This is a genomic window from Siccibacter colletis (assembly GCF_025914095.1).
GTDB classification, from domain to species: domain Bacteria; phylum Pseudomonadota; class Gammaproteobacteria; order Enterobacterales; family Enterobacteriaceae; genus Siccibacter; species Siccibacter colletis.
In genome coordinates this window covers 342,332-1,265,077 of the sequence record NZ_CP074352.1, presented here as the reverse complement: position 1 = coordinate 1,265,077, position 922,746 = coordinate 342,332, and the positions used below count along the sequence as shown (strand labels likewise).

The 922,746-nt window shown below is 57.7% G+C and carries 863 protein-coding genes, 23 tRNA genes, 7 rRNA genes, 2 other RNA genes, 5 pseudogenes, 3 riboswitches and 1 other annotated feature (2 of these 904 only partly in view); of the genes and pseudogenes, 369 read left to right on the top strand and 531 right to left on the bottom strand.

Annotated elements, in window-relative coordinates:
• Positions 1–2,205: the 3' portion of a mechanosensitive channel protein gene (gene ybiO / locus KFZ77_RS06100; protein ID WP_264385732.1), read on the top strand. 57 nt of this gene lie to the left of the window's left edge; 2,205 of the gene's 2,262 nt are visible here — the last part of the coding sequence; its start codon lies off the left edge, out of view; it ends in the stop codon at positions 2,203–2,205.
• On the opposite strand, the gene rlmF is transcribed toward ybiO, so the two are convergent.
• Positions 2,206–3,135 carry a 23S rRNA (adenine(1618)-N(6))-methyltransferase RlmF gene (gene rlmF, locus KFZ77_RS06095; protein WP_264385731.1) on the bottom strand — a complete coding sequence of 310 codons (930 nt, stop codon included), beginning with the start codon at positions 3,133–3,135 and terminating at the stop codon, positions 2,206–2,208. It lies immediately after the preceding gene.
• A gap of 115 nt (positions 3,136–3,250) precedes the next feature.
• Here rlmF and KFZ77_RS06090 point away from each other — a divergent pair, with 115 nt between their 5' ends.
• The 3 genes from KFZ77_RS06090 to ybiJ all read left to right on the top strand — a co-directional run bounded on the left by KFZ77_RS06090 (position 3,251) and on the right by ybiJ (position 4,769).
• A complete protein-coding gene (locus KFZ77_RS06090; RefSeq protein ID WP_264385730.1) occupies positions 3,251–3,877 on the top strand; it encodes a flavin reductase family protein in 627 nt (208 codons plus the stop codon).
• A 92-nt stretch (positions 3,878–3,969) separates the two neighbouring features.
• A complete protein-coding gene (locus tag KFZ77_RS06085) occupies positions 3,970–4,236 on the top strand; it encodes a DksA/TraR family C4-type zinc finger protein (RefSeq protein WP_264385729.1) in 267 nt (88 codons plus the stop codon).
• 272 nt (positions 4,237–4,508) lie between these two features.
• On the top strand, positions 4,509–4,769 hold the full coding sequence (ybiJ, locus tag KFZ77_RS06080) for a DUF1471 family protein YbiJ (protein WP_031525072.1): 261 nt from the start codon (positions 4,509–4,511) through the stop codon (positions 4,767–4,769).
• A gap of 86 nt (positions 4,770–4,855) precedes the next feature.
• On the opposite strand, the gene ybiB is transcribed toward ybiJ, so the two are convergent.
• Both ybiB and dinG read right to left on the bottom strand, forming a co-directional pair.
• Positions 4,856–5,821, bottom strand: a complete 966-nt coding sequence (ybiB, locus tag KFZ77_RS06075; protein ID WP_031525070.1) for a DNA-binding protein YbiB — start codon at positions 5,819–5,821, stop codon at positions 4,856–4,858.
• A 32-nt stretch (positions 5,822–5,853) separates the two neighbouring features.
• A complete protein-coding gene (gene dinG, locus KFZ77_RS06070) occupies positions 5,854–8,004 on the bottom strand; it encodes an ATP-dependent DNA helicase DinG (protein ID WP_264385728.1) in 2,151 nt (716 codons plus the stop codon).
• 303 nt (positions 8,005–8,307) lie between these two features.
• On the opposite strand from dinG, the gene licT reads away from it, so the two are divergent.
• The 4 genes from licT (at position 8,308) to KFZ77_RS06050 (ending at position 14,051) form a co-directional block, all read left to right on the top strand.
• Positions 8,308–9,162 (top strand): BglG family transcription antiterminator LicT, encoded by an 855-nt coding sequence (licT, locus tag KFZ77_RS06065; RefSeq protein WP_264385727.1) that lies wholly within the window; start codon positions 8,308–8,310, stop codon positions 9,160–9,162.
• Between the two features lie 138 nt (positions 9,163–9,300).
• Entirely contained in the window at positions 9,301–11,166 is a 1,866-nt protein-coding gene (locus tag KFZ77_RS06060) for a beta-glucoside-specific PTS transporter subunit IIABC (protein WP_264385726.1), read from the top strand.
• Between the two features lie 10 nt (positions 11,167–11,176).
• Positions 11,177–12,649 carry a glycoside hydrolase family 1 protein gene (locus KFZ77_RS06055; protein WP_319640964.1) on the top strand — a complete coding sequence of 491 codons (1,473 nt, stop codon included), beginning with the start codon at positions 11,177–11,179 and terminating at the stop codon, positions 12,647–12,649.
• Between the two features lie 10 nt (positions 12,650–12,659).
• On the top strand, positions 12,660–14,051 hold the full coding sequence (locus KFZ77_RS06050; RefSeq protein WP_264385725.1) for a glycoside hydrolase family 1 protein: 1,392 nt from the start codon (positions 12,660–12,662) through the stop codon (positions 14,049–14,051).
• A gap of 39 nt (positions 14,052–14,090) precedes the next feature.
• Here KFZ77_RS06050 and KFZ77_RS06045 read toward each other — a convergent pair whose 3' ends face one another.
• From KFZ77_RS06045 to rhlE, 4 genes are all read right to left on the bottom strand, one after another.
• On the bottom strand, positions 14,091–15,416 hold the full coding sequence (locus KFZ77_RS06045; RefSeq protein ID WP_031525060.1) for a 6-phospho-alpha-glucosidase: 1,326 nt from the start codon (positions 15,414–15,416) through the stop codon (positions 14,091–14,093).
• Positions 15,417–15,428: 12 nt separating this feature from the next.
• Positions 15,429–17,036, bottom strand: a complete 1,608-nt coding sequence (locus KFZ77_RS06040; RefSeq protein WP_264385724.1) for a PTS transporter subunit EIIC — start codon at positions 17,034–17,036, stop codon at positions 15,429–15,431.
• Positions 17,037–17,170: 134 nt separating this feature from the next.
• Entirely contained in the window at positions 17,171–17,905 is a 735-nt protein-coding gene (locus KFZ77_RS06035) for a GntR family transcriptional regulator (protein ID WP_264385723.1), read from the bottom strand.
• Positions 17,906–17,976: 71 nt separating this feature from the next.
• Positions 17,977–19,422 carry an ATP-dependent RNA helicase RhlE gene (gene rhlE, locus KFZ77_RS06030; RefSeq protein ID WP_031525054.1) on the bottom strand — a complete coding sequence of 482 codons (1,446 nt, stop codon included), beginning with the start codon at positions 19,420–19,422 and terminating at the stop codon, positions 17,977–17,979.
• A 291-nt stretch (positions 19,423–19,713) separates the two neighbouring features.
• Between rhlE and cecR the strand changes: the two genes are divergently transcribed.
• From cecR to KFZ77_RS06005, 5 genes are read left to right on the top strand one after another with little or no spacing between them, the layout of a single operon-like run.
• The gene (gene cecR / locus KFZ77_RS06025) at positions 19,714–20,397 is read left to right on the top strand and encodes a transcriptional regulator CecR (protein ID WP_264385722.1); all 684 of its coding nucleotides are present in this window, start codon (positions 19,714–19,716) and stop codon (positions 20,395–20,397) included.
• Positions 20,394–21,383, top strand: coding sequence for a secretion protein HlyD (gene hlyD / locus KFZ77_RS06020; RefSeq protein ID WP_264385721.1), 990 nt, complete (start codon positions 20,394–20,396; stop codon positions 21,381–21,383). Before cecR ends, hlyD begins: the two co-directional genes overlap by 4 nt.
• Entirely contained in the window at positions 21,376–23,112 is a 1,737-nt protein-coding gene (locus KFZ77_RS06015; protein WP_264385720.1) for an ATP-binding cassette domain-containing protein, read from the top strand. The genes hlyD and KFZ77_RS06015 overlap by 8 nt, the downstream gene beginning before the upstream one ends.
• Positions 23,109–24,236 (top strand): ABC transporter permease, encoded by a 1,128-nt coding sequence (locus tag KFZ77_RS06010; RefSeq protein WP_264385719.1) that lies wholly within the window; start codon positions 23,109–23,111, stop codon positions 24,234–24,236. Before KFZ77_RS06015 ends, KFZ77_RS06010 begins: the two co-directional genes overlap by 4 nt.
• A 9-nt stretch (positions 24,237–24,245) precedes the next feature.
• Positions 24,246–25,352 (top strand): ABC transporter permease, encoded by a 1,107-nt coding sequence (locus KFZ77_RS06005; RefSeq protein ID WP_264385718.1) that lies wholly within the window; start codon positions 24,246–24,248, stop codon positions 25,350–25,352.
• On the opposite strand, the gene KFZ77_RS06000 is transcribed toward KFZ77_RS06005, so the two are convergent.
• Positions 25,314–25,730 carry a YbhQ family protein gene (locus tag KFZ77_RS06000; protein ID WP_031525046.1) on the bottom strand — a complete coding sequence of 139 codons (417 nt, stop codon included), beginning with the start codon at positions 25,728–25,730 and terminating at the stop codon, positions 25,314–25,316. The genes KFZ77_RS06005 and KFZ77_RS06000 overlap by 39 nt on opposite strands.
• Positions 25,731–25,975: 245 nt before the next feature.
• Between KFZ77_RS06000 and KFZ77_RS05995 the strand changes: the two genes are divergently transcribed.
• Genes KFZ77_RS05995 through KFZ77_RS05985 form a run of 3 tightly spaced genes read left to right on the top strand, consistent with a single transcriptional unit; the run spans position 25,976 to position 28,940 of the window.
• Positions 25,976–26,737 carry an endonuclease/exonuclease/phosphatase family protein gene (locus KFZ77_RS05995; protein WP_031525045.1) on the top strand — a complete coding sequence of 254 codons (762 nt, stop codon included), beginning with the start codon at positions 25,976–25,978 and terminating at the stop codon, positions 26,735–26,737.
• Positions 26,734–27,978: a cardiolipin synthase ClsB gene (gene clsB / locus KFZ77_RS05990; RefSeq protein ID WP_264385717.1), complete on the top strand. Its 1,245-nt coding sequence runs from the start codon at positions 26,734–26,736 to the stop codon at positions 27,976–27,978. Before KFZ77_RS05995 ends, clsB begins: the two co-directional genes overlap by 4 nt.
• Entirely contained in the window at positions 27,978–28,940 is a 963-nt protein-coding gene (locus KFZ77_RS05985; protein WP_264385716.1) for a lysylphosphatidylglycerol synthase domain-containing protein, read from the top strand. Before clsB ends, KFZ77_RS05985 begins: the two co-directional genes overlap by 1 nt.
• Positions 28,941–28,981: 41 nt before the next feature.
• Here KFZ77_RS05985 and KFZ77_RS05980 read toward each other — a convergent pair whose 3' ends face one another.
• The 8 genes from KFZ77_RS05980 to moaA form a co-directional block, all read right to left on the bottom strand.
• Positions 28,982–29,317, bottom strand: a complete 336-nt coding sequence (locus KFZ77_RS05980; protein WP_264385715.1) for a type II toxin-antitoxin system RelE/ParE family toxin — start codon at positions 29,315–29,317, stop codon at positions 28,982–28,984.
• Between the two features lie 17 nt (positions 29,318–29,334).
• Positions 29,335–29,577 carry a type II toxin-antitoxin system Phd/YefM family antitoxin gene (locus KFZ77_RS05975; RefSeq protein WP_264385714.1) on the bottom strand — a complete coding sequence of 81 codons (243 nt, stop codon included), beginning with the start codon at positions 29,575–29,577 and terminating at the stop codon, positions 29,335–29,337.
• A 112-nt stretch (positions 29,578–29,689) separates the two neighbouring features.
• Positions 29,690–30,397 (bottom strand): Bax inhibitor-1/YccA family protein, encoded by a 708-nt coding sequence (locus KFZ77_RS05970; protein ID WP_264385713.1) that lies wholly within the window; start codon positions 30,395–30,397, stop codon positions 29,690–29,692.
• An 80-nt stretch (positions 30,398–30,477) separates the two neighbouring features.
• Complete coding sequence (gene moaE, locus KFZ77_RS05965) at positions 30,478–30,930, bottom strand: molybdopterin synthase catalytic subunit MoaE (RefSeq protein WP_031525034.1); 453 nt, start codon at positions 30,928–30,930, stop codon at positions 30,478–30,480.
• Positions 30,931–31,176 carry a molybdopterin synthase sulfur carrier subunit gene (gene moaD, locus KFZ77_RS05960; protein ID WP_264385712.1) on the bottom strand — a complete coding sequence of 82 codons (246 nt, stop codon included), beginning with the start codon at positions 31,174–31,176 and terminating at the stop codon, positions 30,931–30,933. It abuts the gene before it with no gap.
• The gene (gene moaC / locus KFZ77_RS05955) at positions 31,169–31,654 is read right to left on the bottom strand and encodes a cyclic pyranopterin monophosphate synthase MoaC (protein ID WP_264385711.1); all 486 of its coding nucleotides are present in this window, start codon (positions 31,652–31,654) and stop codon (positions 31,169–31,171) included. Before moaC ends, moaD begins: the two co-directional genes overlap by 8 nt.
• A 3-nt stretch (positions 31,655–31,657) precedes the next feature.
• On the bottom strand, positions 31,658–32,170 hold the full coding sequence (gene moaB, locus KFZ77_RS05950; protein ID WP_264385710.1) for a molybdenum cofactor biosynthesis protein B: 513 nt from the start codon (positions 32,168–32,170) through the stop codon (positions 31,658–31,660).
• A gap of 20 nt (positions 32,171–32,190) precedes the next feature.
• The gene (gene moaA / locus KFZ77_RS05945) at positions 32,191–33,180 is read right to left on the bottom strand and encodes a GTP 3',8-cyclase MoaA (RefSeq protein ID WP_031525027.1); all 990 of its coding nucleotides are present in this window, start codon (positions 33,178–33,180) and stop codon (positions 32,191–32,193) included.
• Positions 33,168–33,299, bottom strand: a riboswitch (molybdenum cofactor riboswitch). (Overlaps the previous gene by 13 nt.)
• A gap of 224 nt (positions 33,300–33,523) precedes the next feature.
• Here moaA and yvcK point away from each other — a divergent pair.
• Positions 33,524–34,432, top strand: a complete 909-nt coding sequence (gene yvcK, locus KFZ77_RS05940) for a uridine diphosphate-N-acetylglucosamine-binding protein YvcK (RefSeq protein WP_031525026.1) — start codon at positions 33,524–33,526, stop codon at positions 34,430–34,432.
• A gap of 42 nt (positions 34,433–34,474) precedes the next feature.
• Here yvcK and uvrB read toward each other — a convergent pair whose 3' ends face one another.
• Positions 34,475–36,493: an excinuclease ABC subunit UvrB gene (uvrB, locus tag KFZ77_RS05935; RefSeq protein WP_031525024.1), complete on the bottom strand. Its 2,019-nt coding sequence runs from the start codon at positions 36,491–36,493 to the stop codon at positions 34,475–34,477.
• A gap of 856 nt (positions 36,494–37,349) precedes the next feature.
• On the opposite strand from uvrB, the gene KFZ77_RS05930 reads away from it, so the two are divergent.
• Positions 37,350–38,060 carry an ABC transporter ATP-binding protein gene (locus tag KFZ77_RS05930; protein WP_264385709.1) on the top strand — a complete coding sequence of 237 codons (711 nt, stop codon included), beginning with the start codon at positions 37,350–37,352 and terminating at the stop codon, positions 38,058–38,060.
• Here the strand turns inward: KFZ77_RS05930 and bioD are convergent.
• Genes bioD through bioB form a run of 4 tightly spaced genes read right to left on the bottom strand, consistent with a single transcriptional unit; the run spans position 38,057 to position 41,660 of the window.
• Positions 38,057–38,737, bottom strand: coding sequence for a dethiobiotin synthase (gene bioD / locus KFZ77_RS05925; protein WP_264385708.1), 681 nt, complete (start codon positions 38,735–38,737; stop codon positions 38,057–38,059). The two genes, KFZ77_RS05930 and bioD, sit on opposite strands and share 4 nt — an antisense overlap.
• Positions 38,730–39,488, bottom strand: a complete 759-nt coding sequence (gene bioC / locus KFZ77_RS05920) for a malonyl-ACP O-methyltransferase BioC (RefSeq protein ID WP_264385707.1) — start codon at positions 39,486–39,488, stop codon at positions 38,730–38,732. Before bioC ends, bioD begins: the two co-directional genes overlap by 8 nt.
• Entirely contained in the window at positions 39,469–40,623 is a 1,155-nt protein-coding gene (gene bioF, locus KFZ77_RS05915; RefSeq protein WP_264385706.1) for an 8-amino-7-oxononanoate synthase, read from the bottom strand. The genes bioC and bioF overlap by 20 nt, the downstream gene beginning before the upstream one ends.
• A complete protein-coding gene (gene bioB, locus KFZ77_RS05910; RefSeq protein ID WP_264385705.1) occupies positions 40,620–41,660 on the bottom strand; it encodes a biotin synthase BioB in 1,041 nt (346 codons plus the stop codon). The genes bioF and bioB overlap by 4 nt, the downstream gene beginning before the upstream one ends.
• Before the next feature lie 68 nt (positions 41,661–41,728).
• Between bioB and bioA the strand changes: the two genes are divergently transcribed.
• From bioA to KFZ77_RS05890, 4 genes are all read left to right on the top strand, one after another.
• Positions 41,729–43,036, top strand: a complete 1,308-nt coding sequence (gene bioA / locus KFZ77_RS05905; RefSeq protein ID WP_406678800.1) for an adenosylmethionine--8-amino-7-oxononanoate transaminase — start codon at positions 41,729–41,731, stop codon at positions 43,034–43,036.
• Positions 43,037–43,093: 57 nt separating this feature from the next.
• Positions 43,094–43,774, top strand: a complete 681-nt coding sequence (locus KFZ77_RS05900; protein WP_264385703.1) for a type 1 glutamine amidotransferase domain-containing protein — start codon at positions 43,094–43,096, stop codon at positions 43,772–43,774.
• Between the two features lie 15 nt (positions 43,775–43,789).
• Complete coding sequence (locus tag KFZ77_RS05895) at positions 43,790–44,266, top strand: kinase inhibitor (protein WP_031525008.1); 477 nt, start codon at positions 43,790–43,792, stop codon at positions 44,264–44,266.
• 119 nt (positions 44,267–44,385) lie between these two features.
• A complete protein-coding gene (locus KFZ77_RS05890) occupies positions 44,386–45,696 on the top strand; it encodes a putative acyl-CoA thioester hydrolase (protein ID WP_264385702.1) in 1,311 nt (436 codons plus the stop codon).
• Positions 45,697–45,776: 80 nt separating this feature from the next.
• Here KFZ77_RS05890 and pgl read toward each other — a convergent pair whose 3' ends face one another.
• Positions 45,777–46,772, bottom strand: a complete 996-nt coding sequence (gene pgl / locus KFZ77_RS05885; protein WP_264385701.1) for a 6-phosphogluconolactonase — start codon at positions 46,770–46,772, stop codon at positions 45,777–45,779.
• Positions 46,773–46,912: 140 nt separating this feature from the next.
• On the opposite strand from pgl, the gene KFZ77_RS05880 reads away from it, so the two are divergent.
• Positions 46,913–47,731, top strand: coding sequence for a pyridoxal phosphatase (locus KFZ77_RS05880; RefSeq protein ID WP_031525002.1), 819 nt, complete (start codon positions 46,913–46,915; stop codon positions 47,729–47,731).
• Here KFZ77_RS05880 and modC read toward each other — a convergent pair whose 3' ends face one another.
• The 4 genes from modC to KFZ77_RS05860 form a co-directional block, all read right to left on the bottom strand.
• Positions 47,732–48,790, bottom strand: coding sequence for a molybdenum ABC transporter ATP-binding protein ModC (gene modC / locus KFZ77_RS05875; RefSeq protein ID WP_031525000.1), 1,059 nt, complete (start codon positions 48,788–48,790; stop codon positions 47,732–47,734).
• A complete protein-coding gene (gene modB / locus KFZ77_RS05870; RefSeq protein ID WP_264385700.1) occupies positions 48,790–49,482 on the bottom strand; it encodes a molybdate ABC transporter permease subunit in 693 nt (230 codons plus the stop codon). Before modB ends, modC begins: the two co-directional genes overlap by 1 nt.
• On the bottom strand, positions 49,479–50,252 hold the full coding sequence (modA, locus tag KFZ77_RS05865) for a molybdate ABC transporter substrate-binding protein (RefSeq protein ID WP_264385699.1): 774 nt from the start codon (positions 50,250–50,252) through the stop codon (positions 49,479–49,481). The genes modB and modA overlap by 4 nt, the downstream gene beginning before the upstream one ends.
• Positions 50,253–50,389: 137 nt before the next feature.
• Entirely contained in the window at positions 50,390–50,539 is a 150-nt protein-coding gene (locus tag KFZ77_RS05860) for an AcrZ family multidrug efflux pump-associated protein (protein WP_031524995.1), read from the bottom strand.
• A 132-nt stretch (positions 50,540–50,671) separates the two neighbouring features.
• On the opposite strand from KFZ77_RS05860, the gene modE reads away from it, so the two are divergent.
• The 7 genes from modE (at position 50,672) to gpmA (ending at position 58,589) form a co-directional block, all read left to right on the top strand.
• On the top strand, positions 50,672–51,463 hold the full coding sequence (modE, locus tag KFZ77_RS05855; RefSeq protein ID WP_264385698.1) for a molybdenum-dependent transcriptional regulator: 792 nt from the start codon (positions 50,672–50,674) through the stop codon (positions 51,461–51,463).
• Positions 51,464–51,539: 76 nt separating this feature from the next.
• A complete protein-coding gene (modF, locus tag KFZ77_RS05850) occupies positions 51,540–53,063 on the top strand; it encodes a molybdate ABC transporter ATP-binding protein ModF (RefSeq protein ID WP_264385697.1) in 1,524 nt (507 codons plus the stop codon).
• 232 nt (positions 53,064–53,295) lie between these two features.
• Positions 53,296–54,312 carry a UDP-glucose 4-epimerase GalE gene (galE, locus tag KFZ77_RS05845; RefSeq protein ID WP_031524989.1) on the top strand — a complete coding sequence of 339 codons (1,017 nt, stop codon included), beginning with the start codon at positions 53,296–53,298 and terminating at the stop codon, positions 54,310–54,312.
• Between the two features lie 9 nt (positions 54,313–54,321).
• A complete protein-coding gene (gene galT, locus KFZ77_RS05840; protein ID WP_264385696.1) occupies positions 54,322–55,380 on the top strand; it encodes a galactose-1-phosphate uridylyltransferase in 1,059 nt (352 codons plus the stop codon).
• Between the two features lie 2 nt (positions 55,381–55,382).
• Positions 55,383–56,531 carry a galactokinase gene (gene galK, locus KFZ77_RS05835; RefSeq protein WP_264385695.1) on the top strand — a complete coding sequence of 383 codons (1,149 nt, stop codon included), beginning with the start codon at positions 55,383–55,385 and terminating at the stop codon, positions 56,529–56,531.
• Positions 56,525–57,565, top strand: a complete 1,041-nt coding sequence (galM, locus tag KFZ77_RS05830; protein WP_264385694.1) for a galactose-1-epimerase — start codon at positions 56,525–56,527, stop codon at positions 57,563–57,565. Before galK ends, galM begins: the two co-directional genes overlap by 7 nt.
• Positions 57,566–57,836: 271 nt before the next feature.
• Positions 57,837–58,589: a 2,3-diphosphoglycerate-dependent phosphoglycerate mutase gene (gene gpmA / locus KFZ77_RS05825; protein WP_031524982.1), complete on the top strand. Its 753-nt coding sequence runs from the start codon at positions 57,837–57,839 to the stop codon at positions 58,587–58,589.
• 60 nt (positions 58,590–58,649) lie between these two features.
• Here the strand turns inward: gpmA and aroG are convergent, their stop codons facing one another.
• A complete protein-coding gene (gene aroG / locus KFZ77_RS05820) occupies positions 58,650–59,702 on the bottom strand; it encodes a 3-deoxy-7-phosphoheptulonate synthase AroG (RefSeq protein WP_264385693.1) in 1,053 nt (350 codons plus the stop codon).
• Between the two features lie 320 nt (positions 59,703–60,022).
• Here aroG and KFZ77_RS05815 point away from each other — a divergent pair, with 320 nt between their 5' ends.
• Both KFZ77_RS05815 and zitB read left to right on the top strand, forming a co-directional pair.
• The gene (locus tag KFZ77_RS05815) at positions 60,023–60,436 is read left to right on the top strand and encodes a YbgS-like family protein (protein ID WP_264385692.1); all 414 of its coding nucleotides are present in this window, start codon (positions 60,023–60,025) and stop codon (positions 60,434–60,436) included.
• 118 nt (positions 60,437–60,554) lie between these two features.
• Entirely contained in the window at positions 60,555–61,508 is a 954-nt protein-coding gene (zitB, locus tag KFZ77_RS05810) for a CDF family zinc transporter ZitB (RefSeq protein WP_264385691.1), read from the top strand.
• Here zitB and pnuC read toward each other — a convergent pair.
• From pnuC to sdhC, 26 genes are all read right to left on the bottom strand, one after another.
• Positions 61,502–62,224 (bottom strand): nicotinamide riboside transporter PnuC, encoded by a 723-nt coding sequence (pnuC, locus tag KFZ77_RS05805; RefSeq protein WP_264385690.1) that lies wholly within the window; start codon positions 62,222–62,224, stop codon positions 61,502–61,504. The genes zitB and pnuC overlap by 7 nt on opposite strands.
• A 24-nt stretch (positions 62,225–62,248) precedes the next feature.
• The gene (gene nadA / locus KFZ77_RS05800) at positions 62,249–63,310 is read right to left on the bottom strand and encodes a quinolinate synthase NadA (protein WP_264385689.1); all 1,062 of its coding nucleotides are present in this window, start codon (positions 63,308–63,310) and stop codon (positions 62,249–62,251) included.
• A gap of 518 nt (positions 63,311–63,828) precedes the next feature.
• Positions 63,829–63,904: transfer RNA gene (locus tag KFZ77_RS05795), tRNA-Lys, on the bottom strand.
• A 35-nt stretch (positions 63,905–63,939) separates the two neighbouring features.
• Positions 63,940–64,015: transfer RNA gene (locus tag KFZ77_RS05790), tRNA-Lys, on the bottom strand.
• Positions 64,016–64,066: 51 nt separating this feature from the next.
• Positions 64,067–64,142 (bottom strand) — tRNA-Lys (locus tag KFZ77_RS05785).
• 3 nt (positions 64,143–64,145) lie between these two features.
• Positions 64,146–64,221: transfer RNA gene (locus KFZ77_RS05780), tRNA-Val, on the bottom strand.
• A gap of 26 nt (positions 64,222–64,247) precedes the next feature.
• Positions 64,248–64,323, bottom strand: a tRNA-Lys gene (locus KFZ77_RS05775).
• Between the two features lie 163 nt (positions 64,324–64,486).
• A complete protein-coding gene (gene cpoB / locus KFZ77_RS05770; RefSeq protein ID WP_264385688.1) occupies positions 64,487–65,287 on the bottom strand; it encodes a cell division protein CpoB in 801 nt (266 codons plus the stop codon).
• 9 nt (positions 65,288–65,296) lie between these two features.
• Positions 65,297–65,818 carry a peptidoglycan-associated lipoprotein Pal gene (gene pal, locus KFZ77_RS05765; RefSeq protein WP_031524970.1) on the bottom strand — a complete coding sequence of 174 codons (522 nt, stop codon included), beginning with the start codon at positions 65,816–65,818 and terminating at the stop codon, positions 65,297–65,299.
• Positions 65,819–65,853: 35 nt separating this feature from the next.
• Positions 65,854–67,146: a Tol-Pal system beta propeller repeat protein TolB gene (gene tolB, locus KFZ77_RS05760; RefSeq protein WP_031524969.1), complete on the bottom strand. Its 1,293-nt coding sequence runs from the start codon at positions 67,144–67,146 to the stop codon at positions 65,854–65,856.
• A 131-nt stretch (positions 67,147–67,277) separates the two neighbouring features.
• Positions 67,278–68,492 carry a cell envelope integrity protein TolA gene (gene tolA, locus KFZ77_RS05755; RefSeq protein ID WP_031524967.1) on the bottom strand — a complete coding sequence of 405 codons (1,215 nt, stop codon included), beginning with the start codon at positions 68,490–68,492 and terminating at the stop codon, positions 67,278–67,280.
• 36 nt (positions 68,493–68,528) lie between these two features.
• On the bottom strand, positions 68,529–68,957 hold the full coding sequence (gene tolR / locus KFZ77_RS05750) for a colicin uptake protein TolR (RefSeq protein ID WP_031524966.1): 429 nt from the start codon (positions 68,955–68,957) through the stop codon (positions 68,529–68,531).
• Between the two features lie 3 nt (positions 68,958–68,960).
• The gene (tolQ, locus tag KFZ77_RS05745) at positions 68,961–69,653 is read right to left on the bottom strand and encodes a Tol-Pal system protein TolQ (RefSeq protein ID WP_264385687.1); all 693 of its coding nucleotides are present in this window, start codon (positions 69,651–69,653) and stop codon (positions 68,961–68,963) included.
• Positions 69,650–70,054 (bottom strand): tol-pal system-associated acyl-CoA thioesterase, encoded by a 405-nt coding sequence (gene ybgC, locus KFZ77_RS05740; RefSeq protein ID WP_264385686.1) that lies wholly within the window; start codon positions 70,052–70,054, stop codon positions 69,650–69,652. Before ybgC ends, tolQ begins: the two co-directional genes overlap by 4 nt.
• Before the next feature lie 194 nt (positions 70,055–70,248).
• Positions 70,249–70,542: a cyd operon protein YbgE gene (gene ybgE, locus KFZ77_RS05735; protein WP_031524963.1), complete on the bottom strand. Its 294-nt coding sequence runs from the start codon at positions 70,540–70,542 to the stop codon at positions 70,249–70,251.
• Positions 70,542–70,655, bottom strand: a complete 114-nt coding sequence (cydX, locus tag KFZ77_RS05730) for a cytochrome bd-I oxidase subunit CydX (protein WP_064544874.1) — start codon at positions 70,653–70,655, stop codon at positions 70,542–70,544. The genes ybgE and cydX overlap by 1 nt, the downstream gene beginning before the upstream one ends.
• A gap of 14 nt (positions 70,656–70,669) precedes the next feature.
• Positions 70,670–71,809, bottom strand: coding sequence for a cytochrome d ubiquinol oxidase subunit II (cydB, locus tag KFZ77_RS05725; RefSeq protein ID WP_264385685.1), 1,140 nt, complete (start codon positions 71,807–71,809; stop codon positions 70,670–70,672).
• Between the two features lie 15 nt (positions 71,810–71,824).
• Positions 71,825–73,393 (bottom strand): cytochrome ubiquinol oxidase subunit I, encoded by a 1,569-nt coding sequence (cydA, locus tag KFZ77_RS05720; RefSeq protein ID WP_264385684.1) that lies wholly within the window; start codon positions 73,391–73,393, stop codon positions 71,825–71,827.
• Between the two features lie 823 nt (positions 73,394–74,216).
• Positions 74,217–75,086, bottom strand: a complete 870-nt coding sequence (gene sucD / locus KFZ77_RS05715) for a succinate--CoA ligase subunit alpha (RefSeq protein WP_024548050.1) — start codon at positions 75,084–75,086, stop codon at positions 74,217–74,219.
• Positions 75,086–76,252 carry an ADP-forming succinate--CoA ligase subunit beta gene (gene sucC / locus KFZ77_RS05710; protein WP_029592673.1) on the bottom strand — a complete coding sequence of 389 codons (1,167 nt, stop codon included), beginning with the start codon at positions 76,250–76,252 and terminating at the stop codon, positions 75,086–75,088. Before sucC ends, sucD begins: the two co-directional genes overlap by 1 nt.
• Positions 76,253–76,363: 111 nt before the next feature.
• A complete protein-coding gene (odhB, locus tag KFZ77_RS05705) occupies positions 76,364–77,593 on the bottom strand; it encodes a 2-oxoglutarate dehydrogenase complex dihydrolipoyllysine-residue succinyltransferase (protein ID WP_031524956.1) in 1,230 nt (409 codons plus the stop codon).
• A gap of 14 nt (positions 77,594–77,607) precedes the next feature.
• Positions 77,608–80,415 carry a 2-oxoglutarate dehydrogenase E1 component gene (gene sucA, locus KFZ77_RS05700; RefSeq protein WP_031524954.1) on the bottom strand — a complete coding sequence of 936 codons (2,808 nt, stop codon included), beginning with the start codon at positions 80,413–80,415 and terminating at the stop codon, positions 77,608–77,610.
• A gap of 374 nt (positions 80,416–80,789) precedes the next feature.
• Positions 80,790–81,506, bottom strand: a complete 717-nt coding sequence (locus tag KFZ77_RS05695; RefSeq protein WP_264386151.1) for a succinate dehydrogenase iron-sulfur subunit — start codon at positions 81,504–81,506, stop codon at positions 80,790–80,792.
• Positions 81,507–81,522: 16 nt separating this feature from the next.
• Positions 81,523–83,289, bottom strand: coding sequence for a succinate dehydrogenase flavoprotein subunit (sdhA, locus tag KFZ77_RS05690; protein ID WP_264385683.1), 1,767 nt, complete (start codon positions 83,287–83,289; stop codon positions 81,523–81,525).
• Positions 83,289–83,636 (bottom strand): succinate dehydrogenase membrane anchor subunit, encoded by a 348-nt coding sequence (gene sdhD, locus KFZ77_RS05685; RefSeq protein WP_031524948.1) that lies wholly within the window; start codon positions 83,634–83,636, stop codon positions 83,289–83,291. The genes sdhA and sdhD overlap by 1 nt, the downstream gene beginning before the upstream one ends.
• Entirely contained in the window at positions 83,630–84,019 is a 390-nt protein-coding gene (gene sdhC / locus KFZ77_RS05680) for a succinate dehydrogenase cytochrome b556 subunit (protein WP_031524946.1), read from the bottom strand. The genes sdhD and sdhC overlap by 7 nt, the downstream gene beginning before the upstream one ends.
• Positions 84,020–84,300: 281 nt before the next feature.
• Between sdhC and KFZ77_RS19800 the strand changes: the two genes are divergently transcribed.
• Entirely contained in the window at positions 84,301–84,456 is a 156-nt protein-coding gene (locus KFZ77_RS19800) for a hypothetical protein (RefSeq protein WP_455431292.1), read from the top strand.
• 210 nt (positions 84,457–84,666) lie between these two features.
• Positions 84,667–85,950, top strand: coding sequence for a citrate synthase (locus KFZ77_RS05675; RefSeq protein WP_031524944.1), 1,284 nt, complete (start codon positions 84,667–84,669; stop codon positions 85,948–85,950).
• Between the two features lie 170 nt (positions 85,951–86,120).
• Here the strand turns inward: KFZ77_RS05675 and nei are convergent, their stop codons facing one another.
• From nei to KFZ77_RS05620, 11 genes are all read right to left on the bottom strand, one after another.
• Entirely contained in the window at positions 86,121–86,912 is a 792-nt protein-coding gene (gene nei, locus KFZ77_RS05670; RefSeq protein ID WP_031524929.1) for an endonuclease VIII, read from the bottom strand.
• Between the two features lie 14 nt (positions 86,913–86,926).
• A complete protein-coding gene (gene pcp / locus KFZ77_RS05665; RefSeq protein WP_035891841.1) occupies positions 86,927–87,571 on the bottom strand; it encodes a pyroglutamyl-peptidase I in 645 nt (214 codons plus the stop codon).
• Between the two features lie 18 nt (positions 87,572–87,589).
• Positions 87,590–88,597 carry a DUF979 domain-containing protein gene (locus KFZ77_RS05660; RefSeq protein WP_264385682.1) on the bottom strand — a complete coding sequence of 336 codons (1,008 nt, stop codon included), beginning with the start codon at positions 88,595–88,597 and terminating at the stop codon, positions 87,590–87,592.
• Entirely contained in the window at positions 88,594–89,319 is a 726-nt protein-coding gene (locus KFZ77_RS05655; RefSeq protein ID WP_031524923.1) for a DUF969 domain-containing protein, read from the bottom strand. Before KFZ77_RS05655 ends, KFZ77_RS05660 begins: the two co-directional genes overlap by 4 nt.
• Positions 89,320–89,497: 178 nt before the next feature.
• Entirely contained in the window at positions 89,498–90,235 is a 738-nt protein-coding gene (gene pxpA / locus KFZ77_RS05650; protein WP_264385681.1) for a 5-oxoprolinase subunit PxpA, read from the bottom strand.
• Complete coding sequence (pxpC, locus tag KFZ77_RS05645) at positions 90,225–91,157, bottom strand: 5-oxoprolinase subunit PxpC (protein WP_264385680.1); 933 nt, start codon at positions 91,155–91,157, stop codon at positions 90,225–90,227. The genes pxpA and pxpC overlap by 11 nt, the downstream gene beginning before the upstream one ends.
• Positions 91,151–91,807 (bottom strand): 5-oxoprolinase subunit PxpB, encoded by a 657-nt coding sequence (pxpB, locus tag KFZ77_RS05640; protein ID WP_264385679.1) that lies wholly within the window; start codon positions 91,805–91,807, stop codon positions 91,151–91,153. The genes pxpC and pxpB overlap by 7 nt, the downstream gene beginning before the upstream one ends.
• A gap of 18 nt (positions 91,808–91,825) precedes the next feature.
• On the bottom strand, positions 91,826–92,569 hold the full coding sequence (locus KFZ77_RS05635; protein ID WP_031524916.1) for a type 2 GTP cyclohydrolase I: 744 nt from the start codon (positions 92,567–92,569) through the stop codon (positions 91,826–91,828).
• 13 nt (positions 92,570–92,582) lie between these two features.
• A complete protein-coding gene (phrB, locus tag KFZ77_RS05630; protein WP_264385678.1) occupies positions 92,583–94,001 on the bottom strand; it encodes a deoxyribodipyrimidine photo-lyase in 1,419 nt (472 codons plus the stop codon).
• A 109-nt stretch (positions 94,002–94,110) separates the two neighbouring features.
• Positions 94,111–95,067 carry a YbgA family protein gene (locus tag KFZ77_RS05625; protein WP_264385677.1) on the bottom strand — a complete coding sequence of 319 codons (957 nt, stop codon included), beginning with the start codon at positions 95,065–95,067 and terminating at the stop codon, positions 94,111–94,113.
• 142 nt (positions 95,068–95,209) lie between these two features.
• Positions 95,210–95,416, bottom strand: a complete 207-nt coding sequence (locus tag KFZ77_RS05620) for a YbfA family protein (RefSeq protein ID WP_264385676.1) — start codon at positions 95,414–95,416, stop codon at positions 95,210–95,212.
• 314 nt (positions 95,417–95,730) lie between these two features.
• On the opposite strand from KFZ77_RS05620, the gene kdpF reads away from it, so the two are divergent.
• From kdpF to kdpE, 6 genes are read left to right on the top strand one after another with little or no spacing between them, the layout of a single operon-like run.
• On the top strand, positions 95,731–95,820 hold the full coding sequence (gene kdpF, locus KFZ77_RS05615) for a K(+)-transporting ATPase subunit F (RefSeq protein WP_072002071.1): 90 nt from the start codon (positions 95,731–95,733) through the stop codon (positions 95,818–95,820).
• Positions 95,820–97,502: a potassium-transporting ATPase subunit KdpA gene (kdpA, locus tag KFZ77_RS05610; RefSeq protein WP_264385675.1), complete on the top strand. Its 1,683-nt coding sequence runs from the start codon at positions 95,820–95,822 to the stop codon at positions 97,500–97,502. The genes kdpF and kdpA overlap by 1 nt, the downstream gene beginning before the upstream one ends.
• 19 nt (positions 97,503–97,521) lie before the next feature.
• Positions 97,522–99,570: a potassium-transporting ATPase subunit KdpB gene (kdpB, locus tag KFZ77_RS05605; protein ID WP_264385674.1), complete on the top strand. Its 2,049-nt coding sequence runs from the start codon at positions 97,522–97,524 to the stop codon at positions 99,568–99,570.
• Between the two features lie 12 nt (positions 99,571–99,582).
• Positions 99,583–100,158, top strand: coding sequence for a potassium-transporting ATPase subunit KdpC (gene kdpC / locus KFZ77_RS05600; protein WP_264385673.1), 576 nt, complete (start codon positions 99,583–99,585; stop codon positions 100,156–100,158).
• 9 nt (positions 100,159–100,167) lie between these two features.
• Entirely contained in the window at positions 100,168–102,855 is a 2,688-nt protein-coding gene (gene kdpD / locus KFZ77_RS05595; RefSeq protein WP_264385672.1) for a two-component system sensor histidine kinase KdpD, read from the top strand.
• A complete protein-coding gene (gene kdpE, locus KFZ77_RS05590) occupies positions 102,852–103,529 on the top strand; it encodes a two-component system response regulator KdpE (RefSeq protein WP_031524904.1) in 678 nt (225 codons plus the stop codon). The genes kdpD and kdpE overlap by 4 nt, the downstream gene beginning before the upstream one ends.
• A gap of 111 nt (positions 103,530–103,640) precedes the next feature.
• Here the strand turns inward: kdpE and pgm are convergent, their stop codons facing one another.
• Positions 103,641–105,281: a phosphoglucomutase (alpha-D-glucose-1,6-bisphosphate-dependent) gene (gene pgm, locus KFZ77_RS05585; protein ID WP_264385671.1), complete on the bottom strand. Its 1,641-nt coding sequence runs from the start codon at positions 105,279–105,281 to the stop codon at positions 103,641–103,643.
• A 25-nt stretch (positions 105,282–105,306) separates the two neighbouring features.
• Positions 105,307–105,849, bottom strand: coding sequence for a replication initiation negative regulator SeqA (seqA, locus tag KFZ77_RS05580; RefSeq protein ID WP_031524901.1), 543 nt, complete (start codon positions 105,847–105,849; stop codon positions 105,307–105,309).
• Positions 105,850–106,041: 192 nt separating this feature from the next.
• On the opposite strand from seqA, the gene ybfF reads away from it, so the two are divergent.
• The 4 genes from ybfF to fur all read left to right on the top strand — a co-directional run bounded on the left by ybfF (position 106,042) and on the right by fur (position 108,662).
• Positions 106,042–106,818: an esterase gene (ybfF, locus tag KFZ77_RS05575; RefSeq protein ID WP_264385670.1), complete on the top strand. Its 777-nt coding sequence runs from the start codon at positions 106,042–106,044 to the stop codon at positions 106,816–106,818.
• 129 nt (positions 106,819–106,947) lie between these two features.
• Entirely contained in the window at positions 106,948–107,229 is a 282-nt protein-coding gene (gene ybfE / locus KFZ77_RS05570) for a LexA regulated protein (protein WP_031524897.1), read from the top strand.
• 154 nt (positions 107,230–107,383) lie between these two features.
• Entirely contained in the window at positions 107,384–107,914 is a 531-nt protein-coding gene (fldA, locus tag KFZ77_RS05565) for a flavodoxin FldA (protein WP_031524894.1), read from the top strand.
• Positions 107,915–108,209: 295 nt separating this feature from the next.
• Positions 108,210–108,662, top strand: a complete 453-nt coding sequence (gene fur, locus KFZ77_RS05560) for a ferric iron uptake transcriptional regulator (protein WP_031524893.1) — start codon at positions 108,210–108,212, stop codon at positions 108,660–108,662.
• Positions 108,663–108,750: 88 nt separating this feature from the next.
• Here fur and KFZ77_RS05555 read toward each other — a convergent pair whose 3' ends face one another.
• From KFZ77_RS05555 to nagE, 4 genes are all read right to left on the bottom strand, one after another.
• The gene (locus KFZ77_RS05555; protein WP_264385669.1) at positions 108,751–111,405 is read right to left on the bottom strand and encodes a beta-N-acetylhexosaminidase; all 2,655 of its coding nucleotides are present in this window, start codon (positions 111,403–111,405) and stop codon (positions 108,751–108,753) included.
• A gap of 56 nt (positions 111,406–111,461) precedes the next feature.
• Positions 111,462–112,871, bottom strand: coding sequence for a chitoporin ChiP (chiP, locus tag KFZ77_RS05550; protein ID WP_264385668.1), 1,410 nt, complete (start codon positions 112,869–112,871; stop codon positions 111,462–111,464).
• Positions 112,872–113,314: 443 nt separating this feature from the next.
• Positions 113,315–114,982, bottom strand: a complete 1,668-nt coding sequence (gene glnS, locus KFZ77_RS05545; RefSeq protein WP_264385667.1) for a glutamine--tRNA ligase — start codon at positions 114,980–114,982, stop codon at positions 113,315–113,317.
• Between the two features lie 175 nt (positions 114,983–115,157).
• On the bottom strand, positions 115,158–117,179 hold the full coding sequence (gene nagE, locus KFZ77_RS05540; RefSeq protein ID WP_264385666.1) for an N-acetylglucosamine-specific PTS transporter subunit IIBC: 2,022 nt from the start codon (positions 117,177–117,179) through the stop codon (positions 115,158–115,160).
• A 322-nt stretch (positions 117,180–117,501) separates the two neighbouring features.
• Here nagE and nagB point away from each other — a divergent pair, with 322 nt between their 5' ends.
• The 11 genes from nagB to KFZ77_RS05485 all read left to right on the top strand — a co-directional run bounded on the left by nagB (position 117,502) and on the right by KFZ77_RS05485 (position 124,329).
• Positions 117,502–118,302 (top strand): glucosamine-6-phosphate deaminase, encoded by an 801-nt coding sequence (nagB, locus tag KFZ77_RS05535; protein WP_031524884.1) that lies wholly within the window; start codon positions 117,502–117,504, stop codon positions 118,300–118,302.
• Between the two features lie 23 nt (positions 118,303–118,325).
• The gene (gene nagA, locus KFZ77_RS05530) at positions 118,326–119,474 is read left to right on the top strand and encodes an N-acetylglucosamine-6-phosphate deacetylase (protein ID WP_264385665.1); all 1,149 of its coding nucleotides are present in this window, start codon (positions 118,326–118,328) and stop codon (positions 119,472–119,474) included.
• Positions 119,475–119,482: 8 nt separating this feature from the next.
• On the top strand, positions 119,483–120,703 hold the full coding sequence (gene nagC / locus KFZ77_RS05525) for a DNA-binding transcriptional regulator NagC (RefSeq protein ID WP_264385664.1): 1,221 nt from the start codon (positions 119,483–119,485) through the stop codon (positions 120,701–120,703).
• Positions 120,704–120,764: 61 nt separating this feature from the next.
• The gene (locus tag KFZ77_RS05520) at positions 120,765–121,517 is read left to right on the top strand and encodes an HAD-IIA family hydrolase (RefSeq protein WP_031524879.1); all 753 of its coding nucleotides are present in this window, start codon (positions 120,765–120,767) and stop codon (positions 121,515–121,517) included.
• A 306-nt stretch (positions 121,518–121,823) separates the two neighbouring features.
• Positions 121,824–123,488 (top strand): asparagine synthase B, encoded by a 1,665-nt coding sequence (gene asnB, locus KFZ77_RS05515; protein ID WP_264385663.1) that lies wholly within the window; start codon positions 121,824–121,826, stop codon positions 123,486–123,488.
• A 235-nt stretch (positions 123,489–123,723) separates the two neighbouring features.
• Positions 123,724–123,800, top strand: a tRNA-Met gene (locus tag KFZ77_RS05510).
• 7 nt (positions 123,801–123,807) lie between these two features.
• Positions 123,808–123,892: transfer RNA gene (locus KFZ77_RS05505), tRNA-Leu, on the top strand.
• Positions 123,893–123,914: 22 nt separating this feature from the next.
• A tRNA-Gln gene (locus tag KFZ77_RS05500) sits at positions 123,915–123,989 on the top strand.
• A gap of 70 nt (positions 123,990–124,059) precedes the next feature.
• Positions 124,060–124,136 (top strand) — tRNA-Met (locus tag KFZ77_RS05495).
• A gap of 6 nt (positions 124,137–124,142) precedes the next feature.
• Positions 124,143–124,217 (top strand) — tRNA-Gln (locus KFZ77_RS05490).
• 37 nt (positions 124,218–124,254) lie between these two features.
• Positions 124,255–124,329 (top strand) — tRNA-Gln (locus tag KFZ77_RS05485).
• Between the two features lie 89 nt (positions 124,330–124,418).
• On the opposite strand, the gene ubiF is transcribed toward KFZ77_RS05485, so the two are convergent.
• Positions 124,419–125,594: a 3-demethoxyubiquinol 3-hydroxylase gene (gene ubiF / locus KFZ77_RS05480; protein ID WP_264385662.1), complete on the bottom strand. Its 1,176-nt coding sequence runs from the start codon at positions 125,592–125,594 to the stop codon at positions 124,419–124,421.
• A 178-nt stretch (positions 125,595–125,772) separates the two neighbouring features.
• On the opposite strand from ubiF, the gene miaB reads away from it, so the two are divergent.
• The 9 genes from miaB to KFZ77_RS05435 all read left to right on the top strand — a co-directional run bounded on the left by miaB (position 125,773) and on the right by KFZ77_RS05435 (position 135,106).
• Positions 125,773–127,197: a tRNA (N6-isopentenyl adenosine(37)-C2)-methylthiotransferase MiaB gene (gene miaB / locus KFZ77_RS05475; protein WP_264385661.1), complete on the top strand. Its 1,425-nt coding sequence runs from the start codon at positions 125,773–125,775 to the stop codon at positions 127,195–127,197.
• Positions 127,198–127,420: 223 nt separating this feature from the next.
• Entirely contained in the window at positions 127,421–128,482 is a 1,062-nt protein-coding gene (locus KFZ77_RS05470; protein WP_031524871.1) for a PhoH family protein, read from the top strand.
• Complete coding sequence (ybeY, locus tag KFZ77_RS05465) at positions 128,479–128,946, top strand: rRNA maturation RNase YbeY (RefSeq protein ID WP_031524869.1); 468 nt, start codon at positions 128,479–128,481, stop codon at positions 128,944–128,946. The genes KFZ77_RS05470 and ybeY overlap by 4 nt, the downstream gene beginning before the upstream one ends.
• A 78-nt stretch (positions 128,947–129,024) precedes the next feature.
• The gene (gene corC, locus KFZ77_RS05460) at positions 129,025–129,903 is read left to right on the top strand and encodes a CNNM family magnesium/cobalt transport protein CorC (protein WP_031524867.1); all 879 of its coding nucleotides are present in this window, start codon (positions 129,025–129,027) and stop codon (positions 129,901–129,903) included.
• A gap of 5 nt (positions 129,904–129,908) precedes the next feature.
• Positions 129,909–131,453 carry an apolipoprotein N-acyltransferase gene (gene lnt / locus KFZ77_RS05455; protein ID WP_031524865.1) on the top strand — a complete coding sequence of 515 codons (1,545 nt, stop codon included), beginning with the start codon at positions 129,909–129,911 and terminating at the stop codon, positions 131,451–131,453.
• Positions 131,454–131,818: 365 nt separating this feature from the next.
• Entirely contained in the window at positions 131,819–132,730 is a 912-nt protein-coding gene (locus KFZ77_RS05450) for an amino acid ABC transporter substrate-binding protein (protein WP_031524863.1), read from the top strand.
• A gap of 236 nt (positions 132,731–132,966) precedes the next feature.
• Positions 132,967–133,707 carry an amino acid ABC transporter permease gene (locus tag KFZ77_RS05445; protein ID WP_031524861.1) on the top strand — a complete coding sequence of 247 codons (741 nt, stop codon included), beginning with the start codon at positions 132,967–132,969 and terminating at the stop codon, positions 133,705–133,707.
• Positions 133,707–134,384 (top strand): glutamate/aspartate ABC transporter permease GltK, encoded by a 678-nt coding sequence (gltK, locus tag KFZ77_RS05440; RefSeq protein WP_031524860.1) that lies wholly within the window; start codon positions 133,707–133,709, stop codon positions 134,382–134,384. Before KFZ77_RS05445 ends, gltK begins: the two co-directional genes overlap by 1 nt.
• On the top strand, positions 134,381–135,106 hold the full coding sequence (locus tag KFZ77_RS05435) for an amino acid ABC transporter ATP-binding protein (protein ID WP_031524858.1): 726 nt from the start codon (positions 134,381–134,383) through the stop codon (positions 135,104–135,106). The genes gltK and KFZ77_RS05435 overlap by 4 nt, the downstream gene beginning before the upstream one ends.
• A 50-nt stretch (positions 135,107–135,156) precedes the next feature.
• Here the strand turns inward: KFZ77_RS05435 and KFZ77_RS05430 are convergent, their stop codons facing one another.
• Positions 135,157–135,639, bottom strand: a complete 483-nt coding sequence (locus KFZ77_RS05430) for a zinc ribbon-containing protein (RefSeq protein WP_031524856.1) — start codon at positions 135,637–135,639, stop codon at positions 135,157–135,159.
• Positions 135,640–135,896: 257 nt separating this feature from the next.
• On the opposite strand from KFZ77_RS05430, the gene leuS reads away from it, so the two are divergent.
• The 14 genes from leuS (at position 135,897) to lipA (ending at position 150,941) form a co-directional block, all read left to right on the top strand.
• Positions 135,897–138,479 (top strand): leucine--tRNA ligase, encoded by a 2,583-nt coding sequence (gene leuS, locus KFZ77_RS05425; RefSeq protein WP_264385660.1) that lies wholly within the window; start codon positions 135,897–135,899, stop codon positions 138,477–138,479.
• 14 nt (positions 138,480–138,493) lie between these two features.
• Positions 138,494–139,084, top strand: coding sequence for an LPS assembly lipoprotein LptE (gene lptE / locus KFZ77_RS05420; protein WP_264385659.1), 591 nt, complete (start codon positions 138,494–138,496; stop codon positions 139,082–139,084).
• Positions 139,081–140,112: a DNA polymerase III subunit delta gene (holA, locus tag KFZ77_RS05415; RefSeq protein ID WP_264385658.1), complete on the top strand. Its 1,032-nt coding sequence runs from the start codon at positions 139,081–139,083 to the stop codon at positions 140,110–140,112. The genes lptE and holA overlap by 4 nt, the downstream gene beginning before the upstream one ends.
• 7 nt (positions 140,113–140,119) lie before the next feature.
• Positions 140,120–140,776: a nicotinate-nucleotide adenylyltransferase gene (nadD, locus tag KFZ77_RS05410; RefSeq protein WP_264385657.1), complete on the top strand. Its 657-nt coding sequence runs from the start codon at positions 140,120–140,122 to the stop codon at positions 140,774–140,776.
• A 253-nt stretch (positions 140,777–141,029) separates the two neighbouring features.
• Positions 141,030–141,347, top strand: a complete 318-nt coding sequence (rsfS, locus tag KFZ77_RS05405; protein WP_031524851.1) for a ribosome silencing factor — start codon at positions 141,030–141,032, stop codon at positions 141,345–141,347.
• A 3-nt stretch (positions 141,348–141,350) separates the two neighbouring features.
• Positions 141,351–141,818: a 23S rRNA (pseudouridine(1915)-N(3))-methyltransferase RlmH gene (gene rlmH, locus KFZ77_RS05400; protein WP_024547826.1), complete on the top strand. Its 468-nt coding sequence runs from the start codon at positions 141,351–141,353 to the stop codon at positions 141,816–141,818.
• 26 nt (positions 141,819–141,844) lie between these two features.
• Positions 141,845–143,746, top strand: coding sequence for a peptidoglycan DD-transpeptidase MrdA (mrdA, locus tag KFZ77_RS05395; RefSeq protein WP_031524849.1), 1,902 nt, complete (start codon positions 141,845–141,847; stop codon positions 143,744–143,746).
• Positions 143,747–143,748: 2 nt separating this feature from the next.
• Positions 143,749–144,861, top strand: a complete 1,113-nt coding sequence (gene mrdB, locus KFZ77_RS05390) for a peptidoglycan glycosyltransferase MrdB (RefSeq protein ID WP_031524847.1) — start codon at positions 143,749–143,751, stop codon at positions 144,859–144,861.
• 10 nt (positions 144,862–144,871) lie between these two features.
• Positions 144,872–146,044 carry an endolytic peptidoglycan transglycosylase RlpA gene (gene rlpA, locus KFZ77_RS05385; protein ID WP_264385656.1) on the top strand — a complete coding sequence of 391 codons (1,173 nt, stop codon included), beginning with the start codon at positions 144,872–144,874 and terminating at the stop codon, positions 146,042–146,044.
• A gap of 135 nt (positions 146,045–146,179) precedes the next feature.
• On the top strand, positions 146,180–147,391 hold the full coding sequence (dacA, locus tag KFZ77_RS05380; protein WP_031524844.1) for a D-alanyl-D-alanine carboxypeptidase DacA: 1,212 nt from the start codon (positions 146,180–146,182) through the stop codon (positions 147,389–147,391).
• A gap of 105 nt (positions 147,392–147,496) precedes the next feature.
• Entirely contained in the window at positions 147,497–147,760 is a 264-nt protein-coding gene (gene ybeD / locus KFZ77_RS05375; RefSeq protein ID WP_024547821.1) for a DUF493 family protein YbeD, read from the top strand.
• A gap of 84 nt (positions 147,761–147,844) precedes the next feature.
• Positions 147,845–148,483: a lipoyl(octanoyl) transferase LipB gene (gene lipB, locus KFZ77_RS05370; RefSeq protein WP_264385655.1), complete on the top strand. Its 639-nt coding sequence runs from the start codon at positions 147,845–147,847 to the stop codon at positions 148,481–148,483.
• 316 nt (positions 148,484–148,799) lie between these two features.
• Entirely contained in the window at positions 148,800–149,756 is a 957-nt protein-coding gene (locus KFZ77_RS05365; protein ID WP_264385654.1) for a YbeF family transcriptional regulator, read from the top strand.
• 219 nt (positions 149,757–149,975) lie between these two features.
• The gene (gene lipA, locus KFZ77_RS05360; protein ID WP_264385653.1) at positions 149,976–150,941 is read left to right on the top strand and encodes a lipoyl synthase; all 966 of its coding nucleotides are present in this window, start codon (positions 149,976–149,978) and stop codon (positions 150,939–150,941) included.
• Between the two features lie 85 nt (positions 150,942–151,026).
• On the opposite strand, the gene tatE is transcribed toward lipA, so the two are convergent.
• Positions 151,027–151,233 carry a twin-arginine translocase subunit TatE gene (gene tatE / locus KFZ77_RS05355; protein WP_031524837.1) on the bottom strand — a complete coding sequence of 69 codons (207 nt, stop codon included), beginning with the start codon at positions 151,231–151,233 and terminating at the stop codon, positions 151,027–151,029.
• Positions 151,234–151,359: 126 nt separating this feature from the next.
• Positions 151,360–152,148: a deaminated glutathione amidase gene (locus KFZ77_RS05350; protein ID WP_264385652.1), complete on the bottom strand. Its 789-nt coding sequence runs from the start codon at positions 152,146–152,148 to the stop codon at positions 151,360–151,362.
• 107 nt (positions 152,149–152,255) lie between these two features.
• Here KFZ77_RS05350 and crcB point away from each other — a divergent pair, with 107 nt between their 5' ends.
• Positions 152,256–152,636: a fluoride efflux transporter CrcB gene (gene crcB / locus KFZ77_RS05345; protein ID WP_264385651.1), complete on the top strand. Its 381-nt coding sequence runs from the start codon at positions 152,256–152,258 to the stop codon at positions 152,634–152,636.
• A gap of 212 nt (positions 152,637–152,848) precedes the next feature.
• Here the strand turns inward: crcB and cspE are convergent, their stop codons facing one another.
• On the bottom strand, positions 152,849–153,058 hold the full coding sequence (gene cspE, locus KFZ77_RS05340; RefSeq protein WP_004100146.1) for a transcription antiterminator/RNA stability regulator CspE: 210 nt from the start codon (positions 153,056–153,058) through the stop codon (positions 152,849–152,851).
• 191 nt (positions 153,059–153,249) lie between these two features.
• Positions 153,250–153,810, bottom strand: a complete 561-nt coding sequence (gene pagP / locus KFZ77_RS05335; RefSeq protein WP_264385650.1) for a lipid IV(A) palmitoyltransferase PagP — start codon at positions 153,808–153,810, stop codon at positions 153,250–153,252.
• 460 nt (positions 153,811–154,270) lie between these two features.
• Between pagP and rna the strand changes: the two genes are divergently transcribed.
• Positions 154,271–155,077: a ribonuclease I gene (rna, locus tag KFZ77_RS05330; RefSeq protein ID WP_264385649.1), complete on the top strand. Its 807-nt coding sequence runs from the start codon at positions 154,271–154,273 to the stop codon at positions 155,075–155,077.
• Between the two features lie 28 nt (positions 155,078–155,105).
• On the opposite strand, the gene KFZ77_RS05325 is transcribed toward rna, so the two are convergent.
• The 6 genes from KFZ77_RS05325 to KFZ77_RS05300 all read right to left on the bottom strand — a co-directional run bounded on the left by KFZ77_RS05325 (position 155,106) and on the right by KFZ77_RS05300 (position 162,729).
• Entirely contained in the window at positions 155,106–156,779 is a 1,674-nt protein-coding gene (locus tag KFZ77_RS05325; RefSeq protein ID WP_264385648.1) for a glycoside hydrolase family 13 protein, read from the bottom strand.
• A 3-nt stretch (positions 156,780–156,782) separates the two neighbouring features.
• Complete coding sequence (locus tag KFZ77_RS05320) at positions 156,783–158,432, bottom strand: glycoside hydrolase family 13 protein (RefSeq protein WP_264385647.1); 1,650 nt, start codon at positions 158,430–158,432, stop codon at positions 156,783–156,785.
• Complete coding sequence (locus tag KFZ77_RS05315) at positions 158,432–159,556, bottom strand: ABC transporter ATP-binding protein (RefSeq protein WP_031524824.1); 1,125 nt, start codon at positions 159,554–159,556, stop codon at positions 158,432–158,434. The genes KFZ77_RS05320 and KFZ77_RS05315 overlap by 1 nt, the downstream gene beginning before the upstream one ends.
• Before the next feature lie 2 nt (positions 159,557–159,558).
• Positions 159,559–160,404, bottom strand: a complete 846-nt coding sequence (locus KFZ77_RS05310) for a carbohydrate ABC transporter permease (RefSeq protein ID WP_031524822.1) — start codon at positions 160,402–160,404, stop codon at positions 159,559–159,561.
• On the bottom strand, positions 160,401–161,357 hold the full coding sequence (locus tag KFZ77_RS05305; RefSeq protein WP_031524820.1) for a carbohydrate ABC transporter permease: 957 nt from the start codon (positions 161,355–161,357) through the stop codon (positions 160,401–160,403). The genes KFZ77_RS05310 and KFZ77_RS05305 overlap by 4 nt, the downstream gene beginning before the upstream one ends.
• A gap of 106 nt (positions 161,358–161,463) precedes the next feature.
• Positions 161,464–162,729 carry an ABC transporter substrate-binding protein gene (locus KFZ77_RS05300; RefSeq protein WP_264385646.1) on the bottom strand — a complete coding sequence of 422 codons (1,266 nt, stop codon included), beginning with the start codon at positions 162,727–162,729 and terminating at the stop codon, positions 161,464–161,466.
• A gap of 478 nt (positions 162,730–163,207) precedes the next feature.
• On the opposite strand from KFZ77_RS05300, the gene KFZ77_RS05295 reads away from it, so the two are divergent.
• Positions 163,208–164,584, top strand: a complete 1,377-nt coding sequence (locus tag KFZ77_RS05295) for a GntP family permease (RefSeq protein WP_264385645.1) — start codon at positions 163,208–163,210, stop codon at positions 164,582–164,584.
• 146 nt (positions 164,585–164,730) lie between these two features.
• Positions 164,731–165,141 (top strand): nucleoside diphosphate kinase regulator, encoded by a 411-nt coding sequence (rnk, locus tag KFZ77_RS05290; protein ID WP_031524813.1) that lies wholly within the window; start codon positions 164,731–164,733, stop codon positions 165,139–165,141.
• A gap of 74 nt (positions 165,142–165,215) precedes the next feature.
• Here rnk and KFZ77_RS05285 read toward each other — a convergent pair whose 3' ends face one another.
• The 4 genes from KFZ77_RS05285 to KFZ77_RS05270 all read right to left on the bottom strand — a co-directional run bounded on the left by KFZ77_RS05285 (position 165,216) and on the right by KFZ77_RS05270 (position 170,579).
• On the bottom strand, positions 165,216–166,448 hold the full coding sequence (locus tag KFZ77_RS05285) for a zinc-dependent alcohol dehydrogenase (protein ID WP_264385644.1): 1,233 nt from the start codon (positions 166,446–166,448) through the stop codon (positions 165,216–165,218).
• A gap of 236 nt (positions 166,449–166,684) precedes the next feature.
• Complete coding sequence (gene ahpF / locus KFZ77_RS05280) at positions 166,685–168,250, bottom strand: alkyl hydroperoxide reductase subunit F (RefSeq protein WP_264385643.1); 1,566 nt, start codon at positions 168,248–168,250, stop codon at positions 166,685–166,687.
• Between the two features lie 250 nt (positions 168,251–168,500).
• On the bottom strand, positions 168,501–169,064 hold the full coding sequence (gene ahpC / locus KFZ77_RS05275) for an alkyl hydroperoxide reductase subunit C (protein ID WP_031524808.1): 564 nt from the start codon (positions 169,062–169,064) through the stop codon (positions 168,501–168,503).
• A 354-nt stretch (positions 169,065–169,418) separates the two neighbouring features.
• Positions 169,419–170,579: a pyridoxal phosphate-dependent aminotransferase gene (locus KFZ77_RS05270; RefSeq protein ID WP_264385642.1), complete on the bottom strand. Its 1,161-nt coding sequence runs from the start codon at positions 170,577–170,579 to the stop codon at positions 169,419–169,421.
• Positions 170,580–170,714: 135 nt separating this feature from the next.
• Between KFZ77_RS05270 and KFZ77_RS05265 the strand changes: the two genes are divergently transcribed.
• Genes KFZ77_RS05265 through KFZ77_RS05255 form a run of 3 tightly spaced genes read left to right on the top strand, consistent with a single transcriptional unit; the run spans position 170,715 to position 172,554 of the window.
• On the top strand, positions 170,715–171,329 hold the full coding sequence (locus KFZ77_RS05265) for a methylthioribulose 1-phosphate dehydratase (RefSeq protein WP_031524804.1): 615 nt from the start codon (positions 170,715–170,717) through the stop codon (positions 171,327–171,329).
• Positions 171,326–172,015, top strand: coding sequence for an acireductone synthase (gene mtnC / locus KFZ77_RS05260; protein WP_264385641.1), 690 nt, complete (start codon positions 171,326–171,328; stop codon positions 172,013–172,015). The genes KFZ77_RS05265 and mtnC overlap by 4 nt, the downstream gene beginning before the upstream one ends.
• Complete coding sequence (locus KFZ77_RS05255) at positions 172,012–172,554, top strand: 1,2-dihydroxy-3-keto-5-methylthiopentene dioxygenase (RefSeq protein ID WP_264385640.1); 543 nt, start codon at positions 172,012–172,014, stop codon at positions 172,552–172,554. Before mtnC ends, KFZ77_RS05255 begins: the two co-directional genes overlap by 4 nt.
• A gap of 67 nt (positions 172,555–172,621) precedes the next feature.
• Here the strand turns inward: KFZ77_RS05255 and mtnA are convergent, their stop codons facing one another.
• Positions 172,622–173,644, bottom strand: a complete 1,023-nt coding sequence (mtnA, locus tag KFZ77_RS05250) for an S-methyl-5-thioribose-1-phosphate isomerase (protein ID WP_264385639.1) — start codon at positions 173,642–173,644, stop codon at positions 172,622–172,624.
• A 106-nt stretch (positions 173,645–173,750) separates the two neighbouring features.
• Here mtnA and mtnK point away from each other — a divergent pair, with 106 nt between their 5' ends.
• Complete coding sequence (mtnK, locus tag KFZ77_RS05245; RefSeq protein WP_264385638.1) at positions 173,751–174,950, top strand: S-methyl-5-thioribose kinase; 1,200 nt, start codon at positions 173,751–173,753, stop codon at positions 174,948–174,950.
• A gap of 7 nt (positions 174,951–174,957) precedes the next feature.
• Here mtnK and KFZ77_RS05240 read toward each other — a convergent pair whose 3' ends face one another.
• Genes KFZ77_RS05240 through KFZ77_RS05225 form a run of 4 tightly spaced genes read right to left on the bottom strand, consistent with a single transcriptional unit; the run spans position 174,958 to position 179,787 of the window.
• Positions 174,958–176,202, bottom strand: a complete 1,245-nt coding sequence (locus KFZ77_RS05240; RefSeq protein ID WP_264385637.1) for an LVIVD repeat-containing protein — start codon at positions 176,200–176,202, stop codon at positions 174,958–174,960.
• On the bottom strand, positions 176,202–177,266 hold the full coding sequence (locus KFZ77_RS05235) for a sugar ABC transporter substrate-binding protein (protein WP_264385636.1): 1,065 nt from the start codon (positions 177,264–177,266) through the stop codon (positions 176,202–176,204). The genes KFZ77_RS05240 and KFZ77_RS05235 overlap by 1 nt, the downstream gene beginning before the upstream one ends.
• Before the next feature lie 23 nt (positions 177,267–177,289).
• Positions 177,290–178,285, bottom strand: a complete 996-nt coding sequence (locus tag KFZ77_RS05230) for an ABC transporter permease (RefSeq protein WP_031524792.1) — start codon at positions 178,283–178,285, stop codon at positions 177,290–177,292.
• Entirely contained in the window at positions 178,282–179,787 is a 1,506-nt protein-coding gene (locus tag KFZ77_RS05225; RefSeq protein ID WP_031524790.1) for a sugar ABC transporter ATP-binding protein, read from the bottom strand. Before KFZ77_RS05225 ends, KFZ77_RS05230 begins: the two co-directional genes overlap by 4 nt.
• Before the next feature lie 258 nt (positions 179,788–180,045).
• Between KFZ77_RS05225 and KFZ77_RS05220 the strand changes: the two genes are divergently transcribed.
• Positions 180,046–181,131: an oxidoreductase gene (locus KFZ77_RS05220; protein ID WP_031524789.1), complete on the top strand. Its 1,086-nt coding sequence runs from the start codon at positions 180,046–180,048 to the stop codon at positions 181,129–181,131.
• A 208-nt stretch (positions 181,132–181,339) separates the two neighbouring features.
• Positions 181,340–182,407 (top strand): SDR family oxidoreductase, encoded by a 1,068-nt coding sequence (locus KFZ77_RS05215; RefSeq protein ID WP_264385635.1) that lies wholly within the window; start codon positions 181,340–181,342, stop codon positions 182,405–182,407.
• Positions 182,408–182,490: 83 nt separating this feature from the next.
• On the opposite strand, the gene KFZ77_RS05210 is transcribed toward KFZ77_RS05215, so the two are convergent.
• The 8 genes from KFZ77_RS05210 to entC all read right to left on the bottom strand — a co-directional run bounded on the left by KFZ77_RS05210 (position 182,491) and on the right by entC (position 190,998).
• Positions 182,491–183,510 carry a CobW family GTP-binding protein gene (locus tag KFZ77_RS05210; protein ID WP_264385634.1) on the bottom strand — a complete coding sequence of 340 codons (1,020 nt, stop codon included), beginning with the start codon at positions 183,508–183,510 and terminating at the stop codon, positions 182,491–182,493.
• A 16-nt stretch (positions 183,511–183,526) separates the two neighbouring features.
• Positions 183,527–183,724: a YbdD/YjiX family protein gene (locus tag KFZ77_RS05205; protein WP_031524777.1), complete on the bottom strand. Its 198-nt coding sequence runs from the start codon at positions 183,722–183,724 to the stop codon at positions 183,527–183,529.
• 59 nt (positions 183,725–183,783) lie between these two features.
• Positions 183,784–185,889, bottom strand: coding sequence for a pyruvate/proton symporter CstA (gene cstA / locus KFZ77_RS05200; protein ID WP_264385633.1), 2,106 nt, complete (start codon positions 185,887–185,889; stop codon positions 183,784–183,786).
• A 249-nt stretch (positions 185,890–186,138) separates the two neighbouring features.
• A complete protein-coding gene (gene entH / locus KFZ77_RS05195; RefSeq protein WP_264385632.1) occupies positions 186,139–186,552 on the bottom strand; it encodes a proofreading thioesterase EntH in 414 nt (137 codons plus the stop codon).
• A 1-nt stretch (position 186,553) separates the two neighbouring features.
• Positions 186,554–187,309: a 2,3-dihydro-2,3-dihydroxybenzoate dehydrogenase EntA gene (entA, locus tag KFZ77_RS05190; protein ID WP_264385631.1), complete on the bottom strand. Its 756-nt coding sequence runs from the start codon at positions 187,307–187,309 to the stop codon at positions 186,554–186,556.
• The gene (locus tag KFZ77_RS05185; protein ID WP_264385630.1) at positions 187,309–188,181 is read right to left on the bottom strand and encodes an isochorismatase; all 873 of its coding nucleotides are present in this window, start codon (positions 188,179–188,181) and stop codon (positions 187,309–187,311) included. Before KFZ77_RS05185 ends, entA begins: the two co-directional genes overlap by 1 nt.
• A 19-nt stretch (positions 188,182–188,200) precedes the next feature.
• On the bottom strand, positions 188,201–189,811 hold the full coding sequence (locus KFZ77_RS05180) for a (2,3-dihydroxybenzoyl)adenylate synthase (protein WP_031524767.1): 1,611 nt from the start codon (positions 189,809–189,811) through the stop codon (positions 188,201–188,203).
• 8 nt (positions 189,812–189,819) lie between these two features.
• Complete coding sequence (entC, locus tag KFZ77_RS05175) at positions 189,820–190,998, bottom strand: isochorismate synthase EntC (RefSeq protein ID WP_031524765.1); 1,179 nt, start codon at positions 190,996–190,998, stop codon at positions 189,820–189,822.
• 193 nt (positions 190,999–191,191) lie between these two features.
• Between entC and fepB the strand changes: the two genes are divergently transcribed.
• Positions 191,192–192,151, top strand: coding sequence for a Fe2+-enterobactin ABC transporter substrate-binding protein (fepB, locus tag KFZ77_RS05170; RefSeq protein WP_035891839.1), 960 nt, complete (start codon positions 191,192–191,194; stop codon positions 192,149–192,151).
• Positions 192,152–192,730: 579 nt separating this feature from the next.
• Here fepB and entS read toward each other — a convergent pair.
• Positions 192,731–193,972, bottom strand: coding sequence for an enterobactin transporter EntS (gene entS, locus KFZ77_RS05165; protein WP_264385629.1), 1,242 nt, complete (start codon positions 193,970–193,972; stop codon positions 192,731–192,733).
• A gap of 113 nt (positions 193,973–194,085) precedes the next feature.
• Between entS and fepD the strand changes: the two genes are divergently transcribed.
• Genes fepD through fepC form a run of 3 tightly spaced genes read left to right on the top strand, consistent with a single transcriptional unit; the run spans position 194,086 to position 196,861 of the window.
• Complete coding sequence (fepD, locus tag KFZ77_RS05160; protein WP_264385628.1) at positions 194,086–195,093, top strand: Fe(3+)-siderophore ABC transporter permease; 1,008 nt, start codon at positions 194,086–194,088, stop codon at positions 195,091–195,093.
• Positions 195,090–196,079 (top strand): iron-enterobactin ABC transporter permease, encoded by a 990-nt coding sequence (gene fepG / locus KFZ77_RS05155; protein ID WP_264385627.1) that lies wholly within the window; start codon positions 195,090–195,092, stop codon positions 196,077–196,079. The genes fepD and fepG overlap by 4 nt, the downstream gene beginning before the upstream one ends.
• Positions 196,076–196,861, top strand: coding sequence for an iron-enterobactin ABC transporter ATP-binding protein (gene fepC / locus KFZ77_RS05150; protein ID WP_031524757.1), 786 nt, complete (start codon positions 196,076–196,078; stop codon positions 196,859–196,861). Before fepG ends, fepC begins: the two co-directional genes overlap by 4 nt.
• A 116-nt stretch (positions 196,862–196,977) precedes the next feature.
• Here the strand turns inward: fepC and KFZ77_RS05145 are convergent, their stop codons facing one another.
• Genes KFZ77_RS05145 through fes form a run of 3 tightly spaced genes read right to left on the bottom strand, consistent with a single transcriptional unit; the run spans position 196,978 to position 202,347 of the window.
• A complete protein-coding gene (locus KFZ77_RS05145; RefSeq protein ID WP_264386150.1) occupies positions 196,978–200,841 on the bottom strand; it encodes an enterobactin synthase subunit F in 3,864 nt (1,287 codons plus the stop codon).
• A 25-nt stretch (positions 200,842–200,866) separates the two neighbouring features.
• Positions 200,867–201,100, bottom strand: coding sequence for an MbtH family protein (locus KFZ77_RS05140; RefSeq protein WP_031524753.1), 234 nt, complete (start codon positions 201,098–201,100; stop codon positions 200,867–200,869).
• Between the two features lie 17 nt (positions 201,101–201,117).
• Positions 201,118–202,347 carry an enterochelin esterase gene (gene fes, locus KFZ77_RS05135; protein WP_264385626.1) on the bottom strand — a complete coding sequence of 410 codons (1,230 nt, stop codon included), beginning with the start codon at positions 202,345–202,347 and terminating at the stop codon, positions 201,118–201,120.
• Between the two features lie 277 nt (positions 202,348–202,624).
• On the opposite strand from fes, the gene KFZ77_RS05130 reads away from it, so the two are divergent.
• The 4 genes from KFZ77_RS05130 to KFZ77_RS05115 all read left to right on the top strand — a co-directional run bounded on the left by KFZ77_RS05130 (position 202,625) and on the right by KFZ77_RS05115 (position 207,185).
• Positions 202,625–204,892, top strand: a complete 2,268-nt coding sequence (locus KFZ77_RS05130; protein WP_264385625.1) for a TonB-dependent siderophore receptor — start codon at positions 202,625–202,627, stop codon at positions 204,890–204,892.
• A gap of 36 nt (positions 204,893–204,928) precedes the next feature.
• Positions 204,929–205,594, top strand: a complete 666-nt coding sequence (entD, locus tag KFZ77_RS05125) for an enterobactin synthase subunit EntD (RefSeq protein ID WP_264385624.1) — start codon at positions 204,929–204,931, stop codon at positions 205,592–205,594.
• Positions 205,595–205,726: 132 nt separating this feature from the next.
• The gene (locus tag KFZ77_RS05120; protein ID WP_264385623.1) at positions 205,727–206,848 is read left to right on the top strand and encodes a YbdK family carboxylate-amine ligase; all 1,122 of its coding nucleotides are present in this window, start codon (positions 205,727–205,729) and stop codon (positions 206,846–206,848) included.
• 82 nt (positions 206,849–206,930) lie between these two features.
• Positions 206,931–207,185 (top strand): DUF1158 domain-containing protein, encoded by a 255-nt coding sequence (locus KFZ77_RS05115; RefSeq protein ID WP_031524744.1) that lies wholly within the window; start codon positions 206,931–206,933, stop codon positions 207,183–207,185.
• 1 nt (position 207,186) lies between these two features.
• Here the strand turns inward: KFZ77_RS05115 and KFZ77_RS05110 are convergent, their stop codons facing one another.
• The gene (locus tag KFZ77_RS05110) at positions 207,187–208,125 is read right to left on the bottom strand and encodes a LysR family transcriptional regulator (RefSeq protein ID WP_264385622.1); all 939 of its coding nucleotides are present in this window, start codon (positions 208,123–208,125) and stop codon (positions 207,187–207,189) included.
• A gap of 101 nt (positions 208,126–208,226) precedes the next feature.
• On the opposite strand from KFZ77_RS05110, the gene KFZ77_RS05105 reads away from it, so the two are divergent.
• A complete protein-coding gene (locus KFZ77_RS05105) occupies positions 208,227–208,661 on the top strand; it encodes a DMT family transporter (RefSeq protein ID WP_264385621.1) in 435 nt (144 codons plus the stop codon).
• Positions 208,662–208,670: 9 nt separating this feature from the next.
• Positions 208,671–209,129, top strand: a complete 459-nt coding sequence (locus KFZ77_RS05100) for a DMT family transporter (protein WP_264385620.1) — start codon at positions 208,671–208,673, stop codon at positions 209,127–209,129.
• Positions 209,130–209,200: 71 nt separating this feature from the next.
• Here KFZ77_RS05100 and KFZ77_RS05095 read toward each other — a convergent pair whose 3' ends face one another.
• Entirely contained in the window at positions 209,201–209,848 is a 648-nt protein-coding gene (locus KFZ77_RS05095) for a helix-turn-helix transcriptional regulator (protein WP_264385619.1), read from the bottom strand.
• Positions 209,849–209,918: 70 nt separating this feature from the next.
• Positions 209,919–210,449, bottom strand: coding sequence for a fimbrial protein (locus KFZ77_RS05090; RefSeq protein ID WP_264385618.1), 531 nt, complete (start codon positions 210,447–210,449; stop codon positions 209,919–209,921).
• A gap of 583 nt (positions 210,450–211,032) precedes the next feature.
• Between KFZ77_RS05090 and KFZ77_RS05085 the strand changes: the two genes are divergently transcribed.
• From KFZ77_RS05085 to KFZ77_RS05075, 3 genes are all read left to right on the top strand, one after another.
• Positions 211,033–211,212, top strand: a complete 180-nt coding sequence (locus KFZ77_RS05085; protein ID WP_031524735.1) for a con-10 family general stress protein — start codon at positions 211,033–211,035, stop codon at positions 211,210–211,212.
• A 291-nt stretch (positions 211,213–211,503) separates the two neighbouring features.
• The gene (locus tag KFZ77_RS05080) at positions 211,504–212,010 is read left to right on the top strand and encodes a ferritin-like domain-containing protein (protein WP_264385617.1); all 507 of its coding nucleotides are present in this window, start codon (positions 211,504–211,506) and stop codon (positions 212,008–212,010) included.
• A 33-nt stretch (positions 212,011–212,043) separates the two neighbouring features.
• Positions 212,044–212,925 (top strand): manganese catalase family protein, encoded by an 882-nt coding sequence (locus tag KFZ77_RS05075; protein WP_031524733.1) that lies wholly within the window; start codon positions 212,044–212,046, stop codon positions 212,923–212,925.
• A 75-nt stretch (positions 212,926–213,000) separates the two neighbouring features.
• Here KFZ77_RS05075 and KFZ77_RS05070 read toward each other — a convergent pair whose 3' ends face one another.
• The 4 genes from KFZ77_RS05070 to eitA all read right to left on the bottom strand — a co-directional run bounded on the left by KFZ77_RS05070 (position 213,001) and on the right by eitA (position 216,596).
• Positions 213,001–213,612 (bottom strand): hypothetical protein, encoded by a 612-nt coding sequence (locus KFZ77_RS05070; RefSeq protein ID WP_264385616.1) that lies wholly within the window; start codon positions 213,610–213,612, stop codon positions 213,001–213,003.
• A gap of 184 nt (positions 213,613–213,796) precedes the next feature.
• On the bottom strand, positions 213,797–214,555 hold the full coding sequence (eitC, locus tag KFZ77_RS05065) for a siderophore ABC transporter ATP-binding protein EitC (RefSeq protein WP_264385615.1): 759 nt from the start codon (positions 214,553–214,555) through the stop codon (positions 213,797–213,799).
• Positions 214,552–215,592, bottom strand: coding sequence for a FecCD family ABC transporter permease (locus KFZ77_RS05060; RefSeq protein ID WP_406678799.1), 1,041 nt, complete (start codon positions 215,590–215,592; stop codon positions 214,552–214,554). Before KFZ77_RS05060 ends, eitC begins: the two co-directional genes overlap by 4 nt.
• Entirely contained in the window at positions 215,592–216,596 is a 1,005-nt protein-coding gene (gene eitA / locus KFZ77_RS05055) for a siderophore ABC transporter substrate-binding protein EitA (protein ID WP_264385614.1), read from the bottom strand. Before eitA ends, KFZ77_RS05060 begins: the two co-directional genes overlap by 1 nt.
• A gap of 311 nt (positions 216,597–216,907) precedes the next feature.
• Between eitA and KFZ77_RS05050 the strand changes: the two genes are divergently transcribed.
• The 3 genes from KFZ77_RS05050 to KFZ77_RS05040 all read left to right on the top strand — a co-directional run bounded on the left by KFZ77_RS05050 (position 216,908) and on the right by KFZ77_RS05040 (position 221,605).
• The gene (locus tag KFZ77_RS05050) at positions 216,908–218,149 is read left to right on the top strand and encodes an MDR family MFS transporter (protein WP_264385613.1); all 1,242 of its coding nucleotides are present in this window, start codon (positions 216,908–216,910) and stop codon (positions 218,147–218,149) included.
• 118 nt (positions 218,150–218,267) lie between these two features.
• Positions 218,268–218,828, top strand: coding sequence for a diguanylate cyclase (locus KFZ77_RS05045; protein WP_081826956.1), 561 nt, complete (start codon positions 218,268–218,270; stop codon positions 218,826–218,828).
• A gap of 239 nt (positions 218,829–219,067) precedes the next feature.
• The gene (locus tag KFZ77_RS05040; protein ID WP_264385612.1) at positions 219,068–221,605 is read left to right on the top strand and encodes an autotransporter outer membrane beta-barrel domain-containing protein; all 2,538 of its coding nucleotides are present in this window, start codon (positions 219,068–219,070) and stop codon (positions 221,603–221,605) included.
• Positions 221,606–221,678: 73 nt separating this feature from the next.
• Here KFZ77_RS05040 and KFZ77_RS05035 read toward each other — a convergent pair whose 3' ends face one another.
• Positions 221,679–222,461 carry a hypothetical protein gene (locus KFZ77_RS05035; protein WP_264385611.1) on the bottom strand — a complete coding sequence of 261 codons (783 nt, stop codon included), beginning with the start codon at positions 222,459–222,461 and terminating at the stop codon, positions 221,679–221,681.
• Between the two features lie 691 nt (positions 222,462–223,152).
• Positions 223,153–223,229 (bottom strand) — tRNA-Arg (locus KFZ77_RS05030).
• A gap of 200 nt (positions 223,230–223,429) precedes the next feature.
• Here KFZ77_RS05030 and folD point away from each other — a divergent pair.
• Both folD and ybcJ read left to right on the top strand, forming a co-directional pair.
• The gene (gene folD / locus KFZ77_RS05025; RefSeq protein ID WP_031524438.1) at positions 223,430–224,296 is read left to right on the top strand and encodes a bifunctional methylenetetrahydrofolate dehydrogenase/methenyltetrahydrofolate cyclohydrolase FolD; all 867 of its coding nucleotides are present in this window, start codon (positions 223,430–223,432) and stop codon (positions 224,294–224,296) included.
• Position 224,297: 1 nt separating this feature from the next.
• Positions 224,298–224,510 (top strand): ribosome-associated protein YbcJ, encoded by a 213-nt coding sequence (gene ybcJ, locus KFZ77_RS05020; protein WP_031524436.1) that lies wholly within the window; start codon positions 224,298–224,300, stop codon positions 224,508–224,510.
• A 39-nt stretch (positions 224,511–224,549) separates the two neighbouring features.
• On the opposite strand, the gene KFZ77_RS05015 is transcribed toward ybcJ, so the two are convergent.
• Positions 224,550–225,314: an SDR family NAD(P)-dependent oxidoreductase gene (locus KFZ77_RS05015; protein ID WP_264385610.1), complete on the bottom strand. Its 765-nt coding sequence runs from the start codon at positions 225,312–225,314 to the stop codon at positions 224,550–224,552.
• A gap of 357 nt (positions 225,315–225,671) precedes the next feature.
• On the opposite strand from KFZ77_RS05015, the gene KFZ77_RS05010 reads away from it, so the two are divergent.
• Both KFZ77_RS05010 and malI read left to right on the top strand, forming a co-directional pair.
• Entirely contained in the window at positions 225,672–227,171 is a 1,500-nt protein-coding gene (locus KFZ77_RS05010; RefSeq protein WP_031524434.1) for a PTS transporter subunit EIIC, read from the top strand.
• 80 nt (positions 227,172–227,251) lie between these two features.
• On the top strand, positions 227,252–228,265 hold the full coding sequence (gene malI / locus KFZ77_RS05005; protein ID WP_264385609.1) for a Mal regulon transcriptional regulator MalI: 1,014 nt from the start codon (positions 227,252–227,254) through the stop codon (positions 228,263–228,265).
• A gap of 6 nt (positions 228,266–228,271) precedes the next feature.
• Here malI and KFZ77_RS05000 read toward each other — a convergent pair whose 3' ends face one another.
• From KFZ77_RS05000 to cysS, 3 genes are all read right to left on the bottom strand, one after another.
• Entirely contained in the window at positions 228,272–228,610 is a 339-nt protein-coding gene (locus KFZ77_RS05000; RefSeq protein WP_264385608.1) for a helix-turn-helix domain-containing protein, read from the bottom strand.
• Positions 228,607–228,969, bottom strand: a complete 363-nt coding sequence (locus tag KFZ77_RS04995; protein WP_264385607.1) for a type II toxin-antitoxin system RelE/ParE family toxin — start codon at positions 228,967–228,969, stop codon at positions 228,607–228,609. Before KFZ77_RS04995 ends, KFZ77_RS05000 begins: the two co-directional genes overlap by 4 nt.
• A gap of 153 nt (positions 228,970–229,122) precedes the next feature.
• Positions 229,123–230,508 (bottom strand): cysteine--tRNA ligase, encoded by a 1,386-nt coding sequence (gene cysS / locus KFZ77_RS04990; RefSeq protein ID WP_264385606.1) that lies wholly within the window; start codon positions 230,506–230,508, stop codon positions 229,123–229,125.
• A gap of 187 nt (positions 230,509–230,695) precedes the next feature.
• On the opposite strand from cysS, the gene ppiB reads away from it, so the two are divergent.
• The 5 genes from ppiB (at position 230,696) to purK (ending at position 234,137) form a co-directional block, all read left to right on the top strand.
• Positions 230,696–231,190: a peptidylprolyl isomerase B gene (ppiB, locus tag KFZ77_RS04985; RefSeq protein ID WP_264385605.1), complete on the top strand. Its 495-nt coding sequence runs from the start codon at positions 230,696–230,698 to the stop codon at positions 231,188–231,190.
• A 2-nt stretch (positions 231,191–231,192) separates the two neighbouring features.
• On the top strand, positions 231,193–231,915 hold the full coding sequence (gene lpxH, locus KFZ77_RS04980) for a UDP-2,3-diacylglucosamine diphosphatase (protein ID WP_264385604.1): 723 nt from the start codon (positions 231,193–231,195) through the stop codon (positions 231,913–231,915).
• Between the two features lie 78 nt (positions 231,916–231,993).
• Positions 231,994–232,410 carry a GNAT family N-acetyltransferase gene (locus KFZ77_RS04975; protein ID WP_264385603.1) on the top strand — a complete coding sequence of 139 codons (417 nt, stop codon included), beginning with the start codon at positions 231,994–231,996 and terminating at the stop codon, positions 232,408–232,410.
• A 150-nt stretch (positions 232,411–232,560) separates the two neighbouring features.
• Positions 232,561–233,070, top strand: coding sequence for a 5-(carboxyamino)imidazole ribonucleotide mutase (purE, locus tag KFZ77_RS04970; protein WP_031524420.1), 510 nt, complete (start codon positions 232,561–232,563; stop codon positions 233,068–233,070).
• Positions 233,067–234,137, top strand: coding sequence for a 5-(carboxyamino)imidazole ribonucleotide synthase (gene purK / locus KFZ77_RS04965; RefSeq protein WP_264385602.1), 1,071 nt, complete (start codon positions 233,067–233,069; stop codon positions 234,135–234,137). Before purE ends, purK begins: the two co-directional genes overlap by 4 nt.
• 192 nt (positions 234,138–234,329) lie before the next feature.
• Here purK and KFZ77_RS04960 read toward each other — a convergent pair whose 3' ends face one another.
• From KFZ77_RS04960 to ybbA, 6 genes are all read right to left on the bottom strand, one after another.
• Positions 234,330–234,989: a methionine ABC transporter permease gene (locus KFZ77_RS04960; protein WP_031524416.1), complete on the bottom strand. Its 660-nt coding sequence runs from the start codon at positions 234,987–234,989 to the stop codon at positions 234,330–234,332.
• Positions 234,982–235,998 (bottom strand): virulence-associated ABC transporter ATP-binding protein SfbB, encoded by a 1,017-nt coding sequence (sfbB, locus tag KFZ77_RS04955; RefSeq protein WP_264385601.1) that lies wholly within the window; start codon positions 235,996–235,998, stop codon positions 234,982–234,984. Before sfbB ends, KFZ77_RS04960 begins: the two co-directional genes overlap by 8 nt.
• Positions 235,999–236,043: 45 nt before the next feature.
• Positions 236,044–236,874: a MetQ/NlpA family ABC transporter substrate-binding protein gene (locus KFZ77_RS04950; protein ID WP_264385600.1), complete on the bottom strand. Its 831-nt coding sequence runs from the start codon at positions 236,872–236,874 to the stop codon at positions 236,044–236,046.
• A gap of 216 nt (positions 236,875–237,090) precedes the next feature.
• Positions 237,091–238,239, bottom strand: coding sequence for a porin (locus KFZ77_RS04945; protein WP_264385599.1), 1,149 nt, complete (start codon positions 238,237–238,239; stop codon positions 237,091–237,093).
• A gap of 183 nt (positions 238,240–238,422) precedes the next feature.
• Positions 238,423–240,837, bottom strand: coding sequence for a putative ABC transporter permease subunit YbbP (gene ybbP, locus KFZ77_RS04940; protein WP_264385598.1), 2,415 nt, complete (start codon positions 240,835–240,837; stop codon positions 238,423–238,425).
• Entirely contained in the window at positions 240,834–241,520 is a 687-nt protein-coding gene (gene ybbA, locus KFZ77_RS04935; protein ID WP_264385597.1) for a putative ABC transporter ATP-binding protein YbbA, read from the bottom strand. The genes ybbP and ybbA overlap by 4 nt, the downstream gene beginning before the upstream one ends.
• On the opposite strand from ybbA, the gene tesA reads away from it, so the two are divergent.
• The 7 genes from tesA (at position 241,488) to KFZ77_RS04900 (ending at position 248,201) form a co-directional block, all read left to right on the top strand.
• Entirely contained in the window at positions 241,488–242,117 is a 630-nt protein-coding gene (gene tesA / locus KFZ77_RS04930) for a multifunctional acyl-CoA thioesterase I/protease I/lysophospholipase L1 (protein WP_035891732.1), read from the top strand. The two genes, ybbA and tesA, sit on opposite strands and share 33 nt — an antisense overlap.
• Positions 242,118–242,145: 28 nt before the next feature.
• Positions 242,146–242,916, top strand: a complete 771-nt coding sequence (locus tag KFZ77_RS04925) for an SDR family oxidoreductase (RefSeq protein ID WP_264385596.1) — start codon at positions 242,146–242,148, stop codon at positions 242,914–242,916.
• A 57-nt stretch (positions 242,917–242,973) separates the two neighbouring features.
• Complete coding sequence (locus KFZ77_RS04920; RefSeq protein WP_264385595.1) at positions 242,974–243,828, top strand: co-chaperone YbbN; 855 nt, start codon at positions 242,974–242,976, stop codon at positions 243,826–243,828.
• A gap of 100 nt (positions 243,829–243,928) precedes the next feature.
• Entirely contained in the window at positions 243,929–244,843 is a 915-nt protein-coding gene (locus tag KFZ77_RS04915) for an SPFH domain-containing protein (RefSeq protein WP_024550725.1), read from the top strand.
• Positions 244,843–245,292 carry an NfeD family protein gene (locus tag KFZ77_RS04910; protein ID WP_264385594.1) on the top strand — a complete coding sequence of 150 codons (450 nt, stop codon included), beginning with the start codon at positions 244,843–244,845 and terminating at the stop codon, positions 245,290–245,292. Before KFZ77_RS04915 ends, KFZ77_RS04910 begins: the two co-directional genes overlap by 1 nt.
• Positions 245,293–245,352: 60 nt before the next feature.
• Positions 245,353–247,506, top strand: coding sequence for a hypothetical protein (locus KFZ77_RS04905; protein ID WP_264385593.1), 2,154 nt, complete (start codon positions 245,353–245,355; stop codon positions 247,504–247,506).
• On the top strand, positions 247,476–248,201 hold the full coding sequence (locus tag KFZ77_RS04900) for a DUF3142 domain-containing protein (RefSeq protein WP_264385592.1): 726 nt from the start codon (positions 247,476–247,478) through the stop codon (positions 248,199–248,201). The genes KFZ77_RS04905 and KFZ77_RS04900 overlap by 31 nt, the downstream gene beginning before the upstream one ends.
• Here KFZ77_RS04900 and cueR read toward each other — a convergent pair whose 3' ends face one another.
• From cueR to KFZ77_RS04885, 3 genes are all read right to left on the bottom strand, one after another.
• Entirely contained in the window at positions 248,202–248,612 is a 411-nt protein-coding gene (cueR, locus tag KFZ77_RS04895; protein WP_264385591.1) for a Cu(I)-responsive transcriptional regulator, read from the bottom strand. It abuts the gene before it with no gap.
• Positions 248,613–248,737: 125 nt separating this feature from the next.
• Complete coding sequence (locus tag KFZ77_RS04890) at positions 248,738–250,270, bottom strand: aryl-sulfate sulfotransferase (protein ID WP_264385590.1); 1,533 nt, start codon at positions 250,268–250,270, stop codon at positions 248,738–248,740.
• A 93-nt stretch (positions 250,271–250,363) separates the two neighbouring features.
• A complete protein-coding gene (locus KFZ77_RS04885; RefSeq protein ID WP_031524394.1) occupies positions 250,364–251,920 on the bottom strand; it encodes a bifunctional metallophosphatase/5'-nucleotidase in 1,557 nt (518 codons plus the stop codon).
• A gap of 421 nt (positions 251,921–252,341) precedes the next feature.
• Here KFZ77_RS04885 and copA point away from each other — a divergent pair, with 421 nt between their 5' ends.
• From copA to ybaK, 3 genes are all read left to right on the top strand, one after another.
• Complete coding sequence (gene copA, locus KFZ77_RS04880; protein WP_264385589.1) at positions 252,342–254,843, top strand: copper-exporting P-type ATPase CopA; 2,502 nt, start codon at positions 252,342–252,344, stop codon at positions 254,841–254,843.
• A gap of 88 nt (positions 254,844–254,931) precedes the next feature.
• Positions 254,932–255,732 carry a TraB/GumN family protein gene (locus KFZ77_RS04875; RefSeq protein ID WP_264385588.1) on the top strand — a complete coding sequence of 267 codons (801 nt, stop codon included), beginning with the start codon at positions 254,932–254,934 and terminating at the stop codon, positions 255,730–255,732.
• Between the two features lie 204 nt (positions 255,733–255,936).
• A complete protein-coding gene (gene ybaK / locus KFZ77_RS04870; RefSeq protein ID WP_264385587.1) occupies positions 255,937–256,416 on the top strand; it encodes a Cys-tRNA(Pro)/Cys-tRNA(Cys) deacylase YbaK in 480 nt (159 codons plus the stop codon).
• Between the two features lie 156 nt (positions 256,417–256,572).
• Here ybaK and ushA read toward each other — a convergent pair whose 3' ends face one another.
• On the bottom strand, positions 256,573–258,225 hold the full coding sequence (ushA, locus tag KFZ77_RS04865; protein WP_264385586.1) for a bifunctional UDP-sugar hydrolase/5'-nucleotidase UshA: 1,653 nt from the start codon (positions 258,223–258,225) through the stop codon (positions 256,573–256,575).
• 176 nt (positions 258,226–258,401) lie between these two features.
• Here ushA and KFZ77_RS04860 point away from each other — a divergent pair, with 176 nt between their 5' ends.
• A complete protein-coding gene (locus KFZ77_RS04860) occupies positions 258,402–259,622 on the top strand; it encodes an MFS transporter (RefSeq protein ID WP_031524385.1) in 1,221 nt (406 codons plus the stop codon).
• A gap of 250 nt (positions 259,623–259,872) precedes the next feature.
• Entirely contained in the window at positions 259,873–261,576 is a 1,704-nt protein-coding gene (gene ybaL / locus KFZ77_RS04855; protein ID WP_264385585.1) for a YbaL family putative K(+) efflux transporter, read from the top strand.
• A gap of 209 nt (positions 261,577–261,785) precedes the next feature.
• Here ybaL and KFZ77_RS04850 read toward each other — a convergent pair whose 3' ends face one another.
• Both KFZ77_RS04850 and hemH read right to left on the bottom strand, forming a co-directional pair.
• Positions 261,786–263,090, bottom strand: a complete 1,305-nt coding sequence (locus KFZ77_RS04850) for an inosine/guanosine kinase (RefSeq protein WP_031524381.1) — start codon at positions 263,088–263,090, stop codon at positions 261,786–261,788.
• Between the two features lie 63 nt (positions 263,091–263,153).
• Entirely contained in the window at positions 263,154–264,119 is a 966-nt protein-coding gene (gene hemH / locus KFZ77_RS04845; protein ID WP_031524380.1) for a ferrochelatase, read from the bottom strand.
• A 181-nt stretch (positions 264,120–264,300) separates the two neighbouring features.
• Between hemH and KFZ77_RS04840 the strand changes: the two genes are divergently transcribed.
• Positions 264,301–266,280: a PhoX family protein gene (locus KFZ77_RS04840; RefSeq protein WP_264385584.1), complete on the top strand. Its 1,980-nt coding sequence runs from the start codon at positions 264,301–264,303 to the stop codon at positions 266,278–266,280.
• Positions 266,281–266,340: 60 nt separating this feature from the next.
• On the opposite strand, the gene adk is transcribed toward KFZ77_RS04840, so the two are convergent.
• From adk to KFZ77_RS04805, 7 genes are all read right to left on the bottom strand, one after another.
• Complete coding sequence (gene adk, locus KFZ77_RS04835; RefSeq protein ID WP_031524377.1) at positions 266,341–266,985, bottom strand: adenylate kinase; 645 nt, start codon at positions 266,983–266,985, stop codon at positions 266,341–266,343.
• Between the two features lie 342 nt (positions 266,986–267,327).
• The gene (gene htpG, locus KFZ77_RS04830; RefSeq protein WP_031524375.1) at positions 267,328–269,202 is read right to left on the bottom strand and encodes a molecular chaperone HtpG; all 1,875 of its coding nucleotides are present in this window, start codon (positions 269,200–269,202) and stop codon (positions 267,328–267,330) included.
• A 111-nt stretch (positions 269,203–269,313) separates the two neighbouring features.
• On the bottom strand, positions 269,314–269,919 hold the full coding sequence (gene recR / locus KFZ77_RS04825; protein ID WP_031524373.1) for a recombination mediator RecR: 606 nt from the start codon (positions 269,917–269,919) through the stop codon (positions 269,314–269,316).
• Entirely contained in the window at positions 269,919–270,248 is a 330-nt protein-coding gene (locus KFZ77_RS04820; protein WP_024550997.1) for a YbaB/EbfC family nucleoid-associated protein, read from the bottom strand. The genes recR and KFZ77_RS04820 overlap by 1 nt, the downstream gene beginning before the upstream one ends.
• 83 nt (positions 270,249–270,331) lie before the next feature.
• On the bottom strand, positions 270,332–272,272 hold the full coding sequence (gene dnaX, locus KFZ77_RS04815; protein ID WP_264385583.1) for a DNA polymerase III subunit gamma/tau: 1,941 nt from the start codon (positions 272,270–272,272) through the stop codon (positions 270,332–270,334).
• Positions 270,935–270,999: a sequence feature (DnaX frameshifting element), on the bottom strand. (Overlaps the previous gene by 65 nt.)
• Before the next feature lie 135 nt (positions 272,273–272,407).
• The gene (gene apt / locus KFZ77_RS04810) at positions 272,408–272,959 is read right to left on the bottom strand and encodes an adenine phosphoribosyltransferase (protein ID WP_031524370.1); all 552 of its coding nucleotides are present in this window, start codon (positions 272,957–272,959) and stop codon (positions 272,408–272,410) included.
• Positions 272,960–273,114: 155 nt separating this feature from the next.
• Entirely contained in the window at positions 273,115–273,492 is a 378-nt protein-coding gene (locus tag KFZ77_RS04805; RefSeq protein ID WP_031524368.1) for a DUF454 family protein, read from the bottom strand.
• A gap of 66 nt (positions 273,493–273,558) precedes the next feature.
• Between KFZ77_RS04805 and priC the strand changes: the two genes are divergently transcribed.
• Positions 273,559–274,086: a primosomal replication protein PriC gene (priC, locus tag KFZ77_RS04800; protein ID WP_031524366.1), complete on the top strand. Its 528-nt coding sequence runs from the start codon at positions 273,559–273,561 to the stop codon at positions 274,084–274,086.
• 20 nt (positions 274,087–274,106) lie between these two features.
• Positions 274,107–274,265, top strand: a complete 159-nt coding sequence (gene rsmS / locus KFZ77_RS04795; RefSeq protein WP_264385582.1) for a pleiotropic regulatory protein RsmS — start codon at positions 274,107–274,109, stop codon at positions 274,263–274,265.
• A gap of 21 nt (positions 274,266–274,286) precedes the next feature.
• Here rsmS and mscK read toward each other — a convergent pair whose 3' ends face one another.
• Positions 274,287–277,640: a mechanosensitive channel MscK gene (gene mscK / locus KFZ77_RS04790; protein ID WP_264385581.1), complete on the bottom strand. Its 3,354-nt coding sequence runs from the start codon at positions 277,638–277,640 to the stop codon at positions 274,287–274,289.
• 111 nt (positions 277,641–277,751) lie between these two features.
• Positions 277,752–278,417, bottom strand: coding sequence for a multidrug efflux transporter transcriptional repressor AcrR (acrR, locus tag KFZ77_RS04785; RefSeq protein WP_031524363.1), 666 nt, complete (start codon positions 278,415–278,417; stop codon positions 277,752–277,754).
• 142 nt (positions 278,418–278,559) lie between these two features.
• Here acrR and acrA point away from each other — a divergent pair, with 142 nt between their 5' ends.
• From acrA to KFZ77_RS04755, 6 genes are all read left to right on the top strand, one after another.
• Positions 278,560–279,753, top strand: coding sequence for a multidrug efflux RND transporter periplasmic adaptor subunit AcrA (acrA, locus tag KFZ77_RS04780; RefSeq protein ID WP_264385580.1), 1,194 nt, complete (start codon positions 278,560–278,562; stop codon positions 279,751–279,753).
• A gap of 22 nt (positions 279,754–279,775) precedes the next feature.
• On the top strand, positions 279,776–282,925 hold the full coding sequence (acrB, locus tag KFZ77_RS04775) for a multidrug efflux RND transporter permease subunit AcrB (protein WP_031524359.1): 3,150 nt from the start codon (positions 279,776–279,778) through the stop codon (positions 282,923–282,925).
• Positions 282,926–283,426: 501 nt separating this feature from the next.
• Positions 283,427–283,801 (top strand): Hha toxicity modulator TomB, encoded by a 375-nt coding sequence (tomB, locus tag KFZ77_RS04770; protein ID WP_264385579.1) that lies wholly within the window; start codon positions 283,427–283,429, stop codon positions 283,799–283,801.
• A 28-nt stretch (positions 283,802–283,829) separates the two neighbouring features.
• Positions 283,830–284,048, top strand: a complete 219-nt coding sequence (locus KFZ77_RS04765; protein ID WP_031524357.1) for an HHA domain-containing protein — start codon at positions 283,830–283,832, stop codon at positions 284,046–284,048.
• Positions 284,049–284,281: 233 nt separating this feature from the next.
• Positions 284,282–284,833, top strand: coding sequence for a maltose O-acetyltransferase (gene maa / locus KFZ77_RS04760; RefSeq protein ID WP_264385578.1), 552 nt, complete (start codon positions 284,282–284,284; stop codon positions 284,831–284,833).
• Between the two features lie 132 nt (positions 284,834–284,965).
• Positions 284,966–285,451, top strand: a complete 486-nt coding sequence (locus KFZ77_RS04755) for a YlaC family protein (protein WP_031524354.1) — start codon at positions 284,966–284,968, stop codon at positions 285,449–285,451.
• Positions 285,452–285,487: 36 nt separating this feature from the next.
• Here KFZ77_RS04755 and ykgO read toward each other — a convergent pair whose 3' ends face one another.
• From ykgO to KFZ77_RS04735, 4 genes are all read right to left on the bottom strand, one after another.
• Positions 285,488–285,628, bottom strand: coding sequence for a type B 50S ribosomal protein L36 (gene ykgO / locus KFZ77_RS04750; protein ID WP_031524353.1), 141 nt, complete (start codon positions 285,626–285,628; stop codon positions 285,488–285,490).
• Entirely contained in the window at positions 285,628–285,894 is a 267-nt protein-coding gene (locus tag KFZ77_RS04745; protein ID WP_264385577.1) for a type B 50S ribosomal protein L31, read from the bottom strand. Before KFZ77_RS04745 ends, ykgO begins: the two co-directional genes overlap by 1 nt.
• Before the next feature lie 113 nt (positions 285,895–286,007).
• A complete protein-coding gene (locus KFZ77_RS04740) occupies positions 286,008–287,906 on the bottom strand; it encodes a methyl-accepting chemotaxis protein (RefSeq protein ID WP_264385576.1) in 1,899 nt (632 codons plus the stop codon).
• Between the two features lie 232 nt (positions 287,907–288,138).
• On the bottom strand, positions 288,139–289,515 hold the full coding sequence (locus KFZ77_RS04735) for a PTS transporter subunit EIIC (protein WP_264385575.1): 1,377 nt from the start codon (positions 289,513–289,515) through the stop codon (positions 288,139–288,141).
• Positions 289,516–289,814: 299 nt separating this feature from the next.
• On the opposite strand from KFZ77_RS04735, the gene KFZ77_RS04730 reads away from it, so the two are divergent.
• Positions 289,815–291,014, top strand: coding sequence for an enolase C-terminal domain-like protein (locus KFZ77_RS04730; protein WP_264385574.1), 1,200 nt, complete (start codon positions 289,815–289,817; stop codon positions 291,012–291,014).
• On the opposite strand, the gene KFZ77_RS04725 is transcribed toward KFZ77_RS04730, so the two are convergent.
• On the bottom strand, positions 291,002–291,724 hold the full coding sequence (locus KFZ77_RS04725) for a GntR family transcriptional regulator (protein ID WP_031524344.1): 723 nt from the start codon (positions 291,722–291,724) through the stop codon (positions 291,002–291,004). The two genes, KFZ77_RS04730 and KFZ77_RS04725, sit on opposite strands and share 13 nt — an antisense overlap.
• 131 nt (positions 291,725–291,855) lie before the next feature.
• Here KFZ77_RS04725 and KFZ77_RS04720 point away from each other — a divergent pair, with 131 nt between their 5' ends.
• Positions 291,856–293,448 (top strand): EAL domain-containing protein, encoded by a 1,593-nt coding sequence (locus KFZ77_RS04720; RefSeq protein ID WP_264385573.1) that lies wholly within the window; start codon positions 291,856–291,858, stop codon positions 293,446–293,448.
• Positions 293,449–293,473: 25 nt separating this feature from the next.
• On the opposite strand, the gene KFZ77_RS04715 is transcribed toward KFZ77_RS04720, so the two are convergent.
• The 3 genes from KFZ77_RS04715 to yczE form a co-directional block, all read right to left on the bottom strand.
• Positions 293,474–296,566 carry a beta-galactosidase gene (locus KFZ77_RS04715; RefSeq protein ID WP_264385572.1) on the bottom strand — a complete coding sequence of 1,031 codons (3,093 nt, stop codon included), beginning with the start codon at positions 296,564–296,566 and terminating at the stop codon, positions 293,474–293,476.
• A 105-nt stretch (positions 296,567–296,671) separates the two neighbouring features.
• Entirely contained in the window at positions 296,672–297,754 is a 1,083-nt protein-coding gene (locus KFZ77_RS04710) for a LacI family DNA-binding transcriptional regulator (RefSeq protein WP_264385571.1), read from the bottom strand.
• Positions 297,755–297,824: 70 nt separating this feature from the next.
• Positions 297,825–298,433 carry a membrane protein YczE gene (gene yczE / locus KFZ77_RS04705; RefSeq protein WP_264385570.1) on the bottom strand — a complete coding sequence of 203 codons (609 nt, stop codon included), beginning with the start codon at positions 298,431–298,433 and terminating at the stop codon, positions 297,825–297,827.
• Positions 298,434–298,518: 85 nt separating this feature from the next.
• On the opposite strand from yczE, the gene yczR reads away from it, so the two are divergent.
• Positions 298,519–299,934 carry a MocR-like transcription factor YczR gene (gene yczR / locus KFZ77_RS04700; RefSeq protein ID WP_264385569.1) on the top strand — a complete coding sequence of 472 codons (1,416 nt, stop codon included), beginning with the start codon at positions 298,519–298,521 and terminating at the stop codon, positions 299,932–299,934.
• A gap of 1 nt (position 299,935) precedes the next feature.
• On the opposite strand, the gene KFZ77_RS04695 is transcribed toward yczR, so the two are convergent.
• From KFZ77_RS04695 to ffs, 4 genes are all read right to left on the bottom strand, one after another.
• Positions 299,936–300,517, bottom strand: coding sequence for a hypothetical protein (locus tag KFZ77_RS04695; protein ID WP_264385568.1), 582 nt, complete (start codon positions 300,515–300,517; stop codon positions 299,936–299,938).
• Between the two features lie 198 nt (positions 300,518–300,715).
• Positions 300,716–300,937, bottom strand: a complete 222-nt coding sequence (locus KFZ77_RS04690; protein WP_031524332.1) for a hypothetical protein — start codon at positions 300,935–300,937, stop codon at positions 300,716–300,718.
• Positions 300,934–301,176: a hypothetical protein gene (locus KFZ77_RS04685; RefSeq protein WP_264385567.1), complete on the bottom strand. Its 243-nt coding sequence runs from the start codon at positions 301,174–301,176 to the stop codon at positions 300,934–300,936. The genes KFZ77_RS04690 and KFZ77_RS04685 overlap by 4 nt, the downstream gene beginning before the upstream one ends.
• A 207-nt stretch (positions 301,177–301,383) precedes the next feature.
• Positions 301,384–301,480: signal recognition particle sRNA small type (ffs, locus tag KFZ77_RS04680), an RNA gene on the bottom strand.
• Positions 301,481–301,669: 189 nt separating this feature from the next.
• On the opposite strand from ffs, the gene KFZ77_RS04675 reads away from it, so the two are divergent.
• On the top strand, positions 301,670–301,981 hold the full coding sequence (locus KFZ77_RS04675) for an MGMT family protein (protein WP_264385566.1): 312 nt from the start codon (positions 301,670–301,672) through the stop codon (positions 301,979–301,981).
• A 31-nt stretch (positions 301,982–302,012) separates the two neighbouring features.
• On the opposite strand, the gene KFZ77_RS04670 is transcribed toward KFZ77_RS04675, so the two are convergent.
• On the bottom strand, positions 302,013–302,585 hold the full coding sequence (locus tag KFZ77_RS04670; RefSeq protein ID WP_031524327.1) for a YbaY family lipoprotein: 573 nt from the start codon (positions 302,583–302,585) through the stop codon (positions 302,013–302,015).
• Positions 302,586–302,802: 217 nt separating this feature from the next.
• Here KFZ77_RS04670 and tesB point away from each other — a divergent pair, with 217 nt between their 5' ends.
• Complete coding sequence (gene tesB / locus KFZ77_RS04665; protein ID WP_264385565.1) at positions 302,803–303,663, top strand: acyl-CoA thioesterase II; 861 nt, start codon at positions 302,803–302,805, stop codon at positions 303,661–303,663.
• 146 nt (positions 303,664–303,809) lie between these two features.
• Here the strand turns inward: tesB and amtB are convergent, their stop codons facing one another.
• From amtB to KFZ77_RS04640, 5 genes are all read right to left on the bottom strand, one after another.
• Positions 303,810–305,096 (bottom strand): ammonium transporter AmtB, encoded by a 1,287-nt coding sequence (gene amtB, locus KFZ77_RS04660; RefSeq protein ID WP_031524324.1) that lies wholly within the window; start codon positions 305,094–305,096, stop codon positions 303,810–303,812.
• Positions 305,097–305,128: 32 nt separating this feature from the next.
• A complete protein-coding gene (gene glnK / locus KFZ77_RS04655) occupies positions 305,129–305,467 on the bottom strand; it encodes a P-II family nitrogen regulator (RefSeq protein ID WP_031524322.1) in 339 nt (112 codons plus the stop codon).
• Between the two features lie 254 nt (positions 305,468–305,721).
• On the bottom strand, positions 305,722–307,509 hold the full coding sequence (locus KFZ77_RS04650; protein WP_264385564.1) for a SmdB family multidrug efflux ABC transporter permease/ATP-binding protein: 1,788 nt from the start codon (positions 307,507–307,509) through the stop codon (positions 305,722–305,724).
• Positions 307,502–309,286 carry a SmdA family multidrug ABC transporter permease/ATP-binding protein gene (locus KFZ77_RS04645; protein WP_264385563.1) on the bottom strand — a complete coding sequence of 595 codons (1,785 nt, stop codon included), beginning with the start codon at positions 309,284–309,286 and terminating at the stop codon, positions 307,502–307,504. The genes KFZ77_RS04650 and KFZ77_RS04645 overlap by 8 nt, the downstream gene beginning before the upstream one ends.
• A 122-nt stretch (positions 309,287–309,408) precedes the next feature.
• The gene (locus tag KFZ77_RS04640; protein WP_264385562.1) at positions 309,409–309,873 is read right to left on the bottom strand and encodes an Lrp/AsnC family transcriptional regulator; all 465 of its coding nucleotides are present in this window, start codon (positions 309,871–309,873) and stop codon (positions 309,409–309,411) included.
• 115 nt (positions 309,874–309,988) lie between these two features.
• Here KFZ77_RS04640 and KFZ77_RS04635 point away from each other — a divergent pair, with 115 nt between their 5' ends.
• Positions 309,989–311,035: a PLP-dependent cysteine synthase family protein gene (locus KFZ77_RS04635; RefSeq protein WP_031524314.1), complete on the top strand. Its 1,047-nt coding sequence runs from the start codon at positions 309,989–309,991 to the stop codon at positions 311,033–311,035.
• 40 nt (positions 311,036–311,075) lie between these two features.
• Here KFZ77_RS04635 and cof read toward each other — a convergent pair whose 3' ends face one another.
• Positions 311,076–311,894 (bottom strand): HMP-PP phosphatase, encoded by an 819-nt coding sequence (cof, locus tag KFZ77_RS04630; RefSeq protein ID WP_264385561.1) that lies wholly within the window; start codon positions 311,892–311,894, stop codon positions 311,076–311,078.
• A gap of 101 nt (positions 311,895–311,995) precedes the next feature.
• On the opposite strand from cof, the gene KFZ77_RS04625 reads away from it, so the two are divergent.
• Positions 311,996–313,732, top strand: a complete 1,737-nt coding sequence (locus KFZ77_RS04625; protein WP_264385560.1) for an SgrR family transcriptional regulator — start codon at positions 311,996–311,998, stop codon at positions 313,730–313,732.
• Between the two features lie 30 nt (positions 313,733–313,762).
• Positions 313,763–314,458 carry a 7-cyano-7-deazaguanine synthase QueC gene (queC, locus tag KFZ77_RS04620; protein ID WP_264385559.1) on the top strand — a complete coding sequence of 232 codons (696 nt, stop codon included), beginning with the start codon at positions 313,763–313,765 and terminating at the stop codon, positions 314,456–314,458.
• Between the two features lie 2 nt (positions 314,459–314,460).
• Here the strand turns inward: queC and KFZ77_RS04615 are convergent, their stop codons facing one another.
• The 10 genes from KFZ77_RS04615 to bolA form a co-directional block, all read right to left on the bottom strand.
• A complete protein-coding gene (locus KFZ77_RS04615) occupies positions 314,461–315,285 on the bottom strand; it encodes an MBL fold metallo-hydrolase (protein WP_264385558.1) in 825 nt (274 codons plus the stop codon).
• Between the two features lie 82 nt (positions 315,286–315,367).
• Positions 315,368–315,766, bottom strand: a complete 399-nt coding sequence (locus tag KFZ77_RS04610) for a YbgC/FadM family acyl-CoA thioesterase (protein ID WP_264385557.1) — start codon at positions 315,764–315,766, stop codon at positions 315,368–315,370.
• Between the two features lie 100 nt (positions 315,767–315,866).
• Entirely contained in the window at positions 315,867–316,247 is a 381-nt protein-coding gene (locus tag KFZ77_RS04605) for a ComEA family DNA-binding protein (RefSeq protein ID WP_264385556.1), read from the bottom strand.
• 145 nt (positions 316,248–316,392) lie between these two features.
• Entirely contained in the window at positions 316,393–318,267 is a 1,875-nt protein-coding gene (gene ppiD / locus KFZ77_RS04600; RefSeq protein WP_264385555.1) for a peptidylprolyl isomerase, read from the bottom strand.
• A 217-nt stretch (positions 318,268–318,484) separates the two neighbouring features.
• Entirely contained in the window at positions 318,485–318,772 is a 288-nt protein-coding gene (gene hupB, locus KFZ77_RS04595) for a nucleoid-associated protein HU-beta (RefSeq protein ID WP_264385554.1), read from the bottom strand.
• A 197-nt stretch (positions 318,773–318,969) separates the two neighbouring features.
• The gene (gene lon, locus KFZ77_RS04590) at positions 318,970–321,324 is read right to left on the bottom strand and encodes an endopeptidase La (protein WP_031524301.1); all 2,355 of its coding nucleotides are present in this window, start codon (positions 321,322–321,324) and stop codon (positions 318,970–318,972) included.
• A 183-nt stretch (positions 321,325–321,507) separates the two neighbouring features.
• Positions 321,508–322,782 carry an ATP-dependent protease ATP-binding subunit ClpX gene (gene clpX / locus KFZ77_RS04585; RefSeq protein WP_031524299.1) on the bottom strand — a complete coding sequence of 425 codons (1,275 nt, stop codon included), beginning with the start codon at positions 322,780–322,782 and terminating at the stop codon, positions 321,508–321,510.
• A gap of 131 nt (positions 322,783–322,913) precedes the next feature.
• Positions 322,914–323,537 carry an ATP-dependent Clp endopeptidase proteolytic subunit ClpP gene (gene clpP, locus KFZ77_RS04580; protein WP_031524297.1) on the bottom strand — a complete coding sequence of 208 codons (624 nt, stop codon included), beginning with the start codon at positions 323,535–323,537 and terminating at the stop codon, positions 322,914–322,916.
• Positions 323,538–323,837: 300 nt separating this feature from the next.
• Positions 323,838–325,136, bottom strand: a complete 1,299-nt coding sequence (tig, locus tag KFZ77_RS04575; RefSeq protein WP_264385553.1) for a trigger factor — start codon at positions 325,134–325,136, stop codon at positions 323,838–323,840.
• Between the two features lie 341 nt (positions 325,137–325,477).
• Positions 325,478–325,795, bottom strand: coding sequence for a transcriptional regulator BolA (bolA, locus tag KFZ77_RS04570; RefSeq protein WP_031524294.1), 318 nt, complete (start codon positions 325,793–325,795; stop codon positions 325,478–325,480).
• 295 nt (positions 325,796–326,090) lie between these two features.
• Here bolA and KFZ77_RS04565 point away from each other — a divergent pair, with 295 nt between their 5' ends.
• The 8 genes from KFZ77_RS04565 to KFZ77_RS04530 all read left to right on the top strand — a co-directional run bounded on the left by KFZ77_RS04565 (position 326,091) and on the right by KFZ77_RS04530 (position 334,971).
• Positions 326,091–326,669, top strand: coding sequence for a lipoprotein (locus tag KFZ77_RS04565; protein WP_031524293.1), 579 nt, complete (start codon positions 326,091–326,093; stop codon positions 326,667–326,669).
• A gap of 49 nt (positions 326,670–326,718) precedes the next feature.
• Positions 326,719–328,206: a muropeptide MFS transporter AmpG gene (gene ampG / locus KFZ77_RS04560; RefSeq protein ID WP_264385552.1), complete on the top strand. Its 1,488-nt coding sequence runs from the start codon at positions 326,719–326,721 to the stop codon at positions 328,204–328,206.
• A gap of 465 nt (positions 328,207–328,671) precedes the next feature.
• Positions 328,672–329,619: a cytochrome o ubiquinol oxidase subunit II gene (gene cyoA / locus KFZ77_RS04555; RefSeq protein WP_031524289.1), complete on the top strand. Its 948-nt coding sequence runs from the start codon at positions 328,672–328,674 to the stop codon at positions 329,617–329,619.
• Between the two features lie 19 nt (positions 329,620–329,638).
• A complete protein-coding gene (gene cyoB, locus KFZ77_RS04550) occupies positions 329,639–331,630 on the top strand; it encodes a cytochrome o ubiquinol oxidase subunit I (protein ID WP_031524287.1) in 1,992 nt (663 codons plus the stop codon).
• A complete protein-coding gene (locus KFZ77_RS04545) occupies positions 331,620–332,237 on the top strand; it encodes a cytochrome o ubiquinol oxidase subunit III (RefSeq protein ID WP_031524285.1) in 618 nt (205 codons plus the stop codon). Before cyoB ends, KFZ77_RS04545 begins: the two co-directional genes overlap by 11 nt.
• Positions 332,237–332,566 (top strand): cytochrome o ubiquinol oxidase subunit IV, encoded by a 330-nt coding sequence (locus KFZ77_RS04540; RefSeq protein WP_031524283.1) that lies wholly within the window; start codon positions 332,237–332,239, stop codon positions 332,564–332,566. The genes KFZ77_RS04545 and KFZ77_RS04540 overlap by 1 nt, the downstream gene beginning before the upstream one ends.
• A gap of 11 nt (positions 332,567–332,577) precedes the next feature.
• The gene (cyoE, locus tag KFZ77_RS04535) at positions 332,578–333,465 is read left to right on the top strand and encodes a heme o synthase (RefSeq protein WP_031524281.1); all 888 of its coding nucleotides are present in this window, start codon (positions 332,578–332,580) and stop codon (positions 333,463–333,465) included.
• 144 nt (positions 333,466–333,609) lie between these two features.
• Positions 333,610–334,971, top strand: a complete 1,362-nt coding sequence (locus tag KFZ77_RS04530) for an MFS transporter (RefSeq protein ID WP_264385551.1) — start codon at positions 333,610–333,612, stop codon at positions 334,969–334,971.
• A gap of 31 nt (positions 334,972–335,002) precedes the next feature.
• Here the strand turns inward: KFZ77_RS04530 and KFZ77_RS04525 are convergent, their stop codons facing one another.
• Entirely contained in the window at positions 335,003–335,494 is a 492-nt protein-coding gene (locus tag KFZ77_RS04525; protein WP_031524277.1) for a YajQ family cyclic di-GMP-binding protein, read from the bottom strand.
• 139 nt (positions 335,495–335,633) lie between these two features.
• Here KFZ77_RS04525 and panE point away from each other — a divergent pair, with 139 nt between their 5' ends.
• Together panE and yajL are read left to right on the top strand one after the other, a co-directional pair.
• Positions 335,634–336,548 (top strand): 2-dehydropantoate 2-reductase, encoded by a 915-nt coding sequence (gene panE, locus KFZ77_RS04520; RefSeq protein ID WP_264385550.1) that lies wholly within the window; start codon positions 335,634–335,636, stop codon positions 336,546–336,548.
• Entirely contained in the window at positions 336,508–337,101 is a 594-nt protein-coding gene (gene yajL / locus KFZ77_RS04515; protein WP_031524273.1) for a protein deglycase YajL, read from the top strand. Before panE ends, yajL begins: the two co-directional genes overlap by 41 nt.
• A 39-nt stretch (positions 337,102–337,140) precedes the next feature.
• On the opposite strand, the gene thiI is transcribed toward yajL, so the two are convergent.
• Positions 337,141–338,589 carry a tRNA uracil 4-sulfurtransferase ThiI gene (thiI, locus tag KFZ77_RS04510; protein ID WP_264385549.1) on the bottom strand — a complete coding sequence of 483 codons (1,449 nt, stop codon included), beginning with the start codon at positions 338,587–338,589 and terminating at the stop codon, positions 337,141–337,143.
• 269 nt (positions 338,590–338,858) lie between these two features.
• Between thiI and xseB the strand changes: the two genes are divergently transcribed.
• From xseB to dxs, 3 genes are all read left to right on the top strand, one after another.
• Positions 338,859–339,101, top strand: coding sequence for an exodeoxyribonuclease VII small subunit (gene xseB / locus KFZ77_RS04505; protein ID WP_031524269.1), 243 nt, complete (start codon positions 338,859–338,861; stop codon positions 339,099–339,101).
• Positions 339,102–340,001, top strand: a complete 900-nt coding sequence (gene ispA, locus KFZ77_RS04500) for a (2E,6E)-farnesyl diphosphate synthase (RefSeq protein ID WP_264385548.1) — start codon at positions 339,102–339,104, stop codon at positions 339,999–340,001.
• Between the two features lie 74 nt (positions 340,002–340,075).
• Complete coding sequence (dxs, locus tag KFZ77_RS04495) at positions 340,076–341,938, top strand: 1-deoxy-D-xylulose-5-phosphate synthase (protein WP_264385547.1); 1,863 nt, start codon at positions 340,076–340,078, stop codon at positions 341,936–341,938.
• A gap of 108 nt (positions 341,939–342,046) precedes the next feature.
• On the opposite strand, the gene pgpA is transcribed toward dxs, so the two are convergent.
• From pgpA to nrdR, 6 genes are all read right to left on the bottom strand, one after another.
• Entirely contained in the window at positions 342,047–342,568 is a 522-nt protein-coding gene (gene pgpA, locus KFZ77_RS04490; RefSeq protein WP_264385546.1) for a phosphatidylglycerophosphatase A, read from the bottom strand.
• Positions 342,543–343,523, bottom strand: a complete 981-nt coding sequence (gene thiL, locus KFZ77_RS04485) for a thiamine-phosphate kinase (RefSeq protein WP_031524261.1) — start codon at positions 343,521–343,523, stop codon at positions 342,543–342,545. The genes pgpA and thiL overlap by 26 nt, the downstream gene beginning before the upstream one ends.
• Before the next feature lie 55 nt (positions 343,524–343,578).
• The gene (gene nusB / locus KFZ77_RS04480) at positions 343,579–343,998 is read right to left on the bottom strand and encodes a transcription antitermination factor NusB (RefSeq protein WP_264385545.1); all 420 of its coding nucleotides are present in this window, start codon (positions 343,996–343,998) and stop codon (positions 343,579–343,581) included.
• 19 nt (positions 343,999–344,017) lie between these two features.
• The gene (gene ribH, locus KFZ77_RS04475; RefSeq protein ID WP_031524257.1) at positions 344,018–344,488 is read right to left on the bottom strand and encodes a 6,7-dimethyl-8-ribityllumazine synthase; all 471 of its coding nucleotides are present in this window, start codon (positions 344,486–344,488) and stop codon (positions 344,018–344,020) included.
• A gap of 91 nt (positions 344,489–344,579) precedes the next feature.
• Complete coding sequence (gene ribD / locus KFZ77_RS04470; protein ID WP_264386148.1) at positions 344,580–345,683, bottom strand: bifunctional diaminohydroxyphosphoribosylaminopyrimidine deaminase/5-amino-6-(5-phosphoribosylamino)uracil reductase RibD; 1,104 nt, start codon at positions 345,681–345,683, stop codon at positions 344,580–344,582.
• A gap of 5 nt (positions 345,684–345,688) precedes the next feature.
• Positions 345,689–346,138: a transcriptional regulator NrdR gene (nrdR, locus tag KFZ77_RS04465; RefSeq protein WP_031524253.1), complete on the bottom strand. Its 450-nt coding sequence runs from the start codon at positions 346,136–346,138 to the stop codon at positions 345,689–345,691.
• Positions 346,139–346,288: 150 nt separating this feature from the next.
• On the opposite strand from nrdR, the gene KFZ77_RS04460 reads away from it, so the two are divergent.
• Together KFZ77_RS04460 and KFZ77_RS04455 are read left to right on the top strand one after the other, a co-directional pair.
• Positions 346,289–346,828, top strand: a complete 540-nt coding sequence (locus KFZ77_RS04460) for a SadB/YajI family lipoprotein (RefSeq protein WP_031524251.1) — start codon at positions 346,289–346,291, stop codon at positions 346,826–346,828.
• A 323-nt stretch (positions 346,829–347,151) separates the two neighbouring features.
• Complete coding sequence (locus KFZ77_RS04455; protein ID WP_264385544.1) at positions 347,152–348,006, top strand: nucleoside-specific channel-forming protein Tsx; 855 nt, start codon at positions 347,152–347,154, stop codon at positions 348,004–348,006.
• Positions 348,007–348,183: 177 nt separating this feature from the next.
• Here KFZ77_RS04455 and secF read toward each other — a convergent pair whose 3' ends face one another.
• The 5 genes from secF to queA form a co-directional block, all read right to left on the bottom strand.
• On the bottom strand, positions 348,184–349,155 hold the full coding sequence (secF, locus tag KFZ77_RS04450; RefSeq protein WP_264385543.1) for a protein translocase subunit SecF: 972 nt from the start codon (positions 349,153–349,155) through the stop codon (positions 348,184–348,186).
• A 10-nt stretch (positions 349,156–349,165) separates the two neighbouring features.
• Positions 349,166–351,013, bottom strand: coding sequence for a protein translocase subunit SecD (gene secD / locus KFZ77_RS04445; RefSeq protein ID WP_072002061.1), 1,848 nt, complete (start codon positions 351,011–351,013; stop codon positions 349,166–349,168).
• A gap of 24 nt (positions 351,014–351,037) precedes the next feature.
• Positions 351,038–351,370 carry a preprotein translocase subunit YajC gene (gene yajC, locus KFZ77_RS04440; RefSeq protein WP_024550835.1) on the bottom strand — a complete coding sequence of 111 codons (333 nt, stop codon included), beginning with the start codon at positions 351,368–351,370 and terminating at the stop codon, positions 351,038–351,040.
• Positions 351,371–351,391: 21 nt separating this feature from the next.
• A complete protein-coding gene (gene tgt / locus KFZ77_RS04435) occupies positions 351,392–352,519 on the bottom strand; it encodes a tRNA guanosine(34) transglycosylase Tgt (RefSeq protein WP_031524243.1) in 1,128 nt (375 codons plus the stop codon).
• Between the two features lie 79 nt (positions 352,520–352,598).
• The gene (gene queA / locus KFZ77_RS04430) at positions 352,599–353,669 is read right to left on the bottom strand and encodes a tRNA preQ1(34) S-adenosylmethionine ribosyltransferase-isomerase QueA (RefSeq protein ID WP_031524241.1); all 1,071 of its coding nucleotides are present in this window, start codon (positions 353,667–353,669) and stop codon (positions 352,599–352,601) included.
• A 93-nt stretch (positions 353,670–353,762) separates the two neighbouring features.
• Between queA and acpH the strand changes: the two genes are divergently transcribed.
• Positions 353,763–354,344 (top strand): ACP phosphodiesterase, encoded by a 582-nt coding sequence (gene acpH, locus KFZ77_RS04425; RefSeq protein ID WP_031524239.1) that lies wholly within the window; start codon positions 353,763–353,765, stop codon positions 354,342–354,344.
• Here acpH and malZ read toward each other — a convergent pair.
• The 5 genes from malZ to phoB all read right to left on the bottom strand — a co-directional run bounded on the left by malZ (position 354,341) and on the right by phoB (position 361,509).
• Positions 354,341–356,158, bottom strand: a complete 1,818-nt coding sequence (gene malZ / locus KFZ77_RS04420) for a maltodextrin glucosidase (protein WP_264385542.1) — start codon at positions 356,156–356,158, stop codon at positions 354,341–354,343. The two genes, acpH and malZ, sit on opposite strands and share 4 nt — an antisense overlap.
• Before the next feature lie 159 nt (positions 356,159–356,317).
• A complete protein-coding gene (gene proY / locus KFZ77_RS04415; protein ID WP_031524235.1) occupies positions 356,318–357,691 on the bottom strand; it encodes a proline-specific permease ProY in 1,374 nt (457 codons plus the stop codon).
• Positions 357,692–357,766: 75 nt separating this feature from the next.
• Positions 357,767–359,086 (bottom strand): branched-chain amino acid transporter carrier protein BrnQ, encoded by a 1,320-nt coding sequence (brnQ, locus tag KFZ77_RS04410; RefSeq protein WP_031524233.1) that lies wholly within the window; start codon positions 359,084–359,086, stop codon positions 357,767–357,769.
• Between the two features lie 400 nt (positions 359,087–359,486).
• Complete coding sequence (phoR, locus tag KFZ77_RS04405) at positions 359,487–360,797, bottom strand: phosphate regulon sensor histidine kinase PhoR (RefSeq protein ID WP_031524231.1); 1,311 nt, start codon at positions 360,795–360,797, stop codon at positions 359,487–359,489.
• A gap of 22 nt (positions 360,798–360,819) precedes the next feature.
• Positions 360,820–361,509, bottom strand: a complete 690-nt coding sequence (gene phoB / locus KFZ77_RS04400; RefSeq protein ID WP_031524229.1) for a phosphate response regulator transcription factor PhoB — start codon at positions 361,507–361,509, stop codon at positions 360,820–360,822.
• Between the two features lie 187 nt (positions 361,510–361,696).
• Between phoB and sbcD the strand changes: the two genes are divergently transcribed.
• Entirely contained in the window at positions 361,697–362,911 is a 1,215-nt protein-coding gene (gene sbcD, locus KFZ77_RS04395) for an exonuclease subunit SbcD (protein WP_264385541.1), read from the top strand.
• The gene (sbcC, locus tag KFZ77_RS04390) at positions 362,908–366,063 is read left to right on the top strand and encodes an exonuclease subunit SbcC (protein WP_264385540.1); all 3,156 of its coding nucleotides are present in this window, start codon (positions 362,908–362,910) and stop codon (positions 366,061–366,063) included. The genes sbcD and sbcC overlap by 4 nt, the downstream gene beginning before the upstream one ends.
• A gap of 21 nt (positions 366,064–366,084) precedes the next feature.
• On the opposite strand, the gene KFZ77_RS04385 is transcribed toward sbcC, so the two are convergent.
• The gene (locus KFZ77_RS04385; RefSeq protein ID WP_031524223.1) at positions 366,085–366,840 is read right to left on the bottom strand and encodes a DeoR/GlpR family DNA-binding transcription regulator; all 756 of its coding nucleotides are present in this window, start codon (positions 366,838–366,840) and stop codon (positions 366,085–366,087) included.
• 80 nt (positions 366,841–366,920) lie between these two features.
• On the opposite strand from KFZ77_RS04385, the gene KFZ77_RS04380 reads away from it, so the two are divergent.
• A complete protein-coding gene (locus tag KFZ77_RS04380; protein WP_264385539.1) occupies positions 366,921–367,511 on the top strand; it encodes an NUDIX domain-containing protein in 591 nt (196 codons plus the stop codon).
• A 36-nt stretch (positions 367,512–367,547) separates the two neighbouring features.
• On the opposite strand, the gene mak is transcribed toward KFZ77_RS04380, so the two are convergent.
• Positions 367,548–368,459 (bottom strand): fructokinase, encoded by a 912-nt coding sequence (mak, locus tag KFZ77_RS04375; RefSeq protein ID WP_264385538.1) that lies wholly within the window; start codon positions 368,457–368,459, stop codon positions 367,548–367,550.
• Positions 368,460–368,584: 125 nt separating this feature from the next.
• Here mak and rdgC point away from each other — a divergent pair, with 125 nt between their 5' ends.
• The gene (gene rdgC, locus KFZ77_RS04370; RefSeq protein ID WP_264385537.1) at positions 368,585–369,496 is read left to right on the top strand and encodes a recombination-associated protein RdgC; all 912 of its coding nucleotides are present in this window, start codon (positions 368,585–368,587) and stop codon (positions 369,494–369,496) included.
• Positions 369,497–369,548: 52 nt separating this feature from the next.
• On the opposite strand, the gene ppnP is transcribed toward rdgC, so the two are convergent.
• The 4 genes from ppnP to aroL form a co-directional block, all read right to left on the bottom strand.
• The gene (gene ppnP, locus KFZ77_RS04365; protein WP_031524219.1) at positions 369,549–369,839 is read right to left on the bottom strand and encodes a pyrimidine/purine nucleoside phosphorylase; all 291 of its coding nucleotides are present in this window, start codon (positions 369,837–369,839) and stop codon (positions 369,549–369,551) included.
• A gap of 80 nt (positions 369,840–369,919) precedes the next feature.
• Positions 369,920–370,597, bottom strand: a complete 678-nt coding sequence (locus KFZ77_RS04360) for an AroM family protein (RefSeq protein WP_264385536.1) — start codon at positions 370,595–370,597, stop codon at positions 369,920–369,922.
• Positions 370,598–370,813: 216 nt separating this feature from the next.
• Positions 370,814–371,005, bottom strand: coding sequence for a protein YaiA (gene yaiA, locus KFZ77_RS04355; protein WP_031524215.1), 192 nt, complete (start codon positions 371,003–371,005; stop codon positions 370,814–370,816).
• A gap of 56 nt (positions 371,006–371,061) precedes the next feature.
• Positions 371,062–371,586, bottom strand: a complete 525-nt coding sequence (gene aroL / locus KFZ77_RS04350) for a shikimate kinase AroL (RefSeq protein WP_264385535.1) — start codon at positions 371,584–371,586, stop codon at positions 371,062–371,064.
• A 335-nt stretch (positions 371,587–371,921) separates the two neighbouring features.
• Here aroL and KFZ77_RS04345 point away from each other — a divergent pair, with 335 nt between their 5' ends.
• On the top strand, positions 371,922–372,638 hold the full coding sequence (locus KFZ77_RS04345; RefSeq protein WP_264385534.1) for a DUF2076 domain-containing protein: 717 nt from the start codon (positions 371,922–371,924) through the stop codon (positions 372,636–372,638).
• Here KFZ77_RS04345 and KFZ77_RS04340 read toward each other — a convergent pair.
• Genes KFZ77_RS04340 through KFZ77_RS04330 form a run of 3 tightly spaced genes read right to left on the bottom strand, consistent with a single transcriptional unit; the run spans position 372,635 to position 374,073 of the window.
• Positions 372,635–373,093, bottom strand: coding sequence for a YaiI/YqxD family protein (locus KFZ77_RS04340; protein WP_264385533.1), 459 nt, complete (start codon positions 373,091–373,093; stop codon positions 372,635–372,637). The two genes, KFZ77_RS04345 and KFZ77_RS04340, sit on opposite strands and share 4 nt — an antisense overlap.
• Complete coding sequence (locus KFZ77_RS04335; protein WP_031524207.1) at positions 373,093–373,548, bottom strand: DUF421 domain-containing protein; 456 nt, start codon at positions 373,546–373,548, stop codon at positions 373,093–373,095. Before KFZ77_RS04335 ends, KFZ77_RS04340 begins: the two co-directional genes overlap by 1 nt.
• Before the next feature lie 9 nt (positions 373,549–373,557).
• Positions 373,558–374,073: a hypothetical protein gene (locus KFZ77_RS04330; RefSeq protein WP_031524205.1), complete on the bottom strand. Its 516-nt coding sequence runs from the start codon at positions 374,071–374,073 to the stop codon at positions 373,558–373,560.
• A gap of 109 nt (positions 374,074–374,182) precedes the next feature.
• Between KFZ77_RS04330 and proC the strand changes: the two genes are divergently transcribed.
• The gene (gene proC / locus KFZ77_RS04325) at positions 374,183–374,992 is read left to right on the top strand and encodes a pyrroline-5-carboxylate reductase (RefSeq protein WP_264385532.1); all 810 of its coding nucleotides are present in this window, start codon (positions 374,183–374,185) and stop codon (positions 374,990–374,992) included.
• A gap of 54 nt (positions 374,993–375,046) precedes the next feature.
• Here the strand turns inward: proC and KFZ77_RS04320 are convergent, their stop codons facing one another.
• The 4 genes from KFZ77_RS04320 to KFZ77_RS04305 form a co-directional block, all read right to left on the bottom strand.
• On the bottom strand, positions 375,047–375,361 hold the full coding sequence (locus KFZ77_RS04320; protein ID WP_264385531.1) for a PsiF family protein: 315 nt from the start codon (positions 375,359–375,361) through the stop codon (positions 375,047–375,049).
• A 261-nt stretch (positions 375,362–375,622) separates the two neighbouring features.
• Positions 375,623–375,883, bottom strand: a complete 261-nt coding sequence (gene iraP, locus KFZ77_RS04315) for an anti-adapter protein IraP (protein ID WP_031524199.1) — start codon at positions 375,881–375,883, stop codon at positions 375,623–375,625.
• Positions 375,884–376,123: 240 nt separating this feature from the next.
• The gene (locus KFZ77_RS04310) at positions 376,124–377,329 is read right to left on the bottom strand and encodes a multidrug efflux MFS transporter (protein ID WP_264385530.1); all 1,206 of its coding nucleotides are present in this window, start codon (positions 377,327–377,329) and stop codon (positions 376,124–376,126) included.
• An 85-nt stretch (positions 377,330–377,414) separates the two neighbouring features.
• Positions 377,415–378,113: an extensin-like domain-containing protein gene (locus KFZ77_RS04305; protein WP_031524195.1), complete on the bottom strand. Its 699-nt coding sequence runs from the start codon at positions 378,111–378,113 to the stop codon at positions 377,415–377,417.
• Between the two features lie 142 nt (positions 378,114–378,255).
• Here KFZ77_RS04305 and ddlA point away from each other — a divergent pair, with 142 nt between their 5' ends.
• Positions 378,256–379,356 carry a D-alanine--D-alanine ligase gene (ddlA, locus tag KFZ77_RS04300; RefSeq protein WP_264385529.1) on the top strand — a complete coding sequence of 367 codons (1,101 nt, stop codon included), beginning with the start codon at positions 378,256–378,258 and terminating at the stop codon, positions 379,354–379,356.
• Between the two features lie 3 nt (positions 379,357–379,359).
• Here the strand turns inward: ddlA and KFZ77_RS04295 are convergent, their stop codons facing one another.
• The gene (locus KFZ77_RS04295; protein WP_031524192.1) at positions 379,360–379,578 is read right to left on the bottom strand and encodes a DUF2754 family protein; all 219 of its coding nucleotides are present in this window, start codon (positions 379,576–379,578) and stop codon (positions 379,360–379,362) included.
• Positions 379,579–379,852: 274 nt separating this feature from the next.
• On the opposite strand from KFZ77_RS04295, the gene KFZ77_RS04290 reads away from it, so the two are divergent.
• On the top strand, positions 379,853–380,161 hold the full coding sequence (locus KFZ77_RS04290) for a DUF2755 family protein (protein WP_031524190.1): 309 nt from the start codon (positions 379,853–379,855) through the stop codon (positions 380,159–380,161).
• On the opposite strand, the gene KFZ77_RS04285 is transcribed toward KFZ77_RS04290, so the two are convergent.
• The gene (locus KFZ77_RS04285; RefSeq protein WP_264386147.1) at positions 380,158–381,231 is read right to left on the bottom strand and encodes a DUF1615 domain-containing protein; all 1,074 of its coding nucleotides are present in this window, start codon (positions 381,229–381,231) and stop codon (positions 380,158–380,160) included. The two genes, KFZ77_RS04290 and KFZ77_RS04285, sit on opposite strands and share 4 nt — an antisense overlap.
• Positions 381,232–381,292: 61 nt before the next feature.
• Positions 381,293–382,513, bottom strand: coding sequence for a peptide antibiotic transporter SbmA (gene sbmA / locus KFZ77_RS04280; protein ID WP_264385528.1), 1,221 nt, complete (start codon positions 382,511–382,513; stop codon positions 381,293–381,295).
• 368 nt (positions 382,514–382,881) lie between these two features.
• Here sbmA and ampH point away from each other — a divergent pair, with 368 nt between their 5' ends.
• The 4 genes from ampH to KFZ77_RS04260 all read left to right on the top strand — a co-directional run bounded on the left by ampH (position 382,882) and on the right by KFZ77_RS04260 (position 387,591).
• Entirely contained in the window at positions 382,882–384,039 is a 1,158-nt protein-coding gene (gene ampH / locus KFZ77_RS04275) for a D-alanyl-D-alanine-carboxypeptidase/endopeptidase AmpH (protein WP_031524185.1), read from the top strand.
• A gap of 99 nt (positions 384,040–384,138) precedes the next feature.
• Complete coding sequence (locus tag KFZ77_RS04270) at positions 384,139–384,633, top strand: CinA family protein (protein WP_264385527.1); 495 nt, start codon at positions 384,139–384,141, stop codon at positions 384,631–384,633.
• A gap of 95 nt (positions 384,634–384,728) precedes the next feature.
• Complete coding sequence (hemB, locus tag KFZ77_RS04265) at positions 384,729–385,703, top strand: porphobilinogen synthase (RefSeq protein ID WP_031524183.1); 975 nt, start codon at positions 384,729–384,731, stop codon at positions 385,701–385,703.
• Positions 385,704–385,875: 172 nt separating this feature from the next.
• On the top strand, positions 385,876–387,591 hold the full coding sequence (locus KFZ77_RS04260) for a lysophospholipid acyltransferase family protein (protein ID WP_264386146.1): 1,716 nt from the start codon (positions 385,876–385,878) through the stop codon (positions 387,589–387,591).
• A gap of 83 nt (positions 387,592–387,674) precedes the next feature.
• Here KFZ77_RS04260 and tauD read toward each other — a convergent pair whose 3' ends face one another.
• The 5 genes from tauD to KFZ77_RS04235 form a co-directional block, all read right to left on the bottom strand.
• Positions 387,675–388,523 (bottom strand): taurine dioxygenase, encoded by an 849-nt coding sequence (gene tauD / locus KFZ77_RS04255; RefSeq protein ID WP_264385526.1) that lies wholly within the window; start codon positions 388,521–388,523, stop codon positions 387,675–387,677.
• A complete protein-coding gene (gene tauC / locus KFZ77_RS04250) occupies positions 388,520–389,344 on the bottom strand; it encodes a taurine ABC transporter permease TauC (protein WP_264385525.1) in 825 nt (274 codons plus the stop codon). Before tauC ends, tauD begins: the two co-directional genes overlap by 4 nt.
• Positions 389,341–390,108 carry a taurine ABC transporter ATP-binding subunit gene (gene tauB / locus KFZ77_RS04245; protein WP_264385524.1) on the bottom strand — a complete coding sequence of 256 codons (768 nt, stop codon included), beginning with the start codon at positions 390,106–390,108 and terminating at the stop codon, positions 389,341–389,343. The genes tauC and tauB overlap by 4 nt, the downstream gene beginning before the upstream one ends.
• Positions 390,109–390,119: 11 nt before the next feature.
• The gene (gene tauA / locus KFZ77_RS04240) at positions 390,120–391,091 is read right to left on the bottom strand and encodes a taurine ABC transporter substrate-binding protein (protein WP_264385523.1); all 972 of its coding nucleotides are present in this window, start codon (positions 391,089–391,091) and stop codon (positions 390,120–390,122) included.
• 186 nt (positions 391,092–391,277) lie between these two features.
• A complete protein-coding gene (locus KFZ77_RS04235) occupies positions 391,278–392,126 on the bottom strand; it encodes a LysR family transcriptional regulator (RefSeq protein WP_264385522.1) in 849 nt (282 codons plus the stop codon).
• Between the two features lie 184 nt (positions 392,127–392,310).
• Here KFZ77_RS04235 and KFZ77_RS04230 point away from each other — a divergent pair, with 184 nt between their 5' ends.
• Entirely contained in the window at positions 392,311–392,709 is a 399-nt protein-coding gene (locus tag KFZ77_RS04230; protein ID WP_264385521.1) for a rhodanese-like domain-containing protein, read from the top strand.
• 41 nt (positions 392,710–392,750) lie between these two features.
• On the opposite strand, the gene norW is transcribed toward KFZ77_RS04230, so the two are convergent.
• Together norW and norV are read right to left on the bottom strand one after the other, a co-directional pair.
• On the bottom strand, positions 392,751–393,884 hold the full coding sequence (gene norW, locus KFZ77_RS04225) for an NADH:flavorubredoxin reductase NorW (RefSeq protein ID WP_264385520.1): 1,134 nt from the start codon (positions 393,882–393,884) through the stop codon (positions 392,751–392,753).
• On the bottom strand, positions 393,881–395,329 hold the full coding sequence (gene norV, locus KFZ77_RS04220; RefSeq protein ID WP_264385519.1) for an anaerobic nitric oxide reductase flavorubredoxin: 1,449 nt from the start codon (positions 395,327–395,329) through the stop codon (positions 393,881–393,883). Before norV ends, norW begins: the two co-directional genes overlap by 4 nt.
• A gap of 184 nt (positions 395,330–395,513) precedes the next feature.
• Between norV and norR the strand changes: the two genes are divergently transcribed.
• Entirely contained in the window at positions 395,514–397,037 is a 1,524-nt protein-coding gene (gene norR, locus KFZ77_RS04215; protein WP_264385518.1) for a nitric oxide reductase transcriptional regulator NorR, read from the top strand.
• 158 nt (positions 397,038–397,195) lie between these two features.
• Positions 397,196–397,774 (top strand): DJ-1/PfpI family protein, encoded by a 579-nt coding sequence (locus tag KFZ77_RS04210; protein ID WP_264386145.1) that lies wholly within the window; start codon positions 397,196–397,198, stop codon positions 397,772–397,774.
• A gap of 48 nt (positions 397,775–397,822) precedes the next feature.
• Here KFZ77_RS04210 and KFZ77_RS04205 read toward each other — a convergent pair whose 3' ends face one another.
• The 6 genes and pseudogenes from KFZ77_RS04205 to KFZ77_RS04180 all read right to left on the bottom strand — a co-directional run.
• Positions 397,823–398,404, bottom strand: coding sequence for a hypothetical protein (locus KFZ77_RS04205; protein ID WP_264385517.1), 582 nt, complete (start codon positions 398,402–398,404; stop codon positions 397,823–397,825).
• A 422-nt stretch (positions 398,405–398,826) separates the two neighbouring features.
• Positions 398,827–400,128, bottom strand: coding sequence for a PQQ-dependent sugar dehydrogenase (locus KFZ77_RS04200; RefSeq protein ID WP_264385516.1), 1,302 nt, complete (start codon positions 400,126–400,128; stop codon positions 398,827–398,829).
• Between the two features lie 11 nt (positions 400,129–400,139).
• Complete coding sequence (locus tag KFZ77_RS04195) at positions 400,140–400,565, bottom strand: DUF2231 domain-containing protein (protein WP_031524154.1); 426 nt, start codon at positions 400,563–400,565, stop codon at positions 400,140–400,142.
• Positions 400,566–400,760: 195 nt separating this feature from the next.
• Complete coding sequence (locus KFZ77_RS04190; protein WP_264385515.1) at positions 400,761–401,882, bottom strand: ribosomal protein uL16 3-hydroxylase; 1,122 nt, start codon at positions 401,880–401,882, stop codon at positions 400,761–400,763.
• 100 nt (positions 401,883–401,982) lie between these two features.
• Entirely contained in the window at positions 401,983–403,125 is a 1,143-nt protein-coding gene (locus tag KFZ77_RS04185; protein ID WP_264385514.1) for a PglL family O-oligosaccharyltransferase, read from the bottom strand.
• A 46-nt stretch (positions 403,126–403,171) separates the two neighbouring features.
• Positions 403,172–403,443, bottom strand: a pseudogene (locus tag KFZ77_RS04180) (hypothetical protein); the annotation flags it as partial.
• A 1,187-nt stretch (positions 403,444–404,630) separates the two neighbouring features.
• On the opposite strand from KFZ77_RS04180, the gene KFZ77_RS04175 reads away from it, so the two are divergent.
• From KFZ77_RS04175 to KFZ77_RS04165, 3 genes are all read left to right on the top strand, one after another.
• Positions 404,631–405,602 (top strand): fimbrial protein, encoded by a 972-nt coding sequence (locus KFZ77_RS04175; RefSeq protein ID WP_264385513.1) that lies wholly within the window; start codon positions 404,631–404,633, stop codon positions 405,600–405,602.
• 110 nt (positions 405,603–405,712) lie between these two features.
• A complete protein-coding gene (locus KFZ77_RS04170; RefSeq protein ID WP_264385512.1) occupies positions 405,713–406,108 on the top strand; it encodes a hypothetical protein in 396 nt (131 codons plus the stop codon).
• Between the two features lie 389 nt (positions 406,109–406,497).
• A complete protein-coding gene (locus KFZ77_RS04165) occupies positions 406,498–407,469 on the top strand; it encodes a fimbrial protein (protein ID WP_264385511.1) in 972 nt (323 codons plus the stop codon).
• A gap of 40 nt (positions 407,470–407,509) precedes the next feature.
• On the opposite strand, the pseudogene KFZ77_RS04160 reads toward KFZ77_RS04165, so the two are convergent.
• The 4 genes and pseudogenes from KFZ77_RS04160 to proB all read right to left on the bottom strand — a co-directional run.
• Positions 407,510–408,339 (bottom strand): annotated as a pseudogene (locus tag KFZ77_RS04160) (tyrosine-type recombinase/integrase); the annotation flags it as partial.
• Positions 408,340–408,479: 140 nt separating this feature from the next.
• A tRNA-Thr gene (locus KFZ77_RS04155) sits at positions 408,480–408,555 on the bottom strand.
• A 113-nt stretch (positions 408,556–408,668) separates the two neighbouring features.
• Complete coding sequence (proA, locus tag KFZ77_RS04150; RefSeq protein WP_264385510.1) at positions 408,669–409,922, bottom strand: glutamate-5-semialdehyde dehydrogenase; 1,254 nt, start codon at positions 409,920–409,922, stop codon at positions 408,669–408,671.
• A 10-nt stretch (positions 409,923–409,932) separates the two neighbouring features.
• The gene (proB, locus tag KFZ77_RS04145) at positions 409,933–411,036 is read right to left on the bottom strand and encodes a glutamate 5-kinase (protein ID WP_031524133.1); all 1,104 of its coding nucleotides are present in this window, start codon (positions 411,034–411,036) and stop codon (positions 409,933–409,935) included.
• Positions 411,037–411,326: 290 nt separating this feature from the next.
• On the opposite strand from proB, the gene phoE reads away from it, so the two are divergent.
• Positions 411,327–412,388 (top strand): phosphoporin PhoE, encoded by a 1,062-nt coding sequence (gene phoE, locus KFZ77_RS04140; protein WP_031524132.1) that lies wholly within the window; start codon positions 411,327–411,329, stop codon positions 412,386–412,388.
• Between the two features lie 88 nt (positions 412,389–412,476).
• Here the strand turns inward: phoE and crl are convergent, their stop codons facing one another.
• From crl to gpt, 3 genes are all read right to left on the bottom strand, one after another.
• The gene (gene crl / locus KFZ77_RS04135; RefSeq protein ID WP_031524131.1) at positions 412,477–412,878 is read right to left on the bottom strand and encodes a sigma factor-binding protein Crl; all 402 of its coding nucleotides are present in this window, start codon (positions 412,876–412,878) and stop codon (positions 412,477–412,479) included.
• Positions 412,879–412,935: 57 nt separating this feature from the next.
• Positions 412,936–414,183, bottom strand: coding sequence for an esterase FrsA (gene frsA / locus KFZ77_RS04130; protein ID WP_031524130.1), 1,248 nt, complete (start codon positions 414,181–414,183; stop codon positions 412,936–412,938).
• A gap of 107 nt (positions 414,184–414,290) precedes the next feature.
• The gene (gene gpt, locus KFZ77_RS04125) at positions 414,291–414,749 is read right to left on the bottom strand and encodes a xanthine phosphoribosyltransferase (RefSeq protein WP_031524129.1); all 459 of its coding nucleotides are present in this window, start codon (positions 414,747–414,749) and stop codon (positions 414,291–414,293) included.
• 258 nt (positions 414,750–415,007) lie between these two features.
• Between gpt and pepD the strand changes: the two genes are divergently transcribed.
• The gene (pepD, locus tag KFZ77_RS04120) at positions 415,008–416,465 is read left to right on the top strand and encodes a cytosol nonspecific dipeptidase (protein ID WP_264385509.1); all 1,458 of its coding nucleotides are present in this window, start codon (positions 415,008–415,010) and stop codon (positions 416,463–416,465) included.
• A 93-nt stretch (positions 416,466–416,558) separates the two neighbouring features.
• Here pepD and dinB read toward each other — a convergent pair whose 3' ends face one another.
• Entirely contained in the window at positions 416,559–417,617 is a 1,059-nt protein-coding gene (gene dinB / locus KFZ77_RS04115; protein WP_264385508.1) for a DNA polymerase IV, read from the bottom strand.
• Between the two features lie 381 nt (positions 417,618–417,998).
• On the opposite strand from dinB, the gene dpaA reads away from it, so the two are divergent.
• Positions 417,999–418,742 (top strand): peptidoglycan meso-diaminopimelic acid protein amidase, encoded by a 744-nt coding sequence (gene dpaA, locus KFZ77_RS04110; RefSeq protein ID WP_031524124.1) that lies wholly within the window; start codon positions 417,999–418,001, stop codon positions 418,740–418,742.
• Here dpaA and KFZ77_RS04105 read toward each other — a convergent pair.
• Positions 418,713–419,480, bottom strand: a complete 768-nt coding sequence (locus tag KFZ77_RS04105) for a class II glutamine amidotransferase (protein ID WP_031524122.1) — start codon at positions 419,478–419,480, stop codon at positions 418,713–418,715. The two genes, dpaA and KFZ77_RS04105, sit on opposite strands and share 30 nt — an antisense overlap.
• Positions 419,481–419,558: 78 nt before the next feature.
• Positions 419,559–420,140, bottom strand: coding sequence for a D-sedoheptulose 7-phosphate isomerase (lpcA, locus tag KFZ77_RS04100; RefSeq protein ID WP_031524120.1), 582 nt, complete (start codon positions 420,138–420,140; stop codon positions 419,559–419,561).
• 228 nt (positions 420,141–420,368) lie between these two features.
• On the opposite strand from lpcA, the gene fadE reads away from it, so the two are divergent.
• Both fadE and KFZ77_RS04090 read left to right on the top strand, forming a co-directional pair.
• Positions 420,369–422,813, top strand: a complete 2,445-nt coding sequence (gene fadE, locus KFZ77_RS04095) for an acyl-CoA dehydrogenase FadE (RefSeq protein WP_035891687.1) — start codon at positions 420,369–420,371, stop codon at positions 422,811–422,813.
• Between the two features lie 110 nt (positions 422,814–422,923).
• On the top strand, positions 422,924–423,694 hold the full coding sequence (locus tag KFZ77_RS04090) for an amidohydrolase (protein ID WP_031524117.1): 771 nt from the start codon (positions 422,924–422,926) through the stop codon (positions 423,692–423,694).
• A gap of 88 nt (positions 423,695–423,782) precedes the next feature.
• Here KFZ77_RS04090 and KFZ77_RS04085 read toward each other — a convergent pair.
• Positions 423,783–423,859 (bottom strand) — tRNA-Asp (locus tag KFZ77_RS04085).
• Positions 423,860–423,992: 133 nt separating this feature from the next.
• Positions 423,993–424,724, bottom strand: coding sequence for a DNA polymerase III subunit epsilon (gene dnaQ / locus KFZ77_RS04080; RefSeq protein WP_264385507.1), 732 nt, complete (start codon positions 424,722–424,724; stop codon positions 423,993–423,995).
• A 52-nt stretch (positions 424,725–424,776) separates the two neighbouring features.
• On the opposite strand from dnaQ, the gene rnhA reads away from it, so the two are divergent.
• Entirely contained in the window at positions 424,777–425,247 is a 471-nt protein-coding gene (rnhA, locus tag KFZ77_RS04075) for a ribonuclease HI (RefSeq protein ID WP_319640962.1), read from the top strand.
• Here rnhA and KFZ77_RS04070 read toward each other — a convergent pair.
• Positions 425,244–425,960, bottom strand: coding sequence for a class I SAM-dependent methyltransferase (locus KFZ77_RS04070; protein ID WP_031524112.1), 717 nt, complete (start codon positions 425,958–425,960; stop codon positions 425,244–425,246). The two genes, rnhA and KFZ77_RS04070, sit on opposite strands and share 4 nt — an antisense overlap.
• A gap of 32 nt (positions 425,961–425,992) precedes the next feature.
• Between KFZ77_RS04070 and gloB the strand changes: the two genes are divergently transcribed.
• Together gloB and mltD are read left to right on the top strand one after the other, a co-directional pair.
• The gene (gene gloB, locus KFZ77_RS04065; protein ID WP_264385505.1) at positions 425,993–426,748 is read left to right on the top strand and encodes a hydroxyacylglutathione hydrolase; all 756 of its coding nucleotides are present in this window, start codon (positions 425,993–425,995) and stop codon (positions 426,746–426,748) included.
• A 69-nt stretch (positions 426,749–426,817) separates the two neighbouring features.
• Positions 426,818–428,191, top strand: coding sequence for a murein transglycosylase D (mltD, locus tag KFZ77_RS04060; RefSeq protein ID WP_264385504.1), 1,374 nt, complete (start codon positions 426,818–426,820; stop codon positions 428,189–428,191).
• 43 nt (positions 428,192–428,234) lie between these two features.
• On the opposite strand, the gene KFZ77_RS04055 is transcribed toward mltD, so the two are convergent.
• The 3 genes from KFZ77_RS04055 to KFZ77_RS04045 all read right to left on the bottom strand — a co-directional run bounded on the left by KFZ77_RS04055 (position 428,235) and on the right by KFZ77_RS04045 (position 431,184).
• Positions 428,235–429,005: a class I SAM-dependent methyltransferase gene (locus KFZ77_RS04055; protein ID WP_264385503.1), complete on the bottom strand. Its 771-nt coding sequence runs from the start codon at positions 429,003–429,005 to the stop codon at positions 428,235–428,237.
• A gap of 70 nt (positions 429,006–429,075) precedes the next feature.
• Positions 429,076–429,876: an endonuclease/exonuclease/phosphatase family protein gene (locus tag KFZ77_RS04050; protein ID WP_264385502.1), complete on the bottom strand. Its 801-nt coding sequence runs from the start codon at positions 429,874–429,876 to the stop codon at positions 429,076–429,078.
• 120 nt (positions 429,877–429,996) lie between these two features.
• The gene (locus tag KFZ77_RS04045) at positions 429,997–431,184 is read right to left on the bottom strand and encodes an MFS transporter (RefSeq protein WP_264385501.1); all 1,188 of its coding nucleotides are present in this window, start codon (positions 431,182–431,184) and stop codon (positions 429,997–429,999) included.
• A gap of 104 nt (positions 431,185–431,288) precedes the next feature.
• Between KFZ77_RS04045 and yafC the strand changes: the two genes are divergently transcribed.
• Entirely contained in the window at positions 431,289–432,191 is a 903-nt protein-coding gene (gene yafC, locus KFZ77_RS04040; RefSeq protein WP_264385500.1) for a DNA-binding transcriptional regulator YafC, read from the top strand.
• Positions 432,192–432,216: 25 nt separating this feature from the next.
• Here the strand turns inward: yafC and dkgB are convergent, their stop codons facing one another.
• The 7 genes from dkgB to gmhB form a co-directional block, all read right to left on the bottom strand.
• Positions 432,217–433,020, bottom strand: a complete 804-nt coding sequence (gene dkgB / locus KFZ77_RS04035; RefSeq protein ID WP_264385499.1) for a 2,5-didehydrogluconate reductase DkgB — start codon at positions 433,018–433,020, stop codon at positions 432,217–432,219.
• A 197-nt stretch (positions 433,021–433,217) separates the two neighbouring features.
• A tRNA-Asp gene (locus KFZ77_RS04030) sits at positions 433,218–433,294 on the bottom strand.
• A 188-nt stretch (positions 433,295–433,482) separates the two neighbouring features.
• Positions 433,483–433,598, bottom strand: a 5S ribosomal RNA gene (gene rrf / locus KFZ77_RS04025).
• A gap of 95 nt (positions 433,599–433,693) precedes the next feature.
• Positions 433,694–436,599: ribosomal RNA gene (locus tag KFZ77_RS04020) — 23S ribosomal RNA — on the bottom strand.
• Between the two features lie 222 nt (positions 436,600–436,821).
• Positions 436,822–436,897, bottom strand: a tRNA-Glu gene (locus KFZ77_RS04015).
• Positions 436,898–436,975: 78 nt separating this feature from the next.
• Positions 436,976–438,517: ribosomal RNA gene (locus KFZ77_RS04010) — 16S ribosomal RNA — on the bottom strand.
• The 16S, 23S and 5S rRNA genes sit together here with 2 tRNA genes alongside, the layout of an rRNA operon.
• Before the next feature lie 354 nt (positions 438,518–438,871).
• Positions 438,872–439,510, bottom strand: a complete 639-nt coding sequence (gene gmhB, locus KFZ77_RS04005; protein ID WP_330217910.1) for a D-glycero-beta-D-manno-heptose 1,7-bisphosphate 7-phosphatase — start codon at positions 439,508–439,510, stop codon at positions 438,872–438,874.
• A gap of 121 nt (positions 439,511–439,631) precedes the next feature.
• Here gmhB and metN point away from each other — a divergent pair, with 121 nt between their 5' ends.
• From metN to proS, 6 genes are all read left to right on the top strand, one after another.
• Positions 439,632–440,666: a methionine ABC transporter ATP-binding protein MetN gene (gene metN, locus KFZ77_RS04000; RefSeq protein WP_031518398.1), complete on the top strand. Its 1,035-nt coding sequence runs from the start codon at positions 439,632–439,634 to the stop codon at positions 440,664–440,666.
• Positions 440,659–441,312, top strand: coding sequence for a methionine ABC transporter permease MetI (locus KFZ77_RS03995; protein ID WP_031518400.1), 654 nt, complete (start codon positions 440,659–440,661; stop codon positions 441,310–441,312). The genes metN and KFZ77_RS03995 overlap by 8 nt, the downstream gene beginning before the upstream one ends.
• A gap of 42 nt (positions 441,313–441,354) precedes the next feature.
• On the top strand, positions 441,355–442,170 hold the full coding sequence (locus KFZ77_RS03990) for a MetQ/NlpA family lipoprotein (protein WP_031518402.1): 816 nt from the start codon (positions 441,355–441,357) through the stop codon (positions 442,168–442,170).
• A gap of 267 nt (positions 442,171–442,437) precedes the next feature.
• Positions 442,438–442,842 (top strand): Rcs stress response system protein RcsF, encoded by a 405-nt coding sequence (gene rcsF / locus KFZ77_RS03985; protein ID WP_031518404.1) that lies wholly within the window; start codon positions 442,438–442,440, stop codon positions 442,840–442,842.
• Entirely contained in the window at positions 442,839–443,546 is a 708-nt protein-coding gene (gene tsaA, locus KFZ77_RS03980; protein ID WP_264385498.1) for a tRNA (N6-threonylcarbamoyladenosine(37)-N6)-methyltransferase TrmO, read from the top strand. The genes rcsF and tsaA overlap by 4 nt, the downstream gene beginning before the upstream one ends.
• Before the next feature lie 105 nt (positions 443,547–443,651).
• A complete protein-coding gene (gene proS, locus KFZ77_RS03975; protein WP_031518407.1) occupies positions 443,652–445,370 on the top strand; it encodes a proline--tRNA ligase in 1,719 nt (572 codons plus the stop codon).
• 61 nt (positions 445,371–445,431) lie between these two features.
• Here proS and nlpE read toward each other — a convergent pair whose 3' ends face one another.
• The 3 genes from nlpE to KFZ77_RS03960 are packed head-to-tail and all read right to left on the bottom strand — an operon-like array spanning position 445,432 to position 447,112.
• A complete protein-coding gene (gene nlpE, locus KFZ77_RS03970; protein WP_031518409.1) occupies positions 445,432–446,127 on the bottom strand; it encodes an envelope stress response activation lipoprotein NlpE in 696 nt (231 codons plus the stop codon).
• A gap of 26 nt (positions 446,128–446,153) precedes the next feature.
• On the bottom strand, positions 446,154–446,570 hold the full coding sequence (gene arfB / locus KFZ77_RS03965) for an alternative ribosome rescue aminoacyl-tRNA hydrolase ArfB (protein ID WP_031518411.1): 417 nt from the start codon (positions 446,568–446,570) through the stop codon (positions 446,154–446,156).
• Positions 446,567–447,112, bottom strand: coding sequence for a YaeQ family protein (locus KFZ77_RS03960; protein ID WP_031518413.1), 546 nt, complete (start codon positions 447,110–447,112; stop codon positions 446,567–446,569). The genes arfB and KFZ77_RS03960 overlap by 4 nt, the downstream gene beginning before the upstream one ends.
• 203 nt (positions 447,113–447,315) lie before the next feature.
• Between KFZ77_RS03960 and KFZ77_RS03955 the strand changes: the two genes are divergently transcribed.
• Both KFZ77_RS03955 and rof read left to right on the top strand, forming a co-directional pair.
• Positions 447,316–447,516 (top strand): YaeP family protein, encoded by a 201-nt coding sequence (locus KFZ77_RS03955; protein ID WP_031518415.1) that lies wholly within the window; start codon positions 447,316–447,318, stop codon positions 447,514–447,516.
• Positions 447,503–447,763, top strand: a complete 261-nt coding sequence (gene rof, locus KFZ77_RS03950; RefSeq protein WP_031518416.1) for a Rho-binding antiterminator — start codon at positions 447,503–447,505, stop codon at positions 447,761–447,763. The genes KFZ77_RS03955 and rof overlap by 14 nt, the downstream gene beginning before the upstream one ends.
• Before the next feature lie 43 nt (positions 447,764–447,806).
• Here the strand turns inward: rof and tilS are convergent, their stop codons facing one another.
• From tilS to rpsB, 21 genes are all read right to left on the bottom strand, one after another.
• The gene (gene tilS / locus KFZ77_RS03945) at positions 447,807–449,105 is read right to left on the bottom strand and encodes a tRNA lysidine(34) synthetase TilS (RefSeq protein WP_264385497.1); all 1,299 of its coding nucleotides are present in this window, start codon (positions 449,103–449,105) and stop codon (positions 447,807–447,809) included.
• A gap of 67 nt (positions 449,106–449,172) precedes the next feature.
• Entirely contained in the window at positions 449,173–449,562 is a 390-nt protein-coding gene (locus tag KFZ77_RS03940; protein WP_264385496.1) for a VOC family protein, read from the bottom strand.
• 52 nt (positions 449,563–449,614) lie between these two features.
• Positions 449,615–451,753 carry a lysine decarboxylase LdcC gene (locus tag KFZ77_RS03935; protein WP_264385495.1) on the bottom strand — a complete coding sequence of 713 codons (2,139 nt, stop codon included), beginning with the start codon at positions 451,751–451,753 and terminating at the stop codon, positions 449,615–449,617.
• 132 nt (positions 451,754–451,885) lie between these two features.
• Positions 451,886–453,652 (bottom strand): glycoside hydrolase family 19 protein, encoded by a 1,767-nt coding sequence (locus KFZ77_RS03930; protein WP_264385494.1) that lies wholly within the window; start codon positions 453,650–453,652, stop codon positions 451,886–451,888.
• Between the two features lie 170 nt (positions 453,653–453,822).
• On the bottom strand, positions 453,823–454,782 hold the full coding sequence (gene accA, locus KFZ77_RS03925; protein ID WP_031518425.1) for an acetyl-CoA carboxylase carboxyl transferase subunit alpha: 960 nt from the start codon (positions 454,780–454,782) through the stop codon (positions 453,823–453,825).
• A 105-nt stretch (positions 454,783–454,887) separates the two neighbouring features.
• Positions 454,888–458,370: a DNA polymerase III subunit alpha gene (dnaE, locus tag KFZ77_RS03920; RefSeq protein WP_264385493.1), complete on the bottom strand. Its 3,483-nt coding sequence runs from the start codon at positions 458,368–458,370 to the stop codon at positions 454,888–454,890.
• Positions 458,371–458,405: 35 nt separating this feature from the next.
• A complete protein-coding gene (gene rnhB / locus KFZ77_RS03915) occupies positions 458,406–459,002 on the bottom strand; it encodes a ribonuclease HII (RefSeq protein ID WP_031518428.1) in 597 nt (198 codons plus the stop codon).
• Positions 459,002–460,150 carry a lipid-A-disaccharide synthase gene (lpxB, locus tag KFZ77_RS03910; protein ID WP_264385492.1) on the bottom strand — a complete coding sequence of 383 codons (1,149 nt, stop codon included), beginning with the start codon at positions 460,148–460,150 and terminating at the stop codon, positions 459,002–459,004. The genes rnhB and lpxB overlap by 1 nt, the downstream gene beginning before the upstream one ends.
• Positions 460,151–460,939 (bottom strand): acyl-ACP--UDP-N-acetylglucosamine O-acyltransferase, encoded by a 789-nt coding sequence (lpxA, locus tag KFZ77_RS03905; RefSeq protein WP_264385491.1) that lies wholly within the window; start codon positions 460,937–460,939, stop codon positions 460,151–460,153.
• Positions 460,940–460,942: 3 nt separating this feature from the next.
• Positions 460,943–461,398 carry a 3-hydroxyacyl-ACP dehydratase FabZ gene (gene fabZ, locus KFZ77_RS03900; protein ID WP_017458006.1) on the bottom strand — a complete coding sequence of 152 codons (456 nt, stop codon included), beginning with the start codon at positions 461,396–461,398 and terminating at the stop codon, positions 460,943–460,945.
• 127 nt (positions 461,399–461,525) lie between these two features.
• A complete protein-coding gene (gene lpxD, locus KFZ77_RS03895; RefSeq protein ID WP_031518435.1) occupies positions 461,526–462,551 on the bottom strand; it encodes a UDP-3-O-(3-hydroxymyristoyl)glucosamine N-acyltransferase in 1,026 nt (341 codons plus the stop codon).
• 3 nt (positions 462,552–462,554) lie between these two features.
• Positions 462,555–463,049 (bottom strand): molecular chaperone Skp, encoded by a 495-nt coding sequence (skp, locus tag KFZ77_RS03890; protein WP_264385490.1) that lies wholly within the window; start codon positions 463,047–463,049, stop codon positions 462,555–462,557.
• 121 nt (positions 463,050–463,170) lie between these two features.
• Entirely contained in the window at positions 463,171–465,576 is a 2,406-nt protein-coding gene (gene bamA, locus KFZ77_RS03885) for an outer membrane protein assembly factor BamA (RefSeq protein ID WP_264385489.1), read from the bottom strand.
• Between the two features lie 30 nt (positions 465,577–465,606).
• A complete protein-coding gene (gene rseP / locus KFZ77_RS03880) occupies positions 465,607–466,962 on the bottom strand; it encodes a sigma E protease regulator RseP (RefSeq protein ID WP_031518441.1) in 1,356 nt (451 codons plus the stop codon).
• An 11-nt stretch (positions 466,963–466,973) separates the two neighbouring features.
• Positions 466,974–467,831: a phosphatidate cytidylyltransferase gene (gene cdsA / locus KFZ77_RS03875; RefSeq protein ID WP_031518442.1), complete on the bottom strand. Its 858-nt coding sequence runs from the start codon at positions 467,829–467,831 to the stop codon at positions 466,974–466,976.
• A 12-nt stretch (positions 467,832–467,843) separates the two neighbouring features.
• The gene (gene ispU, locus KFZ77_RS03870) at positions 467,844–468,602 is read right to left on the bottom strand and encodes a (2E,6E)-farnesyl-diphosphate-specific ditrans,polycis-undecaprenyl-diphosphate synthase (RefSeq protein WP_031518444.1); all 759 of its coding nucleotides are present in this window, start codon (positions 468,600–468,602) and stop codon (positions 467,844–467,846) included.
• Between the two features lie 187 nt (positions 468,603–468,789).
• Entirely contained in the window at positions 468,790–469,989 is a 1,200-nt protein-coding gene (ispC, locus tag KFZ77_RS03865) for a 1-deoxy-D-xylulose-5-phosphate reductoisomerase (protein ID WP_031518446.1), read from the bottom strand.
• Positions 469,990–470,110: 121 nt separating this feature from the next.
• The gene (frr, locus tag KFZ77_RS03860; RefSeq protein WP_264385488.1) at positions 470,111–470,668 is read right to left on the bottom strand and encodes a ribosome recycling factor; all 558 of its coding nucleotides are present in this window, start codon (positions 470,666–470,668) and stop codon (positions 470,111–470,113) included.
• A gap of 163 nt (positions 470,669–470,831) precedes the next feature.
• On the bottom strand, positions 470,832–471,557 hold the full coding sequence (gene pyrH, locus KFZ77_RS03855; RefSeq protein ID WP_031518450.1) for a UMP kinase: 726 nt from the start codon (positions 471,555–471,557) through the stop codon (positions 470,832–470,834).
• Positions 471,558–471,740: 183 nt separating this feature from the next.
• Positions 471,741–472,592, bottom strand: coding sequence for a translation elongation factor Ts (gene tsf, locus KFZ77_RS03850; RefSeq protein ID WP_031518452.1), 852 nt, complete (start codon positions 472,590–472,592; stop codon positions 471,741–471,743).
• Positions 472,593–472,805: 213 nt separating this feature from the next.
• Positions 472,806–473,531: a 30S ribosomal protein S2 gene (gene rpsB / locus KFZ77_RS03845; RefSeq protein ID WP_024549340.1), complete on the bottom strand. Its 726-nt coding sequence runs from the start codon at positions 473,529–473,531 to the stop codon at positions 472,806–472,808.
• A 310-nt stretch (positions 473,532–473,841) separates the two neighbouring features.
• Here rpsB and map point away from each other — a divergent pair, with 310 nt between their 5' ends.
• From map to KFZ77_RS03825, 4 genes are all read left to right on the top strand, one after another.
• A complete protein-coding gene (gene map / locus KFZ77_RS03840; RefSeq protein ID WP_031518454.1) occupies positions 473,842–474,636 on the top strand; it encodes a type I methionyl aminopeptidase in 795 nt (264 codons plus the stop codon).
• A 44-nt stretch (positions 474,637–474,680) separates the two neighbouring features.
• Positions 474,681–477,359 (top strand): bifunctional uridylyltransferase/uridylyl-removing protein GlnD, encoded by a 2,679-nt coding sequence (gene glnD / locus KFZ77_RS03835; RefSeq protein WP_264385487.1) that lies wholly within the window; start codon positions 474,681–474,683, stop codon positions 477,357–477,359.
• Positions 477,360–477,398: 39 nt separating this feature from the next.
• Positions 477,399–478,223: a 2,3,4,5-tetrahydropyridine-2,6-dicarboxylate N-succinyltransferase gene (gene dapD, locus KFZ77_RS03830; protein WP_264385486.1), complete on the top strand. Its 825-nt coding sequence runs from the start codon at positions 477,399–477,401 to the stop codon at positions 478,221–478,223.
• A gap of 110 nt (positions 478,224–478,333) precedes the next feature.
• Positions 478,334–478,723: a DUF3461 family protein gene (locus KFZ77_RS03825; protein WP_031518460.1), complete on the top strand. Its 390-nt coding sequence runs from the start codon at positions 478,334–478,336 to the stop codon at positions 478,721–478,723.
• Between the two features lie 40 nt (positions 478,724–478,763).
• Here the strand turns inward: KFZ77_RS03825 and KFZ77_RS03820 are convergent, their stop codons facing one another.
• The 3 genes from KFZ77_RS03820 to dgt all read right to left on the bottom strand — a co-directional run bounded on the left by KFZ77_RS03820 (position 478,764) and on the right by dgt (position 483,230).
• The gene (locus KFZ77_RS03820; RefSeq protein WP_031518462.1) at positions 478,764–479,921 is read right to left on the bottom strand and encodes a CdaR family transcriptional regulator; all 1,158 of its coding nucleotides are present in this window, start codon (positions 479,919–479,921) and stop codon (positions 478,764–478,766) included.
• 151 nt (positions 479,922–480,072) lie between these two features.
• Entirely contained in the window at positions 480,073–481,503 is a 1,431-nt protein-coding gene (gene degP, locus KFZ77_RS03815; protein ID WP_264385485.1) for a serine endoprotease DegP, read from the bottom strand.
• Positions 481,504–481,715: 212 nt separating this feature from the next.
• On the bottom strand, positions 481,716–483,230 hold the full coding sequence (gene dgt / locus KFZ77_RS03810; RefSeq protein ID WP_264385484.1) for a dGTPase: 1,515 nt from the start codon (positions 483,228–483,230) through the stop codon (positions 481,716–481,718).
• 108 nt (positions 483,231–483,338) lie between these two features.
• Between dgt and mtnN the strand changes: the two genes are divergently transcribed.
• Genes mtnN through KFZ77_RS03795 form a run of 3 tightly spaced genes read left to right on the top strand, consistent with a single transcriptional unit; the run spans position 483,339 to position 485,469 of the window.
• Positions 483,339–484,037, top strand: a complete 699-nt coding sequence (mtnN, locus tag KFZ77_RS03805) for a 5'-methylthioadenosine/S-adenosylhomocysteine nucleosidase (protein ID WP_264385483.1) — start codon at positions 483,339–483,341, stop codon at positions 484,035–484,037.
• Positions 484,030–484,833 (top strand): vitamin B12 ABC transporter substrate-binding protein BtuF, encoded by an 804-nt coding sequence (gene btuF / locus KFZ77_RS03800; protein ID WP_264385482.1) that lies wholly within the window; start codon positions 484,030–484,032, stop codon positions 484,831–484,833. Before mtnN ends, btuF begins: the two co-directional genes overlap by 8 nt.
• Positions 484,834–484,848: 15 nt before the next feature.
• Positions 484,849–485,469, top strand: coding sequence for a TRIC cation channel family protein (locus KFZ77_RS03795; RefSeq protein WP_264385481.1), 621 nt, complete (start codon positions 484,849–484,851; stop codon positions 485,467–485,469).
• 46 nt (positions 485,470–485,515) lie between these two features.
• Here the strand turns inward: KFZ77_RS03795 and erpA are convergent, their stop codons facing one another.
• A complete protein-coding gene (gene erpA / locus KFZ77_RS03790; RefSeq protein WP_031518474.1) occupies positions 485,516–485,860 on the bottom strand; it encodes an iron-sulfur cluster insertion protein ErpA in 345 nt (114 codons plus the stop codon).
• A gap of 81 nt (positions 485,861–485,941) precedes the next feature.
• A complete protein-coding gene (clcA, locus tag KFZ77_RS03785; RefSeq protein WP_264386144.1) occupies positions 485,942–487,342 on the bottom strand; it encodes a H(+)/Cl(-) exchange transporter ClcA in 1,401 nt (466 codons plus the stop codon).
• A gap of 179 nt (positions 487,343–487,521) precedes the next feature.
• Between clcA and hemL the strand changes: the two genes are divergently transcribed.
• A complete protein-coding gene (gene hemL, locus KFZ77_RS03780; RefSeq protein ID WP_031518477.1) occupies positions 487,522–488,802 on the top strand; it encodes a glutamate-1-semialdehyde 2,1-aminomutase in 1,281 nt (426 codons plus the stop codon).
• 107 nt (positions 488,803–488,909) lie between these two features.
• Here the strand turns inward: hemL and fhuB are convergent, their stop codons facing one another.
• The 6 genes from fhuB to hrpB all read right to left on the bottom strand — a co-directional run bounded on the left by fhuB (position 488,910) and on the right by hrpB (position 500,151).
• On the bottom strand, positions 488,910–490,892 hold the full coding sequence (fhuB, locus tag KFZ77_RS03775; protein ID WP_264386143.1) for a Fe(3+)-hydroxamate ABC transporter permease FhuB: 1,983 nt from the start codon (positions 490,890–490,892) through the stop codon (positions 488,910–488,912).
• On the bottom strand, positions 490,892–491,788 hold the full coding sequence (fhuD, locus tag KFZ77_RS03770) for a Fe(3+)-hydroxamate ABC transporter substrate-binding protein FhuD (protein WP_264385480.1): 897 nt from the start codon (positions 491,786–491,788) through the stop codon (positions 490,892–490,894). The genes fhuB and fhuD overlap by 1 nt, the downstream gene beginning before the upstream one ends.
• Positions 491,788–492,585: a Fe3+-hydroxamate ABC transporter ATP-binding protein FhuC gene (gene fhuC / locus KFZ77_RS03765; RefSeq protein WP_264385479.1), complete on the bottom strand. Its 798-nt coding sequence runs from the start codon at positions 492,583–492,585 to the stop codon at positions 491,788–491,790. Before fhuC ends, fhuD begins: the two co-directional genes overlap by 1 nt.
• A gap of 47 nt (positions 492,586–492,632) precedes the next feature.
• The gene (fhuA, locus tag KFZ77_RS03760; RefSeq protein WP_264385478.1) at positions 492,633–494,810 is read right to left on the bottom strand and encodes a ferrichrome porin FhuA; all 2,178 of its coding nucleotides are present in this window, start codon (positions 494,808–494,810) and stop codon (positions 492,633–492,635) included.
• A 258-nt stretch (positions 494,811–495,068) separates the two neighbouring features.
• Entirely contained in the window at positions 495,069–497,606 is a 2,538-nt protein-coding gene (mrcB, locus tag KFZ77_RS03755) for a bifunctional glycosyl transferase/transpeptidase (protein ID WP_264385477.1), read from the bottom strand.
• A 106-nt stretch (positions 497,607–497,712) separates the two neighbouring features.
• Positions 497,713–500,151, bottom strand: a complete 2,439-nt coding sequence (gene hrpB / locus KFZ77_RS03750; protein ID WP_264385476.1) for an ATP-dependent helicase HrpB — start codon at positions 500,149–500,151, stop codon at positions 497,713–497,715.
• Positions 500,152–500,223: 72 nt separating this feature from the next.
• Here hrpB and thpR point away from each other — a divergent pair, with 72 nt between their 5' ends.
• The 9 genes from thpR to panD all read left to right on the top strand — a co-directional run bounded on the left by thpR (position 500,224) and on the right by panD (position 507,365).
• The gene (gene thpR, locus KFZ77_RS03745) at positions 500,224–500,760 is read left to right on the top strand and encodes an RNA 2',3'-cyclic phosphodiesterase (RefSeq protein ID WP_264385475.1); all 537 of its coding nucleotides are present in this window, start codon (positions 500,224–500,226) and stop codon (positions 500,758–500,760) included.
• Positions 500,760–501,464, top strand: coding sequence for a DNA/RNA nuclease SfsA (sfsA, locus tag KFZ77_RS03740; RefSeq protein WP_264385474.1), 705 nt, complete (start codon positions 500,760–500,762; stop codon positions 501,462–501,464). Before thpR ends, sfsA begins: the two co-directional genes overlap by 1 nt.
• 178 nt (positions 501,465–501,642) lie before the next feature.
• Positions 501,643–502,098, top strand: coding sequence for an RNA polymerase-binding protein DksA (gene dksA / locus KFZ77_RS03735; protein WP_012016093.1), 456 nt, complete (start codon positions 501,643–501,645; stop codon positions 502,096–502,098).
• Positions 502,099–502,161: 63 nt separating this feature from the next.
• Entirely contained in the window at positions 502,162–503,061 is a 900-nt protein-coding gene (gene gluQRS, locus KFZ77_RS03730; RefSeq protein ID WP_264385473.1) for a tRNA glutamyl-Q(34) synthetase GluQRS, read from the top strand.
• Between the two features lie 55 nt (positions 503,062–503,116).
• Entirely contained in the window at positions 503,117–504,511 is a 1,395-nt protein-coding gene (pcnB, locus tag KFZ77_RS03725; protein WP_236633804.1) for a polynucleotide adenylyltransferase PcnB, read from the top strand.
• Positions 504,508–504,987, top strand: a complete 480-nt coding sequence (gene folK / locus KFZ77_RS03720) for a 2-amino-4-hydroxy-6-hydroxymethyldihydropteridine diphosphokinase (protein WP_264385472.1) — start codon at positions 504,508–504,510, stop codon at positions 504,985–504,987. The genes pcnB and folK overlap by 4 nt, the downstream gene beginning before the upstream one ends.
• 134 nt (positions 504,988–505,121) lie before the next feature.
• On the top strand, positions 505,122–505,916 hold the full coding sequence (panB, locus tag KFZ77_RS03715) for a 3-methyl-2-oxobutanoate hydroxymethyltransferase (protein ID WP_031518500.1): 795 nt from the start codon (positions 505,122–505,124) through the stop codon (positions 505,914–505,916).
• A 23-nt stretch (positions 505,917–505,939) separates the two neighbouring features.
• A complete protein-coding gene (gene panC / locus KFZ77_RS03710; protein WP_031518502.1) occupies positions 505,940–506,794 on the top strand; it encodes a pantoate--beta-alanine ligase in 855 nt (284 codons plus the stop codon).
• Positions 506,795–506,984: 190 nt separating this feature from the next.
• A complete protein-coding gene (gene panD, locus KFZ77_RS03705; RefSeq protein ID WP_264385471.1) occupies positions 506,985–507,365 on the top strand; it encodes an aspartate 1-decarboxylase in 381 nt (126 codons plus the stop codon).
• 64 nt (positions 507,366–507,429) lie between these two features.
• Here the strand turns inward: panD and KFZ77_RS03700 are convergent, their stop codons facing one another.
• The 3 genes from KFZ77_RS03700 to KFZ77_RS03690 form a co-directional block, all read right to left on the bottom strand.
• Complete coding sequence (locus KFZ77_RS03700; RefSeq protein WP_031518504.1) at positions 507,430–508,677, bottom strand: polysaccharide deacetylase family protein; 1,248 nt, start codon at positions 508,675–508,677, stop codon at positions 507,430–507,432.
• A gap of 135 nt (positions 508,678–508,812) precedes the next feature.
• The gene (locus tag KFZ77_RS03695; RefSeq protein ID WP_031518505.1) at positions 508,813–509,583 is read right to left on the bottom strand and encodes an ABC transporter permease; all 771 of its coding nucleotides are present in this window, start codon (positions 509,581–509,583) and stop codon (positions 508,813–508,815) included.
• Positions 509,580–510,506: an ABC transporter ATP-binding protein gene (locus KFZ77_RS03690; protein ID WP_031518506.1), complete on the bottom strand. Its 927-nt coding sequence runs from the start codon at positions 510,504–510,506 to the stop codon at positions 509,580–509,582. Before KFZ77_RS03690 ends, KFZ77_RS03695 begins: the two co-directional genes overlap by 4 nt.
• 109 nt (positions 510,507–510,615) lie before the next feature.
• Between KFZ77_RS03690 and can the strand changes: the two genes are divergently transcribed.
• The gene (gene can / locus KFZ77_RS03685) at positions 510,616–511,278 is read left to right on the top strand and encodes a carbonate dehydratase (RefSeq protein ID WP_031518507.1); all 663 of its coding nucleotides are present in this window, start codon (positions 510,616–510,618) and stop codon (positions 511,276–511,278) included.
• 51 nt (positions 511,279–511,329) lie between these two features.
• Here the strand turns inward: can and hpt are convergent, their stop codons facing one another.
• Entirely contained in the window at positions 511,330–511,866 is a 537-nt protein-coding gene (gene hpt / locus KFZ77_RS03680) for a hypoxanthine phosphoribosyltransferase (protein ID WP_031518508.1), read from the bottom strand.
• A 205-nt stretch (positions 511,867–512,071) separates the two neighbouring features.
• On the opposite strand from hpt, the gene KFZ77_RS03675 reads away from it, so the two are divergent.
• Complete coding sequence (locus KFZ77_RS03675) at positions 512,072–514,468, top strand: glucose/quinate/shikimate family membrane-bound PQQ-dependent dehydrogenase (RefSeq protein WP_264385470.1); 2,397 nt, start codon at positions 512,072–512,074, stop codon at positions 514,466–514,468.
• Positions 514,469–514,649: 181 nt separating this feature from the next.
• On the opposite strand, the gene KFZ77_RS03670 is transcribed toward KFZ77_RS03675, so the two are convergent.
• Positions 514,650–517,010, bottom strand: a complete 2,361-nt coding sequence (locus tag KFZ77_RS03670) for a membrane-bound PQQ-dependent dehydrogenase, glucose/quinate/shikimate family (RefSeq protein ID WP_264385469.1) — start codon at positions 517,008–517,010, stop codon at positions 514,650–514,652.
• 255 nt (positions 517,011–517,265) lie between these two features.
• On the bottom strand, positions 517,266–518,816 hold the full coding sequence (cueO, locus tag KFZ77_RS03665; protein WP_264385468.1) for a multicopper oxidase CueO: 1,551 nt from the start codon (positions 518,814–518,816) through the stop codon (positions 517,266–517,268).
• A 143-nt stretch (positions 518,817–518,959) separates the two neighbouring features.
• On the opposite strand from cueO, the gene KFZ77_RS03660 reads away from it, so the two are divergent.
• From KFZ77_RS03660 to speD, 3 genes are all read left to right on the top strand, one after another.
• Positions 518,960–519,307, top strand: coding sequence for a YacC family pilotin-like protein (locus KFZ77_RS03660; RefSeq protein WP_264385467.1), 348 nt, complete (start codon positions 518,960–518,962; stop codon positions 519,305–519,307).
• Between the two features lie 111 nt (positions 519,308–519,418).
• Positions 519,419–520,285 carry a polyamine aminopropyltransferase gene (speE, locus tag KFZ77_RS03655; RefSeq protein ID WP_031518515.1) on the top strand — a complete coding sequence of 289 codons (867 nt, stop codon included), beginning with the start codon at positions 519,419–519,421 and terminating at the stop codon, positions 520,283–520,285.
• A 14-nt stretch (positions 520,286–520,299) separates the two neighbouring features.
• Positions 520,300–521,094 (top strand): adenosylmethionine decarboxylase, encoded by a 795-nt coding sequence (gene speD, locus KFZ77_RS03650; RefSeq protein WP_264385466.1) that lies wholly within the window; start codon positions 520,300–520,302, stop codon positions 521,092–521,094.
• 26 nt (positions 521,095–521,120) lie between these two features.
• On the opposite strand, the gene yacL is transcribed toward speD, so the two are convergent.
• The 7 genes from yacL to pdhR form a co-directional block, all read right to left on the bottom strand.
• Complete coding sequence (gene yacL, locus KFZ77_RS03645; RefSeq protein ID WP_264385465.1) at positions 521,121–521,483, bottom strand: protein YacL; 363 nt, start codon at positions 521,481–521,483, stop codon at positions 521,121–521,123.
• Between the two features lie 144 nt (positions 521,484–521,627).
• Complete coding sequence (gene acnB, locus KFZ77_RS03640) at positions 521,628–524,225, bottom strand: bifunctional aconitate hydratase 2/2-methylisocitrate dehydratase (protein WP_264385464.1); 2,598 nt, start codon at positions 524,223–524,225, stop codon at positions 521,628–521,630.
• Positions 524,226–524,698: 473 nt separating this feature from the next.
• A complete protein-coding gene (gene traT / locus KFZ77_RS03635; RefSeq protein WP_031518523.1) occupies positions 524,699–525,430 on the bottom strand; it encodes a conjugal transfer complement resistance protein TraT in 732 nt (243 codons plus the stop codon).
• Between the two features lie 332 nt (positions 525,431–525,762).
• On the bottom strand, positions 525,763–527,187 hold the full coding sequence (lpdA, locus tag KFZ77_RS03630) for a dihydrolipoyl dehydrogenase (protein WP_031518524.1): 1,425 nt from the start codon (positions 527,185–527,187) through the stop codon (positions 525,763–525,765).
• Positions 527,188–527,413: 226 nt separating this feature from the next.
• Positions 527,414–529,309, bottom strand: coding sequence for a pyruvate dehydrogenase complex dihydrolipoyllysine-residue acetyltransferase (gene aceF / locus KFZ77_RS03625; protein ID WP_031518526.1), 1,896 nt, complete (start codon positions 529,307–529,309; stop codon positions 527,414–527,416).
• Positions 529,310–529,323: 14 nt separating this feature from the next.
• A complete protein-coding gene (aceE, locus tag KFZ77_RS03620; protein ID WP_031518528.1) occupies positions 529,324–531,987 on the bottom strand; it encodes a pyruvate dehydrogenase (acetyl-transferring), homodimeric type in 2,664 nt (887 codons plus the stop codon).
• A 154-nt stretch (positions 531,988–532,141) separates the two neighbouring features.
• On the bottom strand, positions 532,142–532,906 hold the full coding sequence (gene pdhR, locus KFZ77_RS03615; protein ID WP_031518530.1) for a pyruvate dehydrogenase complex transcriptional repressor PdhR: 765 nt from the start codon (positions 532,904–532,906) through the stop codon (positions 532,142–532,144).
• A 541-nt stretch (positions 532,907–533,447) separates the two neighbouring features.
• On the opposite strand from pdhR, the gene aroP reads away from it, so the two are divergent.
• From aroP to KFZ77_RS03600, 3 genes are all read left to right on the top strand, one after another.
• Positions 533,448–534,812: an aromatic amino acid transporter AroP gene (gene aroP / locus KFZ77_RS03610; RefSeq protein ID WP_031518531.1), complete on the top strand. Its 1,365-nt coding sequence runs from the start codon at positions 533,448–533,450 to the stop codon at positions 534,810–534,812.
• Between the two features lie 194 nt (positions 534,813–535,006).
• Positions 535,007–536,416 carry a glycoside-pentoside-hexuronide (GPH):cation symporter gene (locus KFZ77_RS03605; protein ID WP_031518533.1) on the top strand — a complete coding sequence of 470 codons (1,410 nt, stop codon included), beginning with the start codon at positions 535,007–535,009 and terminating at the stop codon, positions 536,414–536,416.
• Positions 536,413–537,369, top strand: coding sequence for a glycoside hydrolase family 43 protein (locus KFZ77_RS03600; RefSeq protein WP_264385463.1), 957 nt, complete (start codon positions 536,413–536,415; stop codon positions 537,367–537,369). The genes KFZ77_RS03605 and KFZ77_RS03600 overlap by 4 nt, the downstream gene beginning before the upstream one ends.
• An 18-nt stretch (positions 537,370–537,387) precedes the next feature.
• Here KFZ77_RS03600 and ampE read toward each other — a convergent pair whose 3' ends face one another.
• Entirely contained in the window at positions 537,388–538,242 is an 855-nt protein-coding gene (gene ampE / locus KFZ77_RS03595) for a beta-lactamase regulator AmpE (RefSeq protein WP_031518537.1), read from the bottom strand.
• A gap of 9 nt (positions 538,243–538,251) precedes the next feature.
• The gene (gene ampD / locus KFZ77_RS03590; RefSeq protein ID WP_031518538.1) at positions 538,252–538,803 is read right to left on the bottom strand and encodes a 1,6-anhydro-N-acetylmuramyl-L-alanine amidase AmpD; all 552 of its coding nucleotides are present in this window, start codon (positions 538,801–538,803) and stop codon (positions 538,252–538,254) included.
• A gap of 87 nt (positions 538,804–538,890) precedes the next feature.
• On the opposite strand from ampD, the gene nadC reads away from it, so the two are divergent.
• The 4 genes from nadC to hofC all read left to right on the top strand — a co-directional run bounded on the left by nadC (position 538,891) and on the right by hofC (position 542,978).
• On the top strand, positions 538,891–539,781 hold the full coding sequence (gene nadC, locus KFZ77_RS03585; protein WP_264385462.1) for a carboxylating nicotinate-nucleotide diphosphorylase: 891 nt from the start codon (positions 538,891–538,893) through the stop codon (positions 539,779–539,781).
• Positions 539,782–539,963: 182 nt separating this feature from the next.
• Positions 539,964–540,401: a prepilin peptidase-dependent pilin gene (gene ppdD, locus KFZ77_RS03580; RefSeq protein ID WP_031518542.1), complete on the top strand. Its 438-nt coding sequence runs from the start codon at positions 539,964–539,966 to the stop codon at positions 540,399–540,401.
• Positions 540,402–540,412: 11 nt separating this feature from the next.
• The gene (gene gspE, locus KFZ77_RS03575) at positions 540,413–541,789 is read left to right on the top strand and encodes a type II secretion system protein GspE (protein ID WP_264385461.1); all 1,377 of its coding nucleotides are present in this window, start codon (positions 540,413–540,415) and stop codon (positions 541,787–541,789) included.
• Complete coding sequence (hofC, locus tag KFZ77_RS03570; RefSeq protein WP_031518545.1) at positions 541,779–542,978, top strand: protein transport protein HofC; 1,200 nt, start codon at positions 541,779–541,781, stop codon at positions 542,976–542,978. Before gspE ends, hofC begins: the two co-directional genes overlap by 11 nt.
• 45 nt (positions 542,979–543,023) lie before the next feature.
• On the opposite strand, the gene KFZ77_RS03565 is transcribed toward hofC, so the two are convergent.
• Positions 543,024–544,067, bottom strand: coding sequence for a GMP reductase (locus KFZ77_RS03565; protein WP_031518546.1), 1,044 nt, complete (start codon positions 544,065–544,067; stop codon positions 543,024–543,026).
• Positions 544,068–544,337: 270 nt separating this feature from the next.
• Between KFZ77_RS03565 and coaE the strand changes: the two genes are divergently transcribed.
• From coaE to yacG, 3 genes are read left to right on the top strand one after another with little or no spacing between them, the layout of a single operon-like run.
• A complete protein-coding gene (gene coaE, locus KFZ77_RS03560) occupies positions 544,338–544,958 on the top strand; it encodes a dephospho-CoA kinase (protein WP_264385460.1) in 621 nt (206 codons plus the stop codon).
• Complete coding sequence (zapD, locus tag KFZ77_RS03555) at positions 544,958–545,701, top strand: cell division protein ZapD (RefSeq protein ID WP_264385459.1); 744 nt, start codon at positions 544,958–544,960, stop codon at positions 545,699–545,701. The genes coaE and zapD overlap by 1 nt, the downstream gene beginning before the upstream one ends.
• A 9-nt stretch (positions 545,702–545,710) precedes the next feature.
• Complete coding sequence (yacG, locus tag KFZ77_RS03550; protein WP_031518552.1) at positions 545,711–545,905, top strand: DNA gyrase inhibitor YacG; 195 nt, start codon at positions 545,711–545,713, stop codon at positions 545,903–545,905.
• Between the two features lie 39 nt (positions 545,906–545,944).
• Here the strand turns inward: yacG and mutT are convergent, their stop codons facing one another.
• From mutT to leuO, 23 genes are all read right to left on the bottom strand, one after another.
• A complete protein-coding gene (gene mutT, locus KFZ77_RS03545) occupies positions 545,945–546,343 on the bottom strand; it encodes an 8-oxo-dGTP diphosphatase MutT (RefSeq protein ID WP_264385458.1) in 399 nt (132 codons plus the stop codon).
• Between the two features lie 57 nt (positions 546,344–546,400).
• Positions 546,401–549,106: a preprotein translocase subunit SecA gene (secA, locus tag KFZ77_RS03540; RefSeq protein ID WP_264385457.1), complete on the bottom strand. Its 2,706-nt coding sequence runs from the start codon at positions 549,104–549,106 to the stop codon at positions 546,401–546,403.
• 58 nt (positions 549,107–549,164) lie between these two features.
• Positions 549,165–549,671 carry a secA translation cis-regulator SecM gene (gene secM, locus KFZ77_RS03535; protein WP_031518557.1) on the bottom strand — a complete coding sequence of 169 codons (507 nt, stop codon included), beginning with the start codon at positions 549,669–549,671 and terminating at the stop codon, positions 549,165–549,167.
• Positions 549,672–549,966: 295 nt separating this feature from the next.
• The gene (lpxC, locus tag KFZ77_RS03530; protein WP_031518558.1) at positions 549,967–550,884 is read right to left on the bottom strand and encodes a UDP-3-O-acyl-N-acetylglucosamine deacetylase; all 918 of its coding nucleotides are present in this window, start codon (positions 550,882–550,884) and stop codon (positions 549,967–549,969) included.
• A 101-nt stretch (positions 550,885–550,985) separates the two neighbouring features.
• Positions 550,986–552,137, bottom strand: a complete 1,152-nt coding sequence (gene ftsZ / locus KFZ77_RS03525; protein ID WP_031518560.1) for a cell division protein FtsZ — start codon at positions 552,135–552,137, stop codon at positions 550,986–550,988.
• Positions 552,138–552,200: 63 nt separating this feature from the next.
• Positions 552,201–553,457 carry a cell division protein FtsA gene (gene ftsA / locus KFZ77_RS03520; protein WP_024548575.1) on the bottom strand — a complete coding sequence of 419 codons (1,257 nt, stop codon included), beginning with the start codon at positions 553,455–553,457 and terminating at the stop codon, positions 552,201–552,203.
• 14 nt (positions 553,458–553,471) lie between these two features.
• Entirely contained in the window at positions 553,472–554,308 is an 837-nt protein-coding gene (gene ftsQ / locus KFZ77_RS03515; protein WP_031518562.1) for a cell division protein FtsQ, read from the bottom strand.
• 1 nt (position 554,309) lies between these two features.
• Positions 554,310–555,230, bottom strand: coding sequence for a D-alanine--D-alanine ligase (locus KFZ77_RS03510; RefSeq protein ID WP_264385456.1), 921 nt, complete (start codon positions 555,228–555,230; stop codon positions 554,310–554,312).
• On the bottom strand, positions 555,223–556,698 hold the full coding sequence (gene murC, locus KFZ77_RS03505) for a UDP-N-acetylmuramate--L-alanine ligase (RefSeq protein ID WP_031518566.1): 1,476 nt from the start codon (positions 556,696–556,698) through the stop codon (positions 555,223–555,225). The genes KFZ77_RS03510 and murC overlap by 8 nt, the downstream gene beginning before the upstream one ends.
• 70 nt (positions 556,699–556,768) lie before the next feature.
• Positions 556,769–557,836 carry an undecaprenyldiphospho-muramoylpentapeptide beta-N-acetylglucosaminyltransferase gene (gene murG, locus KFZ77_RS03500; protein ID WP_031518568.1) on the bottom strand — a complete coding sequence of 356 codons (1,068 nt, stop codon included), beginning with the start codon at positions 557,834–557,836 and terminating at the stop codon, positions 556,769–556,771.
• A complete protein-coding gene (gene ftsW / locus KFZ77_RS03495) occupies positions 557,833–559,077 on the bottom strand; it encodes a cell division protein FtsW (RefSeq protein WP_031518570.1) in 1,245 nt (414 codons plus the stop codon). Before ftsW ends, murG begins: the two co-directional genes overlap by 4 nt.
• The gene (gene murD, locus KFZ77_RS03490) at positions 559,077–560,393 is read right to left on the bottom strand and encodes a UDP-N-acetylmuramoyl-L-alanine--D-glutamate ligase (RefSeq protein WP_264385455.1); all 1,317 of its coding nucleotides are present in this window, start codon (positions 560,391–560,393) and stop codon (positions 559,077–559,079) included. The genes ftsW and murD overlap by 1 nt, the downstream gene beginning before the upstream one ends.
• A gap of 2 nt (positions 560,394–560,395) precedes the next feature.
• Positions 560,396–561,478: a phospho-N-acetylmuramoyl-pentapeptide-transferase gene (gene mraY / locus KFZ77_RS03485; RefSeq protein WP_031518574.1), complete on the bottom strand. Its 1,083-nt coding sequence runs from the start codon at positions 561,476–561,478 to the stop codon at positions 560,396–560,398.
• Positions 561,472–562,830, bottom strand: a complete 1,359-nt coding sequence (gene murF, locus KFZ77_RS03480; protein WP_264385454.1) for a UDP-N-acetylmuramoyl-tripeptide--D-alanyl-D-alanine ligase — start codon at positions 562,828–562,830, stop codon at positions 561,472–561,474. The genes mraY and murF overlap by 7 nt, the downstream gene beginning before the upstream one ends.
• Complete coding sequence (murE, locus tag KFZ77_RS03475) at positions 562,827–564,314, bottom strand: UDP-N-acetylmuramoyl-L-alanyl-D-glutamate--2,6-diaminopimelate ligase (protein ID WP_264385453.1); 1,488 nt, start codon at positions 564,312–564,314, stop codon at positions 562,827–562,829. The genes murF and murE overlap by 4 nt, the downstream gene beginning before the upstream one ends.
• Positions 564,301–566,067 carry a peptidoglycan glycosyltransferase FtsI gene (locus KFZ77_RS03470; RefSeq protein WP_031518579.1) on the bottom strand — a complete coding sequence of 589 codons (1,767 nt, stop codon included), beginning with the start codon at positions 566,065–566,067 and terminating at the stop codon, positions 564,301–564,303. The genes murE and KFZ77_RS03470 overlap by 14 nt, the downstream gene beginning before the upstream one ends.
• 18 nt (positions 566,068–566,085) lie before the next feature.
• Positions 566,086–566,457 (bottom strand): cell division protein FtsL, encoded by a 372-nt coding sequence (gene ftsL, locus KFZ77_RS03465; protein ID WP_031518580.1) that lies wholly within the window; start codon positions 566,455–566,457, stop codon positions 566,086–566,088.
• The gene (gene rsmH, locus KFZ77_RS03460) at positions 566,454–567,395 is read right to left on the bottom strand and encodes a 16S rRNA (cytosine(1402)-N(4))-methyltransferase RsmH (RefSeq protein WP_264385452.1); all 942 of its coding nucleotides are present in this window, start codon (positions 567,393–567,395) and stop codon (positions 566,454–566,456) included. The genes ftsL and rsmH overlap by 4 nt, the downstream gene beginning before the upstream one ends.
• A gap of 2 nt (positions 567,396–567,397) precedes the next feature.
• Positions 567,398–567,856: a division/cell wall cluster transcriptional repressor MraZ gene (mraZ, locus tag KFZ77_RS03455; protein WP_264385451.1), complete on the bottom strand. Its 459-nt coding sequence runs from the start codon at positions 567,854–567,856 to the stop codon at positions 567,398–567,400.
• 566 nt (positions 567,857–568,422) lie between these two features.
• Positions 568,423–569,427: a catabolite repressor/activator gene (gene cra / locus KFZ77_RS03450; RefSeq protein ID WP_031518585.1), complete on the bottom strand. Its 1,005-nt coding sequence runs from the start codon at positions 569,425–569,427 to the stop codon at positions 568,423–568,425.
• Positions 569,428–569,609: 182 nt separating this feature from the next.
• Positions 569,610–570,101 (bottom strand): acetolactate synthase small subunit, encoded by a 492-nt coding sequence (gene ilvN, locus KFZ77_RS03445; protein ID WP_031518587.1) that lies wholly within the window; start codon positions 570,099–570,101, stop codon positions 569,610–569,612.
• Positions 570,102–570,103: 2 nt separating this feature from the next.
• Entirely contained in the window at positions 570,104–571,828 is a 1,725-nt protein-coding gene (ilvI, locus tag KFZ77_RS03440) for an acetolactate synthase 3 large subunit (protein ID WP_264385450.1), read from the bottom strand.
• Between the two features lie 403 nt (positions 571,829–572,231).
• On the bottom strand, positions 572,232–573,176 hold the full coding sequence (gene leuO / locus KFZ77_RS03435; RefSeq protein ID WP_264385449.1) for a transcriptional regulator LeuO: 945 nt from the start codon (positions 573,174–573,176) through the stop codon (positions 572,232–572,234).
• A 789-nt stretch (positions 573,177–573,965) separates the two neighbouring features.
• On the opposite strand from leuO, the gene leuA reads away from it, so the two are divergent.
• Genes leuA through leuD form a run of 4 tightly spaced genes read left to right on the top strand, consistent with a single transcriptional unit; the run spans position 573,966 to position 578,647 of the window.
• The gene (leuA, locus tag KFZ77_RS03430; RefSeq protein ID WP_264385448.1) at positions 573,966–575,537 is read left to right on the top strand and encodes a 2-isopropylmalate synthase; all 1,572 of its coding nucleotides are present in this window, start codon (positions 573,966–573,968) and stop codon (positions 575,535–575,537) included.
• Entirely contained in the window at positions 575,537–576,628 is a 1,092-nt protein-coding gene (gene leuB, locus KFZ77_RS03425; protein WP_264385447.1) for a 3-isopropylmalate dehydrogenase, read from the top strand. Before leuA ends, leuB begins: the two co-directional genes overlap by 1 nt.
• A 2-nt stretch (positions 576,629–576,630) precedes the next feature.
• The gene (leuC, locus tag KFZ77_RS03420) at positions 576,631–578,031 is read left to right on the top strand and encodes a 3-isopropylmalate dehydratase large subunit (protein WP_264385446.1); all 1,401 of its coding nucleotides are present in this window, start codon (positions 576,631–576,633) and stop codon (positions 578,029–578,031) included.
• 10 nt (positions 578,032–578,041) lie between these two features.
• The gene (leuD, locus tag KFZ77_RS03415; RefSeq protein WP_264385445.1) at positions 578,042–578,647 is read left to right on the top strand and encodes a 3-isopropylmalate dehydratase small subunit; all 606 of its coding nucleotides are present in this window, start codon (positions 578,042–578,044) and stop codon (positions 578,645–578,647) included.
• A 94-nt stretch (positions 578,648–578,741) separates the two neighbouring features.
• Here the strand turns inward: leuD and KFZ77_RS03410 are convergent, their stop codons facing one another.
• The 3 genes from KFZ77_RS03410 to sgrT all read right to left on the bottom strand — a co-directional run bounded on the left by KFZ77_RS03410 (position 578,742) and on the right by sgrT (position 580,572).
• Positions 578,742–578,894 carry a Hok/Gef family protein gene (locus KFZ77_RS03410; protein WP_264385444.1) on the bottom strand — a complete coding sequence of 51 codons (153 nt, stop codon included), beginning with the start codon at positions 578,892–578,894 and terminating at the stop codon, positions 578,742–578,744.
• 222 nt (positions 578,895–579,116) lie between these two features.
• Entirely contained in the window at positions 579,117–580,295 is a 1,179-nt protein-coding gene (locus tag KFZ77_RS03405; protein WP_264385443.1) for a sugar efflux transporter, read from the bottom strand.
• 100 nt (positions 580,296–580,395) lie between these two features.
• A complete protein-coding gene (gene sgrT / locus KFZ77_RS03400; protein ID WP_264385442.1) occupies positions 580,396–580,572 on the bottom strand; it encodes a glucose uptake inhibitor SgrT in 177 nt (58 codons plus the stop codon).
• A gap of 89 nt (positions 580,573–580,661) precedes the next feature.
• On the opposite strand from sgrT, the gene sgrR reads away from it, so the two are divergent.
• The 4 genes from sgrR to thiQ all read left to right on the top strand — a co-directional run bounded on the left by sgrR (position 580,662) and on the right by thiQ (position 585,771).
• Positions 580,662–582,320: an HTH-type transcriptional regulator SgrR gene (gene sgrR / locus KFZ77_RS03395; protein ID WP_264385441.1), complete on the top strand. Its 1,659-nt coding sequence runs from the start codon at positions 580,662–580,664 to the stop codon at positions 582,318–582,320.
• 63 nt (positions 582,321–582,383) lie between these two features.
• Positions 582,384–582,485, top strand: a riboswitch (TPP riboswitch).
• A 31-nt stretch (positions 582,486–582,516) separates the two neighbouring features.
• On the top strand, positions 582,517–583,500 hold the full coding sequence (thiB, locus tag KFZ77_RS03390) for a thiamine ABC transporter substrate binding subunit (RefSeq protein WP_264385440.1): 984 nt from the start codon (positions 582,517–582,519) through the stop codon (positions 583,498–583,500).
• Entirely contained in the window at positions 583,476–585,086 is a 1,611-nt protein-coding gene (thiP, locus tag KFZ77_RS03385) for a thiamine/thiamine pyrophosphate ABC transporter permease ThiP (RefSeq protein WP_264385439.1), read from the top strand. Before thiB ends, thiP begins: the two co-directional genes overlap by 25 nt.
• Positions 585,070–585,771 carry a thiamine ABC transporter ATP-binding protein ThiQ gene (gene thiQ / locus KFZ77_RS03380; RefSeq protein WP_264385438.1) on the top strand — a complete coding sequence of 234 codons (702 nt, stop codon included), beginning with the start codon at positions 585,070–585,072 and terminating at the stop codon, positions 585,769–585,771. The genes thiP and thiQ overlap by 17 nt, the downstream gene beginning before the upstream one ends.
• Here the strand turns inward: thiQ and KFZ77_RS03375 are convergent.
• Complete coding sequence (locus tag KFZ77_RS03375; RefSeq protein WP_264385437.1) at positions 585,765–586,538, bottom strand: DedA family protein; 774 nt, start codon at positions 586,536–586,538, stop codon at positions 585,765–585,767. The genes thiQ and KFZ77_RS03375 overlap by 7 nt on opposite strands.
• A gap of 121 nt (positions 586,539–586,659) precedes the next feature.
• A complete protein-coding gene (gene araC / locus KFZ77_RS03370) occupies positions 586,660–587,511 on the bottom strand; it encodes an arabinose operon transcriptional regulator AraC (protein WP_152548330.1) in 852 nt (283 codons plus the stop codon).
• A gap of 339 nt (positions 587,512–587,850) precedes the next feature.
• Between araC and araB the strand changes: the two genes are divergently transcribed.
• The 7 genes from araB to rluA all read left to right on the top strand — a co-directional run bounded on the left by araB (position 587,851) and on the right by rluA (position 598,731).
• Positions 587,851–589,557 (top strand): ribulokinase, encoded by a 1,707-nt coding sequence (araB, locus tag KFZ77_RS03365; RefSeq protein WP_031518612.1) that lies wholly within the window; start codon positions 587,851–587,853, stop codon positions 589,555–589,557.
• Positions 589,558–589,567: 10 nt separating this feature from the next.
• On the top strand, positions 589,568–591,070 hold the full coding sequence (gene araA / locus KFZ77_RS03360; protein ID WP_264385436.1) for an L-arabinose isomerase: 1,503 nt from the start codon (positions 589,568–589,570) through the stop codon (positions 591,068–591,070).
• A gap of 105 nt (positions 591,071–591,175) precedes the next feature.
• Positions 591,176–591,871, top strand: a complete 696-nt coding sequence (gene araD, locus KFZ77_RS03355) for an L-ribulose-5-phosphate 4-epimerase (protein ID WP_031518616.1) — start codon at positions 591,176–591,178, stop codon at positions 591,869–591,871.
• A 113-nt stretch (positions 591,872–591,984) separates the two neighbouring features.
• On the top strand, positions 591,985–592,611 hold the full coding sequence (locus KFZ77_RS03350) for a YdcF family protein (protein WP_051640433.1): 627 nt from the start codon (positions 591,985–591,987) through the stop codon (positions 592,609–592,611).
• 44 nt (positions 592,612–592,655) lie between these two features.
• A complete protein-coding gene (polB, locus tag KFZ77_RS03345) occupies positions 592,656–595,016 on the top strand; it encodes a DNA polymerase II (RefSeq protein ID WP_264385435.1) in 2,361 nt (786 codons plus the stop codon).
• 132 nt (positions 595,017–595,148) lie between these two features.
• Positions 595,149–598,055 carry an RNA polymerase-associated protein RapA gene (rapA, locus tag KFZ77_RS03340; RefSeq protein WP_031518621.1) on the top strand — a complete coding sequence of 969 codons (2,907 nt, stop codon included), beginning with the start codon at positions 595,149–595,151 and terminating at the stop codon, positions 598,053–598,055.
• Positions 598,056–598,071: 16 nt separating this feature from the next.
• Positions 598,072–598,731, top strand: coding sequence for a bifunctional tRNA pseudouridine(32) synthase/23S rRNA pseudouridine(746) synthase RluA (gene rluA, locus KFZ77_RS03335; RefSeq protein ID WP_031518623.1), 660 nt, complete (start codon positions 598,072–598,074; stop codon positions 598,729–598,731).
• Positions 598,732–598,812: 81 nt separating this feature from the next.
• Here rluA and djlA read toward each other — a convergent pair whose 3' ends face one another.
• Positions 598,813–599,628, bottom strand: coding sequence for a co-chaperone DjlA (djlA, locus tag KFZ77_RS03330; RefSeq protein WP_031518625.1), 816 nt, complete (start codon positions 599,626–599,628; stop codon positions 598,813–598,815).
• Between the two features lie 184 nt (positions 599,629–599,812).
• On the opposite strand from djlA, the gene lptD reads away from it, so the two are divergent.
• Genes lptD through apaH form a run of 6 tightly spaced genes read left to right on the top strand, consistent with a single transcriptional unit; the run spans position 599,813 to position 606,548 of the window.
• Positions 599,813–602,173 (top strand): LPS assembly protein LptD, encoded by a 2,361-nt coding sequence (gene lptD, locus KFZ77_RS03325; protein ID WP_264385434.1) that lies wholly within the window; start codon positions 599,813–599,815, stop codon positions 602,171–602,173.
• 50 nt (positions 602,174–602,223) lie between these two features.
• Positions 602,224–603,510 carry a peptidylprolyl isomerase SurA gene (gene surA, locus KFZ77_RS03320; protein ID WP_264385433.1) on the top strand — a complete coding sequence of 429 codons (1,287 nt, stop codon included), beginning with the start codon at positions 602,224–602,226 and terminating at the stop codon, positions 603,508–603,510.
• A complete protein-coding gene (gene pdxA / locus KFZ77_RS03315) occupies positions 603,510–604,499 on the top strand; it encodes a 4-hydroxythreonine-4-phosphate dehydrogenase PdxA (protein WP_031518630.1) in 990 nt (329 codons plus the stop codon). The genes surA and pdxA overlap by 1 nt, the downstream gene beginning before the upstream one ends.
• Positions 604,496–605,317 (top strand): 16S rRNA (adenine(1518)-N(6)/adenine(1519)-N(6))-dimethyltransferase RsmA, encoded by an 822-nt coding sequence (rsmA, locus tag KFZ77_RS03310; protein ID WP_031518632.1) that lies wholly within the window; start codon positions 604,496–604,498, stop codon positions 605,315–605,317. Before pdxA ends, rsmA begins: the two co-directional genes overlap by 4 nt.
• Positions 605,318–605,320: 3 nt before the next feature.
• Entirely contained in the window at positions 605,321–605,698 is a 378-nt protein-coding gene (gene apaG / locus KFZ77_RS03305) for a Co2+/Mg2+ efflux protein ApaG (RefSeq protein WP_264385432.1), read from the top strand.
• A 4-nt stretch (positions 605,699–605,702) separates the two neighbouring features.
• Positions 605,703–606,548, top strand: coding sequence for a bis(5'-nucleosyl)-tetraphosphatase (symmetrical) ApaH (gene apaH / locus KFZ77_RS03300; protein WP_264385431.1), 846 nt, complete (start codon positions 605,703–605,705; stop codon positions 606,546–606,548).
• 59 nt (positions 606,549–606,607) lie between these two features.
• Here the strand turns inward: apaH and folA are convergent, their stop codons facing one another.
• The 13 genes from folA to ribF all read right to left on the bottom strand — a co-directional run bounded on the left by folA (position 606,608) and on the right by ribF (position 622,736).
• Positions 606,608–607,087, bottom strand: coding sequence for a type 3 dihydrofolate reductase (gene folA, locus KFZ77_RS03295; RefSeq protein WP_031518638.1), 480 nt, complete (start codon positions 607,085–607,087; stop codon positions 606,608–606,610).
• A 166-nt stretch (positions 607,088–607,253) separates the two neighbouring features.
• Positions 607,254–609,119 carry a glutathione-regulated potassium-efflux system protein KefC gene (gene kefC / locus KFZ77_RS03290; RefSeq protein ID WP_264385430.1) on the bottom strand — a complete coding sequence of 622 codons (1,866 nt, stop codon included), beginning with the start codon at positions 609,117–609,119 and terminating at the stop codon, positions 607,254–607,256.
• Positions 609,112–609,642 carry a glutathione-regulated potassium-efflux system oxidoreductase KefF gene (kefF, locus tag KFZ77_RS03285; RefSeq protein WP_264385429.1) on the bottom strand — a complete coding sequence of 177 codons (531 nt, stop codon included), beginning with the start codon at positions 609,640–609,642 and terminating at the stop codon, positions 609,112–609,114. Before kefF ends, kefC begins: the two co-directional genes overlap by 8 nt.
• A gap of 132 nt (positions 609,643–609,774) precedes the next feature.
• Positions 609,775–610,008, bottom strand: coding sequence for a YgdI/YgdR family lipoprotein (locus KFZ77_RS03280; protein WP_024550449.1), 234 nt, complete (start codon positions 610,006–610,008; stop codon positions 609,775–609,777).
• A 146-nt stretch (positions 610,009–610,154) separates the two neighbouring features.
• Positions 610,155–613,379: a carbamoyl-phosphate synthase large subunit gene (gene carB, locus KFZ77_RS03275; protein WP_264385428.1), complete on the bottom strand. Its 3,225-nt coding sequence runs from the start codon at positions 613,377–613,379 to the stop codon at positions 610,155–610,157.
• An 18-nt stretch (positions 613,380–613,397) separates the two neighbouring features.
• A complete protein-coding gene (gene carA / locus KFZ77_RS03270) occupies positions 613,398–614,546 on the bottom strand; it encodes a glutamine-hydrolyzing carbamoyl-phosphate synthase small subunit (RefSeq protein ID WP_264385427.1) in 1,149 nt (382 codons plus the stop codon).
• Positions 614,547–615,009: 463 nt separating this feature from the next.
• A complete protein-coding gene (gene dapB / locus KFZ77_RS03265) occupies positions 615,010–615,831 on the bottom strand; it encodes a 4-hydroxy-tetrahydrodipicolinate reductase (RefSeq protein ID WP_264385426.1) in 822 nt (273 codons plus the stop codon).
• 166 nt (positions 615,832–615,997) lie between these two features.
• On the bottom strand, positions 615,998–616,912 hold the full coding sequence (rihC, locus tag KFZ77_RS03260) for a ribonucleoside hydrolase RihC (protein WP_264385425.1): 915 nt from the start codon (positions 616,910–616,912) through the stop codon (positions 615,998–616,000).
• 61 nt (positions 616,913–616,973) lie between these two features.
• Entirely contained in the window at positions 616,974–617,924 is a 951-nt protein-coding gene (ispH, locus tag KFZ77_RS03255; protein WP_031518651.1) for a 4-hydroxy-3-methylbut-2-enyl diphosphate reductase, read from the bottom strand.
• Positions 617,905–618,375, bottom strand: coding sequence for an FKBP-type peptidyl-prolyl cis-trans isomerase (fkpB, locus tag KFZ77_RS03250; protein ID WP_031518653.1), 471 nt, complete (start codon positions 618,373–618,375; stop codon positions 617,905–617,907). Before fkpB ends, ispH begins: the two co-directional genes overlap by 20 nt.
• A gap of 60 nt (positions 618,376–618,435) precedes the next feature.
• The gene (gene lspA, locus KFZ77_RS03245) at positions 618,436–618,942 is read right to left on the bottom strand and encodes a signal peptidase II (RefSeq protein WP_031518654.1); all 507 of its coding nucleotides are present in this window, start codon (positions 618,940–618,942) and stop codon (positions 618,436–618,438) included.
• Positions 618,942–621,758 (bottom strand): isoleucine--tRNA ligase, encoded by a 2,817-nt coding sequence (gene ileS / locus KFZ77_RS03240; protein ID WP_264385424.1) that lies wholly within the window; start codon positions 621,756–621,758, stop codon positions 618,942–618,944. The genes lspA and ileS overlap by 1 nt, the downstream gene beginning before the upstream one ends.
• Positions 621,759–621,809: 51 nt before the next feature.
• Positions 621,810–622,736 carry a bifunctional riboflavin kinase/FAD synthetase gene (ribF, locus tag KFZ77_RS03235; RefSeq protein WP_031518658.1) on the bottom strand — a complete coding sequence of 309 codons (927 nt, stop codon included), beginning with the start codon at positions 622,734–622,736 and terminating at the stop codon, positions 621,810–621,812.
• Positions 622,737–623,135: 399 nt separating this feature from the next.
• On the opposite strand from ribF, the gene rpsT reads away from it, so the two are divergent.
• Positions 623,136–623,399 carry a 30S ribosomal protein S20 gene (gene rpsT / locus KFZ77_RS03230; RefSeq protein WP_008461694.1) on the top strand — a complete coding sequence of 88 codons (264 nt, stop codon included), beginning with the start codon at positions 623,136–623,138 and terminating at the stop codon, positions 623,397–623,399.
• 59 nt (positions 623,400–623,458) lie between these two features.
• Here the strand turns inward: rpsT and nhaR are convergent, their stop codons facing one another.
• The 3 genes from nhaR to KFZ77_RS03215 all read right to left on the bottom strand — a co-directional run bounded on the left by nhaR (position 623,459) and on the right by KFZ77_RS03215 (position 627,871).
• Complete coding sequence (gene nhaR, locus KFZ77_RS03225) at positions 623,459–624,352, bottom strand: transcriptional activator NhaR (protein ID WP_031518661.1); 894 nt, start codon at positions 624,350–624,352, stop codon at positions 623,459–623,461.
• Between the two features lie 53 nt (positions 624,353–624,405).
• Positions 624,406–625,581: a Na+/H+ antiporter NhaA gene (nhaA, locus tag KFZ77_RS03220; RefSeq protein ID WP_264386142.1), complete on the bottom strand. Its 1,176-nt coding sequence runs from the start codon at positions 625,579–625,581 to the stop codon at positions 624,406–624,408.
• A gap of 202 nt (positions 625,582–625,783) precedes the next feature.
• The gene (locus KFZ77_RS03215) at positions 625,784–627,871 is read right to left on the bottom strand and encodes a glycosyl hydrolase family 18 protein (protein ID WP_264385423.1); all 2,088 of its coding nucleotides are present in this window, start codon (positions 627,869–627,871) and stop codon (positions 625,784–625,786) included.
• Positions 627,872–628,276: 405 nt separating this feature from the next.
• Here KFZ77_RS03215 and KFZ77_RS03210 point away from each other — a divergent pair, with 405 nt between their 5' ends.
• Together KFZ77_RS03210 and KFZ77_RS03205 are read left to right on the top strand one after the other, a co-directional pair.
• On the top strand, positions 628,277–628,732 hold the full coding sequence (locus KFZ77_RS03210) for a winged helix-turn-helix domain-containing protein (protein ID WP_031518666.1): 456 nt from the start codon (positions 628,277–628,279) through the stop codon (positions 628,730–628,732).
• Between the two features lie 10 nt (positions 628,733–628,742).
• The gene (locus KFZ77_RS03205) at positions 628,743–629,282 is read left to right on the top strand and encodes a glycoside hydrolase family 108 protein (protein ID WP_031518667.1); all 540 of its coding nucleotides are present in this window, start codon (positions 628,743–628,745) and stop codon (positions 629,280–629,282) included.
• Positions 629,283–629,331: 49 nt separating this feature from the next.
• On the opposite strand, the gene KFZ77_RS03200 is transcribed toward KFZ77_RS03205, so the two are convergent.
• From KFZ77_RS03200 to dnaK, 5 genes are all read right to left on the bottom strand, one after another.
• Positions 629,332–629,676: a phage holin family protein gene (locus KFZ77_RS03200; protein WP_031518669.1), complete on the bottom strand. Its 345-nt coding sequence runs from the start codon at positions 629,674–629,676 to the stop codon at positions 629,332–629,334.
• A 152-nt stretch (positions 629,677–629,828) separates the two neighbouring features.
• Entirely contained in the window at positions 629,829–630,530 is a 702-nt protein-coding gene (locus KFZ77_RS03195; RefSeq protein ID WP_264385422.1) for a LysR substrate-binding domain-containing protein, read from the bottom strand.
• 87 nt (positions 630,531–630,617) lie between these two features.
• Entirely contained in the window at positions 630,618–630,779 is a 162-nt protein-coding gene (locus KFZ77_RS03190; protein ID WP_264385421.1) for a helix-turn-helix domain-containing protein, read from the bottom strand.
• A 293-nt stretch (positions 630,780–631,072) separates the two neighbouring features.
• The gene (gene dnaJ, locus KFZ77_RS03185) at positions 631,073–632,215 is read right to left on the bottom strand and encodes a molecular chaperone DnaJ (protein WP_031518673.1); all 1,143 of its coding nucleotides are present in this window, start codon (positions 632,213–632,215) and stop codon (positions 631,073–631,075) included.
• A gap of 82 nt (positions 632,216–632,297) precedes the next feature.
• Positions 632,298–634,214, bottom strand: coding sequence for a molecular chaperone DnaK (gene dnaK, locus KFZ77_RS03180; RefSeq protein ID WP_031518674.1), 1,917 nt, complete (start codon positions 634,212–634,214; stop codon positions 632,298–632,300).
• A 293-nt stretch (positions 634,215–634,507) separates the two neighbouring features.
• On the opposite strand from dnaK, the gene satP reads away from it, so the two are divergent.
• Positions 634,508–635,074: an acetate uptake transporter gene (gene satP / locus KFZ77_RS03175; protein WP_264385420.1), complete on the top strand. Its 567-nt coding sequence runs from the start codon at positions 634,508–634,510 to the stop codon at positions 635,072–635,074.
• A 37-nt stretch (positions 635,075–635,111) separates the two neighbouring features.
• Here the strand turns inward: satP and KFZ77_RS03170 are convergent, their stop codons facing one another.
• From KFZ77_RS03170 to trmB, 3 genes are all read right to left on the bottom strand, one after another.
• Entirely contained in the window at positions 635,112–635,828 is a 717-nt protein-coding gene (locus KFZ77_RS03170; protein WP_264385419.1) for a YggN family protein, read from the bottom strand.
• A 74-nt stretch (positions 635,829–635,902) separates the two neighbouring features.
• Positions 635,903–636,229: a YggL family protein gene (locus KFZ77_RS03165; protein ID WP_031518679.1), complete on the bottom strand. Its 327-nt coding sequence runs from the start codon at positions 636,227–636,229 to the stop codon at positions 635,903–635,905.
• A complete protein-coding gene (gene trmB, locus KFZ77_RS03160; RefSeq protein WP_264385418.1) occupies positions 636,229–636,948 on the bottom strand; it encodes a tRNA (guanosine(46)-N7)-methyltransferase TrmB in 720 nt (239 codons plus the stop codon). The genes KFZ77_RS03165 and trmB overlap by 1 nt, the downstream gene beginning before the upstream one ends.
• A gap of 155 nt (positions 636,949–637,103) precedes the next feature.
• On the opposite strand from trmB, the gene mutY reads away from it, so the two are divergent.
• From mutY to mltC, 3 genes are all read left to right on the top strand, one after another.
• The gene (gene mutY / locus KFZ77_RS03155; protein WP_264386141.1) at positions 637,104–638,156 is read left to right on the top strand and encodes an A/G-specific adenine glycosylase; all 1,053 of its coding nucleotides are present in this window, start codon (positions 637,104–637,106) and stop codon (positions 638,154–638,156) included.
• A 29-nt stretch (positions 638,157–638,185) separates the two neighbouring features.
• Positions 638,186–638,458, top strand: a complete 273-nt coding sequence (locus KFZ77_RS03150) for an oxidative damage protection protein (RefSeq protein ID WP_031518685.1) — start codon at positions 638,186–638,188, stop codon at positions 638,456–638,458.
• Between the two features lie 107 nt (positions 638,459–638,565).
• Positions 638,566–639,645, top strand: coding sequence for a membrane-bound lytic murein transglycosylase MltC (gene mltC, locus KFZ77_RS03145; RefSeq protein ID WP_031518686.1), 1,080 nt, complete (start codon positions 638,566–638,568; stop codon positions 639,643–639,645).
• Positions 639,646–639,686: 41 nt separating this feature from the next.
• On the opposite strand, the gene KFZ77_RS03140 is transcribed toward mltC, so the two are convergent.
• Positions 639,687–641,825 (bottom strand): ornithine decarboxylase, encoded by a 2,139-nt coding sequence (locus KFZ77_RS03140; RefSeq protein ID WP_031518688.1) that lies wholly within the window; start codon positions 641,823–641,825, stop codon positions 639,687–639,689.
• Positions 641,826–642,319: 494 nt separating this feature from the next.
• Between KFZ77_RS03140 and KFZ77_RS03135 the strand changes: the two genes are divergently transcribed.
• From KFZ77_RS03135 to KFZ77_RS03110, 6 genes are all read left to right on the top strand, one after another.
• On the top strand, positions 642,320–643,039 hold the full coding sequence (locus tag KFZ77_RS03135) for a DUF554 domain-containing protein (RefSeq protein ID WP_031518690.1): 720 nt from the start codon (positions 642,320–642,322) through the stop codon (positions 643,037–643,039).
• Between the two features lie 105 nt (positions 643,040–643,144).
• A tRNA-Phe gene (locus KFZ77_RS03130) sits at positions 643,145–643,220 on the top strand.
• 822 nt (positions 643,221–644,042) lie between these two features.
• Complete coding sequence (locus KFZ77_RS03125; RefSeq protein WP_051640434.1) at positions 644,043–644,876, top strand: TonB family protein; 834 nt, start codon at positions 644,043–644,045, stop codon at positions 644,874–644,876.
• Positions 644,877–644,899: 23 nt separating this feature from the next.
• Complete coding sequence (locus KFZ77_RS03120; protein ID WP_031518693.1) at positions 644,900–647,443, top strand: TonB-dependent receptor plug domain-containing protein; 2,544 nt, start codon at positions 644,900–644,902, stop codon at positions 647,441–647,443.
• A gap of 51 nt (positions 647,444–647,494) precedes the next feature.
• A complete protein-coding gene (locus tag KFZ77_RS03115; protein ID WP_264385417.1) occupies positions 647,495–650,263 on the top strand; it encodes a M16 family metallopeptidase in 2,769 nt (922 codons plus the stop codon).
• On the top strand, positions 650,260–651,942 hold the full coding sequence (locus KFZ77_RS03110) for an ABC transporter ATP-binding protein/permease (protein ID WP_264385416.1): 1,683 nt from the start codon (positions 650,260–650,262) through the stop codon (positions 651,940–651,942). Before KFZ77_RS03115 ends, KFZ77_RS03110 begins: the two co-directional genes overlap by 4 nt.
• A 173-nt stretch (positions 651,943–652,115) precedes the next feature.
• Here the strand turns inward: KFZ77_RS03110 and KFZ77_RS03105 are convergent, their stop codons facing one another.
• On the bottom strand, positions 652,116–653,789 hold the full coding sequence (locus KFZ77_RS03105) for a methyl-accepting chemotaxis protein (protein ID WP_264385415.1): 1,674 nt from the start codon (positions 653,787–653,789) through the stop codon (positions 652,116–652,118).
• Positions 653,790–654,234: 445 nt separating this feature from the next.
• Between KFZ77_RS03105 and KFZ77_RS03100 the strand changes: the two genes are divergently transcribed.
• Positions 654,235–655,275 (top strand): aldo/keto reductase, encoded by a 1,041-nt coding sequence (locus tag KFZ77_RS03100; RefSeq protein ID WP_264385414.1) that lies wholly within the window; start codon positions 654,235–654,237, stop codon positions 655,273–655,275.
• 29 nt (positions 655,276–655,304) lie between these two features.
• On the opposite strand, the gene KFZ77_RS03095 is transcribed toward KFZ77_RS03100, so the two are convergent.
• Complete coding sequence (locus tag KFZ77_RS03095; protein ID WP_024550249.1) at positions 655,305–655,793, bottom strand: TIGR00645 family protein; 489 nt, start codon at positions 655,791–655,793, stop codon at positions 655,305–655,307.
• 80 nt (positions 655,794–655,873) lie between these two features.
• Positions 655,874–656,377: an ESA_00282 family adhesion-associated protein gene (locus KFZ77_RS03090; protein ID WP_264385413.1), complete on the bottom strand. Its 504-nt coding sequence runs from the start codon at positions 656,375–656,377 to the stop codon at positions 655,874–655,876.
• 108 nt (positions 656,378–656,485) lie between these two features.
• Between KFZ77_RS03090 and KFZ77_RS03085 the strand changes: the two genes are divergently transcribed.
• On the top strand, positions 656,486–656,890 hold the full coding sequence (locus KFZ77_RS03085; RefSeq protein ID WP_264386140.1) for a hypothetical protein: 405 nt from the start codon (positions 656,486–656,488) through the stop codon (positions 656,888–656,890).
• Positions 656,891–656,895: 5 nt separating this feature from the next.
• Positions 656,896–657,303: a cytoplasmic protein gene (locus KFZ77_RS03080; protein ID WP_264385412.1), complete on the top strand. Its 408-nt coding sequence runs from the start codon at positions 656,896–656,898 to the stop codon at positions 657,301–657,303.
• A 3-nt stretch (positions 657,304–657,306) separates the two neighbouring features.
• Here the strand turns inward: KFZ77_RS03080 and fucR are convergent, their stop codons facing one another.
• Together fucR and KFZ77_RS03070 are read right to left on the bottom strand one after the other, a co-directional pair.
• Positions 657,307–658,038: an L-fucose operon activator gene (fucR, locus tag KFZ77_RS03075; RefSeq protein WP_264385411.1), complete on the bottom strand. Its 732-nt coding sequence runs from the start codon at positions 658,036–658,038 to the stop codon at positions 657,307–657,309.
• Positions 658,039–658,130: 92 nt separating this feature from the next.
• Entirely contained in the window at positions 658,131–659,579 is a 1,449-nt protein-coding gene (locus tag KFZ77_RS03070; RefSeq protein WP_264385410.1) for a methyl-accepting chemotaxis protein, read from the bottom strand.
• Positions 659,580–659,881: 302 nt separating this feature from the next.
• On the opposite strand from KFZ77_RS03070, the gene KFZ77_RS03065 reads away from it, so the two are divergent.
• Positions 659,882–660,778: an SDR family oxidoreductase gene (locus tag KFZ77_RS03065; RefSeq protein ID WP_264385409.1), complete on the top strand. Its 897-nt coding sequence runs from the start codon at positions 659,882–659,884 to the stop codon at positions 660,776–660,778.
• A 60-nt stretch (positions 660,779–660,838) separates the two neighbouring features.
• Here the strand turns inward: KFZ77_RS03065 and exbD are convergent, their stop codons facing one another.
• A complete protein-coding gene (gene exbD, locus KFZ77_RS03060; protein ID WP_031518710.1) occupies positions 660,839–661,264 on the bottom strand; it encodes a TonB system transport protein ExbD in 426 nt (141 codons plus the stop codon).
• Between the two features lie 6 nt (positions 661,265–661,270).
• Positions 661,271–662,005, bottom strand: a complete 735-nt coding sequence (gene exbB, locus KFZ77_RS03055; RefSeq protein ID WP_264385408.1) for a tol-pal system-associated acyl-CoA thioesterase — start codon at positions 662,003–662,005, stop codon at positions 661,271–661,273.
• A gap of 246 nt (positions 662,006–662,251) precedes the next feature.
• On the opposite strand from exbB, the gene metC reads away from it, so the two are divergent.
• Together metC and KFZ77_RS03045 are read left to right on the top strand one after the other, a co-directional pair.
• Positions 662,252–663,439, top strand: coding sequence for a cystathionine beta-lyase (metC, locus tag KFZ77_RS03050; RefSeq protein ID WP_264385407.1), 1,188 nt, complete (start codon positions 662,252–662,254; stop codon positions 663,437–663,439).
• A gap of 126 nt (positions 663,440–663,565) precedes the next feature.
• Positions 663,566–664,225, top strand: a complete 660-nt coding sequence (locus KFZ77_RS03045) for a DedA family protein (RefSeq protein WP_264385406.1) — start codon at positions 663,566–663,568, stop codon at positions 664,223–664,225.
• A gap of 9 nt (positions 664,226–664,234) precedes the next feature.
• On the opposite strand, the gene KFZ77_RS03040 is transcribed toward KFZ77_RS03045, so the two are convergent.
• The gene (locus tag KFZ77_RS03040; RefSeq protein ID WP_264385405.1) at positions 664,235–665,164 is read right to left on the bottom strand and encodes an AraC family transcriptional regulator; all 930 of its coding nucleotides are present in this window, start codon (positions 665,162–665,164) and stop codon (positions 664,235–664,237) included.
• 193 nt (positions 665,165–665,357) lie between these two features.
• Here KFZ77_RS03040 and yqhD point away from each other — a divergent pair, with 193 nt between their 5' ends.
• Together yqhD and dkgA are read left to right on the top strand one after the other, a co-directional pair.
• Positions 665,358–666,521, top strand: coding sequence for an alcohol dehydrogenase (gene yqhD, locus KFZ77_RS03035; RefSeq protein ID WP_264385404.1), 1,164 nt, complete (start codon positions 665,358–665,360; stop codon positions 666,519–666,521).
• Between the two features lie 108 nt (positions 666,522–666,629).
• A complete protein-coding gene (dkgA, locus tag KFZ77_RS03030) occupies positions 666,630–667,457 on the top strand; it encodes a 2,5-didehydrogluconate reductase DkgA (protein WP_264385403.1) in 828 nt (275 codons plus the stop codon).
• A 36-nt stretch (positions 667,458–667,493) separates the two neighbouring features.
• Here dkgA and KFZ77_RS03025 read toward each other — a convergent pair whose 3' ends face one another.
• The 4 genes from KFZ77_RS03025 to parC form a co-directional block, all read right to left on the bottom strand.
• Positions 667,494–669,632 carry a YgiQ family radical SAM protein gene (locus KFZ77_RS03025; protein ID WP_264385402.1) on the bottom strand — a complete coding sequence of 713 codons (2,139 nt, stop codon included), beginning with the start codon at positions 669,630–669,632 and terminating at the stop codon, positions 667,494–667,496.
• A 160-nt stretch (positions 669,633–669,792) separates the two neighbouring features.
• Complete coding sequence (ftsP, locus tag KFZ77_RS03020; RefSeq protein ID WP_031518722.1) at positions 669,793–671,205, bottom strand: cell division protein FtsP; 1,413 nt, start codon at positions 671,203–671,205, stop codon at positions 669,793–669,795.
• An 81-nt stretch (positions 671,206–671,286) separates the two neighbouring features.
• Positions 671,287–672,024 carry a 1-acylglycerol-3-phosphate O-acyltransferase gene (gene plsC / locus KFZ77_RS03015; RefSeq protein ID WP_031518724.1) on the bottom strand — a complete coding sequence of 246 codons (738 nt, stop codon included), beginning with the start codon at positions 672,022–672,024 and terminating at the stop codon, positions 671,287–671,289.
• A gap of 165 nt (positions 672,025–672,189) precedes the next feature.
• The gene (gene parC / locus KFZ77_RS03010; protein WP_264385401.1) at positions 672,190–674,460 is read right to left on the bottom strand and encodes a DNA topoisomerase IV subunit A; all 2,271 of its coding nucleotides are present in this window, start codon (positions 674,458–674,460) and stop codon (positions 672,190–672,192) included.
• Positions 674,461–674,659: 199 nt separating this feature from the next.
• Between parC and KFZ77_RS03005 the strand changes: the two genes are divergently transcribed.
• Both KFZ77_RS03005 and KFZ77_RS03000 read left to right on the top strand, forming a co-directional pair.
• Positions 674,660–675,241, top strand: a complete 582-nt coding sequence (locus KFZ77_RS03005; protein ID WP_264385400.1) for an NAD(P)H-dependent oxidoreductase — start codon at positions 674,660–674,662, stop codon at positions 675,239–675,241.
• A gap of 30 nt (positions 675,242–675,271) precedes the next feature.
• Positions 675,272–675,586, top strand: coding sequence for a putative quinol monooxygenase (locus tag KFZ77_RS03000; RefSeq protein WP_264385399.1), 315 nt, complete (start codon positions 675,272–675,274; stop codon positions 675,584–675,586).
• Positions 675,587–675,666: 80 nt separating this feature from the next.
• On the opposite strand, the gene parE is transcribed toward KFZ77_RS03000, so the two are convergent.
• From parE to nudF, 5 genes are read right to left on the bottom strand one after another with little or no spacing between them, the layout of a single operon-like run.
• The gene (parE, locus tag KFZ77_RS02995) at positions 675,667–677,559 is read right to left on the bottom strand and encodes a DNA topoisomerase IV subunit B (protein ID WP_264385398.1); all 1,893 of its coding nucleotides are present in this window, start codon (positions 677,557–677,559) and stop codon (positions 675,667–675,669) included.
• A 40-nt stretch (positions 677,560–677,599) separates the two neighbouring features.
• Positions 677,600–678,175 carry an esterase YqiA gene (gene yqiA, locus KFZ77_RS02990; RefSeq protein WP_031518732.1) on the bottom strand — a complete coding sequence of 192 codons (576 nt, stop codon included), beginning with the start codon at positions 678,173–678,175 and terminating at the stop codon, positions 677,600–677,602.
• Positions 678,175–679,002 (bottom strand): 3',5'-cyclic-AMP phosphodiesterase, encoded by an 828-nt coding sequence (cpdA, locus tag KFZ77_RS02985; protein ID WP_264385397.1) that lies wholly within the window; start codon positions 679,000–679,002, stop codon positions 678,175–678,177. The genes yqiA and cpdA overlap by 1 nt, the downstream gene beginning before the upstream one ends.
• Positions 679,003–679,027: 25 nt before the next feature.
• Positions 679,028–679,450 carry a DUF1249 family protein gene (locus KFZ77_RS02980; RefSeq protein WP_031518736.1) on the bottom strand — a complete coding sequence of 141 codons (423 nt, stop codon included), beginning with the start codon at positions 679,448–679,450 and terminating at the stop codon, positions 679,028–679,030.
• Between the two features lie 5 nt (positions 679,451–679,455).
• The gene (nudF, locus tag KFZ77_RS02975; RefSeq protein ID WP_264385396.1) at positions 679,456–680,088 is read right to left on the bottom strand and encodes an ADP-ribose diphosphatase; all 633 of its coding nucleotides are present in this window, start codon (positions 680,086–680,088) and stop codon (positions 679,456–679,458) included.
• A 212-nt stretch (positions 680,089–680,300) separates the two neighbouring features.
• On the opposite strand from nudF, the gene tolC reads away from it, so the two are divergent.
• The 3 genes from tolC to KFZ77_RS02960 all read left to right on the top strand — a co-directional run bounded on the left by tolC (position 680,301) and on the right by KFZ77_RS02960 (position 683,780).
• Positions 680,301–681,782, top strand: coding sequence for an outer membrane channel protein TolC (gene tolC / locus KFZ77_RS02970; RefSeq protein ID WP_031518739.1), 1,482 nt, complete (start codon positions 680,301–680,303; stop codon positions 681,780–681,782).
• Between the two features lie 160 nt (positions 681,783–681,942).
• Complete coding sequence (locus KFZ77_RS02965) at positions 681,943–682,617, top strand: DUF1190 family protein (RefSeq protein ID WP_031518741.1); 675 nt, start codon at positions 681,943–681,945, stop codon at positions 682,615–682,617.
• Positions 682,618–682,619: 2 nt separating this feature from the next.
• Positions 682,620–683,780, top strand: a complete 1,161-nt coding sequence (locus KFZ77_RS02960; RefSeq protein WP_264385395.1) for a glutathionylspermidine synthase family protein — start codon at positions 682,620–682,622, stop codon at positions 683,778–683,780.
• A gap of 45 nt (positions 683,781–683,825) precedes the next feature.
• Here KFZ77_RS02960 and ygiD read toward each other — a convergent pair whose 3' ends face one another.
• Positions 683,826–684,614, bottom strand: a complete 789-nt coding sequence (gene ygiD, locus KFZ77_RS02955; RefSeq protein ID WP_031518745.1) for a 4,5-DOPA-extradiol-dioxygenase — start codon at positions 684,612–684,614, stop codon at positions 683,826–683,828.
• Positions 684,615–684,811: 197 nt separating this feature from the next.
• Between ygiD and zupT the strand changes: the two genes are divergently transcribed.
• Positions 684,812–685,579 (top strand): zinc transporter ZupT, encoded by a 768-nt coding sequence (gene zupT, locus KFZ77_RS02950; RefSeq protein WP_031518746.1) that lies wholly within the window; start codon positions 684,812–684,814, stop codon positions 685,577–685,579.
• Between the two features lie 52 nt (positions 685,580–685,631).
• Here zupT and ribB read toward each other — a convergent pair whose 3' ends face one another.
• Complete coding sequence (gene ribB, locus KFZ77_RS02945) at positions 685,632–686,285, bottom strand: 3,4-dihydroxy-2-butanone-4-phosphate synthase (protein ID WP_031518747.1); 654 nt, start codon at positions 686,283–686,285, stop codon at positions 685,632–685,634.
• 105 nt (positions 686,286–686,390) lie between these two features.
• A riboswitch (FMN riboswitch) is annotated at positions 686,391–686,539 on the bottom strand.
• Between the two features lie 179 nt (positions 686,540–686,718).
• On the opposite strand from ribB, the gene ubiK reads away from it, so the two are divergent.
• Positions 686,719–687,072, top strand: a complete 354-nt coding sequence (gene ubiK, locus KFZ77_RS02940) for a ubiquinone biosynthesis accessory factor UbiK (protein WP_264385394.1) — start codon at positions 686,719–686,721, stop codon at positions 687,070–687,072.
• A 48-nt stretch (positions 687,073–687,120) separates the two neighbouring features.
• Here ubiK and hldE read toward each other — a convergent pair whose 3' ends face one another.
• The 3 genes from hldE to KFZ77_RS02925 all read right to left on the bottom strand — a co-directional run bounded on the left by hldE (position 687,121) and on the right by KFZ77_RS02925 (position 692,833).
• Positions 687,121–688,554, bottom strand: a complete 1,434-nt coding sequence (gene hldE / locus KFZ77_RS02935; protein ID WP_264385393.1) for a bifunctional D-glycero-beta-D-manno-heptose-7-phosphate kinase/D-glycero-beta-D-manno-heptose 1-phosphate adenylyltransferase HldE — start codon at positions 688,552–688,554, stop codon at positions 687,121–687,123.
• 105 nt (positions 688,555–688,659) lie between these two features.
• Positions 688,660–691,512, bottom strand: coding sequence for a bifunctional [glutamate--ammonia ligase]-adenylyl-L-tyrosine phosphorylase/[glutamate--ammonia-ligase] adenylyltransferase (glnE, locus tag KFZ77_RS02930; RefSeq protein ID WP_264385392.1), 2,853 nt, complete (start codon positions 691,510–691,512; stop codon positions 688,660–688,662).
• Positions 691,513–691,531: 19 nt separating this feature from the next.
• The gene (locus tag KFZ77_RS02925; RefSeq protein ID WP_264385391.1) at positions 691,532–692,833 is read right to left on the bottom strand and encodes a CYTH domain-containing protein; all 1,302 of its coding nucleotides are present in this window, start codon (positions 692,831–692,833) and stop codon (positions 691,532–691,534) included.
• A 360-nt stretch (positions 692,834–693,193) separates the two neighbouring features.
• On the opposite strand from KFZ77_RS02925, the gene KFZ77_RS02920 reads away from it, so the two are divergent.
• A complete protein-coding gene (locus KFZ77_RS02920; RefSeq protein ID WP_264385390.1) occupies positions 693,194–693,814 on the top strand; it encodes a TIGR04211 family SH3 domain-containing protein in 621 nt (206 codons plus the stop codon).
• A 105-nt stretch (positions 693,815–693,919) separates the two neighbouring features.
• On the opposite strand, the gene KFZ77_RS02915 is transcribed toward KFZ77_RS02920, so the two are convergent.
• Positions 693,920–694,276 (bottom strand): four-helix bundle copper-binding protein, encoded by a 357-nt coding sequence (locus KFZ77_RS02915; RefSeq protein ID WP_264385389.1) that lies wholly within the window; start codon positions 694,274–694,276, stop codon positions 693,920–693,922.
• A 188-nt stretch (positions 694,277–694,464) separates the two neighbouring features.
• On the opposite strand from KFZ77_RS02915, the gene KFZ77_RS02910 reads away from it, so the two are divergent.
• On the top strand, positions 694,465–695,712 hold the full coding sequence (locus tag KFZ77_RS02910) for a multifunctional CCA addition/repair protein (RefSeq protein WP_264385388.1): 1,248 nt from the start codon (positions 694,465–694,467) through the stop codon (positions 695,710–695,712).
• Between the two features lie 48 nt (positions 695,713–695,760).
• On the opposite strand, the gene bacA is transcribed toward KFZ77_RS02910, so the two are convergent.
• Both bacA and folB read right to left on the bottom strand, forming a co-directional pair.
• Positions 695,761–696,579: an undecaprenyl-diphosphate phosphatase gene (gene bacA / locus KFZ77_RS02905; RefSeq protein WP_031518762.1), complete on the bottom strand. Its 819-nt coding sequence runs from the start codon at positions 696,577–696,579 to the stop codon at positions 695,761–695,763.
• 116 nt (positions 696,580–696,695) lie between these two features.
• Positions 696,696–697,064, bottom strand: coding sequence for a bifunctional dihydroneopterin aldolase/7,8-dihydroneopterin epimerase (folB, locus tag KFZ77_RS02900; RefSeq protein ID WP_035890731.1), 369 nt, complete (start codon positions 697,062–697,064; stop codon positions 696,696–696,698).
• A gap of 152 nt (positions 697,065–697,216) precedes the next feature.
• Here folB and plsY point away from each other — a divergent pair, with 152 nt between their 5' ends.
• The gene (gene plsY, locus KFZ77_RS02895) at positions 697,217–697,843 is read left to right on the top strand and encodes a glycerol-3-phosphate 1-O-acyltransferase PlsY (RefSeq protein WP_031518765.1); all 627 of its coding nucleotides are present in this window, start codon (positions 697,217–697,219) and stop codon (positions 697,841–697,843) included.
• A gap of 44 nt (positions 697,844–697,887) precedes the next feature.
• Here plsY and tsaD read toward each other — a convergent pair whose 3' ends face one another.
• Positions 697,888–698,901: a tRNA (adenosine(37)-N6)-threonylcarbamoyltransferase complex transferase subunit TsaD gene (gene tsaD / locus KFZ77_RS02890; protein ID WP_264385387.1), complete on the bottom strand. Its 1,014-nt coding sequence runs from the start codon at positions 698,899–698,901 to the stop codon at positions 697,888–697,890.
• 305 nt (positions 698,902–699,206) lie between these two features.
• Here tsaD and rpsU point away from each other — a divergent pair, with 305 nt between their 5' ends.
• From rpsU to rpoD, 3 genes are all read left to right on the top strand, one after another.
• Complete coding sequence (rpsU, locus tag KFZ77_RS02885; RefSeq protein WP_001144069.1) at positions 699,207–699,422, top strand: 30S ribosomal protein S21; 216 nt, start codon at positions 699,207–699,209, stop codon at positions 699,420–699,422.
• A gap of 183 nt (positions 699,423–699,605) precedes the next feature.
• Positions 699,606–701,351 (top strand): DNA primase, encoded by a 1,746-nt coding sequence (gene dnaG / locus KFZ77_RS02880; RefSeq protein ID WP_264385386.1) that lies wholly within the window; start codon positions 699,606–699,608, stop codon positions 701,349–701,351.
• Positions 701,352–701,655: 304 nt separating this feature from the next.
• Positions 701,656–703,500: an RNA polymerase sigma factor RpoD gene (gene rpoD / locus KFZ77_RS02875; RefSeq protein WP_031518771.1), complete on the top strand. Its 1,845-nt coding sequence runs from the start codon at positions 701,656–701,658 to the stop codon at positions 703,498–703,500.
• A gap of 66 nt (positions 703,501–703,566) precedes the next feature.
• On the opposite strand, the gene KFZ77_RS02870 is transcribed toward rpoD, so the two are convergent.
• The 4 genes from KFZ77_RS02870 to mug form a co-directional block, all read right to left on the bottom strand.
• Positions 703,567–704,025 carry a hypothetical protein gene (locus KFZ77_RS02870; protein ID WP_031518773.1) on the bottom strand — a complete coding sequence of 153 codons (459 nt, stop codon included), beginning with the start codon at positions 704,023–704,025 and terminating at the stop codon, positions 703,567–703,569.
• A 41-nt stretch (positions 704,026–704,066) separates the two neighbouring features.
• Positions 704,067–704,672: a protein rhiA gene (locus KFZ77_RS02865; RefSeq protein WP_264385385.1), complete on the bottom strand. Its 606-nt coding sequence runs from the start codon at positions 704,670–704,672 to the stop codon at positions 704,067–704,069.
• Positions 704,673–704,723: 51 nt separating this feature from the next.
• Positions 704,724–705,227: a hypothetical protein gene (locus tag KFZ77_RS02860; RefSeq protein WP_264385384.1), complete on the bottom strand. Its 504-nt coding sequence runs from the start codon at positions 705,225–705,227 to the stop codon at positions 704,724–704,726.
• A 197-nt stretch (positions 705,228–705,424) separates the two neighbouring features.
• Positions 705,425–705,931: a G/U mismatch-specific DNA glycosylase gene (mug, locus tag KFZ77_RS02855; protein ID WP_264385383.1), complete on the bottom strand. Its 507-nt coding sequence runs from the start codon at positions 705,929–705,931 to the stop codon at positions 705,425–705,427.
• Between the two features lie 126 nt (positions 705,932–706,057).
• Between mug and KFZ77_RS02850 the strand changes: the two genes are divergently transcribed.
• Positions 706,058–706,133 (top strand) — tRNA-Ile (locus KFZ77_RS02850).
• 225 nt (positions 706,134–706,358) lie between these two features.
• On the opposite strand, the pseudogene KFZ77_RS02845 reads toward KFZ77_RS02850, so the two are convergent.
• The 3 genes and pseudogenes from KFZ77_RS02845 to KFZ77_RS02835 form a co-directional block, all read right to left on the bottom strand.
• Positions 706,359–706,654, bottom strand: a pseudogene (locus KFZ77_RS02845) (hypothetical protein).
• Position 706,655: 1 nt separating this feature from the next.
• On the bottom strand, positions 706,656–706,922 hold the full coding sequence (locus KFZ77_RS02840; protein ID WP_264385382.1) for a hypothetical protein: 267 nt from the start codon (positions 706,920–706,922) through the stop codon (positions 706,656–706,658).
• A pseudogene (locus KFZ77_RS02835) lies at positions 706,897–707,169 on the bottom strand (tlde1 domain-containing protein); the annotation flags it as partial. The pseudogene KFZ77_RS02835 and the gene KFZ77_RS02840, both read right to left, overlap by 26 nt.
• A 360-nt stretch (positions 707,170–707,529) precedes the next feature.
• Between KFZ77_RS02835 and KFZ77_RS02830 the strand changes: the two are divergent.
• Together KFZ77_RS02830 and KFZ77_RS02825 are read left to right on the top strand one after the other, a co-directional pair.
• Positions 707,530–707,886 (top strand): CHAP domain-containing protein, encoded by a 357-nt coding sequence (locus KFZ77_RS02830; protein WP_072001933.1) that lies wholly within the window; start codon positions 707,530–707,532, stop codon positions 707,884–707,886.
• Position 707,887: 1 nt separating this feature from the next.
• Positions 707,888–708,319 carry a YbjP/YqhG family protein gene (locus KFZ77_RS02825; RefSeq protein ID WP_264385381.1) on the top strand — a complete coding sequence of 144 codons (432 nt, stop codon included), beginning with the start codon at positions 707,888–707,890 and terminating at the stop codon, positions 708,317–708,319.
• Between the two features lie 40 nt (positions 708,320–708,359).
• Here the strand turns inward: KFZ77_RS02825 and KFZ77_RS02820 are convergent, their stop codons facing one another.
• The 9 genes from KFZ77_RS02820 to KFZ77_RS02780 all read right to left on the bottom strand — a co-directional run bounded on the left by KFZ77_RS02820 (position 708,360) and on the right by KFZ77_RS02780 (position 715,069).
• Positions 708,360–708,557 carry an ogr/Delta-like zinc finger family protein gene (locus KFZ77_RS02820; protein ID WP_072001934.1) on the bottom strand — a complete coding sequence of 66 codons (198 nt, stop codon included), beginning with the start codon at positions 708,555–708,557 and terminating at the stop codon, positions 708,360–708,362.
• Between the two features lie 68 nt (positions 708,558–708,625).
• Complete coding sequence (locus tag KFZ77_RS02815; RefSeq protein ID WP_264385380.1) at positions 708,626–709,777, bottom strand: phage late control D family protein; 1,152 nt, start codon at positions 709,775–709,777, stop codon at positions 708,626–708,628.
• The gene (locus KFZ77_RS02810) at positions 709,774–710,247 is read right to left on the bottom strand and encodes a phage tail protein (protein WP_031518898.1); all 474 of its coding nucleotides are present in this window, start codon (positions 710,245–710,247) and stop codon (positions 709,774–709,776) included. The genes KFZ77_RS02815 and KFZ77_RS02810 overlap by 4 nt, the downstream gene beginning before the upstream one ends.
• Before the next feature lie 12 nt (positions 710,248–710,259).
• Entirely contained in the window at positions 710,260–712,215 is a 1,956-nt protein-coding gene (locus KFZ77_RS02805; RefSeq protein WP_264385379.1) for a phage tail tape measure protein, read from the bottom strand.
• The gene (locus KFZ77_RS02800; RefSeq protein ID WP_051640441.1) at positions 712,208–712,327 is read right to left on the bottom strand and encodes a GpE family phage tail protein; all 120 of its coding nucleotides are present in this window, start codon (positions 712,325–712,327) and stop codon (positions 712,208–712,210) included. The genes KFZ77_RS02805 and KFZ77_RS02800 overlap by 8 nt, the downstream gene beginning before the upstream one ends.
• A gap of 32 nt (positions 712,328–712,359) precedes the next feature.
• Entirely contained in the window at positions 712,360–712,635 is a 276-nt protein-coding gene (locus KFZ77_RS02795; protein ID WP_031518901.1) for a phage tail assembly protein, read from the bottom strand.
• 57 nt (positions 712,636–712,692) lie between these two features.
• The gene (locus KFZ77_RS02790) at positions 712,693–713,211 is read right to left on the bottom strand and encodes a phage major tail tube protein (protein ID WP_264385378.1); all 519 of its coding nucleotides are present in this window, start codon (positions 713,209–713,211) and stop codon (positions 712,693–712,695) included.
• 12 nt (positions 713,212–713,223) lie between these two features.
• Positions 713,224–714,414 (bottom strand): phage tail sheath protein, encoded by a 1,191-nt coding sequence (locus KFZ77_RS02785; RefSeq protein WP_264385377.1) that lies wholly within the window; start codon positions 714,412–714,414, stop codon positions 713,224–713,226.
• 64 nt (positions 714,415–714,478) lie between these two features.
• On the bottom strand, positions 714,479–715,069 hold the full coding sequence (locus tag KFZ77_RS02780) for a recombinase family protein (protein ID WP_264385376.1): 591 nt from the start codon (positions 715,067–715,069) through the stop codon (positions 714,479–714,481).
• A 30-nt stretch (positions 715,070–715,099) separates the two neighbouring features.
• Between KFZ77_RS02780 and KFZ77_RS19740 the strand changes: the two genes are divergently transcribed.
• Together KFZ77_RS19740 and KFZ77_RS02775 are read left to right on the top strand one after the other, a co-directional pair.
• Positions 715,100–715,513, top strand: a complete 414-nt coding sequence (locus KFZ77_RS19740; RefSeq protein WP_406678797.1) for a gp53-like domain-containing protein — start codon at positions 715,100–715,102, stop codon at positions 715,511–715,513.
• A gap of 2 nt (positions 715,514–715,515) precedes the next feature.
• Positions 715,516–715,944, top strand: coding sequence for a tail fiber assembly protein (locus tag KFZ77_RS02775; protein WP_264385375.1), 429 nt, complete (start codon positions 715,516–715,518; stop codon positions 715,942–715,944).
• On the opposite strand, the gene KFZ77_RS02770 is transcribed toward KFZ77_RS02775, so the two are convergent.
• The 18 genes from KFZ77_RS02770 to KFZ77_RS02685 all read right to left on the bottom strand — a co-directional run bounded on the left by KFZ77_RS02770 (position 715,916) and on the right by KFZ77_RS02685 (position 726,103).
• Entirely contained in the window at positions 715,916–716,521 is a 606-nt protein-coding gene (locus KFZ77_RS02770; protein WP_264385374.1) for a tail fiber assembly protein, read from the bottom strand. The genes KFZ77_RS02775 and KFZ77_RS02770 overlap by 29 nt on opposite strands.
• Complete coding sequence (locus KFZ77_RS02765) at positions 716,521–717,615, bottom strand: phage tail protein (protein WP_264385373.1); 1,095 nt, start codon at positions 717,613–717,615, stop codon at positions 716,521–716,523. Before KFZ77_RS02765 ends, KFZ77_RS02770 begins: the two co-directional genes overlap by 1 nt.
• Positions 717,612–718,223 (bottom strand): phage tail protein I, encoded by a 612-nt coding sequence (locus KFZ77_RS02760; RefSeq protein ID WP_264385372.1) that lies wholly within the window; start codon positions 718,221–718,223, stop codon positions 717,612–717,614. The genes KFZ77_RS02765 and KFZ77_RS02760 overlap by 4 nt, the downstream gene beginning before the upstream one ends.
• Positions 718,216–719,124 (bottom strand): baseplate assembly protein, encoded by a 909-nt coding sequence (locus KFZ77_RS02755; protein ID WP_264385371.1) that lies wholly within the window; start codon positions 719,122–719,124, stop codon positions 718,216–718,218. The genes KFZ77_RS02760 and KFZ77_RS02755 overlap by 8 nt, the downstream gene beginning before the upstream one ends.
• Before the next feature lie 4 nt (positions 719,125–719,128).
• Positions 719,129–719,476, bottom strand: a complete 348-nt coding sequence (locus KFZ77_RS02750; protein WP_264385370.1) for a GPW/gp25 family protein — start codon at positions 719,474–719,476, stop codon at positions 719,129–719,131.
• A complete protein-coding gene (locus tag KFZ77_RS02745) occupies positions 719,473–720,114 on the bottom strand; it encodes a phage baseplate assembly protein V (protein ID WP_264385369.1) in 642 nt (213 codons plus the stop codon). The genes KFZ77_RS02750 and KFZ77_RS02745 overlap by 4 nt, the downstream gene beginning before the upstream one ends.
• A gap of 106 nt (positions 720,115–720,220) precedes the next feature.
• Entirely contained in the window at positions 720,221–720,697 is a 477-nt protein-coding gene (locus KFZ77_RS02740; protein ID WP_264385368.1) for a phage tail protein, read from the bottom strand.
• Positions 720,681–720,923 carry an Rz1-like lysis system protein LysC gene (gene lysC, locus KFZ77_RS02735; protein WP_264385367.1) on the bottom strand — a complete coding sequence of 81 codons (243 nt, stop codon included), beginning with the start codon at positions 720,921–720,923 and terminating at the stop codon, positions 720,681–720,683. The genes KFZ77_RS02740 and lysC overlap by 17 nt, the downstream gene beginning before the upstream one ends.
• Positions 720,805–721,218, bottom strand: coding sequence for an Rz-like lysis system protein LysB (gene lysB / locus KFZ77_RS02730; protein WP_264385366.1), 414 nt, complete (start codon positions 721,216–721,218; stop codon positions 720,805–720,807). The genes lysC and lysB overlap by 119 nt, the downstream gene beginning before the upstream one ends.
• Complete coding sequence (locus KFZ77_RS02725; protein WP_264385365.1) at positions 721,215–721,724, bottom strand: lysozyme; 510 nt, start codon at positions 721,722–721,724, stop codon at positions 721,215–721,217. The genes lysB and KFZ77_RS02725 overlap by 4 nt, the downstream gene beginning before the upstream one ends.
• Positions 721,708–721,923 (bottom strand): phage holin family protein, encoded by a 216-nt coding sequence (locus KFZ77_RS02720; protein WP_264385364.1) that lies wholly within the window; start codon positions 721,921–721,923, stop codon positions 721,708–721,710. The genes KFZ77_RS02725 and KFZ77_RS02720 overlap by 17 nt, the downstream gene beginning before the upstream one ends.
• Positions 721,914–722,117, bottom strand: coding sequence for a tail protein X (locus KFZ77_RS02715; protein WP_264385363.1), 204 nt, complete (start codon positions 722,115–722,117; stop codon positions 721,914–721,916). The genes KFZ77_RS02720 and KFZ77_RS02715 overlap by 10 nt, the downstream gene beginning before the upstream one ends.
• 290 nt (positions 722,118–722,407) lie before the next feature.
• Positions 722,408–722,599 carry a hypothetical protein gene (locus KFZ77_RS02710; protein ID WP_031518923.1) on the bottom strand — a complete coding sequence of 64 codons (192 nt, stop codon included), beginning with the start codon at positions 722,597–722,599 and terminating at the stop codon, positions 722,408–722,410.
• Positions 722,600–722,746: 147 nt separating this feature from the next.
• Positions 722,747–724,972 carry a replication endonuclease gene (locus KFZ77_RS02705; protein ID WP_264385362.1) on the bottom strand — a complete coding sequence of 742 codons (2,226 nt, stop codon included), beginning with the start codon at positions 724,970–724,972 and terminating at the stop codon, positions 722,747–722,749.
• Entirely contained in the window at positions 724,969–725,193 is a 225-nt protein-coding gene (locus KFZ77_RS02700) for a TraR/DksA family transcriptional regulator (RefSeq protein WP_031518926.1), read from the bottom strand. Before KFZ77_RS02700 ends, KFZ77_RS02705 begins: the two co-directional genes overlap by 4 nt.
• The gene (locus KFZ77_RS02695; protein WP_264386139.1) at positions 725,193–725,411 is read right to left on the bottom strand and encodes a DUF2732 domain-containing protein; all 219 of its coding nucleotides are present in this window, start codon (positions 725,409–725,411) and stop codon (positions 725,193–725,195) included. The genes KFZ77_RS02700 and KFZ77_RS02695 overlap by 1 nt, the downstream gene beginning before the upstream one ends.
• A gap of 76 nt (positions 725,412–725,487) precedes the next feature.
• Positions 725,488–725,829 carry a DUF5347 domain-containing protein gene (locus KFZ77_RS02690; protein ID WP_031518930.1) on the bottom strand — a complete coding sequence of 114 codons (342 nt, stop codon included), beginning with the start codon at positions 725,827–725,829 and terminating at the stop codon, positions 725,488–725,490.
• A gap of 49 nt (positions 725,830–725,878) precedes the next feature.
• A complete protein-coding gene (locus tag KFZ77_RS02685; protein WP_031518931.1) occupies positions 725,879–726,103 on the bottom strand; it encodes a hypothetical protein in 225 nt (74 codons plus the stop codon).
• A 136-nt stretch (positions 726,104–726,239) separates the two neighbouring features.
• Here KFZ77_RS02685 and KFZ77_RS02680 point away from each other — a divergent pair, with 136 nt between their 5' ends.
• A complete protein-coding gene (locus KFZ77_RS02680; RefSeq protein ID WP_031518933.1) occupies positions 726,240–726,824 on the top strand; it encodes a phage repressor protein CI in 585 nt (194 codons plus the stop codon).
• Between the two features lie 50 nt (positions 726,825–726,874).
• On the opposite strand, the gene KFZ77_RS02675 is transcribed toward KFZ77_RS02680, so the two are convergent.
• The 4 genes from KFZ77_RS02675 to KFZ77_RS02660 all read right to left on the bottom strand — a co-directional run bounded on the left by KFZ77_RS02675 (position 726,875) and on the right by KFZ77_RS02660 (position 730,484).
• The gene (locus tag KFZ77_RS02675; protein WP_264385361.1) at positions 726,875–727,177 is read right to left on the bottom strand and encodes a YjeO family protein; all 303 of its coding nucleotides are present in this window, start codon (positions 727,175–727,177) and stop codon (positions 726,875–726,877) included.
• A complete protein-coding gene (locus tag KFZ77_RS02670) occupies positions 727,174–727,887 on the bottom strand; it encodes a hypothetical protein (RefSeq protein ID WP_264385360.1) in 714 nt (237 codons plus the stop codon). The genes KFZ77_RS02675 and KFZ77_RS02670 overlap by 4 nt, the downstream gene beginning before the upstream one ends.
• A gap of 345 nt (positions 727,888–728,232) precedes the next feature.
• The gene (locus tag KFZ77_RS02665) at positions 728,233–729,525 is read right to left on the bottom strand and encodes an MFS transporter (protein ID WP_264385359.1); all 1,293 of its coding nucleotides are present in this window, start codon (positions 729,523–729,525) and stop codon (positions 728,233–728,235) included.
• A gap of 188 nt (positions 729,526–729,713) precedes the next feature.
• Positions 729,714–730,484: a siderophore-interacting protein gene (locus tag KFZ77_RS02660; protein WP_264385358.1), complete on the bottom strand. Its 771-nt coding sequence runs from the start codon at positions 730,482–730,484 to the stop codon at positions 729,714–729,716.
• A gap of 242 nt (positions 730,485–730,726) precedes the next feature.
• On the opposite strand from KFZ77_RS02660, the gene KFZ77_RS02655 reads away from it, so the two are divergent.
• Complete coding sequence (locus tag KFZ77_RS02655) at positions 730,727–731,227, top strand: PadR family transcriptional regulator (RefSeq protein ID WP_031518938.1); 501 nt, start codon at positions 730,727–730,729, stop codon at positions 731,225–731,227.
• Between the two features lie 163 nt (positions 731,228–731,390).
• Here the strand turns inward: KFZ77_RS02655 and KFZ77_RS02650 are convergent, their stop codons facing one another.
• From KFZ77_RS02650 to KFZ77_RS02640, 3 genes are all read right to left on the bottom strand, one after another.
• Positions 731,391–732,947, bottom strand: a complete 1,557-nt coding sequence (locus KFZ77_RS02650; RefSeq protein ID WP_031518939.1) for a methyl-accepting chemotaxis protein — start codon at positions 732,945–732,947, stop codon at positions 731,391–731,393.
• A 438-nt stretch (positions 732,948–733,385) separates the two neighbouring features.
• On the bottom strand, positions 733,386–734,918 hold the full coding sequence (locus tag KFZ77_RS02645) for a methyl-accepting chemotaxis protein (RefSeq protein WP_264385357.1): 1,533 nt from the start codon (positions 734,916–734,918) through the stop codon (positions 733,386–733,388).
• A 191-nt stretch (positions 734,919–735,109) separates the two neighbouring features.
• Positions 735,110–735,991, bottom strand: a complete 882-nt coding sequence (locus tag KFZ77_RS02640) for a diguanylate cyclase (RefSeq protein WP_264385356.1) — start codon at positions 735,989–735,991, stop codon at positions 735,110–735,112.
• 402 nt (positions 735,992–736,393) lie between these two features.
• Here KFZ77_RS02640 and ygjG point away from each other — a divergent pair, with 402 nt between their 5' ends.
• Entirely contained in the window at positions 736,394–737,785 is a 1,392-nt protein-coding gene (gene ygjG, locus KFZ77_RS02635; RefSeq protein WP_264385355.1) for a putrescine aminotransferase, read from the top strand.
• A gap of 165 nt (positions 737,786–737,950) precedes the next feature.
• Positions 737,951–739,969 carry an NADPH-dependent 2,4-dienoyl-CoA reductase gene (locus KFZ77_RS02630; RefSeq protein WP_264385354.1) on the top strand — a complete coding sequence of 673 codons (2,019 nt, stop codon included), beginning with the start codon at positions 737,951–737,953 and terminating at the stop codon, positions 739,967–739,969.
• A 140-nt stretch (positions 739,970–740,109) separates the two neighbouring features.
• On the opposite strand, the gene rlmG is transcribed toward KFZ77_RS02630, so the two are convergent.
• Positions 740,110–741,240 carry a 23S rRNA (guanine(1835)-N(2))-methyltransferase RlmG gene (gene rlmG, locus KFZ77_RS02625; protein ID WP_264385353.1) on the bottom strand — a complete coding sequence of 377 codons (1,131 nt, stop codon included), beginning with the start codon at positions 741,238–741,240 and terminating at the stop codon, positions 740,110–740,112.
• Between the two features lie 82 nt (positions 741,241–741,322).
• Here rlmG and KFZ77_RS02620 point away from each other — a divergent pair, with 82 nt between their 5' ends.
• The 4 genes from KFZ77_RS02620 to sstT all read left to right on the top strand — a co-directional run bounded on the left by KFZ77_RS02620 (position 741,323) and on the right by sstT (position 745,848).
• Positions 741,323–741,835 (top strand): M48 metallopeptidase family protein, encoded by a 513-nt coding sequence (locus tag KFZ77_RS02620; protein WP_264385352.1) that lies wholly within the window; start codon positions 741,323–741,325, stop codon positions 741,833–741,835.
• Positions 741,836–741,937: 102 nt separating this feature from the next.
• On the top strand, positions 741,938–742,936 hold the full coding sequence (locus KFZ77_RS02615) for a Gfo/Idh/MocA family protein (protein ID WP_031518952.1): 999 nt from the start codon (positions 741,938–741,940) through the stop codon (positions 742,934–742,936).
• A gap of 414 nt (positions 742,937–743,350) precedes the next feature.
• Entirely contained in the window at positions 743,351–744,319 is a 969-nt protein-coding gene (locus tag KFZ77_RS02610; protein ID WP_031518954.1) for a TerC family protein, read from the top strand.
• A 281-nt stretch (positions 744,320–744,600) separates the two neighbouring features.
• Positions 744,601–745,848: a serine/threonine transporter SstT gene (sstT, locus tag KFZ77_RS02605; protein WP_264385351.1), complete on the top strand. Its 1,248-nt coding sequence runs from the start codon at positions 744,601–744,603 to the stop codon at positions 745,846–745,848.
• A gap of 26 nt (positions 745,849–745,874) precedes the next feature.
• On the opposite strand, the gene KFZ77_RS02600 is transcribed toward sstT, so the two are convergent.
• From KFZ77_RS02600 to uxaC, 3 genes are all read right to left on the bottom strand, one after another.
• On the bottom strand, positions 745,875–746,420 hold the full coding sequence (locus tag KFZ77_RS02600; RefSeq protein ID WP_264385350.1) for a YgjV family protein: 546 nt from the start codon (positions 746,418–746,420) through the stop codon (positions 745,875–745,877).
• A gap of 76 nt (positions 746,421–746,496) precedes the next feature.
• The gene (locus KFZ77_RS02595; protein ID WP_264385349.1) at positions 746,497–747,984 is read right to left on the bottom strand and encodes a UxaA family hydrolase; all 1,488 of its coding nucleotides are present in this window, start codon (positions 747,982–747,984) and stop codon (positions 746,497–746,499) included.
• 20 nt (positions 747,985–748,004) lie between these two features.
• Positions 748,005–749,417 carry a glucuronate isomerase gene (gene uxaC / locus KFZ77_RS02590; RefSeq protein ID WP_264385348.1) on the bottom strand — a complete coding sequence of 471 codons (1,413 nt, stop codon included), beginning with the start codon at positions 749,415–749,417 and terminating at the stop codon, positions 748,005–748,007.
• Positions 749,418–749,908: 491 nt separating this feature from the next.
• Between uxaC and KFZ77_RS02585 the strand changes: the two genes are divergently transcribed.
• From KFZ77_RS02585 to KFZ77_RS02535, 11 genes are all read left to right on the top strand, one after another.
• Positions 749,909–751,210: an MFS transporter gene (locus KFZ77_RS02585; protein ID WP_031518963.1), complete on the top strand. Its 1,302-nt coding sequence runs from the start codon at positions 749,909–749,911 to the stop codon at positions 751,208–751,210.
• Between the two features lie 116 nt (positions 751,211–751,326).
• Complete coding sequence (gene exuR / locus KFZ77_RS02580; protein ID WP_264385347.1) at positions 751,327–752,103, top strand: transcriptional regulator ExuR; 777 nt, start codon at positions 751,327–751,329, stop codon at positions 752,101–752,103.
• A 319-nt stretch (positions 752,104–752,422) separates the two neighbouring features.
• Positions 752,423–753,085 (top strand): DedA family general envelope maintenance protein YqjA, encoded by a 663-nt coding sequence (gene yqjA / locus KFZ77_RS02575; protein ID WP_031518966.1) that lies wholly within the window; start codon positions 752,423–752,425, stop codon positions 753,083–753,085.
• 5 nt (positions 753,086–753,090) lie between these two features.
• Positions 753,091–753,474: an EnvZ/OmpR regulon moderator MzrA gene (gene mzrA / locus KFZ77_RS02570; protein WP_390901330.1), complete on the top strand. Its 384-nt coding sequence runs from the start codon at positions 753,091–753,093 to the stop codon at positions 753,472–753,474.
• 158 nt (positions 753,475–753,632) lie between these two features.
• Positions 753,633–754,001 carry a DUF1090 domain-containing protein gene (locus KFZ77_RS02565; RefSeq protein ID WP_264385346.1) on the top strand — a complete coding sequence of 123 codons (369 nt, stop codon included), beginning with the start codon at positions 753,633–753,635 and terminating at the stop codon, positions 753,999–754,001.
• A 36-nt stretch (positions 754,002–754,037) separates the two neighbouring features.
• A complete protein-coding gene (locus tag KFZ77_RS02560; protein ID WP_031518970.1) occupies positions 754,038–754,340 on the top strand; it encodes a DUF883 family protein in 303 nt (100 codons plus the stop codon).
• A 1-nt stretch (position 754,341) separates the two neighbouring features.
• Positions 754,342–754,740 carry a phage holin family protein gene (locus tag KFZ77_RS02555; protein WP_031518972.1) on the top strand — a complete coding sequence of 133 codons (399 nt, stop codon included), beginning with the start codon at positions 754,342–754,344 and terminating at the stop codon, positions 754,738–754,740.
• Positions 754,737–755,033 carry a YqjK-like family protein gene (locus KFZ77_RS02550; RefSeq protein ID WP_031518973.1) on the top strand — a complete coding sequence of 99 codons (297 nt, stop codon included), beginning with the start codon at positions 754,737–754,739 and terminating at the stop codon, positions 755,031–755,033. Before KFZ77_RS02555 ends, KFZ77_RS02550 begins: the two co-directional genes overlap by 4 nt.
• 232 nt (positions 755,034–755,265) lie before the next feature.
• The gene (locus tag KFZ77_RS02545) at positions 755,266–755,658 is read left to right on the top strand and encodes a DoxX family protein (protein WP_031518975.1); all 393 of its coding nucleotides are present in this window, start codon (positions 755,266–755,268) and stop codon (positions 755,656–755,658) included.
• A gap of 70 nt (positions 755,659–755,728) precedes the next feature.
• The gene (locus tag KFZ77_RS02540) at positions 755,729–756,715 is read left to right on the top strand and encodes a glutathione S-transferase family protein (RefSeq protein WP_264385345.1); all 987 of its coding nucleotides are present in this window, start codon (positions 755,729–755,731) and stop codon (positions 756,713–756,715) included.
• A gap of 218 nt (positions 756,716–756,933) precedes the next feature.
• On the top strand, positions 756,934–757,323 hold the full coding sequence (locus KFZ77_RS02535) for a DUF805 domain-containing protein (protein ID WP_264385344.1): 390 nt from the start codon (positions 756,934–756,936) through the stop codon (positions 757,321–757,323).
• 10 nt (positions 757,324–757,333) lie between these two features.
• Here KFZ77_RS02535 and KFZ77_RS02530 read toward each other — a convergent pair whose 3' ends face one another.
• Positions 757,334–758,230, bottom strand: coding sequence for a LysR family transcriptional regulator (locus KFZ77_RS02530; RefSeq protein ID WP_031518983.1), 897 nt, complete (start codon positions 758,228–758,230; stop codon positions 757,334–757,336).
• A 104-nt stretch (positions 758,231–758,334) separates the two neighbouring features.
• Here KFZ77_RS02530 and KFZ77_RS02525 point away from each other — a divergent pair, with 104 nt between their 5' ends.
• The 3 genes from KFZ77_RS02525 (at position 758,335) to KFZ77_RS02515 (ending at position 760,091) form a co-directional block, all read left to right on the top strand.
• Complete coding sequence (locus tag KFZ77_RS02525) at positions 758,335–759,036, top strand: pirin family protein (RefSeq protein WP_264385343.1); 702 nt, start codon at positions 758,335–758,337, stop codon at positions 759,034–759,036.
• 36 nt (positions 759,037–759,072) lie between these two features.
• On the top strand, positions 759,073–759,249 hold the full coding sequence (locus tag KFZ77_RS02520; protein WP_264385342.1) for a hypothetical protein: 177 nt from the start codon (positions 759,073–759,075) through the stop codon (positions 759,247–759,249).
• A gap of 305 nt (positions 759,250–759,554) precedes the next feature.
• Positions 759,555–760,091, top strand: a complete 537-nt coding sequence (locus KFZ77_RS02515; RefSeq protein ID WP_264385341.1) for a fimbrial protein — start codon at positions 759,555–759,557, stop codon at positions 760,089–760,091.
• A gap of 173 nt (positions 760,092–760,264) precedes the next feature.
• Here KFZ77_RS02515 and rnpB read toward each other — a convergent pair.
• From rnpB to KFZ77_RS02490, 5 genes are all read right to left on the bottom strand, one after another.
• Positions 760,265–760,643, bottom strand: an RNA gene (gene rnpB, locus KFZ77_RS02510) — RNase P RNA component class A.
• Positions 760,644–760,720: 77 nt separating this feature from the next.
• Entirely contained in the window at positions 760,721–761,866 is a 1,146-nt protein-coding gene (gene garK, locus KFZ77_RS02505) for a glycerate 2-kinase (protein WP_264385340.1), read from the bottom strand.
• A gap of 64 nt (positions 761,867–761,930) precedes the next feature.
• Complete coding sequence (garR, locus tag KFZ77_RS02500; RefSeq protein WP_031518987.1) at positions 761,931–762,821, bottom strand: 2-hydroxy-3-oxopropionate reductase; 891 nt, start codon at positions 762,819–762,821, stop codon at positions 761,931–761,933.
• A 32-nt stretch (positions 762,822–762,853) separates the two neighbouring features.
• Positions 762,854–763,621: a 2-dehydro-3-deoxyglucarate aldolase gene (gene garL / locus KFZ77_RS02495; protein WP_264385339.1), complete on the bottom strand. Its 768-nt coding sequence runs from the start codon at positions 763,619–763,621 to the stop codon at positions 762,854–762,856.
• A gap of 26 nt (positions 763,622–763,647) precedes the next feature.
• Positions 763,648–764,979, bottom strand: a complete 1,332-nt coding sequence (locus tag KFZ77_RS02490; protein ID WP_264385338.1) for an MFS transporter — start codon at positions 764,977–764,979, stop codon at positions 763,648–763,650.
• Between the two features lie 393 nt (positions 764,980–765,372).
• On the opposite strand from KFZ77_RS02490, the gene garD reads away from it, so the two are divergent.
• A complete protein-coding gene (garD, locus tag KFZ77_RS02485; RefSeq protein WP_031518991.1) occupies positions 765,373–766,944 on the top strand; it encodes a galactarate dehydratase in 1,572 nt (523 codons plus the stop codon).
• A gap of 181 nt (positions 766,945–767,125) precedes the next feature.
• On the opposite strand, the gene rsmI is transcribed toward garD, so the two are convergent.
• Entirely contained in the window at positions 767,126–767,989 is an 864-nt protein-coding gene (rsmI, locus tag KFZ77_RS02480) for a 16S rRNA (cytidine(1402)-2'-O)-methyltransferase (protein ID WP_264385337.1), read from the bottom strand.
• A gap of 63 nt (positions 767,990–768,052) precedes the next feature.
• Between rsmI and KFZ77_RS02475 the strand changes: the two genes are divergently transcribed.
• From KFZ77_RS02475 to dolP, 4 genes are all read left to right on the top strand, one after another.
• Complete coding sequence (locus KFZ77_RS02475) at positions 768,053–770,110, top strand: penicillin-binding protein activator (RefSeq protein WP_264385336.1); 2,058 nt, start codon at positions 768,053–768,055, stop codon at positions 770,108–770,110.
• Entirely contained in the window at positions 770,068–770,463 is a 396-nt protein-coding gene (locus KFZ77_RS02470; RefSeq protein WP_072001938.1) for a YraN family protein, read from the top strand. The genes KFZ77_RS02475 and KFZ77_RS02470 overlap by 43 nt, the downstream gene beginning before the upstream one ends.
• 123 nt (positions 770,464–770,586) lie before the next feature.
• Positions 770,587–771,177, top strand: coding sequence for a DnaA initiator-associating protein DiaA (gene diaA, locus KFZ77_RS02465; protein ID WP_031519000.1), 591 nt, complete (start codon positions 770,587–770,589; stop codon positions 771,175–771,177).
• A 9-nt stretch (positions 771,178–771,186) separates the two neighbouring features.
• Positions 771,187–771,762 carry a division/outer membrane stress-associated lipid-binding lipoprotein gene (gene dolP / locus KFZ77_RS02460; protein WP_264385335.1) on the top strand — a complete coding sequence of 192 codons (576 nt, stop codon included), beginning with the start codon at positions 771,187–771,189 and terminating at the stop codon, positions 771,760–771,762.
• Positions 771,763–771,801: 39 nt separating this feature from the next.
• Here dolP and KFZ77_RS02455 read toward each other — a convergent pair whose 3' ends face one another.
• Together KFZ77_RS02455 and KFZ77_RS02450 are read right to left on the bottom strand one after the other, a co-directional pair.
• Complete coding sequence (locus tag KFZ77_RS02455) at positions 771,802–772,839, bottom strand: permease (protein WP_264385334.1); 1,038 nt, start codon at positions 772,837–772,839, stop codon at positions 771,802–771,804.
• Between the two features lie 85 nt (positions 772,840–772,924).
• Positions 772,925–773,575, bottom strand: a complete 651-nt coding sequence (locus KFZ77_RS02450) for an NAD-dependent epimerase/dehydratase family protein (RefSeq protein ID WP_264385333.1) — start codon at positions 773,573–773,575, stop codon at positions 772,925–772,927.
• 144 nt (positions 773,576–773,719) lie between these two features.
• Here KFZ77_RS02450 and KFZ77_RS02445 point away from each other — a divergent pair, with 144 nt between their 5' ends.
• On the top strand, positions 773,720–774,238 hold the full coding sequence (locus KFZ77_RS02445) for a type 1 glutamine amidotransferase domain-containing protein (RefSeq protein WP_031519004.1): 519 nt from the start codon (positions 773,720–773,722) through the stop codon (positions 774,236–774,238).
• On the opposite strand, the gene KFZ77_RS02440 is transcribed toward KFZ77_RS02445, so the two are convergent.
• Positions 774,218–774,664: a YhbP family protein gene (locus tag KFZ77_RS02440; RefSeq protein ID WP_264385332.1), complete on the bottom strand. Its 447-nt coding sequence runs from the start codon at positions 774,662–774,664 to the stop codon at positions 774,218–774,220. The genes KFZ77_RS02445 and KFZ77_RS02440 overlap by 21 nt on opposite strands.
• An 81-nt stretch (positions 774,665–774,745) precedes the next feature.
• On the opposite strand from KFZ77_RS02440, the gene KFZ77_RS02435 reads away from it, so the two are divergent.
• The gene (locus tag KFZ77_RS02435) at positions 774,746–775,066 is read left to right on the top strand and encodes a GIY-YIG nuclease family protein (RefSeq protein ID WP_051640443.1); all 321 of its coding nucleotides are present in this window, start codon (positions 774,746–774,748) and stop codon (positions 775,064–775,066) included.
• Here KFZ77_RS02435 and KFZ77_RS02430 read toward each other — a convergent pair.
• Positions 775,053–775,556, bottom strand: a complete 504-nt coding sequence (locus KFZ77_RS02430; RefSeq protein ID WP_264385331.1) for a GNAT family N-acetyltransferase — start codon at positions 775,554–775,556, stop codon at positions 775,053–775,055. The two genes, KFZ77_RS02435 and KFZ77_RS02430, sit on opposite strands and share 14 nt — an antisense overlap.
• Positions 775,550–776,074 (bottom strand): ubiquinone anaerobic biosynthesis accessory factor UbiT, encoded by a 525-nt coding sequence (gene ubiT / locus KFZ77_RS02425; protein ID WP_264385330.1) that lies wholly within the window; start codon positions 776,072–776,074, stop codon positions 775,550–775,552. The genes KFZ77_RS02430 and ubiT overlap by 7 nt, the downstream gene beginning before the upstream one ends.
• Before the next feature lie 250 nt (positions 776,075–776,324).
• Between ubiT and ubiU the strand changes: the two genes are divergently transcribed.
• The 3 genes from ubiU to KFZ77_RS02410 all read left to right on the top strand — a co-directional run bounded on the left by ubiU (position 776,325) and on the right by KFZ77_RS02410 (position 779,400).
• A complete protein-coding gene (ubiU, locus tag KFZ77_RS02420) occupies positions 776,325–777,320 on the top strand; it encodes a ubiquinone anaerobic biosynthesis protein UbiU (RefSeq protein WP_264385329.1) in 996 nt (331 codons plus the stop codon).
• Positions 777,321–777,330: 10 nt separating this feature from the next.
• Positions 777,331–778,209, top strand: coding sequence for a U32 family peptidase (locus tag KFZ77_RS02415; protein WP_264385328.1), 879 nt, complete (start codon positions 777,331–777,333; stop codon positions 778,207–778,209).
• A 180-nt stretch (positions 778,210–778,389) separates the two neighbouring features.
• Positions 778,390–779,400 carry a luciferase-like monooxygenase gene (locus tag KFZ77_RS02410; protein ID WP_031519011.1) on the top strand — a complete coding sequence of 337 codons (1,011 nt, stop codon included), beginning with the start codon at positions 778,390–778,392 and terminating at the stop codon, positions 779,398–779,400.
• A gap of 58 nt (positions 779,401–779,458) precedes the next feature.
• Here KFZ77_RS02410 and mtr read toward each other — a convergent pair whose 3' ends face one another.
• From mtr to rlmE, 18 genes are all read right to left on the bottom strand, one after another.
• Positions 779,459–780,703 (bottom strand): tryptophan permease, encoded by a 1,245-nt coding sequence (mtr, locus tag KFZ77_RS02405; protein ID WP_264385327.1) that lies wholly within the window; start codon positions 780,701–780,703, stop codon positions 779,459–779,461.
• Positions 780,704–780,836: 133 nt separating this feature from the next.
• Positions 780,837–782,747, bottom strand: coding sequence for a DEAD/DEAH family ATP-dependent RNA helicase (locus KFZ77_RS02400; protein WP_031519013.1), 1,911 nt, complete (start codon positions 782,745–782,747; stop codon positions 780,837–780,839).
• Positions 782,740–782,820 (bottom strand): protein YrbN, encoded by an 81-nt coding sequence (gene yrbN / locus KFZ77_RS02395; RefSeq protein WP_097563900.1) that lies wholly within the window; start codon positions 782,818–782,820, stop codon positions 782,740–782,742. The genes KFZ77_RS02400 and yrbN overlap by 8 nt, the downstream gene beginning before the upstream one ends.
• Positions 782,821–782,923: 103 nt before the next feature.
• Positions 782,924–783,808 (bottom strand): lipoprotein NlpI, encoded by an 885-nt coding sequence (gene nlpI / locus KFZ77_RS02390; RefSeq protein WP_031519014.1) that lies wholly within the window; start codon positions 783,806–783,808, stop codon positions 782,924–782,926.
• A gap of 116 nt (positions 783,809–783,924) precedes the next feature.
• Positions 783,925–786,060 (bottom strand): polyribonucleotide nucleotidyltransferase, encoded by a 2,136-nt coding sequence (gene pnp, locus KFZ77_RS02385; protein WP_031519015.1) that lies wholly within the window; start codon positions 786,058–786,060, stop codon positions 783,925–783,927.
• Between the two features lie 244 nt (positions 786,061–786,304).
• On the bottom strand, positions 786,305–786,574 hold the full coding sequence (rpsO, locus tag KFZ77_RS02380; protein ID WP_004385056.1) for a 30S ribosomal protein S15: 270 nt from the start codon (positions 786,572–786,574) through the stop codon (positions 786,305–786,307).
• A gap of 152 nt (positions 786,575–786,726) precedes the next feature.
• A complete protein-coding gene (gene truB / locus KFZ77_RS02375) occupies positions 786,727–787,671 on the bottom strand; it encodes a tRNA pseudouridine(55) synthase TruB (RefSeq protein ID WP_264385326.1) in 945 nt (314 codons plus the stop codon).
• Complete coding sequence (rbfA, locus tag KFZ77_RS02370) at positions 787,671–788,072, bottom strand: 30S ribosome-binding factor RbfA (RefSeq protein WP_031519018.1); 402 nt, start codon at positions 788,070–788,072, stop codon at positions 787,671–787,673. Before rbfA ends, truB begins: the two co-directional genes overlap by 1 nt.
• 137 nt (positions 788,073–788,209) lie before the next feature.
• Positions 788,210–790,918, bottom strand: coding sequence for a translation initiation factor IF-2 (gene infB / locus KFZ77_RS02365; protein ID WP_031519020.1), 2,709 nt, complete (start codon positions 790,916–790,918; stop codon positions 788,210–788,212).
• A 24-nt stretch (positions 790,919–790,942) separates the two neighbouring features.
• Positions 790,943–792,430: a transcription termination factor NusA gene (gene nusA, locus KFZ77_RS02360; RefSeq protein WP_031519022.1), complete on the bottom strand. Its 1,488-nt coding sequence runs from the start codon at positions 792,428–792,430 to the stop codon at positions 790,943–790,945.
• Between the two features lie 27 nt (positions 792,431–792,457).
• Positions 792,458–792,910 (bottom strand): ribosome maturation factor RimP, encoded by a 453-nt coding sequence (rimP, locus tag KFZ77_RS02355; RefSeq protein WP_264385325.1) that lies wholly within the window; start codon positions 792,908–792,910, stop codon positions 792,458–792,460.
• Between the two features lie 212 nt (positions 792,911–793,122).
• Positions 793,123–793,199: transfer RNA gene (locus KFZ77_RS02350), tRNA-Met, on the bottom strand.
• A gap of 59 nt (positions 793,200–793,258) precedes the next feature.
• Positions 793,259–793,345 (bottom strand) — tRNA-Leu (locus KFZ77_RS02345).
• Positions 793,346–793,389: 44 nt separating this feature from the next.
• Complete coding sequence (gene secG / locus KFZ77_RS02340; protein ID WP_031519025.1) at positions 793,390–793,719, bottom strand: preprotein translocase subunit SecG; 330 nt, start codon at positions 793,717–793,719, stop codon at positions 793,390–793,392.
• A gap of 226 nt (positions 793,720–793,945) precedes the next feature.
• The gene (gene glmM / locus KFZ77_RS02335) at positions 793,946–795,283 is read right to left on the bottom strand and encodes a phosphoglucosamine mutase (RefSeq protein ID WP_031519027.1); all 1,338 of its coding nucleotides are present in this window, start codon (positions 795,281–795,283) and stop codon (positions 793,946–793,948) included.
• The gene (gene folP / locus KFZ77_RS02330) at positions 795,276–796,124 is read right to left on the bottom strand and encodes a dihydropteroate synthase (protein WP_031519028.1); all 849 of its coding nucleotides are present in this window, start codon (positions 796,122–796,124) and stop codon (positions 795,276–795,278) included. The genes glmM and folP overlap by 8 nt, the downstream gene beginning before the upstream one ends.
• Before the next feature lie 94 nt (positions 796,125–796,218).
• Positions 796,219–798,150 (bottom strand): ATP-dependent zinc metalloprotease FtsH, encoded by a 1,932-nt coding sequence (gene ftsH / locus KFZ77_RS02325; RefSeq protein WP_031519030.1) that lies wholly within the window; start codon positions 798,148–798,150, stop codon positions 796,219–796,221.
• Positions 798,151–798,270: 120 nt separating this feature from the next.
• Positions 798,271–798,900 (bottom strand): 23S rRNA (uridine(2552)-2'-O)-methyltransferase RlmE, encoded by a 630-nt coding sequence (gene rlmE / locus KFZ77_RS02320; RefSeq protein WP_031519032.1) that lies wholly within the window; start codon positions 798,898–798,900, stop codon positions 798,271–798,273.
• A 122-nt stretch (positions 798,901–799,022) separates the two neighbouring features.
• Here rlmE and yhbY point away from each other — a divergent pair, with 122 nt between their 5' ends.
• Positions 799,023–799,316, top strand: a complete 294-nt coding sequence (gene yhbY, locus KFZ77_RS02315) for a ribosome assembly RNA-binding protein YhbY (RefSeq protein ID WP_031519034.1) — start codon at positions 799,023–799,025, stop codon at positions 799,314–799,316.
• A gap of 174 nt (positions 799,317–799,490) precedes the next feature.
• Here the strand turns inward: yhbY and greA are convergent, their stop codons facing one another.
• Positions 799,491–799,967 carry a transcription elongation factor GreA gene (gene greA, locus KFZ77_RS02310; protein ID WP_031519036.1) on the bottom strand — a complete coding sequence of 159 codons (477 nt, stop codon included), beginning with the start codon at positions 799,965–799,967 and terminating at the stop codon, positions 799,491–799,493.
• A gap of 254 nt (positions 799,968–800,221) precedes the next feature.
• On the opposite strand from greA, the gene dacB reads away from it, so the two are divergent.
• Positions 800,222–801,655: a serine-type D-Ala-D-Ala carboxypeptidase gene (gene dacB / locus KFZ77_RS02305; protein ID WP_031519037.1), complete on the top strand. Its 1,434-nt coding sequence runs from the start codon at positions 800,222–800,224 to the stop codon at positions 801,653–801,655.
• 74 nt (positions 801,656–801,729) lie between these two features.
• Here the strand turns inward: dacB and cgtA are convergent, their stop codons facing one another.
• The 4 genes from cgtA to rplU form a co-directional block, all read right to left on the bottom strand.
• On the bottom strand, positions 801,730–802,902 hold the full coding sequence (gene cgtA, locus KFZ77_RS02300; protein WP_031519039.1) for an Obg family GTPase CgtA: 1,173 nt from the start codon (positions 802,900–802,902) through the stop codon (positions 801,730–801,732).
• A gap of 16 nt (positions 802,903–802,918) precedes the next feature.
• Positions 802,919–803,884: a DMT family transporter gene (locus tag KFZ77_RS02295; RefSeq protein WP_264385324.1), complete on the bottom strand. Its 966-nt coding sequence runs from the start codon at positions 803,882–803,884 to the stop codon at positions 802,919–802,921.
• Between the two features lie 95 nt (positions 803,885–803,979).
• Complete coding sequence (rpmA, locus tag KFZ77_RS02290) at positions 803,980–804,237, bottom strand: 50S ribosomal protein L27 (protein ID WP_024549632.1); 258 nt, start codon at positions 804,235–804,237, stop codon at positions 803,980–803,982.
• Between the two features lie 18 nt (positions 804,238–804,255).
• Entirely contained in the window at positions 804,256–804,567 is a 312-nt protein-coding gene (gene rplU / locus KFZ77_RS02285; protein WP_031519042.1) for a 50S ribosomal protein L21, read from the bottom strand.
• A gap of 257 nt (positions 804,568–804,824) precedes the next feature.
• On the opposite strand from rplU, the gene ispB reads away from it, so the two are divergent.
• Positions 804,825–805,796 (top strand): octaprenyl diphosphate synthase, encoded by a 972-nt coding sequence (ispB, locus tag KFZ77_RS02280; RefSeq protein WP_264385323.1) that lies wholly within the window; start codon positions 804,825–804,827, stop codon positions 805,794–805,796.
• Positions 805,797–806,030: 234 nt separating this feature from the next.
• On the top strand, positions 806,031–806,294 hold the full coding sequence (sfsB, locus tag KFZ77_RS02275; protein WP_031519046.1) for a DNA-binding transcriptional regulator SfsB: 264 nt from the start codon (positions 806,031–806,033) through the stop codon (positions 806,292–806,294).
• A gap of 69 nt (positions 806,295–806,363) precedes the next feature.
• Here the strand turns inward: sfsB and murA are convergent, their stop codons facing one another.
• From murA to mlaF, 7 genes are all read right to left on the bottom strand, one after another.
• Positions 806,364–807,623: a UDP-N-acetylglucosamine 1-carboxyvinyltransferase gene (gene murA / locus KFZ77_RS02270; RefSeq protein WP_031519047.1), complete on the bottom strand. Its 1,260-nt coding sequence runs from the start codon at positions 807,621–807,623 to the stop codon at positions 806,364–806,366.
• A gap of 54 nt (positions 807,624–807,677) precedes the next feature.
• Complete coding sequence (gene ibaG / locus KFZ77_RS02265; RefSeq protein ID WP_024549637.1) at positions 807,678–807,932, bottom strand: BolA family iron metabolism protein IbaG; 255 nt, start codon at positions 807,930–807,932, stop codon at positions 807,678–807,680.
• Between the two features lie 126 nt (positions 807,933–808,058).
• On the bottom strand, positions 808,059–808,361 hold the full coding sequence (gene mlaB, locus KFZ77_RS02260; protein ID WP_031519049.1) for a lipid asymmetry maintenance protein MlaB: 303 nt from the start codon (positions 808,359–808,361) through the stop codon (positions 808,059–808,061).
• Positions 808,361–808,993 (bottom strand): phospholipid-binding protein MlaC, encoded by a 633-nt coding sequence (mlaC, locus tag KFZ77_RS02255; RefSeq protein WP_031519051.1) that lies wholly within the window; start codon positions 808,991–808,993, stop codon positions 808,361–808,363. The genes mlaB and mlaC overlap by 1 nt, the downstream gene beginning before the upstream one ends.
• Positions 808,994–809,010: 17 nt before the next feature.
• On the bottom strand, positions 809,011–809,562 hold the full coding sequence (gene mlaD / locus KFZ77_RS02250; RefSeq protein WP_035890781.1) for an outer membrane lipid asymmetry maintenance protein MlaD: 552 nt from the start codon (positions 809,560–809,562) through the stop codon (positions 809,011–809,013).
• Between the two features lie 4 nt (positions 809,563–809,566).
• Positions 809,567–810,349 carry a lipid asymmetry maintenance ABC transporter permease subunit MlaE gene (gene mlaE / locus KFZ77_RS02245; protein ID WP_031519054.1) on the bottom strand — a complete coding sequence of 261 codons (783 nt, stop codon included), beginning with the start codon at positions 810,347–810,349 and terminating at the stop codon, positions 809,567–809,569.
• Between the two features lie 7 nt (positions 810,350–810,356).
• Positions 810,357–811,172 carry a phospholipid ABC transporter ATP-binding protein MlaF gene (mlaF, locus tag KFZ77_RS02240; RefSeq protein ID WP_264385322.1) on the bottom strand — a complete coding sequence of 272 codons (816 nt, stop codon included), beginning with the start codon at positions 811,170–811,172 and terminating at the stop codon, positions 810,357–810,359.
• 222 nt (positions 811,173–811,394) lie between these two features.
• Between mlaF and KFZ77_RS02235 the strand changes: the two genes are divergently transcribed.
• The 12 genes from KFZ77_RS02235 to yrbL all read left to right on the top strand — a co-directional run bounded on the left by KFZ77_RS02235 (position 811,395) and on the right by yrbL (position 820,264).
• A complete protein-coding gene (locus KFZ77_RS02235; protein WP_264385321.1) occupies positions 811,395–812,372 on the top strand; it encodes a calcium/sodium antiporter in 978 nt (325 codons plus the stop codon).
• 14 nt (positions 812,373–812,386) lie between these two features.
• Positions 812,387–813,373 carry an arabinose-5-phosphate isomerase KdsD gene (gene kdsD, locus KFZ77_RS02230; protein WP_031519058.1) on the top strand — a complete coding sequence of 329 codons (987 nt, stop codon included), beginning with the start codon at positions 812,387–812,389 and terminating at the stop codon, positions 813,371–813,373.
• A gap of 16 nt (positions 813,374–813,389) precedes the next feature.
• Positions 813,390–813,956 carry a 3-deoxy-manno-octulosonate-8-phosphatase KdsC gene (gene kdsC / locus KFZ77_RS02225; RefSeq protein ID WP_264385320.1) on the top strand — a complete coding sequence of 189 codons (567 nt, stop codon included), beginning with the start codon at positions 813,390–813,392 and terminating at the stop codon, positions 813,954–813,956.
• Positions 813,953–814,528, top strand: coding sequence for an LPS export ABC transporter periplasmic protein LptC (lptC, locus tag KFZ77_RS02220; RefSeq protein ID WP_264385319.1), 576 nt, complete (start codon positions 813,953–813,955; stop codon positions 814,526–814,528). The genes kdsC and lptC overlap by 4 nt, the downstream gene beginning before the upstream one ends.
• A complete protein-coding gene (gene lptA, locus KFZ77_RS02215; RefSeq protein ID WP_031519063.1) occupies positions 814,497–815,054 on the top strand; it encodes a lipopolysaccharide ABC transporter substrate-binding protein LptA in 558 nt (185 codons plus the stop codon). Before lptC ends, lptA begins: the two co-directional genes overlap by 32 nt.
• 6 nt (positions 815,055–815,060) lie before the next feature.
• A complete protein-coding gene (gene lptB / locus KFZ77_RS02210) occupies positions 815,061–815,786 on the top strand; it encodes an LPS export ABC transporter ATP-binding protein (RefSeq protein ID WP_031519066.1) in 726 nt (241 codons plus the stop codon).
• A 102-nt stretch (positions 815,787–815,888) separates the two neighbouring features.
• Positions 815,889–817,322 carry an RNA polymerase factor sigma-54 gene (rpoN, locus tag KFZ77_RS02205; protein WP_031519068.1) on the top strand — a complete coding sequence of 478 codons (1,434 nt, stop codon included), beginning with the start codon at positions 815,889–815,891 and terminating at the stop codon, positions 817,320–817,322.
• A 22-nt stretch (positions 817,323–817,344) separates the two neighbouring features.
• A complete protein-coding gene (hpf, locus tag KFZ77_RS02200; protein WP_031519069.1) occupies positions 817,345–817,632 on the top strand; it encodes a ribosome hibernation promoting factor in 288 nt (95 codons plus the stop codon).
• Between the two features lie 123 nt (positions 817,633–817,755).
• Positions 817,756–818,241, top strand: a complete 486-nt coding sequence (gene ptsN / locus KFZ77_RS02195) for a PTS IIA-like nitrogen regulatory protein PtsN (RefSeq protein ID WP_031519071.1) — start codon at positions 817,756–817,758, stop codon at positions 818,239–818,241.
• A gap of 69 nt (positions 818,242–818,310) precedes the next feature.
• Entirely contained in the window at positions 818,311–819,165 is an 855-nt protein-coding gene (rapZ, locus tag KFZ77_RS02190) for an RNase adapter RapZ (RefSeq protein WP_031519072.1), read from the top strand.
• Positions 819,162–819,434, top strand: coding sequence for a PTS phosphocarrier protein NPr (gene npr / locus KFZ77_RS02185; RefSeq protein WP_031519074.1), 273 nt, complete (start codon positions 819,162–819,164; stop codon positions 819,432–819,434). Before rapZ ends, npr begins: the two co-directional genes overlap by 4 nt.
• A 194-nt stretch (positions 819,435–819,628) precedes the next feature.
• Complete coding sequence (yrbL, locus tag KFZ77_RS02180) at positions 819,629–820,264, top strand: PhoP regulatory network protein YrbL (protein WP_264385318.1); 636 nt, start codon at positions 819,629–819,631, stop codon at positions 820,262–820,264.
• 6 nt (positions 820,265–820,270) lie between these two features.
• Here yrbL and mtgA read toward each other — a convergent pair whose 3' ends face one another.
• From mtgA to KFZ77_RS02160, 4 genes are all read right to left on the bottom strand, one after another.
• Positions 820,271–820,984 (bottom strand): monofunctional biosynthetic peptidoglycan transglycosylase, encoded by a 714-nt coding sequence (gene mtgA, locus KFZ77_RS02175; protein WP_406678796.1) that lies wholly within the window; start codon positions 820,982–820,984, stop codon positions 820,271–820,273.
• A gap of 11 nt (positions 820,985–820,995) precedes the next feature.
• The gene (gene elbB / locus KFZ77_RS02170) at positions 820,996–821,649 is read right to left on the bottom strand and encodes an isoprenoid biosynthesis glyoxalase ElbB (protein WP_264385316.1); all 654 of its coding nucleotides are present in this window, start codon (positions 821,647–821,649) and stop codon (positions 820,996–820,998) included.
• A gap of 226 nt (positions 821,650–821,875) precedes the next feature.
• Positions 821,876–824,212, bottom strand: a complete 2,337-nt coding sequence (gene arcB, locus KFZ77_RS02165) for an aerobic respiration two-component sensor histidine kinase ArcB (protein WP_264385315.1) — start codon at positions 824,210–824,212, stop codon at positions 821,876–821,878.
• A 91-nt stretch (positions 824,213–824,303) separates the two neighbouring features.
• Complete coding sequence (locus tag KFZ77_RS02160; protein ID WP_264385314.1) at positions 824,304–825,266, bottom strand: TIGR01212 family radical SAM protein; 963 nt, start codon at positions 825,264–825,266, stop codon at positions 824,304–824,306.
• 681 nt (positions 825,267–825,947) lie between these two features.
• Here KFZ77_RS02160 and gltB point away from each other — a divergent pair.
• The 3 genes from gltB (at position 825,948) to KFZ77_RS02145 (ending at position 834,603) form a co-directional block, all read left to right on the top strand.
• A complete protein-coding gene (gltB, locus tag KFZ77_RS02155) occupies positions 825,948–830,408 on the top strand; it encodes a glutamate synthase large subunit (RefSeq protein WP_264385313.1) in 4,461 nt (1,486 codons plus the stop codon).
• A 9-nt stretch (positions 830,409–830,417) separates the two neighbouring features.
• Entirely contained in the window at positions 830,418–831,836 is a 1,419-nt protein-coding gene (locus KFZ77_RS02150) for a glutamate synthase small subunit (RefSeq protein WP_031519085.1), read from the top strand.
• Between the two features lie 325 nt (positions 831,837–832,161).
• Positions 832,162–834,603 (top strand): autotransporter family protein, encoded by a 2,442-nt coding sequence (locus KFZ77_RS02145; RefSeq protein WP_264385312.1) that lies wholly within the window; start codon positions 832,162–832,164, stop codon positions 834,601–834,603.
• 93 nt (positions 834,604–834,696) lie between these two features.
• On the opposite strand, the gene sspB is transcribed toward KFZ77_RS02145, so the two are convergent.
• From sspB to zapE, 5 genes are all read right to left on the bottom strand, one after another.
• On the bottom strand, positions 834,697–835,194 hold the full coding sequence (sspB, locus tag KFZ77_RS02140) for a ClpXP protease specificity-enhancing factor (protein WP_031519089.1): 498 nt from the start codon (positions 835,192–835,194) through the stop codon (positions 834,697–834,699).
• A gap of 3 nt (positions 835,195–835,197) precedes the next feature.
• On the bottom strand, positions 835,198–835,833 hold the full coding sequence (gene sspA, locus KFZ77_RS02135) for a stringent starvation protein SspA (protein ID WP_031519091.1): 636 nt from the start codon (positions 835,831–835,833) through the stop codon (positions 835,198–835,200).
• A 317-nt stretch (positions 835,834–836,150) separates the two neighbouring features.
• Positions 836,151–836,543 (bottom strand): 30S ribosomal protein S9, encoded by a 393-nt coding sequence (gene rpsI, locus KFZ77_RS02130; RefSeq protein ID WP_031519092.1) that lies wholly within the window; start codon positions 836,541–836,543, stop codon positions 836,151–836,153.
• A 14-nt stretch (positions 836,544–836,557) separates the two neighbouring features.
• Positions 836,558–836,986 (bottom strand): 50S ribosomal protein L13, encoded by a 429-nt coding sequence (gene rplM, locus KFZ77_RS02125; protein ID WP_024551131.1) that lies wholly within the window; start codon positions 836,984–836,986, stop codon positions 836,558–836,560.
• Between the two features lie 227 nt (positions 836,987–837,213).
• On the bottom strand, positions 837,214–838,341 hold the full coding sequence (zapE, locus tag KFZ77_RS02120; RefSeq protein WP_264385311.1) for a cell division protein ZapE: 1,128 nt from the start codon (positions 838,339–838,341) through the stop codon (positions 837,214–837,216).
• Between the two features lie 208 nt (positions 838,342–838,549).
• On the opposite strand from zapE, the gene zapG reads away from it, so the two are divergent.
• The 3 genes from zapG to degS all read left to right on the top strand — a co-directional run bounded on the left by zapG (position 838,550) and on the right by degS (position 841,669).
• On the top strand, positions 838,550–838,948 hold the full coding sequence (zapG, locus tag KFZ77_RS02115; protein WP_031519096.1) for a Z-ring associated protein ZapG: 399 nt from the start codon (positions 838,550–838,552) through the stop codon (positions 838,946–838,948).
• Positions 838,949–839,128: 180 nt separating this feature from the next.
• Positions 839,129–840,496 (top strand): serine endoprotease DegQ, encoded by a 1,368-nt coding sequence (gene degQ, locus KFZ77_RS02110; RefSeq protein ID WP_264385310.1) that lies wholly within the window; start codon positions 839,129–839,131, stop codon positions 840,494–840,496.
• Between the two features lie 90 nt (positions 840,497–840,586).
• On the top strand, positions 840,587–841,669 hold the full coding sequence (degS, locus tag KFZ77_RS02105; protein ID WP_264385309.1) for an outer membrane-stress sensor serine endopeptidase DegS: 1,083 nt from the start codon (positions 840,587–840,589) through the stop codon (positions 841,667–841,669).
• A gap of 60 nt (positions 841,670–841,729) precedes the next feature.
• On the opposite strand, the gene mdh is transcribed toward degS, so the two are convergent.
• On the bottom strand, positions 841,730–842,671 hold the full coding sequence (gene mdh, locus KFZ77_RS02100; protein WP_031519101.1) for a malate dehydrogenase: 942 nt from the start codon (positions 842,669–842,671) through the stop codon (positions 841,730–841,732).
• Positions 842,672–843,092: 421 nt separating this feature from the next.
• Between mdh and argR the strand changes: the two genes are divergently transcribed.
• The 3 genes from argR to yhcN (KFZ77_RS02085) all read left to right on the top strand — a co-directional run bounded on the left by argR (position 843,093) and on the right by yhcN (KFZ77_RS02085) (position 844,568).
• Entirely contained in the window at positions 843,093–843,563 is a 471-nt protein-coding gene (gene argR, locus KFZ77_RS02095; RefSeq protein ID WP_024550155.1) for a transcriptional regulator ArgR, read from the top strand.
• A gap of 368 nt (positions 843,564–843,931) precedes the next feature.
• Positions 843,932–844,195 carry a peroxide/acid stress response protein YhcN gene (gene yhcN, locus KFZ77_RS02090; protein ID WP_031519103.1) on the top strand — a complete coding sequence of 88 codons (264 nt, stop codon included), beginning with the start codon at positions 843,932–843,934 and terminating at the stop codon, positions 844,193–844,195.
• A gap of 106 nt (positions 844,196–844,301) precedes the next feature.
• A complete protein-coding gene (gene yhcN, locus KFZ77_RS02085) occupies positions 844,302–844,568 on the top strand; it encodes a peroxide/acid stress response protein YhcN (RefSeq protein WP_264385308.1) in 267 nt (88 codons plus the stop codon).
• Positions 844,569–844,630: 62 nt separating this feature from the next.
• Here yhcN (KFZ77_RS02085) and KFZ77_RS02080 read toward each other — a convergent pair whose 3' ends face one another.
• The 5 genes from KFZ77_RS02080 to aaeX all read right to left on the bottom strand — a co-directional run bounded on the left by KFZ77_RS02080 (position 844,631) and on the right by aaeX (position 849,629).
• Complete coding sequence (locus KFZ77_RS02080) at positions 844,631–844,906, bottom strand: barstar family protein (protein ID WP_264385307.1); 276 nt, start codon at positions 844,904–844,906, stop codon at positions 844,631–844,633.
• Positions 844,907–844,959: 53 nt separating this feature from the next.
• Positions 844,960–846,414: an NAD-dependent succinate-semialdehyde dehydrogenase gene (locus tag KFZ77_RS02075; protein ID WP_264385306.1), complete on the bottom strand. Its 1,455-nt coding sequence runs from the start codon at positions 846,412–846,414 to the stop codon at positions 844,960–844,962.
• Positions 846,415–846,512: 98 nt separating this feature from the next.
• Complete coding sequence (gene aaeB / locus KFZ77_RS02070; protein WP_264385305.1) at positions 846,513–848,480, bottom strand: p-hydroxybenzoic acid efflux pump subunit AaeB; 1,968 nt, start codon at positions 848,478–848,480, stop codon at positions 846,513–846,515.
• 5 nt (positions 848,481–848,485) lie between these two features.
• A complete protein-coding gene (aaeA, locus tag KFZ77_RS02065; protein ID WP_264385304.1) occupies positions 848,486–849,418 on the bottom strand; it encodes a p-hydroxybenzoic acid efflux pump subunit AaeA in 933 nt (310 codons plus the stop codon).
• 7 nt (positions 849,419–849,425) lie between these two features.
• On the bottom strand, positions 849,426–849,629 hold the full coding sequence (gene aaeX / locus KFZ77_RS02060) for a p-hydroxybenzoic acid efflux pump operon protein AaeX (RefSeq protein WP_031519113.1): 204 nt from the start codon (positions 849,627–849,629) through the stop codon (positions 849,426–849,428).
• Positions 849,630–849,813: 184 nt separating this feature from the next.
• Between aaeX and aaeR the strand changes: the two genes are divergently transcribed.
• On the top strand, positions 849,814–850,731 hold the full coding sequence (aaeR, locus tag KFZ77_RS02055) for an HTH-type transcriptional activator AaeR (protein WP_031519115.1): 918 nt from the start codon (positions 849,814–849,816) through the stop codon (positions 850,729–850,731).
• Positions 850,732–850,781: 50 nt separating this feature from the next.
• Here the strand turns inward: aaeR and tldD are convergent, their stop codons facing one another.
• From tldD to csrD, 8 genes are all read right to left on the bottom strand, one after another.
• Positions 850,782–852,227 (bottom strand): metalloprotease TldD, encoded by a 1,446-nt coding sequence (tldD, locus tag KFZ77_RS02050; protein WP_264386138.1) that lies wholly within the window; start codon positions 852,225–852,227, stop codon positions 850,782–850,784.
• An 86-nt stretch (positions 852,228–852,313) separates the two neighbouring features.
• The gene (gene yhdP / locus KFZ77_RS02045; RefSeq protein WP_264385303.1) at positions 852,314–856,117 is read right to left on the bottom strand and encodes an AsmA2 domain-containing protein YhdP; all 3,804 of its coding nucleotides are present in this window, start codon (positions 856,115–856,117) and stop codon (positions 852,314–852,316) included.
• 55 nt (positions 856,118–856,172) lie between these two features.
• Positions 856,173–857,642, bottom strand: a complete 1,470-nt coding sequence (gene rng / locus KFZ77_RS02040) for a ribonuclease G (protein WP_031519121.1) — start codon at positions 857,640–857,642, stop codon at positions 856,173–856,175.
• Positions 857,632–858,225 (bottom strand): Maf family protein, encoded by a 594-nt coding sequence (locus tag KFZ77_RS02035; RefSeq protein ID WP_031519122.1) that lies wholly within the window; start codon positions 858,223–858,225, stop codon positions 857,632–857,634. Before KFZ77_RS02035 ends, rng begins: the two co-directional genes overlap by 11 nt.
• Positions 858,226–858,234: 9 nt before the next feature.
• On the bottom strand, positions 858,235–858,723 hold the full coding sequence (gene mreD / locus KFZ77_RS02030) for a rod shape-determining protein MreD (protein WP_031519124.1): 489 nt from the start codon (positions 858,721–858,723) through the stop codon (positions 858,235–858,237).
• Positions 858,723–859,772 (bottom strand): rod shape-determining protein MreC, encoded by a 1,050-nt coding sequence (gene mreC, locus KFZ77_RS02025; protein ID WP_031519126.1) that lies wholly within the window; start codon positions 859,770–859,772, stop codon positions 858,723–858,725. The genes mreD and mreC overlap by 1 nt, the downstream gene beginning before the upstream one ends.
• 66 nt (positions 859,773–859,838) lie before the next feature.
• Positions 859,839–860,882 carry a rod shape-determining protein MreB gene (mreB, locus tag KFZ77_RS02020; RefSeq protein WP_012883014.1) on the bottom strand — a complete coding sequence of 348 codons (1,044 nt, stop codon included), beginning with the start codon at positions 860,880–860,882 and terminating at the stop codon, positions 859,839–859,841.
• A gap of 307 nt (positions 860,883–861,189) precedes the next feature.
• Positions 861,190–863,130 (bottom strand): RNase E specificity factor CsrD, encoded by a 1,941-nt coding sequence (csrD, locus tag KFZ77_RS02015; RefSeq protein ID WP_031519138.1) that lies wholly within the window; start codon positions 863,128–863,130, stop codon positions 861,190–861,192.
• A gap of 305 nt (positions 863,131–863,435) precedes the next feature.
• Here csrD and msrP point away from each other — a divergent pair, with 305 nt between their 5' ends.
• The 12 genes from msrP (at position 863,436) to KFZ77_RS01955 (ending at position 875,226) form a co-directional block, all read left to right on the top strand.
• The gene (gene msrP, locus KFZ77_RS02010) at positions 863,436–864,443 is read left to right on the top strand and encodes a protein-methionine-sulfoxide reductase catalytic subunit MsrP (protein ID WP_031519140.1); all 1,008 of its coding nucleotides are present in this window, start codon (positions 863,436–863,438) and stop codon (positions 864,441–864,443) included.
• Entirely contained in the window at positions 864,444–865,043 is a 600-nt protein-coding gene (gene msrQ / locus KFZ77_RS02005) for a protein-methionine-sulfoxide reductase heme-binding subunit MsrQ (RefSeq protein WP_264385302.1), read from the top strand.
• A 234-nt stretch (positions 865,044–865,277) separates the two neighbouring features.
• Positions 865,278–865,730, top strand: coding sequence for a type II 3-dehydroquinate dehydratase (aroQ, locus tag KFZ77_RS02000; RefSeq protein ID WP_031519144.1), 453 nt, complete (start codon positions 865,278–865,280; stop codon positions 865,728–865,730).
• A 22-nt stretch (positions 865,731–865,752) separates the two neighbouring features.
• Complete coding sequence (gene accB, locus KFZ77_RS01995; protein ID WP_264385301.1) at positions 865,753–866,229, top strand: acetyl-CoA carboxylase biotin carboxyl carrier protein; 477 nt, start codon at positions 865,753–865,755, stop codon at positions 866,227–866,229.
• Positions 866,230–866,239: 10 nt separating this feature from the next.
• Positions 866,240–867,589, top strand: a complete 1,350-nt coding sequence (accC, locus tag KFZ77_RS01990; RefSeq protein WP_264385300.1) for an acetyl-CoA carboxylase biotin carboxylase subunit — start codon at positions 866,240–866,242, stop codon at positions 867,587–867,589.
• Positions 867,590–867,777: 188 nt separating this feature from the next.
• Positions 867,778–868,020: a YhdT family protein gene (locus KFZ77_RS01985; RefSeq protein WP_031519149.1), complete on the top strand. Its 243-nt coding sequence runs from the start codon at positions 867,778–867,780 to the stop codon at positions 868,018–868,020.
• Complete coding sequence (gene panF / locus KFZ77_RS01980; RefSeq protein WP_264386137.1) at positions 868,010–869,464, top strand: sodium/pantothenate symporter; 1,455 nt, start codon at positions 868,010–868,012, stop codon at positions 869,462–869,464. The genes KFZ77_RS01985 and panF overlap by 11 nt, the downstream gene beginning before the upstream one ends.
• A gap of 11 nt (positions 869,465–869,475) precedes the next feature.
• Positions 869,476–870,357, top strand: a complete 882-nt coding sequence (gene prmA, locus KFZ77_RS01975; protein ID WP_264385299.1) for a 50S ribosomal protein L11 methyltransferase — start codon at positions 869,476–869,478, stop codon at positions 870,355–870,357.
• A 146-nt stretch (positions 870,358–870,503) separates the two neighbouring features.
• The gene (locus KFZ77_RS01970) at positions 870,504–871,244 is read left to right on the top strand and encodes a carbonic anhydrase (protein WP_264385298.1); all 741 of its coding nucleotides are present in this window, start codon (positions 870,504–870,506) and stop codon (positions 871,242–871,244) included.
• A 328-nt stretch (positions 871,245–871,572) separates the two neighbouring features.
• Entirely contained in the window at positions 871,573–872,538 is a 966-nt protein-coding gene (gene dusB, locus KFZ77_RS01965) for a tRNA dihydrouridine synthase DusB (RefSeq protein ID WP_031519156.1), read from the top strand.
• A 25-nt stretch (positions 872,539–872,563) separates the two neighbouring features.
• Positions 872,564–872,860, top strand: a complete 297-nt coding sequence (gene fis / locus KFZ77_RS01960) for a DNA-binding transcriptional regulator Fis (protein WP_000462905.1) — start codon at positions 872,564–872,566, stop codon at positions 872,858–872,860.
• Positions 872,861–873,099: 239 nt separating this feature from the next.
• The gene (locus KFZ77_RS01955; RefSeq protein WP_264385297.1) at positions 873,100–875,226 is read left to right on the top strand and encodes a putative bifunctional diguanylate cyclase/phosphodiesterase; all 2,127 of its coding nucleotides are present in this window, start codon (positions 873,100–873,102) and stop codon (positions 875,224–875,226) included.
• On the opposite strand, the gene KFZ77_RS01950 is transcribed toward KFZ77_RS01955, so the two are convergent.
• Together KFZ77_RS01950 and KFZ77_RS01945 are read right to left on the bottom strand one after the other, a co-directional pair.
• Positions 875,201–875,506: a hypothetical protein gene (locus tag KFZ77_RS01950; RefSeq protein ID WP_264385296.1), complete on the bottom strand. Its 306-nt coding sequence runs from the start codon at positions 875,504–875,506 to the stop codon at positions 875,201–875,203. The genes KFZ77_RS01955 and KFZ77_RS01950 overlap by 26 nt on opposite strands.
• Entirely contained in the window at positions 875,487–875,843 is a 357-nt protein-coding gene (locus KFZ77_RS01945) for a TetR family transcriptional regulator (protein ID WP_264385295.1), read from the bottom strand. Before KFZ77_RS01945 ends, KFZ77_RS01950 begins: the two co-directional genes overlap by 20 nt.
• Before the next feature lie 387 nt (positions 875,844–876,230).
• Between KFZ77_RS01945 and KFZ77_RS01940 the strand changes: the two genes are divergently transcribed.
• The 7 genes from KFZ77_RS01940 (at position 876,231) to KFZ77_RS01910 (ending at position 885,662) form a co-directional block, all read left to right on the top strand.
• Positions 876,231–877,382 (top strand): efflux RND transporter periplasmic adaptor subunit, encoded by a 1,152-nt coding sequence (locus KFZ77_RS01940; RefSeq protein ID WP_264385294.1) that lies wholly within the window; start codon positions 876,231–876,233, stop codon positions 877,380–877,382.
• A 12-nt stretch (positions 877,383–877,394) separates the two neighbouring features.
• Positions 877,395–880,496 carry an efflux RND transporter permease subunit gene (locus tag KFZ77_RS01935; protein WP_264385293.1) on the top strand — a complete coding sequence of 1,034 codons (3,102 nt, stop codon included), beginning with the start codon at positions 877,395–877,397 and terminating at the stop codon, positions 880,494–880,496.
• 326 nt (positions 880,497–880,822) lie between these two features.
• On the top strand, positions 880,823–881,044 hold the full coding sequence (locus KFZ77_RS01930; RefSeq protein ID WP_024548921.1) for a putative periplasmic lipoprotein: 222 nt from the start codon (positions 880,823–880,825) through the stop codon (positions 881,042–881,044).
• 466 nt (positions 881,045–881,510) lie between these two features.
• Positions 881,511–882,536 carry an amino acid ABC transporter substrate-binding protein gene (locus KFZ77_RS01925; RefSeq protein WP_031519164.1) on the top strand — a complete coding sequence of 342 codons (1,026 nt, stop codon included), beginning with the start codon at positions 881,511–881,513 and terminating at the stop codon, positions 882,534–882,536.
• A 64-nt stretch (positions 882,537–882,600) separates the two neighbouring features.
• Positions 882,601–883,782, top strand: a complete 1,182-nt coding sequence (locus tag KFZ77_RS01920; protein WP_264385292.1) for an amino acid ABC transporter permease — start codon at positions 882,601–882,603, stop codon at positions 883,780–883,782.
• Between the two features lie 9 nt (positions 883,783–883,791).
• Positions 883,792–884,895 carry an amino acid ABC transporter permease gene (locus KFZ77_RS01915; RefSeq protein WP_264385291.1) on the top strand — a complete coding sequence of 368 codons (1,104 nt, stop codon included), beginning with the start codon at positions 883,792–883,794 and terminating at the stop codon, positions 884,893–884,895.
• Between the two features lie 8 nt (positions 884,896–884,903).
• Positions 884,904–885,662 carry an amino acid ABC transporter ATP-binding protein gene (locus tag KFZ77_RS01910; protein ID WP_031519168.1) on the top strand — a complete coding sequence of 253 codons (759 nt, stop codon included), beginning with the start codon at positions 884,904–884,906 and terminating at the stop codon, positions 885,660–885,662.
• Between the two features lie 335 nt (positions 885,663–885,997).
• Here KFZ77_RS01910 and rrf (KFZ77_RS01905) read toward each other — a convergent pair.
• From rrf (KFZ77_RS01905) to KFZ77_RS01875, 7 genes are all read right to left on the bottom strand, one after another.
• A 5S ribosomal RNA gene (rrf, locus tag KFZ77_RS01905) occupies positions 885,998–886,113 on the bottom strand.
• 40 nt (positions 886,114–886,153) lie between these two features.
• Positions 886,154–886,229 (bottom strand) — tRNA-Thr (locus KFZ77_RS01900).
• 45 nt (positions 886,230–886,274) lie between these two features.
• Positions 886,275–886,390, bottom strand: a 5S ribosomal RNA gene (rrf, locus tag KFZ77_RS01895).
• Positions 886,391–886,485: 95 nt separating this feature from the next.
• A 23S ribosomal RNA gene (locus KFZ77_RS01890) occupies positions 886,486–889,391 on the bottom strand.
• A gap of 206 nt (positions 889,392–889,597) precedes the next feature.
• Positions 889,598–889,673, bottom strand: a tRNA-Ala gene (locus KFZ77_RS01885).
• 108 nt (positions 889,674–889,781) lie between these two features.
• Positions 889,782–889,858 (bottom strand) — tRNA-Ile (locus KFZ77_RS01880).
• 70 nt (positions 889,859–889,928) lie between these two features.
• A 16S ribosomal RNA gene (locus KFZ77_RS01875) occupies positions 889,929–891,470 on the bottom strand.
• A gap of 474 nt (positions 891,471–891,944) precedes the next feature.
• Between KFZ77_RS01875 and KFZ77_RS01870 the strand changes: the two genes are divergently transcribed.
• Positions 891,945–892,499 carry a gamma carbonic anhydrase family protein gene (locus KFZ77_RS01870; protein WP_264385290.1) on the top strand — a complete coding sequence of 185 codons (555 nt, stop codon included), beginning with the start codon at positions 891,945–891,947 and terminating at the stop codon, positions 892,497–892,499.
• Here the strand turns inward: KFZ77_RS01870 and KFZ77_RS01865 are convergent.
• Genes KFZ77_RS01865 through dprA form a run of 6 tightly spaced genes read right to left on the bottom strand, consistent with a single transcriptional unit; the run spans position 892,475 to position 896,263 of the window.
• Positions 892,475–892,732: a DUF1488 family protein gene (locus KFZ77_RS01865; RefSeq protein ID WP_264385289.1), complete on the bottom strand. Its 258-nt coding sequence runs from the start codon at positions 892,730–892,732 to the stop codon at positions 892,475–892,477. The genes KFZ77_RS01870 and KFZ77_RS01865 overlap by 25 nt on opposite strands.
• Positions 892,729–893,547 (bottom strand): shikimate dehydrogenase, encoded by an 819-nt coding sequence (aroE, locus tag KFZ77_RS01860; protein ID WP_264385288.1) that lies wholly within the window; start codon positions 893,545–893,547, stop codon positions 892,729–892,731. The genes KFZ77_RS01865 and aroE overlap by 4 nt, the downstream gene beginning before the upstream one ends.
• Before the next feature lie 3 nt (positions 893,548–893,550).
• The gene (gene tsaC / locus KFZ77_RS01855) at positions 893,551–894,123 is read right to left on the bottom strand and encodes an L-threonylcarbamoyladenylate synthase type 1 TsaC (protein WP_264385287.1); all 573 of its coding nucleotides are present in this window, start codon (positions 894,121–894,123) and stop codon (positions 893,551–893,553) included.
• Positions 894,124–894,127: 4 nt separating this feature from the next.
• Entirely contained in the window at positions 894,128–894,670 is a 543-nt protein-coding gene (locus KFZ77_RS01850; protein WP_072002053.1) for a DNA topoisomerase family protein, read from the bottom strand.
• Between the two features lie 23 nt (positions 894,671–894,693).
• Entirely contained in the window at positions 894,694–895,167 is a 474-nt protein-coding gene (gene smg / locus KFZ77_RS01845) for a DUF494 family protein Smg (RefSeq protein WP_031523934.1), read from the bottom strand.
• Complete coding sequence (gene dprA / locus KFZ77_RS01840; RefSeq protein WP_264385286.1) at positions 895,139–896,263, bottom strand: DNA-protecting protein DprA; 1,125 nt, start codon at positions 896,261–896,263, stop codon at positions 895,139–895,141. The genes smg and dprA overlap by 29 nt, the downstream gene beginning before the upstream one ends.
• A 119-nt stretch (positions 896,264–896,382) precedes the next feature.
• On the opposite strand from dprA, the gene def reads away from it, so the two are divergent.
• The 5 genes from def to mscL all read left to right on the top strand — a co-directional run bounded on the left by def (position 896,383) and on the right by mscL (position 901,203).
• The gene (gene def, locus KFZ77_RS01835; protein WP_264385285.1) at positions 896,383–896,904 is read left to right on the top strand and encodes a peptide deformylase; all 522 of its coding nucleotides are present in this window, start codon (positions 896,383–896,385) and stop codon (positions 896,902–896,904) included.
• Positions 896,905–896,923: 19 nt separating this feature from the next.
• Positions 896,924–897,871, top strand: a complete 948-nt coding sequence (gene fmt / locus KFZ77_RS01830) for a methionyl-tRNA formyltransferase (RefSeq protein ID WP_264385284.1) — start codon at positions 896,924–896,926, stop codon at positions 897,869–897,871.
• A gap of 71 nt (positions 897,872–897,942) precedes the next feature.
• Complete coding sequence (rsmB, locus tag KFZ77_RS01825) at positions 897,943–899,232, top strand: 16S rRNA (cytosine(967)-C(5))-methyltransferase RsmB (protein ID WP_264385283.1); 1,290 nt, start codon at positions 897,943–897,945, stop codon at positions 899,230–899,232.
• A gap of 38 nt (positions 899,233–899,270) precedes the next feature.
• The gene (gene trkA / locus KFZ77_RS01820; protein ID WP_031523921.1) at positions 899,271–900,647 is read left to right on the top strand and encodes a Trk system potassium transporter TrkA; all 1,377 of its coding nucleotides are present in this window, start codon (positions 899,271–899,273) and stop codon (positions 900,645–900,647) included.
• A gap of 145 nt (positions 900,648–900,792) precedes the next feature.
• Complete coding sequence (gene mscL, locus KFZ77_RS01815; protein ID WP_031523920.1) at positions 900,793–901,203, top strand: large-conductance mechanosensitive channel protein MscL; 411 nt, start codon at positions 900,793–900,795, stop codon at positions 901,201–901,203.
• 3 nt (positions 901,204–901,206) lie between these two features.
• On the opposite strand, the pseudogene KFZ77_RS01810 reads toward mscL, so the two are convergent.
• From KFZ77_RS01810 to rpsJ, 31 genes and pseudogenes are all read right to left on the bottom strand, one after another.
• Positions 901,207–901,418: pseudogene (locus KFZ77_RS01810) on the bottom strand (alternative ribosome-rescue factor A); the annotation flags it as partial.
• Positions 901,419–901,474: 56 nt separating this feature from the next.
• Positions 901,475–901,900 (bottom strand): Zn(2+)-responsive transcriptional regulator, encoded by a 426-nt coding sequence (gene zntR / locus KFZ77_RS01805; protein ID WP_031523918.1) that lies wholly within the window; start codon positions 901,898–901,900, stop codon positions 901,475–901,477.
• A complete protein-coding gene (locus KFZ77_RS01800) occupies positions 901,900–902,268 on the bottom strand; it encodes a DnaJ family domain-containing protein (RefSeq protein ID WP_264385282.1) in 369 nt (122 codons plus the stop codon). The genes zntR and KFZ77_RS01800 overlap by 1 nt, the downstream gene beginning before the upstream one ends.
• A 101-nt stretch (positions 902,269–902,369) precedes the next feature.
• On the bottom strand, positions 902,370–902,753 hold the full coding sequence (gene rplQ / locus KFZ77_RS01795; RefSeq protein ID WP_024549511.1) for a 50S ribosomal protein L17: 384 nt from the start codon (positions 902,751–902,753) through the stop codon (positions 902,370–902,372).
• A gap of 40 nt (positions 902,754–902,793) precedes the next feature.
• A complete protein-coding gene (locus KFZ77_RS01790; RefSeq protein ID WP_006817265.1) occupies positions 902,794–903,783 on the bottom strand; it encodes a DNA-directed RNA polymerase subunit alpha in 990 nt (329 codons plus the stop codon).
• Between the two features lie 25 nt (positions 903,784–903,808).
• Complete coding sequence (rpsD, locus tag KFZ77_RS01785) at positions 903,809–904,429, bottom strand: 30S ribosomal protein S4 (protein WP_031523916.1); 621 nt, start codon at positions 904,427–904,429, stop codon at positions 903,809–903,811.
• A 31-nt stretch (positions 904,430–904,460) separates the two neighbouring features.
• A complete protein-coding gene (gene rpsK / locus KFZ77_RS01780) occupies positions 904,461–904,850 on the bottom strand; it encodes a 30S ribosomal protein S11 (protein WP_002919257.1) in 390 nt (129 codons plus the stop codon).
• Positions 904,851–904,866: 16 nt separating this feature from the next.
• Complete coding sequence (gene rpsM, locus KFZ77_RS01775) at positions 904,867–905,223, bottom strand: 30S ribosomal protein S13 (RefSeq protein WP_008457189.1); 357 nt, start codon at positions 905,221–905,223, stop codon at positions 904,867–904,869.
• Between the two features lie 146 nt (positions 905,224–905,369).
• Entirely contained in the window at positions 905,370–905,486 is a 117-nt protein-coding gene (rpmJ, locus tag KFZ77_RS01770) for a 50S ribosomal protein L36 (RefSeq protein WP_000868187.1), read from the bottom strand.
• 30 nt (positions 905,487–905,516) lie between these two features.
• The gene (gene secY / locus KFZ77_RS01765) at positions 905,517–906,848 is read right to left on the bottom strand and encodes a preprotein translocase subunit SecY (RefSeq protein WP_031523913.1); all 1,332 of its coding nucleotides are present in this window, start codon (positions 906,846–906,848) and stop codon (positions 905,517–905,519) included.
• 7 nt (positions 906,849–906,855) lie between these two features.
• On the bottom strand, positions 906,856–907,290 hold the full coding sequence (gene rplO / locus KFZ77_RS01760) for a 50S ribosomal protein L15 (protein ID WP_031523912.1): 435 nt from the start codon (positions 907,288–907,290) through the stop codon (positions 906,856–906,858).
• Positions 907,291–907,293: 3 nt separating this feature from the next.
• Positions 907,294–907,473, bottom strand: a complete 180-nt coding sequence (rpmD, locus tag KFZ77_RS01755) for a 50S ribosomal protein L30 (protein ID WP_004846568.1) — start codon at positions 907,471–907,473, stop codon at positions 907,294–907,296.
• Positions 907,474–907,479: 6 nt separating this feature from the next.
• Positions 907,480–907,980, bottom strand: coding sequence for a 30S ribosomal protein S5 (gene rpsE, locus KFZ77_RS01750; RefSeq protein ID WP_024549507.1), 501 nt, complete (start codon positions 907,978–907,980; stop codon positions 907,480–907,482).
• A 14-nt stretch (positions 907,981–907,994) separates the two neighbouring features.
• Positions 907,995–908,348, bottom strand: a complete 354-nt coding sequence (rplR, locus tag KFZ77_RS01745; RefSeq protein WP_031523910.1) for a 50S ribosomal protein L18 — start codon at positions 908,346–908,348, stop codon at positions 907,995–907,997.
• Between the two features lie 9 nt (positions 908,349–908,357).
• Entirely contained in the window at positions 908,358–908,891 is a 534-nt protein-coding gene (rplF, locus tag KFZ77_RS01740) for a 50S ribosomal protein L6 (RefSeq protein ID WP_031523909.1), read from the bottom strand.
• A gap of 12 nt (positions 908,892–908,903) precedes the next feature.
• Positions 908,904–909,296, bottom strand: coding sequence for a 30S ribosomal protein S8 (gene rpsH, locus KFZ77_RS01735; protein ID WP_031523908.1), 393 nt, complete (start codon positions 909,294–909,296; stop codon positions 908,904–908,906).
• A gap of 33 nt (positions 909,297–909,329) precedes the next feature.
• Complete coding sequence (rpsN, locus tag KFZ77_RS01730) at positions 909,330–909,635, bottom strand: 30S ribosomal protein S14 (RefSeq protein ID WP_004388614.1); 306 nt, start codon at positions 909,633–909,635, stop codon at positions 909,330–909,332.
• Positions 909,636–909,644: 9 nt separating this feature from the next.
• Positions 909,645–910,184: a 50S ribosomal protein L5 gene (gene rplE, locus KFZ77_RS01725; protein WP_031523907.1), complete on the bottom strand. Its 540-nt coding sequence runs from the start codon at positions 910,182–910,184 to the stop codon at positions 909,645–909,647.
• Positions 910,185–910,198: 14 nt separating this feature from the next.
• Positions 910,199–910,513: a 50S ribosomal protein L24 gene (gene rplX, locus KFZ77_RS01720; RefSeq protein WP_002445369.1), complete on the bottom strand. Its 315-nt coding sequence runs from the start codon at positions 910,511–910,513 to the stop codon at positions 910,199–910,201.
• Positions 910,514–910,523: 10 nt separating this feature from the next.
• Positions 910,524–910,895, bottom strand: a complete 372-nt coding sequence (gene rplN, locus KFZ77_RS01715) for a 50S ribosomal protein L14 (RefSeq protein ID WP_002919748.1) — start codon at positions 910,893–910,895, stop codon at positions 910,524–910,526.
• A gap of 164 nt (positions 910,896–911,059) precedes the next feature.
• The gene (rpsQ, locus tag KFZ77_RS01710; protein ID WP_002438707.1) at positions 911,060–911,314 is read right to left on the bottom strand and encodes a 30S ribosomal protein S17; all 255 of its coding nucleotides are present in this window, start codon (positions 911,312–911,314) and stop codon (positions 911,060–911,062) included.
• Complete coding sequence (gene rpmC, locus KFZ77_RS01705; RefSeq protein ID WP_004388609.1) at positions 911,314–911,505, bottom strand: 50S ribosomal protein L29; 192 nt, start codon at positions 911,503–911,505, stop codon at positions 911,314–911,316. The genes rpsQ and rpmC overlap by 1 nt, the downstream gene beginning before the upstream one ends.
• On the bottom strand, positions 911,505–911,915 hold the full coding sequence (rplP, locus tag KFZ77_RS01700) for a 50S ribosomal protein L16 (protein ID WP_002438716.1): 411 nt from the start codon (positions 911,913–911,915) through the stop codon (positions 911,505–911,507). The genes rpmC and rplP overlap by 1 nt, the downstream gene beginning before the upstream one ends.
• Positions 911,916–911,927: 12 nt before the next feature.
• Positions 911,928–912,626 carry a 30S ribosomal protein S3 gene (gene rpsC / locus KFZ77_RS01695; protein ID WP_006817277.1) on the bottom strand — a complete coding sequence of 233 codons (699 nt, stop codon included), beginning with the start codon at positions 912,624–912,626 and terminating at the stop codon, positions 911,928–911,930.
• Between the two features lie 17 nt (positions 912,627–912,643).
• Positions 912,644–912,976 carry a 50S ribosomal protein L22 gene (rplV, locus tag KFZ77_RS01690; protein WP_000447529.1) on the bottom strand — a complete coding sequence of 111 codons (333 nt, stop codon included), beginning with the start codon at positions 912,974–912,976 and terminating at the stop codon, positions 912,644–912,646.
• A 14-nt stretch (positions 912,977–912,990) separates the two neighbouring features.
• Positions 912,991–913,269, bottom strand: coding sequence for a 30S ribosomal protein S19 (rpsS, locus tag KFZ77_RS01685; protein WP_001138115.1), 279 nt, complete (start codon positions 913,267–913,269; stop codon positions 912,991–912,993).
• Between the two features lie 16 nt (positions 913,270–913,285).
• Entirely contained in the window at positions 913,286–914,107 is an 822-nt protein-coding gene (gene rplB / locus KFZ77_RS01680) for a 50S ribosomal protein L2 (RefSeq protein WP_023479412.1), read from the bottom strand.
• 17 nt (positions 914,108–914,124) lie between these two features.
• Complete coding sequence (gene rplW / locus KFZ77_RS01675; protein ID WP_031523897.1) at positions 914,125–914,427, bottom strand: 50S ribosomal protein L23; 303 nt, start codon at positions 914,425–914,427, stop codon at positions 914,125–914,127.
• Positions 914,424–915,029 carry a 50S ribosomal protein L4 gene (gene rplD, locus KFZ77_RS01670; protein ID WP_024558311.1) on the bottom strand — a complete coding sequence of 202 codons (606 nt, stop codon included), beginning with the start codon at positions 915,027–915,029 and terminating at the stop codon, positions 914,424–914,426. The genes rplW and rplD overlap by 4 nt, the downstream gene beginning before the upstream one ends.
• Before the next feature lie 10 nt (positions 915,030–915,039).
• The gene (gene rplC / locus KFZ77_RS01665) at positions 915,040–915,669 is read right to left on the bottom strand and encodes a 50S ribosomal protein L3 (protein ID WP_024549497.1); all 630 of its coding nucleotides are present in this window, start codon (positions 915,667–915,669) and stop codon (positions 915,040–915,042) included.
• A 32-nt stretch (positions 915,670–915,701) separates the two neighbouring features.
• Positions 915,702–916,013, bottom strand: a complete 312-nt coding sequence (gene rpsJ / locus KFZ77_RS01660; protein ID WP_001181005.1) for a 30S ribosomal protein S10 — start codon at positions 916,011–916,013, stop codon at positions 915,702–915,704.
• A 381-nt stretch (positions 916,014–916,394) separates the two neighbouring features.
• Between rpsJ and KFZ77_RS01655 the strand changes: the two genes are divergently transcribed.
• Positions 916,395–916,886, top strand: a complete 492-nt coding sequence (locus tag KFZ77_RS01655) for a prepilin peptidase (protein WP_072002052.1) — start codon at positions 916,395–916,397, stop codon at positions 916,884–916,886.
• Here KFZ77_RS01655 and bfr read toward each other — a convergent pair.
• The 8 genes from bfr to tusC all read right to left on the bottom strand — a co-directional run.
• A complete protein-coding gene (bfr, locus tag KFZ77_RS01650; RefSeq protein ID WP_031523893.1) occupies positions 916,858–917,346 on the bottom strand; it encodes a bacterioferritin in 489 nt (162 codons plus the stop codon). The genes KFZ77_RS01655 and bfr overlap by 29 nt on opposite strands.
• A gap of 72 nt (positions 917,347–917,418) precedes the next feature.
• Positions 917,419–917,613: a bacterioferritin-associated ferredoxin gene (gene bfd, locus KFZ77_RS01645; protein ID WP_031523892.1), complete on the bottom strand. Its 195-nt coding sequence runs from the start codon at positions 917,611–917,613 to the stop codon at positions 917,419–917,421.
• 186 nt (positions 917,614–917,799) lie between these two features.
• Positions 917,800–918,984 carry an elongation factor Tu gene (gene tuf, locus KFZ77_RS01640; protein ID WP_264384974.1) on the bottom strand — a complete coding sequence of 395 codons (1,185 nt, stop codon included), beginning with the start codon at positions 918,982–918,984 and terminating at the stop codon, positions 917,800–917,802.
• Positions 918,985–919,054: 70 nt separating this feature from the next.
• Positions 919,055–921,169 carry an elongation factor G gene (gene fusA / locus KFZ77_RS01635; RefSeq protein ID WP_031521714.1) on the bottom strand — a complete coding sequence of 705 codons (2,115 nt, stop codon included), beginning with the start codon at positions 921,167–921,169 and terminating at the stop codon, positions 919,055–919,057.
• Positions 921,170–921,264: 95 nt separating this feature from the next.
• On the bottom strand, positions 921,265–921,735 hold the full coding sequence (gene rpsG, locus KFZ77_RS01630; protein WP_003861706.1) for a 30S ribosomal protein S7: 471 nt from the start codon (positions 921,733–921,735) through the stop codon (positions 921,265–921,267).
• Positions 921,736–921,831: 96 nt separating this feature from the next.
• Positions 921,832–922,206, bottom strand: coding sequence for a 30S ribosomal protein S12 (gene rpsL, locus KFZ77_RS01625; RefSeq protein WP_000246815.1), 375 nt, complete (start codon positions 922,204–922,206; stop codon positions 921,832–921,834).
• A gap of 125 nt (positions 922,207–922,331) precedes the next feature.
• Positions 922,332–922,619: a sulfurtransferase complex subunit TusB gene (tusB, locus tag KFZ77_RS01620; protein ID WP_264385281.1), complete on the bottom strand. Its 288-nt coding sequence runs from the start codon at positions 922,617–922,619 to the stop codon at positions 922,332–922,334.
• Between the two features lie 7 nt (positions 922,620–922,626).
• On the bottom strand, positions 922,627–922,746 hold the 3' end of the coding sequence (gene tusC, locus KFZ77_RS01615) for a sulfurtransferase complex subunit TusC (protein ID WP_264385280.1). Its footprint extends 240 nt past the window's final position; only the last 120 of its 360 coding nucleotides appear in the window; the start codon falls outside the window, past its right edge — the gene reads right to left on this strand; its stop codon occupies positions 922,627–922,629.

Sequence of the window (922,746 nt, the reverse complement as noted above, 5' to 3'; positions counted from 1 at the left end):
GTCTCACCTGCTGCCGCTGCCGCGGCAACCACTACCACCAGCACTGCCAGCGCAGACAGCGCCCCCGCTGCCGAACCCACGCTCGAGGAAAAAAAGGCCGCGTATGCGGCGCTGGCCAACGTGCTGGAAAACGAGCAGTCGCGTACCGAGCTGATTGACCAGCTGCGCAAAGTGGCCGCCACCCCGGACGCCGAGCCGGTTCCGGCCATCACTCCGGTGGAGGAGGCGCAGGAAGAGACTACGGTGCTGGAGAACGTCACCGCACTGGGGCGCGAGTACGGCGGCGAGCTGGCCTCACGTTTTGCCCAGCTGTATCGCAATATCTCCACCGCCTCGCACAAACCTTTCAACCAGCAGACCTTCTTCAATGCTTTCACCCACTTCGCCATGCTGGCCGGCGCGGTATTCGTGTTTTACTGGGTGTTGCGCGCCGGGGCGATCCCGCTGTATCGCAAAATGGGTGAGTGGGGGCGAAAAAAGAACAAGGCGCGCTCCAGCTGGCTGCATCTCCCGGCGATGATCGTCGCGGCGTTTGTTATTGACCTGCTGCTGCTCTCGCTGGCGCTCACCGTCGGCCAGGTACTGATTGACGTGATGAATGCGGGCAGCAGAACCATTGCCCGTCAGCAGGGGCTGTTCCTCAACGCCTTTGCGCTGATTGAGTTCTTCAAAGCCATCCTGCGCCTGATATTCTGCCCACGCGTGCCGTCCCTGCGCCCGTTCCCGGTGAGTGACGCCAGCGCCCGCTACTGGAACACCCGCTTAAGCGGCCTGAGCAGCCTGATTGGCTATGGCCTGCTGGTCGCGGTGCCGATTATTTCCAACCAGGTTAACGTGCAGATCGGTGCTCTGGCGAACGTCGTCATTATGCTCAGCATCACCGTCTGGGCGCTGTACCTGATTTTCCATAACAAAGCGCACATCCAGCACAACCTGATCGCGCTGGCCGACCGCTCAATGGCCTTTTTCAGCCTGTTTATCCGCGCCTTTGCGCTGATCTGGCACTGGCTGGCCTGCGCCTATTTCATCGTGCTGTTCTTCTTCTCGCTGTTCGATCCGGGCAACAGCCTGAAGTTTATGATGGCGGCCTCGCTCAGGAGCCTGGCGATTATCAGCGTCGCGGCGTTCTTCTCCGGCCTGCTGTCGCGCTGGATCGCCAAAACCATCACCCTGTCGCCTCAGCTGCAGCGTAACTATCCCGAGCTGCAAAAGCGGGTAAACGGCTGGCTGTCGATGTCGCTGAAGCTGGCGCGCATTCTCACGGTGTGCGTGGCGATCATGCTGCTGCTCAACGCCTGGGGACTGTTTGATTTCTGGCAGTGGCTGACCAACGGCGCGGGTGAAAAAACGGTAGATATTCTGATCCGCGTCTCGCTGATCCTGTTCTTCTCCGCCGTCGGCTGGACCCTGCTGGCGAGCCTGATTGAGAGCCGCCTCGCCTCTGACATCCACGGCCGACCGCTGCCGAGCGCTCGTACCCGCACGCTGCTGACGCTGTTCCGCAACGCGCTGGCGGTGATCATCAGCACCATTACGGTGATGATTGTGCTGTCGGAGATTGGCGTGAATATCGCCCCGCTGCTGGCGGGTGCCGGTGCGCTGGGGCTGGCGATCTCGTTCGGCTCCCAGACGCTGGTAAAGGACATTATCACCGGGGTGTTTATTCAGTTTGAAAACGGAATGAACACCGGCGATCTGGTCACCATCGGCCCGCTGACCGGCACGGTGGAGCGGATGTCGATTCGTTCGGTGGGGGTGCGGCAGGATACCGGGGCGTATCACATCATTCCCTGGTCATCCATCACCACCTTCGCTAACTTCATGCGCGGTATCGGATCGTTCGTGGCGAACTACGAAGTGGATCGGCGGGAAGATGAAACCAAAGCCAATCAGGCGCTGCGCGATGCGGTAGAGGAGCTGATGACCCGGGAGGATATTCGCATACTGGTGATCGGCGAACCAAACTTTGCGGGCATCGTCGGGCTGACCAACACCTCGTTCACCCTGCGCGTCACCTTTACCACCCAGCCGCTGAAGCAGTGGACGGTGCGCTTTGCCCTGGATGCGATGGTGAAGAAACACTTCGATCTGGCAGATATCCGCCCGCCGGTGCAGACCGTGCAGGTGATGCAGCCGGGGGCAGAGGCGACGCAGATGAACGCGGCGGCGGGCGGCGCACTGCCGCCTGCCAACCCGACGGTGTAATTACGCTTTGTTACGCTGCGCCCAACGCTGGCGCGCAGTCGCATCGAGGAAAGTCCAGGCGATGAAGCGGCTCTGCTTCTGACCCTGGCTCATCTCTTTCTTTACCACCTGCACGGCACCGGCCTGCTCCAGCGCCCGGTAGAGCGCCGGCAGATTATCCCCACGCGACACCAGCGAGGTAAACCACATCACCTGGCGGGCAAAAGATTTACTTTCTTCAATCATCCGGGTGATGAACGCCACTTCTCCGCCTTCGCACCACAGCTCATCCTGCTGTCCGCCAAAGTTAAGCTGCGGCTTATCTTCCAGTCCGAGGTTACGGCGCTTGCGCTCGTTGCCCGCCTGCGCCCCTGCGGCAGAGTCGTGGAACGGCGGGTTGCACATCGTGGCGTCGTACTGCTCGTTTTTATGAATGATGCCGGTGAAGATGGCGCCAGGGGTTTTCTGGCGGCGCAGGCGAATACGCGCCTGCAGCTTGTTCGCGTCGATAATCGCATTCGCACTTTTCAGCGCGTCGGCGTTCACTTCGCTGCCGGTGAAACGCCAGCCGTAGTCGTGATGACCGATGAGCGGATAGATGCAGTTGGCACCCACTCCGATATCCAGCACGCTGGCACCGCGCGGTACTGCGCCCTGATGGTTTTCTGCCAGCAGATCGGCCAGGTGGTGCACGTAGTCTGCGCGTCCCGGAACCGGCGGGCAGAGGAAGCCGTCGGGAATATCCCACTGCGCCACGCCGTAGAAGTGCGCCAGCAGCGCCTGATTGAGGGTTTTCACCGCCTGCGGGTTGGCGAAGTCGATGGTGTCCTCGCCGCGCGGCGACTGGATAATAAACCCGGCCAGCGCCGGACAGTCACGGGTTAACGCCGCAAGATCGTAGCGGCTGCGGTGGCGGTTGCGGGGATGCAGTTCCCCTTTCTGGCGCGTCATGATGATTCTCCTGTAAGTCGGCGCGTAAGATACCCGCTGCCTGCGGTGGGGTAAATAACTGACGGAAACTTTTGCCGTCGGGTAAGATGCCCTTTTGAGGTTAATCAGGTGGAATATGACAGCAAAACGCTACTACTACGAGCCGCAGCAGGGGCATGGCCTGCCGCACGATCCGTTGAACGCCATCGTCGGGCCGCGTCCGATCGGCTGGATCTCCTCGCTGGACGCTGAAGGCCGCCGCAATCTGGCACCCTACAGCTTCTTCAACTGCTTTAACTATCGCCCACCGATTATTGGTTTTGCCAGCAGCGGCTGGAAAGACAGCGTCAGTAATATCGTGGCCAGTAAAGAGTTTGTCTGGAACCTGACCACCCGCGATCTGGCGGTGCAGATGAACGAAACCTCCGCCTCGCTGCCGCACGGTGAAGACGAGTTCGCCCGCGCCGGGCTGACGCCGGTTGCCGGTCGTCAGGTCGCTGCGCCGCTGGTTGCTGAAAGCCCGGTGAACTTCGAGTGCCGCCTGTCACAGTGCATTCAGCTGACCAGCGCCGACGGCTCGCTTATCGACAGCTGGCTGGTGCTGGGCGAAGTGGTGGCCGTGCATATTGATGAAACCCTGCTGGAAAACGGTATTTATCAGACCGCCAAAGCCCAGCCGGTGCTGCGTGCTGGCGGCCCCAGCGCCTACTACGCCATCGACGAGGCGCAGCGTTTCGATCTGGTGCGCCCGGACGCCCGTTAACGCCCTCCAGGCCCGCTGCGGCGGGCCTTTCCCGGCAGAAATCACGCTTTTTTGCTATAATTACCCCTGTGTTTAACCATGCAGGAGGTCCTATGGCTTCAGGTTGGGCAAATGACGGTGCGGTACAGGATCAGATCGACAGCACCGTAGATGATGCCGTCGCGCGGGCGCGCCGCGAGCTACCGACGGGTGAAAGCCTTGAGTTCTGTGAGATGTGCGATGAGCCAATCCCCGAGGCGCGTCGCAAGGCGATACCCGGCGTACACCTGTGCGTTAACTGCCAGCAAAAAGAGGATGCGCACCGCGCCCGCTTCTCCCCCTACAACCGCCGCGGCTCGAAAGACAGCCAGCTCCGCTAACGCAGCACGTTGTGCTGCGTTTTCTCCCTTGCGCACGATTTTTTCGGTTCAGCGTGTCCGATTGTGCCCTTCCCACTGGCCGACGTAAGCTCCGGTAAAGAAGCGTAGCGGGTAACGCTTTTACCGTTGATTTTCAATTTCTTATATTTCATTCAAATTTTTAGAATAAGGCTGTCAATTCTTCTCGATTTTATATTCTGCTCAGGAGTGTGACAATAATCACATCGACGGAACAACGTCACCCAAACAGAATAACCTGCGAGATTACACCCATGAAAACCGTTAAATATGCTATTGCCGCTCTCACACTGTCTGCGTTCTCTTTTGCTGCCAGCGCAGCCGACCTCATCAGCAACGCTGATGCGCAGAACCTGAACAAAGTGGGTGTGGTATCGGCGCAGGGCGCAAGCACCCTGGAAGGTCTGGAAGCGGAACTGGCTGCCAAAGCCGACGCAGCAGGCGCCAAAGCCTACAGCATCACTTCAGCGATGAGCCACAACAAAGTGAGCGGCACCGCGGTGATCTACAACTGATTTATGCCTTACCCTCTCTGACTCTGCTTTATTTAGATTGACCCTCATTTTTGCCCGCTGCCACGCGGGCTTTTTTTCGTCTCTGCTCAGTACGTCTGCGCCACCTGCTCCAGCGCGTCTTCAAGCGTCGTCGCCCGCCCCGTTGCCACCAGGCAGCAGGCCAGCTCGATTTTCAGCGACACCGGCAGCGGTTCGCGCCCGGTAAGGCAGCGTTCGGTCCAGCGCGCCGTGACGTCAGCCTCTTTTGACGCCGGTAGCACGGTGGTGGGTGCCGCCTCGGCCTGACGCTCATACAGCACGCGTATGCCCTGCTCATCAATCAGATTGATTTGCGGGCAGCGCTGCGGGTTGGCGTATACCTCCCCCTCCGTGCCGTGCATCAGCAGCGCTCGCCCGCCGATGGTCTGGAAGAAGCCGCCCACTTTGGTCACGTACTCCGGGTGCGAAACGCTGGAGAGACGCAGCGCGGCGTCCTCGGCAAACGGCGTTGCCAGCTTGGCCAGGGTATGCGCACTGTTACGTACGCCCATCCGCCAGCGCAGATCGAGTTGCTGCTCCAGCGGCGGGCAGAGCGCGCTGACCGGCATATAGACCGGATGATGGCCCTCCAGCTGGGCCTGCGCCTGACCGGCGTGCAGCGTCGGGTGGATGCCCATCAGCGTGAATACGGTTTCGCTGATCACCCGGGTGCCGTCATGGCTGACCCCGTGCACCAGCACCGGAAAACCGAGGCGGTTGAGCAACAGCGCCAGCAGCGGCGTCAGGTTGGCCTGCTTACGCGCTCCGTTGTAGGTGGGAATGACGATCGGCATCGGTTTGCCCGGCGGCGGCGTCAGGCGCACGGTCTGCTGCTGCATCGCCTCGTAAAAGCCGCGCAGCTCTGCTTCCCCTTCCCCTTTGATGCGCAGCGCAATCAGCACGCCGCCCAGCTCCAGCTCCGGCACCTCGCCGTTCAGCATATGGGTATAGAGCGCGCGCGCTGTGTCGATATCCAGATCCCGGGCATGGTTCTTGCCGCGGCCGATTTCTTTAATGATTGAGCGGTAATCCATCCGTCACTCCTTACGTCGTGCTGTTTGCGTATTCAGCGCCGACGAGGGCGGCGCGCTGCTTTTTTTGGCTCAGCCTTCACTATAACGTCTGGTGCCTCAGGCTGGGAAACAGGAAATACCGGCAGCGCGTTCAGCAGGCGCTGCCCGTAGCCTTTGGTAAACAGGCGCTTGTCATAAATGATCACCTCGCCCCAGCATTCGTGGCTGCGGATAAGCCGCCCTACCTGCTGGATAAGATTGAAGGAGGCGCTCGGCAGGCTCTGTACTTCAAACGGATAGCGGTTAAGGCTTTTCAGCCACTCCCCTTCGGTGATCACCACCGGGCTGTCCACCGGCGGGAAGGCAATTTTATGGATATGCACCTGGGTGAGCAGCTCGCCTTTCAGATCCAGCCCTTCAGCAAAGGACTGTAGCCCCACCAGCACGCTGCGCTCACCGCCCTGCACGCGCTTGCGGTGCAGCTCTACCAGCCGGTAACGCGGCTGATCGCCCTGCACCAGCAGCATCAGGCGCAGGTCGGTCACGTGGGTGAGAAACTGCTGCATGGCGCGCCCGCTGGCAAACAGCACCAGCATCCCTTTGTGCTCGCCTTTTTCGACTTCCTGGCGGAAGAAGGCCGCCATTTCGGCAATATGGTGCGCTTCGTGCTCCAGCAGCGGTTCGTAGCGCATACGGGGAATGACAATCCGCCCCTGATCGACATGATTAAACGGCGAATCAAGGCTGATAAAGCGGTCGCCCGCCTTCTCGCGCAGGCCGCTCATCTCCTGCAGACGTGAAAAACTGTTGAGCGAGCGCAGGGTCGCGGAGGTGACCACCACATGCGGCACGCTGCGCCAGAGCAGCTTTTCCAGCTGGTCGGCAACGCGAATGCCGACGCAGTGGAACCACATATGCAGCTGGCCGTCGCGCAGCTCGCGGGTCACCCACTTCGACACCGGCGCACCGGACGCCTGGGCCAGCGAGGCCAGCCGCCAGAGCTTGCTCTGCGCCTCGAAGTGGCCGAGGGCGCGGTTCATCTGCAGCAGCACCCGGTGCAGACGCACAATATCGTGGCTGCCGGTCTTCTCGCTGAGATCGTTGAGGAACAGCTCCGCCAGGCCGCGCAGCGATTCGGTAAGCTTCGCCAGCCGCTGGCAAATCTCCATGATCTCAGCCGGCAGTTCGCCCATCGCAAACCGGTACTCCGCCTCGCTGCCCGCCGGCAGATAAAGGCCCAGAATACTGTTCAGGGAGCCGATAAGTTCGGCCAGCTCCTCGCAGTGCGCGTTCAGCCGCTCGGGATTCGCCAGCGGCGGCAGGGTTTTCGGGCGGAACTGCTCCACGCAGGTCGCCACCAGTTTCGCAAACAGATCGAGCTGCAGCCGCGCCCAGGGAGCGGTGATCTCGGCGCTCATCTCCAGCGCATCGCGCGCCACGTCCGGGACGTGATGCCCTTCATCCAGCACCAGCAGCAGGTTTTTCGGCTCCGGCAGCACCGCTTCGCTCTCCAGCGCCGCCATCACCAGCGCGTGGTTGGCCACCACCACTTCCGCCTCCTGGATTTCACGCCGCGCCACGAAAAACGGGCATTCGCGATAGTAGTGGCAGTTGCGGTTCAGGCAGCTCGCTTTATCGGTGCTGAGCCGCATCCACAGCTTGTCGTCGATCGCCTGATCGGTGTGATCGCGCAGGCCGTCCCACTTATAGCTGTCGAGATCGGCTTTCAGCTTTGCGCAGCGCTGCTGCTCTTCTTTGCTGTTCGGCGTCAGCTCGTCATCAAGAAATGCCAGCAGATCGCCCTGCGCCAGGCTGTCGGTGGAGAGCGCAGCGAGGTTGCGCGGGCAGACGTAGCGCCCGCGTCCGAAAGCGGCGGTGAACTTCAGGTCCGGGATAATCTTGCGCAGCAGGGGTAAATCCTTGCTGAAGATCTGGTCCTGCAACGCCACGTTAGCGGTGCTCACCACCAAGGTTTTCTGCTCGTCCCGGGCAATGGCGATGCCGGGGATCAGATAGGAGAGGGTTTTACCGACGCCGGTAGGCGCTTCGATCGCCAGATGCCGCCCTTCATCCCCGGCCAGCGTTTTCGCCACTTCAGCAATCATCTGCCGCTGCGGCGCGCGGGGGATAAAATCGGGGATCTGCTGTTGCAGCGCCTTGTACCAGGCGGCAATTTGCGCTTTATGCGCGCTCAAAAGGGCCATCGGGAAACCTGAGATACTGTATAAACAGCCACTATTGTGGCATTTTTTAGCCCGCAGGTTGACCTTTTTTTAGCACGGCGCGGCGAAAACATTGAGCGCATTAATTCGCAGAGCTGATCACATTTCAGAGGTAAATATATTCTTTCCGCGTCCCCTGCGTTGACCGATTATCAGACGAGTGTTAGGTTTTTTATCAGTGCATTAACTTGTTACCGTTCGGCGGGCAAAACCTGAATGCAGCTTGCGGGAGACTTTCCGTAATCTGTATTTATGTTTTGCCCGTTTTGTTTTCAGGAGCCGTCGATGTTCATTAAGCAAATCCTTAATAACAATGTCGTCAGCGTGGTGGATGAACAGGGTCAGGAGCTGATCCTCACCGGGCGCGGATTAGGTTTTTCAGCCTCGGCGGGAGAACAGGTTAATATGGCGAAAATAGAGAAAACGTTTCGCCTGCACGACGACAAAATATCGGCCCGGTTTAAAGCGCTGGCAGATGAAATACCGCTGGAAATATTGCAGCTCACCGATGATATCGTGGCGCTGGCGCGCTCTGCCCTGCCGCATAAATTAAGTGAAGGGCTGTATATCAGCCTGAGCGATCATTTGCATTACGCCCTGCAACGCAGTCATGACGCGTTGACGCTGCATAATCCGTTGCAGTGGGAAGTGCGCCATTTTTATCAGGCAGAATATGGCGTCGGCCAGCAGGCACTGGCGCTGATAGCCGCCCGCACCGGCACGCTATTACCGGATGCTGAGGCCTGCAGTATCGCGCTGCATATCGTTAACGCCGGGCTGAGCACCACCACGGCGAAAACCGGCCAGATCACCCAGCTTATTTATCAGGTGCAGAACATCGTCAAATACTGGTTTCGGGTTAAGCCGGATGAGGAGAGCCTGAATTACCAGCGTTTTATTACCCACCTGAAATTTTTTGCTCAACGGGTAGTAGAAGGCGAGATTGTCGATAATGACGATGCGGAACTGTTTGCGATGGTGCAGCAGCGCTATAAAAAAACCGTCGCCTGCGTTGAGGCCATTAATGATTTTGTGCAGAAGAATTATCACCACGCGATGAGCCAGTCGGAGAAATTATATCTGACGGTGCATATCGATAACGTGATTAAAAGAATGACGCCCGCAGATACCGGGGCGTAATACCCGGGAGTAATCCCACTAATTCCGTTCAGGCTTGTTACTGTTCAATCAGGCAAACCCCAGAGGAAGCAAGACGACCGGCAGACCCGGCGATTGTTTAACACGGCGTTATTTCGCCGTGGATCTGGAGGAATGACCATGCACTATTCCCATACCGCGCAGCAGATTATTACGCGCATTGGCGGGGCCGAAAATATCGTCTCGCTGTTCCACTGCATTACCCGGCTGCGCTTTGAGCTGCGCGACATGAGCCTGGCGGATCGGGCTGCGCTCGACAACACCGATGGCGTCATGGGGGTCAACATCTCCGGCGATCAGTATCAGCTGATCATCGGTAACGAGGTGGCCCCGCTGTGCGACGCGATCCTTGACCAGCTTCCCCACCTGCGCGAGGCAGCACCCGCCCCTGCGGACGACGCGCCGCGCAAACGCCGCAACCCGGTGTCGGTGGTGCTGGAGGGGCTGTCCGGCATCTTTTCCCCCATCATTCCCGCCATTGCCGGCGCAGGTATCCTCAAGGGGGTGCTCTCGCTGCTGGTGGCCCTCAACTGGCTCGATGTCAGCAACCAGAGCTACCAGATCCTGGCGGCCATCAGCGACGGCGTGTTTTTCTTTATGCCGCTGGTGCTGGCCTTCAGCGCCGGTCACAAATTTGGTGCTAACCCCTACGTGGCGGTGGCGATGGCCGCAGCGCTGTTTCACCCCAACCTGACCACACTGTTCGCCGCCGGCGACCCCATCGCCTTCTTCGGCCTGCCGGTTGCGCCCGTTTCCTACGCCTCGTCAGTGATCCCGATCCTGCTGGCGGTCTGGCTGCTGAGCTACGTAGAACGCGCGGTTGACCGCGTGATGCCCGGGGCGCTGAAAACCATGTTCGTGCCTCTGCTGTCGCTGGTGATCGTGACGCCCGTTACGCTGATAACTATCGGCCCGCTCGGCATCTGGCTTGGCAACGCGCTGTCGGGCGGCATCCTGTGGCTGGTGGCCAACATGGGAATACTGGCGGGCGTACTGGTGGGCGGTACCCTGTCGCTGATGATCATTACCGGTATGCACTACGTGCTGGTGCCGGTGATGATCAACAACATCAGCCGGCTCGGCTATGACCCGTTCAAGATCCTGTTTTACGTTGCCAACCTCGGCCAGGCCGGGGCGGCGTTCGGCGTCTTTCTGCGCTCGCGTAACAAAAAGACCAGAACTCTTGCGCTCTCCACCAGCTTCAGCGCCTCGCTGGGGATTACCGAGCCGGCGATGTACGGCATCAATATTCGCTTTAAGCGCCCATTCGCCTGCGCCCTGGCGGGCGGAGCCTGCGGCGGGGCGTTCGCGATGGCGATGGGGGTAAAGACCTATGCCTTTGCCCTGAGCGGTCTGTCCGGTATTCCGGCCCTGGTCGGCCCCACCTTCCTGTGGGCGCTGGCGAGCCTGGGGATCTCCTTCACCGTGGCCGCCCTGCTCACCGTGGTGGTTGGCTTTGAGGAGGAGGCGCAGCCGGATACCGCTGCGCAGCAGGCGGGCGCACCGCTACCGCTTGCTGCCCGGGATGAGCAGATCTTCGCGCCGGTGAGCGGCCAGCTGCTGCCGCTCGACCGCCTGAGCGACCCGGTGTTTGCCGATGAGATTTTTGGCAAGGGCATCGCCATCGTCCCGGACAGCGGGGAGCTGCGATCCCCGGTTAATGGCCGGGTGGAGTCGGTGTTTGATACCCGCCACGCCCTGACGCTGCGAAGCGACAGCGGTGCCGAGGTGCTGATCCACATCGGTATCGACACCGTGAAGCTCGGCGGCGCTGGCTTTACCAGTTATATCCGCGAGGGGGAATTCGTCGAGGTCGGCCAGCCGCTGATCGGTTTCGACCTTGAAGCCCTGCGCGCGCAGCACATCGACCCCAGCGTGATTGTGATTGTCACTAATAGCGACGAATACGGCGATATCACCCCGGTAAAACAGGGCGGTATCGGCATCAATGAAGCCTGTCTGACACTTACCGCACCGGCGGTATAAGGAAAACACCATGACAATGTCGAAAGCCTTTCCGGAAGGATTTTTATGGGGCGGTGCCACCGCCGCTAACCAGCTGGAAGGGGCGTGGAACGCAGACGGCAAAGGGCTGTCCGTGTCTGACGTCTACACCTTTGACGTCACGACGCCAAAAGCGCGCTGGCTGGATCAGTGGCTGGGCATGACCCACCAGCAGGTGGCCGAGGCGCAGGACCCGAACAGCACAAAATACTACCCCAAACGCAACGGCAATGACTTCTATCACCACTACAAAGAGGACATCGCGCTGTTCGCCGAGATGGGCTTCAAATGCTTCCGCATGTCCATCGCCTGGACGCGCATCTTCCCGCGCGGGGATGAAACCACGCCGAACGAAGCCGGGCTGGCGTTCTACGATGACGTGTTCAACACCCTGCGTCAGCACGGCATTGAGCCGATCGTCTCGCTGTCGCACTACGAGATGCCGCTGGCGCTGGTCACCGATTACGGCGGCTGGCCGAACCGTCAGGTGGTGGATTTCTATGTGCGCTTCGCCACCACGGTGTTTACCCGCTACCGCAAGCAGGTGAAGTACTGGATGACCTTCAACGAGATCAACTGCGTGAAGCATCACCCCTACGTCAGCGTCGGGGTCATCGAAGAAGATCACCCGAATATTGAGCAGGACAAGTATCAGGGGGCGCACCATCAGTTTGTCGCCAGCGCTTTAGCGACCAAAGCCTGCCACGCCATTATTCCCGGCTCGCAGGTGGGCTGCATGATCAGCTACCAGATCCTCTACCCCAACACCTGCCACCCGGACGACCAGCTGGCGTGTGAAGAGGCCCAGCGCGTGTCGCTGTTCTTCAGCGACGTGCAGGCGCGCGGCTACTATCCCTCGTGGGCGAAGCGCATGCTGGCGGAGAAAGGTGTGGTGCTGAAGATGGCGGTGGGCGACGAGGAGATCCTGCGCCAGTACCCGGTGGACTACGTCTCCTTCAGCTACTACATGTCGAGCACCATCAGCGCGCATCCGGAAAAACTTCAGGGCGCGACCGGGAACCTGATCACCGGCGGCATTCGCAACCCGTATCTGGAGACCAGCGACTGGGGCTGGCAGATCGACCCGAAAGGGCTGCGGCTGGCGCTCAATCAGCTCTACGACCGCTATCAGAAGCCGCTGTTTATTGCCGAAAACGGTCTCGGCGCGGTGGATGAGGTCAACCCCGACGGCAGCATCAATGACGACTACCGTATCGACTACCTGCGCCAGCACATCGAGCAGATTCAGGAGGCCATTGCTGACGGCGTCGACCTGTTCGGCTACACCTGGTGGGGGCCGATTGACGTGGTCAGCGCCGGCACCGCGCAGATGTCCAAGCGCTACGGCTTTATCTACGTGGACCAGGACGACATGGGGAACGGCACCCTCGCCCGCTCGCGCAAGAAAAGTTTCTGGTGGTACAAAAAAGTGATCGCCTCCAACGGGCAGGATCTCAGCGATTAAGGAGCAGCAGATGGCACAGTTTCCTCAGCACTTTTTATGGGGCGGCGCGATAGCCGCCAATCAGGCGGAAGGCGCCTGGAACCTTGACGGCAAAGGGCCGTCTATCGCCGACGTGGTGCGCGGCGGTATCGCTTCCGGCCAGCATGACGCCGTCATCGACCCGCATCTCTACTACGCCAGCCACGAGGCGGTGGATTTTTACCACCGCTATAAAGAGGACGTGGCGCTGTTCGCGGAGATGGGTTTTCAGTGCTTTCGTACCTCGATTGCCTGGTCGCGCATTTTCCCGCGCGGGGATGAACAGACCCCGAACGAAGCCGGGCTGGCGTTCTACGATAACCTGTTTGACGAGCTGCTGAAGTACGGCATCGAGCCGGTGATCACCCTCTCCCACTACGAAACGCCGCTGGCGCTCTATCAGGAGTACGGCGGCTGGAAGAACCGCGCGCTGATCGCGCACTTCACCCGCTACTGCGAAACGGTCTTCCGGCGCTATCGCGGCAAGGTGAAGTACTGGATGACCTTCAACGAGCTGAACAACATGAACCGCATGCCGTTCGCCACCGGCGCGGTGGATGCCGACGCCTCGTTGCAGATCATCTACCAGGCCAACCACCATCAGTTTGTTGCCAATGCGCTGGCGAACAAGCTGTGCCACGAAATCATTCCTGAGGCGAAGATCGGTTGCATGCTGTCGCTCAGCACCGTTTACCCGGCCACCTGCCACCCGGACGATATCTTTGAAACCCAGCAGCTGCGCCGCCGCTCGCTGTTCTATTCCGATGTGATGATGAACGGTGAGTATCCGGCTTACAGCCGCCGCCTGTTCCGCGATAACGGCATTACGCTGGCGATGGAGCCGGAGGATCTGGCGCTGATTGCCCGCTACCCTTCTGACTATCTGGGCTTCAGCTACTACCGCAGCGTGGTGCACAAGGCCGGGGCGCAGTTACAGATCGATACCGGCGGGGCGAAGGGCGAGGACAATCCGTACCTGAAAAAAACCGCCTGGGGCTGGCCGGTAGATCCGAAAGGGCTGCGCACGGTGTGTAACGAGCTGGCAGATCGCTACCGCAAGCCGCTGTTCATCGTGGAAAACGGCTACGGCGGAGTGGATGAGATTGCACCGGACGGCACAATTAACGATGAAGAGCGCATCGCGTATGGACGCCAGCACATCATCGAGATGGCAGAAGCCGTTGCCGATGGCTGCGACATCATGGGGTACACCTGGTGGGGGCCGATCGACATCGTCAGCGCCGGCACCGGAGAGATGAAAAAGCGCTACGGGTTTATCTATGTTGATAAGGATAACGACGGCAACGGCAGCCTGGCGCGCCGCAAAAAGCGCAGCTTTGACTGGTACAAACAGGTGATCGCCAGCAATGGCGAGGTAGTGTAACGGCGCCCTCTCCTCCGGGAGAGGGCATGCTACGGAAAGTTACTTCAGCTCTGGCCAGTAGTCGCGGTTAGCCTCGATCAGCGCATCCAGCACCCTGCGGGCTTTTTTGGCATCGACAATGGTGCGGTTGAGCGTCAGGGCCATCAGCGCTTTGGTGTAGGAGCCTTCCAGATAGGCTTCGACCGTCAGCCGCTCATAGGCGAACTGCTGTTCGATCATCCCTTTGTAGAAGGTCGGAATTTTGCCAACGCCGAACGGACGCGGGCCGTTGGCACCCATTTCGGCCGCCACTTCCACCATCACGTCGTTGTCGAGGTTCGCCACCAGGCCGTTATTCTCCACCATCACAATAAATTTTTTCTTCAGGTTGAAGGCGATAGACTCCGCCAGCTCAACGATCATGTCGCCGTGGGCATCGTTGTGCACCACGTGCACGTTCTTCGTGGTGCCCTCTGCCGCCGCGGTACGGCACTCGTCGAATACCCGCTTCTCACGGCCGTTGATCACCTCATTGGCGCGGGTGAAGTTCGGGTCGAGCTTGCTCAGCTTGTACTCCGGGTAGAGGTAGTACTGCAGATAGGTGTTCGGCAGGTAGTCCGGGAAGTCGTGGAGCATATCCGCCACCGCGGCGTAGGTATCAAGCCAGGACTGGTCGCGCTGCTCGGCGTCCACCGGCTTAAAGCCGTTGCTGGCGATAATCGCTTTCAGCTCCGGTGCCAGATCATGACCGTTTTCATCATAGAGATGGGTGAACCAGCCGAAGTGATTCAGCCCGAAGTAGACCGGGTCGAAGGTCTCGGGGTCGCGGCCCAGCAGGCGGCCATAGGAGCGCAGCAGGTTGACCGGCTGGTCGCAGATATTGATGATGCGCTCGTCATCCGGGAACGACTTTTTCAGCGCATCGGCAACGATCGCCGCCGGGTTGGTGTAGTTGAGGATCCACGCCTGCGGCGAACGCGCCCGCACGTCGTTAACCAGTTCAATCATGTCGCGAATGGAACGCATACCGTAGGCGAAACCGCCTGGCCCGCAGGTCTCCTGACCAATCACCCCGAGGCTTAACGGAATTTTTTCGTCCTTCTCGCGCATCGCGTAGCCGCCGGTACGCATCTGGCAGAAGATGAAGTCCATGTCGCGCAGGGCCACCTCTTTATCGGTGGTCCAGATTAACTCCACCTCCGGGTACTCTTCGCGGAACAGCACTTTCGCGTATTCGCCGATCACCGCCTGACGTTCAGCGTTAACGTCGAACATCACCAGCTTGTTGAGCGGCAGGCGGGTTTTCAGTTTGCAAAGCGCCTTGAGTAATCCCGGCGTCCAGGTGGATCCGCCCCCGACTAAAACGATATTAAAAGCTTTTTTCATGTTACGGCTCCCTTACGACTGTTGAGCAAGTAAATTTTGCTTCACCGCGGTGGCGATACCTTCCACCTGCGGCCCATAGATAACCTGAATATCATTCTGCGTGGCGCGGATGATGCCGCTGGCCCCGCTCTGCTTCAGCGCCGGGTCCTGCACCTTTGCCATATCGGCGACCCGGACGCGCAGGCGGGTAAAGCAGCAGTCCACCGCCTGAATGTTGTCGCGCCCGCCCAGCCCTTCGATAATCAGCGCGGTTTCACCGCTGCCCTTTCCGGCCAAAGCGGCACCGGGTGCAGGGACGCGATCCTCCTCCTCACGGCCCGGCGTGCGGGCGTTAGTGCGCAGGATGATGAATTTGAAGGTGAAGTAGTACGCCGGGAACCAGATAGCACCGAGCAGCAGGCTGAACCACCAGGCGGTTTTCGCCCCGCCCAGTACACCAAAGACGATGAAATCGATCAGTCCGCCCTGCACATTGCCGATCATCACGTTCAGCAGCTGCGACAGGGCAAACGACAGGCCGGTCATCACCGCGTGGAAGACAAACAGCAGCGGCGAGACGAAGATAAAACTGAACTCCAGCGGCTCGGTGATGCCGGTGGTGAAGGAGGCCAGCGCCCCGGCCATCATCAGCGCTTTCACGCGCTGCTTGTGCTCCGGCTTCGCGCAGCGGTAGATCGCCAGCGCCGCCCCCGGCAGACCAAACATCATCACCGGGATTTTGCCCTGGGCGAGGAAGCGGGTGGCTTCGCGCACCACGTCGTTCGCCAGTTCGCCCGGATGGGCCAGCGCATAGTTGAAGATGCTGAGCGCGCCGATGATGCTTTCGTTATCGACATGCACCATGCCGCCCACCGGGGTAAAGCGCACGGTTTCATTGAGGATGTGGTGCAGCCCGGTAGGAATGAGGATGCGTTCGGTGAGGGCATAAAAGAAGGTACCTGCCGCCCCGGCGTGGCCGATAAACTCGCCGAGGCGAATAATGCCCCCGGCGATCACCGGCCAGATGAAGGAGAGCCCTAACCCCACCAACGGCAGCACGATCACGGTAATAATCGGCACAAAGCGACGCCCGCCGAAGTAGGCGATGGCCGCCGGCAGCTGGATGGTGTAGAAGCGGTTGTGCAGCAGCACCGTGACGATCCCGGCAATCACCCCGCCGAGCACGCTCATCTGATAGGAGAAGATCCCCAGCGTGTTGGCGAACTCGGCGGCGTACATCACCGCCTCGGTCTGGCTGTAGCCTTTGGCCATAAAGGCGCTGGCTGAAGTGGTTTCTGGCGTCAGCCCCTGGGCGGTAAGGCTGAAGTTCACCCCGACGTGCAGGGTGATAAACCCTATCACCGCCGCGAGCGCCGCGGTGGGCTTCTCGTCCCGCGCCAGCCCGACGGCGGCGGCAATGGCAAACAGCAGCGGTAGATTGCCGAACAGCGCCCCCGCCACTTTGCGTATAAAGCCAATCGCCTGCTGCATCGCCTGCGCGTGGATCATCCCCTCGCCAACAATCGCCGGGTTTTGCAGCGCGGCGGCAAGGCCAAGAAAAATCCCCGCCGCGGCGATCACGGAAATCGGCATCATCAGTGCCTTTCCTAAATCCTGAACAAACTCGCCTGCACGACTCATAGTCTTATCCCTGTAAGGTGAAAAGAAGCGAACTGCATAACGAAAGTATAACGATATATCATGTCTAGTTGTCTAGACAAGTTAACGGAGAATATGAACCCGGTCACAAAGTAGCCGGTCAGGTGAGACGGGATTTACGGCCGTTCAGCGGTGATGGTGAACACGTAGTGCTGCTGGTTGTAGTAGATTTCCGAGACTTCAAACGGGCGGCCTTCGCTCAGCCAGGCGACCGACGTGGCGTGCAGCACCGGCTCTTCTCGCTGAATGCTGAGCATCTCCTGCACGTCGCGGGCCGGCAGTTCGGCGCGGATCTGCTTTTCACTGCGCGCCACGCTGTAGCCCTTCCGGCTGATGTAGGCGTACTTCGAGGCATTGAGATCGGCGGGGGTTAAATCCGGGAACAGATCGCACAGCATCCAGGACTGCTCAAACACGAACGGCACATCACCCACCAGCCGCAGGCGCTTCATAAACCACACGTCATCCCCCGGCGCGATGGCGAGCAGCGCGGCCATATCATGGCTGACGGGCTGGCGCTCCAGGCAGATCAGCCGGTTAACCATCGGTTCGTTGAGGGCGAGGGTGGCTTCGCTGGAGGTGAGATGGCGATCGAGCGGCAGCGCGATGCGCAGCGGCGGTTTTGCGTGCGTGACGTAGGTGCCCTGGCCGCGTCGACGTTCGACTTTGCCCTGGCGTACCAGATAATCCACCGCTTTACGGGCGGTCATACGGGCAATGCCAAACTGCTGGCAGAGTGCGGTTTCGGAAGGCAGCGCGTCGCCGGGTTTTAGCGCGCCGGACTGGATTTGCGCGGTGAGAAAGGCTTCAAGCTGAAGGTAAACCGGGACGGTGGAGTGTTTATCGATCATGAACGGGGCTCCCGAAACAGATTGCGGGGTATGTTAGCTACCCCGCAATCCGCTGACAACATCCGGAGGGATTATTCGCCGGAGGAGGCTTTACGCGGCGGACGACGACGACGCGCGCCGTCACCGGACGGACGTGATGCGCCCTCGCCTAACCAGCGGCCCTGCTTCGCGCTGTCGCCACCCTGACGGCGCGACTTCTCGCCCGCGGGTTTTGCTGCATCGCCGCCCTGACGACGCGGTTTATCACCGGTCGGCTTCGCGGCGCTGTCGCTGTTCTGACGACGCGGCTGGCCCTGACCACGACCACCGCCGCCCTGACCGCGACCGCCGCCACGCTGCTGCTGGCGACCGTTGACGATCGGCTCGGCTTTGATGCTCGGGTCCGGCTCGTAGCCCGGCAGCGCAATGCGCGGGATTTCACGCTTCAGCAGGCGCTCGATATCGCGCAGCAGCTTGTGCTCGTCTACGCAGACCAGCGACAGCGCTTCCCCGGTCGCAGCAGCGCGTCCGGTACGGCCAATGCGGTGCACGTAGTCTTCCGGCACGTTCGGCAGCTCGTAGTTCACTACGTGCGGCAGCTCTTCGATGTCGATGCCGCGCGCCGCGATGTCGGTGGCAACCAGCACGCGGATATCACCGGTTTTGAAGTCGGCCAGCGCACGGGTACGCGCCCCCTGACTCTTGTTACCGTGGATTGCCGCAGAGCGGATACCGTCTTTGTTCAGCTGCTCCGCGAGGTGGTTAGCGCCGTGCTTGGTGCGGGTAAACACCAGCACCTGCTGCCAGTTGCCTTCGCCGATCATCTGAGAGAGCAGCTCCCGCTTGCGCTTTTTGTCCACGAAGTGAACGTGCTGGGTGACCTGCTCAGAAGCGGTGTTGCGACGCGCCACTTCCACTTCCAGCGGGTTGTGCAGCAGTTTTTCCGCCAGCCCTTTGATGTCATCCGAGAAGGTCGCGGAGAACAGCAGGTTCTGACGACGCGCCGGCAGTTTTGACAGCACGCGACGAATGTCGTGGATGAAGCCCATGTCCAGCATGCGGTCGGCTTCGTCCAGCACCAGAATCTCTACGCTGTCGAGCTTGAGGGCGTTCTGGTGTTCAAGATCAAGCAGACGGCCCGGCGTTGCCACCAGCACGTCTACACCGCCGCGCAGCTTCATCATCTGCGGGTTGATGCTCACGCCGCCGAACACCACCAGCGAGCGGATATTCAGGTACTGGCTGTACGCGCTGACGTTCTCACCAATCTGCGCCGCCAGTTCGCGGGTCGGGGTGAGGATCAGGGCGCGCACCGGACGACGCCCTTTGGCGTGCGGGTTGTGCTGGGTCAACAGCTGCAGCAGCGGCAGGGTGAAGCCTGCGGTTTTACCGGTGCCGGTCTGGGCACTGGCCATCACATCACGGCCTGCCAGCACTGCCGGGATAGCCTGCTGTTGGATGGGGGTCGGTTGAGTGTAACCCTGCTCAGCGATCGCTTTCAGGATTTCGGGGGCAAGACCAAGTGAATCAAAGGACATAACAACTCCGGACCTGCCCCTGACCGCGTGCGGTGTAGTTTTCCGGGGAAGGCGTTAGGCCGAGGCCTGATAGCGAGACAAAAACCACAATGTCATGAAGGGGCGGAGTGTAGCAGTTTTTGTGATTCACCGCATAAATTCTCGCGCTGCCGCCGTGTTTCGCCCTGCGCCCTGCTGCGGACGTGCGTCGCAAAAGTGGAAGGCGGTATAAAAAACATACGCCAGCGACTGGACAAGGTCAAAAAACAGCCATATTTTTAATCAATCGATTGATTAACTTTTATCGCGCCTATGAATGCCACTACCTCACCCGTTACGCCGCGCGGCGAACAGGCCCGTAATCAGCTGATTGCCGCCGCGCTTGCCCAGTTCGGCGAGTATGGCCTCAATGCCACGACCCGCGACATCGCCGCCGATGCCGGGCAGAACATTGCGGCCATCACCTACTATTTCGGCTCCAAGGACGATCTCTACATGGCCTGCGCGCACTGGATCGCTGATTTTATCAGTACCCGGTTTCAGCCCCATGCCGAGGCCGCTGAGACGCTGTTGCGCCAGCAGCCGCCGGATATAGCCGCCATGCGCGCGCTGCTGTTTCAGGCCTGCGATAACATCGTGCACCTGCTGACCCAGGACGACACGCTTAACCTCAGCAAGTTTATCTCCCGCGAGCAGCTTTCGCCGACCGCCGCCTACCGGCATATTCATCAGCAGGTGATCGCCCCGCTGCACAGCCACCTCACGCGCCTGATCGCCGCCTGCACCGGGCGCGAGGCAGAAGATACCGACACCATACTGCACACCCACGCCTTGCTCGGCGAGGTACTCGCCTTCCGTCTCGGGCGTGAAACTATCCTGCTGCGCGCCGGGTGGAGCGGCTTTGACGCAACGAAAAGCGCCCGCATCAGCAGCGTGGTGAAGAGTCACATTACCTTTATTCTCGACGGGCTGGCCCGTAAGGAGTCTCAGGCATGAAAAAGCCGCTGTTGATCGTCGGCGCGCTGGTGGTTGTGGCCGCTATTGCTGGTGGATGGATGTGGTATCAGCACAGCAAGCCGCACACCCTCACCCTGTACGGTAACGTTGATATCCGCACCGTGAACCTCAGCTTCCGCGTCGGCGGGCGGCTGGCCTCGCTGGCGGTGGATGAGGGCGATGCGGTGCAGCAGGGGCAGACGCTCGGCACGCTTGATCGTGCGCCTTACGAAAATGCCCTGCTGCAGGCGAAAGCCAGTCTCGCCACCGCCGAAGCCAAACTCGATCTGGCGAAAGCCGGTTACCGCGACGAAGAGATCGCCCAGGCGCAAGCCGCAGTGCGTCAGGCCGAGGCGGCGTATCAGTATGCGCAGAACTTCTGGCAGCGCCAGCAGGGGCTGTGGAAAAGCCGCGTCATCTCCGCCAACGATCTGGAAAACGCCCGCTCCTCCCGCGACCAGGCGCAGGCCAGCCTGAAATCCGCGCAGGATAAGCTGAGTCAGTTCCAGGCCGGTAACCGCCCGCAGGAGATTGCGCAGGCCCAGGCAGCGGTGGAACAGGCCAGGGCGCAGGTGGCGCAGGCCGAGCTGGATCTGCACGACACCACGCTTATCGCCCCCTCCCCCGGCACGCTGCTGACCCGTGCAGTGGAGCCGGGCAGCATGCTCAACGCTGGCAGCACCGTGCTGACCCTGTCGCTCACCCGTCCGGTGTGGGTGCGTGCTTACGTCAATGAGCTGAATCTCAACCGCGCCACGCCGGGCCAGCAGGTACAGCTCTGGACCGATGGCCGCCCCGATAAGCCCTATCACGGCAAAATCGGCTTTGTCTCGCCGACCGCCGAATTCACGCCGAAAACCGTGGAAACCCCGGATCTGCGCACCGACCTGGTGTACCGCCTGCGCATTATCGTCACCGATGCTGACGACAGCCTGCGCCAGGGGATGCCGGTGACCGTCACCTTCGATGAGATGCATCATGAGTAGCGAGGGCGCAATCCGCCTGCACGGCGTGGAGAAGCGTTTCCCCGGGATGGATAAACCGGCGGTGGCACGGCTTGATGCCGAGATCCGCGCCGGGGGCGTCACCGGGCTGGTCGGCCCCGACGGCGCGGGGAAAACCACGCTGATGCGTATGCTGGCGGGGTTGCTGCGTCCCGATGAAGGGCAGGCTGAAGTGCTGGGCCTCGATCCGATTGCCGATGTTAACGCCCTGCACGCCCTGCTCGGTTACATGCCGCAGAAGTTTGGCCTGTATGAAGATCTGACGGTGATGGAAAACCTGACGCTGTATGCCGATCTGCGCAGCGTCACCGGCGAAGCGCGTATCACCACCTTTGAGCGCCTGCTGGAATTCACTGCACTTGGCCCCTTTACTGACCGGCTGGCGGGGAAGCTCTCCGGCGGGATGAAGCAGAAACTGGGGCTGGCCTGCACGCTGGTCGGCACGCCGAAGGTGCTGCTGCTCGACGAGCCGGGGGTCGGCGTGGACCCGATCTCGCGCCGTGAGCTGTGGCAGATGGTGCACGAGCTGGCCGGCGGCGGCATGCTGATCCTCTGGAGCACCTCTTACCTCGACGAGGCCGAGCAGTGCCGCTCGGTGCTGCTGATGAACGAGGGCGAACTGCTGTTCCAGGGCGCCCCCACTGAGCTGACGCGCCAGATGGCCGGGCGTAGCTTCCTTGCCACCAGCCCGACCATTCATAACCGCGCCCTGCTCCAGCAGGCGCTGAAGCTGCCCCAGGTGAGCGACGCCATGATCCAGGGGCGTTCGGTGCGCCTGATCCTGACCAGAAACAGCGACCCGGCACAGCTCCGCGCTGTCCCAGGCCTTACCGATCTGGTACTGCGCGACACGACACCGCGCTTTGAAGATGCCTTTATCGACCTGCTCGGCGGGGCCGGAACCTCTGAATCGCCGCTGGGTGCCATTCTGCATACCGTGGAGGGCAACCCCGAAGAGACGGTCATTGAAGCCCGGCAGCTGACCAAAAAATTTGGCGATTTTGCCGCCACCGATCGGGTGGACTTCACCGTTCAGCGCGGGGAGATTTTCGGTCTGCTCGGGCCGAACGGTGCCGGGAAATCCACCACCTTCAAGATGATGTGCGGTCTGCTGACCCCCACCGCCGGTAAAGCGCTGGTCCTGGATCTCGATCTGAAAACCAGCTCCGGGAAAGCGCGCCAGCATCTGGGCTACATGGCGCAAAAGTTTTCGCTTTACGGCAACCTGACGGTGGCGCAAAACCTGCGCTTCTTCTCCGGGGTATACGGCCTGCGTGGCCAGGCGCAGAACGACAAGATTGCACGCATGAGCAAAGCGTTTGGCCTCGATACTATCGCCGATCAGCCCACCGATGCCCTGCCGCTCGGCTTCAAGCAGCGGCTGGCGCTGGTCTGCGCCCTGATGCACGAGCCCGATATTCTGTTTCTTGATGAACCTACCTCCGGCGTTGACCCGCTGACCCGGCGCGAGTTCTGGCTGCACATCAACAGCATGGTGGAAAAAGGGGTGACGGTGATGGTCACTACCCACTTTATGGATGAGGCAGAGTACTGCGACCGTATCGGGCTGGTGTATCACGGCAAGCTGATTGCCAGCGGTACGCCGGACGATCTCAAAGCCCAGGCGGCAACCCGGGAGGATGACGATCCGACCATGGAGCAGGCGTTTATTACCCTGATCCACCGGTGGGATAAGGAGCATGCGGCATGAGCGCATTTTCCTGGCGGCGCGTGCGGGCGCTGTGTATCAAAGAGACGCGGCAGATCGTGCGCGACCCCAGCAGCTGGCTGATCGCGGTGGTGATCCCCCTGCTGCTGCTGTTTATCTTCGGGTACGGTATCAACCTCGACTCCAGCCGCCTGAAAGTGGGCGTGCTGCTGGAGCAGCAGAGCGAGGAGGCGCTGGACTTCACCCATGCCATCACCGCTTCGCCGTTTATTGATGCCACGGTGAGCGACAACCGCGGCGCGCTGGTGGAGATGATGCAGGCCGGAAAAATACGCGGGCTGGTGGTGATCCCGGTGGATTTCGCCAGCAACATGGCGCGCGACGGTGCCACCGCGCCGGTGCAGGTGATTACCGATGGCAGCGAACCCAACACGGCGAATTTCGTGCAGGGCTATATGGAGGGTATCTGGCAGATCTGGCAGCAGCAGCGCGCCGAGGATCGCGGCGAAACCTTTGAACCGCTGATTGACGTGCAGACCCGCTACTGGTTCAACCCGGCGGCCATCAGCCAGCACTTTATTATTCCCGGCGCGGTGACCATTATCATGACGGTCATCGGCGCGATACTCACCTCGCTGGTGGTGGCCCGCGAGTGGGAGCGCGGCACTATGGAGGCGCTGCTCTCCACCGAGGTAACGCGCGTTGAGCTGCTGCTGTGCAAGCTTATCCCCTACTACTTCCTCGGCATGCTGGCGATGCTGCTCTGTATGCTGGTGTCGGTGTTTATTCTCGGCGTGCCGTTTCGCGGCTCCCTGCTGTTGCTGTTTGTTATCGCCAGCCTGTTTTTACTCAGCACCCTGGGCATGGGGCTACTCATCTCTACCCTCACCCGCAACCAGTTTAACGCCGCGCAGGTGGCGCTCAACGCGGCGTTCCTGCCGTCAATTATGCTGTCCGGGTTTATTTTCCAGATCGACAGCATGCCGGCGGTGATCCGCGCCTTTACGTATGTGATCCCCGCCCGCTACTTCGTCAGCACCCTGCAAAGCCTGTTCCTCGCCGGCAATATCCCGGTGGTGCTGGCGGTGAACGTGCTGTTTCTGATCGCCTCGGCGGTGCTGTTTATCGGCCTGACGTGGTGGAAAACCAAACGGCGTCTGGATTAAGGAGCAGCTATGTTTTATCGCTTATGGACGCTAATTCGCAAAGAGCTGCAGTCGCTGCTGCGCGAGCCGCAGACCCGCGCCATCCTGATCCTGCCGGTGGTGATCCAGGTGCTGCTGTTCCCCTTCGCCGCCACGCTGGAGGTGACCAACGCCACCATTGCGGTCTACAGCGAGGACAGCGGTAAACACGCCACGGAGCTGACCCAGCGTTTCAGCCAGGCGAAGGCGTTTACCCACGTGCTGCGGATGGACAGCCCGCAGCAGATCCGCCCGACCATCGACCAGCAGAAGGCGCTGCTGCTGGTACGCTTCCCGCCGGACTTCTCGCGCCGCCTCGACAGTCTGGAGCCAGCCCAGATGCAGCTGATCCTTGACGGGCGCAACTCCAACAGTGCCCAGATTGCCGCCAACTATTTACAGCAGATGGTGAAGGACTATCAGCAGGAGCTGACTGCCTCACTGCCGAAACCGAACAACAGCGAACTGGTGGTGCGTAACTGGTACAACCCGAACCTCGATTACAAATGGTTCGTGGTGCCGTCGCTGATTGCGATGATCACCACCATCGGCGTGCTGATTGTCACGTCGCTGTCGGTGGCGCGGGAGCGCGAACAGGGTACGCTCGATCAGCTGCTGGTCTCGCCGCTGGCAACCTGGCAGATTTTCGTTGGTAAAGCGGTGCCGGCGCTGATTGTCTCGACTTTCCAGGCGTCGGTGGTGCTGGGCGTCGGCATCTGGGGGTACGACATCCCCTTCTCCGGCTCGCTGACGCTGTTCTGGTTCACGATGGTGATTTACGGGCTGTCGCTGGTGGGCTTCGGGCTGCTGATTTCCGCACTCTGCGCGACGCAACAGCAGGCGTTTATCGGGGTGTTTGTGTTTATGATGCCAGCGATATTGCTCTCGGGATACGTCTCGCCGGTGGAGAACATGCCGGTGTGGCTGCAAAATCTGACCTGGGCCAACCCTATCCGGCATTTTACCGATATTACCAAGCAGATCTACCTGAAGGATGCGAGTCTGGGGATTGTCTGGGGAAGTTTGTGGCCGCTGCTGGTGATAGCGGCCACCACGGGACTAGCGGCGTACCTGATGTTTAGACGCAAAGTGGGCTGAGTGGCGACGGCGCTCTTTGACCAGCAGCGACACCAGCGCCGGGCCGGCGAGAATGGCAAGGCCCGCCAGCGCCAGCAGCAGGTTATTGTGCAGCACGCGGGAGAGCAGCCACAGCGCAATCATCGCCGCGCCGAAATACCAGGTGGTGGTCAGCTCTTCCAGCACGTCAGCAAAGGCGCGCCAGCGGCTTTCCGGGTGGCGCTGAAACGCCAGCATCAGGATAACGGTCACGCCGTAGAGCACGCACATGGCGAGACCGACGCGCACCAGCGCCCCGCTCATCCAGCCGGCAATCAGCATCCCGACCACCAGCAAATGCAACATAATCTGCCAGCAACTCAGACCTGTTGCGACACGAACACGCTGTTGCCACTTCATGGCTTCTCTCCTGTGGGATCTTCTACTATCAAATCAGAGTACCGCACTTTACGGAAAATTCCGTAAGGCCGCACCTTTTTGTGACAGGGACTACACTTTATTTTCATGAGGATACCTCGTTGTTCCGCGTTCTGCGGCCAGCCAGACGGCACGCGGTTTCCGGCAGGTTTTCGGAAAGCCGACATCGCTTTTGCACTGCCGTAGCGAGAACAACGCAGAGAAAAACAAGATGCGCCGGGAGGCACATGGCTGACATGACAACGCATTTAACGGTCAAATTACTGACTATTAATACACACAAAGGATTCACCGCCTTTAACCGACGCTTCATCCTGCCCGAACTGCGTGATGCTGTGCGCAGCGTGTCGGCGGACATTGTCTGCCTGCAGGAAGTGATGGGCGCGCACGAAGTGCATCCGCTGCACATCGAAAACTGGCCGGACACCACCCACTACGAGTTTCTCGCCGATACCATGTGGAGCGATTTCGCATACGGACGCAACGCCGTCTATCCGGAAGGCCACCACGGGAACGCCGTGCTGTCGCGCTTCCCGATTGAACATTACGAAAACCGCGACGTCTCAGTGGAAGGCCATGAGAAACGCGGAATGCTGCACTGTCAGCTCTCCGTGCCGAACAGCGATAAGCGCTTGCATGTGATTTGTGTTCATCTGGGGCTGCGGGAGGGACACCGTCAGGCGCAGCTGGAGATGCTGTGCGAGCTGGTAAACGGCCTGCCGGACGGCGAAGCCGTGCTGGTTGCGGGCGACTTTAACGACTGGCGTCAGCAGGCAAACCGCCAGCTGAAAGCGAAAGCCGGGCTGGATGAGGTATTTACCCAGGCCGATGGCCGCCCGGCGCGTACCTTTCCAGTGGCGTTCCCGCTGCTGCGCCTCGACCGCATTTACGTGAAAAACGCCCATGCCAGCAGCCCGCAAAAGCTGCCGCTGCGTGAGTGGCGTCACCTGTCCGATCATGCCCCGTTGGCTGTGGAGATCCATTTATGAAACCCGCATGGCGTGATGGTAACCGTATCGAACTGCTGGAGAACGGCGAAGCGTTCTTCCCGGCGGTATTCGCCGCAATTGATGAGGCAAAAGACAAAGTGTTCCTCGAAACCTTTATCTGGTTTGAGGATAAGGTCGGCAAAGAGCTGCACCGGGCGATCCTGGGCGCTGCCCGGCGCGGCGTCAGCGTGGAGGTGCTGCTGGACGGCTACGGCTCACCGGATCTCAGCGACGACTTCGTAAACCAGCTGACCTCCGCCGGGGTCAAGTTCCGCTACTACGATCCGCGCCCGCCGCTGCTGGGCATGCGGACTAACGTGTTCCGCCGCATGCACCGCAAAATTGTGGTTATTGACGGCGAGCTGGCGTTCGTCGGCGGCATTAACTATTCCGCGGAGCATATGTCTGATTATGGCCCGGAAGCCAAGCAGGACTACGCCGTCAGGGTGCAGGGACCGGTGGTGCAGGACATCTACGCGTTCGTGCTGCAAAACCTGCCGGGCCACGAAGAGATGCGCCGCTGGTGGGGCCGTCGTCGTCACCAGGCGCAGGATAACAACGCGCCGGGTGAAGCCCAGGCACTGTTTGTCTGGCGTGACAACGACGATCACCGGGATGATATCGAGCGCTACTACCTGAAAATGCTGGCGAATGCCAAGCAGGAAGTGATCATCGCCAACGCCTACTTCTTCCCCGGCTACCGTCTGCTGCATGCCATGCGCAACGCGGCCCGCCGCGGGGTATGCGTGAAGCTTATCGTGCAGGGCGAGCCGGATATGCCGATTGTGAAGGTGGGCGCGCGCCTGCTCTATAACTATCTGGTTAAGGGCGGGGTTGAAGTTTACGAGTATCTGCGCCGTCCGCTGCATGGCAAGGTCGCAGTGATGGACGATCACTGGGCGACGGTCGGCTCCAGTAACCTCGACCCGCTCAGCCTGTCGCTTAACCTTGAAGCCAACCTGATCATTCACGATCGCACCTTCAACCAGACACTGCACGACAACCTGATGCAGCTGATTGAGAAGGACTGTCAGCAGGTGGATGAGACCCTGATGCCAAAACGCACCTGGTGGAACCTCACCAAAAGCGTGGTGGCGTTCCACTTTTTACGTCACTTCCCGGCTCTGGTGGGCTGGTTACCTGCACATACTCCGCGGCTGTCCCTGGTGGAGCCGCCTGTGCAGCCCGAAATGGAGACCCAGGATCGGGTCGAAACGGATAATCCGGGAGCAAAATTCTGATGGCAAAATCACACAAGTGGCGCATGACGAAGAAGATCCTGACGTGGGTCTTCTTCATTGCGGTGGTGGTCCTGCTGGTGCTGTATGCCCAGAAAGTGGACTGGGAGGAAGTGTGGAAGGTTATCCGCGACTATAACCGCACTGCGCTGCTCAGCGCTGTCGGGCTGGTGATTGTCAGCTACCTGCTTTATGGCTGCTATGACCTGCTCGGGCGCGCCTACTGCGGGCACAAGCTGGCAAAACGCCAGGTGATGCTGGTGTCGTTCGTTTGCTACGCCTTCAACCTGACGCTCAGTACCTGGGTTGGCGGTATTGGCATGCGCTATCGTCTCTATTCCCGCCTCGGCCTGCCCAGTTCCACCATCACGCGCATTTTTTCACTCAGTATCTCCACTAACTGGCTGGGCTACATTCTGCTCGGCGGGGTGATCTTTACCTTTGATGTGGTGAAGCTCCCGGCGCACTGGTATATCGATGGCGGCACTCTGCGCATTGTCGGCATCGTGCTGCTGGCGATTATCGCGGTTTATCTCTGGTTCTGCGCCTTCGCTAAACGCCGTCACGCCACTATTAAAGGCCAGAAACTGGTGCTGCCGTCGTTCAAATTTGCCGTGGTGCAGCTGGTTATCTCCAGCGCTAACTGGATGGCGATGGGTGCCATCATCTGGCTGCTGATGGGTCAGGATGTGAACTACTTCTTCGTACTGGGGGTCCTGCTGGTGAGCAGCATCGCCGGGGTGATTGTGCATATCCCGGCCGGGATTGGCGTGCTGGAGGCGGTATTTATCGCCCTGCTGGCCGGGGAGCATACCAGCCAGGGGACGCTCATCGCCTCGCTGCTGGCCTACCGCGTGCTCTACTACTTCCTGCCGCTGCTGCTGGCTATCTTCTGCTACCTGGCGCTGGAAAGCCGGGCGAAGAAACTGCGGGCGAAGAACGAAAAAGAACTGGCTAACACCTGATGGAACCGGGTGCGGCGCGTTAAGGCGTCGCACCCGGTAGTTCAGAGGTGAATGAGTCGCTTAAACAACAATTGCCTGATGTCCTGCCGCTGTGCCAGCACAGCATGCGCGGTGATACGGTGCCCTTCCACGCTGTAAAGCACCCGATACCCCTCTTCGAGGTTGCACTCGCGATAACGCGCACAACCCAACTGCAGCAGCTCCGGGCAAACTTGTGCGCTCAGCGGAAAAGACCCTACCCGCGCTTCGAACTGGTTAATCAGCCGCGTGATAAGGGGAAGTGGCTCAACCCCACGTTGGGTCAGGTGAAAGGCGATGTCCTCAAGGCAGACTTTTACCGTGAGCGTATATTCGAAACTCGTGTTCACTTGCGTCATCATCCATCCTGATGAAATCAATCCTGTGACTGACCGATCCCCGCCAGAAGTGCCTCTTTAGACATGACGTTGCCGTCGAGTTTGTCCTGCTCAGACAGGGTCATCATTTTGAGCAGGGCAATCGCATTTTCGCGTTGCTGCTGTGCTGCCCATGACTCAATAACATACGCCGGAACGCCGTTCTGCGTCACCAGAATGGGTTCATCAAGTTCGAGCGTCGCCGCATTTTTTTTAACATAGCTGATGGTTTCTACGCGCATAAGAGTCTCCCTAAAGTGATAGTCTGAATATAGTCCTCATTCAGACTACAAACAATCCTGTATAAACAAAAACGCCGTGCAAATAGCGCGGCGTTTATCTGATTAATGAGGCTTAACGGCGGTTGCCGAATATACGCAGCAGCATCAGGAACAGGTTGATGAAGTCGAGATACAGCGTCAGCGCGCCGACAATCGAGTAGCGGCGCAGATTCTCGCGGTCGTTGACGTCAATCTGCTGACCGATGTTTTTCAGCTTCTGGGTGTCATATGCCGTCAGGCCAACAAACACCACCACCCCGATATAGGTCACGGCCCACATCAGCGCTTCGCTCTGCAGCCAGAAGTTCACCAGCGACGCCAGCACAATGCCGATTAACGCCATAAACAGAATGTTACCGAAGCCGCTCAGATCGCGTTTGGTGGTGTAGCCATACAGGCTCATGGCACCGAACATCCCGCCGGCGACCACAAAGGTGCTGGCGATAGAGCTGTAGGTGTAGACGAGGAAAATACTCGCCATCGTCAGGCCGGTAAGCGCGGAATAAAGCATAAACAGCGAGGTAGCGACCGCACCACTCAGCTTATGCACCAGGCCTGAGATCACGAACACCAGCGCCAGCTGGGCGATGATGAGCCCAAAGAAAGTGATCTTACTGGCGAAGACGAACTGCATCACCGCAGGAGTATTGGCCGCATACCACGCGATGAACGCGGTCAGGAACAGCCCGGAGGCCATCCAGCCGTAGACCTGCGCCATATAGGTTTGCAGGCCGCTGCGGCCCTGAACAATCGTGTCGTTAGAGTGTGGATATCGATCCATGATGGCTCCTTTGATATCAATGAACACCGGGCGAAGCGCCCCTGTGCCTTAAGACTAACACATCTGATAAAAGTCGCCCGCTACCAGCGTCCGGCGGCATCCTTGTCACTCTGCCGCGCATCGACCCAGCGCTCGCCCTCAGGCGTGGCTTCGCGCTTCCAGAACGGGGCGCGGGTTTTCAGATAGTCCATCATAAACTCGGCAGCATCAAAGGCCGCACCGCGATGCGCGCCGGTGACGCCGACAAACACGATCTCTTCCCCGGTTTTCAGCTCGCCGATGCGGTGAATAAGCGTGACGCGGGTCAGCGGCCAGCGTGACCGGGCTTCAGCCACGATCTCCGCCAGCGCCTTTTCGGTCATGCCCGGATAGTGCTCCAGCGTCAGGGCGGTGACGTTATCGCCGAGGTTATGGTTGCGCACTTTGCCGGTAAAGGTGACCACCGCGCCATCTTCGCCACAGGCAGCCAGCCACTGGTACTCGTCGCCGACGCTGAAAGGCGCATGGCCGACGCGGATGCGGGTCTGTTCCATTCAGCCTCCGGTAACCGGTGGGAAAAACGCCACTTCATCGCCCGCCTGCACAGCGTGATCGAGCGGCACCAGCGTCTGATTTACCGCCGCCAGCAGCTTGCCGCTCTCCAGCGCCAGCGCCCAGCGATCACCGCGCGTTGCCAGTTCAGCACGCAGCGCCTCAACCGTCGCGTAGTCGCCCTCCACCTGCAGGCTATCGCAGCCGATAAGCTCACGCACCTGGGCAAAAAACAGCACGTTAATCATGGTCGCCCGCCTTAAAGTCGCCGGATTTGCCACCGGATTTCGCCAGCAGGCGCACCGGACCAATCACCATATCTTTCTGCACCGCTTTACACATGTCGTAGATGGTCAGCGCCGCCACCGATGCAGCGGTCAGGGCTTCCATCTCCACGCCGGTTTTCCCCGAGAGGCGGCACAGGGACTCCACGCGCACGCGATTGTGCGCCGGCTCGGCCTGCAGCTGCACTTCCACTTTACTGAGCAGCAGCGGATGGCACAGCGGGATCAAATCCCAGGTGCGCTTGGCGGCCTGAATGCCGCCAATGCGTGCGGTGGCGAACACGTCACCCTTGTGGTGACTGCCGTCGAGGATCATCGCCAGCGTCTGCGGCGCCATGCTGATAAAGGCTTCGGCCCGCGCTTCGCGCACGGTTTCCGCTTTGGCGGATACGTCCACCATATGCGCTTCACCCGCCTCGTTCAGGTGCGTAAGTTGTGACATGAGCTATCTCTTCAGGTGGGGATGGAAATTACAGGGGCGGGTTCGGGCATCGAGCTGCGGCGCGATGATGTTTTCCCAGGCGGTGGTACAGGCTTTGGTCGAACCGGGCATCACGAAAATCAGCGTGCGGTTAGCCACGCCCGCCAGCGCCCGCGACTGCAGCGTCGAGGTGCCGATCTCTTCATACGAGAGCATGCGGAACACCTCGCCGAACCCTTCAACTTCGCGGTCAAACAGCGGCAGCAGCGCTTCCGGTGCCTGGTCGCCTTCGGTAAAGCCGGTGCCGCCGTTTACCAGCACCACCTGCACCTCATCATGGGCAATCCAGGCGGAGACCTGGGCGCGGATGGCGTAGCGGTTCTCTTTCACGATGGCGTTGTCCACCACCAGATGCCCGGCGTCGATCGCGGCGTCGCGCAGATAGTGGCCGGAGGTATCGTCTTCGTCCGTGCGGCGGTTAGACACCGTCAGAATAGCGATATTAAGCGGAATAAATTCAGCGCTGGGCTGGCTCATGATCTCTCCTTGCGGCGCGGTTAGCCGCCGATATACGACAGGTTCTGGGTGATGCCGGTATTGCCCTGATGCAGGAAGTGCGTCTGCTTTTTGTGGCTGAGCGCCCCGGCAATGCGGGCTTCCAGCGCAGCCTGCTGGCTGTCGTCCTGCAGCAGCTCGCGCAGATCCACCCCGCCATCGCCGAACAGGCACAGGTGCAGCTTGCCAACAGACGACACGCGCAGACGGTTACAGCTGGCGCAGAAATCTTTTTCGTAGGGCATGATGAGGCCGATTTCACCGGCGTAGTCCGGGTGGCAGAACACCTGCGCCGGGCCATCGCTGCGGCTGCGCAGCTGGCGGATCCAGCCGCGACGCAGCAGCTCATCGCGCAGCACCGCGCCGGAGAGGTGGTGCTTGCGGAACAGCTCGCTGCCCTCGCCGGTCTCCATCAGTTCAATAAAGCGTAACTGAATCGGGCGCGGCTGGATCCAGTTAAGGAAGGTGTCGAGCTGGTGATGGTTCACGTCGCGCATCAATACGGTATTCACCTTCACCCGCTCAAAACCGGCGTCAAAGGCGGCATCGATGCCGGCCATCACCTGATGGAATTTGTCCTGCCCGGTGATGGCGTGAAACTGACGCGCGTCAAGGCTGTCAACGCTGACGTTAATGGCGGTCAGACCGGCATCGCGCCACTGCGCCACGTCACGCGCCAGACGGTAGCCGTTGGTGGTGACCGCAATCTGGCGGATGGCGGCGTTTTCACGCACCGCAGCAATCACATCGGTGAAATCGCGGCGCAGCGAGGGTTCGCCACCGGTGAGGCGCACTTTCTCAGTGCCGAGCGCGGCAAAGGTGCGGGTCACCCGACGAATTTCATCGAGGTTCAGAAAGCTTTTATTGGTGACGCCGCCGGGCTTGTAGCCATCCGGCAGACAGTAGGTGCAACGAAAGTTGCAGACGTCGGTGATCGACAGACGTAAGTAATAAAACTTACGCGCAAATGCGTCAGTGAGTTGTGAGACCATGTACACCTTTCCAGTTCGGGAGGCACAGCTATTTCTGGCTGTACCCTGGTGGCTTATGCCACGGCCAGCGCGCCATATCCGAAGACCCAGGCGAGAAGGCTAGAGTGTTGTTTCATCAGTAAATGAAACAGGTAACTGCAATAGTAGCGCGTAAGCGAAGGTTGAACCATCGGCTTTTTCGCTATGTAAATATTTATATAACGCGCTTATTGCAGCAATTCGCAGCAGAATACGTGAAAGCAAATGAATTGCCATGATATGCATCATTTTACGCCGGTGACGGTTAGTTTTTTAACGTAATTTGCGCTACCGTAGCAGCGTCAGTCAGTGATAAGGATTTTCTATGCGTAATCGCACGTTTGCGGATCTTGACCGCGTTGTCGCTCTGGGCGGCGGGCACGGTCTCGGGCGCGTCATGTCGTCTCTCTCTTCCCTCGGTTCGCGCCTGACCGGTATCGTCACCACCACCGATAACGGCGGTTCTACCGGACGCATTCGCCGCTCCGAAGGCGGTATCGCCTGGGGTGATATGCGCAACTGTCTGAACCAGTTAATTACCGAACCGAGCGTCGCCTCGGCGATGTTTGAGTATCGTTTTGGCGGTAACGGCGAACTTTCCGGGCATAACCTCGGAAATCTGATGTTAAAGGCGCTGGATCACCTGAGCGTGCGGCCTCTCGAAGCCATCAATATCATTCGTAACCTGCTGAAGGTGGATGCGTTTTTGATCCCGATGTCGGAGCACCCGGTGGATCTGATGGCGCTGGATGCGGAAGGCAATCATGTATACGGCGAGGTGAGCGTGGACGCGCTGGAGCTGCCGCCGACGGAGCTGATGCTCTACCCGCCTGCGCCTGCCACCCGGGAGGCGGTCGATGCGATTGCCGAAGCGGACTTAATTCTGATTGGCCCCGGCAGCTTTTACACCAGCCTGATCCCCCTGCTGCTGCTGCCCGATCTTGCTCAGGCGCTGCGGCGCACCCCTGCCCCGGTGGTTTACATCGGTAATCTTGGTCGCGAGCTGAGTCCGGCGGCGGCGAGCCTGGCGCTGCATGAGAAGCTGGCGCTGATGGAACAGTACGTCGGCAAGAAAATCATTGATGCGGTGGTGGTCGGTCCGAAAGTGGACGTTAGCGGTATTGAAGGGCGCCTGGTGATCCAGGAGCCGCTGGAGGCCTCGGACGTGCCCTACCGCCACGACCGGCACCTGCTGCGCGCTGCGCTGGAAAAAGCGATTCAGGAACTGGGATAAGTACCCCCTCCCGCGGCGGGAGAGGGTCTCCGGGAGCAGGACTCAGGAGGCGGCGATAAACAGCTCGCGTAACTGATGCAGTTTGTCGCGCAGCTCGGCGGCCTGCTCGAACTCAAGGTTCTGGGCCGCCTCCAGCATCTGGGTTTCCAGCTGCTGGATCTTCTGGCTCAGCGCCTTCGGCGTCAGCGCCAGTTCATCATCCTCAACGATCACCGGACGTGACTTACCGCGCCCTTTGGCTTTGGTTTTCGCCAGCCCTTCGCCCAGCTGCAGGATGTCCACCACCTTCTTGTTCAGCCCCTGCGGCACGATGCCGTGCTCTTCGTTGTACTTCTGCTGCTTCTCACGGCGACGCTCGGTTTCGCTAATCGCCTTCGCCATTGACGGTGTGATCTTATCGCCGTAAAGAATGGCTTTACCGTTGACGTTACGCGCCGCACGACCGATGGTCTGGATCAGCGAACGTTCCGAACGCAGGAAGCCCTCTTTGTCGGCATCCAGAATAGCGACCAGCGAGACTTCCGGCATATCCAGCCCCTCACGCAGCAGGTTGATACCCACCAGCACGTCAAACTCGCCGAGGCGCAGGTCGCGAATAATCTCCATGCGCTCCACGGTATCGATATCCGAGTGCAGATAGCGCACCTTCTCGCCGTGCTCCTCCAGGTATTCGGTTAAGTCCTCGGCCATACGCTTGGTCAGGGTAGTGACCAGCACGCGCTCGTTAATGGCGACGCGCTTGCGGATCTCTGAGAGCAGGTCATCGACCTGGGTCGCTACTGGACGCACTTCGATAATCGGGTCGAGCAGACCGGTCGGACGCACCACCTGGTCCACGATTTCAGTGCCGGATTTTTCCAGCTCGTAGTTGCCAGGCGTTGCCGAGACGTAAATGGTTTGCGGTGCCAGCGCCTCGAACTCTTCAAATTTCATCGGACGGTTATCCAGCGCCGACGGCAGGCGGAAGCCGTACTCCACCAGCGTCTCTTTACGCGCCCGGTCGCCGCGGTACATGCCGCCAATCTGCGGAATGGTAACGTGGGATTCGTCCACCACCAGCAGGCCATCGGCAGGCAGGTAGTCAAACAGCGTCGGCGGCGCTTCGCCCGGCCCACGCCCGGAGAGGTAGCGCGAGTAGTTTTCAATACCCGAGCAGTAGCCCAGCTCGTTCATCATTTCGAGATCGAACTGGGTGCGCTGGGTCAGGCGCTGCTCTTCCAGCAGCTTGTTGTTTTCCAGCAGCGTTTTACGGCGGTCCGCCAGATCGACTTTGATCTCTTCCATCGCCTGTACGATGCGCTCGCGCGGCGTCACGTAGTGGGTTTTTGGGTAGACGGTAAAGCGCTGGATCACGGATTCAACGTGGCCGGTGAGCGGGTCGAACAGCGACAGGCGCTCCACTTCCTCGTCGAACAGCTCAACGCGCAGCGCGAAATCGTCAGACTCCGCCGGGAAGATATCAATCACCTCGCCGCGCACCCGGAAGGTGCCGCGCTGAAACGCCTGATCGTTACGCCCGTACTGCAGCTCCGCCAGCCGACGCACAATGGCGCGCTGATCGATGATCATGCCTTTGGTCAGGTGCAGCATCATCTTCAGATAGAGGTCCGGGTCGCCCAGACCGTAGATGGCCGACACCGACGCCACCACGACGACGTCACGACGCTCCAGCAGCGCTTTGGTTGCAGAGAGACGCATCTGCTCGATGTGCTCGTTCACCGACGAATCCTTCTCGATAAAGGTGTCGGAGCTCGGCACGTAGGCCTCGGGCTGGTAGTAGTCGTAGTAGGAGACGAAATACTCCACCGCGTTATCCGGGAAGAACTCTTTCATCTCGCCGTACAGCTGCGCCGCCAGGGTTTTGTTGGGAGCCAGCACCATCGTGGGGCGCTGCAGGTCGGCAATAACGTTGGCCACGGTAAAAGTCTTACCCGAACCGGTCACGCCAAGCAGCGTCTGATGGGCCAGGCCATCCTCCAGCCCCTCTTTCAGGCGACGAATCGCCTCAGGCTGGTCACCTGACGGGCGGAAGGCGGAATTTAATTTGAACGGTTTACTCATGGATGGCTACCTGATGACGATGTGCGCGGGCCGAGGGGTAATTTTACTCGCCATGCTATATTTTGCCAGTAAATTATACTGGATGGAAATCCAGTATCGAATGACAGGATGTGCGTTATCGGGTTAAAACATGGCCCGGTTGGGCGGGCTATTTCTTCTCTGGCGATATAAAACACCAGGCCAACGGTTTATCCCCAGAAAAAGTTGCCTTTTAACATTTGTCAAGGATGCATATAAAAGTTTCATGACAGGCGATGACACTTTTCTTACAGCCATTGCTTTTAATTAACGTGCTGATATTAAATAGTTTTTAAAAAAAGGCGGCTTTCGAGCCAATTCAGGCGTAACCCGCGTCCGCTCTCGCTTGTCGCATGTTTTCTAACTCTAATACACAAGGTTATCCACAGGAATAGTGGATAACTCAACCCGAGCCAGAGTGCTACTGCCCGCAAAAGATCCCTCCGGTTTGCGCAACGCGCCGCAAAAAAAAATTTATAGCAAAATTTTGCCGGTCTCACGCCCCGTTTCCGGCAATAGCTGCTAGCCGGTTAAGGCGGATCAAAAGCGATCCTTTTTCCTGATTCTGGTGCGTCTGCACCACCATACCGCGCGCTCAGGCTCGCAACAGGTGCAGCGCCGCCAGCAGCCTGCACGAACATGCAGCACCCGGCTGCTTTTTTGTCGGTATTGTCCCAAATAACGCCAACCCGCTGGTGATTTATCCGTGCTGGCAAGGGAATTGCAGAACTCTGTTCCTGGAACTCAACCCCGCCCGTGGGGCAAGGCGCTGGATGCCGGGTATCCGGGTTAGCAGCGGCCACGCCGCCTGAAGTTCCTCACCGAATAAGGAGTCAGCATGTTGAGTTTACGCGCGGTTAATCACTACTACGGCACGCATCACAGCCTGTGGAATGTCGATCTTGAACTGCTTCCCGGGGAGTGCACCTGCGTGACCGGGCTGCCCGGCATGGGCAAAACCACCCTGCTGAACTGCATTGCCGGTCATCTGCCAGTGGAGAGCGGCAGCATTCTCTGGCACGACGCCGGCAAGCCAGCCCGGGATCTTCAGGGCGTGAGCGCGGAGGCGCGCATGGCGTTGGGTATCAGTTACGTTCCCGAGGACCGGCGCATCTTTTCACGGCTGACGGTGGAGGAAAATCTGCAGCTGGCGATGATGGCGGCCACCGGGCAGCCGCAGGCGATCCCGGCGGATATCTTCGATCTGTTTCCTGAGCTGTACGGTTTGCGACAGCGGCGCGGTGCCGAGCTGGAAGAGGAGAGCCTGCATCAGCTCAGCCTCGCCCGGGCGCTGGTGACCCGCCCGCGGCTGCTGATCCTTGACGAGCCAACCCGTGGGATTGGGCACAATATGATGCAGACGCTGTGTGCGGTGATCGTACGCCTGAATCGTGAACTGGGGCTGACGGTGCTGCTGGTCGAACAGCGCCTGTCATTTATCCGCCACGTCGCTGATCGCTTCTGTCTGCTGCATCGCGGGCGCAACGTGGCGCAGGGAAGCGTCGCCCAGCTGGATGACAAGCTGCTGGCGCACTGGATGGCGCCTTAGCGCAGCCCGTCCAGTTGCAGGTAGCGGCCCACGTCCTGCTGCTCCGCCTCGCCGCCCAGCCACGGGATCTCCCCGAAGAACGGGGCGTCGATCTTCTGGCGCAGCGTGGTGAGGTATTCCGCATGGCGTTTACCCGGTGCCACCACATCGTTGGCGATCCAGCCTGCCAGCGGCAGCCCGGCGCTGCGCACCGCCTGAGCGGTAAGCATGGCGTGGTTGATACACCCGAGCTTCACCCCCACCACCAGAATCACCGGCAGCTGCTCGCTGACCGCCCAGTCAGCGAAAGTCTGGCTGGCGGAGAGCGGTGTAAACCAGCCGCCCGCCCCTTCCACCAGCACCCAGTCGGCCTGACGCTCGAGTTCCCGCAGGCCATGTGACATTGCCGTAAAGTCGAGCGGCACACCCAGCTCGGCGCTGAGAATATGCGGCGAGGTCGGCTCTTCAAACACGTAAGGATTAACCTGCTCGTAGGCCAGCGCCACGCTGCTGTTGCGCTGCAGAGCCAGCGCATCACCGTTGCGGATACCGTCCGGGGTGCGTTCGCTGCCGGAGGCCACCGGCTTGAAACCGGCAGTACGATACCCGCGCTGCGTCGCAGCCTGCAGCAGCGCGCAGCTGGCGACGGTTTTACCGACCTCGGTGTCGGTCCCGGTGACGAAATAACGTTTAGTCACGATGTAGTACTCCAAAAATCAGATGATAACTGAGGGTCAGGCCGTGCGCGTCCCGGGGCCAGGCCGCCTCAAGCCGGGCCAGACGCTGGCGTGTCAGCAGGCCGCCGTCGCGTCCGTCGTGCAGATGCGTTGCCCCGATGCCTTTCAGCGAACGCATGGCGCTCAGCGCGTCCGGGAAATGCAGCGTTACCGTCTCCTGGTGCAGCTGATGGTGCGGCGTCGGACACGCGGCAGCTATTGCCTCAGCAGCAAGAAACTGGTTGGCGTGCGGGCGCGCATCAACGCTTTGCCAGGCGGTATGCAGCTCGTGCAATGAGCCCGCAGCGAGCGTCGAGAAACCAACCACCCCGCCGGGGCGCGTTACCCGATACAGCTCCGCCAGCCCGTCGGCGAGGCGGGTGCACCACTGCACCGCCAGATTGCTCCAGACCAGATCGAACCGCGACTCGCTCAGCGGGATATGCTCAATGTCGCCTTCAACAAAGTGATGCGCCGTGCGGTGGCGTTGGGCGTGGGCCAACATCAGCGGTGAGAGGTCAAGCGCGGTTACTTCACAGCCCTGCTGCATCCAGTGGCGGCTGAACCAGCCGGTGCCGCACCCGGCATCCAGCACGCGCCGCCCTTTCAGCGCCGGGAGATGGGCGATCAGGCGCTCGCCGCTGATGCGCTGCAGATCGGCAAAGCGATCGTAGCTCGCCGCTGCCCGGCCAAACGCCGCGGCAACGGCCTGCTTATATACCGGCTGCGTCATGAAGCGCCTCCAGCAGAGTGTCGATGTCCTCATCCTCATGGGCGGCGGTGAGGGTGATGCGCAGCCGCGCCGTGCCCGGTGGCACCGTCGGCGGGCGAATGGCGCTGCACCCGATCCCGCGCTCGCGCAGCGTCGCGGAGAGGGCGAGCGCCGCGTGATTATCCCCGACGATCAGCGGCTGGATGGCGGTGTGCGAAGCAGCCAACTGCCAGGGAAGCTGCTGCGCGCCGTCGCGAAAACGCTGAATGTGACGCGTCAGCCTGGCACGCAGGGCATCCCCCTGCTGCACGCAATTCAGCGCGGCATGCAGCGCCACTGCCTGGGCCGGCGGCATCGCCGTGCTGTAGATCAGATGGCGGGCAAACTGCTCGAAATAGCAGGCGAGGCTCTCGCTGCACAGCACCGCTGCGCCGCTGACGCCAAAGCCTTTACCGAAGGTGACCACCAGCAGTTCAGGGTGGATCCCTGCGGCATTACAGCTTCCCCGCCCCTGCTCGCCCAGCACGCCGATACCGTGCGCGTCATCCACCATCAGCCAGGCCTGCGCCTCACGGCTCACGGCGGCGATCTCTGCCAGCGGGGCGCTGTCGCCGTCCATACTGAACACCCCTTCAGTGACCACCAGCTGCTGCCCCTCACAGGGCTTCGCCAGCGCCGCGCGCAGGGCAACAGCATCGTTGTGACGAAAGCGCGTGAGGGTGGCCGGGCTGAGGTGCGCCGCCTCCAGCAGCGAGGCGTGGCTCAGCCGATCCGCGACAATGCGATCGGGCTTTTGCGCCAGGGCCGCAATCACCGCCTGATTAGCAGCGAAGCCGGAGATAAACAGCAGCGCGCGCGGATAGCCGAGCCAGTTGGCCAGCGCCTGCTCCAGCCCGGCGTGCGCCTCGCTGTAGCCGGTTACGTGCCCGGAGGCACCGCTGCCAACGCCGTAGCGCGCCGCCCCCTGCTGCCAGCCAGCGATCACCGCCGGATGCTGGCTCAGGCCGAGATAGTCGTTGCTGGCGAAGTTCAGCCAGCGCTGCCCGTCCTGGAGGCGCCAGCGTCCGGCCCCCTGTTGATTAGCGGTCCGGGTGCGCAGCAGGCCGTGCTGACGGCGCTGCTCCAGCGCCTCGTCAATACGCGCCTGCCAGCTCACAGTGCCGCCGCGTTATAGAACTGGTCGGTATCGGCGTTACGCAGCCTGTCCACCAGCTGCGCCTGCTGCTCGTTGTCCCCCGCCTCAACGTGGGTCTGGGCCGGGTTCAGGCCCAGCTTACGGAACAGCTGCAGATCCTTGTCCTCTTCCGGGTTCGGGGTGGTCAGCAGCTTGCAGCCGTAGAAGATCGAGTTGGCCCCGGCCATAAAGCACATCGCCTGGGTCTGCTCGTTCATCTGCTCGCGGCCGGCAGAGAGGCGCACGAAGGAGGTCGGCATCATGATGCGCGCCACCGCGATAGTGCGGATGAAATCGAACGGATCGACATCGTCATTATTGGCCAGCGGCGTTCCTTTCACCTTCACCAGCATGTTGATCGGCACGCTCTCCGGCGGCGTCGGCAGGTTTGCCAGCTGCATCAGCAGCCCGGCGCGATCGGTAACGGTTTCACCCAGGCCGACGATACCGCCGGAGCACACCTTGATCCCGGCGTCTCGCACTTTGTCCAGCGTGTCGAGACGCTCCTGATAAGAGCGGGTGGTGATGATATTGCCGTAGAACTCCGGCGAGGTGTCGAGGTTGTGGTTGTAGTAGTCCAGCCCGGCGGAGGCCAGGCGCTGCGCCTGCGTCTCTTCCAGCGTGCCGAGCGTCATGCAGGTTTCAAGCCCCAGCGCTTTCACCCCCTGCACCATCTGCTCCAGGTAAGGCATATCGCGCTCGTGCGGGTTTTTCCACGCTGCGCCCATGCAGAAGCGGGTTGAACCGGCGGCTTTGGCTTTCTGCGCCGATTCCAGCACCTGCTCCACTTCCATCAGACGTTCGGCCTCCAGACCCGTCTTGTAGCGCGAGCTTTGCGGGCAGTATTTGCAGTCTTCCGGGCAGGCACCGGTCTTGATTGACAGCAACGTGCTGACCTGGACGTGCTGCGGGTCGAAGTGCTGGCGATGAACCTGCTGCGCTTCAAACAGCAGTTCCAGCAGTGGTTTATCGAATAATTCAGTAACTTGCGACAAAGTCCAGCGTAAACGGTGAGCCATCGGGCGTCTCCAAAGGGTGTTGTTCATGTTGATTTCGGTGTAGGATCGTAAACCTAAATGTTTTCACTTTGGTTTACAAGTCACGTATGACACCCGACGATCTTGCCTTTGACCAGCGCCATATCTGGCACCCCTATACCTCAATGACCGCCCCGCTGCCGGTCTACCCGGTGGTTGCAGCACGCGGCTGCGAACTGGAACTTGCCGGCGGCGAGTTGCTGGTGGACGGCATGTCCTCCTGGTGGGCGGCGATCCACGGCTATAACCACCCGCGCCTCAACGCGGCGATGAAAAACCAGATTGATGCCATGTCGCACGTCATGTTCGGCGGCATCACGCATCCGCCTGCCGTGGCGCTGTGCCGTAAGCTGGTGGCGATGACCCCGGCCCCGCTGGAGTGCGTGTTCCTCGCCGATTCCGGCTCGGTGGCGGTAGAAGTGGCGATGAAAATGGCGCTGCAGTACTGGCACGCCCGGGGTGAACCGCGCCAGCGCTTTCTGACGCTGCGCCACGGCTACCACGGGGATACCTTCGGCGCGATGTCGGCCTGCGATCCGGATAACTCGATGCACAGCCTGTGGAAGGGTTACCTGCCGGAAAACCTGTTTGCCCCGGCCCCCACCTGCGGGGTTGATGATGACTGGAACGAACTGGACATCGTGCCGTTCGCCCGGCTGTTTGCCGCCCATCGCCATGAGCTGGCCGCGGTGATCCTGGAGCCCATCGTGCAGGGCGCAGGCGGCATGCGCTTCTATCACCCGGAGTGGCTGAAGCGCATCCGTGCCATGTGCGATCGGGAGGGCGTGCTGCTGATCGCCGACGAAATCGCCACCGGCTTCGGGCGCACCGGCAAGCTGTTTGCCTGTGAACATGCCGGCATCGCCCCGGATATTCTCTGCCTTGGCAAGGCGCTGACCGGCGGCACCATGACCCTCTCCGCCACCCTCACCACCCGAAGCGTGGCGGACACCATCAGCAACGGCGAGGCGGGCTGCTTTATGCACGGCCCGACCTTTATGGGTAACTCGCTGGCCTGCGCCGTGGCGAACGAGAGCCTGGCGATACTGGAGAGCGGCGAGTGGCGCACCCAGGTTGCCGCCATCGAAAGCCAGCTGCGGGCGGAGCTGGCACCCTGCCGCGAAAGCCCGCAGGTACGTGACGTGCGCGTGCTGGGCGCTATCGGCGTGGTGGAAACGCACCAGCCGGTCAACATGGCGGCGCTACAGCGCTTTTTCGTCAGTCAGGGCGTGTGGATCCGGCCTTTCGGGCGGCTGATTTACCTGATGCCGCCGTATGTTATCTCTCCGGACCAGCTGGCGCGTCTGACCGCTGCCGTGGTTAACGCAGTTAACGACCCGGCGCTGTTTCAGAGTTAACCTCAGTCGGGGATGCACTACACTTCGGTAAGGCTTTTTACGACACCGGAGGTAAGCATGAAGATTCTGATGGTCCTGACATCCCACGATAAACTTGGCGACACCGGCAAACCGACGGGCTTCTGGCTCGAAGAGTTTGCCGCGCCCTGGTACGTGTTCCGCGATGCGGGTATCGAGGTGACGCTCGCGTCGCCGGCTGGCGGCCAGCCGCCGCTGGATCCGAAAAGCGACGAGCCGGATGCACAAACCGAGGCCACCGACCGCTTCCGCGCCGACAGCGCCGCGCAACAGGCGCTGGCGTCTACCCATCGACTCAGCGAGATCAACATCGACGAATACGATGCGGTGTTCTATCCCGGCGGCCACGGCCCGCTGTGGGATCTGGCGGAGGATCGCCACTCCATTGCCCTGATTGAAAAATACTGGGCCAGCGGCAAGCCGGTGGCGACGGTGTGTCACGCCCCGGGCGTGCTGCGCCATGCGAAAAAGCCGGACGGCACCCCGCTGGTGCAGGGGAAACGCGTCACCGGCTTTACCAACAGCGAAGAGGACGGCGTCGGGCTGACGAATGTGGTGCCATTCCTGGTAGAGGACGCGCTGAAGCAGAACGGCGGTCAGTTTGAGCGCACCGATGACTGGGGTGAATTCGCCATCACCGATGGTCATCTGATTACCGGCCAGAACCCGGCTTCATCGGCGATCGCCGCGCAGGAGCTGGTGAAACTACTGAATCTGTAATGTGCAGGAGCTGCAATGAAGTTAATCAGTAACGATTTTAGCGACGGGGACAAGCTCCCCGCTCGCCACGTCTTTAACGGTATGGGGTACGAGGGCGACAATATCTCGCCCCATCTCGCCTGGGATGAAGTGCCGCCGGGGACTAAAAGCTTTGTCGTCACCTGCTACGATCCTGACGCGCCTACCGGCTCCGGCTGGTGGCACTGGGTGGTCGCCAATATTCCGGCGGATACCCGGGTGCTGCCGCAGGGGTCGGGGTCCGATCTGGTAGCGCTGCCCGAGGGCGCGATCCAGACCCGCACCGACTTTGGTTATGCGGGCTACGGCGGGGCTGCACCGCCGAAAGGGGAAACCCACCGCTACATTTTCACCCTGCACGCGCTGGACGTGGAGCGCCTGGACGTCGATGAAAATGCCAGCGGCGCGATGGTTGGGTTTAACGTTCATTTCCACGCCCTGGCGAGCGCCACGCTGACCGCGCTGTGGATCTGAGATATTTTGTTACTTATGGAAGCCGGTTTGTACAAATCGGCTTCCCGTTTGGCTCAACTTAGTATAAAAAGGCTGGTTTCTCAGGTACCTCTTTTTAACTTGCATAGCTGGAGCCACCCTTGAACATATTTCCGGTATCCCGTCTGGCGCTGATGCTTGCTGTCGGCGTGACACTGACCGCGTGCAGCTCAACGCCGGCGGACCAACGTCCGTCCGAACAGCACGCCCCTGGCACCGCGTCACGTCCGGTATTAACCGCTGACGAAGCGCAGAACTTCACCGCCGCCCGCTACTTTGCCTCTACCAATCCGAATGCGGCCCCGTGGTCCCCTTATGCCATTCGTCTGCCTGCGCAGCCTGACTTTGTGGTCGGCCCGGCGGGTCAGAGCGGCGTAACCCACACCACCATTCAGGCTGCGGTTGATGCCGCCATTGCCCAGCGCTCCAGCCAGCGCGTCTATATTGCCGTTCAGCCCGGTGAATATCAGGGCACGGTCTATGTTCCGGCAGCCCCGGGCAGTATCACGCTGTACGGCCTCGGCGACAAACCGCTGGATGTGAAGATCGGCCTCGCGCTGGACTCCGAAATGGACCGCAACACCTGGCGTCGTACCGTGAATCCGTCCGGTAAGTACATGCCTGGCAAACCGGCCTGGTATATGTTCGATAACTGCCAGAACAGCCGCAACGCCACCGTCGGCGTGATGTGCTCAGCGGTAGTCTGGTCGCAGAACAGCGGTCTGCAGCTGCAGAACCTGACCATCGAAAACAACCTCGGCGACAGCGTCGATGCAGGTAACCACCAGGCGGTGGCGCTGCGCAGCGACGGCGATAAAGTGCAGATCGACAAGGTCAACATTCTGGGTCGTCAGAACACCTTCCTGGTGACCAACAGCGACGTGCAGAACCGCTTCGTAACCAATCGCCAGACCCGTACCCTGGTCACCAACAGCTATATTGAAGGCGATGTGGACGTGGTAGCCGGTCGCGGCGCGGTGGTGTTTGATAACACCGAGTTCCACCTGGTGAACAGCCGTACCCAGCAGGAAGGCTACGTGTTTGCCCCGGCAACCCAGGCCAACATCTATTACGGTTTCCTCGCCACCAACAGCCGCTTCACCGCCGCGGGCGATAACGTTGCCCAGCTGGGCCGCGCCTGGGATCTGGAAGCGGGTGAAAACGGCTACGCGCCGGGCCAGACCGCTAACGGCCAGGTGGTGATCCGCGACAGCGTCATCAACGAAGGCTTTAACACTGCGAAACCCTGGGGCGATGCCGCCAGCTCGAAGCGTCCGTTTACCGGCAACGTCGGCACTCAGGATGACAAAGGCAACATCACCCGCGACCTGAACGACGCGAATGCTAACCGCATGTGGGAGTTCAACAACCGCGGCGTGGGCAGCGCCGTTGTCGCCGAGCCGAAGCAGTAACGGTTCCCGGCACAAAAAAAGGGCGTATCTGCGGATACGCCCTTTTTTATTGGCTTATGATGCTCAGAAAGTGGTGCGCATTACTGCGCGTTGATGACCACCCACATCGGCCCCTGGCCTACGGCATAACGCCCTTTTTCGCTCAGCAGCCCCTGCGCACCGTCGATAGCGTACACCGCGATATGGTGTGATTTCTGCCCGGCAGCGATCACGTATTTTCCGCTGTTATCAATATTGAAGCCGCGCGGCTGGGTTTCAGTGGGCTGGAAGCCCTCCAGCGCCAGCACGCTGCCGTCTTCGGAGATGCTGAACACCGTCAGAATGCTGGCGGTGCGGTCGCAGGTATACAGATGGCGACCATCCGGGGTGATGTGAATGTCTGCGGCCCAGCGGGTGTCGGTAAAGTCCGGCGGCATAATATCCAGCGTCTGAATGCATTCGACGTTGCCGTGGGCGTTGCTGAGTTGCCAGACGTCCACCGAGCCGTTCAGCTCGTTAACGCAGTAGGCGAATCTCTGATTCGGATGGAACGCCATATGACGCGGGCCTGCGCCCTCCACGGTGGTGACTTCCGGCGGCGTCTGCGGTGCCAGTTTGCCGTCCTCGCCGAGGGTGAACAGGCAGATGCGATCCTGCTTCAGCGCCGGCACCCACAGGGTGCGGTTGTCCGGCGAGATGTTCGCTGAGTGGCAGCCTTCGAGGCCTTCAACCACATCAACAATTTCCCCCGGCAGGCCGTCATTCAGGCGCGTGACGCTGACGCAGCCCGCGTTATAGGAGCCGCAGAACAGGAATTTCCCGCTGTGGTCGGTAGAGATATGCGTCGGGCTGCCCGGCAGCGCGCTGTGACCCGCTTCGGCGAGAATGCCGTCTTCCGGAGAGATGCGGTAAGCGATAACACGAAACTCCGGTCGTACGCCAACGTAGAGGAAGCGCTTATCCGGGCTGACCACCATCGGCTGCACCTGGCCGGGTACGTCAACGACCTGCAACAGCGTCAGGTCGCCCTGCTCGTCAAGACGCCAGACGTGGATCTGCTGGCTCTCGGGACTGGCGGTATAAACGGTTTGTTTCATGAATGCTCCTTTCCTGAAAACGGTGAACGTAGCCACAAGGGTAGCGTATTTATCTGTCGGTGCGCTCCGGGTTTTGCCGGGACAGCATCACGGTGTATCCTGCTGCGCAAACTTTATGATGCAACAATCTGGACTGACGAATGACCTTTCGCGTAATCGCACTCGATTTAGACGGCACGCTGCTGACGCCGCAGAAAACCATCCTGCCGGAATCACTGGAGGCGCTGCGTCGTGCGCGCGAGGCCGGTTTCAAACTGGTGATCGTTACCGGTCGCCATCACGTGGCCATCCATCCTTTTTATCAGGCACTGGAACTGGATACACCTGCAATTTGCTGCAATGGCACTTATTTGTATGATTATCATGCAAAAAAGGTCATTTCAGCCGACCCGCTGCGCCCGGAGCAGGCCATTGCCCTCACCGACATGCTGCACACCCATCACATTCACGGGCTGATGTACGTTGATGACGCGATGATGTACGAAACCGCCACCGGCCACGTGCTGCGCACCCAGAACTGGGCCCAGCGCCTGCCGGAAAATCAACGCCCGGTGTTTACCCAGGTGCCTTCCCTGAAAGAGGCGGCGCAAGAGGTGGAGGCGATCTGGAAATTTGCGCTGACGGATATTGATACCCTGAAGCTCAACGCCTTCGCCACGGAAGTGGAGCAGACGCTGGGGCTGGCCTGTGAATGGTCATGGCACGATCAGGTGGACGTGGCGCAGAAAGGCAACAGCAAGGGTAAACGCCTCGCTGAATGGGTAGCATCCCAGGGGCTGAGTATGGAAAACGTGGTGGCGTTCGGCGACAACTACAACGACCTCAGCATGCTGGAGCCGGCAGGCCTCGGCATCGCGATGGGCAATGCCGATGACGCCATCAAAGCGCGCGCCGACCGGGTGATCGGGGATAATACCGGCACCAGCATCGCCGACGCGCTCTATCAGTACGTGCTGTAATCAGGCGGTAATCGAGACGCTTTTCACCTGGGCATAGAGCCACAGCCCGGGTTTGATGGCCAGTTCGTCCCGCGCCCAGGGGCTGATGCGCGCCCACAGCGTGCGCCCCGCCACGTCCAGTTCGACTTCCACCTGGCCGTTATCGTCATAGCACTGCTTCACCTGGGCGCGCAGCAGATTACGAATGCTGCTGTACTGCGGAGGTTGCAGCACCAGCGAGACGTCCGAGGCCTGAATGCGGATGCGCAGCGACGCCTGCAGCGGCTGGTCGAGGCGGTTGACCCAGACGTGCTGATCGCCAATCGCCAGCGCTGTCATGGCGTAGTGCGGATGGTGCTCCAGCACCGACACTTTCAGTACGCTGCTCTGCTGCTCCGGCGGCAGCCACGGGTGCATCACCCGGCTGCCCCACACGCTTTCCAGCGGACCAAAGGCCTTTACCGCCCCGTTCTCCAGCACCAGCACGTTATCCGCCAGCTGCTGGATCTCATCCAGCGAGTGGCTGACATACAGCATCGGCACCGAAAATTCCCGCGCCAGACGTTGCAGCCAGGGGAGCAGCTCGCGCTTGCGCGGCAGGTCGAGCGAGGCCAGCGGCTCGTCGAGCAGCAGCAGTTCGGGTGCGGTGAGGATCGCGCGGCCAATCGCTACCCGCTGCTTCTCCCCGCCCGACAGCGAGCCGGGCAGACGGTCCAGCAGCTTTTCAATCCCGAGCAGCGCCACCAGCTTGTCGAATTGTCCGGCCATGCTTTTTGCCATGCCGTATTTCAGATTGCCCGCCACCCGGTAATGTGGGAACAGGCGCGAATCCTGGAAGATGTAGCCGACGCGGCGTTTCTCAGGTGGGAGAAACACCTGCTGCGCGGTGTCGCTGAGCACGCGCTGATTGAGCACGATGCGCCCCTGCTCAGGCCGGGTCAGGCCGCTGATGGCGTTGATCAGTGAGGTTTTCCCCGCCCCGGATACGCCGAAGATGGCGGTGATGCCGGTGGTGGGCAGCGTCTGCTGGACCTGCAAGCGGTGGCTGCCCAGCGTCTGGGTGAAATCAAGCTCCAGCATCAGGCACTCCCCAGCCGCTTACGGCTGATGCCGGCCAGCCATTCGGCGACCATCAGCGACACCAGCGCCAGCACAATGGCAATCACGCACAGGCGCGCGGCGGCGCTTTCGCCGCCAGGGGTTTGGATCAGGGTATACATCGCTGACGGCAGGGTGCGGGTTTCGCCGGGGATGTTCGAGACGAAGGTAATGGTCGCGCCAAACTCGCCCAGCGAGCGGGCAAACGCCAGCACGGTGCCGGCGATAATGCCGGGCAGCATCAGCGGCAGCGTAATGGTAGCGAACACTCGCCAGCGCCCGGCGCCGAGGGTGCGCGCCGCCTGCTCCAGCCGCAGATCAACGGCTTCAAGCGCGAGGCGAATAGCCCGCACCATCAGCGGGAAAGACATCACGCAGGCCGCCAGCACCGCGCCGCGCCAGCTGAAGGCAAAGGTCAGCCCAAACCAGTCGTGCAGGTATTTGCCGATAAATCCGTTGCGGCCCATCGCCACCAGCAACAGGTAGCCCACCACCACCGGCGGCAGCACCAGCGGCAGGTGGATCAGGCTGTCGAGCAATGCTTTGCCCGGAAAGGTGCAGCGCACCAGAATCCAGGCGAGAAGCACCCCAAAAGGCAGGCTCACCAGCACTGCCAGCGTAGAGACTTTCAGGCTGAGAAGCACCGCCTGCCATTCAGGTTCACTCAGGATCATTTTGCCGTGGTAAATCCGTAACGTGTAAATATCGCCGCGGCCTGCGGGCCTTTCAGATAATCATAGAAGGCTTTGACCGCCGCGCTGTTGTGGTCGGCGACAATCGCCATCGGGTATTCCACTTTTTTGTGCGAGCTTTCCGGGAAGGTCGCCACCACTTTCACCTCTTTACTGGCGATAACGTCTGAGCCGTACACGATACCGAACGGCGCTTCGTTGCGCTCCACCAGCGCCAGTGCGCCGCGAACGTCATCCGCCGGGGCTAACTGCGGGCTGACGCTCTCCCAGGCACCCAGCTTTTGCAGCGCTTCTTTGGCATAGATGCCTGCCGGTACGTGTGCCGGATCGCCCACCGCCAGACGGCCACCGTTGAGCAGCGCTTTCCAGTCGATTTTATCGCTGATGGTGAAAGGCTTCTGGCTTGAGGCTTTCGGTGCTACCACCACCAGGCTGTTGGTCAGCAGGGTAATGCGCGTCGGTTTATCCACCGCCTGCTTGTCGGCGGCGTAATCCATCCACTTCTGATCGGCGGAGATGAAAATATCGGCCGGAGCGCCCGCTTCAATCTGACGCGCCAGGGTTGAGGAGGAGGCGTAGGAGGCTACCACCTGCACATATTTCTCTTTGGTGTAACCGGCGCTGATCTCCTGCAGCGCGTTGGTCAGTGACGCCGCTGCGAAAACGGTGATCTTCTCTGCGGCCTGCGCAGAATGCACCACTGCCAGTGAAAGCGCTGCGCCAGCGGCCAGTCGAACCCATGATGTCGCCATGATTTACCTCATCTTATCGCTTCGTTATATACGCGATAATATAGCGGCTATTCTGCCTGTTTCACAGATTTATCGGCAAAAAACGCGGGAGCTTGAGAGCAAAACGCCCGGTCAGACCGGGCGTTTTGAGAGGGAATTCAGCGGGTTTCTCTGGGCTTGTCTTTGTGACCAACGCCTGAGAACAGGTTAAAGATTTCACCCAGACCGTAGATGGCGCCAAGAATGATGGCCATCACTACCGGCACCATGAGCACGGCAAATACGAGACTTTTCAATAATTCCAGCATGGTCGCCTCCAGTAAAAAAGAACGTCTATTCTAGCGTCGCCGCTAAAAAACGCACTCCCCTTTTGTGCGGTGCCCGTTTGCACACCCGCGCCGCTATGGGTCACAATGCGTTTTTTGATCAGAGACCTTGCGATGCAGGCTGACATTCTCCTCACCCTCAGACTCCAGGAGCGGCTGTTTGCCGATCCGCGTCGAATTACGCTCCTTAAACAGATAGCGCAAACCGGCTCAATCAGCCAGGGGGCGAAGCTTGCGGGCATCAGCTATAAGAGCGCGTGGGATGCCATCCATGAGATGAACCAGCTCAGTGCGCAGATCCTGGTGGAGCGCGCAACCGGTGGCAAAGGCGGCGGTGGTGCACGGCTGACGCGCTACGGGGAACGGCTGATCCAGCTCTACGATCTGATGACACAGATCCAACAGAAAGCCTTTGATGCCCTGAGCGACGATACCCTGCCGCTCGACAGCCTGCTGGCGGCCATTTCGCGCTTCTCCCTGCAGACCAGCGCCCGCAATCAGTGGTTTGGCACAGTGGTTGCCAGCGACCATGATGCGCTCCAGCCGCAGGTCAGCGTGCTGCTGGCGGACGAGGCCACGCGTATTCACGCGGCGGTCACCGGGCAGAGCGCCGGGCGGCTCGGGCTGGAGCCGGGTAAAGAGGTACTGGTGCTGATCAAAGCCCCGTGGGTGTCGCTGACCCGGCAGCCAGAACAGGCAGCGCAGGCGGATAACCAGCTGCGTGGCGTCGTAACGCAGATCGACAGCGCTGGCGCGGTACATGAAGTCCTGGTGCGGCTTCCTGATGGGCAAACCCTGTGTGCCACGCTTACCGATGCGCAGTTCGCTGCCGCAGCACCAGAAGAAGGTGCTGAGATCACCGCATTTTTTAACGCCGATCGCGTTATCCTCGCCACACTCTGCTAAAACCCGGCTGCGCATTGACAAGCGCGGCCCGGCACCGTATCCCTGTCATCTTCTGCTGCAAAAAACGGGATACATCATGACTACATTGCAGATTTCGCAAGGCACGTTCCGCCTGAGCGATACCAAAGCCCTGCACATTGAGGCGCTGACCCTCACCGCCGGGGAGAGCTGGGCGTTTGTTGGCGCGAACGGCAGCGGGAAATCCGCCCTCGCCCGGGCGCTTGCCGGTGAGTTACCGCTGCTTAAAGGTGAACGCCAGTGCGGCTTTACCCGTATCGCCCGCCTCTCCTTCGAGCAGCTTCAGCAGCTGGTGAGCGACGAGTGGCAGCGCAATAACACCGATCTGCTTGGCCCCGATGAAGACGATACCGGTCGCACCGCGCGGGAGATTATTCAGCAGAACGTGCAGGATGACGCGCGGTTACAGGATCTGGCCGCGCGCTTCGGCATTGCTCACCTGCTTGAGCGCCGCTTCAAGTATCTCTCCACCGGTGAGACGCGCAAAACGCTGCTCTGCCAGGCGCTGATGGATGCCCCGGATCTGCTGGTATTTGATGAACCCTTCGATGGCCTGGATGTGGCATCCCGCCGCCAGCTGGCGGATCTGCTGGCAACGCTTCACGCGCAGGGTTATACCCTGGTGCTGGTGCTTAACCGCTTCGACGATATCCCTGACTTTATCGACTTTGCCGGGGTGCTGGCCGATTGCACGCTGGTGGAGGCAGGTGAAAAGCCAGCGCTGCTGGAGAAGGCACTGGTTGCCCAACTGGCACACAGCGAAACTCTGGCAGGCATGGCGCTGCCGGAAGCGGATGAGCCACCGGCCCGTCTTGCTCTGCCCGAGGGTACCGCACCGGTAGTGCTGCGCAACGGCGTGGTTTCTTACAACGACCAGCCGGTGCTGCACAACCTTAGCTGGACGGTAAAGCCCGGTGAACACTGGCAGATTATCGGCCCGAACGGCGCGGGGAAGTCCACGCTGCTGAGCCTGATTACCGGCGATCATCCTCAGGGCTACAGCAACGATCTCACGCTGTTCGGCGTGCGGCGCGGCAGCGGTGAAACCATCTGGGACATCAAAAAGCATATCGGCTACGTCAGCAGCAGTCTGCACCTTGACTATCGCGTCAGCACCAGCGCGCGCAACGTGATTTTATCCGGCTACTTTGATTCCATTGGCATTTATCAGGCAGTCTCCGATCGTCAGCACCAGCTGGCGCAGGCGTGGCTGGATATTCTCGGCTTCAGCCAGGCGCTCGCCGATGCGCCGTTCCACAGCCTCTCCTGGGGGCAGCAACGGCTGGCGCTGATTGTGCGGGCGCTGGTCAAGCATCCGACGCTGCTGATCCTCGATGAACCGCTGCAGGGGCTGGACCCGCTCAACCGCCAGCTGGTGCGGCGCTTTATTGATGTCGTCATCGGCGAGGGGCATACCCAGCTGCTGTTTGTTTCGCATCATGCGGAAGATGCGCCGGAATGCATTACCCATCGGCTGACGTTTGTGACCGAGGGAGATCGCTATCGCTACGATATTGTTTCCCTGCATCCGGCGAGCGCTCAGCAGACAGAAAACGCAGGCCGGGAGCCATGCCAGGGGTAACAGATAACCCTGCTCAATGTAACGGAAGCTACGGCTTCCGTTTTTTCTGGCGCTGACTTTCAGATAACCTGCAACGCGCAGGGCCACACTCTTGTTTTACAATAGGATATTGACCCGCAACCCAACGGCGTGAAACCAGTGTAAACGATTCCACTATTTTATCCCATGTCACACTTTTTCCTTCTCTGTTATGCTATGTTTATCACATACCATAAGCGTAATGGAGCGAAAAATGAGAGTTCTCGTAACGGGTGGTAGCGGTTACATAGGAAGCCATACCTGCGTGCAGCTGCTGCAAAATGGTCACGAGGTGATCATCCTCGATAATCTCTGCAACAGTAAACGCAGCGTCCTGCCGGTTATTGAACGCCTGTCCGGCAAACATCCTCTCTTTATTGATGGCGATATCCGCGACGAAGCCCTGCTGACGGAAATTTTCCACGATCATGCCGTGGACGCGGTAATTCATTTCGCCGGTCTGAAAGCCGTGGGTGAGTCTGTGGCGAAGCCGCTGGAGTACTACGATAACAACGTCAACGGTACGCTGCGCCTCATTTCCGCCATGCGCGCTGCCAACGTCACCAACTTCATTTTCAGCTCCTCGGCTACCGTTTATGGCGATCAGCCAAAAATCCCTTACGTTGAAAGCTTCCCTACCGGTACGCCGCAGAGCCCCTACGGCAAGAGCAAACTGATGGTGGAACAGATCCTCACCGATCTGCAGAAAGCGAATCCGGAGTGGAGCATCGCCCTGCTGCGCTACTTCAACCCGGTCGGCGCGCATCCGTCAGGCGACATGGGTGAAGATCCCCAGGGCATTCCGAACAACCTGATGCCGTATATCGCCCAGGTGGCCGTTGGCCGCCGCGATTCGCTGGCCATTTTTGGCAACGACTACCCGACCGAAGACGGTACCGGCGTGCGCGACTATATCCACGTAATGGATCTCGCGGACGGCCACGTTGCCGCTATGCAGGTGCTGGCGGACAAACCGGGTGTGCATATCTACAACCTCGGTGCCGGCGTTGGCAGCAGCGTGCTTGACGTGGTTAACGCGTTCAGCAAAGCCAGCGGCAAACCGGTCAACTATCACTTTGCGCCGCGCCGCGACGGCGATCTGCCCGCCTACTGGGCCGATGCCAGCAAGGCGGACAAAGAGCTCAACTGGCGCGTCACGCGCTCACTCGATGAAATGGCTGAGGACACCTGGCGCTGGCAGTCCCGCCACCCACAAGGCTACGAAGATTAAGGATGTGTGATGGAGCAATTTAACCCGGTCGATCACCCGCATCGCCGCTATAACCCGCTGAAGGGAGAATGGATTCTGGTGTCCCCGCACCGCGCGAAACGCCCGTGGCAGGGCGCGCAGGAGACGCCAGCGAAACAGACGCTGCCGCAGCACGACCCGGACTGCTTCCTGTGTCCGGGTAACACCCGCGTCACCGGCGATCAAAACCCGCAATACACCGGCACCTACGTGTTCACCAACGACTTCGCGGCGCTGATGACCGACACGCCGGACGCGCCGGCGCAGGACGATCCGCTGGACGATCCGCTGATGGGTCTGGAAAGCGCGCGCGGGACCAGCCGGGTTATTTGCTTCTCGCCGGACCACAGCAAAACGCTGCCAGAACTTACCCTTCCGGCACTGGAAGAGGTGGTCAGAACCTGGCAGGAACAGACCGCCGAGCTGGGTAAAAGCTGGCCGTGGGTACAGGTGTTTGAGAACAAAGGCGCGGCGATGGGCTGCTCTAACCCGCATCCGCACGGGCAGATCTGGGCCAACAGCTTCCTGCCGAACGAAGCGGCGCGGGAAGATGCCCTGCAGCGCGACTATTTCGACCAGCACGGTAGCGCGATGCTGGTGGACTACGCGGCGCGCGAGCTGAAAGATGGCAGCCGCACCGTGGTGGAAACCGAGCACTGGCTGGCTGTCGTGCCGTGGTGGGCTGCGTGGCCGTTTGAAACGCTGCTGCTGCCGAAAGCGCACGTGCTGCGAATGACCGATCTGACCGATGCCCAGCGCAGCGATCTGGCACTGGCGCTGAAGAAACTGACCAGCCGGTACGACAACCTGTTCCAGACCTCTTTCCCCTACTCCATGGGCTGGCACGGCGCACCGTTTAACGGCGAAGAGAACCCGCACTGGCAGCTGCATGCCCATTTCTACCCGCCGCTGCTGCGCTCCGCGACGGTACGCAAGTTTATGGTTGGCTATGAAATGCTGGCGGAAACCCAGCGCGACCTGACCGCCGAGCAGGCCGCCGAGCGCCTGCGCGCTGTCAGCGATGTCCATTTTCGCGAATCAGGAGAATAACAATGAGTCTGAAAGAGAACACACAAGCACTGTTTGCTGAAAAATTCGGCTACCCTGCCACCCACACCATTCAGGCGCCTGGCCGCGTAAACCTCATCGGGGAACACACCGACTACAATGACGGTTTCGTACTGCCGTGCGCCATCGACTACCAGACGGTGATCAGCTGCGCGAAGCGCGATGACCGCACCGTGCGCGTGATCGCGGCCGACTATGATAACCAGCAGGACGAATTCTCACTGGATGCGCCCATTCTGGCCCATGACGCGCAGCAGTGGTCCAACTACGTGCGCGGCGTGGTCAAACACCTGCAGCAGCGCGACGGCAGCTTCGGTGGCGCGGATCTGGTGATCAGCGGCAACGTGCCGCAGGGCGCGGGCCTTAGCTCCTCGGCTTCACTGGAAGTGGCGGTGGGCACCGTGTTCCAGCAGCTTTACCATCTGCAACTCGACGGGGCGCAGATTGCGCTCAACGGCCAGGAAGCGGAAAACCAGTTCGTCGGCTGCAACTGCGGCATCATGGACCAGCTGATTTCCGCGCTGGGCAAAGAGGGGCACGCGTTGCTGCTGGACTGCCGCAGCCTTGGCACCAAAGCGGTACCGATGCCGCAGGGCGCAGCAGTCGTCATCATCAACAGCAACTTTAAACGCACGCTGGTGGGCAGCGAGTACAACACCCGCCGCGAACAGTGTGAAACCGGTGCGCGCTTCTTTACCCAGAAAGCGCTGCGCGACGTCAGCCTCGACCAGTTCAATGCGGTAGCGCACGAGCTGGATCCGGTAGTGGCAAAGCGCGTGCGTCACGTGCTGACTGAAAATGCCCGCACGCTGGAAGCCGCAGACGCGCTGGCGCAGGGCGATCTGAAACGCATGGGGCAGCTGATGGCAGAGTCCCACGCCTCAATGCGTGACGACTTTGAAATCACCGTGCCGCAGATCGACACCCTGGTGGAGATCGTCAAAGCGGTTATTGGTGATGAAGGCGGCGTGCGCATGACCGGCGGCGGTTTCGGCGGCTGTGTGGTGGCCCTGGTGCCGGAAAGCCGCGTCGCGGACGTGAAGCAGGCCGTGGAAGCACAGTACGAAGCGAAAACGGGTATCAAGGAGACGTTCTACGTCTGCAAACCTTCACAAGGAGCTGGTCAGTGCTAAAAGAGACGCCAACCCTGGCACCGGATGGATTGCCGTACCGCCTCTCGACGTTGCGTAACGCCAACGGGATGGTGGTCGCGCTGATGGACTGGGGCGCGACACTGCTCTCCATCCGCGTACCGATGAATGATGGAACCGTGCGCGAAACGCTGCTGGGCTGCCCCAGCCCGGAAGTGTATCAGCAGCAGACCGCGTTTTTAGGCGCGTCGATTGGCCGCTACGCCAACCGCATCGCCCGCAGCACGTTTACTCTCGACGGCAAACAGTTCTCGCTGCTGCCAAGCCAGGGTGAAAACCAACTGCACGGCGGCCCGGAGGGCTTCGACAAACGCCGCTGGCGCATTGTGCGTCAGAATGAGCGCGAAGTGCTCTATACCCTCGATTCGCCGGACGGCGATCAGGGGTATCCGGGCGAGCTGCGTGCTACCGCGCATTATCAGCTCAATGATGACAACGGTCTGGTGATCGAGTACCGCGCGCAGGTCGATAAGCCCTGCCCGGTGAACCTCACTAACCATGCCTATTTTAACCTCGACGGCACCCAGCATGACGTGCGCAACCACAAGCTGCAGCTGTTCGCCAGCCGCTGGCTGCCGGTGACGGCGCAAGGCATCCCGGAAGGCGATCTGGCTGATGTTGCAGGTACCAGCTTCGACTTCCGCACGCCAAAAACCATTGCCCGGGACTTCCTGAGCGATGAGGCACAGCAGAACGTGCGCGGCTACGATCACGCTTTCCTGCTGGATGCGCAGGGTGACGTTACGCAACCCGCAGCACAGGTCTGGTCGGCAGATGAGAAACTGCAGATGAGCGTGTTTACCACCTCCCCGGCCCTGCAGTTCTATACCGGGAACTTCCTTGAAGGCACTCCGGCGCGTGAACAGGGTGAGTATCAGGCGTGGCAAGGCCTGGCGCTGGAGAGCGAGTTTCTACCGGACAGCCCGAACCATCCCGAATGGCCCCAGCCGGACTGCATTCTGCGCCCCGGCGAAGACTATCGCAGCGTAACCGAATATCGCTTCACGCCGCGGTAAGTACAAAGCCCTCTTACGAGGGCTTTTTTTGCCCCGGTTGCTGAATATAGCGTCAGTCATCAGCAAAATAGCAACAGTGGATTCACAACCGGCTTACACTGCACGGTTATTTTCGCTATGGTTAAGGTTTAGCGTTGCTGCTGGCGTCACCGCGGCAATATAATGAGAATTGTTATCACTCTATCAATCTCAGGCACTTACTCATTCAAGTTGCGTTGCGGCGCTAACGCGAGGCAGCTTCGATGATGACGTGTATATAAGGAGTAATAAAATGGCTGTTACTAAGCTGGTTCTGGTTCGTCATGGCGAAAGCCAGTGGAACAACGAAAACCGCTTCACCGGTTGGTACGATGTTGACCTGTCCGAGAAAGGCGTAAGCGAAGCAAAAGCAGCAGGTAAACTGCTGAAGGCTGAAGGCTTTGCTTTCGATTATGCTTACACCTCCGTGCTGAAACGTGCCATTCACACCCTGTGGAACGTGCTGGACGAGCTTGACCAGGCCTGGCTGCCGGTTGAGAAATCCTGGAAACTGAACGAGCGTCACTACGGTGCGCTGCAGGGCCTCAACAAAGCTGAAACCGCTGAGAAATACGGTGACGATCAGGTTAAGCAGTGGCGTCGTGGCTTTGCCATCACCCCGCCGGCCCTGACCAAAGATGACGAGCGTTTCCCGGGCCACGATCCGCGTTACGCGAAACTGACCGAGCAGGAGCTGCCGCTGACTGAGAGCCTGGCCCTGACCATCGATCGCGTTATCCCGTTCTGGAACGAGTCCATTCTGCCGCGCCTGAAAAGCGGTGAGCGCGTGATCATCGCTGCGCACGGTAACTCCCTGCGCGCGCTGGTGAAATACCTGGATCAGATGAGCGAAGATGAAATTCTTGAGCTGAACATCCCGACCGGCGTACCGCTGGTGTATGAGTTCGACGAGAACTTCAAACCGATCAAACACTACTACCTGGGCAATGCGGACGAAATCGCGGCGAAAGCGGCGGCAGTAGCCAACCAGGGTAAAGCGAAGTAATTCGCCAGATGTGAAAAAGGCGTGGTGAAAACCACGCCTTTTTTGTTTCTGTAGCCGCGATTATCCGCGACGCGCTTTCACTGCTGCGGCAAGCTGATGCAGAATCGCGTCGGTATCTTCCCAGCCGATGCAGCCGTCGGTGACGCTCTTGCCATACACCAGCGGTTCGCCGCTCTCCAGGCTCTGGTTGCCTTCCACCAGGTGACTTTCGATCATCACGCCAACAATCGCTTTCTCGCCGTGCGCCAGCTGGTTGCAGACGTCCACGCCCACCTCCATCTGCTTTTTGAACTGCTTGCTGGAGTTGGCGTGGCTGAAGTCGATCATTACCTGCGGTGCCAGGCCCGCTTTCTCCAGGCCGGATTTTACCTCTGCCACGTGCGCTGCGCTGTAGTTCGGTTCTTTACCGCCGCGCAGAATAATGTGGCAGTCGCCGTTACCGCTGGTGTTGACGATAGCCGAGTGGCCCCACTTGGTGACCGACAGGAAGCAGTGCGGCGCGCTGGCAGCATTAATGGCGTCAATCGCCACCTTGATGGTGCCGTCGGTGCCGTTCTTGAAGCCCACCGGGCAGGAGAGTCCTGAAGCCAGCTCGCGGTGGACCTGAGATTCGGTGGTGCGTGCGCCGATGGCGCCCCAGCTCATCAGGTCCGCCATATACTGCGGAGTGATCATATCGAGGAATTCGCCCGCTGCCGGCAGGCCGCTGTCGTTGATGTCCAGCAGCAGTTCGCGCGCGATGCGCAGGCCGTCGTTAATCTGGAAGCTGTTATCCATATGCGGATCGTTAATCAGCCCTTTCCAGCCCACGGTAGTGCGTGGTTTTTCAAAATAGACGCGCATCACGATCTCCAGCTCGCCTTTCAGGGCTTCACGCAGTCCCAGCAGGCGACCAGCATACTCTTTCGCCGCTTTGGGATCGTGAATCGAGCACGGGCCAATCACCACCAGCAGGCGATCGTCGTGCCCGTTGAGGATCTGATGGATCGCCTGACGGGCCTGAGACACGGTGCGGGCAGCATTTTCGGTTGCGGGGAACTTTTCAAGCAGCGCGACAGGTGGGAGTAACTCGTTTATTTCGGTGATGCGAAGGTCGTCATTCTGATAATTCATCGGGCGTTTCCAGTGGATTCTACAAATTTTCCTTGATGCAATCCCCCCAATCTATATTGTCCGAAAAGAAGTGTAAACCGGCTTTTACACTACGGACAGAAAATTCCTGGAAAGTACTAAAAGTGGTCACTAACGTAGCGAAAAATGAGATCGACACTACACTTTTTAACTGTTAGCTCTCTTTTAATGCCTTTTAACAAGAGCGCCTGCTGTTATTAAACGCAGCAAACAAATTTTTCACCCGAAACTGGTTTTTAACCAGAATATTGCACTGCACTGTTGGAAGAAGTTATCCAGCACATAACGACCAGAACAGGAGCATGAGAATGAATAAATTAGCGACGTTAATCCTGACGACCACACTCACACTGGCAAGCGGTGCAGCTCTGGCTGCAGCGGGCGGCGCTGCAAGCGGCGGTAACCAGGGCCAGGCAAATGCGGCGGCTGATGCAGGCCAGGTTGCACCGGATGCGAAAGAAAACATCGCGCCAAACAATGTTAACAATAACGACATCAATACCAGCGGAACCAATACGGCTCCGGGCGTAACCGGCAACGGTAATATGAGCGCTGATGAAGTGCACAAAAACAGCATGTGTAAAGATGGTCGCTGCCCGGACGTGAACAAAAAAGTTCAGACCGGCGACGGTATGAATAACGATGCCGGCACCAAAGTTGATGGCACCACCAACAACAATGAAGTGAATACCAAGGTAGACGGTACCACTCAGTAATCGTCATTCCTGACACTTTCCAAAAAGGAGAGCTTACGCTCTCCTTTCTTTTTGCTATGTTTATCCCACGTTTTCTCGCGCATTGCGCACCACGCTAAGCCGCACACCGGGATGGATTATGCCGCACGACCACTCACACGCTCACCTGCCGCAGGACGCTAACGCCCGTCGCCTGCTTATCGCATTTTCTGTTACCGCCATTTTTATGCTGCTTGAGGTCATCGGCGGGATCATTTCCGGCTCGCTGGCGCTGCTCGCGGATGCCGGTCATATGCTTACCGATGCCGCCGCGCTACTGGTTGCGCTGCTCGCGGTGCAGTTCGCCCGTCGCCCGCCCGACGCGCACCGGACTTTTGGCTGGTTGCGCCTCACTACCCTCGCCGCCTTCGTGAACGCGCTGGCGCTGGTGGTGATTACGCTGTTTATCTTCTGGGAAGCGATAATGCGCTTCCGTCACCCTGAACCGGTAGCGGGTGGGTTAATGCTTACTATCGCATTTGCCGGGCTGGTGGCTAACCTGCTGTCATTCTGGGTGTTACATCGTGGCAGTGAAGAGAAGAACTTAAACGTGCGTGCTGCGGCACTGCACGTGATGGGAGATCTGCTGGGTTCGGTCGGCGCGATTATTGCCGCACTGGTGATCCTCTGGACCGGCTGGACGCCAGTTGACCCGATTCTTTCGGTACTGGTATCAGCGCTGGTATTGCGCAGCGCCTGGCGGCTGCTGAAAGAGAGTGTCAACGAACTGCTGGAAGGCGCGCCGCGTAGCGTGGATATCGCCGCGCTGAAGCGCAAGCTGTCCCGGGCGGTGCCGGAAGTGCGTGATATTCACCATGTGCATATCTGGCTGGTGGGGGAAAAACCGCTCATGACGCTTCATGTACGGGTGGTGCCGCCCCACGACCATGATGCGCTGCTGGGGCGTATCCATCATTTCCTCGCGCATGAATACCAGATTGCTCATGCGACGGTGCAGATGGAGTACCAGCCCTGCAGCGGGCTGGATTGCGATTTAAGCCAGACGCAGCCGGGTCACCACCACCATGACCACGGCCATAACCATTCTCACTGAGCCGTCAGCGGTCGCGAGCCGCGTTCCCGGGCGCTGTTGATCCACATTCTGCTGCCGTTCAGGGCGATAAAGGTCAGAATGAGATACTCCAGCGCCATTGCATACACGCCCTGCAGCGTAAAGATGGCGACGCTGATAAGGTTTATCACCACCCACAGCAGCCAGTTTTCCACGTACTTGCGCGTCATCAGGATCATCGCCACGATAGAGAGCACCATCATGCAGGAATCCCAGAACGGGAACGCATCCGGCTGAAGCTGTGGCATGGCCACGCTAATCCCTACGGCCTGCATCAGGCTTACAGCGGTGCGGGTGAGGAAGCCGAATACCGGATCGATAAACACCGTCATCAGGCCAATCGCCACCACGCAGGCGGCGATCCACGCCAGCGCTTTTTGCATCGGTAACCAGCGGATTTGCAGTACCGCCTCATCCTGGCCGGTGGTGCGCGTCCAGGCGTACCACCCGTAAACGTTAGCGGCAAAGAAGAAGATCTGCAGCAGCAGGCTGGCGTACAGCTGGATCTGGAAGAAGATGATAGCGAACAGCGTCACGTTCACCAGACCGAAGGCGTAGTTGATGGTTTTTTCGAGGCTGGCGAGCCAGATGCACAGCAGCCCGGCAACGGTCCCTACCGCTTCAATCCAAGATAAATCGTACCCGCCTGCGCCAAGCGGGATATGCACCAGAATGTTCTGCGTACTAAAAAAATCCATGAGTTCCCCGAAGCGTAATTATCTCTACGCGTTGCCTTTGGTCGAAAGTCGAAGTGTAGCCGCAAAATCCAGCATGCGGTTAAGCGGCTTCAGCGCCCCTTCACGCAGTGCGGCGTCAACCTGTATCTCATGCGCCGCGCCGCCCTGCTCCAGCGCCTCAGCAATCGCTTTAAGGCCGTTCATAGCCATCCAGGGACAATGGGCGCAGCTGCGACAGGTGGCACCTTCGCCCGCGGTGGGTGCCTCAAGCAGCGTCTTCTCCGGGCACGCCTGCTGCATCTTATAAAAAATGCCGCGATCGGTAGCCACGATAAGCTGCTGGTGCGGAAGTTTTTTTGCGGCGGCAATCAGCTGGCTGGTAGAGCCTACCGCATCTGCCATATCGACGATCGCCTGCGGAGACTCAGGGTGCACCAGCACGGCAGCCTCGGGATACAATCCCTTCATACGCGCCAGCGCCTGAGTTTTGAACTCGTCATGCACGATGCAGGCGCCCTGCCAGCACAGGATGTCAGCGCCGGTCTGCTTCTGCACGTAGCTCCCGAGATGGCGATCCGGTGCCCAGATAATTTTCTCCCCGAGGCTGTCGAGATGTTCAATCAGCTCAACGGCAATGCTGGAGGTGACAACCCAGTCTGCGCGCGCCTTCACGGCGGCAGACGTATTGGCATAGACCACCACGGTACGGTCGGGATGCGCATCGCAAAAGGCGGTGAATTCATCAATCGGACAGCCGAGATCGAGCGAGCATTCGGCATCAAGGGTTGGCATCAGGATGGTTTTTTCCGGGCTGAGGATCTTTGCCGTCTCACCCATAAAGCGCACGCCAGCGACCAGCAGCGTCGAGGCCGCGTGGTTGGCCCCGAAGCGCGCCATCTCCAGCGAGTCGGAGATACAGCCGCCGGTCTCCTCCGCCAGCGCCTGGATCTCAGGGTCGGTGTAATAGTGCGCCACCATGACGGCATTACGCGCTTTCAGCAGGCGTTTGATCTTCTCGCGATAAAACTGCTTTTCATCCGCGCTTAGCGGCACCGGCTTGGGTGGAAACGGGTAAATCGCCGTTTCCGGGTCAAACATGACGCTCATCTTGCTTTCTCGTTTTGTTGACTTAACCGAAAACCCGTAGTGTACGCGAATCAGCGCCTGTGAACGGGCGGTTTTGTTTTGTATGCTAAACAAGATAACTGATGGCGGGATGATTGTCGTGGGGAAAATAGACGGGTTGAGAAGGTTTGATGAATCGCAGATAGCAAAAAGGCGCCCTCAGGGCGCCTTTTTACACTGGTGGGTCGTGCAGGATGACAAGGCTTCGCCTCGCCCTTCGGGCCGTCGCCGTAAACGGCGCCGTTGTCTCGCCTGAATGGCTCGACCCGAACCTGCTGCAGGTTCGAATCGTTAAATATGCAGACAGCAAAAAGGCGCCTTTAGGGCGCCTTTTTACACTGGTGGGTCGTGCAGGATGACGTGGCTTCGCCTCGCCCTTCGGGCCGTCGCCGCAAACGGCTCCGTTGTCTCGCCAGAATGGCTCGACACGAACCTGCTGCAGGTTCGAATCGTTAAATACGCAGACAGCAAAAAGGCGCCTTTAGGGCGCCTTTTTACACTGGTGGGTCGTGCAGGATTCGAACCTGCGACCAATTGATTAAAAGTCAACTGCTCTACCAACTGAGCTAACGACCCATACTGGGGTACTACTGAGGTGATGCGCTTCGAAGTGGTGGGTCGTGCAGGGCTCGAACCTGCGACCAATTGATTAAAAGTCAACTGCTCTACCAACTGAGCTAACGACCCATTCGGGTAATGACTTCGAAGTTAATGCTTTTCCGGACACCACTCAGAAAGTGGTGGGTCGTGCAGGATTCGAACCTGCGACCAATTGATTAAAAGTCAACTGCTCTACCAACTGAGCTAACGACCCGGATGGTGGGTGATGACGGGATCGAACCGCCGACCCCCTCCTTGTAAGGGAGGTGCTCTCCCAGCTGAGCTAATCACCCAATACTGCGCTGGATACTTCTGTTAGTGGTGGGTCGTGCAGGATTCGAACCTGCGACCAATTGATTAAAAGTCAACTGCTCTACCAACTGAGCTAACGACCCACTTTTCGTCACCTCAGGCTTGCTTCGCATCCCGTGGCAACGGCGGCATATATTACTGATTTAAGATTATGACGCAACAACTATTTCCGTCGAAACGGGTTAACTGCTTACGTTTCAGGCGGCACGACCAGAAAACCAACGGCATCTGGTCATGCACCAGGCATTACATCGCATTTAAGCGTTTTTGAGCCTGTTTGGCGCCTTCGGTGCCAGGGTACTTGCTGATCACCTGCTGGTAAACCGCTTTGGCTTTTGCCGCGTCACCTTTGTCCTGCATGATAACGCCGACCTTCAGCATAGCGTCCGGCGCTTTAGGCGATTTCGGGTAATTCTTCACCACCGAGGCAAAATAATACGCCGCATCGTCCTTTTTCCCCTTGTTGTAATTCAACTGCCCCAGCCAGTAGTTGGCGTTTGGTTGATAGGTTGAATCCGGGTACTTTTTCACAAAATTCTGGAACGCGGCGATAGCGTCATCCTGGCGGGACTTGTCCTGCACCAGGGCAAACGCAGCGTTATAGTCGGTATTGGCGTCACCGCTCTGTACCGGCGCACCGGTCGCAGGCGCGGCAGCCTGCTGACCGTCGGTGGCTGCGCCACCGGCGTTACTCTGAGCGTCAGCACCGGCAGCAGGTGCGGCATCGGCTGCTGCTCCGCTGTTCAGGCTGTCCATCTGCAACAAAATTTGCTTCTGGCGCTCTACCACCTGATTGAGCTGGTACTGACTCTCCTGAATCTGACCGCGCAGCGAATCAATGTCGGCCTGATTATCGGAAAGCTGTTGTTGAAGCTGCGTAAGCAGCTGGCTGTGCGCATTGGAAATACGCTCAAGTTGCGTGACACGGTCTTCAACCGAGCCTGAGCCTACATTACTGATTGGCGCCTGGGCAGTAGCGGCCCAGGGGGCCGCTACGCCAACCAGTAACGACAGACCCATTACGAGATGTCTGAAGTTACTGCTCATGCAATTCTCTTAGTAAACCAGTACGGCGCGACGGTTTTTAGCGTAAGCCGCTTCGTCGTGACCCAGTACTGCAGGTTTTTCTTTACCGTAAGAAACGATGGAGATCTGGTCAGCAGAAACGCCTTTACCCTGCAGGTACATTTTAACGGCGTTAGCACGACGCTCACCCAGGGAGATGTTGTACTCCGGGGTACCACGTTCGTCAGCGTGACCTTCTACGGTGACTTTGTAAGACGGGTTGCTACGCAGGAAGTTAGCGTGCGCGTCCAGCATGGCAGCGAATTCAGAGCTTACATCGTACTTGTCGAGACCGAAGTAAACGATGTTGTTCTGCTGCAGCTGCTGCATCTGCAGACGTGCCTGCTCTTCAGAAGACATGTTGCCGTTAGCGTTAGCATCCATACCAGTGCCGGCACCCAGCATGCCTTCGCCGCTCTGATCGTTGCTGGCGTTCTTGTTAGAAGAACACGCCGCGATTGCCATTACAGGCAGAGCCAACATCAGCCCTTTCAGCACTTTGTTCAGTTGCATTTCTTTGATCCTTTAAAATTATCAGTATTTTATTATTACAGATACGGCGACCAGGCCGGGGATTTAACCTGACCATCAGTTGCCGGAAGACGCGCTTTGAAACGCCCATCTGTAGAGACCAAATTCAGCACGGATCCCATCCCCTGAGAAGAGCTGTAGATAACCATAGTGCCGTTCGGTGCCAGACTTGGCGTTTCATCCAGGAACGTTGACGATAAAGTTTGTACGCCACCGCTCACCAGATCTTGTTTAGCGATGTGTTGTGCACCGCCGTTGGAGCTGACCATCACCAGGAATTTCCCGTCAGAGCTGACATCCGCATCCTGGTTCTGAGAGCCTTCCCAGGTCAGACGCTGCGGAGTACCGCCGTTGATGCTCACTTTATAAACCTGAGGACGACCCGCCTGGTCAGAGGTATAGGCCAGGGTCTGGCTGTCCGGGAACCAGGTCGGTTCAGTATTGTTGCTGCGACCGTCAGTGACCTGACGAATCTGACCAGAGCCGATATCCATCACGTAGAGGTTCAGGCTGCCGGTTTTAGAGAGTGCGAACGCCAGTTTGGTACCGTCTGGTGAGAAGGACGGCGCACCGTTGTGACGCGGGAAAGAAGCAACCTGGCGCACCGCACCGTTGGCCAGCGTCTGGATAACCAGCGCAGAACGACCGCTTTCGAAGGTCACGTAGGCAACTTTGCTGCCGTCCGGAGACCAGGCCGGTGACATCAGCGGCTGCGGCGAACGGTGAACCACGAACTGGTTGTAACCGTCGTAGTCAGAGACGCGCAGCTCATACGGGAACTGGCCGCCGTTAGTCTGTACCACGTAGGCAATACGGGTACGGAACGCGCCCTTAATGCCGGTCAGCTTCTCGAACACTTCATCGCTGGCAGTATGACCGGCATAGCGCAGCCACTGCTTGTTCACTTTGAAGTTGTTTTGCGCCAGCACGGTACCCGGCGCACCGCCGGTATCCACCAGCTGATAAGCCACGTTGTAGCTGCCATCCGGGTTAGGCGTGACCTGCCCTACGACGACTGCATCAATGCCCAGCGCAGACCAGGCCGCAGGCTGCACTTCCTGAGCGGTACCCGGCTGCTGCGGCAGGCGAGAACGATCGAGCGGGTTAAATTTACCGCTGTTGCGTAAGTCAGCGCCAACGATGCCGCCGATATCTTCCGGCGCGGCACCAGGACCCGCCCACTGGAACGGCACAACACCGATAGGGCGTGCAGAATCCACACCCTGGGTGATCTCAATGCGCACCTCTGCGTGCAGCACCGCTGCCCACAGCATCAGAAAACCAAATGCTACTCGTAATGCCTGCTTCATCATATCTCCCTTATCAAGGCGCACAGCCACGATAATTTAGCAGAATGTTAACAAACTCAAATTGACTACACTGTTACCGCGTCGGGGTTAACCGGAGAACTTTTCCCCCGGTTCATGGGGAAAAGTGTAACTCATGGTTTGAAGTCCAGCGGTGCATTTTTGAACACTTCATAGACAGCCTGGCTTGGTGGCTTCGGTATCCTCGCCTGACGTGCCGCAGAAATTGCGGCCTGGCAGAGCGCAGGGTCACCGCCCTCAGACTGGATATCGAGCAGTAAACCGTCCGGTGCCAGCTTCACGCGCAGCGTACAGGTTTTACCCGAGTACGACGCCGCATCGTAAAACTTGCTTTCGATGGCAGACTTAATCTGCCCGGCATAGTTACTGATATCCGCGCCCGACGCACCGCTGTTTTTAGTGTTACCCGTTCCGGCAGGTGAAGCATTATTTCCTTTCGCTCCACCGCCTGTTTTAGGTGCATTCTTACCGGAGCTGAGGTCGCCGAACAGATCGTCCACGCCCTCAGCCGCTTTGGCCGCAGCGGCCTTTTCAGCTGCCGCTTTCTCAGCGGCGGCTTTTTTCTTCGCATCCGCAGCGGCTTTCTTCTCGGCGGCGGCCTTCTCGGCTGCTGCTGCTTTCGCAGCGGCGGCTTTTTCCGCTGCCGCAGCTTTCTCGGCAGCGGCTTTTTCAGCGGCCGCCTGCTTAGCCGCTTCGGCAGCGGCTTTCTTCTCGGCGTCCTGTTTGGCTTTCTTCGCGGCGGCGTCAGCTGCGGCCTTTTCGGCTTCGGCCGCTTTCTTCGCCGCCTCGGCGGCTGCTTTTTTCTGAGCGTCCGCTTCGGCTTTCTTCGCGGCGTCTGCTGCCGCTTTTGCCTGTGCGTCGGCCTTCGCTTTAGCATCGGCTGCGGCTTTCGCTGCCGCCTCTTCCGCCTGCTTCTGCTGCTCCTGCGCGCGTTTGGTTGCCGCTTCAGCCTGTTTCTGCTGCTCGGCCTGCTGGCGCGCCTGCTCCTGCGCCTCAAGCCGCTGCTTCTCTATCTCTTTGATGCGCTGCTGCTCGGCGGCCTGCTTCTCACGAAGCTCTTCTGCCTGCTGCTGAGCCTGTTTTTCACGCTGCTCCGCCGCACGCTGCGCGCTGGCCTGCTGCTGCTGTTCACGATTATGCTGCTGAACCACGGCGCCTGGATCGACCATCACCGCATCTATAGCAGACCCGCCGCCACCGCCCGCGGATGCTTCAATATGCTCATCGAACGAGCTCCAGATCAGCAGTGCAAAAAGGATCACATGCAGAACACCGGAAATAATTATCGCGCGTTTAAGCTTGCTGTTTTCTTCGGTAGCCTTTGACACTCTCGGTTTCCGTCACTGTTCGTCTGGTAAGCGTGCTTAGATCGGCTGCGTCATCAGGCCGACGGATTTCACGCCAGCCTGGTGCAACAGGTTCAGCGCCTTGATGATTTCATCGTAAGGCACCTCTTTCGCTCCGCCGATCAGGAATACCGTTTTCGGGTTTTCCTGCAGGCGGCGCTGCGCTTCGGCAATCACCTGCTCTGAAGGCAGCTGATCGAGACGATCTTTCTCCACCACCACGCTGTACTGGCCCACGCCGGATACTTCAATAATGACCGGCGGGTTATCGTTCGCGCTTACGGTTTGCGAATCGGTCGCGTCCGGAAGATCGACTTCCACGCTCTGGGTAATGATGGGCGCTGTTGCCATAAAAATGAGCAGCAGCACCAGCAACACGTCCAGCAGTGGCACGATGTTGATTTCGGACTTCAGTTCACGGCGACCACGTCCACGTGTTCTGGCCATCTCTTACCCCTTGCTGCTTTCGCTGCTGCTGAACGCCTGACGATGCAGAATCGCGGTGAACTCTTCCATGAAGTTGTCGTAGTTCAGTTCCAGCTTGTTCACACGCTGATTGAGGCGGTTGTAGGCCATTACTGCCGGAATAGCAGCAAACAGGCCGATTGCCGTCGCGATAAGCGCTTCGGCGATACCCGGCGCAACCATCTGCAGCGTTGCCTGTTTTACCGCGCCCAGCGCGATAAAGGCATGCATGATCCCCCATACCGTACCAAACAGGCCGATATACGGGCTGATGGAACCCACGGTACCGAGGAAAGGAATATGCGTTTCCAGCGTTTCCAGTTCGCGGTTCATGGAGATACGCATCGCGCGCGACGCCCCTTCCACTACCGCTTCCGGCGCGTGATTGTTGGCGCGATGCAGACGCGCGAACTCTTTAAAGCCCGAGTAGAAGATCTGCTCGGAGCCGGAGAGGTTGTCACGACGTCCCTGGCTCTCCTGATACAGGCGAGACAGCTCAATGCCGGACCAGAACTTATCTTCGAAGGCCTCGGCTTCACGGCTCGCCGCGTTAAGAATGCGGGTACGCTGGATAATGATGGCCCAGGATGCGATTGAGAAACCAATTAAAATCAACATGATAAGTTTAACCAGAAGGCTTGCCTTCAGGAACAAATCAAGGATATTCATGTCAGTCACTGCTTGAACTCCGCGACAATAGACTTGGGAAGCGCACGAGGCTTCATGATGAGTGGATCAACGCAGACAATCAGCACTTCAGCCTGATTGAGGAGCGTACCGTCGGCGTTGAGGATCCGCTGCGTGAATACCATAGAGGTGCCACGCATTGATGTAATTTCGGTCTGGATGTCGAGCATGTCGTCAAGCCGGGCTGGCGCAAAATAATCAACCGTCATTCTGCGGACCACAAAGGCGACTCGCTCCGCCATCAGAGCCTGCTGGCTGAAATGGTGATGGCGCAGCATCTCTGTGCGTGCTCGTTCATAAAAGGCAACGTAACTGGCGTGGTAAACCACACCACCGGCATCGGTATCTTCGTAATAGACACGAACCGGCCATCGAAACAGCGTTGTGCTCACTCTACATCCCGGTAATGCAATTCAAAACTTCGCTACTATACGCAAGCTGTCAGGGGTTTGGAATGGGTTCAGGTAAACGGAGAGTAAATATTTCCAGGCTTGTGAAAGCAGGAGTTGCAGGCGGATTACCGACAGTATTTTGCGACCGGAATCGCAGATTCATACTGCCGGTATCAGCCTGTTGAGAAAGGGGGTTACAGGAAGAAAAAAACCAGCCCGGCAAGCAGCACCAGATCGGCGATAAGCGGGCAGAAAATCCCCTGCCACACGACCGCACGCGGACGAAAACCGACGCCGTGGATCACCCCGGCGCACACCGCCCACATCAGCAGGAAACCCTGCCAGATCTCAAGCCCGCTGGTTTTGGCGGCAAAACGTGACGGGTCCCAGAACATGCAGCCCGCCAGCACCAGCGCCATCACTAAGGAAAGAGCCCTTAACGGGCTCTTATCCATTACCGCATATAACGTTGCGATAAGCTTATTCATCAGTGTTCTTCTTTACCGGCTTTGGCGGCTTCAACGTGCTCAAGCGCCAGCGCGGTGATGATGCCAAACGCACACGCCAGCAGCGTTCCCAGAATCCATGCGAAGTACCACATATTCAGCTCCTGACTTAGTAAAGAGAGTGGGTGTTGCTTTCGATATGTTCTTTGGTGATGCGACCAAACATCTTCCAGTAACACCAGGCGGAGTACAGAAGAATGATCGGAACAAACACCGCGGCAACCCAGGTCATGAGGTTCAGCGTGCGCTGGGTGGAAGTCGCATCCCACATGGTCAGGCTGGCGTTCATCATGGTGCTGGACGGCATCACGAACGGGAACATCGCGATACCGGCAGTCAGGATAACGCAGGCCAGCGTCAGCGAGGAGAACAGGAACGCCCAGGCGCCCTTCTCAATGCGTGAACACAGCACGGTCAGCAGCGGCAGTGCAACACCCAGCGCCGGGATCGCCCACAGTACAGGCATGTTGTTGAAGTTAGTGAACCAGGCACCCGCCTGACGCGCCACCTCTTTATTCAGCGGATTAGACGCCGCATAACGGTTCAGTTCCGAGGTCACCACGTAGCCATCGATGCCGTACATCACCCAGACACCCGCCAGCGCAAAGCAGACCATCATCACCAGCGCGGCAATCTGCGCCACGGCGCGTGAGCGCAGGTGAACTTCACCGACGGTACGCATCTGCAGGTAGGTCGCACCCTGCGCCAGAATCATGGATACGCTCACCACACCCGCCAGCAGACCAAATGGATTGAGCAGCTGGAAGAAATTACCGGTGTAGAACAGACGCAGATCGGAATCGATGTGGAACGGTACACCCTGCAGCAGGTTACCGAACGCCACGCCAATCACCAGCGGCGGCACGAAGCTGCCGATGAAGATGCCCCAGTCCCACATATTGCGCCAGCGCATATCTTCAATCTTCGAGCGGTAGTCAAAACCGACCGGACGGAAGAACAGCGAGGCCAGCACCAGGATCATCGCCACGTAGAAACCCGAGAAGGCAGCGGCGTACACCATCGGCCAGGCAGCGAACAGCGCGCCGCCTGCGGTGATGAGCCATACCTGGTTTCCGTCCCAGTGCGGGGCAATGGAGTTAACCATAATGCGGCGTTCAACGTCGTTGCGGCCGATGATGCGCGACAGCATCCCCACGCCCATGTCGAAGCCGTCAGTGACCGCAAAACCAATCAGCAGAATGCCGACCAGCAGCCACCAGATAAAACGCAATACTTCATAATCAATCATTTGACGACTCCTGTCTTAGCGTGCCGGCTGAGTAGCCACGGTGGACTGCTCGTAGTGATAACGACCTGTTTTCAGACTGCTCGGCCCGAGGCGTGCAAATTTGAACATCAGGAACAGCTCGGCAATCATAAACAGCGTGTAGAGGCCGCAGATCAGGATCATCGAGAACAGCAGGTCGCCGACGGTCAGGGAGGAGTTCGCCACCGCGGTCGGCAGCACCTCACCGATAGCCCAGGGCTGACGGCCATATTCGGCAACAAACCAGCCTGATTCGATAGCAATCCACGGCAGCGGGATACCGTACAGCGCCGCGCGCAGCAGCCATTTTTTCTCGCCGATGCGGTTACGAATCACGGTCCAGAACGCGACGCCGATAATCAGCAGCATCAGGATGCCGCAGGCCACCATCAGACGGAAGGCGAAATAGAGCGGCGCAACGCGTGGGATGGAGTCTTTCGTCGCCTGTTGGATCTGGGCTTCGGTAGCGTCAGAGACGTTCGGGGTATAGCGTTTCAGCAGCAGACCATAGCCGAGGTCTTTTTTGATGCTGTTGAAGTCATCGCGCACGCTCTGATCGGTAGAGCCGGCACGCAGCTGCTCAAGCAGCGCATAAGCCTTCATACCGTTACGGATACGCTCTTCATGCTGCACCATCAGATCCTTAATACCGATAACCGGGGTATCAACGGAACGGGTGGCGATAATGCCCAGCGCGTACGGGATCTGAATGGCGAATTTATTCTCCTGCGCCTCCTGATCCGGAATACCAAACAGGGTAAACGACGCCGGTGCCGGCTGGGTTTCCCACTCCGCTTCGATAGCGGCCAGTTTGGTTTTTTGCACGTCCCCCATTTCGTAACCGGACTCATCACCCAGCACGATAACAGAGAGGATCGCCGCCATACCGAAGCTGGCAGCAATGGCGAAGGAGCGCTTCGCGAAGGCAACGTCGCGGCCGCGCAGCAGGTAGTAAGCGCTGATGCCGAGGATAAACATCGCGCCGCAGGTATAGCCTGCCGCCACGGTGTGCACGAACTTCACCTGCGCAACCGGGTTCAGTACCAGCTCGGAGAAGCTCACCATCTCCATACGCATGGTTTCGAAGTTGAAGTCGGAGGCGATAGGGTTCTGCATCCAGCCGTTCGCCACCAGGATCCACAGTGCCGAGAGGTTAGAGCCAAGCGCGACCAGCCAGGTCACCGCCATGTGCTGTACTTTGCTCAGGCGATCCCAACCGAAGAAGAACAGACCGACAAAGGTCGATTCGAGGAAGAACGCCATCAGGCCTTCAATGGCCAGCGGCGCACCGAAGATGTCACCCACATAGTGCGAATAATAAGACCAGTTGGTTCCGAACTGGAATTCCATGGTCAGACCGGTCGCCACGCCCAGCGCAAAGTTGATACCAAACAACTTGCCCCAGAATTTGGTCATATCTTTATAGATTTGTTTGCCGGAAAGCACATAGACCGTTTCCATAATGGCCAGCAGGAACGCCATACCCAGCGTGAGCGGCACAAAAAGAAAGTGGTACATTGCGGTCAAGGCAAACTGTAAGCGCGACAGTTCGACAATATCTAACATCCTGACTCCTTGCTCTTCGCATGAAGACTTCGAGCGCAAAACTTAATTAAAAGCTTCGCAGCGCATGCCCCAATAGAAAAATTTGCTTCCAGAAATCCCGGCCATTCACAATAAATGTGAATAGTGAGATGGAAAGGTTACAAATTGGTTAATAAAAACTGGAATTGATTTCGCCAATATATTACGCCGCAATCCCCTCACAATAAACAGGTTTTTGCGCTGTCATTTCTGCGTTTTACGACGTCGATCAATTTCCCGCCAATTTAGCACGAAACGGCTGGTTTGATCTGCCGCAATTTTACTTTTGAAGCAGAAAAAAACGCGTCTGAAATATTGATTAAGATCAATTTTATACGTCTTTGTTAACGATGTTTTTCCCGGCAGCTCAAGCGGTAACAGTTATGTTGCCATTATGTTTAATATTTGACGTTAACCCGTTAGCGGCTGGCGTTAATTATAAAGCTGCATTATTTAATTTATGTGAGGTGATAATAAAATTGAGCATCAAATATTAATTAACTGTTAAATCCATCACGTTTCAACCCACATAAATAAAGGACCTGACTTATTACAAATTATTCACCACAGATAGCATATATTTAACACTTATTATCGGTTAATTAACGCCACATATTTCCGGCTCGCGTTTAATTATGTATACGGCTGAACAACAGCGTCTATTGGCGTTAATCAGGGCGTGCTACCGGTGCAGATGGCCCACAGTACCGCTTTACAGGCAAAAAAAAGCCACCCGAAGGTGGCAACCATGTCGAAAAGCTTCTTCGAATAGTAAACCCTCCGCAGTACGGAGGGATGAGAGTAATTATTTGAGAATCGTTTTCAGCGCATCGCCGATGTCGGCGAGGCTGCGTACGGTTTTCACGCCTGCAGCTTCCAGCGCGGCAAACTTCTCGTCAGCCGTACCTTTACCACCGGCAATGATTGCCCCGGCGTGGCCCATACGCTTGCCTTTCGGCGCGGTAACGCCCGCGATGTAGCCCACAACCGGCTTAGTGACGTGGTCTTTGATGTATGCCGCCGCTTCTTCTTCCGCGCTGCCGCCGATCTCACCGATCATCACGATCGCTTCGGTCTGCGGGTCTTCCTGGAACAGCTTCAGGATATCAATGAAGTTAGACCCCGGGATCGGGTCGCCGCCGATGCCCACACAGGTGGACTGGCCGAAACCGTAATCGGTGGTCTGCTTAACCGCTTCGTAGGTCAGGGTGCCGGAGCGCGACACGATACCTACTTTGCCTGGCTTGTGGATGTGGCCCGGCATGATGCCGATTTTGCATTCGCCTGGGGTGATAACACCCGGGCAGTTCGGGCCGATCATACGCACGCCAGCTTCATCCAGCTTCACCTTCACGGTCAGCATATCCAGCGTCGGGATACCTTCGGTGATGGTGATGATCAGTTTGATGCCTGCATCAATGGCTTCCAGAATGGAGTCTTTGCAGAACGGAGCCGGTACGTAGATAACGGACGCGGTCGCGCCGGTCGCTTCTACCGCTTCGCGCACGGTGTTGAACACCGGCAGGCCGAGGTGCGTGGTGCCGCCTTTGCCCGGCGTTACGCCGCCGACCATCTGGGTTCCGTAGGCAATCGCCTGTTCGGAGTGGAAAGAGCCCTGGCTGCCGGTGAAGCCCTGACAGATGACTTTGGTATTCTTATCGATCAAAACAGACATTATTTCCCCTCCACGGCAGCAACAACCTGCACTGCTGCATCCGTCAGACTTTGTGCTGCAATAATATTCAGACCGCTTTCTGCCAGCTTCTGTGCGCCCAGCTCGGCGTTGTTACCTTCCAGACGAACCACGACCGGTACGTTAACGCCCACTTCTTCCACCGCGCCGATGATACCGTCGGCGATCAGGTCGCAGCGCACGATACCGCCGAAGATGTTAACCAGTACGGCTTTCACTTTGTCGTCGGAGAGGATGATTTTGAACGCTTCGGTGACGCGCTCTTTGGTCGCGCCGCCGCCCACGTCAAGGAAGTTCGCCGGGTCGCCGCCGTGCAGCTTAACGATGTCCATGGTGCCCATTGCCAGGCCCGCACCGTTAACCATGCAGCCGATGTTGCCATCCAGCGCCACGTAGTTCAGTTCCCACTGCGCAGCGTGAGATTCACGCGGATCTTCCTGCGAGTGGTCGCGCATTTCGCGCAGATCCGGCTGGCGGAACAGGGCATTGCCGTCGGCGCCCAGTTTTCCGTCGAGGCAGATCAGATCGCCCTGCTTCGTGATAACCAGCGGGTTGATTTCGATCAGCGCCAGGTCACGCTCGAGGAAGATGGTCGCCAGACCCATAAAGATTTTGGTGAACTGCTGAACCTGCTTGCCTTCCAGGCCCAGTTTGAACGCCAGTTCGCGACCCTGGTACGGCATCGGGCCGGCCAGCGGATCGAGGGCGATTTTGTGGATCAGGTGCGGGGTTTCTTCCGCCACTTTTTCAATTTCCACGCCGCCTTCGGTAGAGGCCATGAACACCACGCGACGGGAGCTACGGTCAACCACCGCGCCCAGGTAAAGCTCTTTATCAATATCGGTTGCCGCTTCAACCAGGATCTGGTTAACCGGCTGACCGTTGGCGTCTGTTTGGTAGGTCACCAGACGCTTGCCCAGCCACTGCTCGGCGAACGCGCGAATATCTTCTTTGCTGTTTACCACTTTCACGCCGCCCGCTTTACCGCGGCCGCCAGCGTGAACCTGGCATTTTACTACCCACGGACCAGCGCCAATTTTGGACGCCGCTTCTTCAGCTTCACGCGGGGTATTACAGGCATAACCTACCGGAGCCGGCAGGCCATAACGGGCAAACAACTGCTTTGCCTGATATTCGTGTAAGTTCATGAGTTCTGTCCATCAAGAGTGTAGAGCTTCACGCTCGGAGTATGGAAAATGCCGCCCCGCAGCGGGGCGACGAGAAAATCAATACCGGCGGGAGTTGCCCCCCGCACCGGGCTACACGTCCAGCAGCAGACGCGTTGGATCTTCCAGCAGCTCTTTAATGGCTACCAGGAAGCCTACGGATTCACGACCATCAATCAGGCGGTGATCGTAAGAGAGCGCCAGATACATCATCGGCAGGATCTCAACTTTGCCGTCAACCGCCATCGGGCGATCTTTGATGGCGTGCATCCCGAGGATGGCGCTCTGCGGCGGGTTGATGATCGGCGTGGACATCAGGGAACCGAACACGCCGCCGTTGGTAATGGTGAAGTTACCGCCGGTCAGGTCTTCCACGGTCAGCTTGCCGTCGCGGCCTTTGATCGCCAGATCCTTGATGCGTTTTTCGATGTCGGCCATGCCCAGCACGTCAACGTCGCGCAGAACCGGGGTCACCAGGCCACGCGGCGTGGAAACCGCCATGCTGACGTCGAAGTAGTTGTGGTACACCACATCTTCACCATCGATGGAGGCGTTCACTTCCGGGAAGCGCTTCAGGGCTTCAACCACCGCTTTCACGTAGAAGGACATAAAGCCCAGGCGGATGCCGTGACGTTTTTCGAAGGCGTCGCCGTACTGCTTGCGCAGATCCATGATCGGCTTCATGTTCACTTCGTTGAAGGTGGTCAGCATCGCGGTAGAGTTTTTCGCTTCCAGCAGACGCTCGGCCACGCGCTTGCGCAGACGGGTCATCGGCACGCGCTTCTCAGAGCGGTTGCCGGCCACCGGCTGTACTGCCGCCGCCTGCTGCTCAGGCGCTTTGGCGCTTTCCGGCTGCGCGGATTTCGCTTTCGCCAGATGTTTTTCCACGTCTTCACGGGTCAGACGGCCACCGACGCCGGTGCCTTTGATCGCGTCCGCATCCAGGGTGTGCTCAGCCAGCAGGCGACGGATCGCCGGGCTGAGGGCATCGTTGCTCTCTTCGCTCAGCGAGGCCTGCTGGCGCTGCGCCGGCGTGGTCTCGTTGCTGTCAGATTTCGCGCTGCTCTCTTTGCCGCCGCTGTTGCCTTCACGCAGGCGGCCCAGGATCTGACGCGAAGTGACGGTTGAACCTTCCTCTTCCAGCACGGCATCAAGGATACCGTCCGCGGACGCCGGCACTTCCAGTACCACTTTGTCAGTTTCGATTTCTACCAGCACTTCGTCGCGTTGGACGCTGTCGCCCGGTTTTTTATGCCAGGTGGCTACGGTTGCATCGGCAACGGATTCAGGCAGGTCAGGAACAAGAATATCTACGCTACTCATTATTTATCCTTTAATTAATCGACGTTCAGCGCGTCATTGACCAGATCTTGCTGCTGTTTCTGGTGAACGGACATATACCCTACCGCCGGGGAGGCAGAGGCCGGGCGGCCTGCATAACGCAATGCAGATCCAAACGGAATCACTTCGCGGAAATGGTGCTGGCTGCAGTACCAGGCGCCCTGGTTGAGCGGCTCTTCCTGGCACCAGACGAAATCATGCACGTGAGCGAACGGCTTCAGCGCTTCCTGCACCGCGTGATGCGGGAACGGATAGAGCTGTTCGATACGCACGATGGCAACGTCTTTTTGATCGTTCTTACGGCGTTGCTCCAGCAGGTCGTAATAAACCTTACCAGAACAAAGGACTACGCGCTTCACGCCCTGCGGATCGAGCTCGTCGATCTCGCCGATGGCTGGCATGAAGGTGCCGTTCGCCAGTTCGTCGAGGCTTGAAACCGCAAGCGGATGACGCAGCAGCGATTTCGGTGACATCACCACCAGCGGACGGCGCATACCGCGCAGCGCCTGACGACGCAGCATGTGGTAAACCTGCGCCGGCGTGGACGGGACGCACACCTGCATGTTCTGTTCAGCGCACAGCTGCAGATAACGCTCCAGACGCGCGGAAGAGTGCTCCGGGCCCTGGCCTTCATAGCCGTGCGGCAGCAGCATCGCCAGACCGCACATACGGCCCCACTTCTGCTCGCCGGAGCTGATGAACTGGTCAATAACTACCTGCGCACCGTTGGCGAAGTCGCCGAACTGCGCTTCCCAGATGGTCAGCGTGCGCGGCTCAGCGGTGGCGTAACCGTACTCAAATGCCAGCACCGCTTCTTCAGACAGCACCGAGTCCCAGACCTTAAACTGGCCCTGGCCGTTGTGAATGTGCTGCAGCGGCGTATAGGTTGAGCCGTTGGTCTGGTTATGCACCACGGCGTGGCGGTGGAAGAAGGTGCCGCGCCCGGAGTCTTCACCGGACAGGCGAATCGGAATGCCCTCATCAACCAGCGTGGCGTAAGCGAGGTTTTCCGCCCCGCCCCAGTCGAACATTTTTTCGCCCGCTGCCATTGCCTGACGGTCGGCATAGATTTTTGCCACGCGGGACTGCATCTCGATGGCTTCCGGCACGGTGGCGATACGCTTCGCCAGCTCCTGCAGGCGCTTCATCTCAACCTTATTCGGGTAGCTTTCGTCCCACTCGTGGTTCAGGTATGGCGACCAGGTGAAGGAGTGCATGTTCATCGGACGCAGCTCTTTCACCACGCACTCGCCGGCATCCAGCGCGTCACGGTAGAGGTTCACCATCTCGGTGGCGTCTTCCAGCGAAGCGACTTTTTCCTGCTCCAGACGGTCAGCGTAAAGTTTACGCGGCGTCGGGTGCTTTTTGATTTTCTGGTACATCAGCGGCTGGGTTGCGCTCGGCTCATCGGCTTCGTTATGGCCGTGACGGCGGTAGCACACCAGGTCGATAAACACATCGCGTTTGAAGGTGTTACGGAAATCCAGCGCCAGGCGGGTGACAAAGGCTACCGCTTCCGGATCGTCCGCGTTAACGTGGAAGATCGGCGACTGCACCATTTTACCGATATCGGTGCAGTACGGGGTCGAGCGGGCATCAAGCGGGTTCGAGGTGGTGAAGCCCACCTGGTTGTTGATAACGATACGCACGGTACCGCCCACTTCGTAGCCGCGTGCTTTGGACATGTTCAGGGTTTCCTGCACCACGCCCTGCCCGGTCACCGCCGCGTCACCGTGAATGGTGATCGGCAGTACTTTATTGCTGCTCGGCTCGTCCAGGCGATCCAGACGGGCACGAACGGAACCCATTACCACCGGACTGACAATTTCAAGGTGCGACGGGTTGAACGCCAGCGCCAGGTGCACCAGGCCGCCGTCGGTTTCGATATCGGAGGAGAAGCCCATGTGGTACTTCACGTCCCCGGTGCCGAGGTGTTCTTTATGTTTGCCCGCGAACTCGTCAAACAGCTCCTGGGATTTTTTGCCCAGCACGTTAATCAGCACGTTGAGACGGCCGCGGTGCGCCATACCCAGCACCACTTCACGGGTGCCGCTGTTGCCGGCGTGGCGGATCATCTCTTTCAGCATCGGCACCAGCGCATCGCCGCCTTCCAGCGAGAAGCGCTTCGCACCCGGGAATTTCGCGCCTAAGTAGCGCTCCAGCCCTTCGGCGGCGGTCAGCTCGCTGAGGAAGCGTTTTTTCTCTTCGACGCTGAAATTAGCCTGACCGGCAACGGATTCGATACGCTGCTGGATCCAGCGTTTCTCTTCGGTGCTGGTAATGTGCATGTACTCAGCGCCGATAGAGCCGCAGTAGGTCTGCTTCAGGGCTTCCAGCAGCTCGCCAAGCTTCATGGTCTCTTTGCCGATGGCAAAGGAGCCGATGTTAAAGCTTTCCTGGAAGTCGGCGTCGGAGAGGTCGTGGAACGCCGGGTCGAGATCCGCAACGCGGTCCTGTTTCCACAGTCCGAGCGGGTCGAGGTTAGCGTGCTGATGGCCGCGGAAGCGGTACGCGTTAATGAGCTGCAGGACTTTAACCTGCTTCACATTGGTGTCCGGGTCGGACACTGAGGAGGAGTAACGTGTGGCATCTTTCGCCAGGCGGCGGAAATAATCACGCGTTTTGGAGTGGAACTGATCCGGTCTGGCCCCGGTGCCAGGTAACTGCTGGAACATGGAGCGCCAGTGGGCGTCCACTGAGTCAGGATCGGTTAAGAAGTCTTCATAGAGCTGTTCTATCCAGCTCTGGTTAGAACCAGAGAGATAAGAAGAGTCCAGCCAGGCTTTCATTGCGCCGTTCTGCATCGTGATCCCTTAAGCATCTGTATGCTTACTTCGCCGTGGATAACTACATCGCGCACTTATCAGCGCACGCACCAGGGTTCACCTGCGAGCTCTTCTCATGGGGCCCGCGAAGGAACCTTTAAAAACTGCCATTAATCTTCTTCGTTCAGGCTGCGACGTCGCTGGTTGCCTTCGCTTACCCCAGTCACATAGTTCACTATGCTGCTGGGGATGCGCTCAGTTGCCGCCTTGTCTCGCTCTGAACGCCTCGATTACTGGTACTACTGTGTAGCGGTTTTTAAAGGTTTCCTGCTTTTCCCTCTCCCCTCAGGGAGGGGGGCATTTTTTGTAGGGCGGGTAAGCGTAAGCGCACCCGCCACTACCACAACACTTACTTACGCGCTGCGCTGTAACAACATCGATTTGATGTGGCCGATGGCGCGCGTCGGGTTCAGCCCTTTCGGACACACACTGACGCAGTTCATGATGCTATGGCAGCGGAATACGCTGAAAGCGTCACTTATGCCGTCGAGGCGGCTGTCGGTTTCGGTATCGCGGCTGTCGATCAGGAAGCGATACGCGGCCAGCAGGCCCGCCGGGCCAACGAACTTGTCAGGGTTCCACCAGAATGACGGGCAGGAGGTCGAGCAGCAGGCGCACAGAATGCACTCGTACAGACCATCCAGCTTTTCACGCTGATCGGGAGATTGCAGATGCTCTCTCGCCGGTGGATTTTGCCCATTATTCAATAAGTAAGGCTTAATCTTCTCATATTGGGCATAGAATTGCCCCATGTCCACCACCAGATCGCGGATAACCGGCAATCCAGGCAGCGGGCGGATAACAATTTTCTGCTTGCCGGCCCCGAGCGCGGAAACCGGGGTAATGCAGGCGAGGCCATTCTTACCGTTCATGTTCAGACCGTCGGAACCACATACCCCTTCGCGGCAGGAGCGGCGGAAGGAGAGGCTCGGGTCTTTCTCTTTGAGCAGCATCAGGGCATCGAGCAGCATCATGTCGCGCCCCTCTTCCTGCTCAAGGGTGTATTCCTGCATCCGCGGCGCGTCATCGACGTCCGGGTTATAGCGATAGATTGAGAATTCGAGTTTCATCACCGTCTCTCCGCAATTAGTAAGTACGCACTTTCGGCGGGAATGCCGGACGCAGTTTCGGCTCCATGTTCACCTCACGGCGCGTCATGGATTCGCTTTGCGGCAGATACAGGGAGTGGCACAGCCAGTTTTCATCATCGCGATCCGGATAATCGAAACGACTGTGCGCCCCGCGGCTTTCAGTACGGAAGTTCGCAGAGACCGCCGTGGCAAACGCGGTTTCCATCAGGTTATCCAGCTCCAGGCACTCGACGCGCTGGGTATTGAACTCGCTGGAGGTGTCATCCAGACGGGCGTTTTTCAGGCGCTCACGGATGGACTTCAGCTGCTCAAGCCCTTTGGCCATCGCATCGCCTTCGCGGAATACCGAGAAGTTATGCTGCATGCACTCCTGTAGCGCTTTACGGATCTCCACCGGATCTTCGCCGTCGCGGTTGTTGTTCCAGCGGTTGAGGCGCGCCAGCGAGGCTTCAATGTCTGATTCGCTGGCATCGCGCAGCGGACCCTGCTCGGCGATGGACTCCTGCAGATGCAGACCGGCTGCGCGGCCAAACACCACCAGGTCGAGCAGCGAGTTGCCGCCGAGGCGGTTCGCGCCGTGTACCGATACGCAGGCGATTTCGCCGACGGCAAACAGACCCGGGATCACCACGTCTTCGCCCTGCTCGTTTACGGTCAGCGCCTGGCCGGTCACTTTGGTCGGAATGCCGCCCATCATGTAGTGGCAGGTCGGAATAACCGGAATCGGCTCTTTCACCGGGTCAACGTGGGCAAAGGTACGGGAGAGTTCAAGGATGCCCGGCAGACGGGATTCGAGCACGTCTTTGCCAAGATGATCGAGTTTCAGTTTCGCGTGCGGACCCCACGGGCCGTCGCAGCCGCGGCCTTCGCGGATTTCGATCATGATGGAGCGCGCCACCACGTCACGACCCGCCAGATCTTTAGCGTTCGGAGCATATCGCTCCATGAAGCGTTCACCGTGTTTGTTCAGCAGATAGCCGCCTTCACCGCGGCAGCCTTCGGTCACCAGGACGCCAGCCCCGGCGATGCCGGTCGGGTGGAACTGCCACATCTCCATATCCTGCACCGGCACGCCTGCGCGCAGCGCCATGCCAACGCCGTCGCCGGTGTTGATGTGGGCGTTAGTGGTAGACTGGTAGATACGGCCTGCCCCGCCGGTTGCCAGCACGGTCGCGCGAGCTTTGAAGTAAACCACTTCACCGGTTTCGATGCACAGCGCAGTACAACCCACCACCGCACCGTCCTGGTTTTTTACCAGATCGAGCGCGTACCATTCCGAGAAGATAGTGGTCTTGTTTTTCAGGTTCTGCTGATAAAGGGTGTGCAGGAGGGCGTGACCGGTACGGTCAGCAGCGGCTGCGGTGCGCGCTGCCTGCTCGCCGCCGAAGTTTTTCGACTGGCCGCCGAACGGACGCTGATAAATTTTACCGTCATCAAGACGAGAGAACGGCAGACCCATGTGCTCAAGCTCAAGGATCGCTTCCGGTCCGGTTTTACACATGTATTCGATAGCGTCCTGGTCACCGATGTAGTCGGAACCCTTAACGGTATCGTACATGTGCCATTCCCAGTTATCTTCATGGGTATTGCCGAGGGCAACGGTGATACCGCCCTGCGCGGACACGGTGTGAGAACGGGTAGGAAACACTTTGGAGAGCAGCGCACAGGTCTGGCCGCTCTGGGAAATCTGTAACGCCGCGCGCATACCTGCGCCGCCTGCGCCTATAACAACAGCATCAAACTCTCTGACTGGCAAATTCATCACACACCCCACACCACAACGAATCCATAAATAACGTAAACCAGCAACGCCAGAACCACCGCCAGTTGCAGGAACAGACGCAGCGCAACGTGTTTAACGTAGTCGGTAAACACCTGCCACATGCCAATCCAGGCATGAATCAACACCGAGAACAGCGTCAGCAGGGTGAATACTTTGGTGAAGGCGGAAGCGAAGAAGCCGCTCCAGATCTCGTAGGTCAGCTCGCCGTTCAGGGCGAAGAAACCGATCAGATAGACGATATACAGGGTGATAACAATGGCTGTGGCGCGTACCAGAATAAAATCATGAACGCCATTGCGACCCAGTGCGGAAGCGTTGCTTACCATACGAGGACTCCTGCGAGAAGCGAAAGCACGACGGTGATAACGAAGGAAAGGTTAGCGGAGCGTTTACCTGACGCGAAGGTCTCTTCCAGATAGCCAAAATCCATCAGCATGTGACGTACGCCGCCGACGACGTGATACGCCAGTGCGGTGAGAATGCCCCACATAATGAATTTGACGAAGAAGCTGTCCATGATGGAGGACGCGGCCAGAAAACCTTCGGGTGAAGAGAGCGACAGCCCCAGCAACCAGAGCAGAATACCGACCGCCACAAAGGTGATCACGCCGGACACGCGGTGGAGGATGGATGCTATAGCCGTTACAGGAAACCGGATCGTTGTCAGATCCAGATTAACAGGTCTTTGTTTTTTCACGGTTATGCCCACATTGCTGTTCTTATTGTTTCCTACCTCCGGGTCTGCTAACCGGGTCAGACAGCGTCACTTTTCTATAACTCTGCGTCATGCAAAAACAACTGCTTCCAGATGTTAAAACGACGGGTTACTACGCTGGGTGGCTCCTGATGCAGGGGTTTCCGGAGACCTGGCGGCAGTATAGGCCGTTCACAATATCATTACAATTCACCTACAAATTGTTTGGTGTCTTTTGCTCTGAACAGTGACCAGGATCACGATAACAACATAATTTTAAAATTTAATCATCTGATTTGACAAATGTTAAACATTATTGTTACAAACATCAGCCGAAAAGGCATATAATTCGTAAAAGTTATGGGGTCGTGCTTTCACCTGAGAATAAGTTATGTAACAGTGTGTCGGTATTGACCGCAGTGACCTGGCCCGGTATTAGTGATAGAGATTAACGAATAATACGGATTGCTAACGTCCTGATTTGCCGTGAATTCGCCGTAATACGCACGTTTCCTGCACGCGCCCATCGCTCTGTACCCTGATGTCCTCCTCTACCGCAGAGCAGCGAGCCAAATAACAAACTGGTAACGTAAGTCCACGGACTGAAATGCAAATCTGGTCGCCAGCAGTCTTAAGGTAATAAGGCGCTAAGGAGACCGTAAATGGCTGATGTTAAAGCAAAGATCACGTATAACGGTGATGATGCTATCGAACTGAATGTGCTAAAAGGCACGCTCGGTCAGGATGTTATTGATGTTCGCAGTCTTGGTTCAAAAGGTGTATTCACTTTCGACCCCGGCTTCACCTCAACCGCATCGTGCGAATCCAAAATCACCTTTATCGACGGTGACGAAGGTATCCTGCTCCACCGCGGTTTTCCCATCGATGAACTCGCGACCAACTCCACCTATCTGGAAGTGTGCTACATCCTGCTTTACGGCGAAAAACCGACCCAGGAAGAGTACGACGACTTTGTTACCACGGTAACCCGCCACACCATGATCCACGAGCAGATCACCCGTCTGTTCAACGGCTTCCGTCGCGATTCCCATCCGATGGCAGTGCTGTGCGGCGTGACCGGCGCGCTGGCGGCGTTCTACCACGACTCGCTGGATGTGAATAATCCGCGTCACCGTGAAATTGCCGCTTTCCGCCTGCTTTCCAAAATGCCGACAGTAGCGGCGATGTGTTACAAGTATTCAATCGGCCAGCCGTTTGTCTACCCGCGTAACGACCTCTCCTACTCCGGTAACTTCCTGAATATGATGTTCTCCACCCCGTGCGAAGAGTACGTGGTGAACCCGGTGCTGGAACGCGCAATGGATCGCATCCTGATCCTGCACGCTGACCACGAGCAGAACGCCTCCACCTCCACCGTACGTACCGCAGGCTCCTCCGGCGCTAACCCGTTCGCCTGTATCGCTGCGGGCATTGCCTCCCTGTGGGGACCGGCACACGGCGGCGCTAACGAAGCGGCACTGAAGATGCTGGAAGAGATCAGCACCGTTGAGCATATTCCGGAATTTGTGAAGCGTGCGAAGGACAAAAACGACTCCTTCCGCCTGATGGGCTTTGGTCACCGTGTTTACAAAAACTATGACCCGCGCGCCACTGTGATGCGTGAAACCTGTCATGAAGTGCTGAAAGAGCTGGGTACTAAAGATGAACTGCTGCAGGTGGCAATGGAGCTTGAGCATATTGCGCTCAACGACCCGTACTTCATCGAGCGTCAGCTTTACCCGAATGTCGATTTCTACTCTGGCATTATTCTGAAAGCGATGGGTATTCCGTCCTCCATGTTTACCGTGATCTTCGCGATGGCGCGTACCGTCGGCTGGATTGCGCACTGGAACGAGATGCACGATGACGGCATCAAGATCGCCCGTCCGCGTCAGCTCTACACCGGTTACGAAAAACGTGAGTTCACCAGCAATCTGAAAAAATGATTGTCTGAGTGAGCAATGAAAAACGCGCCTGCGGGCGCGTTTTTTTATGGCTGAAATTACAGCAGGTGCGCTGAATCACGATGGTCCATTACCCCGTAGGGTGGGTAAGCGTAGCGCACCCACCTTATATCACGATGGCGACATACCCCCAGCGCACCCACTAACCCCAACTACCGCTGACACCCCGGACACCAGTAAAACGGGCGCGATGAGAGCGTGGTTTTCTCAATAACGCCCCCGCAGCGCTCGCATTTTTCCCCAGCCCGATGAAAGACGTGAAACCGGAACAGCGCTCCGTGGTGCTTATTCTCATCCACCGTGCCGCGCGTGGCGTAAGAGAGCCGCGGGATCGCCAGCAGCGCCTGCGCCAGCGCGTCCAGCTGCGCCTCGCTCAGTTCCGCCGCCTTATGCTGCGGGGCCAGCCCTACCGCCCAGAGGATCTCCACCCGCAGGTAGTTCCCCAGCCCGGCAAGAAACGCCTGATCCAGCAGCAGGCCGGAGAACTGGCGGCGGCAGAAGCGCCGACTTTGCAATCGCGCTTTAACCGTCGCCACATCCAGCGTCGGGTCGAGCACGTCCGGCCCGACGCGCTGCAAAAACGGATGCGCCGCCAGCGTATCGGCATCCAGCATCTCAATTTCCGAGGCGCTGTAGAGCAAAATCGCTTTCTTTGCCGTCGCCAGCCGCACGCGCAGCACGCGGTTGCTCTGCGGCGTGGCGCTGGCGTCCACCACACGCCAGACGCCGTACAGCTGGTTATGGCTGTAGAGCGTCAGGCCATTGCTGAAGTGGGTGAGCAGCGCCTTACCACGGGTTTCAATCGCAGTGACGCACTCCCCCACCAGCGAGGCCTGATAGCGTTGCAGTTCAGGAAAGGCGAACCACGCTTCGGTCAGCGGCTCGCCGCCGATAGCCCGCTCCAGATTGTCCGCCGCGCGGCGGATCTCCGGTCCTTCTGGCATCTCTCTCTCCCTGATTAATGCGTCGCGCCGCCCACGATCTTCAGATCGGTCTCCACATCCAGACCGACCGCCAGCGCAATCTCCAGCGCCTGACGCACGGTCTGCGCCGCCATGCTTGGCGCACCAGGGTGGGCCGCCGCCTGCTCCGGCAGATACGGGATATGGATGAACCCGCCGCGCGCCCCGGAGGTGTGCGCCAGCTTGTGCAGCAGGCCATACATCACATGGTTACACACGAAGGTACCAGCGGTCTGGGAGACCGACGCCGGAATACCCGCTTCGCGCATTGCCGCCACCATTGCCTTGATCGGCAGCGTGCTGAACCATGCCGCCGGGCCGTCGGCAATAATCGGCCGGTCGATGGGCTGCTGTTTACGGTTATCGGGGATACGCGCGTCATCAACGTTGATCGCCACGCGCTCCACGGTAATGTCGCTGCGTCCGCCCGCCTGGCCAATCGCCAGCACCAGCGTCGGATTCAGCTCATCAATCGCCGCTTCCAGCACGCGCAGCGACTCACCAAACACGCACGGCAGCTGGCGGGCGACCACCAGCCCACCGCCAATAATCGCGCCATCGAGCTGTCTGACTACTTCCCATGACGGGTTGACGGTCTCGCCGCCGAAAGGCTCAAAACCGGTTACCAGAACTGTTCGTATCATCGTTACTCCAGCGCGTTATAAAAACATCAGGAAATAGAGTAGCACCACGTTCACCGCCAGCAGCAGCACCCCGGTGGGGACCTGCGCCTTGATGACCGCATTTTTATCCGGCAGCTCCAGCAGCGCCGCGGGGACGATGTTGAAGTTTGCCGCCATCGGCGTCATCAGCGTACCGCAGTAGCCGGAGAACATGCCGATAGCCGCCATTACCGCCGGGTTGCCCCCGTGCTGCAATACCAGAATCGGGATGCCGATACCCGCCGTGACAATCGGGAACGCCGCGAAAGCATTGCCCATCACCATCGTCAGCACCGCCATACCGATGGCGTACACCGCCACGGCGATAAAGCGGCTGTCTACGGCCAGGTACTCCTGGGTCAGCCATGAAATGCCGGTGCCGACCCCTGCAGTGGTAAACAGCAGGCCGAGGGTAGCCAGGATCTGCGGCAGAATAAACGCCCAGCCGATGGAATCCAGCAGGCGGCGCGCCTCCTGAATCGGCTGCAGGGCGTGTTCGTGCGTCATCTTCACTGCCAGCGCCAGGCCCAGCAGGCAGCCAACGGTCATCGAGAACAGCGTCACCAGCGTGGCGTGATTGCCCTCACCAAACAGCCCGACCTGCAAGCCTGGCACATTGTTGAATAACAGCACGCCAATCACGGTCACTACCGGGATCATCAGCGCCGGAATAAACAGGCGGTTGCCCAGGCGCTTCGCACTGGCTTCCCGCTCCGGCTGAGTACGCTGATGGTAGCTGCCCAGCCGCACCCCGCCGAAGCCGGCAATCAGCGCCAGCAGAACCACTGACGCACCCACGCCGATGTTAACCAGCCGCTTACCCTCGGCACCACCGCCGAACAGATCGTAGGTCCAGTCGCCGAGTAAAAAGATCAGGCCGTAAATGCCCCAGAACAGGCCGGTGGTAATGCGGCGCGGGTTGGCTTTATCACGGAACGACATGATGGCGACAATCACCAGCACGGCGCCTGCCAGCCAGTAGAGATAGTTTTGCTGGAACGTCATTGCGCACCTCCCTGAGTGTGAACGCCGTTAACCTTGCCCAGCTCGCGTTCAAGGTGTTTATCGAGGCGCCACAGGCGCGCGGCATGGATCAGGAAAGCACAAATCGCGGTCGGGATGCCCCACAGGGCGATGTGCAGCGGCTCGGTCTGAATGCCGCCGGACTCCAGCATGAAGTTATGCATAAAGATGATGGCCCCGAAGGCAACAAAAATGTCTTCACCGAAGAACAGGCCGACGTTATCGGTCGCGGCGGACATGGCGCGCAGACGGTAGCGTACCGCTCCTGGCAGGTCGCCGTAATTCTTTTCCGCCGCCCCTTCCGCCATCGGTGCCAGCAGCGGGCGCACCATCTGCGGATGACCGCCGAGGCTGGTCAGCCCCAGCGCGGCCGTGGCTTCACGCACGAACAGATAAACAATCAGCAAGCGACCGGCGGTGGCGCTGCGAATGTGGGCAATCCAGGCCTGGGCGCGCTCTTTGAGGCCATGACGCTCCAGCAGACCGATCACCGCCAGCGGGATCAGCAGGATAAACGGCAGGTTGCGGGTATTGAGGAACCCCTCCCCCAGCTTCTCCAGAATCAGCGCCATCGGCATGTGCGCCGCCAGTCCCGTCACCAGGCCGGCGACAATCACCACCAGCACAGGGTTAAAGCGCAACAAAAACCCGACCACAATGGTAGCGATCCCCATCAGCGGCCAGAGATTGATGGTCTCTTGCATTGTTCGTGTCCTTTTCGGTTATGTCGTCGTTGTGTCTCTTATAAGTATGCAGAGGCCCGTCGTTAAAGGCGGGCCTCTGAGGGGTGATTCAGGTAACAAAGCGGAAGGATATATCCTTCACCGTCCCATATAGCGGCAGGGGCGCAGGATGTCAACGTTTGCGGTAAGTCGCGCAGCCTTACTCCGCGCTGACAGCGATGTTTTCGTCAGCGAATCGCTCCCGTAACCGCCGGGCAAACGCCAGGGCGTGCGCGCCGTCACCGTGCAGGCAGACGCTCTGGGCATTGACCTGCGCCCAGCTGCCGTCCCGGGTGCGCACGCGTCCGCGCAGCACCATCTCCAGCGTCTGACTGACCGCCTCGTCGTCGTTGTCAATTAACGCCCCCGGCTCGCTGCGCGGCACCAGGCTGCCATCGGCCTGATAGCCGCGATCGGCGAACACCTCTTCCCGGGTGCGCAGGCCGTGCTGCTGTCCGGCGGCAATCAGTGTGCTGCCCGCCAGCCCGACCAGAATCAGGCCCGGATCGATAGCTTTCACCGCCCGGGCAATGGCGTCGGCCAGCGCTGCGTCCTTCGCCGCCTGGTTGTAGAGCATCCCGTGGGGTTTGACGTGCTTCAGCACGCCCCCTTCCGCACGGGTAATAGCCGCCAGCGCGCCGATCTGGTAGAGCGTCTGCGCATAAACTGTCTCCGGCGGCAGCTGCATCGCGGTGCGGCCAAAATTCTCCCGGTCGGGAAACGACGGATGCGCCCCAATCGCCACGCCGTTTTCCAGCGCGCGCTGCACGCTGAGACGCATCATAGCCGCATCCCCGGCGTGAAAGCCGCAGGCGATGTTGGCGGAGCTGACCAGCGTCATCAGCGTGGCATCATCCCCGCAGCCTTCGCCCATATCGGCATTGAGATCAATCGGCATCGTTCAGTCTCCAGGTCAGCTGATCAAAGAAGCGCTGGTGATCGACCCGTGCCTGCAGCGCCTGGTCGTGCGTGCACTGCACGAAGTGAATCGGCTCGCCGGGGCGGATCTGCGCCAGGTGCCAGAGATCGGCTTCGATCACGAAGGCGATACGCGGATAACCGCCGGTGGTCTGGGCATCGTTCATCAGCACAATCGGCTGGCCGCCGTGCGGCACCTGAATCACTCCCGGCAGCAGGCCGTGGGAGAGCATTTCACGCGCCGTAGTGCGCTCCAGCAGCTGGCCCTGCAAACGGTAACCCATGCGGTTACTCTCGGGGCTGAGGTGCCAGGGCGTGCGCCAGAGCATCGCCTGCGCCTGCGGGCTGAATTCGTGATACTCCGGCCCCGGCAGAGTACGCAGCCGGTTGCCAAACAGCATCTGCTTCACGCCGCGCGCTTCGCGGAATTGACGCGCCGACGGACGCACATTCAGCTCGTCCCCGGCACGCAGCAGGCGCCCTTCCAGCCCGCCGATACCGGCTTTGAGATCGGTGCTGTACGAGCCCATCACCATCGGCACATCCAGCCCGCCCGCTACCGCCAGATAGCTGCGCATGCCGCGACGCGGCAGCGAGAGCGTCAGGCGCTGTCCGGCTTTCACCGGCAGTCGCCAGCCGGTCCACACCGCGTGGTCGTCGAGCATGGCGTTGCAGCCTGCCCCGGTCAGGGCAAACCAGCCGGCGCGGGTGAATTCGACTTCGAACTGTCCGAGCGTGATCTCCAGCGCGGCATCATTGAGGTCGTTACCCACCAGCAGGTTAGCAATACGCAGCGCCGGGACATCCAGCGCGCCGCAGCGGCTGATGCCGGACTGGCGCAGGCCGTTGCGCCCGCCGTCCTGAACCGAGGTGTGAATGCCGGCACGAATAATCCTTAACATACCCCCTCCTTCTGCGGCACAAAGCGCACCGTATCGCCCGGTGCCAGCAGTACCGGCGTGTCACCGGCGGGATCGAACAGCCGCAGCGGCGTGCGGCCAATCAGCTGCCAGCCGCCCGGCGTCGCCAGCGGGTAGATCCCGGTCTGGCTGCCGCCGATACCCACCGAGCCCACCGGTACGCTCAGGCGCGGCTCAGCGCGACGCGGCGTCGCCAGCGTGTCCGGCAGGCCGCCCAGATACGGGAAGCCCGGCTGGAAACCGAGGAACCACACCACGTAATCAATAGAGGCGTGCAGCGCCACCACGTCACGCTCGCTCATGCCGCAGTGCTGCGCGACCACCGACAGATCCGGGCCGTCTTCGCCGCCGTAGATCACCGGAATGGTGATATGGCGCGATTCCGGCTCCAGCGCCTCGCTCTCTTCCCACCAGCGCTGCAACCGTTCGATGGCGTCGAGCGCCTTCGATTCCGGCTCCAGCAACACCACGGTGATATTGTTCATGCCGGGGATGACTTCCGCGATCCCTGGCATGTCAGACAGCCGCTGCGTCAGCCGCCAGATCCGTTTCTGGCTGGCCAGCGTCACCGGCGGCTCCAGCTCCAGCACCACTGCGCTTTCGCCCAGCAAATAACATCTCGCTCGTTGCACCTTGCCCCCTGTGGGTAATCAGGCCGGATTAGGAATATCGATAAAGGTCACGTCGAGGTCGGTCGTCTCGGTGAGCCATTCGCTCAGGGCGCGGATCCCGCCGCGCTCGGTGGCGTGATGCCCGGCGGCGTAAAAGTGCAGCCCCTGCTCGCGTGCCGAGTGAATAGTCTGCTCGGACACTTCGCCGGTGATAAACGCATCGACGCCGAAGCGCGCCGCGGCATCAATAAAGTTCTGACCGCCGCCAGTGCACCAGGCAACGCGCTGCACCACATCCGGACCTGTGTCGCCGCACCACAGCGGACGACGGCCGAGACGCGCTTCGATCCATGACGCCAGCTCCAGGCCCGGTACCGGCATCGACAGCTCGCCCCAGGGCACCAGCGGTTCGATCTCGCCCCTCACGGTAATGCCCAGCAGCTGCGCCAGCTGCACGTTATTCCCCAGTTCCGGGTGCGCGTCGAGCGGCAGGTGCCAGCCGTAGAGGTTGATGTCGTTAGCGAGCAGCGTTTTCAGACGGTTGCGCTTCATGCCGCGAATCGCCGGCGCTTCGCCCTTCCAGAAGTAGCCGTGATGCACGATCACCGCATCCGCCTGCTGGCGCACGGCTTCGTCGAGCAGCGCCTGGCTGGCGGTCACGCCGGTGATGATCTTCTGAATGGTTTCGCGCCCTTCAACCTGCAGGCCGTTCGGCGCGAAATCGCTGAATGCCGCACTGTTGAGCTTGTCGTTAATCAGACGTTCCAGTTCGGTATTTTTCATCGGTGTTCCCTTATCAAGATTTACGTGCGGCTTCATAGGCCGCAAGCGTCGCCACGCGCGCCTGCTTGTGGTCGACTATCGGACGCGGATAGTCCAGCGTCACGCCGTGTTTATCCGCCCAGCTCCAGGGGTCGTGCAGCGACTTATCCGGCACCTTGCCCAGCGCCGGCAGCCAGCGGCGAATAAACGCCCCCTGCGCATCAAACTTCTGCCCCTGGGTGGTGGGGTTGAAAATGCGGAAATAGGGTGCCGCATCGGTGCCGGTGGAGGCCGCCCACTGCCAGCCGCCGTTATTGGCGGCCAGATCGCCGTCGATCAGCTGCGCTATAAAATAACGCTCTCCCTGACGCCAGTCGATAAGCAGATCCTTTACCAGGAAGCTGGCAACGATCATGCGTAGCCGGTTATGCATCCAGCCGGTGCGGTTCATCTGCAGCATCGCGGCATCGACGATCGGATAACCGGTCCGCCCGGCGCACCAGGCGTCGAAGCGTTTGTCGTCGTTGTCCCAGGCGACGTTTTCAGTCCAGCTGATGAAGGGTTTCCCGCGGCACAGCGCCGGATGATAAGTCATCAGATGCTTATAAAACTCGCGCCAGATAAGCTCATTGAGCCACACCGCGCCCGGCCCGCCCTCCAGCGCCTTTGGCTGTTCCGCCAGCAGACGATGCAGGCACTGGCGCGGCGACAGCACGCCGATGGCGAGATAGGGCGACACCCGGCTGGTACCTTCAATGGCAGGGAAGTCGCGCCGGGTATCATATTCACCCGCACCCTGCTGGCAGAACTGGCGCAGCTTTGCCAGCGCGGCGGTTTCGCCCACCGGGAACAGCATTTCGTCTGCCGCTTCAACCGGATAGTCAAAGGCCGCCAGCGGCGGTGCTTCACAGGGTGCCGACGGGCGCGCTTTCGGCGCGTGAACGCACTCCGGCAATCCTTCCGCCAGCTTTTTCAGGTACGCCCGGCTGAAGGGGGTAAACACTTTGTACATCTCGCGGCCACCGGTCAGCACGCTACCGGGGGCAAGCAGTACGCTGTCGTCAAAGCCCTGGCAGGTGACGAAACCGTCGAGGTGCTTCTCCAGTGCCACGTCGCGCTTACGCTCGTTGAGTTCGTACTGATAGTTGTAGAACAGCGCATCGACGCGGTGCGTATCGCAGAATTCGCTAATCCAGGGAATGCAGGCGTCGAAATCATCCAGCTGCGCGGTATAGAGCGGGATGCCGCGCTGCGCCAGGGCGTCACGCAAGGCGTGGAGATGTTCGCGGATAAACCAGGCCTGGCGCGGAGCCAGGGTATGGGCGTGCCACTGTTCGGGGGTGGCGATAAAGAGGCCAATGACCCTGGCGTTGCTGTTGCGGCAGGCCGCCGCGAGGGCAAGATTATCGTGCAGGCGCAGGTCAGCCCTGAACCAGACCAGATGCGTGGTCATAAAACTCCCTTTGCTACGCGCCTTGTTCGTCAGGCGTTAAGGTTGCAGGCGAAAAGAGCGCGGGCAGTGCCGCGCTCAACGAACAAAGTAACATGGAAAAACGGGGAAATCAGTGGCCGTAGCGCAGACGTAACGCTTCCGGATAGGGCTCGAAATAGCGCTGCACCGACAGGTAGCTGTCCGGGAACTCCGCCATATAGTGTTTCAGCAGCGTCATGGGGGCCAGCAGCGGCTGCGTTCCCTGGCGATAGCTGTCGATCAGCGTGGCAAGCTCCTGCCGCTGGCGGGCATTCAGCTGGTTGCGGAAATAGCCCTGGACATGCATCAGCACGTTGGTGTGGTTGCGGCGGGTAGCCGGAATGGCGAGCAGATCCATTAATTTCTGACGATAGGCAACAAAGAACGCCTCCAGATCGTCCCACTCGTTAATGGCTGCCACAAAACGGCCCAGCTCGCGATACTGCGGCTGGGAATGGGCCAGCAACAGCAGCTTGTAGCGGCTGTGGAACGCAATCAGCCCGCCGCGATTCAGACCCTGGCTGTGCAGCTGGTTAAGCTCATGCAGGGTGTAGACCCGCTCGATAAAATTCTCGCGCAGTACCGGATCGTGCAGGCGTCCATCCTCTTCCACCGGCAGCCAGGGGAAGGTTTCCATCAGAATGCGGGTGTAAATTCCCCGCTCGGCCTTGCGATTGTTTTTGCCGTCGGCATCGTAGATGCGCACCCGCTCCATGCCGCAGCTCGGTGATTTGGCGCAGACGATATACCCGCACAGGTGTTCAAAACGCGACACCCGTTCATGAGAAAACTGCTCCATATCGGCGGTCAGATCGCCTTCGCGCTTGTCGCTGAAGCGCAGCGCCACCGCGCCGCTCTCCTCTTTAACCAGCCGCAGCGCCGGACGCGGCACCGGCAGGCCAATGGCCATCTCCGGGCAGACCGGTTCAAACTTCATCCACGGGGAGAGCGACTCCACCGCAAACGCCAGTCGCTTATGACCGCCGTCAAAACGCACATTTTCTCCCAACAGACAGGCGCTGATGCCAACAGGGATTTTTTCACTCATAGCGACTCCTCATTCACGTCACTGATAAGTGTAGCCAGGCCGCTGGCGTGCAGGAAGGACGATATTCACCGCGTAATGTAATAAATAAACGCAAAAAAAAACCGCCCCGGCGAAGCGGGACGGTTGTGCAGGATTTTTACACTCAGTAGAAGTCGCAGGCGGCTTTTTCTGACAGGTCCATCCATACCGGTTTATCGCTGGTTTTTGACCAGACGCGGTGCAGATAGCTGTAAAAACGGGCGCGATCTTTCCAGAACAGCATGACCGGCAGGGCGATAACGCCGAGCATGACGGCATAAGTGCGGCGCAGGAAAACCTGATGCGCTGGATAGTGTTTATAGATAGACATAAGGCTTCTCCCCTTAACTGGCCGGCACGCGACAGGCTGCCGATGAAAGTGAAAATGTGATCTGGTTAAAATAGTAGCGCTTTGTTTGTAATTTTACTACTCATCAGACCAGTAAAAATGCAAATAAATCGGTCCCTTTACAATTCATACCGTAAATAAGTTACAAAATGGTTAAATAAATACTAACCCGCGGTTAAATTGTGGCTTTTGTCATTTTTATACTTTTTTTACGCCCCGCCCCGCCATTTTTGCGACATCTTTTCGCCCCTGCCGTCACGATTAGCGCACATCATTAACACCACTGGAGGTGGACTGTGAGTGCAGGCGTATTAGCCGGCGTTGTGCTGGTTTTCCTGTTACTGGGCTATCTGGTTTACGCCCTGATCAATGCGGAGGCGTTCTGATGGCCGCATCGGCATTTTTACTGATCGCCAGCTTTTTACTGGTGCTTATGATCCTCGCTAAACCCCTGGGGAGCGGACTGGCGCGGCTGATTGAAGGCACGCCGCTGCCAGGTCTTGCGGGCGTAGAGCGCGTTATCTGGCGGCTTTCCGGCGTCCGGCAGCGCGAGATGAACTGGCGTGAATACCTGCTCGCTATTCTGCTGCTTAACATGGTGGGCCTGGCGGTGCTGTTCTCGATACTGATGCTGCAGGGCGCGCTGCCGTTTAACCCGCAGCAGCTGCCGGGTCTGTCATGGCATCTGGCGCTGAATACCGCGGTCAGTTTTGTGGCTAACACCAACTGGCAGTCCTACGCCGGGGAAACCACCCTGAGCTACTTCAGCCAGATGGTCGGCCTGACGGTGCAGAACTTCCTTTCCGCCGCCACCGGTATCGCCGTGGTGTTTGCCCTGATCCGCGCCTTCGCGCGCCATTCGGTGAATACCCTCGGCAACGCCTGGGTGGATCTCACGCGTATTACCCTGTGGGCGCTGCTGCCGCTGGCGCTGATTATCGCGCTGTTCTTCATTCAGCAGGGCGCGCTGCAGAACCTGATGCCTTACCAGCCGTTCACCTCCCTTGAAGGGGCGAAGCAGCTGCTGCCGATGGGGCCGGTGGCCTCGCAGGAAGCGATTAAAATGCTCGGCACCAACGGCGGCGGCTTCTTTAACGCCAACTCCGCGCACCCGTTTGAAAACCCCACCGCGCTGACCAATTTCGTACAGATGCTGGCGATCTTTATTATTCCCGCAGCGCTCTGCTTCGCTTTCGGCGAGGCGGTGGGCGATGCCCGCCAGGGACGGGCCATCCTCTGGACGATGGCGTCGATCTTTGTGGTGTGCGTCGCCGTTGTCATGTGGGCGGAAACCCGCGGCAACCCGCACTTCCTCGAATTCGGTGCTGACAGCGCGCTCAATATGGAAGGCAAAGAGAGCCGCTTCGGCATTCTTGCCAGTGCGCTGTTCAGCGTGGTCACCACGGCGGCGTCCTGCGGTGCAGTCAACGCCATGCATGACTCCTTCACCGCGCTGGGCGGCATGATCCCGATGTGGCTGATGCAGATTGGCGAAGTGGTGTTCGGCGGCGTCGGCTCTGGTCTCTACGGCATGCTGCTGTTCGTGCTGCTGGCGGTGTTTATCGCCGGGCTGATGATTGGCCGCACCCCGGAATACCTCGGCAAGAAGATCGACGTGCGCGAGATGAAACTCACCGCGCTGGCCATTCTGGTGACGCCCGCGCTGGTACTGCTCGGCACCGCACTGGCGATGATGACCGAGGCTGGTCGCGCCGGGATGCTCAATCCGGGTATTCACGGCTTCAGCGAGGTGCTTTACGCCGTGTCGTCCGCCGCCAACAACAACGGCAGCGCCTTCGCCGGGCTGAGCGCCAACACCCCGTTCTGGAACCTGCTACTGGCGTTCTGCATGTTCGTTGGTCGCTTCGCCGTGATTGTGCCGGTGCTGGCGATTGCCGGTTCGCTGGTGAGCAAGAAAATCCAGCCGGTCACCCCCGGTACGCTGCCGACCCACGGTGCGCTGTTTATCGGTCTGCTGATCGGGACCGTGCTGCTGGTCGGTGCCCTGACCTTCATTCCCGCCCTCGCCCTCGGCCCGGTGGCGGAACACCTCTCTCTTGTGCAATGACTATTGCGGAGCGCTATCAATGAGTCGTAAGCAACTGGCCCTGCTCGAACCTGGATTACTTCGTCAGGCGCTGATGGATTCTTTTCGCAAGCTGGACCCACGCGCCCAGTGGCGCAACCCGGTAATGTTCATCGTCTGGGTTGGCAGCGTGCTGACCACCCTGCTGGCGCTGGCCATGGCCGGTGGCGCACTGGCGGGTGATGCGCTGTTTACCGCCGCCATCAGCCTGTGGCTGTGGTTTACCGTGCTGTTCGCCAACGTCGCGGAAGCACTGGCCGAAGGCCGCAGCAAAGCCCAGGCCAACAGCCTGAAAGGGGTGAAAAACACCGCCCCGGCCCGCAAACTGCGCGCGCCGCAGCACGACGCCCAGGTGGATCAGGTTCCGGCCTCTTCCCTGCGCAAGGGTGACCTGGTGCTGGTGGAAGCCGGCGACATCATCCCCTGCGACGGGGAAGTGATCGAAGGCGGTGCCTCGGTGGACGAGAGCGCCATCACCGGGGAGTCCGCCCCGGTGATCCGCGAATCCGGCGGCGATTTCGCCTCGGTGACCGGCGGGACGCGCATTCTCTCCGACTGGCTGGTGATCCGCTGCAGCGTCAACCCCGGGGAAACCTTCCTCGACCGGATGATCGCGATGGTAGAGGGCGCGCAGCGCCGCAAAACCCCGAACGAAATCGCGCTCACCATTCTGCTGGTGGCCCTGACCATCGTCTTTCTGCTGGCGACCGCCACGCTTTATCCGTTCTCGCAGTACGGCGGCGCGGCAGTAAGCGTCACGGTGCTGGTGGCGCTGCTGGTGTGCCTGATCCCCACCACCATCGGCGGCCTGCTCTCTGCCATTGGCGTGGCCGGGATGAGCCGGATGCTGGGTGCCAACGTCATCGCCACCAGCGGGCGCGCCGTGGAAGCGGCGGGCGACGTCAACGTGTTGCTGCTGGATAAAACCGGCACCATCACCCTCGGCAACCGTCAGGCCTCTGAGTTCCTGCCGGCACCGGGTGTGGATGAGCACACGCTGGCCGATGCCGCGCAGCTGGCGTCGCTGGCGGATGAGACCCCGGAAGGCCGCAGCATTGTGGTGCTGGCCAAGCAGCGCTTTAACCTGCGCGAGCGCGATGTGCAGACCCTGCAGGCGACCTTTGTGCCCTTTACGGCCCAGACGCGCATGAGCGGCATTAACGTGCAGGAGCGCATGATCCGTAAAGGCTCGGTGGATGCCATTCGCCGCCACGTTGAGGCTAACGGCGGTCACTTCCCGCCGCAGGTGGATGCTCTCGTGGAGCGCGTCGCTAAAGTGGGCGGTACGCCGCTGGTAGTGGCCGATGGTGCCAACGTGCTCGGCGTTATTGCCCTGAAGGACATCGTCAAAGGCGGCATCAAGGAGCGTTTTGCCCAGCTGCGCAAAATGGGTATCAAAACGGTGATGATCACCGGGGATAACCGCCTCACCGCCGCGGCCATCGCGGCGGAAGCCGGGGTGGATGATTTCCTCGCCGAAGCCACGCCGGAAGCAAAACTGGCGCTGATCCGTCAGTACCAGTCCGAAGGACGGCTGGTGGCAATGACCGGGGACGGCACCAACGATGCGCCAGCACTGGCGCAGGCGGACGTGGCGGTGGCGATGAACTCCGGTACCCAGGCGGCAAAAGAGGCCGGGAACATGGTGGATCTCGACTCCAACCCCACCAAGCTAATTGAAGTGGTGCATATCGGGAAGCAGATGCTGATGACGCGCGGGTCGCTGACCACCTTCAGTATTGCCAACGATGTGGCGAAGTACTTCGCCATCATCCCGGCGGCGTTTGCAGCAACCTATCCGCAGCTCAACGCCCTGAACGTGATGCACCTGCACTCGCCCTCGTCGGCGATCCTCAGCGCGGTGATTTTTAACGCGCTGATCATCATCTTCCTGATCCCGCTGGCGCTGCGCGGGGTGAGCTATAAACCGCTCAGCGCCGCGGCCATGCTGCGCCGCAACCTGTGGATTTATGGCCTCGGCGGGCTGGTGGTGCCGTTTATCGGCATCAAAATTATCGACCTGATCCTGACCGCTCTGGGTCTGGTGTAAAAGGAGTTGTTCATGGCACAGTTACGCCCGGCTTTACTGATCTTTATTCTGCTTACGCTGGTCACCGGCGGGCTTTACCCGCTGCTCACCACCGCCCTCGGGCAGTGGTGGTTCCCGGAGCAGGCCAACGGCTCGCTGATCCGCATCAATAACGAGGTGCGCGGCTCGGCGCTAATCGGCCAGAACTTCAGCGGCGCGCACTATTTTCAGGGACGCCCTTCCGCTACTGCAGAAGCGCCTTATAATCCAATGGCTTCCGGCGGCAGCAACCTGCCGGCCAGCAACCCGGCACTGGATGAGGCGGTGCGCGAGCGTGTCGCTGCCCTGCGCGCCGCGAATCCGCAGGCTACGCCGACGGTGCCGGTGGAGCTGGTTACCGCGTCTGCCAGCGGGCTGGATAACGGCATCTCGCCGGAGGCCGCGCGCTGGCAGATCCCGCGTGTCGCAAAAGCACGTAATCTGACTCAGGACGAGGTGGCGCGTCTGGTTGCCGACGCCACGCAAACCCCGCTGGTGGGCTTTATCGGCCAGCCGGTGGTGAATCTGTTGCAGCTTAATCTGGCGCTGGACGCACTGTCGGCCCGATAAGGACACACGATGACTGAGGAACCCTCGCGCCCCGACCCGGATCGCCTGCTGGAGCAGACGACGCCCCGGACGCGCGGCCGGCTGAAGATCTTTTTCGGCGCCTGCGCTGGCGTCGGGAAAACCTACGCCATGCTGCAGGAGGCGCAGCGCCTGCGCAGCCAGGGGCTGGATATTCTGGTGGGCGTGGTGGAGACCCACGGGCGCGCGGAAACCGCGGCACTACTGCAGGGGCTGGCTATCCAGCCCCTTAAACGCATCCATCACCGGGGGCGTCAGGTTGCCGAGTTCGATCTCGACAGCGCCCTTGCCCGTCGCCCTGCCCTGATCCTGATGGACGAGCTGGCGCACAGCAACGCGCCCGGCTCGCGCCACCCGAAACGCTGGCAGGACGTGGAAGAGCTGCTGGATGCCGGGATCGACGTCTTTACCACGGTTAACGTTCAGCATCTTGAGAGCCTCAACGACGTGGTGGGCGGCGTAACCGGTGTCCAGGTGCGGGAAACCGTGCCCGATCCGGTCTTTGATGCCGCAGACGAAATCGTGCTGGTGGACCTGCCGCCGGACGACCTGCGCCAGCGCCTGCACGAAGGCAAAGTTTATATTGGCGGCCAGGCCGAACGCGCCATCGAGCACTTCTTCCGCAAAGGCAACCTGATTGCGCTGCGCGAGCTTGCCCTGCGGCGCACCGCTGACCGCGTGGACGAACAGATGCGCGCCTGGCGCGACAATCAGGGCCAGGAGCGGGTGTGGCACACCCGAGACGCCATCCTGCTGTGCATCGGCCACGGCAACGGCAATGAAAAACTGGTGCGTACCGCCGCGCGACTGGCAGCACGTCTCGGCAGCGTCTGGCACGCAGTGTACGTTGAAACTCCGACCCTGCACCGTCTGCCGGAGCAGCAGCGTCGCGCCATTCTGAGCGCCCTGCGTTTAGCCCAGGAGCTGGGGGCCGAGACCGCCACCCTCGCCGATCCGGCGGAAGATAAAGCGATTCTGCGCTACGCCCGGGAGCACAACCTCGGCAAAATCGTTATCGGGCGGCGCAACACCCGCCGCTGGTTCCAGCGCGACACCTTCGCCGACCGCCTCGCCCGCCGCGCCCCGGATCTCGACCTGCTGATCGTCGCACTGGACGACAAACCGCTGGTCACCGCCGCCCGCGCACCGGATACCCGCACCTTCACCGAGAAGTGGCGGGTGCAGCTGCGCGGCGCGCTGGTAGCGGTGCTGCTCTGCGCCATCATCACCCTTATCGCCAGCCAGTGGATGGTGGCCTTCGATGCCGCCAACCTGGTGATGATTTACCTGCTCGGCGTGGTGGTTGTGGCGCTGTTTTACGGACGCTGGCCGTCGGTGCTGGCGACCTTTATCAACGTGCTCAGCTTTGACCTGTTCTTTATTGCCCCCCACGGCACGCTGGCGGTCTCCGACGTGCAGTACCTGCTCACCTTTGCGGTGATGCTGGCGGTGGGCCTGATTATCGGCAATCTTACCGCCGGGGTGCGCTACCAGGCGAAAGTGGCACGCTACCGCGAGCAGCGCACCCGCCACCTGTATGAGATGTCGAAATCGCTGGCGGTCGGACGCAGCGCCGAAGATATTGCCGCCACCAGCGAGCAGTTTATCCAGTCGACGTTTTTTGCCCGCAGCCAGCTGCTGCTTCCGGACGAGCACGGCAGGCTTATTCCGCATGCGGCGGGCAAAGGCGTCACCGCCTGGGACGAGGCCATCGCCCACTGGAGCTATGACAAAGGGCTGCCCGCCGGGGCCGGAACCGATACGCTGCCGGGGGTGCCTTATCAGATCCTGCCGCTGCGCACCGCGCAGAAGACCCTCGGGCTGGTGATTGTCGAGCCGGATAACCTGCGCCAGCTGATGATCCCCGAGCAGCAGCGGCTACTGGAGACCTTTACTCTGCTGGTCGCGAGCGCGCTGGAGCGCCTGGCGTTAACCACCAGCGAAGAGCAGGCGCGGCTGGTGAGCGAGCGCGAACAGCTGCGTAACTCGCTGCTGGCGGCGCTGTCGCACGATCTGCGCACGCCGCTTACGGTGCTGTTCGGTCAGGCAGAGATCCTGACGCTGGACCTGGCCGCGGAAGGCTCGAAGCACGCTCCGCAGGCCAATGACATTCGCCGTCACGTGCTGAACACCACCCGGCTGGTGAATAACCTGCTGGACATGGCGCGCATTCAGTCCGGCGGTTTTAATCTGCGCAAGGAGTGGCTGACGCTGGAAGAGGTGGTGGGCAGCGCGCTCAATATGCTGGAGCCGGGCCACACCGGGAAACCGGTGCAGCTGGCCCTGCCCGACCCGCTGACGCTGATCCATGTGGATGGCCCGCTGTTTGAGCGCGTGCTGATCAACCTGCTGGAGAACGCCGCGAAGTATGCCGGCAGTAAGGCCGAGGTGGGCATCCGCGCGCGGGTTGATAACGAGGCGCTCGATCTGGAAGTGTGGGACAGCGGGCCGGGGATCCCTTCTGGTCAGGAACGCGCTATCTTTGATAAATTCGCGCGTGGAAACAAAGAGTCAGCCATTCCCGGCGTCGGGCTGGGGCTGGCGATCTGTCGGGCGATTGTGGAGGTGCATGGCGGCACCATCTACGCCGCCAACCGCCCGGAGGGCGGTGCCAGTTTCCACGTCACGCTACCGCTGGAGACGCCGCCCGGCGTCGATGAACTGCAAGAGGGTATGTGATTAACGTCCTGATCGTTGAAGATGAAAAAGAGATCCGCCGCTTTCTGCGTACCGCGCTGGAAGCGGAAGGCCTGCGCGTACACGAGGCCGATACGCTGCAGCGCGGGCTGATTGAAGCCGCCACCCGCAAGCCCGATATGGTGATCCTCGATTTAGGGTTGCCGGACGGCGACGGGCTTGATTTCATCCGCGATTTTCGCCAGTGGAGCCAGACGCCGGTGATCGTGCTGTCGGCGCGCAGCGAAGAGACCGATAAGATCGCCGCGCTGGATGCCGGCGCAGATGACTATCTCAGTAAACCCTTCGGCATCGGCGAACTGCAGGCCCGCTTACGGGTAGCGCTGCGCCGCCACGGTTCGCTGAATCATCCCGAGCCGGTATTTCGCTTTGCGGATATCGAAGTGGATCTCGCCAGCCGCCGCATTCTGCGCGGCGACGTGGAAGTGCATCTGACGCCGATTGAGTTTCGCCTGCTGGCAGCGCTGCTCAACAATCACGGTAAGGTGCTCACCCAGCGCCAGCTGCTGAGCCAGGTGTGGGGACCGAACGCGGTGGAGCACAGTCACTATCTGCGGATTTACATGGCGCACCTGCGCCAGAAGCTGGAAGCCGACCCGGCGCGACCGCGCCATCTGCTGACGGAAACCGGGATCGGGTATCGGTTCATGATGTGAGGTTTGCACGCTCCGGATAAGCGTGAAAATCAATCTCCCTCTCCCAGGGCGGTGATTTAACAATGACAATAAAAAAGCGCGCCGGAGCGCGCTTTTTTGTCCTCATCAGACTCAGGCGTTTTTCAGCACTTCACTGACGATTTCCACCGCTTCTTTCTCGATCTGCTGGCGATGTTCCGCCCCGAGGAAGCTTTCACAGTAGATTTTATAGGCATCTTCAGTGCCGGACGGACGCGCCGCGAACCAGCCGTTCTCGGTCATCACCTTCAGCCCGCCGATAGAAGCACCGTTGCCCGGCGCTTCCGTCAGACGCGCGGTGATAGCATCGCCCGCCAGGGTGCTGGCGCTGACCATATCCGGTGAGAGCTTAGACAGCGCGGCTTTCTGTGCCGACGACGCGGAAGCCTGCAGACGGTTATAGCTCGGTGCGCCAAAGCGCCCGGCCAGCTCGTCATAGTGCTGCTGCGGGTTCTTACCGGTTACCGCGGTGATTTCCGCTGCCAGCAGGCACATGATGATGCCGTCTTTGTCGGTTGACCACGGGGTACCGTCGAAGCGCAGGAACGATGCCCCGGCACTCTCTTCACCGCCGAAACCGAAGCTGCCGTCGTGCAAACCGTCAACGAACCACTTGAAGCCGACCGGCACTTCCACCAGCTTGCGGCCCAGCGCGTTAACCACGCGGTCGATCATCGCCGATGACACCAGGGTTTTGCCTACCGCGACGTCCTGGCCCCACTGCGGACGGTGCTGGAACAGGTAGTTGATCGCAACCGCCAGATAGTGGTTCGGGTTCATCAGCCCTGCCGGGGTGACGATGCCGTGGCGATCGTAATCCGGGTCGTTAGCGAACGCCAGGTCAAACCGATCGCGCAGCTTGAGCAGGCCCGCCATCGCGGATTCGCTGGAGCAGTCCATACGAATCACGCCGTCTTTATCGAGGTGCATAAAGCGGAAGGTCTGATCGACCTGATCGTTGACCAGAGTAAGATCGAGCTGGTAGTGCTCGGCGATGCGTTTCCAGTATTCGATACCGGAGCCGCCGAGCGGATCGACGCCGAGCTTCAGGCCCGCTTTCTGGATTGCCGCCATATCGACGATCTCTGCCAGCCCTTCAATAAACGGCTGCACCAGATCCTTCGCGGTAACGCGACCGCTGGACCAGGCTTCGTCCAGCGATACGCGTTTTACGCCGTTCAGGCCGTCGGCCAGCAGCGCGTTGGCGCGGTTTTCCACCACTTTCGTGACGTTAGTATCCGCCGGACCACCGTTCGGCGGATTGTATTTGATGCCGCCATCTTCCGGCGGGTTGTGGGACGGCGTGATCACGATACCGTCTGCCTGCGCGCCGCCGCTCTTGTTGTGTTCGAGGATCGCGTTAGAAATGGCTGGGGTCGGCGTGTAGCCGTTGTTTTCCTGCACGATGACGTCAACGCCGTTGGCGGCCAGCACTTCCAGTACCGAAATAAATGCCGGTTCGGAAAGCGCGTGGGTATCTTTACCCACGTAGCACGGGCCGGTAACGCCATTTTTGGCGCGCTCTTCGGCGATCGCCTGCGCGATTGCCAGAATGTGCGGCTCGTTAAAGCTGTGGCGTACGGCGCTGCCGCGGTGGCCGGAGGTGCCGAATTTCACGGCGTGTTCCGTATTTCCGACCTCAGGCTTAAGCACGTAGTACTGCGCGGTAAGCTGCGCGACGTTAATCAAGTCACTCTGTTGCGCAGGTTGCCCTGCGCGCTTGTCGTTTGCCATTGCCTGATCCTTATTGACGCAAGAGTTAAATGGTGCCGCAAACCTTTTCAGTCAATTCCGCCGGGAACTGCATGGCCTGCATGATGTGTTCGATCATGCTGCGCTTGCGCTCCGTGTTGGTATTGGTGATCACCCAGTACGGCGTACCGGGAACGTGTTTGGGCTTAGTCTGATTACCGCTGTGCAACAGCGTTTGCTCATCCCCGGCGAAATAGACACGGGTGCGGCCATGAAGCGAGTCGGTGGCGGCGGCAAACGCGGAGGCATCCAATGAGTAGAGTGTAGACAGAACCAGCATGAAACGATTGACGGCTTTGCGCTGCTCGGCGTAATCGTCCGACAGCAGCAGCTCACGCATCGCCCGCACGCGATCTTTGACCGGGCTGACCGGCTTCTGCTCGGTGGCAGCCACCGCAACGGCGGGTGCAACGGTAGCCGGGGCCGCGGCGTCACGGGAGGCGGCAACTTTCAGCATGCGCCGTAAAATGTCCGACGCGCTCTCACCAATATGCTGCGTGTGGCTGGCAATATAGCGGTAAAGGTCGTCATCAACTTCAATCGTTTTCATCTTCATCCAGTGCAATATCTTCTCTGAATACAAGTCGTTGGGACGTTGGGATTATAGAAGCAAAAACCCAACAGCGAATAGCGTCAAACCAGGAAGGCGGCAAAAGTCAGATTAAACTGGAATCTTGCGGCCGGGCGGCAGAATGGTCAACATGATACCCTATCCTTACGGACTCAAAAAAAGAACTTTGCCATGAAATTGAACAGCCGAGCGCAATCTGCGCAACAACCGAACAACAATTCTCCCATCGTGCTGGTTCACGGGCTGTTTGGCAGCCTGGACAACCTCGGCGTGCTGGCGCGCGACCTGGTGGCGGATCACGATGTGCTGTCGGTAGATATGCGAAATCATGGCCTTTCTCCGCGTGCAGACGAGATGACCTACCCGGCGATGGCGCAGGATCTGGTCGATACCCTGGACGAACAGGGGCTGGATAAGGTGACGCTGATTGGCCATTCGATGGGCGGCAAAGCGGTAATGGCCGTCAGCGCCCTCGCGCCGGAGCGCATTGCGAATCTGGTGGCGATCGACATCGCGCCGGTCAGCTACGACGTGCGCCGTCACGACGAGATTTTCGCGGCGATCAATGCGGTCACCGACGCCGGTGCGACCAGCCGAACGGCGGCAGCAGACGTGATGCGCACGCACATCGCCGAAGAGGGCGTGATCCAGTTTCTGCTGAAGTCGTTCGCCAACGGTGAATGGCGCTTCAACGTCCCTGCCCTGTGGGATCAGTATCATCACATCATCGGCTGGGAAGCTGTGCCGGCCTGGCCGCACCCGGCGCTGTTTATCCGCGGCGGAAATTCGCCTTACGTGACCGAGAGCCATCGCGAGGCGCTGCTGGCGCAGTTCCCCCAGGCGCGGGCGCACGTCATCGCCGGGGCGGGTCACTGGGTGCACGCCGAGAAGCCGCAGGCGGTGCTGCGCGCCATTCGCCGCTTCCTGAATGTTGAATTATCTGACTAAAAACAGACCGACCAGCCACTCCGGGGCGTTAACGCGTTGGCGCGCGCTACGCCCTCATGTATGATGGCGCGCTGTTAATACGCCCCGACGCACCCGGGCAGCCTGTTTCTCCTGTCTCAAATTTCTATCATGGCAAAAGAACAAACCGATCGTACGACACTTGATCTGTTCGCGCACGAGCGTCGCCCCGGTCGCCCGAAGACGAACCCCCTGACGCGTGATGAGCAGCTGCGCATCAATAAACGCAACCAGCTGAAGCGCGACAAAGTTCGCGGGCTTAAGCGCGTCGAGCTGAAACTCAACGAAGAGGCGGTAGACGCCCTCAATCAACTGGCCCAGGCGCGCGACATCAGCCGTAGCGAGCTTATCGAAGAGATGCTGCTCGCCCAGCTCAATACCCTCAAACCTTAACAACGCCCCGGCGAAAAAAGCATCGTCATGTTGCAGTCTGTGCACACCGGTATGATAGCGGTTTCCGCACTCTTCTCTGTTCTGCTATGATTGCCGTTATCTGTGGGCATTTTGCCGCTACCATACTATTTAGTTTCAAGAGGTTATTTAACTCATGGCAATCGTAGGCATTTTCTTCGGCAGCGACACCGGCAATACCGAAAATATCGCAAAAACCATTCAAAAACAGATTGGTAAAGATGTTGCTGAGGTGCATGACATTGCTAAAAGCAGCAAAGAAGATCTGGAAGCGTTCGACATCCTGCTGCTGGGCATTCCGACCTGGTACTACGGCGAAGCGCAGTGCGACTGGGATGATTTCTTCCCGACGCTTGAAGAAGTCGACTTCAACGGCAAGCTGGTAGCGCTGTTTGGCTGCGGCGACCAGGAAGATTATGCGGAATACTTCTGCGATGCGCTGGGCACCATCCGCGACATCATCGAACCGCGTGGCGCAACCATCGTCGGCCACTGGCCAACGGCGGGTTACCACTTTGAAGCGTCCAAAGGACTGGCAGATGACGATCACTTTGTTGGCCTCGCCATTGATGAAGATCGCCAGCCTGAACTGACCGCTGAGCGCGTCGAGAAATGGGTTAAACAGGTTTCTGAGGAACTGCATCTGCAGGACATCATCAACGCCTGATTTTTGAACGGCGTAAATCGCTGATTTGCGCCGTTTTGATAGATAAAACCAATAAAAATAATTGCTACAAGTTTGTAACTTTCCCATTCAACTCTGTACAATGTCCTCCTGGTTAACCGAGTGAAACCCCTATTAATTGTGGCGCCATTCCGGTTTTTAAGCACACTTTCGGATTGGTACTTGCGATTTTCATTTAACTCAGGCAGTTCTATAATGAGTCGCATTCAACACAAGATATCCGGTTATTCTGCTTCGTTTACCGGAGCGAATCGCAAAGCAACAGGACAGATTCCGCATGACTGACAACAATACCGCATTAAAGAAGGCTGGCCTGAAAGTCACGCTTCCTCGATTAAAAATCCTCGAAGTGTTACAGGGTCCAGATAACCATCATGTCAGCGCGGAAGAACTTTATAAGCGTCTGATCGACATGGGCGAAGAAATTGGTCTGGCGACCGTCTATCGCGTACTGAACCAGTTCGACGACGCCGGCATCGTAACGCGCCACAACTTCGAAGGCGGCAAGTCCGTATTCGAACTGACGCAGCAGCATCACCACGATCACCTGATCTGCCTCGACTGCGGCAAGGTTATCGAATTCAGCGATGACTCTATCGAGCAGCGCCAGCGTGAAATCGCCACCCGTCACGGCATTCGCCTGACCAACCACAGTCTCTACCTCTACGGCCACTGCGCCGAAGGCGACTGCCGCGAAGAAGATAACGCGCACGAAATCAGCGAAAAATAAGTCGCAACGAGAAAACCGGCAGATGCCGGTTTTTTTATGCCTGACGCTAAAAAAGCCAGCCCGCAGGCTGGCCTGTGGCAGATAACGCTTAGCCTTTAACGCTGTCGACGCGGCTGAAACGCTTGCCGTCCGCGCTGACGCTCCGCACCTGCACTTCCCCGCTCACCGCCGGACGCTGCTTATCATCATAGCGCTGCCAGGTTTTACCGGTGTCGAGCGAGTACTCCAGCGTCACGCCGGGCAGGCTGACGTTGGCGTCCAGCACGCCGTTAACGATACGCGCTCCCGGTACCGGCAGGCGGTACTGCACGCCCGCTTTATCGAGCTTCGCCAGCTCGCGGCTGCCCACCAGACTGGCAAATCGCACCCAGTCATTGTGCAGCGCTTTTACATCCACCTGATGCGTCTCGCCGCCCTTATACTCACGCCCCTGCTGATAGTCCTGCTCCCAGCTGGCGCGATGCCAGGCACGTTCTGCCACCGCGATCAGACGGGGATAGATCATGTACTCCATCTGCTGGTCGGTGCGCACCACTTCGCTCCACAGCTGCGCAGAGAGGCCATACGCGCCAGGCCAGGGTTTATCGGATTTCGCCGTGAACGCATTGCCGTCGCGATCCACAGAGGTTTCCGCGTTTTGCGGCAGGTTGTCCGGGGCGAAACTGAAGATTTTACGTTCATCGCTGAAACGCGTGCCCCAGTAATAGCCGCTCTCCTGCGGATGCACCTCATTCGGGAAATCAAGGTAGACGTAATCCGGATTAGAAATCACCACCCGGAAGCCTTTGTTCGCCCAGACGCTGGCGCTGTCGAAGCCGCCCCAGTAGAGCGTATCCCAGAAGTTAACGTTCACCGCTTTGGTGGCGAAAGCGCTGGCATCTCTGGCGTCTTTCAACCCATCCTGCCAGGCCTGCATCGCCTCAATACCGTGGGCATTAACCAGCTTGCTCACCTCGACGCCAAAATAGCTGGAGAGATGATCCACATCGGCCACGTTGCCGGCTTTCACCATCGCCTGACAGGCGGCAGATTTCGCCCAGGGTTTGTCCTGTTTGCTCTGGTCGATAATGCCCTTGCCGGCTTCCGGCTTCGCCTGGTCGGTGTAACCGGTACCGAGGTAGATATTTTTCGCTTCGTCGCCGCCGAAATGCCAGGTGGTTAGCGGCTGACCTGCCTCGCGGTGCATCTGCTGCATTTCGCCGATCACCTTATCGACGAAGCGGCGCGACGCATCGAGGCACGGATTGAGATACCCGGTGCGGTTGTAGTACTGCACGCCGGTGGTGTTGGAGGTGTCGGTGGGATCGAGCAGGCGGAATTCACTGGCCGCTTTTTCATCCCCTGCCTTCATCAACCGATCGTAGCGCGCTTCCATCGCGATAGTCGCCGCGCGTGCATGGGCTGGCATATCGATCTCCGGGATCACCTCAATGTGACGCGCGGCGGCGAATTTCACGATCTCTATGTAGTCCGCTCGGGTAAAGAACCCGCTGCCGTTGTTATTGCTGTCGGGGCCGGAGCCAAGCTGCGGCAGCAGACAGGTTTTCTCACTCGGATCGTGACAGCGCTTGCTGCCGATGTCGGTCAGTTCCGGCAGGCCGGGGATCTCAATGCGCCAGCCTTCATCATCGCTAAGGTGGAAGTGGAATTTATTCAGCTTGTACGCCGCCATCTGGTCGAGCAGGCGCAGTACCGCCGCTTTCGTGTGGAAATTGCGCCCGACATCAAGATGAATCCCCCGGTACGCAAAGCGTGGCGCATCGCTGGCTTCCAGCGCGGCGATTTTTTGTTCTCCGCTTGCAGGGATCAGGGACAGCAGCGACTGCACGCCGTAGAACGCCCCCGCCTCGTCAAGACCGGTAATCACGGCCTCATTTTTATCGATGGTCAACCGGTACGCCCCTGGCACTGCCGCCGCACCGCTAAACGCGGCTTTATCAATCTGCGCGCGCACCGGATATGCCCCGCCGGTATTGACGCCAAGCTGGCTGAAGCGCTGCATCAGTGCCTGCTGGCTGTTCGCTTTCAGCGCCGTAAGGTCAGGCTTCACGCCGCCGCTGAGATCGATATCCTGGCCCTGCACTTTGACCTGCTGCGGGGTCGGCACAATCTGGCCGCGCAGCGCTGGCGCGTTGAGCATCTTCACATCGCTGTTTTTCTCAAAGCGCGCCTCGGCGGTCATCAGGATATTGTTATCCTCCGCCGTGCGTTTCCACTGCTCGCCGAGCGGCGTGACAAACTGGGTCAGATCTTCGGTATCGGTACTGGCAATGGTTTTCGGCGAAGCGCCGTCGGCGGTCACGTACCAGCGTGGCAGCACGTCAGTGACAAACAGCTGCCAGTACTCATTAACAATCGGGATCTCAACCTTCTCCCCGGCCGGAAAGCCGGTGAAGGCGTCGGTCGGCTCAAGCTTGTGCAGATCGCCCATCACGTGGGTGACTTTAAACTGCGGATTATCGACGCGCAGGATCTGACGAATGCTGTGGAACCAGATGACCCAGTCTTTACTGGTCACCGCATCGCCGTGGTTGGTCAGCGCGATCACCGCTTTGTTGCACGACGCCCAGTCTGCACCAAGCTGCGCGCAGTCCACACCGTGCAGCGCCGCCTGATTATCCTTGACGGCATAATTCAGCCCGAAGTGGCTGATGCGGTCTACGGTGGCCTGGTCTGCCAGCGCCGTCCCGCTAAATACGCCCAGCAGCGCTGTGGCGATCACACTCAGATTGCATCGTTTCATACGGTTGTCCTTAAAATGAGAGCGTACTGGCGCAACCGGCGGCCGCGCCGGGTCAGTCAGAGAAGGGTAAAGGGCGCGATAACCATAAACTTCACGTCGCGCTCGTCCTGAAAGATATTGCCGTAGCCCCCGCCGTAGCTGGGAATGTCGGAGTGGTTGTCGTACTCGGTGAAGTGCAGCTTAAATAGCGTGCCCTTAGCGCGTCCGTCCTGCACGGTGTATGACGCATCGAGGCTGTAAGCGGATTCTTTGATGTTATTGCTGGCGATGGACTGGCGTTCACCGTTGCCGTCCAGCGCCCAGCTGGCGGGTTTAGCGTCCCAAGCGTAAGCATAAGACGCCCCTACCGCCCAGCCCGCCAGATCCCAGTTGCTGAGATCGTACATCGCGCCAAAGAACAGCGCTTTTTCACCGTTGGCGTTGAAGTCCGAGCGGTTGTCCCACCAGATGTCGAGTCGACCGTTGGAGGAGGCATAGGTCGGGGTCATACGCTGGAGAAAGTAGCCCTGCTGCCCCTCGGCTTTCACCATCGTGCCTTCGAGGCGTAAATCGACCTGGCCAAGCTTGTACCCGAAGGTGAGCGCCTGCAGCCAGGCGGTGCCGTCGTAGATATCATTGAGGGTGGCATTTTCAGCTTTATCGCGGGCGCCATAAAACTGGTAACTGGTGGAGAGCGGACTGCCGGCGACCGGCAGTTTATAGCTGCCTTTCGCGAAATATTGATCGACAAATCCTTCGGCCTGACCAAATGCGGCTTCGAGTACCAGATCGTTTTTAAAATCGTATTTCGCGCCGAGGGAGTGCAGATAATCGACTTTAGTTGCGCGGTCGTTTTGATAAAAGCCGTCCATTTCGGTATGCCACGGGGCTTTATATTTGTTGGTCCACATATAGGAGAAACTTAATGCGCCTGCCTCGCCATAATCATAATTCGCGCCAGCCTCTGCCCCCTGATACGTACCTGGCATAAAACTCCAGTGCGGTGCCAGCAGCGTCTGCCCGGTCGGTTGAATATATCCGGCACGCGCCCAGACGGGACCATATTTAAATTTCGCCGCGGCTTTATACAGGCTGATGCCGCTCTTATCGCCGGACCAGTCCTCGTCGTAGGCTTTATTGCTGGCGGAGAAAGCGATTTCATTGGGGTGCGCGCTGTCGCCGTTTTCCGCCATTTCTATTGCCGTAAAGGCTGCCACATCAAGGCCGAACATATCTGCAATATAGCCGGACTGAAAATCAAGGTTGGCATTCCAGGTGGCGTGAGAGAGGTTGGTTTTATATTTATCGTCGTCGGTAACGTCTTTGCGATCGCGCTCGCGCTGCCAGTAATAGATACCGCCAGTAAGCGTTGAATCATCAATAAATCCGGCGGCGTGTGCCGCAGATGCAGGAATAAAACTGGTGAGCGCAGTAGCGCCAGCAATAGCTAACGCGAGCGCACTACGTTTGTCAGCAAACGCGCGCATGATGAAGTTCCTCTTTGACAAATAATATTGCCCGGACGCAAACGCCCCGACGAAAAAATAAAAAAGCAAAAGGCAACGGCATATATCTCGGGCTCGCCATTGCCAGATCCAGCTTATTTTTCGCGGCGCGAATTATCAATGCTTTTCCCTGAGGATTGTCAGGACTATGACGAAGTGCACATATTTATTCTGATTTTGTAACAACTTTCAGGAAAAATGGAGGAGCGTCTGAAAAACCGATAAATCAGTGAGCTAGCGCGGATGGAAGCGATTTCACTCACAAAAATGAAGATATTCTAACTCATTCAGAGAGAGAAATGCGTGCAGCTAAATTTGACAGAAGGTTCATTAATTCGCGCGGCGAATAATATATTTACAGGTAACTGTGGATATAAAGATAAAAAAAACGCCGCATTGCGCGGCGTTTTAACGCGATTAACTACTTATTCGCCAGCTTTCGCCCAGGTATCACGCAGACCAACGGTGCGGTTGAATACCAGCTTATCAGCCGTTGCATAACGGCTGTCGAGGCAGAAATAACCTTCACGCTCGAACTGATACGCAACACCTTGCTCAGCGGCTTTCAGGCTCGGCTCAGCGAAGCCCTGCTTGATGACCAGCGATTCCGGATTAATGGTGGAGAGGAAGTCTTCTGCCGCACCCGGGTTTGGCACGCTAAACAGTCGATCGTACAGGCGAATTTCAACCGGCAGCGCGTGAGTGGCGCTGACCCAGTGGATTACGCCTTTCACCTTGCGGCCATCAGCCGGATCTTTACTCAGCGTCTCCGCATCGTAAGAGCAGAAGATAGTGGTGATGTTGCCTTCGGCATCTTTCTCAACGCGCTCGGCTTTGATCACGTAGGCGTTACGCAGACGCACTTCTTTGCCCAGCACCAGACGCTTGTACTGCTTGTTGGCTTCTTCACGGAAATCGGCACGATCGATCCAGATTTCAGCGCTGAACGGCACGTCGCGGGTGCCCATTTCAGGCTTGTTAGGATGGTTCGGCATGGAGACCACTTCCGTCTCGCCCTGCGGATAGTTTTCGATCACAAGCTTAACCGGATCGATAACCGCCATCGCGCGCGGAGCGTTCTCATTGAGATCTTCGCGGATGCAGGCTTCCAGCGCGGCCATCTCAACGGTGTTGTCCTGCTTGGTAACGCCAATGCGTTTGCAGAACTCACGCACGGAGGCTGCGGTGTAGCCGCGACGACGCAGACCGGAGATGGTCGGCATACGCGGATCATCCCAGCCCTCAACGTGCTTATCGGTTACCAGCAGGTTCAGCTTGCGCTTGGACATGACGGTATATTCAAGGTTCAGGCGCGAGAACTCGTACTGACGCGGATGCACCGGAATCGTGATGTTATCCAGCACCCAGTCATACAGGCGGCGGTTATCCTGGAACTCCAGGGTACACAGCGAGTGGGTGATGCCTTCCAGCGCATCGGAAATGCAGTGGGTGAAGTCGTACATCGGGTAGATGCACCACTTGTTGCCGGTCTGGTGATGCTCGGCAAACTTAATGCGGTACAGCACCGGATCGCGCATCACGATAAACGGCGATGCCATGTCGATTTTCGCACGCAGGCAGGCTTTGCCTTCGGCAAACTCGCCGGCACGCATTTTTTCGAACAGCGCCAGGTTCTCTTCCACGCTGCGGTCGCGGTACGGGCTGTTTTTACCCGGCGCAGTCAGCGTGCCGCGGTATTCGCGGATTTCGTCCGGCGACAGTTCGTCAACATATGCCAGACCTTTAGCGATCAGCTCAACCGCATACTGGTGCAGCTGGTCGAAATAGTTGGAGGAGTAACGCACGTCTCCTGACCAGTGGAAGCCCAGCCACTGCACGTCATTTTTAATGGACTCAACGAACTCGATATCTTCTTTTACCGGGTTGGTGTCGTCAAAGCGCAGGTTGCACTGGCCCTGGTAATCCTGGGCGATGCCGAAGTTAAGGCAAATCGATTTTGCATGACCTATATGCAGGTAGCCGTTCGGCTCCGGCGGAAAACGGGTGCAAATTGTGGTGTGTTTACCACTGGACAGGTCTTCATCAATAATCTGACGAATAAAGTTAGTCGGGCGGGCTTCTGCCTCACTCATCGCAGCTTCCTCAAGGCGTGAACATCGTTTAACGGTGCATGATCTTATAACCGGCTGCCTGAAACAACTGTTTGTTGCAGAAAAAGGCACGGTGAGCCTGGTAGCGCAGGTGACGCATAAAAAAAGCGGCGGGATAATCCCGCCGCTTCAGGCAAAGCACACTACTCAGGAAAGGTTATTTGCCTTTAATCTCGAACAGCGGCGTCTGACCTGCGACGACCGCGCCCTGTGCTTTTACCACCAGCGCACTGTAATCATCGCTGTTGCTGCACACTACCGGGCTAATCATCGAACGGGCATTGGCGTTGAGGAAATCGAGATCCATTTCCAGCACCGGCTGGCCGGCGACCACTTCCGCCCCCTCTTCCACCAGACGCGAGAAGCCCTGGCCGTTCAGCGCAACGGTGTCGATCCCCATATGCACCACGATCTCCGCGCCGTTTTCCGTCTCCAGACAAAACGCGTGATTGGTGTTGAAGATTTTCACAATGGTGCCGGCTGCCGGCGCCACCACCAGCTTCCCGGTCGGCTTAATGGCAACGCCATCCCCCACCGCTTTGCTGGCAAAGGCTTCGTCCGGCACCTGATCCAGCGCAACCACATCACCACTTACCGGGGCCAGCAGCGCAGCAACGGTTACGCCGTTTGATACGGCCTGCGGCTGTGCTGTGGAGGCAACCGGTGCAGCCGCCGGTGCGGCTTCTGCGGCCGGTACGTTGCCGGTGGTTTTCATGGCGTTAGCAATTTTCTCAGCCACGAAGCCAACGATAATCTGCACGCTGGTTTTGTTGAGGCGAATGACGCCGGTGGCGCCGAGGCGTTTGGCCAGCGCTTCGTTGACCAGCGACGAGTCTTTGACGTTCAGACGCAGACGCGTGATACAGGCATCGATGCCGGTGAGGTTATCAGAACCCCCTACCGCGGCGATGTACTGACGCGCCAGGCCAGACACGTCCTGCTCGCCCGTACCGCTCACGTTGATGTCCTGGCCATCGGCTTCGCTACCGGCAACCGCCAGTTCGCGACCCGGAGTCATCAGGTTGAACTTCGTAATGGTAAAGCGGAACACCACGTAATAGATGACGAAGAACACCAGACCCTGCGGGATCAGCATCCACCACTGGGTCGCCAGCGGGTTGCGGGATGACAGCACCATATCCACCAGCCCGGCGCTGAAGCCGAAGCCGGCAATCCACTGCATGCTTGCCGCGATAAAGACGGAGATACCGGTCAGCACGGCATGAATGACATACAGTACCGGCGCGACGAACATAAAGGAGAATTCAAGCGGCTCGGTGATCCCGGTGAAGAACGCGGCAAACGCGCCCGCCATCATGATCCCCAGCACTTTGGCTTTGTTCTCAGCGCGAGCGCAATGGTAAATCGCCAGCGCGGCACCCGGCAGGCCGAACATCATGATCGGGAAGAAGCCCGCCTGATAGCGACCGGTGATGCCGACAACCGCTTTACCGGCTTCGATGGACTGCGCGCCGCCAAGGAAGTTCGGGATGTCGTTAATGCCGGCTACGTCAAACCAGAACACCGAGTTCAGGGCGTGATGCAGGCCAACCGGGATCAGCAGACGGTTAAAGAAGGCGTATACGCCCGCGCCCGTCGAGCCCATTTTCTGAATATGTTCACCGAAGTTCACCAGGCCATCGAACACCATCGGCCAGATGTACATCATGATGAACGCCACAACGATCATTACGAAAGAGGTGAGGATTGGAACCAGACGGCGTCCGCTAAAGAAGGAGAGCGCCTTTGGCAGCTCAACGGTGCTGAAGCGGTTGTAGAGCTCGGCGGCAATAATACCCACCATGATGCCGACGAACTGGTTTTTGATTTTACCGAAAGCAGCAGGCACCTGATCGGCCGGGATTTTCTGGATCATTGCCACTGCGTCTGGCGCACACAGGGTGGTAAGCACCAGGAAGCCGACGAAGCCGGCCAGCGCCGCGGCGCCGTCTTTATCTTTCGACATACCGTATGCCACGCCCACAGCAAACAGCACGCCCATGTTGTCGATAATGGCAGAACCAGACTGAATGAAGAACGCCGACAGCGCGTTATCTCCGCCCCAGCCTACCGGATCGATCCAGTAACCGACGCCCATCAGAATGGCGGCGGCTGGCAGTGTGGCCACCGGCACCATCAGTGCGCGGCCAATACGTTGTAAATAACCTAGAATACTCACTTTATTCCCCCTCTGAGACCCCGTTTAAGGCTTGTGTGAAGCCGTGTTTCTTATTGTTTAACGGACCTGAAATCGCGGCGAATTATCACCCACCGACCGAGTGTGTGAAAAATTAATTCGTATCGCAAATTAAAAGCGTTTTTTTTGTGATCGCGATCGCCAGGAATCGCTTTATGCCCTCCCTTACTCTGGCTATCGACCAAAACTTATTTTATCATTCAAAAAATCAAAGCGGATGACGCCCCGAATTGTGAACCAGGTTACGCTTACACTGTGATTCGGTAACTCCGCCCATGCTTTCTTTTTAACCCTGAGGTGAATGATGAGACTGATTCCCCTGGCAACCGCCCAGCAAGTTGGTAAATGGGCCGCTCGCCATATCGTTAACCGCATCAACGCGTTCGCACCGACTGCCGATCGTCCTTTTGTACTCGGTCTGCCTACCGGCGGTACGCCGATGGAAGCTTACAAAGCGCTGGTGGAAATGCATAAAGCGGGCCAGGTCAGCTTTAAGCACGTTGTTACGTTCAATATGGATGAGTACGTCGGCCTGCCGAAGGAGCATCCGGAAAGTTACCACAGTTTCATGCACCGCAATTTCTTTGATCACGTGGATATTCTGCCAGAAAACATCAACCTGCTTGATGGCAATGCGCCGGACATCGACGCTGAATGTCGCCGCTATGAAGAAAAAATTCGCGCCTACGGTAAAATCCACCTGTTTATGGGCGGCGTGGGCAACGACGGGCATATCGCGTTCAACGAACCGGCGTCGTCGCTTTCCTCCCGCACCCGTATCAAAACCCTGACCCACGATACCCGCGTCGCTAACTCACGCTTCTTTGATGGCGATGTGAATCAGGTGCCGAAATATGCACTGACCGTCGGCGTCGGTACGCTGCTCGATGCGCAGGAAGTTATGATTCTGGTGCTGGGTCATCAGAAAGCGCAGGCGCTGCAGGCTGCGGTAGAAGGCAACGTCAACCATATGTGGACGATCAGCTGCCTGCAGCTGCACCCGAAAGCGGTTGTAGTGTGCGATGAGCCCTCTACAATGGAGCTGAAAGTAAAAACGTTGAAATACTTCAACGAGTTAGAAGCAGAAAATATCAAAGGCCTTTAAGTCGGTTTACCGGGGGTACCCTAATGTATGCATTAATCCACGGTCGGATTTACACCGGCCATGACGTACTGGATGACCACGCGATTGTTATCGCGCATGGCCTGATTGAGCGCATCTGTCCGCTGGGCGACCTGCCAGCAGGCATTGAGCAGCGCGATCTCGGTGGTGCCATCATCGCCCCCGGTTTTATTGATATGCAGCTTAACGGCTGCGGCGGCGTGCAGTTCAACGACACCGCCGACGCCGTCAGTGTGGAAACGCTGGAAATCATGCAGAAAGCCAATGAAAAATCGGGCTGCACCAGCTATCTGCCAACCCTCATCACCACCAGCGATGACCTGATGAAACAGGGCGTCGAGGTGATGCGAGACTACCTCAGCAACCATCCTCATCAGGCACTGGGGCTTCACCTTGAAGGCCCGTGGCTGAATATTGTTAAGAAAGGCACCCATAACCCGGTTTATGTGCGCCAGCCCGATGCCGCGCTGGTCGATTACCTGTGCCAGAATGCTGACGTGATTACTAAAATCACCCTCGCGCCAGAAATGGTAGCACCCGAGGTGATCAGTAAGCTGTCCGCCGCCGGCATTGTGGTTTCCGCCGGGCACTCTAATGCGACCCTTGCGGAAGCGAAAACAGGCTTCCGCGCCGGAATTCGTTTCGCAACCCACCTTTATAATGCGATGCCTTACATCAGCGGTCGTGAGCCGGGCCTGGTCGGAGCAATTTTTGACGAGCCGGATCTCTACTGCGGCATCATCGTTGACGGGTTACACGTCGATTTCGCCAACGTGCGCAATGCGAAGCGAATCAAAGGCGATAAGCTCTGTCTGGTCACTGACGCCACCGCACCGGCAGGTGCTGATATTGAAGAGTTCATTTTTGCTGGTAAAACAATATACTACCGCAATGGGCTGTGCGTGGACGAGAACGGTACCCTGAGCGGTTCTGCCCTGACGATGATCGAAGGGGTGCGCAATCTGGTGCAGCATGTCAATATTGCCCTTGATGAAGCGCTGCGTATGGCAAGCCTCTACCCCGCACGCGCAATGGGCGTGGACCATAAGCTCGGCACAATCGAGCCGGGTAAAGTGGCAAACCTGACCGCTTTCACTCACGATTTTAAAATCATCAAGACCATCGTTAATGGTAACGAGGTCGTCACTGAGTAAGTAAAGGCATGACAACTGGCGGACAAGCTCAAATTGGTAATGTTGACCTGGTAAAACAACTGAACAGCGCGGCGGTCTATCGCCTGATTGACCAGCACGGACCCATCTCACGCATTCAGATTGCCGAACAGAGCCAGCTTGCTCCCGCCAGCGTCACGAAAATTACCCGCCAGCTTATCGAGCGCGGCCTCATCAAAGAGGTGGATCAACAGGCCTCTACCGGTGGTCGCCGCGCTATTTCTATTGTTACCGAAACCCGTCAGTTCCAGGCCATCGGCGTACGTCTCGGGCGTCACGACGCGACGCTGACGCTCTACGATCTCAGCAGCAAAGTGCTGGCGGAAGAGCATTTCCCGCTACCGCAGCGCACCCAGGAAACCCTGGAGCATGAGCTGCTCAACACCATCGCCACTTTCCTGACCACCTGGCAGCGCAAAATTCGCGAGCTTATTGCGATCTCGGTGATCCTGCCGGGGCTGGTTGATCCGGAAAGCGGCGTGGTGCGCTATATGCCGCACATTGCAGTAGAGAACTGGCCGCTGGTGGAGGCGCTGGAAAATCGTTTCGGCCTGACTTGCTTTGTCGGACACGATATCCGCAGCCTGGCGCTGGCTGAGCACTACTTCGGTGCAACCCGCGACTGTGAAGACTCCATTCTGGTGCGCGTGCATCGCGGCACCGGGGCGGGGATCATCTCCAGCGGTCGCATTTTTATTGGCCGTAACGGCAACGTGGGCGAGATCGGTCATATTCAGGTCGATCCGCTGGGCGAACGCTGCCACTGCGGCAACTTCGGCTGTCTGGAAACCATCGCAGCCAACGCGGCGATTGAGCAGCGCGTGCGTCACCTGCTGGAACAGGGTTACCCGAGCCGCCTGACGCCGGATGAGTGCTCCATCAAAGCCATCTGCAAGGCCGCAAATAAGGGCGATCCGCTGGCTACCGAAGTGATTGAACACGCGGGCCGTCATCTCGGCAAAGCCATTTCCATTGCCATCAATTTGTTTAATCCGCAAAAAGTGATCATTGCCGGCGAGATCGTCGAAGCAGGAAAAGTGCTGCTGCCAGCGATTGAGAGCTGTATCAACGCGCAGGTGCTGAAGGCGTTTCGCAAGAATTTGCCGGTCGTGCCCTCTGCGCTCGATCATCGCTCCGCCATTGGTGCCTTTGCGCTGGTGAAACGGGCGATGCTGAACGGGATCCTGCTGCAGCATTTGCTCGAAGGCTGAGCGGATCACTCCTTTTCCAGGCTATAGTTACGCCTTTGTGCAATCAGAACACGAGTAGTCGATGACCATTCAGAACGTAATTTGTGATATTGATGGCGTGCTGATGCACGATAATGTCGCGGTGCCGGGCGCCAGCGAATTCCTCACCGGCATCCTTGAAAAAGGATTCCCGCTGGTGTTGCTGACCAACTATCCATCGCAAACCGGGCAGGATCTGGCGAACCGCTTTGCCTCGGCGGGCATCAACGTACCCGACAGCGTCTTTTATACCTCGGCGATGGCCACTGCCGATTTTCTGCGCCGTCAGGAAGGGAAAAAGGCCTACGTGGTGGGCGAAGGCGCACTGATCCACGAGCTGTACAAAGCCGGTTTTACCATCACCGATATCAATCCTGACTTCGTGATTGTTGGCGAGACGCGCTCCTATAACTGGGAAATGATGCATAAAGCGGCATTCTTTGTGGCGAACGGCGCGCGCTTTATCGCCACTAACCCGGACACCCACGGACGCGGTTTCTATCCGGCCTGCGGCGCGCTGTGTGCAGGCATTGAGAAGATCTCCGGTCGCAAACCGTTTTACGTCGGCAAGCCAAGCCCGTGGATCATCCGCGCAGCGCTGAATAAAATGCAGGCCCACTCCGAGCATACGGTGATCGTTGGCGACAACCTGCGTACCGATATTCTGGCCGGGTTCCAGGCCGGGCTTGAAACCATTCTGGTACTTTCCGGGGTCTCTACCCTCAACGACATCGACGCTATGCCGTTCCGCCCAAGCTGGATTTTCCCGTCGGTCGCAGAAATCGACGTTATTTAATCCCTCAGCCGCGCCGACGCGCGGCTAACGTTTTATTATTCCCTGCGTGCGTCCACGCTCCTGCCGTCAATGAAAAGCGCTAAAAATTGTTGAATCGCTAATTTATAGCGCCTTCTGCTTCGCATTTTTCACTATTCCGCAATGCCTTGCTGACTATTTTTCAGCAGAACGGCAAATCGCTTGCACAACCTTCACTAACCAGGGCATTTTCTTGCTTAAGCGATACGTCACTGCGAGAAAAACAGCCTTAACCGCAATGACAGATAATTCGACACAACATCACGGCAAGGCTTAACGGAGAAGGTTATGTGTTCCATTTTTGGTGTATTGGATATTAAAACTGATGCGGTTGAGCTGCGTAAAAAAGCGCTCGAACTCTCCCGCCTGATGCGCCACCGCGGCCCGGACTGGTCCGGTGTCTATGCCGGCGATAAAGCGATTCTCGCCCACGAACGTCTGTCGATCGTGGACGTGAACGCCGGGGCGCAGCCGCTGTACAACCAGAAAAAAACTCATGCCCTGGCCGTGAACGGCGAAATCTACAACCACCAGGCGCTGCGCGCAGAATACGGCGACCGCTATCCGTTCCAGACCGGCTCTGACTGTGAAGTTATCCTTGCGCTCTACCAGGAAATGGGACCGGAGTTTCTCGACGAGCTGCAGGGCATGTTCGCCTTCGTGCTCTACGACAGTGAAAAAGATGCGTATCTGATTGGCCGCGACCACATCGGCATCATTCCGCTGTACATGGGTCATGACGAACATGGCAACCTCTATGTCGCCTCCGAAATGAAGGCGCTGGTGCCGATCTGCCGCACCATCAAAGAGTTCCCGGCCGGCAGCTATCTGTGGAGCCAGGACGGCGAGATCCGCCCGTATTACCATCGCGATTGGTTCGACTATGACGCGGTAAAAGACAACGTGACGGATAAAGCCGAGCTGCGCCAGGCGCTGGAAGACGCGGTGAAAAGCCACCTGATGTCTGACGTGCCATACGGCGTGCTGCTCTCAGGCGGGCTGGATTCGTCGGTAATTTCCGCTATCACCAAAAAATTCGCCGCGCGCCGCGTGGAAGATCAGGAGCGCTCCGAAGCCTGGTGGCCGCAGCTGCACTCCTTTGCCGTCGGTCTCGAAGGCTCGCCGGATCTGAAAGCAGCGCAGGAAGTAGCTAACCATCTCGGCACCGTGCACCACGAAATTCACTTTACGGTGCAGGAAGGGCTGGATGCTATCCGCGATGTGATCTACCACATCGAAACCTATGACGTGACCACTATTCGCGCCTCAACCCCGATGTACCTGATGTCGCGCAAGATCAAAGCCATGGGCATCAAAATGGTGCTCTCCGGCGAAGGTTCTGACGAAGTGTTCGGCGGCTACCTTTACTTCCATAAAGCGCCGGATGCGAAAGAGCTGCATGAAGAGACGGTGCGCAAGCTGCAGGCGCTGCATATGTTTGACTGCGCCCGCGCCAACAAAGCGATGTCCGCCTGGGGCGTAGAAGCGCGCGTGCCCTTCCTCGACAAGAAGTTCCTTGATGTTGCAATGCGCATCAACCCGCAGGACAAAATGTGTGGCAACGGCAAAATGGAGAAGCATGTGCTGCGCGAATGCTTTGAATCTTATCTGCCGGCGAGCGTGGCGTGGCGTCAGAAGGAGCAGTTCTCCGACGGCGTGGGCTACAGCTGGATTGACACCCTGAAAGAAGTGGCCGCTGAGCAGGTTACCGATCAGCAGTTAGCCACAGCCAGCTTCCGTTTCCCGTACAACACGCCGTCTTCTAAAGAAGCGTACCTGTACCGCGAAATTTTCGAAGAGCTGTTCCCGCTGCCGAGCGCGGCGGAGTGTGTCCCGGGCGGCCCGTCTGTTGCCTGTTCTTCGGCAAAAGCCATCGAATGGGACGAAGCGTTCAAAACTATGAACGATCCGTCAGGCCGTGCGGTAGGCGTGCATCAGTCGGCGTATAAATAAGCGGCGGTTGTGATTCCAGGGCCCTGCGGGGCCCTTCTTTTTGGCTACGATGACGTACAAAAATGCGGCATAAAAGGGAGAGTTATCCAATAATTGCCGAATATTGCAGCAAGCTGTTCGTAAGCTGGTCAAACAGTCAGCTTACGGGTAATTTTCGGCAAAAAATGTGTTGACGCTTCCAGGCCCAATACGCATAATGCGCCCCGCAACGCCGATAAGGTAACGCGACAAAGATGGCTACGTAGCTCAGCTGGTTAGAGCACAGCACTCATAATGCTGGGGTCACAGGTTCGATTCCCGTCGTAGCCACCATCTTTTTGCGGGAGTGGCGAAATTGGTAGACGCACCAGATTTAGGTTCTGGCGCCGCAAGGTGTGCGAGTTCAAGTCTCGCCTCCCGCACCATTCCCAATAAGCGTTGCACGGATGGGGTATCGCCAAGCGGTAAGGCACCGGTTTTTGATACCGGCATTCCCTGGTTCGAATCCAGGTACCCCAGCCATATTTTCCCGACTTGCGCAGGTTAACGCGAAGGTCATACCGGTAGAAATACGGGTAAAGCAGTACAATTTGGCTACGTAGCTCAGCTGGTTAGAGCACAGCACTCATAATGCTGGGGTCACAGGTTCGATTCCCGTCGTAGCCACCACTTTCTTGGGGTATCGCCAAGCGGTAAGGCACCGGATTCTGATTCCGGCATTCCGAGGTTCGAATCCTCGTACCCCAGCCAAATTTGAAAAGTCGTTTATCTGATAAACGCGCCCTGTTGGGGTATCGCCAAGCGGTAAGGCACCGGATTCTGATTCCGGCATTCCGAGGTTCGAATCCTCGTACCCCAGCCACTCTTAAAAAAGCTCGCTTCGGCGAGCTTTTTGCTTTTCAGCCGTCCACAAAAAAGGCGGTTTCCCGCCCTTTCACTTATCAGCCTGACTCAAAGCCCTAGCGCGTACTTCAGCGCCTGCCGTTTCAACACGCCAGCGCGATTCGCTGCCATCAATCCGATGTTACGCAGCGCGCGCAGCGGTGCGAGGTTATTGCTGAACCCGGCGTAGAACAGATCCATCCCGCTCTGCATCAGGAAATTATCCGCCTGACGACGACGCTGATAGCGTTTAAGCACCTCAAGGCTCGCCCAGTTCTCGCCGACGCTGCGCGCGTTGGCCAGCACGTCAATCAGCGCATCCACATCGCGATAACCCAGGTTGACCCCCTGCCCCGCCAGCGGGTGAATGGTGTGCGCCGCATCGCCCACCAGCACCAGCCCCGGCTGAACGTAGTCCACCGCATGAAGCCGGGTTAGCGGAAACGCGCCCGCAGCAACCGGGGTTACCTCACTCAGCCGCGCCGGGAAATGTACATTAATTTCGCGCTTAAGCTGCGCCATGCTCATGCCCTGCAGCTGGCGAATACGTGCTGGCCGGTCGTACCACACCAGTGAAGCCCAGGAATCAAACAGCGGCAGGAACGCATGCGGGCCGTTGGGCGTAAAGTGCTGCCAGGTGCTGCGCCCCGGCGCATTCTCGCATTTAACCGAGATAAGCATGCAGGATTGCTGGTACTGCCAGGCATGGACGCCAATCCCGGCCCAGCGGCGGACCTGCGAGTTAGCGCCGTCGGCACCGACGACCAGCCGGGCCGTCAGCGTCTCACCATCCGCGCACTCTAGCGTGCTGCTGTCGGCATGACGATGCAGCGCGCTCAGCGTCGTCGGGCAGCGCAGCGTGATACGCGGGTGTGCCACCATCTGCTCCCAGAGCGCACGCTGCAACACGTTGTTCTCTACCATGTAGCCCAGCTCGGGAAGGTTGAGATCGGCGGCGTCAAACACCACCTGCGCGCTCTCCCACTCCCAGGTTTCCAGCCGGCTGTAGGGGTGGCAGCGCATCGCCTGAATCGCCTCCCACACCCCAAGGCTGCGCAACAGCCCCACCGAGGCGCTGCTGATGGCCGAAATACGCACGTCCACCGGTGCGGCGGGGTCAAAGGCCGGCGGCTCCGCATGATCGATAACCGCGACCGTGAATCCCTGCTGCGCCAGTCCCAGCGCCGCGGCGGCGCCGACCATGCCTCCGCCTACGACGGCGACGTCAATGGGTTGATTTGCCATAGTCATTTATCCTTTCGCTGATCCCTCAAGTGTACCGGATTTTTCGCCTGCGCGTTGCCTGTCACCGCATTGCGAACGCCCACGCCAGCAATCCGGGCTTCAGGCTGGTCACATCCTCAGCAAAGCATTACAATACGCGGCCTGCAATCCTGGCTTTAACTTAAGCATGAGCAAGTCGATGACAAAAAAACTCCATATTAAAACCTGGGGCTGTCAGATGAACGAGTACGATTCATCCAAGATGGCCGATCTGCTGGACGCAACCCACGGTTATCAGTTGACCGACGTGGCTGAAGAGGCCGACGTGCTGCTGCTCAATACCTGCTCAATCCGCGAGAAGGCTCAGGAAAAAGTGTTTCATCAGCTGGGTCGCTGGAAGCTGCTAAAGGCGAAAAATCCCGACATCATCATTGGCGTCGGCGGCTGCGTGGCCTCGCAGGAAGGTGATCATATTCGCCAGCGCGCCCACTACGTCGATATTATCTTTGGCCCACAGACCCTGCATCGTCTGCCGGAGATGATTAACCAGGTGCGCGGCACGAAAAGTCCGGTCGTCGATATCAGCTTCCCGGAAATCGAAAAATTTGACCGCCTGCCGGAACCGCGCGCCGATGGCCCGACCGCCTTCGTCTCCATCATGGAAGGCTGCAACAAATACTGTACCTACTGCGTGGTGCCGTACACCCGCGGGGAAGAAGTGAGTCGTCCGAGCGACGATATTCTGTTTGAGATCGCCCAGCTTGCCGCGCAGGGCGTGCGCGAAGTCAACCTGCTCGGCCAGAACGTCAACGCCTGGCGCGGAGAGAACTATGACGGCAGCACCGGCACCTTTGCCGATCTGCTGCGTCTGGTGGCGGCCATCGACGGCATCGACCGTATCCGCTTCACTACCAGCCACCCGATCGAGTTCACCGACGATATTATCGAGGTGTACCGCGATACCCCTGAGCTGGTGAGCTTCCTGCACCTGCCGGTGCAGAGCGGTTCGGATCGCGTCCTGAATCTGATGGGCCGCACCCATACCGCGCTGGAGTACAAAGCGATCATTCGCAAGCTGCGCGCGGCGCGTCCGGATATTCAGATCAGCTCCGACTTTATCGTCGGCTTCCCGGGCGAAACCACCCAGGACTTCGAACAGACCATGAAGCTTATCGCTGAAGTGAACTTTGATGTCAGCTTCAGCTTTATCTTCTCGGCGCGCCCAGGCACCCCGGCGGCGGACATGGTGGATGATGTTCCGGAAGAGGAGAAGAAACAGCGTCTCTATATTCTGCAGGATCGCATCAACCAGCAGGCGATGGCGTGGAGCCGCCGCATGCTCGGCACCACCCAGCGCATTCTGGTGGAAGGCACCTCGCGCAAAAGCATCATGGCGCTGTCGGGCCGCACCGAAAATAACCGCGTGGTGAACTTTGAAGGCACGCCGGATATGGTCGGTAAGTTTGTTGACGTTGAGATCACCGAAGTGCTGCCAAACTCCCTGCGCGCGAAGCTGGTGCGCACCGAAGCGGAGATGGGCCTGCGCGTTGCCGAAACGCCTGCATCGGTCATCGCCCGCACGCGTAAAGAGAACGACATCGGCGTCGGGATTTACCAGCCGTAACGTCATCCGGCCCCGCTCAGCGGGCCGTCCGGGCTGTGCGGTTCCGCCGTACAGCCCTGCTCCAGCAAATTCCTTTTTTGCACTTGCTTTCTGAAAGCAGCACCCAAATATCATCCCCAATGCTTGCGCCTTTTTCCGGTGCCGTGAATACTTCACGCAGGCCTGTGAAAATTCCGTAAGGCTTTGGTCCACCTTAGCCGTCCCGTGAGACAAGAGGATAAGTTTGAATATCGATACACGTGAAATAACGCTGGAACCTGCAGATAATGCCCGTCTGCTGAGTTTGTGCGGCCCGTTCGACGACAATATTAAGCAGCTCGAACGACGTCTGGGCATCGAAATCAACCGTCGCGATAACCACTTTAAGCTCACCGGCAGAACGCTGTGCGTGAACGCTGCCGTGAACATCCTGCGCGATCTCTATGTTGATACCGCCCCGGTGCGAGGTCAGATTAACGACATCGATCCGGAAAACATTCACCTGGCGATCAAAGAATCCCGCGTGCTGGAACAGACCGCCGAAAGCGTGCCCGAGTTTGGCAAAGCGGTAAACATCAAAACCAAACGTGGCGTGATCAAGCCGCGTACGCCAAACCAGGCGCAGTACATCGCCAACATTCTTGACCATGACATCACCTTCGGCGTTGGCCCGGCGGGTACCGGTAAAACCTACCTCGCGGTCGCAGCGGCGGTGGATGCGCTGGAGCGTCAGGAGATCCGTCGTATTCTGCTGACCCGTCCGGCGGTAGAAGCCGGTGAGAAACTCGGCTTCCTGCCGGGGGATCTCAGCCAGAAGGTCGATCCTTATCTGCGTCCGCTCTACGATGCGCTGTTCGAAATGCTGGGCTTCGAGCGCGTTGAAAAGCTGATGGAGCGCAACGTCATTGAAGTCGCGCCGCTGGCCTACATGCGTGGCCGTACGCTGAACGACGCGTTCATCATTCTGGATGAGAGCCAGAACACCACCATCGAACAGATGAAAATGTTCCTGACGCGTATCGGCTTTAACTCGAAAGCGGTGATTACCGGCGACATTACCCAGATCGACCTGCCGCGCAGCACCAAATCCGGCCTGCGTCACGCCATTGACGTGCTGTCCGGTGTGGAGGAGATCAGCTTTAACTTCTTCCACAGCGAAGACGTGGTGCGCCACCCGGTGGTCGCGCGCATCGTTATCGCCTATGAAGCCTGGGAAGAGGCGGAGCAGAAGCGTAAAGCCGAGCAGGCCGCCGAGCGTAAACGTGAAGCACAGGCGCATGACGCCGGCTCGCAGGAGCGTCAATGAGCCAGGTGATGTTAGATCTACAAGTGGCTTGCGAAGACACCACCGGGCTTCCGGATGAAGCCCAGTTTCAGGCCTGGCTGGATGCGGTGATCCCCCAGTTTCAGGAAGAAGCGGAAGTGACTATCCGCCTGGTAGACGAGCCGGAAAGCCACGAACTGAACCTGACGTACCGCGGCAAAGATAAGTCCACCAACGTGCTCTCTTTCCCATTTGAGGCCCCGCCGGGCATCGAGCTGCCGCTGCTGGGCGATCTGATTATCTGCCGCCAGGTCGTGGAGCGCGAAGCGGTCGAGCAGGATAAACCGCTCAACGCCCACTGGGCGCATATGGTGATCCACGGCAGTCTGCATCTGCTGGGCTATGACCATATTGAAGACGACGAAGCCGAAGAGATGGAAGGGATTGAGACAGAGATAATGCTTGCCCTGGGCTTCGCCGATCCGTACATTGCCGAGAAAGAGTAACCGGCCTGTGCCACTGTATCGCACCCCGCCACTGCGGGGTTGCAGACATCAACCAACACGAGAACCTGAACGAACGCCATGAGCGACGACAATTCACACAGTAGCGATTCACCTAATACTAAAAAAGGATTTTTCTCACTCATTCTGAGTCAGCTTTTCCACGGCGAGCCAAAAAACCGTGAAGAGCTGCTGGCTTTGATTCGTGATTCCGGGCAGAACGAGCTTATCGATGAAGATACGCGCGATATGCTTGAAGGGGTGATGGATATTGCTGACCAGCGCGTCCGCGACATCATGATCCCCCGCTCACAGATGGTCACCCTGAAACGCAACCAGACGCTGGATGAGTGTCTCGACGTCATTATTGAGTCAGCCCACTCGCGTTTCCCGGTCATCAGTGAAGATAAGGATCACATCGAAGGGATCCTGATGGCGAAAGATCTGCTGCCGTTTATGCGCAGCGATGCGGAAGCCTTCAGCATGGATAAAGTGCTACGTCAGGCTGTTGTGGTGCCGGAAAGCAAGCGTGTAGACCGCATGCTGAAAGAGTTTCGCTCCCTGCGCTACCACATGGCGATTGTGATTGACGAGTTCGGCGGCGTGTCGGGCCTTGTGACCATTGAAGATATTCTTGAGCTTATCGTCGGCGAGATTGAAGACGAATACGATGACGAAGAGGATATCGATTTCCGCCAGCTGAGCCGCCATACGTGGACGGTACGCGCTCTGGCGTCGATTGAAGATTTCAACGACACCTTTGGCACCAGCTTCAGCGATGATGAAGTAGACACCATCGGTGGCCTGGTGATGCAGGCATTTGGTCATCTCCCTGCGCGCGGTGAAACCATCGACATTAATGGTTACCAGTTCAAAGTGGCGATGGCGGACAGCCGCCGCGTGATTCAGGTCCATGTCAAATTCCCGGACGATGCCCCGCCGCCAAACCTGGATGAATAATTCAAATGGAAGTTGTTTCCTGGTATAACCGCCAGCCAGTTCGACTGCTGCTGGCCCTGCTATTCGGAGCCAGCGGTACGCTGGCTTTTTCTCCTTTTGATTTCTGGCCCGCCGCGCTGATTTCACTGGTTGCGCTGCAGGGACTCACGCTGCATCGCACCGTCAGGCAAAGCGCCGCCATTGGCTTCTTCTGGGGGCTGGGTCTGTTTGGCAGCGGCGTCAACTGGGTTTACGTCAGTATCGCCCAGTTCGGCGGTATGCCGGAGCCAGTAAATATCTTCCTGGTGGTTCTGCTTGCCGCATATCTCTCGCTCTACACCGGGCTGTTTGCCGGGGTGCTGACGCGCCTGTGGCCGACTGCGGGCTGGGTAAGGCTGGTTATCGCCGCACCGGTGGTGTGGCAGTGCAGTGAATTCCTGCGCGGCTGGGTGCTTACCGGTTTCCCGTGGCTGCAGTTTGGCTATAGCCAGATTGACGGGCCGTTAAAAGGCCTGGCGCCGATCCTCGGGGTGGAGAGCATCACCGTCCTGCTGATGGCGATAAGCGGTATGCTGGTGCTGGCGGCAGCACACCGTAACTGGCGTCCGCTGGCGCTGGCCGTGGCGCTGTTTGCCCTGGTCTGGCCGCTGCGCTATCTGAGCTGGTTTAGCGCCGTGCCGGAGCGTACCACTCAGGTTGCGCTGGTGCAGGGCAATATCCCTCAGGCGCTAAAGTGGAATGAGGACGAGCTGTATCGCACGCTGGATATCTACACCTCCGCGACGCAGGCGCAGATGGGTAAATCCCAGCTGATTATCTGGCCGGAATCCGCTATTCCGGACCTGGAGATTAACCAGCAGCGTCTGCTCTCCACCATGGACTCGCTGCTGCGCGCGCGTAACAGTACATTAATTACCGGTCTGGTGGATGCGCGTCTGAACGGCAAAAACCGTTACGACACCTACAACACCATCATTACCCTCGGCGAGGGCAGCCCTTACAGCTACACCTCCCCTAACCGCTACAACAAAAACCATCTGGTGCCGTTTGGCGAGTTTGTGCCGCTGGAAAGCATTCTGCGTCCGCTGGCCCCGTTCTTCGACCTGCCGATGTCCTCGTTCAGCCGCGGGCCTTACGTCCAGCCCCAGCTTAGCGCGCACGGTTTTAAAATGACGGCCGCGATCTGCTACGAGATCATTCTCGGCGAGCAGGTGCGGGACAACTTCCGTCCGGATACCGATTTCCTGCTCACTATCTCCAACGATGCCTGGTTTGGCCACTCCATCGGCCCGTGGCAGCACTTCCAGATGGCGCGTATGCGCGCGCTGGAGCTGGCGCGACCGCTGCTGCGCAGCACCAACAACGGCGTGACGGCGGTGATTGGCCCGCAGGGCGAAGTCCAGTCGATGATCCCGCAGTTCACGCGGCAGACGCTGGTCGCTGAGGTTACGCCAACCACCGGCCTGACGCCTTATGCGCGTTTTGGTAACTGGCCGCTGTGGGCGCTCACCGCGCTGGCCGGATTTGTCGCGCTGATTGCCAGCCTGCGCGCTCGACGTCGTAAGGCATAATCCCTCAAAGCCCGCCTCTGCGGGCTTTTTTTTGTTCCCCGCTCCGCGTTTACCATTTCTGGCACATCCCTTGCTTATTACTTATCAACAGATTAGCCATCCGCCGTGATGTCAGGCCTGACAGCCTCATCTGCACCAGTGCGGGACAACAGCAGCACCAGAATGGTGCATGGAAAGATTTTTGCCTTTAAATGGTGCGGCGCGCTTCGCAAAAATAAACAATTTAATAGCGAAATCTTTACATCAAGCCAGGCTGAATGTTAACAAATAGCAACAATACTGCGCGATATTACGGCAGACATAACAACATACGCACTCACATGGGTATCAACAGCGTCACTGGCGCTGCGATAAAGGAGTTGGATATGCAATTACGTAAACTGGCCGCTGCAATGCTGGTAATGGGTGTCAGCGCTGGCGTGGCTCACGCTGAAGACGCTGCTGGCTCCGCGCAGTCGAGCACGCTGGATAAGATCGCCAAAAACGGCGTGATCGTCGTCGGCCATCGTGAATCATCCGTACCATTCTCGTACTACGATAACCAACAGAAAGTGGTCGGCTACTCCCAGGCTTACTCAAATGCGATTGTTGAGGCAGTTAAAACCAAACTCAACAAACCGGATCTGCAGGTCAAACTGATCCCTATCACATCTCAGAACCGTATTCCGCTGCTGCAGAACGGCACCTTTGATTTTGAGTGTGGCTCCACCACTAACAACCTTGAGCGCCAGAAACAGGCAGCTTTCTCTAACACCATCTTCGTTGTCGGCACCCGTCTGCTGACCAAAAAAGGCGGCGCGATTAAGGACTTCCCGGACCTCAAAGGTAAAGCCGTGGTCGTGACCTCCGGCACCACCTCTGAAGTGCTGCTGCATAAGCTGAACGACGAGAAGAAAATGGATATGCGCATCATCAGCGCGAAAGATCACGGTGACTCTTTCCGTACGCTGGAGAGCGGTCGTGCGGTGGCGTTTATGATGGATGATGCCCTGCTTGCCGGCGAGCGCGCGAAAGCGAAGAAACCGGATCAGTGGGATATCGTCGGTACTGCCCAGTCTCAGGAAGCCTACGGCTGTATGCTGCGCAAGGGTGACACCGAGTTCAAAAAGCTGATCGACGACACCATCGCCAAAGTGGAAACCTCCGGCGAAGGCGCGAAATGGTTTGATACCTGGTTTAAAAACCCAATCCCACCGAAAAACCTGAACCTGAACTTTGAGCTTTCTGAAGAGATGAAAGCCCTGTTCAAAGCGCCAAACGACAAGGCACTTAACTAATTACAACCATTAGGGGCGGGACCTCCTGCCCTCACGATTGCTCTGAAGCACGGACAGACTATACGCCTGATGGCCGTTCCCCATCGGGCGCGAATTACCCGGCAGGTACAGGTAACACAGCCGGCCCCTCAAACGGCACGGCAAAAAAACAGCGTGACGCCTGAACGCTAAGGGTAAACAGCTTCTTAACAATCTTCGAGGGTAGCGCTGCTACCCTCATTTTTTCGGAGTGTATTATGTCTATAGACTGGAACTGGGGGATCTTTCTGCAGTCCGCCCCGTTCGGCAACACCACCTATCTCGGCTGGTTGTGGAGTGGTTTTCAGGTTACCGTCGCCCTGTCGATCAGCGCCTGGATTATCGCTTTCCTGGTCGGTTCCCTGTTTGGCATTCTGCGTACGGTTCCTAATCGTTTCTTATCCGCAATCGGCACCTGCTACGTTGAGCTGTTCCGCAACGTCCCGCTGATCGTGCAGTTCTTTACCTGGTATCTGGTGGTGCCGGAGCTGCTGCCTGAAGATATCGGCATGTGGTTTAAAGCGGAGCTGGACCCAAATATTCAGTTCTTCGTCTCGTCCATGATCTGTCTCGGGCTGTTTACGGCTGCGCGCGTCTGCGAGCAGGTCCGTGCGGCGATTGAGTCGCTGCCGCGCGGGCAAAAGAATGCGGGTCTGGCAATGGGCCTCACCCTGCCACAAACCTACCGTTACGTGCTGCTGCCTAACGCCTATCGCGTGATCGTGCCCCCGATGACCTCCGAGATGATGAACCTGGTGAAAAACTCCGCCATCGCCTCGACGATTGGTCTGGTGGATATGGCGGCGCAGGCGGGCAAGTTACTCGACTACTCGGCCCACGCCTGGGAGTCGTTCACCGCCATTACGCTTGCTTACGTGGTCATTAACGCCGTGATTATGCTGGTGATGAATCTGGTCGAGCGCAAAATTCGCCTGCCGGGCAACATGGGGGGCAAATAATGTACGAGTTTGACTGGAGTTCTATTGTCCCTGCCATGCCGTACCTGCTTGACGGGATGATCATCACCATGAAGATCACCCTCACGGCTGTGGTGGTGGGGATTGTCTGGGGTACGCTGCTGGCGGTAATGCGCCTGTCCACCTTTAAGCCGCTGGCCTGGTTTGCCAGCAGCTATGTCAACGTCTTCCGCTCCATCCCGCTGGTGATGGTGCTGCTGTGGTTCTACCTGATTGTACCCGGCCTGCTGCAACAGGTGCTGGGGCTGTCGCCGACGTCGGATATCCGCCTGATTTCCGCGATGGTGGCGTTTTCGATGTTTGAAGCCGCCTACTACTCGGAAATTATTCGCGCCGGTATCCAGAGCATCTCCCGCGGGCAGTCCCACGCCGCGCTGGCGCTGGGCATGACCCACTGGCAGTCGATGAAGCTCATCATTCTGCCGCAGGCGTTCCGCGCCATGGTACCGCTGCTGCTGACCCAGGGGATCGTCCTGTTCCAGGACACCTCGCTGGTGTACGTCCTGAGCCTTGCGGACTTCTTCCGCACCGCCTCCACTATCGGTGAGCGTGACGGTACGCAGGTTGAGATGATCCTCTTTGCCGGTTTTGTTTACTTTGTTATCAGCCTGAGCGCCTCGTTGCTGGTCAGCTATCTGAAGAAAAGGACAGTGTCATGATTTCCCTGAAAAATGTTTCAAAATGGTATGGTCACTTTCAGGTGCTGACCGACTGCTCAACCGAGGTGAAAAAAGGCGAAGTGGTCGTGGTCTGCGGCCCATCGGGTTCCGGAAAATCCACGCTGATTAAAACGGTGAACGGGCTGGAGCCGGTTCAGCAGGGCGACATCGCCGTAAACGGCATCAAGGTGAACGACAAGAAAACCAACCTTGCGCAGCTGCGCTCCCGGGTTGGCATGGTGTTCCAGCACTTTGAACTGTTCCCGCATCTCTCCATCATCGAAAACCTGACGCTGGCGCAGGTGAAGGTCCTCAAGCGCGACAAAGCCGCCGCGCGTGAGAAAGGCCTGAAGCTGCTGGAGCGCGTCGGGCTGTCGGCGCACGCCAATAAATTTCCGGCGCAGCTCTCTGGCGGTCAGCAGCAGCGTGTGGCGATTGCCCGTGCACTGTGTATGGACCCGGTAGCGATGCTGTTTGACGAGCCAACTTCTGCACTCGATCCCGAGATGATCAACGAAGTGCTGGACGTGATGGTCGAGCTGGCACAGGAAGGGATGACCATGATGGTGGTAACCCACGAAATGGGCTTCGCGCGCAAAGTAGCGCATCGCGTCATCTTTATGGATGAAGGGAAAATCGTTGAGGACGCCAATAAAGAGGAGTTCTTCGCCAACCCGAAATCCGAGCGCGCCAAGGACTTCCTGGCAAAAATACTGCACTAAGCGTTTCGCTGCTTGCATCAAAAAAGCCTTCCGGATGGAAGGCTTTTTTATTACGGCTCAAATGGCCGACGCTGGAACTGGTCATGCCCGCATTTCGGGCATAGCGACAGCACGTCGGGCGTATATACGGCAAGGTGATAGTGGCACTTTTCGCACACCAGGTTGCCGAGCCCCACCACTTCACCGCTGTGATAGACCCCGTGGTGATTGAGATCCTGGAACACTTCGCGCCACTCCAGCTGGGTTTTGTCAGTGATGTCGGCCAGCTCCTGCCACAGGCTCTCTTTGATGACGCGCATAAACACGCCATCGGTAAATTCATCCTGGCTTTCGTTATAGCTTCTGGCAAACTCCTCCAGATCGCGGCGTACCGCCCGGGTTACCTCATCGATTTCAGTGCGCGTCAGCTCCCCGGTTTGCGAGACGCGTTCACGCGCGCTGGCCACCAGAGCGTCGATATCGCGATCGCCATTGCGCAGACGCTCGGTGAGTTGGGTCACCAGCTCCCGGTAATATTGAGCAACCTTGTTCATGCGTATTTATCTCCTGTCAGGTAACCTCTTCTAATAATAGACGTTAATTGCCTGTCGCTTTGTTAGCAGAGCCACATCTGCTGTAAAGGAGTGCAAAGAGCGCATAGCAGAGCAGATGATTGCGAGCCGCGCCGCAAGGCAAACATCTCTGCCGGGAAAGACTGTTGCGAGGCGGGCTAATCGGCTATGCTATGCGGATCTGAAATACTACCTTTAGCTACCGCTGTAGCTGCTTTAACACAGGACCACTGGCTGCCATGCAAGAGCAATATCGCCCGGAAGAGATAGAATCCAACGTACAGCTTCACTGGGAAGAGAAGCGCACTTTTGAAGTGACTGAAGACCCGAGCAAAGAGAAGTACTACTGCCTCTCGATGCTGCCCTATCCTTCTGGTCGTCTACACATGGGCCACGTTCGTAACTACACCATCGGCGACGTGATTGCCCGCTATCAGCGCATGCTCGGCAAAAACGTTCTGCAGCCTATCGGCTGGGATGCGTTCGGCCTGCCGGCTGAAGGGGCCGCGGTAAAAAACAACACGGCGCCTGCTCCCTGGACCTACGACAACATCAACTACATGAAAAACCAGCTCAAAATGCTGGGCTTCGGTTATGACTGGAGCCGCGAGCTGGCGACCTGCCAACCGGAATATTACCGTTGGGAGCAGAAGTTCTTTACCGAGCTGTATAAAAAAGGCCTGGTGTACAAGAAAACGTCGGCGGTGAACTGGTGCCCGAACGATCAGACCGTGCTGGCTAACGAACAGGTAATCGACGGCTGCTGCTGGCGCTGCGACACCAAAGTTGAGCGTAAAGAGATCCCGCAGTGGTTTATTAAAATCACCGCCTACGCTGACGAACTGCTCAACGATCTGGACAAACTGGATCACTGGCCTGACACCGTTAAGACCATGCAGCGCAACTGGATTGGCCGCTCGGAAGGCGTGGAAATTACCTTCGACGTGCAGAACAGCGACGAGAAGCTGACGGTTTACACCACCCGCCCGGACACCTTCATGGGCGTGACCTACCTGGCGGTAGCCGCAGGTCACCCGCTGGCACAGGCTGCAGCCGCCGCTAACCCGGCGCTGGGCGATTTCATTGCCGAATGCCGTAACACCAAGGTTGCCGAAGCTGAAATGGCGACCATGGAGAAAAAAGGCGTTGATACCGGCATCAAAGCGATTCACCCGCTGACCGGCGACGCTATTCCGGTATGGGCCGCCAACTTCGTGCTGATGGAATATGGCACCGGTGCGGTGATGGCGGTTCCGGGCCACGATCAGCGCGATTACGAGTTCGCTACTAAATACGGTTTAACCATCAAACCGGTTATTCTTGCCGCCGACGGCAGCGCGCCGGATCTCTCCGAACAGGCGCTGACCGAGAAGGGCGTGCTGTTTAATTCCGGCGAGTTCGATGGCCTTGATTACACCGCGGGCTTCAACGCTATCGCCGATAAGCTGGCAGCCAAAGGCGTTGGCGAGCGTAAAGTTAACTACCGTCTGCGCGACTGGGGCGTTTCCCGTCAGCGCTACTGGGGCGCACCGATCCCAATGGTCACGCTGGAAGACGGCACCGTGATGCCAACCCCGGAAGACCAGCTGCCGGTGATCCTGCCGGAAGACGTGGTGATGGACGGCATTACCAGCCCGATTAAAGCCGACCCGGAGTGGGCGAAAACGACCGTAAACGGCCAGCCGGCCCTGCGTGAAACCGACACCTTCGACACCTTTATGGAGTCCTCCTGGTACTACGCGCGTTATACCTGCCCGCAGCACCAGGAAGGTATGCTGGATTCCGACGCCGCCAACTACTGGCTGCCGGTAGACATCTATATCGGCGGTATCGAACACGCCATCATGCACCTGCTCTACTTCCGCTTCTTCCACAAGCTGATGCGCGATGCGGGCCTGGTAAATTCCGACGAGCCGGCTAAGCAACTGCTGTGTCAGGGTATGGTGCTGGCGGATGCCTTCTATTACGTTGGCGCGAACGGCGAGCGTAACTGGGTCTCCCCGAAAGAGGCCATCTTCGAGCGTGACGAGAAAGGCCGCATTATTAAAGCGAGCGACGCCGCGGGCCACGAGCTGGTGTATACCGGCATGAGCAAAATGTCGAAGTCGAAAAACAACGGCATCGATCCGCAGGAGATGGTTGAACGTTACGGCGCAGACACCGTGCGTCTGTTCATGATGTTCGCCTCCCCGGCCGACATGACCCTCGAATGGCAGGAATCCGGCGTGGAAGGTGCTAACCGCTTCCTGAAACGCGTCTGGAAACTGGTTTACGAACACACCGCGGCTGGCGAAGCACCTGCAATAAACATCGCTGCGCTGAGCGACGATCAGAAAGCGCTGCGTCGCGAGGTTCATAAAACCATCGCCAAAGTCACCGATGATGTGGGTCGTCGTCAGACCTTCAACACCGCCATCGCCGCCATCATGGAGCTGATGAACCGCCTGCAGAAAGCACCGCAGGAGAACGAACAGGATCGCGCGCTGATGAACGAAGCGCTGCTGGCCGTGGTTCGCATGCTCTATCCGTTCACCCCGCACGTCAGCTTTACGCTGTGGCAGGAGCTGAAAGGCGAAGGTGATATCGACAACGCGCCGTGGCCGCAGGCGGATGAGAGCGCCATGGTGGAAGACACCACCCTGGTTGTGGTGCAGGTCAACGGCAAAGTGCGTGGCAAAATAACCGTTGCCGCAGATGCAACAGAAGAACAAGTGCGTGAACGCGCGGGCCAGGAACACCTGGTGGCAAAATATCTCGACGGCGTGACCGTGCGTAAAGTGATTTACGTTCCCGGCAAACTGCTTAACCTGGTTGTAGGCTAAGCGCAGGAGGAAGTGTGCGATATCTGGTGACTTTATTAGTAAGCCTGGCGGTGCTGGTCACCGCCGGATGTGGCTGGCATCTGCGCAGCACCACTGCGGTGCCGCCTGAAATGAAAACCATGATCTTTGACACCTCGGATCCAAACGGTCCGCTGGCGCGTGCCATTCGTGAACAGCTGCGTCTTAACGGCGTAACGCTGATCGAAAAAGGCTCTCTGCGTCAGGATATTCCGTCGCTGCGTATCGGCGGCGCGTCCATCTCGAAAGACACCGCGTCGGTGTTCCAGAATGGCCGCACGGCGGAGTACCAGATGGTGATGAACGTATCGGGTCAGGTATTGATTCCGGGGCATGACGTCTACCCTATCAGCACAAAGGTCTATCGTTCCTTCTTCGATAACCCGCAGACCGCTCTGGCAAAAGACTCTGAGCAGGCGCTGATTGTGCAGGAGATGTACGACAAAGCCGCTGAGCAGCTGATTCGTAAGCTGATGAGCGTTCATGCTCAGGATGCGGCGGCAACCAAAGCACAAGATGAGGCGGCGCCTGCGCCGACCAATCCGGAAAACAGTAACCGCGTTTCCACCACGCTTACACCGCAATGATTCGGCTTTACCCTGAACAACTCCAGGCGCAGCTCCATGAGGGGCTGCGCCTGGCGTATCTGCTGCTTGGTAACGATCCGTTGCTGCTGCAGGAGAGTCAGGACGCCGTGCGCCGTGCCGCTGCCGCGGCAGGCTTCGAAGAACACCATACCTTTGCTATCGACGCCAGCACCGACTGGCAACAGCTGTTTGCGCTGTGCCAGGAGATGAGCCTGTTCGCCAGCCGCCAGACGCTGTTGCTGCTGCTGCCCGACAACGGCCCCAACGCCGCCATCAATGAACAACTCGCGACGCTGGTCAGCCTGCTGCATGACGACTTACTGCTGATCGTGCGGGGCAACAAGCTGACCAAAGCCCAGGAAAACGCCGCCTGGATCGCAGGGCTGACACAGCGTGCGGTGCAGGTGAGCTGCCAGACGCCGGAACAGGCACAGCTACCGCGCTGGGTCGCTGCCAGGGCGAAGCAGATGAAGCTCTCGCTTGATGATGCCGCCAACCAGCTGCTGTGTTACTGCTATGAAGGTAATCTTCTGGCGTTGGCCCAGGCGCTGGAGCGACTGTCATTGCTGTGGCCTGACGGCAAGCTGACGCTGCCGCGGGTTGAAGAAGCGGTCAACGATGCGGCGCATTTTACCCCCTTCCATTGGGTGGACGCCCTGCTGGCCGGCAAGAGCAAACGCGCGCTGCATATTCTGCAGCAGCTTCGTCTGGAGGGTAGCGAGCCGGTGATCCTGCTGCGTACGCTACAGCGAGAACTGCTGCAGCTGGTTAACCTGCAACGCGCATCCGCCCACACGCCGCTGCGCGCGTTGTTTGACAAACAGCGGGTCTGGCAGAATCGTCGCCAGCTGGTAACCGATGCTCTGGCCCGGCTTTCCGCCGCACAGCTAAGCAGTGCGGTACATCAGCTGTGTCAGATCGAGCTGACGATAAAGCAGGATTTCGGCCAGTCGGTATGGTCAGAGCTGGAAGCACTGTCGCTCTTGCTGTGCCATAAGTCCCTCGCCCCCCTGCTTTCGGTGCGTTGAGATGAGCATGGCGCTACACGCCCTGTTCGGCGGCACTTTCGACCCTATCCACTGCGGCCATCTGCGCGTAGTCGAGGCGCTGGCGCAGCAGGTCAAGCTGGCGCGTATCACCATCATGCCGAACAACGTGCCGCCCCACCGCCCGCAGCCGATGGCCAGCAGTATTCAGCGCAAAGAGATGGTGGCTCTGGCAATTGCCGATAACCCGCTGTTCGCGCTCGATGAACGCGAACTGCAGCGCACCACGCCATCCTATACTGCTGACACCCTCGCGCAGTGGCGTGAAGAGCAAGGTTATACACGTCCGCTGGCATTCATTATCGGTCAGGACTCACTGCTGACGCTTCCCACCTGGTATCACGCCGGGCGCCTGCTGTCGCTGTGCCACATTCTGGTCTGTCGCCGCCCGGGCTATCCGGTGCAGATGAAAAGCGAAGAAGAACAGCGCTGGCTGGAAGCCCATCTGACCAACGACCCGGCCCTCCTGCATCAGGAACCGGCAGGCCGTATCTGGCTTGCCGACACGCCGCTGGTGGATATCTCGGCTACTGCCATTCGGCAGCGCCTTCAGCGCGGCCAGTCCTGCCGCGAGCTGCTGCCTGAAGCAGTGGAAAATTATATTCGCGCGCACCGCCTCTACCACACCGACAGCCAGACGGCATAAATTCCAGGGGCGGCGTATTCATGTGGATAATTCTGCTGAAACATTGACAGGGTTTGCCAGGCTGATATTCTCCGCAGCCAGATTTGAGGCTACGCGCCACGCTGAATTTGAAATTGTTTTACAAAAATGGCGATGCAAACTTGTGCTGGCAGTGGGATGATAGCCCACTTGCCTACAGGCCGGGCCTGCTCGTCAGGCTTGCGATGCGCCATCCGGTGTCATCATCAACGTTACTGTTCCCAGGGGGATACACTTGCAGGGTAAAGCACTCCAGGATTTCGTCATCGATAAGATCGACGATCTGAAAGGTCAGGATATTGTTGCGCTGGACGTCCAGGGCAAATCGAGCATCACCGACTGTATGATTATCTGTACCGGCACCTCTACGCGCCACGTTGTCTCTATTGCTGACCACGTCGTTCAGGAATCACGTGCCGCTGGCCTGATCCCGCTCGGGGTTGAAGGTGAAAGCGCCGCCGACTGGGTTGTGGTTGATCTCGGCGATGTGATGGTCCACGTCATGCAGGAAGAGAGCCGTCGCCTGTATGAGCTGGAAAAACTCTGGAGCTGATGCGTGAAGCTCCAACTGGTCGCCGTCGGCACCAAAATGCCCGACTGGGTACAGACCGGCTTTAGCGAATATTTACGCCGCTTCCCCAAGGATATGCCGTTTGAACTGGTAGAAATTCCTGCTGGAAAACGCGGCAAAAATGCCGATATAAAGCGTATCCTCGAAAAAGAGGGCGAACTGATGCTGGCGGCTGCCGGTAAAAACCGCATCGTCACGCTCGATATTCCTGGCAAGCCCTGGGATACCCCGCAACTGGCGACGGAGCTGGAGCGCTGGAAGCTCGATGGCCGTGATGTCAGTTTGCTTATCGGTGGCCCGGAGGGTCTGTCCCCCGCCTGTAAAGCCGCGGCGGAGCAGAGCTGGTCGCTTTCGGCGCTGACCCTGCCCCATCCGCTGGTCAGGGTACTGGTGGCCGAAAGTCTGTATCGTGCATGGAGCATCACCACCAATCACCCATATCATCGTGAATAGACGCGATCAGGTAGATTAAGCTGCGGATGAAATTACAGAATTCTTTTCGCGATTATTCGGCAGAGTCCGCACTGTTTGTGCGCAGGGCGCTGATCGCCTTTATCGGCATTCTGCTGTTAACCGGCGTTCTGGTTGCCAATCTCTACACCGTGCAGATCCTGCGCTTCAACGACTATCAGACCCGCTCCAACGAAAACCGCATCAAGCTGGTGCCCATTCCGCCGAGCCGCGGCATTATTTACGACCGCAACGGCATCCCGCTGGCGCTGAATCGCACTATCTATCAGGTAGAGATGATGCCGGAGAAGGTAGATAACGTGCAGCAGACGCTCGAAGCGCTGCGCGACGTGGTCGACCTCAATGATGATGATATTGCCGCTTTCAAGAAAGAGCGCGCCCGTTCCCACCGCTTCACCTCTATTCCGGTAAAAACCAACCTGACGGAAGTGCAGGTCGCGCGCTTTGCCGTGAACCAGTACCGTTTTCCGGGCGTGGAAGTTAAAGGCTATAAGCGCCGCTTCTACCCCTATGGCTCAGCCCTGACGCACGTCATCGGCTACGTCTCAAAGATCAACGATAAAGATATCGACCGTCTGGATAAGGACGGCAAGCTGGCGAACTACGCCGCCACGCATGATATCGGCAAACTCGGGATTGAGCGCTATTACGAAGACACGCTCCACGGCCAGACCGGCTATGAAGAGGTCGAGGTGAACAACCGCGGCCGCGTGATCCGCCAGCTGAAAGAGGTTTCGCCCCAGGCCGGGCATGATATCTATCTGACCATCGACCTGAAGCTGCAAACCTATATCGAAACCCTGTTGCAGGGTAGCCGTGCCGCAGTGGTAGTCAGCGATCCGCGTACCGGCGGCATTCTGGCGCTGGTTTCCACGCCAAGCTACAACCCGAACCTGTTCGTGGATGGCATCTCAAGCAAAGATTACTCCGGCCTGCTCAACGATCCGAACACGCCGCTGATTAACCGCGCTACTCAGGGCGTCTACCCGCCGGCGTCAACCGTGAAGCCGTATGTTGCGGTCTCTGCCCTGAGCGCCGGGGTCATCAATCGCAATACCTCGCTGTTCGATCCTGGCTGGTGGCAGCTGCCGGGCAGTGAAAAACGCTACCGCGACTGGAAGAAATGGGGCCACGGTCGTCTGAACGTCACCAAATCACTGGAGGAGTCCGCGGATACCTTCTTCTACCAGGTGGCGTACGACATGGGCATCGACCGCCTTTCCGAGTGGATGAGCAAGTTCGGCTACGGTCATTTTACCGGCATCGATCTTGCCGAAGAGCGCTCCGGCAACATGCCGACGCGTGAGTGGAAGCTCAAGCGCTTTAAAAAGCCGTGGTACCAGGGCGATACCATTCCGGTGGGCATCGGTCAGGGCTACTGGACCGCCACCCCGCTACAGATGAACAAAGCGATGATGATCCTGATTAACGACGGCATCGTTAAAGTTCCGCACCTGCTGATGAGCACCGTGATAGACGGCAAGCAGCAGCTATGGAAGCAGCCGGAACAGCCGCCGGTGGGCGATATCCACTCCGGCTACTGGGAAATCGCCAAAGACGGGATGTATGGCGTGGCGAACCGCGCTAACGGCACCGGTCATAAGTACTTCGCCAGCGCGCCGTATAAAGCCGCCGCGAAGTCGGGTACGGCCCAGGTATTCGGCCTGAAAGCTAACGAGACCTATAACGCGCATAAAATTTCTGAACGCCTGCGCGACCACAAGCTGATGACCGCCTACGCCCCTTACGATAAACCGCAGGTCGCCGTGGCCATGATCCTGGAAAACGGCGGTGCCGGTCCGGCAGTTGGCACCATCATGCGCCAGATCCTCGACCACATTATGCTGGGCGATAACAACACCGATTTGCCTGCTGAAGCGCCCGCTCAGGCAGGGGCTGAGGACCAGTAACCATGACCGATAACCCGAATAAAAAGTCGTTCTGGGATAAAATCCATATCGACCCCATCTTCCTGCTAATTATTCTGGCGCTGCTGGCCTACAGCGCGCTGGTGATCTGGAGCGCCAGCGGTCAGGACATTGGCATGACCGAGCGCAAAATCGGTCAGATCCTGATGGGAATGGTCGTCATGATCGTGATGGCCCAGGTTCCGCCCAGGGTGTACGAAGGCTGGGCGCCCTATCTGTATATCGTCTGCGTGATCCTGCTGGTGGCGGTGGATGCTTTTGGGGCTATCTCCAAGGGCGCACAGCGCTGGCTCGATCTGGGTATCGTCCGCTTCCAGCCGTCAGAGATCGCAAAAATCGCGGTGCCGCTGATGGTGGCGCGCTTCATCAACCGTGACGTCTGCCCGCCAAGCCTGAAAAATACCGGTATCGCGCTGGTGCTGATTTTCATGCCAACGCTGCTGGTAGCGGCGCAGCCCGACCTCGGCACCTCAATTCTGGTGGCGCTTTCCGGCCTGTTCGTGCTGTTCCTGGCCGGCTTAAGCTGGCGCCTGATTGGTATCGCAGCGCTGCTGCTGGCGGCGTTTATCCCCATCCTGTGGTTCTTCCTGATGCACGATTATCAACGCCAGCGCGTGATGATGCTGCTCGATCCGGAAAGCGATCCGCTGGGGGCGGGCTATCATATTATTCAGTCTAAAATTGCTATCGGCTCTGGCGGGCTGAGCGGCAAAGGCTGGCTGCACGGCACCCAGTCGCAGCTGGAGTTTCTGCCCGAGCGCCATACCGACTTCATCTTTGCGGTACTGGCGGAAGAGCTGGGGCTGATTGGCGTGCTGGTGCTGCTGGCGCTGTACCTGCTGCTGATTATGCGCGGCCTGTGGATTGCCGCCCATGCCCAGACCACCTTTGGTCGCGTGATGGCGGGCGGGCTGATGCTGATTCTGTTTGTCTATGTGTTTGTGAATATTGGGATGGTGAGCGGTATCTTACCGGTGGTTGGCGTGCCGCTGCCGCTGGTGAGCTATGGCGGCTCGGCCCTGATTGTGCTTATGGCGGGATTTGGCATCGTGATGTCGATGCATACCCACAGGAAAATGCTGTCTAAAAGTGTTTAAGAGGTGCGCAATGCGTAAGCAATGGCTTGGTATATGCATCGCGGCAGGATTACTGTCCGCCTGTACGGGTAATGATAGCGGGCAACCGCAGCAACAGGTGGCGCCGCAGCCTGCCGTCTGTAATGGTCCGATAGTGGAAATTAGCGGTGCAGAGCCGCGCTATGAGCCGCTCAACCCGTCGGTAAATCAGGACTATCAGCGGGACGGCAAAAACTACCGTATCGTGCAGGATGCGTCGCGCTTCTCCCAGGCGGGGCTTGCCGCTATCTATGACGCCGAGCCGGGCAGCAACCTGACCGCGTCCGGGGAGCCATTCGATGCTATGCAGCTGACCGCTGCGCATCCAACGCTGCCGATCCCGAGCTACGCGCGCGTCACTAACCTGGCGAATGGCCGCATGATCGTGGTGCGTATTAACGATCGTGGCCCTTACGGTAACGATCGGGTAATCTCCCTCTCCCGCGCCTCTGCCGATCGCCTGAACACCTCCAACAACACCAAAGTACGCATCGACCCTATTATCGTTGCTCAGGATGGTTCGCTCTCCGGGCCGGGCATGGCCTGCACCACCGTGGCGAAACAAACTTACGCTCTCCCGGCACGCCCGGATCTGAGCGGCGGGATGGGTAGCGTCTCGTCGGCCCCGCAGCCGGTAGCGACCCAGAGCGACGTGCGTGCTATTAACAACGACACGCTGCAAAGTGAAGATAACCTCGGCGCCCCGGTGAAAAGCGGCGGCTTCCTCGGTGCCCCGGCCCCGCTGACGGCCGGCGTACTGGAAAGCGACGCGCCAGCCCAGCCTCAGCCGGTCACCGCTACGCCGGTACAGAGTGCAGCCCCGGCAGTCGCAGCGGGCAATACCCCAAATACGCCGGTCACCGCGCCGGGCACCACCCAGGGCACGGTCACGCAGAGCGCACCGGCCGCCAGCGCAGCGCCTGCAGCGTCTTCCGCACAGGGGTACATGCTGCAGGTTGGCGCGGTCAGCGACGGCGCGCGCGCCCAGCAGTTCTTACAGAAACTGACGCAGCAGTACGGCGTGCCGGGCAAAGTGAACCAGAACGGTGCAGTTTACCGCATCCAGCTCGGGCCGTTCAGCAGTCGCAGCGAAGCAGCGGCCATCCAACAGCGCCTGCTGAATGAGTCGCAGCAGCAGTCGTTTATCGCCGCCTCCGCCCAGTAAATCCGGGCATCTGACTTTGTCAGTTTGTGTAAAGCACCGTAACAAACTCACGCGCAAAGTCAGATGCCAGCCCGTAAGGCATTTGCTATAGTGAAGCACTTTTTTAATTCCATCACGGATGTCGTTGTACAGACCATGAAGACCACTCCTACTGCTCGCTTTGTAACGCGCTTCGCGCTCGCCACGGCGCTCTCCGTCACGGCACTCTCTGCCGCCCACGCAGACGACCTGAACATCAAAACCATGATCCCGGGCGTGCCTCAGATTGATGCTGAAGCCTATATCCTGATCGATTACAACTCCGGCAAAGTACTGGCGGAGCAGAACGCCGACCAGCGTCGCGATCCGGCCAGTCTGACCAAAATGATGACCAGCTACGTCATCGGCCAGGCGATGAAAGCGGGTAAATTTAAAGAGTCCGATCTGGTGACAATCGGCCAGGACGCGTGGGCGACCGGCAACCCGGTATTCAAAGGCTCTTCGCTGATGTTCCTGAAGCCAGGCATGCAGGTGCCGGTATCCCAGCTGATCCGCGGCATCAACCTGCAGTCCGGTAATGACGCCTGTGTGGCGATGGCCGACTTCGTGGCCGGTAGCCAGGACGCGTTTGTGGGCCTGATGAACAGCTACGTATCGGCGCTGGGTCTGAAGAATACCCACTTCCAGACCGTGCACGGCCTGGACGCAGAAGGCCAGTACATCTCCGCGCGCGACATCGCGCTGATTGGTCAGGCGCTGATCCGTGACGTCCCGGCTGAGTACGTTATTTATCGCGAAAAAGAGTTCACCTTCAATGGCATTCGCCAGACCAACCGTAACGGTCTGCTGTGGGATAACAGCCTGAACGTGGACGGTATCAAAACCGGTCATACCGAAAAAGCGGGTTATAACATCGTGGCCTCCGCGACCGAAGGCCAGATGCGCCTGGTGTCCGCCGTACTGGGCGGTCGTACCTTCAAAGGCCGTGAAGCCGAAAGTAAAAAGCTGCTGACCTGGGGCTTCCGCTTCTTCGAAACCGTCAATCCGCTGAAAGCGGGTAAAGAGTTCGCCTCTGAGCCGGCCTGGTTCGGTGACAGCGATCGTGCTTCGCTGGGCGTGGACAAAGATCTTTATCTGACCATCCCGCGTGGTCGTCTGAAGGATCTGAAAGCCAGCTACGTGCTGAATACGCCTGAGCTGCACGCCCCGCTGCAGAAAAACCAGGTGGTCGGCACCATCAACTTCCAGCTGGATGGCAAAACTATTGAACAGCGCCCGCTGGTGGTGCTGGAGCAGATCGAGGAAGGTAACTTCTTTGGTCGCATTATTGATTATATCAAACTGATGTTCCACCACTGGTTTGGCTAAAAAATCACCGCTTGAAAGTGTAATTTCCATCCCCATATACTATGCATATCCACACTCCCGCTTCTGGCGGGAGTGTTTCTTTATATACGCACTACCGGAGCTGACATGAAAACCAAACTGAATGAACTGCTGGAATTCCCTACCCCGTTTACTTACAAAGTGATGGGTCTGGCGAAACCTGAGCTGGTTGATATGGTGGTTGAAGTGGTCCAGCGCCATGCGCCTGGCGATTACACCCCGCAGGTAAAACCGAGCAGCAAAGGGAATTACCATTCGGTTTCCATCACCATCACCGCCACGCATATCGAGCAGGTTGAAACCCTGTATGAAGAGCTTGGCAACATCGACATCGTTCGCATGGTGCTCTGATCCATTACCCGGCGCACGCCGGGTATTGCCTCCCCCGGCTGTGATATACTCCCCGCACCTTTTCTTCTCCCCGGAGATGCCGTTTTGCCTCAGGATAAGATTCTGATCCGCCACCTTGGCCTGCAGCCCTATGAACCCGTATCGCAGGCAATGCATGATTTTACCGATACCCGTGATGAGCACACTGCCGACGAGATCTGGCTGGTTGAGCACTACCCGGTATTTACCCAGGGACAGGCGGGCAAAGCCGAGCACGTGCTGGCGGCAGGCGATATTCCGGTAGTACAGAGCGATCGTGGCGGCCAGGTGACCTATCACGGGCCAGGCCAGCAGGTGATGTACGTCCTGTTAAACCTCAAGCGCCGCAAGCTTGGCGTGCGCGAGCTGGTCAGCGCGCTGGAAAATACCGTGGTCAATACGCTGGCGGAACTGGGCATTGAAGCTTACGCTCGTCCTGACGCCCCGGGTGTGTACGTTGCCGGGCAGAAGATCTGCTCGCTGGGGCTGCGCATTCGTAAAGGCTGCTCTTTTCACGGCCTGGCGCTGAACATCGCGATGGATCTGTCGCCTTTCCGTCGCATCAACCCCTGCGGCTATGCCGGAATGGAGATGGTTCAGGTCAGCGATCTGCTGCCTGACGCGACGGTTGATCGCGTTCAGCCGCTGCTGGTGCGTCATTTCCTCGCTTTGCTCAACAATCCGCCAGTAGAAAATATCAGTTAAGAAATTCACTTCCATTATGGTCTGTTGCATAACAGGCCATCTCCAGGATTTAACATTGCTGCTTTACTTTGGAAACTCTTTTATATATTTTCGTTGCGTCCCAAAGACAAATATTTAATTGACAATAATTTACCTGCGCAGCGTTCCACATTAGGCCCATTCTTACGGCGAAAAGTGATGAGAGCATTTAGCGGCGTTAATTATAGCTATTAAGGATGACTGTCGGCGCATTTTGATGAAATAACAGACAACAACAATAATCAAAATACCGAAAGTAAACTATTATTCACTATGTGAATATATCTGGAGAGTTGGCGTGGAATATAAGGGCACCTCTGAACATATGATTTCACCTCAGGACGATGAGCGAAAGCGCGAGATATTCAGGACTTTGCGTAACATTGATCTTAATCTGTTAACCATTTTCGAAGCGGTTTACGTCCACAAGGGAATTGTCAACGCTGCGAAAATTCTTAATCTGACGCCGTCTGCAATCAGCCAGTCCATCCAGAAATTACGCCATATATTTCCTGACCCGTTATTTATTCGTAAAGGCCAGGGCGTTACTCCCACGGCTTATGCCACGCACCTGCACGAATATATTAGCCAGGGACTGGAATCGATTCTCGGTGCACTGGATTTTCACGGGTCGCACAACAAGCAGCGCACTATTACCATTGCCACTTCGCCGTCGGTTGGTGCCCAGGTCATTCCCCTGCTTTATAGCGCCATTCAGAACGCCAATCCTAATTTACTGATCCGCAATGTGGCCATCAGCGATACCGAAACCCAGCTCAGCCAGTTTCAGACCGACCTGGTAGTGGACGGGGCAACCTATACGTCACGTACCATCGGTAGCCATCTGCTGTTCCGCGACCGGCTGGTGATGGTATGCCGTGAGGGTCATCCGTGCAGTCAACCCTCCGTTTCGCTTGAGCAACTGCAGGCCCATGAGCAGGCGCTGATAACTCTGCAGAACGACTCTGTGAATGAAATACGCAAACGTCTTAACAGCCTGTTCCCTAATTTGCAGGTGGCGTTCAGCAGTTACAACATGGTGACCGTCGCAGCGATGATCAGCAGCTGCGATCTGATTGGCATTATGCCGGCGCGTCTGTTTGAGATGTTCCGCGAGAGCTGGCGGTTGGTGGAGATTGATACCGCCCTGTTCAACGATGACCGGCTCGATACCACGCTGCATTACAACAAGCTCAGCCTGCGCGATCCGATGATGCAGAGCATCATTGATGCGATTCAGAAAGCCTTCCCATGAGCCGACGCAGATGTCGAGGTTGACTATCGATTAACCTCGACGCGGCCACAAAGTAACAACCGTTTTACAATTCTTTTTCCATTTCATGCCCACCGGGCTGCTTTCAGGCCAGTATCAATGTTATACTGCGTGGCGTTGTTTCAAAAATAGTTGATAAATACAAAATTCAATTTATCTGAAACGCTTTCCTTCGATATCCGCAACTGGAACACGCACGCTATGAGTAAACCCATTGTGATGGAACGCGGTGTTAAGTACCGCGACGCCGATAAAATGGCCCTTATCCCGGTTAAAAATGTGGTGACCGAGCGCGAGACGCTGCTCAGAAAACCGGAGTGGATGAAAATCAAACTTCCGGCAGACTCGTCCCGCATTCAGGGTATCAAAGCGGCGATGCGCAAGAACGGCCTGCACTCCGTGTGCGAAGAAGCCTCTTGCCCGAACCTTGCGGAGTGTTTCAACCACGGCACCGCGACCTTCATGATCCTCGGCGCTATCTGCACCCGTCGCTGTCCGTTCTGTGACGTGGCTCATGGTCGCCCTGTTGCGCCTGATGCCAACGAGCCACTGAAACTGGCGCAGACCATCGCTGATATGGCGCTGCGCTATGTGGTTGTCACCTCAGTGGACCGCGACGATCTACGCGACGGCGGTGCTCAGCACTTTGCCGACTGCATCAGCGCCATCCGTGACAAAAACCCGACCATCAAAATTGAAACGCTGGTGCCGGATTTCCGTGGTCGTATGGATAAGGCGCTGGAGATCCTCACCGCCACGCCGCCAGACGTGTTTAACCACAACCTGGAGAACGTGCCGCGTCTCTATCGCCAGGTACGTCCGGGTGCAGACTACGCGTGGTCGCTGAAACTGCTGGAGCGCTTCAAGGAAGCCCATCCGCATCTGCCGACCAAATCCGGCCTGATGGTGGGCCTCGGCGAAACCAATGCTGAAATCGTCGACGTGATGCGCGACCTGCGTCGTCACGGCGTTACCATGCTGACGCTGGGCCAGTATCTGCAGCCAAGCCGCCATCACCTGCCGGTGCAGCGTTATGTCAGCCCGGATGAATTTGAAGAGATGAAAGCCGAAGCGCTGGCGATGGGCTTTACCCATGCGGCCTGTGGCCCGTTCGTGCGTTCGTCCTACCACGCCGACCTGCAGGCGAAAGGGATGGAAGTGAAATAAGGCGGTTACGTCAGGTAACACTTTTCTCACTGCATAAAAAAACCGGCCTGTGTGCCGGTTTTTTTATTGCTGTTTGCTGACGCCGTTACTCTTTGTGAGAGAGTCGTTCGCCCGGCGCGGCAGCCGCGTCTGATGCATTTTTTGCGCTGGTATCGTCATCGTTCATGGCTTTTTTGAAGCCTTTGATGGCAGCACCGAGATCGCCACCCAGCGTGCGTAATTTTTTGGTACCAAACAACAGGACGACCAGTGCAGCAACCACCAGCAGCTTGGTAATACTTATCTCACCCATAAATACCTTCTTTAGAAAACAGGCTGCGAACTTCGCGGCTCAGAACCCTTATATTTAACGGGGAACCTGGCCGGATACACAATAGCAAGCTGTAACAAGATGAATCAAGCACTGATTAAAAAAACGTCACGACAGCTGCGGCGGCGCAAAGCGGCGATTTGCCAGCACAGGTAAGCGCTCACGAACTTCCGCGACCCGCAGCGCGCTCAGCTCGGCAAACAGCAGCGCAGGCTCCTCCGCGGCAGCCGCCACGGTGACGCCCAGCGGATCGACCACCCTGCTCTGACCAATATTGCGTGTACCGCACTCCCCGCTCGCCACTATCCAGCAGGTAGTATCGAGCGCCCGGGCGGCGAGCAGCGTCTGCCAGTGATGCTCTTTCAACGGGCCGCGCACCCAGGCCGCGGGCAGTACCAGCACCTCGGCGCCTCTGAGCGCATGCGCCAGCGCCAGTTCGGGGAAGCGCAGGTCGTAGCAGGTCATCAGCCCGACGCGCATCCCGGCGACGTTAATCAACGGCGGTATGCTGTGGCCGGCATCTACCCGCCGCGACTCCTGTATGGAAAAAGCATCATAAAGATGGAGCTTCTGGTAGCGGGCAATAATCTGGCCGCCGCGCAGCGCGAACAGCGTGTTGGTCGCGCGCCCGTCAGAGGTGGGCACATGCAGCGTCAGGATCGTCGTCAGGGTGTTCCCGGCGCTCTCCCTGAGCAGCCGCCGCAAAAAGTCGCCATCCTCATACTGGGCCGATTTGACGCTCAGATCCGGATCGCTGTCGTCACGCGCCAGTAGCGCCTCCGGTAGCACCAGCATGTCGGCCTGGCCCGCTGCGGCCTGAGCCATCAAGCGGATGCAGGTTTGCGCGTTGGTGCGCGTATCCGGCGTTACGGCAAACTGCCCGATTGCGGCTCTCATACTCAATCCTCACTGAACGGGGTGGCATTCCGAGTATATACCGGATAGTCAGCTCGCCGTCGCACGCGTTACACTGCGTTTCTGACAAACAAAAAGAGAGCGTCACGGTGAATCTTGTTCTGGCAGTATTTGTTGGCGGCGGCATGGGAAGTCTGGCGCGCTGGTTTCTCAGTCTGCGCCTCAATCCGGCGCATCAGGCCATTCCGCTGGGTACGCTGACGGCGAATCTGATTGGGGCGTTTATTATTGGTGCCGGGCTGGCATGGTTTAACCGTATGCCGCAGCTCGACCCGATGTGGAAGCTGCTCATCACTACCGGCCTGTGCGGCGGGCTAACCACGTTCTCGACCTTTTCCGCCGAAGTGGTGTTTTTGCTGCAGGACGGACGTTATGCGTGGGCTGCGCTTAATCTGGCGCTGAACCTCGTTGGCTCACTGGCGATGACCGCGCTGGCATTCTGGCTGGTGAATAGCGCGATGGCCCGCTAACGCGCTTCATCTGGTCTTAATGTTCTTCTGCCATCCTCTGGAAAAATTCCGGAGGCTGATATGCAAGAGAAGATGATAAACCTGAGCACGCTGGCAGTAAGCGCGATAATGATAGTGGCGTTTTTGCGGCTCTATCTTTTTTACTGAGGCTGAAAAAAGCACAAAAAAAACCCGCTCGGTGAGCGGGTTTTTGAAACTTGTGCTTCGTAAGCTTAGATAGGCATTACGTTAGCAGCTGAAGGGCCTTTGGCACCGTTAGTGATTTCGAACTCTACACGCTGACCTTCAGCCAGAGTTTTGAAACCATTGCTCTGGATCGCAGAGAAGTGTACGAACACGTCTTTGCTGCCATCTTCCGGAGTAATGAAACCGAATCCTTTGGACTCATTAAACCACTTAACGTTACCTTTAATCTTAGACATCAATATTACCTTTACATGAAAATGGACACAAATGCTGTGTCGGGCATCAGTACAACAATTGTGGCGCCTTTTGTCCAGCGGATCTTTGCGAAAAAGTGATAAAAGTCTCGTTTCCAAAACGGGGCTTCGCTTTTTCCCTTTAATTTATAAGGGATATATCCTAAGCGCCTGTTATGGCGTTTACATTTCTTTTAAAACTGGAAGCGGAACCAGGCAAAGTAAACGTTACCGTTATTGTACGTGCCGGGGATATAGGTCATCTGGAATGTCGCCGGGCCATAGCCAACAGACGCCAGCGGCAGCACGGCAGGTATCGGGATGTACTTCCAGTTATCGCGCGCCGTCACACCGGCGGTATACCCCAGCCCAAGCCGGAAATTGTCATCCGCCAGCGGACGCCATGTTTTCTCCCAGCCATAACCGATGAAGGGTTCCCATTTGTTGTACGAATCCTTAAACGCCATTGCGTACAGGCCGTGCCAGTTGCCCTTCTCATCCCAGCGCGACTGGCCGATACCGGCCCCCCACGGGCGCTCGTTGTATTCATCCGTTTTATCTTTGTCATAGGCGAAGCGCGCATGCCAGGTGATCGCCGGCACGTAAAGATCGTAGTGCTGAGGTTCGTTCCACGTCTGCACCACGTTATCGGTGAAGGTGGCGAACCAGCCTTTATCGCTATTGTCGGTGGCGGCCTGCGCCAGCGGGTGAAATGCCAGAAGAATATAAAAAAGAAAACAGCGTTTAACAGACATCACGTTTAATTAATACCAGTCAGAAAATTGAATACAGTCTAATCAAGACTATCTTAATGAATCCTTAACCAGTATTGAGTTAAGTCTTAAAGACACATTTAACGCAAACGTTAACACCTGTTTTTTCAGGGGATAATTGATGTCGTTTGGCTGCGGAAATAAACCTTTCACTGAGGCTCGATTTTACTCTGTTTGAGCTATGCCACAGCTGGCGTGGCTTGCAGCGATGCCAACTTATCCAGCGCGGTAGAAAAAACAATAGCCTGATAACGGTTTACGCGTCGTTTAGCTATTACGCGATACAGCCCTGGCTGCTGCCTGAAATAATACTGCCGGGAAGGTTCCCGGCAATAAAATTGCCGTAAGTCTTTTACAGCGCACGGGTTATTCAACCTGCGTTTACGCTTTTATGGTTTAATAGCGGTCCGGAATTTGTCGGCATAACCAATCAGGATGAAAAATGAATAAGCTTGGGTACAGTCTGGCCGTCGCCGCAGTTGCCGTTGCCGCCTCCTGCGCGCAGGCGCAGCCGCTGGTGGCGACACGCTATGCTGATTTTGACCGCTATGTGCTGGCGCTCTCCTGGCAGACCGGTTTTTGTCAAAGCCTGCATGCGGATAACCGGAGCGAACCCGACGAGTGTCGCCTGCTGAAAGAGCAGGAGGACAAAACCCACTTCCTGACCGTACACGGCCTGTGGCCCTCTCTGCCGAAGTCGATAGCGGCACGCGGCGTCGATGATCGTCGCTGGATGCGCTACGGCTGCGCCGCACGCCCGGTGCCGAACATGCCGGAAGCGCGCGCCTCGCGCAAATGCGATGCTGAAGAAACCGGGCTGTCGCTGGAGATGGCAGCAAAACTGAATGACGTGATGCCCGGTGCGGGCGGCAACTCGTGCCTGGAGCGCTATGAATACGCCAAACACGGCGTCTGCTTTGGCTTTGACCCCGATGCCTGGTTCGGCACCATGGTGCGCATGAATCATGAAGTGAAGGCCAGCGAACTCGGGCGCTTCATCGCCCGCCATTACGGTCAGCGCATCAGCCGCAGCGACTTCACCGCCGCGCTGGAAAAAGCCTGGGGCAAGAATGCGGTGAAATCCCTGGCGCTGCGCTGCGACGGTAACCCGGCATGGCTGACGGAAATTCAGCTTACCATCAAGGCCAGCGCCGTTAACGCCCCGCTGAATAAAACCAGCTTTGTGCCGCAACCGCACCCCGGCAACTGCGGCAGCGAATTCATTCTCGACGCCGTCGGCTACGAGTAAAAACGGGGCCTGGCGCCCCGTTGCTGTATCAGAAGCATTTACAGACCCGCGTCTCCCAGGGGCGCAGGCGATACGGATCTTCCCCTTCTTCCATGTTCGTCAGCAGGCATATCGCCCCCTGTAACGACAGCGCCGCCTCCGGCCACAGCGCGTGTTTACCGGAAAGGTTGCACAGCACGACAATGTGGTCATCGCCCAGGGTTCGGCTGTAGGCATAGATCTGCGGATGCTCCGCCAGCAGCAGATCATATTTCCCGTACACCAGCGCCCGCTCGCGCTTGCGCAGGCGAATCATCTCGCGATGAAAATTGAGCACCGACTGCGCATCCCAGAGCTGGCTTTCGACGTTGATCATCTCGTAGTTAGGGTTCACCGCCAGCCAGGGCTGATGGGTACTGAACCCGGCGAAGGGGGAAGCATCCCACTGCATCGGCGTGCGCGAGTTATCGCGCCCGGTGCGGTTGAGAAACGCCAGGATCTCCTCCTCCGGCATCCCCTGGCGCTGCAGTTCGCGCGCTTTGTTGTGGGCCGATACATCGTCAAAGGCATCAAGGGAGGTGAAGCGCGTGTTGGTCATGCCAATCTCCTGCCCCTGATAGATAAACGGCGTGCCCTGCATCAGGAACCACATCGCCGCGATACAGGTTGCGCTCTCCCGCCAGTGGCGCTCGGTATCACCCCAGCGCGAAGTAATACGCGTCACGTCATGGTTTTCGACGTAGAGCGCATTCCAGCCCCTGCCCTCCAGTGCGGTCTGCCAGTCGGTGAAGATGCGCTTGAGCGCTGCCGGCTCCGGGCGCAACCCTGCTTCAGGCTCCCACAGCCGCACGTGCTCAAACTGGAACACCATATTCAGCCGCTGGCGATGTTCCCCGACCCACTCCTCGGCGTGAGCCGCGTCGAGGCCATTCATCTCCCCGACGGTCACAATATCGTAGTGGTTAAACACCTTTGCGCAGATGTCGTCCACGTAATCGAGCAGCCCGTCATAATTGAGATGGCTGACCATCGACGGGGCATACGGCAGATTATCCGGGTTCGGCACATCGGCCAGCGTCGGCTCTTTTTTCATGTGGGCGATAGCATCGATGCGGAAGCCGTCGATGCCTTTGTCGAGCCACCAGCGCATCATGTCATACACCGCCTCACGCATCTGGTGATTCTCCCAGTTGAGATCTGGCTGACGACGGCTGAAGAGGTGCATAAAGTACTGCCCGATGGTCGGGTCATACTCCCAGGCGGAGCCATTAAAAATGGATTCCCAGTTATTGGGCTCCGCGCCGTTGCGCCCGTCGCGCCAGATATACCAGTCGCGCTTCGGGTTATCTTTTGAGGCGCGGGATTCCAGAAACCACGGATGCTCATCGGAGGTATGGTTGACCACCAGGTCGAGGATCAGCCGCATGCCGCGGGCGTGCACCGCCTCCAGCAGACGGTCGAAATCCGCCATAGTGCCGAACTCCGCCATGATGGCGTGATAGTCGCTAATGTCATAGCCGTTATCGTCATTCGGCGAGCGGTACATCGGGCAGATCCAGATGAGGTCGATGCCCAGCTCCTGCAGATAGTCGAGCTTTTCGCTAATGCCGTTGAGATCCCCTATCCCGTCGCCGTTGCTGTCCTTAAAACTGCGCGGATAGATTTGATAAGCCACTGCTTCCTTCCACCAGCGTTCGCTGTGCGGCGTGGTTATGTCACTCATGTACTACTCCCGTATCAGTAACGCGAAAGATTCATAAGGCTGAAGTTCAAGGCTCACCGCCAGCTGGTCACGCGGGGCATAGTTGCTGATGAGGCACTCGCCGTGCCAGGCCTGAAGCGGCTCGGGGATCTCCAGCGTCAGGCGCTCGCGGCTAAAGCTGTTGATCACCAGCAGGGTGTTGCCTTCATAGCGGCGCAGCCAGGCAAAAATCTGCGGATGTTCGGCGAACAGCATCTGGTAGTCGCCGTACACCAGCACCGGGTGGGCTTTGCGCAGCGCCACCAGTTTCTGGTAGTGCCAGAGAATCGAGTCCGGCTCGGCCAGGGCCTTCGCCACGTTGATGCTGCGATAGTTCGGGTTGACCGCCATCCACGGCGTACCGGTGGTGAAACCAGCGTGCGCACTGTCATCCCACTGCACCGGCGAGCGGGCGTTATCGCGGCCGTTGGCGTGGATGCCGGTCATCATCTCATCGTGGGTAATGCCCGCCGCGATGCGCTCGCGGTAGAAGTTCAGGCTTTCGATATCGCGGTACTCTTCAATGGTGCTCCAGCGCACGTTAGTCATGCCGATCTCTTCGCCCTGGTAGATATAGGGCGTGCCCTTCAGGCAGTGCAGCGCGGTGGCGAGCATTTTGGCCGAGGCTTCACGAAACTCGCCTTCATCGCCAAATTTCGACACCGCGCGCGGCAGGTCGTGATTGCTCCAGAACAGCGAGTTCCAGCCCCGGTCGGCCAGCGCGGTCTGCCACTTGTCGATCACCGCCTTAAAGCGCGACAGCTCAAAGGGCCGGCTGCGCCACTTGCCGTGCTTCTCATCCCAGGTCTGCTTGATGTGCTCGAACTGAAACACCATCGACAGCTCCTCGCGATCCGGGTCGCTGTAAAGCAGCGCATCCTCCGGCGTCGCACTCCAGGTCTCGCCCACCGTCAGCATGTCGCGCGCGCCGTAGGTGGCGCGATTCATCTGGTGGATCAGCAGGTGCAGGTTTTTCCCCTTCGCCATGATCTGCTTATCCACCTCTTTGCCGATAAGATCGATCACGTCCATGCGGAAACCGCCGATGCCGCGATCCAGCCAGCGGTTCATCATGGCGTGCACCTCCTCCTGCACCTGCGGATTCTCCCAGTTAAGATCCGGCTGGCGCACCGAAAACTGATGCAGATAGTACTCGCCGCTGGCCTCATCAAACGTCCAGCCGCTGCCGCCGAAATAGGAGCGAAAATCATTTGGTGGCCCGCCGTCCGGGGCCGGTTTACGCCAGATGTAGAAATCGCGGTACGGGTTGTCTTTGCCTTTCTGGGCTTCGAGAAACCAGGGGTGTTCGTCGGAGGTGTGGTTAACGACAAGATCCATCAGGATGTGAATATCCCGCGCCTTCGCCTCCTGAATGAGCTGCTCCATCTCCGCCATAGTGCCGAATTCGGCAGCGATATCTTCGTAGTCAGAGATGTCGTAGCCGTTGTCATCCATTGGCGAGCGGTAGACCGGCGAAAGCCAGATAAGATTAATGCCGAGCTGCTGGAGATAGTCGAGTTTGCTGATGATGCCTGCGAGATCGCCTATGCCGTCGCCGTTGGCATCCATAAAGCTGCGCGGGTAGATCTGATACACCACCGCGTTGTGCCACCACTTGTGCTCAATTGCTTTCATCACGCTTCCTTCTGTTGGTGGTCGGGCGTCAACAGACGACGCAACGCCCTCCCCTCACTGCCGAAAAGATAGCCGTGCTCGGGTGCCAGCCGCAGCCCTACGTGCTGCTCCGGGCGCACCTCAAGCCGTGAAGTATGGCGCATCACCAGCGGTTCCGCCCCGTAGCCGCCGTTAACGTAGAGCAGCGTTTCGTTGCCCATGTGCTCGACAAACAGCACTTCGCCTTCAACGTCCGCCCCGGCGAGCGGCATCACTTCAAGGTGTTCCGGGCGAATGCCGAACTGCACCGCCTCCCCCGGCTGATGCCCGGTGCCGTCCACCGCCAGCACCATCCGGTGACCGTTCTCCAGCTCGACCTCGCACTGTGTGGCATCGCCGCGCACCAGCTGGCCGGGGATCAGGTTCATCTTCGGCGAGCCGATAAACTGCGCCACAAACACGTTTTGCGGATGGTCGTACAGCTCAAGCGGCGTGCCGACCTGCTCAATCGCGCCTTTGTTCAGCACCACGATGCGGTCAGCAAGGGTCATCGCCTCGACCTGGTCGTGGGTGACGTAGAGAATGGTGGCGTTGATGCGCCGGTGCAGGGCGGCGATCTCCATGCGCATCTGCACCCGAAGCGAGGCATCCAGGTTGGAGAGCGGTTCGTCGAACAGAAACAGGCTCGGCTCACGCACGATGGCGCGGCCAATCGCCACGCGCTGGCGCTGACCGCCGGAGAGATCTTTAGGCCGCCTGTCGAGCAGATTTTCCAGCTGCAGGATGCGCGCGCTGGCCTGAACCCGCTCGTCGATCTCCTTCTCCGACAGCTTCGCCATCTCCAGCGCAAAGGCCATATTCTGGTACACGGTCATATGCGGATAGAGCGCATAGGACTGAAACACCATGCCGATGCCGCGCTCGGAGGGGGTGTCATCGTTCACGCACACGCCGTCGATAAACATCTCGCCGCTGCTGATCTCCTCCAGCCCGGCCACGAGGCGCAGCAGGGTTGATTTTCCGCAGCCGGACGGGCCGACCACCACCACAAATTCGCCGCTGTTGATGTCGAGGTCGAGCGGCTTGATCACTTCAGCATGGGTGCCGAAGCGCTTCTGAACTTTCGCAAGCTGTAGCTGAGCCATAGTTACCCCTTAATCGCGCCGCTGGTCAGGCCGCTGACGATCCGTTTCTGGAAAATCAGCACCAGGATAATGATCGGCAGCGTCACAATCACCGACGCCGCCATAATGCTGCCCCAGGGCAGCTCAAAGCTGGAGGCGCCGCTGAACAGGCTGATCGCCACCGGCACGGTGCGTTTCGCCCCTGAAATAATAAAGGTGAGCGCGAACATGAACTCGTTCCACGCGCCGATAAACGCCAGCAGCCCGGTGGTTGCCAGCGCCGGAGCAAGTACCGGGGCAAACACCCGGCGGATAATGGTGCCGGTTTTCGCGCCGTCCACGATGGCTGCCTCCTCCAGCTCCACCGGAATGGTTTTGATAAAGGTGGTCAGCACCCAGACGGTAAACGGGAGCGAAAAGGTGGTGTAGGAGATGATCAGCGCCCCGAGAGAGTCATACAGCCCGAGAAAACGCACCAGCTCGAACATGCCGGTCAGCACCGCCACCTGGGGAAACATTGAGACGCAGAGGATGGTGAACAGCAGCGCTTTGCGACCGCGGAAGTTCACCCGCGCCAGCGCGAACGCGGCGGTGATGGAGACCAGCAGGCACAGCCCGACCGTGATCCCGGCGACCAGCATTGAGTTCAGCAGGCTGCGGGCGATGCCGTTATCCACCAGCGCCACCACGTAGTTATCCCAGTGCCAGCCGGTGGGATACCACACCGGGGTAAACAGCTCCTGGCCGCTGCGCAACGAACTCAGCACCGCGTAGTAGAACGGGAACAGGCAGAACAGCGAGGCCAGCAGCGCACCGGTATAGATAACGATTTTGCCGCTGACCCTGCGTTGCTTACGCGAAAGCTTCATGAGGATTTCTCCTTCTCATTGAGCCGTGAGACGCGGATAAACACCGCGGCGATCCCGGCTACCATCATGAACACCAGCACCGCTGCAGCCGATCCCATGCCCATATCCTGATAGGTGACGATCTGCTCCCGGGCGTAGCCGGACACCGACATCGTCGCCTCGCTGTTGGAGGTCAGCACGTAGATCAGATCGAAGACGCGCATCGCATCCATCACGCGGAAGATCAGCGCCACCACCAGCGCCGGCATGATCAGCGGCAGGGTAATACGCTTGAAGCGCTGCCAGGCGCTGGCACCGTCCACCCGCGCCGCCTCGTAGAGATCGCCGGGGATCAGCTGCAGCGCGGCCAGCAGCATCAGCGCCATAAAGGGCGTGGTCTTCCAGACGTCGGCGATCACCACCGCCCACATCGACAGCGACGGCTCAGCAATCCACGCCAGATGCGACGGCAGCCCGAGACGCCCGAGCATGTCGTTGATCACCCCGTACTGGTCGTGGAACATCCAGCCCCACATCTTGGCGCTGACAATGGTCGGGATCGCCCAGGGCACCAGAATGGCGGTGCGCACCAGCGCCCGTCCGCGAAACTTCTCATTCATCAGCAGGGCCAGCAGCAGGCCAAACACCAGCTCCAGCGAGACGGAGACCACGCTGAACCACAGGGTATTGCCCACCGCCTGCCACCACAGCGGGTCGCTCAGTACCCCAATGGTGATGTCGTCCCGGTGAGCAAAGTAGTTTGCCAGGCCGACCATCTCATAGTCGCTGGGGTTATCGAGCAGAGCGTTGGTAAAGCTGAACCAGATGGTGCGGGCCAGCGGCCAGCCGGCAGCGAGCGCCAGCAGCAGCAGCGCCGGGGCGATCAGTAACCAGGCGCCGCGGCGGCGCCGCTGGTGCAGGCTGGCTTTGCGCCGGCGTGGAGGTGGGGAAGTCGGTGAAATATCGCTACTCATAGGCACTCCGGTGACGGTTCACAGTGTTGCCTCAGCGCGCTAACGCTGGGGTAATCCGGGCATTGAGCACGCTTTCGCCCCTCCCTGAGGAGGGGCGTTCCTCGCTTTAGCGCCAGCCGGAGGCTTTGGTGCGCGTCAGGCGTTTCTCCAGATCCGCCACCGCTTTTTTGCCGTCCTCTTTACCGTTCAGCACGCTGAAGGTGACGTTGAAGATGGCGTTCGAGACGCGGGGATACTGTGCTTTGGTGACCGTCGCCGGGCGCGGCACCGCCTGAGCAAAAATGTCGCGGAACATCGTCAGATGCGGGGCCAGCGTCTGCACCTCTTTGTCGTCATAGAGCGCCACGCGGGTTGGCGCATGACCGAGGATTTTCAGGCGGGTTTTCTGCGAATCGTTATCGGTAAGGATTTTCACCAGTTCAATCGCCGCCTGCGGATTTTTGGTGTTGCCGTTCACCGACCAGTGCCAGCCGCCCAGCGCGGTAGCCCCTTTACCCTCCGGGCCGACCGGCAGCGCGGTGACGCCCACTTTGCCTTTCAGCGGGCTGTCATCCGCCTGGGAAAGCTGGTACGCGTAAGGCCAGTTGCGCATGAACAGCGCATCGCCGTTCTGGAACACCGAGCGCGACTCCTCCTCCTTGTAACCGAGCACCCCTTTCGGTGCGATGGTGCCGATCCAGCCTTTCGCCATATCCAGCGCCTGAGCCGCTTTCGGGTTGTTGATGGTGATATTGCCCTTCTCATCAATAAACGTGCCGCCGCCCCAGGAGTTCACCCACTCCAGCGCATTACAGGTCAGCCCCTCGTAAGACTTGCCCTGGAACACCAGCCCCCAGAAGTTCTTCTTACCTTCGTTGCGCTCGGCGGCCTGGATTTTGGTGGCGATGCGCGTCAGCTCCGGCCAGGTTTTGGGCGGCTGCTCCTGGTATTTCTCCAGCAGATCTTTGCGGTAGAACAGCACCCCGGTATCGATATAGCCAGGCACTGCTTTCAGGCGACCGTTAACGCTGTTGTTCTGCCACGGGCCGGGGAAAAACTTCTCTTTGTCAGCGCCCATCGCGTCAGTGAGATCGAGGGTTTGCTTATCGAGCAGGCCAATCCAGATGGAATCGGTTTCGAAGACGTCCACCGCTTTTTCATCGTTGGCGGCAAACAGCTGTTGCAGCAGAGCCAGCTTCTCATCGGAGCCGGACGGAAACTCAATAAACTCCAGCTGGTGCTGGGTCTGTTTTTCAAAGCGGTCCTTGATGTATTTGCAGTACTCTTTTCCGCCCGGCGACACCGGGCACTCCATGCGCAGGGTATCTGCAACACTAGCCTGGCAAAATCCTGCCAGCGCCACCGTCAGGGCACTTAACGTCAGCGTTTTCATCTTCACCTCTTGATAATTGTTGTAGTAAGAGGTGGCCTCTGGCCGAAGGCTTCAAGGCCGCCGCAATCGGAATCGCGCAAAAATGCGCCATAACAACAAGCTAGCTAACGATCCCGTTATGCAGCAAAAAAGTTGCCCTGCGCTTAAGTGAAATAGCGATACAGAGCACGGAACGGGCGATAACCCAATAAATAACGCGCGGAAATGTTGCGAAACTGCAAATACCTGCAAAGCATTAACAGCGGGGTGGCATTGGCCTGCTCGCGGTCAGCACGCCTGTGTTGCGGTAGCACAATTGTAAAAACGGGCATCAGCAGGCTTTACACAGTTCTTTGAACTGCATCCCAAAATGTTAATAAATATGTCGATGGATATTTACAGTGACCTGGATGTTACCGATATCATGTTACCGGTATCAGAGAGCGCACCTGCACGTCGCACCGGTAAAGCGCCAATGTGAATCCTGAGGATAATAACAATGACCGAAACAACTTACGCCTATGGCGCCGGAACCCTGCTCGGCATTGCTGCCGCAGCGGTAGTTCTGCTGCTGGTGCTGATCATGCGCTTCCGGGTGCATGCTTTTCTGGCCCTCACCCTTGTCAGCGTGCTGGTGGCCATCGCCACGAAAGTCCCGTTTGATAAAATCGTCCCGACTATCCTGAGCGGCTTCGGATCGACGCTGGCGGGTGTCGCCCTGCTGGTGGGCCTGGGCGCGATGATTGGCCGCCTGCTGGAAGTCTCCGGCGGTGCCAAAGTGCTGGCCGATACCCTGATAAACAAATTCGGCTCGCATCGCGCCCCGTTTGCGCTTGGCGTGGCCTCGCTGCTGTTCGGCTTCCCAATCTTCTTTGATGCCGGTCTGGTGGTGATGCTGCCGATTATCTTCAGCGTGGCCAAGCAGTTTGGCGGCTCGACCCTGAAGTACGCCTTCCCGGCGGCGGGCGCGTTTGCAGTGATGCACGCGCTGGTGCCACCACATCCGGGTCCGGTTGCTGCCAGCGAACTGCTGGGTGCCAACATCGGCCTGCTGGTGTTCGTGGGCCTGATTATCGCCCTGCCCACCTGGTACATTGGCGGTTACCTGTACGGCCAGTATGCCGGTAAAAAATTCGATATTAAGCTGCCCTCTTCCTTCCTCGGCGAAGTGGAGCAGGACGCTAACCACAAGCCGCCGTCATTTGGCATGGTGCTGACTATCCTGCTGATGCCGCTGGTGCTGATTTTCCTCGATACCGGCCTGAATACCGCCACGGTGCTGGGCTGGGTCAGCGCGGACAGTACGGTGGTGAACTTCCTGCGCATGCTGGGGAAAACCCCGATTGCCCTGCTGATCACCGTCTTCTTCTCGCTCTGGGTCTTCAGCGGTCGTCACAGCCTCAGCCATCTGGAAAAAATCTGCGACGGCGCGCTGGGTCCGATCTGCGGCATCATTCTGGTGACCGGCGCGGGCGGGATGTTCGGCGGCGTGCTGCGCGCCAGCGGCATCGGCGATGCGCTGGCGGGCGTGCTCTCCGACACCGGGATGCCGATTATCGTGGCGGCCTTCGTCATCTCTACCGCCCTGCGCGTGGCACAAGGCTCGGCGACCGTGGCACTGACCACCACCGCGGCGCTGGTCGCCCCAATGGTGCAGGCCACTACCGGCCTGAGTGAATTCGACCTGTGCTTCATCGTTATCGCCATCGCCGGCGGCGCTACCGTGCTGTCCCACGTTAACGACTCCGGTTTCTGGCTGGTTGGTCGCTTCCTGGAGATGGACGAGAAAACCACTCTGAAAACCTGGACCGTGATGGAAACCCTGCTCGGCAGCCTGGCGTTTATCTTCGCCGCTATCGGCAGCCTGATCCTGTAAGGAAGATTGTGAAGTAACGCACTTCAAAAGCGTCTTCAGGGCCAGTATTATCCCCTTAGCTAACCCTCATCGCCTGGCGGTGAGGGTTTTCTTTTGGCGCAATCACCCGCACGCTGCGGGATGCACGACATAACATGGAGTAAGAGATGTCCAGACCAGCCATCATCATCAATGAACTTGATGCGGTGCGTATCGATTCGCTGCTTGAAAAGCCCGAGTACGCCACGCTTCCGGTTGCCCAGGCGCTGAATGCCGAACTCGATCGCGCAACGCTGCTCGCCCCGCAGGCGATGCCGCACAACGTGGTGAGCATGCAAAGTGAAGTGGAGTTTCGCGATTTAGCCAGCGGCGAGCGCTACGTGCGTAAACTGGTGTACCCGTCGCAGATGACGGACAGCAGCACCCAGCTCTCGGTGCTGGCCCCGGTGGGCGCAGCGCTGTTGGGACTTGAAGTGGGGAAAACCATCCAGTGGACGCTCCCGGGCGGCAGCGAGGCGCATCTGGAAGTGCTGGCGCTGCGCTATCAGCCTGAAGCCGCCGGTGATTTCCACCTCTGACCTCCCCGACTGACGCGCCTGCGCGTTGTTGCAGAGGATGCTCACGCATCCTCTTTCCGTTTTAACGCAGCCTGTTATGGCACCAGCGGCGTATTGACGATTCCGGTCACCCTGTCGCGCGCGGCTTCCGGTGAAGCAGCTCCCGGCACCAGAATCACCTTCCGGCACTCCTCTTCGCGCTTCTCAAAGATTTTGTAGCCTTCCGCAGCCGCATCGAGCGGCATGTAGTGAGTAACAATCTCTTCCGGGTGAATCAGCCCTTTTTCAATCAGCTCCAGCAGTTCCGGCAGCCATTTCTGCACGTGGGTCTGCCCCATTTTAAAGGTGATGCCTTTATCAAACGCATCACCGAACATGAAGCCATGGATAAACCCGGCATAGACGCCCGGCACGCTCACCACGCCACCGCGGCGCACCGCAGCGATACACTGGCGCAGCGCCTTACCGCTACTGCCCTCAATTTTCAGGTTAGTCAGCAGGGTTTCGGTTTTGCTGCCTTTCGCTTCGAAGCCGACAGCATCAATCACGCCGTCCACGCCGCGGTTGCCGAGGGTACGCTCAATGATCGCCGCCGCCGGATCGTCAATCTCATCAAAGTTAATCGGGATCGCGCCGTAGCGCTGTTCGGCAAACGCCAGACGGTAGGCGTTGTGATCGACCATAAAGATTTGCTCGGCACCCAGATAGCGGGCGCAGGCGGCGCTCAGCAAGCCAACCGGGCCGGCACCATAGATCGCCACGCGGGAGCCTTTCCCAATCTCGGCGTTTTTCACCGCCTGCCACGCGGTGGGCAGAATGTCCGACAGGAACAGCACTTTATCATCAGCCAGGGTTGACGGGACTTTGATCGGGCCGACGTTGGCTTTCGGCACGCGCACGTACTCTGCCTGCCCGCCCGGCACGCCGCCGTAGAGGTGGCTGAAGCCAAACAGTGCCGCCGGGGCCGGGATCTGTTTCTTGTTCAGCGCGGCGCCGTGACCAGGATTGGTGGTTTCACAGGCAGAATACTGTTGCAGGTGGCAGAAGAAACAGTCGCCGCAGGCAATCACAAACGGGACGACCACGCGATCGCCCTTGCGCAGGTTGGTGATACCGCGTCCGGTTTCCACCACTTCGCCCATAAACTCGTGGCCGAAAATGTCGCCGTGCTCGGTTTGCGGAATTTTACCGCGGTAAAGGTGCAGGTCTGAGCCGCAGATGGCGGTGGCGGTGACGCGCAGGATCACGTCATCATCGGCGAAAATGGAGGGGTCGGGAACATTATCGACGCGGACATCGTGGGCACCGTGATAGGTTAACGCTTTCATAATCTGGCCTCCTGGTTACGCCAGGCTCTGCGACGTTTTTTAGCTGCGCACAATGAGCCGGGCGGCTGGAATTTCAGTGAAAAAGCGAAGCGGTACGCTTCACTCTCCTCTGACCAAGGGTAGCCAGGCCAGATGCCCTGCCCGCCTTTTTGCGGCCAGACGGCGGCTGATTGGGATTTATCCTGGGCATAAAAAAAGGCCGCATCGGCGGCCTTTTTGTCACGTCACGCTGTGCGTTACGCGGTTTTAGTACGGATCAGATAGTCAAACGCGCTCAAAGACGCTTTCGCACCTTCGCCGGTAGCGATGATGATCTGCTTGTACGGCACGGTGGTGCAGTCGCCCGCCGCGAACACGCCTTTAACGCTGGTTTCGCATTTGGCGTCGATGATGATTTCGCCCATGCGGCTACGCTCAATGGCGCCTTCCAGCCAGTTAGTGTTCGGCAGCAGACCAATCTGGACGAAGATACCCGCCAGTTCCAGAGTGTGTTTCGCACCGCTGACGCGATCCTGATACTCCAGTGCGGTCATTTTGCTGCCGTCGCCGATCACTTCGGTGGTCATGGCGTTGAGGATGATCTCCACGTTCGGCAGGCTGCGCAGTTTGTCCTGCAGCACCTGGTCCGCTTTCATCTCCGGTGCAAACTCCAGCAGGGTAACGTGTTCAACGATACCGGCCAGGTCGATGGCCGCTTCAACGCCGGAGTTACCGCCGCCGATGACGCCAACGCGTTTGCCTTTAAACAGCGGGCCGTCACAGTGCGGGCAGTAGGTCACGCCTTTGGTGCGGTACTGATCTTCACCCGGCACGTTCATGTTACGCCATTTAGCACCGGTCGCGATGATAATGCTGCGCGCTTTCAGGGTGGCGCCAGACGCGGTTTCGATCTGGTGCAGGCCGCCTTCAACGCTTGCCGGAACCAGGCGAGTTGCGCTCTGGGAGTCGATAACGTCAACGTCATAGTCGTTAACGTGCGCTTTCAGGGCGCCCGCCAGCTTCTGACCTTCTGTTTTCGGCACCGAAATGTAGTTTTCGATATCCACGGTATCCAGCACCTGGCCGCCGAAACGCTCGCCCATCAGACCGGTACGAATGCCTTTACGCGCAGAGTACACCGCTGCTGCCGCGCCCGCCGGGCCGGAGCCGACGATCAGCACGTCGTAAGCATCACGCTGGTTCAGGGCTTCCGCCGCACGTTTTTCCGCGCCGGTATCCACTTTGGCAACGATTTCCGCCAGCGTCATACGGCCAGAGCCGAACTCGTTACCGTTCAGGAATACCGCCGGTACGCCCATCACGTTGCGTTCGGTGATTTCGTTCTGGAACGCGCCGCCGTCCACTGCGGTGTGCTTGATACGCGGGTTCAGCACCGCCATCAGGTTCAGCGCCTGCACCACGTCCGGGCAGTTATGGCAGGAGAGCGAGTAATAGGTTTCAAACTCGAAGTCGCCATCGAGGTTAGCGATCTGCTCCAGCAGCTCTTTCGCTTCTTTCGACGGGTGACCACCGGTCCACAGCAGCGCCAGCACCAGAGAAGTAAATTCGTGACCCAGCGGGGAACCGGCAAAGCGCGGGCCTTTGGTAAAGCCTGGGTTGGTGATCAGGAATGACGGTTTGCGAACCGGCAGCGTGTTGTCTTCTTTGAACGAGACTTTGTCAGACAGTTCAGCGATTTCAGCCAGCAGTTCCTTGATTTCAATCGATTTCGCGCTGTCATCCAGCGTGGCAATCAACTCAACAGGCTTCGTCAGACGCTCAAGGTATGCTTTGAGCTGGGTTTTCATATTGGTGTCGAGCATTGTTAATCTCCTGGGCTTAAAACATCATCATGCAAGCTGCCTTTTGCGGCTGCCTGAATGCAACTTGAATCATGGTGTGCGGGATAAAAATCGGGTGCAAAACTGCACCCGAGATATTACGTAAATTTCCGAGTATTTCGCGTTACGGGAAGGCGGCGAGCTTATGAATCCCCGGGAGCTTACACAAGTAAGTGACCGGGGTGAGTAAGCGAAGCCAACGCACCCGTGGCGTGAAAGACGACAGAAATTTTTAGATTTTGCCAACCAGGTCGAGGGAAGGAGCCAGAGTCGCTTCGCCTTCTTTCCACTTAGCCGGGCACACTTCGCCTGGGTGAGCAGCAACGTACTGAGCAGCTTTGATTTTACGCAGCAGGTCAGACGCGTCGCGGCCGATGCCTTCAGCGGTAACTTCAATCGCCTGGATGATGCCCTGCGGGTCAACGATGAAGGTACCACGGTCAGCCAGACCTTCGTCTTCACGCATGTTTTCGAAGTTACGGGTCAGGGCGCCAGTCGGGTCACCGATCATCGCGTATTTGATTTTTGCGATGGTGTCGGAGCTGCTGTGCCATGCTTTGTGGGTGAAGTGGGTGTCGGTAGACACAGAGTAAACGTCTACGCCCAGCTTCTGCAGTTCGTCGTGGTGATCTGCAACGTCGCCCAGTTCGGTCGGGCAAACGAAGGTGAAGTCAGCCGGATAGAAGAAGAATACGCTCCAGCGGCCTTCAGTGTCTTTCTCGGTGACTTCGATGAATTCACCGTTTTTGAACGCCATGTTTTTGAAAGGTTTGATTTTGGTGTTAATCAAGGACATCTATACTTCCTCCGTGGTTTCGATGGGATAAAGGTATCGAAATTCTCTCGCTGCTGCTAATGCGTTTGCATTATCAAATCAATAAGCGATAGCTAACAACCTTTACCCGTATGCTTTGCGACGGACAAAAATGGCTTATACACCTTTTTCCGCGCCAACGTTCGGTTTTGCTCTATAAACAAAAAAGCCACCTGAGACGGGTGGCTTTGAACCTGAAATACCCGCAGGTAACTTCAAGGGCGTGTTTTGCAAAAACACGCAAAACGCATTGATTAGAACACTCCCCCTGTAAAAGGGCAATGCGCCTTTTCCGCTATCTCGCCTATGGCTGTGATAGGTTCTGGCTGTCTGGTTTCAGAGCGAAACCAGACGTGCCGCGGCGGCGTCCAGCGTCGCTTCCTGCTTGGCAAAGCACAGCCGAATCAGTTTATGCGGGAAGGGATCGGCAAAGAATACCGACAGCGGGATCGCTGCCACACCGATCTCGGTGGTTAGCCAGCGGCAGAAGCTGACGTCATCCAGATCGGAGATCGCGCTGTAGTCCGCCAGCAGAAAATAGGTGCCTTCGCATGGCAGGATCTCAAAGCGGCTCGCCGCCAGCGCCTGCACAAAGCGATCGCGCCGAGCGCGGTAGAACGCCGGCAGTTCGCGGTAATGCTCAGGCTGCTCGCGCAGCATGTCGGCCAGCGCCAGCTGCGCCGGGGTATTCACCGAGAACGTCAGATACTGGTGCACTTTACGCACCTCGGCGCTCAGGGCCGCGGGTGCAATGCAGTACCCCACCTTCCAGCCGGTCATATGATAGGTTTTGCCGAACGACGACACGGCAATGGCACGCTCACGCAGTTGCGGGTGGCTCAGCACGCTGGCGTGGCCTTCCGGAGCAAAACAGATGTGCTCATACACTTCATCGCTCAGCACAAAAATGTTGCGCGCGGCGATGGCCTGCCACAGCGCGGCAAAGTCGGCCTGCTGCCATACCGTGGCGGAGGGGTTGTGTGGGGTGTTGAGGATCACTAAGCGGGTTTTGTCACTCAGCAGCGTAGCGAAATGGGCCCAGTCGACGCGGAAATGCGGCGGCTGCAGCGCCTGGCGCTTCAGCACGCCGCCCGCCAGCTGAATGGCCGGGGCATAGCTGTCATAGCTCGGGTCGAAGCAGACCACTTCATCCCCCGGCCGCACCAGCGCAGTGATGGCAGCGTAAAGCGCTTCCGTGGCACCGGCCGTCACGGTGACCTCAGTGTCAGCATCCGGGCGATAGCCATAGAGCGCCGCGGTCTTATCGGCAATGGCCTCGCGCAGCGGTGCTACGCCGGTCATTGGCGCATACTGGTTCGCCCCCTGCGCCACATGGTACGCCAGTCGCTCCTGTAAGAAGCGCGGCCCGTCGAAATCCGGGAACCCCTGCGAGAGGTTGATCGCCTGATGCGCCTGCGCCAGCGCGCTCATTTGCGTAAAGATGGTGGTGCCGAGTGCGGGAAGTTTGCTTTCAGGAATCAGGGGGTTAGCGCTCATTATTTTTGTGCCTGTCAGGATTCAGATTGTAATGCGTGTGTTGCCGCCACTATATCACGATGTTAGTATTTGGCAATCAAGACGCTTAGACGTCTAAATAACAACACTAATCCTCCCGACAGACGGAGCCTGCACATGACACAACCGCTGCACCTTGAAGCCCTGGTAGAAACCTGCCGCTGGATTGGCCATAAAGGCTGGGCACCCGCCACCGGCGGCAATATGTCGGTGCGCGAAGATGCGCGCTGGTGCTGGCTCAGCGAATCGGGCCGCGATAAAGGCAGCCTGACCCGCGACGATTTTCTCCAGGTGGAGATCGCGACCAACACCGCACCGTCCGGCCGCAGACCATCGGCGGAAACCGGGCTGCACACCCTGATTTATCGTCTGTTTCCGGAGGCTAACGCGGTGCTCCATGTTCACACCGTGAATGCCACGGTGCTGTCGCGCATCGAAACGTCCCCGCTGCTGCGCCTGCAGGGCTACGAAATGCAGAAATCGCTGGCCGGACAGCAGTCCCATCTCGATACGGTTGATATCCCACTGTTCGACAACGATCAGGACATCGCGGCGCTGGCTGAGCGCATCGCGCAGTATGCAGAGACCACCCCGCTGCGCTATGGTTTCCTGCTGCGCGGCCACGGCCTCACCTGTTGGGGCCGGGACGTGAGCGAAGCCCGCCGCCATCTGGAAGGACTGGAATTTTTATTTGAATGCGAACTGCGCTTACGCCAGCTGGAGAGAAAATGATTCGCGCGATTGTTACCGACATTGAAGGCACCACCAGCGACATCCGCTTCGTGCACAACGTGCTGTTCCCCTATGCCCGCGAGCGTCTGGCAGAAGTAGTGCGCACCCGGCAGGCGAGCGACCCGGTGCGCAGCGCCCTTGCCGCCCTGCGCGAAGAGATTGCCGCACCGGAAGCCGATACCGACACGCTGATCGCCACGCTGCTGCGCTTTATGGATGAGGACCGCAAATCCACGGCGCTGAAAGCGCTACAGGGCCACATCTGGCGCGACGGCTATCTCAACGGCGACTTTACCGGCCACCTTTATCCTGACGTGCTCCCGGCGCTGCAGACCTGGCGTGCCCGGGGAATCGACCTCTACGTGTATTCGTCAGGCTCGGTTGCGGCGCAACAACTCCTGTTTGGCTACAGCGATGCGGGCGACATTACGTCGCTGTTCAGCGGCTACTTCGATACCCACGTGGGTGCCAAACGTGACGAGCAGTCCTATCGCAACATCGCCGCGCAGATCGGCGCACCTGCCGATTCGCTGCTATTTTTATCGGACATCCATCAGGAACTGGACGCAGCCAGCGCGGCAGGCTGGCGGACGGTACAGCTGATTCGCGGCGCGGCGGACACCGCCAGCCAGCATCGCCAGGTCGCGACGTTTAGCGACATTGTAATGGAGCAGAGTGCCTTATGAGTGGACTGACGATTTTTTCCGACAACGATGCCACCACCGCGCTGTGGCAGAGCCGCGACGCCGAGGAGATCAAGGCGCAACTGAACGCTCAGGGCGTGCGCTTTGAGCGCTGGGCCGCAGATCGCGAGCTGGGTGCCGAGCCAGATGCGCAGACGGTGATTGACGCTTATCAGCACGCCATCGACCGGCTGGTGCAGGAGAAAGGCTATCAGAGCTGGGATGTGATCAGCATCCGCCCGGATAACCCGCATAAAGCGGCGATGCGCGGCAAATTCCTTAACGAACATACCCACGGCGAGGACGAAGTGCGCTTCTTTGTGGAAGGGGCCGGACTGTTCTGCCTGCACATTGGCGACAAGGTTTATCAGGTGCTGTGCGAGAAAAACGACCTGATCTCGGTGCCCGCCGGCACGCCGCACTGGTTCGATATGGGCTCCGAGCCGAGCTTTACCGCAATCCGCATCTTCGATAATCCGGAGGGCTGGATCGCGCAGTTCACCGGGAATGACATCGCGGCGGGCTATCCGACGCTGGCGTAATCCCCAGCGGGTAAAACCTTCTGTCACTTTCCAGGGTGGGTGAGCATTGCGCGCCCACCCTTATTCCTTACCGCGCCGCAAATACCCCGTCGCGCACCTGCTCCGGCGTTACCACGCCGCTGTCCAGCACCCAGGCGCTGATAAGCTCTGCGGGAGTGACATCGAACGCCGGGTTATACACGGCGGCCTGTTCGGGTGCCCACTGGACCGTCCCAAAGCTTCCCGCCACGCCGGTAATCTCCGTCGCGGCGCGCTGTTCAATCGGGATCGCCGCCCCGTTCGGGCAGGCCGGGTCCAGCGTGGTCTGCGGTGCCGCCACGTAAAACGGAATGCGGTGATAGTGGGCCAGCACGGCCAGCGAGTAGGTGCCGATTTTATTGGCCACGTCGCCGTTAGCCGCAATGCGATCCGCGCCGACCCATACGGCATCAACCTCGCCCTGGGCCATCAGGCTCGCCGCCATCGAGTCGGTAATCAGCCGGTACGGTACGCCCCACTCGCCCAGCTCCCAGGCCGTCAGACGCCCGCCCTGGAGCAATGGCCGGGTTTCATCCACCCAGACGTTCGCCACCTTGCCCGTCTCAAACGCATGGGCGATAACCCCCAGCGCGGTGCCGCGTCCGGCCGTCGCCAGCCCGCCGGTGTTGCAGTGGGTCAGCAGGCGGCTGCCGGGCGGCACCAGCGCGGCCCCGGCCTCGGCGATGCGGTCGCACAGCGCCCTGTCCTCTTCTACCAGCCGCAGCGCTTCCGTAACCAGCGCCGGCACGTAGTCCGGCTGCGCCAGCGCGGCGCGCATACGGTCAAGGTTATTCATCAGGTTAACTGCCGTCGGACGCGCCGCACGCAGCGTCTCCAGCGCCGCAGCCAGCGCCTCGCGGCTGGCACCGCGCTCGGCCAGCAGCGCCAGTAGCAGGCTGGCGGACAGACCAATCAGCGGCGCACCGCGCACCCGCAGGGCGTGGATATGCCCGACCAGCGCCTCGACGCTGTCGGCCGGAAGCCAGTTTTTTTGCTGCGGCAGCGCCTGCTGGTCGAGGATCCAGAACTGGTTGCCCTCTACCCGCAGGCTGGTGGTCTGAAGTGTCTGCATGTCGTTAAATCCCTGTTGCGTTGTTGTACGACATTGTGTCAGGATGAAGTCCAGATGTATAGACGTCTGAATGGCTTAATATCCAGAATAACAGAGGACAGTGGCAATGTCGCAATACCGCACCTTCACCGCCGCCGATGCCGTGGCTTACGCCCAACAATTCGGCGGGCTGGACAACCCTGATGAACTGGTGGACGCCCGGGAGATCGGCGACGGTAACCTCAATCTGGTATTTAAAATTTTCGATATTCATCATCAGAGCCGCATCATCGTGAAGCAGGCGCTGCCCTACGTGCGCTGCGTGGGCGAATCCTGGCCGCTGACGCTGGACCGCGCGCGGCTCGAAGCCCAGACGCTGGTAGAGCACTACCGCCACTGCCCGCAGCACACGGTTAAGGTGCTGCATTACGACGCGGCGCTGGCGGTGATGGTGATGGAAGACCTTTCCGACCACCGCATCTGGCGCGGCGAGCTGATTAAAGGCGTCCACTACCCTGCCGCCGCGCAGCAGCTCGGCGAGTACCTGGCGCGCACGCTGTTTTATACCAGCGACTTTTATCTGCATCCGCACAAGAAAAAGGCGCTGGTGGCGCAGTTCATCAACCCCGAGATGTGCGAGATCACCGAAGATCTGTTCTTCAACGATCCCTACCAGATCCACGAGCGCAACAGCTACCCGGCAGCCATTGACGCTGACGTTGCCGCGCTGCGCGACGATCCGGCCCTGAAACGCGCAGTTGCCAGCCTGAAACACAGCTTCTTCTCGCACGCCGAAGCCCTGCTGCACGGCGACATTCACAGCGGCTCGATTTTTGTCGCTGACGGCAGCCTGAAAGCGATTGATGCTGAGTTTGGCTACGTCGGCCCGATTGGGTTTGATGTCGGGACCGCGATCGGCAACCTGCTGCTGAACTACTGCGGTGCGCCGGGCCAGCTGGGCATTCGTGATGCCGCCGCAGCCCGCGAACAGCGTCTTACTGATATTCATGAGCTGTGGAGCACCTTCGCGACGCGCTTTACCCGCCTTGCCGTCACCGACACCCGCGACGCCGCGCTGGCTCAGCCGGGCTATGTGGAGGACTTCCTGAAGAAAGTGCTGAGCGATGCGGTCGGTTTCGCCGGCAGCGAACTCATCCGCCGCAGCGTTGGCCTGTCACACGTGGCGGACCTCGATACCATCAGCGATGAAGAGATGCAGCACGCCTGCCTGCGCCACGCGATTGAACTCGGCAAAGCGCTGATCCTTATCGCCGGCCAGGTCGATAACGTTGACGAGCTGGTTATCCGGGTGCGGCAGTACAGCTAATCTGACTTTACCCCAGATACTCAATCACCGACAGGCCACCGTTATAGTCGGTGCTGTAGATAATGCCCTGGGCATCGACAAACACGTCGCAGGACTGAATCACCTGCGGCCGGCCAGGACGGGTATCCATCATGCGCGCTGGCGCAGCCGGCACCAGCGCCCCGGTCTCTACCGGGCGGTACGGGTTGGAGATGTCATAGGCGCGCACCCCCGCATTCTGATACGTAGCAAAAATCAGCGTGGAACTAACAAAACTTCCTGGCCGGTTCTCGTGCAGGTTGTGCGGCCCGAAGTGCGCCCCTTTTGCCACGTAATCCGTTTCGTCCGGCTGCGGGAAGGTCGCGATGCTGACCGGGTTCGCCGGCTCGCGGATATCAAACAGCCAGATCAGCTTCTCACCATCCTCCTGATTGTCGAGCACCGCTTCATCCAGCACCACCAGCAGATCGCGGTCCGGCAAGGGCAGCGCCGTATGGGTGCCACCGCCAAACGGCGGACTCCAGTTACGGTGGCTGATAAGCGTCGGCTGGCTGCGGTCCTTCACATCCAGAATCGTCAGGCCCCCGTCGCGCCAGCTCCCGTAGGCGGTATCCCCGGCGATGATGGCGTGATGCAGTGCATAGCGCTTGCCTTCCGGCCACGTCGGCTGCTCCCCCGCCGCGGCGTGCATCCCCGGCAGCCACCAGCGCCCTGCCACTTCAGGTTTACGCGGGTCCGCCAGATCGATAGTGAGGAAGATGTAATCGCTGAAGCCGTCGATCAGCGCCGACACATAGGCCCAGCGCCCGCCCACGTACCAGATCCGGTGGATACCGATGCCCTCCAGCGACAGGAAGCTAATTTCGCGCGGCTTATCCGGCGTGGAGATGTCGAAGATCCGCAGCCCGGCGCTCCAGCCTTTGTCATGCACGTCGCGCACCGTGTCGCCCACCTGGCGGGTGTAGTACACCCTCTCATCGGCAAAACGGGCATCGGCAAACAGATCCCGGGCGTTGATCACCAGCAGCAGATCGTCATGGGCCTGCAGATGAATATTCCAGGTGCCGGGCGGTGCGGGAACAAACCCCACCGTCTTCGGGTGTTTCACATCGCGCACGTCAACAATGGAAAAGCCCTGCGACACCATGTGCCCGATATACGCATAGCCGCGATGCACCATCAGCTGTACGCCGTCCGGGCGTCCCCCCTGATCGGAGTGCGCTATCAGCCGCATATTGCGGCTGTAGTCCGGGCGCGGAAGTTCGGCTGCCATTATTTGTGCTGCGCTTCGAGGGTGGCAAACCACGGGGCGATAAAATCATCGGTCTGGCCCCAGCCAGGGATGATTTTGCCGAGGCTCGCCACGTTCGCCGCACCCGCCTGGCTGGTCAACAGCGCCTGCGGGATGGCAGCGGCTTTAAAATCATAGGTTGCCGGGGTCGGCTCACCGGCAATTTTGTTGGCAATCAGGCGCACGTTGGTGGCGCCAATCAGCTTCGGATCTACCGCCACGCTCACTTTCCACGGGCTGCCCGCTTCACGCATCAGCTGCAGATCCTGGTTGGAGATGTCGATGCTGTAGAGTTTGATCTCGGTGCGGCCGTTTTCCTTCAGCGCTTTGTACGCGCCCTGGCTGAAGGCGTCCCAGGTGCCCCAGATGGCATCAATCTGCCCTTTCGGGTATTTCGCCAGTACCGCGCCCACCTTGTTGGCGGTGTCGCCCTGCACATCGGAAGACACCGCACCGATGGACTCCAGCTCTTTGATCTCCGGGTACTGCTTTTGCAGTTCCTTATAGGCGGCCTGACGGCGCTCCATCGGCGGGAAGCCTGCCACCCACAGCTTGATGATGTTCGCTTTGCCGTTGAAGTCCTTCGCCAGCTGGCCGAAGGAGAGATCGGTCAGCGAGGCATCATCCTGCTGGGTGACGGTCACGCCTGGAATGTCGCCGTTAACCGCGGTATCAAACACCGACACCTTGATCCCCGCATCGACAATGCGTTTCACCAGCTGCGTGGAATAGGGATCGCGCCCCTGAGAGAGAACAATGCCGTCATATTTCTGGCTGATGGCCTGATTGACGAAGTCCTGAAACTTCGCATCGTCGCCGTTGCTCAGGAAGGTACTGACCTTAAAGCCGAGCTTTTTCCCCTGCTGGATCGCCCCGGCAACAAACTGGGTGGTGTTGTCATCGGAACCGAGATTGCGGATCACCGCAATGCGGATCGGGCCGCTGTGGCCGGCAATGGCCTCCGGCACCGGTGCTGGCGTGGCGGCGAAACCGGGCAGCGCGCTGAACAGGCCAAGCGCCAGCAGTGAAAGCGTTATTTTTTTCATCATAATTCCCTGTCGGTAAAAGGTTAACGTCGCTGAATGTAGGTAATGGCCAGCGCGGCGGCGAGCACCAGCCCTTTGATAATGTCCATCGCGTAATACGGAACCGAAAGCATCACCAGGCCGTTGGAGAGCACGCCGAGGATCACCGCCCCCACCAGCGTGCCGAGCGCGTTAGGCTTGCCGGAACCGGCCAGTGAAAAACCAATCCACGCTGCGGCCACGGCATCCATCAGGTAGCCGCCCCCGGCGTTGACCTGTGAGGAGCCGATGCGCGATGCCAGCAGAATGCCGCCAAGCCCGGCCAGCAGCGAGGCGATAACGTAGGCCGCCACCTTGTAGCGGGTGGTGCGGATGCCTGACAGCCGCGCCGCTTCCGGGTTGCCGCCGATGGCATACATGCGTCGCCCGTGGGTGGTGAGCGACAGGCCGAGCTGCGCCACCAGCGTCACCGCCAGCATAATGATAACGATGGTCGGCACCTGGCCGAGCAGGCCAAACGCCGCCGGGATCGCTCCTTCCGCCATGTCGCCGCTCGGCAGCACCATGTTTTCGGTGATCGAGCCGCCGTAGCTGTAAGTCATCGCCACGCCCTGAATCACAAACAGGCTGGCAAGCGTGGCGAGCATATCGGGGATCTTCAGCACCACGATAAGAAAAGCATTGAACAATCCCACCAGGGTGCAGAGCAGCAGCGTGACCACAATCGCCCCGGTGGTGCCGAAGCCGTGCCAGACGAACAGCGAAATCACCAGCGCGTTTGCCAGCGAGGCGGTGGAGCCAACCGACAGGTCGAAGCCGCCGATGGTGAGTGAGATCGATACCCCGACCGCAATCACCGTCACGATGGCGATAGAGCGCAGGATATTGATGATGTTGTTCGGATCGAGAAAGTTATCTGAGGCGATGCCGAAGATAGCGATCAGCGCCACCACCGTCACCAGCATCCCCCACTTATAGAGAAACTCGATAATCTGCTGACGGGCCGACAGCGTCGGTTTCAGCGCTACGGCTTTGTTCACGCGGGGGTTCCTCCGGTGGAGTAAAGTAATAAGGTTTCTTCCGAGGCCTGGTGGCCTTCCATTTCGGCGACGATGCGCCCGTCCCACAGCACGCAGATGCGATCGCACAGCCCGACCAGCTCACTGAACTCCCCCGAGGCGTAGATCACCCCTTTGCCGTCGCGGGCCAGCTGGTCGATGAGCACAAACAGGTCACTTTTGGCTTTCACGTCCACGCCTTTGGTCGGTTCGTCGAAGATCAACACCTCCGCCCCGCCGCGCAGCCATTTGCCAATCGCCACCTTCTGCTGGTTGCCGCCGGAGAGGCGACGCAGCGGCTGCCCCGGCCCGGTGGTGCGCACCCCAAGGCGGGCAATGACCTGCTCGGCCCAGCGCCACGCCGCGCGATGACCAAACAGGCTCCAGCGCGAAAAGTGTTTATCGGCGCTGACGGCGAGATTCATGCTCACCGGCTCGTCAATAAAGATGCCCTCTTTGCGGCGCTCCTCGGGGATCAGCGCCACGCCACGCGCCACGGAATCTGCCGGATCCCGGGGACGCCAGCGTTCGCCCTTCAGCTCCCCCGCTGCGACGCGGCTTTTGCTGGCCCCGAACAGCGCCTTGCACAGCTCGGTTTTCCCGGCCCCCGCCAGCCCGGCGATACCGAGAATTTCACCGCGTTTCAGGTGTAAAGAGATGTTGTCCAGCAGTTGGTCGTCGTGCAGCCCTTCGACGCGCAGCAGCGTTTCGCCGTTGTGCGCCGGTCGGCGCGGCGGGTAGAGATCGGTGAGCTGGTGGCCGAGCATCTTCTCGACGATCTCACCGGCATCCAGGGCCTGCATCGGCCCGGACTCGATCAGCTGGCCGTCGCGCAGCACCGTCAGGGTGTCGCACACCGCATTCAGCTCCTGCAAGCGATGGGAAATAAACACGACGCCAATCCCCTGCTGTTGCAGGCGTTTCACTACGGTAAATAAGCGCTCGCTTTCATGCTGATCCAGCGGCGCGGTGGGTTCATCGAGGATCAGGAACCGGCAGCGGTGCGACAGCGCCCGGGCCAGCAGCACCTGCTGCTTTTGCGCCAGCGTGCAGTCGTCAATCCGGCGGTTAACGTCGAGATCCACATCAAGCTGGGCCAGCGCCTCGCGCGCCCGCTGACGCACGGCCCCCCAGCGATAGCGATGGCCCGGCGCGGCGAGGTTATCCAGCAGGATGTTTTCCGCCACGCTCAGGCCCGGCACCAGCGCCACATCAACTTCCTGCTGCACCAGATGAATGCCCAGCGCTTTAGCATCGCGCGGGGCACGGATGGTCACCGGTTCGCCATCAATCAGAACGGTGCCGGTGTAGTGCGGGTACGTTCCGCACAGCACCGCCATCAGCGTGGATTTTCCGGCTCCGTTGGCCCCAGTCAGGGCGTGCACCGATCCGCCGTTCAGGGTGAAGTCCACGGCGGTCAGCGCCCGGAAACCGCCAAACGCGATGGAGATATCCCGCATTTCAAGGCGTTGCGTTACGGACATGGCGGCGATCTCCTGAGCGGTATAAGCGTGTTTTGCCACTTTTTCACGAGGATATATCCGCTGGCAATGAACGAATCGGCATAAGATAAAGCAAATAATTATTAGCCGTCCAGATGTCTGGATGTAACATCAAAATTATTCATGTTGCGGCTCTGACGGGGAGCAACATGAAAAAAATGCATCTGGCAACGCGCATTTAATCAGACGTCTGGAAGTCTGCATGTGGTAGGGTGTAAAAAAATAAAAAAGGACAACTTCATGACTGATACCGCCATTCGCGTCGTTCCCGGCCCGGCTAACTACTACTCCCATACGGGCGCGCTGGCGCAGCTCGACGCGCTTTACACCCCCGAACAGCTCTCCCGCGCGGTGTGGGTATACGGTGAACGCGCCATTGCCGCCGCCCGCCCGTTCCTGCCGCCCTCTTTTAATGCGCCGGGCGCGAAGCAGATCCTGTTTCGCGGTCATTGCAGCGAAAGCGATGTCGCGAGCCTGGCCCGGGAAGCGGGTGACGATCGCGCGGTGGTGATTGGCGTCGGCGGCGGTGCGTTGCTGGATACTGCTAAAGCACTGGCGCGCCGTCTTGGCCTGCCGGTAGTGTGCATCCCCTCCATCGCCGCCACCTGTGCGGCCTGGACCCCGCTCTCGGTGTGGTACAACGATGCCGGACAGGCGCTGCACTTCGAGATTTTTGACGATGCCAATCATCTGGTGTTGGTGGAGCCGGAGATTATTCTCCGTGCCCCGGTGGACTATCTGCTGGCGGGCATCGGCGATACGCTGGCGAAATGGTATGAAGCCGTGGTGCTGGCCCCGCAGCCGGAGCAGCTGCCGTTAACGGTCCGCCTCGGCATCAACAACGCGCTGGCGATCCGCGACGTGCTGCTTAACCAGAGCGAAGCGGCACTGGCCGACCAGCAGCGCGGCGTGCTGAGCCAGGATTTTCGCGACGTGGTGGATGCGATCGTTGCCGGAGGCGGCATGGTTGGCGGGCTTGGCGAGCGCTATACCCGTGTGGCGGCGGCCCATGCGGTGCATAACGGCCTAACCGTACTGCCGCAGACCGGGAAGTTTCTGCACGGCACCAAAGTGGCCTACGGCATTCTGGTGCAGAGCGCCCTGCTCGGCCTGGACGATGTGCTGGATACCCTGATTGCGGCTTACCAGCGCTTTAATCTGCCGACCCGGCTGGCACAGCTGGACGTCGATATTCACAGTCCGGAGCTGGATAAGGTGATTGCTCACACCCTGCGGCCGGTAGAGTCCATCCACGCCCTGCCAGAGGCCATCACTCCGCAGACGCTGCGTGCCGCTTTTGAAAAGGTGGAACGCTGGGGGAAATAACTCAGCGCCATCAGCGTTCATAGTCTGCATCATTCCCGGGGCGGGTAAGCGTAGCGCCCCCCCGGGTCACGGGTTATCTACGCTGACCCGCCTTATTGTTCACGCCCGTTTTGCTTCCCACAGCCCGCCAGTAAGAACAGTCTCTGTCTCCCGTAAGGCCAGCCCTCTTCGACTACCCTAAGGAATACCGAATAAGAGGAGGAGCGAAATGCAAAAGCAGGCACTGATTGTCGGGATCAGCGGCGTTATCGGACGCGCGCTGGCTGAAAAACTGCAGCATGAAGGCTGGCAGGTGACGGGCCTTTCCCGCGGACGTAGCGCCGCACCGGAAGGGTGTCGCAGTCTCACCGCCGACCTCACAGACAGCGACGCGGTACGTACCGCGCTGGCGAATGAAAAACCGGATGCGCTGTTCTTCAGCGTCTGGTCACGTCAGGAAAACGAGCGGGAGAATATTCGCGTCAACGGCGGGATGGTGCGTAACGTCATTGAGGCGCTGGGTGAGCGGCTGAAGGGTTCCCACGTCGCGCTGGTAACCGGGCTGAAGCACTATCTCGGCCCCTTTGAAGCCTATGGTAAAGGCGCGGTACCCGTTACCCCGTTTCGTGAAGAACAGGGACGCCAGCCGGTTGAAAACTTCTATTACGCCCAGGAGGACGAAGTGTTCGCCGGCGCGGAGAAATACGGCTATCGCTGGAGCGTGCACCGCCCGCATACCATTATTGGCTACGCCATCGGCAATGCGATGAACATGGGCCAGACCCTGGCGGTTTATGCCACCCTGTGCCGCGAAAAAGGCTGGCCATTTATCTTCCCCGGCTCCCCGGAGCAGTGGAATGGCCTGGCGGATGTGACCGATGCCGGGCTGCTGGCGGAACAGCTGCTATGGGCCGCCACCGCTGAAGAAGCGGCGAATCAGGACTTCAATGCGGTTAACGGCGATGTGTTCAGATGGAACTGGATGTGGCCGCGCCTGGCAGCCTCGTTCGGTATTGAGGCGGCAGAATACCCTGGCAACGCGATGCCGCTGGAAGCGCGGATGCAGGATGCAGCGGATGCCTGGCGGGAAATCGCCGAACGCTATCAGTTACGGGAAGCCGACATTACGAAGCTGGCCTCGTGGTGGCACACCGATGCCGACCTTGGACGGCCGATGGAAGCCTTCACCGATATGAGCAAGAGCCGCAAAGCCGGGTTCACCGGTTACCGCTCGACGCTTGATTCATTCATCGCGCTGTTTGAAAAGCTGAAGGCTGAGAAGATTATTCCGCAGTAAGCAACGCTGCCTGACGGAAACTGCCGTCACGCGGTCAAATCGAGCGTGGCCTTCCTGCGCCACGCTTTTTACGCTGTACGCACTTACATTGCCGTTGCGGCAAACTCGCGCCGCAGCTGCTCTAGCGGCAGGTAGCGGCCAATGATCACCAGCCGCGAGACGGGCGTTTCGTCAGCCTGCCATGCCGACCCGTAATCGAATCCCACCACTTTATATACGCCCTGCACCACCAGGCGCTGTGGCTGTCCGTCGATGGCCAGCACGCCTTTGTAGCGCAGCATATCGTTGCCGTGTTCGGCAATGCAGCGCTCCATAAAGGCTCCGATCTTTTTTAAATCCAGCGCGCCCGCTTCAAAGACGTGCGCCTGAATCACATCCTGCACCGGCTGGGCAGCAGGTTTGCGCAGCGGACGGAAGCGTCCCGGCTCATCGGCGCGGGCGGAGATAATGTGGTATCCCTCGGTAAGCGCGTTGCGGTCATCCATCTCAAACGCGGCGATGTTCAGCCAGCGTTCCGGCGGACAGGCACCGTGGTGGATCTCCAGCAGCGGCGCTTTATTGTTAATGCGGTGAATACGCGCCAGCGCTACCTCTTTCTGCGCCTCGTCGCACAGGTCGCTTTTGGTGAGCAACAGGCGGTCGGCAAAGGCGATCTGCGCCGCCGCCACCGGGTGCTCATCCAGCTGCTGGCTGATGTGCTGGCAGTCGATAAGCGTAATCACGGCGTCCAGCCGCAGCGACGCGCGCAGCCGCTCGTCGGTAAAGAAGGTCTGGATGATTGGGCCGGGGTCGGCCAGCCCGGTTGCTTCAACGATAAGCGTTGAAAAAGGCAGCGCGCCAGAAGCCCGACGGTCGAGCAGCTCTGCCATCGCGTCGGCGAACTCGCCGCGCACGTTGCAGCAGACACAGCCGTTGCTCACTTCCACCACGCTGATGTTATCGCCACGCTCCAGCAGCTGTCCGTCAATGCTGGCCGCGCCAAATTCGTTTTCCACTATCACCACCGAGCCGTCAGCGTACTGTCGCAGGTAGTGGTTCAGTAAGGTGGTTTTGCCCGCGCCGAGAAAACCGGTCAGCAGGGTTACCGGTACCGCATCATTCATGCCACGATCCTTTCAGTTAGCAGCAGCGCGCGCCGCCTTTGCCGCCGTAGCGCGCATCCTGACGCTCGCGGAAAAAATCTTCGTAACTCATCGGCGTCTGCTCCGGATGGTTAAGACGCATATGCTGCACGTAGTTGTCATAGTCGGGCACGCCGACCATCAGTTTTGCTGCCTGACCGAGGTACTTCCCGGCTTTTGCAAGAGTATCAAACATCGAACGACTCCCGTAGACAGCGCACCCGCCAGGGCAGATGCGCTGCGATAACGCGTAACTTAATGCACGCCTTTGGCCTGCGCGACGATGCGGTCAGCATCTTCCGGCATCGGCTCATACGGCGTTTCGTTGGCGGTAGGCCGATCGGTTTTCAGCGCGGCGAGCGCGGTTTTCACCGAGAACCACGCCAGCACCACCACCACCACCATAAAGAACATGGTCAGCCCGGCATCCAGACGGTTGTTAAACACCAGTTGGTTAAGCTGCGACACGGTGTACTGCGCCGGAATGTTGCCGCTGTCGAGCATCGCCTGGAACTTGTTGGCGATGGCGAGGAAACCGACTTTCGCATCCGGGCTGAAGGTTTTCTGCCAGCCGGCGGTCAGGGTACAGATCAGCAGCCAGGCGGTAGGCACCAGCGCAACCCAGGCATACTTCTGGCGTTTCATCTTGAACAGCACCACCGCGCAGAGCATCAGCGCCATACCGGCCAGCATCTGGTTAGCGATGCCGAACAACGGCCACAGGGTGTTGATGCCGCCCAGCGGGTCGAGCACGCCCTGACGCAGGAAGTAGCCCCAGGCCAGCACCACCAGCGCGGTAGCCAGCAGGTTGGCGGGCAGCGAGTCGGTGCGTTTCAGCGACGGTGCCGCGACGCCGAGCAAATCCTGCAGCATAAAGCGTGCCGCACGGGTGCCCGCGTCCACAGCCGTGAGGATAAACAGCGCTTCAAACAGAATGGCGAAGTGATACCAGAAGGAGACATCCATCAGGCCGCCCAGCGCGCCGTGAAGGATATAGGCCATGCCCACCGCCAGCGTCGGGGCGCCGCCCGCGCGGGAGATGATCGACTGCTCGCCCACTTCGGTGGCAATCTGGTTGAGAGTTTCCGGGGTGATCTGGAAGCCCCATCCGCTCACCACCTGGGCCGCCGAGGTCACTACGTCAGCGGCACCCGCAGGGGCCAGCACCGCCATCGGGCTGTTCATGGCGAAGTAGACGCCCGGATCGATAACGCAGGCGGAGACCAGCGCCATGATGGCAACGAACGACTCCATCAGCATGCCGCCGTAGCCGATAAAGCAGGCCTGGCCTTCGTTAGCGAGCATCTTCGGCGTGGTGCCTGACGAGATCAGGGCATGGAAGCCGGACACCGCGCCGCAGGCAATGGTGATAAACAGGAACGGGAACAGGTTACCGGACCACACCGGGCCGGTGCCGTCGATGAATTTGGTCACCGCCGGCATGGTCAGGGTCGGACGCATGATCAGGATGCCAATCGCCAGCCCGACAATGGTGCCGATTTTCAGGAAGGTCGAAAGGTAATCACGCGGCGCCAGCAGCAGCCACACCGGCAGTACCGCTGCCACGAACCCATAGCCCACCAGCATCCACACCAGCTGAATACCGTTAAAATCAAACCACGGCGCCCAGGTTTCGCTCTCGGCAACCCAGCCGCCGGAGATGATAGCGAAGATCAGCATCACCAGGCCGATGAGCGACACTTCGCCGATACGACCCGGACGAATATAGCGGATGTAGATCCCCATAAAGATCGCCAGCGGGATGGTGAAGGCGACGGTGTAGGTTCCCCACGGGCTGTGGGTCAGGGCTTTCACCACGATCATCGCCAGCACGGCCAGGATGATAATCATGATCATGAAGCAGGCCACCAGCGCGATGACGCCAGCGGTAGCCCCCATCTCCTCTTTCACCAGTTCGCCGAGCGAGCGCCCGTCGCGGCGGGTGGAGACGAACAGCACCATAAAGTCCTGTACGGCCCCCGCCAGCACCACCCCGGCGAGGATCCAGATCATCCCCGGCAGATAGCCCATCTGCGCCGCCAGCACCGGTCCTACCAGCGGACCGGCCCCGGCGATGGCGGCAAAGTGGTGCCCGAACAGCACTTTTTTGTCGGTCGGCACGTAGTCCAGCCCGTCATTATGGCGAACGGCGGGCGTCATGCGCGTCGGGTCGACGGCCAGCACCTTTTTAGCGATGAAGATGCCGTAGAAACGGTAAGCGATAAGGTAAACGCAGACGGCGGCGACGACGATCCACAGCGCGTTTATCTGTTCACCACGGTTGAGGGCGATGTAGCCGAGGGCAAACGCGCCCAGCAGCGACAGCGCCACCCAGATGAGGTATTTCCCTGATTTATTCATAGTTGTTGTCCGTTATTTTTATGCAGTAAAGGTACAACACCGAAGGTGTTACATTTTGTATCTATATCAGCAGTCGGAATTTAACAACGAGGAAAGGGAGAAAACAGTCCGCTCGGCCTGGATTTACCTGACATTGCAAGCGGGATCACTTTACGCAGCAACGGGATGCAAGCGGGGTTGCGCAAAGGTGGGATACAGACGGGAGGGAGATCCCCTCTCCCGCAGGAGAGGGTCAGCGTGCAGAAGGGTTTACCCCATTACCGCCGTGCTGAGACGCGAGGTGCAAACCCGGCGGCCCTGCTCGTCGAAAATGGTGATCTCCCAGGACTGGGTCTGACGCCCGAGATGCAGCGGCTGGCAGACGCCGCGCACTTTCCCCTGAGAAACCGGGCGGTGATGGGTGGCGTTCAGCTCGGTGCCGACCACACACTGCCCGTCGCGGGTGGTGAGATACCCGGCCATTGAGCCGAGTGTTTCCGCCAGCGCCGCCGACGCACCGCCGTGCAGCAGGCCAAACGGCTGATGGGTACGGGCATCCACCGGCATCTCTGCTTCCAGAAGGTCGTCGCCGATGCGCGTATAGATCACGCCGAGGTGCGCCACCAGGGTGTTCAGGCTGGTGGCGTTCAGCTCTTCAAGGGACAGATGGCGTTTCCAGATCATGCTATGCCCCCAGCGTCGAGCCGCCGTCCACCACGATATCCTGCAACGTGATGTGCCCTGCGGCATCGGAGGCGAGGAACAGCACGGTGGCGGCCACGTCCTGCGGACGGCCAATCTTGCCCAGCGGAATGCCCAGCTTAAACTGTTCGCCAAAGCCGCGGATACGCTGCTGCTCGGCGTCATCGCTGGTCCAGAGCACGCGCTGCATATCGGTATCGGTCGAGCCAGGCGAAACGATATTGCTGCGCACGTGGCTACCCGCCAGCTCAAGACCGACGGTGAGCGCCAGGCTTTTCAGCGCCGCTTTCGACGCGCCGTAAGCCGACATGCCGATGCGCGGCGTGTGGGCGGCGTCGGAAGCTACCGTGACAATCGCCCCACGCTGCTGGCGGCGGAACCAGGGCATGGTCTGCTGGAACAGATTAAACGCGCCGCCCACGTTGACGGCAAAGGTCTGCTGCCAGTCCTCCTGGGTCAGCTCGTCGGTCGGCCCCATGCGTAAAATGCCTGCCGCGTTCACCAGCACATCAAGCGCACGGGTGTCGGCCAGCACGCGCTGGCACACCTGCGCCACCGCCGCCGCATCGGCCACGTCGAGCACTTCGGTGCGATAAGGATAGCGCTCCTGTTCAAAAGCCAGGTCGAAGCCCACGACCTGAGCACCGGCCTCGACAAACGCCAGCGCGGTGGCCTGACCAATCCCCTTGCCCGCTCCGGTTACCCAGACGGTTTTGCCGCGGAAATCCAGCCCGGCCATCAGCGGCTGCCTTCCCGGGAGAGCAGCGCCCACCAGGCGTCAAGCGTCGGGTTTTTCGCCAGCATCACGAAGTCGATATCGCTGTGCACTTTGCGCCAGCGCGCGGCCAGCGCCATCATGCGCACCGAATCCAGACCGTAATCGATCAGGTTGTCATCGTCATACGGCTCGTCGGATTCGTCCAGCAGCGGCAGCACCAGCGCGCGCAGTGCGTCCTTACTGGCCGGCACGTCATCGCTCGCCTGATGCGGCAGCAGATCGGCCGTCATCACCACGCGACCGGCGCGGCCCGCCACGTAAGTCAGGGCCATCATGTGCTCGTCGCGGCTGAAGTCAGCCAGCGCATCGGCCACCATGAACGGCTTGATGTCGCGCATGAACGCATCGGTTGCCGTGGTCATGCAGCCGATATGGGCGTAAACCCCGGTAATGAGCAGCTGATCGCGCCCGCTCTCCTTCAGCGCCTGTTCCAGCGGCGAGCGGTGGAACGCGCTGTAGCGCCACTTCACCAGCACCGTGTCATCCGCATCCGGCGCGAGGGCATCCACCACCTTCTGCTGTTCCGGATGTTTGTTGAGGCCCGGTCCCCACATGTCGTTGAGCAGCGCGCGGTCGGCGTCGCTCTGATCCTTTGGCTGAGCGGTGTAGTACACCGGAATGCCCTGCTGTTTGCAGAACTGGCGCAGCGCTGCGATGTTAGCAATCACCTGATCCATCATGGCGCAGTTGTCGCCCCAGAAATTGACGAAGTAATCCTGCATATCGTGGATCAGCAACGCGGCGCGCTGAGGCTCGAAAGGCCAGCTCACTTTGCTGGTGGGGATCTCCTGCGCGGTTGGCAGGGCGTAAGCGTTCAGTTTTGGAATTGCCATGATATTTCCCTTAAATCCTTCAGGCCTGCGTGCGCGCAGCGAGCCACTGGCGCAGTTGTTTTTTGTCTACTTTACCGACCGGCGTAAGCGGCAGCGATTCCACGCACTCCACGCGGTCCGGCAGTTTGAAATCGGCGACGCCCAGCTCTCGCAGCCAGCGGCGGATCTCCACCGGGCGCACCGGGCGCTTCGTAACCAGCCAGGCACAGCTCTTCTCGCCCAGCAGATCGTCCTCCATGCTCACCAGCGCGGCGTGGATCACCGCCTCGTGGCGCAGCAGCAGGTTTTCGATCTCTTCGGCAGCGATCTTCTCTCCGCCGCGGTTGATCTGATCTTTTTCTCGCCCCTGGACGGTGATGTAGCCATCTTCATCAATGGCGATCAGATCCCCGGAGCTGTAAAAGCCGTTGGCGTCGAAGGCGCGGGCGTTGTGTTCCGGGCTGTTGTAGTAGCCGCGGAAGGTGTACGGACCTCGGGTCATCAGTCGCCCTACTTCGCCGCGCGGCAGCGGATTGCCGTGCTCATCCGCTACCCACACCTCATCGTCCGGGCTCATCGGCGTGCCCTGGGTATTCAGGATGCGTGCTTCACTGTCATCGAGGCGGGTGTAGTTCACCAGCCCTTCCGCCATGCCGAAGACCTGCTGCAGCTGGCAGCCAATCTCCGCCGGAATACGCGCCGCCAGCGAGGAGGAGAGCCGCGCCCCGCCTACCTGCAACAGGCGCAGCGAGGCCAGCTGGGCGTTGCTGCCCCACTCCTGGATCGCCTGCAGCCACAGGCTGACCGCCGGCGGTACCAGGGCGGTGACGTTGATCTGATGCTGTTCAATCAGCGGGAAGCAGAGCGTGGCGCTCGGATCGCGGGCCAGCACCACGCAGCCCGCCGCCAGAAACACGCCGAACGCGCCGGGCGAGCTGAGCGGATAGTTATGGGCTGCGGGCAGCGCGCACAGGTAGCGGGTTTCCGCCGTGAACTGGCAGATCTCGTTGCTGCGACGAATGCTGTAGTAGTAGTCGTTATGGGTACGCGGGATCAGCTTCGGGGTGCCGGTGCTGCCGCCGGAGAGCTGGAAAAACGCCACTTCATCCGCCGGGGTTGGCGTGGCAACGAACTCACCCTGCTCGCTGGCAATGAGCGTTGACAGGGCGTGCTCGCCGCTATCGTTATGCAGCGCGACCACACGCAGCGAAGCGTGGGCGGCGACAAACTGATTCAGCGTCTCGTCACTGCCAAAGAAGCTGTGTTCGCGGTCTGCCACCAGCAGCGCCGGGGCGATCTGACCGGCATAGGCTTCCAGCTCGGTACGCTGATGGCTGAACAGGGCATTCACCGGCGCGACGCCGATTTTCAGCAGCGCAAACAGAGTGATATAGAACTCCGCTACGTTACCGAGCTGCACCAGCGCGGTTTCGCCGCGCTTCAGGCCCTGACGCTGCAATGCCGCGCCCAGCCGGTCGGACGCGGCGTTAAGCGCGCGATAGCTGAAGGTGCGATCGCCGTCGATCAGCGCACAGGCGTCGCTGTCGGCGTGACGGGTCAGAATGTCGGTGAGCGGAAGATCGGTCCAGTAGCCCTTCTCACGGTAACGGGCAGCGAGATCGTCCGGCCAGCGGGTAAAAGAAACAGTCATAGCAACCTTCAGTTGAGTCCAAAAACGTTAAGCATGGTGGAGAGTTTGGTGCCGGTTTCGTGCCACTCCCCTTCCGGTGAAGAGGCCGGAACGATGCCCGCGCCGGCGAACAGCCGCACCTGATTATCTTTAATGCGCGCGCAGCGGATGGTTACCGCCCACTCACCGTTCCCCTCTTCGTCGCACCAGCCGACGATGCCACCGAACAGATCGCGCTCGAAGGGTTCGAGGTCAGCAATCAGGGTTTTGGCGACGTCATGCGGGAAACCGCTCAGCGCCGGGGTGGGATGCAGCAGGCAAGCCAGCGACAGCGCGTTATCGTGGGCGTCCTTGACGTCGCCTTCCACCGGCGTCGCCAGATGCCACAGGGTTGGGGTAGTGATGAGCTGCGGGGTCTCCGGCAGCGTCAGGGTGCGGCTGCGCGGGGCCAGTATCGCTTTCATCGCGCCGGTCACCAGGTCGTGTTCGTGCCGATCCTTTGCCGAGTTCATCAGGCGGCGGCCCGCCTCGCGGTCGAGGGTGTCATCCGGCTGGCGGCGGGCGGACCCGGCCAGCGGCAGCGAGCTGAAGTGCGCGCCCTCTTTACGCAGCAGCAGTTCCGGGCTGGCACCCAGCAGAACGCCGCCGTCGGGCAGCGGAACGTGGAAGTTGAAGCTGGCGGGATTCTGGGCGATGAGGCGCTCAAGCAGTGCGCCGCTGTCGGGCCGGGCGTCGGTGGTGATGTCGATCAGGCGCGACAGCACCACTTTATCGACCTGCGGCGTAGCGGTGAGCGCCGCAGCGCGGGCGACCATCGCTTCAAACACCGGCTGCTCCGGAATGGCTTCACGCCCGGTAACGCGCAGCGCGACGTCGTCAATGTGGTATAAGGCCGCTTTCTGGCGCGCCGGGCGGGAAAACGCCTCGCAGCGCGCCGGTACAAACAGGGCAGACGGGCGCGTGGTATCGAACGGGATGGCCCCGACGAGCACCGGATTCTTCACCCCCTGCGTGCGGGCCTGGGCGAACGCATCCTTTACTGCCCGCTGAAATTCACCGTCAGGCCGATCGCCATCCAGCGCTGGCTGCGTGACCCGGCTGACGCAGCCGGTGGCGATGAAGCTGCGAAACGGCGACATAAAGAAAAAATCGTCTGCGCCGACGCGGGCGGTGTGTTGCTGCATTTCCTCTGCCATTAACGTATCCATGCGGTCCTCCAAACAATGATATGCCTGTTGGTAATAATTATCATTTGTATTTTGGTGCGGTAACCTAAAAGCAATCGCGCCGGAAGTCAACTCTGCGGGAGCTAACCTGATGTCACCATCGCTTGCATCCTGCGTCGGCAACAATGAAAATGAGAAGCATTATTAAACCATAAAACAGGACCATTTCACCGTGATACGTCGTTTCGCTTGCCTTAACGTCGCCCTGGTTGCGGGGGCACTGATTTTCGGAATTGCCGCAAAGGCGCACGCTGACGGGTGGCCGCGCCAGATTACTGACAGCAAGGGCACCCATACGCTGGAGCGCGCCCCGACGCGCATTGTCTCTACCAGCGTGACCCTTACCGGCTCCCTGCTCGCCATCGACGCACCGGTGGTCGCCAGCGGTGCCACATCGCCGGGCAACCGGGTCGCGGACAGCCAGGGTTTTCTGCGCCAGTGGGGCGCGATTGCCCAGGAGCGTCACGTGCAGCGCCTGTGGATCGGCGAGCCGGTGGCCGAAGCGGTGGCTGCCCAGATGCCGGATCTGATCCTGATTAGCGCTACCGGCGGCGACTCGGCGCTGGCGCTCTACGATCAGCTTTCGGCTATTGCGCCCACCATCGTGGTCAACTACGACGATAAAAGCTGGCAACAACTCCTGACGCAGCTTGGCGAGATGACCGGCCACGAACAGCAGGCCGCGGCACGCATTGCCAGCTTCAACGCGCAGCTCGACCGCGCTCGCCAGAGCATGAAGGTGCCGTCTGCCCCGGTCAGCGCGCTGGTATATAACCCGGCGGCGCGCAATGCCAATCTCTGGACACCGGATTCGGCCCAGGGCCAGCTGCTGCGCGAAGCGGGTTTCACCCTCGCCACGCCGCCGGCGGCGCTGCACGCCAGCCAGAGCATGGGAAAACGTCACGATATTATTCAGCTGGGCGGCGAGAATCTGGCGGCGGGCCTGAACGGCGAGTATCTGCTGCTGTTCGCCGGGGATGAGAAAGATGCGCAGGCCATCTACAGTAACCCGCTGCTGGCGCATCTTCCGGCGGTGAAGAATAAGCGCGTGTATCCGCTCGGCACCGAGACATTCCGGCTGGATTACTACAGCGCGAGTCAGGCGCTGGCGCGTTTAACGGCGTTGTTTAAGTAAGTTGTAGCATGGCAGTGAAGGGTGGGTTTGTAGGGTGGGTAAACGGAGTGCACCCACCGTTTATGATGTGCATCCACCGTTCTGGTATGAGGGCTATGGCAGGGCGGTGAAGGTTCCGTTCACCGTGGCACCGCGCTCACATGCAAACACCGCCGCCCGTGAACGGGTGAAGGGGGCTCGCCGCCGCCCCCTTCACTATCCCGGCTCCCGGCCAGTAAAACCGGCCCTGCGGGCTGCCCTTGCCTCCGGCGTTTCGCTTCCGGTCGGGCGCGATACCCCATCCCTGGGCTCGCGCCCTCTGGCGGTTCCCGACCGCCAGCCCGGACTCAACGCCTCGGCGCGGCGGTTTTGATGCCGGATGGTCCATGCTTCGGCATTGGGTGATTTGCGTTTATGGTGGGTGCGCGAAGCTTACCCACCCTACGGGAAGTGACGCGGCGGTTTTGATGCCGGATGGGGCCACGCTTCGGCATTTGATGTTTTTTTTGTGGTAGGTGCGCAGGCTTACCCACCCAACAACAACTGCTATTCCGTAGGGTGGGTAAACGGAGTGCACCCACCGTTTATCCCGGCGTAAGCTTATTGCGCTGTCGGGGTTTCAGGCTGACGGAAACGCCGCAGCTCGACCAGAACAATCAGCAGCACAATGCCCACCAGCGTTAGTACCAGCCCGCCGGTGCTGGCGGCATACACCGGGGTCATCACCACCGTCATGCTGCCGAGCAGCGCCGCGCCGATGGCGTCGCCGGTAACGTTCTGCGCGGTCCAGAGTCCGTTGATGCGGCCCAGCATCGCTTCCGGGGTCTGGGTCTGGATCAGGGTGTACTGCAGCAGCGAACTGATGGCGCTCAGCCAGCCAACCATCACCAGACACAGCATTCCCAGCGCACCGTTCGGCATCAGGCTGAACAGCCCCACCGCGATAAACGATCCGAGCGTGGTCGCCAGCATTACCGCACCAGGGCGCGCGCAGCGGGCCAGATTGCCGCTGGTCAAAGCCCCCAGCGCCGCACCAAGCGGCAGCGCGGCATACAGCAGCCCGATGTGACTGGCGCTCATCTGCCAGTGGTTAGCCAGCGCCGGATAGAGCACGCGCACCGCACTTGCCATGGTCAGCAGCGCCCCCAGCAGCGCAATGCCGCCAATCAGCGGGCTGTGCAGCAGGAAGCGCAGCCCGGCCCACAAGGCGCGCAGCGGGTGCTCACGCGGCTGCGGCGGCGGTGCCAGCTGCGGCAACCGCAGCAGAGGGATCAGCGTAATAAAGGTGCCGAAGGCCGCCAGGCCGTAGTTCCACACCACCCCGCCCCACGCCAGCAGCAGGCCGCCCACCACCGGGGAGATCACCGATCCGAGGCGCACCGTCAGCATGGTAATGGCCCCGGCCTGCATCAGGTTGTCGCGCCCCACCAGCGCCGGGGTTGCCGCCAGCAAAGCCGTCACCCCCAGCGCGCCAAAGAAGCCGTCCCAGATACCGAGCAGATAGATGGCCGCCAGCGACGGCGTCGGCAGCGCGGCGTTAATGCACAGCCCGATAAACCCCAGCCCGCAGGTGGAGCGGGCCAGCAGGATCAGCCGCTTGCGCTCGTGGCGATCGGCCAGCACCCCGCCGGTCATCAGGCCGACAAACATGGCGCTACCGGTGAGCGTGACCGCCAGCCCAACCTGCAACGCCGAACCGGTGAGGGTCTGGATCTGTACCGGGATGGCCACGCCGAGCAGGCCGAGGGAGAGAATCGAGATAAAACGGGCGATAAAAACAGCGCGAAAGTCAGGATGGGTTCTGAGCAGACTCAGGTTGAGCAGCATTGAATGTCGGTTCATTACAGGGCCTTAACACCAATTTTCCTTACCGGATAGCAGGGCGCTCATGCTAACATAAACCGCAAAGAGCGATAACGATAATTAATATCATTATCATGTCAGGGAAGTGTGTTATGTCGTGGTCACGGTTTTCAGCCCGCCCTTACCTTGTGCTGAGCCTGCTTGTTTTGCTCCTCATTATGATGCTGCTCAGCCTGCTGCTGGGCGCCAAAGCGCTGGCACCCACAACCGTGCTGGACGCCCTTACCCAATCCTGTCGCAGCGCCGACTGCACCATTGTGCTTGATGCCCGCCTGCCGCGCACCCTTGCCGGGCTGCTGGCCGGGATCGCGCTCGGCGTTGCCGGGGCGCTGATGCAAACCCTGTCGCGTAACCCGCTGGCCGACCCCGGCCTGCTCGGGGTCAATTCAGGCGCCAGTTTCGCCATCGTCCTCGGGGCAGCGCTGTTTGGCTACGCCTCCCCCGTTGCCCTGCTGGCCTTCGCTTTCGGCGGCGCGTTCATCGCCGCGCTGATCGTCGCCCTCACCGGCAGCCAGGGTGGCGGCCAGCTTAATCCGGTCCGGCTGACGTTAGCCGGGGTGGCGCTGGCGGCGGTGCTGGAGGGGCTATCGAGCGGCATCGCGCTGCTTAATCCGGTAGCCTACGACCAGCTGCGCTTCTGGCAGGCCGGCTCGCTCGACATCCGCAGCCTGTTTCCGCTGAAAATTATCCTTATGCCGGTGCTGGCGGCCACGGCGGTGGCGCTGCTGCTGAGCCGCTCGCTCAACAGCCTGAGCATGGGCAACGATACCGCCACTGCGCTCGGTAGCCGGGTGGCGCGCACGCAGATCCTCGGCCTGCTGGCCATCACCGTGCTGTGCGGCAGCGCCACCGCCGCCGTCGGTCCGATTGCCTTTATCGGCCTGATGATGCCGCACCTGGCGCGCTGGCTGGTCGGACCGGATCATCGCTGGACGCTGCCGGTGACGATGCTGGCGACGCCAACCCTGCTGCTGGCTGCCGATATTCTCGGCCGTCAGCTGGTGCCGGGCGAACTGCGCGTCTCGGTGGTGAGCGCCTTTATCGGCGCGCCGGTGCTGATCTGGCTGGTGCGCCGCCGCCGTAACGGGGTGACGCTATGACCCGGCTGCCGCGTTTAACCCTGGTACTGGGGCTGTTTGTCCTTATCGCGCTGCTGTTTTCCGGCTGGAGCCTGGCCAGCGGCAGCGTAGCGCTGACGGTGTCGCAGGTGTTTGATGCCCTGACCGGCAGCGCACCGCGCGCCATGTCGATGATCGTCGTCGAGTGGCGCCTGCCCCGGGTGGCGATGGCGCTGCTGGTGGGGGCTGCCCTCGGGGTCAGCGGCGCAATATTCCAGTCGCTGATGCGCAACCCGCTCGGTAGCCCGGATGTGATGGGCTTTAACACCGGCGCATGGAGCGGTGTGCTGGTGGCGATGGTGCTGTTTGGTCAGCACCAGACCGCCATCGCCCTGGCAGCAATGGCGGGCGGCATTATCACCTCGCTGCTGGTGTGGCTGCTGGCCTGGCGCAACGGCATCGACACCTTCCGGCTGATCATTATCGGTATCGGCACCCGCGCGATGCTGGTGGCGTTCAACACCTGGCTGTTATTGCAGGCTTCGCTGGAGACGGCGCTCTCCGCCGGACTGTGGAACGCCGGATCGCTCAACGGCCTGACCTGGAGTAAAACTCTGCCCGCCGCGCCGATTATTGTGGCGATGTTTATCGCTGCCGGACTGCTGGTGCGCCGCATGCGGCTGCTGGAGATGGGGGATGACACCGCCTGCGCGCTGGGCGTGCCGGTGGAGCGCTCGCGTCTGCTGCTGATGCTGACGGCGGTGCTGCTCACTGCCGCTGCCACCGCTCTCGCCGGGCCGATCTCATTTATTGCCCTGGTGGCCCCGCATATCGTGCGCCGCCTGTCCGGCACCGCGCGGCTTGGGCTGACCCAGTCGGCACTGTGCGGTGCAACGCTGCTGCTGGTAGCTGACCTGTGCGCCCAGCGCCTGTTTATGCCTTATCAGCTTCCGGTGGGCGTAATCACCGTGAGCATCGGCGGTATCTATCTCATCGCCTTGTTGATTCAGGAGTCCCGCAAGAGATGACGCACTCTCGTTTATACGGTCGCGATTTAACCCTCGGCTACGGTAAGCACGTGGTGGCTGATGGCTTAAGCGTGGCGATCCCCGATGGCCATTTTACGGCCATCATCGGCCCGAACGGCTGCGGCAAATCGACGCTGCTGCGCACCCTGAGCCGCCTGATGCAGCCGATGCGTGGTGAGGTGATACTCGATGGTCAGGCGATCGATCGCTACGCCACCAAAGAAGTGGCGCGGCGCATCGGCCTGCTGGCGCAGAACGCCAGTACACCGGGGGATATCACGGTGCAGGAGCTGGTGGCGCGCGGGCGCTATCCGCACCAGCCGCTGTTTACCCGCTGGCGTAAAGAGGATGAAGAGGCGGTGAACCGGGCGATGCAGGCTACCGGCGTGGAGGCGCTGGCAACCCAGAGCGTGGATACCCTCTCCGGCGGGCAGCGGCAGCGGGCGTGGATCGCGATGGTGCTGGCCCAGGAGACCGCCATCATGCTGCTGGATGAGCCGACCACCTGGCTGGACATCAGCTATCAGATTGACCTGCTGGAGCTGCTGCGTTCCCTGAACCGCGAACAGGGCTACACCCTGGCGGCGGTGCTGCACGATCTCAATCAGGCCTGCCGCTATGCCACCCACCTGATCGCGCTGCGCGACGGGAAAGTGGTCGCCGAGGGGGCACCAAAAGAGATCGTCACCCCCGAACTGATAGAGGCGGTCTACGGAATGCGCTGCATGATCATCGACGATCCGGTCGCGCATACCCCGCTGATCGTGCCGCTGGGTCGTTGATCACCGTTGTCTTCGCTCTGACGGCGGGTGCGCAGGCTTACCCGCCCTACGCGCTGGGGCGTCAGTAACCGCGCGCCCCGCCAGGGTGGGTTAGCGTAGCGCCCCCACCCCACCGGTCACCCCAGAATCTGCCGTAGCACCGGCCCAATCGACTCAAACGCCTGCGGGGAAATAATCTCCACGTGGGCGCAGTCCTGCGGGTAAACCTCAAGCTCCGCGATCCACGGCGCCCAGGTGGTGTGCGGGTCCATGCCCGGCTTCAGGGTTTTCGTCGCGACAAACAGCGTTGCCTTGCCATCAAACCGGGCGCTGTGCGCGGTACTGAGCAGCCGCACGGCATCGGTGTAATTTCCCTCGATGGTATCGAACAGGCGATCCGACCCCTGCCCCTGCTGGGCGGCAAGAAACGCCTCGCGCTCGCGGTTGATCTCCGCCAGCACTTCCGGGTCGCGCTGGTCCGGATCTTTCCCGGCCCAGTTCTGCGACTCCGGCGGCCAGGTGTCGAGCAGCCCGAGAAATGCCACCGTCTCCCCGGCCGCCTGTAGCCGGGCGGCAATGCCCTGCGCCAGCGTTCCGCCCAGCGAGTAGCCAAACAAATAATACGGCCCCTGGGGCTGTAACGCCCGCAGCCGTGCCAGATGGGCGTCGCACACGTCATCGAGCGTGGCGCAGGTCATCATCGGCCCGCCCGGACGCGGCGACTGGATACCGGTAATCGACCACCGCGGGTCGAGGTAGCGCTGCAGAATGCTGAACTGCCAGGCGAACCCGGAGGCCGGGTGGAAGCAGAACAGCGTCGGGCCACTGCCCTGGCGCAGCGGCAGCACCGCGTCAAAGCCAGCGCTGCTGGCCTCCTCCTCGCTGTGCGTCTCACTCAGTAACGCCGCCAGTTTCTCCACCGTCGAGGCGACCATCACCTGCCCCACCGTCACCGGACGATCGAGGGTGCGCTTCAGGCTGGCGGCAAGCCGCATCGCCAGCAGCGAGTGACCGCCGAGGGCGAAGAAATCCGCCGCGGCGTCGGTGATGTCACCGCCGAGCAGCGCGGAGAAGGCCTGCGCAATGGTCTGCTCCAGCCCGGGTTGCGGCGCGCGGGCGTCAGCACGGGAAGCCACCTGCGGCAGCGGCAGCGCTTTACGATCCAGCTTGCCGTTGGCGCTGAGCGGGAAGGCATCCAGCGTCACCAGCGCCACCGGCACCATATGCGCCGGAAGCTGCGCAGCGAGCTGCTCACGCAGCGCCTTCGCGTCGAGCGCGACGCCAGCGGACGGCACCAGATAGCCCACCAGCTGACGCGCATCGCCGCCGCTGGCGGCTGCGGCATTCAGTACGCAGGCGTTGGTCACCGCCTGCGCCACCCCCGGCAGGTTAAGCATCGCCTGGTCGATTTCGCCCAGTTCAATACGCTGCCCGCGAATTTTCAGCTGATCGTCACTGCGTCCGAGATACTCCACCGCCCCGTTTTCCAGCCAGCGCGCCACGTCCCCGGTGCGGTACATACGCTCGCCCGGCGCGAACGGATCGGCGATAAAGCGGCTGGCGGTGAGATCCGGCCGCCCGAGATAGCCCTGGGCCAACTGGATGCCGGTCAGGTAGAGATCGCCCGCCACGCCCGGCGGCACCGGACGCATCGAACCATCAAGAATGCGCAGGCCGGTGTTCCACACCGGGAAACCGATCGGTACGCTGCTGCCGCGCACCGCCGCCAGCTCCGGGCCGTAAGCCGGATACCAGCTCACGTCCACCGCGGCCTCGGTCGGGCCATAAAGATTATGCAGCGGCGCGGCGGTGAGCTGTTCCCATTCCCGGCACAGCGCGGTGGGCAGGGCTTCACCGCTGCAGAATACCCGCCGCAGCGTGGCGCAGCTGGCGATAGCGTCCGGCGTCGAAAGCGCGCCGACAAAGGCCGCCAGCATGGAGGGAACAAAGTGCGTGGTAGTGACGCGATAGCGGGCAAACTGCTGCTGCAGCGCCTGCGGATCGCGGTGCGCCTCCGGGGGAGCCATCACCAGCTGTGCGCCGGTGATAAACGGCCAGAAAAACTCCCACACCGAGACGTCAAAGCTGCACGGCGTCTTCTGCAGCACAACATCATCATGGCGAAGCGGATAGTGGTTCTGCATCCACAGCAGGCGGTTAACGATGGCGGTCTGGCCGACCATCACCCCTTTCGGGCGGCCCGTTGAGCCAGAGGTGAAGATTACGTAGGCGGTATGTTCCGGACGGGACGCGCAGACCGGCGCATCGGCCACTGGCGGCAGCGGCGCGGTGTAGTGCAGCATCGGCTGCCCGGTGAAGCGCGCAGCCTGGCCCGGTTCGGTGATCAGCAGCCGCGGGGCGGCATCTTCCAGCATCATGCGCAGGCGCTCATCCGGGTAACCGGTATCGAGCGGCAGCCAGGCGGCACCCACTTCCACAATGGCCTGCAGTGCCAGCGACAGGAATACCGAGCGCGGCAGCGCCACGGCAACAACGTCGCCCGGCTGCACACCGCGCTGGACCAGCTCTGCGGCCAGGGCCTGCACCTGCTGGCGCAGCTCGGAATAGCTGAACTGATAGCGCTCATCCGCCAGGGCTGGCGCGTCGGGCGTCAACGCCGCCTGACGAGCAATCAGGCTGCTCAGCGTGGCTTCAGGCAGCATCATCGCGGTGTCATTCACCTGCGTCAGCAGCGCCTGTTCATCAGCGTGAAGCAGGTCGACATCAGCACAGCGCATCTCCGGCCGGGCAGCGCACTGGCGCAGCAGCAGCGGCAGGCGATCGAGGTGACGCTCCAGCTCGCGGGCGTCGTAGCGCCCGGCATTCGCCAGCAGCTCCAGCGCCAGACCGCCCTGCTCATCCGGCAGCAGCGCGATCTCCAGATCCTTCACCGGGCCGGTGGTCAGCGTGTGGGTGATGCCAGCGATGCCGTCAAGATCGAGCTGATAGTCGAACATTTTCAGGTTGATGACCGCCCCGTAGAGCGGCTGGTCGCCGGTGACGCGTCCGGCGTCGCGCAGGATCTGCTCGGCATCATAGCGCTGATGACGGCGCATCTTTTTCAGCTGTGCGCTGAGGCTGGCCGCCAGCTGCGCCAGCGTCGCGCCAGGGTCGAGGTGCACGCCCAGCGGCAGCACGTTCAATACCGGGCCGGTAGCGCACAGCGCGCTGGAGCCAAGACGGCGCATAAAGATAAACCCGGCACTGAAATCGTTGCGCCCGCTGAGACGGCCGATCCACAGCGCGGTTAGCGCCAGCGCCATATCCGCCAGGGTCTGGCCGCCGCTGTGGGCGACCAGCCGGGCGAGATCCTGGCTGTCAAAGCGGCGCTTAAAACGGTGCAGTGCGGTAGTGGAGAGATCCCCCGACAGGGGTTCGCCCGAGAGCGTGGCGGCCGGCGGCAGCTGGCTCAGCTGTTCGCGCCAGAAGGCGGCATCGCGGGTAAAGGTGTCGCTGTGCTGATAGCGCTGATACTCCTCCACCACCTCACTAAACGGGGTAAAGGGTGACGGCTCCGGCGTCTGCTCATGCCGCCATGCGGTGTAGATAGCCGCGATGCGGCGGGTGATGGCCGGGAAGCTAAAGCCGTCCACCGCCACGTGATGGTAGCGCTGATACCAGAACCAGCGCGCGTCACCGAGACGCAGCAGCGCGTGATGGTACAGCGGCTGGCCGCTTTCGAGCCGCAGATCCTGGCTGAGATCCGCCTGCATCACTGCATGGGCTGCGGCTTCCGGATCTGCCTGCGCCCGCAGGTCATGGATCACGGGCGCGGTAAGAATAAGGCTCTCATCCACCCACTGATACGCCTCGCCGTCCTGCTCCTCAATACGCAGCTTCAGGGTGTCGGCATCGTTCATGCCCGCCACAATGGCACGGGCCAACAGCGGCGCGTCGATCTCGCCGTGCAGCTCCACATAGTGCGCCACGCTCCAGGCACTGAGCTGGCGGGTCAGTTTGTCCGCCATCCAGATCCCCGGCTGCGCCGCGACCAGCGGCATCAGGCCGCTACGATTGTTTGATTGATCACTCACCGCCGATACCCTTTTGCTGTTGGTTTTTCACAAAGTTGCCCGGATGCAGGTTCGCCCGGTGCTGTTCCAGCCAGCGGTAGCATGCCTCCTGCGACTGTGGCTCGCACACCACCTGCCAGCCTGCGGGCAGCGCGCAGTGCTGCGGCCACAGGCTGTACTGCTGCTGCGCATTGACCAGCACCGCGAAGCGCCCGTGGGTATCGTCGAAAGGGTTACTCTGTTCCATGCCAAACTCCTGTCGAATTACGCGCCGTGCGGCGCGGTGAGCGGACTCCAGAGGGTTATCAGCCCCTCGGTGAGACCGCCACGCCAGCACAGCGCATCGTGCCCGCCGTCAACCTGACGCCAGAAAACCGGCTGCTGTGTCTGCTGTAAGAGAGAATAAAGCTGGGTATTGGCGGCGTGGATCAGCGGCTCGCGCACCCCAGCCTCCAGCCACAGGCGCGGCGCGGGCCAGGCCAGTTCGCCGCTGCGCAACTGCTGCACCAGTACGCCGCCCTGATCGCCGTGCTGGCGGTCCGGCCACCAAAAAGAGCCAGACTGGCTGAGCACGCAGCCGAAGCGTTCGGGATAGTGCAGCGCGGCATACAACGAGGCCAGGCCGCCAAAGCTCTGTCCAGCGACCACGGTAGTTGCCGGGTCGTCCCGCCAGCGGGCAAAACGCCGTACCTGGAGCAGCAGTTCTTCAGTAATCGCCTGCCAGAACGCAGCATTGCAGGGCAGCTCATGGCTGCGGTGCACGGTGTCGATGGCGTCCACCAGCACATAGACAGCGGGCGGCAGTTTTCCTTCCCGGGTGAGCTTCGCCAGCGCTGGCCACACCGGCATGCTTTCCGCCCAGAACTGTCCGTCGAGCAGCAGCGCCAGCGGGCGCGTGTCGGGCTGCGCGTCGCCGGTGGTATAGATCCAGACCCGGCGCTTGTTACCCAGCACCGCGCTGTGCCAGGTGATGCACTGCGGCGGAATAACCGGCTCATCGCGGGCGTCCCACCCCGGCTGCGGCGGCGCGTCGGGGAGGTGGAGTGCCGAGACGGCGTGACCGCGCCCGCCTCTCCAGCTGTGCGGGTTGAGCGGGTCGGCAATGGCCTGCGGCAGCAGCGTGCGCCAGCCGGTGCGCAGCCCGGCGCGATCCGGCCCGTCGGGGCTGAACACCGAGGGCGGGAAATCATCGATGCGAATGCTGGGAGCCAGGCAGTAACTGCCGCGCCAGGTGGAAGGCAGTACCGTCTGCCAGCACCAGACGTCGGTGCCCGGCAGGCGGTGGAGTGACTGTGGGGTCGAGCGGTTGTGGTGATCGGTGACGCCGGTGATGTAGATCCAGACGCGCTGAATGGGTGAATCCACGTCGCTGCCCTGCGGGTCGCGCCACCAGAAGGTGATGTGGCATGTGCCGTCGTCGCGCGGAATGACGGTCGGGCCGCCCTCTGCCTGTCGCGCCTGCCACCAGGCTTCACTTCCCGTTGTCAGCTCCATCGCAGCTCTTTAACCCCATGTTTTACGTGTAAAAATGCGTTTCCGTTCGGAAAACGTCGATAATATTATTGATAATTATTCGTATTTGCAATAGCGTATTGGCGCGCTGTGGGAAGCGCAACACGTATGTGTTCACTCACCCTCCTTTTGGTCGCTGCGGTCGCCGTCCTCTTTTCGCGCGCATACCGGCACTGAAATGGCGGACTGGCATGCCGCTTTTCCTCCCTCTGGGGCAGGATTGCAACGGGATAAGCGGCGGGAAAAGCAGGATATTACAATGAATAAAAAGCTCACTTACTCCCTGGCAATGATGGTGCATCTGGGGATTATCGGCGCAGCCGCGCCAGCGTTTGCGGCAGAAACCGCAGCGGTTAATGATGGCAAAGAGACGGCAGCGGACGACACCATTGTGGTGACCGCCGCCGAGCAGAACCTGCAGGCACCGGGGGTATCCACCATTACCGCCGATGAAATTCGTAAAAACATGCCGGCGCGCGACGTGTCGGAGATCATCCGCACCATGCCGGGCGTCAACCTGACCGGCAACTCCAGCAGCGGCCAGCGCGGCAACAATCGCCAGATTGATATTCGCGGTATGGGGCCGGAAAACACTCTGATTCTGGTGGACGGCAAACCGGTCACCAGCCGCAACTCGGTGCGTCTGGGCTGGCGCGGCGAGCGCGACACCCGCGGTGACACCAACTGGGTGCCGCCGGAGATGATCGAGCGTATTGAAGTCCTGCGCGGCCCGGCGGCAGCACGCTACGGTAACGGCGCGGCGGGCGGCGTGGTGAACATCATCACCAAAAAAAGCACTGGCGAGTGGCACGGCTCGTGGAACAGCTACTTCAACGCCCCGGAGCATAAAGCGGAAGGCGCCACCAAACGCACCAACTTCAGCCTCACCGGCCCGCTGGGCGGCGACTTCAGCTTCCGCCTGTTCGGTAACCTGGATAAAACCCAGGCCGACGCGCGCAACATCAACGAAGGTCACGAATCGCTGCGCACCGGCTCCTACGCCGATACCATGCCCGCCGGGCGCGAAGGCGTGATCAACAAAAACATCAACGGCCAGCTGCGCTGGGACTTCGCGCCGATGCAGTCGCTGGAGTTTGAAGCGGGCTACAGCCGTCAGGGTAACCTCTACGCGGGCGACACCCAGAATACCAACAACGATAACAGCACCAACGGTCTGGTGGACAAGTACTACGGCAAAGAGACCAACCGTCTCTATCGCCAGACCTGGGCCCTGACCTGGAACGGCGGCTGGGATAACGGCATCACCACCAGCAACTGGGCGCAGTACGAACACACCCGCAACTCACGTCTTGGTGAAGGCCTGGCGGGCGGCCTGGAAGGGTTGTTCAACAGCGATAAGTTCACCGACACCAACCTGTCGGATGTGATGCTGCACAGCGAAATCAACCTGCCGTTCGACATGCTGGTTAACCAGAACCTGACGCTGGGCGCCGAGTGGAACCAGCAGCGCCTGAAAGACATGTCCTCAAACGGACAGGCGCTGCAGGGCGGCGCGCTACCGGGCGTCAGCGATGAGCGCAGCCCCTATTCGCAAGCTGAAATCTTCTCGCTGTTCGCGGAAGACAACATGGAGCTGACCGACAGCACCATGCTGACCCCGGCGCTGCGTTTCGATCACCACAGCGTGGTCGGCGACAACTGGAGCCCGTCGCTGAACCTGTCTCAGGGATTAGGCGATGACTTCACCCTGAAAATGGGTATCGCCCGCGCCTATAAAGCGCCGAGCCTCTATCAGATCAACCCGAACTACATCCTCTACAGCCGCGGTCAGGGCTGCTACGCCAGCGCCAGTAACGTCGGCTGCTACATGCTCGGTAACGAGGATCTGGATGCGGAAACCAGCATCAACAAAGAGATTGGCCTTGAGTTCAAACGCGACGGCTGGCTGGCAGGCGTGACCTGGTTCCGCAACGACTATCGCAACAAGATTGAGTCCGGCTACTCTCCGCTCTACCAGACCGGCACCAGCAAGCTGAAAACCGATATCTACCAGTGGGAAAACGTTCCGAAAGCGGTGGTGGAAGGTCTGGAAGGCACTCTGAACGTGCCGGTGAGCGATACCGTCACCTGGACCAACAACCTGACATACATGCTGCAGAGCAAAAACAAGACCACCGGCGACCGCCTGTCGATCATCCCGGAGTACACGCTGAACTCGACCCTGAGCTGGCAGGTGCGTCAGGACGTGGCGCTGCAGTCCACCTTTACCTGGTACGGCAAACAGCAGCCGAAAAAGTACAACTACAAGGGTGAACGCACCACCGGGTCAGAAACCAACGAAGTCAGCCCGTACAGCATTGTCGGCCTGAGTGCGACCTGGGACGTCACCAAAAACGTCAGCCTGACCGGCGGGGTGGATAACCTGTTCGACAAGCGCCACTGGCGCGAAGGCAACGCCCAGACCACCGGGAATGCCACCACCGGCGCGTACATGTACGGCGCGGGTGCCGCGACCTACAACGAGTCGGGCCGCACCTGGTATATGGGCATCAACACCCAGTTCTGATAGTCTCACCCTCCCCCCGGGGAGGGTTTTTCATCTATGCACACCACACACACCACATTTCAGCTTGCCGGCCTGAGGGTACAGCGCCTCGATTTTCAACCGCACAGCGTTTCTCCCGCCGATCTGCTGGTGCTTCCCCATGCCGCACTGCTCAATCACGCCGTGCCGACACGCCAGGCTGAACACCTTGCCGGTCGCCTTGCTGCCGCCATCGCCCTGGGCGACGCGGGCGCACAGGCCGTGATACCCGGCATCGGTGCGCACCGGGAGCCGCTGTGGCCCGCCGGATTTATCGGCAGCATCAGCCATTTTCAGCGCACGGCGCTGGCGGTTGCGGCCCGACAGCGCGCCTCGCTCAGCCTCGTCGGTATTGACGGCGAAGCCCTGCTCGACGCGGCCAGCGCGCAGGGGATCGTTGACGAGGCGCTCAACCCGGACGAACACGCGACGCTGCGGGCCAGCGGCCTGCCCTTTGCGCTGGCGGTAACGCTGATTTTTTCCGCCAAGGAGAGCCTGTTTAAAGCACTGTTTCCGCAGGCGGGTGACTGGTTTGGCTTTGACGCGGCAAGCGTTGTGGCGCTCAATGCCGAACGTTTTTCACTGCGCCTGAACTATCCCGTTGGTCCTTTTCCTGCCGGGGCATGTTTTGAGGCTCATGCCTTATGCAGCGAGGCACACCTCGTTACGCTGGTGCGCGGGTAAAACCAGCGCCTGGGCAAATAACCATCAGGCAAACGTTTACAAAGTGCGGCGATCGCATTTCCGGCAATATCAAAACGCCCGCAGAGGCCGCCGCTATACTTACTGACACCTCTTTATCGCAGTGAGCTAATTATGTCGTTAACTCCATTCCATCTCTCCGATCCCTTCACCCTCGGCGTTGAACTTGAGCTGCAGGTGATCAATCCGCCGGTATTCGACCTGAGCCAGGACTCCTCTACGCTTATCGATGAAGTGCAGGGCGTGCTGAAAGCGGGTGAAGTGAAGCACGACATTACCGAGAGCATGCTGGAGATCGCCACCGGGGTGTGCAAAGACATCAATCAGGTAGCGCATGAGTTTGCCACGCTGCAGCAGGCGACCCTGATGGCCGCCAGTAAACACCATCTGCAAATCTGCGGCGGCGGCACCCACCCGTTCCAGAAATGGCAGCGCCAGGAAGTGTGCAGTAATGAGCGCTACGCCCATACGCTAGAGCTGTTTGGCTATCTGGTGAAGCAGGCCACGGTCTTCGGGCAGCATGTCCACGTGGGATGCAGCAGCGGGGATGACGCAATTTACCTGCTGCACGGCCTGTCGCGCTATGTGCCGCACTTTATCGCCCTCTCCGCCTCGTCGCCCTATATGCAGGGGTCCGATACCAGCTTCGCCTCGTCGCGACTCAATATTTTCTCGGCCTTTCCGGATAACGGCCACGCGCCCTGGACCCAGAACTGGCAGGAGTTTGAAGTGCTGTATCGCCGCCTCGCCAGCACCAGCATGATTACGTCCATCAAAGATCTGCACTGGGATATTCGCCCCAGCCCGGGCTTCGGTACGGTGGAGGTGCGGGTGATGGATACGCCGCTCACCCTCGGTCATGCGGTGAACATTGCTGGTTTTATTCAGGCCATCGCTCACTGGCTGCTGGCGGAACGTCCGTTCCAGCATCAGGAGCGCGACTACCTGCTCTATCGCTTTAACCGCTTCCAGGCCTGCCGCTTCGGGCTGGACGGCGTGCTGACCGATGTGCACAGCGGCAAGCAGACCACCATTGCGGCGGATATAGAAAAGCTGCTCGACCGCATTCAGCCCTACGCTGACAAGCTCAAGGGCGGTAGCGCGCTGGAGGAGATCCACCTCTGGCTCCAGCGCGGCGAAAACCAGGCCCAGCGTATGCGCCATTTTATCGCCGACGGCGGCTCGCTGACTGAACTGGTGCGTCGCCACTGCGAAATCTGGGCTGCGCCGATGTAAGCCCCTGCGCCCGCCCGGCGGCGGGCGGTTGCACTCCCCGGCCCAATCCCGGACAATGCCCCTTTTTTACGGCGAATCCGCGATGAAACACCCACTTGAATCCCTGATGAGCGCTGGCGGCATCCTGCTGCTGGCCTTTTTCTCCTGTCTGCTGCTGCCCGCGCCCTCCCTCGGCCTGGAGCTGGCCCAGCGGCTGGTGACGCGTTTCCACCTGATGGATCTCAATCAGCTTTACACCATACTGTTCTGCCTGTGGTTCCTGCTGCTGGGCGTGATTGAGTACGCCCTGATCCGCTTTGCATGGAAACGCTGGTTCTCCCTCGACCGTCACGACTGATCTACTGCGGATGCTGCCAGTAGAGCGGCGTCCCGAATGCTTCCCGATAGTAATCAATTACCGCCCTGACGTTGAGCGGCGGATGGCGGGCGTGCGGGTAAATGGCAGCAATATGCTGCGGCCCGGCGTTAATCGCTCCCTCGTACTGCGGCAGCAGGCGCACCAGCTCGCCGCTCGCCAGCCGTTCGGCAATCAGCCAGTCGGGGAACAGCACCACGCCCATGCCGTCGAGCGCGGCGGTGAGCAGCGTGTCCGCGTTATTGGAGGTCAGCAGCGCCGGCACCGGATAATGCACCCACTCCGCTTCGCCGCGCCGGAACAGCCAGCGGTTTGGCCCGGACGAGCCGCGATAGATCAGGCATTTATGCTGATGCAGCGCGTCCGGCGTGTCGGGAGCACCGTGGCGCGCCAGGTAGGCTGCCGAGGCGGCCAGATAATAGTGCTGGGTGCCGAATACCCGGGCATGCCACGAGGCATCGTTCAGGGTGCCGATACGAAACACCACGTCCGCCGGATCGCGATGCGGATCGATGTAGTCATCGGTCAGCGACAGCTCAATGGAAAGCTGCGGATAGCGCGACGTCAGGCCGGTTAACCCTGGTGCAATGTGGCGCTGGCCAAAAAATACCGGGGCGTTGATGCGCACCAGCCCGGCCGGCTCGGTGGCCCGATTCTGTAACTCCTCGCGCGCCTCACCCAGCCGCTCAGCGATAGCGCGGGCGTACTCCACAAACACCCTGCCCGCCTCGGTCGGAATCACCGCCCGGGTATTGCGGTAGAACAGCTGCTGTCCGAGGGCATCTTCCAGCTGGTGAATCACCCGGGAGATCATCGATGCAGAGACGCCTTCGCGCCGTGCCACGATGGAAAAGCTCTGGGTTTCAAAAACCGCGAGAAAGAAGCGCAGCGCGCGCATCGAAATTGTGTCAGTGGTTGGCATTGATGCAAATCCTGCAAAGGTGTTTCATGAATTATATCGTTTTTCCGCATCACGGCCTGCTCTATGCTGCGTCCCCTCTCTGATAAATGAGTGATAAAACGATGCAGGTGTTATTGATATTGCTGGTGATTGCCGGCGGGATGGGGTTGTCGATTGAAGCCGGGCTGCTGGGCCCGCTCGGGCAGCAGGTAGGGGATCTCTGGGCCACGATGAGCATTTTTGGCGTTGGCGCGGCATTGACGTTTCTGCTGATGCTGTTTTTCAGCCCGCGCAACGCGCCGTCCTTCTTCGCCCAGCCAGGCTGGCAGCTATGCGGCGGTGTGCTGGGGGCGGGCTACGTGATTATTCTTACCATCGCCACGCCGGTGATTGGTATCGCCATGACCATGATAGGCATTCTTGCCGGGCAGGTGTTTAAGAGCCTGATCATTGACCACTTCGGGCTGTTCGGCACGCCGCATCGCAGAATCGATGCCAGACGTATTTACGCCCTGATTTTCATCATTGCCGCACTGGCGCTGGTTGCACTGGGATAAGGAGACAACATGATCCTGTTAATGATTATTCTCGCCGTGGCGGGGGGTGCGCTGTTAAGTATTCAGGCGGCGATAAACGGCCAGTTGGGCAGCAAAGTGGGGGTGTTCCGCAGCGCGTTTCTCACCTTCTCGGTGGGTGCGCTGGTGACCGCCCTGCTCATCTTCTTCTTTGAGCCGAAACAGACGATAACCCTGATGGATGTGCCGAAGTGGCAGCTGATCGGTGCGCTTTTTGGCGTGCCGTATATCGTGATTATGGTGCTGGCCGTGCAGCGTATCGGCACCGCAGTGGCCACGGTAGCGGTCATTTTCGGCCAGCTGGCGATGAGCATGCTGATCGATAACTTTGGCTGGCTCGGCAATGACGCCATCCCCTTCTCGCTGACGCGGCTGGGCGCGGTGATCTGCCTCGGCATTGCACTGTACTTTATTTATTCGGGTAGCACGGCGGGAAACAAACGCGCTTAAGCTTCACGTCCCGCTTCCAGGCGGAGCGAGCCCCTCGCACCGCCTTTTTTCTGTTTTTGTATTACCGCCAGTTATTCCAGCGTTAACGCCGCCACACTATTTTTACGACGCAAAAAGTTTATAAACTGCTGGTTACTGCGCAAGCGCATCTTTTCCATCAAAAAGTATTTATGCACGCTGACTGTCTTGATATTAATTTTTAACAGACGGGCAATATCATGATTGCTGTAGTCACGAATCATATAATACGCGATTTTACGCTGCTGCTCGGTTAAGCGCAGACGACTACAGCGTGTACAGTCACGCATTTCCGTATCGCTACTGCCAGCCAGGACATCACGCCAGGCCAGGATTAGCTTCTGAACGACAAGCGTGAGGGGGCTGCACTTGTCCAACCATAGCGCCTTACTTAAGCAAAACAGGAGGTTGTCCGTACTTTCCGTCGGGGAATGTTCGCAAAAGCCAACCACCAGGCTGCGCAATTTTCGGTATGCCAGTGCTGGCCACATGCAGTCAATTTTATCTCCCGGATGTAACGTGAGAAAAATAATATCCATCTCTTTCACGTTACCGTCTTGCAAACGATGAAAATATAACGTCAGGTCCGGAAAACGAGCAGTGAATATATCAGTAAGCACGGCTTCGAGGCCCAGAATAAAAAAGCAATCCTGGTCATCAATGGCAATATTAAGCGTTGTGTTATTTATATCAGGATGCATAGTCTTTTCACGGAAGAGAAAGGTAATAAAAAGGGCCGCTAACGGCCCTGATATTCATAGCGATACGCTATCAGTTGTAATCAACAGTAAAGGTAGCAACCGCGTTCGCTTTACCAGCAACGACGGTATCTGATGTGGAGCGATAGGCAGCATAGAAGTCGAGGCTGTTTTCCTCCGTTGAACTCAGGGTATAGCTGTAGTCGTTCACCGCATCAAGGCCCAGCGCCGCTTTATCTGCAGTGCGCAGCGTCACGCCAATCCCTTTTGCCACGCCGGTTTCCTGAGTCAGTGCCAGCAGCCCGGAGTTAGTAGCGTCATTAGCGCCGTCAAACTTCACTTTGGCTGTCGTTACCGTTTCCGGGCAGCTTTTCAACTTCAGGGAAAACTTGGTTTCCGGCGCTTCGTCACCGGAGGCTTTGAATGAAGATTTGGAGATGTGCCCCAGATCAACCGTCATGGTGGCGTCTGTGCCAATATCTACGACGCAGGCTTCATCGATTATTTCACCGGTAAAGTTAACGGTGCCATCGGCGGCCCAGGCAGACGAGGCCGCAAGGGTTAAACTGGTCGCAAGGCCAGCAATAATAGAGTGTATTTTCATCGTACTTATCCTGAGTTAAAGAAATTGTGCCACTGACGCAACCGCGCGCCGAATCGTTACTCGTCGTTTATCTCGTCGTTAAAAAACAGCAGCGCAACGGTAAAACCATCCGGTAACGAAACGTCAATAAGCGTTATTTAGCGTCATGTTTATGGCTGCCAGAAATTTACGTTTCGCCGCGTAAAGGTTCAATCGTTATTTAGTCCAGAATTGGATCGCTTGATTCAGAGGGAGGTTGTTTCCCTACGCGCTGCAATAACCTGTACAAAGGAAAACTGCATGTTCATATTTGCACGCTAAATACTGTAAACTTACCGCCTGGCTGGGCGGAAATATTCCAGGACTATTCCCACAATTGTATTGCCCATTATTTGGGCGACCCGTTATTTAACTCATTGATTCATGCCTGATTACCGTATCGTTATCGCCGCTTAAGCGAAGCGCGAGCATCACTAATATGTCCTGTTCATGCTGCCGTTTGCATTTGACGTCTCTTCGGGATGAACTAGATTTATTACCGTAACAACGAAATATGAACATCATCATATTTCACGGCAATCTAACGAAACGTGAGGGCAATATAATGGCTGATCAACATCGTGGCGGTTCCGGTAATTTCGCAGAAGATAAGAAGAAAGCGTCCGAGGCAGGCCGTAAAGGCGGCCAGAACAGCGGCGGTAACTTTAAAAATGACCCTGAGCGCGCCTCTGAAGCGGGCAGCAAAGGGGGCAAAAACAGCAACAGCGGCGGTCGTAAATCCTGATAGCCCTGGCTGTTTATTCGGTTTCCTAAGGCAACTGTAATAGCTATTTCTGTATAAACATGCAGAGGTTAGTGCTCTGCGGACTATGATCCGGTCCGCAGAGTTATTGGCACCTTCATATTCATACAAGCAAGATTGAAATCGCTTAATTAGTATTATCGCGGCGCCTATTGCCACGCTTGAAATATTATTTTGAGTGAGCAACAGATTGCGAACGGCTTAATTTTATAAGCCAGGCTTCATGTTGTTATATTTACTCTATTTATCGATGTATTCCGGGAGGCAATAATCATGACATACGAAGAAAACTATCATGACTGGTTGCGAGATGCTCACGCCATGGAAAAACAGGCTGAGTCAATGCTCGAAGCGATGGCGGGTCGTATTGATAACTACCCAGATTTGAAAGCACGCATTCAGCAACATATCGATGAAACCAAAGGGCAAATTCAAGTCCTTGAGACGGTCATCGAGCGCAACAATATTTCTAACTCCATGATGAAAGATACCATGGGCAAAATGTCAGCCTTTGGTCAGTCTATTGGCGGCATGTTTACCTCTGACGAAATCGTCAAAGGGGCTATCAGCAGCTACGTCTTTGAACAATTCGAGATTGCTTGCTACACCTCGCTTATTGCGGCCGCTGAGAAAGTGGGCGATGTGGAAGGCGTTGCAGCATTCAAACAGATCCTTGAGCAGGAAAAAGCAATGGCGGAATGGGCAATTACCCACCTGCCTGACGTCACCCAGCAGTATCTGACGCGCTCTGAAGCGCCGGGTGTTGAAGCAAAAAAATAACCCGACTGCCATTCCCTGAATCGAGGAGAAACTATGTTTCGACACGTAAAACAACTGCAATATACGGTGCGCGTGGCAGAGCCTAATCCGGGCCTTGCTAACCTCCTGCTGGAGCAATTCGGTGGGCCGCAGGGCGAGCTGGCCGCAGCCTGCCGCTACTTTACCCAGGGCCTTGGCGATGACGATCCGGGCCGTAAAGCGATGCTGATGGATATCGCTACCGAAGAGCTGAGCCACCTTGAAATTATTGGTACCCTGGTCGGGATGCTGAACAAGGGCGCGAAAGGTGCACTGGCTGAAGGCACCGAGAGTGAGGCCGAACTGTATCGTTCTCTGAGTAGCAACGGTAACGACAGCCACATCACCTCTCTGCTGTACGGTGGTGGGCCGCCGCTGACTAACTCTGGCGGCGTGCCGTGGACCGCAGCGTATATCGATACCATTGGTGAAGTGACGGCCGATTTACGCTCCAACATTGCGGCTGAAGCGCGTGCCAAAATCATCTACGAGCGCCTGATCAACGTGACTGACGATCCGGGCGTAAAAGATGCGCTGAGCTTCCTGATGACGCGAGAAGTCGCGCACCAGATGTCGTTTGAGAAAGCGTTGTATTCGATTCGCAATAACTTCCCGGCGGGTAAACTGCCACCGGTGGAAGAGTATGCGAATACCTACTACAACATGTCGCAGGGTGATGACATTCGCGGCAGCTGGAACAGCGATGAACACTTTAATTACGTAGCCGATCCGCAGCCTGCAGTTGATGGCGGCGATGGCTCTGCCTCGGTTGGCCTGTCCTCTGAACAGATGGCAATGCTGAAAGCGATGGCGGACCGTACCAAATCCGATGAAACCATCGACCCGATTACCGGTGTCGATCTCGGGATTGGCGAGCCGCAGGAATATAAACGCTAAGCGTTGTTCCTGTAAAAAAACCCGCGCACGGCGCGGGTTTTTTGTTATTCAGGTATGACGCTGTGCGCTGCCTGTTTAAGAATGAACCGCACGTTTTTCTCGCGCCAGCATGGTACAGACGATAATAAACAGCCCCACCATAAACGGAATTTCATACAGCTCTTCAATCAAATCCTGATACTGCGGGTTATGCAGAAACAGCGGCGCCAGCAGGCGATGATGCTCCACTGCATCAGAAATCAGGAATGAACACACCACCAGCGCAGCCGTCCACAGCGGTAACGTCTCGCTGCGCAGACGCGCCATCACTTCCTGACGCAGCGCCTTAGAGAAGACCAGCCATAGCACCAGGGTTCCGATCAATACTACCGAAATGATGCGGAACAGCAGCTTCGGCCCTTCCGGGAAGTACTCCCTGCCCCAGCTGACGCTGCGTCCCAGCAAGACCAGCCACCAGACCACGGCCCACAGCCAGAACGTGCGCGGACGTTCTGCCAGCCCGGCGGAACGCGCATAGCACAGGGTGAAAACAGCCCCAAACAGCAGCCATGCTGCCTGTGCATTTTCGACCACGGTCACCACATGCTCGCTGAACAGCGACAGATGCAGATCCGGAATAAAGGGAAATAACACCGCCAGCACAATCAGGCAGGCGGTAACAGGGGTAAGTCGGGTGTCGAGCTTCATATCAGATTGGTGCCACTAAAAATGCGAAGCTGAATATGGTATGGCAACACCCCTTGCTGGGCTTAACCTTGCGTGTGTTTATTATTAAGAAATGATTAATTTATTGAGAATTTGTATGCGCCTGGCACGTTATGCCAATCAGGCGCAGCGGCGTGCGCGCATAAATCGCGTCCGCCGCTTTGCTTCAGATGAAGTGAATATGTTTTTTACCGTGATATGGCGAGATTTCGATTCTGGCGTTCACCTGGAACACGTCGCGTAGCAACGCTTCGGTCAGTACCGCATCGGGTGTACCGCTGGCGACGATCTTTCCCTTTTGCATCACGATCAGCGCATCACAGAACATCGCGGCATGGTTGAGGTCGTGCAGCGCCACGATGCTGGTGACCGGCAGCGCGCTGATAAGACGCATCAACTGGATCTGATGATGAATGTCGAGGTGGTTGGTCGGCTCATCGAGCAGGATCTCGGTCGGCTGCTGCGCCAGGGCGCGCGCAATATGCACCCGCTGGCGCTCCCCGCCAGAAAGGCTCAGCCAGCCCTGAGCGCTGCGATCCAGCATCTCCACCCGCTCCAGCGCGTGATTGACGATGCGTTCATCCTCCGGCGTCCATGAGGAGAGCGGCGAGTGGTGTGGGATACGCCCGAGCTTCACCACATCGCGCACGCGAATGTTGGCATCCGTCCCGCCATGCTGCTCAACAAAGGCCACGCGGCGTGCGACCTGCTTTTTTGCCATGCCGCTGATGTCATGCTCATCAAGCAATACCCGGCCCGCACTGGGGCGGCGCAGCCCCGCCAGCACGCGCAGCAACGAGGATTTGCCAGACCCGTTCGGCCCCAGCAATCCCAGCGTCTGCCCCTGGGCCACACTCAGGGAGACGTCATCGACAATCACTTTTTTGCCGACGCGCCAGCAGATGTTTTCCGCGCTGATACTCATAGTTGCCTCCGTGCACGCCAGAGAATGGCAGCAAAGAACGGTACGCCAACCAGGGCGGTCACCACGCCCACCGGCAGGCTTTGCGGTGCGATTACCGTACGCGCAGCAATGTCTGCCAGCACCATCAGAATGGCCCCCATCATGGCGCAGGCCACCAGCAGCGTGCGGTGCAGCGGGCCAAAGAAGTAGCGCATCACATGCGGCACCACCAGACCCACGAAGCCAATGGAACCGGCCATGCTGACAATCGCCGCCGTCATCAGCGCGGTCACGGTAAACAGCATCAGCCTGACATAGCCCACCGGAATACCCAGCGAGGCCGCCGCGTCATCCCCAAAGGTGAAGGCGTCCAGCGCTTTGGCATACCACAGGCAGACCGCAAGGCCGATCATCACGACCACCAGCACCAGCTGAAACTCGGGCCAGCGCACGCCGCTGAAGCTCCCGAGCAGCCAGAACATCACATCCCGCGCCTGCTGAGCGCTGGCGGAGGTGCTGATGCTGTAGGCGGTAATGGCGTTGAAGAGCTGCGAGGCCGCGACGCCGGCAAGAATGGTGCGCTCATTACCGCCGCGCGCACCGTTAGTCAGCAGCGCCACGAAAGCAAACGCAGCGAACGCGCCGGTGAAGGCACCCGCAGAGAGCGATACCGCGCCGGTGCCAATCCCCAGCACCACCACCGCCACCGCACCGGTGGAGGCGCCAGCGGAAACGCCGAGCACGTAGGGTTCCGCCAGCGCGTTTTTCAGCAGGCTCTGCAGCACTGCGCCGCAGATTGCCAGCCCCGCGCCGCTGCAGGCAGCGACCAGCGCGCGGCTGAGGCGGAAATCCCAGATCACGGTTTCATGGATACGGTTCAGCGGCTCTGCGGTCAGCCCCAGCTTATTGGTGACCGCAAAGAAAATGGTTCTGAGGGGAATGGCCAGCTCACCTGACCCCACGCCGATCGCAATAACCAACAGAAGAAGCACAACCGCAGCGGAGAACAGCGCCAGACGCTGCCACATCCCGCCCCGGTTGCGTACCGGGCTTGTCATCAGTTCAGCCCCAGTTTCTCAAGCTGCGCCGCCACCTGCTCTGCGCCATAAATGGTGCGGATCGTCGGGTTCATTGCCTGGCCGTCCATCACCACGATATGGCCCTTTTTCACCGCTTCAAGCTGGCTGACGGCCGGGTCGCTTTTGAGGAATTTGATCTTCTCTTCGGCGCTGTCGAGCGCCCAGCGGTTGCGATCGAGGCTCGACACCACGATCACATCCGGGTTGGTGGCGATAATGCTCTCCCAGCCCACCGTCGGCCATTCGCTGTCGGAGCTGATGGCGTTATGCCCGCCCAGCACGCTGGCAATAAAGCCCGAGGCACTGTTTTTGCCGCCCAGATAGGCATCGGATGAAGGGGAAGCACTGGAGAACCAGAAGACAAACGACAGATCGCGTTTGCTGTGGCCAAACGTCGTGCGCAGCGCGTTTTCACGCTGCCGGAAGTCGTTCACCAGCGCCGCGCCGCGGTCTTCGACATCAAAAATCGTCGCCAGATCCTCGATCTCTTTATACAGCAGCGTCATGTCCCACAGCTGGCTGCGGCTACCGTAGATGTCGCCGGTGTTCTTTTTCGTGGCGCAAACGCCCGGTGAGAGATAGCTGTTGATGCCCACCGCGGCAAAATCTTCGCGCTTCGCAACTTTGCTGTCCGGCCCCAGTAACAGGGGAAGCTGAGCGGCAACGAAATCCGGCTGGCGGGCAAGAATCGACTCAAGGGTCGGGATCTCAACGGTCAGCACCGGCACCTTTTCATTTTTGCCTGCCAGCTCCGGCAGCACTTTAGTCGGCCAGAATGCGCTGGCGACCATTTTATCCTGCAAGCCGAGCAGCAGCATGATTTCAGCGGTGTTCTGGCCCAGGGCGACCATACGCTGCGGGCTTTTTTCAAACACGACCTTCGTACCGCAGTTTTCCAGCGTCAGCGGGTACTGCGTCGCGCCCGCCATCCCGGAGAGGCTCAGCAACCCTAAACCCCATAACGCCTGTTTAACATTAACCATCAACATCAACCTTTCTTTATCGTTATTTTATGCGCGTGCACGCTGTGACCATCGCAGTGCCGCGTCGTTACCGCAGCCGCGGGCTCGCCCCGCCGCCGGGATGCTGCACTTCATCAGCCCCCGCCGATGTAAATGCAAATCATTCTTAAGTTGTCGGTTTATACCGGGCGCTCCGGGGGTTGTCAATACAGGTAATTGCCCATAACAACTATATGCGCCGTTAATGATTTGCCGGGCGCAACGATTTGCCAGCGGCGGTGGCTTCATCCATATTAGCCCTCTGTTTTTAACCTCACGCTGATGGATAACGCATGCTTTCCCTGTTCGCCCGCCGTACTACCCGGGTTTACCCGCCGTTGCTGCTCGGCAGCCAGCTGGTCTTTAATATCGGTTTTTATGCGGTGGTGCCGTTTCTGGCTATCTTCCTGCGCGATGACATGCTGCTCTCTGGCTGGGCGGTGGGGCTGATCATTGGTTTGCGCACCTTTTCGCAGCAGGGCATGTTTCTGGTGGGCGGCGCGCTGGCAGACCGCTTTGGCGCGCGAGTCATCATTCTGTGCGGGTGTATGGTGCGCATCAGCGGCTATCTGCTGCTGGCGCTGGGCGACAGCCTGGTGCCGATTATTCTCGGTGCCTGCCTCACCGGGGTCGGTGGCGCGCTGTTCTCCCCGGCTATCGAAGCGTTGCTGGCCCGTGCCAGCAATGAAAGCGAGCAGGCCGGAAAGCGCAGCCGCGCGGAATGGTTCGCGCTGTTCGCCGTGTGCGGTGAACTGGGCGCGGTACTTGGCCCGGTACTGGGGTCGCTGCTGACGGGCTTCGGTTTTCAGCGCGTGGCGCTGGCCGGTGCCGGTGTGTTTATCGTTGCGCTGGCGATCCTGTTCTTTTTCCTGCCCCAGACCCCGCGCCGCAGCGGCGAGTTGCGGATCAACCCGTGGTGGAAAACCTTCCACCAGCCGCGTTTTGTCGCCTTTATCATCGCCTACAGCGCGTATCTGTTCAGCTATAACCAGCTCTATCTGGCGCTGCCGGTAGAGCTGCACCGCTCTGGTAGCAGTGAGAAAGCGTTAGGCCCGGTCTTTATGCTGGCGTCGATGCTGGTGATCGTTCTGCAACTGCCGCTGGCGCGTATTGCCCGCCGCATCGGGGCGGCGCACATTCTGCCGCTCGGTTTTTTCCTGCTCGCGAGCGCCTTCTTCAGCGTGGCGCTATTTGCCGCGGCTCCACCACCGGAAGGGATAACCCGGCTGGTCCCGGCAATGCTGATGGTGTCGCTGTTGACGCTCGGGCAGATGCTGATTATGCCGGTGGGAATGGACCTCATCCCGCGTTTCGCCGATGAACACAACCTCGGGGCGCATTATGGGGCGCTCTCGTCGATGGGTGGCGTGGCGGTACTGCTGGGCAATTTCCTGCTGGGCGGCCAGCTCGACCATGCGCTGACGCCCTCCCCGCAGGCGGCCACCGCCTGGTTGATGCTGGGGATCGTCCCGCTGTGCAGCGCCTTTGCCATGATCGCCATCTGCCGTCCGTTCCGGCGTGGTAATCGCCTGTAGTTTCCCAATCCTTCTCGCTCTTCCTCAGGCTGCAATAGCCTGAGGATCTCCCGAACGCGATACCCCTGCTAAAATTCAGGTCTATGCTTAACGGATGAGACATTCCGGAGGGCTACCTGTGACACCCAACGATCCCACGCTGCTGTTACTGCTTTATTTTATTATGCCGCTCTGGCTGCTGGCCGGCGTCTGCGACTGGCTGTGCCACCGTAAAACCCACATTGAGGAAAACGCCGGGCTAAAAGAGGCCTTTATTCATATTCTGATGTTCAGCGAGATGGGAATTCCGCTGCTTGCCGCGCTGTTTCTTGAAATCAACGCCCTGATTATCCTGCTGATGGTCGTCGGTTTTTTGCTCCACGAAGCCACTGCGCTGTGGGATGTGAGCTACTCCTCGACCGTGCGTTATATCTCGCCGGTTGAGCAGCATATCCACAGCTTTCTGGAGATGGTGCCGCTGATGGCGCTGCTGCTGGTAGTGACGCGCCACTGGGATCAGGCGCTGGCGCTGGTCGGGCTGGGAGCCGCAGCGGCAGATTTTAGCCTGAACCTGAAAAGCGAGCCGCTGCCGGTGCCGTATATTGTTACCCTGCTGCTGGCTATCGTACTGCTGGAGATCCTTCCCTTCGCCGAAGAGTTTGTGCGCTGTTTTCGCAAGCGCGGCGCGACGGAGAAATAACCTCAGCTGCTCCCCGCCGCCGGGGAGCATCAACGGCTATCAACGTTACTCACCCTGCCTCATTGCCCACCACAATTCCTCACTGCCGTATCCCGCGCCCGCGATTTCCGTTGCGCGATGAATATGCTTACCCCAGCCATGTCATTGCGTTTAAAGCCGGGCTTACATTTGCACCCTTATGTTTTGGGTTCGGTTAGCCGCTTATTTTCCGCGCGTTGATTGCCTCTGGAGCCATACCTATGTTTAAGACGCTTAAGCTCGCCCCGTCCGCGAAAGGCATAGCATTAAGCCTGCCGGGTTTACTGATCGTGACCGCGACCTTATCCCCGGCGCGCGCCGCGCCGTGCCCGGCCACGCCTGCCGCTACCTGCGGTATGTCCCCGTATAATGGTCAGGATCTCTATCTCGATAGCCCCTCCGGCACCGCCTTTATCAATGCCCCCACCTCCGATGCCACCATTTATATGGACGGACGCCAGCCAGGCAACACGCAGCAGCTCACGGTTTCCGGCACGGATATGTCCGGGAAGTATATTCAGGCCAGCCACACCGGGGCGGCAACCATTACCCTGGCCGGGGGAGCGCGTGCCGATATGATTGAAGGGGGCAACGCGGGGTCTGCAACCGATATTACCGTGGTGATGGATAACGCGGTGCTGAACGGTGCCAACGCCAGCGTGCAGTACCACACCGCGCCGGGGGACAAAGCGTACATGATGGGGTCGGCGATATTTATCGATCAGGCCGATGCCGGGGTGCATAACCTGACGGTGCAGAATGACAGCCAGCTGTCCGGCAGCATCATCACCGGCGGCGCAGCGGCCCAGCGCATCACGGTCAGCGACAGCACCCTCGACAGCGGCAGTCTGTACTCCCTGAGCCGCAGCGCGGACAACCAGGTGACGCTGAACAACGCCCGGCTCGACGCCAGTCAGAGCGCCACCGCCGGTCAGTTCGCGGCATTACTGCCAGCCAGCGGGTTGCCAGTGTCGTCGATCCCCCCCGCGCTGGACCGGGTCGCCATCGGTCTGGCGGGTAACAACACGAATCAGCTCACGCTCAATAACGCCACCGTTACGGGTGATGTCGGCCTGCTGAACAGCCAGGGCGTTAACCGCGCCGACATCCAGAAGAGCACGCTGCGCGGCGATCTGGTGCTGGTGGGCAACGGCAGCGCGCGGGTCACGCTGACAAACAGCCAGCTCAATGGCAACCTTGACGCCGCGGCACAAACCGGGGCCACCACGCTGGTGATCGGCGATGCATCCACCGTAACCGGCAACGTCACCACCGGTGCCGGGAGCGATCGAGTCGCCGTCATCAACGGCTCGGAAGTAAAAGGTGCTATTGACGGCGGTGCCGGGCAAAACAGCCTGCTACTCGACGGCAGCAGCGCCATCGACGGTCAGCTCATCAATATCAACAGCGTTCACGCCACCGAGGAGAACACCATCGTCACGCCGCATATCGGCAGCGACACCGCCTGGAACCTGATGAACCGCTCCATGCTGGTGGGCAACACCATGTCGGATGCCAGCATCACCATGAGCACCGACAGCATGGTGATCGTCACCGGTGCGGTAACCGGCGTTAACACGCTGATCATCAGCCAGATGGCGACGCAGGGCAGTGAAGGCCAGGCGGTGATAGGCTCCTTTGCCGATTTGTCGCAGGGCTCCGTCAACTACCGCTTTGCCAACGGCGCCCGTCGCGTCGCCGCCCGGGCCGGGGCATGGAATTACGATCTCAGCGCCTTTACCGTGCCGATGAACAATGCCACCCAGGGCGCAGAGCTGATACTGAGCCAGCGGCAGATCGGGCTGGCGCATGACGTCAAGGGCGCGATTGCGGGTCTGGAGGGTGCAAAACAGTCGGGCCAGACGGTAGCGGCTAACCTGGCGAGCCGTCTCGACAGCCTGCGTAACCATTTTCTGCTGCACGGGCAGAGCGAGGGGGCGCATGTCTGGGGAGATTACCTCTACCACACCGGGGATTTTGCTGATGACGTGGACTATCACAGCAACCTGCTGGGTGCGCAGGTCGGTGTGGACTGGAGCCATCAGTTAACCAATGGCGATCTGCTGACCGGCGGGTTCGCGCTGGCCTGGGTACGCAACCGCGTCAGCGACAGCGACAACCAGGGCAACTTTAATAATGCGGTCTACGGTGATTTTTACAGCCTGTACGGCGGCTGGCAGCAGCCCCTGCACGATAACCGCTGGAGCCTGTTTGCGGACGGCAGCATCAGCCTCGGCGACATCCGCTATACCCTGAAAGTACATAACGTCCCGGCCACCACCACCGGCATTAAGGAGGCGCTGAACGGTTCCTATGACGGCAGTATGGTTGATGTGGAAACCCGCGCCGGGTTCACGCTGCGCACCGGCGGCGCTCTGCTCCAGCCCTACGCCGTGCTCGGCTGGAACAGCGCGCACAGCGATCGCTTTTCTGATGCACAGATCGAAATCGCCAAAAATGAAACCTCGGCCTGGCATAGCGGCGCGGGCATGCGCTTATCAACGGAGCTTGAGGCGGGCATGGTTCGCGTCCTGCCGTGGATCGATGCCCGCTACGTCACTGAATTTAACGACGACACCGCCATCACCGCGGCAGACTATACGCTCCACGCGGGCCACAACCAGAAAATGGGCCTACTGGGGATAGGCGCGAATCTGGGTATTACCCGGGATCTGTGGTTTTCCAGTGGAATATATACCGGCACCGGCGACGTGGATAACAGCGTCAGCGTGCAGGCGGGGCTGAATTTTAACTTCTGATAAGTGATGTTTTTCCTGGCACTGCGCCAGGGTGAATACAGGGCAGTCGGGTATGGCCCGACTGCCCTGTTAATTATTCAACCGTGACGTAAATCTGCCCGTCGTTATATTCCTGCACGGTCACATCGCGCGTGCTGCCATTGGATAATTCGACAAAGCCGACATGGTTTTTGCCGTTACTTTCAGTAATGGCAACGCTTTTGCAGGTGATACCCGGGCGATGCAGCTGTGTGCGGTAAATATCAGAAACCGTCTCGCAGGCAGCGCTTTCCAGCTCCGCACGCCCGCTTGAAAAGAGAAAATTGCACACCATAAAAATGGCAATAATACCTATCCATACCGCAAACAGACGTTTACTTTCACCTGTGGCATTAGCGCGCTTGAACAGGTAAACCGGTGAAAATAAAATCCACCATACCGAGAAAGTCGCTTTGCTATTTAGCTCAAGCAGCTTCCAGTCTTTATACAGTAAGGCGATGGTGGCTATCATCACCAGTAGGCTAATTACGTAATCAACCTGAAGACTAACTAACAGTGAAGAGATAAAATTAAAAATGAGTAGCAATACCGCCATATAAATATAATAGTCATGCAGGCTAGCGCTATCCAGCGCTTTGATTTTCGCAACAATATCGCTAACTTTTTTACCGGAAGATGATGTCGCTGACTCACTGCCGCCAATCAAAAAAGCAATTAATTTATTATCATATTCTTCTTTGAATCTGTCATTCTGCATAATCGATCTGATTTTTCTCACGCGTGCTTCATCTTCATTCCCGACCGCCGCCAGGGCAGTATCAATCTGCTCTTTTGTGGCGGACATGTCGAGTTTGAGATATTCGTAATGGTTTTCCATTTCTTTCCTTGCCTGAAATAATAAAAAAGTGTACGCAGGGGTTATCGGCAAAAAACGGGGAAACTTTACGTTGGAAAAGTAGCTGGTATCAATAAACGGAAAAGGCGAAACCAATTTCCAAAAAAGCATATAACAGTAGAACCATTTGCTCAACTGGATATCAGGCTGGGAAATGAACATCCGATAAAAATTAATTACCCTTCTTATTAATCACCTGGATAAATGCGCCATCTATTATTGCTCATTTTTCGTGGTTATTTTATCCTCAGCGCTGGTTAAATTTATTTATCTTAATCTGAGATTAAATCAGAATCATTTCACCTTTCTGTTATTACCCCTGATGGGCAATGCGACGGCTTTACCCGTCAGTAAATGCGCCGCATCGGGCCATTACGCTGAAAGCATGTTGCAGGCCAGTATAAACAACGACCTCGGTCTGGACCTGAGCGCGATAACTACATCAGCGCCAACGAAATAAAGAATATTTTTATCACCTCAGCGTAGTTAGAAATGAGGAGTATTCAGTTCGCTATAACGGCTGGGTGACAGTAGCAAGCGATTTTTAAAGGCATAATTCTGAATCTGTTCGTTAGTGAAAGACTGAGAGGGGATTTTTTCTTACAGCACCGACTACAGCACCGGTAGCATTTTTCGCGGGGGTTTCACTTTGGCGTAAGTATTTGATTTTACATGGCGCGCCCTGCAGGATTCGAACCTGCGACCCACGGCTTAGAAGGCCGTTGCTCTATCCGACTGAGCTAAGGGCGCGTAACTGAAAGGATTTCGCCCGGCTCAGGGAGGGCGAAACGCGTGGAATTATACGGTCAGGGTCGGGTGAGTCAATGGCTTTTCCGCTGCCTGCGCGCTTATTGAGCATAAAACCGTTTCTGTGACTGACAGCACGGCGCGCTTCTGACAAAATATATGCATCCCCCTTCCCTATGACGACAGATGGAATCCTCTCTCTGATGGTAGCAAAGATAATTGACGGTAAAACGATTGCGCAGCAGGTCCGCTCTGAGGTTGCCGCAAAAGTTCAGGCCCGCGTCGCCGCCGGAAAACGTGCCCCTGGTCTGGCAGTTGTGCTGGTCGGTGATAACCCGGCTTCACAAATTTATGTCGGCAGCAAACGCAAAGCCTGTGAAGAGGTCGGGTTCCTGTCCCGCTCTTACGATCTGCCCGACACCACCAGCGAAGCCGAGCTGCTGGCGCTGATCGATACCCTGAATCGCGATCGCGAGATCGACGGCATTCTGGTGCAGCTGCCGCTGCCGGCGGGTATCGACAACGTCAAAGTCCTGGAGCGCATCGCGCCAGATAAAGACGTCGACGGCTTTCATCCCTACAATATCGGTCGCCTGTGCCAGCGCGCACCGTGCCTGCGCCCCTGTACGCCGCGCGGTATCGTCACGCTGCTGGAGCGCTATAACATTGATACCTACGGCCTGAACGCGGTGGTGATTGGTGCATCCAACATTGTTGGCCGCCCGATGAGCATGGAGCTGCTGCTGGCGGGTTGCACCACTACCGTTACCCATCGTTTTACCAAAAACCTGCGTCAGCACGTCGAGAACGCCGACCTGCTGGTGGTCGCGGTGGGTAAACCGGGCTTTATTCCGGGAGAATGGATCAAAGAAGGTGCCATCGTGATTGATGTTGGCATCAACCGGCTGGAAAGCGGCAAGGTGGTAGGCGATGTGGTATTTGACGACGCGGCAGCGCGCGCGGGCTATATCACTCCGGTGCCGGGCGGCGTAGGCCCGATGACCGTAGCAACCCTGATTCAGAACACGCTACAGGCGTGCGAAGAGTATCACGATCTGGAAGAGAACTAAGATGGCAACATTTTCCCTGGGTAAACACCCGCACGTAGAGCTGTGCGACCTGCTGAAGCTGGAAGGCTGGAGCGAAAGCGGCGCGCAGGCCAAAATTTTCATCGCCGACGGGCTGGTTACCGTGGACGGCAACGTCGAGACGCGTAAGCGCTGCAAGATAGTGGCCGGTCAGACGGTCAGCTTCCACGGCCAGAGCATTACCGTCGTTGCCTGACGCAAAAAACCCGCCGGTCGGCGGGTTTTTTATTGCCGCTTATGCCTGCGGCGGCTGACCGTTCGAGGCGGTGATACCCCCGTCGACAGCCAGGTTTACACCGGTGATATAGCGCGCATCGTCGCTTGCCATAAAGGCAATGGCATCGGCAATATCCTCGGCTTCACCGGCGCGGCCCAGCGGAATGCGCTCATAGAATTTCTCCAGCAGCGGCTGGTTGTCTTTCATCTCTTCCGTCAGGTCGGTAAAGGTAAAGCCAGGACAAATAGCGTTCACGCGCACCCCATCGCGACCATAGTCCATCGCCAGCGCACGGGTAAAGTTAGTGATCGCGCCTTTCGCCGCGTTGTATACGCTCATCCCCCAGTCGCCGCCGAGGCCGGACACCGAGGAAATGTTAATCACGTTGCCTTTGGTTTTCAGCAGCGCCGGCATGAAGTAGTGCACGCCGTAAAACACGCCGTTAAGGTCGGTTTTCATCAGGCTGTCCCAGTCCTGCAGGTCAATCTCATGGATGCGGCCCTGCACGATCATCCCGGCGTTGTTCACCAGCACGTCCGCGCGACCATATTCATCCTCAACCCGGCGGGCGAGCGCAGCCACTTCTTCTGCAACGGATACGTCACAGGGGGCCACAAGATGCTTACCCTGCGGCAGCGTGGCGGCGACTTTTTCCAGTTTCTCCTGAGTGCGCCCTACCAGCACCACGCTCGCGCCCTCTTTCGCAAAACGCTGGGCAGCCGCAGCGCCAATACCTGAACCCGCACCGGTAATCACTACCACTTTGTTATGAAAGCGTTCCATTTAACCTCCTGTTTTCTCAGTGAGTCACTGTGTAATCGACCCTTTAAAGACTGGCACTCCTCACGCGTATCGCAAGCGCGTCACCGGAAAACTGCACATAAGTGACTGAGTTAGCGGCAAATAAAAAATCTTAAAAAATGTGATCGGACGCACATATAACCGCAATAGCCATACCCGCAATAAAGCCAGGCCTGTTGGCGTTGCACTTCAAATAATCAGAAATTCGTCTGGTTCGCGATGAAGTATTTGTTGCGCGAATATCACCGTTCAAAGACGATGAGTAGAACGTTCTACTAAAACGTTCTACTTACAATAACAAGCAAGACGCGCACAGCGTTCTCTTCGGGGGAAATCAGCATGAGTCTGGTATCAGGGTTAGTAAAATCGTTGTCTAAACTGTCGATGATTGGCCGCGCGTTAATGCTGCCAATCTCATTGCTGCCGGCGGCAGGTCTGCTGCTGGCGTTCGGCGATAAGTTTCATCTGCCGCTGATGATGAACGCGGGCGGGGTTATCTTCGATAACCTGCCGCTGCTGTTCGCCATTGGCTCTGCGGTGGGGCTGGCGTCCGAGTCGGGTATTGCAGCGCTCTCCGCTGCGGTCTCGGTGTTCGTGACAAACGTCACCATCGGCACGGTGTTAAGCATTACACCGGAAATGGCCGCACAGGGTGGCAAATACGCGATGGTGGTCGGCATTCCCACGTTGCAGATGGGCGTGTTTGGCGGGCTTATCTGCGGCATTCTGGCGGCGTGGTGTTACAACCGTTTCCATACCCTGCAGCTACCTGAGTTCCTCGGTTTCTTCTCGGGAAAACGCTTTGTCGCTATCGCTACCGCGTTCCTGTCCTTTATTCTCGGGCTGCTGTTGCCGTACGTCTGGCAGCACATCCAGGCGGGCATTGATGCGCTCTCGCTGGTGGTCAACGGCGATAACCAGGCAGCTTCAACCTTTATCTTCGGGCTGGTGGAGCGCGCGCTTATCCCGCTCGGCCTGCATCATATCTGGTATCCGTCGTTCTGGTACTCGTTTGGTGACTACACCACTCAGGCAGGCCAGGTGATCCACGGCGATCAGACGATCTGGTTCAAAATGCTGGAAGAAGGCGTGAAGTCGTTCAGCAGCGATACCTACCACAACGCGGGTAAATTCATGCAGGGCGAATTCCCGCTGATGCTTTTCGCGCTGCCGGCGGCCTGCCTCGCGATGTATCACGAAGCCAATACCAAAAATAAAAAGATTGCCTCGGGCATTCTGTTCTCCGCCGCGCTGACCTGTTTCCTGACGGGGATTACCGAGCCGGTTGAGTTCACCTTTATCTTCGTGGCACCGGTGCTGTACGTGTTCAACGCCATCATGGCCGGGCTGTCCTACATGTGCATGTACCTGCTGGATGCGCACATTGCCAAGTCCTTCTCCGCCGGGCTTATCGACTATATCTCCTTCGGTATTCTGCCGTCGTTCAACGGCTTCGAAACACACTACCTCAGCGCGATTATCGTTGGCGTGCCGATGGCCATCATCTACTACTTCACCTTCCGCTTCGTGATCCGCCGTTTCGACGTTAAAACGCCGGGGCGTACCGATGTGACTACCACCGCCACCAATAAAAGCGATGCCGAACTGGCAAGTGAAATTCTGGCGCTGCTGGGCGGGGCGCAGAACGTTGGGTCCGTGGGTTCGTGTATTACCCGTTTGCGCCTGGAGGTGGAAAACGGCAAAGCGGTAGATCGTGACGGGCTGAACAACGTGGGGGCACGCGGCGTGGTGTTCGTCGGTGATAACGGCATTCAGGTGATTTTCGGTGCCAGAGCGCAGTTTATCGCCCAGGAGATGTCCGGCATGTTGGGTAAATAAGCCGCACGACGCCGCCTGTATCATCCCGGGCGGCGTTGTGGTATCACGTTGTTTACTGGCGGGTTTTGTGAAGGCAGGGAATGAAAAAGGTCAGCATAATCGATGTGGCAAAAGCAGCGGGCGTCTCGGTCTCTACCGTGTCGCTGGTGCTGCGCCAGAAAGGGAAAATTTCGCAGGCCACCATTGAAAAAGTGCAGGCCGCTATCTCAACGCTGGGCTACGTGCATAACGTGGCTGCGGCTAACCTGCGCGCCAGCACCTCCAACCTGATTGGCCTGATCCTGCGCAACTTTGGCGATACCTTCAGCATGAAGGTAGCAGCCAGCCTGGTGCAGACGCTGGAGCAGCAGGGCTATATGGTGTTTCTCGCCCAACCGCAGGACGATGAGCACCTTAAGCGCACGCTGCTCTCCTTCACCCGCCAGGGGGTCGCCGGCGTCATCTGGCTGTGCGGCGATCATCAGCGCGACAGCCTTCCCGCCCCGCTACTGCATTCGCCGCTGCCGCTGGTGGCGGTATCCCAGACGCCGCTGCAGGGCAGCGTGGATATTGTGATGCACGACAATCGCCAGGCCGCGAGCCTCGCCACGCGCTATCTGATTGAACGCGGGCACCGCAACATCGCCTGGATTGGCGGCGAGGCTAACTGCCTGTTGCGTCAGCAGCGCCTGCTCGGCTATCGCGCCGCGCTGGAGCAGTACGGTCTGCCGTTTCGCGCAGAGTTAGCGCCGGTATGCGCCGAGGACACCCACGCCGCCAGCCTCATCACCCGTCAACTGCTTGAGAAGCACAACACCATCACCGCCCTGCTCTGTCACTCTCCCCATGCCATTATCGGCAGTTTGGGCGGCATTCATCACGTCGGGCGTACGGTAGGGAAAGACGTGTTTCTTACCCAGCAGGTGTCGCTGATTGGCTTTGAAGATATGCTGCAGATTAACCTCACCTCGCCGTCGTTTACCTACGTCTCCTCGGCGAGCGAAGAGAGCGGGCGTCAGGCAGCGATGCTGATGATACGTAAGCTGAAGGAGCCTGGGCTGCCTGCGCAGTACATCACGCTTTCCGGGCAGCTGGTGCAGCGCGACTCCGCCTGAAAGCGGCTATTTGATTACCAACTTGCAGGTCTTGCCGATGAGACTCGCCATCGAAATCAGCGCATCGAGGGTAAACTTTTCCGTTTTCTGATTAACCACATCAGACACCCGCGGGCGCGTCACCTGCAGGATTTGCGCGGCGTTAACCTGCTTAAGGTTTTCCGTCTTGATCCAGCTGGCAATCTCCGCCATCACCTGCTTTTTCATACCGATGAGCAGGGCAATTTCACGGTCTGACTCCTGCTGTAACGCCGCCGCCTGCGCGTCGTCAAAACCGAGGTCGGTGAAAATGTTGTCCTCAGGACGCGTGATATGGCGCACGCCGTTCTCGCTGTTATGGGTCATCTGCTACTCCTTCGCTGATTAACGATCTCGTGATACCGCTGACGGATGACCCAGGCATCACTCAGCCTCGTCTTCCGCTCTTTTTTACTGAAGCTGTGCAGCACATACACCGCTTCCTCGAACTTTGCCACGCAGGCGACCCGCCAGGTATTTGCGTCTTCATCCAGTCGGATTTCGATAACGCCCGCGCCCCATGTACTGACACGCTTTACATCTGTCGGATCAAGCCCGAACTGCACCTTGCGTAGCTCTTTTCCTGCTCTGGCTCTGACGCTCTCCGGAAAGGCGCGCAAATCATCAAGCGACGACCCGCACCAGTAGATGGGTTTTGCTGCCTCGCGTGCTCCTTGTAAGTCCATATCAGCTCCGTGCATTTTGTATTAAATTTTATACATCGCCGGATAACTATTCAACACTATTTCTGCGCCCGAGGGTGAATTTTGGTTTTGAAATGGAAAGCAGCACGCATAAAAAAAGCCGCCCGGAGGCGGCTTTTTTGCGTTAGTGAATAATCACTTGCGGCGCCAGGTGGTGCCCTGTGGGCCGTCTTCAAGGATGATGCCCATCTCGTTCAGGCGATCGCGTGCCGCATCGGCCGCAGCCCAGTCTTTGGCTTTACGCGCATCCAGACGTTGCTGGATCAGCGCTTCGATTTCCGCCACTTCGCTATCGTTGCTCTGGGCACCAGACTGCAGGAACTGCTCCGGCGCCTGCTCCAGCAGACCCAGCACCGCCGCCAGCTTGCGCAGGTGTGCCGCCAGTTGGTTTGCCGCGTTCGCATCTTCCGCTTTCAGGCGGTTAACTTCACGCGCCATATCAAACAGCGCCGAGTAGGCTTCCGGCGTGTTGAAGTCGTCGTTCATCGCCTCCACAAAGCGCGCTTCAAACGCCTCGCCGCCTGCAGCCTGCGCAGTGGGATCGGTGCCGCGCAGCGCGGTGTACAGACGCTCCAGCGAGGCACGCGCCTGCTTGAGGTTGTCTTCGCTGTAGTTCAGCTGGCTGCGGTAGTGACCGGACATCAGGAAGTAGCGGATGGTTTCGGCATCGTAGTGTTTCAGCACGTCGCGCACGGTGAAGAAGTTGCCCAGCGATTTGGACATCTTCTCGCGGTCTACCATCACCATCCCGGAGTGCATCCAGTAGTTCACGTACTCGCCGTCGTGGGCGCAGGTGGACTGGGCGATTTCGTTCTCGTGATGCGGGAACATCAGGTCGGAGCCACCGCCGTGGATGTCGAAATGGCTGCCCAGCTGCTTGCAGTTCATGGCGGAGCACTCAATGTGCCAGCCCGGACGCCCCTCGCCCCACGGCGAAGGCCAGCTCGGCTCGCCCGGCTTGGACATTTTCCACAGCACGAAGTCCATCGGGTTACGCTTCACGTCCGCCACTTCGACGCGCGCACCCGCCTGAAGCTGGTCGAGATCCTGACGCGACAGCAGGCCATATTGCGGATCGGTTTCTACTGAGAACATGACGTCGCCGTTCTGCGCCACATAGGCGTGATCGCGGGCGATGAGCTGCTGGACGATCTCAATGATCTCCGGAATATGCTGGGTGGCGCGCGGTTCGCTTTCGGGGCGCAGAATATTGAGCGCGTCAAAGTCCTTGTGCATCTCGGCGACCATGCGGTCCACCAGCTCGACAAAGCCTTCGCCATTTTCATTGGCGCGCTTGATGATCTTGTCGTCGATATCCGTGATGTTGCGTACGTACTTCAGCTTATAGCCAAGAAAACGCAGGTAGCGCGCCACCACGTCAAAGGCAACAAAGGTACGGCCATGACCGATATGACACAGGTCGTACACGGTAATACCACACACGTACATGCCCACTTCCCCGGCATGGATAGGTTTAAATTCCTCTTTTTGGCGCGTCAGTGTATTAAAGATTTTTAACATCGATGATTCCATGTAGACGTGTGTGAAAGTGAGCGGTTCGGGACCAGCCGCTTAGTTTACCCGTAATTCAAACCCGAAGCAGCACACTTTGCAAGGTGATCGAACCGGACGACCTGTGCTATAACAGGCGCCTGAAATGACCTGATAAGACAGGTCGCAGCGCCACTTAACGGAACAGGATGCAAACATGGTTACTTTTCATACCAATCATGGCGATATCGTCATCAAAACTTTTGATAACGACGCGCCGGTTACAGTGAAGAACTTCCTGGACTACTGTCGTGAAGGTTTCTACAACAACACTATTTTCCATCGCGTCATCAACGGGTTCATGATTCAGGGCGGCGGCTTTGAGCCGGGCATGAAGCAGAAAAACACCAAAGACGCGATCCAGAACGAAGCGAACAACGGCCTGAAAAACACCCGTGGCACCCTTGCTATGGCGCGTACTCAGGCTCCGCACTCCGCGACCGCGCAGTTCTTCATCAACGTGGCTGACAACGACTTCCTGAACTTCAGCGGCGAAAGCCTGCAGGGTTGGGGCTACTGCGTATTCGCAGAAGTGGTTGAAGGTATGGACGTGGTTGACAAGATCAAAGGCGTTTCTACCGGCCGCAGCGGTATGCATCAGGACGTACCGAAAGAAGATGTGATCATCGAAAGCGTTACCGTCAGCGAGTAATCGTGGCCACGCTTTTTATTGCAGATCTTCATCTCTGCCCAGAAGAACCGGCGATCACCGCCGGTTTTCTGCATTTTTTAGCCGGTCCGGCTCGCGATGCCGACGCGCTCTATATTATAGGCGATCTGTTCGAGGCCTGGATTGGTGACGACGATCCGGTTCCGCTGCATGCGGAGATCGCCCGGGCGATCCGCTCGCTGGTGGATCATGGCGTCCCCTGCTACTTCATTCACGGCAACCGTGACTTCCTGCTCGGCAAGCGTTTCGCCCGGCAAAGCGGCATGACGCTGCTGCCCGAAGCTCAGGTGCTCTCGCTCTACGGGCGCGACGTGCTGATTATGCATGGCGATACGCTCTGCACGGATGATGCCGGTTACCAGGCGTTCCGCGCGAAAGTGCACCAGCCCTGGTTGCAGGCGCTTTTTCTCGCCTTGCCGCTGTTTATGCGTAAACGTATCGCCGCTAAAATGCGCGCCAACAGTAAAGCGGCCAACAGCACCAAGACGCTGGAGATCATGGACGTCAATCCGCAGGCAGTCGTGGCGGCAATGGAACAGCATCAGGTGCAGTGGCTGATCCACGGTCACACCCATCGTCCGGCGGTACATGAGCTTACCGCCAACGGTCAGCCAGCATTTCGCGCAGTGCTCGGCGCATGGCACAGCGAAGGCTCAATGGTCAGCGTCACGCCCGACGACGTAAAACTGATCCACTTCCCATTCTGACCCTGCTTTTTCTGGCGTTTTTCCTGTCGTCTCAATGTGTTAAAACGGAAGTCCTTACGCAAACGAGACAAGTTTCCCATGGAACTGGATATTACCGACGCCATTTCACCCGACGATCGCGCTGCGCTGTTTCACGGCCTGCACGGCTATAACCAGCAGTTTATCGCCAGCGACGCCTCCGGCAGCCTCGGCGTCTGGCGGCGCAACCTGACAGGCGGGCTTGATGGCGGGCTTATTGCCAGCATCAAAGGCAACTGGCTGTGCATTGATTTTCTCTGGGTGAATGAGGCACTGCGCGGCACCGGTCTGGGTCGTTTGCTGCTGGCCACCGCCGAGCACACGGCACTCCAGCGCGGTTGTATCCTGGCGCTGGTCGATACCTTCAGCTTCCAGGCGCGCCCCTTTTACGAAAAAAATGGCTTCGTGCTGCAAATGACGCTGGAGGATTTTCCGCATCACGGGCAGCAACGTTTTTATCTGACCAAAGCGCTCTGACAGGCGGCTTTTGCCGGTGCCAACGGCCCCCTTTTTTCCACCTGCCGCGCCGACGCAACCGTTTTCCTTGCCATTTTTCCATGCTATTCTTTGTGCCCTTCTGAACGACAAGCACCTTGTCCACGCACACTCACAGGAGTTTTAAGACGCATGTCTTCAAGCCAACATCCGGCGCGTATCGCCATCGTTATGGGGTCTAAAAGCGACTGGGCGACCATGCAGTTTGCCGCTGACATTCTTGATGCCCTTGAAGTACCTCATCATGTCGAAGTGGTTTCCGCCCACCGCACGCCGGACAAGCTGTTCAGCTTTGCCGAAGGCGCGCAGCACAACGGCTATCAGGTGATTATCGCCGGTGCCGGTGGGGCCGCCCATCTGCCGGGCATGATTGCCGCCAAAACCCTGGTGCCGGTACTCGGCGTACCGGTGCAGAGCGCCGCCCTGAGCGGTGTGGACAGCCTCTACTCTATTGTGCAAATGCCGCGCGGTATTCCGGTGGGGACGCTGGCGATCGGTAAAGCGGGAGCGGCGAACGCAGCCCTGCTGGCCGCGCAGATCCTCGCCCAGCATGATGAGGCACTGCTGGCGCGTCTCGGTGCCTGGCGCCAGGCGCAGACTGACGAGGTGCTGGATAATCCGGACCCGAGGGATCAGGCATGAAACAGGTATGCGTACTCGGGAACGGCCAACTGGGGCGTATGCTGCGCCAGGCCGGTGAACCGCTGGGCATCGCGGTCTGGCCGGTAGGACTGGACGCGGAGCCGCAGGCGGTGCCGTTTCAGCAGAGCGTGATCACCGCTGAAATCGAGCGCTGGCCGGAAACCGCACTGACCCGCGAACTGGCGCGTCACCCGGCATTTGTTAACCGGGACGTGTTTCCCGTTATCGCCGACCGCCTGACGCAGAAGCAGCTGTTTGACCGTCTCGGCCTCGCCACCGCGCCCTGGCAGCTGCTGGCGTCTGCCGGGCAGTGGCCGGCGGTCTTTGATGCCCTGGGCGAGCTGGCGATCGTTAAGCGCCGCACCGGCGGCTACGACGGTCGCGGTCAGTGGCGGCTGCGGGCGGGCGATACCGCGCAGCTGCCTGACGACTGCTACGGTGAGTGCATTGTTGAACAGGGAATTAACTTCTCCGGCGAGGTGTCGCTGGTGGGCGCACGCGGCCACGACGGCGCGACGGTGTTCTATCCCCTGACCCACAACCTGCATCAGGACGGGATCCTGCGCACCAGCGTGGCGTTTCCGCACGCCAATGCCGGCCAGCAGGCGCAGGCTGAAGCGATGCTGTCCGCGATTATGCAGGAGCTGAACTACGTCGGCGTCATGGCGATGGAGTGCTTTATCACCCCGGGCGGGCTGCAGATCAACGAGCTGGCACCGCGCGTACATAACAGCGGTCACTGGACCCAGAACGGGGCATCCATCAGTCAGTTTGAGCTGCACCTGCGCGCCATTCTCTCCCTGCCGCTGCCGCAGCCGGTGGTAAACAGCCCGTCGGTGATGGTGAACCTGATTGGCACCGCGCTTAACGATGACTGGCTGAAGCTGCCGCTGGTGCATCTGCACTGGTACGACAAAGAGGTGCGTCCGGGGCGCAAGGTCGGACATCTTAACCTGACCGACAGCGACACCGACCGCCTGAGCGCCACGCTCGAATCGCTGGTGGCGCTGCTGCCGCCTGAGTATGCCAGCGGCATCGCCTGGGCGCGGGTCAAGCTGGATAAGTGAGGTTGTGGTGGGTGCGCTGCGCTTACCCCCCTGGATGGTCATGAGGCAGCGTAGGGTGGGTAAACGAAGTGCACCCACCGTTTACCCACCCTGCGACTTAAGAACGGGGCGCTGCGCTTACCCCCTGGATGGTCATGAGGCAGCGTAGGGTGGGTAAACGAAGTGCACCCACCGTTTCCCCCCTTTTCACTATTAATGCCGGTCGCGTTTATCCGCGCGCTTCGCCAGGTAATCGCCCAGCACCTGTACTACCTGCACCAGCACAATCAACGCGATTACCGTCACGACCATCACTTCGGTTTCGTAGCGGTAATAACCGTAGCGAATCGCCAGATCCCCTACCCCGCCACCGCCGACAATCCCGGCCATTGCCGAATAGCCAATCAGACTCACCAGGGTAATGGTCAGGCCGCGCAGCAGCCCGGCGCTGGCTTCCGGCAGCAGCACGGTGCAGATGATACGCAGCGGGCTGGCGCCAAACGCCTCGGCGGCTTCGATAATACCTCTGTCCACGTCGCGCAGCGCGCCGTCCACCAGACGGGCATAAAAAGCGATAGCCGCCACCGACAGCGGCACCGAGGCGGCAATCGGCCCGATGGTATTGCCGAGCAGAAACTGCGTCAAGGGCAGCAGCAGCACCAGCAAAATGACGAACGGCACCGAACGGATAATATTCACCAGCACCGAACTGATGAGGTACACCGCGCGGTTCTGCCAGAACAGATGGCGATCGGTGACGAAAATAAGAAAACCGAGCGGCACGCCGCCGAGGATTGCCAGCACCGTTGAGATGCTGAGCATCTGGAACGTTTCGCTGAACGCGAGCGTCAGATCCGGCAATAAATCATCCATGTAAAGCCTCCACCTGAGCGGTACGGGAACGGATATGCGCCACCGCGGCCTCTACCGCCGTCGGGCTGTCAGGCGCGGTAAGCTGCACCACCAGAACGCCCAGCGCGCGATCGCCGATGTACTCAATCTTGCCGTGCAGAATGTTCACCGCCACGCCGAATTTCACCGCCACCTCGGAGAGCACCGGTTGTTCCGCCGAGTCGCCGATAAACAGGATCTTCAGCAGCGTGCCCTGCAGGTGCGCCTTCAGCCGCTCGGGCAGCGTCAGGTTGAGGGTATGCGACACCAGCTGGCGGGTGAACGCATGCTGCGGGTGGGCGAAGATATCGAACACCTCACCCATTTCCACCACCTTGCCGCCGGACATCACCGCCACGCGATCGCAGATCGTTTTGATCACGTTCATCTCATGGGTGATCAGCACAATGGTGATCCCAAGCCGGGCATTAATCTCTTTAAGCAGCGCCAGAATGGTGGCGGAGGTTTCAAGATCCAGCGCCGAGGTCGGTTCGTCGCACAGCAGTACGTCCGGGTGGTTAGCGATGGCTCGCGCAATGCCGACCCGCTGCTTCTGGCCGCCGGAGAGCTGCACCGGATAGCGGTTCGCTTTATCGGTCAGCCCGACCAGATCGAGGATCTCCGCGACGCGCGGGGCGATTTTCGCCCGCTCCCACCCCGCCGCCTTCAGGCTGAACGCTACGTTCTGCGCCACGGTGCGGGTGTGCATCAGGCTGAAGTGCTGGAAAATCATGCCGATGCGCTGACGGGCGGTACGCAAGGCCACGCCCTGCAGATCGGAAATCCGCGTGCCGTTAATCGTCACGCTACCCGTGCTCGGGCGTTGCAGGGCATTCAGCGTGCGCAGCAGCGTACTTTTTCCGGCGCCGCTGGTGCCAACAATGCCAAAAATCTCGCCCGCCTTAATATGCAGGCTGACGTCGTCCACCGCCCGGGTGGCGCTGGACCCCGCGCCGGAAAAATCGACGCAGACGTGTTGTAGCTCAATCATGAAAACCTCAACGGGGAGCCTGCGCTCCCCACGTTAATCTGCGGCTTACTGCGCAGCCGCCATCCACTCCGGCTTCTGGAAGGAGATAAAAACATTCTGCGGATCGTTGATCGCTGCCGCGTAGGCCGGGGATTTCACCACGCTGACGATGTCTTTCGCAAAGGGCTTGTCGGCATCTTCACTGCGCACGGCGATGATGTTTTTCAGGTTCTCGTCCAGCTGCTCCTGCGCCAGCGCGGTGGAAAGATCCATCCCGGCGGCGATGGCAAAGTTACCGTTAACCAGCGAGGCGGTAACCCCGTCGAGGGTACGCGGCAGCTGTGCGGCTTCCAGCGGTTTAAACACCAGACCTTTCGGGTTGCTGGCGATGTCGCGCTCGGAGGCTTTGGTCGGATCGATGTTCGGCTTGATGGTAATCAGTTTTAACGCCTGCAGGAAACGCAGCCCGCGCGCCAGGTTAGTGGGGTCATTAGAGAGGGTAACGATGTCGCCCTTCTTCAGCGCGTCGAGACTTTTGATTTTATGCGAGTACAGGCCCATACCAGCCGTCGGCACCGCCAGCAGCTTCGTCAGTTTAAGACCTTTATCGGCGGTGAATTTATCGAAGTAGAGCGAGTGCTGGAACAGGTTGGCGTCGATGCTGCCGTTAGCCAGCGCCATATTTGGCTGCACGTAGTCGCTGAACTCGCGCACGATGACCTTATAGCCTTTCTCTTTAAGCGACGGCGCAATGGCCTGCTTGACCATATCGCCATACGGGCCGGGAGCGACGCCGAAGGTGACAGTCTGCGGATCGCTGTTTGCCTGGGCGAACTGCAGTCCGCACGCCAGAAGTAATACGCCGGACGCGACGCGCCAGCTGTGACGAATTCCCATGCGTTTTCTCCCCAAAGAAGGATGTGTGTTGTAGTGCGCCTCTGTATGCGGGCCGCTCAGTAAGTGCTTGTAACGCAAGTAGAGTTACAGCATGACAGCGTAAGATGGCACATTCTGCCGCAGCGGGTAATTGAAAATATTTCATATACCCAGACAGAAAAGAGATAAGCGGAGGGGGAATTCCCCCGGCGTAGCGGTGCCGGGGGAGACGACGTCTTAGAAGTCGTAACGCAGACGAACCAGGTTCATGTCACCCAGGTTGTCGGTGCTGGAGGTGAATACGTGTTCGTAATCCACACGGAAGCCGTAATCGAGCTGGAAGGCGATACCCACGCCGTTGTCGATACGCTGATAGTTACGGCCGCTGATGAACTCCAGGCGGTCGCCCATCACGTAAGGCTGCACGGATTTAAGCGCGTACTGGCCCACCGGGATTTTGTAGCCCGCGAAGTACTCAATGCCCCAAGCATCACCGGCGAAGTAATCATTAGCTGATTTCTTTTTGGTGACCATGAAGTTTTCGTACCAGCCGCCGCCGAAGGAGAAGGTCCAGTTGTCCGGGGTCCAGCTCAGCGCGGTACCGAGGATATTCTGATCCCAGGTCTTGCTGTTGCTGGTGTCGTTCTCGCGGATGTCGGCACGGGTGTAGTTCCACGCTGCACCCCAGGTCAGGTCGGAGGTCAGGTGGTAATCCAGTGCCAGCGAGCCGCCGCCTTTACGGTGATAACGGAAGCCGTCGTTGGCGTTGTAGTCATCGCTGAACAGGTACGCGGCATAGATATCCGCATCGCCAGCGGTCTTCTTATACTTCAGCATTTTACGGGAACGGTAGGAGCCGTCGTAATCACCATTGATGCCGTTGCCTGACGCCTGGGCTTTCATGTCGTAATCCCAGATATCGGTTTTTGAACCGATCACGTCGTAATAAGCGCTGTTCTGCTGACCAAATGTCAGAATACCCCAGGTGTCGCTTTTCAGACCGGTATACAGCATACGGCGGCTGGTGTCGTTCGCGCCCTCTTTATAGTGGTTGTCCCAGTCAAATACCGCCGGAATATTCACGCCCAGCTCGTAATAGTTTACCCAGCTGATATCGTCGAACAGATAATAATCGGCAGCGAAACGGAAACGGGTACCGCCGTCAAAACCGTTACGCTTATAAGAACCTTTATCGCTGTCACCGGTCATCATTTCAAACTGCGGACGGATACTGCCGCCAACGGTGAAATTAAGACGGCTTAATGGATCGCCTGGCTGTGTGTCGGCTTTGATCAGTGTAATTTCTGCACTGGCGTTAAAAGAGGTCATTCCCACGAGCAGACCTGCCCCTACCAGTACTGGCAAAGCGCGCAATGTAAACTTCATTAATTATCCTTAGTTACTACGTTTTTATTAGCGAAAAAAATGGTACCGCTTATTAACGGCCGATTCTTCAGCAGGTTTAATGATTTGTGCCGTTAAAATGTAATTATTTTATTAATATGTATTACAAAAAGAAAAAGGCGCCTGAAAATTAATCAGACGCCTTTGTTTACTTAATAACCGTAATTAACCGGTGAACTGGCGGAACAGCGCTTTTCCTTTCAGCAACCGAACGCCCAGCCAGCCGCCGCACAGCGACAGCAGCACCGCGCCGCACAGCGGCAACGTCACCCACAGCCGCCACTCCGGCTCCCACGGGAAATCAAATACCCGGGTCTGCAACACGCCGAGCGCCGTTTCCGCGCCGATAGCCGCCACCAGCCCGGAGACCACGCCGAGCAGGGCAAATTCCCACCATAGCGTGGCGCGCAGCGTGCGCTTGCTGGCACCCAGCGTGCGATAGACCACCAGCTCCTGATGACGCTGGCGCATGCCCACCTGTACCTGGGCTAACAACAGCAGTACGCCACAGGCGGTCACCAGTACCACCATCACCTCCAGCGCGCGGCTCACCTGCTCCAGCACCTGGCCGGCCTGGCGAAGGATGGCACCGATATCCAGCAGCCCTACCGTCGGGAACTCGCGGTTAAGCTGGGTAAGCATGGTGTTGCCCTGCTCCCAGCGGAAGCTGGTCAGCCAGCTCTGCGGCTGTCCGTCGAGCGCGCCCTGCGGGAAGATAAAGTAGAAGTTAGGCCGCAGACTCTCCCAGTCCACCTTACGCAGGCTGGTGACCTTCGCGGTGAAATCCTGGGTATCGCCGGTAAAGGTCACGCTGTCGCCCAGCCCGATATTCAGCCGTTTCGCCAGCCCCTCTTCCATCGATACTTCCCCGGCTTTTGGCGGCCAGCTGCCGTCGGTGATCGGGTTATGGCTCGGCTTATTCTCCTGCCAGGTCAGGTTCAGCTCGCGGTTGAGCGCCTCGTCGCTGTTACCCGCGGTGCTTTTGCCGTCGATGGCGGTCAGACGCGCACGCACGATGGGGTAGAAGGCCTCCGGGATCACCTGGTGCTCAGCGAGGAAGGCTTTCATCGACCCGACCTCTTCCGGCGCGATGTTGATCAGGAAATAGTTCGGGCTTTCTGGCGGAAGCTGCTGCTGCCAGCGCGAGAGCAGGTCGCCGCGCAGCACCAGCATCAGCGCCAGCAGCATAAAGGAGAGCGAAAACGCCGCCAGCTGGCTCATGGTCGCCCACGGCTGATGCAGCAGACGATTGACCGCCAGGCGCAGCGACAGCGAGCGGAAGGTCAGCCGCTTAAGCAGGCGCAGCAGCAGCCAGCCCACCAGGCCGCACAGCAGCGCCAGCACGACTGCACCGGCCAGCACCGCCCACAGCAGGGTTTGTCCGCCCATCAGCCATGCGAGCAGCGCGACCACCACCGCCACCATGATTGGCAGATACACTTTCAGCGGCCAGACGCTGGCGACCACATCGCGGCGCAGCACGCGCAGCGGCTGGGTCGCCAGCAGCAGACGATAGGGTCGCAGGCCCACCAGCAGGGAGATCACCACCACAGAGCCTACCGCCCACAGCCACGGCCAGCCGCTCGCTGCCGGCAGTTCTGCCGGCAGCACCGGTTTGAGCAGCAGCAACAGCACGCGTTCAAACAGCAACCCCACCGCGCCGCCGGTCAACGTGGCCAGCCCCAGCACCATCAGCCACTGGCCGATAATCAGCTTGCGCAGCGCCTGGCGTCCGGCACCGAGGGTTTTCAGGATCGCCACCAGATCGTAGCGGCTGCGGCAGTAGTGGCTCATCGCCACCGCCACCGCGCTCACCGCCAGCAGCAGCGTCAGCAGGGCCGACAGCAGCAGGAACTGCTGGGAACGCTGCAGCGATTTCCCCAGCGCGCCCTCTTCATCCTCCATGCCCAGCCAGCGGTGTTCCGGTTTGAGCTTCGGCAGCAGCCAGGACTCGTAATCGGCAATCTGCCCCGGTTCGCCGGCAAACTTATAGCGCCAGCTGATACGGCTGCCGGGCTGTACCGCAGCGGTCTGCGCGACATCCTCAACGTTCATCAGCAGACGCGGAGCCATCTGAAACGGGTTGAAGCCCGCGTCCGGCTCCTGAATCACCTCCCCCGCCACCTTCAGCGTGGCATCACCCACATCAATGGTATCGCCGGGCTTCAGGTTTAGCATCGACATCAGACGCGGGGCCAGCAACACGCTGCCCGGCGTCGGGCTCAGGCCCGGCGGCTCCGTCTGCAGCGTGCCGTAGAGCGGATAACCGCTGTCCACCGCCTTCACATACGCCAGCTGCGGCGTATCCCCGGCAAAGGTCATGGTCGGGAAGGAGAGCTGGCGGTTGACCTTCAGCCCGTCGGCAGCGGCTTTATCCAGCCAGGCCTGCGGAATTTCATGGCTGCTGCGCAGCACGCGGTCGCCCGCCATAAACTCCCGGCTCTGCTGACTCAGCCCTTTTTCCATGCGGTCGCTGATGCTGCCCAGCGCCAGCACACAGGCCACCGCCAGGCTCAGCGCCAGCCAGACAATTAACAGCGATGGCGAACGCCATTCGCGCCAGAACCAGCGTGCAATCATGCTTCCTCCACCAGTGTGCCATCCACCAGCCGCAGACGGCGATCGCAGCGCGCTGCAAGCTGCGGATCGTGGGTCACCAGAATCAGCGTGGTGGCATAGTCGCGGTTCATGGAGAACAGCAGATCGGCAATTTTGTCGCCGGTCTGACGGTCAAGGTTGCCGGTCGGCTCGTCGGCGAACAGCACCGCAGGCTGACCGTTAAACGCGCGTGCCAGCGCCACGCGCTGCTGCTCGCCGCCGGAGAGCTGGGCCGGAAGATGGTCGAGACGCTTACCAAGACCCAACTGCTCAAGCTGGGCCTTGGCCTTCGCCCGGCTGGCGCTGCTGCTTTCGCCGCGCAGCAGCGCCGGCAGCTCAACGTTTTCCAGCGCATTCAGCGTCGGGATCAGCATGAAGGACTGGAACACGAACCCGACCTGCTGGGCGCGCAGCAGTGCCCTCGCCTCTTCGTCCATCTGGTGCAGCGGCTTGCCAAGCAGGTTGACTTCGCCCTCGCTGCCGTCGTCCAGCCCGGCGAGGATCGCCAGCAGGGTTGACTTTCCGGACCCCGACTCACCGATAAGGGCGATGGTCTGCGCCGGTTTGACAACCAGCTCAACTCCGGTAAGGATGGAAAGCTCATGTTCCCCCTGACCGACGGATTTCTTAAGATGATGAACTTCAACAATGTTTTCCGCTGGCATTTGCCCTTCCTGTTACTGGCTCTGTTAACCTGTCGCGCCGCCGCAGCGGACACGTTGTTAGTTCTGGGTGATAGCCTGAGCGCCGGCTACCGGATGTCGGCAACCCGCGCCTGGCCTGCGCTGCTGAATGATAAGTGGCAGTCGCGCGACACTACGGTGGTCAATGCCAGCATCAGCGGCGATACCTCGCAGCAGGGGCTGGCGCGTCTGCCGGCGCTGCTGAAACAGCATCAGCCGCGCTGGGTCCTGATCGAGCTGGGCGGCAACGACGGCCTGCGCGGCTTTCAGCCGGACGCGGTAGCCGCCACGCTGCGTAACATCATCACGACGGTGAAAGCCGCCGACGCCGAGCCGCTGCTGATGCAGATACGTCTGCCGGCCAACTATGGACGCCGGTATACTGAGGCCTTTAGCGCGATTTATCCGCAGCTTGCGAAGGAGTTCGATATTCCTCTGGTTCCGTTTTTCATGGAAGAGGTGTATCTGAAACCGGGCTGGATGCAGGATGACGGTATTCACCCCAGCCCTGACGCACAGCCCTTCATTGCGGACTGGATGGCGACACGGCTGGCTCCTTTAGTTAACCACGACTCATAAATGTTCGGGGATCCCGTCTGGTAAAGTTATGCAAAAATCTGTCTTAATTACAGGGTGTTCGAGCGGTATTGGCCTTGAAAGCGCGCGCGAACTGCAGCGCCAGGGCTTTCACGTGCTGGCCGCCTGCCGCAAGGAAGCCGACGTCGCCGCCATGAACGATCGTGGCTTTACCGGCATTCTGCTCGACCTCGACTCACCGGCAAGTGTAGAACAGGCCGCAGCAAAGGTGATTGAACACACCGGCAATCGCCTGTGGGGCATTTTCAACAATGCGGGCTTTGGCCTCTACGGGCCGCTTCACACCATCAACCGTGCCCAACTTGAGCAGCAGTTTTCGGCCAATTTCTTCGGCGCGCACCAGCTCACCATGCTGCTGCTGCCCGCGATGCTGCCCCACGGCGAAGGGCGCATCGTGATGACCAGCTCGGTGATGGGGCTTATCTCGACGCCGGGCCGCGGTGCCTATGCAGCCAGCAAATACGCGCTGGAAGCCTGGTCGGACGCGCTGCGCATGGAGCTGCGCCACACCGGTATCAAGGTAAGCCTGATTGAACCCGGCCCGATCCGTACCCGCTTTACTGACAACGTTAACCAGACCCAGTCCGACAAGCCGGTAGAAAATCCCGGCATCGCAGCGCGCTTCACCCTCGGCCCGGAGGCGGTAGTGGCGAAAGTGCGCCATGCTTTTGAGAGCAACGCGCCAAAAATTCGCTATCCGGTCACGCTGGTTACCTGGGCGGTCTGCGTTCTCAAACGCCTGCTGCCAACGCGCGCAATGGATAAAATCTTACGTGGCTAAGTTGAAGCGCCTGCCGCTGCCCCCATGTAAAAAGAAACCGACAACAGAGAGTGACGTATGTCTGTAGAAAATATCGTTAATATCAGCGAAGCGAACCTGCAACAGGTGCTGGAACAGTCCGTGACCACGCCGGTACTGTTCTACTTCTGGTCCGAGCGCAGCCAGCACTGCCTGCAGCTGACACCGGTGCTGGAGTCCCTCGCGGCCCAGTACAAAGGCCAGTTCGTGCTGGCAAAAGTGGACTGCGACGCCGAGCAGATGGTGGCTTCACAGTTCGGCCTGCGCGCCATCCCGACCGTGTACCTGTTCCAGAACGGTCAGCCGGTGGACGGCTTCCAGGGGCCGCAGCCGGAAGAGGCGATCCGCGCCCTGCTCGACAAAGTGCTGCCGCGTGAAGAGGAGCTGAAAGCCCAGGAAGCGATGGCACTCATCGGCGAAGGCAAGCATCAGGAAGCGCTGCCGCTGCTGAAAGAGGCCTGGCAGCTGTCGAATCAGCAGAGCGAAATCGGCCTGCTGCTGGCGCAGACGCAGATCGCCCTCAACCGTTCTGAGGACGCGGAAGCGGTGCTGAAAACCATTCCTCTGCAGGACCAGGATACCCGCTATCAGGGCCTGGTGGCGCAGATCGAACTGCTGAAACAGGCCGCGGACACCCCGGAAATTCAGCAGCTTCAGCAGCAGGTGGATGCTAACCCGGCAGACGCCGCGCTGGCCACCCAACTGGCGCTCCAGCTGCACCAGGTCGGGCGTAACGAAGAGGCGCTTGAGCTGCTGTTTGGCCATCTGAAAGGCGATCTCAATGCCGCTGACGGCCAGGCGCGCAAAACGCTGCAGGAGATCCTCGCCGCACTCGGCACCGGCGATGCGCTGGCTTCCCGCTATCGCCGCCAGCTTTACGCCCTGCTGTACTGATCGCAAAACGCGTTAAAGATTTACCCCCCCAAAAGCCAGGCGCTGCGCCTGGCTTTATTACGCGGTACACTGGCATCAAACCAACAGAGGAGGTTGTTTGATGCTTATTCTTATTCCCGTACTGATTCTCGTGGCGCTGGTGGTGGTGTTTGCCGGTGTCAAAATCGTGCCGCAGGGCTACCAGTGGACGGTTGAGCGCTTTGGCCGCTATACCACGACCCTGCAACCGGGCCTGAACCTGGTGGTGCCCTTCATGGATCGCATTGGTCGCAAGATCAACATGATGGAGCAGGTACTCGATATCCCTTCCCAGGAAGTTATCTCCAAAGACAACGCCAACGTCGCCATCGACGCGGTCTGTTTTATTCAGGTGATTGACGCGCCGAAAGCCGCCTATGAGGTGAGCAATCTGGAGCTTGCCATCATCAACCTGACCATGACCAACATCCGTACCGTGCTCGGCTCGATGGAGCTGGACGAAATGCTCTCCCAGCGCGACAACATCAATACCCGCCTGCTGCATATCGTTGATGAAGCCACGAATCCGTGGGGCATTAAAATCACCCGTATCGAGATCCGCGACGTGCGTCCGCCGGCGGAACTAATTGATGCGATGAATGCGCAGATGAAGGCCGAACGTACCAAACGCGCCTATATTCTGGAAGCCGAGGGGATTCGCCAGGCGGAAATCGTCAAAGCCGAGGGCGAGAAGCAGTCGAAGATCCTGAAAGCCGAAGGGGAACGCCAGTCGGCCTTCCTTGAAGCAGAAGCGCGCGAGCGTAGCGCCGAGGCCGAAGCCCGGGCAACGAAGATGGTATCCGAAGCCATTGCCGCTGGTGACATTCAGGCGGTGAATTACTTCGTGGCGCAGAAATATACTGAAGCGCTGCAACAGATTGGCTCCGCCAACAACAGCAAAGTGGTGCTGATGCCGCTGGACGCCAGCAGCCTGATGGGTTCCATCGCCGGTATTAGCGAACTGATTAAAGAGAGCGGCACCGCCCGACACAAATGATGATTGAGCTGATTAGCGAACATGCACATGTTTTCTGGCTGGCGCTCGGCGGCCTGCTGCTGGCGGCCGAGATGCTCGGTGCCGGCGGGTATCTGCTGTGGAGCGGCATCGCGGCCATCCTGACCGGGCTGCTGACGTGGATCGTCCCGGTCGGCTGGGAGTGGCAGGGGCTATGTTTCGCCCTGCTGACGGTGGTCGCCGCCGTGCTCTGGTCGCGCTGGCTGAAACGCAAAGCGCGTCCGGAGGGTAATAACGGTCTGAACCAGCGCGGGCAGCAGTTTATCGGCCAGCGTTTTCGCCTTGAGCAGCCGCTGGTCAACGCGCGTGGACACGTGCGCATCGGCGACAGCAGCTGGCCGGTGCAGGCTGATGAGGATCTGCCCGCCACGACGCTGGTGGAAGTCATCGCCGTAGACGGCATCACCCTGCGTATCAAAGCGCGCGCGTAACGCGCTCTGTCGATGCCGCTTTCACAGCGGCATTCTTTTTTGATTAACGGAACAGTACTCATGTTAAGGAAACCTCAGGCGCTCGCGCTGCTCCTGCTGTCGCTCACCGCCACTCAGGCCATCGCCTCTTCTGACGGCGGCTCATGCCCGTGGGGCGCGCCCTACTGCTATCTGGAAGGTGAGCCCTGGCTCGACCCGGCCAGCGACACGCGCGACAATCTCATCCGGCTGGTTACCCGCGATAAACCGCTGGCGCTGCCGGTACTTCCCTTCCCGCAGGACATCACCCGCAGCCGCAGCTACTACTTTGGCACGCACCTGGATGAGTGGTACGACGCGCCGGAAACGCCTCAGGAAACCACCACCGCGCCGGACGCGCTGACCACCACCCTCACCGCTCAGCTTACCGCGCTGGGCCTTGAAGCAACGGCGCTGGATCGCGAAGCCGATGCAGATCGGGAAAACCGTTTCGTCTCTAATAACATCGCCACGGTCTCGGCCTTTTTCACCGCGTTACAGGCAGAAAAAACCCTGACGCCCGACGAGCGCCGCGCGCTGGCTCAGGCCCGGCTTGCGCTTCATGCGTCACCCACTTCAGCTAACGCAGCGCTGGATGCTCTCAGCGCGCTTGACGGCGACGCCGCAAAAGCGTTCCGGGATTACCTGATGGCCAGCGCCTGGTTTTATCAGGGCGACTATGCCCGGGCAGGCAGCGCGTTTAACGCGCTGGTAGCTGCGCCGCAACCCTGGGTGTCGGAAACCGCCAGCTACATGCTGATGCGCAACGCCCTCAACCAGAGCACCCACAACGCCACGGATGAGTATGGTTTCTTTAATAACCAGGCGATCGATAGCGCCGCGGTGCAGCAGGCGCGGGAGGATGCGAAAGCCTATCTTACCGCCTGGCCTGAAGGGCAATACGCTGACTCCGCAACCGGCATGCTGCGCCGCATCGCCTGGTATCAGCAGGACTGGACAACCCTGGCCGGCGATCTGGAGCAGCAGCTGACCGCCGCCGACACCACCGACGCGCTGATCGCCACCATCGGCGAAGCCGAAAGCAAGTTGCAGAACGGTATGGTGAGCTGGCAGAGTCAGGTATTTACCCACGCCGACCACGCGCCGCGCCTCGCCGCCAGCGAAATTCTGCGTGCGCTGCGTGAGGGCAGCAAGGCCACCATCAGCCAGCAGCAGCTCGACGCGCTCAAACCGGCCTATGAAAAAGCCTCGCTGCTGCCGCTGTGGAATTACCTGCATCACGCCCGGCAGTTTTGGCAACTGGCGGACTACGATGCCCTCCTCGCCACCCCTCCAGCGGCGCAGGCCACACCGCAGCCCGACGTGATCCTGTTCAGCGAGCAGGTTCTGTATGGCGATGCGCTGATGGCGAAAAAGCAGTGGGCCGAGGCGGATCGCTGGTGGCTGCGGCTCCTGAAAGATCGTCCGGCGGGCGAGCAGCAACAGCTGCTGGAAAAACGCCTGATGCAGACGCGTACTGAGAGCGGGAACCCGGAGGCAATTTTTGCTGCCGACAGCCCGATCACCAACCTGTACTGGCGCTCCCTGACGCTGAAGTCGGCCGCGCCGCTGCCGCTGCTGCGTCGTCAGGCCGAGCACGGCATGAACGATGAAGAGCGCACTATCGCCCTGCATACGCTGCTGACCCGCGATCTGATGGCCGGTGACTATCAGGGCTATCTGCAGGATAAAACGTTGCGCCAGCACATTACCGGCCCCATCGACACGCGCGCTTTTGATGATGTGGCGCTAACCACCTTTGACTGGACCGGAGCCGGGACCACGCCAGGCTACGCTTGCCCGGCGCTGGATAACACCGTGGCGGTACTGGCGAAAAACGGCGATGACAGCCATGCGCTGAACTGCCTCGGGGAGTTTATCTTCGCCAGCAATGTCACCATCAGCCCGGCCCCGGAACTGCTGGACTACATGATATGGGACGCACCCGAGACCCAATCAGCCTTTAGCAGCCCGGATCGTCAGGCGCTCTACCAGCGCGTTATCGCCAGTACCAAAGCGGAACCGGAAGATAAAAGCTATGCGCTCTATCGCGCCGTGATGTGCTACGCCCCGTCGGGTTACAACCACTGCGGCGGCAAAGAAGTGAGCAAGGCCACGCGCCAGGGCTGGTTCAATAAGCTGAAGAAAAACTATCCGGGCAGCGTATGGGCGCAAAAGCTCAAATACTACTGGTAACCGCCGCGCTGCTGCTGCCCGCGCAGGCGTATCCTACAGGCCGGGTTGATGCGGCAGATTATCAGGCGTTCTGGCTCTGGTCGGGGGTCAAGGCGACCCCGGCGATGCGCGAGGCGCGCGTGATGTATCTGCATCAGGGCGAAGTGGTAACGCACCAGCAGCGGGCGGTGTTTCAGCGTCTCGGCGCGTCGGTGAGCAGACTTAGCCTGCCGTCGGTGTGGATCACGGTGCGGATCGCCACGCTGGATATGCCGGACGAGATGCTGGAACACGTGCTGCGTCTGCCCGAGCGCTGGGAGAAGGCAGGCAATAAAGTGCAGGGTTTGCAGATCGATTTTGATGCAGCGACCTACAAGCTGGCGGACTATGCCACTTTCCTGCAGCGTCTGCGTCAGCGGCTACCGGCGCGGTTTGCCCTCGGAGTAACAGGGCTGCTCGACTGGGCGAAAACCGGCAACATCGCGGTGCTCAACACCCTGCCGGTGGACGAACTGGTGGTGCAGACCTATCAGGGTCGTCATACGGTACCGGGCTACGCGCGCTATCTTCCGGCGCTGCACGGGTTACGTATTCCGTTCAAAATTGGCGTGGTGGAATATGGCGCGTGGGACCGGCGCTATGAGCGCGACCTGGCCGCCTCGCCATACTACCGCGGTGCGGTGGTATTTGCCCTGAGCGCTGCCCCGCCGCGCTGATTAGGCTCCGGCGTTGCGATGACAGCAGCCGGAGAGATTGTCGATGATCGGGCAATCGGCGCTGTCGTCGCCCGGGCAGGCTTCCGCCAGCGTCAGCAACTGCTGGCGCATGGCATGCAGCTCCTCGATATGGCGCTCGATCTCCGCCACCTTTTGCAGCGTGCGGGCTTTTACGTCGGCGCTGTGCCGCCCCGGATCGTTAAACAGCTGTACCAGCTCTTTGCACTCTTCCAGATTAAACCCCACCTGCCGCGCCTGGCGCAGCAGCGTCAGCTCATTGAGGTGCTGCTGGCTGTAGCTGCGGTAGCCGTTATCCCCGCGCAGCGGCGGCGTCACCAGCCCCTTCTCTTCATAGAAGCGAATGGCTTTGCTGGTTAAGCCGGTCTTTTTTGCAACGTCGCTAATGTTCATATGGATGCCGTCATATCTGAAACGCTGAACGGATAGTGTAACGCGTTGCGCGTAAAGGTGCGTCAGGAAGGACAAAACGAACGCGGAGGCACCAGGCCTCCGCACGTTGATTATCGATACCGTTTTCAGGCAGCGGCTACGCTACGCGCCTTGTCAACCAGTGAGGCGAGCACCGCGTCGTCAAATAACCGGGCGCGATAGCACTCGCCGGGAAACAGCGGAAAGCCGTGCAGCGTGCAGATCACGTCATACACCGTCGCCACCACCGCACCGGACGCATCCATAATAAAAAACGACCGCGCGTGATTGGTATAAACGGTGTAGTAGTCGTGATGATCGAACACTGCCCCCATAAAATCGGTGATCTGCGGGACGCGATCGTTGGGCAGCGATAGCGGATTGCCAATCTGGGTAACGGTTTTTGCCACCAGATCCACCGCGTAAAACAGCACCTGCGCAGGCGCAGTGGTGAAGGTATCAGCAGGCGCATCTTCAGAAATGGGCCGGTACATTGCCTTGCCTGTGGCATCTTCGCAGGAGTGGTTGTTAAACAGCGACAGCACAAATTTGCCTGCAGCGGTATCGATATACTGAGCGAACGCACTGTTTTGCGTAACGAATACGGTATGCGCGCCGTTCTCAAACTGCGTGATGCCGGTGGTATCCAGTCGCGGCGCACCCGCGCCACTCGGGAATGATGGATTGTAGCCGCCGGTATCAATTGACCAGAGTATCGCGCCATCATTAATGCCGATGCCAAAGGTCAGACTGGCAGAGCGCGAATGCACCACAATGGCCTCAGGCGTGCCGGTGCCAGCCGGGAGCCACGACAGCGAATTGAGATGCACGTCATTGGTGCCGCTGTTATTCAGGATCTGCGTATTATCAAATTCGCGGCTGTAATTTTTGGCCCAGATGAGTTTCCCGGTCTGCTCACTGAATTTTAATATCCAGTCATCCTGACGCAGGGTATTGGTGGCACGGTCCGGATTATCGCTCCCCACCATATAAAGATTACCGGCAGAGTCCCACTCCAGATCGTGCGTGTTGGTGAAGCGATTGTTATCGCTGTCGGCTAAATCAAACTCCAGCACCACGTTGCCGAGAATATCAATTTTATAGAAGCAGCGACCATACCAGCGCAGATCCTCATCGCTGCCGGTATAAAAATAGCCGTTATGGGTACGCAGCATCTGATTACGGTACGGCGTGGAGAAGTAGCAGCGCAAATCACCGTTGCGGTCGTAGCCGTCGCAGTACGAGGTCATCAGCCAGCTGTTGCCCCAGATGCTGGTAAACACATCCGGATCGGTTTGCTCGATATTAAGATGAAAAATGGTGGCATCGCGATAACTCTGCTCGCGGGTGCTGATGGCCGTGATGGCGTTATAGACCTCTTCCCCGGCCTGATTATAAAAAATAAACTGCACGTTATTTTCATAATTTGCATACAGTCCGATGACCGGAATTTTTATTTCGCTGCGGGTATCGGTCATTAATTCTTCAGAAGTGTAAACAAAGTCAACGCTGGTGGGACTGGTAGCACGTCTTAAAACTTTATAATCATACCTTACCGCCGTATCAGACTGAAAGTATACATACGCAGCGAGCTGGTTATTTGCCGGAGCCAGTTCGGTTTTTACATAGTAAACGGTCATATTATCGTCCTGAAAATAAAAAAGGTTACAGCGTGGAAAAAGCAGGCGAGGTAATACTGCACGAATTATCGCGCCTGCCGGAGAGATCAGTAATCAATTAAGGGTGCTTGCGACATCCAGTACGCGTTTGGTGTTATCCGGTTGCACCGGATCGTGGCGTTTGAAGTAGTCCACCAGCGCCTGGGCGGAGGTGGTTCCCGACATCGTTTTGACATTTTTACCGCGCAGGAACGCCTCATAGCCGTCGCCGCCAGTGGCGCAGAAGGAGTTGGTCATAATGCGATAGGTTTTTGTCGGCTCTACTGCTTTGCCGTCGATGGTGAAAGAAACAATGCGCTGATTCAGCGGCTTGCGGCTGTCATACACCACCTTCACGTTTTTCGACACCTGCAGTATGCCATTGGTAAGGTTGGTGGCATGCACCATCAGCGAGGTGATATCGCTGCCCGTGAGATCCATGGTGGTAATGTCGTTGTTGAACGGATAAGCGCTGATCACCGAGCCATAGGTGATATCCCCTTTCTCAAGGTCGGCGCGAATACCGCCGCTGTTCTGAAACGCGGCAACCGCGTCAGGCGCCTGCGCCATACCGGCATCCATGATCAGATTACCCAGCGGCGAGGATTCCCCGTAAGAGCGGGTCAGCGTCACCGGCGTATGACCTACGACCTGAGCGGTGATGGTTTTCAGTTTATCTTCCCAGCGATTAATTTCCTGCTGCACTTTCGCATCGGCTTTATAGCTATCAGCGAACATGGTTATCAGCTCGCCTTTATAGCCGTCTATCTTTTTGGTTTCCGGGTTAAAGTCGAGCACCAGTTTACCGAGGTTAGTGGCATAGGCATCGGTGGAAACGATAAGCGTATTACCGACTTTGATCGGTTCCGGCGTGCCGGCATGGGCATGGCCGGTAATCAAAACGTCAATCCCGCTCACCGCCTTAGCGGTATCAATATCAGCCTGCAACAGGCGCGCCACGTCTTTATTACCAAAGCTGGACTGGCGGCCCGGAACGCCCTCGTGGATCAGCAGCACGGTCAGATCTACCTTGCCTTTTAACGCTGCCACCGCCTGTTTGATTTCCGGGATTTCATCCCGCGCTTCAACATCGGTAATCATGCTGGCGGCGATGGTGTCATAGAAAGCAAACTTTCCGTGAATACCAATAACGCCAATTTTCAGCCCGTCGCGCTCCACAATCGTCCAGGGCTTATCAATCACCCGCTCGCCGCTTTTCTTGTAATAGACGTTACCCAGCAGCACCGGATACTTTATTTTTTTCAGCTGCGCGACCATATTCGGCACGCCGTGATCGAACTCATGATTACCTACGGAAATCGCATCGTAGGGCATGGTGTTCATGATATCGGCAATCGCCTCACCTTTGGTTAACAGGCTCAGGTAAGGCCCGGTGAAATAATCACCGGCATCAAAGAAGTAAACATTCTTTTCGGTTTGCTTCGCCTGATTAACCACGCCTGCGATAGTCGCAAATCCACCCACCGGACGCGCTTTATCCACCACCGGATTTATCCAGGGATCAACATGGGCGTGCAGATCGTTGGTATAAAATATGGTGACGTCTTTGGCAAACAGGGGTTGCGCCAGTAAAACGGAGATAAGCAGCGCCAGCTTTATTTTTTTATGCATTGCGTTTTCCTTAGTAAAGGTTCCTGGTAAAAAACGCCAAAGGCGAATATGGCCCGATCGCCCTGGCGCAATAATGCGTTTACAGGTAACTTCTCTTTTTTCGAATAAATTGCGCAAACATCCTGGCACGCTATTTCTGGCGCTAAAACCGTTAGCGATCACACTTTTTTAGTTATTCATTAGCAGGCATAAAATTAAGAATTGCCCCCATTAAATTATTTAACGCTATTTTTTACCCGCTGTTACTTATTCCAATAATAATGGCCAGAAGAAGCTGAAATATATATTCACCGGGCCGCAATGCTAATTTCCCGACAAAGCACCCAGCAACCTCATCACCACCGGCACAGCAAACTTTTCTTGACCTTCCCCTTAATGGAAGGTTTACCCTTATCCTGACGAATCAGATAAGGAGCGAATCATGTCTCACACCATTGAACTGGCGCTGGATGGCCTGACCTGCGGTCATTGCGTCAAACGCGTTAAAGAGAGCCTGGAGAAACGTCCCGACGTCGAGCAGGCAGAAGTTACCCTGACGTCGGCCCAGGTGACCGGCAGCGCTTCCCCGGACGCGCTAATCGCAACCGTTAAAGACGCGGGATACGACGCGACCCTCAGCCACCCAAAGGCTAAACCGCTGGCGGACTCAGAAACCCCGTCGGAAGCACTGACAGCGGTTCCCGATGCGCTTCCGGCAGACGCGCCGACCGATGACAGCCAGCAGCTGCTCATCGGCGGTATGAGCTGCGCCAGCTGTGTTACCCGCGTCCAGAAAGCGCTTTCCGGCGTGGACGGCGTGACGCAGGCACGGGTCAATCTTGCGGAGCGTACGGCGCTGGTGATGGGCCATGCCTCCGCAACCGATCTTGTGCGCGCAGTAGAGGACGCTGGCTACAGCGCGGAAGCCATTGAAGACGACAATATACGCCGCGAGCGCCAGCAGCAGACCACGCTGGCGGCCATGAAGCGTTTTCGCTGGCAGGCTGCCGTAGCGCTGGCGCTGGGCATTCCGGTGATGATCTGGGGCATGCTCGGCGACAACATGATGGTCACCGACGCCAACCGCACCCTGTGGCTGGTTATCGGCCTGGTGACCCTCGCGGTGATGGTGTTCGCGGGCGGTCACTTCTATACCAGCGCCTGGAAAAGCCTGAAGAATCGCACTGCCACGATGGATACGCTGGTAGCTCTCGGCACCGGCGCGGCCTGGCTCTATTCGATGAGCGTTAACCTCTGGCCGCAGTGGTTCCCGATGGAAGCGCGCCATCTCTATTACGAAGCCAGCGCCATGATTATCGGCCTGATTAATCTCGGGCATATGCTGGAAGCCCGCGCCCGTCAGCGTTCGTCAAAAGCGCTGGAGCGCCTGCTCGACCTCGCCCCGCCCACCGCGCGGGTGGTAACCGACCGGGGCGAGAAAACCGTGCCGCTGGCCGAGGTGCAGGCGGGCATGATCCTGCGTCTGACCACCGGCGATCGCGTGCCGGTAGATGGCGATATTACCCAGGGCGAGGCCTGGTTCGATGAGGCGATGCTCACCGGTGAACCGGTGCCGCAGCAAAAAGGCGACGGCGAGGCCATCCACGCCGGGACCGTGGTGCAGGACGGCAGCGTGCTGTTCCGCGCCAGCCGCACCGGTAACCAGACCACGCTGGCGCGCATTATTCATCTGGTGCGCCAGGCCCAGAGCAGCAAGCCGGAGATCGGCAAGCTGGCTGACCGTATCTCGGCGGTGTTCGTTCCGGTGGTGGTTGCTATTGCGCTGTTCAGCGGCGCGATCTGGTATCTGTTCGGCCCGGCTCCGCAGATCGTCTACACCCTGGTCATTGTCACCACGGTGCTGATCATCGCCTGCCCGTGCGCCCTGGGTCTGGCAACGCCGATGTCGATTATTTCCGGAGTGGGACGTGCTGCTGAGTTTGGAGTGCTGGTGCGGGATGCCGATGCGCTGCAGCGCGCCAGCGAGCTGGACACCCTGGTGTTTGACAAAACCGGCACCCTGACCGAGGGCAAACCGCAGGTCACAGCCGTCGAGACGGTAAATGGCGTCAGCGCAACTGATGCCCTGCGTCTGGCGGCCGCGCTGGAGCAGGGTTCCAGCCATCCGCTGGCACGGGCTATTCTCGACAAAGCAGAGACGGCATCGCTGCCGGTGGTTAGCGCGTTCCGCACCCTGCGCGGTCTGGGCGTCGCCGGGGAAGCCGACGGCCACCGGTTGCTGCTCGGCAATGCCGCGCTGATGCAGGAGAACGGCATTGATACCGCGCCGCTGGCGCAGGCAATGGATGACCAGGCGCAGCGCGGCAGTACGCCAGTGCTGCTGGCAGTAGACGGGACGCTGGTGGCACTGCTCGCCATCCGCGATCCGCTGCGTGATGACAGCCGCGATGCCCTGGCCCGTCTGCACCGCGCCGGTTACCGGCTGGTGATGTTAACCGGCGATAACCCTACCACCGCCCAGGCTATCGCTCGCGAAGCCGGTATTGATGAAGTGATTGCCGGCGTGCTGCCGGACGGCAAAGCTGAAGCGATCAAAAAGCTGCAGGCCGCAGGCCGCAAAGTGGCGATGGTGGGCGACGGCATCAACGATGCCCCGGCGCTGGCCCAGGCCGATGTGGGTATCGCGATGGGTGGCGGTAGCGATGTGGCAATTGAAACCGCAGCCATCACCCTGATGCGCCACAGCCTGACCGGCGTCGCCGATGCGCTGGCGATCTCCCGCGCCACGCTGCGTAACATGAAGCAGAACCTGCTGGGAGCATTTATCTACAATGCGCTCGGCATCCCGATTGCCGCCGGGATCCTCTGGCCGCTTACCGGCACGCTGCTCAATCCGGTGGTCGCCGGGGCCGCGATGGCGCTCTCCTCCATCACGGTGGTAAGCAATGCCAACCGTCTGCTGCGCTTTACGCCGAAGCAGTAATCCTGCTGGCTCACCGGGCTACCGGTGAGCCGCAGTTTGCACCTTCCTGCCGGGCGCGCTAGCATGATCTTTTAGCCCCGGAGGAATGATGAGCCTGTTCAGACGCTTACACGCATGGTGGTCCGCCCTTACCGCAGGCACCTCTCCCTGGCCCGCTATCGATATCACCTTACCCGGCAATCGCCACCTGCATCTGGTGGGCAGCATCCATATGGGAACCCGCGATATGGCCCCGCTACCGGCAAAGCTGGTGGCGAAGATCGCCGCCGCCGATGCGCTGTTTGTTGAAGCCGATATCAGCGGCGGTAATGCCCCGTTTCACATCCCCGACTACGACCTGCCGCTGCGCGAACGTATTCCTTCCGCGCTCTGGAACCAGCTGGAGCAGCGCGCCGCAGAGCTGGGTCTCGACATCGCGACGTTTGAGCAGCAGCCGCCGTGGCAGGTGGCGCTGGTGATGCAGGCCCATCAAGCGCAGCGCCTGGGTTTGCGCCCCGATTTTGGCATTGATTATCAGATGATCAACGCGGCGAACGCGGCGGCAGTACCGATTCAGGAGCTGGAGGGTACGCAAAGCCAGATGACGCTGCTGGAGACGCTGCCTGACGAGGGGCTGGGGCTGCTTGAGGATACGCTTACCCACTGGCATACCAATGCGCGGTTGCTGCAGCTGATGGTGAGCTGGTGGCTGGACGCGCCGCCGCGCCAGAAAGTGGTTGAGCTGCCCGCCACTTTTGGGCATGAACTCTATGATGTGCTGATGCATCAGCGTAATCGCCGCTGGCGCGAGCTGCTGCTGGCGCTGCCGCCAGGGCGCTATGTGGTGGCCGTGGGGGCGCTCCATCTCTACGGGGAAGGTAACCTGCCGACGCTGCTGCGCGCAGGATAAAAAAATGGCCAATATCGCTATTGGCCTGTCAAAGAGGAACGTCATTATTATTGTGATTATCCCGCCAGCCGTAGCCGACAGTGGTTAAAAATTGTCTCGCAAACGCGGGGCAACTACCAGAACAATTCAGCAAGCTGATACTATTTTTTGCCGATGACCGCAGCGTATGCTGGGCCTGGTTACTAAAAAAGGCAGAGTATAACAATGACACCCGCAGTGAAATTACTCGAAAAACAGGGCATCTCCTTTCAGCTTCACGCTTACGATCACGATCCGGGCGAAACTAATTTTGGCGATGAAGTGGTGCGTAAACTCGGGCTGGACCCGGCGCAGGTATATAAAACCCTGCTGGTGACGCTGAATGGCGATGCAAAACAGCTGGCGGTGGCCGTCACGCCGGTGGCGACTCAGCTCGATCTCAAGAAGGTCGCGAAAGCGCTGGGCGCGAAAAAGGTAGATATGGCCGATCCGATGGTAGCCCAGCGCACCACCGGCTATCTGGTGGGCGGCATCAGTCCGCTGGGCCAGAAAAAGCGTCTGCCGACGCTGATTGACGCCCCGGCGCAGGATTTCCCGACGATCTACATCTCCGGCGGCAAGCGCGGGCTGGATATCGAACTGGCGGCAAAGGATCTCGCCGCGCTGCTCAACGCGCAGTTTGCGGATATCGCGCGGCGGGAGTAATTCCGCCGCAACGCCATCATTCTTGTAGGGTGGGTAAACACCGCGCCTTCACCTTTTGCGAATACGGCGCGTGCGTAAACTTACCCACCCTACAACACCCATTTGCATTCCGTAGGGTGGGTAAGCGCAGCGCACCCACCTTCCTTTAGGAATGCGCTACTGCCACACCACCTCGCCTTTCGGCTCCAGAGTGCCAACATCCAGCGGCGAGCTCTGCTGGATATACTGCTTGAGCACTTCGGCATCCACGAAACCGGTATTCACATAGCCCGGTTTGCTATCGATATGCGGATAGCCATCCCCGCCGGTGGCGTTAAAGCTCAGCGTCGCCATACGGTAGGTTTTCGCAGCGTCCACCGGCGCACCGTTGATTTTCAGGTCGCGCAGCGTACCGCCCTGTGCTGTAAAGCTGACGTTAGCGAACTGCGGATAGGCACCAGAGTCCGGCTTCATCTGCGCCACGGCGGTCAGATATTCCGTCACCTCTTTCCCGGTCATATCCACATACACCACGGTGTTGCCGAACGGCTGTACCTTGAGCACATCTTTATAGGTGATATCGCCCGGCTCGATGGAGTCGCGGATACCGCCGCCGCTCATCACCGCGAAGTCCGCCTGGGTGCGCGCCATCTGAGCATTGAGGATCAGGCGCCCCATATTGGTCTGCACGAAACGCACCTTGCTGCGATCGCCCCCCAGCTTGCCGTTGACGTTACCGATCTTCACGCCCAGCTGCGCCTGCCCTTTATTCTGGAACGGCGTCAGCAGTGACAGCATCGGCTGATTCTCCGGGATCTGCGGAGTGTAAAGTACGCGCTCACTCTCGCCGTTGTCCCAGGTGATCTTTTTCTTCAGGTTGATGGGGATGAGCTGATAGCGCACCAGCTTCATTTCGCCGTTGCGGAAGGTAAAGTCGGCGCGGCCCACGTATTTGCCCCACTCGTGAGCCTGCACGATCCAGGTGCCGTTCTGCTGGTCAGGCGCACACGGCGTGCCGGGCACGTAGTCGGCCTGCTTTTTATTCTCCGACGCCATGCACACCGGATCTTGTGAGTGACCACCCACAATCATTGCCAGCGCTCCCGCCGGCAGGCTGCGCGCCAGCTCCACGTCGCCCGGCGCGTTGGAGCCGTGGTTGCCGTTGTCATAGTGGCCCATATGGGTGACGGCAATAATGACGTCCGGCTTCTCGTTCTGCTGCAGCTCCTGAATCACCAGCTTCGCTTCGTCAGCGGGTTTGCGGAACTCGATGTCAGTGAAGAACTCCGGGTTACCGATTTTTGCCGTGTCATCGGTGGTGAGGCCCATCACCGCAATTTTGATGTCCTGCGGCTTGAAGATGGCCCAGGGTTTGAACAGGCGTTGATTGGTGCTTTTTTGATAAATATTGGCCGAGAGGAACGGGAATTTGGCCCACTTCTCCTGCTGGCGCAGCACGGTGAGCGGATTATCAAATTCGTGATTACCGACCGCCATCGCATCGTAGCCAATCATGTTCATACCGCGGAAGTCCGGCTCGGCGTCCTGCAGATCCGACTCCGGCACGCCGGTGTTGATGTCGCCGCCGGAGAGCAGCAGCACACTGCCGCCGCTGGCCGTCACTTCCTTGCGCACTTTATCCACCAGCGTTTTCTGCGCGGCAAGGCCATATTCGCCATGCTCATTGCGCCAGAAATGGCCGTGGTGATCGTTGGTATGCAGGATGGTGATGTTATAGGTTTTATCCTGCTCCCAGGCGAAGGCCGGCAGGCTGGTCGCCGACAGCGCGGTGAACAACGCCAGCGCCAGGCTTTTCTGTGAAAACGTCATCTCTCTCTCCCTGAATTCTCGGTAAAGGCAGAAATTACAGTGGGCTGACATGATCTACAAATAAGATTTCAGAATTGCGACTTTCCTCAAATCACGGGGAACGGTATGTTAGCGGAATAATAATCAGCAGGCTTACTCACCTGTACGCTTCCGCAATCATCGTAACGTTGGATCCTATGGCTATCAGTGAACAAACCGGGGCGTTGCCCGGTAAACCCGCGTCGTCGCCCCAGTCCCGGACCGCTTTCGGCATTCTGGGCGCTATCAGTCTTTCGCATTTATTAAACGATATGATCCAGTCGCTGATCCTGGCGCTGTACCCGCTGCTGCAGGCTGACTTTTCGCTGTCGTTTATGCAGATCGGGATGATCACCCTCACCTTCCAGCTCGCGTCCTCGCTGCTGCAGCCGTTCGTCGGCTACTACACCGATAAGTACCCGATGCCGTGGTCGCTGCCGATCGGCATGTGCTTCACCCTGTGCGGGCTGATCCTGCTGGCGGTGGCAGGCAGCTTCACCACCGTGCTGATCGCGGCGGCGCTGGTCGGCACCGGCTCGTCGGTGTTTCATCCGGAATCCTCCCGCGTGGCGCGCATGGCCTCCGGCGGGCGTCACGGCCTGGCGCAGTCGCTGTTTCAGGTCGGCGGTAACTTCGGCAGCTCGCTTGGCCCGCTGCTGGCCGCGCTGATTATCGCCCCCTACGGGAAAGGCAACGTCGGCTGGTTCGTACTGGCAGCACTGCTGGCGATCGTGGTGCTGGCGCAAATCAGCCGCTGGTACGCGGCGCAGCACCGCGTCAACAAGGGCAAGCCGGTGGAGAAAGCGGTTAACCCGCTGCCGCGTAACAAAGTGGTGCTGGCGATCGGCATTCTGCTGGCGCTGATTTTTTCCAAGTACTTCTATATGGCGAGCATCAGCAGCTACTTCACCTTCTACCTGATGGATAAGTTCGGCATGGGGGTGCAGACCGCGCAGTTTTACTTGTTCGCGTTTCTGTTTGCCGTTGCCGCCGGAACGGTGATTGGCGGGCCGATTGGCGACAAGATTGGGCGCAAGTATGTGATCTGGGGGTCCATCCTCGGCGTTACGCCGTTTACCCTGCTGCTGCCCTGGGCCTCGCTGTGGTGGACCGGAGTACTGATCGTCATCATCGGTTTTATTCTGGCATCGGCGTTTTCCGCGATTCTGGTGTACGCCCAGGAGCTGCTGCCGGGGCGGATTGGCATGGTGTCAGGGCTGTTTTTCGGCTTCGCTTTTGGTATGGGCGGGCTGGGCGCTGCGGTACTCGGTGTGGTAGCCGACCACACAAGTATTGATCTGGTCTACAAGATCTGCGCTTTTCTGCCTCTGTTGGGCATTTTGGCAATCTTCCTGCCTGAAAACCGCGATAAACCGTGACTCCCGGTGGCCTGTAATATGTTACAGGCCACTTTCTCACGCCTTATTTCTGTCATTCCCCGCAAATTAACCTGCTAATAACCCTCTGATTCACATTTTTTGCCTTCAAAAGCCTTTTTTCATTAGCATTCAACAATTATTCACAAACGCCGATAAGTAATTTGTCATAAACTAAATACTGGAGTTATGGCTTCGCGTCCCGGATCGGATGCTGGCCATCGTGGATCAACGACTTACGAAAGGAGACGGAATGCATCACGCCACCCCGCTAATCACCACCATTGTCGGCGGCCTTGTGCTCGCTTTTTTGCTCGGCATGCTGGCGAACAAGCTTCGCATATCACCTCTGGTCGGATATTTATTAGCTGGCGTGCTGGCCGGGCCGTTTACGCCAGGCTTCGTTGCAGATACCAAACTTGCGCCCGAGCTGGCCGAGCTTGGCGTTATCCTGCTGATGTTTGGTGTCGGTCTCCACTTCTCCATTAAGGATTTGATGGCGGTAAAGTCCATCGCCATCCCCGGCGCGATAGCCCAGATTGCTGTGGCGACGCTGCTGGGTGTGGCGCTCTCCACCTTCCTCGACTGGTCGCTGATGACCGGCATTGTGTTCGGTCTGTGTCTCTCAACCGCCAGTACCGTGGTGTTGCTGCGGGCGCTTGAGGAGCGGCAATTAGTAGACAGCCAGCGCGGCCAGATTGCGATCGGCTGGCTGATTGTTGAAGACCTGGTGATGGTATTGACGCTGGTGCTGCTGCCCGCCATCGCCGGGATGCTGGAAAAAGGCAACCTCGGTTTTGCCACCCTCGCGCTGGATATGGGCATTACCATCGGCAAAGTGGTGGCTTTTATTGCCCTGATGATGCTGGTAGGCCGCCGCCTGGTGCCATGGATCCTCGCGCGCAGTGCTGCCACCGGTTCACGCGAGCTCTTTACCCTTTCGGTGCTGGCGCTGGCGCTGGGCATCGCCTTTGGCGCGGTGGAGCTGTTTGATGTCTCCTTTGCGCTGGGTGCGTTCTTCGCCGGGATGGTGCTGAACGAATCCGAACTAAGCCATCGTGCAGCCCACGATACCCTGCCGCTGCGTGACGCGTTTGCGGTGCTGTTCTTTGTCTCGGTGGGGATGCTGTTCGACCCGCTGGTGTTAATTCAGCAGCCGCTGGCGGTGCTGGGCACCGTGGCGATCATTATCTTCGGTAAATCGCTGGCGGCGTTCGGGCTGGTGAAAATGTTCGGGCACTCGCAGCGCACCGCCCTCACCATTGCCACCAGCCTGGCGCAGATTGGTGAATTCGCCTTTATTCTGGCCGGTCTTGGCATGGCGCTGGACCTGCTGCCGCAGGAGGGCCAGAACCTGGTGCTGGCAGGGGCAATCCTGTCGATTATGCTCAACCCGATCCTGTTCGCGCTGCTGGAGAAGTATCTCGATAAGACCGAGACGCTGGAAGCCCAGACGCTGGAAGAAGCTATCGAAGAAGAGAAGCAGATCCCGGTGGATATCTGCAATCACGCGCTGCTGGTGGGCTTTGGCCGCGTCGGCAGCCTGCTTGGGGAGAAGCTGCTGGCCCAGGGCGTGCCGCTGGTGGTGATTGAAACCTCCCGCAGCCGGGTGGATGAGCTGCGCGAGCGCGGGATTCGTGCAGTGTTAGGCAATGCGGCGAATGAAGAGATCCTCAACCTCGCGCACCTCGACTGCGCGCGCTGGCTGCTGCTGACCATCCCCAACGGTTACGAAGCCGGGGAGATCGTGGCGTCGGCGCGTGAGAAGTGCCCGAACATCGAGATTATCGCGAGGGCGCATTATGACGATGAAGTGGATTACATCTCCGAGCGCGGTGCCAACGAAGTGGTGATGGGCGAGCGTGAAATCGCCAACACCATGCTGGCATTGCTGGATAAAAAGACCCCGGACGAGCTCGACATGGCACCGACGCCGCATCCGTCGCTGCAGCAGTAACGCCTTCCTGGAACCACGGCGGGTGCGCTACGCTTACCCGCCCTACAACATAGCATTCCGTTTCCAAGGTGGGTAAGCGTAAGCGCACCCACCATCAAGCACGGCTTCCATTTGTAGGGTGGGTAAGCGCAAGCGCACCCACCATCAGCACGGCTCCCGTTTGTAGGGTGGGTAAGCGTAAGCGCACCCACCATCAAGCCCCACTCAACTCACCGATCCCAGTACGCCTCTTCGAGGCTGTCTTCGCGCTCCGGCAGGCCGCGGGTCAGACGCGGAGAGTGCTGATTTAACACCTGATAGCTGACGCGGTTAGCGTATTTACACACCTGCGCCAGCGAGGAGTAGGTCAGCCAGGTGAACTGGTGCTTGCTGGAGTTCGGCACGTTATTGCGGTGGTAGTTATTCGCGGTGATGTCGTGCAGCAGCGCCGCCAGCGCGCCATCGCCGGCACCGTTGGTGTTCATGATCTTCTCCGGGCCGCCCATGTACGGGGCGATATGCGAGAAAATACGCAGTGGATTCTCGCAGTCCTGGAAACGCATTGCGCGGCTGAACTCATACTGGTTGAATTCGGCAATCGCCCCCGGCAGCAGCGGATGCTGGGTTTTACGCTTCGCCTCTTCCTCAGTAAAGCCCGCCATATAAAGCCCCACCGGCCCGGCGGTGCAGAGCACCAGATCCACCCAGTCGAGCGCTTTGTTGGCGGCCATCAGCGGGTCGTTTTCCCCGGTCAGCGCCTCGCCCTCTTCTTCGTTCATCGCCAGAATCGAGACGTGCTCCTTCAGGAAATCACGCCACCACTGCGGGTTATCGGCAATCACGTATTTGGTGCCCAGCGTCAGCACCACCGGCACGTTGTGCTTTTTGGCATAAGCGATGGCCTGCATGGTGGCATCCGGCATCGGTTCGCCCGGCTTGCAGCGCACCAGATAGGAGGTCAGCACCAGCGCCGATGCGCCAGCAATCACCGACTCGGGAATGCTCTCGGGGCGCAGCTGGTTCATCTGGCCCGGGCTGATGGCGAAGGTACGCTCGCCGTTTTCGCTGATGAGCGTAAAGCAGCGGCCAATCGCCCCGTCCACGCCCTGTAAATAGTTGAGATCGGTACGGCTGGAGGTGTTGCACAGATAGCGATAGGCGTAGCTGCCGATCTGCACGTTGTTGCACATCACGCCGAGCAGCACCGAGCGGTCATCGGCCAGCGCCGAGTAGTTGTGCATGGTATTGCCGATGGTGCCGCCGGCAAACTGATGGGTAATCAGATTTTCGCGAACCAGCTCCTGGTAAAGCGCTTCCGCCACGTCATCTTCAATCACCAGCGAGTGCCCGAGGCTCAGGCCGTAGCGCGTGACAAACTCGTCATCGACTTTGGCTTCAATATCCACCAGCGTCTGGTCGATACCGACCACCCAGGAGGTGCCAGCTTCGCTCTCCGGCTGAATTTGCTTCAGCAACGGGTCGCGGTCACTCACGGGAAAATAGTGTTTGGATTTACGTTTACCGGGAAATTTCATGGTCTTGCTTTACGATGGGGAAAGAGGCGGAGAATGGTAGCACACTCCCCGCCCGGCGTGCGATTAGCGGTAAGGCTGGGTCAGATTCACCATCATCTCGATGTGATCGTCATTGTCGTTAAGTGCCGGTATGTATTCATATTTCTCACCGCCCGCCTCCAGGAAAAATTCACGGTTCTGTACCGCAATCTCTTCCAGAGTTTCAAGGCAGTCAGCGGCAAAGCCCGGACTCATCACCTGAATATGCTTCACGCCCTTCTCACCAAGCATTTTCAGGGTTTCATCGGTATAAGGCGTCAGCCACGGCTCGCGGCCAAAGCGCGACTGGAAGGTCATCATCACCTTGTCCGGATCCAGCCCCAGAGCATTGACCAGCTCACGGGTGGTGTCGCGGCAGCGCTGCGGGTAGTCGTCGCCTTCGTCGGCGTAACGCTGCGGAATACCGTGATAGGAGAGCAGCAGCAGATCCGGCTCGCCGTGCTCGGCAAACGAGCGGCGCACGGTATTCGCCAGCGCGGCGATGTAGTCGCTGTTGGTCGCGTAGTCGCGGATAAAACTCAGCGACGGCATATAGCGGGTTTTGGCGAAGATACGCCCGAGTTCGTCCCACACCGCAGCCACGGTGGAGCAGGAGTACTGCGGATAGAGCGGCAGCACCACGATATGGGTGACGTCCTGCGCCATCAGCGCCTGCACCGCGCTCTCAAGCGACGGCGAGCCGTAGCTCATGCCGAGCGCTACCGGCACGTCAGCGCCCAGCCGTGCTGCCAGCGCTTTCTCCTGCCGACGGCTGTAAACCATCAGCGGCGAGCCCTCTTCCATCCAGACAGACTGATACAGTTTCGCGACCCTGGGTGAACGAATGGGCAGAATGACGCCACGCAGCAGCGGCCACCACAGCAGACGCGGCGTATCCACCACGCGTCTGTCGCTTAAGAACTGTCGCAGATAGCGTTTTACCGCCGCAGGGGTGGGCGCATCGGGTGTCCCGAGGTTCGCCAGCAGAATGCCTGTTTTAGCCTGACTCATTACCGTCCCTTCTTTCAAAATTAGGCGCTAATTGTAGCGTGAATGTGTACAAACGAAACCAATTAGTGCGAAAGGAAACGCTGTCTGCCGCTGCGGTTAATGTTATAAAACTGTAACAAAGCAGTCCTACACTGGCTGTCGTTTTCGTTCTCCTCTGGTAAGTAAACGACAGGAAGCCGCAATGAGCAGACCACTTAAGTCCGTATTCAAAAAAGAACATAGCGACGACATCAGTAACCGCAGCGATAACCCGGTATTTTCCAGCGTGGCCAACGCTTTTCTCTCCCGCCGCCGCTTTTTGCAGATGGGCGTGGTAGCCGGCACTGCCGTCTCCTTCCCGATGCTGCTGAAGCCGGAAGAGACTTTTGCTGCGCTGACGCAGACGACGCCGTCTACGCTTGCCAAAGCGGTGTCGCTGGGCTTCAAAAGCATTCCGGTTTCCTCAGAGGACAGCGTGATCGTGCCGGAAGGCTATATCGCTCGCCCGTTCTACCGCTGGGGCGATGCCACCGGTATTCAGGGCAACCTGCCGGAATTTAAAAAAGATGGCAGCAACACCACCGACGAGCAGGCTGCTCAGGCCGGGATGCACCACGACGGTATGGCCTGGTTCAGCCTGCCGCAGGGCGGTGCCAGCGCCGACCACGGTCTGCTGGCACTTAACCACGAATACATTGATAACGGTATGCTGTTCAAAGACGGCACCGCCAACTGGAACCTTGAGAAAGCGCGCAAGGGCCAGAACGCGATGGGGATCTCCGTTATCGAAGTGAAAAAGCAGGGTAAAGAGTGGGAAGTGGTGCGCCCGTCCACCTTCGCCCGCCGCATTACCGTGAATACCCCGATGCAGCTCACCGGCCCGGCGCGCCACAATGCGCTGGTAAAAACCGCTGCCGATCCGCAGGGTGAAACCATTCTCGGTACTATGCAGAACTGCGCTAACGGCCACACGCCGTGGGGCACCTACCTGACCTGCGAAGAGAACTGGTCAGATATTTTCGTTAAGAAAGCCGATCTGAATCCGCTGGAAAAACGCTACGGCATCGCCGATGAAGATGAGTCCTACCGCTGGAATGAGGTGGACGAGCGCTTCAGCGTCGATAAAACCCCGAACGAGCCGAACCGCTTTGGCTGGGTGGTAGAGATCGACCCTTATCACCCGGACTCCACGCCGCGCAAACACTCGGCGCTGGGCCGCTTCAAGCATGAAGGCGCCGCCGTTACCCTCGCTGCGGATAACCGCGCTGTGGTCTACATGGGCGACGACCAGAAATTCGAGTACATCTACAAGTTCGTCTCCGACAAGAAATACGATGCCGCTAACCGCGATGCCAATATGGCTCTGCTGGAGTCCGGCACCCTTTACGTGGCGAAATTCAATGAGGATGGCAGCGGCGAATGGCTGCCGCTGGTGCACGGTCAGAACGGCCTCGACAGCAGCAAGGGCTTCGAAAACCAGGGCGACCTGCTGGTGAAAACGCGTCTGGCGGCGGATGCGGTTGGCGCAACGAAAATGGACCGGCCGGAGTGGATCGCCGTCGATCCGCACGCAGCGGGCAGCGTCTACTGCACCCTGACCAACAACAGCGATCGCGGTAAAGAGGGCAAAGCGCCGGTCGATGCCGCCAACCCGCGCGCCAACAACGTGTTCGGGCACATCATTCACTGGCTGGAAGCCGATAGCGATCCGGCGGCCACCGCGTTCAAATGGGACATTCTGGTGATGGCCGGTCGTACCGACGGCGCGGATGAGAAAGCCAAAGGCTCAATGCAGGGCGCGGCGTTCGGCAGCCCGGACGGCCTGTCGTTTGACCACCGTGGCGTGCTGTGGATCCAGACCGACGTCTCCTCCAGCACCATCAATAAGAAAGCCTACCAGGATATGGGTAACAACCAGATGGTGGCGACCATTCCGGGCACCAACGAATATCGCCGCTTCCTGACCGGGCCGCGCGGCTGTGAAATAACCGGTATCGCCTTTACGCCGGATAATCGCACGCTGTTCATCAACATCCAGCATCCGGGCGAAGGCGGTGACGATATCACCGATCCGGCTAACCCGACGGCGGTATCGACCTGGCCTGACGCCGATCCGGCAGGACGCCCGCGTTCGTCAACGGTGGTGATTGTCAAAGCCGATGGCGGCATTATCGGCACCTGATCCCGTACCTTTCGGGCATAAAAAAACCGGGCATGGCCCGGTTTTTTTGTCTCGCTCTGCTTAGCCGAGGATGTTTTCCAGCTCGGCGCGCACGTCGCTCACGGCTTTGGTGCCGTCAACTTTGGCATATCTGGTATTGCCTGCCTGCGCTTCCTGCTGGTAGTAGCCGATCAGCGGCGCGGTCATCTGATGGTACTCCACCAGGCGCTTACGCACGGTCTCTTCCTGATCGTCTTTACGGGTAGAGAGATCTTCACCGGTCACATCGTCTTTACCTTCCACCTTAGGCGGATTGAATTTGATGTGGTAGACGCGGCCAGAGGCGGCGTGTACGCGACGACCGATGATGCGGTCTACGATCAGCTCGTCCGGCACATCGAATTCCAGCACGTAATCAACGTTGATACCGGCTTCTTTCATCGCATCCGCCTGCGGGATGGTGCGCGGGAAACCGTCGAGCAGGAAGCCGTTACGGCAGTCTTCCTGAGCAATACGTTCTTTCACCAGTGCGATAACCAGCTCGTCAGTCACCAGTTTACCGGCGTCCATGATGTCTTTTGCTTGTTTGCCCAGCTCAGAGCCGGATTTCACTGCGGCACGCAGCATGTCCCCGGTGGAGATCTGCGGAATACCGTATTTCTCCATGATGAACTGTGCCTGAGTGCCTTTACCAGCGCCCGGAGCGCCAAGCAGAATGATACGCATTGCGTAATTCCTCATACCTGTGAATTTTTTAGTGCTTCGATTAGGGCGAAAACCATACCACTAAAGGCAGTATCACGACAAGGAAACGGCGGGGAATGGGCCGGTTTGGCGTGTTTCATGACGTTTAAAACAGCATTTCGGATTGCGCCTGGCACCTGTACGGCAGGACGTTCGCTGTTTGGCGGGTGCGCAGGCTTACCCGCCCTACGTCACCCGAATCTCTGATACATCTGGTTTTCCAGGATGGGTAAGCGCCTGCGCACCCACCATTTCCTGCATTATAAGAAACAAAAAAGGCAGAAGCGCGTTACGCCTCTGCCTTTTACTACGCCGTCAGTGAACTTACGACACCAGCAGCTGGTTCATGCGGCGGATAAACTGGTTTGGATCTTCCAGCGTACCGCGCTCGGCAAACAGCGCCTGATCGAGCAGCAGCTCTACCCACTGGGTAAACTGCGCGTCGTCCTGGGTATCCGCGGTGCGTTTCACCAGGGGATGATCCGGGTTCAGCTCGAAGATGTATTTCACGTCCGGCACGGCCTGACCCGCCGCCGCGAACAGCTTCGCCATCTGGGTGCTCATCTCGTCGTTGTCGGTGGTGACAATCGCCGGGGTGTCGGTCAGACGGTGCGTCAGACGCACTTCCTTCACGCGCTCGCCCAGCAGGGTTTTCACGCGCTCAACGAACGGCTCCAGCGCTTTCTCGGCTTCTTTGGTGGTTTCATCCACTTCATCCGCCAGCTTATCCAGCGACTCATCGGCTTTAGCCACGGACTGGAAAGATTTGCCGTCAAACGCGGTGAGATAGCTCATCATCCACTCGTCGATGCGGTCGGAGAGCAGCAGCACTTCGATGCCCTTCTTACGCAGCAGCTCAAGGTGCGGGCTGCTCTTCGCGGCGGCATAGCTGTCGGCGGTGATGTAGTAGATCTTCTCCTGGCCGTCTTTCATGCGCGACACGTACTCTTCCAGCGACACGGTCTGCTCGGAGGAGTCGGTGTGGGTCGTGGCGAAGCGCAGCAGTTTAGCGATAGCTTCCTGATTGGCCTGATCTTCCGCCGGCCCCTCTTTCAGCACCAGGCCAAACTGTTTCCAGAAGGTCTGGTATTTTTCGGCATCGTCTTTCGCCAGTTTCTCCAGCATCTGCAGCACGCGTTTGGTCAGCGCGTTACGCAGGTTGCGGGTCACGGTGCTGTCCTGCAGGATTTCACGGGAAACGTTGAGCGGCAGGTCGTTGGAATCTATCAGGCCACGAACGAAGCGCAGGTAGTTCGGCATGAACTGTTCGGCGTCGTCCATGATAAACACGCGCTGCACGTAAAGTTTCAGGCCATGCTTGTGATCGCGGTTCCACATGTCCCACGGTGCCTGGGCCGGGATGTAAAGCAGGCTGGTGTACTCCTGCTTGCCCTCAACGCGGTTATGGCTCCAGGTCAGCGGGTCGGTGAAGTCGTGAGCGATATGCTTGTAGAACTCCTTGTACTCGTCCTCTTTCACTTCCGCTTTATTACGCGTCCACAGCGCCTGAGCCTTGTTGATTTTCTCCCAGGAAACCACGGTTTCGCCGTCTTTCTCTTCTTTCTGTTCGATCTCAACCGGCAGCGCGATGTGGTCAGAGTACTTGCTGATCACCGAGCGCACGCGCCAGTCGTCGAGGAATTCGTCTTCGCCTTCGCGCAGATGCAGAGTGATTTCGGTGCCGCGGTCAGCTTTGGTGATGTCGCCCACGGTGTATTCGCCTTCGCCGGCGGATTCCCAGAACACCCCTTCTTCCGCACTGACGCCGGCGGCACGGGTGCGCACAGTCACTTTATCCGCCACGATGAACGCCGAGTAGAAGCCGACGCCAAACTGGCCGATAAGCTGGCTGTCTTTCGCCTGGTCAGAGCCCATGGATTCCAGGAAGGATTTGGTACCGGATTTAGCGATGGTGCCCAGGTGATCGATCACGTCGTCACGGGTCATACCGATACCGTTATCGGCAATCGTCAGGGTGCGCTGGTCTTTATCAAACGAGACGCGCACGCGCAGCTCGCCGTCGCCTTCGTACAGGTCCGGGTTAGACAGCGCGCGGAAACGCAGTTTGTCTGCCGCATCGGAGGCGTTGGAGATAAGCTCGCGCAGGAAGATCTCTTTGTTGGAATAGAGAGAATGGATCATCAGGTGCAGAAGCTGTTTTACTTCTGACTGGAAGCCACGTGTTTCTTGTCCTTTCATGTGGATAAACCTCAACAATGCCATTTACGGGGTAAAAAACAGGTTGAGTGAGAGATGGGGATAGCGGGCGGAAATTTCAAGCGACGATACGCAGCGCGCACCGTCGTTTGATTAGAAACTAATCTTGTGGCGTCCGGCCAGAGAGTGCGACAGCGTGGTGCCATCGACCATTTCCAGCTCGCCGCCGACCGGCACGCCGTGGGCGATGCGGCTGGCTTCCACGCCGTACTGCGCGCAGAGTTCGGCGATATAGTTCGCGGTCGCCTCCCCTTCCACCGTCGGGTTGGTGGCGAGGATCACTTCTTTCAGCGGCTCAGCCGACAGACGCTGCTCCAGACGGTCCAGCCCGATGTCATCCGGCCCGATGCCGTCGAGCGGGGACAAATGCCCCATCAGCACAAAGTAGCGGCCGGAAAACTGCCCGGTCTGCTCAATGGCGTGGATATCCGCCGGGCTCTCCACCACGCAAATCTGGCCGTTCTCCTGGCGACGTGCGTTGGTGCAGATGTTGCACAGCTCCTGCTCGGTAAACGTGCGGCAGTCCGCACAGTGACCGATCTCGGACATGGCGCGGGTCAGCGCCTGAGCCAGGCGCATACCGCCGCTGCGATCGCGCTGCAGCAAGGTAAACGCCATGCGCTGCGCTGACTTCGGGCCAACGCCCGGCAGACAGCGCAGTGCTTCCATTAACTGCGTTAACAGTGGGCTGGTTTGCATCAGAACGGCATCTTGAAGCCTGGCGGCAGCTGCATGCCGGAGGAGACGGACGCCATCTTCTCTTTCTGGGTCTCTTCGATGCGGCGCGCAGCGTCGTTAAACGCAGCGGCGACCAGATCTTCGAGCATATCTTTATCGTCTTCCAGCAGGCTCGGATCGATCTCCACGCGACGGCAGTTGTGCGCACCGTTGATGGTGACTTTCACCAGACCCGCGCCGGATTCACCGGTAACTTCCAGCTGCGCGATCTCTTCCTGCACTTTTTGCATTTTGTCCTGCATCTGCTGGGCTTGCTTCATCAGGTTACCCAGACCGCCTTTACCAAACATACTCTTCTCTCTTCGCGTAAGGCCGTCTCACCGCAAGCGCGATAAGCGACACTGAGGTTAACAACAGACGACGCCGCCGTCTGTCAAAGGGGGCGGATACTCTCTTCATCCAGGTCTGCGTCAAAGAATCGGCGCAGCGTCTGGATATTGTTATCCGCAATAATTGATTCCCGCGCCTGGGCGAGCTTCTCTTCGTAAATAGCCTGCCGCCACTCCAGCGGCGTGCGCGTCGCCGGATTATCATCTTCAATGATAGTCAGTTCAACATCGATACCGTAAAGATTAGTCATCGCCTCGGTCAACACCTTCAGCGCGCCGGGCGAGTTGAGATGACGTTGTGTCGAGCGCAGATGCAGGCAGATGCGGTTGCCGTCCTGCTCTTTCCAGGCGTTAAGCGCCACCTGCTCCACCAGCTTCGGCACCTGCAGGCGACTGACGTCTGCCGCCCAGGCGTCGCGCTCGATGGCTTCCGCCGCAAGCTTCGCGGCCAGCTCCGGCGTCTTCTCATGTTCAAGGGCGGTGCGCAGCGCCTTCGGCGTCGCCACTTCCTCTTTTACTTCTTCGGTTTTCAGCTGCGAGGTCCAGCGATAGGCCTCTTTTTTAACCGGTGCCGCTTCCTGCGTTGACGCAGCCGGGCGGGACTGCACGCGTTCGGTTACCGAGGCGAGGCGTTCCAGCGCGCTGTTATTCACCGGCCGCGCTGTACCTCGCGCCGCCGGTTCACTCTTTTTTGCTTTGGCGGCTCCCTGTGCGCGCTGCAGCTGGCTGCGCGCCTGGAGCACCTGGCTGGTGGCGTCCGGCAGCGGGGTATCGCTGCACGGCGGGGCCACCGCCTGTGGGGTATGCACTGGCGGCGCATTAACCACCGGCATTGACGGCGCGGAGGCTGCGACCGGCGCGACAGCACGCGGCGCCGCTTCCGGCTCGGGCAGCGGCGCCTGCGGATGGAACGCCAGCGCGCGTAGCAGGGTCATCTCGACGCCCATGCGACGCTCGGGCGCCCAGGGCAGCTCTTTGCGGCCAATCAGCAGCGTCTGGTAATAGAGCTGAAGATCGGCAGGCGAAACGGTGCGCGCCAGTTCACGCAGGCGCTGTTCGATGGCGGCCATGTCGCTGCCGATGGCAGACGGCGTAAGCTGCACCATGGCAATGCGGTGCAGCAGGCCGAGCATCTCCACCAGCAGGGCTTCCCACTCGATACCGCGCCCGGCGGCCTCGTTGAGCAGCGTCATCACACGCTCGCCGTCGGCGTGTACCAGCGCTTCCACCAGCGACAGGGCCTGGTCATCATCCAGCGTGCCAAGCATCTCGCTCACGGCCTGGGTGCTGACCTGACCATCGCCGCTGGCGATAGCCTGATCGGTCAGGCTCAACGCATCGCGCAGGCTACCGTCTGCGGCGCGGGCCAGCAGCTGCAGTGCGCGCGTGTCGTAGCCAATGTTCTCCTGGCCCAGCACGTGCTCCAGCTGAGCGCGGATCTGATCCGGCTCCAGCGCTTTAAGATGGAACTGCAGGCAGCGCGACAGAATGGTCACCGGCAGCTTCTGCGGATCGGTGGTCGCCAGCAGGAATTTGACGTGTGCCGGCGGCTCTTCCAGCGTTTTCAACAGCGCGTTGAAGCTGTGACGCGAGAGCATGTGCACTTCGTCAATCAGATAAACTTTGAAGCGGCCACGCGCCGGTGCGTACTGAACGTTGTCCAGCAGGTCACGGGTATCTTCTACTTTGGTGCGCGAGGCGGCGTCGATTTCAATCAGGTCGACAAAGCGGCCCTGCTCGATTTCACGGCAGTTGTCGCACACGCCGCACGGTGTGGCGGTGATGCCGGTCTCACAGTTGAGACCTTTCGCCAGCAGGCGGGCGATAGAGGTTTTACCAACCCCGCGCGTGCCGGAAAACAGATACGCGTGATGAATACGACCCAGTGACAGGCCATTTGCCAGCGCGGTCAGTACATGTTCCTGGCCGACGACATCAGCGAAGGTTTGTGGACGCCATTTGCGGGCTAAGACCTGATAACTCATGGGCAGGCTCTGAAACGCTAAGGGGTGGATGCTAAGGGGGGTAATGCTAACACAGCCCCACCGGATCGGCGAGGCTGCGTGTCATCAATCTTCCGGTCTGGTTCGCAACGCCTGGCGGCGCGGTGACCGGGAGGATCAATGGCCCGGGAACGGCACGAGGCTGAAGCAGTTGATGCCCTGCTTCTCAAGACGCTGTTCGCCGCCGAGGTCAAACAGATTGATAATGAACGCGGCGTCGGTCACTTCGCCACCGAGGCGGCGGATCAGCTTAACGGTGGCTTCGATGGTGCCGCCGGTCGCCAGCAGATCGTCCACCACCAGTACTTTATCGCCTGGCTGGATGGCATCGATGTGGATCTCCAGCTGGTCGGTGCCGTACTCAAGCTCGTAGCTTTCGGCGATGGTTTCACGCGGCAGCTTACGCGGCTTACGCACCGGCACGAAGCCGACGCCGAGGGCAAGCGCAACCGGCGCGCCAAACAGGAAACCACGCGCTTCGGTCCCCACGACTTTGGTGATGCCCGCGTCTTTATAACGCTCAACCAGCAGTTCGATGCTGAGCGCGTAGGCTTTCGGGTCTTCCAGCATGCTGGTTACGTCGCGAAACAGAATACCCGGCTTCGGATAGTCGTGGATGCTTTTAATACTGTTCTTGAGATAGTCAAGCTGCTGCGCAGTTGCGGTCATGGATAGTTGCCTGATAAATACGGTATTACTCACAGCGCGCCCACCTGAAAACAGGCCGGGATGTATTGCTCATCCTTTGACCAGGCGCGGCTGTACTCGAAAACGCTCGAATTTACTGACTGTGGCGGACAATTGCAACAGCCAGCGGTGCGGCTTCACGGTTTTTGTTGTTTTTCGTCAATCACCGGCATTCGCCACATAAATATCAGCAGGCAGGTTAAGATAACCAGCAACAGAATGCGTACCCACATGATCTTTACCAGCCATAGTGAGATGGCGAAGGTCACCAGAATCACCGCGATGGCACGGGGTTTAGCGCCGGGCGGCATCGCGCGATACTGCTCCCAGTGCCGGATGTAGCTGCCAAACCACGAGCGGTACAGCAGCCAGTGGTGAAAGCGCGGTGAGGACTGGGCGAAACACCAGGCGGCAAGCAGTAAAAAAGGCGTGGTCGGCAGCAACGGCAGCACCACGCCCAGCGTCGCCAGCACTACCGCAAGCCAGCCTGTGATGAGTAAAATAGTCCGTTTCATAGCCCTGACCACAAAGAGATGACGCGCTATCCTAGCATAGCGCGCCTCGATTTCATGGAGAACCATGTGAAAACCGCCCAGCTCCTGGATCTGCTGGATACCCGCCTGAGCGATCTTGACCAGCGCATTGCGCCGCTTGCCGGGCACGACAGCATCACCCCGCGCTTCGATCGTCAGCGTTTTCGCACCACGGGCCGCCGGATGCAGGATTTCCTTGATGAAATCCATGCCAACGCCGCTCAGCTGCGCGCATGTGCGACCGCTAACGAAACCGAGCAGGTGGCGTGGCTTGCACAAACCGTGGCGCTGCAGATTGAAGCCCTGCAGCGCGAAGCAGCAAGCTGGCAGCTGCGCACACATGACAGCGCCCATACCGGGCTGGGCAAACTGCATAAAAAGCTGCTGGAGCACCAGGAGTTTGAACGCCGGCTGATTGAGATGAAGCGTGAGCGCGAACTGCGCGTCGCAGAGGTCGAAACCCTGGTGGAGCAGCAGCTGCTGCACCGGGAAATTGATGCTCTCGAAGGGCGTCTGGCGCGCTGTCGCGATGCCACCCAGAACCTTGAGCGCGCGCTGACGCGTCTGCGCCGCTAACCTTATACAGAGGAGTAATTATGTCGCTGGAACAGGCATCTGATGACGTAAAACTGGCGGTGGATCTGATCATGCTGCTTGAAGAGCATGCGCTAGATCCTGAAACCGTGCTGAAGGCGCTGGAAATCGTCCAGCGCGATTTTGAGAACAAGCTGGCGGCGCAACGCTCCGCCGGTTAACGAAGGCTACGCCGCCGGACGTCAGGCGATCGCCGGGGCGTCACCCTCACCTTTATTGATATCGCGCTTCACCTCGGTGTGCTCCTCGCCTTTCTCATTGCGCAGGTGCACTTCCAGCTGGTTGAAAGCGATGTTGATCCCGTTCTCACGGCACAAACGATCGATAGCGCGGTTCAGCTCATCCACGGTGAAGCTGCGGTCGCGCAGCTCGCGCACATAGAGGCGCAGCTCGTGATCCAGCGTGCTCGGCCCGAAGGTGGTGAAGAACACTGCCGGCTCAGGATCGTGCATCACTTTCGGGTGCTCCATCGCCGCCTGCAGCAGGATCGCCTTCACCTTATCCAGATCCGATCCGTAAGCCACACCAAGCCGGATCACCACGCGGGTGATGGTATCCGACAGCGACCAGTTGATCAGGCGTTCGGTGACGAAGGCTTTGTTCGGGATAATCACCTCTTTGCGATCGAAGTCAGTAATGGTGGTGGCGCGAATGCGGATCTTGCTGACCGTGCCTGAGAAAGTGCCGATGGTCACGGTATCGCCGATACGCACCGGGCGCTCGAACAGAATGATCAGACCGGAGACGAAGTTCCCGAAGATTTCCTGCAAGCCGAAGCCCAGACCGACCGACAGCGCGGCGGCCAGCCACTGCAGTTTGTCCCACGACACGCCGAGCGAGGCGAACACTGTCATCGCCCCGGCAGCAATAATCACGTAGTTAAGAATGGTGGTGATGGCGTAGGACGCCCCCTGACGCATCTTCAGGCGCGACAGCACCAGCACTTCCAGCAGGCCCGGCAGGTTGCGGATCAGCGCCCAGGCGACGGTAAAGGCCACCAGCGCGAACAGCAGGCTGCCCATCGTCACGTTTTTCACCACCGCCGCACCGGCTTCGGTGCCGTTGTAGTGCCACAGCACCACGCTGTCGAGATAGGAGAAGACGGTGATTAAATCGGACCAGATCGCCCAGAACACCACGCCAAACAGCGCGAACATCAACAGGGTGGTCAGTCGCAGGGTCTGCTGGTTGATCTGATCCAGCGCCAGCGGCGGCTCCTGTACCGGCTCGGCCCCTTCCGCTCCCTCTTTTACCTGATTCTGACGTCGGGACACCGCACGGCGATAAGCGATGCGGCGCGCCGCCACGCTCAGCCCGCGCAGTACCGTCTGGTACAGCAGGTTCCAGACGATCACCAGATACACGGTGTCAATCCAGCGGCCCGACAGGCGCAGAGTGGTATAGAAGTAGCCGCTGGCGGTCAGCACCAGCAGCGCCACCGGCACAATCGAGAGAATGGTGATAGTGACAAGGCGCATGGTGTGCGACTCCTTGTCATGCCAGCTCTCCCGGCACATCGGCCAGACCAGCGCGGCGATCACCAGCAGGTTGATGAAGATCATCGACTGGCCGACCACGTCATCCATCAGGTGCAGCGGCGACAGCTCGGCCACCACCGACCAGAACAGCAGCGGGAGCAGCGCCAGGCTGATGCGCACAATCTGTCGCCGCCAGTGGCTGGTGATCTGAACAGGCATATTGAAGTGGTTCACCGCCACGCCGTCTTTTTCCAGCACGCGCCAGCACAGGCCGAATACCAGCCAGAACAGCGCCAGCTCTTTGCTGAACGCCCACAGCAGTTCGCTGACGCTCAGCTGCATCACGTGCAGGATCAGGCCGACCGCGAGAATAATCAGACACACCGGCAGCGCGAGGATCAGGTTTATCAGGATAGCTTTCGGCGTGTGAAGCTGGCTGTCGTTACGTAGCTGCCCGACCTCAGAGGCCAGGCGCGCCAGATATTGACGCATCCAGCCAAAGCGCCAGCGAATAAGTCCGGCCAGCAGCACCAGCGGCAAACCGGCCAGCAGCGCCAGCGCCACCGCCGGCCAGGCTTTATCCCAGTTTACCGTGAACTTCATCGCTTTGATCTGGTCATGCAGCGCGCCGGGGAAGGCTTTGATCCACTCCCAGTCCATCGGCTTGTTGCTGTTTACCCAGAAGATTTGCTGGGTCAGGATCTCTTCAAGACTTTTACTGACGCTCATCAGCTGCTGCTGGTTAATCTGCAGGTTGATGGCCATCATCAGCTGGTTGCCCAGCTGTTTGTTGAGCTGATCGAGCAGCGCGCGACGCATGTCGATCACTTCCAGCAGCGCATCATGCACTTCGCTGTTGACCTCGCCCTGATGACCCTCTTCCAGCTTCGCCACCCAGGTATCGCCCTGGAACAGCTCATCACGCTGCTGGTTGATTTCAAACTGCTCCAGACGCAAATCGGCGATGCGATTGGTCATATCCTCCAGCTCGTCCGCCGACGGCAGCGTCTGCTGCTGCTGATAGAGAATACGCGACAGCAGCAGGCTGCCTTTCAGCACCGCAATCTGCTCTTTCAGGTTGCGCTCGGACTGCAGCGCCCGGTCGAGCCAGTTCTTCACTTTAATATTGCGCTCAACCAGCGCGTTACCGGTCTGCGTGGCGGCAATCAGGCGCTCACTGAGCTGGTGGTTGAGATCCAGCTCCTGGCGCACCAGCGGGTTGTTCTGGATGCGCGAGGCATCATCCGGGGAGAGCGCTTCCTGGGCTGTTTTCTCGGTCAGCGTCAGACGTTTGTTACTCACCGCGGTTTGCAGCAGCTGAATCTGATGCTCAAGCTGATTGATGTTCGCTACCACATAATCGCGCTGCTTCTGCAGGCTGTCCTGCAGCACGGTGTTGCCTTCAAGGCTCTTGCGCTGCTGATCCAGCTGGGCATTAAGCAGCACCTGCTGCACCATCAGTAGCGTCTGCTGGCTTGGACGCAGCGCCTGCTCGCCAGGCCCGGTGCCGTTGAGGCGATTACGAATGGTCTGCAGCTGCTGGGAGACGTTAAACATGGTGTTCTGCACGCGCTCCGGCTGGGTCTGGAGCGACACCAGCTGGCTGTTGAGCGTAGAAAGCTCGCTCTGGGCGGTTTGCAGTTTGTCCAGCACCGAAGCCACGCGCTGTTCGAGATCGTGCAGGCGCATGGCGTTATAACTCTGAACCGTAACGTCATCGCTGTCGCGGTTGCTGAGCTCGTTAAGATCTGTGGTGGCCTTCGCCATCTTCGCCGGCGCCTGGGCAACCCGCACCCGCAGCTGCTCGGTTTCCTGCTTTACGCGCTCGATTTTTTCCAGGGCTTCCAGGGTCTCGGTCAGATCCTGCTGGGTTAGCTTCTCTTCCCCGCTCAGGCTCTTTTGCTTATTCAGCGTATCGAGCTGGTTTTGCACCTCGCTGCGGGAAGGAAGATCGCTGTTTGCGGCTGCCACCGCGCTGGCAGGCGCGCCGAGCAGGGCGACAAAGAGGGCAAAGACAAACGCCAGAGCGGCGTGCCGGATAAGAGTCATATGCTGCATAGTTGTGTATGGATTGCCAGGCTACTGAGGACAGGGATCGTTAGAGTGGCGCAGAATAGCATGGCGCTGGAAAGCAGAATAGCGGCTCACCCGGTATTGCGGAAAAATCCCTTATGGCTCCGGCGCTGCGTCGTGCTCATCGAAGGGGCGCTGCAGCGACGGGCACAGCTGGTACATCTCAATCAGAATATCAACAAATTCACGCGCTTCGCGCTTCAGGTCATAGGTTTCCGGAGCAAACAGCCAGTTTTCCATAATGCCGGAGATATAGCTGCGCATCAGGATCGCCGCGCGACGCGTTTGCAGTTTCGCCGGCAGCATTCCGGCCTCAATACAGTCGTTAAGGGTCTGCTCGATGCGCTCGTTACTCGCCACGCACAGATTTCGCTGCGCCTGCTGGGCTACCGCCATTTCGCCAACAAACTCACACTTATGGAAAATGATTTCCATCATCAGGCGACGGCGCTCCTCGGCTGCCGTTGCTTCCAGTACGTAAATTAGTAATTCACGTAACACTGACAGTGGATCGTCAGGAAATTTTGCCCGATACTCAATTTCTAAATCACTGATACTGGACTCTGAAAGCGCCCAGATTTCGCTGAACAAATCCGACTTATTCTTGAAATGCCAGTAGATAGCGCCGCGCGTCACCCCTGCCGCCTGCGCTATTTCCGCGAGCGATGTCGCGGATACGCCCTGCTGAGAAAACAAGCGCAGCGCAACATCAAGAATGTGCTGCCGCGTCTCAAGCGCCTGTTGTTTGGTTTTTCGTGCCATATGTGGGTGAAGTTACAGGGTTAGATTTACATACATTTGTGAATGTATGTACCATAGCATGACGATAATATAAACACAGCAATGGGTTTATGGACTTTTGATCCATTGATCAATTTTGGAATCGGACACTCGAGGTTTTGATATGAACAAAAACAGAGGATTTTCGCCTCTGGCGGTCGTTCTGATGCTCTCCGGCGGCTTAGCGCTTACAGGATGTGACGATCAACAGGCTCAGGAACAGGGTGCGCAAGTGCCGGAAGTTGGCATTGTGACGCTGAAAAGCGAGCCACTTCAAATCACAACTGAGCTTCCAGGCCGTACTAACGCGTTCCGCGTGGCAGAAGTACGCCCGCAGGTAAGCGGCATCATCCTGAAGCGTAACTTTACCGAAGGCAGTGATGTGGAAGCGGGTGTCTCGCTGTACCAGATTGATCCGGCAACCTATCAGGCATCTTACGAAAGCGCCAAAGGCGATCTGGCGCAGGCTCAGGCCCAGGCGAACATCGCTCAGGTCACGCTGAATCGTTACAAGAAACTGCTGGGTACTCAGTACATCAGCCAGCAGGATTACGATGACGCCCAGGCGCAGGCGCAGCAGACCAGCGCTGCGGTCGTCGCGGCTAAAGCGGCGGTCGAAACCGCACGCATCAACCTGGCGTACACCAAAGTCACCTCTCCTATCAGCGGCCGCATCGGTAAATCTGCCGTGACCGAAGGGGCGCTGGTGACCAGCGGGCAGACCAATGCCCTCGCCACGGTGCAACAGCTCGACCCTATCTATGTTGACGTTACCCAGTCCAGCAACGATTTTCTGCGCCTGAAACAGGAGCTGGCTAACGGCTCGCTGAAGCAGGAAGGCGGCAAAGCGAAAGTGGAGCTGGTAACTAACGACGGCAGCAAATATCCGCAGACTGGTACCCTTGAGTTCTCCGACGTCAGCGTTGACCAGACCACCGGGTCTATCACGCTGCGCGCTATCTTCCCGAACCCGGACATGACGCTGCTGCCTGGCATGTTTGTTCGCGCCAAACTGGAAGAAGGCACTCGTCCGAATGCGATTCTGGTTCCGCAGCAGGGCGTGACCCGCACACCGCGTGGTGATGCCAGTGCAATGGTAATTGGCGAAGGCGATAAGGTCGAAGTGCGCCAGATTACCGCTGAACAGGCGATCGGCGACAAGTGGCTGGTAACGGATGGCTTGAAAGAAGGCGATCGCGTGATCGTTTCCGGCTTGCAAAAAGTAAGACCGGGCGCCCAGGTTAAAGCGCAGGAAGTCACGGCTGACAAGAAAGAGCAGGCTGCGGCCAATGGTCAGTCAGAACAACCTCAGTCTTAACTCAAACAGGAGCCGTTAAGACATGCCTAATTTCTTTATCGATCGCCCCATCTTTGCCTGGGTGCTGGCGATCATCATCATGCTGGCTGGGGGACTGTCGATCCTCAACCTGCCGATAGCGCAATATCCTTCGATTGCGCCGCCGGCGGTGACGATTTCGGCAACCTATCCCGGGGCTGATGCGAAAACCGTGCAGGACACGGTGACGCAGGTTATCGAACAGAACATGAACGGTATCGATGGCCTGATGTACTTCTCCTCTAACAGTGACTCCACCGGTACGGTGCAGATCACCCTGACCTTCGAATCCGGTACCGACGCGGATATCGCGCAGGTACAGGTGCAGAACAAGCTACAGCTGGCGATGCCGCTGCTGCCGCAGGAAGTGCAGCAGCAGGGTGTGAGCGTACAGAAATCGGCGAGCAGCTTCCTGATGGTAGCCGGGGTGATCAACACCAACGGCTCCATGACCCAGGAAGATATCTCCGACTACGTCGCCGCAAACATTCAGGACCCGATCAGCCGTACGCCTGGCGTGGGTGATGTGCAGCTGTTTGGTTCCCAGTACGCGATGCGTATCTGGATGGACCCGAACAAACTGAACAACTTCCAGCTGACGCCGGTTGACGTGATCAACGCCATCAAAGCGCAGAACGCCCAGGTGGCAGCCGGTCAGTTAGGCGGTACGCCGCCGGTGAAAGGCCAGCAGCTTAACGCCTCTATCATCGCGCAGACCCGTCTGACCTCTACCGAAGAGTTCGGCAAAATCTTGCTCAAGGTGAACCAGGACGGCTCGCAGGTTCGCCTGCGTGATGTGGCGAACATTGAGCTGGGCGGTGAGAACTACGACATCATCGCGCGCTACAACAACCAGCCGGCTTCCGGTCTGGGTATCAAACTGGCAACCGGTGCGAACGCGCTGGATACCGCCAATGCGGTACGCGCCGAGCTGGATAAGCTGAAAGCCACCTTCCCGGCCGGTCTGGAAATTGTTTATCCGTATGACACCACCCCGTTCGTTAAGATTTCCATTAACGAAGTGGTGAAAACCCTGGTCGAAGCGATCGTGCTGGTGTTCATCGTGATGTATCTGTTCCTGCAGAACTTCCGCGCCACGCTGATCCCGACGATTGCGGTGCCGGTGGTACTGCTCGGTACCTTCGCCATCCTCGGGATGTTTGGCTTCTCGATTAACACCCTGACGATGTTCGGGATGGTGCTGGCGATAGGCCTGCTGGTGGATGACGCCATCGTGGTGGTGGAGAACGTCGAGCGCGTCATGGCGGAAGAAGGATTACCGCCCAAAGAGGCAACGCGTAAATCGATGGGCCAGATCCAGGGTGCGCTGGTGGGTATTGCGCTGGTGCTGTCCGCGGTATTTATTCCGATGGCCTTCTTCGGCGGCTCTACCGGGGCAATCTACCGTCAGTTCTCCATCACTATCGTTTCCGCGATGGTGCTTTCGGTACTGGTGGCGCTGATCCTTACTCCGGCGCTGTGCGCCACCATGCTGAAACCCATCGCGAAAGGCGATCACGGGGAAGGCAAGAAAGGCTTCTTCGGCTGGTTTAACCGCATGTTCGACAAGAGCACGCACCACTACACCGACAGCGTTGCCAGCATTCTGCGCAGCACCGGTCGTTACCTGCTGCTCTACATCATCATCGTGGTCGGTATGGCGTATCTGTTTGTGCGTCTGCCAAGCTCGTTCCTTCCGGAAGAGGATCAGGGCGTATTCCTGACCATGGTTCAGCTGCCGGCGGGCGCCTCTCAGGAACGTACCCAGAAAGTGCTGGATGAAGTTACCCAGTACTACCTGGAAAAAGAGAAAGCGAACGTTAACTCGGTGTTTGCGGTTAACGGCTTCGGCTTCGCTGGTCGTGGTCAGAACACCGGTATCGCGTTCGTCTCTCTGAAAAACTGGGATGAGCGTGAGGGCGATGAGAACAAAGTGGGGGCGATTACCGGCCGTGCGATGGGCACCTTCTCGCAGATCCGCGATGCAATGGTGTTCGCGTTTAACCTGCCGGCGATCGTCGATCTCGGTACGGCAACCGGCTTTGACTTCCAGCTGATTGACCAGGGCGGCCTCGGCCATGAAAAACTGACTCAGGCGCGTAACCAGCTGCTGGGCGAGGTGGCGAAACACCCTGACCTGCTGGCGGGCGTGCGTCCGAACGGTCTGGAAGATACCCCGCAGTTCAAAATTGATATCGATCAGGAAAAAGCACAGGCGCTGGGGGTATCGATTACCGATATCAACACCACGCTGGGTGCGGCCTGGGGCGGAAGCTACGTCAACGACTTCATCGACCGCGGTCGCGTGAAGAAGGTGTACGTCATGTCCGAAGCGCAATACCGTATGCTGCCGGAAGATATTGGTAACTGGTACGTGCGCGGCTCCGATGGTCAGATGGTGCCGATTACTGCCTTCGCCAGCACGCGCTGGGAGTACGGTTCACCGCGTCTGGAGCGCTATAACGGCCTGCCGTCTATGGAGATCCTCGGTGAAGCGGTACCGGGCAGAAGTACCGGTGAAGCAATGGATATGATGGAACAGCTGGCGAGCAAGCTGCCGGCGGGTATCGGCTTTGACTGGACCGGTATGTCCTACCAGGAACGTCTCTCCGGTAACCAGGGCCCGGCGCTGTACGCTATCTCGCTTATCGTGGTCTTCCTCTGTCTGGCCGCGCTGTACGAGAGCTGGTCGATTCCGTTCTCGGTCATGCTGGTGGTTCCGCTCGGGGTACTGGGTGCGCTGATTGCCGCCTCGTTCCGCGGCCTGACCAACGACGTCTACTTCCAGGTGGGCCTGCTGACAACCATTGGGCTATCGGCGAAGAACGCGATACTTATCGTGGAATTCGCCAAGGACCTGATGGACAAAGAAGGCAAAGGGCTGATTGAAGCGACGCTGGAAGCGGTACGTATGCGTCTGCGTCCCATCCTGATGACCTCACTGGCGTTTATCCTCGGGGTAATGCCGCTGGTTATCAGCACCGGCGCGGGTTCCGGCGCACAGAACGCCGTAGGTACTGGCGTAATGGGCGGGATGGTAACGGCTACCGTGCTGGCTATCTTCTTCGTACCGGTGTTCTTCGTGGTGGTTCGCCGCCGCTTCCACCGGAAAAATGAGGATATTGAGCACAGCCACAAGGTTGAGCATCATTAATTCCCATCTTTCCTCAAAAGGCCGCGTAACGCGGCCTTTTTTATTGGCTGCGCGCCATAATCTAAATGCGTGACGTCCGGACGGGAAAAATTAATTACTATTTATCGGGATCATTACCCGCAGAAAAATAGCGTGAAAGATATTAATACAATTGGTGAAATCTAATTCAGAGTAATCTTACAAATAACCCTGCACCATAGCGGCTTATATTATTAGTGGAGGATTTAAGATAATACACTACTGAATGAACCACTTATCTTACTGTCAGCGCCCTTTTAACCGCAGCAGACAATGGCAAATCATCCGTAAGTCTTATTAAGGCAGCGTTCATCATCCTTACGAACGAAATGTAATTTTTCGTAATAGCAGAAGGAAAAATCCTTAAGCGTGATTTATAGTTAATGAGACACGGCAAGACGCCGGCGTGGCCATATAGAAACAGTTATTACCCCTGTTGCGCACCTGTGTAATCAAATTTTTTTACGAAAAAGGGGGAAGCGTATGGACGAATACTCACCAAAGAGGCATGATATAGCGCAGCTTAAATTTCTCTGCGAAACTTTGTATCATGACTGCCTTGCTAACCTTGGTGAAAGCCACCATGGTTGGGTTAACGATCCTACATCAGCGATTAACCTCCAGCTGAATGAATTGATCGAACACATAGCTACCTTCGCACTTAATTACAAAATTAAGCATGATGAAGACAATATTCTGATTGAGCAAATAGATGAATACCTGGACGACACCTTCATGTTGTTCAGTAACTACGGCATAAATGCACAGGACTTGCAGAAGTGGCGTAAGTCGGGCAATCGTCTGTTTCGTTGTTTTCTCAATGTGAGTCGGGCAAACCCGGTTAGTCTGTCATTTTAAAACTACTACAATCACTTAAGGTGAAAAAATGTCCACAAAGCCATTAACTAAAATTGATTATCTGATGCGCTTACGTCGCTGTCAGTCTATTGACACCCTGGAACGTGTAATCGAAAAAAATAAATACGAATTACCCGATAACGAATTGACCGTCTTTTATTCCGCGGCCGATCATCGCCTCGCGGAACTGACCATGAATAAGCTGTATGATAAAATTCCGGCCTCCGTGTGGAAATTTGTTCGTTAATCCAGCGTATTTAAATGTGAATCCTGCCCGTCACCTGCTGTCCTGAAGCCATGTTAATGTTGAGCGTCCCCTCACCTCTGCCTGCGGCCTGACTCGTTCCATTAACATGGCGCGCCCTTTACGCTGCGTTTTATCTGCAATTTGCTGCGCGCCGCGCAAAGCCGCCAGACAGGCGTTTTCTTTTTGCTGATGCTGCATTACCTTGTTGCCAGTCGTTAATAAGGAGAGCAGGAATGAGCGAAGAAAAGCGTAAAATGATTGCTGGCGAGTTTTACGATCCGGGTGACCCGACGCTGCGCGAAGATCGTATTCGCGCCCGGCATCTGGTACATCGCTATAACCATACCGCGCCGGATGAAACCGCCACGCGTAAGGCGCTGCTACAGGATTTACTGGGCGGGTGCGATAAAGTTTATATCGAGCCAACCTTCCGCTGTGATTACGGCTATAACATTTTTCTCGGTCATAATTTTTACGCCAACTTCGACTGCGTGATCCTTGATGTCTGTCCGGTGCATATCGGCAAGAACTGCATGATGGCGCCTGGCGTGCATATCTATACCGCGACTCACCCGCTGGACGCCACCGAGCGCAACAGCGGTGTGGAATACGGCAAGCCGGTTACTATCAGCGATAACGCCTGGATCGGCGGGCGCGCTATCATCAATCCTGGCGTAACGATTGGTCATAACGTGGTCATCGCTTCCGGCGCGGTAGTCACCAAAGACGTACCGGATAACTGCGTGGTAGGCGGCAACCCGGCACGCATCATCAAAACCCTGTAAACTGTCATGCTCGCTGGCGCTGAACTGTTATCGTTTTTTCAGCGCCATCTGTTACTTTTTTCTTAAGCCCCTGCTTTTTACACTAGTAAAAAACCTTCCCGCGCCCGCTGCGCACCACTCTGAAGGCCTGGAATGACTGAAATACAACGCCTGCTTAACCAAACCATCGACGAACTCAACCGCGTGGAAAAACGCGATAACCGCCCGCGCTTCAGCATCAGCTTTATTCGCAAGCACCCTGGCTTATTTATCGGGATGTATATCGGCTGGCTCGCCACCATGGCGGTAATGCTGCAGTCCGCTACGCTGTCCGGGTCAGTATGGCTGCTGGTCGTGCTGTTTGTGCTGCTGAACGGCTTCTTTTTCTTTGATGTGAACCCGCGCTATCGCTACGAAGATATCGACGTGCTTGATTTTCGGGTTTGCTATAACGGGGAGTGGTACAACACGCGCGATGTTCCTGCAGAACTGGTTGAGGCGATTATGCGCTCGCCAAAAGTGAGTGAATCGCAAAAAGCGATGCTGACTAAAATGCTCAGCCGCAAACAGACCCTCTCCTTCTACGACATCTATTCGCTGGATAAGCCCGTCGCGACCGGCGTTCCTGTCCAGGCATAACAAAACGCCCCTTGCCATCAGGCCAGGGGCGCGTTTTTATCGTTTCTTCTTCTTACCCTGCACCGCTTTAAAGCGCGGGTTCGATTTGCAAATCACATACAGCCGTCCTTTGCGTCTGACCAGCTGACAGTCAGGATGGCGCTGCTTTGCGCTGCGCAATGAGTTGAGTACCTGCATTATTTCTCTCCTTTCGCCCCGCCCAGGAAGCGACCAAAGCGCTGCTGGAAGCGAGCCGTGCTGCCTTCGTTAGAGAAGGTTTTCTGTTTCCCGGTGTAGTACGGATGCGACGCCGAGGACACGTCGAGCGTCACGTAGGGCCAGGTCTGGCCGTCGAGTTCGATTTCGCGGTCGGTCTTAATGGTGGAACCAACTTTGAAATACTCGTTGGCGCTGGTGTCGTGGAAAACCACGGTGCGGTAAAGCGGATGGATGCCGTCTTTCATCGTAATGACCTTTCTATATGTTATAACATAACAATATCGTAAGCCTGTGATGATCAAATTGCAAGCGGAGAGAAAAGCGCACCGCGGCTGCGGTGCGCTGAGAGGGAAGAACGTTACAGTCTGAAGCCGGCAACCACCTGGTTAAGCTGCTGCGTCTGCTCGGACATAGAGTGTGAAGCAGCGGAGACTTCCTGCACCAGCGCGGCGTTCTGCTGGGTGGTGCTGTCGAGCTGGTTAATCGCCAGGTTGACCTGCTCAATACCCGCACTCTGTTCACGGCTCGACGACATGATCTCACTCATCAGGGTCGTCACGTTGCGCACGCTCTGCGTCAGCTCCTCCATGGTTTTACCGGCTTCGGTCACCAGGCTGGTACCGATGTCGATATTGCTCACCGAGGCTTCAATCAGCTGCTTGATCTCGCGCGCCGACTGGGCAGAACGCTGTGCAAGGTTACGCACTTCCTGCGCCACCACTGCAAAGCCCCTGCCCTGCTCGCCGGCACGGGCGGCTTCCACCGCCGCGTTAAGCGCCAGAATGTTGGTCTGGAAGGCGATGCTGTCGATAACGCTGATGATATCCACCACTTTACCGGACGAGGCCTGAATGGCGTTCATGGTGGTCACCACCTGTTTCACCACTTCCCCGCCGCGCTCGGCCACTGCCGAGGCATCGCGCGCCAGCTCGTTGGCATTGGCTGCGTTATCCGCATTCTGGCGCACCGTGCTGGTGAGCTGCTCCATCGACGCCGCCGTCTCTTCAATCGAGCTGGCCTGATCTTCGGTACGCGCTGAGAGATCCTGGTTGCCGGTGGCAATCTGCTGAGAGGCCGACGAGATGGCCCGCGCGCTGTCCCCCACCTGGCGCAGCATCTCCTGCAGCCAGCTAATCACACCGTTGAAGCTGTAGATCACCGCGTTGAACTCCGGGCTGCTGCCCGGCTGCAGACGCTGGGTCAGATCGGCCCCGCCTGACGACAAACGGCTGATGTTGTGGTTCAGATCCGCAAGGCGACCGGTCATGGTGCGGATAAACACCACCAGCACGCCGAGCAGCAGCAGCGCCAGCGGGATCTGCACCAGGCCTAAACGCGTCATGATGGTGCTGGTCTGCTGGGTCAGCAGCGCGGTCGGCAGATCCACCGCGATAATCCACGGGCTGCCCTTAATTGCCTGCAAAATCAGGGTATGCGAGGTGCCGTCGTTGTCATACTCCTGCTCCAGCTGGCTTCCCGGATCGTAGCCTTTCAGCAACCCGGTGAGGGCAGCTGCCATCGGCGTGTTCATCTGCGCCACGTTATCGAGGCTCGCTGCTTTACCCAGCTGATCGGCATTGCCGACAATTTTGCCGTCTGCTTCCACGATCAGCACGCGCCCCTGGATCGCCTCATCCATCTGCTTCGCCAGCTGGTTGAAGAAGCCCAGCGTGACATCGATGGTGGCAACGCCCCACGGCTGACCGTCTTTGTTGATGGTCATGGCGCAGTTAGTGCGCGGCTGCGGGCTGGCGTCGTCCTGATAGGCGTTGGCCCAGGCGCACTGTCCAACCGGTGCGGCCAGGCCGCCCTTGTACCACACCTGCTCGTAGTAATTCGGTGCCGCGTCGGAGTTCCAGTAGGTGTTGACCTGCAAATCGTTGTTCGCGTCGCGTGCGAAGAAGGTGCTGAATTTATTGCGTCCGGCCTCGCGTTTTTCCGGCAGCGGCCAGATGCCCCCGCCGAACACGTTCACATCCTTGTACTGATCCACCAGCGCTGGCAGTACCACATCAATCTGCTCGCTGGAGAGGGCGGCTACCGTTTGCGTCACGCTGCGCATCTGCGCCTGCACGCGGTTCATCTGCTCGACGATAGCGCCCGCCACGTTACCGACTTCATAGCGGATAAGCCGCGTTTCGGACTGTTTAATCTGCGGGCTGACAAACAGCGTGATCGCAAGCGACGTCACGCCAACTAACACAATAAAGAAAAGGCACAGCGTAAGGATGAAACGGGACTGCGTGGTTTTGAACATAGACAAATTCCCTGGAGATAAAGAGGCAATGCGCCTTCTTTGGTCAACGGCACGCCGCGGGCAAACTTGAACCGTTAACGCACAGGGAAAGGGGGGATGTTGCAAAAGTGTGTACTAACTCACTGATCTTATTACCGGGATGATGTCGTCATGAAACATCTGGAAACACTTTGCATTATCGTGTTTCATAGCAGCGATGCAGCGCCCGACGAGGCGCGCTGCATCACCTGTTTTATTCCGCCTCTTTCCCCACCAGCACGGTCGTCAGGACAAACGACAGCACCAGCGCGATGGCAACGCCCAGCAGGGCAAAGATCAGATACGGGCCAATATAGGCCGGCAGGCTGAAGATGCTCGACAGAATGTAGCCATAGAGGCGCACGCCGAAGAACGCGATGAAAGCCGACGCCAGCGAGCTGGCTACCGTGGCGGCAATAAACGCTTTCTTGTACCGGGTTAACACGCCGAACAGCGCCGGTTCGGTAATTCCCAGCAGCGCCGAGACGCCGGCGGACAGCGTGACCGTCTTATCCTGGCGCGATTTGCTCAGACGCCAGATAGCGAAGGTCGAGCCGGCAATCGCCATGTTGGCCATAAACATCATCGGCATCAGCATGTCATAGCCGCGATCGCTAAAGTTTTGCAGCGCGATCGGCGTCATGGCGTGGTGCATCCCGGTGAGGATCGCCACCGGACGGATCGCCCCGACCACCAGCCCGGCAAAGCTTGCCGAGATGCTGAACAGCCCTTCGATAAACAGCGCCAGCCCTTTACCGAGATAGATACCAATCGGGCCGATCACCACCAGCGCGGCCAGAGCCGCCAAAAACAGCGTCAGGGTCGGGGTAAAGACGGTTTTCAGCACCTCTGGCATAAAGCTGTCCACCCAGCGATGGATGTAGCTCAGCGCCAGAATGGAGAAGATCACCGGGATAACGCTGGAGGCGTAGTTAAATACCGACACCGGGATCGCATTCAATAGCCAGAATGCGCTCACCGCATCCGGACTGCCCGCCGCGAGGTTTTTCGCCGCCTCAATCAGGGAGGGATACATCAGACAGGCCGCCACCGCCGCCGCCAGATATTCATTGGTTTTGAAGATCTTCGCCGCCGATACCGCGAGGAAGAACGGCAGGAAATAGAACACGCCGCTGGCGATAAGATCGATCACCACCACGGTATCGCTTTTTGCCGACACCACGTTCAGCGCTACCAGCCCGGCCAGCAGCCCCTTGATCATCCCGGCCCCGGCAATCGCCGGTACGATAGGACCAAACACGCCGGAGACGGTATCCATAAACAGCGACACCAGACTTTTACGCCCTTTACCGCCAGCGGTGCTGTCGCCAGGCGTGGCAGACGGCGTACCGAGCATGGTCTGCATCTGCTGATACCAGCTGTTTACCTGCGGCCCGATGATGACCTGGAACTGATCGCTTTGCAGCTGAGCGCCCAGTACGCCGGGGATCTTTTTAATTTCACCCTGGTCGACTTTATTATCGTCAACCAGGTCAAAGCGCAGCCGCGTCATGCAGTGCCAGACGTTATTAATATTATCCGCCCCGCCAACCAGACGAATAATGCGCGTAATTGCTTCCTGTGTCCCCATAAAACGTCCGCCAGTTAGTTGTTGTTGTCATTGATGACAGTGATGGTAGGTAAATCGCTATAGCAAAACAAACCAATAAAACATGATGACAATCACAATTCAGCACCAGTAAAGCCACACAACGATGCTATCTGTCAAATTGGTACGGTATATATTCATTATTCAGGCAGCTTTCTGACCAATAAAAATTATTTAAAAAAAGCGGTTTACGCCGCCGGATTATTAAGGCGATAGTGGCGGCCATCACGTCAATAAATGTCGCAACCGGCCCGCTGTTTTGCGGCCCAGGGAGTATTACGGTGTTGCCTACGCTAATTGAAAATATTGAGTGCTTTATTACCCGCCCCGACCGGCACAACCTGATCGTGGTGCGCATCACCACTGATAAAGGCGTGGTCGGTCACGGCTGCGCCACTTTCCAGCAGCGCCCGCTGGCGGTGAAGACGATGGTCGATGAGTACCTGAAGCCGCTGCTGACCGGCCGGGATGCGAATAACATCGAAGATCTGTGGCAGATGATGAACGTTAACGCCTACTGGCGTAACGGCCCGGTAACCAACAACGCCATTGCTGGCGTGGACATGGCGCTGTGGGACATCAAAGCGCAGCTGGCCGGCATGCCGCTCTATCAGCTGTTCGGCGGGAAATCAAAAGACGCTATCGCCGCGTACACCCACGCCAGCAGCGACACCCTCGACGGGCTTTTCACCCGCGTGGACGCCCTGCTGGCCGAAGGCTATCGTCATATCCGCTGCCAGCTCGGTTTCTACGGTGGCACGCCGGAAGCGATGCACAGCACCCGCAGCCCGACCCAGGGTGCCTATTACGATCAGGATGAGTACATGGCTAACACCGTTGCCATGTTTAAAGCGCTGCGCGACAAGTACGGGTCGCGCTTCCATATTCTGCACGACGTGCACGAGCGCCTGTTCCCGCAGCAGGCGGTGCAGCTGGCGAAAGCGCTGGAGCCATATCAGCCCTTTTTCATCGAAGACATTCTGCCGCCTCAGCAGAGCGCCTGGCTGGCGCAGGTGCGTCAGCAGAGCTGCGTCCCGCTGGCGATGGGCGAACTGTTCAATAACCCGGCGGAGTGGCACGATCTGATCGTCAACCGGCAGATCGACTTCATTCGCTGCCACGTATCGCAGATTGGCGGTATTACCCCGGCGCTGAAGCTGGCGGTGCTGTGTCAGGCCTTTGGCGTGCGGCTGGCGTGGCACGGGCCGGGAGATATGACCCCCATCGGTGTGGCGGTGAATACCCACCTCAACATCCACCTGCACAACGCCGCGATTCAGGAGTTCATTCCGATTAGCGACGATACCGCCGCGGTATTCCCCGGCGCGGCCGCCCCGGAGCAAGGCTTTATCTACCCCATCGAGCAGCCGGGGATCGGCATAGGGTTTGATGAAGCCGAGGCGCTGAAGTGGCCGGTGGTCTACCGTCCACACGAGTGGACCCAGAGCCGCCTGCCAAACGGGGCGATTCACACCCCCTGAGCGCCCTGGCGGAAGGCAAGATTGTCGTGATTAAAGGGGATGACGTAGGTGCAGGTGTAGTTGATGTCGATGATATCGCTGATCTCAAACACCCGTCCCCCTTCCAGGATGCCACGGTTAGCGATGTGCATTGCCGGGCTGCCCTTTTTGCAGCCGAGCAGCGCCGCCTGCTCGCGCGACACGCTCACCGCCTGGTAGCTGGTCAGCATATGGGATATGCGGTAACCGCTGTCCAGCACGTACCGCTGCAGTGACCGCTCGATAATCTGCTGGTTCAGGTCGGGAAACAGGCTTACCGGCATACTTGATATCTCAATCTGCACCGGTGCGCCGTCCACCAGCCGCAGGCGGCAAAACTGCCAGATAAACGTCCCGGCCTCGATGCCAAACACCTGCTGCTCCTCGATGCCGGGCAGCTTTTTGTGCAGCTTCACCATGCGAAACTGGATCTGATCGAAACGCTTCTCGGTGATAGAGTTGTAGACCAGCGGATTGCTGCGCACGTTATCGTTGATCCAGATCCCCGACCCCTGCACGATCTTCACCACGCCAATGCTGGCCAGCTTCTCCAGCGCCTGACGAATGGTAAAACGCGATACGCCGTATTCCGCAGCCAGCACCCGCTCCGGCGGCAGCTTGCGTCGTTCCCCCGGCTCGCTCTGGTAGATCTTGCTCAGCAGATCCTGGGTGACAAACTCTTTTTTCTTCATGGCGTCCCGCTGTGCTAAATGTCAAAAACCGGTGCAGCTGCAAAAGATAGCATCCTCGTCCAGGCAAAAACCACCGTCCTGTGGTTAACTCATTAGATGCCCCACCATCGTTGCACGTTCAGGAAAATGAGATGACCAACAGGCGGCTCCGGAGCCTCGTCACAGCCATACTGATCCTTGCCGTTCTTCTTCCCATCGCGCTCAGCATCTGGTTTGCCAGAAGCCACGCCAATGAGCAGTTCAATGACGAGCTGGAAACCTACACCGCCAGCGCCAGAGCGCGCGTGGAGATGGTGATTGAGCAGGCGCGCGAAGCGCTGCTGGTGCTCAATACGCTGCAAACCACGCCCTGTAGTCCAGAACATCTGCTTGCTCTGCGCCGCCTCGCCTATACGCATCGCTACGTGCAGGAAGTGATCTGGATGGATGGCCTGAGCCCGCGCTGCTCCTCGCTGGAAAGCAGCAGCAGACAGCAGCCGTTTCCGCCGCCGGACGCCGTTACCGACAAGGGCTTCCGCGCCTGGTACACCTCGCGCACCGATCTGGACATGAGTTATGAAATGGTGGCGATCGGCCTCGATCGTTACGCGGTGATTATCGATCCACTGACCTTTATTGATGTGGTGCCGTTCAGCAGCAACCCCATTAACCTGGCGCTGATCGGCACCGCCAGCAATCACATTATCGCCAGCACCAGCACCCTGAGCCCCGACATCTGGCAGACGGTGCGCGAAGAGCACAGCATCAGCCTCACCCGGCACGGCAACCGCTATGAAATATTGCCGCTGCTCAACGCCAAGTTGATGATTGTCGCCTGGGCATCGCTGGCCCCGCTGGAAAAAGCCTGGCGCGATCAGCTGCTGCTGTGGATGCCGTTCGGGATTGTCATCAGCCTGCTGGCGGCGGCGTTTATCCTGCGCCTGCTGGGGCGGCTGCAGTCGCCGCGCTACCGGCTGATAGATGCCCTGCATAATCGCGATCTGACCATCAACTACCAGCCAGTGGTGGAGTTAAAAAGCGGCAGAGTCATCGGTGCCGAGGCGCTGGTGCGCTGGCCTCAGCCGGACGGCACCTGGCTCTCGCCTGACGTGTTCATCCCGATGGCGGAGCAGACCGGGACCATCAACCAGCTCAGCGCGTATGTGATTGAACGGGTATTTGAAGAGATGAGCGACTGGCTGCGCCAGCACCCCGATAAGCATATCGCCATCAACCTGGCAGCGCAGGATCTCTCCTCTACCGTGCTGCTGGAGCGGCTGACCCGGTTATGCGCCGGGGCAAGCGTCGCAACGCGTCAGATCGTCATCGAAATGACCGAACGCAGCGTCGTCGATCCGGATATCACCGGCCCGATCCTCACCCGCTATCGCCAGGCGGGCTTTCGGGTCAGCATTGACGATTTCGGTACCGGCTACTCCAGCCTGAGCTACCTGCAGGAACTGGAAGTCGACATCCTGAAGATCGACAAATCCTTCGTGATGGCGCTGGAGCGTAAGCAGGTGACATCGCACATCATTGAGATTGCGCGCACCCTGAAGCTGGAGATGGTGGCGGAAGGCGTGGAGAGCCCGCAGCAGGAAGCCTGGCTGTGCCGGCACGGCGTGCAGTACGGTCAGGGCTGGCACTACAGTAAAGCGTTGTCCGCCCAGGCGTTTATGCGCTGGGCGGAAGAGAATCTGGCGAGCCGCGAGGACGAGACGCTGCTCGCCCCCCCTCACGCATAGCGGCACCTCCCTGCGCCGCGGTACGTTACGCCTGACGCCAGCGCAGCGCGTAGCGTACGTTCTCCTGCTGCAGCAGAAACTCCGGCGCTACGCTCGGACTCCAGGAGTCATCCCCGCCCACGCCCATGTGGAAGGCATCAACGTGCAGCCAGCAGCCCGGCTCTTTTTCCAGCAGATGGTGATGGGTTGTGTGGTGCAGCTGCGCCTGGCTGTAACGGCTGAGGGCAAAGTGGAACTGCCCGTGCAGCTGATGCGCGCCAACGCGCAGCTCGCGGGTATCGCAGCGCAGGCCGTTATCCCCCGGGAAAATGTACGGGGTGTGCAGCGCGTCCAGCGGCAGTGTCCAGCGCCCCTGCTGTGCCGCCAGCTTGCGGTCCGGGTAGTTCTCGTGCGGCCCCAGACCCAGCCAGCTCGCCTGCTCAGGCGTCTGCGCCAGCTGGCAGGTTAAGCCGATACGCGCCGGAGCCGGAATATCGCTCGCCACCTCTACCTCGACCTCAATCTGCAGCTCGCCGTGCGCGGTAATACGCCAGGTTTTACGGCTGATAAATAACACTTTTCCCTCATGTACCCAGCGGTGCAGCGTGGCGATCTCCACCGCTTCAGCGCGCTGTTCCGCCCGGCAGCTCACCAGCACCGACGACAAGGCGTACATGCCCGCCGCTTTCCAGCGCTCCACCCACGCATTTGGATCGATGCGCGTCACTTCGCTGACGCCAATGTCGTTGTCGAGCGGTGCGCGGCTGAACTGGTCGGTCACCGGCGTAAGCAGCGTCTCTTCGCCATCGCGCCACCACTGTGCCAGCACCCCGGCGGTGCGACAGAACGCCCAGCGCTGGGTGCCATGCGTGACGCTAAAGCTTGCCTCCTCTGACGTCAGCTGCGGAGCAATCCCGGCCGCCCCGGGCGCAGCGGGCTGGGCCAGCGGCACCGGCAGACGCCACTGATCCCAGGCCACGCGATGCCCGGCCGCGGACCAGGCGGTGGCGTCAGGCTGTACCACCTCGACGTTTAGCCACCACTGACCGGGCCGCGTTCCGGCAGGCAGTGCGCCCAGTTCAAGGCGCTGCGTGCCCTGCGGCGCAATCTCCAGTCGCGTCTCTCCCTGGGCCAGCACCTCGCCGTCCACTTCCACGCGCCAGCGCAGCTGCTCGTTGTCGCTGGATCGAAACAGATAGTCGCTTTCTACATCCACCACCAGCGGGCTGTGGCTCACCAGATGGAACTGGAAGAATTGCTGAGCGCGCTGGGCTTCAGACAGCGCCGGATGCGGGGTGCGATCCGGGAACACCAGGCCATTCAGGCAGAACTGGCGATCGTTGGGCGTGTCGCCGAAATCGCCGCCGTAGGCCCAGAAGGTGTTGCCCTGGGCATCGGTTTTGGTCAGCGCCTGGTCCACCCAGTCCCAGACAAAGCCGCCCTGCAGCCGCGGATACTGGCGAAACGCCTGCCAGTATTTGCTGAAGCCACCAAAGCTGTTGCCCATCGCGTGGGCGTATTCGCACAGGATCAGCGGACGCGTCTCGTCCGGCATGCCGATCCACTTCTTAATCGACCACTTCGGCACCGCCGGGAACGGCTGATCCTGATCGACCCTCGCGTACATCGGGCAGACGATATCCGTCGCCGCAGTGTTGGCCCCGCCGCCTTCGTACTGCACCGGACGGCTCGGGTCGTGCTTTTTAATCCACTGATAGAGGGCGTCATGCGCTGCGCCGTGCCCGGATTCATTGCCCAGCGACCAGATAATGATCGAGGGGTGATTGCGATCGCGTTGCACCATGCGCGTCACGCGCTCGCTCATCGCCGGTAGCCAGCGCGGATCGTCCGACAGGCGGTTCATCGGCACCATACCGTGGGTTTCGATATTGGCTTCATCCACCACGTACAGGCCGTAGCGGTCGCACAGCCGGTACCAGAGCGGATGATTCGGGTAGTGCGAGCAGCGCACCGCGTTGAAATTGTGCTGTTTCATCAGCTCAATGTCGCGGCGCATGGTAGCTTCGTCCATCACCTGCCCGTGCTCAGGATGATGTTCGTGACGGTTCACGCCGCGGATCAGCAGCGGTTTACCGTTGACCTTCAGCAGACCATTGCTGATTTCCACTTTGCGGAAGCCCACGTCGCAGGCTTCGGCTTCGATAAGCTCGCCCTGAGCATCAAGCAGCGAGACCACAGCGCGATAGAGGTGCGGCGTTTCCGCGCTCCACAGCGCCGGCTGCTCCACCGGCAGCGTCAGCGTCACCCGCTCGGCGTAATTGCCGCGCTCGTCCACCGGAGCGCTACCCGGCCCAGCCTGCACCTCGCCGATCAGCGTATCGTCCCGCCACAGCGCCACGGTGACCTGGCTTGCTGCCACATCGCGGCCTTCAAGATGGACCTCTACCTCCAGCCGACCGGCGCTCAATTCGCTGTTAAGCGGAGTGCGTACAAGGTAATCGGCAATGCGCGTATCGGGCTTATGCAGCAGCACCACGTCGCGGAAAATACCGCTCATGCGCCACATATCCTGGTCTTCCAGCCAGCTGCCGTCGCTCCAGCGCAGCACCAGCACCGCCAGGCGGTTATCGCCGTCGATCAGGAAATCCGTCAGGTCGAACTCCGCCGGCAGGCGGCTGTCCTGGGAGTACCCCACCCAGCGCCCGTTGCAGAACAGATAAAACGCGCTGTTCACCCCTTCGAAAATAATGCGCGTCTGCCCGCCAGCCAGCCAGCCCGCATCGGGGCGCAAGGTGAGCGAGTAACACCCGGTAGGGTTTTCGCGCGGCACAAAGGGCGGCGTGGTAGCGATGGGATAGGTGACGTTGGTGTAGATGGGCGCATCGTAGCCGTGCATCTGCCAGTTCGACGGCACCGGCAGCGGGTGAGCGTCGGCACACTCCTGCTGCAGCCAGCTCTCCGGCACCGCTTCCGGGGCGTGAAAATAGCTGAACAGCCAGTCACCGTTCAGTATCTGCCGCTGTTCGCTGATGCGATCTTCACGCGCGGCCCCGGCGCTGCGCCAGCTGTTGAACGGGGCATGGGCCGGCAGGCGCTGCCACTGGGTGACGCCGGGATTTTCCCAGTCGCGGCGGGAAAGCAGCGACTGCAGGGAGAGATAAGGGGAAGTCTGATGCATGGTTAACCTCAATTGCGAAGCGCTCACAAATGAAGATAACTCTGCACAGGTTGTGGTCGGGAGTAAAGATCGCCCCGGCACTGATGCGAAGCGGATCACATAACGTCAGGAACGATCGAGATCGGCCAACTGCTGCGCCAGCTGCGTCAATCGGGCGGCAATCTGCCGGGGCGTTATCTCTGTGCTGCGCCGTGCGCCGCTGGTCTGCCGTTCGATGAGGGACACCGGCAGCGTAATCGCCGACTCTGCCGTCGGTACGGCATGAAGGCGCGCCAGCAGCCACTCCACGCTTCGCTCCCCCAGCAGGCGAAAATCCTGACGAATGGTGGTCAGCGCCGGGGTAAACCAGGCGCTGTCGGCGGTATCGTCATAGCCAATAACAGAAATGGCATCCGGTACCTGGAGCTGCTGCTCCGCGCAGGCGCGCAGCACCCCAAGCGCCATCTGATCGTTAGCCACCACCACGCCGTCCGGACGCGCAGCCAAGATGGCATGGGCATGGTGATAGCCTGATGCGGCGCTCCAGTCACCGTGCGCCTCCACGCAGGGCGTCAGCCCCGCCTGATGCAGCGCGGCGATCCAGCCCTGGTGACGCAGCCGGGCGGAAACCGAATCGGGCGGCCCGGCGAGACAGGCAATGCGCCGGTGGCCCAGCGCCAGCAGATGTTCAATTCCCAGCCGCGCCCCCTGCTGCGCATCAAACACCATCGACGGCACCGGGGCATTCTCATCGACATCAAGAAACAGTACCGGCAGCGGCTGGCTGCGGGCGGCGATATGCGCTGCGGCATCGTTTTCCAGCGGAACGTTAATCAGCAGGGCATCCACCCGCTGAGCAAGCAGACCGGCCACTGCCGCTTCACAGGCGGCCACGCTGTTATCTTCCGGCATCGACATCACCACGTTATACCCCGCCAGGCTGGCGCGTCGCTTCACCGCAGCGGCGATTTGCGACGGGGCATGCAGCGACAGGTCAGCCGTCACCAGGCCCAGCGTCAGCAGGGCTTTGCCCGCCAGCTGCTGCGCTACCCGGTTTGGGACGTAGTGCAGCGCGGTCATCGCCTGCTCCACCTTTTCCCGGGTGCGGGCAGAGACGTGTTCCGCCTGGTTAATCACCCGGGAGACGGTCTGATAGGAGACGCCCGCATGGCGTGCGACGTCGTAAAGCGTGATGGATTTCGGCTTCATAGCGGCTCAGAAGTGGATGAGATCGCCGTTATTCTAGCGCAGTCGGGCAAAAATTGTGAGCGCTTCGCCTTCATGACACCGCTGCGGTTTCCGTTACCGGCGGCTGTGGCCGGCGGCGAAACCACGGCATAAAGAACTGGATCAGCGGCCCGATCGCCAGGGCATACAACACGGTGCCGACCCCCAGCGTGCCGCCCATCGCCCATCCGGCCAGCAGCACGGTGAGCTCAATTGCGGTGCGCACGGTACGCACCGACCAGCCGGTGCGGGCGTTGATGCCGGTCATCAGCCCGTCGCGCGGCCCGGAACCGAAGCCCGCGCCGATGTACATCCCGGTCGCCATCGCATTCACCACCACCGCGCTTACCAGCAGCGTTATCTGCAGCGGCAGACCGCTGACCGGCGGCATCAGCGCCAGGGTGGCGTCCGCCGCCAGACCAATAACGATAACATTGCTGATGGTGCCGAGACCCGGACGCTGACACAGCGGGATCCAGAACAGCAGCACCAGCGCACCGACGAGGATCATCACCAAACCAATGTTGAGCGAAAACAGCCGTGCCACGCCGAGGTGAAACACGTTCCAGGGATCGGCCCCAAGATTAGCGGTGACGAACATAGCGGCAGAAACCCCGTATAATCCGAGGCCAAAGTAGAGCTGAAACAGACGACGTAACATAAAATCTTCCGGTGGCGACATGATGGTTTCACTCTATCGGAACTGGACTTATTATTAAGGTCCAGTTTAAACAAAGTGGACTGCCATGAATCAACGTCGATCCGGAAGCCTGTCGCTGCTGCGCCTGTTGGGCAACTGGCAGCAACCCGCCTCCCGCGCCCCGCTCTATCAGCAGTTAGCCCAGGCGCTACGTCTGCTGATCCTTGATGGTCGACTGCCGCTCGACAGCCGCCTGCCCGGCGAGCGCGAGCTGGCCAGTGCGCTCAACGTCAGCCGCACCACCGTTGCCAGCGCCCTCGCCCAGTTGCGGGATGAAAATTATCTGGTCAGCCGCCACGGCTCCGGCTCGGTGATCGTGCTGCCCGAACCGCGTCCGGCTGCGGGCCGCCACAGCGTGCCTCAGGCGCTGGATCTGGCGACCGCCGCCCTGCCCGCCGGGCCGGAAATTCACCATGCCTTCTCCCACGCCCTGAGCCAGCTGCCGGGCTTCCTCGACCACACCGGCTACGATCGCCAGGGGCTGCTGAGCGTGCGCCAGACCATCGCCGAACGCTATGCCGCGCGCGGCCTGCCCACCACGGCGGACCAGATTATGATGGTCAACGGGGCGCTGCAGGGATTTGCGCTGGTGCTGCGGCTGCTGACCGGGCCGGGGGATCGCGTGGCGGTGGATAACCCCACCTATCCGCTGGCCCATGCGGCGATTGAAGGCGCCTCATGCCGCGCGGTAGGGATTTCGCTGCCGGATCAGGGCTGGGACAGCGCGGCACTGGCGGCAACCATCGCCCAGACCGCGCCGCGTCTCGCCTATCTGCTGCCTGATTTTCACAACCCCACCGGTCGCTGTATGGATGCCGCGACCCGCCAGGACGTCGCCGCCATCGCCGCCCGCACCCGTACCACGGTAGTGGTGGACGAAACCATGATCGATCTCTGGTATGACGCCCCGCCTCCCCCGCCGCTGGCCGCGTTTGGCGAAGATGAGGTGATCACCATTGGTTCGGCGGGAAAAAGCTTCTGGGGCGGATTGCGTCTGGGCTGGATCCGCGCCCCGGCGCGGAACATCGCTTCGCTAACCCAGGTGCGTGACAGTCTGGATTTAGGCTCGCCGCTGCTCGAACAGCTGGCGGTGCAGGCGCTGATTAACGAGGCGGATAACTTCCTGCCGGCACGGCGGGCGCTGCTGAAAACGCGCCGCGATGCCGCAGCCACTATGCTGAAGCGCTATTTTCCGGACTGGCGCTTTCAGCTTCCTGAAGGCGGGCTGTCATTCTGGGTGGAGCTGCCGATGCCGCTGGCCTCGCAGTTCGCCGCCAGCGCGCTCAACATCGGGATTCATCTCGGGGCCGGGCCGCGCTTTGGCACTGACGGCGCCTTTGAGCGCTTTCTGCGCCTGCCGTTTGCACTGGAGACCCCGCAGCTTGAAGACGCGCTGCAGCGGCTTCAACCGCTGTGGCAGACGCTGACCAGCGCACCGGTGCGCTCCCGCGGCGTGGTGTAATTCAGCCCGACGGGAGGGGAATAACCTTCAGCGTCGCTTCGGCAAAATCATTGTGATGCACCGAAAAGCTGTTGATGTTATAGGGCTCCGGGCGGTCGCGGAACCAGCAGCCGGAAACGGTTAACAGGGTATCGTCCTGATTATCGCGCATCCGGTTCGCTACCCGCCCCAGCACCTGCTCCACCAGCGAGCGGGCGGTGGTTGCACCAGGATTCACCGCCAGCAGCGAAGCTACGCCGATGTGGTGTGCAGCCTGGCTCACCCACGCCTGCAGATCCTGGCCCGCCTGCCGGATCTCCGCATCGGATTCCATGATTGCGACCGAAAGCGTCACGAATGCCCCCGGATTCGCCGGGCCGTACAGCAGAAGCCCCTCTCCGGCCGCCACCAGCGGCTGATATGCCCTGACGTTACTGAACGCGTTGAGCTGGCAGTGGAAGCGCGCACCGTCGACGCTGTTTTCATCCATGCCGACCACCATCACATACGGCTCGCTGTAGCTGTCCATAAAGTCAGCCGACTGGCGTAGCTTCAGCGCTGACAAAACAATAGCGATATCGTCACACTGCGGATCAAATTTCACAGCCACCTCACCGTTTATCGGGCATATCGAGACTTCACCCTGGCACAGGCATGGCGTGGAATATCACAGGCTTAGAGAAAGATGAGAATTAATGAGCGGGAGTGATAAAACAGAGGAAAAGTGACGAACCCGCGGGTTCGCCGAAACGTCGTCCGTGACGCTTTATAATGGATGTTGAGGCGGTGTTATTAGTGTATGTCAGTGCTGACGCGGGATTGCGAACCCTTTCAGCGAGACCACGAAGGCATCATCCTCTTTCACAATTCTGGCGCCAGCGTCGCACCAGTCCGAGGCGATACGGAAAAACTCATCGCTTTCGACGTTCCAGCCCAACCGAACGTGCTTCACATAGCCTGAGCGCAGCAGATGGCAGGCTTCAGCATAGTTGTGGGCCGTGGTATGTGGCTCGTGACGTTTCATTTTTTCTTCTTCAGAATTTTACGCAGGGCTTTGATTTCTTTATCAGTGAGCTGCTCGGTACGGCTCTCTTCCGTGTGCTGGCTGTCGATGTCGTCTTCTGAAATGTCGTCATCGTTCATCGCGCTCAGCAGTAATCTTTCGGTAACCGCGCCGAGGGTCTCGTCATTTTCCTGAGCATATTCACGCAGACGCTCTTTTAACTCCGCATTGATTTTGACGTTCAGTACCGCGGTGGTCATAGCATTTCCTTAACGTTAAACAGGGGAAAATGAAGGCGTTACGCCATCGATGCGTTAATAACATGAATAATTTAAATGACAGCAGTATGACAAATTGATGACAGTTATCAGAAATGTGACAGCGAAAGCGGATGTGTTCAGAAAAAGGGAAAGTGTTGCAAGACGATGAGAAGTAACGAAAAGGCGGGAGCCAGAATTGGGTGGGGGCCCTGCCAGCTACATCCCGGCACACACGTCATCTGCCCTGGCTGCTTCCTTCCGGACCTGACCTGGTGAACAGAGTAGCGTTGCGGGAGAACCAACAGGGCCCCCATTGAGAGCGTTGAGTATCAACGCGCAGGCGGCATTATCCTTATAACCCCCGGCAATTGCAACCCGACCACAACCGGGTGCTGGTTTCTTGTTCGATACTGCAAAAACGCTCAGCTAATCATTTCTTTTCACGTGCTCAGGCTACATCTATCCTTGCAAGCACGCTAAAAAGGAGACGCTTATGGACAATCAGGACACTTTCCCGCAGCGCATTTACCAGATTGTGGCCGCGATTCCGGAAGGATTCGTCACCACCTATGGCGAGGTGGCAAGGCTGGCGGGATCGCCGCGCGCGGCGCGTCAGGTGGGGGGCGTGCTGAAGCGTTTGCCGGAGGGGAGCCAGCTGCCGTGGCATCGGGTGGTGAATCGTCACGGTGCGATTTCCCTGACCGGTCCGGATCTGCAGCGTCAGCGTCAGGCGCTGTTATCTGAAGGTGTGGAAGTGAGCGGGAGTGGGCAAATCGATTTGCAGCGCTATCGCTGGAACTACTGACCCCGGCGTGCCGGAGTCAGTATGCGGGTCATCAGAAGTTCGTCGGAGCCGGAACGGCAGACGACGGATTAACCTGCGTCGGTGAAGTCGATGGTACGGTGGTGGCCGCGCCGCCGCTCTGGTTTACCGGAACTGCGGTCTGCTGTACCGGAACCAGCGTCAGGTCAGCTTTAGTGCCGCCCTGATTAATTACCGGTTTCACGGTATCGGTGATGAACACCAGTTTGTCATCAATGGTGATCGCCGCACTCAGCAGGATACGGGCGTTCGGCTGTACGTCAGACGGGTTAAACGGCAATTCAAAGCTGAACGGTGCCTGTTTGCCCTCGGTACGCACTACCCGCTGCGCCAGCACTTTCGACGGCTGATCGGCCACAGATGCATCCGACAGCGTCACGGTGAGCGCCGCATCCGGTGGCAGAGCCACTTTCTGACGGATCCATACGGTACCAGATACATTCGGCTGCTTGATGACAGGCTGGGTGTTAACCCCGGCGGTATTCGGGTTCAGCGCGGGAGTCTGGATATCTGCGCTTTTGTCTTGCGCGCAACCAGCGAGCGCTACGGCAACCGCTACACCACTTAATACGTGCACGAGTTTCATTGAGTTCTCCTTATCTTCAATGCACCAGCGGGAAGTACTCCCACCAGAGTGTGTGGTCACAACAACATAACGTGCTAAGTGTGGCATAGATCACCCGATTCTGCCTGGAAACGCCCCGCCATTCAGACAAATGCACCCATCGGACCACTTCATAAACCAGGTTATACTCAGCGATAATTACCGGCACAGCGCTGCCCCGTTGTTATTGAGGAAATGTATGAGTCAGGCACTGAACAACCTTCTGGCGTTACTGAATCTGGAAAAAATTGAGGAAGGCCTGTTTCGCGGCCAGAGTGAAGATCTGGGGCTGCGCCAGGTGTTTGGCGGTCAGGTCGTTGGTCAGGCGCTGTATGCGGCGAAAGAAACTGTCCCCGCCGAGCGTCTGGTGCACTCGTTCCACAGCTACTTCCTGCGCCCTGGCGACAGCCAGAAACCTATCGTTTATGACGTGGAAGTGCTGCGCGACGGCAACAGCTTCAGCGCCCGCCGCGTCGCGGCGGTGCAGAACGGTAAGCCCATCTTTTACATGACGGCCTCGTTCCAGGCTCCCGAGCCGGGCTTTGAGCATCAGAAAACCATGCCGTCTGCGCCGTCACCGGACGGGCTGCCGTCAGAGACCGACATCGCGCGTAAGCTGGCGCACCTCCTGCCGCCTCAGGCCGCCGAGAAGTTTCTGAGCGACAAGCCGCTGGAGATCCGCCCGGTGGAGTTTCACAACCCGCTCAAGGGGCATACCGCCGAGCCGGCGCGTCAGGTGTGGCTGCGTGCGAATGGCAACGTGCCGGACGATCTGCGGGTGCATCAGTACCTGCTTGGTTACGCTTCGGACTTTAACTTCCTGCCGGTGGCGCTGCAGCCGCACGGCATCGGCTTCCTGGAGCCGGGCATGCAGGTAGCGACCATCGATCATTCGATGTGGTTCCACCGTCCGTTCAACATCAACGAGTGGCTGCTCTACAGCGTGGAGAGCACCTCGGCCTCCAGCGCGCGCGGTTTTGTGCGCGGCGAGTTCTACACCCATGATGGCGTGCTGGTGGCCTCAACGGTACAGGAAGGGGTAATGCGCAAGCGCAGCTAGCCCTGCCCCTGTTCTCACGCACCCACCTTTTCTGTTTCGCCAACGGCGGGTGCGCAGGCTTACCCGCCCTATACACCGTTGCATACCTGCCATAAAAAAACCTCCCGCATGCGGGAGGTTTGAGGCTCAGGAGATACTCAAAAAAATCAGGCGTTGTAGGCGTTCTCGCCGTGGCTGTTAACGTCCAGCCCTTCACGCTCCTGGTCTTCAGGAACGCGCAGGCCAACGGTCATGTCTGCCAGTTTGTAGCCGATGAAGGCCACCACGCCGGACCAGACGATAGTGAGCCCGATGCTTTCCAGCTGTACCAGCACCTGATGGCCCATAGTCACCCCTTCCGCATAGCCCACGCCACCCAGTGAAGTGGAAGCAAAGAAGCCGGTCAACACACAGCCCACGATGCCGCACACGCCGTGTACGCCGAACACATCGCACGGATCATCGACGCGCAGCCAGCGTTTCAGCATAGTCACGCCCCACAGCCCTGCCAGACCCGCCGCGATACCGACGATCAGCGCCCCGCCGACACCGATGTAGCCACAGGCCGGAGTAACGCCCACCAGACCGGCAATGGCACCGGAACAGGCACCCAGCAGCGACGGCTTGCCGCGCAGCGCCCACTCGCCGAAGACCCAGGCAAGGATCGCCGCAGCGGTTGCCACCACGGTGTTCACAAATGCCAGGCCCGCGATTTCATTGGCGGCGCTGGCAGAACCGGCGTTGAAACCAAACCAGCCGACGTAGAGGATTGCCGTACCGATAAACACCATCGGCAGGTTGTGCGGTTTGAACGCTTCTTTGCCGAAGCCGACGCGTTTGCCAATCATGTAGGCACCCACCAGGCCCGCTACCGCGGCGTTAATGTGCACCACGGTGCCGCCGGCGAAGTCCAGCGCGCCGTGGGAAGCCAGCAGACCGCCACCCCAGACCATGTGCGCAATCGGGATGTAGGAGAGCGTCAGCCACACCACCACGAAAATCAGCACCGCCGAGAAGCGAATACGTTCTGCCAGTGCACCGACGATCAGACCCACGGTAATGCAGGCGAAAGAGCCCTGGAAAGCGACGTGGATATACTGATAGAAGCTGCCCATCAGCGCCGTGATCTCAATGCCTTTCAGCATCGTCCAGTCGAAGCTGCCGAAGAAGTTATTGCCGCTGCCGAAGGCCAGCGAGTAGCCGTAGACCACCCACAGTACGCATACCAGCGCGAAGGTGACGGTGACCTGAGTCAGCATCGAGAGTACGTTTTTACCGCGGATCAGACCGCCGTAAAACAGCGCAATGCCCGGGATCGTCATAAACAGTACCAGGGCGGTGCAAATCATCATAAAGGCGTTGTCGGCTTTATCCGCCACTGCTGGTGCAGCCAGCGCAATACCCGGCAGCAGTGCCAGCGCGCTAAGCCCTAATTTCATGGCTACTTTTTTCATTTTCATCATTCCTGTCACGAGAGGCTTAACGATTACAGGGCGGCTTCATCCGACTCGCCGGTGCGAATACGGATAACGCGTTGCAGTTCGGCAACAAAAATTTTGCCGTCGCCAATTTTGCCGGTGTAGGCTGCTTTACTAATAATATCAATCACTTCATCCAGCTGATCGTCTGCGATAGCCACATCAATCTTCACCTTAGGCAAGAAGTTGACGCTGTACTCCGCACCGCGGTACAGCTCGGCATGGCCCTTCTGGCGACCAAAGCCTTTTACTTCAGTCACGGTCAGTCCCTGAATACCAATCGACGAGAGCGCTTCACGCACGTCTTCCAGCTTGAACGGTTTGATTACCACGGTAACCAGCTTCATAGATCCCCTCCACTCAGAATTGGGCAATTGCCGCAGCGAACATGAGAGGGATAAAGCAAGCGCCGTGCCAGAAATCGAAACAGGAGGTGATTGTTAACGCTAAGGCGGAATGTAAGGGTGTGTCAGTGTGGGCCGGGCGGGAAAAAGGGAGCGGCACAGTGCGGGCATAAAAAAACGCACCATCAGAGTGCATGGTGCGTTGCAATTTTGCACCACGGCAACAACCTGCCGCCGCAGTGCGTTGTTTTAGTGCATCAAGCGGTAGCCGGCTCGTCGCGGCTGGCCGCTTGCAGCTCTTCGCCAGCCAGCTGCAGCTGGTACATCTGCCAGTAGCGCCCCTGCTGCGCCAGCAGGTCGGCATGGGAACCGCGCTCCACTGCCTGGCCGCGATGCAGCACGAGGATGGTATCGGCTTCGACGATAGTCGACAGACGATGGGCGATCACCACCAGCGTGGTGCGCTTACGTACCGCCGCCAGCGCCAGGGAAATCGCCTGCTCGGTGCCGGAGTCGATGTTGGCGGTCGCCTCATCGAGGATCAGGATCTGCGGGGTCTCCACCAGCACGCGAGCCATCGCCAGCAGCTGTTTCTGCCCGACCGACAGGTTATTGCCCTGCTCACCCAGACGCGTATGGATACCGTCGCTCATGCTACGCGCCAGCCCGGCGAGCTGCACCGTCTCCAGCACGTCCCACACTTTCTCTTCGCTGATGTCGCGCCCGAGGGTGACATTGGCAAAGAAGGAGTCGGCCATCACCACCGGGTCCTGCTGCACCATCGCGACACCGTGACGCAGCGCGGCGTGGCTCAGCCCGGCCAGAGGCCGCCCGTCGAGGCGGATCTCCCCTTCGGTCAGCGGGTAGTAACCCATTAACAGACTGGCGAGGGTGCTTTTTCCGCTGCCGGTATGCCCGACCAGCGCCACAAAGCTGCGCGACGGAATGTGCAGATCGATATCCTGCAGCACCAGACGATCTTCGCGGTAGGCAAACGACACATGGTCAATAGCAATATCGCCGCTGGTCAGCGGACGATCATCGCTGCCGTACTCCTGACGCGGACGGTCCATCAGTTCGAACACGCGCTCCCCGGCGACGACCGCCTGTTGCAGCATCGATTGCTGGGTAGTGAGTTCGATCAGCGGTTCGTTCAGCCGCCCGAGGTAGCTGATAAACGCATACAGCACACCGACTTCAATGGTGCCTTCCGGGCTGAAGCCGAACAGCATCAGCAGGCCGCACAGCACCAGCGCCGAGAACAGGCTGAGCAGCGGGCGCAGCAGGAAACCGTCCAGCCGCAGGGTCTGCATACGCGCGGTGTAGTGCGAGCGGCTCGCCTGCCCCATGCGTTCCCCGAAGCGCGCCTGCTGGCGGAACTGCTGGATGACCCCCATGCCGTTGATCACTTCGTTGAAACCGTCATTGATGTCCGCCAGGTAGGAGCGCATCCGGCGCACGATCGGCGTGCTGTAGCGCTGATAAATCACCATCACGATCATCACCGCCGGGAAGATCGCAATCGCCACCAGCGCCATGCGCCAGTCGAGGCTGAACATCGCGACCAGCATCGCGCCCACCAGCGCGGCGCTGCGCAGCACCGTAGCCACCACCATCACATAGAGATCGCGGATCACCTCGGTATCGTTGGTCACCCGCGAGATAAGCTGCCCCACCGGCTGGGTATCGAAGGCGCTGAGCGGCTGACGCAGCGCCGCATCCATCGCGTCGGTGCGCAGCTGCTGCACCACGCCGACCGCCGCCTGGTTGAACAGCAGCGACTGCCAGTAGTGCAGCCCTGCCGCCAGCAGCTGCAGGCAGATGTAGGCGAACGCCATCCCGGCCAGCAGGCCCAGCGGCATATACTCTTTCGCGACCATGTTATCGATGAAGTAGCTGATCAGCGCCGGGCCGCTCACTTCTGCCGCAGCGGCAATCCACAGCATCAGCACGGCGATGTAGATCTGCTTACGCCACGGCGAACCGTACGCCAGCAGGCGCTTGAGCGTCGGCCATACCTTGACCGGCTTCGGCGTCTCACGCATGGTGCGCCTCCTTGTCATCGTCGTCGTCCGTTTCCGGCTCGTCATCCAGCGCCGCTTCCAGCTGCTGGTAACGGTACATATCCCGATACCAGCCCGGCTGAGCGGCGAGGCTGTCGTGGTCGCCGCGCTGGGCAATCTGCCCATGTTGCAGCACCAGAATTTCACTGGCTTCGGTCAGGGCGGACAGCCGGTGGGCGCTGATAATGATGGTGCGCCCCTCGCCCCACTGGCGCAGGTTGTGCAGGATCTGATGTTCGGTACGGCCATCCACCGCCGACAGCGCATCGTCGAGGATAAGGATTTCCGCCTCCAGCAGCAGCGCGCGCGCAATCGAGAGGCGCTGCTTCTGTCCGCCGGAGAGCATCACGCCGCGCTCGCCCACTTCGGTGTCATACCCCTGGGGCAGGCGCAGAATATCTTCATGCACGCTGGCGAGCTTCGCCACCTGCTCAATCTCCGCCTGGCTGGCCCCCGGCCTGCCGAGTGCGATGTTGTTCGCTACGGTATCGGAGAACAGGAACGGGGTCTGGTTCACTACCGCCAGGCGACCGCGCCAGGCGTTGAGCTGCAGACGCGGCAGTGGAATATCGCTGAAGCAGATCGCGCCGTCACCAACGTCGAAATGGCGCTGGATCAGTGACAGTACGGTAGTTTTCCCCGCACCGGTCGGGCCGCACAGGCCCAGCATCTGCCCCGGCTGAAGGGTAAAGTGCACCGCGCTCAGCGTCGGCCTCGCCGCCTGGGGATAAACAAAATTGTTGATGGCAACGCTAAGCGTGCCCCGCCCTTCCGGCACCGGCTCGCTGCCGTCGCTCACCACCGGCGCTTCGGCCAGCATGTCGCGAATGCGTGTATAGGCCGCGCTACCGCGCTCGACGATGTTAAACATCCACGCCAGGGCCAGCATCGGCCAGATCATCAGCCCGAGGTACATGGTAAAACTGGTGAGCTCCCCGAGGGTCAGGGTATCGTTCACCACCATCCAGCTACCGCCGCCGATGGCCAGCAGGTTCGCCATACCAATGGCGATGTAAATAGTGGGGTCGAAACGGGCATCGACGCGCGCCACGCGCATGTTTTTCGCGCCGGTATCCTGCGCATCGGCAGCAAACAGCGCCGACTGACGATCCTCCAGGCCAAACGCTTTGATCATGCGGATGCTGGTCAGGCTCTCCTGAGTGCGATCGTTGAGCGACGAAAACGCCGCCTGGGCCAGCTTGAAGCGGTTGTGCAGCTGGTCGCCGTAGCGCTTAATGATGATGGCCATGATCGGCATCGGCAACAGTGCCAGCAGCGTCAGCTGCCAGCTGATCTGGGTGGACATCACCACCAGCACCACGCAGCCCATCACCAGGGAATCCACCAGGGTTAACACCCCTTCCCCGGCGGCGAACACCACGCGGTCAACGTCGTTGGTGGCGCGCGCCATCAGGTCGCCGGTGCGGTGACGCAGGTAAAATTCAGGATGTTGACGGCTGAGCTGGCGGTAAAAGTCCTCGCGCAGCTCGACCGCCAGCTGGTAGGAGGCACCAAACAGCAGCACGCGCCAGACGTAGCGCAACAGATAAACCACCACGGCAATCGCCACCAGCAGCCCCACCCACTTCATCAGCCAGGCCGTTGAGTAGTGCTGTTGGGTAATGCCGTCCACGACGATACCGACCACTTTTGGCGGCACCAGCTGGAGAATGGCAATGAGGATAAGCAGGAGGACAGCCCCAAGGTAGCGACGCCACTCCCGGGTGAAGTACCAGCTTAACTGAGCAAATAATCGCACGCGGTGATTTCCTGGTTGGGTAATTCAACAATCAATAACAGATGGGTGGTCCTGCGGGTGCTCAGGACGTTTGATTCTAGTCTGAGCACGAAGTATGTCAAAAATGAGAATAAAAACAGCCGTTACGCAGCGTCTATCGGCAGTGCCGTGGTGTACTTGATCTGCTCCATCGCAAAGCTTGAGGTCACATCAGACAGGCCCGGCACGCTGTTTACCAGTCGCTTATAGAAGTCATCGTAGCGCTTCATATCAGCAACCTGCACCTGCATCAGGTAGTCGTACTCGCCCGCCATGCGCCAGAAGCCGAGCACCTCGGGCATCTGCGCGACCACACCGACAAACTGGCTGTACCAGGCGCTGCTGTGCTGCTGGGTTTTGATCAGCATAAACGCGGTTAACCCCAGCCCCAGTTTTTCGCCGCTGAGCAGCGCCACGCGCCCACGAATGATGCCTTCATCTTCGAGCCGCTTCAGCCGTTTCCAGCACGGGGTGGTCGTCAGATTAACGGCATCCGCCAGCGCCTGCAAAGAGAGCGTGCAGTTCTCCTGCAACAACGAAAGCAATTTACGATCAATTTTATCTATCATAGCCGCCTCACGGAGAAAATCTTTCCCCATAGTGCGAAATTCACAGGCGAAATGGCAATTATTTTTTCCGTGCCTTCCTGTACGCTAGGCACAAAATGACAAACGGATCGCCACCATGAATCGCGCCTTCGTAAACCACGCTATCAACGAAATTAATGCCGACTTTCAGCGCTCGGCGGATACCCATCTGATTCGCCTGACGCTGCCGGCGTTTCCGGGGATCAACATCTACCTGAAGGATGAGAGCACCCATCCTACCGGCAGCCTGAAGCACCGTCTTGCCCGCTCGCTGTTCCTGTATGGCCTGAGCAACGGCTGGATCAATGAAGACACCACTATCGTTGAATCCTCATCCGGCTCGACGGCGGTATCGGAGGCCTATTTTGCCCGACTGCTCGGCCTGCCGTTTATCGCCGTGATGCCGTCCTGCACGGCAAAGCGCAAGATCGAGCAGATCGCCTTCTACGGAGGACGCTGCCATTTTGTCGACAGCGCGTGTGAGATTTATGACGCTTCTGAAATGCTGGCCCGCGAGCTGCGCGGCCACTATATGGATCAGTTTACCTACGCCGAGCGGGCCACCGACTGGCGCGGTAACAATAATATCGCCGAGAGCATTTTCCGCCAGATGTCGCACGAGCCGCATCCGGTACCGGATTACATCGTGATGAGCGCCGGGACCGGCGGCACCTCCGCGACCATTGGTCGCTACCTGCGCTATCAGGGACACGCCACGAAGCTGATGGTGGTGGATCCGGAAAACTCGGTATTTATGGATTACTGGCAGCATCGCGATCCGACGCTGAAAAGCCAGGTGGGTAGCCGGATTGAAGGCATTGGTCGCCCGCGCGTCGAACCGTCGTTTATCGCCGATGTGATTGATGAAATGCTGCGCGTGCCGGATGCGGCCTCCGTCGCCACGCTGGGCTGGCTGGAAGGGCTGCTGGGCCGCAAAGTGGGCGCGTCGACCGGGACGAACATGTGGGGCGTACTTCAGCTCGCGGCGCGGATGCGCGACGAGGGCAAACGCGGATCAATCGTCACGCTGCTGTGTGACAGCGGTGAGCGCTATCTTGATACCTTTTACAATCCAGAGTGGGTGGCGCGACAGTTTGGCGACATCAGCGGCTGGCGCGATGCCATTGCGCAGCTGAACCGATAAAAAAAGCCGGGGGTTACCCGGCTTGCTGGAAGGGCCTCCTCTATTCGGGGGAATAAGGAAGGTCAGAATGGTCCAGCCAATGCGATAAATAGTGTGAAACTGCCTGCGTCTGACAGTGACCAATCACCTGCAGATGCGGCAGTGCCGAAATCAGTTGCGGCATGGCGTTGCCCATAATCAGGCCATGCCCGACCAGCGACAGCATCTCGTGGTCATTCATGGCGTCGCCGAACGCCATACACTCGGCCAGGGTTAGCCCGAGATGACTGCTCAGTACCCTTAGCGCCGCCCCTTTGTTACAGCCCGGCGGCAGCACTTCCAGACACTCAAACGCTGAAAAGCACAGGTGCGCGCTGTCGCCCAGCGCCTCGCTAAGCTGCAGACGCAGCCGCTCCAGGTCAGCATGCTCACCGACAAAACAAATTTTGGTGACTTCATCCGACGGCAGGCGTTGCAGATCGGCAATCTGATAGCTAAACCCGCTCATGCCGTGGGCCACCAGCAGCCAGGGTAACGGCTTGTCAGTGAACCAGCCGCGATCGTTGAAAACGTGCACGCTCGCGGTGGTCTCCCACTCACCATGCAGCACCGCTTCGGCGACCGCAGGTGCCAGGTCCTGCTCGTGCAGTACGTCGCCTTCCAGGGTATGAATGCGCGTGCCGTTGCCGGTGATAAGGTACGCATCGAGCGCCAGATTTCCCAGCAGCTGACGCATCTCCAGCGCATGACGCCCGGTGGCAAACGCCAGGGTAATGTCGCGCTCGCGCAGCCGTTTCAGGGTGGCGAGGGTTTGATCGCCGAGACGGTGATCCGGCATTAACAGCGTGCCGTCCATATCAAATGCAGCCAGTCGGGCCATGCTTACTCCGGGGTTACGGCGGGTGAAAGACCTGCAAAAGTATTGCCTGGCATATACGGAACTAATAGGGAATACTTGAAAAAAATCGTTCCGGGTTTTGTATGCGCCTCGTTAACCGCCTCAATCAGTTTCAGCGTCTGTGGCAGCCCTCTGGTGGCGCACCGCAGCAGGTCACCATCGCCGAACTCGCGGCGCGCTGTTTTTGCAGCGAGCGCCATATGCGCACGCTGCTGCGTCAGGCGCAGCAGGCGGGCTGGCTGAGCTGGCAGGCGCAGTCCGGGCGCGGCAAGCGCGCCACCCTGACGTTTCACGTCTCCCCTGACGCCCTGCGCAGCAGCCTGCTCGAAGAGGTGCTGAAAGGCGCGCAGCCGCAACATGCCCTGGAGCTGACGCAGCTGGCACCGGAGCAGCTGCGCCACCTGCTGCATCCGTTTCTGGGTGGTCAGTGGCAGAATGATGCCCCGACGCTGCGTATTCCTTATTACCGCTCGCTGGAGCCCGTGACGCCAGGTTTTGTCGCCGGACGTGCCGAACAACACCTTGCCGGACAGCTCTTTTCCGGGCTGACGCGCTTTGTCGCCGATAACCCGCAGCCGCAGGGCGATCTGGCGCACCACTGGCAGACCAGCGCCGACGGCGGCGTCTGGCATTTTTATATCCGCTCCACCCTGCACTGGCACAACGGTGAGCGCATCGAAACCCGGCAGCTTCAGCAGCGCTTACAGCTGCTGCTGAACGACCCGGCGCTGGCGCGGCTGTTCGCCAGCGTGAAACGGATTGAGGTCACCCACGCCCGCTGCCTGACGTTTTATCTTCATCACCCTGATTACTGGCTTCCCTGGCGGCTGGCCAGCTACTGTAGCCGCCTTGCGCACCCTGACGATGAGCTGCTGGGCAGCGGCCCCTTCCGGCTGACGGTCTTCAGGCCGGATCGCGTGCGGCTGGAGAGCCATGACGCCTGGCATCTGGAGCACCCGTTGCTGAAGGCTATTGAATACTGGATCACGCCTCAGCTGTTTGAGCGCGAGATGGACACCAGCTGTCGTCACCCGGCGCAGATCGCGGTTGGCGATCCGGACAAGCTGACTGCGCTGCGCCCTATCAGCACCAGTATCAGCCTCGGATTTTGCTATCTCGCCATTCGGCAGAATGCGCGCCTCAGCAGGCCACAGGCGCAACGCATTATGCAAATGGTGCATACCAGCGGCATGCTGCATACCCTGCCGCTGGAGGAAAACCTCATCACGCCAAGCCACGAGATGCTGCCGGGGCTCCCTCTTCCGCATTGGCCAGAGCGGAGCGAAGCGCTGCCGCCGCGCCTGACGCTGGTTTACCATCTTCCCGGCGAGCTGCACACCATGGCCACGCAGCTTAAAGCCAGCTTCGCCCGCCTCGGCTGCGAGCTGACGGTCATTTTTCACAATGCCAAAAACTGGGCAGGCTGCGAGCAGCTTGCCAGCGCCGATCTGGTGATGGGCGACAGGCTGATTGGCGAAGCGCCGGAGTATACGCTTGAGCAGTGGTTGCGCAGCGACGTGCTGTGGCCCCGGTTGCTCAGCGAGGCAGACTATAACCAGCTGCAGACCACGCTGGATAAGGTGCAGCATCACCCGCAGCTGGAACAGCGCAACGCCGGACTCAAAGCGGTGCTGGCAACGCTGATGGAGGAGGCCCGTCTCACCCCGCTGTTTAACTACCGCTACCAGATCAGCGCTCCGCCCGGCGTCAACGGCATTCATCTCAATGCCTGGGGGTGGTTTGATTTCACTCGCGCCTGGCTGCCGCCGCCGGAAATCGGTGAAGGAGCTGGAGGACGCGACGCAGGGGCGTTACCATAGCGGCCATTTCCGTCAACAACAGGAACGATTATGAAACGTGCCGTCGTGGTCTTTAGCGGAGGCCAGGATTCCACTACCTGCCTGATTCAGGCACTTCAGCAGTATGATGAAGTGCATTGCGTCACCTTTGACTATGGACAACGCCACCGTGCCGAAATCGATGTGGCGCGTGAACTGGCGACAGCGCTGGGTGCCCGCGCCCATAAAGTGCTGGATGTTACTCTGCTCAACGAGCTTGCAGTCAGTAGCCTGACGCGCGACAGCATTCCGGTGCCGGATTACGAGCCAGATGCCAGCGGTATCCCGAACACCTTTGTGCCGGGCCGCAACATTCTGTTCCTCACCCTGGCGGCGATTTACGCCTACCAGGTGCAGGCCGAAGCGGTGATCACCGGGGTATGTGAAACTGACTTCTCCGGCTATCCGGACTGCCGCGACGAGTTCGTCAAGGCGCTGAACCATGCGGTCAGTCTTGGCATGGCCCGGGATGTGCGCTTTGAGACGCCGCTGATGTGGCTCGACAAAGCGGAAACCTGGGCGCTGGCAGATTACTGGGGCAAACTTGATACCGTGCGCGCAGAGACGCTGACCTGCTACAACGGCATCAAAGGCGATGGCTGCGGACAGTGCGCCGCCTGCAACCTGCGCGCCAACGGCCTCAACCACTATCTGGCCGACAAGCCTGGCGTGATGGCGGCCCTGAAGCAAAAAACCGACCTGAAATAGTCCTAACGATGCAGCAGGCGCTCATACTCTTTTGCATCATGACTGCAAAACAGCGTGAGCCCTGCTTGCTGCTGCTGCGCCAGCGCGCGTAGCCGCTGCTGATTTTCCAGCCTCGTCTGCCTGTCCTTTTCCATCATCCACTGATAAAAACGCAGCCCCGGCGTGCAGCGGTACTGCGGCTCCATTTCTCCGCGATAGAACCAGGCATCACCGCCGTGCAGTAGCCAGCCATTCGCATGCTGAACGGCAACCCCCGCATGGCCTGGCGTGTGGCCCGGCAGCGGGATCAGCAGAATTTCCGGCGGCAGCCCGTGCAGGTCGCGTACCGCGTCAAAACCAAACCACGACTCACCGCCAGGAGCGTAACCGTGCCAGCCATCTTGTGTTCGCCACTGGCTGTCAGCGTAGCGCCGACGATCGAGCCAGGTGCGCTGCGCCTTTGCCGTGGCGATTTCATCCTGCATGACGTGGAGCCGCGCCTGCGGGAAATCCGTGATACCACCGGCATGGTCGAAGTCGAGATGGGTCAGGATAATATGCCTGACGTCAGCAGCCTGAAAGCCAAGCTGCTGGATCTGATGCAGCGCAGTCAGCTCGCGACGGTACTGGATATTGTTCAGCAGACGAAAGAAACCGGGCAATCTACGCGTCGGCGACGTGATATCCTGCTCGCCGAAACCGGTATCCACCAGCACCAGTCCGTCACGATCGGTTTCAATCAGCAGACAGTGGCAGATAAGGTGCGCATGCACTCCCTTGCTGAAACCGTCATACAGCGCGCCGCCCAGTGGACACATACAGCCGCAGTTCAGATGATGAATTCGCATACCGCTCCTCTGCCTGAAAAATCGCCTGAAAGAACAGTGAAGTATAGAAGCGCCAGGGCAATAACACAGGCGAGGCGGCGGTTCAGGCGACCATCAGCTCCAGCTTGTCACGCAGCTCGCCCTCCAGCGGCAACGCCTTCTGGGTCTTGAGATCGATACAGACAAAGGTGATCAGCGCATCGGCGACCACATCACTCTCTGATTCACGCGTGACAATCTGGCTCAGCACACCGCTCTTGCCGTTCAGCTGCTGTACCGAACTGCGGATAGTCAGCAGATCGCCCAGCAGCGCCGGACGGCGGTAGTTGATATTGATATTCACCACCACGAAGGCAATATTGCGCGCCATCATCCAGTGGAAGCTTTCGCTGTTTTCCAGCCCCGCCCAGCGCGCCTCTTCGAGAAACTCAAGATACCGGGCATTGTTGACGTGCTGATAAACATCGAGATGGTAACCGCGAACTTTAATCTGCGTCTGCATAGCGCCAAACCTTCCTGTTGTTGTAATAGGGTCAGAGGTCATACAACTGGTATGACCTCTCTAGCCTGGCAAAGTATGGCAACTCTGCAAGGCGCGTCAGTCAGAGTTTGATCCAGGCCCGGTTACGCTCCACCAGTGCATCGCCCATCCCAGGCACCTGCTTGAGATCGTCTATCGATTTAAAGGGACCATACTCTTCGCGATAGCTGATGATGGCCTGCGCTTTCTTACCGCCCACGCCGTTGAGCGCCTGTGCCAGTTCATCTGCGGTGGCGGTGTTGATATTTACCCCCTCTTCACTCGCTTTCAGGACGCTATCCTGCGCTGTCTGCGACTTACTCGCCTGCGCGCCGCCTGAAGATTCAGGGCGCGTTTGCGTCGCTTCGTTTTTTGCCGCAGACGGCGCTGCGTGAGCTGTATAGCCGACGGTGCCCATCATCATTGCCAGCGAGAGTAAAAATGCGTTGATTCCTCGTTTCATGCTGTATCTCCTTGTTTGTTGACAGCACGGTCACGATAGCGAAGGCAACGAGACGGGGCAAAAGGCAGATTTCAGAAATGGAAAAGGCCGCGAAAGCGGCCTTTGGGTGTTGCATCAGCTTGCACAAAACGTGCGAGGCGTCTCGTTATTGTTGCGGATCGGCCATGTCGCCATATTTGATTTTGGCTTCTTTACGCAGGTTCTGCATCAGAGCGTCGAAAGCAATAGAAGCATTGTTCTGGGCAAGGCCCTGAGTCATGGCTTTCTTCTGCTCTTCTGGCATGGTGCCGCTGCGTACTTCATCCAGCGCCAGCAGGACGACGTTGCCCTGCGCATCGTCCGCTACGCCGTAGCTCGCCTTGCCTTTAGCTGGCATCGGCAGGTTGAATGCCGCCTGGCTTACCGGGTCACCGGCATTACGGCCGACGGTTTTCGCCTCGCCAAAGCTCAGGTTAGCGGCTTTCATTGCCTCATCACCTTTGCCGGTTTGCAGTGCGCTCAGCAGTTTCTGTGCATCCTGCTTCGCCTGCTGCTGCGCTTTGTTCAGCTTGACGGTTTCGGTTACCTGGGCGCGCACTTCGTCCAGCGGTTTCGCCGCTTCGGCTTTGTGATCGGTAATACGCAGCACGAACGCACGATCGCCTTCCACCGTGATGATGTCGGAGTTGTTACCCGGAGCGCCGTTGGAGCCAAGCAGCGCGCCGCCGAACACCGCATCGGAAACCGGCTTGAAGTTCAGCTCTTCCGGCAGTTGATCGCGGCTGAACCAGCCGGTCTGCACCGCTTTCACGTCCGCAACCTGCTCGGCAGCCTGCAGAGAAGTGTTGTCATTGCTGGCGGCTTCACTCACCTTCTGCTGCAGCGCAAAGTAAGCATCCAGCGCTTTATCCTGCTTCACTTTTGCCGTGACGGCATCGCGTACGTCGTTCAGCGGTTTAACCTGCGCCGGCTGGGTATCGTCAAGACGGGCTACCAGGAAGCCGACAGAGGAAGTAATCACGCCTGAGAGCTGGCCTTTGTCTTTCAGACCGGCGTTTTTGAGTTCGTCAGGGGTGGTAGATTCTTCCAGCCAGCCCATATCGCCGCCGTTGCGCGCGGAGATGATATCGGTAGATTTTTCTTTGGCCAGCGCGGCGAAATCACCGCCTTTTTTCAGAGCGTCCAGCACCTGCTGTGCCTGCTCTTCGGTTTTGGTCTGAATCACGCTGTAGCGATGACGAGCCGGGGTGGTGAACTCATCCTTATGCTCATCGTAATAAGCCTGAATGTCGGCGTCGGTAGCTGGCTGGGCCATCTCTGCGGCATCCAGCTTGATATAGCTGACGCGATACTGTTCCGGGGTCAGGTAATCATTTTTATGCTGGGTATAGTAAGCGTTAACTTCTTCTTCGCTCGTCTGCTGCTTCGCTGCCAGGGCTTTCACGTCAATAGTGGCCTGGCGCATGACGCGCTGCTGAGACACCAGGGCGGCAATCTCATCGGCTTCGCCTTTGAGGGTAAAGTCGGTGCCCAGTACCGCATTCACAACCTGTTGGTTCAGCAACTGGTTGCGCAGACCCTGCGCGTAGGTATCCGGTGTCATCTGGTTAGCTGCCAACAGCGAGGTGAAACGCTCATTGTCGAACTTACCGTTATTCTGGAACATCGGCGTACTGAAGATAGCCTTTTTGATCTGCTCATCGCTGATGCCGAGGCCCAGCTCTTTGGCGTACTGGTCCAGCAGGGTCTGGTCGATCAGCTGATTAAGCACCTGCTGGCGTCGGGATTTCATAAAGTTTTCATCCGCTGCCAGCACCGAGAACTGCTCGCCAAGCTGGTTTTGCAGACGGGTACGTTCGCGGGCAACTTCGCCTTCAAACCGGGCGCGGTCAATCTCCTGGCCGTTCACTTTTGCGGCATAGTTCGTGTTACCGCCAATCAGGTAGTTACCCACGCCAGTCAGAATGAATGACACGATAATCAAACCCAGAATGATTTTGAGCACGACGTGGTTAGCCGACGCGCGTAAATTGTCCATCATGGTGTAACAACACTCCGCTGTAGGTGACTGTAATCCCGCACAATAACCGTCCACCCTGCAAAGAGCAGGGCTGCCGCTGCGCGCAAAAAAGCTATTGTGACAAGAAACCGGGGCAAATGTCAGCCCACATCGTGCAGAAAGTCTTATTCAGGCAATAAAAAAGGCACATCAGATGATGCGCCCTCGTCAGTAACTTGCCTCGTGTGAGGAAAGTGGTTTAGTTCACCGCGTCTTTCAGCGCTTTACCAGCACGGAAACCCGGAACTTTTGCGGCTGCGATAGTGATCTCTTTACCAGTCTGTGGGTTGCGGCCAGTGCGGGCAGCACGTTCACGAACAGCAAAAGTACCAAAACCAACCAGGGCTACATCGTCTCCGGCTTTCAGAGATTCAGTAACAGAAGCAATCCACGCATCTAACGCACGTCCAGCCGCAGCCTTGGAAATATCAGCACCTGCGGCAATTTTGTCTATCAGTTGAGATTTATTCACTCTTCTCTTCCTCACTTTATTATATATATCGCGTCTGTACCCATCACAGCGCGACCGCGGAGCAGTTATAGCAGGCCTCTCATGCCCTTACAACACCAGGAAAAGATTAAACCCGGCCTGACCGCCACATAAATTAGCGGCACAAAAAAATGCTGGCAAGTGAGATTTCACCTGCCAGCATCGTTTTTATTGATGCATTTTGCGTCAGGTCACTATTTCGCGGTGACCACCTGCATACCCGACGGCTCGTTCTGCAGCGCCAGGGTCAGCACCTCTTCGATACGTTTCACCGGGTGAATTGCCAGGTCGGCAATCACGTTATCCGGAATCTCTTCCAGATCGCGCTTGTTTTCGTAAGGGATCAGCACGGTTTTAATGCCGCCGCGGTGCGCTGCCAGCAGCTTCTCTTTCAGGCCGCCAATCGGCAGAACCTGACCGCGCAGCGTGATCTCACCGGTCATGGCAACATCAGCACGAACCGGGTTACCGGTCAGGCAGGAGACCAGCGCGGTACACATGGCGATACCCGCACTCGGGCCATCTTTCGGCGTAGCACCTTCCGGAACGTGAACGTGAATGTCACGTTTTTCGTAGAAGTCGCCGTTGATGCCGAGTTTTTCAGCGCGCGCACGGACCACGGTCAGCGCCGCCTGGATAGACTCCTGCATAACTTCGCCCAGCGAGCCGGTATAAGTCAGCTTGCCTTTGCCCGGTACACACGCGGTTTCGATGGTCAGCAGATCGCCACCCACTTCGGTCCACGCCAGGCCGGTCACCTGACCCACGCGATTTTCGCTGTCGGCACGACCGTAGTCGAAGCGCTGCACGCCGAGGTAGTCTTTCAGGTTGTCGCCGTTGATCTCAATGTGCTGACTGGATTTTTCCAGCAGCAACTGTTTAACCGCCTTACGGCACAGTTTGGAGATCTCACGCTCAAGGCTACGCACGCCCGCTTCACGGGTGTAGTAACGAATGATGCCGACGATGGCGCTGTCGTCTACCGTCAGTTCGTTTGCTTTCAGCGCGTTACGCTCAATCTGCTTCGGCAGCAGGTGCTGTTTAGCAATGTTCAGCTTTTCGTCTTCGGTGTAGCCAGACAGGCGAATCACTTCCATACGATCCAGCAGCGGTGCCGGGATATTCATGGAGTTCGAGGTGGCGACAAACATCACGTCGCTCAGATCGTAGTCCACTTCCAGGTAGTGATCGTTAAACGCCACGTTCTGTTCCGGATCCAGCACTTCCAGCAGTGCAGAAGCCGGGTCGCCGCGCATATCCGAAGACATTTTGTCGATCTCGTCCAGCAGGAACAGCGGGTTTTTCACCCCCACTTTCGCCATCTTCTGGATCAGTTTACCCGGCATAGAACCGATGTAAGTACGACGGTGACCGCGGATTTCCGCTTCATCGCGCACGCCGCCCAGCGCCATACGGATGTATTTACGCCCGGTGGCTTTGGCAATGGACTGACCCAGAGAGGTTTTACCCACCCCCGGCGGCCCTACCAGGCACAGGATCGGCCCTTTGATTTTGTTAACGCGGCTCTGGACTGCGAGGTATTCGAGGATGCGGTCTTTCACGCGCTCCAGGCCGTAGTGGTCGGTATCAAGGATTTCCTGGGCCTGACGCAGGTCTTTTTTGACCTTGCTGCGCGCATTCCACGGAACCTGCACCATCCACTCAATGTAGCCACGCACCACGGTTGCTTCCGCAGACATCGGCGACATCATTTTTAATTTTTGCAGCTCGGCTTCGGCCTTTTCTTTGGCCTCTTTCGGCATTTTGGCCGCGTCGATCTTACGCTTCAGCGCTTCGTTTTCGTCCGGCGCATCTTCCATCTCGCCCAGCTCTTTCTGAATGGCTTTCATTTGCTCATTCAGGTAGTACTCGCGCTGGCTCTTCTCCATCTGCTTTTTCACACGGTTGCGAATGCGTTTCTCAACCTGCAGCAGATCGATTTCTGACTCCATCATGGCCATCAGATATTCCAGACGCTCGTTGACGTCGGACATCTCCAGCACCGACTGTTTGTCGGCGAGTTTCAGCGGCATATGGGCAGCGATGGTATCAGCCAGACGGGCAGGATCGTCGATGCTGTTCAGCGACGTCAGCACTTCAGGCGGGATTTTTTTGTTGAGTTTGATGTAGCCTTCAAACTGGCTGATAGCGGTACGCACCAGCACTTCCTGCTCGCGCTCTTCAATTGCCGGCGATTCAAGGTATTCGGCTTTCGCACTGAAGTGCTCGCCGTCGTCTGAAAGTGTGGTAATGCGCGCGCGCTGTAAGCCTTCAACCAGCACTTTAACGGTGCCGTCCGGCAGTTTCAGCATCTGCAAAATAGACGCCACGGTCCCGACGGTGAAAAGATCATTCACGCCCGGCTCATCCGTTGACGCTTCTTTCTGGGCGACCAGCATGATTTTTTTATCATGATCCATAGCCGCTTCGAGGCAACGGATTGATTTTTCCCGTCCCACAAACAGGGGGATGACCATGTGCGGATAAACCACCACATCGCGCAGCGGCAATACGGGGATTTCAATGCGTTCAGAACGCTCAGGATTCATAGAGCTCTCTCTTAGTTTAGTGTCCGCCAGGTTATGGAGCGCACATGACATCTCATGCCGCCGCTAACAAGTAAATCAGTATATGGGGATGTATCGCGAGTATTCAACGGCAGGAATGAAGGAAAAATAAATGGGGAGCTAAACTCCCCATTTTTGTATTAACTGGCTGTATGAATTGGCGAATTATTCGCCGGATGCCTGCTGAGCTTCGGGTTTGCCGTAGATGAGCAACGGCTCGGACTGCCCGGCGATCACGGAGTCGTCAATCACCACTTTTTCCACTTCTTCCATCGACGGCAGATCGTACATCGTGTCGAGCAGTGCGCCCTCTACGATAGAACGCAGGCCGCGCGCGCCGGTTTTACGCGCCATTGCTTTTTTAGCGATAGCATTCAGCGCTTCGTCGCGGAACTCCAGCTCCACACCTTCCAGATTGAACAGCGCCTGATACTGCTTGGTAAGGGCGTTTTTCGGCTCTTTCAGGATCTGGATCAGCGCCTCTTCACTCAGCTCGTTCAGGGTGGCAACCACCGGCAGACGACCGATGAACTCCGGGATCAGACCAAACTTGATCAGATCTTCCGGTTCAACCTGCGCCAGCAGCTCGCCTTCATTCGCTTTCTGAGACTGCGCTTTTACTGTTGCGCCAAAGCCAATACCCGAACCGGTTTCAACGCGGTTAGCGATGACTTTATCCAGACCGGCAAACGCACCGCCACAGATAAACAGGATCTTAGAGGTATCAACCTGCAGGAACTCCTGCTGCGGATGCTTACGGCCCCCCTGCGGGGGTACGGCGGCAACGGTGCCTTCAATCAGCTTGAGCAGCGCCTGCTGAACGCCTTCACCGGATACGTCGCGCGTAATCGACGGGTTGTCGGACTTGCGGGAGATCTTATCAATCTCATCAATGTATACGATGCCGCGCTGGGCTTTCTGTACGTCGTAATCGCACTTCTGCAGCAGTTTCTGAATGATGTTTTCAACGTCTTCACCGACGTAACCGGCTTCGGTCAGCGTAGTGGCATCGGCCATGGTGAAGGGAACGTCCAGCAGACGCGCCAGGGTTTCAGCCAGCAGGGTTTTACCGCTACCGGTCGGACCGATCAGCAGAATGTTACTTTTACCCAGCTCAACACCGTTGGAGCTGTCGCCATTACGCAGACGTTTGTAGTGGTTATATACCGCGACCGCGAGGACTTTTTTCGCCTGCTCCTGCCCGATGACATAGTCATCCAGATGAGCACGGATTTCATGCGGTGTCGGTAGCGCGCTACGTTCACGATGCGGCGCTACTTCTTTAATCTCTTCGCGAATGATGTCGTTACACAGATCGACACACTCGTCGCAGATATACACGGATGGGCCGGCAATCAGTTTGCGTACTTCGTGCTGGCTTTTGCCGCAAAAAGAGCAGTACAACAGTTTGCCCGAACCATCTTTGCGTTTATCTGTCATGAGTCAAAACCTCTTTTCTGTTCTTTGTGCCGCACACAACGACGCAAATGCTATTCACAGGCGCAAGCTGTACTCAACCGCAGTGAGGCGCCAGCTTTACTATAGTATAGCGGCCTCACGCGGCCTGCCCATCAGCTGCGATGGGTCAAAATCGAATCAACCAGCCCGTACTCTACCGCTTCCGACGCCGACAGGAAACGATCGCGCTCGGTGTCACGTTCAATCTGCTCAAGAGATTGACCCGTGTGATGCGCCATAAGTTCATTCATACGCCCTTTCACCTTCAGGATTTCACGCGCATGGATTTCGATATCCGTTGCCTGACCCTGATAACCGCCCAGCGGCTGGTGAATCATGACGCGGGAGTTCGGCAGGCAGAAACGCTTGCCTTTAGCGCCAGCGGTCAACAGGAACGCGCCCATTGAGGCCGCCTGGCCCATACAAATGGTGCTGACGTCCGGCTTGATAAACTGCATCGTGTCGTAGATCGACATCCCGGCCGTGATCACGCCGCCAGGAGAGTTAATGTACAGGTAGATGTCCTTTTCCGGGTTTTCTGCTTCGAGAAACAGCATCTGCGCCACGATCAGGTTCGCCATATGGTCTTCCACCTGACCGGTCAGAAAAATGACGCGTTCCTTAAGCAGGCGGGAGTAAATATCGAAAGAGCGCTCACCGCGTGAGGTTTGCTCGATGACCATCGGCACCAGGGCCATGTGGGGTGCTACATTGTCTCGTTCGCCACTGTATGACATTTCCGTCTCCTGGATAAATATTCGTATGTCGCCTGCTGCACTGATTCTACTTGAGACGACCAGGCATGACTATGCTTGTGGTGCCTCACAATCATCACGGACGGATTATCAGTCAGAGTATTCGTTGGGTTACCAACGATTAATGGGGTTTAACCTGTCTTATTTCAAGCATAACAACCTTTTCCTGTTACGCTAACATCCCGGCACGGTTTTCGCATCAGCACAAACCGAAAAGTGACAAAAAAAGCCCGTCACCGACGGTGACGGGCTTTTTATCAGATCGTTCTGAGAAAAAGCGGCTTACGCCTGCTGGTTCATCAGATCGTTGAAGGAGGTCGGTTTGTCGGTGACTTTCGCTTTCGCCAGTACCGCTTCAACAGCCTGCTCTTCCAGAGCGACGTTACGCATGTTGTCCATCAGCTCTTTGTTTTTGCTGTAGAACTCGATAACTTCGCTTGGATCTTCGTAGGCTGACGCCATCTCTTCGATCAGGGTTTTAACGCGATCTTCGTCAGCTTTCAGCTCGTGGGTACGAATCACTTCGCCCAGCAGCAGGCCAACAATCACGCGGCGTTTAGCCTGCTCTTCGAACAGCTCACGCGGCAGTTCCAGAGCCTGCTTCTCGCTGCCACCGAAACGCTGTGCAGCCTGGCGGCGCAGCACGTCGATTTCGCTGTCGATAAGCGCAGATGGGATTTCGATGTCGTTAGCCTGAACCAGACCTTCGATCGCCTGAGTTTTAACACGGTTACGCACCGCGCCTTTCAGTTCGCGATCCATGTTCTTACGCACTTCGGTACGCAGGCCCGCAACAGAACCATCTTCCACACCGAAACGCTTGATGAAATCTGCAGTCAGTTCCGGCAGTTCGCGCTCTTCAACTTTCTTCAGAACGATGTCGAACTTCGCGGCTTTACCTTTCAGGTTTTCCGCGTGGTAGTCTTCCGGGAAGGTCACGTCGATGGTGAACTCTTCACCCGCTTTACGACCTTTGATGCCGTCTTCGAAGCCCGGGATCATGCGGCCCTGGCCCATCGCCAGCACGAAGTCAGAGGCTTTGCCGCCTTCGAACTCTTCGCCGTCTACAGAGCCGGAGAAGTCGATGGTTACGCGGTCTTCTGCATCAACAGCACCGTCTTTATCTTTCCAGGTTGCCTGCTGCTTGCGCAGGGTATCCAGCATCGCATCAACGTCTTCGTCGGTGACTTCTACAACCGGCTTCTCAACGGTAATGTTTTCCAGACCCTTCAGTTCAACTTCCGGATACACTTCGAACTCAACAGCGTAGGTGAAATCTTCACCCAGTTTGTATTCGCCCGGAACGTAGTTCGGGGAACCGGCCGGATTGATTTTTTCTTTGATGATCGCGTCGATAAAGTTGCGGCTCATCAGGTCGCCCAGCACGTCCTGGCGAACAGAAGCGCCATAACGCTGAGCAACGACATTCATCGGTACTTTGCCCTTACGAAAACCGTCGATACGGACTTTCTTCGCCACGTTGACCAGCTCGCTTTTCACAGCGTTTTCGATGCTGTCAGCAGGAATTGTAATCGTTACACGGCGCCCAAGGCCCTGAGTGGTTTCAACTGAAACTTGCATCTTGTTACCTCAAAAAATCACAGTGCTCGGTCAACTCTGGAAGCCCTAGCCGCTTCGCAGAACCGGGATGCCCTCTGAATCAGAATCACATTCCCTGTCGTCAGAATTATCCCGAAGACATTCCGAAAAATTAGACGCAGCATTATAGCGGCATCACTCTGGTGAGTCGAGAAGCGCAAGCGCGCCAGTCTGCGGCATTTTTCACACTTCCCGTTGTTTTCTGCCTGAATCACATCAGACGGCATAAAAATTCAGACAAAACAAAACGGCCCGCAGGCCGTTCAGATTCCACTCTCTACCGCAACATACTGGAAAAGTTCCCGTCGTTGCAAATTCTGGCCTCAGGCGATAGTGCCTGCACCACGGCACGGCGGCGAAGGGAAAACGGTGTTTTGCAACCCTTCCCACTCTTTAATGGTATAGGTATGCAGCGCCAGCGCATGGACGGTTGACGCCAGTTCTTCCGCCAGCGCGCCGTAAATCAGGCGGTGACGATTAAGAAAACGCTCGCCAACAAACCGGTCGCTCACCAGCACCACTTTAAAGTGACTTTCAGAACCAGCCGGTACGTTGTGGCGATAACTTTCATCAACCACTTCGAGATGAACGGGTTCTAACGCTGCCCTTAACTTGTCTTCAATACGCTCACGAATCATCATGGCTGTTTACTCCTGTGACAAGGCAGAAATGCGGCCCTGGTAGTTAAAATGGTAGCCGCTTTTACCGGTTATTTAACCGTAAAACAACAAATTTTAAGGCTGAGTCCTGGTTCATCCGCGGCAATTTTAAGATTAAATGCCGGTTCAATCGCAGCGGAATCATCATTCCTGAGGATTCAACAAAAGTTGTCATCCCATGATTTCGCTTCGTTTACCACTTCCCCTCGCCGCACGCGATGTTTATGATGGCGGGAATTTTCTTTTTGATAGCACACGGAATTACGAGAACACGAACATGTTAAAAAAACTGCTTTTCCCGTTAGTTGCGCTGTTCATGCTGGCCGGCTGTGCCACGCCGCCGACCACGATTGATGTTTCGCCGAAAATCTCCCTGCCGCAGCAGGACCCGAGCCTGATGGGCGTCACCGTCAGCATTAACGGTGCCGATCAGCGTAAAGATCAGGCGCTGGCGAAAGTGACCCGTAATAATCAGCTGGTGACCCTGACCGCGTCACGCGATCTGCGCTTCCTGCTGCAGGAAGTGCTGGAGAAGCAGATGACGTCTCGCGGCTACATGATTGGGCCGAACGGTGCGGTTAACCTGCAGATTATCGTCAACCAGCTGTATGCCGATGTTTCTCAGGGCAACGTGCGTTACAACATTGCCACTAAAGCGGACATCGCCATCATCGCCACCGCTGCCAACGGCAATAAGCTGAACAAAAACTACCGCGCCAGCTACAGCGTGGAAGGTGCCCTGCAGGCCTCTAACAAAAATATCGCCGATGCCGTTAACAGCGTGCTGACCGATACCATTGCCGACATGGCTCAGGATACCGCTATCCATGAGTTCATTAAGCAAAACGCGCGTTAATCACTTCTCTACAGGCCCGGCATGCCCGGGCCTGTGACGACACCTCTCTATGTCCAGTCTCTCATTACGCTTTTTTCAGCATCCTAAATCCGTCATTTTGCTCATCCTGGGCTTCGCCTCAGGGCTGCCGCTGGCGCTGACCTCCGGCACGCTACAGGCATGGATGACCGTGGAAAACGTTGACCTGAAAACCATCGGCTTCTTCTCGCTGGTGGGTCAGGCCTACGTGTTCAAATTCCTCTGGTCACCGATGATGGATCGCTACGTGCCGCCTTTCTTAGGCCGCCGTCGCGGCTGGCTGTTGATCACCCAGCTTCTGCTGCTGGTGGCGATTGCGGGTATGGGCTTTCTTGAGCCGTCAACCGATCTGCGCTGGATGGCGGCGCTGGCTGTGGTTATCGCTTTCTGCTCGGCCTCCCAGGACATCGTGTTCGATGCCTGGAAAACCGATGTGCTGCCTGCTGAAGAGCGAGGCGCGGGCGCGGCGATAAGCGTGCTGGGTTACCGGCTGGCGATGCTGGCCTCGGGCGGACTGGCGCTGTGGCTGGCGGATAACTATCTCGGCTGGCAGGGGATGTACTGGCTGATGGCCGCTCTGCTTATCCCGTGCATTATCGCAACCCTGATGGCCCCCGAGCCGGCAGTGGACGCGCCGGTGCCGCGAACGCTGGAGCAGGCGGTGATGGCACCCCTGCGCGATTTCTTCGGGCGCAACAATGCCTGGCTGATTCTGATGCTGATCGTGCTGTATAAGCTGGGCGATGCTTTCGCCATGTCGCTTACCACCACCTTCCTGATTCGCGGTGTCGGTTTTGATGCCGGTGAAGTCGGCATGGTCAACAAGACGCTCGGGCTGTTTGCCACCATTATTGGGGCGCTCTACGGCGGGATCCTGATGCAGCGCTTGTCGCTGTTCCGCGCCCTGCTGCTGTTCGGGATCCTGCAGGGCGTTTCTAATGCGGGTTACTGGCTGCTCGCCATCAGTGCAAAAAGTATTTACACCATGGCCGGCGCGGTGTTTTTCGAAAACCTGTGCGGCGGGATGGGAACTGCGGCGTTCGTAGCCTTACTGATGACGCTGTGCAACCTGTCGTTTTCCGCTACGCAATTCGCGCTGCTCTCTGCCCTGGCTGCCGTCGGGCGCGTCTATGTTGGCCCGGTAGCGGGTTGGTTTGTCGAAGCTCACGGCTGGCCGCTGTTTTATCTGTTCTCGGTCTTCGCCGCGATGCCGGGGCTGGTGCTTCTCATCGTGTGCCGCCAGACGCTGGAGTACACCCAGCGCACCGGTAGCTTCCTGCCGCGACGTCACTTCGCGCGAGGCTATAAAGCGGCGGTATCGCTGCTGGCCGTCGCGGCCCTGTTAGTCGCCGGCTGGCTGGTATTGCTGATAGCTAATGCCCTGAACATCACGGCAACCTCGCTGGACACGGTCTTGCTTGAGGCGGGTGCGATACTGGCAGGGCTCGCTTTCGTGACTGGCTGCATACTGGATGCCGTCGCACTGCGTCGGGAAAATAGTAGCGAACTAAATAATTAACTTTCGCTAATAGTTATTATTGCCACGCTGAATTAATCTGAGCAAAAGTTGACCACTTAAATAAAATATTAGTTGTTCATTTGTGCGCTTAATTAAGCGATTGAAATAATCAAAGTCGGTCAAGGATATTTTTTCCTTACACGATTCAGCTCACGCTCGATTAATATTTGGTTTAATGAATGTTTTTATTTGCTGCTGGGTTGTTAATTATTTGTGCATTATTTTTGACCTTTAGAGCAATCCAGCCCATATCCTTGCTTTTAATACCTGTTTTGTTATAAAGCCCATCTGGCGCGGCTTGCAGCTTACCTTTGGTTACAGGCGGTCATTGCTGTGACAAATCTGGCAGAACCCGGCAACACCTTACTGACACTGAGCCAATCATGTTTACAGTAATGTAACCTTCCCGTAAAATGCCCGCACACTTTAAACGCCACCAGATCCCTGTGGAATTGAGGTCGTTAAATGAGACTCAGGAAATACAATAAATGTTTGGGATGGATGTCCTTACTCGCGGGCACTGTTTTACTCAGTGGCTGCGATGCTGCACTTCTTAATCCCAAAGGACAGATTGGACTGGAACAACGTTCGTTGATACTGACGGCTCTTGGGCTGATGTTGATTGTCGTGATTCCCGCTATCGTGATGGCTATCGGCTTTGCCTGGAAATATCGGGCATCGAACAAGGATGCCAAATACAGCCCCAACTGGTCGCACTCGAACAAAGTTGAAGCTGTGGTTTGGACCATTCCGATCCTCATCATTATCTTCCTGGCGGTACTGACCTGGAAAACCACTCACGAACTTGAACCTGGCAAACCGCTGGTTCATGACGCGAAGCCGGTTACCATCGAAGTTATCGCTATGGACTGGAAATGGTTCTTTATCTATCCGGAGCAGGGCATCGCGACGGTAAACGAGATTGCGTTCCCGGCTAACACGCCAGTGGAATTCAAAATTACCTCAAACTCGGTAATGAACTCCTTCTTTATTCCGCGCCTGGGTAGCCAGATCTACGCAATGGCAGGTATGCAGACCAAACTGCACCTGATTGCGAATGAACCCGGCACCTTCGACGGTATTTCTGCGAACTACAGTGGTGCAGGCTTCTCCGGTATGAAATTCAAGGCAATTGCCACACCGGATAACGAAACCTTCAACCAGTGGGTAGCGAAAGCGAAACAGTCGCCTAATGTCATGAACGACATGACCGCGTATGAGAAGCTGGCAGCTCCGAGCGAATACAACAAAGTCGAATACTTCTCCAGTGTGAAACCTGATTTGTTCAAAGATGTTATTAACAAATTCATGGGCCACGGGAAGAGCATGGACGTGACCCAGCCTGAAGGGAAGCATGCTTCTCATGAAGGTATGGAAGGCATGGACATGAATCACGCGGAAACCTCTCACTAAGGGGCCGAGGAATAATACGATGTTCGGAAAACTTACACTGGATGCAGTTCCGTACCATGAGCCGATTATCATGGTTACGATTGCAGCGATTCTCGTCGGAGGCCTGGCGTTAGTCGCAGCGATCACTTACTTCGGTAAGTGGTCCTATCTATGGAATGAGTGGCTTACTTCGGTAGACCACAAACGTCTGGGGATTATGTATATCCTCGTCGCTATCGTGATGCTGGTCCGTGGTTTCGCGGATGCCATCATGATGCGTACCCAGCAGCTGCTCGCCTCGGCGGGTGAAGCGGGCTTCTTACCACCTCATCACTACGATCAGATCTTTACCGCCCACGGCGTTATCATGATCTTCTTCGTGGCGATGCCGTTCGTCATTGGTCTGATGAACATTGTGGTTCCGCTGCAGATTGGCGCGCGCGACGTAGCCTATCCGTTCCTGAACAACCTGAGCTTCTGGTTCACCGTGGTAGGTGTGGTTCTGGTCAACGTCTCTCTGGGCGTGGGCGAGTTCGCACAGACCGGTTGGGTGGCCTATCCGCCGCTTTCGGGGCTGGAGTACAGTCCGGGAGTTGGGGTTGACTACTGGATCTGGAGTCTACAGCTGTCAGGTATTGGTACGACGCTGACCGGTATTAACTTCTTCGTCACCATCCTGCGCATGCGTGCGCCGGGCATGACGATGTTTAAAATGCCGGTATTCACCTGGGCGTCACTCTGTACTAACGTCCTGATTATCGTCTCCTTCCCGATTCTGACCGTTACCATTGCGCTGCTGACGCTTGACCGTTATCTGGGTACCCATTTCTTTACCAACGATATGGGTGGCAACATGATGATGTATGTCAACCTGATCTGGGCCTGGGGTCATCCGGAAGTTTACATTCTGGTTCTGCCGGTATTCGGTGTGTTCTCTGAGATTGCCGCGACCTTCTCAAGAAAACGTCTGTTCGGTTACACCTCCCTGGTGTGGGCGACCATCGCGATTACCGTGCTGTCGTTCATCGTATGGCTGCACCACTTCTTCACCATGGGCAGCGGCGCGAACGTAAACGCCTTCTTCGGTATCACCACGATGATTATCGCTATCCCGACCGGGGTGAAGATCTTCAACTGGCTGTTTACCATGTACCAGGGCCGTATTCAGTTCCACTCAGCGATGCTGTGGACTATCGGCTTCATCGTCACCTTCTCTATCGGTGGTATGACCGGCGTACTGCTGGCGGTACCGGGCGCGGACTTCGTACTGCACAACAGTCTGTTCCTGATTGCGCACTTCCATAACGTGATTATCGGTGGTGTGGTATTTGGTTGCTTCGCTGGTATGACCTACTGGTGGCCGAAAGCGTTTGGTTACACCATGAACGAGAAATGGGGTAAACGCGCCTTCTGGTTCTGGATCATCGGCTTCTTCGTGACCTTTATGCCGCTGTACGCGCTGGGCTTCATGGGTATGACCCGTCGTATCAGCCAGAACATCGACCCGCAGTTCCACACGCTGATGATTGTGGCTGAGATCGGTGCCCTGCTGATTGCCTGCGGTATCCTGAGCATCATCATTCAGATCTACGTAAGTATCCGTGACCGCGATCAGAACCGTGACCTGACCGGAGACCCGTGGGGTGGCCGTACGCTGGAGTGGGCAACCTCTTCTCCGCCGGCGTTCTACAACTTCGCTGTGGTTCCTGAAATTCACGAGCGTGATGCCTTCTGGGAAATGAAAGAAAAAGGTGAAGCGTATAAGCAGCCTGCGCACTATGAAGAGATTCATATGCCGAAAAACAGCGCTGCGGGTATCTTCATTGGCGCATTCAGCACCATCTTTGGTTTCGCCATGATCTGGCATATCTGGTGGCTGGCGATTCTGGGCTTTGCCGGTATCGTTATCACCTGGATTGCGAAAAGCTTCGACGAGGACGTGGATTACTACGTACCAGTAGCCACTGTCGAAAAACTGGAAAACCAGCACTTCGAAGAAATTACCAAAGCAGGGCTGAAAAATGTCAACTGATAGCATTAACCACGCGCTGGCCCATGGCAGCCATGAACATGGGCACCACGATGCAGGGGCGAACAAAGTGTTCGGCTTCTGGATCTACCTGATGAGCGACTGCATTCTGTTTGCATGTCTGTTCGCAACCTATGCCGTTCTGGTGAACGGCACAGCAGGTGGCCCGAGCGGCAAGGATATCTTTGAACTGCCGTTCGTTGCGGTTGAAACTGCCCTGCTGCTGTTCAGCTCCATCACCTACGGCATGGCAATGATTGCCATGAACAAGAACAATACCGGCCAGGTTCAAGCCTGGCTGGCACTGACGTTCCTGTTCGGTGCGGGCTTCATCGCGATGGAAATCTATGAGTTCCATCATTTGATCTCTCTGGGTTACGGCCCGGATCGTAGCGGCTTCCTGTCAGCGTTCTTCGCGCTGGTTGGTACCCACGGTCTGCACGTGACTTCCGGTCTGATCTGGATGGCGCTGATGATGTTCCACGTGTCCCGTCGCGGTCTGACCAGCACTAACCGTGCGCGTCTGATGTGCCTGAGCATGTTCTGGCACTTCCTCGATGTGGTATGGATCTGCGTGTTCTCTGTAGTCTATCTGATGGGGGCGATGTAATGAGTCATTCAACCGATCACAACGGCGCTCATCACGGTGGCGTTAAGACCTATCTGGTCGGGTTTGTTCTGTCGGTCATCCTGACGGCGATCCCGTTCCTGATGGTGATGAACGGCTCCGCCTCTCACGGCACCCTTGTAGCTGTGGTAGTGATTACAGCCGTTGTTCAGATTCTGGTTCACCTGGTGTGCTTCCTGCACATGAACGCCTCCTCTGAGGAGCGCTGGAACCTGGTAGCCTTTGTCTTTACCTTGCTGATTATCGCTATCGTCGTAGCAGGCTCTATCTGGATTATGTGGAACCTGAATTACAACATGATGGTTCACTAAGAGCGGCGAGTATGATTAAGCAATACCTGCAAGTAACAAAACCAGGAATTATTTTCGGGAATTTAATTTCTGTCATCGGGGGATTTTTGCTGGCCTCTAAAGGCAGCATTGATTATCCCCTCTTCCTCAGCACGCTGGTTGGCGTGTCGCTGGTCGTCGCGTCCGGTTGTGTGTTTAACAACTACATCGACCGTGACATCGACTGCAAGATGGAGAGGACAAGGAATCGCGTCCTGGTTATGGGACTGATCTCTGCGAAAGTATCGCTGGTGTATGCAACCTTGTTGGGTATTGCTGGCTTTATGCTGCTGTGGTTCGGTGCTAATCCGCTGGCCTGCTGGCTGGGGGTGATGGGCTTCGTGGTTTATGTTGGGGTTTACAGCCTCTATATGAAGCGCAAGTCGGTCTACGGCACCCTGATTGGTAGCCTTTCCGGCGCTGCGCCGCCGGTTATTGGCTACTGCGCGGTAACCAATGAGTTTGATAGCGGCGCGCTGATCCTGCTGGCGATTTTCAGCCTCTGGCAGATGCCGCACTCCTACGCAATCGCGATTTTCCGCTTCAAGGATTATCAGGCTGCAAACATCCCGGTGCTGCCGGTGGTGAAGGGGATCTCAGTTGCCAAGAACCACATTACGCTCTACATCGTTGCGTTTGCTGTCGCAACCCTGATGCTGACGCTTGGGGGCTACGCCGGATATAAATATCTGATCGTGGCAGCGGCGGTCAGCGTGTGGTGGCTCGGTATGGCCCTGCGTGGCTATAAAACCGAAAACGACAAAGTGTGGGCGCGCAAGCTGTTCGTCTTCTCGATTGTCGCCATCACCTCGCTGAGCGTGATGATGTCCGTGGACTTTATGGTACCGGATTCGCAAAATCTGCTGACCTACGTCTGGTAATACAGACGACGTCAAAAGGGTGCTTCGGCACCCTTTTTTATTTTGTGCGCTTATTGCTCACTGGTAACATTTTAACACCAGGCAATGATTTACCCTCCCCTCCCCCCGCACTACACTATGTCCGGCTTTTTTTCTGAGGTGGTAATGAACGATAACAAAATGACGCCGCTGGAACTGCGCGCGACATGGGGCTTAGGGACCGTTTTCTCCCTGCGCATGCTGGGCATGTTTATGGTGCTGCCGGTGCTCACAACTTACGGCATGGCCCTGCAGGGTGCCAGTGAAGCGCTGATTGGCCTGGCGATTGGTATTTATGGTCTGGCGCAGGCGCTGTTCCAGATCCCCTTCGGCCTGATTTCCGATCGCGTCGGGCGTAAACCACTGATTGTCGGCGGGCTGGCCATCTTCGTTATCGGTAGCCTGGTGGCCGCGCTCAGCGACTCTATCTGGGGCATTGTGCTGGGCCGCGCGCTGCAAGGCTCCGGGGCGATTTCTGCTGCGGTGATGGCGCTGCTTTCTGACCTCACGCGCGAACAGAACCGCACTAAAGCGATGGCGTTTATCGGCGTCAGCTTCGGTATTACGTTCGCCATCGCTATGGTACTGGGGCCAATTATTACCCACGCGCTGGGCCTGCACGCCCTGTTCTGGATGATGGCTGGCCTCGCCTGTACTGGCATCGTCCTGACGCTGTGGGTGGTACCGAGCAGCAAAACGCACGTCCTGAACCGTGAGTCCGGGATGGTAAAGGGCTGCTTTAGCCAGGTAATGGCGAACCCGAAACTGCTGAAACTCAACTTCGGCATCTTCTGTCTGCATATTCTGCTGATGTCGACCTTCGTCGCCCTTCCCGGCCAGCTGGCCCAGGCGGGCTTCCCCACCGAACAGCACTGGAAGATTTACCTGTTTACCATGCTGATCTCGTTTGTGTCGGTGGTGCCGTTTATCATTTATGCCGAAGCCAGACGCCGCATGAAGCGCGTGTTCATCTTCTGCGTGGCGCTGCTGCTGATTGCCGAGATCGTGCTCTGGGGCGCGGGTCCGCACTTCTGGGAGCTGGTAATCGGCGTCCAGCTGTTCTTTATGGCGTTTAACCTGATGGAAGCCCTGCTGCCGTCGCTTATCAGTAAAGAGTCGCCGGCAGGCTACAAAGGCACGGCAATGGGCATCTACTCCACCAGCCAGTTTCTGGGCGTGGCGGTGGGCGGTTCCCTGGCAGGCTGGATTGACGGCTTCTTCGACCCGCAAACCGTGTTCCTGGTGGGTGCGCTGCTGGCTACGGTGTGGCTGCTGGTCAGTATGACGATGCAGGAGCCGCCCTACGTCAGCAGCCTGCGCGTCGCGTTACCGGAAGACGTTGCAGCGGACGCGGCGCTGGAAGCGCAGCTGATGAAGCAGGATGGCGTGCGCGAGGTGCTGGTCGCGCCGGATGAACACAGCGTGTACGTGAAGATCGATACCAAAGTCACGAACCGCTATAACGTGGAACAGGCGCTGCGCGCATAAAAAAACAGGGCCGCTTCGGCCCTGTTTCTTATTAATCGCGGAAGTTTTTGAACTGGAATGGCTGCCCCAGATTGCCACCGCGCACCAGCGCCATTACCGACTGCAGGTCGTCGCGGGATTTTCCGGTTACGCGGATCTCTTCGCCCTGAATCTGGGTCTGCACTTTCAGCTTGCTGTCTTTGATCAGCTTGACGATTTTCTTCGCCACCGAGGCTTCAATCCCCTGCTTCAGTTTGGCTTCCACGCTCCAGTTCTTGCCGCTGTGCTCAAACTCTTCCGGCACATCAAGCGATGCCCCTTCAATGCCGCGTTTCAGCAGCTTAGCGCGCAGAATATCCAGCAGCTGGTTTACCTGGAAATCTGATTCACTCAGCACTTTGATGGTCTTGTTTTTATCGTTCAGTTCAAACGTCGCGGTTACGCCGCGAAAATCGAAACGGGTATCGAGTTCGCGCGTTGCGTTATCAACGGCGTTGCTCACTTCCTGCAGATCGATCTCAGATACGATGTCAAAAGATGGCATGTTTATTTCTCCCTCTCTGGTTGTGCGTTGCATAATACCCACAACACTACATAAAACAACTTGTTCCCGGCGACCTGGCCGAAATGGCTACTATTGACTGTAGAACATCTGCCAGGCACCGTTGCCGGCGGGAGGAAGCATGAACATTACCGTACTGGGCTGCGGTGCGCTGGGTCAGGTCTGGCTTGCCGCCCTGCTCAGGCAGGGCCATGAGGTGCAGGGCTGGCTGCGGGTGCCACAGTCACACTTTCATCTGCGGGTTACGGGTACAGACGGCGAGCTGATCGTCCAGAGCGTTCCCGCTAACGATCCTGCTCACCTCCAGCGCAGCGAGCTGCTGCTGGTGACGTTAAAAGCCTGGCAGGTGTCGGATGGGGTGAAAAACCTTGCGCCGCTTCTCCCGGCGCCTACCCCCATCCTGCTGATGCATAACGGCATGGGCACGATGGAGGAGCTGCGCGGCATCGCGCAGCCGCTGCTGTTGGGGGTGACTACCCACGCGGCACGACGCGACGGCAATACGGTGATTCATGTTGCTAACGGCACCACCCATATCGGCCCGGTTAGCGATGCGGCGCAGGATTATACGGCTCTGGCCGGGATCCTGCAGGATGCCCTGCCGGACGTCGCCTGGCACGATAACATTCGCGCCCCGGCGTGGCGCAAGCTGGCAGCCAACTGCGTTATCAACCCGCTCACCGCGCTGTATAACTGCCCGAATGGTGAGCTGCGCGCTTACCCGGATGAGGTGGCGCGGGTCTGCCATGAGGTGGCAGAGGTGATGGCGCGAGAAAATCATCACACGACGCCGGAAGACCTGCTGGCCTGGGTGTGGCAGGTCATCGACAGCACCGGGGAAAATATCTCCTCTATGCTGCAGGATGTCCGGGCGCAGCGGCGCACCGAAATCGACTATATCACCGGGTATCTGGTGCGACGCGCCCGTGCCCACGGCGTCGCGACCCCGGAAAACGCCCGACTCTATGAGCTGATCAAACATAAGGAAAATGCCTATGAGCGCCTCGGCACTGGTCTGTCTGGCCCCTGGAACTGAAGAGACCGAAGCGGTCACTACCATCGATCTGCTGGTGCGTGGCGGTATCGCCGTTACCACCGCCAGCGTGGCCAGCGACGGTGAGCTGATCATTACCTGCTCGCGCGGGGTGAAGCTGGTGGCCGATGCGCCGCTGGTTGAGGTTGCCGACGGCGACTTCGATGTTATCGTGCTGCCGGGCGGCCTGAAGGGTGCGGAGTGCTTTCGCGATAGCCCGCTGCTGGTAGAGACCGTGCGGCAATTTCATCTGTCAGGGCGCATCGTGGCGGCCATCTGCGCCGCCGCGGGCACCGTGCTGGTGCCGCATAACCTGTTTCCCATCGCCAACATGACCGGCTTTCCCGGCCTGCGCGACACCATCCCCGATGCGCACTGGCAGGATAAGCGCGTCGTGTGGGACCCGCGCGTCAACCTGCTCACCAGCCAGGGGCCGGGCACGGCAATGGATTTTGCGCTGAAGATCATTGATTTGCTGGTCAGCCGTGAGAAAGCGCACGAGGTCGCTTCGCAGCTGGTGATGGCGGCGGGAATTTACAGCTATCGGGATTATTGAGGCGGGTTGCCCTCTCGGCACGAGAGGGCAAATGACGAACTAGGGGCGGTAAACTTTGACGTTTTTGAAGCCCTGCTCATGAAGGTAAAGCGCCTGCAGGCGGCTCATCACCCCACGTTCGCACCACAGCAAATAGGTTTTGCTCTGGTCGAGATCGCCGAATTTGGTGCTCAGCTTGTAGAACGGCAGCGAGGCGATGTCCACGCCTTCAACTTGCAGCGGCTTATCATCCTGCTCGTCGATGGAGCGAATGTCGAGGATCACCTCATTCGGGCCAAAGCCGGTCACGGTCTCGACTTCCACTACTTCCTGCTGGGTCTGCTGCGCGATTTCGCGAATATCGACATTTGTCGCGCTCTGCACCACCTGATCGAGGATGGAGAAATCAAAGTTTTGCTCTTCGGCTTCGATCTTCGCCTTCACCGCTTTCACGGTCGGGCTTTTCGAAATCACGCCGCAGTATTCCGGCATGGTGCGGGCGAAATCTTCGGTGCCGATTTCACGCGCGATATTGATGATGTGCTCTTTGTCGTGCGAGATCAGCGGACGCAGGATCAGCGTATCGGACACGCCGTCGATCAGGCGCAGGTTGGTCAGCGTCTGGCTGGACACCTGGCCCAGCGCTTCACCGGTGACCAGCGCCTGCACGCCGTAGCGCTCGGCAACCTGAGACGCGGCACGCACCATCATGCGTTTGAGCACCACGCCCATCTGGCCGTCGTCCACTTTCTCAAGAATTTCGCCCACCACCGGCTCGAAGTTGATGGCCACGAAACGCACGCGGTGCGAGCTGCCAAAGCGGTTCCACAGGTAGTGCGCCACCTGGCGTACGCCGATTTCATGGGCTGCGCCGCCAAGGTTAAAGAAGCAGTAGTGCACGCGGCAGCCGCGGCGCATCAGCATGTAGCTGGAGACGCCGGAGTCGAAGCCGCCAGATATCAGCGACAGCACGTCTTCCTGGGTGCCGATCGGGAAGCCACCGATACCTTCGTAGCGCGCCTTGATGAGCAGCAGGCGATCGTCTTCGATCTCCAGATGCACGGTCACGTCAGGATCTTTCAGCTTCACGCGCGCCGAATCAATGTGCTGATTAAGTCCGCCGCCGACGTAGCGTTCTACTTCAATCGAGCTAAACTCATGCTTACCGCGTCGCTTCGCGCGCACGCAGAAGGTTTTGTTTTCCAGCTGCTCGTGGTACATGGCATAGGCTTTTTCGTAGATGTCATGCAGCGAGCTGTACTCGACGTCGTCCACTTCCAGTACGTGATGGATGCCGGGAATGCGGGTCAGCGCATCGCGGATCGCCGGGCCGTCTGCCTCATTTTTGGCACGCACCACGATATGGTCCCAGTGGCGCACCACGGCGAGATTTTCTTCATAAGACTTCAGGACGTTACGAATATTCCCGGTCAGGATTTTAATGAAGCGCAATCGCACAGATTGGCTCTTGATTGTGATTTCCGGGAACAATTTAATGATAAACTTCATGGCGGCAATGGTTCGTTGGCAGGCCCGAGGGCGCGTGAAAAGAGGTACCGCAGAGCAGAGTAGCCCTGCATCGTAAGCGCGCCAGTATATACCCAATTGCAGCAAAGTGGCAGAGAAGAGAGACAATCCCGCGCGTTTCGCAGCATGTTACGCATACTCGTGCCCTTTTCCCGCCGCCGCCGCCCGCCGTTGCTGTCATTTGCTAATCATCCTGACTTCGCTACCATGTTGAAGCGACGATGAAATTAACCACAGAGCCAGACGTTACTATGCCGAAAAAAAATGCCCTCCCTGCCAGTTTTGAATCCGCCCTACAGGAGCTTGAGCAGATTGTCACCCGCCTCGAAAGCGGTGACCTGCCGCTTGAAGATGCGCTGAATGAATTTGAACGCGGTGTACAGCTGGCTCGTCAGGGACAGGTTAAGCTTCAGCAGGCCGAGCAGCGCGTGCAGATCCTGCTGTCTGAAAATGAAGACGCCCCGCTAACGCCCTTCACGCCGGATGCTGAATAAATGGATTTATCCCAACTGTTGCAGGCCCGCGTGGAGCGGGCCAACGATGCGCTGCAGGGGTTTATCGCCCCGTTGCCGTTTCAGAACACTCCGCTGGTTGAGGCCATGCGCTATGGCGCACTATTGGGCGGTAAACGCCTGCGCCCTTTCCTGGTGTACGCCACTGGCGAAATGTTTGGCGTGAAGCAGGAGACGCTCGATGCGCCTGCGGCTGCCATTGAGTGTATTCACGCCTATTCACTGATCCACGACGACCTGCCGGCGATGGACGATGACGATCTGCGCCGCGGTCAGCCGACCTGCCACATTAAATTTGGCGAAGCGAGCGCAATTCTTGCGGGTGACGCGCTGCAAACGCTGGCGTTCTCTATACTCAGTGATGCACCGATGGAAGGCGTCGCCATGCAGGATCGTCTGGCGATGGTTTCCGAACTGGCACAGGCCAGCGGCGTAGCGGGGATGTGCGGCGGTCAGGCGCTGGATCTCAGTGCCGAAGGCCAGCAGGTCGCGCTTGATGCGCTGGAGCGCATTCACCGTCATAAAACCGGGGCGCTGATCCGTGCGGCGGTGCGACTGGGCGCGTTAAGCGCCGGTATTCGCGGTCGCGAAGCCCTGCCGGCGCTGGATCGCTATGCTGAGAGCATCGGCCTGGCGTTCCAGGTTCAGGATGACATTCTGGATGTGGTGGGCGATACTGCCACCCTTGGTAAACGCCAGGGTGCTGACCAGGAGCTGGGCAAAAGCACCTATCCGGCGTTGCTGGGTCTTGAGCAAGCCCAGCTTAAGGCTCGCGATCTCTACGAAGACGCCCTGAGGGCGCTAGAAACGCTGGCTGCACAGTCGTTAGATACTACGGTTCTGGAAGCATTAGCGAATTACATTATCCAGCGAGATAAATAACGTTTGTATTTGCGCTCCCCGGTTGCGCCTGCGCTACCGGGCGGCGCGGGTACAACACCACGATGAGTCTCTTGATGAGTTTTGATATAACCAAATACCCGACCCTGGCACTGGTTGACTCCGCACAGGAGCTCCGCGTGCTGCCGAAAGAGAGCCTGCCAAAGCTGTGCGACGAACTGCGTCGCTACCTGCTGGATAGCGTAAGCCGTTCCAGCGGTCACTTCGCCTCCGGGCTGGGTACGGTCGAGCTGACCGTAGCGCTGCACTACGTCTATAACACCCCGTTCGATCAGCTGATCTGGGACGTTGGTCACCAGGCCTATCCGCATAAAATTCTGACCGGACGCCGGGATCGCATCGGCACCATTCGTCAGAAAGATGGCCTGCACCCGTTCCCGTGGCGCGGTGAAAGCGAATATGACGTGCTGAGCGTGGGCCACTCATCAACCTCCATCAGCGCCGGCATCGGTATTGCGGTGGCGGCGGAGAAAGAAGGGAAAGATCGCCGCACCGTGTGCGTGATCGGCGACGGCGCCATCACGGCGGGCATGGCGTTTGAAGCTATGAACCACGCCGGGGATATAAAACCCGACATGCTGGTGGTGCTCAACGACAACGAAATGTCGATCTCTGAAAACGTCGGCGCGTTGAACAATCACCTCGCCCAGCTGCTCTCCGGCAAGCTCTACTCCACCCTGCGCGAAGGCGGCAAAAAGGTCTTCTCCGGGGTACCGCCGATCAAAGAGCTGCTGAAGCGTACCGAAGAGCACATTAAAGGCATGGTGGTGCCGGGCACGCTGTTTGAAGAGCTGGGCTTTAACTATATCGGCCCGGTTGACGGTCACGACGTGCTGGGTCTGGTGCACACGCTTAAAAATATGCGCGGCCTGAAAGGCCCGCAGTTCCTGCACATCATGACCAAAAAAGGGCGCGGCTACGCCCCGGCAGAAAAAGATCCTATCACCTTCCACGCGGTGCCGAAATTTGACCCGCTGAGCGGTGAGCTGCCGAAAAGCAGCGGCGGTCAGCCGAGCTACTCAAAAATCTTCGGCGACTGGCTGTGCGAAACCGCCGCCGTTGACGATAAGCTGATGGCGGTGACTCCGGCCATGCGCGAAGGCTCCGGCATGGTAGAGTTTTCACGCAAATATCCGGCGCAGTATTTTGATGTCGCCATCGCCGAGCAGCACGCGGTGACCTTTGCAGCGGGTCTGGCCATTGGCGGCTATAAGCCGGTGGTCGCCATTTACTCGACGTTCCTGCAGCGCGCCTACGATCAGGTGATCCACGATGTGGCGATCCAGAACCTGCCGGTGCTGTTCGCCATTGACCGCGCCGGGATCGTCGGTGCTGACGGCCAGACGCATCAGGGCGCATTCGATCTCTCCTTCCTGCGCTGCATCCCTAACATGGTGGTGATGACGCCGAGCAACGAAGACGAGTGCCGCCTGATGCTCTACACCGGCTATCACTACAACGACGGCCCGAGCGCAGTACGCTATCCGCGCGGTAACGCGCTGGGCGTACCGCTGTCGCCGATGCAGAAGCTGCCGCTGGGTAAGGGCGTGGTGAAGCGCGAAGGCGAAAAGATCGCGATCCTCAACTTCGGTACGCTGATGCCGGAAGCGCAGCAGGTGGCGGAGTCGATGAACGCCACGCTGGTTGATATGCGCTTTGTAAAACCGCTGGATGAAGCGCTGATCCTGGAGATGGCCGCGCGTCACGAGGTGCTGGTCACCGTGGAAGAGAACGCCATTCAGGGCGGTGCCGGCAGCGGCGTGAACGAAGTGCTGATGGCGCATCGTCGCCCGGTGCCGGTGCTCAACCTCGGCCTGCCGGACTTCTTCATTCCGCAGGGTACGCAGGATGAAGCCCGAACCGCAATCGGCCTCGATGCCGCCGGAATGGAAGCGAAAATCCGCGCCTGGCTGGCGTAAGCGCCAAAAAAAACGCCTCACGATGTGAGGCGTTTTTGTTTAGTGCTGTAGGGCGGGTAAGCATGCGCACCCGCCGCCGCTGCGTATCCGATAGTGGATGCGCTACGTTCAGATAAGACCAATCGGCCAGTGATGCCCGATGAAGTAGAGTATCCCCGCCGAGATCACCCCCGCGACAATATCGTCCACCATGATCCCCATCCCGCCATGCACGTTGCGGTCGAACCAGCGAATCGGCCAGGGTTTCCACATATCAAGAATACGGAAAATCACGAACCCGGCGGCGACCCACTGCCAGTCGCTGGTCGGCACCGCCATCAGGGTGATCCACATACCGATAAACTCGTCCCAGACGATACTGCCGTGATCGTGCACGCCCATATCGCGGGCGGTCTGATGACAGAGGTAAACCCCGATGCTAATGCCGAGCATAATCGCCAGGGAATAGAGCTGCCACGGCAGCAGGGTCAGCAGATACCAGAACGGGATAGCGGCAAGCGACCCCATAGTGCCTGGCACCCAGGGGCTTAACCCGCTGCCGAAGCCAGTCGCCAGCAGATGCCAGGGATTACGTAAACTCAGGCGGCCTTTCGCCACGTCTTTGTTACGCCGGGGCGTTGAAGTGGTCATAGCCTTTCCAGTCAAGTGTCACCTGTTCCCCATTACGGGTGTAACGCAGCCCTTCCGATGCCACCATCACCTGACCGATGCAGGTGAAGGGCACGCCGAGATAGCCCAGCGCCACGTCCAGCGCGCCGCGGTTGATCTCTGGCACGGTGAAGCAAAGTTCATAGTCTTCCCCGCCGCTGAGCGCCCAGCGCAGCGCCTGCTCCGGTTCGACGTTAGCGCTGAACGCCCCGGAATACGGCAGCGCATCCAGATCGATACGCGCCCCGCAACCGCTGGCCTTGAGGATATGGCCGAGATCGGAGATCAGACCGTCGGAAAGATCGATGGCGCTGCTGGCGAGATCGCGCAGCGCCTGGCCCTGCAATACGCGCGGCGTCGGGCGCAGATGACGCTGCACCAGGTACGCCGACTGCTTGCTGTCGGCCACTGTCAACCGCTGCTGCAGGATCGCCAGCCCGGCGGCACTGTCCCCGGGCGTACCGGTGACGTAAATCCAGTCGCCCGGCTTCGCGCCAGAGCGCTTCAGCGCCCGTCCGGCCGGAACGAAGCCGTGAATACCCAGCGTCATCGACAGCGGACCACGGGTGGTGTCGCCGCCAATTAACTGCATATCGTAATAGTTAAGTTGCTCAAACAGGCTGTCGCTGAACGCTTCCAGCCAGGCTTCATCCACCTCGGGCAGCGTTAATGCCAGCGTCAGCCACGCCGGATCGGCGCCCATCGCCGCCAGATCGCTGACGTTAACTGCGAGTGCTTTGTAGCCAAGATCGCGGGGAGAGATATCCGGTAAGAAATGGGTGCCGCTCACCAGGGTATCGGTGCTGATGGCGAGCACCTGCTTGTCCGGCACGGTCAGTAATGCACAGTCATCACCGATTCCGGTTTCCACATCGCGCCGCGAGGTTCTGACACGGTCAAAGTAACGGCCTATCAGAGAAAACTCACCGCATGCCATACGCGTAATGCCTCAGCAGGAGTAAAGAAGAAGGCCGGCGTAACCGGCCTGGAGATTATTTTTTGTGGGGGCGGATCTGCGGAGCGGCTTTATCGAGCACGCCGTTGACGAACTTATGGCTGTCTTCTGCGCCGAACGTTTTCGCCAGCTCAATGCCTTCGTTGATGGCCACTTTGTACGGCACATCGTCACGGCGGGCGAGTTCGAACAGCGAAATGCGCAGCACCGCTCTCTCGACCTGACCCAGCTCTTCCAGCTGGCGCGACAGGTACGGCGCCATCAGGCCGTCGAGATATGCGCTGTTAGTCGCCACTCCGGTCAGCAGTTCACGGAAGTAGTTAACGTCAACATCGCTGACGTCCTGTTCCGCCAGGAACTGATATTCAACATCAGCGATGTCGTTTTTGGATAACTGCCAGGAGTAGAGTGCCTGGACGGCACACTCGCGGGCACGGCGACGAGCAGCAGGTTTCACGGATTTCCCCTTACAAAAATCAGGCCTTGATGGCTTTCAATACATTGATCATTTCAAGCGCGGTCAGTGCAGCTTCTGCACCTTTGTTACCGGCTTTGGTGCCAGCGCGTTCGATGGCTTGTTCGATGCTTTCGGTGGTCAGGACGCCAAACGCAACCGGAATACCGGTTGTCTGGGCAACGCCTGCCAGACCATTGCTGGCCCCACCGGCGACATATTCAAAGTGCGCAGTACCGCCACGGATCACCGTGCCGAGCGCGATGACCGCGTCGTACTTGTCGGTTTTCGCCAGCGCTTCCGCAGCCAGCGGCAGCTCGTAAGCGCCTGGCACCCACACCACGGTGATATTTTCATCTTTAACCTGGCCGATACGCTTGAGCGCATCGATAGCACCTTCCAGCAGGCTGTCGTTGATGAAGTTGTTAAAACGCGCGATGGTGATGGCGACGCGAGCGTCCGGAGCGGCAACGTTGGCTTCAATAATGTTCATACTTTTCCTTAATGGGGTTCTGGCCCCCACATACAGGGGGGCGGATTTTACCACAAACTTAATGACGCTGCTTACGTTTTACAGCCTGGTATCAGGCGTGCGTCAAATGGAGACAGACGTCAGGACCAACCTGGCGTATCTCGCTGAATTTCAATGCCGGCGCGTCCGCCAGGCGCTCAAGGCCCGGCAGGCGGAACAGGCCGCGGGCGTCGTCGCCCAGCAGTTTCGGCGCGACGTAGACAATAAGCTCATCCACCAGCCCGGCCTGCAGCAGCGCGCCCGCAAGCGTTGCACCCGCCTCAACCCACAGGCTGTTTATCTGGCGTTTGCCGAGCTGCATCATCATCAGCACCAGATCCAGCTGGCCGTTATGCTCGGGCACAACAAACTGCTCTACCCCTTCTGGCCAGACCTGCTGGTCAGCGTGGGGGCGTGCAAGCCAGGTTTCACCCGGCTGGTTAACGATGCGGTGAGCCGGCGTAACGCGATGCTTGCTGTCAATAACGATGCGCAGCGGCTGGCGCAGTTCGCGCTCGGGATAACGCTGCTGCGTCTCTTCCCCCAGCTCGTTCCAGCGCACGGTAAGCGCCGGATCGTCTGCCAGTACGGTGGCACTGCTGGTAAGGATAGCGTGACTTTGCGCGCGCAGACGCTGAACATCACAACGCGACGCCGGAGAAGTGATCCACTGGCTCTCGCCGCTCGCCATCGCGGTGCGCCCGTCGAGCGAAGCCCCCATTTTCAACCGGATCCACGGAAAACCGGTGCGCATGCGCTTCAGGAAGCCGCGGTTCAGCGCTTCGGCGTCATTCATCATCACGCCGTGGCTGACCTCAATGCCCGCCTGCTGCAGACGGTAAAGCCCGCGCCCGGCGACCTGCGGATTTGGGTCCTGCATCGCGGCAACCACGCGCGCGACCCCTGCGTCAATCAGCGCCTCGCAGCACGGCGGGGTGCGGCCATGATGGCTGCAGGGTTCCAGCGTGACGTAAGCCGTGGCACCACGGGCTTTTTCGCCCGCCATGCGCAGGGCATGTACTTCGGCATGGGGTTCACCGGCGCGATAGTGGAAGCCCTCCCCGACTATCTCGCCGTCGCGCACAATGACGCAGCCAACGCGCGGATTAGGATGGGTGGTGAATATGCCCTGCCTGGCCAGGCGCAGCGCCCGCGCCATATAGACTTCGTCGTGCATCGTCATCAGTCCTGCAACCTCGCGATCTCCTCGCCAAACTCACGAATATCTTCGAAGCTGCGATAAACGGAAGCGAAACGGATATAGGCGACCTTATCGAGCTTTTTAAGCTGCTCCATCACCAGGTTGCCGATCATTTTGCTGGGGATCTCCCGCTCGCCGGTGGCGCGCAGGTGGGATTTGATGTGGTTGAGCGCCATTTCGACATCGTCGGCACTCACGGGGCGTTTCTCCAGCGCTTTCAGCATCCCACTGCGCAGCTTGTCTTCATTAAACGGCTCGCGTACATCGTTGCTTTTCACAACGCGCGGCATTACCAGCTCCGCCACTTCAAATGTGGTAAAGCGCTCGTTGCAGACCAGGCACTGGCGACGGCGTCTGACCGACGAACCTTCACCAACCAGACGGGAATCAATCACTTTCGTGTCTACAGCGAAACAGAATGGGCAATGCATAGCGCGTCCTGAAGAAGAGATAAACTGATGTCTAGTGTAACCCGAAGTGGCGGGACGACAAAGACGAAGCGTTTTGAGACAAAGGATCTATCCACCTCGTTTAACCGCGGTCTACTCTGTTAATAGCCTGATAAATGAAGGAAACCGATAATGGCAAAACGTTACGTGAAACTCTTGATGGTCGGCAGCCTGCTGTCGCTCACCGCCTGCGCACAGCAAAGCGAAGTCCGCCAGATGCATAACGAGGTGAAAACCCTCAATCACGAGATGACGAAACTTACCGAGCAGACCGTGAAGCTGACGCAGCAGAACGCCCTGAACAAGCGCTCTACGTCTGGCGTTTACCTGCTGCCCGGCGCGAAAACTCCGGCGCGCCTCAACAGCCAGATCGGCATGCTGCGCATGTCGCTGCAGGATATCGCAGCCGACGGCAACGGTACCCGGGCTAATCTGAAGATCAGCGGTGAGTCTAACGAGCCGTTACCGGCGTTCACCGCCACGGTGGAGTGGGGCCAGATCCAGGGCACCACGGAAAATTTCCAGGAAGTGAACGTGCAGAACACCCTGGTCAGCGCCCCGGCCAGCACCCTGGCACCGAGCGACGTCCTGTTGCCACTCTCTATGCCAAATATCACGCCCGATCAGCTGGGCTTCGTGCGTATTCACGACATCCAGCCGCTGGCGCAGTAATAATACCGGGCGGCGTTCCCGCGCCGCCCGTCTGGACACGCTTTTTCATCTTTTCTGACCCTTCGACACATCCCTTTCCGAACGCGTCATAAGCGGACGATCTCGACTGAGACTTGCGTTACGCGTCAATCTCCGTACAATCCGTGCCGTTCAATGTACGCAAACGTGAACGCAATCGATTACGTGCGTAAGAAGAATGTGAAACAACACATATTTTTGTGAGCAAGGATTTCTATAATAGTCGCGCGTCAAACAACTGTAGCGGTTGTGGTTGCACTCAGGTTCCTTATTCCCTTTTGGGATTTCTAATCAGTGGCATAAATATGAAAAAAATCGTCTTAGCCGCCGGCGCAGCGCTGGCTCTCTCCGGATCGTTCTCTGCCAGCGCAGCGGATACTAAAAACAACGACTACGTTTCTGACTGGTGGCACCAGAGCGTCAACGTAGTGGCCAGTGCCGACACCCGTTTTGGACCTCAGCTGCGCAACGATACCTATCTGGAATATGAAGCCTTTGCCAAAAAGGACTGGTTCGATTTCTACGGCTACATTGATGCACCGAAATTCTTCGGTGGCGACTCCACCTCACGCGGCATCTGGGATCACGGCTCCCCGCTGTTTATGGAGATCGAACCGCGCTTCTCTATCGACAAGCTGACCGGCACCAGCCTGGCGTTTGGTCCGTTCAAAGAGTGGTATTTCGCCAACAACTACATCTACGACATGGGTCGCAACCAGGCTAACCGCCAGAGCACCTGGTATATGGGTCTGGGTACTGATATCGAAACCGGTCTGCCGATGAGCCTGTCGATGAACGTATACGCCAAATACCAGTGGCAGAACTACGGCGCGTCCAACGAGAACGAGTGGGACGGCTATCGCTTCAAGGTGAAATACTTTGTGCCGCTGACCCAGCTGTGGGGCGGCAACCTGAGCTATATCGGCTTCACCAACTTCGACTGGGGCTCCGATCTGGGTGACGATGCATACCGCACCAGCAACTCCATCGCGTCCAGCCACATCCTGTCGCTGAACTACGACCACTGGCACTACTCTGCCGTGGCGCGTTATTTCCATAACGGCGGTCAGTGGAATGATGGCGATCAGCCGTTCTTCCAGAATGAAAAAATCAAATCTAACGGCTTCGGTTGGTACCTGGTTGTGGGTTACAACTTCTGATAGCGTTGCCATACAGAGAAAAGCCGGTCAGCTGACCGGCTTTTTTATTGCCTGAATAGTGCCGCAGCACCCAGGGTGCGCACCCACCTTTGAATACTGAATAGTGCCGCAAAGGCAAAAGCCAGGCGAAAAAAAACCGCAGCCGGAGGGCTACGGTTTTTACTGGCTCAACAGCGATTAAGGCAGAATTGACGGCTGATCCGCCCCTTCCTTCTCAACCTTCTGCTGCAGCAGATGCTCACGCTTCATACCCAGCTTCAGCGCCAGCGCGGAAGCCACGTAGATAGACGACGCCGTACCGATGGAAACCCCGATCAGCATGGTCAGGGAGAAGCCCTGCAGCATCGCGCCGCCGAAGAGGTAGAGCATCAGGATCACCACGAGGGTGGTACCGGATGTGATCAACGTCCTCTGCAGCGTCTGGGTCAGCGACACGTTAAAGATTTCGTAAGGCGTTCCGCGACGGATCTTACGGAAGTTTTCACGAATACGGTCGGATACCACGATGCTGTCGTTCAGGGAGTAACCGATGACCGACATCAGGGAGGCGATGATGGTCAGGTCAATCTCAATCTGGAACAGCGACAACACGCCCATCGTGATCACCACGTCGTGCGCCAGAGCGATAACCACCCCGGCCGCCAGGCGCCACTCAAAGCGGAAGCCAACGTAAACCAGAATGGAGATCAGTGCCACCAGCAGTGCCATCGCACCGTTAGTAGCCAGATCGGCACCCACGCTCGGGCCGACAAACTCAATACGCTTCACCGCAGCATTCTGGTTGGTCGCTTCATTGATGACGCTAACCACTTTGCTGCCCAGCTCCTGACCGCCGGTGGCGCCCTCAGCAGGCGGCATGCGCACCATGATGTCGCGGCTGCTACCGAAGTTTTGCAACAGCGGCTCTTCAAAGCCCGCTTTCTCCAGCGACTGACGCATCAGATCCATATCCGCTGGTTTCTCCAGCGAAATTTCAATGACCGTACCACCGGTAAAGTCGAGGCCCCAGTTGAAGCCGCGTACGCCGATGATGACAACCGCCGCGATCAACAGCAGACCGGAGATGCCAAAGGCCCAGTAGTCCCAGCGCATAAAGTCATAGACTTTACGGCCGTGGTTCAATTGTTCAACAGTATATTCCTGTGCCACAACGCACTCCTCAGATAGACAGCTTTTTGACGCGTTTGCCGCCGTACAGCAGGTTTACGATGGCACGGGTACCGACGATTGCTGTGAACATTGACGTCGCGACGCCAATACCGGTGGTGATTGCAAACCCTTTAATCGCACCGGTACCAACGGCGTACAGGATGATGACTTTAATCAGGGTGGTGATGTTCGCATCGAAGATCGAGCTGAACGCGCCTTTATACCCTTCATCAATCGCCTGCTGTACTGAACGCCCGTTCTTAAGTTCTTCCTTAATACGTTCGTTGATCAGTACGTTCGCATCCACCGCAACCGCAAGGGTTAACACGATACCCGCAATACCCGGCATGGTGAGCGTGGCCCCCGGCAGCAGCGACATGATGCCGACAATCAGCACCAGGTTCGCGATAAGCGCGGTGGTCGCGATCATGCCGAACTTCTTGTAGAAGAAGAGCATGAAGATGATGGACACAGCCAGACCGGCGAGGCAGGCTTCCAGACCCTGCTGGATGTTCTGAGAACCCAGGGTTGGCCCGATAGTACGCTCTTCCACGATCTGAATCGGTGCAATCAGCGCACCCGCACGCAGCAGCAGCGACAGCTGACGCGCTTCGTTCGGGTTATCGATACCGGTGATACGGAAGCTGTTGCCAAGACGCGACTGAATGTTCGCGATGTTGATTACCTCTTCCTGCTTCACCAGCACGGAACGGCCATTGGCATCTTTCTTCCCGCTGTCCTTGTACTCCACAAAGAGCGTCGCCATCGGTTTATTGATGTTGTCTTTGGTGAAGTTAGACATGATGTTACCGCCCGCGCCGTCCAGTGAAATGTTCACCTGCGGCTGGTTGTACTCATCCATGCTGGACGTGGAATCCGTGATGTGGTCACCAGTGAGGATCACGCGCTTGTACAGCACAACCGGCTGGCCTTCGCGGGTTTTCTTCACTTCGGAGTCGCCCGGTACGCGGCCAGCAGAGGCAGCGCTGGCGTCAACGTTGGTGTTAACCAGACGGAACTCCAGCGTCGCGGTAGCGCCCAGAATCTCTTTGGCGCGCGCGGTGTCCTGAATACCCGGCAGTTCAACCACGATGCGATCTGCACCCTGACGCTGGACCAGCGGCTCGGCAACGCCCAGCTGGTTTACACGGTTACGCAGAATAGTGATGTTCTGCTGTACCGCGTATTCACGCGCTTCGGACAGGCGGGCATCGGACATGACAACGCGAATACCGTTGCTGCCGTCGTTGCTGATGACCAGATCCTGATGGCGGCTGCGCAGCCAGGAAGCACCCGCGTCACGGGCATCGCCGTCGCGGAACACGATGTTCACACCGTAGTTGTCGATTTTACGAACCGTGGTGTAAGGAATGGACTTTTCGCGCAGGTCGCTGCGCAGGGTGTCGATGTTCTGTTCCTGAAGCTTGCCAAGCGCGGTATCCATATCCACTTCCATCAGGAAGTGAACGCCGCCGCGCAGGTCAAGACCCAGCTTCATCGGTTCGGCAGCGAGTGCGCTTAACCAGCGCGGCGTAGCCGGTGCCAGGTTGAGTGCCACCACGTAGTCTTCGCCAAGCGTGCTAAGCAGCGCTTCACGCGCGCGCAGCTGAGTGTCGGTCGAGTCGAAACGCGCAAGAATAGCGCCTTCTTCCAGCGCCAGAGACTTAGCGGTGATTTTTTGTTCTTTTAAGGTGTTCTGGACCTGATTCAGCGTTTGCTCACTGGCGGCGCCACCGCGCGCGCCAGTGATTTGAACAGCCGGATCCTCACCATACAGGTTGGGAAGCGCGTAAAGCAGGCCGACGATTAGCACGACGACCAGCATGATGTACTTCCACAAAGGATAACGGTTTAACACGGCAGTTGCCTTTGATAATGGGAATTACAGCGCCTTCATCGTACCTTTCGGCAGAACGGCAGCAACGAAATCACGTTTGATAACCACTTCAGTGGTGTCGTTCAGCGCGATAGCAATGTAGCCGTTGTCGGTTACTTTGGTCACGCGTCCAACCAGACCGCCGTTGGTCAGCACTTCATCGCCTTTCGCGATGGAGTCCATCAGCTTTTTATGCTCTTTGGTGCGTTTTTGCTGCGGGCGCAGGATCATGAAATAGAAAATCAGACCGAAAACAACCAGCATCAGGATCAGAGACATCGGGCTGCCCTGTGATGGCGCGCCAGCTGCTGCTACCGCATCAGAAATGAAAAAGCTCATTAAAATTCCCTCATTATTAAATTAATCAACGTTCAAAGGTGGAACCGGTCTACCCTGGCGTTGGTAAAACTCCGTGACGAAGTGCTCTAATTTACCTTCTTCAATAGCCTTGCGTAAACCAGCCATTAAGCGCTGATAGTGACGCAGGTTGTGAATGGTATTGAGCCGCGCGCCCAGTATTTCGTTGCAACGGTCAAGATGATGCAAGTAAGCGAGCGAATAATTGCGACACGTATAGCAATCACACTCGGGATCGAGCGGACCGGTATCGCTTTTGTATTTCGCATTGCGGATTTTTACGACGCCAGTGGTCACAAACAGGTGGCCGTTACGCGCGTTGCGGGTCGGCATGACGCAGTCGAACATATCGATACCGCGGCGCACCCCTTCCACCAGATCTTCCGGTTTCCCCACACCCATCAGGTATCGCGGTTTGTCAGCCGGGATTTGCGGGCAGACGTGCTCCAGAATGCGGTGCATATCTTCTTTCGGTTCCCCAACCGCCAGACCGCCGACAGCGTAGCCATCAAAGCCTATCTCTACCAGACCTTTCACGGAGATATCGCGTAAATCTTCGTAAACACTGCCCTGGATAATGCCGAACAGCGCATTTTTATTGCCAAGCGAATCAAAGCGATCGCGGCTGCGCTGCGCCCAGCGCAGCGACATTTCCATCGAGCGCTTCGCGTAATCCCAGTCCGCCGGGTACGGCGTGCACTCATCGAAGATCATCACGATGTCGGAGCCGAGATCGTATTGAATCTCCATGGATTTTTCCGGATCGAGGAAGATCGGATCGCCGTTAATCGGGTTGCGGAAGTGCACGCCCGCTTCGGTGATCTTGCGGATGTCGCCGAGGCTGAACACCTGGAAGCCGCCGGAGTCGGTAAGGATTGGCCCTTTCCACTGCATGAAATCGTGCAGGTCGCCGTGCAGCTTCATGATCTCCTGACCAGGACGCAGCCAGAGGTGGAAGGTGTTGCCGAGGATAATCTGCGCGCCGGTGGCTTCAACTTCTTCCGGCGTCATGCCTTTAACGGTGCCGTAAGTCCCCACAGGCATAAAGGCCGGGGTTTCAACCACGCCGCGCTCAAACACGAGGCGACCGCGGCGCGCGCGGCCGTCGGTAGTATCTAATTCAAATTTCACAATTTTCTCCACATCAGAGAAACAGTCTGATGATTAAGGCACAGGCGCCGTCGGAATGGCTCCGGCGGCGCAGAATGGATTAAGCGCCCGGGCGCTCGTTTATAGCTGCCGGATTGTACGTGATAAACATCGCATCACCGTAACTAAAAAAGCGATATTGGGCCTCGACGGCCTCGCGGTAGGCATTCATGGTGTGCTGATAGCCAGCAAAGGCAGACACCAGCATGATGAGCGTTGATTCCGGCAGATGGAAATTGGTGACCAGCGCATCGATCACGCGGTACTGATAACCCGGATAGATAAAGATTTTGGTATCGCCGAAGAACGGCGCGATCATCGCGTCCTGCGCCGCCTGGGCCGCGCTCTCCAGCGAACGCACTGAGGTGGTGCCTACGGCGATCACCCGGTTACCGCGCGCTTTGGCCCCCAGCACCGCATCCACAACCTCCTGCGGCACTTCGGCGTATTCGGCGTGCATGATGTGGTCTTCAATGCTGTCTACGCGCACCGGCTGGAAGGTGCCGGCCCCGACGTGCAGCGTGACGAACGCCATCTCAATGCCTTTTTCGCGCAGCTTTTCCAGCAGCGGCTCGTCAAAGTGCAGCCCGGCGGTAGGCGCAGCAACGGCCCCCGGTTTCTGACTGTAGACGGTCTGGTACAGTTCGCGGTCGGCATCTTCATCCGGGCGCTCAATGTACGGCGGCAGCGGCATATGGCCGATATCGTTAAGAATATCCAGCACCGGACGCGCATCGTTAAAGGCAATTTCGAACAGCGCATCGTGGCGCGCCACCATGGTGGCCTGGATGCTTTCGTCGTCGCCCAGCAGCAGTTCCGCACCCGGCTTCGGCGCTTTTGACGCGCGAACGTGTGCCAGAATACGCTTATCGTCCAGCATGCGTTCTACCAGCACTTCAATCTTGCCGCCGCTGACCTTGCGGCCAAACAGGCGCGCCGGGATCACGCGGGTATTATTGAACACCAGCAGATCGCCGGGGTTGAGTTTGTCGAGCAGATCCGTGAAAGTGCCATGTTCAAGCTGCCCTGTCGGCCCATCGAGCGACAATAATCGGCAGGCGCTACGCTGCGCTTGCGGGTAATGGGCGATAAGTGAATCGGGTAACTCAAAAGCAAAATCTGAAACGCGCATGGCTGGAACTCGTGAGGACAAAACAGGCGGCCTAGTCTAGTGCTGGTGCGCTTTTGCTGCAACCCTAAGGCTGTTTACGGATATGATTAACGCATGAACTTTCTCGCACACCTGCATCTGGCGCATCTGGCGCAAAGCTCGCTGCTCGGCAATTTGCTCGCCGACTTCGTGCGCGGCAATCCTGACACGCTGTTTACCGCGGATATCGTCGCGGGCATCCACATGCACCGCCGCATTGATGTCCTGACCGACAACCTGCCGCAGGTTAAGGAGGCACGCGAATGGTTCCGCCCGGAAACCCGCCGTGTCGCCCCGATTACCCTTGACGTGATGTGGGACCATTTCCTGTCGCGCCACTGGGCACAGCTGTCGCCGTCCCAGCCGCTGGCGGCGTTTATTGCCCACGCGCAGGGCAGCATTGTGCCGCATCTGCCGGACACGCCGCCGCGCTTCATCAATCTTAACGATCACCTCTGGTCAGAGCGCTGGATGGAGCGCTATGCCGACATGGCCTTTATTCAGAACGTGCTCAACGGCATGGCGAACCGGCGTCCACGTCTCGATGCCCTGCGCGACTCCTGGCACGATCTCGACCGCCACTACGACGCGCTGGAAAAACAGTTCTGGCAGTTCTACCCCACCATGATGGAGCAGGCCCGCCAGAAAGCGCTCTAGCGGCTGCGCCACACCGTGGCCGATATCGCGGGCAGCGCGACGTTCGCTTCCTGCAGCTCGCCTTCACCCTCCAGCCGCTGCCATTCGCGTCCGTCCGTCAGCGGCGACGGCGGCAGCGTCACGTGCTGAGCCTCACCCCGGTTGATAGCCACCAGCACCCGCTCACCCTGCAGCACGCGAACAAAGATAACCACATCGCCTTCAGCATACTGCACGCAACAGCCGCCGCGCCGTAGCGCCGGGCTGCGCTTGCGCAGGGCCGCCATGCGCTGATACAGCGCCAGCAGGGTCTGGTCCTGCTGCTCCGCCCGCCAGGGATAGGGTTTACGGCAGAACGGATCGTTATTGCCGTCCAGCCCCACTTCATCGCCATAGTAGATGCACGGCACGCCGGGCCAGCTGAACAGCCACACCACCGCCAGAGGCAGACGCGCGACGTCTTTACCAAGCAGCGTTTTAAAGCGCGCGGTATCGTGGCTGTCGAGCTGGTTGAACATGCGCAGCTGCTGCTGGTGCGACAGCCCGGCGCGGTACTGCTCCATCCAGGCGATACAGGTTTGGGCATCGAGCTGCTGCGGGTCGTAAGAGATATCGGTATTCGCCAGGAACCCCCACAGCGGAAGGGTAAAGCCGCGGTAGTTCATCGCCGCATCTTCGGCATCGGCCTGCAACCAGGCGCGGGCATCGCCGAAATGCTCCCCGAACACAAACGCCTGTGGATTCTCCGCCTTCGCCGCCTGGCGAATGGCGGCAACGTGTTCACGATTGTTTTTCGCGCCGCCCTCTTCCCCCAGCATATGCACCACGTCCAGCCGCCAGCCATCCATTGACCAGGGCGCTTTCAGCCAGTGGCGCACGATGCTGTTCTCGCCGCCGTAGATTTCCGCTTTAAGCCCGGCGGAGCGAAAGTCGAGCTTCGGCAGGCTGGCATAGCCGAGCCAGTCCAGCGCCTTGCCCTCCTCCGAGAACTGATACCAGTCGCGCCACGGCGAGTCAGGGTGGTGACAGGCGCCCTGCCCGGTCTGCTGATGACGGTCAAACCACGGGTGGGAATCCCCGGTGTGGTTGAACACGCCGTCGAGGATCAGCCGCATTCCGCGCTGACGGGTGTTTTCGCGCAGGCGCAGCAGCGCCGCATCGCCGCCAAGCTGCGGATCGACGTGGCGGTAGTCGGCGGTGTCATATTTGTGCACGCTCGGGGCCACGAAAACCGGATTGAGATAGAGGGCGGTGACGCCAAGTTTTGCCAGCCAGGGTAACTTTTCGCTGATGCCGTCCAGGTCGCCGCCGTAGAAGGTGGACCCGCCCGCCTCGGCGGTCAGGGGGGCGTCCCATTCGCGGCGCACAATGTCATGCCCGACGGCGTGGTGATAGTAGACCGCGTCCTGCTCGGGGCGGCGCTGGCTGCCGCGCGCGAAGCGGTCCGGGAAGATCTGGTAGAACACCTGATCCGCCACCCACTCCGGCCCGCTGTCCGGCAGGTCGATGGCAAACTGCTCAAGGCTGGCGGGCGGAAATTTTGCCAGCCCCTGTGGGGTAAACCACATCTGCCGGTCAGGCCACAGCAGCTTAAAGCTGTAGCGGCGGCGCGGCTGGCCGCTGCTGAGATCAACGTTTCCGCGCCAGGCCGTAATCCCCGGCGGCGTAGCACCGCGCACGCGGGTCATGCGCAGCGCGGTCTCTTCGTTATCCAGCTCGTAGCGCAGCATTACCCGCTCCGGCAGCGCGTCTCCCGCCAGCCAGAGGGTGATCAGTAAGCTCTCCTGCTGCTGCTTTACAAACGGCGCAACCGGCAGATGCCAGGCATTCAACATAGCGTTTCTCCCTCATATTTATCGCCGCCACCTTGCCATAACGCGCGTGTGTCGCCCTCCTCACTGCGTGCGGATTACGGGGAGGAGACGCGGGGCGGAGGTCGTCTGTGAGCGTAGAGGGAAAACAAAAATCCCGCCAGCGCGGCGGGGTTGAAGTGGTCAGCGGACGAGCGCTTTTTTCCTGTCGTGGCGGCGTTTGAACACCCAGCCCACCAGCAGCAGCGCAATCCAGGCAAAGCCCACGTACAGCGAGATGCGGGTTTCCGGGTGGTAGCCAATCAGACCAATAATAAACACCAGGAACAGCAGCCCGACTACGGTAGTGGCTACGCCGCCCGGCACTTTGAAGGTCAACGCTTTTACCTCTTCCGGCGGCAGGCGCTTACGGAAGGCAATCTGCGACAGCAGGATCATGATCCATACCCATACCGTGGCGAAGGTCGCCAGCGAGGCGATCACCAGGAAGACGTTCTCCGGCATGATGTAGTTAAGCCAGGCTGCGAACAGCAGCGCCACGGTCATCACCAGCACCGTCACCCACGGAATGCCCTTGCTGGAGGTTTTCGCAAACATCTTCGGCGCGCTGCCCTGCTCCGCCATACCGTGCAGCATACGTCCAACGCCGAACACGTCGCTGTTGATTGCCGACAGCGACGCGGTGAGCACCACAAAGTTGAGAATGCTGGCCGCAAAGGTAATGCCCAGATGCTGGAAGGTGAGCACGAACGGGCTGCCGTTGGTGCCAACCTGGTTCCACGGATAGATGGACATGATGACGAACAGCGTCCCGACATAGAACACCAGAATGCGCATCGGCACGGAGTTAATCGCGCGCGGAATCGATTTCTGCGGATCTTTCGCTTCCCCGGCGGTGATGCCGATAATTTCAATCCCGCCATAGGCGAACATCACCATCTGCAGCGACATCACCATGCCGAGCCAGCCGTTGCTGAAGAACCCGCCGTTGCTCCACAGATTACTGATGCCGGTGGGCTGACCGCCGTTGCCGATGCCCCAGATAATGATGCCGATACCGGCGGCGATCATGATGATAATGGTGGCAACTTTGAAGAACGAGAACCAGAACTCCAGCTCGCCGAACACCTTCACGCTCATCAGGTTAACCGCGCAGATGATCATCACCACGCTCAGCACCCAGATCCAGTGCGGCACCGTCGGGAACCAGACGCTCATATAGATGCCGAACGCGGTAACGTCGGCAATGGCGACAATCAGTATTTCGAAGCAGTAGGTCCAGCCGGTGATGTACCCCGCCAGCGGCCCGAGGTTCTCCTGGGCATAGCGTGAAAACGAGCTGGCCGCCGGGTTATGGACCGACATCTCGCCCAGCGCGCGCATAATAATGTACGCCGCCACGCCGCCAATGATGTAGGCCAGCAGCACGCTCGGCCCGGCCATTTTGATGGCGTCCGCCGAACCATAAAAAAGCCCGGTGCCAATCGCCGAGCCTAACGCCATAAAGCGGATGTGCCTTGTGCTCAAACCGCGTTTAAGCGAGTTCACCTTTTCCATCTTTTCTTTACCACCCAACACAATAAAAAAACCACGGAGCGACGGCCCCGTGGTTAGACATAATACTGCAAAGACTTAGTGCGCGTTTGACGTCGCTTGCCGTCCCGCTGCGCGGTCCCAGATGATGGAGGCCACCAGCACCACCAGCGACGGGATGAGCCACGCCAGGTTTTGATCGGCCAGCGGCAGATGCTGCATCCAGCCCGGCAGGGTATCCGCCAGCGCCGAGGCTTTAACGCCGTCGATCAGACCCAGCACCAGGCTCACAAACATCGCCGGGGCAATCACGCGGGTCGCGTTGTTCCACCACGGGCGGGTGAAGCTTAACACAATCAGCACGATGCACGGCGGGTAAATGGCAGTCAGCACCGGCACGGAGATCTGGATCAGATGGCTCAGGCCGAGGTTAGAGACCAGCATGGAGAAGCCGCCAAGGATAAATACCAGCGTGCGATAGGAGAGCGGCAGGTACTGGGCGAAGAACTCGGCGCAGGCACAGGTCAGGCCAACCGCGGTCACCATGCAGGCGATGAAGATCAGCGCCGCCAGCAGGAAGCTGCCGCCGTTGCCGAAGGTGTGCTGGACGTAAGCATGCAGGATAGCCGCGCCGTTAGCAGACTGATCCACAAGGCTTGCGCTGTCGGAACCCAGACGGAACAGCGCCAGGTAAAGCAGCGTCAGGCCGACACCGGCAATCAGGCCAGCCCACACGGTGTAGCGGGTCAGCAGGCGGGCATCGCTCACGCCACGGGAACGTGCGGCGTTGACGATAACGATGCCGAACACCAGCGCGCCGAGGGTGTCCATCGTCAGATAGCCGTTCACAAAGCCGTTAGAGAATGCCGCATTCTGATAGGCGTCGGTCGCCACGCTGATATCCCCCGCCGGCCAGACGATAGCGGCCACGCTCAGCACCACCAGCGCCAGAATTTTCAGCGGCGCAAGGAAATTGCCCACGGTATCCAGCAGTTTGCCCGGATAGAGCGACACACCAATCACCAGCAGGAAGTAGACGATGCTGTAGATCAGCAGCGGCGCAACGCCGGTGCCGGTCAGCGGCGCGATGCCCACTTCAAAGGAGACGGTGGCGGTACGCGGCGTGGCGAACAGCGGCCCGACAGCGAGATAGCACACCGTAGCCAGCAGCACGCCCGCTTTTTTGCCAATCGGCGTGCTCAGGTTATCAACACCGCCGCCCACGCGAGCCAGTGCAATCACCGTCAGTACCGGCAGACCAACCGCAGTAAGCAGAAAACCCAACGCGGCAGTCCAGACGTTTTCGCCTGCCTGTAAGCCAACCATTGGAGGGAAGATGATATTGCCTGCGCCAACGAACAGCGCGAAGGTCATAAAGCCCAGGGCAATAATGTCGCGTGATTTTAAGTGATGGGTCATAAAACTCTTACGGCTCGTGGATATGGTGTTGTCGTTAAAAAGGCTTTTCGCCGTAACGTGGCGAAAAAGTGGTGATTACCTTGAAAAACAGCGGGATATGCTTCCCGGTTACGCAGGCGAAGAATAGTTTTTCGAATTACCGCGCAATCACAGTCTGACAGGTAACAACAGGGGCGCAATTTAAACGCTTATAACGTTTAAAGGCAAGGCGGGATCGTAAAACCAGACCATTATTCCAGATATGCAAAACGGACCAGTTTAAAACACTGTTTATTCACTTTAGCCACCGCCATTCATGCGACCAAAAAAGCATCAACTGGCGGAAAGCAATCATAGGTTTTACTTATGCGAAAAGGAAAAAGGCCAGAAATCTGGCCTGATGGAAAGTGATGCTGACAGCTTAAGAGGTGACCGCTTCGCGCGACGGCTGCACGATCAGCCGTTCAGGCAGGGTAAAGGAGAAGCAGGCTCCTTTTCCGGGCGCGCTTTCGATATCCAGTCGGGCGTCGTGATGGTTCACGGCGTGTTTGACGATCGCCAGCCCCAGCCCGCTGCCGCCGGTCTGGCGCGAGCGCGCTTTATCGACCCGGTAGAAGCGCTCGGTAAGGCGCGGAATGTGCTCTGAGGCGATCCCCGGCCCGTTATCAGAAACGCTGAACCAGGCACCGTGCGGCACGCGCTTCCAGCATACGGTGATCTCGGTGCCCACCGGCGTATGGTTAACCGCGTTATACACCAGGTTCGACATCGCGCTGCGCAGCTGCTCCTCATTACCGAGCACCACCAGATCCGGCTCGATCTCAAAGTGCAGCACGTGATTGCCGTGACTGAGGGTTTGCGCTTCGCGCTCCACGACGCGCAGCATCATCGGCACATCAATCTTTTCATTCAGCACCAGCGTCGGCGACGCCTCAATTTTTGACAGCGTCAGTAGCTGTTTCACCAGCCCTTCCATGCGGGAGGTCTGCTCGCGCATGGTGTGCAGCGCCCGGGAGCGTAACGGCTCATCAAGCTTCTGCTCCTGCATCATCTCCAGATAGCCCTGTAGCACCGTCAGCGGCGTGCGCAGCTCATGGCTGACGTTGGCGAAGAAGTTGCGCCGCGCCCCTTCGAGCTGGTGCATCTGGGTGATGTCCCGCGCCGCCATCAGCAGCTGTTGCTCGCTGTAAGGCATAATGCGGAACTCCAGATGGCGGCCGTTGTTGAGCACCAGATTGAGCGGACGGGAGAAGTCCTGCTTGTGAAGGTATTCGGTAAATTCCGGATAGCGCAGCAGGTTGAGAATGTTTTGCCCGTTATCATCCGGCCAGCGCAGCCCCAGCAGCTGTTGTGCCAGGCCGTTACACCAGAACATGGTACCCTCTTCGGTGGTGAGGATTACCGCGTCCGGCAGCGACTCGGCCCCGCTGCGAAAGCGTTTGATCAGGCTACCCAGTTCGCGACGGCGCTTTTTATTGCGCATCTGCATCTGGTACAGCCCGTAGAGCAGCGGCTCCCAGCTGCCGCTGCCCGGCGGCGGCGTCATGCTGCGGTCAACCCACAGCCACCAGGAGAGGCGAAGAAGATTCCAGAAATGCCAGATGAGCAGTCCGGTTACCGCCGCCAGCAAAAACCACGGCAGATAACCAAATATCGCGCCAAGGATGAATGCGGGAAGGCAACATAACACCAGCTCCAGCACCAGCCTTTTCCATGACAGCCGTTCCAGCACGGGTCACACTCCAGTCAGATTGTCAGAAACGCGCAGAGAAACGATATCCCGTCCCGCGTACCGTTTGCACCATACGATCGTGGCCGCTGTGTTCCAGCGCCTTGCGCAGACGACGAATATGCACATCCACCGTGCGATCCTCGACGTACACGTTGGTGCCCCAGACGTTGTTCAGCAGCTGTTCGCGGCTGTATACGCGCTCCGGGTGAGTCATGAAGAAGTGTAACAGCTTAAATTCAGTCGGTCCCATGTCCAGCGGATTGTCGCCGGTCATGACGCGGTGTGATGACGGGTCGAGACTTAAGCCCTGCATCTCGATCACCTCTTCCACCGCCATCGGCGAAATGCGGCGCATAACGGCTTTGATGCGCGCCACCAGCTCTTTCGGCGAGAAGGGTTTGGTGATGTAGTCATCGGCACCGGTTTCCAGCCCGCGTACCCTGTCTTCCTCTTCACCGCGCGCGGTCAGCATCATCACCGGAATATCACGGGTGAGGGCTTCGCGTTTGAGATGCTTGATGAACTGCAGGCCGGAACCGCCAGGCAGCATCCAGTCGAGCAAAATAAGATCGGGCCAGGGTTCATTGAGATTGTTTACTGCGCTGTCATAATCCTCAGCTTCAACAGGCTGAAAGCCGTTTTGCTCGAGCACGAAGCACACCATTTCACGGATAGGAGCTTCATCTTCTACGACCAGAATGCGTCTCGCCATAATTTGCCCTGTTATATAAGTCATCAATATTAAACGCGGCGCCATTATGCTTCACATTTATGACAGATTTATGAAAAACATGACCGGTATATGACCGCAGAAAATGAGTATGTCACAGCGTCGCGACATCTCCCGTCCAGCTTGTTTATAATCGCCCCCACGCATTTTTTCCATGAAGGATCCCCGCATGCGCCTGATTCACACCTCTGACTGGCACCTTGGGCAGAATTTTTATACCAAAAGCCGCGCCGCCGAGCATCAGGCGTTTCTCGACTGGCTGGTCGCGACCGCGGCAGAGCAGCAGGTGGACGCCATCATCGTGGCGGGGGATATCTTTGATACCGGCACGCCGCCGAGTTACGCCCGCGAGCTGTACAACCGGTTTGTGGTGAATCTGCAGGCCACCGGCTGCCAGCTCATCGTGCTGGGCGGGAACCACGACTCGGTCGCCACGCTGAATGAATCCCGCGAGCTGCTGGCCTGCCTCAACACCTGGGTGTTCGCCAGCGCCGGGCTGGTGGCCGAGAACCAGGCCCGGGTACTGCAGTGCCGCGACGGCACGCCCGGGGCGATCCTCTGCCCGGTGCCGTTTCTGCGCCCGCGCGACATCGTAAAAAGCCAGGCGGGTCTGTCCGGCAGCGAAAAACAGACCCAACTGCTGCACGCCATTACCGATCACTACCAGCAGTGCTATGACGCGGCCTGCGCCCTGCGCGGGGATCGCGACCTGCCGATCATCGTCACCGGGCACCTTACTACCGTCGGGGCCAGCAAAAGCGATGCGGTGCGCGACATCTATATCGGCACCCTGGAGGCGTTCCCGGCGGAGCGCTTCCCCGCCGCGGATTACATCGCGCTGGGGCATATTCACCGCCCGCAGAAGGTGGTTTCCACCGGGCACATCCGCTACTGCGGGTCGCCCATCGCCCTGAGCTTCGATGAAACCGGCAGCGAGAAAAGCGTGCTGCTGGTGGAGTTCAGCCACGGCAAACTCCAGGACATTACACCGCTGCCGGTGCCGGTCACCCAGCCGCTGGCGGTGCTGAAAGGCGATTTAACCGCGATTGAAAGCCAGCTGGAACGCTGGCGCGATGCCCCCGCCAGCCCCAAAGTGTGGCTGGATATTGAAGTCAGCGGCGAGGCCTTTATGTATGACATGCAGCGCCAGGTGCTGGCGATGACGGAAGATCTGCCGGTAGAGGTAGTGCTGCTGCGCCGCAGCCGCGAACAGCGCGAGCAGATGGCTGCCGGAGAGCACTACGAAACCCTGAGCGAGCTACAGGTTGAAGAGGTGTTTGACCGTCGGCTGGCGCTGGAAGCGCTGAGCGAGGAAGAAAAACCGCCGCTGCGCACCCTGTTAGCCCGAACGCTGGAAGAGATGCAGCAGGAGGATGACGCATGAAAATCCTGAGCCTGCGGTTAAAAAACCTGAACTCCCTGAAAGGCGAGTGGAAAATCGACTTTACCGCCGAGCCGTTCGCCAGCAACGGTCTGTTTGCCATCACCGGCCCCACCGGGGCGGGGAAAACCACCCTGCTGGACGCCATCTGCCTGGCGCTTTATCACAAGACGCCGCGCCTGAGTAATATTTCCCAGGCGCAGAACGATCTCATGACCCGCGATACCGCCGAGTGCCTGGCGGAGGTGGAGTTTGAAGTAAAAGGCGTGGCGTATCGCGCGTTCTGGAGCCAGTACCGGGCGCGTAATCAGATCGAAGGCAACCTGCAGGCGCCGCGCGTCGAGCTGGCCCAGGTCAGCGACGGCAAAATCCTCGCCGATAAAATTAAAGACAAGCTGGATATGGTCGCCGCCCTCACCGGGCTGGACTACGACCGCTTCACCCGGTCGATGATGCTCTCCCAGGGGCAGTTTGCCGCCTTCCTCAATGCCGACGCCAAAGAGCGCGCCGAACTGCTGGAGGAGCTGACCGGCACCGAAATTTACGGCCTGATTTCGGCAAAAGTCTTTGAAAAGCATAAGGAAGCGCGCAGCGCGCTGGAGAAGCTCGAAGCCCAGGCGCAGGGCGTGATGTTGCTCGACGCCGAACAGCACCAGCAGCTGACGCAAAGTTTGCAGGCGCTTACTGACGAAGAAAAACAGCGTGTCGCCGAACAGCAGACGCTTCAGGCGCAGCAGCAGTGGCTGAACCAGCTGGCCGGGCTGACGGCGGAACAGCAGCGCACCCGCCAGGCGCATGCCGGGGCGGAACAGGCGCTGAAAGAGGCCGCACCGGCGCTGGAACAGCTCAGCCGCGCCCTGCCCGCCGAGAAGCTGCGGCCCTGGTGGCAGCAGCGCCAGGAGCGTCAGCAGGCGCAGCAGCAGATCGCCCGGCAGCGAGAGAATGTGAATGCTCGCTTACAGCAGGCGAGAGTACGCCGCCAGCAGGTGCGCCAGCTGGCTGACGGCCAGCTCAGGTCGCTGCACGCTGAAATCAGCCAGACCGAGAGCTGGTTGAGCCAGCACGACCGCTACCGCCTGTGGAGCGCGGAGCTGACCGGCTGGCGCATGGCCTTTGCTCAGCAGCAGCGCGATGAAAAACAGCGCCGGGAACGCGAGCAGGCTATCGCGGCCAGTCAACAGAAGCTGGCGTTGCTGCCAGCGGCGGCGCTCTCCCTGAACCGGGAAGAAGTAAGTACTCATTTACATCAGTTGAACGCCTCGCGTCGCGAGCGTCAGCAGCTTGCTGCCCTGCAACCGCAGTTCGCCGCGCTGAACAAACGCCGGGCAGAGCTGGAGGGTGAACTCGCCGCGCTGGATAAACAGATTGCCGACGAGGAGGTGGAGCTGGCAGCACGCCGCCAGCGTTACAAAGAGAAGCGCCAGCACGAAAGCGATCTGGAAACCCTGGTGGAACAGGAACGCATCATTCAAAGCCTGGAAGCCGAGCGCGCCCGCCTCCAGCCGGATACCCCCTGCCCGCTGTGCGGCTCCACCAGCCACCCCGCCGTTGCCCGCTATCAGGCGCTGCAGCCCGGCGAGAATCAGCAGCGGCTAAACGCCCTCAAAAAAGAGGTTGCGGCCCTCGCTGAACAGGGCTTCGCGCTCAAAGGCCAGCTGGATACGCGCCGCCAGCAGCGTGAGAAGCTGGCGGCGTCGCTCCATGCCCTGAACGAAGATGAGGCCGCGCTGAACGCCCGCTGGCAGCAGTGCTGCGCCGCGCTGCGTATCGCCCTGACGCCACAGGACGATGTTACCGGCTGGCTGGATGAGCAGGAGCAGTATGAAGCCCGGCTGCGCCAGCTGGATGAGCGCCTGACGCTGGAAGCCCAGCTGCAGAAAGACCAGCAGCACCTCAACGACCAGACCGTGGAGATCGCCCGCCAGCGTGATGCGCTCTGCACGGCGCTGGACCAGGTCGGGCTCACCCATCCGGCAGCCGGAGAGGAGGACGTCTGGCTGGCGGCGCGTCAGCATGAGTCACAGCAGTGGCTGCACCAGCAGGAGACCTTGCCGCAGCGGCGTCAGCAGGCCGCGACGCTGGAGAATCTGCTCGCTACCCTGGAAGATGACGGCTCCACCCCGCCGCCGCTGGCTGAACATGAACGCGAGCGCGCGCTGGAAGGCTGGCAGACGCTGCACAGCGAGTGCAGTACACTCGGCGGCCAGCTTACCCTGCTGGAGGCACAGCTTAAGCAGGCGGAAGCTGAACAGCGTGAGGCTGAGCGGCGCTTCGCAGAAGAACTGGATGCCAGCCCCTTTGCCGATGAGGCTCAATTCCGCAGCGCGTTGCTTGATGAGGCACAGCGTGTGGCGCTGGAACAGCGTAAGCAGCAGCTGGAGCGACAGGTACAACAATGCAGCGTGCTGATGCAGCAGGCGGAAAACGCGCTGGCGCAGCATCAGGCGGCGCGCCCGACCGGGCTGGATGCCGATACCGATGTGTCCGTTGTGTCGGCCCGGCTGGCAGCGCTGACTCAGCAGCTGCGCGACAACACCACGCGTCAGGGCGAGATCGCCCAGCAGCTGCGCCACGACGCCGAAAACCGCACCCGCCTCGCCGGAATGCAGCAGGAGATGGCCTATGCGCGTGAGGAACTGGAGCGCTGGGGCCAGCTCAACCATCTGATTGGCTCGCAGAAAGGGGATAAATTCCGCAAATTTGCCCAGGGGCTGACGCTGGATAATCTGGTGTGGCTGGCTAACAACCAGCTGACCCGCCTGCACGGGCGCTATCTGCTGAAACGTAAAGCGAGCGACGCGCTGGAGCTGGAAGTGGTGGACACCTGGCAGGGCGACGCGGAGCGCGATACCCGCACGCTGTCCGGCGGAGAGAGCTTCCTGGTGAGCCTGGCGCTGGCGCTGGCGCTCTCGGATCTGGTGAGCCATAAAACCCGCATCGACTCGCTGTTCCTTGATGAGGGATTCGGCACCCTGGATGCGGAAACGCTTGATATCGCCCTCGACGCGCTGGATGCCCTCAACGCCAGCGGCAAGACCATCGGCGTCATCAGTCACGTCGAGGCGATGAAAGAGCGCATCCCGGTGCAAATCAAGGTCCACAAAATGAACGGGCTGGGCGTCAGCCGTCTGGCGCGTGAGTTTGCGGTGAAATAAATGGCCTGACCGATCTCCCGGTCAGGCTCTGATGACGTCGATTCCCCGGGCGGTGAACGGCGTCAGCAGACTCTCTTCGGTCGCGCTTTCCACCACCAGCGTATTCACCATGCTGACGTCGCCAATCACCCAGCGCGACGCGGTATTGATTTTTTCCGCCGAAGCCAGCACCACGGTTTCCGCCGCGCGGGTCGAGAAAGCACGCTTGATGCTCGCCTCTTCATAGTCGCCGGTGCTCAGTCCGGCCTCGCAGTGGATGCCGGTGACGCCCATAAAAAACAGATCGGCGCGCACCTTTGCGATCCCCTCGATTGCGGCCGCACCGACCGCGACCAGCGAATGCCTGTACAGCCGCCCGCCAATGACGACGACCTCAATCCTGGGGTGATCCGCCAGCCCCAGCGCAATGCCCGGACTGTGTGTTACCACCGTCAGCTCCAGATCCCGCGGCAGAAAGGTGATCAGTTCTGCAGTGGTGGTACCGCCGTCGATGATCACCACCTGCCCCGGTTCGATCAGCGCCGCGCCGCGTCTGGCGATGGTGCGTTTTGAATCCAGCGCCAGGGTTTTACGCTCTGAAAACGTGGCGACAGCAGCGGATGCGGGCAGCGCACCGCCGTGCACGCGCTGCAGCAGCCCTTCCGCCGACAGCTCGCGCAGATCGCGCCGGATAGTATCTTCCGAGACGTCAAACGCCTCGCTCAGCGCTTTCGACTGCACCTGTCCGTCTGCGGCCAGTTTTTGCAGGATGAGCTGCTTACGTTGAGAGGTCAGCATAAAAAACCCTTGCACGTTCATTCACGATGATGCACAAATGTGCACGTTATTGTGATTATCGTACTGACGCAGGGGGTAACATGCAATCTGAACATGCAAAAATACGCACGCTGGATAGCCAGGTGCTGTCCGATGACTGGTACCTGCTGAAAAAATATACTTTTGAACAGCAGCGTCGGGATGGGGAGTGGCAACGCCAGAGCCGGGAGGTGTATGACCGGGGCAACGGGGCGACAATTTTACTCTATAACCCGACGCAGCAGAGCGTGGTGCTGACCCGGCAGTTTCGCTATCCGGTATTCGTCAACGGGCATGATGGCTGGCTGCTGGAGGCCGCAGCTGGCCTGCTGGATAATCTTGATGCCGAAGCGCGTATCAAGGCCGAAGCGGAAGAGGAGACCGGCTACCGCATCGAACGCGTGGAGCGCGTATTTGAAGCCTTTATGAGCCCCGGCTCGGTTACCGAAAAGCTGCACTTTTTCATCGCCCGCTATGACGCCAGCCAGCGCGTGAGCGACGGCGGCGGGATGAAAGAGGAAGGTGAAGACATTGATGTGGTGGAGATGCCCTTTGCAGATGCCCTTGCTGCCATCGGCGATGGCCGCATCGTGGATGCCAAGACCATTATGCTGCTCCAGCACCTGGCACTTTCCGGGCGGCTGAACGCCTGATCGCTACCGGGCCGGCCATCACGCCGGCCCGTGTCGTCAGATGCTCAGCGGCCACAGCCAGGCCGCACCGCGTACCCCGCTGGAGTCGCCGTGCACCGCTTTACGCACCGGCGTGCGGCACTCGCCGCCGAACACCCAGTGCGGCAGCAGCTGCGGCACCGTTTTATACAGCCGATCGACGTTGCTCATGCCGCCGCCCAGCACGATCACGTCCGGGTCGAGCACGTTGATGATGTGCGCCAGGGATTTGGCCAGCCGCAGCTCGTAGCGCGACAGCGCCAGCTCCGCGACCGCATCCTGCTCATCGGCGAGGCGCATAATATCGTTGCCTTTCAGCGCCTGGCCGCTCAGCCGCTGGTAATCGGTGGCGAAACCGGTGCCGGAGATAAAGGTTTCGATGCAGCCCTGCTTGCCGCAGTAGCACGGCACTTCCTCGCGGTAGCGCAGCTCGTCTTCATCCATCCAGGGGAGCGGATTGTGGCCCCACTCCCCGGCGTTGCCGTTACCGCCGGTATGCACCCGTCCGTTGATCGCCATCCCCGCGCCGCAGCCGGTGCCGATGATCACCCCAAACACGGTCTGCGCACCGCTGGCGGCACCGTCCGTCGCTTCCGAGACTGCAAAGCAGTTAGCATCGTTTGCCAGCCGAACTTCACGCTGTAAGCGCGTGCTCAAATCCTTGTCCAGCGGTTTACCGTTGAGCCAGGTGGAGTTAGCGTTTTTTACCACGCCGCTGAAGGGAGAGAGCGACCCGGGAATGCCAACGCCGACGCTGCCCTGTTCGCCAGTTTCGCGTTCCGCCAGCTCAACCAGCCCGGCGATATCCTCGACGGTTTTCGCGTAGTCATCCCGGGCGGTGGGGATACGATGGCGAAAACGCTGCTGTCCGTCATCGCTCAGCGCGATGACCTCTGTTTTCGTACCGCCTAAATCAATGCCGATGCGCACAGAACTCTCCTCATAATCAAACCGTTAGCTCAGAGAGTAGAGCGAGGCTGCGTTAATCGCAATGAAACCCGTCCGACAATTCGCTATCATGCCCGCTGCGTTTAACTAGCAGGCTGGAAACGAACATGCTGTGGTTTAAAAATTTAATGGTTTACCGTCTGAGCCGTGACATCACGCTGCGCGCGGATGAGATGGAGAAACAACTGGCGGCGTTTACCTTCACGCCCTGCGGTAGTCAGGACATGGCGAAAACCGGCTGGGTGTCGCCGATGGGCTCGCACAGCGACGCGCTGACCCATGAAGCCAACGGTCAGATCGTTATCTGCGCCCGCAAAGAAGAAAAAATGCTGCCAGCGCCGGTTATCAAGCAGGCGCTGGAAGCGAAAATCGCGAAGCTTGAAGCCGAGCAGGCGCGCAAGCTGAAAAAGACCGAAAAAGATTCCCTTAAAGATGAAGTGCTGCACTCGCTGCTGCCGCGCGCGTTCAGCCGCTTCAGCCAGACCATGATGTGGATCGATACCGTCAACGGGCTGATTATGGTGGACTGCGCCAGCGCCAAAAAGGCGGAAGATACCCTGGCGCTGCTGCGTAAGAGCCTTGGCTCGCTGCCGGTAGTGCCGCTGGCGCTGGAAACACCCATCGAACTGACGCTCACCGAATGGGTGCGCTCCGGTAACGTGGCGCAGGGCTTCCAACTGCTGGACGAAGCGGAGCTTAAGGCAATGCTCGAAGGCGGCGGCGTGGTGCGCTGCAAGCAGCAGGATCTGGTGAGCGACGAGATCGCGGTGCATATCGAAGCCGGTAAAGTAGTGACCAAACTGGCGCTCGACTGGCAGCAGCGCATTCAGTTTATGATCTGCGAAGATGGCTCCATCAAGCGCCTGAAGTTCGCTGACGAACTGCGCGACCAGAATGAAGATATTGAACGGGAAGACGTGGCAGGGCGCTTTGACGCTGACTTTATCCTGATGACCGGCGAACTTGCCGCGCTGATTCAGAATATCGTGGAAGGCCTGGGCGGCGAAGCGCAGCGCTAATCAGCGCTGGCAGAGTGGCGGTGCCGTACCTTTGCGCACCGCCTGCAAAACGTTAATCTTTAAGGTAACGGCAAAGATAAGAGGTGGGTTCAGCCACCTGCAGGTGGAATTCGCTGTGCCCCGGCACGTTGAAGCGCTCGCCCGGCCCGTAAACCTTCCACTCTGTGTCGCCCGGCAACAGCACCTTCAGTGCGCCGCTGACCACCGTCATCTCTTCGGGCTGCGCCGTTGAGAAGTTGTACTCCCCTTCTTCCATCACGCCAACGCTCGCTTTCCCGGTGCTGCTGCTGGAAAAGCCGATAGATTTCACTTTGCCGGAAAAATAGTCATTACTCTGAAGCATGGACGGTCCCTTTTAAAAGTGGTCGAAAAACCACTATAGGGGGCAGCGTCCGCCGCTGTCACGTAAATTGTTTTTTTCTGTCACATCAGTAACTCAGAGGCCAGACGCGCCACCAGCACGTTGGTTAACAGTACCGGCACGTCGAGTGATTTTTGCAGCAGATCGCGATGGCGCTGGTGGAAGCCCAGGCAGTCAAGCAGCAGCACATCCGCTCCCTGCTCCACCAGCTTTTCAGCGGCGCGCAGCCACTCGGCTTCGGTATCGTAAAACGGGTTCGCCAGCGCGTAGACCGGCGGCTGCTCCAGCACTGCCCATTTCTTCTCCTGCAGGCGCATCAGTTCCGGCATCGGCACGATGATCCCGACCTGGTGATCGTCAACGATGGTCGCGATCAGCGGCGGAATAATGCGTGCCGGCTCCAGCAGCATGGCGTTGCGGGCGTTGAGATTGCTGAAGCGCAGCGTGCTCATCAGCAGAATGACGTCGAAGCCCTGATTATCCAGCACTTCGATCACCCCCTGCAGGGCGATTTCGACTTTGGGGAAAGAAATTTCGGCGCTTTTGCCGTCGCTGAGCAGAACGTAGAGCGGCTCTTCGCCTGGCTCAAGGCGGTATTCTGACAGCACATCTTCACGCGAAAGCGAGGCCAGCAGGCTGAGATGGGTAATGTGTTCTTCGGAGATATGCTCAGTTAATAACGGTAAAACTTCACTTACGGGTACGACACCAATCGTAACCATCGCCAATGTTGCATTCATTTTTGCTTACCGCCCTTCATCGCTACACCCATCCGGCTCTGGCACCCACGCATAACAGCGCGTTCATTTTGGTTTACGTGATAGCCAAAAAGAATAGCATTATTACCAGAAAGCGCGTGAAAAAATGCGCTACGAGTCAGATAAGCGGCCGGGGTTGATAAGCCAGGGTCAGCGGCGGCGTCAGGAGGCTAACGCCGCACGGTAGAGTGACGACGATCAGGACTTTTCGGGATCTTCATAACGGCGTTTGGCGTCCAGCGCTTCCTGCTCGGTGTTATGCTCACTGATAAGCGAGTCCGGTTTCGGGTGATCGGCGCGCAGCTGATACCAGGTTACCGTCTGATCGGCACCGCCTTTTTCGACGGAGACAATACGCGCTTCACGTGGGTACGGGGGTCTTGTTGGCATAGCGCTTCCTTTGTTGTTGTTAAAGGTCGGGCTATAAGTATAGACAATTTTACCGCTTAGCTTGCCTGAGCGAGATGCAGCGCGGTTAACAGCTGGGCGACAATCTCATCCCGGCTGCCGGTAGCATCAACAACGTGATGCGCTGTCGCGCGATAGAGCGTTTCACGCTCGGCCAGCACGTCCTCGACTTCATCGACGATGGTTTTGCCGGTCAGCGTCGGGCGCTGGCCCTGCTCCGGCACCGCCGCCAGACGGGCAGCCAGCACCTGCGCCGGGGCGCAGAGATAGATCACCACGCCGCGCTCATGCATAAACTGGCGATTGGCCTCGGACAGCACCATGCCGCCGCCGGTGGCGATCACCGTTCCCGGTGCCGTTACCGCCTGCAGCGCGTCGCTCTCGCGCTGGCGAAAGCCCTCCCACCCCTCTTTTTCCACAATCTCCGCCACGGTCATGCCGCTGTGCTGGCGCAGCCAGCGATCGGTATCGACAAACTCAAAGCCGGTGGCCTGAGCCAGTCCTTCTCCGACCGTAGTTTTACCGCAGGCGCGCGGGCCGATCAGGAAAATGGGTTGCGTCATGAACGAGAAATCCTCTGTCACCCTCGCGGGGAACTGTTTTTTCAGGGTAATAATGCCAGTCAATGATTACAGGGAGATGTGTAAAAAATTATTTACATTAATAGCCACGTTCGGTGTTAATGCCCTGTTAACAAGAATATTGCAGCGCTCAAGATGTAAAGGAAACCTGTCACCGCTGCAACGCAGCTCACCATACTGTAAAGCTCGGGTTAAACACAAGTCTCGTTGTGCAAACCGTAACATTATTTCCCCTCACCGTTACGGACGAAACGTTTACAACCCGCGAGAATGCACCACACTTATTATCATTACAGGTGATGAAAGAGGTGTGAATCATGCAATCGGAAGAGCAGCAGCTCATTGACGGACTCTTTAGCCGCCTGCAGGAGGCGGAAAAACAGAGCGCGCCGCGCGACGCAGCGGCAGAGCAGCACATCAGCCGCCACCTGCAAAGCCAGCCGGGCGCGCCCTACTACATGGCGCAAACCATCCTGATTCAGGAGGCGGCCATTAAGCAGCTGAATGCCCAGGTGCAGGCGCTGCAGGGGGAGGTCGCCCAGCTGCAACATGCCGGGCGTCAGCAGCAGAGCAGCGGCGGCTTCCTGTCCGGCCTGTTTGGCGGCGGCTCACGCCCGACCAGCAACAATGCCATACCCGGCACGCAACCAGTGCAGGGCGCCGCGCCGGGCAGCTATAGCCCACCGCCGGCGGGCAATGCGATGGCAGGCTTCGGGCAGCGCAGCGGCGGTGGGTTTATGGCCGGGGCGCTACAAACCGCAGCTGGCGTGGCCGGGGGCGTGGTGCTGGGTAATATGCTGACCAGCATGTTCAGCCATACCCAGCCCGAGGAACTGGTGAACATCATCAACGAACCCGCCCAGCCGGTAGAAAACACGGCAGTGAATGCCGTGGAAGACTACAACCAGGCGGACGACAGCCAGTTCCTCAACCAGGATGCGGGCCTGCCGCAGGATAATGCCAACGACGTGGTGGATACCTCCTGGGATAACGTCAACGATGACGTCGGCAGCGACGACGACAGCTGGATTTAAGGCGTCTGTCGCTTCACCGCCAGCAGCCACTTATCGAGCTCGGCGGCAAAAAGCTGGCGATCGCGCGGCCCGAGACTGTCCGGGCCGCCGGTCTGTACCCCACTGGCGCGCAGGGTTTCCATAAAGTCACGCATCGTGAGCCGTTCACGGATGGTAGCTTCGCTGTAGCGCTCGCCGCGCGGATTGAGCGCTACCGCCCCTTTCTCCAGCACTTCCGCCGCCAGCGGAATGTCGGCGGTGATCACCAGATCCCCCGGCTGGCACTTCTGCACAATTTCATTATCGGCCACGTCAAACCCGGCAGGCACCCGCACCGCACGCACGAAGCGCGACGGCGGGACGCGCAGATTCTGGTTCGCGACCAGCGTCACCATGATCTGCGCTCGTTCCGCGGCGCGGAATAAAATCTCTTTAATTACGTTCGGACACGCATCCGCATCCACCCAAATGGCCATTACGACTCCTGATTATCTCGCGGGATGACGGCAATTTTCCCGTTCTTCTCCAGAATGGCAAATTTAATCTGGTCGATACGCTCAATTCCCTGCCCGGTTCGCGCCGACGAGAGAATATCGTCGCTGGAGATCCCCGCTTTGCGCATGCGCTTGTGCAGCGGCCGCCCATGCTCGACCAGAATCAGCGGTGAACCGTCCAGCAGTAAATCAAGACGGGGAAAGCGGTTTTTCAGGAAGCTGAACAGGATGTCCATCACAATCAGGGTGATAATAGTCAGTGCCGCACCGGTAAACGAGAAATCATTCCCCAGCAGCGCCTGCTGCGTCGCTTCGCTGATGATCAGCAGCAGAATGAAATCAAAGGCGTTCATTTCGAGCAGGGTGCGTCGTCCGGCAATTTTCAGCACCACCAGCAACAGCAGATACATACCTGCCGCGCGCATTACGCTATCCATAAGATTCTCCTAGGGCCAGGACCACTGGCGCAGCGTCATGCCCGGCTGGCCATCCACAGTAATTATCGAGGTGAAATAGCCAGCTGACTCAGGCTGCGCCCCAATCCATACCGCGTGCCGGCCATCGGGGGTGGCCGCAAAGGTTAGTGTCATCTCGCGCGCGCTGGTATGGGTAATTAAGGGCTCAGGGAACAGCGTCTGTATCTGAAAGCGCTCCATAAAATCACCGCCCAGCGTGATACGCACCGGCCGGTCTGGCTCGCCCTGCACGCGCAGTATGTAACGCTCATCGCTCTGGGCACGGATCAGCCGCTGGTACTCCACCGTCAGCTTGCCGTTCGCACTGGTCTGCGCGGTTTCGCTGATGATGCCGTCGGAAAACAGCCCCAGTAGCGCCAGGATCACGATAGTAAACAGCACATAATTGCCCGCCGCCTGGAACCGCCACTCCTTACGCTGGGCGGTCATATTTTCCTGTACCGGATAGTCACGACTGGCAAACTCGTTTTGTTTTGGTTTATCCATCGCCGCCTCACTTTTTTTCATTAAGCGTAGCCGATGCCTTACCCCGATGCCGGAAACCGCGTTAAGCTAAGCGCCGATTCCGATGATGCACTGACGATGGAGTGACGCTGTGGATAAGAAAATTGGTTTTATTGGGTGTGGCAACATGGGCAAAGCGATTCTTGGCGGGCTGATTGCCAGCGGAGAGGTGAAACCGGGCAGCGTCTGGGTGTATACCCCTTCTGCCAGCAGCGTTGCCGCTCTGCACGATGAGTACGGCATCAATGCCGCGCAGAGTGCCCAGGAGGTCGCGCAGATCGCCGACATCGTCTTTAGCGCGGTCAAACCCAACATCACGCTGAAAGTGCTCAGCGACGTCGCTTCCAGCCTGAATAAAGAGACGCTGCTGGTGTCGATTGCCGCCGGGGTGACGCTCGATCAGCTCGCTACCGTGCTCGGGCACGACCGCAAAATCATCCGCACCATGCCGAATACCCCGGCGCTGGTGAATGCCGGGATGACCTCCATCACCCCGAATGCGCTGGTGACGCCGGAAGAGACGGCGGAAATCGTCAATATCTTCCGCTACTTTGGCGAAGCCGAAGTGATTGCCGAGCCGATGATCCACCCGGTGGTAGGCGTCAGCGGTTCCGCACCGGCCTACGTATTTATGTTTATCGAAGCGATGGCAGATGCCGCCGTGCTCGGTGGCATGCCGCGCGCGCAGGCCTATAAGTTTGCCGCCCAGGCGGTGATGGGCTCCGCCAAAATGGTGCTGGAAACCGGTAAGCATCCCGGCGAGCTGAAAGACATGGTCTGTTCTCCGGGCGGGACTACGATTGAAGCGGTGAAAGTGCTGGAAGAGCGTGGTTTCCGTGCGGCGGTGATCGAAGCGATGGAAAAATGCATGGCGAAATCCGAGAAGCTGAGCAAGTCATAACTGGTGTGTAAATTCCCGGCAGAGCGCGACGACACACGCTCGCCGGGGGATTGCCTACGCGGATTTTTTCAGGCAGCCGCTCATAAATTTGGTACGGTCCTGCCCTTTGAGGGACTGCTGCGTGGCCTGGTTGCTGCATTCACGCATTTTTTGCTGCTGCGGCGTCAGCCCTTTTTCCTTATCGCGGTCGTTCTTCAGGCAATTACTCATAAATGCCTTTCGTTCATCCCCTTTTAACGCATCCGCGCTGGCGCGCTCGTTGCAGCTGGTCATTCGCTGCTGCTGCGGCGTGGGCTGTTTTTCTTCAGCCTGTACGCCGCATGCGAGCGTCATACCAAGCAGAGCGGCGGGTAACAGAGTTATTTTCATAGCATCATCCTTTTTGTTGTCATCTGACACAGTAAGTCTGATGCGTTATGTCAAAAACACCACCGGGCCGCGCTCGCTTTGCTAACCCGGTAACATTAATACTATTTTGTTAAGCAGCACTTAAATAATAAACGCAGCAAATGAAATGCGTAAGGCAGTAACCACAGATAATTACGCTACGTTGGCCTGAGGCTACATACAGCAAATCAATGCAGCACAAAATAACCGATACTATTTTGCTAAATAAGCCTTACCCCACCGTTAACTGCGTGGGTGCTTTAACAGCTTCTTTAAATATTGCTGCAGTAACTCCGCATCCCGCTCAGCAACAGTTTGCGTGGGCCGCGCCTGGGCCATTGCCTCTTCGATGCCGTTGATAAGCGCGCTCTGCTCACTCTGCTCCATACGGCGCAGCAGCGCGGTCACTACAATCTCCAGCGCCTCAACCTGCGCCACCAGCTCCTTCGATTCATCTTCTTTTTCAGCAAGTTTAACCAGCAATTCGGCGATGAGATTTTTCATCTTAGGAAATTCCTTAATAGAGACGCAGCGACGTTAGCACCCATTTCAGGAAAAGCAAATATATCAATAAAAATAATTAACAAATAAATAACCGTTTTGTGCTCAACCGCCGAAATAAGCGCCAGCGAAACGTTTCTCAACCCAAATAAACGTTATACCGTTACACCGTGGTCGGGGAATAAGATCCAAAGCATTCATCAAACTTATGGATATATTTTCCCGTCCGGTTTACAGTTTATATCATCCGTTTATTTTTGCCCGCTCCGCCTTTTTTAACGCGCGCCACAGCTGCCAGACATTGATCAGCACCACTATCGCAGTCGCGATAAATACCCAACGAAATCCTGCCATTGCCGACACCGCCGCGCCCATCAGCGGCCCGGCGACGTTTCCGAGATACATAAACGACTGGTTGTAACCGAAAATGCGCCCGGTAACCTGATCGCTGGAATATTTCAGCAGCAGGGTTTGTACCGCCGGCAGCATTGCGCCATCCGCAAAGCCGAGCAGGAAACGCAGCACCGCCAGCTGGGTGGGCGAGGTCACAAACGACATGGCAAAAAACAGCACCACGGCCACGCTCAGGGTGGCGAGCAGAATGCGCCCGGTGCCGATCCGGTCGCCGAGCTTACCCAGCCGCGGGGCCGCCAGCAGCGCGGAAACGCCCGGCACCGCCGCAATAAACCCGCTGAGAAACGCGATATTGGTACTGTGCGGGGCCAGCGACTGGATGAACAACGCAAGAATCGGGCTTATCGAGCCGTTGGAGAGCTGGATCACCAGCGTGGTGACAAACAGGCTGACCACCAGCCACGGCTGCGGCAGGGAAGCAAATACCGCCTCGCCACTCAGCCGCTGTGCTTTATTTACCGCCGGGCGCGGCCCCTCTTTAATGAGAAACAGCGTAACGGTAAAGCTCACCATCAGCAGCACGGCGGTAAAGATAAACACCGTGCGCAGCCCCAGATAATCCGCCAGAAAGCCGCCCATCAGCGGCCCGACGATCACGCCGCTTATCTGGGCGGTGGAGAGCGTGCTGAGCGCCCAGCCGCTGCGTTCTCGCGGCACCTGCGAGGCCACCAGCGCCATCGCGTTAGGAATATAGCCGGACGTCAGCCCCATCACTGCCCGCAGGAAAAACAGCTGCCAGACGTTGGTGGCAAAGGCCTGCAGCAGAATAGCGATCGCCATCCCCAGCGAGGCGCGCAGCAGCATCAGCTTGCGTCCCTTGCGGTCAGCAAGGCTGCCCCACATCGGCGACACAATTGCCGAAATCAAAAAGGTGACGCTAAAGGTCAGCCCCGACCACATCGACAGCGCTTCATGCGAGCTGACACCGAGCTGCGCCACGTACAGGGGAAGGAACGGCAGGATCTGGCTGATAGCAAGCCCGGTAAAGAAGCAGCCGAACCAGACAGAGATGAGATTGACCTTCCAGGATTCCATAGGGCGTTATTTCAGACTGTGGGTCCGGCCCACGGGGCCAGACGGCTAAACGGTGATAGTGACGACTGTATCACACTCCAGCGCCCTACCGGCAGATCCCGAAGCCGCGCATCCCGAGATGGAAATGGTCGGCATGGGCAGCGTTATACTCCGGCCCCAGCGCGTTGCCGTAAAACGCGCAGCTGTCGCTGAACAGCTGGCGCAGCAGCGCGCCCTTCTGCGCCTGATTGTTCCAGTCGCGGACGACGCTCAGCCGCTCGCCGTTGGCAAGGCGAAAACCGCTGATGTCCAGCGCATCGGCAGTGGCGTGTTCGCTCAGGCGCGCGCCGGGACGGTTATAGATATTGCGGCAGGCGAAGCTGCCCAGGTGGTCGATACGCGTGAGCTTGCTGCCTGCCACCGTCTGCGCAGCCGGGACGGCGCGCTGCTGGACGAACATGGCGCTGCTCACCGCCAGCGGGCAGCTGGCGAGAAACGAGCTGCTGAGCGCTACATCGCCAAAGCGGGTGACGCGCACCGGGTTTTCCACGGTACAGTCGCCGCGCACGTCAGGTGCCGGGCGAAACGCGATCATCTTCAGCTGCTGCGCCTGATTCAGGACCGCCATACAGGCTTCCGGCTGTTTTGCCAGCTCGCGCAGCTTGTAGCGCGTGATCATCGTCGGCGGATCGGTGGGTGAAAGCGGCGCGAAGGGATTATAGTGCGACGGCAGATAGTCATAGAGCCAGTAGCCCATCACGGCGGCGATTACGATTCCGGTCACCAGACCTCCCCCTTTTTTCATCCCCCCTCCCTGATTTGTATGCAGAACACACAGTATAGACGGCTCAGCCCGCCCGATGCGTAGCCCGGGCAATGAAGCGCATGAAAGCGGAAAATCAGCGTGCTATGGTAGGGGCTTTCTTACTGTTGGGGACGTGTGGGTCATGGCAAAACTGCGGGTAGGCATTGTTTTTGGTGGGAAATCGGCGGAGCACGAAGTATCGCTGCAGTCAGCGAAAAATATCGTCGATGCCATCGATAAAACGAAGTTTGATGTGGTGCTGCTCGGCATTGATAAGCAGGGGGAGTGGCATATCAATGATGCCAGCAACTACCTGCTGAACGCCCAGGACCCGGCGCGTATTGCCCTGAACCGGTCGGAAAACACCGTCGCGCTGGTGCCGGGCGTGGCCCAGGCGCAGCTGATCGAATCCCGTCAGGGCGAGGCGCTCTCCCAGGTGGATGTGATTTTCCCCATCGTCCACGGCACGCTCGGCGAAGACGGCTCGCTGCAGGGGATGCTGCGCATGGCAAATCTGCCGTTTGTCGGCTCCGGCGTATTGGGTTCCGCAGTGAGCATGGATAAAGACATTGCCAAGCGTCTGCTGCGCGATGCGGGGCTGAACGTCGCCCCCTTTGTGACCCTGACGCGCACCAGTCGCGCGCGCTTTACCTTTGAGGCCGTCACCGCCCGTCTCGGCCTGCCGCTGTTCGTGAAGCCGGCCAACCAGGGGTCGTCGGTCGGGGTCAGCAAAGTGACCCGCGCAGACGAGTTTGAGGCCGCCGTTGCGCTGGCGTTTGAATTCGATCATAAGGTGTTGATTGAACAGGGCATCACCGGACGAGAGATTGAGTGTGCGGTGCTGGGTAACGATCACCCGCAGGCCAGCACCTGTGGTGAAGTGGTGGTGAACGATGCCTTCTACTCGTACGACACCAAATACATCGATGACAAAGGCGCGCAGGTGGTGGTGCCGGCCGCCATCGATCCGCAGATTAACGACCGTATCCGTGAGATTGCTGTTGCCGCGTATCAGACGCTGGAGTGCGCCGGCATGGCGCGCGTGGACGTGTTCCTGACGCCGGAAAACGAGGTGATTATCAACGAGATCAACACCCTGCCTGGCTTTACCAATATCAGCATGTATCCCAAGCTGTGGCAGGCCAGCGGGCTGGACTACCAGACCCTGATCACCCGCCTGATTGAGCTGGCGCTGGAGCGCTACGCCGCAGACAGCGCGCTGAAAAGCGCCATCACCCGCTAAGGGTTACTTGTTCGCCTCGTCCGGTTCATCCTCCGGGCGACGGCGAATAATCAGGCTCGCCAGCCACATGCTGATCGCCCAGGCTACCAGCCCCACCGCATAGGTTTGCCAGCCTTTGGCTTCGAAACCCAGCAAACCGACAATACCGTACAGAATAAAGGTCAGGCCGATGGCAAAGGCATAGTAATGCCAGTCACGGCGCATTTTGGCAGACAGCTTCATGATCGCTCCAGAGTTGAAAACGCGCATCTTCGCACAGTTCCCCGTCGCCTGTCTGCGTGCCGGGTCGCGACGTCAGCGCTACGGAAAGTCTTAAATGTTATCGTTTGATTAATTAAGTAACAAAAATGTGAGTGATTACATAAAACTGACATCCAGGAGTAATCTGCAGCAGAAATTACCATCAATCTGATATTGACAATTCCTATGACCTGTCAGACTCAGTCATGTATTGCTGGCGCAGCGCCGGCAAAAGTGAGTTCCCCGGGAGGTCATAATGGCTGATTTTACAATGTCTAAACCCATCATCGCCGGGAAAAAGCGTGACAAATCAACTACCCTTGGCAACGTTGCCTATGCCGTGTTTGTACTGTTCTGCTTCTGGGTCGGTTCCCAGTTGCTGAACGTGCTGATGCATGCGCCGGGTGTGTTTGAGCATCTGATGCAGATGCAGGACAACAATCGTCCCCGCATTGAGATGGAACTCGCGGTCGGTACCGTTTTTGGACTGATTCCGTTTATTCTCGGCTGTGTGCTGTTTGCCGCCGTCGCTGTCTGGCTAAAGGTCCGCCAGCGTCACTACTAGTTCTGGCCAGTACATCTGGCCCGACGCTCATCCACCCGTTTAGCAAACCACGCAGTGGTAAGCTGACGGGTGATCTTCGGACTCTCCAGCGTGATCCCCGGCAACACTTCCTTCGGTAAGGTTCTTCCCGTCTTCTTCTCCGCCAGCGCAAAGGTGCGGGCGTAAAGCGTCGTGTCTTCGAAATCCAGGGTGTCGCCCTTGCGCAGCGCGCGATGAATATCGTCGTTATCCAGATCCAGCTGTGACGCCAGCTTACGCACCGCCAGTTCGGTTTTGCCCGGCTCGTCGCTGTCGTAACGAATCAAATCGCCATCCAGCGCCAGCTTCACGCCGCTGGCTTTACTGACGGCATTCTGAAACGCGGCATTGCGGCTGGCGTACCATCCGGCGTTGAAATCGGCAAAGCGGTACAGGGAGCGCGAGTAGTTAGCCGGATAGTTCAACAGATGGTAGATGCCGAACCACATGCCGCCGCGCCGGGTGAATACTTCTTCCCGCACGCTGCCTTCACGCTGCCACGGGTAGCCGTCGGTGTGCGCTTCGGCAAAGGCGATGGCTACCTGCATGGGCCCGCCGGTATGCACCGGGTTGAGCGAGCCGAACAGCCGCTGACCGAGCGGTACGCGGTTCAGCACGTCGTCAAAAATCGCGCTGAGCTGCTTCTCGGTGGTCACCTTATCCAGCCGTTCGCTGTAGCTTTTGCCGTTTGAGGAGGGGATTTTCAGCGCGGTACGCACCAGGAACGCCGGAATATGCAGTTTTTCCGCGCGCCGGTCGATCTCCTGCCAGGCAATCTTACTCAGCCCCGGCACCACCGGATCGGCAACGTAGCCCGACTCCTGCTCCGCCACCGCCAGTACCGAACAGACGTTATCAAGCGTAGCGGGTAGCTTCTGACTCTCAAATGCCGTAGCGATATCCCGCGCCCAGCCGTCGCGATCTTTGATACGCGCCGGCATCTTCTGCTTTACCACCTTGCGCACATCGACGGTGGGCTGACCGGGAGCGGAGTGCTGCTTTTCACTGCTACACCCTGCCAGCACCAGTGTGGCCAGCAGACTCAGCGACAGGAAACCGCTGCGCGGTAAAGAGGAGATCGTCACGGCATTATCCTTATTTACAAAAAAGGCCTCAGGCGAGTGCCTCGGGCGTGTCCGTTACCGGCTCGTCATTCAGCGTCTGTTCGAAACTGCGCAGACGTTTATAGATCGACAGCAGCTCCACCAGCGTAGTCCAGGAACTGATCAGGTACTGGAAAGCCCCGCGCACCTCCCCGAACACGTTGTTGATCTGCTGCATCAGCCCCAGCGTCAGCGCCCCGGCGACGATAGAGGGCCCGAGCAGGAACAGTCCAATCACCGCATCTACCTGCAGATAAAGAATGCGCGCCACGTTGAAGTACATATAGTGGAAGTAGAGGCGGAAGTAGTTTTTACGCACGTTGGCGAATAGCTCGCGCACGCTCACCGGGTCGGCGCGCTTAGGGTCATCCTCACCATAGACCAGTTCTTTACGGTATGCCGCTTCGACACGCTGATTATTGAACTCCAGCCCGGGGAGTCTGATCCCTACCACCGCCAGCAGCCCGGTGCCGACCACCGACCAGATAATCGCAGCCCACACCAGCCCGTACGGCACGCTGCCGACGACAGGCAGATCCTTTACGTGCGGCGAGAGCGCCATCAACACCGGCAGAAACGCCAGCAGCGTCAGTACCGCATTGAGCACGCCGACGCCCACGCTCTCAAGGGTGGATGAGAAGCGCATGGTATCTTCCTGCACGCGCTGCGCTGCGCCTTCAATGTGGCGCAGGCGCTGCCAGCGCGCCATATAGTACTCGTTCATCGCGGTACGCCAGCGGAACACGTAGTGGCTGATAAAGAAGTAGTTCAGCACGCCGATCACCACGGCGATCAGCGCGATACCGAGGAAGATCACCAGCTGATGGTAGAACTGCTCAATGCGTACCTTATGCGGCGAGCCGAGCGCAGTCTGGATCAGATCGTAGAACGGGGCGTACCAGGCGTTGATGGCGACCCCCACTTCCACCTGGAACCAGGTGCCAAAAATAATCAGCGCGCTGCCGAGTACCGACCAGTACTGCCAGCGATGCGGACGCCAGATAAACCAGCACAGCGCAAACGCGCCGATGCAGAAGGCGTAGTAGGCGTAGAACACCAGGTAGGCCCGGGACCAGAAGCGCGCGGCGCTGATCGGGACATCGCCATTGCTGCCAGCCAGTCGGGTAAGCCAGTCGCCACCGCCGGCCTCCCAGAACAGCACGGCCAGGATCGCCCATACCAGCGCCGAAATGAAGAACGGTCTGGGGTTGGGGAAAAAGGATTTAAACATCACATCTCTCCGTTTTTTTTATTGTTGCACTGCTGTGCGTATAGCGGCTGCCAATAGTACGCGTATCGCATCAATGAGGTGATGCATAAAAAGGGCCATCCTGTATCAAAATATAAAACCGGACGCCTGTAAACGCGTGGCTACTGTGACAAGCGCAGCCGCAAGGAGTTTCATCCGCTGTGCGGGCGCATTCGGCTTCTCCATTCTGACCAGGCCCGCCTGGCGCATCACTATAGAAGAAAAAACGGGTGCAGTTATGGTCAGTTACGCTTTTTCGCCGCGTAAATCTTCGTTATCCCTCTTTGCAGCGGGTGATGGAGTGGTATAAATACGCACTATTCCTCTTGTTTACTGTATGGATCCGCGCCTTGAAACGTTGTTTGCTCTCCCTATCCCTGCTGGTTACCTCCCTGTTGCCGGTAGCCGGATACAGCCAGACGTCCCCGGACCCGCTTTTCGCTTCTGATATTGTCGATCGCTACGCCAACCTTATCTATTACGGCAGCAACGCGACCGGCATGGCGATGGTGGCGATTGACGGCAATCAGCGTATCTTCCGCAGCTTCGGGGAGACGCGCCCCGGCAGCAATGTGCGTCCGCAGCTTGATTCCGTGGTGCGTATCGCCTCTATCAGCAAGCTGATGACCAGCGAAATGCTGGTGAAGCTGCTGGATGAGGGCGTGGTGCAGCTCAACGATCCGCTGAGCAAATACGCTCCGCCCGGTGCGCGCGTGCCGACCTATAACGGTGAACCCATTACGCTGGTGAATCTCGCCACCCACACCAGCGCCCTGCCGCGCGAGCAGCCCGGCGGTGCGCCGCATCGTCCGGTGTTCATCTGGCCTACCCGCGAACAGCGCTGGAACTGGCTCTCCACCGCCACGCTGAAAAGCGCGCCCGGCTCGATTGCCTCCTACTCTAACCTGGCGTTCGATCTGCTGGCTGATGCCCTGGCGCGCGCGGCGGGCAAACCGTATCCGCAGCTGTTTGAAGAAAAAATCACCCGCCCGCTGGGGATGAAGGACACCACCTTTACCCCATCACCGGACCAGTGCAAGCGCCTGATGGTCGCCGAAAAGGGAGCCAGCCCGTGCAACAACACCCTCGCCGCCATCGGCAGCGGCGGCGTCTACTCCACCCCCGCGGACATGATGCGCTGGATGCAGCAGTTCCTCGCCTCCGACTTCCATGAGCGCAGTAGCCAGGCCGACCGCATGCAGACACTAATCTACCAGCGCAGCCAACTGACGCGCGTTATCGGCATGGACGTACCGGGTAAAGCCGACGCGCTCGGTCTCGGCTGGGTCTATATGCAGCCGAAGGATGGACGCCCCGGCATCATTCAGAAAACCGGCGGCGGCGGCGGCTTCATTACCTATATGGCGATGATCCCCCAGCACAACGTGGGCGTCTTTATCGTCGTCACGCGCAGCCCGCTGACGCGTTTTGTGAACATGAGCGACGGCGTCAATGACCTGGTCGCCGAGCTGTCCGGCAACAAACCGCGGATCGTGCCTGCCTCGTAACCCCTCACCGGCGGGCCGCTGCGCCCGTCGGCTTTTCTCTCACCTGCCGCAGGTCTTCTATACTGAGTAACACTATGCTCACTGTGGAGATCGTGAAGAATGGATAATGCCTTACAGCGTGCGGCAAAAAATCTTGCTGACGCGTTAACCGCGCGTGACCTTACCGTGACCACCGCCGAATCCTGCACCGGCGGCCTGGTAACCAAAACGCTCTGCGCAACCGGGAGCACCGCCGAGTATCACTCCTGTGGCTTCGTCACCTACAGCAACTACGCTAAAACCCAATTGCTGGGTGTCAGCCCCGAGACGCTGGCGCGCTTTACCGCAGTCAGCGCCGAAACCGTTGAAGAGATGGCGCGTGGCGCGCAGGAGCGAGCCGCCCAAGACGTCGGGTTGTCGATAAGCGGCTATGCCGGGCCGGACGGCGGTGAAGACGGCACGCCGGCGGGCACCGTATGGTTTGGCTGGGCGCTGCCGGATGGCGAAGTCGTTAGCCGGAAGAAACAGTTTTCCGGGGAAAATACCCAGGTGATTGAGCAGGCCGCTATCTGGGCGATGACCGAGCTGACTCGCCTGCTGGAGACGCACCGCTAGCGCGTCGCGGCGGGTAAGTGACCGATATTGATAAAACAACACCGGCAATTCGCGTTAACATAGTGCTTTCTCTGCGACAAAAAAAGATAGCTACCATGACCGATTTGATTACCCGCCCACGCCGTCTGCGCCGCTCGCCCGCGCTGCGTGCGATGTTCGAAGAGACAACCCTGACCTTAAACGATCTGGTGTTGCCCATCTTTGTTGAAGAAGAGATCGACGATTACAAGCCCATCAACGCCATGCCGGGCGTGATGCGTATTCCCGAGAAGCACCTGGCGCGTGAGATCGAGCGTATCGCCAACGCCGGTATCCGCTCGGTGATGACCTTCGGTATCTCGCACCACACCGACGACACCGGCAGCGATGCCTGGAACCCGAACGGCCTGGTGGCACGCATGTCCCGCATCTGCAAAGAGACGGTGCCGGAGATGGTGGTGATGTCCGACACCTGCTTCTGCGAATACACCTCCCACGGCCACTGCGGCGTGCTGTGCGACCACGGCGTCGATAACGATGCGACCCTGGCTAACCTCGGCAAGCAGGCGGTGGTTGCCGCGCAGGCCGGTGCTGATTTTATTGCTCCGTCAGCGGCAATGGATGGTCAGGTGCAGGCGATCCGTAGCGCGCTGGACGCGGCGGGCTTCACCGATACCGCTATCATGTCATACTCCACCAAGTTCGCGTCGTCTTTCTACGGCCCGTTCCGTGAAGCAGCGGGCACCGCGCTGAAAGGCGATCGCAAAACATACCAGATGAACCCGATGAACCGCCGGGAAGCGATCCGTGAATCGCTGCTCGACGCGGCGCAGGGTGCGGACTGCCTGATGGTAAAACCGGCCGGTGCCTATCTCGATATCCTGCGCGATATTCGCGAGCGCACCGAGCTGCCGCTGGGCGCGTATCAGGTGAGCGGCGAGTACGCGATGATCAAATTCGCCGCCCAGGCGGGTGCTATCGATGAGCACAACGTGACGCTGGAAAGCCTCGGCGCCATCAAGCGTGCCGGTGCGGATCTGATCTTCACCTACTTCGCCCTCGATCTGGCGGAGAAAAAAATCCTGTCATAACCGACGGCGATGCCCCCGGAGGCGGCGCTGCCCGCCTCCGTTTCACTTCTGTGTCAGCATCTTTTCCCGCGTATTTCCTCCCGGTCATAATGTGACCTGTTCGTCATTTCTCTGACATGTCACCGTCATCTTGCGGCGCTACTGTCTCGCTCAGGTAGCAGGAGGAATGACTGTGTTTAGCATCGATACCGTTCTGGATGACCTCTGGCCGCAGGCGCAACCCGCGCCCTGGCAAAAGGGTTTGCTTAAACGTCTGCTGTGCGAGGAAGAGTTTCAGCAGTTCGCCGCCCGTCACCGCCACCTGAAAGGACTCGATATGGTGGAACAGGTGCTTGACCATTTACAGCTGCGCTGCGATATCACGTCGCGCGATCTGGAGCAGATCCCGGAACAGGGGCCGCTGGTGATTGTTGCCAACCACCCGACCGGTACCGCCGACGGCCTGGCGTTGCTCTATGCCGTCTCGCGCGTCAGGCGTGACGTTAAAGTCGTCGCCAACCGCATGCTCACCCACCTTCAGCCCCTCTCCTCTCTGTTTATCCCCGTTGACAATCTCGGCAGTAAAACCCGCAAAACCTCACTGATGCAGATGGAAAATCAGCTTCAGCAGGGCGGCGTGCTGATTTTCTTCCCGGCGGGGGAAGTGTCGCGCATCACGCGCAAGGGGCTGCGCGATAAGCCGTGGAACCACGGTTTTATCAAGCTGGCGAGTAAATATCAGGCCACTATCCTGCCGATGGCGATCCGCGGGCGCAACAGCCCGCTGTTTTACCTCAGCAGCATGGTGTCGCCGATGCTGGCGATGCTGCTGCTGATCAAGCAGATGTTCCGCCTGCGCGGCAGCGTGCTGCCGGTGAAAGTGGGCGAACGCATCAGCTTTGCCCACTGGCACAGCCCGAATATCCCCTCCCGGGAGCTGGCGCAGACGTTTCGTAAACACGTGATCCGCATCGGCAAAGGGCTGCCCGGCTGCTTCAAAACCGAATGCGGCATTGCCCGGGCGGAAGATCGCGCCACCCTGAAACGCGAACTGGCGCAGGCGGAGTGCCTGGGCCGCGCACCGGACGGCAAGCTGATTTACCTGTGGCGGCGCGACGGCCAGGAAGAAGCCCCGCTGCTGCGCGAACTTGGGCGGCTGCGCGAGATTGCGTTTCGCGCCGTCGGCGAAGGCAGCGGCAAGCGCCGGGATACCGACAGCTACGACGACGATTACTGGCATCTGATCCTGTGGGATGAAGAAGCGCTGGAGATCGTCGGTGCCTACCGCTTCATTCCCACCGCCGAACAGCTGAAGCGGCGCGGGGTTGAGGGCTTATACAGCCACAGCCTGTTCCACTACGATGAGAAGATGGCGGATATTCTGGAGCAGGGCATTGAGCTGGGACGCAGCTTTATTCAGCCGCGCTACTGGGGACGTCGCGGGCTGGACTACCTCTGGAGCGGGATCGGCGCGTATCTGGCGCGCTATCCGCAGTATCGTTACCTGTTCGGACCGGTGTCGATTTCCGGCGGCCTGCCCGCACCGGCACGGGATCTGCTGGTGGCGTTTTACCGTCTCTGGTTCCCCGCCGGGCATCCGCTGGCCGCTTCGCGCAGGCCGTACCCGGCAACGCTGCCGGACGTGCTGGCGCAGTTCAGCGGCACCGATTACACCGAGGATCTGACGCGCCTGAAATCGCTGCTCGGCAACCTGGGGTGCGGCATTCCGCCGCTCTATAAGCAGTATTCCGAGCTGTGCGAGCCGGGTGGCGTGCAGTTTATCGACTTCGGCAGCGATCCGAACTTCAACAACTGCGTGGATGGCCTGGTGCTGGTGGATCTCACCCGCATTAAACCCGCCCGCTACCAGCGCTATATCGGAGCGCATGCCCCGGAGGGCAACGTCTGAAGGGTGGGTGCGCTGCGCTTACCTACCCTACGCAGGAGCCTCGCCCCAGGGCGGGGACGCGTAGCGCACCCGCCGCCTGATGATCACCCGCGGTAAAAGGGCGTATCGCCGAGGATGGTGGCACGATGCATAATCCGCCGCTGCGGCAGATAGTCGGCGTTGGCATAGTGCTGCGTGACGCGATTATCCCAGATCGCCACGTCATTCTCCTGCCAGCGCCAGCGCACCTGAAACTCCGGTTTGGTAATGTGCGCGAACAGGAACCCCAACAGCGCATCGCTCTCCTTCTGCGTGACATCAACAATGCGCGTCGTGAAGCCCTCGTTCACGAACAGCGCCTGGCGTCCGCTGACCGGATGGGTACGCACCACCGGATGCAGCAGCGGCGGGTTTTTCTCCACCGCCAGCAGCCAGCGCTGGTGCTCATCCTCACAGGCCTGGTGCTTCCACTCCGGGAAGGACTTCCGGAAGTCGTGCTCGGCCTGTAACCCGCTCAGCAGGCGCTGGACCGGTGCAGAGAGCGCCTCGAAGGCGGCAATTCCGCTGGTCCAGAGCGTATCGCCACCGGTCTCCGGGAGCTGCTTCGCCGCCAGAATCGCCCCGGCGGGCGGGGTCCTGATAAACGTCACGTCGGTGTGCCAGTTATCGTTATCCGGCGGATTATCATTGTGGGTATCCAGCACGATAATCTCCTCCACGCCCTCAGCATGCGGATACACCGGATGGATATGCAGATCGCCGAAGCGCAGCGCCAGCCCACGCTGCTGCTGCGGGGTCAGCGCCTGCTCACGCAGAAACAGCACCTGATGGCGCAGCAGCGCGTGATAGAGCTGCTCAAACTGGTTATCGCTCAGCGGCTTCGTCAGATCGAGACCGGAGACCTGCGCGCCAATATACGGCCCCAGCGCGGTAATCGAGATACGTTCACTCATTGCACTTCTCCATGCCAGGGCGTCAGGCGACGCGTCAGCGCGCGCAGGCCCAGTTCTAAAATAAAGGCGATAACCGCGATGACGCCGATACCAGCCAGCACCACGTCCGTTGCCAGAAATTCACCGGCCGACTGCACCATAAACCCCAGCCCGCGCGTGGCGGCGATAAGTTCGGCGGCCACCAGCGTGGACCAGCCCACGCCCAGCCCGATACGCAGCCCGGTGAGGATCTCCGGCAGCGCGCCGGGCAAAATGACATACCACAGCAGCTGTCGCCTCGACGCCCCCAGCGCCTGGGCAGCGCGGATACGCACCTGTTGTGCACTCCTGACGCCAGCCAGGGCGGACATCGCTACCGGCGCGAAAATCGCCAGCCAGATAAGCAGCACTTTGGAGGTTTCGCCGATGCCAAACCAGATCACCATCAGCGGCAGATAAGCCAGCGGCGGCACCGGGCGGTACAGCTCAATCAGCGGGTCGAGCATGCCGCGCACCGTCGGGCTAAGCCCCATGGCGATGCCAACCGGCACGCCAGTCAGCACCGCAGCAACCAGCGCCAGCCCAATACGGCCGAGGCTCGCCGCCAGATGCTGCCACAGCGTGGCATCCATAAAGCCTTCCGGACCGGCAATGGTTACCAGCTTCGCCAGCACCTGGCCCGGCGGCGGCAGAAACAGCGGGCTGACCCACTGTTGCGCTGCAACCATCCACCACACCAGCAGCAGTACCAGCAGCGTGGCGATGCTTAGCGTCAGCTGGCGCGACAGCGGCCAGCGCAGCGCGGGGCGGTGCTGGGGTTTATCCGTTGTCAGTACGCTCATGAAAACGCCTCCCGTTCCTCGAATACCCGGCTCAGGACGTACTCGCGCCGGGCAATAAACTCCGGATCGGATTTGATGCTGCGGCACGGCTCACCGCTGGCGAAACGCCGACCGAAATCCAGCCGCAGACGCTCGGTGATCCGTCCCGGCCCCGGCGAGAGCAGCACCAGCTCGGTAGCAAGAAATACCGCTTCTTCGATATCGTGGGTGATCAGCAGCACCTGTTTGCCGCTCGCCTTCCAGAGCGTCAGCAGCAGGGTTTGCATCTGCTCGCGGGTGAAGGCATCGAGTGCGCCGAAGGGCTCGTCCAGCAACAGCAGTTGCGGGTCCGCTGCCAGCGCACGGGCTATACCGACGCGCTGGCGCTGGCCGCCGGAGAGCTGCCAGATAAAGCGCTTTTCAGCGCCTTCCAGCCCGACGTTGCGCAGCATCTGCCGGGCGATCTCCCGGCGCGCAGGTTTATCCATGCCGGCAAGCTGTAGCCCCAGCGCCACGTTATCCTCCACGGTACGCCACGGCAGCAGGCCTTCATTCTGAAATACCACCCCGCGCTCAGCGCCAGGCCCGGTCACCGGCCTGCCGTTAAGCACGATCGATCCGCTGCGGGCAGGCAGAAATCCGGCCACCAGGTTGAGCAGCGTGGTTTTGCCGCAGCCCGACGGGCCAAGCACCACCAGTAGCTCGCCGCTGTCGAGGGTCAGATTGATGTCGGACAGGGCAGGCTTACCCGCGTAGTCCGCGCTGAGATGAGTGATAGTCAGCATCTGGCCTCCGGTTAGTGCGCGAGGGGTTTGATAAACCGGTCCGTCACGAAGGCGCGGTAATCGTCCTGAACCGCGGGCACCCTGCCCTGCTCCTTCAGGAATTTCGCGGTATCGACAATGGCGGTATTCACCGGGCCGGAAAGCTGCTCAACCTGCTGCCCTGGCGTGAGGTAGGTATTGCCTTTCACCAGCGCCGGAACATCGCTCTGCGGTACGCCGCTCAGCCGCGACAGTTTTTCCAGATTCTGCGGCTGCTTCAGCCACGCATCCGGGTCAGCAAGATAACCCTGCTGCGCCTGCAACGCGCTGCGGGCGAAGGCGGTTACCACCTCAGGATGCTGCGCAGCAAAATCCTTGCGTACCACCCAGACGTCGAGCGTTGGCGAGCCCCATTCCCCCACTTGCGCCGAGTCCGTCAGCACCGTGCCGGTTTTCGCCAGCGCGTTTACCACCGGTGCCCAGACGTAGGCGCCGTCGATATCGCCGCGCTGCCAGGCGGCAATGATGGCCGGAGGCTGAAGATTAAGGATCTGCACCTGACCGGGCGTAATGCCCCAGTGCTTGAGCGCGGCCAGCAGGCTGTAATGGGTGGTGGAGGTAAAGGGCACGGCGATGCGCTTGCCGATCAGATCTTGCGGCTTCGTGATGGTTTTTTTCACCACCAGCGCTTCGGAGTTGCCGAGCTGCGAGGCAAGTAAAAAGACTTCAATCGGCACCTGCTGACTGGCGGCAACCGCCAGCGGACTGGAGCCGATATTGCCGATCTGCACATCGCCGGACGCCAGGGCGCGCACCACGCTGGCCCCGCTGTCAAACTTACGCCAGTCAACCTTTGCTCCGCTCGCCTTTTCAAAGGTGCTGTCGGCCTGAGCTACTTTTGCCGGCTCGGCGGATGTCTGGTATGCCACGGTCACATCCACTGCCTGCGCCTGAAAAGCCAGCGCCGCCAGTATTGCCACTACGCCTGATTGTATTGCCGTCATATTATTGTTCTCCGCAACAGGTGATGGCGGCAGTATTTCCGGCGCGCGGAATTTGATAAAGGAATTAAAAATTATTTTTAATGCAGATTAGTGCTTAGATAAAAAGCGCAAATAGATAGTTGCCGGGCAGGAAAGTTAACAGGTTATTCCCGCCTCGCTTTTATTATTAAGGCGGGTATAAGTTTGCTACGCGCTCAGGGGCAACGAGGGATCTGGCGTAAAGGCTGCGAGGTCACGCTCTGACAGCAGCGGGGTTTTCATCAGTAAAGCCACGCTCAGGGCATCGGTAAAATCGGGCAAAATCGTCAGGTTATTCATCAGCGCCACGCGGCGGGAAATAATACCGATGCTGTTGCTGCTTTTAATCATGGCGACGCTGATATGTTCGCTGCCGGAATAGTGGACCGGGAGTTTACCGTAACCGTTTTTATATCGGCTGACGAAACGTTCGAAGCAGTCGGAATACGCACATTCCGGCATCGGTTTAATTAATACGGTATCGTTATTAACCGGCATACCCGCCGAGGCGGCGACCACCTCGATATTCAGTCCAGGCAGGTTGACCGCATATAACCCGGTGGGCAGTCGATCGCCAATAATAACGCCGATATCCGCTTCGTCGCGTGCCAGTTTCGCCAGGTTCTCGGGTGATTCTGAGGTGCTGAATATCAAAGGCCAGGCGCTTAGCCTGGCGCGCAGAAAGGCCATCAGCGCCTGATTCACCGCATCGGGAAAGGTATTATTCAGCGCAATATGCAGCGCGGGCGCGCCGCGTTGACGCAGATGCGCAGCCCGATGCTGTAATTCCGCCGACGACTTCACGACGTCGGTGATCCAGGGAAGAATATCCCGCCCTTCATCGGTGAGGGTAACGCCTTTATTGGTGCGTTCGAACAGCCGAAAGCCCAGCTGCTGTTCCAGTTTATTAAGCTGGGCGGCCAGCGCCTGCACGGTAACACAGGCTTCCTGCGCTGCGGCGCTCAAAGAGCCAAGCTGCGCGGTTTTTAAAAAATTCTTCAGTATCTTACTGTCCATACCGATCTCCCCTTGCCGACCCACACTTATAGCAGCCGCTCTGATGCTTATCAATTCCGTTGCGCAGCCTGAAACAACGCTTCAGGCACCTCAAAAAAGAGTGCATTTCGCTTTTTTTCCGGCCTGTTAACGTGGTGCCTGTAGCACATTACCCTTCCCATTTATCAACCATGAGGTAGAGCACATGTCCCAAAGTGAACAGCTGGCGTATTACCAGCAAAAACTGGCATTTGAGATGGACCCGGCGGATTTGTGGCTGGCGCTGCAGGCGGAGGAAAACATCGTGGTGGTGGACGGGCGCAACCGCGCGGCGTTTGAGCGCGAGCATATTCCCGGCGCGCTCAGCCTGCCGCACCGGGCGCTATGCATCGATACCACGCAGCAACTCGACCCGTCAAAGGTGTATATCTGCTACTGCGACGGCATCGGCTGTAACGCCTCCACCCAAACTGCGCTCAAGCTGCTGACGCTGGGTTTCCAGGTAAAAGAGCTTATCGGTGGGCTGGACTGGTGGAAACGCGACGGCTACGCCACCGAGGGCCATCAGGGCCGCGACGGCACGCCGGTGAGCTGCGGGTGCTGAAGAAAAAAGCGCACCTCCCTGTGCGCAAGGGCATGCCGTGGCTACACGGCCAGGGTTTTTAATAAGGTAAAGGCATCCTTCATGCGCGCTTCGCTGACCACGAAACCGCGCAGGGTGCCGCTTTCATCCACGCCTTTCGCCAGCATGCCGTCGGCATTAAGGGCGATCTCCCAGTTCAGATCGCTGCGCTGGGTTTCCCCCGCCAGATGCAGCGGCAAATCCGGGGTTTTCACCTTGATCAGCATCGCCGGCAGCCGCAGCGGAGTCTGGACGTGCAACAGATTCTTCGCCAGCACCATCGCGCTAAGCTGAATCGGCTGCAGGAACGGCAGCAGCCGCCCGTCGATCTCCGCGCAGTCACCAATGGCAAAGATATCCGGATGACTGGTTTGCAGGAAATTATCGACCTGCACGCCGCGGGCGACGTTCACCCCGGCACGACGTGCCAGCGCCGTCTCCGGCCGCAGCCCTGTGGCAGCAATGACGACATCAGCGGCGATCGTGCGGCTATCCGCCAGCGTCGCCGTGATGCCATCGGCGTTCCGGATCAGTCCGGCCAGCTGCGCCTTGAGCACCAGATGCACCCCCATGTCGGTAAGCCGATGCTGTAAGCGGCTGCTGACTTCCGGCGGCATCAGCGCGGCCAGAATGCTGGCACGGTTATCCAGCAGCGTGACGGCTTTCCCGGCACGGCAAAAGTCCATCGCCAGTTCAGTACCAATCAACCCACCACCGACAATCAGCACGCGCTGCGCATCACGCAGCGTCGTCTGACTGGCGCGGTACTCCAGCTGGCTGTTGAGCGTCAGCATCAGCTCATGCCCCGCTACCGGCGGCACCAGCGCGCTGGCCCCGGCCGCCAGCACCAGTTTGTCGTAGCGCCACTCGCGATCGCGGCATTTAACGACGTGGGCCTCGGCGTCGATGTCCGTCACCCAGGTATGGGGAAACAGCTGCAGGTTGTACTGTTCGGCAAACTCCCCCGCCGTCTGGCGGGTAAGGTCGTCAGCGCTTTGCCCGAGGCTGATAACGTGGCTGAGATCCGGTTTGTTGTACTCGTCGATGCTGTCGGCGGCGATAAGCGTCAGCGGAACGTACGCGTCCTGTTTACGGATATTTTTCACCAGCTGGCGGGCAGCGAAGCCCGAGCCGATGATCACAATGCCGTGGTTCATTTTGCCTCCGTCGCCAGTTCGTCGAACACGTCTTTCCCGAGTGAACATTCGGGGCAGAGGAAATTATCCGGAACGTCGCTCCACGGCGTACCCGGTGCGACATCCTGCAGCGGCTCGCCTTTCATCGGGTCGTAGATCCACTGGCAGACGCTGCACTGCATGCAGGGGCCGAGATCGGCGGCTTCTGCCTGGGCCGCGGGCGCGTCGGCCGGAGGAGTGACCGGGCTGATGTTGCTGACCGGCAGTGGAGCAAGCGCCCACTGGCGAGCAATCTCACGCCCGTGCTGGCGGCAGACTTCCAGCGCGTCGCTGTCCGGGCGCCATTTGGCTTTCAGGCTCAGGGACATTTCAAAACCGGCGTCCTGCAAACGGGTGGAGAGTCTGTCCACCGCCCCGCCGCTCCAGCCGTGGGAGCCGAAGGCGCTGGCGCGTTTATTACGAAAACGCAGACCCGTCATCTCCTCAACCAGGCCGGCAATTTTCGGCATCATCACGTTATTCATGGTGGAGGTGCCCACCAGCACGCCTTTGGAGCGGAAGACGTTGGTCAGGATCTCGTTCTTGTCGCTGCGTGCGACGTTGAAGATTTTCACCGCTACGTGCGGGTCCACTTCATTGATCCCCTGGGCGATGGCGTCGGCCATCATGCGCGTATTGTTGGACATGGTGTCGTAGAAGATAGTGATGCGATCTTCCTGATAGTCCGCCGCCCATTTCAGATACAGTTCGACGATCTGCGTCGGGTTGTCGCGCCATACCACGCCGTGCGAAGTGGCGATCATGTCCACCGGCAGATTGAAGCCGAGGATCTCGGTAATTTTCGGCGTTACGAGGCGGCTGAACGGCGTCAGGATATTGGCGTAGTAGCGCTGGCACTGCTCGAACAGTTCAGCCTGATCCACTTCATCATTAAACAGGCGTTCATCGCAGTAGTGCTGGCCGAAGGCATCGTTGCTGAACAGCACCGCATCGCCGGTGAGATAAGTCATCATGCTGTCCGGCCAGTGCAGCATCGGGGTTTCCACGAAGATCAGCTGCTTGCCGTTGCCGATATCCAGCGTGTCGCCGGTTTTCACCACGTTGAAGTTCCACTCCGGGTGGTGGTGATGCCCGGTGATGGAGTCGATCGCGTTCGCGGTGCAGTAGATCGGCGTATCCGGGATGCAGGCCATCAGCTCGGTTAACGCCCCGGCGTGATCCTCTTCGGCGTGGTTGATCACGATGTAATCGATCGCCGCGAGGTCGATCTCGCCGCGCAGGTTCTGCACGAATTCACGGCTGAACTTATGATCGACCGTGTCGATCAGTACGTTTTTCCCTTCGCGGATCAGGTAGCTGTTGTAGCTGCTGCCCTTAAGGGTTTTGTATTCGGTGCCGTGAAAGTCACGTACTTCCCAGTCGCGCTGCCCGACCCAGTGAATATTGTTTTTTACATGAATAGCCATGATGTACCTCTGTAACGAAATTATTGTCAAAAGATACAGAGCTATTATCAGGATCCGTGCCAGTTTTTAATTAATTGATTTATTTATGAATTTATTGCCAATGCTTTTTTCACATTGTCTAAATGACTATGAAAAACAGTGTCAATATGACATCATAAATTGTCAAATTGACTATGAGGTGACTATGCGTTTCTCAGTGAATGCCCTGGCTACGATCGCGCTCGAACTGCAAAGCGGTATTGGTCATCAGGATCGCTTCCAGCGGCTTATTACCACGCTGCGCCAGGTGTTGGGATGCGATGCCTCCGCCCTGCTGCGTTATGAGGCGCGGCAGTTTATTCCGCTGGCGATCGACGGCCTGGCGCAGGACGTGCTGGGCCGCCGGTTTACGCTGGAGGGCCATCCGCGGCTGGAGGCCATCGCCCGCGCCGGGGACGTGGTGCGCTTCCCGGCGGACAGCGATCTGCCCGATCCCTACGACGGGCTGATCCCCGGCCATGAAAACTTTCACGTTCATGCCTGCGTCGGCCTGCCGCTGTTCGCCGGGCAAAACCTGATTGGTGCCCTGACGCTGGACGGCATGTCACCCGATCAGTTTGACGCCTTCAGCGACGAGGCGCTGCGGCTGATTGCCGCCCTGGCGGCGGGCGCGCTGAATAACGCGCTGCTGATCGAAAAGCTCGAGAGCCAGAACCTGATGCCGCGTGCGCCCGGTGCTTTTGAACCTCAGCCCGGTTCACAGATGATTGGCCTTTCGCCCGGCATGACGCAGCTGAAAAAGGAGATCGACATCGTTGCCGCCTCCGACCTCAATGTGCTGATCGACGGCGAAACCGGCACCGGCAAAGAGCTGGTGGCAAAAGCACTTCATGAAGGCTCCCCGCGCGCGGTAAATTCGCTGGTGTATCTCAACTGCGCGGCCCTGCCGGAGAGCGTGGCGGAGAGCGAGCTGTTCGGTCACGTTAAGGGCGCCTTTACCGGGGCCATCAGCAACCGCAGCGGCAAGTTCGAGATGGCCGACAACGGGACGCTGTTTCTTGATGAGATCGGCGAGCTGTCGCTGGCGCTGCAGGCCAAGCTGCTGCGCGTATTGCAGTATGGCGATATTCAGCGCGTTGGCGATGACCGCAGCATCCGCGTTGACGTGCGGGTGCTGGCCGCTACCAACCGCGACCTGCGTGAGGAGGTGCTCGCCGGACGTTTTCGCGCCGACCTGTTCCACCGCCTCAGCGTTTTCCCGCTCTCGGTCCCGCCGCTGCGTGAACGCGGCGACGACGTGATCCTGCTGGCCGGCTACTTCTGCGAGCAGAGCCGGCTGCGTCTCGGGCTGTCGCGCGTGGTGCTCAACCCTGCCGCGCGGGCTGCGCTGCTTGCTTACCCGTGGCCGGGCAACGTGCGCGAGCTGGAACATGCCATCTACCGCGCCGTGGTATTAGCCCGCGCGGCCGTGGCCGGGGATGACGTGGTACTCACACCGGAGCATTTCAGCTTTGCTGACCAGCCGCCAGCATCTGCTGCCGCCGTTACGGCAGCGCCCGGCACGGCGGCGGTAAAACCGCTGCGCGAAGCCACGGAGGATTTTCAGCGCAGTCAGATTGCCGCCGCGCTAGCCGCGCATCAGCAAAACTGGGCCGCAAGCGCCCGGGCGCTGGGCATGGACGTCGCCAATTTACACCGCCTCGCAAAACGCCTGGGGATGAAGGCGTAGCCCTCTGCTGTGCGGGCCGGGCCCTGAACCAGGCCTTACCTTAAAATGAACCAGCATTTCATTTTATGTGACCCTCTTAACGACACGCGCCAGCAGGTTGCCGTTACTCTTGCCTCAGGTTTGTTTCCGTTTGTTTACCATTTCCTGAGGAGCACATGATGAAACGCGTTGCGGTACTGCTGGCACCGGGCTTCGAAGAGGGTGAAGCCATCGTCACCATTGATATTTTGCGTCGGCTTAACATCAATGTTGAGACGCTCTCCTGCGTAGCAACCCGCGCGGTTGAGAGCTATCACGCTATTCCGCTGGTAGCCGATACCACGCTGAAGGTGGCATTCGACAATACCTATGACGCCGTGGTGCTGCCCGGTGGCCCGGACGGCAGCGTGTTCCTGGCGCAAAGCCCGGAGGTGATCGCTTTTGTGCGCCGCCATGATGAGCAGGGTAAACTTATCTGCCCAATCTGCTCCGCCGCCGCACGGGTGCTGGGCGGCAACGGGCTGCTGAAAGGACGACGCTACGTCTGCTCAGGTGATCTGTGGCAGAACGTTACCGACGGGCAATACGTCGACCAGAGCGTGGTTGAGGACGGCAACCTGATCAGCGGCAAGGGTCTGGGACGGGTGTTTGACTTCGCCTTTACCGTCGCCAGCCGCCTGCTGGGTGACAGCTTCCCGGCTGAAGATCACGCCGAGCATATCTATTACCCCTGGCTGGACCCGACGAAAAACCGCTGATACTTCTGATGACGTGCCGCAGCAGCGGTGCGTCCGCCTGGCTACCGTTCAAATCCCCGGCTCTACAATACCGCCCCCGCGATCGCGATAGCCTTCTGCGGTGCGCGTGAAGGATGGCGTGCGCAACACCTCCCCCAGATGATGCAGCAGATCGAACGTCAGCCCTGTCAGCCCCTGCTGATCCACCGGCGGCAGTATGCCGGTTAACAGCACCCGCACCAGATGCTGGCAGTAATTAGTCAGCATCAGGGCATCGCTACCGATGCAGAAGGGTTCTTCGATCGGCAGCGACGTGGCGCTAAGCTGCTCAAGGCGGTGCGCGGGCACCGGTGCCAGCAGCACGGCGTGCAGCCGCTCAAGGGTGGCGCTAAGTTTGCCGAGCAGCGCCAGACGTGCCACCGGGTTACTGCATTCGATAAGTTCGCACACCAGCATTTCAGATAGCGCAGCCAGTTCAATAAAGTCCATTTCTTTCGTCACGGCGATCCCCAGAATAGCCTGTTTTGAAAAACCAGAACCCGGGTCGTATTTTCCACCAACGGCGTTCAGATATTTCGAAGCGCTACGCAATTCCGGCGGGGCGCGGGTGATGGCCGGGTTTTGCCCTGTGTTAACATCTTCTATAGCCATAGCGTTGCTCCCACGTGATGGTCAGAGGCCCGGCCGTGTATCCGCATCGCCGGGTTTCGCTTATCCAGGAGATATTTACTGGATAAAAACACAGTATAGAGAAACGGGGACAGTGACCAGCCAGCAAGGAAATAAATACGAAGCGACTCGGGAGAAAAGTGGCTGAAGAATGCACGTTGCAGAAAAACTGGAAAGCAGATCGAAAAAACGCTGCGCGATCCCATCGTCACCCTTTTCATTGCCAGCCCGACGGCGCCCGGTTTTTCCTGCCGTTATGCCCCGTGTATATCAGAATTGTATGCAGTCATCGGTCCGCCATGCGGACACGCAAAGTCGTAACGCCAAACTCGCGCCTTGCTGGCGCGATAAAAACGTCAGCGCCCGACGGCCTGCTGGTACCGTCGGGCGCTGAGCGACAACACTTACTGCGCCGCGCTAACCCGCCAGATAGTATTCCCGGCATCATCAGCAATCAGCACCCCGCCCTGCTGGTCCATCGCCAGCCCTACCGGCAGGCCGCGTACCTGCTTCTGATCTTCAGTCAAAAAGCCCGTCACTACCGGCTGCGGCAGTCCGACCGGCTGACCGTTTTCAAACTTCACCCACATCACCTGGTAGCCATTGAGCGGCGAGCGGTTCCAGCTGCCGTGTTCGCTGACGAACGCCCCGCCCTGATACTGCGGCATGTTGGTCGCGGTATAGAACAGCAGCCCCAGCGGCGCAACATGCGAGCTAATAGCGTAGTCCGGTTTGATGGCCTTCTCGACCAGATCCGGGCGTGGCGGCTTCGCGCGCTCATCCACGTGCTGACCGAAATAGCTGTAGGGCCAGCCGTAAAAACCGTTCTCCTGCACCGACGTCATGTAGTCCGGCACCAGGTCTGAACCAATCTCGTCGCGTTCGTTAACAATAGCCCAGAGTTTGCCACTCTGCGGTTCCCACTGCAGCCCGGTGGGGTTGCGAAGCCCGCTGGCAAAGATACGGCTGGCGCCGCTGGCAGCGTCCACTTCCAGCACGGCGGCGCGACGGTACTCCGCACCGATGCCGTTTTCGCCTACGTTACTGTTGGACCCTACGCCAACGTAGAGCTTGCTGCCGTCCGGGCTGGCCAGCAGTGCTTTGGTCCAGTGGTGATTGATCGGTCCGCCCGGCAGTTCGGTGACCACTTCCCCCGGCGCGCTGATTGTCGTTTGCCCCTCTTCATAAGGGAACTTCATCAGGCTGTCGGCATTCGCCACCCACAGCGTATTGCCGGTGAGCTGAATACCAAACGGAGCATTGAGGTTTTCGATAAAGGTGTGCTTTTCCCACGTGCCGTTGACGTTGCGCAGCAGCGTGATGCGGTTACCGCCCGGCCCGCCTTTGCCAGAGGCCTTCTGCACCACGCCCATGATCAACTGTTTCGGGCGTGTAACCGGCTTCGGCCCGCCGTTAGACTCGGCCACCAGTACATCGTTATTAGGCAGGACGTATACCTGGCGCGGATGCATCAGGCCGTCGGCGATTTTCTCAATCTTGAGCCCCTCGGCCACCGTCGGCATCTCGCCCTCTTTCCAGGCGACGCCTTCAGGCACCTGCATCGGCGGCAGCAGGAAGTTTTGCGAGTCCGGCAGCTCCGGGTTCGGCCCCATCTGCTTTTGCGGATCGAGGGTCGCGCCGTCGTCGCAGCCACTCAGCACGGCCGCCAGGGCGGCAGCAAGCAATGCACGTTGATAAGTTTTCATCGGGCTTCTCCTTAAGCGATGCGTTGACGTAACGCGAACTGAACATTGCCAAGCAGCAGCAGGATTACTACCAGCGTGGAGAGGATCGCCCCGGTCGGTACTACGGCCCAGGCGTCGCGGCTGTGAACAAAAGCATTAATGATAGCCAGCAGGATCGCCACAAGGTTGAGCCAGAAATGCACTTTTATCGCCGAGGTCTGCGGGTAGCGCTGCCCGACCCACACCTGCACCAGGTTAATGAGGCGCGGGATGATGGCGATAATCAGGCCGATGGCGATAAGCCAGCTCGCGGCGTGGGTCCACATCAGCTCGTAGGTTTTGATATAGAGAATGTCGAAGATCCAGGCGGCGACGAAGAAGCCGAGGGGAATGGGATTGAAGAGCTCATACAGCGTCACGGCAAGCGCCGAGCGTCCAGCGGGGTAGTGGATGTGCATTTCCGTCTCCTGAAGTCATCCAAAATTAGCGGCGACCAGCCAGGCGTGCGCCAGTCATGAGCATGCCTGTAAAAGATTAGTAAATATGAGGAATTGTGACGGAATAATATGAAAGGGATATGGATTTAGTGACTGAAACGAACGGAACGCGATGACCGCGGCTCGCGTGACGCAAGCCGCGTAACGGGCGGGAGTTTACTCGTCGAAGAACCAATATCCCTGATTTACCAGTTCGGTTAACTGGCTCATAAACGCCGGGTTGTTGAGCGCGTCGCCCAGCTCGTTTTTACCGATGACGGTATAACGGCTCAGCGCGTCTGCGCCACTGCTGTCGACAGCATCAAAAGGTTCGCTGTTGATGAATATGCTACCGTTAACGCTCAGCACCCGCAGACCGTTGAGCCGCACCAGCCGCTCGCCGTCCTGCAGCGCCTCCTGGATCTCCTGCGGCTGATACGGCGGCTCTGCCGGGGCGACATCCAGCTCGTGACGCGGCGTGGTAATGAAGCGGCCAAACCACGCGCGGAAATCCTCCGGCTGCTTCAGCATCGTCATCATCATCTCGCGCAGGCGATCCATTTCATACTCTTCGATCCGTCCCGGATGATCGCGCAGAGTAAGATCCGGATCGCTGTAGTGCTCGCCGCCCAGATCGTTTTCCAGCGCGTAGTCCGCGAAGCTGCTGATCAGATCCCGTCCGTTCGGGCCGCGGAACCCCACCGAGTAGTTGAGCGCGGTTTCGTGGGTAAAGCCGTCGTGCGGGAACCCTGGCGGTATATAAAGGATGTCGCCCGGTTCCAGATCTTCATCAATGATGGGCGTAAACGGATCGACGTGCAGCAGCGCCGGATGCGGGCAGAACTGACGCATCGGCAGCTTATCTCCGACACGCCAGCGGCGACTGCCCATGCCCTGAATAATGAACACGTCGTACTGGTCAATGTGCGGCCCCACGCCACCGCCCGGCACCGAGAAGGAGATCATCAGGTCGTCGAGCCGCCAGTCCGGCAAGGCGCGGAACGGACGCACCAGCTCCGCCGACGGCGCGTGCCAGTGGTTTACCGCCTGCGCCAGCAGCGACCAGCCGGTGTCACCCAGGCCATCAAAATGTTCGAACGGGCCGTTGCTGGCCTGCCACTGGCCGTTGTGATGGCTGACGAGGCGGCTGTCCACTTCCGGCTCCATCGCCAGCCCGGCCAGTTCATCAGGGGTAATGGGGTCGACGAAATCAGGAAATGCGTTTTTCAGTACCACCGGCTGTTTTTGCCAGTATTTTTCCAGAAATTCAGGCCAGTCGAGCGTGAGTTGATATGCCATGGGTTGCCACCAGTGAGAGGTAAGAGGCGCTGATTATAGGGAGGGGACGGGGTGCGGGTTTTGCTGTGGGTCAAGGGTGCGTCACAGCAAAACCCGAGGGTTACCCGCAGACAAAGCGAGGGTCCCTCAACCAACGACCGTGCGCCTCCTGACAAAGCCTGGCAGCCTCGGGTAATTGCTGAGCCCGCGCAATGGTCAGCAGGCTGGCATAGACAGCGGGATCGTTATGCGTCTGGATATACCGCAGCCCCCAGCGGCGAAATGCGGCCAGCTGCGCCAGATCGCGGGTGTGATTGAACCGAAGCAGCAAAGCAACGTGGCGATCGAAATCAAGCCGGCTCGACTGGCTCCAGGGATTCGCCAGCGACGCCAGCACCTGGCGTTCATGATCGGCGAGTGGTTGTAGCCCCTGCTGTTCGACAAGGGTAAGTTGCTGCTGGGTTTGCAGGGCGGTAATCATAAATATTACGCTTCCCGCTGCGATAATCACAGTCAGCCAGCGCCATGCTGTACCTGTCAGGTTACGTCTTTGCACAGCAACACGTTTATACATCGGTAACCGTTTAACTCCCGGACCGCTGATTGCCAGCAGTACGATTAACGTCAGGCTATGGGTGGTCGACTGATAAAGTGGATACTCAAGGTTAATATGCACTGCCAGAGGAAGCAGGAGCCCGATACCGCAGAGCCCTGCCCCCTCCCGGCTCAACAGCCGGGTCAGAACGCCAGCTATCATCAGCAGCATCCCCACCACAGCACATATGCCGCCCTCAACCCAGGCAAAGAGCAGCTCGTTATGAGGATATTTCACCGTAGCAGCTTCCAGACCCGGCGGTATGCTTTGCGCTAGCTGACCAAATAACGCCTCAAAACCACCGTAACCGTTACCCACAACGGGGTGCTGCATGATGAGCTGCCAGGTGAGCTTCAGCATGTAGAGTCGGGAGTGCGTTGAGCTGGCTTTATCGATTACCGGTGGCACGAAACCTGGCAGGAGATACGAGCCAGCGTAAAGCCAGAGTAGCCCCATACCCGCCCCCGCAGCCACGATTACCAGCGCGATCGATGCCTGCCGCTTGCGTGCTGTGGGTAAAATCAGTGCCGCTGCCAACAATGCGCCAAGGCTTCCTGCCCGACTTTGCCGTAGCGCGAGCATGGCAGGCAACACAAACAGCGCCAGGGCAGATAACGCGCTATTCCTGCGCCGTACCGTTTGAAGAAAGAGCCACAGTGCGCACGCCATGCCCGTCGCAGGAAAGACGCCAGCAGCGGGGTGCGTATATCCCGGCAGGGTGTTCCTGCACATGGTTAGCAAAATCGGCAAACAGCGTTCCTCTCTCTGGTAAGTGGTACTGATCATCGAGATAGAGCACAATAAACACTTCCCGTTTTTGCCCTGCCAGCTGTAACCGAAGCCAGTCACGGGCTATATTGTCTGAGGAAAAAGATATGCCTGGTTGGCGCAGATATTTATCCAACAGGCTGATAGCACGGGGAATGATCCGTTGGGCATAGGGATCAATCTGGAAGTCGCGGGAAGCAGGCCCCCATGATGAGCCATAACAGTCCGCGGAAAGAGTTCCGGCTGCGATGACGCCGGGGAAAGACGGTACTCATGCTCGGGTCTCCTTAGTCGATTAGATGCATCATGGCGCTGCACTCTGGATAGTTCAACAAGAAGATAGCCATTGAAAAACATAGTTTTCGATGTCTCCAGACATACAGGGCAATTCAATTTCTTTTGATTATCATCCGCAAAGATAATCTTACCAAAATAGGTTTGAAGAACGCGCAGCATGACAAGATTAATACTAAAAATAGTTTAATATCAATAACTTATCTTTGCTCAGGACGAAACTTTAAAATCCAGAAATCTAACTTTTATATGCGTAAAATCAAGTTATGGATGTAGCACTTCGTCAGACACCTTTTAGGCGCGGCAGCTTGAAAGAGTATTAAAAATTAAGAAGCAATGACAATATAACGATACACCGCAGTTATTTACGTGACAACTGGCATCGAGGTACACTTATTGAATACATTGTTCCTCATTCAGAAAAAATAAAATCAGCCCCCCCTCTCAAGCACCTTTAATCCATCGGCCTTTGAATGACATATTCTGAATATTTACAATTAGTTTTTACGCACAATGGATTTCTAAATTTCCAAATCAATTGCATAAATTACAAACTGATATCTGCTTCCAGGCCATTTATTCCTAAACTCAAGCGTATAATGATAAAATTATTTTTCCATTTAATCTTAAAAACACCAACAAAATTAACCATCGGTTAACAACATAAAATGCATCTTAAAGTATAACGGTATCAAATTGATTCCGTCACATGCCATGCCTTCGTTTATATGTTACCTGGGAACATTTATCACATCAGCATTGCTGAAATCTAATCAGCAGTCTCTAACTCCAATACCCCCTACCCTTATTAAAAAGGGCTCCTCTCATAAAATCCAGTTTCGGGACCAAGAGTTGTCTGAATTAGACTGACCACGTCTTTTATAAAATTAAAATAAGGGATAAAATAATAGAATCATTACTGCGGTGAATATTAATTCTGAACAATAGCAGAGTTTAGCCCTAATCAATGTCTACTCAGCACAAAAAAGTCAGTAAATTCATTTTATTGACTATTAACATCCTGGTGAATGATAGCAAAAAGATCTAAAACCAAACCAGTCAGGTATGAACTACCCTTGACCTTGTAAATCTTAACAATCGGTATTTGCATTATGAAAAGTTTACTTAAATTTATTTTTTTAATCGCATCCTTATCATTAGGCCATTGCGCTTACGCACGTTGCGATCCTAATGAAACAAGCCCCAATGTTAAATTTAATCTTAATTTTGACAATGTAGTAGTACCACAGGATGCTACTCCAGGAACATTAATTGCTGAAAAAAAGGGATATCAAGCTGTTACCCCTGCTTGGGGATGCGCACCGGACTACACATTAAAAAATACATATTTAATGGGATCGGATACGGGCTTGAAATATCAATATTGTCATATCTATTCTACAAATGTTCCTGGTATCGGATATGCATTGGTGGGTGATTATAGAGGGAACGCGTCTTACGAGGTTTGCTATCAGAATGTATATATATACCCTGATACATGGATCAACCCAAATGGTGGATATTACGGTGCTCTAAGTGTCTCTATGATGCTTTTTGTAACAGGCAGTGCAAAAAGTGGTACGCTTTCTACAGGAGAATATGGACGTTTTGATTATGGACAGGAAACTATGCTTCATGGATATACTGTTTCATTAACTTCAGGAAATATATTAGCTTTATCATGTAGTCTATCAGCATCAAATATCAATGTGCCTATAGGAGATATTCCTGCCGACTCATTTAATGGGGTAGGTTCAGTCTCACCAGCAGCAGATTTTGACATAGGATTAACCTGTAATCGTGATGCTAATGTAAGTGTGATCCTTAACGGTACACATAGCAGTGAAACTTCTGACAATAGCGTTATTGCTTTATCTGATACGGGCAAACAAGCATCTGGTATAGGAGTTCAGATTCTCAATAACGGTACACCACTGGACATTGGATCTTCAGTTTCTTTAAAAAAAGTAGAAGGCAATAATCTGGCGACATTTCCTTTCTCTGCAAGGTACTATCAAACCAGTAGTAAAATTACAGCGGGAAATGCGAATACTACAGCTACATTAGATATTGTATATCAATAACGAGAATGGTGGCTGTTAATAATACATATGCGTAATTGCAAGCATTTTAATTTGCGTCTATACCTTTTTACTATAATCAGCCATTACTGACTGGTACTAATGCATCTTCCATGGGAAAACAGTGGCGATTACGACATGAACTTGCCGATAAACCTGCTAAGTTGGAATATTATCTCCCTGCTGGGGTTGATAGTTTAGCTTTCTCCAGGGATGAAGAGCATTCGCATCACTTCTACTTTTTTGCTAATGCTGGCAGCGTCATACTCTTTACGTTTCCAGCTTTCTGGTCACCGCCAGTGGCATTGCCTGTTGCCCTGCCGAGACTAGCTGGCATCTGGGGAGGAGTTATTAATTATTTTACCTTCCTGCAACAACCCTCAGGAGAAAAGGAAACCATTACCCTGCTTTACCTGCTGGCCGCCGCGGCAATGGTCGAATGCGCCCTGTCGCTGGCCGGCTTTTACTGCCCGCAATATTTGCCTTCCAAAGACGATCTATACGAATAAATAAAACCTTAGGAACAGCGTTGGAATCACTACGGATGCTGAAATCTAATCAGCGGTCGCTAACTCCACCCCCCCCTTCCCTTATTAAAAAGGGCTCATCTCATAAAATCCAGCTTCGGGACCAAGAGTTGTCTAAATTTAGACTAACTACGTCTTTTATAAATTTAAAATCCAGGGTAAAACAATATAATCATTACTGCAGTGAATATTAATTCTGAACAATAGCAGAGTTTAGCCCTAATCAATGTCTACTCAATACAAAAAAGTCAGCAAATTCAGCTTGTTGACTATTAATACCTTGGTAAATGATAGCAGGCAGTTCTAAAACCAAACCAGTCAGTTATGAATTCCCCTTGACATTGTAAATCTTAACAATAGGTATCTGCATTATGAAAAGTTTACTTAAATTTATTTTTTTAATCGCATCCTTATCATTAGGCCATTGCGCTTATGCACGTTGCGATCCTAATGAAACAAGCCCCAACGTTAAATTTAATCTTGCTTTTGACAATGTAGTAGTACCACAGGGTGCTACTCCAGGAACATTAATTGCTGAAAAAAAGGCCTCTCAAGCTGTTAGTCCTGATTGGGGATGCGTACCGGACTACACATTAAAAAACACATATTTAGTGGGAGCAGATACGGGCTTAAAATATCAATCTTGTACTATTTATTCTACAAATGTTCCTGGTATCGGGTATGCACTGCAAGGTGATCATGGAGGGGCAGCTTCTTCAAGTGGATGCTCTGACAACTCGTATCACTTTCCTGATACATGGGTAAACACAGGAGGCGGATTTTACGATGCTCTAAGTGTCTCTATGATGCTTTTTGTAACAGGCAGTGCAAAAAGTGGTACGCTTTCTACAGGGGAATATGGACGTTTTGATTATGGTCAGGAAACTATGCTTAATGGATATATTGTTTCATTAACTTCAGGAAGTGTATTAGCTTTATCATGTAATCTATCAGCATCAAATATCAATGTGCCTATAGGAGATATTCCTGCCGACTCATTTAATGGGGTAGGTTCAGTCTCACCAGCAGCAGATTTTGACATAGGATTAACCTGTAATCGTGATGCTAATGTAAGTGTGATCCTTAACGGTACACATAGCAGTGAAACTTCTGACAATAGCGTTATTGCTTTATCTGATACGGGCAAACAAGCATCTGGCATAGGAGTTCAGATTCTCAATAACGGTACACCACTGGACATTGGCACTTCAGTTTCTTTAAAAAAAATAGAAGGTAATAATCTGGCGACATTTCCTTTCTCTGCAAGGTACTATCAAACCAGTAGTAAAATTACAGCGGGAAACGCGAATACTACAGCCACATTAGATATTATATATCAATAACCAGAATGCTGGCCTTTAATTATACAGATAGACAGGAGCCAAGATGAGGTCGCTTCATCTTCATTCGCTCGGCAGTAATTTCCCATACTGCTTTTTCAAGATCAAACTCACTCCAGAAGGCCCCCGAAGCTCGCCGGTGCGAACATCAGTAAGGCTCAGTAGACGCGCGGCAAGAACAACCAGCGGGCTTACTGAATAAATTGAGTGAGCTTTAAAGAAGGTGGGTAACTCCTCGACAGTAAGGAAGGGATAATGTTTTGATTCATGCCCTGACATCGCGCTGGTGAGATCTGCAGCAGGATTGTATTCCGCACGGCCGGTAACGATGGCGTAACGAAAGACTTCACTGCAGCGCTGACGAACCTTCCTGGCCTTCTCTGTCGCGCCACGGCTTTCCATTCGACGCAGCACATTAAGCAGAACCAGCGGTTTGATTTCATTCACCGGCTGTTGGCCGATATAGGGGAAAATATCTTTATTGAAGGCTTCGATAATGTCGGAGACATAACCCTCTGACCATCGGCTCACCTTCGTTCCGTGCCATTCAAGCGCCACAGCCTGAAATGTATTATTGAGCCGCACATCCCGAACCAGCTTTTCTTCTTTCCTGGCGAAAGACAGATCGATGCCCTCGGCCAGTTTTTTCTTGGCTTCATCGCGCAGTGCCCTCGCTTGTGCAAGGGACACTGCTGGATAGACTCCAAAAGCCATACGCTTCTCTTTTCCATTGAAGCGATATTTCATCCACCACTATCTGGAACCAGAAGGAGCAACCTCAAGATACAAACCAGCTCCGTCTACCAACTTACAGACTTCCTCTTTGGGTTGAGCAGCATCTACCTGGCGCGCGTTAAGCTTAGTTGAGAGCATCTTCCTGGAGCGAACACAGAATGCTCCCACTTATAACTTGATTCCGGTTGAGTCCATTTGATAACAGAATACAAGATACGGGACAGAAACCGGAATATATGGGCTTTAATTTGATTTATGCAAACCTGGTAAAACTTAGATGGTGCCGATAATAGGAGTCGAACCTACGACCTTCGCATTACGAATGCGCTGCTCTACCAACTGAGCTATATCGGCGTTGTAGCGGGGTTCACGAGCGTGAACAACGGTGTAAAAGGGTAGGAAAAAGTGGGTGATGCGTCAATGCCCTTTCGGTTTAAGCGGCCATTTTTGCATCACCCACAGGTCAGTTACGCACGAATTGTATCGTCGCCAAAACCGATCCACTTGTAGGTCGTTAACGCTTCGAGGCCCATCGGGCCACGGGCGTGCAGCTTCTGGGTGCTCACCGCAACTTCCGCGCCAAGACCAAACTGGGCGCCGTCGGTAAAGCGGGTGGACGCGTTGACATACACCGCTGAAGAATCCACTTCATTGATAAAGCGGTTTGCATTGCGCAGCGTGCGGGTCAGGATGGCGTCCGAATGCTGGGTGCCGTGGGCGCGAATGTGATCGATTGCCCCATCGAGATCGGCGACGATCTTCACGTTCAGATCCAGCGATAAAAACTCGTCGTCATACTCCTCCGGTTTCACCGCCACTACCTTCGCCGGGCCTGCCTGTAACAGCGTCAGCGCCTGAGCATCGGCATGCAGCGTTACGCCGCGCTCCGCCATCCTGTTGCTCAGCGCTGGCAGGAAGCGTTCCGCCACCGCCTGATGCACCAGCAGCGTCTCCACCGTGTTGCAGGTGCTGGGGCGCTGGGTTTTCGCGTTGACGATGATATCGATAGCCGGCGCGAACTCGGCGCTGTCATCAACGAAAATATGGCAGACGCCGATCCCGCCGGTGATCACCGGAATGGTGGACTGCTCGCGGCACAGCTTGTGCAGCCCTGCCCCGCCGCGCGGGATCAGCATGTCGATGTATTTATCCATGCGCAGCATCTCATTCACCAGTGCGCGGTCCGGGCTTTCAATCGCCTGCACGGCGGCGGCGGGCAGGCCGCACTCCACCAGCGCCTGCTGGATGACCTTCACCGTGGCGGCGTTAGTGCGCCAGGTCTCTTTCCCACCGCGCAGAATGGCGGCGTTGCCGGTTTTCAGGCACAAAGAGGCGACGTCAACGGTGACGTTCGGGCGCGCTTCATAAATCACGCCGATAACCCCGAGCGGTACGCGGCGGCGTTCGATGCGCAGGCCGCTGTCGAGCAGCCCACCGTCGATCACCTGCCCTACCGGGTCGGCGAGATTGCAGACCTGACGCACGTCGGCGGCGATGGCGCTCAGACGCGCCGGGGTGAGCAGCAGTCGGTCGAGCAAGGCGTCGCTCAGACCGTTATCGCGCGCTTCGCTGACGTCCTGCTGGTTAGCGCTCAGAATGCTTTGCGACTGCGCTTCCAGATAATCAGCGATTTTCTCCAGCACGCGATTTTTCTCGCGGCTGGAGAGCAGCGCGAGCTGATACGAGGCGGCTTTTGCCGCATTGCCCATTTGTTCAAGCATGGCCGGCTCCTTAGCGGGTAATCATGTCGTCGCGGTGAACGGCGACCGGGCCATACTCATAGCCCAGCACGGTGCCGATATCCTGCGAGTGTTGGCCGGCGATACGGCGCAGGGCGTCGCTGTTATAGCGGCTGACGCCGTGGGCGATGTCGCGCCCGTCGAGGCGGCGAATACGGATCACTTCGCCACGCGAGAAGTTACCGCTGACCTCTTTGATGCCTTTTGGCAGCAGCGAGCTGCCTTTCTCCAGAATCGCTGCGCTGGCCCCTTCGTCAACGGTAATTTCACCTGCGGGCGGTGCGCCAAAGATCCAGCGTTTGCGATTCTCCAGCGGCGTTTGCTGGGCGTGGAAGCGGGTGCCGACCGGCACGCCGTTCATCACGTCGCCGATAACGCCGGGCTTGCTGCCGGCAGCGATGATGGTGTCGATCCCGGCGCGGCAGGCGACGTCGGCGGCCTGCAGTTTGGTGCCCATGCCGCCGGTGCCTAATCCGGACACGCTGTCGCCGGCGATGGCGCGCAGCGCGTCGTCGATGCCGCGCACGTCGGCGATCAGTTCCGCCTGGGGATTGGTGCGCGGGTCGGCGGTGAACAGCCCCTGCTGGTCGGTGAGCAGCAGCAGTTTGTCGGCTCCGGCAAGAATTGCGGCCAGCGCCGACAGGTTATCGTTGTCGCCGACTTTAATCTCGGCGGTTGCCACGGCGTCGTTTTCGTTGATGACCGGTACGATATGGTTATCGAGCAGCGCGCGCAGCGTATCGCGGGCGTTAAGGAAGCGCTCGCGATCTTCCATATCGGCGCGGGTCAACAGCATCTGCCCGACGTGAATGCCATAGATGGAGAACAGCTGCTCCCAGAGCTGGATCAGGCGGCTCTGCCCTACTGCGGCCAGCAGCTGCTTGGAGGCGATGGTTGCCGGCAGTTCCGGGTAGCCCAGGTGCTCACGCCCGGCGGCAATCGCCCCGGAGGTGACGATAACGATGCGGTGCCCGGCGGCGTGCAGCTGCGCGCACTGACGCACCAGCTCCACGATATGGGCGCGGTTAAGTTTGCGGGAACCCCCGGTTAACACGCTGGTACCCAGTTTTACGACCAGCGTCTGGCTGTCACTCATGATTTTTTGCCGTTCAACGAAAAGAAAAAGTTATACCAGTGAACGTTGTAACAGGAGTCGCGGCCCTTGCCAACAGGCGCTGTAAAAAGGGCAAATGAGGTTGTGCAGGATCAGCAAGCGTAGCGGTGTATGTTGACATTTAAATGACAGAATCAAATAAACACGATTATTTAAAATTTTTCTTATCGTGTAATAAAACCTTCATCCCGGAACGATAAAACCCTCCATGTTTTTTCACGGGACCAAACGTCCTGAGAATATTAAGCGCGATCTATCAACTGGGATTGAAAATGAAAAAGAGCACTCTGGCATTAGTGGTAATGAGCGTCGTCGCTTCCGCTTCGGTTCACGCAGCAGAAGTTTATAATAAAAACGGCAATAAGCTGGACGTTTACGGCAAAGTGAAAGCTCAGCATTATTTCAGCGACAATGACGGCTCCGATGGCGATAACACCTACGTCCGTTTCGGTTTCAAAGGCGAAACCCAGATTAACAGCGAACTGACCGGTTTCGGTCGCTGGGAAGCAGAGTTCTCTGGTAACCAGGCAGAAAGCGATTCCACGCAGAAAACCCGTCTGGCCTTTGCCGGTCTGAAATGGGCGCAGTTCGGTTCTATCGACTACGGTCGTAACCTCGGCGTGCTTTATGACACGGCTGCATGGACCGATATGTTCCCGGAATTCGGCGGTGACTCTCTGACCCGTACCGATAACTTTATGACCAAGCGCTCTACTGGCCTGGCGACTTACCGCAATACTGATTTCTTCGGCGCGGTTGACGGCCTGGATATGACCCTGCAATACCAGGGCAAGAACGACGATCGTTCAACCGTGAAACAGAACGGTGACGGCTTCGGTGCTTCACTCTCTTATGACTTTGGCGGCAGCGATTTCGCCATCAGCGGTGCTTACGCGAAATCCGATCGTACTGAAGAGCAAAACACGATGGCACTGGGCCGCGGCGACAACGCTGAAGCCTGGGTAACCGGCGTGAAATACGATGCGAATGACCTGTACATGGCCGCCATGTACGGCGTATCGAACAATATGACCCCAATTTCATCTTCTCTGGGCTTTGCTAATAAAGCAGAGAACTTCGAAGCTGTTATTCAGTACCAGTTCGACTTCGGTCTGCGCCCGTCCCTGGGTTACGTGCTGTCTAAAGGCAAAGATATCGAAGGCGGCGTGGGCAACGAAGATCTGGTTAACTACATCGATGTTGGCGTGACTTACTACTTCAACAAAAACATGTCTGCGATGGTGGATTACAAAATCAACCAGATCGACAGCGACAACCAGCTGGGCATCAACGACGACGACGTCGTGGCTGTGGGCGTGACCTATCAGTTCTAATCGGTACCCAACAAAAAAGCCCTGCAATGCAGGGCTTTTTTATCTCTGAACGCCACGCGGCGCGCTAAACACGCCGGGGGATAGCCTGTCAGGCGGAGAGTTTTACCGGCTTCTCGGCAAAATCATCGGCAGGCTCCAGGTCCAGCTCAAGGGTCGCCAGCAGGGCACGCAGCCGTTCGTGGAAACCGCGCAGCGTCTGCTCCAGCTTGTCGTTAACCTCTTTATCCTTGATCGCGGTGGGCTGCCAGATACCCTCTTTGTCGAACAGACCAAAATGATAGGTATAGGTAAAACGCTTCTCCTGCGCTTCCAGCTCCATCCACCAGCCCCAGAACTCACGCTTCTCCGGCGCTGGCTTTACGTTTACGCAAACCGCCAGGCAATCGAAAAAGAATCGGTTATCTTCACACTGCTCTTCCCGAATATACGGGCCAAGCGCAGTGAACTTCTTAATCAATCTGCTTTTTGGGTGTCCACTCGGTAACGTCATTGCGATCTCCTTTTATGAAGCCACTGTTTTACCAGACCAATGAAATTTAGCAATCCATTAACGCAATCTATGGCCGATCCAGTCGGTAATTTCCTGTAGCGCGCGGTCAAAATTGCGGTACACCGGATTAAACGGTATCTCCAGCAGTTTGCCGTCGGCAGATGACGAGGTGATTAAACGCGACTCCTCCGGCGGGCTGAAGGGATCGTTTTTCCAGTAGCCGGAAAGCATCGGCGTCGGGCAGCGGCGACCCAGCAGCCCCTGGGTTTTCAGCGAATAGCGGTTGAGTTCGACGCGCAGCGCATTATCCGAAGCGTCATACATCCCAAGACGACTGGCGAGCACGTCCATATACATCTCCGGCACCTTATCCTGCCGGGCAGTATCGCTCAGCAGATGATGCACGACCGGCCCAAGGCAGGCGACGGCTTTCAGGCGCGGGGATTCGAGGTAAGCCAGCCGTACCGCGACGTTGGCCCCGAAGCGAAAACCGAACGCCGCGACGCGGGTGTGATCCACCCAGGGAATGTTCGGCAAGGCCTGCAGCACGTGCTGGTGCAGCTGGCTGGAGTCCTGGGTCAGCTTCCATTTTGAAGAGAAACCCACCGAGGGCATGTCGATGGTGAGCATGGCGATGCCCGCCGGCGCGAGGTAGCGCTCAAACAGGGTATGGTAGTCGCTCTGCAGCGCGTCCAGGCCGCCGCACACCAGCACCGTGGGATGCGGGCCATCGCTGCCCTTCGGCAGATGCAGGAAGCCGGTGATGGGGCTGCCGCCGGGAACCGGGAACTCCAGCTCGCGCAGCTCACCCGCCAGGCGCGGGGCGGCTTCCTCATAAGCTTTGTTGGCCAGCACCTGAGCCTGTTCGGCCAGGTCATCGCCTTTGAGATGCGGATAGGCGGCAATGCTGTAAAGGTTGGCGGCCATCAGCCAGTCACGCCCTTTTTGCAGCTCGTCCTGAGCACTGCTGGCGCGCTGCTGCCAGAGCATCGCCTGTTTCGACCACTCGTAAATCCAGTTGCCGCTGCGGTAGCCGATGACGGTATCAAACAGCTCATCGTCGGTGCGATCCGTCTGGCTGGCGGCGATGCGCGCCTGCACTTCGAGGATTTCACGCGGATCGACGCCGCGCCATACCCACATCAGGCGGTTGATCATGCGATACCAGTGCGGCACGTTTTTGCCGTCGAGCGCCGACTGTACGGCCAGCCCCTGATGGTGCTGAACGCGGCGGACGAGGGTGGAGGTTTCAGGGTGTTTGAAACGCGGTTTAAACAGGGTCTCGCTGAGGTTAGCCTGGGTCATCGTGCTTTCACTCCATTACAAGCTCACGAATCGTTATTGTAACTTCACCCGCGCTAAATAAAACAAACGCCCGGACAAAGCCGGGCGTTATTTACAACTTTATACGATTAGCGGCCTGACAGCGGCGGCACGAAGACCACGCCCATGTCCCACGGCTGCTCAATCCAGGTGTCCTGCGGAATGTCGATCACGTAGTCGTCCACCAGCGGGCGGCCAGCCGGCTTGGCGAAAATAGTGACGAAGTGCGCTTTCGGGTACATTTCGCGGATAGCGACCGCGGTGCCGCCGGTATCGACCAGATCGTCAATTACGATAAAGCCTTCACCGTCGCCTTCCGCACGCTTAAGCACGGTCAGCTCGCGCTGGTTATCGTGGTCGTAGCTGGAGATGCATACGGTATCGACATGGCGAATACCCAGTTCACGCGCCAGCAGCGCGCCCGGCACCAGTCCACCGCGGCTGACGGCGATAATGCCTTTCCACTGCTCGGAGGGCATCAGGCGGCTTGCCAGTTTGCGTGCATGGATCTGCAACATATCCCAGGTGACGACGTATTTTTCGCTCATGTGAAGTGTCCCGGCCTGTTAAAAAACGGCGTAAAAAGTGTTCAAGGGGGAATTGGTTGCGCGAGATTATAGAGATCTGACGCGCTAAAAACCAGTGTTGAGCGGCGGCGGCTATGGATTTTACGCCTGCGGGACTATCCCTCGCAGCGAAAAATGGTATTCTCGACTTCACCATCCTGGGCCGAATAACGCCCGTGTTTATCTGCTAAACCTGTGACCCGTCGCTAATTTGCCCGGTCTACCTCAAGGAGACTTAACGTGTCTGAACTGTCTCAGCTCTCGCCGCAGCCGCTGTGGGATATTTTTGCCAAAATCTGCTCCATTCCGCACCCGTCTTACCATGAAGAAGAACTCGCAAACCACATCATGGGCTGGGTGCAGGAAAAAGGGCTGCACGCCGAGCGCGACCAGGTTGGCAACATCCTGATCCGCAAACCTGCGACCGCAGGCATGGAAAACCGCAAAGCGGTCGTGCTGCAGGCGCACCTTGATATGGTGCCGCAGAAAAACAACGACACCGTGCACGACTTCACTAAAGACCCGATTCAGCCGTGGATTGACGGCGAGTGGGTGAAAGCGCGCGGCACCACGCTGGGTGCGGATAACGGCATTGGTATGGCGTCCGCGCTCGCGGTGCTGGCTGACGACAGCGTCGAGCACGGTCCGCTGGAAGTGCTGCTGACCATGACCGAAGAAGCTGGCATGGACGGTGCGTTTGGTCTGCAGGCTGGCTGGCTGCAGGCAGACATCCTGATCAACACCGACTCTGAAGAAGAGGGTGAGATCTACATGGGCTGCGCGGGCGGGATTGATTTCATCTCTACCCTGGCGCTGCAGCGCGAAGCGGTTCCGGCCGGTTTCCAGACTTTCAAACTGACCCTGAAAGGACTGAAAGGCGGCCACTCCGGCGGTGATATTCACCTCGGTCTGGGTAACGCCAACAAGCTGCTGGCGCGCTTCCTGGCAGGCCACGCCGCGGAGCTGGATCTGCGCCTGGTGGATTTCAACGGCGGCACCCTGCGCAATGCCATTCCGCGTGAAGCCTTTGCTACCGTGGCCGTGGCTGCTGATAAAGCCCAGAGCCTGAAAACCCTGGCAGAGGACTATCTGGCGATCCTGAAAAACGAACTGGCGGAAAAAGAGAAAAACCTGACCGTGGTGCTGGAAGCGGCGCAGAGCGATCGCGCTGCACTGACCGCCGCGTCACGCGATGCGTTTGTTCAGCTGCTGAACGCGACGCCGAACGGCGTGATCCGCAACTCAGACGTAGCGAAAGGCGTGGTGGAAACCTCCCTGAACGTCGGTGTGGTGACCATGGACGAGCAGAATGCGCAGATTATCTGCCTGATCCGCTCGCTGATCGACAGCGGTAAAGAGTACGTGGTGAGCATGCTGGAGTCCCTCGGCGCGCTGGCCGGTGCACAGACCGATGCCAAAGGCAGCTACCCTGGCTGGCAGCCGGACGCCAGTTCACCGGTGATGGCGCTGGTGCGCGAAACTTACCAGCGTCTGTTCGACAAAACGCCGAACATTCAGGTGATCCACGCGGGTCTGGAATGCGGGCTGTTCAAAAAGCCGTACCCGGAGATGGACATGGTTTCCATCGGGCCGACCATCACCGGTCCCCACTCCCCGGACGAGCAGGTGCACATTGAAAGCGTGGGCCACTACTGGACCCTGCTGACCGCGCTGCTGAAAGCTATTCCGGCGAAATAAGCGCGTTGGCTACGACGAAGGGCGGGGAGATCCCCGCCCTTTTTTATTTTTACTTCCGGGTGTGCGGGCGCTTACCTGCCTGGTAAGCACATTTTAAAGCCCCAGCAGCAGCTGACGTTCGATTTGCGGGTCGAGCAGCGTAACGTGTAACCCCACCAGCCGCACCCCGCGCCCGCCGCGCCGTTCGTCCCAGGTCTTACGCGCTGTCGCGATGAGATCGTCCTTATTCAGCTTTGGCCAGACGTGCTCCTGGGTGGTTTGCTGGAAATCATTGAACTTGAGCTTCACCCCCTGACGGGCAATCAGCAGGTCGGGCTTAACGTTGCGCAGACGACGCTCCAGCTCGGGGTAAAGCTGCTGCTCGATAATCGCTTCACACTGCGCCCATTCATGAATATCTTCCGCCAGGGTACGTTCGACACCCACCGATTTACGCTGCCGCTCGCTGCTAATTTCGCGTTCGTCGATGCCCTGACTGCGCTCCCACAATACCCGGCCAAACTTACCAAAGCGCTTGAGCAACTGTGCCAGGTCGCTGTTCTGCACGTCCTCACAGGTACGCAGCCCCATCGTCTCAAGCTTACCGGCGGAGACTTTACCGACGCCGGGGATTTTGCTCAGCGGCAGCGTTTTTAAAAAGTCGGGCACGGCATCGGGGGTAATCACGTACTGGCCGTTGGGCTTGTTGAGATCCGAGGCGATTTTGGCAAGAAACTTCACCGGCGCGATGCCCGCCGAGGCGGTCAGTCCGGTTTCGTTATAAATAGTGGCGCGGATCTGCTGGGCCATAAGCGTTGCCGAGCCGTGGCAGTGCACGCTGTCGGTGACGTCGAGATAGGCTTCATCAAGCGAGAGCGGTTCAATCAGGGAGGTATAGCGGGAAAAGATATCGCGGATTTGCGCCGAGGCTTCTTTATAGGCATCGAAACGGCCCGGCAGCAGCGTCAGGTGCGGGCAGAGCTTTAGCGCGGTGGCGGTGGGCATGGCGCTGCGCACGCCGAATTTACGCGCCGGGTAGTTGGCGGTGCTGATCACCCCGCGCCGCTCGCGGCTACCGCCGATAGCCAATGGAATATCGCGCAGGGCTGGATTATCGCGCATCTCTACCGCCGCGAAAAAGCAGTCCATATCAACGTGAATGATTTTACGCATACCCTACCCTCACCTTTACTGGATAAGTATACAGGCAAACGCGTTTAAATAAGAAGCGCCGGATTATGCCCGCTTCTGGCTGGCCAAAATCGTCCAGAAATAGAATATGACCGCCGCGTCTTTTATTCCCCGGAAATAGCGCGCGTTAAGAACTAACTCATTCATTCTTTGTTGCTTTTTTTATGACTAAAAACGCCAGCCCGGCGCTGAAAATGTCATTTGCCCAGGGTATAACTATGCCCGGCAATGAAAACATCTGTTCCGGCTGTTGCGAAAATCTTCATTGCTGCTAATGTGAGCGCTCCATTACAGAATTGTCTGATTCTGGGTCTCTCTTGCCGTCCCGGCAGTGGTTTCAGCTTTATCAAGGAAATAAGCAGTATGCGTAAAATCGCATTATTCATTGCGATGCTTCTCATCCCGTGCGTGTCATTTGCCGCGCTGACCGGAAGCAACAGTTCAGCTTCATCGCTTAGTAAAGAATATAAACAGCAGCTTATGGGCTCGCCGGTTTATGTTCAGATCTTTAAAGAAGAGCGCACCCTTGAGCTTTACGTGAAGATGGGCGAGCAGTATCAACTGCTGGACAGTTTCCGCATCTGCAATTATTCCGGTGGGCTTGGCCCGAAACAGCGCCAGGGCGATTTTAAAAGCCCGGAAGGGTTTTACAGCGTCCAGCGCAACCAGCTCAAGCCGGACAGCCGTTTCTATAAAGCGATTAATATCGGCTTCCCGAACGCCTATGATCGCGCCCACGGCTACCAGGGTAACTACCTGATGATCCACGGGGCCTGTGTGTCAGTAGGCTGCTACGCCATGACCGATTCCGGGATTGATGAGATTTTCCAGTATGTCACCGCCGCGCTGATCTTCGGTCAGCCGCAGGTTCAGGTGAGCATCTATCCGTTCCGCATGACCGATGCCAATATGGCGCGGCACAAGTACTCCTACTACAGCGACTTCTGGAAACAGCTGAAGCCGGGCTACGACTACTTCGTGCAGACCCGCCAGCCGCCGGTAGTATCGGTGTCGCCGGAAGGCCGCTACGTGGTCAGTAAACCGCTTGCCAGCACGCCGGTGCACCCGCAGCTGGTGTCAAACTACGCGCTCCCCAAGACAGAATAACGCCCACTCGCCTGGCATAATCTTTTGCCAGGTTTCGTTGCCCGTCAGGGGCTGCGTGGCAATCACAGTGACCACATCGTTCGGTGTGGTCTCCTGCACAAAATCAATCTCCACATCCTGATCCAGCAGCGTGGCTTTGCCAAACGGCGCGCGGCGGGTGATCCAGAACAGATTCGTTGAACAGAACGCCATCACGTAGCGCCCGTCGGACAGCAGCATATTGAACACGCCTTTTTCGCGCAGCTGCGCGGCAAGCGTGGCGATAAAGCGAAACACGCTGTCCATTTTTGCCGGGGTACGCGGATAGCGCTGGGTCAGCTGATGCAGCAGCCAGCAGAATGCTTTTTCGCTGTCGGTCTCGCCCACCGGGCGGAACTGACCGGTTTGCAGGCTGCGGTAGCCGCTGAGCTGCCCGTTGTGGGCGTAGGTCCAGTTACGGCCCCACAGCTCGCGGGTAAAGGGATGGGTATTTTCCAGCGCCACCATGCCGCGATTCGCCTGGCGAATGTGGGCGATCACCGAGCAGGATTTGATCGGGTACTCCTGCACCAGCCTGGCGATGGGGGAATTGAAACTCGGCTGCGGATCTTTGAAGGTGCGGCAGCCTTTGCCTTCATAGAAGGTGATGCCCCAGCCATCTTTGTGCGGCCCGGTGCCGCCGCCACGCTGAACGAGGCCGGTAAAGCTAAAGCAGATATCGGTTGGCACGTTGGCGCTCATCCCGAGCAATTCGCACATAGTTCACCTCATAAGGCATCCGCACAGGGCAGCATCAATACACCGCCCGGCGTCAGCATGACCAACAGATGAGCCTTATCAGGCTTTGACCATCTCTTTTTCAATCAGCTGGATCAGGATGTGGATCACTTTGATGTGAATCTCCTGAATACGGTCTGCATAACCAAAGTGTGGCACACGAATTTCGATGTCGGCGCTGCCCGCCATTTTGCCACCGTCTTTCCCGGTCAGGGTGATGACCTTCATGCCTTTGGCACGCGCGGCTTCAATGGCTTTGATCACGTTGCCGGAGTTGCCGGAGGTGGAGATACCCAGCAGCACGTCGCCTTCACGGCCCACTGCTTCCACATAGCGCGAGAACACGTAGTCATACCCAAAGTCGTTGCTGACACAGGAGATATGGCTGACGTCCGAGATAGCAATCGCCGGATAGCCCGGACGGTTTTCGCGGTAGCGCCCGGTCAGCTCTTCCGCGAAATGCATCGCATCGCAGTGTGAACCGCCGTTCCCGCAGGAGAGCACTTTCCCGCCCGCTTTGAAGCTGTCTGCCAGCAGTACGGCCGCACGCTGGATGGCGTGGATGTTGGCTTCATCTTTCAGGAAGTTAGCCAGCGTTTCTGCGGCTTCATTCAGCTCGTTACGAATAAGATCCTGGTACATGAGGATATCCTTCAGCATTAAAAATAGAGTCCGGGCAAGTGTACCGGATAGCGTCCTGAGCGAGAAGCGCTACGCCTGCCGCCGCACCGCAGTTTTGCCTTTCCGTGCGGCAACAATGTGAACCAGGTTGTAATTATTTTGTGAACACATTGCTAAAGAACATAACATCCACTACAACCATATCATCACAAGTGGTCAGACCTCCTACAAGCAAGGGAGCTTTTCGTTATGATGATGTTGAGTATCGTTGCCACCATCGCGCTGATCGGTGTGCTCTTTTACCATCGCGTCGGCCTGCTGCTCAGCAGCGCCATTCTGCTGACGTGGACCGCGGCGCTGGGCTTCGCCGGACTCTGGTCGCTGTGGGTATTGATCCCGGTGGCGATCCTGCTGGTGCCGTTCAACGTCGCCCCGCTGCGCAAATCACTGTTCTCTGCCCCGGCATTCCGCAGCTTCCGTAAAGTGATGCCGCCGATGTCGCGTACCGAGAAAGAGGCCATTGACGCCGGGACCACCTGGTGGGAAGGCGATCTGTTCCGCGGCAACCCTGACTGGCAGAAACTGCACAATTACCCGCAGCCAACGCTGACCGCGGAAGAGCAGGCCTTTATCGATGGCCCGGTAGAAGAAGCCTGCCGCATGGCGAATGATTTCCAGATCACCCATGAGATGGCGGACCTGCCGCCGGAGCTGTGGGCGTATCTGAAAGAGCACCGCTTCTTTGCGATGATTATCAAGAAAGAGTACGGCGGGCTGGAGTTTTCCGCTTACGCCCAGGCGCGCGTGCTGCAGAAGCTGGCCGGGGTATCGGGCATTCTGGCGATTACCGTCGGCGTACCGAACTCGTTAGGGCCGGGTGAACTGCTGCAACACTATGGCACCCAGGAGCAAAAGGATCATTACCTGCCGCGTCTGGCGCGTGGCCAGGAGATCCCCTGCTTCGCACTCACCAGCCCGGAAGCCGGCTCCGATGCGGGCGCTATTCCTGATACCGGTGTGGTGTGCATGGGCGAGTGGCAGGGTCAGCAGGTGCTGGGCATGCGTCTGACCTGGAACAAACGCTACATCACCCTGGCGCCTATCGCCACCGTGCTGGGGCTGGCGTTCAAGCTCTCCGATCCTGACCATCTGTTAGGCGATGATGCCGAGCCGGGCATTACCTGCGCGCTGATCCCGACCAACACCCCGGGCGTGGAGATCGGTAAACGCCACTTCCCGCTTAACGTGCCGTTCCAGAACGGTCCAACCCGCGGCAATGACATCTTCGTCCCGATTGATTACATCATCGGCGGCCCGAAAATGGCCGGCCAGGGCTGGCGTATGCTGGTGGAATGCCTCTCTGTTGGCCGCGGTATCACCCTGCCGTCCAACTCTACCGGCAGCCTGAAATCCATTGCGCTGGCAACCGGGGCCTATGCCCATATCCGCCGCCAGTTTAAAGTTTCCATCGGTAAGATGGAGGGTATCGAAGAGCCGCTGGCACGCATTGCGGGCAACGCTTACGTGATGGACGCGGCGGCCTCGCTGATCACCTACGGCATTATGCTCGGCGAAAAACCGGCTGTGCTGTCGGCTATCGTGAAGTATCACTGTACCCACCGCGGCCAGCAGTCAATTATTGATGCAATGGATATCGCCGGCGGGAAAGGCATCATGCTCGGCGAGTCCAACTTCCTCGCGCGGGCCTATCAGGGCGCACCGATCGCCATTACCGTGGAAGGGGCGAATATCCTGACCCGCACCATGATGATCTTCGGTCAGGGCGCTATTCGCTGCCATCCCTATGTGCTGGAAGAGATGGCCGCGGCGCAAAGCAACGATCTCAATGCCTTCGACCAGTTGCTGTTCAGCCATATCGGCCACGTAGGCAGCAACATGATGCGCAGCTTCTGGCTCGGGTTGACCAACGGCCTGACCAGCCGCTCCCCGACCCGGGATGCGACGCGCCGCTACTACCAGCACATCAACCGCGTCAGCGCCAACCTTGCACTGATGTCGGACATTTCGATGGCGGTGCTCGGCGGCAGCCTGAAACGCCGCGAGCGCATCTCGGCGCGCCTCGGTGATGTGCTGAGCCAGCTCTATCTGGCGTCGGCCGCGCTGAAGCGTTACGAGGACGAAGGCCGTCACGAAGCGGATCTGCCGCTGGTGCACTGGGGCGTGCAGGATGCGCTGCATCAGGCCGAGCAGGCGCTGGACGACCTGCTGCGTAACTTCCCGAATGGAGGTGTGGCAGGGCTGATGCGTCTGGTGATCTTCCCGCTCGGCCGTCGCTTTACCGCGCCGTCGGATAAGCTCGACCACCAGCTGGCGAAAATCATTCAGACGCCGTGCGCTACCCGCTCACGCATTGGTCGCGGTCAGTATCTGACGCCGAGCGAACATAATGCGATGGGGCTGCTGGAAGCCGCGCTGGCAGATGTGATGGCCGCCGAACCCATCCACGTGCGTATCTGCAAAGAGCTGGGTAAAAATCTGCCGTTCACCCGCCTGGATGCGCTGGCGAACGACGCGATGGCGAAAGGGTTCATTACCCAGGAGGAGGCCAACGTGTTGATCAAAGCCGAGGAGAGCCGTCTGCGCAGCATTAACGTCGACGAGTTTGACTTTGATGCGCTGGCGACCCAGCCGGTAAAGCCGCAGGCTGAGGTTCGCGCTATCGAAGCCGCGTAATTCCTCACCCGACTAGCCTCAAACCCCGCCTGGTGCGGGGTTTTTTATTGGCACCTTCCGGCGCTTTTCTCATATAGTGGGGAATCACGGTTCACTACGGAGCTACTCACGTGTCAGGCTTATCACTCTCTGTGCTGCAACAACCGCTGGTCTGGATGGACGGTCCGGCCAACCTTCGCCACTTTGATACCCTGCTGGCAGACCTGCACGGGCGGGATCTGATCCTGCTACCGGAAATGTTTACTACTGGTTTTGCAATGGAGGCGGCGCAGCAGTCGATGCCGCAGCAGGAGGTGGTGGCCTGGATGCAGGAGAAAGCGCGCCACACCAATGCGATGATTGCCGGCAGCGCGGCGCTGCAGACCGAGCGCGGCCCGGTGAACCGTTTCCTGCTGGTGCAGCCGGACGGCACGCTGCATCACTATGATAAGCGCCATCTGTTCCGCATGGCCGATGAACATCATCATTATCAGGCCGGAGAGGCGCGCGTCATTATCGAATGGCGCGGGTTCCGCATACTGCCGCTGGTGTGCTACGACCTGCGCTTCCCGGTGTGGTCACGCAATCAGAACGATTACGATCTGGCGCTCTACGTAGCAAACTGGCCGGCTCCGCGTGCGCTGCACTGGCAGGCGCTGTTACTGGCGCGGGCTATTGAGAATCAGGCTTACGTGGCGGGCTGCAACCGCGTCGGCACCGACGGCAACGGGCATGGCTACAGCGGCGACAGCGCCATTATCAGCCCGCAGGGTGAGATGCTGGCGACAGCCACGCCGCATGAAGCGATGCGTATTGATGCCGAACTGTCGCTGGAGGCGCTGAACGCGTATCGTGAGAAATTCCCGGCCTGGCAGGACGCCGACCCGTTTACGCTGCGCTAGTCTCCCCTCGCCTCGTTGCAGAAAGAGGCGAGCAGCACGCAGAAACGACGAAGGCCTGAATCATTGCTGATTCAGGCCTTCTGAATAGTGGCGGAACGGACGGGGCTCGAACCCGCGACCCCCTGCGTGACAGGCAGGTATTCTAACCAACTGAACTACCGCTCCGCATTGTTCCATTGCTGGAACGAGGCGAATATTACGGTTTGCCCCGATCCGCGTCAACGCTTTTTCTCACGAATTTAATCGTTTGCTCTAAAAATCACCCGCCCGGTTATTTTCCGCGCGACCGGCGATTTTTTTATGCGCGCCAGAGGCAGCTACCGCCCTTCTTTTCCACCAGATCGAGACGCGATTCGTGCGCCATCAGCTCATCGTCGCTGGCGGCGATCACGCGCAGGCGGGAGGCCTGACGCACCACGCGCTGGATCCCGGCTTCACCCTGCTGCTGCTGTGACTCCCCTTCCATAGCAAACGACATGATCGTCTGCCCGCCGGTCATCGCCAGATAGACATCGGCCAGAATTTGGGAGTCGAGTAACGCCCCGTGCAGCGTACGCTTGGTGTTGTCTATTTCGTAGCGCGAGCAGAGCGCATCCAGGCTGTTGCGCTTGCCGGGGAACATTTTGCGCGCCATCGCCAGGCTGTCCGTGACCTTACAGAAGGTCTCGGTTTTCGGGATGCCGCGGTTGAGCTTGCTGAACTCGTAATCCATAAAGCCGATATCGAACGACGCGTTATGGATGACCAGCTCGGCCCCGCGGATGTAGTCGATAAAATCATCCACCACGTCGCCGAACAGCGGCTGGTGCATCAGGAATTCGTCAGCAATACCATGCACGTTGAAGGCTTCCGGGTCCACCAGCCGGTCGGGCTTCAGGTAGACGTGGAAGTTATTCCCGGTCAGGCGGCGGTTGATCACCTCTACCGCGCCAATTTCAATAATCCGGTGCCCTTCATAGTGGACACCGATCTGGTTCATACCGGTGGTTTCGGTATCAAGGACGATCTGTCGTGTAATTGCTGTGCTCATGGGCTTCGTTTATGTCAGACTTGGCGTTTTAATCACAGGAAGTCTACCAGAGATGCGCAAACAGGTAGAAATTTTCACCGATGGCTCCTGCCTCGGCAACCCAGGACCGGGCGGCTACGGTGCAATTCTTCGCTACAAAAAACATGAGAAAGAGTTCAGCGCCGGTTACCGGCTGACCACCAACAACCGCATGGAGCTGATGGCGGCCATCGTGGCGCTGGAGGGGCTACGCGAGCACTGCGACGTGGTGCTGAGCACCGACAGCCAGTACGTGCGCCAGGGGATCACCCAGTGGATCCACAACTGGAAAAAACGCGGCTGGAAAACGGCCGACAAAAAGCCGGTAAAAAATGTCGATCTCTGGCAGCGTCTCGATGCCGCCCTAAGCCAGCATAAAATTCAGTGGGAATGGGTAAAAGGCCATGCCGGTCACCCGGAGAACGAACGCTGCGATGTCCTGGCTCGCAGCGCGGCGGAAAATCCCACGCAGGAAGACACAGGCTACCTCCCGCAGGAGAGTTAAGGTTTTCGATACTGCCGCGTCGCACCCACCGTCTGGCGCAGCGAGGCTTTGGCTTTGCGGGCTTTCATCGGGTTAAGCGTCAGCGGAATGGTGCGCTTGCGCGCCACAATAAGCTGCATACACCCCAGCGCGGGCAGATGCGTACTCAACAGACGCCCGCCCTGCCGGGTCCAGGGCAACACCTGGAAACGCCCATGATATAACACTTCAAAGTTCAGCAGCGCCAGCCAGTCCAGCTGGCGCATCATGGTAAACATGCGGCTATTATAGGGTGGTCGCTTACGTTTGAACGGCACCAGCTTCGTCATCCCGACCAGGCTTAGCGGGTTAAAACCGCTGAGTACGATCCAGCCGTCATCAATCAACACCCGGTCAGCTTCACGCAACAGCGCGTGCGGGTCGTGGCACCACGGCAGCGTATGGGCCAGCAGGCAGGCATCCACCGACTTCGCGGCGAAAGGCAACTGGAGCGGATCGGCAATCACCTGATGCGGATCGCCGCCGAGGGACACATTCACCTGGTGCGAAATGGCGCAGGCCTCGGTATTGATTTCCGCGCTCATATTACCGATTTTAAGCAGATGAAAACCATACATTTTCGCCAGCCAGGGCTGAAGCTGGTTTTCCAGCGCCAGGCGATAGTGCTCGCCAGCCGGCAGCTCATCCCAGCGGGATGGAGACGTCAGTTTTTGAGGTATCCTTGCCGTTTTCATTACTACCTTCCCTAACGCTTGAGAGGTGTTTTATGAATCTTACCAGCATTCCCGCTTTACAGGACAACTACATCTGGGTACTGAACGACGACGCTGGCCGCTGCCTGATCGTCGATCCCGGCGAAGCGGCACCGGTACTGGCTGCTATTGCGCAAAACGGCTGGCAGCCGGAAGCGATTCTGCTGACGCACCATCATAACGATCACACCGGCGGCGTGCCGGAGCTGCTGGCTCGTTACCCAGGCCTGGCGGTGTATGGGCCGGAAGAGACCCGGGAGAAAGGGGCGAAGATAATCGTTGCGGAAGGAGATAACGTTTCAGTTTTAGGTCACAACTTTCGCGTTATCGCCACCCCGGGCCACACTTTAGGACATATCTGTTTTTTTAGCGTGCCTTATCTTTTCTGTGGCGATACGATGTTTTCCGGTGGCTGTGGCAGACTGTTTGAAGGTACGCCAGAGCAGATGTACCAGTCATTCGAGAAATTAAATGCGTTACCGGAGGAGACGTTAGTCTGCTGCGCGCACGAATATACATTAAGTAATCTTAAGTTTGCGGCGCATATTCTTCCTGAGGATGAAGCAATTTCCCAATATTACCGAGAAGTGAAGGAGTTACGGGCAAAAAATCAAATTACGCTGCCTACTTTATTGAAAACCGAGCGCAAAATTAATCTCTTCCTCAGAACGCAAGATGATGTATTAATTAGCAAAATTAACGCAGAAACATCTTTGCAACAACCTGAGCATGTTTTCGGCTGGTTACGGGCAAAGAAAGATAACTTCTGAATTCATACTTGTGTTCGCGAAACATCGCAGTTATCATCGCTCGTCTTTTAAGCAACTATTGACACACACATGAAGGCAAAAGCGATTTTACTCGCCTCTGTCTTGCTTGTTGGGTGCCAGGCGCAACAGCGCGATGGTAATGTCCAACAGCACGCACAGAGCCTTTCTGCGGCTGGTCAAGGGGAAGCAGGAAAGCTGGCAAGCCGAAGCGGCTTCTGGATGGACAACGCGTCCACTCTGGCAGACGATCAAAACTTGTGGGCTTTCATTGGCGACGAGCTAAAGATGGGAATTCCGGAAAATGCCCGGATTCGCGAACAGAAGCAGAAGTATTTAAAAAATAAGAGCTATCTCCACGATGTAACATTACGGGCAGAGCCGTATATGTACTGGATAGCAGGGCAAGTTAAGAAACGTAACATGCCCATGGAACTGGTACTACTACCCATAGTGGAGAGCGCTTTTGACCCGCACGCGACGTCTGGCGCCAATGCCGCAGGCATCTGGCAGATCATACCGAGCACAGGGCGCAATTATGGTTTGAAGCAGACCCGCAGCTATGATGCGCGTCGTGACGTAGTGGCTTCCACCACCGCGGCACTGGATATGATGCAGCGTCTTAACCGCATGTTTGACGGCGACTGGTTACTCACCGTTGCCGCCTATAACAGTGGTGAAGGTCGGGTTATGAAGGCAATGAAAGCGAATAAAGCGCGTGGTAAACCTACAGACTTTTGGTCGCTCTCACTGCCGCTGGAAACCAAAATATACGTACCGAAAATGCTGGCATTGAGCGACATTCTCAAAAACAGCGAGCGTTACGGCGTAAGCTTGCCGACCACTGATGAGAGCCGTGCACTGGCGCGCGTTCCGGTCAGTAATCCGGTAGAGATGGAGCAGCTGGCAGAGATGGCCGGGATTTCAGTGAAAAAACTGAAAACCTTCAACGCAGGCGTTAAAGGCGCTACGTTGGGCGCAAGCGGTCCGCAGTACGTTATGGTTCCTCGTAAGCACGCCGCGCAGCTGCGAAGCTCGCTGGCCGCTAACGAAATTGAAGCTGTTCAACCGGCTATTCTCGCGAATAACGATGATACCGGCAGCCGTGCCTACACTGTTCGCTCCGGCGATACGCTTTCAGGCATTGCGTCACGCTTAAACGTGACCACGGCCGAACTGCGACGCTGGAACGGTTTGAAAGGCGCAAGCCTGAAAATCGGCCAGACGTTAAACGTTGGTAGCAATACCAGCAGCGCAGGGCGCCTGGCGAAGAACGACGACAGCATCACGTACCGCGTCCGTAAAGGCGATTCGCTTTCGAGCATCGCAAAACGACACGGCGTCAATATCAAAGACGTGATGCGCTGGAACACGGGAACAGACAAACTGCAACCGGGCGATCAGATCACGCTGTTTGTGAAAAACGACAGCCGGCCTGATTCCTGACAGAACAAAAAAGGCACCGACTTCCCCCGGTGCCTTTTTCTTTTTATGCGTACTTTATGGCTTCAATCATAATGGTATCGCTGCAAAACGAACCGTCATCCTCCAGCGCGAAATAGCGCTTCACCTCATCCGCCGCACTTTCCTGATAGGCTCTAATCGCCTCTGCCATGACGGCAGGCGTGCGCATACGTGCAATCCACGAGGCGAATTCCAGCCGCAGACGGTCGGTAGTAATGCCCTGTACCGCCAGTCCCGCGCTGGTAAACATCGACAGCCACTCACCGCTGGCATAATCCCGCACGTGCGAGGTATCCCGCAGCGCTTCCACGGTCTGCAGCCAGATATCCAGCACCGCCTGCCCCGGCGACAGGATATCCATAAATATCACGTGACCGCCTGGCTTCAGGATGCGACGCACTTCCCGCAGCGCCATACCTGGATCCTGCCAGTGGTGCGCTGAATAGCGGCTTATTACCACGTCCATACTGTTATCGTCGAACGGCAACTGTTCGGCCACGCCCTGGCGGGTATCGAGATTAGTAATATTACGCTCGCGCGCAGTGTCGCTAACCACATCAAGCATCCGCGCTGAAAGATCGTAAGCCGTGACGTGCGCCACCAGCCCGGCAGTGGCAAAACTGGCATGCCCTGCCCCACAGCCGATATCCAGCAGCTGTGCGGTTGGCCACGCCGCAAGTTTTTCCTTCAGACGCTCAAGATCGTTACCGCTGGCGTGAACCTGACTGGTGAGATAAGCCTGCGCCTGCTCTCCGAACTGGTTATCGACGTGATGCTGATGGGAATGGGTTGTCATGATGGTGTCCTTGCGGTTGAGAAAAGAGTGGGCAGCGTCAGATCTGCCCTACGGCAGACCTGACTTACCTTTATTTCTCAGGTTTGCCGGGACTGAATTCGACGAGTAGTGGATTGTGATCGGAGGCGCGGGTGACCAGCACCGAGGCTTCGCTGACGTTAAGACCGCGATAGAAGACAAAATCGAGCGGACGGCCAAAGGCCCGTCGGCGATTGTCATCGGTAAACCGCACCTGGCGCAGTGACATATCGCGCGTAAAGCGGAACAGCGCGTTCATGCGCGGTCGGCTCCAGGCATTAAAATCTCCCGCCATGATCACCGGACCATTGTGATGCGCAATCTGATCGCCAATCGGCAGTAGCTGCTTGCTGTAGACGTCCACGCCGAGGCTGAAATTGACGGCGTGAATATTCACAACCATCAGCATGCGGCCATCGGGCAGTGGATAAACCGTAACCAGTGCTGATTTGGACAGGCGAAGAATAGGTTCGCGCTCGCGCAGCGGGCAGCAGTACACCGGGTGCGCAGCAGCAAGGGTCATCACCCCGGAAGGGTGCTGCGGCAGAACAAATGCGGGAACCTGATCGGCGGCAAGGTAGTTTGAGGTAGCAAATTGCACCAGCTCAGGCGTGGTTTGCGCTTCCTGGAGCAGTACCAGATGCGCATCTTTGCCGAAGTTTTGCAGCACCGACAGCCATTCAGCTCGCTGCTGCTTAAAGATATTCCACACCAGTACCCGAAGCACGTCAGGGCCCGGGAGTGGCGCACCGGCGGGTAACGCCTTGCCAATACTCGCGAATGAGCCCGGCGGCAGAATCCTCTCCGCTGGCTGTCCGGCAATATAGCGCATGGCATAAGTCGTTTTTCGCACGTTTGGCTTCAAACCTCTATAACATGAACCGCCCGGGAAATCAGGCGGTTCCTCAGTTATAGGGATTTTAGCTCACACTTTCAACGACGTTATGGTTTGTTTTAGCAAGCAGCCAGGCAGCTACGCCTGCTTCCACTGCGCTACAGACGCGTTTTTCTTATCAAGACGGCCGCTGATAATCGTCAGGATCAGCGCCACTGCGACGATGACTGCGCCGATCCAAGGCGTACTGGCGAGGCCATAATGTTCGACCGTCTGACCGCCAACGATTGAGCCGAGCGCAATGCCGACGTTAAAGGCTGCGATATTCAGACCAGAGGCGACGTCAACCGCACCCGGCGTGTACTCTCCCGCCTTCTGCACCACATACACCTGAAGACCCGGCACATTGCCAAACGCGAAAATGCCCATTATCAGCACCGTAACCAGTGCAGCGTAGTGAATACTGACCGTGAACTGGAAGATCAGCAGCAATACGGCAAGTGCGGCGAAAATCAGCGTCAGGGCAGGAATCGCACCCTGTTTGTCTGCCAGCTTGCCGCCCCAGATATTGCCAATCGCGACGGCCACACCATAGCCAAGAAGAATAAAGCTTACGGCTGATGGCGAGAAGCCAGCCAGGCTTTGCATCATGGGTGCCAGGAAGGTAAAGGCGGTGAATACGCCGCCATAGCCCAGCGCGGTAATAGCATAGATCATCAGCAGGCGCGGATGCGTCAGTACGCTTAATTGCGCTTTCAGGCCCGCCACTGGCTGCATCGGAATCGCTTTCGGGATGAGAAGCATACTGGCAATAAGCGCGATGACGCCGAGTCCCGCAACCGCGAGGAAAGTTTCCCGCCAGCCAAAATGCTGGCCGATAAAGGTTCCCAGCGGCACACCGGTGACCAGTGCGACAGTCAGCCCACCGAACATGATCGCGATGGCCGACGCGGCTTTCTCGCGGGCGACCAGACCGGTGGCAATCGTCGAACCAATCGAGAAGAATACGCCATGTGCCAGGCCGGTCAGCAGACGCGCCACCACCAGGGTGTTATAGCCCGGAGCCAGCCAGGCCAGCAGATTCCCGGCTGTGAACAGCGCCATCAGCAGGATCAGCAGTTGCTTACGGGGAAGCCTCGCAGTCAGCGCCGTCAGTACCGGTGCGCCAATGGCGACACCCAACGCATAAATCGATACCAGTAAGCCGGCAGAGGGTAACGATATTCCCATCTGCTCTGCGATAGTCGGCACCAGCCCAACAATAACAAATTCGGTGGTGCCAATTGCGAAAGCGCTGATCGTCAGCGCCAGTAGTGCCAGCGGCATAATGTACTCCATACAGGTTTGCATTTGATGGCGCTCAGTATGCTACCGTGCTTAAATAACAAAAACATTCAAAGTCTCAATAGAATTTTGCCTGAGGAGCAACAATGAAAGCGAGTTCCGAAGAGCTGACCGTGTTTGTCGCTGTGGTAGAGAGCGGCAGTTTCAGCCGGGCCGCCGAACAACTCGGTCAGGCCAACTCGGCAGTGAGCAGGACGGTAAAAAAGCTGGAGATGAAGCTTGGCGTCAGCCTGCTCAACCGCACCACGCGGCAGCTCAGCCTTACCGAAGAAGGACATCGTTATTTCCGGCGGGTACAGCACGTCCTGCAGGAGATGGCGGCCGCCGAGAATGAACTGATGGAGTCGCGTCAGACACCGCGAGGTTTGCTACGCATTGACGCCGCAACGCCCGTGGTGCTGCATTTTCTCATGCCGCTTATCAGGCCGTTTCGCGAGCGCTACCCGGAGATGACGCTGTCGCTGGTGTCCTCCGAAACCTTTATTAATCTGATCGAGCGTAAAGTAGATGTTGCAATCCGGGCGGGAACGTTGACTGACTCCAGCCTGCGTGCGCGGCCGCTGTTCACCAGTTATCGCAAGATCATCGCCTCCCCGGATTATCTGGCACGCCACGGTACGCCTGCCAGCGTGGAAGATCTTAACGATCATCTGTGCCTCGGCTTTACCGAGCCGGTATCGCTTAACCGCTGGCCTGTCGCTCAGGCGGACGGTCAGTTGCTGGAAGTGGACGTCGGGTTATCGTCTAACAGCGGCGAAACGCTGAAACAACTCTGCATAACGGGAAATGGCATTGCCTGTTTGTCGGATTATATGATCGATCGGGAGATTGCCAGCGGCGCGCTGGTTGAACTTCTGGCCGAGCAACGTTTGCCGGTGGAGATGCCTTTCAGCGCGGTCTACTACAGCGATCGAGCGGTGAGTACGCGGATCCGGGCATTTATCGACTTTATGAGTGAACATGTGAAACAGCCCCGGACGGGGCTGTAACAGAGGATGGGCATAAAGAGGAGGGTTAATCCCAGGCGGGAGCCAGCCCCTCCGGGCTGACCAGGCGATCGTTACAATCCAGCACGTCAATCGATGCCATATCTTCAGCGTCCAGCATGAGAGTCGTCGCGTTAAGATTGCTTGCCAGGTTCTCACGTTTGGTTGAGGAAGGAATGACGGCATACCCCATCGCCAGTGCCCATGCCAGGATAACCTGCGCGGGAGTAGCATTGTGTTTTTCCGCAATGCGGATAATCACGTCATCTTTAAGTGCCTTCCCATACGCCAGTGTCATATAGGATGTGATATGAATGCCGTGCGCCCTCGCCCACTCTGTAACTTTACGGTTTTGCAGGTAGGGCGATAACTCAATCTGGTTGGTTGCGATATTCTCTACGCCTACGGCATTGATTGCGCGCGTCATCAGATCGATCGTGAAATTAGAAATGCCAATTTCGCGAGTTAAGCCCTGCTGTTTTGCTTCCAGTAGCGCCTGCATATACTCTTCAACCGGCACGGCATCGCCCGGCGATGGCCAGTGGATCAGCGTCAAATCGACATAATCGATACGCAATTTTTCCAGGCTCTCTTTAAGGCTTGGAATTAATTTCTCTTTGCTGAGATTTTCGGTCCAGATTTTGGTGGTGATAAAGAGATCGTTACGCGCCACGCCACTCTCTTTGATGGCCTGCCCTATCTCTGCTTCATTGCCATAAATTTGTGCGGTGTCGATTGCGCGATAGCCCATTTCGAGTGCATTTTTTACAGATGCGATAACCACATCCTCTTTCAGGCGGAAGGTCCCAAGACCAAATGCAGGAACTGTCATTACTACCTCTTCTTTTCGTTTACGCTGTTCTTGAACGATTGTCACCCGTCTGGTTATGGTGATAAAGAGGCATAATTTGAGAAGAGTTTTGCGCAAGGAGCAATAAAAGAGTGGGATTTGAGAATATCCGGGAAAGTGCTGGGGAAGACCAGACAAAAGAAAAAGCCCTGAGCATGCGCTCAGGGCTTATCAAAAAGTGGCGGAACGGACGGGGCTCGAACCCGCGACCCCCTGCGTGACAGGCAGGTATTCTAACCAACTGAACTACCGCTCCACCGAATTTCGTCACTGCACCGGATGTCACTCCGGTTTACTGCTAATTTGATGCCTGGCAGTTTATGAATCGCTGTGCGATTCACCCTTCAGGCCGTTGCTGTGCAACGTTCAAAAGCTTCGCTTTTGTCCTACTCTCTGTCGAGTAGTGAACTGCCCTGAAGTTCTGGTCAGGTATGTTAATTTGATGCCTGGCAGTTCCCTACTCTCGCATGGGGAGACCCCACACTACCATCGGCGCTACGGCGTTTCACTTCTGAGTTCGGCATGGGGTCAGGTGGGACCACCGCGCTACAGCCGCCAGGCAAATTCTGTTCGCTTACCGCCTCGCGGCCATAAGCATAATCCGTCTCAAGCTGAAAATCTCTCAAATCCAACACCAAAACACCTTCGGCGTTGTAAGGTTAAGCCTCACGGTTCATTAGTACCGGTTAGCTCAACGCATCGCTGCGCTTACACACCCGGCCTATCAACGTCGTCGTCTTCAACGTTCCTTCAGGACCCTTAAAGGGTCAGGGAGAACTCATCTCGGGGCAAGTTTCGTGCTTAGATGCTTTCAGCACTTATCTCTTCCGCATTTAGCTACCGGGCAATGCCATTGGCATGACAACCCGAACACCAGTGATGCGTTCACTCCGGTCCTCTCGTACTAGGAGCAACCCCCCTCAATTCTCCAGCGCCCACGGCAGATAGGGACCGAACTGTCTCACGACGTTCTAAACCCAGCTCGCGTACCACTTTAAATGGCGAACAGCCATACCCTTGGGACCTACTTCAGCCCCAGGATGTGATGAGCCGACATCGAGGTGCCAAACACCGCCGTCGATATGAACTCTTGGGCGGTATCAGCCTGTTATCCCCGGAGTACCTTTTATCCGTTGAGCGATGGCCCTTCCATTCAGAACCACCGGATCACTAAGACCTGCTTTCGCACCTGCTCGAGCCGTCACTCTCGCAGTCAAGCTAGCTTATGCCTTTGCACTAACCTCCTGATGTCCGACCAGGATTAGCTAACCTTCGTGCTCCTCCGTTACGCTTTAGGAGGAGACCGCCCCAGTCAAACTACCCACCAGACACTGTCCCCACGCCGGATCACGGCGCCAGGTTAGAACATCAAACATTAAAGGGTGGTATTTCAAGGTTGGCTCCACGCAGACTGGCGTCCACGCTTCAAAGCCTCCCACCTATCCTACACATCAAGGCTCAATGTTCAGTGTCAAGCTATAGTAAAGGTTCACGGGGTCTTTCCGTCTTGCCGCGGGTACACTGCATCTTCACAGCGATTTCAATTTCACTGAGTCTCGGGTGGAGACAGCCTGGCCATCATTACGCCATTCGTGCAGGTCGGAACTTACCCGACAAGGAATTTCGCTACCTTAGGACCGTTATAGTTACGGCCGCCGTTTACCGGGGCTTCGATCAAGAGCTTCTCCTTACGGATAACCCCATCAATTAACCTTCCGGCACCGGGCAGGCGTCACACCGTATACGTCCACTTTCGTGTTTGCACAGTGCTGTGTTTTTAATAAACAGTTGCAGCCAGCTGGTATCTTCGACTGGTTTCAGCTCCGCGAGCAAGTCGCTTCACCTACGCACCAGCGTGCCTTCTCCCGAAGTTACGGCACCATTTTGCCTAGTTCCTTCACCCGAGTTCTCTCAAGCGCCTTGGTATTCTCTACCTGACCACCTGTGTCGGTTTGGGGTACGATTTGATGTTACCTGATGCTTAGAGGCTTTTCCTGGAAGCAGGGCATTTGTTGCTTCAGCACCGTAGTGCCTCGTCATCACGCCTCAGTGTTAAAGTGCACCGGATTTGCCTGGAGCACACACCTACACGCTTAAACCGGGACAACCGTCGCCCGGCCAACATAGCCTTCTCCGTCCCCCCTTCGCAGTAACACCGAGTACAGGAATATTAACCTGTTTCCCATCGACTACGCCTTTCGGCCTCGCCTTAGGGGTCGACTCACCCTGCCCCGATTAACGTTGGACAGGAACCCTTGGTCTTCCGGCGAGCGGGCTTTTCACCCGCTTTATCGTTACTTATGTCAGCATTCGCACTTCTGATACCTCCAGCAGACCTCACAGTCCACCTTCAACGGCTTACAGAACGCTCCCCTACCCAACAACACATAGTGTCGCTGCCGCAGCTTCGGTGCATGGTTTAGCCCCGTTACATCTTCCGCGCAGGCCGACTCGACCAGTGAGCTATTACGCTTTCTTTAAATGATGGCTGCTTCTAAGCCAACATCCTGGCTGTCTGTGCCTTCCCACATCGTTTCCCACTTAACCATGACTTTGGGACCTTAGCTGGCGGTCTGGGTTGTTTCCCTCTTCACGACGGACGTTAGCACCCGCCGTGTGTCTCCCGTGATAACATTCTCCGGTATTCGTAGTTTGCATCGGGTTGGTAAGCCGGGATGGCCCCCTAGCCGAAACAGTGCTCTACCCCCGGAGATGAGTTCACGAGGCGCTACCTAAATAGCTTTCGGGGAGAACCAGCTATCTCCCGGTTTGATTGGCCTTTCACCCCCAGCCACAAGTCATCCGCTAATTTTTCAACATTAGTCGGTTCGGTCCTCCAGTTAGTGTTACCCAACCTTCAACCTGCCCATGGCTAGATCACCGGGTTTCGGGTCTATACCCTGCAACTTAACGCCCAATTAAGACTCGGTTTCCCTTCGGCTCCCCTATACGGTTAACCTTGCTACAGAATATAAGTCGCTGACCCATTATACAAAAGGTACGCAGTCACACCACAAAGGTGCTCCCACTGCTTGTACGTACACGGTTTCAGGTTCTGTTTCACTCCCCTCGCCGGGGTTCTTTTCGCCTTTCCCTCACGGTACTGGTTCACTATCGGTCAGTCAGGAGTATTTAGCCTTGGAGGATGGTCCCCCCATATTCAGACAGGATACCACGTGTCCCGCCCTACTCATCGAGCTCACAGCAAGTGTGTTTTTGTGTACGGGAGTATCACCCTGTACCCTGCGACTTTCCAGACGCTTCCACTAACACACAAACTGATTCAGGCTCTGGGCTGCTCCCCGTTCGCTCGCCGCTACTGGGGGAATCTCGGTTGATTTCTTTTCCTCGGGGTACTTAGATGTTTCAGTTCCCCCGGTTCGCCTCATGTCACTATGTATTCATGACATGATAGTGCAACGAATTGCACTGGGTTTCCCCATTCGGACATCGTCGGTTATAACGGTTCATATCACCTTACCGACGCTTTTCGCAGATTAGCACGTCCTTCATCGCCTCTGACTGCCAGGGCATCCACCGTGTACGCTTAGTCGCTTAACCTCACAACCCGAAGATGTTTCTTTCGATTCATCGTCGTGCTGTAAGCATTTGAGAGACTCGAACACACCTTTTTCTGTTCTTGTTTACGGAGAACAGAAACAGTGTGTCGTTTCAATTTTCAGCTTGTTCCGGATTGTTAAAGAGCAAATATCTCAAACGTGACTTGAAAGTCAGTTTTGAGATATTGTGGCCGCGCACCTTTCACTTGCGTTACCAAGCAGGTGGCGTCCCTTAGGGGATTCGAACCCCTGTTACCGCCGTGAAAGGGCGGTGTCCTGGGCCTCTAGACGAAAGGGACTTATCTTTCGCAGACACCCTGCTTCTTACTTTTCATCAGACAATCTGTGTGGACACTGCGGAGTTGTATCTTTTAAGGTAAGGAGGTGATCCAACCGCAGGTTCCCCTACGGTTACCTTGTTACGACTTCACCCCAGTCATGAATCACAAAGTGGTAAGCGCCCTCCCGAAGGTTAAGCTACCTACTTCTTTTGCAACCCACTCCCATGGTGTGACGGGCGGTGTGTACAAGGCCCGGGAACGTATTCACCGTGGCATTCTGATCCACGATTACTAGCGATTCCGACTTCATGGAGTCGAGTTGCAGACTCCAATCCGGACTACGACGTACTTTATGAGGTCCGCTTGCTCTCGCGAGGTCGCTTCTCTTTGTATACGCCATTGTAGCACGTGTGTAGCCCTGGCCGTAAGGGCCATGATGACTTGACGTCATCCCCACCTTCCTCCGGTTTATCACCGGCAGTCTCCTTTGAGTTCCCGACCGAATCGCTGGCAACAAAGGATAAGGGTTGCGCTCGTTGCGGGACTTAACCCAACATTTCACAACACGAGCTGACGACAGCCATGCAGCACCTGTCTCAGAGTTCCCGAAGGCACCAAAGCATCTCTGCTAAGTTCTCTGGATGTCAAGGCCAGGTAAGGTTCTTCGCGTTGCATCGAATTAAACCACATGCTCCACCGCTTGTGCGGGCCCCCGTCAATTCATTTGAGTTTTAACCTTGCGGCCGTACTCCCCAGGCGGTCGACTTAACGCGTTAGCTCCGGAAGCCACTCCTCAAGGGAACAACCTCCAAGTCGACATCGTTTACGGCGTGGACTACCAGGGTATCTAATCCTGTTTGCTCCCCACGCTTTCGCACCTGAGCGTCAGTCTTCGTCCAGGGGGCCGCCTTCGCCACCGGTATTCCTCCAGATCTCTACGCATTTCACCGCTACACCTGGAATTCTACCCCCCTCTACGAGACTCAAGCCTGCCAGTTTCGGATGCAGTTCCCAGGTTGAGCCCGGGGATTTCACATCCGACTTGACAGACCGCCTGCGTGCGCTTTACGCCCAGTAATTCCGATTAACGCTTGCACCCTCCGTATTACCGCGGCTGCTGGCACGGAGTTAGCCGGTGCTTCTTCTGCGAGTAACGTCAATTGATGAGCGTATTAAACTCACCACCTTCCTCCTCGCTGAAAGTACTTTACAACCCGAAGGCCTTCTTCATACACGCGGCATGGCTGCATCAGGCTTGCGCCCATTGTGCAATATTCCCCACTGCTGCCTCCCGTAGGAGTCTGGACCGTGTCTCAGTTCCAGTGTGGCTGGTCATCCTCTCAGACCAGCTAGGGATCGTCGCCTAGGTGAGCCGTTACCCCACCTACTAGCTAATCCCATCTGGGTTCATCTGATGGCAAGAGGCCCGAAGGTCCCCCTCTTTGGTCTTGCGACGTTATGCGGTATTAGCTACCGTTTCCAGTAGTTATCCCCCTCCATCAGGCAGATCCCCAGACATTACTCACCCGTCCGCCACTCGTCAGCAAAGCAGCAAGCTGCTTCCTGTTACCGTTCGACTTGCATGTGTTAGGCCTGCCGCCAGCGTTCAATCTGAGCCATGATCAAACTCTTCAATTTAAAGTTTGATGCTCAAAGAATTAAACTTCGTAATGAATTACGTGTTCACTCTTGAGACTTGATAATGCTTTTTCGTCTTGCGACGTGAAAGATATCAGTGCCCCGAGTGCCCACACAGATTGTCTGATAAATTGTTAAAGAGCAGTGCGACGCGGCCTGCAGCCTGCTGTCGCGAGGTGGCGTATATTACGCTTTCCTCTTTCAGAGTCAAGCTCTATTTGAGCTTTTCTCTTCAGACCCGACGCTGCGAAGTGATTCGTTAGCGCCGTGTCGATGGAGGCGCATTATAGGGAGCCTGAGAGAGATGGCAAGCGGTAATATGAAAAAAAATGACGACCGCTCGCCTTTTGACCGTTACGCCTGTTTTTCCCGCGTTTTGATGGCCTGAGGCAGTTCTGCAAGGCTATTCAGCACCCAGTCAGCCGCTTTTTCCGCTTCTTCTGTTACCGGTTTACCGGTACGCACCAGCACGCGCGTTCCTACCTGGGCGGCGGCGGCGGCCTGCATATCTTCTGCTTTATCACCCACCATATAAGAAGCGCTCATATCTATATGAAGATAGTCACGCGCTGAGATCAGCATGCCCGGCTGCGGTTTACGGCAGTCACAGCTCTGGCGAAACGCCTCTACCGCCGCTTCCGGATGGTGCGGACAATAATAGATACCGTCCAGATCGACGCCGCGATCCGCCAGCGACCAGTCCATCCATTCGGTCAGGGTTTCAAACTGGTCTTCAGTAAACAGCCCACGAGCGATACCTGACTGGTTAGTTACCAGCACAAGCGCGTAGCCCATCGCCTTCAGCTCACGCAACGCATCGATAACGCCATCGATAAACTCAAACTGGTCGATTTCATGAACATAACCGTGATCGACATTAATAGTGCCATCGCGGTCGAGAAAAATAGCCGGGACTTGATTCGCCACCAGAGTACTCCTGAGATAAGTTATGCCGCCTAGTATCGCATGTTTCCCTTTGAGAGAAAGTGTCATTGCGTCGCCCGCATTGATTTAGACGTCTGGATGCCTTACCATCCGTTGCAATAACGGCGTTTGTCCGTGTCTGGCAGTATAAAATGCCACCCTTTACTCGTTTACGATAATTATTAGCCTGATGATAAAACTTTCGAATATCACCAAAGTGTTCCAGCAGGGCAATCGCGTGGTGAACGCGCTGAACAATGTCAGCCTGCACGTTCCTGCCGGGCAAATTTACGGCGTGATTGGTGCCTCCGGTGCCGGTAAAAGCACGCTGATTCGCTGCGTTAACTTGCTGGAACGCCCCACGCAGGGCACGGTACTGGTCGGTGGCCAGGATCTGACTGCGCTCTCTGAATCGCAGCTCACTCAGGCTCGTCGCCAGATTGGCATGATCTTCCAGCACTTCAATTTACTCTCATCCCGTACCGTGTTTGGTAACGTCGCCCTGCCGCTGGAGCTGGATAACACGCCGCGCGAAGAGATCGAACGTCGGGTCAACGAACTGCTGGAGCTGGTTGGGCTTTCCGACAAGCGTGACGCCTGGGCCGCTAACCTTTCCGGTGGACAGAAACAGCGCGTTGCCATTGCCCGCGCGTTGGCCAGTAACCCAAAAGTGCTGCTGTGCGATGAAGCCACCAGCGCCCTCGACCCGGCCACCACGCGCTCCATTCTGGAGCTGTTAAAGGATATAAACCGCCGCCTTGGGCTGACGATCCTGCTGATTACCCATGAGATGGATGTCGTGAAGCGCATCTGCGACTGCGTGGCAGTGATCAGCAACGGCGAACTGATTGAGCAGGATACGGTGAGCGAAGTGTTCTCTCATCCGAAAACGCCGCTGGCGCAACAGTTTATTCAGTCCACGCTGCATCTCGACGTACCCGAAGATTACTCGGTTCGCCTGCGCCCTGCGCCGGAAACCGCGGAAAGCGTACCGCTGCTGCGTCTGGAATTTACCGGTCAGTCGGTGGATGCTCCGCTGCTTTCGGAAACCGCACGTCGTTTCAACGTTAATAACAACATTATCAGCGCGCAGATGGATTACGCCGGCGGCGTGAAGTTCGGCATTATGCTCGCTGAAATGCACGGCTCGCAGCAGGATACAAAAGCCGCGGTCGCTTATCTCCAGGAACATCATGTGAAAGTCGAGGTGTTAGGTTATGTCTGAAGCAATGATGTGGTTACTGGTTAAAGGCGTCTGGGAGACGCTGGCGATGACCTTTGTCTCCGGCTTCTTCGGTTTTGTCATTGGTCTGCCGGTTGGCGTGCTGCTCTATATTTCCCGTCCGGGGCAGATTAGTGAAAACGCGAAGCTTTACCGTGCTATCTCTGCGCTGGTGAATATCTTCCGTTCAATTCCCTTCATTATCCTGCTGGTGTGGATGATCCCCTTCACCCGCGTGATTGTCGGCACGTCAATCGGTCTGCAGGCCGCGATCGTTCCACTTACCGTCGGCGCTGCACCTTTTATTGCGCGTATGGTGGAAAATGCTCTGCTGGAAATTCCGGCTGGCCTGATCGAAGCCTCACGGGCGATGGGCGCAACGCCGCTGCAAATTATTCGTAAGATCCTGCTGCCGGAGGCGCTGCCGGGGCTGGTGAACGCCGCAACCATTACGCTTATCACGCTGGTTGGCTACTCGGCGATGGGCGGCGCGGTAGGTGCCGGCGGTCTCGGTCAGATTGGCTATCAGTACGGTTATATCGGCTACAACGCTACCGTAATGAATACCGTTCTGGTATTGCTGGTGGTTCTGGTTTACTTAATTCAGTTTGCAGGCGATCGTATCGTCCGTACGGTTACCCACAAATAAGCAGTTACACACAACATCAAGATACTTGAGTAAGGAAAGATTATGGCGTTCAAATTGAAAACTCTGGCGGTGATGGGTGCGCTTATCGGCTCGCTGGCGCTGGCAGGCTGTGGTCAGGAAGAGAAAGATCCGAACCATATTAAAGTGGGCGTAATCGTCGGTGCTGAGCAGCAGGTGGCTGAAGCGGCGCAGAAAGTTGCAAAAGAGAAATACGGTCTTGATGTTGAGCTGGTGACCTTTAACGATTACGTTCTGCCGAACGAAGCCCTGAGCAAAGGCGACATCGACCTGAACGCCTTCCAGCACAAACCGTATCTGGATCAGCAGATCAAAGATCGCGGCTATAAGCTGGTGTCAGTGGGCAACACCTTCGTTTACCCGATCGCTGGCTATTCCAAAAAGATTAAGTCACTGGAAGAGCTGCAGCCGGGTTCTCAGGTTGCGGTCCCTAACGACCCGACCAACCTCGGTCGCTCCCTGCTGCTGCTGCAGAAAGTGGGCCTGATTAAACTGAAAGACGATATCGGCCTGCTGCCGACCGTGCTGGACGTGACCGAAAACCCGAAAAACCTGAAGATTGTTGAACTGGAAGCGCCGCAGCTGCCGCGCTCGCTGGATGATGATCAGATTGCCCTGGCCGTTATCAACACTACCTACGCCAGCCAGATCAACCTGACCCCGGCTAAAGACGGCATCTTCGTGGAAGATAAAGACTCCCCGTATGTAAACATGCTGGTTACCCGCGAAGACAATAAAGACGCGGAAAACGTGAAGAAATTTGTACAGGCCTATCAGTCTGAAGAAGTGAACGCCGCAGCGAATAAAGTCTTCAACGGCGGCGCGGTAAAAGGCTGGTAAGCCTGAGCGCAACAGTTATACCAAACGGGCTACGGCCCGTTTTTTCATTTCTGGCCCGTCTCGCGGTAAATGTTGTCCACTATTCTGAACAGACAACCTTTTAAAGTTGCTATAGGATATTGACGGTTATTTTTGACCGGGTACCTTTTTCGGGTAACAACACCTTTTTTACCCGACGCAGCGCACGCTTCCATGACGTTATGCTGCCGCCGGTATCCATTACCTGATTCAATCATGCTTATCTTGCTTATTCATCGAGGACAAATTATGCGTGCTTTACCGATCTGTTTATTAGCGCTCGCCCTGAGCGGCTGTTCCATGTTAGACAGATCCCCTGTTGAACCTGCCAAAAGCACGACAGCGCCTGCGAAAACGGAACCGACCAGACCACGTGCATCAGCCCCTGCGCCGGTAAAAATCTACACCAATGCTGAAGACTTACTGGGCAAACCGTTCCGCGATATGGGTGAAGTCACCGGCGAGTCGTGCCAGGCCAGCAATCAGGACTCACCGCCGAATATCCCGACCGCCCGGAAACGCCTACAGATCAACGCCTCTAAAATGAAAGCGAACGCGGTTCTGCTGCACAGCTGTGAAGTGACCAGCGGCACGCCGGGTTGTTATCGTCAGGCAATTTGTATCGGTTCGGCGCTTAACGTTTCTGCGAAATGACCGCATTCAGCTTTGAGCAAATCGGCGTTATCCGCTCCCCTTATAAAGAAAAATTCGCCGTCCCGCGCCAGCCAGGCCTGGTGAAAGACGGGCACGGCGAGCTCCATCTTCTCGCGCCCTACAATCAGCCCGATGCCCTGCGCGGCCTGGAAGGCTTCAGTCATCTGTGGTTGCTGTTTGTGTTTCATCAGACGATGGAAGGCGGCTGGCGGCCTACGGTGCGCCCGCCACGGCTGGGCGGTAATGCGCGGATGGGCGTATTCGCCACGCGCTCTACCTTTCGCCCGAACCCTGTGGGTATGTCGCTGGTCGAAATCAAAGGCATTATCTGCCAGAAAGAGCGCGTGATCCTGAAGCTGGGCAGCCTCGATCTGGTGGATGGCACGCCGATCATTGATATCAAACCCTACCTGCCGTTCGCCGAAGCGCTGCCTGACGCCCGCGCCGGCTATGCGCAGCATGCGCCGTCTGCCGATATGCCGGTCTTTTTCACCGCAGAGATCGCCGCCCGCCTGCAGACCCTGGAAAAACGCTATCCGCATCTTCAGCGCTTCATCCGCGATGTGCTGGCTCAGGACCCGCGCCCGGCCTACCGTAAGGGCGAAGACGCGGGCAAAACTTATGCCGTCTGGCTGCTGGATTTCAACGTGCGCTGGCGGGTAACCGAGCATGGCGCAGAAGTGTTTGCACTCGAAGCACGCTAAATTGATATCACTCTCTTTTGGCAACTCTGTCACACTGATAAACTAAACCACTTTTTTGTGTCAGGCATCACTCAGCCTGCATGTCTCAAATGGAACCGTAACAACATGCGTACTAGCCAATATCTGCTCTCCACCCTTAAGGAGACACCTGCCGACGCGGAAGTGATCAGCCATCAGCTGATGCTGCGCGCCGGGATGATCCGCAAGCTGGCCTCCGGGTTGTATACCTGGCTCCCGACCGGCCTGCGCGTGCTGAAAAAAGTCGAAAACATCGTGCGTGAAGAGATGAACAACGCCGGTGCGATCGAGGTGTCTATGCCGGTGGTGCAGCCAGCAGATCTGTGGCAGGAGAGCGGACGTTGGGAGCAGTACGGCCCGGAGCTGCTGCGCCTGGTCGATCGCGGCGATCGTCCGTTTGTGCTCGGTCCGACGCATGAAGAGGTGATCACTGACCTGATCCGTAACGAGCTCAGCTCCTATAAGCAGCTGCCGCTTAACTTCTTCCAGATCCAGACCAAGTTCCGTGATGAAGTGCGTCCGCGCTTTGGCGTGATGCGCTCCCGCGAGTTCCTGATGAAGGATGCCTACTCGTTCCACACCACCCAGGAATCCTTGCAGGAAACCTACGACAACATGTACGCCGCCTACAGCAAAATCTTCTCCCGCATGGGGCTGGATTTCCGTGCGGTACAGGCAGATACCGGCTCTATCGGCGGTAGCGCATCGCACGAATTCCAGGTGCTGGCCCAGAGCGGCGAAGACGATATCGTCTTCTCTACCGGTTCCGACTATGCCGCCAACATCGAACTGGCCGAAGCCGTTGCGCCTGCTGAGCCGCGCGCCGCCGCCAGCCAGGAGATGACGCTGGTTGAGACCCCGAACGCGAAAACCATCGCCCAGCTGGTAGAGCAGTTCAACCTGCCGGTCGAAAAAACCGTGAAAACTCTGCTGGTGAAAGCGGTGGAAGGCAGCGCTTACCCGCTGGTTGCCCTGCTGGTTCGCGGCGATCACGAGCTCAACGAAGTGAAGGCGGAGAAACTGCCGCAGGTCGCAAGCCCGCTGACTTTCGCCACCGAAGAAGAGATCCGCGCCGCGGTTAACGCCGGCCCTGGTTCGCTCGGTCCGGTCAATATGCCGGTGCCGGTGGTTATCGATCGCAGCGTAGCGGTGATGAGCGACTTTGCCGCGGGCGCTAACGTCGATGGCAAACACTACTTCGGTATTAACTGGGATCGCGATCTGGCGACCCCGGAAGTCGCCGATATCCGTAACGTAATGGTCGGCGACGTCAGCCCGGATGGTCAGGGCACGCTGCTTATCAAACGCGGTATCGAAGTGGGTCATATCTTCCAGCTTGGCACCAAATACTCTGAAGCGATGAAAGCCTCGGTACAGGGTGAAGATGGTCGCAATCAGATCCTGACCATGGGCTGCTACGGTATCGGCGTGACCCGCGTGGTGGCTGCCGCGATTGAGCAGAACAACGATGACCGCGGCATCATCTGGCCGGACGCGATTGCCCCGTTCCAGGTGGCGATCCTGCCGATGAACATGCACAAATCCTTCCGCGTGCAGGAGCTGGCCGAGAATCTTTACAACGCGCTGCGCGCTAAAGGCATTGATGTGCTGATGGACGATCGTAAAGAGCGTCCGGGCGTGATGTTTGCTGATATGGAACTGATCGGTATTCCGCACACCGTGGTGATTGGCGACCGCAACCTCGACAGCGACGAGATTGAGTACAAACACCGTCGCAGCGGCGAGAAGAAGATGATCAAGACCGGCGACATCCTGGATTACCTGCTGGCAAACATCCCGCGTTAATCCCTCCCGGAAAAACAAAAGCCCCGCACTGGCGGGGCTTTTTTATTTACCGGCCGGAGGCTCAGTCATCGCAGCCTTTGCCAGCAGTAAAGGTGCCGTGCTCATCCACCACCAGCGTTTTTTCCGGCGCGCCGGTATCTTCATTGGCGTCGATGGCAAAATGCGCCTTCACGATCAGCAGTACCGGCGCACCCGCCTCACCCCGCGCCTGGGCATAGCCACGTTCAAGCTGCGCATTGTTCGTCACACCGGTGCGCTTGCCGGTCACACAGTCGGTGAATACCGCTGCATCCGCCATATAGCGGTACATACCTTTCATCACCATCGGCGTGGCGGGTAACCCGGCATCCACGGCTTTCAGGGTGTAATCGAAATTCGATTCGATGGGGTGCCCTTCCCGGTCGAGCATTTCCAGATCGTCGCCTTTCGGGCGGAAATAGCGCTTCTCACCATCAACCCCGGTCAACACCAGCCGGTCGGCGGTGCGCGCCCAGCGGCCATACGACGCAAATGCGCTGTCAGCTTTGCCGCCCTGGTAACGCTCGTTCATCACCCAGGTACCGTCTTTTTCCAGAAATAGCGTGGTTTCGATACCGCTGCAGTCAGCGCAGGGCAGCACCCCGCGGTAGCTCTGCTGCATCGCTTTCAGCTCTCCCGCCTGCTCCTGGGCAACGGAGCGCTCGTCATTCCGGTTATTACATCCCGGCAGCGCCGCCACGGCGCACAGGGCCGCAATCAGGATAAATCGTTTTTTCATGGGTATTCCTTTTCATTGATTCCCTGTTACAGACCCCGGACCTTGCCTCGCAGCGCCTTGGTGGCTGATTTCTGGGATTTAGCATCGAGCCGGCGCAGCTTTGAGGCGCGCGTCGGTTTTGTAGCCCTTCGACTTTTCTGCGGGGTCGTTAGTTCCGTAATCAGGTTAACCAGACGTGCGATCGCCGCTTCGCGGTTCATCTCCTGGCTGCGGTGCTCCTGAGCTTTGATGATCACCACCCCGTCGGCGGTGATCAGGTGATGCGTGGCGGCCAGCAAGCGCTCTTTATACGACTCGGGCAGGCTGGAGGCGCGAATATCGAAGCGCAGATGAATGGCGGTCGAGGTTTTATTGACGTGCTGTCCGCCCGCCCCCTGGGCGCGAATGGCGGTGATCTCCACCTCGTTATCGGGAATGGTGACGTTGCGTGACAGTTCAATCATGCGTGCTGTTGCCAGGTGGTAAAGTGAATTTCCAGGTTGTTTTCAGGGTCCGACAGCCAGATGGCGCCCTCCTGAATCGTTGCCTGCAGCGACATCGTGCGCGTCGCAAAGGCCGTCAGCTTCGCCAGCTGCTCATCATCCAGATACCAGATGCTGAGGTTGCTGTAGCTGGCAAGCTTCGTCTGGTTTTGCTGCCACCAGATTTGCGCCGCACGACTATTATAGGCGAACAGCGCCACCTCTTTAGACTGGGTGCAGGCTTTCTTGACGCGCTTTTCATCCGGCAGACCCAGCTCAATCCACAGATCGATACCCAGATGATCGTTGCGCAGCCAGGCTTCGGGCTCGTCTTCGGCACTGAGACCGCGAGTAAATTGCAAACGCTCATCCGCGAACTTGATCCACGCCAGCAGGCGCAGCATCAGGCGCTCTTCGGTTTCAGAAGGGTGGCGCGCCAGGGTCAGCGTGGTATCAAGATACTGGTTACGATCCATGTCGGCCACGTTGACCATTGCTTTGTAGATTGTTGCTTTTAACGCCATCACACCACTCCTTTTCATAAGAGCGGCTATTGTAGCGAATTTGCCCGTAAAGCGCTGTCGGGCTTTGACATTCTGCCCCGGTGCCACGCTGATAATGGCGCGGCGAGTATGGTATAGTCACCTTGCTAAACAGAGTTTATCCTCGTAGGCTTATCGTGCATCCCACGAAAAGTCTGTTGTCTGGGCTCTGGACAGGAGGGCATGTGGAAAAATATTGTGAGTTAATACGCCAGCGTTATGCTGAGATTGCCAGCGGCGATCTGGGGTACGTCCCCGATGCGCTGGGCTGCGTATTACGGGTTCTGAATGAGGTCGTTGAGAACGACGCCATTTCAGAGGCGGTCAGGGAAAAGGCGGCGTATGCTGCCGCGAACTTACTGGTGAGCGATTATGTCAATGAATGATGCCTATCAACCCATCAATTGCGATGACTATGACAATCTCGAACTCGCCTGCCAGCATCATTTATTACTGACGCTGGAGCTTAAAAGCGGTGAGGTTCTGAAGGCGAAGGCCAGCGATCTGGTGTCACGTAAAAATGTGGAATACCTGATTGTTGAAGACGCGGGTGCCACACGCGAGCTGCGCCTCGATAAGATCGCCAGCTTCAGCCATCCTGAAATTGGTACCGTCGTGGTGAGCGAATCCTGATCCCCCTCCGGTTTACAACGTGGGCAGCCTGAGCTGCCCTTTTTTACGCCTCTGCATCACGCTCCCAGCACAGCTGCCAGCCGTTTTCATCCCCAGCCCGCCCTTCCTGAGTAACAAACACGCCCACGGCGGAAATGAGCTGTTCGCCGTAAAACAGCAGCGGCACGATCTCGCGCTCCCACGGCGGAATGCCCAGTTCCTGCCACAGTTTTTTCAGGCTGCGCCCGCGCTCGCGCCCGACGATATGCAGCGTGCCTGCGGCGCGGTAGCGGATCGACACGCGTTCCCCGTCTCGCGGCGCGCGCACGCGCTGCCCTTCCCCGAGAGACAGCCTCCCGCCCGTCAGGCTGAGCGACGAATACGGCGCATCCCAGTAAATGACCGGGTTCGTCGGCGCTGGCAGATTTTTTACCCACCAGAGCCGGTCCTGATAACGCCGCACCGCGTAATCGCCGAACACCAGTTTTGGCGCAGCATCTTCCCGGCTCAGCGCAACTTCGGACCAGACTCGCGCCAGTGCCGCACGCGACGGCATCTGCGCATGATGCGTGGCAAACCAGCGCCGCAGCAGCGCGCCACGCTTTGCCTCGCGCATGGCTTTCAGGGGGACGATCGCAAGAGTGCCCCGGGCATCCAGCAGGCTGTGCAGTTCATCGTCCAGCAGCTCATCCAGCAACTGCTCCTGCTCGGCGCACAGCGCGGCGCTGCGGGCTACCATGCCGGCGAAGTGGGGCCAGCGTGCATTGAGTAACGGCAGAACATCCAGCCGTAAGAAGTTACGATCGAAGCGGCGGCTCTGATTGCTTTCATCCTCAATCCACTGCAGGCCGTGCTGCTGCGCCCACTGCTCCAGCGTATGACGCGGCGTATTGAGCAGCGGACGACGCAGCCATCCCGCGCCGAACGGCACAGCGGCGGGCATCGCCGCCAGCCCTGCCGGACCGCTGCCGCGCTTGAGCGCCAGTAAAAAGGTTTCGCACTGATCGTCCAGATGCTGCGCGGTGACCAGCGCTTCATCCGTGCGCAGCGCAGCAGACAACGCCCGATAACGCGCCTCGCGTGCCTGGGCTTCAATCCCGTTGCCGTCATCCACCAGCGTCACGCGCACGACGTCCAGCGTCACCTGCCAGGCATCACACTGCGCCTGGCAGTGCGCCGCCCAGTTATCGGCGTTGTCACTCAGACCGTGATGGATATGGATGGCACGCAGGTGCAAGTCGGGATGAGCGGCGCGAAGCTGCACCAGCTGATGCAACAGCACCGTGGAGTCGAGGCCGCCGCTGTACGCCACCAGAAACTGGTGCGACGGGCGAAGCGAAGCAAGAAGCGTATCGGGCGTCATAGGGGTATGTCACAGACCGGGCGGTTAAGCCCGGAACGTTACCGGGCATTATCCGCGCTTGCAAGCGTTACTGCTGGTAAAGCTCCAGCGGCAGGCCATCGGGATCGGCAAAGAAGGTGAAGCGTTTGTTGGTCAGCGGATCGATGCGGATCGGCTCGCACTTCACGCCGTGGGATTCGAGATGGGTTACCGCCTGGTCAATGTCATCGACGCTGAAGGCCAGGTGACGCAGGCCGCAGGCTTCAGGGTGGCTCGGGCGCGCGGGCGGGAAGGGAAACGAGAACAGCTCAATTACGTACTGCTCCCCGAGGCCGAGATCGCCTTTCCAGGAGTCCCGCGCCTCGCGATAGGCCTCTGATAACAGGTTAAAACCCAGCACGTCACAGTAGAATGATTTACTGGTCTGATAATCCGACGCGATGATGGCGATATGGTGCACCAGCTTTAAACCCAGCATTCCTTTCTCCTTAGTTTGATGCGGCAGCCTGTGCCAGCGCTGCCGAAAGCCATTAAGCCTGTTTTAACACCCTGACCCGGTACACGCCGTCTTCCCCGAGTCTGGCGCCGTGAATATCCGTTTCGAAACCGGGATAGTGACGGCCAATAGAGCACAGCATCAGCATAAAATCGAGGACGGCCCGGCTCCGCTCGGTGATCATCTCCCCCGGCATCACCAGCGGCACGCCCGGCGGATACGGCAGGATCATGTTGGCCGACACCCGGTTCAGCAGGCCGTCAATTTCCACGGTTTCAACGTTACCCTTTACCTGCTGCTGGTACGCCTGATGCGGCGTCATTTTCATCTCCGGCAGAGTGTCGAACGCCCGCAGCATCAGTTCCGGCAGCTTGTGCTGGCGGATCAGATCGTGAATGCCCTGCCCCAGCGTCTGGATGCGCATATTGCGATAGAAATCCGGATCTTCTGCGTAGAGATCCGGCAGCATGTTTTTCACCCGCAGATTGAGATCCCAGGCGCGTTTGAACTCCGTCAGCCCGCGCAGCAGGCTCATCGCCCGGGTCTTATCAATGCCGATGCTGAACAGAAACAGCAAATTGTAGGGGCCGGTCTTTTCCACCACCACCCCGCGCTCGTCGAGGAATTTCGCCACCAGCGCCGCCGGGATCCCCTCTTCGCTCATCTCGCCCTGCTGGTTCATTCCCGGCGTCAGGATCGTGACCTTAACCGGGTCGAGGAACATATGGTCGCCATCGGCATTGTTGAAGCCGTGCCACGCCCGTCCCGGTTCAATGGGCCAGCAGTCGGCTTCCTCGACATCCTCAGGTTGCCAGATATCGAAAAACCATCCATCAGATTCTTCGCGAAGACGCTGCACTTCTTTACGAAAATGGAGCGCGCGTTCGACGGAGCGGTTGATCAGCCGCCGTCCGGGGTTGCCGCGCAGCATCGCCGCCGCGGTTTCGATGGAGGCCACCAGCGGATAGCTCGGCGAGGTAGTGGTGTGCATCATGTACGCTTCGTTGAAGGTCTCTTCGTCGTAATCCCCTTTGATGTGGATCAGCGATGCCTGGGAGAGCGCAGCCAGCATTTTATGGGTGGACTGGGTTTCGTAGAACACTTTGCCCGGCACCCGCTCGCCACTCATGCCGCTTTTGCCGTTGTAGATCGGGTGAAAATGGGTATAGGGCACCCAGGCGGAGTCGAAGTGGATCGACGGCACGTCGAGGGTCTGCTTGATCCAGTTGGTGTTATACAGCAGCCCGTCATAAGTGGAGTTGGTGATTACGGCGTGCACTGGCCAGCTCGCGCCGTGGGTGGCCGCCACTTTCTGCTCGATGGTGGCGCGCAGGAACTCCTGCCGCGGAATGCCACCGAGAATGCCCAGCGCATTGCGGGTGGGTTTCATCCAGATCGGGACGATGTCGCTCATCATCAGCAGATGCGTCAGCGACTTATGGCAGTTGCGATCCACCAGCAGCGTGCTGCCCGCAGGAGCGGCATACATGCCGATGATTTTATTCGAGGTGGAGGTGCCGTTGGTCACCATGTAGCTCTGCTCGGCCCCGAAGGTGCGGGCGATATACTCTTCGGCCTCCAGATGCGGCCCGGTGTGATCGAGCAGCGATCCCAGCTCGGTTACCGAGATCGAGACGTCCGCTTTCAGGGTATTGCCGCCGAAAAAATCGTAAAACAGACAGCCGACCGGGCTTTTCTGGTAAGCGGTACCGGCCATATGCCCCGGCGTGCAGAAGGTATATTTCCCCTCGTTCACATAGGTGAATAGCGCTTTGGTCAGCGGCGGCGTGATGTTGTCGTGATACTCATTGGTGTACTGCCGGATGCGCGCGGCGATATCTTCCGCCTGGCCCAGCCCGTATTCAAAGAACCACAGCGCCATGCGCATCTCGTTGGCGGTAACGTCCATCGTCGAGTGGGTATTAATGAAGGCATACAGCGGCAGGTACTCGTTGAGCTGGTTGATCTCGCAGCACAGATCGAGGCTGTATTCGTCCCAGTCAAAGATCACGCCGCAGACGCGCGGGTTGTGCTCAATAAGCTTCAGCAGATCGTTGCTGTTGTCCGGCCAGACCGGCTGAAATCCCTGCTGAATGAGCGCCTGCTGCAGCTCCCTGATGGGTTCATCTTTATAAAACGCCCCGTGCGGGCCCATGATGGCAATGGTATTCAATGCTTACCTCCTGGAAAAAAGCGTCTGGTAAGCATAGTTGAGTGAAGCGCGTCGGCAGCCGATAAGGCAAAAAACCACCTCGCGGGAGGTGGTTGAGCAGGGAAAGTGCCAGCCCGCAGGCTGGCAACAGGGTTACAGCGCGGTCCAGGCATCGGACCAGGCGATACCGGCGCCCGGCTCGTAGTAGGCTGGAGCCACGCTGCACCAGCTTCCTTCCGGGAAGGGTTTGCACTGGTAGAGCGCACCGTTGTTCAGCACGATGTCCCCGGGTTTCCAGGCATGGCTACCTGACCAGGCCGGATACGCGGTCGGCTTGTCATCCGGCGTTTTCGCCTTCGCTTTCACGTTAAGGGTGTAGGTCGTCGTGTCGCTCAGCTTCCCGTCGTCCACCTTCAGGCTGATGATGTACTGCGCATCGGCGGCGGTGTCAGGCACGTTAAAGGTCACCACGCTCTTATCCTTGCCGCTCACGGTCTGCCCGGTCTGCGCCATCCAGTTGTAGGTCAGCGCATCACCATTTTCATCGCTGGAGCCGGCACCGTTGAGCGATACCTTGCTACCGGCCTCGACCGCGCCGACCGGCCCGCTGATACGTGCAATCGGCGCGACGTTGGTCTGACCCGGTGAAGGCTGCGGCGTTGGGGTTGGCGTCGGGGTTGGCGCTGGCGCTGGCGTGGCCGATCCATCCTCAACCACCTTAACGTTGAAGTGTTTTTTCACGCACTGGGTATAGTCGCCGTCTTTAAAGGCGCTGAACGGCGTCTGATAACCCACCAGCTGGCAGGCATAGGTCAGCCCGTCCGGGGTGGTGGTGCTCCAGCCCCAGTCCATCTCCCAGTAGATCGGCAATGCGCCCGCACCACCGGCATCAAACTGCTTCATTTTCTTACAGCCCAGCACTTCATCCGCCGGCACGTTTACCTTGAGGTATTTCGCGAACTCCCTGTAATAGGCGATGCGGTTCAGCGACTGGGCGTTCTCCGCTTCGCCGCCGCACTCCACGCCACCGTTGATAATCTGGATGGTGACGCCGAAGCCCGGCACCAGCCCGCTCTCTTTGTCATGCTGATTCGGCTGCCAGGTCTGGTCGATGACGTGCAGCATGCTGGGTTTTGGCGGCTGCGGATAGACGAAGAAGAAGATGGCGCTCGCCAGGTTCATCCAGGTATCGGCAACCAGATCGGGTTTATCCAGCAGCGGGCGCACATCGCCATACATCGCATCGGAGAACGGACCGTAGTTGTAGTTATACGAGAGCTGCTTGGCACCGCGACCAAAGTAGCTCAGGAAGTCGCCGTCTTTGTCCTTACCGCAGGGCCAGGTCTGCCCCTGCCAGGTATCAGGGTTGCACTCGCCGTTATAGCCGCCCTTCTGCCCTTCGGCCCAGCCCATCTCACGCAGGTAGACCAGCGCCTGACGCCACTCCGGCTCCTCGCGCCAGCTCTCGTGCCCGCCCGTCTCCTGAGCAAAGTGGGCAAACATCGTCGCCAGCGACTTACGGCAGATGGCCTCGGCGTCACGCCCGTCGCTGTAGGCGCCGCACACCGCCGGGAATTTACCCACCGCTTTCAGGAAGTTCACGTAGGTGTACTCTCTGGCGCGCAGCGGAAAGAGAAAATCCCAGTCCTTCGCGCTGATGATGCTTTCTACCCGCCGCACGTTTTCCGGATTGCCACTATTACCCGGCTCGATTTTTTCAACCTGGGCATTATCCAGCGTGCGGATAGACGCTTTGACCGACTGCATCAGCGGAAATCCACTCAGCTCCTGCTCCTTCTTCTGCAGATCCGCCGCGTTAACGCTGTAAGGTTCGCTGGCAGTGAGTAGCGGCGCTGCCCCCGCCTGTGCGCCAAACAGTAAGCCTGCCGCACCCAGCGCGGCGATGTGTGGTGATGTCATACCCTTCCCCTTTTCGCATTGAACATACCGATGTGGTGAAGGGAGTGTATGGAAAGCGCGGACGTTGCATTCTCACAACGTCTCACGCGACGACTCACATAATCTCAGTGCTGCAGGCATAAAAAAAGGGCCGCATCATGCGGCCCTTGATGGCAGATAACAAACCCTAATCAGGCGTAGCCGTAGCTCATCAGACGCTGATAGCGACGGTTGAGCAGATCGTCTTTGCTCAGCACGTCCAGATCTTCAAGATCGGCCAGCAGCTGCGCTTTCAGGGATGCAGCCATCGCTTCCGGGTTGCGGTGCGCGCCACCCAGCGGCTCCGGGATCACGGAGTCGATAAGCTTCAGCTCTTTCAGACGCGGTGCGATGATGCCCATCGCTTCAGCCGCCAGCGGAGCTTTATCTGCGCTTTTCCACAGAATGGAGGCGCAACCTTCCGGGGAGATAACTGAGTAGGTGCTGTACTGCAGCATGTTGACTTTGTCGCCCACGCCGATCGCCAGCGCGCCGCCGGAGCCGCCTTCGCCGATAACGGTGCAGATCACCGGTACGGTCAGACGTGACATTTCGCGCAGGTTGCGGGCAATGGCTTCGGACTGGCCGCGCTCTTCCGCACCCACGCCCGGATAGGCGCCAGGGGTGTCGATGAAGGTCACGATCGGCATATTGAAGCGTTCAGCCATTTCCATCAGGCGCAGCGCTTTGCGGTAGCCTTCCGGGGCCGGCATACCGAAGTTGCGGCGGATCTTCTCTTTGGTTTCGCGGCCTTTCTGATGACCAATGATCATCACCGGGCGACCATCCAGGCGTGCGATACCGCCCACGATGGCTTTATCGTCCGCGTAAGCGCGGTCGCCAGCCAGTTCATCAAACTCGTCAAACGCCAGACGAACGTAATCCAGGGTATACGGACGCAGCGGATGACGCGCCAGTTGCGCAATCTGCCATGCACCCAGATCGGCGAAGATTTTACGCGTCAGCTCTACGCTTTTTTCGCGCAGACGAAGCACCTCTTCATCGATGTTAATATCCAGTTTTTCATCCTGACGGCTTACCGACGTCAGGGAATCGATTTTCGCTTCCAGCTCAGCAATCGGCTGTTCGAAATCAAGGAAATTCAGACTCATAGTATTCCTGTTTTAGTCAAACTCCAGTTCCACCTGCTCCGGACCTGGCAGGCCACGCGGCTTCCGGTTCGAGTATCAAAACTCGGGAACGCTGATGCTGACGCATCAGTCAAACTCCAGTTCCACCTGCTCCGAACCGATCAAGCCACGCAGATCGTTCAAGAGACGATCGCTCGGGGAAACACGCCAGGTTGCGCCGAAACGCAACCGCGCACGTGCATCCGCCCTCTGATAGTAGAGATGTACTGGAATTGTCCCCGAACGGTGGGGTTCCAGAGACTGACGGAGACGGTTCAAAAGCTGGTCATCAATTTGCCTGTCCGTCAGCGAGATAGCAAGCCCGCGCGCATACTTTTCACGGGCATCAGCAATGTCCATCACTTCGCGGGCGGTCATTTTAAGCCCGCCGCTGAAGTCATCAAAGCTGACCTGTCCGCTGACGATCAGGATTCGGTCTTGTTCCAGCAGATGCTGGTATTTTTCCAGCGCGTCCGTGAATAACATCACTTCCAGACGCCCTGAACGGTCATCAAGGGTGCAGATGCCGATTCGGTTACCGCGCTTGGTGACCATGACCCGCGCGGCAATGACCAGACCGGCGGCGGTAATGACTTTACCGCGCTCGGTCGGGTGCATTTCTTTAAGGCGCATGCCGCCGACATAACGCTCAATTTCTTTCAGGTACTGGTTGATGGGGTGACCCGTCAGATACAGCCCGAGGGTTTCCCGCTCACCATCCAGCACGGTCTGCTCCGGCCAGGGCTGGCAGTTGGCATACGACTGCTCAATCTGTTCCGGCTCTTCTGCCAGCACGCCAAACATATCCGCCTGGCCGATGGCTTCCGCCTTCGCATGTTGATCCGCGGCCTTCAGGGCATCGCCCAGGGAATTCATCAGCGCGGCGCGGTGCGGCCCGAGGCGGTCAAACGCCCCGGACATAATCAGTTTTTCCAGCACCCGACGGTTGAGCTTTTTGGTGTCGGTGCGGGCGCAGAGATCGAACAGCTCGCGGAAATAGCCGCCTTCGTTACGCGCTTCAAGGATCGCTTCGATCGGGCCTTCGCCCACGCCTTTAATCGCGCCGATGCCGTAAACAATCTCGCCATCATCATTGACGTGGAAGTGATACAGCCCGGAGTTGATATCCGGCGGCAGGATCTTAAGTCCCATACGCCAGCACTCATCCACCAGCCCGACCACTTTGTCGGTGTTGTCCATATCCGCTGTCATTACCGCGGCCATAAACTCGGCAGGATAGTGCGCTTTCAGCCACAGCGTCTGGTACGACACCAAAGCATAAGCCGCAGAGTGCGATTTGTTAAATCCGTAACCGGCAAATTTCTCTACCAGGTCAAAGATTTTCATCGCCAGCTCGCCGTCGACGCCGTTATTTTTCGCACCGTCTTCGAAGATAGAACGCTGCTTGGCCATCTCTTCGGGTTTCTTTTTCCCCATCGCGCGGCGCAGCATATCCGCCCCGCCGAGGGTATAACCCGAGAGCACCTGGGCTATCTGCATCACCTGTTCCTGATACAGGATGATGCCGTAGGTCGGCTCCAGAACCGGCTTCAGGCTTTCATGCTGCCACTGGATGTCCGGGTATGAAATGGCTTCGCGTCCGTGTTTACGGTCGATAAAGTTATCTACCATTCCGGACTGCAACGGGCCCGGGCGGAACAGCGCTACCAGCGCGATCATATCTTCGAAGCAGTCAGGCTGCAGACGCTTGATCAGATCCTTCATGCCGCGCGATTCAAGCTGGAACACCGCAGTGGTTTCCGAGCGCTGCAGCATGTCGAAGCTTTTCTTGTCGTCAAGCGGGATTGCGGCGATATCGATCGGCTCCAGCCCCTGCTTTTCGCGGCGCGGGTTAATCATCTTCAGCGCCCAGTCGATAATGGTGAGCGTGCGCAGACCGAGGAAGTCAAACTTCACCAGGCCTGCATACTCCACGTCGTTCTTATCAAACTGGGTGACCGGATGATTACCTGATTCATCGCAGTAAAGCGGCGCGAAATCGGTAATTTTAGTCGGGGCGATAACTACCCCACCGGCGTGCTTACCGGCGTTACGCGTCACCCCTTCGAGTTTACGCGCCATGTCGATGAGGGCTTTCACTTCCTCATCGGCTTCATAAATTTCCGGCAGCTGCGGTTCAGCTTCGAACGCTTTGGCAAGCGTCATGCCCGGATCGGGCGGCACCAGCTTAGAGATACGATCGACGAAGCCGTAAGGGTGGCCGAGCACGCGTCCTACGTCGCGGATCACCGCTTTCGCCGCCATGGTACCAAAGGTGATGATCTGCGATACCGCGTCGCGCCCATACATATCGGCGACGTGGTCGATCACCTGGTCGCGTTTCTCCATGCAGAAGTCGACGTCGAAGTCAGGCATCGAGACGCGTTCCGGGTTCAGGAAGCGTTCAAACAGCAGGTCAAATTCCAGCGGATCGAGATCGGTGATTTTCAGGGCATACGCCACCAGCGAACCGGCACCGGAACCACGACCCGGCCCGACCGGAATGCCGTTATCCTTCGACCACTGGATAAACTCCATAACGATCAGGAAGTAACCCGGGAAGCCCATCTGGTTGATAACCTGCAACTCGATATCCAGACGCTCGTCGTATTCGGGGCGCTTCTGCGCGCGCTCGTCCGGGTCCGGGAAGAGAAACTCCAGGCGCTCTTCCAGCCCCTCTTTCGATTTCATGACGAGGAAATCTTCGGTCGACATATCCCCGGTCGGGAACTGCGGCAGGAAGTATTCGCCGAGGCGTACCGTGACGTTACAACGACGGGCGATTTCCACGCTGTTTTCCAGCGCTTCGGGGAGATCGGCAAACAGCTCGCACATTTCATCTTCGGTGCGCATGTACTGCTGGGTCGAGTAGTTACGCGGACGCTTCGGATCGTCGAGGGTGAAGCCGTCGTGAATGGCGACGCGGATCTCATGCGCATCAAAGTCGCCGGCGTCAATGAAGCGCACGTCATTGGTGGCGACCACCGGCAAACCGGTCTCTTCAGCCAGCGCGACCGCGGCGTGCAGATAATTTTCCTCATCCGGACGACCGGTGCGGATCAGCTCCAGGTAGAAACGATCGGCAAACCAGCGCTGATAGAACGCCACGCAGCTGTCAACCATAGCGCGGTTACCGCGCAGCAGCGATTTGCCGACGTCGCCCATGCGCCCGCCGGAGAGCAGGATCAGGCCTTCATTCAGCTCCGCCAGCCAGGCGCTGTCGATCCACGGACCGTTTACGCCGTAGCCACGCTGATAGGCCCGGGAGATGAGCAGCGTCAGGTTCTGATAGCCGGTGTTATTGGCAGCCAGCACGGTGATCTGGCTGAGCTCATCGCCCAACACATCGCTCTGCATCACAAAATCAGCACCGATGATCGGTTTTATGCCGAGGCCGTGCGATCCACCGTAGAACTTCACCAGACCGCACAGGTTAGTAAAGTCGGTGATCGCCAGCGCGGGCATGCCAAGCGCGGCCGCCTTTTTTACCAGCGGTCCCGTCTTTGCCAGCCCATCAATCATGGAGTAGTCGCTGTGCACCCTCAGGTGTACAAAACGTGGTTCAGCCATCTCAGTTTCCGATTAACGATGTACAAGCCAGTGTCTTAGCAGACAAGGCCCAGCGCGCGTTTAACCGGCGCGAAGCTGCGTCGGTGATGAATGGTGGCGCCATGTTCTGCCAGGCGTTCAAGATGAAAAGCGGTCGGATAGCCTTTGTGCTGGGCAAATCCATATTGCGGGAAGCTGAGATCCAGCTCGGCCATTTCCTGGTCGCGCGTCACTTTGGCAAGTATTGACGCCGCGCTGATTTCCGCCACCCGGCTGTCGCCTTTAACGACCGCCAGAGAAGGCATCGGCAGCGCCGGGCAGCGATTGCCGTCGATCAGCACATACTCCGGAACCACGTTCAGCCCGGCGACGGCGCGCTGCATCGCCAGCATAGTGGCGTGCAAAATATTCAGCTCGTCAATTTCATGCGGTTCAGCACGGCCAATGCTCCAGGCCAGCGCTTTTTCACGGATTTCGAGGTACAGCGCCAGGCGGCGCTTTTCCGACAGCTTTTTCGAATCGGCAAGCCCAACGATGGGGCGCTGCGGATCGAGGATAACCGCAGCGGTCACTACCGCGCCGACCAGCGGGCCGCGGCCCACTTCGTCAACGCCGGCAACCAGATGCGTATGGGGATAGATAAATTCCATCATTATTGCGCTAACTCCAGCACCGCGTCGGCTGCCTGCTCGTCGGCATTGCAGCGAATTTGTTCATGCAGGTGACGGAAGATGTCGTGCATTTCATGACTTTTTGCCCCGCCGTCCAGCAGCGGCGTCAGCGCTGCGGCCAGTCGGGCCGGCTCGCACTCCTCCTGCAGCAGCTCTTTTACCAGTTCGCGACCGGCGAGCAGGTTGGGCAGCGAGACGTAATCAGTTTTCACCAGCCGTTTTGCCAGCCAGAAGGTAAAGGGCTTCATGCGATAGCCAACCACCATCGGGCATTTCGCCAGCATACACTCCAGCGCGGCGGTGCCGGAGGCCAGCAGCGCTGCATCACTGGCGATCATCGCTTCACGCGCCTGACCATCCAGCAGATGAATATGTAAATCCGGCGCCACTTCGGCTTTGATGCGTTCGAACTGTTCGCGACGCTTTGCGTTAACCAGCGGCACCACGACTTCAAGATCGGGCCAGCGCTCGCGCAGCAGCATCGCGGTTTTTAAGAAATCGCCGCTAAGCATCTCCACTTCCGCACCGCGGCTCCCCGGCAGCAGCGCCAGGCAGTGGGCTTCATGAGGAATGCCAAGCACGTCGCGCGCCGCGTTTTTATCCGGGTCCAGCGGCATGGCATCCGCCATGGTGTGACCGATAAAGCGGCACGGAACGTTATATTTATCGTAAAACGCTTTTTCGAAAGGCAGAAATGCCAGCACCAGGTCGGTGGCTCTGCCGATTTTGAAAACGCGTTTCTGGCGCCAGGCCCAGACCGACGGGCTGACGTAGTGAATGGTGCGAATGCCCTGCTGCTTCAGCTTGCCTTCAAGCGTGATGTTGAAGTCAGGCGCGTCAATGCCCACGAAAACATCCGGTTGCAGCTCGGTGAAGCGACGGGTGAGATCGGCGCGGATATGCAGCAGACGGCGCAAACGGCCCAGCACCTCCACGATGCCCATCACCGCCAGCTCTTCCATTTCATACCAGGCTTCACAGCCTTCAGCCTGCATGCGCGGACCGGCAACGCCAACAAAACGGGCGTCGGGATGACGCGCTTTCAATGCGCGGATGAGACCTGCACCAAGAATATCGCCGGAGGTTTCTCCGGCGACCAGGGCAATCGTAAGGGGACGCTTCGCCTGCATTTAACGAATCAGACCGCGTGTGGAGCGCTCGAAGAAGTCGCTAAACGCCTTCACTTCCGGATGACGTTCGGCAAGCTCAGCGATTTCCGGCTTCGCCTCTTCAAACGTCTTACCGCTGCGGTAGAGCAGCTTGTAAGCGTTACGAATAGCATGCAGCGCTTCTTTGCTGAAGCCGCGACGCTTGAGGCCTTCGATGTTCACGCCGTAAGGCGTGGCATGGTTGCCCTGAGCAATCACATAAGGCGGCACGTCCTGCGCCACACCGGAGCAGCCGCCAACCATCACGTGTGCGCCGATGATGCAGAACTGATGCACGGCGGTCATACCGCCGATGATAGCGTGATCGTCCACCGATACGTGGCCGGCAAGCGTGGCGTTGTTCGCGAGAATAACGCGGCTGCCGACGGTGCAGTCGTGTGCGACATGCGCGTTAACCATCATCAGGTTATCGCTCCCCACCTTCGTCAATCCACCGCCCTGTACTGTGCCGCGGTGGATAGTTACGCTTTCGCGAATGCGGTTGCGATCGCCAATTTCCACGCGGGTCGGTTCCCCGGCGTACTTAAGATCCTGGTTCACTTCACCGATAGAGGCGAACTGATAAATCTCGTTGTCGCGACCAATGGTCGTATGACCATTCACTACTACATGAGACTTCAGTACTGTACCTTCGCCGATAGTGACGTTCGGACCAACAATACAGAACGGGCCAATGTGGGCGTTGGCACCAATAACGGCACCCTCTTCCACAATAGCAGTCGGATGAATAAAGGCAGTTTTATCAATCACGTATCAGGCCTCCCGGCTACGCGCGCACATCATGGTAGCTTCGCATACGATTTTGCCGTCAACCAGCGCAACACCTTTGAAGCGCGTCAGGCCACGGCGCGTTTTTTCAAATGTGACTTCCATGATCATCTGGTCTCCTGGCACGACCGGGCGCTTAAAGCGCGCTTCGTCGATACCGGCGAAGTAATACAGTTCGCCCGGTTCAAGCTTACCAACGCTTTTGAATGCCAGAATGCCGGTCGCCTGCGCCATCGCTTCGAGGATCAGAACGCCCGGGAAAATCGGTTTGCCAGGGAAATGGCCCTGGAAAAACGGCTCGTTTACTGAGACATTTTTAACTGCGCGTAGAAAACGACCTTCTTCAAAATCCAGCACGCGATCTACCAGCAAAAACGGGTAGCGGTGCGGCAGAAGCTCTAAAATCTCTTCAATGTGCAGAGTATGAGTGTCAGTAGTCAAAATACTCTTCCTGTCTAAATGTACTGAATGTACTTATTGGCAATAATAGTAACACGGCCCGCGGCAATCCTTAGAAAGCCAGCAGGCCGCGAATCTGGTAAGCGCGAAGGCGTCAAGCCGAAGTGATTCAGTCCTGTGAATTGACTTTACGTTCGATGGCCTTGAGGCGTTTGCTCATGTCATCGATATTCATCACTAACGCTGCGGTTTTTCGCCATGCTTTATTTGGTTGCAGCGGAATTCCTGAAGAGTATACCCCAGGTTCAGTGATGGGGCGCATTACCATGCCCATCCCTGTTACCGTCACTTTATCACAGATTTCCATGTGACCATTAATCACGCTGGCACCGCCGATCATGCAGTAGCGGCCGATTTTCAGGCTGCCTGCCATGATGACCCCGCCAGCAACGGCGGTATTGTCACCAATCACGACGTTGTGCGCAATCTGGCACTGGTTGTCTATGATAACACCGTTACCGATAACAGTGTCATCCAGCGCACCGCGATCGATCGTGGTACAGGCACCAATTTCAACATTGTTACCGATAATTACACGTCCAATCTGCGGTATTTTAACCCAGTTTCCACGATCGTTGGCATAGCCAAATCCGTCGGAACCAATAACGGTACCAGACTGGATCAGGCAGTTTTCACCAATGTCGATCTCATGATAAACCGAGACGTTGGCCCACAAGCGGGTGTTTGCACCCAGCTTCGTGTTTTTACCAACGAAGCAGCCGGCGCCGATAATAACGTTATCACCCAGCTCAACGCCAGATTCAATAACGGCATTCGCGCCGACAGCCACATTTTTACCCAGCCGCGCGGACGGGTCGATGACGGCGCTCGGGGCGATGTCAGCGGCAGGCTGCGGCGTGGTATCAAGAATTTGCGCCATGCGGGCATAGGTCAGGTACGGATTCTTAACGACCAGTGCAGCACTCTTAGCAAAAGGAAGATCGTCCGACGTCATCACAACGGCGGATGCCTGGCATAATGCCAGTTGCTCACGGTAACGCGGGTTTACCATGAACGTAATGTGTCCCTCGGAAGCAGATTGCATAGACGCGACGCCGGAGATGACGATATCGCCATCTCCGTGCAAGTCTGCATCCAACTGCCGGGCTAAATCAGCCAGTCGAATTGAAGGCATTACTTATTTAACCTGTTTCAGCACGTCTGCAGTGATGTCTTTAACATCGCTGCTGGTGTAAGCAACGGTGTTTGCGTCCAGAACCAGATCGATATCCTGATCGGCTGCAACTTTCTTCACAGCGGTCTGAATACGGGTAACCAGTTTGCCGCGCTCTTCGTTGGAACGACGAGAACGATCCTGTTCAAAGGACTGCGCTTTGCCGGAGAAGTCCTGGCGCTGTGCCATAACGTCTTTTTCCAGCTTGCTGCGTTCGCTCGCTTTCATGGTCGAGCCATCGCGCTGCAGGCGCTGCATTTTGGATTGCAGGTCGGATTCCATGCGTTGCAGTTCACCGGCACGGCCTTTGAACTCATTCTCCAGAGTTTTGGAAACACCTGTGCTCTGAGCAACCTGCTGGAACAGGTTACCCATGTTCACAACGGCAATTTTATCAGCAGCTTGTGCAGACGCCGCCATTGCTAAACCGAGACCTGCAGCAAATAACCACTTTTTCACAATCAACTCCTTACCATCCCATGAGTACCCGAGGGTACCGATTTTTCGCGGGCTACAGGCGGTGCGTAATGCAACCGCCTGACGCCGCTACACTGCATCAGCATTCCTTTGCGACGCGCAATTACCAGGTTTTACCAATGTTAAACTGGAACTGCTCCGCCTTGTCTCCATCGTATTTCTTGAACGGCTGAGAATACGAGAACACCAGTGGTCCTAATGGAGACATCCATTGTAATGCCAGACCGGCCGACATACGGATATTGCTTGGGTCGCTGTAGTCAGGCACGCCTGCTGCCTGCATCGCTGCCGTATTGTCCCAGTTTGTATCCCAGACGCTACCCGCGTCGACAAACAGCGAAGTACGTACGGAGTTCGCATATTTTTCGCTCAGGAATGGCGTCGGGGTGATGAACTCAAGGCTGGCAACGCCCATGGCATTACCGCCGACCGCATCATCAGAACTACAGTAAGTCCCCGCTTCGCAATTTTCGTTATTCGGGCCGAAGTAAACTGCTTTCGGACCGATGTTGTTCGACTGGAAGCCACGCACGGTGCTGGAGCCACCGGCATAGAAGTTCTCATAGAACGGCAGCTCTTTACTGCCAAGACCGTCACCATAGCCCCAACGGGTACGACCCAGAATCACCCACTTATGATCGTCATCGATCGGGAAGTAAGAGGCGGTATCCAGCGTTACCTTGTAGAACTCGTTATCGGAACCTGGCATGGTAACTTTACCATTCAGGTTGACGCGAGAACCTTCGGTCGGGAAGTAACCACGGTCAAGCTTGTTGTACGTCCAGCCATAGTTCAGCGTGAAGTCATCTGCTGAGAAGCCGTTCTCATCGGTCGTGGTCGGGCTGCTCTGACCAACGGAGTCGAGATAGCGCCACATCGCCACCTGCGGCTGCATGTTGGACAGGTCGTTGTGGACATAGCCCAGACCCACGCGCAGCGTGTTGTATTCGTTCACCGGGAAGCCGAGGGTTCCGTCTACACCATAGCTCTTGTTGGTATAGGAGGAGAGATCCGCATCGTCCGCTTTAAAGTCGTTATAGAAGACACGACCACCGAGGCTCACACCGTCTACGGTGAAGTACGGGTTGGTGACAGAGAATTCAGAGTAGGTCTGGTAATCGTTTTTGGTTCCGTTGATGCCAACGGAATAACCGGTACCTAACCAGTTATCCTGCTGAACGCCGACCTGGAAGCTGACGCCACTCTCGGTACCGTAGCCGACACCGAAGTTAAAGCTACCGGTGTTGCGCTCTTTAACTTTGTAGACCACGTCTACCTGGTCCAGGCTGCCCGCTACGCGTTGGGTATCAACGTCAACAGTTTCGAAATAGCCGAGACGGTTCAGACGCTCTTTACCCTGATCGACGAGGTCGCTCCCCAGCCATGCCCCTTCCATCTGACGCATTTCGCGGCGCAGGACGGCATCTTTGGAGGTGCTGTTACCCTCAAAGCGAATGTTACGCACGTAGAAGCGATTACCGGAGTCAACGTTGACGCGCAGCTTAACGGTCTTATCCGCGTCGTTGATTTCCGGCTGACTCTGAACGCGCGGATAGGCGTAACCATAACGACCAAGCAATTTCTTGATGTCGTCTTCCATTTTGGTCACTTTGGTGCCGTTATACAGCTCACCCGGCTCCATTTTGGTCAGGCTTTCGATTTCGGCTGAGTGGCCAGCGAGGTTGCCGCTGACTTCAACACCAGAAATCTTATACTGCTCGCCTTCCGTCACGTTAACGGTGATGTAGATGCCCTTTTTATCCGGCGTCAGGCTGACCTGAGTAGAGTCAATGTTGAAACGTGCGTAGCCGCGATCCAGATAGTAGCTGCGCAGGGTTTCAAGGTCGCCCGCCAGTTTTTGCTTCTGGTATTTACGATCGCCCACTACGTTCCACCACGGCACTTCGTCACGCAGCTGGAACTGAGAAATCAGCTCTTCAGTGCTGAAGGCATGGTTACCGACAATGTTGATCTGCTGAATGGTGGCCGACACGCCTTCCTGGAACACCAGCTTCAGGTCTACGCGGTTACGCGGCAGTGGAGTAACAACCGCTTTCACGCTGGCGCTGTATTTACCTACGCTGTAGTAGAAGTCTTCCAGACCCTTTTCGATATCTGAAAGGGTGGTTCGGTCGAGGGATTCACCCACGCGCACGCTGGAGGCTTCGAGGTTCTGCTTCAGCATGTCATCCTTCACCGACTTGTTGCCGGAGAAAGTAATGCTGGCGATAGTCGGGCGTTCTTTAACCTGAACCAACAGGTTTTCGCCGTCGCGCAGTACCCGCACATCCTCGAAGTTGCCGGTAGCAAACAGGGCGCGAATGGTATTTCCGATATCCTCATCAGTCACCGTGTCGCCTGGGCGCACTGGCATGCTGAGGAGGGCCGCACCAACGGCGACACGCTGAAGGCCTTCGAAATGAATGTCCTTCACTACGAAACCGTCAGCACCGTATACGGTGGCGCTGCTAAACAGCAGCGACGCTATGAGCAACTTTTTCATCGCCATCGTTGTTATGCGTTCTTCCTAACCAAACTCTCATAACCGAGAGAAATCATTGAAAAGTGCAAGCCCCATTAACATCACCAGCAGAATTGAGCCAATGCGATAACTAAAGTCTTGAACTCGCTCGGAAACCGGTCCGCCTTTCAGCTTCTCAACCGCTAAGAATAGCAAGTGCCCACCATCCAGTACCGGCAGAGGGAACAGATTGATTATCCCGAGATTCACGCTAATCAGCGCCAGAAACATCAGGAAGTAGATCAACCCATACTCTGCGGATACTCCTGCTCCCTGAGCAATGGAGATGGGTCCACTAAGGTTGTTAAGCTTAACGTCACCGGTTATTAATTTCCCCAGCATGTTAACCGTCAGCTTCATCAGCTGCCACGTCTTTGCCGTGGCTTCGATAATCGCGTTGAACGGCCCATACTGGCGCAACACTTTGTATTCATCAGACAGAGGAATGATTTTCGGAACCACGCCCGCAAAACCCTCTGCCTGACCACTGCTACCGGGCTTTGTATCCGGTATCAGCGATAAAGACAAGGAACTCCCTTGCCTCTCGACTTCTAACGCCAGTGCTTTCCCCGGATTATCGCGTACCAGGGTGACAAATGACATCCACGACGTCAATAACTGACCATCGACTTTAACGATCCTGTCGCCCGCTTGCAAACCTGCTTTGCTTGCGGCGGAATTCTGCTGCACCTCATCAAGCACCGGTTCAATCTGCGGTCCCTTCGGGCGTAAACCCAGCGACGCAACCGGATCCTCACGGTCAGGCTCGAAGTGCCAGTCGCGTAAATCAAGGGTTTTGTCGCTGCGCGCGCTATTGCCAGGCGATGTGACCGAAAGCGTTGTGCTTTCTTCGCCAATTTTTGCGACCAGCGCTAAGCGCACAGCATCCCAGTCAGGCGTTTCGATACCGTCGATAGCTTTTAGTTCCGCGCCCGGCTGAATTTGTGCCTGGGCAGCAATGGAATTGGGCGCAATTTCACCAATCACGGGCTTCACACTGGGTACGCCGATAATAAATACCAGCCAGTATGCGAAAACGGCGAAGATGAAATTTGCCACCGGGCCGGCAGCGATGATCGCCGCACGCTGTGCGACGGTTTTGTTATTGAAGGCGCGGTGACGTAATTCAGGAATAACCGGCTCGACGCGTTCGTCGAGCATTTTCACGTAGCCACCTAGCGGGATCAGGGCAATGACAAACTCGGTGCCGTGGCGGTCGGTACGCTGCCACAGCGCTTTGCCAAAGCCGATAGAGAAGCGCTCAACGCGGACACCGCAGCGACGAGCAACCCAAAAATGGCCGAACTCGTGCACGGTAATCAGAATGCCCAGCGCAACGATAAAGGCCATTAAATTCCAGAGGATGCTCAGCATAGTACCTTCCGTCAGACGGTCCCGAAGACCAGCAGTAACAGGCAGGCAAATACCGGTACCGCCGCCGTCAGGCTATCGATGCGATCCAGAATGCCGCCGTGGCCGGGAATTAAATTGCCGCTATCCTTGATGCCGGCTTCACGCTTGAACATGCTTTCGGTGAGATCGCCCAGCACCGAGGCCAGCGCAGCGACAATCGAGGATACCAATAGTACCACCGGCGCAACTTCCAGCTTTGCAAAAGTGCCGTAGAGCCAGGCGATAACCGCAGCGGTAAACAGGCCGCCGATGAAGCCCTGCCAGGTTTTGCCCGGCGATACTTTCGGGGCAAGCTTATGTTTGCCGAATTTCTTACCGAAGATATAAGCGCCAGAGTCCGCGCCCCACACCAGAAACATGACGTAGAGCAGCCAGATAGCCCCGCTGTAGTGATTACTGTCGTAGTGCCATGAGCGCAGCGCCACCATACCCCAGAAGAATGGCACGATGGTCAGGAAGCCAAATATCAGACGCAGCACCTTTGATTCACGCCACAGAGACGCCGAACCGGGGTAGAACAGTACCAGCAGCAGTGCGGCTAACCACCAGCCAAGTGATGCCCAGAGTGAAAACTCAATGAGCGGCAGGCGCGCGGTGTGGTGATATTCCGGCAGCGTGAAGAGCATGACGGCCAGCAGCAGCCCGCACAGGACTGCGAGCCAGACACGCTGACCACGCGCGGCAAAACCGCAGAACTGCCCCCACTCCCAGGCAGCCAGCATGCAGACCAGCAGCGTAGCGATGGCAAAGCCAGCCGGCGGCAGCAAGAACAGCGCTGCGATAACAACCGGAATCATGACAAATGCGGAAATCAGGCGATACTTCAGCAAAAGCTACCCCCATCAGGCAACATCACCACCGGGTTCTGTGCCGCCAAAACGACGCTCTCGGTTTGCGAACGCATCAAGCGCCCCCTCAAAGTCTTGTTCATCAAAATCAGGCCAGAGAACATCTGTAAAATAGAGTTCCGCATAGGCTATCTGCCAGAGCAGGAAGTTACTAATGCGATGCTCTCCGCCTGTCCTAATTACCAGGTCAACGGGAGCCAGCTCATTCATACAGAGTTGCTGGTTCAGCAGCTCTTCATCAATGCTTTCAGGGCGTAATAGCCCTTCCTGAACCTGCGTCGCAAGTTGCCTCACTCCCTGAATAATATCCCAGCGTCCACCGTAATTCGCCGCGATGTTTAGCGTCAGCCCGGTGTTCTGGCTCGTCAGCGTCTCAGCTTTGACGATGCGCTCCTGCAGACGCGTATTAAAGCGGCTGGTATCGCCAATAATGCGTAAACGCACGTTGTGGCGATGCAGGCTTTTCACCTCGCTGTCGAGCGCCCAGACAAACAGCTCCATCAGCGCGCTGACTTCCTGTGCGGGGCGATTCCAGTTCTCGCTGCTAAAAGCATAAAGCGTAAGCGCATCAATGCCATTATTTGCTGCAAAAGAAACTGCACGGCGAACCGATTTAGCTCCCGCTTTATGTCCAAACGCTCTTATTTTTCCCTGTCTTTTCGCCCAACGGCCATTGCCATCCATAATGATGGCCACATGGCGGCAGCCATGTGCAGGTAAGTGTTCGCTTAATGGTTGGTTAGCAGACAACATAACGCGTTTTTATTCCCTGATAAGGATTAAGCGGTACTCTGGAATACTGAAGCCCTCAGCATAAAAAAGCCGTGCAAATTCACGGCTTACCTGAACGTTAGTGATTTATCACCCGCGTTCAGGTGGCGCAGACTATATCACTGAAGCACATAGCGAACAAATGGCACAGGCCCCGCTGCGGGAATAATCACCGCCCTGCGAGACGTGTCACTTCGCTCTGTGCAACTGCGCGTGCATTCTCATCCACCGCCAGCACTTCTTCCACGCTCTCCGGTTCGCGTAAATCCATGACGTTCAACACGTCCTCGTTAATGCGAGCGATATCCGTAAAGCGAATACGATCGTCCAGGAAAGCCGCTACCGCGATTTCATTTGCTGCATTCAGCGCCGTGGTGGCAGCCTGCCCGTTATCAAAAGCGGTCATTGCCAGCCTGAGGCAGGGATAGCGCTGAAAATCAGGGGCGCAGAAGCTAAGCGAGCCCACTTTACAGAAATCGAGTGCCGCAACGCCTGATGTCACACGTTCAGGCCAGGCCATCGTATGCGCGATAGGTGTACGCATATCCGGCTCGCCCAACTGTGCCAGCACGCTACCGTCCAGATAGCGCACCATCGAATGGATCATGGACTGCGGATGAATTAATACTTCCATCTGTTTTGCTGACGCATTAAACAGCCAGCGGGCTTCAATATATTCGAGACCTTTATTCATCATGGTGGCCGAATCAACGGAGATCTTACGTCCCATCGACCAGTTTGGATGGCGGCATGCCTGCTCGGGCGTCATATCAGCCAGCGCATCTAAAGCCGTATCGCGAAACGGGCCACCCGATCCGGTGAGAATAATCGACGAGACGCCGTTACTCTCCAGATCAGCGTATCCCAGGTTACGCTGAATTGTTTCGGGCAAACTCTGAAAAATGGCGTTGTGCTCGCTGTCCACCGGCAAAAGCCGTGCGCCACTACGCTTCACGGCATCCATAAACAGACGACCACAAGTCACCAGCGACTCTTTGTTCGCCAGCAAAATCTGTTTACCCGCGCCAATCGCTGACAGCGTAGGCAGCAAGCCTGCCGCTCCAACGATCGCCGCCATCACCTGATCGACATCGCTCAGCGCCGCCATTTCGCACGCCGCGTCGCGTCCGGCCATCACTTCAGTAACGCAACCGGCCTCACGCAGCTGAGTGCGTAGCGCCGCCGCGCTGGCTTCATCGTCCATTACCGCGAAACGCGGCCTGAATTCGAGGCACTGTTCGACCATACGGGCCACATTCTTTCCGGCGACCAGCGCGGTAACCGCAAACTGCTCCGGATTACGACGAACGACATCTAATGTGCTGCAACCGATAGAGCCGGTCGAGCCGAGTATGGTCAATTGCTTCATGGGATACTCACAGGAAAAGCGGTTAATGCGCCTTACGCGCCGGGAAATAAAAAACGCCGCCAGCAAAAGCCGCTCTGGACGACTCTTCTGTACGGCGTTTAGTCTGCCACGATGCCGTTAATTAAAACTGCATCAGCTCAGCTTCTTTATCGGCCAGAGCCGCATCCACTTTCTTGATGGCAGCGTCAGTCATTTTTTGCACGTCGTCCTGTGAACGACGGTCATCATCTTCGCTGATCTCTTTCTCTTTCAGCAGCGCTTTGACTTTATCGTTCGCATCACGGCGCACGTTACGTACCGCAACGCGAGCCTGTTCTGCTTCACCGCGCACCACTTTGATCAGGTCTTTACGACGCTCTTCGGTCAGCGCCGGCAGCGGAACGCGAATATCGGTGCCCGCTGAACTTGGGTTCAGACCCAGATCGGAGGCCATGATCGCTTTCTCAACGGCCGGGCCCATAGAGCGGTCAAAGACGTTGATTTTCAGAGTGCGGGTGTCTTCTACGGTGACGCTGGCCAGCTGGCGCAGCGGCGTAGGCGTACCGTAATATTCGACGACGATCCCGTCGAGCAGGCTCGGGGAAGCGCGACCGGTACGGACTTTGCTGATTTGGGTTTTGAAAGCCTCAACGCATTTTTCCATGCGCACTTCGGCATCTTTTCTGATATCGCTGATCACGTTACGAATCCTTGAAAACTTGCTTTTCGGCAGACCAGACTTGCGGCACCGCCTTCAGGGGTGTGCTAAGTATAGCCCGTTTAATTCATGGTACCTTCCGGCAACCAGGCATCAAAGCCTGCAGATGAAGCGGAATAGTACCCGTATTTGCGGCAGACGGAAATTACTCCGTAATCAAAGTGCCTTCTTTCTCACCCATCACCACGCGACGCAGTGCACCAGGCTTATTCATGTTAAATACTCGAATCGGCAGTTTATGGTCGCGCGCCAGCGTAAAGGCCGCCAGATCCATCACCTTGAGTTCACGTTCCAGCACGTCCTGATAGGTCAGCTGATCGTACAGGGTTGCGGCAGGATCTTTCATCGGATCGGCAGAGTAAACGCCGTCCACTTTGGTGGCTTTCAGCACCACGTCGGCTTCGATTTCAATGCCGCGCAGGCAGGCTGCGGAGTCGGTGGTGAAGAACGGGTTGCCGGTACCGGCAGAGAGGATCACCACGCGGTTGTTGCGCAGCAGGCTGATGGCTTCTGCCCAGCTGTAGTTGTCGCACACGCCGTTCAACGGAATGGCAGACATCAGGCGAGCGTTCACATAGGCGCGGTGGAGGGCGTCGCGCATTGCGAGGCCGTTCATTACCGTCGCCAGCATGCCCATGTGGTCGCCCACGACGCGGTTCATACCCGCTTTTGCGAGGCCAGCACCGCGGAACAGGTTACCGCCGCCGATCACCACCCCAACCTGAATACCCAGTTCAACCAGCTCTTTGATCTCCTGCGCCATACGATCCAGTATGCTCGCATCAATACCGAAACCTTCTGCGCCCTGGAGTGCTTCGCCACTCAGCTTGAGCAGAATGCGTTTATAGACGGGTTTTGCGTTGGTAGCCATGTTTCTTTCCTGGAACAGTCTATGAATGGGGATGGTCAAATCGAACGACACATAATGCGTCTCTTCCTCAGCCTGAACGAATCGGAGCAGACTGAATTTATGTCGGCTTTATACCCAATGTGCGGGTGCGGGAGGTGACACGGGTATAAAAAGGAGCCGCCCTCAGGCGGCTCCTTTACAGCATTAAGACTGCTTGGACATTGCAGCAACTTCTGCTGCGAAGTCAGTCTCAACTTTCTCGATGCCTTCACCCACTTCGAAGCGGATGAAGCTGGTTACGTCAGCGTTATGCTCTTTGAGCAGCTGAGCAACGGTTTTGCTCGGATCGATAACGAAAGGCTGGCCAGTCAGAGAAACTTCGCCGGTGAATTTCTTCATGCGGCCTTCAACCATTTTCTCTGCGATTTCTTTCGGCTTGCCAGACTGCATGGCGATGTCCAGCTGAACCTGGTACTCTTTCTCAACCACTTCAGCAGACACGTCTTCCGGCTTAACGAATTCCGGCTTGCTTGCAGCAACGTGCATTGCCAGCTGTTTAACCAGCTCTTCGTCAGCGCCAGTTGCAGCGATCAGAACGCCGATGCGCGCGCCGTGCAGGTAGCTGCCCAGCACATCGCCTTCCAGGGAAGAAACGCGACGGATGTTGATGTTCTCACCGATTTTAGCAACCAGGGCAACACGCTCTTCTTCGAACTGTGCTTTCAGAACTTCAACGTCAGTGATTTTGCCAGCAAAGGCTGCATCCAGCACTTTGTCTGCGAATGCCTGGAAACCGCCATCTTTAGCAACGAAGTCAGTCTGGCAGTTAACTTCCAGAATCACACCGTAGTTGCCTTCGATCTTAGTTTTGATAACGCCGTCAGCAGCAACGTTGCCTGCTTTTTTCGCCGCTTTGATCGCACCAGACTTACGCATGTTTTCGATTGCCAGCTCGATGTCGCCGTTAGCTTCGGACAGTGCTTTCTTACAATCCATCATGCCAGCGCCAGTACGTTCGCGCAGCTCTTTTACCAGGGAAGCGGTAATTTCAGCCATTCTATAATCCTCGGTTATCTCGTACGGGGAGATATACCCTACCGGCCTCAGGTTACAGTGATGTGCCGCAACGTGAATGCGAGTGGGTATAGTTCTGACTTGCCGGAGCAGATGTCTGACACGCCAGACTCAAAAAAAAGGGGGCCTGAGACAGGCCCCCTAACCAAACTTGTTACTACCTGGTTAATAAGGGCTCAAGACGAGCAAACCTTATTATTCAGCTTCTACGAAGCTCTCTTCCGCCTGAGAAGCCAGATCCTGAGAACGGCCTTCGCGCACGGTAGCGGCAACAGCGTTCAGGTACAGGCTTACAGCACGGATTGCATCGTCGTTACCCGGGATAACGAAGTCAACGCCGTCTGGATCGGAGTTGGTATCAACGATAGCAAATACCGGGATACCCAGGTTATTTGCTTCTTTGATAGCGATGTGTTCGTGGTCGGCGTCGATAACAAACAGAGCGTCCGGCAGACCACCCATGTCTTTGATACCGCCCAGGCTGTTCTCAAGCTTTTCCAGCTCGCGAGTGCGCATCAGCGCTTCTTTCTTGGTCAGCTTGTCGAAAGTGCCGTCCTGGGACTGAGTTTCCAGGTCTTTCAGACGCTTGATGGACTGACGAACGGTTTTCCAGTTAGTCAGCATACCGCCCAGCCAGCGATGGTTCACGAAGAACTGGTCGCAGCTGTTCGCAGCGTCTTTTACCGCTTCGCTTGCAGCGCGCTTGGTACCAACGAAAAGGATTTTACCTTTACGAGAAGAGATCTTGTTCAGCTCAGCCAGGGCTTCGTTGAACATCGGTACGGTCTGCTCAAGGTTGATGATGTGAACTTTGTTACGCGCGCCGAAGATGAAAGGCTTCATTTTCGGGTTCCAGTAACGGGTCTGGTGACCAAAGTGAACACCAGCCTTGAGCATGTCGCGCATGGAAACAGTTGCCATGTTTAAAACCTCTATATAAATGTGTGGGGTTATGCCTCCACGTATCCCATATTACCGACCCCGAAGGGCACCCCGGAATATGTGCCGATACGTGTGTGTAATTACACAATGTGAGCGTAGTAGCCTCTGTGCCCGACAGGCGGTACAGAAGTCCGGCGCGCTTTATATCATAAAAGCGCTGACGACACCAATAGTTGTTGACGCATCCCGGTGCCAGTGATTCTCAATTTGGCACCTCCGGGCGGCCCTGATACCATTAACGCCTGACTCATAATTATTGTCGAAATTCCGGCAACTGCGGACTTCATTCATGGCTATCTCAATTAAAACCCCAGAAGAAATCGAAAAAATGCGCGTCGCGGGCAGGCTTGCCGCTGAAGTGCTGGAGATGATCGAATCCCACGTCAAACCCGGCGTCAGCACCGGCGAGCTGGATCGCATCTGCAACGACTATATCGTTAATCAGCAGCAGGCGGTCTCTGCGAGCCTCGGCTATCACGGTTTCCCGAAATCAGTCTGCATCTCAATCAACGAAGTGGTGTGCCACGGTATTCCTGATGACGGTAAGCTGCTGAAAGACGGCGATATCGTGAACATCGACGTTACCGTTATCAAAGATGAATACCACGGCGATACCTCTAAAATGTTTATCGTCGGCAAGCCGACCATCCTCGGTGAGCGCCTGTGCCGCATCACCCAGGAGAGTCTCTACGTAGCGCTGCGCATGGTCAAACCAGGCATCCGTCTGCGCGAGCTTGGCGCGGCGATTCAGAAATTCGTCGAAGCAGAAGGTTTCTCCGTGGTGCGCGAATACTGCGGTCACGGCATTGGCCGCGGCTTCCACGAAGAGCCGCAGGTGCTGCACTATGATGCAGATGACGGCGGCGTAGTGCTGCAGCAGGGCATGACGTTTACCGTTGAGCCGATGGTCAACGCTGGCGACTACCGCATCCGCACTATGAAAGATGGCTGGACGGTGAAAACCAAAGATCGCAGCTTGTCTGCGCAGTACGAGCATACTATTGTGGTGACCGATAACGGCTGCGAAATTCTCACGTTGCGTAAGGATGACACCATCCCCAACGTCATTTCGCATAACGACTAATAAGAAGCCGGCAGATGCCGGCTTTTTTTATGGGCGGCGCTTTTATGAGTCACAGTTTACCCGAACAGTATGCCAACACCGCGCTGCCGACCCTTCCCGGCCAGCCGGACAACCCCACCTCATGGCCACAGCACGCCCTGTGCTGCGCGCAAACCAAAACCCGTATCGAGAACTTTCAGCGCTGGCTCGCCGACGCCTTCGATCACGGCGTGGCGGTGACCGAGCTGGTGGAAGCCCGCACCGAGTTTGTCGATCAACTGCTGCAGCGCCTGTGGATTGACGCCGGCTTTGCCGATCGCAGCGACATGGCGCTGGTGGCGGTAGGTGGTTACGGGCGGGGCGAACTGCATCCGCTTTCCGACATTGACCTGCTGATCCTGAGCCGTAAGCGTCTGCCCGACGAAGACGCGCAAAAGGTGGGCGAGCTGCTGACGCTGCTGTGGGATATCAAGCTGGAAGTGGGCCACAGCGTACGCACCCTGGAAGAGTGCCTGCTTGAAGGGCTGGGGGATCTTACCGTCGCCACCAACCTGATTGAGTCCCGGCTGTTGATCGGCGATGTCGCGCTGTTTCTGGAGCTACAGAAACACATTTTCAGCGACGGCTTCTGGCCGTCGGATAAGTTTTTCGCCGCCAAAGTTGAAGAGCAGAACGAACGCCACCAGCGCTATCACGGCACCAGCTACAACCTTGAACCGGATATCAAAAGCAGTCCCGGCGGCCTGCGCGACATTCACACCCTGCAGTGGGTGGCGCGCCGTCACTTCGGTGCCACGTCGCTCAGCGAGATGCTCAACTTCGGCTTTTTAACCCCTGCCGAACGCACCGAACTCGACGAGTGCCTGCACCAGCTGTGGCGTATCCGCTTCGCGCTACACCTTGAGCTGACCCGCTACGACAACCGCCTGCTGTTCGATCGCCAGCTCAGCGTCGCCCAGCGCCTGAACTACAGCGGCGACGGTAACGAACCGGTCGAACAGATGATGAAGGTGTTCTACCGCGTCACGCGCCGGGTGGGTGAACTCAACCAGATGCTGCTTCAGCTGTTTGATGAGGCGATCCTCGCCCTGCCCGCGGATGAAAAACCGCGCCCCATCGACGACGATTTTCAGCTGCGCGGCAGTCTGATCGATCTGCGTGACGAAGCGCTGTTTATCCGCGAGCCGCAGGCGATTATGCGCATGTTTCATATCATGGTCCGCAATCGCGATATCAGCGGTATCTACTCGGCGACCCTGCGGCATCTGCGTCACGCGCGCCGGCATCTGGCGCAGCCGCTGTGTTACATCCCTGAAGCACGCGCACTGTTTATGTCACTGCTGCGCCATCCCGGCGCGGTTAAGCGCGGCCTGCTGCCGATGCATCGCCACAGCGTGCTGGGGGCGTACATGCCACAGTGGTCGCACATCGTGGGCCAGATGCAGTTTGACCTGTTCCACGCCTACACCGTCGATGAACACACCCTGCGTGTGCTGCTGAAGCTGGAGAGCTTTGCCAGCGAAGAGACGCGGGCAAAACATCCGCTGTGCGTTGACCTCTGGCCGCGTCTGTCACACCCGGAGCTGATTCTGATTGCCGCGCTGTTCCACGACATCGCCAAAGGACGCGGCGGCGACCACTCGATCCTTGGTGCCCAGGACGTGCTCGCCTTCGCCGAACTGCACGGGCTGAACTCCCGGGAAACCCAGCTTATCGCCTGGCTGGTGCGCCAGCACCTGTTGATGTCGGTCACCGCCCAGCGCCGCGATATTCAGGACCCGGAAGTGATCCGCCAGTTTGCCAGCGAAGTGCAGACCGAAAATCGCCTGCGTTACCTGCTGTGCCTGACGGTCGCCGACATCTGCGCCACCAACGAAACCCTGTGGAACAGCTGGAAGCAGAGCCTGTTGCGTGAGCTTTACTTCGCCACTGAGAAGCAGCTGCGCCGCGGGATGCAGAACACCCCGGACATGCGCGAGCGCGTGCGTCATCATCAGGTGCAGGCGCTGGCCCTGCTGCGCATGGACAACATCAACGAAGAGGCGCTGCACCATATCTGGGCGCGCTGCCGTGCCAACTACTTCGTGCGCCACAGCCCAAACCAGCTGGCATGGCACGCTCGCCATCTGCTCAATCACGATCTGACGCAGCCGCTGATTTTATTAAGCCCGCAGGCAACGCGCGGCGGCACCGAGATCTTTATCTGGAGCCCGGACCGCCCTTATCTGTTCGCTGCGGTATGCGCCGAACTTGACCGGCGTAATCTCAGCGTGCACGACGCGCAGATCTTCACCACCCGCGACGGCATGGCGATGGACTCCTTTATCGTGCTGGAGCCTGACGGCAGCCCGCTCTCCGGGGACCGCCACGAGGCGATTCGTCACGGGCTCGAACAGGCGATCTCCCAGCGCACCTGGCAGCCGCCTCAGCCGCGGCGCCAGCCGGCGAAACTACGCCACTTTAACGTTGATACCGAGGTCAACTTCCTGCCGACCCATACCGACCGCCGCACGTTTCTTGAGCTGATTGCCCTCGACCAGCCAGGGCTGCTGGCGCGGGTCGGCCAGGTGTTTGCCGACCTTGGAATTTCGCTGCACGGGGCGAGAATTTCGACAATTGGCGAGCGAGTAGAAGATTTATTTATAATCGCGACCGCCGACCGGCGTGGCCTTAATAATGTGCTCCAGCAGGAAGTACAACAACGGTTGACAGCGGCCCTCAATCCAAACGATAAAGGTCAATGAATTTATTGAACCTACGTAAACATCAGGAAAGAGTTAACAATGCAGCAGTTACAGAACGTTATTGAGTCCGCTTTCGAGCGCCGTGCCGACATCACCCCGGCGAATGTTGATACCGTGACCCGTGAAGCGGTAAATCAGGTTATTGCCCTGCTCGACAGCGGCGTGCTGCGCGTTGCTGAAAAGATTGACGGTCAGTGGGTTACCCACCAGTGGCTGAAGAAAGCGGTACTGCTCTCCTTCCGCATCAACGATAACCAGGTTATCGAGGGTGCCGAGAGCCGCTACTTCGATAAAGTGCCAATGAAATTTGCTGACTACGACGAAGCGCGCTTCCAGAAGGAAGGCTTCCGCGTGGTGCCGCCAGCGGCGGTGCGTCAGGGTGCATTCATCGCCCGCAACACCGTGCTGATGCCGTCTTACGTCAACATCGGCGCTTACGTTGATGAAGGCACCATGGTGGATACCTGGGCAACCGTTGGTTCCTGCGCGCAGATTGGTAAGAACGTCCACCTCTCCGGCGGCGTCGGCATCGGTGGCGTACTGGAGCCGCTGCAGGCTAACCCGACCATCATCGAAGACAACTGCTTCATCGGTGCACGCTCTGAAGTGGTAGAAGGGGTGATCGTTGAAGAAGGCTCCGTGATCTCCATGGGCGTTTACATCGGTCAGAGCACCAAAATCTACGATCGCGAAACCGGCGAAGTGTTCTACGGTCGCGTACCGGCAGGCTCAGTGGTGGTCTCCGGCAACCTGCTGTCAAAAGACGGTAAGTACAGCCTGTACTGCGCAGTGATCGTGAAAAAGGTGGACGCCAAGACCCGCGGTAAAGTGGGTATCAATGAGCTGTTGCGCACCATCGACTAACAGTAACCATAAAAAAGGCGGGGTAACCCGCCTTTTTGCTCTCTGACGGTGGCGGAAAGGAATATTTTCGTTAATTATTCACTGGTTATGATTCGATTAAGGGTACCGCTATGTACGACAATCTGAAAAGTCTGGGCATTACTAATCCTGATGAAATCGATCGTTACAGCCTCCGGCAGGAAGCCAACAACGATATCCTGAAGATCTATTTTCAGAAGGATAAAGGCGAGTTTTTTGCCAAAAGCGTGAAGTTTAAGTATCCGCGCCAGCGTAAAACCGTGGTCGCCGATGGCGTAGGCCAGGGGTATAAAGAGGTGCAGGAGATCAGCCCTAACCTGCGCTACGTGATTGATGAGCTGGATCAGATCTGCCAGCGTGATCGCACCGAAGTGGATCTGAAACGCAAGATCCTCGACGATCTGCGTCATCTCGAAAGCGTGGTGGCGAACAAGATCAACGAGATCGAGTCCGACCTCGAAAAGCTTACCCGCAATAAATAACGTGTCCGCCGGATGCGCGCCCTGCCATCCGGCTTTTTGTTTAACGCTGCTCGTCGAGCTGCAGCGCGATATACAGCAGCAGCCGGTCGTCAAAATTCCCCAGATCCAGCCCCGTCAGCTCTGAGATGCGATTGAGCCGGTACTCCAGCGTATTGCGGTGAATAAACAGCGCTTTTGAAGTCGCCAGCGGTTGCACGTTGTGGCGGAACCACGCGGAAAGCGTGCGGCGCAGCAGGCCGTTATTATCCATCGCTTTCAGCCGCGCCAGCGGACGGGCCAGCTCGTTGGCCTGCCAGCCGCCGCGCAGGCTGTCGAGCAGCACCGGTAGCATCAGATCCTGATAAAAATAGCTGCGGTTTTCCGGCATGCGCTGTTTGCCCACCATCATGGTGGTGCGCGCGGTACGCCAGGAACGGGCGATACTGCCCGGCCCGGTGAAATAGTTGCCCAGCGCGACGCGAAAACGCAGATGCCCCTGCTCCTTCATGCGCGAAATAAGCTGCTCCACGCGCTTCCGGTGATCGTCGGCATCCCAGCGCCCAAAGGCGTTGAGCGCCGGTTTCAGCACCACCATTTCGGTCAGCGAGACGATCGCCACCAGGTTATTGCGGTCCGGCGTAGTGAGCGCGTTTTGCAGCTGCTGTAGCTCCGCCATCGCCGAATCGACGCCAAGCTGGCCGCTATCCACTTCCACCACCGCCACCACGCGCGGCTGATTCAGGTCGATACCCAGCCGCTGCGCCCACTCGATTAACGCCGGCGTGTGCTCATCCGCCTGGATCAGATTCATCACCAGCTCTTCGCGCAGACGACTGTCCTGCGCCAGCAGGTGCATCAGCCGCGACTGCTCAAGCATCATCTCGGCGGTCATGCACACCAGCTCGCCATACTTGCGCAGCGTTTCCGGATCGCCCGTCAGACCAATAACGCCGACGATCTCTCCCTCCAGCCGCAGCGGCAGGTTTATCCCCTGGCGCACGCCGTGCAGATGGCGCGCCACGGCATCATCGATATCCACCACCCGGCCCTGCGAAAGCACCAGCAATGCGCCTTCATGCAGCTCGCCGATACGCTCCTGGTCGCCGCTGCCGATGATGCGCCCGCGTGCGTCCATGACGTTAATGTTGGTGTCGATAATGCGCATGGTACGCGCCACGATGTCCTGCGCCATTTTGGTATCAAGATGCCAGCCCGCCATAACCCCTCCCCTGTGCAGTGCTCCAGCATATGTCAGATATTAGCGCCCGGCATTGTGCGTATGCACAAAGCAGCGTGGGGACGTATGGAGTTGTGGGAAGGCTCACAAAAAAGGGCCGCACAGGCGGCCCTTTAGGGAAGAAATCAGTGACTTATTGCATCAGCAGGTAGAGCGAGCTGTCACCACGCTGCACGTTAAGCGCCAGCACGGACGGCTTCGCATCAAGGATCTTACGCAGCTCGGCGATGTTTTTCACCGGTTGCTGGTTAGCACCCACAATCACGTCGCCCTTTTTCAGGCCGATGGCGGCGGCGGGTGAGTTGGCTTTGATGCTGTTAACCACTACACCTTTATCTGCGCCGCGGTTGCTGATCTCCGCCCCTTCAATGCCGCTGAAGATGGAGGAGGAATCCACCTGGTTCTGGCTGCTCTGTTGCAGTTCAATATTCACCGTCATCTGCTTGCCGTCGCGCAGCAGGCCAAGTTTCAGCTTGCTACCCACCGGCATGGTGCCCACTTCAGCACGCAGCGCGGCAAAACTGCTGATGGCTTTGTCGTTCAGGGAGACAATCACATCGCCCGGCTTGATGCCCGCTTTCGCAGCGGAGGAGTTCGGCATCACCTGGCTGACGAAGGCACCGCGCTGGGCGTCGACCTTCATCGCTTTCGCCAGCTCGGAGTTCAGCTCGGTACCCATGATCCCCAGTTCGCCGCGGCGCACCTGGCCGTACTGCACCATCTGGCCGGTGAGGTTTTTCACCATATTGCTCGGGATGGCGAAACCGATACCGATGTTGCCACCGTCCGGCGCGAGAATAGCGGTGTTAATGCCGATCAGCTCACCGTTCAGGTTAACCAGCGCACCGCCGGAGTTACCGCGGTTAATCGCCGCATCGGTCTGGATGAAGTTTTCATAGTTTTCGGCATTCAGGCCGCTACGGCCCAGCGCCGAGACGATACCGGAGGTCACGGTTTCGCCAAGGCCGAACGGGTTACCGATGGCCACGGTGTAATCACCCACGCGCAGCTTGTCGGAGTCGGCAAGCTTAATTGCTGTCAGGTTCTTCGGATTCTGGATCTGGATCAGCGCAATGTCGGAGCGCGGGTCGTTGCCGACCATTTTGGCGTCAAAACGACGGCCATCGCTGAGCTGCACTTTGATGCTGGTGGCGTTGTTCACCACGTGGTTGTTGGTCACCACGTAGCCTTTGGCGGCGTCAATCACCACGCCGGAACCCAGCGCCATAAATTTCTGCTGCTGGCCGCCGTCAGGGCCGGCCCCGCCACCGCCCTGGCAGAACGGGGAGCTCTGGAACGGGGAACCTTCCTGGCAGAACGGCGAGTTGTCGCCGAAGAACTGCTGGAAGTCGCGCGACATGCGCGGCGTGTTGACTTTGGTGCTGCCTTCCACGTTGATGCTTACGACCGACGGCATCACGTTTTCCAGCATCGGTGCCAGGCTCGGCATGGTTTGCGCCGTGGTGGCAGAAGAGGCTGTCTCGGCAGCGCTGACTGACAGCGGAGACAGGGCAAGGCTAAGGCTGAGTGCCAGCGCACTCATTGCGAACAGATTTTTTTTCATGTTTTCTAATCTCTATTACAGATCACGCAAGGCTGTGTACCGACGTATGAGTCAATTTATAGCGCGAAGTTCAGGGAATAACGTTTTGTAAAAAGTAAAAATTTATTGGTCGTCTTTACAAAACTGCCGGGATGCTGCGCGAAATAAATGACCCAGGCCACGATATACAGGTTCTTGCTTAAACAGGCTTTAAGCTAATCCTGAATAGTGGATCACTCCACGGCCATCAGACGCCGGTATTCATCCCACGCATAGAGATCGGTCATCCCGCTGATATAGTCCTGAACCAGCCGACAACGGTAATAATATTCCCATACCGGAAAATCAAGGGCAGCGGGGTGAAGTTTGCTGACCGCCTCCACGTAGGCCAGCCGGTGTTTGCCGGAGAGCTTATGGAACAGCCGCGTTTCAATCGGCAGACGGCGCACGCTCTCTTTTTCCACCAGCTCCTGAAAATCCACCAGCGGTAAATCGAGCAGCGGGCGATAAATATTCAGCAGGCCATCAATAACCCGATAACCCTGTAATTCCAGTTGTTCCACTTCAGGATGGCTAAATACGTGTTTGATCGCCACGCGTTTATAAACGTCGAGCAGGCGGCTGCAGGCGCTTTCATCTTCCAGTAACGCGTGATTAAACGACCCGTCAAAAATAACCGGCAGATTATGAATAAAGCGCTGGGCGGCGTATGGCACCAGTTTATTCAGGGTGTTGACGCGCAAATACATGAAGAACTGATCTTCCCCGCTACGGCGAATGGAGTTGGCGCGCGATTTTTCCCACGCATTGTCCACCACCTGGGAGAACAGATCCCCGGCCTCATGATCGCCCCAGGCGTCACGCAAATGCTGATACAGCTGGTCGACGCTGAAAATGCGTTTTTCCACCGCATCCTCAAGATCGGCGACGCAGTAGGAGATGTCGTCCGCCGCCTCCATGATCCAGGTGAGCGGGAAGCGGCTGAAGGGTGCCAGATCCAGCTCCTGGCGCAGACGCCCGATGTACTCCTCCTCGGAAAGGTAGTAGCCGGGCTTTTTCATCAGGTAGCTGTGGCTGGCTGGCGGCGGCTCCATGCGCCAGGCGGGGCGGGTATATTTAAGAATGCAGCCCACCTGCGCCCAGGTCAGGTTCATGCGCAGCAGGGTGTGCACCAGACGGATGGCCTGGGCGTTGCCCTCAAACTGGCAGAGATCCTGGCGCACCTGGCGGCGCAGCGCGTTAAGCGACTCCTCACCCTCTTTCAGGCGCAAATCGACATTATGGCAGCGGTCGTCACTGCGCGGCTGGCTGGCGGCATCATTGGGAAACAGGCGCTGGCGGAACCAGTCGTTAATAGCGGCCTCGCCAAAGTGGCCGAACGGCGGGTTGCCGATGTCGTGCATCAGGCAGGCCATCTCCACCACGCTTTCAAACGGCCCGGTCAGTTCGCTCAGCCCGTACGCGTCCAGCAGCTTCTGCTCTTTCAGGCGGCTCAGCACCTCTTTGGCGATGTAACGCCCGACCTGCTGCACTTCCATCGAATGCGTCAGCCGGGTACGCACCGCGGCGTTGCGCTCCAGCGGAAAGACCTGGGTTTTTTGCTGCAGACGGCGAATGGCCGGCGAGTTGATGATGCGCCCGCGATCGCTTTCAAAAATGCGCAAAATATCGTGCTCGCTTTTCACGCCCTGTGGCGAGCGATACCGGCGATGCCAGTTGATCTTCCGGGTAAAATCTATCTCAGCCATACGCTCTCCCTGAGGCGGAATCAGATGCGAAGTAAACGCTGCTACAGTGCCATGATAGACTATGCCGCGAAAAGGCGTTTATGTCCCATTACTATTGCGAGTTGACCTATGAAAGCAGGCATTATTGGTGCTATGGAAGAAGAAGTTACGCTGCTGCGTGACAAAATTGAAAACCGTCAGACCCTCACCCTGGCGGGCCTGGAAATTTATACCGGCACGCTGAACGGCACCGACGTAGCCCTGCTGAAATCGGGCATCGGGAAGGTTTCTGCCGCGATGGGTGCTGCGCTGCTGCTGGAGCACTGCAAGCCGGATCTTATCATCAACACCGGCTCTGCGGGCGGCCTCGCGCCAACCCTGAACGTCGGGGATATCGTGGTTTCTGACGAAGCGCGCTACCACGATGCGGACGTCACCGCGTTCGGTTATGAAATCGGACAGATGGCGGGCTGCCCGGCGGCGTTCAAAGCCGATGACACCCTGGTGAGCGCGGCGGAAGCCTGCATTAAGCAGCTCAACCTGAATGCCGTGCGCGGCCTGATTGTCAGCGGCGATGCGTTCATCAACGGCGCGGAAGGCCTGGCGAAAATCCGCCACAACTTCCCGCAGGCGGTGGCGGTAGAGATGGAAGCAACCGCTATCGCTCACGTCTGCCATAACTTCGGCGTGCCGTTCGTGGTGGTGCGCGCCATCTCTGACGTCGCGGATCAGGCGTCCCATCTGAGCTTTGAGGAATTCCTGGCAACGGCGGCAAAACAGTCCAGCCTGATGGTAGAAACCCTCGTCCAGAACCTGGCGCGTGGCTAAGCCCGGTATTTTCAGGGCGCTGTGCGCCCTGGTATTATTGCTGCCGCCGTGGCTGTTTGCTGCGCCGCGCGTTATTACTCTCTCCCCAGCCAATACCGAACTGGCCTTTGCCGCAGGGATCACGCCTGTCGCGGTAAGCGCTTACTCAGATTACCCTGCGGCCGCCCGCAACCTTGAGCAGGTGGCAAACTGGCAGGGCATCAATCTGGAACGCATCGTGGCGCTGAAGCCGGATCTGGTCGTCGCCTGGCGGGCCGGTAACGCCGCGCGTCAGGTCGATCAGCTTAAAGCTCTGGGTATTGAGGTGTTGTGGCTCGACCCGGCGACGGTTGCCGACGTCGCTGACGCCCTGCGCGCCCTTGCCCGCTGGAGTCCGACGCCGGATACCGCACACACCGCTGCGGCCTCGCTTGAGCAGCGCTTTCAGGCCTTGCGTGCGCAATACGCCACCGCCCGTCCAAAAAGGGTATTTATGCAGTTCGGCACCGCCCCGCTGTTTACCTCCGGGGCCGGCTCGCTGCAACACCAGCTGCTGGAAACCTGCGGCGGTAAAAACGTGTTTGCTGACAGCCGGGTTCCCTGGCCGCAGGTGAGCCGTGAACAGGTGCTGGCCCGTCGCCCCGAGGCGATTGTCATCACCGGCGGGGCGCGCGCAATTACGAAAGTTCAGCAGTACTGGAGCAGCCAGCTTGCGGTGCCGGTTATCGCCATTAACGATGACTGGTTTGAACGCGCCGGTCCGCGTATTATCCTCGCCGCGCAGCAGCTGTGTGCCGCGCTGAAGCAGGTAACGTAACCGGAGAGTCTACCCATGCTCATCTACTGGCTGGATATTATTGGCACCGCGGTGTTTGCCATTTCCGGCGTTTTGCTGGCTGGCAAGCTGCGCATGGACCCGTTCGGCGTGCTGGTGCTCGGCGTGGTGACCGCCGTCGGCGGCGGCACCATTCGCGACATGGCGCTGGCGCATGGCCCGGTATTCTGGGTGAAAGATCCGACGGACCTGGTGGTGGCGATGGTCACCTGCCTGGTGACGATTCTGGTGGTGCGCCAGCCGCGTCGCCTGCCGAAATGGGTGTTGCCGGTACTGGATGCCGTCGGGCTGGCGGTGTTTGTCGGCATCGGTGTTAACAAGGCGTTTCTCGCCGGCACCGGGCCGCTGGTTGCCATCTGCATGGGTGTGCTGACCGGGGTTGGCGGCGGGATTATCCGCGATGTGCTGGCCCGCGAGATCCCGATGATCCTGCGCACGGAAATCTACGCCACCGCCTGTATTGTCGGCGGCATCGTGCACGCCACGGCGTATTACACTTTTGCAGTGCCGCTGGAGCAGGCAAGCATGATGGGAATGGTGGTCACGCTGGGCATTCGCCTCGCAGCCATTCGCTGGCACCTGAAGCTGCCCACCTTCGCACTCGACGAAAAGCATTAAATAAAAAAGCCGTGCTCAGCACGGCTTTTTCTTTGCGTTCGGCGACTCAGATGCTGAACGAGGAACCACACCCGCAGGTGCTTTTCGCGTTCGGGTTGGTCACCACGAAGCGGGAGCCTTCCAGGCCTTCGGTGTAGTCTACCGCGCCGCCTACGAGATACTGCAGGCTCATCGGGTCAACCACCAGCGCTACGCCCGCTTTCTCGATGGTCATATCACCGTCGTTGATCTGGTCATCGAAGGTAAAACCATACTGGAAACCGCTGCAGCCACCGCCGGTGATATACACACGCAGTTTCAGATCGGGATTCTCTTCATCGGCGATCAGGTTTTTCACTTTATTGGCCGCGGCCTCAGTAAACTGAAGCGGCAGCGCTACGTCATCACTCATTTTTCACTCCCATTAACCCTACCGACTGGGCAAATAATAACCCAATGCATTGGGCCATTATCCGTTACGCGGTCAAATCGTTCAAGTCCTCGCCCCGGCGCGCTCCTGCTGTTCAGCCTCCTGCCGCGCCAGGGTTCTGGCGAGGATCGTGGCATAAAGCGGTTTGCCGCCAAGGAATTGCGCCAGCAGTGTCGCACCCAGGCAGGTAATAATCATCGGCAAAATGAGCTGGTAATTATCGGTCATCTCCAGCACCAGCACGATACCGGTGAGCGGCGCCCGCACCGAGGCCGCGAACAGCGCCCCCATACCGGCAATCGCAAACGTCCCGACATCCAGCCCCAGCGCCGGTAACCACGCGGCGCACACCATACCAAAGGCGGTGCCCAGCAGCGTACCCAGCGCCAGCATCGGAGCAAAAATACCGCCCGGCGCACCGGAGGAGAAACAGAGCAGCGTGGTAATCACCCTGGCGATAAAAATAAACAGCAGCGTGCCGACGGTGAAGTTCCCCGCCGCGGCAATTGGGATCAGGCTGAAACCGCCCCCGGCAGCGCCCGGCGCAATCAGCCCGAGGATGCCACACAGCCCGCCAATCGCTCCGCCGATCAGCACCCAGCGGGGGGTATTTCCGCCATGCAGCCGGTGAAAACCGTCCTGCATACGCAGCACCAGCGTGTTAAACAGCGGCCCGACGCCGCCGAAGATCATCCCCAGCAGCAGGTACAGCCACAGGGTATTCAGCGGCGCGCTCGACAGCTGCCCTACCTCAATGACAGCGGTTTCGCCATTAAACACGCGGAATACGATGCTCGACATGATCACGCCGGTAAACACCGCTTTGATGGAGATAAGGTTATAGCGAAACTGCGGGCGCATCTCTTCAATAATAAACAGGATGCCCGCCAGCGGGGCATTGAAGGCGGCCGACAGCCCTGCCGCCGCACCGGTAGCCAGCAGCGTATGCCGGGCCTCCGCCCCGCGCTGGCGGAACAGATCCAGCACCATGCGCCCGACGTTACCGCCGAGCTGCACCGTCGGCCCTTCACGCCCGAGCACCATTCCCGCGCCCAGCGTCCCCATCCCGCCGATAAATTTCACCGGCAGTACGCGCCACCAGCGCACCGGCCGCAGCTCCTCCAGCGCCCCTTCAATTTCCGGGATGCCCGACCCGCCCGCTTCCGGGGCAAAGCGGCGTACCAGCCAGTAGCCCACCATCGCCAGCAGCGCCGAGAGAATAAACGCCAGCGGCCATACCAGCACCGCGCTGTCCGCCACCTGAGCCAGCAGGCCGAGCCGGTGCTGCATCACCCAGTTCACGGCGCGCTCAAACGCCACGCCGACCAGACCGGTCAGCGTCCCGACGATGGCCGCCATCAGCAGGATCAGGAGCGGCGTTTTGTCACGCAGCAGCAGACGGCGCACCATGTCGCCGCGACGTAAGCGGATAATCTGTTGAGAAGCAGGAATTACCGGTTTCATATCGGGATTTAACTCATTTGTCATACCAAAGCCGGGCCACATTGTAGTTGCCGACGCGCCAAAGGTCTTGTGCTGGCGCAAACGCGGCGGAAAAGGCAAGCACGCGCGTGGGTAGAACAACGGACGGATAACCCCTAGAATAGCCCGCAGTTATATTTCCTATGAATCAGGAGCCAGTCATGAGCAAGTCCGAAAACCTTTATACCGCCGCGCAGAACGTCATTCCCGGCGGAGTGAACTCGCCGGTGCGCGCGTTTACCGGCGTGGGCGGCACGCCGCTGTTTATCGAACGCGCCGACGGGGCTTACCTGTATGACGTCGATGGCAAGGCCTATGTTGACTACGTTGGCTCCTGGGGGCCAATGGTGCTGGGCCACAACCACCCGGCTATCCGCAACGCGGTGATCGAAGCGGCATCGCGCGGCCTGAGCTTTGGCGCGCCGACCGAGATGGAAGTGAAAATGGCGGATCTGGTGACCGAGCTGGTGCCGACTATGGACATGGTGCGCATGGTGAACTCCGGCACCGAGGCGACCATGAGCGCCATCCGTCTGGCGCGCGGCTTCACCGGCCGCGACAAAATCATCAAATTCGAAGGCTGCTACCACGGTCACGCCGACTGTCTGCTGGTGAAGGCAGGTTCCGGTGCGCTGACCCTCGGCCAGCCGAACTCTCCGGGTGTTCCGGCAGATTTCGCGAAGCATACCCTGACCTGCACCTATAACGACCTGGCCTCGGTACGCGCCGCGTTCGAGCAGTATCCTGCGGATATCGCCTGTATCATCGTCGAGCCGGTGGCAGGCAACATGAACTGCATCCCGCCGCAGCCGGACTTCCTGCCGGGCCTGCGTGCGCTGTGCGACGAATTCGGCGCGCTGCTGATTATCGATGAGGTGATGACCGGGTTCCGCGTCGCGCTGGCGGGTGCGCAGGCGTACTACAACGTGGTGCCGGACCTGACCTGCCTGGGCAAAATCATTGGCGGCGGCATGCCGGTGGGCGCGTTTGGTGGTCGTCGTGAGGTGATGGCGGCGCTGGCCCCGACCGGGCCGGTTTATCAGGCGGGCACCCTGTCGGGTAACCCGATTGCGATGGCGGCGGGCTACGCTTGCCTGACCGAAGTGGCGCAGCCGGGCATCCACCAGACCTTAACCGATCTCACTACCCGTCTGGCAGAGGGTCTGTTGCGTGCTGCGAACGAGACCGGCATTCCACTGGTGGTAAACCATGTTGGCGGCATGTTCGGCCTGTTCTTCACCCGCGCCGAAACCGTGACCTGCTATCAGGATGTGCTGGGCTGTGACGTCGAGCGCTTCAAGCGCTTCTTCCACCTAATGCTGGAAGAGGGCATTTACCTGGCCCCGTCGGCGTTTGAAGCCGGGTTTATGTCCGTGGCCCACAGCGAAGCGGATATCGATAACACCATCGACGCCGCCCGCCGCGTCTTCGCCCAGCTGTAATCCCTGCCAACGGCGGGTGCGCTTCGCTTACCCGCCCTGGGTTCACTGAAACAGCCGGTTTTTGTAGGGTGGGTAAGCGCCAGCGCACCCACCTTTAACAAACACCGTTACCGGCTCTGTTTTCTCAACAGATAGATAAAATACGGCGCGCCGATAAACGACGACAGCAGCCCGGCAGGGATCTGGTACGGGAACATCACCATCCGCCCGGCCCAGTCGGCGAACACCATCAGCATCGCGCCGATCAGGGTCGACATCACAATGTGCGGCATGGTGCGGCGGAAGCCCATCATGCGCGCAATGTGCGGTGCCATCAGCCCGATAAAGCTCAGCGGCCCGATGATCAGCGTGGCGCAGGCCGTCAGGCTGGCAGCCAGCAGCAGCAACAGTACCCGCGACGTCGTCAATGCCATACCTACCGCCCGCGCCGTCTCACCGCCCAGCGGCAAGACCGTCAGCCAGCGGCGACACAGCGGCGTGAGGATAAACAGCACCACCATCACCACGGCCCCGGAGGCAACCTGTTGCGCAGTGGCGTTATAGGTGGACCCGGAAATCCAGGTCAGTACCTGCGCCATACGCGGATCGCCGCTCGCCTGGAGCATCATCAGCAGCATGGTAAACGCCGTGCTGAGCGCCATCCCGGCCAGCAGCATACGGTGCGGTGAGAAACCGCCCCGCCCCGCGGCCACCATGATAATCAAAAGCGTTGCCGCCGCCCCGAGACTGCCCGCCGGCAGCAGCCAGCCAAAGGCGTTACCCGGCACGAAGAACAGCATCAGCACCACACCAAACGCTGCGCCGGAGCTGATGCCCAGCACTTCCGGGCTGGCCATCGGATTCCCCGTCAGGCGCTGAATAATGCAGCCCGCTACCGCCAGCATCGCCCCGGCAATCAGTGCCGCCGCCACGCGCGGCCAGCGCCACGGCATCAGCTGCGACAGCGTATCGCCGCTGGCCCAGACCCAGCCCTGGGCGTCGCGCCCGAGGCTCAGCGCCAGCACGATAAACGCTGCCAGCACGGCCAGGCCCGCCAGCGTCCATATTACGCGGTGCTGACGCTCAGCCGGCACGCTGTCGCCGGCATTCATCGCCGGCGGCGTCATGGTGCGCAGGCGCGGCAGCAGCCACAGCAGCAGCGGTGCGCCGATAAGCGCGGTGATCGATCCGGTGGAGACTTCCATCCACACCCGGGTCAACCACACTACCATCTGATCGGCAACCCACAGGATCAGCGCACCAATCAGCGCGGAGAGCAGCAGCCGGGAGAGCAGTCGCCGCGCGCCGAGCATTTTCGCCAGCAGCGGGGCAAACAGGCCGATAAAGCCGACAATCCCCACCGCATTCACCAGCAGCGCGCTGAGTACGATCGCCAGCGCCAGTGCCGCAAAACGCGCCAGCGACAGCGCAAGACCGAGGTTACGCGCCACGCCGTCATCCAGCCCCATCAGGGTCAGCGGACGCAGCAGGAGCAGCGTCAGGATCGCCCCACCCAGCAGCTGCGGCCACAGGCGCTGGACGATGTTCCAGTCGGTCTGATTAAGCGCGCCGGTACTCCACAGGAACATGCTCTGCAGCTGTTCGTGATGGAAGATCGCCATCAGCTGATTCACCGCCCCGCAGTAAAGGCTCACTACCAGCCCGGCGAGGATCAGCGTCACCGGTGAAAGGCGTTTACCCCAGGCGACGCCGAACACCAGCAGGCCAACGAGGCAGGCACCGGCCAGCGCCGCAAACTGCGACACCAGATAGCCGCCGGGCAGCGCCCACAGCGTGGTGATGGTAATGCCGAGCTGCGCCCCGGTTGCTACGCCGAGCGTGGTGGGTTCCGCCAGCGGATTGCGCAGCACCTGCTGGAACAGCACGCCTACGAGGCCCAGACCCGCCCCGACCAGCAGGGAGATCGCCAGCCGCGGCAGCGCGCTGTAGTGGAACAGCATCTGGTCAACAACGTTAACGTCCGGAGCAGCCAGCGCCTGCCACCAGTCACTGCGCGGCAGCTGCGCGTTGAGGTTGAACCAGCTCAGCCACAGGGCAAACAGCGAAAGCAGTGCCAGCAGCAGTGCCGGAAACGCGATACGACGCGGCATCATGCTTTGCCTCCCAGCGCGGCATCAAACACGCGGCAGAAGTGCATGGCGGAGAGCGTCGCCCCGTAGAACCACACGGCGGGCACGCGCTGGAAACGCTGCTGGCGCATAAACGGCATCGCCTGCCACAGCGGCGTCGCGGCGACGCGCTGATAAAGCGCATCATCGCCATGCTCGAAGCAGAGCACATCGGCATCCTTGATCGCTGCCAGCCGCTCTATACCCACTATCGAGCTGCCCCAGAAGTTGGTTTCCCCCTGCCAGGCGTTTTTTACTCCCCAGCGGTCAAGCACCTGCTGGAACAGGCTGTTAGCCCCGATCACCAGCACGTGGCGTTCATCCATCGTGCACATCATGAGTACCGGGCGATTGCCGCGGGTGCGAAAGCGCGGGGCATAGCGTTCAACGGTCTGATTAAAGGTCGCCATATGGCGTTCGGCCTGCGGCGTCATGTCCAGCAGCGCCGCCATCTCCATCAGAGACTTTTCTGCAAGTGTTAGTGGGTGCTTACCATCACTAAAGTTGAAGCCGCGGCCAGGAGCGATACGCGCCAGCGTCTCGGCAGACGGGCCGTAGCCTGATGACCAGACGATCATGGAGGGCTTCATCTGGATCAGCAGTTCCAGATTAGGTTCGGTACGCAGGCCCACGTCAATGACGCTGTCCGGCAGCGCCGGCTCGTTGACCCACAGGTTGTAATTAGGCACGTCCGCCACACCGTAAGGCGTGACGCCCAGCGCCAGCAGCAGCTCCACCGGGAGCCACTCCAGTGCGACGATGCGGTGCGGATTAACGCTGGCGGCTTTACTGGTGGTGGCGTGCCACAGCAGCGGTGAGAGCGCCATCGCGGTTAATAACCGGCGGCGCGTCAGGGAGGCAGTGATCGGATCGCGCATCAGTAGACAAAGCTCACGGGTGCGTTGCCGCCCGGATGCGGCAGAATGCCCATCGGGATGCCGTAGATATGCTCCAGCGTTTCGCTGCGCATCATCTCCTGCGGGCTGCCCTGGGCGATCATCTCGCCGCCGCGCAGTGCCACCAGGCGATCACAGAACCGCGCCGCCATGTTGATGTCGTGCAGTACGGCGATCACCGTCAGGCCGCGCTCTTTGCTCAGCCGCTGAATCAGCGACAGCACGTCCATCTGGTGCGCAATATCCAGCGCTGAAGTTGGTTCGTCCAGCAGCAGGCAGCGGCTGTTCTGCGCCACCAGCATGGCAATCCAGGCGCGCTGGCGTTCGCCGCCGGAGAGGCTGTCCACCAGACGCTGGGCAAACGGTTTAAGGCCGACCAGCGCAATGGCTTCATCCACCCGCTCGCGGTCATCCGCGCCGAAGCGGCCCAGCGCACCGTGCCACGGGTAGCGGCCAATGGCGACCAGCTCACGCACCGTCATCCCTTCCGCCTGCGGCAGCTGCTGCGGCAGATAGGCGACTTCACGGGCAAAGGCTTTGCTGTTCCAGTCGTCGAGCGGCGTGTCGTTTAACAGAATAGTGCCGTCGCTCGGACTCTGGTGGCGGCCCAGCATTTTAATCAGCGTGGATTTACCGGAGCCGTTATGGCCGATGAGGCCCGTCACGCGACCGGCGGGAAAGGTCAGAGAGAGAGGGTGAAGCAGCGTGCGACCGGGCACGCGAAAGGAGACATCAGAAAGCGTGAACGTTGAATCGGGATGCGTTTTGTTATCCTGCATAAAAGCCAACTTGTAAAAGGGCACGGCGAACCGTGCCCGAAAACGAATTAGAAACGGAAGGTGGCGGTTGCCACAACCTGACGCTCTGCGCCCCAGAAGCAGCCATAGGTCTGGAAGCAGCTGGAAACGTACTCACGGTCCAGAAGGTTATTTACATTAAGCGCGATGCTGGAACCAGCCATGCCCAAGCGCGCCAGGTCGTATTTCACCACTGCGTCCATTACTGCGGCACTGCCTACTTTGAAGCTGTTAGCCGGGTCGCCATAGCTTGAACCAATGAAGCGACCGCCGGTGCCCAGCGTCAGGCCAGACAATGGACCTGCGTTAAAGGTGTAATCGCCCCACAGAGATCCCATGTTACGCGGCACCTGCTCGACTTTATTGCCTTTCAGGTTGGTATCTTTGGTGTATTCAGCATCGATATAGGTATAAGACGCCGTCACGTTGATATTCGCATTGAGTGCCGCTTTGGCTTCCAGCTCCACACCGCGTGAACGCACTTCGCCTGACGGTACCTGCTGCGTAGCATCGGTCGGGCTGGTGGTCAGGGTATTGGTTTTTGTCAGCTCATATACCGCGGCGGTAAGCACAACCGGCATATCTTTCGGCACATACTTCACGCCCGCTTCGTACTGCTCACCTTTAGATGGCGCAAATGCCATACGCGGAGTGCTGTAGAGGTCAAATGCGTTCGGCTCGAAAGACTGGCTGTAGCTCACGTATGGCGAGATACCGTTGTCGAACAGGTAGTTCACACCGCCACGCCAGGTGAACTGATGATCATTACGTTCGATGGAGCCGCCGTCAGCACGAACGGTAGTGCCCTGCTGAGACCAGTCATAGCGCCCCCCCAGCGTGAACACCCATTTATCCCACTCGGCCTGATCCTGTACGTAGATGCCGGTCTGCTCGGTTTCATTGAGCTGGTACGGATCTGCGCCACCGAACTCGAAGTCTACCGGGGTATAAGAGCCATAAAGATCGATAGCCGGGGCGCTGCCAAAGGTAGCGTTGATATCGTTACGCATACGCATGTAATCGACACCGGTCAGTAAGGTGTGATCGACGTCGCCCGTGGCGAATTTACTCTGTAGCTGAGTATCAACGCTGAAGTTTTGCAGACGTTCATTATCGACGATGGTCCCGCGATTAAGCGTATGTCCATCGGCCTGAATACCCGTGCCATACACGCTCTTCTGCGCCGTTTTCATCTCTGCGAAGCGCAGGTTCTGACGCACGGTGAAGGTGTCATCGAACTCATGGTCAAAACTGTAGCCGACCATTTTCTGATTGCGGGAATAAGTATTGTTCTTCGCAGCTTCGCTGAAATCAGGGTGCAGACGCTTGCCGTTTGGCAGCTTCTCGACGGTCCCCTCTTTCGGCAGCCAGCCGTAATAACCGGTTTCCGGCTCGTTCTGGAAGTAAGAGAGGACGGTGAAATTGGTTTTGTCGCTCGGACGCCAGGAGAAGGATGGCGCAATGGCATAGCGTTTCTGCTGCGCATGCTCCTGCTGCTGATCGTTAGAACGCGCGATACCGGTCAGACGGTAGGAAAACTCACCGTTATCATCCAGAGCATCACTGAAATCAAAACCAGTCTGGTAAAGGTTGTCAGTGCCCATTTTGAACTGCACTTCTTTCAGCGGTTCCGTGGTTGGACGCTTACTCACCATAGAGATGATACCGCCCGGGTTGCTCTTTCCGTACAGGACGGAAGTCGGGCCGCGCATCAGTTCAACGCGCTCAAGCATGTACGGATCGATCACCGCGTCGTTATAGAAGTTCCCCTGCAGCTTCATGCCGTCCAGATAGTTATTCTGGCTCAGGCCGACGGAGGTAAAGCCACGGATGCTGACGAAGTCGTAAGTAGTGGATGCGCCACGGTTACTGACCACTACGCCCGGCGTATAGCCCAGCGCTTCTTTTACCGAAGAGGGCTGACGGATTTGCATCTCTTCGTTGGTCACCACCGACACCGACTGCGGGGTCTTTTCGATCGGGGTGTCGGTTTTGGTAGCGGTGGCGGAGCGTTTGGCCGCGATGGTCGGTGCCGGGCCCCAGGCGCTTTCCTGCGGGGCTGCCGCAGAAACCACGATAGTATCTTCTTTCTGTGTAGTCTGCGCCGCCCAGGCGGTGGCGGAGAGGCTGCCGGTTGCGGCAGCAACAAGTACCGCAAGTTTGCACAGTGAGGTGTTAACTGGCTGAGCAGAATTTGAACGCGCCATTGTAATTTCTCTGAGTGAAAGTGACGAATGATAACGTAAACGAGAATTATTATTATGCGGGTGGATAATATTCGAAACGCTGTACGCTTAGCAAGCAGTACGCGGCCTGGCGGCGTTGAGGGGGTAAGAAATAACCAGATGAACAGCAAGGCGATTATGACGCTTTCCTGCACCGCGAATTTGCGTCAGGGAAACGCCGTCAGATAAAAATAAGAAAGGCGACCTGAGGCCGCCTTTCTGCATTGTGTAAGGCAACAATTAGTTGCTGCCAAACATGTCTTTGATCCAGCCGGCAACGCCGTCGCTTTTCTCTTCCTGCTGCGGCTGTTGCTGCTGCTGCGCCGGTGCCTGCTGCTCCTGCGGCGTCTGGGCAAACGGGTTGCCGGACTGCTGCTGCTGAGACTGCATGCTCTGCTGGCACAGCGCATCCGGATCGCGGGTCCAGACCGGCAGCACGCGGGTGCCGCCGCCCATGCACTGGAAGTAACCAGCGTCATCCACCGACATATCAACGATATCTTCCGGCGGCGTCAGCTCCAGCGGGATGGGCGACTGGTTCGCCAGGTAACGCTGATAGATAGCCATCGCACCGCTGGCACCGTACAGCTTCGTCGGCTGGTTGTTGTCGCGGCCCACCCAGGTGATCACCACTTCACGGCCATCGATCCCGGCAAACCAGGTATCAACCTGATTGTTGGTGGTCCCGGTTTTGCCGGCCAGATGCAGCTGCGGATACTTCGCAGCAAGCTGGCGACCGGTACCGCGCTGAATCACCTGTTGCATGGTGTAGAGCGTCAGGTAAGCCGCCTGAGCTGGTACCGCACGCTCCGCCTGCGGGAAACTCTGGAACAGCACCGAACCGTCTTCAGCAATCACGGAGCGCAGCGCCGACATCGGCGCGCGATTACCGCCGCTGGCGATGGTCTGGAACGCCTGCGCCACTTCCACCGGCGTCAGGTTAAGGGCACCCAGCAGCATCGCCGGCACCGGACGCAGCTGATTTTTTGGTACGCCAAGTTTGGTCCAGGTTTCGGTGACCGCCGGCAGTCCCAGCGACAGGCCGAGGTTAACCGTCGGCACGTTCATTGAACGGGCAAGAGCGTCCACCAGCATCACCTGGCCACTGAAGCGACGATCGTCGTTCTGCGGCGACCACACCTGGCCGTTTGGCTGGCGCAGCGAGAGCGGCGCATCGGCAATCCAGGTGTTGAGACGGTACTGGTTCGGCTGGCTCAGGGCGGTGAGATAGGTTGCCGGTTTCGCCAGCGAGCCAATCGAGCGGCGCGCCTGCATCGCGCGGTTGTAGCCGGCGAACTGCGGGTTAGCCCCGCCGACCATAGCGCGGACTTCACCGGTGAAGCGGTCCACCACCACCATCGCGGTCTCCAGATCCTTCAGCTTGCGCTGTTTGATCAGCGCCGGAATACCTTCACTTGCCGCTTTCTCAGCGGCGTCCTGCGCCACGGAGTCAAAGGTGGTGAAGATCTTCACGCCGGAGAGATCTTTGACTTTGTCGCCGAGCTGCGTCTGCAGCTCCTGACGCACCATCTGCATAAACGCCGGCTGCGGTGAAATCACCCCGCCACGCGGCTGCACGCCCAGCGGACGCGCGCTCAGCATGTCGTACAGCTCCTGGTCGATGACCTTCTGCTCCTGCAGCAGGCGCAGCACCAGGTTACGACGCTCCAGCGCCAGCTTCGGATTACGCCACGGGTTGTAGAGCGATGCGCCTTTTACCATACCAACCAGCAGCGCCTGTTGATCGAGGCTCAGCTCTTCCACCGGGCGGCCAAAGTAGTAGAGGCTCGCCAGCGGGAAGCCGCGGATCTGATCGTCGCCGCTCTGGCCGAGATACACCTCGTTGAGGTACAGCTCCAGAATGCGGTCTTTGCTGTAGCGCGCATCCATAATGAGCGCCATATAGGCCTCATTGGCTTTACGCCACAGGGTACGTTTGTTGGTGAGGAACAGGTTTTTCACCAGCTGCTGCGTCAGGGTACTGCCGCCCTGCACCGCACGGCCCGCGGTCAGGTTCGCCACCACCGCACGGCCAATCGACCATACCGAAATCCCGTCGTGCTCGTAGAAGTGACGGTCTTCGGTCGCCACCAGCGTATCGACCAGCAGATCCGGGAAACCGGTACGCGGCACGAACAGGCGCTGCTCGCCGTTTGGCGAAGAGAGCATGGTGATCAGGCGCGGATCGAGACGGAAGAAACCGAACTGGCGGTTGCTGTCCATGTTCTCGATGGATTCCAGGCGGTTGCCGTCAAACACCAGACGAGCGCGTACCTGCCCTTCTTTGCTGTCCGGGAAATCAAACGGACGGCGGATCATCTCGATGCTGTTGCCCTTGACGGTAAATTCGCCGGGGCGCGTCATGCGGGTCACTTCGCGGTACTGCGTCGCTTCCAGCAGCTTCACCATCTCCTGCTTGCTGTACGCCATGTCCGGCTCAAGGTTCACCATACGGCCATACACCGCGGCCGGCAGCTGCCAGACCTTGCCGTCGATACGGCTGCGGATCTGCTGATCAAGGTAAACGCCGTAGGCTGCGAACAGCACCACAAAGACGATAAACAGCTTCAGCAGCAGCCACAGCCACTTGCGGCCCTTACCGTTGCCGGACTTGCGCCCTTTGCCTTTTACCTTGCGCGGCATCGGTTCTCCATCGTCATAATCATCATTCTCATAGTCGTCGCGCTCATCGTCCCTGAGACGACGGCTCACCTTTTGCTTTGCCGGACGTGCAGGCTTGCCTTTACGTCCGATAGGTTCGCGGTCATTCCCCGCCATGCTCATTCTCCAACAAAGTTCAGGCGCAAAGGCCCGATTTTTATCTCTCGCCCGCAGAGGGGAAAGTAGAAATCTCTCAAAGTCACCGCAGCGGTGGCTCGTCTCATTATGATGAGGGATTGCTGTATTTTCGCGTACGCGTCGTCGGCGCCGCCGTAGCCGGATCGTCCGGCCAGACGTGTTTCGGATAGCGCCCTTTCATCTCTTTCTGTACCTCGCGGTACGCCCCGTTCCAGAAAGCACTCAGGTCGCGGGTGATTTGCAGCGGCCGCTGGGCGGGGGAAAGCAGCTCCAGCACCAGCGGGACGCGCCCGTCGGCAATCGTCGGGGTAGCGGCTTCGCCAAACATCTCCTGCATCCGCACCGCCAGCGCGGGCGGGTTCTCTTCATGGTAGCGGATCGCTATCCGGCTTCCGGTCGGCACAGTGTAATGAGTTGGCAGCGCACTATCCAGCCGTTGACGTAATGGCCAGTCGAGCAGGTGCAGCAGCGCCCGCGCCAGATCGATAGTGCGTAACGCGCGCAGGGAGTGTACGCCGTTCATCTCCGGCAGCAGCCACCGCTCCAGCGAGTCCAGCAACGACGCCTCATCCACCGCTGGCCAGGCATACTCCGGCAACCAGCGCGCGGCACAGGCGAGACGTAAGCGTAGCTGCTCTGCGGCAGGACTCCAGTTAAGCGCATCAAGGCCTTTTTCGCGAATGCCGTTCAGCATGGCGCGGTGCAGCTCCTCTTCGGAAGGCTTCGCCAGCGGCCTGACGCTGATGACCAGCTCGCCAAGCTGGGTGCGGCGCAGCGCTTTCAGGGTCCCCTGGGCGTCGTCCCACTCCACCACCTCGCGCTGGCGGGCCAGCTGCGGACAGCGGGCCAGCAGATCGTCGATATCCAGCGCCAGCCCCTGCAAAATGCGCGCGTCCGGGCTGGTGCTGCCCTGCAACAGCAGCGGGACGATCAGCCACTCGTGGCGGCTCAGGGCGTCGTCGTCATCCAGCATCGCCCCCATGCCGTTAGCCAGCTGATAGCGCCCGCCGCTGCCGCGCCGCCGGGCGATGCGATCGCTGAACGCCTGCGCCAGCAGCGCCGGAGCCAGCCGGATATCCGGCGTGCCGCCTTTGCTTTGTATACGGTTAAGCAGCTGCTGGCTGCGCTGCTGCCAGGCGGGATGCGCACGGGTAAAGGCACTGGCGAGATCGCTGCCTGCGCCACGCGGCGGCTCCTCCAGCATCGCAACCAGCCGCGCCGCCGTGGCCTGCTCATCGGCGTTTTTCGCCGCTACCAGCATTGCCGCGAGGCGCGGATCGTTCCCCGGCTGCGCGATCTGCTGGCCGAGCGCGGTCAGCCGTCCGTCCTCCAGCGCGCCGAGCCGGGTTAACAGCGCTTGCGCCGCCCGCAGATTAGCCTCCGGCGGGGCGTCAAGCCAGGTCAGCGCGTCGGGCTGGCACCCCCACTGCAGCACGTCGAGCAGCAGTCCGGAGAGATCGGACTGCATGATTTCCGCGTCGCTCTGCGCGGCGGCGCGCTCGGCCTGCTCTTTGCCGATAAGGTGCAGACAAAGACCGGGGGAAAGGCGTCCGGCGCGGCCCGCACGCTGGGTCATGGAGGCCTGGCTGATGCGCTGGGTGACAAGCCGCGTCAGGCCGGTGCGCGGGTCGAAGCGCGCGACGCGCTCCTGGGCGCTGTCCACCACCAGACGAATACCTTCGATGGTAAGGCTGGTTTCGGCGATGTTGGTCGCCAGCACCACTTTGCGATAGCCTTCGGGCGCGGGAAGAATGGCGTTGCGCTGCTCGTTAAGCGGCAGCGCGCCGTAGAGTGGGCACAGCAGCACATCTTCCGCCACCCGCTCTTTAAGCTGCTCCTGCACGCGCTGGATCTCGCCGACGCCTGGCAGAAACAGCAGCAGCGAACCGGGCTCCTCGCGCAGCAACGCGGCGGTCGCAATGGCGACGGCCTCATCGAAACGCTGATGAGCGGGCAGCGCGGCGTAACGGCGCGCCACCGGAAACGAACGGCCTTCCGAGACGATAACCGGTGCCCCGGGCAGCAGGCGCTGCAGGCGCTCATTATCCAGCGTCGCCGACATAATCAGCAGCGTCAGGTCGTCACGCAGCCCCTGCTGCACGTCGAGCAGCAGCGCCAGGGCGAGGTCCGCCTGCAGGCTGCGCTCGTGGAATTCATCAAGGATCACCAGACCCACACCGGTCAGCTCCGGATCCTGCTGGATCATGCGCGTCATGATCCCCTCGGTGACCACTTCCAGCCGGGTGGCTGGTCCGATGCAGGTCTGGCCGCGCATACGGTAGCCCACGGTCTCACCCGGTTTTTCACCCAGCAGCTCCGCCAGCCGCTGCGCCACGTTGCGTGCTGCCAGCCGCCGCGGCTCCAGCAGCAGGATGCGCCCGTCAATATTGCCATCGCGCAGGATCTGTAGCGGCAGCCAGGTTGATTTCCCCGCCCCGGTCGGCGCGTTCAGCAGCACCTGCGGCGAGGATTTCAGCGCTGCAAGCAGTTCGGGGAGGATGGTGGCAACCGGCAATGACGACACAAATAGCTCCAGAGGGTTAACATTGAAAGGCGGGCATTGTAGCATCCCGGCAAACCTTTACCGAGTAACCGCATGTCACACCTTAACCGACTCTTTTTTGCGCTGGAGCTGCCGAAGACGCTGCAGCAGGAGATCGTTCGCTGGCGGGCGACGCACTTCTCACCCGAGGCGGGAAAGCCTGTTGCCGCCGCGAATCTGCATATGACGCTGGCGTTCCTCGGCGAGGTGAGCGCGGAGAAACAGCAGGCGCTGACGGATCTGGCCGGACGCATCAGCCAGCCGGGCTTTACCCTGCGCCTTGACGATGCCGGGCAGTGGCCACGCTCGCGGGTGGCGTTTCTGGGTTCACGCCAGCCGCCGCGCGGGCTGTTGCAGCTTGCTGCCCTGCTGCGCGCCCAGGCGGCCCGCAGCGGTTGCTGGCAAAGCCCGCAGCCGTTTCATCCGCATATCACCCTGCTGCGCCAGACCGACAGCGCGCTGCGCCTACCCGCGCCGGGCTTTAGCTGGGAGTGCCGCATCACAGAGTTTGTGCTGTACGCATCCCGCGTTGAACAGGGCCGCACCCGCTATCAGCCGCTACAGCGTTTCGCACTTAAAAAGGAATTGTAATGGAGTTCACGCCCCCACTCGCTCCCGCCACGCTGATCAAACGCTATAAACGTTTTCTTGCCGATGTGGTGACGCCTGAAGGCGTGGAGCTGACGCTGCACTGCCCCAATACCGGCGCCATGACCGGCTGCGCCACGCCGGGAGATACCGTCTGGTACTCCACGTCCAGCGTGGCGACCCGCAAATACCCGCATACCTGGGAGCTGACCCAGACCCGCGCCGGGGATGTTATTTGCGTCAATACCCTGCGTGCCAATACCCTGGTGCGTGAGGCGCTGGAGGCGCAGCGCCTGCCGGAATTACAGGGCTACGAGCGCGTGTTGCGCGAAGTAAAATACGGCGCAGAGCGCAGCCGCATTGACTTTATGCTCCAGGCGGAGAACCGGGTTAACTGCTATATTGAAGTGAAATCGGTAACGCTCTCAGAACAGGGAAACGGTTACTTTCCGGACGCGGTGACTGCGCGTGGTCAGAAGCATCTGCGGGAGCTGATGAGCGTGGTTGCCCAGGGAGATCGCGCCGTATTGCTTTTCGCGGTATTACACACCGCCATCGCCCACGTCGCCCCCGCCCGCCACATCGATCCGATCTACGCGCAGCTACTGCACGATGCACAGCAAAAGGGGGTGGAAATTATTGCTTATAAAGCTACAGTTTCTGCCGATAACATGAGTCTGACGATGCCACTACCTGTCCGTCTGTGAACCACAGTTTTGGCAATGATGATTTTTTAGTCGACCGCTTGCGCGAATAAGCTTTTCCTCACAGGGTTGTCAAGCGTAACGTTTAGTTAATTGCTATCCTGAAAAGCTTCTGCTATTTATAGCGGCCTGATTTTTCCCCCGACATGGGGATCGATAGTGCGTGTTAAGGAGAATCAACATGCAAGAAGGGCAAAACCGTAAAACATCGTCCCTGAGTATTCTGGCCATCGCTGGGGTGGAGCCATATCAGGAGAAACCGGGCGAAGAGTATATGAATGAAGCCCAGCTCTCGCACTTCAAGCGTATTCTTGAAGCATGGCGTAATCAGCTCAGGGATGAAGTAGACCGCACCGTCACACACATGCAGGATGAAGCGGCAAACTTCCCCGATCCGGTGGACCGTGCTGCTCAGGAAGAGGAATTCAGCCTCGAACTGCGTAACCGCGACCGCGAGCGTAAGCTGATCAAAAAGATCGAGAAAACGCTCAAGAAAGTGGAAGACGAAGACTTTGGCTTCTGCGAATCCTGCGGCGTCGAAATCGGTATTCGCCGTCTCGAAGCGCGTCCGACCGCCGATCTTTGCATCGATTGCAAAACGCTGGCGGAAATCCGCGAAAAACAGATGGCGGGCTGATTCAGCACGCGCAGGTAACCACACGGCGGGAGCTTCTCCCGCCTTGTTTTTTTAAAGACCACCATGACCGCTTCCCAACCCTATACAGGGCGCTTTGCCCCCTCGCCTTCCGGTGAACTCCATTTCGGCTCGCTGATTGCCGCCCTCGGCAGCTATCTGCAGGCGCGCGCGCAGCGCGGTACCTGGCTGGTGCGCATTGAAGATATCGATCCCCCCCGTGAAGTTCCCGGTGCCGCAGCGACGATTCTGCGCCAGCTGGAACATTATGGCCTGCACTGGGATGGCGAGGTGCTGTGGCAGTCGCAACGCCACGATGCCTATCGCGAGGCGCTGGCCTGGCTGCGTAGTCACGGTAAGAGCTACTACTGCACCTGTACCCGCAGCCGTATCCAGCAGCTCGGCGGCTACTACGACGGCCACTGCCGCACCCTCGGCCACGGCCCGGAAAACGCCGCCGTGCGCCTGGTGCAGCAGCAGCCGGTACTGAGTTTTCAGGACGAATTGCGCGGCGAGATCCGCGTCAATGAGGCGCTGGCACGCGAAGACTTCATCATCCACCGCCGCGACGGGCTGTTTGCCTATAATCTGGCAGTGGTAGTGGACGACCATTTTCAGGGCGTAACGGAGATTGTGCGCGGTGCGGATCTGATAGAACCCACGGTGCGCCAGATCGCGCTTTACCAGCAGTTTGGCTGGCCGGTGCCGCGCTACGTTCATCTGCCGCTGGCGCTCACCGCCGACGGCAATAAGCTTTCCAAACAAAATCATGCCCCGGGCCTGCCGACTGGCGACCCGCGGCCGATAATAATCAATGCTTTACATTTTTTAAACCAGAGGGTAACTAAGGAGTGGCAAGATCTCTCGCTGGAGGATCTGCTGGCCCGCGCGGTAGCGCACTGGCGTCCTGAAACTATTCCTGATGAAGCGCCGGTGAATCCGGCATTCTCAAACGCGCCGCTGTGAGCTATGATTAGCCGCTGTTTTTTGTCCCGAGAGTCTGACACTACCGAGGTGTACTATTTTTACCCGAGTCGCTAATTTTTGCCGTAAGGTGCTAACCCGCGAGGAAGCCGTGGTTGACGAGCCGCAAGCCCGGCCACAAATTACTATCGTCCCGCGCGAACAACACGCCATCTCTCGCAAAGATATCAGTGAAAATGCCCTCAAGGTGCTCTACCGCCTTAATAAGGCGGGCTATGAGGCCTATCTCGTAGGCGGCGGCGTCCGCGACCTGCTGCTTGGCAAAAAACCGAAAGATTTCGATATCACCACCAACGCCACGCCGGATCAGGTGCGTAAGCTGTTCCGCAACTGTCGTCTGGTGGGGCGTCGCTTCCGTCTGGCTCACGTGATGTTCGGTCCGGAGATCATCGAAGTGGCGACCTTCCGCGGTCATCACGAAGAGACCGCCAACGATCGCAACACTTCCCAGCGCGGCCAGAACGGCATGCTGCTGCGCGATAACATCTTCGGTTCCATCGAAGAAGATGCGCAGCGCCGCGATTTCACCATCAACAGCCTCTACTACAGCGTAGCCGACTTTACGGTGCGCGATTACGTCGGGGCGATGAACGATCTTGAGCAGGGCGTGATCCGCCTGATCGGCGATCCGGAAACCCGCTACCGTGAAGATCCGGTACGCATGCTGCGCGCCGTGCGCTTTGCTGCCAAGCTCGATATGCGCATCAGCCCGGAAACCGCCGAGCCGATCCCGCGTCTGGCAACCCTTATCAACGACGTGCCGCCGGCCCGTCTGTTTGAAGAGTCGCTGAAGCTGCTGCAGGCCGGTTACGGTTATAAAACGTATCTGCTGCTGCGCGAATGCCATCTCTTCCAGCCGCTGTTCCCACTCATCACCCGCAACTTTACCGAGCAGGGCGACAGCCCGATGGAACGTATCATCGTTCAGGTGCTGAAGAATACCGACAACCGCATTCACAATGACATGCGCGTTAACCCGGCATTCCTGTTTGCGGCGATGTTCTGGTATCCGCAGATGGAAACCGCGCAGCGTATCGCGCAGGAAGGCGGTCTGGCCTGGCAGGATGCGTTCGCGCTGGCGATGAACGATGTGCTGGACGAAGCCTGCCGCTCGCTGGCGATCCCGAAACGCATTACCACGCTTATCCGCGATATCTGGGTATTGCAGCTGCGCATGTCGCGTCGTCAGGGTAAACGCGCCTGGAAGCTGATGGAGCATCCGAAGTTCCGCGCTGCCTACGATCTGATGGCCCTGCGTGCCGAAGCCGAAAACAACGGCGAGCTGCAGCGTCTTACCCAGTGGTGGGGCGAATTCCAGGTGGCCGCGCCGCCGCATCAGAAAGATATGCTGAACGATCTGGATGACGAGCCGGCTGCCCGCCGTCGCCCGCGCCGTCCACGTCGTCGCGCACCGCGCCGCGAAAACGCATGACCCTCGTCTATATCGCCATCGGCAGCAATCTCGCCTCGCCGCTGGCGCAGGTTAACGCAGCGCTCGACGCGCTGCGTCAGCTTCCCGACAGCGAGGTGGTTGCGGTTTCATCGTTCTACCGCACCCCGCCGCTCGGCCCGCAGGATCAGCCCGATTACCTCAATGCCGCCGTGGCGCTGAATACCCAGCTGGATGCCGAAACGCTGCTGGATCACACCCAGCGCATTGAGCTACAGCAGGGCCGCGAGCGCAAAGCCGAACGCTGGGGGCCGCGCACCCTCGATCTCGACATCATGCTGTTTGGTAATCACACCATCGCGACGCCGCGCCTGACGGTGCCGCATTACGACATGCATAATCGCGGCTTTATGCTCTGGCCGCTGTCTGAGATCGCCCCGGCGCTGCGTTTCCCCGACGGCACCACGCTGCAGGCCCGGCTCGACGCCCTTAACGTTCCTGCACCCGCCCGCTGGTAGCTACCCCCCGGTTTTATCCTTTTCCGCCCTGTTCGGTTTATGTTTCAACAGCCTGTGCTGCCAGCGCCTTAAATTATTGTTTCGAGGGGTGCAGGTCATTAGAATGCCCCAAACCCCTGGCTTTCGGAGCTGTTATGAAACCAACCACCCTTTCCTGGCTGCGCAAACGCAAAGAGCAAAAGCAGCGTTTCGCGACCATCACCGCCTATGACTACAGCTTTGCGAAGCTTTTTGCCGAAGAGGGCATCAACGTCATGCTGGTGGGCGATTCGCTGGGAATGACGGTTCAGGGCCACGACTCCACCCTGCCGGTGACCGTGGACGACATCATCTATCACACCCGCGCGGTACGCCGCGGCGCGCCAGCCTGCCTGCTGCTCTCGGATCTGCCGTTTATGGCCTACGGTACGCCGGAACAGGCGTTTGAGAACGCGGCGGCGGTGATGCGCGCCGGGGCTAACATGGTCAAGATTGAAGGCGGCCGCTGGCTGGTGGATACCGTGCGTATGCTGACCGAGCGCGCGGTGCCGGTGTGTGGTCATCTCGGCCTGACGCCGCAGTCGGTCAACATTTTTGGCGGCTATAAAGTGCAGGGCCGCGATGACGTGGCGGCGCAGACGCTGCTGGACGACGCTCTGGCGCTGGAAGCCGCCGGCGCGCAGCTGATGGTGCTGGAGTGCGTGCCGGTCGCGCTGGCGCAGCGTATCACCGAGGCGCTGAGCATTCCGGTGATTGGCATCGGTGCGGGCAACGTTACCGATGGCCAGATTCTGGTCATGCACGACGCGTTTGGCATTACCGGTGGACATATCCCGAAATTCGCTAAGAATTTCCTTTCAGGGGCCGACGATATGCGCGCGGCCGTGCGCCAGTACGTGGCAGAAGTGGAGTCCGGTGCCTATCCGGGCGACGAACACAGTTTTCACTAACTCAGGTCCAGGGAGCAATCATTGTGCTGATTATCGAAACCTTACCCCTGCTGCGCCAGCACATCCGTCGGATGCGCCTGGAAGGGAAACGTATTGCGCTGGTGCCGACCATGGGCAACCTGCACGACGGGCATATGACGCTGGTGGAAGAAGCGAAAGCCCGTGCCGATGTGGTGGTGGTGAGTATCTTCGTCAACCCGATGCAGTTCGACCGCGCTGATGACCTGGCGCGCTACCCGCGTACCCTGCAGGAAGACTGCGAGAAGCTGAACAAGCGCAAAGTGGATCTGGTGTTCTCCCCTGCCCCGGAAGACGTCTACCCGAAAGGCACCGACGAGCAGACCTTTGTGGACGTACCGGGCATTTCAACCATTCTGGAGGGCGCGAGCCGTCCGGGCCACTTCCGCGGCGTGTCGACCATCGTCAGCAAACTGTTTAACCTGGTGCAGCCCGACCTCGCCTGCTTCGGCGAAAAGGATTACCAGCAGCTGGCGCTGATCCGCAAAATGGTGGCGGATATGGGCTACGACATTGAGATCGTCGGCGTACCGACCGTGCGTGCCAAAGACGGCCTGGCGCTCAGCTCGCGCAACGGTTATCTCACCAGCGAGCAGCGCAAAATCGCGCCGGGGCTGAATAAAGTGATGCATGACATTGCCGCCCGGCTGGCCGCTGGCGTGTGCGATGAAGAAGAGCTTATTGCCACCGCGACGCTGGTGCTGGACGAGCAGGGCTTTCGTACCGATGAAATCCATATTCGCGATGCCGCTACCCTCGGCGCGCTGACGCCGGAGAGCAAACGCGCGGTGATCCTGATGGCCGCCTGGCTGGGCCAGGCGCGTCTTATCGACAATATGAGCGTTGAGTTACCCCGCTAGACAGCCCGATTATTTCAGGCAATACTGCTGAGCCCGGCGCGCGCCGGGTTCAGCGCGCCGTTGCCTCCCGGCCTGTGGACATGCGGGGGACGATAGCCTGATGGTCAAATCAGGTATCGCAGCAGGGATGAACGAAGCGGAGCGGGCAGCGGCCCCTCTCGGATTGTATTTCGTCACTAAGGTTCAGACTATGATTCGCACAATGCTGCAAGGCAAGCTCCACCGCGTCAGCGTGACGCAGGCAGACTTGCATTACGAAGGTTCCTGCGCCATCGACCAGGATTTCCTTGAGGCGGCAGGTATTCTGGAATACGAAGCCATCGATATCTATAACGTCACCAACGGCAAGCGCTTTTCCACCTACGCCATTGCCGGTGAACGCGGTTCGAAAATCATTTCTGTGAACGGTGCCGCGGCGCACTGCGCAGACGTCGGCGATATCCTGATCATCGCCAGCTACGTCACCATGCCGGATGAACAGGCGCGCCAGTGGCAGCCGAAAGTGGCCTACTTCGATGCCAATAATGACATGAAGCGCACCGCCAAAGCAGTTCCGGTGCAGGTCGCCTGACCGCTTCACCGCACCGCCTCTGCCAGACCCGGACAGCCATGCTGCCCGGGTTTTTTTATGCCTGCTAGCCCTGCGGCTGGTTACTGATAAGCTTCGCCATCGTCTCCAGCGAGTCCTCGCGCAGAATGTAGAGCCGTTTCAGCAGGAACGGGTTATCCCCCGGCTTCACTTTGCCTTTCACGGTAGTCACCGCCAGGTGGAACCCCGCATCGTTCGCCGCCTTTACCGCTTTGTCGTCATAGCCACCGAACGGGTAAGAGAGGTAGAGCACGTGCGGATTGAACTGGGACAGCGCGCGCCGCGAGCGCTCGAAGTCAAACAGGATATTGTGATAGCTGCGTGTCAGCAGCACCGGATGCCAGGGGCGATCGGTGCGATGCAGAAAGTGGGTGTGCGACTGCACGTCAAACACGTCCTGAATACTTTTCAGCTCGGAGATGCTCATAAACTGCAGCGACGTCGGGTCCCACTTCTGCGGATGCGCTTTGATGCGCGAGGAGATAATAAACGCCGTGGCGGTGAAGCCGTACTGTTTGAGCACCGGGTAAGCGTAGCGGCTCACCGACTTCAGCCCGTCATCAAAGGTGATCACCACGGCCCGCGCCGGAAGGTTCATGCGGTTACGCACGTAGCCCTCAAGCTGGTACATGCTCAGGGTGGTGTACCCCATATCGCGCAGCCAGGTCATCTGGTTGCTGAAGGCGCGAACCGAGGTGGTGGTTGAGGTGTGACGGAACCGGGTGTTCTCATCATCCTGCAGAATGTGATGATAGGTCAGCACCGGCAGGCCGCTGTCCTGCTGTGCATCGAGGCTACTGATGTACGCCAGACGGTTACCAATGCGCACCTGATACCAGGTCTGGTTCAGACGATCTTTCTGTTTGCCGATGATGGGGTAGCGCAGGTTATCCGCCAGCACGCCAAACGGTGCACTGCCGCTGTCCGGCGCGTTGTACACCGGCGTATCCTGGTGCGTCACCAGGTTCTGGTTACTGAGCGGTTTGTTGAGATCCCCCAGCCGGTCTTCCACGCGCTGTTTACCGGCTACCGGGCCGAGATGATCTTTATCGATAAAACCGGTGCCAAAACCGAAGCGAAACTCGTAGTAGTCCGCCGCCGTCGGCACCACCGCCACAATTTGCCCCTCTTCGATTTTCCCGACGGTAATGACCCGGTTGCCCACCTGGGCCCAGATATCGGCGTCTTCGGTGGTCTGCATATACTGTGCGGTAAGCCCTTCCCGACTGAGCAGGCTGGCGTGAGCGACACCCGTTGTCAGCAACAACAGGCAGAGAAAGAGGCGCGTTAACATAGCGGGATAATCAGGGAAGTGAACCGGAGGCGCATTTTAACAAAACCGTCATCAATACCAACGGTTAATTTGCGTACGACAGAAGAAAACACTCCCTCTGCCGGACAAACGTCTGGCCGAGGGAGTCAGGGAGCATTAGCTGCGCAGGCCGCGTCCGCGCTGGATCAGGTACCAGCACAGCGCATAAAACGCGACGATGAACACCACCAGAACGCCAACGGTGGTCACCAGCGGTACGTCGTTGATACCGAGGAAGCCGTAGCGGAAGCCGCTGATCATGTAAACGATGGGGTTGAGGTGCGACAGCGCCTGCCAGAACGGCGGCAGCAGCGACAGCGAATAGAACACCCCGCCGAGGTAGGTTAGCGGCGTCAGCACAAAGGTCGGGATCAGGCTGATGTCATCGAAGGTTTTGGCAAATACCGCATTCAGCAGACCGGCCAGCGAGAACAGCACCGCGGTCAGCAGCAGCGTCAGACCGACGAACAGCCAGGAGTGGACGTGGAACGGCACAAAGAACAGTGAAATCGCCGTCACCAGAATGCCCACGCACAGCCCGCGCGCCACACCGCCGCCGACGTAGCCGGTGATGATTACATGGGTCGGCACCGGAGCCACCAGCAGCTCTTCAATGTTGCGCTGGAATTTGGCGCTGAAGAATGATGAGGCCACGTTCGCGTAGGCGTTAGTGATCACCGCCATCATGATCAGGCCCGGCACGATGAACTGCATATAGCTGAAGCCGTGCATCTCGCCGATGCGCGAGCCAATCAGGTTGCCGAAGATGATGAAGTAAAGCGTCATGGTGATCACCGGCGGCACCAGGGTCTGGATCCAGATACGCATAAAGCGGTTGATCTCTTTCGCCCAGATGCTTTTCAACGCTACCCAGTAAAGCTGCATCATGCCTGGTCTCCTGCTTTCTCATGTACCAGCGTGACGAACAGCTCTTCGAGGCGGTTCGCTTTGTTACGCATACTCAATACCTGTACTCCCTGCGCGCTCAGCTGGCTGAACACGCTGTTAATGCCCTGCTCGCGCATCACTTCCACTTCAAGCGTAGAGGTATCCACCAGACGATACTGATAGCCTTCCAGCTTTGGCAGCGGGCTTTTCGCTGCCAGATCGAGGATGAAGGTCTCCGATTTCAGCTTCGCCAGCAGTGATTTCATCGAGGTGTTTTCCACCAGTTCACCGTGCTGAATGATGCCGATGTTGCGGCACAGCATTTCAGCTTCTTCCAGATAGTGGGTGGTGAGGATAATGGTGGTGCCTTTGTCGTTCAGATCCTTCAGGAAGCTCCACATGGAGCGGCGCAGTTCGATGTCCACCCCGGCGGTCGGTTCATCAAGGATCAGCAGTTTTGGTTCGTGCATCAGCGCCCGGGCAATCATCAGACGACGCTTCATGCCGCCTGATAACATTCGCGCACGTTCATTGCGCTTTCCCCACAGATCGAGCTGTTTAAGGTATTTTTCGCTGCGCGCAACTGCTTCACGACGCTCCACGCCGTAGTAGCCCGCCTGGTTGACGACGATCTGCTGCACGGTCTCAAACGGGTTGAAGTTAAACTCCTGCGGCACCAGCCCGAGCTGACGTTTGGCATTGACCACGTCTTTTTCCAGATCGTGCCCAAACACCCGCACCCGGCCAGAGGTTTTATTCACCAGCGAGCTGATAATACCGATGGTGGTGGATTTCCCGGCACCGTTTGGCCCCAGCAGGGCATAGAAGTCCCCGGCTTCGACCTGCAGGTCAATACCGCGCAACGCCTGAACGCCGCCGGTGTAGGTCTTTTTAAGCTGTTCAAGTTCCAGTGCTATTGTCATGGATTGTTCGCTTACCTTGTTCGCACAATTGTTGTGTGGTTTAAAAATAAATGGAGTTGACCTATATTAGCGCAACGCACTAATCAGGTTACAGGTTGTTAACACCTTCATGAAAGACATCGAAACGCTCATCAGTAATAATCAGGTCTGGTCCAAACTGCTGGTGGAAGAAGATCCGGGATTTTTTGAACGTCTCTCTCAGGCACAAAAACCACGCTTTCTGTGGATTGGTTGCTCCGACAGCCGCGTTCCGGCCGAACGTCTGACCGGCCTTGAGCCTGGTGAACTCTTTGTACACCGAAATGTGGCAAACCTTGTTATCCATACGGATCTTAATTGCCTGTCGGTGGTTCAGTATGCGGTGGACGTGCTGGAAGTTGAGCACATCATCATCTGCGGTCACTACGGCTGCGGCGGCGTACAGGCAGCGGTTGAGAACCCGGAGCTGGGCCTTATCAACAACTGGCTGCTGCACATTCGCGACATCTGGTTCAAACATAGCTCACTGCTGAGCGAACTCCCGCAGGAAAAACGTCTCGACACCCTGTGCGAGCTGAACGTAATGGAGCAGGTGTATAACCTCGGCCACTCCACCATCATGCAGTCGGCGTGGAAACGCGGCCAGAACGTGACCATCCACGGCTGGGCCTACGGTATTCACGACGGTCTGCTGCGCGACCTGCAGGTTACGGCGACCGACCGCGAGACGCTGGAGCAGCGCTATCGCAGTGGTATCGGCAATATTCAGCAGACGCACTCCAGCCACAAATAAGGCTGTAGCAACAGAAAAAGGGGCCGCGGCCCCTTTTTTTACGCCTGACGTTTACTCCGCCAGCGGCACCACTTTGCCGATGAACGGCAGGTGACGATAGCGCTGGGCATAGTCAATGCCATAGCCCACCACGAACTCGTCCGGGATCGAGAAACCGACGTACTCCACATTCACGTTCACTTCGCGACGCGAGGGTTTATCGAGCAGCGTGCAGATAGCCAGAGATTTCGGCTCACGCAGGCTGAGGATCTCGCGCACTTTCGACAGGGTGTTGCCGGAGTCGATGATGTCTTCGACGATCAGCACGTCCTTGCCGCGGATATCTTCGTCGAGATCCTTCAGGATTTTAACGTCGCGGGTGGATGACATACCGCTGCCGTAGCTGGAGGCGGTCATGAAATCGACCTCGTGCGGCACCTGCACTTCACGACACAGGTCGGCCATAAACATAAAGGAGCCGCGCAGCAGCCCCACCAGCACCATATCGCTGCCGCTATCGCGATAACGCTCCGTGATCTCTTTTCCCAACGCGGCGATGCGCGCTTTGATTTCGGCTTCCGGGATCATCACATCAACAGTATGTTTCATATAGCTAACCGTCTGAATAAAAATGTATTTTTCTGAGCTGCAGCGCAACGGCGGCGGGTCTCAAAACCTGAGCACGAGAGTATATCAGCAAAACCTTTTATCTGGCGATTTAGCACAAAAAGCTCTTTTTGTGATTAAGATCACACTTGTTAATAACTATAATTACTTGCTATCAAAAAATTAACAACGTTAAAAGAGTGTCTTTATGGCGGAAAATAAACCGGAAAAACAGTCGCTAGTCGTCAAAATTAGCGCACTGTTTGCAGCTCTGTGTGGGCTCTATTTGCTAATCGGCGGTGTCTGGCTGGTGGCAATTGGTGGCTCATGGTATTACCCCATCGCGGGTATTTTAATGCTCGGCGTGGCCTGGCTGCTGTGGAAAGGCAAAGCAGCCGCGCTGTGGCTGTATGCTGCCGTACTGCTTGGCACCATGCTGTGGGGCGTCTGGGAAGTCGGCTTCGACTTCTGGGCGCTGACGCCGCGCTGTGACGTACTGGTGTTCTTCGGTGTCTGGCTGGTGCTGCCGTTCGTCTGGCGCAAGCTGCGCGTGCCTTCTGCCCGCGCCGTGCCTGCCCTGTTGGTTTCGCTGATCGTCAGCGCCGTGATTCTGTTCTGGGCCGGCTTCAACGACCCGCAGGAGATCAACGGCACGCTGCGTACCGATGCGACCGCCGCCGTCAGCAGCGCCCCGCCGATTGCTGATGGTGACTGGCCGGCCTATGGCCGCACCCAGGAAGGCCAGCGCTACTCGCCACTTAAGCAGATCAACACCGAGAACGTCGGCCAGCTGAAAGAAGCCTGGACCTTCCGCACCGGCGATCTGAAGCTGCCGACCGACCCGGGTGAGATCACCAACGAAGTCACGCCGATTAAAGTCGGCGACACCCTGTTCCTGTGTACCGCACACCAGCGCGTCTTTGCGCTTGATGCCGCGACCGGGAAAGAGAAGTGGCACTTCGACCCGCAGCTGAAAGCCGACCCGTCGTTCCAGCATCTGACCTGCCGTGGCGTCTCTTACCACGAAGCGACGGCGCAGAATGCCAATCCGGATGTGGTAGCTAACTGCCCGCGCCGTATTATTCTGCCGGTGAACGATGGCCGTCTGTTTGCCATCAACGCCGACAACGGCAAGCTGTGTGAGTCCTTCGCCAACAAAGGCATTCTCAACCTGCAGACCAACATGCCGGTCACCACGCCGGGCATGTACGAGCCGACGTCCCCGCCGATTATCACCGATAAAACCATCGTGATTGCCGGTGCGGTAACGGATAACTTCTCTACCCGCGAGCCGTCAGGCGTAATCCGTGGTTTCGACGTGAACACTGGCGAACTGCTGTGGGCCTTCGATCCGGGTGCGAAAGACCCGAATGCCATCCCGGCGGATGAGCATCACTTTACGCCGAACTCCCCGAACTCCTGGGCACCGGCGGCGTATGACGCGAAGCTGGACCTGGTGTATCTGCCGATGGGTGTGACCACGCCGGATATCTGGGGCGGCAACCGCACGCCGGAGCAGGAGCGCTACGCGAGTTCCATCATCGCGCTGAATGCGACCACCGGTAAGCTGGCCTGGGCCTATCAGACCGTCCACCACGATCTGTGGGATATGGACCTGCCGTCGCAGCCGACCCTGACCGACATTACCGACAAAAACGGTAACCAGGTGCCGGTCGTCTATGTGCCGACCAAAACCGGCAACATCTTCGTCCTCGACCGTCGCGACGGTAAGCTGGTGGTTCCGGCACCGGAAAAACCGGTTCCGCAGGGCGCGGCGAAAGGCGACTACGTCACCCCGACCCAGCCGTTCTCTGACCTGAGCTTCCGTCCGAAAGAGGATCTCTCCGGTGCGGATATGTGGGGCGCCACCATGTTCGACCAGCTGGTGTGCCGCGTGATGTTCCACAGCCTGCGCTACGAAGGTATCTTCACTCCGCCGTCCGAGCAGGGCACGCTGGTGTTCCCGGGTAACCTCGGCATGTTCGAATGGGGCGGTATCTCCGTCGATCCGAACCGTCAGGTGGCGATTGCCAACCCGATGGCGCTGCCGTTTGTGTCAAAACTGATCCCACGCGGTCCGGGTAACCCGATGGAGCAGCCGAAAGACGCGAAAGGCTCTGGCACCGAAGCGGGCATTCAGCCGCAGTACGGTGTGCCGTATGGCGTGACGCTGAACCCGTTCCTGTCACCGTTTGGTCTGCCGTGTAAGCAGCCAGCATGGGGTTACATCTCCGCGCTGGATCTGAAAACCCACAAGATCGTCTGGAAAAAACGTATCGGTACGCCGCGCGACAGCATGCCGTTCCCGATGCCGTTCCCGGTTCCGTTCAATATGGGTATGCCGATGCTGGGCGGCCCGATCTCTACCGCAGGTAACGTGATGTTCATCGGCGCAACCGCAGACAACTATCTGCGCGCCTTCAATATGACCAACGGTGAGAAACTGTGGGAAGCGCGTCTGCCGGCTGGTGGCCAGGCCACGCCGATGACCTATGAAGCCAACGGCAAACAGTACGTGCTGATTGCTGCCGGCGGTCACGGTTCGTTCGGCACCAAAATGGGCGACTACATTGTTGCCTATGCCCTGCCGGATGACGCGAAGTAAACCGTACGCCCGTCCGCTAAACGAATGTTAAGCGGACATTATCAGTACGCGACCCGCGGCCTTCTCTGAAGGCCGCTTTTTTTTTGCCCGCCGTTTGCCTCCCCTGCCCCATAAAAAAAGCCTCATCACTGAATGATGAGGCTTTCGCGCGTGCTGCCGTCAGGCAGCGGCATCGTACAGATTATTTCAGGCGGAACGCAACCACGCTGTCACCGGCTTTCGTCCCCAGCGAGCCGTGGCCGCCAGCGGCGATCACCACGTACTGCTTACCGTCTTTCCCCATAAAGGAGGACGGCGTGGCCTGCGCGCCCGCGCTCAGCTCGGTCTGCCACAGCAGTTCACCGGTGCTGCTGTCATAGACGCGGAAGAAGTTATCCGCTGTCGCGCCGTGGAAGACAACATCACCGGCAGTGACCAGCGGTCCACCGTGAGCGACCATGCCCATCGGGAAGCCAATCGGGAAACGACCCGGCAGGAAGCTGGTGTTGAGGTTTTTGGTAGTCCCGACGCGGCGCAGCCACTCGGTTTTACCGGTTTTCAGGTCAACACCCACCATACGACCCCACGGCGGCGCGATACACGGAATGCCCAGGCTGGAGGCCAGCTGCTGGATGTGAATCGCGTAATCGCCGTGGAAGTTTTCGTTCCAGTACGGGTCGCCGTCTTTGGTGAAGGTGCGTGCCGTGGCGGTTTCCGGAGTACGCTTGATCAGCGTGTATTTATACGCCAGACGTACCGGCGAGGCGATCAGCAGCTGACGCTCCGGATCGATAGCCACAGAACCCCAGTTAAACACGCCAATGTTACCCGGGAAGACAATCGCGCCTTTTTCAGTGGCAGGCGTCCACGGGTTGCCGTCATAGCGCAGATTTTTGAAGTCGAGACGACAGGCCATCTGATCGAACGGCGTGATGCCCCACATTGACTTCTCGGTCAGCGGCTGCGGAATGAAGTTCAGGCTGGACACCGGCTGCGTCGGGGCAAATTTCTCGCCCGGCACGCCGCCTTCGGTGGAGACCGGCACCTGGTTTACCGGATAAACCGGTTCGCCCGTCAGGCGGTTGAGCACAAACAGGTTACCGGTTTTGGTCGGAAGCACCACCACCGGCTGTTTGTTGCCCTGATAGTCGATGTCGAGCAGTGACGGCTGAGACGGGTTATCGCGGTCCCAGAGGTCATGATTTGAACTCTGATAGCGCCATTTGAAGGCCCCGGTTTTCAGATCCAGCGCCACCAGCGCATCACGGAACTTTTCGGTGTTGCTGTTGGCGTCACGCTCGATGCCCAGCTCGTCCGGGGACGCGTTGCCAAACGGCACATACACCAGGCCGTTTTTCATATCGGCGCTCAGCGTGCCCCAGGCAACCGGCGTGTCGTACGGGTAGTTCTTATCAGCCGCAATCGGCTGGGTGTTTTCCGGGGTAGCCGGATCGAAGTTCCACACCAGACGGCCCGTTACCGCGTCGTAAGCGCGAATAACGCCTGACGGGTTGCCGCTGTTGAAACCGTTATCCATCACCGAACCGCCGACGATCACCAGATTACCGGCGACCAGCGGAGCAGCGGTCTGCATCAGCGCATGCGGGCGGACTTCACCCATATTGGCATGCAGATCAACCACACCGTTGTTACCGAAATCGGCGCAGAACTTGCCGGTATCTGCATCAAGCGCAACCAGTTTCGCATCGGTGGTGGCGTTGAAAATACGTTTGCGGCACAGGGCAGGCTCCGCAGGTGCGGTTTCTGCACCAGCCGCCGCGCTGTCGAAGTAGCTCACGCCGCGGCAGGTCTGGTGCTGCTGCAGGTTAGAACGATCTTTTTCCGGCACGTGTTTCCATTTCACCGCCCCGGTTTCCGGGTCGAGAGCGTGAACTTCGTTATGCGGCGTACAGAAGTAGAGCATGCCGTTGGCTTTCAGCGGCGTGGCTTCGAAGGTGTACTCGCTGGCGTCGCCGTCCTGACGCACATCACCGGTGTGGTAGGTCCAGGCAACTTCCAGGTCCTTCACGTTCTGGTTGGTGATCTGCTTCAGGGAGGAGAAGCGCAGGCCGTTGGTGGTCCCGCCGTAGGCAGTCCAGTCGTTACCGGCGACCGCAGCCTCAGAGGCGACACGCGGATTGCTGATGGTGCCTTTCTCAGGAATCGGATCGTAGAAGCTCAGTCCGGCCACCAGCAGGATCATCACCGCGACGGTAGTGCCGAGGAACGGATGGAAGCGACGCTCGTTGTGGGTCAGGGCGCGCACGGTCCAGGGCAGAGCCAGCCAGAGGCCAATCACGCCAAAGAGGTCGCCGCGCGGGATCCACTGCCATTTGTCGAAGCCGACTTCCCAGATTATCCACGCCAGGGTAATCCACATCAGTACGGCGTAGAGGCTCAGGGCGCTGCGTTTATTGCGGAACAGTAAAAATGCGGTAATAAGCAGGCCAATGGCCATTAGCGCATAGAAAGGACTGCCGCCAGCAAACAGCAGCTGCCCTCCCATGAGCAGCAGCGCGATGCCGAGCAAGGCAACCACTACGCTGGTTATTTTAGTAATCATCGTCATCCCATATAAGTTTACATAACGTTCACAAAAAATTACGAAATTATGATACGTCCGTCACAACTCAGAACGAAATGAAATCGATGCGGGAAGTTAGCGATTCGTGCTTGATTAGCGGGCTAAGGGAATAGTGGAGCGTAGCGGAGAGTGAAAACCGGCGGGTGCGCGCGGCTTACCCGCCCTGCGAGAGCGTGGAAGATACCCCAGGGCGGTATGCCATGCGCACCCGCTACCCGCCCCTGAGCACAGACATCACGCCACGGTAAACCCGAGCATCATGCCGGTATCCTCGTGCTCCAGCAGATGGCAGTGCGCCATATAGGCTTCACTCGCCGCCGCCGCGTGATCGAAGCGCACCAGCACTTCGCTGCGGGCGTTCTCCACCCAGACCGTATCCTTCCAGCCGGCGCGATGCGCCGCTGGCGGCTTGCCGTTCTCCGACAGAATGCGGAACTGGGTGCCATGAATATGGAACGGGTGCAGCATCATGTCGCCTTCGCCGGAAATCACCCAGCGCTCGTACTGCCCCTTCGCCACGTTGAATGCCGGTTTCGTCATATCAAACGCGTTGCCGTTGATCCGGTTGGCATGATGGAAATTGAAGCCGTGGCTGCCGTGGTCCATGTCGCCGTGGTTCATCCCGCCGTGCCCCATGCCGTGATGCGATATGCCCGCCAGCGCCTGCTTGCCGTAGCGCTGCTCCAGCGCCTGCATCCCCATCATGTCGAGCATCGGGTCCATCAAGAGCTGGAGCGTGCGCTCGTCCAGCCCCTCCAGCGACGGGAGAGGTGGAACGTCAACCAGCGCATCCGGCAGCACGCCGGACGCCGGAATACGCAGCGGCTGGATGTGCAGTACCGGATGCGGCTTATCGAACGGCGCGAGGGTCATTCCCATCTGTTTTACCGGCAGGGTCACGATGTCGAAGGCCTTACCGTCCCGGGTATCCACCAGCACTTCGAAGCGCTCGCCCATCAACATCGGCAGCTCGGTGACGCGTACCGGCTCAGCCAGCAGGCCGCCGTCGCTGGCGATCACGTACAGCGGGCGGTTATCGCTGGCAGCGATGTTCAGCGAGCGGGCGTTACAGCCGTTGAGCAGGCGCAGACGCAGCCAGCCGCGCGGCGGGGCGTGCTGCGGGTTGATCGCCCCGTTGGTCAGCAGCGTATCGCCAAACCAGCCTACCGCCGCTGTCATCACGTCGAGTTGATAATCAATGGCACCATCGGCGCTGAACTTTTTATCCTGCATCACCACCGGCACGTCATCGATACCCCACTGCTGCGGCAGGCGCAGCCTGAGCAGATCGTTATCTTCAATCAGCACCAGTCCCGCCAGCCCCATAGCCACCTGATGCCCGGTTTTACCGTGCTGATGAGGATGGAACCAGCAGGTCGCCGCCCGCTGTTCCGGCGTGAAGGTGACGCTGCGCGATGCGCCCGGCGCGATTACGCCCTGCGGCCCGCCGTCCACGCTACCCGGCACCTCCAGTCCGTGCCAGTGAACGGTGCTTTCCTGCGGCAGCTGGTTGCGCAGCGTTACGTTCACCGCTTTCCCCTGCCGTAAACGCAGCGCCGGGCCAAGCAGATTGCCGTTATAGCCCCAGGTAGTCGCCGTTTTCCCGGCAAAGGTGCTCTGGCCCTGGGTCAGCGTCAGCATGATGTGGCTGCGCGCGTCCGGCTCCAGCAGCGGCGGGATCGGCAACGAGGGGCGCTCAGCGGCAAACGCACTGCGGCTCCAGAGCGGCAATGCCCCAAGCGCACTCAGCGCAGCGGAATATTTCAGAAAGTCGCGGCGATGCATGTTCATTTCCTTATTCTCAGCAAGCATGCCCCGAGCATAAACCCTCCCCCTGCGGGAAGGTCAAGCGGGTAGCCGATAATAAAGATCGTCGAAATAATCCCGGTATGCTAACGTTTAATTTCGATTGTTTTCCGGTAGACGTGATGAAGAAGTTTTTACAGCTAATGTGTTTATCGAGCCTGCTTGCCTGGTCTGCCAGCAGCTTCGCGCTGAGTGAATCGGAAGCCGAAGACATGGCCGATCTCACTGCGGTGTTTGTGTTTTTAAAAAATGACTGCGGCTACCAGAATTTGCCCAATGGCCAGATACGTCGCGCGCTGGTGTTTTTCGCCCAGCAGAATCAGTGGGATCTCAGTAATTACGACAGCTTCAATATGAAGGCGCTTGGGGAAGACAGCTACCGCGATCTCAGCGGCATCGCTATTCCTACCGCGAAAAAATGCAAAGCCCTTGCCCGCGACTCGCTGAGTCTTCTCGCTTACGTGAAGTAAGTAAAGTAACGTCAATCCCGCCAGTCCCCAAAGCCATGACCGTGCATCCACGGTCATTGTTAGCTATGATGTTGCGCCCTTTTTACGGGTGTTAATAAGAGGTATCTACCAGTGACCGATAAAAAAATGTGGCACGAAACGCTGCACGATCAGTTTGGTCAGTACTTTGCCGTCGACAACGTGCTCTATCACGAAAAGACCGATCATCAGGATCTGATCATTTTCGAAAACGCGGCCTTTGGCCGGGTGATGGCGCTGGATGGCGTGGTGCAGACCACCGAACGCGATGAGTTTATCTATCACGAAATGATGACCCACGTCCCGCTGCTGGCGCACGGCCACGCGAAGCACGTGCTGATCATCGGCGGTGGTGACGGGGCGATGCTGCGCGAAGTGTGCCGCCATAAAAACGTCGAAACCATTACCATGGTTGAAATCGATGCGGGCGTCGTCTCCTTCTGTCGCCAGTATTTGCCGAACCATAACGCCGGCAGCTACGACGATCCGCGCTTCACGCTGGTGATTGACGATGGCGTCAATTTTGTTAACCAGACGACGCAAACGTTTGACGTGATCATCTCCGATTGCACCGACCCGATCGGGCCGGGCGAGAGCCTGTTCACCTCCGCATTTTACGAAGGCTGCAAACGCTGCCTGAACCCGGGTGGCATTTTCGTGGCGCAGAACGGCGTCTGCTTCCTGCAACAGGATGAAGCCCTCGACAGCCACCGCAAGCTGAGCCACTACTTTGCCGATGTAAACTTCTATCAGGCGGCGATCCCGACCTATTACGGCGGCATCATGACCTTCGCCTGGGCGACGGACAACGATATTCTGCGCCATCACTCCAGCGAAATTATCCAGGCGCGCTTTGCCGCCAGCGGTATCCAGTGCCGATACTACAATCCGGCCATTCATACGGCAGCATTTGCTCTGCCGCAATATTTACACGATGCGCTGGACCGTCAGCCATCCTAAGGGGGTGAACGAAATTGAAAAAACTCAAACTGCATGGCTTCAACAACCTGACCAAAAGCCTGAGTTTTTGTATTTACGATATTTGCTACGCCAAGACGGCGGAAGAGCGCGATGGATACATCGCTTATATCGACGAACTATACAACGCCAACCGTCTGACCGAGATCCTGTCAGAGACCTGTTCCATCATCGGTGCGAATATCCTGAACATTGCGCGTCAGGACTATGAACCCCAGGGCGCCAGCGTCACCATTCTGGTGAGCGAAGAGCCGGTCGATCCGCTGCTGATCGATAAAACCGAGCATCCTGGCCCGCTGCCTGAAGCGGTGGTCGCGCACCTTGATAAGAGCCACATCTGCGTGCATACCTATCCGGAGAGCCACCCGGAAGGCGGGCTGTGCACCTTCCGCGCCGATATCGAAGTCTCAACCTGCGGCGTGATCTCGCCCCTTAAGGCGCTGAATTACCTAATTCACCAGCTGGAATCGGATATCGTGACCGTCGATTACCGCGTGCGCGGCTTTACCCGCGACGTGAACGGCATGAAGCACTTTATCGACCACGAAATCAATTCGATTCAGAACTTCATGTCCGATGACATGAAAGCGCTGTACGACATGGTGGATGTGAACGTTTATCAGGAAAATATTTTCCACACCAAAATGCTGCTTAAGGAGTTCGATCTTAAGCACTACATGTTCCACACCAGACCAGAAGATCTGACAGAGCAGGAACGCAAAACCATTACCGATCTGCTCTGGAAAGAGATGCGCGAAATTTACTACGGCCGCAATATTCCCGCCGTATAAGCCGCACGCGAGGCAGGGACGCTTCGTTAACGCTGATTCATAAAGTCGCGATAGGCATGGATGACCTGCAGGAAATCCTCAACGCCGCAGAAGCACAGGCTCTCTTCATCGTAGTAGCTCATGCCCTCTTCCATCTCGTCGCCGGCAAACTCCAGCTGATTGGCGCGGATAATCACCTCTTCGCCGTCCAGCCACAGAGTATATTCATGCCCGGCGCGCTGCCACTGACGCTCGCTGCCTTTGGTTTCACTGGCCGCCTGCTCAACCTCATCCAGCAGTGCCATATCGCCCTTCACTTCTTCATTAAGCCAGTGGCCGACCGCTTCGTGGCCCATTGACATGCGTACCTTCACCACGCCGGTGATGTCGCGCAAAAATTCGTAATCCATCGTGGTTTCCTCTGCAAAGCCATTACGCTAATTATCGCAGCAGCAGGGAAGAAAAAAAGCATGAGCGGTGAAAGGAGTGAAAATAAAAAAACCCACCGCAGGAGCAGTGGGTTTTTGTTGGGCACGCGGCCCCTGTAGCGGTTATTAAACGGCAGTCTGGAAGATCACACCGTCCGCTTTCTCGGTGTACTGAGAGAGCTGGTCGAAGTTCAGATAGCGATAGGTATCCACCGCCGTCTTGTCGACCTGCGCCACGAAGGTCTGGTACTCCTCCGGCGTCGGCAGTTTGCCGATCAGCGCCGCAACCGCAGCCAGTTCCGCCGAGGCCAGATAGACGTTCGCTCCGGTACCGAGACGGTTCGGGAAGTTACGGGTTGAGGTGGACACCACCGTCGCACCGTCTGCCACGCGCGCCTGGTTACCCATGCACAGCGAGCAGCCAGGGATCTCGATACGCGCCCCGCTCTTACCGAAGACGCTGTAGTAGCCCTCTTCGGTCAGCTGCGCGGCGTCCATACGGGTTGGCGGCGCGACCCACAAGCGGGTCGGCAGCTGGCCCTTATGGGTATCCAGCAGTTTACCCGCCGCGCGGAAGTGACCGATGTTGGTCATGCACGAACCGATAAACACTTCGTCAATGGTGTCGCCCTGCACATCAGAGAGCAGGCGCGCATCGTCCGGATCGTTCGGTGCACACAGGATTGGCTCTTTGATATCGGCCAGATCGATGTCGATCACCGCCGCGTACTCGGCGTCAGCATCGGCTTCGAGCAGCTGCGGATCCGCCAGCCATTTCTCCATGCCCTGGATACGGCGCTCCAGCGTACGGCGATCGCCGTAGCCTTCCGCAATCATCCACTTCAGCAGCACGATGTTGGAAGTCAGGTACTCGATAATCGGTTCCTGGTTGAGCTTGATGGTGCAACCGGCCGCTGAACGCTCGGCGGAAGCATCGGTCAGCTCAAACGCCTGCTCGACTTTCAGATCCGGCAGACCTTCGATTTCCAGGATGCGGCCAGAGAAGATGTTTTTCTTCCCTTTCTTCTCGACGGTCAGCAAGCCCTGCTTGATGGCGTACAAAGGAATGGCGTGAACCAGATCGCGCAGGGTAATGCCCGGCTGCATTTTGCCTTTGAAGCGCACCAGCACGGATTCCGGCATATCCAGCGGCATTACGCCGGTGGCAGCAGCAAAGGCCACCAGACCAGAGCCCGCCGGGAAGGAGATACCGATCGGGAAACGGGTGTGGGAGTCACCGCCGGTGCCGACGGTGTCCGGCAGCAGCATGCGGTTCAGCCAGGAGTGAATAACGCCGTCGCCCGGACGCAGCGACACGCCGCCGCGGTTCATGATGAAGTCCGGCAGCGTGTGGTGCGTGGTGACGTCCACCGGCTTCGGATAGGCGGCGGTGTGGCAGAAGGACTGCATCACCAGGTCAGACGAGAAGCCCAGGCACGCCAGGTCTTTCAGCTCGTCACGGGTCATCGGCCCGGTGGTGTCCTGCGAACCCACGGAGGTCATCTTCGGCTCGCAGTACGCCCCTGGACGAACGCCGGTGACGCCACAGGCGCGGCCCACCATTTTCTGCGCCAGCGAGAAGCCGCGGCTGCTCTCCGCCACATCTTTCGCGTGACGGAAAATATCGCTGTGCGGCAGACCCAGTGCTTCACGCGCACGGGTAGTCAGGCCACGACCGATGATCAGCGGGATACGACCGCCGGCTCGCACTTCGTCAATCAGCACATCGGTTTTCAGCTCGAAGCTGGCCAGCAGCTCGCCGGTTTCGTGGTTGCGCACTTCGCCTTTGAACGGGTAGACGTCAATCACGTCGCCCATGTTCAGGTTGTTCACGTCAACTTCGATCGGCAGCGCGCCGGCATCTTCCATGGTGTTAAAGAAGATAGGCGCAATTTTGCCGCCCAGCACCAGACCACCGCCGCGCTTGTTCGGTACGTACGGAATGTCATCGCCCATAAACCACAGCACCGAGTTGGTTGCAGATTTACGGGAAGAACCGGTGCCCACCACGTCGCCGACGTAAGCCAGCGGGAACCCTTTCTGATTCAGCGCTTCGATCTGTTTGATCGGGCCAACCACACCTGGCTGATCCGGCTCGATGCCTTCACGGGCGTTTTTCAGCATCGCCAGAGCGTGCAGCGGGATATCCGGGCGCGACCAGGCGTCCGGAGCCGGGGAGAGGTCATCGGTGTTGGTTTCGCCGGTGACTTTGAAAACGGTAACGGTGATTTTCTCAGGCAGCGATGGGCGGCTCAGGAACCACTCCGCGTCAGCCCAGGACTGCATCACCTTTTGCGCCCAGGTATTACCGGCTTTTGCTTTCTCTTCGACGTCGTAGAAGTTATCGAACATCAGCAGCGTATGGGACAGCGCTTTCGCGGCAATCGGTGCCAGCGCGTCGTTATCCAGCGCCTCGATCAGCGGATGGATATTGTAGCCACCCTGCATGGTGCCGAGCAGTTCAATCGCTTTTTCAGGGGTAACCAGCGGGGATGTCGCTTCGCCTTTGGCGATGGCGGCCAGGAAACCGGCTTTAACATACGCGGCTTCATCTACGCCTGGGGGTACACGGTTGGTAAGCAGATCTATCAGAAATTCTTCTTCGCCAGCGGGCGGGCTTTTTAGCAGCTCGACGAGTGCGGCCATTTGGGTTGCATCTAAGGGTTTTGGCACAATCCCCTCGGCGGCACGCTCAGCTACGTGCTTACGGTATTCTACTAGCACGACGGTTCTCCTCGCTCTCATTGTCATAGTGCGGCAGGCGTTCTCTTCACGCTCCTGTGAGACAGCAGTTTGTAGGGTATATGCCCGGTACCGCGACGGGCAGCATAGCAGGATTTTGTGGGAGTGTTAATCTGTTTACAAAAAAGCAACATTAAATACTTGCTGAATCGTTAAGCAGCGAATAACACAGTTCATAAGGTCATTTTTGGGCACAAAAAAACCGCCAGCGGCGGTTTCGTTGTTGTCCTGGGTGGTAGCAGGCACCGTCAGACAGGTATTGTGGCAAGTAAGATACGCCGCTGATATTGCCACCGCTTTTCAGCACGCGCAAGCATGCCTGGCTATTTTGCGTACCGCTTTCAGAATTTACATCGGGGTTGCTGGCGAGACGTAAAAACGGTGGGATTGGCGCAAAGGTGAGCATTGATCTACTGGCCGCCCCAGGGGGCGGCCTTTTACATCTTTAGCAGTGATTACAGGATGTTAGCAACAGACTTGGCCAGCTGTGCTTCCAGAACCGGCTTCGCCTCTTCGAACTTCAGGTTAACTTTGTTGGCGTTGGATACTACGCGAGTCTGGTATTTAGCGCGATCGCCTTCAGACGTGCTGGTCTGCAGTTTGATACCGGACGTACCCTGACGCAGTGCAGCGATGTTATCGGTGGTGACTTTCGCTTTGCTGCGCTCGGAGATCTGCAGATCGGTGATCATGGTGAAGTTCACATCTTCCACCATTGCATCTGCCGCCATACCGATCAGGCCCGCTGCCAGGCCAACGCCCAGAGCTGCACCGCCGGAGTTGCTGTTGTAGGCAGTGATGCCTGCACCCAGCGCCGCGCCGGCGACAGCGCCTTCATAACCGCTGCTCAGGAAGCCCTGCGCATCACGCAGATCCATTTTATCGGCTTTCAGCACGTTAGCCTGCACCCAGTAGTACGCGGTATCCGGAGAGCTGGAAACCTTGTAGCCCTTGGCAATCAGATCGTTGGCAATCAGCGTCTGCAGGTTGCTCATGTCTTTGTCAGACGTGTTTTTAACCTGGATGTAGACCGTTTTTTCGCTGGAAGGCTCCAGCCAGATGGTCTGGCTCATCTGGGTTTTCACTTCCAGATTACGTTTCTTGATTGCCGTGCTCATCGCGCCACAGCCTGAAAGCGCCACGGTCGCCATGACCAGGCCTACAACTGCCAGTTTTTTCAAAGACATGTTTCTTCCTTTTTAACGTACAAAAATCCCAGAGTAACGAAGGGAATAAGCCAGGAAAGCCGCAGAGGCTGAAGGATGAAGGCAGCGAGGAAAAAGGTCACAGCAGGCAGAACAATGAAAACACTCCCTGTCCGGCAAATACCATCTATCCATAACACCCTCATCACAGGGAAAGCGAACCGTGCGTTCCTGATGAAAGTTGCAACATTATAAAGAGAGTATCGGCAGAGATGGAGGGATATTTAATCGATAAATCAATCAGATACCTACTAAAAATGGTAGGCAGGCATAAAAAAACGCCTCCGGAGAGGCGTTTTTTGCAAAAGCAGAGATTATTTTTTCTTCGCTTTCGGGTTCGGCAGGTCTGTGATGCTACCTTCGAACACTTCGGCTGCGAGGCCCACGGACTCATGCAGCGTCGGGTGCGCGTGGATGGTGAGCGCGATGTCTTCAGCGTCACAGCCCATCTCGATTGCCAGACCGATCTCACCCAGCAGCTCGCCGCCGTTGGTGCCGACAATCGCGCCGCCGATAACACGGTGGGTTTCTTTGTCGAAGATCAGTTTGGTCATGCCGTCTGCACAGTCAGAAGCGATAGCACGGCCAGACGCTGCCCACGGGAAGGTGGCAGTTTCGTAGCTGATGCCTTTCTCTTTCGCTTCTTTCTCGGTCACACCTACCCATGCCACTTCTGGCTCGGTGTAAGCGATTGACGGGATCACTTTCGGGTCGAAGTAGTGCTTCATGCCGGCGATAACTTCCGCAGCAACGTGACCTTCGTGCACGCCTTTGTGCGCCAGCATCGGCTGACCGACGATATCGCCGATAGCGTAGATGTGCGGCACGTTGGTGCGCAGCTGTTTGTCAACGCGGATAAAGCCACGGTCATCCACTTCCACGCCCGCTTTACCGGCGTCGAGGTTTTTACCGTTCGGCACGCGACCGATGGCAACCAGTACGGCATCATAGCGCTGCGGTTCCGCAGGGGCTTTTTTGCCTTCCATGGTGACGTAGATACCGTCTTCTTTCGCTTCAACCGCGGTCACTTTGGTTTCCAGCATCAGGTTGAACTTGTTGCTGATACGCTTGGTGAAGACTTTAACGACGTCTTTGTCAGCAGCCGGGATAACCTGGTCGAACATCTCAACCACGTCAATGTCTGAACCCAGCGCATGGTATACGGTACCCATTTCGAGGCCGATGATACCGCCACCCATAACCAGCATACGCTTCGGTACGGATTTCAGCTCCAGCGCATCGGTGGAGTCCCACACGCGCGGATCTTCATGCGGAATGAACGGCAGTTCGATCGGGCGGGAGCCCGCTGCGATAATAGCGTTGTCGAAGTTGATCACGGTTTTGCCGTTCTCGCCTTCCACTTCCAGGGTGTTAGCCCCGGTGAATTTACCCAGACCGTTTACCACTTTCACTTTACGGCCTTTGGCCATGCCAGCGAGACCGCCGGTCAGCTGAGTGATAACTTTTTCTTTCCAGGTACGAATCTTGTCGATATCGGTCTTCGGCTCGCCGAAAACAATACCGTGAGTCGCCAGCGCTTTGGCTTCTTCGATAACTTTCGCTACGTGCAGCAGCGCTTTTGATGGGATACAGCCGACGTTAAGGCAAACACCACCGAGGGTGTTGTAACGTTCAACGATTACGGTTTCCAGACCCAAATCAGCGCAACGGAAGGCCGCAGAGTAGCCTGCCGGGCCTGCCCCAAGTACCACGACCTGAGTTTTGATTTCAGTACTCATCATGACCTCTTAATTTTTATCCGGCGGGTCTGACGCTACCCTCTTTTGAGGATATTTTTATTAACGTCCTTCATCCACCGGGACGTTCTATCCGTCCGCATCTTACAAAATTGTTAACAATTTTGAAACAACAAACGGCAAACGAATCCTGTTTTCGCACCTGATAATCCGGCGTTCCGCCAGAAGATTATCAGAAAAAAGCCGGCCGTCGGGCCGGCTTTTTCGCTTACATCACCAGACGGCGAATGTCAGACAGTGTGTTGTTAATGATGGTGATGAAACGCGCACCATCAGCACCGTCGATCACGCGGTGGTCGAAGGAGAGAGAGATTGGCATCATCAGACGCGGCACAAACTCTTTACCATTCCACACCGGCTCCATTGCAGACTTGGAGACACCGAGGATGGCCACTTCCGGCGCGTTAACAATCGGCGCGAAGTGGGTAGTACCCAGGCCGCCGATGCTGGAGATGGTGAAGCAACCGCCCTGCATTTCGCCAGCGGTCAGCTTACCGTCACGCGCTTTTTTGGAGATGGTCGTCAGCTCGCGAGACAGCTCGGTGATGCTCTTCTTGTTCACGTCTTTGAAGACCGGAACCACCAGACCATTCGGGGTATCTACCGCAACACCGATGTTGATGTATTTCTTCAGCGTCAGCTTCTGGCCATCTTCGGACAGGGAGCTGTTGAAGCGCGGCATCTGCTCAAGGGCAGCGGCAACGGCTTTCATGATGAAGACCACCGGCGTGAATTTCACGTCCAGCTTACGTTTCTCAGCTTCGGCGTTCTGCTGTTTACGGAACGCTTCCAGATCGGTGATATCGGTTTTGTCGAAGTGGGTAACGTGCGGGATCATCACCCAGTTACGGCTCAGGTTAGCACCAGAGATTTTCTGGATGCGGCCCAGTTCCACTTCTTCGATTTCGCCGAACTTGCTGAAGTCGACTTTCGGCCACGGCAGCATGCCCGGGATACCGCCGCCGGTGGCAGCAGCAGGCGCAGACTCAGCGCGTTTCACCGCGTCTTTCACATAAGCCTGAACGTCTTCGCGCAGGATGCGGCCTTTACGACCGGTGCCTTTCACTTTCGCCAGGTTTACGCCGAACTCGCGCGCCAGGCGGCGGATCAGCGGGGTTGCGTGAACGTAAGCGTCGTTTTCAGCAAACTCAGATTTGCCTTCCGCTTTCGCCGGGGCAGCAGCCGGTTTCTCAGCTTTCGCCGCCGGAGCCGGGGCAGCAGCTTCCTGCTTAGCCGGAGCCGCAGCTGGTGCCGCGCCTTCCACTTCGAAGACCATGATCAGAGAGCCGGTGGACACTTTGTCGCCGGTGCTGATTTTGATCTCTTTAACGGTACCTGCGAACGGTGCCGGAACTTCCATAGAGGCTTTGTCGCCTTCTACGGTGATCAGTGACTGCTCAGCGGCAACTTTGTCGCCCACTTTGACCATCACTTCGGTAACTTCAACTTCGTCACCGCCGATGTCCGGTACGTTGACGTCTTTCGCGCCAGCCGCGGCTGCCGGGGCGGAAGCCGCCTGCTCGGTAACCTGCGGTTTCGCGTCAGAAGCAGCCGGTGCAGCGCCTTCCACGTCGAAGACCATGATCAGAGAGCCGGTGGACACTTTGTCGCCGGTGCTGATTTTGATCTCTTTAACGGTACCTGCGAACGGTGCCGGAACTTCCATAGAAGCTTTGTCGCCCTCTACGGTGATCAGAGACTGTTCGGCTTCAACTTTGTCGCCAACCTTAACCATGATCTCGGTGACTTCAACTTCGTCGCCGCCGATGTCCGGTACGTTAACGTCTTTTGCTGCCGCGGCTGCAGGTGCTGCTGCCGGAGCGGCTTCTTTCTTCTCTTCTGCCTGAGCAGGTGCAGCGTCAGCTGCACCGTCGGCGGAATCGAAAATCATGATCAGTTTGCCGGTCTCGGTTTTGTCGCCGACAGAGACTTTGATCTCTTTTACGACGCCAGCCTGCGGAGACGGAACTTCCATAGAGGCTTTGTCGCCTTCTACGGTGATCAGCGACTGTTCAGCTTCAACCTTGTCGCCCACTTTTACCAGGATCTCGGTGATCTCTACTTCATCAGACCCGATGTCCGGTACATTGATTTCGATAGCCATTATCTCTTTACCTCTTATGCCAGACGCGGGTTGACTTTATCTGCATCGATATTGAATTTGGTGATGGCTTCCGCTACCACTTTCTTATCGATTTCACCACGTTTAGCCAGTTCGCCCAGCGCTGCTACAACCACGTAAGACGCGTCAACTTCGAAGTGGTGACGCAGGTTTTCGCGGCTGTCAGAGCGACCGAAACCGTCAGTACCCAGTACGCGGTAATCGCTTGCCGGGATGAAGTTACGGATCTGCTCAGCGAACAGTTTCATATAGTCAGTGGAAGCCACTGCCGGTGCGTCGCTCAGAACCTGGGCAACGTACGGTACACGCGGCTCGTCGGCCGGGTGCAGCATGTTCCAGCGCTCACAGTCCTGACCGTCACGGGCCAGTTCGGTGAAGGAGGTAACGCTGAACACATCAGAGCCCACGCCGTAGTCTTTCGCCAGGATCTGCGCTGCTTCACGTACGTGACGCAGGATAGAACCGGAGCCCAGCAGCTGAACTTTACCTTTGCTACCTTCAACGGTTTCGAGTTTGTAGATACCTTTACGGATACCTTCCTCTGCACCCTGCGGCATAGCCGGCATGTGGTAGTTTTCGTTCAGCGTGGTGATGTAGTAGTAAACGTTCTCTTGTTTCTCACCGTACATACGCTCCAGACCGTCGTGCATGATCACAGCGACTTCGTAGGCGTAAGCCGGGTCGTAAGAGATACAGTTCGGGATAGTCAGAGACTGAATGTGGCTGTGACCATCTTCGTGCTGCAGACCTTCACCGTTCAGGGTGGTACGACCGGAGGTACCGCCGATCAGGAAGCCACGCGCTTGCTGATCGCCCGCTGCCCAGCACAGGTCGCCGATACGCTGGAACCCGAACATGGAGTAGTAGATGTAGAACGGGATCATCGGCAGGTTGTTGGTGCTGTAGGAGGTCGCCGCCGCCAGCCAGGAAGAACCTGCGCCCAGCTCGTTGATGCCTTCCTGCAGGATCTGGCCTTTCTCGTCTTCTTTGTAGTATGCAACCTGCTCACGGTCCTGCGGGGTGTACTGCTGGCCGTTCGGGCTGTAAATACCAATCTGACGGAACAGACCTTCCATACCAAAGGTACGCGCTTCGTCAGCGATGATCGGAACCAGACGATCCTTGATGGACTGGTTTTTCAGCATCACGTTCAGAGCACGCACGAAAGCGATAGTGGTGGAGATCTCTTTGTTCTGCTCTTCCAGCAGGGAGCTGAAGTCAGACAGCGCAGGGAGTTCCAGCTTCTCGGAGAAGTTCGGCTGACGAGACGGCAGGTAGCCGTGCAGCGCCTGACGACGTTCGTGCAGGTATTTGTGCTCTTCGCTGCCTTCCGGGAAGGTGATGTACGGCAGTTTTTCCACGTCAGCATCAGCTACCGGTACGTTGAAACGATCGCGGATGTAGCGTACGCCATCCATGTTCATTTTCTTCACCTGGTGAGCGATGTTCTTACCTTCGGCGGTGTCGCCCATGCCATAACCTTTAACGGTGTGAGCAAGGATAACGGTCGCTTTGCCTTTGGTTTCCTGCGCTTTTTTGAATGCAGCGTAGATTTTCTTCGGATCGTGACCGCCACGGTTCAGCGCCCAGATCTCATCGTCAGACCAGTCAGCAACCAGGGCCGCCGTCTCCGGGTATTTACCGAAGAAGTGCTCACGCACGTAGGCGCCGTTTTTGGATTTGAAGGTCTGGTAGTCACCGTCAACGGTTTCGTTCATCAGCTGAATCAGCTTACCGCTGGTGTCTTTACGCAGCAGCTCGTCCCAACGGGAGCCCCACATCACCTTGATAACGTTCCAGCCAGCACCGGAGAAGATGCCTTCCAGTTCGTTGATGATTTTGCCGTTACCGGTTACCGGGCCGTCCAGACGCTGCAGGTTGCAGTTGATGACGAAGACCAGGTTGTCCAGTTTTTCACGGGTGGCGATGGTGATCGCACCTTTGGATTCCGGCTCGTCCATCTCGCCATCGCCCAGGAACGCGTAAACGGTCTGCGCGGAGGTGTCTTTCAGACCGCGGTGTTCCAGGTACTTCAGGAATTTAGCCTGATAGATAGCGCCGATCGGGCCAAGACCCATAGATACGGTCGGGAACTGCCAGAATTCCGGCATCAGTTTCGGGTGCGGGTAAGAGGACAGACCGTTGCCGTGAACTTCCTGACGGAAGTTGTTCATCTGCTCTTCGGTCAGGCGACCTTCAAGGAAGGCACGCGCGTACACGCCCGGAGAGATGTGGCCCTGGAAGTACACCAGATCGCCGCCATCTTTGTCGTTGCGAGCGCGGAAGAAGTGGTTGAAGCACACTTCGTAGATAGTTGCTGAAGACTGGAAAGATGCCATGTGGCCGCCCAGCTCGAGGTCTTTTTTAGACGCACGCAGCACGGTCATGATGGCGTTCCAACGGATAGCAGAACGAATTCGACGCTCAAGGTCCAGATTGCCAGGGTATTCCGGCTCATCTTCAACGGCAATAGTGTTGACGTAGTTGCCAGCACCTGCACCAGCCGCTACTTTCACGCCGCCTTTGCGGGCTTCTGAAAGTAACTGATCGATCAGATACTGAGCGCGCTCAACACCTTCTTCACGGATTACCGATTCGATCGCCTGTAGCCAGTCGCGAGTTTCGATCGGATCCACGTCATTGTGTAAACGTTCTGACATGGGGGTATTCCTTATCTATCTAATACGTTGATTTATCTGGAACCTGTCCCATTGCGTTCTGACGACCAAAACGCAATAAGACAGGTTCTGGGTTTAGTTGCCGCGCATGATGGCGCTTATGGTACAAATCTTCCGGTAAGACACCGGAAAAATACTAATTCTTGCGTTGCTCAAACCGGCGCAGCGAGCGTTCACGACGGCTCTGCTCACGACTGCGGTCCAGCAAAATCTCTTCAATGAACGCCAGATGACGGTGCGATGCCTCACGCGCCTGCTCCGGCTCCCGTGCCATGATCGCCTCGAAAATACGGGTGCGATGGCTGCTTACCATCGGCAGCATTTCCCGGCGAGCGTAGAGCAGTTCAAAGTTCTGTCTGACATTCTGCGCCAGCATGGGTTCCATACAGCGTAGTAAATGCAGCAGCACGACATTGTGTGCCGCTTCGGTGACAGCAATTTGATATTGCACTACGGCGTCTGACTCAGCGTCCAGGTCCCCGGACTCTTGCGCCCGTTCAATCGCTTGATGCAGTTCGCGGATGCGCTCCCGATCTTCTTCGGTGCTGCGCAGCGCGGCATAGTAGGCGGCAATGCCTTCCAGCGCATGGCGCGTCTCAAGCAAATCAAACTGGGATTCGGGATGGTCTGACAGGAGTTCTACCAGCGGATCGCTGAAGCTCTGCCACAGCGTGTTCTGGACAAAGGTACCGCCGCCCTGGCGACGAAGCAGCAAACCCTTTGCTTCAAGGCGTTGGATCGCCTCGCGCAGTGAGGGACGGGAAACGTCGAATTGCTTTGCAAGTTCGCGTTCAGGTGGGAGTTTTTCGCCGGGGCGCAGTGTCCCCTCAAGAATCAGAAACTCCAGCTGCTGCTCAATCACATCAGATAGTTTAGGTTGGCGGATTTTGCTGTAGGCCATTGTTCCCTGTCTCTGCCATCGCCCGGAGTAAATTGGTCATACCAATTTTATCTTCATGACGCTAAAGTAACAAAGTATTCACCTTCTGTCTATCGTGGTTTGATTGAAATCAGGAAACCATACACATTTTAACAACATTCCAGAAATGGCGTTTCAAATATGTAACCTTGCACAAAAACGCCCTTTACTCACAAAGAAGTAATTTTAACTTTCCTGAAACGCCACGCCTCTCATCCTGAACCGTTTCATCAGTTTAAAATATGCATATAAATGCATACGCATTGCGTAAATTGAAACCCGTCAGGGGTAGAAGGCGTAAGCGAAGCGATTTACAAATGGTTTCTTTTTATTCACCTCGTCACTTTCCCTTCACAAAGCAGGTGCATTCGCTGGCGCTTATCACTATTCTTGCCGGGACGGTAGACTTCGACCCAAAATTCCGAATCATTAACCGTAAACATATAATTACACGGTCCGGATTTTGCTATGTACAGTGTAATCACCTGGGCACAGACGTTTTAACCACACACGAGGTTTAAAGATGGAAGGACAACAGCACGGCGATACGCTGAAGCGCGGCCTTAAAAACCGCCATATTCAGCTCATCGCGCTGGGGGGAGCTATCGGAACAGGGCTGTTTCTGGGCAGCGCCTCCGTTATCCAGTCCGCAGGTCCGGGGATTATCCTCGGCTACGCTATTGCTGGTTTTATCGCGTTTTTAATCATGCGCCAGCTCGGTGAAATGGTGGTCGAGGAGCCGGTAGCCGGTTCATTCAGCCACTTCGCCTACAAATACTGGGGCGGCTTTGCCGGTTTCGCCTCTGGCTGGAACTACTGGGTGCTTTACGTGCTGGTGGCGATGGCGGAGCTGACCGCCGTCGGGAAGTATATTCAGTTCTGGTGGCCGGAAATCCCGACCTGGGCCTCCGCCGCAGTGTTCTTCGTGCTGATCAACGCCATCAACCTGACCAACGTGAAAGTGTTTGGTGAGATGGAGTTCTGGTTCGCCATTATTAAGGTGGTGGCGGTTATCGCCATGATCCTGTTCGGCGCCTGGCTGCTGTTCAGCGACAGCGCTGGCCCGCAGGCCACGGTTCGTAACCTCTGGGAACAGGGCGGCTTCCTGCCGCACGGGATGACCGGTCTGGTGATGATGATGGCGATCATCATGTTCTCCTTCGGTGGCCTTGAGCTGGTGGGGATCACCGCAGCAGAAGCGGATAACCCGGAAACCAGCATCCCGAAAGCCACCAACCAGGTTATCTACCGCATCCTGATTTTCTATGTTGGCTCGCTGGCGGTGCTGCTTTCCCTGATGCCGTGGACGCGTGTCACCGCCGACACCAGCCCGTTCGTACTGATCTTCCACGAACTGGGCGATGCGCTGGTCGCTAACGCGCTTAACGTGGTGATCCTGACCGCAGCGCTGTCGGTCTATAACAGCTGCGTGTACTGCAACAGCCGTATGCTGTTTGGTCTGGCCCAGCAGGGCAATGCGCCAAAATCACTGCTGAAAGTCGACAAGCGCGGCGTTCCGGTGGGCACGATTCTGGTCTCTGCCATCACGACCGCACTGTGCGTGCTGATCAACTACCTGATGCCGGGCGAAGCCTTTGGCCTGCTGATGGCGCTGGTGGTATCTGCTCTGGTGATTAACTGGGCCATGATCAGCCTTGCGCACATCAAGTTCCGCCGCAGGAAAGATCAGCAGGGCGTGAAAACGCGCTTCCCTGCCCTGCTCTATCCGCTCGGGAACTACGTCTGCCTGCTGTTTATGGCAGCGATTCTGGTGATCATGGCCATCACGCCGGGTATGGCGATTTCGGTATGGCTGATCCCGGTGTGGGTGCTAATCCTCGGCATCGGCTACTGGATTAAAACTCAACGCAGCGGCAAAACCGCCTGACGCCTCGCTCCCTGCTACCGGATGCCATCCGGGGCGGGGAGCATTTTTTTGCCGTACCGCTGCGCCGTAGTGTTATCTCTCTCACATTTTCCCCGCCACGACACGATTATCCATCTCTGCGCCTCTTTACTGCTGCGCAAAAAATCATAAGCACACCAATAATTTGCTCCATATCTCATGCAGGAGACATGGCGATGCAAAACGCAAAATTATCCATAAAAGAAAAAATTGGCTACGGTATGGGTGATGCCGGGTGCAACATCATCTTCGGTGCCATCATGCTGTTTGTTAACTATTTCTATACCGACATCTTTGGCCTCAGCCCGGCGCTGGTCGGGATTATGCTGCTCTCCATTCGCGTTGTGGACGCCATTATCGACCCGATTATGGGCGCCATTGCCGACCGCACCCACAGTAAATGGGGGCGATTTCGTCCATGGCTGCTGTGGGTCGCTTTTCCCTATGCGCTGTTCAGCGTGCTGATGTTTACCACGCCCGAATGGAGCTACAACAGTAAAGTCATTTACGCGTTCGTCACCTATTTCCTGATGTCGGTGGCCTATACCGCCATCAACATTCCTTACTGCTCGCTGGGCAGCGTGATCACCAACGATCCGCACGAGCGCGTCGCCTGCCAGTCATACCGCTTTGTGATGGTGGGTATCGCCACCCTGCTGCTGTCCCTCACGCTGCTGCCGATGGCGGACTGGTTCGGCGGTGACAATAAAGCGAAAGGCTATCAGATGGCGATGGGCGTGCTGGCGCTGGTCGGCATGTGCATGTTCCTGTTCTGCTTCGCCACCGTGCGCGAGCGTATCCGCCCGGCCGTGCCGAGCAACGACGATCTGAAAGCCGATATGAAGGACATCTGGAAAAACGATCAGTGGGTGCGCATTCTGCTGCTGACGCTGTGCAACGTCTGCCCCGGTTTTATCCGCATGGCCGCGACAATGTACTACGTCACCTGGGTGATGCAGCAGAGCACCAGCTTCGCCACGCTGTTTATCAGCCTCGGCGTGGTGGGCATGATGATCGGCAGTATGCTGGCGAAGGTGCTGACCGATCGCTGGTGCAAACTGAAAGTATTCTTCTGGACCAACATCGTGCTGGCGATCTTCTCAGGCGGCTTTTACTTCGTCGACCCGAGCGCCACCACGCTGGTGGTGGTGTTGTACTTCCTGCTGAACGTGGTGCACCAGATCCCGTCTCCGCTGCACTGGTCGCTGATGGCCGATGTGGATGACTACGGCGAGTGGAAAACCGGCAAGCGCATCACCGGCATCAGCTTCTCCGGCAACATCTTCTTCCTGAAAGTCGGGCTGGCAGTGGCGGGCGCGATGGTGGGCTTCCTGCTCTCGTGGTATGGCTATGACGCCAGTGCGAAGCAGCAAAGCGCCACCGCGGTGAATGGCATTATGATGCTGTTTACGATTATTCCGGCGGTGGGCTATCTGATTACGGCGGGCGTCGTGCGCCTGCTTAAGGTGGACCGCGAACTGATGAAACAGATCCAGGCTGACCTCGAGAAACGCCGCGTTAACTACCGTGAACTGAATGACTACCAGCGTCTGGACGCTGCCGACGCAGTAAGGAAACCGCTATGAATACTTCCCCCTGGCCGAACCCGTTTATTGAGCAGCGCGCCGACCCGTTTATTCTGCGCCACGACGAGAACTACTACTTTATTGCCTCGGTGCCGGAATACGACCGGCTGGAGATCCGCCGTGCCGCCACGCTGGAAGGGTTGCGTGACGCCGCGCCGGTTGTGGTGTGGCGCAAGCCGGACAGCGGGCCGATGAGCGAACTGATCTGGGCACCGGAACTGCACTATATCGACGGCGCGTGGTACATCTATTACGCCGCCGCGCACACCAAAGCACTGGATGAACTCAATATGTTCCAGCACCGCATGTTCGTGCTGGCGTGTGAAGATGCCGATCCGCTCACCGGCCACTGGGTGGAAAAGGGGCAGCTTGTCACGCCGTTCGATACCTTCTGTCTGGATGCCACCACTTTCGTGCATCAGGGGAAACGCTGGTATCTCTGGGCGCAGAAAGCGCCGGACATCCCCGGCAACTCCAATATCTATCTGGCGGAAATGGAAAACCCGTGGACGCTGAAAAGCGCACCGGTGATGCTCAGCAAGCCGGAGTATGAGTGGGAATGCAGAGGGTTTCTGGTGAACGAAGGTCCGGCGGTGCTCACCCACGGCGAACGGCTGTTTATCAGCTACTCTGCCAGCGCAACGGATGAGAATTACTGCATGGGGCTACTGTGGATCGACATGGTCGCCGACCCAACAAAACCGGAGAACTGGCATAAAGCGCCGCAGCCGGTATTTACCACCAGCTATGAGAACCGCCAGTACGGACCGGGGCACAACAGCTTTACGAAAACGCCCGACGGACAGGATGTGCTGGTGTATCACGCGCGAAACTATACGGAGATAGAAGGCGACCCGCTCTACGATCCAAATCGCCACACCCGCCTGAAGCTGATTAGCTGGGATGCCGACGGCATGCCGGTATTTGGCATCCCGCCTGCGGATCATTCATAAAACATGGCGCACGCTGGGTTACACCAGCGTGCCGTATATCGTCAGCAGCGCCACCACCACCACAATCACCAGGGTGGCTTTCTTCGCCATCGACACCGCGGCCTTCGGCGTTTTCACCTTATCGTGATGCGGTTCCTGCGCCAGCGAGAACTGTGCCAGCTGGGTGAGGACGTGATACTGTGAAGTATGGCGGTCGGCCAGCGACGCAAACCACGCCGGCAGCGCTTTCTCACCGTGCCCGATCAGCGCGTAGGCCACGCCCACCAGCCGCACCGGCACCCAGTCCACCACGTGCAATACGCCATCAATCCCGGAGCGTAATCGCTCAACCGGGGTGTGATGACGCGCCAGCCACGTCTGCCAGGCCCGCAGGAACGCGTAACCAGCCACCAGTACCGGACCGGCCTCGCCGCCGACCACAAACCAGAACAGCGGCGCCAGGTAAAAGCGATAGTTAATCCACAGCAGGGCGTTCTGTAGCTCGCGCAGATATTCGCGCTCGCTGCACTCGGGCGGCACGCCATGCACCAGGGTCAGTTCGGCTGCCATGAGATCGCGCGCGTGGGCATCGTCGCGGCTCGCGGCTTTCAGATAAGCGTGATAGTGCAGGCGTACTACCCCGGCACCAATGCAGAGCAGACCGATAAGGATCCACACCACCAGCAGCGGCACGTTGAAAAACAGCCCTTCAAGCGCCTCCAGCAGCAGCCAGACGATGAGCATCACCGCAGCGGTCATTGCCAGCGTGGCGATGAGGGAGAAGCGCGTCACGCGACGGAATACCACCTCAAGGCGATGATCCAGTTGCCAGTGCTCCCCAAGCTTAAACAGCCGCTCAATGATTAACACCAGCAACAGGGTAAACAACGTCATGTTCTCTCCTTAATCCTGCAGCGCGGCGACCAGCGCGCGAAAGCGATCCCAGTCAAACGCCGGGCCGGGGTCGGTTTTTCGTTGCGGGGCGATATCGCTGTGCCCCGTCAGATGTTCTGTCAGCTCAGGGTAAACCTGACCGAGCGTGCGGGTGATGGCCGCCAGCTGCTGATACTGTGCATCGGTATAAGCGAGGGTATCGGTGCCCTCAAGCTCAATGCCGATGGAGAAATCATTACAGCGTTCGCGCCCCTGATAGCAAGAGACGCCGGCGTGCCAGGCACGTTTCGTAAAAGGAACATACTGCACAATTTCGCCGTCGCGCCGGATAAGGCAGTGCGCCGAGACGCGCAGATGCACTATTTCAGCGAAGAAGGGATCGGCGCCAGCATCCAGCGTGCCGGTAAACAGCGCATCGATCCACGGCCCGCCAAACTGACCCGGCGGCAGGCTGATATTATGGACCACCAGCAGTGACGGCTGCTCGCCATCCGGGCGGTCATCGAAATGGGGGGAAGGTACTTTTCTTACGCCCACCAGCCAGCCATCGTTCAGCTGCATGAGGGGTGTCTCCTTTGTATGGTACTTAATCTCGCTTCAGAGTAGCATGTTTCAATCTTTTGATTCGCCACCATTTTGGAGTTTCTCATGCCACCTCGCCGCTATAATCCGGACCAACGACGCGACGCGCTGCTTGAGCGTATCGCGCTCAATATTCCCCAGACCGTTTCTCAGGCACTACGCGAAGATTTAGGCGGCGAGCCGGATGCGAATAACGACATTACTGCGCAACTGTTACCGGCAGATAACCGCTCGCGCGCCGTCGTCATTACCCGCGAGAACGGCGTATTCTGCGGCAAACGCTGGGTGGAAGAAGTGTTTATTCAGCTCGGCAACGCCGTCACCGTGACGTGGCACGTCAACGACGGCGACAGCGTCACGGCGGACCAGGCGCTGTTTGAACTCGATGGCCCCTCCCGCGTGCTGCTTACCGGCGAGCGTACCGCGCTCAACTTTGTCCAGACGCTCTCCGGCGTCGCCACTGCGGTTAAAAGCTACGTCGATCTGCTGACAGGAACCCACACCCAACTGCTGGACACCCGTAAAACCCTGCCCGGTCTACGTACCGCGCTGAAGTACGCGGTCCTGTGCGGCGGCGGCAGCAACCACCGTCTCGGACTGTCTGACGCGTTTCTGATCAAAGAGAACCACATCATCGCCTCCGGCTCAATTCGCCAGGCGGTTGAGAAAGCGTTCTGGCTGCATCCTGAGGTGCCGGTTGAGGTGGAAGTGGAATCCCTCGACGAACTGCAGCAGGCGCTGAACGCCGGGGCAGACATCATCATGCTCGACAACTTCGAAACCGACCAGATGCGCGAAGCGGTCAGGCTCACCGCGGGCAAGGCGCGGCTGGAAGTCTCCGGCAACGTCACCAAAGAAACTCTGCGCGAATTTGCCCTCACCGGCGTCGATTTCATCTCCGTTGGGGCGCTGACCAAACACGTTCAGGCGCTCGACCTCTCAATGCGCTTTCGCTGAGTTTTCCACAGAGCACGCTCCGGCGTGCTCTGCTGTTTTGCGACCCTCACCGCAGTGCAAATTCACTACGCTGCAACAAGCTGAAATTTTGCTGATAGCGCCTCCACAATTGCTGTTTTGCCGCTCGCTGCACGATGCTGCCTTTGTCAGAGTGACCACACCCTAAACACAAGGAGTGGATCATGAACAAACAGCAAGGCTTTACCTTAATTGAACTGATGGTGGTGATTGCCATCATCGCCATCCTGAGCGCCGTCGGCATTCCGGCTTACCAGAACTACCTGCGCAAAGCAGCCCTGACGGATGTGCTGCAAACCTTCCTGCCCTATCGCACCGCAGTAGAACTTTGCGCTATCGATCGTGGCGGCGTGGCGAGCTGCGATGCGGGTACTAACGGTATACCGGGCGTGCGTACCAGCCGCTATGTCTCCGCGATGACGCTGGGCAAAGGCGTGGTGACTATGACCGGAAAATCCAGCCTCAATGGTCTGACCGTGGCGCTGACGCCGGTGTGGAGCGATGCGAAAGGGATTGAAGGCTGGAACCGCGTCTGTACCGTCACTGGCGACAGCGCGCTGCAGCAGGCCTGTGAAGATGTGTTCCGCTTCAGCGTGGAATAACGGAGGCGGACATGACACATCAGCATATCGCCGCCCTGTGCAAACGTTTCGGCGCTCACCTGATTAACGTCACTGATACGGCTATTCACGTAGCCGTTGTTGAACACCCCGCTCAGGAACTGCTGGATGCGCTGCGTTTCTCCACTCAGAAACAGGTCGATATTGAGTGCTGGAGCGCCGAGCGTATGGAGAAGCAGCAGCGCCCCCAGGAAGCGGCCCCGCTTCAGGAAGAAGGGATACAGGTGGTGGACTGGGTAAACCAGACCCTGAACGAAGCGCTGGCGCGCCGGGCCTCGGATATACACTTCGAGCCGGGTGAGGAGCGCTATCAGGTTCGTCTGCGCATTGATGGGGTGCTGCATCCGGCAGCTGTGGCACCCGCCAGGCTGGCAAGTACCATCACCGCCCGATTAAAAGTGCTGGGTAACCTCGATATTGCCGAACGGCGCGTGCCGCAGGACGGGCAATTCAGCATCATGCTGGGAGAACAGAAAGTCTCTTTTCGCATCTCCACCCTTCCCTGCCGGCACGGAGAGAAAGTGGTGCTGCGCCTGCAACATCAGGGCAAACAACATATCGATGCAGAGGCGCTCGGCATGAGCGCTTCACAGCTCGGGCTTTTTCGTCACACGCTTACGCAACCGCAGGGGCTGGTGCTGGTCACCGGCCCAACGGGCAGCGGTAAAACCATGACGCTGTACAGCGCACTGGGCGAGCGCAACCAGCCAAATGTGAATATCTGCAGCGTGGAAGACCCGATTGAGCTGCCGCTTCACGGGCTGAACCAGACGCAGATCCATCCCAAAGCCGGGCTGACGTTTCAGGCTATTCTGCGCGCCCTGCTGCGTCAGGATCCCGATATCATCATGGTGGGTGAGATCCGCGATGGCGAAACGGCGGAAATCGCCATCAATGCTGCCCAGACGGGCCATCTGGTGCTCTCCACCCTGCATACCAACTCCACCACCGAGACGCTGGTGAGGCTCGAGCAGATGGGCGTGGCGCGCTGGATGCTGGCCTCAGCCCTGAAGCTGGTGGTGGCTCAGCGCCTGGTCCGGCGGCTGTGTCCTCACTGTCGCAGCCTGAACCCGGAGCCGGTGCTGCTGGCGAAATCGACATGGCCGCGGCCGCTTCCGGACTGGAAAGAGAACGGCTGCGAACGGTGTTACGCTGGCTTTTATGGTCGCATTGCCCTCTTTGAAATGCTGCACATTACCCCGGAACTGAGCCGTCAGATTGTTGCTGGCGCATCAGCAAGCGAGATTGAAACGCTGGCGCATCAGCAGGGCATGAAGAGCCTGTTCGATCATGGCCTGCGCGCTGTTGAGGAGGGCCGTACCACGCTGGATGAAGTCTATCGGGTACTGGGGATGCCCCATGACGAGTAAACAGCTGTGGCACTGGGAAGGCATCACCAGCCAGGGCGCGCGTGAGAATGGCTTCTGCTGGGCGCAAAGCCGCGCGAATGCCATGCTGGCGTTACAGAGCGAAGGCATTTCCCTGCTCACTCTGCGCCCTCGTTCGATACGGAAACGTTACTGGCATATCGAGTATGTTATTCAGTTTGCTCGCCAGCTTGCCACGCTGCTTCAGGCAGGGGTAACCCTGGCCGACGGGTTGATGCTGATAGCGCAGCAGCATCCGGTACCGCAGTGGCGTGCACTGCTCATGCATCTGACGCAACAGATCCTGCACGGCCAGCCGCTGTCACAGGCGTTGCAGCAGTGGCCAGCTGTGTTTCCCCCACTGTTCTGCGCGCTTATCGAAACCGGCGAGCTGACCGGCAAACTGGAGGAGTGCTGCCTGCATCTTGCTGCGCAACAGGAAGAGCAGTGGATACTGAAAAAGAAAGTGGTAAAAGCGCTGCGTTATCCGGGTTTCGTTGTCGCCGTCGCTATCGTGGTGACGCTGGGGATGCTGGGCTTTGTACTCCCTGAGTTCGCAGCCATTTATCAGACGTTCAATACGCCTCTCCCGGCGCTGACGCGGGGGGTCATTGCGCTCTCTGAGTGGCTGGAAAGCGGCTGGCGATACGGTATAGCGACAGGCATTGCCGTTATCATTATCGGGCGATTTTTACGCCGCAATGCGCACTGCCATCAGCTAAGCCAGCGGCTGCTGCTGCGAATGCCCCTTGCCGGAGAACTGGTGCGCGGCCAGCGCCTGAGCCAGATCTACACTGTGCTGACGCTCACCCAGCAGGCCGGTATTCCTTTGCTCAATGGTCTGGGCTGCGCCAGTAAAACTCTCCCGGCCCAGTACTGGCATCAGGCGCTGGATCGGCTCAGAGAACGGGTAGCGGAGGGTGAGCCACTGTGGCGGGCTATGGAGCAGGAAATGGTATTCAGCCCGTGGTGCGTTCCCCTGATCCGCACCGGAGAATCGACGGGAGCGCTGGATGTCATGCTGCAGCGGCTGGCGGCTATCCATACCGGGCGCACCCGGGAGCGGGCCGACAACCTGGCTGCGTCGCTCGAACCCATTATTATGGTGGTGATGGGGGTCATCATCGGCACGCTGGTGGTGGCAATGTATTTACCCATTTTCCACCTTGGCGATGCCATGAGCGCGGGATAAAAAAGGCATCCCGAAGGATGCCTTATTCTGAAGAAGAACGCGTACTCAGAGTGAGTTAAATACGCGGTTTTCCTGCTCCTGCACGCGGATAAAGGTAGTGCGTTTGGTCAGCTCTTTCAGACGCTCTGCGCCCACGTAGGTGCAGGCAGAACGCAGGCCGCCAAGGATGTCGCGCGCGGTGTTTTCAACCGGGCCACGCAGCGGCAGCTTCACGGTCTTGCCTTCGGCCGCGCGATATTGCGCTACGCCGCCCACATGGCGATTCATGGCCGACTCTGAACTCATGCCGTAGAACAGCATGAATTTTTCGCCGTTCTCTTCCACCACCGTGCCGCCACTCTCTTCGTGGCCAGCCAGCATGCCGCCCAGCATCACGAAATCAGCGCCGCCACCGAAGGCTTTGGCTACATCGCCCGGCACGGCGCAACCGCCGTCACTGACGATCTGACCGCCCAGACCATGCGCTGCATCAGCGCATTCGATAACCGCGGAAAGCTGCGGGTAGCCCACGCCGGTTTTTACGCGCGTGGTGCAGACCGAGCCCGGGCCGATGCCGACTTTCACCATGTCTGCCCCGGAGAGGATCAGCTCTTCGCACATTTCCCCGGTGACCACGTTGCCGGCGCAGATAACTTTATCCGGCCAGGCTTCACGTGCTTTGCTGACGAACTGGACGAAGTGTTCTGAATAGCCGTTGGCGACGTCAATGCAGATGAATTTCAGGTTCGCGGACAGCGCCAGAATCTCTTTGGTTTTCGCGAAGTCGGTATCCGAAGTGCCGGTGGAGACCATAACGTGGCGCAGCACGCTTTCCGGAACGCTGTTAACGAAGCCAGACCAGTCCTGAACGCTGTAGTGCTTATGCACGGCGGTAAGAATATCGAAGCCAGCTAACGCCTTCGCCATTGCGAACGTTCCCACCGTATCCATGTTAGCTGCGATAACGGGTACGCCAGACCAGGTAATACCAGAGTGTTTGAATGTGAATTGACGCTCAAGTTCGACGTCAGAGCGGCTTTTAAGCGTGGAGCGTTTAGGGCGGATAAGAACGTCTTTGAAACCTAACTTCAGATCTTCTTCAATACGCATGAGCGAATTCCTGGGTTAATGGCGATGAACGCATAAATAAAAGCGGCGGTGCAACTGCCAACTCCAGTGACGTTATCATACGCACTAATAATGGTGCCGCAAGACTGCGAAAACCTTCTTTTTTACGCTACAATCCCGAAAATTTACCTGAAAAATGGCTTTTTGAACGGCGAGGCGAAAAAGGCCCGTCAGACAGCGAGCCAGCGTTGGGTATCACGGGCAACGTAGTGTGGATTCAGAGCCGCGTTACGACAACTCAGGATCGTTTTTATGGGTTATACGGTAGCCTTGACAGGCGGCGTAGGCAGCGGCAAAAGTACGGTGGCCAGCGCCTTTGCACAACTTGGCGTAACAATTATCGACGCTGATATTATTGCCCGTCAGGTGGTGGAACCCGGAACGCCTGCACTGTCAGCCATCGTTGCCCGTTATGGTCAGGCTATTTGCCTGCCCGACGGCACTTTGAACCGCCGCGCGCTGCGCGAAAAAATCTTTGCCAGCGCCGATGAAAAAGCGTGGCTTAACGCCCTGCTACACCCTCTGATAGGGCAACAAACCCGTCTTGAAATGGCCCGGGCAACCTCCCCCTATGTGCTCTGGGTTGTCCCGTTGCTGGTTGAAAACCAGTTATACAAAAATGCGGATCGCGTACTGGTCGTTGACGTCACGCCCGAAATCCAACTGCAGCGCACGATGCTGCGCGACAACGTGACGCGTGAACTCGCTGAAAAGATGCTGGCGGCCCAGGTCTCTCGCGCCACTCGGTTGGCGGTAGCGGATGACGTGATCGATAATAACGGCGCACCAGACGCGATTGTTTCAGATGTTGCCCGCCTGCATCAGCGTTATCTTGCGCTGGCTGCCGAGGCCGAACAACAGGAATATGAGTAATGCATACCCACGTTCTTTATGAATATCCTTTGAATGAAAAGATGCGTACCTGGCTGCGCATTGAGTTTTTACTCAACCAGCTCAACGCTCAGCTCCCGTTAAGCGACCACGCCACCGCACTGCATTTTTTCCGCAACGCAGGCGACCTGCTGGACCTGTTTGAGCGCGGCGATGTGCGTTCGGAGCTGGTTAAAGAGCTGGATCGGCAGCAGCGGAAACTACAGGCATGGGTTGAAGTACCGGGCGTCGATCAGGAGATGATCGCGACGTTGCGCCAGAAGCTCAAAGCGAGCAGCAGCGTGCTGTTGGCCGCGCCGCGCATGGGGCAGCAGTTGCGCGAGGACAAGCTGATTGCTCTGGTCCGCCAGCGCCTGAGTATTCCCGGCGGCTGTTGCAGCTTCGATCTCCCCGGACTGCAGCTGTGGCTCCACCTGCCGCAGGAGAAGCGCGATGCGCAGGTCAGCGCCTGGCTCCACAGCCTGGAACCGCTTGAGCATTCGCTGCGGCTGGTACTGGATCTGGTGCGCAACTCGTCTGCGCTGCGCAAGCAGACCAGCCTGAATGGTTTTTATCAGGATAATGCCGAAGATACCGATCTACTGCGCCTGCAACTTAATCTGGCGGATGAGCTTTATCCGCAGATTTCAGGCCATAAAAGCCGATTCGCGATTCGCTTCCTGCCGCTCGACAGTGAAAAAGGCAGCGTGCCTGAGCGTCTCGATTTCGAACTGGCCTGCTGTTAAGGAGAAAGAATGAGTGATATTACCCGCGTCGACTGCCCGACCTGCGGCCAGAGCGTCGTCTGGAATGAAAGTAGCCCGTACCGTCCGTTTTGTTCGAAACGCTGCCAGCTGATTGACCTTGGCGAGTGGGCGGATGAAGAGAAACGCATCCCCAGCAGCGGCGATCTGAACGATAGCGACGACTGGAGCGAACAGCAGCACTAAGGCTGCTCATCGTAGTATGGCCGCCAGCAGGCGGCCTTTTTATTGCCCGGCGCTTGCCAGCAAACGCGCGATAACCGGCGCATTCGCGGGTGGGAACGCATCGCTGTCGAGCGCCGCCTGGGCGACCCAGCGTCCTGCCTGCCCCTCTTTACCCCACGGCGTTCCTTCCCAGTCTTCAACCATAAAGAACCAGAAGGCGATGTGGCGATCGTCGAAGGTATGCTCCAGCGTCTGGAATAGTTCATAACGGGTCGCGGTAATACCCACTTCTTCCTGAAGTTCGCGCACCAAAGCCTGCTCTGGGGTTTCGCCCGTTTCTATCTTGCCGCCGGGAAACTCAGATTTCCCCGCCATATGCCCATCGGCGGCCCGCTGGGTAATAAAGATGTCACCGGCGGTATTACGGATGATCCCGGCGGCAATACGGATATTTTTCATAGTCGTCAGCCCATAAAAAAGGCGCAGTCTCCTGCGCCTTTGCTGTTATCGGATACCTTAGCTCAGGCGGCCGTGGCACTGTTTGTATTTTTTACCGGAACCGCACGGGCACGGATCGTTGCGCCCGACTTTACGCTCGCCGGTCTGCGTGGCCAGCGCTTCGGCAGCTTCGGTTTCGTCGTCGCTGTGGCTAAGCTGCTGCATCTGTGCCAGACGCTCCGCTTCTTCACGGCGCTGCTGCTCCATCGCTTCAACTTCTTCCGGCATGCGCACCTGGACTTTGCACAGGGTGCTGATCACTTCATATTTCAGCGATTCCAGCATAGCGGCGAACATGGAGAAGGATTCACGCTTGTACTCCTGCTTCGGATCTTTCTGCGCATAACCACGCAGGTGGATGCCCTGACGCAGGTAGTCCATTGCTGCCAGGTGCTCTTTCCACAGGGAGTCCAGCGTCTGGAGCATTACACCTTTTTCGAAGTGGCGCATCATATCGATACCCACAACCTCTTCCTTACGCTTGTAAACTTCAATCGCGTTTTCGAGGATGCGTTCGCGCAGCGTCTCTTCATGCAGATCCGGCTCTTTATCCAGCCACTCGCTCAGCGGCAGTTCAAGATCGAAATCGTTTTTCAGACGCTCTTCCAGGCCCGGGATATCCCACATTTCTTCAAGGGACTGCGGCGGAATATGCGCATCGATGGTGGTTTTGAACACGTCTTCACGGATGCTGTTGATCGTTTCGCTGATGTCAGACACGTCCAGCAGTTCGTTACGCTGGGTGTAGATCGCACGACGCTGATCGTTGGCAACGTCATCGTATTCCAGCAGCTGCTTACGAATATCGAAGTTGCGGCTTTCCACTTTACGCTGCGCGTTAGCGATCGCTTTGGTCACCCACGGATGCTCAATCGCCTCACCCGGCTTCATTCCAAGCTTGCGCATCATGCCGGAAACGCGATCGGAGGCGAAGATACGCATCAGGGCATCTTCCATAGAGAGGTAGAAGCGCGAGGAACCGGCATCACCCTGACGACCGGAACGGCCGCGCAGCTGGTTATCGATACGACGTGATTCGTGACGCTCGGTGCCGATGATATGCAGACCGCCAGAGGCCAGCACCGCGTCGTGACGCACCTGCCAGTCAGCTTTGATCTGAGCAATCTGTTCCGGAGTCGGGTCAACCAGCTCAGCAACTTCAGCCTGCCAGCTGCCGCCCAGCACGATATCGGTACCACGACCGGCCATGTTGGTGGCAATGGTCACGGCCGACGGATAACCGGCCTGGGCCACGATGCCCGCTTCGTTGGCGTGGAATTTGGCGTTCAGCACGTTGTGCTTGATGCCCGCTTTGGTGAGCTCGTTCGAAACCACTTCGGATTTCTCAATGGAGATGGTCCCCACCAGCACCGGCTGGCCGTTAGCGGTACGCTCTTTTATGTCTTCGATGATCGCGGCGATCTTATCCAGCTCGGTCATATAAACCAGATCCGGCATATCTTTACGGATCATCGGACGGTTGGTCGGCACCACGATGGTATCGAGTTTATAGATGGAGCTGAATTCAAACGCTTCTGTGTCGGCGGTACCGGTCATCCCCGCCAGTTTTTCGTACAGGCGGAAATAGTTCTGGAAGGTGATGGATGCCAGCGTCTGGTTTTCGTTTTGAATATCAACGCCTTCTTTAGCTTCAACCGCCTGGTGCAGACCATCTGACCAGCGACGGCCCTGCATGGTACGCCCGGTATGTTCATCAACGATGATGACTTCGCCATCTTTAACGATGTAGTCAACGTCGCGGGTAAACAGCGCATGGGCACGCAGTGCGGCGGTTACGTGGTGCATCAGCATAATGTTGGTCGGAGAGTAGAGCGACTCGCCCTCTTCCATAATGCCTTCTTTCACCAGCAGCTCTTCAATCAGTACCAGGCCGCGTTCGGTCAGCGTGACCTGACGCGCTTTCTCATCCACGGAGAAGTGGCCTTCGCCCTGGAAGGTGTCGGAGTCGTCTTTTTCCTGACGAATCAGGTTCGGGATGATCTTATTAACTTTCTTGTACAGCTCGGAGCTGTCTTCTGCCGGACCGGAGATGATAAGCGGGGTTCGGGCTTCATCGATCAGGATGGAGTCCACCTCATCCACCAGCGCGTAATGGAGTTTACGCTGTACGCGCTCTTCCGGGCTGAACGCCATGTTGTCGCGCAGGTAGTCAAAACCGTATTCGTTGTTGGTGCCGTAGGTGATGTCTGCAGCGTAAGCTTCACGCTTCGCCGGCGCAGGCATGCCTGGCAGGTTGATGCCGACGCTCAGGCCGAGGAATTCAAACAGCGGACGGTTGTTTTCAGCATCACGCTGCGCCAGATAATCGTTCACGGTAACAACGTGAACGCCTTTGCCGCTCAGGGCATTCAGGTATGCCGGCAGGGTTGCGGTCAGCGTTTTACCTTCACCGGTACGCATCTCGGCGATGCAGCGATCGTTCAGCACCATACCGCCCAGCAACTGGACATCAAAGTGACGCATGCCGAACACGCGTTTACTCGCTTCGCGCACCACGGCAAAAGCTTCAGGGATCAGGTTTTCCAGCTCCTCTCCCTTCTCTAAACGCGCACGAAACTCGCCCGTTTTTGCTTTCAGCTCATCATCAGAGAGCTTTTCCATGGCAGGTTCCATGGCGTTAATCTGGGCCACCACTTTGCGCATACGGCGCAGGGTGCGTTCGTTACGGCTACCGAAAACTTTAGTTAATAACTTGATTAGCATAATAAATTCTCAAACGCCTCGCTTTCGCGAGAAAATAAATGTGAAAGTAGAAAAGTTGTTAGCTGAGGCGTTGAGGTCCGGCACGAATGCCCTGCACCTGACTTAGCCAGGCGAGGACACTGAAAGCGGCAAGGGTGTCGCGTTCCGGTGTGATAACGAAACGGGTAATGAAAGAGGGTAAGCCTTCCTGCGTCAGCAGCGCGCTAAGCGTATCCAGCAGCGCAATATGGTGCGCCTGAAGCGGCAGGGTATCTTCCGCCACCGGCAACACCTGTGGGGCCATGGCGAAAGAGAGGTGGCGAATGACGGTGCGGATCGCATGCTGGTGCCAGTAATCGACGCTAAAGGAAGGGCGTCTGGCTGATTCCTGAATGCGGATAAAGCTGGTGACATCGACAAGCGGGCTACGGCCTGGCGTAATGGCTGAGGTTTCAGCTGGCGCGTTCTGGCCGGTATTATTATTTAGCGCGGGCAGGCCAAGGCTTGCCGCGACCATCCCCAGAAGGAGATGCGGCCAGAAGTAACGTCTGCCAAATTGTCGCCACCGCGTTAAAATTCCAGACACCTTGCTCACCTGGACCTGTCGGATATTCCCGGTCCGCTTGTAATGTTAATAACCCCGAATATTAGCATCAATCCCACGCGCAGGCAGCACGAAACATGCCGTAACGATCGGTTATCTTTTTTATGTGCCGGAGAAATCGTCACAAAACCGTAAAGCAGATGTGCGAAGGTAACTTCACACCGTGAATGGCAGCAGGAAAGAGGCGGTGGGGCTAACATCAGAAAACAAAACGACTGGCCTTCCTGGCCGGAGAGAGTGCCAGGTTAACCAGTCGTATTGGTTATAGGGTTTTAGCTTATGCCAGAACCATCGAAGGTGCTTTGAATGCCAGCGGCAATTCTGCTTCGTCTTCGTAAGTCACATACTCCCAGGCTTCTTGTTTAGCAAGAACCGCCTGCAGCAGTTTGTTGTTCAGCGCATGGCCGGACTTGTATGCCGTGAACGCACCGATAATGTTGTGACCACACATAAACAGATCGCCAATCGCATCCAGCATTTTGTGACGAACAAATTCGTCTTCAAAACGCAAACCGTCTTCGTTCAGTACGCGATAATCGTCAACAACGACGGCACAGTCGAAGCTGCCACCCAGGCACAGGCCGCGGGACTGCAGATATTCGATATCACGCATAAAGCCGAAGGTACGAGCGCGGCTGATCTGACGCATAAAGGCGTCGGCCGAGAAATTCATGCGATATCGCTGGTTACTGGCATCAATCGCCGGATGGTTAAAGTCGATGGTGAAATCCAACGAAAAACCATTAAACGGCTTGAACTCAGCCCACTTATCGCCATCTTCAACACGAACAGTCTCTTTAATGCGGACGAATTTCTTCGCAGCATTCAGCTCTTCGATACCCGCATCAAGCAGCAGATATACAAACGGCGCAGCACTGCCATCCATGATCGGGATTTCCGGCGCATCGACTTCAATCATAATGTTGTCGATACCCAGACCCGCCAGGGCGGCGTTCAGGTGCTCTACGGTAGATATCCGCACGTCATGCTCATTGACCAGGCAAGTACAGAGCATGGTATCACGCACAGATTTGGCATCAGCCGGGAAATCTACCGGTGGATTCAAGTCGGTACGACGATAGATGACCCCGGTGTTTGCCGGCGCAGGGCGCAGCGTCAGCGTGACTTTTTTGCCGGTATGTAAACCGACGCCAGTCGCCTGAACGATACGTTTTAATGTCCTTTGTTTGATCATCGTATAATCTCGCCAAATTACTTATCCAACCGAAAGTGTATATCACAAACGGCAGGGCATTTTAGCACAAAGAGCGCAAAATCCCAACTTCCGGTTTATTCTTAATCAGCTTGCTTACGCAGGAACGCTGGAATGTCCAGATAATCAGGCTCTTTCGCCGCTTGTGTAGTGTTGTCGTTGACCACTTTAGAAGCCGGTTTCTGCTCCTGGGTCAGCGGCGCCATACCGTGCTGCTGGTAGCGATCCATCACCGGTTGCTGCTGCTGTTTGTTGGTTACCAGCGTAATTTCCGGACGCTTATCCATGCCAATGCCGGTAGCCACAACGGTGACGCGCAGTTCGTCGTTCATCTCTGGATCCAGAGAAGTACCGATAACCACGGTGGCGTTGTCGGAGGCGAAGGCGCGAATGGTGTTACCCACGGTTTCGAACTCGTCCAGACGCAGGTCGAAGCCCGCCGTGATGTTAACCAGTACGCCGCGCGCGCCGGAAAGGTCGATATCTTCCAGTAGCGGGCTGGAGATCGCCATTTCTGCCGCTTCTTCCGCACGATCTTCACCGCTTGCCACGCCGGAGCCCATCATCGCGTAGCCCATTTCGGACATCACGGTGCGCACGTCAGCGAAGTCGACGTTCATCAGACCCGGACGGGTAATCAGCTCGGCAATACCCTGTACCGCGCCTTTCAGCACGTCGTTCGCCGCGCCAAACGCATCCAGCAGAGAGATACCGCGACCCAGGACTTTCAGCAGCTTGTCGTTCGGTATAGTGATCAGAGAATCGACATGCTTGGAGAGTTCAGAGATACCCTGCTCTGCGAAAGCCATACGCTTTTTGCCTTCAAAATTGAAAGGCTTAGTCACGACAGCAACAGTCAGAATACCTAAATCTTTTGCCACTTCAGCAACGACCGGTGCCGCACCCGTACCGGTGCCGCCGCCCATGCCGGCTGCGATAAAGACCATGTCCGCACCTTCCAGCGCAGCACGCAGGCCTTCACGATCTTCTTCAGCGGCGTTACGGCCGACTTCAGGATTCGCGCCGGCACCCAATCCTTTGGTGATGCCGCTGCCGATCTGAATAGTCTGACCAACCGCGGTTTTACGCAGTGCCTGCGCATCGGTGTTTACCGCGAAGAACTCCACGCCTTCGATGCGCTCGCGCACCATATGTTCGACGGCGTTGCCACCGCCCCCACCGACGCCGATGACTTTAATCACCGCGTCGTTGGTCAGTTCCATAGGTTCAAACATAGTTTCTCTCCGTTTATGCCTGTTCGCCTGAGACCGTTAATATTTTGCGGTCTCTTTAAAAAATTAAAACTCTTTTCTCAGCCAGCTGTTGATTCGCTTGATCCACGAGCCGACCGAGGCACGTTTTTCCACTTCCGCTTCACCGCTCAGATGGGACTCTTTCCCATAGTGCAGCAGACCAACGGCAGTAGAGTAATAGGACTCCTGGGCGTAATCAGTAAGGCCAGTAATATTCAACGGCTGACCAATACGCACCTGCGTATGGAATACGCGCTGCGCACAGGCTGCCAGGCCTTCGATTTGTGCCGCGCCGCCGGTTAACACAATCCCCGCCGCAAGATGATGTTTGACGCCCTGCTGACGGAGTTGCTCTTGTAACTGTAAAATCTCTTCGTTGACCAGGTTGAGCAGCTCGGTATAACGCGGCTCAATGACCTCAGCCAGCGTCTGGCGTTGCAGGCTGCGCGGCGGACGACCGCCCACGCTAGGCACTTCTACGCTTTCGTCTTTACCGACGATCGAGCCAAGCGCACAGCCATGGCGTACTTTGATCGCTTCCGCATCGCTCGGCGGCGTACCAAAGGCATAAGCAATATCGCTGGTCACCACGTTGCCAGCATACGGTATAACCTTGGTGTGACGGAGCGCTCCGCCGGTATAAACGGCGATATCCATTGTACCACCGCCAATATCCACCACGCAGACCCCGAGTTCACGCTCATCTTCAGTTAACACTGAATAGCTCGACGCCAGACCTGCAAAGATGAGTTGGTCAACTTTTAGACCACAACGTTCAACGGCTTTAACGATGTTTTTCGCCATATCGTTGTGACATGTGATCAAGTGCACTTTTGCCTGCATGCGCACCCCGGAAAGCCCTACCGGGTTTTTAATACCTTCCTGATAATCAATCGCGTACTCCTGGGGAATCACATGGAGCACACGGTGTTCATCGCGCACGCGTACAGATTTAGCGGTATGGACCACATTCTCAACGTCTTCCAGCGTCACCTCTTCCTCGGAAATCGGCACCATCCCGATTTCGTTCTGGCAACTGATATGTTTACCAGAAAGCGCCAGATAGACCGATGAGATTTGACAGTCTGCCATAAGTTCGGCCTGGTCAATCGCGCGTTGAACGCACTTAACCACCGACTCCAAATCGTTTACCCCGCCTTTATCCATACCGCGCGACGGGCAACTGCCCACGCCAATGATATTGATCATACCGTCGGGCAGAACTTCCCCTACCAAAGCGGCAACCTTCGCGGTGCCAATCTCCAGTCCAACTACCAATTTTCTGTCCGTCGCCTTGATCATTGCTGTTCTGCCTGTCACTGATTCTGTTGCTGAGTCGGTTGCTGATTCAGTTCCTCGACCGGAGCGGGCGCAGGCGCCCAGCCCACTGCCGCACCGGACTCATAGCGCAGGTCGACATAGCTGATGATTTTGCCATCGGCCTGCGCCTGCTGCTGCAATACCGGGTAAAGCTCGATAAAGCGTTCAAGACGCTTTATCGTGTCGCCGCGTCCCAGGTTGAGCTTGATATCGTTACTCAGCGTCAACTGCCAGGAGCGGCGGGCGGTCATTGCCGCCTCCTTCAGAGCGAGCTTATCTTTCGCCAGCACAGCGCCCATGCTGCGATATCCCTGAAGGACTTCATTCTCACTGCCTTCCGGCCCGTAAAGCATCGGCAGCGCCTGTTTACTGGTGCGTTCTGCCGGTGCGCTGAAGGAATTTCCATCAGCGTCAATCATGTGCTGGTCATTCCACCTTGCCAGCGGCACATATTCAACCAGATGAATCTTCAATTCGTCCGGCCATTGCTTTCTTACGCTTGCCTGCTTGATCCAGGGCAGACGTTCGATCTGACTTTGAATGATGTTGACGTCCTGGGTCATAAAGGTTCCCGGCGCGCCGAGTGCCAGTATTGACTGACGAATATCATCATTACGCGTGTAGTGGCGCTCGCCAGTCACGACCAGCTTCGACAGCGGAAGACGCTGGGCGTCCTCCATCCAGCCGAGCACCACCCAGCCGCTGAAAAATATGGTGCACAGCACCATCAGCAGGAAAATAATGCCTGCCAGACGCGTTCCATTATTCCGGCGGGAGGCAGCGTTCTGCTGCTCCTCAGCCCGGGCTCGCGCGTTCAGCGCCGCCTGAGACATATCAGTCAGCCAGCTCCAGAATTCGAACCACCAGCTGCGAGAAGCTCATGCCAGCCTGACGGGCCGCCATCGGCACCAGGCTGTGGCTGGTCATCCCCGGCGAGGTATTCACCTCTAACAGGTAAAACTGTCCGTCGCTGTCCTTCATCACATCCACACGTCCCCAGCCGCTGCAGTCGAGGATATTCCAGGCGTTACGCACCAGATCGCCTAATAACTGTTCTTCGTCGTCGCTCAAACCCGCAGGGCAAAAATACTGAGTCTCATCAGAGAGATATTTCGCCTCATAATCATAGAAGATACCTGCCGGTTGGATACGAATAGACGGAAGAATATCGTTACCCAGCATCGCAACTGTGAACTCAGGCCCGCTTAACCATTTCTCAACCAGCACTTCGCAGTCGTGCTCGAAGGCCAGTTCCAGTGCACTAACAAGCGCATCGGCGTGCTCAACGCGGGACATGCCCACGCTTGAACCTTCGCGCGCCGGCTTCACGATCAGCGGCAGACCAAGCGCTTCAATGGCGCGCTGCGTTTGCTGGTTCAGCCCGTCAGCAAACTGCGCGCGCGTCAGCGCGACCCACGGAGCAACCGGCAAACCCGCGCCCTGCCACAGCAGCTTGGTACGCAATTTATCCATGCCAATGGCAGACGCCATCACGCCGCTGCCGGTATAGGGCAGCCCGAGCAGCTCCAGCACCCCCTGCAGGGTGCCGTCCTCGCCGCCGCGCCCGTGCAGCGCGATAAAGACTTTGTCGAAACCCTGCTCTTTAAGCGTCATCACCGAACGCTCGCGCGGATCAAACGGATGCACGTCCAGGCCCGCTTCTTTCAGGCCAGCCAGTACCGCTGCGCCGGACTGCAGCGACACATCGCGCTCGGCAGAATCACCGCCAAAAAGGACCGCGATTTTATCACTCATGCGATTCTTCCTCCGGCTTTTGCGGCTGCAGCTTGATATCAGCCAGGTTTCTGGCAATTTTGCCAATGTTTCCGGCGCCCTGCACCAGAATCAAATCATTGCCGGTCAACACCGGTGCCAGCATATCCGCCACGCGGGCAGCGTCAGGCACCAGTATCGGGTCAATCTTGCCGCGCCCGCGAATCGTACGGCACAGCGAGCGGCTATCCGCGCCCGGAATCGGTGCTTCACCCGCCGGGTACACGTCCAGCATCAGCAGCACATCCACTTCGGTCAACACGTTAGCGAAATCATCGTAGAGATCGCGGGTACGCGTATAGCGGTGTGGCTGGAACACCATCACCAGGTTTTTATCCGGCCAGCCCGCACGCGCCGCCTTGATCGTGGCGTCCACTTCGGTCGGATGATGGCCGTAATCGTCCACCAGCATCGCGCTGCCCGGTTTGCCATTTACCGTCGCCAGCGGATATTCACCGAGGAAGTCGAAACGACGTCCGGTACCTTGGAAACTCTCCAGCGCACGCAGAATTGCGTCATCCTCAATACCCTCTTCGGTTGCTACCGCTACCGCCGCCGACGCGTTCAGGGCGTTATGGCGGCCTGGCGCATTCAGGGTCACCTGCAGCGCCGGTTTATCCTGACGCACGATGGTAAAGCGCCCTTGCGCCCCGCTCTGGCTGTAATTCTCAATGCGCACATCAGCGTCTTCGCTGAAGCCGTAAGTCGTGGTCTGGCGTCCGACCTGCGGAAGCAGCTCGCGGATCACCGGATCGTCGATACACATTACGGCACGCCCATAAAACGGCAAATTGTGCAAAAAGTTGATGAATGTTTGCTTTAAATTTTCGAAGTCGCCCTGGTAGGTATCCATGTGGTCGGCTTCAATATTGGTGACAATCGCCACCATCGGCTGCAAATGCAGGAACGACGCGTCACTTTCATCCGCTTCGGCAATCAGATAACGGCTGTGCCCGAGGCGCGCATGGGTGCCTGCGGCTTTCACCAGACCGCCGTTAACAAACGTCGGGTCCAGACCAGCTTCGGCGTAAATGCTCGATACCATGGCAGTGGTCGTGGTTTTACCGTGGGTACCCGCTACCGCAATACCGTGACGAAAACGCATCAGCTCAGCCAGCATCTCTGCGCGGCGGATCACCGGGATACGCGCTTCGCGCGCAGCCACGATCTCCGGGTTATCTGCAGAGATCGCGCTCGACACCACCACCACGCTCGCATCGAGCACGTTTTCCGGGCGATGGTTGAAGTAAATCGTTGCGCCAAGCTGCGTCAACTGCTGGGTTACCGGGTTCGGCGCCAGATCGGACCCGCTGATCTGATAGCCCTCGTTGGCCAGCACTTCGGCAATACCGCCCATTCCGGCGCCGCCGATGCCAACAAAGTGAATGTGCCGGACGCGACGCATCTCGGGCACGATAGAACGCAGTTTCGCCAGTTGTTGTGTATTCATTCTCTAACCTGCGGCGCAGCGCGCCAAATAAACATCAAAAATCATACCCGCCCTGTGGGCCGGCCTGTCGTTACGCCAGTGCTACGGCGCGGACCTCATTTGCTACCCGCTCGGTGGCATCCGGAATGGAGGCCGCGCGGGCGTGAGCCGCCATTGTCATCAGCGTCGCGCGATCCCACCCGGCAAGGGTTTCGGCTACCGCGTCCACGGTGAACTGAGGCTGCTCAAGAATTTTTGCCGCGCCGGCTTTTTCAAGCGGCAGCGCGTTCCAGTACTGCTGACGATCCTTATGCTGGAACGGAACGAACAGCGCCGGTAAACCTGCCGCCGCCACTTCGCTCACGGTCAGCGCGCCGGAACGGCACACCACCACATCCGCCCAGCCGTAGGCATCGGCCATGTCGTCAATGAATTCAGTCACCTTGTGCTGGGGCTGCCCGGCATCGGCATAGGCTTGCTGTACCGTTTCCAGCCCGCCTTTTCCGCTCTGATGCCAGATCGTCACGCGTTCACCCAGACGGCCTGCAACCTGCGGCATGGTCTGATTCAGAACCCGCGCGCCCTGGGAACCGCCCACCACCAGCACGCGCACCGGGCCTTCACGCCCCGCCAGACGCTCCTGCGGCAGTGGCAGCGCCAGCACATCGGTACGCACCGGATTACCGACCACATCGGCGTCAGGAAACGCACCGGGGAACGCCTGCATCACTTTTTTCGCCAGCTTCGCCAGCCATTTGTTGGTCAACCCGGCAATACCGTTTTGCTCATGCAGCACCACCGGAATGCCCAATGACCACGCGGCCAGTCCGCCGGGGCCAGAAACATAACCGCCCATGCCCAACACCACGTCCGGCCTGAAGCGTTTCATGATGGCGCGCGCCTGACGCCAGGCATTAAAGATACGCACCGGCGCCAGCAGCAGGGCTTTCAGGCCCTTGCCGCGCAGCCCGGAAATACGGATAAAGTCGATGTCAATGCCGTGCTTCGGAACTAAATCCGCTTCCATACGATCCGCGGTGCCGAGCCAGCGCACCTGCCAGCCCTGAGCCATTAAATGGTGCGCAACCGCCAGACCGGGAAAGACGTGTCCGCCCGTTCCGCCTGCCATCACCATTAATCGCTTCGCTTGCCCTGTCATCGTGAACCTCGTGTAAACGCCTGGGCATTTTCCAGACGCGTTTCATAATCTATGCGTAATAAAAACATGATGGCCGTCGACATGATCAGCAGGCTCGAACCGCCGTAACTGATAAGCGGCAGCGTCAGACCTTTGGTCGGCAGCATACCCGCCGCCGCACCAACGTTTACCAGCGCCTGGAAGCTGAACCAGATACCGATAGAACAGGCTAAAAAGCCCGAAAAACGCTGATCGATCTCAAGGGCGCGACGCCCGATGGACATCGCACGGAAAGCGACGAAGAATACCATCAATAATGCAAGTACCACACCGATATATCCGAGTTCTTCCCCGATAATGGAGAAGATGAAGTCGGTATGTGCTTCCGGAAGATATTCGAGTTTCTGCACCGAATTCCCCAGCCCCTGCCCCCAGAGTTCGCCGCGGCCAAACGCCATCAGCGACTGGGTCAGCTGGTAACCGCTGCCGAAGGGATCTTCCCACGGGTTCCAGAACGAGGTAACGCGGCGCATACGGTACGGCTCGGCGAGGATCAGCAGGACCACCGCCGAAATGCCCATGCCGATAATGGCGAGGAACTGCCAGAGTTTCGCCCCGGCAAGGAACAGCATCGCCAGCGTAGTAACGAACAGCACCACCACGGTTCCGAGATCAGGCTGGGCCAGCAGCAGTACTGCCATCACCAGAATCACGCCCATCGGTTTTAAGAAGCCGCGCAGGTTGTTACGTACTTCATCAACCTTGCGTACCAGATAGTTAGCCAGATAGCAGAACAGCGACAGCTTGGAGAGCTCCGCCGGTTGAATACGCAACGGCCCGAGCGAGATCCAGCGCGATGCCCCGTTGACCGAGCTGCCCACCACCAGCACGATCAGTAGCATGATGATCGAGGCGATGAGCATCGCCGCGCTGTGACGCTGCCAGAACGTCATCGGCAGACGCAGCGTAATCATCGCCAGCATAAACGACAGCAGCAGATAGAGCGCATCACGCTTGGCGAACAGGAAGGGATCGTCCGCCAGACGCTGACCAACCGGCATTGACGCCGAAGTCACCATAATAAAACCGATGGCCGCCAGGCCGAACGTCAGCCACAGCAGGGTGCGGTCGTACATCACCAGACTGGTGGTGTCTTTCTCGCGCGAGCCCATGACCCAGCCCTTTAGCGCGGAGAACAGCCATACCAGCACACCAGCGCCAGGCACTCGCGGCACGCGAAGACGCGGGAGAGAGAGACGCATCAACCAAGCTCCTTCGCCAGACGGGTGAATATCTCACCGCGCTGCTCAAAATTCGTAAACTGATCGAGGCTGGCGCAGGCCGGTGACAGCAGCACCATATCACCCGGCTGCAGCTGCCCGGCGAGGCGCTGAATGGCCTGCTCCATCGTCCCGGTCTGTACTGCGACGTCCGGGCGCAGACCGGCCAGCAGCGCACCGTCGCGTCCGAAGCACCACAGGCGAATATTGTCGCCGTCGAGGTAGCGACGCAGCGGTGAGAAATCGGCTGACTTCCCGTCACCGCCCAGCAGCAGATGCAGCGTGCCGTCAACCTGTAGCCCGTTCAGCGCCGCTTCGGTACTGCCGACGTTGGTAGCTTTAGAATCGTTGATCCAGCGCACGCCATTATGCTGCCAGGCGAGCTGGAAGCGGTGCGGCAGACCGGTAAAGGTGGTTAACGCCTTCAGGCTACTGGCGCGCGGCAGGCCGGCGGCATCCGCCAGCGCCAGCGCCGCCAGGGCGTTGGTGTAATTGTGCTGACCTACCAGCGTCATCTCTTTGACGTTCAGGACTTTCTCGCCCTTTACCCGCAGCCAGGTCTCGCCCTGCTGACGGTTAAGGTGATAGTCGCCCACGTCAATGCCGAAGCTGATGCAGCGCTCATCCGCGCCGCGCACCGGCATGGTCAGGGCATCATCCGCATTCACCACGCAGGTGGTGGCGTTTTCATAGATGCGTAGTTTCGCACCGCGATACTGCTGCAGTCCGAACGGGTAGCGATCCATATGATCTTCGGTCACGTTGAGAATGGTGGCCGCTACCGCTTTCAGGCTGCTGGTGGTTTCCAGCTGGAAGCTGGAAAGCTCCAGAACGTAAAGCTCACGGCCCGGCTCGAGCAGCATCAGGGCTGGCAGGCCAATATTGCCGCCGATGCCAACGTTGACGCCTGCCGCTTTCGCCATCTCGCCGACCAGCGTGGTAACGGTGCTTTTGCCGTTAGAGCCGGTGATCGCCACGATGGGGGCCTGCGCCTCACGGCAAAACAGTTCGATATCGCCAACGATCTCCACGCCAGCCTCCGCCGCTGCACTCAGCGACGGGTGTGCCAGCGCCATACCAGGGCTTGCGACAATCAGATCCGCCGCCAGCAGCCAGTCATCGTTCAGGCTGCCGAGATGGCGCTCGACCGTTTCCGGCAGCTTATCCAGCCCCGGCGGCGTCAGACGCGTGTCCATGACGCGCGGCGTTACGCCACGCGCGAGGAAGTAATCCACGCAGGACAGCCCGGTGAGACCCAGTCCAATAATGACGACGTTTTTGCCCTGGTAAGCAGACATAGTTAACGCACCTTCAGGGTTGCCAGGCCAATCAGCACCAGCATCAGCGAAATAATCCAGAAGCGCACGATGACGCGCGGCTCCGGCCAGCCTTTCAGTTCATAGTGGTGATGAATCGGCGCCATACGGAAAATACGCTGGCCGCGCAGCTTGAACGAGCCAACCTGCAGGATCACCGACAGGGTTTCCACCACGAAGACGCCGCCCATGATCAGCAGCAGGAACTCCTGACGCAGCAGCACGGCGATGATGCCAAGCGCGCCGCCCAGCGCCAGCGAGCCGACATCGCCCATAAATACCTGCGCCGGATAGGTGTTGAACCACAGGAAGCCAAGCCCTGCCCCGACAATGGCGGTACACACAATCACCAGTTCGCCAGCGTGACGCAGATAAGGGATATGCAAATAGTTGGCGAAGTTCATGTTACCCGTCGCCCAGGCCACCAGCGCAAAGCCCGCCGCGACCAGCACGGTCGGCATAATAGCCAGACCATCAAGACCGTCGGTCAGGTTGACCGCGTTACCGGTGCCAACAATCACGAAGTAAGCCAGCAGGATGTAGAAGATGCCGAGCTGGGGCATCACGTCCTTGAAGAACGGCACCACCAGTTCTGTCGCAGGGGTATCTTTCCCGGCCAGATAGAGCGCAAAGGCTACCACCAGCGCGATGACCGACATCCAGAAATACTTCCAGCGCGCGATCAGGCCTTTGGTGTCTTTACGCACCACTTTGCGATAGTCATCGACGAAGCCAATCGCGCCGTAGCCTACCAGCACGAACAGCACGCACCAGACGTACGGGTTTGACGGGTAGGCCCAGAGCAGCACCGACACCACGATAGAGAACAGGATCAGGATGCCGCCCATGGTCGGGGTGCCGCGCTTGCTGAAGTGCGACTCCGGACCATCGTTACGCACCACCTGACCAAAAGAGAGCTCCTGCAGGCGCGCAATCAGGCGCGGCCCCAGCCACAGAGAGATAAACAGCGCGGTCAGCAGGCTGACAATGGCCCTGAACGTCAGATAGGAAAAGACGTTAAAGCCGGAATAATATTTGACCAGATGTTCGGCCAGCCACACTAACATGTCCTGTTCTCCTGTAATGCGTGTACTACCTCTTCCATGGCGGCACTGCGTGAGCCCTTCACTAAAATGACGATCGGGGAATGTTCAGCGATAAGCTGCTGTAAACGCGCGATTAACGCGCCTTTTTCTTTGAAATGTTCGCCAGCCAGGCTGGCACTGCTGATAGCTTCGCTCAGTGTGCCGACGCTCAGCACCAGGTCAACGCCTGCGGCTTTCGCCGCCTCGCCCACCTGACGGTGGCACTCCAGCGCGTCGTCGCCCAGCTCCGCCATATCGCCAACCACCATCACGCGCATGCCTGGCATTTCGCTCAGCACCTGCGCGGCGGCGGTCATCGAGCCGACGTTAGCGTTATAGGAGTCATCCAGCAGCAGCTGGTTTTCACTCAGCGGGATCGGGAACAGACGGCCCGGCACGGCTTTGAGCGTGGCGAGGCCAGCTTTCACCGCGTCGAGCGACGCGCCTACCGCCATTGCCAGCGAGGTTGCTGCCAGCGCATTAGCAATGTTGTGGCGACCCGGCAGCGGCAGCGTGACGTCGATATTGCCGACCGGGGTCTGCAGCGTGAATTCAGTTCCGTGCGCGGTCATGTGCACGTTAGTGGCGGTAAAATCGCTCTGTGCCGCGTTGGGTGAGAAGCGCCAGGTTTTACGCTCGCCAATAACGCTCTGCCAGTTCAGCCAGTCGTTATTGTCGGCGTTGATAATGGCAATGCCGTTAGCGGGCAGGCCGGTGAAGATTTCGCCTTTCGCTTTGGCAACGCCGGCAAGCGAGCCGAAACCTTCGAGATGCGCTGCCGCCAGGTTATTAACCAGCGCCGCTTCCGGACGCGTCAGGCTGACGGTCCAGGCGATCTCGCCCTGGTGATTCGCGCCCAGCTCAATGACGGCATAGTCGTGCTCCGTGGTAAGGCGCAGCAGCGTCATTGGCACGCCGATGTCGTTGTTGAGGTTGCCGGCGGTATAGAGCGTGTTGCCGCACTGATTCAGGATCGAGGCGGTCATCTCTTTTACCGAGGTTTTACCGGAGGAGCCGGTGAGCGCGACAACGCGGGTTGGCACCTGCTGGCGCACCCAGGCACCCAGTTCGCCAAACGCCAGACGCGTGTCTTCCACTACCAGCTGCGGCAGATCGGTCTCCAGCAAACGGCTCACCAGCAGCGCGCCCGCGCCGCGATCTTTCGCCTGCTGTGCAAAATCGTGCGCGTCAAAACGCTCGCCCTTCAGCGCGACAAACAGGCAGCCCGGGGTGATTTTGCGTGTGTCGGTGGTCACATCGCCGATGGTGATATCTGTGCCGTGATGGTCGGCGCGCAGAATACCTGCGAGCTGGCTCAGTGAGACGCGGATCATGCTACCACCCCCAGCAAGCGCGCTGCGGTAACGCGATCGGAATAGTCGAGACGGCGATTACCGACAATCTGGTAATCCTCATGCCCTTTACCGGCGATCAGCACGACGTCGTTTTCCTGCGCCTGCATAATGGCGTTGGTCACCGCTTCGGCACGGCCTTCAACGGCGCGCGCGCGGCCAGCGTCCAGCATGCCCGCCAGGATATCAGTGATAATCGCTTTCGGATCTTCGGTGCGCGGATTGTCGTCGGTCACGATCACCACGTCAGAGAACTCTTCAGCAATCGCGCCCATCAGCGGACGTTTGCCTTTGTCACGATCTCCGCCGCAGCCGAACACACACCAGAGCTTACCGGCGCAGTGCAGGCGCGCGGCCTGCAGTGCTTTCTCCAGCGCGTCAGGGGTATGGGCATAATCCACCACGACGGTAGGTTTGCCCGGTGCGCTGAACACTTCCATCCGGCCACAGACCGGCTGCAGGCGGGAAGCGGTTTTCAGCAGCGCGTCGAGCGGATACTCCAGCGCCAGCAGCGTAGCCAGCGCCAGCAGCAGATTGCTGACGTTAAACGCGCCCATCAGGCGGCTTTCGATCTCGCCCTCGCCCCATGACGAAGAGAAACGAATAGTGGCTCCGCTGTCGTGGTACTCCACCGCGTCGGCGCGCAGCCAGCGGCCATGACAACCGGGATTGATGTTGTTTTCCATCGACACCGCAACGGCGTCCGGCAGACTCGCCAGCCAGCGGTTACCGACTTCATCGTCGGCATTAACGATCGCCTGCCCATAGTGATGGCTGGAGAACAGCTGCCATTTCGCGGCTTCGTACTGCTCCATGTCCCCGTGGTAATCGAGGTGGTCGCGGCTGAGGTTAGTAAATACCGACGCGGCAAATTTCAGTGCCGCTACGCGATGCTGCACCAGGCCATGCGAAGAGACTTCCATCGCCGCCAGCGTTGCACCCTGATCTGCCAGGTTAGCAAGTACTTGCTGTACGTCTACCGCCGAGCCGGTGGTATTTTCGGTGGGGCTGACTTTACCCAGCAGACCATTGCCGACGGTACCCATCACGGCGCTGGTTTCGCCCAGCAGCTGCGCCCACTGCGCCAGCAACTGGGTGGTAGTGGTTTTACCGTTGGTCCCGGTCACACCGACCAGACGCAGCCGGTCGGAAGGCTCATGGTAAAAACGGCCTGCCAGCGCGGACAGACGCTCCGTCAGCTGGCTGAGATAGATAACCGGCACGCCATGCATTTCGCGCACTTCACCATCGGTCGCCTCGCCCTGAGCGTCCGCAATAATGGCTGCGACGCCCTGTGCGATTGCCTGCGGGATATAACGACGCCCGTCCGCCTGATGACCGACCACTGCTACAAAAAGATCGCCTGCGGCAGCCACACGGCTGTCGAGGGTCATCTCGCGTAGCGCTCGCGCAGGTAGCCCGGCTACCCACGGAGCAAGAAGGTCGCGCAAATTACGATCTGCCACCTGTTGCCTCATCTCGATTAATCACGAATTCGTTTTTCTCACCCGTTGCCAGCGCGTCCGGTTCGATATTCATGGTGCGCAGTACGCCGCCCATGATGGCCCCGAATACCGGCGCTGAAACGGCACCGCCGTAATATTTACCTGCCTGCGGATCGTTGATCACCACCACCAGCGCAAAACGCGGCTGGCTGGCTGGCGCAACGCCCGCGGTGTAAGCAATGTATTTGTTGATGTACTTCCCGTCCGGACCGACTTTTTTCGCGGTACCGGTTTTAATCGCGATACGGTAGCCCTTGATGGCTGCCTTCACCCCGCCACCGCCCGGCAGCGCCACGCTCTCCATCATATGGACCACGGAGCGCACCAGCGATTCAGGGAACACGCGTTCACCCGGTACCGGTGGGTCGACTTTGGTTATCGACAGCGGACGGTAGATGCCGTAGCTGCCAATGGTTGCGTAGACACGCGCTAACTGTAACGGCGTTACCATTAGCCCGTAGCCGAAAGAGAAGGTGGCCCTCTCTATGTCAGACCACCGTTGTTTTTGAGGATATAAGCCACTGCGTTCTCCGACCAACCCCAAATTGGTCGCCTTTCCCAGTCCAAAGCGTGAGTAAGTATCTACTAACGCTGAGGATGGCATCGCTAACGCCAGCTTGGATACACCGACGTTACTCGACTTCTGTAGTACTCCGGTCAGCGTCAGCTCGCTGTAGCGCGCGACGTCTTTAATCTCATGACCGTTGACCCGATATGGCACGGTATTAAGCACCGAGTTTTCCTGCACCACGCCGCGCTGAAGCGCGGTCATCACCACCATTGGTTTTACGGTTGAACCGGGTTCAAACACGTCGGTGATGGCGCGGTTACGCATTGCGTCTTTCGGGGTGCCGGCGAGGTTATTCGGGTTGTAGGACGGGCTGTTCGCCATCGCCAGCACTTCGCCGGTATTGACGTCCACCAGCACGGCGGTACCGGATTCTGCTTTGTTGAACGCCACCGCGTTGTTCAGCTCGCGATAAACCAGCGCCTGCAGACGTTCATCAATGCTGAGCGTCAGGTTGTGCGCAGCCTGGCTGTCGGTAGAGGAGATATCTTCAATCACGCGGCCATAACGGTCTTTACGCACCACGCGCTCGCCCGGCTGGCCGGTGAGCCACTTGTCGAAGCTCTTCTCCACGCCCTCAATTCCCTGACTGTCGACGTTGGTAAAGCCAATAAGGTGCGCGGTCACGCCGCCGGAAGGGTAGTAGCGACGCGACTCTTCACGCAGGTGAATGCCGGGCAGCCTGAGTTTTTTGATGTAGTCGCCAAGATCGGGATTGACCTGACGAGCAAGATAGATGAAGCGCCCTTTCGGGTTAGCATTAACGCGTGCCGCCAGCTGATCGAGGGGTATCTTCAACGCATCGGAGAGCGCTTTCCAGCGGTTATCCAGCGTAATACCGCCCGCATCATGCAGCTCTTTGGGATCGGCCCAGATGGCTTTCACCGGCACGCTCACCGCCAGCGGACGACCGGAGCGATCGGTGATCATCCCGCGCGACGTGGCGACTTCCTGCACGCGCAGAGAACGCATATCGCCCTGGCGCACCAGCATGTCGGGGTTGATGATTTGCAGCCAGGCTGCACGTCCCAGCAGTAACGCCAGCGCGAGAAAAATACAGCCGCACAGCAACGCAAAACGCCAACTGATAAAGTTGGCCTGTTCGTCCTGACGTTTTGGTTTTAGCGTCTTACCCGCTGCTCTCATGCGTTTACCATGACTGCATCATTCCTGTTTTTGAACCACAATGTTTTCCTGCGACGGATCGACGTGCTGCATCTGGAGCTTATCCGTTGCGATCCGCTCAACCCGGCTGTGATCGCCGAGCGCGTTCTCTTCGAGAATCAGGTTGCGCCACTCGATATCCAGCGCGTCACGCTCCAGCACCAACTGCTCGCGCTGGGCGGTAAGCAGACGGGTGTGGTGCGCGGTTGTCACCACAATGATGGCGGTAACGATGATGGCGATGAACAGACAGAGTGGCAGTTTCCCCTGACGCAGAAGATCGCTGCCGATCACGCCAGGCAATGCATGGCGCTCGGTGCTTCCTAACGATCCCGTTACCCTGCTGAGGGTCTCCGACACTCTGCCGATCATGCGTTCGTCCTCTCTGCAATACGCAGCACTGAACTACGGGCGCGTGGGTTTTCCGCCACTTCTTCTTCGCCCGGCATCATTTTTCCTAATGCCTTCAATTGACGACCACCCAGCTTGCTGAGCTGCGCCTCGGTCATCGGTAACCCGGCCGGAACCTGCGGACCGCGGCTCTGTTCGCGCATAAAGCGTTTCACAATGCGGTCTTCCAGCGAATGGAAACTGATAATCGACAGCCGCCCGCCCGGGGCCAGCGCGTCAATCGAGCCTTTTAGCGCCGACTCGATCTCCTCCAGTTCACTGTTGACCCAGATGCGCACCGCCTGGAAGGTACGAGTCGCCGGGTGTTTGAATTTGTCTTTCACCGGCGTGGCGGCAGCAACCACTTCAGCCAGCTCTTTGGTACGCGTCATCGGCTGCTCGCGGTTACGCTCGACGATGGCGCGGGCGATACGTTTCGCAAACCGCTCTTCGCCGAAGGTCTTCAGCACCCAGGCAATGTCCGCTTCTTCGGCTTTCAACAGCCATTCCGCTGCTGACTGGCCGCGGCTTGGGTCCATACGCATATCCAGCGGCCCGTCGCGCATAAACGAGAAGCCGCGCTCCGGATCGTCAAGCTGCGGTGAAGAAACGCCAAGATCGAGAAGAATGCCGTCGATGCGGCCAACGAACTCAAGCTCGCGGACATAGTCAGCGAGCGCAGAAAAAGGACCGTGCACGATGGAGAAACGCGGATCGTTGATCGCCTGTGCCGCGGCAATCGCCTGCGGATCGCGATCGATCGCAATAAGACGCCCGTGTTCGCCAAGCTGCGACAAAATCAGGCGTGAGTGTCCACCACGGCCAAAAGTGCCATCAATGTAAATGCCATCGGGACGAATGTTGAGGCCGTTTACGGCTTCGTCGAGCAGCACCGTGGTGTGTTTAAAATTATCCATCATGGTTATAGCGATAAATCCTGAAGCCGCTCAGACAAGACGTCCGATGACGACTGTTCAGCGTCAATATCATCCCTGACTTGTTGATACCAGGTCGTTTCATCCCACAGCTCAAACTTATTGAACTGTCCGACCAGCATCACTTCTTTTGTCAGCCCGGCGTGCTGCCGCAGCACGGGCGCCAGGAGCAAGCGCCCTGCGCTATCCATCTGGCATTCGCTGGCATGCCCTAACAACAAACGCTGCACGCGGCGCTCGGTGGGGTTCATGCTCGACAGGCGTGACAGTTTCTGTTCAATAATTTCCCATTCGGGAAGGGTATAAAGCAGCAGGCAGGGGTGATGAATGTCAATGGTGCAAACCATTTGACCGGAAGCGGCCTCAATCAGCGTTTCCCGGTAACGGGTAGGCACGGATAACCGCCCTTTGCTGTCGAGATTGACTACGGTTGCCCCTCGGAACATGCCAGCCTCACCCTGAATAAACCCTGAGCCCCACTTTACCCCACAAAATCCCACCACGAGTTTACGGAGCGGAGGAAAAGCTTGTCAAGACGGCACCTGCGCCGACCCTGGCAATTGTTTCTGCTTTAACGGGTGATGAACGCCAGAATTAATACTGATAAACCGGCGAGGTGAAATTAACGCCATGAATATTTGTAAGAAAATGACTAACAAGCATGAAACCGTTAAATCCAGGCTGGATACGAATTAAGTGAAATAAGTACTCAGTTTGCGACGCGGGCAGCATTTTAAGCCATATCGGGTAAAGAGGACAGCACCAGATTCCAGGCCCGGCCTGCCGGGACGCGCAATGTTAGGGATGCGGAAGCAGCGCGCCGGATTAATCGTTAACGTCACGACGCGTTTAGCATTTGATGTGTAACAAAACACTACCTGCGCAATGAATGGTTACGCCTGTATAAGCAGTAACGGATTGCAGTACGCAAAAATAGTCGGTTTTTTTACCGTGAGGTTACGGCGTCTGGATTAGTCCGAATATAAATAAAGGCAGCCTGGCTGCCTTTATTTTATGCCCGGCTTAAGCTGCCGCGGCGATAAAGGCTGCGCTTAATACGACTCAGCCCCGGTTTAGGTTTACGCGGTTCGTCCAGATTCGCCAGCACCAGTTCAAGCACCCGCTCTGCCACTTCGCGATGACGCTGCGCCACCGCCAGCACCGGGCACTGAATAAAATCCAGCAGTTCGTTGTCGCCGAAGGTGGCAATCGCCAGTTCCGTCGGCAGTCGCCCTTCACGCTTAAGCGTGACATCCATTACGCCCTGTAATAAAGGAAACGAGGTGGTAAACAGCGCCTGCGGCATCGGGTTAGTTTCCAGCCATTTTTCAAACAGTTGCCCGGCGGCGTCGCGCTCGTAGCTGTTGGCGTAAAGGTATTTTACCTCGCGCGGATCGTCCTTCCACGCCGTGCGGAATCCCTGCTCCCGCAGAAAACTCACCGACAGCTCGGGTAACGCGCCCATATAAAGGACGTCCTGCGCCGGGAATTTACGCAGCTCTTCGGCCAGCATCTGGGCATCATCCTGATCGGCGCCGACCACGCTGGTGAAATGTTCACGATCGAGTGCGCGATCCAGTGCGACGATAGGGAAAGTGTCGTTGGCCCAGCGCTGATAAAACGGGTGCTCCGGCGGCAGAGACGTGGAGACAATAATGGCATCAACCTGACGCTGCAGCAGATGCTCAATGCAGCGCATCTCGTTATCCGGCTGATCTTCAGAACAGGCGATCAGCAGCTGATAACCGCGCTGGCGTGCCTGACGCTCAAGATAGTTGGCAATGCGGGTGTAACTGGTGTTTTCCAGATCGGGAATTACCAGCCCAATTGAGCGGGTACGACCGGCGCGCAATCCGGCAGCCACGGCATTGGGGTGATAGTTATGCTCACGCACTACTGCCATCACCTTCTCAACGGTCTTGTCACTGACGCGATACTGCTTCGCTTTGCCGTTGATGACATAACTCGCCGTTGTACGGGATACGCCAGCAAGCCGCGCGATTTCGTCCAGTTTCACAATTGCCCCTTGAGTTGAGTGTGTTATCCATAGTCACAATAAGGATATCGTCTTAATCCTGTAACATCTAAGCGCAGAACAGTAACAGGGGCAACCGCTTTCGCGCCTGCCCTGACGCTTTTGGCGAAAAAAAACCCGGAAACAGGCTCCGGGTTTTTTATATCGCTAACCGCTTGCGCGGCTTAGCGCATAATCTTTTCCCCACGGGCCAGCCCGACTACGCCGGAGCGCGCGACCTCCACCACTTTTGCCACGTCGCGGATCGTCGCCAGGAAGGCATCCAGCTTCTCGCTGGTGCCGGCAAGCTGTACGGTATACACAGAAGGCGTGACGTCGATAATTTGCCCGCGGAATATCTCTGCGTTGCGCTTCACCTCTTCACGGCCATAACCGCTCGCCTGCACTTTCACCAGCATGATCTCGCGCTCAACGTGCGCGCCCTGCCCCAGTTCGCTGACGCGCAGCACGTCCACCAGCTTGTGCAGCTGCTTTTCGATCTGCTCCAGTACTTTTTCATCGCCCACGGTCTGGATAGTCATCCGCGAGAGCGTGGGGTCGTCGGTTGGGGCAACGGTCAGACTCTCAATATTGTAGCCGCGCTGTGAAAAGAGACCGATCACCCGGGACAGTGCGCCCGATTCATTTTCCAGCAGTACTGATAATATCCGGCGCATAATCAGGTTCTCTCCGTTTTGCTTAACCACATTTCGTCCATACCGCCCCCGCGGATCTGCATCGGGTAGACGTGTTCAGTACCATCAACCGTAACATCCACAAATACCAGGCGACCGGCACGTACCTGCTCAAGCGCCGCTGCGAGTTTGTTTTCCAGTTCGTCGGGCCGGGTGATGCTGATGCCGACATGGCCATAAGCTTCAGCCAGCTTCGCGAAATCAGGCAGTGATTCCATATAGGACTGCGAGTGGCGTCCGGAGTAGATCATGTCCTGCCACTGTTTCACCATTCCGAGATAGCGGTTGTTAAGATTGAGCACCAGCACCGGCAGCTCATACTGCAGCGCGGTGGACAGCTCCTGAATGTTCATCTGGATGCTGCCGTCCCCGGTCACGCAGATCACCGTCTCATTCGGCAGCGCCAGCTTCACGCCAAGCGCAGCCGGGAGGCCAAAGCCCATGGTGCCCAGCCCGCCGGAGTTGATCCAGCGGCGCGGCTTGTCAAAGGTATAGTAGAGCGCAGCGAACATCTGGTGCTGACCCACGTCGGACGTCACGTAGGCATCGCCGTTAGTCAGACGATAAACCGTATCCACCACCGCCTGCGGTTTGATTGCCTGACTTTCGCGATCCCACGCCAGGCACTGGCGTGCGCGCCACTGTTCAATCTGCTGCCACCAGTCGCGGATCTCATCCAGCGGCTGGCGGTTATCTTCCTGCTGCAACAGTTCCAGCATCTGGCTCAGCACCTGCAGCGCATCACCCACGATCGGCACATCGGCATTAACGGTTTTTGAGATCGACGTCGGGTCGATATCGATGTGCAGCACCGTGGCGTTCGGGCAGTATTTCGCCAGATTATTGGTGGTGCGATCGTCAAAGCGCACCCCGACGGCAAAAATCACATCGGCATTGTGCATCGTCATGTTGGCCTCATAGGTACCGTGCATCCCCAGCATGCCCAGCGCCTGGCGGTGCGTACCTGGAAATGCGCCCAGACCCATCAGGGATGACACCACCGGCAGATTCAGTTTTTCAGCCAGCGAGCGTAGTTCAGCTTCACAGTGGGCGTTAATCGCCCCGCCGCCCACGTAGATCACTGGTTTTTTCGCCGCCAGCAGGGTCTGCAGCGCGCGTTTGATCTGGCCTTTATGGCCCTGCGTGGTCGGGTTGTATGAGCGCATGCTGACCGACTCAGGCCAGACGTAAGGCAATTTCTTCGCCGGATTGAGGATATCCTTCGGCAAATCGACCACCACCGGGCCGGGACGGCCGCTGGCAGCCAGCCAGAACGCTTTTTTCAGTACGGCGGGAATATCTTCGGTCTGCTTAACCAGGAAACTGTGCTTCACCACTGGTCGGGAGATCCCCACCATGTCGCACTCCTGGAAGGCATCGTAGCCGATCAGCGACGTAGCAACCTGTCCGGAAAGCACCACCAGAGGAATGGAGTCCATATAAGCCGTTGCGATACCGGTGATCGCGTTGGTTGCGCCGGGGCCGGAAGTGACCAGCACCACGCCCACATCGCCCGTCGCTCGGGCGAGGCCGTCGGCCATGTGCACTGCCGCCTGCTCGTGGCGCACCAGGACGTGATCGATCCCCCCGACGGTATGCAGCGCATCATAAATATCAAGCACTGCGCCTCCGGGGTAACCGAACACCTGCTTAACGCCCTGATCGATAAGCGATCGGACGACCATCTCGGCTCCTGACAACATCTCCATGGTTTGCCTCCAGGCTGTTATTGTTATCGACGGACTGCGGAACTCATTTCCGCACTGTCTCAGGTTGCAGGCCGCTCGGCCTGCACTTCACTCGTTATCATCGCCTTAACATAACCGCTGAAAATCGGGCAGGCAATGCATAGCCAGAGCCGCACAAATGCCGTGCCGTCAGGAGCGAGGCGGTAATAAGCGCAGCAAACCGAGTTAAATATCAGGAATAAGCAAAAGTAATGACAGGAAATGTTATAAAAGGCGGCGATAGTAGCGCTAAAGCAAATTTCTTTAACGGCACACAGCGTTGCGATGGGCGCGGCACTGCTTGCGGAATAAAATGCTAATAATGTTGCAGCAGGCAGTAAAAAACCGGGAGCGACACTCCCGGTGTGGATTTTCTGGCAGGGCGTTATTTACGGCAAATGGCGGTAAGCAGCTCTTCCATCCACTGGTGCCCTTTATCGCGGCCTGCCGCCTCATGCCAGGATAAATAACAGGTACGGCTATTAAGCTTAAGCGGCAGCGGATTAATTTTCAGATCCAGGCTGTCAGCAAACTCTTCCGCCAGCCAGCGCGGCGCAATAGTCACTAATTCCGTCTGGGATACCACATTCAGCACGCTGGTCATTGCCATACCCTGATAAGCAATACAGGTTTGCTTATCAGGCGTGTCATACCAGGGCAGACTGAACGAGGCGAAGCGATCCAGTGAGACGACAGCATGTTGCTCATTATATACATCGCTTTCACGCATCGGCATATTGATACGCGGATGCTTGTTACTGCAAACCAATACCATTTCATCTTTAAACAGCGGTACGCAGGTAAATTCCGGACGACGAAACTCATCATAGCCAATAACAAATTCCGTCTCCTGATAACGCAGTTGATGCTCAATATTCTGATTCAGACAGGATTTAAAAATCAGATGTATATTAGGCGCAATTTCCTTAATCCGGTTAAATATCATTGACGTCAATAGATTATCTAACGGACTGGCAACGCACAGATTAAATACCCGTTCGCTACTGACTGGCTCAAAGCCCGAGCCGGGTAGTTCATTCTGAATCAGCTGCAGCGCCTGACGCACCGACCCAAATAACTTATAGGCGCGAGCGGTTGGCTGAATGCCCCGGCCGAAACGAACAAAAAGTTCATCATTAAACATAAGTTTAAGCCGGGATACGGCATTGCTCACTGCAGGCTGAGACATCCCCAGATGGTGCGCTGCGCGAGTGATGTTTTGCTCCTGCATTACCGCGTCAAACACGGTCAGCAGGTTAAGATCCACCATCCGCAACTGCGATTTAATTTCATCAACCCCGTGATGCTTTTCGATATGATCATCAGACATAGTCCACTCCCCTGATCGCATTTCTTCCCTGGCCACATATTGCCGTGGCCTTCCTGTAGACGTGGCACGCCGCGCTATTTAACCTTACCGGCAATACCCTTTCTCTTAATAACCCTCTTCAGACATCTCACGCTAACACCAGAACCAAATGTGAAATAAATGGTAATAAATCAGCACAGCCAGATGGCATTTAAAATATTTCGATTAAAAAAATAAAAATGACACTCGAATTACCCGGGATTAATATTTAGCCGTAAAATAATTAACTCTATGAATACAAAAGCGTGCACCGCTGTGGAGTGACGCAAAACACGCTCTTTCATAAAGGGGGGAGTATTAGAGCATTATACCCATCCAAATAACATATAGATTAATTCTTATTTTTAACGCACCTCTCACAGCCTTTAATGACGCTTATTGACAGGCAAAATCAGAGTCTAACTTTGGATCTTTTAGATATTGCTTTCATGAGGATTTTCTCCAGTACATTGTTCTAAAGTCGCTGCCAGCACGTCGCCCGTGAATTTACTGTGACATGCAAAACAATTGTTGACACTTCAGACGCTATCAAGTACCTCTAAAAGTATATTCACGCATTTACAGAGGTTTGATTCATGTTCAACACTGCTCGCCTTCTCGGTCTACTACTAAACGCCTTCACTGAGCGCGGTAGACTGTCGGGCGGCAAGCAACACTGAGTCGAACCAACAGAATAAAAAACCCGCGCCGCTGCGCGGGTTTTTTTATGCTCGCAGCACGGCGCCCCAGTACACGACAAGGACCCGAATCATGAGCCAGCAAGTCATTATTTTCGATACCACGTTACGTGATGGTGAACAGGCATTACAGGCCAGTCTGAGTGTTAAAGAGAAGCTGCAAATCGCACTGGCGCTGGAACGTATGGGTATCGACGTAATGGAAGTTGGCTTTCCGGTCTCTTCACCGGGTGATTTCGAATCGGTGCAGACCATTGCCCGCCAGGTGAAAAACAGCCGCGTCTGCGCCCTGGCCCGCTGCGTAGAGAAAGACATCGATGTGGCGGCAGAGTCGCTGAAAGTAGCCGAAGCGTTCCGTATCCACACGTTCATCGCTACCTCGCCGATGCATATCGCGACCAAACTGCGCAGTACCCTGGATGAGGTGATTGAGCGCGCTGTTTATATGGTGAAACGCGCACGTAACTATACGGACGACGTCGAGTTCTCCTGTGAGGATGCAGGCCGCACGCCAATTGAAGATCTGGCGCGTGTAGTGGAAGCCGCCATCAACGCCGGTGCAAAAACCATCAATATTCCTGACACCGTGGGCTACACCCTGCCCTTCGAATTCAGCAACATCATTACCGGTCTGTATGAACGCGTGCCGAACATTGATAAAGCGATTATTTCCGTCCACACCCATGACGATCTGGGGATGGCTGTCGGCAACGCTGTGGCGGCGGTAAACGCCGGAGCGCGTCAGGTTGAGGGCACGCTGAACGGTATCGGCGAGCGCGCTGGCAACTGCGCGCTGGAAGAGGTCATCATGGCGATCAAACTGCGCCAGGCGATGCTGAACGTGCATACCAACATCAACTACCACGAAATCTGGCGCACCAGTCAGACCGTGAGTCAGATCTGCAATATGCCGATCCCGGCCAACAAAGCGGTCATCGGCTCCGGCGCGTTCGCTCACTCGTCGGGCATCCACCAGGACGGCGTGCTGAAAAACCGCGAAAACTACGAAATTATGACCCCGGAGTCTATTGGCCTGAATCAGGTGCAGTTGAACCTGACCTCCCGCTCCGGGCGTGCGGCAGTCAAACACCGCATGGAAGAGATGGGCTATCACGAGAATGACTACAGCCTGGACGATCTGTACGCCGCCTTCCTGAAGCTGGCGGATAAAAAGGGTCAGGTATTCGACTATGACCTGGAAGCGCTGGCCTTCATCAACAAACAGCAGGAGGAGCCGGAGCATTTCCGTCTCGACTACTTCAGCGTGCAGTCAGGCTCCAATGACATTGCGACAGCGGCGGTGAAACTGGCCTGTGGCGATGAGGTGAAAGCCGAAGCCGCCAACGGTAACGGCCCGGTTGACGCGGTGTACCAGGCGATCAACCGCATCACCGACTACAACATTGAGCTGGTGAAATACGGCCTGAGCGCCAAAGGCCACGGTAAGGATGCCCTGGGCCAGGTCGATATCGTGGTGAACTATAACGGCCGCCGCTTCCACGGTATGGGCCTGACCACCGATATCGTCGAGTCGTCTGCCCGTGCGATGGTGCACGTGCTGAACAACATCTGGCGTGCCGGTGAAGTGGAAAAAGAGTTGCAACGCAAAGCACAAAATAAAGAACACAATCAGGAAACCGCGTGATGTCTAAAAATTATCATATTGCCGTTTTGCCGGGCGACGGAATTGGCCCGGAAGTGATGGCGCAAGCCCTGAAAGTACTGGCAGCCGTGCGTCAGCGCTTTGAAATACGCATTACCACCAGCCACTACGACGTGGGCGGCGTGGCTATCGATCGTCACGGCAACCCGCTGCCGCAGGCAACGGTGGAAGGCTGTGAGCAGGCCGACGCCATCCTGTTTGGCTCTGTCGGCGGCCCGAAATGGGAACATTTACCGCCAGCCCAGCAGCCGGAGCGTGGCGCCCTGCTGCCGCTGCGTAAACACTTCAAGCTGTTCAGTAATCTGCGTCCGGCGAAATTATACCAGGGCCTGGAAGCGTTCTGTCCGCTGCGTGCCGATATCGCCGCTAACGGCTTCGACATTCTGTGCGTGCGTGAGCTGACCGGCGGCATCTATTTTGGCCAGCCGAAAGGGCGCGAAGGCAGCGGTATGCATGAAAAAGCGTTTGATACCGAGGTTTACCACCGCTTCGAAATCGAGCGCATTGCCCGTATCGCGTTTGAATCGGCCCGCAAGCGCCGCAGCAAAGTGACCTCTATTGATAAGGCGAACGTACTGCAAACCTCGCTGCTGTGGCGCGAGATCGTTAATGAGATTGCCAGCGAATATCCGGATGTCGAGCTGGCGCATATGTATATCGACAACGCCACCATGCAGTTGATCAAAGATCCATCGCAGTTCGACGTGCTGCTGTGCTCCAACCTGTTCGGCGACATTCTCTCTGATGAGTGCGCGATGATCACCGGCTCGATGGGGATGCTGCCGTCAGCCAGCCTCAATGAGCAGGGCTTTGGCCTCTATGAGCCCGCGGGCGGCTCCGCGCCGGACATCGCCGGGAAAAACATTGCCAACCCGGTTGCGCAGATCCTGTCGCTGGCGCTGCTGCTGCGCTACAGCCTGGAAGCCGACGAGGCAGCCGCTGCCGTTGAGCGTGCCATTAACCGCGCGCTGGAAGAAGGCGTACGCACCCGCGATCTGGCCCGCGATGGCCAGGCAGTCAGCACCGATGAAATGGGCGACATCATCGCCCGCTATGTGGCCGAAGGGGTGTAATCATGGCAAAGACCTTATACCAGAAGCTGTTTGACGCTCACGTGGTGTATGAAGCGCAAAATGAGACGCCATTGCTCTATATCGACCGTCACCTGGTGCATGAAGTGACCTCACCGCAGGCTTTTGACGGCCTGCGCGCCCACGGTCGCCCGGTACGCCAGCCCGCGAAGACGTTTGCGACTATGGATCACAACGTATCGACCCAGACCAAAGACATCAACGCCTCCGGCGAGATGGCGCGTATCCAGATGCAGGAGCTGATTAAGAACTGCAACGAGTTTGGCGTTGAGCTGTACGACCTGAACCACCCATACCAGGGCATCGTCCACGTGATGGGGCCGGAACAGGGCATTACTCTGCCCGGCATGACCATCGTCTGCGGCGACTCCCACACCGCCACCCACGGCGCGTTTGGTGCGCTGGCGTTTGGCATCGGCACCTCCGAAGTGGAGCACGTGCTGGCGACCCAGACCCTCAAGCAGGGCCGGGCTAAAACAATGAAGATCGAAGTTAACGGCGTAGCAGCACCAGGCATCACCGCAAAAGACATCGTGCTGGCGATCATTGGTAAAACCGGCAGCGCCGGCGGCACCGGCTATGTGGTGGAGTTCTGCGGCGACGCAATTCGCGCCCTGAGCATGGAAGGCCGCATGACCCTGTGCAACATGGCGATTGAGATGGGTGCCAAAGCCGGGCTGGTCGCACCGGATGAGATCACCTTCAACTATGTTAAAGGTCGTCTGCATGCGCCAAAGGGCAACGATTACGATGACGCGGTAGCGTACTGGAAAACCCTGCACACTGACGAAGGCGCACAGTTCGACAGCGTGGTCACGCTGCAGGCCGAGGAGATTGCACCGCAGGTGACATGGGGGACCAATCCCGGCCAGGTGATTTCTGTCACCGACGCCATTCCGGACCCGGCATCGTTCGCCGACCCGGTTGAGCGCGCCAGTGCGGAAAAAGCCCTCGCCTACATGGGCCTGAAACCCGGCGTACCGCTGACCGACGTCGCCATCGACAAGGTGTTTATCGGCTCCTGCACCAACTCACGCATCGAAGATTTACGCGCTGCGGCCGAGATTGCGAAAGGGCGTAAAGTCGCCCCAGGCGTGCAGGCGCTGGTGGTGCCAGGCTCCGGCCCGGTAAAAGCCCAGGCCGAAGCCGAAGGGCTGGATAAGATTTTCATCGAAGCCGGTTTCGAATGGCGTTTACCGGGCTGCTCCATGTGCCTGGCGATGAACAACGACCGTCTGAACCCGGGCGAACGCTGCGCCTCAACCAGCAACCGTAATTTCGAAGGGCGTCAGGGCCGCGGTGGCCGCACGCATCTGGTCAGCCCGGCAATGGCCGCCGCCGCCGCCGTAAGCGGGCATTTCGCTGATATTCGTGGTCTGAAATAAGGAGTTCACCATGGCAGAAAAATTTACTCAGCATACTGGCCTGGTCGTGCCTCTGGATGCCGCGAATGTTGATACCGACGCGATCATTCCGAAACAGTTTTTGCAGAAGGTAACCCGCACCGGCTTCGGCGCGCACCTGTTTAACGACTGGCGTTTTCTGGACGACAAAGGCGAGCAGCCGAACCCTGAGTTCGTGCTTAACTTTCCGGAGTATAAAGGCGCATCTATCCTGCTGGCGCGGGAAAACTTTGGTTGCGGCTCGTCGCGTGAGCATGCCCCCTGGGCACTGACCGACTACGGCTTTAAAGTGGTTATTGCCCCGAGCTTCGCCGATATTTTCTACGGCAACAGCTTTAATAACCAGCTGCTGCCGGTGAAACTCAGCGATGCGGAAGTCGATGAGATGTTTAGCCTGGTTAAGGCTAATCCGGGCATCCGTTTCGAAGTGGATCTCGAAGCCGAAGTGGTGAAGGCTGGTGACAAACAGTATCGCTTCAGTATTGATGCCTTTCGTCGTCACTGCATGCTTAACGGCCTCGACAGCATCGGCCTGACGCTGCAACACGACGATGCCATCAGCGCTTACGAGCAAAAACAGCCTGCGTTTATGGGATAAGGGTAATGGCCCGCGTCCTGCGGGCCATTACGAATGGGTGCATGAGCAGCACCTGCACCTGAAAAGAGGCGGGGATAGCTCCCCGCCAATGAGTTTAACGTCCGGCGTCGTAAGCCAGCACTGCCACCAGTTCCATTTTTTCCTGTCTGAAGCGCAATTCACATAGCGAATCACGCACCATCCAGGTAAAGATCAGTAGCGTTATACAGATCGTCAACAGCCCTGGCAGCAATTTCCGTTTTCGCATCCAGCCTCCATATTGCTTTTCAGCGACAGGGAGACTACCCTCTCAGTGTTTGGGTGGTAGGGTAGTCCCCCCACATCGATTTATAGTCGTGTGGGGCTTTCCACTGCCAGCCCTTCAGCACCGGCTTAAGGCCGATAGCCTCAGGCACCCGCAGCAACACTACCTTTTGCCGCTCCGCCTGTCAGAACCAAGATTCCATTCTTCGAGCGTGCTTCCAGCAAATCACACGTCCTTTACCCGCATGGTCATCCCCAGCGTGACCACTGAAAGCGCGGCGATGGCCCAGTACACGGTGTGATGGCCAAAGCTTTCCGCCAGTCCGCCCTGAATGACCCCGGCCAGAATCACCCCGGTTGAAATACTGTTGGTGAACAGCGTGGTCGCCGAGCCGGCGCGACCAGGCATCAGATCCTGAAACCACAGCATGCCTATCCCGGCAATAATGCCGATAAAGACGGCGTTAAACAGCTGCAGGAGCAGCAACGCTTCGCGGGTATGGAACAGGTTCAGCCCAAGATAAAACAGCACTCCTGACATCACCGCCGTGACCATCATGCGCCGCTTGCCAAAGCGCTTCACGTAGTAGCCGGCCAGCAGCATCGCCGGGATCTCAAGCCCGGCGGCCGTGCCCATCAGCAGCCCGGCGAGCGTATCCGGCAGGCCCAGTTCGCTGCTGATCCACAGCGGCATATCGATGATGTACATGGTGTTGCAGGTCCACATCAGCGTGGAGGCAATAAACAGCAGGCGCACGTTTTTATCTTTCCAGCCGCTGACCTCGGTAATCGCCATATCGGCGGGTTGTTCCAGGCGCTCCACGCTCGGGAGAGAAAACGCGATCAGTGTGAGGCTGACAGCAAAGATGCCGGCAGCGATAAGAAACATGGTGGTGAAGCCGTAGTTAAGCGCGAGGGTAAACGCCAGCGGCGGACCAATCACCCAGGCAAGCGACAGCTGGGCGCGCATGACCGAGCTGAACATCACCACTTCCCGGGCTGAGCGGTCAGCATACTCGCGCGCCAGCGCAAACACCTGCGGCATGGCGGTATTGGCAATGGAGGCCAGCAGCACGCCGCAGGTGATGAGCGTCAGGTAGTGGCGATTGAAAGCGAACAACAAAGCGTTGCCGATTGCCATCAGGCAACAGAACATGATCAGTTTCCGGCGATCCCCCTGCCGATCGGAACGCCGCGCCAGCCACAGGCTGACGCCTATCCCGGCGATAGCGTTAACGGTATAAAACAGACCAACCCAGACCGGACGCGCGCCCACCTCGCGGCTTAAAAACAGACTCAGCGTCGGTGCCTGCAGCGCACCCGCAATGCCCATCATAAAAGAGACCAGCATGAACGCGACGTAAACCCGGTTCAGGCGGCGGCCTTTGGTTAAAAACCAACGCATTGGCGATCCTTGTGCTTAAAAAGAGGAAAGGAGAAATGATAAACGAAAAAAGCCAGCAGTAGCATACTGCTGGCGGGTGTTCGATAACACCAATACTCAGTCACACATGACGATTGCGATCGGGATAAACGGGCCGGGCGGTAACCTCCCACTGCATCAGATCCTCCAGCATCCGCACGCGTTGTATTGCGCTCAGGCGTGCCAGCCATGAGGGCGAAACGTCCTGCGTGGCGGAGAAATAGCGCTGCCAGAATACTTTTGCAGAAGACCTGTTCATCATTACCTCCTCGCTTTCATCGCCGCTAAGTATTGGCGTAATATGAGGATAATTAAATTGATGAATTTCCCGGCAGGAGTTCCCCTTTTATGTCCTCGGCGCGTCTGCAACAACAGTTTATCCGTCTCTGGCAGTGCTGCGACGGGCAACCTCAGCACACCACGCTCAGCGAACTCGCCGACAGGCTTGCCTGCTCGCGACGTCATATGCGTAACCTGCTCAATGCCATGCAGGCCGAGGGGTGGCTTGCCTGGCAGGCCGAAGCCGGGCGCGGGAAGCGATCCACCCTCACCTTTCTCTATACCGGACTGGCGCTTCAGCAGCAGCGGGCTGACGACCTGCTGGAGCAGGATAAGCTCGATCAGCTGATGCAGATCGTGGGCGACAAAGCAGCGGTGCGCCGCATGGTGGTATCGCATCTTGGCCGCAGCTTCCGTCAGGGCAAACATATTCTGCGCGTGCTCTACTACCGTCCGCTGCAGAACCTGCTGCCGGGCAGCGCGCTACGCCGCTCTGAAACCCATATCGTGCGCCAGATCTTCAGCGCCCTGACGCTGATAAATGAGGAAAACGGGGAAATCGAAGCGGATATCGCGCACCACTGGCAGCAGATCTCCCCGCTGCACTGGCGTTTTTTCCTGCGCCCCGGCGTTCATTTTCATCATGGCCGCGAGCTGGAGATGCAAGACGTTATCGCCTCGCTGACGCGCATCCGCACCCAGCCGCTGTTCACGCATATCACCGACATCTCCTCCCCCACCGCGTGGACACTGGATATACACCTCAGCCAGCCGGACAAGTGGCTGCCGTGGCTGATGGGCAGCGTGGCGACCATGATCCTGCCGCAGGAGTGGCCCACCATGCCCAACTACGCCAGCCGTCCGGTGGGCACCGGCCCCTATGCCGTGGTGCGCAACAATAATACCCAGCTGAAAATCCACGCCTTTGACGACTATTTTGGCTACCGGGCGCTCATCGACGAAGTTAATTTCTGGGTGCTGCCGGATATCAGCGAAGAAGTGAGCAGCGGCGTGCATCTGGAAGGCGCGAGCGGCGATGAGAAAGCCGTGGAAACCCGCCTTGAGGAGGGCTGCTACTATCTGCTGTTTGATTCGCGCTCCCGCTGCGGCGCAAACAGCGCAGTGCGACGCTGGCTAAGCCAGGTGCTCTCGCCGGTGAATCTCATTTATCACGCAGCCAGAAGTAACCAGCGCTACTGGTTCCCGGCGTATGGGCTGCTGCCGCGCTGGCACCATGCTCCGCAGAAAGCGGATTATCCGCCGCCGGCCGGTCTTGAAAGCCTGACCCTGACCTTCTACCGCGACCACGTTGAGCACCGCGTTATCGCCCAGGTGATGGAAACCCTGCTGGCAGAACATCAGGTGCGCCTGATCATTAACGAGGTGAGCTACGAAGCCTGGCATCAGGGCGACGAGGTGAGCGATCTGTGGCTCAACAGCGCTAACTTTACGCTGCCGCTGGAGTTCTCACTGTTTGCCCATCTGTATGAGATGCCGCTGATGCACAACTGCATTCCCATCGACTGGCAGGCGGATGCCAGGCGCTGGCGCGCCGGGGAGCTTGCCCTGCCGGAGTGGTGCCAGCAGCGCGTGGAACAGCTTGATATCTTTCCCCTGATCCACCACTGGCTGACCATTCAGGGTCAGCGCAGCATGCGTGGGGTACGCATGAACACGCTGGGCTGGTTTGACTTCAAATCGGCATGGTTCGCCCCACCGGAGCCTTAACGCCGCGTAAGGGAATAATTGACGGGCCACTTTCATTAATTAACCAAATCATTACAATGCAAGACGTTCTCAACGGGGTGCCCTGTCAACCGATCGGCGCTGAGATAATACCCGTCGAACCTGATCCGGATAACGCCGGCGAAGGGATTTGAGGCTGCTGCTCAAAATCCTTTGCCCCCTGAATGAAAGGTGCAAAGTGCTGAAAAAACTTCTCCCCCTGCTGGCCCTGCTCGCCGCGCCCGCTTTCGCGAAGCCTGTTTTAACCGTTTATACCTACGACTCTTTTGCTGCCGACTGGGGCCCTGGCCCGACGGTGAAAAAGGCATTCGAAGCCGACTGCAACTGCGAACTGAAGCTGGTGGCGCTGGAAGACGGTGTGTCGCTGCTTAACCGCCTGCGTATGGAAGGCAAAAACAGCAAGGCCGATGTGGTACTGGGCCTCGACAACAACCTGCTGGCGGCGGCCACGCAAACCGGGCTGTTTGCCAGAAGCGGCATTCCCGCAAGCGCGGTGAGCGTCCCCGGCGGCTGGAACAACGACACCTTTGTGCCGTTCGACTACGGCTGGTTCGCCTTCGTGTATGACAAAACCAAAGTGAAAAACCCGCCGAAAAGCCTGAAGGAGCTGGTGGAGAGTGACCAGAAATGGCGCGTTATTTACCAGGACCCGCGCACCAGCACGCCGGGCCTCGGGCTGCTGCTGTGGATGCAAAAAGTGTATGGCGATAAAGCGCCCGAGGCGTGGCAGAAGCTGGCGGCAAAAACCGTCACCGTCACCAAAGGCTGGAGCGAAGCCTACGGCCTGTTCCTGAAAGGTGAGAGCGACCTGGTGCTGAGCTACACCACGTCCCCGGCGTATCACATCATCGAAGAGAAAAAAGAGCATATCGCCGCGGCAAACTTCAGCGAAGGCCACTATCTGCAGGTTGAAGTGGCCGGGCGTCTCGCTGCCAGCAAGCAGCCGGAACTGGCGGATAAATTCATGAAGTTTATGCTTACCCCGGCGTTCCAGCAGGCGATCCCCACTGGAAACTGGATGTATCCGGTCAGCAACGTGACGCTGCCGGAGGGCTTTACCTCGCTGGTTAAACCCCAGACCACGCTGGAATACTCTGCCGATGAGGTCGCCGCCCAGCGCGCCGCCTGGATTAGCGAATGGCAACGCGCCGTCAGCCGTTAATCCCGGGCTGGATGTGGCCGGGGCTGTGTGCCGCCACGCTGCTGGTGGCGGTGGCGCTGGCTGCATTCGGCGCGCTGTGGTTTAACGCACCGCACGGCGACGCCTTCGCCGTGCTGCACGACAGCTATCTCTGGCACGTGGTGCGTTTCTCATTCTGGCAGGCGTTTCTCTCCGCCCTGCTTTCGGTGGTTCCCGCCATATTCCTCGCCCGCGCCCTGTACCGCCGGCGCTTTCCGGGGCGCGAGGCGCTGCTGCGGCTGTGCGCCATGACGCTGGTACTGCCGGTGCTGGTGGCGGTGTTCGGCATTCTCAGCGTGTACGGGCGTCAGGGCTGGCTGGCGACACTCTGCGCCTGGGCGGGCATTGAGTGGCGCTTCTCGCCCTATGGCCTGCAGGGGATCCTGCTGGCGCATGTCTTTTTCAACCTGCCGATGGCGACCCGTCTGCTGCTGCTGGCGCTGGAGCAGATCCCCGGCGAGCAACGACAAATTGCCGCCCAGCTGGATATGCGCGGCTGGCATTTCTTCCGCTACGTCGAGTGGCCCTGGCTGCGGCGACAGATCGCCCCGACGGCGGCGCTGATCTTTATGCTCTGTTTCGCCAGCTTTGCCACGGTGCTGTCGCTCGGCGGCGGGCCGCAGGCAACCACCATCGAGCTGGCTATCTTCCAGGCGCTCAGCTACGACTACGATCCGGCGCGTGCTGCGCTGCTGGCGCTGTTGCAGATGGTCTGCTGTCTTGGCCTGGTAATGCTCAGCCAGCGGCTCAGCAAGGCGATCCCGGTAGGCAGCAGCGCGGTGTCGGGCTGGCGCAATCCGCAGGACAGCCTGCGCAGCCGCCTGTGCGACGGCGCGCTGATAAGCCTTGCGCTGCTGTTGCTGTTGCCACCGCTGCTGGCAGTGATCGTTGACGGGCTCAACCGCAGCGTAAGTCATGTACTGGCCGACCCGCTGCTGTGGCAGGCGCTGTTAACGTCTCTGCGCATCGCGCTCGGAGCCGGGCTGCTCTGCATGGTGCTTACCCTGATGCTGCTGTGGAGCGCCCGCGAGCTGCGGCTGCGCCAGCGGGCAATGGCGGGCCAGATGCTGGAGCTGAGCGGGATGTTGATCCTCGCCATGCCCGGCATCGTGCTGGCAACCGGCTTCTTTCTGCTGCTCAACGCCAGCATCGGTTTGCCACAGCAGGCGGACGCGATTGTGATTTTCACCAATGCCCTGATGGCCGTGCCTTATGCCATGAAGGTGCTCGATCACCCGATGCGCGATATCGCCGCCCGCTACGGGTTGCTGTGTCAGTCGCTGGACTTGCGCGGCCTTAACCGCCTGCGCTGGCTCGAATGGCGCGCCCTGCGGGGGCCGCTGGGCCAGGCGCTGGCGTTTGCCTGCGTGCTCTCCATCGGCGACTTTGGCGTGGTGGCGCTGTTCGGCAATGCCGATTTCCGCACCCTGCCATTTTATCTCTATCAGCAAATCGGCTCCTACCGCAGCGAGGATGGAGCGGTCACCGCCCTGCTGCTGCTGCTGCTCTGCTTCCTGCTGTTTACTGCAATCGAAAAACTCCCGGGGCGCCATGCTGACTCTCACTGATGTAACCTGGCTGTATCAACATCTGCCCCTGCGCTTCAACCTGCATCTCAACGCCGGGGAACGCGTGGCGGTGCTCGGCCCGAGCGGGGCCGGAAAAAGCACGCTGCTGAGCCTGGTGGCGGGCTTTCTGGAGCCGGCCTCCGGCAGTATCAGGCTAAACGGCGCGGACCATACCCATACGCCGCCGGCGCAGCGCCCGGTGTCGATGCTGTTTCAGGAAAATAACCTGTTTACCCACCTGACGGTGCACCAGAACATCGGGCTCGGTCTGCATCCGGGACTGAAGCTTAACGCCGACCAGCGCGCCCGGCTGGAAACGATCGCACGCCAGATGGCGATCGATACCCTGCTCGATAGGCTGCCCGGTCAGCTCTCCGGCGGTCAGCGTCAGCGTGTGGCACTGGCGCGCTGCCTGGTACGCGAACAGCCCGTGCTGTTGCTGGATGAGCCGTTTTCCGCCCTCGATCCGGCACTGCGCCAGGAGATGCTCTCGCTGCTGGAGACGCTGTGTGAACGCCAGCAGCTGACGCTGTTAATGGTGTCCCACAGCATTGAAGACGCAGAGCGCATCGCGCCCCGCAGCGTGGTAGTGGTGGATGGCCGCATCGCCTGGGACGGCGACACGGGTGCGCTGGTGCGCGGTGAAACCAGCGCGTCGGCGCTGTTAGGTATCGCGCCTCAGTGAGCGCCGCTGAGTACTTTTCCAAGAATGCGCAGGTAAACCGGCATCAGCGGATGGCTCTGGATGACTACCAGTGCGCCGACGGCAACGGCCGTGATCAGCGGCGCCAGCCAGTGCAGCCGGGCGCGCGGCAGGTACGCCGTCAGCCTGTCGCTGCCGGATTTTCCGCTGCGCCACCAGCGCCAGCACAGCCAGGCGGCAATCCACAGCAGTAAGCCAACCCCCAACAGCAGCCACTTAAACCAGCCGCTTTGCATGTCATCGGGGATATCGATCGCTGCCCCGGCGAGGATACCGGGCAGGAAGTAGAACGGCGGCCAGAACACGCAGCCGATCACGTTCGGCAGAATGAATTTGCGTACCGGCAGATCGAGCATCCCGGCCACCATCGGCACCAGCGGACGCGTCGGGCCAACAAAACGCCCGACCAGAATAGTGAACATGCTGTGCTGGTGCAGCGCATGCTCGGTTTTATCGAGCAGCGCTTTGTTTTTCTTCAGGAATGACCAGCGATGCAGCGGCTTTTTGAAACGCCAGCCGATGCCGAACGAGATCCAGTCACCGAGGAAACAGCCGAGGATGCCCGCCGCCCATGCCTGATAGAAATTGACCTCGCCGCTGCCAATCAGCGCGCCGAGGCCCGCCATCAGCACCGTACCCGGCAGCAGCAGCCCCACCAGCGCCAGCGATTCGAGAAACGCCACCAGCGCCACGGCAATCAGCGAATACGTCACAGACTGCGTAATAAAGTGATTCAGGAAAGCTTCCATAACGTATCCGTTAGTTGAAGGAAGGGGGATTCTGCTGAGCGCGCCGCGCCCCGTCAAGCTCCCGGCCTCCTGAAATCCGGTGCGGTGGTAAGATTTTGTTGCTGATTAGCCTTTCGTTTAGCTACGCCTGCTCACACCCGGCGCGAAACTCGCTCGGACTGGCACCGGTGCATTTTTTAAACACCCGTGAAAAGTAGAGCTGATCTTCAAACCCGACGTTGCGCCCGACGCTGGCGACCGGCATACGCGTGGTGCTCAGTAACAGTTTAGCCTGGCTGATGCGCTGATCCTCGCGCCAGCTCAACACGCTGACGCCAAGCTGCTGGCGAAACAGATGCGAGAGCCGCGACGGCGACAGGCAGACGTGCTGCGCCACGCCCGCAATATCAAAGTTGCTGTCGGCCAGGTGATCGCTGATGTACTGACATGCATCGCGCACCCGGTGGTCGAGCGGCGCTTTGAGCGACTCGCTGATCGCTTCCACACGACGCAGCAGCATCTGCTCCAGCAGGTTGATCGCCAGCAGTTCCGAGTAACGTCCCTGCCCCTGAGCGGCGTCAATGATCTGCTGGAACAGCCCGGCAAACTGCGCGGCCTGCGTTTCCTCCGGCCGGAAAAAGCCGGTATGGGCAAAGATGGCTGGCCAGTTAAGCCACTCGTGCCAGTAAGCGCGCGGACGGAAATAGACCCACTGGTGATACCACTCCTGCGCGCCAGGGCTGCGTCCGTAGTGATGGATTTCGCCGGGTGGGAACAGCAGGATATCGCCGGGCTTGCAGATAAACTGCTGCCCCTGGTTTTTCACTACCCCCTCGCCACGCACCGTCAGATTGAGAATAAACCCCTTCATGCCCAGCGGCCGGTCGATGAAAAAGTCGAGGTAGCCGCCCGCTTCGATGGGCGTCAGCCCGGCAACCAGATGGGCATTGAACGAGTAGCCCGGCAGCAGCGGATCGTTTTGCATTTCAGCCATAATGTGCATCGCTCCAGCGTTAAATAAGGAAACCAATTGTCCATATCCCGCCCCGCTACTGCCTGTGCCCACCTGCGGGGCTGGCATGGCGTTATCCATGCGGGGTAAGTCCGTTTAAACGCAGTAATTCATTCCCTGAAGCCCCTGAAACAGCACGAAAACGGAGTAACAGAATTGTCTATAACCGCGGCAGAAATGTCCACATCGAATATTTGCGTGACGTCACAGTTTGCTAACCCATAGCATTTTCGTCCATAAGATAAGCCAATTTCCCCTGACGGTTTCCGGCCTTGAAAACTACTGTTCATCCATGTCTGTTTGTTCATGGAGCAATGAAAGATGGCAATCGCCCTTGGCCTGGATTTTGGTAGTGATTCGGTACGCGCCCTGGCTGTAGACTGCGCGACCGGTGCGGAGCTGGCCACTGCGGTTGAGTGGTATCCGCGTTGGATGGAAGGTCGCTTCTGCGATGCGCCCCACAATCAGTTTCGTCATCACCCCCTCGATTACATCGATTCGATGGAAAAATCGCTGCTGGCGGTGCTCGACCAGTTACCGGATGACGCCCGCACGCAGATCGTTGGTATCGGCGTCGACAGCACCGGGTCAACCCCTGCGCCCATTGACGACGACGGCTACGTGCTGGCGCTGCGCCCGGAGTTTGCCGACAATCCGAACGCGATGTTTGTCCTGTGGAAGGATCACACGGCGGTAGAAGAGGCCGAAGCCATCACCCGCCTGTGCCACCAGCCGGGTAAGGCCGACTACTCGCGCTATATCGGCGGAATTTATTCCAGCGAATGGTTCTGGGCCAAGATTCTGCACGTCACCCGTACCGATGCGGCCGTGGCGCAGGCAGCGTCCTCCTGGATCGAGCTGTGCGACTGGGTACCGGCCCTGCTCTCCGGCACCACGCGTCCGGCAGACATTCGCCGCGGCCGCTGCAGCGCCGGCCATAAATCCCTGTGGCATGAGAGCTGGGGCGGCCTGCCGCCGGCCAGCTTCTTTGACGAGCTGGACCCGATCCTCAATCAGAATCTCGTCTACCCGATGTTCACCGACACCTGGACGGCAGACGTTCCGGTGGGGAATCTCAGCCCGGAGTGGGCCGCACGTCTGGGCCTGCCGGAGAGCGTAGTGATTTCCGGCGGCGCGTTTGACTGCCATATGGGCGCGGTCGGCGCGGGCGCGCAACCCAATACCCTGGTAAAAGTCATCGGCACCTCAACCTGCGACATCCTGACGGCGGATTACCCGAGCGTCGGCGACCGTGCGGTGAAGGGTATTTGCGGCCAGGTGGATGGCAGCGTCACGCCGGGATTTATCGGTCTTGAGGCGGGCCAGTCGGCCTTTGGCGATATCTATGCCTGGTTTGGCCGCGTGCTGGGCTGGCCGCTGGATGAGCTGGCCGCTCAGCATCCTGAGCTGCGCGAGCAGATCGCCGCCAGTAAGAAAGCGCTGCTGCCTGCACTGACCGCCGCCTGGGCCAAACAGCCGTCGCTCGAACACCTGCCGGTAGTGCTTGACTGGTTTAACGGGCGCCGCACGCCGTTTGCCAATCAGCGCCTGAAGGGCGTGATCACCGACCTGAGTCTGGCTACCGATGCACCGGCGCTGTTTGGCGGCCTGGTTGCGGCTACCGCTTTCGGCGCCCGCGCCATCATGGAGTGTTTCACCGAGCAGGGCATCGCGGTCAATAACGTGATGGCCCTCGGCGGCATCGCGCGTAAAAACCCGGTCATCATGCAGGCCTGCTGCGACGTGCTGAACCGTCCATTGCAAATTGTCGCCTCGGATCAGTGCTGCGCGCTGGGTGCGGCGATCTTCGCCGCCGTGGCGGCTGGGGTACACAGCGACATTCCTGCCGCCCAGCAGGTGATGGCAAGCCGTATCGAAAATACGCTTCAGCCCGACGCCGCTCAGGCAGCCCGTTTCCAGCGCCTCTACCACCGCTATCAGCAGTGGGCGAAGAGCGCAGAGCAACACTACTCCCCTTCCGCTACGTCACAGCCTGTTGCCGCAGGCCAGAACGCCCTGACACATTAAGGACAAGATAATGAGCATTTTTTCTCAATATGAAGTGTGGTTCGTCATTGGTAGTCAGCATCTTTATGGCCCGGAAACCCTGCGCCAGGTGAACGACCATGCCGGCCAGGTGGTGAACGCGCTGAATGCCGAAGCGAATCTGCCCTGCAAGCTGGTACTGAAACCGCTGGGCACCACGCCGGATGAGATCACCGCCATCTGCCGCGAAGCGAACCATGACGAGAAGTGCGCGGGTCTTGTGGTGTGGCTGCACACCTTCTCGCCGGCAAAAATGTGGATTAACGGCCTGAGCATCCTGAATAAACCGCTGCTGCAGTTCCATACCCAGTTCAACGCCCAGATCCCGTGGGGCAGCATCGATATGGACTTTATGAACCTGAACCAGACCGCGCACGGCGGCCGTGAGTTCGGTTTCATCGGTGCCCGTATGCGCCTGCAGCACAGCGTGGTGACCGGGCACTGGCAGGATAAAGAGGCGCAAAAACGTCTTGGTGCCTGGGTGCGCCAGGCGGTATCGAAGCAGGACACTCGCCAGCTGAAAGTGGCGCGCTTTGGCGACAACATGCGTGAAGTGGCGGTTACCGAAGGGGATAAAGTCGCAGCGCAGATCAAGTTTGGTTTCTCGGTTAACACCTGGGGCGTCGGCGATCTGGTGGCGGTAGTCAACGAGGTGAGCGAGGGCGATATCAATGCGCTGATCGACGAGTATGAAAGCAGCTATCGCCTGACCGCCGCCGCGCAGGTGAACGGCGACAAGCGTCAGAACGTCATTGACGCTGCGCGCATTGAGCTGGGCATTAAGCGCTTCCTGGAACAGGGCGGCTTCCACGCCTTTACCACCACCTTTGAAGATCTGCACGGCCTGAAACAGCTGCCGGGGCTGGCGGTTCAGCGCCTGATGCAGCAGGGCTACGGCTTCGCCGGGGAAGGCGACTGGAAAACCGCGGCGCTGCTGCGCATCATGAAAGTGATGGCCGCAGGCCTGCCGGGCGGCACCTCCTTTATGGAGGATTACACCTACAACTTCGAGTCCGGCAACGACCTGGTGCTCGGCTCGCACATGCTGGAAGTGTGCCCGACCATCGCCACTGACGAAAAACCAATCCTGGACGTGCAGTATCTGGGCATCGGCGGCAAAGCCGATCCGGCGCGCCTGATCTTCTCTACCACTACCGGTCCGGCGATCAACGCCAGCCTGATCGATCTCGGCGATCGCTTCCGCCTGCTGGTTAACTGCGTGGACGCGGTGCCAACCCCTCACGATCTGCCGAAGCTGCCGGTGGCGAACGCCCTGTGGAAAGCGCAGCCGGATCTGCCGACGGCATCCGAAGCCTGGATCCTCGCGGGCGGTGCGCACCATACGGTGTTCAGCCAGTCGCTGAACCTCGATGACATGCGCCTGTTTGCAGAGCTGCACGGCATTGAAGTGGCGGTGATCGACAATGATACGCGCCTGCCGGCGTTCAAGGATGCGCTGCGCTGGAACGAGATCTACTACGGCCTGAAACGCTAATTCCCTGCGTTTCACTTCCGGCGGGCTGGCTACGTGTCGCCCGCCGCACGGCTAACACGGTGGAGCGCCGCTGCGCATCCACCCTGCAACATTTGAGGTTTCACTATGTTTGAAGAGTTGAAGCGCCAGGTGCTGGAGGCGAATCTGGCTCTGCCGCAGCATAATCTGGTCACCCTCACCTGGGGCAACGTCAGCGCCGTCGATCGCGAGCGCGGCGTGCTGATCATTAAACCTTCCGGCGTGGATTATACCGTGATGCGCGCTGAGGATATGGTGGTGGTGAGTCTGGAAACCGGCGAGGTGGTGGAAGGCACCAAAAAGCCCTCCTCCGATACCCCTACTCATCGCCTGCTGTATCAGGCATTCCCTGCCATTGGCGGCATCGTGCATACCCATTCGCGCCATGCCACCATCTGGGCGCAGGCTGGCTTGCCCGTGCCCGCCACGGGCACGACTCACGCCGACTATTTCTACGGTCCGGTGCCCTGCACCCGTAAGATGACCGAGGAAGAGATCAACGGCGAGTACGAATGGGAAACCGGCGCGGTGATTGTCGAAACCTTCCGCGATGCAGGCATCGATCCGGCGCAGATGCCTGGCGTACTGGTGCACTCCCACGGCCCCTTTACCTGGGGCAAAGACGCCGCCGACGCGGTTCATAACGCCATCGTGCTGGAAGAGATCGCCTATATGGGGATCTTCGCCCGCCAGCTCGCCCCACAGCTTCCCGCCATGCAGCAGACCCTGCTGGATAAACACTACCTGCGCAAGCACGGCGCGAAAGCGTATTACGGTCAGTAATTACAAAGCCTGTAACCTGTTACAGGCTTCTGATTTTTTGTCTGCTTTGCTCATATTGCCGAACAGAAATATGTGGTAAATCACTGCTTCATAATTTCTCAAGGAATGAGCAAATGAACGTATGCTTTGCCGTTCGTATTCTCAGCGGGGTTCTCCTCGCCTTTTATCTGTTTAACGTCTGGTCTGTTTATCATTTCAGTCAAACGACGCAAACTCGTCCTGCTGACTGCGTTATTATTCTCGGCGCAGGTATCGCGGGTTCTCATCCATCCCCGGTATTTCGCGAGCGCCTTGAGCATGCCATCACGCTTTATCGTCTGGGATATGTAAAAAAAGCGATTGTAACCGGAGGTTTTTCTCCAGGAAATTCGATGTCAGACGCTGCGACAGGCCAGCACTATCTGATTGCACACGGCGTCCCTGCTAAGGATATTTACATTGAGCAACAGTCACGAGTAACGCGTGAGAATCTACGCTATGCCCATGTAATAATGCGCAAAAAGCATTTTCGCACAGCATTGATCGTCAGCGATCCCTTACATATGAAACGCGCCATGTTAATTGCCCGTGACGCCGGGATAGCGGCATTCTCTTCACCGACACCCTCCTCCCGCTTTCGCACGCTCAACGCGCAGTTGCCTTTTCTGTTGCGGGAAGCTTTTTATTACTCAGGCTATCAACCTGTCAGATACTTCGTAGCACTACGCAATACTGTACAAAACCCCAGCACCTTCCCCTGAAACAGGCTATACTCCCCGCTGGTTTGACTGACTGAGAGAGCAGCGTGTCACAGGCGCGTCAGGGCTTTATTCTTACCCGCCACTGGCGGGATACCCCGCAGGGTACCGAAGTGGAATTCTGGCTGGCGACCGACGCCGGGCCGCTTAAGGTTGTGCTCCCGCCGCAGGAATCGGTGGCGTTTATTCCCGAGCGTCAGCGCGCTGAGGTTGAAGGGCTGCTGGCGGGCGAAAAAGGCGTGCGCCTCACGCCGCTCGGCCTCAGGGATTTTCACCGTCAGCCGGTGTTCGGCCTCTACTGTAATCAGCATCGTCAGCTGATGCGGCTGGAAAAGCTGCTGCGCGAGAACGGCATCACGGTGTATGAAGGTGACGTTCGTCCTCCGGAGCGGTTCCTGATGGAGCGGTTCATTACCGCCCCGGTGTGGGTGGATGGCGAGCCGCGCGGCGATACGCTGATGAATGCCCGCCTGAAGCCTGCGCCTGAGTATCGCCCACCGCTGAAGTGGGTGTCGCTGGATATTGAAACTACACGTCACGGTGAAGTCACCTGCATCGGCCTGGAAGGCTGTGGCGATCGGGTGGTGTTTATGCTCGGGCCGGAAAACGGGGCCACGCGCACCCTGGATTTCCGGCTGGAGTACCTCGCCAGCCGTCCGCAGATGCTGCAGCGGCTCAACGCCTGGTTTGCCGAGTACGATCCCGATGTGATTATCGGCTGGAACCTGGTGCAGTTCGACCTGCGGGTGCTGCAGAAACACGCCGAGCGCTACGGCGTGCCGCTGACCTGGGGGCGCGGTAACCTTCCACTGGAGTGGCGCGAGCACGGTTTCAAGAACGGCGTGTTCTTCGCCCAGGCGGCGGGCAGGCTGATCATCGACGGCATTGAAGCGCTGAAATCCGCATTCTGGAACTTCTCCTCGTTCTCGCTGGAGAGCGTTTCACAGGAGTTGCTTGGCGAAGGGAAATCCATCGACGATCCCTGGCATCGTATGGATGAGATTGAGCGCCGCTTCAATGAAGACAAACCCGCACTGGCGATCTACAACCTGAAAGACTGCGAGCTGGTGACGCGCATCTTCCATAAAACCGAGCTGATGCCGTTTTTGCTGGAGCGCGCGACGGTCAACGGTCTGCCGGTCGACCGTCACGGCGGCTCGGTAGCAGCATTCAGCCACCTCTATTTTCCGCGCATGCACCGTGCCGGCTATGTGGCACCCAATCTCGGCGATGTCCCGCCCCAGCCCAGTCCCGGCGGCTACGTCATGGACTCGCGCCCCGGCCTGTACGATTCGGTACTGGTGCTGGACTACAAAAGCCTTTATCCGTCGATTATCCGCACCTTTCTGATTGACCCGGTCGGGCTGGTTGAAGGAATGGCGCAACCGGAGCCGGAAAAGAGCGTCGAAGGTTTTCTCGGAGCCTGGTTTGGACGTGAGACGCACTGCCTGCCGGAGATCGTCAGCCAGATCTGGCACGGACGCGAAGAGGCCAAACGCCAGGGCAACAAGCCCCTCTCCCAGGCCTTAAAGATCATTATGAACGCCTTCTATGGCGTGCTCGGCACCAGCGCCTGTCGCTTCTTCGATCCGCGCCTCGCTTCCTCTATTACCATGCGCGGTCACGCCATCATGCTGCAGACCAAAGCGCTGATTGAAAGCCAGGGCTATAACGTGATTTACGGCGACACTGACTCCACCTTCGTCTGGCTGAAACAGGCCCACAGCGAGGCGGACGCGGCACGTATCGGCCAGCAGCTGGTGGAGCACGTCAACGCCTGGTGGAAAGCCCATCTGCGCAGCGAATACGGCCTTGAAAGCGCGCTGGAGCTGGAGTACGAAACCCACTTCTGCCGTTTTCTGATGCCAACCATTCGCGGGGCGGAAACCGGCAGCAAGAAGCGCTATGCCGGGCTGATTCAGGAGGGCGACAGCCAGCGCATGGTGTTTAAGGGGCTGGAAACCGTGCGCACCGACTGGACGCCGCTGGCGCAGCAGTTTCAGCAGAACCTGTATCTGCGTATTTTCCGCCGCGAGCCGTATCAGGAGTATGTGCGCGAAACCATTCGCCAGCTGATGGAGGGCGAGCTGGACGGGCAACTGGTTTACCGCAAGCGGCTGCGTCGCCCGCTCAGCGAATACCAGCGCAACGTACCACCGCACGTGCGCGCCGCCCGGCTGGCAGACGAAGAGAATGCGCGCCGCGGTCGCCCGCCTCAGTATCAGAACCGAGGCAGCATCAAATACGTCTGGACCACCAGCGGCCCGGAGCCGGTGGATTACCAGCGCTCGCCACTGGATTATGAACACTATCTGACGAAGCAACTTCAGCCGGTGGCCGAAGGGATACTCCCTTTCACCGCCGATGATTTTGCTACACTTATGACAGGGCAGCTGGGGCTTTTTTGACAGGTGACGAATCCATTGCCTTCCAGTACCATAGCGCCCTTTCCAATCCAGGTTCCTTTTCTGACGGTCCGCCACTCGTGGTGGAGGTCATACTTTTGCCTGAAATTTGCTACTGAATAGAGCCGAATACTTATGCCATTTACCCTTGGTCAACGTTGGATCAGCGATACCGAAAGCGAACTGGGTCTGGGCACTGTAGTCGCGATAGATGCGCGCATGGTGACCCTGCTTTTCCCTGCCACCGGTGAAAATCGTCTGTATGCCCGAAATGACTCCCCTATCACCCGCGTGATGTTCAATCCGGGTGACACAGTCACCAGCCATGAAGGCTGGGAGCTGAAAGTCGATGACGTTAAGGAAGAGAATGGCCTGCTCGCCTATACCGGTACCCGCCTGGACACTCAGGAGAGCGGCGTCACGCTGCGTGAAGTGCTGCTCGACAGCAAACTGGTATTCAGTAAACCCCAGGATCGCCTGTTCGCCGGTCAGCTTGACCGTATGGATCGCTTTGCGCTGCGTTACCGCGCCCGTAAATACCAGAGCGAACAGTACCGTATGCCCTGGAGCGGCCTGCGCGGCCAGCGCACCAACCTTATCCCGCACCAGCTGAATATCGCCCATGACGTGGGCCGTCGCCACGCACCGCGCGTGCTGCTGGCAGATGAAGTCGGGCTGGGTAAAACCATTGAAGCCGGGATGATCCTGCATCAGCAGCTGCTCTCTGGTGCCGCCGAACGCGTGCTGATCGTGGTACCGGAAACCCTGCAACATCAGTGGCTGGTGGAGATGCTGCGTCGCTTCAACCTGCGCTTTGCGCTGTTTGATGACGAGCGCTATGCCGAAGCCGCCCACGACGCCGATAACCCGTTTGAAACCGAACAACTGGTGATCTGCTCGCTGGATTTCGTGCGCCGCAACAAGCAGCGCCTGGAGCACCTGTGCGAAGCCGAGTGGGATCTGCTGGTGGTGGACGAAGCGCATCACCTGGTGTGGAGCGTGGATGAGCCAAGCCGTGAATATCTGGCAATTGAACAGCTGGCCTCGCAGGTACCCGGCGTGCTGCTGCTCACCGCGACCCCGGAACAGCTCGGAATGGAGAGCCACTTTGCGCGTCTGCGCCTGCTCGACCCGAACCGCTTCCATGATTTCGACCTCTTTGTAGAAGAGCAGAACAACTACCGCCCGGTAGCAGACGCCGTGGCGCTGCTGCTGGCCGGCAACCGCCTGAGCGATGCCGATCTCAACATGCTGAGCGAGCTTATCGGCGAGCAGGATATCGAGCCGCTGCTGCAGACCGCCAACAGCGATCGCGACGGCGCAGCGGATGCCCGCCAGGAGCTGATCGACATGCTGATGGACCGCCACGGCACCAGCCGCGTGCTGTTCCGCAACACCCGTAACGGCGTGAAAGGTTTCCCGAAACGCGAGCTGCATACTATCAAGCTGCCGCTGCCGACCCAGTACCAGACGGCAATTAAAGTGTCTGGCATCATGGGCGCGCGCAAGAGCGAAGAAGATCGCGCCCGTGACCTGCTTTACCCGGAGCAGATTTATCAGGAGTTCGAAGGCGATACCGGCACCTGGTGGAACTTCGACCCGCGCGTCGAGTGGCTGATGGGTTACCTGACCAGCCATCGCTCTCAGAAAGTGCTGGTGATCTGCGCCAAAGCCGCCACTGCCCTGCAACTGGAGCAGGTGCTGCGCGAGCGCGAAGGCATCCGCGCGGCCGTGTTCCACGAAGGCATGTCGATTATCGAGCGCGACCGCGCCGCAGCATGGTTCTCGGAAGAGGACACCGGCGCGCAGGTGCTGCTGTGCTCGGAGATTGGCTCTGAAGGCCGTAACTTCCAGTTCGCCAGCCATCTGGTGATGTTCGATCTGCCGTTTAACCCGGACCTGCTGGAGCAGCGTATTGGCCGTCTCGACCGTATCGGTCAGGCGCACGATATTCAGATCCATGTGCCTTATCTGGAGCATACCGCGCAGTCGGTGTTGGTGCGCTGGTATCACGAAGGGCTGGATGCTTTCGAGCACACCTGCCCGACCGGCCGCGCCATCTACGACAGCGTCTATAGCAAGCTCATCGCCTTCCTGGCGGCGCCGGACAACACCGACGGCTTTGATGAGCTGATCGCCGACTGCCGCGAGCAGCATGAGAGTCTGAAACGCGCGCTGGAGCAGGGCCGCGACCGCCTGCTGGAGATCCACTCCAACGGCGGAGAAAAAGCACAGGCGCTGGCGGAGAGCATCGCCGGCCAGGATGACGATCCGGGTCTGGTGAACTTCGCCATGAACCTCTTCGATATCATCGGGATCAATCAGGACGATCGCGGTGAGCACATGATTGTTCTCACCCCGTCCGATCACATGCTGGTGCCGGATTTCCCGGGTCTGCCGGAAGACGGCTGCACCATCACCTTCAGCCGTGATGTGGCGCTCTCCCGCGAAGATGCGCAGTTCATTACCTGGGAGCATCCGCTTATCAGCAACGGTCTGGATCTGATCCTCTCCGGCGATACCGGCAGCTGCGCCCTGTCGCTGCTGAAGAATAAGGCGCTGCCGCAGGGCACGCTGCTGCTGGAACTGATGTACGTGGTGGAGGCCAAAGCGCCGAAACAGCTGCAGCTCAACCGCTTCCTGCCGCCGACCCCGGTGCGCATGCTGGTGGATAAAAACGGCACGAATCTGGCGGGTCAGGTGGAGTTCGAAAGCTTCAACCGCCAGCTCAGCGCGGTGAACCGCCATACCGGCAGCAAACTGGTGAACGCGGTGCAGCAGGAGGTTCACGCCATTCTGCAGCTGGCGGAAACTCAGGCGGAGAACGCGGCGCAGGCACTCATCGCCTCCGCGCGCAGCGAAGCGGACGAGAAGCTCAGCGCTGAACTCTCTCGCCTTGAGGCGCTGAAAGCGGTGAACCCGAACATCCGTGAAGACGAGCTGGAAGCCATCGACAGCAACCGCAAGCAGGTGCTTGAGAGCCTGAGCCAGGCCAGCTGGCGCCTTGATGCGCTGCGTCTCATCGTCGTTACGCATCAGTGATATAGGACTACCGTTAATGTTGATGGAACCCTATAACCCGCCCACCGATCCCTGGCTGGTCATCCTGTATCAGGATGACCACATCATGGTGGTCAATAAACCAAGCGGGCTGCTTTCGGTACCGGGTCGTCTCGACGAGCACAAAGACAGCGTGATGACGCGCATTCAGCGCGACTTCCCGCTGGCGGAATCCGTGCACCGTCTCGACATGGCCACCAGCGGCGTGATCGTGGTGGCGCTGACGAAAGCCGCAGAGCGCGAGCTGAAACGTCAGTTCCGCGAGCGCGAGCCGAAGAAGCAGTATCTGGCGCGGGTGTGGGGTCATCCTGAGCAGGAAGAGGGGCTGGTGGATCTGCCGCTTATCTGCGACTGGCCGAACCGGCCTAAGCAAATTGTCTGCTTTGAAACCGGCAAAGCGGCGCAAACCGAGTATCAGGTGCTGGAGTACGCGGATGACAATACCGCCCGCGTACTGCTCAAACCCATCACCGGGCGCTCGCACCAGTTGCGGGTACACATGCAGGCGCTGGGTCACCCGATCCTCGGCGACCGCTTTTACGCGACGCCGGAGGCGCTGGTCCGTGCGCCGCGCCTGCTGCTGCACGCCGCGACCCTGACCATCACCCATCCGCAGTACCGTACACCGATGACCTTTAACGCGCCGGTCGATTTCTGAACATCCGGGTGAAAAAAAAAGGCAGCGACCCGAGGGTAGCTGCCTTTTTTATTGCGCGGCGCCTGGACGACGCACTGCGGATTACTTAAAGCCTTTGCTGGTTTTAATCAGGTCGTAGGCTTTCTGGATCTCCTGCGCTTTCTGCTTCGCCATCTGCATCATCTCCGGCGGCAGCCCTTTCGCGACCAGCTTATCAGGGTGATGCTCGCTCATCAGCTTGCGGTAGGCGCGCTTGATAGTGGTGGCGTCATCGGATGGCTTCACGCCCAGCACGTTACAGGCATCTTCCAGCGTCGGCCCCTGCTGCGCCTGCTGCCAGTTACCGCCGCTGCCCTGCTGCTGGTAACCGCCGCCGAAGTGCGCCCCGCCCTGCATCATGCGCAGGAACTGGTCAAACTGCATGCGCGAGATCCCCAGCTCTTCGGCAATCACGTACAACACGTCGCGCTCGTTCGGGTGCAGCGAGCCGTCAGCAAACGCCGCCTGGATCTGGATTTCCAGAAACATCCGAATCAGATCGAAACGCCCGAAGCAGACGCTTCTCAACTGGCGCATTTTCTCACGCAGCGGATAGTTATCGGCTTTGCCGACGCGGAATGCCTGCTGCGCGGCGCTACGCGAGTCACCGTGCAGATCCATGCGGTCCATTAATAATGTCGCGATCTGGATATCGGCTGCGGTGACGCGCCCTTTCGATTTGGTGAGATGCCCCATCACTTCAAACGTGGTGCTAAAGAACAGCGACTGACGCTGCTGCTGGTTAGCAAACCAGACGGTACGACGGCTGCGCGCTTTATCAATTGCATGGCCAATCAGTAGCCCCAGCAGGACGCCCCAGAAGCCGCCGCCCAGTATCAGCGCTGCTGCCACACCAATCACTTTTCCCCAATACTGCATATACTCCCCAAATCGTCATGCCGTCGGCTAGAATTTGCTTTATCATACCCGTCATTCTTAGCCGTGCCTAACACACAAGGCTTAAAACGGGCAGGATTAACACTGGCGCTGTGGTGATGAGTAAGTTAGTCTCTGACCGTTTGCCGGCGCGACGCCACTGATGACGGAACAACGAATAACACGTATGAAAAAACGTATTCCCACCTTGCTGGCCACGATGATTGGCACAGCCCTGTATAGCCAACAAGGTCTGGCTGCCGATCTCGCCTCGCAGTGTATGCTCGGCGTTCCCAGTTACAATCGTCCTCTGGTAGAGGGCGAACCCAACAGCTTGCCCGTCACCATCAATGCCGATAATGCCAAAGGCAATTATCCGGACGATGCGGTGTTCTCCGGTAACGTCGATATTCAGCAGGGCAATAGCCGCCTGCTGGCCGACGAGGTACAGCTGCATCAGAAACAGGTGGAAGGCCAGGCGGAACCGGTGCGTACCGTGGATGCCCTCGGTAACGTCCACTACGACGATAATCAGGTGATCCTGAAAGGGCCAAAAGCCTGGTCGAACCTGAATACCAAAGATACTAACGTCTGGCAGGGCGACTACCAGATGGTGGGTCGTCAGGGCCGTGGTACGGCGGACGTCATGAAGCAGCGCGGTGAAAACCGCTACACCATTCTGGAAAACGGCACCTTTACCTCCTGCCTGCCCGGCTCCGACACCTGGAGCGTGGTGGGAAGCGAAGTGATTCAGGACCGCGAAGAGCAGGTTGCTGAAATCTGGAATGCGCGCTTCAAGCTTGGGCCAGTGCCCATCTTCTACAGCCCCTATCTGCAGCTGCCGATCGGCGATAAACGCCGCTCCGGCTTCCTGATCCCGAATGCCAAGTACGGCTCGAAGAACGGTTTCGAGTTCACCCTGCCGTACTACTGGAACATCGCGCCAAACTTCGATGCCACCATCACTCCGCACTATATGGACAAGCGTGGCGGCATCATGTGGCAGAACGAATTCCGCTACCTGACCCAGGCCGGTCTCGGCCTGATGGAGTTCGACTACCTGCCGTCCGACCGCGTGTATAACAACGACTACGCCCAGGACGGCGACAGCCACCGCTGGATGTATTACTGGAAACACGGCGGCGTGATGGATCAGGTGTGGCGCTTCAACGTTGACTACACCAAAGTCAGCGACGAGCGCTACTTCAACGACTTCGACTCGGAGTACGGCACCAGTACCGATGGCTACGCGACGCAGAAATTCAGCGTCGGCTACGCGGTGCAAAACTTTGATGCCACCATCTCCACCCGTCAGTTCCAGGTGTTTGATACCCAGCGTAACCGCGACTCCTATCGCGCCGAGCCGCAGCTTGACGTCAATTTCTATCAGAACGATCTCGGTCCGTTTGATGCGCGCCTTTATACCCAGGCAGTGCACTTCACCAACGTGAACGATAATCTGCCGGAAGCGACGCGTCTGCACATGGAGCCAACGCTCTCGCTGCCGCTCTCCAACCAATGGGGAAGCATCAACACCGAAGCGAAGCTGTACGCTACGCATTATGACCAGAAAAACCTTGAAGAGTACCGCGCGTATACCAATAACGACCCTGCTGCGACGGCGCTGAAGGAGTCGGTTAACCGCGTGATGCCGCAGTTCAAAGTGGACGGCAAGATGGTCTTCGAGCGCGACGTGGACACGGTGGCGGGCTATACCCAGACACTTGAGCCGCGTCTGCAGTACCTCTACGTGCCGTACCGTGACCAGAGCAACATCAACAACTATGACTCCTCGCTGTTGCAGTTTGATTACTCTGGCCTGTTCCGCGACCGCACCTACGGCGGTCTGGACCGTATCGCCTCAGCGAATCAGCTGACCTCAGGCGTGACCAGCCGTTTTTATGACGACGCGTCAGTTGAACGTTTTAACGTTTCCGTTGGTCAAATCTACTATTTCACCGAGTCCCGTACCGGTGATGACAACATCAACTGGGAAAAAGACAAGCAGACCGGGTCTGTGGTCTGGGCCGGCGATACCATGTGGCGCATCAGCGATCGCTGGGGCTTACGCGGCGGCGTGCAGTACGACACGCGCCTCGATAACGTCGCCACCGGCAGCAGCGCCATTGAGTATCGTCGCGATGAGAACCGTCTGGTGCAACTGAACTACCGTTACGCCAGCCCGGAATACATCCAGGCAACGCTGCCGCGTTATGCGTCGTCCGAGCAGTACAACAAGGGCATTTCGCAGGTCGGTGCGACCGCCAGCTGGCCGATTGTCGATCGCTGGTCGGTGGTGGGTGCGTACTATCACGACACCAACACCAATAAAGCGGCCGATCAGATGCTGGCCGTGCAGTACAACTCCTGCTGTTACGCGATCCGCGTCGGATACGAGCGCAAGCTTAACGGCTGGGAAAACAATCAGAGCAAATATGATAACGTGTTCGGCTTCAACATTGAACTGCGCGGCCTGAGCTCCAACTACGGCCTCGGCACCAATGAGATGTTGCGCTCGAACATTCTGCCGTACCAGAGCTCGCTGTAAGGCAGTCGATTTAAACAGTCCGCAATGCGGTTAATCAGAATGGAAATAGTATGAAGAACTGGAAAACGCTGCTTCTTGGTATCACGTTCGTGGTGAATACCGGTTTCGCTGCTCCGCAGGTTGTCGATAAAGTTGCAGCCGTGGTGAACAACGGTGTGGTGCTGGAAAGTGACGTTGATGGTTTGATGCAGTCTGTAAAGCTCAACGCGAGCGGTGCGGGTCAGCAGCTTCCGGATGACACCACGCTGCGCCATCAGATCCTTGAACGTCTGATCATGGATCAGATCCTGCTACAGATGGGCCAGAAAATGGGCGTGCAGATCTCCGATCAGCAGCTGGATCAGGCGATCGCCAACATCGCGCGTCAGAACAATATGTCGATGGATCAGATGCGCAGCCGCCTGGCCTACGACGGTCTGAACTACAACACCTACCGCAGCCAGATCCGCAAAGAGATGCTGATCTCTGAAGTGCGTAATAACGAAGTGCGCCGTCGCGTCACTATCCTGCCGCAGGAAGTGGAGCAGCTGGCCGCCCAGGTGGGTAACCAGAATGACGCCAGCACCGAGCTGAACCTCAGCCACATTCTGATCGCGCTGCCGGAAAACCCCTCTTCCGCCCAGGTTGACGACGCGGAAACCCAGGCGCGTAACGTTATCGACCAGGCGCGTAACGGCGGCGACTTCGGTAAGCTCGCTATCTCCTATTCTGCTGACCAGCAGGCGCTGAAAGGCGGCCAGATGGGCTGGGGACGTATTCAGGAGCTGCCGTCCATCTTTGCCCAGGCGCTGAGCACAGCGAAAAAAGGCGACATCATCGGCCCGATTCGTTCCGGCGTAGGCTTCCACATTCTGAAAGTGAACGACATGCGCGGCCAGACGCAGAACATTTCTGTGACCGAAGCGCACGCACGCCACATTCTGCTGAAGCCGTCTCCGATCATGACCGACGAGCAGGCACGGGTGAAAATCGAACAGATCGCCGCGGATATCAGAGGTGGAAAAACCACCTTTGAAGCCGCAGCGAAAGCCTTCTCTCAGGATCCAGGCTCTGCGAACCAGGGCGGCGATCTGGGTTGGGCTTCACCTGACATGTACGATCCGGCCTTCCGCGATGCGCTGATGAAGCTGAATAAAGGCCAGGTCAGCGCTCCGGTGCACTCCTCCTTTGGCTGGCACCTGATCCAGTTGCTGGATACCCGCAACGTCGATAAGACCGATGCAGCCCAGAAAGATCGCGCTTACCGCATGCTGTTCAACCGCAAATTCTCTGAAGAAGCGGCAACCTGGATGCAGGAACAGCGCGCCAGCGCCTACGTGAAAATCCTGAGCAATTGATGGTCACCACGCCGCGCATCATCATCACTCCCGGCGAACCTGCCGGGATTGGTCCGGATCTGGTGGTGCAGCTCGCGCAACGCGACTGGCCGGTAGAACTGGTAGTGTGTGCGGATGGTGCGCTGTTAACCGGGCGGGCTACCCTGCTCGGTCTGCCTCTCCAGCTTCTCCCCTATGATGCACAACGACCTGCCGCTTCACAGCGGGCGGGTACGCTGACGCTGTTGCCGGTGCCACTGCATGCACCGGTTACGCCGGGCGTGCTTGACGTGCGCAACGGGGAGTACGTGGTGGAGACGCTGGCACGCGCCTGCGACGGTGCGCTGTCCGGCGAGTTTGCCGCGCTGATCACCGGCCCGGTGCATAAGGGCATCATCAACGATGCCGGTATTCCGTTTACCGGTCATACCGAGTTTTTTGAAGCGCGTGCGCAGAGCGAAAAAGTCGTGATGATGCTGGCAACCGAAGAGTTGCGCGTTGCGCTGGCGACCACACATCTGCCGCTGAAAGCAGTTGCGGACGCCATTACACCAGCCTCACTGCGCCAGGTCATCACCATTCTTCATCACGATTTGCAGCATAAATTTGGTATCGCCGCACCCCATATTCTGGTGTGCGGCCTCAATCCCCATGCCGGCGAAGGCGGGCATATGGGAAGCGAAGAGATCGATACCATCATTCCGGTACTGGACGCGCTGCGCGCCACCGGCATGAACCTGAGCGGTCCGCTGCCAGCGGATACGCTGTTCCAGCCCAAATACCTTGACCACGCTGACGCGGTGCTTGCGATGTACCACGATCAGGGGCTGCCCGTGCTAAAATACCAGGGCTTTGGCCGGGCGGTGAATATTACCCTTGGCCTGCCCTTTATTCGCACCTCGGTTGACCACGGTACCGCGCTTGAACTCGCGGGACGCGGTACGGCCGATGTCGGCAGTTTTACTACGGCGCTTAATCTCGCCATTAAAATGATTGTTAATAGTCAATGAATAATCGAGTCCATCAGGGCCATCTCGCCCGTAAACGTTTCGGGCAAAACTTCCTTAACGATCAGTTCGTTATCGACAGCATTGTTGCCGCTATCAATCCACAGAAGAATCAGGCGATGGTCGAAATCGGCCCGGGTCTGGGTGCCCTGACCGAGCCGGTCGGCGAGCGCCTCGATAAGCTGACGGTGATCGAGCTTGACCGCGATCTGGCCGCGCGTCTGCAGACCCACCCGTTCCTGGCCCCGAAGCTGACCATTTATCAGCAGGACGCCATGACCATGAACTTTGCCGAGCTGTCGGCTACCATCGGTCAGCCGCTGCGCGTATTCGGCAACCTGCCGTATAACATCTCTACGCCGCTGATGTTCCACCTCTTTAGCTATACTGATGCCATCGCCGATATGCACTTCATGCTGCAAAAAGAGGTGGTGAATCGTCTGGTTGCAGGCCCGAACAGTAAGGCGTATGGTCGTTTGAGCGTGATGGCGCAGTACTACTGCCAGGTTATTCCGGTGCTCGAAGTACCGCCGACCGCCTTCACGCCGCCGCCTAAAGTGGATTCTGCCGTGGTGCGTCTGGTGCCGCATACCACGCTGCCGCACCCGGTGAAAGACCTGCGTCTGCTGAGCCGCATTACCACCGAGGCGTTCAACCAGCGCCGCAAAACCGTTCGCAACAGCCTCGGCAATATGTTTAGCGTTGAAGAGCTGGACGCGATGGGCGTCGATCCGACGAAGCGTGCGGAAAACATCAGCGTGGCGCAGTACTGCCAGATGGCTAATCACTTAGCCGATCGTCAGGCCTCGAAGGAGAGCTAACCTATGTCAGAGTCGTCCCGCGTTTGCGTTCAGGTGCAGAGTTACTACGTCGAATCCCAGTCCTCGCCGGAGGAAGAACGTTTCGTCTTTGCGTATACCGTCACCATTCGTAATCTCGGGCGCACGCCTGTTCAGCTGCTGAGCCGCTACTGGCGGATCACCAACGGCAACGGACGGGAGACAGAAGTTCAGGGCGAGGGCGTCGTTGGCGTCCAGCCCCGTATCGAACCGGGCAATGACTACCAGTACACCAGCGGCGCGGTAATCGAAACGCCGATGGGCACCATGGAAGGGCACTACGAGATGATCGATGCGCAGGGCAATGCCTTGCGCGTTGAGATCCCCGTTTTCCGCCTGGCCGTTCCAACACTTATTCACTGATACGATGTCTACATACCTGATCGGCGACATTCATGGTTGCTACGATGAACTGATCGCGCTGCTGGCGCAGGTCGATTTCTCTCCCGAGCGCGATACCCTGTGGCTGACCGGCGATCTCGTCGCCCGCGGCCCCGATTCGCTGGAGGTGCTGCGCTACGTGCGCTCGCTGGGCGATGCGGTGCGCGTGGTGCTGGGCAATCACGACCTGCATCTGCTGGCGGTATTCGCCGGCATCAGCCGCAATAAGCCAAAAGATCGCTTAACGCCGCTGCTGGAAGCGCCCGACGCCGACGAGCTGATCAACTGGCTGCGCCGTCAACCGCTGCTGCAGATTGACGAAGAGAAAAAGCTGGTGATGGCCCACGCGGGCATTACGCCGCAGTGGGATCTGGAGACCGCCCGCCTGTGCGCGCGCGATGTCGAAGCGGTGCTCTCCAGCGACAGCTACCCGTTCTTCCTCGACGCGATGTACGGCGACATGCCGAACAACTGGAGCGAGGAGCTGAGCGGCGTAGCGCGGCTGCGCTTTATCAGCAATGCGTTTACCCGCATGCGCTACTGCTTCCCGAATGGCCAGCTGGATATGTACTGCAAAGACGTGCCGGAAAACGCGCCGGCACCGCTCAAGCCCTGGTTCGCCATTCCCGGTCCGGTGGCGCAGGAGTACAGCATCGCCTTCGGTCACTGGGCCTCGCTGGAAGGGAAAGGCGCGCCGGAAGGTATCTACGCGCTGGATACCGGCTGCTGCTGGGGTGGGGATCTCACCTGCCTGCGCTGGGAAGATAAAGCCTGGTTCGTGCAGCCCTCGAACCGGCAAAACGACGCGGATGACACCGCCGTCGCATCATAAAAAAAATCCCCTCGCCTGAGGGGATTTTTGTTTTAGTTCGGCATCATCGATAAGCAAACTCAGCGACGATCGAGGATCTCGAAGCAGTAGCTGTGGGAGTTCTTCTCATCGGCATCGTGAAACTCGCTGAAAGTAGATTCCCACTCATCCGGATCGTAATCCGGGAAGTGCGTATCCCCTTCCACTTCAGCATCAATATGCGTCAGGTAGAGGCGGTTCGCTTTCGGCAGGAACTGCTCGTACACGCGCCCGCCGCCAATCACCATCACCTCTTCCGCGCCCTCGCAGGCGGCCAGCGCCTCATCGACAGAGCGAACCCAGGTGACGCGATCGTCGCTGCCCGGATTACTGCTGATGATAATGTTCTGGCGCCCCGGCAGCGGACGGCCAATGGATTCCCAGGTCAGGCGACCCATAATCACAGGTTTATTCAGGGTGTTACGCTTGAACCAGGCGAGATCGGCAGGTAAATCCCACGGCATGGCATTTTCCATACCAATAACGCGATCTACCGCTAACGCCGCAATCAGACTGATCATTGAATACATCTCAGATGGTAAAAATTGCCGCCACTATACGGAAAGCGCAATCTTTCGTCGACGGGTGACCCGGCATGCTTACACAAATTTTTCAGTTCTGCTGAACGCGCCGAAAAGCGATATGGCGGCGAACAGCAGAACCTTGCCTGAAAACAACGGGTTGCGATTATCGCCCCGGCGGCACCGCGTTCGGCTCATCGGCAGGATTGCCGGTGTGCTTCCCTTCTTCGGTTCCCTGCCAGCCGTGACGCTGCACCACGGACAGGTGCGCCCGGTCTTCAGAGATAATTTCCGTCAGCATATCGCTGGTGCGCTGGAAGGTCGCCGCTCGCGCATCGGTATCGGTTTCGCCGTCGGCCATCTCCTCCACCATTTGCAGATTATAGCGGCGGAACAGATCGGCCCGCTCGCGCGCTTCGTAGCGGCCCACCCCCAGCCCTTCCAGCGCCATACGGCCCACCTTCAGCGCACTTTCGAAGGTTTCACGCTCCGGGGCTTCCACGCCAGCCTGACGTAGACGGATGTAATGTTCGACGTCGCGGGCGCGAGCGATAATCTTCAGCCCCGGGAAGTGCGCTTTCGCCAGTTCGGTGAGCTGCAGGCTGGCATCGGCATCGTCGATGGCGTTGATCAGCACGTCAGCGCGGGCCGCTCCGGCGGACTCCAGCAAGTCCACACGCGTGGCATCGCCATAAAACACCTTCATGCCGAACTTACGCAGGGTTTCGATGTGGTCAGGATCATGGTCGAGAACCACCATTTTCACGCCGCTGGAGAGCAGCAGACGACCGGCGATCTGGCCGAAACGCCCGAAGCCGGCGATGATCACCCGCGGCTGATCTTCATCGATCTCATCCGCTTCACGCGCCTGCTGCGGTCGCGCCGCCTCAAGCCGTGCCAGCAGCACCAGCAACAGTGGCGTCGCGGCCATAGAGAGCGCTACCGCCAGGGTCAGCGCTTTCGACCATTCGTCGTCCAGTACGCCGGCGGTGTGCGCCGCGCCAAACACCACGAAGGCGAACTCACTGCCCTGCCCCAGCAGCGCGGCAAACAGTAGCCGCTGGGAACCAGGCACGCGCAGCGGACGGGCGATGAGCCACAGCACCAGCGTTTTAATCACCAGGAAACCGGCCAGCAGGATCAGAATGCGCAGCGGGTTATGCACCAGGGTGCCGAAGTCGATCGACATACCGACGCCAATAAAGAACAGCCCGAGCAGCAGCCCTTTGAACGGCTCGATGTCGCTCTCCAGCGCGTGACGGTATTCGGAGCTGGCGAGCAGTACCCCGGCGAGGAACGCGCCCATCGCCATCGACAGCCCGGCCTCTTCCAGCAGCAGGCCGAAGCCAAATACCAGGAACAGCGCCACGGCGCTGAACACTTCTCGCAGGCCAGAGCGCGCCACGAAACGCAGCGCCGGGCGGGCGACGAAGCGCCCCAGCACGATCACCAGCGCCAGTGCGCCCACCACTTTCAGCGCCGAGAGGCTGAACGCCCCCAGCGTGGTTGCCGCCCCGCTGGTTGCCAGCAGTGGGATCATCGCCACCAGCGGGATCGCCGCGATATCCTGGAACAGCAGCACGGAAAACGCGCTGCGTCCCATCGGGGTTACCATCAGATTGCGTTCGTTCATCGCCTGCATGGCAATGGCGGTAGACGACAACGCCAGCGTCAGGCCAATCAACAGCGCCACTTTCCAGCTCAGGCCGAGCGCGTAACAGAATGCCGCCAGCAGCAGGCCGCACAGCACCATCTGTAACGCCCCACCGCCAAATACCGAGGCGCGCAGCTTCCATAGCCGCTGCGGGTCGAGCTCCAGACCGATAATGAACAGCATCAGCACCACGCCGATCTCAGCAAAGTGCAGGATCGCATTGGCATCCGTCACCAGACGCAGCCCCCATGGCCCGATAATGCACCCGGCAATCAGGTAACCCAGTACTGAACCGAGACCCAGCCGCACCGCGATGGGCACCACCAGCGCCGCCGACCCGAGGTAGATCAGCGCCTGAATCAGGCTATGGCTATCCATGGTTTGCCTCCTGCCAAGCCAGCAGGCGCTGCTTATAGTGTCGCGCCTGCGCGGTCAGCACTTCCTCGTCGCAGGTAAACGCATGGTGTGTGGTAAACGGCTCAAGCCAGTTCATCCCACAGTAGAGCGCGGTGGCCTGTAAAGGCTGGCCGAGCACGGCAAAACCGGGATGGTCGCCAAGGGCAAAATGAGACTCACCGCCGCCGGTGGTGACGGCCCACAGCAGGCTTTTGCCCTGCAGCGCCGTACCGCCGTGCCCGTAGGCCCAGCCGTGGGTGAGCACTTTGTCGATCCACAGTTTCAGCAGCGGCGGTACGCTATACCACTGCATCGGATGCTGCCAGATGACCAGACTGGCGCGGCTGAGCGCCTCCTGTTCGGCGGCGACATCAATATCAAAATCGGGGTAAAGCTCGTATAAAGAACGGATTTCCACGCCAGAGAGACTCCCTGCATCCTCGATCATGCGCTTGTTAGCGTGGGATCGCTGGGGCCAGGGATGTGCATAAATAATCAAAATCATAGTTAGCCTGCAGTGCTTATTATTATCACTCTCCGAGTGTAGACAGATAAGCGCGGCGCTAACAGAGCATTATGCGGCGTTAAGAAGGGAATGAATAAAACCGCAGCAGCGGGCGCTGCTGCGGCGACAGACTTAGTTGTCCAGTTCGCTCATGGACTTCACTTCGTTCTGGTTGATCTGCTCGGTTTTGCCGGTTTCGGCGTTTTCGTAGGAGACCAGACCGGTATCGCTGTCCACTTCCGGCTTGCCGTCGGTCACGATGGTGCCGCCGTCAGAGGTTTTCACCGCCTGGTTAGAGGAACAGCCGCTGACGAACATCAGTGCGGAGGCGGCAAGAATCGGGGCGATCAGATATTTTTTCTGCATGGTTTTCTCCCTGCATGTCAGTGTATGTATCGCGTTAACACCTTAACTATAGTCGCCTGAGCGAAACGGAAAACCAGAAACAGAGGAGTCCTGGAAAAGCGACAAAAAAACCCGCCGTAGCGGGTTTGTTAGCAGCAGGCTGGCGATTATTTACCAATCTGCGCGTGCATCTCCTGCACCGAGGTGACTTTTTCAGTCGCGTCGGCGTTGAGCGCCATTGCAGTAGCAAAGCCGCCGTTCAGGGTGGTGTCGTAGTGCACTTTATACTGCAGCGCGCTGCGGCGGATCAGCTTGGAGTCCTCAATCGCCTGACGCCCGGCGGTGGTATTGATGATGTAGGTGTACTCGCCATTCTTGATACGGTCCTGAATGTGCGGACGCCCTTCATGCACCTTGTTCACCAGACGCGGATTGATACCCGCTTCACCCAGCACGATGGCAGTGCCGTGGGTGGCGTCCAGCTCGAAGCCCTGTTTGAGCAGCTTCGCGGCCAGATCCACCACGCGCTCTTTATCGCCTTCGCGCACCGAGAGCAGCGCACGACCCGATTTTTTCATGGTGGAGTTGCTGCCGAGCTGCGCTTTGGCGAAGGCTTCTGCGAAGGTACGACCCACGCCCATGACTTCACCGGTAGAGCGCATCTCTGGCCCCAGCAGCGGGTCAACGCCCGGGAACTTGTTGAACGGCAGCACCACTTCTTTCACCGAGTAGTACGGCGGGATAATCTCTTTGGTCACGCCCTGCTCAGCCAGCGATTTGCCTGCCATCACGCGCGCTGCCACTTTCGCCAGCGGCACGCCGGTGGCTTTAGAGACGAACGGCACGGTACGCGCTGCACGCGGGTTAACTTCAATCAGATAGACTTCGTTATCCTTCACCGCGAACTGCACGTTCATCAGACCGCGCACCTGCAGTTCCAGCGCCAGTTTCTGCACCTGCTGGCGCATCACGTCCTGGATCTCCTGGCTCAGGGTGTAGGCCGGCAGCGAACAGGCCGAGTCGCCCGAGTGCACGCCCGCCTGCTCGATGTGCTCCATGATGCCGCCAATCAGCACCATTTCGCCGTCGCAGATGGCATCCACGTCCACTTCCACGGCATCGTCGAGGAAGCGGTCAAGCAGTACCGGCGCATCGTTGGAGACGCTGACCGCAGTCATAAAGTAGCGGCGCAGATCCACTTCGTCATACACGATTTCCATCGCACGCCCGCCCAGCACGTAGGAGGGACGCACCACCAGCGGATAACCAATCTGGGTCGCTTTCTCCACGGCCTGTTCGATGGCGGTCACGGTGGCGTTCGCCGGCTGCTTCAGCTTCAGGCGATCCACCGCCTGCTGGAAGCGCTCGCGGTCTTCCGCACGGTCGATGGCGTCCGGGCTGGTGCCGATAATCGGCACGCCGGCGGCTTCGAGGTCGCGGGCCAGCTTCAGCGGCGTCTGGCCGCCGTACTGAACGATGACGCCTTTTGGCTTCTCGACGCGGACGATTTCCAGCACGTCCTCCAGGGTGACCGGCTCAAAGTAGAGGCGGTCAGAGGTGTCGTAGTCGGTAGAGACGGTTTCCGGGTTGCAGTTGACCATGATGGTTTCATAACCATCCTCACGCAGCGCCAGCGAGGCGTGTACGCAGCAGTAGTCGAACTCAATCCCCTGGCCGATACGGTTTGGCCCGCCGCCCAGCACCATAATTTTGTCGCGGCCTTCGGTCGGATTGGCTTCGCACTCTTCCTCATAGGTGGAGTACATGTAAGCGGTGTCGGTAGCGAACTCGGCGGCGCAGGTGTCCACACGCTTGTAAACCGGATGCAGATTGTACTGGTCGCGCAGCTTGCGGACTTCCGCCTCGCGCACCCCCGCCAGCTTCGCCAGACGCGCATCGGCAAAGCCTTTACGTTTCAGGGTCCACAGGAAGTCGGCGTCCAGGCCGGTGATGCCCACTTCCGCCACCTTCTCTTCCAGACGCACCAGTTCTTCAATCTGCACCAGGAACCAGCGGTCGATGTTGGTCAGGTTAAAGACGCCGTCGACGGACAGACCTGCGCGGAAGGCATCAGCGATGTACCAGATACGCTCGGCGCCCGCGTCTTTCAGCTCGCGGCGAATTTTGGTCAGCGCTTCCGGGTCATCAAGGCTCACTTTCGGGTCAAACCCGGTCGCGCCTACTTCGAGGCCACGCAGCGCTTTCTGCATGGACTCCTGCTGGGTGCGGCCAATAGCCATCACTTCGCCCACCGATTTCATCTGGGTGGTCAGGCGGTCGTTGGCACCGGCGAATTTTTCAAAGTTGAAGCGTGGGATCTTGGTGACGACGTAGTCGATTGACGGCTCGAACGATGCCGGGGTACGGCCGCCGGTGATGTCGTTCATCAGCTCGTCGAGGGTATAACCTACTGCCAGTTTCGCCGCCACTTTGGCAATCGGGAAGCCGGTGGCTTTGGAGGCCAGCGCCGAGGAGCGGGAGACGCGCGGGTTCATCTCGATGACGATCAGGCGACCGTTTTTCGGGTTCACCGCAAACTGCACGTTGGAGCCACCGGTTTCCACGCCGATTTCACGCAGTACCGCCATTGAGGCGTTACGCATGATCTGGTACTCCTTGTCGGTCAGCGTCTGAGCTGGCGCGACGGTGATGGAGTCACCGGTATGGATGCCCATAGCATCGAAGTTTTCAATTGAGCAGACGATGATGCAGTTATCGTTTTTATCACGCACCACTTCCATCTCGTACTCTTTCCAGCCTATCAGCGACTCGTCAATCAGCAGCTCTTTAGTCGGCGAGAGGTCCAGACCGCGAGCACAAATCTCTTCGAACTCTTCACGGTTGTAAGCGATGCCGCCGCCGGTGCCGCCCATCGTAAAGGAAGGACGAATAATGCACGGATAGCCGACGTCGGCTGCAACTGCCAGCGCTTCATCCATGGTGTGCGCGATGCCGGAGCGGGCGGTGTCGAGACCGATTTTCTTCATCGCTACGTCAAAGCGGCGACGGTCTTCGGCTTTATCAATCGCATCGGCGGTCGCGCCAATCATGGTCACGCCGAACTCAGCCAGCACGCCCTGACGCTCCAGCTCCAGCGCGCAGTTCAGCGCCGTCTGGCCGCCCATGGTCGGCAGCACCGCGTCCGGGCGCTCTTTTTCGATGATTTTGCGTACCACTTCCCAGTGGATTGGCTCGATGTAGGTGGCATCGGCCATTTCCGGGTCGGTCATGATGGTTGCCGGGTTAGAGTTCACCAGAATTACGCGGTAACCCTCTTCACGCAGGGCTTTACAGGCCTGGGCGCCGGAGTAGTCGAACTCGCACGCCTGGCCGATAACGATCGGGCCTGCGCCAAGGATCAGGATGCTTTTAATGTCGGTACGTTTTGGCATGGCTTCTTTCTCTCCTGATTACTTAGCGGCTTTGCGGTACTGCTCGATTAATTCAATAAAGTGGTCAAACAGCGGTGCGGCATCGTGCGGACCCGGGCTGGCTTCCGGGTGCCCCTGGAAGCTGAAGGCTGGCTTATCAGTGCGATGAATGCCCTGCAGCGTGCCGTCGAACAGCGATTTGTGGGTAACGCGCAGGTTAGCGGGCATCGTTGCTTCATCCACCGCAAAACCGTGGTTCTGGGCGGTGATCATCACGGTATCGTTGTCGATATCTTTAACCGGGTGGTTACCGCCGTGATGGCCGAACTTCATCTTCACGGTGTTCGCACCGCTGGCCAGCGCCAGCAGCTGATGACCGAGGCAGATGCCGAACACCGGCACGTCGGTATTCAGAAACGCCTTAATGGCGTCGATAGCGTAATCGCAGGGTGCCGGGTCGCCAGGGCCGTTGGAGAGGAAGATGCCGTCCGGATTTAGATTCAGCACGTCTTCAGCCGGGGTCTGCGCAGGCACGACGGTCAGGCGACAGCCGCGATCCACCAGCATACGCAGAATGTTGCGCTTCACGCCGTAGTCGTAAGCCACCACGTGATAAGGAAGTTCGCTCCCGGATTTGGCTTCCGGCAGCTCGTCTGCCAGCGTCCAGCTCCCCTGGGTCCAGCTGTAGGATTCTGCGGTTGACACCTCTTTCGCAAGGTCCATTCCGTTCAGGCCGGGGAACGCTTTGGCTTTTTCCAGCGCCAGCGCTGCATCCAGGTTGTCGCCCGCGATGATGCAGCCGTTCTGCGCCCCTTTCTCACGCAGCAAGCGGGTCAGCTTGCGGGTATCGATATCGGCAATGGCCACGATGTTGTGACGCTTGAGGTATGAAGAGAGGTCTTCGGTGTTGCGGTAGTTGCTGGCAATCAGCGGCAGGTCGCGAATAACGAGGCCTTGCGCGTGTACCTGGGAAGACTCTGCATCGGCCTCATTAGTGCCGACATTTCCGATATGGGGATAAGTAAGGGTAACAATCTGGCGGGAGTAGGAAGGATCAGTGAGGATTTCTTGATAACCGGTCATTGAAGTATTGAAAACGACTTCCCCAACCGCCGTGCCCGAGGCCCCAATGGCCCGACCATGAAACTGGGTTCCGTCTTCCAGAACCAATAGCGCTGACTTAATCAAAACATCCTCCAGAGAATATTCACTCACTTTATTTGCATACTAATTCATTTGGTGACCATGAATCAATGCAAATAAGCAACCCTGCGAATTTCGGGTAAACGGCGGCATTCTAGAGAGAACCCGGATTGATGTCCAGATTTAACGCGGGTTTTTATTATCTTTTTACGGGTCTTCTTCGATAATCATCGCCTGAACCCCAAAAACACAAGCCTAAAAGGGAAAGTAAACGCTTGCCAGCCTGATTAATTTCACCATCGCATACGAAACGCTAAAAAAGTGGACCATTTGGTAAAATTTTACATAATTGTGACAAAAAACGGGAGATAACTCACTCTTTTAAGGAGTTGAATATAAAAATGAAATGTAATCCACGAAAATTACAAATAAAAAAGGGCAATAAAATATTGCCCTGACAATCAAAAGATTACGATTGTAATAACCACATCACGATGGGTAATACGGATTACAGCGCGTTCAGATCCAGCACGTCACGCATATCAAAAAGCCCACTTTTCTTCGCTTTCAGCCACAAAGCCGATCTAACCGCGCCATTAGCAAATGTCATGCGGCTGGAGGCTTTATGGGTAATCTCAATGCGCTCGCCGATATCAGCAAACATAGCGGTATGTTCCCCGACAATGTCGCCGGCGCGAACGGTAGCGAACCCGATGGTGCCTGGCTCGCGCTCGCCGGTATAGCCTTCCCGGGCGTAGACTGCGCAGCTCTTAAGATCTTTATCCAGCGCCTGAGCAATGGCTTCCCCCATCGCCAGTGCGGTACCGGAAGGCGCATCCACTTTATGACGGTGATGCGCTTCGATAATTTCGATATCGGTGTATTCGCCCATTACTTTTGCCGCCTTCTCCAGCAGCTTGAGCATGACGTTAACCCCGACGCTAAAGTTCGCGGCGAAGACCACCGGAATGTCGACTGAGGCATCCTGAATCGCCTGCTTGCCGGCATCATCAAAGCCGGTCGTGCCGATAACCATGCCTTTGCCATGCTGGCGGCAGAATGCCAGATGGTGCAGCGTCCCTTCCGGGCGCGTGAAATCGATGAACACATCAAAATCGTCTTTAATCTTCTCAAGGCTGCTTTGCACCGTCACCCCGGTATGCCCGGCTCCCGCCAGCTCACCAGCGTCTGCGCCCAGCAACGAGGAGCCTTCGCGTTCCAGCGCAGCACCCAGCGCCACGCCGTCCATTGCCAGTGCTGCCTGAATCAACTGACGCCCCATGCGCCCGCCCGCTCCCGCGATAGCGACGCGGATCTGTCCATCTTGCATAGTCATACTCTTTAATTAATGAATTGCTTAGAAATCGTTCTCAGGTTACCCAGCCTGCACTCAGGCCGCCAGCCGAAAACACCGATGATAAGAAATTTATGACAAACGCAGAGGAATATCAGTAAAAGCCTTTTAAGGCCTACTTTCAGAAAGGTTACTATCCAGTTCAGGGGCAGTCTTTCACCATCTGCGCCACCCACTCCCGGAAGCCCTCTACATTGATGTCCATTGCCACTCTGGCATTGGCAGGCTTACCGAGGCGGTGATCGAGATCGACCACCGTGGCACCGGCGGTGTATTCGCCCTGGGTTTCCACCGCCACGAAGCAGTGCTGCAGGGTAAAGAGTTCCGGCGTTACCAGATATGCAATGGCGCAGAGATCGTGCATGCGCAGCCCGGTGCTCATGCTGCCGCCGCGATAGTGGCTGAACAGCGCGTGCAGCATACGGCCACTGGCGTTAAGCGCGGGCAGCGTGCAGATAAACTCTGGGGTCAGTACCGCTTTGTGAGTAACGTCCAGACCGCACATCACGATATCCAGACCGCTGCGGAACACGCATGCTGCGGCGTCAGGATCGATGGCCATGTTGAATTCCGCGCTGGGCGTAAAGTTTCCCCGCCCCGCCGAGCCACCCATCAGCACCAGCTGGCGAATATTAAAAGCGCACTCCGGGTAGTGCGTCAGCAGCAGCGCGATATTGGTTAACGGGCCGATGGCTACCAGCGTGACTGGCTCCGGGCTGGTCATCAGCAGGTCGCGCATCGCCTGGAAAGCGGGCGTGGTCAGCACCTGGCGCTGATGCGCAATAAAGTCGTAACCGTCGAGCCCCGATTCACCGTGGACGCTGGCTGCATCGCGCAACGGACGCAGCAGCGGAGTTGCCGCTCCCTGAGCCACTGGTACTTCCGACTGCCAGAAGTGCAGCAGCTGTAAGGCATTGCGGGTGGTTTTCTCCAGCGAGACGTTACCCGCCACCGTGGTAACCAGACGCAGATCGAGCTGCGGTGAAAACAGCGCCGCGGCGAGCGCGACTGCATCGTCAATACCGGGATCGGTATCCAGAATAATTGGCAGCGCCATACGTGCTCCAAAAAAATGCCAGACGGTAGTCTGGCATCTTCGCACATTTATGGCACCGCGTTTAGCTCACTTCGCGGGCGTCGATGCGCAGCTCTTTTGGCACTTCAAAGACGATATTTTCTTCGCGGCCTTCAAGCTGCAGCGCGTCGCCGCCGCCAAGCTCCTTCAGGCGAGCCAGCACGTTTTGCACCAGCACGTCCGGCGCGGAGGCACCCGCCGTAACGCCGACGCAGGCGGCGCCTTTCACCCAGGCTTCCTGAATATCCGAGGCATCATCAATCAGGAATGCGGCTTTCCCCATACGCTGAGCCAGTTCGGCGAGGCGATTGGAGTTGGAGGAGTTTTTCGAACCGACCACCAGCACCACGTCAGCCTGCTCGGCCAGGGCGCGCACCGCTTCCTGGCGGTTAGTGGTGGCATAGCAGATGTCGTCTTTGCGCGGGCCGACGATCTGCGGAAATCGGCTGCGCAGGGCGTCGATGACGTCAGAGGTATCATCCACCGAGAGCGTGGTCTGGGTCATGAAGGAGAGCTTGCCTTCATTTTTCACATCAAGCTTCCAGACATCATCCGGCGACTCCACCAGGTACATGCCCCCTTCCGGGTTGCTGTACTGGCCCATAGTGCCTTCCACTTCCGGGTGGCCTGCGTGGCCGATGAGGATCGACTCCTCGCCGCGGCGGCTGGCGCGCGCCACTTCCATATGCACTTTAGTTACCAGCGGGCAGGTGGCGTCGAACACCGTCAGATCGCGGCTTTTCGCTTCATTGCGCACCGCCTGGGATACGCCGTGCGCAGAGAAGATCAGGATGGCGCCATCCGGCACTTCGCTAATCTGCTCGATGAAGATCGCCCCGCGCTCGCGCAGGCTATCCACCACGTAGCGGTTGTGCACCACTTCGTGACGCACGTAAATCGGCGCACCGTAAATCGCCAGCGCATTTTCAACAATGCTGATAGCGCGGTCCACGCCTGCGCAGAAGCCGCGCGGGTTAGCCAACAGGATCTGCATTGGACTCCTCCAGCGCCGGATCGATATCCAGCACCTCAATATCAAAATGGATGGTCTGCCCGGCCAGCGGATGGTTGAAGTCTACGGTGATAGAGTCGCCGTTAACTTCCCGGATCACGCCAGGCATTTCGCTGCCGTCCATAGCGGTAAACAGCATAATCGCGCCGATATCCGGCTCGCCCGCATCAATAAACTCACGGCGGGAAAAGTACTGGATTAAATCCGGGCTGGCTACGCCAAACGCCGCGTCCGGCTCCAGTGAAAACGCTTTTTTCTCCCCGACGCGCAGGCCCAGCAGCTGCTGCTCCAGCCCTTCGGACAGCGAGGTATCGCCAAGGCGAAACAGCGCCGGCTTACCGTTGTTGCGGGTTGACTCTGCGGTCGAGCCATCTTCAAGCTTCAGCGTGAAGTGGACCAGCACCGCGCTGTTACTTTGTACAGATTTAGACATGCAGGTTAGCTCGTGAGTAAGGCGGGGTCGCTTACGCTCGCCCGCCATAAGAAGCGTATATCAGGCGCGGTCAGGCTGCTTTTTATCGGCGGTCGGGATAAACCCTTCCAGCACGATCAGCGCCGCGCCGATGCAGATGGCGGTATCAGCCAGGTTAAAGGTCGCGAAGTGCCAGTTGCCGACGTAGAAGTCGATCATATCGACCACAAAGCCGTGCCACAGACGATCGAACAGATTGCCCAGCGCACCGCCAATGATCAGGGCGTAAGCAATGTTGTTCAGCTTCTGGCTCGCCTTTGCGCGATACATCAGCACCGTCAGCACCACGCAGATACCGATAGCGATACCGGCAAAGAACCAGCGCTGCCAGCCGCCTTTATCCGCAAGAAAGCTAAATGCCGCGCCGTAGTTGCGGGCGTAATGCAGATTGAGCGACGGGAACAGGGAAACCGTCTCCCCCAGCTGGAAGTGCTGGAGGATTAACGCTTTACTGCCCAGATCGATAATCAGCACGGCTACCACCAGCCAAAGCCAGCGCAGCCCGGTTGAAAGAATCGGTTTACTCATCAGGCAAACTTACGTTTTTCGCCGTCACCGGCGACGTTGCTGACACAGCGACCGCAGATTTCTGCGTGTTCCGCCACCTGACCGATATCGGTGGTGTAGTGCCAGCAGCGCGGGCACTTCTCACCTTCGGCTTTGTACAACGCGACTTTCAGCCCTTTGAGCAACTCGCTCTGCTGCGCGTCATCCGTTGCCGCTGAATAATCGTCAACCTGCGCCTGCGAGGTCAACAGGACAAATCGTAATTCGTCCCCCAGCGCCGTCAGCTTCGCAGCGAGTTCCGGTTCGGCAAACAGCGTCACCGCCGCTTCCAGCGAGCCGCCCACGCGCTTGTCGGCGCGCGCCTGCTCGATAACCTTGTTCACTTCGCCACGCACTTTCAGCAGCGTTTCCCAGTAAGCGTCGTTCATCGCTTCGGTTTCCGCCAGCCCGAACAGGCCGGTGTACCATTCGCCGGTGAAGACGTACTGCTCGCGTTTGCCCGGCAGGTAGCCCCAGATCTCGTCCGCGGTAAAGGACATGATCGGTGCCATCCAGCGCACCAGCGCTTCGCTGATGTGCCACAGCGCGGTCTGGCAGCTGCGACGCGCCACGCTGTCCGCTTTTGCGGTGTACTGGCGGTCTTTGATGATGTCGAGGTAGAACGAGCCCATCTCTACAGAGCAGAAACGCATCAGGCGCTGTACCACTTCGTGGAAGTCGTACGAGTCGTAGGCCTTGATGATGTCTTCCTGCGCGGCTTTAGCGCAGCCTACCGCCCAGCGATCCAGCACCACCATCTCTTCCGGTTTCACCATATCGGTTTCCGGATTGAAGCCGTTGAGGTTCGCCAGCAGGAAACGCGCAGTGTTACGGATGCGACGATAGCTGTCGGCAGCGCGTTTCAGGATCTCATCGGACACCGCCATCTCGCCGGTGTAGTCAGTCGACGCCACCCACAGACGCAGAATATCCGCGCCCAGTTTGTTCATCACATCCTGCGGCGACACGGTGTTGCCGATGGATTTCGACATTTTCCGGCCCTGACCGTCCACGGTGAAGCCGTGGGTCAGTACCTGGCGGTACGGCGCTTTGCCTTTCATGGCGGTGGAGATCATCAGGGAGGACATGAACCAGCCGCGATGCTGATCGGAGCCTTCCAGATACATATCCGCCGCGTGACCGGCAAACTCAGGACGCACGTCAACGACAGAGGAGTGCGTCGAGCCGGAGTCGAACCAGACATCAAGGGTATCCGGGACTTTGACATAGTGGTCAGCGTCGTCGCCCATGATGTCGCGCGGGTCGAGATCCCACCACGCCTGGATGCCGTCGACTTCTACACGCTTCGCCACTTCTTCCATCAGTTCCTGGGTGCGCGGGTGCAGCTCTTCGGTGTCTTTGTGCACGAACAGGGACATCGGGACGCCCCAGGTGCGCTGACGGGAGATACACCAGTCAGGGCGGTTCGCCACCATAGATTCGATACGCGCCTGGCCCCAGTCCGGGATCCACTGCACGCCTTTGATCTCCTGCAGCGACTGCGCACGCAGGCCTTTCTGGTCCATGCTGACGAACCACTGCGGCGTGGCGCGGAAGATGATAGGTGTTTTGTGGCGCCAGCAGCACGGGTAGCTGTGTACCAGCTTCGCCACGTTCAGCAGCGCGCCTTTTTCACGCAGCAGCTCAACAATTTGATCGTTGGCTTTAAAGACGTTCACGCCGTCCAGCGTCGGGTAGGTTCCCGGCAGATAGGTGCCGTCCGGGCCGACCGGGTTGGCGATCTCCAGACCGTACTTCTGGCTGATGGTGTAGTCGTCCGGGCCGTGGCCACCGGCGGTATGCACCGCACCGGTACCGGCATCCAGCGTGACGTGATCGCCGAGGATCGCCGGCACGTCGAAGCCCATGAACGGATGCTGGAAGCGCATCAGCTCCAGCTCCGCGCCTTTTACGGTGCCGAGCACGCTGTATTCTGAAACGCCGACGCGCTTCATCACGCTCTCAACCAGATCGCTGGCGAGGATCAGCGCCTGGCCGTCGATCTGCACCAGCGCGTAGGTAAACTCCGGCGAGAGTGAAATGGCGCGGTTCGCCGGCAGGGTCCACGGCGTGGTGGTCCAGATAACCAGTGAGAGCGGGCCGGTAACGTTCTCTGCGCCAAATTTGGCTTTAACCGCGTCGGCGTCAACGGCGTTAAAGGCTACGTCGATGGACGGCGAGGTTTTGTCGTAGTACTCAACTTCTGCTTCCGCCAGCGCGGAACGGCAGTCAACGCACCAGTGCACCGGCTTGGCACCTTTATGCAGATGGCCATTGCCGATGATTTTACCCAGCGCGCGGATAATGTTGGCTTCGGTGTTGAAATCCATGGTCAGGTAGGGACGTGACCAGTCGCCCAGCACGCCAAGACGGATAAAGTCTTCGCGCTGGCCGTCAACCTGCTCGGCGGCGTATTTGCGGCATGCAGCGCGGAACTCGGCGGCGGACACCTTCTCGCCCGGCTTACCGATAAGCTGCTCAACTTTCAGCTCGATCGGCAGACCGTGACAGTCCCAGCCCGGCACGTACGGGGAGTCATACCCGGCAAGCCCTTTGGACTTAACGATAATGTCTTTGAGAATTTTGTTAACCGAGTGACCAATATGAATGCTGCCGTTCGCATATGGAGGGCCATCATGCAGAATAAAGGTCTTTTTGCCCTTCTTCGCATTACGGATGATGCCGTACAGGTCGTCATCGTTCCAGCGCGCCAGCATACCCGGTTCGCGTTTGGCGAGATCGCCACGCATCGGGAACCCTGTTTCCGGCAAGTTCAGGGTAGATTTATAGTCACTCATCAGGTTATCAGTTCCGTATTTCGGTTTTAATGTGTCAGGCTTACGCCGGGTTCATAGCCCAAAAAAATCGCGGGCCGTTACCACATCTTTCGCGATTTGCGCTTTCAGTTCATCCAGCGAGGCAAAGCGCTGCTCGTTGCGTATTTTTTTACGCAGTATCACATCTATATGGCGACCGTACAGGTCCATTGCAACGTCCAGCAGGTGAACTTCCAGCTGCTGGCGCAGGCCGGCTACCGTCGGGCGGGTGCCGATATTGGCGACGCCGGGCAGTGGCGCGTCGGTAATACCGGTCACTTCCACTGCGTAAACCCCTTTTACCGGGGAGACCAGACGACGCAGCGGCAGATTGGCGGTCGGAAAGCCGATGGTGCGGCCCAGCGCATCGCCGTGCACCACGCGCCCGGAAATGGCGAACGGATGGCCCAGCAGGCGCTCGGCCTGCTGCAGATTATCGTCGGCCAGCGCCTGACGCACCGCCGTGCTGCTGATGCGCACGCCGTCGTCACAGTAGGTTTGCGTGCTGGTCACGTCGAAGCCGTACTCTTCACCGGCTTTCTGTAATAACAAGAAATCGCCCTGGCGACCAGCGCCGAAGCGGAAGTCGTCGCCCACCGCCAGCAGCCGGACGCCGAGACGCTCGACCAGCAAATCGCTGACGAAGCTCTGCGCGGTAAACGCCGCGAAGCGACGGTCAAAGCGCACGCACAGCACGTAATCGACGCCGCACTCCGCCAGATAGCGCAGCTTATCGCGCAGACGGGTGAGACGCGCCGGGGCTTTATCGGCGGCAAACAGTTCCAGCGGCTGCGGCTCGAAGATCATCACCATAACGGGAAGGTTACGCGCGCGCCCTTCTTCACGGAGCCCACGCAGCAATGACTGATGCCCGCGATGTACGCCATCAAAGTTACCAATAGTCAGCACGCACCCGTGGTGGGCCGCACTCAAATTATGTATGCCGCGTATCAGCTTCATGACTGGCTCAAAACAGTGAAAATCGTCGGATTGCACATTTCTGCATCGTGTGGAGTACAGGAGCGCGGCGCGCCGGGTTCCTGCAGCCATAAGATGACGAGTATACCTTGTACAGCGGTTAAGGTTAACCCGCGATTAGCCTTTGCAAACAGAAAGCGCAACGGATTTTTTCAATGCTGTCACTCCTTTGCGACAGGGCGGCGGGAAGCGCGGTAATTTTGTGCCGGAAAGACTGTATTCATGCAGTGCAAGCTGTTAGAATCCTGCGCCATCACTACGTAACGAGCGTCGACACAGTAACGGCGCTTATTTGCACAAATCCATTGACAAAAGAAGGCTAAAAGGGCATATTCCTCGGCCTTTGAATTGTCTATACAGAACATATTTGGGAGTTGGACCTTGGCTAATATCAAATCAGCTAAGAAGCGCGCCGTTCAGTCTGAAAAGGCTCGCAAGCACAACGCTAGCCGTCGCTCTATGATGCGTACTTTCATCAAGAAAGTATACGCAGCGATCGAAACTGGCGACAAAGCAGCAGCACAGAAAGCATTTAACGAAATGCAACCGATCGTGGACCGTCAGGCAGCTAAAGGTCTGATCCACAAAAACAAAGCAGCGCGTCATAAAGCTAACCTGACCGCTCAGATCAACAAACTGGCTTAATCGCCGGCTCGTTGAGCTTTGTGAAGAAAACCCGCGTAATGCGGGTTTTTTTATGCCTGCTACTCGGTGGTAAAGAGCGCTGAATAGTCGCGATTACAGATACGCTGCACCGCCGGGTGCTGAATCATCCTTTCGGCAAAGATGGCGTGATACTCCTCCATCACATTATCTATCCGTCCGATCTCCACGATATTCTTATCGCTGTAAAAATCCTGTCCGTAGAGCGTGGGTGCCACGAATATCGCGTTGTGCGCGGCCCCAAACGCTTTCATCAGCGCCGCGTCATCGAACTCGCCGAGGATCTCGACATCCAGCCCCTGACTCTGAAACCAGTTTTGCAGCTTGCGGCCCAGCATAGAACGCCGCCCCGGCACCAGCAGACGGCGCTCCGTCAGACAGGCGGGGAACGGTTTTTCCGGCAGCGGCTGCTGGCACCAGAAGCTGACGCCGCACTCGCCAATTTTCACCGAGAACAGCCCTTCCTGCTGGGTCGAATCAATCGGGCAGTCAGAGATAATCATGTCGAGCTTATGCTGGCTCAGCTGCTCAAGCAGCATCTCGTGCGTGGACTCAAAGCAGCGCAGGTGAATTTGCTCATCTTCCACTACCGCGGCATCCAGCACGCCGCTCACCAGGCGTTTTGAGAGCGCATCGGCGACACCAACGTCAAACAGCAGATGCGACTCCTTGCGGTAGTTCACGATGTCCAGCATCTCCTGGCTTAGCGTAAACATCCGGTCAGCGTAGCGATAGACCAGCTGCCCGAGCTCGCTTGGTTCAAGCCCCCTTCCCTTGCGCTTGAACAGTTTCCCTTCCAGCCGCTCTTCCAGGGCTTTGATCTGCCCGGTAATGGTCTGCGGCGTCAGGTAGAGCGCGTCAGCTGCGCCTACCACGGAGCCTTCTCTGCAAACATGCCAGAAGTAATACAAGTGATTGTAATTAATATGAGGCATAGCGGTTTCTCCCTGAACTATGCCGCTCACCCCATGTGAGCGGCGTGATGGCGTTATGCCTGTTGCGCCGGACGTGAGTAGCGCGCACGCAGCAGAGCGTAACCCGTAACGGCAGCGAGTATCGACCCGCTCAGAATGCCGAGCTTGGCCCAGGCAATAAGCCCGGCATCCACATCGCCAAACGCCAGCGAAGCGATAAAGATCGACATCGTGAAGCCGATACCGCACAGCACCCCGATGGCCATAATCTCTTTGAGCGAGGTTCCCGCCGGCAGCGAGGCCAGACGCAGGCGCACCGCCAGCGCGCAGAACAGCGTGATGCCGATGGGTTTCCCGAGGACCAGTCCGGCGATGATGCCCAGCGGCAGCACCGAGCCCAGTCCGCTCAGGGTCACGCCATCCAGCGATACCCCGGCGTTAGCGAACGCGAACAGCGGCAGGATCAGCCAGGAAACCCACGGGTGCAGCACGTGCTCCAGCGAGCGGGCCGGCGACTTTCCAGCCTGCTCTTTCAGCGGAATAAAGAAGCCGATAATCACCCCGGCAAGGGTAGCGTGTACGCCAGATTTCAGCACCGCCGTCCAGAGCACCACGCCCACCAGAATATAGATCCCCGTACGGCGCACGTTGAGTAAATTGAGCAGCGCCAGCACCGCAATCGCCGCAGCGGCAATCCCCAGCGATACCATCGACAGCTCATGGGTGTAGAACAGCGCGATAATAATGATGGCACCCAGATCGTCGATGATAGCCAGCGCCATCAGGAACACCTTCAGCGCTGGCGGCACGCGGCTGCCTAACAGCGCCAGCACGCCAAGCGCAAAGGCGATATCGGTAGCGGCCGGAATGGCCCATCCCTGACGGGTAACCGGATCCTGATAATTAAACGCCAGATAGAACAGCGCCGGCACCAGCATTCCGCCGAGAGCGGCAATGACCGGAAAAGCAGCCTGCTGCCGCGTTGCCAGCGACCCCTGCACCATCTCGCGCTTCACCTCAAGGCCGATCAGCAGGAAGAACACCGCCATCAGCGCATCGTTGATCCACAACAGCATGTTTTTATTGATATCGAGCGCGCCAATGCGCACTTCAACCGGCGTGGCGAGAAAACCCTGATAACCTCCCGCCGTGGCGTCCAGGTTCGCCAGCAGCATAGCCAGCGCGGCTGCAAAAATCAGCACCACGCCGCCCGCCGCGTCGCTGCTGAAAAAGCGTTGCAAATGTTTCATCATGATTACTCTCAGGAAATTAGCACAACCGCCATGATAAGCCAGGCTATTACTCGTCAAAAGCAGTTTATCTTTGCCAATTAACTCGGTAATTACGAAATATAATCTAAGGCTGAACCAATAAAAAAGCCCCGACCGGAGCGCGTCAGGGCAAGGTATCCGCAGAGAAACGTGGATGATGCGGATAAAAGGTGAGGGAAAATCAGTAGGTACCGATATCGGTCCAGACTTTGTACTGCCCGCTGTTCAGATCCGGTTGTTCACCCTGGGAATACCAGTTCACCTGATAATTATGGCCTTTCCAGCTCACTTTCTCGAAAGTGCCCCACTTCGCGCCGTAGATGGTATTCGCATCCCACAGCGGATAAGGTGCCGTACCGCTGGCGCTGTCATCCGGCACAGGCGTTGGCGTCGGGGTTGGCGTCGGGGTGGGTTCCGGCGTTGGGGTCGGCACAGGCGTATCCGAGCCGGAAGACGACGCGGCGGGAACCACGGTCACGACAAAGCGCTGCTGCGATGACGGTTCATTTTTACTGTCACGCACAAACAGCGTGAACTGCAGTTCGCTGCTCTGGGTCACCACCGGCACTTCAAACTCAATCACCGATGCGCTTTTATCCGCGACGCTGACGCTGGACGGCACACCCCAGCTAAAGCTCAGGGCATCATGGTCGGCGTCGGTTGATGCTTCGCCAGAGAGTTGCAGACGCGAGCCACCCACGACCCGCAGCTGAATCGCCGCGACCGGTGCATGGTTCACCGACGGCTGCGGCTCGACGTTATCGCCACCGCTGGTATCCGCCACGTTGATGCCTTCGAAATAGAACGGCTTCATGTCGATCACCTGGGTGGCGATCTCGTAACCCAGCCCTTCGCGGGCGGCATTCACCAGCACGCCGTTGTCCTGATCGATAGTCCAGGTAAACAGCCCACCGAGGTTACGACGCGCGGCATATTCGCCTTTTGCTTTGACCGAACGCGGGGTATCAAGCGACATAAACAGTTTGCTCTGCGGGTTCCAGAGATAATCCGCGTTGGCCACTTTATCGGTATAGACGTTAAAGCCGTTACGCCCTTTCTGGTTTTCCAGGTCAAGGTAGTTATAGATGGTGTCATACCATTCGGTGCTGCCCGACTCAAAGGAACCGGTAGTAGTGCCCTGCCCGGGCGAGTAACTGCCTTTCAGCGGCGAGAAGTTCTCGATTTCCGCATTGCGCGCATTTCGGGTATACCCGGCGTAACCGATGTTAATGCGGTCTGACGGGAAGCCTTCGGCAATCAGATAATCCACCACCGCTTCGATACTCCAGCCGCCAGCGGTAAGCGGCGTCAGGTTGGTATGGTGGGTCAGGGTTTCTGCCCACGGGGTGCCGAAGAAGTCATAGGTCATGACGTTGATGCCATACAGACCGGCATTCAGCAGCGCCTTCACGTTGGAGTAGCCGAGGGTTTCCACCACGGCTGAGCTGGCGATGGAGATTTTTACGTCGCTGCGCCCGGCGGCAGTCAGCTGCTTTTTCAGCTCGGCAATCACCAGTGCGTAATTGGCACCATCTTCCGGGCCGTGCGGGTTACCGTTGCCCGGCGCATTCGGGTATTCCCAGTCGATATCCACTTCGCTGAACATCGGGAACTGTTTGAACAGTTTCACCACGCCCGCGGCAAAAGTTTTGCGTGCAGAATCAGTTTTCGACATTTCGTGGAAGCCATTACTCATGGTCCAGCCGCCGATACTCATGGAAAGCGCAAGCGTATGGCCCTGCTGCTTCGCTTTTTGCTGCAGATCGCGCAGCCCGCCAAGCAAACCTTTGCTGTTCTGTTGCGTTACCGTCGCCGGGTCAATGTCCCAGCCGCTGGTGGTGTGGCCGCAGTTAACATATGACTGAAAGTCACCCCAGGGATCGAGGAAGGTCGGTTCATTGGTGTTCTTGTTGGTCAGCGCCGCAGCGTTCTCAATGGTGTACTGTTTTTCGCCTTTATCGCCGACAATCCCGAGGAAGCCAAAGACGATTTTGTCATAGGCGGTTGGCGAGACGTTGGCCAGATCGTAGCCGCGACCGCGGTTACTGGCGGAGTCATCCCCCTGCAGGCGGCCGTCATACTGCGACCAGTCGGTATAGTAGCCAAATACTTTTGGCTTACTGGCGGCTTTATATTTGTTGTATACCGGAATTGCGACACGCGCGGAGGTATAGCTATATTTTTCCACCTCACTTGCCGGTTTAAAACCATCCGCAGCATTACTGGTTTCAGTCAGGCTGTCGCTTTTGATTAATTTACTTGTTGCCATTTCATATTCCTTTTACGTGGGTTTATTAAACAGCGGGTAGCTGTGAAGCTGATAGTAAACAGCCCGTAAGGAATATCGAGTCACAAACCCTCAATTGGTATTACATGAGATTATCAACCGCAATAATTAGTTATAGATATATACGCGTCAGCGGGTAAGTGTGCCAATGGTGCGCAATGCGCGGCCTTACTGCTTTTCAATATACTATATATGTATTTTTTAGCGGAAATTACGTGGATATTTAGCACGGTTTAACTTGGCTGCTTTTCTGCGAGTCCGGCGTCTATTACGCATCAACAATCGCAACAATGATAAGACAGTGATTGTCAGCCATTTATTCGCTTTCTAGTATCAGGCCAGCCCCAACAAATACAGCTCTCATTATAAATTTAACCAAGGTGACCCATGAAGCGTTATCTCATTAATCACAATTGCATTTATAACGAAGCAAGAAATGAAATAAAGAATACCGATAGTGCATTAATAATAAAAATGACGGCAATGCGCGCCCGCTGTCTGAGTTTCATTATCGAAAATGCTGCTGAAGGCATTATTGATAAACAAAAAATGACCTCCGCATTATGGGGAGAGCGCGGTCAGTTCGTCAGCGACGCGAACCTGACGCAGCTGCTCTACCTTATCCGCAAAGACTTACGCACCCTCGGGATCAATGACTTCTTTGTCACCATTCCCCGCATGGGCATTCGCGTTAACCAGCAGATCACCGTGGATGTCCTGCCCGAGGAGAAGATCCGCAAACGCTACGGTATCTGGAAAGTGGTGATCGTTACCGCTTTTGCACTCTCTCTGATCTCGCTTTATGCCGTGTTCGACATGCTTCAATCGACCCCCAATAGCTAAGGAAATCCTTATGAATCCGATAATTGATGGCATACTGAATATAGAAGGTGGTTACGTTAATAATCCTGCTGACCGGGGTGGTCCTACCAACTGGGGGATCACCGAAAAAACCGCGCGCGCTCATGGATATGAGGGGGATATGCAGGACCTGTCCCGTGAGGAAGCCTATCGCATTCTGGAGCAGGATTACTGGATAGCGCCAGGTTTCTATCGCGTAGCCGACCTGTCGCTGCCACTCGCATTCGAGCTATGTGATGCCGGCACTAATGTCGGTCCGGCGCATCCGTCGCGCTGGCTTCAACGCTGGTTAAATATCTTCAACCGAACCGCTAAAAAATATCCCGACTTAATTATTGATGGCGCTATCGGAAATAAAACTATTGAAGCATTGAAAAGCTATCTTGCCTGGCGTGGTAAAGAGGGGGAAAACGTTCTGCTACAGGCATTGAACTGCAGTCAGGGGGAATATTATCTGATGATCAGTGAAGCACGGGAAGTAAATGAAGAATTTATTTACGGCTGGATTAGAGAGCGGGTGAAAATTGCGTAAATATGAAACAGAAAAAGCCCGATATTATTCGGGCTTTTTTTCATGCGGATTATTTTTTTACCAGCGTGTTATTCACAATATAGGCTTTCACCTTATCACCTAACAGCCGCAGGATTGGTGATGCGAATACCCCACCCAGGCCAGCGGCCAGCATCACCATATTAAAGCTTAAGTTCCGATCGATTGCGATTACGCTTACGATAAATCCGGTAAAGCATGAAATCGCTATTTGTGCGAGGCAATCCATAATATTGCGATGAACCTCAGAGTTTTCTTCGCGTTTCATCAGAAAACAAACAAAGCCTCCCCAGCCACCAATCATAATTACGGTTATTAATATTTCCAGCTCAACCAGAATAATACGGGAAGAAGAAATATGTGCTGCAACACTCATGAGATAGTCCTCATCATTAAGTTAATTGTGTAAGTCATCTTGCGATGGGGAAATACTAACCAGAATTAACTTAGCAGCCTAATAATAACATGCAATTAAATTATTGAGACGCCTGAAATTGCGATAACAACGGCGGCGAGAGGGCTCACAGCTCACCATTTTCTGAATGATGCGATCGTCTGCATCATGGCAACGATCTCTTTCACGTCTGCCAGGTGCCTGTTTTTACGATACCAGTTAGCGTAGAGAGTTTGTGAGCTGAATTTTAGCTCTTCGGGCAGGGCTAACAACGCAATACTGTATTTTTTCTGGATCTGGAAAAAACGCGCCAGCCGGTAGGGTAATACGGCGATGCAGGAAGAGTTTTCCACCGCGCTGATAAGTCCATTGATCGAGTCGGTACGGTAACCAATGCGCCGTGAGCGTGCACTGTTTAACTCCGGGAGAATAGTATTGCGCTTTCCTTCCGCTAATACCGGCAGCGCATCAGACTGGTACACCGCATGGGGAAATGAAAAAAAGTTATATAACGTCAGATCAGGTAGTTCTGCCAGCGGATTATGCAGCGCGCAGACCACGCAATAATCATGAAAATGTTCGATAGCGACATTTTCCACCGCATTATCGACGAGCGGCTTCAGGGTTAATGCCATATCAGCCGTGCCGCTGGTGAGCGACTCTTTATGATGCTGGGGGTTCTGCGGCGTGGTGGAACAATATTTGATCAGATAGCGCGTGAAGGGTTCATAGTCGAAGAGCTGGGAGAAGTAATACTGCTCATTAATATCATTACCCAGAATGGTTAATTCCTGCATTACTCCGGGCCGCTGTGGCTGCTCAAGGGTGGAAGCCACAATATCCAGCACCTGGCTGTAAGCGCTGTGAATTTCCCGTGCCCGGCTGGTGGGTGCCAGACCTTCGCGGGTGCGGACAAACAGCTCTTAGCTGTAAACATTTTGCAGGCGCTGTAGTGCCTGAGAAATGGCGGCGGGCGTTACCTGAAGCCGCTTCGAAGCACGGGTGGCGTTGCCAGCGCTAATCACCGCATCAAGAACCTTAATCAAATTTAAATCGAAATCCTTGATTACAGGGTTAGCGCTCATATCCCCTCACCAGGCATGAATTTATTGAAGAAACGAGACTATAACGTTATTAGAATTGGCTTTGATAACTTTTATTATCATTTGAAGTACAGAGAGGCAGTAAAGCGAAATCACTAAAAATAAATTATCAACAGCAGACTAACTGCAGCGAATCATTTGATAACTTTGACTTAAGAAAACATAATAAGATTCTTCTTAATAAGAAGAAATAATGAGCAGCTTCGCCAATTGAGGAAATAAAAAACCCCGACCTCCATTTCGGAATCGGGGTGGGGTATCACCGCGCAAAAAGATTAACGCGTCAGATCGTCAAAGAACTTTTTCACACCGTCGAAGAAGCTTTTTGACCGCGGGCTATTGTGCTCGCCGGTCGGGCCACCAAAGCTCTCCTGCAGATCTTTCAGCAGCTGCTTCTGTTTTTCGTTCAGGCTAACCGGGGTTTCAACTACCACGCGGCACAGCAGGTCACCCTGCGCGCCACCGCGTACCGATTTCACGCCTTTACCGCGCATGCGGAACAGCTTACCGGTCTGGGTTTCGCTCGGCACTTTAAGCATCACGCGACCATCAAGGGTCGGCACTTCAATCTCGCCGCCCAGGGCTGCCATCGCAAAGTTAATCGGCACTTCACAGTACAGGTTGTTGCCTTCGCGCTCGAAGATCGGGTGCTGTTTTACCTGCACCTGAACATAGAGATCGCCTGCCGGTGCGCCGTGCTCGCCGGCTTCACCTTCGCCTGCCAGACGAATGCGGTCGCCGGTGTCCACGCCCGCCGGGATTTTAACCGACAGGGTTTTGGATTTTTCCACGCGACCGTGGCCGTGGCATTTGTTGCACGGATCTTTAATGATGGTACCGCGGCCCTGACAGTGCGGACACGCCTGCTGTACCGCAAAGAAGCCCTGACGCATCTGAACCTGGCCTGCGCCGTGGCAGGTCGGACAGGTCTGCGGCTGGGTACCGGGTTTAGCGCCGTTGCCGTGGCAGACATCACACTCTTCCAGCGTCGGAATGCGGATCTCTTTGGTCACGCCGCGTACCGCTTCTTCCAGCGTCAGCTCCATGTTGTAGCGCAAATCGGAGCCACGCGCGGCGCGACGACCGCGGCCGCCACCGAAGATGTCACCGAATACGTCGCCAAAGATATCGCTGAAGTCGGCACCGCCGCCGCCGAAGCCGCCACCATAACCGCCACCGCCCATGCCGCCCTGTTCAAAGGCCGCATGGCCGTACTGATCGTAGGCCGCGCGCTTCTGCGCATCGGTCAGGATCTCGTAGGCTTCTTTAATCTCTTTAAATTTGCCTTCGGCCTCTTTGTCACCCTGGTTACGATCCGGGTGAAACTTCATGGCCAGGCGCTTATACGCCTTTTTGATTTCACGCTCTTCCGCTGTTTTCGGAACGCCTAAAACCTCGTAATAGTCTCTTTTCGCCATCGCTGTTACAGCCCTCAACATGAATAAACGGGCGTGGAGGAAATCCTCAACGCCCGTGTCAGTCTTACCCGTTCAAGGGCGATTATTTCTTATCTTTTACTTCTTCGAACTCAGCGTCGACTACATCGTCTTCTTTCGCGTTGTTCGCAGAAGCGTCAGCGGAACCCGTCTGCTGCTGGGCGTGCTGCTGCTGTGCGATTTCCATCAGCTTCTGGGAAACCTGCGCCAGCGCCTGCATCTTCGCTTCGATATCGGCTTTATCTTCACCTTTCAGTGAGGTTTCCAGCTCGCTCAGTGCGGACTCGATAGCGGTTTTGTCTTCAGCCGGCAGCTGCTCGCCCGCTTCTTCAACCTGCTTACGGGTGCTGTGCAGCAGGTGGTCGCCCTGGTTGCGGGTCTGAACCAGCTCTTCGAACTTACGGTCAGACTCGGCGTTAGCTTCCGCTTCCTGCACCATTTTCTGGATCTCTTCTTCGTTCAGACCGGAAGAGGCCTTGATGGTGATCTTCTGCTCTTTACCGCTGTTTTTGTCTTTCGCGGAAACATGCAGGATACCGTCAGCATCGATATCGAAGGTAACTTCGATCTGCGGCATGCCGCGCGGTGCCGGGTTGATGCCATCCAGGTTGAACTGACCCAGAGATTTGTTATCACCGGCGCGTTTACGCTCACCCTGCAGCACGTGGATGGTTACCGCAGACTGGTTGTCTTCTGCAGTAGAGAACACCTGGCTGTGCTTGGTCGGGATGGTGGTGTTTTTGCTGATCAGCGCCGTCATCACGCCACCCATGGTTTCGATACCCAGCGACAGCGGGGTAACGTCCAGCAGCAGTACGTCTTTTACGTCGCCGGTCAGAACGCCGCCCTGAACCGCAGCACCGATGGCCACTGCTTCATCCGGGTTTACGTCTTTACGCGGCTCTTTACCGAAGAACTCAGCAACTTTTTTCTGCACCATCGGCATACGGGTTTGACCGCCGACCAGGATAACGTCCTGGATGTCGGAAACGGACAGGCCAGCATCCTGCAGAGCAACTTTCAGCGGCTCGATAGAACGGTTTACCAGGTCTTCTACCAGGCTTTCCAGTTTCGCACGGGTCACTTTGATGTTCATGTGTTTCGGACCGGTCGCGTCTGCAGTGATGTACGGCAGGTTCACGTCGGTCTGCTGTGCAGAAGAAAGTTCGATTTTCGCTTTCTCTGCCGCTTCTTTCAGGCGCTGCATCGCCAGCGGATCGTTGCGCAGGTCAATGCCCTGATCTTTCTTAAACTCTTCAACGAGGTAGTTGATCATGCGGCTGTCGAAGTCTTCACCACCCAGGTGGGTATCACCGTTGGTCGCCAGTACTTCGAAGGTTTTTTCGCCGTCAACTTCGTCGATTTCGATAATAGAGATATCGAAGGTACCACCACCGAGGTCGTAAACCGCGATAGTGCGGTTGCCAACTTCTTTATCCAGGCCGTAAGCCAGTGCGGCAGCGGTCGGTTCGTTGATGATACGTTTTACTTCCAGACCCGCGATACGGCCGGCGTCTTTAGTCGCCTGACGCTGCGCATCGTTAAAGTAGGCCGGAACGGTGATAACCGCTTCAGTTACCGGTTCGCCCAGGTAATCTTCCGCCGTTTTCTTCATTTTTTTCAGCACTTCAGCAGAAATCTGCGGCGGTGCCATTTTCTGACCTTTCACGTCCAGCCATGCGTCGCCGTTGTCAGCGCCGATGATTTTGTACGGCATGATGGAAACATCACGCTGCACTTCTTCGTCCTGGAAGCGGCGGCCGATCAGGCGTTTGATCGCAAACAGGGTGTTCTGCGGGTTCGTCACTGCCTGACGTTTAGCCGGCTGACCTACCAGAGTTTCACCGTCCTGCGTATAGGCAATGATTGAAGGGGTAGTACGGTCACCCTCGGCGTTTTCCAGCACGCGTGCTGTGGTGCCATCCATAATCGCTACACAAGAGTTGGTTGTGCCCAGGTCAATACCAATAATTTTACCCATCTAAACGTCTCCACTAAAAATTCGTCATCATGTGGTTGTGAACCTGTAATAAGGGCGAAACGTGCTGTTTCAACTGCCCCGCTTTTAATTTTTCAGGTTCCCTCACTGCGGTTGTCTACAAGATGGGGTCGCTCCGCCCGCCATCAAGGGGGCGATGCAAAAAATTTTTCGTTTCGCTGTGGCGAGATCATAGACGCCACCCATGCGCCTGATTATGATGCCGCGCCCGGCCGAAAAGCGTTTTCGCACCGGGAATATCACTAACATAAATTTAATGATGATTTTGAGGATCTATGGGCAACACTCAGTTGGCTAATCCGGCTCCACTGGGCTTGATGGGTTTTGGCTTGACCACCATTCTGCTCAATTTGCACAACATCGGGCTTTTTCCGTTAGACGGCATCATCCTTGCGATGGGCATATTTTACGGCGGCCTGGCGCAGATTTTCGCGGGTCTGCTGGAGTATAAAAAAGGTAATACCTTTGGTCTGACGGCGTTTACCTCTTACGGCGCGTTCTGGCTGACGCTGGTGGCCATCCTGGTCATGCCGAAATTTGGTATGGCCGAGCCGGCAAACGGGCATTTCCTCGGCGTTTACCTGGCGCTGTGGGGCGTGTTCACGCTGTTTATGTTCTTCGGCACCCTGAAGGGCGCGCGCGTCCTGCAGTTTGTGTTTCTGAGCCTGACGGTGCTGTTCGCCCTGCTGGCCGTGGGTCATCTGCTGGATAACGAGGGCATCGTTCACATTGCGGGCTGGATTGGCATCGTGTGTGGCGCCAGCGCGGTCTACCTGGCGATGGGCGAAGTGCTGAACGAGCAGTACGGTCGCACCGTGCTGCCGATTGGCGAGCCAAAATAAGTAAAAACGCCTCTCCTTGTGGGGAGAGGCGTACCGGTTACTTCAGGCCGGATACCAGCGTTTTACGCTGATCTTCAAGCGACACCACCCTGGCGCACACCGCTTTTCCGAAACCTTCAAAATCTTTTTCCTGCTTTTTCCACTCGGTCTGAATCGCGCTTTGCAGCCCGCCCATGCTGCCGAGAATGCCCTGCAACGGATTGCCGCCGCCGGAGGTCACCGCTTTAGCACCCATCTCGTTGATGCTGTCCTGTAGCAGGCCGCCCATGGTCTGATTCACCAGTTGCTGACCTTCCGCTCGCACCTGGTCGATGGCTTTGTAATGGAATGCCATGCCGTCGCTGCGGCGCTCCAGAATGCGGTTCATCTGGGTTTTCAGCTGACCATCAAGGGTCGTCAGGCGCTTGCGCATGTTGCTGCTGGAACCCACCTGCTCGGTGATAATTTTGTCGAGCGCCACGCGGCCTTTTTCGAGGCGGGCACGGGCACCTTCGTCAATCCACGGCAGCGCCGAGCGCAGATCGGTCTGATAATCCCTGGCCTGCTCGCGCTGGGCGGCGGTGAGGCTTACCTGTTTGCCGTTAAACATCACGCCGCCGTCCGGGCCAATGACCAGGTTGCCATTCTCACCCACGACCTGCACGGTCTGCGGGCTTAAAATCACATCATCTTTTGGTGTGACACTGCATTTGTATTCCGCATGAGCACTTACGGCGGTTGCCATCAGCGCCACCAGCAGCGTTTTACGCATCATAAACTCTTCCTCACATCCATCAGGGCCTGGCTCTCAGACAAAAACGGGCCGGCAAGCCGACCCGCTGTTCATGCTTAATCCCACCATACGTCGAAGAGTTCGCTGGTGCGCACCTCTTCGAGTTTGCGATCCTCAAGCCATTTGCGCACCAGCGCCTGATGCTCTTCGGTGCACTTGCCGATCTCCTGCATGCAGATCAGCCCTTCCCATGCCAGATAGCCGCTGCCGTCAAACGCCAGTTTGTTCGGCTCAATCACTTCATTGATCAGATCTTCTACCGTCTGATCGATCTGCGCTTCGCTGGTCCCTTCCGGGAAGCGCCACGCCACCGAAAAGCCCAGCTCCTGGAACTCATCGATGTGCATCTTTTTACGTAAACGACGGCTGCGTTGCGTTGCCATTATTTCACCCTCTCAAACATTAAATCCCATACGCCGTGGCCTAAACGGTGGCCACGCTGCTCAAATTTGGTTACCGGGCGCGATTCCGGGCGCGGTACATAGTCCTGGGTCGGTGACAGGTTTTTATACCCGTCGAGCTGGCTCATCACTTCGAGCATATGTTCGGCATAAGGTTCCCAGTCGGTCGCCATATGGAATACGCCCCCCATCTTCAGCTTGCCTTTTACCAGCTCGGCAAACGGCGCCTGCACGATGCGGCGCTTGTTGTGGCGCGCTTTATGCCACGGGTCCGGGAAGAACAGCTGCACCATGGTCAGGGCATTATCCGGGATCATTTTCTCCAGCACTTCCACCGCGTCGTGACACATCACGCGCAGATTGCTGATGCCCTCTTCCTGAGCCGCACTCAGGCAGGCACCCACGCCCGGCTGGTGAACTTCAATCCCGAGGAAGTTCTGATGCGGATTGGCTTTCGCCATGGTCACCAGCGACGCACCCATGCCGAAGCCAATCTCCAGCGTGGTTGGCGCATCGCGGCCAAACAGCGCCACCAGATCGAGCGGCTGCGCGGTGTACTCCACGCCCATCACCGGCCAGAGATGGTCCAGCGCGTGTTGCTGACCTTTGGTCAGGCGTCCCTGGCGGCGGACAAAGCTACGAATACGGCGCAGCGGGCGTCCGTTTTCATCAAATTCCGGTGAAATGACGTCGTTATTCATAAAAAATTAGTCTGCTTGAGTTGATAGGAAGGCAAACGGGCATTATCCAAAGTTAGTTACCGGATGCAAGCACCGGAAAGTTCCGGTTTACAGCGTACAGCCGCTGTGCTGGAATCTGGCCCCCTGTTACCCATTACGGAAGCCCGGCATTAATGATGCAAGCCTCTCACTTCTCCGCCCAGGTGCTGGCGTGGTACGACAAATACGGGCGTAAAACCCTGCCCTGGCAAATTGAGAAAACGCCTTACAAAGTATGGCTCTCAGAAGTGATGTTGCAACAAACCCAGGTAACCACCGTTATTCCCTACTTCGAGCGCTTTATGGCGCGTTTCCCCACGGTCACCGATTTAGCCAACGCCCCGCTCGACGAGGTGCTGCACCTGTGGACCGGGCTGGGCTATTACGCCCGCGCCCGCAATCTGCACAAAGCCGCGCAGCAGGTCGCGACGGTTCACGGCGGGCATTTCCCGACCACCTTTGAGGAGGTCGCCGCCCTTCCCGGCGTCGGACGCTCTACCGCCGGGGCGATTCTCTCTCTGTCGCTGGGGCAGCACTACCCAATCCTCGATGGCAACGTGAAGCGCGTGCTGGCCCGCTGTTACGCGGTGGCCGGCTGGCCGGGTAAAAAAGAGGTGGAAAACCGGCTGTGGGCGATCAGCAGCGACGTCACGCCGGCGCAGGGCGTGGAGCGTTTCAACCAGGCGATGATGGATTTGGGTGCCATGGTCTGCACCCGCTCGCGTCCGAAGTGTGAAATCTGCCCGCTGAACAGCGGCTGCGTTGCTTATGCTACCCAGCGCTGGGCGGAATACCCTGGCAAAAAACCGAAGCAGACGCTGCCGGAGCGCACCGGCTATCTGCTGCTGATGCAGCACGAAGGGAAAGTTTATCTGGAGCAGCGCCCGCCGAGCGGCCTGTGGGGCGGCCTGTACTGCTTCCCGCAGTTTGCCGATGAACAGGGGCTGCGCGACTGGCTGCGCGAGCATGCCATCGCTGAGCGCGGCCTGACCCAGCTCACCGCGTTTCGTCATACTTTCAGCCACTTTCATTTAGATATTGTGCCGATGTGGCTTCCCGTGTCCTCATTTGCCGCGTGCATGGATGAGGGCAGCGCACTCTGGTATAACTTAGCCCAGCCGCCGTCGGTGGGGCTGGCCGCGCCGGTTGAGCGCTTGCTACAGCAGTTACGCACCGGCGCTATCGCCTGAACATCGCCCCGTTCATAAGAGGAAAAGACATGAGCAGAACCATTTTTTGTACCTTTCTCCAGCGCGACGCTGAAGGCCAGGATTTCCAGCTCTACCCTGGCGAACTGGGTAAGCGCATCTACAACGAGATCTCTAAAGAGGCCTGGGCGCAGTGGCAGCATAAGCAGACCATGCTGATCAACGAGAAAAAGCTCAGCATGATGAACCCGGAACACCGCAAACTGCTGGAGCAGGAGATGGTTAACTTCCTGTTCGAAGGCAAAGAGGTGCATATCGAAGGCTTCACCCCGCCAGAAAAGTAACAATAACGTTTTCCCGTCTGGGGCGTCAGCCTCAGGCGCGGCAAACCTGGTGAAAAGTGGAAGTGATTCAGCCCCCCATGTTCAACACAACACGCAATCCAGGAAGCATGAAAAAACTTTTAGCGCTGGCCCTGTTGGCCCCCCTGCTCGTCTCCTGTTCCGGCTCGAACAAGGGCGACAGCTACAACGAAGCCTATGTGAAGGACACCAACGGTTTCGATATTCTGATGGGGCAGTTTGCCAACAATATTGAGAACATCTGGGGCTTCAATGAAGTATTGATCGCCGGTCCCAAGGACTACGTGAAGTACACCGATCAGTACCAGACCCGCAGCCATATTAATTTCGAAGCCGGTACGCTGACCGTCGAGACCATCGCCGGCACCGATCCCGCCGCGCGTCTGCGCCAGGCTATTATCATGACTCTGTTGATGGGCGACGATCCGAGCGGCGTGGACCTCTATTCCGACGCCAATGACATTCAGATTTCCAAAGAGCCGTTCCTGTACGGACAGGTGCTGGACCATACCGGTCAGCCGATCCGCTGGGAAGGACGCGCCACTCAATACGCCGACTGGCTGCTGCAAAATCGCCTGAAGAGCCGCAAGGCCGGGCTGCGCATTATCTACAGCGTGACCATCAATCTGGTGCCAAACCACCTCGATAAGCGTGCGCATAAATATCTCGGCATGGTGCGTCAGGCCTCGCGTAAATACGGCGTTGATGAATCGCTGATCCTGGCGATTATGCAGACCGAATCCTCGTTCAACCCCTACGCCGTCAGCCGCTCCGACGCGCTGGGGCTGATGCAGGTGGTCCAGCATTCGGCGGGTAAAGACGTGTTCCGCTCGCAGGGCAAGTCCGGCACGCCGAGCCGCAGCTTCCTGTTCGATCCGGCCAACAACATTGATACCGGTACCGCCTATCTGGCGATGCTGAACGATGTGTACCTGGGCGATATCATGAATCCTACCTCGCGGCGCTATGCGGTGATCACCGCGTACAACGGCGGGGCGGGCAGCGTGCTACGCGTGTTCTCCAGCGACAAGATCGAGGCGGCGGCTATCATCAACACCATGACGCCGGGCGATGTGTACCAGACGCTCACCACCCGCCATCCGTCGGCGGAGTCGCGGCGCTACCTCTACAAGGTGAATACCGCCCAGAAGAGCTATCGTCGGCAGTAGTAAAAAAGCCCCTCACCAGAGGGGCTTTTTTTATCAGCGCTTTAGTGCTTCACCATATTGCCGTAGAGCCGTTTGATGCCGTCGGCATCGGTCTCGCTGTAGACGCCCTGCAGCTCCGGCGAGAAGCCCGGCAGCAGGTTTACCCCCTCTTCCAGCGCGAGGAAATAGCGCAGTGCCGCGCCGTCCCACACTTCGCCAGGCACCACGCACAGCACGCCCGGCGGGTAAGGCAGCGCCCCCTCCGCCGCGATGCGCCCTTTCGCCTCGCTCAGCCGCACCAGTTCAACCTTGCCGCGAATAAACTCAATATTGGCATCCTGCGGATTCATCACCACCTCCGGCAGTTCAGCGCGGCGGAACATCGCCTTCTGCAGATCCTTCACGTCAAAGCTGACATAGAGATCGTGCATCTCCTGGCAGAGCTGGCGCAGGGTATAGCCCTTGTAGCGCACCGGATATTTGTTGTAGATGGTCGGCAACACGTCAGCCAGCGGCGTATCGTCTTCGATGTGCTGCTCAAACTGCGCCAGCATCGCCACCAGCTGCGCGATTTTCTCCGGGCTTTCCGCCGGGGTGAGCAGGAACAGAATCGAATTGAGATCCGATTTTTCCGGCACTACACCGTTCTCGCGCAGGTAGTTGGCGAGGATCGCGGCCGGCACGCCAAAATCCGCGTACTCCCCGCTCTCCGGGTCGATCCCTGGCGTGGTGAGCAGCAGCTTGCAGGGGTCAACCATATACTGGTCGCGGGCGTAACCTTCAAAGCCGTGCCAGCGTGCGCCCGGCTCGAAGGTGAAGAACTGGCGATCCCGGGCAATCAGATCGGTGGGGTGATCCTGCCAGGGCCGTCCGGCGATCTCCGGCGGCACAAAGGGTTTGATCATGGTGCAGTTGGCGATGATCGCTTTGCGCGCCTCGATCCCCAGCGCCACGCAGTCGGCCCACAGCCGGCGTCCGCTCTCCCCTTCATGGATTTTCGCATTCACGTCGAGAGCAGCGAACAGCGGATAGAACGGGCTGGTAGACGCATGCAGCATAAAGGCGTTATTCAGCCGCTTGTGCGGACAGAACCGCGCCTGGCCGCGCAGGTGATTATCCTTTTTATGGATCTGCGACGTCTGCGAGAACCCGGCCTGCTGTTTGTGCACCGACTGGGTAACAAAGATGCCCGGATCGTTCTCATTTAACTCCAGCAGCAGCGGCGAGCACTCCGCCATCATCGGGATAAACTGCTCGTAGCCGACCCACGCGGAGTCAAACAGAATGTAGTCGCACAGATGACCGATGGTGTCGATCACCTGACGCGCGTTGTAGAGCGTGCCGTCGTAGGTCCCGAGCTGGATCACCGCCAGCCGGAACGGGCGCGCGTCGTCGGCGCGCTGCGGCGCCACGTCGCGAATGCGCTCGCGCAGGTACGCCTCGTCAAAGCAGTGCGCGTCAATGCCGCCGATAAAGCCAAACGGGTTGCGCGCCGCCTCCAGATAAACCGGCGTCGCCCCGGCCTGGATCAGTGCCCCGTGGTGGTTCGACTTATGATTATTGCGGTCAAACAGCACCAGATCGCCGCGCGTCAGCAGGGCGTTGGTCACCACTTTATTTGCCGCCGAGGTACCGTTCAGCACGAAATAGGTTTTATCGGCGTGAAATACCTTTGCGGCAAACTTCTGGGCGTGCTTGGCCGACCCTTCGTGGATCAACAGATCGCCGAGCTTCACATCGGCATTGCACATATCGGCGCGAAAGATGTTCTCACCGAAGAAATCGTAAAACTGCCGCCCCGCCGGATGCTTTTTAAAAAACGCCCCGTGCTGGTGGCCCGGACAGGCGAAAGTACTGTTGCCCATCGCCACATACTGGCGCAGGGTGTCGAAAAACGGCGGCAGCAACGCCTCTTCATAGCGGCAGGCTGCCGCTTCCAGCTCAAGAAAGTCCTGCGCCCTGCCACTCAGCACGCCGCTGATATCGGGCACGCTCGCTTCGCCTGCCTCATCCCAGAGCCATACCGGCAGATTAAAGCCGGTGCGTTTGAGCAGCGCGAGAATGCCGCTGCGGCTGTCCACCACAGAGAGGACCACCGCCGCCACGTCGGTAAAATCGGTGCTGTCCAGCGCAACCACCTCGCGGTGAGTGGAAAGTGCGGCAATCACGTCGTGACTGGCGGCAATTTTCATCGATTTCATAAGCGCAAATAACCGTATTCAGGAAAGTAAGTGACCGGAGAAGCGCGCGGGCGCTGCTCTCATAATGGGCCTGACTGGGTTCCAGCTGCGACCACAAGACATCAGTAAATACAGACCGCGTCTGGTTTTACTGCTGTCCGGCAGTGAGCGTGCGGCACCCTCACCGCATAGCGGCGGAGGACGAGACGGTAAAGAGCGGGAAACGGGCGCGCGGCATCAGGCGATGTCGCCATGCAAGCACGAAGGCGTGGGCAGTAAGCCTGGTCATGTCGCAACCCCGTAGAAAGGAAAAAACTGGCGCAATCATGGCAGCTTCTTTTTGCTGGCGCAACCCGATGACCGGTGCGCAGGCAAAGCATTTGCAGCCAGCCACGCTAAGCTATTAAAATTAATAACAGTTATTTTTTAACCACGAATAAAAAAGCGAAATTAATGAATAACATGGCATTCCACTCTCTTTCCGCCTGCCGCGAGCAGGGCATCAGGAGCCTGATATGGTAACCGGACCTTTTATCAATGCTGGCGCGGTACTGCTCGGCGGCATTATCGGCGCCCTGCTGAGCCAGCGTCTCCCGGAGCGGCTGCGCGCGTCCATGCCTGCCATTTTCGGACTTGCCTCGCTGGGCATCGGTATTCTGCTGGTGATCAAATGCGCCAACCTGCCGGTGATGGTGCTGGCCACCCTGCTGGGCGCGCTACTGGGTGAGCTGTGCAATATCGAAGCGGGCATTAATAACGCGGTGATCGGCGCGCGTAATCTGGCGGCACGCCTCCGGCCAGGCAAAGGCACCAGCGCTGCGCAGGAGTCGTTTGTGCAGAGTTTTGTCGCCATTATTATTCTGTTCTGCGCCAGCGGCACCGGTGTTTTTGGTGCCATGCAGGAGGGAATGACCGGCGATGCGAGCGTGCTTATCGCCAAAGCGTTTCTCGATTTCTTCACCGCCACTATCTTTGCCACTACTTTAGGGATTGCCGTGGCCGTCATCAGCCTGCCGATGCTGCTGGTTCAGCTGTCGCTGGCCGCCGGCGCGGTGTTTATCCTGCCGTTAACCACGCCGATGATGATGGCCGATTTTACCGCCACCGGTGGACTGCTGCTGCTGGCAACCGGGCTGCGCATCTGCGGCATTAAGATGTTTGCCGTCGCCAACCTGCTTCCCGCCCTGCTGCTGGCGATGCCGCTTTCCGCACTCTGGACGCACTTTTTTGCCTGAGCTGCTCATAAAAACCGCAAACTGCGGTGGGAATGCGCGGCCGGGCGTGAAAGCGAGAAATTTGATTTGACGTAGTGTGACGAATCGGGTTTAATGCGCCCCGTTGCCCGGATAGCTCAGTCGGTAGAGCAGGGGATTGAAAATCCCCGTGTCCTTGGTTCGATTCCGAGTCCGGGCACCACTATTTAAAGAACCCAGCCTATGGCTGGGTTTTTGCTTTCTGGCGTGCGGACTCTTCATCGAACTCCGTTCGATGATTCGCTTCTGCGAAGCTCACCCCTTCGGGGCCAGCGCGACAGGCGCGCTGTTCAAACGCCTGCGGCGTTAGTCCGAGTCCGGGCACCACTATTTAGAAAAACCAGCCTACGGGCTGGTTTTTTGCTTTCTGGCCTGCGGACTCTCCATCAAACTCCGTTCGATGATTCGCTTCTGCGAAGCTCACCCCTTCGGGGCCAGCGCGACAGGCGCGCTGTTCAAACGCCTGCGGCGTTAGTCCGAGTCCGGGCACCACTATTTAGAAAAACCAGCCTACGGGCTGGTTTTTTGCTTTCTGGCGTGCGGACTCTCCATCAAACTCCGTTCGATGATTCGCTTCCTCGCAGCCGTAGGGTGGGTAAGCGCAGCGCACCCACCTTCACAAACGCAGCACTAGAGCGTGCGCAAACTTACCCGCCCTGGGACAACGTCCAGCATTCGCCCCTTACCTGGCACAATAAAACGCCAGTCATCCCTTACGCATCATAAATCCCCATAGAATCCTTCCAAAACAGCTTTATAACCCAACTCCCTCTCAATACATGATATATCTCATGCTTACATGATAATGATATTGCAAACGATATTCATTATCACTATGATCCGCATTCTTTGCGATGCGCTTCGCAACCATCTGTAAAACAAAACAATAAAAACCACCGTTCGGTTTGTGTTCGTGTTTACGCCGCGGCGTCCGGCCATGCGGCCCAAACCGGGAAGCCCCGATCGGTAGAGAAGGACTATTACGTTGATAACGCAGGATCTGGCACAGACTACGCATTTCACCCCGGCACCCGCTGCACGCAACGGGCGTGCCGGGCTGTGGCTGTGCCTGTCAGTGGGCGTTCACGCACTGCTGATGTTCGCCCTGTATCAGGCGGTCTCTCCTTCTCCGCTCAACCTTCCCCATGCCGGGCACAGCGGCGGCGAGATGTCGGTAATGCTGCTGGCAGCGTCACCCGCAGCCGCAGAGCCGCAGGAAATAGCACCCGCGACGACGCATACGGCATCACCAAAAAGCGTCGAGGCCGAGCGTGCTGATATCCTGGTTGAGAAAAAAGCCATCGCGCGGAAAAACCCCGAGCCACCGAAGAAAGCCGTTAACAAACCCGTCACCACGCCGAAAAAGCCCGCGCCACCGCGGGAAACAGCGCGCAGCGCTCCGCAGGCACCGTCGTCGCCAAAGCCTGCGGAAACCCGGCTGACCCCGGCACCGCAGCCTGCCGTCGCATCGGTTGCTGCGTCATCCGCCAGTCGTCCGGGTGAAAGCGAAAGCGGCAACGCCGCGCAGGGTGCAGGAAACGCCACCAGCAGCGTGGTGCGCATCCTTCATCGCCGGGTGAATTACCCGAATCGGGCACGCGCCATGGGCCTGGAAGGCCAGGTAAAAGTGAAATTCGATATCACGGCGGCGGGCACCATCACCAATATTCGTATTCTGGCGGAAACCCCGCGCGACGTTTTCAGCAGCGATTTACGGCGAGATATTTCCCGCTGGCGCTACGTCACCACCGGGCCAGTTAACGATCGGGTCGTCACCGTTATTTTTAAAATAGACGGCCAGATCCAGCTTATTAGTTAATTATCTTACTCTGGGGAAACAGCATGAATAAGATCGCGCATCTTATTTTACCTTTAAGCCTTATATCCACCGGCGCGCTGGCGGAAAATAATAATGAAACTGCACCGGTAACGGAAGAACAGGCCAGCGATACCATCGTGGTACGCTCGGCCCCTACCAGCCAGTCGATGGGTACGCAGATTATTGATGCCGACAAGATTGCTAACCGCCCGACCGGGAATGGCACGGTTACCGAACTGCTGAAATATAACCCTAACGTGCGCTTTGCGAATGACAGCAATTCCAGCCTGAACCCAGGGGAAATCGCACCGGAAAATGTCTCGTTTCACGGTGAGAAATTTTATAACAACAACTTTATGATTGATGGGTTATCAAACAATAACACCATCAACCCCGGTGCGAATGGCGGCGATCTGACTGCCAGCCCGGACGGTTACAGCCCGACCGATCTTCCAGCAGGCGGCGCGCAGTCGTTCTGGATCAACGCTGAGCTTATCGATACGGTTGACGTTTACGACAGCAATGTCTCGGCAAAATACGGTGATTTCACCGGCGGCGTGGTGGATGCGCGCTTAAAAGATCCGTCTCTCGACCGGGCCTCCGGGAAAGTATCATGGCGCACCACCCGCAATGCGTGGACCAGCTATCATATCGACTCCAATAAAAAAGAGGATTTCGAAGCAGCGACGGCTTTTTATAATCAGCCGAAATTCACCAAAAACTTTTATTCAGCGACCTTTAACCAGCCGCTGAATGACAGCGCCGGATTTATTTTCTCGTATAACCGCCAGCAGTCCACCATTCCGCAATATCACACCAATATGGAAAAATGGACCGATCAGGAACGCCTCTCGGAAACGTATTTATTAAAAGGCACCTGGTTTGCTGATAACGGCGATATTTTGCGTCTGACCGGCATGTATTCCCCGCACGAATCTACGTATTACAAAATCGACACTAAAAACGGCGGTTTTACCAATCACGGCGGCGGCTGGCGCACCAACCTGGAATGGGAACACTATGCCACCTGGGGGAAACTGACCAGCCTGGCGGGATACCAGCACGAGCAGAATAAGATTGAACAGGAATCGAATATCTACCAGAACTGGTGGCGTTATCGTGATGCGAACGATTTCGTTTCCGATGTTATTGACTGGGGCTCCAGCGTTCCGAGTAAAACAGGCTCCCAGACTGCCTATCTTGGCGGCTACGGGGATTATGGCACCGAGAAAACAACCACTACGCTCAAGCAGGATGCCGAGCTAAATGCCTTCTCCGCCCTGGGCGTGACGCATCAGATTGATGCCGGCTGGCAGGTGGATATGTTTGATGCCCGCTACCGCCGCTTTGATGATGTGCTGTTAAGCCGAGGCACTGCCACACTCAGCCCGGGGGTAGTCTGTCAGCCCGGCGATGCCTGGTGTATCGACGGCGAACAGTACATCAAAAGCCGTACGCTTTACCCCGAGCGCAGCGTCAAAGGCAGCTATACCAACTACGCCATCTATCTGCAGGACAGCATGAATTTCAAACGGGTCGAGCTGACGCCCGGCGTGCGCCTGCAGTATGACGATTACCTGAAAAACACGACTCTCGCACCGCGCCTTGCCGGCTCGCTGGACGTGTTTGGCGACAAGCGCACCCGCCTGTTCGGTGGCGCAAACCGCTACTACGGGCAAAATATGCTGGCCTATAAGCTGCGCAGCGGCATCGGCAGCTACTATATTCAGACCCGAAAAAATGCGCAAAGCCCGTGGGAAACCGGGGAACTGCGCAGTCTCGGCACGCAATATGACGTCTCCGACCTGAAAACGCCGTACAGCGATGAGATCTCCCTCGGCCTGTCGCAGCGCGTGCTGGACACCGTCTGGACCATGAAATGGGTCAACCGTAAGGGTCGCGATCAGTTTGGCCGCGAGACGGTCACCGACGCCAACGGCGATCGTTTCTACGTGCTGACCAACAACGCCAAAACCGAAGGCAACACCTGGTCGCTGAGCGCTGAGCCTGTCAGCCCCTATCACTTCAGCATGGCTGACATCAGCTGGTCGCTGGGCGCCAGCATCTCGGATAACAAATCGAGTTCGCAGACGTATTACGACACCAGTGACCGCGACGATCAGATGGTCATTTTCGACAATAAGCTGATGCAGCGCGCCGATATGGATGCGCTCGACTTCAACACCCCGTGGAACGCCTTCGTCAATGTGAACACCTGGATCCCGGCGCTGAACCTCAACTGGAACCAGAGCCTGACCTACACCTCCGGCTACGAAGGCTATACCACCGAGACCGTCACCTGCCCGGACGGTGGCCCGGGCTGCGGCAGCTACACCGGCGATGCGACGCGCTACAGCAAAACCAAATACAAGGATTACTTCACCTGGGACTGGCGCTTCGCCTGGCGCCAACCGACCTTCGAAAATCAGTCTCTGGAGCTGACCGTCGACGTGCTCAACGTGCTCGACAACGTGATCGAAGCCACCCAGAGCAGCAGCGCCACCTCCTCGACCCTGACCTATAAAACCGGCCGTCAGTTCTGGCTCGGCGTAGCGTACAGCTGGTAAAGCACGACGGCGCCGGTGCCGCACGCGCCGGCGCGCTTAACAAGGAAAATAATGATGTGGTTAACCCCTTTTCGCGGCGTCTGCGCCGCGCTTCTGGCTACAAGCCTGAGCCTGTCTGCGCACGCCGCTGACGCCAGCAGCCCGCTTCCCGAGATCCACGAAGGCGAGCTGACCAATGGCCTGCGCTACACCCTGGTGCCGATCAAGGCAGATAAAGGCCGGGTGGATATTCGCCTTAGCGTCAATGCCGGTTCGCTGGACGAGACGCCAGACCAGTCCGGCGTGGCGCATATGGTCGAACATATGGTGTTTCGCGCCAGCCGCAGCTGGCCGGACGGCGTAGCGGACGCGCTGGCACGTCAGGGCTGGCAGCGCGGGCTGCACTACAACGCCATGACCAACTATCAGCGCACGCTCTACATGTTCAGCCCGCCCAACGGCGTTAAGGGGCTGCCGCTGGCGTTAGAGGCGCTCAATCAGATGACTCGCCATGCGCAGCTTACCCAGCGCGATCTGGATGACGAACGCAAAGTGATCCTTGAAGAGTGGCGCGGCAAGCTGGGCGTGGCGGAGCGCATGAACCAGCAGCGCGTGGCGGCGATCCGCGACGGATCGCGTTACCCGGATCGCCCGGTGATCGGCACCGAAGCCTCAATCCGTACCACGCCGGCCAGCACCCTGCAGGCGTTTTACCAGCAGTGTTATCGTCCGGCGGCCATGCGCCTGATGATCATCGGCGATATCGATATCAAGAGCGCCGAAGCGCAGATCGCCCGCCAGTTCGCCAGCGAGCCGGCGCTTGCCGCCGCCGTTCGCGCAGACGACAACCCGATCCTGAAACCGCAGCGCCGCATTGTGCGCCTGCAGGACAGCGAAAGCGGCAGCAGCCAGGTTTCCCTGGTGATGCGCTTTCGTGAAGCCTGGGGTGCAGGCCCGGCGGGCTTCCGGGATCGCCTGATCAACCAGATCGTCACCAGCGTGCTCTCCGACCAACTGCTGCGCCAGCGCGACGGCCTGCCTGCTCAGGTAGGTAATATCGTGGCACGTCGCTCCGACATCGCCTCGGAAACCGTGGCCTTTGCGCTGTTTGCCGATGTGAATCCCGGTAGCCATCTCGACGGTCTGAAAGTGGTGTTTCAGGAGCGCGACCGCCTTAAACGCTACGGGCTGCGCCACGAGGATATCGACGCCGAGCGTCAGCGCCTGCTGAAGGTCGCCCAGCGTATGAAGACGAAGCCGGAAATGCGCACCTTCAGCGACTGGGTGCAAATCCTTAACGCCAGCTGGTCAAACGGCAATGCCTACTATGACACTCAGGCTCGCGGGGCCGCGGCCGCCGACCTGCTGGCGACCATCACCCCGGAGGAAGTGAACGCCCGGCTCAGCGCCTGGCTTAACGCGCCGGATACGCTGGTGCAGTTCAGCTTCCCCGGCAAAACCCACTGGACGCTGCCCGCGGCGAAAACGGTAGACGCGCTGGAAGCCGCCGTCGCGACGGCACCGCTGGCGAAACCGCTGGCTCCGCAGCCGGTCAGCGTTCCCACTCTGCCGACCCTCGACGCCACCGGCTCGCGCACGGGGGTGAAAGATTTCCCGCAGGCCGAGGTTATGGAGTGGCAGCTCAGCAACGGCGACCGCGTGGTCTGGCTGAAAACGCCGCTGGCAGAGAAAAAGGTGTGGTTTACCGCCCGCAGTGAAGCGGGATATATGGGCGACGGCATGGTGCCGTGGCAGGCGCAGCTGGCCTCACAGCTGGTGGATCAGAGCGGCCCGGCGGGCTGGCACAGCGAAGCCCTGCAACAGTGGAAGAAGCAGAACGGCGTCTCCCTGAGCGTGGACCAGCAGGCGCAGACGCTTACCGTTAGCGGACAAGTCAGCCTGGATAAGCTGGATGCACTGTTCCATCTTTACCAGGCGCTGCAAACCCGTCCCGGCATTGATGGCGAAACCATGAAATCGAGTCTGATGCAGCTGGCGCGCCGCCTCGCCGTTCAGCAGGGCTCCAGCTCCGCGCGTCGGGAAGATGAAATCACCCGCCTGCGCTTTGGAAAACCAGCCTTTGCACAGCCGACGCCCGCGCAGCTGAATACGCTGGCGCCGGAAACGCTGCTCAACCAGTGGCGCACGGCGACCCGTGCACCGGTGACCTATTTTGTGCTGGCAGACATGCCTGCTGATACCCTGGAAGCGGCAGTCACCCGCTGGCTGTCCGCGATCCCGCGCGGCGACGCGCTGCACGCGGCACCGTACCTTGCCCGCCCCGGCCTGCATGAACAAACGTCTGCGGTGAATATCGAGCCTAAAGCCGATGTGCGGCTCTGGAGCTTTACCGACGCAGGCTGGACGCCGGCCCGCGCCGTTCAGGTGAGCATTGCCCGTAACCTGATGAATCAGCATCTGAAAGGCGTGCTGCGCGACGATGCACGCGGGATCTACAACATGCGCTTTACCAGCGAGCTGAATGACAACACCGGGCGCATCGAAACCGAGGTGCGCTTTACGACCTCACCTGCCCGCGCCCGCGAAATGGCGCGCCGTGCCACCCAGGCCTTCCAGGGGCTGAAAATCGACAAGCGGACGGTGGATGCTCAGCGCGCGCAGTTCATCAAAGCCGAGAAGAATCGGGCGCAGGACATCTATACCCTGCAGCGCCGTCTGCTGCTGAGCTACGCCCACTTCGATAATCCGTCTTATCTGACCCAGCTTGATACCCTTGCCGACGCCATCACCGTTGCCACGATACGTGACGCGGCAGCGCATCTGCTCTCTGCGCAAAACCAGGCTCTGTATATCGCCCTGCCGCAAGAGGCCGTGAAATGAAGAAGAAACTGACGTTACTGTGGGAGCTCAGCGTCTCGTTCTGGGGCGGACGAAAAAGCTGGCGGGCGTGGGCGCTGCTGGCGCTCATCGTCGCGCTCGGCGGCTCCATCGTCTGGCTGAACGTGCTGATCAACAACTGGAGCAAGTCCTTCTATGACGCGCTCGGCAATTTCGACGGCACGCTGATCTACAGCCTGGTGAAGGAGTACTGCGTCTATATTCTGATTTACATCGGGGTATTTGTTTATCAGGACTGGTTCACCAAACTGCTGATCATCCGCTGGCGCGAGTCCCTGACCGCCGAGCTGGTGGAGAGCTGGCTGGCGAAACAGGCGTTTTACCGCATGGCGCTGAGCGGCAAGGTCGATAACCCCGACCAGCGTATCGCCGAAGATATTAACTACTTCGTGGATAAAACCGTCAGCCTCAGCGTGTCGTTCCTGATTACCAGCGCCCAGCTGTTCTCGTTTGTGGTGATCCTCTGGAATCTGTCCGGGGTGCAGCGCTTCAGCCTGTTCGGCCACGAAATGGTGATTCATGGTTATCTGGTATGGGTTGCTGTGGGCTATACGCTGATTGGCAGCCTCGTGACCCATCTGATCGGCAAACGCCTGCACGGGCTCAATTTCCAGAAGCAGCGTGCGGAGGCGGATTTCCGCGCCTCGCTGCTGCGCAAGCATGACAACGCCGAACAGATCGCGCTTTATCAGGGGGAACCCTGGGAGAAGCGACAACTGCGCCATGCCTTCAGCGCCATCACCCAAAACTGGCGGGCGCTGATGGATCGCGAGCGTAATCTCGGCTTCTTCACCACCGGCTACAGCCGCGTCAGCCTGATTGTACCGGTGTTTGCCGCGCTGCCGTTGTTTATGGCGAAGACCGTCACCCTCGGCGGGCTGATGCAGATCCGCTCCGCCTTCGGGCAGGTGCACGGCGCGCTGAGCTGGTTTATTCGCGTTTATAAGGCGCTGGTGGAGCTGTCCGCCAGTATGCAGCGTCTGGAGCAGTTTAAGCAGGCCATCGCCGAAAGCCAGTCGCCGCATCAGCCCGCGCCGATTGGCGAGTCGTTGCACGTGGCAGGCCTGTCGCTGACCACGCCGGACGGCGCGGGCCTGATGGAGGGTATTGCGTTTCACTGCCCGCCTGGCAGCTGGAACAAGCTCTCCGGGCGCAGCGGCCTCGGAAAATCGACGCTGCTGCGCACCCTGAACGGGGTCTGGCCGTGGTTCGCCGGCAGCTGGGAGCAGCCGCGCGGCAACGCCATGCTGCTGCCGCAGAAGAGCTATCTCGGCTACGGTACGCTGGCGGAGATCCTCAGCTATCCGCGCCAGCGGGAGCCTGATACGCAGCGCCTGGCCGACATCCTCGACAAAACCGGGCTGGGAGCATGGACCGCGCTGCTGGACACGCAGCTTAACTGGGAACAGGTGTTTTCCGGCGGGCAGAAACAGCGCCTGGCCTTCGCCCGCGCCATCCTGATGGCCCCGGACGTGCTCTATCTGGATGAAGCCACCAGCAGCCTGGACGCCGACGCCACCCAGCAGATGTTGCAGTTGCTCAGGCACGAATTGCCGCATACCACGGTGGTGGCGGTGTCGCACCAGCGTGAGATTGACCACCATTTCAGTCAGCATATTGACCTCAATGCCTTCGGGCATAGCCCGGCAGTACAGGCATAAAAAAAGCAGCCCGCGGGCTGCTTTTTCATTAGTGGTGTCACAAGGGGGGACCCGCCTTACCGTGCACCCACCGTTTTTTTGTGGTGGGTGCGCGTTGCTTACCCACCCTACGGGATGGCGGTAGTTCCAGGGTGGGTAAACGGAGTGCACCCACCTTTCCACCCCGCTATTGATCAGAACGAGGTCCAGTCGTTGTCGGCTGCGCCTTTTGCCGGTGCGGCGGTCACGGTCGCGAGACGCGGTTTCACCATCGCGCTCTGCGGCACGACGCTTGCGCGTGACTCGCGTCCTTCGGAAGACAGGCGGAACTTCTGCACCGAGCTTTGCAACGCTTCGGTCTGGCGCTCCAGCGCGGTCGCGGCGGCGGATACCTGTTCCACCAGCGAGGCGTTCTGCTGGGTCACGCCATCCATCTGGGTTACGGCAATACCCACCTGCGAGATGCCTTTGCTCTGCTCTTCAGAGGCTTCGGCAATCTGCTTCATGATGACGGTCACATCGGTCACCGACTTCAGGATCGCCGCCATGGTGTTACCCGCCTCACTGACCAGGTCTGAACCTTTCTCCACCCGTGACACCGAGTCAGCAATCAGGGATTCGATCTCTTTCGCTGCATCGGCGCTGCGGCTTGCCAGATTACGGACTTCACCGGCCACGACCGCAAAACCGCGACCCTGCTCGCCCGCGCGCGCCGCTTCGACCGCGGCGTTAAGCGCCAGGATGTTGGTCTGGAAGGCGATGCTGTTGATAACGGTAGTGATCTCAGCAATTTTCTTCGAGCTCAGGGAGATGCCGTCCATAGTTTTCACCACGTCATCAACCAGATTTCCGCCGCGGCCCGCCGTCACCGACGCGGTATCGGCCAGCTTGCTCGCCTCACGGGCGTTGTCGGCGTTGAGCTTCACCGTGGCAGTCAGCTCTTCCATGCTGGCAGCGGTCTGCTCCAGGGCGGCCGCCTGCTCTTCGGTACGTGATGAAAGCGAGTTATTGCCCGCTGAAATCTCCGTCGCACCGCGCCAGATATTGTCGCTGCCCTCACGAATGGTGCTTACCGCTTCGCGCAGGCTGTCCTGCATCGCACTCAGCAGCGGCACCAGTTTACCCACGCAGTTGCGGCCAAAATCCTGCACCGGCTGGCTGAGATCGCCATCGGCGATCAGGCGGAAGTGGTGACGGATACGGTCCAGCGGACGCACCAGCATCGAGACCAGATAGCGGTCGGTAAACAGCAGGATCAGCAGGCCGGCGATCACGGCAACGACAATGATCGCTTTGGTGACTGACGTCAGCCCGTCCACGGTCACGCGGGTTTCATCCAGCTTATCACCGGCGGTGGCGTTGAATTTCTCTGCGCTGGCACCGAAAGCACGGCTCAGCGGCGGCGTCACGTTGTTAGCCTGGGCGCGATAGGCCTCGACGGTACCGGTTTTCGCTGCCTGCATCTGTGGCTTCACGCCCTCGTCCAGCAGCTTCTGCCAGTTCGCGATTACGTCCTGGGATACCGCGGCGTCCATCGGCCCTGGCGACATCGCTTTAAACGCGGTCAGCTGTTTGTCCATGTTATCCAGCGCCTGCTGGACCGAGGCAAAAGCCGTGTCATCCGGTGTACCACCAGCGATGCGGGTTTCCATCACGCGCGTCAGGCGGGTCACAAAACGGAAGTACTGATCGTTTCCTTTGCTCAGGACGTTCATCTGGGAAACAAGCTGACGGTCAACGGTGTTGCCGTCCGCCACCGCGTTGAGGGAATACACGCTGTAAAGCCCAACACCCGACCAGAGCAAACAAAACAGGCCGAGAATGGAGAGCATTACAGTACGAATAGTAAAATTACGAAGCATACCCATATCAAAAATCCTTGCCGTGAAGAATAGGTTCGTCCTCATGCAGGACTTATCCCGGTTATCGGCAAAGGCGGGGAAATATATAATGTTTTATTAACCTCTTTATCATAAAGCTATAAACAAGGCTTATATTACAATAACTTGAAACGTTAGGGTTAAATGTCCGTTGAAGACTTAAATAGCTCACTAAGTAAAATATAAAAGCGCATAAAAATAAGGGATGTTGAGGTTAACAATTAACGTTTCCGCAGTCTGAATAAATAATTAACTCCTGCTCGCGTCATGTGCTGCGCATAACAGCGCCACCGACATTTACCGGACGTTATGCCTGCATATTAACCAAAGTGGACAGGCCGCACGTTTACTGCCCGGGCGGGTTTTCAGCGCTCTGGGATGACGTTAAGATAGAAACAGTGTTTCAAAAAACCTTGAAGACAGAGGAGTGAAGATGACCTGGCTTGCTGATTCAACGCGTTATGAACAGATGCAGTATCGCTACTGCGGCAAAAGCGGGCTGCGCCTGCCTGCCCTCTCGCTGGGGCTGTGGCACAGCTTCGGCCACGTCAGCCCGCTGGAGAACCAGCGCGCCCTGCTGCGCAAAGCGTTCGACCTCGGCATTACCCACTTCGATCTGGCCAATAACTACGGCCCACCGCCGGGCAGCGCTGAAGAGAATTTCGGTCGCCTGCTGCGTCAGGATTTTGCCCCGTACCGCGATGAGCTGATCATCTCCACCAAAGCCGGATACGACATGTGGCCCGGCCCTTACGGCACAGGCGGGTCGCGCAAGTACCTGCTTGCCAGCCTCGACCAGAGTCTGCAGCGCCTCGGCGTGGAGTATGTTGATATCTTCTATTCGCACCGCGTGGATGAGAGCACGCCGATGGAAGAGACCGCTGCCGCGCTGGCGCAGGCGGTACAGAGCGGGAAAGCGCTCTATGTGGGGATCTCCTCTTACTCCTCTGAGCGCACCCAGGCGATGGCCGACCTGCTGCGCGAGTGGAAAATCCCGCTGCTGATCCACCAGCCGTCCTACAACCTACTTAACCGCTGGGTGGATAAGAGCGGGCTGCTTGATACCCTGCAACAGAACGGCATCGGCTGCATCGCCTTCACCCCGCTGGCGCAGGGGCTGCTTACCGGCAAATACCTGAACGGTATTCCGGAAGGGTCGCGCATGCAGCGCGAAGGCAAGAAGGTGCGCGGTCTGACGGAAAACATGCTTACCGAGGCCAATCTGGCGAGCCTGCGACTGCTTAATGAGATGGCGGAAGCGCGCGGGCAAAGCATGGCGCAGATGGCGCTGAGTTGGCTGCTGAAAGACCAGCGCGTCACCTCGGTGCTGATTGGCGCCAGCCGGCCCGAGCAGCTGGAGGAGAACGTCCGGGCGCTGGATAATCTGCACTTTAGCGAGGATGAGCTGGCGCGCATCGATCGCCACGTCGCCGATGGCGCGCTGAACCTCTGGCAGGCGTCGTCCGACAAGTAAAAAAAAGCCCTCAAACGAGGGCTTTTTTATTAGCGCTTGGTGAGCCGGTCGAGGTAGCCCATCACAAAAGCCGAGAGCACAAAGGTGAGGTGGATAATGACATACCACATCAGCTTGTTATCCGGGATGTTACGGGCGTCCATAAACACCCGCAGCAGGTGAATGGAGGAGATAGCCACAATGGAGGCCGCTACTTTATTTTTCAGCGACGTTGCATCCATCTTGCCGAGCCAGTTCAGCTTCTCTTTGCCCTCATCAATATTGAGCTGCGAGACAAAGTTCTCATAGCCGGAAAACATCACCATCACCAGCAGGCCGCCCACCAGGGTCATATCCACCAGGGAGAGCAGCGTCAGGATCAGATCCGCTTCCGCGATGGAAAAAATATGCGGCAGCGTGTGCAGGATTTCCTGAAAGAACTTAATCGCCAGGGCGACCAGCGCCAGAGACAAACCAAAGTAGACCGGAGCGAGAAGCCAGCGTGACGCATACATGGCGTTTTCAATAAAGCGTTCCATAGTGTCCTGTTAAATAACCGAACCGGCATTCAGTATAGCCTGAATGCCAGGCCCGGTTGCAACAGCACGCAGGGGGAAGATCAGATATCGGCGAGGGCTACCTGTGGGCGCTTGCAGGCGGGCCAGACCACCGCCACCAGTTGCGGGTAAGCATCGAGGCTGAACTCGCGGAAGCACTGGCGCAGGTTCATCAGCTCGATGTCAGAGAAGGTCACCGCTTCACCGTTCATACAGCGTTTTTTAATATTGTCGTAGTACTTATAGACCGCTGAATTAAGATCGCTGCAGCGGCGCTGGGCATCAAATACCCCAGGGGCAGCAGTGAGCTGTTCAAGGCTCATTTTTTTAACGGTAGAGTGAATAAAATCAATATATTCATGATTTACCCGCCAGTACCATTCCGGGGTAATGGCGTTCATCAGCATCGCAAAATGCTCTTCGCTCTCTTCTTTGTTAACCGGCGGGGCCACCACGGTTTCGGGTTCCGGTAGCGGGGAGCGACGACCGCCATACGCTTTCATCAAAAAAAGTACGCCGCCTAATAGCAGTAATAAAACCACTACCGCATAAAATATAGTATCCATAAGAAAGCTCCGTTTTTTTTGATTTTAAAAGTGGTGCATGATATTGTCAACGCGATCTGGTTAAACCACTTTCCGTTGTTATTAATAAAATTAAAGGTCAAAAAAAATATGCTGCCTGACCATCTTGTTCCGGCGCGCTTTCATATCTCTGAACCCGAAGCCCAGCGTAAAACAACAGAAGAAAATAACAGTGATTTGACTGAAGAACAAACCACGCTCGCCGATTATGAAAGCGAGATCATGTGTGGTAAATCCTGGGCCGGGCAAACGCGTAATGTCATTCTTGAAGAGCGCGATCGCCATATTAAAGAGCGGATTAATAGCGTCGTTAAAATCGAAACTTTCGCTAACGTGTTGAATGGACTGCTGCTGGAGCAGGAAATTAAGCCGGAAGAGCTGGCGGCGTTACTGGCCGAAAAAACAGCGCAGATAAACGATGCCGGGAATGAAATTTGGCTTAATCTGATTACCCGCGAAAAAAATACGCCATTCTTTTACCAGCTTGAGGAATAAGCACGGTGACAACCTCAGCATTGCCTGCAAAAGATTTCGTGTTAGCCGAAAAAGATAAAGAGAAATTTATCTTAAGTCAGAATATCGCAGCGTTAACCGCGGCGCGAAATGCGACGCTGGAACAATATGGCCAGGCAGCGACTTCTATTCCTGCCGCGCTGGTAGATCTGAAATGGCAGAACCGGCGTGAGATTTACCCGCTGCTGATTAAAGAAGAAGTATACGGCGCGGTCTTAAATGAAATTATGCTGCGACACCCGCAGCTTAAGGCCAAAATAATGGCGCGAATCGAAGCCAATTATCAGCACATCAAAGCGCGGGAAAACGCCACGCTCTCTCTGATGCGCCAGCTTGCCGACGGCGAGTTCAAAACCTCCTGCGTTCTGGCACCGCCCGCCGCCCCACAACCGTAACCGCTACCCGGCGACAGCACTCAGCGCCGGCGCGGCTTCATCGGTAATAACCTCTGTCACCTGCTCCAGCGTACCGATCTGCACCTCACCGGTGCGCTCGCGTTTACTTTTGTCGATAAGCAGCAGCGACTGGGCGGCCCGACGCAACAGCAGCGTTTTGAACTCGGCATTCCAGGCGTGGGCATCCCAGATACCGCCCTCGCTGTCGATGCCCTGGCAGGAAAAAATAAAAAGATCGATATCGATATGCCGCAGCAGCGAAACCAGCGCCGGGTTCTCGTAGCTGGCGAAAGTGCGATCCAGCACGCCGCCGCTGCTGATAAGCGTGATGCGCTCGCGCTTCGCCACCTCCTGACAGACCCGCACGCTATTGGTGAAGACCGTTAGCGGCATATCCGGGAGCTGGCGCGCCAGGTACCAGCAGGTGGTGCTGGCGTCCAGCGCAATCACCATGCCTTCTGAAATCCAGCCCAGCGCCAGACGGGCGATATCCAGTTTATGGGTGTGATGGCTTTTCAGGCGCGCGGAAAAGGGTTCATCAAGGGTGGCGCTGTCGTGACGCAGAATGCGCGCCCGCCCGTGGCTACGCAGGATCACGCCCTGCTTCTGCAACAGCCGCAGATCGCGCCGCACCGTCTCCAGGCTCACTGCCAGCAGCCGGGCAAGCGCGTCGGTGGTGAGCGTGTCGTGCTCGCTTAACAGCTGTTCAATTCTCTGATGCCTGACTGATTTCATTCTTCCCCCTGCACGCTGCCTTTAGCGTAGGGGGGAAAAACAGGATTTAACAGCCCCGGGCGCGGCGGCGTCCGGCGGCTGTGATCGCGATCTCATGCGAAGCGGAACAGCGTGATAGCCTGCTGGAGCGCGCGGGTTTGCTGCTGCTGATGCTGCGCCATGTTCAGCGTCTGCGCCACGTGGTGCGCATTCTGCTGAACGCTCTCGTCAATGCTGGTGATGCTGTTGCGCATGTCGCCGATGCTGCTGCGCTGCTGCTCGCTCATCTGCGACAGATCCTCGATAAACCGCCGCAGGCTATCGATGCTGGCGATCATCTCGCGCATGGTGGCGCCCGCCTGCTCTACCCGCGCCGAGCCGTCATCGGCACGCGCCACCGAAACGGCAATCAGCTCGCGAATATCTTTCGCGGCAAACTCGCAACGCTGCGCGAGGGTACGCACTTCAGACGCCACCACGGCAAACCCTTTGCCCTGCTCGCCGGCGCGCGCCGCTTCTACCGAGGCATTGAGCGACAAAATATTGGTCTGAAACGCGATGCCGTCGATCAGCGCCAGAATGCCATTTACCCGCTGGGCGTCATCGCGGATCTGCGCCATACACGCGGTCGCGGCATCAATATGCGCCCCGCCTTGCTGGGCCACGCTGCTGGCCTGGATCGCCTGCTGGCGTGCGGTGTGCGCCTGTTCACTGTTGAGCGTAGCGCCAGCGGCAATCTGCTCAATGGCGCAGGTGACGACGGCCAGCGCCTGAGCCTGTTCGTCGGTGCGGGCGGACAGCCCAGCATTGCGCTCCAGCAAAGTATCGGAAGCGGCCAGCAACGCATTCACCCCGGCGCTGACCCGGGTTAAGGTGTCGCGCATGGTATCCAGCGTGGTGCTGAAGGTGCGGGCGAACGGCGAGTAGCGTGCGGCATCGTTGACCGCCAGGGTGAGGCACCCCGGCTCACGGTTGATGACCGATGCCAGCCGCGCCACTTCGCTGGCGGAGCGAGCATCCTGCGCCATCCGCACCGCCATCACCATCAGTACCGCAGTCTGCGCCACCACAAACAGCGCGTGGAACACCACCATATGAAAGCCCGGATGCGTAAAGCACACGATGCCGAACAGGTCGTTCTCCTGAAGATAGTTAAACAGCGCATGATGCACCGCCGCCGCCGTGGCGCCCATCAGCAGCGGTCGCCAGTCGCGCCAGGCCAGCAGCGCCGACAACAGCACGAATACCGAGAAGTGATACTCGGTTTCGCCATGCCCCAGCTGAATTAATAGCGCGGCAAAGCCCATCAACGTAAAGGCAAACCACAGCCGGGTGATCAGCCGTCCGGCAAACAGAGTCTTTATCACCGTCGCCAGCCCGGTGAGCGCGCCGCCTGCGACCAGCGCCAGCGACAGATTATGATGGTGCCAGCCAACCCCCAGCGCGATCAGCCACAGCAACCACGTCAGGGACAGCATCAGCCCGTCGGCTTTCAGGCGAATCTGCGAGAGGGTAATTAAGCCAGCGTTATTGTCTGTGTGAGAAAAGGTCATTGTGCTCATTGTTATTATCCAGATGATGGGCAAACGACAGCCCCGGCACGGGCCGGAGAATATTATTAAGGTGGTTCAGATTTAAGCGTAGATGCTCCGCAGACCGCCGCCAGCGTACAAAAAAGATATATCCTTTGCCTGCCGCTTTATTATTTAAGCATTGGTTTTCATTACGTTAATTATTAATTACCGCTGTGCTTGTTACTGCTAAAAATAAGCGAAGCGCACAGTGAGAATATGCTGATTACTATTTCGGATACAGAATAAGGCGCTACCCTTAAGGTAACTTTCTCACTAAGTGGAGCGACCTTATGACAAATAATCAGACGGAGATTCAGGACCCCACCACGCAGTATTACACCGGCGAATATCCTAAACAGAAACAGCCTGCGCCGGGTGTGCAGGCGAAGATGGACCCGGTGCCGGACTGCGGCGAGAAGAGCTATGTCGGTAGCGGACGACTGGCCGGGCGCAAAGCGCTGGTCACGGGCGGCGACTCCGGTATCGGACGTGCGGCGGCCATCGCCTATGCGCGTGAAGGTGCGGACGTGGTCCTGAACTATCTGCCTGATGAGCAGCAGGATGCCGATGAAGTGAAGGCACTGATTGAAGAGGCCGGGCGCAAAGCGGTGCTAATCCCGGGCGATCTCAGTGATGAAACCTTTGCCCGTTCGCTGGTGCATAAATCCATCGAAGCGCTGGGCGGGCTGGATATTCTGGCGCTGGTAGCCGGGAAGCAGGTCGCAGTTGAAGATGTGGCGAACATTACCAGCGAGCAGTTCCAGAAAACCTACGCGATAAACGTCTTCTCGCTGTTCTGGGTTACGCAGGAGGCGCTGCCGCACCTGAAACCGGGGGCCAGTATCATCACCACCTCGTCGATTCAGGCTTATCAGCCAAGCCCGCACCTGCTGGATTACGCATCCACCAAAGCCGCGATCCTGAACTACAGCCGCGGTCTGGCGAAGCAGGTAGCAGAGAAAGGCATTCGCGTGAACGTGGTAGCTCCGGGGCCGATCTGGACCGTACTGCAGGTAGCAGGCGGCCAGCCGCAGGAGAAACTGCCGCAGTTTGGTCAGCAGACGCCGATGAAGCGCGCAGGTCAGCCGGCGGAGCTGGCGGGCATCTACGTCTATCTCGCCAGCCAGGAATCGAGCTACGTTACCGCCGAGGTGCACGGCGTGACGGGCGGCGAGCATCTGGGCTAATCAGGCTTCAGCCATAAAAAAACGCGGCTCACGGGCCGCGTTTTTTATGCTGCACGCAGATTACTGCGCTTTTGCTGTTTCCTGCCCGACCAGGCCAATCTTGAGATAGCCCGCCTGATGCAGCGTATCCATCACGCTCATCATCGTTTCGTAATCCACGGTTTTATCAGCGCGGAAGAAGATCGTGGTGTCCTTCTTGCCTGCAGTCAACGTGTTCAGCGCCGACACCATGTTTTCGCGGGTCACCGCATCGTTACCGATAAACATGGTTTTATCCGCTTTCACCGACAGGTAGACCGGCTTCTCAGGGCGCGGCTGCGGCTGGCTGGTAGAGGCCGGCAGATTCACCTTCACATCCACCGTCGCCAGCGGGGCGGCCACCATAAAGATAATCAGCAGTACCAGCATCACGTCGATAAACGGCGTGACGTTGATTTCGTGCATTTCGCCGTTGTCGTCGAGATCTTCGTTAAGACGCATCGCCATAGGGCATCAACCTAAACGTAATTTTTGCGCGTTACGCACCGGATGTGACGCGGAGCTCGCAGCCAGATCAAGGTCGCGGCTTTGCAGCAGCAATACCTGCGCAGCAACGTCACCCAACGAGGCCTTATGGCCGCCGATCATACGGGCAAAGATGTTGTAGATAACCACCGCCGGGATCGCGGCGACCAGACCGATAGCCGTGGCCAGCAGCGCTTCGGCGATACCAGGTGCTACAACCGCCAGGTTGGTGGTCTGGGTCTGGGCGATACCGATGAAGCTGTTCATGATGCCCCACACGGTGCCGAACAGACCGACGAACGGCGAGATAGCGCCGATGGTGGCGAGGTAGCCGTTGCCCCGGCCCATATGACGACCCGCCGCCGCAACGCGACGCTCAAGGCGGAAGCCGGTGCGCTCTTTAATGCCTTCGTTGTCATCGCTGCCTTCGGACAGCTCACGCTCGTTTTGCGCTTCGTTAATCAGCTGGGCGCTGAGGCTCTTCGCGTGGAAGGACGCCGCCATTTCGCTGGCTTCGTCCAGCGAGCGGGCAGAGGCCAGCTGCTGCTGTTCGCGCTTGAGGCGGCGCTTCTGAGACAGTAATTCCGCACTTTTGCTGAAGAAGATCGCCCAGGTGACAACCGACGCCAGAATCAGGCCAATCATCACCATCTTCACAACGATGTCGGCATGATGATACATACCCCAGACGGAGAGATCCGTCTGCATCAAATTATTACCCACTCTGTATCTCCAGAACGAAATTAGACAAATTCTGCGCGTAATAATATCAAAACGACGTCGAATTGATAGTAGTTCTCATTAGTATTTACAGTGAACCCGCTTCTGACGCCGCTTTCTATGCGGTCGAACAGGAAAGTGCAGCGAACGTATTTTTTTTCGCCAACCTGAAAAAACACCATGACGCGCAGCCGGGGAACGGTGTTAAGGTAGGTTTAGACATCCAGATGGTTAAACAGGTTCACGATTATGTCCGCAAAGCACATTGAAACCGCGCTGGTCACGGCGGGACGCAGCAAGCGATTCACCCAGGGATCGGTCAACAGCGTTATTCAGCGCGCCTCATCGCTGGTATTCGACAGCGTGGCAGCCAAAAAACAGGCCACTGCCGGACGGGCGCAGGGCGAGCTGTTTTATGGCCGCCGCGGCACGCTGACCCACTTTTCGTTACAGGAGGCGATGTGCGAGCTGGAGGGCGGTGCCGGCTGCGCGCTGTTTCCGTGCGGGGCGGCGGCGGTTGCCAATACCATTCTGGCTTTTGTCGAACAGGGCGATCGCGTGCTGATGCCGGTTACCGCCTATGAGCCGACCCAGGATTTCTGCAGCAAAGTGCTGACCCGGATGGGGGTTGCCACCGACTGGTTCGATCCGTCGATCGGTGCCGACATCGCAGCGCTGATCCAGCCGACGACCCGGGTGGTTTTTCTTGAGTCCCCCGGCTCCATCACCATGGAAGTGCCCGACGTGCCGGCCATCGTCGCGGCGGTACGCGCCCGCGCGCCGGATGCGGTGATCGTTATGGACAACACCTGGGCGGCGGGCATTCTATTTAAGGCGCTCGATGCGGGCGTTGATATCTCGGTGCAGGCCGGAACCAAATATCTGGTGGGCCATTCGGACGCGATGATTGGCACCGCGGTGGCCAATGCGCGCTGCTGGGAGCAGCTGCGGGAGAATGCCTATCTGATGGGTCAGATGGTGGATGCGGATACCGCCTACGTCACCAGCCGCGGGCTGCGCACCCTGGGCGTGCGTCTGCGTCAGCATCAGGAGAGCAGTTTACGCATTGCCGAATGGCTTGCTGCGCACCCGCTGGTGGCGCGCGTCAATCACCCGGCGCTGCCGGGCAGTAAGGGCCATGCCTTCTGGCAGCGCGACTTCACCGGCAGCAGCGGGCTGTTCTCGTTTATCCTCACGAAACGCCTGACCGACGACGAGTACGCGCGCTTCCTCGACAACTTCACCCACTTCTCAATGGCGTACTCCTGGGGCGGATTCGAATCGCTGATCCTCGCCAGCCAGCCGGAAGAGATCGCCGCGATCCGTCCGGGCGTCGGGGTTGATTTCACCGGTACCCTGGTGCGGGTACACATTGGTTTAGAAAACGTTGAAGATTTACTCGCGGATTTAGCAGCAGGGTTTGAGCGAATTGTGTAAAGTTGCCCCTGAACCCACAAACCGGCCATATTCCTAAAAAAGTGCCGGTTTGTGATGCCTCTGCGCAAGATGTGCCGGGGCGTTCAGGGTATAATAGCTTTCTTACGCTGTTCCACAGGATCCCTCATGGCTGTCATCGAGAATATTATCGCTGCGCTCTGGCATCACGATTTTGCCGCGCTGGCGGACCCGCATATTGTTGGCATTGTCTATTGCGTTATGTTTGCCACACTGTTCCTGGAAAACGGCCTACTTCCGGCGTCCTTTTTGCCCGGTGACAGTCTGCTGCTGCTGGCGGGCGCGCTTATCGCTCGCGGCGTGATGGATTTCGTGCCGGCGCTGGTGATCCTCACCTCGGCGGCCAGCCTGGGCTGCTGGTTCAGTTATCTGCAGGGCCGCTGGCTCGGCAACACCCGGGTGGTGAAAAGCTGGCTGGCGCAACTGCCGGCGAAATATCATCATCGCGCCACCTGCATGTTTGACCGTCACGGTTTACTGGCTTTGCTGGCGGGCCGCTTCCTCGCCTTCGTGCGCACCCTGCTGCCAACCCTGGCTGGCATCTCCGGGCTTTCCAACCGTCGCTTCCAGATCTTTAACTGGCTGAGCGGCCTGCTGTGGGTCGGGGGCGTTACCGGGCTGGGTTATGCCCTGAGCATGATTCCCTTTGTGAAACGCCACGAAGATCAGGTGATGACCTTCCTGATGATCCTGCCGGTGTTTCTGCTGCTGGCCGGGCTGTGCGGCACCCTGTTCGTGGTGATTAAACGACGCTTCGCAGCGAAATAGCGCGCCGTTTCAGGGGCGCGCTGCCAGTTGCGCCCCGCTCTCCCCCTGCGGCAGCATCCGCATCCGTGCCACATCCTCTCCCGGCGTCACGCCAAAATAACGCTTAAATTCCCGGCTGAACTGCGAGGCGCTTTCATAACCGACTCTTATGGCTGCGGTACTCACCTTGACGCCATCATGCAGCATCATGATGCGCGCCTTATGCAGGCGATAGGTCTTCAGATACTGCAGCGGCGAGGTGCTGGTAATGGATTTGAAGTTGTGGTGAAACGCCGAGACGCTCATGTTGGCTTCCGCCGCCAGCTGGTCCACGCTGAGGTTTTCGGTGTACTGGGCTTCGATGCGTTTCAGCACCCGGCTTATCAGGCTGAAGTGGGTCTGCCGGCTCACCAGCGCCAGCAGCGCGCCACCGCACGGGCCGGTGAGCACCTGATAAAGGATCTCGCGCACGATCTGGCGGCCAAGGATCCGGCAGTCGAGCGGGCGTTCCATCACGTCCAGCAGCCGCTCAGCGGCGCAGAGGATCTCATCGGTGAGCGTGGCGGAATTGATACCGCTGCTCAGCGGGGCGGGTTGGAACCGCGTGTCCTCGCCGATGTCCATCAGCAGCGCCTGCAGCTGATGCATATCGATATTGATGCGCAGCCCGGCCAGCGGGGTTTCCGGCGTGGCGGCGGTTTCGCACTCAAACGGCAGCGGCACCGTCAGCAGCAGGTATTCACTGGCGTCATAGCGAAACACGCGGTTATTGAGGTAGCCGGTTTTCTGGCCGGAAAAGAGAAAAATGATACCCGGCTGATACATCACCGGCGTGCGCGGGTAAGGCTGGGTGCCGTAGAGCAGGTCCACGTCCGGCAACCCTTCTGCAGGAATTTTATTATTAACTTTCAGAAAGTTAATTTTTTCAGTCAGCTGTTTGCAAATCGCCGTCCGGTTCATGGCTTCGTGCTCCGCAACGTTATGTTCATTGCCGCAGTGTGCTGAAAAACACCCTGTTTCTCCAGCCCTCTGGAGAAATGGGCAAGATAACGGCAGGAATATGCATTGAGCGCCTCTCGCCCCGCGCTCACAATAAATCCCATCAGGCGGCCCGTTGGCTGCCACCCGTTCCACTCATTTTGGGAAGCGAGCCATGAATAATTTCAATCTTCACACCCCCACCCGCATTCTGTTCGGACAAGGCGCCATCAGCGATCTGCGTGCGCAGATCCCCGCCGATGCCCGGGTGCTGATCACCTGGGGCGGCGGCAGCGTAAAATCCACCGGCGTGCTGGACCAGGTGTTCTCTGCGCTGGATGGCCTTGAGGTGCTGGAGTTCGGCGGCATTGAGCCAAACCCGTCGTATGAAACCCTGATGAAGGCGGTTGATATTGCCCGTCGCGAGCAGGTGACCTTCCTGCTGGCCGTGGGCGGCGGTTCGGTGCTGGACGGCACTAAATTTATCGCCGCAGCGGCGCACTATCCGCAGGATATTGACCCGTGGAACATTCTTGAAACCTCCGGCAGCGAAATTAACAGCGCTATTCCGATGGGTTCGGTGCTGACGCTTCCGGCGACCGGCTCTGAATCCAACAAGGGTGCGGTGATTTCGCGCCGCGCCACCGGCGACAAACAGGCGTTCCACTCCCCGTTTGTGCAACCGCTGTTTGCCGTGCTGGACCCGGTTTATACCTACACCCTGCCGCCGCGCCAGGTCGCCAACGGCGTGGTCGATGCCTTTGTGCATACCGTCGAGCAGTACGTGACCTACCCGGTGAACGGCAAAATTCAGGACCGTTTTGCCGAGGGCATTCTGCTGACGCTGATTGAAGACGGCCCGAAAGCGCTGCGCGATCCGGAAAACTACGACGTGCGCGCCAACGTGATGTGGGCTGCGACCCAGGCGCTGAACGGCCTGATTGGTGCCGGCGTGCCTCAGGACTGGGCCACTCACATGCTCGGCCATGAGCTGACCGCAATGCACGGCCTGGATCACGCCCAGACGCTGGCGATTGTGCTGCCGGCGCTGTGGAATGAGAAGCGCGATACCAAGCGTGAGAAGCTGTTGCAGTACGGCGAGCGCGTCTGGGGCATCACCAGCGGCTCTGAAGAGGAGCGCATCGATGCGGCTATCGCCGCGACGCGTAACTTCTTTGAGCAGATGGGCGCCCCGACCAGCCTCTCTGCTTACAATCTGGACGGCAGCTCCATCCCGGCGCTGATTGCCAAACTGGAAGAGCACGGCATGACGGCGCTGGGTGAGCACAAGGACATCACGCTCGATGTCAGCCGCCGTATTTACGAAGCCGCGATATAAGCGTTTTTTATCGCCGCGCTTTCGTTTTTGGGCTTTTCGTCCAGACTTAAGTCACGCAACTTTCGCCGGGAATACACGCCCGGCGTGTTATCCGATAAGGAGGTACAGATGGCAAATCCAACCGTAATCAAGCTCAATGATGGCAACGTCATGCCGCAGCTCGGCCTCGGTGTCTGGAAAGCCGGTAATGACGAAGTGGTCGCTGCGATCCATAAAGCGCTCGAAACCGGCTACCGCTCCATTGATACCGCGGCGGCGTATAAGAATGAAGAAGGCGTGGGCAAAGCGCTGCAAAGCGCCGGCGTGGCCCGCGACGAGCTGTTTATCACCACCAAACTGTGGAACGACGACCAGACGCGTCCGCAGCAGGCGTTACAGGAGAGCCTCGACAAGCTGCAGCTTGAGTATGTCGATCTCTATCTGATGCACTGGCCGGTGCCAACAATTGATAACTATGTCGATGCCTGGAAAGGGATGATTGAGTTGCAGCAGCAGGGGCTGGTGAAGAGTATCGGCGTCTGTAACTTCCAGGTGCATCACCTGCAGCGCATCATTGATGAAACGGGCGTAGCGCCAGTGATCAACCAGATCGAGCTGCACCCGCTGCTTCAGCAGCGCCAGCTGCATGCCTGGAACGCCACCCACAAGATCCAGACCGAGTCCTGGAGCCCGCTGGCGCAGGGCGGCGAAGGGGTATTCGATCAGAAAGCGATCCGCGCGCTGGCCGATAAGTATGGTAAAACCCCGGCGCAGATCGTGATCCGCTGGCACCTCGACAGCGGCCTGGTGGTGATCCCGAAATCGGTGACCCCGGCGCGCATCGTGGAAAACTTCGACGTCTGGGATTTCCGCCTCGATAAAGATGAGCTGAGCGAGATTGCGAAGCTCGATCAGGGGAAACGTCTGGGTCCGGACCCGGATGTGTTTGGCGGCTAACGCTACCTGATCCCTCTCCCCACCGGGAGAGGGATCTTACATCGCCTTACGCTTCATGCCTTTCTTCACGCCCGGCGTATGTCGGGTCAGCGCCGGACGCAGGTGACGCGCCTGACGCTTCGCTTCACGCATCTCCTCCAGCGTGGGGGCAGGCACCAGACAGTCACGCCGCCCGCCAATCAGATGCTTCTTGCCCATCGTCTCCAGCGCCTCACGGATCAGCGGCCAGTTAGCCGGATCGTGATAGCGCAGCAGCGCTTTATGTAGCCGACGCTGACGTTCGCCGCGCGGTATCACCACCTCTTCACTCTTGTAGCCAATCTTACCCAGCGGGTTTTTGCCGGTGTAATACATGGTGGTGGAGTTGGCGAGCGGCGACGGATAGAAGTTCTGCACCTGGTCGAGGCGGAAGCGGTGCCGCTTGAGCCACAGCGCCAGATTCACCATATCCTCATCCCGGGTGCCGGGATGCGCAGAGATAAAGTACGGGATCAGATACTGCTCCTTACCCGCCTGCTTCGAGTAAGTATCAAACAGCTCTTTAAAGCGGTGATAGCTTCCCATACCCGGCTTCATCATCTTCGACAGCGGCCCCGCTTCGGTATGTTCCGGGGCAATCTTCAGATAACCGCCCACGTGGTGCGAGGCCAGCTCTTTAATGTAGCGCGGGTCTTCCACCGCAAGGTCATAGCGCACCCCGGAAGCAATAAGGATCTTTTTAATGCCCTTCAGCTCCCGGGCGCGGCGATAGAGATTGATGGTTGGCTGATGGTTAGTCTCCATGTGCGGGCAGATCGCCGGATATACACACGACAGCCGTCGGCAGGTCTGCTCGGCACGCGGCGAGGTGCAGCGCAGCATATACATATTGGCAGTCGGCCCGCCGAGATCGGAGATCACGCCGGTAAAGCCCGGCACCGCATCGCGGATCGCTTCGATCTCGTTGATGATGGAGTCTTCCGAGCGGCTCTGGATGATGCGCCCTTCATGTTCAGTGATGGAGCAGAACGCACAGCCGCCAAAACAGCCGCGCATAATGTTGACCGAGAAGCGGATCATCTCATACGCGGGAATGCGGCGGTTGCCGTAGGCCGGATGCGGCACCCGCTGATACGGCAGGGCAAACACGCTGTCCATCTCTTCGGTTGAGAGCGGGATGGCCGGCGGGTTGATCCAGACGTAGCGCTCGCCGTGCTTCTGCAACAGCGCCCTGGCGCAGCCGGGATTGGTTTCGTGATGCAGAATGCGTGAGGCGTGGGCGTACAGCACCTTATCGCCTTTCACTTTCTCGAACGACGGCAGCAGCACATAGGTTTTCTCCCACGGCTTCGGCGGCGGCGGCTGTACCGTTACCGCTTTCGCCAGCGGCTTTTCCACCTTATTGCCTTCCGCGCACGGCAGATCGTCGCCGTAAGGGTGCGGAATGGGGTCGATGCGCCCCGGTGTATCAAGCCGGGTGGAATCGACGCCGCGCCAGCCCGGCAGCGCTGCTTTCACCAGGATGGCGGTATTGCGCACCTCGCGGATCTGCTCGATGGGTTCCCCCTGCGCCAGGCGGTGCGCGACCTCCACCAGCGGGCGCTCGCCGTTACCGAAGATCAGCATGTCCGCTTTGGCATCCACCAGAACGGAACGGCGCACGGTATCGGACCAGTAGTCGTAGTGCGCGGTACGGCGCAGGCTGGCTTCGATACCGCCGAGGATCACCGGCACGTCGCGCCAGGCTTCTTTACAGCGCTGGGTATAGGCCAGCGAGGCGCGATCCGGGCGTTTGCCCGCGACGTTATCCGGCGTATAGGCATCGTCATGGCGCAGTTTACGATCGGCCGTGTAGCGGTTGATCATCGAATCCATGTTGCCGGCGGTGACGCCGAAAAAGAGGTTTGGTTTGCCGAGGCGCATGAAGTCCGTTTTGCTCTGCCAGTCCGGCTGGGAAATGATCCCGACGCGGAAGCCCTGGGCTTCCAGCATGCGCCCGCAGATCGCCATGCCGAAGCTCGGATGATCGACATAGGCGTCGCCGGTGACGAGGATGATGTCGCAGCTGTCCCAGCCCAGACGATCCATCTCCTCACGCGTCATGGGTAAAAACGGTGCCGGGCCAAAACAGGCCGCCCAGTACTGAGGCCATGAAAACAGGTCGCGATCGGGCTGGATCAAACTGAGGGTGCTCATAGGGGTTCCGGAGGGGATAACAAGTTGCGCAAAAGGACGGCGATTATACGCCGTAAAACAACATAAAAAGAAGGGATATTGTGCGGGGGGGAAATCAATCACCCCTCACCCCGGCTCTCTTGCACATAACGCAAGGCCGGAGCGAGGGTAAAGCAACCGCTTAGCCGGTAGCCTGCACCAGAATCTGCCCGACCGAGCCACGGTCAGCCATCTCCAGGGTCTGGCTGCCATACTGGAACGGGAAGTGCTCCCAGGAGGGCTGCGTGAACAGCACCAGCAGTTCCACCTGACCATCGACCCAGACGGTGTCTTTCCAGCCGCGATCTTCCGGGAACGGTAACGCCCCGTTGACGTTGCGGATCAGGAACTGCGCGCCTTCGATGTGGAACGACTGCGGCGTGTCGGCCCGCACCGTCCAGCGCTCCCAGGAGCCTTGCTGGCTGGTGATGTCGATACGTTTCGGGTCCCACAGCTGGCCGTTAAGCCCCGGATCGTCGCCCAGCGTGACGTCGCGACTGCGCACCGGCGTACCGGCCAGCACATCTTCCGACAGCAGGCGCTGCGGCAGCGGGCTGGTGACCAGCGGCAGCAGACCGGTCGGGCGCAGGGTCAGGACCAGGGTGGAAATCAGAATGCTCGATGGCTCAAACAGCCCGCGCAGACGGTCCATGATGGTCGCCGCATCGCCGCAGGTGATCGATACTTCATCGCCATTGGTCATATCAATCAGCACTTCACGGCGCTCACCCGGCGCCAGAGAGAGCTGGCGCAGCGAGACGGGCGCGGGCAGCACGCCCTGGTCGCCGGCAATAACGTGCAGCGGGCGTCCGTCGCTCATCTGCAGCTGGTAGCGACGGGCGTTAGACGCATTGAGCAGACGCAGGCGCACCCAGCCGCGCGACACTTCCACGTACGGGCCTTCAACGCCATTCACCAGCAGCGTGTCGCCGACAAAGCCGCCGCTGCCCGGCTCGCTGTACTCCGGCACGCCAAAGTTATCCAGCCGCTTGTCCTGAATGATGACCGGGAAGTCATCCACACCGTAATGGTTCGGTACCGGCAGGGTTTTGCTCAGCTCATCCTCTACCAGCCACATGCCAGCCAGCCCGCCGTACACCTGATGCGCAGAGCGGTTCGGCGTATTGGCGCGATACCACAGCGTGGCGGCGCTCTGACGGATGGGCAGCACCGGCGACCAGTCGGCGTTGGGCGACATCATGCGCGCTGCGCCGCCCATCAGCGGGCCAGGCACCTGCAAACCGCTGACGGTCATGGCAACGTTTTCCGTCAGACGATTGCTGTAGATCACTTTCACGTCGTCGCCGTTCCATACCCGCACCGTCGGCCCCATGTAGCGCCCGTTAATGCCCCAGACAGGGGCGCGCGAACCGGTCACGAATGACCAGTGTGCACGCTGAAGCGTAAGAAAGAGGGGCTGGCCGCGACGTGATTCAAGCAGCGGCGGGATCGGCAGCGCTGCCTGCTGGCCTGCCGCGTTTGCCCTCAGCGGTACCGCGCCTGCGCAGAGCGCGATCCCCGATGCCTGAATAAACTGACGCCGACTGAGTGACATATATGCTCCGAGTGAAACTGTCAGAAAAAGCGGGAAACTTCCCTTTAAAAGGGGCCAGCGGCCCCGGAACGCCTGTTTTTATTAAATATTGCCGGAGGCTTCACGCTCCGCCACTTCTTTATCGAGTTCTGCGATTTTTTGTTCCATCACCTGACGGCAGTGGGTAGCCAGATCGCGCACCTGATCCTTGCCCCAGGCGGAGGTATCAATGGGCGGCAGCATCTCGACAATCACCAGCCCGTTTTTCAGGCGGTTCATGTTGATCTTGTTTGAGGTGTTAGAGACGCAAACCGGGATAACCGGTACGCCGGCCGCCAGCGCGGCGTGAAACGCGCCGGTTTTGAACGGCAGCAGGCCGCGCCCGCGGCTGCGCGTCCCTTCCGGGAACATCCATACCGAAATATTACGTTTGCGGATCTGGCTGACAACCTGGGCGATGGTGCCGTGCGCTTTGGCGCGGTTGTCGCGGTCGATCAGCAGGTTACCGGTGAGCCAGTACAGCTGCCCGAAGAACGGGATCCACAGCAGGCTCTTTTTACCTACGGTCACGGTACGCGGCTGCACAATCTTAGCGGCGGTCACCATGTCAAAGTTGTTCTGATGGTTACCAATATAGATGGCGTTGCCGTAATGCTCGGCACCCTCAGGCTTGCGGGTTTCTACCTTCAGGCCAAACACCGGCGCCAGGCGGCCAAACATATGCCCAAAGGTGGCGACGTGGCGCGGATTACGCGGGCTGAACAGACAGTAAATCGAACCGAGAATGCACACCAGAATGCTGTACAGCACTACGATAATAAAACGGAAAATTAATAACATACTTACCTCTTGAGCCACAGCTACCTGCCAGTATACCGCGTTGCGGCAATTCTGGTGCAGTGTTACGCGATGACCTGAGTCTGTGGGGAACCCGACAAACGGCGCCCGAAGGGCAGCGTGCGGCGGGTGAAAAAGATCCCTTCCCTGACGGGAAGGGAGTACGGCTTACTCTTCGCTGTCGCCCGCAGACGGACGCGACGGGGCATCCACTTCAACGCGGTCGATGCGCTGCAGACCGCGCATCAGCGTGCCACGGCGGCCACGCTCGCCGCGCAGCTTCTCAAGCTCCTCAGGGCGCAGTTTGATTTTGCGCTTCCCGACGTGCAGGGTCAGCGTGCTCTGCGGCGGCAGCAGGTAGAGGTGCGCCAGCTTATCGTCGCCCTTCGCCGCGTCGGCGGACGGGATCGAGATAATCTTGTTGCCCTTACCTTTGGAGAGCTGCGGCAGATCGCCTACCGGGAACATCAGCATGCGTCCGGCGGCGCTGATGGCCAGCAGCAGATCGTTTTCATCGACGATCTCCAGCGGCGGCATCACGCGTGCATTATCCGGCAGCGAAATCAGCGCCTTACCGGCGCGGTTGCGCGCAACAAGGTCGTTGAAGGTGCAGACGAAACCGTAGCCCGCATCGGAGGCCATCAGCAGCTTCTGCTGCTCGCCGGTCATCAGCATATGCTCAACCGTGGCACCCGGCGGCAGCGTCAGCTTGCCGGTAAGCGGCTCGCCCTGCCCGCGCGCGGACGGCAGCGAAACCGGATCGACCGCGTAGCTGCGCCCGGTGGAGTCAATAAACACCACCGGCTGGTTGCTTTTGCCTTTTGCGGAAGCCAGCCAGCTGTCCCCCGCCTTGTAGCTCAGACCCTGGGCGTCAATGTCGTGCCCTTTGGCGCTGCGCACCCAGCCCATCTGCGACAGCACGATAGTCACCGGCTCTGACGGCAGCATGTCGTGCTCGTTCATCGCCTTCGCTTCTTCGCGCTCGTGCAGCGGCGAGCGGCGATCGTCGCCGAACGCTTCCGCGTCAGCCTGCAGCTCTTTCTTCAGCAGGGTATTCATTTTGCGCTCGGATGCCAGGATGGCCTGAATCTGATCGCGCTCTTTCTCCAGCTCGCTCTGCTCGCCGCGGATCTTCATCTCTTCCAGTTTGGCGAGATGGCGCAGCTTCAGTTCAAGAATGGCTTCGGCCTGGGTTTCACTGATGACGAAACGGGACATCAGCACCGGCTTCGGCTCGTCTTCGCTACGGATGATGTGGATCACCTCCTCGATATTGAGGAACGCCACCAGCAAACCTTCAAGGATATGCAGGCGCTTCAGCACTTTATCGAGGCGATAGTTCAGACGACGACGCACGGTATCGCGACGGAACGCCAGCCACTCGGTGAGGATCTCCAGCAGGTTTTTCACCGCCGGACGCCCGTCCAGGCCGATCATGTTCAGGTTAACGCGGTAACTTTTTTCCAGATCGGTAGTGGCGAACAGGTGGTTCATCACCTGGTCCATATCCACGCGGTTGGAACGCGGTACCACCACCAGACGCGTTGGGTTCTCGTGGTCGGATTCGTCGCGCAGATCGTCCACCATCGGCAGCTTTTTCGCGCGCATCTGGCTGGCGATCTGCTCCAGCACGCGTGCGCCGGATACCTGATGCGGCAGCGCGGTGATCACCACGGCACCGTCCTCTTTTTTCCAGACTGCGCGCATGCGCACCGAGCCGCGTCCGTTCTGGTAAATCTTACGGATGTCGTCCCGGGCGGTGATGATTTCGGCTTCGGTCGGATAGTCCGGCCCCTGCACGATGTCCAGCAGCTGGTCGAGCGTAGTTTTCGGCTGATCAATCAGCGTCACCGCCGCCTGGGCAACTTCGCGCAGGTTATGCGGCGGAATGTCGGTGGCCATGCCTACCGCAATCCCGGTGGTGCCGTTCAGCAGAATGTTCGGCAGACGCGCCGGCAACATCTTCGGCTCGTCCAGGGTGCCGTCGAAGTTCGGCACGAAATCCACCGTGCCCTGCCCCAGCTCACTGAGCAGCACGCTGGCGTATTTAGAGAGGCGGGATTCGGTATAACGCATCGCCGCGAAGGATTTCGGATCGTCCGGTGCGCCCCAGTTCCCCTGGCCATCCACCAGCGGATAACGATAAGAGAACGGCTGCGCCATCAGCACCATCGCTTCGTAGCAGGCGCTGTCGCCGTGCGGGTGGTATTTACCCAGCACGTCACCCACGGTACGGGCAGATTTTTTAAACTTGGCGCTGGCGTTGAGGCCCAGTTCAGACATGGCATATACGATGCGTCGCTGAACCGGCTTCAGACCATCACCAATAAACGGCAGCGCCCTGTCCATGATGACGTACATGGAGTAGTTAAGGTAGGCGTTTTCCGTGAATTCGTGCAGCGCGAGGCGCTCTGCACCGTCGTGAGTCAGGTCACTCATTACTGATTATTCCTTAGACAATCTGGCCGCACGCAGGGAAACGGCAATATTGCCGCCGATAGTACCCTATCTGCGACGCTGAGTCACAGCAGGGTTGATTATTGCTGATTTAGCAAAAGTCTTTGCACATTTTGCTCATTAAAACGTTTCGCTGACTGTCGTACCATTAGTGCCAAACGTAAATATTCGAGGACAAATAATGAGCAACATTCTGATTATCAACGGCGCGAAAAAATTCGCCCACTCTAATGGCCAGCTTAACGACACCCTGACCGAGGTCGCGGAAAGTTTCCTGCGCGACGCCGGGCATGATGTTCAGGTTACCCGCACCGATGGCGACTACGACGCGAAAGCCGAAGTGCAGAAATACCTGTGGGCCGACGTGGTGATTTACCAGATGCCGGGCTGGTGGATGGGTGCGCCCTGGACCGTGAAAAAGTACATCGATGACGTCTTCACCGAAGGTCACGGCTTCCTGTACGCCAGCGACGGTCGCACCCGTTCCGATGCAGCGAAGAAGTATGGCTCAGGCGGCCTGATTCAGGGCAAAAAATACATGCTGTCCCTGACCTGGAACGCGCCGATGGAGGCCTTCACCGATGAAGCGCAGTTCTTCCACGGCGTGGGCGTGGACGGCGTTTATCTGCCGTTCCACAAAGCCAATGAGTTCCTTGGCATGACCGCGCTGCCGACCTTTATCGCCAATGACGTGATTAAAATGCCGGACGTTCCGCGCTATATCGCAGAATATCGCAAGCACCTCGGCGAAATCTTTGCTTAACTGAGAGCTGAATTTAACAAGGAGTTGATCATGCTGACAGTGATTGCAGAGATCCGCACCCGTCCGGGTGCACACCATCGCCAGGCAGTGCTTGATGCGTTTGCAGGCATCATTCCTGTGGTATTGCAGGAAGAGGGTTGTCACGGCTATGCGCCGCTGATTGACCACAATGCGCAGGTAAGTTTTCAGTCCACCAATCCGGATTCCATCATGATGCTGGAACAGTGGGAGAGCGTGGCGCATCTTGAAGCGCACCTGCAAACCCCGCACATGAAAGCCTGGAGCGACGCGGTGAAAGCCGATGTGCTGGAAACCCATATTCGTATTCTGGAAAACGGCGTGTAAGCCGCCCAGCGGCGATAAAAAAAGGCGATGATCTCATCGCCTTTTTTGTTGTCTGCGCCAGCTCTCGCTGGCCATCAGATTCAGACTTCAATATCTGCCATATCGCCCTTCTCCTGCAGCCAGTTGCGGCGGTCTTCCGAACGCTTCTTGGCCAGCAGCATATCCATCATCGCGGTGGTCTGCTGCTCGTCCTCATCGCTGATGATGAGCTGCACCAGACGGCGGGTGTTAGGATCGAGGGTCGTTTCACGCAGCTGCATCGGGTTCATCTCGCCCAGCCCTTTAAAGCGCTGCACGTTCGGTTTGCCCTTCTTGCGCTTGAGCTGCTCCAGCACGCCGGCTTTCTCTTCTTCATCCAGCGCGTAATAGACCTCTTTGCCGAGATCGATACGGTAGAGCGGCGGCATCGCCACATAAACGTGGCCGCCTTTCACCAGCGAACGGAAGTGCTTCACGAACAGCGCACACAGCAGGGTAGCGATGTGCAGACCATCGGAGTCCGCATCCGCGAGGATACAGATCTTGCCGTAGCGCAGCTGGGTCAGATCTTCGCTGTCCGGATCGATACCGATCGCGACCGAAATGTCGTGCACTTCCTGCGACGCCAGCACCTCGTCGGAGGAGACTTCCCAGGTATTCAGGATCTTCCCTTTCAGCGGCATGATCGCCTGATATTCACGATCGCGCGCCTGTTTGGCGGACCCGCCTGCGGAGTCCCCTTCCACCAGGAACAGCTCGGTACGGCTGAGATCCTGCGCGGTACAGTCGGCCAGCTTGCCGGGCAGGGCCGGGCCGCTGGTCAGCTTTTTACGCACCACTTTCTTCGCCGCACGCATACGGCGCTGGGCGCTGGAGATCGCCATTTCCGCCAGCATTTCGGCGGACTGCACGTTCTGGTTAAGCCACAGGGTGAAAGCATCTTTCACCACGCCGGAGACGAACGCCGCGCACTGGCGCGATGACAGGCGCTCTTTGGTCTGCCCGGCAAACTGCGGATCCTGCATCTTCACCGACAGCACGTAGGCGCAGCGTTCCCAGATATCTTCTGCGGACAGCTTCACGCCGCGCGGCAGAATGTTGCGGTATTCGCAGAATTCGCGCATCGCATCCAGCAGCCCCTGACGCAGACCGTTGACGTGCGTACCGCCCTGCATGGTCGGGATGAGATTCACATAGCTTTCGGTGAGCAGCTCGCCGCCTTCCGGCAGCCAGAGCAGCGCCCAGTCCACGGCTTCGGTATCGCCGGAGAAGTTGCCGACAAAAGGCTTTTCCGGCAGCGTCGGCAGACCGTTCACCGCCTCGCTCAGGTAGTCGGTCAGACCATCCTGATAGCACCAGCGCTGCTCGGCGTTGTTGACGTTGTCTTTGAAGTTGATTTCAACGCCCGGACACAGCACCGCTTTTGCTTTCAGGAGATGCATCAGACGCGACACGGAGAAGCGCGGGCTGTCGAAGAATTTCTCGTCCGGCCAGAAGTGGACGCTGGTGCCGGTATTGCGTTTGCCGCAGGTGCCGATGACCTTCAAATCCTCGACCTTCTCGCCGTTTTCGAAGGCGATGCTGTACACCTGACCATCGCGGCGCACCGTGACTTCCACGCGGCGCGACAGGGCGTTAACCACCGAGATCCCCACGCCGTGCAGGCCGCCGGAGAACTGATAGTTTTTGTTGGAGAATTTACCGCCGGCGTGCAGGCGGCAGAGGATCAGCTCAACCGCGGGAACGCCCTCTTCCGGATGAATATCCACCGGCATGCCGCGGCCGTCATCGATCACTTCCAACGACTGGTCGGCGTGCAGAATAACCTCCACGCGCTTTGCGTGACCGGCCAGCGCTTCGTCCACGCTGTTATCAATAACTTCCTGACCCAGATGGTTAGGGCGAGTGGTGTCGGTGTACATCCCCGGGCGACGGCGAACCGGCTCAAGCCCGGTGAGTACCTCAATGGCATCAGCGTTATAGGATTGCGTCATGATTTATATATTCAGATAGCGTGATCGGATCGATCGGGCTTCAACGTAAACCCAAAAAATCGACAATCTGTGTGAAATGATCTTCGAAGCCGACAAATGCGTGATTCCCCCCGGTTTCGACGGTCTGGCGACAGGAGGCGTAATAGGCCACCGCCTGACGGTAATCCAGCACCTCGTCCCCTTCCTGTTGCAGCAGCCAGATGAGATCCGGTGCTTCAAGCGGGTCGATTTGCATAACTTTGAGATCGTAAATATGGCGAGACTCTAGCACATATTGTTCCCCGGTGTAGGGGTTCTCGTTTTGCCCGAGATAATCGGTCAGCAGTTCGAACGGGCGCACCGCGGGGTTGATAACCACGGCGGGTAACATAAAGCACTGCGACAGCCAGGTAGCAAAATAGCCGCCCAGCGAAGACCCCACCAGGCCTAACGCTTCACCACCGTGCTCCATCACCAGCGACTCCAGCAGCTCGGCGGCGGCAGCCGGATAGGGCGGGAGTTGCGGGACGATGACGTCAATATCGGGATGATGCTCCGCCAGCCAGTGCGTCAGCGCGGTGGCTTTTTCGGAGCGGGGAGAGCTGTTGAACCCGTGGAGGTAGAGAAGCGTAGACATCAGTATCCTTCTGAGGCGGTATCCGGCCGGAAAGCCTGACCTTCAAGACGGCAGACCTCGGTGGTTAAGGTGCCGTCGGGATGCAAATTCAGCCAGCGCCAGCCGGGGGCGATGGTATCAAGGGTAAAGTTGGCGCAGTGCGGTTTGAACTGGACGCAGGTGGACGGCGTGGCAAGCACGCGACGCCCGTTCCAGTCGAGGTCCAGCTCCTGATGAATATGACCGCACAGCAGATGTTTTACCGTCGGGAAACGACTCAGCACGTCGTCCAGATCGCCGGCGTTGCGCAGGCTGTGCTGATCGAGCCAGCTACAGCCGGACGGCAGCGGATGGTGATGCAGCAGCAGCAGCGTCTGGCGGTCGCCCCAGTCGGCCAGCTTGCGCTCAAGCCACTCCAGCTGGAACTCGCTCAGCTCGCCATGCGGCACGCCGAACACCTGGCTGTCGAGCAGCAAAATTTGCCAGGTCGCGTTAAGCAACACCCGTTTCGCCGGGGAAATGCCTGCTTCCTGCAGCGCGCTGTACATCGCCGGCTGGAAATCGTGGTTGCCGGGCAGCCACACGCACGGCGAGGCGAGCGAACTGATACCCTCGGCAAACAGCTGATAAGCTTCGGCGCTATGGTCCTGCGCTAAATCGCCGGTGGCGACAATCAGATCGCAGTCGCGCTGCGCCTGCTGAATGGCCCCCAGCACAGCCTGGTAGCTTTCCCATGTGTTCACACCCAGTAGCGTTTCGCCTTTGCCGGCAAACAGGTGGGTATCGGTGATTTGTAAGATCCTTACCGTTGCCCCATCAGCCGCGGTAAGGTTTAACAGACTTTCCAAATGGTGTCCTTAGGTGTCCACGTCGCTAACAAACCGGAACCGCCATCGCTCCATGTGTAAAACAGTAGCGCAGCCAATCAGCAAGGAATTGGTTTATTTGATGCTTTTCGTCACGTTGATGCAATTTTTTATTCGGATAATCATAACGTGCTTTAAAGCGATAGATCTGCTGACTTGAACACACTTCCGCCACCATCGCGTCATGATAGAGCCGCACGCTCATGGAAGGCAGGCTCCAGTAGCTGACCGCCGGTGCGGTCTGCTCAATTTCCACAAGCGTAGTGTAGCGGGTGGACTCGGTAATTGTTAACCGGTACTGCGCGCTTCCCACCTGATAGCTAACGGTTTCGCCAGCCTGATCCTCGCGAGGCAACAGACGGCGTAACTGGGCGAAATTGGTTTCGCACAGCCGCATCATTTCAGGGAAGTCAGGTGTATAGCGCTTAATCATATTCAGGTATTCCACTCTTTACGTAATGCTTCATGATGCAGCTGCAGCCATTGCAGGGCGATGACGGACGCTGCGTTGTCGATTTTCCCCTCTTCTACCCACTGATAAGCCTGTTCCCGGCTCACCACATGAACACGAATGTCTTCGTTTTCCTCCACCAGACCGTGTACCCCTTCGGCCTGCGTGGCATCCACTTCACCCACCAGTATCGACAGCCGCTCGCTGGTGCCGCCAGGGCTTGCCAGGTAGCTTAATACCGGTTTCGTGCGTTGTACGTCTAACCCCGCTTCTTCGCTGGCTTCGCGCCGCGCAACGTCGTCGGACGTTTCGCCGGTTTCGATCATACCGGCGACCAGTTCCAGCAGCCAGGGGGTATCGCTGGTGTCGTAAGCCGCGATGCGGATTTGTTCAATCAGCACCACCTCATCACGCACCGGGTCAAAGGGTAGCAGCACCGCCGCATGGCCGCGCTCGAAAATTTCACGCTCGATTTCACCGCTCATTTCGCCATTGAAAAGGCGGTGGCGAAAGCGGTAAACATCAAGTGAAAAAAAGCCGCGCCAGCGCGTTTCACGTGCAATAATTTCTACATCATTTTTAGTGAAAGTAACCGGATGTTTCGTTGAAGTGGTCATATTTATCCCGGATTATGCAATGGTGATGAAAGCGACGATTTCAAGTCTGAGCATCTGCCGTTTGCGTTGTGCTGTGGTAGATTGACGGTATTTCAATCCAGAAGGCACGTTACGCCAAGCCCTGGCGGGGGCTGACTCTGCTAGAATCGGCGATCATTTTTCGACGTGTGTCAGCGCTAACAATAAATTCTGCTTCACAACAAGGAATGCAAATGAAGAAATTGCTCCCCATTCTGATCGGTCTGAGCCTTGCCAGCTTCAGCACGCTGAGCCAGGCAGAAAACCTGTTACAGGTTTATAAGCAGGCTCGTTTAAGCAACCCTGACCTGCGTAGATCGGCCGCTGACCGTGATGCCGCATTCGAAAAAATTAACGAAGCACGCAGCCCGTTGCTGCCGCAGCTGGGTCTCGGCGCTGACTACACCTGGAACAACGGCTATCGCGACAGCAGCGGTGTTGACAGTACGACCACCAGCGGCAGTCTGCAACTGACCCAGACCATTTTCGACATGTCGAGATGGCGCGCCCTGACGCTGCAGGAAAAAAGCGCCGGCATTCAGGACGTCACCTGGCAGGTCGATCAGCAGACGCTGATCCTGAACACCGCTACCGCCTATTTTAACGTATTAAGCGCCATCGATGCGCTTTCCTATACTGAAGCGCAGAAGCAGGCGATTTATCGTCAGCTCGATCAAACCACCCAGCGCTTCAACGTTGGTCTGGTCGCCATCACCGACGTGCAGAACGCCCGTTCACAGTATGACAACGTGCTGGCCAACGAAGTTGCCGCCCGTAACACGCTGGACAACGCGGTAGAAGAGCTGCGCCAGGTGACCGGCAATTACTATCCGGAGCTGGCGTCGCTCAATGTCGATAGCTTCACGCCGTCTAAGCCTGAGCCGGTGAACGCCCTGCTGAAAGAAGCGGAGAAGCGTAACCTTTCTCTGCTGCAGGCGCGTCTGAACCAGGACCTGGCCCGCGAGCAGATCCGCTACGCCGAAACCGGCCATATGCCGACCCTCGGCCTGACCGCCTCCACCAGCCTGTCTGATACTGACTACAGCGGCAGCCAGGCGGCGCGCGCCGGCAACGCTGACCGCACCGTAGGGCAGAACTCCGTTGGCCTGAGCTTCTCTCTGCCACTCTACAGCGGCGGCTCGGTCACCTCTCAGGTGAAACAGGCGCAGTACGGCTTTGTGGGTGCCAGCGAGCAGCTGGAGAGCGCGCACCGCAGCGTGGTGCAGACCGTGCGTTCGTCCTATAACAACGTGAATGCGTCCATCAGCAGCATCAACGCGTACAAACAGTCCGTCGTCTCTGCGCAAAGCTCCCTTGATGCGACCGAAGCGGGTTACTCCGTGGGTACACGTACCATCGTTGACGTGCTGGATGCGACCACCACGCTGTACAACGCCAAGCAGCAGCTCTCAAGCGCGCGCTATAACTACCTGATCAACCAGCTCAACATTAAATCTGCGCTGGGTACGCTCAACGAGCAGGATCTGGTTGCGCTTAACAATGCGCTCGGCAAGCCGATTCCGACCACGCCGGAGAGCGTCGCGCCGGAGAATCCGGAGCAGGATGCACGGGTTGAAAGCATGGCTACCAACGACGCAGCGGCTCAGCCAGCAGCCACCGCGCAACCGGCTGCAGCACGTACCACCACCAGCAGCGCGAACCCGTTCCGCAACTGAGGGTAACAGGCAGGGGCGCCCGCCCCTGCCTGAACGTAAGACAACGTAAAGATCCCCTTCCATCCTCGCTTATCTCGGCTTACTTGCTTTAATTTCACCCAGCCATCCACTATCCTGAGCACAATTTGCTGTCTTTTCCCTCCGGGCCCAGGAAGAAAAAATGAAACGGACAAAATCCATTAATCACGCGTCATTCCGCAAAAGCTGGAATGCACGTCATCTGACTCCCGTCGCGCTGGCCGTAACGGCGGTCTTCATGCTTGCGGGCTGCGAACAGAGTGACGAAACCGTCTCGATGTATCAGAATGCCGACGACTGCTCCGCCGCCAATCCGGGCAAAAGCGAACAGTGCACCACTGCCTATAACAATGCCGTAAAAGAAGCCGAACGCACCGCGCCGAAATATGCCACGCGTGAAGATTGCGTCGCAGAGTTCGGTGAAGGCCAGTGCCAGCAGGCACCGGCGCAGGCGGGCATGGCTCCGACCGGTGAAAACCAGGCGCAGGCGCAGAGCAGCGGTAGCTTCTGGATGCCGCTGATGGCGGGCTACATGATGGGTCGCCTGATGGGCGGTGGTGCGGGCTATGCCCAGCAGCCGCTGTTCAGCTCGCGCAACCCGGCCAGCCCGGCATATGGCCAGTACACCGATGCCAGCGGTAAAGGCTATGGCGCCGCCCAGCCGGGTCGCACCATGACCGTGCCGAAAACCGCGCTGGCACCGAAGCCGGCCACCACCTCCACCATCACGCGCGGCGGCTTCGGCGAGTCCGTCGCCAAACAGCACACCATGCAGCGTAGCGCGGCCGGTACCAGCTCTCGCTCCATGGGGGGCTAACCGTGGAACGCGTTTCAATCGTTGAGCGCCCCAACTGGCGCGAAAAAGCTACCGAATTTGGTTTCAACTTTCACACCATGTACGGCGAGCCGTACTGGTGTGAGGACGCCTACTATAAGCTGACCCTCGCCCAGGTGGAGCGCCTCGAAGCGGTCACCGCCGAGCTGCATCAGATGTGCCTGCAGGCCGTGGAAACCGTGGTCAGCAGTGACGATCTGCTGGCCAAATTCCGTATCCCGAAACACACCTGGGAGTTTGTGCGTCAGTCATGGCGCACCAACCAGCCGTCGCTCTACTCTCGTCTCGACATCGCCTGGGACGGCGTGGGCGAGCCAAAGCTGCTTGAGAACAACGCCGACACCCCGACGTCGCTCTACGAAGCCGCGTTCTTCCAGTGGCTGTGGCTTGAAGATCAGCTTAACGCCGGAAACCTGCCGGCGGGCAGCGATCAGTTCAACAGCCTGCAGGAGCAGATCATTGAGCGCTTCGTGGAGCTGCGTGAAAAACACGGTTTCCAGCTGGTGCATTTCGCCTGCTGCCGCGACAGCGTCGAAGATCGCGGTACCGTGCAATATCTGCAGGACTGCGCCGCCGAAGCGGGGGTCGCCTCTGAATTCCTGTTTATCGAAGATATCGGGCTTGGCGAAAAGGGGCAGTTCACCGATCTGCAGGATCAGGTGATCAGCAACCTGTTTAAGCTCTATCCGTGGGAATTCATGCTGCGCGAGGTGTTCTCCACCAAGCTGGAAGATGCCGGCGTGCGCTGGCTGGAGCCAGCCTGGAAGAGCATTCTCTCCAATAAAGCGCTGCTGCCGCTGCTGTGGAAGATGTTCCCGGACCATCCTAACCTGCTGCCCGCGTACTTTGCCGAAGACAGCCATCCTGAGATGGAAAAATACGTGGTGAAGCCGCTTTTCTCGCGCGAAGGTGCCAACATTACCATCGTCGATAACGGTCAGGAGATTGCCCGCTCGGAAGGCGTTTACGGTGAAGAAGGCATGATTGTGCAGCAGTACCATCCACTGCCGCAGTTCGACGGCAGCTACACGCTGATTGGCAGCTGGCTTATCAACGATCAACCGGCCGGGATCGGCATTCGCGAAGATAAGGCGCTGATCACCCAGGATATGTCGCGCTTCTACCCGCATATCTTTGTTGAGTAACCCTCACCGCAGATAAATAAGGCGCGACTGTTCGCGCCTTATTTTTTAGCCCACCTGCACCGACAGCATACTGATCGACCCCATCTCCATGCCCTCAACCGGTACGCTCACCGGCTCCTTGCCATCCCACGCGCCCAGCACGTAGAGCAGCGGCAGGAAGTGATCCGGCGTCGGGTTCGAAAGACTGCCGCCTTCATGGTCGAGATAGTTCACCAGCGGATGTTTATCGGCATCGCCCTGCCATGTCAGGTTCGCTTTAACGTAGTCATTAAACGACTGCGCCCAGGGATACGGCGTGCTTTCGCCGTGCCAGCGCGCGGTGCGCAGGTTATGCACCACGTTACCGCTCGCCACCAGCATAATGCCCTCATCGCGCAGCGCGGCGAGTTTACGGCCCAGCTGGTAATGCCAGACGTTGGGTCTGGTGCTGTCGATGCTGAGCTGCACCACCGGAATATCAGCATCAGGATACATTTTAATCAGCACGCCCCAGGAGCCGTGGTCAAAGCCCCAGGCTTCTTTATCCAGCGTCACCGGCACCGGGGCAAGCAGATCCACCAGCCGCTGAGCCAGCGCCGGCGAGCCGGGGGCCGGATAATGGGTGTCGTACAGCGCCTGCGGGAAGCCACCGAAATCATGGATAGTTTTCGGGGTTTCCATCGCGGTCACGCCGGTACCGCGGGTATACCAGTGCGCGGATATCACCACGATAGCTTTCGGGCGCGGCAGCGTGTCGCCCAGCTGCTGCCAGACGCGGGTGTAAAGATTGTCTTCGAGGACGTTCATTGGGCTGCCATGCCCCAGAAACAGTGCTGGCATTCGCGTATGAGACATGGTGTTATCCTTCAAATTGCGCTAAACAAGATATGCATCACCTTACGCGCTTTCATACCGGGATGAACTCAGATAACCATGATGATGATCATCAGGAATTTTGAATGTAAGTACTGTGTAAATCAGGGGCTTGCGGTCTCGCTATTTCACCGCCCACTCATTAATATTAATGAGAATCATTATCAAAGGAGAAGTTTATGTCAGTGCCGTTGCTCCTGACCATACTGGCAGGCGGAGCCACCTTTATCGGAGCCCTGTTTGGCGTACTTGGCCAGAGACCGTCCAACCGGTTGCTGGCGTTCTCTCTCGGCTTTGCTGCCGGCATTATGCTGCTTATCTCCCTGATGGAGATGCTGCCCGCTGCGCTGCACACCGAGGGGATGTCTCCGGTGCTGGGCTACGGGATGTTTATTCTCGGCCTGGTCGGTTACTTTGTGCTGGACCGCTCCCTGCCCCACGCCCATCCGCAGGATCTGCTGGACGGCTCGCTGAAAAAGCGCAACCTGCAACGCACCGCGCTGTTGCTGACTCTTGGCATCAGCCTGCACAACTTCCCGGAAGGCATTGCCACTTATGTTACGGCGAGCAGCGATCTGGAACTGGGTCTGGGCATTGCTCTGGCAGTCGCCCTGCACAACATTCCTGAAGGGCTGGCCGTCGCCGGGCCGGTGTTTGCAGCTACGGGCTCAAAACGCAAAGCGCTACTGTGGGCTGGCGTGTCCGGTATGGCGGAAATCCTCGGCGGCGTGCTGGCGTGGCTGATCCTCGGCACCCTGGTATCGCCGGTGGTGATGGCGGCGATTATGGCGGCGGTGGCCGGGATTATGGTGGCGCTGTCGGTGGATGAACTGATGCCGCTGGCCAAAGAGATCGATCCGCACAACAACCCAAGCTATGGCGTGCTGTGTGGCATGTCGGTGATGGGCTTCAGCCTGACGCTCCTGCAAAGCAGCGGCATCGGCTGATAAACAGCGATAAAAAAACCCGGCGGCTGCCGGGTTTTTTTATGCGCTACGTTCAGCTGGCTTTGCGTTCGTGGGTCTGACGATACTCAACCAGATCCTCAATGGTCACCACCGGCATATCATGCTGACGAGCGAAAGCGATGCACTCCGGTGCGCGAGCCATGGTGCCGTCATCATTGGTCAGCTCGCACAGCACGCCCGCAGGCTTGAAGCCGGCGAGGGTTACCAGATCGATGGTCGCTTCGGTATGGCCACCGCGGGTCAGTACGCCGCCCGGCTGCGCACGCAGCGGGAAAACGTGGCCTGGACGGTTGAGATCCGATGGCTTCGCGCCGTCGGCAATGGCGGCACGCACCGTGGTGATACGGTCAGCGGCGGACACGCCGGTGGTTACGCCGTGCGCGGCTTCGATGGTGACAGTAAAACCGGTGCCGAAGGAGCTGGTGTTGTTCTCCACCATCATCGGCAGGTCAAGCTGTTTACGGCGATCTTCGTTGATGCACAGGCAAACAATACCGCTGCCGTGACGGATGGTCAGCGCCATCTGCTCTACGGTCATGGTTTCGGCGGCAAAGATCATGTCGCCTTCGTTTTCGCGATTTTCATCGTCCAGCACCATCACACCGCGACCGTTGCGCAGGGCGGTAAGTGCCTGTTCCACGCGCTCTGCGGAGGAACCAAAAGAAGAAAGGAGCGTCTGATTCATGGTAATAAAACCTCAGTATAAATATGGTTACCAGAATCAGGGCAGTCTTAGGAGTACCGCAAGCGGCATAATAATAACGTGAGCAGGCCGTAGCCTGAGCTGTGTCGTTACCCTCTCCCATCCGGACTTTAACCGTCGGCCCCGGAATTACACCGGATCTGCTGACCTTCAACGTTGCCATTGAAGCGCTCGCGGGCTTTCAGCTGCGCTGATTTACCGCCGGTGGGGAATTTCGCCCCGCCCTGAGAATAAGCGGGTTAACTATAACGCCATTGATTAATGGCGGCAATGCATAAGCTTCATATACTCATAATGGATATAGCAAAAGCACGCGTATTCGCCTGAATAACGCAATGGGGACATTTCCGGTTTATCACCTGCGGATCAGGCATTACAATTAGGTTTAACACCACATCAGCTCAGGGAAACCGCTATGATTGACCCGAAAAAAATTGAACAGATCGCCCGTCAGGTACATGAGTCTATGCCCAAAGGGATTCGCGAATTCGGGGAAGACGTTGAGAAACGCATCCGCCAGACCCTGCAGGCGCAGCTGTCGCGTCTGGATCTGGTGAGCCGGGAAGAGTTTGACGTGCAGACGCAGGTACTGCTGCGTACTCGTGAAAAGCTGACTGCGCTGGAACAGCGTCTGAACGAACTGGAAGGCCGCACTGCCGGTACACCGTCTACCGCGAACGTCACGCCAGCCGCGGACAGTAGCGTAACGCCTTCCGCTGCCACCAGCGCGGTGTCACCGCCCGCTATCCCGCCGGTCGATAACATTTAAGACCGTACGTCTCTCCCTCATGACGAGGGAGAGCGCTTTTAATACCGGCTACTTCCCGCTGTTTCTCTGGATCTTTTTGATAATGTTGGTCGTCGAGCAGCCGTCTTCGAAGTTAAGTACCAGCACGTCGCCGCCGTTGGCCCACACCTCTTCGCTTCCGGCAATCTCTTCCGGCTTATAGTCCCCGCCTTTTACCAGCAGATCCGGCAGGATCCCGGCGATCAGGCGCTGCGGTGTATCCTCTTCAAACGCCACCACCCAGTCCACCGCTTCCAGCGCGCCAAGCACGATCATGCGCTGCTCCAGCGGATTCACCGGACGCGTTTCGCCCTTCAGACGTTTCGTCGATGCATCGCTGTTGACTGCCACAATCAGGCGGTCGCCGAGCTTACGGGCATTAGCGAGGTAGGAGACGTGACCGGCGTGCAGAATGTCGAATACGCCGTTGGTCATCACCACTTTTTCACCGCGTTTGCGCGCAGCGGCTACCGCCTCTTTCAGCCCCGCTTCGGTCATTACACCGAAGCCGGTCTCCGAGCGTCCGCGCACGGCGTTTTCCAGCTCAACCGGTGAGACGGTGGAAGTACCGAGTTTGCCGACCACCACGCCCGCGGCGGCGTTAGCGAAGTAGCACGCCTCTTCCAGCGTGTTGCCCGCCGCAAGGGTGGCCGCCAGCACGCCGATAACCGTGTCGCCCGCCCCGGTAACGTCATACACTTCCTGCGCCAGCGTCGGCAGGTGGAACGGATCTTTGCCCGGCTGGAGCAGCGTCATGCCTTGCTCGGAGCGGGTCACCAGCAGCGCGGCGAGGTCAAAATCGGCAATCAGCTGCATACCGCGGCTGACGATCTCGTCTTCGGTCTTGCACTTCCCGACCACCGCTTCGAACTCGGAGAGGTTCGGGGTCAACAGCGTGGCACCGCGGTAGCGTTCAAAGTCAGCGCCTTTCGGGTCGATCAGCACCGGTACGCCGGCATTACGCGCCAGCTGAATCATCTGCTGCACGCTGTTGAGCGCCCCTTTGGCGTAATCGGACAGCACCAGCGCGCCAATCTGCGGCAGCGCCTGGCTGATGCGCTCGTGCAGCGGCTGCGGGTCAACGCCCTCAAACCCCTCTTCAAAATCGAGGCGGATCAGCTGCTGGTTGCGCGACAGCACGCGCAGTTTGGTAATGGTCGGATGCGTTGGAACGGAAACGAAGTCGCACTTCACGTTAACGCCTGCCAGCGACTGGCTCAGCGCGCGCGCCGCGTCGTCGATGCCGGTCAGGCCAACCAGGCGCGAGTTCGCCCCCAGCGACGCAATGTTCATCGCCACGTTCGCCGCTCCGCCCGGACGCTCTTCAATGGTATCGACCTTCACCACCGGCACCGGCGCTTCCGGGGAAATACGGCTGGTTGGGCCATACCAGTAGCGATCCAGCATCACGTCACCGACGACCATGACTCCTGCGCGCTCAAATTCGGGCAGCGTTACTTTCATTCCTGACTCTCCTGAGAGAATGCCCCGCGCGTCGCCGGACAAGGCCTGTTTTGCCCGCCCGCCCCGCGTGGGGATTATCAAAATTTGCGCGCGATAATAGCACAGTTACGGCGTATCGCACGGCTCCACCAGCCATTTGCGCCAGCTTTCCCGTACCCGCTCGCGCTCCCGGGCAAACGCCTGCTGATCGACGTTCCCCGGCAGTTCCTGCAATGCCAGGTCGTGCAGCTCGTCGCGCAGCGTCACGTAAGCATGGGTCAGCGCCCGGGCTTCGTCGTCATCCATGATGTCGTTCTGCGCCAGCAGTTCGAGAATGCGTACGTTATCGGACCAGCGCGTCAGTTTCGGCGCTTCATGGGCAAAGCGTAGCACCAGATACTGCGTGATAAATTCGATATCGGTGATGCCGCCTTCGTCGGCCTTGATATCAAAGCGGTCGCGCTGCTTGCCGCCCAGATGCGCCCGCATCTTCTCGCGCATCTCGCGTACTTCAGTTTGCAGCGTCGCGCCCTCTCGGGGCTGAGCCAGAATGTCGCGGCGGATGGCGTCAAAGCGCAGATTAAGCTGCGGATCGCCGTATACCACGCGGGCGCGCACCAGCGCCTGATGCTCCCAGGTCCAGGCTTCATGCTGCTGGTAGTCGGCAAAGGCATCCGCCGTGGTCACCAGCATGCCCGCTGCGCCGGAAGGCCGCAGGCGAGCATCCACTTCATAGAGAATGCCCGACGAGGTGCGGGTGCTGAACAGGTGCATGATGCGTTGCGCCAGGCGCAGGTAGAACTGGCGACCATCGATCTCGCGATCGCCGTCGGTCATCACGTCCAGCGGGCAGTCGTGGAGAAACACCAGGTCGAGATCGGAGCTGTAGCCCAGCTCCCAGCCGCCAAGCTTACCGTAGCCAATCACCGCAAAGCCGCGCCCTTCCCGGTCATGCAGATGACGCGGCTGACCGTAGCGCGCCACCATCTGCGACCAGGCCTGACGCACTACCGCATCGATAATCGCCTCCGCCAGCCAGGTCAAGTGATCGCTCACTTTCATCACCGGCAGCGTACCGGCAATATCCGCCGCCGCCACGCGCAGCATCTGCGCCTGCTTAAACTGACGCAGCGCTTCCAGCTGCTGCTCCTCATCCTCTTCCGGGACGCGCAGCAGGTACTGGCGCAGCTCGTCGCGATAGGCATCGGTCGCGGTCGGCTGATAGAGCGTCGCCGGGTCGAGCAGCTCATCAAGCAGCAGCGGATAGCGCGCCAGCTGGCTGGCTACCATCGGCGAAGCAGCGCAGAGGGTGATCAGATGCTTGAGCGCACCGGGAAACTCGGTAAGTAGCTCAAGATAGGTGGTGCGCGTAACGATCCCCACCAGCAGCGGCGTCATACGCGACAGCGGCACGTGGGCGTCGGCCCGGCTGCAGACGTCGCTCAGCAGGCGCGGCATCAGCTGGTCCAGCACCTGCCGGCCGCGCGGGCCAATGGTGCGTTTATCCAGCTCTTTACGGAAATCGGCGATCAGCGCCAGCACCCGCTCGCGTGATGCCGTATCCAGATGCGCCAGCACCGGGGTGGAGTCCTCCACATCCAGCGTATCCTGCCACAGCTCGCGCCAGGCTTCGGGCAGCGCATCCTCATCCGCCTGCGGCTCGTCATCGCCGATCAGCTCGTTAAATACCTGGCGTACCGCCGCCATGTGCTGCTCAAGGGTCCGGGTCAGCGTCTCCCAGCTCTCGTACTGCATGCCCCACGCCAGCCGGGCGCGGTTGAGCGCATCCCCTGGCAGCGTCTGGGTCTGCTCGTCGTTGATGCTTTGCAACAGATTTTCGAGACGCCGCAGGTAAAGGTAAGCCTCGCGCAGCGTCTGCGCCTCGCCTTCGGGCAGCAGATGCAGCGCATCGATAGCCTCAAGCGTTGGCAGCAGGGAGCGCGACTGGAGCGACGGCTCACGTCCGCCGCGGATCAGCTGAAACACCTGCACGATAAACTCGATTTCACGAATACCGCCCGCCCCCAGCTTGATGTTGTCCGTCAGGCCGCGTCGCCGCACTTCCCGGGCAATCATCCCTTTCATATTGCGCAGCGACTGGATCACGCTGAAGTCGATATAGCGGCGGAAGATGAACGGGCGCAGCATGGCGCGCAGCTCCTGGCTCCAGCGATCGTCGCTATCCCCCATAATGCGGGCCTTCACCATCGCGTAGCGCTCCCAGTCGCGTCCCTGCTCCTGGTAATAATCCTCCAGCGCGGCAAAGCTCAGCACCAGCGGGCCGCTGTCGCCAAACGGGCGCAGGCGCATGTCCACGCGATAGACGAAGCCGTCCTGGGTGGCCTGATCCAGCGCTTTAATCAGCCGCTGGCCGAGGCGGGTGAAGAACTGGGCATTATCCAGCTCGCGCCGTCCACCCCGGGTAACGCCGTTTTCCGGCCAGGCAAAAATCAGGTCGATATCCGAGGAGAAGTTAAGCTCTCCGCCCCCCAGTTTCCCCATCCCCAGGATCAGCAGCGGCTGCGCTACGCCCTCGTGATTGCACGGCGTGCCCCACTCGCGGCAGCAGGCGGCGTAGAGCCAGTCGCGGGCTGCGACAATCAGCGTTTCAGCCAGCTGGCTGAGCTGCGCGAGGATCACCGGCGTCGGTAACACATCCAGCGCCTGCGCCCAGGCGATGCGCACCATGATGCGGCGGCGGAACTGACGCAGGACGCGCATCAGAGCAGCCTCATCGGTCACCTCCTGCAGCGCGGCATCAAGCCAGGCAGCATAGTGCCGATGCTCCTCCGCATGCGGCGGGTCGTTGTTCAGTTCCGCAGCCCATGTCGGCCAGGCGATAACGCTGTTTTCCACAAACTCGCTGAACGCGAGCACGGCCCGCGCGTCGTCCGTCAGCGACGTATCCGGGAGCGCCTGCGCGACGCGTTCATGCACCTTCTGCCACTGCTGTTCTAAAACCGGGGAAAGCGGGATCATAGAGATTCCTTCGCCTGAATTAACGTTTTCCGCTGTGCCGCCAGAACGGCTCCTGCGAAATGGCCTCGTTACGGTAATGTTCGATTTCAATGCGCTGCCCGGTTTCGATGGCGTGGCGCAGCCCTTCCCAGTTTTCCAGCCAGGGGGCGCTCACCGCGCTGTCGTAGACCCCGGCCAGCAGGCGAATAGCGTCGGTTTCCCGCCCGAGACGCGGCAGCTGATCGCGGTATTTGTCGCCCAGCGGGCGCTCAAAGGCATTACGCAGTTCGGCGGCGTGGCGGGAGAGATGGGTATCGGCGTAACGTTTGAAAGAGTCGCTGATTTTCGCCCGGGCTTTCTCATCGAGGTGCGCCTGCCAGCGGCGCGACACCAGCCAGTCGGTGAGCGCCAGCTTGGTGATACCGCTCTCTGAACCGTAAGCCAGCGTGTCGGCAGGCAGAGCCTGGGTCAGCGACACCTCATAATGGGTCAGCAGATCACGTAAGTGAGTGCTCGCTTTTCGCGGCACAATGCCACCAAACAGCGCCAGCGCGTGACGCACCAGCGCCAGGGCTTTCACCACTTCGTCTTTTGCCTGCTTCACACCGCGCACCCACAGCTCCTCATGGTACTGCCAGTGCGCCAGCGCCATCTCCAGCGAAGCTTCCAGCGCCTGTTCAACGGTCGCCTTCGGTTTCAGTTTCAGGATGGCGAGCGGTTTGATCTGGCGCGGCGCATTGCCCTGCGCCAGGTGATACCCGCGCGCCGCCTTGCTCAGGCTGCCCTGACGGATACCCGGCTCGGCCACCAGCTGGCGCGCCAGCTTCAGCAGGTCGGCGGTATTGCCTGAAAGCAACTCCAGCTCCAGCTCGCACAGCGGCTCGCTCAGCTCACCGGATTTCACCTCCCCCTGATCCAGAGCAAGCTCAATCTCGCTCTCACCGTGAGTAACCATCCACTTTTCACGCAGAAAATCGGTGCTGAACAGCGGCTGTACCGCCTGCTGTAGCGCGCTAACTTCTACGCCCTGCGGCCAGATCTCTGCCGGGAAACGAGCCAGGTCCAGCGCGTTGTGCTCCAGCGGAATATTGTATTCCGGACGCTGATGCAGCCCGCCGACCACCCGACCGGCCGCTTTGATGGTCATTTCATAGCGATCGTTATCGCCGCGGATGCGCAGCCCCATGTCGTGGCGGCGCAGCAGATTGTCCGCTGTTTCATAGTAGGTATTGTGCAGCTGACGGGGCGCCTGATGCGCGCCGTTAAGCGAATCCAGCAGCGTGCGCAGCGCCGGAACGGCCTCATGCTGGACAATAAATTTCAGTTCAATTTCCTGGGCCATAGTCATTTACTTTTGTTCTGTCACACCGGGGAACATTCGTTGCGAACTAAATAGCCTGCGGTCTGTCAGTACTACAGGCAACTTTCGCAACGTGCGCCTGACCCTGCGTGAGGTTAGCGGGGAATGGGCTAACTATGCCCTCCCGCTACAGCCTTGACAATGGGCGATGGTCGCGGAAAGTACCTGATTTATTTGCGTCTCGTTCCCTGCCAGCCGTCGGGGTAACGGGATGCCACACGCAGCAAGTGGCCGGTCTCACGGGTAAAACCTCCTGGAAGATTCTTATTCAGGTTTCAGTTTTGCATCGTCAGACTGTTGCCACTACTATCGTTCCACGCTTAACGACGACACCGACATCTGATGCCAAAATTACGCCATATTTGCTTTACCTTACTTGTGCTTAGCGTTTCAACCGTTACCCACGCCGAAGAAAAACGTTACGTTTCCGATGAACTGAATACCTGGGTCCGCAGTGGTCCTGGCGATAACTATCGTCTGGTGGGCACGCTCAATGCCGGTGAAGAAGTGACGCTGCTGCAGAGCAACGAGGCAACAAAATATGGCCAGGTTCGCGACAGCGAGGGGCGCAGCGTGTGGATCCCGCTCGGCCAGCTGAGCAACCAGCCCAGCCTGCGCACCCGGGTGCCGGATCTGGAAAATCAGGTCAAAACCCTGACCGATAAACTCACCAATATCGACACCACCTGGAACCAGCGCACTGCGGATATGCAGCAGAAAGTGGCGCAGAGCGACAGCGTGATCAACGGCCTCAAGGAAGAGAATCAGAAGCTGAAAAACGAGCTGATTGTGGCGAAGAAGAAGGTCGATGCCGCCAATATTCAGCTGGATGACAAACAGCGCACCATCATCATGCAGTGGTTTATGTATGGCGGCGGCGTCGCGGGCGTTGGCCTGCTGCTGGGTCTGTTGCTGCCGCACATGATCCCAAGCCGCAAGCGTAAAGATCGCTGGATGAACTGATTTCGCGCGCTCCGTTGTTGGGCGCAATAAAAAAGGGCGGCCACCGCAGGGTGAGCCGCCCTTTTTTATCAGGCTGAAGGGAAAACTTCCCCCAGCCGCTCGCCATTACTGAACCAGCGTTGGTTCAGACGTCAAGCGAGCCAGCATCTGCAAACAGGCATCCGCGCAGGCGCGGCAGGCTCTGGCACACTGCTGGCAGTGCTCGTTGTCGTGCCGGGCGCAGATCTCCGCACAGGCTTTGCAGATATCCACGCAGACCCGACACACCGCTATCGAAAAATCGCTGCTGAGACTCAGAAACTGGGCCGACAGGCGGCATATCGCCGCACATTGAGTATCCATGCGGATGCACTCTTTCATCATCCCCTGATCGTCTTCCGCCAGACAGGACGCCGCGCAGTAGTCGCACGCCGCCGCGCACGCATAGCATGTATCAATACATGCCTGAACATCTCTGTGCATACCTCACCTCCGATTTACGTTAAGTGGATGTAATAAGTTTGCACATAAACAAGGTGTTAGCCAAACGGTACGCCGTTTTAGCGCCTGGACGGGCGCTGCACCCGCTGGCTGGCGGCTTCCCTTTTACATCGCCTTCTCCTCTACACTTACGTATTATCGTGGGCTTAATAACGACGGGAGAGTAGCAGGTGAAGATCTATCTGGTGGGTGGTGCAGTACGCGACGAGCTGTTGGGCATTCCGGTTAAAGACCGGGACTGGGTCGTCGTGGGCGCTACGCCGCAGGAGATGCTGGATGCCGGCTACCAGCAGGTCGGGCGCGACTTCCCGGTGTTTTTGCATCCGCAAAGCCACGAGGAGTACGCCCTCGCCCGCACCGAGCGTAAATCGGGCCAGGGCTATACCGGTTTTACCTGCTATGCCGCGCCGGACGTGACGCTGGAACAGGATCTGCTGCGCCGCGACCTGACCATCAACGCCATCGCCCGGGACACCGACGGCACGCTGGTGGACCCGTATCACGGCCAGGACGATCTGCGCCAGCGTCTGCTGCGCCATGTCTCCCCTGCGTTCAATGAAGATCCGCTGCGCGTGCTGCGCGTGGCGCGATTCGCCGCGCGCTATGCCCATCTCAGTTTCCGCGTTGCTGAGGAAACCCAGGCGCTGATGCGCAGCATGGTCGAGGCGGGCGAGCTGGAACACCTGACGCCGGAGCGCGTGTGGAAAGAGACCGAAGGCGCGCTCGGCACGCGTAATCCGCAGGTGTTTTTCCAGGTGCTGCGCGACTGCGGGGCGCTGAAGGTGCTGTTCCCGGAACTCGATGCGCTGTTCGGCGTACCGGCTCCGGCGAAGTGGCACCCGGAGATCGACACCGGCATCCACGTGCTGATGACGCTCTCAATGGCGGCAATGCTCAGCCCCGATATCGACGTACGTTTCGCTACCCTGTGCCACGATCTCGGCAAGGGGCTGACGCCGAAGCACCTCTGGCCGCGCCACCACGGCCACGGCCCGGCGGGCGTGCGGCTGGTTGAAAAGCTGTGCCAGCGTCTGCGCGTGCCGAACGACATTCGCGATCTGGCGAAGCTGGTGGCGGAGTATCACGACCTGATCCACACCTTCACGATCCTGCAGCCCAAAACCATCGTGAAGCTGTTCGACAGCATTGATGCCTGGCGTAAGCCGCAGCGCGTGGAGCAGATCGCCCTGACCAGCGAGGCGGACGTGCGCGGGCGCACCGGATTTGAAGCCAATGACTATCCGCAGGGGCGGATGCTGCGTGCAGCCTTTGAGGTGGCGAAGGCCGTACCGACCAAAGAGGTGGTCGCAGCCGGTTTTCAGGGGGCGGAGATCCGCGAGGAGCTGACCAGACGCCGGGTGCGCGCCGTGGCGATATGGAAAGAAACACACTGCCCCCAGCCGCAGGCCGAGGGCTGACCCCAGGCACCGGCGGCGGTTATCACTGCTGCCGGTGCGGGGCGTTACTCAGAAGAACACGACGTATACCGCGGCCGCCACCACAAAACGGTAGATGGCAAACGGGATAAACGAAATACGTTTGATGAGGTGCAGGAAGGTTTTAATCGCCACCAGCGCTACCAGGAACGCCGTCACAAAGCCTACCGCGAACATCGGGAAATCGGCCATGGTCAAGAAGTGCCAGCTCTTGTAGAGATCGAGCACCGTGGCACCCATCATCATCGGCACCGCCAGCAGGAAAGAGAACTCAGAGGCCGCATAGCGGCTTACGCCCATCAGCATGCCGCCGGAAATGGTTGCCCCGGAGCGGGAGAAGCCCGGCCACAGCGCCAGACACTGGAAGCAGCCAATCATAAACGCCTGACGATAGGTCATATCATCCAGCCCCGGCGCACGCGGCTCCTTCGGCTTCAGCACTTCCGCGGCGATCAGCAGGAAGCCGCCCACCACCAGCGCATACATGACGTTAATGGGGTTAAACAGGGATTTGATGGTGTCGTGGAACACCAGACCCAGCACCACGGCGGGGATCATGCCCAGCAGGATATGCAGCAGCGTCAGACGATTTTTGCCGGTGCCTTCATGCGGCGGATGACCAAAGTGGATGCCGATAAGCCCAAACAGGCGACGCCAGAACATCACCACCACGGCGAGGATCGAGCCGAGCTGGATCACCACTTCAAAGGTTTTTGCCGTTTCATCCTCGAACCCCAACAGGTGCCCGACAATAATCATGTGACCGGTGCTGGAGACCGGCAGGAACTCGGTCAGGCCTTCGACCACACCGAGTATCGCCGCGATCAGCAGCGAGTGCATATCACTCATCAAATGACCCTCTAAAAATATTCAAAGAGAATAAAAGCAGCGCGCTGACGCAGCGGCTGCAAAATGCCCACGCAGTATGACCCGTAACCCCGCGTTTGGTTTAATGAATATGAAAACTAAATGGTTTCTTTCGGATTATTGCTACGCTCAATGATTACGCCCACGTTGGCGGCGCGTGCCACCGCACCAGGTTTGCTCACTTTGATGCGCACCCAGGGCGAAGCAAAGCGGCTCAGCAGGATGTCGGCCACCTCTTCCGCCACGCGCTCCACCAGCGCGAACCGGTTGCCCTCCACGTGACCGACAATGGCCTCGCTGATGTCGGCATAGCTCAGACAGTCATTCACGTCGTCGCTTTTCGCCGCGCGGCGGTTGTCCCACGCCATTTCGATATCGAACACTAATTTCTGTTCGATGGTCTGTTCCCAGTCGTAAACGCCAATAGTGGTGATTACTGAAAGTTGCTCTATAAATACAATGTCCACGATCACCTGCCTGAAGGTTGGCTATGCCGGAAGCCCGGTACGCGCGCGTTGCCAGCGCCATGCTGAACGGCGGGGATACCACTTCCGACTAAATATGCGTATTATCCACAGATGCAGAGAATACAACGACATTTTCAAAACGGAACAGCGTTATGAGTGCAATCGCGCCTGGGATGATGATCCTCGCGTACCTTTGCGGCTCAATCTCCAGCGCCATTCTGGTCTGCCGCCTTGCGGGACTTCCCGATCCCCGCGTCAGCGGGTCCGGTAATCCCGGCGCGACCAACGTATTACGAATTGGCGGCAAGGGAGCAGCCGTAGCGGTACTGTTATTCGACGTGCTGAAAGGCATGCTGCCGGTGTGGGGCGCGTATGCGCTGGGCGTGACGCCGTTCTGGCTGGGGCTTATCGCCATCGCGGCCTGTCTTGGCCACATCTGGCCCGTCTTCTTCCGCTTTCGCGGCGGCAAAGGGGTTGCTACCGCGTTTGGCGCCATCGCCCCTATCGGCTTCGATCTCACCGGCGTAATGGCCGGTACCTGGCTGTTAACCGTCTTGCTGAGCGGCTACTCGTCGCTGGGGGCCATCGTCAGCGCACTTATCGCGCCGTTCTACGTCTGGTGGTTCAAGCCGCAGTTCACCTTCCCGGTCGCCATGCTCTCCTGCCTGATCCTGATGCGTCATCACGATAACATTCAGCGCCTGTGGCGCGGTCAGGAGAGTAAGATCTGGAAAAAGCTGAAGCGTAAGAAAGCAGAAGGGAAAGGCGACGCGCCGTAAGCGCAAAGAGAGGATGCAGCCGCCAGGGCTGCATCACAACAGACTCAGGCGGCAGGCAGCTCCGCCAGCGGCCAGCGCGGACGCACCGACACACTCAGATCTGCCACACAGCCCGCTTTGAAGCGCACCATGCCCGCATACGCAATCATCGCACCGTTATCGGTACAGAACTCCGGACGCGCGTAGAACACCTCCCCGCGACGTTTCTCCATCATCTGCCCCAGCTTCGCGCGCAGGGTGCGGTTAGCGCTTACGCCGCCGGCCATTACCAGACGCGAAAAGCCGGTCTGATCCAGCGCGCGCTTGCATTTGATCATCAGCGTATCCACCACCGCATCTTCAAACGCACGGGCGATATCGGCCCGGGTCTGATCGTCGGTACCGTTATCACGAATGGTGTTCGCTGCGAAGGTTTTCAGCCCGGAGAAGCTGAGATCCAGCCCCGGACGGTCGGTCATCGGACGCGGGAAGGTAAAGCGCCCTTCCACGCCCTGCGCCGCCATTTTCGACAGCAGCGGGCCGCCGGGATAGTCCAGCCCCAGCAGCTTCGCGGTTTTATCGAAGGCTTCACCCGCCGCATCGTCAATAGATTCGCCCAGCAGCGCGTACTGGCCGATGCCGGTCACGCTGATAAGCTGGGTGTGACCGCCGGAAACCAGCAGCGCAACGAAGGGAAATTCCGGCGGATTGTCTTCCAGCATCGGTGCCAGCAGATGGCCTTCCATGTGATGCACTGCGATGGCCGGCACGTCCCAGGCGAACGCCAGCGAGCGGCCAATGGTCGCCCCCACCAGCAGCGCGCCAACCAGACCCGGCCCGGCGGTGTAAGCCACCGCGTCAATTTCGCTGGCCGCCACGTTCGCCTCTTTCATCGCCGCCTGGATCAGCGGAATGGTTTTGCGCACGTGATCGCGCGAGGCGAGTTCAGGCACCACGCCGCCGTAGTCAGCGTGCAGTTTCACCTGACTATACAGTTGGTTGGCAAGCAAACCTTTCTCATCGTCATAAATGGCGATGCCGGTTTCATCGCAGGATGTTTCGATTCCCAGTACACGCATGGCTGATTTTTACCTCTGTTAACTGCCGCGCAGTGTATGCCGCAGCGCGGAAGTTGTAAAACTTTGCGCACCCAAACGCGAGTGTCGTGTATACTCTTCGCCCCTGGAACGGCGCCATGACTGACGCAGGTTTTAGTAACCCCGGCGAATAGTCGGCTGCAGCACGGCAGCAGTGTAAAAGATGACGTGGAACGCCTGGCGGTGCTTTACAAAGCAGCAGCAGTTGCAGTAAAATTCCGCACCATTTTGAAATAAGCTGGCGTTGATGCCAGCAGCAAACCGATTTAATCAAAGGTGAGAGGCACATGCCGGTAATTAAAGTACGTGAAAACGAGCCGTTCGACGTAGCACTGCGTCGCTTCAAGCGTTCCTGCGAGAAAGCAGGTGTTCTGGCGGAAGTTCGTCGTCGTGAGTTCTATGAAAAACCGACTACCGAACGTAAACGCGCTAAAGCTTCTGCTGTGAAACGTCACGCGAAGAAACTGGCTCGCGAAAACGCACGCCGCACTCGTCTGTACTAATTGATTGAGGGCTTGCGCCCTTAATTCAGACCGAGTTGTTGTTATAAAAGGCCGTGCTTCCGAAAGGAATGCGCGGCTTGTTTTCGTTTATATCTTTCATAATTCAAGTTGCAGATTGTGGGTCCACCCACGGCCGTCCTGCCACTCGACTTATGCCTGATAGACAAGCTACTAACGGGGCTTATGGCTGGACGTATCCCACGCGTATTCATTAATGACCTGCTGGCTCGTACCGATATCGTCGACCTGATCGACGCACGGGTAAAGCTCAAGAAGCAGGGCAAGAATTTTCACGCGTGTTGTCCTTTCCATAATGAAAAAACCCCCTCCTTCACCGTTAACGGTGAGAAACAGTTTTACCACTGCTTTGGCTGCGGCGCGCACGGAAACGCCCTGAGTTTTCTCATGGAGTACGACAAGCTCGACTTCGTGGAAAGCGTGGAAGAGCTGGCGGCAATGCACAACCTTGAAGTGCCGTATGAAGCCGGCAGTGGCCCAAGCCAGATTGAACGCCACCAGCGCCAGAACCTGTATCAGCTGCTCGACGGGCTGAACGCGTTTTATCAGCAGTCGCTGACGCAGCCGGTGGCAGAGCCTGCCCGACAGTATCTCGACAAGCGCGGCCTGAGTCGCGAGGTCATAGAACGCTTCGCCATCGGCTACGCGCCGCCGGGCTGGGACAACGTATTAAAACGCTTCGGCGGCAATCAGGAAAACCGTGAATCGCTGATAGCCGCCGGCATGCTGGTCACCAATGATAATGGCCGCAGCTATGACCGTTTTCGCGAACGCGTCATGTTCCCTATCCGCGACAAGCGGGGCCGGGTTATCGGCTTTGGCGGACGCGTGCTGGGCGACGGGCAGCCGAAGTATCTGAACTCCCCGGAAACCGACATTTTCCATAAGGGCCGCCAGCTGTACGGCCTGTATGAAGCGCAGCTGAATCAGGCGGAACCGCCGCGGCTGCTGGTGGTGGAAGGCTATATGGATGTCGTGGCGCTGGCGCAGTACGACATTAACTATGCGGTCGCCTCGCTGGGCACCTCGACCACGGCGGATCATATCCAGCTGCTGTTCCGGGTCACCAACACCGTGGTGTGCTGCTATGACGGCGACCGGGCCGGACGCGAAGCCGCATGGCGCGCGCTGGAAACCGCGCTGCCGTATATGACCGACGGCCGCCAGCTGCGCTTTATGTTCCTGCCGGACGGGGAAGATCCCGATACGCTGGTGCGTAAAGAGGGCAAAGCAGCATTTGAAGCGCGGATGGAGCAGGCGCAGCCGCTCTCCACGTTTCTGTTTAACAGCCTGCTGCCGCAGGTGGATCTGAGCACCCCGGACGGGCGCGCGCAGCTCAGCACGCTGGCGCTGCCGCTGCTGAATCAGGTGCCCGGCGAGACGCTGCGCATTTACCTGCGTCAGGAACTGGGCAACAAGCTGGGCATTCTGGATGACGGCCAGCTTGAGCGCTTAATGCCGAAAAAGGCAGATAGTTCTGCTTCACGTCCCGCTCCGGCGCTAAAACGCACAACCATGCGTATACTGATCGGATTGCTGCTGCAAAATCCAGAGCTGGCGCCGCTGGTGCCAGACCTCTCCGGGCTGAATGCAGAGAAATTGCCCGGGCTTGGCTTATTCCGGGAATTGGTCAACACTTGTTTGTCACAGCCTGGTCTTACCACCGGGCAGCTGTTAGAGCAGTATCGCGGAACAAATGAAGCCGCGACCCTTGAAAAACTCTCGATGTGGGACGATATAGCAGATAAGGACATCGCAGAGAAAACGTTCACCGACGCGCTGGAACATCTGTTCGATTCCGCGCTGGATCTGAGACTGAGTGAACTGATTGCCCGCTCGCGTACCGAAGGGCTGAGCGCTGCAGAGCGCGAAGAGGTCCGCATCATTACGCTGGCGCGAGCAAAGAAATGACATCTACATAGCAGGTTATGAACCTGACACTGAATTCCGCGGCTTAATTGCCGATTATTGATCGGGTGAACCCGACAGCCGCACCGCCGGGCAGCGGCATTAAATTAAATGCGCCCGCACTACCAGACGTGTTCGTATCGCAGCAGGAAGCATGTGATTCATCCGCCAGGTCCTGAATAAACAGCGACGGGGATGCACAGTGCTGCTTTTGCATTGGTTGATACGAACGACGAACGGTAAACGTTATGGTTGGCGGCGACGCCTGCTAACACAACCCTTATGAATTAAGTGTGGATACCGTCTTATGGAGCAAAACCCGCAGTCACAGCTCAAGCTTCTCGTCACTCGTGGTAAGGAGCAAGGCTATCTGACCTATGCTGAGGTCAATGACCATCTGCCGGAAGATATCGTCGACTCCGATCAGATCGAAGACATCATCCAAATGATCAATGATATGGGCATTCAGGTGATGGAAGAAGCACCTGATGCCGACGATCTGTTGCTTGCTGAAAATTCGAACAACACCGATGAAGATGCGGAAGAAGCGGCTGCCCAGGTGCTCTCCAGCGTGGAATCTGAAATCGGACGCACCACCGATCCGGTGCGTATGTACATGCGTGAAATGGGTACGGTAGAACTGCTGACCCGCGAAGGCGAAATTGACATCGCCAAACGCATCGAAGATGGCATCAACCAGGTACAGTGCTCCGTTGCCGAGTATCCGGAAGCGATCACCTACCTGCTGGAACAGTACGATCGTGTAGAAGCAGGCGACGCACGCCTGACCGATCTCATCACCGGTTTCGTTGATCCGAACGCCGAAGAAGATCTCGCTCCCACCGCCACGCACGTCGGCTCTGAGCTTTCCAGCGAAGAGATGGACGATGATGAAGACGAAGATGAAGACGACGACGCGGACGACAGCGACGACGACAACAGCATCGATCCGGAACTGGCGCGTGAGAAGTTCGGCGAACTGCGTACTCAGTACGAAGTAACGCGCGACACCATCAAGGCGAAAGGCCGCAGCCATGCGAAGGCGCAGGAAGAGATCCTGAAGCTGTCTGAAGTGTTCAAGCAGTTCCGCCTGGTGCCGAAGCAGTTCGACTACCTGGTGAACAGCATGCGCGTCATGATGGATCGCGTGCGCACTCAGGAACGCCTGATCATGAAGCTGTGCGTTGAACAGTGCAAAATGCCGAAGAAAAACTTCATCACGCTGTTCACCGGCAACGAAACCAGCGAAACCTGGTTCAACGCCGCTATCGCGATGAACAAGCCGTGGTCTGAGAAACTGAATGACGTTTCCGAAGACGTGCATCGCGGCCTGCAGAAGCTGCAGCAGATTGAAGAAGAGACCGGCCTGACCATCGAGCAGGTAAAAGACATCAACCGTCGCATGTCCATCGGTGAAGCGAAAGCCCGCCGTGCGAAGAAAGAGATGGTTGAAGCGAACCTGCGTCTGGTTATCTCTATCGCCAAGAAATACACCAACCGTGGTCTGCAGTTCCTCGATCTGATTCAGGAAGGCAACATCGGCCTGATGAAAGCGGTGGACAAGTTCGAATACCGTCGCGGCTACAAGTTCTCAACCTACGCAACCTGGTGGATCCGTCAGGCGATCACCCGCTCTATCGCGGATCAGGCGCGCACCATCCGTATTCCGGTGCATATGATTGAGACCATCAACAAACTCAACCGTATTTCTCGCCAGATGCTGCAGGAGATGGGCCGCGAGCCGACGCCGGAAGAGCTGGCCGAGCGCATGCTGATGCCGGAAGACAAAATCCGTAAGGTGCTGAAAATCGCCAAAGAGCCGATCTCCATGGAAACACCGATTGGTGATGATGAAGATTCGCATCTGGGGGATTTCATCGAGGATACTACCCTCGAGCTGCCGCTGGACTCTGCGACCACCGAGAGCCTGCGTGCCGCCACCCACGATGTGCTGGCTGGCCTGACGGCCCGTGAAGCCAAAGTCCTGCGTATGCGTTTCGGTATCGACATGAACACCGACCACACGCTGGAAGAAGTGGGCAAACAGTTCGACGTTACCCGCGAGCGTATCCGTCAGATCGAAGCGAAGGCGCTGCGTAAACTGCGTCACCCGAGCCGCTCTGAAGTACTGCGTAGCTTCCTGGACGATTAATCTTTCCTGCTGAAACGCAAAAAGCCCCGACTTGCTCGGGGCTTTTTATTTTCCACTACCCTGCCATTACAGCTCCGCTGGCTGCCACTTTGGATTTTCCGGCAGCGGAATTAATCCCGAACTGACGCCGTTAATCCCCAACACCTGAATATCCTGCCCATTGCGATAAAACTGATACTGCAGCGTTTTGATAAAGCTCGGCATATCTTCTGAGTGATCGGCTGATTCGCAGGCATCCACATAGACCGCCCCGGTATAGTTATCAGGGAATATGGAATAGATATTGTGGTAGCAATCCCGGCCATCCAGATAAAACGCCGCGCGTTGATCGCCAATTACCGGCTCGCCTTCATCACCCTGAAACGCGCCGTGGGCGATAATAAACAGATTTTCATCTTCGCGCAGTCGCGGTAATTCGTTGTGGAATACCTTAAACTTGCGCTCAAATACCAGCGGATGATGACGAATAGAGTGGCGGGCAATCTCTTCAAGCTGGCTATCATCGGTGCAGACAATAACGATCATAATCATTCTCCAGTGAATATTATTCAGGGCCAGGCCGCGCGTTAGCGCACGCTCCAGGTGTTGTCGAGATTCAGGCTCACATCCACGTTATAGATATTGGGATTGAAGGTGATCTTCTGCGCATTAGTGATCGCTTCCACGTCCAGCACCTCACCCACTTCATAATCGCCGAAGGTCACCCAGTACACCGGATGCGGCGTGAAGCTGAATGCCAGGTTCGGTTGAGCAGGACGCGCAAAGGTGCCGGCCCCGGACATGGCGATGCCGACCGATGCCACATCAAACGGCACGGTGTTGCTGTTGTGCACATACAGCGTGCCGGCTTTGACGCCGCTGCGCTGGTTGGCAAAGGTCAGCGCGTCGCGGTCGGACGTAAAATCAATGTGGTTTGCGGTTGTCAAATCCGCCGGCCAGGTCTGGGACGCATCAAACACCACGCCCGGCACCAGCGGCCCGGTCTCATCCCAGATAAAGTCGTAGTCGATGGTCCAGCTGAATTTCACGCTTGTGGTCGGGTGCGCAGGTTCGGCAAACCAGGCCAGCGACATCAGCTGCGGATCGTTAACGTCCGGCGCGGTCTGGTAAACGCAGATCTTGCCGTAATTACGGGTATTGTTATGGAAATTAAGCGTGTATTTCTGCGACATAATTATTTCCTTAAAAGAGTGAGTGGGTAATAAAAATAATATGACCTGCGTTTAAACGGCTTCACCTCCTTTTATTTTCCCGGATGACGAGCGGATCATACGGATATTCCGCATACTTACCCCAAAGGTGCGGGTTAATTCCTGGGATGGCACATTTTCCCGCATTGCCATTTGCATAGCGGCCCGGCGGATAGCAATAAACACGCCCCATGCAGATGGCAACTCAATATGCCCAGAGGTATCTGCGCGCTTTGCTAATTTCTGATAATCGAACTCAGTAATATTGACGCCGTACAGCTTCCCAAAGCGGGAAGCGTCTTTGGGCATATAAATTTTTCGCCCGCCGTGGCGATACATCAGGTGAAACAGCGTTGCGAACCCGCACACGCCGGCGATCTCAGATGCCGCCCAGGGCATTGACGCCAGAACATAGCGCTGGTGTAATTCACAAAATCGCACCAGCTCGGTTTCATTGTCAGAACGCATTGCGGGTAAGCCGGAGAATAACAACGGATAATCCATGTCAGGATCATCATTTCTCATTGTATTATTCATACTGTCCTCCATCGGTGATTTCTGCGACTGAATAAGTGCAACGTCATTCCGTGGAATCAGTATTAACCTGCGCGTATAAATTAGACACGGCGGAAGGGTTCCCCCGAAAAAGGGGATTAACAGAAGGGTGTATAATATATTTTAAAATAACGAGAGGCCGGAAGCCGAGCCTCTCGTTGCGGGTGGGATAAGGGTGATTACATGCCGCGAACCATTAATGCCTCATCCAGCTCGCGATAGGCCTCTACCAGCTTCTCAAACGGCGCACGGTTTAAGCCGCTGGGATTTGGCAGTACCCAGACCTGGGTCGCGCCGATAGAAATCTGCTGCTTGCCCCAGTTAGCCCCGCGCTGGCTGAACGCCTGTTCGAAGGCCTGCTTGCCGAGGATCGCCAGCGCCGTCGGCTGGTAATCTTCGATTTTTTTCACCAGATCGCGTCCACCCTGACGCAGCTCGTGCAGTTTAACTTCCGTTGCCTGCACCGTCGGGCGCTCTACCAGCATGGTGATACCGCAGCGGGTATCCAGCAGCTCGCGCTCTTCCTCCGGCTTCAGCTGTCGCTCAGTGAAGCCCGCCTGGTGAATGACTTTCCAGAAGCGATTGCCCGGATGGGCGAAATGGTAACCGGTATGGGCCGAGGATTTTCCGGGATTGATGCCGCAGAACACCACGCGCAGCCCCGGTTCGAGAATATCTTGTATCATTAGCAACCTTTCATAACTGACGGATTCCTAAAGTATAAAACCTTGTTGGCAGGTTGCTTAGAAAAACAGCACCCGACGCGTAATGGCTGGATTGAGACCAGCAGTTACTTTATAATCCCCCGCCACGGCCCCTTAGCTCAGTGGTTAGAGCAGGCGACTCATAATCGCTTGGTCGCTGGTTCAAACCCAGCAGGGGCCACCAAATTTTAGCTTTATAATCATATGATTAAGCCACTTTACCAAAAGTGGCTTTTTTGTTTTGATCACGGTCTGTGCCGCACGTATTCTCTTTCACGCCGGTTCAGCCAATAGATCGGCGACATTCCTTTCCAAAGAAAAAAGGATTCCGGACGCGGCTCAACTCAAGGTAACGCAATAAAAAAGCTACGTGAAAACGTAACCCCTTCTAACCTTCAGACTACTGCGTTTACGCTGTAAATCGTTCATTCCATGCATCGGTGAACTGGATGTTTCCATCTACAATACGCCAGGTAATTTTTTCATATTGCAGACTGATGCTTTCAACATGGTTCATTTTATCGTTACCCGCTAACTTCAGCAGTTAACATCGGTAATTTTACTATTAGCGCTGTCTACCGGCAGGTTAATTCCGTGACTCAATCCGATGATTTCTATACTTCCTCCACGATCCTGCACATCTACAGAACCTTTAATGCCTGCACCACCGTCATCTTTAAGCCACATATATGGGGGGATAGGCATTTCAGTTGCTTCTTATTTTTTTAACAAGTTTAATCACTGTTATATAAATAACTGCTGCCATAATGAGCACAGAGGAAAAATCAATGTAAAAGTAAGCATCGTAAATTGATTCTGCGTTTACATCACCACTCATAAACTGGGCGAGATTTCTTGCAAGATCGTGGTTTATATAAACCTCAGCGGGGCCAAGTGTCCGGGCGATAGCAAACGTGATAAAAATAAAAAATGCCACTTTGGCAACCCTACGGGCAAATGTTTTTATAGTCACTGGCTACTACCTCAACCCAACCGCGAGCCATGAGGGACAGCATACAAGGAACCTGCACAGGCGTTGTATTCATCAACGCATTTCTGATTAGTGCATAATCTGAGTTATGAGCAATTGTTATACAACCTCCAGAACCACGTTCCACAATCCAGTATTTACCCGGCGGCAAAGGCCCATCACCTTTCATAGCCCCACATGCCCCTTTGTTCCGGTAAATTCCATTACCAGAAAACGCCATAAATACCCCTTATCCTTATAATGTTTCAGGTTAATGGTACTGCTTTTCTGTTCTGTGCCCCAAAGTAAAATGTGATTTGTTGTGATATAAAACATCAACACATCCTTAAAATTTCTGCGCATTTAGGTTGTAACGATTTAGTTTATGATAATTTTTGTTTCCCGCTCCGCCCGCAGTACCCCTGCCATCAAGCTATTATCAGTCCAGTATCATGTATCACTCCCCCCTCAGCTATCTAATTTAATTATTAAAGCACGCCAGACATTCTTTATTTTTATGGTGGTTAATAACTCCACGCCATTTATTACATACTTACACTATCCACAGGCGTAACGTTTTTCCTGTCAAGTTAACAAGGAAGCGTTAAAAATGCCGTGGAATAAAAAAGCCGCAGTAAATTATGCACAGCTACACGCCCAGGGGAAAAGTACCCATTATTGCGCCAGATTCGTCTGCAACGCTGTCAACGCTGGTGGTATTCACCTGACCTGCGCAAATGCGAAAGACCTTGGGCGGCATCTCGCTGACGCCGGGTTCTATGAAACCCATGACCTGCTTCAGGCCGGTGATATTGCGGTTATTCAGGGTACGCAGCATCACCAATATGGTCACGTCTGTATATTTGATGGCCATCAGTGGATCAGCGATTTTCGTCAAAAGACGATGTACCCGGGCGTCGAATACCGCGCCTTAAAGCCTTCGTTTATTATTTATCGGCATGATTAATATGACTCGTATCGCCTGTCTTCTGCTTTTGGCTACTTCGACGGTAGCCGCCTCGGAGAATACTGCGCCGCAGGACGCTGCCGTTGAGTTTAATCGCTGGTATCTTAGCCAGGTTACTCAAAACATTGCCCCAGATTATGCCAACAATGTAATGCAAAAATACGTAACTACCGCAACGCTAGGAAAATTACGCCGCGTCAACGAACAGGAGCGCCAGTCGGGCGAACAGCTTTATGACGCCGATTTTTTTATTAAGTCGCAATATATCGGTGATGACTGGTCGAAAAATATAGCCGTTCTGTCCGCTGATGCCGATCCAGTTTGTCTCAACGTTCAGATTGCATTTGGAGCGAAGCAGGAGCATGTAGTGGCGGATTGTATGATTAAGGAAAACGGACTGTGGAAAATTCAGTCAGTGACAAATGTTAAATAAAAAAGAGCGCCTCCCGACGCTCTTTTTTATTTATATCCAGTCACATCCCGTTGCGCACCCCTGCGGCATCCGCATTCTTCGCCTTCGCCACAATAAATCGTTCGACGGATTCCATTGTCACAAAGGTGCAGCTGCAGTTTACATTGGTGCACTGGTGATAGCGCTCTTTGGTATTTTCACTTAAATAACGGCTGGTTCTGGCGTGTGCAGAAGAACGGCACTGCGGGCAATGAAACATATTTTCTCTCCCTCGGTGAGCTGATGAAAATAATTATCCCACCATTTTTCGCCATCCAGAAACGTTATTCACCCTTCGCTAATACTTTCCTCATATTCAATATTATCCAGTAATGCTTCCAGCACTACCTTCGTGGTAAAGCCGCGATCGCTCAGGCTGTGCTCGATATTTTTGATGGTCCAGGTCTGGGCATCTATCACGCGCTTGAAGCCGCTGACCGTTACCGGCGTTTCCGGATAGAGGTCGGCGCGGCCCATCGCCAGGTTGATGCTGAACGTGGCGGCAGAGCGCTGCAGCGCGTCCCACTTCGCTTTGGCGGCGCGCACCGCCTCCTCTTTGCTGTTGAAGCTGTCGGTGAGGACAAAGGCATTAGATGGCTCGCCCATAATGTAATCTTCGCGTTTACCCTGCCCGCCTGGCAGCGGTGCCTGCGCGCGCGGATGCGCGACGCTGGCAGCGGGTGCCGCTGTCGGCTTGCGCTGCAGGGTTACGCTGCTCGCCTGCGACTCGGGCGCGGCGGTATTGAGCCAGCTGGCGATGACGCCGGTATAGGCCATGCGGTCAGCAATGGTGAAGGCGTGGCTGTCGCCGGCGCGGCGCGTGATGGTCAGCGGCGCGATGGGTTGCCCGCTTACCGTGGTTCCCCGCCCCGGCTGCAGGAACAGCACGCTGCCGTTTTTTATCGTTGCCTCGGCGCCATTTTTTCCGGCCAGCCGGGTGAGAAAGGCGATGTCAGACTCCATCGACTGGTCGATATGCGCGATAGCGATATCCGCCAGCGTCGACGCCACCGCCGATTTCAGCCCGTTGCGCGCGGCCACCAGCCCCACCAGCGCACTGAGCGTGGTGTTGTGATAAGAGGCTTCGCGCTTGACGTTAAGCGACCCGCGAAAATCAGCGCTGTGGGCTTTAATCGAGACCCGGTCCGGCGCGCCGCTGAAGGTCACGCCGTCTACGGTAAAGGTGCCTTTATCAATCAGGCGACTTCCCTTCCAGCCCAGCGACAGGGCCAACACCGCCCCCCTGGCCGGTAGCTCAACCATGCCGTCGCTGTCATCAATCTCCAGCGTCAGCGTATCGGCGTCAAAGGCCCGGTTGTCGGTCAGGGTCAGGCTTATCAGGCGCTCGCTGACGTTGCGGGTAATGTCTTTCCCGGAGAGCGTCAGCGTGAAATCCGGTGCCAGCGCGGCTCCGGCATCGGCCAGCGTCAGGTCAATCACAGCACGCCTCCCGTTACCGTCGTGACCATCCCTTTCGCCTTACCGATCATCTCTTCGGCCTGCTGCTGCAGATCGCCAAGCTGGGCGCTGAACGGCGGGTCGACGCGGATCAGCGACACCGTAAAGTCGGTTTTGCGGGCGCTGCCGTTGCTCATCAGCTCTGAACCGTTCTCGGTAACCTTATCAATCACGTACAGGCCATAGATAAAACCGCTGCCGTCAATCAGCGGCCACGCCCGCCCCTGCTCCGCCATCAGGCGCAGCGCGGACAGCGACAGCGTGCTGCCGGTCAGCTCCGGATAAAGCGCACCGCTCAGGACGATGGTCTCCGCGTCCGGTCCCAGATACTGATAACCGGCGCGGTTGCCGACGCGACTGCCGGACGGCCAGCGATAGCCCACGGTGCGCTGCGCGCTTTGCAGGGGCAGCGTGCGGGGCATAAACACAAACATGCCTAACGCGAACATCATGATCCCATCTCCTTACACGTCATATTGCATACTGGCCTGCTTACGCATCTGGCGCTGCTGTTCATAGCGCTCCAGTTCGCTGCGAATGCTCTGCACCACGTCAGCGGTGCTCAGGCCAGTGCCGGATACGTTGATGTTGTAGCTGTGCTGGCTCTGGTCAACGCTGGTACGGCTGGCCGGGGCCGTCGCCGCCTGGTAGCGGGTATAGCCCTTCATCTCACCGGTGGGCGTCAGATAAGATCCCGGCGCTGGGGCACCGACCTTGTCCGCCGCCTCCTCAATCGCGCCAGACTCTTTTTTGACCACGCCCAGCTTCTCCAGCACCCAGCCAATGCCGCTGCGCAGGGTGTTGAAGGCCTTGAGCGGGAGCAGCAGCGCATCCGCCAGCGACTGACCAAACAGCACGCCAACATCCCGGAAGCTGTTCAGCGCCTCTTTACTCATCTGCACTGGTTCCAGCAGGTCGGACAGCCACTGCCAGATGCCGCTGATGGCCTCCGCCACTTTGCCGAACAGCGCAATCTGCGGGCCAAACGCCGCCTGCACGCCGTCCCAGATGCCGGTGAACAGCCCACCGAGGAAGGCGCTCACCGGCTCCCAGTATTTGTAAAGCAGCAGCGCGACGCCGACGATGGCGGCACCAATGGCCACTACCGGCAGGGAGATCGCGCCGATGGCAGTTGCCATGATGCCCCCGGCAATGCTGAATACCGTGCCGAGAGTGCCCGCCGCGGCAATAATGATGTTGATACCGGTCATCACCGGCCACACCACCGCGCCCATCGCGCCGATAAACCCGGCCACGCCCACGACCGCCGCAGCGATAATGGCGAGGGTGCTGGTCAGGGTCTGATTGTCGGCGATCCATGTCCCCAGGCTCTGTAACCAGCCGGTGGCGGTCTGCACCAGTTTGCGCAGGGACGACTCCTGCCCGGCAAAAATGTCGATGCTGATGGACTCGTAAGCCGCTTTCAGCTGCGCGATATCCCCCCCGAGGCTGTCCGGGGCCGCGCTGACCCCTGGCGCGGCGGCAGTGGGATAGCGGGCTTGCAGCTGGCTCAGGGTGCCGTTGTTAACCGCGGCCATCACCACGCCGGCGTTGGTCGCCTGCGAGTCGTGGTTGGACAGGGTCATGCTGCGCACCAGCGGCATCAGCGTTGCGATCGCGGCGGCATCGCTTCCCCCCTGCGCCATCACCAGCTGCGCGCTGGTCGCGTCAGCGGCGGTGGTTGCCCCGGAGGTGCGGGCCTGCTCGCGCAGGGTGCGGAGTTCCGGCGCATCCTGAGCAAGGCCCAGCTCAGCCTGCAGTGCGGCCTGCTTCTCGGTGAAGTCATAGCCGGGTTTCAGCAGTGCGGTACCGGCGGTCACTCCGGCCGACACCACTTTCATGCCGGTATCGCTCACGCCGCTGATACGCTCCGCCCGGGCCTGGCCAGCCTGATAGCGCTGTTTCACGGCGTTGAGCTGCGCCTGCTGGCGCAGCACCCGCGCCTGAACCTCATGCTGGCGTTCAAGCTGGACGGTGGTATCGCGGATCGAAGCGCTGAGCCGCGCCCGCGTGCTGGTGAGGTTGCGGGTGCTGATACCGGCCTGCTCCAGCCCCTGACGCTGGCTTGCCAGCGAGCGTTGCAGGTCGGCGGCGTGCTGGTTCAGGGTGCGGATGTTATTCCCGGAGGCGGCCATCGCGTCCCACAGTTCCGCCGCAGGCTGTTTGCTGCTGTGGAAGGTGTCTGCCAGCGCCCGGCTCTCGCGGCGGGCGCTCTGCAATGCAGTTTCGGTGCGGGCAAGCTGCTCGCGGGTGCGCTGAAAGCTCTCCACGTCTGCCAACTGCTGATGCAGGCCGCGCAGGCTCTGCCCGATACTGCGAATATCGCCGTTGAGCGAGGCGGTCGCCGCCTCGATGGATTTGAACGGCAGCGACGCCTGACCAACGGCCCTGAGCAGTGCGTCAATGTTTGCGTTACTCATTGGTATTTCCGCTTCGCTGTAGCGCCTTCTCGCGCCAGGTGATGAGCTCAGTCAGGCTCAGGGGATAAAGCTCAGACGGCGGCCAGTGAAAGATGACGGCGATATCCGCCATCAGATCGTCCACCGTCAGGGTTTTCGGCAGGGTTACTGCGCCGAGTTCGGCGACAAAAAACCTACCACCTTGCCAGCGAAGGCCAGCAGATCCGGCCAGGCCAGCTGCGCCACGTCCTGCTCGGTCAGCGTCGGGGTGGTCATGCGCGGCAGCACCTTAATCAGGGCATCCACTTCGGAGTTGGCCAGCGCTGCCAGGCCCACGCCGCGCAGAGTACCGGCGTTCGGCTGGGTAAGCGTCACGTCGCTGATGGTCAGTTCGCCGCGAACAATCGGCTGCGTCAGAATGACGGTGTTTTCGTTCTGCATGGAGTTCTCTCTGTGCTGAGGGGAAAAATAACCGGCCAGGATCTGGCCGGCTGACAGTTACAGGCCGATATTGCGACGGTGCTGGGCCAGACGGTCCACGCCGTTGATGATCTCCACCATGTTGACGGTGTCGATCTCCACCAGGGTTTTGCCGTTGATGGTCAGCTTGTAGTAGGTGCAGACCGCCGCGATTTTCGCCTCGGTGTCTTCGCCCGGCTTCGCTTCCCCGGCGTCGATTTCCTTCAGACGACCGCGCATCACCACTTCAACCGGCACGATCTCGCCGGTATCGTCGCGCTGATAGGAGCCGGCAAAGCGCACCGGCACCGCGTCCGCGCTCACCGCGCCGTACAGCGACCAGATGGCCTCATCCGGGAAGCCGCCCAGCGTCCACTCGGTGGAGAGCGCCTCATCGTCCAGCCCCAGATCCACCGGGGCGACGCCGTTCATGCCGCCGCCGCGGTAGTTCTCCAGTTTGCGGGTCAGCTTCGGCAGCGTAACCGCTTTCACTACACCCAGATAGCTGGTGCCATCCAGGAACAGGTTCATGTATTTAAGCTTGCGCGGTAATGCCATGGGTCAGCCTCCTTAGCTGTTGTTGACCGAGGTGACCAGGTTCGCCAGGTACTTGTCGGTAATGCGCTGGCGCAGGGTCAGGTTTTCCAGCGGCGGCACGGGGGTATAGTCGTAATCAATCACCAGCTTGCCAGCCTTGAGCGTCGCTTCATCGTTGGCGCTCTCATCGAACCAGCACTGGGCGTCGATCAGGTAGCCGTTGGATTTCAGCTCGCGGAACTTCGCGTTAATACCGTCGATGATGTCGCGGATCAGCGTGGCGGTAACCGGCTTGTCTACTGCCCACATGTGCGCATCGGCCATGGTGTCGGCAATCACCTGCGCGGTACGGGTATAGTTCTCAAACAGGAACAGCGGATCGTCAGAGCAGGTGCGGTTACCCCAGAAGCGGAAACCGTCCTTGCGGATAAGCGTGGTGACGCCCGCTTCGTTGAGCAGATCCGCATCGGTGCCGGACTCCTGCAGATCCCAGAACACCGAGGCGCTGATGCCGGTCACGCCGTTGACGCCGACGTTGGACAGGGTTTTGTGCCAGCCGGTGGACTGGTCGATGGCAGCACGCAGGCCGAGTGCGCGGGCGGTAGCGAACGCCGTTGCGCTGGCGTTAGTCGCGGTGTCCCACGCCAGGAAATCTGGCCAGATCACCATCAGCTCGCGCTGGCTGAAGTTGGCGCGGTAAGCGATGGCTTCCGACACGGTTTTACAGCCCCAGGCGCTGACGTAGCCGAACGCACGCAGCTTCTGGCACACCGAAGCCAGTGCGGTCGCCACTTCCTGCGTATCGAGACCCGGCACGCCGAGGATACGCGGCTTCACGCCGGTCACCGCTTCGGCGGTGAGCAGCGCTTTCAGGCCGGTATAGCTGCCGTTCGCGTCGGTAGTACCGATGACGTTAGAGACGGTCTGGGCGAACGCTGCCTCAGCATCCTCACCGCTGCCCTCTTCCACGCGCACTACCACGGTGACGGGTTTGGACTGGTCGGCAATCGCCTGCAGCGCCGCACCGAGGGTGCCTTTTTTACCGGCTTTGCCAATCGCGCTCTGCACGTTGGTAATCAGCACGGGCTGGTTTAAAGGGAAAGTCGCCGCGTCAGCATCGCTGGCCGTACAGACCATACCGATAATTGCCGTTGAGACAGTTGAAATGACGCGCGTGCCGTCGTTAATTTCGACGACCTGGACGCCGTGGTGAAAATCACTCATCCGGTTCACTCCATCGTTAAGGGGTGAGTCCATTTTCACGTCTGGCACCGTCTGGCGCTATTTGTCAGGGTTGGGAAAGGGATGGCACAACGGGGGGTGGCGCGCCCGGCGTTGCCGGGAACCGGCGGTACAGGGTTGAAAGGCCAATATCGAACAGGATCGCCACACGCTGGCGCGGTTCACCGGCGGCCAGCAGCCTGCCCACCTGCGCCCACTGCGCCTCGGTCAGCTTCGGGCGACGCCCGCCAATCCGCCCCTGCGCACGCGCCGCCGTCAGCCCGGCCCGGGTGCGTTCGACAATCAGCTCGCGCTCCATCTCGGCGAGGGCGCCCATGACGTGAAAGAAGAAACGTCCCATCGGGGTGCTGGTATCAATGCTGTCGGTGAGGCTGCGAAAATTGACACCGCGCAACCGCAGCTCTTCAATCAGGGTCACCAGATGCCGCATGCTGCGCCCGAGCCTGTCCAGCTTCCACACCACCAGGGTATCGCCCTCGCTGAGCATGCGTAACAGCTTCTTAAGGCCGGGCCGTTCAGCGGTCTTGCCGCTGATTTTATCCTCGAAAATCAGCTCACATCCTGCGCACTCCAGCGCATTTCGCTGCAGCGCGGTGTTCTGGTCGTTTGTTGATACCCTGACATAGCCGATAAGCATACTACTCCGCCCTTCGAAAAAGGCGTAAGCATGCCACGAGTGCGGGAAAGTGGGGTAATTCGGGTGAGAGAGTGGGTTCTTAAAAACCTTGGTTTGGGGGAGGCGGCTAAGCGTGGGGTGGGAAGCGAGGAAAAACAGATCCCAGACATGTCTTTTTTCTCAGTAAATAAAAGCCCAGCGGGGTCTCAGTTCTTACCTTCTGGCTTGCTGATTCAGTGGGGAAGTGCCGACGCTGGGGCAGGTGGAATCGGCGGCGGTGGAAATGTCGTAAATTTCCGGGTGGCCTTTCCGAACGCATGCGCGCAGGTTTTCGCAACATACGATAACGGCAGCACAACGATCCCAGCGGCAGCCGCCGGAAACCTTACCGCAACAAATTTCCGTCTCCGCTGCTCAGCAGGTTCGGGGGCATATAATTTCCGCTGGCTGGCTATTGGATATTAAAAATGAAAATTAATTATTCACCCTCTAAGAATGCCTTTTACGAGGAAGAGCATAAAGAAAGATACCTTTTATCCGGTTCATGGCCGGGTGACTTGATAGAGGTATCTCGTGATGATTTCATTGAATATGGCGGCAATCCGCCTGAAGGAAAAACGAGAGCGCCCGGCCCCGATAACAAGCCTGCCTGGCTCACAATTCCTTTGGATTTTGTTGAGCAGGCCAAAGCAGAAAATAAACGCCACACCGATGAGGCCAATAATTATATAAACGAGCAGCAGTGGCCCTCTAAGCTTATGCTTGGGCGTCTTTCCGACGATGAAAAGTTGCTTTTTAATAAGTGGCTGGATTATCTGGACGCCCTGAAAGAAATTGATGTTTCAGGTGCGCCCGATATTTTATGGCCTACTCCACCGGCTGAGCCGGCCAGCTGATCTCTGGTGCGCTGGATGTTTCAACCGACTCCAGCGCATCGAGATAATCAAGCCAGGCACTGAAAGCTGCCTTTTCTTCTTCGCTTAATCTCCCCAGCGCAAGCCGCGACGGCCATTGCTGCTCGTTGATGAAGCCGTTAGCGTAGCTGCGCAGGCTGGATTTTGTCTGCTCTGCTTCTTTAACAGCTGCGGCCTGTTGCGCGGCGGAATCCGTCACCCACTCGCTACCGTTCCACACATCAAACCGGGTTGACGGTGCTGCGGTCGTAGTGCCGGCGGGATATTCTCCCGGCATGGTGATTTCTGTCGGCTTTCCGGTTTCAGTCCTGTATACCGTCTGGCCCCGATAATCTGGCAGGTATTGCCATGCAGAATCATCAGGCTTTCGGCATATAACCATTCCATCCTTTTTATCACCCGGAAATTCGATGCAGGATTTAGCAGGCAGGCCCACGCCGACAGCAAGATATTCAACACATGAAGATAAATATTCGAGAGTCATTTCATCATAATTGTATACAGTAATATAACCAGCCTGTGTTGCGATCATTTGTCCATCTAACTTTGCTTCGACCATTATGCTGCTCTCACTATGTAATTAAATGCGATGTTTCGCGGACGTGTTTCTTGAGCAGTGCTTGCAACGCGGGAGGCGTCAAAGGTTGTAATGTCTGCGTTAGAGGCGGAATTAGTTCCAACTAAATTAACGTAACTACCGCCTGAATTCGTCGCAAGAGCAAACGCACCGAAAGCATTTACGACAGCCCCGCCCCCGGTGAGTGGTGCAGATCTGGAATGCAGCGCCCCGGTTATATTCTGCATGGCAAAACCCTGCGCCGATAATAAGCCACGACTCGTGTCAACCCCACGTCCATCATCCCAGCCACGAATAAACTCACCGCGCAGATCTGGTAATACTCCACTGGGATAAACCGCAGCGAGTTTTGGATAACGCGCTTTATCGAATGCCGCACCGTTATATTTCAGCCAACCTGCTGGCGCGGTGGCTGATGGCCACGGTACCGGCACACCCACCGGCAGCGCGGAGCCTTCCCCCAAACCAAGGTTTTTGAGAACCTCGCCTACCAACCCGGCGTTGGCCATTTCTTTTAGCGCGTTAGCGATTAACGGGTACTGCTGGTGCGGGTTCGCGGCCTCGACGTGCTTTTTCAGCAGGCCATCGGCATAGGCTTTTACCTCGATAACCTTGTCATCAACGTACTTACGCGTTGCCAGCACCACCGCCGGATCAATTTTCAGGGTTACCGCTTCGGTGCTGGAAACAATCAGCACCATGCGGATGGTCTGGGTGCGGCCGCTGCCTTCCTGCAGCTTCGGTTTGTAGGTTTCCGGGCAGTTCGCTACCGCAACCAGAAAACCTTCGTCATCGTAAAGGCCGATCTCGCGGATCCAGAATCCGCCCTCGTCCTCAGGGATGATCTGCTCGACGATGATTTGTCCGGGGTTGGCCGGATCGACGTCGATAAGGTTCAGCGGCGCGCGGCGCTGCTCGTGGATCAACGCGGTCTGCGCCGGGTTCGGCATCGGCAGCACGCCGTTGGCGTCGCCCACCGCAAGCTGCGTCAGGTTCAGTCTGGTGCCGAGCGCGGTGGCATTTGCCAGCCGGGCGGCTCCCTGATTGGTCAGAATGGCAAAATATTTCGCGGTCATGCAGTTACTCTCATGTTGTCAACAAGATGAATCGCCTGAGCCGGGTAGAAGCCCCCGCTCACGGTGATGCTTTCAGGCACATAGGGGTAAATCGTTAGCTCGTCGCCGCCGTAGCTGTTTGCCCCGACGAAAAACGCGCCGTCGGTACTCAGACTGATCGACAGACCAGTCAGATGGCGACTGGCGGGTTTGGCATCATTAATCAGCCGCTCCAGCTCCTGAAACATTGCCTCGGTGATGCCGTTCTCCTGCACGCCCACCACCAGGCGAAACGTGCCGGGCTGCTCATCGGTCTGCCACCACTCGCGGATCTGAATCAAAAACCCCAGCGGCTCCACCACGCGGCGCAGCGCGCTGATGGTGCCCTTGTGCTTGTGGATATAGAACGCCGAGGCGATGACGCTGCGCTTGGTGGCCTCAGGCCAGTTCTCGTCCCAGCGATCCACCGACAGCGTCCACGCCAGATACGGCAGCAGGCGCGTCGGGCAGCTTTCCGGGCTCCACAGAGTACGCAGCAGCACCGGCACGCGGGCAATCTCCGCCGCAGCGCGGGCGGCGGCGACTTCAAGCGTCGAGGTGCCGGGCGGCAGCAGGCGGTCGTCACTCATCCGCGCCTCCGTTCAGCAGGGTGTAGCCGGTGCACCACGAGGCCTGATGCTTGCCGAGGGTGATGTCTGCGGTCGGCTCGCTCAGCTCGACGCGCTGCACCCCTTCCACATGCAGCGCGGCATAGATAGCAGAGAGGCGAATATCGCGCCCAAGGCGGTGCTGGGCGGTGACGTAGCGCTGCAGCTTTTGCGCCGCCGCATCACGTATCGGCCCCGCTTCCGGCCCCGGATAGAAGAACAGCGTGGCGTTCACCGCATAGGGCACAATCTCCGCCGCCTGCACCGTCACCCGGTCGCCCACCGGGCGCACCGACTCGGCGTTCAGTGCCTGCTCAACCACTGCCAGCAGCCCGGCATCGGCCTTGCCATCGTTCTCACGCGACAGCACGGTAATGGTGACGCTGGCCGGGCTGGGGCTCTCCACCGAGATATCACTGACGCGTCCGTCGGCGCTGCGTCCGTGGTACTCGTAAGCGCCGGTTGGCCCGGCCACGCTCAGCCCTTCGAACGCCTGCTGGGTGCGCAGCCGCAGATCGCTGTCGGACTCCATCACCGCCGGCACCGGCGGGATGGCGCTGTCGTCTGCCGGGGTAATGACCAGGCGAGCCGTGTTGTTGTTGGTCGCCAGCACGTCGAGATCGCTGCCGGTGGCATAGGGGAGCATCACCGCCCGCGCCGCCTCGTTCACGCGCTGACGCCACATCACTTCGCGGTATGCGTTCTCTTCCAGCAGTTTCACCAGCGGCTCGGACTCCAGCGCCAGGGTGCGGGCAATGGCCGCCTGCTCCTCCGCGGGATAGAGCGAGATCAGCGTCGCCTTGCGCTCGGCGAGAATGGTTTCATAATCGAGCTCCTCGACCACATCCGGGGCGGGGAGCTGGTTCAGGTCAATGGTCGGCATAGTCTCAGCTCAGTGGAATGGTTAACGATACGTCGCCCGCGCTGTCGACCAGCTGACCGGTCAACTCAACGATCATCTCGCCGTTATAGCGGGTCTCGAAATTCAGGGCGCTCAGGGTGATACGCGGCTCCCACTTCAGCAGCGCCATGTAGCACGCCGCCATAATCTGCAGCCGCAGCGCCGGGTTCTGCGGCTGGTCGAGCAGCGCCGACAGCAGCGAACCATAATCCCGGCGCATCACCCGCGTGCCCACCGGCGTCATCAGGATGTCGCGCACGCTCTGGCTAATGTGCGCCTCATCCAGCAAAGCCTCGCCCGTGGCCCGGTCCATGCCGGCATAGCGCGCCGTCATTGCGTGCCCTCCGTCCAGCTGCCGCCGCGCTGTACCGCGCCGTGGCTGTGGCTGTCGACCTGCACACCGTTTGAGGTCAGCGCGCCGCCGCTGTGCGCAATGTTGCCCGTCATGGTTCCTCCTCGTTGCACCTCGATGGAGCCGGTAATCAGTCGGTTGGTGCAGACCACGTCCGGCGCATCCAGGGTGATGCGGGTTTCGGCCTTCACCAGCACCACCGGTACCGTGGCGGTAATCGACTCCGACGCGGTGATGTCTGCGGTTTTGATCCCGGCCACCTGCAACGCGCCGGTGTCGGGTTCATAAGAGAGCGTGGCCCCGTCGGGGAACGCTACGTGCCAGCCATCCGCCGAGGCCGACGGCGCGGGATGCGCGTCGGAAAAAATCCCCGGCAGGATAAACGCGGTACTCAGCTCCCCACCGACGGCCAGCAGCATGACCTGTTCGCCAACGGAGGGTGCCCACCAGCTGCGTGAGCGTCCGGCGCGCTGGGTCAGCCACTGCAGCCAGTCGGTGGTGATGCCGCCGGTTTTTACCCGACAGCGCCCGGCGGCAAGGTCGGTTTCCACCACCACGCCGGTGCGGATCAGGTTGCGCAGTAAGCGCGAAATGTCGTGAAGCGATGCGAGTGTGTTCATAGGTTCAGGATGCGATAAAAGAGATTCAGCGACCATTTCATCCGGCGCGATGGCGGCTCACACAACGAGCGGTCTTGCGCCGGGATAAAATCCATGCGGCAGCGCGTCAGCTGCCTGATGTAGGCTGGCGGCTGACCAGCTCGTCCTTCATCCACAGCTCCACCGGCCGCGTTACCGCTGCGGGTTCTGGCGGTTCCGGCACCCAGGTGGCATGCAGCGTTTCGCCCTGCTGGCTGACCAGCGCACGCTCGGTAAGCGGGATGAGAATGGTGAGCTGCGGCGTGCCGTCTGCGGCGGTCGCGAGCTGCCAGCTGAAGCCGCCGGGCTGCTCCGGGTTCACCGGCATCAAATCCGGCTGGTTAACCCGCAGCCAGGCCAGCAGCGGCACCACCACCTCTTCCAGTTCGCCGGTAAACGGCGAGACGATGAGCTGGAGCTGATACTGCGCTTCAAACGAGAGCGTGGCGGCAAGGGTTGAGACGATGCGCCCGCTTTCGGTAGTGAGACGCAAGCGGTCGGGATGGTCGCGCAGGTCCGGGATCGCCGCCGCGAGGGCCTGGCGCAGGCTAGTGGGTTTGAGCATCAAGTTCATCCTGGCAATGTTTAACGGTTTCAACCTGCAGCGCGCAGGCAATCAGCGCGCGCTCAAGCTGGCGAATATCGGCGCTCAGATCGCCGTTAGTCTTTGGGTTACTGCCCGGCATCGGGCACAGGCTCACCCGCGGACAGGCGCTGGAGATCATCACCGGCGCTGGCGTAACCGGGGCGCTGGTGCAGCTGACGCACAGCATCAGGCAGCTCAGCGTCATACCAGCGGCGAAGCGATGCGTTTTCATGAAGTAGCCTCGTAATGGTGTGTTCCCGCCGGGCCGCATGGGTGCCGGCAGCATCAAGCCGCTGGCGCAGTGCGACCTGGGCACGTCCGTTATCCCGGCCCAGCGTCAGTGCCGCAGCCAACCGCGTTTCCAGCGCGCCCATCGCGGCTTTCTGGTTGGCGCTGAGAGCGCTGGCCTCGCTGAGCGCCTGTGCGAGCTGACCATTTTTATGGTGCAGCCACAGCACCGCGCTCAGCAGCAGCAGCGTTAGTGCAGCCAGGGTTCTCATTGCACCCCCGTCAGGCACCAGGCCTGCTCGCGGGCGCGCCGGTGCTTCAGGCCATTGCTTGCCACGCCGTTGACGTAGATCCAGCGCGGCAGCTGATGGCACGCCTGCGCCCACTCCCCGCGGCGAAGAAATCCCGCCAGCGTGGAACGGCAGGCGGCCCCGGTGCCGACGTTGAAGGCGAAGCTGACCAGCGCGTCGTATACCGGGTCGGGCATCGAGACCGTTATGCAGTTCGCCAGCCGGCGCTCGGTGTGCAGCACGTCGCTCACCAGATTGGCGGCGGCGTCGCGCTCGGTGATATCTCGCGTTGGCGTTACGCCAGCGGTATGACCGATGCCGCTGGTCCAGACCCCGGCGCTGCACTGATACGGACGCAGGCGGCACCCCTCCAGATCGGCAATCAGCGCCAGCCCTTCCCGGGAGGTATGCAGCAGTCGAAAGTCGGGCACCAGCAGCGTCAGAGCCAGCACCGTGGCGATGGAACAGCCTTTAGCGAGTGAGTTCACGGCGCACCTCGTCGCTGCCGGATTTGATCAGCAGGTAGCTTTTGCGGCGGTAGTACCAGTTAACGCCAACGGTGCATACCACCCCCAGCACCCCGAACCAGGCGGCGAAATCCTGCGGCGTCATGGCGCCGAAGAACGCCAGTCCGGCGCTGATCCAGTAGGCAATAAATGAGGTAATTCTTTCCCCGGTCAGTCCCATAGGTTGACGTTCTCCCGGGTCGGCGAGGCGGGCACCTCAGGCAGTTCGACGGCGGTGCCGTGCGGCAGTATCACCCCATGCGAGGCGAGTCCCGGATTGGCAGCCAGTACGCTCTCCACCACGCCCTGAGTGCGGCCGTAGTAGCGCTGGCAAATAACGTCGAGCGTGTCCCCCTGGCTGGCTATGGTTTTCATTGGCGTCGCTCCTCGTTACGGTCAGTTATCCCGGCGCGACAAAGAGTCACCGCGCCGCAGCCCGATTAGCGCCGGGCCTGAGACTATTTTCCTGCGTCGGGCAGCCGGGCGCTATCGAGGGCGGATGGAGGAAGGCAGGCACAACATTGCCGGACAACGGGCAAAAAAAAGCCCGCCGGAGCGGGCGGGCAAAGGCATAAAACCGGTATCACGGCGGCATAATGGTTTGAGTTGGCGCGGTAAGACAGCGCGGGCGTCGGCACCCGGCGGCGTAGCCTGTTACCACGGCGCTATTTGTCGATGGGTAATACGGTGAAAGTCACGGTGTAATTGCCGTCGGTCATCATCTGCCCGCCAGCCAGCTCGGCTATCAAATTTAATGCAATTTCCCTGTCTCTTTCCTGGCTGGCTCCTTCTGACGTCAGGCGCGCAATTAACTCGACGCGCTCTAACATCACCTGCTCTTTCAACCCCTGATCCACGTGACCTCCCCTACACCAAAAGCACTGTATATCTATACAGTAGCACGCCAGGGGTTATTTGAAAACGTGTAATCGAACCAATCTTTCATTTTTTTATCATGCTGAAATTAAAAGAATATTCATCCATGACGCGCGTCACGTCCAGGGTCACTTTTGCGCCCGGATCGCTGCGAAGCGGGCCAGGATGCGTCGGGCATTTTGCTGGCGTTCGGCAGCAGTCTGACGCTTTGCACAGGGCGAAACGCCGAAGATTTCTCCGCCGGACGATCCCCGACACCACAGGCCGTTAATACGCGCCGTGGTCCCCTTCAGCAACGAGAAACCCATGCCCGCGCTAATGCTTTCGCCGGTCATCATCCGGATATCCTTCTGGATCTCGCGGATCGCGTCACGATCGGTGTCGCTGCCCGGAATAAAGGGTGGCCGCCGCACGGCCGTTGGCTGGCGCAGGCGGGCAGATAAGCGCCGCCGCTGGCTGCGGGTGAGCGGCGTCACGCCATCCCACGGGGTATCGTTCCGATCGTGCGTCGCCCCCGTACAGTTAGTGACAGAACTCCAAGAGGAGTGAGTTTGCGCTTGCGCGGCGGCGATCTTCGGCACGATTTTCCAGCGCCGGGTACGGGTCAGCAGCGGCACGTCGCGCCCCACGCCGGTATCGTATACGCCGCGCACGGCTACCTTTTCCTCGCCATAGGGGTTACGCGCGTCGTCCGTCTGATACCAGACGCGCACCTGCACCGCCGCGCGCGGTACGAACGGCCCGCCCTGGGCGGTGACGTATCCGGCCCAGTCGCCGCGGTCCGCAGCCTGGTGCACCGTGGCAAAATCCACGCTCAGGCCGCGCGCAGCCTCGCTGTCAGCCAGGCGGCGCAGCTCGCGGTAAACGGTGACCGGCGCGCCGCCGATAAACTGGAACTGTCGGATGTGCCAGCGTGCGGCCCACGCCGATACCGCCGCCGCGCTCTGGGTAAGCAGCCCGCCGGTTTCGCTGTCGCGTTCCCCCTCCAGGGCATAGCCGTCGACGTTTTTGGCAATGTATTTGGCGATGTACCCGGTGGCGGAGCCTTTTTCGGCGTCGATGGCAACCGCATGAAAACGTCCCTGGCGGGCGCGCTCATCGGTCAGCTCGTCAGCATCCTGCTCGCAGGCATAGTCAGCCATGATCGCCCGCACCTGTGCCACGTTTTCAGGGCGCATAAACATCAGCATATGCCAGTGAGGCGTGCCGTCGTGATGGGGTTCGGCGACGCGAATACCGAACACGCGGATCTGCTGGCGGTGTAAGCGAGCGCGAATCCGCGCCCAGAGCGAGGCGAACCAGCGCTGGGTCTCTGCCGGGCTGGCACCGCACCAGCGCGGATTCGGGAAGCCGGATCGCAGCGTGGCATGAAAGGATGAGGGGGCCGTCAGGGTATAGAAGTCGCCGACGTAGCCGAGGGTCTGACAGATGTTTTCGAAGCCGCGAATGCGCGTCATCAGCTCGCAGCGGCGGATCGCCGGGTTGGCATGGGAAGCGTCGTAGCGTTCAATCAGGCTGATGCGGTTACCCTCTTCATCCTCCAGCTCCATGCCCTTGAGAAATTCACGGGTGCGACGTTTCTGCTCCCGCCATTCGCTGAGGCAGCTTTTGCTGGCGTATGGCGTGCCGCGCTGGCTGACGTTGCCGACGGCAATCTGCAGATGCTCGCGCCAGGCGCTGGCGATGCGGCGCAGGCGACTGCGCCACCACAGGGCGTTGCACATGCGCAACACCGCCGGGCCAAGCTGCTCTTCACAGGCGTAGCGGCGGGTAATGCGCTCCCACGCGGGCGGGGTGATGCGAAACAGCTGGCAGAGATGGGCAGCGCGCAGATACCAGGCGTGCAGGGTTTTCAGCTCACCCCAGCTTTCATCCGCTTCGCTGTCGATTTCACCGCGGATCAGACTGGCAATGTCCGCCGCGAGCAGATCGATGTCGGCTTTAGTCAGATCCGCCAGCCGGTTGTAGCGGGCCAGCAGATCCATCAGCCGGGTAATAAGGTAGCGGCGGTACGCATCATCGAAGCGCCAGCCAGTGAGCTCCCGCGTCAGGGTGCGCTCGATGCCGCTTGCCTGATAGCGTTCGCTCACCCGCTGCAGACGCGGCAGCATCCGCCGTCCAAAGGCAATCAGCGCCGCGTTGGCTCGCGGAATACCGCGCTCGTTCGCCAGCCGGTCCATACGCTGGTAAATCCCGGCGGTGACGCAGTGAGGATGGTGCGCCAGCCAGCGCCGGGTACGCAGCAGCGTCGCGATGGTGCGGTTGCGGCGCTGCTCCTCTTCCCGGGTGAGACCGGGGCTGGTGATCGCCGGACGCGGGGCATTCCACGGCCAGGCCCAGGCAATATCACTCACACGCCGCCCCGGTAGTGCTTCTGCTTCAGCTCGGCGATCTCCTGGCAGGTGACGCAGCAGCTGACGCCGGGCAGGATCGCACGCCGCGATGCCGGGATCGGTTCGTCGCAGCTTGCACAGGTCAGGCGTGATGGCCCGGTCAGGCGGCTGCGCGCCTGAACGATGTAGCGTTCGCGCGCCTCCTGCTCGTACTGCTGGGCGATATCAATTTCATCGGCCATCAGTCGATCTCCCGGGCCTGGTGTGCAAAGCGGTCGGCTTCTTCGCTCAGCAACGCTGCCGCTTCGACGCCGTTCAGCGCTTCACGACTGATTTTGCGTGCCAGCGCGTCCAGACGCCCGGCGATGGCCTGCGCCCCGCCCTTGCGCTCCTGCATTTGCGCAGCATGGATCATCAGCCCCAGCGCCTGTTCAGCGTCCGGATGGGGTAAAGTGTTCATGTATTCCACGGTTATTCTCCTGAATTCAGGCAACAGCAGGCCTGGCGGGTTTACGCCATTGCTGTTGATTAATGGATTAGTTCGGCAGGGTCAGCCGTCTGGGAAACAGGCTTACTACCGCCCGGAAGTGGTTCATCGCCGCGATCAGCGCCCGTTGCTCCTGCCGGGTGAAGGCATCCGGCGCTGCGCTGTGGCGTGCGGTGGGCAGCTTCGCAAAGTAAAAGATGGCAGCCAGCGCCCGGCAGTTATCGTGATACCCCGGGTCGCGGCGATCGCGCATCTCGTTCAGGAAACGCGCCACCTCATCCCAGCCGCTGTCGCCCCAGTGCCGGGCGCGCAGCGCTGCCAGCTGGTTCAGCCCAGCAGCCCGTTCACCCGCGCTCAGCGGCACCGTGGCCGCTACGCCTTCAATTGCCATCTCGCCTCCCGTCAGGCTGAAAATTCGCAATTATCGAATTCGTTATTCATTACTGCGCGTTAAGCGAAACTGCGCAGCCGCTCAGGGCTTCCACCGTCAGCGCCGCCATGTTGACTTCAACGCGGGCGCGGCGCTTATCGCCTTTATCACGAATCGGCAGACGGCCGTCGCGGATCATGTCCCGGGCAGTGCCAATGGCGGTACCGGTCAGGCGGCAGTACTCGTGCAGCGGCAGGAAAGGGGTTGGGATAGTGATTGTAATGTCAGGACGCATAAGGCAAACTCCTCGTTTCGGTTGCGCTCGGTAATAGCCAACATTATTCGCATAATCAACAAAACGAGGTCAGAATAATTCGCATTTTGCGAAGTGTCAATTCGCAATACGCATTTTGCGGAGTTCTGGATTTTAAGTGACTGATTTCAAAATTGATTTAAGTAGCGACAGTGCGTCCGTTCTGGACCGGGTCATTGAGGCGTACGGTTTCCCGTCCAAAATGATGCTGGCCCAGCATCTGGATATGGCTGCCAGCAGCCTCTCCTCGCGTTACAAGCGCGGCGGCTTCCCTGCGGATATCGTGGTGCGCTGCATGGCGGAAACCGGCGCATCGCTGGCATGGCTGGCAACCGGGGAAGGTAAAAAATTTGCCGACGACGAACCTGACGTAATGAAGCTGCCGCGTAAAAAGCTGGTTGACGGCCAGCTCTACGATGCGGGCTACGCCATGTTTGATAAGGTGTTTTTCCGCGCGGGCGTCCCGCTTCCCGCCGAGCCGTTTTGCCTGCAGGATGACAAAGCGCAGTACATTATCGATAGCACCTTCGACGACATCTACGACGGCGAGTGGCTGGTGAATATCGAAGGGAAAATCAGCGTCCGATCATTAATCCGTATCCCGGTACGCAAGGTGCGCGTCAGCGGCGTCGGCACCGCCTTCGACTGCGCGCTGGAAGATATCGACGTGCTGGGACGCGTGGTAATTACGATCGTTAACTGACCGTTGGCATGGTGAAAAGCAGCGGCACGAAAGATGCCGCTGGTTAAGGGTTAACAGAACGCCAGGCGGAGCCAGAATCGCCACAGGGCAAATATCACCAGCAACAGTGTTGCCGTGTTTACCAGCAGCGACGTCAGCCGGGTTCGTTTGAGTAGATACAGCCAGGGCAGCAGCAGAATAATCGTCAACGGGACCATCACGTCCCGCGTATCATCCACCACAAATGCCCGATGCGCGATACAGGCGTTTTTTATCTCCCCACCGTCAATAAACCACTCCTCCTTAAAAGAGGAGAGCAGGAAGATTGCGGCTATACAAAAAAGCCAGTAACTGACCAGCATCAGACGCTTCACTGAGTCACTCCTAATATCCTATTGATGGTCTTTCGTTTCTCAAGAATTCGTCTGCCGTAAGAACTGTACTCTCTGTTACTGTCACCTTTATGCGCATGAATAGACGCTATAAAATCAGCATGGTTTCTCTGGATTCCGCGATTATAACGCGATGCAGCAACGATGATTTGCTCATCAGTAAGATGAACGGTATCTCTTATTTCTGGATTATCGAATATTATTAAATCCTTCAGGTGTTTTGCCACCATTCGAATATTAAATTCATTCGACATCAGGCAGGTCGCTAACTGGTGCTGCTGGGAAAGCGTCAGCGAGGCGGGATCAAGACCTATAATCTCTGCAGCTACGCGCAACTGCATTGCAATAAGTCCGACAGACGTTTTGTTTGATGTTATATTATTATTTCTGAGAATATCTATTATCAATTGTCGAAAGGGCAAGACTATAATTGATTTAAAACGGTCGGGAGTGCCTCCCACTTCCGATATCGCTACCCCTGCCAGAAGCAGCAAGGGGATACCTTCAGCCCTGGCTGCGTTTACTATTGCTTTTTTATTATATTTTAAATATGCAGCTTTATAAGCCCATAAATAATAATCCCCCGTCAGAAAAATAAGACTGTCAGGTAATAATTTATACCTTATAGCATCCCAACCAGTAAACGCCGGAAAACCAAGCTCATCAACCTTGCAATATGAATTAGTAGTCATAAATATCCTTGTTAGCTCCAATAAACGCTCCCTTACAAAGGCATTATTTTACCGCGTTTGATTTAATAAATCTGGCTGCAAGGCGCATGTTTTATATAAACGTTTTTTTCAGAAAAGAGATCACTTTTGCGTTATTAAAGGCGTAAAAAATAATATTCCCCACTTATAGCCAGGTGGGGATCATAGATTATCTGTATCATCCCCCACAAAAAACGCGTTTGTACGGTAATACCATCAATTAAGCACGTAGGGTGGGTAAGCGCAGCGCACCCACCTTTTGAAATCTACGGTGGCGGGTGCGCAGGCTTACCCGCCCTGGAGTACTTTCCCGCCCCGGAGTAATCCTTACTCCAGTGCTTTCAGATGGTCATTCTTATTCAGCGTCATCAGCGTGCCAATGCTTATCACCGCGGTGGCCATCACGTAGTACGCCGGAATATCCAGGTTGCCGGTCTGCTTAATCAGGCCGGTAATGATAAGACCAGCGCAGCCGGAGAACAGCGCGTTGGAGAGCGAATAAGCCAGCCCGAGGCCGGTATAGCGCACGCGGGTGGGGAACATTTCCGCCAGCATCGCCGGGCCAGGGCCAGCCAGGATACCCACCAGCCCGCCGGCAACCAACACCACCAGCGCTTTCACCGCCAGCGTCGCGCTTTCCGCCTGCAGGATCTTCAGCAGCGGCAGAGCCAGAATAAGCAGCAGGCCAGTGGCGACCACCATCACGGTGCGCCGCCCGATGCGGTCGCTCAGCATCCCTGCCGGAATGATGGTCAGCGCAAACCCGATATTCGAGATCACCGCAATCAGCAGCGCCTGGTTAAAGCCGGTGTGCAGGGCAGATTGCAAGTAGGTAGGCATAATCACCAGATAGGTATAGCCCGCCGCCGACCACACCATCACCCGGCCAATCGCCAGCAGGATGTTTTTCAGCGTCGCCCCGGTGCTGGCCTTCACCGGTGCAGCCTCGCGGCGCTGCTGCTGGCGCACAAAGCCCGGCGTCTCTTCCATGCTGACCCGCAGCCAGAGCGCGACGGCCCCCATCGGCAGCGCGATAAAGAACGGAATGCGCCAGCCCCAGTCATAAAGCGCTTCCGGGCTGAGCGTCACGGAAAGCAGCGCCACGATACCGGCTCCGGCGAGCAGGCCAAGCGCGACGGTGAAGGATTGCCACGCGCCGTAGAGCCCACGTTTGCCGCGCGGTGCGAATTCGGTCATCAGCGAGACCGCACCGCCGTATTCCCCACCGGCAAACAGCCCCTGCAGAATGCGCAGCCCGGTGATAATCAGCGGCGCGGCAACGCCAATGCTGGCATAAACCGGCACCAGACCAATCGCGGCGGTGGCAAGGGTCATGGAGATCAGCACGATAATCAGCGTCGGCTTACGGCCAATGCGATCCCCCATGCGGCCAAAGACCACCGCGCCAAGCGGGCGGAAAAAGAACGCCACGGCGAACGAGGCGTAGGTCAGGATCAGGCTTGTTAACTCCGCCTCACCTTCAAGCCGGAAAAAGTTCTGCGCGATGATGGTGGCGAGAAAACCGTAAACGGCAAACTCATACCACTCGATAAAATTGCCGATCGAGCCGGCGATCAGCGCGCGTTTGTGCGCGCCGGGAGCTGCGGTGTGATGCTGCATGGCGGAACCTCTCCTCACCCTGTTGGAATGATTATGCTGGCTGGCGGAACGGATATATCCTCCCTTAAGAATAAAATATTCCATCATAAACAGGAGCATGAAATATAATATTCTTATCGGAGTGTGAGACGGTTCACGGTGTGGGAGATGAAGCGGGGAGAATGCGGGGCGACGTGCGCCCCGACAGGTTACTTGTTGTGCCAGTAGGCGGCTGCACGCACCAGCTGGGGATCAAAGGCGTCACCGTCGAAACGGCGGCTGAGGTTTTTCACCACTTTGCCTTCCCCGGTGATCCACAGAAAATAGTCGTCATCCGGGATAGCCAGCGCCGCCAGGCGTTCATCCACGGCCTGCTCGCTGTGGCCGATCACCCAGTCGATATCGACATCATTAAGATGCGCCAGATAATCCTGGCAGGCGGCGTCGGCCACGGTGACGATCGCTTTTACCACACCACGATGACCCGCCGCGCGCAGGGCTTCCAGTCTGCGGCGCAGCGCCGGCATGCCGGATTCATCGCAGACGTAAAGCTGATACCCGTAGCTCAGCGGCACCACCAGCGAGCCGCGCGGCCCGCCGATCGTCAGGGTATCGCCAGCGCGGGCGTGTTGCGCCCAGTCGCTGGCCACGCCGCCCTCATGAATGAAGAAGTCGAGCGCCAGCTCGTGACGCGCCTCATCATACAGCGGGGTGTAGTCGCGCGACGCCGGACGCACATCGTTCGGCCAGACGATGCCCTCATCGGTGACCACAGGCGGTACAAACGGCACGCCTGGCTGCGGGAAAAACACCTTGGTATGATCGTCGAAACCGCGCGAGCTGAACCCCGCCAGCGCCTCGCCACCTAATACCACCCGCTGAAAACCGGCGCTGATACGCTCGTTGCGCAGCACCGTCAGCTCGCGAAAACGCAGCTCGTTACGTACGCGCTGCGGATAAACCTTACTGGATTGCGTCATTTTTTCTGCCTTCGTGAAGCGAATCGGGATCAATTACGATATATCTAAATTTGGTGTAAATGATAATGATTGCCATCCATCCGGAATGCAAGATCTTTTTAGACAGGCTCTGTTTCACAACGAGTATTAAAGGCTTCCATTAAAAGTCTTTATAAACAGTCAATTAGATAAACCTGGAATGAAAGCTTGTATAAAAAACCGTTTTAGATATAAATAGATATATCTGTTAATGGAGTAAAATAATGCGCCACGCAACCTCTGCTGACGGCGGCCATCGTCGACAGCGCTTCTTCGGTCACGGTGAACTGCGGCTGGTGATACTGGATATCCTGACCCGTGGAGCCAGTCACGGCTATGAGCTGATTAAAGAGATCGAATCCCTGACTCAGGGCAACTATACCCCCAGCCCTGGAGTGATCTATCCCACTCTCGATTTTCTGCAGGAGCAGACGTTAATCAGCATTACCGATGAAGAGAGCGGACGTAAAAAAATTGCCATTACCGTCGCGGGCCAGCGCTGGCTGGACGAGCACAGCGAGCAGCTCGGGCAGATCCTCGATCGTATAAAGGCACGCTGTGTCGGACATCAGTTACGCAAAGATCCCCAGATGAAGCGGGCGCTGGAAAATTTCAAAGCGGTGCTGGATTTGAAAGTGAATCAGGGCGACGTCAGCCCGGCGCAGCTGAAACAGATCGTGGCGATCATCGACGGTGCCGCGCTGGAAATTACCCGGCTGGAATAAAAAACCGGGCCTGGCAGCCCGGAGTTCCTGAGTTAGAGTGAAGTCTCATAACGCGGGTAGGCACGCAGCCATCACTGCGGCTTTGCTGAAGGTGGGTGCGCTACGCTTACCCACCCTACGCGCTTAACGCAAAAGCATCAGTCCTGCAGTCCCGGTGATACCGTTACGCCATCTCTTCACGCAGGCGGAACACTTTCACCATCTCTTTCAGGTGATGCGCCTGCTCCTGCAGGGAGGCTGCCGCGGCCACTGACTCCTCCACCAGCGCCGAGTTCTGCTGGGTAGTGGTGTCGATCATGCCGATAGCGGTATTGATCTGCGAGATACCGTCAGACTGCTCGCGGCTGGCCTGGGCAATCTCCTTCAGAATGCCGTCCATCTCATCAACGTTTTTCACCATGCCGGCGATCAGGCCTCCCGCCTCTTCCACCAGCTCCATGCCCTCGCGGGTCTGGCCCGCGGAGTTCTCGATCAGGCTGCGGATCTCGCTGGCCGACGAGGCGCTTTTCTGCGCCAGCTGACGCACTTCGCCAGCTACCACGGCAAATCCACGCCCGTGCTCGCCAGCGCGCGCGGCTTCTACAGCGGCGTTGAGCGCCAGAATGTTGGTCTGGAAGGCAATCGCGTCGATCAGGTTGATGATGTCCGACATCCGGTTGGACGTGTCGTTGATCATGCGCATTTTGCTGGTAACCTGCGCCATCTTCTCGCCGTTGCTCTTCACGCCGGTGGCCGCTTCCGAAGAGAGGCGCGTGGCGTGGTTGGTATTGTCGTAGGTGTTTTTCACCGTAGCGGTGATCTGCTCCATTGACGCGGCGGTCTCTTCAACCGAGCTGGCCTGCTCTTCGGTGCGCGAGGCCAGATCCTGGTTACCGGCAACGATCTGCGAGGCGGCGCTGGAGATGCTTTCCGAGCTGAACTGCACCTCCTGCACGATCTCCTGCAGGCGGGTTTTCATCTCCATCAGCGCGCTGAGCAGCACGCCGGTTTCATCCCGGTGATGGCTCTCAACCGAGCGCGTCAGATCGCCATCGGCGATTGCCTTCGCAAACGCCACCGCCTGGCTCAGCGGCCCGGTAATCGAGCGCACGATCACCATCGCTATCACCACTGCCAGCGCGATGCACACCAGTGCCAGCGCGATCAGCATCAGGCGGTTGCTCTGGTAATCATCTGCCACGCGCGCGCCTGAATCGGTCATGCGCTTGTTCTGGATAGTGATGAGCGACTGCACCGCCTTTTTATACTCGTCCTGCAGGCCGATGGTGGTATTCATCATCTCATCCATCGCCCCGGCGCGGTTGTTCTGCTGCACGGCAGCCAGCAGGCGGAAGCGGGAGTCCAGATATTGCTTACGAATATCCTGAATACGCGTCAGTACCGCGCGGGATTCACGATCTTTCAGCGTTGTATCGAGGGACTTAATCAGGGTGGAGATATTGGCGCTGATGGCCGTCATACGCTGTTCGGACTGGCTGGCCCAGCGTTTGTCCTCATCCAGCAACAGCAGCTGCTGCACGTTAACGAAATCCTGGAAGTTTTCGATCAGCTGATTCGCTTTCACCGTGGTGGGATAGGTATCGCTGACGATCTCCTGAATATTGTTATTGGCGCTGCTTAAGCTTAATAGCGACAGCGACGAGCTGATAATCAACAGCAGCACAAAGAACGCGAAGGCGAGGATTAATTTTGTGCGAATCTTTACATCATGTAAGGACATATTTTCTCCGTAAGACTGTCGTGGTGTGGCAAACACAAATGACGTCCCGTGAAGGCAGGAAAATAAGCTGGAAGGAAAAGTTGCGCCCTCACGATCCTGAGAGGGGTTATCGGACAGCAGAAAGGTAACTTTATGAGTTTGATCGTTTTTTTCTTTGGTAAATGACCAATTCGATAGTCGGCAACTATTAATTGTGATTTATTGATCGGGGAATTGTGTTTTAGATCACTTTCTGCTTCCCGTCTCGTTATTACCAAATCGTATTTAACGCGGCGTAAAATTATCTTTCCTGACCAGGTTTTGCCTGGTGAGGTGAAATATCGCCCACAATTTAATATTTATTTAACAAATTAAGGTAAAACGGGACGTAAAACGGGAAATAAGCAGGATGGCAGGACAGGTAAAAAAAGGCCCGGCCTGCAAAGCCGGGCACAGCACTTAATGTAAAACGGTAACCGCATCTTCAAGACGCTCAGCCCGATGTTTCACCATCGACGAAACCTGCGCGCTCTCTTCGACCAGCCCGGCGTTTTTCTGGGTAATGCTGTCCAGCTCCGCCACGGCGCGGGTCAGCTCGGACAGCCCCTGGGCCTGTTCAGACGTCGCGTGGCTGATCTGGCCGATAAGCTGGGTGACATTCTGCACCTGGGCCACGATATCCTGCATGGTGCGCCCCGCTTCGTGAACCTGCACCGCGCCGGACTGCACTTTGCTGGCGCTGGCGTCAATCAACTTGCGGATGTCGTTCGCGGCGTTGGCGCTGCGGCTTGCCAGATGGCGAACTTCACCCGCCACCACGGCAAACCCTTTACCCTGCTCGCCGGCGCGCGCAGCTTCGACGGCAGCGTTCAGCGCCAGGATGTTGGTCTGGAAGGCGATGTCATTGATAAGCGACGTAATGGAGCCGATGCGCTGGGTGCTGTCGGCGATTTCATCCATCGTGCTGACCACGGTTTCCATCGCTTCACCGCCCTGGGCGGCCGCCTGGCTGGCGGCGCTGGAAAGCTTATCAGCCGCGGCGGCGGTTTCGGAGTTGTTCTGCACCGACGACGCCATCTGGCTCATGGTGGTAACGGTCTGCTGGACGTTAACGACGGTCTGACGGGTGCGCTCATTGAGATCGTCATTGCCCTTTGCCAGCGTTTCGCTGCCGGTGCGCACGTTCACCACCTGGCTGGTGACGTCGTTGATAAGCCAGCGGCACATCAGGCCAAGCTGGCCGACAGCGCGTAGCGTCAGGCCGATCTCATCGGTACGGTTGAGGTGGTCCACGGTGTTACGCTCCCCGGTCGCCACGCGCAGTGCCTGGCGGGACACGTTTTCAATCGGCCTGGCGATCTGGGTTTCAAACAGCGCGCAGCCCAGCAGCATCACCACCGCGCTGACCGCCGCAGAGATAGCCAGCGCCGTCCCGCTCACGCCCTGTACAACCTGGGCCAGCACCAGCAAAGCGAACAGCGTTGCCATCACGCCGCGAATGCGGCAGCGCAGCGAGATGCCTGCCAGCTTGCTCAGCCAGCCCTTGCGCAGCACCTGGCCTTTGAACAGGCGATATTTCGATGTGCCTTTATTCAGCGCGTCGTACAGCGGCTCCACGGCGGCAATCTCTTCCGCGGAGGCCTGGCTGCGGATCGACATATAGCCGGTGACCTCACCCTTACGCACCATCGGGACCGCATTGGCACGCACCCAGTAGTGGTCGCCGTCTTTACGCAGATTTTTAACGATGCCGCTCCAGGGCTCGCCCTGCTTGAGGGTGTACCACATGTCGGCGAAGGCGGCTTTAGGCATATCCGGGTGACGCACCAGATTGTGCGGGCTGCCGGTCAGTTCATGGAGCTGATAGCCGCTGGCCTGAACAAAGGAGTCGTTGGCGTGGGTGATGTAACTTTGCAGGTCGGTGGTGGACATCAGGGTGGTATTATCATCCAGCATATATTGACGCTGGGTGACGGCGGGACGTGAAGACATAGCAGCTCCGTTTGGCAGGTTATCCAGTTGTTAATTGTTTTTTCTGCTTTGTTATTTCGGCGCTGTGCAGTTTTACTTTAGTTGTTAATTAAGACTGAGATCGCAAAAAGCCACATTAGCCCTGCTTTTATTATTGCTTCTGGTAACGGTTGTTTTCCTTATAGTTTCATCGTGTTAATGAATTCCATGTCTCAGAGCTGGACCATGTCTCCTTCACTGGTCGCCATTACGCAACGATTACGCCCGCTGTTTTTACCGGTATAAAGGGCGCTGTCTGCCTGTGAGAGCGCGCTGTGCAGGGAATCCTGATGCTGTACCCGGGTCAGCCCACCGGTGACGGTGACCGGCAGCATCGTCCCCTCTACCAGCACCGGGCACTGCTCCAGCTTAATGCGGATACGCCGCGCTGTTTCCATCGCCCCGCCCTCGCTGGCGTTGTTGAACAGCACCACAAACTCTTCACCGCCGAAGCGGTAGATACGCTCGCCGCTGCGCATCCCGGCTTCGAGGGTAGCGGCTACCTCGCGCAGCACATCGTCGCCGGCATTGTGCCCCCAGGTGTCGTTGATGGTTTTGAATTTGTCGATATCCAGCATCAGCAACCATAGCGCGTCTGTTTCAGCACGCAGATGAATAAAATCGAGAAACAATAAATGACGCAGCGGTAACCCCGTCAACGTATCGTGCATATTACGAAACGTGATCAGCGACTGCTTATATATATCGATGGCATTAATGAAACTCTGCTGTGCAGCGTGATAATTCTGCACTAATTGTTCATTTACGGATTTATTTATAATGCTGACCAATAATTCGCGCGCGCAGTCATGCATTTTCAGGTGGCTATGAAAAATAGCATCCACCAGATTCGGATAGCGCGACGGCTCGGTGTCGAAGCGGGAGAACCAACGGCTGAAGCAGCACAGGGTATGGGCGCTGGCATCAATGATAGTCTCATCCGGCGTGCCGCCAAGCAGGCTGAAGTGCAGCATCCTGTTGGCCCAGGCGTAATGCTCATTAATCGCGTAATTTAATTCAGAGATACTTAAATCAATATCGGAGAGATGAATCATGCCGTGTTCTCAAAATATAAAAAGAAAAACCACAAATAAATCAGCGCAAGTATATCCCGCCCGAATGAAAAAACGGTTGATTCACACAGACTTTTACAGAATCGCACACCGGGAATAATCATGAGTAAATAAGATCGCGCCCGGTTAAATAAACATAAGGGCATGTCTGCTTCACGGCGGTGCGCCGGTGCACAGCCGTGACGCAGGCGTTTCAGGCGCTGCGCGATCGCACAGCAACTCTCAGCAGGAAGCGTTGCGCAACGGCAATCGGGGCGATTAAGTTTTGTACAGCTCGCGTCTCTCCAGACGTTTATCCCGATTTCAGCTGGCCCCGCTGAAGTGGCGCAATCCCTGCAATACTTAGATCGGTATCATGAGATACGCGATCCCCGGGAGCTTATTTTGAACAGGTTACCTTCCAGCGCCTCGGCGCTTGCCTGCACCGCGCACGCACTCAACATTATCGAAAAGCAAACGTTAGACCATGAGGAGATGAAGGCACTCAATCGAGAAGTGGTTGATTATTTTAAAGAGCACGTTAATCCAGGCTTCCTGGAATATCGAAAATCTGTAACAGCTGGCGGGGATTACGGAGCCGTAGAGTGGCAGGCGGGCAGTCTTAATACGCTTGTCGACACCCAGGGACAGGAGTTTATTGATTGCCTGGGTGGCTTTGGTATTTTCAACGTGGGGCACCGTAATCCAACAGTGGTTTCCGCCGTACAGCATCAGCTCGCCAAACAACCCCTGCACAGCCAGGAACTGCTGGACCCGCTCCGGGCCATGCTGGCGAAAACCCTCGCCGCGCTGACCCCCGGCAAACTCAAATACAGCTTCTTCAGCAATAGCGGCACCGAATCGGTGGAAGCGGCGCTTAAGCTTGCTAAAGCGTATCAGTCACCGCGCGGAAAATTTACCTTCGTGGCGACCAGCGGGGCATTCCACGGCAAATCGCTGGGCGCATTGTCGGCCACCGCCAAATCCACCTTCCGCAAACCCTTTATGCCGCTGCTGCCGGGCTTCCGCCACGTGGCGTTCGGCGACATCGAGGCGATGCGCGCGGTGCTTTGCGACGGGAAGAAAACCGGCGACGACGTGGCGGCGGTGATCCTGGAGCCGATTCAGGGTGAAGGAGGCGTGATCCTGCCGCCGCCGGGTTACCTGCCCGCCGTGCGTCAGCTGTGTGATGAGTTCGGCGCACTGCTGATCTTCGACGAAGTGCAGACCGGGATGGGACGCACCGGCAAGATGTTTGCCTGCGAGCATGAGAACGTGCAGCCCGACATTCTGTGCCTCGCCAAAGCGCTCGGCGGCGGCGTAATGCCGATCGGGGCGACTGTCGCCACCGAAGAGGTGTTCTCGGTGCTGTTTGATAATCCATTCCTGCATACCACCACCTTTGGCGGTAACCCGCTGGCCTGTGCGGCGGCGCTGGCGACCATCAACGTGCTGCTGGAAGAGAATCTGCCGGGCCAGGCCGAGCAGAAAGGCGACATGCTGCTGGATGGTTTCCGCCAGTTGGCGCGTCAGTACCCAGGCCTGGTGCAGGACGTGCGCGGCAAAGGGATGCTGATGGCGATTGAGTTCGTGGACAACGATATTGGCTATAACTTTGCCAGCCAGATGTTCCGCCAGCGCGTGCTGGTGGCCGGGACGCTGAATAACGCAAAAACCATTCGCATCGAACCGCCGCTCACGCTCACTATTGAGCAGTGCGAGCTGGTGCTGAAAGCGGCCGATAACGCGCTGGCAGCGCTGCAACCAGCTGCGGCGCGCGAAACGGTTGAACAATAAGCGCTGAGGCGCCCGGTAATCCTGCCGGGTGCCTTTCACGCTCTGCCTGCCCGTGCCGTTCTTTGAATCCCATCACAATCGTCATCTCCGGTTTTTCCATTTACCGCGCTGATAGCTAAATTAGAACTCATCCGACCACATAATAAAAATAGCCTGGAAGAGACTATGAGCTACCCGTCGCTGTTCGCCCCGCTGGATCTTGGCTTTACCCAACTGAAGAATCGCGCCCTGATGGGGTCGATGCATACCGGCCTCGAAGAACACCCGGACGGTGTGGCGCGTCTGGCGGCGTTTTACGCCGAGCGTGCACGCCACGGCGTCGCGCTGATCGTCACCGGTGGCATTGCCCCCTCCCCCTCCGGCGTGGCGGTGGCGGGCGGTGCCGTACTGAATGCAGCGCATCAGGTGGCGCATCACCGTACCATCACCGACGCCGTGCATCAGGAGGGCGGAAAGATCGCCCTGCAAATCCTGCATACCGGGCGCTACAGCTATCAGCCGCACCCCGTCGCGCCTTCCGCGCTCCAGGCCCCCATCAACCGCTTTGTCCCCGATGCGTTAACTCCCCCGCAAATTGAGGCGCTGATTGAGGATTTCGCCCACTGCGCGCAGCTGGCGCGGGAAGCGGGCTATGACGGCGTGGAGATCATGGGGTCGGAAGGCTACCTGATTAACCAGTTTCTCGCGGCGCGGACCAATCAGCGTGAGGATGGGTGGGGCGGCGACTATCCGCGTCGCATGCGCTTTGCAGTAGAGGTGGTTCGCGCGGTACGGGCGCGCGTGGGGCGTGACTTCATCATTATTTACCGGCTGTCGATGCTCGATCTGGTCGAAGGCGGCGGTACGCTCGATGAAACCATTACCCTGCTGAAAGCGGTGGAAGATGCCGGCGCAACGCTGATTAATACCGGTATCGGCTGGCACGAAGCGCGCATTCCTACCATCGCCACGCCGGTGCCGCGCGGGGCGTTCAGCTGGGTGACGCGCGCGCTGAAGGCGCACACCTCGTTGCCGGTGATCACCACTAACCGCATCAACGATCCGGAAGTCGCGGATGCGATCCTGGCGCGCGGCGATGCCGATATGGTATCGATGGCGCGGCCCTTTCTCGCCGATGCCGAAATCCTCAGCAAGGCGGCGCAGGGGCGCAGCGACGAGATCAACACCTGCATCGGCTGTAATCAGGCCTGCCTCGATCGCATTTTCGTCGGCAAAGTGACCTCCTGCCTCGTGAACCCGCGTGCCTGCCATGAAACCCTGATGCCGGTTGTGCCTGCCGCGCAGCCTAAATCCCTGGCGGTGGTCGGTGCCGGTCCGGCCGGGCTGGCGTTTGCGGTTAACGCCGCGGCACGCGGCCATCATGTCACGCTATTTGATGCCGCGTCGGAAGTGGGTGGGCAGTTCAACATCGCCAGGCAGATCCCCGGTAAGGAGGAGTTCAATGAAACCCTGCGCTACTACCGGCGGATGATCGAGGTCACCGGTGTCACCCTGTGTCTTAATCAGTATGTGAGCGCCGGGGATCTGGCGGCCTTCGATGAGACGATCCTCGCCTGCGGGATCGCGCCGCGTATTCCGCCGATCCCCGGCATCGATCACCCTTCGGTCTTAAGCTATCTCGACGTGCTGCGTGACAAAGCCCCAGTGGGTGAGCGGGTGGCGATTATCGGCTGCGGCGGCATCGGGTTCGATACCGCGATGTATCTCAGCCAGTCCGGCGAGGCCACCAGCCAGAACATCGCTGAATTCTGCGCGGAATGGGGAATCGACCAGAGCCTGACCCGGCCCGGCGGCCTGCGTCCGGAAGGAGCGCTCCTGCCGGCCAGCCCGCGCCAGATCGTGATGCTGCAGCGCAAGGCGAGTAAACCGGGCGAAGGACTGGGCAAAACCACCGGCTGGATCCACCGTACTACCCTGCTGGCACGCGGCGTGAAGATGCAAGCGGGTGTGAGCTACCGCCGTATTGATGACGCGGGGCTGCACGTCACCCTCGGGGATGAAGAGCGGGTGCTTGCGGTAGACAACGTGGTGATTTGCGCCGGGCAGGAGCCGCGCCGCGAGCTGGCGGATGCGTTGATGATTGCCGGTAAGCCGGTGCATTTGATTGGCGGCTGCGATGTGGCGCTGGAACTGGATGCGCGCCGGGCGATTGAACAGGGCACCCGGCTGGCGCTGGCGATCTGACGAAGCGTGGTGGGTGCGCTGCGCTTACCCACCCTACGAGGGTACAAACGCCGGAATTGTGGCGGGTGCGCTGCGCTTACTCATACCACATCATCCGATTCCGTAGGGCGGGCAAGCCTGCGCACCCGCCATTAACGCACTCAGCGCTTTTTGCGCGTCTTCACCGCTTTCAGAATTACGAACTTATTGTTGGTATCAATGGTTTCGCAGTTGCCGAAGATCTTCTTCAGCTTGCGGAAGTAATCGAGATGACGATTGCCGACGATACGCAGTTCGCCGCCATACTGCAGACAGCGGCGGGCATGGTGAAACATCTCCCACGCTACCTGATCGGAAATCGCGTGCTGCTGGTGGAACGGCGGGTTACACAGGATGGCCGCAAAGCGATCGGACTCCACGCCGGAGAGCGCGTTATTGATCATAAACTCGCAGCGCGCCACGTCACCCGGCAGGTTGGTTTCTACGTTCAGACGGCTTGAGGCCACCGCCATCGGCGATTCGTCCACAAACACCACTTTCGCTTCCGGATTCTGCGCCAGCAGCGTCATGCCAATCACGCCGTTACCGCAGCCCAGATCCACCAGCTCACCGTCGAGATTTTCCGGCAGATGCTGCATAAAGAAGCGCGCGCCAATATCCAGCCCGGTACGGGAAAAGACGTTAGCGTGGTTATGGATAGTCCAGTCGGTGCCGTCCAGTTTCCAGCTCAGGGTTTCCGGTACCTCGGCCAGCGCCGGCGCGGTGAAGGTCGGGTTGATCAGGCGCGCTTTTTTCCACGCCAGCGTGGTGGTGGTCGGCCCCAGAATTTGCTCAAACAGCGCCAGCGTGGAGTTGTGAATATCACGCGCTTTGCCCCCGGCGATAATGCGCGTCTGCGGTGTTACCACGCGGCGCAGGGCGCGCAGCTGCTGCTCAAGCAGCGCCAGGGTTTTTGGGATCTTAATCAGCACCAGCCCCGGTGCTGCCGGATACGCTGCGGTGCTGTCGAGGAACCTGACGCTCGACTCCTCAATATCGTTGAGGCGCAGGTTCTGACGGATCGCCAGCTCGCTCAGGTAAGAGTCGCTGATGCTGTACGGCTGATGCGCCGCCAGCACGCAGGAGAGCGCACCGAATGCATCGTTCAGGATCAGGATCGGACCGACCGGCTCGTCCAGCTGTTGCAGCAGATACTCGTCCGCTGCTTCCCACGCCTGCAGTGGGTTAACGTCGTCCGTTTCCGGAAAACGCTTCAGCGTCAGGGAACGAAAACTGTTGTCTGGTTGGCTCATCGGCCCTCCTGGATGGTAAAATTTCAGCATTGGCCCCGTAGCGGGGGCGAGAGTATACCCTTTTCGCCAGTCTGAGATAAGCATGAGTGAACTGATTTACCTGCAGGGCTACCCGGAGCACCTGCTCTCCCAGGTACGCACGTTGATTAACGACCAGCGGCTCGGCGATGTGCTGCAGCAGCGCTATCCCGACCGGCACGATATCACCACCGACAAAGCGCTGTGGGCCTACACCCAGGGGCTGAAAAACCAGTTTCTGCGCAGCGCCCCGCCGGTGAATAAAGTGATGTATGACAACAAGATCCACGTGCTGAAAAACGCGCTTGGGCTGCATACTGCGGTGTCGCGCATACAGGGCAACAAGCTGAAAGCGAAGGCCGAGATCCGCGTCGCCACCGTGTTTCGCGGCGCACCGGAAGCCTTTCTGCGTATGATCGTGGTGCACGAACTGGCGCATCTGAAAGAGAAAGAGCACAACAAAGCGTTCTATCAGCTCTGCTGTCATATGGAGCCGCAGTATCATCAGCTCGAATTTGACACTCGCCTGTGGCTGACGCATCTGGCGCTGGGCAACGAACGCCGCAGCGCTGAATAAAATCTGGAACCCGCTACGCGAATTCACTTTTCCCGCGCTGGATTTGTCATCTTTCCATGATAGTCTGCATCGATACTTAGCCAGTGGAGAAAGCGCACCTCTATGATACGTTTCGCCGTAGTTGGCACGAACTGGATCACCCGCCAGTTCGTCGATGCCGCCCATGAAACGGGCAAATTTAAGCTTACCGCCGTGTATTCGCGCAGCCTGGAACAGGCTCAGCATTTCGCCAGCGACTACCCCGTCGAGCATCTCTTCACCTCCCTTGAGGCGATGGCGCAGAGCGATGCTATTGATGCCGTGTATATCGCCAGCCCTAACTCGCTGCATGGCGAGCAGAGCTGCCTGTTTATGCGCCATAAAAAGCATGTGATCTGCGAAAAGCCGCTGGCCTCAAACCTGCGTGAAGTGGAAGCAGCCATTGCCTGCGCGCGTGAAAATCAGGTGGTGCTGTTCGAAGCCTTCAAAACCGCGAGTCTGCCGAACTTTATCGCGCTGCAGCAGGCGCTGCCGAAAGCCGGGAAGCTGCGCAAGGCGTTCATCAACTACTGTCAGTACTCGTCGCGCTACCAGCGCTATCTTGACGGCGAAAACCCCAACACTTTCAATCCAGCCTTCTCTAACGGCTCGATCATGGATATCGGGTTCTACTGCCTGGCAAGCGCTGTCGCCCTGTGGGGTGAACCGTACTCGGTACAGGCCAACGCCGCGCTGCTTGAAAGCGGCGTCGATGCCCACGGCACCGTGGTGATGCACTATGGCGATTTCGATGTGATCCTTACCCACTCGAAGGTGAGCGACTCGACGATCCCAAGCGAGATCCAGGGCGAGGCTGGATCGCTGGTGATTGAGAAGATCTCCGAGTGCCAGAAGATCACCTTCGTGCCGCGCGGTGGCAAAGCGCAGGATCTGACGCAGCCCCAGCACATCAATACTATGCTGTACGAAGCCGAGACCTTTGCCCGCCTGGTGACCGATAACGAGGTCAATCATCCGGGCCTGGCCGTAAGCCGGATCACCGCGAAACTGTTAACGGATATCCGTGCGCAAACGGGGGTCGTGTTCCCGGCAGACGACGTCAGCACAGAGTTGCCCGCGTAAAGCTTTGTAAAACGGCGCATACGTAATATTGACCGTCATAATTGCCTGTAATACTTTGTTACGAGCAAAGGGGAGTAACTTCTTCGCCGGTGGATCGTCATTACGATGCGTAACGCATCCGGTTACCGGGCAACGTAACATCCAGTTTTATATTCGCATCTGCAACGCGTTTGATGACGGGGAATCCCCTAAATAATTCGCGTTGCAGAAAGGCGGCAAGTTCGCGAATCGCCGGGAGCATACACCAGTATGTGACCGGGGTGAGTGAACGCAGCCAACGCATCTGCGGCGCGAAGTATGACGGGGATTTCTGTTGTAAGTGAGACCTTGCCGGAAGGCGGGGACCATTTGCGACAAGCGAAACGGCTGACGTCTTCCGATGTTAGCCGTTTTTGTTTTTTAAGGAATCTGTCTATGAATACTGTCGGCACCCCGCTGTTGTGGGGCAGTTTCGCCATCGTGGTGATTATTATGCTGGCCATCGACCTCCTGCTGCAGGGGCGCCGCGGTTCGCACGCGATGTCCATGAAGCAGGCGGCCGCCTGGTCACTGGTCTGGGTTACGCTTTCGCTGCTGTTTAACGCCGCATTCTGGTGGTATCTCACCGAAACTCAGGGGCGTGCAGTTGCAGATACCCAGGCGCTTGCGTTCCTCACCGGCTATCTGATTGAAAAAGCGCTGGCGGTTGATAACGTCTTCGTCTGGCTGATGCTGTTCAGCTACTTTGCGGTTCCGGCCGCGCTGCAGCGCCGCGTCCTGATTTATGGCGTGCTGGGTGCGATCGTGCTGCGTACTATCATGATTTTTGCGGGTAGCTGGCTGATCACCCAGTTCTCCTGGTTGCTCTACGTCTTCGGCGCGTTCCTGCTGTTTACCGGGATCAAAATGGCGCTGGCGAAAGAGGACGATACCGGTATCGGCGACAAGCCGGTGGTGCGCTGGCTGCGCAGCCATCTGCGTATGACGGATACCATTGAAAACGAACACTTCTTCGTGCGCAAAAATGGCCTACTGTACGCAACGCCGCTGTTCCTCGTGCTGATCATGGTTGAGCTGAGCGACGTGATCTTTGCGGTAGACAGTATCCCGGCTATCTTCGCGGTGACTACCGATCCGTTCATTGTGCTGACCTCTAACCTGTTCGCAATTCTTGGCCTGCGTGCGATGTATTTCCTGCTGGCGGGCGTAGCGGAACGCTTCTCAATGCTGAAGTACGGACTGTCGATCATTCTGGTGTTTATCGGCGTGAAGATGCTTATCGTCGATTTCTACCATATCCCAATCGCCGTCTCGCTCGGCGTGGTATTTGGCATTCTGGTTGTTACCCTGCTGATCAATACCTGGGTTAACCGCCGCAACGACAGAAAAAATATCGCCGGATAAGCGATAGCGCGCACCCTCTCCCCGCCAGGGATGAGAGGGTGCGCGACCTGTCTCATCTGCGCGGCTGCGCAAGCGGTCAACGCGTGGAATTGATGATGATGTCACAATAATGTTAACCATCAGTTAAAAAACGCGAGCAACTCGCAAACTCCAGCACTATTCGCTTCCCTCCGGTATCCATTTCCCTATACTCATCCGTGCAAACTTTTGTTACATCCTGATTAAACGTTACCCAAGAGTACGTCCAGGATGGAACCACATCATCACTGAAGGAAATTCGTATGACTACGCAATCTGATAAGGGCGGCTTGTGGCAGCGCCTGGCGCACGGTAGCCTGGTAAAGCAGATCCTGGTGGGGCTGGTACTGGGTATTGTGCTGGCCTGGCTGTCAAAACCTGCCGCTGAAGCGGTCGGTCTGCTGGGAACGCTGTTCGTTGGTGCCCTGAAAGCCGTTGCGCCGGTGCTGGTGCTGATGCTGGTGATGGCGTCCATCGCTAATCACCAGCGCGGCCAGAAGACCAGCATCCGCCCTATCCTGGTGCTCTATCTGCTGGGCACCTTCTCCGCCGCGCTGACTGCGGTGCTGTTCAGCTTCCTGTTCCCTTCCACGTTGCAGCTGGTTACCGGTGCGACAGAAATCACCCCGCCGACAGGGATCGTGCAGGTGCTGCGCGACCTGCTGCTTAGCATGGTTGCCAACCCGGTGGATGCGATTCTGAAAGGTAACTACATTGGTATTCTGGTGTGGGCTATCGGTCTGGGCTTCGCGCTGCGTCATGCAAACGATACCACTAAAAATCTGATCACCGACATGTCAGACGCCGTGACTTTTATGGTGAAGCTGGTGATTCGCTTTGCGCCGATCGGTATCTTTGGCCTGGTGGCGTCCACGCTCGCCACCACCGGGTTCAGTACACTGTGGGGCTATGCCCAGCTGCTGGTGGTGCTGATTGGCTGCATGCTGCTGGTGGCGCTGGTGATTAACCCGCTACTGGTGTTCATCAAGATCCGCCGTAACCCCTATCCGCTGGTCTTCACCTGCCTGCGTGAAAGCGGCGTTACCGCCTTCTTCACCCGTAGCTCCGCCGCGAATATCCCGGTCAACATGGCGCTGAGCGAGAAGCTGAACCTCGACCGCGATACCTATTCGGTCTCGATTCCACTGGGCGCGACCATCAATATGGCGGGTGCGGCCATTACCATTACGGTGCTGACGCTGGCGGCGGTGCATACGCTGGGTATTTCGGTGGATCTGCCGACCGCGCTGCTGCTCAGCGTGGTGGCGTCGCTGTGCGCCTGCGGTGCATCCGGCGTGGCGGGTGGTTCACTGCTGCTGATCCCGCTGGCGTGCAACATGTTCGGCATCCCGAACGACATCGCCATGCAGGTGGTGGCGGTAGGCTTTATCATCGGCGTGCTGCAGGACTCCTGCGAGACCGCGCTCAACTCCTCCACCGACGTACTGTTTACTGCGGCGGCGTGCCAGGCGGAAGATGCGCGTCTGGCCAGCAACGTGTTGCGTAACTAACCTCTGCGGCTGGCGGCGCGTTGCCGTCAGCCCTCTTTCTCTGCCAGCGCCTTTTCAACCCGGAACGGGTCAATGCCCCGCTTCTGCATCCGCCAGAAACGAATAATATTCACGCCGTTCATGATCAAAAAGCTGCCCTCAATCAGGGTACCGCCAATCGATCCCAGCCAGAAATTATGAATAACCCAGCAGACGGTTGAACACCACATGACGCAACGGGTTGTCAGCCCGGTGGTACGAAACAGCGCCCAGGTACTGGCGATAGTACCGATAACCGGCAGCAGTTCGATGGGATGGTGAAGCTTCACCAGGCCCAGCGCCAGCGTCAGGATGATAAACAGCGCCATTACCCACAGATTGCGGGTGCGCAGAGAGATCAGGGTGCGCAACGCATTCAGCCCGGCGCTCATCCCGGCGGGCCAGGCTCCCATCAGAAAAAAGTGGCCGCCAATGGTCGCGCTGTAGAGCGCCAGCTGCATTTTGAAGCGGCGTTCATCGCGGTTGATAAAGGTGGTAATGCCGATCAGAAAGGCGATGACCCCAACGCCCTGGGCAAGCCAATACGCGGTCATGAAAGATCCTTGTCAGAAAAAGAAACGGCGCTTCAAATAATGAAACGCCGTTTTATCTTAGCAGAGCGGAGACGCGCTACAAAGTGACACCGCTTTTGAAGATGGCCAGTTCGCGAAAGTCATTCTTCTCGTTGCAGGTGAGCTTGCCGCTGGCGATATCGGCAATGAAATCCACAAACTGCTCCAGCAGCTGCGGCATGGCGGTACCGTGCAGCAGCTGGCCGGCGTCAAAGTCGATCCAGTGCGGTTTTTTCGCTGCCAGCTCGCTGTTGGTAGCGATCTTCACCGTCGGCACAAAACCACCGTAAGGCGTGCCGCGCCCGGTGCTGAACAGCACCATGTGGCACCCTGCCCCAGCCAGCGCGCTGGTAGCGACCGCATCGTTGCCCGGTGCGCTCAGCAGATTCAGACCGTGTGTTTTCAGCCGCTCGCCGTAGCGCAGCACGTCCACCACCTGGCTGGCCCCCGCTTTCTGGGTGCAGCCGAGGGATTTCTCCTCCAGGGTGGTGATCCCACCCGCTTTGTTGCCCGGCGATGGGTTCTCGTAGATCGGCTGATTGTGGGCGATAAAGTACTGTTTGAAGTCGTTGACCATGGTAACGGTTTTTTCAAACGTGGCTTCGTCGCGGCAGTGGCTCATCAGGATCTGCTCGGCACCAAACATCTCCGGCACTTCGGTCAGCACCGTGGTGCCGCCGTTACCGATGACGTAATCCGAGAAGCGCCCCAGCATCGGGTTGGCGGTAATGCCGGACAGCCCGTCCGATCCGCCGCACTCAAGACCAAACTTCAGCTCGCTGAGCTTGCCCGGCTGACGCTCGTCGTGACGCATCACGGCATACAGCTCGCGCAGATGCTCAAGCCCGGCTTCCACTTCATCATCCTGATGCTGACAGGTCATGAAGTGCACCCGCGCCGAGTCGAAATCCCCCAGCGTTTCACGGAAGGCGTCTACCTGATTGTTTTCACAGCCCAGGCCGATCACCAGCACCGCGCCCGCATTCGGGTGACGCACCATGTTTTGCAGCATGGTGCGGGTATTGATGTGGTCATCGCCAAGCTGGGAACAGCCGTAGGTGTGACTGAACAGGAACACGCCGTCGGTGCCTTCGGCATCGTTGCTCTCTTTCAGAAAGCGCGTCTGGATCTGACGCGCGATGCCGTTGACGCAGCCGACGGTGGGCAGGATCCACAGCTCATTGCGGATCCCCACCTCGCCGTTGGCGCGGCGGTAGATCTGCACATCGCGATCCGTTGACTGCCGATCCAGCACCGGGTGATCGGGTTGATAGCTGTACTCATCCAGATCGCTGAGGTTGGTACGCGTATTGTGGGAGTGAATATGTTCCCCCGGCGCGATATCCGCCAGCGCATGGCCGATGGGCAGGCCATATTTGATGACGTTAGCGCCCTGCGCAATGCCGACCAGCGCAAACTTGTGCCCGCGCGCCACATCCTGACGCAGCGTCACATCCAGCCCGTCCTGGGAAATCACCGTCCCTTGCGGCAGATCGACCAGTGCGACCGCGACGTTATCCAGCGAATGGATCCTGATGTATTGCATATCAACCTCAAACAGCCAGATTAATTCAGTTCAATAGCGAAGTAGTCACGGGCATTGTTGAAGCAGATGTTTTTCACCATCTCGCCCAGCAGTGCGATGTCCGCTGGCGCTTCGCCCGCCTGCACCCAGCGGCCAATCATCTGGCACAGAATGCGACGGAAATATTCGTGACGGGTATAGGACAGGAAGCTGCGGCTGTCGGTCAGCATACCGACGAAGCGGCTTAACAGGCCGAGCTGCGCCAGCTGGGTCATCTGACGTTCCATGCCGTCTTTCTGATCGTTGAACCACCAGCCGGAGCCGAACTGCATCTTGCCCGGCATCCCTTCGCCCTGGAAGTTGCCAACCATAGTGCCGATCACTTCGTTATCGCGCGGGTTCAGGCAGTAAAGAATGGTTTTCGGCAGCAGGTTCTCTTCATTCTGTTTGCTCAGCAGCTTTGAAAGCTCCTCAGCCAGCGGGCGATCGTTGATGGAGTCGAAGCCGACATCCGGCCCTAACAGTTTGAACTGTCGCAGGTTGTTATTACGCAGCGCGCCAATGTGGTACTGCTGCACCCAGCCGCGACGCGCATACTGCGCACCGAGCCATACCAGCACGGCGGTTTTGAACTGGGCAACTTCATGTTCGCTCAGGGTTTCACCCGCCAGGCGACGCGCCAGAATCGCATCCAGCTCGCTTTCGCTGGCCTCAGCAAACAGCACCACGTCGAGCGCGTGATCGGAGACCTTACAGCCGTGCGCGGCGAAGTGATCGAGACGCTTAGTGAGCGCGGTTTCGAGATCGCTGAAGCGACGGATATCGGTATCGGATACCTGAGCCAGCGTCGCGATATAGTCGGCAAAGGTTGCCTGCTCGATGTTAAACGCTTTGTCCGGACGCCAGCTCGGCAGCACCTTAATGCTGAAGCTGCTGTCTTTCGCCACGGTGGCATGGTGTTCAAGCGAATCCACCGGATCGTCGGTGGTGCCGACCATCTTCACGTTCATCTGCTGCATGATGCCGCGAGCAGTAAAGGCGTCCTGGGCCAGCAGATCATTGCACTGATTCCAGATCTCATCGGCGGTTTTTGGCGACAGCAGGGTGCCGGTGATGCCAAACGGGCGGCGCAGCTCCAGGTGTGTCCAGTGGTAGAGCGGATTACCGATAGTGTGCGGCACGGTCGCGGCCCAGGCATCAAACTTTTCCCGATCGCTGGCATCACCGGTACACAACTTTTCCGCTACGCCGTTAGTACGCATAGCACGCCACTTATAGTGATCGCCTTTCAGCCAGATGTCATACAGGTTTTTGAAACGGTAGTTGTCGGCGATCTGCTGAGGCGGAAGGTGGCAATGATAGTCAAAAATCGGCTCATCTTTCGCATAATCATGGTAGAGACGGCGGGCAAATTCGGTATCTAACAGAAAATCTTCAGTCATAAACGGGGTCATAGGGACACTTCCTCTCATGCGTGACTCAGATGCTTTCACTTGATGCCGACAAAGTTATCACACCAATTATCCTGAACCACGATTAAATTCGTGAGTTAGATCAATATTAATGGACAAATTATCTACCGTTAAAGAGGTAAACAGCGCTGTAACCCGCGCCATGACTGGCCTGAATCCCTCAAATTAATGACCCTGCTAAGAAAAGTGCTTTTGTGATGGCTCTCAACTTTTAAAGCTGTATGACAAGTTATCTTTCCTGCCGTCGCAATACAGAACCCACGGATTGATTTTTACGGTGGCGTTACCGACAGGGGCGCTACCGGAATACCCAGTATGGAAGCTGATGTGAGTCACGAGCACGTTTATGGCAAGGCGCCGACCGCACCGGGCATCTCAACCGGTGCGGTCGCCCGTTAAAAAACCTACCCGGCGAGAATACAGGGAGTGTGACCGCTTCCGTACGGTAGAAAACAACGACGAAGAGGTTTCAGATGCGAAAGATTAAAGGGTTACGTTGGTACATGATCGCACTGGTGACGCTGGGCACCGTGCTCGGTTACCTGACGCGTAACACCGTGGCGGCGGCGGCCCCGACGCTGATGGAAGAGCTGCATATTTCAACCCAGCAATACTCCTATATCATTGCTGCCTATTCGGCAGCCTACACCATCATGCAGCCGGTAGCGGGCTACGTGCTGGATATCCTCGGCACCAAAATCGGCTATGCATTCTTTGCTATCACCTGGGCGGTCTTCTGCGGTGCGACAGCGCTGGCGGGAAGCTGGGGCGGGCTGGCACTGGCGCGCGGGGCAGTAGGTGCAGCGGAAGCCGCGATGATCCCGGCTGGCCTGAAGGCCAGCTCCGAATGGTTCCCGGCTAAAGAGCGTTCCATTGCGGTCGGCTATTTCAACGTGGGTTCATCGATTGGTGCCATGATTGCGCCGCCGCTGGTGGTCTGGGCGATCGTGATGCACAGCTGGGAGCTGGCGTTCATTATCTCCGGCGTGTTGAGCTTCGCCTGGGCGATGGCGTGGCTGTTCCTGTATAAGCATCCGCGCGATCAGAAAAAACTCACTGACGAAGAACGTGAGTACATTATTGGCGGTCAGGAAGCCCATCACCAGACCAATAACGCGAAGAAAATGTCGCCGTGGCAGATCGTGCGTACCCGTCAGTTCTGGGGCATTGCCCTGCCGCGTTTCCTCGCCGAACCGGCGTGGGGTACGTTCAACGCGTGGATCCCACTGTTCATGTTTAAGGTTTATGGCTTTAACCTGAAAGAGATTGCGATGTTTGCCTGGATGCCGATGCTGTTTGCCGACCTCGGCTGCATCGTCGGTGGTTATCTGCCGCCGCTGTTCCAGCGCTGGTTTGGGGTTAACCTCATCGTCTCGCGTAAGATGGTGGTGACAATGGGCGCGCTGCTGATGATCGGCCCGGGTATGATTGGCCTGTTCACCAGCCCGTACGTGGCGATTGGCCTGCTGTGCATCGGCGGTTTTGCCCATCAGTCGCTCTCCGGTGCGCTGATTACCCTCTCTTCCGATGTGTTTGGCCGTAACGAAGTTGCCACCGCGAATGGCTTGACCGGTATGGCTGCATGGACGGCGAGTACGATGTTCGCGCTGGTGGTCGGTGCGCTGGCAGACACTATCGGCTTCAGCCCGCTGTTTGCGGTGCTGGCAGTATTCGACGTCATGGGCGCTATTGTCATCTGGACCGTGTTGCAGAATAAACCGGCCAGCGAGCTGAAGGACCAGACGCTCACGGGTAAGCCCGCGACGCAACCCTGACGCGAAACCACCTAAAAAAGCCGCCTGAGGGCGGCTTTTTCATGGGCGGCGGTGGAGCGATTTGCGCAAAAGTGGTATAACAAATTCAGTTTTCCTGCCCTGTCCGGAGCCGCGCTATGGAAATAGCTGAACCACGTCGCCTTTATCAGCAATTGGCCGCTGAACTTAAACGCCGCATTGAAGATGGCGTTTATCGCGTGGGAGAAAAACTCCCCGCTGAACGCTATATCGCTGATGAGAAAAACGTGAGCCGCACGGTGGTGCGCGAAGCCATCATCATGCTTGAGGTTGAAGGCTACGTTGAAGTCCGCAAAGGCTCCGGTATTCATGTTATTTCCAACCAGGCGAAGCATCACGCGTTGCCGGATGAAAATCTGGAGTTCGCCAGCTACGGTCCTTTTGAGCTGTTGCAGGCGCGTCAGCTTATCGAAAGCAACATCGCCGAGTTTGCCGCCACCCAGGTGACCAAACAGGACATCATTAAGCTGATGGAAATTCAGGAAAAGGCGCGTCAGGAGAAGTGTTTCCGCGATTCCGAGTGGGATTTACAGTTTCACGTTCAGGTTGCGCTCGCAACACAGAATACCGCGCTGGCAGCAATCGTAGAGAAAATGTGGACCCAGCGCGTTCATAACCCTTACTGGAAGAAGCTGCACGAGCACATTGACCTGCGCACCGTCGACAACTGGTGTGATGACCATGACCAGATTCTGAAAGCGCTGATTCGCAAAGACCCGCACGGTGCAAAAGTCGCGATGTGGCAGCATCTTGAGAACACCAAACTGATGCTGTTTAACGAAACCAGCGATGATTTTGAATTTAACGCCGATCGTTACTTGTTTTCCGAAAATCCCGTTGTTCACCTCGATACCGCCTCAAATACGCTAAAATAGCGTCTTTACTGGGACGAGGGTCAGCAAACCATATGTAGTGTCAGCGTTTGTAAATACCCTCGTATGCCAGCTTGTGACCCGGCAAAATCATCTGCGGCAAAGCATAAATATTGTGTCGTACACATCCGTGCTTTGTTACAATTAGATGCATTTTCACGTAATCAAGTAAGCACTTGCTCACGTATCTCATGCACAGGGAAACAGTGCGCGCATCTCACTACAAGGCAGCCCGTTTCGACCATAATCAACAACGAAAAACGTCGTGACGCTGTCCTTCTTTCGTAACCAGCGGCTTAAACCGATGTGCCAGGACGACTGAATGGAACTTTTGACTCAACTACTGAACGCCCTCTGGAGCCAGGATTACGAGACGCTCGCCAACCCGTCGATGGTTGGCATGCTCTACTTCGTACTGTTCATGATTCTGTTTCTTGAAAATGGTCTGTTGCCGGCGGCATTTCTGCCAGGAGACAGTCTGCTGGTGCTGGTCGGCGTGCTTATCGCCAAAGGCGCAATGGGATTCCCGCAAACCATTTTGTTGCTGACCGCCGCCGCGAGCCTGGGATGTTGGCTAAGCTATATTCAGGGACGATGGCTCGGTAATACGCGTATCGTGCAGAACTGGCTCTCGCATCTGCCGGCGCATTACCACCAGCGCGCCCATCATCTGTTTCATAAACACGGGCTTTCGGCGCTGCTGATTGCACGCTTTATTGCATTTGTTCGCACCCTGCTGCCGACCATTGCCGGGCTGTCTGGCCTGAGCAGCGCGCGCTTCCAGTTCTTTAACTGGATGAGCGGCCTGCTGTGGGTGCTGATCCTTACCACGCTGGGTTATTTACTGGGCAAGACGCCGGTGTTCCTCAAATATGAAGACGCCCTGATGTCCTGCCTGATGCTGTTACCGGTGGTTCTGCTGGTGTTTGGCCTGATTGGCTCACTGGTGGTGCTGTGGAAAAAGAAATACGGTAACCGAAGCTAAAAGGGATTGTGATGAGAATTGCGCGTTCACGCCGTTCGATTATAGGATTTTCAGGCCTCGCGCTGGTGGCACTGCTGGCACTGGCCGGCTCCGTGCTGCAAAATCATGAAAGCACGCTGGCGATCCGCGCCTCCAGCCATGGCGTCAGTGTGCCGGACGGTTTCTCCGTGCTGCATCATCTTGATGCCAACGGCATTATGATCAAAAGCATTACCCCGCAGGACGATAAGCTGTTAATTAAGTTTGACTCCAGCGCCGAGCGCGACGCCGCTCGCCGCGTGCTTTACCGCACGCTACCGCAGGGATTCATCATCGCTCAGGAAGAGGAAAAATCTCCGGCCACGCTCTGGCTGCAACGCCTGCGCGGCGAAGGCCACCGCCTCGGGTAGTCTCCAGGATTCCTAATCTTTTCACCCACTTTGGGGTTTGCGCGAATACTTACTATCATTGTGTAAGCGCACCCTGAAACCGCATCTGCGCTACAGACACGCTGGAACACAACGGTGACGTCCCGTGGCGTATCGTTTAACAATGGAAGGTTTCTCTTATGAAATACAGCACCGCACTGGCTTTAGCCCTTTTATCTCTGTCTACCGCTTCTCAGGCCGCTTCACTCTGCCAGCAGAAAGAGCAAGAAATTAAGCGTGAGATCGGTTATGCCGAAAAGCATGACAACCAGAACCGGATAAACGGACTAAACAAAGCGCTGAGCGAACTGCGGGCTAACTGCAGCGACGCAAAGCTGCATGCTGATCATCAGGAGAAAATCGCGCGTCAAAAAGCTGAAATCAGCGAGCGCGAGGGCGAACTGGCTGAAGCGAAACAGAAAGGCGATGCGGACAAAATTGCCAAGCGTGAACACAAGCTTAACGAGGCGCGTGCCGAGCTGAAGGAGCTGGAAGCACGCGACTACTAAGACTACGGAAACCTTTACTCACCTGGAGAGAGAATTATGTCAAAAGATAACACCGATCACCTGCGCGCTGAGTTGAAATCCCTGGCAGACACGCTTGAAGAGGTGCTGAGTTCTTCTGGCGATAAATCGAAAGAAGAGTTAACCAAACTTCGCAGCAAAGCCGAGCGCGCGCTGAAAGAGAGCCGCTACCGTCTGACTGAAACCGGCGACGTTATCGCGCGTCAGACTCGCGAAGCGGCAAGCCGCGCGGATGAGTACGTGAAAGAAAATCCGTGGACCGGCGTAGGTATTGGTGCGGCAGTGGGTGTCGTGCTGGGCGTTCTGCTGACGCGTCGCTGATATGGCAGAGTCGCGCCAACCTCAAGGGCCGGGTAAAAGCGTTCTCGGCATCGGACAGCGTATCATCACCATTATCGTTGATATGGTGGAGACCCGCGTCAAGCTGGCGGTGGTTGAGCTGGAAGAAGAGAAAGCAAATCTGTTCCAGCTCCTGCTGATGCTTGGCCTGACTATGCTCTTTGCCGCGTTCGGGCTGATGAGCCTGATGGTGCTGATCATCTGGGCTATCGATCCGCAATATCGCCTGAATGCCATGATCGCCACTACGGCAGTGCTGCTGATTCTGGCATTGATTGGCGGCATATGGACGCTGGTACGGGCGCGGCGTTCAACGCTGCTGCGTCACACCCGCCGCGAGCTGGCTAACGACAAGCAGCTGCTGGAGGATGAAGATCGATGAGTGATAAGCATGAGCGTGAACGACGCAAAGCATGGCTGTTAAGCAATATTCAACAGCAGCGTCTGGATCTGTCCGCGTCGCGTCGTGACTGGCTTGACGCCACCGGGGCTTACGATCGCGGCTGGAATACCCTGCTCAGTCTTCGCTCATGGGCAGTGGTAGGTAGCAGCGTGATGGCCCTCTGGTCCGTGCGGCATCCTAACTTCCTGCTGCGCTGGGCTAAACGGGGCTTCGGCGCCTGGAGTGCCTGGCGTCTGGTTCAGACTACGCTGCGTCAGCAGCAGCGGTATTAATCTCTCCCTCAATGGCGCGTATTCCGCGCCATTCGTTTTTCTGTGCCTCTCCCTACCGTTTTGCTTGCTCAGGATATTTGAAGAAGATTGACAGTTTTCCTTGCTAACAATCCCTGAGCGCCGCGTTTATTATCCTCTCCATCGACAGCAATACCGGGTAACACCCCGATTTTGCAGTAATAACAATCACCTGGCATCAACATTCATCGTTCAGGTTTTTTGGAGAGAGAAAATGAAAAAATTAGAAAATGTGGGTGTGCTGGTAGCGCGTATCCTGATGCCGGTGCTGTTTATCGTCGCAGGCTGGGGCAAAATCACCGGTTACGCGGGTACGCAGCAATATATGGAAGCGATGGGCGTACCCGGCTTTATGCTGCCGCTGGTGATTTTGCTTGAGTTCGGCGGTGGTCTGGCAATTCTCTTTGGTTTCCTGACCCGTACCACCGCGCTGATTACCGCTGTGTTTACGCTGCTGACCGCGTTCCTGTTCCACGGTAACTTTGCTGAGGGCGCGAACTCCATCATGTTTATGAAAAACTTCAGCATAGCCGGTGGTTTCCTGCTGCTGGCCCTGTTCGGACCGGGTGCATACAGCATCGACCGCGTACTGAATAAAAACTGGTAAGCCTTCTATACTGACTACACCAAAGCGAGGAGATTTCTCCTCGCTTTTGCTGCTGAAAAAGGAGAGAGCAATGGGACAACTGATCGATGGCGTCTGGCATGACACCTGGTATGACACCAAATCAACCGGTGGACGTTTCAAACGTTCAGAATCCGCGTTTCGTAACTGGCTGACCGCCGACGGCACGCCTGGCCCCTCCGGCAGCGGCGGTTTTGCAGCAGAGAAAGATCGCTATCACCTCTATGTATCGCTGGCCTGCCCGTGGGCGCACCGCACGCTGATCGTGCGCGCGTTAAAAGGGCTGGAAAACCTGATTTCTGTTTCGGTGGTTCACCCGCTGATGCTGGAGAACGGCTGGACCTTTGGGGACGATTTCCCTGCTGCCACGGGCGACAGCCTGTACCAGCACGATTATATGTACCAGCTCTATCTCCATGCTGACCCGCACTACACCGGGCGCGTAACCGTTCCGGTGCTGTGGGATAAAAAGCAGCAGACCATCGTCAGCAACGAGTCGTCGGAAATTATCCGCATGCTCAACACCGCGTTTGACGGCCACGGTGCGCGCGCCGGGAACTACTACCCCGATGACCTGCAAAGCGAGATCGATGAGCTGAACGGCTGGATCTACGACACCGTCAACAACGGCGTATACAAAGCGGGCTTTGCCACCAGCCAGGAAGCCTATGATGAGGCCGTAACGAAGGTATTTGAGTCGCTGGCGCACCTGGAACAGATCCTCGGCCAGCATCGCTACCTGACCGGCAACCAGCTCACCGAAGCAGACATTCGCCTGTGGACCACGCTGATCCGCTTCGATCAGGTGTATGTCACCCATTTCAAATGCGATCGTCAGCGCATCAGCGATTACCTGAATCTGTACGGGTTCCTGCGCGATATCTATCAGATGCCGGGCATCGCCGAAACGGTGGATTTCGCGCATATCCGCCACCACTATTTCTGCAGCCATAAAACCATCAACCCGACCGGCATCATTTCGATTGGGCCGCTGCAGAATCTCAACGAGCCGCACGGGCGCGACGAACGCTTCCGCTAAGCGCAACTGGCGCGGGCTTCCCGCGCCATCCGTAGTCTTTCTCTGATTATTCCCTTTCTCAGCGTTATTTCATCCGCTTATGCGAAGCGCTTCACAGAGCGTACCCGCCCCAGAGAAATTTTCCCACCGGCCTCTTTTTCACCACTATCCTTTAAATGATTGCTTTAAAAACAAGTGATTGTACGAATAGTAGCCGTTACGGCTAAGGCAGGTGTTGGATGGACTGGTATCTCAAGGTACTCAAAAATTACATCGGATTCGGCGGCCGTGCGCGCCGTAAAGAATACTGGATGTTCATTCTGGTCAACATCATCCTGACGGTGGTGCTGAGCATGCTCGACAAAATGCTGGGCTGGCAGCGTGCCGGCGGAGAAGGCATTCTTACCACGATTTACGGCGTGCTGATCTTTTTGCCGTGGTGGGCGGTGCAGTTCCGGCGCCTGCACGATACCGACCGCTCGGCGTGGTGGCTGCTGCTGCTGATTATTCCGGTGGTGGGCTGGCTGATTATTCTGGCATTTAACTGCCAGAACGGTACGCCGGGCGAAAACCGCTTCGGGCCAGACCCGAAACGGGAAGAGACAACCCGCATGCCTCTTGTCAGCTAGCGGGCCGTGTTTAGCGCGGGATCAGCAGTTTAGGGATCTCGCGCAGACACCAGGCTTTGGCTTCGCCCATACTGTCGCGACGCCAGGCCATGATGATGTCAATTTCGCTGGTAGACTCGGGGCTGACGACGCGTAAACGCCCTTCACGGATGTCATTTTCCACCAGCGGCCACGGCATCGTCGCCACCCCGATACCCGCCAGCAACGCCTGACGCTTATCATCAATGCTGCTGACGGTCAGACGCGGCTGCTTATCGAGCAGCTGCACCGTCAGCACCGGGCGTTCCCGCGCGGTATCCGCCACCGCTACCCCGCGATATTTCACGCGCGTCACTTCTGAAAGCGGTTCCGGCTCCTGATGGATCGGATGGTCCGGGGCGGCTACATAGACATTTTTCAGGGTGTAGAGCTTGCGAGAGTTGATCTCTGACGAAGATCGAAAATGCATATCCGGAGCAATCACGATATCGGCTCGCCCCTGCTCAAGGCGCTCCCACGCTCCGGCCAGAACCTCGGTAATAATAGAGAGCTGGGTATTGGCTTTAACAGCCAGTTTATCGAGTAGCGGAAACAGCGTGGCGGTTGGCACCAGCGCTTCGGTAACCAGCGTCAGGTGAGTTTCCCAGCCGCGCGCCAGCGCTTCTGCATCGGTGGTGAGCTTGTCTGCCGCTTCAAGCAGCACGCGGCCGCGCTCCAGCAGCATACGTCCGACGTTAGTGAATTTAGTGCGATGGCCGGAGCGGTCAAACAGCACCACATCCAGTTCTTCTTCAAGTTTTTGCATGGTGTAGCTGAGCGCCGACGGCACGCGCCCCAACTCATCTGCTGCCGCTGCAAAGCTGCCCCGCCGGTCAATAGCATCCATTACCCGCAGCGCTTCCAGCGTTAATGCCCTTTCTCTGGCCATCTCACTCTCATTCAGGAAATTTGAACGTAGCCAGCAGATTAACTGGCTAACAATGCAGCGTCCAGACCCTTACCATGGGTTTAGCGTAAAAAGAGGTTAAAAACATGATCACCACGAGAACAGCCAAACAGTGCGGGCAGGCTGACTATGGATGGCTGAAAGCTCGCTACACCTTTTCCTTTGGACACTATTTCGACCCGGACCTGCTGGGCTACGCCTCACTGCGCGTGCTGAATCAGGAAGTGCTGGCACCCGGTGCGTCGCTGCAACCGCGTACCTTTCCGAAGGTAGATATTCTGAACCTGGTGCTGGAGGGAGAAGCCGAGTATCGCGACAGCGAAGGTAATCACATTCAGGCCCGCGCGGGCGAGGCGGTGCTGGTTGCTGCTCAATCAGGCATAAGCTACAGCGAGCACAATATCAGTAAGGACAGCTCGCTTACCCGGATGCAACTCTGGCTCGACGCCTGCCCGGAGCGGGAAAACCCGCTGTTTCAGAAAACAGCACTGTTCAACCAGCCGCAGCAGCTGCTGGCCTCCCCGGATGGGCGCGACGGCAGTTTACAGCTACGCCAGCAGGTATGGCTGCACCATGTGGAAATGGAAAAAGGCGAGCGGCTGACAGTCCCGCTTCACGGACCACGCGCCTATCTGCAGTCAATCCACGGCACGGTGCACGCAAAAACCGAAACGGAAGGCAAAGAAGCATTAACCTGCGGAGACGGCGCTTTTATACGTGACGAGACAAATATCACCCTCATCGCCGATTCGCCGCTGCGCGCTTTACTGGTAGATTTGCCGGTGTAACAAGAAGGTGCGGCTCGCTGCACCAGGAGTCATAAAATGAGTACTATCACACAGCAAAACACAGTCATGACGTTGACTGTTTCACCCGCCCCGCAGGAAGCGTCTACACGCGCCGGAGCGCATTCAGAGTTTACCTCCGATTTTATGTTCAACGAGCTGGAAGCCATTATCGCTGAAGCCGAAGTCCGTCTGGCCGAGGAAGAAGCCGCCTGACGTACGCTCTCCGGGCGGGCCTTATGGCTCGCCTGCTCCTGCCTCCCTTATTTTGTCGCGGCTATCCTTCTCCCGGTCTGACGGAAATTATCCCGCCGTCTGATAAGGCACCGGCCATCATCCACGCCAGCAAATTCACGTCCATAAAAGCATATTTACCCTGTCAGTTTCCGATTTTCCTCTCGTTTACAGTCTCTTCGCATCAAAAGCATAACGTCCTGCGCACCGCACATGAAAATAGCGGCTCATGCCGGACACGATCTGGATTATGGAAAAGATGATGAGGATTATCAGAGGTAAAAAATATGAAAAAAAACGTACTACTGGGGTTAACGCTGTTGAGCACAACCTGTCTCGCGGCGGAGGATCAATCCGCCACCTTGTCTGTCGCTGGACGTCTGTTTCGGCCTTTTAGTTGTACAGTTTCCCTGAGCCGCCCTACGGTCGATTTAAAGAACCAGGTAATTGGGAGGATACCTAAGGTCGAAACCAGCCCAATAAACACGACGTCGTCCGTCCTGGTGGTGGCTAACATTACTGGCGCAGGGTGCAAAGATTACACCAATACCAGTAATTACTACGCTCGAACGGCGCTCCGGTTTAACGGCGTAGCAGACAACAATGACAGCACCGTTCTTGCCAATACAGCAAGTGACGACACCGCCGCAAAAGGTATCGCTGTTGGTCTCTATACGCTCGAGGGGGTTCGGTTCAAAATCAACAGAAATATTCCCTTGAGTGATGGCCAATTCCCCTTCTTTATCGGAATGGTCAAAGTCAATGATACCCCCAGTACCGGTAAGGTGCAGTCATCCCTGACCGTTTCCGTAGAGCATCTTTAAGAGATTGATCTTCATCCATAAAAGCAAAAACCCCGCAAAAACGGGGTCTTAATTAACGATGTTGAAGCTGACCGGTAAGCCACAGCTTTTCACAGAAAGCGTCGTGGTCAGTCGTGCATTTTTGCTTTACCCATAAAAGCAAAAACCCCGCCGAAGCGGGGTTTTCACAAAAATGTTGAAGCTGACCGGTAAGCCGGGTTCTGTCGTGGACAGTCATTCATCTAGACCAGCAATCGCTCACTGGTTCAAGCAGCCTACCCGGGTTCAGTACGGGCCGTACCTTGTGAACCCCTATTTGGCCTTGCTCCGGGTGGAGTTTACCGTGCCGCGAACTGTTGCCAGCCGCGCGGTGCGCTCTTACCGCACCCTTTCACCCTTACCTGATCCCGCTTGCGCGGGCCATCGGCGGTTTGCTCTCTGTTGCACTGGTCGTGGGCTTGCGCCCCCCAGGCGTTACCTGGCACCCTGCCCTATGGAGCCCGGACTTTCCTCCCCTCCGCCCGTCTCCCCCGAAGAGGACGACGACGAAGCGGCGACTGTCTGGTCAGCTTCGGCGCGAAGTATACCCTTGCCCTCTCCCGTATTGCAATCCTGTTCACCGCCGGGCGGAAATTAAGCCCGCTGCGTCCTCAGCCCGGAAGGGACATTCCCACCCGCAGGGTCGCGGCGATATTGCGCGAAGCGCGATAAATATTGTCGGCGGCGTTCTTCAGCGCCTCGTCCAGCGTCGTGACCGAGGTCAGTACGCTGAATACCGCATCAATACCGTGCTGATGCACCACACCCACATCATCGGTCAGACTCCCGGCGATGCCAATCACCGGCTTATGGTATTTTCCTGCTACCTGGGCCACGCCCACCGGCACCTTGCCATGAATACTCTGACTGTCGATACGCCCTTCGCCGGTCACTACCAGCGTACAGTCATGGACGTGTTCTTCGAGGTTGAGCGCCTCGGTGACAATCTCAATGCCGCTGCGCAGCTCCGCGCCGAGAAACGCCATCAGCGCCGCGCCCATACCGCCCGCCGCGCCTGCGCCTGGCACCTGCTTCACATCGATACGCAGCGTCTTTTTAATCACATCGGCGAAGTGCTCAAGGTTGCTATCCAGTTCGCGGATCATCTCCTCGGTAGCGCCTTTTTGCGGCCCGAAAATGCGCGACGCGCCCTGCTCGCCGATGAGCGGATTCGTGACGTCGCAGGCGACGCGGATGGTGCATTCCTTCAGCCGCGGCTCCAGCTCGCTGACGTCAATGCTGTTGAGGCTTACCAGGCTACCGCCGCCGTGACCGATCTCTTTGCCGCTGGCATCGTTCAGCCTGGCGCCCAGCGCCTGAATCATGCCTGCGCCGCCGTCATTGGTGGCGCTGCCGCCGATGCCGATAATAATATTGCGCGCGCCGTGTTCCACTGCATGCAGGATCAGCTCTCCGGTGCCGCGCGACGTGGTTAGCAGCGGATTACGCTTGCTTGCCGGTACCAGCGCCAGCCCGCTGGCTTCCGCCATTTCGATGAAGGCGGTATTACCGTCACCTGATAATCCCCAACTGGCCGTCACGCTTTCGCCCAGCGGGCCGGTGACGTGAGCAGAGAAAGTGGTGCCCTGCGTGGCGCTGACCATGGCATCTACGGTGCCTTCGCCGCCGTCGGCGACCGGCACGGAGACGTACTCAGCGTCGGGAAAAATCTCCCGAAAACCTTTTTCAATGGCCTGAGCTACCCCGGCGGCAGAAAGGCTCTCTTTGTATGAGTCAGGTGCGATTACTATTTTCATATTCTTCCGTGCCTGCGCGTGCCATGCGTGGAAAGGGATAACGGGCGCCTGCGCGCCCGGACCGTCAGCGGCTCACTTCGACTTTGGCAAGTTTTTCGTAATAGCAGGCCAGCGCGCTGTGGTCATCGTTGCCGTGACCGTCTGCGCGTAGCGCCTGCATCATCTCCATGACCGCCGCAGTCAGCGGCAGCTGTGCGCCTACACCGTGGGAGGTATCCAGCGCGTTCGCCAGATCCTTGATATGCAGATCGATGCGGAAGCCCGGCTTGAAGTTGCGATCCAGTACCATCGGCGCTTTCGCTTCCAGAACCGTACTGCCGGCCAGACCGCCGCGTATCGCCTGGAACACCAGTTCCGGGTTAACGCCCGCTTTGGTTGCCAGCGTCAGCGCTTCAGACATCGCCGCAATGTTCAGCGCCACGATGACCTGGTTTGCCAGCTTGGTGACGTTGCCCGCGCCGATATCACCAGTGTGCACCACCGATCCGGCCATCGCTTTCAGCAGATCGTAGTGCTTGTCGAACAGCGCTTTGTCGCCGCCCACCATCACGGACAGCGTGCCGTCGATGGCTTTTGGTTCGCCGCCGCTCACCGGGGCATCCAGCAGATCGATGCCTTTTGCCTTCAGCCCTTCGCTGATCTCCCGGCTGGCCAGCGGCGCGATGGAACTCATATCGATCACCACGGTGCCCGCTTTCGCGCCATCGATAATGCCGTTCTCGCCCAGAGCAACCTCTTTCACGTGCGGGGAGTTAGGCAGCATGGTGATGATGACATCGCACTGCTCAGCAACGGCTTTGGCGCTGCTGGCGCTTTCGGCCCCGGCGGCGATCACTTCCGCCACCGATTCCGGGTTACGGTCTGATACCACCAGCGAATAACCCGCCTTGATGAGGTTTTTACTCATTGGTTTACCCATGATACCCAGGCCAATAAAACCAACTTTCATCGTCATAGCTTTGTCTCTCTCGTTAATGTCGGGGGTGGTTACTTTTTGAAAGCGTCACACAGCTTCTGCGTGGCGCCGCGGAAAACACCGAGGTCGCTGCCGACGGCAACGAAGGTTGCGCCCCACTCCAGGTAGCGACGTGCATCGGCCTCGACTGGCGCGAGAATGCCGGAAGGCTTACCGTGCGCTTTAGCGCGGGCGAATATATGCTGAATGCAGCGCTGCACCTCAGGGTGAGAGGCATTGCCGAGGTGGCCAAGCGCCGCGGCCAGATCGCTTGGGCCGACAAAGATGCCGTCCACGCCCTCGGTGGCGGCAATAGCGTCAACGCTGTCCACACCCTGCTGGCTTTCGATCTGCACCAGGATGGTGATGTTTTTGTTGGACTGGTTCATGTAGTCCGGCACGGTGCCGAACATGTTGGCGCGATGGGAGACCGATACGCCGCGAATGCCTTCCGGCGGATAGCGGGTGGACGCCACCGCCAGCACCGCTTCCTCTTCGCTCTCCACAAACGGAATCAGGAAGTTATAGAAACCAATATCCAGCAGGCGCTTGATGATCACCGGCTCGTTGGTCGGGACGCGCACTACCGGCGCACTGTGGCTGCCCTTCAGCGCCATCAGTTGCGGAATAAAGGTGGTGACGTCATTCGGGGCATGTTCACCATCCAGCACAATCCAGTCGAAACCCGCCAGGCCGAGCACTTCGGTGCTGATCGGGTTCGCCAGCGCCGACCAGCAGCCAATCTGGGTCTGATGGGCCGCCAGCGCGGCCTTAAATTTGTTTGGGAAAATATCGTTCATCGCATTTACCTTGCCGTAGCCATTGCTTATTTGCGCAGTTCCATACGTTTGATGTCACCTACCACGAACAGATAGCAAACCATCGCCATCAGTGCCGAGCAGCCAACGAAGACCAGCGCCGCGTTAAAGGAGTGCAGTTCACTTACCAGGTAGCCAATCACCAGCGGGGTGACGATAGAGGCCACGTTACCGAACACGTTGAAGACGCCGCCGCACAGGCCAACAATCTCTTTTGGCGCGGTATCGGAGATGACCGGCCAGCCCAGCGCGCCAAACCCTTTGCCAAAGAACGCCAGCGCCATCAGGGCGATCACCAGCACTTCGCTGTCGGTGTAGTTGCACAGGATGATGGTGGAGGCGAGCAACATACCCACCACGATCGGCAGCTTACGGGCCAGGGTCAGGCTCTTGCCGCGTTTAATTAAGGAGTCAGAGAACACCCCACCGAGCACGCCGCCGGCGAAGCCGCACAGTGCCGGGATGGATGCCACCAGGCCTACTTTGAGGATAGACATCCCCTTCTCCTGCACCAGATAAATCGGGAACCAGGTAAGGAAGAACCAGGTGATGGTATTGATGAAATACTGGCCGAAAAATACGCCAAGCATCATGCGGTTAGTCAACATCTGCTTGATGTAGTGCAGCTTCGGACCGCCGTTCGCCCCGTCTTTCTTTTTGTGATCCATATCGACCACCGCGCCACCTCTAGAGATGAACGTCAGCTCCTCGGAGGACATACGCGGATGATCGGTCGGGTTATGGATGAACTTCACCCACATGAATGTCAGGCCGAAACCGATGACGCCCATCACGGTAAAGACGTGCTCCCAGCCCCAGGCGAAGGTCAGCCAGCCGAGCAGCGGCGAGAACAACGCCAGCGAGAAGTACTGTGCCGAGTTGAAGATCGCCGAGGCGGTGCCGCGCTCTTTGGTCGGGAACCAGGCGGCGACGATACGGGCGTTCGCCGGGAAGGACGGCGCTTCGGAGAAGCCGAGCATGAAGCGCATCATGAACATTGAGATGCCGGCCCAGGCCAGCGGCATGAAATCGACAAACCCCTGCAGGAAGGTGAACAGCGACCAGAAGAACAGGCTGTAGGTGTAAACCTTCTTCGAGCCGTAGCGGTCGAGCAGCCAGCCGCCCGGGATTTGCATCAGCAGATAAGCCCAGCCAAATGCAGAGAAAATGTAGCCCATTGATACGGCGCTGAGCTGAAGCTCTTTTGCCACTTCGGTACCGGCAATAGAAAGCGTGGCGCGGTCAGCGTAATTCACCGCGGTGACGATGAATATTATCAGCAATATTAAATAGCGGGTGGGCATCCCCTTTTTAGATTCAACAGCGGTATCCAGTAACATTATTGTAATCCTCGGCATAGAGAGCGTAATTCGGATTTTTATTTTTTGATGGGAAGTATCCCGGAGTAATTAAATAAAAGCGTTAGTGTCAGAACGCACTGAAATCCTCACCAGTATAGGCAGGCCAGTGCCATGCGGCACTGTGCATAAGCCTTACAAACTTATTCATTCAAGAATCCATCCTGGGCATTCGCACATAATCGTGGGCGCTCTGCCACAGATTTTATTTTTGCCCGTCAGGTACGGCGCGGCGCCGGGGAAATAAGTGATCGCCATCACATTCTTATTTATTCGCAGCTGACATTCTTTCGTGCAGATTCATTCATAAAAGATAACGAGCGCCACAAATAAGCTCGCTTTGATATTTACTTCTTAGCTGGAGAATAGTGAACAATGGCCGGCATCGAAATTAAACAACAGCCTCCTGCGGCGTTTTATATAAAAGTTCATGACACCGATAATGTCGCCATTATCGTCAATGATAACGGCCTGAAAGCGGGTACCCGCTTTCCTGACGGGCTGGAGCTGATTGAGCATATTCCGCAGGGCCATAAAGTGGCGCTGGAAACCATTCCGGCGCACGGCGAGATCGTGCGTTATGGTGAAGTGATCGGCTATGCGGTACGCGAAATCCCGCGCGGTAGCTGGATTGAAGAGTCGCTGGTGGAGCTGCCGAAAGCGCCGCCGCTGAATACGCTTCCGCTTGCTACCCGCGTGCCTGAGCCGCTGCCGCCGCTGGAAGGGTATACGTTCGAAGGCTATCGCAATGCCGACGGCAGCGTGGGCACCAAGAACCTTCTCGGCATCACCACCAGCGTGCACTGCGTAGCGGGGGTGGTTGATTACGTAATTAAGCTGATTGAACGCGACCTGCTGCCGCGCTATCCGAACGTGGATGGCGTGGTGGGCCTGAACCATCTGTACGGCTGCGGCGTGGCCATCAATGCCCCGGCGGCGGTGATCCCCATCCGCACCATTCACAACATCGCGCTTAACCCGAACTTCGGCGGCGAAGTGATGGTGATCGGCCTCGGCTGCGAGAAACTGCAACCGGAGCGTCTGCTGCAGGGCACCGAAGACGTGCAGGCGATTGCGGTGGACGATGCCAGCATTGTGCGGTTGCAGGATGAACAGCACGTCGGCTTCCGCTCGATGGTGGACGATATTCTGCGCGTCGCGGAGCGCCACCTTGCAAAACTCAACCAGCGCCAGCGCGAAACCTGCCCGGCATCTGAACTGGTGGTGGGCATGCAGTGCGGCGGCAGCGATGCGTTCTCCGGCGTTACTGCTAACCCGGCGGTGGGCTATGCCTCTGACCTGCTGGTGCGCTGCGGCGGCACGGTGATGTTCTCGGAAGTGACCGAGGTACGCGATGCCATCCACCTGCTCACTCCGCGCGCCATCAATGAAGACGTCGGCCGACGCCTGCTGGAAGAGATGGAGTGGTACGACAACTATCTGGACATGGGTAAAACCGACCGCAGCGCTAACCCCTCCCCCGGCAATAAAAAAGGCGGGCTGGCGAACGTGGTGGAGAAAGCGCTCGGCTCGATTGCGAAATCGGGCAAAAGCGCGATTTCAGAAGTGCTGTCACCGGGTCAGCGCCCGACCAAACGCGGCCTGATCTACGCTGCCACCCCGGCCAGCGATTTTGTCTGTGGCACGCAGCAGGTGGCCTCCGGCATTACGGTGCAGGTCTTCACCACCGGACGCGGCACTCCTTACGGTCTGATGGCGGTGCCGGTGATCAAAATGGCGACCCGCACCGAGCTGGCAAACCGCTGGTACGACTTAATGGACATTAACGCCGGCACTATCGCCACCGGGGAAGAGAGCATCGAGGACGTGGGCTGGAAGCTGTTCCACTTTATTCTGGACGTAGCGAGCGGACGTAAAAAAACGTTTTCCGACCAGTGGGGGCTGCACAACCAGCTGGCGGTATTTAACCCGGCACCGGTGACCTGATACCACGCGGATAAAAAAAGCACGGCATGTGCCAAAGTGCCGTAGGGCGGGTAAGCCTGCGCACCCGCCACCGGTGATGCTCCAGAGGTGGGTGCGCTACGCTTACCCACCCTACGCGCTGATACCCCACGGATAAAAAAAAGCACGGCATATGCCGTGCTTTTTTATTGCTGCAGCCGGGTTACTCCCCCTGCTGCTCCAGCGCGTATTTGTAGAGCGCATTCTTCTTCACGCCGTGAATTTCCGCCGCCAGCGCCGCGGCCTTCTTCAGGGGTAGCTCGGCCTGCAGCAGCGCCAGCGTGCGCAGTGCATCGGCAGGCAGTGCTTCTTCCTGTGCTTTAAACCCTTCGACAATCAGCACCATCTCGCCTTTGCGACGGTTCTCATCCTCTTTGACCCAGGCCACCAGCTCGCCAATCGGCGCGCCGTGAATCGACTCCCAGGTCTTGGTGATCTCCCGCGCCAGCACGACGTAACGCGTCTCGCCCAGTTCAGAACAGATATCTTCCAGGCTCTCGATCAGGCGATGGGTGGACTCATAAAAAATCAGCGTGCGCGGCTCCTGCTCCAGTGCGCGCAGCGTATCGCGTCGCCCTTTCGATTTTGCCGGCAGGAAGCCTTCATAGCAGAAGCGGTCCGACGGCAGCCCGGCAGCGCTGAGCGCGGCAATTGCAGCGCAGGGGCCTGGCAGCGGCACCACCTGAACCCCCGCTTCACGGCAGGTGCGCACCAGATGGTAGCCCGGATCGTTAATCAGCGGTGTACCGGCATCTGACACCAGCGCGATATGTTGCCCGTCCTGCAGCTTCGCCAGCAGGGTTTGCGCCTTTTGTTGTTCGTTATGGTCATGCAATGCGAAGAGGCGCGCATTAATGGCAAAATGTTGGAGCAATAAGCCGGTATGGCGGGTATCTTCTGCGGCAATAAGATCAACGGATTGCAGCACATCCAGCGCCCGCTGGGTAATGTCGCCCAGGTTGCCAATAGGTGTCGGCACGATATACAGCTTGCCCTGGGAATTCTCCGCGGAATCGTGTTGTTTCATTGTTTCGTCCGTTTTGCCGATTTACTATTGAGCATTGAGTAAAAAAATAACATTGGATACGTTATGGTACCGTCGATTTTTTATCGTTCTAACACCGCACGCTGTCTGCCGATAGTGCTGGCGACGCTGTTCTTCGCTGGCTGCGGCACCCAGGCGCCGGATCAGACTGCACCGCATATGCAAGGGAAAGCCGAGGCGGATTCCGGTTACTATCTCAACCAGATGCAGCAGGCGTCTGATGATAGCAAGACCAACTGGCAATTACTCGCCATTCGTGCCCTGCTGAAAGAGGGCAAGACCAACGAAGCCGTGACGCTGTTTAACCAGCTGCCGGAAGCGCTCGATAATCATCAGCGTAATGAACAGGCGCTGCTGGGCGCAGAAGCGAAGCTGGCGCAGCGCGACTACCCTGCCGCCACGGCGCTGCTCAATAACATCAAGCCGGGCGACCTCGAACAACCGCAGCAGGCGCGCTACTGGCACGCCGTGATTGTTGCCAGCGAGGGGCGTCCGTCGCTTTCGCTGCTGCGCGCCTTAATCGCCGAAGAGCCGCTGGTGACCGGTGCCGACAAACAGAAAAATATCGATACCACCTGGCAGACGCTGTCGCAGATGACTGCGGAGCAAGCCAATGCGCTGGTAATCAACGCCGATGAAAACACGCTTCAGGGCTGGCTCGATTTGCAGCGCGTCTGGTTCGACAACCGCAACGATCCGGAACTGATGAAAGCCGCAATCCGCGACTGGCAGACCCGCTACCCGAATAACCCCGGCGCGAAGCTACTGCCGACGCCGCTGACCAACGTGCAGAAATTCCAGCCGGCATCCGCCAATAAAATCGCGCTGCTGCTGCCGCTGAACGGTCAGGCGGCGGTGTTTGGCCGCACCATCCAGCAGGGCTTTGAAGCGGCGAAAAACGCCGGTACCAGCCCGGTGACGCCGGTCAGCGCGCCTGCAACCGCCACCGCTACTGCCGAAACGGGTACGGCAGCACAGCCGGTGCAGGCACCGGATACGGTCGCCAGCCCGTCGCAGGCGGCAGTAAACGATCTCACCAACGAACCGGAAACCCCGGACGCGCAGCCGGAACAGCCCGCCATACCGGGAGCGGCACCCACGCCAACCGCCGCCGCGCCGGCTAATCCAGGTGCCGAACTGAAGGTCTACGACACCAGCTCGCAGCCGCTGGCTCAGGTGCTGAATCAGGCCCAGCAGGACGGCGCCAGTATTGTTATTGGCCCGCTGCTGAAGAACAGCGTCGAAGAGCTGCTGAAGAGCAACACGCCGCTCAACGTGCTGGCGCTTAACCAGCCGGAAAACGTCGAAAGCCGTGCCAACATCTGCTATTTCGCCCTGTCGCCGGAAGATGAAGCCCGCGATGCAGCGAATCACATCTGGCAGGAGGGCAAACGCGCGCCGCTGCTGCTGGTGCCGCGTAGCGCACTGGGTAGTCGCGTCAGCAGCGCCTTTGCCGCTGAATGGAGCAAACTTGGCGGCGGTATTGTGCTGGAGCAGAAGTTTGGTTCCACCGCCGAGCTGAAAATGGGCATTAACAGCGGCTCGGGCATCGCCCTGACCGGTAGCCCGGTAAGCGCCAGCCTGCCGCAGCAGGAGAGCGTCACCATTGGCGGTCTGACCATCCCGGCACCACCGACCGATGCGCAGATCACCGCGGGCAGCGGCAAAGTTGATGCGGCCTATATTGTGGCAACCCAGGAAGAAGTGGCGCTGATCAAACCGATGATCGCTATGCGCGCGGGCAGCCAGAGCGGTGCTTCGCTGTATGCCAGCTCGCGCAGCGCCCAGGGTGGCGCGGGTGCCGACTTCCGTCTGGAGATGGAAGGCATGCAGTTCAGCGATATCCCGATGCTGACCGGCGCTAACCCGGCGCTGCAGCAGCAGGCGCTGGCGGCGGTGAATAACGACTATTCACTGGCTCGTCTCTACGCGATGGGCGTTGATGCCTGGTCGCTGGCGAACAACTTCTCGCAAATGCGTCAGGTGCCGGGCTTCCACCTGGCGGGCAACACCGGCGAGCTGACCGCCACCCAGGACTGCGTCATTAACAGGAAGTTAACGTGGCTCAGATACCAGCAGGGTCAAATCGTCCCGGCGAATTAACCCGCCAGCAGACAGGCGCCGCCTTCGAAACGCGCGCGCGCGCCTGGCTTGAGCGCAAGGGACTGCGCTTCGTCGCCGCTAACGTTCATGAACGCGGCGGCGAAATCGATCTGATTATGATGCACCGTCAGGTAACGGTATTCATCGAAGTGCGCTACCGCCGCTCTGCGCGCTATGGCGGTGCGGCGGCCAGCGTCACCCGCAGTAAACAGCAAAAGTTATTACGCGCCGCCCGCGTATGGCTCGCCAGACATTCCGGAAGTTTTGATACTGTGGATTGCCGGTTTGATGTGTTAGCCTTCACCGGCGACGACGTAGAGTGGATTACGAACGCCTTCACTCTGCCCTCCTGACCCGCAGGCGCCAGGCCCGTCACTCTGTTATATCGCAGGTAAGTTACGTTACCGTTCGCTTGTGCGGCTGCTGCTTCGACAGCGCGGTAGCACGCTTACCCGCTTACTTTAGTAAGGACCATCGTGCTCGAAAGAATTAAAGTCTGCTTCACAGAAAGCATTCAAACTCAGATTGCGGCGGCAGAAGCGCTGCCAGACGCAATTTCCCGCGCGGCGATGACGCTGGTTCAGTCTCTGCTAAACGGTAACAAAATCCTCTGCTGTGGCAACGGCACCTCAGCGGCCAACGCACAGCATTTTGCTGCCAGCATGATTAACCGCTTCGAAACCGAACGCCCCAGCCTGCCTGCCATTGCGCTGAGTACCGATAACGTGGTGTTGACGGCGATCGCTAACGACCGCATGCACGAAGAGATCTATGCCAAGCAGGTGCGCGCCCTCGGACATACCGGCGATGTCCTGCTGGCGATTTCTACCCGCGGCAACAGTCGTGATATTGTCAAAGCCGTCGAAGCGGCAGTAACCCGAGATATGACTATCGTCGCGCTGACCGGCTATGACGGTGGCGAACTGGCCGGGCTGTTGGGACCACAGGATGTGGAAATTCGTATCCCTTCGCACCGCAGCGCGCGCATCCACGAGATGCATATGCTGACGGTGAACTGCTTGTGCGATCTGATTGATAACACGCTTTTTCCACACCAGGATGACTAAGGAGCATTCATGAAGGCATTAACGCCACTGGCTATTCTGATTTCTGCCTTGCTGCTACAGGGTTGTGTGGGTGCCGTCGTCGTCGGCAGCGCCGCTGTCGCTACCAAAACCGCCACCGACCCGCGCACTGTGGGGACGCAGGTTGACGATGGTACGCTTGAAGTACGCGTAAACAACGCGCTGGATAAAGATGAGCAGCTGAAAAAAGACGCGCGCATCAACGTTACCGCTTATCAGGGTAAAGTGCTGCTGACCGGTCAGGCTCCGGGAAGCGACCTCTCTGCGCGTGCGAAGCAGATTGCGATGGGCGTCGATGGCGCAGCCGAGGTGTATAACGAAATTCGCAGCGGCCAGCCGATTGGCCTGGGCACCGCCTCAAGCGATACCTGGATCACCACCAAAGTGCGCTCCCAGCTGCTGGCAAGCGATCAGGTGAAATCCTCTAACGTGAAGGTGACTACCGAAAACGGGGAAGTGTTCCTGCTCGGCCTGGTGACCGAACGTGAAGGACAGGCGGCAGCGGATACCGCCAGCCGCGTCAGCGGTGTCAAACACGTCACCACCGCCTTTACGATCCTGAAGTAATCTTACGCGCCCCCTCACTCCCGCGAGGGGGCGTGCTTATCAGATCAGCGCTACGCTGCCGAGAAGTATCCCGCACAGAATAACCAGCCCACCGGTAAGCCACAGTGCTTTCGCCGGGAATGATTTGCGCAGCATAATCAGCGACGGCAGGCTCACTGCTGGCAGCGTGATCAGTAGCGCCAGCGCCGGTGCCACACCCATGCCCGCCATCATCATGGTCTGCACAATGGGGATTTCGGCGGCGGTAGGAATAACGAACAGGCAGCCGGCAATCGCCATCATCACCACCCAAAACAGCGTATTGTCGATCCCGGCATCCGCATGCGGAAACAGCCAGACGCGCGCCGCACCGAGTGCCAGCACGGCCAGTACGTATACCGGGATGGTGCTCCAGAACAGGTTCCACAGCGCGCTGCCCCAGCGGCGCATAAAGTGCTCGTCCGCCACGTTCTCTTCAGCAGGCATATCGACAATTACCGGAGCATCATCTCTGGTGTAGTGCTGAACCAGCAGCGCCACGCCGACCACGGTCAGGATACCCGCCAGCAGACGCACAAAGGCAAAATTCCAGCCCAGCACAAAGCCCATAAATACCAGCGTTGCCGGGTTGAGCAACGGGTTGCCCATCCAGAACGCCAGCGCCCCACCTATCGACACCGACTGGCGGCGCATACCCGCCGTCACCGGCGCAGCACAGCAGCTGCACATCATGCCCGGCAGCGACAGCAGCGTCCCAAACAGCGTGCCGGAGAGACGACGCTGGCCCAGGGTGCGCACCAGCCAGTTACGCGGGATCAGCACCTGCACCAGCGAGCCGAGGATCACCCCCAGCACCGCGGCTTTCCATACCGCCAGGAAATAGACCATCGCATAGTCGAGCGCCGCCCGGAACGGGCTGTCGCTGGCGTTAGCAAGAATGGAGTTACCAATGCTGTGCGTTTCGGAGGCGGTAAAGGCTTTGCCGTAATACGGCTGCCATTTCACATACCAGAGGCCGACAATAACGACGAGAAAGAAGAGCGCGGGTTTCCACCAGACGACTGGTTTGACCGCGAGAGATGAAGACTGACCAGCCATAACATTCCTCTGAATGGATAATTTGTAATGATTTTGTTGTAAAAACCGCGCTCATACTACGCCTGGGGCTGGCGCTTGAAAAGGGCTAAATCAGCGGCGTTTGTGTGGCTTTCTCGTGCAATTGACCGGAATTCAGGATAGTTACCTCCTCTCGCGCCGGCGAAAAAGCTTCGTTTAGCAAGGCGCGGGCAACGTCGCTGGCCTGCACCGAGCGCCATTTCGCGGGCAGCAGGCGAAACAGCGGGGCAAAAAGCGACTCGCCAGGGCGTCGTTTTTCACGTTTGCCCAGTAGCAGAGAGGGCCGCGCAATGGTCAGGCGCGGCCACTGCTGGGCGATAAGCGAGGCTTCCATCTCACCCTTCACCCGATTGTAAAAGAAGGGCGATCGCTTGCTGGCACCCACCGCGCTAACCACCAGCATATGCTTTGCGCCGAGCCGCAGCCCAGCCAGCGCGGTGTCCACCACCAGCGTATAGTCGGCAAGGATGAACGCCTCTTTGCTCCCCGCTTCACGCCGCGTGGTACCCAGGCAGCAAAAGACAATATCAATCGGCTCCGACAGCTGCGTCAGCACATCGGTCAGCTGCGGATCGCGCGGATTAGTCACTTTGCGCATCGGTGGCAGCGGACGCCGGGTCGGTGCGACGATCTGCGTAACGCGTGGGTCATCATTCAGCAGGCGAATCAAATGCCCTCCCACCAGCCCGGTCGCGCCGGTAATCAGTATGCGGCTCATCGTTGCCCCCCTTTACAGATAAGTCCGTGTTGCAATGTGGTGTGCCTGTACCAGGCTTAATAACCTGTGTTTGTTAATTATTTACCATTTACGGTGAATTACCTCACAGCATGATGCATCTGAAACCAAAACAACGGAGGAAATATGAGCAAGAAGATTGCAGTCTTGATCACCGACGAGTTTGAAGATTCAGAGTTCACCTCACCGGCTGAGGCGTTCCGTAAAGCGGGCCACGAGGTGGTCACGATTGAAAAACAAGCCGGTAATACCGTGAAAGGTAAGCAAGGAGAAGCGGAAGTCACCATCGACAAATCCATTGATGATGTGACGCCGGAGGAGTTCGACGCACTGCTGCTGCCGGGCGGCCACTCGCCGGATTCGCTGCGCGGCGACGAGCGCTTCGTCAGCTTCACCCGCGACTTTGTGAACAGCGGCAAACCGGTATTCGCCATCTGTCACGGACCGCAGCTGCTGATCAGCGCCGACGTGATCCGCGGCCGTAAACTGACAACCGTGAAACCGATCATCATCGACGTGAAAAACGCCGGTGCTGAGTTCCACGATCAGGAAGTGGTGATCGACAAGGATCAGCTGGTAACCAGCCGTACCCCTGACGATCTGCCCGCGTTTAACCGTGAGGCGCTACGCCTGCTTGGAGCCTGAAGGCTCGCGTAGCCAGTAGAATTTCTTACCAAAGCCCAGCGTGTTGTCGGTGAACTTCAGTTCATCGAGCCGGATCTCCCAGACCGGGGCCGACATTGCACGGGCTACCGGAAAGCGGTGGCAGTAGCGGCTACGCGCCGCGTCGCTTTCCGGGCCATTCAGCAATCGAATTTCACCTTTGAACTGTATGCCGCGGATCAAGGCGACGTTTTTCGGCTGGCCGCTGATCGTGCCGGCGACCCGAGCCGCCTCCCCCGTCAGCCTGCCGTGACGCGTCCCGGTGTCGCTGAGCAGCCACAGCACCATGTTGTCTGCATCAAAGCAGTAAAAGGCATTGGCGCACCACATGTCGTCTTCTGTTGCCACGCACCAGCTCACCACATGCTGTTTCGCCAGCCAGCGGCTGATTCTTTCCCGATTCTCCACGCTCTCTCCTGTTAACTGACCCTGCCCACCTGCGCCAGGCTGTGCTAGGGTAGCGCCATGCCCGATAACGCCATAACGCTTATGTCACCCTGGTATCTCTATCTTATCCGCACCGCCGATAATCGTCTTTATACCGGCATCTCAACGGACGTGGAACGTCGCCTGCGCCAGCATCAGCAGGGAAAAGGCGCGCGCTCACTACGCGGCAAAGGGGAACTGACGATGGTGTTCAGCACGCTGGTAGGCGATCGCTCCGCCGCGTTGCGGGCGGAGTATCGTATTAAACAGCTGACGAAACGGCAAAAAGAACAACTGGTTGCCGGAAGCGTGACGTTTGGCGACCTGCTTGGTCACCAGACGTTGGGCGAGGTATGCGACGAGGCCGCCGCTACACGCGATTGAAATGTTCCTGGTACTCCACGCGGCCGCTGACGCCGTTGAGCGCGTCGTCGGCCAGCGGACGGAGCTGGAACGCTGCTTCGGCACCTGGCCAGCGACAGTGCAGGCCATACCGGGCAGCCGGTTCAAAGCCCAGACGGCCGTAAAATGCCGGCTCACCAAGGGTAACCACGGCGGCATAGCCAAACTCGTTGAGCGAATCCAGCCCTTCATACACCAGCTGGCTACCCAATCCCTGGCCACGGTACGCCGCGTCAACCGCCAGCGGCGCGAGGCCCACCCACTGCAGCTCTTCGCCTTCCACCGCCACCGGGCTAAAGGCTACGTAGCCGATAACCTGCCCTTCGTCGTCGGTAGCGACGACACCAAGGGTTAACAGGCCATCTTCGCGCAGCTCGCGGATCAGCGCCGCTTCGGCGTCACGCTCGAAGGTACGGCGCAGCAGCGCATCAATGCCTGGCGCATCAATGGGAATTTCGACACGGATTAACATGCTTCACCTACAGAAGTAGTACGGGAGTCGGGGGCATCACGCATACCCGCTTCGACGAAGTCGGCCATCTGCATCAGCATAAAACGCAACGGTTTTGGCATGGCGTCCAGCTCGATGGTGTCCATCAGGTTTTTAACGTACAGACCCAGCTCGGTATCCCCCTCAATAATGAGGCGGCGCTGGAAAAAGAGGGTATCCGGATCCTGCTTGCGTGCTGCGATCATCAGCAGATCGCTGGCGTCGGCGCTGAAGCTGACGTCTGCCGGCGCGTTTTCGCGTACCACCAGCCGATCGTTTTCCAGCGAGATACACCATGAGAGATCGATATCGCGCACGCTAATACTCAGCCAGCGCCCGTCGAGAAACTCGAGTTCGCCTTCTGCCAGCGCCTTGCCGAGCTGCCAGTGCAGCAGCTGCTCCAGGGCCTGACGCTTGAGCGCGAATGGCACCATTTTTACCGGCGTTTTCAGCAAAGATGGTCCGGTACGAACCAGACGCGAACGAAGTTTATTCAACACGTACCCTTCTCCTCGTAAAAAAATATCCGGACATTGTGCCATATACCCCAGAGCGAATAGCGGCATAAATCAACTATCGGCCAGTTCAGGCTACCCCTTTATGGATGCCATCAATACGTCAATAAATGCCTTAAATCAAAAATTATTCGCAAAGGGTTAACTAAAATCCCCCTTCACTTAACATTTTCGCTGCTTAAAAAACGGGCAGCGCTGCGGCGCAATGCGCCATTCCAACCATGCAGGAAATCTTATGGAATTGCTTTGCCCCGCCGGTAATCTTCCGGCCCTCAAGGCGGCCATCGAGAATGGTGCCGATGCGGTTTATATTGGCCTGAAGGATGACACCAATGCCCGCCACTTCGCCGGGCTGAACTTTACCGAAAAGAAGCTGCAGGAGGCGGTGAGCTTTGTTCACCAGCACAAACGCAAACTGCATATCGCAATTAACACCTTTGCCCACCCTGACGGCTACGAGCGCTGGCAGCGTGCGGTTGATATGGCAGCCCAGCTTGGCGCGGACGCGCTGATCCTCGCCGACCTGGCGATGCTGGAGTACGCCGCGACCCGCTATCCGCACATTGAACGCCACGTATCGGTGCAGGCTTCCGCGACAAACGAGGAAGCGATTCGCTTCTACCACAACCATTTCGACGTCGCGCGCGTGGTGCTGCCGCGCGTGCTGTCAATTCATCAGGTGAAGCAGCTCGCCCGCGTCACGCCGGTGCCGCTTGAGGTGTTCGCCTTCGGCAGCCTGTGCATCATGGCAGAAGGCCGCTGCTATCTCTCCTCCTGGCTGACCGGCGAATCGCCTAATACTGTGGGTGCCTGCTCCCCGGCACGCTACGTGCGCTGGCAGCAGACGCCGCAGGGGCTGGAGTCGCGGCTGAACAACGTGCTGATTGACCGCTATGCGGAAGATGAGAATGCCGGGTACCCGACGCTGTGCAAAGGCCGCTATCAGGTTGACGGTCAGCGCTATCACGCGCTTGAGGAGCCCACCAGCCTGAATACGCTGGAGCTGCTGCCGGAGCTGCTGGCGTCCAACATTGCTTCGGTGAAAATCGAAGGTCGTCAGCGCAGCCCGGCTTACGTCAGCCAAGTGGCCCGCGTCTGGCGGCAGGCTATCGATCGCTGCATGGCCAACCCGCAGGCCTACACGCCACATGCCGAATGGATGCAGACCCTCGGCGCGATGGCGGAAGGCACCCAGACCACGCTGGGTGCCTATCACCGTAAATGGCAGTAAAGGAGTCACCATGAAATACTCTCTCGGACCGGTGCTCTGGTACTGGCCAAAAGCAACCCTTGAGGCGTTCTATCTACAGGCCGCAAACAGCAGCGCCGACGTCATTTACCTGGGCGAAACGGTGTGCAGCAAGCGCCGCGCCACCAAAACCGCTGACTGGCTGGATCTGGCCCGTCAGCTCGCCGGTTCCGGTAAGCAGGTAGTGCTCTCCACCCTCGCGCTGGTACAGGCTCCCTCAGAACTGACGGAAGTGAAGCGCTATGTGGATAACGGCGAGTTTCTGATTGAAGCCAACGATCTCGGCACGGTCAATATGGCCGCCGAGCGCAAGCTGCCGTTTGTCGCGGGCCACGCCCTGAACTGCTATAACGCGGTGACCCTGAAGATCCTGCTTAATCAGGGCATGACGCGCTGGTGCATGCCGGTGGAGCTGTCGCGCGACTGGCTGATCAACCTGCTGGACCAGTGTCAGCAGCTCGGCATTCGCGAGCGCTTTGAAGTGGAAGTGCTGAGCTACGGCCATCTGCCGCTGGCGTACTCCGCGCGCTGCTTTACCGCCCGTTCGGAAGATCGTCCGAAGGACGAGTGCGAAACCTGCTGCATCAACTACCCCAACGGGCGGCCGGTGCTCTCTCAGGAGGATCAGCAGGTGTTCGTCCTGAACGGCATTCAGACCATGAGCGGTTACGTCTACAACCTCGGCAATGAACTGACGGCCATGCAGGGGCTGGTGGATATGGTGCGGCTCTCTCCGAGCGGCCTGGAAACGCTGGCGCTGATTGACGCGTTTCGCGCCAATGAAAACGGTGCCGCACCGCTGCCGCTGACGGCGAACAGTGACTGCAACGGCTACTGGCGTCGCCTCGCCGGGCTTGAACTGCAAGCCTGATAACAGCTCACTTTGTTAACGCGGTGACAGCACTTTTCATGCAGTATTGAAATGACAGCTTTCTGGCGGCTCGCCGGGCAAAATGCCCGGAATGAGCCAGGCTGGAAGAAGACCTTCAATCTGATGACTATGCTGTTGCCGCCGCGTCATGCCGGCAGGCAAAGAAAAAAGTGAGCCGTTATGTCTGATAAATCTACCGTTGCTTTCTCCGTACTCGACCTCGCCCCGATCCCGCAGGGATCTTCCGCCGCCGACGCCTTCAGCCATTCGCTGGATCTGGCGCGCCTCGCCGAACGCCGGGGCTACAACCGCTTCTGGCTGGCGGAACACCACAACATGACCGGGATTGCCAGCGCCGCCACCTCGGTGCTGATTGGCTATCTTGCGGCGAACACCACCACCCTGCACCTCGGTTCCGGCGGTGTGATGCTGCCGAACCACGCGCCGCTGGTGATCGCCGAGCAGTTCGGTACGCTGGATACCCTGTATCCGGGGCGTATCGATCTGGGCCTGGGACGTGCACCGGGTAGCGATCAGCGCACCATGATGGCGCTGCGTCGTCATATGAGCGGCGATATCGATAATTTCCCGCGCGACGTAGCGGAGCTGGTGGAGTGGTTTGATGCCCGCGATCCAAACCCGCCTGTGCGCCCGGTGCCGGGCTACGGTTCGCGCATTCCGGTCTGGCTGCTCGGCTCCAGCCTGTACAGCGCACAGCTCGCTGCGCAGATGGGGCTGCCGTTTGCGTTCGCCTCCCACTTCGCGCCGGATATGCTGTTCCAGGCGCTGCACCTCTACCGCACCCACTTCAAACCGTCGGCACGGCTTGAGAAGCCGTACGCCATGGTGTGCATCAACATCGTGGCCGCCGACAGCAACCGCGATGCGGAATTCCTGTTTACCTCCATGCAGCAGGCCTTCGTGAAGCTGCGCCGCGGCGAGACCGGGCAACTGCCGCCGCCGATTGAAAACATGGAGAGCTTCTGGTCGCCATCCGAGCAGTACGGCGTTCAGCAGGCGTTGAGCATGTCGCTGGTAGGCGATAAGGCGAAGGTGCGTCACGGGCTGGAGTCGATCCTGCGTGAAACCCAGGCGGATGAGATTATGGTCAACGGTCAGATCTTCGATCACGCCGCGCGCCTGCACTCTTTCGATCTGGCGATGCAGGTGAAGGAAGAACTGCTGGGCTGATTCTCTTTAGCGTAAAACCAGGTGGATAAGCGTCAGCCTGTCCACCTTTTTTTATGGCTTAGTTCCAGACCGGCAGCAGATCGAAGGTCGACATCAGGTGCACCAGCGCGTTTACGATACCAAACACCAGAATCAGCACAATCATCGGCGTTCCACCCCAGACCCGGAACTGCGGGCTGCCAAAGCGTTTACGGGAAGCACGCGCCAGCAAAGCAGGAACAATTGCCGCCCAGATGGTGGCTGCCAGCCCGGCATAACCAATCGCATAGAGAAAACCATCCGGCCACAGCAGCCCGCCGATAATCGGCGGTGCGAAGGTCAGCAGCGCGGTTTTAAGGCGCCCGAGGCGGGAGTCGTCAAACCCGAACAGATCGGCCAGATAGTCGAACAGCCCCAGCGTCACCCCAAGAAACGAACTCGCTACTGCAAAGTTTGAGAACACCACCAGCAGCAGATCCAGGCTGCGGCTGTTCAGCACGCCGCTCAGCGCCTGCACCAGCACGTCAATGTTGCCGCCCTTCTGCGCAATCGCGATGAAGTCATGACGCGGAATATTGCCCATCGTCGCCAGCAGCCATACGGCATACAGCCCCAGCGCCAGCAAGGTGCCGCCGATCAGGCAGCGCACGATAACGCGCGGGTTTTTCCCGTAGTACTTCATCAGGCTCGGAACGTTGCCGTGATACCCAAAGGAGGCCAGACAAAACGGCAGCGTCATCAGCAGATAAGGCGTGTAACTGGGGTGCGACTCCGCCACGTTAAACAGCGTCGCGGGCTCGACATGCCCCAGCAGGCTGCCAAAGGTCAGGAAGAAGGTGATCACCTTCGCCCCGAGGACAATCGCCGTCATGCGGCTGACCGCCCGGGTGGAGAGCCAGACGATAAACGCGACCACCAGCGCAAACAGCAGACCGGCCAGACGCGCCGGGGCGTTTATCGACAGTTCGCCGAACGTATGGTGCAGGATCGAGCCGCTGGCGGAGATGTAGGCGTAGGTCAGGATGTAGAGCACAAACGCGATGGACAATCCGTTGATCCGGTTCCAGACGTTACCCAGCAGGTCGCGGGTCATGGTGTCGAAGCTGGCACCGACGTGATAGTTGAGATTGGCTTCGAGGATCATCAGCCCGGAGTGCAGCATGCAGAACCAGGTAAACACTAACGCCGCGAGCGACCAGAAGAACCAGGCGCCGGACATCACCACGGGCAGGGAAAACATGCCGGCACCAATGATGGTGCCGCCGATAATAACCATTCCGGCAAAGGTTGAAGGCGTAGCGCGGGTAAGTGCGGCTGAGGTCATGCAGTGCAGTCCTGAAAAATGATGATGTCTGTGCGCAGCATTGTACCAGTACATGAGTACATTGCAGATAAAAAAAGTCCCGATCGTAATGACCGGGACTGTATCGTTTACTTTACGCTATTAGCGCGGGTGATTATGCATCACGACGACGGGTCGGTGCGCCTTCAGGACGCGGACCACGGCTTTCACGACGCTCGCCGCCGAAGCTGCGACCACCTTCACGACGTTCACCGCTGAAGCGACGACCTTCCGGACGCGCGCCTTCGCGACGCTCACCGCCGAAACCACGGCCACCGCCGTTACCACCGCGACGCTCGCCACCACCGGTGCGCGGTTGCGCATCGCCCAGCAGCTGCATGTTCATCGGCTTGTTCAGGATGCGGGTACGGGTAAAGTGCTGCAGCACCTCGCCCGGCATACCTTTCGGCAGCTCGATGGTGGAGTGAGAACCGAACAGCTTGATGTTACCGATGTAACGGCTGCTGATGTCGCCTTCGTTAGCGATCGCGCCAACGATGTGACGTACTTCAACGCCGTCATCACGGCCCACTTCAATGCGGTACAGTTCCATATCACCAACATCACGACGCTCGCGACGCGGACGGTCTTCACCACCACGCTCCGGACGATCGCCACGCGGGCCACGGTCATTACGGTCGCCACGACGTTCGAAGCGGTCATCACGCTCACGGAACTCACGCTTAGGACGCATCGGCGCATCCGGCGGCAGGATCAGCGGACGTTCGCCCTGGGCCATTTTCAGCAGTGCTGCAGCCAGGGTTTCGATATCCAGCTCTTCTTCCGCAGCCGGCTGGATTTTCGCCAGCAGGGCACGGTACTGATCCAGATCGCTGCTTTCCAGCTGCTGCTGTACTTTTGCCGCGAACTTAGCCAGACGACGCTCGCTCAGCAGTTCTGCGTTCGGCAGTTCTACTTCCGGGATGGTCAGCTTCATGGTGCGTTCGATGTTGCGCAGCAGACGACGCTCGCGGTTCTCAACGAACAGCAGCGCACGGCCAGCACGACCCGCACGACCGGTACGGCCGATACGGTGAACGTAAGACTCAGAGTCCATCGGGATATCGTAGTTAACCACCAGGCTGATACGCTCAACGTCGAGGCCACGGGCAGCAACGTCAGTAGCAATCAGGATATCCAGACGACCGTCTTTCAGACGCTCCAGGGTCTGCTCACGCAGCGCCTGGTTCATGTCACCGTTCAGCGCGGCGCTGTTGTAACCGCTGCGCTCCAGCGCTTCAGCCACTTCCAGGGTCGCGTTCTTGGTACGCACGAAGATGATCGCCGCGTCAAAGTCTTCCGCTTCCAGGAAACGCACCAGCGCTTCATTTTTACGCATGCCGTAAACAGACCAGTAGCTCTGGCTGATGTCCGGACGAGTGGTCACGCTGGACTGAATGCGCACTTCCTGCGGCTCTTTCATGAAGCGGCGGGTAATGCGACGGATCGCTTCCGGCATGGTCGCGGAGAACAGCGCGGTCTGATGTTCAGCCGGGATCTGCGCCATGATGGTTTCAACGTCTTCGATGAAGCCCATACGCAGCATCTCATCCGCTTCATCCAGTACCAGACCTTTCAGGCTGGAGAGGTTCAGCGTGCCACGCTTCAGGTGGTCCAGCAGACGGCCCGGGGTACCCACAACAATCTGTGGGCCCTGACGCAGGGCGCGCAGCTGCACGTCATAACGCTGGCCGCCGTACAGGGCCACGACATTTACGCCATGCATATGTTTAGAGAAATCGGTCATTGCTTCAGCAACCTGAACCGCCAGTTCGCGGGTCGGCGCCAGCACCAGGATTTGCGGTGCGCGCAGGTCTGAATCAATGTTGTTAAGCAGCGGCAGAGAGAACGCTGCGGTTTTGCCGCTACCAGTCTGGGCCATACCCAGAACATCGCGACCGCCAAGCAGATGCGGAATACATTCAGCCTGGATTGGAGATGGTTTTTCGTAACCCAGATCGTTAAGGGCTTCAAGGATAGGAGCCTTCAGGCCCAGATCAGTAAAAGTGGTTTCGAATTCAGCCATGTAGTACGAGTGCCTCAGAATTAATGGCGGCCAGTCTACATAACTCATCGTGAAAATTTTCTGCAATTTTCATTAAAAGTGTGAACCGGCTCAAAGTATGTGGATTGACGAACAAACAAGCCCTCACCCGCTAAGGTGATGACTCACAAGGAAAAAATGGGCTGAAAGTTCGTCAGCTATTGCTGGTCCGATTCTGCCAGGTCTTCTTGCTCCTGGCCCAAGAGCGCTAATTCCAACAATGCGTAACGGTGCTCAACAAAGTTGTGGACGTTGTTTGCAACCGCCAGTTTGAACAGTGCCGTGGCGCTGTCCTTATCCCCCAGACTTAGGTAGTACTTACCTAAATAGAAGTTGGTTTCACTGAGATGCTCAGCGAGCGAGGTGTTATCCGTTGCGTCTGCCTTCAGGCGATCCATCAGCGTTGCTTCGCTAATGTTGCCCAGCCAGAACTCGACAATGTTCCATCCCCATTGTTCTTTATCCGACTTCTCGAAGCGCTGTTGTAACGCTTCTTTGGCCTGCTTCTCATCGAGCTTCTGCTCAACGATATAAAGCCACAGGCTGCGGAAAGGATCATTGGGATCGTCTTGATAAAACGCCAGCAGATCATCTTGCGCTAGCTTGTCACGTCCGCCGTAGTAGAGGGCGATTCCGCGATTCAAGTGCGCGTAGTTGTAAGTTGGATCAAGCTCAAGTACAGAATCAAACGCTTCATAAGCGGCATCAAAATTGCCCGCTTGCGTTAAATATATGCCTAAGTAATTGAATACTTCAGGCATATCAGGTCGGATTGCCAGCGCTTGTGAAAAATCATTTCGCGCTAAGGCTCGCAGACCGAGACTATCATACAACACTCCGCGCTCATATAAAAGCTGTGCGCGCTCATCATCGGTTAAAGCCCGACTTGCGAGGATTTGTTCCATGCGTGCCAGAATGACTTCCTGCTGCAAACTGGGTTGCAGAGGCACCGCCAGCACTTCACTCTTACGCCAGGCAGAGTTGCTGCATCCTGCCAGCGTTAAAGCTGTCGCAACGAAACACCAGCGCAAAAAAGGCTTCATTTCCTACTCCCGACGACAACAATTGGATGAACATCCTGTTCCCCGGCTGCAAACACAGCATCATGCCGTGTAACAAACAGCTCTCCATGTTGCCATGGAGAGCTAAATGGCAAACCTTACTCGGCTTCTGGTGCAGCCGGCGCGGCCGGTGCTTCAGCAGGCTGAGACTGCTCGGTTGCTTCTTTGATGCTCAGACGTACGCGGCCCTGACGGTCAACTTCCAGAACCTTAACCGGTACTTCCTGACCCATCTGCAGGTAATCAGTCACTTTCTCAACGCGCTTATCAGCGATCTGAGAGATGTGAACCAGACCTTCTTTACCGCCACCGATGGCAACAAATGCGCCAAAGTCAACGATACGGGTCACTTTACCATTGTAGATGCGACCCACTTCGATCTCAGCGGTGATCTCTTCGATACGACGGATAGCGTGTTTTGCTTTATCGTTATCGGTTGCTGCGATCTTCACGGTGCCATCATCTTCGATTTCGATGGTGGTGCCGGTCTCTTCGGTCAGGGCACGGATAACAGAACCGCCTTTACCGATGACGTCTTTGATCTTGTCCGGGTTGATCTTGATGGTGTGAATACGCGGTGCGAATTCAGAGATATCACCGCGCGGCGCGTTGATAGCCTGCTCCATCACGCCCAGGATGTGCAGACGCGCACCTTTAGCCTGATTCAGGGCAGCCTGCATGATCTCTTTGGTGATGCCTTCAATTTTGATATCCATCTGCAGCGCAGTGATACCTTCGCGGGAGCCCGCAACTTTGAAGTCCATATCGCCAAGGTGATCTTCGTCGCCGAGGATGTCGGACAGTACAACGTAGTTGTCGCCCTCTTTCACCAGACCCATCGCGATACCCGCAACGGCAGCTTTCACCGGTACGCCCGCGTCCATCAGTGCCAGAGAAGCACCGCACACGGAAGCCATGGAGGAAGAACCGTTAGATTCAGTGATTTCAGACACTACGCGCACGGTGTACGGGAAAGCATCGGCAGATGGCATAACAGCCAACACGCCACGCTTAGCCAGACGACCGTGACCAATCTCACGACGCTTCGGTGAACCGACCATGCCGGTTTCGCCTACGGAGTACGGAGGGAAGTTGTAGTGGAACAGGAAGCGGTCAGTACGCTCGCCCATCAGCTCATCAATGTTCTGCGCGTCACGCTCGGTACCCAGGGTAGCGGTAACCAGCGCCTGCGTTTCACCACGGGTGAACAGCGCGGAGCCGTGAGTACGCGGCAGTACGCCAGTGCGCACGTCCAGACCACGAATCATATCTTTTTCACGACCGTCGATACGCGGCTCGCCTGCCAGTACGCGGCTACGAACAACGTTTTTCTCGATGGCGTGCAGGATCTCGCCCAGCTCGTTGTCATCCAGAGACTCATCTTCTGCCAGCAGGGCAGCGATGGTTTCAGATTTGATGAGATCAACCTGGCTGTAACGTTCCTGTTTGTCGGTGATGCGGTACGCATCGCTCAGACGGGATTCTGCCAGCGCAGCAACGCGCGCGTTCAGCGCGTCGTTCACGGCTTCTGGCTGCCAGTCCCAGCGCGGTTTACCCGCTTCCTTCACCAGGTCGTTGATGTTCTGAATCACAACCTGCTGTTGGTCATGACCAAACACCACTGCGCCCAGCATCTGGTCTTCGCTCAGCAGTTCAGCTTCGGATTCAACCATCAGCACGGCACCTTCAGTACCAGCAACCACCAGATCCAGCTTGCTCTCTTTCAGCTCAGCCTGAGTCGGGTTCAGCACGTACTGGTCGTTGATGTAACCCACGCGAGCGGCACCGATTGGGCCGTTGAACGGAATACCAGACAGAGACAGCGCAGCAGAAGCGCCGATCATCGCGACGATATCCGGGTTAACCTGCGGGTTAACGGAAACCACGGTGGCGATGATCTGAACTTCGTTAACGAAGCCTTCCGGGAACAGTGGGCGAACCGGGCGGTCAATCAGACGCGCGATCAGGGTTTCGCCTTCGCCTGGACGGCCTTCACGACGGAAGAAGCCACCCGGGAAGCGACCAGCAGCGTAAGTACGCTCCTGGTAGTTAACAGTCAGCGGGAAGAAGTCCTGGCCTGGTTTCGCTTTTTTCTGACCAACAACGGTCACGAAAACCGCAGTGTCATCCATGCTCACCATGACGGCAGCAGTGGCCTGACGGGCCATCATGCCGGTCTCAAGCGTTACAGTATGTTGACCATACTGGAATTTACGAACGATCGGATTAAGCAAAATTTTACCCTTTCTTAATGAATGACAGCACGCCATTAGCCGTGCTGTCTGGTGACCGATCTTCTTGCATCCTCGCGACTAATGACAAGTCAGACCCGCTCATTTCGGGGCACCCTTCTCATTAGCCGCGCGAACCTCTGCACGAAGATCATGCTTTGCAACAATACATTAGTTTCCGAAGAATTGCTGCGGTCAGGTCGAAAAAAGGGGCCATACAGGCCCCTTTTTCTGAAACTCGCAAGAATTAGCGACGCAGACCCAGACGCTCGATCAGCGCAGTGTAGCGTGCAACATCTTTACGTTTCAGGTAGTCGAGCAGTTTACGACGCTGAGAAACCATACGCAGCAGACCACGACGGCTGTGGTGATCTTTTTTGTGCTCTGCAAAGTGACCCTGCAGGTGGTTAATCTGTGCAGTCAGCAGGGCAACCTGTACTTCAGTTGAACCGCTGTCGTTTTCGCCACGACCGAACTCAGAAACGATTTTAGCTTTAGCTTCAACGCTTAGAGACATTTTGAACTCCAGTTTATAGATAAATAACGAGGTGCCGATCTCTAATTCAGCATCCCCAATGAACACATCGTGAAAATGTAAACATCACACAGGTGTGTTGAGCCGCAATATTCTACCTGTCGCCACCTGTTATCGCAAGGTCGCGACATCGCTTATGCGGGATACTCAACAACCAGACGACGCGGTGCGACACGGCCTTGATCGTCTATTTCCGCCATGCCGATAAACTTCGCGTCATCGCCTTCAGTAACGCGCACCAGCCCGTTCAACGGGGCACCCGCCACGCGTACCGGCTGTCCGTTTTTAAAGTATACGGCCACCTCAGGCAGGACGTTCACCAGCGGAAAATCCGCTGCCGGACTGTCCATCGGCATCAGCAGTGGATCGAGGAGCTCGCCCGGTGCGATGTCGCGCGCCTGCGCCTCTTCGACCAACGCATTCAACTGCTCCAGCGTCACCATGCGCTCAATCGGATACTTACTCACCGCCAGACGACGCAGGAAGATAACATGCGCGCCGCAACCGAGTTTCTCACCCAGATCGTCAACGATGGTGCGGATGTAGGTCCCTTTGGAACAGTGCACTTCCAGCTCAAGCTCATCGCCTTCGTGGCGGATGAACAGCAGCTCGTACACGGTAATGGGTCGCGCTTCACGCGGTACCACAATTCCCTGACGCGCATACTCGTACAGCGGCTTACCCTGGTATTTCAGCGCCGAAAACATGGTCGGCACCTGCTGGGTGTCGCCCCGGAAGCTTTCCAGCGCCTCATCCAGTTGCGCGGCGCTGAAGCTAACCGGACGCTCCTCGACGATCTGCCCATCGGCATCCGACGTGTCCGTACGCTGCCCGAGCTTTGCGATAACGCGGTAGCGTTTATCGGAGTCAAGCAAGTACTGGGAAAACTTTGTCGCTTCTCCGAGACAGATCGGCAGCATGCCGGTCGCCAGCGGGTCAAGCGCGCCGGTATGCCCTGCCCGGTTAGCGTTATACAAACGCTTCACTTTTTGCAGCGCGTCGTTAGAGGAGAGACCCTGAGGTTTATCCAGCAAAAGAACGCCATGAATGTCGCGACCGCGACGACGAGGACGACTCATTAGTCCTCCTTGTTGTCGTCCGGGTTAACGCGGCGAGACTCATCGTTTTTGATCACGTTACTGACGAGGTTCGACATGCGCATACCTTCTACCAGCGAGTTATCGTAGAAGAAGGTCAGCTCAGGCACGATGCGCAGACGCATCGCTTTGCCCAGCAGTGAACGGATGAAGCCAGAGGCGTCCTGCAACGCTTTAATCCCGGCGTTAACCGCTTCTTCATCTTTATCGTTGAGGAAGGTTACAAATACTTTTGCGTAAGCAAGATCGCGGGATACTTCCACGCCGGAAACCGTTGTCATCAGACCCACGCGCGGATCTTTGATTTCGCGCTGCAGGATGATAGCGATTTCTTTCTGCATCTCCTGAGCCACGCGCTGCGGGCGACCAAATTCTTTCGCCATAATAATTCTCCACACTAAAGACTAAAAAGGGGCTAAAAGCCCCTTTTGAAAATTCTTGCCGGGTGGCGCAGCGCCAGCCCGGCCTACAATATCGTTAATCTCTGTTAGTTCCGGGACATCACCCGGAACGGCAGAAATTAATCGATGCTGCGCTGGATTTCGATAATTTCGAAGACTTCGATCATATCGCCGGTGCGAACATCATTGTAGTTCTTAACGCCGATACCACATTCCATACCGTTACGTACTTCGTTGACGTCGTCCTTGAAGCGGCGCAGGGACTCCAGCTCACCTTCATAGATAACCACGTTGTCACGCAGGACACGGATCGGGTTGTGACGCTTCACGACGCCTTCGGTAACCATACAGCCGGCAATGGCGCCAAATTTCGGTGACTTGAAGACATCACGCACTTCGGCCAGACCAATGATCTGCTGTTTCAGTTCCGGAGAGAGCATACCGCTCATCGCCGCTTTCACTTCGTCAATCAGGTTATAGATGACGGAGTAGTAACGCAGATCCAGGCTTTCCGCTTCAATCACACGACGCGCAGAGGCATCGGCACGAACGTTGAAGCCAACGATGATGGCGTTAGAAGCAGCAGCCAGGGTTGCGTCGGTCTCGGTGATACCACCGACGCCGGAGCCAACAATCTTCACCTTCACTTCGTCGGTAGAGAGTTTCTGCAGCGAGTCGGAGATCGCTTCCAGAGAGCCCTGTACGTCGGACTTCAGTACGATGTTCACTTCGTGAACTTCGCCTTCGGTCATGTTGGCAAACATGTTTTCCAGCTTGGATTTCTGCTGACGAGCCAGTTTCACTTCGCGGAACTTGCCCTGACGGTACAGTGCTACTTCGCGTGCTTTCTTCTCGTCACGTACTACGGTGACTTCGTCACCCGCTGCCGGCACACCGGACAGACCCAGGATCTCAACCGGGATAGACGGACCTGCTTCAGAAACATCGCGGCCAAGCTCGTCACGCATCGCACGTACGCGGCCATACTCGAAGCCACACAGGACGATATCGCCTTTGTTCAGCGTACCTTCACGAACCAGTACGGTTGCAACCGGGCCACGACCTTTATCCAGGAAGGATTCGATCACCACACCGCTCGCCATACCGCTGCGTACCGCTTTCAGCTCGAGAACTTCTGCCTGCAGCAGGATAGCGTTCAGCAGCTCATCAACACCGGTACCCGCTTTTGCAGATACGTGGACGAACTGGCTCTCACCGCCCCACTCTTCCGGCATGATGCCGTACTGGGAAAGCTCCTGCTTAACGCGATCCGGATCCGCTTCGTGTTTATCGATTTTGTTCACTGCAACCACCACCGGCACCTGCGCCGCTTTCGCGTGCTGGATAGCTTCGATGGTCTGCGGCATCACGCCGTCGTCCGCTGCAACAACCAGAACCACGATATCGGTCGCCTGAGCACCACGAGCACGCATTGCGGTAAACGCGGCGTGGCCCGGGGTATCCAGGAAGGTGATCATGCCGTTGTCGGTTTCGACGTGGTAAGCACCGATATGCTGGGTAATGCCGCCCGCTTCGCCAGAGGCGACTTTCGTGGAGCGGATGTAGTCAAGCAGAGAGGTTTTACCGTGGTCAACGTGACCCATGATGGTAACAACCGGCGCACGCGCTTCAGCCTGAGCACCCATATCGCGGTCGCTCATCAGCGCTTCTTCCAGCTCGTTCTCACGACGCAGGATAACTTTGTGGCCCATCTCTTCTGCGACCAGCTGTGCAGTTTCCTGGTCGATAACCTGGTTGATGGTCGCCATCGCACCCAGCTTCATCATCACTTTGATGACCTGAGAGCCTTTAACGGCCATTTTGTTCGCCAGCTCAGCAACGGTTACGGTCTCACCGATAACCACGTCACGGTTAACTGCCTGCGCCGGCTTGTTAAAGCCCTGCTGCAGCGCGCTACCTTTACGCTTGCCGCCTTTACCACCGCGAACCGCTGCACGCGCTTCTTCGCGGTCAGCTTTAGATTCTGAATGCTTGTTGCCTTTCTTCGGACGCGCTGCTTTTGCAGGACGCGCGCGACCACGGCCGCCTTCAACTTCACGGTCGTTGTCATCTTCAGCCTGGCGAGCATGCTGAGAAGTAGTGACGTGATAGTCGGTGCTTTCTTCCGGTTTCTCTGGGGTTTCCGCCCAGTTTTTCTCGTTTTCCGCGGCCATACGACGCGCTTCTTCCGCTACCTGGCGGGCGCTCTCTTCCAGCTTGCGGCGAGCTTCTTCCTCAGCCTTACGCTTCAGCTCAAGAGCTTCAGCTTCACGGCGGGCTTTTTCGGCCTGGGCAGTTTTGGTCATTTCGTCAGTCTGTTGATTGCTCACTTTGCTATTTTCCGCAGCTCCGCGTTTCGCGTTTTCAGCGTTTTCGCGTTTAGCCTGTTCGTCAGCTTCACGTTTAGCCTTTGCTTCCGCGTCGCGTTTTGCTTTTTCCTCAGCCTCGCGTTTAGCAGCTTCTTCTGCTTCACGACGGGCCTTCTCTTCCGCTTCACGCTGCGCTTCTTCTTCCGCGGCCAGGCGTTCAGCCTCTTGCGGATCGCGTTTTACAAAGGTGCGTTTTTTGCGGACTTCGATCTGTACCGATTTGCTTTTCCCACCGGTACCCGGGACATTTAAAGTACTGCGCGTTTTGCGCTGCAATGTCAACTTATCTGGCGCCGAACCATGTTCACGGTTCAGGTGCGTCAGCAGAGCTTGTTTCTCTTGCGCGGTTACAGAATCATCAGCTGACTTAGGGATCCCTGCATCAGCGAATTGCTGTACCAGGCGGTCCACTGAGGTCTGAATCTCTGCGGCCAGCGCTTTTACGGTTACATCAGTCATGCTGTTCCTTCCTGCTACAGTTTATTACGCGTCGTCGCCGAACCAGCAAATATTACGGGCCGCCATGATAAGCTCACCGGCTTTATCATCGGTTAACCCTTCAATATCAGACAGGTCATCTACGCCCTGTTCGGCGAGATCTTCAAGCGTACAAACACCACGAGCAGCCAGTTTGTAAGCCAGAGTACGGTCCATTCCTTCAAGATTGAGGAGGTCTTCGCTCGGCTTTTTATCACCAAGGCTCTCTTCCTGGGCAAGAGCCAGCGTCGTGAGTGCGTTTTTCGCACGGTCACGCAGTGCTTCAACGGTCGCCTCATCAAGACCGTCAATTTCCAGCAGCTCTTTCATCGGCACGTAGGCCAGTTCTTCGAGCGTGGAGAAACCTTCTTCAACCAGCATGGTTGCGAAGTCTTCATCGATATCCAGATACTTAGTGAAAGTATCAATCGCTGCGTGGGCTTCTGCCTGGTGTTTAGCCTGAAGGTCTTCAACGGTCATGACGTTCAGTTCCCAGCCGCTCAGTTGGGAAGCGAGACGTACGTTCTGACCGTTACGGCCAATCGCCTGTGCGAGGTTACCCGCTTCAACGGCGATATCCATGGTGTGCTTGTCTTCGTCAACGACGATAGAGGCAACGTCAGCCGGGGCCATCGCATTGATGACGAACTGCGCCGGATTATCGTCCCACAGCACGATATCGATACGCTCACCGCCCAGCTCGGTAGAAACCGCCTGAACACGCGCACCGCGCATACCGACACAAGCACCAACCGGATCGATACGCTTATCGTTGGTTTTCACCGCGATCTTGGCACGTGAACCTGGATCGCGCGCTGCCGCTTTAATCTCAATAACTTCTTCGCCGATTTCCGGCACTTCAATACGGAACAGCTCAATCAGCATTTCCGGCTTCGCGCGGGTTACAAACAGCTGCGCGCCGCGAGCTTCGGGACGCACGGCGTAAAGCACCCCACGAATACGGTCGCCCGGACGGAAGTTTTCACGCGGCAGCATGTCTTCACGCGGGATAACCGCTTCTGCGTTATTCCCTAAATCAAGGGTAATGTTGTCGCGGTTAACTTTTTTGGCGATACCGGTAATGATCTCGCCTTCGTGCTCGCGGAACTGATCAACAACCATCGCGCGCTCGGCTTCACGCACCTTCTGCACGATGACCTGTTTGGCGGTCTGAGTAGTAATGCGGTCAAAGGTTACAGATTCAATCTGATCTTCAACATATTCACCCAGCGTCAGCGCCGGATCTTCGTATTGAGCTGCTTCCAGGGTGATTTCACGGGTCGGCTGAGTCACTTCCTCAACAATCACCCAGCGACGGAAGGTGTCGAAATCGCCGCTTTTACGATCGATGCTTACGCGAACATCAATTTCCTGCTCGTATTTTTTCTTGGTTGCCGTGGCCAGGGCACTTTCCAGCGCTTCAAAAATTTTCTCGCGTGGAACCGCTTTTTCGTTAGAAACAGCTTCAACAACGGCCAAAATTTCTTTGTTCATCGGGGGCCTTCGCCTCAATCCAGAATGTTAAAAGTGGGGAACCAGGTTCGCTTTCTGAATGTTGCTCAGCGCGAATACTTCATCTTTGCCATCGACCGTCACGGTAATCATTTCGCCATCTACCGCTTTAATGATGCCCAGCCATTTACGACGGTTCTGTACTGCCATTCGCAGTACCAGCGCGACTTCTTCGCCGATGTAGGTAGTGTAATGCGCCGCGGTAAACATTGGGCGATCGAGGCCAGGAGAGGAAACTTCAAGGTTGTATGCCACTGTAATGGGATCTTCGACATCCAGTACGGCGCTTACCTGGTGGCTGACATCAGCGCAATCATCAACATTGATACCATTTTCACTATCAATATAGATGCGCAGCGTCGATGTGCGTCCGCGAATGAATTCGATACCGACGAGTTCATAGCCCAGCGCTTCAACCGGTGCTGTAATCATCTCTGTTAATTTTTGCTCTAATGTGGACAAGCCCACCCCCAAGACATAAAAAAAGGGCATAAAGCCCAGTTATTCTGAAGTCAGATAACAAAAAACCCCGATAAATCGGGGCTTTATATAACTGAACCCTGTAAGTCACCATGGTGACCTGGAGCACTCTCCAACAGAATTTTTTTCAAAACCCAATGAAAAAGCGTATTCCGCTCTACACAGTATATTTGAAAAAGAACTCTAAGGGAAAGTGGTTGCGGGGGCCGGATTTGAACCGACGACCTTCGGGTTATGAGCCCGACGAGCTACCAGGCTGCTCCACCCCGCGTCCGAAAACGTGGCGAATATTACGCCTAAAATGCATAAATTGCAAGTTTTGCTGTGATTTGGTACCGAGGACGGGACTTGAACCCGTAAGCCCAATCGGGCACTACCACCTCAAGGTAGCGTGTCTACCAATTCCACCACCTCGGCACTTAGAACGCGGCATTCAGCACTACCGCGTTTGATGCGACAAATTACTGCGGGATATCACTCGTCGGCTTGGTAGGTGCCGCCGGTGTGGTCTGCTCAGACGTTGGCTGAGTCAGGTTATCCCACATGCTTCCTTTGTTCGTTTTGTTGCTATTGATATTACCCAGTACCAGGCTGATGATGAAGAACAGCGTAGCCAGCACAGCTGTCATACGGGTCATGAAGTTACCAGAACCACTTGAACCGAACAGTGTAGTGGAAGCGCCAGCTCCGAAGGAGGCTCCCATATCAGCGCCTTTACCTTGCTGCAGCATGATAAGACCTACGAGGCCAATCGCTACAATAAGGAAGATAACCAAAAGAGCTTCGTACATAATCAACCTGTTCCTTGCGGGTTAACCGCATACCAATGCTTCAAACCAGTCAATGCGGGGCCATTTGTCATTCCCCTGTGAAGCGGGTGAGAATACTAACCAAAGCGTATCGCCTTAGCAAGAGCAAATTCGTGCCAATGTATCAACTGCGGAAAAAAACGGCAACGGCGATGAATTTGTTTAAAAACAAGGCGGCATTTGCCGCCCTTTTAACCAGCCAGGTCTCTTAAACCGCCTTTACCGCATCGGCGATGCGGTGAGCAAAATCGGTGACCTGCGCTTCATCTTCACCTTCCACCATCACGCGAATAAGCGGCTCGGTACCGGATTTACGCAGCAGCACGCGGCCACGGCTGCCAAGCGCAGCTTCCACTTCTGCCGTTACGGCTTTTACCTGCTCGTTTTCCAGCGGATCGCCACTGCCTGGGGTGAAGTGCACGTTGACCAGAATCTGCGGGAACAGCTTCATACCGCTGCAAAGATCGTGAAGCGACATGTGATTACGTGCCATTGCTGTCAGCACCTGCAGCGCCGCGACAATGCCATCACCGGTAGTGGTCTGGTCAAGCAGGATAACGTGCCCGGAGTTTTCCGCGCCGATACGCCAGCCTTTTTCCTGCAGCTTCTCCAGCACATAGCGGTCACCCACTTTTGCACGCGCAAATGGAATACCCAGCTGTTTTAACGCCAGCTCCAGACCCATGTTGCTCATCAGCGTGCCGACGGCGCCGCCGCGCAGCTGGCCCTGACGCAGGCCTTCACGCGCGATGATATAAAGGATCTGATCGCCATCGACCTTATTGCCTTCGTGGTCAACCATCATCACCCGGTCGCCGTCACCGTCAAAGGCGATGCCGAGGTGCGCTTTCTCTGCTACCACACGTTTTTGCAGCATGCGGACATCAGTTGCACCGCATTCTGCGTTGATGTTCACCCCGTCAGGCTCGCAGCCGATGGTGATGACCTGCGCGCCCAGTTCGCGGAACACGTTCGGTGCGATGTGGTAGGTCGCGCCGTTTGCGCAGTCCACCACAATTTTCATGTCGCTCAGGCTCAGCTCATTCGGGAACGTAGCTTTGCAAAACTCGATGTAGCGGCCCGCGGCATCGACGATGCGGCTCGCCTTGCCAAGCTCAGCGGAATCCACACAGGTGATCTCTTTTTCCATCTCCGCTTCGATAGCCTCTTCCACTTCATCCGGCAATTTGGTGCCGTCGATGGAGAAGAACTTAATACCGTTATCATAGAACGGGTTATGCGATGCGGAGATAACGATGCCGGCTTCCGCGCGGAAGGTGCGGGTCAGATAGGCGACGGCAGGGGTTGGCATGGGCCCGGTGAAGGATGCGGATAAGCCTGCGGCTGCCAGTCCGGCTTCCAGCGCCGATTCCAGCATATAGCCGGAGATGCGGGTATCCTTGCCGATAATGATTTTACGTGAGCCGTGGCGCGCCAGCACTTTACCCGCCGCCCAGCCCAGCTTAAGCACGAAATCCGGAGTGATCGGTGCATCGCCTACGCGGCCACGGATACCATCGGTACCAAAATATTTACGGTTACTCATAGCGTTTCTTTTCCTTCGCTGACAGTGTGGCTTCCACCACGCGCACCGCTTCCACCGTCTCTTTCACGTCATGCACTCGAATGATGTGAGCGCCCTGCATGGCCGCAATCACCGCACACGCAAGGCTGCCGCTCAGACGATCCGCAGGACCAACATTAAGCAGCTGCCCTACCATCGATTTACGCGACATCCCCACCAGTAACGGTAAGCCAAAATGGTGGAATTCTGAGAGTCGGGCCAAAAGCTGGTAATTATGGGTGAGATTTTTACCGAAACCGTAACCCGGGTCGAGCAACAATTTTTCTTTTGCGATGCCCGCCGCTTCACAGCGTGCGATCTGCTCAGTAAAGAAGCGATTCACGTCTGCAAATACATCATCGTAGTGCGGCGCATCCTGCATCGTGCCAGGCTGCCCCTGCATATGCATCAGACATACCGGTAATCCAGTCTCCGCAGCGGCTTCCAGCGCGCCAGGCAGTTGCAGGGAGCGAATATCATTGATGATGTGAGCACCCACTCTCGCTGACTCGCGAATCACCTCAGGACGCGAGGTATCAACGGAGATCCAGGTCTCAAAACGTTGGGATAACGCTTCGACCACCGGCACCACGCGCGAAAGCTCCTCATCGACACTTACCTCTGCCGCGCCCGGACGTGTCGATTCACCGCCAACATCGATAATCGTCGCGCCTGCGTTCAGCATCGCGTTGGCATGCTTCACCGCCTCAATCAGCGTGTTGTGCTTGCCGCCATCAGAAAATGAGTCTGGCGTAACGTTGAGGATGCCCATCACGTGGGGATGTGAAAGATCGAGCGATGAGCTCTGAGCGGAGAGTTTCATGGCGATTACCCTGCAAAAAACTAAGGTTAACTAAACGAGAAAAACCCCGGACCAGCCGGGGTTTGAAGAATGATAACAACGTGCCATTAACGAATTATTTATCGTCCAGTTGCTCTGACATGGTGTTGCCCGGGTTTGGCGTACGCGGTTCATCAACCGGACGCGGCGCACGCGGGGTGCCATTGCTGTCGTTGTTATTGCTGCCCGGATCTTCCCAGCCAGCCGGCGCACGAACGTCGCGGCGAGCCATCAGATCGTCAATCTGCGGTGCGTCGATGGTTTCATACTTCATCAGCGCATCTTTCATGGCATGCAGGATATCCATATTGTCATTCAGGATCTGACGAGCGCGAACGTAGTTACGTTCAATCAGCGCTTTCACTTCCTGGTCGATGATACGAGCCGTTTCATCAGACATATGTTTCGCTTTCGCGACGCTGCGGCCCAGGAACACTTCGCCTTCTTCTTCCGCATACAGCAACGGACCAAGTTTGTCGGAGAAGCCCCACTGGGTCACCATGTTACGGGCCAGGTTAGTCGCGACTTTGATGTCGTTCGACGCACCGGTAGAGACGTGCTCTGCACCGTAAATAATCTCTTCTGCAAGACGACCACCATAAAGGGTTGAGATCTGGCTTTCCAGCTTCTGACGGCTTGCGCTGATCGCGTCGCCTTCAGGCAGGAAGAAGGTCACACCCAGCGCACGACCACGCGGAATAATCGTCACTTTATGCACCGGATCGTGTTCCGGTACCAGGCGGCCGATGATGGCGTGGCCTGCTTCGTGATAGGCGGTAGATTCTTTCTGCGCTTCCGTCATCACCATGGAGCGGCGTTCCGCACCCATCATGATTTTATCTTTCGCTTTTTCGAACTCCACCATGGAAACCACGCGCTTGTTACCGCGGGCGGCAAACAGCGCCGCTTCGTTCACGAGGTTAGCCAGATCCGCACCGGAGAAGCCTGGCGTACCGCGCGCAATGATTGCTGCGTCGATATCCGGCGCCAGCGGTACGCGACGCATGTGAACTTTAAGGATCTGCTCACGGCCACGCACGTCCGGCAGACCAACCACAACCTGACGGTCGAAGCGGCCTGGACGCAGCAGCGCAGGGTCAAGTACGTCCGGACGGTTAGTTGCTGCGATAACGATAATGCCTTCGTTACCTTCGAAACCATCCATTTCAACCAGCATCTGGTTCAGGGTTTGCTCACGTTCATCGTGACCACCGCCCAGACCCGCGCCACGCTGACGGCCTACGGCGTCGATTTCATCAATAAAGATGATGCACGGTGCAGCTTTCTTAGCCTGTTCGAACATATCACGGACACGGGAAGCCCCCACACCGACGAACATTTCGACGAAGTCAGAACCGGAGATAGTGAAGAACGGCACCTTCGCTTCGCCGGCGATCGCTTTCGCCAGCAGCGTTTTACCGGTACCCGGCGGGCCCACCATCAGAACGCCTTTTGGAATTTTACCGCCCAGCTTCTGGAAACGGCTCGGTTCGCGCAGGTATTCCACCAGTTCGCCAACCTCTTCCTTCGCTTCGTCACAGCCCGCAACGTCCGCGAACGTGGTTTTGATCTGATCTTCGGTAAGCATACGCGCTTTGCTTTTACCGAACGACATGGCACCTTTGCCACCGCCGCCCTGCATTTGACGCATGAAGAAGATCCAGACGCCAATCAGCAACAGCATAGGGAACCAGGAGATGAAGATCGTGCCCAGCAGGCTCTGCTCTTCAGGCGGTTCGCCCATCACTTTTACGTTTTTGGTCAGCAGGTTATCAAGCAGTTTAGGGTCATTAACCGGAATGTAAGTCGTATAACGGTTATTGTCTCTCTTGGTAACGTTGATTTCACGTCCGTTGATACGTGCTTCACGAACCTGGTCCTGGTTAACTTCTTGCAGGAAGGTAGAGTAATCTACCTTGCGGCCATTCGACTCGCTGGGCCCAAAGCTCTGGAACACGGACATCAGCACAACCGCGATGACCAGCCAGAGAATTAGGTTTTTCGCCATGTCACTCAAGGGATTAACCTCTTATTACAACTGTGTTAAAAACAGCGTCAGGATACTATATCTCCAGTCTCTTTCAAGCCGCAGCGGTAAGCTTCCTCGCCCCACCCTGATGCCCACTGGTTATACTTTACGCCCGGTCGCTACAATATACACTTCACGTGAACGGGCACGAGAAGAGTCCGGCTTACGAACTTTAACCTTCGTAAACAGGGAGCGAATTTCTCGCAGGTACTCATCGAAACCTTCGCCCTGAAACACTTTCACTACAAAACTACCGCCCGGTGCCAGAACGTCACGACACATTTCAAGGGCCAGCTCAACCAGGTACATTGCGCGCGGGATATCCACCGCAGGCGTACCACTCATGTTAGGGGCCATATCTGACATGACCACCTGGACTTTACTCTCGCCGACGCGCTCCAGAAGCGCTTTTACAACGGTTTCGTCGCGGAAGTCGCCCTGCAGGAAATCCACGCCAACGATAGGATCCATCGGCAGCAGATCGCAAGCGATAATGCGGCCCTTACCGCCGATCTGGGTCACTACATACTGGGACCATCCACCGGGTGCAGCACCCAGGTCAACAACGGTCATCCCGGGTTTAAAGAGTTTGTCACTTTGCTGTATTTCATCAAGTTTAAACCAGGCACGGGAACGTAAACCCTTTTTCTGCGCCTGTTGAACATATTTATCGCTAAAGTGTTCCTGTAGCCAGCGGCTGGAGCTGGCAGAACGCTTTTTACCTGTCATTTGATATTCCAGTTCAGGTTCATCGTATGCCGTCGGCTAAAACTTACACAGCTTTGGCTATTCAGAAGAGATGGCGGTAGAATGAACCGTTTTCAATCCCAACGTAAGTAAAAAATAATACGATGAATCTTAGTACTAAACAAAAGCAGCACCTTAAAGGTCTGGCACATTCGCTCAAGCCGGTCGTTATGCTTGGCAATAATGGTTTGACCGAAGGGGTACTTGCCGAGATTGAGCAAGCGCTTGAACACCATGAACTTATCAAGGTGAAAATCGCTACTGAAGATCGCGAAACGAAAACCTTAATCGTGGAAGCTATCGTGCGGGAAACCGGCGCCAGCAACGTACAGGTCATCGGTAAAACGCTCGTTCTGTATCGTCCGGGCAAAGAGCGTAAGATTTCGCTACCACGCTAAGCACGGGTCCTTCCCGGGCAGCACGTGTGCAAAATGCCACGCTCCGTTTGTTGATGAAAGGCCGCTATGCGGCCTTTTTCCATTCTTTACATTCTGACCGGACGCTTTGTCACGTTAGCAGAGTCGCCACGGTAGCAAATCTTCGGCTTATAACGGTTTCGCGACGAAACGCGCTTAAAGATACTCAACCTTTACAATTTCGTACTCAACCTGCCCGCCCGGCGTATTGATAACGACAACGTCATCCACTTCTTTGGCAACCAGGCCGCGCGCGATCGGCGAATTTACCGAGATCAGATTCTGCTTAAAATCAGCCTCATCATCACCAACGATGCGGTAAGTCTGCTCTTCATCGGTATCAAGGTTGAGAACGGTGACGGTTGCGCCAAAAATAACGCGGCCGTTGTTCGGGATTTTGGTGATGTCGATAACCTGCGCATTAGACAGCTTGGCCTCGATATCTTTAATACGTCCTTCACAGAACCCCTGCTGCTCGCGAGCGGCGTGGTATTCAGCGTTCTCCTTAAGATCGCCGTGCTCACGGGCTTCGGCGATAGAAGCGATGATTTCCGGGCGACGAACGGATTTCAGAAACTCCAGTTCCTCGCGTAATTTTTCAGCGCCTCGTAAGGTCATCGGAATCGCTTGCATGTGTTACTCCTCTTCAAACCTTCTTCCCGGGTACGATCCATCTCCGCGCTGGCGACGTCGCCAGTCCGGCAAACACAGTGCCTGCCCGGGTAAGAAACAAAAGAAAACTGACCCGGGTACAAAGCCCCAGGTCAGCCACGAATTTTTCAATATGATACCTAGTTTAACCTGAAGTTCCCTGAGGGTCATCGTTTACTTTGCAGGGCGATGCACCGTAGTATGACGGCACGTTTCCAGGCTGTAACCGCGAGATTATGCGATTTTCCAGAATTATCATCGGATTGACCACATGGGTCGCCCTGACCGTTCAGGCGGCAAACGTAGATGAGTATATCAATCAGTTACCCGCCGGCGCCAATCTGGCGCTCATGGTGCAGAAGGTAGGCGCACCCGCTCCTGAGATTGATTATCACAGTCAACAAATGGCCCTTCCTGCCAGTACGCAGAAAGTGATCACAGCCCTTGCCGCTCTGCTCCAGCTTGGCCCTGATTACCGCTTTACCACCACGCTTGAAAGCCGGGGTGAAGTGCGTGATGGCGTGCTGGAGGGCGATCTTATTGCCCGTTTCGGTGGCGATCCAACCTTCAGGCGTCAGGATCTGCGAAATATGGTGGCCGCGCTGAAACGCGCCGGCGTCGAGAAGATCAAAGGAAACGTACTGATCGACACCTCCATTTTTGCCAGCCATGACAAAGCGCCCGGCTGGCCCTGGAACGACATGACGCAATGCTTCAGCGCTCCGCCCTCCGCGGCGATTGTCGATCGTAACTGCTTCTCGGTTTCGCTATACAGCGCGCCGAAAGCCAACGATCTTGCTTATGTGCGCGTTGCATCGTTTTATCCCATCACCGTACTGAGTCAGGTCCGCACTCTGCCGCGCGGCTCTTCAGAGGCGCAGTATTGCGAGCTGGATGTGGTTCCCGGCGATCTGAACCGCTACGTGCTGACCGGGTGTCTGACCCAGCGAGCCGACCCGCTGCCGCTGGCGTTCGCGATTCAGGACGGAGCAGGCTATGCGGGAGCAATCCTTAAACAGGAGCTGACGACCGCAGGTATTACCTACGATGGCTCGCTGATGCGCCAGACGCAGCAGAACGAGCCGGGTACAGTGATCGCCAGCAAGCAGTCACCACCGCTGCATGATCTGCTGCGCATCATGCTGAAAAAATCCGACAACATGATTGCGGATACGGTTTTCCGCACCATCGGCCACAACTTCTATAACGTGCCGGGAACATGGCGAGCCGGTGCTGACGCCGTGCGTCAGATCCTGCGCACCAAAGCCGGCGTGGATCTTGGCAACAGCCTGGTAGTGGATGGGTCCGGCCTGTCGCGCCACAACCTGATTTCGCCAGCGACTATGATGCAGGTGCTGCAGTACATCGCGCAGAACGACAGCCAGCTCAATTTCATCACCATGCTGCCGCTCGCCGGTCACGATGGCTCGCTGCAGTATCGCGCTGGCCTGCATGCAGCAGGCGTGGACGGAAAAGTATCGGCGAAGACCGGTTCGCTGCAGGGCGTATATAACCTGGCGGGCTTTATCACTACCGCCAGTGGCCAGCGTATGGCCTTTGTGCAGTATCTGTCTGGTTATGCCGTCGAGCCGGCGGATCAACGCAACCGCCGTATTCCGCTGGTGCGCTTCGAAAGCCGTCTCTATAAAGACGTCTACCAGAACAACTGATGCCGGTATCCCGCCCATAAAAAAACCCTCTCCGTCGGGAGAGGGTTTTATCAGGAAACGCGGTTCGGGAAGGATTACTTTTTGTAGATAAACTCTACGCCTTCGTCATCCTCTTCATCCCAGTCGTCATCCCAGTCTTCGTCATTCTCTTCTTCCATCTCATCAAGCTGCTGACGATGGTAGTCGTCCCACATAAACTCGACTTTCTCCGGCTGCGCGGCTTCGGTCGCCTGCACAATCGGGTTTTCGATAATGAAGGTCATGACGTCCCAGCACAGATCTTTCACGCCCTGCTGGCTTGCGGCAGAGATGAGATAGAACTTGTCTTCCCAGCCCAATGCCTCGGCGATTGCCTTCGCTTTGGCTTCCGCCTCGTCTTTGTCCATCAGGTCGATCTTGTTGAACACCAGCCAGCGCGGTTTTTGCGCCAGGCTTTCGCTGTATTTTTCCAGCTCGCCAACAATGATGCGCGCATTCTCAACCGGATCGGAACCGTCGATTGGTTCGATGTCGATGAGGTGAAGCAGCACGCGGCAGCGCTCAAGGTGTTTCAGGAAGCGAATACCCAGGCCGGCACCGTCAGCTGCGCCTTCGATAAGCCCCGGAATATCAGCGACCACGAAGCTCTTCTCGTTATCCATACGGACAACACCCAGGCTCGGTACCAGCGTGGTAAACGGATAATCCGCCACTTTCGGCTTCGCCGCAGACACCGCGCGGATGAAGGTGGATTTACCGGCGTTCGGCATCCCCAGCATACCGACGTCCGCCAGCAGCATCAGCTCCAGCTGCAGATCGCGCTTCTCGCCCGGCGTACCCATCGTCTTCTGACGCGGTGTACGGTTAACAGAGGATTTGAAACGGGTATTTCCCAGACCGTGCCAGCCGCCCTTAGCGACCATCAGACGCTGGGAGTGACGGGTCATGTCGCCCATCGTCTCGCCGGTACCCTGGTCGATAACGCGTGTTCCGACCGGCACCTTGATGGTAACGTCTTTCCCGCGCTTTCCGGTGCAGTCGCGGCTCTGGCCATTCTGACCGCGCTCGGCGCGGAAAGATTTCTCGAAACGGTAATCGATGAGCGTATTCAGGTTTTCGTCCGCTTCCAGCCAGACATCGCCACCGTCACCGCCGTCACCGCCGTCCGGGCCGCCTTTCGGAATGTATTTTTCGCGACGGAAGCTTACGCAGCCGTTGCCACCATCACCAGCCACGACCAGAATCGTTGCTTCATCAACAAACTTCATCTTACTTCTCCGTAATTCATTCGCCTGAGCGGGCTACAGGTACCGCCGCATCATGCTTTCGCCAGCGTCCCCAAAGACGATGGCCAATGGCGGAATACATTGCGCCCGCAACCACGACAAACGCACCGAGATAACCAATCAGGTTTAACATCGGCTTCGCGAAGAGTTCGGGCCAGGCCATAGATAATAGATCCGAAAAAAGCAGCGTAAATAATGGGGTGAGCGTAACGAACGCGCTCACCTGTGCTGCCTGCCAGCGCGCCATTGCTTCCGCCAGTGCGCCGTAACCTACTAGGGTGTTAAGGCCGCAGAAGACTAAACAGGCGAGCTGCCAGTTGCTTAACTGGAATACCGTCGCCGGATCGGACAACGGAATCAGCGCTATCGTACATAAAGTGTACAGTAAAAAGAGTATTTGCTGTGACGCCAGGCGACGCAGCAGTACTTTTTGCGCCACGCCGTAGCTCACCCACACCGTGGCCGCACCGACACCAAAAATCACGCCCCAGGTGTAATCCGACAGGCGCGTGAAAATCTCGATCAGGCTGGTATTGAAAAACAGTCCCAGGCCGCAGATCAACATACAGGCACCCACTATCTGAGTGCCGCGCATCTTCTCTTTAAGGATAAAGACGCTTGCCACCATCATCCCCACCGGGGAGAGCTGGCCGATAACCTGTGACGCGGTCGGGCTCAGGTATTGCAGGGACGAGCTAAAAAGAATGAAGTTGCCAAAAAGCCCACCGGTGGCGATAGCCAGCAGCACCAGCCAGCGTGGCTTACGGAACAGCTGCATGGGCGGCAGCTTGCCTTTCAGCGCCAGAATGGCACCAAGCCCAATGGAGGCCATCAGAAAGCGGTAAAACACTACCGTTGGCGGTTCCATGACTTCCAGCACCTGCTTCATTGCAATTGGCAGTGCGCCCCAACACATCGCTGTTGTCAGCGCCAGAGCAATGCCAATACCCGCCTGCTGTTTCATGCTTTTTCCCTGCAATTAAAAATTACCGGGATCGGAATGTAAAAAGCCCCGCAACAGGTTGCGGGGCTTTCATCCGTTACCGGGACGCGAAAAACTTATTCAGCAACGATGCTGATGAATTTACGGTTTTTCGGGCCTTTAACTTCGAACTTAACTTTACCGTCAGTCAAAGCGAACAGAGTGTGGTCTTTGCCGCAACCAACGTTGGTGCCTGCGTGGAACTTGGTGCCACGCTGACGAACGATGATGCTGCCAGCAAGAACTGCTTCACCACCGAAACGCTTAACGCCAAGGCGTTTAGCTTCTGAATCGCGACCGTTACGAGTTGAGCCGCCAGCTTTTTTATGTGCCATTTAATCTGCTCCCCTGTATTAAGCGCTGATGCCAGTGATTTTCACATCAGTGAACCACTGACGATGGCCCTGCTGCTTACGATAGTGTTTACGACGACGAAACTTAACGATTTTAACTTTCTCGCCACGACCGTGAGCAACAACTTCAGCTTTGATTACGCCGCCATCAACGAAAGGAACGCCGATTTTGACATCTTCACCGTTTGCGACCATCAGAACTTCAGCGAATTCAATAGTTTCGCCAGTTGCGATGTCCAGCTTTTCCAGGCGAACGGTCTGACCTTCGCTTACTCGGTGTTGTTTACCACCACTTTGGAAAACCGCGTACATATAAAACTCCGCTTCCGCGCACACCTTTTTGTGATTCAGAGTGCGCTATAAATATTCACAATAGGGCGCGAATATTACGCAAATCGTGACGCTTTGACAAGTGCGATTGTTCATCAGTGCAGAAAAAAAACGCAACTGCCTGCGCGACGTTTCTCTTAGGCTTTTTTGCAGTACAATCTCTGCTACATTTACAATCCGTCTCCCTCCATAATCCCATTTAGATAAGTGGTAAACAGGACGATAGCCAGACTTTTGCGATGAATTTAGAAAAAATTAACGAGTTAACCGCGCAAGACATGGCCGGTGTCAACGCGACAATCCTGGAGCAGTTAAATTCAGATGTTCAGCTGATCAATCAGCTGGGCTATTACATTGTCAGCGGTGGCGGCAAACGTATACGTCCGATGATTGCCGTTCTGGCAGCGCGCGCGCTGGGTTATGAGGGCAAAGCTCATGTGACCATCGCCGCATTAATCGAATTTATTCATACGGCTACGCTGCTACATGATGATGTGGTGGATGAGTCCGACATGCGCCGCGGCAAAGCAACGGCGAATGCCGCGTTTGGCAATGCTGCCAGCGTGCTGGTAGGTGATTTTATTTATACCCGCTCGTTCCAGATGATGACGCGTCTTGGGTCGTTGAAAGTGCTGGAAGTGATGTCAGAGGCGGTGAACGTTATTGCTGAGGGGGAAGTCCTGCAGCTGATGAACGTTAACGACCCGGATATCACCGAAGAGAGCTACATGCGCGTGATTTACAGCAAAACCGCGCGTTTGTTCGAAGCCGCAGCGCAGTGCTCTGGCATCCTGGCCGATGCGACTCCCGCCCAGGAAAAAGGCCTGCAGGATTATGGCCGCTATCTGGGAACCGCGTTCCAGCTGATTGACGATCTGCTCGACTACAGCGCCGACGGCGAAACGCTGGGCAAAAACGTCGGTGACGACCTTAACGAAGGCAAACCAACGCTGCCGCTGCTGCACGCTATGCATAACGGCACCCCGGCGCAAGCCAGCCTGATCCGTGAAGCCATTGAGCAGGGTAACGGCCGGCATCTGCTGGAACCGGTGCTTGAGGCAATGGCGAACTGTGGCTCGCTGGAGTGGACACGCAAGCGCGCCGAAGAAGAAGCCGATAAAGCGATTTCTGCCCTTCAGGTGCTGCCCGATACGCCGTGGCGCGAGGCGCTTATCGGTATCGCTCATATCGCGGTACAGCGCGACCGTTAATCCCCCTGACCTTTCCGTGCAAGTCGCGGAAAGGTTCCAGAAATTTCCTGAATACATCCTTGCCAATTCATTCCAACTCATTGCATTAATTACATTTGCTTGTGCATAACCCCACAATTTCGATCATTTTGGGAAGCATCAGGAATCATTTCGAGTATTTCATGTTATAACCCTTCCTGTAATGTGTGTTTTAACTTGCTGAACAGGTGTTTGGTGCAGCCACAGGGAGATAATATGGAACGTAAATTTGTGGACTGGCATCCGGCAGATATCATTGCCGGGCTGCGTAAAAGAGGCACATCCATGGCGGCGGAATCGCGTAAGGCGGGGTTAAGCTCCTCGACGCTCGCCAATGCGCTGAGCCGCCCCTGGCCTAAGGGCGAGCGTATCATCGCTGATGCACTCGGGACCGAACCGTGGATCATCTGGCCGTCGCGTTACCACGACCCGCGCACCCATGAGTTTATCGACCGCACGCGACTGATTCGCCACCGCTAAGGCAGCAAAAAGCCGCTGACATCAGATGCCAGCGGCTTTGTGTTTTATTACGATATTACGGGAGCAGGATCACTCGCCGTGAATACGCTCAATGTTCGCACCCAGCGCACGCAGCTTATCTTCGATGCGATCGTAGCCGCGATCGATGTGATAGATACGATCCACCAGCGTCGTTCCTTCCGCAATACAGCCCGCCAGAACCAGACTTGCTGAAGCACGAAGATCCGTTGCCATCACCTGCGCACCGGAGAGCTTTTCAACGCCGTGACAGATCACGGTATTGCTCTCGATTTCCGCGTGCGCACCCATGCGGATCAGCTCCGGCACGTGCATGAAGCGGTTTTCGAAGATGGTTTCGGTAATCACACCGGTGCCTTCCGCTACCAGGTTCAGCAGGGTGAACTGCGCCTGCATATCGGTCGGGAACGCCGGATGCGGTGCGGTACGCACGTTCACCGCTTTCGGGCGCTTGCCGTGCATATCGAGGCTGATCCAGTCTTCACCGACTTCGATATCGGCACCGGCTTCACCCAGCTTCGCCAGCACCGCGTCCAGGGTGTCAGGACGGGTATTGCGGCACATTACTTTGCCACCGGAAATAGCCGCAGCCACCAGGAAGGTGCCGGTTTCGATACGGTCAGGCAGGACGCGGTAGACGCCGCCACCCAGACGTTCAACGCCTTCGATGGTAATACGATCGGTGCCCTGACCTGTGATCTTCGCTCCCAGCGTATTCAGGAAGTTAGCGGTATCGACGATCTCCGGCTCACGCGCGGCGTTTTCGATAACGGTGGTTCCTTCCGCCAAGGTGGCAGCGGACATAATGGTCACGGTCGCGCCTACGCTCACCTTGTCCATCACGATATGCGCGCCCTTCAGGCGGCCATCAACGGAAGCCTTAACGTAGCCCTCTTCCAGCTTGATCTCGGCGCCGAGTTTTTCCAGGCCAAAAATATGCAGATCCACCGGACGCGCACCAATCGCGCAGCCTCCCGGCAGCGAGACCTGGCCCTGGCCGAATCGCGCCACCAGCGGACCCAGCGCCCAGATGGAGGCGCGCATGGTTTTCACCAGCTCGTAAGGCGCGCAGAAGATGTTGACCTGGCTGGCATCGATCATTACGGAACCGTTACGTTCGACTTTGGTTCCAAGCTGGCTGAGCAGCTTCATAGTGGTATCAATGTCTTTCAGCTTCGGTACGTTCTGGATCTCTACCGGCTCTTCCGCCAGCAGCGCAGCGAAGAGAATGGGCAGTGCGGCGTTTTTAGCGCCTGAAATTGTGACTTCGCCACTGAGCCGGGTCGGCCCCTGAACACGAAATTTATCCATTGAAGCAATTCTCTGTTAGCAATTCATATCCGCTGCCGGCAAGACGCCCACAGCTCAAAAACCGTTGAGTTTACGATCGCGTTCCCATTCTGCCGGGGTGTAAGCCTTAATCGACACGGCATGCATACGGTTATCGGCAATAAACGGCATCAGCGGACCATATACGGTCTGCTGTTTTTTGACGCGACTCATGCCATCGAACAGCTCACCCACTGCGATAACCTGAAAATGGCTACCGTCACCGGAGACAATCACCTGCTGGAGCGGTAATGCGTTCATCAACACGCTCTGAATTTCTTGATTTTCCATGGGCTCTATCATTCGTTGGTTAAGGAAAACAGCCAAACATCTTAGAGGAAACGGACAAAGTCTTAAATAAGCAAAAAAGCCCTTGAGCGAAACTCTCGAGGGCTTTTTAGTAACACAATGAAAATATTAATTATTTGAGGCAGGCAGCAGCGAGCTTGGTAGGTTGTAAAGCTGCGATAATGCTGTCAGGTTCTCGCTCATACCGCTGATCGTTACCGGCGTACCCGCTTCAGAGGCCAGGGCATAGAGGTGAATGATCAGCGCCAGACCGGCGGTGTCTACCCGGGTCAGTCCACTCAAATCAAGGGTCGTGACCCCGGCGCTGACCTGCTCTCTGACATCCCACAGCGGCAGCAGGGTGTCGTTCTCCAGCTCACCGCGCAGGATCAGGCGCGTCTCTTCACGCGCCCAGCTCAAGGCCTGAGACATTATTTCTGCTGGTCCAGGGTAATCGGCTGACGCGAGATGGACTTCAGCTGCGCCGTCAGACCGTCGATGCCTTTAGTACGCAGCAGATCGCTCCACTCGTTCTGCTTGGTCGTGATCATGCTTACCCCTTCGGCAATCATGTCATACGCCTGCCAGTGACCGCTCTGGCTGTTTTTACGCCACTGGAAGTCCAGGCGCACCGGCGGACGTCCGTTCGGGTCGACGATGGTGACGCGAATCGGAATGATATTGGCATCACCCAGAGGCTGCTCCGGCGCGATCTGATAAGACTGGCCGTGATAGAGCGCCAGCGCCTGGCCATAAGCCTGCTTCAGGTACTCACGGAACGCGGCGAAATACGCCTCGCGCTGCGCCGGAGTGGCATCTTTATAATAGCGACCCAGTACCAGCGCACCGGCGTATTTGATCTGCACATACGGCAGCAGCTCCTGATCGACGATCTCGCGCAGGTAATCCGGGTTTTGGCGGATCTGCGGCTGCTCATTTTTGAGGCGATCAAAAGTTTTCTTCGCCGCATCGTTCATCAGCGCATATGGATTTGACTGGTCGGCCGCTATTGCCAGCGGGGCTACCACCACCAGCATCGCAACCATTAACAGACGTTTGAACATAGTCATTATCTCCTGAATTAGTTCACGGCACCGGGTTGCGGCGCTGCACTATTATTCTCGGGTTCCTGTCCCGGCGCATCGGCGTCATTCTTATTGTCGCCGCTGTTACTCTTGTAAAGGAACTGTCCGATAAGGTCTTCCAGCACCATTGCGGATTTGGTGTCCTGAATGACGCCGCCCTCTTTGAGGATAGACGTTCCCAGCTCAGGGTCCTCAAAACCGACGTTAAGCGCCAGATATTGCTCACCCAGCAGGCCTGACGTGCGGATCGCCAGCGAACTGGTATCGGGGATATGGTTGTACTGCTCTTCAATATCCATGGTTACGCGCGGCAGATAGGTTTTCGGGTCGAGTGAAATATCAGCCACCCGACCAATCACCACCCCGCCGATACGCACCGGTGAGCGCTCTTTCAGGCCGCCAATGTTATCGAACGTCGCGTACAGACGGTACGTCGGTTCAGTACGTAATGAGGTGACGTTGGCCACTTTGAGGCAGATAAACAGCCCGGCCAGCAGCGCCAACAGCATAAAAATGCCAACCCAGATTTCATATTTCTTCGTTTGCATGAACTTAATTCCCAAACATCAGTGCAGTGAGCACAAAATCCAGGCCGAGAACGGCCAGCGATGCGTGCACAACGGTACGTGTAGTTGCCCGGCTGATCCCTGCGGACGTCGGAATCGCATCATAGCCATTAAATAACGCAATCCACGTTACGGTAATGGCAAACACCACACTCTTAATTAAACAGTTCACCAGATCGAGGCGCCAGTCTACGGCATTCTGCATGGCAGACCAGAAGAAGCCAGCGTCGATACCTTTCCAGCTCACGCCCACCAGCGCGCCGCCCCAGATGCCGACGGCGACAAACAGGATGGTCAGCAGCGGCAGGGAGATGACCCCGGCCCAGAAGCGCGGCGAGATAACACGACGCAGCGGGTCAACCGCCATCATCTCCATGCTGGAGAGCTGTTCCGTGGCGCGCATCAGGCCAATTTCTGCCGTCAGCGCCGAGCCGGCTCGGCCGGCAAACAGCAGCGCGGCGACGACCGGCCCCAGTTCACGCAGCAGCGACAGTGACACCAGCATCCCGAGGCTGGTTTCAGCGCTGTAGGTCGTCAGTACCAGATATCCCTGCAGGCCAAGCACCATACCAATAAACACGCCAGAAACGATGATAATCACCATCGACAGCACACCGACGTTATAGAGCTGACGCATCAGGAGCGGGGCGTGCTTGCGAAATTCGGGCTTGCCGACCACGGCATTGAACAGCATCAGCCCGGCGCGTCCGAAGGTCGCGCAGCTCTTTAACCCGCGATGGCCGATGGCGGCCAGTGCATTTAACAACATGGGCGGATTAACTCCCTGTTCCAGTCAGAAGATCGTGACGATAATCCCCGGCCGGGAAGCGGAACGGCACCGGGCCATCCGCAATACCGTCCATGAACTGCCGCACGCGCGGATCGTCGTTCTGCTGCAGCGACGGAGTACTACCCTGCGCCACGATGCGCTGATCGGCAACGATGTAGGCGTAATCCGCAATGCTCAGCACTTCCGGCACGTCGTGGGAGACCACGATGCAGGTAACGCCCAGCGAGCGGTTCAGTTCCGAGATAAGCTTGACCAGCACGCCCATGGTAATCGGATCCTGACCCACGAAAGGTTCGTCAAACATGATCAGATCGGGTTCAAGGGCGATGGCCCGCGCCAGCGCCGCACGACGCGCCATGCCGCCGGACAGCTCGGAGGGCATCAATTTTGCCGCGCCGCGCAGCCCAACGGCTTCCAGCTTCATCATTACGGTGCTGTGCAGCAGCGGCTCGGGTAAACGGGTATGTTCACGCAGCGGATAGGCTACGTTTTCGAAAACGTTGAGATCGGTGAATAGTGCGCCGGACTGAAACAGCATGCTCATGCGCTTACGCACCGTGAACAGCCGCGAGCGCGACATCTCAGGGATGTTTTCGCCATCAAACAGGATCTGCCCGCAATCGGGTTGGATCTGCCCGCCGATCAGGCGCAGCAGCGTGGTTTTTCCGATCCCGGAAGGCCCCATGATGGCCGTAATTTTGCCACGCGGCACCGTCAGCGACATGTCATCAAAGATGCGCCGGTTGCTTCGGCTAAAGGTGACACCGTTGACTTCGACCAGATTTACATCGGTCTGGCTCATGACGTAATCCTTTCAGAGAAAAATTAACGGGTAAGCATGGCACCAGACGCCATCCTGAACCCCACATTTTTACAGATATTTGCTGCCAGGGGTTAGCGAAAGCTGGCATTTGTTTTACTTTTCCGGCGCATAAAGTCAGAATTACGCATCGATCGGACACCTGCCTGACCGGCAGCCGTTCCCCCTGTGGACCGACGATTATACCCGAATAAAGGATTTTTCATGCTCTTAGCTACGGCCCTGTTAATTATCGGTTTACTTTTGGTTGTCTACAGTGCCGATCGGCTGGTTTTTGCTGCCTCAATTTTGTGCCGGAGCATGGGCATCCCGCCGCTGGTGATCGGCATGACGGTGGTCAGCGTCGGCACCTCGCTGCCGGAGATCATCGTGGCAGTTTCCGCCGGTCTTAACGGTCAACTGGATTTGGCGATGGGGACCGCGCTGGGATCGAACATCACCAATATCCTGCTGATCCTCGGCCTCGCCGCATTCCTTCATCCTTTCACGGTGCATTCTGATATCCTGCGTCGCGAACTGCCGCTGATGCTGCTGGTCAGTATGCTCGCCGGCCTGTTCTTTTATGATGGCGCGCTCTCCCGCAGCGAAGGGGTCATTCTGCTGCTGCTGGCGGCATTTTATCTGCTGTTTATTGTTAAAATCGCCCGCCTGGCTGAAAAACAAGGCAGCGATCGCCTTACGCAGGAGCAGCTTGCGGAACTGCCGCAGGACGGCAGCGTACCGGTGGCCTGCCTGTGGCTGGGGGTCGCGCTGATCATCATGCCGATGGCGACACGTATCATCATCGATAACGCGACGGTAGCGGCGCACTATTTTGCCGTCAGCGAACTGACGATTGGCCTGACGGTGATTGCGATTGGCACCAGTCTGCCGGAGCTGGCTACCGCCATTGCTGGCGCGCGAAAAGGCGAAGATGACATCGCTATTGGCAACATCATCGGGTCTAATATCTTTAATATTGCAATTGTGCCGGGGCTACCTGCGCTGATTGCGCCAGGCACATTTGACCCGCTTGCGTTCTCGCGCGATTACCTGGTGATGCTGGTGGTCAGCGTCATCTTCGCCCTGCTCTGCTGGCGGCGCTCACGCCACATCAGCAGACGCACCGGCGCCCTGTTAACCTGTGGTTTTATTGTGTGGATGGTGATGATTTTTGCGATCTCACCGCGTCTTGTTGGATAAATCGGAAACTCACTATGTCGCAGATAGATTTACCGCCGGGCTTTGACTTTCAGCAGGCAGGAAAGGATGTCCTGGAAATTGAACGTGAAGGCCTGGCGCAGCTTGACCGCTACATCAACGACGATTTTACTCAGGCCTGCGAGAAGATGTTTTACTGCCCGGGTAAAGTGGTGGTTATGGGCATGGGCAAATCGGGCCATATCGGCAAAAAGATGGCGGCCACGTTCGCCAGCACCGGTACGCCTTCCTTCTTTGTGCATCCTGCCGAAGCCAGCCACGGCGACCTCGGCATGGTCACCGCTCAGGATATCGTCATCGCTATCTCCAATTCTGGCGAATCCAATGAGATCCTGGCGCTGATCCCGGTGCTTAAGCGCCTGCAGGTGCCGCTCATCTGCATCACCAGTCGCCCGGAAAGCGCCATGGCGCGCGCAGCCGACATTCACCTGTGCGTGAAAGTGCCCAAAGAGGCGTGCCCGCTCGGGCTGGCTCCGACCTCAAGCACCACTGCAACGCTGGTAATGGGCGATGCGCTGGCGGTGGCCCTGCTGAAAGCACGCGGCTTTACACCGGAGGATTTCGCCCTCTCGCATCCGGGCGGCGCGCTGGGCCGTAAACTTCTGCTGCGCGTGAACGATATTATGCATACCGGCGATGAAATCCCGCGCGTCAGCAAAGATGCCACGCTGCGCGATGCGCTGCTGGAGATTACACGTAAAAACCTCGGCATGACGGTGATCTGCGACGATCTGATGAAAATCGAAGGCATCTTCACTGACGGTGACCTGCGCCGCGTATTCGATATGCGGGTTGATCTGCACCAGCTGAACATCGCCGACGTGATGACCTCCGGCGGCATTCGCGTACGACCTGGTACTCTCGCCGTCGACGCGCTCAACCTGATGCAGTCCCGCCACATTACTTCTGTCCTGGTTGCTGATGGCGACCAGTTGCACGGTGTGATACATATGCATGATCTGCTGCGCGCCGGCGTAGTGTAATGAAGGATAAGCGTGAATGAGTAACCTGAATGCGTCTCTGGCGACCTGCTACGGCCCCGTCAGCACGCACGTAATTGAGCGGGCGGCACAGATTCGTCTGCTTATTCTCGACGTTGATGGCGTGATGTCTGACGGCCTGATTTATATGGGTAATAATGGAGAAGAGCTGAAGGCGTTTAACGTCCGTGACGGCTACGGTATCCGTTGCGCCCTCACCTCAGGTATTGAGGTGGCCATCATCACCGGGCGGAAAGCGAAACTGCTGGAAGACCGCTGTGAAACTCTCGGCATTACACATCTTTACCAGGGACAAAGCGATAAACTTGTCGCCTGGCGCGATTTACTGGATAAACTGTCAGTTAGCCCGGAAAATGTGGCTTACGTCGGTGACGATTTAATCGACTGGCCGGTAATGGAAAAAGTCGGGCTGAGCGTGGCGGTTGCCGATGCGCATCCGCTGCTGATCCCCCGCGCTGACTACGTTACCCGCATCAGCGGCGGACGCGGCGCGGTACGCGAAGTATGCGATTTGCTGCTGCTGGCGCAGGGCAAGCTTGAAGAGGCCAAAGGGCAATCCATATGAGTAAAACCAGACGTTGGGTAATCGTGTTGCTCGTGCTGGCGGTGCTGGTGTTAATCGGGATAAACCTCGCCGATAACGACACCACCAGCCAGGTAGCGACCAACAGCGGTGAGCCGACGTACCAGAGCGAGCAGTCCAACACGGTGGTGTACAGCCCTGAAGGCGCGCTGAACTACCGTCTGGTGGCGCAACACGTTGAATACTATTCTGACGACGCGGTCTCATTTTTCACCAAGCCGGTGATGACCTCGTTTGATAAGGCAAAAGTGCCGACCTGGTCAATCAGAGCAGACAAGGCCAAATTAACAAACGATCAGATGCTGTATCTTGAGGGCCACGTCGAGGTTAACGCCCTGACGCCCGATTCACAGTTACGTAAGATCACCACAGACAAAGCACAAGTTAACCTCGTGACGCAGGATGTTTCCTCCGACTCGCTGGTAACGCTTTATGGCACAAGCTTTAACTCCAGCGGTATGAAGATGCGTGGTAACTTACGCAGCAAGAACGCCGAGCTGATTGAAAAGGTTAGAACATCCTATGAAATTCAGAACAAACAAACGCAGCCTTAATCTGCTGCTGGCGAGCGTATTACTGGCATCCAGCCCGCTGGCGCTGGCGCTGACGGGTGATACCGAAAAGCCAATCCATATTGAATCCGATCAGCAGTCGCTGGATATGCAGGGCAACGTCGTGACCTTTACCGGCAATGTGGTGGTGACGCAGGGCACCATCAAAATCAATGCCGATAAAGTCGTGGTTACCCGTCCGGGTGGTCAGGAAGGCAAAGAAGTCATCGACGGCTACGGCAATCCCGCGACCTTCTACCAGATGCAGGACAACGGCAAGCCGGTAAAAGGCAACGCCTCGCAGATGCACTATGAACTGCAGAAAGACTTCGTGGTGCTGACCGGTAACGCCTATCTTGAACAGCTCGACAGCAACATCAAGGGCGACAAGATCACCTATCTGGTGAAAGAGCAGAAAATGCAGGCGTTCAGCGAAAAAGGCAAACGCGTGACCACCGTGCTGGTGCCGTCGCAGATGCAGGAAAAAAATGGCCAGGCCGCGCCTGAGGCCCAGAGAAAGAGTAACTGATCCGCTATGGCTACACTTATCGCAAAAAACCTCGCTAAAGCCTACAAAGGCCGCCGCGTGGTGGAAGACGTCAGTCTGACGGTTAACTCCGGCGAAATCGTCGGTCTGCTTGGCCCTAACGGCGCTGGTAAAACCACCACCTTCTACATGGTCGTGGGCATCGTGCCGCGCGACGCCGGCAACATCATTATTGATGACGAAGATATCAGCCTGCTGCCGCTGCACGCCCGTGCGCGTCGCGGGATTGGCTATCTGCCGCAGGAAGCGTCTATTTTCCGCCGCCTGAGCGTCTACGATAACTTAATGGCGGTGCTGCAGATCCGTGACGATCTCACCGACGAACAGCGTGAGGATCGCGCGAAAGAGCTGATGGAAGAGTTCCATATCGACCATCTGCGCAACAGCCTCGGGCAGTCGCTCTCCGGGGGTGAACGCCGCCGCGTTGAGATCGCCCGCGCCCTCGCCGCCAACCCGAAATTCATCCTGCTGGATGAACCCTTCGCCGGGGTTGACCCGATTTCGGTTATCGACATCAAACGCATCATTGAGCATCTGCGCGACAGCGGCCTCGGCGTGTTGATTACCGACCACAACGTACGTGAAACACTGGCGGTGTGCGAGCGTGCGTATATCGTCAGCCAGGGGCATTTGATTGCCCACGGCACCCCTGCCGCCATCCTCGAAGATGAGCAGGTGAAGCGCGTGTATCTTGGGGAAGAGTTCAGACTCTGATACGGTAGCCATTAATGTGTATCGCCTGAACCTCTTCTGGCGCGGTGTCTCTCACCGTGATGACAGGTTCAGGTGTAAAACCTGAGGATATCCGCTCTGATTATGAAGCAAGGTTTGCAACTTAGGCTCAGCCAACAGCTTGCTATGACGCCCCAGTTGCAGCAGGCTATCCGTCTGTTGCAGCTGTCTACGTTAGAACTTCAGCAGGAACTGCAGCAGGCGCTGGAAAGTAATCCGCTGCTTGAGCAAACCGATCTTCACGACGAGATTGCCACCCAGGAAACCACCGACAGCGAGGCGCTGGATACCCGCGAAGCGCTGGAAAAGCCTGACATGCCGGAAGAGCTTCCGCTGGATGCCAGCTGGGATGAGATCTACACCGCCGGCACCCCGTCGGGCAACGGCGTCGATTATCAGGACGACGAACTGCCCATCTACCAGGGTGAAACCACCCAGTCGCTACAGGATTACCTGATGTGGCAGGTAGAGCTGACGCCCTTCTCTGACACCGATCGCGCCATTGCTACCTCCATCGTTGATGCCGTGGACGAGACCGGCTATCTCACCGTCCCGGTGGACGATATTCTTGAAAGCATCGGCAATGACGAGCTGTCGCTGGAGGAAGTGCTGGCGGTGCTTAAGCGCGTACAGCGTTTCGACCCCGTTGGCGTTGCCGCCCGGGATCTGCGCGACTGCCTGCTGATCCAGCTGTCGCAATATGCCAAAGATACGCCCCGCCTCGCCGAAGCCCGCTTGATCGTGAGCGATCACCTCGATCTGCTCGCCAACCACGATTTCCGCAGCCTGATGCGCGTAACCCGGCTGAAAGAAGATGTGCTCAAAGAGGCGATGGCGCTGATCCAGTCCCTGGATCCGCGTCCGGGCCAGTCGATCCAGACCGGCGAGCCGGAGTATGTGATCCCGGATGTACTGGTACGCAAACACGCCGGACGCTGGGTCGTCGAGCTGAATGCCGACAGCCTGCCGCGCCTCTCCATCAATCAGCACTATGCGTCACTTGGCGGCAGCGCACGCAATGAAGCGGACAGCAACTTCATTCGCAGCAACCTGCAGGAAGCGAAGTGGCTAATTAAGAGCCTGGAAAGCCGCAACGATACGTTGTTGCGCGTCAGCCGCTGCATCGTCGAGCAGCAGCAGGCCTTCTTTGAGCAGGGCGAAGAGTACATGAAACCGATGGTGCTGGCGGATATCGCCCAGGCCGTCGAGATGCACGAATCCACGATTTCACGCGTGACCACGCAGAAGTATCTGCACAGCCCGCGCGGTATTTTTGAACTGAAGTATTTCTTCTCAAGCCACGTCAATACCGAGGGCGGCGGCGAAGCCTCCTCCACGGCAATCCGTGCGCTGGTGAAGAAATTGATCGCGGCGGAGAACCCCGCCAAACCGCTGAGCGACAGTAAACTGACAACCCTGCTGTCCGACCAGGGCATCATGGTGGCCCGTCGTACCGTTGCCAAGTACCGAGAGTCTTTATCCATCCCGCCGTCTAACCAGCGTAAACAGCTGGTGTGACTTAACCGATAAGGAAGACACTATGCAGCTCAACATTACCGGTCACAACGTCGAAATTACCGAAGCGCTGCGCGACTTCTTGACGACGAAGTTTGCCAAACTGGAACAATACTTCGAAAGGATTAACCAGGTTTATATTGTGCTGAAAGTGGAGAAGGTGACGCATATTTCGGATGCCACACTGCACGTGAACGGCGGGGAGATCCATGCCAGCGCGGAAGGTCAGGATATGTATGCCGCTATCGACGGTTTAATTGATAAACTGGCGCGGCAGCTCAACAAACATAAAGATAAACTAAAACAACATTGACTGTCCGGGCGTATAGCTGATGCGTTGACGGCTCGTGGCCCTGGCCCGAGCCGTTTCCCGCTCAATCGCCCGCACGCGCGGGCGCGGTCAGAAGCGCATCACGAGACGCTCAGGTGAAACGATATGATGAACAATGAATCCGCTCTGCAACTGAGCACCGTCCTGAATCAGGAATGTACACGAAGTGGCGTCCACTGCCAGAGTAAAAAACGCGCGCTGGAAATTATCAGCGAACTGGCGGCAAAGCAGCTCAGCCTGCCGCCGCAGGTGGTGTTTGAAGCGATACTGACCCGCGAACGCATGGGCAGTACCGGTATTGGTAACGGCATCGCCATTCCTCACGGCAAGCTGGAAGAGGACACGTTGCGCGCCGTGGGCGTTTTTGTGCAACTGGAAACGCCCATCGCTTTTGACGCGATTGATAACCAGCCGGTGGATCTGCTGTTTGCCCTGCTGGTGCCTGCCGATCAGACAAAAACGCACCTTCATACGCTGTCGCTGGTGGCGCGGCGTCTGGCAGATAAAACCATCTGCCGTCGCCTGCGGGCGGCGACCAGCGATGAGGAGCTGTACCAGATCATTACTGAAGGCAGCGATGAGACTGAATAACAAAGGCCGACACGTGGTCTGCGATGGTGCCGTCACGGTATCATCTGATGTCCGGGGGAGAGACAGTTCATGGTGCTGATGATTGTCAGTGGCCGTTCGGGCTCAGGGAAATCCGTAGCCCTGCGCGCGCTGGAAGATATGGGTTTTTACTGCGTAGACAACCTGCCGGTGGTGCTGCTGCCGGAGCTGGCGAACTCCCTGGCCGACAGGCAGATTTCTGCTGCGGTCAGCATTGATGTGCGTAACATGCCGGAATCGCCGGAAGTGTTCGAACAGGCGATGAGCAACTTGCCCGACACCTTCTCGCCGCAGCTGCTGTTCCTTGATGCCGACCGCAATACCCTGATTCGTCGCTACAGCGATACCCGTCGTCTGCATCCGCTTTCCAGCAAGAATCTGTCGTTGGAAAGCGCCATTGATGAAGAGAGCGATCTGCTGGAGCCGCTGCGCTCGCGGGCCGATCTGATCATCGACACCTCGGAAATGTCGGTGCACGAGCTGGCCGAAATGCTGCGCACCCGCCTGCTGGGCAAGCGCGAGCGCGAGCTGACGATGGTGTTTGAATCCTTCGGCTTTAAGCACGGCATCCCGATTGACGCCGATTACGTATTTGACGTGCGCTTTCTGCCTAACCCGCACTGGGATCCGAAGCTGCGTCCCATGACCGGCCTCGATAAGCCCGTCGCCGCGTTTCTCGATCGCCATACCGAAGTGCACAACTTTATCTACCAGACGCGCAGCTACTTAGAACTCTGGCTGCCGATGCTGGAAACGAACAACCGCAGCTATCTCACGGTTGCCATCGGCTGTACCGGCGGTAAGCACCGCTCGGTCTATATCGCTGAACAGCTGGCGGACTATTTCCGCTCGCGCGGTAAAAACGTTCAGTCCCGTCATCGTACCCTGGAAAAACGTAAAGCATGACCGTTAAACAGACCGTTGAAATCACCAACAAGCTGGGGATGCATGCCCGCCCGGCCATGAAGCTGTTTGAACTGGTGCAGAGCTTTGATGCGGAAGTGCTGCTGCGTAATGAAGCAGGCACCGAGGCTGAAGCGAGCAGCGTAATCGCCCTGCTGATGCTCGACTCCGCTCAGGGCGGGCACATTGAGGTTGAAGCCAGCGGCCCCCAGGAGCAGGAGGCGCTCACGGCGGTCGTCGCCCTGTTTAATGCCGGGTTCGACGAAGAGTAATGCTTTCTTCCTTCCCTCTCTGAAAAACGCCGATCGGCGTTTTTTATTGCCCGTCGTTTACAGATTTTCTACATTTTGTGCGCTCTTCACTTTCAGAATAAACCTTAAGAAAAACTTAAGACTCTCGTTGAAAGTTCATTTAACTAACCTGGCGATACTGGTGGTGTGTTAATAAATATTTCCAGGAAAGTCACATGATTCGTTTATCTGAACTGACCCCCCTGGGCACCGGGCGGCACCGCAAGTGTTATCCGCACCCGGATGACGCCCAGCGCTGCATCAAAATTATCTACAACAGCGGTCACGGCGGGGATAAAGAAACCCGACGCGAGCTGAACTACTACGCACAGCTGTCGCGCCGCCTGAAAGACTGGAGCGGTATTCCGCGCTACTACGGCACGATAGAAACCGATCTCGGCACCGGCTACGTCTACGATGTGATTACCGATTTCGACGGTAAGCCCTCAATAACGCTTACCGAGTTTGCTGAACAGTGCCGCTATCCTGAAGATGTGAAGGTGCTGCGCCATATGCTGAAAGCGCTCAGACGCTATATGGAAAACAACCGGATTGTGACAATGACGCTGAAGCCGCAGAACGTGCTGTGCCGCCGTATCAGCGCCTCAGAAGTGGTACCGGTGATCTGTGACAATATCGGGGAAGGCACGCTGATCCCACTGGCGACCTGGTCCGGATGGTTCTATCAGCGCAAGCTGGAACGCACCTGGCAGCGCTTTATGGCCAGCAAGGTTCTGGCCGCGGTACTGGAGAGTGAAAAGACGCTGCCAGCCAGCGCCAACCCGATGGAACTCTCATCCCATCAGGCTTAACGCTGTTTAATCCAGGTGATGCTGCGCCATAAAGGATTCACCACCCAGCTGGCGCATCTGGCGTAAAATCCACGCCTGACGGCGCTGTACATAGCCAGAGGGCGCATTCGCCTTGTAGCGGATCGGATTAGGCAGCACGGCGGCAAGCAGCGCGGCCTCGCTGGCAGTCAGGCGGCTGGCGGGCTTGTTAAAATAGCGCTGCGCTGCCGCCTCAACGCCAAACACGCCGTCGCCAAATTCAGCAATATTCATGTAGACGGTCAGGATGCGCTTTTTGCTCCACACCGTCTCGATGCCCAGCGTCAGCCCTGCCTCCAGGCCTTTACGCAGCCAGCTGCGACCGTCCCACAGGAACATATTTTTTGCCGTCTGCTGCGAGAGCGTAGACGCCCCGCGCACGCGCGTGTCGCTGCGTTCGTTATGCGCTACTGCCTGTTGGATGGCCGCCACGTCAAAACCCCAGTGCTCAGGGAATTTCTGATCCTCGGCGGCAATTACCGCCATCCCCATCCACGGCGAGATGTTATCCATACTCACCCAGTCTGAGTGCGCTACGTAGCTGAAGTCGCCGCTGAACCAGGCAGAGAGCTGCCGCTCCGCCATCACCATGGAGAACGGTACCGGCAGCACGCTGAACGCCAGAATCCCGCCCACCCAGCACAGCATAACGATCGCAACCCCACGCAGCAGCCAGCGTTTGATCAGCCCAAGGGGCGACATACGCCCTCGCTTCACTCGCAAAGCTCCAGCACGCGGGCCACCAGTTTCTCGATGCCCTGTGCAGCCTGCGCGATGTCCTCGGCCAGCATCCACGCCGGGGTGGTGACGATGCGGTTATCTTCATCAATAACGATGTCATCCACCGGGCAAGGCACATGCTCACCGCCCATCGCTTCCACCATCTCTGCAGTATCAATATCGGTGCCGATAGTGAGGCGCAGCGGAGCCGGAATAATTTTTGGCAGCATTGCGGGGGCAATACAGATGAAACCCTGAGGTTTACCGGCCTGATGCATCGCCTGGCTCAGGCGCAGCAGATCGTCGTCGATGACGGCATCGCTGCCCGCGCTCGCTACCGTGCTGAGGTTTTTCGCTGCGCCAAAACCACCCGGCACAATCAGCGCATCCAGATCGTCTGCCCGCGCGCTGACGAGAGGGTGAATATCACCGCGGGCAATGCGCGCCGCTTCCACCAGCACATTACGTGTTTCCGGCATCGTCTCGCCGGTAAGGTGATTGATCACATCGCTCTGGGCTTTGTCCGGCGCGTAGCAGATCGCGGTGGCACCATTTCTCGCCAGCGCCAGCAGCGTAATCACCGCCTCATGAATCTCCGAACCGTCGTAAACCCCGCATCCGCTCAGCACGACTCCGACTTTTTTCATTTCCCTGCCCTCAGGTAACACAATGATGGTTATCACAAATTTGCAATTAAACGCTAAGCGTCACACATTTTACTGAATCATGTAACAAAACATGTGAGTTTTGCTATCTTATGTGCGACCCACGAGATACCACTGGCCGCGCCGGGCTGACAATCACTATCCAAATGGCGAAGCCACGATTTCCCTGGTGTTGGCGCAGTATTCGCGCACCCCGGTTTAGCCGGGGTCATTTTTTATGGGTCTTCTCCACCCAGGTTTTCAGCGCTGACACGTCGTGTTGCCACTCCTGTTTCAGCTCCTCAATCCATTCACCAACGTTATCCCACCACGCCGGTAAATCCGGGGACTGAATTTGCTGCGCCAGCTGCTGAAGATGGCGCAGGCCGACCGAGCCGGCGGCACCTTTAATTTTATGTCCTTCTTCAACGATGCCTTTCTGATCCCGGGCGGTAAAGTTGGACTCCAGCACCTCCAGATAACCCGGCATCATCTTCTCAAACACCGCCAGCCCGTCGGTGATCAGTTTCGGGCCAACCAGTTCGATATACTGCTCAAGCATCGGTATATCAAACAGACTCTGCTGCTTATCGTGATCCTGCTGCATCGTATCCTCCTGCTCGTCATCCCGGACGTCCCAGAATTTTTTGATGGTGGCAGCCAGCGCCGGCACCGCCAGCGGCTTGCTCAGCACGTCGTCCATCCCGGCGTCCAGATACTCTTTCTTGTCTTTCAGCACGTTGGCGGTCAGCGCCACCAGCGGCGGCAGTTCGTCTTTACCGTAGCGCTGGTTTAACTCGCGAGAGATATCCAGCCCGGTCATATCCGGCAGCTGAATATCAAGCAGCACCAGGTCATATTCGCCGGGGCTGAACATCTCCAGCGCCGCGCTGCCGGTCATCGCTACGTCCACGCTGTTACCCAGTTTTTCCAGCACCGAACGGGCAACAATCACGTTGAGCTCGATATCTTCTACCAGCAGCACGTGCAGCGCCGGCAGCGGCATATCGTCCTCATCCAGCGTGTTTTCCACCTCTTCCGCGACGCGCGGTGCCTGTATCGTCAGGGTGAAGATCGAGCCGCGGCCCGGCTGGCTGTCGACGGTAATATCTCCGCCCATGCTTTTCGCCAGCCGACGCGATACCGCCAGACCAATACCGGTCCCGGTGGCCGGCTTGCCGCCGTTGCTGTCCTTCACCTGATAGTACATAGCAAAAATCTTGTCCTGCTCCTCCTGCGGAATGCCGATACCGGAGTCCTCCACCTCGAAGCGCAGCATGGTGCCTTTCTCATAGGCAATCCGCACCGTAACCTGCCCTTCCTGAGTAAATTTCACCGCGTTGCTGATGAGGTTCCACAGGATCTGGCGCAGGCGCGTACCGTCGGTTTTCACCATGTGCGGCAGCGGCAGCGCGGGTTCCATGACAAAGCGTAGCCCTTTTTGCTGGGCCTGCAGCCCGGCAAGGTTTTCCAGATCGGCAAGGAAGCTGGTGAAGTCTACCGGCTGGTTGTCGAGCTGCACTTTACGCCGCTCAATTTTGTCCATGTCGATAATATCGTTGAAGATATTACCCAGCGTTACCGCTGAGACGTGGATTGTCTTCAGGTATTTCTCCTGCTCGGCCGTCAGGTCGGTATCCAGCAGAATGCGGCTCAGGCCAACGATGCCGTTGAGCGGCGTGCGCAGTTCATGGCTGATGGTAGAGATGAAGGTGGTCTTATCGCGGCTGGCGCTCTCCAGCGCATCCTGATAGCGCTTACGCTCGGTGATGTCGCGGCCAAAGCCCATCAGGCCGTGACGTTTACCGACGCGGTCGTAGTACGGCACTTTGCGGATCTCAAAGCAGGCTTTGCGCCCGTCCGGGTAGTCGAGCCACTGTTCATAGGTCAGCGACACGTTGTGGCGGAACACTTTCTCATCGGTTTCCAGTACTTTCTCGGCCGCGTCGGCGCTATAGACATCATGCGGCTTCAGGCCGATCAGCTGCTTCTCGCTTTTACCGGTCAGCAGCTCCACGGCGCGGTTGCAGCCGGAAAACTCTTTGTCTTCGTTACGATAGAAAACCAGGTCGGGCGAGGCGTCGAGGAAGGAGCGCAGGAAAGAGGATTGTTGCTCAAGCTGAAGCTGGGTCACCTCACGCTCTTTCATTTCAATTTTCAGCTGCTCAAAGGTGGCCTGACGTTCGGCTTCGGCCTTTTCACGATCGGCGATCTCCTGATTAAGCTGGGCGATGTTGTTCTTTAGCTGGACATTCAGTTTCAGATCGCGCTCGCGCATCTCCTCCAGCTTTTCCACCAGCTTCGACAGCCGCTGGCGCGACTCCTCCAGCTGTTCGACCACCACCGAAAGAAAATAGACCGCCCAGGGGGTGATCAGCAGACCAAAGAAGATGGAGCGGATCACATCGATGCTTTCCACCTGGCCGTGAAGCACCATCGTGACCGCCATCTGCACCACGATCGCCAGTACCACGAGCGCCAGGGCCAGCAGCATGGAAAACCGCACCAGCCCCAGTTTCATCATCAAATCAACATAGTACTGCGCCAACATTCGGATCTGCTTCATGTCTCTTTCCTTTGCACGCTTTGCGCCATCATACTCAATTCGCGCCGCCAGGTTGATGATAGCGCGAAAAAAGTGCGGCACGCGCCGGGGTTTAGCGGGCAATGGCTGCAGCGGTGGAACAGACAATATCTTCCGGCGCGTGCCAGGCTCGCCCGATGGCGCTGCCCTGGCCGCCATGCTGAGTAAGATAGCGATCGATCTCCACCATGCCGGTCCAGCGGTTCTCACACCACAGCGGCGCGAGTAATGTTGGCCGACGGGCGCTGGCGGACACACGATGGAAAACCACCTCTGGCGGCGTATGGCGGATCATCTCCCCGGCAATGGCCGTGTACGTTTCCAGCGCGATGGCGTTAAGCCGCCCGGCCTGCCACGCCTTTGCCATGGTGCTGCCGGTTACGATATGCAGCGGATGCAGTTTGATACCTTCCGTCCCGCTCTCCACAACGCGATCGAGCGTCACACGATTTTCCGTCATTCCCTCCCCCGGCAAGCCCACAATAAGGTGGCAGCAGACTTTCAGGCCGCGCGCCCTGGCGCGGCGAGTGGTTTCCAGATAGCAGGCCACATCGTGACCGCGGTTGATGCGGCGCAGCGTGACATCGTGGGCGCTTTGCAGGCCCAGCTCCAGCCATATCTCCAGCCCTTGCTCGCGATAGCCGGCCAGCAGATCCAGTACGGTCTCCGGCACGCAGTCCGGACGGGTGCCCACGCACAGCCCTACTACGTTTGCCTGGCTCGTCGCCTGCTGGTACATACTGCGCAGTAGCTGCACTTCAGCCCAGGTGCTGGTATAGGCCTGGAAATAGGCGAGATAGCGCGAGGCGCGGTTGACCCTTTGCGCCTGGTGCGTTAGCTGTTCTGAGACAGAAAGGTGCTGCTGCGCTTCATCAGCAAACGAGGCGACGTTACAGAAGGTGCAGCCGCCGCGTCCGAGGGTGCCGTCCCGGTTCGGACAGCTGAAGCCGCCGTGTAGGGTAAGCTTGTGAACCTTTTGCCCATGGCGACGGGCAAGATCCCCACCAAACATATTGACTAATTTCTGTAACTGCATAATCTGAGTGACCGGCCTGAGAAAAGGGCCAAGCCTGCCATTTTAAACGTATTCCGGCGATGACATGGATCAAACGCCCTGGATACGCTTTACCTGTTGAATAATCATTCATTAAAATCGAAATTTCACGCATTCGTAATGTGATTACTTTTGCTTATAACATTGCCCATTATTTAAGGAATATGACACAGCGGCAAAAACAGTGGCATGCTGCGGCGAGCGGAGCATTATTGGCATTTTATGCTGGTATTCGCGCCAGTGGCGCTATGGTTTGCGCTTTTTACCGCTTATCGATAGTGAGACAGATCACACTCCTCAGGCCTGATACGCTGCGCTTTTTGAATGTAAAAAAGGTTAAATAAGCCTGTATATCATTAGGTTAAGCGCTCATTAGCACAATTTTGTATAAATAAGAATGCCATTTGACCTGAATCCGGATTCCCGATAAGTTGGAAATCCGCTGGAAGCTTTCTGGATGAGCGTTCTGCTCATCATATTTATGCAGTTATAGAGATTCCCTCTTAAAGCAAGTCCTCAACACTTGTGTACCGATGCGAAAAGGATAAAGAGAGGGCGACAGATGAGGTTAACCGCCTCACTTAATATCGTCGCCTTGCCCTCATTACGCCTGTGCGCAATCGGTAACGAAGGGGTCCGCAGAGCCTGGGGAGGTTCACTGATATGTTGTACGATAAATCTCTTGAGAGGGATAACTGTGGTTTCGGCCTGATCGCCCACATAGAAGGCGAACCTAGCCACAAGGTAGTGCGAACCGCCATTCACGCACTGGCTCGTATGCAGCACCGTGGCGCAATCCTTGCCGACGGTAAAACCGGCGATGGTTGCGGCCTGCTGCTGCAAAAACCGGACCGTTTCTTCCGCTTCGTTGCCGAAGAGCGCGGCTGGCGGCTGGCAAAAAATTACGCCGTCGGCATGATTTTCTTAAGCCAGGATGTCGAGAAGGCGCAGGCCTCCCGCCGCATTGTGGAAGAAGAGCTGCAGCGTGAAACGCTGTCTATCGTCGGCTGGCGTGATGTACCGACCAACGACGGCGTGCTGGGCGAGATCGCCCTCTCCTCCATGCCGCGCATTGAGCAAATCTTCGTTAACGCCCCGGCTGGCTGGCGTCCGCGCGATATGGAGCGCCGTCTGTTTATTGCCCGCCGCCGTATCGAAAAGCGTATCCAGGATGATAAAGACTTCTACGTCTGCAGCCTGTCGAACCTCGTCAACATCTATAAAGGTCTGTGTATGCCGGCGGATCTGCCGCGCTTCTACCTGGACCTTGCGGATCTGCGTCTGGAATCGGCCATCTGCCTGTTCCACCAGCGCTTCTCCACCAACACCGTGCCGCGCTGGCCGCTGGCGCAGCCGTTCCGCTATCTGGCCCACAATGGTGAGATCAATACCATCACCGGTAACCGCCAGTGGGCGCGCGCGCGTACCTACAAGTTCCAGACCCCGCTGATCCCGGATCTCCATGACGCCGCGCCGTTCGTCAACGAAACCGGCTCTGACTCCAGCTCAATGGATAACATGCTGGAGCTGCTGCTGGCAGGCGGCATGGACATCGTGCGTGCCATGCGTCTTTTAGTGCCGCCAGCCTGGCAGAACAACCCGGACATGGACCCCGACCTGCGCGCCTTCTTCGACTTTAACTCCATGCACATGGAGCCGTGGGACGGCCCGGCAGGCATCGTAATGTCCGATGGTCGTTTCGCCGCCTGTAACCTCGACCGTAACGGCCTGCGGCCGGCGCGCTACGTCATTACCAAAGACAAGCTCATCACCTGTGCTTCCGAAGTGGGCATCTGGGATTATCAGCCGGACGAAGTGGTCGAAAAAGGCCGCGTCGGACCGGGCGAGCTGATGGTGATCGACACCCGCGTCGGGCGCATTCTGCACTCGGCGGAAACCGACTACGATCTGAAAATCCGCCACCCGTATAAAGAGTGGATGGAGAAGAACGTGCGCCGCCTGGTGCCGTTTGAAGATCTGCCGGACGAGCAGGTCGGCGCGCGCGAGCTGGACGACGATCTGCTGGCCAGCTACCAGAAGCAGTTCAACTACAGCAACGAAGAGCTGGACTCCGTGATCCGCGTGCTGGGCGAGAACGGCCAGGAAGCGGTCGGCTCCATGGGTGACGATACCCCGTTTGCCGTGCTCTCCAGCCAGCCGCGCATTATTTATGACTATTTCCGCCAGCAGTTCGCGCAGGTCACCAACCCGCCGATCGATCCGCTGCGCGAAGCGCACGTTATGTCGCTGGCCACCAGCATCGGTCGCGAGATGAACGTGTTCTGCGAAGCCGAAGGCCAGGCGCACCGCCTGAGCTTTAAGTCGCCGATCCTGCTCTACTCCGATTTCAAACAGCTCACCACGATGGAAGAGGAGCACTATCGCGCCGACACGCTCGATATCACCTTCGACGTGAATGAAACCTCGCTTGAAGCGGTGGTTAATGCGCTGTGCGATCGCGCCGAGCAGATGGTGCGTAACGGCACCGTACTGCTGGTGCTCTCCGACCGTAACATCGGCAAGGACCGTCTGCCGGTACCGGCGCCGATGGCGGTGGGCGCTATCCAGACTCGTCTGGTTGAGAAGAACCTGCGCTGCGACGCCAACATCATTGTTGAAACCGCCAGCGCCCGCGACCCGCACCACTTTGCCGTGCTGCTGGGCTTCGGTGCAACGGCCATCTACCCGTATCTCGCCTACGAAACGCTGGCGAAGCTGGTGGATACCGCAGCGATCGAGAAGAACTACCGCACCGTGATGCTGAACTACCGTAACGGCATCAACAAAGGCCTGTACAAGATCATGTCCAAAATGGGCATTTCGACCATCGCCTCTTACCGCTGCTCGAAGCTGTTCGAAGCGGTGGGCCTGCACGATGAGGTGTCGTCGCTCTGCTTCCAGGGCGTGGTCAGCCGTATCGGCGGCGCGGGCTTTGCCGACTTCCAGCAGGATCTGCTGAACCTGTCGAAACGCGCCTGGCTGGTACGTAAATCCCTCGACCAGGGCGGCCTGCTGAAGTACGTGCACGGCGGCGAATACCACGCTTATAACCCGGACGTGGTGCGCACCCTGCAACAGGCGGTACAGAGCGGTGAATACAGCGATTATCAGCAGTACGCAAAGCTGGTGAACGAACGTCCGGCGGCCACGCTGCGCGATTTGCTGGCGCTGGCCCCGCAGGGCGAGTCCGTGAGCATCGACAACGTGGAACCAGCAAGCGAGCTGTTCAAACGCTTTGACACCGCCGCGATGTCCATCGGCGCATTAAGCCCGGAAGCCCACGAGGCGCTGGCCGAAGCGATGAACAGCATCGGCGGCAACTCCAACTCTGGCGAAGGCGGCGAAGATCCGGCGCGTTACGGCACCAACAAAGTTTCGCGCATCAAACAGGTTGCCTCGGGTCGCTTCGGCGTCACCCCGGCGTATCTGGTTAACGCTGACGTGATCCAGATTAAAGTCGCCCAGGGGGCGAAACCGGGCGAAGGCGGTCAGCTGCCGGGCGACAAGGTTACCCCGTACATCGCGAAACTGCGCTACTCGGTGCCGGGCGTGACGCTTATCTCCCCGCCGCCGCACCATGACATCTACTCAATTGAGGATCTGGCGCAGCTGATTTTTGACCTGAAACAGGTCAACCCGAAGGCGATGATCTCCGTGAAGCTGGTTTCCGAACCAGGCGTCGGCACCATTGCTACCGGCGTGGCGAAAGCCTATGCGGACCTGATCACCATTGCCGGCTACGACGGCGGCACCGGTGCAAGCCCGCTCTCGTCGGTGAAGTACGCCGGCTGCCCGTGGGAGCTTGGCCTGGTGGAAACCCAGCAGGCGCTGGTATCTAACGGCCTGCGCCACAAGATCCGTCTGCAGGTGGATGGCGGCCTGAAAACTGGCCTCGACATCATCAAAGCGGCGATTCTCGGCGCGGAAAGCTTTGGATTCGGCACCGGGCCGATGGTGGCCCTGGGCTGTAAATACCTGCGTATTTGCCACCTGAACAACTGTGCCACCGGCGTGGCGACTCAGGATGACAAGCTGCGTAAGAACCACTATCACGGCCTGCCGTTCAAAGTGACCAACTACTTTGAATTTATCGCCCGTGAAACCCGCGAGCTGATGGCGCAGCTTGGCGTGACGCGTCTCGTGGATCTCATCGGTCGCACCGACCTGCTGAAAGCGCTGGACGGTTATACCGCGAAGCAGCAGAAGCTGGATCTGTCACGCCTGCTGGAAACCGCCGAGCCGCATCCGGGTAAAGCGCTGTACTGCACCGAACATAACCCGCCGTTCGATAACGGTGTGCTGAACGGTCAGTTGCTGAACCAGGCGAAACCTTATGTGGACGAACGCCAGAGCAAGACCTTCTGGTTTGATATCCGCAATACCGACCGCTCAGTGGGTGCTTCACTCTCTGGCTATATTGCCCAGACCCACGGCGACCAGGGGCTGGCTTCCGACCCAATCAAAGCGCACTTCAGCGGCACCGCGGGCCAGAGCTTCGGCGTCTGGAACGCAGGCGGCGTGGAGCTGCACCTGACCGGCGATGCCAACGACTATGTGGGTAAAGGCATGGCGGGTGGTCTGCTGGCGATTCGTCCGCCGGTAGGTTCCGCGTTCCGCAGCCATGAGGCGAGCATCATCGGTAACACCTGCCTGTATGGCGCAACCGGTGGCCGTCTGTATGCTGCGGGCCGTGCCGGTGAGCGTTTCGGGGTGCGTAACTCCGGGGCGATCACTGTGGTGGAGGGTATCGGTGATAACGGCTGTGAATACATGACCGGCGGTATCGTCTGTATTCTCGGCAAAACCGGGGTTAACTTCGGCGCGGGCATGACCGGCGGCTTCGCCTACGTGCTGGACGAAGACGGCGAATTCCGTAAACGCGTGAACCCGGAGCTGGTGGAAGTGCTGAGCGTTTACGATCTGGCGATCCACGAAGAGCACCTGCGCGGCCTGATTACCGAGCATGTGCAGCACACCGGCTCGCAGCGCGGGGAAGAGATCCTGGCGAACTGGCCAGCGTTCTCCACCAAATTTGCACTGGTTAAACCGAAGTCCAGTGATGTCAAAGCATTGTTGGGTCACCGTAGTCGTTCCGCAGCCGAGCTGCGGGTGCAGGCGCAGTAAGAGGTCGATATGAGTCAGAACGTATACCAGTTTATTGATTTACAGCGTGTTGATCCTCCGAAGAAGCCGCTCAAGATCCGTAAAATTGAATTTGTTGAAATCTACGAGCCGTTCTCAGAAAGCCAGGCGAAAGCGCAGGCCGATCGCTGCCTCGCCTGCGGTAACCCGTACTGTGAATGGAAGTGTCCGGTGCATAACTACATCCCGAACTGGCTGAAGCTGGCCGAAGAGGGGCGCATCATCGAAGCGGCCGAGCTGTCGCACCAGACCAACACCCTGCCGGAAGTATGCGGGCGCGTCTGTCCGCAGGACCGCCTGTGCGAAGGCTCCTGTACCCTGAACGATGAGTTCGGTGCGGTGACCATCGGTAATATCGAGCGCTATATCAACGATAAAGCCTTTGAGATGGGCTGGCGTCCGGATCTCACCGGGGTGAAGCAGACCGGCAAACGCGTGGCGATCATCGGTGCTGGTCCGGCGGGTCTGGGCTGTGCCGACGTGTTAACCCGCAACGGCGTTAAAGCGGTTGTCTATGATCGCAACCCGGAGATCGGCGGTCTGCTGACCTTCGGCATTCCGGCCTTCAAGCTGGAGAAAGAGGTGATGACGCGCCGCCGCGAAATCTTCACCGGCATGGGCATTGAGTTCCATCTTAATACCGAGGTGGGTCGTGACGTACAGCTTGATGATTTGCTGAAAGAGTATGACGCGGTCTTCCTCGGCGTCGGCACCTATCAGTCGATGCGTGGCGGGCTGGAAAATGAAGACGCGCCGGGCGTGTACGAAGCACTGCCGTTCCTGATTGCTAACACCCGTCAGATCATGGGCTTTAGCGAGGACAGCGCCCAGCCTTTCGTCAATATGGAAGGCAAGCGCGTTATCGTGCTCGGCGGCGGGGATACGGCGATGGACTGCGTGCGTACCTCGGTACGCCAGGGGGCGAAACATGTCACCTGCGCCTATCGTCGTGACGAAGAGAACATGCCTGGCTCACGCCGGGAAGTGAAAAACGCGCGTGAAGAGGGCGTGGAATTCCAGTTCAACGTGCAGCCGCTGGGCATTGAGATCAACGCGAACGGCAACGTCAGCGGCCTGAAAATGGTGCGTACCGAGATGGGCGCGCCGGATGAGCAGGGTCGTCGTCGGGCGCAGATTGTGCCTGGTTCAGAGCACGTGGTGCCTGCCGATGCGGTGGTGATGGCGTTTGGCTTCCGCCCGCACAGCATGGAGTGGCTGGCGAAGCACAGCGTGGAGTTGGACTCTCAGGGGCGTATTATCGCGCCGGAAGGCCACGATAATCCGTTCCAGACCAGCAACCCGAAAATCTTTGCTGGCGGCGATATCGTACGCGGCTCAGATCTGGTGGTCACCGCGATTGCCGAAGGACGTAAAGCGGCAGACGGCATTATGAACTATCTCGAAGTGTAGAAGCGGGTTATATGTCAGGGAGGCGCTATGCCTCCCTTTTTTTATTTTTGCGCTCTCTGTGTCCTACATAAATAATCTAAAAAGATAATTCTCCCCTTCCCTCCTTCAAGCCATCATCCCAAAGCATATTATAAAAAATAAGAATACACGAAAGGCGGATATATATTTTACCTCCTGAAGATAGAGATTCTGCCTACCTTCACATTAGAAAAAAAAGCGCATACACTTTTCGGCCTTTAGAAGGATAACTTGTTTACTCATTATTATATGGGATGTAATTATGAATAAATCCAGAACATTCAGGAAAAATAATATCACTCGCGTTATGGGAACGATCTTCCCGATAGCGTTATTATTAGCGCCAGTGATGGTTAATGCCACTACCACCATCAGTGAAGACACGGTAGATACCTACACCTTCAGTGGTGACAGCGAATACATCATTAATGAAGGCGTAAAAATTGCCACCGAAGGTACTGACATCGGTTCAGAAGTTAAAGGTAAAAGTATTACCCGCATCGAAAACAACGGCACTATTTCCAGCGAAAATGCCGATGCAATGCAGATCAATATTAACGATCAAAAGTCAGAGATGTTTACGCTGGAAAATATCGGAACCATCTCGGGTGGAACGACAGGTATTAATGTCATAAATGATAAAAATGCCACTATTATTAATAGCGGCACTATTTCCGGTAAAGATAATGCCATCACCTTTACCGGCACAGGTACTAACTCCCTGGTCCTGAATACCGGATCTGATTTACAGGGCGATGTCACCTCCACCGGCTCCGTTAATAACACCATTACCTTAAATGGCACCGGCAATGAAGAGGCAAACTTTATCGGCGTCAATAAAGGTCAGGATGGCTTCAAATCGTTAACCATGGATGGCGATGCGTGGACCCTCACCGGCGATATCGATCTTATCGGCACCGATAAAAACAGCCTGTACGTTAAAACCGGCGCGCTGACGCTCGGCGGCGACGTGACTAACAAGGGCGGCAGCCTGATAGACAGCGGAGCCTCCCTGCAGTTGGGTACCGGCAGCGGCAGCAATGCCTCGCTGGAAGGCGATGTCGAGAATAACGGCACGCTGATTTTCAACCAGGCTGAAGACTACACCTGGGCTAATGCCATTACCGGCAGCGGAGACGTGGTCAAGCAGGATGCCAACACCCTGACGCTGAGCGGCAACAACAGCTATACCGGCAATACCGAACTCGAGGCCGGCACCACGCTGGTCGCTGAAGGCGCAACCCTTGGCGCAACGGGCAGCAGTGGCACGGTAACCATCAACAGCGGTGCCACTCTGGCTTCTGCTGGCACGGTAAACAGCAATATAGATATCGCCAGCGGCGGTATCCTGGCGGCATGGAATGCAGTGAGCGGTAACAGCGTGATGGCAACCGCGACAGCAACCGGCGACACCATCAACGGCAATGTTAATAACCAGGGAACACTGCTGCTCGCCAGTGAAACCGCGGGCAATGAGTTCGTTATCAACGGCGATTACACCGGGGTACAGGGCAGTAATGTGGTGATGAATACCGTGGCCGGCGATGACAACTCGGTTACCGATCATCTGACCATCACGGGCAACAGCGCAGGTGAATCCTCCCTCACCGTTGCAAACGTTGGCGGCATGGGTGCGCAGACGCTCAACGGCATCGAGCTGATTGATGTCGGCGGCACTTCCGCAGCGACATTCACGCTCGATAAGCCGGTCGTGGCGGGCATGTGGGAGTACAACCTGAACCAGCATACTGACGGCAACTGGTATCTGGAATCAGAGACGAAGGAGCCAGATAACGGAGGAGATGACACGCCGGATATTTACCGTCCGGAAGCGGGCGTCTATATGGCGAACTACGTCGCGGCTCAGCAGATGTTCCAACACAAACGTGACGATCGCGATCAGGTTATGCTGCGCGACGAGGACGATCTCAATACCTGGATGTACGTCAAAGGTCAATACTCTGACGGTACGATGGCGTATGACAACCTTGATTACAGCATCTCCTCCACTGTGCTACAGCTGGGTAGCGACGTCTGGACCGGCTACCTCTCCAACGGCACGCTGCACAGCGGTTTTATGCTGGGGGTCGGCCACAGCGATACTCATGCCGATGCTAAAAACAACCCGCGCACCTCTTCCGGTAACGTTGAGGGCTACAATGTCGGGCTGTACGCGACCTGGCAGCAGGATCAGAACAAACGCCTCGGCGGCTATATTGATACCTGGCTGGCCTATCACTGGTTCGACAATCAGGTTATCGGCGACGACATGCCAGACGAGCAATACAGCAGCCAGGGCGTAGCGGCGTCTGTAGAAGTCGGGCATGCCTGGCTCCTGCCGTCCGACAGCGCTCGCACCTTTAAATTCGAGCCTCAGGTGCAAGCTATCTACAACAACCTCGATCAGAACGATCATGTTGAATATAACGGTACCCGCATCACCACTTCAGAATATGATTCGCTGACTACCCGACTCGGTATGCGCGTAGGCTATGTTGATCAGACCAACGTGGAGAACTGGCAGCCGTTTGTGGGCGCCCACTGGTTAAGCGGCAACGGTCAGAGCGATATGAACTTTAACGATGAGACGCTGGACTCTGGCGTCCCGGACAATCGCTATCAGGCTGAAACCGGTATTACCGGCAACCTGAACCCGACGACAACCGTGTCGCTGCGTGCCGTGGGTGAATGGGGAGAAAACAACTGGTCGTCCTGGTCGGGCCATGTCCTGCTGAATCACCACTGGTAATCGATAGTAACCGGGCGGCGTACTCTGCGCCCGGTCTGGCATCAGGCGTAAAAAAGCCGGCTGGTTTCCCAGCCGGCTTTACTTTTGGTCGCGTTACTTCACGACGCGAAGCGCCGGGCGCCCACCGCGCGGTGGCGGATCGTCATCCGGCGAGTCGTCGCCGTCTTCATGATCCGGCTTGTCGCCATCGATAACGGACATCACGGTTTCCGGCTCGGCTGCAGCGGAGTCGTCATCGTTCAGGCTCGTCATCTCGTCGTCGTAAGCCGCTTCCGGCTCAAACATGGTGCCGGCACCGTTTTCGCGGGCATAGATAGCCAGCACGGCCGCCAGCGGAACGGATACCTGACGCGGTACGCCGCCAAAGCGCGCATTAAAGCGCACTTCGTCATTGGCCAGCTCAAGGTTACCTACCGCGCGCGGCGCAATATTGAGTACGATCTGCCCGTCACGCGCATATTCCATCGGTACCTGAACGCCATCCAGCGTAACGTCCACCACCAGGTGGGGTGTTAACTGGTTGTCGAGCAGCCACTCATAGAATGCACGCAGCAGGTAGGGGCGGCGTGGAGATAACTGTGACATATCCACGGTTTAGCCCCGCAGACGCATTTCGCGCTCGGCTTCGGTCAGCGAAGCGAGGAACGAATCACGTTCAAAGACGCGCGTCATATAGCCCTTCAGCTCTTTGGAGCCAGCGCCGCTGAACTCAATGCCCAGCTGCGGCAGACGCCACAGCAGCGGTGCAAGATAGCAATCCACCAGGCTGAACTCGTCGCTGAGGAAGTAAGGCTTCTGGCCAAACACCGGGGCAATCGCCTGCAGCTCTTCGCGCAGCTGTTTACGCGCGGTTTCAGCTTCCTGCGCGGAACCGTTCACCACGACATTCATCAGCGAGTACCAGTCTTTCTCGATACGGTGCATATAGAGGCGGCTTTCACCACGCGCTACCGGATAAACCGGCATCAGCGGCGGGTGCGGGAAGCGCTCATCCAGGTATTCCATGATGATGCGGGATTCCCACAGGGTCAGCTCACGATCGACCAGCGTCGGAACGCTGTGATTCGGGTTGAGGTCAATCAGATCCTGCGGCAGGTTATCCGTTTCCACATGCTCGATTTCGAAGCTGACACCCTTCTCGGCCAGGACAATACGTACCTGATGGCTATAGATATCAGTAGGACCAGAAAACAGCGTCATTACCGAACGTTTGTTGGCAGCGACAGCCATGAAAACCTCCAGGTATATTCAGAATAGTACTGCTGCCAGCCACACCTGTGACCAGCCTGATTTATCGACTTGCCTGTGGTGCCGCATCCTCTTTTGTTCACTTTTTAAACAAAAGACCAGCAGTTCGCAGCATTTGGGCAGAAAATTGGATGATAGTTTACCAGATTTTGCGCCCCTTGTGGTGAAGGGATTTGGAGATTTGCTAAAAAAGCGACCAAATTCATAATGTTAGTACTGCTAAAGCTTTTTTAAGCAATAAAAAACCCGGTACAAGACCGGGTTTTTTCGCCATTCGATTCTGCGTAAGCAGAAAAGAATTAACGTTTGGAGAACTGCGGACGACGACGTGCTTTACGCAGACCGACTTTCTTACGTTCAACCTGACGAGCGTCACGAGTGACGAAGCCAGCTTTACGCAGTTCGGCGCGCAGAGACTCATCGTACTCCATCAGAGCGCGGGTGATACCGTGACGGATCGCACCTGCCTGACCGGAGATACCACCACCTTTAACAGTGATGTACAGATCCAGTTTCTCAACCATCTCTACCAGTTCCAGCGGCTGGCGAACTACCATGCGGGCAGTTTCACGACCGAAGTACTGTTCCAGAGAACGCTGATTGATAACGATTTTACCACTGCCCGGTTTGATAAACACACGAGCGGCGGAGCTTTTGCGGCGACCAGTGCCGTAGTATTGATTTTCAGCCATTGCCATAATCCCGATTAGATGTCCAGAACTTGCGGTTGCTGTGCCGCGTGGTTGTGCTCATTGCCCGCGTAAACTTTCAGTTTACGGTACATAGCACGACCCAGAGGGCCTTTCGGCAGCATGCCTTTAACCGCGATTTCAATCACACGCTCAGGACGGCGGGCAATCATCTCTTCAAAGGTCGCTTGTTTGATACCACCGATGTGGCCGGTGTGATGATAGTACACTTTGTCAGTACGCTTGTTGCCGGTTACAGCAACTTTGTCAGCGTTCAGAACGATGATGTAATCACCAGTATCGACGTGCGGAGTGTATTCCGCTTTGTGCTTACCGCGCAGGCGACGAGCCAGTTCGGTAGCCAGACGGCCCAGAGTTTTACCGGTCGCGTCAACAACATACCAGTCGCGTTTTACGGTTTCTGGTTTAGCTGTAAAAGTTTTCATTAAAAGCTTACCCAAATAAATAGTTACACGTTGGTGAACACCCAAACGCTTAAATTCTGCTGAGGTTCACACGACATTGTCCAGTAAACCTACCCCCTCGGATATGTTTCACCGGCACACAAAAGTTTCGGGAAAAAAACTTTCTTGTAACGTGGGGTCGCAGGATTATAGAGAAGTCAGGGTCAAAGATCGACCCCTTTTTGTGATTTGGAACAGGAAATCGCGGCTCAGGGGAGATGGGATTTCTTCAGGTACTCTTCGCTCTGCATCTCCTGCAGGCGTGACAGGCAGCGCTGAAACTCAAACTGCAGCTGCGTTCCCTGATAAATTTCAGACAGCGGCACCGCAGCGCTCACCACCAGCTTAACGTGGCGTTCGTAAAACTCATCCACCAGCGCGATAAATCGCCGCGCCTCGCTCTCCATCAGGCGGGTCATTACCGGCACCTCAAAGACCATCACGGTATGGAACTGGCGCGACAGCGCAATATAGTCGTGCTGGCTGCGGGCATCCACGCACAGCGTAGTAAAGGAAACCGCCAGCGTCTGATTCGCCATGCTAAGCGTAGCCAGCGGGCGATGATTGATCTCCAGCGCCGGTGACTGCTGCCGTGGCGTGCCGGCCAGCGCCAGCCAGAGTTTATCCATCTGGCGCGCGGTCTCGTCGTTAAGCGGTGAAAGCCACAGGTGCGCCTGAGTAAGGGTGCGCAGACGGTAATCGATACCGGCATCCACGTTCATAATGTCGCAGTGCTGCTTGATGGCCTCGATCGCCGGGACGAATCGGGCGCGCTGCAGGCCATTGCGGTAAAGATCGTCCGGGGGAATATTTGAGGTCGCGACCAGGGTGATGCCGCGGGCAAACAGCGCCTGCATCAGTCCACCCAGCAGCATTGCGTCGGTGATATCGGACACAAAAAACTCATCAAAGCACAGCACGTCGGTTTCGGCTTTGAAGCGGTCAGCGACAATGTCCAGCGGGTCGCTCTGCCCCTGCAGGGCGCTCAGCTCATCATGCACGCGTAACATAAAGCGATGAAAATGCAGGCGCTGCTTACGTGAACCCGGCAGGCTATGAAAGAAAAGATCCATCAGCCAGGTTTTACCGCGCCCGACGCCGCCCCACATGTAAAGACCACGCGCTGGTACCGAGGCTTCCGTCGGTGCTTTGCGACCGAGCAGGCGGCCAAACTTCGCCATCATTCCCGTCGGGGCTGGATCGCCAGGTGATTTTTCAGTCAGTTCCTGGTAGATGGCATCGAGCCGGCTCACGGCTTCGCGTTGAACATCATCAGGCTGGTGTGACCCTTCATCCAGGGCCTGTTGGTAGCGCGACAGCGGCGACGTGCTTTGCATGGTGTTAGGGTAATTCCTTGAATTATCGGGTTACCGCCAGCAGGGGTTGGCGAAAAAAAGGCCGTTCTACACTACGCGATGACGCCGCAGGATTCCACTTCTGCGGAATTAGCGGTTATAGTGGCATAATAAGGCGATGGCAGTGTGATGAGTAAGGTCCACCTCGCTGTTACTACCCTACGGAAACACAAGACAACGGGAGAAGTTCATGACCTGGGAATATGCGCTAATTGGCTTAGTGGTCGGTATCGTGATTGGTGCTGTGGCCATGCGGTTTGGCAACCGTAAATTGCGCCAGCAGCAGGCCCTGCAGTACGAACTGGAAAAGAACAAAGCGGAGCTGGAAGATTACCGCGAAGAGCTGGTCAGCCACTTTGCCCGCAGCGCCGAGCTGCTGGACAACATGGCGCATGACTACCGCCAGCTCTATCAGCACATGGCGAAAAGCTCCAGCAGCCTGCTGCCTGAAATGTCTGCGGAGACCAACCCGTTCCGCAACCGTCTGGCGGATTCCGAAGCCGGCAACGATCAGGCGCCGGTGCAGATGCCGCGCGACTACTCTGACAGCGCGTCCGGCCTGCTACGCGGCAGCGCGAAACGCGACTAATCACACCGCAGTATGCTTTTCTCCGGGCGCGTTTATCGCGCCCACTCATTCTCTCCCGCACTGACTATCCTTAATTCATCAGTCCTCTTTATCCCAGCATTGTTACCTGACTGATAATTCAATAACATCAAACTGTTTTGGGTACCTTTTCCTTATTTCAGGTTACGAGAGCCAGCAACGATGAAGAAACAAACCCAGCTGTTGAGTGCGTTAGCGTTAAGTGTCGGGTTATCTCTCTCCGCATCCTTCCCGGTTGCGGCCGCGTTACCTTCGCAAGTTCCGGGCCAGGCAGCGCTTCCAAGCCTCGCGCCGATGCTGGAAAAGGTATTGCCGGCGGTGGTGAGCGTGCAGGTTGGAGGCACGGCGGTACAGAATCAGAAGATCCCCGAAGAGCTGAAAAAATACTTTGGCGAAGAGCTGCCCGGCCAGCAGGCGCAACCTTTTCAGGGCCTCGGTTCCGGGGTGATTATCGACGCCGCTAAAGGCTACGTACTGACCAATAATCACGTGATTAACCAGGCGGAAAAAATCAGCGTTCAGCTCAACGATGGCCGTGAGTTTGAAGCGAAACTTATCGGCGGCGATGACCAGAGCGACGTTGCCCTGCTGCAGCTGCAAAACCCCAGCAAGCTGACGCAGATTGCGGTAGCGGACTCCGACACGCTGCGGGTTGGTGACTTTGCCGTTGCGGTCGGCAACCCCTTCGGGCTGGGTCAGACCGCGACCTCCGGTATCGTCTCGGCACTGGGCCGCAGCGGGCTGAATCTTGAAGGGCTGGAGAACTTTATCCAGACCGACGCCTCCATCAACCGCGGTAACTCCGGCGGCGCGCTGTTGAACCTGAACGGCGAACTGATCGGCATTAACACCGCCATTCTGGCACCGGGCGGCGGCAGCGTCGGTATCGGCTTCGCGATCCCGAGCAACATGGCCCAGACGCTGGCGAAACAGCTGATTCAGTTCGGCGAAATCAAGCGCGGCCTGCTCGGCATCAAAGGCACAGAAATGAGCGCCGATATCGCCAAAGCCTTTAACCTGGATGTGCAGCGCGGCGCGTTTGTCAGCGAAGTTCTGCCGAACTCCGGCTCGGCGAAAGCGGGCATCAAGCCGGGCGATATTATTGTCAGCCTGAATGGCAAAACTCTCAGCAGCTTTGCCGAGCTGCGCTCGCGTATCGCCACCACCGAACCGGGTGCAACGGTCAAACTGGGGCTGCTGCGCGATGGCAAACCGCTGGACGTTCAGGTAACGCTCGACAAGAGCAGCTCCTCTTCCGCCAGCGCCGAGCTGATCGCGCCAGCACTCCAGGGCGCCAGCCTGAGCGACGGCCAGCTCAAGGACGGTACAAAGGGCGTGCGCCTTGAGAACGTTGAGAAAGAGAGCGCGGCGGCGCAGGCCGGTCTGCAGAAAGATGACGTCATCATCGGTATTAACCGGGAACGTATCACCTCGATCGCCGACATGCGTAAGGTGATGGCGACCAAACCAGCAGTGATTGCGTTGCAAGTGGTGCGCGGCAACGAGCGTATCTTCCTGCTACTGCGTTAAAAACAGAGAAAACGGACATCATCCCCGCATGTGATGTCCGTTTAACTCATGGTATGCTCCGGGCAATCGCTTACTACTCGCTAAACTCCCATGTTTCAGAAGCTCTTACGCTCGATACTCATTGGTCTGGTTGTCGGCGGCCTGCTGCTGGTCGCAGTGCCCTCCCTGCGTAACTGGGTGCCCGACGCCGCGCCGCAATACGACAGCGCCGACGAAACGCCGCTCAGCTATAACGCGGCGGTGCGTCGCGCTGCGCCTGCGGTCGTCAACGTGTACAACCGCGGCGTTAATGGCGCAACCCGCAACCAGCTTCAGCTGCGCACGCTTGGCTCAGGGGTGATCATGGACGAGCGCGGCTACATCGTGACCAATAAGCACGTGGTCAATAACGCCAACCAGATCATCGTTGCGCTTCAGGACGGCCGCGTATTCGAAGCCCTGATGGTCGGCTCCGATAACCTCACCGATCTGGCCGTGCTGAAAATCAACGCTACCAACCTGCCGGTGATCCCCATCAACCGCAAACGCATTCCGCATATCGGCGATGTGGTCATGGCGATTGGTAACCCCTACAACCTCGGGCAGACCATTACCCAGGGGATTATCAGCGCCACCGGACGTATTGGCCTCAGCCCGTCCGGACGCCAGAACTTCCTGCAAACCGATGCCTCGATCAACCACGGCAACTCCGGCGGCGCGCTGGTAAACACCCTCGGCGAGCTGATGGGGATCAACACCCTCTCCTTTGACAAGAGCAACGACGGCGAAACGCCGGAAGGGATTGGTTTTGCTATCCCGACCCAGCTGGCGACCAAAATCATGGAGAAGCTGATCCGCGACGGACGCGTGATCCGCGGCTATATCGGTATTAAAGAAGGCCGTGAAATTGCCCCGCTGCACGCCCAGACGCAGGGCATGGAGCAGATTCAGGGCATCATTGTTAACGAGCTGGATCCGGGCGGGGCCGCTGAACTGGCGGGTATTCATGTGAATGATGTCATCGTCTCGGTCAACAATAAGCCTGCGGTATCGGCGCTGGAGACGATGGACCAGGTCGCTGAGATCCGCCCCGGCTCGGTGATCCCGGTGGTGGTGATGCGTGACGATCGCAAGCTTACGCTGCAGGTCACCATTCAGGAATTCAAAGAAGAAGAGACCCAGACCCCGCAGTAGCGGGCGGGCATAAAAAAACCGGAACGCAGGTTCCGGTTTTTTTTCATCAGCGAACGGGGCTTATTTGTTATTCACAAACTCTTCGCCCAGCGTGATGTCTTTTTTCAGGGTGTCGAGCATGCCTTCCAGCGCCTGCTGTTCGAACGCGCTCAGCGTGCCGATTGATTTACGCTCTTCCACGCCGTTTTTACCCAGCAGCAGCGGCTGCGAGAAGAAGCGCGCGTGCTCGCCGTCGCCTTCAACGTAAGCGCACTCAACCACGCCCTGCTCGCCCTGCAGCGCGCGCACCAGCGACAGACCAAAGCGTGCTGCCGCCTGGCCCATAGACAGGGTTGCAGATCCGCCACCGGCTTTTGCTTCTACCACTTCGGTCCCGGCGTTCTGAATACGTTTGGTCAGATCAGCCACTTCCTGCTCGCTGAAGCTCACGCCCGGGATCTGGGAGAGCAGCGGCAGAATGGTAACGCCAGAGTGACCACCGATCACCGGCACGTCGATCTCCGTCGGCTGTTTGCCTTTCAGCTCGGCCACGAAGGTGTTGGAGCGAATGATATCCAGCGTGGTGACGCCAAACAGGCGGTTTTTATCATACACACCCGCTTTCTTCAGCACTTCCGCCGCGATAGCCACGGTGGTGTTAACCGGGTTGGTGATGATGCCGATCAGTGCTTTCGGGCAAGTGGTTGCGATCTGCGCCACCAGGTTTTTCACGATGCCGGCGTTTACGTTAAACAGGTCGGAACGATCCATGCCCGGTTTACGCGCCACGCCTGCGGAGATCAGCACCACGTCCGCGCCTTCCAGCGCCGGGGTCGCATCTTCGCCGGAGAAACCTTTGATTTTTACGTTGGTCGGGATATGACTCAGGTCAACCGCAACCCCAGGGGTGACGGGAGCGATGTCGTACAGAGAGAGTTCTGAGCCTGAAGGCAGTTGGGTCTTAAGTAGAAGGGCAAGCGCCTGGCCGATACCACCTGCCGCGCCGAGGACTGCAACTTTCATCCTAAACTCCTTATTATGGTTAGCAAAATCGTGCCGTTACTCCATGTGGTGGCGACCATAATTGAGAGAGTATGCAATTACAATCGTCATACGGTAAGTCTGCGACATTACGCAATCATTGGTAGCAGTAATGAATCATCGCGCACTGACCGTACCGCCCGGGTCACTACCGAAGCAACAGATCAACAGGCGGTTACATTACACCCTCACCAGACATCAAAACAACATCATTTTGATAACATTTAATTTACTTTCACCCTTATTTTCGGGACGTGATACAGGCATGTTCCTTGATAACTTATTTTGATAAAATCGTCCGCTTTCATAACATTATTTCAGGCTGCACCACCGCAGATGGTTTGCATAAAAATTCATTCATATGCATAATAATGTTGTCTCTGTCGCCATCCATGGGTGAATTATGCGTACCTCATCAAAACAAGAAGAACTCGTTAAAGCGTTTAAAGCGCTCCTGAAAGAAGAGAAATTCAGCTCTCAGGGCGAAATTGTTCAGGCCTTACAGGACGAAGGCTTCGAAAATATTAACCAGTCCAAAGTCTCTCGTATGCTGACCAAATTCGGGGCGGTGCGTACCCGTAACGCGAAGATGGAGATGGTCTACTGCCTGCCGGCAGAGCTTGGCGTGCCTACTACCTCCAGCCCGCTGAAAAATCTGGTGCTGGATATCGACTATAACGACGCCGTGGTCGTGATTCATACCAGTCCGGGTGCGGCACAGCTTATTGCACGCCTGCTGGACTCCTTAGGTAAGGCAGAAGGCATCCTCGGCACTATCGCCGGCGACGACACCATCTTCACCACGCCGGCGCGCGGCTTTACGGTAAAAGATCTCTACGAAGCCATTCTGGTGCTGTTCGAGCAGGAACTGTAATTCACCGCGCAGGTCACGATAGATAAAGGGGCAATTCGCCCCTTTTTTGCTATTTATCACCAGTCCTTCTTTAGCGATTAGTGCTAAAAACTACCCATCCCCTCATATTCATCACGAATATTTCACATAAACCGCACAAAAGGTTCATTTTCCGTAACCATATGATTTTCAATATATATGGCTAGAAATGTGGCTGTAAATTAACCGCTTTTATAACTATCAGCTATAAAAAAAGGCGCATTTACGTTAAAGTTTCGCAGGAAACCATTAGCATGGTATTAATTTTTCGGGTGACTAGTGTATACTTGATTTCGTGATGAGGGTCACAAAACGAACCCTCCAGAAAAATTACGACGAGGAAAACATCCATGAAAATCAAAACGACTGTAGCGACTCTGAGCCTTCTCTCCATGCTGTCTTTCGGTGCTTTTGCAGCCACCTCTATCAATGCTGATGAAGCGCAGAACCGCGAAGCTATCGGTACCGTATCACTGGGCGCGGTAGCGACCTCCCCGATGGATATGCGTGAAATGCTGAACCAGAAAGCGGAAGAAAAAGGCGCGTCTGCTTACCGCATCATCGAAGCACGTACCGGCGATCACTGGCACGCGACTGCCGAACTGTACAAATAAGTTCACCCTTTACCCTGTTTCCCGAATCAACATCACCTGCGCGGCCCAGACAAAAAAACGGCACGTTAACCCTAAGGCCGCCGGGTAATGAATTGAGGAGTTAATTATGAAAAACGTAATGAATATTGCCGCACTTGCCCTGGCTTCCGTGATGTCTTTCGGTGCCAGCGCAGCGGCCCATCTGGTCAACGCTGACGAAGCGCAAAACATGCAGGCGATGGGTAGCGTATCGGTCACTGAAATCACCGGCGCACCGATGGATATCCGTCAGGCCTTAGCGGAAAAAGCCACCAAAGAAGGGGCCAGCGCGTACCGCGTCACTGAGTTAACTCAGGGCGACCACTGGCACGCCACCGCACAACTCTACAAATAAACCCTCGTCGTCTTGTCCGACGACTTGCCCCTGCTCGCCAGGGGCTTTTTTATGCCTGCCGTTCAGGCGTGACGCACGTTAAACCGCAGTTGCCCCTCCAGCTCTTCTTCCGCCTCTTCAAACAGCAGGATCAGCGCCCCGTAGCGCCGACGCTGCCCGTCTGGCAGATGGGTAAACTCGATCTCTGCCGGAAGCGGAATACCGCCCCCGGTAACCACATCCCAGAGCGCGTCCAGATCGCTCACCGGCGCCTTCTCTGGCGTCAGGGTGCGAGCGAACTGCCGATAAAAATCACTCTGATCCTCTATCTCATCAAAGTCGAAGGTATAGATATTCATGTCTGCCTCCGAATGGGCGCGCCGCACGGCACGCCCGCTGTTGTTATCATCGCTTACAGCCCACCGAGGTGAAGCGTCTTCACTTCCAGAAACTCTTCCAGCCCCAGCACCGAGCCTTCGCGACCCAGGCCGGACTCCTTCACGCCGCCGAATGGCCCCAGCTCGGTTGAAACGGCACACTCGTTTACGCCAATCATGCCGCTCTCAATCTGCGAGGAAACGCGGAATACGCGCTGCAGATTTTGCGTATAGAAGTAGGCGGCCAGGCCATACGGCGTATTGTTAGCGCGGCGGATAACCTCTTCTTCCGTAGTGAAGCGGAAGCAGGCGGCCAGCGGCCCGAAGGTTTCCTCCTGCGCCAGCGTCATCTCGTCGCTGGCGTCCGCCAGCACCGTCGGCTGCCAGAAGTTACCGCCCAGCTCGTGGGCTTTACCGCCAGCCAGTACTTTTGCCCCCTTGCTGATGGCATCGTCAACATGCTCACACACCTTATCCACCGCTGAGCGCTCAATCAGCGGCCCGACCACCACGCCCTCATCGAGGCCATTCCCTACTTTCAGCGCGTTCACCGCCTGCGCCAGCTTCGTGACAAACTGGTCATAGACGCCGTCCTGAATAAAGAAGCGGTTGACGCTGACACACACCTGGCCGGCATTGCGGAACTTGTTCGCCACCGCACCCTGCACCGCGGCATCGATGTCTGCATCGTCAAACACGATATAAGGCGCATTACCGCCCAGCTCCATTGACACTTTTTTCATGGTCTCAGCAGCGTTACGCATCAGGGTTTTGCCCACGGCAGTGGAGCCGGTAAAGGAGATCTTACGCACCGCCTCGCTGGCCATGATGGCATCGCTGATTTCATGGGTGTTACCGGCCACCGCATTCAGCACCCCGTCCGGCACGCCGGCTTTTTTCGCCAGTGACAGCAGCGCAAAGGCCGACAGCGGCGTGTTGTTCGCCGGCTTGATCACGCCGGTGCAGCCTGCTGCCAGCGCCGGGCCCAGCTTGCGGGTCAGCATCGCCATCGGGAAGTTCCACGGCGTGATGGCCGCGACCACTCCCACCGGTTCACGGGTCGCGAAGATGCGCGAACCGGGTTTTGCGGGCGGAATGATTTCGCCATTGGCACGCTTCGCCTGCTCGGCGAACCACTGAATAAAACTTGCCGCGTACTCCACCTCGCCTTCCGCTTCCTTCAGCGGTTTGCCCTGCTCGGTGGTCATCAGTTGCCCAAGCCAGGCTTTGTTCTCAATGATGAGCTGATACCAGCGATAGAGGATCTCCGAGCGCTCTTTCGCCGTTTTCGCACGCCAGGCGGGAAACGCGGCGCTGGCGGCAGCAATGGCCGCTTCGGTCTCTTTCCGCCCGGCTTTCGCCACGCTTGCTACCACATCGCCGGTTGCCGGGTTAAGCACGTCGAAGGTGTCGTTCAGGGTCTGCCAGCGGCCATTCACCAGATAACCGGTCTGAAAAAGCTCGCTGTCCTGGAGTGCCTTACTTGTCATGCTTTCCTCCTGCATTAAGGTCATAATTTCGTATCCTGGCTAAGTATAGCTATAAAAAAACCGACGCTTCGGCGTCGGTTATTGGCGAAAAGAGCGCATTAGCTGTCGGTAAGCGCATGCTGATATTTGTGCAGCATCGCGGTGAGTCGCTGGACGGACTCGATAACCTGCCGCGGCGCGGCCCAGATCTGCAGCTTCTCCTGATAGATCGCCAGCTCGTCGAGCAACTGCTGGAAGTTGCGCCGCCGCTTGTCGTCGTTGCTGGCGGAAATCACCCGATCCGCCGTATTACGCAGCTGGCGATGAAACGCTGACAAATCTGCGTTAACCGGCACCGGCGCGGTACGCAGCCGCTGGTGGGCGATAATCAGATTGAGTGCCAGGCGAAACTTCGCCACATCGCCGGGAAACTTGTTCAGCAGCAGAAACAGCTGCTGGTAGAGCGCCGGCAGATGGTTCTCTTTGCGACGCGCCTTGTTGGTGGTCATCGCCGACACCGCCGCCGACACGAACTGGTTAAGCAGCGTGCGCCCGGTGCGCTCCCGCGAGTTATCGCGAATGACGAGGATCACCACAAACGCCAGCAGCGCCCCCACCAGCTGCCCAAGCGCGCTGTCGAGGAACTGGCTGAAGTGGAAGGTCATCGGATTATCCAGCACCAGAATATTAATGGTGCCGGCCAGCGCCCCCAGCGAACCGAGCCGCCGCTTCTGCACTTCAATCCCGATAAAGAACGCCAGCACCGCCAGGCTGATGCACAGCAGCAGCATACTTTGCTGGGTGGAGGGCAGGATCACCAGGAAATAGAACGCCCCGAGCGGCAGCGCCACCAGCATCCCGTAGACGAAATCGAGCGCGACCATGCGCGGATTGGGCAGGCGCATCGCCAGCGCGGTCACGACGGCAATCATTACCATCGCGCCGTTGCCGGAGGTCCAGCCGGTCCAGAGCCAGAACAGCGCACCAAGGGTACAGGAGACCGTGGTACGCCAGAAGTTGACCATCGCGTGATGACGTTCCGCCGAAGCGGGTTTGATCACTACCTCCTGATCGAGAATTTCCTCTTCGATGGCGCTGATTCTGGTGTTACCCACCACACCGCGTTTCAGCAGCAGGTAGCGCGTTGCCGCGCCAATCCAGCTGTACACCGTAACCGGGGTATCGCGCTCGCCGGTCCAGATAATCACCCGGCGCATGCGTTTCAGATGGCGATGCACATCCTTGACCGTTTCCACCGGCTCGGCAAACAGCTCGCGGAAGGTGTCCGGGACGGAGTCGGGCCGCGTGTTCTGTACCAGAAAGGTTTCGCAGGCCTGAGTGATCAACGTCAGCGACAGGGTATTGAGCGCTTTCAGCCGCCGGTTGGCCCAGGCCCAGCGTGACGACTCCATATTCAGGTTACTGCGCATCCCCTCCAGCGCGGCGGTACGGCGCACCAGATCGCCCCAGGCTTTATCCACCGCTTCACTGTCGCCGTGGGCCACACAAAGCTGCATCAGGCGATACTGATCCACCAGCAGGGCATCGAGTTCGCGATCGATCTGCTGCTTGATCGAGCGCGGCGAGAACAGCAGATCCGCAACGATCGCACAGACGATACCCACCACGATCTCACTGCAGCGCTCCACGGCAAACTGCGGTGCCAGCAGCGGCTCGGTCTGAATGGTGATCACAATGATCAGCGCGGTGTACCCCGCCAGCCCCCAGGCGTAGGAGTTTTCCACTTTCACCAGCGAAGAGATCCAGGTACAGAATCCGGCCCAGATACAGCACACCAGCAGCATCAGCCCCGGCGCGCGGATCATCGCGATAATCAGCCCCAGCGCCGCGATGCTGCCGATAAAGGTGCCGATGATACGCAACATGCCACGATAGCGTATCGCCCCCGACCAGGGTTCGCCCCCGGCAGCAAACGCCGGACCGGCGGCGACGATCGCCGCCGTCAGCACCGCCCAGCGCGGCGTTTCAAGATTGAAATGAAAGCCAACGAACAGGGCCAGCACAATCGCGGTGGCAAGCTTAAAGGCGAAGCGCACATGCTGCGGTGCAATGGAGAGAATACCCATGACGATTAACCGAACTCGCGCAGGCGATGGGCCAGTTTTCTGAACAGCGAGTCGTTATCGGTACTGCGATCCTGCTTACCGGTAATTACCACCGTTGCCGTGGTGCCCGCTGGCCAGAGCGCGCCCTGCTGCTCATCGAGGCGAATACGTACCGGCACGCGCTGCGCCAGGCGCACCCACTCCAGATTCGAATCGACGGTCGCCATGCCCTTATCATCCCGCGTGCTGCTGGCATTAGTCACACCCGCCGCCACGCTGTCAACCGCACCGTGCAGCACGGTATTGCTGCCCAGCGGCGTGATTTCCGCCCGATAGCCGGGGCGCACGCCTTCCAGCTTGGTCTCTTCCATATAGGCCATCACGTAGAAGCTGTTTTTCTTCACCAGCGCCACGGCGGTAGAGCCACGGGTAATAAACTCGCCGGTATAGACGTTCAGGTTAGTGACCCAGCCGTCAGCAGGTGCGCGGATGATGGTGCGCTCCAGATCGAGGGTCGCCAGGTCGCGCGTGGCTTCGGCGCGTGCCAGCTGATGCTGCACGGTTTGCAGCACGTTATTCGCCTGGTCGATCTCTTCCCGGGACATCGCCTGGATACCCAGCTTGTTACGGCGGCCCGCCTCGCGGCGCTTCTCATTTGCCAGCGCCTGGTAGTAGGCCACGTCGGCCTGCGCCTCCTCCAGCGCTTTCTGATAGCGCGGCCGGTCCACGGTGAACAGCACCTGGCCCTGTTTCACCAGCTGGTTATCATGAATGTTGACCTGGGTAATTAACCCGGAGACATCGGGCGCGATGGCGACCACGTCGGCGCTAAAGCGGGCGTCACGGGTCCACGGGGATTCGGTGTAATAGGCCCATGCCCGGAAAATCGCGATGAAAGCCAGTATCACCAGCACCAGGGTGATGGCCGTGCGGGATATTTTTGTTGTTAGTAATTTCACATCAACCTCAAACGAACAGGCGGGATATCAGATAAAAAAGGCAGCAGTACAGGGCGGTGTTAAACAGCGCCGGATGCCAGACGTAATCGTAAAACCCAATCGGCACCAGGACGCGGCGTAACAGCCAGAACACCAGCAATGAAACCAGCAGCTCAAAAAAAACGGGTGGGAACGACAGTCCAAACACCACAAAAACGGGAAACAGACTCATGTTGACCTTAGAACGTTGCGTGCAGGCGATAAACTTTTTAATCGTGCGCCACGCAGATAGTATGGCCAGGGAGTGGCCGGGCGAGCAGGTGGCGTGTTAGTAATGCAATGAATAATATATTACGTAACTATTTCCCTGTTATCTATAATATGTGATCTAAATCACTTTTAAGCCAGAGTGAATAATGGAACGACTAAAACGCATGTCGGTATTTGCCAAAGTGGTGGAGCTTGGGTCATTTACCGCCGCGGCCAGACAGCTGCAGATGAGCGTCTCCTCAATCAGCCAGACCGTTGCGAAACTGGAAGATGAACTGCAGGTGAAGCTGCTTAACCGCAGCACGCGCAGCCTCGGCCTGACCGAGGCGGGTAAGATTTTTTATCAGGGTTGCCGGCGCATGATGCACGAGGTGCAGGATGTGCATGAGCAGCTGTATGCATTTAACAATACGCCTATCGGTACGTTACGTATCGGCTGCTCCTCCACCATGGCGCAGAATGTAATGGCTTCCCTCACCGCCGCCATGCTCAGGGAGTATCCCGGTCTGTCGGTGAACCTCGTTACCGGTATTCCCGCCCCGGACCTGATCGCTGATGGCCTGGACGTGGTGATCCGCGTCGGCGCGCTGGAAGATTCGAGCCTGTTCTCACGTCGCCTCGGCACTATGCCGATGGTGGTCTGCGCCTCGAAGCGCTATCTGGCGCAGTTCGGCACCCCGGAAAAACCGGCCGACCTGGCCAACCACTCATGGCTGGCGTACAGCGTAAGGCCGGATAATGAGTTTGAGCTGATTGCCCCGGAAGGTATTTCGACGCGTCTGATCCCGGACGGGCGCTACGTGACCAACGATCCGATGACGCTGTCGCGCTGGGTCAGCGCCGGGGCCGGTATCGCCTATATGCCGCTGATGTGGGTCATCGATGAGATCAACCGCGGTGAGCTGGAGATTTTATTCCCGCGCTACCAGTCGGACCCGCGCCCGGTCTACGCGCTCTATACCGAAAAGGATAAGCTGCCGCTCAAGGTGCAGGTGTGCATTAACTATCTGACGGATTATTTTGTCGAGGTGGCAAGGATTTATCAGGAGATGCGCGGGCAGTAACGCGCTGGAGAAACGTGGCGGACAAGCATGGCGCTCGCCCGCCGCACGGATTACGCCGTACCACCCACCGTCAGGCTGTCGACTTTCAGCGTCGGCTGGCCCACGCCAACCGGCAGGCTCTGGCCCTCTTTACCGCAGACGCCAACGCCGTTATCCAGCGCCAGATCGTTGCCGACCATCGAGATCTGCTGCATCGCTTCAATACCGGAGCCGATAAGGGTAGCGCCTTTCACCGGCGTGGTGACCTTACCGTTTTCAATCAGGTAGGCTTCTGACGTGGAAAACACGAATTTGCCGGAGGTGATATCCACCTGGCCACCGCCAAAGTTCGGTGCAAAAATGCCGTACTCTACGGATTCGATGATCTCCTGCGGGGTGGACTTGCCGCCCAGCATGTAGGTATTGGTCATGCGCGGCATCGGCAGATGCGCGTAGGATTCACGGCGACCGTTACCGGTCGGCGCAACGCCCATCAGACGCGCGTTCATCTTATCCTGCATGTAGCCTTTCAGAATGCCGTTCTCGATCAGCACGTTGTACTGCCCCGGCACGCCTTCGTCATCGATAGAAATGGAGCCGCGACGATTGAGCATCGTGCCGTCATCCACCACGGTACAGAGTTCAGAGGCCACCAGTTCGCCCATCTGACCGCTGAAGACCGAGGTGCCGCGACGGTTGAAGTCGCCTTCCAGCCCGTGACCCACCGCTTCATGCAGCAGCACGCCCGGCCAGCCTGCACCCAGCACCACCGGCAGCGCACCAGCCGGAGCGGCGACCGCAGAAAGATTGACCAGCGCCATACGTACCGCCTCTTTTGCCCAGGCATCGGCACGCACCTCGCCGTTGGTCTCCTCGAGGAACCACTCATAGCCGAAACGCCCGCCGCCGCCGCTTGAGCCGCGCTCGCGTTTGCCGTTGTCTTCCACCTGAACGCTGACCGACAGGCGAACCAGCGGACGCACATCTGCCGCCAGCGTGCCGTCGGTGGCGGCGACCAGAATGAGTTCGTATACGCCGGTGAGGCTGGCGCTCACTTCCTGCACGCGCTTATCCGCAGCACGCGCCGCGCTGTTAACGCGTTTCAGGATGTCGAGTTTCTCTTCACGGGTCATGCTCTGCAGCGGATCGATGGCGGTATACAGGGCTTTATGCTCTACCGCGCCAAGGGTTTTCGTCCGGCCATCGCCCTGCTCGCTGACGATGCTGCGCGCGGCCTGCGCGCTCTGCTCCAGCGCCAGCAGACTGATCTGATCGGCATAGGCAAACCCGGTTTTCTCACCGCTGATGGCGCGCACGCCCACGCCCTGGTCAATGTTCCAGGAGCCGTCTTTAATAATGTTATCTTCCAGCACCCAGGATTCATGATAGCTGGACTGGAAATAGAGGTCGCCGTAGTCAAGACGGCGCTCGGACAGTTTGCCGAGGATGGAGAACAGATCTTGATGACTCAAGCCATTCGCAGATAGCAATTGCTCACTTACCAGGTTCAGACTCATCGTTTTGCTACTCATGTAATGCTGCCCGCGGGCAGTTAAAAAAAGGTTATCGATCGAGCTTGCGGCAATTCATTGCCGACGTCAAATCATTGCGCTTTTGCGTCGCGCGGCTGGCGCAGCACTTCATTGATCTGCGGTTTCTCAACCGGCCCGGTGATCTGATAACGCAGAATAGAGACTTTATTCCACAGCGGGCCAAGCACGCGGCTGGCAGCAAAGACCGCCGCGCCGACAATCGGGTTCACCGCAAAGGCAGCTGCAACGCCGACGGTAGCGGAAATCTCCGGCGCCACCACCGCTTCCATATCCAGCTCGCGTCGCACCAGATTAATGCTGCCTTTCATGGCGATATCCGCTTCCAGGCCGTCCACCAGCGTATCGTCGGTATTCATCACGCCATCTTTAATCCAGGCGGTGCTGCGGATCGAGTCGTAGTAGAAACCGTCGCCGAAGGTGTCGCTGAAGTCAAAGCGCAGCTTGCGTAGCAGCGCGTCAAAGCTCAGCAGGCGCAGCAGCTGACCGGCGTGACCGGCTCCGGCCTCCGCGATCTCTCCTTTACCAAGTCGGGTGTGCAGAATGCCGTTGAGCGAGGCGATGTCCGGCTGCCAGGGCTTCGCCCGCCAGTGCAGGTCGTAATCCACATCAAACGACGAGCCCTGCAGCGGCGTAGACAGCCCAAAGAAGCCCGTCGCGGCATCGAGCTTCTTCCCTTTCAGCTTACCCTTAAGTGATGTGCGTTCGGCCCCGGGCGCGTTCACCCACTCGCCGTCGGCAGTGAGACGGGCAAAACCGGTATCCAGCAGCCCGTTCGCCAGATGCAGACTGTTTCCTTTAACGGAAAAATCGCCGTCGACGCGCCCGTACTTCTGCCCGAACAGCCAGCACTCGGCGCAGCGCAGCGCCAGATCGGGCCAGCCGCTAAAGTCGATGGCATCACCCGAGCTGAATGGCGAAGCCGGGGTAGTGTTGCTGTTGGCCGCGCCCGCGCTGGCCGGATTAAAGTAGAGATAGCGAATGTTCGCCAGCCACGGCGCGTTGTTACGCTGCGTCAGGGTAGCGTTGATCTCGCGTCCCTGGGCATCAATCTTCAAGCCGTCTGCTTGTGGGGTGGAGACAACGCTGAGGTTGTTCCACTGCTGGCCGCCCAGCGCCAGCGCCGGGGTGCGCAGCGTTACCCGCGACGGTAAGGCGGTAGAAGAACTCACCTTATCGGCCGCCCCCTGGTTGAACAGGGCCAGCCACTGTGCGCCGTCCAGCGCCGGCAGGTTCAGCTCCATGCCCGGGGCTTCAGGCAGCGGCGGCAACGTGCGGCTGTCCGAAGCCCAGATGGCGCGATCCAGCGTCAGCTTGTCGTTGAGCAGCCAGCGGCTGTTGAAGTGGTGCGTAGTGCCGGCGCTTCCGGTCAGGGTAAAGGCGCGCAGATCGCCTTCAACGTTCACCTTCACCGGCAGTGGCTCACCGGCGGCCTTTTCCACTGGCGGAGGTAAGTGACTACTTACATTCTTCATATCCGCCGTGACGCCGACGGTGTAGCTCGCGCTGCCCTGATACGGCAGCGTAATGCCGACGTCGCCCTTCCATGCCACGCTGCCGCCAATCTGCTTACTGACCGCCTCGGGCAGCAGGCCGGTGCGGGCAGGCTGCCAGTTACCGTCCAGATTGATACCCACCTCGAAAGCCTTCTCCTGCTCGCGAGTAGTGAAACTCACGTTAAGCGGCTGCGTGAACCAGCTCGCCTTGAGCGGGCCGCTGTCGAGATTACCGTTCTCGAAATGGAAGCTGCCGCTGAGGTTTTTCAGGGTACTGTTGAGCGGTTTCACAAACAGCGCGTTGTCTTTCAGCGTGACGTCACCGCTGGCGGTGGTCATCTCGCCGTCGAGCGGAATATCGAGATGTAAGCGAGCACTCACATCCCCATCAAGCTGAAGCTCATCCAGCGTGGCACCGAGCGAGTCCTGCAATGGCGTCTGTTTGAAATAAGGCCCCACCGCGCTACCCGGCCCGCTGATATCCGCATCCACCAGCAATTTTTCTGCCAGATAATCAGGAATGGTTGCCGTAACGTTGCGCCCCGTTACGCCGCCGAGTTTCACCTCGTCGGTCTTCATCCATAGCCCGTCGTTGATAAAGTCGAGCTCGATATCGAAATTATCGAGCGCTGGCCAGCCTGGCTGGAAGGCGAAGGTGGCATTGCGCAGCGGCACCAGCACTTCAAACTGCCCGTCGTTATGCTTATACGGGAAACGATGCGGGTCACCGCCGTACACCAGGGTGGCATTTTCGACCTGGCCTCCCTTGATAGCGCCGCTCAGGTAATCCACCAGATGTTTCCCCATCAGGTTTTCCGGGAAATAGCGCCAGGCTTCGCCGGCATCGTTGGTGCTGATCCCCGCCAGAATGCCGAGCCAGGGCGCGCCGTTGGCCGGCTGGGCGTAGTGGAAATCACCGCGCGCGCGTACCGCTTTTGCCGAGACATCAATTCCGGTGCCGTCCAGCCGCCAGCCGCTGGCATCTTTCTGCCATGCCAGCGTGGCGTTGCCCTCGCTTATCTCAAGCGGGGCGCGGAACACGCTTTCATAGGGCATCACCGCGTCGTGTACCGTGCCGGTCAGGGTGCCATTTTCCATACTGCCTGCGACGCTGCCGGAGAAGTGCTCAACACCGGGCAACAGCTTCCACTGTTTCCAGCGCAGATTGCTCCACCAGGCTTTAAAGCGCGTTTTATCAGTGGCCTGTAGCGGAATATCCAGCGCCAGCGCATCGATGCTGCCCGCGGGTTGCATGATGTTCCACACCTCGTTCAGACGGGGGGCAATTTTTTGCGCCAGCGGCAACAGCGCGTCGAGGCCGCTCAGCTCAAGATGGCTGGCGCGCACCCGCAGCTCGTCGCTGCGCTGGTCCGCGTTGCCCGCCACACGCTGGCCGGGGAACCAGGCCAGGGTGAGTGCGCCTTTCGGCCAGGGTTTATCATCCAGCGAGATACGGGTGGAGGGAATATCCAGCTGCCAGCCGTCACCCTCTTTCGTGACGTGAGCGGTGAGGTTATCCACCGCCAGGCGATGGGTTTGCTTATCGCCCTGCCAGCTGGCGCCGCCCTGCTTCAGCCAGACATCGCCGCCGGCGATATCACCATCGCGCAGCGTCATCCAGGCCGCGAGGCTGAAGCGGGCGCTACTGAGCTGAACGTTGTCCTGCATCCACTTACCGAGCCAGGGTTTGACATCCACGTCGTCGGCCTGCATCCAGACCGTGCCGCTGCTCAGCAGGCCACTGTCGTCGCGCAGATCCATACGCACCTGCATGACGCCATGCTGTCCGGTCAGGCTGGAGAGGCTCACCTGTCCTTCAGCGCGATGACGATCGTCGCCGTTAAGCCAGGTCAACTGGGGGATAGTCAGCTCGGCGCGCTGGCCGGAGAGCGTGAGAAAACTGATGGTGCTGTCGCGCAGATCGAAATGGTCGAACTGGCGCAGGAAGAGATCGCTCAGGCGATTGGCTTCAATGCCTTTTCCGCCGCCGCTGGTGTCGATGGGCGTGTTGGTACGCATTTGCAGCTGGTGGAACGTCAGATCGCGGAACTGCCAGCGAAAATGCAGCAGGCTCTGCCAGACATCCAGCGCCAGGGTGACGCGCTTAATATCCACCGCGCCGCCATCGCTCAGACCGATGTGAATATCGCGGGCGTCAAGCGTCGGGCCAAAGTTCTGCCAGCTGGCCTCAAGCTTGCTGGCTTCAACCAGCTGCCCGTAAGACTGGCTGATTTTCGTAAGAATAGTGGGACGCCAGCTATCCAGATACGGCAATGCCAGCCGCAAACCACTCACCAGCAGTGCGACGATAACGATAAGCGTAGCGCCTGTGAGTAGTAAAATCCCCGGCAGTCGCCTCACACATCTCTCCTTGTCTGCCGCCACAGCGGTATGCTCATTCCTCGCACCGCGCCAGCTACATCATAACCACGTCGAACTGCTCCTGATTATAGAGCGGTTCGATCTGTACTTTGACCTGCTTGCCGACGAAGATTTCCACTTCCGCCAGCGCGTGAGACTCTTCACTTTTCAGGGCTTCCGCCACCGCCGGTGAGGCGTAGACCAGGAAGCGGTCGGAATCATAGGCGTGATGCACGCGTACGATTTCACGCATGATCTCATAGCAGACGGTTTCCACGGTCTTTACCGTGCCGCGGCCGTGGCAGGTCGGGCATTCGTTGCACAGCACGTGCTCCACGCTTTCGCGGGTGCGCTTGCGGGTCATCTCCACCAGGCCAAGCTGGGAGAAGCCGTTAATGCTGGTCTTCACCCGGTCTTTGCTCAGCGCCTGCTCAAGCGAGTGCAGCACGCGGCGGCGGTGGTCCTCATTGCTCATATCGATGAAGTCGATAATGATAATGCCGCCCAGGTTGCGCAGGCGCAGCTGGCGGGCGATAGCCTGCGTCGCTTCGATGTTGGTATTGAAAATGGTGTCATCGAGATTGCGGTGGCCGACGAACGCGCCGGTGTTGATATCCACCGTGGTCATCGCTTCGGTTTGATCGATGATCAGGTAACCGCCGGACTTCAGCTCAACCTTGCGCTCCAGCGCGCGCTGGATTTCGTTCTCAACGTCAAAGAGATCGAAAATCGGCTGGCGACCGCTGTAGTGCTCCAGCTTGCTCGACATATCCGGGATGTACTCTGCGGTAAACTCCTGCAGCATCTCGAAGGTCAGGCGGGAGTCCACGCGGATGCGGTCAAGCGACGTGCCGGCAAAATCGCGCAGCACGCGCTGAGCCAGCGCCAGTTCGCCGTACATCTGGTAACGCGTCTGGTTGCGTTTTTTGCGCTCCATCACCTTGGTCCAGACGCGCTTCAGGTAAGCGGCGTCCGACGACAGGTCGGCTTCACAAATGCCTTCAGCGGCGGTACGGATGATAAACCCGCCCAGATCGTCGCAATACTCAGAGACGATACGCTTGAGGCGCTCGCGCTCTTCTTCGCTCTCGATACGCTGGGAGACGCCAACGTGGGAGGCACCCGGCATAAACACCAGATAGCGCGACGGCAGCGTGATGTCGGTGGTCAGGCGTGCACCTTTGGTGCCGAGGGGATCTTTCACCACCTGCACCATCAGATCCTGGCCCTGACGCACCAGCTCAGAGATATCGCGCACGGTGAAGTTTTTCTGCTCTTCCCCCGCCACGCATTCGGTGTGCGGCATGATATCGGAGGCGTGCAGGAACGCGGCTTTGTCCAGGCCAATATCTACAAATGCCGCCTGCATTCCGGGCAGTACCCGGCTGACGCGACCTTTGTAGATATTCCCTACGATCCCGCGGCGAGCTTCGCGCTCAATGTGAATTTCCTGAAGAATACCACCGTCAATGTAAGCAACCCGGGTTTCTGAAGGGGTTACATTGACCAATAATTCAGCCGTCATTTTTACCTCGTGCTTCACGCAGCGCGTTAACGTTAGCCAGCAGTTCCCAGGTTTCGACCAGCGGCAGACCTACTACCGCGTGATAACTGCCGTTAATTTTTCTGACAAAGCATCCGCCCAGCCCCTGGATACCGTAAGCGCCGGCTTTATCCATCGGCTCGCCGCAGGCGACGTAGCGGGTAATATCATCCTCAGACAATACTCTGAAAGTCACCTCGGTGACCACAAGACAATCAAGCAGATGGGTGCCATCAGCGATCGCGACCGCGGTTATTACCTGGTGTGTATTTCCAGAAAGGCGACGCAGCATCTCGCCGGCGTGGTGCGCATCCCGCGGTTTTTCCAGCACCTCGCCGTCGAGAATGACAATAGTATCCGCGCCCAGCACTGGCAAATCCGTCGGCGCATTCGCCACCCCAGCCCGCGCTTTGTCACGCGCCAGGCGGCGCACGTAGGCTTCTGCGCTTTCCTGCGGCTGGCGTAACTCTTCAACGTCAGTCAGCACGCGCTCAAAGGCGATGCCCAGTTGGGTCAGGAGTTCAGCGCGACGGGGCGAGCCGGAAGCGAGATACAACGTGGTCATGCTACCTCTTTATTGCACAGAAAATTGCTGACGAATTTTACGCATCAGCAGGAAGATCCACGGCCAGAGCACGCCGTTGACGACGCTGCCCCAGAACACTTCCGGGCGGAACGACACGTTGATCACCAGGAACTCGGCCCAGAACACAATCAGCTCGGCGGCGATGGAGAGCAGCATCACTACCAGCGCCTGTTGCCACAGCGCGAGGTTACGGAACAGCTGGTACTTGAGCGCCACCAGATAAGCAATGATCGACAGCGCCAGCGCCCGCACGCCCAGCGTCGATCCGCTGACCAGGTCGAGGATCGCGCCGATCACCAGCCCGGTACCGACGTTTACCCGGTGCGGCAGCGCGAGGATCCAGTAGAGCAGGATCAGCAGCACCCAGTCAGGCCGGAACACCAGGATGTTGTCCGGCCACGGCATGATCTGCAGCAGCAGGGCGATAAGAAACGAAAGCCAGATGACCCAACGTCCCTGGCTACGATAGCTTCCCACTATTGCCCTCCCGCTGCCGGCGACCTGGCCGGTGGTGAAGATGACGGTGTGCGGGTTGCCGCGCCGTTGCTGGTGCCAGGCGCAGGCGTAATACCGGTTGCCGGGGCCGGAACCGGTGCGGGTGGCCCCATAGTATCCGGCGATGGCAGCACCTGCGGCATCATCTGCATCAGGCGTTCATTCGCCACGCGGTGCACATCTTCCGGAGTCATCGGATTGGTCCCTTCGCGATCGGCACCCCACAGCAGCAGCAGATAGCGCAGACGCTGCAGGCCGGCGGTCGGACGCGCCTGGATAACGGTATAGGCACGCTGGGTGTCCAGCTTAACTGACGACACCACGCCCACCGGATACCCTTCCGGGAAGCGGCCGCCGAGGCCCGAGGTCACCAGCACGTCGCCAACACGAATATCGGTGTTGGCTGGCAGATGCTCAAGTTGCAGATCGTCAGTACAACCGCTGCCCGCCGCGATAACGCGAATGTCGTTGCGCAGCACCTGAATCGGCAGCGCGTGGGTTGCGTCGCAGATCAGCAGTACCCGGCTGGTGAGCTTCGCGACCGCCACCACCTGGCCGACCACGCCTTTATCGCTGATCACCGGCTGGCCTTCGTAAACGCCGTTTACGCTGCCTTTGTCGATGACCACCTGATCGCTGTAGGGGTCGTTAACGGTAGAGATAACCTGGGTCACCATCTTCTGCTCATCCTGACGCAGCGGCGAGCCGAGCAGTTCACGCAGGCGCGCGTTTTCCTGCTTGTACTGGCCAAGCATCAACAGCTCGCTGTTTTTCAGCAGCAGTTCCTGACGTAACGCGCGGTTTTCAAGTTCCAGCTGATCGCGTGATGCCAGGGTCTGAGAGACACCATCCAGCAGTTCACGGGGACCATTAGAGATAAAGTAGAAAGGACTGACGGCGGTATCCATGTACGTTCGAATCTGGCTGAACGTACCGAGGCGGCTGTCGGCGATGATCACACCAAGCGCCACCACTACCGCCAGAAAAAGGCGAATCTGTAGTGACGGGCCACGGCTAAAAATTGGCTTCATAGACTATGCGTATTCTCCGGCCAGACAAAAAGGGGCAGCCTCATGGCTCCCCCTCTCTGCAGCAGATTACTCTTCGCTGAACAAATCGCCGCCGTGCATGTCGATCATTTCCAGTGCCTTGCCGCCGCCGCGTGCGACACAGGTCAGCGGATCTTCTGCCACTACTACCGGAATGCCGGTCTCTTCCATCAGCAGACGGTCGAGGTTACGCAGCAGCGCACCACCACCGGTCAGCACCATGCCGCGCTCGGAGATGTCGGATGCCAGTTCGGGCGGGCACTGTTCCAGTGCAACCATCACCGCGCTCACGATGCCGGTCAGCGGCTCCTGCAGCGCTTCGAGAATTTCGTTGGAGTTCAGGTTGAAGCCACGCGGCACGCCTTCTGCAAGGTTACGACCACGCACTTCGATTTCGCGCACTTCATCGCCCGGATAAGCAGAACCGATTTCATGCTTGATGCGCTCTGCGGTCGCTTCACCAATCAGCGAGCCGTAGTTACGACGCACGTAATTGATAATGGCTTCGTCGAAGCGGTCGCCGCCGATACGCACGGAGGAGGAGTACACCACGCCGTTCAGGGAGATCACCGCCACTTCGGTAGTACCGCCACCGATATCCACGACCATAGAACCCGTAGCTTCGGAGACCGGCAGGCCAGCACCGATTGCAGCCGCCATCGGCTCTTCAATCAGGAACACTTCACGCGCGCCTGCACCCTGGGCAGATTCGCGAATGGCGCGACGCTCAACCTGGGTTGCGCCAACCGGCACACACACCAGCACGCGCGGGCTTGGGCGCATGAAGCTGTTGCTGTGAACCTGTTTGATGAAGTGCTGCAGCATCTTTTCGGTAACGAAGAAATCAGCGATAACGCCGTCTTTCATCGGGCGGATAGCGGCGATGTTACCCGGCGTACGACCAAGCATCTGTTTTGCTTCATGGCCGACAGCGGCAACGCTTTTCGGTGAACCGGCGCGATCCTGACGAATAGCCACAACGGAAGGCTCATTCAGAACGATGCCTTGTCCTTTTACGTAAATCAGGGTATTCGCAGTACCCAGGTCAATGGACAGGTCATTGGAAAACATGCCACGAAATTTTTTAAACATACTAAGGGATAATCCTGAAAGCTGGGGCGGAAGAGAAAATCCGCTTACTTTACCAACCACACGAGGCAGCGACAAGGCGCAAAAACGTTCTGCATCGGTGAAAAATAGTGCAGTTCATTTCCTTTGTAACATCCTGAAATATCGCCTGATAACACCAGAAAAAATAAGGATTTCCGGGCTGCGACAGGTCGGACAAGACAATGAGCGAACTGGCATAATTATGCTGCGATAAACCTTCCGTCAGGCCTGGTTGCCCCCTCAGGTTGCAGCGCGCGTTATTCTACGTGAAATCACGTTAAACGGCAGGTCAAACCGAATATCTTTGCAAATATTTTTTCACCCCGGTGTCGAGGGGTTGCGACGCCGCGATATATTCGCCCTGCCCGCCTGCCACGCCCATTTCTACCAGGGTTTGCCACTCGCTTCGCGTGCGAATTCCGGTGGCAAAGAGTTGAGTTTGCGTGCCGCTGCAGGACTCCACCAGGCTTTGAATAAACAGCTGGTTCTCGGTGCGCTTTTCGATGTTGCGTACCAGACCCGGGTCGAGCTTAATCAGTTCAACGTTAAGCACCTTAATCCAGTTAGTGCTAACCACGGTTAAACCGGCCTGAATGACGGCCACGCGCACGCCCAACGCCTTGATCAAACGGACAATCGGCTGAACTTCGCTGATGTGTTGACACACGGCAGCCTCTGCAAGTTCAAAAATAATGCGCTGACGCTGCGATTTTTCACATTCGAGCAACGCATCGCGCAGCCAGCGCTGGAACGTGGGGCGAATCAACGAGTCAACCGAGACCGGCATCGCCAGCGTCTCTTCAGGCCAGAGCGCCAGCAGCGGCAGCACACGGCTGACCTGCTGCGTATCGTACTGCTCCGCCAGCCCAAACTGTTGCACCAGCGGTTTATATTCCGCCGAGCTCACCTCTTCTTTGCCATCGAATATACGGCACATGATTTCCCGATGGTGCACGCTACCGTCTACATTAATGGCGGGCTTCTGGTAGAAACGCGGGCCGCCGCGCTGCAGCGCCTGTTCGATCAGGGTGCGCCAGCGCACGTTGCCGCGCCCTTTTTCCGGCAGCATGTTGTCATACACCGCCCAGCTGTTGCCGCCCTGCAGCACCGCGTTGCGGGTCGCCATACCGGCGTGCTCCATCACCTGCTCGGTGGTTTGCCCGCTGCGCCAGGCGCAAATACCGATGTGGATCATGTCGCTGCGATCCAGCATGCGCGTCGGCGGCAGAGAGTCCACGGCGTTAAGCAGCTGGCTGGCGATGCCGTCCGCCTCTTTCAGCGTCCGGTGCGGCAGCAGTACGGCAAAATCGCTGCGGAAGTAGCGCGCCAGCAGCGCACCGGGGTAACGCATAATAAAGGTAGAGAGCATGTTGATCAGCGTGAACAGGTACTCTTCAACCGCCACGCGTCCCCAGGTGTCGGCGAGGGTATCGAAGTCGGGCAGGCGAATGATCATCACCACGCCGTGGGTTCCCACCTTTTCCGGATCTTCCAGCAGCGTGCCCAGCTGGTTATCAAAGAACAGGCGGTTATTCAGCCCGGTGCGGGTGTCCTGTGCGGCATGGGCGCGGATCAGCGTATCCATGCGGCTGCGCTGCTCACCGGCGTTTTCGATTTCCGCCAGCAGCATATCAATGGCGTAGCTGGCCTGAGTTGGCGGTTCGTCCGGGGAACGCTGCACCCGCGCACCACGCTCGCCGCGAATAATGCACATTGCCCGGCGCTCCAGCTGCTCATGGCCGATAAACTGCCGGCGCTGCCAGCGTAGCGCAGCCACCAGCATGGCGATGATGACCAGCATGGCAATGCTCAGCGGTGCGGAGGTTTTCAGTGACTGAAAATAGCTCGCCATCGGGTCCTGCCAGCTGAACTTCAGCGTCATTCCCGGTACTTTCAGCAGCGGGACGTCCGTGGCAAGGGCGTCATCTTCACGCTCCTCGTCGTTGAGGCCGGGAGAACGATGGTAGTGAAACAGTGTGCTGTCGCCCTGCTGAAAAGTGATGCTGTTGATGTCGGCCGGGATCATCAGTTCATCAAGGCGTTCGGTCAGCCGCTCCGGTGGATGCGTAACCAGGTGGTTATCAAGCAGAATGGCGACGGTCTGGACGCGCTGCTCTGCGCGCGCCTGCACGGTGTAATAAAAGCCGACCGTACACCCAATGAGAGTGACGAGGATCGCCAGCACCGTTAGCAGGGTAACGAGGGCCGAGAGTTTCGTCGTTAAGCGCATCCTTGTGTCAACTCCGTCAGATTACAGGTCTGTGGCACCCGGCGGGGCCGCGAAAAGGGGCGTGGCAACGCGTCTGTTGTCACACTGGCGAGAAAACATGCATAGTAGCAAACATAGCAGGGCTATACCGAGCATTTCCAGTAAATGCCCGCCGCGCTTGTTGTTTTTATGAAAAACCTCAGGCCGAACGCGCGCATTATAAAAATTTTTACACTTTCTTAACCCGAGTTGTCGCGCGCTTACTGACTCCCTGTCATGATGAATATTATTGTCTTTTCCCCCTGCGGGAGCCTACGGGAGTCGCCATGAAATTACCGCGTCGTCCTCTGACGGAAGCGGATGTTACCGCTGAGTCAGCCTTCTTTATGCAGCGTCGTCAGGTATTGAAAGCGCTGGGTATCAGTGCCGGTGCGCTGGCGCTATCTTCGCCGGCGCAGGCAAGTCTTGTTGACTGGTTCAAAGGTAATGAACGCGCCAAAGCCCCCGCCGGCAAGGCGCTGGAATTTGCGAAACCTGCCGAATGGCAAAGCACGCTGGCGCTCACCCCGGAAGACAAAGTCACTGGCTATAACAACTTCTATGAGTTCGGGCTGGATAAAGCCGACCCGGCCGCCAATGCGGGCAGCCTGATTACAAATCCCTGGACGCTCAAAATAGAAGGAGAAGTTGGCAAGCCGCTGACGCTCGATCATGACGACCTGACCCGACGCTTCCCGCTGGAAGAGCGCATCTACCGTATGCGCTGTGTGGAAGCCTGGTCCATGGTGGTGCCGTGGATTGGCTTCCCGCTGCATAAGCTGCTGGCGCTGGCCGAACCCACCAGCAACGCGAAGTACGTGGCGTTTCAGACGCTCTATGCCCCGGAGATGATGCCGGGCCAGCAGGATCGCTTTATTGGCGGCGGGCTGGAATATCCCTACGTTGAGGGCTTACGTATAGATGAAGCGATGAATCCGTTGACGCTGATGACCGTCGGCGTGTACGGCAAGGCGCTGCCGCCGCAAAACGGTGCGCCGCTGCGTCTTATCGTGCCGTGGAAATACGGTTTCAAAGGCATCAAATCTATCGTCAGTATCAAGCTCACCCGCGAACGGCCGCCGACTACCTGGAATCTTTCTGCGCCGAACGAGTACGGGTTTTATGCCAACGTCAATCCGCATGTAGATCATCCGCGCTGGTCCCAGGCCTCGGAACGCGTCATCGGCTCCGGCGGTATTCTCGACGTTAAGCGCCAGCCGACGCTGCTGTTTAACGGTTATGCCGATCAGGTAGCCTCGCTCTATCGTGGCCTGGATCTGCGGGAGAATTTCTGAGTGCGACTGACCGCGAAACAGATTACCTGGCTCAAAGTAGCGCTGCATCTTGCTGCGTTTTTACCCTTTCTCTGGCTGATATTTGCGATTAACGCCGGGGCGTTCAGCGCCGATCCGGCGAAAGATATTCAGCATTTTACCGGCAGGATGGCGCTAAAGCTGCTGCTGGCGACCCTGCTGGTCACGCCGCTGGCGCGACTGGGGAAACAGCCGCTGCTCATCCGCACCCGTCGGCTGCTGGGATTATGGTGTTTTGCCTGGGCTACGCTGCATCTCACCAGTTATTCGCTGCTGGAACTCGGTATCGACAACCTGGCGCTGCTCGGCCAGGAACTGGTTACCCGCCCCTATCTGCTGCTCGGCATTATCAGCTGGGTGATACTGCTGGCGCTTGCCGTTACGTCCACTCAGGCGATGCAGCGCAAGCTGGGCCGTAACTGGCAACGTCTGCACAATTTCGTCTATCTGGTCGCGATCCTCGCGCCGGTTCACTACTTATGGTCAGTGAAAATCCTCTCGCCCCAGCCGCTGATCTACGCCGTGCTGGCGGCGATACTGCTGCTATGGCGCTACAAGAAGATTCGCCAATGGTTCCGATAACGCGCAGAATCTGCGGCCTTTAGCGCAAATTTCTTATTCCATGCTGTGATAACGTAGCCGGGGTTTGATTATCTTCCCTGATAAGACCAGTATTTAGCTGCCAAATGCTACGAAATCGTTATAATGTGCGACTTTGGTTTTTACCAGACCCGATTTTGACGGTCAAAAGGTGACAACCATGCAACATGGGTATATTTTGTAAATTGCCTTAAATTTGCAGGAGATTGCGGCACGATGGCGGATAAGTTTCACATTTTGCTTTTGAACGGCCCGAACCTTAACATGCTCGGCACCCGTGAACCGGAGAAGTACGGCACCCTGACTCTCAACCAGATTGTCAGCCGTCTCACCGCAGAAGCACAGTCGTTAGACGTGACGCTTGATAGCCTGCAATCCAACGCTGAGCATGAGCTGATTGACCGAATTCATCAGGCTAAAGACAACGTGGACTATATCCTGATTAATCCGGCCGCATTCACACATACCAGCGTTGCGATCCGTGATGCGCTGCTGGCGGTGAGCATCCCGTTTATTGAGATCCATCTCAGTAACGTGCATGCCCGCGAGCCGTTCCGCCATCACTCATATCTTTCAGATATTGCTGCCGGCGTGATCTGCGGATTTGGCGCCGACGGTTATACCTATGCACTACAGACGGCGGTAAAACGCCTGTCACAAACACACTAAACAAAGAGTACGGAACCCACTCATGGATATTCGTAAGATTAAAAAACTGATCGAGCTGGTTGAAGAATCAGGCATCGCTGAACTGGAAATTTCTGAAGGCGAAGAGTCTGTACGTATCAGCCGCACACCGGCCAATGCTGGCTACCCTGTGATGCAACAGGCGTATGCCGCACCGATGATGCAGCAGCAGCAGCCCGCGCTGTCCAACGCTATCGCGCCTGCCGTAACACCGGCCATGGAAGCGCCTGCCGCAGCGGAAGTCAGTGGTCATATCGTACGTTCCCCGATGGTTGGTACGTTCTACCGCACCCCAAGCCCGGACGCGAAAGCCTTCATCGAAGTGGGCCAGAAAGTGAATGTCGGCGATACCCTGTGCATCGTTGAAGCGATGAAAATGATGAACCAGATCGAAGCTGATAAAGCGGGCGTGGTTAAAGCCATCCTGCTGGAAAGCGGCCAACCGGTAGAATTTGACGAGCCGCTGGTCGTCATCGAATAACGAGGCGCACATGCTGGATAAAATTGTTATCGCTAACCGCGGCGAGATTGCACTGCGTATTCTTCGTGCCTGTAAAGAGCTGGGCATCGAGACTGTGGCTGTGCACTCCAGCGCGGATCGCGACCTGAAACACGTACTGCTGGCAGACGAAACCGTGTGTATTGGCCCGGCCCCGTCTGTTAAAAGCTACCTGAACATCCCGGCTATCATCTCTGCGGCGGAAATCACCGGCGCGGTGGCGATTCACCCGGGTTACGGCTTCCTCTCCGAGAACGCCAACTTCGCCGAGCAGGTTGAGCGCTCCGGCTTTATCTTCATCGGTCCGAAAGCCGACACCATTCGTCTGATGGGCGACAAAGTGTCTGCGATCACCGCAATGAAGAAAGCTGGCGTACCGACCGTACCGGGCTCTGACGGCCCGCTGGGCGACGATATGGATAAGAACCGCGCCCATGCCAAACGCATCGGCTATCCGGTGATTATCAAAGCCTCCGGCGGCGGCGGCGGTCGTGGTATGCGCGTTGTGCGCAGCGATGCCGATCTCGAACAATCCATCAACATGACCCGTGCGGAAGCGAAAGCCGCTTTCAACAACGACATGGTGTACATGGAGAAGTACCTCGAGAACCCGCGTCATATCGAAATCCAGGTACTGGCTGACGGCCAGGGCCAGGCCATCTATCTGGCTGAGCGCGACTGCTCCATGCAGCGTCGTCACCAGAAAGTGGTTGAAGAAGCGCCGGCACCGGGCATCACTCCGGAACTGCGTCGCTACATCGGCGAGCGCTGTGCCAAAGCCTGTGTCGATATCGGCTACCGCGGGGCGGGTACTTTCGAGTTCCTGTTCGAAAACGGCGAGTTCTACTTCATTGAGATGAACACCCGTATTCAGGTAGAGCACCCGGTTACCGAAATGATCACCGGTGTGGACCTGATCAAAGAGCAGCTGCGTATCGCTGCCGGTCAGCCGCTCTCCATCAAGCAGGAAGAAGTGACCATCAAAGGCCATGCGGTGGAATGCCGTATTAACGCCGAAGATCCGAACACCTTCCTGCCAAGCCCGGGTAAAATCACGCGTTTCCACGCGCCGGGCGGCTTTGGTGTGCGCTGGGAATCTCACATTTATGCGGGCTACACTGTGCCGCCGTATTACGATTCCATGATCGGCAAACTCATCTGCTACGGGGAAACCCGTGACGTGGCGATTGCCCGCATGAAAAATGCGCTGCAGGAGCTGATCATCGACGGTATCAAAACCAACGTTGAACTGCAGATGCGTATCATGAGCGACGAGAACTTCCAGCACGGTGGCACCAACATCCACTATCTGGAGAAGAAACTCGGTCTGCAAGAGAAGTAATTTCTCGCACCGAAAGGCCGGTGATTGTGCCTGCCGCGTAACGCGGCAGAACCACAGTCCCGGCCTTTTTCTTTTTTTAGCCGCAGCCCGTTGCCATGCGGTACAATCGCCGCTTTGTTAAATCATGCCCTCCACTACGGCAGTAATGTAAGTGCTTACTGACGTATGCAGAGGCGATGGGGACGACAATGGACAAACGTTTTGTTCAGGCCCACAAAGAGGCCCGCTGGGCGCTGTGGCTCACCCTTTTCTATGTCGCTGCCTGGATACTCGGCAGCTGGCTACCCGACTCCACGCCGGGCATCACCGGCCTGCCACGCTGGTTCGAATTCGCCTGCCTCGCCATTCCGCTGCTGTTTATCGTGCTGTGCTGGCTGATGGTGAAGTTCATCTATCGCGATATCCCGCTGGAGGATGATGATGCAGCTTGAAGTGATCCTGCCGCTGGTGGCGTACCTGGTTATCGTGTTCGGATTGTCCATGTATGCCATGAAGCACCGCGCCACCGGCACCTTCCTGAATGAGTACTTCCTCGGCAGCCGCTCAATGGGCGGCGTGGTGCTGGCGATGACCCTCACCGCCACCTATATCAGCGCCAGCTCGTTTATCGGCGGACCGGGGGCAGCGTACAAGTACGGTCTTGGCTGGGTGCTGCTGGCGATGATCCAGTTGCCCGCCGTCTGGCTGTCGCTGGGCATTCTTGGCAAGAAATTCGCCATTCTGGCGCGCCGTTATAATGCGGTAACGCTCAACGACATGCTGTATGCGCGCTACCAGAGTCGCCTGCTGGTATGGCTGGCAAGTTTCAGCCTACTGGTGGCGTTTATCGGCGCGATGACCGTCCAGTTCATCGGTGGCGCACGCCTGCTGGAAACCGCGGCGGGTATCCCCTATGAAACCGGGCTGCTGATCTTCGGTATCAGCATTGCGCTCTACACCGCTTTCGGCGGCTTTCGCGCCAGCGTGCTGAACGACACCATGCAGGGGCTGGTGATGCTGATCGGCACCATTTTGCTGCTGATCGCCGTGGTTCACGCCGCCGGTGGCCTGCACAGCGCCGTGGATAAGCTCACCGCAATCGACCCGAAGCTGATTTCGCCAGAGGGTGCGGAAGATATTCTCACCCCGACCTTTATGACCTCATTTTGGGTGCTGGTCTGTTTTGGCGTGATTGGCCTGCCGCACACCGCTGTGCGCTGTATCTCCTACAAAGACAGCAAAGCGGTACATCGCGGGATGATTATCGGCACCATCGTGGTGGCGATCCTGATGCTGGGCATGCACCTTGCCGGGGCACTGGGACGCGCAGTGCTGCCGGACCTTAACGTGCCGGATCTTGTGATCCCGACGCTGATGATGCACGTGCTGCCGCCGTTTGCCGCCGGGATCTTCCTCGCCGCGCCAATGGCTGCGATCATGTCGACGATCAACGCCCAACTGCTGCAATCTTCGGCGACCATCATCAAAGATCTCTATCTGAATCTGCGCCCGGAGCAGTCCGCCAACGAAGCGCGTCTGAAGCGCATGTCGACGCTGATTACGCTGGTGCTGAGCGTGCTGCTACTGCTCGCCGCCTGGCGTCCGCCTGAGATGATCATCTGGCTGAACCTGCTGGCGTTTGGCGGGCTGGAAGCGGTATTCCTCTGGCCGCTGGTGCTCGGGCTGTACTGGGAGCGCGCCAACGCCGCAGGGGCGCTGAGCGCAATGGTAACGGGCGGGGTGCTTTACGCCATCCTGGCTACGCTAAAGATACAATGGCTGGGTTTCCACCCTATCGTGCCGTCACTGCTATTGAGTCTGCTGGCCTTCGTCATCGGCAACCGTTTTGGTCGCCCGGTGGCCGCGCCGGTAGCCGTTTCACCAACTGATAAATAAAGAGTTTTGCCATGCCCTGGATCCAACTGAAAATTAACACCACCGGTGCGCACGCCGAAGAGCTGGGCGATGCGCTGATGGAAAGCGGTGCGGTGTCCGTGACCTTCCAGGACACGCACGACACGCCGGTATTTGAACCGCTGCCAGGCGAAACCCGTCTCTGGGGTGATACTGACGTTATTGGCCTGTTTGATGCCGAAGCGGACATGAAAGAGACCATCGCTATTCTGGAAGGCCACCCGCTGCTGGCCCCTGGTTTCCATCATAAAATTGAGCAGCTGGAAGACAAAGACTGGGAGCGCGAGTGGATGGACAACTTCCACCCGATGCGCTTCGGCGAGCGGCTGTGGATCTGCCCGAGCTGGCGCGACGTGCCGGATGAGAACGCGGTCAACGTGATGCTCGATCCGGGTCTGGCGTTCGGCACCGGCACCCACCCGACCACCTCGCTGTGCCTGCAGTGGCTCGACGGCCTCGATCTGGCCGGCAAGACGGTGATCGACTTCGGTTGCGGCTCCGGCATTCTGGCGATCGCGGCGCTGAAACTCGGCGCGGCAAAAGCGATCGGGATCGACATCGATCCGCAGGCGATCCAGGCCAGCCGCGATAACGCCGAGCGTAACGGTGTCTCGGAACGTCTTGAGCTTTATCTGCCGCATAACCAGCCGGACAACATGCAGGCGGATGTGGTAGTGGCGAATATCCTCGCCGGTCCGCTGCGCGAGCTTGCGCCGCTGATTAGTGTCCTGCCGGTAAGCGGTGGCCTGCTGGGGCTGTCCGGCGTACTTGCCAGCCAGGCGGAGAGCGTGTGCGAAGCCTATGAAGCACAGTTCGCTCTCGACCCGGTGGTTGAGAAAGAAGAGTGGTGCCGTATCACGGGCCGCAAGCAGTAATTCCTCCGGGCGCGGCGCTCTGCCGCGCCCGTTGTATTATCCGCACTTTTTATACGCCTTTTCGTTTTTCGTCGCGAGTACAATGACGCGCCCCAGTTATTCAACGGGCAAACCCACTGTTAAAACCCATTCACCGGACGAATAAAATGAAGATGCGTTTCGCTAAAGCCGCGATCGTAATGGCGGGCCTGATGCCTGCGCTGGTCTTTGCCGCTCACTGGAGCTACGAAGGCGCTGAATCTCCTGAACACTGGGGAGAACTCAACAGCGAATACAAAGCGTGCCAGGCCGGCCAGAATCAGTCTCCTGTCGATATTGATAAGACCGTTAAGGCTGCAATTGCCCCGCTGGCGATGCATTACACCGAAGGCCCGGCAAGCTTGCTGAACAATGGCCACACCATTCAGGCCAGCTTCAAACATAACGACGCCAACACCATTACCCTTGATGGCGTTGAGTGGACCCTGCAGCAGTTCCATTTCCACGCGCCGAGTGAAAACACGGTTCACGGCAAGCATTACGCGATGGAAATGCACCTGGTGCATAAATCAGTTACCGGAGACGCTGCTGTGGTGGCGGTGATGTTTGATGTCGGGGCTGAAAACGCCGCGCTGGCCGACCTGTGGAAAAAAATTCCGGACGGCGTCGATAAGAGCGAAACTCTGACCCGCACTATCGATCTCAATGCCCTGCTGCCCGCCGATAAAACCTTCTGGCGCTTCAGCGGCTCTCTGACCACGCCACCGTGCTCAGAAGGGGTAACCTGGCTGGTACTGAAACACCCTCTGACGCTCTCTGCGGCGCAGCTGGCGCAGTTTAAAGCGGTCATGCACCATGACAACAACCGTCCGGTACAGCCGTTGCACGGTCGTCTGGTGGTAGAATAAGCGTTCTGATTACGTTTTCCTGTCATTAAGCGAACCGGGTGGATTCTTGCAATACACCCGGTTTGTCTGAAAAAACAACAAAATATATCTCAGATTTATCATTCAGATGCCTGAAAACCTGCCTGCGGGGAGGAAATTATGTCTGGATACACTTTAAGCGATTTAACATAACCGCATGAAATGTCTCACGAATTAACATGCGTTATCGCCCTGCTTATCGCTTCAATGATCTACAAGAGTGGATTGTTCAAAGTTTGGCCTTTCATCTGGCGTAAAAAATGCGTAATATACGCCGCCTTGCAGGCACAGTATGGTCATTTCTTAACTCATGCGCATTGGACACCACCAGCTTAGAAACCGCCTGATAGCAGCACCGATGGCTGGCATTACTGACAGACCGTTTCGGACGCTTTGCTATGAGATGGGTGCCGGGCTAACCGTATCCGAGATGATGTCCTCTAACCCGGAAGTATGGGCGAGCGATAAATCCCGACTGCGGATGGTCCATGTGGATGAACCAGGTATCCGCACCGTGCAGATTGCCGGTTCAGTACCTGAAGAGATGGCGGCAGCCGCACGTATCAACGTGGAAAACGGCGCCCAGATTATTGATATCAATATGGGGTGCCCGGCGAAGAAGGTGAATCGTAAGCTGGCAGGCTCAGCGTTATTGCAACATCCGGAGTTGGTCAAATCCATCTTAACCGCGGTCGTTAATGCAGTAGACGTGCCCGTCACCCTTAAGTTTCGCACCGGCTGGGATACCGCCAACCGTAACTGCGTAGACATTGCCCGACTGGCTGAAGAGAGTGGTATTCAGGCGCTGACGATACATGGCCGCACCCGCGCCTGTTTGTTTCAGGGCGACGCAGAATACGATTCGATTCGGGCAGTTAAGCAGACAGTTTCCATTCCGGTTATTGCGAATGGCGACATTACTGACCCGCTTAAAGCCAGAGCCGTACTGGACTATACAGGGGCAGATGCTCTGATGATAGGACGTGCAGCTCAGGGAAGACCCTGGATCTTTCGGGAAATCCAGCATTATCTGGACACTGGAGAGTTGCTCCCTCCCCTGCCGCTGGCAGAGGTGAAGCGCTTGCTTTGTGCGCACATTCGGGAACTGCATGACTTTTACGGTCAGGCAAAAGGGTACCGAATCGCGCGGAAACACGTTTCCTGGTACTTGCAGGAACACGCTCCAGACGACCAGTTTCGGCGCACATTCAACGCCATTGAGGATGCCAGCGAACAGCTGGAGGCGTTGGAGGCATACTTCGAAAATTTTGCGTAAACAGAAATAAAGAGCTGACAGAACTATGTTCGAACAACGCGTAAATTCTGACGTACTGACCGTTTCTACCGTTAACTCTCAGGATCAGGTAACCCAAAAACCCCTGCGTGACTCGGTAAAACAGGCACTGAAGAACTATTTTGCTCAACTGAACGGTCAGGATGTTAATGACCTCTATGAGCTGGTACTGGCTGAAGTAGAACAGCCCCTGTTGGACATGGTGATGCAATACACCCGCGGTAACCAGACCCGTGCTGCACTGATGATGGGTATCAACCGTGGTACGCTTCGCAAGAAGCTGAAAAAATATGGCATGAACTGATTTTTGAGTTCTGACCTTAAAAAAGCGCTTAATCACTTAAGCGCTTTTTTTGTTTTCGCGCCCTGACGCAAATTTCTTTTCCCCTTCCGCATCCCCTTTCACAGCGCCGTTTTTCCCCTGATTTGCGCAGGGTTTTAAAGTGCTTTGCGGCTCTCAGAGACAGTGATACTGTCTGTGCCCCTTGACCAGACTATGCTTTGGTATGGCGAGATAAACGGGCCTTGTGAGTCGATATCATGATGATGGTGAGTCATTACAACCAGTTCCTGGTGGTTATGTCGTTTATTGTTGCCATCCTGGCAGCCTATACCGCGCTCAATATGGCGGGTCGTATCTCAATCAGCAGTACCAAAGCCGCGCGTCTCTGGCTGGTCGGCGGCAGCCTGTCGATGGGCATTGGCATCTGGGCGATGCACTTCATCGGCATGCTGGCGATGGAGATGCCGTTTACCCTCAGCTATGACCTGTCGATAACCGGCGTTTCTATGCTAATTGCCCTCGGTGCGTCGCTGTTCGCACTCTGGCTGGTCAGCCGCAGCCGCCTGTCCCGGGTAAGCCTGCTCGCGGGTGCCAGCGTGATGGGATGCGGCATTGCGGCGATGCACTATACCGGTATGGCGGCCATGCATATCCAGCCAGGTATCCGCTGGAATCTCTGGTGGGTCGCGCTCTCGGTGGTGATCGCCTTCTCAGCTTCTGTTGCCGCGCTGTGGCTCACATTCCGCCTGCGCCAGCTGACGTCCGGCCAGGCCGCGCTGCTGCGTATCGGCGCCGCCATCATTATGGGCATCGCTATCGCCGGTATGCATTACACCGGCATGATGGCCGCCGACTTCCCTCACGGCAGCCACGCCACCGAGCGCGGCGTTGACAGCAACTGGCTGGCGATTCTGGTCACCGTCGTCACGCTCTCAATTCTTGGCATCACCCTGCTGGTTTCCCTGTTTGATGCCCGGTTACAGGCGCGGACGTCCCTGCTGGCGTCGTCCCTTGCCGAAGCCAATCGCGAGCTGGCCCAGCTGGCGCTGCACGATACCCTGACCCGTCTGCCTAACCGCGTACTGCTCGAAGATCGCCTGGCGCAGGCGGTGAGCAAGGCGCAGCAGGAAAACAGCGGCTTTGCGCTGATGTATATGGATCTGGATGGTTTCAAGGCGGTCAACGACGCCTGGGGTCATGACACCGGCGACAGGCTATTGATTGCGGTAACCGAACGCCTGACCCAGCATCTGAAGGGGCAGTACACGCTGGCGCGCATCGGCGGGGATGAGTTTGTGCTGCTGGCTGAAACCGCTGCGCCTGACGATGCCGCGTCGCTCGCCAGCTCGCTGGTACAGGCCATTGCCGAGCCGTTTACCATTTCACCCTGCGAAGCGATGGTTACGCTCAGCATCGGTATCGCGCTCTGGCCTCACGATGGCGAAACCCCGCGCGAGCTGATGTTCAATGCCGATGCGGCGATGTACCACACCAAACACAACGGGCGTAACGGCTACCACTTTTTCCAGCCGTCCATGAATGCCCTTGCCCAGACTCAGCTGCAACTGATGAACGATCTGTGGCAGGCCGAAGCGCGCAATGAGCTGCGGCTGCTGTATCAGCCAAAATTTCAGGCACCTTCCGGCCCGGCTATCGGTTTCGAAGCCCTGCTGCGCTGGCAGCATCCACAGCGCGGCCTGCTGACGCCTGACGTATTTCTGCCGCTGGCGGAAAAAACCGGCGTCATTGTCTCGATTGGCAACTGGGTGCTGAATGAAGCCTGCCGCCAGCTCAGCGAGTGGCGTGACGCCGGCCATACCGACTGGTCGATGTCGGTCAACCTCTCTGCCGTACAGTTTGAACAGCCCGCGCTTATTGATAACGTGGTGGATTGCCTGTCGCGCCACCGTATTCCGCCCGAGATGCTGATTCTTGAAGTAACGGAAACCACGGCGATGAGCGATCCGGATGAGAGCGTCCGCCTGTTGACCGAGCTGACCACCCTCGGCGTAAAAGCCTCCATCGATGACTTCGGCACCGGCTATTCAAGCCTGCTCTATCTGAAGCGTCTGCCCGCCAGCGAACTGAAAATTGACCGCGCCTTCGTCAACGAGCTGCGTGCCGACGGGGAAGACGCCACGATTGTCTCGGCGATTATCGCGTTGGCGAGAACCCTCAATCTGCGGGTGGTGGCCGAAGGTGTCGAAACGCCGGAACAACAGACGTTTCTTACCGAGCTTGGCTGCCATACGCTGCAGGGCTATTTACTCGGCAAGCCACTTGACCCACACGCTATCGCAAATATTGTGAAAAATGAGCCGCAGCGCTTAATTGATCCGGTACATGCATCTGAAAAGTCATTCAGTATTCAGCCTGAGGTTGAGTAACCGGAAACATGTGCCATAAATTTTCCACCAGCGCGGGCGCCCTGGCGGCAAGATCAAATCGCTGTGGGTGTAATAGCCACTGGCGTACAATACCGCTTAGTGCGCCGCGTAACAGAATAATCATTTCAGGAATATCAGCATGGGGTGAAATATCTCCATGCTGAATACAGCGCCGCAGCCAGTATTCCAGCATTTCATTATTCATCCCCAGCATAGCGTGGATTTCGATATCATCTAATGCACTGTCGCAACGCTCGTACTTACAGCATAATATTTCCATCAGCGCTTTTTGCTGCGCATCCTGCGCAATCAGACGCAATCAGACGCAATGCGATAATAAACACTTCGCTGAGATAGCGCAGCGGCGTTGTTTTTAACGCGCGGGGAAGCTTTTCCTGTAATACCCGCTGTAACCGCGACTGTTGCTTCCAGATTTCATCGAAGATTTGTTCTTTGCTGTCGAAATGCCAGTAAAGCGCGCCGCGCGTCACCTTTGCCGCTCCGGCTATATCGCCGAGGGTCGTTTTCGCCACGCCCTGCGCGGCGAACTGCGCAATGGCGGCATCGATAAGCTGCTGTCGCGTTTGTAAGGCATCTGTTTTTGTTTTCCATGCCATAATAAACGAACCTGTAAAAAATGAATTATCGGGAAAGGTAAACCACCGACGCTATATTGCCATTGGCTTTATTTTCTCTCATGGCTTTTTTAGTAACAAAATTAATAAATACTTACGGCGAATGCTTTCCGATGAAACATAGAAATTAAAAATAAATGCCACCCATATAAAATATATAAAATATATAAATATGTAAGCGAACGTCAGAAAATAATAACCAATACACTAAAGCCATTCTTAAAACGCCATCCCTCCTTCAGCAAACATCGCAAAAAAAGCGATCCGACTTACATCACACTTATATTATTTGTAGGATACGCCAGAAAATCACACCCTGAGTATTTCCCCCCACAGAACATTCGGTGTTTATTGTTTTAAGGAACGGCAATGACAAAGCAAGTCCGGGTATTTTTATATCCTCTGTTGGCAGGCATTATCACGGCACTGTTATCCGGTTGCGATGATGGTATTAAGGAAAACCAGCCGCCGGTGCCTCAGGTGACGGTGCATACCGTTGTCCCTGGTCCACTGCCACTAACCACCGAGCTGCCCGGCCGCACCGCAGCCTGGCGCATTGCTGAAGTTCGACCTCAGGTGAGTGGCATCATCCTCAAACGTAACTTTGAAGAAGGCGGCGAGATCGCCGCCGGCGAGTCGCTGTATCAGATCGATCCCGCCACGTATCTTGCCGACGTAGAGAGCGCAAAAGCCAGCCTTGCCAAAGCCCAGGCCAGCGCAGCGATGGCCCATCTCACCCTGAAACGCTATGCGGCGCTGCAGGGAACGCATTACGTCAGTAAGCAGGATTACGATCAAGCCGCGGCCAATGCGCGCCAGGCGGATGCCTCCGTGCTGGCATCTCGCGCCGCGCTGGACAGCGCCCGAATTAATCTTGCCTGGACCAAAGTCACTTCCCCCATCAGCGGTCGTATCGGCAAATCAAGCGTCACCGAAGGTGCACTGGTACAGCAGGGCCAGGCTGCAGCGCTGGCAACGGTCCAGCAGCTCGACCCTATCTATGTCGATCTTACCCAGTCGAGTAACGATTACCTGCGCCTGAAAGCGTCGCTGCAACAGGGCACCCTGAAGCGCAGCGAAGGCAAAAGCAACGTGACGCTGGTGCTGGACAGCGGTGAAATCGCTCCGCAGAAAGGTACGCTGGAATTCTCCGACGTTACCGTCGATGAAAGCACTGGCTCCATTACGCTGCGCGCCGTGTTCCCTAACCCTGACCACACGCTGCTTCCCGGCATGTTTGTTCGCGCCCGCATCGACCAGGGTATTCAGCCTAACGCGATGCTGGTGCCGCAGCAGGGCGTAACCCGTACTCCGCGTGGCGAGGCGGTGGTGATGATTGTGAATGCCCAGGACCAGGTGGAATCGAAGGTGGTGGACGCCAGCCAGGCGGTTGGCAACAACTGGCTGGTGAGCGCTGGTCTGAAGCCAGGGGATCGCGTGGTGATCAGCGGTCTGCAGAGAATACGTGCGGGCATGAAGGTCCACGCCAGCTCTGACACTGCTCCGCAGTCGGCACAGTAAGGAGCCAGATCCATGTCCAATTTCTTTATCGAGCGCCCCATTTTTGCCTGGGTGCTGGCGATCGTGCTTATGATTGCCGGCGCGCTGTCCATCATGTCGCTTCCGGTCGCGCAATATCCCTCCATTGCCCCACCGGCGGTGGCGGTATCGGCAACTTATCCTGGGGCAGACGCGCAAACGGTGCAGGACAGCGTGACACAGGTTATCGAACAGAACATGAACGGCATCGATAATCTGATGTACATGTCATCCACCAGCGACTCGGCGGGTAACGTGACGATTACCCTGACCTTCGAATCTGGTACCGATCCTGATATCGCTCAGGTCCAGGTGCAAAATAAACTGCAGCTGGCGATGCCGCTGCTGCCTCAGGAAGTACAGCAACAGGGCATCGGCGTGGAAAAGGCGAGCAGCGGTTTTTTACTGGTCGCCGGTTTTTTATCCGACAACCCTCGCCTGACGCAGGAGGATATTTCCGACTACGTTGCTTCTAACGTTAAAGACAGCATCAGCCGTACCAATGGCGTCGGCGACGTCCAGCTGTTCGGCGCGCAGTTTGCGATGCGTATCTGGCTCGATCAGCATGCGATGAACAAATACCTGCTGACCACCGCCGACGTTGTCACCCAGATTAAAACGCAAAACAACCAGATTGCCGCGGGTCAGCTTGGCGCAACGCCCGCCGTGCCAGGGCAACAGTTGAATGCCTCCATCATTGCGCAGACTCGCCTGACGAGCCCCGAAGAGTTTGGGCGCATTACCCTGCGCGTCAATCAGGACGGTTCGGTGGTACGCCTGAGCGACGTTGCCCGTATCGAACTGGGCGGCGAGAACTACAACATGGTGACTAAAATCAACGGCCAGCCGGCAACGGGGCTTGGGATCAAACTGGCCACCGGTGCTAACGCCCTTGATACCGCTGCCGCCATCAAATCCCGTCTCGCCGAATTGCAGCCCTTCTTCCCACAGGGTATGCGTGTGGTCTACCCCTATGACACCACGCCATTCGTGAAGATTTCAATTCATGAAGTGGTCAAAACCCTGGCGGAGGCTGTCATTCTGGTCTTCCTGGTGATGTACCTGTTTTTACAGAACATCCGCGCCACGCTTATCCCGACCATCGCCGTGCCGGTGGTACTCGCTGGCACCTTCGCCATCCTCAGCGCGCTGAATTACTCCATCAATACCCTCACCATGTTTGGTATGGTGCTGGCTATCGGCCTGCTGGTGGATGACGCCATTGTGGTGGTGGAAAACGTCGAGCGCGTCATGGCAGAGGAGAAGCTGCCGCCGAAAGAAGCAACCCGGAAATCGATGGGACAGATTCAGGGTGCGCTGGTGGGTATCGCAATGGTGCTCTCCGCCGTCTTTATTCCGATGGCCTTTTTTGGCGGCTCCACCGGCGCTATTTACCGTCAGTTCTCTGTTACCATCGTTTCGGCAATGGCGCTGTCGGTGCTGGTGGCGCTCATCCTGACGCCGGCGCTGTGCGCCACGCTGCTCAAACCCGGCGGACACGAGAGCAAAGCACGCTTCTTCGTCTGGTTCGATAAAAAGTTCGATGCCAGCGTCAACCACTACACGAAAAGCGTCAGCGGTATTTTGCGCAGTACCGGACGTTACCTGCTGCTGTACGTACTGATCGTGACGGGTATGGCGGTGCTGTTTGTGCGTCTGCCCACCGCCTTCCTGCCCGAAGAGGATCAGGGCGTCTTTATGACGATGGTGCAGCTCCCGGCCGGCGCTACACAGACCCGTACCCAGCAGGTGCTGGACCAGATTAGCCATTATTATCTCACCGATGAGCAAGCCAACGTCGATACCGTGTTTACCGTGAACGGCTTCAGCTTCAGCGGCCAGGGGCAGAACGCCGGGCTGGCCTTTATCAGCCTGAAGCCCTGGGAGGCGCGTCCTGGTGAAGAGAACAGCGTGGGCAGCATCATCAAACGCGCCACCCACGCTTTTGGCGAAATCCGCGATGGCTTCGTCTTCCCGTTCAACCTGCCGGCGATTATCGAGCTGGGTACAGCGACCGGATTTGACTTCGAACTCATCGACAAAGCGAATCTCGGACACGAGGCACTGACTCAGGCACGTAATACGCTGCTGGGGATGGTCGGCAAGCATGGCGATCTGCTGGTCAGGGTGCGGCCCAACGGGCTTGAAGATACGCCACAGTTCAAGCTGGACGTTGACCAGCAAAAAGCCCAGGCGCTGGGCGTATCCCTGGCGGACATCAACCAGGCGATCTCCACCTCGTTAGGCGGAACTTACGTTAACGATTTTATCGATCATGGGCGTGTGAAAAAGGTTTACGTTCAGGCCGACGCGGCGTTTCGTATGCTTCCGGCTGACATTGACGCCATTTACGTGCGCAGCGCCAACGGGGAGATGGTGCCTTTCTCTGCGTTCAGCTCATCGCACTGGATTTACGGCTCGCCGCGCCTGGAACGTTTTAACGGTTCACCCTCGATGGAGATCCTCGGCGAAGCCGCACCAGGCAAAAGTACCGGCGAAGCGATGGTCCTGATGGAGTCGCTGGCAAAAACGCTGCCTGCGGGTATCGGCTATGACTGGACCGGGATGTCTTATCAGGAGCGACTGTCAGGCGATCAGGCTCCCGCACTGTACGCCATTTCGCTGATCGTGGTGTTTCTCTGCCTGGCGGCGCTCTATGAAAGCTGGTCCATTCCGTTTTCGGTGATGCTGGTGGTACCGCTGGGTGTGGTAGGCGCTCTGCTTGCGGCCTCGCTGCGCGGCCTGAACAATGACGTCTATTTTCAGGTTGGGCTGCTGACGACTATCGGGTTGTCGGCTAAAAACGCCATCCTGATTGTCGAGTTCGCAAAGGACCTGATGGAGAAAGAAGGTAAAGGCGTTATCGAAGCGACGCTGGAATCGGTACGCATGCGCCTGCGGCCAATTCTCATGACCTCGCTGGCATTTATTCTCGGCGTGCTGCCGCTGGTTATTAATCGCGGGGCGGGCAGTGGCGCGCAGAATGCCGTCGGTACCGGAGTGATGGGCGGAATGCTAACCGCAACGCTGCTGGCAATATTTTTTGTTCCGGTATTTTTCGTCGTCATTCGCCGACGCTTTGGCGGGGCACAATAAAAATGCAGGGCGCTACGGCGCCCTTTTTAATGCGTTGAAAATAATAATATTATATTGAAATGCTGTGATTAACTCGCTACTGTTTATGCCGTCCAGGAATGCACCTGGTTTTTAATTTCTGATGCTATTTTTTTGTTTTCTTCATTAAATCTCCACAATCAATTGCCTGACGGCCCTGTCTCTCCACACTTTTTACAAATATTACCGTTTGCAACCATTCCCCTTTCGGGGCGTTACTGCGAGCGTGGTAATTTAATCAGGCTCCACCTGCGATTAAGTTCCTCTGGAAACGACGGCGTGGATAATGATTTTATTGAGGTAACGCCATGAAAAAACTAATTGCTGTTGCACTACTTTCTACCGTACTGGCTGGCTGTGCTCACGACTCTCCCTGCGTGCCGGTCTATGACGATCAGGGCCGCCTGGTGCATACCAATACCTGCATGAAAGGAACCACTCAGGATAACTGGGAAACCGCAGGCGCAATCGCCGGCGGCGCCGCAGCGCTGGCTGGTCTGACGCTCGGTATTATCGCCGTGTCTAAATAAGTTATTACGCGCGGTTCAGGCCGCGCGTATCATGTTGCTTTATTATGGTGCAGAGCAGTTTCATAAGGTAAAAATTTGGCATCATATTTGTTCAGCAAATTCTCTGCGTTATTCCCTCTTTGCCTTACTACCTCTTTCTGCCATTTTTACGTGCAGTCTGTCACAAAGCGCGACCACGCCTTTCCCGGCACATATTTATCTCCTGAATTATTCTTTGCACATGGTTTCGTAAAGTAACTATTTTGCTCCAAAATGTGGCGCAGGTTGAATTTTTGCACCATAACAGCGCGCGGAATTAAATTTTTCCTGTCTACACTGAGCTTATTGCGCCTGCGCTCGTTATCCCCTGCCCTGGCGCAAACCTGGCATTACCTTTGCTTAATAGATTACGGCCAATGCCACAGACAGGTAATGGCGTGCTCACGCCACATACATATAACGATAATTCCGCCACACAGGATGCTTTATGAAAAAGATGATGATTGCGACTCTGGTTGCTGCAGGCGCGATGCTGGCCGCTACCAGTCAGGCACACGCCGGTGCGACTTTCGATGCGGTTAAAAAGAAAGGTTTTGTGCAATGTGGGATAAGCGATGGTCTGCCGGGTTTCTCTTACGCGGATGAGAGCGGCAAGTTTACCGGGATCGATGTGGATGTCTGCCGTGGCGTGGCTGCTGCAATGTTTGGCGATGACACCAAAGTTAAATACACCCCGCTGACGGCAAAAGAGCGTTTCACCGCGCTACAGTCGGGTGAAGTGGACGTACTCTCTCGTAACACTACCTGGACCTCTTCACGTGATTCCGGCATGGGCATGTCTTTTACCGGCGTAACCTACTATGACGGTATCGGCTTCCTGACCCATAACAAAGCAGGACTGAAGAGCGCTAAAGAGCTCGACGGCGCAACCGTTTGCATCCAGGCCGGTACCGATACCGAACTAAACGTGGCAGACTATTTTAAAGCCAACAAGATGAAGTACACCCCGGTCACCTTTGACCGCTCCGATGAATCCGCCAAAGCGCTGGAATCGGGTCGCTGCGATACCCTCGCGTCTGACCAGTCGCAGCTTTACGCTCTGCGCATAAAGCTCAGCGATCCGGCGGAGTGGATCGTACTGCCAGAGGTCATCTCTAAAGAGCCGCTGGGGCCGGTAGTACGCCGCGGTGACGATGAATGGTTTGCCGTGGTGCGCTGGACGCTGTTTGCAATGCTGAACGCTGAAGAGATGGGCGTGACCTCGAAGAACGTCGATGAAAAAGCCGCTAATCCGGCAACACCAGATATGGCGCACCTGCTAGGTAAAGAGGGCGATTACGGCAAGGACCTGAAGCTCGACAACAAATGGGCTTACAACATCATCAAAAAAGTCGGCAACTACGCGGAAGTATTCGAGCGCAACGTTGGCTCTGAAAGCCCGCTGAAGATCAAACGTGGCCAGAATAACCTCTGGAACAACGGCGGTATTCAGTACGCGCCGCCGGTACGTTAATGCTGTAGCTGTAACGGGCACTGCACTGGCAGTGCCCAGCCCAAGTTCCGACTGAGGTTCTCCTATGTCCCTGCGCCGCCCAACCGTAAAAGGTGCGTTCTCCTTTTCGAACCCTGCGGTTCGTGCCTGGCTGTTTCAGATACTCGCTGTTGTTGTGGTACTGCTGATTGCGGCTTATCTGATCCATAACACCATCACTAACCTGAGCAATCGCGGTATCACTTCCGGGTTTGCCTTTCTCGACCGTGCTGCAGGCTTCGGCATCGTCCAGCATCTGATTGATTATCAACAGGGCGATACCTATGGCCGCGTGTTTCTGGTCGGGCTGCTGAATACTCTGCTGGTATCAGCGCTCTGTATTGTTTTCGCCTCAATTCTCGGATTCTTTCTTGGTCTGGCCCGGCTTTCTGATAACTGGCTGCTGAGAAAAATCTCTACGGTATACATTGAGACGTTTCGTAATATCCCGCCGCTGCTGCAGATCTTCTTCTGGTATTTCGCCGTGCTGCGTAATTTACCTGGCCCGCGCCAGGCAGTTGACGCGTTCGATCTCGTTTTTTTAAGTAACCGTGGGCTGTATATCCCTGCTCCACAGCTGGGTGAGGGGATGGGAGCCTTTCTGGCGGCGGTGCTCATTGCCGTAGGTGTGACCGTTGGGCTTTACCGCTACAACAAAACGCACCAGATGAAAACTGGCCAGCTGCGCCGTACCTGGCCCTGGGCAATCGCTCTGCTGATCGGTCTGCCGGCGCTGGCTCACGCCCTGTATGGTGCGGCGCTACACTGGGATATTCCGGCCCTGCGCGGTTTCAACTTCCGTGGCGGTATGGCGCTTATCCCGGAACTTGCCGCATTAACTCTGGCATTGTCGGTCTACACATCGGCATTTATCGCCGAAATCATCCGCGCCGGGATTCTTTCTGTCCCGCACGGGCAGCATGAAGCCGCTCGCTCGCTCGCCCTGCCCAACCCGGTGACGCTGCGTCAGGTGATTATTCCGCAGGCGATGCGCGTCATTATTCCGCCGCTGACCAGCCAGTACCTCAATATAGCCAAAAACTCGTCACTAGCTGCGGCCATTGGCTATCCCGATATGGTGTCGCTGTTTGCCGGAACGGTACTTAATCAGACCGGACAGGCGATCGAAACCATCGCCATTACCATGTCGGTCTACCTCATTATCAGCCTGTCGATTTCACTGCTGATGAACATCTATAACCGGCGTATCGCCCTCGTTGAGCGCTAAGGAACCATGATGACAAAAGCTATTCTGTCACCGCCGGTGCGCCAGGCCTCACAGGGGTCGGGTCGTGCGCTGCACTGGGTGAAAAAGAACCTCTTTTCCAGCTGGAGCAACTCGCTGCTGACGCTGTTCTGCCTGTGGCTGATGTGGGAGCTGATTCCCCCGTTGCTGAACTGGACAATCTTCCAGGCCAACTGGTTCGGTACCACCCGCGCTGACTGTACGAAGGTAGGTGCCTGCTGGGTGTTTATCCATCAGCGTTTCGGCCAGTTTATGTATGGGCTTTATCCACACGATCAGCGCTGGCGCATCAACCTCGCGCTGATCGTCGGCCTGATTTCCATTGTGCCAATGTTCTGGAACGCGATGCCGCGTCGCGGACGTTACATTGCCTGCTGGGCGGTGATCTATCCGGTTGTGGTCTGGATATTGCTGTATGGCGGCTTTTTCGGGCTGGAGCGGGTAGAAACACGCCAGTGGGGCGGCCTGACGCTGACGCTGATTATCGCCTCAGTGGGTATCGCCGGCGCGCTGCCGCTCGGCATCCTGCTGGCGCTGGGACGACGCTCCACCATGCCGGTGGTACGCATTCTGTCGGTGATCTTTATCGAATTCTGGCGCGGCGTGCCGCTTATTACCGTGCTGTTTATGTCGTCGGTGATGCTGCCGCTGTTCATGGCGGAAGGGACCAGCATTGATAAGCTGATCCGCGCCCTGGTCGGGGTAATTCTGTTTCAGTCCGCTTACGTTGCAGAAGTGGTGCGCGGCGGGTTGCAGGCGCTGCCGAAAGGGCAGTACGAGGCGGCAGAGTCGCTGGCCCTCGGCTACTGGAAAACCCAGGGGCTGGTTATTCTTCCCCAGGCGCTGAAGCTGGTGATCCCGGGCCTGGTGAATACCATCATCGCACTATTCAAAGACACCAGCCTGGTGATCATTATCGGCCTGTTCGATCTCTTCAGCAGCGTACAGCAGGCGACAGTCGATCCCGCATGGCTGGGGATGTCGACCGAAGGCTATGTTTTTGCTGCGCTGGTCTACTGGATCTTCTGCTTCAGTATGTCGCGCTACAGCCAGCATCTTGAAAAACGTTTTAACACCGGGCGTACACCGCATTGAGGGATCCCATGAGCACAATGATAATACAGCCGACCGACGCGATGATTACGCTTGAAGCGGTAAACAAATGGTACGGACAATTTCATGTCCTGAAAGATATCAATCTGAACGTTAAGCAAGGCGAGCGCATCGTTCTCTGCGGCCCATCGGGTTCAGGAAAATCAACAACGATTCGTTGTATCAATCATCTTGAAGAGCATCAGCAGGGACGCATCGTGGTTGATGGAATCGAGCTGAATGAAGACATCCGTAATATAGAAAAGGTACGGCAGGAAGTGGGCATGGTGTTCCAGCATTTTAACCTGTTCCCTCACCTGACCGTGCTGCAAAACTGCACGCTGGCCCCGATATGGGTACGCAAGATGCCGAAGAAAGAGGCAGAAGCACTGGCGATGCACTACCTGGAACGGGTGCGTATTGCCGAACATGCGCATAAATATCCGGGGCAGATTTCGGGCGGCCAGCAGCAACGTGTGGCGATTGCCCGTTCCCTCTGCATGAAACCCAAAATTATGCTGTTTGACGAGCCGACTTCGGCACTGGATCCGGAGATGGTCAAAGAAGTACTGGATACCATGATTGGCCTGGCTGAATCCGGGATGACCATGCTGTGCGTGACGCATGAGATGGGCTTTGCGCGTACCGTGGCAGACCGCGTTATCTTTATGGACCGCGGTGAAATCGTTGAGCAGGCTCCCCCGCAAGAATTCTTCGCCAACCCGAAATCAGAACGCACCCGTGCGTTTCTTTCGCAGGTTATTCATTAATAAGTCATACGGCCTGGTTAAGCCCTGCTCCGGTGAGCGGGGCTTTTTATTGGCTTAATACAGTGGTGAATGCAGCGAGTTCAAATGAGAAATCTGTTTACGAGCTAGAGGAAACAGAAAAGACCACGCTTTAATCCTTAATCAGAACGCACCCGCGCATTTCTCTCAAGCTACACGTTAATAAGTAATGCAGTCTGGCAAGACCTTTTTCACATGAGGGGCTTTGTTATTGATTTGATACGGTGGTAAATGCAGCGAGTATAAATGAGAGTTCCGAACTGCAGAGAAACAAAAAAGCCCCATGCTTTCGCATGAGGCTTTTTTGTTTGTTTGATGCCTGGCAGTTCCCTACTCTCGCATGGGGAGACCCCACACTACCATCGGCGCTACGGCGTTTCACTTCTGAGTTCGGCATGGGGTCAGGTGGGACCACCGCGCTACAGCCGCCAGGCAAATTCTTTTCTAACGTGCCGAACTTTAACCTAATAAAGTGGTGCTGATACCCAGAGTCGAACTGGGGACCTCACCCTTACCAAGGGTGCGCTCTACCAACTGAGCCATATCAGCACACTAATTCTTAAAACCTGATGTTTTCAGATTTTTTAATTTGATGCCTGGCAGTTCCCTACTCTCGCATGGGGAGACCCCACACTACCATCGGCGCTACGGCGTTTCACTTCTGAGTTCGGCATGGGGTCAGGTGGGACCACCGCGCTACAGCCGCCAGGCAAATTCTGTTCGCTTACCGCCTCGCGGCCATAAGCGTAATCCGTCTCAAGCTGAAAATCTCTCAAACACAACACCAAAACAGCTTCGGCGTTGTAAGGTTAAGCCTCACGGTTCATTAGTACCGGTTAGCTCAACGCATCGCTGCGCTTACACACCCGGCCTATCAACGTCGTCGTCTTCAACGTTCCTTCAGGACCCTTAAAGGGTCAGGGAGAACTCATCTCGGGGCAAGTTTCGTGCTTAGATGCTTTCAGCACTTATCTCTTCCGCATTTAGCTACCGGGCAGTGCCATTGGCATGACAACCCGAACACCAGTGATGCGTTCACTCCGGTCCTCTCGTACTAGGAGCAACCCCCCTCAATTCTCCAGCGCCCACGGCAGATAGGGACCGAACTGTCTCACGACGTTCTAAACCCAGCTCGCGTACCACTTTAAATGGCGAACAGCCATACCCTTGGGACCTACTTCAGCCCCAGGATGTGATGAGCCGACATCGAGGTGCCAAACACCGCCGTCGATATGAACTCTTGGGCGGTATCAGCCTGTTATCCCCGGAGTACCTTTTATCCGTTGAGCGATGGCCCTTCCATTCAGAACCACCGGATCACTAAGACCTGCTTTCGCACCTGCTCGAGCCGTCACTCTCGCAGTCAAGCTAGCTTATGCCTTTGCACTAACCTCCTGATGTCCGACCAGGATTAGCTAACCTTCGTGCTCCTCCGTTACGCTTTAGGAGGAGACCGCCCCAGTCAAACTACCCACCAGACACTGTCCCCACGCCGGATCACGGCGCCAGGTTAGAACATCAAACATTAAAGGGTGGTATTTCAAGGTTGGCTCCACGCAGACTGGCGTCCACGCTTCAAAGCCTCCCACCTATCCTACACATCAAGGCTCAATGTTCAGTGTCAAGCTATAGTAAAGGTTCACGGGGTCTTTCCGTCTTGCCGCGGGTACACTGCATCTTCACAGCGATTTCAATTTCACTGAGTCTCGGGTGGAGACAGCCTGGCCATCATTACGCCATTCGTGCAGGTCGGAACTTACCCGACAAGGAATTTCGCTACCTTAGGACCGTTATAGTTACGGCCGCCGTTTACCGGGGCTTCGATCAAGAGCTTCTCCTTACGGATAACCCCATCAATTAACCTTCCGGCACCGGGCAGGCGTCACACCGTATACGTCCACTTTCGTGTTTGCACAGTGCTGTGTTTTTAATAAACAGTTGCAGCCAGCTGGTATCTTCGACTGGTTTCAGCTCCGCGAGCAAGTCGCTTCACCTACGCACCAGCGTGCCTTCTCCCGAAGTTACGGCACCATTTTGCCTAGTTCCTTCACCCGAGTTCTCTCAAGCGCCTTGGTATTCTCTACCTGACCACCTGTGTCGGTTTGGGGTACGATTTGATGTTACCTGATGCTTAGAGGCTTTTCCTGGAAGCAGGGCATTTGTTGCTTCAGCACCGTAGTGCCTCGTCATCACGCCTCAGTGTTAAAGTGCACCGGATTTGCCTGGAGCACACACCTACACGCTTAAACCGGGACAACCGTCGCCCGGCCAACATAGCCTTCTCCGTCCCCCCTTCGCAGTAACACCGAGTACAGGAATATTAACCTGTTTCCCATCGACTACGCCTTTCGGCCTCGCCTTAGGGGTCGACTCACCCTGCCCCGATTAACGTTGGACAGGAACCCTTGGTCTTCCGGCGAGCGGGCTTTTCACCCGCTTTATCGTTACTTATGTCAGCATTCGCACTTCTGATACCTCCAGCAGACCTCACAGTCCACCTTCAACGGCTTACAGAACGCTCCCCTACCCAACAACACATAGTGTCGCTGCCGCAGCTTCGGTGCATGGTTTAGCCCCGTTACATCTTCCGCGCAGGCCGACTCGACCAGTGAGCTATTACGCTTTCTTTAAATGATGGCTGCTTCTAAGCCAACATCCTGGCTGTCTGTGCCTTCCCACATCGTTTCCCACTTAACCATGACTTTGGGACCTTAGCTGGCGGTCTGGGTTGTTTCCCTCTTCACGACGGACGTTAGCACCCGCCGTGTGTCTCCCGTGATAACATTCTCCGGTATTCGTAGTTTGCATCGGGTTGGTAAGCCGGGATGGCCCCCTAGCCGAAACAGTGCTCTACCCCCGGAGATGAGTTCACGAGGCGCTACCTAAATAGCTTTCGGGGAGAACCAGCTATCTCCCGGTTTGATTGGCCTTTCACCCCCAGCCACAAGTCATCCGCTAATTTTTCAACATTAGTCGGTTCGGTCCTCCAGTTAGTGTTACCCAACCTTCAACCTGCCCATGGCTAGATCACCGGGTTTCGGGTCTATACCCTGCAACTTAACGCCCAATTAAGACTCGGTTTCCCTTCGGCTCCCCTATACGGTTAACCTTGCTACAGAATATAAGTCGCTGACCCATTATACAAAAGGTACGCAGTCACACCACAAAGGTGCTCCCACTGCTTGTACGTACACGGTTTCAGGTTCTGTTTCACTCCCCTCGCCGGGGTTCTTTTCGCCTTTCCCTCACGGTACTGGTTCACTATCGGTCAGTCAGGAGTATTTAGCCTTGGAGGATGGTCCCCCCATATTCAGACAGGATACCACGTGTCCCGCCCTACTCATCGAGCTCACAGCAAGTGTGTTTTTGTGTACGGGAGTATCACCCTGTACCCTGCGACTTTCCAGACGCTTCCACTAACACACAAACTGATTCAGGCTCTGGGCTGCTCCCCGTTCGCTCGCCGCTACTGGGGGAATCTCGGTTGATTTCTTTTCCTCGGGGTACTTAGATGTTTCAGTTCCCCCGGTTCGCCTCATGCCACTATGTATTCATGACATGATAGTGCAACGAATTGCACTGGGTTTCCCCATTCGGACATCGTCGGCTATAACGGTTCATATCACCTTACCGACGCTTTTCGCAGATTAGCACGTCCTTCATCGCCTCTGACTGCCAGGGCATCCACCGTGTACGCTTAGTCGCTTAACCTCACAACCCGAAGATGTTTCCTGAGATTCATCGTCGTGCTGTAAGCATTTGAGAGACTCGAACACACCTTTTTCTGTTCTTGTTTACGGAGAACAGAAACAGTGTGTCGTTTCAATTTTCAGCTTGTTCCGGATTGTTAAAGAGCATAATACTTCGCAGCATACTGTTCCCAGTACACTCTGAAGTAGGGTATCAACCTGAGTTGATGGTGGAGCTATGCGGGATCGAACCGCAGACCTCCTGCGTGCAAAGCAGGCGCTCTCCCAGCTGAGCTATAGCCCCATCGTAGTGATTAACCTCTTACCGGGATTTCTTCTGAGACAAGGCGCGGAATGACGACGCATACATCAGTATGCGAGTTATTTCGCAACGCAGTATTCAGAAGGAATCTGGTAGGCCTGAGTGGACTTGAACCACCGACCTCACCCTTATCAGGGGTGCGCTCTAACCACCTGAGCTACAAGCCTGGAGAGGTTTTTACTGCTCGTTTTCTATCAGACAATCTGTGTGAGCACTGCGGAGTTGTATCTTTTAAGGTAAGGAGGTGATCCAACCGCAGGTTCCCCTACGGTTACCTTGTTACGACTTCACCCCAGTCATGAATCACAAAGTGGTAAGCGCCCTCCCGAAGGTTAAGCTACCTACTTCTTTTGCAACCCACTCCCATGGTGTGACGGGCGGTGTGTACAAGGCCCGGGAACGTATTCACCGTGGCATTCTGATCCACGATTACTAGCGATTCCGACTTCATGGAGTCGAGTTGCAGACTCCAATCCGGACTACGACGTACTTTATGAGGTCCGCTTGCTCTCGCGAGGTCGCTTCTCTTTGTATACGCCATTGTAGCACGTGTGTAGCCCTGGCCGTAAGGGCCATGATGACTTGACGTCATCCCCACCTTCCTCCGGTTTATCACCGGCAGTCTCCTTTGAGTTCCCGACCGAATCGCTGGCAACAAAGGATAAGGGTTGCGCTCGTTGCGGGACTTAACCCAACATTTCACAACACGAGCTGACGACAGCCATGCAGCACCTGTCTCAGAGTTCCCGAAGGCACCAAAGCATCTCTGCTAAGTTCTCTGGATGTCAAGGCCAGGTAAGGTTCTTCGCGTTGCATCGAATTAAACCACATGCTCCACCGCTTGTGCGGGCCCCCGTCAATTCATTTGAGTTTTAACCTTGCGGCCGTACTCCCCAGGCGGTCGACTTAACGCGTTAGCTCCGGAAGCCACTCCTCAAGGGAACAACCTCCAAGTCGACATCGTTTACGGCGTGGACTACCAGGGTATCTAATCCTGTTTGCTCCCCACGCTTTCGCACCTGAGCGTCAGTCTTCGTCCAGGGGGCCGCCTTCGCCACCGGTATTCCTCCAGATCTCTACGCATTTCACCGCTACACCTGGAATTCTACCCCCCTCTACGAGACTCAAGCCTGCCAGTTTCGGATGCAGTTCCCAGGTTGAGCCCGGGGATTTCACATCCGACTTGACAGACCGCCTGCGTGCGCTTTACGCCCAGTAATTCCGATTAACGCTTGCACCCTCCGTATTACCGCGGCTGCTGGCACGGAGTTAGCCGGTGCTTCTTCTGCGAGTAACGTCAATTGATGAGTGTATTAAACTCACCACCTTCCTCCTCGCTGAAAGTACTTTACAACCCGAAGGCCTTCTTCATACACGCGGCATGGCTGCATCAGGCTTGCGCCCATTGTGCAATATTCCCCACTGCTGCCTCCCGTAGGAGTCTGGACCGTGTCTCAGTTCCAGTGTGGCTGGTCATCCTCTCAGACCAGCTAGGGATCGTCGCCTAGGTGAGCCGTTACCCCACCTACTAGCTAATCCCATCTGGGTTCATCTGATGGCAAGAGGCCCGAAGGTCCCCCTCTTTGGTCTTGCGACGTTATGCGGTATTAGCTACCGTTTCCAGTAGTTATCCCCCTCCATCAGGCAGATCCCCAGACATTACTCACCCGTCCGCCACTCGTCAGCGAAGCAGCAAGCTGCTTCCTGTTACCGTTCGACTTGCATGTGTTAGGCCTGCCGCCAGCGTTCAATCTGAGCCATGATCAAACTCTTCAATTTAAAGTTTGATGCTCAAAGAATTAAACTTCGTAATGAATTACGTGTTCACTCTTGAGACTTGATAATGCTTTTTCGTCTTGCGACGTGAAAGATATCAGTGCCCCGAGTGCCCACACAGATTGTCTGATAAATTGTTAAAGAGCAGTGCGACGCGGCTTACAGCCTGCTGTCGCGAGGTGGCGTATATTACGCTTTCCTCTTTCAGAGTCAACCTCAAATTCGAAGTTTTTTCTCTGTGTCGTTCCGGCTTACGTTGTGAAGTGATTCACATTGCCGGGTCAACGGAGGCGCATTATAGGGATCCCAATTTTTTGCACAACCCTTTTTTCGATCTTTTCTTTCAACCGCTGCTTTTTCATTCTTTTTGTTCTGATCCTGAACGATCTGCGCAAAATATGACGCATTTGGTACTTGCCTACGCCCCTAATCCCCTCCAAAGTCATTAATTCATTACTTATCTGGATCGAGGTAACTATGACAATCGCTTTACGCTCCTATAAAGATAATCACCCTGAGCTGGGCTTACGTGTAATGGTAGATAGTACAAGCGTTGTGATTGGCGATGTTCGCATATCCGATGATGTTGGGATCTGGCCGCTGGTCGCGATCCGCGGCGACGTTAACTTTGTCGCTATCGGAGCTCGCACAAACATACAGGATGGCAGCGTGTTGCACGTGACCCATAAATCCTCCTATAACCCGGAAGGCAACCCGCTGTTGATTGGTGAAGATGTGACGGTGGGACACAAAGCAATGCTGCACGGCTGCACGATTGGCAACCGGGTACTGGTTGGGATGGGATCGATAGTTCTTGATGGGGCAGTAATAGAAGATGAGGTTATGGTGGGTGCCGGGAGCCTCGTGCCACAAAACAAGCATCTTGAAAGCGGATACCTTTATCTGGGCAGTCCAGTAAAAAAAATCCGCCCGTTAACACCCGCTGAACGAGAGGGTCTGCTCTATTCAGCAAATAACTATGTTAAGTGGAAAGATGAGTACCTGGCTCAGGATAACCAGAACCAGCCCTGATCGTCGTCCTGTTGATGTGCGATCATCTGCTCGGCCTCATCTTCCAGATCCCAGCGGTTGGCCTGAAATGCAGCCATCCACTCACCTGGGGTATCACCACCGAAACGACGCGCCAGGCTTGCCCGTGAAATAGCACAAGTAAGCTGCATACCGTGAGCCAACGCAGGAAAACAGATAGCTGCTTTTGCTTCTACCCACTCCTCGCGTTCGGGAAACTGAATGGCCTGGTTCATGCAGTGAGTTCACGCTTGAGCCGGGAAATCACCGGCGCTACGTCAGGCAGCTCACCATGCCAGAGTAAAACCGCATGTGCAGCCTGGCCCACCAGCATTCCCAGACCATCGGCAATATGCGTAGCGCCATGCGCCTGACACCACATCAGGAAGGGAGTCAGGCCACGCTGATAAAACATGTCATAGCAGCGGACCTGTTCATTAAGTAGCGAAGCGGGTAATGCCGGAATATCACCGGCAATACCACTTGATGTCGCATTGATGATTAGATCGAACTCACGTCCATCAAGCGCATCCAGGCTTACCGCTTCGACGCTCCCCGTATGACCGAACAGATGAGCCAGTTCTTGTGCGCGACTGGCAGTACGATTGGTAATAGTAACTGCGCACTCCAGGGACAGCAGCGGAAGGATCACCCCGCGCGCAGCTCCACCAGCCCCCACCAGCAAAATACGATCGCGCGGCTTAATCAAACCAAGACGCTGAAGATCGCTTAGCAAACCGATGCCATCCGTATTATCGCCAAGTAAACGACCATCTTCGAGACGCTTCAGGGTATTAACCGCACCGGCTAATGCCGCGCGTTCGGTCAGCTCATCAGCGCGAGCAAATGCCTGCTCTTTGAAAGGCACGGTTACGTTAGCGCCTTTACCACCCGCGGCTATAAAGCTTTCCAGGCTTTCCAGAAAGCCTTCTACGGGTGCCAGCAGGCGTCCATAGGGATGAGTAATTCCCAACTGCGCTGCAAATTCAGCATGGATCTGGGGAGACTTACTGTGAGCAACAGGATTTCCAATAACAACGTACGCATCCATAAGCTACCCCTGGCGAAACAGTTTACCCGTCAGGGCATCACGTATCTCTGAAGGATTGAGGCGCCCGCCCGTATCACCTTTCAGGACGGGAAACTCAGGGCCAAACTGGGCAATCACTTCCGCAACATCACGGCAAGGCGGCTGACCGGTCAGATTCGCACTGGTTGATACCAGTGGTTTACCAAAAGCGTTACACAGCTCCACCACCAGCGGATGATTCGTCACACGCACTGCCAGCGAATCGAACTGCCCGGTCAGCCAGCGCGGGGTGGTGGTTTTGGCCGGGAATACGAAGGTTACCGGCCCCGGCCAGCTGTCAAAAACAGCCTTTTTTTGGCTGGCGGTAAGCGTCGTATCATCAATATAAGGTTTAAGCTGCTCGTAGCTGGCGGCTATGAGGATCAACCCCTTTTCCACCGGACGCTGTTTGAGCTCAAGAAGGCGCGTTACCGCGGTTTCGCTGTCAGGATCGCAGCCGACGCCGAACACGGCTTCGGTAGGATAGGCGATGACACGCTCTTGCTTAAGTACCGCGACGATATCGTTCACCGTGTCGGTATGTAGATTAGTATTCACAGGCTTATATTACCGTCACCGGTTTTCCACATTGTTTACTGGCGCAGAAATGCTTAATACCCTGCGCCGTCTTTTTCTCGATGAGCAATGGATAGTGACACTCAGGACACTCTCCCGCTACAGGTTTGAAATTGATAACGAACTGGCATTCGGGATAGCGCTCACAGGAGTGAAACGTTTTGCCGAAGCGAGAGCGGCGCTGGACAAGTTGTCCTTTCTGACACTGCGGACAGGTGACTGACGTATCGTCAGGCTTATCAATAGTTTCGGTATGCTCGCATTCCGGATAGTTACCGCATCCGATAAACATCCCGAAACGCCCCTGCCGTAATACCAGCGTTGCGTTGCATGCCGGGCAATGTTGCCCCTCCAGAATTTTAACAACATGCCCATCCGCCTGGCTTTTCAAAGGGCGAACGTAGTTGCATTCCGGATAAGTTGAGCAACCCTGAAACGGACCGTGCTTTCCGGTCCTGATGACAAGTTCAGCCCCGCATTGTGGGCAGGGCTCATTGTTACGCACCGTAAAAAGTGCTGATTTGACCATAGCTATTCTGCTGCCTTAAAAGTTCAGTGCAGCATACCTTCATTTACTTCGAAGAGTAATTCTTCCATTTGCTGATAGGCATTTTCACACCCTGGCAAATTGAACAGAACCATCAGGATCACCCATTTGAGATCCTCAAGATCGAACTCCAGAGTATCCAGCGCCATCACACGTTCAATCACCATTTCACGTGTATCGAGGTTCAGCACCTGAATTTGCTCCAGGAATAACAGGAATCCGCGGCAGCTGGCGTCCAGACGCTGGCTCTCTTCGGTAGTGTATACACGGACTGAGAGCGGATCGGAAGCGAGCTGCATTGGCTCGACAAGGCCATCCTGATAATCAGCCAGCTTTTCCAGCCATATCAACGCGTTGTAAATATCTTCACGATCAAACCCTGCTTCGGCCAGATCGGTAGTCAATTTATCCTGGTCCACACGCATTTCTGCTTCGTTATGAATGTAGGTTTCAAATAAATACATTAGTACGTCGAACATGGCTTGCCCTCCTTAATCGGACATAGCCGCCGGGTACAGCTGCGATCCAGCCTGCTAACTCCAGTTCAAGTAGCTGCGCTACCGCAACTGGCACAGGCTGGCCGGCACGTTCAGCGACGACGTCAACAGGTGTAACCTCATCTCCTACGTTAGCTAACAGCTCAGGAAATGGCAATGGAAGGGCTTCCTGATTTAACAATTTATTTCCATTTTTTTCTGCTGAATGCAGCCAGTGTAATTCACTGTGCAAATACTCCAGAATATCCTCTGGTTGTGACACTAAAACTGCGCCTTGTCTGATAAGCGCATGGGTTCCTTCACAGCCCGGATTACCCAGTGGTCCGGGCAGTGCAAAAACTTCGCGGCCCTGCTCTAATGCATAACGAGCCGTTATCAGTGAACCGCTCCGGTGTGAGGCTTCGACGACAAATGTGCCTACGCTTAATCCACTAATAATTCGATTGCGCCGAGGAAAATTTCCGGGCCAGGGGGTGGTAGTGAGCGGAAATTCAGAAACCAGCGCACCTCCATTTTCGACTATCTCCTGAGCCAGACGCGTATGCCTTTTGGGATAGAGATGATGAAAGCCGCTACCCGGTACCGCCACGGTTTTTCCATGCGCAGCGAGGGCGGCACGGTGAGCCACACCGTCGATACCTAAAGCCAGTCCACTGGTGATCACCAATCCACTGGATGCCAGCGCTTCACAAAAGGTTCTTCCCCACTGCTCGCCATACCATGATTGATTACGGCTCCCTACCACAGCGAGCTGTGTCTGACTCAACAGCTTCGTGTCTCCTGCAACAAAAATCGCACCGGGAAACCAGTCAATTGCCCGCAGCTGCGGCGGGTATGCAGGATCGTCAACGGTAAGCAGAGCATGGTTGGGCAGTTCAAGCCAGCTCAGCGCTGCGTCAATATCATTCTCTGAAGGTTTGCAGAATTGCGCCGCCTGGGCTGCTGTCACCTGCGGACAAAAGGCGATGTCCGTCGTTTTCATCGCCCCGCTCAGCATGAAATTAGCAGCGCACTGCATCTGCTCGCCCTTCATTGACTGTATCGCCATCAGGCGTAACCAAATTTCAGTTGGCGACATTCCCTTTACCCCGCTCGCACACCCGCTATTGCCGGTTATGGATGCTGTCAATCAAGGGGGGATTTGTCTAGAATAGAGGTAAGAATCTTATCAACTCCTGAATACAGCTCTGGATAAATATGTCAGTTTTGCAGGTATTACATATTCCGGACGAGCGGCTTCGCATTGTCGCTGAACCGGTTAAAGAAGTGGATGCGCAAATTCAGCGTATCGTCGATGATATGTTCGAAACGATGTATGCCGAAGAAGGTATTGGTCTTGCAGCGACGCAGGTCGATATTCATCAGCGTATTATCGTTATCGACGTGTCCGACAGCCGTGATGAGCGTCTGGTGCTTATCAACCCTGAGCTACTGGAGCAATCCGGCGAGACGGGTATTGAAGAAGGGTGTCTTTCTATTCCGGAACAGCGGGCATTTGTCCCACGTGCAGAGAAAGTGAAAATTCGCGCGCTCGATCGCGATGGCAAAGCCTTTGAGCTGGAAGCGGACGGTCTGCTGGCTATCTGTATTCAGCATGAAATGGATCACCTCGTAGGCAAGCTGTTTATTGACTATCTGTCTCCGATGAAACGCCAGCGTATCCGACAGAAAGTTGAAAAGCTTGACCGTATGAATACCAAATCACGCGCGACGAGCTAACACCGAGACAAGGAATAACGTGTCCGATTCATTACGAATTATTTTTGCCGGTACCCCGGACTTCGCAGCGCATCATCTTGATGCGCTGCTCTCTTCTGCGCATCAGGTCGTCGGGGTATTTACCCAACCCGATCGCCCTGCCGGGCGCGGGAAGAAACTGATGCCGTCACCGGTAAAAGTGCTGGCACAGGAACATCAAATTCCGGTTTTTCAGCCTGCTTCATTGCGTCCGGTAGAAAATCAGCAACTTGTTGCCGATCTCAAGGCCGATGTCATGGTGGTGGTTGCCTACGGTTTGATCCTGCCGAAAGCAGTGCTGGATATGCCACGTCTGGGATGTATCAATGTACACGGTTCGCTGCTGCCACGCTGGCGCGGCGCGGCACCAATCCAGCGCGCGTTGTGGGCGGGTGATGCTGAAACCGGCGTAACTATCATGCAGATGGATGTCGGACTGGATACCGGGGACATGCTGTTTAAGCTTTCCTGCCCAATTAGCATTGAAGATACCAGCGCAACGCTTTACGACAAGCTGGCCAGCCTTGGTCCTCAGGGGCTACTTACCACGCTGGATCAGCTGGCGACAGGGAATGCGCAACCGGAAGTTCAGGATGAGACACTGGTCACTTACGCTGAGAAACTCAGTAAAGAAGAAGCGCGGCTCAACTGGAATTTGCCGGCTGAACAACTTGAACGTTGTATCCGGGCTTTCAATCCCTGGCCAATGAGCTACTTCGTGGTTGATGACCAGCCAGTTAAAGTCTGGAAAGCTACCGTAGTGAACGCTGCCAGCACCGCCGCGCCGGGCACTATTATTGATGCTAATAAACATGGCATACAAATCGCTACGGCTGACGGCGTGTTAAATATCGAAGAGCTTCAACCCGCAGGCAAAAAAGCGATGAAAGCACATGAGTTGCTGAATTCGCGCCGGGACTGGTTCATCCCCGGATCCGTTCTCGCCTGATACAGGCATGGTGACTGCCCGGCATTTCCGGGCATTTTTCTTTCTGACCCGCGCAGATCCAGATTGTAGCTATGAAAAAATCAATTAACCTTCGCAGCCTGGCGGCACAAGCCGTTGAGCAGGTAGTAGAGAAAGGGCAATCTCTCAGTAACGTATTGCCTCCACTGCAGCAAAAAGTGTCCGATAAAGATCGGGCGCTTTTGCAGGAGCTATGTTTCGGAGTTTTGCGCACCCTCCCGCAACTGGAGTGGCTGGTTAACAAATTAATGTCTCGCCCGATGACCGGCAAGCAGCGTACCGTGCATTATCTCATCATGGTGGGTTTCTATCAGATGCTTTACACCCGTATTCCTCCACATGCCGCGCTGGCTGAAACAGTGGAGGGCGCGGTTGCGATTAAGCGTCAGCAGTTTAAAGGTGTAATTAACGGTGTGCTGCGTCAGTTTCAGCGCCAACAGGACACTCTTGCTGACGACGCGATGAAGGGTGAAATTCGCTTTCTTCATCCGGCATGGTTGTTGAACCGCCTGCGTACCGCGTATCCACAGCAATGGGAATCTATCGTAGAGGCAAACAACCAGCGTCCGCCGATGTGGCTGCGCGTGAATCGTCAACACCACAGCCGGGATGCCTGGATTAGTATGCTCGAAGAAGCAGGGATCACCGGCTATACGCACCCTGACTATCCGGATGCCGTACGTCTTGAAACGCCGTGTCCTGTTCAGGCATTGCCGGGCTTTGATGATGGCTGGGTGACAGTTCAGGATGCATCAGCTCAGGGTTGTGTTTCGCTGCTTGAACCACAGAATGGTGAGAGCATCCTCGATCTTTGCGCTGCACCAGGCGGTAAAACAACACACATTCTTGAAGCTGCACCTCAAGCCAATGTCATGGCTGTTGATGTAGACGCAGGACGCCTTTCACGCGTTTACGATAATCTCAAACGTCTCGGTATGCGTGCGGAGGTTAAACAGGGCGACGGGCGCGAGCCAGGCAGCTGGTGTGGAGACAAACAATTTGACCGCATTCTGCTTGATGCCCCTTGCTCTGCAACTGGCGTAATTCGCCGACATCCTGATATTAAATGGCTGCGCCGCGATCGCGATATCGCAGAGTTGACGCAGCTGCAATCTGAGATTCTGGATGCTATCTGGCCACATCTCAAGCCAGGGGGTACCTTGCTGTACGCCACATGTTCGGTATTGCCCGAAGAAAACAGTGAACAGATCGTACGTTTTCTGGCACGCACAGCGGATGCAAAGCTGGGCGACACGGGCACAACAGCCAAACCTGGCTTACAGAACCTGCCTGGCGAAACGGAAGGTGACGGTTTCTTTTACGCTAAGCTAATCAAACAGTGAGGGTGCATACCCTCATAACTGAGTGAGACGCGATACAGATGAAAATAATCATTCTCGGTGCAGGCCAGGTAGGCGGCACGCTGGCAGAAAACCTGGTGGGCGAGAATAACGACATCACCGTCGTTGATACTAATGGTGAGCGTTTACGCATTCTGCAGGATAAGTTCGATCTGCGCGTCGTTCAGGGTCATGGTTCTCATCCTCGCGTATTGCGCGAGGCAGGCGCAGATGATGCGGATATGCTTGTTGCCGTAACCAGTTCAGATGAAACGAATATGGTTGCTTGTCAGGTGGCCTATTCACTATTCAATACGCCGAACCGTATTGCGCGTATTCGTGCGCCGGATTATGTTCGCGACGCGGATAAGCTATTTAACTCCGAAGCCGTACCTATTGATCATCTGATCGCGCCCGAGCAGCTTGTTATCGATAATATTCATCGCTTAATTGAATATCCGGGTGCGCTGCAGGTGGTGAACTTTGCTGAAGGCAAGGTTAGCCTCGCAGTAGTGAAAGCCTATTATGGCGGCCCTCTCGTCGGCAATGCCTTATCAACCATGCGCGAGCATATGCCGCACATTGATACTCGCGTGGCAGCAATCTTCCGTCACGATCGTCCAATCCGTCCGCAAGGCTCGACTATTGTTGAAGCTGGCGATGAGGTGTTCTTTATCGCAGCCTCTCAACATATTCGAGCGGTGATGAGCGAGCTGCAGCGCCTGGAAAAACCCTACAAGCGCATTATGCTGGTTGGTGGCGGGAATATCGGTGCAGGCCTGGCGCAAAAGCTTGAAAAGCATTACAGCGTGAAGTTGATCGAGCGGGATCAGCAGCGCGCAGCGGAACTTGCCGAAAAGCTTCAGAACACGATCGTGTTTTTTGGCGATGCATCGGATCAAGAACTGCTTGCGGAAGAGCATATCGATCAGGTTGATCTTTTCATTGCCGTAACCAATGACGATGAAGCCAACATCATGTCGGCGATGCTGGCGAAGCGTATGGGTGCCAGGAAAGTCATGGTGCTTATTCAGCGTAAAGCATATGTCGATCTCGTTCAGGGCAGCGTTATTGACATAGCTATCTCGCCTCAGCAGGCAACTATTTCCGCCCTGCTTGGCCACGTACGCAAGGCTGATATCGTTGGCGTTTCATCCCTGCGTCGCGGCGTAGCGGAAGCGATCGAAGCAGTAGCGCATGGTGATGAAAGTACATCCCGCGTGGTTGGCCGTGTCATTGATGATATCAAGCTACCGCCGGGTACTATCATCGGTGCTGTAGTGCGTGGTAATGACGTTATGATTGCTAATGATAACTTGCGCATCGAACAAGGTGACCACGTCATCATGTTCCTGACCGATAAAAAATTCGTCACTGATGTAGAGCGTTTATTCCAGCCCAGCCCCTTCTTCCTTTAAGCTCAGAGCGGCAAATATGCCGCTCTGCTCCTATTTCCCCTTGAAATATCAGGTTTTATTTTTGTGAACCGTGTCGCTAATAAATTGAAAACCCCCGATCCTTTGTTAGACTTAAAGGCATCCGCTGGAATAAGGAGTCATAAAAATGAGTTTTTTTAAAGAGTTTCGCGAATTCGCGATGCGCGGGAATGTTGTTGATTTGGCAGTGGGTGTGATTATCGGGGCAGCTTTCGGTAAGATCGTTTCTTCTCTGGTTGCTGATATTATTATGCCACCGTTGGGCTTGTTGATTGGCGGGGTGGATTTTAAACAATTTGCCTGGACACTTCGTCCTGCCCTTGGCGATACGCCGGCAGTGGTAATGCACTATGGCGTGTTCATTCAGAACATTTTCGATTTTATTATCGTTGCGTTTGCAATCTTCCTTGCTATTAAGCTGATGAATAAACTGCATCGCAAGAAAGAAGAGCCGAAAGCGGCGCCAGCACCATCAAAAGAACAGGTATTGCTGAGCGAAATCCGCGATCTGCTTAAAGAGCAAAACAACCGCCCCTGATCCCGCGTTTAAAACCAGAAGGCCAGTGGAAAAATAACATTTATTATTTTACCACTGGCCTCCCAATTACCCCGTTTTGCATGTTTCCCTTTCCGTTGGTAACTTCCTTTCCCTTTATGATTCTTCTCAATCCGCTGTCGAAATAAAGGGTCATGCAGTAACGCCTCGATAGCATTGTCGTTAATCTTACCTTTAGTATGTTGATACCGGCTCATTATTAAATTCCTTAGATTTTAGTGCGGCGAAATTGTAGTCACGGGTAGCCATAAATTCAACGCCGTGGTTCAAAATCTTTTGCACCTTGCTCAATAGCTTCCAGGATTGAACACGATACGCTGCTATGCGCGGTACCACAGCAGGCGTCATTAAGTCGCTGTAAAGAACGCTTCATCTTTTGCAACTCATCGATACGCGTCTCAACCTCCTGTAGACGCATCTGCACAATACTTTTTGACTCCTGACAGGTGTGATGTTCTGGATCGATGCGAATCGATAACAATTCCCGGATAGCCTCGAGAGTAAATCCGGTTTCCCGTGCATAGCGGATAAACTTCAATCGCTGTAGGTCCTCTGCGTCATAAAGCCGAAACCCGCCTTCCGTTCTAATGTTATGCGCCATCATCTTTTGCTTTTCGTAGTAACGAATAGTATCGGGCGTAACGCCAGCTATCTTTGCTAACTCACCGATGCGGTACATTAATTACCCTCCACTCGATCTATTACATGCTGACCATAGTCACTACGCAGGAAATCAGTGCTGACACCTGCCTGCTGAAGCTTGAGTTCCAGTAATGCGAGCTTTTTACTCAAGGCAATTCGGTCCGGATGACAGGGTTCGATAGAATTCAGAAGCTCATTTAGTTGCACCGCTTCGCGTCGTTGTTCGAGTTCAGGTGGTAAATAGCCAGCATTTTTTAAAAGGCGATAGCCAGCCCTAAGTTCTGAAGGCACATGTGAATCATCATCCAGTACCAGTCTCTGCCCTTGCCCCTGTAACTTATCGAATTCACCATTACGCATGGCTTCAGCTATGTGACTTTCTGCCCATTGATCGAGTAAGTTCATTTCATGCTCCTGGTAGCCTTGCCACAGTCAGAGAAGAAAACATACTCTGAAAAAGAGATAAAAAAAAACCCGCCGAGGCGGGTTTTTTCTGTTGCTACAGATTACTCTGCAGCTGCTTCTGTTTTCTCAGCGCGGTCAACCAGCTCGATGTAAGCCATCGGCGCGTTGTCGCCTGCACGGAAGCCACACTTCAGAATACGAGTGTAACCACCGGCACGGGCCGCAAAACGCGGACCCAGCTCGTTAAACAGTTTTGCCACGATCTCGTTATCACGAGTGCGGGCGAATGCCAGACGACGATTTGCAACGCTGTCAGTCTTGGCAAGAGTAATCAGCGGCTCAACTACGCGACGCAGCTCTTTCGCTTTAGGCAGGGTCGTCTTGATGATCTCATGACGAACCAGAGAACCTGCCATGTTGCGGAACATAGCCTGGCGATGGCTGCTGTTGCGGTTCAGTTGACGACCACTCTTACGATGGCGCATGACCTTATCCTTCTCAGTAAAACCTTAACCTGTGATCCGGTTACTCGTCAGCAATGCTTGCCGGCGGCCAGTTTTCCAGGCGCATACCCAGAGACAGACCACGTGAGGCGAGCACGTCTTTAATCTCAGTAAGAGATTTTTTACCAAGGTTCGGCGTTTTCAGCAACTCAACCTCGGTACGCTGTACCAGATCACCGATATAGTGGATAGCTTCTGCCTTGAGGCAGTTAGCAGAGCGGACAGTCAATTCCAGATCGTCAACAGGGCGCAGCAGGATCGGATCGAACTCTGGTTTCTCTTCTTTAACTTCTGGCTGACGTACATCACGTAAGTCAACGAAAGCTTCAAGTTGTTCTGCCAGAATGGTCGCCGCACGACGAATCGCCTCTTCAGGATCGATAGTGCCGTTGGTTTCCATTTCGATGACCAGCTTGTCCAGGTCGGTACGCTGTTCTACACGCGCTGCTTCAACATTGTAGGCAATACGCTCTACAGGGCTGTAGCAAGCGTCGACCAACAGACGGCCGATCGGGCGCTCATCTTCTTCCGAATGAATTCGGGCAGATGCCGGCACATAACCACGACCACGCTGAACTTTGATGCGCATGCTAATAGCTGCGTTCTCATCGGTCAGGTGACAGATCACGTGCTGTGGCTTGACGATTTCGACATCACCGTCGTGGGTGATGTCGGCTGCGGTTACAGGGCCAATGCCAGATTTATTCAGGGTAAGAATAACTTCATCTTTACCTTGAACTTTCACCGCCAGCCCTTTCAGGTTGAGCAGGATCTCCAGGATATCTTCCTGAACGCCTTCTTTGGTGCTGTACTCATGTAGTACACCATCAATCTCAACCTCGGTCACCGCGCAACCCGGCATCGACGAAAGCAGAATACGGCGCAGTGCGTTACCCAGAGTATGGCCAAAGCCACGCTCTAAAGGCTCAAGGGTCACCTTGGCGTGCGTCGAACTCACTTGCTCGATATCTACCAGGCGCGGTTTTAGAAACTCTGTCACAGAACCCTGCATTGTGTCCTCTCTTTGGTACTAAGCTTTACTTGGAGTAAAGCTCGACGATCAGGTGTTCGTTAATGTCCGCAGACAGATCAGAACGCTCCGGCTTACGCTTGAACGTACCTTCCATCTTGCCAGCATCAACTTCCAGCCAGGTTGGCTTTTCACGCTGTTCAGCCAGCTCCAGAGCGGCCTTCACGCGAGATTGCTTTTTGGCTTTCTCACGGATGCTGACTACGTCATTCGGAGTTACCTGATAAGAAGCGATGTTAACAACGCGGCCGTTAACCATAACTGCTTTATGGCTAACCAGCTGACGTGCTTCTGCGCGAGTAGCGCCAAAGCCCATACGATAAACTACGTTGTCCAGACGGCCTTCCAGCAGAGCAAGCAGGTTTTCACCGGTGTTGCCTTTCAGACGGGCTGCTTCTTTATAGTAGTTACGGAACTGACGCTCCAGCACACCGTAGATACGGCGAACTTTTTGCTTTTCACGCAACTGCACACCATAGTCAGACAGACGCGGTTTACGCGCACCGTGCTGGCCAGGAGCTTGTTCAATTTTACACTTGGTATCGATCGCGCGAACGCCAGACTTAAGGAACAGGTCTGTGCCCTCACGACGGCTCAGCTTGAGCTTAGGACCCAAATATCTTGCCATTTTCTTTCTCCAACATTCCTAAAAACGGGCGTTATACGCGACGTTTTTTCGGCGGACGACAACCGTTGTGAGGGATCGGAGTCACATCAGTAATATTAGTGATGCGGAAACCAGCGGCGTTCAGAGCACGAATAGTAGATTCGCGGCCCGGACCCGGTCCCTTAACCATAACTTCCAGGTTCTTGATACCGTATTCTTTCACGGCTTCAGCGCAACGCTCTGCTGCAACCTGAGCTGCGAACGGAGTGGATTTACGCGAACCACGGAAACCGGAACCACCGGCAGTTGCCCAACCCAAAGCGTTACCCTGACGATCAGTAATAGTAACGATGGTGTTGTTGAAAGAAGCATGGATATGAGCCACGCCGTCAGAGACTTGTTTTCTTACACGTTTACGTGCACGAATTGGTGCCTTTGCCATTATTCAATCACCCCGATTATTTCTTGATCGGTTTGCGCGGACCCTTACGGGTACGTGCGTTGGTCTTAGTACGCTGACCGCGCACTGGCAGACCACGACGATGACGCAAACCGCGATAGCAACCAAGGTCCATAAGGCGCTTGATGCTCATGCTAACTTCACGGCGCAGATCACCTTCAACGACAAATTTGGCAACTTCGTCACGCAGCGTGTCGATTTGTTCTTCAGACAGCTCACTGATCTTAACATCTTCAGCGATGCCCGCCGCAGCACAGATAGCTTTGGAACGGGTTTTGCCGACACCGTAGATCGAAGTTAATGCGATCACAGCGTGTTTTTGATCAGGAATGTTAATGCCTGCTATACGGGCCACTATGCACTCCTACTATTTGATAAGCACGCACCATGCTGAAAAGCCCGTTTTCAGGATACTCAAATGGATACGTACAGACATACAAAAGATTGGCTGGCTAATCTAGCCAGCTCAACCCGACTTTGCAAGAAAAATATGCGAGATAATCAGCCTTGACGCTGTTTATGCTTCGGCTCGGCACTGCAAATCACACGGATGACGCCATCACGTTTAACGATTTTGCAGTTACGGCATAATTTCTTGACGGAAGCACGAACTTTCATTTTTACTCTCCGTAACTTCTCAAGCGCCTTTTATCGGCCATAGCCTTTGAGGTTCGCTTTCTTCAATGCAGACTCATACTGACTGGACATCATTAGAGTTTGCACTTGAGCCATAAAGTCCATGATGACGACTACGACGATTAATAGTGAAGTCCCACCGAAGTAGAACGGCACTTTCATCGCATCACGCATGAACTCCGGGATCAGGCAAATAAAAGTAATGTAGAGCGCACCGACCAGGGTCAGGCGGGTCATTACTTTATCAATATACTTCGCCGTTTGCTCTCCCGGACGAATTCCTGGTACAAATGCACCGGACTTCTTCAGGTTATCTGCTGTTTCACGCGGGTTGAAAACCAACGCCGTGTAGAAGAAACAGAAGAAGATGATTGCAGACGCATAGAGTAACACATAAAGCGGTTGCCCAGGCTGCAAATACAGCGAAATTGTTGTCAGCCAGTTCCAACCAGTACCGCCCCCGAACCATGACGCGATGGTTGCCGGGAACAGAATAATACTGGAAGCGAAGATTGCCGGGATTACACCCGCCATATTCACTTTCAGCGGTAAATGTGTGCTCTGTGCAGCATAGACACGACGACCCTGTTGACGTTTAGCGTAGTTGACCACAATACGGCGCTGACCACGCTCAACAAACACAACAAAGAACGTCACTGCGAATACTAATACTGCAACCAACAGCAACAGGAGGAAGTGCAGGTCGCCCTGCCGCGCTTGCTCGATGGTGTGGGCGATCGCTGGCGGAAGACCCGCAACGATACCGGCGAAGATAATGATTGAGATACCGTTACCGATACCACGTTCAGTAATCTGTTCGCCCAGCCACATCAGGAACATTGTTCCTGTCACCAGACTCACAACAGCGGTGAAATAGAATGCAAAGCCCGGGTTTAATACCAGACCTTGCATACCAGGCATATTCGGTAAACCGGTAGCAATACCGATTGACTGGAATATTGCCAGCACCAGAGTACCGTAGCGGGTGTACTGGCTGATCTTACGACGACCAGACTCCCCTTCTTTCTTAATTTCTGCCAGGGTTGGATGAACCACTGTCAGAAGCTGGATAATAATAGACGCCGAAATATACGGCATAATACCCAGGGCAAAGATAGAAGCACGGCTGAGAGCACCACCAGAGAACATGTTAAACATTTCAATGATGGTGCCTCGCTGTTGCTCAAGCAGTTTGGCAAGTACAGCGGCATCAATACCAGGGATCGGAATAAAAGAACCAATACGGAACACAATCAGCGCACCGATAACAAACAAAAGTCTGCGTTTCAGCTCGCCGAGGCCGCCTTTAGCACTTTGAAAATCTAATCCCGGTTGTTTTGCCATCTGCTACTTATTCCTCGATTTTACCGCCAGCAGCTTCGATAGCAGCACGAGCGCCTTTAGTCACACGCAGGCCACGAACGGTTACCGGACGAGTTACTTCGCCAGACAGAATCACTTTCGCGAATTCGATCTGAATACCGATAATGTTTGCAGCTTTCAGTGTGTTCAGGTCAACCACATCACCATCAACTTTCGCCAGCTCGGACAGACGCACTTCTGCGGTCACCATAGCTTTACGAGAGGTGAAGCCGAACTTCGGCAGACGGCGATACAGTGGCATCTGGCCACCCTCGAAACCGCGACGTACGCCACCGCCAGAACGAGAGTTCTGACCTTTGTGACCACGACCACCGGTTTTACCGAGGCCAGAACCGATACCACGACCCAGACGCTTGGAAGCGTGCTTAGACCCTTCGGCCGGAGACAGAGTATTTAAACGCATCTCTTACTCCTCAACTTTAACCATGTAGGAAACCGCGTTGACCATACCACGTACAGCGGGAGTATCCTCACGCTCAACGGTATGACCAATACGACGCAGACCCAGGCCAAGCAGCGTTGCCTTGTGTTTCGGCAGACGACCGATTGCACTGCGGGTTTGAGTGATTTTAATAGTCTTTGCCATGGTCAATTACCCCAGAATTTCTTCAACGGATTTACCACGCTTGGCAGCGACCATTTCTGGGGACTTCATGCTTTCCAGGCCATCAATAGTTGCACGAACCACGTTAATCGGGTTGGTGGAACCATATGCTTTAGCCAGAACGTTATGAACCCCAGCGACTTCCAGAACGGCGCGCATTGCACCACCGGCGATAATACCGGTACCTTCGGAAGCCGGCTGCATGAATACACGAGAACCCGTGTGAACACCTTTAACCGGGTGCTGCAGGGTGCCGTGGTTCAGCGCGACGTTAATCATATTGCGACGGGCTTTTTCCATCGCTTTCTGGATCGCTGCCGGAACTTCGCGTGCTTTACCGTAACCAAAACCTACGCGACCGTTGCCATCACCCACTACAGTAAGAGCGGTGAAGCTAAAGATACGGCCACCTTTAACAGTTTTAGATACGCGGTTAACCGCGATCAGCTTTTCCTGCAGTTCGCCAGCTTGTTTCTCGATGTGTGCCATCTTACACCTCTACCTTAGAACTGAAGGCCAGCTTCACGGGCAGCATCTGCCAGTGCCTGGACACGACCATGATATTGGAACCCGGAACGGTCGAAAGAAACATCTTTGATGCCTTTTTCGATAGCGCGTTCTGCAACTGCTTTACCTACAGCAGCGGCAGCGTCTTTGTTCCCGGTATACTTCAGTTGCTCAGCGATAGCTTTTTCTACAGTAGAAGCAGCTACCAGAACTTCAGAACCATTCGGAGCGATCACCTGTGCGTAAATATGACGCGGGGTACGATGTACCACCAGGCGGGTCGCACCCAGCTCTTTGAGCTTGCGGCGTGCGCGGGTCGCACGACGGATACGAGCAGATTTCTTATCCATAGTGTTACCTTACTTCTTCTTAGCCTCTTTGGTACGCACGACTTCGTCGGCGTAACGAACACCCTTGCCTTTATAAGGCTCAGGACGACGGTAGGCGCGCAGGTCTGCAGCTACCTGACCGATCAACTGCTTATCAGCACCTTTCAGTACGATTTCAGTCTGAGTCGGACATTCAGCGGTAATACCTGCAGGCAGCTTGTGGTCAACCGGATGTGAGAAGCCCAGGGACAGGTTCACAACATCACCTTTGACCGCAGCACGGTAACCTACACCAACCAGTTGAAGCTTACGGATGAAGCCTTCGGTAACACCGACAACCATTGAGTTCAGCAGAGCACGTGCGGTACCAGACTGGGCCCAACCATCTACAAAACCTTCGCGCGGAGCGAAAGTCAGAGTGTTATCTGCTTGCTTCACTTCAACAGCATCGTTGAGAGTACGAGTCAGCTCGCCGTTTTTACCTTTGATCGTAATAACCTGACCGTTGAGTTTTACCTCTACGCCGGCAGGAAGAACGATCGGTGCTTTAGCAACACGAGACATTTTTTCCTCCGATTACGCTACGTAGCAGATAATTTCGCCGCCGAGACCAGCCTGGCGCGCTGCACGATCAGTCATAACACCTTTAGAGGTAGAAACAACTGCGATACCCAGACCGGCCATAACTTTCGGCAGCTCATCTTTTTTCTTATAGATGCGCAGACCTGGGCGGCTGATACGCTGAATGCTTTCTACCACAGCTTTGCCCTGGAAATACTTGAGAGTAAGTTCCAGTTCAGGCTTGGTGTCGCCTTCAATTTTAAAATCTTCGATATAACCTTCTTCCTTCAGCACGTTGGCAATTGCCACTTTCAGCTTGGAGGAAGGCATGGTGACCGCAGCTTTGTTCGCGGCCTGACCGTTACGGATACGGGTCAGCATATCCGCGATCGGATCTTGCATGCTCATCTGTCTTTACTCCCGTGATTCAATTGGTGACAATTACCAGCTAGCCTTTTTCAGACCCGGGATTTCACCGCGCATAGCGGCTTCACGGACCTTAATACGGCTCAACCCGAACTTCCGCAGGAAAGCGTGCGGACGACCAGTTTGACGGCAGCGGTTACGCTGACGAGACGGGCTGGAATCACGCGGCAGAGTCTGCAGCTTGAGAACGGCATTCCAACGATCTTCGTCGGAGGCGTTCACATCAGAAATGATCGCTTTCAGTTCAGCGCGTTTAGCGAAGTATTTTTCAGCCAAAGCTACGCGCTTTACTTCGCGTGCTTTCATTGATTGCTTAGCCATGAAGTAACCTTACTTGCGGAACGGGAAGTCAAAGGCAGCCAGCAGAGCACGGCCTTCTTCATCGGAATTCGCAGTAGTGGTGATGGTAATATCCAAACCACGTACGCGATCGACTTTATCGTAATCGATTTCCGGGAAGATGATCTGCTCACGGACACCCATGCTGTAGTTACCACGACCATCGAAAGACTTAGCGGACAGGCCACGGAAGTCACGAATACGCGGTACAGCAATAGTGATCAGACGCTCAAAGAACTCCCACATGCGTTCGCCACGCAGAGTTACTTTACAGCCGATCGGATAGCCCTGACGGATTTTGAAGCCTGCAACTGATTTGCGTGCCTTGGTGATCAACGGCTTTTGACCGGAGATTGCTGCTAGGTCAGCTGCTGCGTTATCCAGCAGTTTCTTGTCAGCGATCGCTTCACCAACACCCATGTTCAGGGTGATCTTCTCGACCCGAGGGACTTGCATGACAGAATTGTAGTTAAACTCGGTCATGAGTTTTTTAACTACTTCGTCTTTGTAGTAATCATGCAGTTTCGCCATCGTACTACTCCAAATTACTTGATAGTTTCGCTATTAGACTTGAAGAAACGGACTTTTTTGCCGTCTTCGAATCTAAAGCCTACACGGTCAGCCTTGCCGGTTGCCGCATTGAAGATTGCAACGTTAGAAACCTGAATAGCAGCTTCTTTTTCAACGATGCCACCCGCCTGGTTCAGAGCCGGGACCGGCTTCTGGTGTTTCTTAACCAAGTTGATACCTTCAACAATGACCTTGCCGGAAGACAGGACATTCTTAACTTTACCGCGCTTACCTTTATCTTTACCGGTTAACACGATAACTTCGTCATCACGACGGATTTTCGCTGCCATGATTCGCTCCTTAAAGTACTTCTGGTGCCAGAGAGATAATTTTCATGAACTTTTCAGTACGAAGTTCACGAGTTACCGGCCCAAAAATACGCGTACCGATGGGCTGCTCACTGTTATTGTTTAAAATAACGCATGCATTGCCATCGAAGCGAATGACAGAACCGTCCGGGCGACGAACACCCTTCTTGGTGCGCACCACTACCGCCTTCAGCACATCACCTTTTTTGACCTTACCACGCGGAATTGCTTCCTTGATGGTGATCTTGATGATATCGCCGACGCCTGCGTAGCGACGGTGCGAGCCACCCAGAACCTTGATACACATTACGCGACGAGCGCCGGAGTTGTCGGCGACGTTCAGCATAGTCTGTTCCTGGATCATTTAGTGCTCCGCTAATGTCAACTACTACTTCGGGACCCAAAAAATCAGGTCGTTAAATAACCCCATATCGAGGGCGCGGCATTATAACACCGGTTCCCAGATAAGGGTAGAAAAAATAAACGGCTCATCTCTGAGCCGTTTATCGTTTGAGAATGCGTACTCTATTACAGAACCGCTTTCTCTACAACGCGAACCAGAGTCCAGGACTTAGTCTTGGACAGCGGACGGCATTCACGGATTTCAACCTTGTCGCCGATACCACATTCGTTGTTCTCGTCATGTACGTGCAGTTTGGTCGTACGCTTAATGAATTTACCGTAGATCGGGTGTTTCACGAAACGTTCGATAGCAACAACAATGGATTTCTCCATTTTGTCGCTTACGACGCGACCTTGCAGAGTACGGATTTTATCGGTCATTACGCACCCGCCTTCTCAGTCAGTAAAGTCTTAACGCGTGCGACGTCACGACGCACTTGCTTCAACAGGTGAGTCTGTTGCAGCTGGCCACTTGCAGCCTGCATACGCAGGTTAAACTGCTCACGCAGCAGGTTAAGCAGCTCGGTGTTCAGCTCTTCAACACTCTTTTCACGCAGCTCTTTTGCTTTCATTACATCACCGTCTTAGTTACAAAGGTGGTTTTAATCGGCAGTTTCGCTGCTGCCAGCTTGAATGCTTCACGGGCAAGCTCTTCCGGTACGCCGTCCATTTCATACAGGACTTTACCCGGCTGAATCAAGGCAACCCAATACTCTACGTTACCTTTACCTTTACCCATACGAACTTCAAGCGGCTTCTCGGTGATCGGTTTGTCCGGGAATACACGGATCCAGATTTTACCCTGACGCTTAACTGCACGGGTCATAGCACGACGTGCTGCTTCGATCTGACGTGCAGTCAGACGACCACGGCCAACAGCTTTCAGACCGAAAGTGCCGAAGCTAACATCCGTACCCTGCGCCAGACCACGGTTGCGGCCTTTGTGCACTTTACGGAATTTTGTACGCTTTGGTTGTAACATCAGCGACGCTCCTTATTTACGGCCTTTACGCTGCTGCTTTTTAGGTTGAGCAGCCGGTTCCGGTTGTTCAACAGCAGCCATACCACCCAGGATCTCACCTTTGAAGATCCATACCTTAACGCCGATTACACCGTAAGTGGTGTGCGCTTCAGAGGTGTTGTAGTCAATGTCAGCACGCAGCGTATGCAGCGGAACGCGACCTTCACGGTACCATTCGGTACGTGCGATCTCAGCGCCGCCCAGACGGCCGCTAACTTCAACTTTGATACCTTTAGCGCCCAGACGCATGGCGTTCTGTACAGCACGCTTCATAGCACGACGGAACATAACACGACGTTCCAGCTGAGAAGTGATGCTGTCAGCAACCAGTTTTGCGTCCAGTTCAGGCTTACGAACTTCGGCGATATTGATCTGTGCAGGAACGCCAGCGATATCCGCTACGACCTTGCGCAGTTTCTCAACGTCTTCACCTTTCTTACCGATAACGATACCCGGACGAGCGGTGTGAATGGTCACACGGATGCTCTTAGCCGGACGCTCGATAACGATACGAGATACAGACGCTTTAGCCAGTTCCTTAGTCAGGTACTGACGTACTTTAAAGTCGCTGTCCAGGTTGTCAGCGAATTCTTTGGTGTTCGCAAACCAGGTAGAGTTCCATGGTTTTACAATACCCAGGCGAATACCATTAGGATGTACTTTCTGACCCATTGCTAGTCTCCAGAGTCTCAGCGATCGGACACAACCACAGTGATGTGGCTGGTGCGCTTCAGGATGCGATCTGCACGACCTTTTGCACGCGGCATAATGCGCTTCATGCTTGGGCCTTCATCTACGAAAATTTTCGTGACTTTCAGATCGTCGATGTCAGCGCCATCGTTGTGTTCAGCGTTAGCAATGGCAGATTCCAGGACCTTCTTAACCAGTACAGCCGCTTTCTTGTTGGTGTAGGTTAAAATATCCAGAGCCTGCGACACTTTCTTACCGCGAATCAGGTCAGCCACAAGGCGAACCTTTTGAGCAGAAGAACGAGCATGGCGATGTTTAGCGATAGTTTCCATCTCTTCCTCCTACCTTATTTCTTCTTCGCTTTTTTATCAGCAGCGTGGCCGCGATAAGTACGAGTCGGTGCGAATTCACCCAGTTTGTGACCGACCATTTCGTCGGAAACAAATACCGGAACGTGCTGACGACCATTATGGACAGCGATGGTCAAACCGATCATGTTAGGAAAGATCGTTGAACGACGGGACCAGGTGCGCAGGGGCTTCTTGTCACCGCTTTCCACCGCTTTCTCTACCTTCTTCAGCAAGTGCAGGTCAATAAAAGGACCTTTCTTGAGAGAACGTGGCATGGCTTATCCTCTAAAATTATTTGCTACGGCGACGTACGATAAATTTATCAGTACGCTTGTTGCTGCGGGTCTTCTTACCTTTGGTCTGAACGCCCCACGGAGTTACCGGGTGCTTACCAAAGTTACGACCTTCACCACCACCATGTGGGTGATCTACCGGGTTCATCGCAGTACCGCGAACGGTAGGACGAATACCACGCCAGCGTGCAGCACCTGCTTTACCCAGAACGCGCAGCATATGCTCAGCGTTACCAACTTCGCCCAGAGTAGCGCGGCAGTCAGCTTCCACTTTACGCATTTCGCCAGAACGCAGACGCAGGGTGACATAAGCACCGTCACGAGCAACGATCTGTACATAGGTACCAGCAGAACGCGCCAGCTGACCGCCTTTACCTGGTTTCATTTCTACGTTATGAACGGTAGAACCAACCGGGATATTGCGCATCGGCAGGGTGTTACCCGCTTTGATTGCAGCATCAACGCCAGACTGAATCTGGTCGCCAGCTTTCAGGCCTTTAGGGGCCAGGATGTAACGGCGCTCGCCATCTTTGTACAGAACCAGTGCGATGTTCGCAGAGCGGTTCGGATCGTACTCAAGACGTTCAACAACTGCCGGGATACCATCTTTGTTGCGTTTGAAGTCAACAATACGGTAAGCCTGCTTGTGGCCACCACCGATATGACGAGTGGTGATACGGCCATTGTTGTTACGGCCACCGGATTTGCTGTTTTTTTCCAGCAACGGAGCAAAAGGTTTGCCCTTGTGCAGCTCAGGGTTAACCACTTTAACTACGTGGCGACGACCCGGAGATGTCGGTTTACACTTAACAACTGCCATTGTATTACTCCTCCGACTTACTCAGCGCCGCCAGCGAAGTCCAGATTCTGGCCTTCTTTCAGGGTGACGTAAGCTTTTTTCCAGTCGCTACGACGACCGATACGCTGTCCATGACGCTTGGTTTTACCCTTAACTACCAGGGTATTCACGTCATTAACTTCGACTTCAAACAGTTTCTGCACAGCAGCTTTGATTTCTGCTTTGGTCGCGTCTTTAGCAACTTTGAGAACGATGGTGTTAGTTTTTTCCATCGCAGTAGACGCTTTTTCAGAAACGTGCGGTGCACGCAGCACTTTCAGCAGACGTTCTTCACGAATCATGCCAGCATCTCCTCAACTTGCTTAACAGCATCAGCAGTCATTACGACTTTGTCGAAGGCGATCAGGCTAACTGGATCGATACCTGCAGCATCACGTACGTCAACCTTGTGCAGGTTGCGCGCAGCCAGGAACAGATTCTCATCCAGTTCGCCGGTGATGATCAGCACATCTTCCAGAGCCATGTCTTTCAGTTTCTGAGCCAGCAGCTTAGTTTTCGGCGCTTCTACAGAGAACTTCTCGACAACGATCAGACGATCTTGACGTACCAGTTCGGACAGGATGCTTTTCAGCGCGCCGCGGTACATCTTTTTGTTAACTTTTTGACTGTGGTCTTGCGGGCGAGCAGCGAAGGTCACGCCACCGGAACGCCAGATCGGACTCTTGATAGAACCTGAACGCGCACGGCCGGTACCTTTCTGGCGCCACGGCTTTTTACCGGAACCAGTTACTTCAGCACGAGTCTTTTGAGCACGAGTACCCTGACGAGCACCAGCTGCATAAGCTACAACAACCTGGTGTACCAGCGCTTCGTTGAAATCACGACCGAAGGTAGTTTCGGAAACAGTCAGCGCGCTTTGCGCGTCTTTCAATACTAATTCCATTGCTATCTCCTCACGCCTTCACAGCTGGTTTAACGATCAGGTCGCTACCGGTTGCACCCGGAACTGCACCCTTAACCAGCAGCAGGTTGCGCTCAGCGTCAACACGTACTACGTCCAGGCTCTGAACGGTTACGCGCTCATTACCCAGCTGACCTGCCATTTTCTTGCCTTTAAACACTTTGCCCGGAGTCTGGTTCTGACCGATAGAACCCGGAACGCGGTGAGACAAGGAGTTACCGTGGGTAGCGTCCTGGGTACGGAAATTCCAGCGCTTAACGGTACCTGCGAAACCTTTACCTTTAGAGGTGCCAGTTACGTCTACTTTTTTAACTTCAGCAAACAGCTCAACGCTAATGTCCTGACCTACGGTGAACTCTTCGCCATCAGCGAGGCGGAATTCCCACAGACCACGGCCAGCTTCAACGCCAGCTTTAGCGAAGTGACCAGCTTCCGGCTTAGTTACACGGTTAGCTTTTTTAGCACCAGTGGTAACCTGAACAGCACGGTAGCCATCGTTAGCCAGATCTTTAACCTGAGTAACGCGGTTTGCTTCAACTTCGATTACGGTTACTGGGATAGATACGCCATCTTCAGTGAAGATGCGGGTCATACCCACTTTTTTACCGACTAAACCAATCATTGTTTCAACCTCTCAATCGCTCGATGACCTGATTAACCCAGGCTGATCTGCACGTCTACACCGGCAGCCAGGTCCAGACGCATCAGAGCATCAACGGTTTTCTCGGTTGGCTCAACGATGTCAACCAGACGCTTGTGAGTGCGGATTTCGTACTGATCGCGCGCGTCTTTGTTGACGTGCGGGGAGATCAGAACGGTGAAGCGCTCTTTGCGGGTCGGCAGCGGGATCGGACCACGTACCTGCGCACCAGTGCGCTTGGCAGTCTCGACGATTTCCGCGGTTGATTGATCGATCAGACGATGATCAAACGCTTTAAGACGGATACGGATTCTTTGGTTCTGCATGAGACCAGAGCTCCAATTATTTATAGACGAAAAGAATTACTCCTCACACCCATTACGATTGATGGGGGAGTGTAATCGTTCTTACGTAGCCCCCCAATCGGGAGCATTGTTTTGATGACTGACTGCTTCATCCAGACTCATATCGAGCCGGCCGTCAATATAGACAGGCCCGCGCATTATACGGAAATCTGACCTATTAGCAAGTGCTGATTATAAATTAAGCGTAGTCACGAAATTCACCGAGCAGCCTCGCATTGCAGACTGCAAAAATGTACCCGGAGAAAACAGAGCTGAAGCCGGTTTCCGGCTTTACACAGTACCACTTTTGTTCTTATCCCCTCGCGCTAATCTCGGCACACAATTTTTCGCTGGGGATTAGTTATGCTCACTTACTTTTTCGCCTTTATCTATCTGTGCCTCATCCTGCGCCTGAGCTGGATTGACTGGCGGACAGGGTTACTGCCCAATAGCCTTACCTGCCCGTTTCTTTGGTGTGGAATGCTTTTTCAGCTTCTTTGTGCACCTGAATTTTTAAACTCTGCCGTATGGGGGGCTATCGGCGGGTATTTGTTTTTATATCTGGTGTACTGGTGCTACAGAGCATTATGTAAGCATGAAGGACTGGGCTACGGAGACGTCAAGCTATTTGCGGCATTGGGTGCATGGCACGGATGGCAAGCACTGACCGGTTTATTACTTATCGCTTCAGCGGGAGGCTTAGTGGCGTCGCTTCTTTATGGGCCCTTAACACGCCGGGGATTTACCATCAAAAACCCGCTGCCGTTTGGCCCATTTCTGGCAGCAGCGGGGCTGATTTCAGTCGGGGTAAGTTACTACCCACCCATCAGGACGCTCCTGATGCCTCTTCTTTAATCTGTGACTGAATATAGTTCTGCAGACCAATTTTGCTGATGAGGTCGAGCTCAGTTTCCAGCCAGTCGATATGGTGTTCTTCGTCCTCAAGGATTTTGATCATCATATCGCGGCTGACGTAATCATGAATGGTGTCGGCATAGGCAATAGCCTCCCGAAGATCCTGAGCCCCCTCCAGTTCCAGTTGAAGGTCAGAGCGCAGCATCTCTTCGACATCTTCACCGATGTGAAGTTTGCCTAAGTCCTGCAGGTTCGGAATACCTTCGAGAAATAAAATACGCTCGATATAAATATCGGCATGTTTCATTTCATCGATAGATTCATGGTATTCCACGTTGTTGAGGCGCATCAGGCCCCAGTTTTTGAACATTCTTGCATGGAGAAAATACTGATTGATTGCGACAAGCTCATTTCCCAATAATTTATTGAGATAGTTTATGATTTTAATATCACCTTTCATTTTATAGTCCCTCCGCTTCCACTCATTAGAGCGTAGATGCGGCATCAGGGATGTCAAAAAAAAGATGAAATCTTAAGCAATCTCTTTGTATTCGGGAAGCTGCATCAGTTCATCCTGCATAATCTCACGTGCAGCGCGCACGCATTTTCCACATTGATTCCCAATCAAAATGAATTTGCGTAGCTGCTGAAAAGATTGCGGATGATACTGGCGTACCGCCTGACGGATTTTTTTATCACTTACACCATTACACAAACAAACGTACATGATGACTCCCGTTCAATTTCTGCGCAAAGAGTAAATGAGAATGGTTATGATTACAATAGCACAGCGATTGTAACTCATCAGGCGATTCGCGGTGCTTTGAGAATAGTGTTTGCAGGCAGGGAGTTAACGCGATCAAAAAAGGGCGCCGAAGCGCCCTCTTTTTTATTCAGAAACTAATCAGAGTGATTAGCCCAGAACTTTAGCAACAACGCCCGCGCCAACGGTACGGCCGCCTTCACGGATTGCGAAACGCAGACCGTCGTCCATCGCGATCGGGTGGATCAGGGTAACAACCATTTTGATGTTGTCGCCCGGCATTACCATCTCAACGCCTTCCGGCAGTTCGATGGTGCCAGTCACGTCAGTAGTACGGAAGTAGAACTGCGGACGGTAGCCTTTGAAGAACGGAGTGTGACGGCCGCCTTCATCTTTGGACAGGATGTACACTTCGGATTCGAACTTGGTGTGCGGCTTGATGGTGCCCGGCTTAGCCAGTACCTGGCCACGCTGGATCTCTTCACGCTTGATACCACGCAGCAGAACGCCGCAGTTCTCGCCCGCACGACCTTCGTCCAGCAGTTTGCGGAACATTTCAACGCCGGTACAGGTGGATTTCGCAGTATCTTTGATACCAACGATTTCAACTTCTTCACCAACTTTGATGATGCCGCGCTCTACACGACCGGTAACTACAGTACCACGGCCGGAGATGGAGAATACGTCTTCGATCGGCAGCAGGAACGGCTTGTCAATCGCACGCTCTGGTTCCGGGATGTAGGAATCCAGGTAGCCAGCCAGTTCGATGATTTTCTCTTCCCACTCAGCTTCGCCTTCCAGCGCTTTCAGAGCAGAACCACGAACGATCGGAGTGTCGTCGCCCGGGAAGTCGTACTGAGACAGCAGCTCGCGCACTTCCATCTCAACCAGTTCCAGCAGCTCTTCGTCATCAACCATGTCGCATTTGTTCAGGAACACGATGATGAACGGAACGCCTACCTGACGACCCAGCAGGATGTGCTCGCGGGTCTGCGGCATCGGGCCGTCAGTCGCAGCAACAACCAGGATCGCGCCGTCCATCTGCGCAGCACCGGTGATCATGTTTTTAACATAGTCGGCGTGGCCCGGGCAGTCTACGTGTGCGTAGTGGCGAGTCGGGGTGTCATATTCAACGTGAGAAGTGTTGATGGTGATACCACGAGCTTTTTCTTCCGGCGCGTTATCGATCTGGTCGAATGCGCGGGCAGCACCGCCGTAGGTTTTAGCCAGTACGGTAGTGATTGCAGCGGTCAGGGTAGTTTTACCATGGTCAACGTGGCCGATAGTACCAACGTTGACGTGCGGTTTTGTACGTTCAAATTTTTCTTTAGACACGGCTATATTCCTTACTATAGTGCTCTCCCCCACCGGAGAGAGCACGGGACTTTGGTTTTAACCCTGTGGCTTATTTACCACGGGCTTCAATTACGGCCTGAGCAACGTTGTTCGGCGCATCATCATACTTCAGGAACTCCATAGAGTAAGAAGCACGACCTTTGGTCAGTGAGCGCAGCTGAGTTGCATAGCCAAACATTTCTGACAGCGGAACTTCAGCATGGATCTGAACGCCAGTAGCGTTAGATTCCTGACCTTTCAGCTGACCACGACGACGGCTAAGGTCACCGATGACATCACCAGTGTTCTCTTCCGGCGTTTCTACTTCAACCTTCATGATCGGCTCAAGCAGAACTGGTTTAGCTTTCTTAAAGCCTTCTTTAAAGGCGATAGAAGCTGCCAGTTTAAACGCCAGCTCAGAGGAGTCAACGTCATGGTAAGAACCGAAGTGCAGACGTACACCCATGTCAACTACCGGGTAACCAGCCAGCGGACCAGACTTCAGCTGCTCCTGAATGCCTTTATCAACGGCAGGGATGTATTCACCAGGAATTACACCACCTTTAATGTCGTTGATGAACTCGTAACCTTTAGGGTTAGAGCCCGGCTCCAGCGGGTACATGTCGATAACAACATGACCATACTGACCACGACCACCAGACTGCTTGGCGTGTTTACCTTCGATATCGGTAACTTTCGCACGAATCGCTTCGCGGTAAGCAACCTGAGGTTTACCGACGTTCGCTTCAACGTTGAATTCACGTTTCATACGGTCAACGATGATGTCGAGGTGCAGCTCACCCATACCGGCGATGATGGTCTGGTTAGACTCTTCGTCAGTCCATACGCGGAATGACGGGTCTTCCTTCGCCAGACGACCCAGAGCCAGACCCATTTTTTCCTGGTCAGCTTTGGTTTTCGGCTCAACGGCGATGGAGATTACCGGCTCAGGGAATTCCATACGCTCCAGAATGATCGGGTGATCCGGGTCACACAGGGTGTCACCAGTGATCACGTCTTTCAGACCGATTGCAGCAGCGATGTCGCCCGCGCGAACTTCTTTGATCTCTTCACGTTTGTTAGCGTGCATCTGTACGATACGGCCGAAACGCTCACGTGCGGATTTCACGGAGTTCAGTACGGTATCACCAGAGTTAACCACACCGGAGTACACACGGAAGAAGGTCAGGTTACCAACGAACGGGTCGGTAGCGATTTTGAACGCCAGTGCAGAGAACGGCTCTTCGTCGCTTGCGTGACGCTCAGCCGGAGTATCTTTACCGTCATCCAGCATGCCGTTGATTGCAGGTACGTCAATCGGAGACGGCAGGTAATCAACTACCGCATCCAGCATTGCCTGAACGCCTTTGTTCTTGAACGCAGAACCACAGGTTACGAGGATGATTTCGTTGTTCAGAACACGCTGACGCAGTGCAGTCTTGATCTCTTCCTCGGTCAGCTCATCGCCGCCCAGGTATTTTTCCATCAGCTCTTCAGATGCTTCAGCTGCGGATTCGATCAGGTTCTGGTGCCATTCTTCAGCCAGGTCCTGCATATCAGCCGGGATATCTTCGTATTCGAAGGTAACGCCAGCATCAGCTTCGTTCCAGTTGATGGCTTTCATTTTTACCAGGTCAACGACACCGGTGAAGCCTTCTTCAGCACCAATCGCCAGCTGCAGCGGAACCGGGTTCGCGCCCAGACGGGTTTTGATCTGATCAACAACTTTCAGGAAGTTCGCGCCCATACGGTCCATTTTGTTAACGAACGCGATACGCGGAACTTTATATTTGTTCGCCTGACGCCATACGGTTTCAGACTGCGGCTGAACACCACCAACTGCGCAGTAAACCATTACCGCACCGTCAAGAACACGCATGGAACGTTCTACTTCGATGGTGAAGTCAACGTGGCCCGGGGTGTCGATGATGTTTACGCGATGCGGTTCATACTGCTTAGCCATACCAGACCAGAATGCAGTAGTCGCTGCGGAGGTAATGGTAATACCACGCTCCTGCTCCTGCTCCATCCAGTCCATGGTAGCTGCGCCGTCATGAACTTCACCGATTTTGTGGTTTACACCGGTGTAGAACAGAATACGTTCGGTAGTAGTGGTTTTACCGGCGTCGATGTGCGCACTGATACCGATGTTACGGTAGCGTGCAATGGGTGTTGTACGAGCCATTTGATTCCTCTATTGCCTTAGGCGTTCAGAATAAGTTGCCAAAAAGCGGGCGGCTTACCTGAAGCGCCCGCCTTGTGACTAAGACTCCGAAGGGATTACCAACGGTAGTGTGCGAACGCCTTGTTGGCTTCTGCCATACGGTGAACGTCTTCACGTTTCTTAACTGCAGTACCTTTGTTTTCTGCAGCATCAGAAAGTTCGTTCGCCAGGCGCAGAGCCATGGATTTATCACCGCGTTTACGAGCAGCTTCAACGATCCAACGCATTGCCAGGGCATTACGACGAACCGGACGAACTTCAACCGGAACCTGATAAGTAGAACCACCAACGCGGCGAGACTTAACCTCTACAGTCGGGCGCACGTTGTCGAGAGCGACTTCGAAAGCTTCCAGTTCATTTTTACCAGAGCGCTGAGCCAGGGTCTCAAGTGCACTGTATACGATTGCTTCTGCAGTAGATTTTTTACCATCTACCATCAGGATATTTACAAATTTAGCCAGCAGTTCTGATCCGAACTTAGGATCCGGCAGAATTTTACGCTGACCAATGACGCGACGACGTGGCATGGAAATACTCCGTTGTTAATTCAGGATTGTCCAAAACTCTACGAGTTTAGTTTGACATTTAAGTTAAAACGTTTGGCCTTACTTAACGGAGAACCATTAAGCCTTAGGACGTTTCACGCCATACTTGGAGCGCGCTTGCTTACGGTCTTTAACGCCGGAGCAGTCGAGCGCACCACGAACGGTGTGGTAACGAACACCCGGGAGGTCTTTTACACGACCGCCACGGATCAGGATCACGGAGTGCTCCTGCAGGTTGTGACCTTCACCACCGATGTAGGAAGTCACTTCAAAACCGTTAGTCAGACGAACACGGCACACTTTACGCAGTGCGGAGTTCGGTTTTTTCGGAGTGGTGGTATATACACGAGTACATACACCACGTTTTTGCGGGCAGGCTTCCAGCGCTGGCACGTTGCTCTTTGCAACTTTGCGTGCGCGTGGTTTGCGAACCAGCTGGTTAACTGTTGCCATTAAATAGCTCCTGGTTTTAGCTTTTGCTTCGTAAACACGTAATAAAACGCCCTCATATAATATGAGGACGCGGAATTTTAGGGCTGACCCGAAAAGGTGTCAAGAAATATACAGAGATCGCAACGTCACCAGGCCATTTGACTTTGGTGACTGAGCGTCATTCTGACGAAATCAGTATAGCTAACCCTGACGATACTGTTCGAAATTTGAGCAGACAGGCCGCGCGCTTCAACGTCATCACGCAGCACGCTTACTGAGATGGGGGCGCTACGCAGCTTTTCAAGGAACAGGCCGCCTTCGATGGCAGCGATCACGCCGTCCTGCAGCAGCAGCACCTCATCCCCCGGCCGCAGCGCCGAAAGAAAGGTTGAGAAATCACAGCGCCAGGGAGAGTGGCTCAGGGTGTGCAGCATGTCGGCCTCAGAAAGTTAATACCACGTCATAATCGTTGAGATGCCCACGCCAGACATCCGGCTCGACGACCTCAGCATCCAGCACTAACGTCTGGTGCTCCGCCAGGCCGCGCTCCCGCAAAGCGCG

Bases quoted from the DNA above. Each gene is read 5' to 3' on its own strand.
- rlmF (WP_264385731.1), bottom strand. From the start codon at position 3,135: ATGACGCGCCAGAAAGGGGAACTGCATCCCCGCAACCGCCACCGCAGC.
- KFZ77_RS06090 (WP_264385730.1), top strand. From the start codon at position 3,251: ATGACAGCAAAACGCTACTACTACGAGCCGCAGCAGGGGCATGGCCTG.
- KFZ77_RS06085 (WP_264385729.1), top strand. From the start codon at position 3,970: ATGGCTTCAGGTTGGGCAAATGACGGTGCGGTACAGGATCAGATCGAC.
- ybiJ (WP_031525072.1), top strand. From the start codon at position 4,509: ATGAAAACCGTTAAATATGCTATTGCCGCTCTCACACTGTCTGCGTTC.
- ybiB (WP_031525070.1), bottom strand. From the start codon at position 5,821: ATGGATTACCGCTCAATCATTAAAGAAATCGGCCGCGGCAAGAACCAT.
- dinG (WP_264385728.1), bottom strand. From the start codon at position 8,004: ATGGCCCTTTTGAGCGCGCATAAAGCGCAAATTGCCGCCTGGTACAAG.
- licT (WP_264385727.1), top strand. From the start codon at position 8,308: ATGTTCATTAAGCAAATCCTTAATAACAATGTCGTCAGCGTGGTGGAT.
- KFZ77_RS06060 (WP_264385726.1), top strand. From the start codon at position 9,301: ATGCACTATTCCCATACCGCGCAGCAGATTATTACGCGCATTGGCGGG.
- KFZ77_RS06055 (WP_319640964.1), top strand. From the start codon at position 11,177: ATGACAATGTCGAAAGCCTTTCCGGAAGGATTTTTATGGGGCGGTGCC.
- KFZ77_RS06050 (WP_264385725.1), top strand. From the start codon at position 12,660: ATGGCACAGTTTCCTCAGCACTTTTTATGGGGCGGCGCGATAGCCGCC.
- KFZ77_RS06045 (WP_031525060.1), bottom strand. From the start codon at position 15,416: ATGAAAAAAGCTTTTAATATCGTTTTAGTCGGGGGCGGATCCACCTGG.
- KFZ77_RS06040 (WP_264385724.1), bottom strand. From the start codon at position 17,036: ATGAGTCGTGCAGGCGAGTTTGTTCAGGATTTAGGAAAGGCACTGATG.
- KFZ77_RS06035 (WP_264385723.1), bottom strand. From the start codon at position 17,905: ATGATCGATAAACACTCCACCGTCCCGGTTTACCTTCAGCTTGAAGCC.
- rhlE (WP_031525054.1), bottom strand. From the start codon at position 19,422: ATGTCCTTTGATTCACTTGGTCTTGCCCCCGAAATCCTGAAAGCGATC.
- cecR (WP_264385722.1), top strand. From the start codon at position 19,714: ATGAATGCCACTACCTCACCCGTTACGCCGCGCGGCGAACAGGCCCGT.
- hlyD (WP_264385721.1), top strand. From the start codon at position 20,394: ATGAAAAAGCCGCTGTTGATCGTCGGCGCGCTGGTGGTTGTGGCCGCT.
- KFZ77_RS06015 (WP_264385720.1), top strand. From the start codon at position 21,376: ATGAGTAGCGAGGGCGCAATCCGCCTGCACGGCGTGGAGAAGCGTTTC.
- KFZ77_RS06010 (WP_264385719.1), top strand. From the start codon at position 23,109: ATGAGCGCATTTTCCTGGCGGCGCGTGCGGGCGCTGTGTATCAAAGAG.
- KFZ77_RS06005 (WP_264385718.1), top strand. From the start codon at position 24,246: ATGTTTTATCGCTTATGGACGCTAATTCGCAAAGAGCTGCAGTCGCTG.
- KFZ77_RS06000 (WP_031525046.1), bottom strand. From the start codon at position 25,730: ATGAAGTGGCAACAGCGTGTTCGTGTCGCAACAGGTCTGAGTTGCTGG.
- KFZ77_RS05995 (WP_031525045.1), top strand. From the start codon at position 25,976: ATGGCTGACATGACAACGCATTTAACGGTCAAATTACTGACTATTAAT.
- clsB (WP_264385717.1), top strand. From the start codon at position 26,734: ATGAAACCCGCATGGCGTGATGGTAACCGTATCGAACTGCTGGAGAAC.
- KFZ77_RS05985 (WP_264385716.1), top strand. From the start codon at position 27,978: ATGGCAAAATCACACAAGTGGCGCATGACGAAGAAGATCCTGACGTGG.
- KFZ77_RS05980 (WP_264385715.1), bottom strand. From the start codon at position 29,317: ATGACGCAAGTGAACACGAGTTTCGAATATACGCTCACGGTAAAAGTC.
- KFZ77_RS05975 (WP_264385714.1), bottom strand. From the start codon at position 29,577: ATGCGCGTAGAAACCATCAGCTATGTTAAAAAAAATGCGGCGACGCTC.
- KFZ77_RS05970 (WP_264385713.1), bottom strand. From the start codon at position 30,397: ATGGATCGATATCCACACTCTAACGACACGATTGTTCAGGGCCGCAGC.
- moaE (WP_031525034.1), bottom strand. From the start codon at position 30,930: ATGGAACAGACCCGCATCCGCGTCGGCCATGCGCCTTTCAGCGTCGGC.
- moaD (WP_264385712.1), bottom strand. From the start codon at position 31,176: ATGATTAACGTGCTGTTTTTTGCCCAGGTGCGTGAGCTTATCGGCTGC.
- moaC (WP_264385711.1), bottom strand. From the start codon at position 31,654: ATGTCACAACTTACGCACCTGAACGAGGCGGGTGAAGCGCATATGGTG.
- moaB (WP_264385710.1), bottom strand. From the start codon at position 32,170: ATGAGCCAGCCCAGCGCTGAATTTATTCCGCTTAATATCGCTATTCTG.
- moaA (WP_031525027.1), bottom strand. From the start codon at position 33,180: ATGGTCTCACAACTCACTGACGCATTTGCGCGTAAGTTTTATTACTTA.
- yvcK (WP_031525026.1), top strand. From the start codon at position 33,524: ATGCGTAATCGCACGTTTGCGGATCTTGACCGCGTTGTCGCTCTGGGC.
- uvrB (WP_031525024.1), bottom strand. From the start codon at position 36,493: ATGAGTAAACCGTTCAAATTAAATTCCGCCTTCCGCCCGTCAGGTGAC.
- KFZ77_RS05930 (WP_264385709.1), top strand. From the start codon at position 37,350: ATGTTGAGTTTACGCGCGGTTAATCACTACTACGGCACGCATCACAGC.
- bioC (WP_264385707.1), bottom strand. From the start codon at position 39,488: ATGACGCAGCCGGTATATAAGCAGGCCGTTGCCGCGGCGTTTGGCCGG.
- bioB (WP_264385705.1), bottom strand. From the start codon at position 41,660: ATGGCTCACCGTTTACGCTGGACTTTGTCGCAAGTTACTGAATTATTC.
- KFZ77_RS05900 (WP_264385703.1), top strand. From the start codon at position 43,094: ATGAAGATTCTGATGGTCCTGACATCCCACGATAAACTTGGCGACACC.
- KFZ77_RS05895 (WP_031525008.1), top strand. From the start codon at position 43,790: ATGAAGTTAATCAGTAACGATTTTAGCGACGGGGACAAGCTCCCCGCT.
- pgl (WP_264385701.1), bottom strand. From the start codon at position 46,772: ATGAAACAAACCGTTTATACCGCCAGTCCCGAGAGCCAGCAGATCCAC.
- KFZ77_RS05880 (WP_031525002.1), top strand. From the start codon at position 46,913: ATGACCTTTCGCGTAATCGCACTCGATTTAGACGGCACGCTGCTGACG.
- modC (WP_031525000.1), bottom strand. From the start codon at position 48,790: ATGCTGGAGCTTGATTTCACCCAGACGCTGGGCAGCCACCGCTTGCAG.
- modB (WP_264385700.1), bottom strand. From the start codon at position 49,482: ATGATCCTGAGTGAACCTGAATGGCAGGCGGTGCTTCTCAGCCTGAAA.
- modA (WP_264385699.1), bottom strand. From the start codon at position 50,252: ATGGCGACATCATGGGTTCGACTGGCCGCTGGCGCAGCGCTTTCACTG.
- KFZ77_RS05860 (WP_031524995.1), bottom strand. From the start codon at position 50,539: ATGCTGGAATTATTGAAAAGTCTCGTATTTGCCGTGCTCATGGTGCCG.
- modE (WP_264385698.1), top strand. From the start codon at position 50,672: ATGCAGGCTGACATTCTCCTCACCCTCAGACTCCAGGAGCGGCTGTTT.
- modF (WP_264385697.1), top strand. From the start codon at position 51,540: ATGACTACATTGCAGATTTCGCAAGGCACGTTCCGCCTGAGCGATACC.
- galE (WP_031524989.1), top strand. From the start codon at position 53,296: ATGAGAGTTCTCGTAACGGGTGGTAGCGGTTACATAGGAAGCCATACC.
- galT (WP_264385696.1), top strand. From the start codon at position 54,322: ATGGAGCAATTTAACCCGGTCGATCACCCGCATCGCCGCTATAACCCG.
- galK (WP_264385695.1), top strand. From the start codon at position 55,383: ATGAGTCTGAAAGAGAACACACAAGCACTGTTTGCTGAAAAATTCGGC.
- gpmA (WP_031524982.1), top strand. From the start codon at position 57,837: ATGGCTGTTACTAAGCTGGTTCTGGTTCGTCATGGCGAAAGCCAGTGG.
- aroG (WP_264385693.1), bottom strand. From the start codon at position 59,702: ATGAATTATCAGAATGACGACCTTCGCATCACCGAAATAAACGAGTTA.
- KFZ77_RS05815 (WP_264385692.1), top strand. From the start codon at position 60,023: ATGAGAATGAATAAATTAGCGACGTTAATCCTGACGACCACACTCACA.
- zitB (WP_264385691.1), top strand. From the start codon at position 60,555: ATGCCGCACGACCACTCACACGCTCACCTGCCGCAGGACGCTAACGCC.
- pnuC (WP_264385690.1), bottom strand. From the start codon at position 62,224: ATGGATTTTTTTAGTACGCAGAACATTCTGGTGCATATCCCGCTTGGC.
- nadA (WP_264385689.1), bottom strand. From the start codon at position 63,310: ATGAGCGTCATGTTTGACCCGGAAACGGCGATTTACCCGTTTCCACCC.
- cpoB (WP_264385688.1), bottom strand. From the start codon at position 65,287: ATGAGCAGTAACTTCAGACATCTCGTAATGGGTCTGTCGTTACTGGTT.
- pal (WP_031524970.1), bottom strand. From the start codon at position 65,818: ATGCAACTGAACAAAGTGCTGAAAGGGCTGATGTTGGCTCTGCCTGTA.
- tolB (WP_031524969.1), bottom strand. From the start codon at position 67,146: ATGAAGCAGGCATTACGAGTAGCATTTGGTTTTCTGATGCTGTGGGCA.
- tolR (WP_031524966.1), bottom strand. From the start codon at position 68,957: ATGGCCAGAACACGTGGACGTGGTCGCCGTGAACTGAAGTCCGAAATC.
- ybgE (WP_031524963.1), bottom strand. From the start codon at position 70,542: ATGAATAAGCTTATCGCAACGTTATATGCGGTAATGGATAAGAGCCCG.
- cydX (WP_064544874.1), bottom strand. From the start codon at position 70,655: ATGTGGTACTTCGCATGGATTCTGGGAACGCTGCTGGCGTGTGCGTTT.
- cydB (WP_264385685.1), bottom strand. From the start codon at position 71,809: ATGATTGATTATGAAGTATTGCGTTTTATCTGGTGGCTGCTGGTCGGC.
- cydA (WP_264385684.1), bottom strand. From the start codon at position 73,393: ATGTTAGATATTGTCGAACTGTCGCGCTTACAGTTTGCCTTGACCGCA.
- sucD (WP_024548050.1), bottom strand. From the start codon at position 75,086: ATGTCTGTTTTGATCGATAAGAATACCAAAGTCATCTGTCAGGGCTTC.
- sucC (WP_029592673.1), bottom strand. From the start codon at position 76,252: ATGAACTTACACGAATATCAGGCAAAGCAGTTGTTTGCCCGTTATGGC.
- odhB (WP_031524956.1), bottom strand. From the start codon at position 77,593: ATGAGTAGCGTAGATATTCTTGTTCCTGACCTGCCTGAATCCGTTGCC.
- sucA (WP_031524954.1), bottom strand. From the start codon at position 80,415: ATGCAGAACGGCGCAATGAAAGCCTGGCTGGACTCTTCTTATCTCTCT.
- KFZ77_RS05695 (WP_264386151.1), bottom strand. From the start codon at position 81,506: ATGAAACTCGAATTCTCAATCTATCGCTATAACCCGGACGTCGATGAC.
- sdhA (WP_264385683.1), bottom strand. From the start codon at position 83,289: ATGAATTTGCCAGTCAGAGAGTTTGATGCTGTTGTTATAGGCGCAGGC.
- sdhD (WP_031524948.1), bottom strand. From the start codon at position 83,636: ATGGTAAGCAACGCTTCCGCACTGGGTCGCAATGGCGTTCATGATTTT.
- KFZ77_RS05675 (WP_031524944.1), top strand. From the start codon at position 84,667: ATGGCTGATGTTAAAGCAAAGATCACGTATAACGGTGATGATGCTATC.
- nei (WP_031524929.1), bottom strand. From the start codon at position 86,912: ATGCCAGAAGGACCGGAGATCCGCCGCGCGGCGGACAATCTGGAGCGG.
- KFZ77_RS05660 (WP_264385682.1), bottom strand. From the start codon at position 88,597: ATGACGTTCCAGCAAAACTATCTCTACTGGCTGGCAGGCGCCGTGCTG.
- KFZ77_RS05655 (WP_031524923.1), bottom strand. From the start codon at position 89,319: ATGCAAGAGACCATCAATCTCTGGCCGCTGATGGGGATCGCTACCATT.
- pxpA (WP_264385681.1), bottom strand. From the start codon at position 90,235: ATGCCGATTGATCTCAATGCCGATATGGGCGAAGGCTGCGGGGATGAT.
- pxpC (WP_264385680.1), bottom strand. From the start codon at position 91,157: ATGTTAAGGATTATTCGTGCCGGCATTCACACCTCGGTTCAGGACGGC.
- KFZ77_RS05635 (WP_031524916.1), bottom strand. From the start codon at position 92,569: ATGAAAAATACCGAACTGGAACGTCTGATTAACGACAAGCTCAACAGT.
- phrB (WP_264385678.1), bottom strand. From the start codon at position 94,001: ATGACCACGCATCTGGTCTGGTTCAGGGCTGACCTGCGCCTGCACGAT.
- KFZ77_RS05625 (WP_264385677.1), bottom strand. From the start codon at position 95,067: ATGAGTGAAAAAATCCCTGTTGGCATCAGCGCCTGTCTGTTGGGAGAA.
- KFZ77_RS05620 (WP_264385676.1), bottom strand. From the start codon at position 95,416: ATGTCTATCTATAAACACTATCCAGCGCATCAGGTTTTCCTGCGCCGC.
- kdpA (WP_264385675.1), top strand. From the start codon at position 95,820: ATGGCCGCATCGGCATTTTTACTGATCGCCAGCTTTTTACTGGTGCTT.
- kdpB (WP_264385674.1), top strand. From the start codon at position 97,522: ATGAGTCGTAAGCAACTGGCCCTGCTCGAACCTGGATTACTTCGTCAG.
- kdpC (WP_264385673.1), top strand. From the start codon at position 99,583: ATGGCACAGTTACGCCCGGCTTTACTGATCTTTATTCTGCTTACGCTG.
- kdpD (WP_264385672.1), top strand. From the start codon at position 100,168: ATGACTGAGGAACCCTCGCGCCCCGACCCGGATCGCCTGCTGGAGCAG.
- pgm (WP_264385671.1), bottom strand. From the start codon at position 105,281: ATGGCAAACGACAAGCGCGCAGGGCAACCTGCGCAACAGAGTGACTTG.
- seqA (WP_031524901.1), bottom strand. From the start codon at position 105,849: ATGAAAACGATTGAAGTTGATGACGACCTTTACCGCTATATTGCCAGC.
- ybfF (WP_264385670.1), top strand. From the start codon at position 106,042: ATGAAATTGAACAGCCGAGCGCAATCTGCGCAACAACCGAACAACAAT.
- ybfE (WP_031524897.1), top strand. From the start codon at position 106,948: ATGGCAAAAGAACAAACCGATCGTACGACACTTGATCTGTTCGCGCAC.
- fldA (WP_031524894.1), top strand. From the start codon at position 107,384: ATGGCAATCGTAGGCATTTTCTTCGGCAGCGACACCGGCAATACCGAA.
- fur (WP_031524893.1), top strand. From the start codon at position 108,210: ATGACTGACAACAATACCGCATTAAAGAAGGCTGGCCTGAAAGTCACG.
- KFZ77_RS05555 (WP_264385669.1), bottom strand. From the start codon at position 111,405: ATGAAACGATGCAATCTGAGTGTGATCGCCACAGCGCTGCTGGGCGTA.
- chiP (WP_264385668.1), bottom strand. From the start codon at position 112,871: ATGCGCGCGTTTGCTGACAAACGTAGTGCGCTCGCGTTAGCTATTGCT.
- glnS (WP_264385667.1), bottom strand. From the start codon at position 114,982: ATGAGTGAGGCAGAAGCCCGCCCGACTAACTTTATTCGTCAGATTATT.
- nagB (WP_031524884.1), top strand. From the start codon at position 117,502: ATGAGACTGATTCCCCTGGCAACCGCCCAGCAAGTTGGTAAATGGGCC.
- nagA (WP_264385665.1), top strand. From the start codon at position 118,326: ATGTATGCATTAATCCACGGTCGGATTTACACCGGCCATGACGTACTG.
- nagC (WP_264385664.1), top strand. From the start codon at position 119,483: ATGACAACTGGCGGACAAGCTCAAATTGGTAATGTTGACCTGGTAAAA.
- KFZ77_RS05520 (WP_031524879.1), top strand. From the start codon at position 120,765: ATGACCATTCAGAACGTAATTTGTGATATTGATGGCGTGCTGATGCAC.
- asnB (WP_264385663.1), top strand. From the start codon at position 121,824: ATGTGTTCCATTTTTGGTGTATTGGATATTAAAACTGATGCGGTTGAG.
- ubiF (WP_264385662.1), bottom strand. From the start codon at position 125,594: ATGGCAAATCAACCCATTGACGTCGCCGTCGTAGGCGGAGGCATGGTC.
- miaB (WP_264385661.1), top strand. From the start codon at position 125,773: ATGACAAAAAAACTCCATATTAAAACCTGGGGCTGTCAGATGAACGAG.
- ybeY (WP_031524869.1), top strand. From the start codon at position 128,479: ATGAGCCAGGTGATGTTAGATCTACAAGTGGCTTGCGAAGACACCACC.
- corC (WP_031524867.1), top strand. From the start codon at position 129,025: ATGAGCGACGACAATTCACACAGTAGCGATTCACCTAATACTAAAAAA.
- lnt (WP_031524865.1), top strand. From the start codon at position 129,909: ATGGAAGTTGTTTCCTGGTATAACCGCCAGCCAGTTCGACTGCTGCTG.
- KFZ77_RS05450 (WP_031524863.1), top strand. From the start codon at position 131,819: ATGCAATTACGTAAACTGGCCGCTGCAATGCTGGTAATGGGTGTCAGC.
- KFZ77_RS05445 (WP_031524861.1), top strand. From the start codon at position 132,967: ATGTCTATAGACTGGAACTGGGGGATCTTTCTGCAGTCCGCCCCGTTC.
- gltK (WP_031524860.1), top strand. From the start codon at position 133,707: ATGTACGAGTTTGACTGGAGTTCTATTGTCCCTGCCATGCCGTACCTG.
- KFZ77_RS05435 (WP_031524858.1), top strand. From the start codon at position 134,381: ATGATTTCCCTGAAAAATGTTTCAAAATGGTATGGTCACTTTCAGGTG.
- KFZ77_RS05430 (WP_031524856.1), bottom strand. From the start codon at position 135,639: ATGAACAAGGTTGCTCAATATTACCGGGAGCTGGTGACCCAACTCACC.
- leuS (WP_264385660.1), top strand. From the start codon at position 135,897: ATGCAAGAGCAATATCGCCCGGAAGAGATAGAATCCAACGTACAGCTT.
- holA (WP_264385658.1), top strand. From the start codon at position 139,081: ATGATTCGGCTTTACCCTGAACAACTCCAGGCGCAGCTCCATGAGGGG.
- nadD (WP_264385657.1), top strand. From the start codon at position 140,120: ATGGCGCTACACGCCCTGTTCGGCGGCACTTTCGACCCTATCCACTGC.
- mrdA (WP_031524849.1), top strand. From the start codon at position 141,845: ATGAAATTACAGAATTCTTTTCGCGATTATTCGGCAGAGTCCGCACTG.
- mrdB (WP_031524847.1), top strand. From the start codon at position 143,749: ATGACCGATAACCCGAATAAAAAGTCGTTCTGGGATAAAATCCATATC.
- rlpA (WP_264385656.1), top strand. From the start codon at position 144,872: ATGCGTAAGCAATGGCTTGGTATATGCATCGCGGCAGGATTACTGTCC.
- dacA (WP_031524844.1), top strand. From the start codon at position 146,180: ATGAAGACCACTCCTACTGCTCGCTTTGTAACGCGCTTCGCGCTCGCC.
- ybeD (WP_024547821.1), top strand. From the start codon at position 147,497: ATGAAAACCAAACTGAATGAACTGCTGGAATTCCCTACCCCGTTTACT.
- lipA (WP_264385653.1), top strand. From the start codon at position 149,976: ATGAGTAAACCCATTGTGATGGAACGCGGTGTTAAGTACCGCGACGCC.
- tatE (WP_031524837.1), bottom strand. From the start codon at position 151,233: ATGGGTGAGATAAGTATTACCAAGCTGCTGGTGGTTGCTGCACTGGTC.
- KFZ77_RS05350 (WP_264385652.1), bottom strand. From the start codon at position 152,148: ATGAGAGCCGCAATCGGGCAGTTTGCCGTAACGCCGGATACGCGCACC.
- cspE (WP_004100146.1), bottom strand. From the start codon at position 153,058: ATGTCTAAGATTAAAGGTAACGTTAAGTGGTTTAATGAGTCCAAAGGA.
- pagP (WP_264385650.1), bottom strand. From the start codon at position 153,810: ATGTCTGTTAAACGCTGTTTTCTTTTTTATATTCTTCTGGCATTTCAC.
- rna (WP_264385649.1), top strand. From the start codon at position 154,271: ATGAATAAGCTTGGGTACAGTCTGGCCGTCGCCGCAGTTGCCGTTGCC.
- KFZ77_RS05325 (WP_264385648.1), bottom strand. From the start codon at position 156,779: ATGAGTGACATAACCACGCCGCACAGCGAACGCTGGTGGAAGGAAGCA.
- KFZ77_RS05320 (WP_264385647.1), bottom strand. From the start codon at position 158,432: ATGAAAGCAATTGAGCACAAGTGGTGGCACAACGCGGTGGTGTATCAG.
- KFZ77_RS05315 (WP_031524824.1), bottom strand. From the start codon at position 159,556: ATGGCTCAGCTACAGCTTGCGAAAGTTCAGAAGCGCTTCGGCACCCAT.
- KFZ77_RS05310 (WP_031524822.1), bottom strand. From the start codon at position 160,404: ATGAAGCTTTCGCGTAAGCAACGCAGGGTCAGCGGCAAAATCGTTATC.
- KFZ77_RS05305 (WP_031524820.1), bottom strand. From the start codon at position 161,357: ATGAGTAGCGATATTTCACCGACTTCCCCACCTCCACGCCGGCGCAAA.
- KFZ77_RS05300 (WP_264385646.1), bottom strand. From the start codon at position 162,729: ATGAAAACGCTGACGTTAAGTGCCCTGACGGTGGCGCTGGCAGGATTT.
- KFZ77_RS05295 (WP_264385645.1), top strand. From the start codon at position 163,208: ATGACCGAAACAACTTACGCCTATGGCGCCGGAACCCTGCTCGGCATT.
- rnk (WP_031524813.1), top strand. From the start codon at position 164,731: ATGTCCAGACCAGCCATCATCATCAATGAACTTGATGCGGTGCGTATC.
- KFZ77_RS05285 (WP_264385644.1), bottom strand. From the start codon at position 166,448: ATGAAAGCGTTAACCTATCACGGTGCCCACGATGTCCGCGTCGATAAT.
- ahpF (WP_264385643.1), bottom strand. From the start codon at position 168,250: ATGCTCGACACCAATATGAAAACCCAGCTCAAAGCATACCTTGAGCGT.
- ahpC (WP_031524808.1), bottom strand. From the start codon at position 169,064: ATGTCCTTGATTAACACCAAAATCAAACCTTTCAAAAACATGGCGTTC.
- KFZ77_RS05270 (WP_264385642.1), bottom strand. From the start codon at position 170,579: ATGAGCGCTAACCCCCTGATTCCTGAAAGCAAACTTCCCGCACTCGGC.
- KFZ77_RS05265 (WP_031524804.1), top strand. From the start codon at position 170,715: ATGACACAACCGCTGCACCTTGAAGCCCTGGTAGAAACCTGCCGCTGG.
- mtnC (WP_264385641.1), top strand. From the start codon at position 171,326: ATGATTCGCGCGATTGTTACCGACATTGAAGGCACCACCAGCGACATC.
- KFZ77_RS05255 (WP_264385640.1), top strand. From the start codon at position 172,012: ATGAGTGGACTGACGATTTTTTCCGACAACGATGCCACCACCGCGCTG.
- mtnA (WP_264385639.1), bottom strand. From the start codon at position 173,644: ATGCAGACACTTCAGACCACCAGCCTGCGGGTAGAGGGCAACCAGTTC.
- mtnK (WP_264385638.1), top strand. From the start codon at position 173,751: ATGTCGCAATACCGCACCTTCACCGCCGCCGATGCCGTGGCTTACGCC.
- KFZ77_RS05240 (WP_264385637.1), bottom strand. From the start codon at position 176,202: ATGGCAGCCGAACTTCCGCGCCCGGACTACAGCCGCAATATGCGGCTG.
- KFZ77_RS05235 (WP_264385636.1), bottom strand. From the start codon at position 177,266: ATGAAAAAAATAACGCTTTCACTGCTGGCGCTTGGCCTGTTCAGCGCG.
- KFZ77_RS05225 (WP_031524790.1), bottom strand. From the start codon at position 179,787: ATGTCCGTAACGCAACGCCTTGAAATGCGGGATATCTCCATCGCGTTT.
- KFZ77_RS05220 (WP_031524789.1), top strand. From the start codon at position 180,046: ATGACTGATACCGCCATTCGCGTCGTTCCCGGCCCGGCTAACTACTAC.
- KFZ77_RS05215 (WP_264385635.1), top strand. From the start codon at position 181,340: ATGCAAAAGCAGGCACTGATTGTCGGGATCAGCGGCGTTATCGGACGC.
- KFZ77_RS05210 (WP_264385634.1), bottom strand. From the start codon at position 183,510: ATGAATGATGCGGTACCGGTAACCCTGCTGACCGGTTTTCTCGGCGCG.
- KFZ77_RS05205 (WP_031524777.1), bottom strand. From the start codon at position 183,724: ATGTTTGATACTCTTGCAAAAGCCGGGAAGTACCTCGGTCAGGCAGCA.
- cstA (WP_264385633.1), bottom strand. From the start codon at position 185,889: ATGAATAAATCAGGGAAATACCTCATCTGGGTGGCGCTGTCGCTGCTG.
- entH (WP_264385632.1), bottom strand. From the start codon at position 186,552: ATGATCTGGAAACGCCATCTGTCCCTTGAAGAGCTGAACGCCACCAGC.
- entA (WP_264385631.1), bottom strand. From the start codon at position 187,309: ATGGCCGGGCTGGATTTCCGCGGCAAAACCGTCTGGGTAACCGGAGCG.
- KFZ77_RS05185 (WP_264385630.1), bottom strand. From the start codon at position 188,181: ATGGCAATTCCAAAACTGAACGCTTACGCCCTGCCAACCGCGCAGGAG.
- KFZ77_RS05180 (WP_031524767.1), bottom strand. From the start codon at position 189,811: ATGACTGTTTCTTTTACCCGCTGGCCGGACGATCTCGCTGCCCGTTAC.
- entC (WP_031524765.1), bottom strand. From the start codon at position 190,998: ATGGATACGTTAATGGCAGAGGAAATGCAGCAACACACCGCCCGCGTC.
- entS (WP_264385629.1), bottom strand. From the start codon at position 193,972: ATGAACCGACATTCAATGCTGCTCAACCTGAGTCTGCTCAGAACCCAT.
- fepD (WP_264385628.1), top strand. From the start codon at position 194,086: ATGTCGTGGTCACGGTTTTCAGCCCGCCCTTACCTTGTGCTGAGCCTG.
- fepG (WP_264385627.1), top strand. From the start codon at position 195,090: ATGACCCGGCTGCCGCGTTTAACCCTGGTACTGGGGCTGTTTGTCCTT.
- fepC (WP_031524757.1), top strand. From the start codon at position 196,076: ATGACGCACTCTCGTTTATACGGTCGCGATTTAACCCTCGGCTACGGT.
- KFZ77_RS05145 (WP_264386150.1), bottom strand. From the start codon at position 200,841: ATGCCGCTGGTCGCGGCGCAGCCGGGGATCTGGATGGCGGACAAACTG.
- KFZ77_RS05140 (WP_031524753.1), bottom strand. From the start codon at position 201,100: ATGGAACAGAGTAACCCTTTCGACGATACCCACGGGCGCTTCGCGGTG.
- fes (WP_264385626.1), bottom strand. From the start codon at position 202,347: ATGGAGCTGACAACGGGAAGTGAAGCCTGGTGGCAGGCGCGACAGGCA.
- KFZ77_RS05130 (WP_264385625.1), top strand. From the start codon at position 202,625: ATGAATAAAAAGCTCACTTACTCCCTGGCAATGATGGTGCATCTGGGG.
- entD (WP_264385624.1), top strand. From the start codon at position 204,929: ATGCACACCACACACACCACATTTCAGCTTGCCGGCCTGAGGGTACAG.
- KFZ77_RS05120 (WP_264385623.1), top strand. From the start codon at position 205,727: ATGTCGTTAACTCCATTCCATCTCTCCGATCCCTTCACCCTCGGCGTT.
- KFZ77_RS05115 (WP_031524744.1), top strand. From the start codon at position 206,931: ATGAAACACCCACTTGAATCCCTGATGAGCGCTGGCGGCATCCTGCTG.
- KFZ77_RS05110 (WP_264385622.1), bottom strand. From the start codon at position 208,125: ATGCCAACCACTGACACAATTTCGATGCGCGCGCTGCGCTTCTTTCTC.
- KFZ77_RS05105 (WP_264385621.1), top strand. From the start codon at position 208,227: ATGCAGGTGTTATTGATATTGCTGGTGATTGCCGGCGGGATGGGGTTG.
- KFZ77_RS05100 (WP_264385620.1), top strand. From the start codon at position 208,671: ATGATCCTGTTAATGATTATTCTCGCCGTGGCGGGGGGTGCGCTGTTA.
- KFZ77_RS05095 (WP_264385619.1), bottom strand. From the start codon at position 209,848: ATGCATCCTGATATAAATAACACAACGCTTAATATTGCCATTGATGAC.
- KFZ77_RS05090 (WP_264385618.1), bottom strand. From the start codon at position 210,449: ATGAAAATACACTCTATTATTGCTGGCCTTGCGACCAGTTTAACCCTT.
- KFZ77_RS05085 (WP_031524735.1), top strand. From the start codon at position 211,033: ATGGCTGATCAACATCGTGGCGGTTCCGGTAATTTCGCAGAAGATAAG.
- KFZ77_RS05080 (WP_264385617.1), top strand. From the start codon at position 211,504: ATGACATACGAAGAAAACTATCATGACTGGTTGCGAGATGCTCACGCC.
- KFZ77_RS05075 (WP_031524733.1), top strand. From the start codon at position 212,044: ATGTTTCGACACGTAAAACAACTGCAATATACGGTGCGCGTGGCAGAG.
- KFZ77_RS05070 (WP_264385616.1), bottom strand. From the start codon at position 213,612: ATGAAGCTCGACACCCGACTTACCCCTGTTACCGCCTGCCTGATTGTG.
- eitC (WP_264385615.1), bottom strand. From the start codon at position 214,555: ATGAGTATCAGCGCGGAAAACATCTGCTGGCGCGTCGGCAAAAAAGTG.
- KFZ77_RS05060 (WP_406678799.1), bottom strand. From the start codon at position 215,592: ATGACAAGCCCGGTACGCAACCGGGGCGGGATGTGGCAGCGTCTGGCG.
- eitA (WP_264385614.1), bottom strand. From the start codon at position 216,596: ATGGTTAATGTTAAACAGGCGTTATGGGGTTTAGGGTTGCTGAGCCTC.
- KFZ77_RS05050 (WP_264385613.1), top strand. From the start codon at position 216,908: ATGCTTTCCCTGTTCGCCCGCCGTACTACCCGGGTTTACCCGCCGTTG.
- KFZ77_RS05040 (WP_264385612.1), top strand. From the start codon at position 219,068: ATGTTTAAGACGCTTAAGCTCGCCCCGTCCGCGAAAGGCATAGCATTA.
- KFZ77_RS05035 (WP_264385611.1), bottom strand. From the start codon at position 222,461: ATGGAAAACCATTACGAATATCTCAAACTCGACATGTCCGCCACAAAA.
- folD (WP_031524438.1), top strand. From the start codon at position 223,430: ATGGTAGCAAAGATAATTGACGGTAAAACGATTGCGCAGCAGGTCCGC.
- ybcJ (WP_031524436.1), top strand. From the start codon at position 224,298: ATGGCAACATTTTCCCTGGGTAAACACCCGCACGTAGAGCTGTGCGAC.
- KFZ77_RS05015 (WP_264385610.1), bottom strand. From the start codon at position 225,314: ATGGAACGCTTTCATAACAAAGTGGTAGTGATTACCGGTGCGGGTTCA.
- KFZ77_RS05010 (WP_031524434.1), top strand. From the start codon at position 225,672: ATGAGTCTGGTATCAGGGTTAGTAAAATCGTTGTCTAAACTGTCGATG.
- malI (WP_264385609.1), top strand. From the start codon at position 227,252: ATGAAAAAGGTCAGCATAATCGATGTGGCAAAAGCAGCGGGCGTCTCG.
- KFZ77_RS05000 (WP_264385608.1), bottom strand. From the start codon at position 228,610: ATGACCCATAACAGCGAGAACGGCGTGCGCCATATCACGCGTCCTGAG.
- KFZ77_RS04995 (WP_264385607.1), bottom strand. From the start codon at position 228,969: ATGGACTTACAAGGAGCACGCGAGGCAGCAAAACCCATCTACTGGTGC.
- cysS (WP_264385606.1), bottom strand. From the start codon at position 230,508: ATGTTAAAAATCTTTAATACACTGACGCGCCAAAAAGAGGAATTTAAA.
- ppiB (WP_264385605.1), top strand. From the start codon at position 230,696: ATGGTTACTTTTCATACCAATCATGGCGATATCGTCATCAAAACTTTT.
- KFZ77_RS04975 (WP_264385603.1), top strand. From the start codon at position 231,994: ATGGAACTGGATATTACCGACGCCATTTCACCCGACGATCGCGCTGCG.
- purE (WP_031524420.1), top strand. From the start codon at position 232,561: ATGTCTTCAAGCCAACATCCGGCGCGTATCGCCATCGTTATGGGGTCT.
- purK (WP_264385602.1), top strand. From the start codon at position 233,067: ATGAAACAGGTATGCGTACTCGGGAACGGCCAACTGGGGCGTATGCTG.
- KFZ77_RS04960 (WP_031524416.1), bottom strand. From the start codon at position 234,989: ATGGATGATTTATTGCCGGATCTGACGCTCGCGTTCAGCGAAACGTTC.
- sfbB (WP_264385601.1), bottom strand. From the start codon at position 235,998: ATGATTGAGCTACAACACGTCTGCGTCGATTTTTCCGGCGCGGGGTCC.
- KFZ77_RS04950 (WP_264385600.1), bottom strand. From the start codon at position 236,874: ATGGGAATTCGTCACAGCTGGCGCGTCGCGTCCGGCGTATTACTTCTG.
- KFZ77_RS04945 (WP_264385599.1), bottom strand. From the start codon at position 238,239: ATGAAGTTTACATTGCGCGCTTTGCCAGTACTGGTAGGGGCAGGTCTG.
- ybbP (WP_264385598.1), bottom strand. From the start codon at position 240,837: ATGATTGCACGCTGGTTCTGGCGCGAATGGCGTTCGCCATCGCTGTTA.
- tesA (WP_035891732.1), top strand. From the start codon at position 241,488: ATGATGAACTTCAACAATGTTTTCCGCTGGCATTTGCCCTTCCTGTTA.
- ybbA (WP_264385597.1), bottom strand. From the start codon at position 241,520: ATGCCAGCGGAAAACATTGTTGAAGTTCATCATCTTAAGAAATCCGTC.
- KFZ77_RS04925 (WP_264385596.1), top strand. From the start codon at position 242,146: ATGCAAAAATCTGTCTTAATTACAGGGTGTTCGAGCGGTATTGGCCTT.
- KFZ77_RS04920 (WP_264385595.1), top strand. From the start codon at position 242,974: ATGTCTGTAGAAAATATCGTTAATATCAGCGAAGCGAACCTGCAACAG.
- KFZ77_RS04915 (WP_024550725.1), top strand. From the start codon at position 243,929: ATGCTTATTCTTATTCCCGTACTGATTCTCGTGGCGCTGGTGGTGGTG.
- KFZ77_RS04910 (WP_264385594.1), top strand. From the start codon at position 244,843: ATGATTGAGCTGATTAGCGAACATGCACATGTTTTCTGGCTGGCGCTC.
- KFZ77_RS04905 (WP_264385593.1), top strand. From the start codon at position 245,353: ATGTTAAGGAAACCTCAGGCGCTCGCGCTGCTCCTGCTGTCGCTCACC.
- KFZ77_RS04900 (WP_264385592.1), top strand. From the start codon at position 247,476: ATGGGCGCAAAAGCTCAAATACTACTGGTAACCGCCGCGCTGCTGCTG.
- cueR (WP_264385591.1), bottom strand. From the start codon at position 248,612: ATGAACATTAGCGACGTTGCAAAAAAGACCGGCTTAACCAGCAAAGCC.
- KFZ77_RS04890 (WP_264385590.1), bottom strand. From the start codon at position 250,270: ATGACCGTTTACTATGTAAAAACCGAACTGGCTCCGGCAAATAACCAG.
- KFZ77_RS04885 (WP_031524394.1), bottom strand. From the start codon at position 251,920: ATGCATAAAAAAATAAAGCTGGCGCTGCTTATCTCCGTTTTACTGGCG.
- copA (WP_264385589.1), top strand. From the start codon at position 252,342: ATGTCTCACACCATTGAACTGGCGCTGGATGGCCTGACCTGCGGTCAT.
- KFZ77_RS04875 (WP_264385588.1), top strand. From the start codon at position 254,932: ATGAGCCTGTTCAGACGCTTACACGCATGGTGGTCCGCCCTTACCGCA.
- ybaK (WP_264385587.1), top strand. From the start codon at position 255,937: ATGACACCCGCAGTGAAATTACTCGAAAAACAGGGCATCTCCTTTCAG.
- ushA (WP_264385586.1), bottom strand. From the start codon at position 258,225: ATGACGTTTTCACAGAAAAGCCTGGCGCTGGCGTTGTTCACCGCGCTG.
- KFZ77_RS04860 (WP_031524385.1), top strand. From the start codon at position 258,402: ATGGCTATCAGTGAACAAACCGGGGCGTTGCCCGGTAAACCCGCGTCG.
- ybaL (WP_264385585.1), top strand. From the start codon at position 259,873: ATGCATCACGCCACCCCGCTAATCACCACCATTGTCGGCGGCCTTGTG.
- KFZ77_RS04850 (WP_031524381.1), bottom strand. From the start codon at position 263,090: ATGAAATTTCCCGGTAAACGTAAATCCAAACACTATTTTCCCGTGAGT.
- hemH (WP_031524380.1), bottom strand. From the start codon at position 264,119: ATGAGTCAGGCTAAAACAGGCATTCTGCTGGCGAACCTCGGGACACCC.
- KFZ77_RS04840 (WP_264385584.1), top strand. From the start codon at position 264,301: ATGAGCAGACCACTTAAGTCCGTATTCAAAAAAGAACATAGCGACGAC.
- adk (WP_031524377.1), bottom strand. From the start codon at position 266,985: ATGCGTATCATTCTGCTTGGCGCTCCGGGCGCTGGTAAAGGCACTCAG.
- htpG (WP_031524375.1), bottom strand. From the start codon at position 269,202: ATGAAAGGACAAGAAACACGTGGCTTCCAGTCAGAAGTAAAACAGCTT.
- recR (WP_031524373.1), bottom strand. From the start codon at position 269,919: ATGCAAACCAGCCCACTGTTAACGCAGTTAATGGAAGCACTGCGCTGT.
- KFZ77_RS04820 (WP_024550997.1), bottom strand. From the start codon at position 270,248: ATGTTTGGTAAAGGCGGTCTGGGTAACCTGATGAAGCAAGCCCAGCAG.
- dnaX (WP_264385583.1), bottom strand. From the start codon at position 272,272: ATGAGTTATCAGGTCTTAGCCCGCAAATGGCGTCCACAAACCTTCGCT.
- apt (WP_031524370.1), bottom strand. From the start codon at position 272,959: ATGACCGCAACTGCGCAGCAGCTTGACTATCTCAAGAACAGTATTAAA.
- KFZ77_RS04805 (WP_031524368.1), bottom strand. From the start codon at position 273,492: ATGAAACGGACTATTTTACTCATCACAGGCTGGCTTGCGGTAGTGCTG.
- rsmS (WP_264385582.1), top strand. From the start codon at position 274,107: ATGTCGCTGGAACAGGCATCTGATGACGTAAAACTGGCGGTGGATCTG.
- mscK (WP_264385581.1), bottom strand. From the start codon at position 277,640: ATGCAGCATATGACTCTTATCCGGCACGCCGCTCTGGCGTTTGTCTTT.
- acrR (WP_031524363.1), bottom strand. From the start codon at position 278,417: ATGGCACGAAAAACCAAACAACAGGCGCTTGAGACGCGGCAGCACATT.
- acrA (WP_264385580.1), top strand. From the start codon at position 278,560: ATGAACAAAAACAGAGGATTTTCGCCTCTGGCGGTCGTTCTGATGCTC.
- acrB (WP_031524359.1), top strand. From the start codon at position 279,776: ATGCCTAATTTCTTTATCGATCGCCCCATCTTTGCCTGGGTGCTGGCG.
- tomB (WP_264385579.1), top strand. From the start codon at position 283,427: ATGGACGAATACTCACCAAAGAGGCATGATATAGCGCAGCTTAAATTT.
- KFZ77_RS04765 (WP_031524357.1), top strand. From the start codon at position 283,830: ATGTCCACAAAGCCATTAACTAAAATTGATTATCTGATGCGCTTACGT.
- maa (WP_264385578.1), top strand. From the start codon at position 284,282: ATGAGCGAAGAAAAGCGTAAAATGATTGCTGGCGAGTTTTACGATCCG.
- KFZ77_RS04755 (WP_031524354.1), top strand. From the start codon at position 284,966: ATGACTGAAATACAACGCCTGCTTAACCAAACCATCGACGAACTCAAC.
- ykgO (WP_031524353.1), bottom strand. From the start codon at position 285,628: ATGCAGGTACTCAACTCATTGCGCAGCGCAAAGCAGCGCCATCCTGAC.
- KFZ77_RS04745 (WP_264385577.1), bottom strand. From the start codon at position 285,894: ATGAAAGACGGCATCCATCCGCTTTACCGCACCGTGGTTTTCCACGAC.
- KFZ77_RS04740 (WP_264385576.1), bottom strand. From the start codon at position 287,906: ATGTTCAAAACCACGCAGTCCCGTTTCATCCTTACGCTGTGCCTTTTC.
- KFZ77_RS04735 (WP_264385575.1), bottom strand. From the start codon at position 289,515: ATGGGGACACAGGAAGCAATTACGCGCATTATTCGTCTGGTTGGCGGG.
- KFZ77_RS04725 (WP_031524344.1), bottom strand. From the start codon at position 291,724: ATGAAGAAAAAAGAGTTTGTCACCCAGGATCTGCTGAGCAAGATCTAC.
- KFZ77_RS04720 (WP_264385573.1), top strand. From the start codon at position 291,856: ATGACCAACAGGCGGCTCCGGAGCCTCGTCACAGCCATACTGATCCTT.
- KFZ77_RS04715 (WP_264385572.1), bottom strand. From the start codon at position 296,566: ATGCATCAGACTTCCCCTTATCTCTCCCTGCAGTCGCTGCTTTCCCGC.
- KFZ77_RS04710 (WP_264385571.1), bottom strand. From the start codon at position 297,754: ATGAAGCCGAAATCCATCACGCTTTACGACGTCGCACGCCATGCGGGC.
- yczE (WP_264385570.1), bottom strand. From the start codon at position 298,433: ATGTTACGTCGTCTGTTTCAGCTCTACTTTGGCCTCGGATTATACGGG.
- yczR (WP_264385569.1), top strand. From the start codon at position 298,519: ATGAATCAACGTCGATCCGGAAGCCTGTCGCTGCTGCGCCTGTTGGGC.
- KFZ77_RS04690 (WP_031524332.1), bottom strand. From the start codon at position 300,937: ATGAAACGTCACGAGCCACATACCACGGCCCACAACTATGCTGAAGCC.
- KFZ77_RS04685 (WP_264385567.1), bottom strand. From the start codon at position 301,176: ATGACCACCGCGGTACTGAACGTCAAAATCAATGCGGAGTTAAAAGAG.
- KFZ77_RS04675 (WP_264385566.1), top strand. From the start codon at position 301,670: ATGGACAATCAGGACACTTTCCCGCAGCGCATTTACCAGATTGTGGCC.
- KFZ77_RS04670 (WP_031524327.1), bottom strand. From the start codon at position 302,585: ATGAAACTCGTGCACGTATTAAGTGGTGTAGCGGTTGCCGTAGCGCTC.
- tesB (WP_264385565.1), top strand. From the start codon at position 302,803: ATGAGTCAGGCACTGAACAACCTTCTGGCGTTACTGAATCTGGAAAAA.
- amtB (WP_031524324.1), bottom strand. From the start codon at position 305,096: ATGAAAAAAGTAGCCATGAAATTAGGGCTTAGCGCGCTGGCACTGCTG.
- glnK (WP_031524322.1), bottom strand. From the start codon at position 305,467: ATGAAGCTGGTTACCGTGGTAATCAAACCGTTCAAGCTGGAAGACGTG.
- KFZ77_RS04650 (WP_264385564.1), bottom strand. From the start codon at position 307,509: ATGCGTGAGACGCCGAAGCCGGTCAAGGTATGGCCGACGCTCAAGCGC.
- KFZ77_RS04640 (WP_264385562.1), bottom strand. From the start codon at position 309,873: ATGATAGATAAAATTGATCGTAAATTGCTTTCGTTGTTGCAGGAGAAC.
- KFZ77_RS04635 (WP_031524314.1), top strand. From the start codon at position 309,989: ATGAATCGCGCCTTCGTAAACCACGCTATCAACGAAATTAATGCCGAC.
- cof (WP_264385561.1), bottom strand. From the start codon at position 311,894: ATGGCCCGACTGGCTGCATTTGATATGGACGGCACGCTGTTAATGCCG.
- KFZ77_RS04625 (WP_264385560.1), top strand. From the start codon at position 311,996: ATGCGCCTCGTTAACCGCCTCAATCAGTTTCAGCGTCTGTGGCAGCCC.
- queC (WP_264385559.1), top strand. From the start codon at position 313,763: ATGAAACGTGCCGTCGTGGTCTTTAGCGGAGGCCAGGATTCCACTACC.
- KFZ77_RS04615 (WP_264385558.1), bottom strand. From the start codon at position 315,285: ATGCGAATTCATCATCTGAACTGCGGCTGTATGTGTCCACTGGGCGGC.
- KFZ77_RS04610 (WP_264385557.1), bottom strand. From the start codon at position 315,766: ATGCAGACGCAGATTAAAGTTCGCGGTTACCATCTCGATGTTTATCAG.
- KFZ77_RS04605 (WP_264385556.1), bottom strand. From the start codon at position 316,247: ATGAAACGAGGAATCAACGCATTTTTACTCTCGCTGGCAATGATGATG.
- ppiD (WP_264385555.1), bottom strand. From the start codon at position 318,267: ATGATGGACAATTTACGCGCGTCGGCTAACCACGTCGTGCTCAAAATC.
- lon (WP_031524301.1), bottom strand. From the start codon at position 321,324: ATGAATCCTGAGCGTTCTGAACGCATTGAAATCCCCGTATTGCCGCTG.
- clpX (WP_031524299.1), bottom strand. From the start codon at position 322,782: ATGACAGATAAACGCAAAGATGGTTCGGGCAAACTGTTGTACTGCTCT.
- clpP (WP_031524297.1), bottom strand. From the start codon at position 323,537: ATGTCATACAGTGGCGAACGAGACAATGTAGCACCCCACATGGCCCTG.
- tig (WP_264385553.1), bottom strand. From the start codon at position 325,136: ATGCAAGTTTCAGTTGAAACCACTCAGGGCCTTGGGCGCCGTGTAACG.
- bolA (WP_031524294.1), bottom strand. From the start codon at position 325,795: ATGATGATTCGTGAGCGTATTGAAGACAAGTTAAGGGCAGCGTTAGAA.
- KFZ77_RS04565 (WP_031524293.1), top strand. From the start codon at position 326,091: ATGTTAAAAAAACTGCTTTTCCCGTTAGTTGCGCTGTTCATGCTGGCC.
- ampG (WP_264385552.1), top strand. From the start codon at position 326,719: ATGTCCAGTCTCTCATTACGCTTTTTTCAGCATCCTAAATCCGTCATT.
- cyoA (WP_031524289.1), top strand. From the start codon at position 328,672: ATGAGACTCAGGAAATACAATAAATGTTTGGGATGGATGTCCTTACTC.
- cyoB (WP_031524287.1), top strand. From the start codon at position 329,639: ATGTTCGGAAAACTTACACTGGATGCAGTTCCGTACCATGAGCCGATT.
- KFZ77_RS04545 (WP_031524285.1), top strand. From the start codon at position 331,620: ATGTCAACTGATAGCATTAACCACGCGCTGGCCCATGGCAGCCATGAA.
- KFZ77_RS04540 (WP_031524283.1), top strand. From the start codon at position 332,237: ATGAGTCATTCAACCGATCACAACGGCGCTCATCACGGTGGCGTTAAG.
- cyoE (WP_031524281.1), top strand. From the start codon at position 332,578: ATGATTAAGCAATACCTGCAAGTAACAAAACCAGGAATTATTTTCGGG.
- KFZ77_RS04530 (WP_264385551.1), top strand. From the start codon at position 333,610: ATGAACGATAACAAAATGACGCCGCTGGAACTGCGCGCGACATGGGGC.
- KFZ77_RS04525 (WP_031524277.1), bottom strand. From the start codon at position 335,494: ATGCCATCTTTTGACATCGTATCTGAGATCGATCTGCAGGAAGTGAGC.
- panE (WP_264385550.1), top strand. From the start codon at position 335,634: ATGAACATTACCGTACTGGGCTGCGGTGCGCTGGGTCAGGTCTGGCTT.
- yajL (WP_031524273.1), top strand. From the start codon at position 336,508: ATGAGCGCCTCGGCACTGGTCTGTCTGGCCCCTGGAACTGAAGAGACC.
- thiI (WP_264385549.1), bottom strand. From the start codon at position 338,589: ATGAAGTTTATCATTAAATTGTTCCCGGAAATCACAATCAAGAGCCAA.
- xseB (WP_031524269.1), top strand. From the start codon at position 338,859: ATGCCGAAAAAAAATGCCCTCCCTGCCAGTTTTGAATCCGCCCTACAG.
- ispA (WP_264385548.1), top strand. From the start codon at position 339,102: ATGGATTTATCCCAACTGTTGCAGGCCCGCGTGGAGCGGGCCAACGAT.
- dxs (WP_264385547.1), top strand. From the start codon at position 340,076: ATGAGTTTTGATATAACCAAATACCCGACCCTGGCACTGGTTGACTCC.
- pgpA (WP_264385546.1), bottom strand. From the start codon at position 342,568: ATGACCACTTCAACGCCCCGGCGTAACAAAGACGTGGCGAAAGGCCGC.
- thiL (WP_031524261.1), bottom strand. From the start codon at position 343,523: ATGGCATGCGGTGAGTTTTCTCTGATAGGCCGTTACTTTGACCGTGTC.
- ribH (WP_031524257.1), bottom strand. From the start codon at position 344,488: ATGAACATTATTGAAGCCAACGTTGCCGCTCCGGACGCTCGCGTCGCC.
- ribD (WP_264386148.1), bottom strand. From the start codon at position 345,683: ATGCACGACGAAGTCTATATGGCGCGGGCGCTGCGCCTGGCCAGGCAG.
- nrdR (WP_031524253.1), bottom strand. From the start codon at position 346,138: ATGCATTGCCCATTCTGTTTCGCTGTAGACACGAAAGTGATTGATTCC.
- KFZ77_RS04460 (WP_031524251.1), top strand. From the start codon at position 346,289: ATGGCAAAACGTTACGTGAAACTCTTGATGGTCGGCAGCCTGCTGTCG.
- KFZ77_RS04455 (WP_264385544.1), top strand. From the start codon at position 347,152: ATGAAAAAAATCGTCTTAGCCGCCGGCGCAGCGCTGGCTCTCTCCGGA.
- yajC (WP_024550835.1), bottom strand. From the start codon at position 351,370: ATGAGCTTTTTCATTTCTGATGCGGTAGCAGCAGCTGGCGCGCCATCA.
- queA (WP_031524241.1), bottom strand. From the start codon at position 353,669: ATGCGCGTTTCAGATTTTGCTTTTGAGTTACCCGATTCACTTATCGCC.
- acpH (WP_031524239.1), top strand. From the start codon at position 353,763: ATGAACTTTCTCGCACACCTGCATCTGGCGCATCTGGCGCAAAGCTCG.
- malZ (WP_264385542.1), bottom strand. From the start codon at position 356,158: ATGTTGAATGCCTGGCATCTGCCGGTTGCGCCGTTTGTAAAGCAGCAG.
- proY (WP_031524235.1), bottom strand. From the start codon at position 357,691: ATGGAAAAGGTGAACTCGCTTAAACGCGGTTTGAGCACAAGGCACATC.
- brnQ (WP_031524233.1), bottom strand. From the start codon at position 359,086: ATGACCCATCACTTAAAATCACGCGACATTATTGCCCTGGGCTTTATG.
- phoB (WP_031524229.1), bottom strand. From the start codon at position 361,509: ATGGCGAGACGCATTCTGGTCGTAGAAGATGAAGCTCCTATCCGTGAA.
- sbcD (WP_264385541.1), top strand. From the start codon at position 361,697: ATGCGCCTGATTCACACCTCTGACTGGCACCTTGGGCAGAATTTTTAT.
- sbcC (WP_264385540.1), top strand. From the start codon at position 362,908: ATGAAAATCCTGAGCCTGCGGTTAAAAAACCTGAACTCCCTGAAAGGC.
- KFZ77_RS04385 (WP_031524223.1), bottom strand. From the start codon at position 366,840: ATGCTGACCTCTCAACGTAAGCAGCTCATCCTGCAAAAACTGGCCGCA.
- KFZ77_RS04380 (WP_264385539.1), top strand. From the start codon at position 366,921: ATGCAATCTGAACATGCAAAAATACGCACGCTGGATAGCCAGGTGCTG.
- rdgC (WP_264385537.1), top strand. From the start codon at position 368,585: ATGCTGTGGTTTAAAAATTTAATGGTTTACCGTCTGAGCCGTGACATC.
- ppnP (WP_031524219.1), bottom strand. From the start codon at position 369,839: ATGCTTCAGAGTAATGACTATTTTTCCGGCAAAGTGAAATCTATCGGC.
- KFZ77_RS04360 (WP_264385536.1), bottom strand. From the start codon at position 370,597: ATGAATGCAACATTGGCGATGGTTACGATTGGTGTCGTACCCGTAAGT.
- yaiA (WP_031524215.1), bottom strand. From the start codon at position 371,005: ATGCCAACAAGACCCCCGTACCCACGTGAAGCGCGTATTGTCTCCGTC.
- aroL (WP_264385535.1), bottom strand. From the start codon at position 371,586: ATGACGCAACCCATTTTCCTGATCGGCCCGCGCGCCTGCGGTAAAACT.
- KFZ77_RS04345 (WP_264385534.1), top strand. From the start codon at position 371,922: ATGCAATCGGAAGAGCAGCAGCTCATTGACGGACTCTTTAGCCGCCTG.
- KFZ77_RS04340 (WP_264385533.1), bottom strand. From the start codon at position 373,093: ATGGCCATTTGGGTGGATGCGGATGCGTGTCCGAACGTAATTAAAGAG.
- KFZ77_RS04335 (WP_031524207.1), bottom strand. From the start codon at position 373,548: ATGGATAGCGTAATGCGCGCGGCAGGTATGTATCTGCTGTTGCTGGTG.
- KFZ77_RS04330 (WP_031524205.1), bottom strand. From the start codon at position 374,073: ATGGATAAACCAAAACAAAACGAGTTTGCCAGTCGTGACTATCCGGTA.
- KFZ77_RS04320 (WP_264385531.1), bottom strand. From the start codon at position 375,361: ATGAAAATAACTCTGTTACCCGCCGCTCTGCTTGGTATGACGCTCGCA.
- iraP (WP_031524199.1), bottom strand. From the start codon at position 375,883: ATGAAAAATCTCATCGCCGAATTGCTGGTTAAACTTGCTGAAAAAGAA.
- KFZ77_RS04310 (WP_264385530.1), bottom strand. From the start codon at position 377,329: ATGGAATCCTGGAAGGTCAATCTCATCTCTGTCTGGTTCGGCTGCTTC.
- KFZ77_RS04305 (WP_031524195.1), bottom strand. From the start codon at position 378,113: ATGAAAAAAGGGGGAGGTCTGGTGACCGGAATCGTAATCGCCGCCGTG.
- ddlA (WP_264385529.1), top strand. From the start codon at position 378,256: ATGGCAAAACTGCGGGTAGGCATTGTTTTTGGTGGGAAATCGGCGGAG.
- KFZ77_RS04295 (WP_031524192.1), bottom strand. From the start codon at position 379,578: ATGAAGCTGTCTGCCAAAATGCGCCGTGACTGGCATTACTATGCCTTT.
- KFZ77_RS04290 (WP_031524190.1), top strand. From the start codon at position 379,853: ATGGCTGATTTTACAATGTCTAAACCCATCATCGCCGGGAAAAAGCGT.
- sbmA (WP_264385528.1), bottom strand. From the start codon at position 382,513: ATGTTTAAATCCTTTTTCCCCAACCCCAGACCGTTCTTCATTTCGGCG.
- KFZ77_RS04270 (WP_264385527.1), top strand. From the start codon at position 384,139: ATGGATAATGCCTTACAGCGTGCGGCAAAAAATCTTGCTGACGCGTTA.
- hemB (WP_031524183.1), top strand. From the start codon at position 384,729: ATGACCGATTTGATTACCCGCCCACGCCGTCTGCGCCGCTCGCCCGCG.
- tauD (WP_264385526.1), bottom strand. From the start codon at position 388,523: ATGAGTGAACGTATCTCGATTACCGCGCTGGGGCCGTATATTGGCGCG.
- tauC (WP_264385525.1), bottom strand. From the start codon at position 389,344: ATGAGCGTACTGACAACGGATAAACCCCAGCACCGCCCCGCGCTGCGC.
- tauB (WP_264385524.1), bottom strand. From the start codon at position 390,108: ATGCTGACTATCACTCATCTCAGCGCGGACTACGCGGGTAAGCCTGCC.
- tauA (WP_264385523.1), bottom strand. From the start codon at position 391,091: ATGACGGCAATACAATCAGGCGTAGTGGCAATACTGGCGGCGCTGGCT.
- KFZ77_RS04235 (WP_264385522.1), bottom strand. From the start codon at position 392,126: ATGGACAGTAAGATACTGAAGAATTTTTTAAAAACCGCGCAGCTTGGC.
- KFZ77_RS04230 (WP_264385521.1), top strand. From the start codon at position 392,311: ATGTCCCAAAGTGAACAGCTGGCGTATTACCAGCAAAAACTGGCATTT.
- norW (WP_264385520.1), bottom strand. From the start codon at position 393,884: ATGAACCACGGCATTGTGATCATCGGCTCGGGCTTCGCTGCCCGCCAG.
- norV (WP_264385519.1), bottom strand. From the start codon at position 395,329: ATGGCTATTCATGTAAAAAACAATATTCACTGGGTCGGGCAGCGCGAC.
- norR (WP_264385518.1), top strand. From the start codon at position 395,514: ATGCGTTTCTCAGTGAATGCCCTGGCTACGATCGCGCTCGAACTGCAA.
- KFZ77_RS04210 (WP_264386145.1), top strand. From the start codon at position 397,196: ATGAAACGCGTTGCGGTACTGCTGGCACCGGGCTTCGAAGAGGGTGAA.
- KFZ77_RS04205 (WP_264385517.1), bottom strand. From the start codon at position 398,404: ATGGCTATAGAAGATGTTAACACAGGGCAAAACCCGGCCATCACCCGC.
- KFZ77_RS04200 (WP_264385516.1), bottom strand. From the start codon at position 400,128: ATGAAAACTTATCAACGTGCATTGCTTGCTGCCGCCCTGGCGGCCGTG.
- KFZ77_RS04195 (WP_031524154.1), bottom strand. From the start codon at position 400,565: ATGCACATCCACTACCCCGCTGGACGCTCGGCGCTTGCCGTGACGCTG.
- KFZ77_RS04190 (WP_264385515.1), bottom strand. From the start codon at position 401,882: ATGGCATATCAACTCACGCTCGACTGGCCTGAATTTCTGGAAAAATAC.
- KFZ77_RS04185 (WP_264385514.1), bottom strand. From the start codon at position 403,125: ATGGCGTGCGCACTGTGGCTCTTTCTTCAAACGGTACGGCGCAGGAAT.
- KFZ77_RS04175 (WP_264385513.1), top strand. From the start codon at position 404,631: ATGAAAAGTTTACTTAAATTTATTTTTTTAATCGCATCCTTATCATTA.
- KFZ77_RS04170 (WP_264385512.1), top strand. From the start codon at position 405,713: ATGGGAAAACAGTGGCGATTACGACATGAACTTGCCGATAAACCTGCT.
- KFZ77_RS04165 (WP_264385511.1), top strand. From the start codon at position 406,498: ATGAAAAGTTTACTTAAATTTATTTTTTTAATCGCATCCTTATCATTA.
- proA (WP_264385510.1), bottom strand. From the start codon at position 409,922: ATGCTTGAACAAATGGGCAATGCGGCAAAAGCCGCCTCGTATCAGCTC.
- proB (WP_031524133.1), bottom strand. From the start codon at position 411,036: ATGAGTGACAGCCAGACGCTGGTCGTAAAACTGGGTACCAGCGTGTTA.
- phoE (WP_031524132.1), top strand. From the start codon at position 411,327: ATGAAAAAGAGCACTCTGGCATTAGTGGTAATGAGCGTCGTCGCTTCC.
- crl (WP_031524131.1), bottom strand. From the start codon at position 412,878: ATGACGTTACCGAGTGGACACCCAAAAAGCAGATTGATTAAGAAGTTC.
- frsA (WP_031524130.1), bottom strand. From the start codon at position 414,183: ATGACCCAGGCTAACCTCAGCGAGACCCTGTTTAAACCGCGTTTCAAA.
- gpt (WP_031524129.1), bottom strand. From the start codon at position 414,749: ATGAGCGAAAAATACGTCGTCACCTGGGATATGTTGCAGATCCATGCA.
- dinB (WP_264385508.1), bottom strand. From the start codon at position 417,617: ATGCGTAAAATCATTCACGTTGATATGGACTGCTTTTTCGCGGCGGTA.
- dpaA (WP_031524124.1), top strand. From the start codon at position 417,999: ATGCGTAAAATCGCATTATTCATTGCGATGCTTCTCATCCCGTGCGTG.
- KFZ77_RS04105 (WP_031524122.1), bottom strand. From the start codon at position 419,480: ATGTGCGAATTGCTCGGGATGAGCGCCAACGTGCCAACCGATATCTGC.
- lpcA (WP_031524120.1), bottom strand. From the start codon at position 420,140: ATGTACCAGGATCTTATTCGTAACGAGCTGAATGAAGCCGCAGAAACG.
- fadE (WP_035891687.1), top strand. From the start codon at position 420,369: ATGATGATGTTGAGTATCGTTGCCACCATCGCGCTGATCGGTGTGCTC.
- dnaQ (WP_264385507.1), bottom strand. From the start codon at position 424,724: ATGAGCACAGCAATTACACGACAGATCGTCCTTGATACCGAAACCACC.
- rnhA (WP_319640962.1), top strand. From the start codon at position 424,777: ATGCGCAAACAGGTAGAAATTTTCACCGATGGCTCCTGCCTCGGCAAC.
- KFZ77_RS04070 (WP_031524112.1), bottom strand. From the start codon at position 425,960: ATGAAAACGGCAAGGATACCTCAAAAACTGACGTCTCCATCCCGCTGG.
- gloB (WP_264385505.1), top strand. From the start codon at position 425,993: ATGAATCTTACCAGCATTCCCGCTTTACAGGACAACTACATCTGGGTA.
- mltD (WP_264385504.1), top strand. From the start codon at position 426,818: ATGAAGGCAAAAGCGATTTTACTCGCCTCTGTCTTGCTTGTTGGGTGC.
- KFZ77_RS04055 (WP_264385503.1), bottom strand. From the start codon at position 429,005: ATGACAACCCATTCCCATCAGCATCACGTCGATAACCAGTTCGGAGAG.
- KFZ77_RS04045 (WP_264385501.1), bottom strand. From the start codon at position 431,184: ATGCCGCTGGCACTACTGGCGCTGACGATCAGCGCTTTCGCAATTGGC.
- yafC (WP_264385500.1), top strand. From the start codon at position 431,289: ATGAAAGCGAGTTCCGAAGAGCTGACCGTGTTTGTCGCTGTGGTAGAG.
- dkgB (WP_264385499.1), bottom strand. From the start codon at position 433,020: ATGACAGTTCCTGCATTTGGTCTTGGGACCTTCCGCCTGAAAGAGGAT.
- gmhB (WP_330217910.1), bottom strand. From the start codon at position 439,510: ATGACACTTTCTCTCAAAGGGAAACATGCGATACTAGGCGGCATAACT.
- metN (WP_031518398.1), top strand. From the start codon at position 439,632: ATGATAAAACTTTCGAATATCACCAAAGTGTTCCAGCAGGGCAATCGC.
- KFZ77_RS03995 (WP_031518400.1), top strand. From the start codon at position 440,659: ATGTCTGAAGCAATGATGTGGTTACTGGTTAAAGGCGTCTGGGAGACG.
- KFZ77_RS03990 (WP_031518402.1), top strand. From the start codon at position 441,355: ATGGCGTTCAAATTGAAAACTCTGGCGGTGATGGGTGCGCTTATCGGC.
- rcsF (WP_031518404.1), top strand. From the start codon at position 442,438: ATGCGTGCTTTACCGATCTGTTTATTAGCGCTCGCCCTGAGCGGCTGT.
- tsaA (WP_264385498.1), top strand. From the start codon at position 442,839: ATGACCGCATTCAGCTTTGAGCAAATCGGCGTTATCCGCTCCCCTTAT.
- proS (WP_031518407.1), top strand. From the start codon at position 443,652: ATGCGTACTAGCCAATATCTGCTCTCCACCCTTAAGGAGACACCTGCC.
- nlpE (WP_031518409.1), bottom strand. From the start codon at position 446,127: ATGAAAAAACGATTTATCCTGATTGCGGCCCTGTGCGCCGTGGCGGCG.
- arfB (WP_031518411.1), bottom strand. From the start codon at position 446,570: ATGATTGAACTGTCACGCAACGTCACCATTCCCGATAACGAGGTGGAG.
- KFZ77_RS03960 (WP_031518413.1), bottom strand. From the start codon at position 447,112: ATGGCGTTAAAAGCAACAATCTACAAAGCAATGGTCAACGTGGCCGAC.
- rof (WP_031518416.1), top strand. From the start codon at position 447,503: ATGTCAATGAATGATGCCTATCAACCCATCAATTGCGATGACTATGAC.
- tilS (WP_264385497.1), bottom strand. From the start codon at position 449,105: ATGACGCCCGATACGCTTCTTGCTTCGCTTCGCCCGTCGCACCAGTTT.
- KFZ77_RS03940 (WP_264385496.1), bottom strand. From the start codon at position 449,562: ATGCTGGGTTTAAAGCTGGTGCACCATATCGCCATCATCGCGTCGGAT.
- KFZ77_RS03930 (WP_264385494.1), bottom strand. From the start codon at position 453,652: ATGACATCACCACACATCGCCGCGCTGGGTGCGGCAGGCTTACTGTTT.
- accA (WP_031518425.1), bottom strand. From the start codon at position 454,782: ATGAGTCTGAATTTCCTTGATTTCGAACAGCCGATTGCTGAGCTGGAA.
- dnaE (WP_264385493.1), bottom strand. From the start codon at position 458,370: ATGGCTGAACCACGTTTTGTACACCTGAGGGTGCACAGCGACTACTCC.
- rnhB (WP_031518428.1), bottom strand. From the start codon at position 459,002: ATGATGGAATTTATCTATCCCCATACGCATCTGGTTGCCGGCGTTGAC.
- lpxB (WP_264385492.1), bottom strand. From the start codon at position 460,150: ATGCAGGCGAAGCGTCCCCTTACGATTGCCCTGGTCGCCGGAGAAACC.
- lpxD (WP_031518435.1), bottom strand. From the start codon at position 462,551: ATGCCTTCAATTCGACTGGCTGATTTAGCCCGGCAGTTGGATGCAGAC.
- bamA (WP_264385489.1), bottom strand. From the start codon at position 465,576: ATGGCGATGAAAAAGTTGCTCATAGCGTCGCTGCTGTTTAGCAGCGCC.
- rseP (WP_031518441.1), bottom strand. From the start codon at position 466,962: ATGCTGAGCATCCTCTGGAATTTAATGGCCTTTATCGTTGCGCTGGGC.
- ispU (WP_031518444.1), bottom strand. From the start codon at position 468,602: ATGTTGTCTGCTAACCAACCATTAAGCGAACACTTACCTGCACATGGC.
- ispC (WP_031518446.1), bottom strand. From the start codon at position 469,989: ATGAAGCAATTGACCATACTCGGCTCGACCGGCTCTATCGGTTGCAGC.
- pyrH (WP_031518450.1), bottom strand. From the start codon at position 471,557: ATGGCTACCAACGCAAAACCCGTCTATAAACGCATTCTGCTCAAGCTG.
- tsf (WP_031518452.1), bottom strand. From the start codon at position 472,592: ATGGCTGAAATTACCGCTTCCCTGGTAAAAGAGCTGCGCGAACGTACT.
- rpsB (WP_024549340.1), bottom strand. From the start codon at position 473,531: ATGGCAACTGTTTCCATGCGCGACATGCTCAAGGCTGGTGTTCACTTT.
- map (WP_031518454.1), top strand. From the start codon at position 473,842: ATGGCTATCTCAATTAAAACCCCAGAAGAAATCGAAAAAATGCGCGTC.
- glnD (WP_264385487.1), top strand. From the start codon at position 474,681: ATGAGTCACAGTTTACCCGAACAGTATGCCAACACCGCGCTGCCGACC.
- dapD (WP_264385486.1), top strand. From the start codon at position 477,399: ATGCAGCAGTTACAGAACGTTATTGAGTCCGCTTTCGAGCGCCGTGCC.
- KFZ77_RS03825 (WP_031518460.1), top strand. From the start codon at position 478,334: ATGTACGACAATCTGAAAAGTCTGGGCATTACTAATCCTGATGAAATC.
- KFZ77_RS03820 (WP_031518462.1), bottom strand. From the start codon at position 479,921: ATGGCGGGCTGGCATCTTGATACCAAAATGGCGCAGGACATCGTGGCG.
- degP (WP_264385485.1), bottom strand. From the start codon at position 481,503: ATGAAAAAAAATCTGTTCGCAATGAGTGCGCTGGCACTCAGCCTTAGC.
- dgt (WP_264385484.1), bottom strand. From the start codon at position 483,230: ATGGCTGAGATAGATTTTACCCGGAAGATCAACTGGCATCGCCGGTAT.
- mtnN (WP_264385483.1), top strand. From the start codon at position 483,339: ATGAAAGCAGGCATTATTGGTGCTATGGAAGAAGAAGTTACGCTGCTG.
- KFZ77_RS03795 (WP_264385481.1), top strand. From the start codon at position 484,849: ATGCTCATCTACTGGCTGGATATTATTGGCACCGCGGTGTTTGCCATT.
- erpA (WP_031518474.1), bottom strand. From the start codon at position 485,860: ATGAGTGATGACGTAGCGCTGCCGCTTCAGTTTACTGAGGCCGCGGCC.
- clcA (WP_264386144.1), bottom strand. From the start codon at position 487,342: ATGAAACCGGTAATTCCTGCTTCTCAACAGATTATCCGCTTACGTCGC.
- hemL (WP_031518477.1), top strand. From the start codon at position 487,522: ATGAGCAAGTCCGAAAACCTTTATACCGCCGCGCAGAACGTCATTCCC.
- fhuB (WP_264386143.1), bottom strand. From the start codon at position 490,892: ATGCCGCGTCGTATCGCGTTTCCGGCACTGCTGCTGGCACTGCTTTCG.
- fhuD (WP_264385480.1), bottom strand. From the start codon at position 491,788: ATGCGCGATCCGATCACTGCCTCCCTGACGCGCCGCCGGTTATTAACC.
- fhuC (WP_264385479.1), bottom strand. From the start codon at position 492,585: ATGCAGGATAACAAAACGCATCCCGATTCAACGTTCACGCTTTCTGAT.
- fhuA (WP_264385478.1), bottom strand. From the start codon at position 494,810: ATGGCGCGTTCAAATTCTGCTCAGCCAGTTAACACCTCACTGTGCAAA.
- mrcB (WP_264385477.1), bottom strand. From the start codon at position 497,606: ATGGCGGGGAATGACCGCGAACCTATCGGACGTAAAGGCAAGCCTGCA.
- thpR (WP_264385475.1), top strand. From the start codon at position 500,224: ATGTCACACCTTAACCGACTCTTTTTTGCGCTGGAGCTGCCGAAGACG.
- sfsA (WP_264385474.1), top strand. From the start codon at position 500,760: ATGGAGTTCACGCCCCCACTCGCTCCCGCCACGCTGATCAAACGCTAT.
- dksA (WP_012016093.1), top strand. From the start codon at position 501,643: ATGCAAGAAGGGCAAAACCGTAAAACATCGTCCCTGAGTATTCTGGCC.
- gluQRS (WP_264385473.1), top strand. From the start codon at position 502,162: ATGACCGCTTCCCAACCCTATACAGGGCGCTTTGCCCCCTCGCCTTCC.
- folK (WP_264385472.1), top strand. From the start codon at position 504,508: ATGACCCTCGTCTATATCGCCATCGGCAGCAATCTCGCCTCGCCGCTG.
- panB (WP_031518500.1), top strand. From the start codon at position 505,122: ATGAAACCAACCACCCTTTCCTGGCTGCGCAAACGCAAAGAGCAAAAG.
- panD (WP_264385471.1), top strand. From the start codon at position 506,985: ATGATTCGCACAATGCTGCAAGGCAAGCTCCACCGCGTCAGCGTGACG.
- KFZ77_RS03700 (WP_031518504.1), bottom strand. From the start codon at position 508,677: ATGTTAACGCGCCTCTTTCTCTGCCTGTTGTTGCTGACAACGGGTGTC.
- KFZ77_RS03695 (WP_031518505.1), bottom strand. From the start codon at position 509,583: ATGATGCAGCTTTACTGGGTAGCGTTGAAAAGCATCTGGGCGAAAGAG.
- KFZ77_RS03690 (WP_031518506.1), bottom strand. From the start codon at position 510,506: ATGACAATAGCACTGGAACTTGAACAGCTTAAAAAGACCTACACCGGC.
- can (WP_031518507.1), top strand. From the start codon at position 510,616: ATGAAAGACATCGAAACGCTCATCAGTAATAATCAGGTCTGGTCCAAA.
- hpt (WP_031518508.1), bottom strand. From the start codon at position 511,866: ATGAAACATACTGTTGATGTGATGATCCCGGAAGCCGAAATCAAAGCG.
- KFZ77_RS03675 (WP_264385470.1), top strand. From the start codon at position 512,072: ATGGCGGAAAATAAACCGGAAAAACAGTCGCTAGTCGTCAAAATTAGC.
- KFZ77_RS03670 (WP_264385469.1), bottom strand. From the start codon at position 517,010: ATGATTACTAAAATAACCAGCGTAGTGGTTGCCTTGCTCGGCATCGCG.
- cueO (WP_264385468.1), bottom strand. From the start codon at position 518,816: ATGCATCGCCGCGACTTTCTGAAATATTCCGCTGCGCTGAGTGCGCTT.
- KFZ77_RS03660 (WP_264385467.1), top strand. From the start codon at position 518,960: ATGAAGAAGTTTTTACAGCTAATGTGTTTATCGAGCCTGCTTGCCTGG.
- yacL (WP_264385465.1), bottom strand. From the start codon at position 521,483: ATGGATTACGAATTTTTGCGCGACATCACCGGCGTGGTGAAGGTACGC.
- traT (WP_031518523.1), bottom strand. From the start codon at position 525,430: ATGTCTTTGAAAAAACTGGCAGTTGTAGGCCTGGTCATGGCGACCGTG.
- lpdA (WP_031518524.1), bottom strand. From the start codon at position 527,187: ATGAGTACTGAAATCAAAACTCAGGTCGTGGTACTTGGGGCAGGCCCG.
- aceF (WP_031518526.1), bottom strand. From the start codon at position 529,309: ATGGCTATCGAAATCAATGTACCGGACATCGGGTCTGATGAAGTAGAG.
- aceE (WP_031518528.1), bottom strand. From the start codon at position 531,987: ATGTCAGAACGTTTACACAATGACGTGGATCCGATCGAAACTCGCGAC.
- pdhR (WP_031518530.1), bottom strand. From the start codon at position 532,906: ATGGCCTACAGCAAAATCCGCCAACCTAAACTATCTGATGTGATTGAG.
- aroP (WP_031518531.1), top strand. From the start codon at position 533,448: ATGGAAGGACAACAGCACGGCGATACGCTGAAGCGCGGCCTTAAAAAC.
- KFZ77_RS03605 (WP_031518533.1), top strand. From the start codon at position 535,007: ATGCAAAACGCAAAATTATCCATAAAAGAAAAAATTGGCTACGGTATG.
- KFZ77_RS03600 (WP_264385463.1), top strand. From the start codon at position 536,413: ATGAATACTTCCCCCTGGCCGAACCCGTTTATTGAGCAGCGCGCCGAC.
- ampE (WP_031518537.1), bottom strand. From the start codon at position 538,242: ATGACGTTGTTTACCCTGTTGCTGGTGTTAATCATTGAGCGGCTGTTT.
- ampD (WP_031518538.1), bottom strand. From the start codon at position 538,803: ATGCAGCTGAACGATGGCTGGCTGGTGGGCGTAAGAAAAGTACCTTCC.
- nadC (WP_264385462.1), top strand. From the start codon at position 538,891: ATGCCACCTCGCCGCTATAATCCGGACCAACGACGCGACGCGCTGCTT.
- ppdD (WP_031518542.1), top strand. From the start codon at position 539,964: ATGAACAAACAGCAAGGCTTTACCTTAATTGAACTGATGGTGGTGATT.
- gspE (WP_264385461.1), top strand. From the start codon at position 540,413: ATGACACATCAGCATATCGCCGCCCTGTGCAAACGTTTCGGCGCTCAC.
- hofC (WP_031518545.1), top strand. From the start codon at position 541,779: ATGACGAGTAAACAGCTGTGGCACTGGGAAGGCATCACCAGCCAGGGC.
- KFZ77_RS03565 (WP_031518546.1), bottom strand. From the start codon at position 544,067: ATGCGTATTGAAGAAGATCTGAAGTTAGGTTTCAAAGACGTTCTTATC.
- coaE (WP_264385460.1), top strand. From the start codon at position 544,338: ATGGGTTATACGGTAGCCTTGACAGGCGGCGTAGGCAGCGGCAAAAGT.
- zapD (WP_264385459.1), top strand. From the start codon at position 544,958: ATGCATACCCACGTTCTTTATGAATATCCTTTGAATGAAAAGATGCGT.
- yacG (WP_031518552.1), top strand. From the start codon at position 545,711: ATGAGTGATATTACCCGCGTCGACTGCCCGACCTGCGGCCAGAGCGTC.
- mutT (WP_264385458.1), bottom strand. From the start codon at position 546,343: ATGAAAAATATCCGTATTGCCGCCGGGATCATCCGTAATACCGCCGGT.
- secA (WP_264385457.1), bottom strand. From the start codon at position 549,106: ATGCTAATCAAGTTATTAACTAAAGTTTTCGGTAGCCGTAACGAACGC.
- lpxC (WP_031518558.1), bottom strand. From the start codon at position 550,884: ATGATCAAACAAAGGACATTAAAACGTATCGTTCAGGCGACTGGCGTC.
- ftsZ (WP_031518560.1), bottom strand. From the start codon at position 552,137: ATGTTTGAACCTATGGAACTGACCAACGACGCGGTGATTAAAGTCATC.
- ftsA (WP_024548575.1), bottom strand. From the start codon at position 553,457: ATGATCAAGGCGACGGACAGAAAATTGGTAGTTGGACTGGAGATTGGC.
- ftsQ (WP_031518562.1), bottom strand. From the start codon at position 554,308: ATGTCTCAGGCGGCGCTGAACGCGCGAGCCCGGGCTGAGGAGCAGCAG.
- KFZ77_RS03510 (WP_264385456.1), bottom strand. From the start codon at position 555,230: ATGAGTGATAAAATCGCGGTCCTTTTTGGCGGTGATTCTGCCGAGCGC.
- murC (WP_031518566.1), bottom strand. From the start codon at position 556,698: ATGAATACACAACAACTGGCGAAACTGCGTTCTATCGTGCCCGAGATG.
- murG (WP_031518568.1), bottom strand. From the start codon at position 557,836: ATGACAGGGCAAGCGAAGCGATTAATGGTGATGGCAGGCGGAACGGGC.
- ftsW (WP_031518570.1), bottom strand. From the start codon at position 559,077: ATGCGTCTCTCTCTCCCGCGTCTTCGCGTGCCGCGAGTGCCTGGCGCT.
- murD (WP_264385455.1), bottom strand. From the start codon at position 560,393: ATGTCTGCTTACCAGGGCAAAAACGTCGTCATTATTGGACTGGGTCTC.
- mraY (WP_031518574.1), bottom strand. From the start codon at position 561,478: ATGTTAGTGTGGCTGGCCGAACATCTGGTCAAATATTATTCCGGCTTT.
- murF (WP_264385454.1), bottom strand. From the start codon at position 562,830: ATGATCCGCGTCTCACTGAGCCAGCTCGCAGGTATTCTGCGCGCCGAC.
- KFZ77_RS03470 (WP_031518579.1), bottom strand. From the start codon at position 566,067: ATGAGAGCAGCGGGTAAGACGCTAAAACCAAAACGTCAGGACGAACAG.
- ftsL (WP_031518580.1), bottom strand. From the start codon at position 566,457: ATGATCGGCAGAGTGTCGGAGACCCTCAGCAGGGTAACGGGATCGTTA.
- rsmH (WP_264385452.1), bottom strand. From the start codon at position 567,395: ATGATGGATAATTTTAAACACACCACGGTGCTGCTCGACGAAGCCGTA.
- mraZ (WP_264385451.1), bottom strand. From the start codon at position 567,856: ATGTTCCGAGGGGCAACCGTAGTCAATCTCGACAGCAAAGGGCGGTTA.
- ilvN (WP_031518587.1), bottom strand. From the start codon at position 570,101: ATGCGCCGGATATTATCAGTACTGCTGGAAAATGAATCGGGCGCACTG.
- ilvI (WP_264385450.1), bottom strand. From the start codon at position 571,828: ATGGAGATGTTGTCAGGAGCCGAGATGGTCGTCCGATCGCTTATCGAT.
- leuO (WP_264385449.1), bottom strand. From the start codon at position 573,176: ATGTCTGATGATCATATCGAAAAGCATCACGGGGTTGATGAAATTAAA.
- leuA (WP_264385448.1), top strand. From the start codon at position 573,966: ATGAGCCAGCAAGTCATTATTTTCGATACCACGTTACGTGATGGTGAA.
- leuB (WP_264385447.1), top strand. From the start codon at position 575,537: ATGTCTAAAAATTATCATATTGCCGTTTTGCCGGGCGACGGAATTGGC.
- leuC (WP_264385446.1), top strand. From the start codon at position 576,631: ATGGCAAAGACCTTATACCAGAAGCTGTTTGACGCTCACGTGGTGTAT.
- leuD (WP_264385445.1), top strand. From the start codon at position 578,042: ATGGCAGAAAAATTTACTCAGCATACTGGCCTGGTCGTGCCTCTGGAT.
- KFZ77_RS03410 (WP_264385444.1), bottom strand. From the start codon at position 578,894: ATGCGAAAACGGAAATTGCTGCCAGGGCTGTTGACGATCTGTATAACG.
- KFZ77_RS03405 (WP_264385443.1), bottom strand. From the start codon at position 580,295: ATGCGTTGGTTTTTAACCAAAGGCCGCCGCCTGAACCGGGTTTACGTC.
- sgrT (WP_264385442.1), bottom strand. From the start codon at position 580,572: ATGAACAGGTCTTCTGCAAAAGTATTCTGGCAGCGCTATTTCTCCGCC.
- sgrR (WP_264385441.1), top strand. From the start codon at position 580,662: ATGTCCTCGGCGCGTCTGCAACAACAGTTTATCCGTCTCTGGCAGTGC.
- thiP (WP_264385439.1), top strand. From the start codon at position 583,476: ATGGCAACGCGCCGTCAGCCGTTAATCCCGGGCTGGATGTGGCCGGGG.
- thiQ (WP_264385438.1), top strand. From the start codon at position 585,070: ATGCTGACTCTCACTGATGTAACCTGGCTGTATCAACATCTGCCCCTG.
- KFZ77_RS03375 (WP_264385437.1), bottom strand. From the start codon at position 586,538: ATGGAAGCTTTCCTGAATCACTTTATTACGCAGTCTGTGACGTATTCG.
- araC (WP_152548330.1), bottom strand. From the start codon at position 587,511: ATGGCTGAAATGCAAAACGATCCGCTGCTGCCGGGCTACTCGTTCAAT.
- araB (WP_031518612.1), top strand. From the start codon at position 587,851: ATGGCAATCGCCCTTGGCCTGGATTTTGGTAGTGATTCGGTACGCGCC.
- araA (WP_264385436.1), top strand. From the start codon at position 589,568: ATGAGCATTTTTTCTCAATATGAAGTGTGGTTCGTCATTGGTAGTCAG.
- araD (WP_031518616.1), top strand. From the start codon at position 591,176: ATGTTTGAAGAGTTGAAGCGCCAGGTGCTGGAGGCGAATCTGGCTCTG.
- KFZ77_RS03350 (WP_051640433.1), top strand. From the start codon at position 591,985: ATGAACGTATGCTTTGCCGTTCGTATTCTCAGCGGGGTTCTCCTCGCC.
- rapA (WP_031518621.1), top strand. From the start codon at position 595,149: ATGCCATTTACCCTTGGTCAACGTTGGATCAGCGATACCGAAAGCGAA.
- rluA (WP_031518623.1), top strand. From the start codon at position 598,072: ATGTTGATGGAACCCTATAACCCGCCCACCGATCCCTGGCTGGTCATC.
- djlA (WP_031518625.1), bottom strand. From the start codon at position 599,628: ATGCAGTATTGGGGAAAAGTGATTGGTGTGGCAGCAGCGCTGATACTG.
- lptD (WP_264385434.1), top strand. From the start codon at position 599,813: ATGAAAAAACGTATTCCCACCTTGCTGGCCACGATGATTGGCACAGCC.
- surA (WP_264385433.1), top strand. From the start codon at position 602,224: ATGAAGAACTGGAAAACGCTGCTTCTTGGTATCACGTTCGTGGTGAAT.
- pdxA (WP_031518630.1), top strand. From the start codon at position 603,510: ATGGTCACCACGCCGCGCATCATCATCACTCCCGGCGAACCTGCCGGG.
- rsmA (WP_031518632.1), top strand. From the start codon at position 604,496: ATGAATAATCGAGTCCATCAGGGCCATCTCGCCCGTAAACGTTTCGGG.
- apaG (WP_264385432.1), top strand. From the start codon at position 605,321: ATGTCAGAGTCGTCCCGCGTTTGCGTTCAGGTGCAGAGTTACTACGTC.
- apaH (WP_264385431.1), top strand. From the start codon at position 605,703: ATGTCTACATACCTGATCGGCGACATTCATGGTTGCTACGATGAACTG.
- folA (WP_031518638.1), bottom strand. From the start codon at position 607,087: ATGATCAGTCTGATTGCGGCGTTAGCGGTAGATCGCGTTATTGGTATG.
- kefC (WP_264385430.1), bottom strand. From the start codon at position 609,119: ATGGATAGCCATAGCCTGATTCAGGCGCTGATCTACCTCGGGTCGGCG.
- kefF (WP_264385429.1), bottom strand. From the start codon at position 609,642: ATGATTTTGATTATTTATGCACATCCCTGGCCCCAGCGATCCCACGCT.
- KFZ77_RS03280 (WP_024550449.1), bottom strand. From the start codon at position 610,008: ATGCAGAAAAAATATCTGATCGCCCCGATTCTTGCCGCCTCCGCACTG.
- carB (WP_264385428.1), bottom strand. From the start codon at position 613,379: ATGCCAAAACGTACCGACATTAAAAGCATCCTGATCCTTGGCGCAGGC.
- dapB (WP_264385426.1), bottom strand. From the start codon at position 615,831: ATGCAAGATGGACAGATCCGCGTCGCTATCGCGGGAGCGGGCGGGCGC.
- rihC (WP_264385425.1), bottom strand. From the start codon at position 616,912: ATGGCGCTGCCAATTATTCTGGATACCGATCCCGGTATTGACGATGCA.
- ispH (WP_031518651.1), bottom strand. From the start codon at position 617,924: ATGCAGATCCTGTTGGCTAACCCGCGCGGCTTCTGCGCAGGCGTGGAC.
- fkpB (WP_031518653.1), bottom strand. From the start codon at position 618,375: ATGTCTAAATCTGTACAAAGTAACAGCGCGGTGCTGGTCCACTTCACG.
- lspA (WP_031518654.1), bottom strand. From the start codon at position 618,942: ATGAGTAAACCGATTCTTTCAACCGGGCTGCGCTGGCTTTGGCTGGTG.
- ileS (WP_264385424.1), bottom strand. From the start codon at position 621,758: ATGAGTGACTATAAATCTACCCTGAACTTGCCGGAAACAGGGTTCCCG.
- ribF (WP_031518658.1), bottom strand. From the start codon at position 622,736: ATGAAGCTGATACGCGGCATACATAATTTGAGTGCGGCCCACCACGGG.
- nhaR (WP_031518661.1), bottom strand. From the start codon at position 624,352: ATGCCTCATATTAATTACAATCACTTGTATTACTTCTGGCATGTTTGC.
- nhaA (WP_264386142.1), bottom strand. From the start codon at position 625,581: ATGAAACATTTGCAACGCTTTTTCAGCAGCGACGCGGCGGGCGGCGTG.
- KFZ77_RS03215 (WP_264385423.1), bottom strand. From the start codon at position 627,871: ATGGCAACAAGTAAATTAATCAAAAGCGACAGCCTGACTGAAACCAGT.
- KFZ77_RS03210 (WP_031518666.1), top strand. From the start codon at position 628,277: ATGAAGCGTTATCTCATTAATCACAATTGCATTTATAACGAAGCAAGA.
- KFZ77_RS03205 (WP_031518667.1), top strand. From the start codon at position 628,743: ATGAATCCGATAATTGATGGCATACTGAATATAGAAGGTGGTTACGTT.
- KFZ77_RS03200 (WP_031518669.1), bottom strand. From the start codon at position 629,676: ATGAGTGTTGCAGCACATATTTCTTCTTCCCGTATTATTCTGGTTGAG.
- KFZ77_RS03190 (WP_264385421.1), bottom strand. From the start codon at position 630,779: ATGAGCGCTAACCCTGTAATCAAGGATTTCGATTTAAATTTGATTAAG.
- dnaJ (WP_031518673.1), bottom strand. From the start codon at position 632,215: ATGGCGAAAAGAGACTATTACGAGGTTTTAGGCGTTCCGAAAACAGCG.
- dnaK (WP_031518674.1), bottom strand. From the start codon at position 634,214: ATGGGTAAAATTATTGGTATTGACCTGGGCACAACCAACTCTTGTGTA.
- satP (WP_264385420.1), top strand. From the start codon at position 634,508: ATGGGCAACACTCAGTTGGCTAATCCGGCTCCACTGGGCTTGATGGGT.
- KFZ77_RS03170 (WP_264385419.1), bottom strand. From the start codon at position 635,828: ATGATGCGTAAAACGCTGCTGGTGGCGCTGATGGCAACCGCCGTAAGT.
- KFZ77_RS03165 (WP_031518679.1), bottom strand. From the start codon at position 636,229: ATGGCAACGCAACGCAGCCGTCGTTTACGTAAAAAGATGCACATCGAT.
- trmB (WP_264385418.1), bottom strand. From the start codon at position 636,948: ATGAATAACGACGTCATTTCACCGGAATTTGATGAAAACGGACGCCCG.
- mutY (WP_264386141.1), top strand. From the start codon at position 637,104: ATGCAAGCCTCTCACTTCTCCGCCCAGGTGCTGGCGTGGTACGACAAA.
- KFZ77_RS03150 (WP_031518685.1), top strand. From the start codon at position 638,186: ATGAGCAGAACCATTTTTTGTACCTTTCTCCAGCGCGACGCTGAAGGC.
- mltC (WP_031518686.1), top strand. From the start codon at position 638,566: ATGAAAAAACTTTTAGCGCTGGCCCTGTTGGCCCCCCTGCTCGTCTCC.
- KFZ77_RS03140 (WP_031518688.1), bottom strand. From the start codon at position 641,825: ATGAAATCGATGAAAATTGCCGCCAGTCACGACGTGATTGCCGCACTT.
- KFZ77_RS03135 (WP_031518690.1), top strand. From the start codon at position 642,320: ATGGTAACCGGACCTTTTATCAATGCTGGCGCGGTACTGCTCGGCGGC.
- KFZ77_RS03120 (WP_031518693.1), top strand. From the start codon at position 644,900: ATGAATAAGATCGCGCATCTTATTTTACCTTTAAGCCTTATATCCACC.
- KFZ77_RS03115 (WP_264385417.1), top strand. From the start codon at position 647,495: ATGATGTGGTTAACCCCTTTTCGCGGCGTCTGCGCCGCGCTTCTGGCT.
- KFZ77_RS03110 (WP_264385416.1), top strand. From the start codon at position 650,260: ATGAAGAAGAAACTGACGTTACTGTGGGAGCTCAGCGTCTCGTTCTGG.
- KFZ77_RS03105 (WP_264385415.1), bottom strand. From the start codon at position 653,789: ATGGGTATGCTTCGTAATTTTACTATTCGTACTGTAATGCTCTCCATT.
- KFZ77_RS03100 (WP_264385414.1), top strand. From the start codon at position 654,235: ATGACCTGGCTTGCTGATTCAACGCGTTATGAACAGATGCAGTATCGC.
- KFZ77_RS03095 (WP_024550249.1), bottom strand. From the start codon at position 655,793: ATGGAACGCTTTATTGAAAACGCCATGTATGCGTCACGCTGGCTTCTC.
- KFZ77_RS03090 (WP_264385413.1), bottom strand. From the start codon at position 656,377: ATGGATACTATATTTTATGCGGTAGTGGTTTTATTACTGCTATTAGGC.
- KFZ77_RS03085 (WP_264386140.1), top strand. From the start codon at position 656,486: ATGCTGCCTGACCATCTTGTTCCGGCGCGCTTTCATATCTCTGAACCC.
- fucR (WP_264385411.1), bottom strand. From the start codon at position 658,038: ATGAAATCAGTCAGGCATCAGAGAATTGAACAGCTGTTAAGCGAGCAC.
- KFZ77_RS03070 (WP_264385410.1), bottom strand. From the start codon at position 659,579: ATGAGCACAATGACCTTTTCTCACACAGACAATAACGCTGGCTTAATT.
- KFZ77_RS03065 (WP_264385409.1), top strand. From the start codon at position 659,882: ATGACAAATAATCAGACGGAGATTCAGGACCCCACCACGCAGTATTAC.
- exbD (WP_031518710.1), bottom strand. From the start codon at position 661,264: ATGGCGATGCGTCTTAACGAAGATCTCGACGACAACGGCGAAATGCAC.
- metC (WP_264385407.1), top strand. From the start codon at position 662,252: ATGTCCGCAAAGCACATTGAAACCGCGCTGGTCACGGCGGGACGCAGC.
- KFZ77_RS03045 (WP_264385406.1), top strand. From the start codon at position 663,566: ATGGCTGTCATCGAGAATATTATCGCTGCGCTCTGGCATCACGATTTT.
- KFZ77_RS03040 (WP_264385405.1), bottom strand. From the start codon at position 665,164: ATGAACCGGACGGCGATTTGCAAACAGCTGACTGAAAAAATTAACTTT.
- yqhD (WP_264385404.1), top strand. From the start codon at position 665,358: ATGAATAATTTCAATCTTCACACCCCCACCCGCATTCTGTTCGGACAA.
- dkgA (WP_264385403.1), top strand. From the start codon at position 666,630: ATGGCAAATCCAACCGTAATCAAGCTCAATGATGGCAACGTCATGCCG.
- KFZ77_RS03025 (WP_264385402.1), bottom strand. From the start codon at position 669,632: ATGAGCACCCTCAGTTTGATCCAGCCCGATCGCGACCTGTTTTCATGG.
- ftsP (WP_031518722.1), bottom strand. From the start codon at position 671,205: ATGTCACTCAGTCGGCGTCAGTTTATTCAGGCATCGGGGATCGCGCTC.
- plsC (WP_031518724.1), bottom strand. From the start codon at position 672,024: ATGTTATTAATTTTCCGTTTTATTATCGTAGTGCTGTACAGCATTCTG.
- parC (WP_264385401.1), bottom strand. From the start codon at position 674,460: ATGAGTGACCTGACTCACGACGGTGCAGAGCGCCTCGCGCTGCACGAA.
- KFZ77_RS03005 (WP_264385400.1), top strand. From the start codon at position 674,660: ATGAGCAACATTCTGATTATCAACGGCGCGAAAAAATTCGCCCACTCT.
- KFZ77_RS03000 (WP_264385399.1), top strand. From the start codon at position 675,272: ATGCTGACAGTGATTGCAGAGATCCGCACCCGTCCGGGTGCACACCAT.
- parE (WP_264385398.1), bottom strand. From the start codon at position 677,559: ATGACGCAATCCTATAACGCTGATGCCATTGAGGTACTCACCGGGCTT.
- yqiA (WP_031518732.1), bottom strand. From the start codon at position 678,175: ATGTCTACGCTTCTCTACCTCCACGGGTTCAACAGCTCTCCCCGCTCC.
- nudF (WP_264385396.1), bottom strand. From the start codon at position 680,088: ATGACCACTTCAACGAAACATCCGGTTACTTTCACTAAAAATGATGTA.
- tolC (WP_031518739.1), top strand. From the start codon at position 680,301: ATGAAGAAATTGCTCCCCATTCTGATCGGTCTGAGCCTTGCCAGCTTC.
- KFZ77_RS02965 (WP_031518741.1), top strand. From the start codon at position 681,943: ATGAAACGGACAAAATCCATTAATCACGCGTCATTCCGCAAAAGCTGG.
- ygiD (WP_031518745.1), bottom strand. From the start codon at position 684,614: ATGTCTCATACGCGAATGCCAGCACTGTTTCTGGGGCATGGCAGCCCA.
- zupT (WP_031518746.1), top strand. From the start codon at position 684,812: ATGTCAGTGCCGTTGCTCCTGACCATACTGGCAGGCGGAGCCACCTTT.
- ribB (WP_031518747.1), bottom strand. From the start codon at position 686,285: ATGAATCAGACGCTCCTTTCTTCTTTTGGTTCCTCCGCAGAGCGCGTG.
- ubiK (WP_264385394.1), top strand. From the start codon at position 686,719: ATGATTGACCCGAAAAAAATTGAACAGATCGCCCGTCAGGTACATGAG.
- hldE (WP_264385393.1), bottom strand. From the start codon at position 688,554: ATGAAAGTAACGCTGCCCGAATTTGAGCGCGCAGGAGTCATGGTCGTC.
- glnE (WP_264385392.1), bottom strand. From the start codon at position 691,512: ATGATCCCGCTTTCCCCGGTTTTAGAACAGCAGTGGCAGAAGGTGCAT.
- KFZ77_RS02925 (WP_264385391.1), bottom strand. From the start codon at position 692,833: ATGGCCCAGGAAATTGAACTGAAATTTATTGTCCAGCATGAGGCCGTT.
- KFZ77_RS02920 (WP_264385390.1), top strand. From the start codon at position 693,194: ATGCCAAAATTACGCCATATTTGCTTTACCTTACTTGTGCTTAGCGTT.
- KFZ77_RS02915 (WP_264385389.1), bottom strand. From the start codon at position 694,276: ATGCACAGAGATGTTCAGGCATGTATTGATACATGCTATGCGTGCGCG.
- bacA (WP_031518762.1), bottom strand. From the start codon at position 696,579: ATGAGTGATATGCACTCGCTGCTGATCGCGGCGATACTCGGTGTGGTC.
- plsY (WP_031518765.1), top strand. From the start codon at position 697,217: ATGAGTGCAATCGCGCCTGGGATGATGATCCTCGCGTACCTTTGCGGC.
- tsaD (WP_264385387.1), bottom strand. From the start codon at position 698,901: ATGCGTGTACTGGGAATCGAAACATCCTGCGATGAAACCGGCATCGCC.
- rpsU (WP_001144069.1), top strand. From the start codon at position 699,207: ATGCCGGTAATTAAAGTACGTGAAAACGAGCCGTTCGACGTAGCACTG.
- dnaG (WP_264385386.1), top strand. From the start codon at position 699,606: ATGGCTGGACGTATCCCACGCGTATTCATTAATGACCTGCTGGCTCGT.
- rpoD (WP_031518771.1), top strand. From the start codon at position 701,656: ATGGAGCAAAACCCGCAGTCACAGCTCAAGCTTCTCGTCACTCGTGGT.
- KFZ77_RS02870 (WP_031518773.1), bottom strand. From the start codon at position 704,025: ATGATCGTTATTGTCTGCACCGATGATAGCCAGCTTGAAGAGATTGCC.
- KFZ77_RS02865 (WP_264385385.1), bottom strand. From the start codon at position 704,672: ATGTCGCAGAAATACACGCTTAATTTCCATAACAATACCCGTAATTAC.
- KFZ77_RS02860 (WP_264385384.1), bottom strand. From the start codon at position 705,227: ATGAATAATACAATGAGAAATGATGATCCTGACATGGATTATCCGTTG.
- mug (WP_264385383.1), bottom strand. From the start codon at position 705,931: ATGATACAAGATATTCTCGAACCGGGGCTGCGCGTGGTGTTCTGCGGC.
- KFZ77_RS02830 (WP_072001933.1), top strand. From the start codon at position 707,530: ATGCCGTGGAATAAAAAAGCCGCAGTAAATTATGCACAGCTACACGCC.
- KFZ77_RS02825 (WP_264385381.1), top strand. From the start codon at position 707,888: ATGACTCGTATCGCCTGTCTTCTGCTTTTGGCTACTTCGACGGTAGCC.
- KFZ77_RS02820 (WP_072001934.1), bottom strand. From the start codon at position 708,557: ATGTTTCATTGCCCGCAGTGCCGTTCTTCTGCACACGCCAGAACCAGC.
- KFZ77_RS02810 (WP_031518898.1), bottom strand. From the start codon at position 710,247: ATGATGTTCGCGTTAGGCATGTTTGTGTTTATGCCCCGCACGCTGCCC.
- KFZ77_RS02805 (WP_264385379.1), bottom strand. From the start codon at position 712,215: ATGAGTAACGCAAACATTGACGCACTGCTCAGGGCCGTTGGTCAGGCG.
- KFZ77_RS02800 (WP_051640441.1), bottom strand. From the start codon at position 712,327: ATGGCGGATATCGCCGTCATCTTTCACTGGCCGCCGTCTGAGCTTTAT.
- KFZ77_RS02795 (WP_031518901.1), bottom strand. From the start codon at position 712,635: ATGCAGAACGAAAACACCGTCATTCTGACGCAGCCGATTGTTCGCGGC.
- KFZ77_RS02790 (WP_264385378.1), bottom strand. From the start codon at position 713,211: ATGGCATTACCGCGCAAGCTTAAATACATGAACCTGTTCCTGGATGGC.
- KFZ77_RS02785 (WP_264385377.1), bottom strand. From the start codon at position 714,414: ATGAGTGATTTTCACCACGGCGTCCAGGTCGTCGAAATTAACGACGGC.
- KFZ77_RS02780 (WP_264385376.1), bottom strand. From the start codon at position 715,069: ATGCTTATCGGCTATGTCAGGGTATCAACAAACGACCAGAACACCGCG.
- KFZ77_RS19740 (WP_406678797.1), top strand. From the start codon at position 715,100: ATGCCACGAGTGCGGGAAAGTGGGGTAATTCGGGTGAGAGAGTGGGTT.
- KFZ77_RS02775 (WP_264385375.1), top strand. From the start codon at position 715,516: ATGAAAATTAATTATTCACCCTCTAAGAATGCCTTTTACGAGGAAGAG.
- KFZ77_RS02770 (WP_264385374.1), bottom strand. From the start codon at position 716,521: ATGGTCGAAGCAAAGTTAGATGGACAAATGATCGCAACACAGGCTGGT.
- KFZ77_RS02765 (WP_264385373.1), bottom strand. From the start codon at position 717,615: ATGACCGCGAAATATTTTGCCATTCTGACCAATCAGGGAGCCGCCCGG.
- KFZ77_RS02760 (WP_264385372.1), bottom strand. From the start codon at position 718,223: ATGAGTGACGACCGCCTGCTGCCGCCCGGCACCTCGACGCTTGAAGTC.
- KFZ77_RS02755 (WP_264385371.1), bottom strand. From the start codon at position 719,124: ATGCCGACCATTGACCTGAACCAGCTCCCCGCCCCGGATGTGGTCGAG.
- KFZ77_RS02750 (WP_264385370.1), bottom strand. From the start codon at position 719,476: ATGACGGCGCGCTATGCCGGCATGGACCGGGCCACGGGCGAGGCTTTG.
- KFZ77_RS02745 (WP_264385369.1), bottom strand. From the start codon at position 720,114: ATGAACACACTCGCATCGCTTCACGACATTTCGCGCTTACTGCGCAAC.
- KFZ77_RS02740 (WP_264385368.1), bottom strand. From the start codon at position 720,697: ATGCTCAAACCCACTAGCCTGCGCCAGGCCCTCGCGGCGGCGATCCCG.
- lysC (WP_264385367.1), bottom strand. From the start codon at position 720,923: ATGACGCTGAGCTGCCTGATGCTGTGCGTCAGCTGCACCAGCGCCCCG.
- lysB (WP_264385366.1), bottom strand. From the start codon at position 721,218: ATGAGAACCCTGGCTGCACTAACGCTGCTGCTGCTGAGCGCGGTGCTG.
- KFZ77_RS02720 (WP_264385364.1), bottom strand. From the start codon at position 721,923: ATGGGACTGACCGGGGAAAGAATTACCTCATTTATTGCCTACTGGATC.
- KFZ77_RS02715 (WP_264385363.1), bottom strand. From the start codon at position 722,117: ATGAAAACCATAGCCAGCCAGGGGGACACGCTCGACGTTATTTGCCAG.
- KFZ77_RS02700 (WP_031518926.1), bottom strand. From the start codon at position 725,193: ATGGCCGATGAAATTGATATCGCCCAGCAGTACGAGCAGGAGGCGCGC.
- KFZ77_RS02695 (WP_264386139.1), bottom strand. From the start codon at position 725,411: ATGAACACTTTACCCCATCCGGACGCTGAACAGGCGCTGGGGCTGATG.
- KFZ77_RS02690 (WP_031518930.1), bottom strand. From the start codon at position 725,829: ATGGCAATTGAAGGCGTAGCGGCCACGGTGCCGCTGAGCGCGGGTGAA.
- KFZ77_RS02685 (WP_031518931.1), bottom strand. From the start codon at position 726,103: ATGCGTCCTGACATTACAATCACTATCCCAACCCCTTTCCTGCCGCTG.
- KFZ77_RS02670 (WP_264385360.1), bottom strand. From the start codon at position 727,887: ATGACTACTAATTCATATTGCAAGGTTGATGAGCTTGGTTTTCCGGCG.
- KFZ77_RS02665 (WP_264385359.1), bottom strand. From the start codon at position 729,525: ATGCAGCATCACACCGCAGCTCCCGGCGCGCACAAACGCGCGCTGATC.
- KFZ77_RS02660 (WP_264385358.1), bottom strand. From the start codon at position 730,484: ATGACGCAATCCAGTAAGGTTTATCCGCAGCGCGTACGTAACGAGCTG.
- KFZ77_RS02655 (WP_031518938.1), top strand. From the start codon at position 730,727: ATGCGCCACGCAACCTCTGCTGACGGCGGCCATCGTCGACAGCGCTTC.
- KFZ77_RS02650 (WP_031518939.1), bottom strand. From the start codon at position 732,947: ATGTCCTTACATGATGTAAAGATTCGCACAAAATTAATCCTCGCCTTC.
- KFZ77_RS02645 (WP_264385357.1), bottom strand. From the start codon at position 734,918: ATGTCTTCACGTCCCGCCGTCACCCAGCGTCAATATATGCTGGATGAT.
- KFZ77_RS02640 (WP_264385356.1), bottom strand. From the start codon at position 735,991: ATGATTCATCTCTCCGATATTGATTTAAGTATCTCTGAATTAAATTAC.
- KFZ77_RS02630 (WP_264385354.1), top strand. From the start codon at position 737,951: ATGAGCTACCCGTCGCTGTTCGCCCCGCTGGATCTTGGCTTTACCCAA.
- rlmG (WP_264385353.1), bottom strand. From the start codon at position 741,240: ATGAGCCAACCAGACAACAGTTTTCGTTCCCTGACGCTGAAGCGTTTT.
- KFZ77_RS02620 (WP_264385352.1), top strand. From the start codon at position 741,323: ATGAGTGAACTGATTTACCTGCAGGGCTACCCGGAGCACCTGCTCTCC.
- KFZ77_RS02615 (WP_031518952.1), top strand. From the start codon at position 741,938: ATGATACGTTTCGCCGTAGTTGGCACGAACTGGATCACCCGCCAGTTC.
- KFZ77_RS02610 (WP_031518954.1), top strand. From the start codon at position 743,351: ATGAATACTGTCGGCACCCCGCTGTTGTGGGGCAGTTTCGCCATCGTG.
- sstT (WP_264385351.1), top strand. From the start codon at position 744,601: ATGACTACGCAATCTGATAAGGGCGGCTTGTGGCAGCGCCTGGCGCAC.
- KFZ77_RS02600 (WP_264385350.1), bottom strand. From the start codon at position 746,420: ATGACCGCGTATTGGCTTGCCCAGGGCGTTGGGGTCATCGCCTTTCTG.
- KFZ77_RS02595 (WP_264385349.1), bottom strand. From the start codon at position 747,984: ATGCAATACATCAGGATCCATTCGCTGGATAACGTCGCGGTCGCACTG.
- uxaC (WP_264385348.1), bottom strand. From the start codon at position 749,417: ATGACCCCGTTTATGACTGAAGATTTTCTGTTAGATACCGAATTTGCC.
- KFZ77_RS02585 (WP_031518963.1), top strand. From the start codon at position 749,909: ATGCGAAAGATTAAAGGGTTACGTTGGTACATGATCGCACTGGTGACG.
- exuR (WP_264385347.1), top strand. From the start codon at position 751,327: ATGGAAATAGCTGAACCACGTCGCCTTTATCAGCAATTGGCCGCTGAA.
- yqjA (WP_031518966.1), top strand. From the start codon at position 752,423: ATGGAACTTTTGACTCAACTACTGAACGCCCTCTGGAGCCAGGATTAC.
- KFZ77_RS02565 (WP_264385346.1), top strand. From the start codon at position 753,633: ATGAAATACAGCACCGCACTGGCTTTAGCCCTTTTATCTCTGTCTACC.
- KFZ77_RS02560 (WP_031518970.1), top strand. From the start codon at position 754,038: ATGTCAAAAGATAACACCGATCACCTGCGCGCTGAGTTGAAATCCCTG.
- KFZ77_RS02555 (WP_031518972.1), top strand. From the start codon at position 754,342: ATGGCAGAGTCGCGCCAACCTCAAGGGCCGGGTAAAAGCGTTCTCGGC.
- KFZ77_RS02550 (WP_031518973.1), top strand. From the start codon at position 754,737: ATGAGTGATAAGCATGAGCGTGAACGACGCAAAGCATGGCTGTTAAGC.
- KFZ77_RS02545 (WP_031518975.1), top strand. From the start codon at position 755,266: ATGAAAAAATTAGAAAATGTGGGTGTGCTGGTAGCGCGTATCCTGATG.
- KFZ77_RS02540 (WP_264385345.1), top strand. From the start codon at position 755,729: ATGGGACAACTGATCGATGGCGTCTGGCATGACACCTGGTATGACACC.
- KFZ77_RS02535 (WP_264385344.1), top strand. From the start codon at position 756,934: ATGGACTGGTATCTCAAGGTACTCAAAAATTACATCGGATTCGGCGGC.
- KFZ77_RS02530 (WP_031518983.1), bottom strand. From the start codon at position 758,230: ATGGCCAGAGAAAGGGCATTAACGCTGGAAGCGCTGCGGGTAATGGAT.
- KFZ77_RS02525 (WP_264385343.1), top strand. From the start codon at position 758,335: ATGATCACCACGAGAACAGCCAAACAGTGCGGGCAGGCTGACTATGGA.
- KFZ77_RS02520 (WP_264385342.1), top strand. From the start codon at position 759,073: ATGAGTACTATCACACAGCAAAACACAGTCATGACGTTGACTGTTTCA.
- KFZ77_RS02515 (WP_264385341.1), top strand. From the start codon at position 759,555: ATGAAAAAAAACGTACTACTGGGGTTAACGCTGTTGAGCACAACCTGT.
- garK (WP_264385340.1), bottom strand. From the start codon at position 761,866: ATGAAAATAGTAATCGCACCTGACTCATACAAAGAGAGCCTTTCTGCC.
- garR (WP_031518987.1), bottom strand. From the start codon at position 762,821: ATGACGATGAAAGTTGGTTTTATTGGCCTGGGTATCATGGGTAAACCA.
- garL (WP_264385339.1), bottom strand. From the start codon at position 763,621: ATGAACGATATTTTCCCAAACAAATTTAAGGCCGCGCTGGCGGCCCAT.
- KFZ77_RS02490 (WP_264385338.1), bottom strand. From the start codon at position 764,979: ATGTTACTGGATACCGCTGTTGAATCTAAAAAGGGGATGCCCACCCGC.
- garD (WP_031518991.1), top strand. From the start codon at position 765,373: ATGGCCGGCATCGAAATTAAACAACAGCCTCCTGCGGCGTTTTATATA.
- rsmI (WP_264385337.1), bottom strand. From the start codon at position 767,989: ATGAAACAACACGATTCCGCGGAGAATTCCCAGGGCAAGCTGTATATC.
- KFZ77_RS02475 (WP_264385336.1), top strand. From the start codon at position 768,053: ATGGTACCGTCGATTTTTTATCGTTCTAACACCGCACGCTGTCTGCCG.
- dolP (WP_264385335.1), top strand. From the start codon at position 771,187: ATGAAGGCATTAACGCCACTGGCTATTCTGATTTCTGCCTTGCTGCTA.
- KFZ77_RS02455 (WP_264385334.1), bottom strand. From the start codon at position 772,839: ATGGCTGGTCAGTCTTCATCTCTCGCGGTCAAACCAGTCGTCTGGTGG.
- KFZ77_RS02450 (WP_264385333.1), bottom strand. From the start codon at position 773,575: ATGAGCCGCATACTGATTACCGGCGCGACCGGGCTGGTGGGAGGGCAT.
- KFZ77_RS02445 (WP_031519004.1), top strand. From the start codon at position 773,720: ATGAGCAAGAAGATTGCAGTCTTGATCACCGACGAGTTTGAAGATTCA.
- KFZ77_RS02435 (WP_051640443.1), top strand. From the start codon at position 774,746: ATGTCACCCTGGTATCTCTATCTTATCCGCACCGCCGATAATCGTCTT.
- KFZ77_RS02430 (WP_264385331.1), bottom strand. From the start codon at position 775,556: ATGTTAATCCGTGTCGAAATTCCCATTGATGCGCCAGGCATTGATGCG.
- ubiU (WP_264385329.1), top strand. From the start codon at position 776,325: ATGGAATTGCTTTGCCCCGCCGGTAATCTTCCGGCCCTCAAGGCGGCC.
- KFZ77_RS02415 (WP_264385328.1), top strand. From the start codon at position 777,331: ATGAAATACTCTCTCGGACCGGTGCTCTGGTACTGGCCAAAAGCAACC.
- KFZ77_RS02410 (WP_031519011.1), top strand. From the start codon at position 778,390: ATGTCTGATAAATCTACCGTTGCTTTCTCCGTACTCGACCTCGCCCCG.
- mtr (WP_264385327.1), bottom strand. From the start codon at position 780,703: ATGACCTCAGCCGCACTTACCCGCGCTACGCCTTCAACCTTTGCCGGA.
- KFZ77_RS02400 (WP_031519013.1), bottom strand. From the start codon at position 782,747: ATGGCTGAATTCGAAACCACTTTTACTGATCTGGGCCTGAAGGCTCCT.
- yrbN (WP_097563900.1), bottom strand. From the start codon at position 782,820: ATGAAAATTGCAGAAAATTTTCACGATGAGTTATGTAGACTGGCCGCC.
- nlpI (WP_031519014.1), bottom strand. From the start codon at position 783,808: ATGAAGCCTTTTTTGCGCTGGTGTTTCGTTGCGACAGCTTTAACGCTG.
- rpsO (WP_004385056.1), bottom strand. From the start codon at position 786,574: ATGTCTCTAAGCGTTGAAGCTAAAGCTAAAATCGTTTCTGAGTTCGGT.
- truB (WP_264385326.1), bottom strand. From the start codon at position 787,671: ATGAGTCGTCCTCGTCGTCGCGGTCGCGACATTCATGGCGTTCTTTTG.
- rbfA (WP_031519018.1), bottom strand. From the start codon at position 788,072: ATGGCGAAAGAATTTGGTCGCCCGCAGCGCGTGGCTCAGGAGATGCAG.
- infB (WP_031519020.1), bottom strand. From the start codon at position 790,918: ATGACTGATGTAACCGTAAAAGCGCTGGCCGCAGAGATTCAGACCTCA.
- nusA (WP_031519022.1), bottom strand. From the start codon at position 792,430: ATGAACAAAGAAATTTTGGCCGTTGTTGAAGCTGTTTCTAACGAAAAA.
- secG (WP_031519025.1), bottom strand. From the start codon at position 793,719: ATGTACGAAGCTCTTTTGGTTATCTTCCTTATTGTAGCGATTGGCCTC.
- glmM (WP_031519027.1), bottom strand. From the start codon at position 795,283: ATGAGTAACCGTAAATATTTTGGTACCGATGGTATCCGTGGCCGCGTA.
- folP (WP_031519028.1), bottom strand. From the start codon at position 796,124: ATGAAACTCTCCGCTCAGAGCTCATCGCTCGATCTTTCACATCCCCAC.
- ftsH (WP_031519030.1), bottom strand. From the start codon at position 798,150: ATGGCGAAAAACCTAATTCTCTGGCTGGTCATCGCGGTTGTGCTGATG.
- rlmE (WP_031519032.1), bottom strand. From the start codon at position 798,900: ATGACAGGTAAAAAGCGTTCTGCCAGCTCCAGCCGCTGGCTACAGGAA.
- yhbY (WP_031519034.1), top strand. From the start codon at position 799,023: ATGAATCTTAGTACTAAACAAAAGCAGCACCTTAAAGGTCTGGCACAT.
- greA (WP_031519036.1), bottom strand. From the start codon at position 799,967: ATGCAAGCGATTCCGATGACCTTACGAGGCGCTGAAAAATTACGCGAG.
- dacB (WP_031519037.1), top strand. From the start codon at position 800,222: ATGCGATTTTCCAGAATTATCATCGGATTGACCACATGGGTCGCCCTG.
- cgtA (WP_031519039.1), bottom strand. From the start codon at position 802,902: ATGAAGTTTGTTGATGAAGCAACGATTCTGGTCGTGGCTGGTGATGGT.
- KFZ77_RS02295 (WP_264385324.1), bottom strand. From the start codon at position 803,884: ATGAAACAGCAGGCGGGTATTGGCATTGCTCTGGCGCTGACAACAGCG.
- rpmA (WP_024549632.1), bottom strand. From the start codon at position 804,237: ATGGCACATAAAAAAGCTGGCGGCTCAACTCGTAACGGTCGCGATTCA.
- rplU (WP_031519042.1), bottom strand. From the start codon at position 804,567: ATGTACGCGGTTTTCCAAAGTGGTGGTAAACAACACCGAGTAAGCGAA.
- ispB (WP_264385323.1), top strand. From the start codon at position 804,825: ATGAATTTAGAAAAAATTAACGAGTTAACCGCGCAAGACATGGCCGGT.
- sfsB (WP_031519046.1), top strand. From the start codon at position 806,031: ATGGAACGTAAATTTGTGGACTGGCATCCGGCAGATATCATTGCCGGG.
- murA (WP_031519047.1), bottom strand. From the start codon at position 807,623: ATGGATAAATTTCGTGTTCAGGGGCCGACCCGGCTCAGTGGCGAAGTC.
- ibaG (WP_024549637.1), bottom strand. From the start codon at position 807,932: ATGGAAAATCAAGAAATTCAGAGCGTGTTGATGAACGCATTACCGCTC.
- mlaB (WP_031519049.1), bottom strand. From the start codon at position 808,361: ATGTCTCAGGCCTTGAGCTGGGCGCGTGAAGAGACGCGCCTGATCCTG.
- mlaC (WP_031519051.1), bottom strand. From the start codon at position 808,993: ATGTTCAAACGTCTGTTAATGGTTGCGATGCTGGTGGTGGTAGCCCCG.
- mlaD (WP_035890781.1), bottom strand. From the start codon at position 809,562: ATGCAAACGAAGAAATATGAAATCTGGGTTGGCATTTTTATGCTGTTG.
- mlaE (WP_031519054.1), bottom strand. From the start codon at position 810,349: ATGTTGTTAAATGCACTGGCCGCCATCGGCCATCGCGGGTTAAAGAGC.
- mlaF (WP_264385322.1), bottom strand. From the start codon at position 811,172: ATGAGCCAGACCGATGTAAATCTGGTCGAAGTCAACGGTGTCACCTTT.
- KFZ77_RS02235 (WP_264385321.1), top strand. From the start codon at position 811,395: ATGCTCTTAGCTACGGCCCTGTTAATTATCGGTTTACTTTTGGTTGTC.
- kdsD (WP_031519058.1), top strand. From the start codon at position 812,387: ATGTCGCAGATAGATTTACCGCCGGGCTTTGACTTTCAGCAGGCAGGA.
- kdsC (WP_264385320.1), top strand. From the start codon at position 813,390: ATGAGTAACCTGAATGCGTCTCTGGCGACCTGCTACGGCCCCGTCAGC.
- lptC (WP_264385319.1), top strand. From the start codon at position 813,953: ATGAGTAAAACCAGACGTTGGGTAATCGTGTTGCTCGTGCTGGCGGTG.
- lptA (WP_031519063.1), top strand. From the start codon at position 814,497: ATGAAATTCAGAACAAACAAACGCAGCCTTAATCTGCTGCTGGCGAGC.
- lptB (WP_031519066.1), top strand. From the start codon at position 815,061: ATGGCTACACTTATCGCAAAAAACCTCGCTAAAGCCTACAAAGGCCGC.
- rpoN (WP_031519068.1), top strand. From the start codon at position 815,889: ATGAAGCAAGGTTTGCAACTTAGGCTCAGCCAACAGCTTGCTATGACG.
- hpf (WP_031519069.1), top strand. From the start codon at position 817,345: ATGCAGCTCAACATTACCGGTCACAACGTCGAAATTACCGAAGCGCTG.
- ptsN (WP_031519071.1), top strand. From the start codon at position 817,756: ATGATGAACAATGAATCCGCTCTGCAACTGAGCACCGTCCTGAATCAG.
- rapZ (WP_031519072.1), top strand. From the start codon at position 818,311: ATGGTGCTGATGATTGTCAGTGGCCGTTCGGGCTCAGGGAAATCCGTA.
- npr (WP_031519074.1), top strand. From the start codon at position 819,162: ATGACCGTTAAACAGACCGTTGAAATCACCAACAAGCTGGGGATGCAT.
- yrbL (WP_264385318.1), top strand. From the start codon at position 819,629: ATGATTCGTTTATCTGAACTGACCCCCCTGGGCACCGGGCGGCACCGC.
- mtgA (WP_406678796.1), bottom strand. From the start codon at position 820,984: ATGTCGCCCCTTGGGCTGATCAAACGCTGGCTGCTGCGTGGGGTTGCG.
- elbB (WP_264385316.1), bottom strand. From the start codon at position 821,649: ATGAAAAAAGTCGGAGTCGTGCTGAGCGGATGCGGGGTTTACGACGGT.
- arcB (WP_264385315.1), bottom strand. From the start codon at position 824,212: ATGAAGCAGATCCGAATGTTGGCGCAGTACTATGTTGATTTGATGATG.
- KFZ77_RS02160 (WP_264385314.1), bottom strand. From the start codon at position 825,266: ATGCAGTTACAGAAATTAGTCAATATGTTTGGTGGGGATCTTGCCCGT.
- gltB (WP_264385313.1), top strand. From the start codon at position 825,948: ATGTTGTACGATAAATCTCTTGAGAGGGATAACTGTGGTTTCGGCCTG.
- KFZ77_RS02150 (WP_031519085.1), top strand. From the start codon at position 830,418: ATGAGTCAGAACGTATACCAGTTTATTGATTTACAGCGTGTTGATCCT.
- KFZ77_RS02145 (WP_264385312.1), top strand. From the start codon at position 832,162: ATGGGAACGATCTTCCCGATAGCGTTATTATTAGCGCCAGTGATGGTT.
- sspA (WP_031519091.1), bottom strand. From the start codon at position 835,833: ATGGCTGTCGCTGCCAACAAACGTTCGGTAATGACGCTGTTTTCTGGT.
- rpsI (WP_031519092.1), bottom strand. From the start codon at position 836,543: ATGGCTGAAAATCAATACTACGGCACTGGTCGCCGCAAAAGCTCCGCC.
- rplM (WP_024551131.1), bottom strand. From the start codon at position 836,986: ATGAAAACTTTTACAGCTAAACCAGAAACCGTAAAACGCGACTGGTAT.
- zapE (WP_264385311.1), bottom strand. From the start codon at position 838,341: ATGCAAAGCACGTCGCCGCTGTCGCGCTACCAACAGGCCCTGGATGAA.
- zapG (WP_031519096.1), top strand. From the start codon at position 838,550: ATGACCTGGGAATATGCGCTAATTGGCTTAGTGGTCGGTATCGTGATT.
- degQ (WP_264385310.1), top strand. From the start codon at position 839,129: ATGAAGAAACAAACCCAGCTGTTGAGTGCGTTAGCGTTAAGTGTCGGG.
- degS (WP_264385309.1), top strand. From the start codon at position 840,587: ATGTTTCAGAAGCTCTTACGCTCGATACTCATTGGTCTGGTTGTCGGC.
- mdh (WP_031519101.1), bottom strand. From the start codon at position 842,671: ATGAAAGTTGCAGTCCTCGGCGCGGCAGGTGGTATCGGCCAGGCGCTT.
- argR (WP_024550155.1), top strand. From the start codon at position 843,093: ATGCGTACCTCATCAAAACAAGAAGAACTCGTTAAAGCGTTTAAAGCG.
- yhcN (WP_031519103.1), top strand. From the start codon at position 843,932: ATGAAAATCAAAACGACTGTAGCGACTCTGAGCCTTCTCTCCATGCTG.
- yhcN (WP_264385308.1), top strand. From the start codon at position 844,302: ATGAAAAACGTAATGAATATTGCCGCACTTGCCCTGGCTTCCGTGATG.
- KFZ77_RS02080 (WP_264385307.1), bottom strand. From the start codon at position 844,906: ATGAATATCTATACCTTCGACTTTGATGAGATAGAGGATCAGAGTGAT.
- KFZ77_RS02075 (WP_264385306.1), bottom strand. From the start codon at position 846,414: ATGACAAGTAAGGCACTCCAGGACAGCGAGCTTTTTCAGACCGGTTAT.
- aaeB (WP_264385305.1), bottom strand. From the start codon at position 848,480: ATGGGTATTCTCTCCATTGCACCGCAGCATGTGCGCTTCGCCTTTAAG.
- aaeX (WP_031519113.1), bottom strand. From the start codon at position 849,629: ATGAGTCTGTTTCCCGTTTTTGTGGTGTTTGGACTGTCGTTCCCACCC.
- aaeR (WP_031519115.1), top strand. From the start codon at position 849,814: ATGGAACGACTAAAACGCATGTCGGTATTTGCCAAAGTGGTGGAGCTT.
- tldD (WP_264386138.1), bottom strand. From the start codon at position 852,227: ATGAGTCTGAACCTGGTAAGTGAGCAATTGCTATCTGCGAATGGCTTG.
- rng (WP_031519121.1), bottom strand. From the start codon at position 857,642: ATGACGGCTGAATTATTGGTCAATGTAACCCCTTCAGAAACCCGGGTT.
- KFZ77_RS02035 (WP_031519122.1), bottom strand. From the start codon at position 858,225: ATGACCACGTTGTATCTCGCTTCCGGCTCGCCCCGTCGCGCTGAACTC.
- mreC (WP_031519126.1), bottom strand. From the start codon at position 859,772: ATGAAGCCAATTTTTAGCCGTGGCCCGTCACTACAGATTCGCCTTTTT.
- mreB (WP_012883014.1), bottom strand. From the start codon at position 860,882: ATGTTTAAAAAATTTCGTGGCATGTTTTCCAATGACCTGTCCATTGAC.
- csrD (WP_031519138.1), bottom strand. From the start codon at position 863,130: ATGCGCTTAACGACGAAACTCTCGGCCCTCGTTACCCTGCTAACGGTG.
- msrP (WP_031519140.1), top strand. From the start codon at position 863,436: ATGAAATTACCGCGTCGTCCTCTGACGGAAGCGGATGTTACCGCTGAG.
- aroQ (WP_031519144.1), top strand. From the start codon at position 865,278: ATGGCGGATAAGTTTCACATTTTGCTTTTGAACGGCCCGAACCTTAAC.
- accB (WP_264385301.1), top strand. From the start codon at position 865,753: ATGGATATTCGTAAGATTAAAAAACTGATCGAGCTGGTTGAAGAATCA.
- accC (WP_264385300.1), top strand. From the start codon at position 866,240: ATGCTGGATAAAATTGTTATCGCTAACCGCGGCGAGATTGCACTGCGT.
- KFZ77_RS01985 (WP_031519149.1), top strand. From the start codon at position 867,778: ATGGACAAACGTTTTGTTCAGGCCCACAAAGAGGCCCGCTGGGCGCTG.
- panF (WP_264386137.1), top strand. From the start codon at position 868,010: ATGCAGCTTGAAGTGATCCTGCCGCTGGTGGCGTACCTGGTTATCGTG.
- prmA (WP_264385299.1), top strand. From the start codon at position 869,476: ATGCCCTGGATCCAACTGAAAATTAACACCACCGGTGCGCACGCCGAA.
- KFZ77_RS01970 (WP_264385298.1), top strand. From the start codon at position 870,504: ATGAAGATGCGTTTCGCTAAAGCCGCGATCGTAATGGCGGGCCTGATG.
- dusB (WP_031519156.1), top strand. From the start codon at position 871,573: ATGCGCATTGGACACCACCAGCTTAGAAACCGCCTGATAGCAGCACCG.
- fis (WP_000462905.1), top strand. From the start codon at position 872,564: ATGTTCGAACAACGCGTAAATTCTGACGTACTGACCGTTTCTACCGTT.
- KFZ77_RS01955 (WP_264385297.1), top strand. From the start codon at position 873,100: ATGATGGTGAGTCATTACAACCAGTTCCTGGTGGTTATGTCGTTTATT.
- KFZ77_RS01950 (WP_264385296.1), bottom strand. From the start codon at position 875,506: ATGGAAATATTATGCTGTAAGTACGAGCGTTGCGACAGTGCATTAGAT.
- KFZ77_RS01945 (WP_264385295.1), bottom strand. From the start codon at position 875,843: ATGGCATGGAAAACAAAAACAGATGCCTTACAAACGCGACAGCAGCTT.
- KFZ77_RS01940 (WP_264385294.1), top strand. From the start codon at position 876,231: ATGACAAAGCAAGTCCGGGTATTTTTATATCCTCTGTTGGCAGGCATT.
- KFZ77_RS01935 (WP_264385293.1), top strand. From the start codon at position 877,395: ATGTCCAATTTCTTTATCGAGCGCCCCATTTTTGCCTGGGTGCTGGCG.
- KFZ77_RS01930 (WP_024548921.1), top strand. From the start codon at position 880,823: ATGAAAAAACTAATTGCTGTTGCACTACTTTCTACCGTACTGGCTGGC.
- KFZ77_RS01925 (WP_031519164.1), top strand. From the start codon at position 881,511: ATGAAAAAGATGATGATTGCGACTCTGGTTGCTGCAGGCGCGATGCTG.
- KFZ77_RS01920 (WP_264385292.1), top strand. From the start codon at position 882,601: ATGTCCCTGCGCCGCCCAACCGTAAAAGGTGCGTTCTCCTTTTCGAAC.
- KFZ77_RS01915 (WP_264385291.1), top strand. From the start codon at position 883,792: ATGACAAAAGCTATTCTGTCACCGCCGGTGCGCCAGGCCTCACAGGGG.
- KFZ77_RS01910 (WP_031519168.1), top strand. From the start codon at position 884,904: ATGAGCACAATGATAATACAGCCGACCGACGCGATGATTACGCTTGAA.
- KFZ77_RS01870 (WP_264385290.1), top strand. From the start codon at position 891,945: ATGACAATCGCTTTACGCTCCTATAAAGATAATCACCCTGAGCTGGGC.
- KFZ77_RS01865 (WP_264385289.1), bottom strand. From the start codon at position 892,732: ATGAACCAGGCCATTCAGTTTCCCGAACGCGAGGAGTGGGTAGAAGCA.
- aroE (WP_264385288.1), bottom strand. From the start codon at position 893,547: ATGGATGCGTACGTTGTTATTGGAAATCCTGTTGCTCACAGTAAGTCT.
- KFZ77_RS01850 (WP_072002053.1), bottom strand. From the start codon at position 894,670: ATGGTCAAATCAGCACTTTTTACGGTGCGTAACAATGAGCCCTGCCCA.
- smg (WP_031523934.1), bottom strand. From the start codon at position 895,167: ATGTTCGACGTACTAATGTATTTATTTGAAACCTACATTCATAACGAA.
- dprA (WP_264385286.1), bottom strand. From the start codon at position 896,263: ATGTCGCCAACTGAAATTTGGTTACGCCTGATGGCGATACAGTCAATG.
- def (WP_264385285.1), top strand. From the start codon at position 896,383: ATGTCAGTTTTGCAGGTATTACATATTCCGGACGAGCGGCTTCGCATT.
- rsmB (WP_264385283.1), top strand. From the start codon at position 897,943: ATGAAAAAATCAATTAACCTTCGCAGCCTGGCGGCACAAGCCGTTGAG.
- trkA (WP_031523921.1), top strand. From the start codon at position 899,271: ATGAAAATAATCATTCTCGGTGCAGGCCAGGTAGGCGGCACGCTGGCA.
- mscL (WP_031523920.1), top strand. From the start codon at position 900,793: ATGAGTTTTTTTAAAGAGTTTCGCGAATTCGCGATGCGCGGGAATGTT.
- zntR (WP_031523918.1), bottom strand. From the start codon at position 901,900: ATGTACCGCATCGGTGAGTTAGCAAAGATAGCTGGCGTTACGCCCGAT.
- KFZ77_RS01800 (WP_264385282.1), bottom strand. From the start codon at position 902,268: ATGAACTTACTCGATCAATGGGCAGAAAGTCACATAGCTGAAGCCATG.
- rplQ (WP_024549511.1), bottom strand. From the start codon at position 902,753: ATGCGCCATCGTAAGAGTGGTCGTCAACTGAACCGCAACAGCAGCCAT.
- KFZ77_RS01790 (WP_006817265.1), bottom strand. From the start codon at position 903,783: ATGCAGGGTTCTGTGACAGAGTTTCTAAAACCGCGCCTGGTAGATATC.
- rpsD (WP_031523916.1), bottom strand. From the start codon at position 904,429: ATGGCAAGATATTTGGGTCCTAAGCTCAAGCTGAGCCGTCGTGAGGGC.
- rpsK (WP_002919257.1), bottom strand. From the start codon at position 904,850: ATGGCAAAGGCACCAATTCGTGCACGTAAACGTGTAAGAAAACAAGTC.
- rpmJ (WP_000868187.1), bottom strand. From the start codon at position 905,486: ATGAAAGTTCGTGCTTCCGTCAAGAAATTATGCCGTAACTGCAAAATC.
- secY (WP_031523913.1), bottom strand. From the start codon at position 906,848: ATGGCAAAACAACCGGGATTAGATTTTCAAAGTGCTAAAGGCGGCCTC.
- rplO (WP_031523912.1), bottom strand. From the start codon at position 907,290: ATGCGTTTAAATACTCTGTCTCCGGCCGAAGGGTCTAAGCACGCTTCC.
- rpmD (WP_004846568.1), bottom strand. From the start codon at position 907,473: ATGGCAAAGACTATTAAAATCACTCAAACCCGCAGTGCAATCGGTCGT.
- rpsE (WP_024549507.1), bottom strand. From the start codon at position 907,980: ATGGCACACATCGAGAAACAAGCTGGCGAACTGCAGGAAAAGCTGATC.
- rplR (WP_031523910.1), bottom strand. From the start codon at position 908,348: ATGGATAAGAAATCTGCTCGTATCCGTCGTGCGACCCGCGCACGCCGC.
- rplF (WP_031523909.1), bottom strand. From the start codon at position 908,891: ATGTCTCGTGTTGCTAAAGCACCGATCGTTCTTCCTGCCGGCGTAGAG.
- rpsH (WP_031523908.1), bottom strand. From the start codon at position 909,296: ATGAGCATGCAAGATCCGATCGCGGATATGCTGACCCGTATCCGTAAC.
- rpsN (WP_004388614.1), bottom strand. From the start codon at position 909,635: ATGGCTAAGCAATCAATGAAAGCACGCGAAGTAAAGCGCGTAGCTTTG.
- rplE (WP_031523907.1), bottom strand. From the start codon at position 910,184: ATGGCGAAACTGCATGATTACTACAAAGACGAAGTAGTTAAAAAACTC.
- rplX (WP_002445369.1), bottom strand. From the start codon at position 910,513: ATGGCAGCGAAAATCCGTCGTGATGACGAAGTTATCGTGTTAACCGGT.
- rplN (WP_002919748.1), bottom strand. From the start codon at position 910,895: ATGATCCAGGAACAGACTATGCTGAACGTCGCCGACAACTCCGGCGCT.
- rpsQ (WP_002438707.1), bottom strand. From the start codon at position 911,314: ATGACCGATAAAATCCGTACTCTGCAAGGTCGCGTCGTAAGCGACAAA.
- rpmC (WP_004388609.1), bottom strand. From the start codon at position 911,505: ATGAAAGCAAAAGAGCTGCGTGAAAAGAGTGTTGAAGAGCTGAACACC.
- rplP (WP_002438716.1), bottom strand. From the start codon at position 911,915: ATGTTACAACCAAAGCGTACAAAATTCCGTAAAGTGCACAAAGGCCGC.
- rpsC (WP_006817277.1), bottom strand. From the start codon at position 912,626: ATGGGTCAGAAAGTACATCCTAATGGTATTCGCCTGGGTATTGTAAAA.
- rplV (WP_000447529.1), bottom strand. From the start codon at position 912,976: ATGGAAACTATCGCTAAACATCGCCATGCTCGTTCTTCTGCTCAAAAG.
- rpsS (WP_001138115.1), bottom strand. From the start codon at position 913,269: ATGCCACGTTCTCTCAAGAAAGGTCCTTTTATTGACCTGCACTTGCTG.
- rplB (WP_023479412.1), bottom strand. From the start codon at position 914,107: ATGGCAGTTGTTAAGTGTAAACCGACATCTCCGGGTCGTCGCCACGTA.
- rplW (WP_031523897.1), bottom strand. From the start codon at position 914,427: ATGATTCGTGAAGAACGTCTGCTGAAAGTGCTGCGTGCACCGCACGTT.
- rplD (WP_024558311.1), bottom strand. From the start codon at position 915,029: ATGGAATTAGTATTGAAAGACGCGCAAAGCGCGCTGACTGTTTCCGAA.
- rplC (WP_024549497.1), bottom strand. From the start codon at position 915,669: ATGATTGGTTTAGTCGGTAAAAAAGTGGGTATGACCCGCATCTTCACT.
- rpsJ (WP_001181005.1), bottom strand. From the start codon at position 916,013: ATGCAGAACCAAAGAATCCGTATCCGTCTTAAAGCGTTTGATCATCGT.
- KFZ77_RS01655 (WP_072002052.1), top strand. From the start codon at position 916,395: ATGCTCACTTACTTTTTCGCCTTTATCTATCTGTGCCTCATCCTGCGC.
- bfr (WP_031523893.1), bottom strand. From the start codon at position 917,346: ATGAAAGGTGATATTAAAATCATAAACTATCTCAATAAATTATTGGGA.
- bfd (WP_031523892.1), bottom strand. From the start codon at position 917,613: ATGTACGTTTGTTTGTGTAATGGTGTAAGTGATAAAAAAATCCGTCAG.
- fusA (WP_031521714.1), bottom strand. From the start codon at position 921,169: ATGGCTCGTACAACACCCATTGCACGCTACCGTAACATCGGTATCAGT.
- rpsG (WP_003861706.1), bottom strand. From the start codon at position 921,735: ATGCCACGTCGTCGCGTCATTGGTCAGCGTAAAATTCTGCCGGATCCT.
- rpsL (WP_000246815.1), bottom strand. From the start codon at position 922,206: ATGGCAACAGTTAACCAGCTGGTTCGCAAACCACGCGCACGCAAAGTT.
- tusB (WP_264385281.1), bottom strand. From the start codon at position 922,619: ATGCTGCACACCCTGAGCCACTCTCCCTGGCGCTGTGATTTCTCAACC.